892 protein-coding genes, 16 tRNA genes and 26 pseudogenes are annotated in these 906,005 nt (G+C 62.3%); 487 read left to right on the top strand and 447 right to left on the bottom strand.

Features of this window, described 5'->3' with window-relative positions; translation table 11 throughout:
* Positions 1–48: 48 nt before the first annotated feature.
* Positions 49–480: a hypothetical protein gene (locus V1279_RS19465; protein ID WP_334438990.1), complete on the bottom strand. Its 432-nt coding sequence runs from the start codon at positions 478–480 to the stop codon at positions 49–51.
* Positions 481–963: 483 nt separating this feature from the next.
* On the opposite strand from V1279_RS19465, the gene V1279_RS19460 reads away from it, so the two are divergent.
* Positions 964–4,470, top strand: a complete 3,507-nt coding sequence (locus V1279_RS19460; RefSeq protein ID WP_334438988.1) for an indolepyruvate ferredoxin oxidoreductase family protein — start codon at positions 964–966, stop codon at positions 4,468–4,470.
* 250 nt (positions 4,471–4,720) lie between these two features.
* Here the strand turns inward: V1279_RS19460 and V1279_RS19455 are convergent, their stop codons facing one another.
* The 4 genes from V1279_RS19455 to V1279_RS19440 form a co-directional block, all read right to left on the bottom strand.
* Positions 4,721–4,942 carry a hypothetical protein gene (locus tag V1279_RS19455; protein WP_334446475.1) on the bottom strand — a complete coding sequence of 74 codons (222 nt, stop codon included), beginning with the start codon at positions 4,940–4,942 and terminating at the stop codon, positions 4,721–4,723.
* Positions 4,863–5,747 carry a D-alanine--D-alanine ligase gene (locus V1279_RS19450; RefSeq protein ID WP_334438986.1) on the bottom strand — a complete coding sequence of 295 codons (885 nt, stop codon included), beginning with the start codon at positions 5,745–5,747 and terminating at the stop codon, positions 4,863–4,865. The genes V1279_RS19455 and V1279_RS19450 overlap by 80 nt, the downstream gene beginning before the upstream one ends.
* Positions 5,744–6,727 carry a putative zinc-binding metallopeptidase gene (locus V1279_RS19445; protein ID WP_334438984.1) on the bottom strand — a complete coding sequence of 328 codons (984 nt, stop codon included), beginning with the start codon at positions 6,725–6,727 and terminating at the stop codon, positions 5,744–5,746. The genes V1279_RS19450 and V1279_RS19445 overlap by 4 nt, the downstream gene beginning before the upstream one ends.
* Before the next feature lie 290 nt (positions 6,728–7,017).
* Positions 7,018–7,629 carry a hypothetical protein gene (locus tag V1279_RS19440; protein ID WP_334438982.1) on the bottom strand — a complete coding sequence of 204 codons (612 nt, stop codon included), beginning with the start codon at positions 7,627–7,629 and terminating at the stop codon, positions 7,018–7,020.
* A 1,021-nt stretch (positions 7,630–8,650) separates the two neighbouring features.
* On the opposite strand from V1279_RS19440, the gene V1279_RS19435 reads away from it, so the two are divergent.
* The 7 genes from V1279_RS19435 (at position 8,651) to V1279_RS19405 (ending at position 16,950) form a co-directional block, all read left to right on the top strand.
* Entirely contained in the window at positions 8,651–9,799 is a 1,149-nt protein-coding gene (locus tag V1279_RS19435; RefSeq protein WP_334438980.1) for a thiolase domain-containing protein, read from the top strand.
* The gene (locus tag V1279_RS19430) at positions 9,799–10,188 is read left to right on the top strand and encodes a Zn-ribbon domain-containing OB-fold protein (protein ID WP_334438978.1); all 390 of its coding nucleotides are present in this window, start codon (positions 9,799–9,801) and stop codon (positions 10,186–10,188) included. The genes V1279_RS19435 and V1279_RS19430 overlap by 1 nt, the downstream gene beginning before the upstream one ends.
* Positions 10,189–10,324: 136 nt before the next feature.
* Complete coding sequence (locus V1279_RS19425) at positions 10,325–11,185, top strand: MaoC/PaaZ C-terminal domain-containing protein (protein WP_334438976.1); 861 nt, start codon at positions 10,325–10,327, stop codon at positions 11,183–11,185.
* Between the two features lie 181 nt (positions 11,186–11,366).
* On the top strand, positions 11,367–12,248 hold the full coding sequence (locus V1279_RS19420) for an SDR family oxidoreductase (RefSeq protein WP_334438974.1): 882 nt from the start codon (positions 11,367–11,369) through the stop codon (positions 12,246–12,248).
* An 83-nt stretch (positions 12,249–12,331) separates the two neighbouring features.
* Entirely contained in the window at positions 12,332–13,288 is a 957-nt protein-coding gene (locus V1279_RS19415) for a dihydrodipicolinate synthase family protein (protein WP_334438973.1), read from the top strand.
* 4 nt (positions 13,289–13,292) lie between these two features.
* Positions 13,293–14,090, top strand: coding sequence for an NUDIX hydrolase (locus tag V1279_RS19410; protein ID WP_334438972.1), 798 nt, complete (start codon positions 13,293–13,295; stop codon positions 14,088–14,090).
* A gap of 181 nt (positions 14,091–14,271) precedes the next feature.
* Complete coding sequence (locus V1279_RS19405) at positions 14,272–16,950, top strand: PAS domain S-box protein (RefSeq protein WP_334438970.1); 2,679 nt, start codon at positions 14,272–14,274, stop codon at positions 16,948–16,950.
* Positions 16,951–17,026: 76 nt separating this feature from the next.
* Here the strand turns inward: V1279_RS19405 and V1279_RS19400 are convergent, their stop codons facing one another.
* Complete coding sequence (locus V1279_RS19400; protein WP_025590730.1) at positions 17,027–17,377, bottom strand: GrlR family regulatory protein; 351 nt, start codon at positions 17,375–17,377, stop codon at positions 17,027–17,029.
* A gap of 237 nt (positions 17,378–17,614) precedes the next feature.
* Between V1279_RS19400 and V1279_RS19395 the strand changes: the two genes are divergently transcribed.
* Positions 17,615–18,064 carry a hypothetical protein gene (locus tag V1279_RS19395; RefSeq protein ID WP_334438968.1) on the top strand — a complete coding sequence of 150 codons (450 nt, stop codon included), beginning with the start codon at positions 17,615–17,617 and terminating at the stop codon, positions 18,062–18,064.
* 49 nt (positions 18,065–18,113) lie between these two features.
* Here V1279_RS19395 and V1279_RS19390 read toward each other — a convergent pair whose 3' ends face one another.
* Positions 18,114–18,509 (bottom strand): VOC family protein, encoded by a 396-nt coding sequence (locus V1279_RS19390; protein WP_334438967.1) that lies wholly within the window; start codon positions 18,507–18,509, stop codon positions 18,114–18,116.
* Positions 18,510–18,786: 277 nt separating this feature from the next.
* Between V1279_RS19390 and V1279_RS19385 the strand changes: the two genes are divergently transcribed.
* Both V1279_RS19385 and V1279_RS19380 read left to right on the top strand, forming a co-directional pair.
* Positions 18,787–19,389 (top strand): hypothetical protein, encoded by a 603-nt coding sequence (locus tag V1279_RS19385; protein WP_334438965.1) that lies wholly within the window; start codon positions 18,787–18,789, stop codon positions 19,387–19,389.
* A gap of 142 nt (positions 19,390–19,531) precedes the next feature.
* The gene (locus V1279_RS19380; RefSeq protein ID WP_334438963.1) at positions 19,532–19,996 is read left to right on the top strand and encodes a hypothetical protein; all 465 of its coding nucleotides are present in this window, start codon (positions 19,532–19,534) and stop codon (positions 19,994–19,996) included.
* Positions 19,997–20,016: 20 nt separating this feature from the next.
* Here the strand turns inward: V1279_RS19380 and V1279_RS19375 are convergent, their stop codons facing one another.
* Positions 20,017–20,376: a hypothetical protein gene (locus tag V1279_RS19375; protein ID WP_334438961.1), complete on the bottom strand. Its 360-nt coding sequence runs from the start codon at positions 20,374–20,376 to the stop codon at positions 20,017–20,019.
* A gap of 1,105 nt (positions 20,377–21,481) precedes the next feature.
* Between V1279_RS19375 and V1279_RS19370 the strand changes: the two genes are divergently transcribed.
* From V1279_RS19370 to V1279_RS19360, 3 genes and pseudogenes are all read left to right on the top strand, one after another.
* Positions 21,482–22,432: an alpha/beta hydrolase gene (locus V1279_RS19370; RefSeq protein ID WP_334438959.1), complete on the top strand. Its 951-nt coding sequence runs from the start codon at positions 21,482–21,484 to the stop codon at positions 22,430–22,432.
* A gap of 13 nt (positions 22,433–22,445) precedes the next feature.
* Positions 22,446–22,562 (top strand): annotated as a pseudogene (locus V1279_RS19365) (EAL domain-containing protein); the annotation flags it as partial.
* A 243-nt stretch (positions 22,563–22,805) separates the two neighbouring features.
* Positions 22,806–23,150, top strand: a complete 345-nt coding sequence (locus tag V1279_RS19360; protein ID WP_334438955.1) for a hypothetical protein — start codon at positions 22,806–22,808, stop codon at positions 23,148–23,150.
* A gap of 586 nt (positions 23,151–23,736) precedes the next feature.
* Here the strand turns inward: V1279_RS19360 and V1279_RS19355 are convergent.
* From V1279_RS19355 to V1279_RS19340, 4 genes are all read right to left on the bottom strand, one after another.
* Entirely contained in the window at positions 23,737–23,862 is a 126-nt protein-coding gene (locus tag V1279_RS19355) for a hypothetical protein (RefSeq protein WP_334438953.1), read from the bottom strand.
* A 167-nt stretch (positions 23,863–24,029) separates the two neighbouring features.
* The gene (fabA, locus tag V1279_RS19350) at positions 24,030–24,560 is read right to left on the bottom strand and encodes a bifunctional 3-hydroxydecanoyl-ACP dehydratase/trans-2-decenoyl-ACP isomerase (RefSeq protein WP_334438951.1); all 531 of its coding nucleotides are present in this window, start codon (positions 24,558–24,560) and stop codon (positions 24,030–24,032) included.
* Between the two features lie 39 nt (positions 24,561–24,599).
* Positions 24,600–25,220: a TetR/AcrR family transcriptional regulator gene (locus V1279_RS19345; RefSeq protein WP_334438950.1), complete on the bottom strand. Its 621-nt coding sequence runs from the start codon at positions 25,218–25,220 to the stop codon at positions 24,600–24,602.
* 130 nt (positions 25,221–25,350) lie between these two features.
* Positions 25,351–26,688: an MFS transporter gene (locus V1279_RS19340; protein WP_334446474.1), complete on the bottom strand. Its 1,338-nt coding sequence runs from the start codon at positions 26,686–26,688 to the stop codon at positions 25,351–25,353.
* A 491-nt stretch (positions 26,689–27,179) separates the two neighbouring features.
* Here V1279_RS19340 and V1279_RS19335 point away from each other — a divergent pair, with 491 nt between their 5' ends.
* From V1279_RS19335 to V1279_RS19325, 3 genes and pseudogenes are all read left to right on the top strand, one after another.
* Entirely contained in the window at positions 27,180–27,503 is a 324-nt protein-coding gene (locus V1279_RS19335; protein WP_334438949.1) for a PadR family transcriptional regulator, read from the top strand.
* A 4-nt stretch (positions 27,504–27,507) separates the two neighbouring features.
* A pseudogene (locus V1279_RS19330) lies at positions 27,508–28,923 on the top strand (serine hydrolase domain-containing protein); the annotation flags it as partial.
* On the top strand, positions 28,912–29,640 hold the full coding sequence (locus V1279_RS19325) for a S41 family peptidase (RefSeq protein WP_334446472.1): 729 nt from the start codon (positions 28,912–28,914) through the stop codon (positions 29,638–29,640). The pseudogene V1279_RS19330 and the gene V1279_RS19325, both read left to right, overlap by 12 nt.
* A gap of 49 nt (positions 29,641–29,689) precedes the next feature.
* On the opposite strand, the gene V1279_RS19320 is transcribed toward V1279_RS19325, so the two are convergent.
* Both V1279_RS19320 and V1279_RS19315 read right to left on the bottom strand, forming a co-directional pair.
* Positions 29,690–29,766, bottom strand: a tRNA-Arg gene (locus tag V1279_RS19320).
* Positions 29,767–29,816: 50 nt separating this feature from the next.
* Positions 29,817–30,074 (bottom strand): hypothetical protein, encoded by a 258-nt coding sequence (locus tag V1279_RS19315; protein ID WP_334438947.1) that lies wholly within the window; start codon positions 30,072–30,074, stop codon positions 29,817–29,819.
* 336 nt (positions 30,075–30,410) lie between these two features.
* Here V1279_RS19315 and V1279_RS19310 point away from each other — a divergent pair, with 336 nt between their 5' ends.
* Positions 30,411–30,857 carry a hypothetical protein gene (locus tag V1279_RS19310; protein ID WP_334438944.1) on the top strand — a complete coding sequence of 149 codons (447 nt, stop codon included), beginning with the start codon at positions 30,411–30,413 and terminating at the stop codon, positions 30,855–30,857.
* A 25-nt stretch (positions 30,858–30,882) separates the two neighbouring features.
* Here V1279_RS19310 and V1279_RS19305 read toward each other — a convergent pair whose 3' ends face one another.
* Positions 30,883–33,141, bottom strand: a complete 2,259-nt coding sequence (locus tag V1279_RS19305) for a cation:proton antiporter domain-containing protein (RefSeq protein WP_334438942.1) — start codon at positions 33,139–33,141, stop codon at positions 30,883–30,885.
* Between the two features lie 239 nt (positions 33,142–33,380).
* Between V1279_RS19305 and V1279_RS19300 the strand changes: the two genes are divergently transcribed.
* From V1279_RS19300 to V1279_RS19290, 3 genes are all read left to right on the top strand, one after another.
* A complete protein-coding gene (locus tag V1279_RS19300; RefSeq protein ID WP_334438939.1) occupies positions 33,381–34,256 on the top strand; it encodes a DMT family transporter in 876 nt (291 codons plus the stop codon).
* Between the two features lie 131 nt (positions 34,257–34,387).
* The gene (locus tag V1279_RS19295) at positions 34,388–36,124 is read left to right on the top strand and encodes a methyl-accepting chemotaxis protein (protein ID WP_334438936.1); all 1,737 of its coding nucleotides are present in this window, start codon (positions 34,388–34,390) and stop codon (positions 36,122–36,124) included.
* Between the two features lie 111 nt (positions 36,125–36,235).
* Entirely contained in the window at positions 36,236–36,637 is a 402-nt protein-coding gene (locus V1279_RS19290) for a DUF2177 family protein (RefSeq protein WP_334438933.1), read from the top strand.
* Between the two features lie 129 nt (positions 36,638–36,766).
* On the opposite strand, the gene V1279_RS19285 is transcribed toward V1279_RS19290, so the two are convergent.
* On the bottom strand, positions 36,767–37,426 hold the full coding sequence (locus V1279_RS19285; protein WP_334438931.1) for a peroxiredoxin: 660 nt from the start codon (positions 37,424–37,426) through the stop codon (positions 36,767–36,769).
* Between the two features lie 392 nt (positions 37,427–37,818).
* Here V1279_RS19285 and V1279_RS19280 point away from each other — a divergent pair, with 392 nt between their 5' ends.
* The 6 genes from V1279_RS19280 (at position 37,819) to V1279_RS19255 (ending at position 41,305) form a co-directional block, all read left to right on the top strand.
* Positions 37,819–38,406: a hypothetical protein gene (locus tag V1279_RS19280; RefSeq protein WP_334438929.1), complete on the top strand. Its 588-nt coding sequence runs from the start codon at positions 37,819–37,821 to the stop codon at positions 38,404–38,406.
* Between the two features lie 848 nt (positions 38,407–39,254).
* Positions 39,255–39,833, top strand: a complete 579-nt coding sequence (locus tag V1279_RS19275; RefSeq protein ID WP_334438927.1) for an anthrone oxygenase family protein — start codon at positions 39,255–39,257, stop codon at positions 39,831–39,833.
* A gap of 106 nt (positions 39,834–39,939) precedes the next feature.
* Complete coding sequence (locus V1279_RS19270) at positions 39,940–40,089, top strand: hypothetical protein (RefSeq protein WP_334438924.1); 150 nt, start codon at positions 39,940–39,942, stop codon at positions 40,087–40,089.
* 113 nt (positions 40,090–40,202) lie between these two features.
* Positions 40,203–40,442, top strand: coding sequence for a hypothetical protein (locus tag V1279_RS19265; protein WP_334438922.1), 240 nt, complete (start codon positions 40,203–40,205; stop codon positions 40,440–40,442).
* A gap of 42 nt (positions 40,443–40,484) precedes the next feature.
* Complete coding sequence (locus tag V1279_RS19260; protein ID WP_212422847.1) at positions 40,485–40,664, top strand: hypothetical protein; 180 nt, start codon at positions 40,485–40,487, stop codon at positions 40,662–40,664.
* Positions 40,665–40,996: 332 nt separating this feature from the next.
* Complete coding sequence (locus V1279_RS19255) at positions 40,997–41,305, top strand: hypothetical protein (RefSeq protein ID WP_334438919.1); 309 nt, start codon at positions 40,997–40,999, stop codon at positions 41,303–41,305.
* Between the two features lie 92 nt (positions 41,306–41,397).
* On the opposite strand, the gene V1279_RS19250 is transcribed toward V1279_RS19255, so the two are convergent.
* Both V1279_RS19250 and V1279_RS19245 read right to left on the bottom strand, forming a co-directional pair.
* Positions 41,398–41,763 carry a hypothetical protein gene (locus tag V1279_RS19250; protein ID WP_334438917.1) on the bottom strand — a complete coding sequence of 122 codons (366 nt, stop codon included), beginning with the start codon at positions 41,761–41,763 and terminating at the stop codon, positions 41,398–41,400.
* Between the two features lie 189 nt (positions 41,764–41,952).
* Positions 41,953–42,852: a DUF6328 family protein gene (locus V1279_RS19245; protein ID WP_334438914.1), complete on the bottom strand. Its 900-nt coding sequence runs from the start codon at positions 42,850–42,852 to the stop codon at positions 41,953–41,955.
* 209 nt (positions 42,853–43,061) lie between these two features.
* Between V1279_RS19245 and V1279_RS19240 the strand changes: the two genes are divergently transcribed.
* From V1279_RS19240 to V1279_RS19230, 3 genes are all read left to right on the top strand, one after another.
* Positions 43,062–43,514, top strand: coding sequence for a PPC domain-containing DNA-binding protein (locus tag V1279_RS19240; RefSeq protein WP_334438911.1), 453 nt, complete (start codon positions 43,062–43,064; stop codon positions 43,512–43,514).
* 265 nt (positions 43,515–43,779) lie between these two features.
* Entirely contained in the window at positions 43,780–44,307 is a 528-nt protein-coding gene (locus V1279_RS19235) for a hypothetical protein (RefSeq protein ID WP_334438908.1), read from the top strand.
* Between the two features lie 92 nt (positions 44,308–44,399).
* A complete protein-coding gene (locus V1279_RS19230) occupies positions 44,400–47,120 on the top strand; it encodes a bifunctional diguanylate cyclase/phosphodiesterase (RefSeq protein WP_334438905.1) in 2,721 nt (906 codons plus the stop codon).
* Between the two features lie 19 nt (positions 47,121–47,139).
* On the opposite strand, the gene V1279_RS19225 is transcribed toward V1279_RS19230, so the two are convergent.
* Together V1279_RS19225 and V1279_RS19220 are read right to left on the bottom strand one after the other, a co-directional pair.
* Entirely contained in the window at positions 47,140–49,599 is a 2,460-nt protein-coding gene (locus V1279_RS19225; RefSeq protein WP_442894792.1) for a PAS domain S-box protein, read from the bottom strand.
* Between the two features lie 56 nt (positions 49,600–49,655).
* A complete protein-coding gene (locus V1279_RS19220; RefSeq protein ID WP_442894899.1) occupies positions 49,656–50,420 on the bottom strand; it encodes a thermonuclease family protein in 765 nt (254 codons plus the stop codon).
* Between the two features lie 206 nt (positions 50,421–50,626).
* On the opposite strand from V1279_RS19220, the gene V1279_RS19215 reads away from it, so the two are divergent.
* The 5 genes from V1279_RS19215 to V1279_RS19195 all read left to right on the top strand — a co-directional run bounded on the left by V1279_RS19215 (position 50,627) and on the right by V1279_RS19195 (position 55,644).
* Complete coding sequence (locus V1279_RS19215) at positions 50,627–50,836, top strand: hypothetical protein (RefSeq protein WP_334438899.1); 210 nt, start codon at positions 50,627–50,629, stop codon at positions 50,834–50,836.
* 139 nt (positions 50,837–50,975) lie between these two features.
* Positions 50,976–52,991, top strand: coding sequence for an acetyl/propionyl/methylcrotonyl-CoA carboxylase subunit alpha (locus tag V1279_RS19210; protein WP_334438897.1), 2,016 nt, complete (start codon positions 50,976–50,978; stop codon positions 52,989–52,991).
* 136 nt (positions 52,992–53,127) lie between these two features.
* Positions 53,128–53,997, top strand: coding sequence for an isocitrate lyase/PEP mutase family protein (locus V1279_RS19205; RefSeq protein WP_334438896.1), 870 nt, complete (start codon positions 53,128–53,130; stop codon positions 53,995–53,997).
* Positions 53,994–54,293 (top strand): acylphosphatase, encoded by a 300-nt coding sequence (locus V1279_RS19200; RefSeq protein ID WP_334438894.1) that lies wholly within the window; start codon positions 53,994–53,996, stop codon positions 54,291–54,293. Before V1279_RS19205 ends, V1279_RS19200 begins: the two co-directional genes overlap by 4 nt.
* Before the next feature lie 427 nt (positions 54,294–54,720).
* On the top strand, positions 54,721–55,644 hold the full coding sequence (locus tag V1279_RS19195) for a metallophosphoesterase (RefSeq protein WP_334438892.1): 924 nt from the start codon (positions 54,721–54,723) through the stop codon (positions 55,642–55,644).
* A gap of 54 nt (positions 55,645–55,698) precedes the next feature.
* Here the strand turns inward: V1279_RS19195 and V1279_RS19190 are convergent, their stop codons facing one another.
* Positions 55,699–57,561, bottom strand: a complete 1,863-nt coding sequence (locus tag V1279_RS19190) for a diguanylate cyclase (RefSeq protein ID WP_334438890.1) — start codon at positions 57,559–57,561, stop codon at positions 55,699–55,701.
* Between the two features lie 331 nt (positions 57,562–57,892).
* On the opposite strand from V1279_RS19190, the gene V1279_RS19185 reads away from it, so the two are divergent.
* From V1279_RS19185 to V1279_RS19175, 3 genes are read left to right on the top strand one after another with little or no spacing between them, the layout of a single operon-like run.
* Positions 57,893–58,450: a GbsR/MarR family transcriptional regulator gene (locus V1279_RS19185; RefSeq protein WP_334438888.1), complete on the top strand. Its 558-nt coding sequence runs from the start codon at positions 57,893–57,895 to the stop codon at positions 58,448–58,450.
* A 28-nt stretch (positions 58,451–58,478) separates the two neighbouring features.
* On the top strand, positions 58,479–59,144 hold the full coding sequence (locus V1279_RS19180; RefSeq protein WP_334438885.1) for a DUF4166 domain-containing protein: 666 nt from the start codon (positions 58,479–58,481) through the stop codon (positions 59,142–59,144).
* Positions 59,141–60,577, top strand: coding sequence for a TIGR01777 family oxidoreductase (locus V1279_RS19175; protein ID WP_334438883.1), 1,437 nt, complete (start codon positions 59,141–59,143; stop codon positions 60,575–60,577). The genes V1279_RS19180 and V1279_RS19175 overlap by 4 nt, the downstream gene beginning before the upstream one ends.
* Before the next feature lie 39 nt (positions 60,578–60,616).
* Here the strand turns inward: V1279_RS19175 and V1279_RS19170 are convergent, their stop codons facing one another.
* On the bottom strand, positions 60,617–62,140 hold the full coding sequence (locus V1279_RS19170; RefSeq protein ID WP_334438880.1) for a PAS domain-containing sensor histidine kinase: 1,524 nt from the start codon (positions 62,138–62,140) through the stop codon (positions 60,617–60,619).
* An 80-nt stretch (positions 62,141–62,220) separates the two neighbouring features.
* Positions 62,221–62,472: pseudogene (locus tag V1279_RS19165) on the bottom strand (LysR family transcriptional regulator); the annotation flags it as partial.
* Here V1279_RS19165 and V1279_RS19160 point away from each other — a divergent pair.
* Positions 62,464–62,748, top strand: a pseudogene (locus V1279_RS19160) (tautomerase family protein); the annotation flags it as partial. The pseudogenes V1279_RS19165 and V1279_RS19160 sit on opposite strands and share 9 nt — an antisense overlap.
* Positions 62,749–62,799: 51 nt before the next feature.
* Here the strand turns inward: V1279_RS19160 and V1279_RS19155 are convergent.
* A complete protein-coding gene (locus tag V1279_RS19155; RefSeq protein WP_334438877.1) occupies positions 62,800–63,216 on the bottom strand; it encodes a tautomerase family protein in 417 nt (138 codons plus the stop codon).
* 103 nt (positions 63,217–63,319) lie between these two features.
* Between V1279_RS19155 and V1279_RS19150 the strand changes: the two genes are divergently transcribed.
* Positions 63,320–64,201 carry a LysR family transcriptional regulator gene (locus tag V1279_RS19150; protein ID WP_334438874.1) on the top strand — a complete coding sequence of 294 codons (882 nt, stop codon included), beginning with the start codon at positions 63,320–63,322 and terminating at the stop codon, positions 64,199–64,201.
* An 81-nt stretch (positions 64,202–64,282) separates the two neighbouring features.
* Here the strand turns inward: V1279_RS19150 and V1279_RS19145 are convergent, their stop codons facing one another.
* Complete coding sequence (locus V1279_RS19145; RefSeq protein ID WP_334438872.1) at positions 64,283–64,582, bottom strand: hypothetical protein; 300 nt, start codon at positions 64,580–64,582, stop codon at positions 64,283–64,285.
* 84 nt (positions 64,583–64,666) lie between these two features.
* On the bottom strand, positions 64,667–65,398 hold the full coding sequence (lipB, locus tag V1279_RS19140) for a lipoyl(octanoyl) transferase LipB (protein ID WP_334438870.1): 732 nt from the start codon (positions 65,396–65,398) through the stop codon (positions 64,667–64,669).
* Positions 65,399–65,462: 64 nt separating this feature from the next.
* Here lipB and V1279_RS19135 point away from each other — a divergent pair, with 64 nt between their 5' ends.
* Positions 65,463–65,705 carry a FliM/FliN family flagellar motor switch protein gene (locus V1279_RS19135; protein ID WP_300947389.1) on the top strand — a complete coding sequence of 81 codons (243 nt, stop codon included), beginning with the start codon at positions 65,463–65,465 and terminating at the stop codon, positions 65,703–65,705.
* Between the two features lie 97 nt (positions 65,706–65,802).
* A tRNA-Leu gene (locus tag V1279_RS19130) sits at positions 65,803–65,887 on the top strand.
* Between the two features lie 130 nt (positions 65,888–66,017).
* Here V1279_RS19130 and V1279_RS19125 read toward each other — a convergent pair.
* Positions 66,018–66,599: a hypothetical protein gene (locus tag V1279_RS19125; protein WP_334438866.1), complete on the bottom strand. Its 582-nt coding sequence runs from the start codon at positions 66,597–66,599 to the stop codon at positions 66,018–66,020.
* A gap of 525 nt (positions 66,600–67,124) precedes the next feature.
* Here V1279_RS19125 and V1279_RS19120 point away from each other — a divergent pair.
* Complete coding sequence (locus V1279_RS19120; RefSeq protein ID WP_334438863.1) at positions 67,125–67,550, top strand: hypothetical protein; 426 nt, start codon at positions 67,125–67,127, stop codon at positions 67,548–67,550.
* Positions 67,551–68,031: 481 nt separating this feature from the next.
* Positions 68,032–68,406, top strand: a complete 375-nt coding sequence (locus V1279_RS19115) for a hypothetical protein (protein ID WP_334438859.1) — start codon at positions 68,032–68,034, stop codon at positions 68,404–68,406.
* A gap of 86 nt (positions 68,407–68,492) precedes the next feature.
* Here V1279_RS19115 and V1279_RS19110 read toward each other — a convergent pair whose 3' ends face one another.
* Complete coding sequence (locus tag V1279_RS19110; protein ID WP_334438856.1) at positions 68,493–69,785, bottom strand: polysaccharide deacetylase family protein; 1,293 nt, start codon at positions 69,783–69,785, stop codon at positions 68,493–68,495.
* 197 nt (positions 69,786–69,982) lie between these two features.
* On the bottom strand, positions 69,983–70,777 hold the full coding sequence (locus V1279_RS19105; protein ID WP_442894791.1) for a polysaccharide deacetylase family protein: 795 nt from the start codon (positions 70,775–70,777) through the stop codon (positions 69,983–69,985).
* Between the two features lie 106 nt (positions 70,778–70,883).
* Between V1279_RS19105 and mgtE the strand changes: the two genes are divergently transcribed.
* The 5 genes from mgtE to V1279_RS19080 all read left to right on the top strand — a co-directional run bounded on the left by mgtE (position 70,884) and on the right by V1279_RS19080 (position 75,594).
* Positions 70,884–72,317 carry a magnesium transporter gene (gene mgtE, locus V1279_RS19100; protein WP_334438853.1) on the top strand — a complete coding sequence of 478 codons (1,434 nt, stop codon included), beginning with the start codon at positions 70,884–70,886 and terminating at the stop codon, positions 72,315–72,317.
* 76 nt (positions 72,318–72,393) lie between these two features.
* Positions 72,394–73,188 carry a hypothetical protein gene (locus V1279_RS19095; RefSeq protein WP_334438851.1) on the top strand — a complete coding sequence of 265 codons (795 nt, stop codon included), beginning with the start codon at positions 72,394–72,396 and terminating at the stop codon, positions 73,186–73,188.
* A 128-nt stretch (positions 73,189–73,316) separates the two neighbouring features.
* The gene (locus tag V1279_RS19090) at positions 73,317–73,700 is read left to right on the top strand and encodes a helix-turn-helix domain-containing protein (RefSeq protein WP_334438849.1); all 384 of its coding nucleotides are present in this window, start codon (positions 73,317–73,319) and stop codon (positions 73,698–73,700) included.
* 153 nt (positions 73,701–73,853) lie between these two features.
* Positions 73,854–74,672, top strand: a complete 819-nt coding sequence (locus V1279_RS19085; RefSeq protein ID WP_334438847.1) for an aldo/keto reductase — start codon at positions 73,854–73,856, stop codon at positions 74,670–74,672.
* A 58-nt stretch (positions 74,673–74,730) separates the two neighbouring features.
* Positions 74,731–75,594: a hypothetical protein gene (locus tag V1279_RS19080; RefSeq protein ID WP_334438844.1), complete on the top strand. Its 864-nt coding sequence runs from the start codon at positions 74,731–74,733 to the stop codon at positions 75,592–75,594.
* Between the two features lie 446 nt (positions 75,595–76,040).
* On the opposite strand, the gene V1279_RS19075 is transcribed toward V1279_RS19080, so the two are convergent.
* Entirely contained in the window at positions 76,041–76,718 is a 678-nt protein-coding gene (locus V1279_RS19075; RefSeq protein WP_334438842.1) for a DUF599 domain-containing protein, read from the bottom strand.
* A 101-nt stretch (positions 76,719–76,819) separates the two neighbouring features.
* On the opposite strand from V1279_RS19075, the gene V1279_RS19070 reads away from it, so the two are divergent.
* The 4 genes from V1279_RS19070 to V1279_RS19055 all read left to right on the top strand — a co-directional run bounded on the left by V1279_RS19070 (position 76,820) and on the right by V1279_RS19055 (position 79,588).
* Positions 76,820–77,476: a glutathione S-transferase family protein gene (locus V1279_RS19070; protein WP_334438839.1), complete on the top strand. Its 657-nt coding sequence runs from the start codon at positions 76,820–76,822 to the stop codon at positions 77,474–77,476.
* A 298-nt stretch (positions 77,477–77,774) separates the two neighbouring features.
* Positions 77,775–77,978 carry a hypothetical protein gene (locus V1279_RS19065; protein WP_334446468.1) on the top strand — a complete coding sequence of 68 codons (204 nt, stop codon included), beginning with the start codon at positions 77,775–77,777 and terminating at the stop codon, positions 77,976–77,978.
* A gap of 151 nt (positions 77,979–78,129) precedes the next feature.
* Positions 78,130–79,107, top strand: a complete 978-nt coding sequence (locus tag V1279_RS19060; protein ID WP_334438836.1) for a hypothetical protein — start codon at positions 78,130–78,132, stop codon at positions 79,105–79,107.
* Positions 79,108–79,147: 40 nt separating this feature from the next.
* Positions 79,148–79,588 (top strand): DUF1489 family protein, encoded by a 441-nt coding sequence (locus V1279_RS19055; protein WP_334438834.1) that lies wholly within the window; start codon positions 79,148–79,150, stop codon positions 79,586–79,588.
* 115 nt (positions 79,589–79,703) lie between these two features.
* On the opposite strand, the gene panC is transcribed toward V1279_RS19055, so the two are convergent.
* Positions 79,704–80,555, bottom strand: a complete 852-nt coding sequence (gene panC / locus V1279_RS19050) for a pantoate--beta-alanine ligase (RefSeq protein WP_334438831.1) — start codon at positions 80,553–80,555, stop codon at positions 79,704–79,706.
* Between the two features lie 325 nt (positions 80,556–80,880).
* On the opposite strand from panC, the gene V1279_RS19045 reads away from it, so the two are divergent.
* Positions 80,881–81,816, top strand: a complete 936-nt coding sequence (locus V1279_RS19045) for a division plane positioning ATPase MipZ (RefSeq protein ID WP_334438828.1) — start codon at positions 80,881–80,883, stop codon at positions 81,814–81,816.
* A gap of 28 nt (positions 81,817–81,844) precedes the next feature.
* Here the strand turns inward: V1279_RS19045 and V1279_RS19040 are convergent, their stop codons facing one another.
* The gene (locus V1279_RS19040) at positions 81,845–82,927 is read right to left on the bottom strand and encodes a zinc-binding alcohol dehydrogenase family protein (RefSeq protein WP_334438826.1); all 1,083 of its coding nucleotides are present in this window, start codon (positions 82,925–82,927) and stop codon (positions 81,845–81,847) included.
* Positions 82,928–83,036: 109 nt separating this feature from the next.
* Between V1279_RS19040 and V1279_RS19035 the strand changes: the two genes are divergently transcribed.
* The 4 genes from V1279_RS19035 to V1279_RS19020 all read left to right on the top strand — a co-directional run bounded on the left by V1279_RS19035 (position 83,037) and on the right by V1279_RS19020 (position 86,716).
* On the top strand, positions 83,037–83,822 hold the full coding sequence (locus tag V1279_RS19035) for a helix-turn-helix transcriptional regulator (protein WP_334438824.1): 786 nt from the start codon (positions 83,037–83,039) through the stop codon (positions 83,820–83,822).
* 334 nt (positions 83,823–84,156) lie between these two features.
* Positions 84,157–85,056, top strand: a complete 900-nt coding sequence (locus V1279_RS19030; protein WP_334438821.1) for an alpha/beta fold hydrolase — start codon at positions 84,157–84,159, stop codon at positions 85,054–85,056.
* 105 nt (positions 85,057–85,161) lie between these two features.
* A complete protein-coding gene (locus V1279_RS19025) occupies positions 85,162–85,926 on the top strand; it encodes a VWA domain-containing protein (protein WP_334438818.1) in 765 nt (254 codons plus the stop codon).
* A gap of 67 nt (positions 85,927–85,993) precedes the next feature.
* Positions 85,994–86,716 carry a DnaJ domain-containing protein gene (locus V1279_RS19020; protein ID WP_334438816.1) on the top strand — a complete coding sequence of 241 codons (723 nt, stop codon included), beginning with the start codon at positions 85,994–85,996 and terminating at the stop codon, positions 86,714–86,716.
* Positions 86,717–86,975: 259 nt separating this feature from the next.
* Here V1279_RS19020 and V1279_RS19015 read toward each other — a convergent pair whose 3' ends face one another.
* Positions 86,976–88,817: a serine hydrolase gene (locus V1279_RS19015; protein WP_334438814.1), complete on the bottom strand. Its 1,842-nt coding sequence runs from the start codon at positions 88,815–88,817 to the stop codon at positions 86,976–86,978.
* A gap of 402 nt (positions 88,818–89,219) precedes the next feature.
* Between V1279_RS19015 and V1279_RS19010 the strand changes: the two genes are divergently transcribed.
* Positions 89,220–89,558: a phasin family protein gene (locus V1279_RS19010; protein ID WP_334446466.1), complete on the top strand. Its 339-nt coding sequence runs from the start codon at positions 89,220–89,222 to the stop codon at positions 89,556–89,558.
* A 79-nt stretch (positions 89,559–89,637) separates the two neighbouring features.
* Here the strand turns inward: V1279_RS19010 and V1279_RS19005 are convergent, their stop codons facing one another.
* Positions 89,638–90,957, bottom strand: coding sequence for a vWA domain-containing protein (locus V1279_RS19005; protein ID WP_334438812.1), 1,320 nt, complete (start codon positions 90,955–90,957; stop codon positions 89,638–89,640).
* Between the two features lie 585 nt (positions 90,958–91,542).
* Between V1279_RS19005 and clpS the strand changes: the two genes are divergently transcribed.
* Positions 91,543–91,875: an ATP-dependent Clp protease adapter ClpS gene (gene clpS / locus V1279_RS19000; protein ID WP_212421771.1), complete on the top strand. Its 333-nt coding sequence runs from the start codon at positions 91,543–91,545 to the stop codon at positions 91,873–91,875.
* Between the two features lie 264 nt (positions 91,876–92,139).
* Complete coding sequence (clpA, locus tag V1279_RS18995; RefSeq protein ID WP_334438809.1) at positions 92,140–94,551, top strand: ATP-dependent Clp protease ATP-binding subunit ClpA; 2,412 nt, start codon at positions 92,140–92,142, stop codon at positions 94,549–94,551.
* 82 nt (positions 94,552–94,633) lie between these two features.
* On the opposite strand, the gene V1279_RS18990 is transcribed toward clpA, so the two are convergent.
* Positions 94,634–94,990 carry a PilZ domain-containing protein gene (locus V1279_RS18990; protein ID WP_334438807.1) on the bottom strand — a complete coding sequence of 119 codons (357 nt, stop codon included), beginning with the start codon at positions 94,988–94,990 and terminating at the stop codon, positions 94,634–94,636.
* A gap of 388 nt (positions 94,991–95,378) precedes the next feature.
* On the opposite strand from V1279_RS18990, the gene V1279_RS18985 reads away from it, so the two are divergent.
* The 4 genes from V1279_RS18985 to tsaA all read left to right on the top strand — a co-directional run bounded on the left by V1279_RS18985 (position 95,379) and on the right by tsaA (position 97,998).
* A complete protein-coding gene (locus V1279_RS18985) occupies positions 95,379–96,170 on the top strand; it encodes a transglycosylase SLT domain-containing protein (RefSeq protein ID WP_334446464.1) in 792 nt (263 codons plus the stop codon).
* 192 nt (positions 96,171–96,362) lie between these two features.
* Positions 96,363–97,106 carry an AzlC family ABC transporter permease gene (locus tag V1279_RS18980; protein WP_334438804.1) on the top strand — a complete coding sequence of 248 codons (744 nt, stop codon included), beginning with the start codon at positions 96,363–96,365 and terminating at the stop codon, positions 97,104–97,106.
* Entirely contained in the window at positions 97,103–97,447 is a 345-nt protein-coding gene (locus V1279_RS18975) for an AzlD domain-containing protein (RefSeq protein WP_334438801.1), read from the top strand. The genes V1279_RS18980 and V1279_RS18975 overlap by 4 nt, the downstream gene beginning before the upstream one ends.
* Positions 97,448–97,506: 59 nt before the next feature.
* Positions 97,507–97,998 (top strand): tRNA (N6-threonylcarbamoyladenosine(37)-N6)-methyltransferase TrmO, encoded by a 492-nt coding sequence (gene tsaA, locus V1279_RS18970; RefSeq protein ID WP_334438798.1) that lies wholly within the window; start codon positions 97,507–97,509, stop codon positions 97,996–97,998.
* Between the two features lie 111 nt (positions 97,999–98,109).
* Here the strand turns inward: tsaA and V1279_RS18965 are convergent, their stop codons facing one another.
* The 4 genes from V1279_RS18965 to V1279_RS18950 form a co-directional block, all read right to left on the bottom strand.
* Complete coding sequence (locus V1279_RS18965; RefSeq protein ID WP_334438795.1) at positions 98,110–98,532, bottom strand: HIT domain-containing protein; 423 nt, start codon at positions 98,530–98,532, stop codon at positions 98,110–98,112.
* Between the two features lie 51 nt (positions 98,533–98,583).
* Complete coding sequence (locus V1279_RS18960; RefSeq protein WP_334438792.1) at positions 98,584–99,822, bottom strand: GNAT family N-acetyltransferase; 1,239 nt, start codon at positions 99,820–99,822, stop codon at positions 98,584–98,586.
* 106 nt (positions 99,823–99,928) lie between these two features.
* On the bottom strand, positions 99,929–100,681 hold the full coding sequence (locus tag V1279_RS18955; protein WP_334438790.1) for a glycerophosphodiester phosphodiesterase: 753 nt from the start codon (positions 100,679–100,681) through the stop codon (positions 99,929–99,931).
* A gap of 14 nt (positions 100,682–100,695) precedes the next feature.
* A complete protein-coding gene (locus tag V1279_RS18950; protein ID WP_334438787.1) occupies positions 100,696–101,163 on the bottom strand; it encodes a RidA family protein in 468 nt (155 codons plus the stop codon).
* Positions 101,164–101,411: 248 nt separating this feature from the next.
* Here V1279_RS18950 and V1279_RS18945 point away from each other — a divergent pair, with 248 nt between their 5' ends.
* The 7 genes from V1279_RS18945 to V1279_RS18915 all read left to right on the top strand — a co-directional run bounded on the left by V1279_RS18945 (position 101,412) and on the right by V1279_RS18915 (position 108,560).
* The gene (locus tag V1279_RS18945; RefSeq protein ID WP_334438784.1) at positions 101,412–102,278 is read left to right on the top strand and encodes a cell envelope integrity EipB family protein; all 867 of its coding nucleotides are present in this window, start codon (positions 101,412–101,414) and stop codon (positions 102,276–102,278) included.
* 189 nt (positions 102,279–102,467) lie between these two features.
* Positions 102,468–103,553, top strand: coding sequence for a pyruvate dehydrogenase (acetyl-transferring) E1 component subunit alpha (gene pdhA, locus V1279_RS18940; protein WP_442894898.1), 1,086 nt, complete (start codon positions 102,468–102,470; stop codon positions 103,551–103,553).
* Positions 103,546–104,526, top strand: coding sequence for an alpha-ketoacid dehydrogenase subunit beta (locus V1279_RS18935; RefSeq protein ID WP_334438778.1), 981 nt, complete (start codon positions 103,546–103,548; stop codon positions 104,524–104,526). The genes pdhA (V1279_RS18940) and V1279_RS18935 overlap by 8 nt, the downstream gene beginning before the upstream one ends.
* A gap of 19 nt (positions 104,527–104,545) precedes the next feature.
* On the top strand, positions 104,546–105,643 hold the full coding sequence (locus V1279_RS18930) for a dihydrolipoamide acetyltransferase family protein (RefSeq protein WP_334438775.1): 1,098 nt from the start codon (positions 104,546–104,548) through the stop codon (positions 105,641–105,643).
* A 147-nt stretch (positions 105,644–105,790) separates the two neighbouring features.
* The gene (locus V1279_RS18925) at positions 105,791–107,200 is read left to right on the top strand and encodes an NfeD family protein (protein ID WP_334438773.1); all 1,410 of its coding nucleotides are present in this window, start codon (positions 105,791–105,793) and stop codon (positions 107,198–107,200) included.
* Positions 107,190–107,954 carry a slipin family protein gene (locus tag V1279_RS18920; RefSeq protein ID WP_334438770.1) on the top strand — a complete coding sequence of 255 codons (765 nt, stop codon included), beginning with the start codon at positions 107,190–107,192 and terminating at the stop codon, positions 107,952–107,954. Before V1279_RS18925 ends, V1279_RS18920 begins: the two co-directional genes overlap by 11 nt.
* A gap of 204 nt (positions 107,955–108,158) precedes the next feature.
* Entirely contained in the window at positions 108,159–108,560 is a 402-nt protein-coding gene (locus tag V1279_RS18915; protein WP_334438767.1) for a RidA family protein, read from the top strand.
* 109 nt (positions 108,561–108,669) lie between these two features.
* Here V1279_RS18915 and V1279_RS18910 read toward each other — a convergent pair whose 3' ends face one another.
* Positions 108,670–109,971 carry a DNA polymerase IV gene (locus V1279_RS18910; protein ID WP_334438765.1) on the bottom strand — a complete coding sequence of 434 codons (1,302 nt, stop codon included), beginning with the start codon at positions 109,969–109,971 and terminating at the stop codon, positions 108,670–108,672.
* The gene (locus V1279_RS18905) at positions 109,968–110,267 is read right to left on the bottom strand and encodes a DUF3572 domain-containing protein (RefSeq protein ID WP_108517834.1); all 300 of its coding nucleotides are present in this window, start codon (positions 110,265–110,267) and stop codon (positions 109,968–109,970) included. Before V1279_RS18905 ends, V1279_RS18910 begins: the two co-directional genes overlap by 4 nt.
* A gap of 231 nt (positions 110,268–110,498) precedes the next feature.
* Between V1279_RS18905 and V1279_RS18900 the strand changes: the two genes are divergently transcribed.
* Both V1279_RS18900 and V1279_RS18895 read left to right on the top strand, forming a co-directional pair.
* Entirely contained in the window at positions 110,499–110,864 is a 366-nt protein-coding gene (locus tag V1279_RS18900) for a response regulator (protein WP_027538546.1), read from the top strand.
* Positions 110,865–110,876: 12 nt separating this feature from the next.
* Positions 110,877–112,250, top strand: coding sequence for a PleD family two-component system response regulator (locus V1279_RS18895; protein WP_334438760.1), 1,374 nt, complete (start codon positions 110,877–110,879; stop codon positions 112,248–112,250).
* Positions 112,251–112,292: 42 nt separating this feature from the next.
* Here V1279_RS18895 and V1279_RS18890 read toward each other — a convergent pair whose 3' ends face one another.
* Positions 112,293–112,910: a TetR/AcrR family transcriptional regulator gene (locus V1279_RS18890; RefSeq protein WP_442894790.1), complete on the bottom strand. Its 618-nt coding sequence runs from the start codon at positions 112,908–112,910 to the stop codon at positions 112,293–112,295.
* Between the two features lie 133 nt (positions 112,911–113,043).
* On the opposite strand from V1279_RS18890, the gene V1279_RS18885 reads away from it, so the two are divergent.
* Positions 113,044–114,276, top strand: coding sequence for an MFS transporter (locus tag V1279_RS18885; RefSeq protein WP_334438757.1), 1,233 nt, complete (start codon positions 113,044–113,046; stop codon positions 114,274–114,276).
* 204 nt (positions 114,277–114,480) lie between these two features.
* Here V1279_RS18885 and rpmG read toward each other — a convergent pair whose 3' ends face one another.
* From rpmG to topA, 6 genes are all read right to left on the bottom strand, one after another.
* Positions 114,481–114,648: a 50S ribosomal protein L33 gene (rpmG, locus tag V1279_RS18880; RefSeq protein WP_027537094.1), complete on the bottom strand. Its 168-nt coding sequence runs from the start codon at positions 114,646–114,648 to the stop codon at positions 114,481–114,483.
* Positions 114,649–114,772: 124 nt separating this feature from the next.
* Positions 114,773–116,098 carry an LLM class flavin-dependent oxidoreductase gene (locus tag V1279_RS18875; protein WP_334438754.1) on the bottom strand — a complete coding sequence of 442 codons (1,326 nt, stop codon included), beginning with the start codon at positions 116,096–116,098 and terminating at the stop codon, positions 114,773–114,775.
* Positions 116,099–116,326: 228 nt separating this feature from the next.
* Positions 116,327–117,064 carry an NUDIX hydrolase gene (locus V1279_RS18870; RefSeq protein WP_334438751.1) on the bottom strand — a complete coding sequence of 246 codons (738 nt, stop codon included), beginning with the start codon at positions 117,062–117,064 and terminating at the stop codon, positions 116,327–116,329.
* Positions 117,065–117,101: 37 nt separating this feature from the next.
* A complete protein-coding gene (locus tag V1279_RS18865; RefSeq protein WP_334438748.1) occupies positions 117,102–117,536 on the bottom strand; it encodes a DUF983 domain-containing protein in 435 nt (144 codons plus the stop codon).
* Positions 117,524–119,881, bottom strand: coding sequence for a ribonuclease R (gene rnr, locus V1279_RS18860; RefSeq protein ID WP_334438745.1), 2,358 nt, complete (start codon positions 119,879–119,881; stop codon positions 117,524–117,526). Before rnr ends, V1279_RS18865 begins: the two co-directional genes overlap by 13 nt.
* Positions 119,882–122,641, bottom strand: a complete 2,760-nt coding sequence (gene topA, locus V1279_RS18855; RefSeq protein WP_334438743.1) for a type I DNA topoisomerase — start codon at positions 122,639–122,641, stop codon at positions 119,882–119,884.
* 229 nt (positions 122,642–122,870) lie between these two features.
* Between topA and V1279_RS18850 the strand changes: the two genes are divergently transcribed.
* On the top strand, positions 122,871–123,125 hold the full coding sequence (locus tag V1279_RS18850) for a hypothetical protein (RefSeq protein ID WP_334438741.1): 255 nt from the start codon (positions 122,871–122,873) through the stop codon (positions 123,123–123,125).
* A gap of 14 nt (positions 123,126–123,139) precedes the next feature.
* Here the strand turns inward: V1279_RS18850 and V1279_RS18845 are convergent, their stop codons facing one another.
* The gene (locus V1279_RS18845) at positions 123,140–123,616 is read right to left on the bottom strand and encodes a winged helix-turn-helix transcriptional regulator (RefSeq protein ID WP_334438738.1); all 477 of its coding nucleotides are present in this window, start codon (positions 123,614–123,616) and stop codon (positions 123,140–123,142) included.
* Between the two features lie 111 nt (positions 123,617–123,727).
* Between V1279_RS18845 and V1279_RS18840 the strand changes: the two genes are divergently transcribed.
* Positions 123,728–124,501, top strand: coding sequence for an SDR family oxidoreductase (locus tag V1279_RS18840; RefSeq protein ID WP_334438735.1), 774 nt, complete (start codon positions 123,728–123,730; stop codon positions 124,499–124,501).
* 352 nt (positions 124,502–124,853) lie between these two features.
* Here the strand turns inward: V1279_RS18840 and V1279_RS18835 are convergent, their stop codons facing one another.
* Entirely contained in the window at positions 124,854–125,462 is a 609-nt protein-coding gene (locus V1279_RS18835) for an FMN-dependent NADH-azoreductase (RefSeq protein ID WP_334438733.1), read from the bottom strand.
* Positions 125,463–125,561: 99 nt separating this feature from the next.
* Here V1279_RS18835 and V1279_RS18830 point away from each other — a divergent pair, with 99 nt between their 5' ends.
* Positions 125,562–125,963, top strand: a complete 402-nt coding sequence (locus V1279_RS18830; protein ID WP_334446461.1) for a winged helix-turn-helix transcriptional regulator — start codon at positions 125,562–125,564, stop codon at positions 125,961–125,963.
* Here V1279_RS18830 and dprA read toward each other — a convergent pair whose 3' ends face one another.
* The gene (gene dprA / locus V1279_RS18825; protein ID WP_334438730.1) at positions 125,964–127,082 is read right to left on the bottom strand and encodes a DNA-processing protein DprA; all 1,119 of its coding nucleotides are present in this window, start codon (positions 127,080–127,082) and stop codon (positions 125,964–125,966) included.
* 114 nt (positions 127,083–127,196) lie between these two features.
* Between dprA and V1279_RS18820 the strand changes: the two genes are divergently transcribed.
* Positions 127,197–128,438, top strand: a complete 1,242-nt coding sequence (locus V1279_RS18820; RefSeq protein WP_334438727.1) for an amidase — start codon at positions 127,197–127,199, stop codon at positions 128,436–128,438.
* A 2-nt stretch (positions 128,439–128,440) separates the two neighbouring features.
* Here the strand turns inward: V1279_RS18820 and plsY are convergent, their stop codons facing one another.
* Genes plsY through V1279_RS18805 form a run of 3 tightly spaced genes read right to left on the bottom strand, consistent with a single transcriptional unit; the run spans position 128,441 to position 131,325 of the window.
* The gene (gene plsY / locus V1279_RS18815; RefSeq protein ID WP_334438724.1) at positions 128,441–129,031 is read right to left on the bottom strand and encodes a glycerol-3-phosphate 1-O-acyltransferase PlsY; all 591 of its coding nucleotides are present in this window, start codon (positions 129,029–129,031) and stop codon (positions 128,441–128,443) included.
* A 35-nt stretch (positions 129,032–129,066) separates the two neighbouring features.
* Positions 129,067–130,368 (bottom strand): dihydroorotase, encoded by a 1,302-nt coding sequence (locus V1279_RS18810; RefSeq protein WP_334438723.1) that lies wholly within the window; start codon positions 130,366–130,368, stop codon positions 129,067–129,069.
* Positions 130,369–130,371: 3 nt separating this feature from the next.
* On the bottom strand, positions 130,372–131,325 hold the full coding sequence (locus tag V1279_RS18805) for an aspartate carbamoyltransferase catalytic subunit (RefSeq protein ID WP_334438721.1): 954 nt from the start codon (positions 131,323–131,325) through the stop codon (positions 130,372–130,374).
* 245 nt (positions 131,326–131,570) lie between these two features.
* Between V1279_RS18805 and V1279_RS18800 the strand changes: the two genes are divergently transcribed.
* The 3 genes from V1279_RS18800 (at position 131,571) to V1279_RS18790 (ending at position 134,880) form a co-directional block, all read left to right on the top strand.
* Positions 131,571–132,317: a M15 family metallopeptidase gene (locus V1279_RS18800; RefSeq protein ID WP_334446460.1), complete on the top strand. Its 747-nt coding sequence runs from the start codon at positions 131,571–131,573 to the stop codon at positions 132,315–132,317.
* Between the two features lie 21 nt (positions 132,318–132,338).
* Positions 132,339–133,982, top strand: a complete 1,644-nt coding sequence (locus V1279_RS18795) for an acyl-CoA dehydrogenase family protein (RefSeq protein WP_334438718.1) — start codon at positions 132,339–132,341, stop codon at positions 133,980–133,982.
* A 115-nt stretch (positions 133,983–134,097) separates the two neighbouring features.
* Positions 134,098–134,880, top strand: a complete 783-nt coding sequence (locus V1279_RS18790; protein ID WP_334438715.1) for a CPBP family intramembrane glutamic endopeptidase — start codon at positions 134,098–134,100, stop codon at positions 134,878–134,880.
* Positions 134,881–134,909: 29 nt separating this feature from the next.
* On the opposite strand, the gene V1279_RS18785 is transcribed toward V1279_RS18790, so the two are convergent.
* From V1279_RS18785 to V1279_RS18770, 4 genes are all read right to left on the bottom strand, one after another.
* Positions 134,910–135,590, bottom strand: coding sequence for a hypothetical protein (locus V1279_RS18785; protein ID WP_334438712.1), 681 nt, complete (start codon positions 135,588–135,590; stop codon positions 134,910–134,912).
* A gap of 139 nt (positions 135,591–135,729) precedes the next feature.
* Positions 135,730–136,653 (bottom strand): AEC family transporter, encoded by a 924-nt coding sequence (locus V1279_RS18780; protein ID WP_334438709.1) that lies wholly within the window; start codon positions 136,651–136,653, stop codon positions 135,730–135,732.
* 2 nt (positions 136,654–136,655) lie between these two features.
* On the bottom strand, positions 136,656–137,138 hold the full coding sequence (ruvX, locus tag V1279_RS18775) for a Holliday junction resolvase RuvX (RefSeq protein WP_334438706.1): 483 nt from the start codon (positions 137,136–137,138) through the stop codon (positions 136,656–136,658).
* A gap of 91 nt (positions 137,139–137,229) precedes the next feature.
* Positions 137,230–138,165: a cyclase family protein gene (locus tag V1279_RS18770; protein WP_334438703.1), complete on the bottom strand. Its 936-nt coding sequence runs from the start codon at positions 138,163–138,165 to the stop codon at positions 137,230–137,232.
* Between the two features lie 213 nt (positions 138,166–138,378).
* On the opposite strand from V1279_RS18770, the gene V1279_RS18765 reads away from it, so the two are divergent.
* From V1279_RS18765 to V1279_RS18755, 3 genes and pseudogenes are all read left to right on the top strand, one after another.
* Entirely contained in the window at positions 138,379–138,600 is a 222-nt protein-coding gene (locus tag V1279_RS18765) for a hypothetical protein (RefSeq protein ID WP_334446459.1), read from the top strand.
* A gap of 222 nt (positions 138,601–138,822) precedes the next feature.
* Positions 138,823–140,601 (top strand): DNA/RNA non-specific endonuclease, encoded by a 1,779-nt coding sequence (locus V1279_RS18760; RefSeq protein ID WP_334438701.1) that lies wholly within the window; start codon positions 138,823–138,825, stop codon positions 140,599–140,601.
* Positions 140,559–141,002: pseudogene (locus V1279_RS18755) on the top strand (DNA/RNA non-specific endonuclease); the annotation flags it as partial. The gene V1279_RS18760 and the pseudogene V1279_RS18755, both read left to right, overlap by 43 nt.
* Before the next feature lie 11 nt (positions 141,003–141,013).
* On the opposite strand, the gene V1279_RS18750 reads toward V1279_RS18755, so the two are convergent.
* Positions 141,014–141,895, bottom strand: a complete 882-nt coding sequence (locus V1279_RS18750; RefSeq protein WP_334438699.1) for a LysR family transcriptional regulator — start codon at positions 141,893–141,895, stop codon at positions 141,014–141,016.
* A 103-nt stretch (positions 141,896–141,998) separates the two neighbouring features.
* Between V1279_RS18750 and V1279_RS18745 the strand changes: the two genes are divergently transcribed.
* Both V1279_RS18745 and V1279_RS18740 read left to right on the top strand, forming a co-directional pair.
* Positions 141,999–142,973, top strand: coding sequence for an NAD(P)H-dependent flavin oxidoreductase (locus V1279_RS18745; RefSeq protein ID WP_334438697.1), 975 nt, complete (start codon positions 141,999–142,001; stop codon positions 142,971–142,973).
* 38 nt (positions 142,974–143,011) lie between these two features.
* Positions 143,012–144,088, top strand: a complete 1,077-nt coding sequence (locus V1279_RS18740; RefSeq protein WP_334438695.1) for an NAD(P)H-dependent flavin oxidoreductase — start codon at positions 143,012–143,014, stop codon at positions 144,086–144,088.
* 29 nt (positions 144,089–144,117) lie between these two features.
* On the opposite strand, the gene V1279_RS18735 is transcribed toward V1279_RS18740, so the two are convergent.
* Positions 144,118–144,282, bottom strand: coding sequence for a hypothetical protein (locus tag V1279_RS18735; RefSeq protein WP_334438693.1), 165 nt, complete (start codon positions 144,280–144,282; stop codon positions 144,118–144,120).
* 402 nt (positions 144,283–144,684) lie between these two features.
* Between V1279_RS18735 and gatC the strand changes: the two genes are divergently transcribed.
* The 7 genes from gatC (at position 144,685) to V1279_RS18700 (ending at position 151,272) form a co-directional block, all read left to right on the top strand.
* Positions 144,685–144,972: an Asp-tRNA(Asn)/Glu-tRNA(Gln) amidotransferase subunit GatC gene (gene gatC / locus V1279_RS18730; RefSeq protein WP_334446457.1), complete on the top strand. Its 288-nt coding sequence runs from the start codon at positions 144,685–144,687 to the stop codon at positions 144,970–144,972.
* Between the two features lie 87 nt (positions 144,973–145,059).
* The gene (locus V1279_RS18725) at positions 145,060–145,266 is read left to right on the top strand and encodes a hypothetical protein (RefSeq protein ID WP_334438691.1); all 207 of its coding nucleotides are present in this window, start codon (positions 145,060–145,062) and stop codon (positions 145,264–145,266) included.
* The gene (gene gatA, locus V1279_RS18720; protein ID WP_334438689.1) at positions 145,263–146,738 is read left to right on the top strand and encodes an Asp-tRNA(Asn)/Glu-tRNA(Gln) amidotransferase subunit GatA; all 1,476 of its coding nucleotides are present in this window, start codon (positions 145,263–145,265) and stop codon (positions 146,736–146,738) included. Before V1279_RS18725 ends, gatA begins: the two co-directional genes overlap by 4 nt.
* Positions 146,739–146,740: 2 nt before the next feature.
* Positions 146,741–147,034: a hypothetical protein gene (locus tag V1279_RS18715; protein ID WP_334438686.1), complete on the top strand. Its 294-nt coding sequence runs from the start codon at positions 146,741–146,743 to the stop codon at positions 147,032–147,034.
* Entirely contained in the window at positions 147,031–148,515 is a 1,485-nt protein-coding gene (gatB, locus tag V1279_RS18710; protein ID WP_334438684.1) for an Asp-tRNA(Asn)/Glu-tRNA(Gln) amidotransferase subunit GatB, read from the top strand. The genes V1279_RS18715 and gatB overlap by 4 nt, the downstream gene beginning before the upstream one ends.
* Before the next feature lie 1,528 nt (positions 148,516–150,043).
* Complete coding sequence (locus V1279_RS18705; protein WP_334446456.1) at positions 150,044–150,310, top strand: hypothetical protein; 267 nt, start codon at positions 150,044–150,046, stop codon at positions 150,308–150,310.
* 191 nt (positions 150,311–150,501) lie between these two features.
* Positions 150,502–151,272, top strand: a complete 771-nt coding sequence (locus V1279_RS18700) for a tetratricopeptide repeat protein (protein ID WP_334438682.1) — start codon at positions 150,502–150,504, stop codon at positions 151,270–151,272.
* Between the two features lie 6 nt (positions 151,273–151,278).
* Here the strand turns inward: V1279_RS18700 and V1279_RS18695 are convergent, their stop codons facing one another.
* The 3 genes from V1279_RS18695 to V1279_RS18685 all read right to left on the bottom strand — a co-directional run bounded on the left by V1279_RS18695 (position 151,279) and on the right by V1279_RS18685 (position 152,459).
* Positions 151,279–151,995 (bottom strand): hypothetical protein, encoded by a 717-nt coding sequence (locus tag V1279_RS18695; RefSeq protein ID WP_334438679.1) that lies wholly within the window; start codon positions 151,993–151,995, stop codon positions 151,279–151,281.
* Positions 151,992–152,264, bottom strand: coding sequence for a GIY-YIG nuclease family protein (locus tag V1279_RS18690; protein WP_334438676.1), 273 nt, complete (start codon positions 152,262–152,264; stop codon positions 151,992–151,994). The genes V1279_RS18695 and V1279_RS18690 overlap by 4 nt, the downstream gene beginning before the upstream one ends.
* A gap of 101 nt (positions 152,265–152,365) precedes the next feature.
* Positions 152,366–152,459: transfer RNA gene (locus tag V1279_RS18685), tRNA-Ser, on the bottom strand.
* Between the two features lie 960 nt (positions 152,460–153,419).
* Between V1279_RS18685 and V1279_RS18680 the strand changes: the two genes are divergently transcribed.
* Together V1279_RS18680 and V1279_RS18675 are read left to right on the top strand one after the other, a co-directional pair.
* Positions 153,420–154,991: a porin gene (locus V1279_RS18680; RefSeq protein ID WP_334438673.1), complete on the top strand. Its 1,572-nt coding sequence runs from the start codon at positions 153,420–153,422 to the stop codon at positions 154,989–154,991.
* Between the two features lie 531 nt (positions 154,992–155,522).
* Positions 155,523–157,085 (top strand): porin, encoded by a 1,563-nt coding sequence (locus tag V1279_RS18675; protein WP_334438670.1) that lies wholly within the window; start codon positions 155,523–155,525, stop codon positions 157,083–157,085.
* A 232-nt stretch (positions 157,086–157,317) separates the two neighbouring features.
* On the opposite strand, the gene V1279_RS18670 is transcribed toward V1279_RS18675, so the two are convergent.
* The 7 genes from V1279_RS18670 to V1279_RS18640 form a co-directional block, all read right to left on the bottom strand.
* Positions 157,318–158,370, bottom strand: a complete 1,053-nt coding sequence (locus tag V1279_RS18670) for a SphA family protein (RefSeq protein WP_334438667.1) — start codon at positions 158,368–158,370, stop codon at positions 157,318–157,320.
* 273 nt (positions 158,371–158,643) lie between these two features.
* Positions 158,644–159,753 (bottom strand): HlyD family secretion protein, encoded by a 1,110-nt coding sequence (locus V1279_RS18665; RefSeq protein ID WP_334438665.1) that lies wholly within the window; start codon positions 159,751–159,753, stop codon positions 158,644–158,646.
* A 51-nt stretch (positions 159,754–159,804) separates the two neighbouring features.
* Entirely contained in the window at positions 159,805–160,779 is a 975-nt protein-coding gene (locus V1279_RS18660) for an HAD family hydrolase (protein ID WP_442894897.1), read from the bottom strand.
* A 146-nt stretch (positions 160,780–160,925) separates the two neighbouring features.
* Positions 160,926–161,705: a hypothetical protein gene (locus tag V1279_RS18655; RefSeq protein WP_334438659.1), complete on the bottom strand. Its 780-nt coding sequence runs from the start codon at positions 161,703–161,705 to the stop codon at positions 160,926–160,928.
* 52 nt (positions 161,706–161,757) lie between these two features.
* Positions 161,758–163,356 (bottom strand): arylsulfatase, encoded by a 1,599-nt coding sequence (locus tag V1279_RS18650; protein ID WP_334438656.1) that lies wholly within the window; start codon positions 163,354–163,356, stop codon positions 161,758–161,760.
* A 98-nt stretch (positions 163,357–163,454) separates the two neighbouring features.
* Entirely contained in the window at positions 163,455–165,128 is a 1,674-nt protein-coding gene (locus tag V1279_RS18645) for an arylsulfatase (RefSeq protein ID WP_334438654.1), read from the bottom strand.
* Between the two features lie 121 nt (positions 165,129–165,249).
* Positions 165,250–166,179, bottom strand: a complete 930-nt coding sequence (locus V1279_RS18640; protein ID WP_334438652.1) for a formylglycine-generating enzyme family protein — start codon at positions 166,177–166,179, stop codon at positions 165,250–165,252.
* Between V1279_RS18640 and V1279_RS18635 the strand changes: the two genes are divergently transcribed.
* From V1279_RS18635 to V1279_RS18620, 4 genes are all read left to right on the top strand, one after another.
* Complete coding sequence (locus tag V1279_RS18635) at positions 166,136–168,829, top strand: sensor histidine kinase (protein ID WP_334438650.1); 2,694 nt, start codon at positions 166,136–166,138, stop codon at positions 168,827–168,829. The genes V1279_RS18640 and V1279_RS18635 overlap by 44 nt on opposite strands.
* Positions 168,826–169,461 carry a response regulator transcription factor gene (locus V1279_RS18630; protein WP_334438648.1) on the top strand — a complete coding sequence of 212 codons (636 nt, stop codon included), beginning with the start codon at positions 168,826–168,828 and terminating at the stop codon, positions 169,459–169,461. The genes V1279_RS18635 and V1279_RS18630 overlap by 4 nt, the downstream gene beginning before the upstream one ends.
* A 77-nt stretch (positions 169,462–169,538) precedes the next feature.
* Positions 169,539–169,934, top strand: a complete 396-nt coding sequence (locus tag V1279_RS18625; RefSeq protein WP_334438644.1) for a response regulator transcription factor — start codon at positions 169,539–169,541, stop codon at positions 169,932–169,934.
* Between the two features lie 115 nt (positions 169,935–170,049).
* Positions 170,050–170,358, top strand: coding sequence for a hypothetical protein (locus V1279_RS18620; RefSeq protein ID WP_334438642.1), 309 nt, complete (start codon positions 170,050–170,052; stop codon positions 170,356–170,358).
* 235 nt (positions 170,359–170,593) lie between these two features.
* Here V1279_RS18620 and V1279_RS18615 read toward each other — a convergent pair whose 3' ends face one another.
* Entirely contained in the window at positions 170,594–171,400 is an 807-nt protein-coding gene (locus tag V1279_RS18615; RefSeq protein ID WP_334438639.1) for an LssY C-terminal domain-containing protein, read from the bottom strand.
* A gap of 669 nt (positions 171,401–172,069) precedes the next feature.
* The gene (locus tag V1279_RS18610) at positions 172,070–174,304 is read right to left on the bottom strand and encodes a lytic transglycosylase domain-containing protein (protein ID WP_334438637.1); all 2,235 of its coding nucleotides are present in this window, start codon (positions 174,302–174,304) and stop codon (positions 172,070–172,072) included.
* A 291-nt stretch (positions 174,305–174,595) separates the two neighbouring features.
* On the opposite strand from V1279_RS18610, the gene dapA reads away from it, so the two are divergent.
* The 4 genes from dapA to V1279_RS18590 all read left to right on the top strand — a co-directional run bounded on the left by dapA (position 174,596) and on the right by V1279_RS18590 (position 177,138).
* A complete protein-coding gene (gene dapA, locus V1279_RS18605) occupies positions 174,596–175,486 on the top strand; it encodes a 4-hydroxy-tetrahydrodipicolinate synthase (protein WP_334438634.1) in 891 nt (296 codons plus the stop codon).
* 46 nt (positions 175,487–175,532) lie between these two features.
* Positions 175,533–175,943 carry a large conductance mechanosensitive channel protein MscL gene (gene mscL, locus V1279_RS18600; RefSeq protein ID WP_108517710.1) on the top strand — a complete coding sequence of 137 codons (411 nt, stop codon included), beginning with the start codon at positions 175,533–175,535 and terminating at the stop codon, positions 175,941–175,943.
* A 1-nt stretch (position 175,944) separates the two neighbouring features.
* On the top strand, positions 175,945–176,418 hold the full coding sequence (gene smpB, locus V1279_RS18595) for an SsrA-binding protein SmpB (protein WP_334438628.1): 474 nt from the start codon (positions 175,945–175,947) through the stop codon (positions 176,416–176,418).
* A 144-nt stretch (positions 176,419–176,562) separates the two neighbouring features.
* Positions 176,563–177,138: a peroxiredoxin gene (locus tag V1279_RS18590; RefSeq protein WP_334438625.1), complete on the top strand. Its 576-nt coding sequence runs from the start codon at positions 176,563–176,565 to the stop codon at positions 177,136–177,138.
* Between the two features lie 96 nt (positions 177,139–177,234).
* On the opposite strand, the gene V1279_RS18585 is transcribed toward V1279_RS18590, so the two are convergent.
* Positions 177,235–177,885: a uracil-DNA glycosylase gene (locus V1279_RS18585; protein WP_334438622.1), complete on the bottom strand. Its 651-nt coding sequence runs from the start codon at positions 177,883–177,885 to the stop codon at positions 177,235–177,237.
* Positions 177,886–178,031: 146 nt separating this feature from the next.
* Positions 178,032–178,661, bottom strand: coding sequence for a LabA-like NYN domain-containing protein (locus V1279_RS18580; protein WP_334438619.1), 630 nt, complete (start codon positions 178,659–178,661; stop codon positions 178,032–178,034).
* A gap of 355 nt (positions 178,662–179,016) precedes the next feature.
* Here V1279_RS18580 and rpoZ point away from each other — a divergent pair, with 355 nt between their 5' ends.
* The 11 genes and pseudogenes from rpoZ to V1279_RS18525 all read left to right on the top strand — a co-directional run bounded on the left by rpoZ (position 179,017) and on the right by V1279_RS18525 (position 191,044).
* Complete coding sequence (gene rpoZ / locus V1279_RS18575) at positions 179,017–179,409, top strand: DNA-directed RNA polymerase subunit omega (RefSeq protein ID WP_024512695.1); 393 nt, start codon at positions 179,017–179,019, stop codon at positions 179,407–179,409.
* A gap of 291 nt (positions 179,410–179,700) precedes the next feature.
* Positions 179,701–181,992: a RelA/SpoT family protein gene (locus tag V1279_RS18570; protein ID WP_334438616.1), complete on the top strand. Its 2,292-nt coding sequence runs from the start codon at positions 179,701–179,703 to the stop codon at positions 181,990–181,992.
* 110 nt (positions 181,993–182,102) lie between these two features.
* Positions 182,103–182,870 carry a pyridoxine 5'-phosphate synthase gene (locus V1279_RS18565; protein WP_334438613.1) on the top strand — a complete coding sequence of 256 codons (768 nt, stop codon included), beginning with the start codon at positions 182,103–182,105 and terminating at the stop codon, positions 182,868–182,870.
* Positions 182,867–183,286, top strand: a complete 420-nt coding sequence (acpS, locus tag V1279_RS18560) for a holo-ACP synthase (protein WP_334438611.1) — start codon at positions 182,867–182,869, stop codon at positions 183,284–183,286. Before V1279_RS18565 ends, acpS begins: the two co-directional genes overlap by 4 nt.
* 283 nt (positions 183,287–183,569) lie before the next feature.
* Positions 183,570–184,328: a signal peptidase I gene (lepB, locus tag V1279_RS18555; protein ID WP_334438609.1), complete on the top strand. Its 759-nt coding sequence runs from the start codon at positions 183,570–183,572 to the stop codon at positions 184,326–184,328.
* A complete protein-coding gene (gene rnc, locus V1279_RS18550; RefSeq protein WP_334438606.1) occupies positions 184,325–185,143 on the top strand; it encodes a ribonuclease III in 819 nt (272 codons plus the stop codon). Before lepB ends, rnc begins: the two co-directional genes overlap by 4 nt.
* Positions 185,133–186,062 (top strand): GTPase Era, encoded by a 930-nt coding sequence (era, locus tag V1279_RS18545; protein ID WP_334438604.1) that lies wholly within the window; start codon positions 185,133–185,135, stop codon positions 186,060–186,062. Before rnc ends, era begins: the two co-directional genes overlap by 11 nt.
* A 37-nt stretch (positions 186,063–186,099) precedes the next feature.
* A complete protein-coding gene (locus V1279_RS18540; protein WP_334438602.1) occupies positions 186,100–186,480 on the top strand; it encodes a hypothetical protein in 381 nt (126 codons plus the stop codon).
* Positions 186,481–186,695: 215 nt separating this feature from the next.
* On the top strand, positions 186,696–187,448 hold the full coding sequence (recO, locus tag V1279_RS18535) for a DNA repair protein RecO (RefSeq protein WP_334438600.1): 753 nt from the start codon (positions 186,696–186,698) through the stop codon (positions 187,446–187,448).
* A gap of 198 nt (positions 187,449–187,646) precedes the next feature.
* Positions 187,647–189,903: pseudogene (gene parC, locus V1279_RS18530) on the top strand (DNA topoisomerase IV subunit A).
* A gap of 206 nt (positions 189,904–190,109) precedes the next feature.
* A pseudogene (locus V1279_RS18525) lies at positions 190,110–191,044 on the top strand (cation diffusion facilitator family transporter).
* Positions 191,045–191,140: 96 nt separating this feature from the next.
* Here the strand turns inward: V1279_RS18525 and chrA are convergent.
* Together chrA and V1279_RS18515 are read right to left on the bottom strand one after the other, a co-directional pair.
* Entirely contained in the window at positions 191,141–192,541 is a 1,401-nt protein-coding gene (gene chrA, locus V1279_RS18520; RefSeq protein ID WP_334446455.1) for a chromate efflux transporter, read from the bottom strand.
* A complete protein-coding gene (locus V1279_RS18515) occupies positions 192,541–193,359 on the bottom strand; it encodes a chromate resistance protein ChrB domain-containing protein (RefSeq protein ID WP_334438598.1) in 819 nt (272 codons plus the stop codon). The genes chrA and V1279_RS18515 overlap by 1 nt, the downstream gene beginning before the upstream one ends.
* A gap of 239 nt (positions 193,360–193,598) precedes the next feature.
* Here V1279_RS18515 and V1279_RS18510 point away from each other — a divergent pair, with 239 nt between their 5' ends.
* Positions 193,599–194,834 (top strand): MFS transporter, encoded by a 1,236-nt coding sequence (locus V1279_RS18510; protein ID WP_334438595.1) that lies wholly within the window; start codon positions 193,599–193,601, stop codon positions 194,832–194,834.
* Positions 194,835–194,851: 17 nt separating this feature from the next.
* Here the strand turns inward: V1279_RS18510 and V1279_RS18505 are convergent, their stop codons facing one another.
* On the bottom strand, positions 194,852–195,106 hold the full coding sequence (locus tag V1279_RS18505) for a hypothetical protein (RefSeq protein WP_334438593.1): 255 nt from the start codon (positions 195,104–195,106) through the stop codon (positions 194,852–194,854).
* Positions 195,107–195,318: 212 nt separating this feature from the next.
* A complete protein-coding gene (locus V1279_RS18500) occupies positions 195,319–196,050 on the bottom strand; it encodes a sulfite exporter TauE/SafE family protein (RefSeq protein ID WP_334438591.1) in 732 nt (243 codons plus the stop codon).
* Between the two features lie 266 nt (positions 196,051–196,316).
* Here V1279_RS18500 and V1279_RS18495 point away from each other — a divergent pair, with 266 nt between their 5' ends.
* A complete protein-coding gene (locus tag V1279_RS18495) occupies positions 196,317–197,195 on the top strand; it encodes a DMT family transporter (protein WP_334438588.1) in 879 nt (292 codons plus the stop codon).
* A gap of 106 nt (positions 197,196–197,301) precedes the next feature.
* Here the strand turns inward: V1279_RS18495 and V1279_RS18490 are convergent, their stop codons facing one another.
* The 4 genes from V1279_RS18490 to V1279_RS18475 are packed head-to-tail and all read right to left on the bottom strand — an operon-like array spanning position 197,302 to position 201,438.
* Positions 197,302–198,480: an MFS transporter gene (locus V1279_RS18490; protein WP_334438586.1), complete on the bottom strand. Its 1,179-nt coding sequence runs from the start codon at positions 198,478–198,480 to the stop codon at positions 197,302–197,304.
* The gene (locus V1279_RS18485; protein WP_334438583.1) at positions 198,477–199,643 is read right to left on the bottom strand and encodes an MFS transporter; all 1,167 of its coding nucleotides are present in this window, start codon (positions 199,641–199,643) and stop codon (positions 198,477–198,479) included. The genes V1279_RS18490 and V1279_RS18485 overlap by 4 nt, the downstream gene beginning before the upstream one ends.
* 52 nt (positions 199,644–199,695) lie before the next feature.
* On the bottom strand, positions 199,696–201,060 hold the full coding sequence (locus V1279_RS18480) for an NAD(P)-binding domain-containing protein (protein WP_334438581.1): 1,365 nt from the start codon (positions 201,058–201,060) through the stop codon (positions 199,696–199,698).
* Positions 201,061–201,114: 54 nt separating this feature from the next.
* Positions 201,115–201,438, bottom strand: coding sequence for an ArsR/SmtB family transcription factor (locus V1279_RS18475; RefSeq protein ID WP_334438579.1), 324 nt, complete (start codon positions 201,436–201,438; stop codon positions 201,115–201,117).
* A gap of 168 nt (positions 201,439–201,606) precedes the next feature.
* On the opposite strand from V1279_RS18475, the gene arsH reads away from it, so the two are divergent.
* On the top strand, positions 201,607–202,374 hold the full coding sequence (gene arsH, locus V1279_RS18470; RefSeq protein ID WP_334438577.1) for an arsenical resistance protein ArsH: 768 nt from the start codon (positions 201,607–201,609) through the stop codon (positions 202,372–202,374).
* Between the two features lie 38 nt (positions 202,375–202,412).
* Here arsH and arsJ read toward each other — a convergent pair whose 3' ends face one another.
* Genes arsJ through V1279_RS18455 form a run of 3 tightly spaced genes read right to left on the bottom strand, consistent with a single transcriptional unit; the run spans position 202,413 to position 205,558 of the window.
* A complete protein-coding gene (gene arsJ, locus V1279_RS18465; RefSeq protein WP_334438574.1) occupies positions 202,413–203,642 on the bottom strand; it encodes an organoarsenical effux MFS transporter ArsJ in 1,230 nt (409 codons plus the stop codon).
* 3 nt (positions 203,643–203,645) lie between these two features.
* Positions 203,646–204,689: an ArsJ-associated glyceraldehyde-3-phosphate dehydrogenase gene (locus tag V1279_RS18460; protein WP_334438571.1), complete on the bottom strand. Its 1,044-nt coding sequence runs from the start codon at positions 204,687–204,689 to the stop codon at positions 203,646–203,648.
* Positions 204,690–204,700: 11 nt separating this feature from the next.
* Positions 204,701–205,558, bottom strand: a complete 858-nt coding sequence (locus V1279_RS18455) for an arsenate reductase/protein-tyrosine-phosphatase family protein (protein ID WP_334438569.1) — start codon at positions 205,556–205,558, stop codon at positions 204,701–204,703.
* Positions 205,559–205,816: 258 nt separating this feature from the next.
* On the opposite strand from V1279_RS18455, the gene arsB reads away from it, so the two are divergent.
* The 4 genes and pseudogenes from arsB to V1279_RS18435 all read left to right on the top strand — a co-directional run bounded on the left by arsB (position 205,817) and on the right by V1279_RS18435 (position 210,174).
* Positions 205,817–206,875, top strand: coding sequence for an ACR3 family arsenite efflux transporter (gene arsB / locus V1279_RS18450; RefSeq protein WP_334438567.1), 1,059 nt, complete (start codon positions 205,817–205,819; stop codon positions 206,873–206,875).
* Positions 206,872–207,278, top strand: a pseudogene (gene arsC, locus V1279_RS18445) (arsenate reductase (glutaredoxin)). The gene arsB and the pseudogene arsC overlap by 4 nt, the downstream one beginning before the upstream one ends.
* A gap of 46 nt (positions 207,279–207,324) precedes the next feature.
* Positions 207,325–208,584 carry an adenylate/guanylate cyclase domain-containing protein gene (locus V1279_RS18440; protein ID WP_334438565.1) on the top strand — a complete coding sequence of 420 codons (1,260 nt, stop codon included), beginning with the start codon at positions 207,325–207,327 and terminating at the stop codon, positions 208,582–208,584.
* Between the two features lie 27 nt (positions 208,585–208,611).
* A complete protein-coding gene (locus V1279_RS18435; RefSeq protein ID WP_334438561.1) occupies positions 208,612–210,174 on the top strand; it encodes a serine hydrolase domain-containing protein in 1,563 nt (520 codons plus the stop codon).
* Here the strand turns inward: V1279_RS18435 and V1279_RS18430 are convergent.
* The 6 genes from V1279_RS18430 to V1279_RS18405 form a co-directional block, all read right to left on the bottom strand.
* Complete coding sequence (locus V1279_RS18430) at positions 210,171–211,385, bottom strand: multidrug effflux MFS transporter (RefSeq protein ID WP_334438557.1); 1,215 nt, start codon at positions 211,383–211,385, stop codon at positions 210,171–210,173. The two genes, V1279_RS18435 and V1279_RS18430, sit on opposite strands and share 4 nt — an antisense overlap.
* Positions 211,386–211,525: 140 nt before the next feature.
* Entirely contained in the window at positions 211,526–212,770 is a 1,245-nt protein-coding gene (locus V1279_RS18425; RefSeq protein ID WP_334438554.1) for an MFS transporter, read from the bottom strand.
* 202 nt (positions 212,771–212,972) lie between these two features.
* Positions 212,973–214,976 (bottom strand): peroxidase family protein, encoded by a 2,004-nt coding sequence (locus V1279_RS18420; protein ID WP_334438551.1) that lies wholly within the window; start codon positions 214,974–214,976, stop codon positions 212,973–212,975.
* 214 nt (positions 214,977–215,190) lie between these two features.
* Entirely contained in the window at positions 215,191–216,954 is a 1,764-nt protein-coding gene (locus V1279_RS18415; protein WP_334438548.1) for a flotillin family protein, read from the bottom strand.
* Between the two features lie 3 nt (positions 216,955–216,957).
* Positions 216,958–217,617, bottom strand: a complete 660-nt coding sequence (locus V1279_RS18410; protein ID WP_334438545.1) for an OB-fold-containig protein — start codon at positions 217,615–217,617, stop codon at positions 216,958–216,960.
* Positions 217,614–218,744, bottom strand: a complete 1,131-nt coding sequence (locus V1279_RS18405) for a PspA/IM30 family protein (RefSeq protein WP_334438542.1) — start codon at positions 218,742–218,744, stop codon at positions 217,614–217,616. The genes V1279_RS18410 and V1279_RS18405 overlap by 4 nt, the downstream gene beginning before the upstream one ends.
* A 121-nt stretch (positions 218,745–218,865) precedes the next feature.
* On the opposite strand from V1279_RS18405, the gene V1279_RS18400 reads away from it, so the two are divergent.
* Positions 218,866–220,248 (top strand): Nramp family divalent metal transporter, encoded by a 1,383-nt coding sequence (locus V1279_RS18400; protein ID WP_334446453.1) that lies wholly within the window; start codon positions 218,866–218,868, stop codon positions 220,246–220,248.
* A gap of 96 nt (positions 220,249–220,344) precedes the next feature.
* Here V1279_RS18400 and V1279_RS18395 read toward each other — a convergent pair whose 3' ends face one another.
* From V1279_RS18395 to hemB, 3 genes are all read right to left on the bottom strand, one after another.
* Entirely contained in the window at positions 220,345–221,121 is a 777-nt protein-coding gene (locus tag V1279_RS18395; protein WP_334438539.1) for an arginyltransferase, read from the bottom strand.
* A 164-nt stretch (positions 221,122–221,285) separates the two neighbouring features.
* Positions 221,286–221,855: an RDD family protein gene (locus V1279_RS18390; RefSeq protein ID WP_334438537.1), complete on the bottom strand. Its 570-nt coding sequence runs from the start codon at positions 221,853–221,855 to the stop codon at positions 221,286–221,288.
* A 251-nt stretch (positions 221,856–222,106) separates the two neighbouring features.
* Complete coding sequence (gene hemB / locus V1279_RS18385) at positions 222,107–223,168, bottom strand: porphobilinogen synthase (protein WP_334438534.1); 1,062 nt, start codon at positions 223,166–223,168, stop codon at positions 222,107–222,109.
* Positions 223,169–223,353: 185 nt separating this feature from the next.
* Here hemB and V1279_RS18380 point away from each other — a divergent pair, with 185 nt between their 5' ends.
* The 12 genes from V1279_RS18380 to V1279_RS18325 all read left to right on the top strand — a co-directional run bounded on the left by V1279_RS18380 (position 223,354) and on the right by V1279_RS18325 (position 232,950).
* Positions 223,354–223,827 carry a DUF6163 family protein gene (locus V1279_RS18380; protein WP_334438532.1) on the top strand — a complete coding sequence of 158 codons (474 nt, stop codon included), beginning with the start codon at positions 223,354–223,356 and terminating at the stop codon, positions 223,825–223,827.
* A gap of 507 nt (positions 223,828–224,334) precedes the next feature.
* Positions 224,335–224,850, top strand: a complete 516-nt coding sequence (gene ldtR, locus V1279_RS18375) for a transcriptional regulator LdtR (protein ID WP_074276258.1) — start codon at positions 224,335–224,337, stop codon at positions 224,848–224,850.
* A gap of 384 nt (positions 224,851–225,234) precedes the next feature.
* On the top strand, positions 225,235–226,128 hold the full coding sequence (locus V1279_RS18370) for a carbohydrate ABC transporter permease (protein ID WP_334438530.1): 894 nt from the start codon (positions 225,235–225,237) through the stop codon (positions 226,126–226,128).
* A 4-nt stretch (positions 226,129–226,132) separates the two neighbouring features.
* The gene (locus V1279_RS18365) at positions 226,133–226,969 is read left to right on the top strand and encodes a carbohydrate ABC transporter permease (protein ID WP_334438528.1); all 837 of its coding nucleotides are present in this window, start codon (positions 226,133–226,135) and stop codon (positions 226,967–226,969) included.
* 25 nt (positions 226,970–226,994) lie between these two features.
* On the top strand, positions 226,995–228,281 hold the full coding sequence (locus V1279_RS18360) for an ABC transporter substrate-binding protein (RefSeq protein ID WP_334438526.1): 1,287 nt from the start codon (positions 226,995–226,997) through the stop codon (positions 228,279–228,281).
* Between the two features lie 78 nt (positions 228,282–228,359).
* The gene (locus V1279_RS18355) at positions 228,360–229,457 is read left to right on the top strand and encodes an ABC transporter ATP-binding protein (RefSeq protein WP_334438524.1); all 1,098 of its coding nucleotides are present in this window, start codon (positions 228,360–228,362) and stop codon (positions 229,455–229,457) included.
* 110 nt (positions 229,458–229,567) lie between these two features.
* Positions 229,568–229,792 (top strand): hypothetical protein, encoded by a 225-nt coding sequence (locus tag V1279_RS18350; protein ID WP_334438521.1) that lies wholly within the window; start codon positions 229,568–229,570, stop codon positions 229,790–229,792.
* A 36-nt stretch (positions 229,793–229,828) separates the two neighbouring features.
* Positions 229,829–230,050 (top strand): hypothetical protein, encoded by a 222-nt coding sequence (locus V1279_RS18345; protein ID WP_334438519.1) that lies wholly within the window; start codon positions 229,829–229,831, stop codon positions 230,048–230,050.
* A gap of 130 nt (positions 230,051–230,180) precedes the next feature.
* The gene (locus V1279_RS18340) at positions 230,181–231,449 is read left to right on the top strand and encodes an adenylate/guanylate cyclase domain-containing protein (protein WP_334438517.1); all 1,269 of its coding nucleotides are present in this window, start codon (positions 230,181–230,183) and stop codon (positions 231,447–231,449) included.
* Positions 231,450–231,517: 68 nt separating this feature from the next.
* Positions 231,518–231,874 carry a DUF6152 family protein gene (locus tag V1279_RS18335; RefSeq protein ID WP_334438514.1) on the top strand — a complete coding sequence of 119 codons (357 nt, stop codon included), beginning with the start codon at positions 231,518–231,520 and terminating at the stop codon, positions 231,872–231,874.
* Between the two features lie 69 nt (positions 231,875–231,943).
* Positions 231,944–232,369, top strand: a complete 426-nt coding sequence (locus tag V1279_RS18330; protein ID WP_334438511.1) for a hypothetical protein — start codon at positions 231,944–231,946, stop codon at positions 232,367–232,369.
* A gap of 11 nt (positions 232,370–232,380) precedes the next feature.
* Positions 232,381–232,950, top strand: a complete 570-nt coding sequence (locus V1279_RS18325; protein ID WP_334438508.1) for a histidine phosphatase family protein — start codon at positions 232,381–232,383, stop codon at positions 232,948–232,950.
* 21 nt (positions 232,951–232,971) lie between these two features.
* Here V1279_RS18325 and V1279_RS18320 read toward each other — a convergent pair whose 3' ends face one another.
* Positions 232,972–233,223, bottom strand: coding sequence for a hypothetical protein (locus tag V1279_RS18320; protein WP_334438505.1), 252 nt, complete (start codon positions 233,221–233,223; stop codon positions 232,972–232,974).
* Between the two features lie 1,106 nt (positions 233,224–234,329).
* On the opposite strand from V1279_RS18320, the gene V1279_RS18315 reads away from it, so the two are divergent.
* From V1279_RS18315 to V1279_RS18270, 10 genes are all read left to right on the top strand, one after another.
* A complete protein-coding gene (locus tag V1279_RS18315; protein ID WP_334446451.1) occupies positions 234,330–234,965 on the top strand; it encodes a glutathione S-transferase family protein in 636 nt (211 codons plus the stop codon).
* A gap of 345 nt (positions 234,966–235,310) precedes the next feature.
* Positions 235,311–236,621, top strand: coding sequence for a serine hydroxymethyltransferase (gene glyA / locus V1279_RS18310; protein ID WP_334438503.1), 1,311 nt, complete (start codon positions 235,311–235,313; stop codon positions 236,619–236,621).
* A gap of 12 nt (positions 236,622–236,633) precedes the next feature.
* Complete coding sequence (gene nrdR / locus V1279_RS18305) at positions 236,634–237,116, top strand: transcriptional regulator NrdR (RefSeq protein WP_057849401.1); 483 nt, start codon at positions 236,634–236,636, stop codon at positions 237,114–237,116.
* Entirely contained in the window at positions 237,113–238,279 is a 1,167-nt protein-coding gene (gene ribD / locus V1279_RS18300; protein ID WP_334438501.1) for a bifunctional diaminohydroxyphosphoribosylaminopyrimidine deaminase/5-amino-6-(5-phosphoribosylamino)uracil reductase RibD, read from the top strand. Before nrdR ends, ribD begins: the two co-directional genes overlap by 4 nt.
* Before the next feature lie 104 nt (positions 238,280–238,383).
* The gene (locus V1279_RS18295; protein WP_334438498.1) at positions 238,384–238,992 is read left to right on the top strand and encodes a riboflavin synthase; all 609 of its coding nucleotides are present in this window, start codon (positions 238,384–238,386) and stop codon (positions 238,990–238,992) included.
* A 56-nt stretch (positions 238,993–239,048) separates the two neighbouring features.
* Positions 239,049–239,540 carry a 6,7-dimethyl-8-ribityllumazine synthase gene (ribH, locus tag V1279_RS18290; RefSeq protein WP_334438495.1) on the top strand — a complete coding sequence of 164 codons (492 nt, stop codon included), beginning with the start codon at positions 239,049–239,051 and terminating at the stop codon, positions 239,538–239,540.
* 3 nt (positions 239,541–239,543) lie between these two features.
* Complete coding sequence (nusB, locus tag V1279_RS18285) at positions 239,544–240,038, top strand: transcription antitermination factor NusB (RefSeq protein ID WP_334438492.1); 495 nt, start codon at positions 239,544–239,546, stop codon at positions 240,036–240,038.
* Positions 240,031–241,026 (top strand): thiamine-phosphate kinase, encoded by a 996-nt coding sequence (thiL, locus tag V1279_RS18280; RefSeq protein ID WP_334438489.1) that lies wholly within the window; start codon positions 240,031–240,033, stop codon positions 241,024–241,026. Before nusB ends, thiL begins: the two co-directional genes overlap by 8 nt.
* A gap of 210 nt (positions 241,027–241,236) precedes the next feature.
* On the top strand, positions 241,237–241,446 hold the full coding sequence (locus V1279_RS18275) for a cold-shock protein (protein ID WP_028345703.1): 210 nt from the start codon (positions 241,237–241,239) through the stop codon (positions 241,444–241,446).
* Between the two features lie 337 nt (positions 241,447–241,783).
* Positions 241,784–243,913 carry a sodium-translocating pyrophosphatase gene (locus tag V1279_RS18270; protein WP_334438486.1) on the top strand — a complete coding sequence of 710 codons (2,130 nt, stop codon included), beginning with the start codon at positions 241,784–241,786 and terminating at the stop codon, positions 243,911–243,913.
* 73 nt (positions 243,914–243,986) lie between these two features.
* Here the strand turns inward: V1279_RS18270 and V1279_RS18265 are convergent, their stop codons facing one another.
* Both V1279_RS18265 and V1279_RS18260 read right to left on the bottom strand, forming a co-directional pair.
* On the bottom strand, positions 243,987–244,991 hold the full coding sequence (locus V1279_RS18265; RefSeq protein WP_334438483.1) for a Bug family tripartite tricarboxylate transporter substrate binding protein: 1,005 nt from the start codon (positions 244,989–244,991) through the stop codon (positions 243,987–243,989).
* A 277-nt stretch (positions 244,992–245,268) separates the two neighbouring features.
* Complete coding sequence (locus tag V1279_RS18260) at positions 245,269–245,700, bottom strand: outer membrane protein assembly factor BamE (RefSeq protein ID WP_442894896.1); 432 nt, start codon at positions 245,698–245,700, stop codon at positions 245,269–245,271.
* A gap of 161 nt (positions 245,701–245,861) precedes the next feature.
* Between V1279_RS18260 and V1279_RS18255 the strand changes: the two genes are divergently transcribed.
* The 6 genes from V1279_RS18255 (at position 245,862) to V1279_RS18230 (ending at position 250,441) form a co-directional block, all read left to right on the top strand.
* A complete protein-coding gene (locus tag V1279_RS18255; protein WP_334438478.1) occupies positions 245,862–246,410 on the top strand; it encodes a ubiquinol-cytochrome C chaperone family protein in 549 nt (182 codons plus the stop codon).
* The gene (locus tag V1279_RS18250; RefSeq protein WP_334438476.1) at positions 246,407–247,009 is read left to right on the top strand and encodes a YceD family protein; all 603 of its coding nucleotides are present in this window, start codon (positions 246,407–246,409) and stop codon (positions 247,007–247,009) included. Before V1279_RS18255 ends, V1279_RS18250 begins: the two co-directional genes overlap by 4 nt.
* 302 nt (positions 247,010–247,311) lie before the next feature.
* Positions 247,312–248,373 carry a phosphate acyltransferase PlsX gene (gene plsX, locus V1279_RS18245; RefSeq protein ID WP_334438474.1) on the top strand — a complete coding sequence of 354 codons (1,062 nt, stop codon included), beginning with the start codon at positions 247,312–247,314 and terminating at the stop codon, positions 248,371–248,373.
* On the top strand, positions 248,370–249,347 hold the full coding sequence (locus tag V1279_RS18240; RefSeq protein ID WP_334438471.1) for a beta-ketoacyl-ACP synthase III: 978 nt from the start codon (positions 248,370–248,372) through the stop codon (positions 249,345–249,347). The genes plsX and V1279_RS18240 overlap by 4 nt, the downstream gene beginning before the upstream one ends.
* A gap of 131 nt (positions 249,348–249,478) precedes the next feature.
* Entirely contained in the window at positions 249,479–249,808 is a 330-nt protein-coding gene (locus V1279_RS18235) for an integration host factor subunit alpha (protein ID WP_057845762.1), read from the top strand.
* A gap of 78 nt (positions 249,809–249,886) precedes the next feature.
* Positions 249,887–250,441: a MerR family transcriptional regulator gene (locus V1279_RS18230; protein WP_334438468.1), complete on the top strand. Its 555-nt coding sequence runs from the start codon at positions 249,887–249,889 to the stop codon at positions 250,439–250,441.
* Positions 250,442–250,458: 17 nt separating this feature from the next.
* Here the strand turns inward: V1279_RS18230 and V1279_RS18225 are convergent.
* Both V1279_RS18225 and V1279_RS18220 read right to left on the bottom strand, forming a co-directional pair.
* Positions 250,459–250,536, bottom strand: a tRNA-Pro gene (locus tag V1279_RS18225).
* A 90-nt stretch (positions 250,537–250,626) separates the two neighbouring features.
* Positions 250,627–250,980, bottom strand: a complete 354-nt coding sequence (locus V1279_RS18220) for a hypothetical protein (RefSeq protein WP_334438465.1) — start codon at positions 250,978–250,980, stop codon at positions 250,627–250,629.
* Here V1279_RS18220 and V1279_RS18215 point away from each other — a divergent pair.
* Entirely contained in the window at positions 250,979–251,884 is a 906-nt protein-coding gene (locus V1279_RS18215) for a dihydrodipicolinate synthase family protein (RefSeq protein WP_334438462.1), read from the top strand. The two genes, V1279_RS18220 and V1279_RS18215, sit on opposite strands and share 2 nt — an antisense overlap.
* Before the next feature lie 152 nt (positions 251,885–252,036).
* Complete coding sequence (locus tag V1279_RS18210) at positions 252,037–253,005, top strand: SDR family oxidoreductase (protein ID WP_334438459.1); 969 nt, start codon at positions 252,037–252,039, stop codon at positions 253,003–253,005.
* Between the two features lie 58 nt (positions 253,006–253,063).
* On the opposite strand, the gene V1279_RS18205 is transcribed toward V1279_RS18210, so the two are convergent.
* Both V1279_RS18205 and V1279_RS18200 read right to left on the bottom strand, forming a co-directional pair.
* Entirely contained in the window at positions 253,064–253,552 is a 489-nt protein-coding gene (locus tag V1279_RS18205) for a GcrA family cell cycle regulator (protein WP_334438457.1), read from the bottom strand.
* Between the two features lie 50 nt (positions 253,553–253,602).
* Positions 253,603–253,803, bottom strand: a complete 201-nt coding sequence (locus V1279_RS18200) for a hypothetical protein (RefSeq protein ID WP_057839093.1) — start codon at positions 253,801–253,803, stop codon at positions 253,603–253,605.
* A gap of 290 nt (positions 253,804–254,093) precedes the next feature.
* On the opposite strand from V1279_RS18200, the gene V1279_RS18195 reads away from it, so the two are divergent.
* Positions 254,094–254,441, top strand: coding sequence for a GrlR family regulatory protein (locus V1279_RS18195; protein ID WP_334438455.1), 348 nt, complete (start codon positions 254,094–254,096; stop codon positions 254,439–254,441).
* An 8-nt stretch (positions 254,442–254,449) separates the two neighbouring features.
* Here the strand turns inward: V1279_RS18195 and V1279_RS18190 are convergent, their stop codons facing one another.
* Positions 254,450–255,391: an acetamidase/formamidase family protein gene (locus V1279_RS18190; protein WP_334438453.1), complete on the bottom strand. Its 942-nt coding sequence runs from the start codon at positions 255,389–255,391 to the stop codon at positions 254,450–254,452.
* Between the two features lie 66 nt (positions 255,392–255,457).
* On the opposite strand from V1279_RS18190, the gene V1279_RS18185 reads away from it, so the two are divergent.
* The 3 genes from V1279_RS18185 (at position 255,458) to V1279_RS18175 (ending at position 258,403) form a co-directional block, all read left to right on the top strand.
* On the top strand, positions 255,458–256,261 hold the full coding sequence (locus V1279_RS18185; protein WP_334438451.1) for a YdcF family protein: 804 nt from the start codon (positions 255,458–255,460) through the stop codon (positions 256,259–256,261).
* A 67-nt stretch (positions 256,262–256,328) separates the two neighbouring features.
* Positions 256,329–257,111, top strand: a complete 783-nt coding sequence (locus V1279_RS18180; protein ID WP_334438448.1) for a DUF169 domain-containing protein — start codon at positions 256,329–256,331, stop codon at positions 257,109–257,111.
* A gap of 116 nt (positions 257,112–257,227) precedes the next feature.
* Positions 257,228–258,403 (top strand): saccharopine dehydrogenase family protein, encoded by a 1,176-nt coding sequence (locus tag V1279_RS18175; protein WP_334438445.1) that lies wholly within the window; start codon positions 257,228–257,230, stop codon positions 258,401–258,403.
* 207 nt (positions 258,404–258,610) lie between these two features.
* On the opposite strand, the gene V1279_RS18170 is transcribed toward V1279_RS18175, so the two are convergent.
* Complete coding sequence (locus tag V1279_RS18170; RefSeq protein ID WP_334431405.1) at positions 258,611–259,585, bottom strand: IS110 family transposase; 975 nt, start codon at positions 259,583–259,585, stop codon at positions 258,611–258,613.
* 296 nt (positions 259,586–259,881) lie between these two features.
* Positions 259,882–261,099, bottom strand: a complete 1,218-nt coding sequence (locus V1279_RS18165) for an FAD-dependent oxidoreductase (protein ID WP_334438443.1) — start codon at positions 261,097–261,099, stop codon at positions 259,882–259,884.
* A 129-nt stretch (positions 261,100–261,228) separates the two neighbouring features.
* Between V1279_RS18165 and V1279_RS18160 the strand changes: the two genes are divergently transcribed.
* Positions 261,229–261,759 (top strand): MarR family winged helix-turn-helix transcriptional regulator, encoded by a 531-nt coding sequence (locus V1279_RS18160; RefSeq protein WP_334446449.1) that lies wholly within the window; start codon positions 261,229–261,231, stop codon positions 261,757–261,759.
* On the opposite strand, the gene V1279_RS18155 is transcribed toward V1279_RS18160, so the two are convergent.
* From V1279_RS18155 to V1279_RS18140, 4 genes are all read right to left on the bottom strand, one after another.
* A complete protein-coding gene (locus tag V1279_RS18155; protein ID WP_334438442.1) occupies positions 261,734–263,002 on the bottom strand; it encodes an O-antigen ligase family protein in 1,269 nt (422 codons plus the stop codon). The genes V1279_RS18160 and V1279_RS18155 overlap by 26 nt on opposite strands.
* Positions 263,003–263,144: 142 nt before the next feature.
* Positions 263,145–264,695 (bottom strand): undecaprenyl-phosphate glucose phosphotransferase, encoded by a 1,551-nt coding sequence (locus V1279_RS18150; RefSeq protein WP_334438439.1) that lies wholly within the window; start codon positions 264,693–264,695, stop codon positions 263,145–263,147.
* Between the two features lie 116 nt (positions 264,696–264,811).
* Positions 264,812–265,945, bottom strand: a complete 1,134-nt coding sequence (locus tag V1279_RS18145; protein WP_334438437.1) for a glycosyltransferase family 4 protein — start codon at positions 265,943–265,945, stop codon at positions 264,812–264,814.
* Between the two features lie 2 nt (positions 265,946–265,947).
* Positions 265,948–266,589, bottom strand: a complete 642-nt coding sequence (locus tag V1279_RS18140; protein WP_334438435.1) for a polysaccharide biosynthesis/export family protein — start codon at positions 266,587–266,589, stop codon at positions 265,948–265,950.
* Positions 266,590–266,771: 182 nt separating this feature from the next.
* Between V1279_RS18140 and V1279_RS18135 the strand changes: the two genes are divergently transcribed.
* Positions 266,772–269,042 (top strand): GumC family protein, encoded by a 2,271-nt coding sequence (locus V1279_RS18135; RefSeq protein WP_334438434.1) that lies wholly within the window; start codon positions 266,772–266,774, stop codon positions 269,040–269,042.
* 125 nt (positions 269,043–269,167) lie between these two features.
* On the opposite strand, the gene V1279_RS18130 is transcribed toward V1279_RS18135, so the two are convergent.
* Positions 269,168–270,358, bottom strand: a complete 1,191-nt coding sequence (locus V1279_RS18130; protein ID WP_334438431.1) for a GNAT family N-acetyltransferase — start codon at positions 270,356–270,358, stop codon at positions 269,168–269,170.
* A gap of 132 nt (positions 270,359–270,490) precedes the next feature.
* Between V1279_RS18130 and V1279_RS18125 the strand changes: the two genes are divergently transcribed.
* A complete protein-coding gene (locus V1279_RS18125; RefSeq protein ID WP_442894789.1) occupies positions 270,491–271,543 on the top strand; it encodes a polysaccharide deacetylase family protein in 1,053 nt (350 codons plus the stop codon).
* On the opposite strand, the gene V1279_RS18120 is transcribed toward V1279_RS18125, so the two are convergent.
* The gene (locus V1279_RS18120) at positions 271,540–271,749 is read right to left on the bottom strand and encodes a DUF2842 domain-containing protein (protein ID WP_334438429.1); all 210 of its coding nucleotides are present in this window, start codon (positions 271,747–271,749) and stop codon (positions 271,540–271,542) included. The two genes, V1279_RS18125 and V1279_RS18120, sit on opposite strands and share 4 nt — an antisense overlap.
* Before the next feature lie 116 nt (positions 271,750–271,865).
* Here V1279_RS18120 and V1279_RS18115 point away from each other — a divergent pair, with 116 nt between their 5' ends.
* On the top strand, positions 271,866–272,957 hold the full coding sequence (locus V1279_RS18115) for a COX15/CtaA family protein (RefSeq protein ID WP_334438427.1): 1,092 nt from the start codon (positions 271,866–271,868) through the stop codon (positions 272,955–272,957).
* Positions 272,958–273,072: 115 nt separating this feature from the next.
* On the top strand, positions 273,073–273,921 hold the full coding sequence (locus V1279_RS18110) for an FTR1 family iron permease (protein WP_334438425.1): 849 nt from the start codon (positions 273,073–273,075) through the stop codon (positions 273,919–273,921).
* Positions 273,922–273,933: 12 nt separating this feature from the next.
* Here the strand turns inward: V1279_RS18110 and nadC are convergent, their stop codons facing one another.
* From nadC to V1279_RS18070, 8 genes are all read right to left on the bottom strand, one after another.
* Positions 273,934–274,803 (bottom strand): carboxylating nicotinate-nucleotide diphosphorylase, encoded by an 870-nt coding sequence (gene nadC, locus V1279_RS18105; protein ID WP_334438422.1) that lies wholly within the window; start codon positions 274,801–274,803, stop codon positions 273,934–273,936.
* Entirely contained in the window at positions 274,800–276,353 is a 1,554-nt protein-coding gene (locus V1279_RS18100; RefSeq protein ID WP_334438420.1) for an L-aspartate oxidase, read from the bottom strand. The genes nadC and V1279_RS18100 overlap by 4 nt, the downstream gene beginning before the upstream one ends.
* Positions 276,350–277,336, bottom strand: a complete 987-nt coding sequence (gene nadA / locus V1279_RS18095) for a quinolinate synthase NadA (RefSeq protein ID WP_334438417.1) — start codon at positions 277,334–277,336, stop codon at positions 276,350–276,352. Before nadA ends, V1279_RS18100 begins: the two co-directional genes overlap by 4 nt.
* 54 nt (positions 277,337–277,390) lie before the next feature.
* A complete protein-coding gene (locus V1279_RS18090) occupies positions 277,391–278,347 on the bottom strand; it encodes an NUDIX hydrolase (protein WP_334438414.1) in 957 nt (318 codons plus the stop codon).
* Between the two features lie 37 nt (positions 278,348–278,384).
* Positions 278,385–278,828 (bottom strand): hypothetical protein, encoded by a 444-nt coding sequence (locus V1279_RS18085; protein WP_334438411.1) that lies wholly within the window; start codon positions 278,826–278,828, stop codon positions 278,385–278,387.
* Between the two features lie 250 nt (positions 278,829–279,078).
* Entirely contained in the window at positions 279,079–280,359 is a 1,281-nt protein-coding gene (locus V1279_RS18080; protein WP_334438408.1) for an O-acetylhomoserine aminocarboxypropyltransferase, read from the bottom strand.
* Between the two features lie 152 nt (positions 280,360–280,511).
* A complete protein-coding gene (locus V1279_RS18075; protein WP_334438405.1) occupies positions 280,512–281,096 on the bottom strand; it encodes a CoA-binding protein in 585 nt (194 codons plus the stop codon).
* Between the two features lie 95 nt (positions 281,097–281,191).
* On the bottom strand, positions 281,192–282,016 hold the full coding sequence (locus V1279_RS18070) for an enoyl-CoA hydratase (RefSeq protein ID WP_334438401.1): 825 nt from the start codon (positions 282,014–282,016) through the stop codon (positions 281,192–281,194).
* Between the two features lie 86 nt (positions 282,017–282,102).
* Between V1279_RS18070 and V1279_RS18065 the strand changes: the two genes are divergently transcribed.
* The 5 genes from V1279_RS18065 to V1279_RS18045 all read left to right on the top strand — a co-directional run bounded on the left by V1279_RS18065 (position 282,103) and on the right by V1279_RS18045 (position 285,435).
* Positions 282,103–282,531, top strand: coding sequence for a PaaI family thioesterase (locus V1279_RS18065; protein WP_334438398.1), 429 nt, complete (start codon positions 282,103–282,105; stop codon positions 282,529–282,531).
* 154 nt (positions 282,532–282,685) lie between these two features.
* On the top strand, positions 282,686–283,150 hold the full coding sequence (gene rplM, locus V1279_RS18060; RefSeq protein ID WP_212423129.1) for a 50S ribosomal protein L13: 465 nt from the start codon (positions 282,686–282,688) through the stop codon (positions 283,148–283,150).
* Between the two features lies 1 nt (position 283,151).
* The gene (rpsI, locus tag V1279_RS18055; RefSeq protein WP_334438392.1) at positions 283,152–283,628 is read left to right on the top strand and encodes a 30S ribosomal protein S9; all 477 of its coding nucleotides are present in this window, start codon (positions 283,152–283,154) and stop codon (positions 283,626–283,628) included.
* A 233-nt stretch (positions 283,629–283,861) separates the two neighbouring features.
* Positions 283,862–285,079: a GGDEF domain-containing protein gene (locus V1279_RS18050; protein ID WP_334438389.1), complete on the top strand. Its 1,218-nt coding sequence runs from the start codon at positions 283,862–283,864 to the stop codon at positions 285,077–285,079.
* A 119-nt stretch (positions 285,080–285,198) separates the two neighbouring features.
* The gene (locus V1279_RS18045) at positions 285,199–285,435 is read left to right on the top strand and encodes a hypothetical protein (protein ID WP_334438387.1); all 237 of its coding nucleotides are present in this window, start codon (positions 285,199–285,201) and stop codon (positions 285,433–285,435) included.
* Between the two features lie 12 nt (positions 285,436–285,447).
* On the opposite strand, the gene V1279_RS18040 is transcribed toward V1279_RS18045, so the two are convergent.
* The gene (locus V1279_RS18040; RefSeq protein WP_334438385.1) at positions 285,448–287,595 is read right to left on the bottom strand and encodes a carboxypeptidase regulatory-like domain-containing protein; all 2,148 of its coding nucleotides are present in this window, start codon (positions 287,593–287,595) and stop codon (positions 285,448–285,450) included.
* 213 nt (positions 287,596–287,808) lie between these two features.
* Here V1279_RS18040 and V1279_RS18035 point away from each other — a divergent pair, with 213 nt between their 5' ends.
* A complete protein-coding gene (locus V1279_RS18035; RefSeq protein WP_334438383.1) occupies positions 287,809–288,111 on the top strand; it encodes an antibiotic biosynthesis monooxygenase family protein in 303 nt (100 codons plus the stop codon).
* A gap of 5 nt (positions 288,112–288,116) precedes the next feature.
* Here the strand turns inward: V1279_RS18035 and V1279_RS18030 are convergent, their stop codons facing one another.
* Positions 288,117–289,244 (bottom strand): AI-2E family transporter, encoded by a 1,128-nt coding sequence (locus V1279_RS18030; protein ID WP_334438380.1) that lies wholly within the window; start codon positions 289,242–289,244, stop codon positions 288,117–288,119.
* Between the two features lie 131 nt (positions 289,245–289,375).
* On the opposite strand from V1279_RS18030, the gene V1279_RS18025 reads away from it, so the two are divergent.
* Together V1279_RS18025 and V1279_RS18020 are read left to right on the top strand one after the other, a co-directional pair.
* Positions 289,376–290,071, top strand: a complete 696-nt coding sequence (locus V1279_RS18025; protein ID WP_334438378.1) for a hypothetical protein — start codon at positions 289,376–289,378, stop codon at positions 290,069–290,071.
* Positions 290,072–290,194: 123 nt separating this feature from the next.
* Positions 290,195–290,965 (top strand): gamma-glutamyl-gamma-aminobutyrate hydrolase family protein, encoded by a 771-nt coding sequence (locus V1279_RS18020; protein WP_334438376.1) that lies wholly within the window; start codon positions 290,195–290,197, stop codon positions 290,963–290,965.
* A 777-nt stretch (positions 290,966–291,742) separates the two neighbouring features.
* Here V1279_RS18020 and V1279_RS18015 read toward each other — a convergent pair.
* The 3 genes from V1279_RS18015 to V1279_RS18005 all read right to left on the bottom strand — a co-directional run bounded on the left by V1279_RS18015 (position 291,743) and on the right by V1279_RS18005 (position 294,726).
* Positions 291,743–292,474 carry a hypothetical protein gene (locus V1279_RS18015; protein ID WP_334438373.1) on the bottom strand — a complete coding sequence of 244 codons (732 nt, stop codon included), beginning with the start codon at positions 292,472–292,474 and terminating at the stop codon, positions 291,743–291,745.
* A 252-nt stretch (positions 292,475–292,726) separates the two neighbouring features.
* Complete coding sequence (gene glnA, locus V1279_RS18010; RefSeq protein ID WP_334438370.1) at positions 292,727–294,136, bottom strand: type I glutamate--ammonia ligase; 1,410 nt, start codon at positions 294,134–294,136, stop codon at positions 292,727–292,729.
* Between the two features lie 251 nt (positions 294,137–294,387).
* Positions 294,388–294,726: a P-II family nitrogen regulator gene (locus tag V1279_RS18005; protein WP_011441447.1), complete on the bottom strand. Its 339-nt coding sequence runs from the start codon at positions 294,724–294,726 to the stop codon at positions 294,388–294,390.
* A 363-nt stretch (positions 294,727–295,089) separates the two neighbouring features.
* Here V1279_RS18005 and V1279_RS18000 point away from each other — a divergent pair, with 363 nt between their 5' ends.
* Positions 295,090–296,589 carry an NAD(P)H-hydrate dehydratase gene (locus V1279_RS18000; RefSeq protein ID WP_334438367.1) on the top strand — a complete coding sequence of 500 codons (1,500 nt, stop codon included), beginning with the start codon at positions 295,090–295,092 and terminating at the stop codon, positions 296,587–296,589.
* 19 nt (positions 296,590–296,608) lie between these two features.
* On the top strand, positions 296,609–297,019 hold the full coding sequence (locus V1279_RS17995) for a GNAT family N-acetyltransferase (protein ID WP_334446445.1): 411 nt from the start codon (positions 296,609–296,611) through the stop codon (positions 297,017–297,019).
* 9 nt (positions 297,020–297,028) lie between these two features.
* Here the strand turns inward: V1279_RS17995 and V1279_RS17990 are convergent, their stop codons facing one another.
* Both V1279_RS17990 and V1279_RS17985 read right to left on the bottom strand, forming a co-directional pair.
* Positions 297,029–298,114, bottom strand: coding sequence for an enolase C-terminal domain-like protein (locus V1279_RS17990; protein WP_334438364.1), 1,086 nt, complete (start codon positions 298,112–298,114; stop codon positions 297,029–297,031).
* A gap of 10 nt (positions 298,115–298,124) precedes the next feature.
* Positions 298,125–299,450, bottom strand: a complete 1,326-nt coding sequence (locus V1279_RS17985) for a multicopper oxidase family protein (RefSeq protein WP_334438361.1) — start codon at positions 299,448–299,450, stop codon at positions 298,125–298,127.
* A gap of 137 nt (positions 299,451–299,587) precedes the next feature.
* On the opposite strand from V1279_RS17985, the gene V1279_RS17980 reads away from it, so the two are divergent.
* From V1279_RS17980 to V1279_RS17945, 8 genes are all read left to right on the top strand, one after another.
* Positions 299,588–299,672, top strand: a tRNA-Leu gene (locus tag V1279_RS17980).
* A gap of 164 nt (positions 299,673–299,836) precedes the next feature.
* Positions 299,837–301,195 carry a trigger factor gene (tig, locus tag V1279_RS17975; RefSeq protein WP_334438359.1) on the top strand — a complete coding sequence of 453 codons (1,359 nt, stop codon included), beginning with the start codon at positions 299,837–299,839 and terminating at the stop codon, positions 301,193–301,195.
* A 274-nt stretch (positions 301,196–301,469) separates the two neighbouring features.
* A complete protein-coding gene (locus V1279_RS17970; protein ID WP_334438356.1) occupies positions 301,470–302,105 on the top strand; it encodes an ATP-dependent Clp protease proteolytic subunit in 636 nt (211 codons plus the stop codon).
* A 447-nt stretch (positions 302,106–302,552) separates the two neighbouring features.
* Positions 302,553–303,827 carry an ATP-dependent Clp protease ATP-binding subunit ClpX gene (clpX, locus tag V1279_RS17965; protein WP_044542438.1) on the top strand — a complete coding sequence of 425 codons (1,275 nt, stop codon included), beginning with the start codon at positions 302,553–302,555 and terminating at the stop codon, positions 303,825–303,827.
* 311 nt (positions 303,828–304,138) lie between these two features.
* On the top strand, positions 304,139–306,565 hold the full coding sequence (gene lon, locus V1279_RS17960; protein ID WP_334438353.1) for an endopeptidase La: 2,427 nt from the start codon (positions 304,139–304,141) through the stop codon (positions 306,563–306,565).
* A gap of 114 nt (positions 306,566–306,679) precedes the next feature.
* Positions 306,680–307,081: a GFA family protein gene (locus V1279_RS17955; RefSeq protein WP_334446443.1), complete on the top strand. Its 402-nt coding sequence runs from the start codon at positions 306,680–306,682 to the stop codon at positions 307,079–307,081.
* A 69-nt stretch (positions 307,082–307,150) separates the two neighbouring features.
* Positions 307,151–307,227, top strand: a tRNA-Val gene (locus V1279_RS17950).
* Positions 307,228–307,340: 113 nt separating this feature from the next.
* Positions 307,341–308,201, top strand: a complete 861-nt coding sequence (locus V1279_RS17945; RefSeq protein ID WP_334438350.1) for a class I SAM-dependent methyltransferase — start codon at positions 307,341–307,343, stop codon at positions 308,199–308,201.
* 445 nt (positions 308,202–308,646) lie between these two features.
* Here the strand turns inward: V1279_RS17945 and V1279_RS17940 are convergent, their stop codons facing one another.
* The 3 genes from V1279_RS17940 to V1279_RS17930 all read right to left on the bottom strand — a co-directional run bounded on the left by V1279_RS17940 (position 308,647) and on the right by V1279_RS17930 (position 310,736).
* The gene (locus tag V1279_RS17940; protein WP_334438347.1) at positions 308,647–309,024 is read right to left on the bottom strand and encodes a hypothetical protein; all 378 of its coding nucleotides are present in this window, start codon (positions 309,022–309,024) and stop codon (positions 308,647–308,649) included.
* A 52-nt stretch (positions 309,025–309,076) separates the two neighbouring features.
* Positions 309,077–310,333: a peptidase T gene (gene pepT / locus V1279_RS17935; RefSeq protein WP_334438344.1), complete on the bottom strand. Its 1,257-nt coding sequence runs from the start codon at positions 310,331–310,333 to the stop codon at positions 309,077–309,079.
* A 103-nt stretch (positions 310,334–310,436) separates the two neighbouring features.
* A complete protein-coding gene (locus tag V1279_RS17930; protein ID WP_334438342.1) occupies positions 310,437–310,736 on the bottom strand; it encodes an HU family DNA-binding protein in 300 nt (99 codons plus the stop codon).
* Positions 310,737–311,056: 320 nt separating this feature from the next.
* Between V1279_RS17930 and V1279_RS17925 the strand changes: the two genes are divergently transcribed.
* A tRNA-Asp gene (locus V1279_RS17925) sits at positions 311,057–311,133 on the top strand.
* A 96-nt stretch (positions 311,134–311,229) separates the two neighbouring features.
* Here V1279_RS17925 and V1279_RS17920 read toward each other — a convergent pair.
* Positions 311,230–311,424: a hypothetical protein gene (locus tag V1279_RS17920; protein WP_334446441.1), complete on the bottom strand. Its 195-nt coding sequence runs from the start codon at positions 311,422–311,424 to the stop codon at positions 311,230–311,232.
* 260 nt (positions 311,425–311,684) lie between these two features.
* Here V1279_RS17920 and V1279_RS17915 point away from each other — a divergent pair, with 260 nt between their 5' ends.
* From V1279_RS17915 to V1279_RS17805, 23 genes are all read left to right on the top strand, one after another.
* On the top strand, positions 311,685–311,957 hold the full coding sequence (locus tag V1279_RS17915; protein ID WP_334438340.1) for a hypothetical protein: 273 nt from the start codon (positions 311,685–311,687) through the stop codon (positions 311,955–311,957).
* 210 nt (positions 311,958–312,167) lie between these two features.
* Positions 312,168–312,533, top strand: coding sequence for an NADH-quinone oxidoreductase subunit A (locus V1279_RS17910; RefSeq protein ID WP_213250440.1), 366 nt, complete (start codon positions 312,168–312,170; stop codon positions 312,531–312,533).
* The gene (locus V1279_RS17905; protein ID WP_334438336.1) at positions 312,524–313,114 is read left to right on the top strand and encodes a NuoB/complex I 20 kDa subunit family protein; all 591 of its coding nucleotides are present in this window, start codon (positions 312,524–312,526) and stop codon (positions 313,112–313,114) included. Before V1279_RS17910 ends, V1279_RS17905 begins: the two co-directional genes overlap by 10 nt.
* An 11-nt stretch (positions 313,115–313,125) precedes the next feature.
* The gene (locus tag V1279_RS17900) at positions 313,126–313,737 is read left to right on the top strand and encodes an NADH-quinone oxidoreductase subunit C (protein WP_334438333.1); all 612 of its coding nucleotides are present in this window, start codon (positions 313,126–313,128) and stop codon (positions 313,735–313,737) included.
* A 2-nt stretch (positions 313,738–313,739) separates the two neighbouring features.
* The gene (locus V1279_RS17895) at positions 313,740–314,936 is read left to right on the top strand and encodes an NADH-quinone oxidoreductase subunit D (protein WP_334438331.1); all 1,197 of its coding nucleotides are present in this window, start codon (positions 313,740–313,742) and stop codon (positions 314,934–314,936) included.
* A complete protein-coding gene (locus tag V1279_RS17890) occupies positions 314,936–315,895 on the top strand; it encodes an FkbM family methyltransferase (RefSeq protein ID WP_334438328.1) in 960 nt (319 codons plus the stop codon). The genes V1279_RS17895 and V1279_RS17890 overlap by 1 nt, the downstream gene beginning before the upstream one ends.
* An 11-nt stretch (positions 315,896–315,906) precedes the next feature.
* Positions 315,907–316,518 carry an NADH-quinone oxidoreductase subunit NuoE gene (nuoE, locus tag V1279_RS17885; protein ID WP_334438326.1) on the top strand — a complete coding sequence of 204 codons (612 nt, stop codon included), beginning with the start codon at positions 315,907–315,909 and terminating at the stop codon, positions 316,516–316,518.
* A gap of 108 nt (positions 316,519–316,626) precedes the next feature.
* Positions 316,627–317,952, top strand: a complete 1,326-nt coding sequence (nuoF, locus tag V1279_RS17880) for an NADH-quinone oxidoreductase subunit NuoF (protein ID WP_334438323.1) — start codon at positions 316,627–316,629, stop codon at positions 317,950–317,952.
* Positions 317,953–317,957: 5 nt separating this feature from the next.
* Positions 317,958–318,446, top strand: a complete 489-nt coding sequence (locus V1279_RS17875; RefSeq protein WP_334438321.1) for a hypothetical protein — start codon at positions 317,958–317,960, stop codon at positions 318,444–318,446.
* Between the two features lie 7 nt (positions 318,447–318,453).
* A complete protein-coding gene (nuoG, locus tag V1279_RS17870; RefSeq protein WP_334438318.1) occupies positions 318,454–320,532 on the top strand; it encodes an NADH-quinone oxidoreductase subunit NuoG in 2,079 nt (692 codons plus the stop codon).
* A 10-nt stretch (positions 320,533–320,542) separates the two neighbouring features.
* On the top strand, positions 320,543–321,613 hold the full coding sequence (gene nuoH / locus V1279_RS17865) for an NADH-quinone oxidoreductase subunit NuoH (protein WP_334438315.1): 1,071 nt from the start codon (positions 320,543–320,545) through the stop codon (positions 321,611–321,613).
* A 15-nt stretch (positions 321,614–321,628) separates the two neighbouring features.
* Entirely contained in the window at positions 321,629–321,844 is a 216-nt protein-coding gene (locus tag V1279_RS17860; RefSeq protein WP_334438312.1) for a hypothetical protein, read from the top strand.
* A 34-nt stretch (positions 321,845–321,878) separates the two neighbouring features.
* Positions 321,879–322,373, top strand: coding sequence for an NADH-quinone oxidoreductase subunit NuoI (nuoI, locus tag V1279_RS17855; protein WP_057840541.1), 495 nt, complete (start codon positions 321,879–321,881; stop codon positions 322,371–322,373).
* A 9-nt stretch (positions 322,374–322,382) separates the two neighbouring features.
* Positions 322,383–323,021 carry an NADH-quinone oxidoreductase subunit J gene (locus V1279_RS17850; protein WP_334438305.1) on the top strand — a complete coding sequence of 213 codons (639 nt, stop codon included), beginning with the start codon at positions 322,383–322,385 and terminating at the stop codon, positions 323,019–323,021.
* Positions 323,018–323,326, top strand: coding sequence for an NADH-quinone oxidoreductase subunit NuoK (nuoK, locus tag V1279_RS17845; protein WP_171581897.1), 309 nt, complete (start codon positions 323,018–323,020; stop codon positions 323,324–323,326). Before V1279_RS17850 ends, nuoK begins: the two co-directional genes overlap by 4 nt.
* Before the next feature lie 7 nt (positions 323,327–323,333).
* On the top strand, positions 323,334–325,394 hold the full coding sequence (gene nuoL / locus V1279_RS17840; RefSeq protein WP_334438297.1) for an NADH-quinone oxidoreductase subunit L: 2,061 nt from the start codon (positions 323,334–323,336) through the stop codon (positions 325,392–325,394).
* Positions 325,394–326,902 (top strand): NADH-quinone oxidoreductase subunit M, encoded by a 1,509-nt coding sequence (locus V1279_RS17835; protein ID WP_334438294.1) that lies wholly within the window; start codon positions 325,394–325,396, stop codon positions 326,900–326,902. Before nuoL ends, V1279_RS17835 begins: the two co-directional genes overlap by 1 nt.
* A gap of 67 nt (positions 326,903–326,969) precedes the next feature.
* A complete protein-coding gene (nuoN, locus tag V1279_RS17830) occupies positions 326,970–328,406 on the top strand; it encodes an NADH-quinone oxidoreductase subunit NuoN (protein ID WP_334438291.1) in 1,437 nt (478 codons plus the stop codon).
* A 61-nt stretch (positions 328,407–328,467) separates the two neighbouring features.
* Positions 328,468–329,280: a biotin--[acetyl-CoA-carboxylase] ligase gene (locus V1279_RS17825; protein WP_334438288.1), complete on the top strand. Its 813-nt coding sequence runs from the start codon at positions 328,468–328,470 to the stop codon at positions 329,278–329,280.
* Positions 329,280–330,950: a ribonuclease J gene (locus V1279_RS17820; RefSeq protein WP_334438286.1), complete on the top strand. Its 1,671-nt coding sequence runs from the start codon at positions 329,280–329,282 to the stop codon at positions 330,948–330,950. The genes V1279_RS17825 and V1279_RS17820 overlap by 1 nt, the downstream gene beginning before the upstream one ends.
* A 64-nt stretch (positions 330,951–331,014) precedes the next feature.
* On the top strand, positions 331,015–331,419 hold the full coding sequence (gene mce / locus V1279_RS17815) for a methylmalonyl-CoA epimerase (protein ID WP_334438284.1): 405 nt from the start codon (positions 331,015–331,017) through the stop codon (positions 331,417–331,419).
* A gap of 6 nt (positions 331,420–331,425) precedes the next feature.
* Complete coding sequence (locus V1279_RS17810; RefSeq protein WP_334438282.1) at positions 331,426–331,701, top strand: DUF1467 family protein; 276 nt, start codon at positions 331,426–331,428, stop codon at positions 331,699–331,701.
* A gap of 25 nt (positions 331,702–331,726) precedes the next feature.
* A complete protein-coding gene (locus V1279_RS17805) occupies positions 331,727–332,080 on the top strand; it encodes a hypothetical protein (RefSeq protein ID WP_334438280.1) in 354 nt (117 codons plus the stop codon).
* 54 nt (positions 332,081–332,134) lie between these two features.
* Here the strand turns inward: V1279_RS17805 and V1279_RS17800 are convergent, their stop codons facing one another.
* Positions 332,135–332,773, bottom strand: a complete 639-nt coding sequence (locus V1279_RS17800) for a class I SAM-dependent methyltransferase (RefSeq protein ID WP_334438277.1) — start codon at positions 332,771–332,773, stop codon at positions 332,135–332,137.
* 93 nt (positions 332,774–332,866) lie between these two features.
* Here V1279_RS17800 and V1279_RS17795 point away from each other — a divergent pair, with 93 nt between their 5' ends.
* From V1279_RS17795 to mtnK, 3 genes are all read left to right on the top strand, one after another.
* Positions 332,867–333,736, top strand: coding sequence for a LysR family transcriptional regulator (locus V1279_RS17795; RefSeq protein WP_334438275.1), 870 nt, complete (start codon positions 332,867–332,869; stop codon positions 333,734–333,736).
* Between the two features lie 95 nt (positions 333,737–333,831).
* Positions 333,832–334,440 carry a class I SAM-dependent DNA methyltransferase gene (locus V1279_RS17790; RefSeq protein ID WP_334438273.1) on the top strand — a complete coding sequence of 203 codons (609 nt, stop codon included), beginning with the start codon at positions 333,832–333,834 and terminating at the stop codon, positions 334,438–334,440.
* Positions 334,441–334,588: 148 nt separating this feature from the next.
* The gene (gene mtnK / locus V1279_RS17785) at positions 334,589–335,899 is read left to right on the top strand and encodes an S-methyl-5-thioribose kinase (protein WP_334438271.1); all 1,311 of its coding nucleotides are present in this window, start codon (positions 334,589–334,591) and stop codon (positions 335,897–335,899) included.
* 12 nt (positions 335,900–335,911) lie between these two features.
* On the opposite strand, the gene V1279_RS17780 is transcribed toward mtnK, so the two are convergent.
* The 4 genes and pseudogenes from V1279_RS17780 to V1279_RS17765 all read right to left on the bottom strand — a co-directional run.
* Positions 335,912–336,946, bottom strand: coding sequence for an ABC transporter permease (locus V1279_RS17780; RefSeq protein ID WP_334438268.1), 1,035 nt, complete (start codon positions 336,944–336,946; stop codon positions 335,912–335,914).
* 10 nt (positions 336,947–336,956) lie between these two features.
* Positions 336,957–338,459 carry a sugar ABC transporter ATP-binding protein gene (locus tag V1279_RS17775; protein ID WP_334438265.1) on the bottom strand — a complete coding sequence of 501 codons (1,503 nt, stop codon included), beginning with the start codon at positions 338,457–338,459 and terminating at the stop codon, positions 336,957–336,959.
* Between the two features lie 6 nt (positions 338,460–338,465).
* Positions 338,466–339,485: a sugar ABC transporter substrate-binding protein gene (locus V1279_RS17770; RefSeq protein ID WP_334438262.1), complete on the bottom strand. Its 1,020-nt coding sequence runs from the start codon at positions 339,483–339,485 to the stop codon at positions 338,466–338,468.
* 435 nt (positions 339,486–339,920) lie between these two features.
* Positions 339,921–340,174, bottom strand: a pseudogene (locus tag V1279_RS17765) (globin); the annotation flags it as partial.
* Positions 340,175–340,201: 27 nt separating this feature from the next.
* Here V1279_RS17765 and V1279_RS17760 point away from each other — a divergent pair.
* The 9 genes from V1279_RS17760 (at position 340,202) to V1279_RS17720 (ending at position 349,463) form a co-directional block, all read left to right on the top strand.
* Positions 340,202–340,471, top strand: a complete 270-nt coding sequence (locus V1279_RS17760; RefSeq protein WP_334438260.1) for a hypothetical protein — start codon at positions 340,202–340,204, stop codon at positions 340,469–340,471.
* Positions 340,472–340,670: 199 nt separating this feature from the next.
* Positions 340,671–341,042 (top strand): DUF2946 domain-containing protein, encoded by a 372-nt coding sequence (locus V1279_RS17755; protein ID WP_334438259.1) that lies wholly within the window; start codon positions 340,671–340,673, stop codon positions 341,040–341,042.
* Between the two features lie 93 nt (positions 341,043–341,135).
* Entirely contained in the window at positions 341,136–343,514 is a 2,379-nt protein-coding gene (locus V1279_RS17750) for a TonB-dependent receptor domain-containing protein (protein ID WP_334438258.1), read from the top strand.
* A 29-nt stretch (positions 343,515–343,543) separates the two neighbouring features.
* A complete protein-coding gene (locus V1279_RS17745) occupies positions 343,544–344,758 on the top strand; it encodes a sialidase family protein (protein WP_334438257.1) in 1,215 nt (404 codons plus the stop codon).
* Positions 344,755–345,255 carry a TlpA family protein disulfide reductase gene (locus V1279_RS17740; RefSeq protein WP_334438255.1) on the top strand — a complete coding sequence of 167 codons (501 nt, stop codon included), beginning with the start codon at positions 344,755–344,757 and terminating at the stop codon, positions 345,253–345,255. The genes V1279_RS17745 and V1279_RS17740 overlap by 4 nt, the downstream gene beginning before the upstream one ends.
* A 109-nt stretch (positions 345,256–345,364) precedes the next feature.
* Positions 345,365–345,871 carry a copper chaperone PCu(A)C gene (locus tag V1279_RS17735; protein ID WP_334438252.1) on the top strand — a complete coding sequence of 169 codons (507 nt, stop codon included), beginning with the start codon at positions 345,365–345,367 and terminating at the stop codon, positions 345,869–345,871.
* Positions 345,872–346,087: 216 nt separating this feature from the next.
* Positions 346,088–347,407, top strand: coding sequence for a proline--tRNA ligase (gene proS / locus V1279_RS17730; protein WP_334438250.1), 1,320 nt, complete (start codon positions 346,088–346,090; stop codon positions 347,405–347,407).
* Positions 347,408–347,476: 69 nt separating this feature from the next.
* The gene (locus tag V1279_RS17725) at positions 347,477–348,757 is read left to right on the top strand and encodes a lipoprotein-releasing ABC transporter permease subunit (RefSeq protein ID WP_334438247.1); all 1,281 of its coding nucleotides are present in this window, start codon (positions 347,477–347,479) and stop codon (positions 348,755–348,757) included.
* Between the two features lie 7 nt (positions 348,758–348,764).
* The gene (locus V1279_RS17720) at positions 348,765–349,463 is read left to right on the top strand and encodes an ABC transporter ATP-binding protein (RefSeq protein ID WP_334438244.1); all 699 of its coding nucleotides are present in this window, start codon (positions 348,765–348,767) and stop codon (positions 349,461–349,463) included.
* Positions 349,464–349,477: 14 nt separating this feature from the next.
* Here the strand turns inward: V1279_RS17720 and V1279_RS17715 are convergent, their stop codons facing one another.
* Entirely contained in the window at positions 349,478–349,744 is a 267-nt protein-coding gene (locus V1279_RS17715; RefSeq protein WP_334438241.1) for a DUF3551 domain-containing protein, read from the bottom strand.
* 141 nt (positions 349,745–349,885) lie between these two features.
* Positions 349,886–350,179, bottom strand: a complete 294-nt coding sequence (locus V1279_RS17710) for a DUF3551 domain-containing protein (RefSeq protein ID WP_334438239.1) — start codon at positions 350,177–350,179, stop codon at positions 349,886–349,888.
* Between the two features lie 300 nt (positions 350,180–350,479).
* Between V1279_RS17710 and V1279_RS17705 the strand changes: the two genes are divergently transcribed.
* From V1279_RS17705 to V1279_RS17685, 5 genes are all read left to right on the top strand, one after another.
* Entirely contained in the window at positions 350,480–351,223 is a 744-nt protein-coding gene (locus V1279_RS17705) for an outer membrane protein (protein ID WP_334438237.1), read from the top strand.
* A gap of 861 nt (positions 351,224–352,084) precedes the next feature.
* A complete protein-coding gene (gene dnaE / locus V1279_RS17700; RefSeq protein ID WP_334438234.1) occupies positions 352,085–355,594 on the top strand; it encodes a DNA polymerase III subunit alpha in 3,510 nt (1,169 codons plus the stop codon).
* Between the two features lie 240 nt (positions 355,595–355,834).
* On the top strand, positions 355,835–356,569 hold the full coding sequence (locus tag V1279_RS17695; RefSeq protein ID WP_334438232.1) for a carbonic anhydrase: 735 nt from the start codon (positions 355,835–355,837) through the stop codon (positions 356,567–356,569).
* Positions 356,570–356,786: 217 nt separating this feature from the next.
* Positions 356,787–357,314 carry a DUF2846 domain-containing protein gene (locus V1279_RS17690; RefSeq protein WP_334438230.1) on the top strand — a complete coding sequence of 176 codons (528 nt, stop codon included), beginning with the start codon at positions 356,787–356,789 and terminating at the stop codon, positions 357,312–357,314.
* Between the two features lie 389 nt (positions 357,315–357,703).
* Positions 357,704–358,123: a CBS domain-containing protein gene (locus tag V1279_RS17685; protein ID WP_334438227.1), complete on the top strand. Its 420-nt coding sequence runs from the start codon at positions 357,704–357,706 to the stop codon at positions 358,121–358,123.
* A gap of 76 nt (positions 358,124–358,199) precedes the next feature.
* Here the strand turns inward: V1279_RS17685 and V1279_RS17680 are convergent, their stop codons facing one another.
* Positions 358,200–358,667 (bottom strand): aminoacyl-tRNA deacylase, encoded by a 468-nt coding sequence (locus V1279_RS17680; protein ID WP_334438224.1) that lies wholly within the window; start codon positions 358,665–358,667, stop codon positions 358,200–358,202.
* Positions 358,668–358,909: 242 nt separating this feature from the next.
* Between V1279_RS17680 and V1279_RS17675 the strand changes: the two are divergent.
* The 17 genes and pseudogenes from V1279_RS17675 to lpxB all read left to right on the top strand — a co-directional run bounded on the left by V1279_RS17675 (position 358,910) and on the right by lpxB (position 377,780).
* Positions 358,910–361,340 (top strand): annotated as a pseudogene (locus V1279_RS17675) (caspase family protein).
* A gap of 222 nt (positions 361,341–361,562) precedes the next feature.
* Complete coding sequence (locus V1279_RS17670; protein ID WP_334438221.1) at positions 361,563–362,561, top strand: 30S ribosomal protein S2; 999 nt, start codon at positions 361,563–361,565, stop codon at positions 362,559–362,561.
* 133 nt (positions 362,562–362,694) lie between these two features.
* The gene (tsf, locus tag V1279_RS17665) at positions 362,695–363,621 is read left to right on the top strand and encodes a translation elongation factor Ts (protein WP_334438219.1); all 927 of its coding nucleotides are present in this window, start codon (positions 362,695–362,697) and stop codon (positions 363,619–363,621) included.
* A gap of 71 nt (positions 363,622–363,692) precedes the next feature.
* Positions 363,693–364,409: a UMP kinase gene (gene pyrH / locus V1279_RS17660; protein WP_334438216.1), complete on the top strand. Its 717-nt coding sequence runs from the start codon at positions 363,693–363,695 to the stop codon at positions 364,407–364,409.
* Positions 364,410–364,479: 70 nt separating this feature from the next.
* Positions 364,480–365,043, top strand: coding sequence for a ribosome recycling factor (gene frr, locus V1279_RS17655; RefSeq protein ID WP_108516164.1), 564 nt, complete (start codon positions 364,480–364,482; stop codon positions 365,041–365,043).
* Positions 365,044–365,085: 42 nt separating this feature from the next.
* On the top strand, positions 365,086–365,841 hold the full coding sequence (locus tag V1279_RS17650) for an isoprenyl transferase (protein ID WP_334438212.1): 756 nt from the start codon (positions 365,086–365,088) through the stop codon (positions 365,839–365,841).
* The gene (locus tag V1279_RS17645) at positions 365,838–366,683 is read left to right on the top strand and encodes a phosphatidate cytidylyltransferase (RefSeq protein WP_334438209.1); all 846 of its coding nucleotides are present in this window, start codon (positions 365,838–365,840) and stop codon (positions 366,681–366,683) included. Before V1279_RS17650 ends, V1279_RS17645 begins: the two co-directional genes overlap by 4 nt.
* Before the next feature lie 4 nt (positions 366,684–366,687).
* Entirely contained in the window at positions 366,688–367,911 is a 1,224-nt protein-coding gene (gene dxr, locus V1279_RS17640) for a 1-deoxy-D-xylulose-5-phosphate reductoisomerase (RefSeq protein ID WP_334438207.1), read from the top strand.
* A 43-nt stretch (positions 367,912–367,954) separates the two neighbouring features.
* Positions 367,955–369,130: an RIP metalloprotease RseP gene (rseP, locus tag V1279_RS17635; RefSeq protein WP_334438205.1), complete on the top strand. Its 1,176-nt coding sequence runs from the start codon at positions 367,955–367,957 to the stop codon at positions 369,128–369,130.
* Between the two features lie 173 nt (positions 369,131–369,303).
* Positions 369,304–371,872, top strand: a pseudogene (gene bamA / locus V1279_RS17630) (outer membrane protein assembly factor BamA).
* A 120-nt stretch (positions 371,873–371,992) separates the two neighbouring features.
* Positions 371,993–373,060, top strand: a complete 1,068-nt coding sequence (gene lpxD / locus V1279_RS17625) for a UDP-3-O-(3-hydroxymyristoyl)glucosamine N-acyltransferase (RefSeq protein WP_334438203.1) — start codon at positions 371,993–371,995, stop codon at positions 373,058–373,060.
* The gene (gene fabZ / locus V1279_RS17620; protein ID WP_334438201.1) at positions 373,060–373,518 is read left to right on the top strand and encodes a 3-hydroxyacyl-ACP dehydratase FabZ; all 459 of its coding nucleotides are present in this window, start codon (positions 373,060–373,062) and stop codon (positions 373,516–373,518) included. Before lpxD ends, fabZ begins: the two co-directional genes overlap by 1 nt.
* A 130-nt stretch (positions 373,519–373,648) precedes the next feature.
* Positions 373,649–374,284 (top strand): histidine phosphatase family protein, encoded by a 636-nt coding sequence (locus tag V1279_RS17615; RefSeq protein ID WP_334438198.1) that lies wholly within the window; start codon positions 373,649–373,651, stop codon positions 374,282–374,284.
* Positions 374,285–374,433: 149 nt separating this feature from the next.
* Positions 374,434–374,787: a hypothetical protein gene (locus V1279_RS17610; protein WP_334438195.1), complete on the top strand. Its 354-nt coding sequence runs from the start codon at positions 374,434–374,436 to the stop codon at positions 374,785–374,787.
* Positions 374,788–374,912: 125 nt separating this feature from the next.
* Positions 374,913–375,716 (top strand): acyl-ACP--UDP-N-acetylglucosamine O-acyltransferase, encoded by an 804-nt coding sequence (gene lpxA, locus V1279_RS17605; protein WP_334438193.1) that lies wholly within the window; start codon positions 374,913–374,915, stop codon positions 375,714–375,716.
* 19 nt (positions 375,717–375,735) lie between these two features.
* Entirely contained in the window at positions 375,736–376,593 is an 858-nt protein-coding gene (locus V1279_RS17600) for an LpxI family protein (protein WP_334438190.1), read from the top strand.
* Between the two features lie 23 nt (positions 376,594–376,616).
* The gene (gene lpxB, locus V1279_RS17595) at positions 376,617–377,780 is read left to right on the top strand and encodes a lipid-A-disaccharide synthase (RefSeq protein WP_334446440.1); all 1,164 of its coding nucleotides are present in this window, start codon (positions 376,617–376,619) and stop codon (positions 377,778–377,780) included.
* Between the two features lie 73 nt (positions 377,781–377,853).
* Here the strand turns inward: lpxB and gltA are convergent, their stop codons facing one another.
* Both gltA and gltX read right to left on the bottom strand, forming a co-directional pair.
* The gene (gltA, locus tag V1279_RS17590) at positions 377,854–379,158 is read right to left on the bottom strand and encodes a citrate synthase (RefSeq protein WP_334438188.1); all 1,305 of its coding nucleotides are present in this window, start codon (positions 379,156–379,158) and stop codon (positions 377,854–377,856) included.
* A 159-nt stretch (positions 379,159–379,317) separates the two neighbouring features.
* Entirely contained in the window at positions 379,318–380,742 is a 1,425-nt protein-coding gene (gene gltX, locus V1279_RS17585; protein ID WP_334438185.1) for a glutamate--tRNA ligase, read from the bottom strand.
* A 142-nt stretch (positions 380,743–380,884) separates the two neighbouring features.
* Here gltX and V1279_RS17580 point away from each other — a divergent pair, with 142 nt between their 5' ends.
* Positions 380,885–382,567 (top strand): glutamine--tRNA ligase/YqeY domain fusion protein, encoded by a 1,683-nt coding sequence (locus V1279_RS17580; protein WP_334438183.1) that lies wholly within the window; start codon positions 380,885–380,887, stop codon positions 382,565–382,567.
* Positions 382,568–382,576: 9 nt separating this feature from the next.
* On the top strand, positions 382,577–382,981 hold the full coding sequence (locus tag V1279_RS17575; RefSeq protein ID WP_334438181.1) for a YybH family protein: 405 nt from the start codon (positions 382,577–382,579) through the stop codon (positions 382,979–382,981).
* Between the two features lie 36 nt (positions 382,982–383,017).
* On the opposite strand, the gene glnA (V1279_RS17570) is transcribed toward V1279_RS17575, so the two are convergent.
* The 3 genes from glnA (V1279_RS17570) to V1279_RS17560 all read right to left on the bottom strand — a co-directional run bounded on the left by glnA (V1279_RS17570) (position 383,018) and on the right by V1279_RS17560 (position 385,143).
* Complete coding sequence (gene glnA, locus V1279_RS17570) at positions 383,018–384,448, bottom strand: type I glutamate--ammonia ligase (RefSeq protein WP_334438179.1); 1,431 nt, start codon at positions 384,446–384,448, stop codon at positions 383,018–383,020.
* A 114-nt stretch (positions 384,449–384,562) separates the two neighbouring features.
* A complete protein-coding gene (locus tag V1279_RS17565; protein WP_212419094.1) occupies positions 384,563–384,745 on the bottom strand; it encodes a hypothetical protein in 183 nt (60 codons plus the stop codon).
* 176 nt (positions 384,746–384,921) lie between these two features.
* Positions 384,922–385,143: a hypothetical protein gene (locus tag V1279_RS17560; protein ID WP_442894895.1), complete on the bottom strand. Its 222-nt coding sequence runs from the start codon at positions 385,141–385,143 to the stop codon at positions 384,922–384,924.
* Positions 385,144–385,620: 477 nt separating this feature from the next.
* Between V1279_RS17560 and V1279_RS17555 the strand changes: the two genes are divergently transcribed.
* Positions 385,621–387,915 carry a ComEC/Rec2 family competence protein gene (locus tag V1279_RS17555; RefSeq protein ID WP_334438173.1) on the top strand — a complete coding sequence of 765 codons (2,295 nt, stop codon included), beginning with the start codon at positions 385,621–385,623 and terminating at the stop codon, positions 387,913–387,915.
* A gap of 7 nt (positions 387,916–387,922) precedes the next feature.
* Here the strand turns inward: V1279_RS17555 and V1279_RS17550 are convergent, their stop codons facing one another.
* The 5 genes from V1279_RS17550 to V1279_RS17530 form a co-directional block, all read right to left on the bottom strand.
* Positions 387,923–388,150: a hypothetical protein gene (locus tag V1279_RS17550; RefSeq protein WP_334438171.1), complete on the bottom strand. Its 228-nt coding sequence runs from the start codon at positions 388,148–388,150 to the stop codon at positions 387,923–387,925.
* An 86-nt stretch (positions 388,151–388,236) separates the two neighbouring features.
* Complete coding sequence (locus V1279_RS17545) at positions 388,237–388,653, bottom strand: hypothetical protein (protein ID WP_334438169.1); 417 nt, start codon at positions 388,651–388,653, stop codon at positions 388,237–388,239.
* 231 nt (positions 388,654–388,884) lie between these two features.
* On the bottom strand, positions 388,885–389,586 hold the full coding sequence (lexA, locus tag V1279_RS17540; RefSeq protein ID WP_334438166.1) for a transcriptional repressor LexA: 702 nt from the start codon (positions 389,584–389,586) through the stop codon (positions 388,885–388,887).
* A 212-nt stretch (positions 389,587–389,798) separates the two neighbouring features.
* Positions 389,799–391,010 (bottom strand): molybdopterin molybdotransferase MoeA, encoded by a 1,212-nt coding sequence (locus V1279_RS17535; RefSeq protein WP_334438163.1) that lies wholly within the window; start codon positions 391,008–391,010, stop codon positions 389,799–389,801.
* An 11-nt stretch (positions 391,011–391,021) separates the two neighbouring features.
* Positions 391,022–391,648, bottom strand: a complete 627-nt coding sequence (locus V1279_RS17530) for an HAD-IA family hydrolase (RefSeq protein ID WP_334438160.1) — start codon at positions 391,646–391,648, stop codon at positions 391,022–391,024.
* Between the two features lie 214 nt (positions 391,649–391,862).
* Here V1279_RS17530 and V1279_RS17525 point away from each other — a divergent pair, with 214 nt between their 5' ends.
* Both V1279_RS17525 and V1279_RS17520 read left to right on the top strand, forming a co-directional pair.
* A complete protein-coding gene (locus tag V1279_RS17525) occupies positions 391,863–392,180 on the top strand; it encodes a hypothetical protein (protein WP_334438157.1) in 318 nt (105 codons plus the stop codon).
* A gap of 164 nt (positions 392,181–392,344) precedes the next feature.
* Entirely contained in the window at positions 392,345–393,679 is a 1,335-nt protein-coding gene (locus tag V1279_RS17520; RefSeq protein WP_334438155.1) for a S41 family peptidase, read from the top strand.
* Positions 393,680–393,706: 27 nt separating this feature from the next.
* Here the strand turns inward: V1279_RS17520 and V1279_RS17515 are convergent, their stop codons facing one another.
* Positions 393,707–394,711, bottom strand: coding sequence for a Bug family tripartite tricarboxylate transporter substrate binding protein (locus tag V1279_RS17515; protein ID WP_334438153.1), 1,005 nt, complete (start codon positions 394,709–394,711; stop codon positions 393,707–393,709).
* Between the two features lie 424 nt (positions 394,712–395,135).
* Between V1279_RS17515 and V1279_RS17510 the strand changes: the two genes are divergently transcribed.
* The gene (locus V1279_RS17510; RefSeq protein ID WP_334438150.1) at positions 395,136–396,281 is read left to right on the top strand and encodes a hypothetical protein; all 1,146 of its coding nucleotides are present in this window, start codon (positions 395,136–395,138) and stop codon (positions 396,279–396,281) included.
* A gap of 92 nt (positions 396,282–396,373) precedes the next feature.
* On the opposite strand, the gene V1279_RS17505 is transcribed toward V1279_RS17510, so the two are convergent.
* The 4 genes from V1279_RS17505 to V1279_RS17490 all read right to left on the bottom strand — a co-directional run bounded on the left by V1279_RS17505 (position 396,374) and on the right by V1279_RS17490 (position 400,407).
* Positions 396,374–397,213 (bottom strand): PEPxxWA-CTERM sorting domain-containing protein, encoded by an 840-nt coding sequence (locus V1279_RS17505; protein ID WP_334438147.1) that lies wholly within the window; start codon positions 397,211–397,213, stop codon positions 396,374–396,376.
* A 123-nt stretch (positions 397,214–397,336) separates the two neighbouring features.
* On the bottom strand, positions 397,337–398,206 hold the full coding sequence (locus V1279_RS17500; protein WP_334438145.1) for a class I SAM-dependent methyltransferase: 870 nt from the start codon (positions 398,204–398,206) through the stop codon (positions 397,337–397,339).
* Positions 398,207–398,258: 52 nt separating this feature from the next.
* The gene (locus tag V1279_RS17495; RefSeq protein ID WP_334438142.1) at positions 398,259–399,269 is read right to left on the bottom strand and encodes an acyl-CoA desaturase; all 1,011 of its coding nucleotides are present in this window, start codon (positions 399,267–399,269) and stop codon (positions 398,259–398,261) included.
* 865 nt (positions 399,270–400,134) lie between these two features.
* A complete protein-coding gene (locus V1279_RS17490) occupies positions 400,135–400,407 on the bottom strand; it encodes a hypothetical protein (RefSeq protein WP_334438139.1) in 273 nt (90 codons plus the stop codon).
* A 73-nt stretch (positions 400,408–400,480) separates the two neighbouring features.
* Between V1279_RS17490 and V1279_RS17485 the strand changes: the two genes are divergently transcribed.
* Positions 400,481–401,053, top strand: a complete 573-nt coding sequence (locus V1279_RS17485) for a helix-turn-helix transcriptional regulator (RefSeq protein WP_334438136.1) — start codon at positions 400,481–400,483, stop codon at positions 401,051–401,053.
* A gap of 86 nt (positions 401,054–401,139) precedes the next feature.
* Here V1279_RS17485 and V1279_RS17480 read toward each other — a convergent pair whose 3' ends face one another.
* Entirely contained in the window at positions 401,140–401,820 is a 681-nt protein-coding gene (locus tag V1279_RS17480; RefSeq protein ID WP_334438133.1) for a transposase, read from the bottom strand.
* Positions 401,821–402,061: 241 nt separating this feature from the next.
* Positions 402,062–402,328, bottom strand: coding sequence for a hypothetical protein (locus V1279_RS17475; RefSeq protein ID WP_334438131.1), 267 nt, complete (start codon positions 402,326–402,328; stop codon positions 402,062–402,064).
* Between the two features lie 105 nt (positions 402,329–402,433).
* Between V1279_RS17475 and V1279_RS17470 the strand changes: the two genes are divergently transcribed.
* Both V1279_RS17470 and V1279_RS37875 read left to right on the top strand, forming a co-directional pair.
* The gene (locus tag V1279_RS17470; protein ID WP_334438128.1) at positions 402,434–402,643 is read left to right on the top strand and encodes a hypothetical protein; all 210 of its coding nucleotides are present in this window, start codon (positions 402,434–402,436) and stop codon (positions 402,641–402,643) included.
* A gap of 1,264 nt (positions 402,644–403,907) precedes the next feature.
* Positions 403,908–404,372, top strand: coding sequence for an energy transducer TonB (locus V1279_RS37875; protein WP_442894788.1), 465 nt, complete (start codon positions 403,908–403,910; stop codon positions 404,370–404,372).
* 980 nt (positions 404,373–405,352) lie between these two features.
* Here the strand turns inward: V1279_RS37875 and V1279_RS17460 are convergent.
* The 6 genes from V1279_RS17460 to V1279_RS17435 all read right to left on the bottom strand — a co-directional run bounded on the left by V1279_RS17460 (position 405,353) and on the right by V1279_RS17435 (position 413,060).
* The gene (locus tag V1279_RS17460) at positions 405,353–408,085 is read right to left on the bottom strand and encodes a bifunctional diguanylate cyclase/phosphodiesterase (protein WP_334438122.1); all 2,733 of its coding nucleotides are present in this window, start codon (positions 408,083–408,085) and stop codon (positions 405,353–405,355) included.
* 255 nt (positions 408,086–408,340) lie between these two features.
* On the bottom strand, positions 408,341–408,610 hold the full coding sequence (locus V1279_RS17455; protein ID WP_334438119.1) for a hypothetical protein: 270 nt from the start codon (positions 408,608–408,610) through the stop codon (positions 408,341–408,343).
* A 107-nt stretch (positions 408,611–408,717) separates the two neighbouring features.
* Positions 408,718–409,227, bottom strand: a complete 510-nt coding sequence (moaC, locus tag V1279_RS17450) for a cyclic pyranopterin monophosphate synthase MoaC (RefSeq protein WP_334438116.1) — start codon at positions 409,225–409,227, stop codon at positions 408,718–408,720.
* A gap of 3 nt (positions 409,228–409,230) precedes the next feature.
* On the bottom strand, positions 409,231–410,052 hold the full coding sequence (trpC, locus tag V1279_RS17445; RefSeq protein ID WP_334438113.1) for an indole-3-glycerol phosphate synthase TrpC: 822 nt from the start codon (positions 410,050–410,052) through the stop codon (positions 409,231–409,233).
* Between the two features lie 17 nt (positions 410,053–410,069).
* Positions 410,070–411,083, bottom strand: a complete 1,014-nt coding sequence (gene trpD, locus V1279_RS17440) for an anthranilate phosphoribosyltransferase (protein ID WP_334438110.1) — start codon at positions 411,081–411,083, stop codon at positions 410,070–410,072.
* 75 nt (positions 411,084–411,158) lie between these two features.
* A complete protein-coding gene (locus tag V1279_RS17435; RefSeq protein WP_334438107.1) occupies positions 411,159–413,060 on the bottom strand; it encodes a peptidylprolyl isomerase in 1,902 nt (633 codons plus the stop codon).
* Positions 413,061–413,311: 251 nt separating this feature from the next.
* Here V1279_RS17435 and tpiA point away from each other — a divergent pair, with 251 nt between their 5' ends.
* Positions 413,312–414,064, top strand: a complete 753-nt coding sequence (gene tpiA, locus V1279_RS17430; protein WP_334438105.1) for a triose-phosphate isomerase — start codon at positions 413,312–413,314, stop codon at positions 414,062–414,064.
* Here the strand turns inward: tpiA and V1279_RS17425 are convergent.
* Genes V1279_RS17425 through V1279_RS17415 form a run of 3 tightly spaced genes read right to left on the bottom strand, consistent with a single transcriptional unit; the run spans position 414,061 to position 415,572 of the window.
* On the bottom strand, positions 414,061–414,627 hold the full coding sequence (locus V1279_RS17425; RefSeq protein WP_334438102.1) for a GNAT family N-acetyltransferase: 567 nt from the start codon (positions 414,625–414,627) through the stop codon (positions 414,061–414,063). The two genes, tpiA and V1279_RS17425, sit on opposite strands and share 4 nt — an antisense overlap.
* A gap of 21 nt (positions 414,628–414,648) precedes the next feature.
* Positions 414,649–414,999 carry a hypothetical protein gene (locus V1279_RS17420; protein ID WP_334438100.1) on the bottom strand — a complete coding sequence of 117 codons (351 nt, stop codon included), beginning with the start codon at positions 414,997–414,999 and terminating at the stop codon, positions 414,649–414,651.
* A 6-nt stretch (positions 415,000–415,005) separates the two neighbouring features.
* Entirely contained in the window at positions 415,006–415,572 is a 567-nt protein-coding gene (locus V1279_RS17415; RefSeq protein ID WP_334438098.1) for a helix-turn-helix domain-containing protein, read from the bottom strand.
* A 226-nt stretch (positions 415,573–415,798) separates the two neighbouring features.
* Here V1279_RS17415 and secG point away from each other — a divergent pair, with 226 nt between their 5' ends.
* The 7 genes from secG (at position 415,799) to V1279_RS17380 (ending at position 422,455) form a co-directional block, all read left to right on the top strand.
* Positions 415,799–416,179: a preprotein translocase subunit SecG gene (gene secG, locus V1279_RS17410; RefSeq protein WP_334438094.1), complete on the top strand. Its 381-nt coding sequence runs from the start codon at positions 415,799–415,801 to the stop codon at positions 416,177–416,179.
* Positions 416,180–416,345: 166 nt separating this feature from the next.
* The gene (locus tag V1279_RS17405; protein ID WP_334438091.1) at positions 416,346–417,977 is read left to right on the top strand and encodes a CTP synthase; all 1,632 of its coding nucleotides are present in this window, start codon (positions 416,346–416,348) and stop codon (positions 417,975–417,977) included.
* Positions 417,978–418,157: 180 nt separating this feature from the next.
* Positions 418,158–418,484, top strand: coding sequence for an NIPSNAP family protein (locus tag V1279_RS17400; protein WP_247515329.1), 327 nt, complete (start codon positions 418,158–418,160; stop codon positions 418,482–418,484).
* Between the two features lie 93 nt (positions 418,485–418,577).
* Positions 418,578–419,429, top strand: a complete 852-nt coding sequence (gene kdsA / locus V1279_RS17395) for a 3-deoxy-8-phosphooctulonate synthase (protein WP_334438085.1) — start codon at positions 418,578–418,580, stop codon at positions 419,427–419,429.
* A 31-nt stretch (positions 419,430–419,460) separates the two neighbouring features.
* A complete protein-coding gene (locus tag V1279_RS17390) occupies positions 419,461–420,636 on the top strand; it encodes an MFS transporter (RefSeq protein ID WP_334446438.1) in 1,176 nt (391 codons plus the stop codon).
* Positions 420,637–420,762: 126 nt separating this feature from the next.
* The gene (locus V1279_RS17385; protein ID WP_334438082.1) at positions 420,763–421,230 is read left to right on the top strand and encodes a hypothetical protein; all 468 of its coding nucleotides are present in this window, start codon (positions 420,763–420,765) and stop codon (positions 421,228–421,230) included.
* Positions 421,223–422,455, top strand: a complete 1,233-nt coding sequence (locus V1279_RS17380; protein ID WP_334438079.1) for an HlyD family secretion protein — start codon at positions 421,223–421,225, stop codon at positions 422,453–422,455. The genes V1279_RS17385 and V1279_RS17380 overlap by 8 nt, the downstream gene beginning before the upstream one ends.
* A 63-nt stretch (positions 422,456–422,518) precedes the next feature.
* Here the strand turns inward: V1279_RS17380 and V1279_RS17375 are convergent, their stop codons facing one another.
* From V1279_RS17375 to V1279_RS17345, 7 genes and pseudogenes are all read right to left on the bottom strand, one after another.
* The gene (locus tag V1279_RS17375; RefSeq protein WP_334438076.1) at positions 422,519–423,079 is read right to left on the bottom strand and encodes a hypothetical protein; all 561 of its coding nucleotides are present in this window, start codon (positions 423,077–423,079) and stop codon (positions 422,519–422,521) included.
* Positions 423,080–423,087: 8 nt separating this feature from the next.
* Positions 423,088–424,674 (bottom strand): tetratricopeptide repeat protein, encoded by a 1,587-nt coding sequence (locus tag V1279_RS17370; protein ID WP_334438073.1) that lies wholly within the window; start codon positions 424,672–424,674, stop codon positions 423,088–423,090.
* Between the two features lie 164 nt (positions 424,675–424,838).
* Positions 424,839–425,132 (bottom strand): annotated as a pseudogene (gene queF / locus V1279_RS17365) (preQ(1) synthase); the annotation flags it as partial.
* A gap of 150 nt (positions 425,133–425,282) precedes the next feature.
* Entirely contained in the window at positions 425,283–426,434 is a 1,152-nt protein-coding gene (locus tag V1279_RS17360) for an FkbM family methyltransferase (RefSeq protein WP_334438070.1), read from the bottom strand.
* Positions 426,389–426,858, bottom strand: a pseudogene (gene queF / locus V1279_RS17355) (preQ(1) synthase). Before queF (V1279_RS17355) ends, V1279_RS17360 begins: the two are co-directional and overlap by 46 nt.
* 52 nt (positions 426,859–426,910) lie before the next feature.
* Positions 426,911–427,285 (bottom strand): c-type cytochrome, encoded by a 375-nt coding sequence (locus V1279_RS17350; RefSeq protein ID WP_334438067.1) that lies wholly within the window; start codon positions 427,283–427,285, stop codon positions 426,911–426,913.
* Positions 427,282–428,268 (bottom strand): Vgb family protein, encoded by a 987-nt coding sequence (locus V1279_RS17345; protein WP_334438065.1) that lies wholly within the window; start codon positions 428,266–428,268, stop codon positions 427,282–427,284. Before V1279_RS17345 ends, V1279_RS17350 begins: the two co-directional genes overlap by 4 nt.
* Before the next feature lie 176 nt (positions 428,269–428,444).
* On the opposite strand from V1279_RS17345, the gene eno reads away from it, so the two are divergent.
* From eno to V1279_RS17285, 12 genes are all read left to right on the top strand, one after another.
* Positions 428,445–429,728: a phosphopyruvate hydratase gene (eno, locus tag V1279_RS17340; protein WP_334438062.1), complete on the top strand. Its 1,284-nt coding sequence runs from the start codon at positions 428,445–428,447 to the stop codon at positions 429,726–429,728.
* A gap of 47 nt (positions 429,729–429,775) precedes the next feature.
* A complete protein-coding gene (locus V1279_RS17335) occupies positions 429,776–430,912 on the top strand; it encodes a zinc-binding dehydrogenase (RefSeq protein WP_334438059.1) in 1,137 nt (378 codons plus the stop codon).
* Between the two features lie 203 nt (positions 430,913–431,115).
* Positions 431,116–431,670 (top strand): NADPH-dependent FMN reductase, encoded by a 555-nt coding sequence (locus V1279_RS17330; protein WP_334438057.1) that lies wholly within the window; start codon positions 431,116–431,118, stop codon positions 431,668–431,670.
* 242 nt (positions 431,671–431,912) lie between these two features.
* A complete protein-coding gene (locus V1279_RS17325) occupies positions 431,913–432,230 on the top strand; it encodes an FtsB family cell division protein (protein ID WP_334438054.1) in 318 nt (105 codons plus the stop codon).
* Positions 432,231–432,439: 209 nt separating this feature from the next.
* Positions 432,440–433,459 (top strand): pyruvate dehydrogenase (acetyl-transferring) E1 component subunit alpha, encoded by a 1,020-nt coding sequence (gene pdhA / locus V1279_RS17320; RefSeq protein WP_334438052.1) that lies wholly within the window; start codon positions 432,440–432,442, stop codon positions 433,457–433,459.
* Positions 433,460–433,564: 105 nt separating this feature from the next.
* Positions 433,565–434,959, top strand: coding sequence for a pyruvate dehydrogenase complex E1 component subunit beta (locus tag V1279_RS17315; protein WP_334438050.1), 1,395 nt, complete (start codon positions 433,565–433,567; stop codon positions 434,957–434,959).
* A gap of 6 nt (positions 434,960–434,965) precedes the next feature.
* On the top strand, positions 434,966–435,271 hold the full coding sequence (locus tag V1279_RS17310; RefSeq protein WP_334438048.1) for a DUF5076 domain-containing protein: 306 nt from the start codon (positions 434,966–434,968) through the stop codon (positions 435,269–435,271).
* A 2-nt stretch (positions 435,272–435,273) separates the two neighbouring features.
* A complete protein-coding gene (locus tag V1279_RS17305; protein ID WP_334438045.1) occupies positions 435,274–436,626 on the top strand; it encodes a pyruvate dehydrogenase complex dihydrolipoamide acetyltransferase in 1,353 nt (450 codons plus the stop codon).
* Between the two features lie 129 nt (positions 436,627–436,755).
* Positions 436,756–438,174: a dihydrolipoyl dehydrogenase gene (lpdA, locus tag V1279_RS17300; protein ID WP_334438042.1), complete on the top strand. Its 1,419-nt coding sequence runs from the start codon at positions 436,756–436,758 to the stop codon at positions 438,172–438,174.
* A 47-nt stretch (positions 438,175–438,221) separates the two neighbouring features.
* A complete protein-coding gene (locus V1279_RS17295) occupies positions 438,222–439,463 on the top strand; it encodes a threonine synthase (RefSeq protein ID WP_334438039.1) in 1,242 nt (413 codons plus the stop codon).
* A gap of 57 nt (positions 439,464–439,520) precedes the next feature.
* The gene (locus V1279_RS17290) at positions 439,521–440,465 is read left to right on the top strand and encodes a tripartite tricarboxylate transporter substrate binding protein BugD (protein ID WP_442894894.1); all 945 of its coding nucleotides are present in this window, start codon (positions 439,521–439,523) and stop codon (positions 440,463–440,465) included.
* Between the two features lie 71 nt (positions 440,466–440,536).
* The gene (locus V1279_RS17285; protein WP_334438035.1) at positions 440,537–440,701 is read left to right on the top strand and encodes a hypothetical protein; all 165 of its coding nucleotides are present in this window, start codon (positions 440,537–440,539) and stop codon (positions 440,699–440,701) included.
* 327 nt (positions 440,702–441,028) lie between these two features.
* On the opposite strand, the gene V1279_RS17280 is transcribed toward V1279_RS17285, so the two are convergent.
* Both V1279_RS17280 and V1279_RS17275 read right to left on the bottom strand, forming a co-directional pair.
* Positions 441,029–443,227 carry a lytic transglycosylase domain-containing protein gene (locus tag V1279_RS17280; RefSeq protein WP_334438032.1) on the bottom strand — a complete coding sequence of 733 codons (2,199 nt, stop codon included), beginning with the start codon at positions 443,225–443,227 and terminating at the stop codon, positions 441,029–441,031.
* Between the two features lie 447 nt (positions 443,228–443,674).
* A complete protein-coding gene (locus V1279_RS17275) occupies positions 443,675–444,631 on the bottom strand; it encodes a calcium-binding protein (protein ID WP_334438030.1) in 957 nt (318 codons plus the stop codon).
* Between the two features lie 311 nt (positions 444,632–444,942).
* Here V1279_RS17275 and V1279_RS17270 point away from each other — a divergent pair, with 311 nt between their 5' ends.
* From V1279_RS17270 to V1279_RS17260, 3 genes are all read left to right on the top strand, one after another.
* Complete coding sequence (locus tag V1279_RS17270; protein ID WP_334438027.1) at positions 444,943–445,185, top strand: hypothetical protein; 243 nt, start codon at positions 444,943–444,945, stop codon at positions 445,183–445,185.
* 332 nt (positions 445,186–445,517) lie between these two features.
* Positions 445,518–447,242: a dihydroxy-acid dehydratase gene (ilvD, locus tag V1279_RS17265; RefSeq protein WP_334438024.1), complete on the top strand. Its 1,725-nt coding sequence runs from the start codon at positions 445,518–445,520 to the stop codon at positions 447,240–447,242.
* Positions 447,229–448,077, top strand: a complete 849-nt coding sequence (locus V1279_RS17260) for a tetratricopeptide repeat protein (RefSeq protein ID WP_334438021.1) — start codon at positions 447,229–447,231, stop codon at positions 448,075–448,077. The genes ilvD and V1279_RS17260 overlap by 14 nt, the downstream gene beginning before the upstream one ends.
* Before the next feature lie 8 nt (positions 448,078–448,085).
* Here the strand turns inward: V1279_RS17260 and V1279_RS17255 are convergent, their stop codons facing one another.
* Positions 448,086–448,589 carry a GNAT family N-acetyltransferase gene (locus tag V1279_RS17255; RefSeq protein WP_334438019.1) on the bottom strand — a complete coding sequence of 168 codons (504 nt, stop codon included), beginning with the start codon at positions 448,587–448,589 and terminating at the stop codon, positions 448,086–448,088.
* Positions 448,586–449,377: an exodeoxyribonuclease III gene (gene xth / locus V1279_RS17250; protein WP_334438016.1), complete on the bottom strand. Its 792-nt coding sequence runs from the start codon at positions 449,375–449,377 to the stop codon at positions 448,586–448,588. The genes V1279_RS17255 and xth overlap by 4 nt, the downstream gene beginning before the upstream one ends.
* Before the next feature lie 154 nt (positions 449,378–449,531).
* On the opposite strand from xth, the gene V1279_RS17245 reads away from it, so the two are divergent.
* Genes V1279_RS17245 through V1279_RS17235 form a run of 3 tightly spaced genes read left to right on the top strand, consistent with a single transcriptional unit; the run spans position 449,532 to position 454,657 of the window.
* Positions 449,532–450,662 carry an efflux RND transporter periplasmic adaptor subunit gene (locus tag V1279_RS17245; protein ID WP_334438013.1) on the top strand — a complete coding sequence of 377 codons (1,131 nt, stop codon included), beginning with the start codon at positions 449,532–449,534 and terminating at the stop codon, positions 450,660–450,662.
* 3 nt (positions 450,663–450,665) lie between these two features.
* Positions 450,666–453,794, top strand: a complete 3,129-nt coding sequence (locus V1279_RS17240; protein WP_334438010.1) for an efflux RND transporter permease subunit — start codon at positions 450,666–450,668, stop codon at positions 453,792–453,794.
* Between the two features lie 17 nt (positions 453,795–453,811).
* Positions 453,812–454,657 carry an amidohydrolase family protein gene (locus V1279_RS17235; protein WP_334438007.1) on the top strand — a complete coding sequence of 282 codons (846 nt, stop codon included), beginning with the start codon at positions 453,812–453,814 and terminating at the stop codon, positions 454,655–454,657.
* A gap of 6 nt (positions 454,658–454,663) precedes the next feature.
* Here V1279_RS17235 and V1279_RS17230 read toward each other — a convergent pair whose 3' ends face one another.
* On the bottom strand, positions 454,664–455,632 hold the full coding sequence (locus tag V1279_RS17230) for a tripartite tricarboxylate transporter substrate binding protein BugD (RefSeq protein ID WP_334446437.1): 969 nt from the start codon (positions 455,630–455,632) through the stop codon (positions 454,664–454,666).
* Positions 455,633–455,721: 89 nt separating this feature from the next.
* Positions 455,722–456,795, bottom strand: a complete 1,074-nt coding sequence (locus tag V1279_RS17225; RefSeq protein WP_334438004.1) for a tartrate dehydrogenase — start codon at positions 456,793–456,795, stop codon at positions 455,722–455,724.
* 112 nt (positions 456,796–456,907) lie between these two features.
* Here V1279_RS17225 and V1279_RS17220 point away from each other — a divergent pair, with 112 nt between their 5' ends.
* Positions 456,908–457,813 (top strand): LysR family transcriptional regulator, encoded by a 906-nt coding sequence (locus tag V1279_RS17220; protein WP_334438001.1) that lies wholly within the window; start codon positions 456,908–456,910, stop codon positions 457,811–457,813.
* Positions 457,814–458,055: 242 nt separating this feature from the next.
* Here V1279_RS17220 and erpA read toward each other — a convergent pair whose 3' ends face one another.
* Positions 458,056–458,385 carry an iron-sulfur cluster insertion protein ErpA gene (erpA, locus tag V1279_RS17215; protein WP_334437999.1) on the bottom strand — a complete coding sequence of 110 codons (330 nt, stop codon included), beginning with the start codon at positions 458,383–458,385 and terminating at the stop codon, positions 458,056–458,058.
* Positions 458,386–458,488: 103 nt separating this feature from the next.
* Here erpA and V1279_RS17210 point away from each other — a divergent pair, with 103 nt between their 5' ends.
* The 12 genes from V1279_RS17210 (at position 458,489) to surE (ending at position 470,418) form a co-directional block, all read left to right on the top strand.
* Complete coding sequence (locus V1279_RS17210) at positions 458,489–459,697, top strand: deoxyguanosinetriphosphate triphosphohydrolase (RefSeq protein ID WP_334437996.1); 1,209 nt, start codon at positions 458,489–458,491, stop codon at positions 459,695–459,697.
* 9 nt (positions 459,698–459,706) lie between these two features.
* Entirely contained in the window at positions 459,707–461,500 is a 1,794-nt protein-coding gene (gene argS, locus V1279_RS17205) for an arginine--tRNA ligase (RefSeq protein WP_334437994.1), read from the top strand.
* A 119-nt stretch (positions 461,501–461,619) separates the two neighbouring features.
* The gene (locus V1279_RS17200) at positions 461,620–463,089 is read left to right on the top strand and encodes an SPOR domain-containing protein (protein ID WP_334437993.1); all 1,470 of its coding nucleotides are present in this window, start codon (positions 461,620–461,622) and stop codon (positions 463,087–463,089) included.
* A gap of 46 nt (positions 463,090–463,135) precedes the next feature.
* The gene (gene nagZ, locus V1279_RS17195) at positions 463,136–464,158 is read left to right on the top strand and encodes a beta-N-acetylhexosaminidase (RefSeq protein ID WP_334437992.1); all 1,023 of its coding nucleotides are present in this window, start codon (positions 463,136–463,138) and stop codon (positions 464,156–464,158) included.
* Positions 464,155–464,976, top strand: a complete 822-nt coding sequence (locus V1279_RS17190) for a segregation and condensation protein A (protein WP_334437991.1) — start codon at positions 464,155–464,157, stop codon at positions 464,974–464,976. The genes nagZ and V1279_RS17190 overlap by 4 nt, the downstream gene beginning before the upstream one ends.
* Positions 464,977–464,993: 17 nt before the next feature.
* A complete protein-coding gene (gene scpB / locus V1279_RS17185; RefSeq protein WP_334437990.1) occupies positions 464,994–465,725 on the top strand; it encodes an SMC-Scp complex subunit ScpB in 732 nt (243 codons plus the stop codon).
* Positions 465,726–465,894: 169 nt separating this feature from the next.
* Positions 465,895–466,137, top strand: a complete 243-nt coding sequence (locus tag V1279_RS17180; RefSeq protein WP_108515979.1) for a twin-arginine translocase TatA/TatE family subunit — start codon at positions 465,895–465,897, stop codon at positions 466,135–466,137.
* A 120-nt stretch (positions 466,138–466,257) separates the two neighbouring features.
* A complete protein-coding gene (gene tatB, locus V1279_RS17175; RefSeq protein ID WP_334437987.1) occupies positions 466,258–466,773 on the top strand; it encodes a Sec-independent protein translocase protein TatB in 516 nt (171 codons plus the stop codon).
* The gene (gene tatC / locus V1279_RS17170; protein ID WP_334437984.1) at positions 466,770–467,588 is read left to right on the top strand and encodes a twin-arginine translocase subunit TatC; all 819 of its coding nucleotides are present in this window, start codon (positions 466,770–466,772) and stop codon (positions 467,586–467,588) included. Before tatB ends, tatC begins: the two co-directional genes overlap by 4 nt.
* Before the next feature lie 150 nt (positions 467,589–467,738).
* Positions 467,739–469,172 (top strand): serine--tRNA ligase, encoded by a 1,434-nt coding sequence (gene serS, locus V1279_RS17165; protein ID WP_334437982.1) that lies wholly within the window; start codon positions 467,739–467,741, stop codon positions 469,170–469,172.
* A gap of 13 nt (positions 469,173–469,185) precedes the next feature.
* Positions 469,186–469,554, top strand: a complete 369-nt coding sequence (locus V1279_RS17160) for a hypothetical protein (RefSeq protein WP_334437980.1) — start codon at positions 469,186–469,188, stop codon at positions 469,552–469,554.
* A 96-nt stretch (positions 469,555–469,650) separates the two neighbouring features.
* Positions 469,651–470,418 carry a 5'/3'-nucleotidase SurE gene (gene surE, locus V1279_RS17155; protein ID WP_275190200.1) on the top strand — a complete coding sequence of 256 codons (768 nt, stop codon included), beginning with the start codon at positions 469,651–469,653 and terminating at the stop codon, positions 470,416–470,418.
* A gap of 118 nt (positions 470,419–470,536) precedes the next feature.
* Here surE and V1279_RS17150 read toward each other — a convergent pair whose 3' ends face one another.
* Positions 470,537–470,914, bottom strand: a complete 378-nt coding sequence (locus tag V1279_RS17150) for a response regulator (RefSeq protein ID WP_214493662.1) — start codon at positions 470,912–470,914, stop codon at positions 470,537–470,539.
* Positions 470,915–471,151: 237 nt separating this feature from the next.
* On the opposite strand from V1279_RS17150, the gene V1279_RS17145 reads away from it, so the two are divergent.
* Both V1279_RS17145 and V1279_RS17140 read left to right on the top strand, forming a co-directional pair.
* On the top strand, positions 471,152–471,796 hold the full coding sequence (locus V1279_RS17145; protein WP_334437976.1) for a protein-L-isoaspartate(D-aspartate) O-methyltransferase: 645 nt from the start codon (positions 471,152–471,154) through the stop codon (positions 471,794–471,796).
* A 109-nt stretch (positions 471,797–471,905) separates the two neighbouring features.
* Positions 471,906–473,279: a peptidoglycan DD-metalloendopeptidase family protein gene (locus V1279_RS17140; protein WP_334437973.1), complete on the top strand. Its 1,374-nt coding sequence runs from the start codon at positions 471,906–471,908 to the stop codon at positions 473,277–473,279.
* Positions 473,280–473,635: 356 nt separating this feature from the next.
* Here V1279_RS17140 and V1279_RS17135 read toward each other — a convergent pair whose 3' ends face one another.
* Both V1279_RS17135 and V1279_RS17130 read right to left on the bottom strand, forming a co-directional pair.
* A complete protein-coding gene (locus V1279_RS17135; RefSeq protein WP_334437971.1) occupies positions 473,636–474,670 on the bottom strand; it encodes an IS110 family transposase in 1,035 nt (344 codons plus the stop codon).
* 176 nt (positions 474,671–474,846) lie between these two features.
* Complete coding sequence (locus V1279_RS17130) at positions 474,847–475,830, bottom strand: ATP-binding protein (protein ID WP_334437969.1); 984 nt, start codon at positions 475,828–475,830, stop codon at positions 474,847–474,849.
* A 193-nt stretch (positions 475,831–476,023) separates the two neighbouring features.
* Between V1279_RS17130 and yajC the strand changes: the two genes are divergently transcribed.
* Genes yajC through V1279_RS17105 form a run of 5 tightly spaced genes read left to right on the top strand, consistent with a single transcriptional unit; the run spans position 476,024 to position 480,299 of the window.
* Positions 476,024–476,386, top strand: a complete 363-nt coding sequence (yajC, locus tag V1279_RS17125; protein WP_057855867.1) for a preprotein translocase subunit YajC — start codon at positions 476,024–476,026, stop codon at positions 476,384–476,386.
* A 53-nt stretch (positions 476,387–476,439) separates the two neighbouring features.
* Complete coding sequence (gene secD, locus V1279_RS17120; protein ID WP_334437967.1) at positions 476,440–478,041, top strand: protein translocase subunit SecD; 1,602 nt, start codon at positions 476,440–476,442, stop codon at positions 478,039–478,041.
* Between the two features lie 10 nt (positions 478,042–478,051).
* The gene (gene secF, locus V1279_RS17115) at positions 478,052–479,053 is read left to right on the top strand and encodes a protein translocase subunit SecF (RefSeq protein WP_334437964.1); all 1,002 of its coding nucleotides are present in this window, start codon (positions 478,052–478,054) and stop codon (positions 479,051–479,053) included.
* 2 nt (positions 479,054–479,055) lie between these two features.
* Positions 479,056–479,439, top strand: a complete 384-nt coding sequence (locus V1279_RS17110; RefSeq protein ID WP_334437961.1) for an Mth938-like domain-containing protein — start codon at positions 479,056–479,058, stop codon at positions 479,437–479,439.
* The gene (locus V1279_RS17105) at positions 479,436–480,299 is read left to right on the top strand and encodes a phytoene/squalene synthase family protein (RefSeq protein WP_334437958.1); all 864 of its coding nucleotides are present in this window, start codon (positions 479,436–479,438) and stop codon (positions 480,297–480,299) included. Before V1279_RS17110 ends, V1279_RS17105 begins: the two co-directional genes overlap by 4 nt.
* A 149-nt stretch (positions 480,300–480,448) precedes the next feature.
* Here V1279_RS17105 and V1279_RS17100 read toward each other — a convergent pair whose 3' ends face one another.
* From V1279_RS17100 to V1279_RS17080, 5 genes are all read right to left on the bottom strand, one after another.
* Positions 480,449–481,552, bottom strand: coding sequence for a serine/threonine protein kinase (locus V1279_RS17100; RefSeq protein ID WP_334437955.1), 1,104 nt, complete (start codon positions 481,550–481,552; stop codon positions 480,449–480,451).
* Between the two features lie 4 nt (positions 481,553–481,556).
* The gene (trmFO, locus tag V1279_RS17095) at positions 481,557–482,990 is read right to left on the bottom strand and encodes a methylenetetrahydrofolate--tRNA-(uracil(54)-C(5))-methyltransferase (FADH(2)-oxidizing) TrmFO (RefSeq protein WP_334437952.1); all 1,434 of its coding nucleotides are present in this window, start codon (positions 482,988–482,990) and stop codon (positions 481,557–481,559) included.
* Positions 482,991–483,093: 103 nt separating this feature from the next.
* Positions 483,094–483,246 (bottom strand): DUF1127 domain-containing protein, encoded by a 153-nt coding sequence (locus V1279_RS17090; protein WP_016846063.1) that lies wholly within the window; start codon positions 483,244–483,246, stop codon positions 483,094–483,096.
* 529 nt (positions 483,247–483,775) lie between these two features.
* Positions 483,776–484,591, bottom strand: a complete 816-nt coding sequence (locus V1279_RS17085; protein WP_334437949.1) for a lytic murein transglycosylase — start codon at positions 484,589–484,591, stop codon at positions 483,776–483,778.
* Between the two features lie 210 nt (positions 484,592–484,801).
* Entirely contained in the window at positions 484,802–485,716 is a 915-nt protein-coding gene (locus tag V1279_RS17080) for a DUF2189 domain-containing protein (RefSeq protein WP_334437947.1), read from the bottom strand.
* A 298-nt stretch (positions 485,717–486,014) separates the two neighbouring features.
* Between V1279_RS17080 and V1279_RS17075 the strand changes: the two genes are divergently transcribed.
* Positions 486,015–486,395, top strand: a complete 381-nt coding sequence (locus V1279_RS17075; protein WP_334437945.1) for a DUF3597 domain-containing protein — start codon at positions 486,015–486,017, stop codon at positions 486,393–486,395.
* A 158-nt stretch (positions 486,396–486,553) separates the two neighbouring features.
* On the top strand, positions 486,554–487,345 hold the full coding sequence (locus V1279_RS17070) for a fumarylacetoacetate hydrolase family protein (protein ID WP_334437942.1): 792 nt from the start codon (positions 486,554–486,556) through the stop codon (positions 487,343–487,345).
* Positions 487,346–487,455: 110 nt separating this feature from the next.
* On the opposite strand, the gene V1279_RS17065 is transcribed toward V1279_RS17070, so the two are convergent.
* Positions 487,456–487,728, bottom strand: a complete 273-nt coding sequence (locus V1279_RS17065) for a GNAT family N-acetyltransferase (RefSeq protein WP_334437939.1) — start codon at positions 487,726–487,728, stop codon at positions 487,456–487,458.
* A gap of 651 nt (positions 487,729–488,379) precedes the next feature.
* Between V1279_RS17065 and V1279_RS17060 the strand changes: the two genes are divergently transcribed.
* Positions 488,380–488,781, top strand: coding sequence for an SPW repeat protein (locus V1279_RS17060; protein WP_334437937.1), 402 nt, complete (start codon positions 488,380–488,382; stop codon positions 488,779–488,781).
* Positions 488,782–488,828: 47 nt separating this feature from the next.
* On the opposite strand, the gene V1279_RS37870 is transcribed toward V1279_RS17060, so the two are convergent.
* Positions 488,829–489,032: a hypothetical protein gene (locus tag V1279_RS37870; RefSeq protein WP_442894787.1), complete on the bottom strand. Its 204-nt coding sequence runs from the start codon at positions 489,030–489,032 to the stop codon at positions 488,829–488,831.
* Positions 489,033–489,170: 138 nt separating this feature from the next.
* Here V1279_RS37870 and V1279_RS17050 point away from each other — a divergent pair, with 138 nt between their 5' ends.
* The 3 genes from V1279_RS17050 (at position 489,171) to V1279_RS17040 (ending at position 491,898) form a co-directional block, all read left to right on the top strand.
* Positions 489,171–489,299, top strand: coding sequence for a hypothetical protein (locus V1279_RS17050; RefSeq protein ID WP_256467493.1), 129 nt, complete (start codon positions 489,171–489,173; stop codon positions 489,297–489,299).
* A gap of 99 nt (positions 489,300–489,398) precedes the next feature.
* Positions 489,399–491,036, top strand: a complete 1,638-nt coding sequence (locus V1279_RS17045; protein ID WP_442894786.1) for an acyl-CoA synthetase — start codon at positions 489,399–489,401, stop codon at positions 491,034–491,036.
* A gap of 4 nt (positions 491,037–491,040) precedes the next feature.
* Positions 491,041–491,898, top strand: coding sequence for a PCC domain-containing protein (locus V1279_RS17040; protein ID WP_334437930.1), 858 nt, complete (start codon positions 491,041–491,043; stop codon positions 491,896–491,898).
* A gap of 129 nt (positions 491,899–492,027) precedes the next feature.
* Here V1279_RS17040 and V1279_RS17035 read toward each other — a convergent pair whose 3' ends face one another.
* Positions 492,028–492,696: an outer membrane protein gene (locus V1279_RS17035; protein ID WP_334437927.1), complete on the bottom strand. Its 669-nt coding sequence runs from the start codon at positions 492,694–492,696 to the stop codon at positions 492,028–492,030.
* 451 nt (positions 492,697–493,147) lie between these two features.
* Positions 493,148–493,471, bottom strand: a complete 324-nt coding sequence (locus V1279_RS17030; RefSeq protein WP_334437924.1) for a hypothetical protein — start codon at positions 493,469–493,471, stop codon at positions 493,148–493,150.
* A 206-nt stretch (positions 493,472–493,677) separates the two neighbouring features.
* Here V1279_RS17030 and V1279_RS37865 point away from each other — a divergent pair.
* The 5 genes and pseudogenes from V1279_RS37865 to V1279_RS17010 form a co-directional block, all read left to right on the top strand.
* Positions 493,678–493,779 (top strand): annotated as a pseudogene (locus V1279_RS37865) (AAA family ATPase); the annotation flags it as partial.
* A 39-nt stretch (positions 493,780–493,818) separates the two neighbouring features.
* Positions 493,819–494,343 (top strand): AAA family ATPase, encoded by a 525-nt coding sequence (locus tag V1279_RS17025; RefSeq protein ID WP_442894893.1) that lies wholly within the window; start codon positions 493,819–493,821, stop codon positions 494,341–494,343.
* 191 nt (positions 494,344–494,534) lie between these two features.
* A complete protein-coding gene (locus V1279_RS17020; protein ID WP_442894785.1) occupies positions 494,535–495,077 on the top strand; it encodes an SRPBCC family protein in 543 nt (180 codons plus the stop codon).
* A 2-nt stretch (positions 495,078–495,079) separates the two neighbouring features.
* On the top strand, positions 495,080–496,027 hold the full coding sequence (locus V1279_RS17015; protein WP_334437918.1) for a YVTN family beta-propeller repeat protein: 948 nt from the start codon (positions 495,080–495,082) through the stop codon (positions 496,025–496,027).
* A 177-nt stretch (positions 496,028–496,204) separates the two neighbouring features.
* Positions 496,205–496,537 (top strand): PRC-barrel domain-containing protein, encoded by a 333-nt coding sequence (locus tag V1279_RS17010; protein WP_334437916.1) that lies wholly within the window; start codon positions 496,205–496,207, stop codon positions 496,535–496,537.
* A gap of 231 nt (positions 496,538–496,768) precedes the next feature.
* Here the strand turns inward: V1279_RS17010 and V1279_RS17005 are convergent, their stop codons facing one another.
* The 4 genes from V1279_RS17005 to V1279_RS16990 all read right to left on the bottom strand — a co-directional run bounded on the left by V1279_RS17005 (position 496,769) and on the right by V1279_RS16990 (position 502,452).
* Positions 496,769–497,419 (bottom strand): HNH endonuclease, encoded by a 651-nt coding sequence (locus V1279_RS17005; RefSeq protein WP_334437913.1) that lies wholly within the window; start codon positions 497,417–497,419, stop codon positions 496,769–496,771.
* 13 nt (positions 497,420–497,432) lie between these two features.
* A complete protein-coding gene (gene uvrA, locus V1279_RS17000) occupies positions 497,433–500,414 on the bottom strand; it encodes an excinuclease ABC subunit UvrA (RefSeq protein ID WP_334437910.1) in 2,982 nt (993 codons plus the stop codon).
* 287 nt (positions 500,415–500,701) lie between these two features.
* On the bottom strand, positions 500,702–501,475 hold the full coding sequence (locus V1279_RS16995; RefSeq protein ID WP_442894784.1) for an outer membrane protein: 774 nt from the start codon (positions 501,473–501,475) through the stop codon (positions 500,702–500,704).
* A gap of 227 nt (positions 501,476–501,702) precedes the next feature.
* Positions 501,703–502,452, bottom strand: coding sequence for an outer membrane protein (locus tag V1279_RS16990; RefSeq protein WP_334437907.1), 750 nt, complete (start codon positions 502,450–502,452; stop codon positions 501,703–501,705).
* 549 nt (positions 502,453–503,001) lie between these two features.
* On the opposite strand from V1279_RS16990, the gene V1279_RS16985 reads away from it, so the two are divergent.
* The 4 genes from V1279_RS16985 (at position 503,002) to V1279_RS16970 (ending at position 507,766) form a co-directional block, all read left to right on the top strand.
* Positions 503,002–503,496 (top strand): single-stranded DNA-binding protein, encoded by a 495-nt coding sequence (locus V1279_RS16985; protein ID WP_334437904.1) that lies wholly within the window; start codon positions 503,002–503,004, stop codon positions 503,494–503,496.
* 69 nt (positions 503,497–503,565) lie between these two features.
* Positions 503,566–503,964 carry a DUF2306 domain-containing protein gene (locus V1279_RS16980; RefSeq protein ID WP_334437901.1) on the top strand — a complete coding sequence of 133 codons (399 nt, stop codon included), beginning with the start codon at positions 503,566–503,568 and terminating at the stop codon, positions 503,962–503,964.
* A 191-nt stretch (positions 503,965–504,155) separates the two neighbouring features.
* Positions 504,156–506,885 carry a DNA gyrase subunit A gene (gyrA, locus tag V1279_RS16975; protein WP_334437898.1) on the top strand — a complete coding sequence of 910 codons (2,730 nt, stop codon included), beginning with the start codon at positions 504,156–504,158 and terminating at the stop codon, positions 506,883–506,885.
* Positions 506,886–507,016: 131 nt separating this feature from the next.
* A complete protein-coding gene (locus V1279_RS16970) occupies positions 507,017–507,766 on the top strand; it encodes an alpha/beta hydrolase (RefSeq protein ID WP_334437896.1) in 750 nt (249 codons plus the stop codon).
* Positions 507,767–507,886: 120 nt separating this feature from the next.
* Here the strand turns inward: V1279_RS16970 and V1279_RS16965 are convergent, their stop codons facing one another.
* The 5 genes from V1279_RS16965 to V1279_RS16945 all read right to left on the bottom strand — a co-directional run bounded on the left by V1279_RS16965 (position 507,887) and on the right by V1279_RS16945 (position 511,976).
* Positions 507,887–508,192 (bottom strand): hypothetical protein, encoded by a 306-nt coding sequence (locus tag V1279_RS16965; protein WP_334437894.1) that lies wholly within the window; start codon positions 508,190–508,192, stop codon positions 507,887–507,889.
* 105 nt (positions 508,193–508,297) lie between these two features.
* Positions 508,298–508,558: a hypothetical protein gene (locus V1279_RS16960; RefSeq protein WP_334437892.1), complete on the bottom strand. Its 261-nt coding sequence runs from the start codon at positions 508,556–508,558 to the stop codon at positions 508,298–508,300.
* Between the two features lie 414 nt (positions 508,559–508,972).
* Positions 508,973–509,176, bottom strand: coding sequence for a cold-shock protein (locus V1279_RS16955; RefSeq protein ID WP_074278830.1), 204 nt, complete (start codon positions 509,174–509,176; stop codon positions 508,973–508,975).
* Positions 509,177–509,871: 695 nt separating this feature from the next.
* Positions 509,872–511,521, bottom strand: coding sequence for a chaperonin GroEL (groL, locus tag V1279_RS16950; protein WP_334437889.1), 1,650 nt, complete (start codon positions 511,519–511,521; stop codon positions 509,872–509,874).
* A 137-nt stretch (positions 511,522–511,658) separates the two neighbouring features.
* The gene (locus V1279_RS16945; RefSeq protein ID WP_334437886.1) at positions 511,659–511,976 is read right to left on the bottom strand and encodes a co-chaperone GroES; all 318 of its coding nucleotides are present in this window, start codon (positions 511,974–511,976) and stop codon (positions 511,659–511,661) included.
* Between the two features lie 268 nt (positions 511,977–512,244).
* On the opposite strand from V1279_RS16945, the gene V1279_RS16940 reads away from it, so the two are divergent.
* From V1279_RS16940 to V1279_RS16930, 3 genes are all read left to right on the top strand, one after another.
* Positions 512,245–512,529 (top strand): usg protein, encoded by a 285-nt coding sequence (locus tag V1279_RS16940; RefSeq protein WP_334437883.1) that lies wholly within the window; start codon positions 512,245–512,247, stop codon positions 512,527–512,529.
* Positions 512,530–512,999: 470 nt separating this feature from the next.
* Positions 513,000–514,196, top strand: a complete 1,197-nt coding sequence (locus V1279_RS16935) for an MFS transporter (RefSeq protein ID WP_334437880.1) — start codon at positions 513,000–513,002, stop codon at positions 514,194–514,196.
* Positions 514,197–514,342: 146 nt separating this feature from the next.
* Complete coding sequence (locus V1279_RS16930; protein WP_442894892.1) at positions 514,343–515,359, top strand: hypothetical protein; 1,017 nt, start codon at positions 514,343–514,345, stop codon at positions 515,357–515,359.
* Positions 515,360–515,406: 47 nt separating this feature from the next.
* Here V1279_RS16930 and V1279_RS16925 read toward each other — a convergent pair whose 3' ends face one another.
* Positions 515,407–516,069 (bottom strand): N-acetylmuramoyl-L-alanine amidase family protein, encoded by a 663-nt coding sequence (locus tag V1279_RS16925; RefSeq protein ID WP_334437874.1) that lies wholly within the window; start codon positions 516,067–516,069, stop codon positions 515,407–515,409.
* A gap of 40 nt (positions 516,070–516,109) precedes the next feature.
* Here V1279_RS16925 and V1279_RS16920 point away from each other — a divergent pair, with 40 nt between their 5' ends.
* Positions 516,110–516,460, top strand: a complete 351-nt coding sequence (locus tag V1279_RS16920; protein WP_334437872.1) for a hypothetical protein — start codon at positions 516,110–516,112, stop codon at positions 516,458–516,460.
* Between the two features lie 252 nt (positions 516,461–516,712).
* On the opposite strand, the gene V1279_RS16915 is transcribed toward V1279_RS16920, so the two are convergent.
* Positions 516,713–518,308, bottom strand: a complete 1,596-nt coding sequence (locus tag V1279_RS16915) for an SGNH/GDSL hydrolase family protein (protein WP_334437870.1) — start codon at positions 518,306–518,308, stop codon at positions 516,713–516,715.
* A gap of 134 nt (positions 518,309–518,442) precedes the next feature.
* Here V1279_RS16915 and V1279_RS16910 point away from each other — a divergent pair, with 134 nt between their 5' ends.
* Positions 518,443–518,913 (top strand): cupin domain-containing protein, encoded by a 471-nt coding sequence (locus tag V1279_RS16910; RefSeq protein ID WP_334437868.1) that lies wholly within the window; start codon positions 518,443–518,445, stop codon positions 518,911–518,913.
* 27 nt (positions 518,914–518,940) lie between these two features.
* Here the strand turns inward: V1279_RS16910 and pcaB are convergent, their stop codons facing one another.
* Positions 518,941–520,290 carry a 3-carboxy-cis,cis-muconate cycloisomerase gene (pcaB, locus tag V1279_RS16905; protein ID WP_334437865.1) on the bottom strand — a complete coding sequence of 450 codons (1,350 nt, stop codon included), beginning with the start codon at positions 520,288–520,290 and terminating at the stop codon, positions 518,941–518,943.
* Between the two features lie 128 nt (positions 520,291–520,418).
* On the opposite strand from pcaB, the gene V1279_RS16900 reads away from it, so the two are divergent.
* Entirely contained in the window at positions 520,419–520,670 is a 252-nt protein-coding gene (locus tag V1279_RS16900; RefSeq protein ID WP_334437862.1) for a UTRA domain-containing protein, read from the top strand.
* 89 nt (positions 520,671–520,759) lie between these two features.
* On the opposite strand, the gene V1279_RS16895 is transcribed toward V1279_RS16900, so the two are convergent.
* Positions 520,760–521,017 carry a hypothetical protein gene (locus V1279_RS16895; protein ID WP_334437859.1) on the bottom strand — a complete coding sequence of 86 codons (258 nt, stop codon included), beginning with the start codon at positions 521,015–521,017 and terminating at the stop codon, positions 520,760–520,762.
* A 275-nt stretch (positions 521,018–521,292) separates the two neighbouring features.
* Between V1279_RS16895 and coaD the strand changes: the two genes are divergently transcribed.
* The 6 genes and pseudogenes from coaD to V1279_RS16865 all read left to right on the top strand — a co-directional run bounded on the left by coaD (position 521,293) and on the right by V1279_RS16865 (position 526,021).
* A complete protein-coding gene (gene coaD, locus V1279_RS16890; protein ID WP_108515880.1) occupies positions 521,293–521,790 on the top strand; it encodes a pantetheine-phosphate adenylyltransferase in 498 nt (165 codons plus the stop codon).
* Positions 521,791–521,850: 60 nt separating this feature from the next.
* Positions 521,851–522,393, top strand: a complete 543-nt coding sequence (locus V1279_RS16885) for a peptidylprolyl isomerase (protein ID WP_334437855.1) — start codon at positions 521,851–521,853, stop codon at positions 522,391–522,393.
* A gap of 4 nt (positions 522,394–522,397) precedes the next feature.
* Positions 522,398–522,838, top strand: a complete 441-nt coding sequence (locus V1279_RS16880; protein ID WP_442894783.1) for a hypothetical protein — start codon at positions 522,398–522,400, stop codon at positions 522,836–522,838.
* The gene (locus tag V1279_RS16875; protein ID WP_334437852.1) at positions 522,814–523,278 is read left to right on the top strand and encodes a peptidylprolyl isomerase; all 465 of its coding nucleotides are present in this window, start codon (positions 522,814–522,816) and stop codon (positions 523,276–523,278) included. The genes V1279_RS16880 and V1279_RS16875 overlap by 25 nt, the downstream gene beginning before the upstream one ends.
* A gap of 80 nt (positions 523,279–523,358) precedes the next feature.
* Entirely contained in the window at positions 523,359–524,435 is a 1,077-nt protein-coding gene (queA, locus tag V1279_RS16870) for a tRNA preQ1(34) S-adenosylmethionine ribosyltransferase-isomerase QueA (RefSeq protein WP_334437850.1), read from the top strand.
* A 285-nt stretch (positions 524,436–524,720) separates the two neighbouring features.
* Positions 524,721–526,021: pseudogene (locus V1279_RS16865) on the top strand (PQQ-dependent sugar dehydrogenase).
* Positions 526,022–526,129: 108 nt separating this feature from the next.
* Here the strand turns inward: V1279_RS16865 and V1279_RS16860 are convergent.
* From V1279_RS16860 to V1279_RS16845, 4 genes are all read right to left on the bottom strand, one after another.
* A complete protein-coding gene (locus V1279_RS16860; protein ID WP_334437847.1) occupies positions 526,130–527,155 on the bottom strand; it encodes an aspartate-semialdehyde dehydrogenase in 1,026 nt (341 codons plus the stop codon).
* Between the two features lie 247 nt (positions 527,156–527,402).
* Positions 527,403–528,020: a PepSY domain-containing protein gene (locus tag V1279_RS16855; protein ID WP_442894782.1), complete on the bottom strand. Its 618-nt coding sequence runs from the start codon at positions 528,018–528,020 to the stop codon at positions 527,403–527,405.
* A 253-nt stretch (positions 528,021–528,273) separates the two neighbouring features.
* Positions 528,274–529,014 (bottom strand): TetR/AcrR family transcriptional regulator, encoded by a 741-nt coding sequence (locus V1279_RS16850; protein WP_334437841.1) that lies wholly within the window; start codon positions 529,012–529,014, stop codon positions 528,274–528,276.
* A gap of 346 nt (positions 529,015–529,360) precedes the next feature.
* Positions 529,361–530,452: a patatin-like phospholipase family protein gene (locus V1279_RS16845; protein WP_334437838.1), complete on the bottom strand. Its 1,092-nt coding sequence runs from the start codon at positions 530,450–530,452 to the stop codon at positions 529,361–529,363.
* 291 nt (positions 530,453–530,743) lie between these two features.
* On the opposite strand from V1279_RS16845, the gene tgt reads away from it, so the two are divergent.
* Complete coding sequence (tgt, locus tag V1279_RS16840) at positions 530,744–531,877, top strand: tRNA guanosine(34) transglycosylase Tgt (protein ID WP_334437835.1); 1,134 nt, start codon at positions 530,744–530,746, stop codon at positions 531,875–531,877.
* Positions 531,878–532,184: 307 nt separating this feature from the next.
* Positions 532,185–533,402, top strand: coding sequence for a threonine--tRNA ligase (gene thrS, locus V1279_RS16835; RefSeq protein ID WP_334437832.1), 1,218 nt, complete (start codon positions 532,185–532,187; stop codon positions 533,400–533,402).
* 67 nt (positions 533,403–533,469) lie between these two features.
* Here the strand turns inward: thrS and V1279_RS37860 are convergent.
* A pseudogene (locus V1279_RS37860) lies at positions 533,470–534,630 on the bottom strand (MFS transporter); the annotation flags it as partial.
* A 55-nt stretch (positions 534,631–534,685) separates the two neighbouring features.
* Here V1279_RS37860 and V1279_RS16825 point away from each other — a divergent pair.
* Together V1279_RS16825 and V1279_RS16820 are read left to right on the top strand one after the other, a co-directional pair.
* Positions 534,686–534,931 (top strand): annotated as a pseudogene (locus tag V1279_RS16825) (Ada metal-binding domain-containing protein); the annotation flags it as partial.
* A 45-nt stretch (positions 534,932–534,976) separates the two neighbouring features.
* Positions 534,977–535,300: a helix-turn-helix transcriptional regulator gene (locus V1279_RS16820; RefSeq protein WP_334446430.1), complete on the top strand. Its 324-nt coding sequence runs from the start codon at positions 534,977–534,979 to the stop codon at positions 535,298–535,300.
* Positions 535,301–535,370: 70 nt separating this feature from the next.
* Here the strand turns inward: V1279_RS16820 and V1279_RS16815 are convergent, their stop codons facing one another.
* Entirely contained in the window at positions 535,371–535,586 is a 216-nt protein-coding gene (locus V1279_RS16815) for a hypothetical protein (protein ID WP_334437827.1), read from the bottom strand.
* A gap of 246 nt (positions 535,587–535,832) precedes the next feature.
* Between V1279_RS16815 and cysK the strand changes: the two genes are divergently transcribed.
* Positions 535,833–536,810 (top strand): cysteine synthase A, encoded by a 978-nt coding sequence (gene cysK, locus V1279_RS16810; RefSeq protein ID WP_334437824.1) that lies wholly within the window; start codon positions 535,833–535,835, stop codon positions 536,808–536,810.
* A gap of 2 nt (positions 536,811–536,812) precedes the next feature.
* The gene (locus tag V1279_RS16805) at positions 536,813–537,052 is read left to right on the top strand and encodes a BrnA antitoxin family protein (protein WP_214490211.1); all 240 of its coding nucleotides are present in this window, start codon (positions 536,813–536,815) and stop codon (positions 537,050–537,052) included.
* A gap of 95 nt (positions 537,053–537,147) precedes the next feature.
* On the opposite strand, the gene V1279_RS16800 is transcribed toward V1279_RS16805, so the two are convergent.
* Complete coding sequence (locus tag V1279_RS16800; protein ID WP_334437820.1) at positions 537,148–538,572, bottom strand: caspase family protein; 1,425 nt, start codon at positions 538,570–538,572, stop codon at positions 537,148–537,150.
* A 176-nt stretch (positions 538,573–538,748) separates the two neighbouring features.
* Positions 538,749–539,627: a DMT family transporter gene (locus V1279_RS16795; RefSeq protein WP_334437819.1), complete on the bottom strand. Its 879-nt coding sequence runs from the start codon at positions 539,625–539,627 to the stop codon at positions 538,749–538,751.
* Positions 539,628–539,784: 157 nt separating this feature from the next.
* Here V1279_RS16795 and V1279_RS16790 point away from each other — a divergent pair, with 157 nt between their 5' ends.
* Entirely contained in the window at positions 539,785–540,183 is a 399-nt protein-coding gene (locus V1279_RS16790; RefSeq protein ID WP_334437817.1) for a RidA family protein, read from the top strand.
* 97 nt (positions 540,184–540,280) lie between these two features.
* Positions 540,281–540,481: a hypothetical protein gene (locus tag V1279_RS16785; protein WP_334437814.1), complete on the top strand. Its 201-nt coding sequence runs from the start codon at positions 540,281–540,283 to the stop codon at positions 540,479–540,481.
* A gap of 74 nt (positions 540,482–540,555) precedes the next feature.
* Here V1279_RS16785 and V1279_RS16780 read toward each other — a convergent pair whose 3' ends face one another.
* From V1279_RS16780 to V1279_RS16770, 3 genes are all read right to left on the bottom strand, one after another.
* Positions 540,556–541,110 carry a hypothetical protein gene (locus tag V1279_RS16780; protein WP_334437811.1) on the bottom strand — a complete coding sequence of 185 codons (555 nt, stop codon included), beginning with the start codon at positions 541,108–541,110 and terminating at the stop codon, positions 540,556–540,558.
* A complete protein-coding gene (locus V1279_RS16775; RefSeq protein ID WP_334437808.1) occupies positions 541,055–541,408 on the bottom strand; it encodes a hypothetical protein in 354 nt (117 codons plus the stop codon). Before V1279_RS16775 ends, V1279_RS16780 begins: the two co-directional genes overlap by 56 nt.
* 191 nt (positions 541,409–541,599) lie before the next feature.
* Positions 541,600–542,199: a formyltransferase family protein gene (locus tag V1279_RS16770; protein WP_334437806.1), complete on the bottom strand. Its 600-nt coding sequence runs from the start codon at positions 542,197–542,199 to the stop codon at positions 541,600–541,602.
* 813 nt (positions 542,200–543,012) lie between these two features.
* On the opposite strand from V1279_RS16770, the gene V1279_RS16765 reads away from it, so the two are divergent.
* The 3 genes from V1279_RS16765 (at position 543,013) to V1279_RS16755 (ending at position 544,928) form a co-directional block, all read left to right on the top strand.
* Positions 543,013–543,552 carry a hypothetical protein gene (locus tag V1279_RS16765; protein WP_334437804.1) on the top strand — a complete coding sequence of 180 codons (540 nt, stop codon included), beginning with the start codon at positions 543,013–543,015 and terminating at the stop codon, positions 543,550–543,552.
* 40 nt (positions 543,553–543,592) lie between these two features.
* Positions 543,593–544,315, top strand: coding sequence for a PEPxxWA-CTERM sorting domain-containing protein (locus tag V1279_RS16760; RefSeq protein ID WP_334437802.1), 723 nt, complete (start codon positions 543,593–543,595; stop codon positions 544,313–544,315).
* Positions 544,316–544,541: 226 nt separating this feature from the next.
* Entirely contained in the window at positions 544,542–544,928 is a 387-nt protein-coding gene (locus V1279_RS16755; RefSeq protein WP_334437800.1) for a hypothetical protein, read from the top strand.
* A gap of 10 nt (positions 544,929–544,938) precedes the next feature.
* Here V1279_RS16755 and V1279_RS16750 read toward each other — a convergent pair whose 3' ends face one another.
* The gene (locus tag V1279_RS16750; RefSeq protein WP_334437798.1) at positions 544,939–545,184 is read right to left on the bottom strand and encodes a hypothetical protein; all 246 of its coding nucleotides are present in this window, start codon (positions 545,182–545,184) and stop codon (positions 544,939–544,941) included.
* 165 nt (positions 545,185–545,349) lie between these two features.
* Here V1279_RS16750 and V1279_RS16745 point away from each other — a divergent pair, with 165 nt between their 5' ends.
* Entirely contained in the window at positions 545,350–545,745 is a 396-nt protein-coding gene (locus V1279_RS16745; RefSeq protein ID WP_334437796.1) for a hypothetical protein, read from the top strand.
* A gap of 444 nt (positions 545,746–546,189) precedes the next feature.
* On the opposite strand, the pseudogene V1279_RS16740 reads toward V1279_RS16745, so the two are convergent.
* Positions 546,190–546,294, bottom strand: a pseudogene (locus tag V1279_RS16740) (PEP-CTERM sorting domain-containing protein); the annotation flags it as partial.
* A 459-nt stretch (positions 546,295–546,753) separates the two neighbouring features.
* Here V1279_RS16740 and V1279_RS16735 point away from each other — a divergent pair.
* Positions 546,754–546,987: a hypothetical protein gene (locus V1279_RS16735; protein ID WP_334437793.1), complete on the top strand. Its 234-nt coding sequence runs from the start codon at positions 546,754–546,756 to the stop codon at positions 546,985–546,987.
* Between the two features lie 871 nt (positions 546,988–547,858).
* Positions 547,859–548,368 carry a hypothetical protein gene (locus V1279_RS16730; RefSeq protein WP_334437791.1) on the top strand — a complete coding sequence of 170 codons (510 nt, stop codon included), beginning with the start codon at positions 547,859–547,861 and terminating at the stop codon, positions 548,366–548,368.
* 464 nt (positions 548,369–548,832) lie between these two features.
* On the opposite strand, the gene V1279_RS37855 is transcribed toward V1279_RS16730, so the two are convergent.
* Entirely contained in the window at positions 548,833–548,943 is a 111-nt protein-coding gene (locus tag V1279_RS37855; protein ID WP_442894891.1) for an H-NS histone family protein, read from the bottom strand.
* A 90-nt stretch (positions 548,944–549,033) separates the two neighbouring features.
* Here V1279_RS37855 and V1279_RS16720 point away from each other — a divergent pair, with 90 nt between their 5' ends.
* On the top strand, positions 549,034–549,285 hold the full coding sequence (locus tag V1279_RS16720; RefSeq protein WP_334446772.1) for a hypothetical protein: 252 nt from the start codon (positions 549,034–549,036) through the stop codon (positions 549,283–549,285).
* A gap of 79 nt (positions 549,286–549,364) precedes the next feature.
* On the opposite strand, the pseudogene V1279_RS37850 reads toward V1279_RS16720, so the two are convergent.
* A pseudogene (locus V1279_RS37850) lies at positions 549,365–549,472 on the bottom strand (PEPxxWA-CTERM sorting domain-containing protein); the annotation flags it as partial.
* 829 nt (positions 549,473–550,301) lie between these two features.
* Here V1279_RS37850 and V1279_RS16710 point away from each other — a divergent pair.
* Entirely contained in the window at positions 550,302–550,505 is a 204-nt protein-coding gene (locus V1279_RS16710) for a cold-shock protein (RefSeq protein WP_334437787.1), read from the top strand.
* Positions 550,506–550,522: 17 nt separating this feature from the next.
* On the opposite strand, the gene V1279_RS16705 is transcribed toward V1279_RS16710, so the two are convergent.
* Positions 550,523–550,705, bottom strand: coding sequence for a hypothetical protein (locus V1279_RS16705; RefSeq protein ID WP_334437784.1), 183 nt, complete (start codon positions 550,703–550,705; stop codon positions 550,523–550,525).
* A 154-nt stretch (positions 550,706–550,859) separates the two neighbouring features.
* On the opposite strand from V1279_RS16705, the gene V1279_RS16700 reads away from it, so the two are divergent.
* On the top strand, positions 550,860–551,093 hold the full coding sequence (locus V1279_RS16700; protein ID WP_334437781.1) for a hypothetical protein: 234 nt from the start codon (positions 550,860–550,862) through the stop codon (positions 551,091–551,093).
* Positions 551,094–551,881: 788 nt separating this feature from the next.
* Here the strand turns inward: V1279_RS16700 and V1279_RS16695 are convergent.
* Both V1279_RS16695 and galE read right to left on the bottom strand, forming a co-directional pair.
* Positions 551,882–552,082 carry a hypothetical protein gene (locus V1279_RS16695; RefSeq protein WP_334437778.1) on the bottom strand — a complete coding sequence of 67 codons (201 nt, stop codon included), beginning with the start codon at positions 552,080–552,082 and terminating at the stop codon, positions 551,882–551,884.
* A gap of 610 nt (positions 552,083–552,692) precedes the next feature.
* Positions 552,693–553,665: pseudogene (gene galE / locus V1279_RS16690) on the bottom strand (UDP-glucose 4-epimerase GalE); the annotation flags it as partial.
* Between the two features lie 195 nt (positions 553,666–553,860).
* On the opposite strand from galE, the gene V1279_RS16685 reads away from it, so the two are divergent.
* Positions 553,861–555,558, top strand: a complete 1,698-nt coding sequence (locus tag V1279_RS16685) for a hypothetical protein (RefSeq protein ID WP_334437775.1) — start codon at positions 553,861–553,863, stop codon at positions 555,556–555,558.
* 32 nt (positions 555,559–555,590) lie between these two features.
* On the opposite strand, the gene V1279_RS16680 is transcribed toward V1279_RS16685, so the two are convergent.
* The 4 genes from V1279_RS16680 to V1279_RS16665 all read right to left on the bottom strand — a co-directional run bounded on the left by V1279_RS16680 (position 555,591) and on the right by V1279_RS16665 (position 559,299).
* Positions 555,591–556,001, bottom strand: a complete 411-nt coding sequence (locus V1279_RS16680; RefSeq protein ID WP_334437773.1) for a DUF2304 domain-containing protein — start codon at positions 555,999–556,001, stop codon at positions 555,591–555,593.
* Entirely contained in the window at positions 555,998–556,687 is a 690-nt protein-coding gene (locus tag V1279_RS16675) for a glycosyltransferase family 2 protein (protein ID WP_334437771.1), read from the bottom strand. The genes V1279_RS16680 and V1279_RS16675 overlap by 4 nt, the downstream gene beginning before the upstream one ends.
* 3 nt (positions 556,688–556,690) lie before the next feature.
* Positions 556,691–557,551, bottom strand: coding sequence for a class I SAM-dependent methyltransferase (locus V1279_RS16670; RefSeq protein ID WP_334446425.1), 861 nt, complete (start codon positions 557,549–557,551; stop codon positions 556,691–556,693).
* 1,568 nt (positions 557,552–559,119) lie between these two features.
* Complete coding sequence (locus V1279_RS16665; RefSeq protein ID WP_334437767.1) at positions 559,120–559,299, bottom strand: hypothetical protein; 180 nt, start codon at positions 559,297–559,299, stop codon at positions 559,120–559,122.
* Between the two features lie 300 nt (positions 559,300–559,599).
* On the opposite strand from V1279_RS16665, the gene V1279_RS16655 reads away from it, so the two are divergent.
* Together V1279_RS16655 and V1279_RS16650 are read left to right on the top strand one after the other, a co-directional pair.
* On the top strand, positions 559,600–560,046 hold the full coding sequence (locus V1279_RS16655; RefSeq protein ID WP_334437764.1) for a Panacea domain-containing protein: 447 nt from the start codon (positions 559,600–559,602) through the stop codon (positions 560,044–560,046).
* Between the two features lie 40 nt (positions 560,047–560,086).
* Entirely contained in the window at positions 560,087–560,371 is a 285-nt protein-coding gene (locus V1279_RS16650; RefSeq protein WP_334437761.1) for a hypothetical protein, read from the top strand.
* A gap of 17 nt (positions 560,372–560,388) precedes the next feature.
* On the opposite strand, the gene V1279_RS16645 is transcribed toward V1279_RS16650, so the two are convergent.
* Together V1279_RS16645 and V1279_RS16640 are read right to left on the bottom strand one after the other, a co-directional pair.
* The gene (locus V1279_RS16645) at positions 560,389–560,649 is read right to left on the bottom strand and encodes a DUF6953 family protein (protein WP_334437758.1); all 261 of its coding nucleotides are present in this window, start codon (positions 560,647–560,649) and stop codon (positions 560,389–560,391) included.
* Positions 560,646–560,807 carry a DUF2158 domain-containing protein gene (locus V1279_RS16640; protein ID WP_334446423.1) on the bottom strand — a complete coding sequence of 54 codons (162 nt, stop codon included), beginning with the start codon at positions 560,805–560,807 and terminating at the stop codon, positions 560,646–560,648. Before V1279_RS16640 ends, V1279_RS16645 begins: the two co-directional genes overlap by 4 nt.
* A gap of 769 nt (positions 560,808–561,576) precedes the next feature.
* Between V1279_RS16640 and V1279_RS16635 the strand changes: the two genes are divergently transcribed.
* Together V1279_RS16635 and V1279_RS16630 are read left to right on the top strand one after the other, a co-directional pair.
* The gene (locus V1279_RS16635; RefSeq protein WP_334437756.1) at positions 561,577–561,948 is read left to right on the top strand and encodes a hypothetical protein; all 372 of its coding nucleotides are present in this window, start codon (positions 561,577–561,579) and stop codon (positions 561,946–561,948) included.
* A gap of 624 nt (positions 561,949–562,572) precedes the next feature.
* Positions 562,573–562,842: a hypothetical protein gene (locus tag V1279_RS16630; RefSeq protein ID WP_334437753.1), complete on the top strand. Its 270-nt coding sequence runs from the start codon at positions 562,573–562,575 to the stop codon at positions 562,840–562,842.
* Between the two features lie 507 nt (positions 562,843–563,349).
* On the opposite strand, the gene V1279_RS16625 is transcribed toward V1279_RS16630, so the two are convergent.
* Positions 563,350–563,625: a hypothetical protein gene (locus V1279_RS16625; RefSeq protein ID WP_334437750.1), complete on the bottom strand. Its 276-nt coding sequence runs from the start codon at positions 563,623–563,625 to the stop codon at positions 563,350–563,352.
* A gap of 245 nt (positions 563,626–563,870) precedes the next feature.
* A tRNA-Lys gene (locus V1279_RS16620) sits at positions 563,871–563,944 on the bottom strand.
* A gap of 163 nt (positions 563,945–564,107) precedes the next feature.
* Between V1279_RS16620 and V1279_RS16615 the strand changes: the two genes are divergently transcribed.
* From V1279_RS16615 to V1279_RS16530, 18 genes are all read left to right on the top strand, one after another.
* Positions 564,108–565,358, top strand: coding sequence for a tyrosine-type recombinase/integrase (locus tag V1279_RS16615; protein ID WP_334437747.1), 1,251 nt, complete (start codon positions 564,108–564,110; stop codon positions 565,356–565,358).
* A gap of 41 nt (positions 565,359–565,399) precedes the next feature.
* Positions 565,400–565,930 carry a hypothetical protein gene (locus tag V1279_RS16610; protein WP_334437744.1) on the top strand — a complete coding sequence of 177 codons (531 nt, stop codon included), beginning with the start codon at positions 565,400–565,402 and terminating at the stop codon, positions 565,928–565,930.
* A gap of 94 nt (positions 565,931–566,024) precedes the next feature.
* Positions 566,025–566,246: a hypothetical protein gene (locus V1279_RS16605; protein WP_334437741.1), complete on the top strand. Its 222-nt coding sequence runs from the start codon at positions 566,025–566,027 to the stop codon at positions 566,244–566,246.
* A 201-nt stretch (positions 566,247–566,447) separates the two neighbouring features.
* Positions 566,448–566,723, top strand: coding sequence for a hypothetical protein (locus V1279_RS16600; protein ID WP_334437738.1), 276 nt, complete (start codon positions 566,448–566,450; stop codon positions 566,721–566,723).
* A 7-nt stretch (positions 566,724–566,730) separates the two neighbouring features.
* Positions 566,731–567,618, top strand: coding sequence for a bifunctional DNA primase/polymerase (locus V1279_RS16595; RefSeq protein WP_334437735.1), 888 nt, complete (start codon positions 566,731–566,733; stop codon positions 567,616–567,618).
* A complete protein-coding gene (locus V1279_RS16590) occupies positions 567,615–568,721 on the top strand; it encodes an AAA family ATPase (RefSeq protein ID WP_334437733.1) in 1,107 nt (368 codons plus the stop codon). The genes V1279_RS16595 and V1279_RS16590 overlap by 4 nt, the downstream gene beginning before the upstream one ends.
* On the top strand, positions 568,718–569,533 hold the full coding sequence (locus V1279_RS16585; RefSeq protein WP_334437730.1) for a hypothetical protein: 816 nt from the start codon (positions 568,718–568,720) through the stop codon (positions 569,531–569,533). Before V1279_RS16590 ends, V1279_RS16585 begins: the two co-directional genes overlap by 4 nt.
* Positions 569,534–570,116: 583 nt before the next feature.
* Complete coding sequence (locus V1279_RS16580; protein WP_334437727.1) at positions 570,117–570,335, top strand: hypothetical protein; 219 nt, start codon at positions 570,117–570,119, stop codon at positions 570,333–570,335.
* Entirely contained in the window at positions 570,332–570,688 is a 357-nt protein-coding gene (locus tag V1279_RS16575) for a hypothetical protein (RefSeq protein ID WP_334437724.1), read from the top strand. Before V1279_RS16580 ends, V1279_RS16575 begins: the two co-directional genes overlap by 4 nt.
* On the top strand, positions 570,688–570,834 hold the full coding sequence (locus V1279_RS16570) for a hypothetical protein (RefSeq protein ID WP_334437721.1): 147 nt from the start codon (positions 570,688–570,690) through the stop codon (positions 570,832–570,834). The genes V1279_RS16575 and V1279_RS16570 overlap by 1 nt, the downstream gene beginning before the upstream one ends.
* The gene (locus V1279_RS16565) at positions 570,827–571,249 is read left to right on the top strand and encodes a CopG family transcriptional regulator (protein WP_334437719.1); all 423 of its coding nucleotides are present in this window, start codon (positions 570,827–570,829) and stop codon (positions 571,247–571,249) included. The genes V1279_RS16570 and V1279_RS16565 overlap by 8 nt, the downstream gene beginning before the upstream one ends.
* A gap of 119 nt (positions 571,250–571,368) precedes the next feature.
* Positions 571,369–572,241: a phage tail protein gene (locus V1279_RS16560; RefSeq protein WP_334437715.1), complete on the top strand. Its 873-nt coding sequence runs from the start codon at positions 571,369–571,371 to the stop codon at positions 572,239–572,241.
* A complete protein-coding gene (locus V1279_RS16555) occupies positions 572,241–573,446 on the top strand; it encodes a hypothetical protein (RefSeq protein ID WP_334437713.1) in 1,206 nt (401 codons plus the stop codon). Before V1279_RS16560 ends, V1279_RS16555 begins: the two co-directional genes overlap by 1 nt.
* 1 nt (position 573,447) lies before the next feature.
* Positions 573,448–573,693, top strand: a complete 246-nt coding sequence (locus tag V1279_RS16550; RefSeq protein ID WP_334437710.1) for a hypothetical protein — start codon at positions 573,448–573,450, stop codon at positions 573,691–573,693.
* Complete coding sequence (locus V1279_RS16545) at positions 573,690–574,019, top strand: hypothetical protein (protein ID WP_334437707.1); 330 nt, start codon at positions 573,690–573,692, stop codon at positions 574,017–574,019. Before V1279_RS16550 ends, V1279_RS16545 begins: the two co-directional genes overlap by 4 nt.
* Positions 574,020–574,199: 180 nt before the next feature.
* Entirely contained in the window at positions 574,200–574,373 is a 174-nt protein-coding gene (locus V1279_RS16540) for a hypothetical protein (protein ID WP_334437705.1), read from the top strand.
* A complete protein-coding gene (locus V1279_RS16535; protein ID WP_334437703.1) occupies positions 574,373–574,735 on the top strand; it encodes a hypothetical protein in 363 nt (120 codons plus the stop codon). Before V1279_RS16540 ends, V1279_RS16535 begins: the two co-directional genes overlap by 1 nt.
* 1 nt (position 574,736) lies before the next feature.
* Positions 574,737–576,761, top strand: coding sequence for a sialate O-acetylesterase (locus V1279_RS16530; protein ID WP_334437700.1), 2,025 nt, complete (start codon positions 574,737–574,739; stop codon positions 576,759–576,761).
* On the opposite strand, the pseudogene V1279_RS37845 reads toward V1279_RS16530, so the two are convergent.
* Positions 576,748–576,843, bottom strand: a pseudogene (locus V1279_RS37845) (PEPxxWA-CTERM sorting domain-containing protein); the annotation flags it as partial. The gene V1279_RS16530 and the pseudogene V1279_RS37845 sit on opposite strands and share 14 nt — an antisense overlap.
* A 590-nt stretch (positions 576,844–577,433) precedes the next feature.
* On the opposite strand from V1279_RS37845, the gene V1279_RS16520 reads away from it, so the two are divergent.
* The 3 genes from V1279_RS16520 (at position 577,434) to V1279_RS16510 (ending at position 579,354) form a co-directional block, all read left to right on the top strand.
* Positions 577,434–577,523 (top strand) — tRNA-Ser (locus tag V1279_RS16520).
* Between the two features lie 773 nt (positions 577,524–578,296).
* A complete protein-coding gene (locus V1279_RS16515) occupies positions 578,297–579,100 on the top strand; it encodes a hypothetical protein (RefSeq protein ID WP_334437695.1) in 804 nt (267 codons plus the stop codon).
* Positions 579,097–579,354 (top strand): hypothetical protein, encoded by a 258-nt coding sequence (locus tag V1279_RS16510; protein WP_334437692.1) that lies wholly within the window; start codon positions 579,097–579,099, stop codon positions 579,352–579,354. Before V1279_RS16515 ends, V1279_RS16510 begins: the two co-directional genes overlap by 4 nt.
* Positions 579,355–579,631: 277 nt before the next feature.
* Here V1279_RS16510 and V1279_RS16505 read toward each other — a convergent pair whose 3' ends face one another.
* The 4 genes from V1279_RS16505 to V1279_RS16490 form a co-directional block, all read right to left on the bottom strand.
* Complete coding sequence (locus V1279_RS16505; protein ID WP_334437689.1) at positions 579,632–579,892, bottom strand: hypothetical protein; 261 nt, start codon at positions 579,890–579,892, stop codon at positions 579,632–579,634.
* 1,287 nt (positions 579,893–581,179) lie between these two features.
* Positions 581,180–581,255 (bottom strand) — tRNA-Lys (locus V1279_RS16500).
* Positions 581,256–581,400: 145 nt separating this feature from the next.
* The gene (locus tag V1279_RS16495) at positions 581,401–584,079 is read right to left on the bottom strand and encodes a glycosyltransferase (protein ID WP_334437686.1); all 2,679 of its coding nucleotides are present in this window, start codon (positions 584,077–584,079) and stop codon (positions 581,401–581,403) included.
* A 210-nt stretch (positions 584,080–584,289) separates the two neighbouring features.
* Positions 584,290–584,871: a beta-1-3, beta-1-6-glucan biosynthesis protein gene (locus tag V1279_RS16490; RefSeq protein ID WP_334437684.1), complete on the bottom strand. Its 582-nt coding sequence runs from the start codon at positions 584,869–584,871 to the stop codon at positions 584,290–584,292.
* Positions 584,872–585,122: 251 nt separating this feature from the next.
* Here V1279_RS16490 and V1279_RS16485 point away from each other — a divergent pair, with 251 nt between their 5' ends.
* Complete coding sequence (locus tag V1279_RS16485; protein WP_334437681.1) at positions 585,123–586,748, top strand: glycoside hydrolase family 17 protein; 1,626 nt, start codon at positions 585,123–585,125, stop codon at positions 586,746–586,748.
* Here V1279_RS16485 and V1279_RS16480 read toward each other — a convergent pair.
* Positions 586,708–587,088, bottom strand: a complete 381-nt coding sequence (locus tag V1279_RS16480; protein ID WP_334437678.1) for a hypothetical protein — start codon at positions 587,086–587,088, stop codon at positions 586,708–586,710. The two genes, V1279_RS16485 and V1279_RS16480, sit on opposite strands and share 41 nt — an antisense overlap.
* Positions 587,089–587,185: 97 nt before the next feature.
* Complete coding sequence (locus V1279_RS16475; RefSeq protein WP_334437675.1) at positions 587,186–588,529, bottom strand: hypothetical protein; 1,344 nt, start codon at positions 588,527–588,529, stop codon at positions 587,186–587,188.
* Positions 588,530–588,841: 312 nt separating this feature from the next.
* Here V1279_RS16475 and glmU point away from each other — a divergent pair, with 312 nt between their 5' ends.
* Both glmU and V1279_RS16465 read left to right on the top strand, forming a co-directional pair.
* Positions 588,842–590,200: a bifunctional UDP-N-acetylglucosamine diphosphorylase/glucosamine-1-phosphate N-acetyltransferase GlmU gene (gene glmU / locus V1279_RS16470; RefSeq protein ID WP_334437672.1), complete on the top strand. Its 1,359-nt coding sequence runs from the start codon at positions 588,842–588,844 to the stop codon at positions 590,198–590,200.
* Between the two features lie 255 nt (positions 590,201–590,455).
* On the top strand, positions 590,456–591,433 hold the full coding sequence (locus V1279_RS16465; protein ID WP_334437670.1) for a Bug family tripartite tricarboxylate transporter substrate binding protein: 978 nt from the start codon (positions 590,456–590,458) through the stop codon (positions 591,431–591,433).
* A 183-nt stretch (positions 591,434–591,616) separates the two neighbouring features.
* Here V1279_RS16465 and V1279_RS16460 read toward each other — a convergent pair whose 3' ends face one another.
* The 6 genes from V1279_RS16460 to V1279_RS16435 all read right to left on the bottom strand — a co-directional run bounded on the left by V1279_RS16460 (position 591,617) and on the right by V1279_RS16435 (position 596,637).
* A complete protein-coding gene (locus V1279_RS16460; protein ID WP_334437667.1) occupies positions 591,617–592,072 on the bottom strand; it encodes a DUF1353 domain-containing protein in 456 nt (151 codons plus the stop codon).
* A gap of 275 nt (positions 592,073–592,347) precedes the next feature.
* The gene (locus V1279_RS16455; RefSeq protein WP_334437664.1) at positions 592,348–593,046 is read right to left on the bottom strand and encodes a hypothetical protein; all 699 of its coding nucleotides are present in this window, start codon (positions 593,044–593,046) and stop codon (positions 592,348–592,350) included.
* Positions 593,047–594,626: 1,580 nt separating this feature from the next.
* Complete coding sequence (locus V1279_RS16450; protein WP_334437661.1) at positions 594,627–595,097, bottom strand: VOC family protein; 471 nt, start codon at positions 595,095–595,097, stop codon at positions 594,627–594,629.
* 112 nt (positions 595,098–595,209) lie between these two features.
* Complete coding sequence (locus V1279_RS16445; protein ID WP_334437658.1) at positions 595,210–595,407, bottom strand: hypothetical protein; 198 nt, start codon at positions 595,405–595,407, stop codon at positions 595,210–595,212.
* Between the two features lie 273 nt (positions 595,408–595,680).
* Positions 595,681–596,100 carry a GFA family protein gene (locus tag V1279_RS16440; protein WP_334437654.1) on the bottom strand — a complete coding sequence of 140 codons (420 nt, stop codon included), beginning with the start codon at positions 596,098–596,100 and terminating at the stop codon, positions 595,681–595,683.
* A 327-nt stretch (positions 596,101–596,427) separates the two neighbouring features.
* A complete protein-coding gene (locus V1279_RS16435; RefSeq protein ID WP_334437651.1) occupies positions 596,428–596,637 on the bottom strand; it encodes a hypothetical protein in 210 nt (69 codons plus the stop codon).
* 283 nt (positions 596,638–596,920) lie between these two features.
* On the opposite strand from V1279_RS16435, the gene V1279_RS16430 reads away from it, so the two are divergent.
* The 6 genes and pseudogenes from V1279_RS16430 to V1279_RS16405 all read left to right on the top strand — a co-directional run bounded on the left by V1279_RS16430 (position 596,921) and on the right by V1279_RS16405 (position 603,634).
* Positions 596,921–597,169 carry a hypothetical protein gene (locus tag V1279_RS16430; protein WP_334437649.1) on the top strand — a complete coding sequence of 83 codons (249 nt, stop codon included), beginning with the start codon at positions 596,921–596,923 and terminating at the stop codon, positions 597,167–597,169.
* A 1,023-nt stretch (positions 597,170–598,192) separates the two neighbouring features.
* Positions 598,193–598,291, top strand: a pseudogene (locus tag V1279_RS37840) (PEPxxWA-CTERM sorting domain-containing protein); the annotation flags it as partial.
* Positions 598,292–598,740: 449 nt separating this feature from the next.
* Positions 598,741–598,932, top strand: a complete 192-nt coding sequence (locus V1279_RS16420) for a hypothetical protein (RefSeq protein WP_334437646.1) — start codon at positions 598,741–598,743, stop codon at positions 598,930–598,932.
* A 900-nt stretch (positions 598,933–599,832) separates the two neighbouring features.
* Entirely contained in the window at positions 599,833–601,659 is a 1,827-nt protein-coding gene (gene glmS / locus V1279_RS16415) for a glutamine--fructose-6-phosphate transaminase (isomerizing) (protein WP_334437645.1), read from the top strand.
* Between the two features lie 91 nt (positions 601,660–601,750).
* Complete coding sequence (locus V1279_RS16410) at positions 601,751–602,548, top strand: DUF502 domain-containing protein (protein WP_334437643.1); 798 nt, start codon at positions 601,751–601,753, stop codon at positions 602,546–602,548.
* A 96-nt stretch (positions 602,549–602,644) separates the two neighbouring features.
* Positions 602,645–603,634 carry a dihydrodipicolinate synthase family protein gene (locus tag V1279_RS16405; RefSeq protein WP_334446422.1) on the top strand — a complete coding sequence of 330 codons (990 nt, stop codon included), beginning with the start codon at positions 602,645–602,647 and terminating at the stop codon, positions 603,632–603,634.
* On the opposite strand, the gene recG is transcribed toward V1279_RS16405, so the two are convergent.
* On the bottom strand, positions 603,586–605,694 hold the full coding sequence (gene recG / locus V1279_RS16400) for an ATP-dependent DNA helicase RecG (protein ID WP_334437642.1): 2,109 nt from the start codon (positions 605,692–605,694) through the stop codon (positions 603,586–603,588). The two genes, V1279_RS16405 and recG, sit on opposite strands and share 49 nt — an antisense overlap.
* Positions 605,695–605,897: 203 nt before the next feature.
* Between recG and V1279_RS16395 the strand changes: the two genes are divergently transcribed.
* Complete coding sequence (locus tag V1279_RS16395) at positions 605,898–606,188, top strand: FAD assembly factor SdhE (RefSeq protein WP_334437641.1); 291 nt, start codon at positions 605,898–605,900, stop codon at positions 606,186–606,188.
* Positions 606,185–609,703 carry a transcription-repair coupling factor gene (mfd, locus tag V1279_RS16390; RefSeq protein ID WP_334437640.1) on the top strand — a complete coding sequence of 1,173 codons (3,519 nt, stop codon included), beginning with the start codon at positions 606,185–606,187 and terminating at the stop codon, positions 609,701–609,703. Before V1279_RS16395 ends, mfd begins: the two co-directional genes overlap by 4 nt.
* Before the next feature lie 182 nt (positions 609,704–609,885).
* On the opposite strand, the gene V1279_RS16385 is transcribed toward mfd, so the two are convergent.
* The 3 genes and pseudogenes from V1279_RS16385 to V1279_RS16375 form a co-directional block, all read right to left on the bottom strand.
* Positions 609,886–611,142, bottom strand: a complete 1,257-nt coding sequence (locus V1279_RS16385) for a GGDEF domain-containing protein (protein WP_334437638.1) — start codon at positions 611,140–611,142, stop codon at positions 609,886–609,888.
* Positions 611,143–611,232: 90 nt separating this feature from the next.
* Positions 611,233–612,739 (bottom strand): annotated as a pseudogene (locus tag V1279_RS16380) (AMP-binding protein).
* A gap of 43 nt (positions 612,740–612,782) precedes the next feature.
* Entirely contained in the window at positions 612,783–614,492 is a 1,710-nt protein-coding gene (locus tag V1279_RS16375) for an extracellular solute-binding protein (protein ID WP_334446420.1), read from the bottom strand.
* Positions 614,493–614,869: 377 nt separating this feature from the next.
* Between V1279_RS16375 and V1279_RS16370 the strand changes: the two genes are divergently transcribed.
* Positions 614,870–615,685 carry an invasion associated locus B family protein gene (locus V1279_RS16370; RefSeq protein WP_334437635.1) on the top strand — a complete coding sequence of 272 codons (816 nt, stop codon included), beginning with the start codon at positions 614,870–614,872 and terminating at the stop codon, positions 615,683–615,685.
* 71 nt (positions 615,686–615,756) lie between these two features.
* Here V1279_RS16370 and hspQ read toward each other — a convergent pair whose 3' ends face one another.
* The gene (gene hspQ / locus V1279_RS16365; RefSeq protein WP_334437633.1) at positions 615,757–616,089 is read right to left on the bottom strand and encodes a heat shock protein HspQ; all 333 of its coding nucleotides are present in this window, start codon (positions 616,087–616,089) and stop codon (positions 615,757–615,759) included.
* Between the two features lie 123 nt (positions 616,090–616,212).
* Between hspQ and V1279_RS16360 the strand changes: the two genes are divergently transcribed.
* Positions 616,213–617,166 carry an AEC family transporter gene (locus V1279_RS16360; protein ID WP_334437631.1) on the top strand — a complete coding sequence of 318 codons (954 nt, stop codon included), beginning with the start codon at positions 616,213–616,215 and terminating at the stop codon, positions 617,164–617,166.
* 141 nt (positions 617,167–617,307) lie between these two features.
* Here the strand turns inward: V1279_RS16360 and V1279_RS16355 are convergent, their stop codons facing one another.
* Entirely contained in the window at positions 617,308–618,498 is a 1,191-nt protein-coding gene (locus V1279_RS16355) for a UbiH/UbiF family hydroxylase (protein WP_334437629.1), read from the bottom strand.
* A 134-nt stretch (positions 618,499–618,632) separates the two neighbouring features.
* Here V1279_RS16355 and pcsA point away from each other — a divergent pair, with 134 nt between their 5' ends.
* The 3 genes from pcsA to V1279_RS16340 all read left to right on the top strand — a co-directional run bounded on the left by pcsA (position 618,633) and on the right by V1279_RS16340 (position 621,159).
* Entirely contained in the window at positions 618,633–619,367 is a 735-nt protein-coding gene (pcsA, locus tag V1279_RS16350) for a phosphatidylcholine synthase (protein WP_334437627.1), read from the top strand.
* Positions 619,364–620,089 carry a TerC family protein gene (locus V1279_RS16345; protein ID WP_334437624.1) on the top strand — a complete coding sequence of 242 codons (726 nt, stop codon included), beginning with the start codon at positions 619,364–619,366 and terminating at the stop codon, positions 620,087–620,089. Before pcsA ends, V1279_RS16345 begins: the two co-directional genes overlap by 4 nt.
* A 95-nt stretch (positions 620,090–620,184) precedes the next feature.
* Entirely contained in the window at positions 620,185–621,159 is a 975-nt protein-coding gene (locus tag V1279_RS16340) for a quinone oxidoreductase family protein (protein WP_334437621.1), read from the top strand.
* Positions 621,160–621,266: 107 nt separating this feature from the next.
* Here V1279_RS16340 and V1279_RS16335 read toward each other — a convergent pair whose 3' ends face one another.
* Positions 621,267–622,463: an acetylornithine transaminase gene (locus V1279_RS16335; protein WP_334437618.1), complete on the bottom strand. Its 1,197-nt coding sequence runs from the start codon at positions 622,461–622,463 to the stop codon at positions 621,267–621,269.
* A 243-nt stretch (positions 622,464–622,706) separates the two neighbouring features.
* Positions 622,707–624,032, bottom strand: a complete 1,326-nt coding sequence (rimO, locus tag V1279_RS16330) for a 30S ribosomal protein S12 methylthiotransferase RimO (protein ID WP_334437615.1) — start codon at positions 624,030–624,032, stop codon at positions 622,707–622,709.
* A 113-nt stretch (positions 624,033–624,145) separates the two neighbouring features.
* Here rimO and V1279_RS16325 point away from each other — a divergent pair, with 113 nt between their 5' ends.
* The 5 genes from V1279_RS16325 (at position 624,146) to V1279_RS16305 (ending at position 629,967) form a co-directional block, all read left to right on the top strand.
* A complete protein-coding gene (locus V1279_RS16325; protein ID WP_247777861.1) occupies positions 624,146–624,736 on the top strand; it encodes an ANTAR domain-containing response regulator in 591 nt (196 codons plus the stop codon).
* Positions 624,733–625,899: a CmpA/NrtA family ABC transporter substrate-binding protein gene (locus V1279_RS16320; RefSeq protein ID WP_334437611.1), complete on the top strand. Its 1,167-nt coding sequence runs from the start codon at positions 624,733–624,735 to the stop codon at positions 625,897–625,899. Before V1279_RS16325 ends, V1279_RS16320 begins: the two co-directional genes overlap by 4 nt.
* A 353-nt stretch (positions 625,900–626,252) precedes the next feature.
* Positions 626,253–628,040, top strand: a complete 1,788-nt coding sequence (locus V1279_RS16315) for a NirA family protein (RefSeq protein ID WP_334437609.1) — start codon at positions 626,253–626,255, stop codon at positions 628,038–628,040.
* Positions 628,037–629,635 (top strand): sulfite reductase subunit alpha, encoded by a 1,599-nt coding sequence (locus V1279_RS16310; protein WP_334437607.1) that lies wholly within the window; start codon positions 628,037–628,039, stop codon positions 629,633–629,635. Before V1279_RS16315 ends, V1279_RS16310 begins: the two co-directional genes overlap by 4 nt.
* Before the next feature lie 179 nt (positions 629,636–629,814).
* The gene (locus V1279_RS16305; RefSeq protein ID WP_247777853.1) at positions 629,815–629,967 is read left to right on the top strand and encodes a hypothetical protein; all 153 of its coding nucleotides are present in this window, start codon (positions 629,815–629,817) and stop codon (positions 629,965–629,967) included.
* Between the two features lie 3 nt (positions 629,968–629,970).
* Here the strand turns inward: V1279_RS16305 and V1279_RS16300 are convergent, their stop codons facing one another.
* Genes V1279_RS16300 through pxpB form a run of 3 tightly spaced genes read right to left on the bottom strand, consistent with a single transcriptional unit; the run spans position 629,971 to position 632,560 of the window.
* Positions 629,971–630,741, bottom strand: coding sequence for a LamB/YcsF family protein (locus V1279_RS16300; protein WP_334437604.1), 771 nt, complete (start codon positions 630,739–630,741; stop codon positions 629,971–629,973).
* A 35-nt stretch (positions 630,742–630,776) separates the two neighbouring features.
* Positions 630,777–631,832, bottom strand: a complete 1,056-nt coding sequence (locus V1279_RS16295; protein WP_334437599.1) for a biotin-dependent carboxyltransferase family protein — start codon at positions 631,830–631,832, stop codon at positions 630,777–630,779.
* Positions 631,829–632,560, bottom strand: coding sequence for a 5-oxoprolinase subunit PxpB (gene pxpB, locus V1279_RS16290; RefSeq protein WP_334437596.1), 732 nt, complete (start codon positions 632,558–632,560; stop codon positions 631,829–631,831). Before pxpB ends, V1279_RS16295 begins: the two co-directional genes overlap by 4 nt.
* Positions 632,561–632,848: 288 nt before the next feature.
* Here pxpB and V1279_RS16285 point away from each other — a divergent pair, with 288 nt between their 5' ends.
* Together V1279_RS16285 and V1279_RS16280 are read left to right on the top strand one after the other, a co-directional pair.
* Positions 632,849–633,547 carry a ribonuclease activity regulator RraA gene (locus V1279_RS16285; RefSeq protein ID WP_334437594.1) on the top strand — a complete coding sequence of 233 codons (699 nt, stop codon included), beginning with the start codon at positions 632,849–632,851 and terminating at the stop codon, positions 633,545–633,547.
* A 24-nt stretch (positions 633,548–633,571) separates the two neighbouring features.
* Positions 633,572–633,976 carry a (R)-mandelonitrile lyase gene (locus V1279_RS16280; RefSeq protein WP_334437592.1) on the top strand — a complete coding sequence of 135 codons (405 nt, stop codon included), beginning with the start codon at positions 633,572–633,574 and terminating at the stop codon, positions 633,974–633,976.
* On the opposite strand, the gene V1279_RS16275 is transcribed toward V1279_RS16280, so the two are convergent.
* The 3 genes from V1279_RS16275 to V1279_RS16265 form a co-directional block, all read right to left on the bottom strand.
* Entirely contained in the window at positions 633,973–634,326 is a 354-nt protein-coding gene (locus V1279_RS16275; RefSeq protein ID WP_334437589.1) for a hypothetical protein, read from the bottom strand. The genes V1279_RS16280 and V1279_RS16275 overlap by 4 nt on opposite strands.
* A 153-nt stretch (positions 634,327–634,479) precedes the next feature.
* Entirely contained in the window at positions 634,480–635,334 is an 855-nt protein-coding gene (locus V1279_RS16270; protein ID WP_334437586.1) for a DUF2147 domain-containing protein, read from the bottom strand.
* A 220-nt stretch (positions 635,335–635,554) separates the two neighbouring features.
* Positions 635,555–636,334, bottom strand: coding sequence for a transporter substrate-binding domain-containing protein (locus V1279_RS16265; protein WP_442894781.1), 780 nt, complete (start codon positions 636,332–636,334; stop codon positions 635,555–635,557).
* Between the two features lie 96 nt (positions 636,335–636,430).
* Here V1279_RS16265 and V1279_RS16260 point away from each other — a divergent pair, with 96 nt between their 5' ends.
* A complete protein-coding gene (locus V1279_RS16260; RefSeq protein ID WP_334437582.1) occupies positions 636,431–636,943 on the top strand; it encodes a DUF1993 domain-containing protein in 513 nt (170 codons plus the stop codon).
* 13 nt (positions 636,944–636,956) lie between these two features.
* Here V1279_RS16260 and V1279_RS16255 read toward each other — a convergent pair whose 3' ends face one another.
* From V1279_RS16255 to V1279_RS16225, 7 genes are all read right to left on the bottom strand, one after another.
* Positions 636,957–637,382, bottom strand: coding sequence for a hypothetical protein (locus V1279_RS16255; RefSeq protein ID WP_334437579.1), 426 nt, complete (start codon positions 637,380–637,382; stop codon positions 636,957–636,959).
* 121 nt (positions 637,383–637,503) lie between these two features.
* Positions 637,504–638,928, bottom strand: a complete 1,425-nt coding sequence (locus V1279_RS16250) for an amidase (RefSeq protein WP_334446419.1) — start codon at positions 638,926–638,928, stop codon at positions 637,504–637,506.
* A gap of 66 nt (positions 638,929–638,994) precedes the next feature.
* The gene (locus V1279_RS16245; protein WP_334437576.1) at positions 638,995–639,984 is read right to left on the bottom strand and encodes a hydroxyacid dehydrogenase; all 990 of its coding nucleotides are present in this window, start codon (positions 639,982–639,984) and stop codon (positions 638,995–638,997) included.
* A 30-nt stretch (positions 639,985–640,014) separates the two neighbouring features.
* Positions 640,015–641,115, bottom strand: a complete 1,101-nt coding sequence (locus V1279_RS16240; RefSeq protein WP_334437574.1) for an ABC transporter ATP-binding protein — start codon at positions 641,113–641,115, stop codon at positions 640,015–640,017.
* Between the two features lie 5 nt (positions 641,116–641,120).
* Positions 641,121–642,035, bottom strand: coding sequence for a carbohydrate ABC transporter permease (locus V1279_RS16235; RefSeq protein WP_334437572.1), 915 nt, complete (start codon positions 642,033–642,035; stop codon positions 641,121–641,123).
* Complete coding sequence (locus V1279_RS16230) at positions 642,035–642,970, bottom strand: carbohydrate ABC transporter permease (protein WP_334437570.1); 936 nt, start codon at positions 642,968–642,970, stop codon at positions 642,035–642,037. The genes V1279_RS16235 and V1279_RS16230 overlap by 1 nt, the downstream gene beginning before the upstream one ends.
* 119 nt (positions 642,971–643,089) lie before the next feature.
* Positions 643,090–644,430 carry an ABC transporter substrate-binding protein gene (locus V1279_RS16225; RefSeq protein ID WP_334437568.1) on the bottom strand — a complete coding sequence of 447 codons (1,341 nt, stop codon included), beginning with the start codon at positions 644,428–644,430 and terminating at the stop codon, positions 643,090–643,092.
* Positions 644,431–644,860: 430 nt separating this feature from the next.
* Here V1279_RS16225 and V1279_RS16220 point away from each other — a divergent pair, with 430 nt between their 5' ends.
* Positions 644,861–645,595, top strand: coding sequence for a Spy/CpxP family protein refolding chaperone (locus tag V1279_RS16220; RefSeq protein WP_442894780.1), 735 nt, complete (start codon positions 644,861–644,863; stop codon positions 645,593–645,595).
* A gap of 295 nt (positions 645,596–645,890) precedes the next feature.
* On the opposite strand, the gene V1279_RS16215 is transcribed toward V1279_RS16220, so the two are convergent.
* From V1279_RS16215 to V1279_RS16210, 3 genes are read right to left on the bottom strand one after another with little or no spacing between them, the layout of a single operon-like run.
* The gene (locus V1279_RS16215) at positions 645,891–646,139 is read right to left on the bottom strand and encodes a VOC family protein (RefSeq protein WP_442894779.1); all 249 of its coding nucleotides are present in this window, start codon (positions 646,137–646,139) and stop codon (positions 645,891–645,893) included.
* On the bottom strand, positions 646,130–646,291 hold the full coding sequence (locus V1279_RS37835; RefSeq protein ID WP_442894778.1) for a VOC family protein: 162 nt from the start codon (positions 646,289–646,291) through the stop codon (positions 646,130–646,132). Before V1279_RS37835 ends, V1279_RS16215 begins: the two co-directional genes overlap by 10 nt.
* A gap of 9 nt (positions 646,292–646,300) precedes the next feature.
* Positions 646,301–647,503 carry an acyl-CoA dehydrogenase family protein gene (locus V1279_RS16210; RefSeq protein WP_334437565.1) on the bottom strand — a complete coding sequence of 401 codons (1,203 nt, stop codon included), beginning with the start codon at positions 647,501–647,503 and terminating at the stop codon, positions 646,301–646,303.
* A gap of 268 nt (positions 647,504–647,771) precedes the next feature.
* On the opposite strand from V1279_RS16210, the gene V1279_RS16205 reads away from it, so the two are divergent.
* Positions 647,772–648,050, top strand: a complete 279-nt coding sequence (locus tag V1279_RS16205; RefSeq protein ID WP_334437563.1) for a PilZ domain-containing protein — start codon at positions 647,772–647,774, stop codon at positions 648,048–648,050.
* Positions 648,051–648,061: 11 nt separating this feature from the next.
* On the opposite strand, the gene V1279_RS16200 is transcribed toward V1279_RS16205, so the two are convergent.
* Both V1279_RS16200 and V1279_RS16195 read right to left on the bottom strand, forming a co-directional pair.
* On the bottom strand, positions 648,062–649,030 hold the full coding sequence (locus V1279_RS16200; RefSeq protein WP_334437560.1) for a Bug family tripartite tricarboxylate transporter substrate binding protein: 969 nt from the start codon (positions 649,028–649,030) through the stop codon (positions 648,062–648,064).
* Positions 649,031–649,115: 85 nt separating this feature from the next.
* Positions 649,116–649,751: a DsbA family protein gene (locus V1279_RS16195; protein WP_334437557.1), complete on the bottom strand. Its 636-nt coding sequence runs from the start codon at positions 649,749–649,751 to the stop codon at positions 649,116–649,118.
* Positions 649,752–649,936: 185 nt separating this feature from the next.
* Here V1279_RS16195 and V1279_RS16190 point away from each other — a divergent pair, with 185 nt between their 5' ends.
* Positions 649,937–651,199, top strand: a complete 1,263-nt coding sequence (locus tag V1279_RS16190; protein ID WP_334437554.1) for an aminotransferase class III-fold pyridoxal phosphate-dependent enzyme — start codon at positions 649,937–649,939, stop codon at positions 651,197–651,199.
* Positions 651,200–651,484: 285 nt separating this feature from the next.
* On the opposite strand, the gene V1279_RS16185 is transcribed toward V1279_RS16190, so the two are convergent.
* Positions 651,485–651,739, bottom strand: coding sequence for a hypothetical protein (locus V1279_RS16185; protein ID WP_334437552.1), 255 nt, complete (start codon positions 651,737–651,739; stop codon positions 651,485–651,487).
* A 45-nt stretch (positions 651,740–651,784) separates the two neighbouring features.
* Positions 651,785–652,330, bottom strand: coding sequence for a helix-turn-helix domain-containing protein (locus V1279_RS16180; protein WP_334437550.1), 546 nt, complete (start codon positions 652,328–652,330; stop codon positions 651,785–651,787).
* Between V1279_RS16180 and V1279_RS16175 the strand changes: the two genes are divergently transcribed.
* From V1279_RS16175 to V1279_RS16145, 7 genes are all read left to right on the top strand, one after another.
* On the top strand, positions 652,278–652,391 hold the full coding sequence (locus V1279_RS16175; RefSeq protein ID WP_334437548.1) for a hypothetical protein: 114 nt from the start codon (positions 652,278–652,280) through the stop codon (positions 652,389–652,391). The two genes, V1279_RS16180 and V1279_RS16175, sit on opposite strands and share 53 nt — an antisense overlap.
* Before the next feature lie 168 nt (positions 652,392–652,559).
* Positions 652,560–653,543, top strand: coding sequence for a zinc-dependent alcohol dehydrogenase family protein (locus V1279_RS16170; protein WP_334437546.1), 984 nt, complete (start codon positions 652,560–652,562; stop codon positions 653,541–653,543).
* Positions 653,540–655,105 carry a bifunctional aminoglycoside phosphotransferase/ATP-binding protein gene (locus V1279_RS16165; RefSeq protein ID WP_334437545.1) on the top strand — a complete coding sequence of 522 codons (1,566 nt, stop codon included), beginning with the start codon at positions 653,540–653,542 and terminating at the stop codon, positions 655,103–655,105. The genes V1279_RS16170 and V1279_RS16165 overlap by 4 nt, the downstream gene beginning before the upstream one ends.
* 2 nt (positions 655,106–655,107) lie before the next feature.
* On the top strand, positions 655,108–656,010 hold the full coding sequence (locus tag V1279_RS16160) for a CHAD domain-containing protein (protein WP_334437544.1): 903 nt from the start codon (positions 655,108–655,110) through the stop codon (positions 656,008–656,010).
* Between the two features lie 140 nt (positions 656,011–656,150).
* Complete coding sequence (locus V1279_RS16155) at positions 656,151–656,957, top strand: universal stress protein (RefSeq protein ID WP_334437541.1); 807 nt, start codon at positions 656,151–656,153, stop codon at positions 656,955–656,957.
* A gap of 190 nt (positions 656,958–657,147) precedes the next feature.
* Complete coding sequence (locus tag V1279_RS16150; protein WP_334437539.1) at positions 657,148–657,516, top strand: hypothetical protein; 369 nt, start codon at positions 657,148–657,150, stop codon at positions 657,514–657,516.
* A gap of 169 nt (positions 657,517–657,685) precedes the next feature.
* Positions 657,686–660,379: a bifunctional acetate--CoA ligase family protein/GNAT family N-acetyltransferase gene (locus V1279_RS16145; protein ID WP_334437536.1), complete on the top strand. Its 2,694-nt coding sequence runs from the start codon at positions 657,686–657,688 to the stop codon at positions 660,377–660,379.
* A gap of 50 nt (positions 660,380–660,429) precedes the next feature.
* Here the strand turns inward: V1279_RS16145 and V1279_RS16140 are convergent.
* Positions 660,430–660,519, bottom strand: a tRNA-Ser gene (locus V1279_RS16140).
* A gap of 1,579 nt (positions 660,520–662,098) precedes the next feature.
* On the opposite strand from V1279_RS16140, the gene V1279_RS16135 reads away from it, so the two are divergent.
* Positions 662,099–663,022, top strand: coding sequence for a septal ring lytic transglycosylase RlpA family protein (locus tag V1279_RS16135; protein WP_334437534.1), 924 nt, complete (start codon positions 662,099–662,101; stop codon positions 663,020–663,022).
* On the opposite strand, the gene V1279_RS16130 is transcribed toward V1279_RS16135, so the two are convergent.
* Complete coding sequence (locus V1279_RS16130; RefSeq protein ID WP_334437532.1) at positions 663,019–663,963, bottom strand: alpha/beta fold hydrolase; 945 nt, start codon at positions 663,961–663,963, stop codon at positions 663,019–663,021. The two genes, V1279_RS16135 and V1279_RS16130, sit on opposite strands and share 4 nt — an antisense overlap.
* Before the next feature lie 177 nt (positions 663,964–664,140).
* Here V1279_RS16130 and V1279_RS16125 point away from each other — a divergent pair, with 177 nt between their 5' ends.
* From V1279_RS16125 to V1279_RS16095, 7 genes are read left to right on the top strand one after another with little or no spacing between them, the layout of a single operon-like run.
* Complete coding sequence (locus V1279_RS16125; RefSeq protein WP_334437529.1) at positions 664,141–665,400, top strand: D-alanyl-D-alanine carboxypeptidase family protein; 1,260 nt, start codon at positions 664,141–664,143, stop codon at positions 665,398–665,400.
* A gap of 2 nt (positions 665,401–665,402) precedes the next feature.
* The gene (gene tmk, locus V1279_RS16120) at positions 665,403–666,089 is read left to right on the top strand and encodes a dTMP kinase (RefSeq protein WP_334437526.1); all 687 of its coding nucleotides are present in this window, start codon (positions 665,403–665,405) and stop codon (positions 666,087–666,089) included.
* Positions 666,086–667,126: a DNA polymerase III subunit delta' gene (locus tag V1279_RS16115; protein WP_334437523.1), complete on the top strand. Its 1,041-nt coding sequence runs from the start codon at positions 666,086–666,088 to the stop codon at positions 667,124–667,126. The genes tmk and V1279_RS16115 overlap by 4 nt, the downstream gene beginning before the upstream one ends.
* Positions 667,127–667,181: 55 nt before the next feature.
* Complete coding sequence (metG, locus tag V1279_RS16110; protein WP_334437521.1) at positions 667,182–669,122, top strand: methionine--tRNA ligase; 1,941 nt, start codon at positions 667,182–667,184, stop codon at positions 669,120–669,122.
* A gap of 14 nt (positions 669,123–669,136) precedes the next feature.
* The gene (locus V1279_RS16105; protein ID WP_334437519.1) at positions 669,137–669,928 is read left to right on the top strand and encodes a TatD family hydrolase; all 792 of its coding nucleotides are present in this window, start codon (positions 669,137–669,139) and stop codon (positions 669,926–669,928) included.
* Entirely contained in the window at positions 669,925–670,731 is an 807-nt protein-coding gene (locus tag V1279_RS16100) for an MBL fold metallo-hydrolase (protein ID WP_334437517.1), read from the top strand. Before V1279_RS16105 ends, V1279_RS16100 begins: the two co-directional genes overlap by 4 nt.
* A gap of 42 nt (positions 670,732–670,773) precedes the next feature.
* Complete coding sequence (locus V1279_RS16095) at positions 670,774–671,406, top strand: antibiotic biosynthesis monooxygenase family protein (RefSeq protein ID WP_334437515.1); 633 nt, start codon at positions 670,774–670,776, stop codon at positions 671,404–671,406.
* 155 nt (positions 671,407–671,561) lie between these two features.
* Here V1279_RS16095 and V1279_RS16090 read toward each other — a convergent pair whose 3' ends face one another.
* The 10 genes from V1279_RS16090 to gvpJ form a co-directional block, all read right to left on the bottom strand.
* Positions 671,562–673,211 (bottom strand): acyl-CoA synthetase, encoded by a 1,650-nt coding sequence (locus V1279_RS16090; protein WP_334437513.1) that lies wholly within the window; start codon positions 673,209–673,211, stop codon positions 671,562–671,564.
* 29 nt (positions 673,212–673,240) lie between these two features.
* Positions 673,241–675,139, bottom strand: coding sequence for a TRAP transporter large permease (locus V1279_RS16085; RefSeq protein ID WP_334437511.1), 1,899 nt, complete (start codon positions 675,137–675,139; stop codon positions 673,241–673,243).
* Positions 675,140–675,150: 11 nt separating this feature from the next.
* Positions 675,151–676,170, bottom strand: a complete 1,020-nt coding sequence (locus V1279_RS16080) for a TRAP transporter substrate-binding protein (RefSeq protein ID WP_334437509.1) — start codon at positions 676,168–676,170, stop codon at positions 675,151–675,153.
* Positions 676,171–676,562: 392 nt separating this feature from the next.
* Positions 676,563–676,868, bottom strand: a complete 306-nt coding sequence (locus V1279_RS16075) for a gas vesicle protein K (protein WP_275188756.1) — start codon at positions 676,866–676,868, stop codon at positions 676,563–676,565.
* Entirely contained in the window at positions 676,865–677,062 is a 198-nt protein-coding gene (locus V1279_RS16070; RefSeq protein ID WP_334437507.1) for a gas vesicle protein, read from the bottom strand. Before V1279_RS16070 ends, V1279_RS16075 begins: the two co-directional genes overlap by 4 nt.
* Positions 677,059–677,844: a GvpL/GvpF family gas vesicle protein gene (locus tag V1279_RS16065; protein ID WP_334437504.1), complete on the bottom strand. Its 786-nt coding sequence runs from the start codon at positions 677,842–677,844 to the stop codon at positions 677,059–677,061. The genes V1279_RS16070 and V1279_RS16065 overlap by 4 nt, the downstream gene beginning before the upstream one ends.
* Entirely contained in the window at positions 677,841–678,164 is a 324-nt protein-coding gene (locus V1279_RS16060; RefSeq protein ID WP_334437502.1) for a gas vesicle protein, read from the bottom strand. The genes V1279_RS16065 and V1279_RS16060 overlap by 4 nt, the downstream gene beginning before the upstream one ends.
* Positions 678,165–678,175: 11 nt before the next feature.
* Positions 678,176–678,406 carry a gas vesicle protein GvpG gene (locus V1279_RS16055; protein ID WP_334437500.1) on the bottom strand — a complete coding sequence of 77 codons (231 nt, stop codon included), beginning with the start codon at positions 678,404–678,406 and terminating at the stop codon, positions 678,176–678,178.
* Between the two features lie 12 nt (positions 678,407–678,418).
* Positions 678,419–679,153 (bottom strand): GvpL/GvpF family gas vesicle protein, encoded by a 735-nt coding sequence (locus V1279_RS16050; protein ID WP_334437498.1) that lies wholly within the window; start codon positions 679,151–679,153, stop codon positions 678,419–678,421.
* A gap of 20 nt (positions 679,154–679,173) precedes the next feature.
* Positions 679,174–679,440 (bottom strand): gas vesicle protein GvpJ, encoded by a 267-nt coding sequence (gene gvpJ / locus V1279_RS37830; protein WP_442894777.1) that lies wholly within the window; start codon positions 679,438–679,440, stop codon positions 679,174–679,176.
* A gap of 914 nt (positions 679,441–680,354) precedes the next feature.
* On the opposite strand from gvpJ, the gene V1279_RS16040 reads away from it, so the two are divergent.
* Together V1279_RS16040 and V1279_RS16035 are read left to right on the top strand one after the other, a co-directional pair.
* Positions 680,355–680,867, top strand: a complete 513-nt coding sequence (locus V1279_RS16040) for a DUF1269 domain-containing protein (RefSeq protein ID WP_334375443.1) — start codon at positions 680,355–680,357, stop codon at positions 680,865–680,867.
* A gap of 584 nt (positions 680,868–681,451) precedes the next feature.
* A complete protein-coding gene (locus tag V1279_RS16035) occupies positions 681,452–682,654 on the top strand; it encodes a Xaa-Pro peptidase family protein (protein ID WP_334437495.1) in 1,203 nt (400 codons plus the stop codon).
* A 9-nt stretch (positions 682,655–682,663) separates the two neighbouring features.
* Here V1279_RS16035 and V1279_RS16030 read toward each other — a convergent pair whose 3' ends face one another.
* On the bottom strand, positions 682,664–683,470 hold the full coding sequence (locus V1279_RS16030) for an enoyl-CoA hydratase/isomerase family protein (protein WP_334437492.1): 807 nt from the start codon (positions 683,468–683,470) through the stop codon (positions 682,664–682,666).
* A 148-nt stretch (positions 683,471–683,618) separates the two neighbouring features.
* Here V1279_RS16030 and V1279_RS16025 point away from each other — a divergent pair, with 148 nt between their 5' ends.
* A complete protein-coding gene (locus tag V1279_RS16025) occupies positions 683,619–684,836 on the top strand; it encodes an MFS transporter (RefSeq protein ID WP_334437490.1) in 1,218 nt (405 codons plus the stop codon).
* Positions 684,837–684,844: 8 nt separating this feature from the next.
* On the opposite strand, the gene V1279_RS16020 is transcribed toward V1279_RS16025, so the two are convergent.
* Positions 684,845–685,606, bottom strand: a complete 762-nt coding sequence (locus V1279_RS16020) for a hypothetical protein (RefSeq protein WP_334437488.1) — start codon at positions 685,604–685,606, stop codon at positions 684,845–684,847.
* Positions 685,607–685,668: 62 nt separating this feature from the next.
* Here V1279_RS16020 and nthA point away from each other — a divergent pair, with 62 nt between their 5' ends.
* The 3 genes from nthA to V1279_RS16005 are packed head-to-tail and all read left to right on the top strand — an operon-like array spanning position 685,669 to position 687,346.
* The gene (gene nthA, locus V1279_RS16015) at positions 685,669–686,304 is read left to right on the top strand and encodes a nitrile hydratase subunit alpha (protein ID WP_334437486.1); all 636 of its coding nucleotides are present in this window, start codon (positions 685,669–685,671) and stop codon (positions 686,302–686,304) included.
* Positions 686,304–686,963, top strand: coding sequence for a nitrile hydratase subunit beta (nthB, locus tag V1279_RS16010; RefSeq protein ID WP_334437484.1), 660 nt, complete (start codon positions 686,304–686,306; stop codon positions 686,961–686,963). The genes nthA and nthB overlap by 1 nt, the downstream gene beginning before the upstream one ends.
* Positions 686,963–687,346 carry a nitrile hydratase accessory protein gene (locus V1279_RS16005; protein ID WP_334437481.1) on the top strand — a complete coding sequence of 128 codons (384 nt, stop codon included), beginning with the start codon at positions 686,963–686,965 and terminating at the stop codon, positions 687,344–687,346. The genes nthB and V1279_RS16005 overlap by 1 nt, the downstream gene beginning before the upstream one ends.
* A 74-nt stretch (positions 687,347–687,420) precedes the next feature.
* Here V1279_RS16005 and V1279_RS16000 read toward each other — a convergent pair whose 3' ends face one another.
* Together V1279_RS16000 and queC are read right to left on the bottom strand one after the other, a co-directional pair.
* Positions 687,421–688,713 carry an acyl-CoA thioesterase/bile acid-CoA:amino acid N-acyltransferase family protein gene (locus tag V1279_RS16000; RefSeq protein ID WP_334437479.1) on the bottom strand — a complete coding sequence of 431 codons (1,293 nt, stop codon included), beginning with the start codon at positions 688,711–688,713 and terminating at the stop codon, positions 687,421–687,423.
* Positions 688,714–689,270: 557 nt separating this feature from the next.
* The gene (gene queC / locus V1279_RS15995) at positions 689,271–689,981 is read right to left on the bottom strand and encodes a 7-cyano-7-deazaguanine synthase QueC (protein WP_334437477.1); all 711 of its coding nucleotides are present in this window, start codon (positions 689,979–689,981) and stop codon (positions 689,271–689,273) included.
* Positions 689,982–690,122: 141 nt separating this feature from the next.
* On the opposite strand from queC, the gene mazG reads away from it, so the two are divergent.
* Positions 690,123–690,938 (top strand): nucleoside triphosphate pyrophosphohydrolase, encoded by an 816-nt coding sequence (gene mazG, locus V1279_RS15990; protein ID WP_334437475.1) that lies wholly within the window; start codon positions 690,123–690,125, stop codon positions 690,936–690,938.
* 10 nt (positions 690,939–690,948) lie between these two features.
* Here the strand turns inward: mazG and hflX are convergent, their stop codons facing one another.
* The 7 genes and pseudogenes from hflX to dusB all read right to left on the bottom strand — a co-directional run bounded on the left by hflX (position 690,949) and on the right by dusB (position 700,422).
* Positions 690,949–692,232 carry a GTPase HflX gene (gene hflX / locus V1279_RS15985; protein ID WP_442894890.1) on the bottom strand — a complete coding sequence of 428 codons (1,284 nt, stop codon included), beginning with the start codon at positions 692,230–692,232 and terminating at the stop codon, positions 690,949–690,951.
* 107 nt (positions 692,233–692,339) lie between these two features.
* Complete coding sequence (gene hfq, locus V1279_RS15980) at positions 692,340–692,588, bottom strand: RNA chaperone Hfq (RefSeq protein ID WP_006020546.1); 249 nt, start codon at positions 692,586–692,588, stop codon at positions 692,340–692,342.
* A gap of 303 nt (positions 692,589–692,891) precedes the next feature.
* On the bottom strand, positions 692,892–694,262 hold the full coding sequence (gene ntrX, locus V1279_RS15975; RefSeq protein ID WP_334437472.1) for a nitrogen assimilation response regulator NtrX: 1,371 nt from the start codon (positions 694,260–694,262) through the stop codon (positions 692,892–692,894).
* Positions 694,263–694,279: 17 nt separating this feature from the next.
* Positions 694,280–696,629 (bottom strand): annotated as a pseudogene (locus V1279_RS15970) (ATP-binding protein).
* A 167-nt stretch (positions 696,630–696,796) separates the two neighbouring features.
* Positions 696,797–698,239: a nitrogen regulation protein NR(I) gene (gene ntrC / locus V1279_RS15965; protein ID WP_334437471.1), complete on the bottom strand. Its 1,443-nt coding sequence runs from the start codon at positions 698,237–698,239 to the stop codon at positions 696,797–696,799.
* 9 nt (positions 698,240–698,248) lie between these two features.
* Positions 698,249–699,424, bottom strand: a complete 1,176-nt coding sequence (locus V1279_RS15960) for a two-component system sensor histidine kinase NtrB (RefSeq protein ID WP_334437470.1) — start codon at positions 699,422–699,424, stop codon at positions 698,249–698,251.
* Complete coding sequence (gene dusB, locus V1279_RS15955; RefSeq protein WP_334446415.1) at positions 699,421–700,422, bottom strand: tRNA dihydrouridine synthase DusB; 1,002 nt, start codon at positions 700,420–700,422, stop codon at positions 699,421–699,423. The genes V1279_RS15960 and dusB overlap by 4 nt, the downstream gene beginning before the upstream one ends.
* A gap of 287 nt (positions 700,423–700,709) precedes the next feature.
* Between dusB and V1279_RS15950 the strand changes: the two genes are divergently transcribed.
* Positions 700,710–701,891: a bifunctional 2-C-methyl-D-erythritol 4-phosphate cytidylyltransferase/2-C-methyl-D-erythritol 2,4-cyclodiphosphate synthase gene (locus tag V1279_RS15950; protein ID WP_334437469.1), complete on the top strand. Its 1,182-nt coding sequence runs from the start codon at positions 700,710–700,712 to the stop codon at positions 701,889–701,891.
* 1 nt (position 701,892) lies between these two features.
* A complete protein-coding gene (locus V1279_RS15945; protein ID WP_334437468.1) occupies positions 701,893–702,495 on the top strand; it encodes a CinA family protein in 603 nt (200 codons plus the stop codon).
* 8 nt (positions 702,496–702,503) lie between these two features.
* Here the strand turns inward: V1279_RS15945 and V1279_RS15940 are convergent, their stop codons facing one another.
* The 5 genes and pseudogenes from V1279_RS15940 to lipA all read right to left on the bottom strand — a co-directional run bounded on the left by V1279_RS15940 (position 702,504) and on the right by lipA (position 707,274).
* Positions 702,504–704,177, bottom strand: coding sequence for a thiamine pyrophosphate-binding protein (locus tag V1279_RS15940; RefSeq protein WP_334437467.1), 1,674 nt, complete (start codon positions 704,175–704,177; stop codon positions 702,504–702,506).
* A 102-nt stretch (positions 704,178–704,279) separates the two neighbouring features.
* A pseudogene (locus V1279_RS37825) lies at positions 704,280–705,215 on the bottom strand (NAD(P)-dependent oxidoreductase); the annotation flags it as partial.
* A 65-nt stretch (positions 705,216–705,280) separates the two neighbouring features.
* Complete coding sequence (locus V1279_RS15925) at positions 705,281–705,760, bottom strand: type II toxin-antitoxin system RatA family toxin (protein WP_334437466.1); 480 nt, start codon at positions 705,758–705,760, stop codon at positions 705,281–705,283.
* On the bottom strand, positions 705,760–706,299 hold the full coding sequence (locus V1279_RS15920) for a DNA topology modulation protein (RefSeq protein WP_334437464.1): 540 nt from the start codon (positions 706,297–706,299) through the stop codon (positions 705,760–705,762). Before V1279_RS15920 ends, V1279_RS15925 begins: the two co-directional genes overlap by 1 nt.
* 15 nt (positions 706,300–706,314) lie before the next feature.
* A complete protein-coding gene (lipA, locus tag V1279_RS15915) occupies positions 706,315–707,274 on the bottom strand; it encodes a lipoyl synthase (RefSeq protein ID WP_334437462.1) in 960 nt (319 codons plus the stop codon).
* Between the two features lie 131 nt (positions 707,275–707,405).
* Between lipA and V1279_RS15910 the strand changes: the two genes are divergently transcribed.
* The gene (locus V1279_RS15910; protein WP_334437460.1) at positions 707,406–708,008 is read left to right on the top strand and encodes a DNA-3-methyladenine glycosylase; all 603 of its coding nucleotides are present in this window, start codon (positions 707,406–707,408) and stop codon (positions 708,006–708,008) included.
* 926 nt (positions 708,009–708,934) lie between these two features.
* On the opposite strand, the gene V1279_RS15905 is transcribed toward V1279_RS15910, so the two are convergent.
* The gene (locus V1279_RS15905) at positions 708,935–709,564 is read right to left on the bottom strand and encodes a hypothetical protein (protein WP_334437458.1); all 630 of its coding nucleotides are present in this window, start codon (positions 709,562–709,564) and stop codon (positions 708,935–708,937) included.
* Between the two features lie 81 nt (positions 709,565–709,645).
* On the opposite strand from V1279_RS15905, the gene V1279_RS15900 reads away from it, so the two are divergent.
* The 5 genes from V1279_RS15900 to V1279_RS15880 all read left to right on the top strand — a co-directional run bounded on the left by V1279_RS15900 (position 709,646) and on the right by V1279_RS15880 (position 714,781).
* Entirely contained in the window at positions 709,646–710,305 is a 660-nt protein-coding gene (locus tag V1279_RS15900; protein WP_334437456.1) for a hypothetical protein, read from the top strand.
* An 83-nt stretch (positions 710,306–710,388) separates the two neighbouring features.
* The gene (locus V1279_RS15895; protein ID WP_334437454.1) at positions 710,389–710,853 is read left to right on the top strand and encodes a hypothetical protein; all 465 of its coding nucleotides are present in this window, start codon (positions 710,389–710,391) and stop codon (positions 710,851–710,853) included.
* A gap of 93 nt (positions 710,854–710,946) precedes the next feature.
* Positions 710,947–711,336, top strand: a complete 390-nt coding sequence (locus V1279_RS15890) for a DUF2513 domain-containing protein (protein WP_334437452.1) — start codon at positions 710,947–710,949, stop codon at positions 711,334–711,336.
* A gap of 175 nt (positions 711,337–711,511) precedes the next feature.
* Complete coding sequence (locus V1279_RS15885; protein WP_334437450.1) at positions 711,512–712,129, top strand: hypothetical protein; 618 nt, start codon at positions 711,512–711,514, stop codon at positions 712,127–712,129.
* 354 nt (positions 712,130–712,483) lie between these two features.
* Positions 712,484–714,781, top strand: a complete 2,298-nt coding sequence (locus V1279_RS15880) for a glycoside hydrolase family 113 (protein ID WP_442894776.1) — start codon at positions 712,484–712,486, stop codon at positions 714,779–714,781.
* 43 nt (positions 714,782–714,824) lie between these two features.
* Here V1279_RS15880 and V1279_RS15875 read toward each other — a convergent pair whose 3' ends face one another.
* The 7 genes from V1279_RS15875 to V1279_RS15845 all read right to left on the bottom strand — a co-directional run bounded on the left by V1279_RS15875 (position 714,825) and on the right by V1279_RS15845 (position 723,978).
* Entirely contained in the window at positions 714,825–716,414 is a 1,590-nt protein-coding gene (locus V1279_RS15875) for an ATP-binding protein (protein ID WP_334437448.1), read from the bottom strand.
* A 180-nt stretch (positions 716,415–716,594) separates the two neighbouring features.
* Positions 716,595–716,981: a VOC family protein gene (locus V1279_RS15870; protein ID WP_334437447.1), complete on the bottom strand. Its 387-nt coding sequence runs from the start codon at positions 716,979–716,981 to the stop codon at positions 716,595–716,597.
* Between the two features lie 177 nt (positions 716,982–717,158).
* Complete coding sequence (locus V1279_RS15865; protein WP_334446412.1) at positions 717,159–720,026, bottom strand: valine--tRNA ligase; 2,868 nt, start codon at positions 720,024–720,026, stop codon at positions 717,159–717,161.
* 286 nt (positions 720,027–720,312) lie between these two features.
* Entirely contained in the window at positions 720,313–721,023 is a 711-nt protein-coding gene (locus V1279_RS15860) for a PopZ family protein (RefSeq protein WP_334437446.1), read from the bottom strand.
* A 317-nt stretch (positions 721,024–721,340) separates the two neighbouring features.
* Positions 721,341–722,744: a TolC family outer membrane protein gene (locus V1279_RS15855; protein WP_334437444.1), complete on the bottom strand. Its 1,404-nt coding sequence runs from the start codon at positions 722,742–722,744 to the stop codon at positions 721,341–721,343.
* Between the two features lie 246 nt (positions 722,745–722,990).
* Entirely contained in the window at positions 722,991–723,656 is a 666-nt protein-coding gene (locus V1279_RS15850) for a protein-L-isoaspartate O-methyltransferase family protein (protein ID WP_334437443.1), read from the bottom strand.
* Positions 723,657–723,801: 145 nt separating this feature from the next.
* Positions 723,802–723,978 (bottom strand): hypothetical protein, encoded by a 177-nt coding sequence (locus V1279_RS15845; RefSeq protein ID WP_334437441.1) that lies wholly within the window; start codon positions 723,976–723,978, stop codon positions 723,802–723,804.
* Positions 723,979–724,248: 270 nt separating this feature from the next.
* Between V1279_RS15845 and V1279_RS15840 the strand changes: the two genes are divergently transcribed.
* Together V1279_RS15840 and V1279_RS15835 are read left to right on the top strand one after the other, a co-directional pair.
* A tRNA-Asn gene (locus V1279_RS15840) sits at positions 724,249–724,323 on the top strand.
* A 252-nt stretch (positions 724,324–724,575) separates the two neighbouring features.
* Positions 724,576–725,298, top strand: a complete 723-nt coding sequence (locus V1279_RS15835; protein WP_334437439.1) for a choice-of-anchor K domain-containing protein — start codon at positions 724,576–724,578, stop codon at positions 725,296–725,298.
* Positions 725,299–725,371: 73 nt separating this feature from the next.
* Here the strand turns inward: V1279_RS15835 and V1279_RS15830 are convergent, their stop codons facing one another.
* Positions 725,372–725,857 carry an anthrone oxygenase family protein gene (locus tag V1279_RS15830; protein WP_334437437.1) on the bottom strand — a complete coding sequence of 162 codons (486 nt, stop codon included), beginning with the start codon at positions 725,855–725,857 and terminating at the stop codon, positions 725,372–725,374.
* A 2-nt stretch (positions 725,858–725,859) separates the two neighbouring features.
* On the bottom strand, positions 725,860–726,681 hold the full coding sequence (locus tag V1279_RS15825) for an NmrA family NAD(P)-binding protein (RefSeq protein WP_334437436.1): 822 nt from the start codon (positions 726,679–726,681) through the stop codon (positions 725,860–725,862).
* Between the two features lie 103 nt (positions 726,682–726,784).
* On the opposite strand from V1279_RS15825, the gene V1279_RS15820 reads away from it, so the two are divergent.
* A complete protein-coding gene (locus tag V1279_RS15820; RefSeq protein ID WP_334437434.1) occupies positions 726,785–727,438 on the top strand; it encodes a TetR family transcriptional regulator in 654 nt (217 codons plus the stop codon).
* Positions 727,439–727,453: 15 nt separating this feature from the next.
* On the opposite strand, the gene V1279_RS15815 is transcribed toward V1279_RS15820, so the two are convergent.
* Positions 727,454–727,711 carry a hypothetical protein gene (locus tag V1279_RS15815; protein ID WP_334437432.1) on the bottom strand — a complete coding sequence of 86 codons (258 nt, stop codon included), beginning with the start codon at positions 727,709–727,711 and terminating at the stop codon, positions 727,454–727,456.
* A gap of 253 nt (positions 727,712–727,964) precedes the next feature.
* Here V1279_RS15815 and V1279_RS15810 point away from each other — a divergent pair, with 253 nt between their 5' ends.
* The 5 genes from V1279_RS15810 to V1279_RS15790 all read left to right on the top strand — a co-directional run bounded on the left by V1279_RS15810 (position 727,965) and on the right by V1279_RS15790 (position 730,863).
* On the top strand, positions 727,965–728,144 hold the full coding sequence (locus V1279_RS15810; RefSeq protein ID WP_334437430.1) for a hypothetical protein: 180 nt from the start codon (positions 727,965–727,967) through the stop codon (positions 728,142–728,144).
* 593 nt (positions 728,145–728,737) lie between these two features.
* On the top strand, positions 728,738–728,965 hold the full coding sequence (locus tag V1279_RS15805) for a hypothetical protein (RefSeq protein ID WP_334437429.1): 228 nt from the start codon (positions 728,738–728,740) through the stop codon (positions 728,963–728,965).
* The gene (locus V1279_RS15800) at positions 728,962–729,111 is read left to right on the top strand and encodes a hypothetical protein (protein WP_334437427.1); all 150 of its coding nucleotides are present in this window, start codon (positions 728,962–728,964) and stop codon (positions 729,109–729,111) included. The genes V1279_RS15805 and V1279_RS15800 overlap by 4 nt, the downstream gene beginning before the upstream one ends.
* A 254-nt stretch (positions 729,112–729,365) precedes the next feature.
* Positions 729,366–730,034 carry a PEPxxWA-CTERM sorting domain-containing protein gene (locus tag V1279_RS15795; RefSeq protein WP_334419606.1) on the top strand — a complete coding sequence of 223 codons (669 nt, stop codon included), beginning with the start codon at positions 729,366–729,368 and terminating at the stop codon, positions 730,032–730,034.
* 118 nt (positions 730,035–730,152) lie between these two features.
* Complete coding sequence (locus tag V1279_RS15790; protein WP_334437425.1) at positions 730,153–730,863, top strand: PEP-CTERM sorting domain-containing protein; 711 nt, start codon at positions 730,153–730,155, stop codon at positions 730,861–730,863.
* A gap of 215 nt (positions 730,864–731,078) precedes the next feature.
* On the opposite strand, the gene V1279_RS15785 is transcribed toward V1279_RS15790, so the two are convergent.
* The 8 genes from V1279_RS15785 to V1279_RS15750 all read right to left on the bottom strand — a co-directional run bounded on the left by V1279_RS15785 (position 731,079) and on the right by V1279_RS15750 (position 742,686).
* Positions 731,079–731,152 (bottom strand) — tRNA-Cys (locus V1279_RS15785).
* 113 nt (positions 731,153–731,265) lie between these two features.
* Positions 731,266–731,946, bottom strand: coding sequence for a hypothetical protein (locus V1279_RS15780; protein ID WP_334437423.1), 681 nt, complete (start codon positions 731,944–731,946; stop codon positions 731,266–731,268).
* Positions 731,947–732,140: 194 nt separating this feature from the next.
* Positions 732,141–732,671: a hypothetical protein gene (locus V1279_RS15775; RefSeq protein ID WP_442894775.1), complete on the bottom strand. Its 531-nt coding sequence runs from the start codon at positions 732,669–732,671 to the stop codon at positions 732,141–732,143.
* 131 nt (positions 732,672–732,802) lie between these two features.
* A complete protein-coding gene (locus V1279_RS15770) occupies positions 732,803–733,534 on the bottom strand; it encodes a tRNA-uridine aminocarboxypropyltransferase (protein WP_334437422.1) in 732 nt (243 codons plus the stop codon).
* A 34-nt stretch (positions 733,535–733,568) separates the two neighbouring features.
* Positions 733,569–736,673 carry an efflux RND transporter permease subunit gene (locus tag V1279_RS15765; RefSeq protein WP_334437421.1) on the bottom strand — a complete coding sequence of 1,035 codons (3,105 nt, stop codon included), beginning with the start codon at positions 736,671–736,673 and terminating at the stop codon, positions 733,569–733,571.
* Entirely contained in the window at positions 736,674–739,823 is a 3,150-nt protein-coding gene (locus V1279_RS15760) for an efflux RND transporter permease subunit (RefSeq protein WP_334437419.1), read from the bottom strand.
* Between the two features lie 48 nt (positions 739,824–739,871).
* Positions 739,872–741,257, bottom strand: coding sequence for an efflux RND transporter periplasmic adaptor subunit (locus V1279_RS15755; protein ID WP_334437417.1), 1,386 nt, complete (start codon positions 741,255–741,257; stop codon positions 739,872–739,874).
* Positions 741,247–742,686: an efflux transporter outer membrane subunit gene (locus tag V1279_RS15750; RefSeq protein ID WP_442894889.1), complete on the bottom strand. Its 1,440-nt coding sequence runs from the start codon at positions 742,684–742,686 to the stop codon at positions 741,247–741,249. The genes V1279_RS15755 and V1279_RS15750 overlap by 11 nt, the downstream gene beginning before the upstream one ends.
* Before the next feature lie 441 nt (positions 742,687–743,127).
* Between V1279_RS15750 and V1279_RS15745 the strand changes: the two genes are divergently transcribed.
* From V1279_RS15745 to V1279_RS15730, 4 genes are all read left to right on the top strand, one after another.
* Positions 743,128–744,453, top strand: coding sequence for an NAD(P)/FAD-dependent oxidoreductase (locus V1279_RS15745; protein WP_334437415.1), 1,326 nt, complete (start codon positions 743,128–743,130; stop codon positions 744,451–744,453).
* 2 nt (positions 744,454–744,455) lie between these two features.
* Entirely contained in the window at positions 744,456–745,319 is an 864-nt protein-coding gene (locus V1279_RS15740) for a DUF1365 domain-containing protein (RefSeq protein WP_334437413.1), read from the top strand.
* Positions 745,320–745,375: 56 nt separating this feature from the next.
* Positions 745,376–746,605 carry a cyclopropane-fatty-acyl-phospholipid synthase family protein gene (locus V1279_RS15735; protein WP_334437411.1) on the top strand — a complete coding sequence of 410 codons (1,230 nt, stop codon included), beginning with the start codon at positions 745,376–745,378 and terminating at the stop codon, positions 746,603–746,605.
* Between the two features lie 91 nt (positions 746,606–746,696).
* Positions 746,697–747,737 (top strand): cysteine synthase A, encoded by a 1,041-nt coding sequence (locus tag V1279_RS15730; protein ID WP_334437409.1) that lies wholly within the window; start codon positions 746,697–746,699, stop codon positions 747,735–747,737.
* Positions 747,738–747,853: 116 nt separating this feature from the next.
* On the opposite strand, the gene V1279_RS15725 is transcribed toward V1279_RS15730, so the two are convergent.
* The 4 genes from V1279_RS15725 to V1279_RS15710 are packed head-to-tail and all read right to left on the bottom strand — an operon-like array spanning position 747,854 to position 752,374.
* Positions 747,854–748,597 (bottom strand): amino acid ABC transporter ATP-binding protein, encoded by a 744-nt coding sequence (locus V1279_RS15725; protein ID WP_334446406.1) that lies wholly within the window; start codon positions 748,595–748,597, stop codon positions 747,854–747,856.
* A gap of 10 nt (positions 748,598–748,607) precedes the next feature.
* On the bottom strand, positions 748,608–750,131 hold the full coding sequence (locus tag V1279_RS15720) for an amino acid ABC transporter permease (RefSeq protein WP_334437408.1): 1,524 nt from the start codon (positions 750,129–750,131) through the stop codon (positions 748,608–748,610).
* Positions 750,131–751,333 carry an amino acid ABC transporter permease gene (locus V1279_RS15715; RefSeq protein ID WP_334437407.1) on the bottom strand — a complete coding sequence of 401 codons (1,203 nt, stop codon included), beginning with the start codon at positions 751,331–751,333 and terminating at the stop codon, positions 750,131–750,133. The genes V1279_RS15720 and V1279_RS15715 overlap by 1 nt, the downstream gene beginning before the upstream one ends.
* 24 nt (positions 751,334–751,357) lie before the next feature.
* Positions 751,358–752,374, bottom strand: coding sequence for an amino acid ABC transporter substrate-binding protein (locus V1279_RS15710; protein WP_334437406.1), 1,017 nt, complete (start codon positions 752,372–752,374; stop codon positions 751,358–751,360).
* Positions 752,375–752,710: 336 nt separating this feature from the next.
* Here V1279_RS15710 and metC point away from each other — a divergent pair, with 336 nt between their 5' ends.
* Positions 752,711–753,904 carry a cystathionine beta-lyase gene (gene metC, locus V1279_RS15705; protein ID WP_334437404.1) on the top strand — a complete coding sequence of 398 codons (1,194 nt, stop codon included), beginning with the start codon at positions 752,711–752,713 and terminating at the stop codon, positions 753,902–753,904.
* A 9-nt stretch (positions 753,905–753,913) separates the two neighbouring features.
* On the opposite strand, the gene V1279_RS15700 is transcribed toward metC, so the two are convergent.
* Genes V1279_RS15700 through V1279_RS15675 form a run of 6 tightly spaced genes read right to left on the bottom strand, consistent with a single transcriptional unit; the run spans position 753,914 to position 760,081 of the window.
* Positions 753,914–754,945 (bottom strand): 4-hydroxythreonine-4-phosphate dehydrogenase PdxA, encoded by a 1,032-nt coding sequence (locus V1279_RS15700; protein ID WP_334437402.1) that lies wholly within the window; start codon positions 754,943–754,945, stop codon positions 753,914–753,916.
* Positions 754,942–756,468 carry a tripartite tricarboxylate transporter permease gene (locus V1279_RS15695; protein ID WP_334437400.1) on the bottom strand — a complete coding sequence of 509 codons (1,527 nt, stop codon included), beginning with the start codon at positions 756,466–756,468 and terminating at the stop codon, positions 754,942–754,944. Before V1279_RS15695 ends, V1279_RS15700 begins: the two co-directional genes overlap by 4 nt.
* Positions 756,469–756,479: 11 nt before the next feature.
* Positions 756,480–756,962, bottom strand: coding sequence for a tripartite tricarboxylate transporter TctB family protein (locus V1279_RS15690; protein WP_334437399.1), 483 nt, complete (start codon positions 756,960–756,962; stop codon positions 756,480–756,482).
* Between the two features lie 11 nt (positions 756,963–756,973).
* Complete coding sequence (locus V1279_RS15685; protein WP_334437397.1) at positions 756,974–757,966, bottom strand: tripartite tricarboxylate transporter substrate binding protein; 993 nt, start codon at positions 757,964–757,966, stop codon at positions 756,974–756,976.
* A gap of 52 nt (positions 757,967–758,018) precedes the next feature.
* Positions 758,019–759,272: a CaiB/BaiF CoA transferase family protein gene (locus V1279_RS15680; RefSeq protein ID WP_334437395.1), complete on the bottom strand. Its 1,254-nt coding sequence runs from the start codon at positions 759,270–759,272 to the stop codon at positions 758,019–758,021.
* 8 nt (positions 759,273–759,280) lie between these two features.
* Entirely contained in the window at positions 759,281–760,081 is an 801-nt protein-coding gene (locus tag V1279_RS15675) for an enoyl-CoA hydratase/isomerase family protein (protein WP_334437393.1), read from the bottom strand.
* Positions 760,082–760,243: 162 nt separating this feature from the next.
* On the opposite strand from V1279_RS15675, the gene V1279_RS15670 reads away from it, so the two are divergent.
* From V1279_RS15670 to V1279_RS15650, 5 genes are all read left to right on the top strand, one after another.
* Complete coding sequence (locus tag V1279_RS15670; RefSeq protein ID WP_334437391.1) at positions 760,244–760,870, top strand: GntR family transcriptional regulator; 627 nt, start codon at positions 760,244–760,246, stop codon at positions 760,868–760,870.
* Positions 760,871–761,141: 271 nt separating this feature from the next.
* Entirely contained in the window at positions 761,142–761,930 is a 789-nt protein-coding gene (cpaB, locus tag V1279_RS15665) for a Flp pilus assembly protein CpaB (RefSeq protein ID WP_334437390.1), read from the top strand.
* 17 nt (positions 761,931–761,947) lie between these two features.
* A complete protein-coding gene (locus V1279_RS15660; RefSeq protein WP_334437388.1) occupies positions 761,948–763,408 on the top strand; it encodes a type II and III secretion system protein family protein in 1,461 nt (486 codons plus the stop codon).
* 40 nt (positions 763,409–763,448) lie between these two features.
* Positions 763,449–764,189 (top strand): CpaD family pilus assembly protein, encoded by a 741-nt coding sequence (locus V1279_RS15655; protein ID WP_334437387.1) that lies wholly within the window; start codon positions 763,449–763,451, stop codon positions 764,187–764,189.
* Complete coding sequence (locus V1279_RS15650; protein WP_334437386.1) at positions 764,186–765,469, top strand: AAA family ATPase; 1,284 nt, start codon at positions 764,186–764,188, stop codon at positions 765,467–765,469. The genes V1279_RS15655 and V1279_RS15650 overlap by 4 nt, the downstream gene beginning before the upstream one ends.
* Positions 765,470–765,613: 144 nt before the next feature.
* Here the strand turns inward: V1279_RS15650 and V1279_RS15645 are convergent, their stop codons facing one another.
* Together V1279_RS15645 and V1279_RS15640 are read right to left on the bottom strand one after the other, a co-directional pair.
* The gene (locus V1279_RS15645) at positions 765,614–766,441 is read right to left on the bottom strand and encodes a tetratricopeptide repeat protein (protein ID WP_334437385.1); all 828 of its coding nucleotides are present in this window, start codon (positions 766,439–766,441) and stop codon (positions 765,614–765,616) included.
* Positions 766,442–766,608: 167 nt separating this feature from the next.
* The gene (locus tag V1279_RS15640) at positions 766,609–766,854 is read right to left on the bottom strand and encodes a PilZ domain-containing protein (RefSeq protein ID WP_108519442.1); all 246 of its coding nucleotides are present in this window, start codon (positions 766,852–766,854) and stop codon (positions 766,609–766,611) included.
* A 284-nt stretch (positions 766,855–767,138) separates the two neighbouring features.
* Here V1279_RS15640 and V1279_RS15635 point away from each other — a divergent pair, with 284 nt between their 5' ends.
* Positions 767,139–768,827, top strand: a complete 1,689-nt coding sequence (locus tag V1279_RS15635) for a Na/Pi cotransporter family protein (protein WP_334437384.1) — start codon at positions 767,139–767,141, stop codon at positions 768,825–768,827.
* Here the strand turns inward: V1279_RS15635 and V1279_RS15630 are convergent, their stop codons facing one another.
* From V1279_RS15630 to V1279_RS15605, 6 genes and pseudogenes are all read right to left on the bottom strand, one after another.
* On the bottom strand, positions 768,828–769,166 hold the full coding sequence (locus V1279_RS15630; RefSeq protein WP_334437381.1) for a lipid-A-disaccharide synthase N-terminal domain-containing protein: 339 nt from the start codon (positions 769,164–769,166) through the stop codon (positions 768,828–768,830).
* The gene (locus V1279_RS15625) at positions 769,166–769,909 is read right to left on the bottom strand and encodes a glycosyltransferase family 2 protein (RefSeq protein ID WP_334437378.1); all 744 of its coding nucleotides are present in this window, start codon (positions 769,907–769,909) and stop codon (positions 769,166–769,168) included. Before V1279_RS15625 ends, V1279_RS15630 begins: the two co-directional genes overlap by 1 nt.
* A 71-nt stretch (positions 769,910–769,980) precedes the next feature.
* Positions 769,981–770,826 carry a phosphatase PAP2 family protein gene (locus V1279_RS15620; protein ID WP_334437375.1) on the bottom strand — a complete coding sequence of 282 codons (846 nt, stop codon included), beginning with the start codon at positions 770,824–770,826 and terminating at the stop codon, positions 769,981–769,983.
* 1 nt (position 770,827) lies between these two features.
* On the bottom strand, positions 770,828–772,570 hold the full coding sequence (locus tag V1279_RS15615; protein WP_334437373.1) for an ArnT family glycosyltransferase: 1,743 nt from the start codon (positions 772,568–772,570) through the stop codon (positions 770,828–770,830).
* A 79-nt stretch (positions 772,571–772,649) separates the two neighbouring features.
* Entirely contained in the window at positions 772,650–774,809 is a 2,160-nt protein-coding gene (gene pbpC / locus V1279_RS15610) for a penicillin-binding protein 1C (RefSeq protein WP_334437371.1), read from the bottom strand.
* A gap of 65 nt (positions 774,810–774,874) precedes the next feature.
* A pseudogene (locus V1279_RS15605) lies at positions 774,875–780,086 on the bottom strand (alpha-2-macroglobulin family protein).
* A gap of 326 nt (positions 780,087–780,412) precedes the next feature.
* Between V1279_RS15605 and V1279_RS15600 the strand changes: the two are divergent.
* Together V1279_RS15600 and V1279_RS15595 are read left to right on the top strand one after the other, a co-directional pair.
* Positions 780,413–780,489: transfer RNA gene (locus tag V1279_RS15600), tRNA-Arg, on the top strand.
* Between the two features lie 189 nt (positions 780,490–780,678).
* Positions 780,679–781,077, top strand: coding sequence for a hypothetical protein (locus V1279_RS15595; protein WP_334437369.1), 399 nt, complete (start codon positions 780,679–780,681; stop codon positions 781,075–781,077).
* Between the two features lie 169 nt (positions 781,078–781,246).
* On the opposite strand, the gene V1279_RS15590 is transcribed toward V1279_RS15595, so the two are convergent.
* A complete protein-coding gene (locus V1279_RS15590; protein WP_334437365.1) occupies positions 781,247–781,543 on the bottom strand; it encodes a helix-turn-helix domain-containing protein in 297 nt (98 codons plus the stop codon).
* A 552-nt stretch (positions 781,544–782,095) separates the two neighbouring features.
* Between V1279_RS15590 and V1279_RS15585 the strand changes: the two genes are divergently transcribed.
* Together V1279_RS15585 and V1279_RS15580 are read left to right on the top strand one after the other, a co-directional pair.
* Positions 782,096–782,356, top strand: a complete 261-nt coding sequence (locus tag V1279_RS15585) for a DUF3551 domain-containing protein (RefSeq protein WP_334437362.1) — start codon at positions 782,096–782,098, stop codon at positions 782,354–782,356.
* Between the two features lie 182 nt (positions 782,357–782,538).
* Entirely contained in the window at positions 782,539–782,796 is a 258-nt protein-coding gene (locus V1279_RS15580) for a hypothetical protein (protein ID WP_334437359.1), read from the top strand.
* Positions 782,797–782,846: 50 nt separating this feature from the next.
* Here the strand turns inward: V1279_RS15580 and V1279_RS15575 are convergent, their stop codons facing one another.
* On the bottom strand, positions 782,847–783,125 hold the full coding sequence (locus tag V1279_RS15575; protein WP_442894774.1) for a hypothetical protein: 279 nt from the start codon (positions 783,123–783,125) through the stop codon (positions 782,847–782,849).
* Between the two features lie 261 nt (positions 783,126–783,386).
* Between V1279_RS15575 and V1279_RS37820 the strand changes: the two genes are divergently transcribed.
* Both V1279_RS37820 and V1279_RS15565 read left to right on the top strand, forming a co-directional pair.
* A complete protein-coding gene (locus V1279_RS37820; RefSeq protein WP_442894773.1) occupies positions 783,387–783,638 on the top strand; it encodes a PilZ domain-containing protein in 252 nt (83 codons plus the stop codon).
* Between the two features lie 246 nt (positions 783,639–783,884).
* The gene (locus tag V1279_RS15565) at positions 783,885–784,175 is read left to right on the top strand and encodes a hypothetical protein (protein ID WP_334437354.1); all 291 of its coding nucleotides are present in this window, start codon (positions 783,885–783,887) and stop codon (positions 784,173–784,175) included.
* 201 nt (positions 784,176–784,376) lie between these two features.
* Here the strand turns inward: V1279_RS15565 and V1279_RS15560 are convergent, their stop codons facing one another.
* A complete protein-coding gene (locus tag V1279_RS15560; RefSeq protein WP_334446402.1) occupies positions 784,377–784,676 on the bottom strand; it encodes an H-NS histone family protein in 300 nt (99 codons plus the stop codon).
* An 836-nt stretch (positions 784,677–785,512) separates the two neighbouring features.
* Here V1279_RS15560 and V1279_RS15555 point away from each other — a divergent pair.
* Positions 785,513–785,692: a hypothetical protein gene (locus V1279_RS15555; protein WP_334437351.1), complete on the top strand. Its 180-nt coding sequence runs from the start codon at positions 785,513–785,515 to the stop codon at positions 785,690–785,692.
* A gap of 742 nt (positions 785,693–786,434) precedes the next feature.
* Here the strand turns inward: V1279_RS15555 and V1279_RS15550 are convergent.
* The gene (locus tag V1279_RS15550; protein WP_334437348.1) at positions 786,435–786,737 is read right to left on the bottom strand and encodes a hypothetical protein; all 303 of its coding nucleotides are present in this window, start codon (positions 786,735–786,737) and stop codon (positions 786,435–786,437) included.
* A gap of 44 nt (positions 786,738–786,781) precedes the next feature.
* Positions 786,782–787,027, bottom strand: a complete 246-nt coding sequence (locus V1279_RS15545) for a hypothetical protein (RefSeq protein WP_334437346.1) — start codon at positions 787,025–787,027, stop codon at positions 786,782–786,784.
* Between the two features lie 172 nt (positions 787,028–787,199).
* Here V1279_RS15545 and V1279_RS15540 point away from each other — a divergent pair, with 172 nt between their 5' ends.
* Positions 787,200–787,439 carry a hypothetical protein gene (locus V1279_RS15540; RefSeq protein WP_442894772.1) on the top strand — a complete coding sequence of 80 codons (240 nt, stop codon included), beginning with the start codon at positions 787,200–787,202 and terminating at the stop codon, positions 787,437–787,439.
* Positions 787,440–787,447: 8 nt separating this feature from the next.
* Here the strand turns inward: V1279_RS15540 and V1279_RS15535 are convergent, their stop codons facing one another.
* Positions 787,448–787,630 carry a hypothetical protein gene (locus tag V1279_RS15535; RefSeq protein ID WP_334437344.1) on the bottom strand — a complete coding sequence of 61 codons (183 nt, stop codon included), beginning with the start codon at positions 787,628–787,630 and terminating at the stop codon, positions 787,448–787,450.
* A gap of 127 nt (positions 787,631–787,757) precedes the next feature.
* Here V1279_RS15535 and V1279_RS15530 point away from each other — a divergent pair, with 127 nt between their 5' ends.
* Positions 787,758–788,111: a DUF6481 family protein gene (locus tag V1279_RS15530; RefSeq protein WP_334437341.1), complete on the top strand. Its 354-nt coding sequence runs from the start codon at positions 787,758–787,760 to the stop codon at positions 788,109–788,111.
* 203 nt (positions 788,112–788,314) lie between these two features.
* Here the strand turns inward: V1279_RS15530 and V1279_RS15525 are convergent, their stop codons facing one another.
* The 6 genes from V1279_RS15525 to V1279_RS15500 all read right to left on the bottom strand — a co-directional run bounded on the left by V1279_RS15525 (position 788,315) and on the right by V1279_RS15500 (position 795,998).
* Positions 788,315–788,554: a pentapeptide MXKDX repeat protein gene (locus V1279_RS15525; protein ID WP_108519462.1), complete on the bottom strand. Its 240-nt coding sequence runs from the start codon at positions 788,552–788,554 to the stop codon at positions 788,315–788,317.
* A gap of 304 nt (positions 788,555–788,858) precedes the next feature.
* A complete protein-coding gene (locus tag V1279_RS15520) occupies positions 788,859–790,004 on the bottom strand; it encodes an FAD-dependent oxidoreductase (protein WP_334437338.1) in 1,146 nt (381 codons plus the stop codon).
* A gap of 182 nt (positions 790,005–790,186) precedes the next feature.
* Positions 790,187–791,107 carry a hydroxymethylglutaryl-CoA lyase gene (locus tag V1279_RS15515; protein WP_334437335.1) on the bottom strand — a complete coding sequence of 307 codons (921 nt, stop codon included), beginning with the start codon at positions 791,105–791,107 and terminating at the stop codon, positions 790,187–790,189.
* The gene (locus tag V1279_RS15510) at positions 791,107–793,107 is read right to left on the bottom strand and encodes an acetyl/propionyl/methylcrotonyl-CoA carboxylase subunit alpha (protein ID WP_334437332.1); all 2,001 of its coding nucleotides are present in this window, start codon (positions 793,105–793,107) and stop codon (positions 791,107–791,109) included. Before V1279_RS15510 ends, V1279_RS15515 begins: the two co-directional genes overlap by 1 nt.
* 2 nt (positions 793,108–793,109) lie before the next feature.
* Positions 793,110–794,714, bottom strand: coding sequence for a carboxyl transferase domain-containing protein (locus V1279_RS15505; protein WP_334437329.1), 1,605 nt, complete (start codon positions 794,712–794,714; stop codon positions 793,110–793,112).
* A gap of 111 nt (positions 794,715–794,825) precedes the next feature.
* A complete protein-coding gene (locus V1279_RS15500; RefSeq protein ID WP_334437326.1) occupies positions 794,826–795,998 on the bottom strand; it encodes an isovaleryl-CoA dehydrogenase in 1,173 nt (390 codons plus the stop codon).
* A 180-nt stretch (positions 795,999–796,178) separates the two neighbouring features.
* On the opposite strand from V1279_RS15500, the gene V1279_RS15495 reads away from it, so the two are divergent.
* Positions 796,179–796,847, top strand: a complete 669-nt coding sequence (locus tag V1279_RS15495; protein WP_334437324.1) for a TetR/AcrR family transcriptional regulator — start codon at positions 796,179–796,181, stop codon at positions 796,845–796,847.
* Between the two features lie 29 nt (positions 796,848–796,876).
* On the top strand, positions 796,877–797,374 hold the full coding sequence (locus V1279_RS15490) for an Lrp/AsnC family transcriptional regulator (protein ID WP_334437321.1): 498 nt from the start codon (positions 796,877–796,879) through the stop codon (positions 797,372–797,374).
* A 149-nt stretch (positions 797,375–797,523) separates the two neighbouring features.
* Here the strand turns inward: V1279_RS15490 and V1279_RS15485 are convergent, their stop codons facing one another.
* Positions 797,524–797,829, bottom strand: a complete 306-nt coding sequence (locus tag V1279_RS15485; RefSeq protein WP_334437318.1) for an ETC complex I subunit — start codon at positions 797,827–797,829, stop codon at positions 797,524–797,526.
* Positions 797,830–798,061: 232 nt separating this feature from the next.
* Here V1279_RS15485 and V1279_RS15480 point away from each other — a divergent pair, with 232 nt between their 5' ends.
* Positions 798,062–799,207, top strand: a complete 1,146-nt coding sequence (locus V1279_RS15480; protein ID WP_334437315.1) for an OpgC domain-containing protein — start codon at positions 798,062–798,064, stop codon at positions 799,205–799,207.
* A 30-nt stretch (positions 799,208–799,237) separates the two neighbouring features.
* On the opposite strand, the gene V1279_RS15475 is transcribed toward V1279_RS15480, so the two are convergent.
* From V1279_RS15475 to V1279_RS15460, 4 genes are all read right to left on the bottom strand, one after another.
* Complete coding sequence (locus V1279_RS15475; RefSeq protein WP_334437312.1) at positions 799,238–801,049, bottom strand: carbamoyltransferase family protein; 1,812 nt, start codon at positions 801,047–801,049, stop codon at positions 799,238–799,240.
* Positions 801,050–801,780: 731 nt separating this feature from the next.
* Entirely contained in the window at positions 801,781–802,788 is a 1,008-nt protein-coding gene (locus tag V1279_RS15470; protein ID WP_334437309.1) for an amidohydrolase family protein, read from the bottom strand.
* Between the two features lie 129 nt (positions 802,789–802,917).
* Positions 802,918–803,694: a cyclase family protein gene (locus V1279_RS15465; RefSeq protein ID WP_334437307.1), complete on the bottom strand. Its 777-nt coding sequence runs from the start codon at positions 803,692–803,694 to the stop codon at positions 802,918–802,920.
* 49 nt (positions 803,695–803,743) lie between these two features.
* Entirely contained in the window at positions 803,744–804,727 is a 984-nt protein-coding gene (locus V1279_RS15460) for a fumarylacetoacetate hydrolase family protein (protein ID WP_334437305.1), read from the bottom strand.
* An 87-nt stretch (positions 804,728–804,814) separates the two neighbouring features.
* On the opposite strand from V1279_RS15460, the gene V1279_RS15455 reads away from it, so the two are divergent.
* From V1279_RS15455 to V1279_RS15445, 3 genes are read left to right on the top strand one after another with little or no spacing between them, the layout of a single operon-like run.
* Entirely contained in the window at positions 804,815–805,738 is a 924-nt protein-coding gene (locus V1279_RS15455; RefSeq protein WP_442894771.1) for an ABC transporter substrate-binding protein, read from the top strand.
* Positions 805,739–805,749: 11 nt separating this feature from the next.
* Positions 805,750–806,448: a GntR family transcriptional regulator gene (locus tag V1279_RS15450; RefSeq protein ID WP_334437303.1), complete on the top strand. Its 699-nt coding sequence runs from the start codon at positions 805,750–805,752 to the stop codon at positions 806,446–806,448.
* A 3-nt stretch (positions 806,449–806,451) separates the two neighbouring features.
* Positions 806,452–807,255 carry an ABC transporter ATP-binding protein gene (locus V1279_RS15445; protein ID WP_334437301.1) on the top strand — a complete coding sequence of 268 codons (804 nt, stop codon included), beginning with the start codon at positions 806,452–806,454 and terminating at the stop codon, positions 807,253–807,255.
* Here V1279_RS15445 and V1279_RS15440 read toward each other — a convergent pair.
* Positions 807,236–807,457: a hypothetical protein gene (locus V1279_RS15440; RefSeq protein ID WP_334437298.1), complete on the bottom strand. Its 222-nt coding sequence runs from the start codon at positions 807,455–807,457 to the stop codon at positions 807,236–807,238. The two genes, V1279_RS15445 and V1279_RS15440, sit on opposite strands and share 20 nt — an antisense overlap.
* An 11-nt stretch (positions 807,458–807,468) precedes the next feature.
* On the opposite strand from V1279_RS15440, the gene V1279_RS15435 reads away from it, so the two are divergent.
* Complete coding sequence (locus tag V1279_RS15435) at positions 807,469–808,017, top strand: ABC transporter permease (RefSeq protein ID WP_334437296.1); 549 nt, start codon at positions 807,469–807,471, stop codon at positions 808,015–808,017.
* Positions 808,014–808,781, top strand: a complete 768-nt coding sequence (locus V1279_RS15430; protein WP_334437294.1) for an ABC transporter permease — start codon at positions 808,014–808,016, stop codon at positions 808,779–808,781. The genes V1279_RS15435 and V1279_RS15430 overlap by 4 nt, the downstream gene beginning before the upstream one ends.
* Before the next feature lie 8 nt (positions 808,782–808,789).
* Here the strand turns inward: V1279_RS15430 and V1279_RS15425 are convergent, their stop codons facing one another.
* The 3 genes from V1279_RS15425 to V1279_RS15415 form a co-directional block, all read right to left on the bottom strand.
* Positions 808,790–808,993 (bottom strand): hypothetical protein, encoded by a 204-nt coding sequence (locus V1279_RS15425; protein ID WP_334437292.1) that lies wholly within the window; start codon positions 808,991–808,993, stop codon positions 808,790–808,792.
* A gap of 124 nt (positions 808,994–809,117) precedes the next feature.
* The gene (locus tag V1279_RS15420) at positions 809,118–809,342 is read right to left on the bottom strand and encodes a hypothetical protein (RefSeq protein WP_334437290.1); all 225 of its coding nucleotides are present in this window, start codon (positions 809,340–809,342) and stop codon (positions 809,118–809,120) included.
* Positions 809,343–809,415: 73 nt separating this feature from the next.
* Positions 809,416–810,003 carry a CAP domain-containing protein gene (locus V1279_RS15415; protein WP_442894770.1) on the bottom strand — a complete coding sequence of 196 codons (588 nt, stop codon included), beginning with the start codon at positions 810,001–810,003 and terminating at the stop codon, positions 809,416–809,418.
* Positions 810,004–810,213: 210 nt separating this feature from the next.
* On the opposite strand from V1279_RS15415, the gene V1279_RS15410 reads away from it, so the two are divergent.
* From V1279_RS15410 to V1279_RS15400, 3 genes are all read left to right on the top strand, one after another.
* Positions 810,214–812,073 carry a site-specific integrase gene (locus tag V1279_RS15410; RefSeq protein ID WP_334437288.1) on the top strand — a complete coding sequence of 620 codons (1,860 nt, stop codon included), beginning with the start codon at positions 810,214–810,216 and terminating at the stop codon, positions 812,071–812,073.
* A gap of 120 nt (positions 812,074–812,193) precedes the next feature.
* Positions 812,194–813,273, top strand: coding sequence for a hypothetical protein (locus tag V1279_RS15405; protein ID WP_334437286.1), 1,080 nt, complete (start codon positions 812,194–812,196; stop codon positions 813,271–813,273).
* Between the two features lie 32 nt (positions 813,274–813,305).
* A complete protein-coding gene (locus tag V1279_RS15400) occupies positions 813,306–813,527 on the top strand; it encodes a hypothetical protein (RefSeq protein WP_334437283.1) in 222 nt (73 codons plus the stop codon).
* 55 nt (positions 813,528–813,582) lie between these two features.
* On the opposite strand, the gene V1279_RS15395 is transcribed toward V1279_RS15400, so the two are convergent.
* On the bottom strand, positions 813,583–813,876 hold the full coding sequence (locus V1279_RS15395) for a hypothetical protein (RefSeq protein ID WP_334437281.1): 294 nt from the start codon (positions 813,874–813,876) through the stop codon (positions 813,583–813,585).
* Positions 813,877–814,078: 202 nt separating this feature from the next.
* On the opposite strand from V1279_RS15395, the gene V1279_RS15390 reads away from it, so the two are divergent.
* Positions 814,079–814,999, top strand: a complete 921-nt coding sequence (locus tag V1279_RS15390; protein WP_334437279.1) for a hypothetical protein — start codon at positions 814,079–814,081, stop codon at positions 814,997–814,999.
* A 955-nt stretch (positions 815,000–815,954) separates the two neighbouring features.
* Here V1279_RS15390 and V1279_RS15385 read toward each other — a convergent pair.
* The 5 genes from V1279_RS15385 to V1279_RS15365 are packed head-to-tail and all read right to left on the bottom strand — an operon-like array spanning position 815,955 to position 820,761.
* Entirely contained in the window at positions 815,955–818,165 is a 2,211-nt protein-coding gene (locus V1279_RS15385; RefSeq protein WP_334437277.1) for a hypothetical protein, read from the bottom strand.
* Positions 818,165–818,512 carry a GTA-gp10 family protein gene (locus tag V1279_RS15380; RefSeq protein ID WP_334437276.1) on the bottom strand — a complete coding sequence of 116 codons (348 nt, stop codon included), beginning with the start codon at positions 818,510–818,512 and terminating at the stop codon, positions 818,165–818,167. Before V1279_RS15380 ends, V1279_RS15385 begins: the two co-directional genes overlap by 1 nt.
* A complete protein-coding gene (locus V1279_RS15375) occupies positions 818,509–818,907 on the bottom strand; it encodes an HK97-gp10 family putative phage morphogenesis protein (RefSeq protein ID WP_334437275.1) in 399 nt (132 codons plus the stop codon). Before V1279_RS15375 ends, V1279_RS15380 begins: the two co-directional genes overlap by 4 nt.
* Positions 818,904–820,520, bottom strand: coding sequence for a terminase large subunit (locus V1279_RS15370; RefSeq protein ID WP_334437273.1), 1,617 nt, complete (start codon positions 820,518–820,520; stop codon positions 818,904–818,906). Before V1279_RS15370 ends, V1279_RS15375 begins: the two co-directional genes overlap by 4 nt.
* A complete protein-coding gene (locus tag V1279_RS15365) occupies positions 820,492–820,761 on the bottom strand; it encodes a P27 family phage terminase small subunit (RefSeq protein WP_334437271.1) in 270 nt (89 codons plus the stop codon). The genes V1279_RS15370 and V1279_RS15365 overlap by 29 nt, the downstream gene beginning before the upstream one ends.
* 152 nt (positions 820,762–820,913) lie before the next feature.
* Between V1279_RS15365 and V1279_RS15360 the strand changes: the two genes are divergently transcribed.
* A complete protein-coding gene (locus tag V1279_RS15360) occupies positions 820,914–821,591 on the top strand; it encodes a hypothetical protein (protein ID WP_334437269.1) in 678 nt (225 codons plus the stop codon).
* A gap of 14 nt (positions 821,592–821,605) precedes the next feature.
* Here the strand turns inward: V1279_RS15360 and V1279_RS15355 are convergent, their stop codons facing one another.
* The 13 genes from V1279_RS15355 to V1279_RS15295 all read right to left on the bottom strand — a co-directional run bounded on the left by V1279_RS15355 (position 821,606) and on the right by V1279_RS15295 (position 828,588).
* Positions 821,606–821,920 (bottom strand): head-tail adaptor protein, encoded by a 315-nt coding sequence (locus V1279_RS15355; RefSeq protein WP_334437266.1) that lies wholly within the window; start codon positions 821,918–821,920, stop codon positions 821,606–821,608.
* The gene (locus tag V1279_RS15350; RefSeq protein WP_334437263.1) at positions 821,920–822,339 is read right to left on the bottom strand and encodes a DUF3168 domain-containing protein; all 420 of its coding nucleotides are present in this window, start codon (positions 822,337–822,339) and stop codon (positions 821,920–821,922) included. Before V1279_RS15350 ends, V1279_RS15355 begins: the two co-directional genes overlap by 1 nt.
* 1 nt (position 822,340) lies before the next feature.
* Positions 822,341–822,622 (bottom strand): head-tail connector protein, encoded by a 282-nt coding sequence (locus tag V1279_RS15345; RefSeq protein ID WP_334437260.1) that lies wholly within the window; start codon positions 822,620–822,622, stop codon positions 822,341–822,343.
* Positions 822,623–822,671: 49 nt separating this feature from the next.
* Positions 822,672–822,962: a hypothetical protein gene (locus tag V1279_RS15340; RefSeq protein ID WP_334437257.1), complete on the bottom strand. Its 291-nt coding sequence runs from the start codon at positions 822,960–822,962 to the stop codon at positions 822,672–822,674.
* 22 nt (positions 822,963–822,984) lie between these two features.
* Entirely contained in the window at positions 822,985–823,311 is a 327-nt protein-coding gene (locus tag V1279_RS15335) for a hypothetical protein (RefSeq protein ID WP_334437255.1), read from the bottom strand.
* Positions 823,308–823,658 (bottom strand): HNH endonuclease signature motif containing protein, encoded by a 351-nt coding sequence (locus tag V1279_RS15330; RefSeq protein WP_334437252.1) that lies wholly within the window; start codon positions 823,656–823,658, stop codon positions 823,308–823,310. The genes V1279_RS15335 and V1279_RS15330 overlap by 4 nt, the downstream gene beginning before the upstream one ends.
* A complete protein-coding gene (locus V1279_RS15325) occupies positions 823,658–824,248 on the bottom strand; it encodes a hypothetical protein (RefSeq protein WP_334437249.1) in 591 nt (196 codons plus the stop codon). The genes V1279_RS15330 and V1279_RS15325 overlap by 1 nt, the downstream gene beginning before the upstream one ends.
* A gap of 12 nt (positions 824,249–824,260) precedes the next feature.
* On the bottom strand, positions 824,261–824,647 hold the full coding sequence (locus tag V1279_RS15320; protein ID WP_334437246.1) for a hypothetical protein: 387 nt from the start codon (positions 824,645–824,647) through the stop codon (positions 824,261–824,263).
* 70 nt (positions 824,648–824,717) lie between these two features.
* Positions 824,718–825,866, bottom strand: a complete 1,149-nt coding sequence (locus V1279_RS15315; RefSeq protein ID WP_334437243.1) for a phage major capsid protein — start codon at positions 825,864–825,866, stop codon at positions 824,718–824,720.
* Positions 825,867–825,870: 4 nt separating this feature from the next.
* On the bottom strand, positions 825,871–826,377 hold the full coding sequence (locus V1279_RS15310) for an HK97 family phage prohead protease (RefSeq protein ID WP_334437241.1): 507 nt from the start codon (positions 826,375–826,377) through the stop codon (positions 825,871–825,873).
* Entirely contained in the window at positions 826,374–826,682 is a 309-nt protein-coding gene (locus V1279_RS15305) for a gene transfer agent family protein (RefSeq protein ID WP_334437238.1), read from the bottom strand. The genes V1279_RS15310 and V1279_RS15305 overlap by 4 nt, the downstream gene beginning before the upstream one ends.
* Entirely contained in the window at positions 826,679–827,398 is a 720-nt protein-coding gene (locus V1279_RS15300; protein WP_334437235.1) for a hypothetical protein, read from the bottom strand. Before V1279_RS15300 ends, V1279_RS15305 begins: the two co-directional genes overlap by 4 nt.
* On the bottom strand, positions 827,398–828,588 hold the full coding sequence (locus tag V1279_RS15295; RefSeq protein ID WP_334437232.1) for a phage portal protein: 1,191 nt from the start codon (positions 828,586–828,588) through the stop codon (positions 827,398–827,400). Before V1279_RS15295 ends, V1279_RS15300 begins: the two co-directional genes overlap by 1 nt.
* Positions 828,589–829,026: 438 nt before the next feature.
* Between V1279_RS15295 and V1279_RS15290 the strand changes: the two genes are divergently transcribed.
* Genes V1279_RS15290 through V1279_RS15265 form a run of 6 tightly spaced genes read left to right on the top strand, consistent with a single transcriptional unit; the run spans position 829,027 to position 832,513 of the window.
* A complete protein-coding gene (locus V1279_RS15290; RefSeq protein ID WP_334437229.1) occupies positions 829,027–830,304 on the top strand; it encodes a tyrosine-type recombinase/integrase in 1,278 nt (425 codons plus the stop codon).
* Between the two features lie 11 nt (positions 830,305–830,315).
* The gene (locus V1279_RS15285) at positions 830,316–830,570 is read left to right on the top strand and encodes a hypothetical protein (RefSeq protein ID WP_334437226.1); all 255 of its coding nucleotides are present in this window, start codon (positions 830,316–830,318) and stop codon (positions 830,568–830,570) included.
* Complete coding sequence (locus V1279_RS15280) at positions 830,552–830,860, top strand: hypothetical protein (RefSeq protein ID WP_334437223.1); 309 nt, start codon at positions 830,552–830,554, stop codon at positions 830,858–830,860. Before V1279_RS15285 ends, V1279_RS15280 begins: the two co-directional genes overlap by 19 nt.
* Entirely contained in the window at positions 830,836–831,702 is an 867-nt protein-coding gene (locus tag V1279_RS15275; protein WP_334437221.1) for a hypothetical protein, read from the top strand. The genes V1279_RS15280 and V1279_RS15275 overlap by 25 nt, the downstream gene beginning before the upstream one ends.
* Positions 831,699–832,121 (top strand): DUF6884 domain-containing protein, encoded by a 423-nt coding sequence (locus V1279_RS15270; RefSeq protein WP_334437219.1) that lies wholly within the window; start codon positions 831,699–831,701, stop codon positions 832,119–832,121. Before V1279_RS15275 ends, V1279_RS15270 begins: the two co-directional genes overlap by 4 nt.
* Positions 832,121–832,513: a DUF2493 domain-containing protein gene (locus tag V1279_RS15265; protein WP_334437216.1), complete on the top strand. Its 393-nt coding sequence runs from the start codon at positions 832,121–832,123 to the stop codon at positions 832,511–832,513. Before V1279_RS15270 ends, V1279_RS15265 begins: the two co-directional genes overlap by 1 nt.
* Here the strand turns inward: V1279_RS15265 and V1279_RS15260 are convergent.
* Positions 832,491–832,919 carry a hypothetical protein gene (locus V1279_RS15260; RefSeq protein ID WP_334437214.1) on the bottom strand — a complete coding sequence of 143 codons (429 nt, stop codon included), beginning with the start codon at positions 832,917–832,919 and terminating at the stop codon, positions 832,491–832,493. The genes V1279_RS15265 and V1279_RS15260 overlap by 23 nt on opposite strands.
* Positions 832,920–833,372: 453 nt before the next feature.
* Here V1279_RS15260 and V1279_RS15255 point away from each other — a divergent pair, with 453 nt between their 5' ends.
* The 9 genes from V1279_RS15255 to V1279_RS15215 all read left to right on the top strand — a co-directional run bounded on the left by V1279_RS15255 (position 833,373) and on the right by V1279_RS15215 (position 836,572).
* On the top strand, positions 833,373–833,843 hold the full coding sequence (locus V1279_RS15255) for a deaminase (RefSeq protein ID WP_334437212.1): 471 nt from the start codon (positions 833,373–833,375) through the stop codon (positions 833,841–833,843).
* Positions 833,844–833,946: 103 nt separating this feature from the next.
* Positions 833,947–834,141, top strand: coding sequence for a hypothetical protein (locus V1279_RS15250; RefSeq protein ID WP_334437210.1), 195 nt, complete (start codon positions 833,947–833,949; stop codon positions 834,139–834,141).
* Positions 834,138–834,332, top strand: a complete 195-nt coding sequence (locus V1279_RS15245; RefSeq protein ID WP_334437208.1) for a hypothetical protein — start codon at positions 834,138–834,140, stop codon at positions 834,330–834,332. Before V1279_RS15250 ends, V1279_RS15245 begins: the two co-directional genes overlap by 4 nt.
* A 49-nt stretch (positions 834,333–834,381) precedes the next feature.
* Positions 834,382–834,528: a hypothetical protein gene (locus V1279_RS15240; protein WP_334437206.1), complete on the top strand. Its 147-nt coding sequence runs from the start codon at positions 834,382–834,384 to the stop codon at positions 834,526–834,528.
* 24 nt (positions 834,529–834,552) lie between these two features.
* Positions 834,553–835,140 (top strand): TIGR02594 family protein, encoded by a 588-nt coding sequence (locus tag V1279_RS15235; protein WP_334437204.1) that lies wholly within the window; start codon positions 834,553–834,555, stop codon positions 835,138–835,140.
* A 271-nt stretch (positions 835,141–835,411) separates the two neighbouring features.
* Positions 835,412–835,642: a hypothetical protein gene (locus V1279_RS15230; RefSeq protein ID WP_334437202.1), complete on the top strand. Its 231-nt coding sequence runs from the start codon at positions 835,412–835,414 to the stop codon at positions 835,640–835,642.
* Positions 835,642–836,064, top strand: a complete 423-nt coding sequence (locus V1279_RS15225; RefSeq protein WP_334437200.1) for a DUF7831 domain-containing protein — start codon at positions 835,642–835,644, stop codon at positions 836,062–836,064. Before V1279_RS15230 ends, V1279_RS15225 begins: the two co-directional genes overlap by 1 nt.
* Positions 836,061–836,294 carry a hypothetical protein gene (locus V1279_RS15220; RefSeq protein ID WP_334437198.1) on the top strand — a complete coding sequence of 78 codons (234 nt, stop codon included), beginning with the start codon at positions 836,061–836,063 and terminating at the stop codon, positions 836,292–836,294. The genes V1279_RS15225 and V1279_RS15220 overlap by 4 nt, the downstream gene beginning before the upstream one ends.
* Complete coding sequence (locus V1279_RS15215) at positions 836,291–836,572, top strand: hypothetical protein (protein ID WP_334437196.1); 282 nt, start codon at positions 836,291–836,293, stop codon at positions 836,570–836,572. Before V1279_RS15220 ends, V1279_RS15215 begins: the two co-directional genes overlap by 4 nt.
* Positions 836,573–836,671: 99 nt before the next feature.
* Here V1279_RS15215 and V1279_RS15210 read toward each other — a convergent pair whose 3' ends face one another.
* The 6 genes from V1279_RS15210 to V1279_RS15185 all read right to left on the bottom strand — a co-directional run bounded on the left by V1279_RS15210 (position 836,672) and on the right by V1279_RS15185 (position 852,627).
* On the bottom strand, positions 836,672–837,445 hold the full coding sequence (locus tag V1279_RS15210; RefSeq protein ID WP_334437194.1) for an HNH endonuclease: 774 nt from the start codon (positions 837,443–837,445) through the stop codon (positions 836,672–836,674).
* Between the two features lie 42 nt (positions 837,446–837,487).
* Positions 837,488–841,570, bottom strand: a complete 4,083-nt coding sequence (locus tag V1279_RS15205; protein ID WP_334437191.1) for an Eco57I restriction-modification methylase domain-containing protein — start codon at positions 841,568–841,570, stop codon at positions 837,488–837,490.
* An 11-nt stretch (positions 841,571–841,581) separates the two neighbouring features.
* The gene (locus tag V1279_RS15200) at positions 841,582–844,374 is read right to left on the bottom strand and encodes a DEAD/DEAH box helicase (RefSeq protein ID WP_334437190.1); all 2,793 of its coding nucleotides are present in this window, start codon (positions 844,372–844,374) and stop codon (positions 841,582–841,584) included.
* Positions 844,374–849,503 (bottom strand): DEAD/DEAH box helicase, encoded by a 5,130-nt coding sequence (locus V1279_RS15195; RefSeq protein ID WP_334437188.1) that lies wholly within the window; start codon positions 849,501–849,503, stop codon positions 844,374–844,376. Before V1279_RS15195 ends, V1279_RS15200 begins: the two co-directional genes overlap by 1 nt.
* A 335-nt stretch (positions 849,504–849,838) precedes the next feature.
* The gene (locus V1279_RS15190; protein ID WP_334437186.1) at positions 849,839–851,293 is read right to left on the bottom strand and encodes an argonaute/piwi family protein; all 1,455 of its coding nucleotides are present in this window, start codon (positions 851,291–851,293) and stop codon (positions 849,839–849,841) included.
* Positions 851,290–852,627 carry a DUF4365 domain-containing protein gene (locus tag V1279_RS15185; RefSeq protein WP_334437183.1) on the bottom strand — a complete coding sequence of 446 codons (1,338 nt, stop codon included), beginning with the start codon at positions 852,625–852,627 and terminating at the stop codon, positions 851,290–851,292. Before V1279_RS15185 ends, V1279_RS15190 begins: the two co-directional genes overlap by 4 nt.
* Positions 852,628–853,093: 466 nt before the next feature.
* On the opposite strand from V1279_RS15185, the gene V1279_RS15180 reads away from it, so the two are divergent.
* The 3 genes from V1279_RS15180 to V1279_RS15170 all read left to right on the top strand — a co-directional run bounded on the left by V1279_RS15180 (position 853,094) and on the right by V1279_RS15170 (position 854,198).
* Positions 853,094–853,249 carry a hypothetical protein gene (locus V1279_RS15180; RefSeq protein WP_334437180.1) on the top strand — a complete coding sequence of 52 codons (156 nt, stop codon included), beginning with the start codon at positions 853,094–853,096 and terminating at the stop codon, positions 853,247–853,249.
* A 138-nt stretch (positions 853,250–853,387) separates the two neighbouring features.
* Positions 853,388–853,699: a hypothetical protein gene (locus tag V1279_RS15175; protein ID WP_334437177.1), complete on the top strand. Its 312-nt coding sequence runs from the start codon at positions 853,388–853,390 to the stop codon at positions 853,697–853,699.
* A gap of 151 nt (positions 853,700–853,850) precedes the next feature.
* On the top strand, positions 853,851–854,198 hold the full coding sequence (locus V1279_RS15170; RefSeq protein ID WP_334437175.1) for a hypothetical protein: 348 nt from the start codon (positions 853,851–853,853) through the stop codon (positions 854,196–854,198).
* Here the strand turns inward: V1279_RS15170 and V1279_RS15165 are convergent, their stop codons facing one another.
* The 45 genes from V1279_RS15165 to V1279_RS14945 form a co-directional block, all read right to left on the bottom strand.
* On the bottom strand, positions 854,199–854,564 hold the full coding sequence (locus tag V1279_RS15165; RefSeq protein WP_334437173.1) for a hypothetical protein: 366 nt from the start codon (positions 854,562–854,564) through the stop codon (positions 854,199–854,201).
* Complete coding sequence (locus V1279_RS15160) at positions 854,564–855,229, bottom strand: hypothetical protein (protein WP_334437172.1); 666 nt, start codon at positions 855,227–855,229, stop codon at positions 854,564–854,566. Before V1279_RS15160 ends, V1279_RS15165 begins: the two co-directional genes overlap by 1 nt.
* Before the next feature lie 35 nt (positions 855,230–855,264).
* Positions 855,265–855,729, bottom strand: a complete 465-nt coding sequence (locus V1279_RS15155; protein ID WP_334437168.1) for a nucleoside 2-deoxyribosyltransferase — start codon at positions 855,727–855,729, stop codon at positions 855,265–855,267.
* Between the two features lie 33 nt (positions 855,730–855,762).
* On the bottom strand, positions 855,763–857,724 hold the full coding sequence (locus tag V1279_RS15150; protein WP_334437166.1) for a hypothetical protein: 1,962 nt from the start codon (positions 857,722–857,724) through the stop codon (positions 855,763–855,765).
* Between the two features lie 263 nt (positions 857,725–857,987).
* Positions 857,988–858,323, bottom strand: a complete 336-nt coding sequence (locus V1279_RS15145; RefSeq protein ID WP_334437164.1) for a hypothetical protein — start codon at positions 858,321–858,323, stop codon at positions 857,988–857,990.
* Positions 858,323–858,508 carry a hypothetical protein gene (locus V1279_RS15140; protein WP_334437162.1) on the bottom strand — a complete coding sequence of 62 codons (186 nt, stop codon included), beginning with the start codon at positions 858,506–858,508 and terminating at the stop codon, positions 858,323–858,325. Before V1279_RS15140 ends, V1279_RS15145 begins: the two co-directional genes overlap by 1 nt.
* 19 nt (positions 858,509–858,527) lie before the next feature.
* Positions 858,528–858,944, bottom strand: a complete 417-nt coding sequence (locus V1279_RS15135) for a hypothetical protein (protein WP_334437160.1) — start codon at positions 858,942–858,944, stop codon at positions 858,528–858,530.
* Entirely contained in the window at positions 858,937–860,106 is a 1,170-nt protein-coding gene (locus V1279_RS15130) for an N-acetylmuramidase domain-containing protein (protein WP_334437158.1), read from the bottom strand. Before V1279_RS15130 ends, V1279_RS15135 begins: the two co-directional genes overlap by 8 nt.
* Before the next feature lie 14 nt (positions 860,107–860,120).
* On the bottom strand, positions 860,121–861,254 hold the full coding sequence (locus tag V1279_RS15125; RefSeq protein ID WP_334437156.1) for a phage late control D family protein: 1,134 nt from the start codon (positions 861,252–861,254) through the stop codon (positions 860,121–860,123).
* A gap of 72 nt (positions 861,255–861,326) precedes the next feature.
* Complete coding sequence (locus V1279_RS15120) at positions 861,327–861,554, bottom strand: tail protein X (protein WP_334437154.1); 228 nt, start codon at positions 861,552–861,554, stop codon at positions 861,327–861,329.
* Positions 861,554–862,057 carry a phage tail protein gene (locus tag V1279_RS15115; protein WP_334437152.1) on the bottom strand — a complete coding sequence of 168 codons (504 nt, stop codon included), beginning with the start codon at positions 862,055–862,057 and terminating at the stop codon, positions 861,554–861,556. Before V1279_RS15115 ends, V1279_RS15120 begins: the two co-directional genes overlap by 1 nt.
* A gap of 56 nt (positions 862,058–862,113) precedes the next feature.
* Positions 862,114–865,782 (bottom strand): phage tail tape measure protein, encoded by a 3,669-nt coding sequence (locus V1279_RS15110; protein ID WP_334437149.1) that lies wholly within the window; start codon positions 865,780–865,782, stop codon positions 862,114–862,116.
* 197 nt (positions 865,783–865,979) lie between these two features.
* A complete protein-coding gene (locus tag V1279_RS15105) occupies positions 865,980–866,258 on the bottom strand; it encodes a phage tail assembly protein (RefSeq protein ID WP_334437146.1) in 279 nt (92 codons plus the stop codon).
* Positions 866,259–866,347: 89 nt separating this feature from the next.
* The gene (locus V1279_RS15100) at positions 866,348–866,872 is read right to left on the bottom strand and encodes a phage major tail tube protein (RefSeq protein WP_334437144.1); all 525 of its coding nucleotides are present in this window, start codon (positions 866,870–866,872) and stop codon (positions 866,348–866,350) included.
* A 98-nt stretch (positions 866,873–866,970) separates the two neighbouring features.
* Positions 866,971–868,425, bottom strand: coding sequence for a phage tail sheath subtilisin-like domain-containing protein (locus V1279_RS15095; RefSeq protein WP_334437141.1), 1,455 nt, complete (start codon positions 868,423–868,425; stop codon positions 866,971–866,973).
* Between the two features lie 57 nt (positions 868,426–868,482).
* Positions 868,483–868,908 (bottom strand): hypothetical protein, encoded by a 426-nt coding sequence (locus V1279_RS15090; RefSeq protein ID WP_334437138.1) that lies wholly within the window; start codon positions 868,906–868,908, stop codon positions 868,483–868,485.
* A 4-nt stretch (positions 868,909–868,912) separates the two neighbouring features.
* A complete protein-coding gene (locus V1279_RS15085) occupies positions 868,913–869,650 on the bottom strand; it encodes an aspartyl/asparaginyl beta-hydroxylase domain-containing protein (RefSeq protein ID WP_334437136.1) in 738 nt (245 codons plus the stop codon).
* Positions 869,634–869,954 (bottom strand): SPASM domain-containing protein, encoded by a 321-nt coding sequence (locus V1279_RS15080; protein WP_334437134.1) that lies wholly within the window; start codon positions 869,952–869,954, stop codon positions 869,634–869,636. Before V1279_RS15080 ends, V1279_RS15085 begins: the two co-directional genes overlap by 17 nt.
* Positions 869,917–870,936, bottom strand: coding sequence for a radical SAM protein (locus V1279_RS15075; protein WP_334437132.1), 1,020 nt, complete (start codon positions 870,934–870,936; stop codon positions 869,917–869,919). Before V1279_RS15075 ends, V1279_RS15080 begins: the two co-directional genes overlap by 38 nt.
* A complete protein-coding gene (locus V1279_RS15070; protein ID WP_334437129.1) occupies positions 870,923–871,540 on the bottom strand; it encodes a hypothetical protein in 618 nt (205 codons plus the stop codon). The genes V1279_RS15075 and V1279_RS15070 overlap by 14 nt, the downstream gene beginning before the upstream one ends.
* Before the next feature lie 14 nt (positions 871,541–871,554).
* A complete protein-coding gene (locus V1279_RS15065) occupies positions 871,555–872,100 on the bottom strand; it encodes a hypothetical protein (protein ID WP_334437127.1) in 546 nt (181 codons plus the stop codon).
* 2 nt (positions 872,101–872,102) lie between these two features.
* The gene (locus V1279_RS15060; protein WP_334437124.1) at positions 872,103–872,423 is read right to left on the bottom strand and encodes a hypothetical protein; all 321 of its coding nucleotides are present in this window, start codon (positions 872,421–872,423) and stop codon (positions 872,103–872,105) included.
* A 7-nt stretch (positions 872,424–872,430) separates the two neighbouring features.
* Positions 872,431–872,679, bottom strand: coding sequence for a hypothetical protein (locus tag V1279_RS15055; protein WP_334437122.1), 249 nt, complete (start codon positions 872,677–872,679; stop codon positions 872,431–872,433).
* Positions 872,679–874,316 (bottom strand): tail fiber domain-containing protein, encoded by a 1,638-nt coding sequence (locus V1279_RS15050; RefSeq protein WP_334437119.1) that lies wholly within the window; start codon positions 874,314–874,316, stop codon positions 872,679–872,681. The genes V1279_RS15055 and V1279_RS15050 overlap by 1 nt, the downstream gene beginning before the upstream one ends.
* A 40-nt stretch (positions 874,317–874,356) precedes the next feature.
* A complete protein-coding gene (locus V1279_RS15045; protein WP_334437117.1) occupies positions 874,357–874,542 on the bottom strand; it encodes a hypothetical protein in 186 nt (61 codons plus the stop codon).
* A 27-nt stretch (positions 874,543–874,569) separates the two neighbouring features.
* On the bottom strand, positions 874,570–876,825 hold the full coding sequence (locus V1279_RS15040) for a hypothetical protein (protein WP_334437115.1): 2,256 nt from the start codon (positions 876,823–876,825) through the stop codon (positions 874,570–874,572).
* Positions 876,826–876,902: 77 nt separating this feature from the next.
* Complete coding sequence (locus V1279_RS15035; RefSeq protein ID WP_334437112.1) at positions 876,903–878,132, bottom strand: phage tail protein I; 1,230 nt, start codon at positions 878,130–878,132, stop codon at positions 876,903–876,905.
* A 4-nt stretch (positions 878,133–878,136) separates the two neighbouring features.
* Positions 878,137–878,946 carry a baseplate assembly protein gene (locus tag V1279_RS15030; protein ID WP_334437109.1) on the bottom strand — a complete coding sequence of 270 codons (810 nt, stop codon included), beginning with the start codon at positions 878,944–878,946 and terminating at the stop codon, positions 878,137–878,139.
* A 76-nt stretch (positions 878,947–879,022) separates the two neighbouring features.
* Entirely contained in the window at positions 879,023–879,382 is a 360-nt protein-coding gene (locus V1279_RS15025; protein WP_334437107.1) for a GPW/gp25 family protein, read from the bottom strand.
* Positions 879,363–879,638 (bottom strand): hypothetical protein, encoded by a 276-nt coding sequence (locus tag V1279_RS15020; protein ID WP_334437105.1) that lies wholly within the window; start codon positions 879,636–879,638, stop codon positions 879,363–879,365. The genes V1279_RS15025 and V1279_RS15020 overlap by 20 nt, the downstream gene beginning before the upstream one ends.
* Before the next feature lie 23 nt (positions 879,639–879,661).
* Positions 879,662–880,876, bottom strand: a complete 1,215-nt coding sequence (locus V1279_RS15015) for a hypothetical protein (RefSeq protein WP_334437103.1) — start codon at positions 880,874–880,876, stop codon at positions 879,662–879,664.
* Between the two features lies 1 nt (position 880,877).
* Complete coding sequence (locus V1279_RS15010; protein WP_334437101.1) at positions 880,878–881,465, bottom strand: hypothetical protein; 588 nt, start codon at positions 881,463–881,465, stop codon at positions 880,878–880,880.
* Complete coding sequence (locus V1279_RS15005; protein ID WP_334437098.1) at positions 881,465–881,944, bottom strand: phage virion morphogenesis protein; 480 nt, start codon at positions 881,942–881,944, stop codon at positions 881,465–881,467. Before V1279_RS15005 ends, V1279_RS15010 begins: the two co-directional genes overlap by 1 nt.
* A complete protein-coding gene (locus V1279_RS15000; RefSeq protein WP_334437096.1) occupies positions 881,944–882,372 on the bottom strand; it encodes a gp436 family protein in 429 nt (142 codons plus the stop codon). The genes V1279_RS15005 and V1279_RS15000 overlap by 1 nt, the downstream gene beginning before the upstream one ends.
* A gap of 12 nt (positions 882,373–882,384) precedes the next feature.
* Positions 882,385–882,684: a hypothetical protein gene (locus V1279_RS14995; protein WP_334437093.1), complete on the bottom strand. Its 300-nt coding sequence runs from the start codon at positions 882,682–882,684 to the stop codon at positions 882,385–882,387.
* 86 nt (positions 882,685–882,770) lie between these two features.
* Positions 882,771–883,727 carry a major capsid protein gene (locus V1279_RS14990; protein WP_334437090.1) on the bottom strand — a complete coding sequence of 319 codons (957 nt, stop codon included), beginning with the start codon at positions 883,725–883,727 and terminating at the stop codon, positions 882,771–882,773.
* Between the two features lie 133 nt (positions 883,728–883,860).
* Positions 883,861–884,769, bottom strand: coding sequence for a hypothetical protein (locus V1279_RS14985; protein WP_334437087.1), 909 nt, complete (start codon positions 884,767–884,769; stop codon positions 883,861–883,863).
* Positions 884,770–885,130: 361 nt separating this feature from the next.
* On the bottom strand, positions 885,131–885,358 hold the full coding sequence (locus V1279_RS14980) for a hypothetical protein (RefSeq protein ID WP_334437084.1): 228 nt from the start codon (positions 885,356–885,358) through the stop codon (positions 885,131–885,133).
* Positions 885,359–885,441: 83 nt separating this feature from the next.
* The gene (locus tag V1279_RS14975) at positions 885,442–885,729 is read right to left on the bottom strand and encodes a hypothetical protein (protein ID WP_334437081.1); all 288 of its coding nucleotides are present in this window, start codon (positions 885,727–885,729) and stop codon (positions 885,442–885,444) included.
* A gap of 80 nt (positions 885,730–885,809) precedes the next feature.
* Positions 885,810–886,067, bottom strand: coding sequence for a hypothetical protein (locus V1279_RS14970; protein WP_334437078.1), 258 nt, complete (start codon positions 886,065–886,067; stop codon positions 885,810–885,812).
* Positions 886,068–886,102: 35 nt separating this feature from the next.
* Positions 886,103–887,671 carry a DUF4055 domain-containing protein gene (locus V1279_RS14965; RefSeq protein ID WP_334437075.1) on the bottom strand — a complete coding sequence of 523 codons (1,569 nt, stop codon included), beginning with the start codon at positions 887,669–887,671 and terminating at the stop codon, positions 886,103–886,105.
* Positions 887,672–887,691: 20 nt separating this feature from the next.
* Entirely contained in the window at positions 887,692–889,155 is a 1,464-nt protein-coding gene (gene terL, locus V1279_RS14960) for a phage terminase large subunit (RefSeq protein ID WP_334437072.1), read from the bottom strand.
* Between the two features lie 176 nt (positions 889,156–889,331).
* Positions 889,332–891,104, bottom strand: a complete 1,773-nt coding sequence (locus V1279_RS14955; RefSeq protein WP_334437071.1) for a GDSL-type esterase/lipase family protein — start codon at positions 891,102–891,104, stop codon at positions 889,332–889,334.
* 40 nt (positions 891,105–891,144) lie between these two features.
* Complete coding sequence (locus tag V1279_RS14950) at positions 891,145–891,675, bottom strand: AAA family ATPase (RefSeq protein ID WP_334437069.1); 531 nt, start codon at positions 891,673–891,675, stop codon at positions 891,145–891,147.
* Between the two features lie 8 nt (positions 891,676–891,683).
* Positions 891,684–892,364, bottom strand: coding sequence for a nucleotide-binding protein (locus tag V1279_RS14945; RefSeq protein ID WP_334437067.1), 681 nt, complete (start codon positions 892,362–892,364; stop codon positions 891,684–891,686).
* On the opposite strand from V1279_RS14945, the gene V1279_RS14940 reads away from it, so the two are divergent.
* Positions 892,350–892,622, top strand: a complete 273-nt coding sequence (locus tag V1279_RS14940; RefSeq protein ID WP_334437065.1) for a hypothetical protein — start codon at positions 892,350–892,352, stop codon at positions 892,620–892,622. The genes V1279_RS14945 and V1279_RS14940 overlap by 15 nt on opposite strands.
* Here V1279_RS14940 and V1279_RS14935 read toward each other — a convergent pair.
* The 4 genes from V1279_RS14935 to V1279_RS14920 are packed head-to-tail and all read right to left on the bottom strand — an operon-like array spanning position 892,619 to position 894,147.
* Positions 892,619–893,161 carry a hypothetical protein gene (locus V1279_RS14935; RefSeq protein ID WP_334437063.1) on the bottom strand — a complete coding sequence of 181 codons (543 nt, stop codon included), beginning with the start codon at positions 893,159–893,161 and terminating at the stop codon, positions 892,619–892,621. The two genes, V1279_RS14940 and V1279_RS14935, sit on opposite strands and share 4 nt — an antisense overlap.
* A 25-nt stretch (positions 893,162–893,186) precedes the next feature.
* Positions 893,187–893,414 carry a hypothetical protein gene (locus V1279_RS14930; RefSeq protein WP_334437060.1) on the bottom strand — a complete coding sequence of 76 codons (228 nt, stop codon included), beginning with the start codon at positions 893,412–893,414 and terminating at the stop codon, positions 893,187–893,189.
* Positions 893,411–893,740, bottom strand: a complete 330-nt coding sequence (locus tag V1279_RS14925; RefSeq protein ID WP_334437057.1) for a thioredoxin family protein — start codon at positions 893,738–893,740, stop codon at positions 893,411–893,413. The genes V1279_RS14930 and V1279_RS14925 overlap by 4 nt, the downstream gene beginning before the upstream one ends.
* Positions 893,737–894,147: a hypothetical protein gene (locus tag V1279_RS14920; protein ID WP_334437054.1), complete on the bottom strand. Its 411-nt coding sequence runs from the start codon at positions 894,145–894,147 to the stop codon at positions 893,737–893,739. Before V1279_RS14920 ends, V1279_RS14925 begins: the two co-directional genes overlap by 4 nt.
* 69 nt (positions 894,148–894,216) lie before the next feature.
* On the opposite strand from V1279_RS14920, the gene V1279_RS14915 reads away from it, so the two are divergent.
* Positions 894,217–894,705, top strand: a complete 489-nt coding sequence (locus tag V1279_RS14915) for a hypothetical protein (RefSeq protein WP_334437051.1) — start codon at positions 894,217–894,219, stop codon at positions 894,703–894,705.
* Here V1279_RS14915 and V1279_RS14910 read toward each other — a convergent pair.
* From V1279_RS14910 to V1279_RS14845, 14 genes are all read right to left on the bottom strand, one after another.
* Positions 894,706–894,778, bottom strand: a tRNA-Trp gene (locus V1279_RS14910).
* A gap of 9 nt (positions 894,779–894,787) precedes the next feature.
* The gene (locus V1279_RS14905) at positions 894,788–895,828 is read right to left on the bottom strand and encodes an endo-1,4-beta-xylanase (RefSeq protein WP_334437048.1); all 1,041 of its coding nucleotides are present in this window, start codon (positions 895,826–895,828) and stop codon (positions 894,788–894,790) included.
* Positions 895,829–895,851: 23 nt separating this feature from the next.
* Positions 895,852–895,926: transfer RNA gene (locus V1279_RS14900), tRNA-Met, on the bottom strand.
* A 625-nt stretch (positions 895,927–896,551) separates the two neighbouring features.
* On the bottom strand, positions 896,552–896,695 hold the full coding sequence (locus tag V1279_RS14895) for a hypothetical protein (RefSeq protein WP_334437045.1): 144 nt from the start codon (positions 896,693–896,695) through the stop codon (positions 896,552–896,554).
* A gap of 172 nt (positions 896,696–896,867) precedes the next feature.
* On the bottom strand, positions 896,868–897,131 hold the full coding sequence (locus V1279_RS14890; RefSeq protein WP_334437042.1) for a hypothetical protein: 264 nt from the start codon (positions 897,129–897,131) through the stop codon (positions 896,868–896,870).
* Between the two features lie 3 nt (positions 897,132–897,134).
* Positions 897,135–897,488, bottom strand: a complete 354-nt coding sequence (locus V1279_RS14885; protein ID WP_334437039.1) for a hypothetical protein — start codon at positions 897,486–897,488, stop codon at positions 897,135–897,137.
* A complete protein-coding gene (locus tag V1279_RS14880; protein ID WP_334437037.1) occupies positions 897,485–897,970 on the bottom strand; it encodes a hypothetical protein in 486 nt (161 codons plus the stop codon). Before V1279_RS14880 ends, V1279_RS14885 begins: the two co-directional genes overlap by 4 nt.
* A 226-nt stretch (positions 897,971–898,196) precedes the next feature.
* Positions 898,197–898,454: a hypothetical protein gene (locus tag V1279_RS14875; protein WP_334437035.1), complete on the bottom strand. Its 258-nt coding sequence runs from the start codon at positions 898,452–898,454 to the stop codon at positions 898,197–898,199.
* Positions 898,441–898,866 carry a hypothetical protein gene (locus V1279_RS14870; RefSeq protein ID WP_334437032.1) on the bottom strand — a complete coding sequence of 142 codons (426 nt, stop codon included), beginning with the start codon at positions 898,864–898,866 and terminating at the stop codon, positions 898,441–898,443. Before V1279_RS14870 ends, V1279_RS14875 begins: the two co-directional genes overlap by 14 nt.
* A 66-nt stretch (positions 898,867–898,932) precedes the next feature.
* Positions 898,933–899,187 (bottom strand): hypothetical protein, encoded by a 255-nt coding sequence (locus V1279_RS14865; RefSeq protein ID WP_334437029.1) that lies wholly within the window; start codon positions 899,185–899,187, stop codon positions 898,933–898,935.
* Positions 899,184–899,465 (bottom strand): hypothetical protein, encoded by a 282-nt coding sequence (locus V1279_RS14860; protein WP_334437027.1) that lies wholly within the window; start codon positions 899,463–899,465, stop codon positions 899,184–899,186. The genes V1279_RS14865 and V1279_RS14860 overlap by 4 nt, the downstream gene beginning before the upstream one ends.
* A gap of 14 nt (positions 899,466–899,479) precedes the next feature.
* Complete coding sequence (locus V1279_RS14855) at positions 899,480–899,611, bottom strand: hypothetical protein (RefSeq protein WP_334437025.1); 132 nt, start codon at positions 899,609–899,611, stop codon at positions 899,480–899,482.
* 64 nt (positions 899,612–899,675) lie between these two features.
* Entirely contained in the window at positions 899,676–899,831 is a 156-nt protein-coding gene (locus V1279_RS14850) for a hypothetical protein (protein WP_334437023.1), read from the bottom strand.
* Positions 899,828–899,953, bottom strand: a complete 126-nt coding sequence (locus tag V1279_RS14845) for a hypothetical protein (protein ID WP_334437021.1) — start codon at positions 899,951–899,953, stop codon at positions 899,828–899,830. Before V1279_RS14845 ends, V1279_RS14850 begins: the two co-directional genes overlap by 4 nt.
* Positions 899,954–900,458: 505 nt before the next feature.
* Here V1279_RS14845 and V1279_RS14840 point away from each other — a divergent pair.
* The 5 genes from V1279_RS14840 (at position 900,459) to V1279_RS14820 (ending at position 902,872) form a co-directional block, all read left to right on the top strand.
* Positions 900,459–900,893, top strand: a complete 435-nt coding sequence (locus V1279_RS14840; protein ID WP_334437018.1) for a hypothetical protein — start codon at positions 900,459–900,461, stop codon at positions 900,891–900,893.
* A 246-nt stretch (positions 900,894–901,139) separates the two neighbouring features.
* Positions 901,140–901,490, top strand: a complete 351-nt coding sequence (locus V1279_RS14835; protein ID WP_334437015.1) for a hypothetical protein — start codon at positions 901,140–901,142, stop codon at positions 901,488–901,490.
* 38 nt (positions 901,491–901,528) lie between these two features.
* Positions 901,529–902,131: an ATP-dependent DNA ligase gene (locus tag V1279_RS14830; protein WP_334437013.1), complete on the top strand. Its 603-nt coding sequence runs from the start codon at positions 901,529–901,531 to the stop codon at positions 902,129–902,131.
* Between the two features lie 81 nt (positions 902,132–902,212).
* The gene (locus V1279_RS14825) at positions 902,213–902,563 is read left to right on the top strand and encodes a hypothetical protein (RefSeq protein ID WP_334437010.1); all 351 of its coding nucleotides are present in this window, start codon (positions 902,213–902,215) and stop codon (positions 902,561–902,563) included.
* A gap of 120 nt (positions 902,564–902,683) precedes the next feature.
* Positions 902,684–902,872 carry a hypothetical protein gene (locus tag V1279_RS14820; RefSeq protein ID WP_334437007.1) on the top strand — a complete coding sequence of 63 codons (189 nt, stop codon included), beginning with the start codon at positions 902,684–902,686 and terminating at the stop codon, positions 902,870–902,872.
* Between the two features lie 292 nt (positions 902,873–903,164).
* Here V1279_RS14820 and V1279_RS14815 read toward each other — a convergent pair whose 3' ends face one another.
* Together V1279_RS14815 and V1279_RS14810 are read right to left on the bottom strand one after the other, a co-directional pair.
* A complete protein-coding gene (locus V1279_RS14815) occupies positions 903,165–903,815 on the bottom strand; it encodes a hypothetical protein (protein ID WP_334437005.1) in 651 nt (216 codons plus the stop codon).
* 23 nt (positions 903,816–903,838) lie between these two features.
* Positions 903,839–904,201: a hypothetical protein gene (locus tag V1279_RS14810; protein ID WP_334437003.1), complete on the bottom strand. Its 363-nt coding sequence runs from the start codon at positions 904,199–904,201 to the stop codon at positions 903,839–903,841.
* 275 nt (positions 904,202–904,476) lie between these two features.
* Here V1279_RS14810 and V1279_RS14805 point away from each other — a divergent pair, with 275 nt between their 5' ends.
* Complete coding sequence (locus tag V1279_RS14805) at positions 904,477–904,665, top strand: hypothetical protein (RefSeq protein ID WP_334437001.1); 189 nt, start codon at positions 904,477–904,479, stop codon at positions 904,663–904,665.
* Between the two features lie 217 nt (positions 904,666–904,882).
* Here V1279_RS14805 and V1279_RS14800 read toward each other — a convergent pair whose 3' ends face one another.
* Positions 904,883–905,089 (bottom strand): hypothetical protein, encoded by a 207-nt coding sequence (locus tag V1279_RS14800; RefSeq protein WP_334436999.1) that lies wholly within the window; start codon positions 905,087–905,089, stop codon positions 904,883–904,885.
* Positions 905,090–906,005 lie beyond the last annotated feature (916 nt).

Raw genomic sequence — 906,005 nt, 5'->3', positions numbered from 1 at the left:
AAGCAGCGGGCCGGTTGGCCCGCTGCGCGTCGTTTCGGATGATGACCGTTACTGCTTGCTGGCCGGCGCGTTGTCGGCTGGCGGTGTGGTCGCCTTGTTCATGTCCGTGCTCGAATCAGCCGGAGCCGCCGGGCGGTTGGTCGCGGCACCCGTGGTGGTGCCGGGCTGGCTGCGGGGCGTCACGTCACGCATGCCCGGAGGCGCGGAAGGGTTGGCCGGCTGCGTCTGTGCCGTCTGGTTGTCCGGCGAGGTGCCTGCCTGGTTTACGGTCGTGTTGTTGAGGCCATAGAACAGCGCGCCCAGCACCACCGCGATGGCGACGGCGAACATGGCGACCTTGGCGCCGCTGGGAGAACCCTCGCCGAGGCTGGGATCGGCTTGCAACTCATTGTCCAGACTGTTGAGGCGGGCCTGGTGGCGGATTTCTTCATCGCTCAGGCCAGGCCGGTAGGGATCGTTCGGATTGGGTTGGTATGCCATAAATGGGTTCCTCCGTTAGCATCCCAGAGTAGGTGGCAAGACAATGGTTGGCGCGACCGGATGTTCCGCGCCAATGCTGCAACCCCGCAATGTTGGAACCGGTGATTCCCCCCGGTTCCGGTCGGCTCGGTTCTCAGCTCAGGCTTGGACTGGGCATGGCCATCGGCGACGGCGAGCGGCGAGAATCGTCCGCATCGTCCGGTGTGGTCCCTGCACCATCTGACCTCCCGGGGCGATATAGCGCGAAAGCGGACAGAGCAGGGATGTCATGCCGTTTCGCGGCGAGGCTCCCGGACGACACAAACCGAAACGCGGCCCCGTTACTCCCGGCACGAAATTGCGATCTTTGGATGCGCGGCTCTATGGCCGAGATTTGTGGTGCGTCGGCTGGAAAATCCGACATAGACTGGTTCTAACAAGTTCAGGTGCCTACATAAAAAGCATCGTCGATCAAGGCTCACGCCGACGGCAAAGAGGGCTGTAATGGGAATCAACCAGGGTCCGATCAGTCTCGATCAGAAATACACCCAAGGCACCGGCCACATCTTCCTGACCGGGATCCAGGCACTGGTCCGCCTGCCGATGGCGCAGATCCGCCGCGACCGCGCCGCGGGGCTGAACACCGCAGGCTTCATTTCCGGCTACCGCGGCTCGCCGCTCGGCGGCTACGACCAGCAGCTTTTCGCTGCGCGAAAACACCTCGAACAATACAACATCAAGTTCCAGCCCGGCGTGAACGAGGATCTCGCGGCGACCGCGATCTGGGGCTCTCAGCAGCTCAACCTGTCGCCCGGCGCCAAATATGATGGCGCGGTCGGCATCTGGTACGGCAAGGGCCCCGGCGTCGACCGCTGCGGCGACGTATTCCGGCACGGCAATACGGCGGGCTCGGCCAAAAATGGCGGCGTGCTCTGTCTCGCCGGTGACGACCACGGCGCAAAGTCCTCGACCGTTCCCCATCAGTCGGACCACGCCTTCATCTCCGCGCTGATGCCTTACCTCTATCCCTCCAGCATCCATGAAATCATCGAGATGGGCCTGCTGGGTATCGCGATGTCGCGCTACTCCGGCTGCTGGGTCGGCATGAAGGTGATCACCGAGACGGTGGAAACCACCGCCGAGATCGACCTCACCGACGAGATGACCCCGTTCGCGATCCCGACCGATTTCGAGATGCCGCCCGGCGGCCTCAATTTGCGCTGGCCCGACGATCGCTATGCGCAAGACCTGCGCCTGCAGGACTACAAGGGCTATGCGGCGATCGCGTTCGCCCGCGCCAACAAGATCAATCGCATCACCATGGATTCGCCGAATGCCCGTTACGGCATCATGGCGTCAGGCAAGAGCTACGAGGACATCCGTCAGGCGCTGCGCGAGTTGGGGATTAGGGAGGAAGTTGCCGCCAAGATCGGGCTTCGGCTTTACAAGATAGGCATGCCCTGGCCGCTGGAGCCGGAAGGCGTGCGCAATTTCGCCATTGGGCTTGAAGAAATCTTCATCGTCGAGGAACGCCGCGAGATCGTCGAAAATCAAGTGAAGCAGGAGCTGTTCAACTGGCGCGACGACGTGCGTCCGCGCATCGTCGGCAAGATGGACGATCACGACAAGCGCTTCCTGACCTTCGCCGCCGAGCTTTCCGTCGCCTCGCTGGCAAGCTCGCTGACCGAGCGATTGCTTCGACTTAATCTCAACCCCGAAATCGCCGCGATGCTCCGCGCCAAGGCCGACTGGTTCAACGGCCGTCAGGCGACCCAGATGCAGGCGGTCGCACCCGTCACCCGCACGCCGTATTTTTGCTCGGGCTGCCCGCACAATACCTCGACCAAGGTGCCGGAAGGCAGCCGCGCCTTTGCCGGCATCGGCTGTCACTTCATGGCGCTGTGGATGGACCGCTCGACCGAGACCTACACCCATATGGGAGGCGAGGGCGTGCCGTGGGTCGGCGTTGCACCCTTCACCAAGGAAGAGCATGTGTTCGCCAATCTCGGCGACGGCACCTATTTCCATTCCGGCAGTCTCGCGATCCGCCAGGCGATCGCCTCCGGCGCCAACATCACCTATAAGCTCCTCTATAACGATGCGACCGCGATGACCGGCGGCCAGCATGTCGATGGCGAATTGTCGCCGCAGCAGATCACCTTCCAGCTTCATTCGGAAGGCATCCGCAATATCTATCTCGTCTCGGAAAACCCCGACGCCTATCCGGCGTCCGAGATCGCGCCTGATGTGAAGACCGCGCATCGCGACGAACTCGACGCTGTCCAGAGGACGTGCCGTACGCTGAAAGGCACCTCGGCGATTGTCTTCGTGCAGACCTGCGCCGCCGAAAAGCGCCGCCGCCGCAAGCGTGGCCTGATGGAAGACCCGGCGCGCCGCGTCATGATCAATCCAGCCGTTTGCGAAGGCTGCGGCGATTGCTCGGTGCAGTCGAACTGCATTTCGGTGGAGCCGCTGGAAACCGAGATGGGCCGCAAGCGCACCATCAATCAGTCGACCTGCAACAAGGACTATTCCTGCCTCAAGGGTTTTTGCCCGTCCTTCGTCACCATCGACGGCGGCAAGCCGCGCCGCCGCGCGCCGGCAAGTCTTGATGGTACAGGTCTTGGTGACATCGGCGATCTTCCCGAGCCGGCCTCGTTCCCCTCGCTGGAGCGGCCCTACAACATCGCGGTCGGCGGCGTCGGCGGCACCGGCGTGCTCACCATCGGTGCGCTGCTCGGCATGGCCGCGCATATCGAGGGCAAGGCCAGTATGATCCTCGACATGTCCGGCCTTGCGCAAAAAGGTGGTGCGGTGCTCAGCCATGTCCGGCTTTCCGAGCATACCGCTGACGTCACCTGTTCGCGCATCGTCACCGGCACCGCCGATCTCGTGATGGCGGCAGACGAGGTGGTTGCCGCCGCCAAGGACACCATCACGCTTTGCGAGGCCAGCCGCACCGTCGGCGTCATCAACACCCACGTCATTCCGACCGCCGACTTCATCCTCAACCGCGACTTCAATTTCCAGAGCCGCAAGGTCAACCACGTGCTGGAAACCGAGCTGCGCAAGGATTCGTCGTTCTACGATTTTACCAAGCCCGCCGAAGCGCTGCTCGGCGATTCCATCGCCACCAACATCATGATGCTGGGCTACGCCTATCAGAAGGGCCTGCTGCCGCTGTCGGCGAAGGCTATACTGCAGGCGATCGAGGTCAACGGCGTCTCGATCAAGATGAACACGCAGGCCTTCCAGCTCGGCCGTCTCGCCGCTGCCGATCCGGCGCGGCTTGACGCCATGATGAAGGGCCAGGACGAGACGGTCGCGCTCAAGACGCTGGATGCGATGTCGCTGGATGAGATCATCGCCCACCGCAGCGCGCACCTCGCCGAATATCAGAATGCCGCGCTCGCCGAGCGCTATCGGGGTCTCGTGAAGCGCGTGCGCGATGCGGCCACCGATGGCGGCTATGGCGACGCGTTACCGCGGGCGGTCGCGATCAACTACGCAAAACTGCTCGCCTACAAGGACGAGTACGAAGTCGCACGGCTGTTCACCGACGGCCGCTTCGAAAAGCAGCTCCGCGACCAGTTCGAAGGCGACTTCAAGTTCAACTTCAACCTGGCGCCGCCTATTCTCGGCGGCGGCCTCGATGCGCTCGGCCGCCCGAAGAAGCGCGCGTTCGGCGCCTGGATGTTACAGGTGTTCCGGACACTGGCGAAGTTGCGCTTCCTGCGCGGCACGCCGTTCGACATCTTCGGCTACAGTGCGGATCGCAAGCTCGAACGCGACCTGATCGCAGGCTATGAAAAGGACGTCGCCACCGTGCTCGGCCTGCTGTCCCCGGTCACCCACGACACCGCGGTCGAAATTCTCTCGCTGCCCGACCGCATCCGCGGCTACGGCCTGGTGAAGGAGAAGGCAGTGCAGGACGCCAAGGCGCGCTACACGCAACTCGCCGCCGACCTCGTCAACCCGCCGCCCGCGCCGCGGCAACTCGCGGCGGAGTAGGCGACCCTCGTGGTGAGGAGGCGCGAAGCGCCGGCTCCGGACGATGCTTCGCATCGCCGGGAGAATCACGAGGCCCCCGATCTCGCCCGCTGCCATCCTTCGAGACGACCGCTTCGCGGTCTCCTCAGGATGAGGTCGGTGGGTGTGGTGCTTAGAGTAGGTTAGGTTAGGTTAACGCGTAGGGTGGGCCGAGGCGCGCTTGCGCCGTGCCTACCGTTTCGCATGGGAATCTCTTTTCCGCATACCCGTCTCAGCCTACGGATGCGCCGGCGTATGTCCGGCTTATTCCGAGCGCCAGAATGCGATGCAAGAGGCCCGGGTAATCAAGTCCGTCATGCCGGGCCGCTGTAGCGAACTCTTGGCTCTTCGCGATTTCGGGATTGGGGTTCGCTTCAATGAAATACAGGGTGCCGTCGGCAGAGAGGCGAAAGTCGATGCGCGCGTATCCATCGAGCCCCAGTGTTCGGTAGATGCGTTTCGCTGTTCGCTGAATGCGAGCGTGTGCCTCCGGCGCCAAGGTTCTTGGCCGGCCCATCTACAATTCCCACGCGCTCCTGGTAACCGGGATCGTGTTTGACCTTCTCGGTGGCTATGGCCTGGCCGCCCATGGTGCCGAATTTCAATTCCCAAACCGGCAACACTCGCAACCGATTGTTGCCGAGCACCCCGACATAAAGCTCACGTCCCTCGATATATTGCTCGGCGATTGCGGCGGTTCCGATCCGCTCGTGGACGAAGGCGACGCGCTCTGCGAGCTTCTCGTCCGTATCGACGACGGATGCCTGCGAGATACCCCGGGATCCATCCTCGTTCAGGCTCTTGACGATCAACGGCAGCGCAAGACGCGCTGGACGTTTGACCTTTCGGCGCATCGGGAATACGGCGAAGGCCGGCACCGCGATCCGGCGATGGTGCACCAATGTCTTGGACAGATCCTTGCCGCGCGCCAAGATCAGACCGCGCGGGTTACACCCGGTATACGGGATCTGCATCAGTTCGAGATAGCTTGCGACGTGCTGGTCATACGTGGGCTCGTTGTGAAACTGCTCCAGCAACGTGAATACCACATGCGGCTTGAAACTTTCGATCTCCTCGCGCACCGGCTTGATTTCCTCCTGCGCACCGAGCGGGCGAACATCATGGCCGGCCGCACGCAAGGTGCTCACGACGTCGTATTCTGTTTTCCATTCGTTGATTTGCCGCGCAGTGTATCCATCGGTGGAGTCCGGGGGCACGAAGTCCGGATGCATGAGCACCAGAACGCGCAGGCGTCTCATAGCGCGATCCATTTTCGCCGCGAGGGACCGAACAGCGCGTGCATGGTCTTGGCGGTCAACAGGACGGTGAAGTCAGTAACAAGCTTCCGATCGGAGCCGACAGCGCGCAGATTGAGTTCTCGGCAGCGGGAGATCATGTCGTCAAGTACAGCATCAAGCGTAAGTTGGTTCTCGCCCGTCCACCGCGCGACCAGCTGCCTGAAGTGGGCGCGGTGCCGCCTGATGAATGTAGAAGCCGGCTGCCCCCGGCGATGCCGTGGATCGGCGGAAAAGAGCCGGGAGAGGTCGCGGTCGTAAGTCTTCGGTGGCCTGAAGGCGTAGAACGCCTGCTTCTTTTTATAGTGGTCGCCGAGTGTCTGGCTGAGTTCATGCAGCGGATCGACACGCTCCCGCGTCGTGACTAGCGGCCGCTTCCCGGCGATTTCCTCCATCAGTTCGTCGACATATTCGAGCTTCTTCAGCGCTGGCCAGCCGGCATAGCGCGTCCGCCAGTTCGAACGCGGCCGCAGCCACACCGCGAAGGTTTCAGCGAAATCCTCGTCCGGATGGCTCTGCGCGTACCAGAGCCGAAGATGCTGGACATATTGCCGGCTGGCTGGATTCGGCCGGTAGTAGCGCGGGTAGTGTTTTGAGGACCGGCCGAACAGCTGCTGCCAACGCCGGCGGCGCTGCAGCTGATAGCCGTGCTGGATGGCATGGCCTGCCTCATGGCGGAGGATGGCCATGCATTCGGACCAGGTGCCGCCCTCGACGTCGAGCATCATTTTCTTCTCGATCTTTATCAGGCGGGGATGGGTGAGATAGAATGGGATGGCAATGCCGGGCACATCTGCCGGACTAAACCATTCGCTCGATATCCATGTATGTGGCCGCAGCCGGATGCCCCGCTCTTCGAGCTCTTCATAAAGAGTGCTGATACAATCCTCGAGCCAAGTGCCTTCGACCGCAACCCTCAGACTACTGAGGCGTTGCTGGAGCAACTGCTCATCCGATAGCTTTTCCCAAGCATATTTCCGGCGGGGCATAGGCATCTAGAAGTCATAACAACTCGGTACTCAGATGGTGTCATAGGATGCTGCTGACAACAACCGCCGAGTCTCCGCGGCGCGTCGTTGTTCAGCGACCCACGTCGGCTTTGGTCATCCGCGTCGGTTTGACCGTACACCGACTACTTCCGCTCTACCCCTATAAACAGACATCGTTACCGTGTGCCGGCAAGTCTCAAGGGTGCCAACAGCAGGCCCCGCCCGATTTTTTGTGGACTTGCCGCTTAGTTCGGCATCCCGGGGAAAGACCAGATGGGCGCGTCCCAAATCGTCGTCCATCCGTCCTTGACGCCGCTGTGCGGCGTGAATTCAACGCGAACGACCACGAAGCTTCCGGTCCCGCGATCTAGTCGATAGATGTGGCGGAGCCCCGCAGGCGAAGTGTCCGAGCCCCTTTGAGCCTGAAAGACTTTGGCTTCCTTTTCCCATGTGATCACACCCGGCCTAGCTGTTGTACCAAAGCCGTCCGGGTGCGCGATAATCGGGAATTCCACCGGCGTTGGCCTCAGCACATTCGAAACGTCGAACACCTGATGTGAGCCAACGATGGAGGCGCAGAACAGGATAGCAAGACGGCGGCCTTCCGGGCGTATGAAACGAGCGGGTCTCTCTTTGATGTCATCTTGGTAGCGGCAGCCTGATTGTTCAGCCGCAAGGGCAAGGGTGCTGGGCACCAAAGCGGGGTCCGAAACTTCAAACTCGGTTCGTCCATTGGCTAGCGTGCCCCACTCGCGACGCGTCTCCGTGCGATCCTGTGCAAGCACCGCTGCGGCCGAGTTGAATAGCAACATCCCGGCGACGACAACTCGGAAAAGAATGGAAGGGATCGAGCGCATACTTGTTCTCTTTCAGAGGGGCCACAGTCGCAACTTACCTAGTCCGTCTTATGATTTCCGCTACGGGTCATTCGCGCCGATCTTGATATGTCCGCATCATGTCCGATCACGGGGTAATCTCGGAAATGCTGTTGTTCGGTCTGTCCCATTGAAGGCCTCGCCCATGCTCTCGCCCGTCGCCCGGTCGGACAGTCAGTAAGCGTTTCGGCTGCGCGACAGCGCGACCCGCTAATCCAAACCCATGAAAAGCGCTGCGCGCAAAAACGAATTTCACCAGCCATTTCAACGTGATTTGGGTCGTCCAGATTGCGCGGCAAAAATATTCCGCTTCCCATTTCCCCCAAATCAGCTCCATCTTCGCGCCATCCCGCCTCATCGAAGAGGGGCGTACGCGTCGTCACGATACGTGGAGTGCGGGTTGCGGTGGACGCGAGGCGCCCGCGCGCGCGAGGCATTGCAGGGCGGCCTCAAGCTTGTCTTGGGGCTGTGAGCGATCGATCCGCGCAGGACGAGCGGCGCAGTTCGCGTACGGCAAAAGCGTGTGGTTCTGGCACCCGTGGCTGGTGTCAAGCTGGCGGAGGTTGATCGAATCCAACCGGGTTCGATCGGTCGTCAATCCGGCAGCGACGGAGGCAAGAGGAATTCGTCTCCGGGAAGAGCGCGCCATAAGCCGTCAAACCATTGCGCAGGGAAGGCCGGATGCTCTCCGCTGGACCTGTATGCTCGTGTGCGCACTTCTTTGTGCACATTGCACACGAGACCGCGGGTGCAGCGCGCACCCGGTCTTCCCTGCGCCCTCTCATCCCCGAGGGAGCAAACGACCAGGCACAACTCGGGCGCGTCGCGCCGCGAGAACGCGCTGGCATATCCGCGGCTGCGGCCTGATACGATTTCCACTGATAATCATCCCGAGTTGAGTCTAGTCGCTACCGTCTCGCCCTGCGGAATATTTCGGCGCTTGCCAAGGGGGCAGCGACAGGCCAGAAAAAACTTGGAAGAAGAAACGCCAACGGAGAACGATTTGACCATCAAGGGCAAAGCCTACATTGCCGGGATCTACGAACATCCCACCCGGCACGCACCCGACAAATCAACTGCGCAGTTGCACGCCGAGGTCGCCAAGGGTGCGATCGAAGATGCGGGGCTCACCAAAGCCGACATCGACGGCTATTTCTGCGCCGGCGACGCCCCCGGCGGCCTCTGGCCGATGGTCGATTATCTCGGATTGAAGGTGCGCCACGTCGATTCCACCGAAACGGGTGGCTGTTCCTATTTGATCCATCTCGGCCACGCCGCAGAGGCGATCGCCGCGGGCAAATGCTCGATCGCGCTGGTCACGCTCGCCGGCAAGCCGCGCACCGGGGTGATGCCGCCGCGCGCCGCTGGCGCAGAGGCCGATTTCGAGGCCGCCTATGGCGCCACCACCCACAATGCCTACGGCATGTGTGCCATGCGCCATATGCACGACTACGGCACCACAAGCGAACAGCTCGCCTGGATCAAGGTCGCGGCTTCCCATCACGCCCAGCACAACCCGCACGCGATGCTGAAGGAAGTTGTTACCGTCGAGGACGTCATCAACTCGCCGATGATCTCGGACCCGCTGCACCGGATGGATTGCTGCGTCGTCACCGACGGCGGCGGCGCGATGATCGTGACCACGCCGGAAATTGCCAAGAGCCTGAAGAAGCCGCTGGTGCGGTTGATCGGCCATGGCGAGGCGATGAAGGGTCCGCGCGGCGGCAAGGATCTCGATCTCACTTATTCGGCCGGCGTCCGGTCCGGCCCGCGCGCCTTCGAGGAAGCGGGCATCACGCCAAAGGACATCAAATACGCCTCGATCTATGACAGCTTCACCATCACCGTGTTGATGCAGCTCGAAGACCTCGGCTTCTGCAAGAAGGGCGAGGGCGGCAAGTTCGTCTCCGACGGCAATCTGATTTCCGGCGTCGGCAAGCTGCCGTTCAACACCGATGGCGGCGGCCTCTGCAGCAACCACCCGGTCAACCGCGGCGGCATGACCAAAATCCTCGAGGCTGTCCGCCAATTGCGCGGCGAAGCGCATCCGAAGGTGCAGGTGCCGAATTGCGACCTCGCAATCGCCCATGGCACCGGCGGTCTTCTCGGCGTGCGTCACGCCGCCTCAACCTGCATTCTGGAGCGCGTGTGATGGCTGAAGCGAAAAAATATCCGGCGCCGGTGACCAATCCTGAGACCGCGCAGTTCTGGGAAGCGGCCAAGGCCGGCAAGTTCATGATCAAGCGCTGCACCGCCTGCGGCGAGCCGCATTATTTCCCGCGCTCGATCTGCCCGTTCTGCTTCTCCGACAAGACGGAGTGGGAGGAAGCTTCCGGCGAGGCCACGATCTACACTTACAGCCTGATGCGCAAATCGCCGACCGGTCCTTATGCGATCGCGTATGTCACGCTGAAGGAAGGACCGTCGCTGCAGACCAACATCGTCGATTGCGATCTAACGAGCCTGAAGATCGGCCAGAAGGTGAAGGTAGTGTTCAAGCCAACCGATGGCGCGCCATTGCCGTTCTTCACGGCGGCCTGACGGAATTGCCCGCGCTGCGCGCCAAACAACAGGTCGTCATCCCCGCGAAGGCGGGGATCCAGTAAACGCCGGTGGTTACTGGACCCCCGCCTTCGCGGGGGTGACGACAACAAAAGAATTGGGAGAGAGTTCAAGCATGCCGATCAATTACGAACAGCTCATGGCCCTGAAAAATCTCGGCCAGAAATACGCCTATACCGACCGCGAGGTGATGCTCTACGCCTACGGGATCGGCTTGGGCGCTGACCCCATGGACGAGAACGAACTCGCCTACGTCAACGAAGGCACCTTGACCCCGCGTCCCCTCAAGGTCGTGCCAACCTTCGCCTCGGTGGCGGCCTGGGGCTCAAGCCCCGGCGAGATGAATCTCAATCGCGTGATGGTGGTCGACGGCGAGCGCGACATCACCTTCCACAAGCCGCTGCCGAGCGCGGCCAAGATCACCGCTGACTCGACCGTGCTCGACGTCTTCGACAAGGGCAAGGACAAGGGCGCGGTGATCCGCCACCAGACCGTGCTGAAGGACGAGAACGGCGAGAAGCTCGCCACACTGGTTGCCTCGCGTTTTGCCCGCGGCGACGGCGGCTTCGGCGGACCGTCCGAAGGCCAGCCCGAACCGCATCAGGTGCCGAGCCGTGCACCCGATAAGATCGTCGACATCACGACGCGGCCGGACCAGGCGCTGGTCTATCGCCTCTGCGGCGACCGCAACCCGCTGCACTCCGATCCGGAGTTTGCGAAGAAGGCCGGCTTTCCGCGGCCGATCCTGCACGGCATGTGCACCTACGGCATCACCTGCCGCGGCGTGCTGCAGACCTATGCCGACTACGATCCATCCGCCTTCAAGCAGCACGTCGCGCGCTTTTCCTCGCCGGTCTTTCCCGGCGAGACCGTGACGATTGAATTGTGGAAGGACGGCAACGTCGTCTCGTTCGAAGCCAAGGTAAAGTCGCGGGGCGTCACCGTGATCAAGAGCGGCAAGACGGTGCTGGGTTAGATCTCGTGCCCCGGACGCAGCGCAGCACGTTCGGGATCGCGCTTCGCGCGACTCCGGTGATGCGCTGCAGAGCCGGGGCCCATTGGCCGGGTGGTGCTGGGTCCCGGCTCTGCGAAGCAGCGTTTCACGCTGCATCGCGTCCGGGACACGAAAGCGAGAAGATGTAAGGGAGAGAAACACCATGGGATTACTCGACGGCAAGGTCGCGATCATCACCGGTGCGGGCGGCGGGCTTGGTGAGGCCTACGCAAAGCTGTTCGCGCGCGAGGGCGCGGCGGTCGTGGTCAACGACCTCGGCGGACCGCGCGACGGTTCCGGCGCCGACGTTTCGATGGCGCAGAAGGTCGTCAATGCGATCAAGGAGGAGGGCGGCCGGGCCGTCGCCAACGGTTCCGACATCTCGACCATGTCAGGCGGACAATCCGTGTTCGACGACGCCATCAAGAATTTCGGCCGCGCCGACATCCTGGTGAACAATGCCGGCATCCTGCTGGACGAGACTTTTGCCAAGGCCAAGGAGGCCAACTGGGACAGGGTAATCAAGGTGCATCTCAAAGGCACCTTCTGCTGCACCCAGCCGGTGTTCAAATGGATGCGCGAGAACGGCGGCGGCGTCATCGTCAACACGTCCTCGACCTCGGGCCTGATCGGTAATTTCGGCCAGACCAATTATGGCGCCGCCAAGGGCGGTATCTGGGGACTGTCGAACGTGCTGGCGATCGAGGGCCGCAAATACAACATCCGGATCTGGACGCTGGCCCCGGGCGCGCTGACCCGCATGACCGCCGACCTGCCGCGCTATAAAGAGAACCCCGGAGCTGCGCTGGGCCCGGACGGCATCGCGCCGGCCGTGCTATACATGGTCAGCGACCTGTCGGGCGACCAGACCGGCAAGGTGCTCGGCGTCTCCGGCCCGCGCGGCGTCCGCGAGATGAGGATGATGGAAATGGAAGGCTGGACGCCGCCGTTTACGGGGTGGAAGGCCGAGGATATCGTGACCCACGCCAAGGAAATCTTCTTCTCCGAGGAAGATATCAAGAAGTCGGCGCGGCGATTCAAGTGAATGTCAGGCCGGGGGCGATGCGTAGCAGCGAACCCCAATGCGCAATTGCGCATTGTGGAATGACGAAGAGATCAGAGGCACTCATGACAAAGCTTACTGCCCAGGCCGCAGGCACTTTTGCGATCGCGCCAACCCCGTTCCACGATGACGGCCGCATCGACGAGAAATCCATCGACCGCCTGACCGACTTCTACGCCGAAGTCGGCTGCGATGGTGTCACCGTGCTCGGCATTTTGGGCGAGGCGCCGAAGCTCGACGCCGCGGAAGCGGAGCAGGTGGCGGTTCGCTTCGTCAAGCGCGCCAAGACCATGCAGATCATCGTCGGCGTCTCGGCGCCCGGCTTTGCCTCTATGCGGTCGCTGGCGAAAACGTCGATGGACGCAGGCGCCGCCGGCGTGATGATCGCGCCGCCGCCGCACCTGCGCACCGACGACCAGATCACGGGCTATTTCAAGCAGGCGCAGGAAGCGATCGGCGACGAGATTCCCTGGGTGCTGCAGGATTATCCGCTGACGCTCAATGTCATCTTCACGCCCGCCGTGATCCGCAAGATCGTGATGGACTCGCCATCCTGCGTGATGCTCAAGCACGAGGACTGGCCGGGTCTGGAGAAGATTTCCACGCTGCGCGGCTATCAGAAAGACGGCTCGCTGCGGCCACTGTCCATTCTGGTCGGCAATGGCGGACTGTTCCTCGATTTCGAAATGGAGCGCGGCGCCGACGGTGCCATGACCGGTTACGCTTTCCCCGAACTGCTGATCGACGTCGTCAAGCTGTCGAAAGCCGGCAAGCGCGACGCCGCGCACGATTTGTTCGACGCGCATCTGCCGCTGATCCGTTACGAGCAGCAGCCCGGCGCTGGCCTGTCGGTCCGCAAATACGTGCTGCAGAAGCGCGGCATCATTTCGTCCAGCGCGCAACGCAAGCCCGGCGCGACCATCACGGCGACCGCAAAGGCCGAAGTCGATTATCTGTTGTCGCGGGTGGCGCGCGTCGACCGCCGCGCCAATCTGCAACCGCAATCCAGCGCGGCAGGTTAGTCCAATGGCAGAAGCCGCCCCGCGTCCTGCATCCACCATCCTGCTGCTGCGCGACAGCGCGGAGCTCAAGGAAATCGAGGTATTCATGATGGTTCGCCATTATGAAATCGATTTCAATTCCGGCGCGCTGGTGTTTCCCGGCGGCAGCGTCGACAAGGGCGACAAGGAGATCATCGCGACGCCGGAGCTCTATTCGGGCGGCGAGGGGCTCGACGAAGCCACGCTCAGCTTCCGCATCGCCGCGATCCGCGAGACCTTCGAGGAAAGCGGCATCCTTTTGGCGCGGCCGAAGGGCTCGCGGGCGCTGGTCGATGCCAAACGCGCCAGCGAGATCGAGGCTATCAATCGCGCGGATCTCTGCGACGGCAAGATCAGCTTCCTCAAGGTGCTAACCGATAACGGCATGGTGCTGGCGCTCGACGAACTCGTGCCCTATGCGCACTGGATCACGCCGGAGGGCATGCCCAAGCGGTTCGACACCTGGTTTTTCCTCGCCGCCGCGCCGCCGGAACAGGTCGGCGCCCATGACGGCAAAGAGTCCACCGACTCGATCTGGGTCTCGCCGCGCGAGGCGCTGGAGGGCGGCGAGAGCGGGCGCTTCAAGCTACCGTTCCCCACCACGCGCAACCTGATCAAGCTCGGCAAGCAGCAAAGCGTGAAGGCGGCGCTCGATGACTCCAGCGGCAAATCCGTCGTCACCGTGACGCCGGTGATGACCAAAAACAATGGTGGCCGCCAGCTCCGCATTCCCCTCGAAGCTGGCTATGACGGCGAGGTGTTCGAGATCGGCTCGGTCGGTTAAGGCACCCAAACGGCGCCACGGGCGGTCTGGCAGGAGTCCGGAAGGGCAGGGTTAATGGCCATTCTTCCCGCCGGTGCGGCCGCGCCGCGCCCGGATGGGCGAATCCGGCTGATTTCAGCATGTTCCCCACGGCCCGAAATACATCGTATATTGCGACCGATAGGAGCCCGGCCCGACCCACATGACCGCTGAAACGCCGATTTCGCCGCCGCCGCGATCGTTCTCGCTTTCGATCGGCCAACTGACATTCGGCAGTTTCATGCTGGTGCTGGCGGTGATCATCATCACCTCGACCGCCAGCGTCATCGCCATCCGCCACATCGATTCGACCTTTGCCGAGTTGCAGCGGCTGCAGAGCGTCGGCGACCTCGCCGAGGACATCGACCGCCGCATGAACGAATTGCGGCTCGCAGCGCGGGATTTTGTCACCGAACCCGGCAGCCAGTCGCTTCAGGTCGGCGAGGCCGCGACTACGCTCAGCGAGGTCCTGAAGAAGACGCGGCTGGAACTCGCTCCCGAGCAGCAGGACATGATCGACGGCGTATCCGAGCGCCTGTCGACCTACCGCAGCGGCATCGAGCGCATTTCCGCACTGATCAACCGCCGTGCCGAAATGATCGTCGCGTTGCCGCCTTTGCGCGAAAAATTCGATACCGCGATCGCCGAAGTGTCTGATCCTCAGATAGCGATGGCCCTGTTGCAGACCCAGAGCCGCATCGCCTCGGCGCTGCTGGCGCATAATCCCTCGGCTGCAGAACAGGCCGCGGAAAGCATGCGTTCGATGACGATCGCGGATCCGAACCTGCGCGCGGTAGTCGACGATTATGCGCTGGCGATCGTCAACATATCAGTCCGCGAACGGCAGATATCCGACATCGACAGGGAAGTGCTTGGCGCGGAGGGCCGCCTGATCCAGCGCGTGACGGAATTGCTGCGCGACGTCAGCGAGCGGCGGGGGCGCGTTCTCTCCCGTGATTTTGCGCGGACGCTGACCGAGGCGAAGTGGCAGAGCATCGTGCTCGGCACCGCCGGCGTGCTGATCGGGCTTTTTGCTTCGCTGCTGGTGGTTCGCCGCACCGTGCGTCCGCTTGCCGCGATCGCAAACTCGATTCGTGCGGTGGCCGGCGGCGAGAAGAATACCTCGATCCCGGCGACCGATGTGGACAACGAGATCGGCGACATTGCCCGCGCCGCCGAAGTATTCCGGCAAACCCTGGTCGATGCCGACTCCGCGCGCGAGGCGGCAGTGCGCGCGCTCGCCGAACAGCGGCTTGCCGAGGAAAGTTACCGCAAGCTGTTCGAATCCTCGGTCGACGGAATTTACGTCACGACGCCCGGCGGGGCTTTGCTCAACGCCAACCCGGCGCTGGCGCGGATGATGGGCTATGCCACGCCGCAGGATCTGATCAACGGCATCGGCGACATCGCGGACACGATCTATGTCCATCCCGAGGCGCGGGCGGAATACGAGCGGCTGATGCAGCGCGACGGCATGGTTCGTGAATATGAGTACCAGGTTCGCACGCGCAACGGCTCGGTGCTCTGGCTCTCCGACAGCGCGAGCGCCGTGCACAACGAGGCCGGCGTCATCGTCCGCTACGAGGGGACGGTGCGCGACATTACCGACCAGAAGCGGGCCGAGGATGCGATCGCCGAAGGCCGCCGCCTGCTGCAAATGGTGATCGACACCGTGCCTGCGGTCATCAACGTCAAGGACAAACAGCTGCGCTATGTCCTGATGAACCGCTATATGGCCGGCATTTTCGGGGTCGAGCCCGGGGATGCGATCGGCCGCACCACTGCAGATCTGATGTCGCGCTACGGCGCCGAAAAGACCGACGAGCCCGACAAGCGGGTGCTGGCGGTCGGCAAGGAACTCGGCTTCTACGAGGAGGAATACAAGGATGTGTCCGGCCACATGCGGCAATGGCTGGTCAACAAGCTGCCGATCCTGGATGCGGCCGGCGAGATCGAGAACATCGTGACCGTTGCGCTCGATATCGGCGAGCGCAAGCGCGTCGAATTCGAGATGCGCAAGGCCAAGGACGCGGCGGAGGGGGCGCTGCGGAACTTGCGCGAGACGCAGAATTCGCTGATCGAGGCGGAAAAACTCGCTGCGTTGGGCCGGCTGGTGGCCGGCGTGGCCCACGAGGTCAACAACCCCGTCGGCATCAGCCTGACGGTGGCGTCGGCGCTGGAGCGCAAGACGTCGAACTTTGCAGCCGAGGTCGCTCGCGGTGGGCTGAGGCGCTCCAGCCTGAACGATTTTCTCGAGACCAGCCGGGACGCATCGTCGCAGCTCGTCGCCAACCTCAACCGCGCCGCCGAACTGATCCAGTCGTTCAAGCAGGTCGCCGCCGACCGTAATTATTCGGACCAGCGCTCTTTCGACCTCGGCGATCTCACCGAGCAGGTGGTGATGAGCCTGCGGCCCGGCTTGCGCAAACACAATCTGACGCTCAATGTCGAGTGCCAGCCCAATCTGATCATGAACAGTTATCCCGGGCCCTACGGGCAGGTGCTCACCAACCTATTCCTCAATTCGGTGGCGCATGCGTTCCCGGACGGCAAGCCCGGCACGGTCGATATCCAGGTGCGGGAGTCCGGCAAGGACAATGTCGAGATCATCTTTTCGGATAACGGCATTGGCATGAGCCTCGACGTCCGTCGCCGCGCGTTCGACCCGTTTTTCACCACGCGGCGTGATCAGGGCGGCACCGGTCTCGGCCTGCACATCGTCTATAGCATTGTGACGACACGCTTGGGCGGCCGGCTTGATCTCGATTCGCAGCCGGGTGGCGGCACGCGAATCCAGATGATCCTGCCGCGCACAGCGCCGCTGGAGCAGGCGGCGGAGTAGGCGACGCGGGTCGTCTGCAGGCGGTCAACCCTGCAAGAGCGCGTGTATCCAGCCGGCCCCGTGCCGACCCGTCGCGCTAATTGATATCCGCCAGCTTGTGCAGGGTGGCGCCGAAGATCTGGCTCGCTTTGCCGACGAGCGCGGTTCCATTCATGCTGCCGCGGGTGTCGGTGAAGGTTCCGGACACGCCGATGCCGACCGGGTTAGGCCCGCCGAACAGCGGATTGTCATTGTCGCGCGGGGTGGTGTGGCGCTGCACCAGGACCTCGCCTTTGAAGGTATCGCCCTTCACGGTGTAGCTGCCGGTATAAAACAGATAGGCGTCGCCGCCGAGAATCTGGCCGTCCCGGAACAGAATGACGCCGCTGCCCTTGCCGATGCGCCCATCCAGCAGGGTGACGTGGATCGAATAGAGCCCGTTTTTCATGACGTCCCAGATGGCCCGGCCGCCGCGCCCGCGGAAGCCGGTCAAGGAGTTATGCCAAAGCGCGGCATGCACCGTCAACGCGTCAGGTTGGCTGCCAATTCCCGTACAGGAAGCAAATCCGAAACGTGCCACTCCGACGTGACGCGAGGATGACTCGCGGTGATCGACTCAAGTTGGCCCGCGAAATGCATAGCTCGGTTTGGCACCGGCCGGCGGGTGCTGGAGCAAGAGAAACAGGTGACCAACTGGATGAATTCCGGCGGCCACGTGCCGCGCCCATACGCAGAGAATAGCAGCCTCGAAACCACGGGCCGTCATCGCGCGGGCCGCTGGAAAATACCGTTGATGATCGGCGGCGTGTTGCTGATGTTGCCGCTGGCCGCCGATCCCGGCAAGGCCCGCGATCCCGACGGCCGCTATGCCAACTCGCCGCTGAAGCAGTGGTTCGACAGTCTCAGAAGCGGCAAGGGACCATGCTGTTCCGACGCAGACGGCAGCGCCGTCAGCGACGTGGATTGGGAATCGAAAAGCGGGCACTACCGCGTTCGCATCGACGGCGAGTGGCACGACGTGCCCGAGGATGCCGTCATCACCGAACCGAACCGGGTCGGGCGAACCATGGTCTGGCCGATCCGCGGCTATCAGGGATTGAGCATCCGCTGCTTCATGCCGGGCAGCATGACGTGAGCTACGCCAGCGCCGGCCGCACCGATCGTCATACTCCGCGAAAGTGGAGTCATGCATATTTCTGGTCGCGCTCGAGCAACTCGATCGAAATGCCTTGCGGCCCGCGGATGAAGCAGATGCGCACGCCGGGCCGGATCGTGGTCGGCTCCTTCGTAAACTCGACGCCCTTGGCCTTGATCTCGGCGGCGACCGCGTCGATGTCTTTCACGGTCAGACCGAAATGGTCGAGACCCTGATAGGGTGTCACCGGCGGGGTGTTGACGCCGTCGCCGGCGGTGACGGGCGCGATGAATATGTTGGCGCCGCCGAGCTTGACGTCGATCCGCCCCGGGCCACGGATGATCTCGCCGCCCAGGATGTCTTCCAGCCACGCCGCGGTCGCCTCGGGATCGGGGCTGCGCAAGTGGACGTGGTCCCAGGTAACTGCCCAATCAACGGTCGGCATCTCGGTCTCCCCATTATTCTTGTTGCGGCTTTCAACGCCGGCGTGTGATGCGGCGGCCAATGTAGCCGCCAAGCCTCCACAACTCCATCCTCCACGCCTTGCGCCGCCGCCGCAATATTGTCGAGGTGGCATGAAACCATTTCTATTCTGGGTGATTGTTGACGGGCGGCGGGATCCGTACAGCGGCGGTCGTGACAGAAGCCGTACGGGAAACGCCCGTATGGCTTTTTCATGCGCGGCACGGCAATCGCCGGCGCTACCGGGTGAGGGCACGGCTATGAGAATCGCCGGGTGGTCGTTCGGAAAGTCCGCAGCACGGCTCGCCGTGCTGCCGGCCATCGCCATCCTCGGCTGCGCCATGTGGTTGATGCTCCCGCAAGCAAGCGATGCCGAGGGTCATTCCACCGCGACGTCGCCTGAAGTTACCCGCGTGACGCAAGATACATCCGGCAACGACGACACCGCCGGGGTCCAGGCGACCCTGTCGAGCCCGGCGCCATCAACCGCTTCTCCCGACGCCAATCCGGCGCCGGCCGCTGTCGCGCCTCTCGACATCGCGCCGCCGGAAACTGTGGAGTCCGCCAAGTCGTCGCTCGACGGCCTGAAGATTATCTCGCAGTCGTGGCGCAGGGGCGGGCTCGGCTCGAAAGCGCTGGTGACCTTTACGCTCCGCAACGCCAATGACTACGCGGTGAGGGATATCGAAATCGCCTGCGCCTTCAAGCGCCGGGACGGTAGCCATCTGACCGACCGCAGGCGTATCATTCCCGATACCGTGAACATGAGGAGCCGGAAGCGCTACGCCGGCATGCTGGTCGGGTTCGTCAACGTCAACGCAAATAAGGCGAAATGTTCAGTGGTGACCGCCAGCCGTATTTAACTTTGTGCGGCCGAACTCGCCTCGTGTCCCCTCGAAAATGTGATCTGCGCCTTTGAACCTTGCCGGTTGACCAGGAACTAATCGCTATATCATCCGTTGGGCGAATGAACCGCGCGGTGCTCGCGCGGGGGGAGTGAGACCGATGCCCGTAGCGCGTTATTTCCTGTTTATCGGCGGAGTGCTGCTCGCGCTGTTGTTGGCGATCGATGCGCTCATCCCACAGCAGGCGGTCGTGGCCAGCCAGGCCGAGCCTTCGGTCAACAAGACGGTGGTGCGCATTCGCTCCGACCAAAAGCTGCCGGAGCGGGTGGTTTTCGACACCAGCCTTCCGACCATTGTTCCGCCGCCGGCCGTGATGGCCCAAGTGACGGCCCCGGTCGTGGCGCCTGCCTCAGCCGATGCCACCGCCCAGGCCCGTGTGCGGGAGACGTTCGCCCAGTTCGTCCCGGCGGAGGCGAAGAAGTCCGAGCCCCAAGTTCAGCGCAAGCGCAAGATCGCCAAGAGCCGTCCGGCGCAACCGATGCAGTTCGCGCAGCCGCAAATGCGGGTCGCGCAGCAGTCGCATTTCGGCTTCTTCGGCGGTCCGAACTGGAACACCACCTGGTAGGGTGCGCCGCCTGATTTAGTTTAGCGTGGCAGTTTCGGGATTTTATCCGCAAAACCGTTGTAGCAGGTCAGCCGCTCGTCTTCCTCCTTGAGGAAGCGGCAGTCATTGACGCCCTTCGCGGCCGGCGCCTTCGGCTTGGGCTGCGGCGCATAAATGGCGTCGTAGCAATTCAGGCGTTCCTTGGTCGCATCGTCGATGTCCTGGCAGGCCTGCAACTTCTGGGCGACCGACAAGGGTTTTTCTTTCTTGCCCGCCTCTGTTTTCTTTCCGACCACAACCAGCGGTTTGCCGCCGATGGTCGGAGGATCGGCAGGGGCGGTCCCCTGAGCCAGCGCCGCCGCCGGATACAGGATCGCCAGCGTCAGGATGATCTTTCTCATGTCGAAATGTCCGAATAGCCGTAAGAGCGCGCCTGGAGAGACCAGAACTCCCGACCCTCGGAATCGAAAATCCCGCTGTGCGCCTGCGTTCTCTAGCACTATCCCCAAGCGTCTGTCTAACCTGTTGATTCAATGGCTATTCAATTGAGCCCGCGACGGCCTGGAGGGTGTTGGCCTGACCTTGCCTGAAGTCCGGTTGCCTCGGGGTGCGGCGGCTTACGGTTGGCACACGCCATCTGCCGGCGCCAACTTGTGGTCTAGTGGGCGCTGTTTAGGTGTCGCGGGAGTTTGTCACCTTGTTCGGCTCTCACGGCCGCTATCGGATCGAGCGATTGCAGAAGGGTGACGTCGGCTAGATCCCGCAAGGCTATGGTCACTCGATCGAGAATGTCGGGAACGGACCTGCGCGCGTCCTGATCGGTTTCAATGCGGGCATCTACGAGACCAGCGACCTGTCGCAATGGATCGCGGCAAACCGACGGACGTGCTCGCCACGAATTTCGGTCAGCCGGCCGAAGTGTTCGGAAGATTCCCGGATCGCGACGTGTTCATCGCTGGCAAGGATGGGCTCGATAGGAAAGAGCCGCCAAGTGTGCATTAAAACGTCGACTGATCTCGCGGCACGATCGTGTCTGCGTGGTGTGGAACAGATCTAGCGCAGACGATAGGCGTCAAATGCGTGGGCCAGGAATACGCCGATGCTGACGAAGAGGAGGAATGCCGTCACGACCTCGGTCATAGCCTTCCTCCCTGTGTTGCCATGCCGGAAAGGGCACGCTTGAGAAATTCGCGGTAGATGAGGTTGAGTACTGATATCAACATGATCTAACCCCGTTTGTTCCGGTTGGGCTGACCGTAGCGGCTGTTTGTTTCCGGAGCGCTTCGCGGCAGGCAAAAATGGTTTCGTAGCGCCAACTCGGGATCACGGAATCGCGACGGAACTGGACAATCATTGCCATCGTCCGCCCTTTTCTCGCCATCCTAGTTCAGGAGACCTGCGGGGCGCGTTCTGCGAAGGCCGTGTTCCCAAAGGTCCTGTGTGATCGTCCAACATATACTGCAAAACGAAACTCTTACGTCCCGCCGTGCGTTCCTGCGCGGGATTGTGTCCTCAGCCAGCGTGCTCGCGCTCGGTGGATGCGCCAGCCTGGGCGCGACCGGCGCGCGTTACGACGCTGCGTCGCTTACCGCCGAACCGACATTGCTCGTCGCAACCACGCGCAAGCCGGTGAACGGCGGGCGGACGAAACCCTGGTTCGGGCCGGAACGCGCAACGAGGATGACGGTCGCCCGGGCGAAACTGGTGCCGCCCGACGAGAGCCGTTTCTCGCTCGCCGCAGCCGGTATTGGCGACTGGCGTCTTGACGGGGTCGAGCCGGTCTCGGGAGAGGTCAGCGATCTTCTCGCGCAGGGCGGAGGCGACGTCCTGATCTACGTGCACGGTTTCAAACAGACCTTCGAGACGGCGGCGCTCGACACCGCGCATCTCGCCGATGGCATCAAATTCCGCGGCCAGACGATGGTCTTTTCCTGGCCGTCCAAGGCCGGACTGTTCGACTATGCCTATGACCGCGAAAGCGCGATGTGGTCCCGCGATGGCTTCGAACGCGTGCTCCAATCCGTCGTCACGACTCCCGGCGCCGGCCGCGTTCACATCGTCGCACACAGCATGGGCACCATGTTGACGCTCGAAAGCCTGCGCCAGCTCTATGCGCGACATGGCGACGCTGTTGCAGACAAGATCGGGGCGGTGGTGTTTGCCTCACCTGACATCGACATGGACGTATTCTCGTCGGCTGTTATTCGCATCGGTCCACTCGGCCGCAAGATCACCGTCGTCACTGCGACGAACGACCGCGCGTTGGCGCTGTCGGGACGATTGGCCGGCGGGATGACACGGGTCGGCGCCGCCGAAAAGGCCGCCATCGAGCGGCTCGGGGTACGCGTCATCGATGCGTCCGACGCAGGCTGGGGCGTCATCAATCATGATTTATTCCTGTCCAATGCGGAGGTGCGGCGGGTGATCCGCCGTTCGATCGATACCTCAGCCGCGTAAAGCGGTGGCGCTGCTGGACGACTTCGGATCGGGGCAGTCCAGCCTGAGCTATGTCCATCAATTGTCGTTGGACAAGATCAAGATCGACCGAGGCTTCATTCGCAATATCGCGACGCAGGAGAACGCCAGCGGCCGTCGCAATGTCACCACGCCGTCACCCATAATCTCGCCAAATTGACGGAACAATTATTCGTTGCCGGCACGATGGTGCCTGGTCTCGCCTCGAACTGCTCTACGCTTGAACTGCTCAACGTCCGCAACGCCGACCTGTTGTCGGCGCGCGACGCTTTGCGAGTCGATCTGGGAGATCCGGGCGATGCCGGGCACTTGCCGACGATCCAAATTATTCAGTTCATACAGAGGAATGAGAGTCATGCGTCAAGCAACATCGAAGGCCGCGGCAGGTTCGAGCGCGAACCGCCGACAAGTGCTGTCACTCGCGGCGGGCGTCGCCTTGCTCGCGGGCGTCACCACGGCTCACGCGCAGAGCACGGGTATCGCCGCCTGTGACGACTTCCTGACCAAGTACGACGCCTGCGTCGTCTCCAAGGTCCCCGAGGCACAGCGCGCGATGTACAAGACGCAGATCGACCAGACGCGCAAGGCGTGGGTCGACCTGGCCAAGAATCCGTCGGCGAAGGCGACCATGGAATCGACCTGCAAGCAGACCCTGGATGCGACGAAGGCCTCCCTCACGGCGTATGGCTGCTCGTTCTGATTGGCGCGTGCGCCGCTGAAAAGGAGTGGCGCCGAGTAGGCGCCATTCCTTGACGGCGGCCGGGGCGCGACGGGGGGCGGCCGACGATGCCGGCGAGGCGCTCTTCCGGAACTCTGGCCGAAACAACGTGTGCACCGCCGGCGCGATTCACGATCAAGCGGCGCGTCTTTCAAGGCGCGGTCTGCAAACTTCTCTTTATGCCGATTAACCACTTGTTAACCATAACGCCCCAGCATTGCCCCTCTAGAGAGGCGCCACGGGCTTTAGTCCGAAGGCGCGATTGATCGTTCATCTTGGGGGCGGGCAGAGGCTCGCGGGGCTCCAAGGAGCAACGTCATGTCGTCACCAGGCGTAAAGCACCATGCAAGTCTGCTTTCCGAATTCGTCCCGGCGATTTTCGGTGCACTTGGTTTGGGTGTCCCGATTGCGGTTGCGATCATCTGGATTTGTTCCTGATCGTAGTATGCCGTTTGTTTTCTGACGGCGCTCGTCTGTGAGGGGCGTGCCGCGCGATGGTCGATGAAGGTCGGCGCTACGCAGCACTGCGCGTCGCAGGCTCGGCACGACACGAATTGATGGGACGCAGCTAATCGGGCAGTGCTGCGACCGCGACTATCTCGATGACGAGATCACCTTTTTTGAACGGTTCGTAGTCGTCCGTGGTTGCGGTGTTGCCGGCCAGGAAGACAAAACCCTTTGCCCCCGTGGCCAATGTGCCTTTCCCTCAAGGCATAAGGCGACCGGCCTTCAATTTTTTATGGGTGACGAGTTCCATTTTCGTCCTCGCGCCGGAGCACAACGGAGCCGAAGTACACACATATATGGCGAGGACGAACCTATGTTCAGGTTAGGGATGACGTGGCGCGCCACGGCGATCTCTCAGGTCGCAGACGCTATCATTCCGACCCTCATATCCTTGGCGAGATATACGCATGCGTCGTCGGCAAACACGCTGCCGTCAGCAATTCCAACAGCCAGTTTGCCGCGCCTTACCTGGCGCATACTGACCTCGTAGCGCACGCGCTTGATGTCTGGCTTTATGTCTCCCCGGAACTTGACCTCGCCGACGCCGACGGCGCGGCCCTTGCCCGGTGACCCCGACCAGCCAAGCCAATAGCCGACGATTTGCCACATGGCGTCCAGACCCAGACATCCGGGCATCACGGGATCGCCGGGAAAGTGACAGTCAAAAAACCAGAGGCCCGGCGCGATATCCAGCTCAGCGATGACGTGGCCCTTGCCGAATTCGCCGCCGTCCAGGCTGATCTCGGCGATACGGTCTATCATCAGCATGGGCGGTGCCGGCAGCTGGGCGTTGCCCGGGCCGAAATAGCCGCCCTCGCTTGATTTGAGCAGATCTTCCTTTGTGTAGGACGATTGCGGAGCGTGGAAGTCTCTTGGGTTGGACAAGGCAATATCCTTCGGCGTTTGGCTGGCGGTTGCGCAACGTCAGGCGACCTTGTCGCGACCGTTTTTTTCGATGCCGGAGCCAGCAGTCAGGCGCAGGGCTCCGGCCATGAAGGCCCAAATTTCATCAGTGAGTTTCTCCGGATCGGGTCGTTGTTCGCTCATCAGGACGCCGATAAGGGCCTGGCGAATTCCGCCGATCATCAGCGCAATGGTGAGATGTGGATCGATGTGATCGGAAACGAAGCCGTTACGCTGCGCCGCCTCGAGCATGCGTGCGCCGCCGGCGAGCTGTCGGTTGGTGAAAGCTCTCTCGACATCCAGGACCTCGGGCGCGCGGCTCAAAGCTCCGATGACAAGGGGAGCGAAGGGGTGATCGTAGTGGAAGGCGATATAGGAGGCTATTCGCCGCCTCTCTCTGTTCGCCCAGCTTTCCGAGGGGCGGCACGCGTCGTTGAAAACCTCGCCATCGAGCCGGCTATAGAACGCTTCAACGACGGCGGCGATCAGGCCTGCCTTCGATCCAAAGTGGTGATAGGCCAGCCCGACCGAAACCTGCGCTCGCTTCGCGACGGCCTGCATTTCCAGATGCCCATGGTTCTGGATGAGCTCCTCTTGGGCCGCCCGGACTAATCTTTCTCGCGTCGCGATCGGTGGGGTCATCTTTGATCCAAGCGCTGAATTGAATTGAATTCAATTTAATAGTGATTTCCGAGCCGAGGTTCAAGTCGAGAGTTTCCTGAGACCCCGTGGACGTGTCCCGGTGATGCGCTCCGGAGAGAGCCTGAGGGACCTAATTTGACGCGTTTTGCGATGACTTTGCCGGAAGCAAAACCAGAGCGGCGACCATCGCGACCAGCGCGACGAATGCCGCCAGGGTGAAGGGCGTCGCAAACGCCGCTGCCACATCGGTCGTCCCTAGCGTCGCTCCTAACGCCGCAATGCTGATGGCAAACCCGGCTTGGCGCACAATCATTGTCACAGCCGAGGCCATACCGGCCTGCGTGGGTGGTGCGAGCGCCAAAACGACGTTCCCCATCTGCGGATTCGCCAGCGCGGCTCCGATGCCAATTGCAAGCATTCCGGCGATCGTTGCTGCAAGGCGCATCGCAGGGCTGGCGGAGAGAGCGGCAAACACTAGAAACAGGTCTCCCATGGCGACGATGCCAAACGCAGCGATGAAGAAACGCCGCCATCCCCATCGTGTAACAACGCGGCCGCCTAACAGTGGCACCAGCAGCATCGGCAGTGTCGCCGCCAGCAGCGCTACCCCGGCCACTTCGATGCTCACGAGCAGCCCAGCGCTCAAGAACAGGGGCAAATAGACCAGTACGGCCCAGTAACCAAACTGGATGGCGGTCAACAACGCCCCGACCCCGGCCATCGCCGATGTTGCGAACACTCGGGGATCAAGCACCGGACGCAGGCTGCGCCATTGCTGCAAGACGAACACGAGCGCCGCCGCAGCGCTGGCGACGAGGCAGCCGGCTCTTACGGCTAACGAAGCGTCGCGGCGCAAGAGTGCATCAATTGCCAAGCCCAGCGATATCGTCAGCAGCGCGACCCCCAGAGGGTCGAGTGGACGCCCGGCCGGGTCCTTCGTCTCGGCAACGACCCGTGGCACTGCGAGAGCCAGCGCCAGGCAAAACGGGATGTTGGCGTAAAAGATCCAACGCCAACCGAACCACGAGGCGAGCAAGCCGCCCAAGGTCGGGCCCAAGGCCATGGCAACGCCGGAAATCACGCCTATGATGCCGAACGCCCGCGCCCGCTGACCATGGTTCGGAAACGCACCGGCGACGAGTGCAAGTGCACCCGTGACCATGAAGGCTGCACCGACGCCCTGCACGACCCGCGCAGTCAGGAGCTGCGGGCCGCTGGTCGCCAAGCCACAGGCTATTGAAGCCATGAGCAACACGGCATTGCCGGCCAACATGGCGCGGCGGCGACCGAAGCGATCTGCAAGCGCGCCTGATGCAAGGAGAGCGCCCGTGAAGGCAAGGCTGTACGCGTCGATGACCCAGCCGGCACCGGCGACGGCAAAGCCCAGGTCCTTCGCGATGCCGGGCATGGCGACCACGACTGCCGTGACGTCGAACAGCGTCAGGAACGTGCCGAGACCAAGCGCGATCGTGATCAGGTTCGATCGCCCTTGCGCTACCTGAGATGCGCGATTGTGTATGCCGTTCCTCCTATGGCAGGGATTGAGGGTAGGTCAGAGATCAACGGCCCGCTCGACTTCGGTTGCCACCTCGGCCGTGAGGTCTTCCATGCCGATGGCTGCGCATACGCCGGTCCTACTGACAGCGTGGTGTCAGCAGGATTTGATACGACGCTTGGAGTCGTCCGAGTGTCCGGTCGGCGGTGGACCGAGGCAAGCGGCTACCGCCGCGACCATCTGAGCGCGCTCGTCGCCGCTTCAAGCGCAACAACGGCAGATTTTGGCGTGCCCGGTTCTGTACCAGGGTGGCGCGCCACGGTCGATGAAGATGGGCACTATAGCTTCGCCATCGCGCTATGATGCCGCGGCGCGCGCTGCTATTCGCAAATCTGCGACGGTCTACGATCCTTCGCTACGAATCGGCTCTTGATTATATCCGTTGCGGATATATACAAGTTCGTATGAGTAAATCCGGACCCCAGGTGCCGCTGACGCCGGCCGTGTTCCACATTCTACTGGCCCTCGTCGGGCAAGAGCGACACGGCTACGACATCATGCAACAGGTCAAGTCGGACTCCCAGAGTGCCGTCAAAATGGGGCCGGGAACGTTGTACGGCTCGCTGGACCGAATGATCGAAGCCGGTCTCGTGACGAAGGGCAACACGCGGGACCCGCGCAGAATCTATTACAAGCTCACAACGCTCGGGCTGGCGACGCTCAGAGCGGAAACAGAGCGCCTGTCGCATCTTGCCGTTGTCGCGCGCCGCCAGCTGGGGACCGCGTGACGTGATGGCGCATATCAGGAAGACCCAGTCTCGTTCTCTGGCGGTGTACGGGTTCCTCTTGAGACTATATGCGCCGGATTTCCTGGCACGGCATCGTGCGGAAATGCTCCAGAACTTTGAAGACCATGAAAACGCGTCATCGTCGAAGGCAGCGCTTTGGCTGCACATAGGGAAAGACCTCATGCTCAGTCTCATCTCCCGCAACATTCCCAAGTCACTTTGGGGACGAACTGCCCCGATGTTCATCGTCCTCGCCGCCGTGTTAGGCATGTGGCGGGCGTTCGCATACGACACCGCGCCGGTGAGCGATCCGGAAGCGCTCGGCTTCTCGTCGTCGCGGCTGGCACGGATCGCCGCGCAGCAGCGGGCGCAGGTCGATGCCGGAGCCTTCTCAGGCGCCGTTGCGGCGATCGCCCGCAACGGTCGGATCGCCTATCTGCAAGCCGTCGGCTTTCGTGACAGTGCCAAGACGATCCCGCTGCAGCCCGATGCAATCTTCTGGATCGCCTCGATGACCAAGCCGGTTACCAGCGTGGCCGCCATGATCCTGGTCGAGGAGGGAAAGCTCGATCTCGCCGCCCCGGTCCAGGGGTATCTCCCCGAGTTCAAGGATATGATGGTCGGTGTCGAGACGATCGATCCGGCGAGCGGACAGAGCAGGCTCACGCTTGAGCCGCAGAAGCGCCCGATGACCGTCGAGGACCTGCTGCGCCACACATCCGGCCTCGTCTACGAAGGCGGCAATACGGCCGTGCACAAGCTCTACCGTGAGAGTGGGCTGTACGACACTGGCTTGGCACGCGACGGCACGTTGAAGGACTTCGTGTCCCGCCTGGCGCGGCTTCCGCTCGCCCATCAGCCCGGCGAGGTCTGGGAATATGGCCACAGCGCCGACGTTCTGGGACGGGTCATCGAGGTCGCTTCAGGCCGACCGCTGGACCAGTTTCTCGACGGCCGCCTGTTCAGACCGCTCGGCATGATCGACACCGGTTTCTGAGTGCCGCCGGAGAAGCTCGCCCGCCTGGTCGACGCGCCGGTTGACGCAAGGATTCGTCCTGACCGGGACGTCACCAAGCCGACCACGCTGTTCTCGGGCGGCGGCGGGCTGGTGTCGACAGCCGCGGACTATCTGCGGTTCGGCCAGATGCTGCTCAACGGCGGTGAGCTGGACGGGGCGCGCATCCTTTCGCCCGCAACCGTCCGCCGGATGACGACAAATTCGCTGCCGTCCGACATCCAATTTGCGGGCGGCGACATGGGGCCGCGGGGCAGCGCGACCTTCGGGCTCGGCTTCGGGATCCGCAGCGATGCGGCCTCGAGCTGGGTGCCCGGATCGGTCGGCAGCTTCACCTGGAGCGGGGTCTGGGGAACCTATTTCTGGGTCGATCCGGCGGAGCAGCTGATCGCCATGCAACTCATCCATGTTGCGACCGACTTCGACCGTTTCACCCGTCCGTTTCGCAACCTGACCTACGGCGCCTTCCTGGATCCCGACCGGGACGTGCCGATATCAGCAACCGCGGCGATCGATCAAGTCGCGCTCGATGAACTCGTCGGCAAATACGATTTCGGACAGTCATCGAGCTCGCGGGACAGAATGGGTCCTGCTAGCAACTTTTCCGGGATCGGCGCTGACATCGAATTGAAAAGCAGCGGCGCGCGAGTTCTTCGGCCTCTCGATAATTCGCCCTCGGCTGAGGCTGGATTGAGACCGGGTGATATCATCACGGAAATTGACGGCAGCTCAGTCAAGGGTCTTACGTTGAGCCAGGTCATCGCGAGGTTGCGAGGCCCGGTCAATTCGCAGACCCGGCTGAAAATCTCACGCGCGCAGGTTGCTCCGATCGAGATCGCTGTTACGCGGGCGCCCATCTACGTCCCCGGTGTCGAGTTACAGGTCAAGATAGACGCCGGGAATTTGGTCGCAGAGGCGACGGGACCTTGGCCGATCCTGGATTTCGAGAAGGGCAAACCTGTCCGCTTGAAAGCAATATCCGGCAGCGAATTTCATGTCGACAACGGGGACCAGACGCGGATTACCTTCGTAAGGGACTCGAATGGGAAAGTAGCGAGCGCAGTACTGAATGCCGGACCGCGGGAGCAAAGAGGCCGCCTGGTAACTAAACGAGCTTCCTAGCCGATGATCGGAAAACGACGGTATTTTGCGCCGATAGCGTGTACCGAAATGGCGCGCTCGGAGAGATTCGAACTCCCGACCCTCGGAATCGAAATCCGATGCTCTATCCAGCTGAGCTACGAGCGCGTGCGACGGTCGATTATCAGACTTGGCCTAACAGAGCCAGCAGCGGAATGTCAGTAGCAGGGATGCCGCCGGCGGTCCTGGCCGATATACGCAGCCGCGCCCTGGCGGCAGAGAACGGTGGAGGGACCGTCGTAATAGGCGAAGGTGCCGGGCTGCGGGCCGGGCCCGTAATTGTGGAGGAAGCTGATTGGGTAGGGCAGGCCCCAATTGTGCAGGTGGTGCCGATTATGGCGGGCGTCTGCCGGGCTTGGGACGAGGACCGCGGTGGCGAGGAGCGCGGTGGCAACGAAAAACTTCGCTTTGGTCATTTCGATTCTCCGGAAGTCCCACTGAAACAGTAGCGATTTCGAGCTGGGCGGGTAGCCCTTCATGTCAAGAAAACGCGTCGAAACAACAAGATAGACGCGGAATCTCTGATTCGATCGAAGCCGGAGCCCTCCGACATCTTGGCCGATCTGATTTCGCATTCTAGGAGAAACGGCTGGAAAAGCTGCGGAAAACCACTCTAACGCGCCCATTTTTGGCCTCAAGCGATACTTAACGAATTCCCAACACAGTCCGGCCAAAATTCTGCTGTCCGGTCCTTACTCTACGGGCCGACTTATCCCGCGTCTGACAAAGGCTATCCGGTTCCCGACCAACCCATGCGCATCACGTCCCTTGCCTTGCTGTCCCTCTCGGTGCTGGTCGCGATGCCGGCACGCGCCGACCTGCATATCAAGCGCGATCACGGCGGGTATGTCGAGGAGTACAAGGCCAAGTACAACCGCATCCGCGAACGCAGGGAGCGCGTGATCATCGACGGCATCTGCAATTCGGCTTGCACGCTGGTGTTCGGCATCGTGCCGATGAACAAGATCTGCGTGACGCCGAAGGCGAGCCTCGGTTTCCATCAGGCCTATTACGACAAGGCCTTCACCTTCGGCATGAAGGTCACGAGTTTGGAAGGGACGTCGGACCTGATGTCCTATTACCCGGACAGCGTGAAGGACTGGATCCGCCGCAATGGCGGGCTTACCACCGAGATGAAGAAGATCAAGAACGGCGGCGAGCTCTGGAAGATCGTCGATCCCTGTCCGGAAGAGTGGTGAGGCGCAGCGAGTTCTACGCCCTGGATCAATCCTTCCGGTTGGCTTCGCCGTCCGCGATCAGCAACACCGACACTCTTGATTTGCTGAGGATCGCGGTGGCTACGCCGCCAAAGTTCAGCGACTCCCCCTTGATCCGGTCGACCCCCAGAACGACAAGGTCGGCGCCGCTGGTCTCGATTTCCTGCAGGATGCCTTCTTCGGGAGCCGCGTTCGTACGCAGCGTCGTTCTGACGTCGACATCATAACGGGCCGCTGCCGCCACGGCGTCTTTCAAAATACCTTCCTCGCTGGCGAGTGACATGCTGGCGCTGCGCCGGCGCGCGCCTTTGTCCCTGGTCGTGGACACATAAACCACCCTGAGCGGATGAGGGCTCGAGCGCGCCAGCGCACCCGCGATCTCCGCACCGCGCCGCGATAAGGCACTTCCGGAAACCGCGACCAGTATCCTGAACTCCGCGCTCGCGGGTTGCTTGAGGTGGACGCCCTTGGCCGCAACCAGGGCAACAGGCCCCTTGAAGCCCGATGTGACGTCTTCGACTTTCTTGTCGAAGCCGTCTTTGCCCAAGACATTCTCCACTCCGACGACGAGAAGATCGAACCCCTTTCGCGCCTCTTCCGCAACGGCAGCGGCGGCCCCTTGGGCTGGGGCACGCGTCGTTACCTCGACATCGCCCACACTCTCTCGGTCGGCCTTTGCGATCGCCGTGGCGGCTTCTCTTACGATGGCCTCGTGGCTGTCTTCATCCTGGCGCTTTCCCTCCTGTTGTTTGGCACGGGCACCTACATGGAGAACCGTAACTGGGAGGCCGCGCGCTCCCGCGAGCAGGCCGGCGATACGAGAGGCAAATTTCGCATTCGCGCCTTCATCCACGGCGAGCAGCAGACGCTCGAGATTGGCGACAAAGTCGTTTTGCTCGAACTCCTCGCGCTCAAGGCGTATCTTTTCGTCATTTCCGAGTGGAAGGCGGGAAAGCGCGCCGCGAAGCATCGGCGGCATCGCTATGGTGGTGAGGATCGCCATCATCACGATCATCGAGAACAGGTTTTGGCTGAGTACCCCCATGGAAAGACCGATGGTGGCGATGATGACTTCGGTGGAGCCGCGCGCGTTCATTCCGCTTGCCAGCGCGTAGGATTCCCTTGGCGTGAGGCCGCCAAGCGCGCCGCCCGCAAACGCGCCGCCGAATTTTCCAATGCTGGCGATCAGCACCAGCGCGACCGTCAGCAGGAGCAGGTCAGGATCCAAAAGCACGGTCAGGTCCGTGCTCAGGCCCGCCATGCCAAAAAACACCGGCATGAACAGGCCGGTGATCAAGCCGCGCAATCGCTCGTCGATCTGCCGCGTAAGTATTGGCGATTCGCCGACCAGGATGCCGGCGACGAACGCGCCGAGCACGGTGTGAACCCCGATCAGGTGCGTGATCATCGCCATCGTGCTCATCAGGAGCAGGATGACGGTGATGACCGCGGCCGAACTCACCAGATAATCGTTGGTCCAGCGGATCAGGCGGAACACCAGCCGTCGGCCGACCGTGAAACTGATGGCCAGGAAGAGAAGGGTGCCAAGCACGGCCTGACCGACGGAAAAAACATCGAGCGTGCCGTGCGATGCCAGACTGAAGATCATCGCAATGATGACCCAGCCGATGGTGTCGTCGATGATGGCTGTGGCGACAATGATCTGGCCGACATTCCGCCGCATGAAGTTCATTTCGCGCACGACCACGGCGACGATTTTTACCGACGAGATCGATAGCGCGGTGCCGAGAAACAGCGAAGCCACGAGGCGGGCTTCGGGATGCGGGAGCAGGCTCTGCGGCAGAAATTGGCCGAGCGAGAAACCGCAGATGAATGGGACCACGATGCCCGCAATCGATATCGAGGCGGCCGCACGGCCAACCTTGCGGACCAGCTTGAGGTCCGTTTCCATCCCCGTCAGCAGCAACAGCAACAGGATGCCGAACTGCGCGATGCCCTCGATCAGCGCTTTTTGTTCGGGGGAGGGTGGAAAGATCGCGGCATGCGCAGCGGGCCAGAGCCATCCGAACAGGGAAGGGCCCAGCAAGAGGCCGGCCAACAGTTCCCCGATCACGGATGGCTGGCCGATCCGCTGCATGATTTCGCCGAGCCCGCGTCCGACCGCTACCAACAGCGCGATCTGGGCCAGCAGCAGGAATTCGGATGGACGGGCTGATTTTTCGCCCTCGGCGCTGACGACTGTTGTCATCAGCAGGAATGCAGCGAGCGTCCACAATGTTCGCGATCGGCACCATCTGATTGCCATCGCTTAATTCTCCAAAATCCGCGATCCGGAAGTTTTGGATTCCGTGCCTTCCCGGGGTCAATTGCGTTCATGCTGATTGGTTTCAAGCGGCTAACGGACCTTTGGCATGAGGGGGCAGTGCCGATCGCTGTATCGAACGCGAATCCGGCGCCTGGATCGCGACCGGGGTGGTTGCGCTCGGCAACCCGGCGCGATCGGTCCTTGCCGCATGGCATGTGATCGGGCAACAGGGGCGGCAAATGACTGGCGACTTCGAAAAAATTGCCGCGCGCGCGGCGCCGGCGATCTTTGTCGTGCTCTGGAGCACCGGCTTCATCGGCACCAAATACGTGCTGAACAGCGCCGAGCCGCTGACCTATCTCGCGATCCGCATGGCCTGCGTCGTGGGACTGATGGCGATTATCGTGGCGGTCGCACGGCCACGCTGGCCGGATCGCATCGGCGTTGCGCATAGCGCCGTCGCCGGCATTCTGGTGCATGGAATCTATCTCGGCGGCACGGCGATCGCGATCGCGCATTCGATTCCGGCGGGGCTGTCGGCTTTGATTCCCGGCCTGCAGCCGATCCTCACCTCGACGCTCGCAAGCCGCTGGCTCGGCGAGCGCGTCACGCCGCTGCAATGGGGCGGATTGCTGCTCGGGCTCGCCGGCGTCATGCTGATCCTGCACGACCGGCCGATGAGCGGGGAGGCGGGTTGGGGATGGCTCGCCTCGGCCATATCGCTGGTCAGCATCACCTTGGGCACGCTCTACCAGCGCCGCTACTGCGGTGCGATCGACTGGCGTTCCGGCAATCTTGTGCAATACGTCGCGGTGACGATTTTCTTCGGCCTCGGCGCATGGCTGTTCGAGACCAATGTGGTGCACTGGACCACCGAGTTCATGCTGGCGCTGGCCTGGCTTGCGGTCGTCCTGTCGATCGGATCGATCGGACTGCTGTACTGGCTGATCCGCCGCTCGGCCGCGACGTCGGTGGCGAGCCTGTTCTATCTGGTCCCGGCCGTGACGTCGCTGATGGCGTATGTGCTGTTCGGCGAGAAGCTCGACGCGGTTTCGATTGTCGGCATGGTCGCGTGTGCTGCTGCGGTGCTGGTGGTCAATCGCCGCTCAGTTTGAGGTAGTGCCCCCGGCCCTTGTGCACGTATAAATTTCCTGAGGCTTATCAGTATTTTCCCTGGGTTGTGCCCATTAAGGCGATCGTAAGCAAAACGGGGCAGATTGGTCACGATTTTGGGGGATTTCTAGCTATGACCACGCAATCCATTGGAAAGTTCTTGCCGGCGCTCAAGCTGCGGCTCGGCACCAAGGCTGTCATCTCGGCCATCCTTCTGATTGCGGTAAATACCGCGCTGGTGGTGGGGGCGGCCCATTGGTCGCTGACATCAGAGTTCGGCGACAGGGCGCTGCGGGACATCGAAGTCAATCTGCGCACGCTGGGCTTGGCGTTTGCCGAGACTTACAGCGACGCCAAGATCACCCTCAAGGACGGCGCCGTCGCGCGCGCCGAAATGCCCAAGATGCCCGAGTTCAAGGACCACGCGATCGTCGATCGCGCGGTCGGCTATACCGGCGGCAACGCGACCCTGTTCGTCTATGACGACGCCAGCAACCAGTTTGTCCGCCGCACCACCAACGTCAAGAAGGAGAACGGCGACCGTGCCGTCGGCACCCAGCTCGCCCCCGACCATCCGGGGCAGGCGGTCGTGCGTCGCGGCGAGGCCTACAGGGGCCCGGCGACGCTGTTCGGCAAGACGTTCATGACGGCCTACTACCCGATCATGAATCCGGCCGGAAAGGTGATCGGACTTCTCTATGTCGGCATTCCGATGGCGCAGTTCGAGAGCATGCTGTCGCATGCCATCCAGAACATGGCCATCGCAGCCGGCATCGCTGCGCTGCTCGTGATGTTGCTGACCATGGTGCTGGTGCGCCAGGTGACCAAGCCGCTGACCTCGGTCACGGCCTCGCTGACGGCAATCGCGAACGGTAATACCGAGGTCGAAATCGACTGCCACGACCGAATGGACGAGATCGGCGAGATTGCGCGGACCGTCGCGGTGTTCAAGAACAACTCGGTCGAACGCCGCCGGATGCGCGACGAGCAGACCGCGGCTGCTGCCGCCGCCGCCGAGCAACGCAAGACTGAACTGCGCGGCTTCGTCGATGAGTTCCAGACCAGCGTCGGCGGCATCCTCGACAAGGTGCTCAACTCGTCCAGCGAATTCGAGCGTGTCGCGCGGCAGCTCACCGAGACCGCGCGGACTACCGCCGGGCTCTCCGGCAAGTCGGCGGGCGCATCCGAGACCGCCTCCGAGCATGTCCGCACCGCGGCGGCCGCCTCCGACGAGCTCTCCAGCTCGATCGCCGAAATCACCCGCCGGGTCCAGGAATCGAACGGGATCGCGGCCGACGCCGTCAAGCAGGCTGTCGCCACCGACCAGCGCATCAACGAATTGTCGGAAGCGGGCGCGCGGATCGGCGACGTGGTGAAATTGATCACCTCGATTGCCGAGCAGACCAACCTGCTGGCGCTCAACGCCACCATCGAGGCCGCGCGGGCGGGCGATGCCGGCCGCGGCTTTGCCGTGGTGGCGCAGGAGGTCAAGAGTCTCGCCGGTCAGACCGCGAAGGCGACCGAGGAGATTTCCAGCCAGATCGGCAACATGCAGCTTGCGACCGAAGAGTCGGTCAGCGCCATCAAGGCGATCGGCCAGACCATCGAGCGCATCAGCGATATCGCCACCTCGATCTCGGCGGCGGTCGAGCAGCAGCGCGGCGCCACCCAGAACATCGCCCAGAGCGTTCGCGCAGCGGCCAGCGGCACGGCAGACGTCGCCGCCAACATCCGCAACGCCGCGCAGGGCGCCGACGAGACCGGCGAGACGTCGAGTCGGATGTTTGCTTCCGCGCAGAATCTGTCGAGTGAGAGCCTGCACCTGAAGGCCGAGGTCGAAAAATTCCTCGACCGCGTCCGCGCCGCCTGACGGAAGCGTCACGGCGACGCATGGCGCCGCCGGTGAAACCGGAAGCCTCCGGATTCGTAGTTCTCTATGCTGCGAACAATTGCCCCTCGTTTCCCGGGCTGGAGGGCTTCCGTGAACCGATACGCCGCGCTCTATCTGGTGACGCTGTTCGTCATCATCCCGCTTGATTTTCTGTTCCTTGGCGTCGTCGCCAAGGAGTTCTTCACCTCGCAGGTCGGCAACATGCTGGGCGAGATCAAGATCGCACCCGCGATCCTTTTCTATCTGTTCTATGTCGCCGGCATCGTGATCTTCGTCAGCGGCGGGCAGGGCGCTACCTGGCAGTCGACGCTGCTCTATGGCGCGCTGTTCGGCTTGTTTTGTTATGCGACGTTCGACCTCACATCGCTGGCGCTGCTCAAGCACTGGAGCTGGCCGGTCGCGATCGTCGACATCACTTGGGGCGCATTCGTGACGGCGGTCTCGTCGACCGCCGGATTGCTCGTGGCGAATTGGTTGGTGGCTCGAAGCTGAGTCATTCCGGGGCGATGCGTAGCATCGAACTCTGGTGCGCAATTGCGCACCAGAGAATCTCAAGATGCCGGATATGGTCCTTCGGACCATTCCGGGATGACGGCTTCGATTGCTTCGCAATCGCAGCCGTCACTTCGGCTGCGGCACGATCCGGATATACGGCTTCGGCGCCTTCCAGCCGGCCGGATAGATCGTCTTCGCCTCGTCGTCGCTGACCGAGCCTGCAATGATGACGTCCTCGCCCTGCTTCCAGTCGGCCGGCGTCGCGACGCGATGCTTTGCGGTCAGCTGCAGCGAGTCGATCGCGCGCAGGATCTCCTGGAAGTTGCGGCCGGTGGTCATCGGATAGACGATCGTCAGCTTGATCTTCTTGTCGGGGCCGATCACGATCGCGTTGCGGACGGTCTGGTTGTCCGCAGGCGTGCGGGTGAGGGGATCGCCGGAGGTCGAAGCCGGCAGCATCTCGTAAAGTTTGGAGACGTTGTAATCGGTGTCGCCGATCATCGGGTAGTTCGGCGCCGCCCCCTGCGTCTCCTTGATGTCCTCGGACCATTTCGAATGCCGGTCGACGGGATCGACGCTCAGACCCATCAGCTTGACGCCGCGCTTGTCGAACTCCGGCTTCAACTTCGCGAGAGCGCCGAGTTCGGTGGTACAAACCGGCGTGAAATCCTTCGGGTGCGAGAACAAAAGCGCCCAGCTATTGCCGATCCAGTCGTGGAATTTGATTTTTCCCTCGGTGGTCTGGGCTTCGAAATCGGGGGCGGTTGCGCCAATCGGGAGTGCCATGATGTGACCTCATCTTGTTCTAGTTACAGTGGAAATTGGCTTGGAGATTATACTTAATGGGAGCGGTTAGGTGAACCTCCTCGTGCAAAAGGTGAGATCCTTCCCCGCAAGCCCGGAACTCCTAGCATCTTCTTTCGATCCGCGCCTCTGTGGCGAAAAAACCCGCCGACCGCAATTGTCCGGATTGCCCCGATATCGCCTTTTATGGTCCTCATCACGCCCGGCCGGTTTGCCGCCGGGGGGCTGCCTTGGCCCGAACCGTGACCGACCTCACAGCGACCAATTGGCAACCATGTAAAAATCAGGGAATGCGAGTCTCGAATCGTTAACCGCTCGTTCATGCCCCGTATGGAAATGCTGGACCTGAAAAAAAGAAATTGAGAAGTGCAACCATGCCTGCCCCTACTGCCAAAGCCACTGACACGTCCGCCGAAACGTCCGACGTCCCCCAACCATCCTGCCGCCAGACCGCGGCGCACGCGCTCACCATCGTGCGCGACGGCGTGATCACCGGCGAGGGGCCGACGACCAGGGGCCGTATCCATTTCTCCCGCGCGCTCGATGCCGACGACGCCGCCTGGTGCGCGCGCATCCTGACCGTCAGCGCGGTCGAGCATCAGCCCGTCAGCCGCGCCGAAGTCGAGGCGCTGTTTGAAATCAGCGATGCCGCCGCCGAGCGTACCGACGACGGACGTTTCGACGACCTCCTGGCCAAGGCGGTCGCCCATCATGCGGCCTCCGAGTCCGGCCTGCCGGTGCCGCCGCGCACGGTTGCGCTGTCGCCCGATACCGACATCGAGAGTTGGGCGCCGACGCAGGCCGCCAAGATCGATACCAAGGTGCTGGAATGGCTTGCCAGCCAGATGCGCGGCAAGCGCCGCACCAACCACCGCCTCGCGGCGCTGGTCGCAACCCTGATCGGCGCCGCCGCGCTGCCACTCGCGCAACTGCCGGGCATGCTGGACATGGGGATGCTGTAGGTTCATCCGGCGATCATTGATCTGAGGACGGCGGGTCATTTCCCGCCGTTTTTGTTTTGTAGGATGGGTGGAGCGAAGCGATACCCATCAATGCCGACACACGTGACGATGGGTATCGCTTCGCTCCACCCATCCTACGAAAACACACCTTCGCGATCTCGCGGCGCGTTGCGCCCGAGGTTTGCTATCAACTTCCCGCCCTCATCGAGAACAGAGGGCGCAGGGAAGACCGGGTGCTTGCTGCACCCGCGGTCTCGCGTGCGATTTGCGCAAACAAAAGTGCACACGAGCATACAGGGCAGCGCGAGCATTCCGGCCTTCCCTGCGCAATGGCTTTACGGCTTACTTCGTGCTCTTCCCGGAGAACGGCTCTTTTGCCTCCGTCGTCAGCGGGACACTTCCCGCCAACTTAGCGCCAGCACCGCGGCGCCCGAACCACACGACTTCACCGTACGCGTCCGGCGCGTACGTCTATCGCGCCCTCAGCGTCCACCGCATCTCACCGCACGTTCGTGACGATGGCCAACGCCCCTCATCTGCCGTGAGACAGGCGGAGTTATGCCGATGATTTGCTCGAGAAGTTAAGCGGAATATTTTTGCAGAGGGGGCTGGACAGGTTTTTACTGATTTGCCCGTCGGGTTGAAATGTCGCAGTCTACCGCCTGAGATTGCACTTGACGCGCGCAGCAAATCAGCCCGCAGCGCGCTGTCCGGTGGGTAAAGCGACAGCGTGCCCACCATCAAGCAGCGTGCTTGATGATAGATGGTGGGCACGTCGCTAACGCTCCTTTGCCCACCCTACTACGAACTGAACACTGTAATTTTAACAAAGGCCACGCGCACAACGGATGATTAGCCTGTTGGTGGTTTGCATTGGTCGTGAGAACGGAATGATCGCCCTGGGGGAGGCTGCAATGCCTAGATTGCTCGTAGCGCTGTCGATCGCGTCAATTGTCTTTTGCGGCGCGATTTTCGGATTCTTCTATGCCTGGGTCTGCTCGACGATGTGGGGACTCGATCAGGCGGATCCCCGTGTCGCAATCGCCGCCATGAAGGCGATGAATGCCTCAGTGCGCAACGCGGTGTTCTTTCCCGCATTCTTCCTGACGCCGGTCGTTCTGGTTCTCACGGCGGCCGCAATGCGCTTTGCCGATCAAAGTTTGGCTGCGTTCTGGTACTTGGCCGCGGCTGCGGTCTATATGGTTTTCGGCCTTTTCCTCACAATGGCTGTGAACGTTCCCATGAACGAGGCGCTGGCGGTGACGCCTGTTCCGGCAGACATTGAAGCCGCGCGGGAAGTGTGGGAAAGCTATTCAGGGCGATGGCAGTTCTGGAATCAAGTGCGAACGATCGCTTCAGGCGTCGCTTTGATTTTAGCCGCTTTCGGATTGACGATATCGCGACCGACCGCCCCAAAGACTGTATGACAGCAAAGCTCGATCTTTCACCTTCGCCCAAGTTCCAGCAGAATAGGCTGGCTTAGCCAGCGGCCCGGGGCTTTAATTCTCGCTCGGGCACCCCATATAGAGTTCCATGGCACAATGGAAATCATCGACCACGCGGCAACCACCGAAGACGAAGGATGAGTTGCGCCTGATGCTGGCCGAGGCGGTCCGCAACACGCAGCCGATCGCGGATGACAGGCCGAAACGCGCCCCAAAGGCCAAGGACGATCAGTCCTAGCTGGCCGCCGGCGGCTCGCCGCTTATTTGCAAGCTTAAGAAACGGACCAAGGCGCGGCGGTCGATGTCGATCCCGACAGCTTGACCCAATCAGACGTTCAAAAAGGATAGCGGATGCGGATAGCTGCCAAGCCCACCGAACAAGAGATCATCGAGGGGCCGCAAGCGGTATCCTTTCAGATCGCGAACGGGAATGCGCGACAGCGCTGCATTCTGCAAACCGAGCTGCCGACAAAGGCGCTGGCCCAGAAGTATCTTCTTACAAATTGGCCCGTTATCGAAAAAATGGCGCGCGACGCGCTCGCGGCGGGAAATCTTGAAGACGGCCAGATCAAACTCGTCATGGCGGCTTGAGCAGTTCATCATGAACGCCAGTTTTGGATTGCAGGACCAGTCATGCTGAAAGATCGCGAGAATATCCTGAACGCGCTCCGCGAGAAGCCGCTCAAGGCCTACCAAGTCATGAGGCGTGCCAATCTTCCGAATGAGGAGGCCTGCCAGGCCCTGCTTCTGAAAATGCGCGACGAAGGTTTGGTAAAATTCGATATCCACAAGGGGCTATGGCTCATCGGATAGTCAGATACACGCGGCGGGGTTATTTCCCCGCCGTTTTTCTGTTTTCCGCCTTCCGCCTCCAGCCCGAGGGTGCGGCTGGGGAAGCCGGCGGCATCGAAATAGCGCTGGGTGCCGACGCGCTGGAAGTTGAGCACGCAGCGCATTCTCCCCCACAAGAAGCAGTTCCGGTGATCCGTCGTCGCGCCCGTTTAGTTTTGCGCTGCGGCGGGATCATTACATTGTGCGGAACCGGCCTCGAGAGCGGGACTGGATGGCAGCCGCGTGGTCAAGGTCGGAGCCGTCAGAGGAAACATCGGAGCCCCGGCGCCGTTCTCATTGCCAGGAGGCCAGCCATGAGCAAGTTCCAACAGAAGGCCGAAGCCCAGACCAAACAGATCATCGGGCAAATGCTCGGCGATGAGCGGCTGGTGCAGGAAGCCAAGGAGCAGCAGCGCGAAGCGACGGAGCCGGGATCGACCGCCAAGCGCCATGACGATGATCGCCATGACCAGGGCATCGTCCGCGATGAGCGCGGACAAGAGCAGCCTCGCGACAAGGAGCGCGCCCAGCGGGTGAGCAGAGTGGATCGAGGCGGCGATCCGCCGGGAAAGAAACGAAAGAAGGGGGAGGCCGTCCCCAAGCGCGCGGGGTCAGCTAGCTGATTGCCGATACGGATCTAGCTCCGCAGACAAGAGAGGCGGCCGTGCCGCCTCTCTTAAGTCTCGCATACGTTTACGTCTCGCATACGTTCTCGTTACTGACAGATGTGACGTCGACCGTCCTGGCCTATGAACGTCGTGCCAGGCTGACAGACGAAACCGCTGTTGTAGCCGCCATAGTAGCGGCGGCCATAGTAGCCGTCATTATAGGCGTAGACGTCGTTTCGGAATGGAGCGGTGGCGATGGCGCCGGCCGTTCCGATCACACCGCCAACCACGCCCGCGGCTACTTCACCCGGCCAGAATCCGCTGTGTCGATGGTAGACGCGGTCTTGATAGACGCGGCTTTGGGTTTGCGGTTGACGGATGGCATCTGACCGTCCGTGAGGATCCTGCGCCAGTGCCGGCGCTGCGACCGCAGTGGAAAGAACAGCCGCTGCTGTCAGGAGCTTCAAGTTCATAAGTTGCCTCCGTTGTAGTGGCCTTGCAGTGACTTGGAGCCAACGAATAGCGATAGCCACCGTTCCGGTATCGTGATCCGGTCATTTCAAACGGATGTGAGGTTTCAGTTCCGGTTTCATGTTCCGCCGCAAGGCGGCTTCGCTTTTGCGAATGATCTCTTGCGTCGACGCACCCCAGCGGCGACGTTGTCAGGCCGCGTAGCGAGTACGGTGCCAGAGCGGATATGCCAGCCAGAATGCGAGCAAAGCGAACAGTGCGATCGCCCCAGCGCTCAGGGCAATGGCCGTGCTTCCGGTCGTCTTGAAAAACACCACCGCGACGTCGCCGGAGATACCAATGGCCAAGGGTATCGAGGCGGCGATCACAAGACGAGAGCCAATGTTGAAAAATTCCGGATCGTCTTCGCCCTGAAAACCGAGGCGGTGAACCGCGGCGGGCGTCATCAAAAGGATGACGGCCAGCGCTACCGCGCATAGTGCGGCACAATGAAGATATTTGAACAGGTCCGGCAGTTCGTTGAACGCCTTCGTCAATGTGGCGATCAGTTGAAATCCGAGCAGGGCCTGCCCGCCCGGAATGATGACCCGGGCCTCCGTGAGCATTTGCTCGATCTTGGATTTCAGCGAGGTCTCGTTGGACATTTCTGGCATCTGTTTCGTCCGATTTCGTTTTAATGCGAAGCCGAGGCCGTAGAGAAAAGCGAGCCCGATCGCCGTGAACGACGTGCCTGCAACGATGCCGAAGGTACGACCGAACAGGAGCTCGAACGTCACGAAGGCCGATATGCCCAGGCCGACCGTCAGCGGCAACAGACTGGCGCCGGCCAGCATCGTCGCTGTTGCTATGGCTCCCGGCAGGCTCTCTCCGCCGAAGATGATTTGATGAAACAGCGAAGGAGCAATCAGCAGACTGATGCTGATCAGCATCAGCACAAGTCCCGCGTTATGGATCATGCGGCCTCCCTCGGAGATATCCGAAAACCGCTCCTGAAAGACAGCTTCGAACTGAAATCCAAACAGCACCTGGGCTCCCAGGATCAGGAGCCTCGATTCATCAAGTGCGGTCTTCAGCCGGCTTTCGATCTCCATTAGGGCCTCCGCCTAGTGAACCGTCCGCGCATGCCGCGGTTCCAAACCGGTTCGTATCGTCGCATCCGCCGTGCGAATCCGGCGGATTCAGGGAACGATGCATGTCGATGCCGATTGACCGGGAGTACCGCGTGACCCGCTCGAGTAGGCGGGCGCAACCGTCGAATTGCAGACGTATCGCGGGCTGAACGGCAATTGCGAGGTCATCCATGAAGAGCAAGCGCATCGGCGCCGACGAGCAGGCGCAGGTTCACGTCATCATTCTTGACACGGGCGAGGAGGCGTTTGCAGCGCTCACCCGCTTCGCCAATGAATCGGGGATATCAGCGGCGTCGCTGACGGCGATCGGCGCCTTCGAGCGGGCCACCGTCGGCTGGTTCGACATTGCTTCGAAGAGCTACCGCAAGATTGAGGTCAATGAGCAATGCGAGGTGCTCAGTGCGATCGGCGACATAGCCGTCGGCGATGACGGCAAGCCCAGCCTTCATGTCCACATCGTGCTCGGGCTCGCCGACTGCTCGACCCGCGGCGGCCACCTGCTGGCAGGCACGGTGAGGCCGACGCTCGAAGTGGTCTTGACCGAAGTCCCGGCAACGCTTCGACGAAAGAAGCGGGCGGACCTCGGGATTGCGCTGATCGATCTTGCGGCCGGGCACGGCTGAGGCGTCGCGCGCGGTTTAGGAACCATTTCGTTCAATCCAAATGTTGTCTGCCCGCCAACAATGGAGGACGTCATCGTGTCCCTCGGTCTCGTCGTGGTGCTTTTCGAACGCGGCGCGCAGCTAAATCGCCACGGCAAACGCCTGCCAGGGTAGTAGTTTTACGAGGTCGAACAAATATTTGCGCGGCCGGCGCCAGCGTAAGCAAACGTTTAGCCGCTGTCCGTAAAATGCCGGCATCAACTTTTGCATTAACCTCTGGTTAGTCATGCGCCTTCTGCCGATGAAAGAGCCGGACAGGTCCTGGCGGTCGATCAAGGGCCAGTGGAAGAAGGACGCTGAAAGCGTCGGCGAGGATTTTTCGACCTTTTCGACGGGCAGCTTTACGGCCTATGACGGCCTGACCAAGGAAGGCGACCACCCCAGCCTGTACTGCCTTTCCGATGGCGAGCGGATTCATGCGGCCTGCCAGGTCAGCCGCCTGATGATGAGCAAATTCCCGTCACCGATCCTGCGGGCGCGCTTTATCGTAGTGTCGCCGGTCTATGAGCTGGGGATCGCAGACGCCGGCCAATACGCCCAGATGATGGTGGCGCTGTTCTCCGGCATCGTGTGGCTGTCGAGGGATACGATGTCGGCAAGCCATATCCGCTTCTTTCTGAAGAGCCCGGGAGATTCGCAGTACTTCGCGGCGCTGCAGGCTTCGACACCGGGCGCGCTGTTTTCGAAGTTCACGATCGACGGCGCACTGATCGAGTGCAGTCTCAAGGAAGAGGAGATGGCGGAAACTGCCTGATTCCGCCGCCGCTTTAACCTCGCGATAACTCATTTTGCTAACGCCCTTTTGGCTTGTGTTCCCTACAACAAGCGCCTGTGGGGGCAGCAAAAATGCTGAACAATTCATCGCAAGAAATCATCGCGGAGAGCCGGCCGCTGTTCGGTAGCAGCCTGCCGTGGCGGATCCGGCTGGGTGCAATCCAGTGGCTGATCCTGAGTGCGGCGGTGCTTGTGATCGCGATCATGCTCGGCACCGGCTATTTCGCCATGCAATACCGCGAGCGGGCGCTGGAAGTCGCCGAACGCGAACTCAACAACAGCGCGCTGCTGCTGTCGCGGCATTTCGACCAGCAACTGAGCTATCTCCAACACGTACACGAGGACGTCGTCGCCGGCATGCAGGCCGATGGGGTCGATACGTCTGACGAATTCGAACAGAGCATGTCGAGCTTAAGCGCGCACGAGATGCTCCGCTCCAAGCTTTCGGCGCTGCCGCATGTCGGCGCACTGAACCTGTGGAACGCCAAGGGGTGGCTGATCAATTCCTCTGAGATGTGGCCGGTGCCGGACCTCAGCATCGCCGACCGCCAGTACTTCAAGGAGTTCACGTCCGGGAGACCGACGTCCGACGTGATCGTCGAGCCGGTCGTCAGCAAGGTGACGAAGAACTGGACCACGCTGTTTGCGCGCAGGATCGTTGGCCGGAACGGCGAGATCATCGGCTTCGCCAGCCGCGGTGTCGAGCCTTCGCATTTCGACGCCTTTGTTGGATCGCTGGAGCTCAACAGCGGTACCGCAATCTCGATGATTCACAGCAACGGCACCATCATCGCCCGCTATCCCAAGGACGACGGCCTGATCGGCTTCAATGTTGCCGGCACCGAGGCGTTTCGACGCGCGCTGGCCGTGGACGGCAATATGTCGGGACGCTTCACCAGTGCGAGATTGTCGGAAGACAAGGTCGGCGCGGTCAGGTCGCTGACGCACTTTCCGATCCTCATCGTCGCGACCACCAGGACCGAGACCGCGCTCGCCGACTGGCGGGCGCAGACCAGGCTGCAATTTTTTGCAGCGGCGCTGGCGATCGTCGTCGTGATCGGCATGGTCTTCCTGGTCGTGCGCCAGCTACGCGGCCAGCATGCCGCCGCGCAGCGCAAGCTCTCCGAGAAGAGCCAGCATCTCGACACCGCCATCAACAACATGACGCAGGGCCTGCTGCTGTTCGATGCCTCAGGCCGTCTGGTGATCTGCAACCGGCGATATATCGACATGTTCGGGCTCTCGCCCGACGTGGTCAAACCCGGCTGTCATCTGCGCGATCTGATCCGGCACCGTTACGAGCGCGGCTCCTTTGTCGGCGACGTCGACGCCTATTGTGCCCGGTTTCTCGATCCCAATGGCAGCCTCGTGCAGGACACGATAACCTCGACGCCGGATGGGCGCACGATCCGGCTGATCTTCAAGCGCTCGCCGGACGGCGGCTGGGCCACGACATTGGAAGACGTCACCGAAGGGCGGCGCGACCAGGCCCGGATCGAACATCTCGCCCATTACGACGCGCTGACCAATCTGCCGAACCGCTCGCTGTTCCAGCGCCATGCGGAAGGGTTGCTGCTGGAAACCGAGGGGCACGAATTCGCGATCCTCTATATCGACATCGACGAGTTCAAGCGCATCAACGACACGCTGGGACATCTGATCGGCGACGAGTTCCTGAAGGGCGTGGCGGAGCGGTTGCGCCAGTCGGTGGGACCTGAAGATTTCATCGCCCGCCTCGGCGGGGATGAATTCGCCATCCTTCAGCACGGCATCGAGAGCGCCGAGGATGTCCACGCGTTGCTCGCGCGGATCTATCAGGCGCTGCGCACCCCGTTCGACTGCGATGGCCACCAGCTTGCCAGCGATGCCAGCATCGGCATCGCTGTCGCGCCGCGCGACGGCTCGGACCTGTTCGATCTCTTGAAGAACGCCGATCTCGCGATGTATGCGGCGAAGGCGGCCGGCCGCAGAACCTATCGCTTCTTCGATCCCGCCATGGAGCAGCAAGCCAATTATCGCCGCGAGCTGGAGGCAGATTTGCGCGCGGCGCTGGCGCAGGGCAGCTTCGAGCTGCACTATCAGCCGCAGGTCGATCTGCGTAGCGACCGTGTCACCGGCTGCGAGGCGCTGTTGCGCTGGCGGCATCCGGTGCGCGGCATGGTCTCTCCGGCCGACTTCGTGCCGGTCGCCGAGGAAACCGGCCTGATCGAGGAGATCGGGCAGTGGGTGTTGCGCACCGCCTGTGCGGAAGCAGCGACCTGGCCCAACCACGTCCGCATCGCTGTCAACGTCTCGCCGATTCAGTTCCGATCGGAAACGCTGTCGCTGAAAGTGGCGGCAGCGCTCACCGAGACCGGGCTCGACCCGCGCCGGCTGGAGCTGGAGATCACCGAAGCCGTCCTGATCGCGGACGACGACGCGGCGCTGGCGACGCTGAACCAGCTCCGCGCGCTCGGCATTCACATCGCGCTCGACGATTTCGGAACCGGTTATTCCTCGCTGCAATATCTGCAGCGTTTTCCGTTCGACAAGATCAAGATCGACAGGTCCTTCGTCAAGGAAGTGACGCGCAGTTCCTCGTCGGCCTCGATCATCCGCGCGGTGGTGAGCATCGCCGCCGACCGCAACATGGTCACCACGGCGGAAGGCGTCGAGACGGTGCAGCAGCGCGAGACCGTGCAGAATCTCGGATGCACGCAGATGCAGGGCTTTCTGTTCAGCGCGGCGCGTCCGGCGCAGGAGATCCGCGCGCTGCTGGCATCGAGGAAGGCCGGCGTCGAGGCCGCAGCGTGAGGCCGGAGACCAGGTTGCTTCAGCCCGGCTGCGGCTGCGCCTCGGAAATCGCCTTTCTGAGAATTCGCGACAGCAATTCCACCGAATAGGGCTTCTGGATCAGCTCAAAGCCGCGGTGGGCATTCTCCGCCAGCACGTTGCTGTAGCCGCTGGTCAGCACCACGGGCAGACCGGGATAGCGCTCGCGCACGATGCCGGCGAGCTCGACGCCGTTCATCCCGGGCATGATGACGTCGGAAAACACCAGGTCGGCGGAGAATTCGTCCTCGGCAAGGATCGCCAGCGCAGCATCCGCGCTGGCAACGCGGCGGACGGTGTATCCGAGATCTTCCAACAGTTCAGTGGAGAACTGGCCGACGTCGTCATTGTCCTCGACCACGAGGACGCGGTAGCCGCGGCCGCGCGCGGCGGGTTCGGTGGCGGTCGCGGCGGCCTCGACGGCATCGGCCGGCACTGCGGCCTGCGGCAGGTAGATCGTGAACGTCGCGCCCCGGCCGGGCTCGCTCGCGACCGCGATGTCGCCGTCGGATTGCTTGGCAAAGCCGAACGCCTGGCTGAGGCCGAGGCCGGTGCCCTTGCCGACTTCCTTGGTGGTGAAGAACGGCTCGAAGATCGTCTCGAGCAGGGTGGGCTCGATGCCGGTGCCGGTGTCGGTCACGGTGATGGCGACGAAATCGCCGCCACGTGCGGGCTGGGCGCGGAGCGGCGGAATGGCATCCACCTTGCGAACACGGATGGTCAGCCGGCCCTCGCTGTTCATGGCATCGCGGCTGTTGACGGCGAGATTCATCAGCGCCGTTTCGAATTGCGCGATATCGGCAATCGCGAAACAGTTGAGATCGGCAATGTCGACGTCGATCCTGATCCGGGCGCCGACCAGCGGGCGGATCAGTTGCGCCACCGCCTCGACCTGGGTGCCGACATTGAACACCTGCGGCTTCAAGGGCTGCCTGCGGGCGAACGCCAGCAATTGTCCGGTCAGCTTGGAGGCGCGCTCCACCGTCTCGGCAATCGCGTCGATGTAGCGCCGGCGCCGCTCTTCCGGCAGTTCGCGGCGGCGCAGGAAGTCGGTCGCAGAGCGGATGATGGTCAACAGATTGTTGAAATCGTGCGCTACGCCGCCGGTCAATTGTCCGACCGCCTCCATCTTCTGCGACTGGCGCAGCGCTTCCTCGCCCTGGCGGCGCTCGGTAACGTCGATCGCCTCCGGCACTGCGCCGATGATCGCGCCGTGCTGATCGCGCAGCGGGCGCATCGCAAAGTCGAAATAGCGCTCGCCGATTGGCAGCTGCAGCCGCATCTCGGTCTGGATTTCTTCGCCCCGCATCACGGCGATGAAGGCGTCGCGGATGGCGTCCCGCATGCCTTCGGTTCCGGCAAACCACGGCGTTTCCCAGAACGGCTTGCCGATCACCTCGCTGGCATTTGCGCCGATGCCGGCGAGCGAGGTACTGTTCGAATGCAAAACGTCGCCGTGCGCGTTGAGCAGCCCCTGATACTGGTGGCTGGTCTCGAAGATCGCGCGCATCTGGGCTTCGCTGGATTCGAGCTGCGCCGTCCGTTCGGTGATCCGCAATTCGAGGATTTCGTTCAGCCGGCGCAGATCGTGCTCGGCCTGCTTGGCTGAGGTGATGTCGTGGGCGACGCCGATGAAGCCGATATGCTTGCCGGTCGCATCCCAGCGCGGCTGGGATTCGGAGCGCAGCCACCGCCATTCGCCGTCGGCGCGCTGGTAGCGGGCCTCCAGCACGAACGGCTTGAGCGAGGCCTCGCCCGCGATCGATTCCTGCACGACGCGCTGTTGGTCGTCCGGATGCAGCCGCTTGCGCCAGTCGAACACGATGGCTTCCTCGAACGGCAGCCCGAGGAAATCGAGATAGGCCTGGTTGGCGAAGGAACGCGTGCGGTCGAGCTTGGTGACCCAGACCGGCACCGGCGCGCTGTCGGCGATCAGGCGGAAGCGCTCCTCGCTTTCGCGCAAGGTGGCCTGCGCCAGCATCTGAGCGGTGACGTCGCAATCGGCGCCGACCAGCCGCAGCGCGCGGCCGTCGCGGTCGCGCTCGATCTTGGCGACGACGCGGATCCAGCGGGTCGTACCGTCATTCGGCCGGACGATGCGGTATTCGGCCGAATAGTCCTCGCTCTCGCTCTTCAGTACGCCGAACAGATGCTGGACCGTTCGCTCGCGGTCCTCGGGATGGATTCGGCTGACCCATTCCTCGTAGGTCTCGTTAGCCGCCTCGGGCGGCAAGCCGTGAACCAGGAGATATTCGGGGGAGCGGCGGTTCCTGACGCCGCCACGAAAATCGATTTCGAGACCGCCGACACCGGCGATGCGCTGGATCCGCGCCAGCTCTGCTTCGCGTTCCTGCAAGGCGCGATGAGCCCTGTCGCGCTCGCTCGCGATTTCCTGCAGATGTCGCCGCAAGCGTTCGGCGGCAGCTTCAGGCAAGACATTCGAAGTATTGGAAGGGGTCATGCGTGCCGGCAACCTCTGCTGGCACCTTCACACAGGAAGCGGCGGCTTTGCCAGCCTCATTTGCTCTTGGTGGTTGACCGGCAGTTATAGGCCCTGCGGAACCCGGCGGCTTGCGCGTCTTCCTCGGAACAAAACCAGCGATCCGGCTTGGTCAGGCCCGGATAGGAGCGGCACGCCTGCAGATGATAGATGCCGAGGTTCCCGGTGACGCGCGCGCGGACCGCGTATTTGCCCTTGATGTTGCAGCCCGCCGGCATCACGAGATCTTCGGGGAACAAGGCTTCGCGGATTTCGCGGTCGCGATCGGCGCGGCACGCGGCGCCGAGCAGGGGACCGTCCTTCTTGCCGGCGCGGAACTCGTGCGGCGCGACGAAGCAGCCTTTCCAGAGTCCCTGGCGGTCGTCTTTGGCGCGGGCCTCATCTATGTTGAAGCGCCCGCTGGCGGAGGCTTCGACATTCAAGGCAAAGCCGTTGCGGACCAGCAACTGGCTGAGACTTGTGGTCTCGCCCTCGACCTTGCACACGCCAATGTGCCGTTTCTTGTAGGAGGGATCGGGACCGAGATCGTCGCAGCGGACCTGCTTGCCCTCGATTAGCTTGCTCAGTTGACCGCGCGCCTCGATCCCACAGGTCCACACGTCAGCATGCTCGTCGATGCAGAACTGGTCGACGGTTGGGACCTCGATGCCGTCGAGCCGGTAGGTGACATTGCCAAGCTGAAGCGTGCTGCCATCCCGGACGATGGCGGTGGCAGCCGAACTCTGGCTGGCCGGAAGTACGATCGATAGCAACACCGCAACCAGAAAAATTCGTGACCGCATCTGTTTCATTTCAAATCACTTCCACACCCGCGAGCGCTTTCTAGCATAAGGTGAAGTGATTGAACCAAGGCGCTGGCGCTAATCGCGCATGAAAGCAGGTTGGGGAAAACCGTCAGCGCCGTTGCGGCCACGCGCCGAACGGCCCATTGACTTCATGTGAACAAAAGAGGAACATGGACGGTGTCGCTCAACACGGAATATTTGCCATGTCGTCCTCTTCACAGCCGAAATTCGAAGAGGACGACGGGCTGGAAACCGCGGTGGATCAAGCGATTTCAGCCTGCGGCGGCGACATGAGGGCGACGGTCCGCGCGCTGATCGTGGCCAATGAATATCTGGAGTCCGAGGTCGGCGAACTGATGAAGGCGGTGTCCCGCGCCTATGCGCGAGGCCGGTTCAACGCCTATTCCGGGTGAATTACCGCCGGCCGGTGCGGCGAGGCTGATACGAGACCGTTGCCTCCATTGATTTTTGCTGTACGACGGGTTTGTTGCCCGCGTCCCCGCATGTCACATTGCGGGTGAGGATCCCGCCCAAAGCTCAAGCAAGAAGAACATGTTCAAGAGAATTCTGATCGCAAATCGCGGCGAGATCGCCTGCCGGGTCATCAAGACTGCGCGCCGGATGGGGATCGAGACGGTAGCCGTGTATTCCGAGGCCGACCGCGATGCGCTTCATGTCGAAATGGCCGACCACGCGGTGCTGATCGGCCCGCCGCCCGCCGCCGAGAGCTATCTGCGGATCGACAGGATTGTCGAGGCCTGCCGCAAGACCGGCGCGGAGGCCGTGCACCCCGGCTACGGCTTCCTTTCTGAACGCGAAGCGTTTCCGCGCGAGCTTGCCAAGGCGGGCATCGTCTTCATCGGTCCCAATCCGGGCGCCATCGCCGCGATGGGCGACAAGATCGAATCCAAGAAGGCCGCCGCCAAGGCAAAGGTATCGACGGTGCCGGGACATCTCGGCGTCATCGAGGACGAAAAGCACGCGGTGAAGATCGCCGACGAGATCGGCTATCCCGTGATGATCAAGGCCTCCGCCGGCGGCGGCGGCAAGGGCATGCGGATCGCGCATTCGCGGAAGGAAGTCGCCGAAGGCTTCAACCTCGCGAAAGCCGAAGCGAAATCCTCGTTCGGCGACGACCGCGTCTTCATCGAAAAATTCATCGTCGATCCCCGCCACATCGAAATCCAGGTGCTGGGCGACAAGCATGGCAACGTGATCCATCTCGGCGAGCGCGAATGTTCGATCCAGCGCCGCAACCAGAAGGTCATCGAGGAGGCGCCTTCGCCGTTGCTCGACGAGACCACCCGCCGCAAGATGGGCGAGCAGGCGGTGTCGCTGGCAAAAGCTGTCAACTACGATTCCGCAGGCACGGTCGAATTCGTCGCCGGTCAGGACAAGAGCTTCTACTTCCTGGAGATGAATACGCGCCTGCAGGTCGAACATCCCGTCACCGAACTGGTCACCGGCATCGACCTCGTCGAGCAGATGATCCGCGTTGCTGCCGGCGAGAAGCTGGCGATTGCGCAGAAGGACGTGCTGCTGACCGGTTGGGCGGTGGAATCCCGCGTCTATGCCGAGGATCCGTTCCGCAATTTCCTCCCCTCCATTGGGCGGCTGGTGAAGTACCGCCCGCCCACTGAGGCGAGTCAGGATGGCATCACCATCCGCAACGACACCGGCGTGCAGGAGGGCGGTGAGATTTCGATCCATTACGATCCGATGATTGCCAAGCTCGTGACCCATGCGCCGTCGCGGGCGGCCGCCATCGAGGCACAGTCGACCGCGCTCGATGCATTTTATGTCGACGGTATCCGTCACAACATTCCGTTCCTGTCGGCATTGATGAGCCATCCGCGCTGGCGCGAGGGCAAGCTTTCCACCGGGTTCATCGCAGAGGAATTCCCGAAAGGGTTTTCGGCGCGTCCACCGGAAGGCGAGATCGCGCGGCGGCTCGCCGCCGTGGGAGCCGCGATCGATCACGTGCTCGGCGAGCGCAAGCGGCAGATCTCCGGCCAGATGAGCGGGCGCCTCGTGCAGCGCGAGCGCCGCCGCGCGGTGTGGCTGGGTCGCGACGAAATCGCTCTCGACGTGGCGCGCGAGGCCGACGGTATCGCCGTGCGTTTCATCGGCGCCGATGGTTTGCCCGGCAATCCGCATAATCTGGTCTCACACTGGACGCCGGGAGAACCAGTCTGGCACGGCACCATCGACGGCCATCCGGTGGCGATGCAGGTGCGTGCGATCCCGAACGGCATCCGCCTTGCGCACCAGGGCGTTGAAGTTGCGGTCAACGTCTTCACCGAGAGCGAGGCCGCGGCCGCGCGGCTGATGCCGGTGAATTCCGCCGCCGATACCGGCAAGAAGCTGCTGTGCCCGATGCCGGGACTCGTGGTGTCGATTGCCGTGAGCGAAGGGCAGGAGGTCAAGTTCGGCGAGACGTTGGCCGTGGTCGAGGCGATGAAGATGCAGAACGTGCTGCGCGCCGAGCGCGACGGCACCGTGAAGAAGATCCACGCCGCGGCCGGCGCCACGCTGGCGGTGGACGCGCTGATATTGGAGTTTGCGTAGAGGTAAATCCCGTCATTGCGAGCGCAGCGAAGCAATCCATAGCCGCGCAAAGAAGCTGGATTGCTTCGTCGCTACGCTCCCTTGCACAAACGCTTTGCGTTTGTGCAAGGCAATGACGAAAGAGGGAGTCCTTCCTGTGGCTTTCCATCAACGTCGAGAGAGACTGCGTTCCATTCTCAACGGCTCCACCTGCGTACGGCCGGGGTCGATCTATGACGCGACCTCGATCCGTATTGCAGAAGACCTCGGTTTCGAGCTCGGCATGTTCGGCGGCTCGGTGGCCTCGCTGGTCGTGCTCGGCGATCCCGACATTGCGCTGATCACGTTGACGGAGCTCGCCGAGCAGATGCGCCGGATGTCGCGCGCCTCGACATTGCCGGTGCTGGTCGATGCCGACCACGGCTATGGCAATGCGCTCAATGTCCGACGCACCGTGCAGGAACTCGAAACCGCCGGCGCTGCCGGCCTGACGATCGAGGATACGCTGCTGCCGCAACCGTTCGGGCAGTCGGGCACGCAACTGATCTCGCTGGAGGAGGGCGTCGGCAAGATGAAGGCCGCGCTCGACGGCCGCAGCGACCCCTCGCTGGTCGTGATGGGCCGCACCGGCGCCGTATCCGTCACCGGTCTCGACGACGCGATCGTGCGTGCGAAAGCGTATGAAGCCAGCGGCGTCGATGCGCTGTTCTTCACCGGCATCAGGAACCGAGGCGAGCTCGAAGCCATTTCCGCCGCAACCCGCCTGCCGATCGTGCTCGGTGGCGCGCCCGAGGACATGACCGCGCTCGATTATCTCGCCGGTCAGCGCGTTCGGATCGCATTGCAGGGCCACGCGCCGTTCGCCGCCGCCACGCAAGCGGTCTATGAAACGCTGAAGGCCTTGCGTGAGGGAGCCTTGCCGAAGAACTTGAAAGGTCTGGCGTCGTTCGAACTGACCGGCAGGGCGATGCGCGAAGCGGATGTGAAAGCGCGCAGTGGCGCATTTCTCGGATTGAAAAAGCCATGAGCGATGCAATCCGTCATGTCATGATCAGAGGCCGGGTGCAGGGCGTCGGCTACCGCGCCTGGGTCGAGCACCGGGCGGTGGCACATGATCTCGAAGGCTGGGTACGCAATCGGCGCGATGGCAGCGTCGAGGCGCTCTTTGCGGGGCCCGAGGCTGTGGTGACGACCATGATCGCGGCATGCCGGCGTGGGCCGTCATCGGCGCGGGTGGAGGCGCTGCAGGACGAAGCCGCTGGTCCCGACATGCTGAAGCTGCGGCGGGCAGGGGAGCGGTTCTCGGTGCTGCCGACGATCTGAGCGCCGTGATATGGCTGGTGCGCACTCACGAGGTGAGCTGAATGAAGCCGCAACACCCTGCACGCGACTGGAGACGGATCCATCATTCGCCGATGTTCTGGGTCGGAGTATTGATGTGCCTCGCCGCGATTACGATCTATGTGTTGTCTGACGACCTCTCGTGGCGGCCCGGCGCTCGATAGGAATGGGAGGCGCTGGAGCGTGTACTCATAAACTCGGAGATGATGCGCCCGACGCTGCTTTCAGCTTTACCCCCCGAAAGCAGGCGCAGGTGCAGCCAGTTGACATGTCGTCAAAATAAGACCTCCAAAATGCTGGCTATCTGGACAGGCTTGACCACCGATCGCGGTCGGCTATGTCACTTTGACAGTCGCTCGAGGGCGAGGTTCAATTACCAACTGTGACAATATTGGCCTTACAAAGCGTTGTGGATCGGATCGGCGCCGAACATGTGGAACGGCGGCTGAAAGTTGAGACTGAACATGAGGCTCAAATTTTTGGCCAGGGATTGATTCTCTTCAATCTCGAAAATTGGTACAGGGCGCCCTGGATCATTGGCAGCGCGCTGAAGCTGATGGGACTGTACAACCGCGCGCGTCACAACGCCGATCAGATCGCCATTAGGACAAATCTGCTTGAATTTGAGAGCCTTCCTCCGGCATTTGCAAATTTCACAATTCTTCATCTCAGTGACCTGCACGCAGATATAAGCGAGGGAGCGATGCAGCGCCTCATCGGCATTGTCGGCGACCTCAAATACGACATTTGCGTATTGACGGGAGATTATCGCGGAAAAACCTATGGACCATTCGGCGCGAGCCTCAAGAGCATCCATGAGCTGAGGGCCCGGATAAGAGGGCCGATGTACGGAGTGCTTGGCAATCACGACAGCATATACATGGTGCCCGCGCTGGAAGAGATGGGGATCCGGATGCTCTTCAATGAGTGCGAAACAATTTCGCGCAAAAATAGTCAGATCTATCTAGCAGGCATCGACGATGCGCATTTCTACCGGACCGACGACATTGAGAAGGCGGCGAAGCGAATTCCAAGCGACGCATTTTCCATTTTGCTGTCTCACACGCCCGAGGTCTATAGCGAAGCGGCCAAAGCCGGATTCAATTTAATGCTCAGCGGACATACCCACGGTGGACAGCTCTGCCTTCCCGGCGGAATTCCAATCAAGTTGGAGGCTCGCTTACCGCGCTCGATGGGGGCGGGCGCGTGGCATCACGGTAGAATGGTCGGTTACACATCAGTTGGTGCCGGAACGAGCCTATTGCCCGTTCGCTTAAACTGTCCGCCGGAAATTACGTTGCACACGCTTCGCCAGCGAAATGTAAGCGTTTGATCCATACTACGTCATCCGCAGGAAGATGCCGTCGCGCTCGCGCGAAACCTCGCGCTAATGCGTCCGTTCATCCGGCGCGAACTCGCCATCGTGCTGAATGGAGGCGCTCTCGACATATTGCAGGTCGAGGGAGGAATACACGATGCTGCGATTGCGGCCCAGACGCTTGGCCTCATAGAGCGCGGCGTCGGCTTCTCCCACCAACGCGGCCTCGTCGAGCGTCGAGCGGTTCCTGGCGGCGACGCCCGCGCTGATGGTGACGTATCCGCGGCTCGAGGCCGTGTTCGGGATGCCCAGAGCCCGAACCGTCAGCCGGATGGCTTCGGCGACCCTCAGGGCGGCGTCTTCCATCGTATTCGGCAGCACGACGGCGAATTCCTCGCCGCCATAGCGCGCGGACAGGCCCGACGTAATGGCGGTCGCATCGCCGATGGCTTTCGCAACCGCCTGCAGGCAACGGTCGCCGGCCTGGTGCCCGTAGGTGTCGTTGTAGTCCTTGAAATTGTCGATATCGAACAGCAGCACTGAAATTTCTTCGCAGGCTTCGTATTCGCGCCGCAGGAAGCCGTCGAAGGTGCGGCGGTTGGTGAGCCCGGTCAGTCCGTCGGTCGCGGCGAGCTGGGTGAGGCGGCGGTTGAGCTGGGTCAACTCATCCTCCATCCGCTTGCGCTCGGTCACATCGCGGATGACGCAGAGAAATTCCGCCCGTGCGGGGTCGCTGGTTTCCGACGCCAGCTTGAACTTGCTTTCCACCCACGCCAGCGTGCCGTCGCCGCGATAGTGTCGAAACACGACGGTGCTGACGCTGTCGAGGCCGTTGATCCGCGCGGTCGCCGATTTGACGCTCTCCCTGTCGTCGGGATGCACCAGATCGAAGCATGATTTGCCGAGAAGATCCTTCGGGCGCAATCCCAGCACCGGCTCGGCCGACCGCGAAACGTAGCGCAACAGGCTGCGGGCATCGATCAGGATGATGATGTCGGCGATGTTGTTTGCCAGCAATCGATAATGCGCCTCGCGTTCGCGCAGCGCGCGCTCGATCTTGTTGCGGAAGCGGAACTGCAGGGCAAGCAGTGCCGCCAGCATCAGGATCATGCACAGCAGCACGCCAGCGACGATGGCGTCGGTGCGCAATCCCTTCCACCAGCCGGAGAGCAGCCAGTCTTCCGACATCGCGATGGTGACTACCATGGGGTATTGCGGCGTTGCCTCATAACCGAAATATTTCGCGATGCCGTCGAACGGCGAGATGATCTTGTAATATCCGACAGGGCTCACCTTGAGATGCTTTGTGAACAGGCTGGTCCTGGAAAGGTCCGTACCCATGTCCGACAGCGGCCAGCGGGTCAGAAGGATGCCGTCATTCCGGATCAGGGTGATGCCGCCGTCCGTGCCGATATGGAGCGTGCGGTAGAAGCCGTTGAAGTAATCCTTGTCGATCGCAGCTACGACGACGCCGCCGAAATTGCCGTCGAGCCTGGTGATGCGCCTGGAAAGAACGATCGAGGATTGATCGTCCAGACGTGACTGCGACGGCTCGCTGATCCGAAGCGCCTTGTCCACGGTGTCGCGATGGTGGGCAAAATAGCTTCGGTCCGAAACGTTATAACGCGGTGTTTCCGGAAGCGATGAATAGCTCCAGTGGCCCTTGGCATCGGCGACGCCGATCCCGCGCAATTGGGGCAGCGTTTTCGCCGTTTCGGCCAGGTACTTGTTGAACCGGTCCGGCTCAGGATCTCTGTATTTCAGCAAGTCCACCATTCCGGCCATCGCGATGTCGACCGCCTGAATGGTGTGCGAGGCATGCTCGGAAAGCGAATGGACGAGGTTCTGGATGTCGGAGCTGCCGCTCGCCAGTGCCGCCTTCTTGGCGTCGAGCGCCTTCCAGGCCATGACGCCCAGGACACAGGCGGTCATGACAAGCGCAAAGGTGATGACCAGGGACGTCGATGTTATCCGCCGCAGCGGCCCGCCCGGGTCTGGGGGATTTCGATGGGGCATTCCTTGCCTTGATGACCGCGTCAGACCTCGTTGCCGGCTACGCGCGAGGAGAATCTAAGACGCGACCGGTACTGAGCGGTTAACGGATCGACCGGGAAAGCAACGGAACACGGTATCGACCCGGGTTCCATCATGGGAACCCGGCCAGGGTGGACTGCGCGGCGGTTGCGCCGAGCGCGGCCCAAACCGCGATAGGCGGGCCCGCGCGGGGCTTGACATCCGCTCAGTTCCGTCAGATATTTCTGTCATGACAGAAACAACCGACAAAAAGAAACTCCCCGCCGTCGTCGAGCGGTTCATCCTGCACTGGGGTGACATGGGGGACGAGTGGGGCGTCAACCGCTCCGTCAGCCAGATCCACGGCCTGCTTTACCTCGCCGAGGCGCCGATGACGGCGGAGGATATCGCCGAGACGCTCGGCATGGCGCGGTCCAACGTTTCCAATTCCATCAAGGAACTGCTGGCCTGGAACCTGATCCGGCGGGTGCCGATCCTCGGCGACCGCCGCGATCATTTCGAGGCGGAGACCGACATCTGGGAAGTCGCGGCACGGATCGCCGCCCGCCGCAAGGAGCGCGAGATCGACCCCGCGGTCGATGCGCTGCGCGCCTGCGTCTCCGACGCGGCTGACGATCCGACCATCAGCCCGGTCGCGGCCAAGCGGCTGAAGGAAATGCTGGCTTTCACGGAGCTGGTCGACCGCTGGTACATGCAGATGCTCAAGGTGCCGCGGCCGAGGCTGGTTGCGCTGATCAAGCTTGGCGAGAAGATCGTCAGCTTCTTGCCCGCAGGCAAATCCAGATAGGGGCAGAGGGGTCGAGCAGGAGCGTGTGATGGCGTCCACAAGACTACCAAGGTTTTCCGCAACGCCCGCCTCGAACACCATCCTGCTCGACGACCACCGCTTTCACGACCTGCTGCCCGACGAGGAGTGGGGCCGTCTGCCGCTGGCGATCTGGCGGCGCTTCTCCAAGCGCTTCGCCGAGGGCGAGACCGTGGTCTATGTCGGCACAATCGAGGAGGTGAGCTTCAGCCGCTTCGGCTGGTGGCTGGCGCAGCTTGCGCGGATCATCGGCGGGCCGTTGCCGACGGGCGCCGAAACCGGTGTCCCGATGGTCGTGACGGTGACCGAGGATGCGGCGAGCGGCGGCCAGATCTGGACCCGCATCAGCGCGCGCAGCAACGGATTTCCGCAAGTGATCCATTCCGCCAAGCGCTTTGCCGGCCCGACCGGCCTGGAGGAATATGTCGGCTACGGCGTCAGCATGGCGTTGCGGATATCGGTCGAGCACGAAGCGCTGGTGTTTCGCAGCGTCGGCTATTCCCTGCAGATCGGGCCGTTGAGATTGCCGCTGCCGCCACGGCTCACGCCCGGCGATCTCGCCGTAACCCATTCCGATCTCGGCGGCGGTACGTTCCGCTTCACGATGGAGATCGTTCATCCGCGCTTCGGCAAACTCATTCGTCAATCCGCCGTGTTCCGGGAGGCCGCATCATGACGTCGCTGCTTTGGACCCTGATCGCCATTCAGGTCGTGATGGGCGTGTTCGACACATTCTATCACCATGAACTGACGGAACGGCTCGCATGGCGCCCCTCGCAGCGCTACGAGCTTAAGCTCCACGGCGTTCGCAATATGCTCTATGCGCTATTGTTCCTGGTGCTGGGCTGGCTGGAGGTGCACGGCATTCTTGCGATGCTGATCATCGCGGTGCTGGCAGCGGAAATCGTCATCACGCTGATGGATTTCGTCGAGGAGGACATCAGCCGGAAATTGCCGGCCAGTGAGCGCATCAATCACACGCTGCTCGCGATCAACTACGGCGCCATCCTGGTGCTGCTGCTGCCGGTCCTGATCGGTTGGGCAGGACAGCCGACCGGCGTCAAATCGGCTTACACGGGTTGGCTCAGCCTGATCGCGGGTGCCGCAGCCGTTGGCGCTGCGCTGTGCGGCCTGCGCGATTTCACAGCATCAAAGCGTCTTTCGCGCATGACCAGCGCGCCCGCGGCGAGCCTGGTCGAAAAACTGCCTGCGCGGCAGACCGTGCTGGTGACCGGCGCCACCGGCTTTATCGGCAGCCGACTGGTGGCAGGCCTGAGCGGCGCAGGCCATCAGGTCATCGCGCTGGTGCGCAACCCTGCGAAAGCCGGCATGTTGCCGCCGCCGATCACGTTGATCACGAGCCTCGATCAACTCCCCGACAACACGCACATCGACGCGATCGTGAATCTCGCAGGCGAGCCGATCGGCAACGGGCTCTGGACCGAAGCCAAGCGCCGCAGGATTTTGGGCTCGCGCATCGACATGACCGGCGACGTCGTCGCCCTGATCGCGCGGCTCGAACACAAGCCGTCGGTGCTGGTCTCCGGCTCCGCGATCGGCTGGTACGGGCTCTGGCAGGACCAGGTGCTGACGGAATCAGCCAAGTCCCATGCTTGCTTCAGCCACGAACTCTGCGACGCCTGGGAGAACGCGGCGCGTCCGGCGGAACAGCATGGCGTGCGCGTGGTCTGTCTGCGGATCGGCCTCGTGATCGGCACCGATGGCGGCTTCATCACGCGAATGCTGACGCCGTTCGAATTCGGCCTCGGCGGGCCGCTGGGCTCAGGCAGGCAGTGGATGTCCTGGATCGAGCGCGACGATCTGATCCGCCTGATCGCCCACGTGATTGCAAAGCCTGAAATGGCCGGGCCGATCAACGCCACCGCGCCGATCCCCGTGACCAATACAAAGTTCACCGAGGAATTGGGCCGCCGGCTGCACCGGCCCGCGATCTTCCGGATTCCCGACGCGCTGCTGCGCCGCGTGGGCGGCGACTTCGCCAATGAATTGCTGTTGGGCGGCCAGCGCGTGCTGCCGAACAAGGCGCTGAGCAACGGCTTCGTGTTCCGGCACGAAACGCTGCGCAGCGCGTTCGAGGCGATCTTGTGAGGAGGGCATGAGCGACGGCTGGGCGCCGGGCTAGTTCCGTCACCGCGGTAGTTTCGCGATCGCCTGGCTGAGTTCGTGGATTTCGTAGGGCTTGCGCAGAATGGGAAAATCGCCGCGCACGTTCAGCGCGGCATCGCTGTAGCCGCTGGCCAGCAGGATCGGCAGTCCGGGCCTGGTGGCCCTCAGGTGGCGCGCCAGGCCGAGACCATCCATTTTGCCGGGCATCACGATGTCGGAGAAGACGAGGTCGATTCCGTCGAGCTCGATTTCGCGCAAGGCCGCTTCGGCATTCGCCACCCGGCGGACAGTGTAGCCGAGCTGTTCGAGCAGGCTGGCGCTGACGGATGCGACCTCCGGATTGTCCTCGACCAGCAGCACGGTGCCGCTGCCGCCGATATCCACCGCATTGGTGTCCTCGGCCGTGACAGCGGTTTCCTTTCGCGGCAGCAGGATCGTGATCCTGGTGCCCTTGCCGAGTTCGCTCGCCACCTTGACCGTTCCACCGGCCTGATGCGCGAAGCCATGAACCTGCGACAGTCCCAAACCGGTGCCCTTGCCGATCGGCTTGGTGGTGAAGAAGGGATCGAAGATCTTGCCGAGGACATCGGGCGCGATACCTGTGCCGGTGTCCTGCACCGAGATCGCGACATATCCGCCGGTGCCAGCCTCGCCGCCGGGCGCAACGTTGTGCGCCGATATCGTGATGACGCCGCCGCCGGTCATGGCGTCGCGCGCGTTGATGACGAGATTGACCAGCGCCGTTTCGAACTCGGCGACGTCGACCATGACCGGCCAGATAGCCGGGTCGACGTCGAATTGCAGCGTCACCGCGCTGCCGACGCCGGTGTCGAGCACCTCGCGCACCGCATCGATACGTTCGGCGACGTCGACCGCCTGCGGATTGACACTCTGCCGCCGTGCGAATGTCAGCAACTGGCTGGTCAGGGAGGCGCCGCGCTTGGCCGCCCCTTCGATCGCCGATAGTGCCCGCAGGCATTTGGGATCGTCGCCCACCGCTTTTTTCAGCGTGTGAAGACTGCCGCTGATGACCATCAGAAGATTGTTGAAATCATGGGCCACGCCGCCGGTCAGCTGGCCAAGCGCGTCGAGTTTCTGCGATTCCGCGAGCTGCTGGTGCATCTGCTCGAGCTGGAGCTGGGCTTCGCGGCGCTCGGTAATGTCCCGGGTGATCTTGGCGAAGCCGGCGAGCTTGCCGCCCTCATGAATGGCGTCGATGACGACGCTGGCCCAGAAGAACGTGCCGTCCTTGCGGACGCGCCAGCCGTCCTCCTCATAGCGGCCCTGTTCCCGGGCAATGCGCAAGGCGCGGAGCGGCTTGCCGTTGGCGCGGTCGACTTCGGTGTAGAAGCGGGAAAAATGCTGCCCGATGATCTCGGTGGGCGAGTAACCCTTGATCCGCTGGCCGCCGCTGTTCCAGCTCGTCACCATGCCGTTCGGATCCAGCATGTACAGCGCGTAGTCGGCAACGCCTTCAACCAGGAGGCGGAAATTACGTTCGGATTCGAAGAAATCCCTTTCGTGGTGCTGATCTTTCTTGAACATCCGACTGCCCGTTTAAGAGGCGCAAACGCGCAGTATGCTGATTGGTTCCCGAAAAATCGGCTTTTTAACGAAATGGTTCGTTATGCCGGTGAAACGGACCGTTTCGCCGAGGCAACCACGCTCCTGAACGTCGCCGCCAGCGTTCGCAACGCCATCAGCTTGGCGGGGTCGCTGACCTTCGAGTGCAGCATCACCTTCGAGGAGGCCAGTCGCGGCAGCCCTTCGGCGGGCCCGATATCGACCAGGCCCGGCGGCGCGATCCGCCGGGCCAGCGGCGCTACCGCAAGGCCGGTCAATGCCGCGGCACCCACGGCGGTGACGCCGCCGCCGACTGGTTCGCCGGCGGTCAATCGCTCGCCGAACAAAGCCTCGCCAGCTTCTGGCTCGACGTTCATGTCAGCGAGGGCACCAACACCAAGGACGAGAAGGCGGCCTATCTCGCCGCGCTGTTCCAGCGCATGGGCGAACTGCTCGGGCCGCTGCACGAATAGAGCTACGCGCATGTCGACGAAGTGAAGGGCGATTCTTACGGCTTCGGCGGCCTAACCCAGGAGCGCCGCTATATCGCGGGCCAACTCGAGGTCGCGCCGCGCAAGGCCGTGGCGTGACGATACCCTCACTTGTGGACTGCGCTCGCGGCGCTGTCCACGCACGCGCTGTCAGCGTGCGGACGCGGGGCTGGACACCATCCGCGCGTGTTGGTCGCCGAAGGCGCGGCCACGACCGAGCGACCAGTCCACCGGTGCATTTTCGCTAAGCGCGATCATGACGTCGTCTCCGGAAAATCCGGCGCGGACGGCCCGGTCGGCGATCCGCCGAAACAGGTTTTGCTTCTGATCGATCGTGCGCCCCTCGAGAAACAGAATCTCGATGATCGACGCGTCCGGCGTGCGCGCGACGTCAGGGAAGGTCGGGTCGATGAACATCATCTCCGGCGCATAGGCCGAAACGAGCTGAAACCGGTCGTTGGGCGGCACGCCGCAGGCCTCGACAAGACCCTCGTGCACGGCGTCGGCAAGGGCGCGAATTTGGGCCGGCGCCAGATGGGCCGGAACGGATATGCGGGCGAGGGGCATGGGAGGTCTCCGGGTTTCTGGGACCACCGTTCTATTCATGCTAAGAATGGAGATAAATCTCGTCTCTGAGAAGCACTCATACCAAAAAGTCAAGAATATGCTGATGCACCCGATGTCAGACCTCGCGGTTTTTGTCCGAACGGTTGATCTGGGGAGTTTTGCGGCCGTGGGCACTGAGATCGAACTGACTGCTTCAGGCGTCTCCCGCATCGTGACCAGGCTGGAGCGCCGTCTCGGGGCCAAGCTTCTGCATCGGACAACGCGGCGGCTGGTGCTGACCCAGGAAGGCGAAACCTTCCTCGTTCATGCCCGAGGCATCCTGGCTGCGGTCGAGGCCGCCGAAGCCGACGTCGCCTCCGTCTATGGACGGCCGCGCGGGCATCTACGGATCAACAGCGGCACCGCGTTCGCAAGACACCGGCTCGCGCGGCTGTTGCCGCAATTCATGGAGCAGTTTCCGGAAATGACGGTCGATCTGTCGGTGAGCGATCACCGCATCGATCCGATCGCCGACCAGATCGACGTCACGATCCGGGTCGGTCCGCTCGCGGACAGCGAATTGATCGCGGTTCGCCTCGGCGAAGTCAGGCGCATCATTGCCGGCAGCCCGCGATATCTGGAGCGCCATGGCGTGCCTGCGCAAGCCGCCGATCTCGCCCGGCACAATTGCCTGCAACTCAGCGGCTTCTCGCGCCTCGCGCAATGGCCGATGTTCGAGCAAGGCAAGCGGGTCATGGCGCCGGTGAAGGGATCGATCCGTTCTGATAGCGCCGACTTGCTTCTCGACCTTGCCTTGGCGGGCGCGGGTCTCGTTCGCTTTGGCGACTTTCTGGGCGAAGACGCTGTGAAGGATGGCAGGCTGGTGCCGGTGCTGTCGTACTGCCAAGATCCCGATCCGCAACCGATCACGGCCCTGATCCTGCCGGGGCGACAAACCATACCGCGGATTCGCGCGTTCGTTGATTTCCTCAAGGCAAACGTTTGATGGAAGTTGGATCGCCGCTTCCGACCGACGCGCGTCTGCGCCGCGACCTCAAACCAGCCGCGGCGTCGGGCGCCCGCCATTTCACACGATCAGCACACCCAGCACGGCCGCCGTTGCGGCGACACCGGAGAGCGCAATCACGGTTGCTCGCCAAAGCAGTTGTTGCCGCGCCGCGCGCCGATCCTGGAACGCCAGCCAGTCCCGGACAAAGCCGGCCGGAACGTCCTGCACGACGTTGCGCCGGTTGGGATGCCGTGTTTCGTGATCTACGAACATGGCCCGTACGTTCGCCACGCCCAGATGGTCAAGCTCGCAATTCCATTGCAGGGCATTCGCGTTGTTGGTCCACCGGTTTTCGAAGGGAAGTCTGTGCGTCGTCATCGCGACCTCCTCTATACACCGCTGCTTCTGGATATGTGGCCTCGCTCGCGGGAGTGGAAGACCTCAGGGCGGGGCGGGAACGTCTCAGGCGGTTGCTTCCGGCAGGCGCGCGCTGGTTGCGCCGAACACCTCCTCAAACGCCTGCCGGAGCGCGACGTCGACGTCTTCCATCGTCACGGGCAGGCCAAGATCCACCAGCGAGGTGACGCCGTAACGCGGGTCGGCGACGCCGCAGGGCACGATCGCGGAAAAATGCGCTAGCTCCGGCTCGACGTTGATGGCGATGCCGTGGAACGACACCCAGCGCCGCAGCCGCACGCCGATCGCTGCGATCTTGTCCTCGTAGCCCGTGCCCTTGTCCGGCCGCCTGACCCAGACGCCGACGCGATCCTCGCGACGTTCGCCGCGCACGTTGAAGGCGTCGAGCGTGCGGATGATCCATTCTTCAAGGCCCGCCACATAGGCCCGCACATCCGGCCGCCGGCGCTTGAGGTCGAGCATCACATAGGCCACCCGCTGGCCGGGGCCATGATAGGTGAGCTGGCCGCCGCGGCCAGTGGTGAAAAGCGGGAAGCGCGGATCGAGCAGGTCGCCTTCCTTGCCGCTGGTGCCCGAGGTGTAGAGCGGGGGATGCTCCAGCAGCCAGACCAGTTCGGTCGCCCTTTGATCGGCGATACCGGCCGCGCGTGATTCCATCTCAGTCACGGCCTCGGGGTAGGGCACAGGAGCAGCCGAAATCCGCCATTCGACCTCGCCGCCGCCTTTGGCGGCCTGCGCGAACATCGTCAAATCAAGGCTTTGGCGGTCATTAACCATTGGCTAACCATAACGTGGTCAGGTGCAACCACATCAATCTAGTTCCCCTTTTGGCGGTTCATAAGTGGCGACCCTCGATAAAGTCAGCGTCGATCTCATGGTGGTGCTCGGCACCACGACCATGCCGATTCACCAGGTGATGCGGCTTTCCCGCGGCGCCATCATCGAACTGGATGCCACCGAGGCGGACGAGGTCAAGATCCTCGCCAACAACCTGCCGGTGGCTTCTGGCGTGGTGCTGGTCGATCGCAACCGTATCGCGGTCGAAGTCAAGCGAATGCTGCCAAAATCGCCTGATGTCAGGTAGTTATCGGAGCGCAAAACTTCCTTGTCCCCCCATCCCTGATTTGTTACATCGGCGCCGTTGATCCGGCGGACGCTTATCCTTCCAGCCGGTATCCCAAGCGCTCGTGGCGGAATTGGTAGACGCGCTGCCTTGAGGTGGCAGTGAGTAAAATCGTGGGGGTTCGAGTCCCTCCGAGCGCACCACCTCAAAAAATCAGCTTTGTTTTTGCTGGGTTTTTGGCTCTGCGGGCCGCACCCTGTCACTGGGGCGGAATAGATGTTTCCGCGTCCGTCCTCGACCGTTTGTTCATGAAGCCCACGACCCCCGCACCGCTTACGGTTGTTTGTTCGGGGAACGAGGCGAGAGCGGGACTTGAAAGGTCCTGTATCGCGCGATCTCAGGAAAGCTATCCGCGGCGTTGGCAGAGACTAATCCGACAACCGCGGCCGGAACTTCTTTGCTGACCAGCCGATTGATCGCAGTGGTTTGACCTTTGCTCAGCTGGACTTCGAGCGCGCCCGCCGCCGCCATCGCGGTCCTGACGCGGCTGATCGACGACTCGGAGTATCTATCGTCGATCGCAATTGTCTTACCGGCTAGGTCGGAGACCGACTTGACGTCGGGACCCGCCACGAGGACGGCCACGAGAGCGTCCAGCGACGCATCCAACGTCGGGACCGACATTCGCTCCGCGACCGCAGAGGCGGCCGCCACCTGCTGCTCTGTCGCTCGGGTCTGCGGAACGTCGGTCGTTGAATGCGGATCGGCGGCGCTTGCGCGAGCAGCTTCGGAAGCGACGGCATTGCCCGTCGTCTGCTGGTTCGTTTGCGGAGAAGGAATCGGTATGGGAATGGCAGGCGCGGCTTTCGCCGCGACCTTGATTGGCCTGGGTGTTCGACGGACGGCATGGTCCATGTGAGATCGGGGTGGCCGGTCGCCGCGCCAAGCGACGATGGACAATGGTTTCGCTGTGGCAGAATCGCTGTCGTATGATTCAGGTTCAATCGGCACATGAACCGCGGTCAGGCAGGCTAACGGGTTCAGGCCAACGCATGATGGCTGTGTTGATTGCTGGCTGCTGCAACCGACCAGGGTAGTAGCCAGCACGCAAATAAGAAGCGTCCTCAATCGATCCTCCTAAAGAGGTTGAGTGCGGCCCGCAATTCTTGCGGCTTGAAAGATGTTGCGCTGGAACGTCAATCAATGATGTAAAACTGTTAAATGCGCATTAAGCTTGGGCCACGTGCAGCCTGATGCGCCGGCATGGTTAATGCGTCAGCCGGTGTGGCTTCGAGCGAATAGAAGCGCCTCGGCGCCGTCCCACGGTGCTTGATTCACACGCCCGCCCTCTCGTTGCTTCCTTCGATGCAGGATTCCGCCACGAATCGGTCGCTATCCTTACGCTCTGGGGGTTGTTCATCGAGTGATGGAGAATGGCCTATGGCGAGTATCGAACGACTTCACAGAACTGCGCCGCTGGATTTAGCCAAGCTTGAAGAAGATGTCGTCGGGAGCCTTCCCGCGATCAGGGCGGCCCCAGCGGGGCCGATGCCAGACTACGTCGAGCATGAAGAGGGCGTTACGCGCGTCGGCGCGCTCACGGCCGAGGCCGTGGTGCGTGACTATGAAACCGCCGCCAGGGAAATCGAAGCCATGGGAGCAGAGCTGATCAGCGCGGCGAAGAAATGCGAGGCAATGACCGCCGAAGTGCATAATGCCATTGCCTTCATGCGCGATACCGCAGCCTCGTATCGTGAGGAAGCCAAAAAGATCTTCAAGCGCATCGAGGAATGCGCGATCTTTACCGAGCAGGTTCGGAAAACCTGCGAGACCGTCAAACTCAAGATGATCGAAGGCAAGCCATAGCGGCCTTGAGATATCCGGAACATCGGTCAGGTCTGTTTTTCGAATAGTGTGTGTGAATTGCGGTACAGGCTGGCGCCGCGAATCAGCTTAGTTTGTAGTCTCCTCCCTAGACTCGCACCCGCCGCAAATGGCGGGTCCTTTTTGCGGTATCCGACGGTCAGAATAGCCTCAGAGCGGTGCTATGGTGGCCGCAGTGGCTGGTCCGCATCCGTTTCAGCTTCGTATACTTGAGGGCCTGATACCCTCCGAACGCACCGCAACGTTGCAGTTTTGGTCTAATGCAATCGGTTCTGCGGGGTGTTCGCGTGTCTGCAATGCCACGGCGCGCGAATCGTTTGCCGCGGCGTGCGGGTTGATGTCCCTACAGTCGCACCGTTCGCGTAAACTGAACGTGCCAGCCGGCCGTTGATTCCCGCCGGCCCCGCCGCCGTTCGGCGCTTCCAGGAAGTTCGACGCTACCAAGACCACCCGGAGCATCTTCATGCTGTTTCTGAGCTACGCCTATCGATTCCTCTCCAACTTCGTGTTCCTGGCCCTGGTCTATTTCGCTCTGAATTTCCTCGAAAAGTACCAGCACCGCGTGGTGGTCGCGATTCTCGTGCTGGTCTATACCGGCATGCATGCGGCGTCGGCGCTGCGGTCGTTTCACTTCTTCCAGCGCATCGAGCGGCTGGAGCTGGAAGCGCGCCGCCTGGTGGCGGCGCTGGGCGAGGGGCCGAATTCGACGTCTACGCGCAAGCAGGTTATCTCCGACGTCAGCGCGCTCCGCCATGCCGGCGAGATCAAGGCCTATATCGACCTGCTGTTTCTCGCCATCGTCATCCTGCTCTGCATCGCCAAGATCGTGACGAATTGAGCCTTGTCCCGATTTGCGGGCTCAGGAAATGCATCAAAACAAATGACTAGGAGGCGGTCTTGATCCATCCGATCAGAACCGGCCAATCAGCGCTTCTTCAAGCCGGCGACCCGAACCGATCGCCCGTTCCGTTTGGCTTGCGCCGCCGGCTTGGGCGCGGTCCCGTCGGCGTGTTGCGGCTCCTGCGCGGCTTGTCCAGCGGACGCCGGGGGCTGTGCCGCAGCCGCGCGGCGGTGACGGTGAGATTTGCCGCCGAGCTTTGCGGATGAGACTTCCGTTGAACGCGCCTGCGCAACCGTTGTCGCCCGGCGTGCGGCCGAGGCCAGCGCGCTCGCAAACGTCGGTTCCGGAATTTTGAAAATGCCCGCCGCCGGCACGGGCAGTGCAGCTAGCGTACCGACCGGCGGCAACATCGTTTGCCTGGACCACAGCGTTACCGGCGGCAGGAGAATGCCTCGACCACGCCGCGCGGCGCGTCCGCCGAGATCGGTCGTGTGCCAATCGAGATCGGACAAGGCCGGGACGGGAAGCGCTGCAGGGCCGGCAAAAGCGAATTTCGGAACCTTCGGCCAGCGCGAGGTTGCCACCAGATCCGGCGCCGGATGCAACTGCCATTGCCGCGGCTCGGTCGGGGTCGCCGGCCGCTCCGGGGTCGCCGGCACCACATGGACGATGCGATAGCCGCGCGCCTTCAACTCGCGCAGAATCCTCGGCAGAGCCGCAACCGTGCGCGGCTGAATGTCATGCAGCAGCAGGATGCCTTTGCCCTTTCGCTCCAGCCGCTGCATCGCGAGCTCATAGACGCGATTGGCGGAGACGTCGCGCCAGTCATCGGCGAGGAAATCGGCGCTCCAGAGCTGAAGCCCCTTGGAAGCGGCAAATTCCTCGATGCCGTCGTTGCGGCGCAGGCCGGGAATGCGCAGGAACGGCGCCGGCGCGGTACCGTCGGCCAGCGCCGCGGTTACCGACGCGATACCCTGTTCGATCTCTTGCCTGGAGCGGTCGAGCGGCAGGCGATCCATGCCGCCCGGATGGTTCTGAGTGTGGCTGGCCACCGTGTGGCCGGCGTCACGCACCTTGCGCACGCCTTCGGGATTGGCGTTGGCTTGGCTTCCGACCAGGAAGAAGGTTGCCTTGGCGCAATGGGCGGCGAGAATGTCGAGGATCTCGTTGCTGTATTTGGGCAGCGGACCGTCGTCGAAGGTCAGCACCACCTCACGTTCCTGGAGCGGCAGCGTCTTACGATATTGCATGGTGCCGATGACGGGATAGGCGCGCGGATCGACCACGAGGGTACGTGACGTGCCGATGGCATCGGGATGACCTGGACAATCGGCGGCGGACGCAGTCTGCGCGGCGACAGAGGCTAGCAGGCCCACGCATAAGGCGGTCCAAGGACGCCGGCGAAGCTCCCCAAATACGCTAGCGATCATTGAACCCCGGCTTCATTCCAAGAGCACGCAACTACTTATATCTGGTGCCATGAATGCCGCCTTAATCGTCTGAATTCCAGACTTAATTTGGCTTCGGAGGCTGATCCGGGCGAGAGAACGGCGCCAACCAAAAAGATCGTGACCTAATGTGCTTTGTCGGACACGGTTTTGGCACTTGCCGGGACCAGGTGGACCACGCGGTAATGGTTGTCGCGGAGGTAGCGCAGGAAGGCCGGCAGCATGGCAGCGGTCTGCGCTTTGGGATCGTGCAGCAGGATGATGCCCTTGCGGGCGATTTGCAGCCGGTCGGCAAGCAATTTCAACTGCTGTGCCGGCGTCATCGGATTCCAGTCGCCGGCCCAGAGGTCGGCGCCGAACACGGCGATGCCGCGCTTTTGCAAGGCGTCCAGCGTCGCGGGCGTCATGTCAAAAAACGGAAAGCGAAAGAACGGCGTGCTCGGGGTCGCGGTGGCCTTTCCGTGAAGCGCCGTTTCGACCGCCGCAATGCCCTTGTCGATCTCGCCGATGGCCGCCTCCGGCTTCATGTATTTGAGATTGTGGTGGGTCCAGGTGTGATGCGCGATGGTATGGCCCTGCGCCGCTATTCTCCGCACCAGTTCGGGATGTTCGGAGGCCGGCTTTCCGATCAGGAAGAAGGTGGCGCGCACGCATTCATGCGCCAGCGCCGCCAGTATCTTCTGGTCCGTCGCGGCCCACGGTCCGTCGTCGAAGGTCAGCACCACCTCGCGGTCATCAAGCGGAAGCGTCTGTGGAAAGCTCTTGAGGCCCACGCGCGGGGTGGTAGCGGCGTCCACCGCGAGAACGCGTGAGGTGCCGAGCGCGTCCTTGCGGGGACATTCGGCGGCCGGCGCCGCCGCGACGAAGGTCATCAATGCCGCGACCGCCGAGCATAGCGCCGCGCTGAAATTTCGGGTCATTTGCTGTTGGACATATTTGGCATTGCGCTGGGTGTTACCGATTGGGTAAGCGTGCAACGTAGCTCAGACAAAGTTCCACCAATCTGTCAAACCGGCGAGGCGTGGCATGGCCGAGAATATCGACGTTGCCCAAGCCGAGGCGCGACCTGCGCAAGGCTCCGTGCTCGACCACCTCCTGATGCGGGATGAAGACGGGCAGCTCCGCCACGAGTTTGTCGAAGAGATCACGCGCGCCATCCACGCCGCCGACCGGCCGCTGTTGTGCGAGGTGGTGGCGGAACTTCACGAGGCCGATCTCGGCGATTTGATCGGAGCCCTTGAAGCCGCGGACCGCGTCACGCTGGTCGAACTGACCGGCGCCGATTTCGACTTCTCGGCGCTCAACGAAGTCGATGACGCCGTCCGCGAGGAGATTCTGGAGGAGCTGGAGCCGGAGACGGTCGCGGAGGGCGTACGCGAACTGGAATCCGACGACGCTGTCCAACTGCTTCAAGGCCTCGACGAGGAGGACAAGGAAGAGATCCTCGAGAGGCTGCCGCCCTCCGAGCGCGTCGCGCTGGAGCGCAGCCTGCTTTACCCGGAGAATTCCGCAGGCCGGCGGATGCAATCCGAATTCATTGCGGTGCCGCCGGACTGGACCGTAGGCCAGGCCATCGACTACATGCGCGACACCCCGGATCTGCCCGACCGGTTTTACGAGATTTACGCGGTGGATTCCGAAAAGCACTGGCAGGGTGCGGTCGCGCTCGACACGCTGTTGCGGGCGCGCCGGCCGGTGCCGATCGCCGACCTGATCGATGAAGACCGCCGGCGCGTCTCCGTGCTGGATGACCAGGAAGAGGTCGCGCGGATGTTCGGCAAGTACAATCTGGTCGCGGCTCCCGTCGTCGACACCACCAACCGGCTGGTCGGCGTCATCACCATCGACGACGTGGTCGACGTCATCGAGGAAGAGGCCGACGAGGATCTGAAAGCGCTTGGCGGCGTCACCAGCGACGAAGAACTGTCCGACAGTGTCTGGACCATCGCGCGCGCCCGCTTCAACTGGCTCCTGGTCAATCTGGCGACTGCGTTTCTGGCATCCTCCGTGCTCGGCCTGTTCGAGGGCCAGCTCGAGAAGATGGTGGCGCTTGCCGTGCTGGCGCCGATCGTGGCGAGCCAGGGCGGCAACGCCGCGACCCAGACCATGACGGTGGCGGTGCGGGCGCTGGCGACCCGCGAACTCGGTTCCAACAACGCGTTGCGCGTGGTGATGCGCGAGGCGATGGTCGGCCTCGTCAACGGGCTCGCCTTTGCGGTGATCACGGGCGTCGCCGCGGTGGCCTGGTTCAAGATCCCGGGGCTCGGCATCGTGATCGGCCTTGCCATCATCTGCAACCTGGTGGCCGGCGCGCTCGGCGGAATCCTGATCCCGATGGTGCTGGATCGGGTGCGCGCCGATCCGGCGGTGGCGTCGGGGACTTTCGTCACCACCATCACCGACGTGGTCGGCTTCTTCTCGTTTCTCGGCATCGCCACGCTGTGGTTCGGGCTGAAATAGCAGATCAATCCGCTAAGTAGGAGAGGTTGCCGCGTGGGACAGCGGCTCCTAGGGTACTGTGCTGCAGGAGGAGTAAGTGGCGCGGAAACCTGACAACTATCCCTTGGTCTTCATCGGCGGCGGCCTCGGCCTCTTGTTGTTGTTCCATTCTATTTGGAACATACTTTTCGAGGACTGGCTGAAGCACCAATTTGAGCGCTTCGTCGGCCACACGATGGCTGAAATCTTAGAAAGGTTTGGAGCTGCTGGCTTCCCGGCACTCGGAGCAATAGGCATTGTCTGGTATTTGATTGCCTACCGGGATAGCAACTCAAAGAACAAAAATCAGAACGCCACGCCAATTTTTAGTCCGCCCTACATTTATTGCGAAACGAAATACATCAAGGGGGAAGACGGCAAAGAAATTCTACTGCACGAAAACCACTTCTATCTTGTCGTGGGCAACGCGCTCGAAACAGGGAAGGTATTGAGACGAACACAGGCGAGAATATTCCATATTGGAGAGCCTATACTTTCCCGTGTGAAAGAAACCGACCAATCAGAGGTGGATGTTAGGCACGGTGAACTTGCACTTTTTGTACTTGGAAAAATCGTTTCCTCTGAACATTTTGGGATGTCGGGTGGTCCGGTTACCTTGGATGCACGAACAATAGAGCTTTACACTCACAATATCCCTCGGGGGTTTAGGACATTTGAGGTCTCCAATGGGGGGAAGAGAGCTTATGGCCTAGGGCATATGCCGGAAAGCCCTACTGCGGACTGGACGCTTTTGGTTGTCGTGTCTGCCGATGACGCAATAGCAATGCAAGTTCGCGTCAACATTGACCTGCTGGCAACAAAAACCCCGGTCACCTGCGAGATTGTGAAGTAGCCCAAATCCTCGAGTTCGACGCACGCCAGAGAGGGTCGTCCAAGATGTGTGGCGCCCTAGTACCAGTCCATTTATCGTTAATCGGGCCTTAACGCGCTTGGCCGATGATGTTGGCTCACGAGGTCGACATGCAGCGCTTGCGGCTGAAAGCGGACGGACGGATCGTTGAACTGCGGGACGGGCAGGAGTTTCCGCTTGCGCCGACGATGCCCGGGCCCGCACCTGCAACGCCCGGGCTCGCGCAAGCGATGCCCACCGCCTCGCCCACAACGCCGGACGTTACACCCGGCGAAACCCCGGCCTTGCCCGCGGTGCGCGACCTGCGCCGTCGGGCGCAGCTGACGCAACTCGAATTCGCGGCCAGGCTTGGTGTGCCCGTCGAAACCATCCGGAACTGGGAGCAGGGCAAGCGTGCGCCGCGCGGACCGGCACGGGCGTTGCTCGCCGTGATCGCCCATTCGCCGGAGACCGTGTTCGCCGCGCTGGCCACGGAGGAACCGTCGCCCGCCTAGTTCGCGGTTTGACGCGCTTTTCTTCCCCCTAACCTGACCCATCCCGGATCAAGTCTGCCGCAGGATTTCGCCCAAAAACGCTATCAAAAACGCTATCAGTTGGCACGGCTGTTTCCGCAGCCCATAATAGGGGCCGGTCCGCGGATACAACCGATGCTGTTTGTCGAAGCCAATGGCGCAAGAATTCCGGCGATCGGGCTGGGCACCTGGGAATTGCGTGGGCGAAGCTGCGCGCGCCTGGTCGAGCAGGCGCTGCGGCTCGGCTATCGCCACATCGACACTGCGCAGATGTACGAGAACGAACGCGAGGTCGGCGAGGGCCTGCGCGCCTCGGGCGTCAAGCGCGATCAGGTCTTCCTCACCACCAAGATCTGGCCCTCGCATTTCGCGCCCCACGATCTGGAGCGTTCGGCCAAGGAAAGCCTGGTGCGACTGCGCCTGACCGAAGTCGACCTGTTGCTGCTGCACTGGCCGAACCCGCAGGTGCCGCTGGTGGAGACGCTGGGCGCGCTGGCGCGGGTCAGGCAGCAGGGGCTCGCGCGGCATATCGGCGTGTCCAATTTCACCGTGGCCCTGATCGAGGAGGCGGTGCCGGCGTGCCCCGAGCCTTTGGCGTGCAACCAGGTCGAATTCCATCCCTATCTCGACCAGACCAAGGTCAGGGAAGCCTGCGTGCGCCACGGCATGGCGCTGGTGGCGTATAGTCCGGTCGCCAAGGGCCGCATCAAGAACGATCGTGCGGTGCTGCGGATCGGCGACCGCTATCGCAAGACGGCGGCGCAAATCTGCCTGCGCTGGCTGGTCCAGCAGGGCGTGGCGGCGATTCCGCGAACCTCAAAACTCGAGCGGCTCTCGGAGAACATCGAGATCTTCGATTTCGAGCTGTCGGAAGAGGACATGCAGCAGATTTCCGGCATGGGCAGCGCCAGCGGCCGGCTCACGGATTTCGGTTTCGCGCCGAAATGGGATTGAGGATTTGCGCCGCCGGACGCTATGCTGGCGGGCAGGGAAGATATCGAACATCGTTCTGATGCCCATGGAGCTGCGGCGGATCATACCCACTGAGATCACGGCGTCGGCGATCGCGCACGTGTCGCTGCTGACGCTGGCGCTGTTGTTTTCCGAGGTCCACCCGTTCGGCGCGGTGACGGCCGAGCAGATCCCGGTCGAGATCGTGACGCCACAAGACCTGGCCGAAAAGCAAGCGCCTCCCGAACAGCCGCCTGCCGAAAATAAGCCTGCCGAAGGCAAGCCGGAACCGGCGCCAGCGCCACAGCCCGATTTCTCCCTGTTCGACAAGCCTGCTGCTGCCACGGCACCCCCGCCGGCCGCACAGCCTGCGCCTGCCGCGCCGCCGCAGAAGCAGGCTGCGCTCGCCACGCCGCGCGCGGCCCAGCCGCTGCCGGCGGCACAGCCGCCATTGCAACCGGCGGCACCGGCCTACCAGCCGCCCGAGCCGGATGTCTCGATCAAATATCAGGTGCTGCTCGGCCTGCCGCCCGACCTCTCGCCGCTGCAGCCGGCTCCCGCACAAGCCCGCAGCAAGGGCGACGACAATTTTGATGCGCCCGCGACGGAAGCCGCCGATATCGCGAGCACGCTCATCGCGGAATTCCGGCGGCACCTCAAGACCTGCTCGAAACTGCCGGCCTCGCTGTCGGGCGCCGACGACGTCAAGGTCAAGCTGCGCGTGTTGATGACACCGGACGGCAGGCTCGCCGCCGAACCGATCCTGATCGAGGCCAGCGCGTCCATGAAGGGCCCGTTGCTGATGCAGGGCGCCATCCGCGCGCTGTCGGCCTGTCAGCCCTACGCCATGCTGCCGGTGGACCGCTACGGCGAATGGAAAGTGCTCGATCTCAGCTTTACGCCGCAGGATTTCGGCGCCTCGTAACGCGCGAACTCACGACCGCTCGATCATCCGATCGTCCCGGCGTCAAAGAGGAGAGGTGAAGATCGCTCTCTTGGGGCCAAATGGAACTACGGTGGGCGAAACGGGAGCGCCGGCCGGACGTTGAAAGACAATCGACCAAGAAACGTCGAGCCCTCGGCCGGCGGCAAGCTCGGGGCCCATTCACTGACGGGAGACGAGCATGACACTCATATGGCTTGGTGTGCTTCTTGTTCTCGGTGGGGTGTTGCAGATGGCGTATCAGCCAATCTGGCATGGCCGGCTAAGCGGTAGAAGGCGGCTTCGCGCCGGGCAACCCAGCGACACGTTGGAACCTGAAAGACCGGCTGGCGGCTTTGGGTTCAAATCGAGCTGGCCCGGTCTTGCGCTACTCGCGCTCGGCGCCGCCTTCTTGCTTGTCGGGGCCACCATCTGAATTTGAAACCGCTCTAGCTCCCCATCGCCCGCCACGCGCTCGAGGCGAACTGTCGCCGCCAGGTCACGATGACGACCAGCGCGGTCGTCGCCAGCAATAGCCAGGGGCTGACGAACCAGCCGAGATAGCCGAGCGCGAAGAAGAACGCGCGCTGGCCGCGGTTGAAATGCCGCCCCGCCGCCTCGAACAAGCGCGTCGTGCGCATCACATGGGCTTCCGCTTCCGCCGTGTCGCGCTGTGACGACGGCGGCATCGCGCCGAGCAGGATCGCGACATAGTTGAACAGGCGGTACGACCAGGCGAATTTGAAGAAAGCGTAGATGAAGATCAGGATCAGGCCGACGCACTTGATTTCCCACAGGGCGGGCGAGGGGGTGAGGTCGACCGGCAGTTCGCGCAGCACGGCCAGGGCATCGTTGGTCGCCCGCAGCAGCGCCAGCGCGCCGCCGATCGCGATCAGGCTGGTGGAAGCGAAGAAGGCGGTGCCGTTCTGCAGCGAGGCCATGATCTGCATGTCGACCATGCGCGCCTCGCGGTCGAGCATGTTCCGTACCCACACCTCGCGATAGCGGTTCATGCGCGCCGACAGGCTGTCGCGGCCATAGGTCGTGTGCTCGAGCGTGAAGCCGTAGGCCAGCCATTCCACGACGAAGAACGCGACGGCGGCGATATCGACCCAATAGGCGCCCATGTGGCGGAATCCCCGATGGTGGCTACGGCATTGTGATGTACAGGTTGAACGCGTGCGGTGCGCTATGGCAAGATCACGGTCGCAACAGGATTTCCCCGCAAATGTTGAAACTGGTCATCGGCAACAAGAACTACTCGTCATGGTCGATGCGGCCGTGGCTGGCGCTGCGCGCCAATGAAATTCCATTCGAGGAAGTATTCATCCCGCTCTACACCAACGACAAGGCGGACAAAGACCGGATTTTCAGCTTTTCCCGCGCGGGCAAGGTGCCGGCGCTGATCGATGGCGACGTCACGGTGTGGGATTCGCTTTCGATCATCGAGTATCTCGCCGAGAAATACCCGCAAGCGAGGCTCTGGCCGGAAGACCGTGCCCGCCGGGCGCATGCGCGGTCGATTTCGGCGGAAATGCATTCCGGCTTCATGCCGCTGCGCAATGAATGCGGTATGAACCTGCACCGTCCGGTCGGCGCGATCGATCTGTCGGATGACGCGCGCGCCAATGTGGCGCGCATTCAGGAAATCTGGGCCGATTGCCACCGCTGTTACGGCAAGGAAGGACCGTTCCTGTTCGGCGCGTTCGGCGGCGCGGATGCGATGTTTGCGCCGGTGGTGCATCGCTTCCGCACCTATGCGATCGAGGTGAAGGACGGGGCACGGCCTTATTTCGATGCGATGATGTCGTTGCCGGCATTTCAGGAATGGACCCGCGCAGGTCTTGCCGAAACGCTCATCATAGAGCGGTTCGAGACGGTCTGATTTGGGGGATGGGCGGCGGTCGAGCGGGACGCCAGGGCGCTCCGCAGGCCCGCGGCACTTGATCAAGCTACTAATCGGCTGTCCGATTTTGGGAAAAGCGGCTTCCGGGCCTGGCACGCGGATCCCCCGGGAACCTCAGAAATTGCCACTTATCGCCCTGAAAAACATGCGGAATTTGCGTGTTTGCCATGCCTCGATGTTACTGGCTTTTGGGAGGTCGGCTGTGCTACATTGTCATAGGGTTCTCAAGTCGGCCGAAAGCTAGCGGGACCGTGAGCGCGGCCGGCGTTCTTGCGTGATGGAGAGGGCGTTGAAGCATAAGTACTCCGTTGGAGAGACTGTCTATTTTACTGCCAGCAACGTTGCCCGTCCGGCCGCCAGCGGCACCTATGAGGTGCTCCGGCTGCTGCCGACAGATGGCGACGATTGTCAGTATCGGATCAAAAGCTCGACCGAAGCTTTCGAACGGGTCGCCAAGGAAAGCCAGCTCGCGATTTCCTGAAACAGTTGTGTGCAAGCAGCCGGCTGACGGAGTTCCGCTTCGATCGCCGTCAAAAGGCCCCGTTCGCAGAACCATTCTGCCGAAAAGCGAATGCGCTAAAGACGCATTCGTCTTTCGATCGCGTTTGATGCTGCGTTAGGGGACACCACGCATGAACTGGGCCTGGGCTGCTTCGCTGGATCAGATCTGGCGCTCGCCGAATCTTCCGTTGTACCTGACGCTGGCCACGGCCGGATTCGTCGGGATCATCGTTCTGATCACACTGCTGCGCTCGGAGCGATCCGTGGCCAACGGCGTGCTTGCGCTCATCACGCTGCTCGCGGTCGGGGTCGCGGGGGCCGTGACCTTCCGCGGCTTCGGCACGGCAAACGTGGTTCAGCCGACGGAGGCGCGTCCGGTTCAGATGGCTACCGCGCCATTGCCGCAGCTTTCCTGCATTGACGAACTGGCCGGCGATGCAGTCCTCGCCGCGTGCGAGAAGGTGCTGTTCGGTTCGGCCGAGTCGGTGGCTGCGGCCGTGGCCTACGCCGCCTCGCAGATCACGCTGCTGACCTCGCTCGGAGATGTCGCCACCGCGAACAAGGGGGCCGGCTCCGACATGCTGGCGCTGCGCCGCGCCGTCGAGCGCGACCGTTACGGGTTGATGGCCTATGTGCTGACGGCGCGCGACCGTTGCACGCCATCGGCTTGCCGCGCGTTCCGCTCGCTGACCGAGACGCGCCAGATCGCGGCCAACATGGAAGATCGTGTCTATGAAAGCCTGATCATGCGCCACGCATCGTCGTGGAACGCGCCGGCACAGTCCACGACGGGCCTGGTCGCGGCGCTGCCGCCGTCGGTCCCCACGGGCAAGCCCACCAACGCCGAATTCCCGACCTCGGCGTCCACCCCGCCAGTCAACATCATGACGCCCGAGCCGCCGCTAGGCGCCGCGCCGAAGCCGTCGTCGTCAGCTGCGGCTGCGCCGGCGTCACCTGCCGCGCCGCGTCCGGCCGCGGCGACACCGCCGGGATCGCCACCGGCACAGACTGCCGCCAAGAAGCCGCCGCCGGCGCCGAAGCGGCCGTCCGCCGCGCCGGTCCAGCTCGCGCCATCGGCTGCGGCGCCTGCGACCTCCGACAACGAGTGATCTTTTCAAAGCGCGCACGGGCCGCTACATCGGCGGGATCATGCCGCTTCATCTCATCAAGCTTGCCGTCGGCTGCGAGTCAGTCAAGGAACTCAAGGGCTGGGTTGCCGAACGCATGGCAACCGCCAAGAAAAAGGGCCTGCCGCTTCGTCACGTCCACATCACACGGATGACGCCGAAGCGCGACGCGGAAATCCTCGCCGGCGGCTCGCTCTATTGGGTGATCAAGGGCGAAATCGCCGCGCGCGAAAAGATCATCGCGATCGAGCCGTTCCGCGACAAGGACGGTATCGGGCGGTGCCGCCTGGTGATGCAGCCCAAGGTCTTCGCGGTCTCGCCGCGGCCGATGCGCCCGTTCCAGGGCTGGCGCTACCTCGCCGAGGACGCCGCGCCGCCGGACCTCACCAAATCCTCAGCCGCCAGCGTGGCGGCGATGCCGGAACCGATGCGGCGCGAATTGCGCGATCTGGGGCTGCTCTGACCGAATTCCCACCCTAGAGCGTTTTCCAGCGAAGTGGAGACCGGTTCGCGTCAAGAAAACGCGTCAAATCAAAAATCTAGAGGCCCGTTCCGATCCCATCGGAACGGAAAAGGCTCTAGACCCCGATATTGTCGATCAGGCGCGTCGTGCCGAGCTTTGCGGCGACGAGGATCCGCACCGGCCCGTCCTTCATCGAGGCGATCGGCGCCAGCGTCTCGGCGTGCCGGGCCTCGAAATAGTCCAGCGCGAATCCGGCGGCGCTGATCAGTTCGCGGCCGGCTTCCGTCGCGGCCGCTAGATCCTCGCCGGCCTTCAACCGCTTGGCGCTTTCCTTCATGGCGCGGTACAGCATCGGCGCCGTCTGCCGTTCCTCCGGCGAGAGGTAGACGTTGCGCGAGGACATCGCCAGCCCGTCGCGTTCCCGCACGGTGCGCGAGCCAATCACCTTGACGCCGAGGTCGAGATCGGCGGCCATCTGCGTCACCACCCGCAATTGCTGAAAATCCTTCTCGCCGAAGATCGCCACGTCCGGCCGGACTTGCGTGAACAGCTTGCCGACCACGGTGGCGACGCCGCCGAAGAAATGCGGCCGGAAACGATCCTCGAGGCCGGCGGTGGCCGGGCCTTCCGGCACGATACGGGTGGCGAAGCCCTCCGGGTACATCGCCTTGACGTCAGGATTCCAGATCAAGTCGACCTTCTCGGCGGCGAGTTTGGCGACGTCGGCTTTCCAGGTGCGCGGGTACGAACCGAAATCTTCCGTCGGTGCGAACTGCGTGGGGTTGACGAAGATCGATACGACCACTTTCTGTGCGCGGCGCTTGGCGAGCCGTACCAGCGACACATGTCCGTCATGGAGCGCTCCCATGGTCGGCACCAGCGCGACGGCAGCCTTTCGGGTGCGCAAGGCCTCGACGGCGCGGCGCAAGGCGGGAACGGTACGGACGACCATGGGACTTCGCGACATCTGGCCTCGATCTCTTGCAGCTTCTGACGGGGTGAGGGGAGCGGCGCTCCCAAGCATCTCGGCGGGCGCGCCGACCTTATAAGGCCAGAGCATTGCCGCCAAGGTTACTCGGGAATGGCAAGGCTGCGGCGGCTCAACGCGAAAGCCAGGCGCGCGCGCCCGCGGATTCAAAAAAGCTGCGGGGCTGATCGCGGCAACGGAACGAAATCCGCATCATGGGGATTCATCATTAAAGACACGCCGCGAGCGAATTGAATGCGTCGTCGCGCATTTCACTTGACGCGCAGCCGCGCGTGATTTGAAGATATCGTGTGGGGGTTGAATCATGTTGGTTCAGGCGAGTCAGGGTCAATTCGGTTCGGCGCATGTCGTCGTGCTGGGCAACGAGAAGGGCGGGTCGGGAAAATCCACTTCCGCCCTGCATATCGCCGTTGCCCTGATGAAGGCCGGACAGCGTGTCGCCACCATCGATCTCGACTGCCGCCAGCAGAGTTTTACCCGCTACATCGCCAATCGGAGCGCGTGGGCGCGCCGCACCGGTCTCGACCTCGAAATCCCCGTGCACTACTGCGTCAAGCTCGGCGAGACGATGCAGATCGCCGACAACGAAAATTCCGAGTTCCAGCAGTTCATGGAGGCGGTGAGCGCAATCGAGCGCGCCTTCGATTTCATCGTCATCGATACGCCGGGTTCCGACTCCTATCTGATGCGTCTGGCGCATTCGATGGCCGACACGCTGGTGACCCCGATCAACGACAGCTTCCTCGATTTCGACGTGCTCGGCACCGTCGATCCCGCGACCTATTCCGTGACTGGCGAGAGCCATTATGCGGAGATGGTGCGCGACGTCAGGCGCAAGCGCCGCCAGATCGACGGCGCCACCACCGACTGGATCGTGGTGCGCAACCGCCTGTCGATGATCGGCTCGCGCAACAAGCAGCTCGTCGCCGACAGCCTGAAGGACCTTTCGCTGCGGCTCGGCTTCCGTTCGATCGACGGATTTGCCGAGCGGGTGGTCTACCGCGAGTTCTTCCCGCGCGGACTGACGGCGCTGGACGACCTCGACGAGGCCACCCTCGGCACACGCCCCAGCATGGGCCATGTCACGGCGCGCGAGGAAGTGACCAGCCTGTTGCGTCAGTTGAAACTGCCGCTCGACGAACGCGGCCGCCGCCGGGCCGCCAACCGCGCCGAATGGTTCACCCAGGTCGACAAGCCGCTCGAAGTCCACGACATCATCGGCGACATCATCACCGCCTGACCTCCAACAAGCCACCGACTTGCCGGCCTTATTGCGGTTGGATCACCGTCACTCTGAAGGGACCGCTGTGGCCGGCGGCATGCGCCACCGCCTCGTTGGCGCGGTCGAGACCGAAGGCCGTGATCTCGAAATGATCGAGATCGATCAGGCCTGAGCGGATCAGGCCGGTCATCAAGGTGGCCGCATGCGGCGGGTACATCCATTGCCCGCGCAGGGTGATGCAGTTTCGCATCATCCACGGATAGGGCAGGTCAAGGCCGGCGCCGCCTTGCATGCCGACGCCGCCCATCAGCACCACCCGCCCGTGTGGCCGCACCGCCATGATGGCGGTCCGCACCTGCACGGCATTGGCCGCGGGCGGGAGGATGTCGAGCACGCAGTCGATCGGGCCGGGTGCCGCCTGCAGGATGCGCGCGCGATCGTCAGCCTCGTGGCCGCGCATCGGCACAGTCCGGACGCGGGCGCCGAGCCGCCGCGTCAGTTCGGTCAGCGCCTGCTCGTTCCGCCCGGTCGCGACCACGCATTGTGCCCCCATCGCCAACGCTACGGCGACGGCGGCGCTGCCGAAACTGCCGGTGGCGCCGTTGATCAGCGCGATCTCTCCCGCTTGCAGTTGCGCGGCAAGAAACCCGCCATAGGGCACGAGCAGTGTGCCGAGTGCGCACCAGCGGCCTGCGTCCTTCTCGTCGATGTCGCCGATCGGAATCGCGTTTTCCGTCGGCAGCCGCATTTGTTCGGCCCAGGCGCCGTCGTGGAAATACCGTTGCAGGCGCAGGCCTCCCTCGCTGCCGGCGGTGAGGCCTTGCAGGGCGATGTCCGGCGATAGCGCGTTGTCGCGTGAGCGCACGGTCGGATCGCAGTAGACCCAATCGCCGGGACGAAGCCGGGTCGCATCTGGGCCGGTGGCGCGGATACGGCCGATCGCGCCGGGGCCGGGCACCACAGGCAGTTCCAGCAGGTATTTTCGCTCCCCGCTGAGCACCTCGTTGGCGTAGGCCAGCACACGGCTCGCCACGACGTCGACAATGACCTCGCCGGTGCCAAGCCGCGGGTCGGGCAGGGTCTCGATCGCAAGCGGCGATCCGAACGCATTCAGGACGGCGGCCTTCATGGGGCCTCCTCATTTCGATGAAACCGCATTCTCGCGAACCTTCATGGTCCCAACAAGACCTGGTATTATCCTAGGACTGTAAGACCCCTTTTTCCCGGGCACGGCGCACATGGCGGCATCAGGCACGAATTCGAGGCAAAGCGAACTCGGCGACTTCCTGCGGTCGCGGCGGCAGAAGCTGGCGCCTAAGGTGGTCGGCCTGCCGGTAGGCCGGCGGCGGCGCACGCCCGGCCTGCGGCGGGAGGAGGTGGCCGAGCTCGCCGGCATCGGCGTCGACTGGTACGTCCGCCTCGAGCAGGGCCGATCCGTCAGCCCCTCGGTTGCGACGGTTGATGCGTTGGCGCGCGCGTTGCGGTTGACCAAGGCCGAACACCGGCATCTGAGGGAGCTGACGCAAAATATCGACCGGCGCGCCTTCGTCCGCGAGACCGTTCCTCCGGCAGTCCGGCGCGCGGTCGAGCAGCTCAACCTGCCGGCCTATGTCACCGGTCGGCGCTGGGACATTCTCGCCTGGAATGCAGCCGCCGACGAAATCTTTGCATTCAGCCGGCTCGCGGATGCCGATCGCAACAGCCTGCTTCTGGTGCTGACCAATCTCGCGACGCGGCGGTTGTTCGGCGCGTCATGGGCGGACGAGGCCCGACGCATGGTCACCCAGTTCCGTGCGACGCACGACCTTTGGGCCGGTGATCCCGCTTTTCGCGATCTGCTGGCGCGACTGCGGGAAGGCTGTCTTGAATTTGCAGGCTGGTGGGAGGCCCATGACGTCAGCGGCGTCGCGGCAGGGCGGAAATCCTTGATCCATCCCAAACAGGGCCGGCTCAAATTGGAGTATGCGAGTTTTCAGGCCAATGACGATCCGGCGCTGAAACTCGTCATCTACACTAGGGTCTAGATATGGGACTGGCCGGTATTGCCGCACCTGTGGACAGCTATGCCGCATCCGTGGGCGGCAGGTTCCCGGGAACCAGTCCGTCAGCATCTCGTTTCATTAGACTTTTATCCAACGCTCGAACCGAAGCTTGATAGGAGGCGTCCTAAAGAAAGAAAAACGGGCTGAATTTGTGGAAACTGAGCGGTTGCACACTGGATAGGTGCGCCGCACAATGATCAGGCGGTCAATACACAACATTTGGCCTTTATGTCACGCCATCGTGACATATATCATCAACAAGGGACCGAAAGAGTCTCAAAACAGGGATAGCCCTTAGCGGGGCGTGAGGACGAATATGAAACGTGGAATTCTCGTTCTGCTTTCACTCTCCGTGCTGGTCGCTGTCGCGTATTTCACCGCGAGCAAGTGGGCGATCCGGCACGAGACGATCGCATTCCACGATCCCGACCGCGACAACCGTCTGGTGGCGGTCAACGTTGCTGTTCGCCGTGACAAGGAAATGCAGGCCAATGCCGGCTTGATCAAACTGCCGGTTGCAATCCTCAATCACGGCAACACCGTCAAGCACACCGAATACTCGTTCCTCGCAAATGTCTTCGCCTGGCGCGGCTATCTCGCGGTCAGCCCGCAGCACGATCTGCCGACCGATCCGCCGATGGTGACCAAGGTCGGTGAACTCTATGTCGGCCGTCTGCCGCAGATTCAGCGCGGCATTGCCAACATCCATTTCGCCATCCACGAAATGAAGAAGGTCCAGCCCAACGCCGACTATGAGAAGGTGACGATGGTCGGCCATTCGATGGGCGGCGACATCACGATGTATTTCGCCAAGCAGTATCCCGACGAGATCAAGAAGGTCGTGACGCTGGACAATCTGCGCGTGCCGTTCCTGACCGAAGGCAAGTTCAAGATCCTGTCGTTCCGCTCCAAGGATACGCTTTTCAAGCCGGACCCCGGCGTCGTGCCTGACGACGAGCAGTGCGAGCAGGCCGGGATCACGGTCGTGAACACCGGATTCCAGCATAATGACATGCGGGACACCGGGCCTGACGCAGCCAAATCCTCAATCCAGTCGATGCTCGACAAGTTCCTTGACGAGTCCGACAAGAGCGGCGCGCTGAAACCCGTGCCGACCAACGTGCCCGACGTCCTGACCGCCAGCCCGGGACCGGTGCCGCTGTCCGTGCCGTTGGCCAGCAATGCGGCGCCGAAGAACAAGCCGGTCACGAACTAGGCAACTGACCGCTATCGTGCGTTTGCGGCTACGCCATCGTCCGGCGCATTGACCGCCGCCGCGCATCGTCCCACATAGAGCTTGCTGCTTACCCGCGAGCGCTTTATGGCCGGCGAACCTATCAAGCCAAAATCGGCAGGCGATGTTGCTTCGGCAAAGGCCGAGGCACGTAAAGGCGGCCCGTTGCCGGAGGCCAAGCCGTCGGCGTCGGAAGACATCGCGGCTTTCGTGGCGAAAGCGCGCGCAATGTCGCCGCACCGACCGGGCGCCAGGGGCAGGCTGGTGTTTGCGCTCGATGCCACCATGAGCCGGCAGCCGACCTGGGATATGGCCTGCGCGCTGCAGGCCGACATGTTTCGCGAGGCGGCTTCGCTCGGCAGCCTCGATATAAGGCTGGTCTACTACCGCGGCTTCAATGAATGCCGCGCCACGGGCTGGATCTCCGATTCCGCGCAACTGGCAAGGTTGATGGGCAAGATCGGTTGCCAGGGCGGCAACACCCAGATCGGCAAGGTGCTGTCGGAGGCGCGCCGCGAGGCGGTGGCGTCCGGCGTGCGCGCCGTGGTGTTCGTCGGCGACGCCATGGAGGAGGCGGTCGACGATCTCTGCGCCAAGGCCGGCGAGCTCGGCCTGCTCAAGGTGCCGGTGTTCATGTTTCAGGAAGGCCACGACGGCACAGCCGAACAGGCCTTCCGCGAGATTGCGCGGCTCACCGGCGGCGCATGGTGCAGGTTCGATCCCGGCGCCGCGGCGCAGTTGCGCGAGCTCCTGCGCGCCGCCGCAGCCTATGCCGCCGGCGGGCGCGAAGCGCTGCTAGCGCTGTCGAAAACCGCAAGCGGCGCGGCCGCGCTGATCGGCCAAATGAAGTGATTACGACTTTGGTTGCCATCGGGCTGAACGCCATGCTTTTCGGCGCCGGTGCCGCTATATTAGAGCCATGGCAACCCTGATTGCCGGCGTCGTCGCCGTTGTCCTTCTCTACTTGCTGCTGCAGATGTTTCGTGCGGCCAACCCGGTCATGCTCGCGCGCGTCATCAAGATCGTGGGCGGCGTGGTGGCGCTGGCGGTCGCTGCCTTCACCGGCCTGCGCGGCGAACTCGCCGTCGCAATCCCGCTCGGCATCTTCGGCGCCGGGCTGCTCGGCTGGTCGCCGTTCGGGCCGGGCGGCTTCAGCAGTCTCGGGGGCCTCTTCGGCGGCACGCAGCGCTCGGCGGGACAGGCTTCGCGCGTGCGTTCGCAGTTTCTCGACATGCGCCTCGATCACGACAGCGGCGAACTGTCGGGGCAGATCGTGGACGGACCGAATGCCGGGCGCTCGCTCGACGCGTTCGACCTGCCGCAGTTGATCGCGATGATCCCGGCCTTCGACGCCGAGAGCGTCGCCTTACTTGAAAGCTATCTTGACCGCCGGTTTCCCGCTTGGCGTCAGAACGCGCAAGGCGACACGGCAGGGGGGCAGCGCCGCGCGGCGCCTAGCGGAAAAATGACGGACGAGGAGGCCTATCAGATCCTTGGCCTGCAGCCGGGGGCGGGGCGCGACGACATCAGCCGGGCGCACCGCGCCCTGATGAAGAAACTGCATCCCGACCAGGGGGGCTCGACGTACCTCGCTGCCCGAGTAAATGAGGCCAAGGATATTCTTCTTCGCACGCATCTTTAGCTCACTCCGGCTCACGCCACCGACGCTACAAACCGAGAGTTGCTTCCGTATCGTTCTCTGACTGACGCCCCACATCGCCCGCCGTTGTCCGGCGTGGTCGATCGTTCATTGCCGGTAAACCTAACCGCAAATTCTTGACGAGAAGTTTTCGCAGGCCGCATTGGGCGTGATTGCACCAGAGCTGCGCCGACTGTGTTTAGAAAACAACAAAGCCGGCGCTTGCGGCGCCGGCTTTGGGAACGTCAACGGGAAGTTCGGATCAGTTGCGAACGGTCATGCAGGAAATGTCGGCGCGCTTGAGCGTGCGGCATACCGCTTCGGCCTGATCGCGATCGAGACCGGCGAAGCGGGCGCGGAATAGCGTGCGGTTGTCCCTGGCGACGACCGGCTCGGTGAAGGGATCGGCTTTGCTGAGCAGGGCGCTGGCCTTGGTGCGGGCGAGATCGATCCGCTGCTTGGCTTCGCTTTCGCTTTCGAGGGCGCCGACCTGGACGATCCAGCCGGTACGAACCACCACCGGCTTGACGGCGTCGTTCTGTTGCACGGCCTGCGGCTGGGCACGGGGCGCCGGATCGGCATAGGCCAGCGCCTGCGCGTGCGAAGCTTGCGAGGGCGCATGCGCCAGAGCTGAAGCGGGCAGCACCCCAAGAACGCCATTTCCGGTGCCGTGATTGGCCGGCTGCGGCGGCATGGCAGCCCTGAGGGCTTCCTTGGCGGCCTCGGCCCTGGTCTCGGCGGCCTTTGCCACGACGGCGCTGGAGGTCTCGGCGACTTCGGGGCGGGCAGGGATCGCGCTGGTAATCGGCGGGGCTGCCGGCTGCGAGGAGCCGGCAGACGCCAGTTTCATCGGCCCGGCCTTGACCTGAACCGTCTTGACCTTGACCGGCTTCATCGGCTCAGCCGAGCCCGGGATCGCCGATATCGGCTGGGTCTGGATGACGCCGTTGGTCAATGGCTCGGGCTTGGCGTGCGGCTCGAATTTGTTCTGTTCCGCTTTGGCGGGCGGCGGGGGCAGGGCTGCGGCGGCCGCCGCCATCAGTGACGGCTTTGCCGGCGCTATCGAGCGGGTCGTGGGCATGGCTGCGAGCCCCGGTTCGGCGGCGGCGAGGGCGCTGCTGGACTGAGCCGTTTCGGCCGGACGCGAAGCGGTCTCGGCTTCGGCCACATCGACGGTGCCGTCGGCGGGATTGCGCTCGGTGATTGCGGCCACGGTGCGCTTGGTCGCGCCCTTCTCGAGATTTTCGGCCAGCAGGTTGCGCATGGTGGCGTCGCGCGAACCGCCGCTGCGGCCGCCCAGCACCACGCCGATGAGATGGCGGTTGCCGCGGCGCATCGAGCTCACGAGGTTGAAGCCGGAGGCGCGGGTGTAGCCGGTCTTGATGCCATCGACGCCTTCGACATTGCCGAGCAGGCGATTGTGGTTGCGAATCGACTGGCCGCGATAGGCAAACACGGAGGTAGAGAAGTAACGATAGTAGCGCGGAAAGCGGTCCTGGATCGCGCGGCCGAGCGTGGCCTGATCGCGCGCCGTGGTTAGCTGTTCGTCGTTGGGCAGGCCGGAAGCGTTGCGGTAGGTGGTCTTGCTCATGCCGAGCGCGCGCGCCTTGCGCGTCATCAGCTTGGCGAAATCGGCCTCGCTGCCGGCAATGGCCTCCGCGATCACGACGGAGGCGTCGTTGGCGGAACGTGTCACCAGGCCCTTGATGGCGTCCTCGACCCTGATGGTCTGGCCGGGCCGCAGGCCGAGCTTGGTCGGCGCCTGTTCGGAAGCGAACTCCGACACTTCCATTTCGGTATCGAGCTTCATCTTGCCGGATTCGAGGCGCTCGAACAGCAGATAGAGCGTCATGATCTTGGTCAGGGAAGCCGGGCGCCTCACGCCGTCGGGATTGTTCGAGGAGAGCACCGCGCCGGAATTGCCGTCAACGATGATCGAGGAGAACTGCGGGCTGTAGCTTTCGCGGACGACGTGATGGCGACGGTGCTTGTAGCGGCGCGCTTCGGCGCTCTCGCTGCTGATCAGGATCGCGGTCGTAAAGGTAATGAGTCCGAGGGCGCACACTCGCAACGCGCGCGAGGAAGCCAAGGTTGTACGAAGCATTTACTTCCCCGTCCCAATTTCTGTCTTGATCACCGGCTCGTGAGGCAAAATTGTGCCCAGCAGCAGCTGATGCTTCCCCATTCGAAGTACCGATCCGGCCCATTACGTGCGGCCGGGTTGGCCGATCAGGTCGCTGTTCTAGGTAAGATGCTGTGTACAAACGCCTTTCAGGCTGTCTGTCGGAAGGCGAACAAGTCCAGGAATCAGGTTAGGCGGAGCGAGTTTCCAAAAGATTAATTAACCGTTGCGTAAGACCCCGGGTTTTTGCGCCAACTCGCCACATTTGTGCGTTGCACAATATTTGTTGACTTTATTGTGCGCTGCACATATATGGAGCATGTCAGGGGGCCGGGACCTCCCGGCAAATCGGTTTGCACCTGCAGTCTGGGAAAGGACTCCATGATGGTCAAGGTTGAAGACATTCAGAACTACGGCAAAGAGCATCTCGAATCGGTTGCCGCTTCCGCGAGCAACCTTCAGAGCGGCGTTCAGGCGATCGCGACCGCCTATGGCGACTACGCAAAGAAGTCGTTCGAAGAAACCAAATCGTTCGTTGAAAAGCTCTCCGGCGTGAAGTCGGTGGACAAGGCGATCGAAGCGCAGACCGAATTCGCGCGCTCTTCTTACGAGACCTTCGTCGCGGAATCGCAGAAGATCGCGGGGCTCTACACCGATCTCGCCAAGCAGACCTTCAAGCCCTACGAAGGCCTGGTCGCGAAGTTCACCCCGGCTGCGCACTAATTTCGCGGGTCCATATTTCGAAAAACAAAAAGCCCGGCCGTAACGGCCGGGCTTTTTCTTTCCGCCTCGATTGAGGCGCTTATTTCGCGACGCGCAGCTTGGCCAGCGACTGCCCGATCGACTTGAAGACCGACGCGGTCTGGCCGGCCTCCTTGATGTGATAGAATTTGTTCGCATCGCTGGCGCATTGCTTGAGCACGGTAGACTCCGCATCCCCGCCGGTATTGACCTGCACGGTGTAGACCGCGATCTCAGCCGCCTTGGCGTTTTCGCACAGGATCTTCTGGCGGGCATCGATCTGCGACGTGTTGGAGGTGAATCGGTTTTGCGTGTTCAGACCGTCCGATAGCAGGATGATGGCGTCCTTGTAGGTGTAGTTCGCAGTATCCTTGGCGGGGGCATTGAATGGTGGCACGCCTACTCCGAGCGTCAGCCAGGCCCATGCCATGCCGATGCCCTGGTTGGTATTACCGGTGGGCTGCAAGTTGCCGATCAAGTCCTTAAGTGCATTCCAGTTGTAGCTCAGCGGCATGATCGGTGGCATATAGGGACTGTTGCTCGACTTGCAGTATTGCTCGTTGATGGTCCCATCCCATTTTTTTGTAACGTATTCTTCGGCCACAACCATCGTCGGCGCGTTGGTCGAACTCGGGGCGGTGTTCTTGGTGTCGTAATCCTGCGTGCGGTCGGTGACGCAGCCGGTCCACTTGGTCTTGTCCGGCGTCCAGACCTTGCCGGCGCTCAGGCAGGAACTCTTGGTCGTCTTGCCGGCCTGGCTGCACGTCCCCCAGGTCGGGTTCTGATCGGTCCACACATCCCAGTCGATCCAGGTCTCGTCCTTGTAGCTGGTGCCGAGGTTGACGTCCTTGGCGAAGGGAACGATCGAGATATAAATGTCGCCGGGATTCTTCGCGAGCTTGCTCAACTGATCGACGAGCTCTTTGGCGGCGGTCTGCATCGCCGGCATCTTGCCGTCGTTCTGCATCGATCCCGTCACGTCGAGCGCCAGCGCGACCCGCATGCGCACGTTGCCCCAGGCGGAGGTGGAATTGGTGCCGAAATCGAGGGTCGGGAAGCCGACAATCCGCATGAAGTCGGTATTTACGTTGCCGGCACCCTTGACCAGGATCGTCGAGCCGTTGCCGGAATTGGCCGTGTAGGTCGCGCTGATCGTCACGTTTTTGGCATCGGAATTGTGGTAGAGCGCCGTGAAATAGGCCTGCGCCTTCTCCGTGATCTGCGAGGTCGAGATCGTGCCGTCGGTCAGGTCCTTCCCCAGCATCAGGGCGGTCGAGTCGAGGGCTGCCTGCATCGACGAGCGGGCGGTGTTGGCACGTGTGTAATCCATCGCCGCCCCGACGAAACTGATGATCGGCACCACCGCGATCCCAAAGAGCATCGCGATGTTGCCCCCGTTGGCGCCGGCGGAACCGGCGGGCGGCCGTGCGAATGCGACGGAAAATGACTGTATCGAGCATGGCTCTCACCGCAAATGTGATTTTCTACAGGCATTTCCACCCTAGCGGCTAAACAGGTGGTAAACCGGTTCCGCTAAAGACGGGTAAAAGCCCGCGCACCGGTGAACCGGGCGCCAAAGGCGCCTTCTATCCTCAACGGCGGCTAAACGGGCGGTCGCGGTCCTTTGTCAAATCCGGCAGAAACGATTAACCTTGGTCCGGATAGCCGAGCCGGGAATCGGGCCGGTCCGGGATCGTGTCAGCCAGCGTCAATGCGCTTGCGGCGGTCCGGCGGCAGACCCATATTCCAGGTGCCGATCCGGCTAACGGGTCGGACCGGGAGCGGCGATCTGGAAAAATGCGTTGCTGGGTGCTTCGCGATGGCTCACGCCAGAGCCGATCGCGAGTGGGCCAGGATACGCCGTCCGGTCACCCCTTTTGGAATTTCGAACGCCTGAGCCATGTTTCAGCCAACCTTCAAAGCTTGTTCGTCCGTGCCGGCAAAGTCATCTGCTTCTGCTCCCCGAATGAGCAATGACGAGAACCGCAATACTGGAACCGGTGGGCCGTCGACGTCGGTCATCACCAAGGTCAAGCCGAAGACCAAGCGTCCGAACCTGTATCGCGTCCTGATTCTGAACGACGACTACACGCCGATGGAGTTCGTCGTTCATGTGCTGGAGAAGTTCTTCCAGAAGGACGCCGAAGCGGCCACCAAGATCATGCTCCATGTGCATCATCACGGGATCGGCGAGTGCGGCGTGTTCACCTACGAGATTGCCGAGACCAAGGTCACGCAGGTGATGGATTTTGCGCGCAAGCACCAGCATCCCCTGCAATGCGTGATGGAAAAGAAATAGCCGCGCATGGCTGTCGACCCGGCCGGAGAAGGGAACGGGTCTTATCGATCGGTGTTGATGGAAGCCGATCGTATTCCCGGTAGTTTTTCGGGGGAGGAGTTGGCGTGCGGCAGCCGTGGTGCGCGAAATTTAGAGTAAAACCACGCTTGCGGAACCGGCCTTTCGCCACGATCGTGTGTAACTATATGACAGGTAATGACGAAGGTTGTTGTTGCCTGACCGGGTAATGGCGATCATGATGACCGGGGGCCATAGAGGACGAGAATGCCAACTTTTTCCCAAAGCCTTGAACAATCCCTGCATCGTGCACTGGCGATTGCAAACGAGCGGCATCATCAATACGCGACGCTCGAACATCTTCTGCTGTCGCTGATCGATGACTCGGATGCGGCGGCGGTGATGCGTGCCTGCAGCGTCGATCTCGACAAGCTGCGCACGAGCCTCGTCAATTATCTCGAAACCGAATTCGAAAATCTGGTGACTGACGGCGCCGACGACGCCAAGCCGACCGCCGGATTCCAGCGCGTGATCCAGCGCGCGGTGATTCACGTCCAGTCTTCCGGTCGCGAGGAAGTTACCGGCGCCAACGTGCTGATCGCGATCTTCGCGGAGCGCGAGAGTCATGCCGCCTATTTCCTGCAGGAGCAGGACATGACGCGGTACGACGCGGTCAACTATATCAGCCACGGCATCGCCAAGCGGCCGGGCGTCTCCGAAGCGCGCCCCGTGCGCGGCGTTGATGAAGAGACCGAGACCAAGGGCAACGAGGACGCCAAGAAGAAGGGCGAGGCGCTCGAGACCTATTGCGTCAACCTCAACAAGAAGGCGCGTGACGGCAAGATCGATCCGGTGATCGGGCGCAATTCCGAGATCAACCGCGCGATCCAGGTGCTGTGCCGCCGCCAGAAGAACAATCCGCTGTTCGTGGGGGAGGCCGGCGTCGGCAAGACCGCGATCGCGGAAGGGCTCGCCAAGCGCATTGTCGATTCCGAAGTGCCGGAAGTGCTGGCCACGGCCACCGTATTCTCGCTCGACATGGGCACGCTGCTCGCGGGCACGCGCTACCGCGGCGATTTCGAGGAGCGCTTGAAGCAGGTGCTGAAGGAACTCGAGGCGCATCCGAGCGCTATCCTGTTCATCGATGAAATCCACACCGTGATCGGCGCAGGCGCCACCTCCGGCGGCGCGATGGATGCGTCGAACCTGCTCAAGCCGGCGTTGGCGTCGGGCACGATCCGCTGCATGGGCTCGACCACCTACAAGGAATACCGTCAGCATTTCGAAAAGGATCGCGCGCTGGTGCGCCGGTTCCAGAAGATCGACGTCAACGAGCCGACGGTGGAAGACGCCATCGCGATCCTGAAAGGCCTCAAACCCTATTTCGAGGATTACCACCGGCTGAAATACACCAACGAGGCGATCGAGGCGGCGGTGCAATTGTCGTCGCGCTATATCCACGACCGCAAGCTGCCCGACAAGGCGATCGACGTGATCGACGAGTCGGGCGCGGCGCAGATGCTGGTCGCCGAGAACCGACGCAAAAAGACCATCGGCATCAAGGAGATCGAGACCACGATCGCGACCATGGCGCGGATTCCGCCCAAGAGCGTGTCAAAGAACGATGCCGAAGTGCTGAGGCATCTCGAGCAAACGCTGAAGCGCGTGGTGTTCGGCCAGGACAAGGCGATCGAGTCGCTTTCCGCAGCGATCAAGCTGGCGCGGGCCGGCCTGCGCGAGCCGGAGAAGCCGATCGGCTCCTATTTGTTCTCGGGTCCGACCGGCGTCGGCAAGACCGAAGTGGCAAAACAGCTTGCGGCCTCGCTCGGTGTCGAACTGCTTCGCTTCGACATGTCCGAATATATGGAGCGGCATACGGTGTCGCGCCTGATCGGCGCGCCTCCCGGCTATGTCGGCTTCGACCAGGGCGGCCTGTTGACCGACGGCGTGGACCAGCATCCGCATTGCGTGGTGCTGCTCGACGAAATCGAGAAGGCGCATCCGGATCTCTATAACGTGCTGCTGCAGATCATGGATCACGGCCGGCTGACCGACCACAACGGCAAGCAGGTCAATTTCCGCAACGTGATCCTGATCATGACCACGAACGCGGGCGCCGCCGATCTGGCGCGCCAAGCCTTCGGCTTCACGCGCAACAGGCGGGAAGGCGATGACCACGAGGCGATCAACCGCCAGTTCGCGCCGGAATTCCGCAACCGGCTGGATGCGATCGTGTCGTTCGCCCATCTCAATGCCGACGTCATCGGCATGGTGGTGGAGAAGTTCGTGCTACAGCTCGAGGCGCAGCTCGCCGATCGCGACGTCACCATCGAGCTGTCGGAACCCGCCAAGGCCTGGCTGATCGAACATGGTTACGACGAGCAGATGGGCGCGCGGCCGATGGCCCGTGTGATCCAGGAGCACATCAAGAAGCCGCTGGCGGACGAAGTGCTGTTTGGTCACCTGAAGGGCGGCGGCCATGTCCGCGTCGTGCTGGTCAAGGACGAGGCGAGTGCCGAAGGCAAGGACAAGATCGGCTTCGAGTTCGTCGAAGGACCGGTCACGCCGAAGCCGGAAAAGCTGCCGGGCGCTCGCAAGCGCAAGCCGAAGCCGGGCGGCCCCAACGGGGGCGGCGGCTCCAAGGGGCCGGCGTCGAAGGGCCCGCTGGTCAAGGTCTGATCGCGCTTCGACCGGGAGATACGGAAGAATGCAAAAAAGGTCGGCTCGACAGCCGGCCTTTTTCTGTGGCGCGTTGCGGCGCTCAGCGCTCGCCGAGCAGTTCGTCGATCTGTCGCTCGAGCTGTCGCTTCTTGATCTCGCTCCTGCGTAGCCGCTCCTCGAGATCGGAGACCGGCTCGGCCGGGCTTTCCGCCCTGAATGCGACGCCGACGAAATTGTCGCGCCACCAGATCACTTTGGCGAGGAATGAGCGGCCCTTGCGCGCGATGCGCAGCGAAAGCTGCTCTTTCGGCAACAGGATGTCATCGCTGAATTCGATGGTCGCGCCGTGATCGGAAATATTGCGGACGATGCATTCGCGCGTCGCGCCGTATTCACCGATCTCGGCGACGCCGCCATACATTACCTTGTCGCGCGCGCTCTGGCGTCGGTCACGCATTGAATGTCTCCCAAGAAAGATGGAGACTTTTACCTCGCTTTGTTGCCCGTAAAAGACCGGACGGCACAAAATGCGGCGTTAACGTAAATTAACGGCGGTTCCGATGGCGCGGATTTCGGAACAATTGCAGCGCAAAAAGCCGGCCTGCTGCGGCGGAACGGCGACAAGCCATGATCGTTTGACTGACGCTTCCACCGCAATGCGCGCTCCCGGATTGCAAACTGCCATGCCAAGAGGTCGGTTGCTTCGCGCCCTATGGTGCACGGTGTCGCTGTTGTCCTCATGTGCGAACGCTTTCGCTGAGGACGCGGGCGAGGCCACGCGGTCGAGCGCGATAGCTATCCAGAAGGCGGCCGGTCAGCCGCGCGAGAGTGAGGCGCGCGAGGCGATGTGCCTGATGATCGAATCGGCGGCCAGGGCCTCGAACCTGCCGCTGGAATTTTTCGCGCGCGTGATCTGGCAGGAGAGCCGCTTCCAGTCCGATGCGGTGGGACCGGTGACGCGCAGCGGCGCGCGGGCGCAGGGCATTGCGCAGTTCATGCCGGGAACGGCGAACGAACGCGGCCTGCTCGACCCATTCAATCCCGTGCAGGCGCTGCCGAAGTCGGCCGAGTTTCTCGATGAGTTGCGCCAGCAATTCGGCAATCTCGGGCTCGCAGCGGCAGCCTACAATGCCGGCCCGCGGCGGGTGCAGGAATGGCTGGCCGGCACCGGGCCGATGCCGCAGGAAACCCGCAACTACGTCGTTGCCATCACAGGCTCCACTGTCGAGGAGTGGGCCGCGGCGGGACGAAGCGGCAAGATGCCGGAGCTCGCGCGGACATCGAGCTGCCGCGAACTGATGGCCTTGCTGAAGCGCGCGCCCAATCCGTTCGTAGCCGGGCTCGAACAGCGCATCACGCTCAGTGCTGCCAAGCTGTGGGGCGTGCAGCTAGCGGCCGGCTTCAGCCGCGACAAGGCGCTCGCGATGTACGCCCGCGCCATGAAGCGGCTCAGCGCCGTGATCGGCGACCAGGATCCGAGCCTGCTCTCTTCGGTGATGCGCAGCCGCGGCACGCGCGCCTTCTACCAGGTGCGGATCGGCGCCGACACGCGGCCCGCCGCCGACGACCTCTGCAACCGCATCCGCAAGGCGGGCGGGGCGTGCTTTGTGTTACGCAACAGAGGCGTGCCGGGATGAGGAGTTATCGTAGCCCGGATGGAGCGCAGCGCAATCCGGGACCGACTTGTCCACTTGTGAGATTCCCGGATTACGCTGCGCTCCATCCGGGCTACGGGACTACTGCATGGCCGCTCTGAGCGGCCGCTCGCTTGACGCAGGCAGCTTTCGCCAGCCCTATGCCCGCGACGAGTCAAATCCCACCGGTCTCAATTGGCGCTACCTCCACTCTCTTCTCCCAGCTGGAAAAGCCCCATGCGCGCGTTCGCATGGGGCATGAGCTCGGTCGCGTCCACGGTGCTGACGCTGGTGCTGTTTGCGACCTATCTCGGCATCGGGGCGCTCGCCCATGACAGCCATTTCAGCCTGGGCTGGGTGCTCGGCAGCACGTTGCTGGTCTGGGCGGGCCCGGCGCAGATTATCCTGATCTCGACACTGGGGTCGGGGGCGACCGCGGTGCAGGCGGCGATTGCGGTGACGGTGAGTGCGATCCGGCTGTTTCCGATGGTGGTGTCGGTGCTGCCGCTGATGAAAACGCGCGAGACCAAGCGTCGTCATCTTGTGCTGGCGACGCATTTCATCGCCGTCACCCTATGGGTCGAATGCTACCGGTTGCTGCCAAAAGTGCCGCGCGAGCAGCGGATTGCGTTCACGCACGGGCTCGGCTGTGGCCTTGTCACCGTCTGCATGGTCGCCACCACGCTCGGCTATGGCCTTGCCGCCAATCTGCCGCCGCTGTTTGCAGCGGCGATCCTGTTGCTGACGCCGCTGGCGTTCCTGCTTTCCACCGCGCGCAACTGCCGGCAGATATCGGACGTGCTGGCGCTGGTGCTCGGGATCGCGCTGTTTCCGCTGGTGTCGATGCTGCACACCGGCGTCGATATCCTGATCGGCGGCGTCACCGCCGGCACCATCGCCTATGGCGTGCACTGGTGGCGGGAGAGGGCGCGCGCATGAGCGAGTTTTTCGGCAGCCCGCACGCGCTGTTGGTTCTGGTCCTTGCAGGCTTCCTGCCCAACGAGGTCTGGCGCATGGCCGGGCTGTGGTTCGGCGCCGGCGTCGACGAGGGCTCCGAAGTTCTGGTGTGGGTGAGGGCGGTGGCGACCGCGATCCTCGCCGGCGTTATCGCCCAGATCCTGGTGCATCCGCCGGGCGCGCTGGCGGATGTGCCGGACTGGCTGCGCTATGGCGCGGTCGCCGCAGGCTTTGCGGTGTTCATGCTGACACGACGGTCGATCTTTGCCGGTGTGGTCTGCGGCGAGATCGTGCTGCTGGCGGGGAAATGGTGGCTCGGTTGATTGCAGGCGACGGATAATCCGCTACTGTCCGGCGCACAGGAATCTCACTGGATTAGAATATGGCTCGGGAAAGCGAAATCCGCGAGGGTGAACTCACTGTCGACATGCCGCCGGCCCGCGACGCCGGGCTGGTGTTTATCGGCCGTATCCGCACGCCCTGGAAATCGCGATTGGAAACTCCGCGGCAAGGCCGCCACGACGGCCCGGTCTGCCGGCTCGAGATTTTCGAGCCGTGGGTGCCCGCGATCAAGGGCGTCGATTTCTATGAGAATCTCGAAGTGATCTATTGGCTGCACCAGTCGCGCCGCGATCTAGTGCTGCAAAGCCCGAAGAACAACCAGAAAACCCGCGGCACGTTCTCGCTGCGCTCGCCGGTGCGGCCGAATCCGATCGCCACCTCGATCGTGAAGTTCGTCGCGATTGAAGGCAACCATATCCTCGTGCGCGGCCTCGACTGCCTCGACGAAACGCCGCTGCTCGACGTCAAGCCCGACCGCTGCGAGTTCACCCCGCTGGCGCCGCCGCAGGCCGGCGATTTCGAGACGGAGTGAGTTTTCTCCGCGTCATTGCGAGGAGCGAAAGCGACGAAGCAATCCATTTCTCGGCTTGCGGCGCGATGGATTGCTTCGCTGCGCTCGCAATGACGGGGCGAAACTACCCGTCTACCCCAGCGCCGCCATCAGCTTGGTCGCGTTGTCTTCCAGCACTTTCACATCTTCCTTGCGGCTGGCGGGCGGAAGTAGCGCAACGCCGTCGTGGCGCGGCATCACGTGCATGTGCAGGTGGAACACGACCTGCCCGCCGGCGGGCTCGTTGAATTGCTGCACGGTGATGCCGTCGGCCTTGAAGGCCTTCATGGCGGCGGCGGCGATCTTGTGGGCGGCGCGCGCGACGTGGGCGTAATCGTCGGGGGTGATATCGAGGATGTTGCGCGCTGGGGACTTCGGGATCACCAGCGTATGGCCCGGCGAGCGCGGCATGATGTCGAGGAAAGCCAGCACCTGGTCGTCCTCATAGACCTTGTGGCAGGGAAACTCGCCGCGCAGGATTTTTGCGAAGGGGTTGTTGGTGTCATAGGCGGGCATGGCTTATTCCCTCGAGGTTTGGTCGCAATTTCACGTCGCTCATCGAACAGGTCAAGCCTCGTCGGCCGCCTTGCGGAACGGGCCGGCCTCGGTCAGCTCGCGTCCAGCCTCCGCCACGTAGGCGCGCTCGCGCTTCAGATAGTCGGCAATCGCCCTGCGCAGGTCGGGATCGGCGATGAAGTGCGCGGAATAGGTGGTTTGCGGCAGGTAGCCGCGGGCGAGTTTGTGCTCGCCCTGCGCGCCGGCCTCCACGACCTTCAAGCCGCGCTGAATCGCGAAATCGATCGCCTGATAGTAGCAGACCTCGAAATGCAGGAACGGGTGATGCTCGACCGCGCCCCAGTTGCGGCCGAACAGCGTGTCCGAGCCGATGAAATTGATGGCGCCGGCGATCCAGCGGCCGTTGCGTTTGGCCATCACCAGCAGCACGTCGCGGCTCATGCTCTCGCCGATCAGCGAGAAGAACTTTCGGGTCAGATAAGGCCGGCCCCATTTGCGTGAGCCGGTCTCCATATAGAACGCGAAGAATGCGTCCCAGGCGTCCTCGGTGAGGTCACTGCCGGTCAGATGGTGGATCGTGATCCCGGCGGTGGTGGCCTCGCGCCGTTCGCGCTTGATCGCCTTGCGGTGACGCGAGTTCAGCGAGGCCAGGAAATCGTCAAAAGTCCCGTAGCCTTCATTGCGCCAGTGAAACTGCTGGTCGTTCCGCAGCAGGAAGCCGTGCGCCCCCAAAAACTTCGCTTCGGCCTCCGGGGCGAAGGTTACATGCACGGAGGAAGCGTTGGTCGCGTTGCACAGCGCCATCAGCCCGCTCGCCAACGCGGTTCGGATACGCTTGCGGTCGACGCCGTCGCGGATCAACAGCCGCGGGCCGGTGGCTGGCGTAAAGGGCACCGAGGCCTGCAGTTTTGGATAGTAGCGTCCGCCGGCACGCTCATAAGCATCCGCCCAGCCGCGGTCGAAGACGTATTCGCCTTGCGAATGTGATTTCAGATAGCAGGGCACGATGCCGGCGATCTCGCCGTCGAGCCGCGCCAGCAGATGCCGTGGCCCCCAGCCGGTGCGGGCGCAGGCCGAGCCGGAGGCTTCGGCGGCTGCGAAAAATGCGTGGGAAACGAAGGGGTTATAGGCGGGCTTGCAAGGATCGCTTTGAGATCCGCTGGCAGCCAGCGTGTCGAGGTTTGCGAGACTGTTCGGATCAGGCTTCGGACTGGCGCAGGCGTCCCAATCCGCAGCCGATATGTCGGTAACGGAGGGGACGGCTTCGAGCGTGATTTCGGATGACGTCATCTAGAAATTCAGACCGGTCCCATCGTGCGATCAGCCATCGCGCATGGTGGCCAACGCTTCAAAGATCGTGCATCGGGCGGGCGAGTTCAAGGTGGCGCTGACCGCATCAGGTTCCCGGCAGGAACCCCTCGAAGATCATCTGATCGGCGTTGCGCGCGGCGCGAGCGCGCTGCTCGGGCGTGCGCACGGTCCAGGTCAGCAGCGGTAGCCCAAAAATGTTGCGGGCGATCCAGGGGGCGGGTGCCGGCAATTCATCGACCCAATAGGCGACGAAATGCGGCCGGGTGCGGAAGGCGTGGCGCAGCTGCGTCATGCTGTGGCGTTGCGCCGGTGAGGCTTCCGGCCACTCTTCGGCGGTATATTCGCGCTCCGCCACGATGCCGCGCGCGCGTCCGGGGATCAGTTCGCCCAGCGCCACCACCTGGTCCGGATCAAAGGACATGCCGACCGCGGGGCCGTGATAACAGGCGAGCACCTCCGCCATCCGCTTCACCAGCCGGCGGTCGCCATCGAAATGGCTTTTGACCTCGATCACCAACGGCACGCGGCCGGCGACGAGCGAACAGAGATCGCCGAGCGTCATCATGCGCTCCGGCGTATTCTTGAATGTGACGGCCTTGAGTTCGGCCGCGGTCTTGCCGAGCAACGCGCCGGAACCCTCGGTGAGGCGGCCGAGCGCGTTGTCATGATGCACCATCGCCTCGCCATCCGAGGAAAGCTGGATGTCGCATTCGATGGCGAAGTTGCCATCGACGGCGGCTTGCGCGGCGGCCGGCATGTTCTCGACGATGCCGCGCGAAATATCATGCAGGCCGCGGTGGGCGACCGGCCGTGCCGTCAGCCAGTCCGGCGCGCGCATGAGGTGTGCTCCCCTCAGGACACCTCGAAGACGGCATCCACCTCGACGGCGGCATCCGAGGGCAGGGAGGCGACGCCGACGGTGGTGCGGGCGTGCCGGCCCTTGTCGCCGAAGGCGGTGACCATCAGGTCGGAGGCGCCGTTGAGCACCTTGGGTCCGTCGAGGAAGTCGGGCGCGGAGTTGATGAAGCCGCCGAGCCTGACCACGCGGACCACCTTGTCGAGGTCGCCGAGGGCTGCCTTGACCTGGGCCAGCAGGTTGACGCCGCAACCCTGCGCCGCGGCGTAGCCCTGTTCGACGGTGACGCCGGCGCCCAATTTGCCCTTGGCGATCAGCTTGCCTTCCGCATTGGCGCACACCTGGCCGGAGACAAACAGCAGGTTGCCGGTACGCACGAAGCCGACGTAATTCGCCATCGGGGTGCGGGGCTCGATCAGGACGATGCCTTGCGCCGCCAGCTTCTGTTCGACCGTACCCGCCATGTTTTCGTCCTCAAGTGATTGACTGTCCTGACCCGCGATCAGGCCGCACTGTTTCGCGCATCGCGCTTTTACTTGCAAGGGACCGCGGATCCGCGTTGCCGTGTGGTGATCGAGCGAATCCTGCCGAAAAATCCCGGAAAACAGGGCGCTTCGGTATCCAATTCTTGCGTTTTCGTGACGCCGCCCTAGTTGCGGCGCAATGGAGCCATCACTAATGTAAGCGAATCTCCATCAAGGAAAAACTGGACATGGCTAGCTCGTTCCCGATTCCGGTCCGTGCTTTGGTGTTCTCGGCCGCCGCGACCCTGATATCCGGCTTCGCAAGCGGGCCAGCGCTGGCGGGCGCCGGCGGGCCGTTTCTTGCCCATCAGGCGCTGTATGAACTGAAGCTGGTCAAGTCGCGCGGGACCAACGCGATATCAGGGGCACGCGGGCGCATCCTCTACAATTTCTCGGGTAGCGCCTGCGAGGGCTACACGTCCGAATTCCGCCAGGTGTCGGAACTCGATAGCGGCGAGGGCAAGCTGACGCTGAGCGATCTGCGCTCGCATTCCTGGGAAGACGCCGCGGGCAAGAGCTACCGTTTCAAGATCGATACGCGGATGAACGATGCTGATTCCACCCCGATCGATGGCATCGCGGAGCGTGTGGGCGACCGCATCACGGTCAAGCTGAAACAGCCGGTTGCGAAGACGTTTGAGCTCGACGGCAAGGTCGTGTTCCCGACCGAGCAGATCCAGCACATCATCGCCGCCGCGCGCGATGGCAAATCGGTGCTCGAGCTGATGGTCTATGACGGCTCAGATAATGGCGAGAAGGTCTACAATACGTTGTCGGTGATCGGGCAGCCGATCCCGGGCACCCGCAGCATCGCTTCCCCCGATCCCTCGACCGCCAACGACCAGATGAAGGCGCTGACCCGCTGGCCCGTGACCGTGAGCTATTACGACCGCGACGCCAAGGCGAAGGACGGCGAGCAGACGCCGGTTTACGCGATGTCGTTCGAGCTGTTCGAGAACGGCGTTTCCCGCGCGCTGGTGCTCGATTACAACGACTTCGTGATCGCGGGCGCGATGGGCCGGTTCGACGTCAGGGATTCCAAGCCGTGTAAGTGAGGGGCAATCGTCCGCCGGTACGAACCCCGGAGACTGCGCCCGCGGTGAAGGCTGATCTCCGCTAGCCTGCGGTGCAGCAACGGCTGTGCGCGATTGGGCGCACCCATCTTGTATTGTTCCGGCCCAGCACCAATTAGAAACTGTGGGAAGCAGAATCGCTCCAGGAGCGAGGATGTGGCCAGCAAAAAAATGGCGGACGGTGGGCTCCCGGTGATCGCGCGTTTTGAGGTGCGCCACCGCAATTACCTCGCGCCAGACGGCTCGATAAACAGGCCGCTCCCCGCGTTCGCCTCCGATGCAAAACTGCTCGTCTCGCTCTATCGAGCGATGGTGCTGCTTCGCAGCTTCGATCGAAAGGCTGTTGCACTGCAACGCACCGGACGGCTTGGGACCTATGCGGTTTCGCTCGGCCAGGAGGCGGTGTCAGTTGGCATCGCCAGTGCGATGCGGAGCGAAGACGTCCTGCTGCCCTCCTACCGGGACAATGGCGCGCTGATCTGGCGTGGCGTCAAGCTGGAAGAAATTCTGCTGTTTTGGGGCGGCGACGAGCGGGGCAATCACTTCTCCGGACCGGTCCAGGATTTCCCGTTTTGTGTTCCCGTGGGATCGCAGGCGCCGCATGCCGCTGGCGTTGGCTATGCCTTCAAGCTGCGCAAGGAGCCGCGTGTCGCCGTATGCCTGTTCGGCGACGGCGCTACCTCGAAGGGCGACGTCTATGAAGCGATGAATTTTGCCGGTGTGCACAAATTGCCGGTCGTGTTCGTCGCCACCAACAATCAATGGGCCATATCGGTGCCCTTACGGCTGCAGACCGGTTGCGAAACCCTGGCGCAGAAGGCCATCGCCGCCGGGTTCATCGGCGAGCAGGTGGACGGGAGCGACGTGGTGGCGGTGCGTGCCGCGGCTGAAGAAGCCATTGTCGCGGCCCGCGATGGCCAAGGGCCGCGCTTCATCGAGGCGGTCACCTACCGGCTCGGCGATCACACAACCTCAGACGACGCATCACGCTATCGTCCGGAGGAAGACGTCCAGGCACGCTGGAAAGAAGAGCCGATTGCGCGATTGAGAGCCTTTCTTGCCGGCCAGAAAATGTGGAGCAAGGCGGACGAAGAACAGCTTGCCGCGGAGTGCCACGAGCGCGTCGAGGCGGCGGTCGAGCGCTACCTGGCAACGGAGCCACGCGGGCCTGAAACCATGTTCGATCATCTCTATGCAGATTTACCCGAGGTCTATGTCGCGCAGCGCAACGAACTCGCGAGAGAGGAAGATGGCTGAGGTAACATTGGTCGAAGCCATCAATCTGGCACTCGCCCGCGCGATGGAGGACGATCCGGGCGTGCTCTTGCTTGGCGAAGATGTCGGCCTCAATGGCGGCGTTTTCCGCGCGACCGCCGGGTTGCAGAAGCGGTTCGGAGCAGAACGTGTCCTTGATACGCCGCTTGCCGAACTTCTGATCAGCGGGCTCTGCGTCGGAATGGCGACGCAGGGGCTGAAGCCCGTCGGCGAGATCCAGTTTATGGGATTTCTGTATCCCTGCATCGATCAACTGGTGAACCACGCCTCCCGAATCCGCAATCGCACTCAGGGACGACTCACCTGTCCAATGGTTCTGCGCACGCCGCACGGCGCCGGCATTCGCGCGCCCGAGCATCATTCCGAAAGCACCGAGGCGATGCTCGCCCATATCCCCGGCTTGCGCGTTGTCATCCCGTCGTCGCCGGAACGCGCATATGGACTGCTTCTCGCCGCGATCCGCGATCCCGATCCGGTGGTGTTTCTGGAGCCGACCCGGATCTACCGCGCAGCGAAAGGCGAGGTGGAAGACAACGGTGAGGCTTTGCCGCTCGATGTTGCCTTTGTCCTGCGGGAAGGCCGCGACGTCACGCTGATTAGCTGGGGTGCGATGCTGAAGGAAACCATGGCGGCCGCCGACGCGCTCGCTGTTGAGGGCATCGCCGCCGAGGTCGTCGATCTCGCCACGCTCAAGCCTTACGATGAAGTCACGGTGCTCAGCTCGGTCGCAAAAACCGGACGTTGTGTCATCGTGCACGAGGCGACACGCACTGGCGGATTCGGAGCGGAGATCGCCGCGCTGATCGCCGAGCGCGGCCTGGCTTCTCTGCTCGCGCCTGTGGCCCGCGTTACCGGCTACGACACGGTCGTTCCGATGGCGCGGCTTGAGCAGAAGTTCATGCCATCGGTTGGTCATATCGCGACGGCCGCGCGCCAGGCGTGCCAGTTCAGTTGATTCCCAGCGGACTTATCCCATGCGCCAGTTCGTATTGCCGGATCTGGGAGAGGGCCTCGAAGAGGCGGAGATCGTAAGCTGGTATGTCAACGAAGGCGATCACGTCGTCACCGATCAGCCGCTGGTTTCCGTCGAGACTGACAAGGCCGTCGTCGAGGTGCCGTCACCGTCGAGCGGACGTATCCTGCGCCTGTTTGGCGCCAAGGGAGATGTGGTGAAGGTAGGCGCGCCGCTCGTCGAGTTTGCCGAAGGCCCCGAGCAAGACACCGGCACAATTGTCGGCGAACTCGGCACCAGCGAGCAACCGCCGGCGGCAACAACTTCCAGGCCAGCGGCTGGACAGAAAGTCCAGGTGTTTCCGGCCGTACGTGCGCTCGCGCGCAAGCTCGACGTCGATCTCGAGCTTGTCGAAGCCACGGGACCCGGCGGCTTCATGACGCGTGCGGACGTGGAACGGGCTGCCAAGGGCTTGTCCCATACCGGACCCGCCGAACTCTTGCGCGGATTGCGTCGCGCGATGGCGCAGCGCATGACGGCGGCGCATGCCGAGATCGTCCCGGCCAGCGTCACCGATGAGGCCGATATCGACGATTGGCGAACCGGCGAGGACGTGACAATCCGGCTGGTGCGCGCGATCGCTGTCGCCTGCAAGGCAGAGCCGTCGCTCAATGCCTGGTACAATTCCGGCGCTGGTGAACGGCGTCTGATCGACCGTATCGATCTCGGCATCGCCGTCGATACCGGGGGCGGTCTCATCGTTCCCGTGTTGCGCAATGTCGCAGAGCGGGACGTATCGGATTTGCGAACCGGGCTCGACCGGATGCGGGCGGACGCGGTCGCGCGCTCAATACCTCCGGGAGAGTTGCGTGGCGCCACGATTACGCTGTCGAACTTCGGAATGATCGGAGGCCGCTTCGCCAGCCTGATCGTGGTGCCTCCGCAAGTGGCGATCATAGGCGCCGGCCGCATTACCCAAGGCGTTGTCGCGTATCGGGGCCAGCCGGCGGTGAGGCGCGTGCTGCCGTTGTCGCTCACCTTTGACCATCGCGTCGTGACGGGCGGTGAAGCCGCTCGCTTCCTGGTCGCATTGAAATCGGATCTTGAGCAGTTTTCGTGAGATGGTGCAGGGGGAATTAGGTTGGCTGAGGTCCGAACGGTCCAAGCCAGCATGCCTTGACCGGGAAATGCTGCGGGATAGCCAATCCAGCGTATATTGAGATTAGACAAGGATATCCCATATCATTTCGATAAGGGAGTCCTTGCTGTGCAGACTGTACGGGCGACTCTTGTTGCGGCCGCTTCAGCGGTAGCTTTGGTTGTCTCTCCCCTTGCCGCCTCGGCGGGAGAGGCCAACAGCAAGCTTGCGCTGACCATCTCGGTCGACGGAGCGATCGGGCCGGCAACGGTCCGTTACGTGAAAGACGCTCTGACCAAGGCAAGCGAACGACATGCCGAGGTTGTCGTTCTGCGTTTGAATACACCGGGCGGTCTCGCAACCAGCATGCGCGAGATTATCGCTGACGTGCTGGCGTCGCGCGTTCCTGTTGTCGGTTACGTTGCACCCTCCGGAGCCCATGCGGCCAGCGCCGGAACCTATCTCGTCTACGCCACGCATATCGCGGCCATGGCGCCGGGCACCAATCTCGGAGCGGCGACGCCGGTGCAGATTGGCGGTCCGTTGCCTGGTCTGCCGGACGCTACGCCTGACAAGAGCGACAAGGACAAGAAGGACGGCAGCGACCAGCAGCCGAAGACGAAGGATGCCATGATGGCAAAGGCGACAAACGATGCCGTCGCCTTGATCCGCAGCCTTGCCGAGTTGCGCGGCCGCAATGCCGATTGGGCGGAGAAGGCGGTGCGGGAGGCCGCCAGCCTGTCCGCCAATGCCGCATTGCAGGCGAATGTCATCGACCTCGTCGCACGCGACCAGGCCGAACTGCTCAGGCAGATCGATGGTCGGGCGGTGGAGGTTGCAGGTGGCGATACCAGACATTTGGCGACGAAAGATGCTGTCCTCGAAGCGATCGATCCGGGATGGATCTCACGATTCCTGGCGGTCATCACCAATCCCAACGTTGCGTTGATTTTGCTCCTCGTCGGCGTCTACGGCCTGATTTTCGAATTCACTTCACCCGGCGCGGTCGCCCCCGGAGTTGTAGGCACGATCTGCCTGCTGCTTGGCCTCTATGCCCTCAACCTGCTCCCGATAAACTACGCCGGCCTCGCCTTGATGGTGGTCGGGATCGTGCTTCTGACCATCGAAGTCTTCAACCCGACCGTGGTTATCGGCCTCGGCGGCATCATCGCCTTTGTGCTCGGAGCGATCATGCTCTTCGACGTCGAAGCGCCGGGCTACCGGCTGTCATGGCCGGTCGTCGGCATCACGGCGGCAATGTTTATTGGTCTCGTTCTCGTCGTACTCAGATCGCTTCGGCGCGCCGACAAGGGTCCGGTACGGGTCGGTGCACAAGCCATGCGTGGCCTGTCTGCCCAGGTCATCGACTGGTCCGAGAACGAGGGCCACGTATTCGCGCAAGGTGAACGCTGGCAGGCGCGCGGCGCCGAAACGTTCAAGCCGGGAGAGGTGGTCGAGGTGGCCAACATCATAGATTTGACGCTGGTGGTGCGGCGCCGGCCGACGCTGATCGGCAAGGAGGTACGTCATGATGCTTGAATATCTGACCTATGCGTCGCTTGCGGTGATCGTAATCCTATTTCTAGCCTCCGCCATTCGTATCCTGCGGGAATACGAGCGCGGCGTGATCTTCACGCTCGGCCGCTTCACTGGGGTGAAGGGTCCGGGACTCATCATACTGATCCCAGTTGTGCAGCAGATGGTAAAGGCAGACCTCAGGGTGATGGTACAGGTAGTGCCACCCCAGGACGTAATTTCACGCGACAACGTCCCGGTCAAGGTCAACGCCGTTCTCTACTTCCGTATCGTCGATCCCGAGCGCGCCATCATCAAGGTCGGCGATTTCATGGCCGCAACCAGCCAACTGGCGCAGACCACGCTGCGCTCGGTGCTCGGCAAGCACGAACTGGACGAGATGCTCGCCGAGCGGGACAGGCTTAATTCCGACATTCAGGAAATTCTCGATCAGCAGACCGACGTCTGGGGAATCAAGGTTACCACCATCGAGATCAAGGATATCGATCTCAATGAAACCATGGTGCGCGCGATTGCCAAGCAGGCCGAGGCGGAGCGGTTGCGACGCGCCAAAGTGATCAATGCGATGGGCGAGCAGCAAGCCGCCGAGAAGCTCGTCGAGGCCGGCCGAACGCTTGCGCAGGAGCCGCAGGCGATGCAGTTGCGCTACTTCGCGGCGCTGCACGACATTGCCGGCGAGCGATCATCGACCGTGGTCTTTCCTCTGCCGATGGACTTGCTCGGCCATCTGCCCGGACGGCGGAACGATGCAACGTGACTTTGGTTGGTGCCGGCAATAAGCCAATCGCGTGATGTCGCCCGACGAGTCAAGATCGCTGATCTAGCGATGCAGCCGGACGATCGGTTGCGGTTACGAGTCAGGCCCCAGGACGCGCGGAACATCCTGCGAGGACCCGTCTGGTCGAGAGCGCCGGACCGGGATACGCTTCGGCCCAACCATGCACGTCAGGGAGGCGCAAACATGAGCAAGCTCCAACAACTTCGGCCAAGCGGCCTTCACCACAATCCGGCTTACTCCCACGTCGTCGTCGCGTCGGGTGCGCGCACGATCTATATCGCGGGGCAGGTATCTACCGACGAGGAAGGACGGGTGGTCGGTGAGGGTGATCTGGCCGCGCAGACGACACAAGTAATGCACAATATTGGCCTGGCGCTGAAAGCCGCCGGTGCGAGTTATTCCAATATCGTGAAGATCACCACCTTCGTCGTCGGCTACAAGCCGGAGCTCCGTCCCATCATCGGCAAGGCGCGCTCGGCGTTCTTTGAGGGCATGGAGCCGCCGGCGAGCACGCTCGTCGGTGTAACGGCGCTTGCGGCCCCTGAATGGCTGATCGAGATTGAGGCCGTGGCCGTCGTCGATTGACGTCCCTGCTCACTCCGTCATTGCGAGCGTAGCGAAGCAATCCATCTCTCCGCTTGTGGCGCTATGGATTGCTTCGCTGCGCTCGCAATGACGCGGAAAGGTCCGTAACTTATTCCTCCCCCTCATCCTCTTCCTTCGCCGGCCCCCTGTACGCGATCCCCCTGATCACGGCGGCATTGCCGAACTTCTTCCGCAAATCATCCATCGCACGCTCGGCGTGGGCGGAGCGGCGGTCGAGCATGTCGGTGTCGTCTCCTTGCGATCCCTCGCGCAGCGCGCTGACGCCGGTGCCCATCAGGCGGAATGCCGTGCCGTCGATCTCCTTCGCCAGCATTTCGCGCGACACCGCGAAAATCTTCGCGGCGAGCTGGGTCGGCGCCTGAATCGATTGCGAGCGGGTGCGCTGCCTGAAATCGGCGGTCTTCAGCTTCAGCGTGATGGTGAGGCCAGCAAGATTGCCGTTCTTCAGCCGGGACGACACTTTCTCCGACTGCCGCCACAGCAGCCGTTCCAGCGTGGCGAAATCCCGGATGTCGTTTTCGAACGTGGTTTCGCTCGATATCGTCTTGGCGCCGCGATCCGGCACCACGCTGCGGTCGTCGATGCCGCGCGCCAGCCGCCACAGCCTGCGGCCTTCGCCGCCGAACTGCTTCATCAGCTCGACCTCGTCGGCGCGCTGCAAGTCCGCAATGGTGCGAAAGCCCCGCTGCACCAGTTTCTCCTGGGTCGCGGGGCCGACGCCATAGATGAAGCCGACCGGCTTGTCCGCCAGCATTTCGCGGGCCTCAACCTGGTCGAGGGCGGCAAAGCCCCGCGGCTTGTCGAGGTCGGAGGCAATCTTGGCCAGGAATTTGTTGCAGGACAGGCCGACGGATACCGTGATCCCGATGTCACGCTCGACGTCGCCGGCAAAGCGCGCCAGCACTTTTGCCGGAATCATGCCGTGAACGCGTTGCGTGCCGGCAAGGTCCAGGAATGCCTCGTCGATCGACAGCGGTTCCACCAGCGGCGTCAGCGCCTGCATCGCGTGCCGCACCTCGCGGCCGACGCGGACGTATTTCGCGATGTCGGGCGGGATTACGGCAGCCTGCGGGCAGAGCGCCAAGGCCTTGAACATCGGCATGGCCGAGCGCACGCCATAGGTTCGCGAAACGTAGCAGGCGGCCGAGACCACGCCGCGCTTGCCGCCGCCGATGATCACGGGCCTGTCGGCGAGTTCCGGATTGTCGCGCTTCTCGACGGTGGCGTAGAACGCGTCGCAATCGATATGCGCCAGCCTCAGCGAGGGCAGGGCATGGTGGCGGACGAGGCGCGGGGAACCGCATTCGCCGCACCGCCTGGCCGTGATATCGAGGTCGCCGAGGCAATCCCGGCAGAACGCGCGCGGACCCTCAGCGGCGGACGCGCTCACGGCACGTCGCGCTCCCAGTGCGGGTCGCCCAGCACCTGGCGGGCGGCGGCGATGTTGGTCGGATGCAGTTGCGAGGCGCTCGCAAACGCCTTCACGGTCGCGTCGTCGCGCATCACGAAATCCAGCACAGACGCCAGAAATTGCGGGTCGGCCGCGGCCGTCCGCAGCGTCTCCGGACCGATCCCGCTTTCGGCCAGGAACAGGCCTAGCCTTTCAGGGTCGCCGGCAATAAAACTCAGCGCCTGAACCGCAACGATTTCAGCTACTTCCCGGGGGTTGTGAACAGGCTTTTTCAATAGCGGGTTTGCCTTTCCGTTAACTTATAGGCTCTACTTTGGAACCATCATGCCCGAGTCTGCGGAGTGCGTTCAAGCAATTGGAAACCGCTTCGTAAAAATTGGTGCATCGATTTAACCGCTTAGAGCGAATCTGACGCTAGTTTGAATTCACTTTTCGACAAGCCCGGCGGCGGTGTTCGACGTACTGTAAGGCCGGACTTGTTTCCTGAAGATAAGGGGAGGGACGGGATGGCAAAAACCGTCCTGATCGTGGAGGACAACGAGCTCAACATGAAGCTCTTTCGCGACCTGTTGGAAGCGCATGGCTATCAGACGTCGGGCACCAGCAACGGTTTCGAGGCGCTCGATCTCGTCCGCAAGCTGCGCCCCGATCTGATCCTGATGGATATCCAGCTTCCGCAAGTGTCCGGCCTCGAAGTGACGCGCTGGATCAAGGACGATCCGGAGTTGCGCGCCATTCCGGTGGTTGCCGTCACCGCCTTTGCGATGAAGGGCGACGAAGAGCGCATCCGCGAGGGCGGCTGCGAGGCGTATTTGTCCAAACCAATTTCCGTCGGCAAGTTTATCGAAACCGTGCGGCGTTTTATCGGGTAGGAGTGAGCTTCGATGTCTGCGCGTATCCTTGTCGTCGATGATGTTCCAGCGAACGTCAAGCTGCTGGAAGCCCGTCTGTCGGCCGAATATTTCGACGTGCTGACGGCTTCCAACGGCACCGAGGCGCTCGACATCTGCGCCCACTCCGAATGCGACATCATCCTGCTCGATGTCATGATGCCCGACATGGACGGTTTCGAGGTCTGCCGCCGGCTGAAGTCGAACCCGGCCACCCATTTCATTCCCGTCGTAATCGTCACCGCGCTGGACAGCCCGTCTGATCGTGTTCGCGGGCTGGAAGCCGGTGCCGACGATTTTCTCACCAAGCCGGTCTCCGACATCGTTCTGATCGCCCGCGTTCGGTCCCTGACGCGGCTGAAGATGATGACCGATGAGCTGCGGATGCGCGCCATCACCTCGCTCGAGATCGGTATGGAGGCGCCCGAACGCAGCGCGATCGCCGACAAAGGCGTCGGCGGGCGGATTCTTTTGGTCGACGACCGGCCATCGTCATACGAGCGGCTGGCGCCGATCCTTTCCGCCGAGCACACCGTCGACGTCGAGATCAATCCGGCGGAGGCGCTGTTTCACGCCGCCGATGGCAATTACGATTTGCTGATCGTTTCGCTCAGCCTCGAAAATTACGACGGCCTGCGGCTGTGCAGCCAGGCGCGCTCGCTGGAGCGCACCCGCCAGCTGCCGATCCTCGCCATCTCCGACGCCGACAATAATGCCCGCCTGCTGCGCGGGCTCGAAATCGGCGTCAACGATTATCTCTTGCGCCCCGTCGACAAGAACGAATTGCTCGCGCGGGCGCGCACCCAGATCCGCAAGCGGCGCTATACCGACCATCTGCGCGACAACGTGCAGAACTCGATCGAAATGGCGATCACCGACGCGCTGACCGGCCTGCATAACCGCCGCTATATGGAAAGCCATCTCTCGACGCTCGCCGAGCAGGCCTCGAGCCGCGGCAGGCCGCTCGCGCTGATGATCCTCGATATCGACTTCTTCAAATCCATCAACGACACCTACGGCCATGACGCCGGTGACGACGTGCTGCGCGAATTCGCGGTGCGCATCCGCAAGTCGATCCGCGGCATCGATCTCGCCTGTCGCTACGGCGGCGAGGAGTTCGTGATCGTGATGCCGGAAACCGACCTCACTGTCGCCGGCATGGTCGCCGAGCGCCTGCGCCGCTCGATCGCCGGCGAAACCTTTGCGGTCAACAAGGGCACCAAGCGCATCGACGTCACGATCTCGATCGGGCTGGCGACGCTGGACCACAAGGGCGAGCCGGTCGCCGACGTGCTCAAGCGCGCCGACATGGCGCTCTATCGCGCCAAGCATGACGGACGCAACAGGGTGGTGTCGACGGCAGCGTGATTGTCGTCCCTGCGAAACGCAGGGACGACGGTGGAGGGAGCCTCAAGAGGCCGGCCTTGATTGCCGCTTCTTTGCCGCGCGCTTGTTCGTGGCTGCACTTCCGCCCACTTTCACCCCCGCATTCCTCAGCAGTACCGTGGCCGCTTGCTTTGCCGCCCGCGCCATCGCCGGGTCGTTGCGGACGAGGTCCTGCGCGATCGAACCGTCGACCAGCAAGGCAAGCTGCGTCGCCAGTGCATCTGCATCGGCGACGCCGAGCTGTACCAGCAGGTCGCGAAACCAGAGGCGGCGGCTTTCCTTGAAGGCGACAGCAACCTTTCGGACCGACCGGTCTTCGCCGAGTTCGGCCACCGCATTGACGAAGGGGCAGCCGCGAAAATCCTTCGCCGAAAAGCGTCGCTCCAGCGAATCGAAGGTGCCGAGAATTTGCTCGACCGGCGATTTGTCGGAAGCGCGCGGAGCCACGAAGCGCCGCGCCAGATAGGCTGAGATCAGCGCGTCCTTGGACGGAAAATGATTGTAGAGCGTGCGCTTGCTGATGCCGATTTCGGCCGCGATGGTGTCGACGCCGACCGCGCGAATTCCCTGCAGATAGAACAGCCTATCCGCAGTTTCCAGAATCCGGTCCTTCATGTCAGGTTTGGCGGGCAGGGTAGCCATGCGAATGCGTGGGTCACCTTAGCTTGACAGCAGCTCCCCCTTATAGCCTACCTACACAGGTCTGTGTACCTATTTCAGATATCGATTGCAGGACGCGGCGCTCGAATCGCCCCCGATAGGGAGAATAAAAACAATGGCCCTGCTGCAAATCCTGCGTCCGACGCTACCCATCCTGATCGGTGCGTCCATCATGCTCACGCTCAGCATGGGCCTGCGGCAATCGCTCGGCCTGTTCATGCAGCCGCTGACGCAGGACATCCGGATCTCGGTCTCCGATTTCACGCTGGCGCTCGCTGTGCAAAATCTCGCCTGGGGATTTTTGCAGCCGCTCGCCGGCGCGTTGACGGTGCGCTACGGTTTCCGCGCCATCATGGTCGCGGGCGCGCTGCTCTATGTCGCCGGCCTTGCCTTGATGGCGGGCGCGAACGGCTTTCTCAGCGTCATGATCGGCGGCGGCATTTTGATCGGCATGTCGCTGGCCTGTACCGCGGCAGCCATCGCCATGTCGGTTGCGGCCCGCGCGGTGCCCGCGTCGGTACGCTCGACGGTGCTCGGCCTGGTGTCGGGTGCGGGCTCGCTCGGTGCGCTGCTATCGGCGCCGATCGGGCAGATGCTCAATGAAGGCTACGGCTGGCGGATGGGGCTCATAGGTTTCGTGGTGCTGTCGCTCCTGATGATTCCGGCGGCCTGGTACGCGGGCAGGGTGGACAAGATTCCGCTGCCCAAGCCCGCGGATGACGAAATCGGCAACTCTTCGGCCAGCGTTGCGACCAGGATCGCGTTCTCCAACGCCTCCTTCGTGGTGATGACCGGCGCCTATTTCGTCTGCGGCATGCAGCTCGTGTTCCTCACCACGCACCTGCCGTCCTATCTGGCGATCTGCGGGATGGACCCGATGCTGAGCGCGCAGACGCTCGGCATGATCGGCGGCTTCAACGTGCTCGGCAGCATCTTCTTCGGCTGGGCTGGCGAGCGCTGGAACAAGCTCGCGCTGCTCGGCGGCATCTACATCTTCCGCTCCATTGCGCTGGCTTGGTATTTCACGCTGCCGCCGACGCCGGCGACCACGCTGCTGTTCGGCGCCATCATGGGCTTTCTGTGGATGGGCGTCGGCCCGCTGGTCGCGGGCGCAGTCGCCGAGATGTTCGGCCTGAAATGGCAGGCGATGATCCAGGGGCTCGCCTTCATGAGCCACCAGGTCGGCAGCTTCCTCGGCGCTTTCGGGGGCGGGATGCTCTACGACGCGCTCGGATCCTACACCATGGCGTGGCGGATCGGCGTCGCGCTCGGGCTGGCCGGCGGCATCATCCAGGTCGCGTTCGCGCTGATCCGGCCGAGCCAGCCGCCGCAGATGCAGACGGCGTAGGCGTGGCGGCACTCCCCAGATGCTGCGCAGCGCGCCGCTCTTGCGGCGTGGTGCGCTGCTGATCCGGGGTCCATCGTGAGTCCGTGGGTCCCGGCTCTGCGGCGCATCGTAAAGAACGCTGCACCGCGTCCGGGACACGAGCGCGCAGAATCAAAACGGGGCCCGCAAGGCCCCGTTCAAATCCGTCAGCGATAGGCTTGCGAATTACTTAATCTTCGATTCCTTGAACTCGACGTGCTTGCGCGCGACAGGGTCGTACTTCTTCTTGACCAGCTTGTCGGTCATGGTGCGCGAGTTCTTCTTGGCGACGTAGTAGAAGCCGGTATCCGCCGTGGAAACGAGCTTGACCTTGATGGTGACCGCTTTGGCCATGTTCAGAACCTCAAATAGGGGATATCGGGCGCCGGCCAAATCGGCCTGCATTTGCCGCGCAACCTAGCTTCTGATCGCCCAAAGTCAAGGTTTTCGGGGCAAAAACCGGCCTGATTCGAGGTGATTAACCCTCAAAGAACCGGTTTTTCGGCCTCGGCAGCCCCAGATTCTCCCGCAGCGTCCGGCCCTCATACTCCTTCCGGAAAATCCCGCGCTTCTGCAGTTCCGGGACGACCTTGTCGACGAAATCGTCAAGCCCTGCGGGGAGGAACGGAAACATGATGTTGAAGCCGTCGCTGCCGCGGCTCATCAGCCATTCCTCCATCTGATCGGCGATCGTCACCGGCGTGCCGACAAAGGATAGCCCGCCATAGCCGCCGACGCGTTGGGCGAGCTGGCGCACCGTGAGCTTGTCGCGCGCAGCGGCATCGACCAGCCGCTGGCGGCCGCTCTTAGAGGCGTTGCTTTCGGGGACCGGCGGCAATTGCCCGTCGGGATCGAAGCCGGAGGCGTCGGTGCCGAGCTGCACCGAGAGGGAGGCGATGGCGCTGTCGTAATGCACCATGCTGTCGAGCTTTGCTCGTTTCTCTTTTGCCTCATCCACGCTGTCGCCGACCACGACGAAGGCGCCGGGCAAAATCTTCAGGTGCTCGGGGTTGCGGCCGATCTTTCCCATGCGGCCCTTGATGTCGGCATAAAGTTTTTGTCCGTCGGCGAGGCTGCCGCCTCCGGTGAATACGGCCTCGGCGGTTTCTGCGGCAAGCTGCTTGCCGTCCTCGGACGCGCCGGCCTGCACAATCAGCGGCCAGCCCTGGACTGGGCGGGCGATGTTGAGTGGCCCGCGCACCGACAGGTATTTGCCCTTGTGATTGAGCACGTGCATTTTCGCAGGGTCGAAATAAAGCCCCGCCTCGACATCGCGCACGAAGGCGTCGTCGGCGAAGGAGTCCCAGAGACCGGTGACCACGTCGTAGAATTCGCGCGCCCGCTTGTAGCGCTCGGCGTGCTCCATGTGGTCGTCGAGCCCGAAATTCAGCGCGGCGTCTGGATTGGAGGTGGTGACGATATTCCAGCCCGCTCGCCCGCCCGAGATGTGGTCGAGCGAAGCAAAACGCCGGGCGACGTGATAGGGCTCGTCGAACGTCGTCGATCCCGTCGCGATCAGCCCGATATGTTCGGTGGCGCCGGCCAGTGCCGACAACAGCGTGAACGGCTCGAACGAGGTGACGGTGTGGCTGCGCTTGAGCGCATTGACTGGCATGTTCAGCACGGCGAGGTGGTCCGCCATGAAGAAGGCGTCGAACTTGCCGGCCTCCAGCTTCTGGATCAGTTGCTTGATGCGCGCGAAATTGAAATTGGCATCGGGCCAGGCGCCCGGATAGCGCCACGCGCCGGTGTGAATGGAAACCGGCCGCATGAACGCGCCGAGCTTGAGTTGCCGTTGTGCCATCGCCCCGTTTCCGTCGCTGTTATTGTTGGGAAAGAGATAGGGAGGCGATCAGGGCAGCGCCATCGAGTCAGCGTGAGAAGAATTTTGCAATTTAAGGGATTGGGAGAGGATATTTGCCGTGACGCCAATACCGTCATTGCGAGCGAAGCGAAGCACTCCCAAGCCTCGGGGGAAAGATGGATTGCTTCGCTTCGCTCGCAATGACGTGGAGAGAGCGGAGGCGGAGACCTACGCCCCCAGCACGTCCTTCTGCATCTTGCCGCCGTAGAAATGGAAGAACGGCACCGGTGAGTCGTGGCGCAGCGGACCGGTGGCGAGGCGGCGGTCGAGTTCGGCGAGCACGTTCTTGGTCATGGCATGCGCGTCGGCGAGCGGCTGCGAGCCGATCTCGACCCACACGAGTTCGACCAGCTCGGCATCGGCATGGATCACGCCTTCGACGCGATGGGCGATGCTGGAAGCATCAGCTGTGAAGAAGCGCGTGTCGAAGCGGCGGACGCGGCCGGGTGGCGTGATCGCGCGCGCGATCAGGAACAGGCCGGACGGATCGGGCAGCAGGCCTGCTTCCGTGAACGGTTTCCAGGCGCCTTCGAGTTTGACGGGTTTGTCGACCTTGCATCCAAGGCACAGCCCGGTCTCCTCGCAGGCCTCGCGGATCGCGGCAACCGCCAGAGCACGGGCACGCGACGACGCGATCTTCGGGCTGCCCTTGAGCAGGTTGGCCTCGAGCTCGGCAGAAATGGGAGCGGCGACGGGAATGCGGTTGTCCGACTTGTCGACGCGGCCGCCGGGGAAAACATACTTGCCCGGCATGAACACCACCTTGTCGTGGCGCTTGCCGACCAGCACCTTCGGCTTGTCGCCGGATCGGTCGATCAGGATCAGCGTTGCTGCATCCTTGGGCCGGAAATAGGGATGGTGATCGGCTTCTTTTTCTTCTTTTACGGCGGTCGCGGCGTCGGTCATTCCATCCCCGTTGATGCTTTTGTTCTTTTCGGTTTAGCTAGACGGGAGGAATGTCGCTAGAGGCATTTTCGTCAAAGCCATGCATGCGCAATGCCCACTGGATACCGACCACTGCGCCCTTGATCGGCTGCAACAGCAGCAACGAGGAAATGAAGGTGAGCGGCAGGTAGATCGCCAGTTGCAGCCACACTGCGGGCGAGTAATTGGTTTCGATCCACAGCGCCGCCGGTACCACGATGTGGCCGACGATGACGATCACGAGATAGGCCGGCAGATCGTCGGCGCGGTGCGGCGAGAAATCGAGCCCGCAGACCGAGCAATTATTGGCGGTCTTCAGGAAAGCGCGAAACATCTTGCCTTCGCCACAACGCGGGCAGCGGCAGCGAAAGCCGCGCTTCATCGCGGTCCAGAGGTCGCGCTTTTCGGCGGGTGCGGAATCGCGGGTCCATGTCGTGGGACTTACCGTTTCCATGACTTGCCTTTCTTCGATGTGCCGGGACTCGATTTAACGGACTTGGCTTTACCGGACTTGCCCTTGCGGGGCTTGCGAGCCTTGTCGCGCGGGCTACGGCCCGGATGCGATTTCGACGGCTTTGTCGACGCTTTCGAACCGTCGCGTTTTCTTCCACGCGAAATGACCTGGCCTTCCGACAACAGCTCGAACCGCAACGCGCCAGCCACTGGTGCAGCTTCTACCAGACGGACGTCGACAACGTCACCCAGCCGGTGCATGGCACCGCTGCGTGTGCCGACGAGCGCGTGGCGTGTCTCGTCGTAATTGTAGTACTCGGTGCCGAGCGTGCGGATCGGGATCAGCCCGTCGGCGCCGGTATCCGATAGCTTCACGAACAGGCCAGCGCGGGTAACGCCGGAAATCCGCCCCTGAAACGTCGCGCCGATGCGGTCAGCGAGGAAATGCGCGATCAAGCGATCAGCCGTCTCGCGTTCCGCCTTCATCGCGCGGCGCTCGGTCACGGAAATCTGCGCCGCGACCTCGCTCAGCGTCTCCAGCGTCTCGGCTTCCGGCAACGCGCCTTCGCCGAGACCGAGCGCGCGGATCAGCGCGCGATGCACGATCAGGTCGGCGTATCGCCGGATCGGCGACGTGAAATGCGCGTAGCGGCGAAGGTTGAGGCCGAAATGGCCGTAATTTTCCGCCGAATATTCCGCCTGCGCCTGCGAGCGCAGCACCACCTCGTTGACAAGCTGTTCGTAGTCTTCGCCGCGAACCTGGCCGAGCACGCGATTGAACAAAGCAGGGCGCAACGCGCCGGTCTTCGCGAACGGCAGCTCGAGCGTCTTCAGGAATTCCTGGAGATTATGAACCTTCTCCAGGGTCGGTTCGTCATGCACCCGATAGATAAGCGGCAACGCCTTCTTTTCAAGCATTTCGGCGGCGGCGACGTTGGCGAGGATCATGAATTCCTCGATCAGCCGGTGCGCATCGAGCCTCTCCGGCACGATGACGCGATCGACTGACCCGTCGGGTTGGAGCAGGATCTTGCGCTCGGGCAGATCGAGATCCAGCGGATCGCGCTCGTCGCGCGCGAGTTTTACAAGCGCATAGGCCGCGTAGAGCGGCTTCAGGATCGGCTCCAGCAGCGGGCCGGTGGTGTCGTCGGGCCGTCCGTCGATGGCGGCCTGTGCCTGTGCGTAATGCAGCTTGGCGGCCGAGCGCATCAGCACGCGGTGAAAGCTATGCGAGCGCTTGCGGCCGTCGGGGCCGATCACCATCCGCACCGCGAGCGCGCCGCGTGGCTCGCCCGGCACCAGCGAGCAGAGATCGTTGGAGATGCGCTCGGGCAACATCGGTACGACGCGGTCGGGAAAATAGACCGAGTTGCCGCGCGTCAGCGCGTCACGATCGAGCGCCGTGCCTGGCCGCACATAGAAGGCGACGTCGGCGATGGCGACATGGACGATGTAGCCGCCCTTGTTGTTTGGATCGGGATCGGGCACGGCATGCACCGCATCGTCATGATCCTTGGCGTCGGGCGGATCGATGGTGACGAGCGGCAAATCGCGCCAGTCCTCGCGGCCTTTCAGTGCCGCAGGCTCGGCGGCCTCGGCTTCGCGCACCGCGCTCGGCGAGAACGCCTGCGGGATTTCGTGGGCGTGGATCGCGATCAGGCTGATCGCCTTCTCGCTCGACAGCGAGCCCAGCCGCTCCTTCACCTTGCCGGAGGCGAGGCCATAGCCGCGCGACCGAACAAGATCGACGCTGACGAGGTCGCCATCCTCGGCGCCGCCGGTATCCGACGGCGCGATGTTCAATTCGCGTCCGGTCTGCTTCTTGTCGACAGGAACGAGCCGGCCGCCGCCGCCAGGCAGGTTGCGGAAGATGCCGAGCACGCGCGTGCGGGCGTGATCGATGATCTTGATGATGCGCCCGCGATAGGGGGCGGCTTCGCCATCATCAGCCTTTTCGATCCGCAACAGGGCTCGGTCGCCGACGGCCGCAGCGGTGCCCGGTTGCAGACGGCGCGGGACGTGGATGCGGATCTTCGGTGCGGGGCCGCTTTCCTCGGTGTCCCATTCGGTCGGAATGGCAAGCAACTCGCCGTCAGTATCGCGGCCAGTGATGTCGGCGATCACGGTCGGGGGCAGGGTGGCGGCTTCGTGGATTTTCCGGCCGCGCTTGGCGACGGTGCCTTCGTCGGCGAGTTCGCGCAGGATTCGTCGCAGTTCGGCGCGATCGGCATTCTTCAGGCCGAACTCGCGGGCGATTTCCCGCGTGCCGACCTTGCCTGGATGGGCACGGATAAAGGCAACGATGGCGTCCCGGCTCGGAAAGCCATTGTCGTGTTGTCTCTTCACTTATCCCCGGGCCTTGCCCGCGCTTTTCTTCGCAGGCGTTTTGGATGCTGCTGTGGGTTTTGCCGCCGTTGTCTTGGCGGCGGACGCGACCGGCGCGCGCGCCTTGCTGACGGCCTCCGATTTGGGCTTCACCGCGGCTTTCTTCGCTGCCGCCTTCTTGGCAGGTTTTGGCGCGGCGGGATCGGCCGCCTTGGCCGCAGCCTTCTTCGGCGCGGCCTTCTTCTTTGCGCCGCGCTTCGGCTTGCCGCCGCCCTTGGCGGCGCGCTCGTCGATCAGCGCAATGGCTTCGGCGAGCGTGATGGTGTCCGGCGTCTTGTCGCTCGGGATCGTGGCGTTGACGCCGCCGGCCGTGACGTAGGCGCCATAGCGGCCGTTCTTGACCGCGACGCCGCCAAGGCTCGGATGCTCGCCGAGCGGCTTGCCGGGATCTGCGCCGAAGCGGCGGCCGCTCGGACCTTTTGCGATCTTCTCCGCGATCAGCGTCACCGCGCGGTTGAGGCCGATATCGAACACTTCATCGCCGGCCTCAAGACTCGCATAGGTCTTCTCGTGACGCACGAACGGGCCGAAGCGGCCGATGCCGGCGGTAATCGGCTCGCCGGTTTCCGGATGTTTTCCGATTTCGCGCGGCAGCGACAGCAGTTTCAATGCCAGCTCAAGCTCCATGTCGCCGGGCGACATGTTTTTCGGGATGCCGGCGCGCCGGGGCTTTTCGCCCTCGGCATAATCCTTTTGTTCGCCGAGTTGGATGTAGGGACCGAAGCGTCCGGCCTTCACCGTCACGTCGAGATCGGTTTCCGGGTCCTTGCCGAGGACGCGGTCGGCGCTGGCCTCGGAGTCGGCGGCCAGCGGACGGGTGTAGCGGCATTCCGGATAGTTCGAGCAGCCGACAAAGGCGCCGAACTTTCCGGCCTTCAAATTGAGCGTGCCCGTGCCGCAGGTCGGGCATTGCCTGATGTCGCCGCCATCCGTCCGCGGCGGATAGATGTGCGGGCCCAGCATGTCGTCGAGCGCATCGAGCACTTCGGAGACACGGAGGTCCTTGATGTCGTTGACCGCGCCGATGAATCCGACCCAGAAGTCCTTCAGCACCTGCTGCCAGGAAATCTCGTTGTTGGAGATGCGGTCGAGCTGTTCTTCCAGTGCGGCGGTGAAATCATACTCGACATAGCGGGCGAAGAAATTCTCCAGGAACGCGACCACGACGCGGCCCTTGTCCTCGCCGTGCAGCCGCTTCTTCTCGAGCTTGACATAGCCACGGTCTTTCAGGACCTGCAGGATCGAGGCGTAGGTCGAGGGCCGGCCGATACCGAGCTCTTCCATCCGCTTGACCAGCGACGCTTCCGAGAAGCGTGGCGGCGGTTCGGTAAAGTGTTGCGTGACGGCGAGATCCTGCCGCTTCAGCGGTTCGCCTGCGCTCATGGCGGGGAGGCGGCGCGAATCCTCGTCGTCGCCGTCGTCGTCCTTGCCTTCCTGGTAGAGCGCGAGGAAACCGTCGAACTTGATGACCTGGCCCGAGGCGCGAAGTTCGAGCATGCGGGCGCCGGCCTTCGCCGCGATGTCCACGGTGGTGCGTTCGAGTTCGGCCGATTCCATCTGGCTCGCAATGGTGCGGATCCAGATCAGCTCATAGAGCTTGGCCTGATCGGTATCGAGGCGGCGGCGCATCTCGGCGGGACGTCGCGACAGGTCGGTCGGGCGGATCGCTTCATGCGCTTCCTGCGCGTTCTTGGCCTTGGTCTGGTACTGGCGCGGCGCCTCCGGCACATAGGCGTTGCCGTAATCCTCGCCGATCACCTTGCGCGCCTGCGTGATCGCGGAGCCGTCGATCTGCACGCCGTCGGTTCGCATATAGGTGATGAGGCCGGTGGTCTCGCCGCCGATATCGATACCTTCATAGAGCCGCTGCGCGATCCGCATGGTGTGCGCCGGCGCAAAGCCGAGCTTGCGGCTGGCTTCCTGCTGCAGCGTCGAGGTCGTGAAGGGCGCCTGCGGATTGCGGCGCGCAGGCTTTGCTTCGACGGTCGAAACCGTGAAGTTCGCCGCTTCGATGGCCTTCTTGAGGTCTTCGGCTTCCGCGCCGGAGCCGATGTCGAGACGCTGGATCTTCTTGCCGTCGGCGCCGACGAGGCGCGCCTCGAACGTATCGCCGCGCGGCGTGGTCAGCGTCGCGACCAGCGACCAGTATTCGCGGGGGACGAATTTTTCGATATCGAGTTCACGGTCGCAGACCAGCCGCAGCGCCACCGACTGCACACGGCCGGCCGAGCGCGCGCCCGGCAGTTTGCGCCACAGCACCGGCGAGAGCGTAAAGCCGACCAGATAGTCCAGCGCGCGGCGCGCCATATAGGCGTCGACCAGCGCACCATCGATCTGGCGCGGCGCCTTCATCGCATCGGTCACCGCCTGCTTGGTGATGGCGTTGAACACCACGCGCTCGATCTTATGGTCCTTGAGCGCGCGCTTCTCTTTCATCACCTCCAGCACGTGCCAGGAGATCGCTTCGCCCTCGCGATCAGGGTCGGTCGCCAGAATCAGGCGGCTGGCGCCCTTCAGGGCCTTGGCGATGTCGTTGAGCCGGCCGGCCGCCTTGGGATCGACCTCCCAGATCATCTGAAAATTCGCGTCCGGATCGACGGAACCATTCTTGGCAGGGAGGTCGCGGACATGGCCGAACGAGGCCAGAACCTCGTAGGAGGCGCCCAAATACTTGTTGATAGTCTTGGCTTTCGCCGGCGACTCCACGATGACGATATTCATGTCATTCCAATGGCTTATGGGAAAAGATAAAGGCGGGTTCCGCGAGACTCGCGGCCCGCCGTGTCGATCCGAACATGGGTGGTGAGGCGGCCCCTGTCAAATCTACAAATGCTGTCAGGGAACCTTTTGGGGTCGACTTATATCTAACGAGTTGCGAAATACGCCCTAGAGTTGCGCCACTAAAGGGGTTATTTCTGGGCAATATTGTATTCAATTGGATGCAAGTTTTTTGAGCAAGGCTGGAGGCGGCCGGAAGCGGAAAGCTTCAGGCAAGCGTCGGGACTCGCCACCCGAGGAACGTACCGCTGAACGAGGTGAGGAGGGCGGCCCCGACGAGGCCGTGGCCTTTATCGCGGAGACCGTTGCCGAACTCGTCAAGCTGGCGGAGCGCCACCGGCTCGAGGTGCTCAGCCATTTGCTCGGCATGGCGCAGCTCGAGGCGGAAGAACGCCTGCGCACCCGAAGCAAGCACAAGCTGTCGTGAGCCGCGCGGCTTCGTTACGCCGTAACCCGCCTGCCTTGCTTCCCCGCCGGCCGCGGCTTCAGCGCGGTATCGCCCGCACTCAATAGCCGTCCGTCCTGCGAATGAAGTTCGAGCTTGCGGACCGGCCGGCCGTTTTCCTTGTCGACCAGGATGGTGGCGATCTCTTCCGGGCGCTCGTCGAACGCCTCGCTCCATTGCCGCAACGCGACCAGGATCGGGAACACGCCGCGGCCCTTCGGTGTCAGCAGATATTCCTGATACGCGCTGCCGTCGGAAGCGGGCGCGGTCTTGAGAATGCCCTGATCGGCCAGCGCGCGCAGCCGCACGGTGAGAATGTTCTTGGCCAGCCCCAGCTTCTTCTGGAATTCGCCGAAGCGGCTGACCCCGAACAGCGCCTCGCGAATGATCAGCATCGACCACCAGTCGCCGATCGCATCCAGCGAGCGCGCGATCGGGCAATCGTCGTGCTCAAAACTCGTCCGCTTCACCATTTCAGTCTCCGATCGGGTTTGAGACCGATCACAGTATTGTGTGGTTGCAATATTAAACCATATGTCCTAGGTGATCAATCTAGTTTAATTATGCAACCATGGGAGGCGGCCATGAGGCTCGCGAACAAGACGGCGTTGATCACCGGTGGCAACAGCGGCATCGGGCTCGCGACCGCAAGACTGTTCGTGGCCGAAGGCGCCAGAGTCGTCATAACAGGGCGAAATCAGGCGACGCTCGATGCCGCCGCCGCGGAGTTGGGCCCGAACGCGTTCGCGGTCGTGGCCGACGCGACAGACGTCGCCGCCACCGACGCCGCGATCGGAAAGGGGGCCGAGAAGTTCGGTAAGTATGACATCCTGTTCGCCAATGCCGGCATCGCCGGCGGCACGCCGCTGGGTGCGACGAACATCGAGGCATTCCAGAAGATCATCAGCACCAACCTCACCGGCGTGTTCTTCACGGTTCAGTCCGCGCTGCAGCATCTCAACGACAACGCCTCGATCATTCTCAACGGCTCTGTCATCTCCGTGCTCGGCATCCCCGGCTATTCGGCCTATGGCGCGGCGAAAGCGGGCGTGCGGGCGATGGCGCGGATCATGGCGTCGGAACTGTCGCCGCGCGGTATCCGCGTCAATGTCGTGGCACCCGGCGCTATCCGTACCCCGATCTGGGGCGCGGCGATCGCCACCCCGGAAGCCGAAAAAGCCTTCGAGAAGCGGATCGCGCTCTCGACGCCGCTCGGCCGCATGGGCGAACCCGATCATATTTCGAAGACGGTGCTGTTCCTCGCCTCGGACGATTCCGCCCATGTGCAGGGCCAGGAATTGTTCGTCGACGGCGGCGCCACGGCCTCTCCGAGCGGGGCGCCAATCTATCGGGGGTGAAGTGGACCCCCGCAATTGATGTCCGGCCAGCCCGCCGCCCTGCGACGGATTGGCGCTGAGCCGGAAGGGCGCATTGAACCTCAATCGTCCTTGCCGGACATTCAAAGGATGGGAGTTTCTTGACCAAAGAGAACAGGAGAGCAGTCATGCCGAAAAGGGTCGACGTCTCTTCATCCACCTTGCAGAATTCGGACACCGCTCAGTTCGTTTCAATAGCGCTGTTCTCCGGAGTCGGTCTTTTGATTTCCCTCGTTATCGTTATCTGCCGCATGAACGGCATTTTCTGACCTGGCTTTTCGCGAGCATGCGCGAGCGGCTGCCGTCGAGCGGCGGCAGCCGCTATCGCCTCAACTCAAGCGGCGTTCAGATCGCCGGCGGCTTTCAGTGCGCCGGCCACGGCCTTTTCACGATGCTCCGGACCGACCTGGATGCCGTCGGCGGAGATGAATTCCGGATTCTTGATGCCGATGAAGCCGAACACCCAGCGCAGATAGGTTTCCAGGTGCTCGCCGACGGCGGCTGGCGTGCCCGGGCCATAAAAGCCGCCGCGCGAGATCGCGACGATGACGCGCTTGTTGTCGGCCAGACCTTCGGCGCCTTGCGCTGAGTATTTGAAGGTCTTGCCGGCGATCAGGATGCGGTCGATCCAGGCCTTGAGCTGGCTTGGGATAGTAAAGTTGTACATGGGCGCGCCGAGCACGATGACGTCGGCGGCGAGGAATTCTTCCAGCACCGCCTGACCGGCGGCGATATCCTCGCGCAGCGAAGCTTCCGGGGCCGCCCCCTGGCCGGCGGCGAGGTGGGAGCCGGTGAGATGCGCCAGCGGCGGGAGCGTGAGATCGCGGTAGCTGACTTCGAGCCCGGGCGTGGATTGGCGCAGGCGGTCGACGATGGCGGCGGAAACCTGGCGGCTGACGGAATGGGGGCCGAGAACGCTGGAATCGAGATGCAGAAGTTTCATGGTAGATGTCACCCTTGGTATAGATTTGTAACTGGCGCTATATGAGTGACCGTGGCAGAACCCCGCAAGAACGCACATTTTTTACACCCGAGCACATCCATGAGACCCGAGCACAAAAAAGTGCCTGCCTTGCCACCCGGTCCTCACCTCGACAGTGACTGCCGCGGCGCGGCCTCCGTCCTGGCGCGGGTCGGCGATAAATGGAGCGTGTTCGTGATCATGATGCTCGGCGATGGCCCGAAGCGCTTCAACGAGATCAAGCGGATGATCGGCGGCATTTCGCAGCGGATGCTGACGCTGACGCTGCGCGGCCTCGAACGGGATGGTCTCGTGACACGCACGGTGTTTCCAACCATTCCGCCGCGGGTCGATTACGAGCTGACCGATCTCGGGCGTGGCCTGTCCACGCCGGTGCAGGCGCTCGGCAAGTGGGCCATTGAGCATCAGCCGGAGATCCAACGTGCGCGGACGAAGTTCGACGCGCGCAACAGCGAGGCCTGATCAGATCAGCGTCACCAGCCCGCCGCCATGGCGCTCCAGCCGGCCGGCCAATTCGAGTTCGAGCAGCACCGTGCGAACGATGGTGGCTGATAGCCCTGACATCCGGATCAGGTCGTCGAGGCTGACCGGGCTCGGCCCGAGCAGCGAGACAACGCGTTCGCGCTCGCTTGGGTCGGTATCGAAGTCGAGCGGCTCGTCGTCGCCTTCACGGGCCTCGAGCACGATCGGCCGCTCCAGGATCGGCTGAATGGCGTTGATGACGTCGCTGGCTTCGGTGACCAGCGCCGCGCCCTGCTTGATCAGTTCATTGGTGCCGGCGGCGCGCGGGTCGAGCGGCGAGCCCGGCACCGCAAATACCTCGCGGCCCTGTTCGGCCGCCATCCGTGCCGTGATCAGCGACCCCGAGCGGTGCGCGGCCTCGATCACGACGACGCCGAGCGACGCGCCGGAGATCAGGCGATTGCGCCGGGGAAAATCGTGGGCGCGCGGCACATGGCCGAGCGGCATTTCGGAAATCGCGCCGCCGCGTTCGAGCAGCGCCGCCAGCAAGTCCTGATGCTCCGGCGGATAGATCCGGTCGTGGCCACCCGCCAGCACCGCGACCGTGCCGCTTGCAATCGTGGCGCGATGCGCGGCCTGATCGATGCCGCGGGCCAGGCCTGAGATGACGATGAAGCCGGCGTCACCAAGATCGCGCGCCAATTGGCCTGCAAATTTCAGCCCTGCGCCGGAGGCGTTGCGCGAGCCGACGATCGCGATCATCGGCCGCATCAGGATGTCTGGCGGACCGCGTACGCCGAGCAAAGGCGGCGCATCGTCGAGCGTCGGCAGCCGCGGTGGATAGCCGGCTTCGCCAGGCGCGACCAGCGTGACGCCGATCCTTTTGGCCGCAGCGATCTCAGCCCGCGCTTCCTCCTCGCTGCAGATCCGCTCCGAACGCGCCGCGCCGCCACGCCGCGCCAGATCGGGCAACCGCTCCAGCGCCGCGCGCGCATCGCCGAAATGGTTGATGAGCGAGTTAAAGGTGCGCGGGCCGACATTGTCGCTGCGGATCAGCCGCAAGCGGTCGATCCGCTCGGCGTCGGTGAGGTGGGGCGTGAGTTGTGTTCGGTCATGCATGCGGATGCAGCTTTGCCCAACCGGAGATTGCAATCAACCTGTTTGTGACGGGCGTTACGCTTGCTCCATGCCAAGGCCCTCCGTAACCTGCTTCGTCACCACAGGAAGGCCTGCATGATCTCGCTCGCCGAACTTCAGCGCCGCATCGATGCCGGCGACCTTTCCGCAGACGCTGCGATCGCGCAGTCGCTCGAAGCAACCAGTGCGCATGAAAAGTCGATCGGCGCCTTCGTTTGTCGGGGTGAAAATCCTCGCGCGCAAAGCGCCGGGCCCTTGCGCGGCATTGCGGTCGGTATCAAGGACATCATGGATACGGCGGATTTCCCGACTGAAATGGGCTCTCCGATCTACCGCGGGAACCGGCCGCGCGGTGATGCGGCTGTCGTGATGATGTTGAAGCAGGCGGGCGCGACCATCATTGGCAAGACCACGACGACGGCATTCGCCTCCGTGGATCCGACGGCGACGCTCAACCCGCACAATCATGGTCATACGCCCGGCGGATCGTCATCGGGTTCGGCGGCAGCGGTGGCGGCGGGCATGATCTCGCTCGCGCTGGGAACGCAGACCGGCGGTTCGGTGATCCGGCCGGCCTCGTTCTGCGGCGTCGCCGCGATCAAGCCGTCCTACCGCTTGCTGCCGACCGTCGGCGTCAAATGCTATTCGTGGACGCTCGATACGGTAGGCCTGTTCGCGGCCGGCGTGGACGACGTGGCGCGCGGGCTTGCCGCGATGACGGGCCGGCCCGAATTGCTGCTGCCGCCCAGCATTCCGACGCCGCGCATCGGCATCGTGACGCAGGATTTCGCCGGTGCGCCGGAGGCGTCAGGCGGGGAGGCGCTGCGGATCGCGACACGGGCGGCGGAGAAGGCAGGCGCCTCGGTGCGGGCGCTTGATTTGCCCGAGATTTTCGCCGAGGCATGGCGCGCGCAGCCGATCGTGCAGGAGTTCGAGGCGCATCGGGCGCTTGCCTGGGAATATCGCGAACATTATGCGGAGATGGCGCCGCTGTTGCGCGCAAAGTTGGATGAAAGCAGGAATACACCACCTGTCGCCTATGACGAGGCGATCAAAACGGCGAACCGGGCAAGACAGGCATTGGAAAAACTGTTCGACGAAGTCGATGTGTTGCTGACCCTGTCGGCCCCGGGTACTGCGCCCAGGGGATTGGGCTCGACCGGCGACGCCCGTTACAACCGTCTCTGGACGCTGATGGGCGTGCCCTGCGTCAATGTTCCCGCACTCATCGCGGAAGGCGGTTTGCCGGTCGGCGTGCAGGTGATTGCGAGATATGGCGCCGATGCCGAGGCTTTGATGGTGGCGCGGTTTGTCGAGCAAGCGCTTGCGCGAAAATAGCGCTACTTCGCCCCGATCCGACCTTCGGTCCCCGTCTGCAGCCGCTTTATGTTTTCGCGGTGCTTGTAGAACAACAGCAGCGTCAGCACGACGAACAGCGACGCCAGCGCCGGGTGGCCGAACCACCACAGAAACAGCGGCGTCACGAACGCGGCGACCAGCGCCGAGAGCGACGAGTAGCGCGTGGTGGCGGCGGTCGCCAGCCAGATCAGGCAAAACATCACGGCCGCCGGCCAGAACAGCCCGATCAGCACGCCGATATAGGTCGCGACGCCTTTGCCACCGTTGAATTTGAGCCAGACTGGAAACAGATGGCCGAGAAAGGCGCCGAGCGCCGCCAGCATCGCCGCATCTGCGCCGCCGTAGTAGCCCATGATGACCACCGCGATCGTGCCCTTGAGCATGTCGCCGATCAGCGTCGCCGCGGCGAGGCCCTTGCGGCCGGTTCGTAGCACGTTGGTGGCGCCGATATTGCCGGAACCGATCGAGCGCAGATCCTGCGTACCGGCAAGCTTGGTCAGCACCATGCCGAACGGGATCGAGCCGAGCAGATAGCCGATCAGGAACGCAGCGACGAGGAATGCGTCAGACATTGCGGTAGCTCCCGCCGCGGCCGGTTTCGCACGAATCAGACATGCTCATAGACCGTCCGTCCGCCCACGATAGTACGCACGACGCGCCCCGAGAAGCGGGCTTCGTCGAACGGCGTGTTCTTGCACTGCGATTTGAGGTCGGCGGGATCGAGCACCCAGGGCGTATCGGGATCGATCACGACGACGTCGGCCGGGGAACCCGCGCGCAGCGAGCCGCCGGGCAGGCCGAGCAGTTCCGCAGGCCGGGTCGACATCGCCCGGATCAGCGTCTTGAAGTCCATCTCGCCATTATGGATCAGCCGCAGCGCCGCCGGCAGCATGGTCTGCAACCCGACCGCGCCGGCAGCGGCCTCGGCAAACGGCAGCCGCTTGACCTCGACGTCTTGCGGGTTGTGGTCGGACATCACGACGTCGACCAGGCCGGAGGCGAGGGCGGCGACCAGCGCGAGGCGGTCCTCCTCGGTGCGCAGCGGCGGCGACAGCTTCAGGAAGGTCCGATAGGGACCGATGTCGTTTTCGTTCAGCGTGACGTGATTGATCGACACGGAGGCGCTGACGTAGAGGCCGGCGTCGCGCGCGCGCTTGAGGATTTCCAGCGACTCGATGCAGCTCAGAGAGGCCGCGTGATAGCGCCCGCCGGTCAGCGCCACGAGGCGTATGTCGCGCTCCAGCATCACGGCTTCGGCGGCGTTCGGAATGCCGGCGAGGCCGAGCCGGGCTGCGAATTCGCCCTCGTTCATCACGCCTTCGCCGACCAGATCGGGGTCTTCGGTGTGATGCACGATCAGCGCATCGAAATCGCGGGCATAGGTCAGCGCCCGGCGCATCACCTGCGCGTTGGTGACGCTCCTGTCGCCATCGGTGAATGCGACCGCACCGGCGGCCTTCAAGAGGCCGATCTCCGTCATCTCCCGGCCGCCGAGGCCTTTTGTCAGCGCCGCCATCGGGTGGATGTTGACGATCGCGGTGTCGCGGGCACGGCGCAGCACGAAGTCCACCGTCGCCGAATTGTCGATGACCGGCGAGGTATCCGGCTGGCAGATGATAGTGGTGATGCCGCCGGCGGCAGCCGCCTGGCTGGCAGAGGCAAACGTCTCGCGGTGGCTGGCGCCGGGTTCGCCGACAAAGGCGCGCATGTCGACCAAGCCGGGGGCGACGATCTTGCCGGCGCAATTGATGATGTCGGTGCCTTCAGGGACGCCGGCGGCGCCGATGCCGCGCTTACTGTCGCGGATGGTGCCATCGGCAATCAGGACGTCGCCGGGGCCGTCGAAATCCCTCGAGGGATCGACGACGCGGGCATTGGCGAGCAGAATCGGGCGTCGGTCAGTCAGCATGATTTATGCGTTCGGCAGGTTGCGGGCGAGCGCTTCGAGCACCGCCATCCGCACCGCCACTCCCATTTCCACCTGTTCACGGATCAGCGATTGCGTGCCATCGGCCACGATCGAGTCGATCTCCACGCCGCGGTTCATCGGCCCCGGGTGCATCACCAGCGCATCCGGCTTGGCGTAAGCCAGCTTCTTCTGGTCGAGACCGAAATAGTGGAAGTATTCGCCCGACGACGGCACGAACGAGCCGTTCATCCGCTCGCGCTGCAGCCGCAGCATCATCACGATGTCGGCGCCATTGAGGCCCTCGCGCATGTCGCGCGCGACCTCGACGCCCATCCGCTCGATGCCGCGCGGCAGCAGCGTGGAGGGGGCGACGACACGGACGCGGGCGCCCATGGTGTTGAGCAAGAGGATATTGGAACGCGCCACGCGGGAATGCATCACGTCGCCGCAGATCGCGATCACGAGCCCTTCCAGCCGGCCTTTGTTGCGGCGGATGGTCAGCGCGTCCAGTAGCGCCTGGGTCGGATGCTCGTGGGCGCCGTCGCCGGCATTGATCACGGAACCGTCAACCTTGCGCGCCAGAAGTTCCACCGCACCGGAGGCGTGGTGCCGCACCACCAGGATATCCGGGTGCATGGCGTTGAGCGTCACGGCGGTATCCATCAACGTCTCGCCCTTGCGGATCGAGGATGAGGACACCGACATGTTCATGACGTCGGCGCCAAGCCGTTTTCCTGCCAGTTCGAACGAGGATTGGGTTCGGGTCGAGGCCTCGAAAAACAGGTTCACCTGGGTGCGACCGCGCAGGGACGTGCGCTTTTTGTCCACCTGGCGGTTGAGCTCGACATATTCCTCGGAAAGGTCGAGCAGGCCGGTAATATCGGCAGCGGAAAGCCCCTCGATTCCCAGCAGATGCCGGTGCCCGAGGACGAAGGTCGATTTCGATACAGGGGTCATTAAAGCGAGAGCTATAGGCAGAGATGCCGGGTAGGGCAAGCTTCAAATCCGGCGTCGGGACTTATCCACTAGCGCTTCGGCGGCAGGGTAAACGACCGCGGATGGTGTCCCGTACCGCCGGTTTCCGCTAGGGTGCCGAGATCGGCGCCCGATCAGGCCATGGAAAACCTGCGGCATTTCATTCAGCGCATTCGGATCATGTTGTGGGCACTGGCGTAACCATCGGCAGGGGTGCGGCAAGGCGGATGGCACTCGCGGCGATATTCGCGGCGGGTTGCCTGGCGAGCGCCGCGGCGCAGACGCCAAAACTGCCTGCCGGCTTCGTCTATTTGCGCGATATCGATCCGACCATCATCCAGGATATGCGTTACGCCGGCCCCAACAATTTCGTCGGCCGTCCGCTCAGGGGGTATCAAGCCGCCGAATGCGTGGTGAAGCGCGAAGTCGGCGTGCTGCTGAAGAGCGTTCAGGAAGAACTTGGGCTGCAGAACCTGTCGCTGAAGATGTTCGACTGCTACCGGCCGACAGGCGCGGTTGCCGACATGGTGGCGTGGTCACGCGACGGCAAGGAAACCCCGGCGCAGAAGCGCTACAACCCGTCGTTCAGCAAGGCCGATCTGTTTCGGCTCGGCTACATCGCCGAACGCTCCGGTCATTCCACCGGCGCCGCGCTCGATCTCACCTTGGTCGATTTGAAAGCCGACAACGCAGCCACCTTCGATTCCACCAAGGACTATGGCGACTGCACCGCCAATGTGAACCTTCGCGCGCCGGACGGAAGCGTCGACATGGGGACCGGCTATGATTGTTCCGACGTCAGGTCGCACACGGCGGCGAAATCCATCACGGCGGCTCAGCGCCGCTGGCGGGAGAAGCTGGTTCTGGTGATGGCGCGGCGAGGGTTTGTAAACTATTCCAAGGAGTGGTGGCATTTTTCGCTGCCGGGCGCGGGCCGGCAGGCCTATGATTTCCCGATTACACCGCGGAAGTGATTCACGGTTCCAGGATCAGCCATGAGCCAGGCAACATTTTCGACCCACGAGGTCTTCAACCAGTCGCCGCCGTTCGAAGATGTCGATCTCTATGCGGTCGACCGGCCGCTGGTTGAGGCGGTCGCCGCCAATGGCGGGGCCTCGGCACAAAGCGAGCTGTCGGAGTTCGGCAAGCATTGGGGCTCGGCGGCAATGGCGGAGCGCGGCCGCGTTGCCAACGAGAACACGCCTAAGCTGCGCACCTTCGATTCCAAAGGCAACCGCCGCGACGAGGTCGAGTTTCATCCGGCCTATCATGAGCTGATGGCGCACAGTGCGCATGCTGGCGTGCACAATTCGACCTGGGACGCGGCAGGAAAGCCGGCCGGCGGCGCGTCCGAAGTGATACGCGCGGCAAAATTCTATATGGCCGCGCAGGTCGAGACCGGGCATCTCTGCCCGATCACCATGACGCGGGCCGCCGTCGCCGCACTGGCGGAACAGCCCGACCTGCTGGCCAGGGTGATGCCGGTGTTGGGAACGCGATCCTACGATCCGGCGTTCGCGCCGTGGTGGACCAAGCGCGGCATGACGCTCGGCATGGGCATGACCGAGAAGCAGGGCGGCACCGATGTGCGCTCCAACATGACGCGGGCGGAGCGCGACGGGGACGCCTACCGCATCACCGGGCACAAATGGTTCATGTCGGCGCCGATGTGCGACGCCTTCCTGGTGTTGGCGCAGGCCGAGGATGGCTTGAGCTGTTTCTTCATGCCGCGCTTTACGCCCGATGGGTCGATCAACGCGATCCGGTTCCAGCGGCTGAAGGACAAGCTCGGCAATCGCTCCAATGCTTCCTCCGAGGTGGAGTTTCACGGCGCCTATGCCGAACGCGTCGGCGCCGAGGGCAAGGGCATCCGAACCATCATCCAGATGGTGCAGTTGACGCGGCAGGATTGCGCGATTGCTTCCGCCGGCCTGATGCGATCGGGGCTCGCGCACGCGCTGCATCATGCGCGGCATCGCAGCGTGTTCCAAAAGCATCTCGCCGATCAGCCGCTGATGAAGGCGGTGCTGTCGGACATGGCGCTGCATGTCGAGGCTACCGTCGCGCTGGTGATGCGGCTGTGCCGTTCGTTCGACCGCGCGCCTGTCGACGCCAAGGAGGCCGCCTATATGCGGCTGCTGACGCCCGCCATCAAATACTGGGTCTGCAAGAGCGCGCCCGGCTTTCTCTATGAGGCGATGGAGTGCCTCGGCGGCAATGGTTACGTGGAGGAGGGCATTCTGGCGCGGCATTACCGGGAGTCGCCGGTCAATGCGATCTGGGAAGGCTCCGGCAATGTGATGTGCCTCGACGTCCTCCGTGCGCTGTCGCGGGAGCCGGAAGTGGCGTCCAGCATTGTGCATGAATTGACCGGCGAGACGCTGGGATTGCCGGGCGCGGGGGAGGCAACCGCGTTCATCGGCAAGGCGTTCCACCGGCCCGACAGCGAGCGTGTGGCGCGGCTGGCGGTCGAAAGGCTGGCGCTGCTGGCGGCATCTGCCGCGCTCAATGCCGTGTCGCTGCGGCATGCGCAGTTGTTCGCCGCCACGCGCCTTGCCGGGAATCACGCCGGCATGTACGGCGCGGTCGATCTGGCCAATGACGAGATCCGGGCGCTGCTGGAGCGCGCGCTGCCGTGAATATGTATCATCCGTCATGCCCGGCCCTGTGCCGGGCATCCACGTCTTCGCACCAAGACAAAGACGTGGATGGCCGGGACAAGCCCGGCCATGACGACACCTGGAAAGCTGATTGATGGACTCCCTTACTCCCGCAGTTCCGGTGGCAGTTCCGCCGGCGATCCCCGATCAGCGGCCGCCACGCGTCTGGAAATTCTGGGGCACGACGCTGTGGGGCCTGTTCATCTTCGCTGCGGTGTTCCTCGGCCAGGTCGCGGTGATCATCTACTTTGTGCTGCGGCAAGGTGGGTCATTCGACGTCGCCGAAGCGATCCGTATCGTCGGCGGCGGTCTGACCATCTCGCTCTCGGTCATCCTGGGATTGCCCGCCGTGCTGTTGGCGACATGGATAGCGATCCGTCCAACGCGGATACCCTTTGCCGATTATCTGGCGCTGCGCTGGACCTCATGGCGCAATTTCCTGACAGGTGTCGCTGCGCTGGCCATCCTGGTCGGCGGCTGGGACCTGCTGTCGCGGGCACTCGGGCGCGAGGTGACACCGGGCTTCATGGGCGACGTGCTGAAATCCGCGCAGGCCGATGGCGCGCTATGGCTTCTGGTAATCGCGTTCTGTGTCGCCGCGCCGATGTGGGAAGAGATATTCGCGCGCGGGTTTCTCTACCGCGGCTGGTCGGAATCAAGGCTCGGCGTCGCCGGCGCGATCTTCCTGTCGTCGCTGGCCTGGACCTCGCTGCATCTGCAGTACGACTGGTTCTTTTTCGGCGAGGTGTTTTCGATCGGCCTGTTGCTGGGATATCTGCGTTATCGCACCAACTCGACCTGGCTGACGATCGTCCTGCACGGCATCAACAATTCGGCGGCGACCATTCAGACTTTCTGGCTGGCGGGGAGTGGGTAGGTCAAACCGGACGATGTACGGGTGTGGGCCTACGTTGTATTCGGGTTCGTCAACGCGCGATCGATGATGTCGTCATAGAGCGCCCATTGCTGCCGCGAGTTCTCGATGCTGATCTTCGGAATATCGAGATCCGCAAACAATTGGTCGGTTAGCGCCCGGTATTGACGATAGAGGGCGATCAGGCCGTCAAGACCGACCAGCCCGCGCCTCCTGGCGTACGGCGATTCCAGTTTCCAGTTGGCCTGATAGTTCACCCATTTATCGCCTCGCTGCGCCGAGACGGCGCGAATGGCGCTGTCGACGTCGTCCTGGTGGAAATAGATCAGCAGCGGGCGCAACGGCTTGATGACCGCGACAACTTCCCGGCAATAGGCGGCGATCAACTCCATGTCGGCTTCGAGCAGCAGCAGCGACGTCAGATTGCCGTGGAACAGTTGCCCGTCGACAGCCTGGATGCGGTCGGCGGCCAGCGAACTGTCAACGAAGGCGCGCCACTTGGCGATGCACGATTTGGCAAGCTTTGCCGGCGGCATCGCGCTCCAGGGCAGGTCCCAATCGAAGCGGATCGGATGCGGATCGGCCCCTTCGGTTATCCCGGTGGCGGGGATGCCGGATGCCTCCAGCCGGCGAGCGATGTTCACTGTGACGGTCGACTTGCCGGAGCCCATGATCCCCTCGACGATCACAAGCCTCGGCCAGACGTTGCTCAATGGCGGGATCAAGGTGGAATGACCATGCTCGGGCCTGTGGGGCGCATCGGGTGGTGATCGACAAGGCGCGTTGTCTATTTCTACCTAGTGGGCTGGCACGAGGCAAGTTTGCGCCGCGACAATATCCGCCGCGGCTGTTCTATGCCACCAGCGCGATCGCGATCGGCATCGTGATCGCCGCCAATATCGTCTGCAGCGTAATGATCTGCGCCAAAAGCGGCGCGTCGCCGCCCATTTGCCGCGCCAGCACATAGGCGCTTGACGCCGCGGGCACCGCCGAACAGACCGCCACGACGGCGAGGCTGGAATCGGCAAGTCCAAATTTTAGCGCCAACGCGACCGCGATCACCGGCATCAGCACCAGCTTGAGGAACACCGCGACGCCGGCGGCGAGGCTCGGCCTGAACAGGCCTTCGAGATGCAGGCCGGCGCCGGTCACCATAAGGCCGATGGCGAGCGAGGAGCGGCCGAGCGCGTCCGCCACCTCGTGCCAGAGTTTGGGCAGTGGAATGTGCGTGACGTTGAGCGCCAGCCCGACCGCACAGGCCCAGATCAGGGGATTGCGCACCACGGTCACGACAATTGAACCGGCCGAGCGCTTTTCCGGCGAGGCGTAATGGGCAAGCACCGAGACACTGAGGACGTTGACCAGCGGGATGATGGCGACCATCGCGACGGATGCCAGCGCCAGCCCGAGGTCACCGAACAGACTGCTGGAGACGGCGAGCGCGACAAAAGTCTGCCACCGCGTCGCACCCTGGAAGATCGAGGTAAAGGCGGGACCATCGATCGCGGCGCGGGCGAGCAGCGGACGCAGCGCAAGACACAGCAGCGACATCGCAAGCGCCGACAGCAGCAACGCGCCGCCGACGCCGGCAACCGGCACCTTGGTGAGGTCGGCCTTCACCAGGGTCTGGATCAGCAGGACCGGAAACAGCACGTAGTAAGTCAGCCGCTCCAGCCCATGCCACTGCATTTCCGGTCGTATCAGGGTGCGTTTCAGGACAAAGCCGAGCACGATCAGCAAAAACACCGGCAGCAGCGACGCAATGACGACCCCCATCCCTAGGCGCCCCCCCGCAGCTTCGTCAGCCGGTCCAGCGCGCCCTGCAGGATGAACATGGCGGCGTGTTCATCGATCACCTCGGCGCGGCGGGCGCGGGAGACGTCCATGCCGATCAGCTCGCGCTCGACGGCAGCCGTCGAGAGCCGCTCGTCCCACAGCGCGATGGCAAGGCCGGTGAGGTTGGAGAAATTGCGGGCAAAGGCGCGGGTCGATTGCGCGCGCGGACCCTCGCTGCCGTCCATGTTGATGGGAAGGCCGAGCACGAAACCGACCGCGTTGCGTTCGCCCGAGATCGCCAATAGCCGCGCCGCGTCGGCCTTGAAGGCCTTGCGGTGGAGCGTTTCGACGCCGGTCGCCAGGCGGCGATCGGGATCGGATACGGCAACACCGATGGTCTTGGTGCCGAGATCGAGGCCGATCAGGGCGCCACGCTCGGGCCAGTGCGTGACGGCATCGATCAAGGGGAGGATAGGGGCGGGCATGGCCCCGCTTAACACGCGGTGCGTGGCGCAGGCAAAGCCGATAATGGCGTGGCGTCCATGCGAGAACGCCACGCCGCCTGCCGATATGGTCTTACCGGATCGCTATCGGGTTGATCATGCTCTGCACGCCACCCTTGAAGCGCGGCTGGCCGAGGACAAACAGGAACTCATAAGCCTTGTCCTTGGCCAGCTCTGCGGTGTCCATGTTTTCCAGGATGTAGGTGCCGTTCATCGCCAGCAAGATCTGATGCACCTCGAAGATGTTTTTGGATTCGAACGGAACGGTTTCGAGTCCCCAGGTATCGGCGCCGACGGCAACCACGCCCTTGCCGGTGAGATACTTGGCGCCTTCGACCCCCAGGCCCGGCTCCCCGGCACCATAGCGCTTGTCATCCTTGCCGATCAGGCTGAGCCAGCCGGTATGGAAGATCACGACGTCGCCCTGGCGGATTTCGACGCCCTGCTTCTTCGCGACTTCCTCGATCTCCTTGACGTTGAAGGCGGTGCCTTCCTTGACCACGTCGGTGCCGTAGTGAGCCGCCATGTCGAGCAGCACGCCCCGTGTCACCATCGGCGGGACTTTCTCGATGCCGAGCTTTTTCAGTCCGGTCGCATCGGCGAAGTCGGCGAGTTTGTTGCCATTGTAGTAGACGTGCTCGATACCGAGATGGCCGAGGCCGTCCAACTGACTACCGACGCCGACCCAGCCTTCAATGATGTCGTCGTTGTAGGTTGTCTTGTTGGGTCCAAGGCCGGGAATGCCGGCCTGGCCGGGCTGAACCACCGTGATCTTGAAGGCCCGCGGCGGATAGGCGGGGGTCTTGGAGTCGACGGGAATGCCGAGCGCGTAGGTCTTGCCGGTCTTGACCAAACCCGCTGCCTTCACGACGAGTTCGGGCTTCATGTAATTGGCGGCGCCGACCTCGTCGTTCGGTCCCCATTTCGATTTCGTCCAGTCCTGAGCGCTTGCTGTTCCGACCGCACCCAACAAGGCGACAGAACAGCTCAATACGAACGCAATGCGCATCGCAGTCCCTCCCAGATTGACGTTATGGTTTTTGGTAGCTAGCGGCTCATACTAACGTGGTAGTGTGGGGCGGCCAGAATTTTTTTTGAACTCGACGCGCGCGTGCGATCGAACTCCGCAAGGCCGCGTAAGTGTGCAGCGCAAATCGATTTGTTGCAGAACGATGGCACAGAAGTTTCGTGCGGCGGAATGACCGCGAGGCAAGGCTATCAGATGGATGCGCTGAGCCTGTTCGGCCTGTTCGCGGTGACCGCGATGCTGATGGCTTATGCGCTGGAGGATCGCAGCCACTGGTTCATCCTCGCCTTCGCCGGCGCTTGTGCGCTCGGCTCGGTCTACGGTTTCCTGCAGGGCGCCTGGCCGTTCGGGCTGGTCGAGGCGATCTGGGTCGGCGTCGCGGTGCGGCGCTGGTATGTCAGGCGAGCTTCGGCGTAAGCTGCCAAAAGATTGCGTTGTAGTTGCTTCAGTGATAATATGTAAACTTAGGTAGTGAAGTCGTTTTTATTGTATTTTTCCCAACTCGCGCCGAATGGTGCATCGCAAGCATATCGAGAAAGGGACTTGAGTTTGTCCCTTGAATAGCGACGGCCGTTTTTGCGCCTGCTGTCGCCTATCAGATTTCTACGCTGCGTCCTCACTTTACTTTTTTGATTGGAGATGACGATGTTCATGAAACCCACGCTTATTGCCGCCTCCGAGCGACGCTTCGAGCAGGCAGAGTTCTCTCCAGCCGCCCTGAACCGGAAACTTGGCGACGGGCCAATCTCGATGACGGAAGAGAAAAAGAGGGCTCGCATGCGCCAGCTGTTGGCGCAAACCGAAGACACAGTATCCGCGCGGATCGGGCTTGAACGGATTATCAATGGCAATGAACTCGATAGCATCAACTACCTCGCCAAGGGCACCATCGCTTCGCGCTCGATCTGCCGCATCCAGCTCAAGGACGCACGCTCGAACCTGGTGGGATATGCGTCGGGTTTCCTGATCGGCCCCGGTCTGATGATGACCAATAACCACGTATTCGGCAGGCCAGCCGACGCGCTCAATTCCGTTGCCGATTTCGACTATGAATTGAACGTTGCCGGCATGGAGCGGGAACCCGTCCGGTTCGGGCTCGAGCCGGATAAGCTCTTCTACACCAACGACAGACTCGACTATTCGATCGTTGCGGTAGCGCCGGTGTCGCTGGCCGGCGGCCGACGGTTGATCGATTGGGGCTGGCTGCCGCTGAGCGGGCAGCCAGGCAAAGGCGACCCCGGCGAATATCTGACGATCATCCAGCATCCCAGCGGGCAGCCGAAGCAAGTATGCGTTCGTGACAACAAGCTACTGAAGTATGTCGGGGATTTCGTCTGGTACATGACCGACACCAGTTCCGGCTCATCAGGCTCTCCGGCCTTCAACCGGTTCTGGCAGGTGATTGCTCTTCACCATAGCGGCGTCCCCAGAAAGAATGCGCAGGGCCGCACCCTTACCAAGGATGGCAAGGTATGGGACTCGTCGATGGATGAAGCCTCGATCGACTGGATCGCCAACGAGGGCGTCCGTGTCAGCGCCATCGTGGCCGATCTCAGAGTGACGGTCGGCTCGCATCCGCTGGTGAAGCCGGTACTCGACGAAGTGCAGCCACCGCCGCCGGCCGCACCGGGCAACGAACAGGTGCCGGCCAATGTGTCGCCGAATGGGAACGGAGGCGATCACGAACTGTGGTTTGAGCAATCCGGCGATGTGACCTCGCTGGTAGTCCCCCTGCGCATTCCCGTGCCGTTCTTCAGGAAAAACGGCCAGGCGGCCCTCCCGGAAACCAGGCCAACGCAACCGGTCACAGCGCCGATTGCCGGTCCGGCCGGTGCTGCGCGTATCGGTTCGCTGACAGGTCGACCGATGGAGGCCGTGCATATCGACCAATCCACCTTGGGATCGCGCTCCGGCTACAAACCGAACTTCATCGGCACCGGGAAATTCTCGGTGCCCTTGCCGAAGATTCCTGCCTCCCTTCGATCCAAGGTCGCTACGCTGAAATCCAATCGTTCGAAGTCCGAACTGAAATACTTCAATTACAGCGTGATCATGAACAAGGAGCGCAAGCTGGCTTTCTTCACCGCGGTCAATATCGACGGAGGTGCGCAGCAGGACGTCGGCAAGCGCGAGGGCGATTCCTGGCTGCGCGATCCACGGATCGACAAAGATTTCCAGATCGGCAATGACTTCTATGGCAAGCAATCGGCGTTCGAAGCTGACCGGAGCGCCAATCCGTTCGATCGCGGACATCTGGTCCGCCGCCTCGATGCGACCTGGGGCGACAGCGTCGATGAAGCCAAGGAGCACGGCGACGATTCCTCCACTTCACCAATTGCTCCCCGCAGTTTTGGTCGTTCAACCAGGGCAAGCAACTATGGGCAGGCCTGGAGGATTATACGCGCGACGAACTGCTGAAACGCCGAGACAAGGGCGTGGTCATCACCGGGCCGATCTTCGACGGTCCTGATGCCGAGGGTGCCGATCTGCCGGACCCGTCGGGTCGACCACACAAGGACCCGATCTTCGGCGGCGTGGCGATCCCGAAATATTTCTGGAAGATACTCGTCAGCAAGGGCAACGATCGCCTCAAGGCTGCGGCGTTCATTGTCAGCCAGCGTCATCTGATCATGGACATCGACCGGATCCATGACGCGGAGAAGCTTTCCGCGGAGGATGTTCAGGTCTTCCAGGTCTCAGTCATCGGCTTGGCGAAACTCACTAAGCTGGACTTCGGCAAACTGGCGCAGGCTGATTCCCACGAAGCGACCGCGGTGGGGCCGCGCCTGATCGAAAGCTACGACGACATCAGGATCTAGCCGTTGGGTTGTCAGGCGGCGATAACCTCGCCATTGCCGCTCAGGCAGGAAGCGAAGCCCTGCAGGGCGCTGTATTGATGCGCGCTGCGGCGGGTGATGAAGAGCGTATCGACAGCAGATTGCGCCGGGGTCAGCGCGTGAATGCTCACGGTCTCGTTCCGCCCGACCACCGCGCGCGGCAGCAGCGTCACGCCCATGTCGGCGGCAACACAGCCGATCATGCCGTCGAGCGTGCCGAGTTCGAAGCGCGCGGAAGACGGCCAGCCGAATTCCGAAAAGATCTGCTCGAGCCGCTGGCGGTAGGTGCAGCCGGTGCGGAACACCAACGCGGTGGGGCCGGATTCCGGCGTGCCAGCACGTAAAGCGGCAAGGCTTGGCCAGCGCCGCGCCGTCACCAGGACCAGTTCTTCGCGGAAGGCGACCGTCGCGTCGAGTTCGGCATGCTCGATCGGGCCTGCGACGAACGCGCCGTCAAACGTACCGTTGAGCACGCCCGCCACCAGTTCGGCCGTCGTCGACGTCCGCAGGCTCAGCCGCACCGCCGGGAACCGGCGATGGAATTCGGCGAGCAGGGAAGGCAGGCGAACGGCTGCGGTCGTTTCCATCGATCCGATCGCGAGCGGTCCCTTCGGTTCGCCATCGTCGCGCGCGGCTAGCAGCGCCTCGCGCGACAGCGCGGCCATCCGATGCGCGTAGGGCAGCAGACGGCGGCCGGCGCCGGTCAGCGTCATGCCGCGGCTGTGCCGTTCGAACAGCGCGGTGCCAATCTCGGCCTCCAACGCCTTCACCCGTTGCGTGACGTTGGACTGCACGGTGTTGAGTTCGTCGGCGGCGCGGGTGATGCCGCCCAGCCGCGCAACCGTCGAAAAGGTCAGGAGGTCGCTCAACTCCATGGGGCATTCCGTTTTATTTTAGAGATGGTAGCATCCTTTAGTATTCATTTTTAGAGAATGATAGTTCGCCCTAATCTCACTGTCTAGACCGCAGGGAGGGGACATGCCGATATTGACACCGTTGACCGCCCGTTTGGGCATCCAGCATCCGATCCTGTCGGCGCCGATGGACGTCATCGCGGGCGCACGTCTCACTAAGGCCGTCAGCGCCGCCGGCGGGTTCGGTATTCTCGGCGGCGGCTACGGTGACAGAGCGTGGCTGGAGCAGGAGACGGCCAAGCTTGCTGATGTCTCTGATCCCTTCGGCATCGGCTTCATCACCTGGAGCCTTGCGAAACAGCCGGCGCTGCTGAACATCGCGCTTGAAGCCGGTCCGCGCGCGATCATGCTGTCGTTCGGCGATCCGAAGCCCTTTGCGCCGCGCATCAAGGCGTCGGGCGCGCTCCTGATCTGCCAGGTGCAGGACGAGGCGATGGCGCGGCAGGCCCTCGATGCGAGCGCCGACATTCTGATCGCGCAGGGAACGGAGGCCGGCGGCCATGGCGCGTCGCGGACGACGATCGACATCGTGCCGGCGATCGTCGATCTCGCAGCCGGCCGGGTGCCGGTCGCGGCCGCCGGCGGCATCGGTGATGGCCGCGGGCTGGCTGCAATGATGATGCTGGGCGCTTCCGGCGTGCTGCTTGGCACGCGCTTTTATGCGAGCGCGGAATGTGATGGGGCAGAAGAGGCCAAGAAACGCATCTGCGCGGCGTCGAGCGGCAACAGCGTCCGCGGCATCATCTTCGATCTCTCGCGCAACAATGTCTGGCCGGCGCCTTTTACCGGACGCTGCCTGATCAACGATCATGCGCGGCGCTGGATGGGGCGCGAGATCGAACTCATGCAAAACGTCCAGGCGGTCGCGGCCGAATATGCGGCGGCGAGGGTCGCCGGGAATTTTGACATCGCTGCCGTCATCGCTGGTGAATCCGTCGGGCTGATCCATGATATCCCGCCGGCGGCCGAAATCGTTGACAGGATCGTCACCGAGGCCGACCAGATATTGAACGGGCGACGGAACTCCTCCGCTGCCTGATCCTTACGTCCCTTCAATTCATTCAAGCGAGCAGAACCATGTGGCCAGACCGCCGGATCATCGACCTCTTCAAGACCGAATTTCCGATCGTGCTGGCGCCGATGGCCGGTATCATGGACGCCGAGCTGGTGATCGCGGCGGCGCAGGGCGGGGCACTGGGTTCGCTGCCATGTGCGATGATCTCGGCCGAGAAGGCCCGCGAGCAGGTCAACATCATCCGCCAGCGGGTCTCGGCGCCGGTCAACATGAACTTCTTCTGTCACACGCCGGTCGATGCCGATCCCGCGCGCGAGGCCGGCTGGAAGGCGCGGCTTGGGCCCTACTATAAGGAGCTGGGTCTCGATCCCGCCGCGCCCGTCAACGCCGCCAACCGCGCGCCATTCGATGAAGCGATGTGCGCTGTCGTGGAGGAGCTGAAGCCGGAAGTGGTGAGCTTCCATTTCGGCCTGCCGGATCAGGCGCTGGTCAAGCGCGTCAAGGCGGCAGGCTGCATCGTGATGTCATCGGCAACGATCGTGAAGGAAGCGATCTGGCTGGAGGAGAACGGCGCCGACGTCATCATCGCGCAAGGCGCGGAGGCGGGCGGCCATCGCGGCATGTTCCTGACCGACAATATCGCCCAGCAGCCCGGCACGTTTGCGCTGGTGCCGCAGGTGGTCGATGCGGTGAGGGTGCCGGTGATCGCGGCTGGCGGTATCGCCGACGGGCGCGGCATCGCGGCGGCGTTTGCGCTGGGCGCGTCCGGCGTACAGATCGGCAGCGCCTATCTTCGTTGTCCGGAATCCAAGGTGGTCGCGCCAGCGCGCACGGCGCTGGCCCAGGCGCACGACGATTCCACCGTCATCACCAATGTCATGACCGGCCGGCCCGCGCGCGGGGTCGCCAACCGTGTCATGGGCGAGGTCGGCCCGATCTCGCCGGATGCGCCGGCATTCCCGCACGCCGCCACCGCGCTCGGGCCGCTGAAGGCGGCGGCCGAAAAGCTCGGCAAGGTCGATTTCACCAATCTCTGGGCCGGGCAGGCGGTGCGGATGGGCCGCGAGATGCCGGCAGCCGAGCTGACCCGTGCGCTTGCTGGCGCCGCGCTGGCGCGGTTCAGTGCGTTGGGCGGCTAGCTGGCGGCTTGAACCGGTTTTGTGCTGTCCTAGTGCGCCGGTTCGTCGCGCCTGACGTCCAGGTGCTCGGCGGCCAGCGACCGGTAATGCGCGGCCATCTCCTTGTAGTGTTGCCTCGAGATCGGATCGGTCGCACTTTCCGCGCGGCGTTCGAACATTTCCGCCTTTTCCCGGAGGACTTTTGCCTGGGACATGGCTCTTACTCGCGTTGGTCAGGTTAAGCAGGCGAGGTAAACGATCGCAGCGCCAAGGACGGTCCCGATTGACCAGAGGGCGGGATCCCAGCTTTCCGATCCAGCACTGTCGTTTTCGATGGTCGACCCCCATTTGGTGGCCGTGACTACATCCCCGCCTGTTTCAGGACGACTACGTGAGAGGCCAAAAATGGTTTCGCAAGGGCGCTCTTGCGCATGAAATCTGTGCCTTGCACACGAAATCTTGTGCGTCGGCTGAGGTGAGCCCGCTGCCTGCTTTAATGCCCAAACGGCGGATAATCCGGCATCAGAATGACCACGGCGGCGTGTTCCCGCGGTTGCGGTGCAAAAGCGGCCTCTGCTATACGGCAGATGCGAATTCTCCATTCGAGGCCTATATTTATGTCCGTTGATGCCGCCACCGTTCGCCGCATCGCGCATCTGGCGCGAATTGCGGTCACCGAGGCCGAGGTTCCCCATCTGCAGGGCGAGCTGAACGCCATGCTGGCTTTCGTGGAGCAGCTTTCGGAAGTGAACGTCGACGGCGTCGAACCGATGACGTCGGTGACCCCAATGGAAATGAAGAAGCGGGCCGATGTGGTCAATGACGGCGAGATCTCCGACGACATCGTCAGGAACGCGCCGGAAACGCAAAATCATTTCTTCATGGTGCCGAAAGTTGTTGAATAAGTTCCGTAGCGTTTTCAAGCGAAGTGGGTACCGGTTCACGTAAAGAAAACGCGTCAAACTAAAGATTCTGATGAGATCGGAAGTCCGATGTGTCTGCTCTGCGACGATGAAAAGGCCTATCAGGCCTACATGAACTACCTCGACGCGATGGAGCGGCAGGGCAAGGCCGCCGATCCCGACAAGGCGATGGACGCTGTGCTCGATCAGCTCGAGGCCGCCGACAAGGCCCGCGCCAACGATCCCGGCAACGACAAGACGCTTTCTCCGTTCTTCTGCAGCCCGATCAATAAATGACCGACCTGACATCGATGACGATCGCCGAGGCCAAAGCCGGCCTCGCGAACAAGTCTTTCACCTCGCTTGAACTGACCGATGCGCATCTTGCCGCAATCGAAGCGGCGCGTTCGCTCAACGCCTTCATCCTGGAGACGCCGGATCAGGCGCGTGCCATGGCGCGCGCGATCGACGCCAGGATCGCCAGGGGCGAGGGCGGACCGCTCGCGGGCATTCCGCTGGGGATCAAGGATTTGTTCGCGACCAAGGACGTGCGCACCACCGCGTGCTCGAAAATCCTCGGCAATTTCGTGCCGCCTTACGAATCCACCGTCACCTCGCAGCTCTGGCGCGATGGCGCTGTCATGCTCGGCAAGCTCAACAACGACGAGTTTGCGATGGGCTCGTCGAACGAGACCTCGTGTTTTGGTCCGGTGGTCAATCCGTGGCGGCGTGAAGGTTCCAACACCTCGCTGGTGCCCGGCGGCTCGTCCGGCGGATCGGCATCCGCCGTGGCGGCGCTGCTCTGCATGGGCGCGACCGCGACCGACACCGGCGGCTCGATCCGCCAGCCCGCCGCCTTCACCGCAACTGTCGGCGTCAAGCCGACCTATGGCCGCTGCTCGCGCTGGGGCATCGTGGCGTTCGCGTCTTCGCTTGATCAGGCGGGGCCGATCGCGCGCACGGTGCGCGATTCTGCCATCCTGATGCGCTCAATGGCCGGGCACGATCCGAAGGACACGACCTCCGTCGATATCGGCGTCCCCGATTACGAAGCCGCGATCGGAAAATCCGTCAAGGGCATGAAGATCGGCATCCCGAAGGAGTACCGCCTCGACGGCATGCCGGCGGAAATCGAAAAGCTCTGGACCGAGGGCGCGGCGTGGCTGAAGGCGGCCGGCGCCGAGCTGGTCGAGGTGTCGCTGCCGCACACCAAATACGCGCTGCCGGCCTATTACATCGTGGCGCCGGCGGAAGCCTCGTCCAACCTCGCGCGCTACGATGGCGTGCGCTACGGCCTGCGCGTGCCCGGCCGTTCGATCGGCGAATTATACGAGAACACCCGCGCCGAGGGTTTTGGCGACGAAGTCCGCCGCCGCGTCATGATCGGCACCTACGTGCTCTCGGCCGGCTATTACGACGCCTATTATCTGCGCGCGCAAAAAGTCCGCACCCTGATCAAGAAGGATTTTGAGGACTGCTTCGCCAAGGGCGTGAACGCGATCCTGACGCCGGCGACGCCGTCGGCGGCCTTCGGCGTCGGCGAAAAGGGCGGCGCCGATCCGGTCGAGATGTATCTCAACGACATTTTTACGGTGACGGTGAACATGGCGGGATTGCCGGGCATCGCCGTGCCCGCCGGCAAGGACGCGCAAGGGCTGCCGCTTGGCCTGCAACTGATCGGCCGTCCGTTTGATGAACAGACGCTGTTCTCGCTCGGCGAAGTCGTGGAGCAGGCGGCCGGCCGCTTCACGCCGCCGCGCTGGTGGTAGCGATGGCGGATTTCCGCGCCACTCTCGCGGACGCTGCGCCAGCACCCAGCCTGGAACCACCGCTGGCTGCATTGTGGTGGGCCGCCAAGGGCGAATGGGATCAGGCACACAAGATCGTGCAGGATGAAGGAAGCGCCGAGGCCGCCTGGGTGCATGCCTATCTGCACCGTGTCGAGGGCGATCTTGGCAATGCCGGCTACTGGTACCGTCAGGCCGGCCAGCCGGTGGCGAAGGATTCTCTGGAAGCCGAATGGGAGCGGATCGTGTCCGCGCTGCTCGGGAGTGGAAAAGCATGAACGTGTCAGGCAAGCCGGGAAAATTGATCAAGGGCCAGACCGGCGACTGGGAGGTCGTCATCGGACTGGAGGTGCATGCCCAGGTCACCTCGAAGTCAAAGTTGTTCTCCGCGGCCTCGACCGAATTCGGCGGCGAGCCGAACAGCCATGTCTCGCTGGTCGATGCCGCGATGCCGGGCATGCTGCCCGTGATCAACGAAGAGTGCGTCCGCCAAGCGGTGCGCACCGGGCTCGGCCTTAACGCGCAGATCAATCTGCGCTCGGTGTTCGACCGCAAGAACTATTTCTATCCCGACTCGCCGCAGGGCTACCAGATCAGCCAGTACAAGTCGCCGATCGTGGGCGAGGGCGAGGTCGTGGTCGAACTGGACGGCGGCAAGACCGCGACCGTCGGGATCGAGCGGCTGCATCTCGAGCAGGATGCCGCCAAGTTGCTGCATGACCAGAGCCCGACCATGTCCTATGTCGACCTCAACCGGTCCGGCGTGGCGCTGATGGAGATCGTATCAAAACCTGATATCCGCGATGCCGAGCAGGCCAAGGCCTATGTGACCAAGCTGCGCTCGATCCTGCGCTATCTCGGCACATGTGACGGCGACATGGAGAAGGGAAGCTTGCGCGCCGATGTGAACGTTTCCGTGCGTAAGCCCGGTGGCCCGCTCGGCACTCGCTGCGAAATCAAGAACATGAACTCGATCAACTTCATCGGCCAGGCGATCGAGTACGAGGCGCGGCGCCAGATCGAGATCATCGAGGATGGCGGCACGATCGACCAGGAGACGCGGCTGTTCGACCCGAACAAGGGCGAGACGCGCTCAATGCGCTCCAAGGAAGAGGCGCATGATTATCGCTATTTCCCGGATCCCGACCTGCTGCCGCTCGAGTTCACGCAGAGCTATGTCGACAAGCTCAAGTCGGAGCTGCCGGAATTGCCGGACCAGAAGAAGGCGCGCTTCATCGAGAGCCTCGGTCTGTCGCCCTACGATGCCGGCGTGCTGGTGGCCGAGCGCGAGAGCGCGGTGTTCTACGAAACCGTGCTCGCTGGTCTTGCCGACAAGGCGCGCGACGGCAAGCTCGCGGCCAACTGGGTGATCAACGAGCTGTTCGGGCGTCTCAACAAGGAAGGCCATGGCATCACGGACTCGCCGGTGTCGGCGGCGCAGTTGGCCGCGATCGTCGACCTGATCGGCGAGGGCACGATCTCAGGCAAGATCGCAAAAGACCTGTTCGAGATCGTCTGGACCGAAGGCGGCGACCCGCGCGAGCTGGTGGAGACGCGCGGCATGAAGCAGGTCACGGATTTGGGCGCGATCGAGAAGGTCGTCGACGACATCATCGCGGCCAATCCGGACAAGGTCGCGCAGGCGAAAGCCAAGCCGCAACTCGCCGGCTGGTTCGTCGGCCAGGTGATGAAGCAGTCCGGCGGCAAGGCCAATCCGCTGGCGGTGAATGATCTCTTGAAGGCGAAGCTCGGCATCTGAGTCGTCCCGTAACGGGACACGCTGCAGCGTCCTTGATGTCGCGATCGAGACGTGCGTGGATGTATCGATCGTCTGCCGTGACCCAAAACCTGACCGTCGCGACAGCAAGCGCGCATCCGAATCGGCGATCGCGATTCGTCCGAAAAGTTCGTTTTGGCGCGCATCGGCGAGACTTCAGCGCTGTGACCACGAAAATTTTTTTGTTGCCAAACCGTGCGACTCAGAGTCCGCGCGCGCGGCTTTTTGACACCGCCGATGAGTCGCTGCGACATCAACCGTTCATCGATCGTCGTCGTCGCAAATTCAAAAATGCGCAACTGTACAGGCGATTTCTGCAATACTGACCAGCGACGGTGCGCATCGCTTCGCCATTTTCTGCATCGAAGCGCGAGCATGTTACGATGTCGCAGACGTCGTCGCTTGGCGCGCTCTCACATTGCCCCGTCAACACTTCCTTAAGCGGGCGCTGTTTTTTTGAATGCGTTGGTGTATTCGGGATGTAGTGCATTTCGATTCCCGAGTGCACGCAGCGATTAAGCCATCTCACTTACATTAGGAGGGCAACATGGCCAAGAAAGCTAAGAAGGCAAAGAAGGCGAAGAGCGCAGTGAAGAAGACTGCGAAGAAGACCCGCAAGGTCGCCAAGAAGAAGAAGTAACTTCGCTTCTCCAAGAATTGCCGGCGGCTTGATGCCGGCACGTCACACGAGCCCCGGATAAAACTCTGAAGGCTCTGGTCGACGAAAGAGGGTGTCGGCGAGACATCAGGTCAAACGGCTGGATCGTATTTCGCAAAGAGCGTTCTTTCAAAAGAAGCCCGCTCTTTCAAAGCCGGTCCGGCAGAAGAAACAAGTTTTTCTTCGTTCGGTGCGGGTGTCCTTAACCACCCGCAATTTCACCGGGCCCAAAGCCCGGCATGAAATCTGGTCCTGACGTGTTCGCCGACGCCCTCGTTCCCTCGGGGCGTACTTGTCCCCGGAACGTACGCTTTCCTCGTTCCCCGAAGCGTTCCGATAGCCCACGCATCAGGCGTCCGGCGCTGAAGTCTTCCCTCACTTCATTCGATTGTTCGCAGGCCCGGTCGTTTCGCTGCCGCCTGTTGCTCCAGGCGCGTCACCGCCCGCGAATTCGGGTTCCGGTACGCCGTCAACTCCCGAATGGTCGCAGTAGCTGCGCAATTTCAGATCATCTGCTGGAACCCGTCATCGCGCGGCGGTTGCGGCCTGCCCGGTGACAAGGCTGATGACACCGACCTTGCTGCAATGGTTATCGTTCTGCGAAACCGCAGGGTAAACCGAACTTCACGATTGACCACTTCTCCCTGTGCCGCAGGCGCTTCTGCGATTTTGCGTTCGGCAGCGCAATGCGCGCGTTTACACCCCGTTCATCGCGAACCTTAAACTGCCCTTCAAATTTGATCGGTCATGATCATCCCAACAACAGACCGGAAAACGGCGTTGGGGATGTTTCAACAGTGGACAGGGGCCGCGCTCGGGGCAGGGCGGCAACGATAAAAAGGGGATACTTTGATGTTTCAGGGGCAATTTGATCTGGACACGGCGACGCCGGTTGAAGCCACGGCGATCCCGGATGTGCTGTTCGAGCGCGGCTTGTACTGGGCAAGCGGTCGTTCCGGCGTGGTCAATCTCGTTGCCGCGCATAAATGGTTCAATCTTGCTGCACTCAAGGGCCGTGCGGATGCCATCTCCATGCGCCGCGAGGTCGCCGCGATGATGTCCGACGCCGAGATCGCCACCGCGCAGCGCGAAGCCCGTACCTGGATGACGGCACACTGAGGACGACGCCTTCCGGCCGGCGCCGTGGCGGCTGGAGCGGAAATCGCGGAGAAATCCGGACCGGCCGGCTAGCGCAATCTTGTATATGGCCTATTCTTGGGTCGATGTCGAAGCGCCCGCCACATCCTTCGAATATCCAACGGCCGGGTTCGAGCAGTCAGGCGCTCGAAAGCGCGGCGTTTGCGTTGCGGATGCAGCGTCCCAATGAGGCCGAGCGGCTTGCCTTCGGCGTATTGAAATCGGACCGGGGCAATGCCCTTGCTGCGCAAATTCTCGGACGCGCGCTGCTGATGCAGAACCGCGCCGACGAGGCGATCGCCCCGTTGGAGAGGGCGGCGCGTCGCAGTGACGATCCGCAGCTCGAAACCCTGCTGGCCGGGGCATTGGCCGCCATCGGGCGGGGCGACGAGGCGCTTGACCGGTTGCGCCGGACCATTGCGCGGCGGCCGCCGTTTCCACCGGCGTTTCTCGAATATGCGGGCCAGCTTGGCAAAATTGGACGCGTCGACGAGGCCATCGCGGTGCTCGAAAGTGGGCTTGCGCTCACCCCCGAGGCGGTCGATCTGCGAACGGAGCTTGGATATCTCCATGTCAAACGCAACGATCGCGCCAAGGCGCGCGAAATTCTTTCGCAACAGCTCGCGGCAGCGCCGGAGCGGTACGACGTTCTGGTTGGGTTGGCCAAGGTGATGGCGCTGGACGGTGAATATGCCGCCGCCGCAGATCTCTATAGACGTGCGCTCGGGATGCGGCCCGACGATGCCGTGACGCGAAACAATCTCGGCATATGCCAGCTTGAGATGGGTGAGCGCGAGGCGGGAGAAGCGAACCTGCGTACAATCACGCGTGGCGCCCCGCAGTTGGCCGGGCTGGCGATCACCTCGCTTGCCGCCGCCTCGCACGGCCGATTCTTCCTGCGGCCGAGCGCGGCCGCGAAGTTCCTGGGCGTTGAACGAACCTGATTGTCTTTATGCCCGGAACTGCCGCCGATAGATGCCGGTCTCGCGGTAGATCGCGGTTGTGAGATCGTGCGTCCGCTGCGCTTCTTCTTTGGTGAATGTCGTCGTGCGCGCCACCCAGCTTTCTCGCTTCACCGGGATGCATTGAGCGACCGGTGTGCCCTTCGGCAGCACGCCGCTGAAATTCGCGTCGTGCCAATGCGCCGGAAAATGTATCCAGTTGTCATGGTAGAGGTCGCAATCGACCAGACCGGTCAGCGTGGTGAACGGCAGGTCGAAGCGGTTGGCCGGATGCGTGAACAGCAGCGAGTAGCCTTCCGGCGCCTCGATCGTCCAGAGGTTATGGAATTTGATCAGGAACCGATCGGCGTCGAACAGCGGCGTGCCGCTGACCTGACTGGCGTCGTGGAATCCGATCGGCGAGCGTACGAAACTGACCTCTCCGCCCGGCGGCAGATCGTTATCCCAGGTGAATTCGCCATTCTCGACCTTCAGGTCGCAGATCAGTGGAATCAAAAAGCCGGAGGTCATGGCGTCGATAAAGGGCGGGCAACGCTTGAGCGTGTCGCCGACCCGGGAAAGGACCGGATTGAATGCCTGTGATGGCATCGCCTTGAACCAGTCGGGCACACCGAGCGCTGCCGGCACTGGTGGTGGCAGCAGCCCGTCCAGTTCGATCGGGCAGCGGAACGTCAGCGCCATCGAACTCTCTTGCTGCGATGTCATACTTTGCTCCTGGGTGGGACGTTCGATGCTCGCGCTGCTGAACTGTGTGACGCCGGGCGATACGTTTGCAATCGTGACGGCTCCGAGCGCGCTGCCGATTTGCGAGCCGTTGCTTCATCGCCCACCGCCACATATGAACGAAGAATCAAGGGCAAATACTTGTTGGTCGAGATGACATGTCCTTGGGACGCCACTCTACGTCGCAGATCGTCCGTCGAGCCGACGTAGATGTCGCCATTGCTCAGTTCGAGGAAGTAGACGTACCACACGTGGTTACAGTCTCCCTGCGCTCCTACGGAGCTTCGGGAGACACCCTTGGCTCTGCCGGCCTTCGGGTGGCCTGCCACCCGAATCCCGTCAGGGCGAAGGGTGGCGGAGCCGGAGGGATTCGAACCCTCGATAGGGCTTTACAACCCTATAACGGTTTAGCAAACCGCCGCCTTCAGCCACTCGGCCACAGCTCCATCAGCGCGGATATGCCTGACGCGAGGGCCAGCCGCAAGCGGCAGATTCAGATTAGGCCAAGGCCATTTAGAGGCGCAGTCGCTCGGCGCGTATTCCTCACGAGCGGCCGATATCCCGTATCCCGCGTTTAGGCGCTTCTTTCCGGGCTCTGTGGTCTCGATGACACGCAGGCGGCTCGACAACCGGCTCGGCGTGCGCGGCGCAAGACCTGACCCCTGCGGGGAGTGCTTGTCTCACGCGCCGCGTCGAAATCGCGTGAAATTGATTCGATGTCGCCGGCGGAGCGTTTCGATTCCACGCAAATCACGGTTCCAGATCGCGGCGCGCGAGCGGCGGGATGTGCCGCACCCCACAAATGCATTTCGACCCCGAGAAATGTCAGGCTTCCATCATCTTTGGCCGGTTTTTGGCCCTGGTTGGGCGTCCGTCGACGGTGAGACGCCCGTTGTGGCCTGCGCCCGCATGCGATGAGCCTCGTACGTAGCCTCTATAATGGGTGCGTAATCGCCCGCTGCGGATTCGGCGACCTCGCCCTCGATTCGATGTGAGAGAGATGCGCTGGCGGCCACGAGCCGCTTGTTGCGCTGCCACCGTCACAATCGGCAGCCAATTGGAACTAATCAAAAATACCGAACAGAAACAACAGCTTGCAGAGATACTTCGATCACGAACACGTGTTATTTGTGCAACACCCTTCGGAAAAGGGGCGGAGTCAGGCCGTTCGAAGCGGTTCCTTTGTTGCGTGTGCAGGAGTCCTCGGTAATTGTGATCACGCGACGGAGGGGGGCATCCCGAGGTCGTCCCGTTTTAGGTGGTTCGCTTAAGTCCCTCGCGTTCATGCGGGAGTGTCCGAAGGCGCGAAGCGACTAAGCGGGTTTCAAGGGACAAGGGAACCAACCTTAGGGTGTTACACCCAGCGGATCCGGAACCTTCCCTACAGAGCAACTTGGAGGTTTAATATGAAGATGGTTAAGAGCCTTATTCTCGGCTCAGCGGCGGGTCTGATCGCCATGAGCGGAGCTCAGGCTGCCGATCTTCCCGTAAAGGCCAAAGCGGTCGAGTACGTGAGGATCTGCTCCCTGTACGGTGCTGGTTTCTACTACATCCCGGGCACTGACACCTGCATCAAGCTGGGTGGTTATCTGCGCGTTGATACCACGTTCAACAGCAGCGGTACCCAGAACGCACCGGCTTGGTCCGGTGATTCCGGTCAAGGCAATCGCTATCGCGATTACTTCTCTACCCGTGCTCGTCTGGCGTTGACCGTCGATACGCGCACCGCGACCGAATACGGCGTCGTCCGTACCTTCGGCCAGGGCGACTTCACGTTCGACACGTTGGGCTCCAGCCGCAACCCGAACGTTCTGGCTACCAACCTCGGCAACAACCCGCAGCTGCTCATGACCGCAGGCGGCGGCTATGTCGCGGTTGAATTCGCGTTCATCCAGTTCGCTGGATTCACCTTCGGTAAGTCTGCTTCGGCTTACTCGGCGCCTTGGCATGGTTATCCGGGCAACAACTCCTCGTTCCTGCTCGGCGGCAATGACAGCGTCACCGGTGTGAACAACATCCAGTATACCGCTCAGTTCGGCAACGGCGTGTCCGGCACCATCGGTCTCGATGATCCGACCGTCTTCAGCCGTACCAATATATTCAACCTGGATACTGGTCTTCCGGCGAGCGGCTCTGGCGCGACCGGCAATGCTTATGCCGGCGTGCATGCTCCTGACATCGTCGGTAACATCCGCATCGATCAGGCTTGGGGTCTGTTCCAGCTTTCGGCCAGGGGACACCTCATAAATGCGTCGTACAACGACCTTACTCTTGGTACCGCCCAGCCGAACAATTTCTCTGAACTCAGCGGTCACCCCGAAGACAAGTGGGGCTACTCGGTGCAAGCCGCGTTGCAGATCAAGAACATCCCGACCGGTGCCGGCGACGACATCAAGGTCAGCGCAACCTACGCAAAGGGTGTCACGAAGGACGTCATCGCCACCAGCGGCGGTTCGCCGAACTTCCTGATCTTCGGGCCACAAGGCGGCGGTGCTACGGCGTTTGGCGCGTATCAGAGCGTTGGCTTTGGTGCCACCACGGACGCTATCTTCCTCCCCGTGGCGAATGGCGGCGACGGAACCCTCCATCTGACGAGTTCTTACGGCGTCCGTGGTGCGTTTAACCACAACTGGGATCCGTACTGGTCGTCGAGCCTGTTCGGCAGCTACTCGGCCGTTCGTTACGACGGTACCGCGAAGCTGTTCTACTGTGCAGCGTTCACCGCAGCCGTCATTCCCGTGGCCGGCACGGGCTTCAGCTGCAACCCGGACTTCAACGTAGCGCAAGCGGGCTTGGTCACCCGTTGGACTCCCGTCAAGAACCTGACGTTCTCGGCCGAAGTCATGTGGACCGGACTCGACCAGAAGTTCACTGGTGCGGCTGTGGCTACACCTGCGGCTCCCAAGCCGACAGCGGCCTACAACTTCGCCGACCAGAACTTGTTCAACCTCAACGTTCGCGTTCAGCGTAACTTCTGATCCTGATCGTCTGATACCACTCTAAAAGAACCCCCGGCAGGAAACTGCCGGGGGTTCAACTATTTGGTGCTCGCTGCGATGATTTCGCCCTAATGCTTGCGATACGATTTGGGCTCAAGGCGCTTCGGAGACCGCCTATCTTCTCCTGAAGAGCGAAGCAACGAACAAGCTTGGAGGCTTCTTGGGGCGGAGCGCCGGCTCACGCATTGGATGACGCTGCCCCCAGGTGAACTGGAAAGCTACTCAGGGCCGCCCTTACAACGCATGATCTGCATCGTATTCGCAGCGCGATCGATGTCCTGTTCTGAAATTCGGCGTTGTTAAAGATTGCACGAGACGCGGAGGTCGATCGCACAACGTTTTATCGTGCGTTCCGAAATTTCAGCAATAAAATTGAGTTGCAGAAAAATCACACTTTGTACTGAATCCGAAGGTCCTCACGTGCTTGTCACTCACTAAAGCTAGTGTTGCGCTATCAACTCAACCCAGCAAGCTGCGCAGGAAAGCGCCTGCGAACGTAGGGGAATACATATGCGTGCAATAAGAAACGCTATCTTCACATCGGCGGCGAGCCTGCTCGCTATTAGCGGGGTCCAGGCGGCCGACCTTCCGGTCAAGGCGAAAGCGATCGAATATGTCAGGGTCTGCTCCCTTTACGGCGCGGGGTTCTTCTACATCCCCGGCACTGACACCTGCATCAAGTTGGGCGGTTATCTGCGCGTCGACACCACCTTCAACGGCGGCGCCCACGGTGCGCCGGCCTGGAATGGCGATATCGGCCAGCAGAATCGCTATCGCGATTACTTCGTTTCCCGTTCGCGCATGGCATTGACCGTCGACACGCGCACCGCGACCGAATACGGCGTCGTTCGCACCTTCGGTCAGGGCGACTTCCAGTTCACCACGCTCGGCGGCAGCAGCCGCAACCCGAACTCCCTAGCTACCAACCTCGGCAACAATCCGCAGCTACTCGACACCGCTGGCGGCGGCTACGTCGCGGTCGAATACCTCTTCATCCAGTTCGCCGGCTTCACGTTCGGTAAATCCGCTTCGGCCTATGCCACGCCGTGGCAGGGTTTCCCGGGCAACCTCAACTCGTCCTTGCTCGGCGGTCAGAACACCGACACCGGCGTCAACAACATCCAGTACACGGCCGAGTTCGGCAACGGCGTGTCGGGCAGCATCGGCCTCGACGATCCGACCGTGTGGGATCGCACATCGCTGTTTAACCTGTCGACCGGCCTCAATGCCGTCGGCACCACCGGCAACGCTTATGGTGGCGTTCATTCTCCTGACATCGTCGGCAGAATCCGTATCGACCAGGCTTGGGGTCTGTTCCAGATTTCAGGTGCGGCGCATCTTGTGAACGGTTCGTACAACACTCTGACCGCCGCGTCCGCTGCACCGAATGCGTTATCCGAAATCAGCGGTCATCCCGAGGACAAGTGGGGCGGTTCGGTGATGGCGGCATTGCAGATCAAGAACCTGCCGACCGGCGCTGGCGACGATATCAAGGTCGATGTGAGTTACGCAAAGGGCCACACCAAGAACGTGATCGCCACCAGCGGAGCCTCGCCCAGCTTCGCGATGTTCGGCGGTAGCAGCGTCGCCTATCAGAGTATCGGCTTTGGTGCGACCACTGACGGCGTCTATCTGCCAGGTGCCGGTGGTACCGGTGGTATCGAACTGACTGAAGCCTATGGCGTCCGTGGCGCGTTCAACCACAACTGGGATCCGTACTGGTCGTCGAGTCTGTTCGGCAGCTATTCTGCCGTTCGCTACAACGGTGCAACGGGCGATCTGACCACAGCCAAGGGCGCATATTGCGCGGCCTATGTCGCCAGCAATCCTGGTCTGAAGTCCGCAGATTTCTCCTGCAATCCGGACTTCAACGTTTCGCAGCTCGGTGTTGTCACCCGCTGGACTCCCGTCAAGAACCTGACGTTCTCGGCCGAAGTCCAATGGTTCCACCTCGACCAGAAGTTTACGGGTACCTCAGTCCTTGGTGCCGCTGCTCCGAAGCCCGCGACTGTTTACGAGTTCAAGGACCAGAATACGTACCTGCTCCAGGTTCGCGCCCAGCGTAACTTCTGATCTCGATCGCCTAGCACTTCTCTACGAGACCCTCGGCAGGAAACTGCCGGGGGTTTTTCCTTGTCGGGTCCGGACATGCGCAGCGTCAGAGCGAACGGTTTCCAAAACAGTTTGAGCCGCCTGCGGGTTTACGGCTGTATACGCGCGCAGCGAGCGCATTGAATCTCGTTGTGTGTTCGGCTGTGCCGCTGGAGAACGAACGACGCGATAGCCAGAGCCGTGAACGAGTCCTCTATTTGGTGATCGAATGTCTCGTTGGCGTAACTGTCGATGTCGGCGCGGCATTCGAGATGGCGAAGGTCAACCAGACGTTCCACCCTTCGGGTCGGTTTTCTGCGGCAAATTCCTTGTAACCCTTGAGATTGAGATATCCCTGCTTGTCTCCAATTGGGAATAGGTAGCCGATTTGGGGGCCAATGCTGAAAACGCGCGATTTGAATCCGTTGAGGAATGGTGCTGCGCCAATATCGTCAGTGATCTGCTGATAGGCGTACCCGACCATACCGACAAAGAGTTGTTTGGATAGAAAGTGCGATGTACCCCAGTCAAAATGGAAGTCGATGCCACTTTGATATTGCGTGGATGGGTTCTCGAAATTGTACGTGAAGCCGCCGACCCCGGAAAATTCGATTCCCGTCGTCGGGTTGAGGTAGGTATAGCCGGCGCCGAAGTCGATGCCGCCATGCCCGATGCCTATGTTGGACAGGCGTCTGGAGTCGTAGGCTCCGACCGGGATGTCGCCGTACCCGTAGACCATGTAATTGTGGACGCCCTGATTCCATTTCAGCGTCACCAACGGATAGAGATCACCGACGCCGGTCAGCGAATCCGACAGAACCCCACTGCGTGTCGCGACAATGGGACCGACCTGTGCGGTCAGCGTACCGGCTATGCTGGTGTCAATGTTGCCGACGGCGCCAATTACGCCGACGGCAAGTTGGCCGCCGAGCACGGGCGTCGCGAAGGTGTAGGTTGGCGCAATAAACAACAGATCGCCACGGGCATCCAGAGTGGCGTTGAGATTGACGTTTGCCGTCGCCGGCACCTGGCCTATCGAGATTTGGCGGGCTGCCGCAACGTTGCCGGAAGCAGCCACGCTGGTGTGATAGGCCACCGTGCCGAGCGACCATCCAGGAACCGCCGGGGCGGCAGCCAGGCTACCGAAAAACCCGGGGAGCCAAAGGGACACGCCGTTCTCGTCCGCCCGGGCTGCCTGAGAATGAAGCGCCAACGCCGCTGCGGCGGTAAATGCCATCCGGCAAATATTCAAGGAAGCGATTTTCATCTTAACCTCCCAAAAACGCGCACAACCAATCAGATCAGAATCGAGGTCCTAAGTCTGTGGTTGTGCGGCCACAGGCTACTCAAAAAGAAGTCGCTCCAAGAAGTGTTTTCGCAAGCCAACTACGCCTTAGTCCTCCATAGCTGGCGTCCCGGACTGACTCCCTTGCCGACGCGTCACCTTGGCTCCGCCGACGCAGGCGAGGGGTGGTGAATAGGTTAACGATACGGACCATTTCGCTTATCGACGACGAGGGGAGATCAACCCAACACTTGCTTAGAGGTAAGCGGTATAGGAGCTAACCCAGACGAGAATGGAGGCAAGAAGTCCGATGACGCCTGCGTTCTGGGCAAACGCTGTTGCATTGCCGGACATTCCGAGCCGCAGCGAATCCCGGCTCATTTGGTCGGGAACGGATATTTCCGCTGGAAAAGCAGCAGCGCCGCCGAGTGACGTCGTTCGGGCAAGCGTCCCTGATACAGCGACCTGGCCCTGACCGATGCCCTTCGGGATAGCGGTGATCTTTGCATGATAGATGCGGCCGGGAACGTTATCGAAGACGATATCGACCGGCGCGCCGATCTTGATCGTCTGGAAGCCATTTTGTGAAAACATCCCAACGATTGTAATCTCGTTTTCGACGACGAACGACATTACCGAGCGGGCCTGCAGCGCACGGTCGCCGACCGTCAACGTTACGAGGGTCACGTAACCGTCGGCTGGCGCTCGAACCGTAGTCTGCGACAATTCCCACTCGGCATTTTCCAACTGCGCCTGAACCTGCGCTACGGTGGTGTTGACGCCGCCAATCTCGGAGTCCAGCGCCAGTTTGGCGCTCTGTTGTGCTGCCCTGGCTGCACTGAGCTGTGCCGATACGGTCTCAAACTGAACCTGGGTATCCTGCTCCCTGAATTCGGTGTTGGCCCCACTCTCGTAGAGCGTCTGAATGTCCTTCAGGCGCTTTGCATTGAATTTGGTCTGCGCCTCCAGTCCAGCAACATTGGCGGTTGCCTGATCGTAGCTCGACTTCAGTATCTGGGCTTGCTGTTGTGCCGCGGCCAGTGAAGCCCGCAGGTGATTCACCTTAAACTGGAACGGCGCCGGGTCTATCTGGAACAGAACGTCAGCCATCTTTACAGGCACGTTCGGCTTTACCGGAATCGCAACGATCTGGCCGCTCACGTTAGGCGTTACCTCGACGACCCGTCCGGTCACCGTTACCTTGCCGGACGGCGTCAGATAATTGAACAGGGCAAGGAATGTCGCCAGGATAAAAGCGCCGATGAAGACCGAGATGGTCCCGGAGAGCCACCCCCAACGCACGACCTTGAATTTCGAGAACACGAGCCAAAGAGCGACAAAGTACAGGCAAAGGATTATGAGCATCGGCCGAGCTCGGCTTTCTTGATACCAGACAGGCGGGCGAGACGCCGCTGCCTAGTCGAAGGCAAAGATCCGCTTCCAGTCGTTCTTCATGTTGACCACCGTCCACTTGTTCACCGCTGCGGCGTCCAGTGCTACGTCGAGCTTGCCGAAATGCGAATGGCGGTCGTAGGCATATTCGCGCTCCGCATCGGTGTGGTGCACGATCAGGCCGAACCGCGCGCCACTGGCGCCGAGCGTCGCCCATTGCAGCATTTCGAGATCGCCGTCGGAATTGCCGAATGCCGCGATCGGGCGGCGGCCGATGTGCTCGTTGATGCCGATCGGCTTTCCCGCCTTGTCGTCGATGAAGTTGATTTCGGGCAGCCGGAACAGCGTTGGCGCGCCGTCCTTCATCTCAAATCGGGTCTTGATCGATGAGCCGATGACCTGCTCCGGTGGAATTCCGTAGATCCGCTCGGTCCAGGGCCGCATGAACTCGATACCGCCGCCTGACGCGATGAAGGTCTTGAAGCCGTTGGCCCGGAGGTAGGCGAGCAGTTCCAGCATCGGCTGGTAGACCAGCTCGGTATAGGGCCGCTTGAAGCGGTGATCACGCGCGGACGCGAGCCAATCGGTGACGATTTTCTCGAACTCCGCCGTGGTCATGCCGGCATGCGTCACGGCGATGATTTCGACCAATCCTTTTTCGCCGGACGCCGCCAGCGCCTTCAGGTCGCCGTCCAGCACCGCTGCGAAAGGCTGCTTGGTCTTCCAGTCCGGATGCATCGGCGCCAGCGCCTTCACGCGGTCAAGCGCGAAGGCCAATTGGATATACATCGGCTGCTCGATCCAGAGCGTGCCGTCATTGTCGAAGGTCGCGATGCGCTGATCGACCGGGACGAAGAAAGGGCCGCCTTGCGTCGTGACCCGCGCGACAAAGTCGAGGATCGAAGCCTTGGTCGCGCCCTCATTCCAGGACGGCAATGGATCGCGTGCCTGTGCCAGCGCGGAGGTGGAGCGGAGCGAGGCAGGGAGCAAGGGTAGCATCGCCAGCGACGAGAGGAGGACGCGGCGGTCAACGAGCGGAAATTGCGCGATCGGTTTCATGGTCGATCCCCTTAGGTTCGTCCTCCGGATCCAGTTTTCAATCATCAATGCTGCGCGCAAAGGCGCATGCATTGCTCGTGCGGTCCTCAGTAGCAGGGCGGGTAGGGATAATAGCCGCAGTAGGGATAGGCGGCATTTGCTGCCGCCGCACCCAGCGCAGCCCCACCCACCGCGGCGGCACCGACCGCTGCAGCACCGTAGCCTCCGCGATACCAGGCGCCGCGAGCGACGTAGGGACGACGCCAGGCGCCGGCTGCGCCGACACCGCCGACCCGCGCGTAGCCGCCGTGGAAGCCGGCGGCGTGGAAGCCGCCCATGCCGCCAGCGTGAAAGCCGCCGCCGTGGAAGCCGCCGAAGCCGAAGCGGTCGATGAAGAGTGCCGCCGGCCCATCGCCGCCGGCCAGATCGCCTTCGAGCACATCCACGTCAAAGGTCAGCCGGTCGCCCTCGAGCTTGGCCGTCTTCAGCACCACGACGGCATCGCGGATTTTCGACCCGTCCGTGCTGAGCACCGAGACGGTGGCGTTCGGCGGATCCTTGGTAAAGCTCTCAGCGCTATCATTGCCCGGCGACCATTCCGCCAGCAGGTCGGTGGTGAGCGAATGCCCCGCCGCCCGCACCGGGCGGTCCGCGAAAACGATCGAGTTGGGCGCTACGCCGGTGAGTGTCAGTTTTCCGCCCTGCAGGCTGGCGCCGCGGGCGTTCATGACGATCAACGACGGCACAATCTCCGGCATGGCCTGGCCGATCGTCTTCTGCAGCGGCTCGTGCTTCGGCGTCGAAGGCGTGGTCTGGGCCAGCGCCGGTGCTGTCCCGCAGAGCAGGAGGGCGATAATCATGCAGCCAGTTCGACTCTTGATGGTCATGATGGACTCCTTTGAATTTCGCTACTCGCTTCCAATCGGAATCATGCCGAATTCAATTGCTGGACGGTGGATTCCTTAGCTTTTCCATCGCCTGTTCGACGGAGAATGAACCCGGTCTTTGTCTCGGCGGAAACTGCTGGAAACTCACCAGGTGCTGCCCCACGATTGCCTGCGCGGGAACGAGCACAAAGGCGTGCTCCACGAACCAGCGGACGTAATCGCCGGCTTCATGCTGGGCTCGCTCGAACGGGTCGGATCGGAGGTTGAACAGCGACGGCAACCGAAGTTGAATCATCGGCTGGGCCCACACGTCAAACCCATGCGCCTTCTGTTCCAGGAAGACAGCCTTCCATTGGTCGTAGCGAAGCCCGGCCAGGTTGCCGTCGTCGGTCCAGTAGAAGAATTCGCGCCGCTTGTTGGCGCCCTTGCGGGCGAGAAGGTCGCGCTGGTCGTAGCCGTCGAGGTGGACCTTGAAGTTCTTGCCACCGGCATCATAGCCCACCAGCAGCTTTGTCTTGACGTCGGGCTCGCCCGCCGCCGCGACCAGCGTCGTCGCCCAGTCCTCTGCCGAAAACACGTCGTTGATCTCGGTCCGTGCCGGCACCAGTCCGGGCCAGCGCACCATCGCCGGGACACGATAGCCACCCTCCCAGTTGGTGTTTTTCTCGCCCCGGAACGGCGTCGTGCCGCCGTCCGGCCAGGAAAATGTTTCCGCACCGTTATCGGTCGTGTAGATCACGACCGTGTTGTTGGCGATGCCGAGATCGTCGATCTTTTTCAGCAATTGTCCGACTTGCCCGTCATGCTCCACCATGCCGTCGGGATAGATACCAAGACCGGTTTTTCCCTGGGACTCAGGCTTGAGGCGAGTCCAGATGTGCATGCGGCTCGAATTGAACCACACAAAGAACGGCTTCTTGTCGCGATTTGCGCGGTCGATGAAGTCGTTCGTGGCGTTCAGAAATTCCTCGTCGATCGTCTCCATTCGTTTCTTCGTGAGCGGTCCGGTATCCTCGCACTTCTGTTTGCCCCATGGGCCGAAGCGTGGATCATCACCCGGCGTGTCGACGGTGGTCGCAACGCATTTCATGACGCCACGCGGACCAAACTGCGCCTTGAATGCAGGATTTTTCGGATAGTCCGGATGTTCCGGCTCGTCCTCGGCATTCAGATGATAGAGGTTGCCGAAGAACTCGTCGAAGCCGTGCACGGTGGGCAGGAATTCGTTGCGATCGCCAAGATGGTTCTTGCCGAACTGCCCGGTCGCGTAGCCTTGCGGCTTTAACAAGTCAGCTATGGTCGGATCTTTGGCGGACAGGCCTTCCTTTGCCGCGGGAAGACCTACTTTGAGCAGCCCGGTGCGCAAGGGACTTTGTCCGGTGATAAAAGCCGCGCGTCCGGCGGTGCAGGACTGTTGCCCATAGTAATCAGTGAATACTGCGCCTTCATTGGCAATGCGGTCGATGTTGGGCGTGCGGTAGCCCATCATACCGCGATTGTAGGCGCTGATGTTCCAGTAGCCGATGTCATCGCCCATGATGACGAGAATGTTGGGCTTCTGTTGTTGCTGGGCGCATAGCGGCGAGACCAGCGCCGTCGCGGCAGCGAGCGATGTGAGAAAACCGACACAAGCGTTCCTGACGATGCTCATGATAGGTAACCTCCCGATTCAGTCAGTGCATTCATCGCTCACCTGTCGTGGGCGGACGCCCGTGAGGGCGTCCGCTTGGTCACAGCATGCTCTCGCGGCTAGTCGCTCCCGTGCCGCCTGTTCTTGACCTGCTCCAGGATGCCAGAGAGGTTGTAGGTCTCGGGGGCCTGCAGCGGCGGGAACTTTTCGTACGACAGCAGATGTTCCATCCACAACTGCTGGCCGATCGGCAGCATGTTCCAGTCATACTGGAAGGCGGTCGCCGGGGCGCCGAGCGCACCGCCCATGCTCATGGCCGACTTCTGGTCGACGCCGACGTTCTGCTCGAAGGGATCACGCTTGATGTTCTGGACCAAGGTGAAGTGGAAGGGGATCAGCGGCATGATCCAGCCGGCCGGCCCGGGCTGCGACATGGTGTAGTACATCTTCCAGTTTTTGTAGCGCACCGCCGACGGCGTTGAACCCGAGAAATAGAAGAAGTAGTCGCGTGCCGATTTGGCCGATTTGCCTTCCAGGAAGTCACGCTGGTTGACGCCGTCCAACGTCGTCTTGACGATGCCGGGATACCGGCCCGCCTCGATCTGCTGCTTCAATTCGTTACCCTTGGGCCCGCCGCCGATGTCGGTCAGCGTGGGTACCCAGTCGAGAGCGGCGAACAACTGGTTGTGCACCGTGCCGGGTTTGATGACGCCCGGCCATTTGATTACCATCGGCGCGCGGTAGCCGCCTTCCCAGGCCTCGCCTTTCTGGCCCTTGAACGGGGTCACGCCGCCGTCCGGGAATGAGATCGCCTCGGCACCGTTGTCGGTGGTGAACACAACGATCGTATTGTTTGCCTGGCCCATGTCGTCCAGTTTCTTGAGAACGAGGCCGATGTTGTCGTCCATCTGCTTCATGCCGGCTTCGTTGGTGCCCCAGTCCTTGCCGCCGCGCTCGCCCAGCATGGCCTCGTACTTCGGCGGCAGCACGGTGACGACGTGCATGCGCGCCGGGTTATACCAGACGAAGAATGGCTTGTTGGTTTTCTTCGGGTCGTTGCGGTCGAGGAACTCGATGACCTTGGTCGAGATCTCCTCGTCCACCGTCTTCGAGCGTTCCAGCGTCAACGGGCCCTCGTCAGCGCACATCTGGTTCTTGCTCGTGCCGTCCGAGGACTTGCACGACAGGACGTTGCGCGGAGGCATGAGACATAGCGTGGTCTTCTGATCCACGGCACCGGGCACTTCCGGGATGCCGGGAATCGGCGTGTTCCTGCAAGGCGGCGCAACGGTTTGCTGGAGCGGCGTCTTGTTGATGTCGGGGAAGCTCACCCCCTGCATTGCGTCGAGGTGGTAGAGATAGCCCCAGTATTCCTGGAAGCCGTGCGCGGTCGGCAGGGCATCGGTGTGGTCGCCGAGATGGTTCTTCCCAAACTCACCCGTGTTGTACCCGAGATCGAGCAGGAATTTTGCTATCGCCGGCGTGCCGGGCCGCAGGTAGGACGGGCTTCCGGGGAGCTGTGGCGGGATCATGCCGGTGCGCAGCGGATACATGCCGGTGAAGAAGGCGTTGCGGCCGGAGGTGCAGCTTTGCATGGCCACATAGTCCGTGAACATCGCACCTTCCTGCCCGATGCGATCGATGTTGGGCGTCTCGCCGACCATCAGGCCGCGATGGTAGATACTCGGCTGCATCCAGCCGATGTCATCGCCCATGATGAAAATGATATTGGGTTTCTGAGCCGGCTGTTGGGCCGGCTGCTGTGCGCTTGCCGGCCCGGCCAGTGGCACCATAATCGCCGCGCTCAGCAGGACAGCGCATGAACGCTTAAGCAAACCACAGGACTTGCGTGGCGGCGTCGCAATAAATGGCGGCTTGGCAGCGAATATGGTACTCAACATAGCTTCGCTCTCCCTATTTGGATGCGTCAGAGGCTCCTCGCCTGATGCACCGAAAGCCAAGATGACTCGTGGAAGTATCGACTGGCTCCGCGTGTCGCGCTGCCGGCCGGTAGCGTCGGCAGTAGTTCGGCGCGCAGAGATGCGAGCCGCCTTTGATGACCTTCTGTGGAATCTTCACGTTCGTCGTTCTCGGGTCGTAGCTGTTGTCCTCGCGTCCGCCGCGCGGGTTCTGCGGGATGCAGCAGGCCTTCGCCGCATCCGCCTGATGCTTCGGTGAGTACCAGTCGGCAGTCCATTCCCAGACGTTGCCGATCATGTCGTGCAACCCATAGCCGTTGGGCGGGAATGCACTGACCGGCGAGGTGCGCTCGAAGCCATCGGCATTGGCATTCTGGCGAGGGAATTCTCCCTGCCAGGTGTTTGCCATGTGGCGGCCGGCCGGCGTGAATTCATCGCCCCACGCAAATTCGGTGTCGTCGAGCCCGCCGCGGGCTGCAAATTCCCATTCCGCTTCGGTTGGCAGATCCTTGCCAGCCCATTTCGCGTAAGCGACTGCATCGCTGAAAGCCACATGCACGACTGGATGATCGTCCAACCCACGGATGTTGCTTCCGGGTCCGTAGGGATGCCGCCACTGCGCGCCCTTGGCGAAGGTCCACCACTGGCTGAAGTCGCGGAGGTTGACCGGATGTTTGGGCGGCAAGAACATCAGCGAGCCCGCGTAGATCATATGCGGGAGCATTCCCGGATAATCCTTGGGGTCAGGTGTGATTTCGGCGACGGTGACGTGTTTGGTGGCCCTTACGAATTCCTTGAATTGCCGGTTGGTCACCGGATAGCGATCCATCCAGAAGCCATCCACCGTGACACGATGCGCCGGAGCTTCCTCCGGATAGTGCTTGTCCGATCCCATGCGAAAAGTGCCACCGGGTATCCGGATCATCCCGTCGGTTTGCGAAGCACCGACCGTGACGTCAGCTTTGAATGTGCTTGCAGGGAAAAGCGTTGTCATCTCGCGCGCTGCCTCCCGCTCGATCGCCAAATTGCGAGGGGCACGCTACGCAAGAGCCCTGTCACAGGCTATTGGACCGTGGTCCAACATCGCAGCGATCCAGCTAGCGTCACTGGGACGGACCTTCCGGCGCCTGCGCGCATGGATTGCATCGCGGCGATATTGGCCCGCTGTTTCGGTCTGCGGGAAAATCCCCGTTGATTCTACTCAGGAAATCCTGGACGACCGGGGCAGGATATCCCTCCAAAAACGTGCTAAGGTTGCAAGCCGGCAACGTCTAGCCGCGCGGGCAGATTACGAAGTTTGTAAATTTACGATTGTAGCGTTTTTGAGTGGCGGCCGTTTCAGTATGACGACGACGCGCATTGTCGTGTGGAGCATCGGACTCCTTCTTTTGCTCGCGGGGGAAGCCCGCGCTGCGGAGCGTGCGCGCGTTCTTATGCTTCACGCCTTCAACTACTCATTTCCCGCCACCAGCGTGATCGCGGAGGCCGCGCGCAAGCGGCTGGTCGAGCACTCGAAATCGGTTGAGATCGATGCGGAGTTTCTCGACCTCGCTCGAAATACCGACGCGGCCCATTCGCGGCAAATGGCGACGTATATTCGCGACAAGTACGGGAAGCATCCGCCGGATTTGATGATCACGCTCGGCAGCAACGCGTTGCCATTTGTCGTCAAGCACCAAGACCTGCTTCCCGATGTCCCGATCGTCTTTGCATCTATTTCGCCACAGACCTATGCCGCGTTGCGATTGCCACCGAGGACGACCGGGATCATCACTGCGTTCGATCTGGCGAAGACGCTTTCGCTCGCGGAGCAGCTCCAGCCGGATGCTAACAGATTGTTTATCATCGCCGGAAGCGGCGAGACCGATCGGCGTTGGCAACCGATAGCTCGCAAGATGATCGAGGAGCGCGGCGGCAAATTCGAGACGACATTCCTGTTCGAACTTCCATACTCAGAACTCGTCGCTGAACTGTCGAAGGTGCCTAATGATGCGATCGTGATCCTTCTGACGGTTTTTGCTGACGCCGAAGGCAAGACCTTCGTCCCTGCGCAGGTTGCCGCCGATTTGTCCGCGCTGTCACCAGCGCCGATTTACGGGCCTTACGATACGTTTATCGGCAGGGGCGCCGTCGGCGGCTTTGTTGAGACGTTCGAATCGGTCGGCGTTGCGGCGGCGGAATTGGCGATCGAAATCATGAATGGCGCGGATCCTGCTACGCTCGCGCCCCGAACAAACCCGGCGCAGCACTACCGCGTCGATCACCGGGCAATGCAACGCTGGAATCTGAAGGAGACAAATCTACCTCCCGACACCCTCGTTCTGTTCAAAAAGCCGACGATCTGGGATGAGTATCGCGGCACCGTTCTTGCGGCACTTTTCGTCCTCGGCGTACAAACAACAATTGTGGGCGCCTTGCTGATTCAGCGGCGCAGGAGACAGCGCGCCGAAGACCTGCTTAAGGATAGCGAGGAGCGGATGACCTTTGCCGCCGCTGCGGCAAACATCGGCCTCTGGCAGTTTGACCGGAATACCGATGAATTGTGGGTTACCGAACATGGCAGGGCGCTGTTCGGGATCCCGCGTGATGCACCGCTCACCCGAGAGGCATTCCTTGCCGCTGTTCACCCGGATGATCTCGAAACCGCAAGCCATTCGCTCCGGAGGTCCTTCAGGACGGAGCGGTCCGCGGCCAGCGACGTACGAATTATCCTGCCGAGCGGTGAGACTCGCTGGATCCGCATGCGCGCCCGGTCCTATGCGGAGAGCAAAGGCGAGCCAAAGCAACTAGGGGGCATTTTCGTCGACATCACCGACCAGAAATCGGCCGAGGCTGAGACTGCATTGCAACGTCTGGAAATCGAGCACCTGATGCGGGTATCGGTCCTCGGCGAACTATCCGGCTCAATTGCGCACGAGGTCAACCAACCTCTCACTGCGATCCTGTCAAATGCGCAAGCGGCCCTCCACCTCTTGGCGCATGATTCGCCGGATCTCGCCGAAATTCGCGACGCCCTTGAGGATATTGTTCATGAAGATAGTAGGGCTGGCGAAGTCATCCACCGTCTCCGCGGCCTTCTCAGGAAGGGCGAGCGCAAGATGGAAAACGTCAACATCAATGACCTTGTCAGATCGACCGTCAGCTTGCTGCATAGCGAGCTGGTCGGCCGCGACATCAGCGTCAGGCTTGATCTGGAAAACAAGATGCTTCTGACGCGGGGCGATTCTGTTCAGCTGCAGCAAGTTCTGCTCAATCTTGTCATGAATGCGATGGATGCTATGGCCTCGACCCCCACGGCCCAACGGTCTATCTTGATCTCGACCCGAGGTGCGAAAGCCGGAATGATAGACGTGCTCGTGAAGGATCGGGGGCACGGCATCCGTCCCAAGGAAAATGGCCGGCTGTTCGAACCGTTCTACACCACCAAGGACCAAGGCCTTGGCCTGGGTCTGACCCTTTGTTCGACGATCATAAAGGCGCATCAGGGAAAGCTGACCCTGGTCAACGGTGAAGGCGGGGGCGCCGTTGCAGGATTTTCGTTACCCGCCCGGCAAACTGCAGTCAGTTCTGTATGACAGGCATGTTCACAGTTTACCTCGTTGACGATGACCCCGGAGTCCTCAAGTCGTTGTCGCGACTGCTCCGCGCCAAGGGTTATGACGTCAAGCCATATTCTTCGCCGCAGATATTCCTCGAGGAGCATGACGAGGCGATTCCCGGATGCGCCGTACTCGATGTTTCGATGCCAAATCTTGATGGTCTGGAGATTCAGGATGTGTTGACCACCGCCATTGGCTCGCATCGTCCCGTCGTGTTCGTTACCGGCAAAGGCGACATTCCCACCAGCGTACGTGCCATGAAAGGCGGGGCGATCGATTTCCTGACCAAGCCGGTAAAGGACCAGGATTTGTTCGAAGCGCTATCCCGCGCTGAAGCCGTGGACGCTGAGTTGCGCCGGCTTCATTCCGAACTGGAATTGATGCGAGCGAAGGTAAGGACCTTGACGCCACGCGAACGCGAGGTGCTTACGCATGTCGTGGCAGGGCGGCTCAACAAGCAGATTGCCAGCGAGCTGGGTACGGTCGAAAAGACCATCAAGGTCCACCGCAGCCGGATGATGGAGAAACTTGGCATTCGAACTGTCGCCGACCTGGTGCGGATGGCCGAGAAGCTCAACCTGTCGAAACAGGAAAAGCGCTCCTATTGACCCAAGGGCCAACTCGACGGCGCAGGGCGCAGCGGCAATAGTGTTCCATGGCGGAAGCTCCCCCATGGATTGCAGTTGTGGACGACGATCCGGCCGTGCTCAAGGCCTTGAGCCGGTTGCTGCGTTCGCACGCTTTTCATGCGCAGACTTACGGATCGGCACAGGAGTTTCTCGCGGCGTTGCCTGCCGGGCTTCCCGTGTGCCTGATTGTCGATCTTCAGATGCCGGAGATGAACGGCTTGGAGCTTCAACAGCATCTCATAAGCAGCGGCACAAAAATTCCGACAATTCTCATCACCGCGCATGCTGAGGCTGCGCTGCAGGAAGCATCGGATGAAGGTACGCTTGTAGCCAGCCTTCGGAAACCTTTGCAGGAGGAAGCCTTGTTCTCGGCTATCAAAAAGGCAATTGGCAGTTCCCGGAATGCTGAGTTGAAACCGGGTGCGCCGCCTCTTTACGAAAAAGACATCTAGGCCGATGGTAACCTAAAGGCCCGGTCACATGAATGAAGCTGTGACTTGAGATTTTGGCTGAAGTGTCGCCTCTACGGCGTCTTTGAGCGGAGCACGAGCAGAGAAGGAGCAGGGTATGCCAATTTCAATTTTCCCGATCATTGTTAGTACTCAACTCGTCGTCGCGGTGGCCGATCGGCTCCCCGCGTTTGACATCGCCCGAAGTTGCAAATTGGATGTGGCGGCGACAACCGGGCTTTCAGTTGATCAGTCCGTCAAGAGCTGCGTGAACGATGAAAACAAGGCACGGCAACAGTTAGCGAGTCGATGGCCCAAATTCTCGGCCTCCAGCAAGGCCCAATGCATTCCGCAGGAAAGTATTGGCGGTACACCAAGCTATGTGAGCCTGTTGACGTGTCTGCAAATGGATTTGTGGTCCCGATGACCGGCAGGCAGCGGCGCATATGGGGTGCGAGCTTATCGAGCAAGGATGCCGGGAAGTTTAGTCATGTTCAAACACCCTATTGCGCTGGCGGCTTGTCGCGGTTGCGGCGCTCAGTGAAGATGAAACCGGACTCATGCTCGGCGAATGTCGGCTTGCGGAAGAGTGGACGAGGGCAGGGCTGGTTGGTTCGACGCTGATGCCAAAGGGTATTTTCGCCTCGACCGAAAATGGAAGGTTACTTCGATAGCCCCAGGGAAGTGCTCCAGGAAAACACCTTGTCCTTCATTTGAATCAAGGCGGGTGCTGGAAGAACCTTGGCGGGCGCTGCAGCTTTCTCGTTACTCGCAACCAGTTTCGCTACCCGTATCTCGCCATCCGTATAGTAGGGATCGCCTTCGCCGTTGCGACCATTGAAGGTAGGACCGATTCCCCGGATCTGATACATGCCTAGCACCATCCGGGCATTGTCCAGTTCCGCCATCAAGCGATCGCGTTCCTGGTCGATATTTGGTGCGATCTTGTGTGTAACTTGCCCAGTATCACGGCTCAGGGTCACGCCACTGTCGAAGCTCGCCGATCCGAGCCAAACAGGACTGCCGTCAGCGCCGCTTTGCAAAACCAACCATAGTCGGACATGCTGCCGACGATCCGCACTGGTTCCTGCCGGCTTTTCGAATGCCAAATCCTCACGCCGTCCGTCAAAATAAAGCGGACTGACGGGAGCGCTCTTGTAGGAACGATTCAATAGAACGCTCCCGATGATTTCGAGGCTGGTGCGCAAGGTCACCGGATCGGCCGGATACCACCCGGCCGCATGGAATGCGGAGACCACATCTTCCTGGGTTCCGATTAGGCCGACGTTGATTGCGTCGCCTGGTATTCCCTGAGCCGTCGAAGTCACCATTGCCCGCTTTGACACACCGGGCTCATGTTCGATCCGGGCCCATGTTGCGGGCAATATCAGGTAGCTGACAAATAGATAGATTGAGATCACGGCTCCAAGTAGCCAAGAAAAGCGGGACCAGTGGGGCGATAGCTTCATTGAGATGGTTCTCCGATAAACCGATATCGGGCTTCGAAGCAATCATTCCGGAGGCGGCCCGATTGGAGTTGGGCCATCGTTGCCGGTCGATGTCTGCGGAGAGGGGCGTCGCCGTGTCGGTGCCCAGGGAGACACCGCCTGCCGTGACTGTAGTGCTTGCTGCCGGCATGCTTTCAACATCCAATCTCGACCGTATGCTGAACCCCGCAAAAAGGATCATGTACCAGATCCCCAATCCAAAGATGGATAACTGCCGGCGGTATCGTTCGGCGGGGTAGATGCGGATTTAGGGTGCCGGCACTTACCACCAGCCCCAGCTTGTATTTTTGGCACGCAAATGCCCTCGCTTCGTCCTCCGTAAAAAACGTTTCGCTCCGCCGCGAAGACCGTCGTGCAGCCGCTCTCGTTTCTGACTTCGGAGATTCAAACGAGACGTACCAGGTTTTGCGAGTTTCAAACGACATGGAAGGCCTTTGACGCCACTCCGATCGGATCATGCGGTCGCGCGCGTAACGGTGCTGGATTTGCCGCCCGCTACAGTCGGGAATGATCGATGTTACCTGACCGTTCGTCGATTGGCCCAAAGGGCAATGACGTCCCGGACTCAAACATGATAGCCGCGCTGAGGTGCGATTAGGCCGAATAGAAGGACAATGCGCGCTGGGAAAGCTATTCGACGCTGGCGCCGCGATGCAGGTCGGCTTCGATCTGAAGCTTGCTCCCGCCGCCGAACCGCGTGCGATAGACCTGCAGGTTCTCCATGATCCGCTGCACGTAGTTCCGCGTCTCCGAGAACGGGATCTGCTCGACCCAATCGACCGCGTCGACCTTGGGATCGCGCGGATCGCCGTAACGCTCGATCCATTTCTTGACGCTGCCGCGGCCGGCGTTGTAGCCGGCGAAGGTCAGGATGTAGGAGCCGCGGTAGTCTTCGAGCAGCCCGCCGAGTTCGGCGGCGCCAAGCATGGCGTTGTAGACCGAGTCGGTCTTCATCCGGTTGAGGTCGAAACTGACGCCGGCCCGTTTGCAGACATAGCGACCGGCGTCCGGCGTCACCTGCATCAGCCCGTAGGCCTGGGCCGGTGAGACCACGGCCGGATTGAAGGCGCTTTCCTGCCGCGCGATCGAATAGATGACGCTCGGCTCGACCTCGGGCCCGATCTGCTTGAACGACGGGATGCCGGTGACGGGATAGGCGTAAACGTCGAACGGCAGGCCGCGGTTGAGCGCGGCCTTGCCGAGCAGCAGCATGCCGCGGGCGTCGCGGTAGCGCGAGGTGAGTTCGCCCAGGCCCACGAGGGCATCGGGATCGCCGTTCTCGCCCATGTCGCCGAAGATCGGAAGCGCGAGTTCGCGTTCGTCGAGCTCATACAGCAGTTGCACGGCGCGCACGATCTCCAGCCGTTCGACGCTGCGGCCGCGGCCGCTCGGGGCGCCGTTCAAATCGAGCTGCGGCAATCCAAGCTTGGCGCGCGCCAACTGGCCGTAATAACTGGTCGATTGCTCGGCGGCGCGGCCATAGGCGGCGCGGGCCTCCTGCGCGCGCCCCGCCGCTTCCGCGGCGCGGCCCTGCCAATAGCCTGCGCGAGCCAGCGCGGTTGGATTGGCGCTGCCGACGCCGATGCGCGCGAAATGCTGCGCAGCGACCGCCGGATCTTTCAGGAAGCGCAGCGCGATCCAGCCCGCGGTGAATTCCTGCTCGGTCTTGTAGATGTCGCGCGACGGAAGCGCTGCGTCCCGCGCAATCAGGTAGGCGGTGCGATGTTCGCCGACATCGAGCATCTTGCGCGCCAAGAGGCGCCGCTCGATCCACCATTCGTTGAGATTGTGCAGACGGTTCGGGTCTTTCGGCACGCCCAGCATGAGCTGCGCGGCCTCCTGGAATTTATCTGCGCGGCGGAGCAGCTGGATCTTCGCGAACACGTAGCCGGGGTCGCCGTGCAATTCGTGCGGCACGGCGTCGAGCAGGGTTTTGGCGTTGGAGGATTTCTTGTTGGCGGCAATGCGCGCCTTGGCTAGCGCGACATGGCCTGAACCGAGCCGCTTGGCAGCGCGCATGCCGCCGGCTTCCTGCTCGGTGCTATACAGCAGCGTGTCCATCCGCGCCTTGTGGTCGCCCGCCGTCAGCAAGGCGCCGAACATATCGAGGGCCGCGTTCTCGGTGTCTTCCGACAGGCCATCATGGCGCCAGGCCTCGCGGACCAGCCGTTCGGCATTGGCGCGGTCGCCACGCGCAAGCATGGCCTTCGCCAGCGCAAACTTGCCCTTGGCCGAAATCGGCGATTCGTTTCCGAACCAGGACCAGACGGTCGCGTCGTCGCGACGGTCGTCCCAAATGGCGGCCTCGATGCGCCGGCGCAGGAAGGTCTGCGACGGCCAGCTCGGATTGGCCGAGACAAACGCACGGTAGCGCTCGACCGAGGCGCTATTGTTGTCGCTGCGCAGGATCAGCCATTCCGCAAGCTTGCGGGCGACCGGATCCGATACCGCCGCCTGCGCCTGGGTGGCATCCCCAGGCTTCTGCTTGCGCACCAGCTCGATGACGTTTTCCAGCGCGTCCTTGTCGGCCTGTGACGTCGAGGACGTCGCGGCTACCACTGCCGGTGCCACATGCTTGCGCGGAGGCGGCAGGGCTGCGTGCTGGCGCGTGGCCGGGGCCAGCAGCGGCGGTGCTGGTGCCGGCGCCGCGGGGGCAGGGGCCGCCGCCGCCGGGGTATGGGCGGTGGGCGCGCTGTGTGCCGTGGACTTTGGAACGACGTTGCGGGCGATCGGCCGCGGCTTCGGCAGGGGAACTTTTGGCTTGGCCCAGGCTTCCAAGGGGAAGGCAGTCAGCCCGACCGCCAGCGCCAGGCCCGTGGCCAGTGCGGTCGATCGCAGTGCGGCGGCGCGGGCGGGAAGGGTCACGGCTTTCCTTTGCGGCGGCGAATCATTCAATCGCCCGAGCCTTTGGTCTATTTTGATGGAATATGTGGACAAAATACTAAAAACGTCGCGGCCGATCCTGTTTGCGCCATCACCGCGGCAAAATCGCGGCTATCGGCTCCTGAGCAAGGCTGATACCGGCCAGCCCAAGAAAGAGCGTCGAAACAAAGCGCTAGCGCCATACGGCACGGCCCTTTCGCCCGATCGCCAGACCCGATATGAATTGAAATCCAGTTTCGGTGGTGCCGTTTCTTAAGCGTTTGGAGGAAATCCATGGCAGCCAAGACAAAATTCCGGGGATCGTTCACCGCCTTGGTCACGCCATTCAAGAACGGCTCGCTCGACGAGGCGGCCTTCCGCGGCCTGGTGAACTGGCAGATCACTGAGGGCACCCACGGCCTGGTGCCCGTCGGCACCACCGGCGAAAGCCCCACCTTGAGCCATGACGAGCACAAGCGCGTCGTCGAATGGTGCATTGACGAAGCCAACGGGCGGGCGCCCGTCATCGCGGGCGCGGGCTCCAATTCGACCAAGGAGGCCGTCGAGCTCGCCGAGCATGCGGAGAAGGCAGGCGCGGACGCCGTGCTGGTGGTGACGCCCTATTACAACAAGCCGACCCAGGAAGGCATGTACCAGCACTTCAAGGCGATCAACGACGCGATCGGGATTCCGATCATCATCTACAACATCCCCGGCCGTTCGGTGATCGACATGTCGGTCGAGACGATGACGCGGCTGTTCGAACTGAAGAACATCGCCGGCGTGAAGGATGCAACTGCCAGCATGGTGCGGGTGTCGCAGCAGCGCGCGGCGATGGGCGAGGACTTCAACCAATTGTCGGGCGAGGACGCCACTATCCTCGGCTACATGGCGCATGGCGGCCATGGCTGCATCTCGGTCACATCAAACGTCGCGCCGCGGCTGTGCTCGGAATTCCACCTGGCATGGCAGAAGGGCGATCACGCCACCGCGCTCAAGCTGCATGACAAGCTGATGCCGCTGCACAACAACCTCTTCATCGAAAGCAATCCGGCGCCGGTTAAATACGCGCTCTCTCTGCTCGGCAAGATCGACGAGAAGCTGCGCCTGCCGATGGTGCCGGTGTCGGAGCCGACGCGCGTTGCCGTGCGCAGCGCGATGGTGCATGCCGGCCTGATCAATTAAGGGGGGACGACTCGCTTCGCCTGAAGAACGAAGAGGGAAGGCCAACATGCTGAAGGAATTCCGCGAATTCGCGATGAAGGGTAACGTCGTCGACCTCGCCGTCGGCGTCATCATCGGTGCGGCCTTCGGCGCCATCGTGACTTCGCTGGTCGGCGATGTGATCATGCCGATCATCGGCGCGATCACCGGCGGTCTCGATTTCTCCAACTATTTCACGCCGCTGTCGAAGGCGGTGACTGCCAACAATCTTGCCGATGCTAAAAAGCAGGGCGCGGTATTGGCTTGGGGCAGTTTCCTCACGCTGACGCTGAACTTCCTCATCATCGCGTTCGTGCTGTTCGTGGTCATTCGCGCCATGAACAAGCTCAAACGCAAGGATGAAGCTGGGCCCGCGCCGAAGCTGACCAGGCAGGAAGAATTGCTGACCGAGATCCGCGATCTCCTCAAGAAGGGCTAACGTGGCTGAGAAGAACGAGCGCCCGATCAAGGTTGTCGCCGAAAACCGCAAGGCCCGGTTCAACTACGCGATCGAGGACACCGTCGAGGCCGGCATTGCGCTGACCGGCACGGAAGTGAAGTCGATCCGCAACGGCAAGACAACGATTGCCGAATCTTATGCGGATTCCAAGGACGGCGAGATCTGGCTGATCAATGCCAATATTCCGGAATATCTGCAGGCCAACCGCTTCAACCATGAGCCGAAACGGCCACGCAAGCTGCTGCTGCACCGAAAGCAGATCAACAAGCTGATGGGCGCGGTCGATCGCGAAGGCATGACGCTGATTCCGCTAAAACTCTATTTCAACGAGCGCGGCCGCGCCAAGCTGCTGCTGGCGATCGCCAAGGGCAAGAAGCTGCACGACAAGCGCGAGACCGAAAAGAAGCGCGATTGGGGCCGGGAAAAAGGCCGCCTGATGCGGGCGCGGGGATGATGGTTCGTAGGATGGGTAGAGCGCAGCGAAACCCATCATGACGATCGCGGATCAGTGCTTGTGGTTGATGGGTATCGCTTCGCTCCACCCATCCTACGGCACGTCGCTTGGCTCGCAAATGACGGCGGATGGAGGATGAAGGCGATGAACCAGAAGAACCTGCTCGAAGTCGACTGGAGCAAGATCCCGGCGCCGACCGACGATGGCGCGGCGGCGCATCTGGTCGGCATGACGATCCCGCCGCTCGCGCTGCTGGCCACCGACGATAATTCGGTGACGCTGGCTGCGCTTTCCGGCCGCACGGTCGTGTTCGCCTACCCCCGCACCGGCGAGCCCGGCAAGATCAGTCTCGTTGACGATTGGGACATGATCCCTGGTGCGCGCGGCTGCACACCGCAGACGTGCTCGTTCCGCGACCTGTTTGCCGAGCTGAAAGCCGCCGGCGCCAAACACGTGTTCGGCCTGTCGACGCAGGATAACGTCTACCAGACCGAGATGGCGTCACGGCTGCACTTGCCGTTCCCGGTTTTGTCGGATGAGAAGCTGGCACTGGCCCGCGCGCTCAAGCTGCCGACCATGCAGGTGGCCGGACTGACGCTGATCAAGCGGCTGGCGCTGATCGTCGATGACGGGCGCATCCGACACGTGTTCTATCCGGTGTTTCCGCCCGACCGAAACGCCGCCGATGTGCTGGCGTGGCTGAGGGAGAATCCGGTGTAATCGTCATTGCGAGCGAAGTGAAGCAATCCAGAAATAGTGCAACAGGCAGCATCTCTGGATTACTTCGTCGCTGACGCTCCTCGCATTGACGTTTGATTATCCTAGATCCTTTCGCACCTTCGCAAACACGTTGCGAAACATGTCCGGCGTCAGCACCCGCGTATTGGTGTTGTAGCGCGAGCAGTGATAGCTGTCGTAAAGCCTGATGGCGCCTGCGCTATGTACGGCACCGTGCGCAAAGGGGGCGGCGCCATTGCGCAGGCGGAGTGCCTTCAATGTCGATTCATGGGCGATCCGCCCGAGCGCCACGATCGCGCGAAGCCTCGGCATGGTCGCAATCGTCGCGGCCAGGAATTGCCGGCAGGTGTTGATCTCGACGGGCAACGGCTTGTTCTGCGGCGGCACGCAGCGCACCGCGTTGCTGATCCGGCAATCGACCAGCTTCAGCCCGTCGTCCGGACGTGCCTGATAGACGCCTTTGGCAAAGCCGTATTCGAGCAAGGTCGCATATAGCAGGTCGCCGGCGTAGTCGCCGGTGAACGGACGTCCGGTGCGGTTGGCGCCCTGCAGGCCCGGCGCCAACCCGACAATCAACAGTTGTGCATTGGAAGCGCCGAATGAGGCAACCGGCGAGTTGTGCCAACCCGGCTCGCGCGCGCGCGCCTGCGCGCGAAATGCAGCCAGCCTCGGGCAGAGCGGACAGTTGCGGTCGGGTTCGGCAGCGGTAGGGGCGGGGAGGCTAGCCATGTGTCCAAAGCGTTTCGAGCGAAAGCCAGCCACGGACCTAGATCCGGGATCGATACTGGGGTCGCGTCAAGAAAGCGCGCGAAAAACAAAAAGCCCCGGTTCTGTTTCAATCAGAACCGAGGCTCTAGCAGTGTACTGGCTCATTCTCAATCGTCGAATTCGTCCTCGCCGCCCCGCGGCGCCACCGTGGTCGCGCGCTGCAGGAATTGCGGGGCGTGATGACGCGGTTCGCGCGGGGCAGGGCGCTCCGAAGGATCGCGGCCCAGTTTTGATTGCAGCTCGACGAGGTCGGTGAAGACGTCGGCCTGGCGGCGCAGTTCGTCGGCGATCATCGGCGGCTGGCTCGAAATGGTCGAAACGACCGTGACGCGAACGCCGCGGCGCTGCACCGCTTCGACCAGCGAGCGGAAATCGCCGTCGCCCGAGAACAGCACGATCTGGTCGACATGCTCGGCGAGTTCCATGGCATCGACGGCGAGTTCGATGTCCATGTTGCCCTTCACCTTGCGCCGGCCGGAAGCGTCGATGAATTCCTTGGTCGCCTTGGTGACGACGGTGTAGCCGTTGTAGTCGAGCCAATCGATCAGCGGACGGATCGAGGAGTATTCTTGATCCTCGATGATCGCCGTGTAGTAGAACGCACGCAACAGCGTCCCTCGGCTCTGAAATTCCTTGAGAAGGCGCTTGTAATCGATGTCGAAGCCGAGCGTCTTGGCCGTTGCATAGAGGTTGGCGCCGTCAATAAAGAGCGCAATCTTGTTGGAAGCGGGTGACATCAAATGGTTCTCACGTTGTTGTTAGCTTTTCTAGCGCAGCGGCCATCGACCGCGCGCACTTTCCAGGTCTGTTGCCTAAAGTTCGGTGAATCGTGCCCCACGACAGTCACCACTGCAATTATGGTGAGGCGAGGGCGAAAAACCTATACTTTTGACAGTGCAATGAAGAGATTTACTTGTCCTGTACGGCAACCCTGCCGCGTCTGGACGCTCCGGCCCATTCTGGCCCCGAAGCTGGGGTATCAGAGCCCATTAGGAAGGCAAATCACAAATTTAGTCTTGCGAAGCAGCCTCCGGCCCTATAACTAGCCCCTAATACCGACATATTTGGCCCCATTTAACGGAGCGACAGTCTATGGCGCGCGTCACCGTGGAAGATTGCATTGACAAGGTCGACAACCGGTTCGACCTGGTGTTGCTGGCAGCACATCGCGCCCGTATGATCTCGTCCGGGTCTCAACTCACGGTTGATCGCGACAACGACAAAAACCCGGTCGTTTCGCTGCGGGAAATCGCCGATTCCACTATTTCCCCGGAAGACCTGCGCGAGGAACTGGTTCATTCCCTGCAGAAATTCGTCGAGGTCGACGAGCCAGAGCCCGATACCGTGCCTTTGATCGGCTCGGCCGGCGCCAGCGTCGATGCCGACGACACCGAGGTTGCGGTCGAGCGCATGACCGAGGAAGAGCTCCTCAAGGGTCTGGAAGGCTTGGCGCCGCCGGAAGAGCAGCCCGAAGAGGACGAGTAATCCGGAACCTTCCGGTCCGTCCCGAACTCCCGATCTGCCAAAGGCCCGGACGTCAGTCCGGGCCTTTGCTTTTGTTGACATTTTTGCGGTTACAATGCGTCCTTGGCCGGCGCGGCCGAAAACGGCTGACTCGCGGGGCCGATGGGCCATCGGGTTGGGCGTTGGATGGCCGCAGGCCCAAGCGAAATTGAACCGTATCGCGGCCGCGCGGCGTGCATCGCCGTTCGAAAACGCATTACATACGTAACGGCGGGGACCCGTCCGGGTCTGGTGGAAGAAGGTAATGATGTGATGGCGTATTGGCGCCGCAACTCCCGGCAAATGCAGGCCGCGACCGGTCAGGTCGCGGTCGCGCCGACGTCGCCGGTGGCGGAAAAGCCCAAATCGCCGCGCTCGCGCATGATGCGGCAATACGACCTGGTCGAGCGCGTCAGGTCGTATAATCCCGATACCGACGAAGACCTGCTCAATCGCGCCTATGTCTACGCCATGAAGGCGCACGGCACGCAAACGCGCGCGTCCGGCGATCCCTACTTCTCGCATCCGCTCGAAGTCGCGGCGATCCTGACCAACCTCAAGCTCGATGACGCCACCATCGTTGCGGCGCTGCTGCACGACACCATCGAGGATACCGAGGCGACGCGCGCCGAGATCGACAACATCTTCGGCCACGAGATCGGCGCGCTGGTCGAAGGGCTCACCAAGCTGAAGCGGCTGGAGCTGGTCTCGCGCGAAGCCAAGCAGGCCGAGAACCTGCGCAAGCTTTTGCTGGCGATCGCCGACGACGTCCGCGTCCTTCTGATCAAGCTCGCCGATCGCCTGCACAACATGCGCACGCTGGAATTCGTGCCGCACGCCTCGCGCCGCCGCATCGCCGAGGAGACGCTGGACATCTATGCGCCGCTCGCCGGCCGCATGGGCATGCAGGAGATGCGCGAGGAACTCGAGGACCTCTCGTTCCATACGCTCGATCCGGAAGCCTATGCGGTGGTGATGCAGCGGCTGGACGCGCTGGCCGAGCGCAATCGCAACCTGATCGGCGAGATCGAAAGCCAGCTCTCCAAAAACTTGCAGAAGAACGGCATCACCGCGCGCGTCTATGGCCGCCGCAAGCAGCCGTTTTCGATCTGGACCAAGATGGAGCGCAAATCGGTCGGCTTCGAACAATTGTCCGACATCTTCGGCTTCCGCGTCGTGATGCCGGATGTCGAAGCCTGTTACCGCGCGCTCGGCGTGGTGCACACCACCTGGCCGGTGGTGCCCGGCCGGTTCAAGGACTATATCTCGACGCCGAAGCAGAACGACTACCGTTCGATCCACACCACCGTGATCGGTCCCGGCAACCAGCGCGTCGAGTTGCAGATCCGCACCGAGGAAATGAACCAGATCGCCGAATTCGGCATCGCCGCGCACGCGTTCTACAAGGACGGCATGGGCTCACCGACCGAGCGGCTCAAGCACGAATCCAACGCCTTTGCCTGGCTCCGCCACACCGTCGGCATCCTCTCCGAAAGCGCCAATCCGGAAGAGTTTCTGGAGCACACCAAGCTCGAGCTGTTCCACGACCAGGTGTTCTGCTTCACCCCGAAGGGCAAGCTGATCGCGCTGCCGCGCCAGGCCAATGTGATCGACTTCGCCTATGCCGTGCATACCGATGTCGGCAACTCGGCGGTCGGCTGCAAGATCAACGGCAAGTTCGCACCGCTGTCATCCGAGCTGCAGAACGGCGACGAGGTCGAGGTTCTGACCTCGGTCGCCCAGTCGGCGCCGCCCTCGGCCTGGGAATCGCTTGCGGTCACCGGCAAGGCCCGCGCCGCGATCCGGCGCGCGACCCGCACCGCGGTACGCGATCAATATGCGGGCCTCGGCCGCCGCATCATCGATCGCCTGTTTGCCCGCGCCAAGATCGAATACGCCGACGACAAGCTGAAGGGCGCTCTGCCCCGGCTGGCGCGCGCCTCGATCGAGGACGTGATGGCCTCCGTCGGGCGCGGCGAGCTGAAGGCCTCCGACGTCGCCCGCGCCATGTATCCGGACTACAAGGAAGAGCGGATGGTGCGCTACGGGGCCAAGAAGAGCCTCGCGGTCAAACTGAAGCTGAAATCGCCGCCGCATCCGGCGCGCAGCACGTCCGTCATCCCGGTGCGCGGCATCAATTCCGATCTGCCGGTGAAGTTCGCGCCGAACGGCGGCGCCGTGCCGGGCGACCGCATCGTCGGCATCGTGACGCCGGGCGAAGGGATCACGATCTATCCGATCCAGTCGCCGGCGCTGAAGGATTTCGAGGAGGAGCCGGAGCGCTGGCTGGACGTGCGCTGGGATATCGATGAGACCATGCCGCAACGTTTTCCGGCGCGGATCCTGGTGCATAACGTCAACGAGCCCGGCAGCCTCGCCCAGGTTGCCACCGTGATCGCCGAGCATGACGGCAATATCGACAATATCAGCATGTCGCGCCGCTCGCCTGACTTCACCGAGCTGACGATCGATCTCGAGGTCTATGACCTCAAGCATCTCAGTGCAATTATCGCCCAATTGCGCGCCAAGGCGGTCGTGGCCAAGGTCGAGCGCGTCAATGGGTAACTGATCTGTCGTTGCCGGGCTTGACCCGGCAACCCATCTTTTCAAGAAGATGGATGCGCGGGTCGAGCCCGCGCATGACAAATTGGATTTATCGGTTCGAGAGTCGGAAAATGCTCAAAGCTCCCCCACTTCGCCTCGGTGTCAACGTCGATCACGTCGCGACCTTGCGCAATGCGCGCGGCGGCGCGCGGCCGGATCCGGTGCGCGCCGCGCTGGCCGCGATCGAGGCGGGCGCCGACGGCATCACCGCGCATCTGCGTGAGGACCGCCGCCACATCCGCGACAGCGATATGGCCCGGCTGAAGGCCGAGATATCGAAGCCCCTGAATTTCGAGATGGCGGCGACCGAGGACATGCTGCGGATCTCGCTCGCCACCAAGCCCCACGCCGTGTGCCTGGTGCCCGAGCGCCGCGAAGAACTCACCACCGAGGGCGGATTGGACGTAGTCGGCCAGCATAATGCGCTGGCCCCCTTTATCGCGCGGCTGAGCGATGCCGGCATCCGGGTGTCGCTGTTCATCTCGGCCGACCCGCAACAGATCGAGATGGCGGCAAGATTGCGCGCGCCCGTGATCGAGATCCATACCGGCAGCTGGTGCGACGCCGTGGTCGATGGGCACACCGCAAAGGCCGAGGCGGAATGGCAGCGAATCGTAGAGGGCGCCGCCTTGGGGCGCGCGGCAGGGCTGGAGGTCCATGCTGGCCACGGCCTGGACTACCGGACGGCCGAGACGATTTCGGTGCTGCCCGAGATCGCCGAACTCAACATCGGCTATTTCATGATGGGGGAGGCGCTGTTCGTAGGCCTCGGCGAGACCGTGCGGCAGATGAGGGCGGCGATGGACCGCGGCCGCCAGAAGATCGCGGGCCGGCCATGATCATCGGCATCGGCTCCGACCTGATCGACATCACAAGGGTCGCCAAGGTGATCGGGCGCCATGGCGACCGCTTCCTCGACCGCATCTTCACCGACGCCGAGCGCGCCAAGGCGGCGCGCCGCGCCAACAGCGAAAAGATGGTGGTCGCGACCTACGCCAAGCGATTCGCCGCCAAGGAGGCTTGTTCCAAGGCGCTCGGCACCGGGATCCGGCGCGGCGTCTGGTGGCGGGACATGGGGGTGGTGAACCTGCCGGGCGGCCGTCCGACCATGAAACTCACCGGTGGCGCGCTGGCCCGGCTGGAGGCGCTGACGCCGGAGGGGTTCGAGGCGCGGATCGATCTGTCGATCACCGATGACTGGCCGCTGGCGCAGGCTTTCGTCATAATTTCGGCGGTCGTTCCCGGCAAATCATGAGCCGCGCAGGCGTTTGCGCCGGGGAAGCGGGACAAAACAAAAAATCATTGATTTATCAATGGCTTATTAAGTTTTGACAAGGCGCTTGATTGCGCGCCCACGAACAACCGTCTAAAACGCCGCGAGCGACGTGTTCGAGCCAGGGCCGATTCAGGTTAGCGCCGGAATTGGCTCTCAACATCAATATCGAGACCATTTTCCTGACGCGAACGTACCAGGCGATTCGCGTGCGGAAAACGTTCTGCCACCGTGCGGGCAAAGGCCTGCGGGAATTGGGAAAGCGATGAGCGTGACCTCCAGCACAAAATCTGAAAGCGGCTTGGGTGAAACCATCCGCGTCGTCATCCACGCTCTCCTGATCGCGCTCGTGATCCGCACTTTCCTGTTCCAGCCGTTCAACATCCCCTCGGGATCGATGAAGGCAACGCTGCTGGTCGGCGATTACCTGTTCGTCTCGAAATATTCCTACGGCTACAGCCACTATTCCATTCCATTGTCGCCGCCGCTGTTCTCGGGCCGCATCTTCGGCTCGGAGCCGAGCCGGGGCGACATCGTGGTGTTCCGCCTGCCGAAGGACGACTCCACCGATTACATCAAGCGCGTGATCGGCCTGCCGGGCGACCGCATCCAGATGCGGGAAGGCCTGCTCCACATCAACGACAAGCCGGTCAAGCGCGAGCGGCTTTCCGACTTCATCGGCGAGGACCCTTGCGGCTCCGACGCCACCGCGCGCGTCAAGCGCTGGAAGGAAACGCTGCCGAACGGCGTCAGCTATGAATCGCTCGATTGCGTCGATAACGGCTTCTACGACAACACCAACGTCTACACCGTGCCCGCCGGCAACTTCTTCATGATGGGCGACAACCGCGACAACTCGACCGACAGCCGCGTGCTGTCGGCGGTGGGCTATGTGCCGTTCGAGAACATCGTCGGCCGGGCGCAGATGATCTTCTTCTCCATTGCCGAGGGCGAACATGCCTGGATGTTCTGGCGCTGGCCGACCGCCGTGCGCTGGAATCGCCTATTCACAATCGTGCGATGAACGACGAAACAGCGATCATTCCTGACACACCGACCTCGGGCGAGCCGGGCCAGCAGGCCGAAGCCGCCGGCGTCGCCGCGCCGAAAAAGAAGCGCGGCAAGGCCGGGGCCAAGGCGGCCGCTGCCGCGATCGAGGGCCGCATCGGCTACAAATTTTCCGATCCCGCGCTGCTGACGACCGCCTTTACCCACGTCTCGGCCTTGAAGCCCGCCACACGTCATCGCGCGGACAGCTATCAGCGCCTCGAATTTCTCGGCGATCATGTGCTCGGGCTGATCATCTCCGACATGCTGTATCGGGCTTACCCCAGGGCAGACGAGGGCGAACTGTCGAAGCGCCTCGCCGATCTCGTGCGCAAGGAAAGCTGCGCCGACGTCGCAAAATCGCTCGGGCTGCTCGACGACATCAAGCTCGGCGCGGTCGGCGCAGGGGCGGGCGCGCGCCTGCGCAAATCCGTGCTCGGCGACATCTGCGAGGCCGTGATCGGGGCGATCTATCTCGACGGTGGCTATGCGGCGGCGTCGCAATTCGTCGAGCGCAACTGGCTGGAACGGATGCGCAAGCCGCGCCGGCCGCTGCGCGATCCCAAGACGGTGTTGCAGGAATGGGCCCAGAGCAAGGGATTGCCGACACCGGTCTATCGCGAGATCGAGCGCACCGGGCCGCATCACGACCCGCAGTTCCGCGTCGCCGTCGACTTGCCGGGACTGGCGCCTGCCGAAGGTGTCGGCGGCTCCAAGCGCGCCGCCGAGAAGGTTGCGGCCTCTGTGATGATCGAACGCGAAGGCGTCGGCGGCGGCAGCAATGACAGTTGAAGCCTCACCCACCGCGGCATCCGGCGAGACCGCTTGCGGCTTCGTCGCGTTGATCGGCGCGCCCAATGTCGGCAAGTCCACCCTCGTCAACGCACTGGTCGGCTCCAAGGTCACCATCGTCTCGCGCAAGGTGCAGACGACGCGGGCGCTGATCCGCGGCATCGTGATCGAGGACAATGCCCAGATCATCCTGGTCGATACGCCCGGCATTTTCTCGCCCAAACGAAGGCTCGACCGCGCCATGGTCTCCACCGCCTGGAGCGGGGCGCATGATGCGGACCTCGTCTGCGTGCTGCTCGATGCCAAGGCCGGGATCGACGAGGAGGCCGACGCCATCCTGAACAAGCTCGCGACGGTTGCGCACCCGAAAATCCTGGTGCTGAACAAGATCGACCTGATCCCGCGCGAAAAACTGCTGGTGCTGGCGCAGGCCGCCAATGAGCGCATGAAATTCGAAAGCACCTTCATGATCTCGGCGCTGTCGGGCGATGGCGTCGCCGATCTGCGCAAGATGCTGGCGAGGATGGTGCCGCCGGGACCGTTTCACTACCCGGAAGACCAGATGTCGGACGCGCCGCTGCGGCATCTGGCGGCGGAAATCACCCGCGAGAAGATCTACCGCCACCTCCATCAGGAATTGCCGTATCAATCGACGGTGGAGACCGATAGCTGGACCGAGCGCAAGGACAAGTCGGTTCGCATCGAGCAGACGATCTTTGTCGAGCGCGAGAGCCAGCGCAAGATCGTGCTCGGCAAGGGCGGCGCCACCATCAAGTCGATCGGCGCGCATTCGCGGAAAGAAATCGCCGAAATTGTCGGCGTGCCCGTGCATCTGTTCCTGTTCGTCAAGGTGCGCGAGAACTGGGGCGACGACCCCGACCGCTACAGGGAAATGGGACTGGAATTCCCCAAGGAATGATCAGACCACGATCCGACAATAACGAAGAAAAGGCCCGATGACCGTACCGAAGAATGTGCTGTGGTTTGAGGTTCTGCTGTATCTGTCGCTGATGCTGGATGCGGTGTCGGTGGCGTTTCAGGACCGCACGCCGAGGGCCGATATGACCGCGCAGATGATCAATGTCGGGACCTTGATGGCGGCCGGCCTGATCCTGCTTTTGGTCTACTTCGTCCGGCTCGCTGCCGAGCGCCGCAAGAACTGGCCGCGCTGGGTGCTGGCGGCAGCCCTCGTGCTGTCGGTAATTTCTCTCGTGCAGGTGATCGGCCAGAGGGGCCTGGAGTTCGACAGCGGCATCGAGGTGATCTCCTGCGCGCTGACCGCGGCGGGGCTGTATTTCTCCTTCACCGGCGATGCGGTGGGGTGGTTTGACGCGTAGGGGCGCGCTCGTGTCCCGGACGCGGCGCAGCGCGTAGCGGTGCACCGCAGAGCCGGGACCCCATCAGGCCGCGGCGAAAAGGATGGACCCCGGATCAGCGAAGCAGCACCATAGCGTGTCGAAGACGCGCGTAAACGCGCTTGTGGTGCTGCATCGCATCCGGGGAAACGCTTCGCGGAAGTGCGCTCGCCCGCGAAATCCTGTAAACTCCACCCATGGAATGGACCGACGAGGGCATCGTGCTGGGCGTGCGGCGGCATGGCGAATCCTCCGCCATCGTCGAACTGCTAACGCGCGAGCATGGCCGTCATCTCGGCCTGGTGCGTGGCGGCTCTTCGTCGCGGATGCGGCCGCTGCTGCAGCCCGGCAACAGCGTCACCGCGGTGTGGCGGGCGCGGCTCGACGAGCATCTCGGCTATTACCAGGTCGAAGGCACGCGGCTGCGGGCGGCGACGCTCTTGGCGTCCTCGCATGCGGTCTATGGCGTGACCCATCTGGCCTCGCTGGCGCGGCTGTTGCCGGAGCGCGACCCGCACGAGGACATCTACGAGATGCTCTGCCGCACGCTCGACGACTTTGACGATGCCGGCGGCGCGGCCGCCCACCTCATCAGGTTCGAGCTTGCGATGCTGGCCGAACTTGGCTTCGGCCTGGATCTGGAAAACTGCGCCGCCACCGGCGAGACCGCGGACCTGATCTACGTCTCGCCAAAGTCCGGCGGCGCGGTGTCGCGGCGGGCGGGCGAACCCTACCGCGACCGGCTGCTGCGGCTGCCGCCGTTCCTGCGCGAAGGCGAGGGTGGCGCGAACGGCTGGTCGGACCAGGACCTGCAGGACGGCTTTCGCCTGACCGGCATGTTCCTGCTCCGCCACGTGCTGGAACCGCGCGGGCAGGGCCATTCGGATGCCAGGGACGGGTTTATCAATGCGGTGACGAGGAATCGGGCGCGAATCAGTTCAGCGGTTTGACCCCGCTCCCTCAACCCGTCGTCCCTGCGAACGCAGGGACCCATACGCCGCGGCCCATCAATAGCGCTGCAGCCCTAGCCATTTTTCGCCACAAACACCTGTGGTTATGGGTCCCTGCGTTCGCAGGGACGACGGCGAGTGCCATCGTCGCCCCATTCGCACCTTGCCCGATTCACCGCAAAAGTTTAACGCCTCCCCATGGGAAAACGACAGCTACCGCCGGAAGAACCGGCCGAAATCCACGAGGTGATGCTGCGGGATGCGCTGGAAGAGCGCTATCTCGCCTATGCGCTCTCGACCATCATGCACCGCGCTTTGCCGGACGCCCGCGACGGGCTGAAGCCGGTGCACCGGCGCATCCTCTACGGCATGCGCCTGTTGCGGCTCGATCCGGGCACGCCGTTCAAGAAGTCGGCCAAGATCGTCGGCGACGTGATGGGCTCGTTCCATCCGCATGGCGACCAGGCGATCTACGACGCCATGGTGCGTCTGGCGCAGGATTTCGCCTCGCGCTATCCGCTGGTCGACGGCCAGGGGCAACTTTGGCAATATCGACGGCGATAATCCTGCCGCCTACCGTTACACCGAAGCGCGCATGACCGAGGTCGCGCGGCTGCTGCTCGACGGTATCGACGAGGACGGCGTCGAATTTCGCCCCAATTACGACGGCCAGACCAAAGAGCCGGTCGTGATGCCCGGCGGCTTCCCGAACCTGCTCGCCAACGGCGCGCAGGGCATCGCGGTCGGCATGGCGACCTCGATCCCGCCGCACAACGCGGCCGAGCTGTGCGACGCAGCGCTGCATCTGATCGACAAGCCAGACGCCAAGTCGAAGTCGCTCCTGAAATGGGTCAAGGGTCCCGATTTCCCGACCGGCGGCATCGTGGTCGATTCCAAGGAAAGCATCGCGGAAGCCTACACCACCGGCCGTGGCTCGTTCCGCACCCGCGCCAAATGGACCCAGGAAGAGGGCGCCCGCGGCACCTGGGTCGTCGTCATCACCGAGATTCCGTGGCTGGTGCAGAAGTCCCGGCTGGTCGAGAAGATCGCCGAGCTCCTGAACGAGAAGAAGCTGCCGCTGGTCGGCGATGTCCGCGACGAGTCGGCCGAGGACGTTCGTCTCGTGATCGAGCCGAAATCCCGTGCGGTCGATCCGGCGCTGATGATGGAATCGCTGTTCCGGCTCACCGAGCTCGAGAGCAAGATTTCGCTGAACCTCAATGTGCTGATCAAGGGCAAAATCCCCAAGGTAGTGGGATTGGCCGAGTGCCTGCGCGAATGGCTCGACCATCTGCGCGACGTGCTGGTGCGCCGCTCGAACTACCGCAAGACGCAGATCGAGAACCGCCTCGAAGTGCTCGGCGGGTACCTGATCGCCTATCTGAACATCGACAAGGTGATCAAGATCATCCGCACCGAGGATGAGCCGAAGCCGGCGCTGATCAAGGCGTTCAAGCTGACGGAAGTCCAGGCCGACGCCATCCTCAACATGCGGCTGCGCTCCTTGCGCAAGCTCGAAGAATTCGAAATTCGCACCGAGGACAAGAACCTTCGCGGCGAGTTGAAAGGCATCAAGTCGCTGCTCGGTTCCGAGACCGAACAATGGTCCAGGGTCGGCGAGCAGGTCCGCAAGGTCCGCGACCTTTTTGGACCGAAGACGCCGCTCGGCAAGCGTCGCACGATGTTCGCCGATGCGCCTGAGCACGATCTCGCCGCGATTGAGGAGGCCTTTGTCGAGCGCGAGCCGTGCACGGTGGTGATCTCCGAGAAGGGTTGGGTGCGCACGCTGAAGGGCCATGTCGAGGATATCTCGGGGCTAGCCTTCAAGACCGACGACAAGCTCGACCATGCGTTCTTCGCCGAGACCACGTCAAAGCTGCTGCTATTTGCCACCAACGGAAAATTCTATTCGCTCGACGTCGCAAAACTGCCGGGTGGCCGCGGCCATGGCGAGCCGATCCGCATGTTCATCGACATGGAGCAGGACGCCGCGATCGTGTCGCTGTTCATCAACAAGGGCGAACGCAAGTTCCTGATCGCGAGCAGCGAAGGCCAGGGTTTTGTCGTCAAGGAAGAGGATTGCGTCGGCAACACCCGCAAGGGCAAGCAGGTGCTCAACGTTACCATGCCGAACGAGGCCTGCGCGATTGCGACCGTGCAGGGTGATACCGTTGCCGCGATCGGTACCAACCACAAGATGGTGCTGTTCCCGCTCGACCAGGTGCCGGAAATGGCGCGCGGCCGCGGCGTGCGGTTGCAGAAATATTCCAGCGCCAAGCTGTCTGATGTCGCCGTGTTCGAGCTCAAGGCGGGGTTGACCTGGAAGGATTCCGCCGGCCGCGAGCAGAGCATGAGCGCCAAGGAATTGTCCGACTGGCGCGGCAACCGCGCCGACGCCGGCCGCCTCGCGCACGGCCTGCCGAAATCGAACAAGTTTCTGCGTGGGGTGGAGTGATATCTTGGTCGTCCCTGCGAACGCAGGGACCCATAACCACTACCGTTCGTAGGTTAGCGTTCGCTGAAGCTCCATCTCGCTTCAACATTTGAGAGCGGTGGTTATGGGTCCCGGCTCAAGGCCGGGACGACAGAGGAGATGGCCGTGCCATCGTCATCTTCTCACTGTGATAGTATTCGAATTTTTGCGCGCTATATACCGTGACCATGGCGCACGATCACGCTCACCACGATCACTCCCACTCTCATGGTCACGCCGGCCACAGCCACGCGCCCGATAATTTCGGCTGGGCGTTTGCCATTGGCGCGGCGCTAAATACCGCCTTCGTCATTGCCGAGCTGATTTTCGGCTACGCCGCTAATTCGCTGGCGCTGATTTCGGACGCCGTTCACAATCTCTCCGACGTGATCGCGCTGCTCCTGGCATGGGTGCGGCGTGGCTTGCGCAGAAGCAGCCGACGCAGCGGCACACTTACGGCTATCGCCGGGCCTCGATCCTGGCGGCCCTGTTCAATGCCGGCCTGCTGCTTGTTGCGGTCGGCGGCATTGTCGTCGAGGCGGTCAACCGGCTCTATAGCCCGGCGCCGGTCGCAGGCTGGACGGTCGTGATGGTTGCAGCGCTGGGCGTCGCCATCAACGGCTTCACCGCGCTATTGTTCATGCGTGGCCGCCACGGCGACCTCAATATTCGCGGCGCCTATCTGCACATGGCGGCAGACGCGGGCGTTTCGCTCGGCGTGGTGGTTGCCGCGCTCATCATCATGCTGACGGGATGGCTGTGGCTCGATCCCGCGATCAGCCTCGTCATTGCGGTCGTGGTGTTCTGGAGCGGATGGGGCCTGGCGCGCGACAGCGTCAATCTCGCGCTCGACGGCGTACCGCGCGGCATCGAGCTTGCCGAGGTGAGGGACTATCTCGCCGGGCTCGAAGGTGTTTCCGAGGTGCATGACCTGCATATCTGGGCCATGAGCACCAACGAGACCGCGCTGACCGCGCATCTGGTGCGGCCCGGCGGCAGCGACGACGTCTTTCTGCACGGCGTCTGCGAGGAGCTCTCGCATCGCTTCAACATCCACCATTCCACGCTGCAGATCGAAGCCGCCGCCGAGGTGTGCAAGTTGGCGCCGGCAGAGCGGGTGTAGGGAATGTAGGATGGGTGGAGCGAAGCGATACCCATCAGCCTCGCAACCCGTATTGATGGGTATCGCTCAACCCATCCTACGAGGTGATAACTGCGTTCACGCCACCCCCGCAAACCGCATCGCTACGCCCGCCGCGCACGACCCCGCCAGCACCCACAGCATCCCGATATTGAGACGGAAGATCGCCGTCGCCGCGGCAGCCGCCAGCACGAAGGCCGCAATATCGAGGCTTCCCCACACCGGCATGTCGAACGACAGCCCGAACGAGCGAACCGGAATGGTCTGCCGGAACAGCGTGTGCAATCCAAACCAGATCGAAAGGTTCAGGATCACGCCGACCACGGCAGCGGTGATCGTGGACAGCGCGCCTGCGAGCCCCTTGTTGCCGCGCAGCGTCTCGATATAGGGCGCGCCGAGGAAGATCCAGAGGAAGCAGGGGATGAAGGTAACCCAGGTTGCCAGCAATCCGCCAAGTGTCGCCGCGACCATTGGTGACAGCACGCCGGGATCGCGATGGGCGGCCAGGAAGCCAACGAACTGCAGCACCATGATCAGCGGGCCTGGCGTGGTCTCGGCCATGCCGAGGCCGTCGAGCATCTCGCGCGGCTCCAGCCAGTGATAATGCTCGACCGCCTGCTGCGCGACATAGGCCAGCACCGCATAGGCGCCGCCGAACGTCACCATCGCCATCTTGGAAAAGAACAGCGCGATCTGGCTGAACACATTGGCCGGGCCTAGCCCGATCAGCAACGCCGCTACCGGTGCCACCCACAGCAACAGCCACACCGAGCTTACTCGTAGCGCGCGGCCCACGCTCGGGCGCATGTGATCAGGCAATTCCTCGCCGAGCAGGCTGTCCACGGCCGCCGTCTTCTTGCCGCCGCCGTGTTCAATGGCGGAAAATTCAGGCCGTCCGCTCTTCGCGCCGAAATAGCCTATCACGCCCGCCGCGATGATGATGACCGGGAAGGGGACGTTGAAAAAGAAGATCGCGACAAAGGCGATGGCCGCCAGCGCGATCATCACCCGGTTGCGCAACGCGCGCTTGCCGACGCGGACCACGGCATGGACGACGACCGCGAGCACGGCGGCCTTCAGCCCGAAGAACACCGCCTCGACGAAGCCGACATTGCCATAGGCCGCGTAGACGTAGCTCAACCCCATGATGGCGACGATGCCGGGCAGGATGAACAGGCCGCCGGCCATGATGCCGCCGGCGGTCCGATGCAACAGCCAGCCGATATAGGTCGCGAGCTGCTGCGCCTCCGGGCCCGGCAACAGCATGCAGTAGTTCAGCGCATGCAGAAACCGGCTCTCCGAGATCCAGTTCTTTTCCTCGACCAGGATACGGTGCATCACCGCGATCTGCCCCGCCGGGCCGCCGAAGCTCAGCACGGCGACCCGCAACCAGACGCGGAAAGCCTCACCGAAGCTGATACCGTGATCATATGTTTGTGTGGCACCGGTTTCGGCGGTCTTGTTCACGGCGGCATCCATTACGATTTCGCCTTGCTGGTCGGCCAATTGTGCGTCTCGCCTGACGCGTCGCGGCACCAGCGGTAGAACGCGTCGTACAGCGTCATGCCGGCCTCGAGCTGTTCGAGATCGTCATCGAACATCCGCGACAGGCCGAGCGAGGCAGCTAGCAATCCCGGTGCTTCCGGCGACAGATCGAGCCGCCCGGTATCGGCGCCGCGGACCATCGCCGCCAGCCGCAGCAGGGCCGGCGTCGCCAGGCCGAATTCCTCGATCATCACGTCGAACGTGCAGAGCTCGCCGCGGTGGCTCCAGAACACGTTCTCGACGTCGAAGGGCGCGGCGTTGAAGCGCTCGCCGACCGCGAGTACCTCCGGCGGCGAGACAAACAGGAACACCGCGTTCGGATCCACGAAGCGGCGGATCAGCCAAGGGCAGGCGATGCGGTCGATCTTTGGCCGCGCGCGGGTGACCCAGACGGTGCGGCCCTTCGCGTCGCGGGCGGGCAGTTTCTCCGCCGGCACCAGCGGCAGTTTTGCTGCCTTCCAGCCCTCGAAGCCGCCCTCGAGCGCTTCGGCCTCGACATGGAGATGCCGCAGCCAGGCGGCGGTACCTTGCGCCAGTTTCTGGCCGCGCAGGCAGACGACGATGGCCGGGCGGCCTGAAAATTCTTCGCCCCAATCGGCGGCTTCCTCGTGGTGGCGCCTGATAGCACCGGGAATCAGCCGCGGGTCGGCGGCAAAATCCTCGTCGGTACGAACGTCGATCAGGGCAGGCGTATTCGCCGTGCCGATCAATTTGGAAAGCTTGTCCGGAGATATGGTGGTGTAGGATGACATGGCTGCGCCCTCGTAAAAAACGGGACGCGATACTTGGGCATGTCGCCTCTTGGGGGGATCGCAAAACCCCCATAGGCGGAATAAATCGCTTGTAGCTCCTTCTGTCAACCGGTTCGCAGAATACTTGCGAAATGTGTGAACCGGTCCTAGCTTGTGCTCATCGGGGACGAAGCAGGCTCCCCGTCAGACGATCCGCCGTCCAAGCTCTGCGCACACTCGATCCTGTCGAGGATGGCGCAATGGACGTGACCGATAGCGCGACTGAACCAAACCCCCCCACCGCCAACGCGCTGATCAGGCTGCTTTATGTCGCACGGGGCTTGCGTGGCTTCGGCGACGGTTTTGCTGTCATCGTCCTGCCGGCCTACATGACGGCGCTGGGGTATGACGCGATCGCGGTCGGCATCGTCGCGACGGCGTCGCTGCTCGGCACGGCGCTACTGACGCTGATCACAGGCTGGATCGCGCCGCGTCATGACCTGCGGCCGCTGCTGATCGCGGGCGCGTGCCTGATGGCGGCGACCGGCATCGCCTTTCCCGGCGTCGAGCATTTTGTGCTGATTGCACTGGTCGCCTTCGTCGGTACCATCAATCCATCCGGCGGCGATCTCGGCGCGCTGGTCCCGCTTGAGCATGCGGTGCTGGCGCACAGCGTCACAGATGAGCGTCGCACCCAGGTGTTCGCGCGCTACAGCCTGATCGGCGCGCTCTGCACCGCCGTTGGTTCGTTGGCGGCGTCGCTGCCCGATCTCCTCGTTGCGGGCGGCAGCACGCAACTCGCCGCGTTCCGCCTGATGTTCTATGCCTACGCTGCGCTCGGCCTCGCCTGCGCGGCGCTTTATCGCTATGTCCCGCATGCGCGCGGCGAGGAGAGGGCGCCGCAGACGCCGCTCGGGCCCTCGCGCGGCACCGTCTACAAGCTCGCGGCCCTCTTCAGCATCGACGCCTTTGCCGGCGGCTTCGTCGCGCAGTCCCTGCTGGTGCTCTGGCTGTTCGAGCGTTTCGATCTCTCGCTGTCGGCGGCCGGATTGTTTTTCTTCTGGTCGAGCACGCTGAGCGCTTTCTCCTATCCGGTCGCCGCGTGGATCGCCAGGCGCATTGGCCTCGTCAACACCATGGTATTCACCCACATTCCCTCCAGCATCTTCCTGATCCTGGCGGCGTTCTCGCCGAACCTCTATCTGGCGCTCGGCTTGCTGCTGTTGCGCTCGGCGCTGTCACAGATGGACGTGCCGACCCGCACCTCCTACGTCATGGCCGTGGTGACGCCGGCCGAACGGCCTGCGGCCGCCAGCGTTACCGCCGTGCCGCGCAGCCTTGCATCCGCAATCAGCCCGGCGATTGCGGGCGCGCTACTGATGACGTCGTTTACGGGGCTGCCGCTGGTGGTCTGCGGCACGCTCAAAATCGCCTACGATCTCGCGCTCTTGTTCTCGTTCCGCCATATCAAGCCGCCGGAGGAGCAGGGACGTTAGAGCTTTTTGAGGCGCGGTTACCAGGGCGATCGCCGTCCGTCGGGGAGGGGGTCCATCAATCGTCGCTCGTCACGTACATGCGACCATTGCGCCAGCTTGATCTCCGGAGAGTCTGGCGCGTGGGCCTCTTCCGAGTGAAAGGCGAGTTTCTGGTCGGCCTGCACCTGGTATCTGGCGGCCTGCGCGAGCCAGTACCATTTCTTGTCCGGCTCGCTCAGCGCGCGCTGACGGCACTCGGCTTCCAATTCACGTAAGCGGATCGCTTCATTCATAGCCAATTCCAGAGCCTGGAAGCTCCAACAGAGCGGAGCCTCGAAACCACCGGAAACGGATTCCGGTGCTGTCCTCATGACAAAAACTTCTTGACGCCATGCTATGCAGGTCGGGGGCAATTGATTGAAATTTAGTAATGGATTGACGCGATAATTAATGGGCCTGGCCGGGGCCGCCCCAATCCGTTGCGATATTGCTCGCGAATGTCTGCCTACACGATCAGCAGGGCGCCCGAAGCCAGAAGAAGTATCAGCACGATTTTCCGGAACGTGGCCTCGTCGAGCCGCCCAAACAGTTTCAGCCCGAGCCAGGTGCCGGCGAACAAAGCCGGCAATCCGATCAGGAACAGCTTGATCGTATCCGGCGTTATCGCGCCTCTGGCGCCGATCCAGAATGCGCTCATGGCGAAGATCGCAACGGCTACCGGCTGAAACACCGTGCGTTGAACGTCCTTCGTCCATCCGCGCAGGCCGCACCAGATCGTCACCAGAATGCCAGCAAGCCCGGTGATGCCGCCCAGCACGCCGTTGAGGAATCCGATGCCGGCGTCGGCCGCGGCGCCGCCGGCTTCAACCTTGGGGATCGCAGGCCGCAGCAGCGCGTAGAGGCTATAGAGCACCAGGAAGGCGCCGACGCCCATGCGTACATGGGCGGGGTTCGCCCAGGTCAGGATGCCGACGCCGACGGGAACGCCCAGCGCGGCCCCGGCCACGAACGGCCAGAGCCGTCGCCAGTCCAGCGCACCGCGCAGCTTCCAGACCGAATAGCCCTGCACGATCAGCCCGAATGCGATGATCAGCGTCGCGGTTTGTAGCGGGGTGAGGATGTAGAGCCAGATCGCTGATGCGACGAGGCCGAAGGCGAAGCCCGTGAGGCCGGCGACCAGCGCGCCGACAAAGGTTGCGAGAAGAAACAGCGGCAGTTCGAGTGTCGTTCCATCCATGTGCCCGCTCCACAGAAAAGCGAGCAGCGCTTGAATGGGATCGCCATTTGACGGGGAGGCTGCGATATCCCCATGTTCAACTTATGCCCGGCATGACCGCGTGCGCAAGACGCATCGTTATGCCCGCTTGCGATGACCGCGCTGCTGACAGTTGCCGCCATCCGGCAGAATGATTCGCACGACAAACGTTTTTTGCTCGCGCGCGGATCTGTCGCGATCATATGTTCAGCGCTGCAGCCGATGGCGCGTCAATGTGGAGAGACGGCGTGGGCGAATGGGTTGGGGTCACGATCGCGCTGGTCTCGAGTTGTCTCGGCGGCACCGCGGCGGCGATCACGCGCTATCTCGCCGGCAACACCGATCCGATTACGCTTGCGATTCTGCGCTGGGCGATCGGCTTTTGTTGCGTGCTGCCGGCGGCGCTGTTGCTGAAGGCGCGATGGCCGCAACGCCGGGACTGGCCCGCTGTCGCTGCGCTGGGCTTTTGCTTCTTCGGCGTGTTCTTCGTTCTCTACAACATCGCGATGTCCTACACGACCGCGGCGCGCGCCTCGCTCGCGCTGGCGACATTGCCGCTGCACACCATGGTGGTCGGCGCAATACTCGGCATCGAGCCGCTGACGAAACGGAAATCGATCGGGGTCTGCATTGCGGTGCTCGGTGTCGCCGCCGCGCTTGCAACGGGATTGTCGGCCGCGCCGCCGGGAGCGTGGCGCGGCGAGCTGATCATGACGGCGGCCGTATTGTGCATGGCGTTCTACAATGTCTGGTCCCGCCCCTTCATTCAGCGATCGAGCGCGCTTGGCTTTCTCACCGTCGGCATGGGGACCGGCGCCGCAGCCCTGGTCCTGGTCGGCTCGTTGACGGGAAGCGTTGCGGCATTGAGCCAGTTCAGCGCGCCGCAATGGATCGCCGGCATTTATCTCGGCGTTGCCGGCGGCGCGCTGGCGTTCATCCTGTGGGTGCTGGCGCTGGAACGGGCGACGCCGACGCGCGTCGCCAATACCATGACCGTCAATCCGCTCGCGGCCGGGCTGCTCGCCACGCAACTCGTCGGAGAGCCGATCACGGCCAATCTTGTGCTCGGGCTTGTCGCGGTGTTCGCCGGGATCTGGATCGCAACGTCGGAGGTCGGGAAGCCTTGAATGCGTGATGCTCACGCAGCCGCGATGATGCGCTCCGCCTTCACCTCGACGATCTGTGAATGGCCCGGCGGCGAGCCGAGTTCGGGCGGATTGATGCGTGTGATCATCAGACATCCTCCTTTTTTGTCACGCTTCGAGGCGGCGGCGCCCGCAGCAAGCACAGCGCCAGCAGCGCGGAGAGACTGAGCGCCGACGACACCATCAGGATGCGGCTACCCATGATGTCGATCAAGAGGCTGAACGCCAGTGGCGCGCCGGCCTGCGCGATCCGCGCCGGTGCGCCAATGATCCCGAGGCGATAGGCGTAGTTCTGCGGGCCGAAGATCGCGAGCGGCATCGTGCCGCGCGCAATGGTCAAAATGCCGTTGCCGGTGCCGTGAAACACGGCGAACACGCTCGCCGCGCCGCCGCCTGCCAATCCGATAATGGCGGCACCGATCGGATGCGTAAGGCAGGCCAGCCGGCCCGACACCAGCGGGTGATATCGTGAGAGAAAACTTGCCTCGAAGATGCGCGCCGCCACCTGCGACGGACCAATCAGCGCGCCGGCCGCCACGGCCTGCAGCGATGTCGCGCCGGCGGCTTCCAGAATCCGCGGCAAATGTGCGGCCATCGCGCCGGTGACGCTCCACGCTGCGGCGAAGGCAAACGCCAGCAGGATCATGGTGCGGTCGAGCGGGATGTGCGGCTTGACGGCGGCGGCAACCGCGGCCTTCGCGCCGGCCACCGACGGCAGCATCAGCCAGTTGATCGGCAGCCCGATCAGGATGTGCGCCGCTGCCCAGGCAAAGCAGGTGTTGCGCCAGCCGATCGTCTCCAGCCCCCACGCGGTCAGCGGCCATCCGACGGTCGAGGCAAAGCCTGCGAACAGGGTGATGCCGGTGATCGAGCGCCGCGCCGCGTCGCCGTAGATGCGTCCGAGTGCGCCGAAGGCGGCGTCATAGAGGCCCGCACCCATGCCGATGCCGAGCAGGAGCCAGGCGGCGAGCAGAACAGGTATTGAGTAGGTGAGGCCGAGCAGGGCCAGCCCCGCAGCCAGCACGAGGTTGGAAATCGACAACACGGACCGGCCACCGACCAGATCGATCTGCCGGCCGATGCGCGGCCCGAGCATGGCCGAGATGACAAGCGATGCCGAGAAGGCGGCAAAGATCCAGTTCGAGGAAACGCCGAGATCGCGTGCGATGGGATCGGCGAGGATCGCCGGCAGGTAATAGCTGGATGCCCAGGCCAGCGTCTGCGTGGTGCCGAGTGCGACAATGATGGAAAGCTGGCTGCGGTTCACTGCGGCATCTCTCTTCTCGACCAATAGAGCGCCAGCGGCCCAAGCAGGATCCCCGCCGCCAGCACCGAAAATGCGGCCATCCAGGCCGATGAGCTTTGCGGTCCTCCTGCAGCGTCCAGTGCCACGCCCACCGCCCAGGCGCCCAGCGCGGAAAGGCTGAAGCCGACGGTCGAATGCATCGCCATCGTCGCGCCGCGATAGCTGGGTTCGGCCGCCATCGACATTCCGGAGGTAAGCGCGCCGGAATCGGCGGGAACCGTGATGGCATAGATCAGCATCAAAGGCAGCAGCAGCCACGGCGACCTGTCGGCGAGGAGGCCGATCAGAAGCGCTACGGCGGCGGAGGAAAACATCACCGCTGTGACGGCGCGGTGGCGACCGAACCTGAGCGCGAGTTCATTGCCGAGGATGCTGGCGGGCATGGCGAGCAGCGAGAACACGACGCTGACCACGATCGGCGTCAAAATCGAAGCATCTGAATTTCGTAGCGAGACAAAGGTCCAGAACGCCACGATCCAGGTTCTGATGCCGTACAGTTCGAAACAATGCGCGCCGTAGCCGAGCACGAACCCCATGGCTTTCCGGTTCTGAAAAACCGGCGCGAAATCCAGCAGCCGTCCCGTCGCCGGCTTCGGCTCGACCGGCCGTAACAGCAGGCACACGGTGAGCATCACCAGCGGCCCGGCGGCGGTGACGAAAAAGGCGCTGCGCCAGCCCCAGGCTTCCGCAACGAGTTGTGAAACCAGAAACGACAGGCCGACGCCGAACGAGAAACTCGACGTATAGAGCGTGATGGCGCGGGATGAATCGCCCGGCGCCAGACGATCCGTCAGCGCCTTGAGGCCCGGCATATAGGCGCCGGCAAAGCCCACGCCGGCCATCGCGTTGAAGAGGGCGCCCGACCAGAGCCCGGTGGCGAACAGCCCGAACAGCAAGGTGCCGAGCGCGCTCAGCGCCGAGCCTGCGATCAGTATTTTGCGCGCGTCGATGCGGTCGGTCAGCGTCGCCAGCACCGGCACGGTCAGCATGTAGCCGGCGGCGCCGGAGCCCGCCAGCAGCCCGGCTTGCGCCCCGCTAAGATGCCACTCCGGAATCAGGAATGCCGCAAGGATCGAAGGCACGACGACGTGCGGAAGCAGGCTGCCAAGCTGCCCGACGCACATCGCGACGATGACGGAGCGTCCCTCCAGAAAAATTCCGCCTACTCCTTATTGATCAGGACGCGCAACCGCATCCCGTCTTACCTTGCTGCTTTGCTTTCTCGTCCGCGACGCAACAAGCGTCAACATCCGATAATGCAGGGCCGCCGCAGCAATTGCTGGCATCTGGCGCGAGCGAGCGACTGCAGACGCCGGTCTCCGGCAGTACCAGTTCGACCCGCTCTGCGGCCGCGCGGTCGCCGGCGATGTCGGCCGCGATCGAACGCACCTGTTCATATCCCGTGAGCATCAGGAAGGTCGGTGCGCGCCCATATGATTTCATGCCCGCGAAGTAGAAGCCGGGCTCGTCCTGCGCCAATTCACGCGCACCGTGCGGCCGCACGGTGCCGCAGCTATGCTCGTTGGGATCGATCAGCGGCGCCAGTGCGACCGGGCATTCGATGGCAGGGTCGAGCCGGATGCGCAACTCGCGCGCAAAGTCGAGGTCCGGCCGAAAGCCCGTCGCGACGATGAGTTCGTCGATCACAGCCCGACGGGTGGTGCAGCCCGATATGGCACCGACGACGAGGCGAGGGCCGTCGGCGGCAAGATGCGAGACGCGAAATTCGCTTTCCAGCTTGATCCGGCCTGCTGTTACCAATGCGGCGAAGGCCGCGCCAAGTTCGCCGCGGGCGACCAGCTTGTCATTGGCGCCGCCGCCAAAGGCCTTGGCGGGATCGCTGCCGCGCAACAGCCAGACCGGTCGGGTTTCAGGTACTTCTGCCGCAAGCTTCGCCAGATCGGTCAGCGTGCCGATCGCGGAATGCCCTGATCCCAGCACTGCGACGGTCTTGCCGGCATAGCGCGCGCGGTCCTTACCCAGTACGTCGGGCATGCCGTAAGCGATTCTGTCGGTGGCCTCTGTCTCGCCGATGGCGGGGAGGCCGTTCGCGCCCGCCGGATTCGGCGAATGCCAGGTGCCGGATACGTCGATGACCGCATCGGCCTTGACGATCTCAGGACCTTTCCCGTTCTGATACCGAATTTCGAACGGCGACGTTTCGCGGCCCTTGGTCTTGAGCTTGTCAAAGCCGGCACGGCTGATCCCGGTGACGCGGCTCGATGTGCGGACGTGGGGCCTGAGCGCGGTGTTGTTGGCGAGCGGCTCGAGATAGCGCTCCACCATCTCTGCGCCCGTCGGGTACTGGTCGGGCTCGGGCGAGTTCCAGCCTGATGTCGCCAGCAGCCGCGCCGCCGCCTTGTCGATGTTGTATTCCCAGGGCGAGAACAGTTGGACGTGGCCCCATTGCCGCATGGCGTGGCCGACAGTGTCGCCGGCTTCCAGCACGATCGGCTGCAGGCCGCGCTCCAGAACATGGGCCGCGGCGGCCAGGCCGACCGGCCCGGCTCCGATAATCGCGACGGTCTTCGCTTCGCTCATGGCATTCTCCCATAAAACTGGAAATATCGAAATATAGGTCGCAAATGATGATGCTTATGCCGCCGTCTTGGCATCCTTTGTTTCGGTTTCGGCGCTTTCAATGCAGCATTCCGCGACCAGAAATCCCATCAGCTCCCGCATCACTTCGTAGTTGGCGTGGCAGATCAGCGTGGTCGCATCGCGCACCTGGGTCACGAGGCCGACCACCACCAGCGCCTTGATGTGGTGGGAGAGCGTGGAGGGCGCGATTTTCAGCTTCTCCTGCAGTCGTCCCACCGCAAGCCCGGCGCCACCGGCGCGGATCAGCGCGCGGTAGATTTTGAGCCGGGTCGGATTGCCCAGCGCTTCGAGATGGGCGGCGGCATCATCGAGTTTCATGCCGGTAATGTTTCATGCTTCGGCGACGGCGTCAACCATATTTCCAGAATGATGGAAATACAGCGCGTCGACTTGACAATTCCCTATATATCGATAATTCTAGATATATGGAATTATTGGCGCATTTCTCGCGCTTGCTTCTTCGACTCCTGCAATGGCTGAACACGTATGAGAGTTCGCACACTATCCGATCTCGATTTCCTGCCCGCTCTCGACACGCGGCACGCGCCGCAAGGCCTGGCGAGCAGTCTTGCCGCCACCCCTCGGCATTCGCCGCGCATCCTGCTGCTCTACGGATCGCTGCGGGAACGCTCCTATTCGCGGCTGGTTGTCGAGGAAGCCGCCCGTCTCGTCCGCTTTTTTGGGGCTGAACCGCGCATCTTCGATCCATCCGACCTCCCGTTGCCGGACCAGTTCGAGGGCGACGATCATCCGGCGGTGCAGGAGCTGCGTGAGCTGTCAATGTGGTCGGAGGGGCAAATCTGGTGCAGTCCGGAGCGGCACGGCCAGATCACAGGTGTCATGAAGGCGCAGATCGATCATCTGCCGCTCAACATGGGTGGTATGCGGCCGACCCAAGGCCGAACGCTGGCGGTCATGCAGGTTTGCGGCGGCTCGCAGTCCTTCAACGCCGTCAACACGCTACGGCTTCTGGGACGCTGGACGCGGATGTTTACCATTCCCAACCAGTCGAGCGTTCCACAGGCATTCCAGGAGTTCAACGAGGCCGGGCGGATGAAGCCATCGAGCTACTACGAACGGATCGTCGACGTCATCGAAGAGCTAGTTCGATTCACAGTTCTGCTTCGGCCCCACGTCGCGACCCTGACGGACCGCTACTCCGAGCGCAGGGCGGCCGCAGGTCCGCAACGCGATGCCGCGTCGGATCTTTCAGCGATCGCGACGGCCCATCAGCGGAGGGGTTCTAAGGCGTGAAGGAACCGCAAAGCAGCCTGGGAAAAAGCAATTCTGGATCAGACGGACGCAGGCCTTGTCGTCGATAAATCTGCGTTCTGCGGAAGCAGGAATGTGATTAGCGAGCAGAGCAGCAACATGACCGCGGAGCCGATCAGGCAGCCCGTGATGCCCGCGACCTGATACAGCACACCGGATAGCGTGATGCCGAGGAGGCGGCCGGCCGCATTGGCGGCATAGTAGAAGCCGACGTCTTCCGCGGCCTTTTCGGATCCGGCGTAGGCCAGAATGAGATACGAATGCAGGGACGAGTTTACGGCGAAGGGCAATCCGAAGAGCGCCAACCCGACTACCAGGATGACATCGGGGCGTCCAACCTCGGTTGAGTTCATGATAATCGCCAAGGCAATCGGCACCGCCGCGAGAAGTGCGGCCCAGATCCTTGAGGCCGGTACCTCACGGCTGAGGCCGTCCGCGCTACGGCTCACGAGCGAGGGCGCGATCGCCTGCACGCCCCCATAGGCAATGGTCCAGGCCGCCAGGAATGCGCCCACTTGCAGGAATTTCCACCCGTAGGCGTAGAGAAAGACCGGCAAGCCAACGACGAACCAGACATCCCTTGCCCCGAACATGAAGATGCGTGCGGCCGCCAGAAGATTGACGCCGCGCGACTTGCCGAACAGCTCACGGATAGTTTTCGACGATTTCGCCTTGCCCAGCTGAGACGGCAGCAGCAGCAGCCCCGCGACGAAGATCACGCCGAGCAGGGCGGCCATCAACCAAAGCGCATGGGTGAAGCCTGCGAGATCGAGCAGAAGACCACCGACAAAGAATCCGATTCCCTTCATCGCGTTCTTCGAGCCCGTGAACCACGCGACCCACCGGAAAAGCTGCCCGCTGCCTTCCGCAGAGGTTGCCTTGATCGCCGATTTCGATGCGGTCTTGGTCAGGTCCTTGGCAACGCCGGCGATGCCCTGGGCGATGACGACCCAGACGACCGATGCCGCGGCCCCCCAACCGGGATCAAGTGCGGATAGCATCAACAAGCCGGCGATCTGGAGCATCTGGCCGATCGCAAGCATCCGCGGAATGCCGAAACGCGACGCGAAGTAGCCGCCGGCCAGGTTGGCACCGATTCCGGCGGCTTCGTAGAGCAGAAACAGGAACGCCAGGGTGAACGGCGTGTATCCCAGCCGGAAAAAATGGAACAGGACCAGCATACGCAACGCGCCGTCGACGAGCGTGAAGCCCCAATAGGATGCCGTTACGATGAGATAGTTTCGGACCATGGCTTACACGCCCGATCGCTGAACAATGTTGGCAAGATCGACCATTCGGCAGGCATAGCCGACTTCGTTGTCGTACCAAGCGTAGACCTTCAGCAGCGTTTCGTCAGTCACCATCGTGCTCAAAGCGTCGACGATCGAGCTGCGCGGATCGTTGTTGTAGTCGGCCGAAACGAGAGGTCTGGTCTCCAGACCCAAGATACCAGCCAAAACGCTTTCGGAGGCGGATTTGAAAAGCTGATTGACCTCCTCGGCCGTTGTCGGGCGCTTCAATTCGAAGACACAGTCGGTCAGGCTGGCGTTCAGGACGGGGATGCGCACGGCGTGGCCGTTCAGCTTGCCCTTGAGTTCGGGATAGATCAACGAGATTGCGGTCGCGCTCCCGGTCGTCGTGGGCTGCATCGAAAGCATCGCGGACCTTGCACGGCGAAGGTCCTTGTGTGGTGCGTCAACGACGACGTTGGTATTGGTCGGATTGTGGATCGTGGTGATCTGTCCGTGCCGGATTCCGATCGACTCGTGGATAACCTTGACGACGGGAGCCAGGCAATTGGTCGTGCAGGATGCCGCCGTCAGCAGCCGATGCCGGGCGGGATCGTAGAGATGATCGTTGACGCCGACCACGATGTTGAGCGCCGCGTCATCCTTCACGGGAGCGGCGACGATCACCCGTTTGACGCCCCGGTCGAAGTAGGCCTGAAGCTGGTCCGGCTTCAGGAATTTGCCGGTGCACTCCAGCACGATGTCGCAGCCGAGATCGCCCCAGGCGACGTCGCCTGGACTGGCCTTTTCGCTGAAGCCGATCCGGTTCTTGCCGATCGCAATGGCATTATCGGAATCGACCGCGATCGGCGCGTGCCAGCGGCCATGAATACTGTCGAATTCGAGCAGATGCGCCGTCGCCGCGATTCCACCCTTCAATTCGTTGATATGAACGACTTCCAACCGGTTCTCGGCGCGAGGATCGCTTTCCGGACGATGTATGCCGCCAAGCGCCGAACGCAGCGCGAGCCTGCCCATGCGGCCCATGCCATTGATTCCAACTTTCATAGAGAACTTCCTTAAGGGGAAACGCGCGTTGTATCGCCGATTTCGTCCAGTCGAGCCTTGATCGCCATACGGTCCAGCGAGTCGAACGGAAGGCTTGTGAAGATTTCGATGCGGCGCCGGATCATGGCGTAGAGTTCGTTCAGAAGCGTGGTGCGCTCGGTGGACGACCCCGTGAACTGCGCCGGGTCGGGCAGGGGCCAGGCGCCGGTGACGAACTGGGCGCCGAGGTCCGGACAAAACTGGCCATTCGGCGCATCGCAGAGCGCGATGATGAAGTCCATTCGGGGAGCCTGCGGACCTCGGAACTCATCCCACGACTTTGAATGCAGGCGGGACACGTCGTGTCCAAGAGCCTTCAGCCGGTCGATGACTTCGGGAACGGGTTCTCGGGCCGGTTCCGATCCGGCGGAATAGGCGCGGAAGCGGCCACGGCCGATCTTCTCGAGCAGGGCTTCGGCGATGATCGAGCGGGCCGAATTTTGGGTGCACAGAAAGAGGACGTTGAACGCAGGCGTCATGAACTTCCCCGTTGCTTCGGATGGGAGATCGAAGGCATCGCCGCAGAGTTCGGGGCGGCCGTTGCAGCAGTCCCGAGAGAGAAATTCGAGCAAGCCCCTAAATCCGCCGACGTCTGCCCGATAGTTCATCGAGCGGCCGTCCTTCTCGACGGAGACCAAACCGGCTCGGCTCAAAATACCGAGGTGCGTCGACATGGTGTTGTGCGGCACCTCGCACAGCCGGGCGATTTCACCGGCGGGCAGGCTTAGCGGATGGACGGCGAGCAGATGGCGTACCGCGGCAAGGCGGGTCGCCTGCGCCAGCGATCCAAAACCCTCTATGGCGCTTGCTTCGCGACTATTTGCTTCCATTAGTTTCTCGCGGTCTCTTCATCGTGTCCATGTTTATCGACGAATTAAATGACGGTTCGGTGACATCCTGCGTAAAGCGCGCCGTAATACGCGCCATTGGCATTATTTTTTAATTCAACGTGTCGAGAAATCAAGACATATTTCTTGCGAGTCGGCTGAGTCTGCAATATCGGAGGTCATCGCACGGTCACGGCTGTGCGAGATAGCCAAGAGAGAGAGAGAGAGCGCTTCTCTTAGTCATGCCCGGATGTCGCCTTCATGAACCTGTTCGAACGTTATCTCTCGTTGTGGGTGGCGCTGTGCATCGTCGCGGGTGTCGCACTCGGGCACCTGCTGCCCGGACTGTTCGCGACCATTGCGAGCGCGGAGATTGCGCGGGTCAACCTGCCGGTAGCCGGGCTGGTATGGTTGATGATCATCCCGATGCTGCTGAAGATCGACTTCGGCGCGCTCGGCCAGGTGCGCGAGCATTGGCGCGGCGTTGGCGTCACTCTGTTCATCAACTGGGCGGTGAAGCCGTTCTCGATGGCGCTGCTGGGTTCGCTGTTTATCGGTCATCTGTTCGCGCCATGGCTGCCATCGGCACAAATTCCATCCTATATCGCCGGCCTCATTCTGCTGGCGGCAGCGCCTTGCACGGCCATGGTGTTCGTATGGTCGAACCTGTGCGAGGGCGAGCCGCATTACACGCTGAGCCAGGTCGCGCTCAATGACGTCATCATGGTGTTTGCTTTCGCCCCGCTGGTCGGGCTGCTGCTTGGTGTCGCCTCGATCGCAGTGCCTTGGGCAACACTGCTGATCTCCGTGGTATTGTATATCGTGGTACCCGTCATCATTGCGCAACTATGGCGTCGCGCGCTGCTTGCCACCGGGCCGGAGGTATTGCAGCGGACACTTCACGTGCTGCAGCCGGTGTCCTTGGTCGCGCTGCTGACCACACTGGTGCTGTTGTTCGGCTTCCAGGGCGAGCAGATCATCGCACAGCCGCTTGTGATCGTATTGCTGGCAGTGCCCATTCTGATCCAGGTCTATCTCAATGCTGGGCTGGCTTATTGGCTGAGCCGTCGCTTCGGCGTCGCCTGGTGCGTCGCCGCGCCTGCCGCACTGATCGGCGCCAGCAACTTTTTCGAACTCGCCGTTGCCGCAGCTATCAGCTTGTTCGGCCTCGATTCAGGGGCGGCATTGGCCACCGTGGTCGGCGTGCTGGTCGAGGTGCCCGTAATGCTCTCTGTCGTCTATCTCGTGAAGGCGTCGAGGAGCTGGTACGAGAATGGTGTCAGTGCTTCCGGTGCCATCAAGAAGGAAGCGGAGGTTTGACCATCACGATCTATCACAATCCTGCCTGCGGCACCTCGCGCAACGCGCTGGCGATGATCCGGCAGAGCGGCGAGGAGCCCGAGGTGATCGAATACCTGAAGACGCCGCCGAGCCGCGCGCGGCTGGGCGAGTTGATCAGGGCATTGGGAATCTCGCCACGCGAGCTGTTGCGCAAAAAGGACACGCCCTATGCAGAGCTCAGCCTTGCCGATCCGAAATGGAGCGACGACGAGCTGATCGATTTCATGATTCAGCATCCGATCCTGATCAACTGGCCGATCGTGGTGACGCCGAAGGGCGTCCGGCTGTGCCGGCCGTCGGAGCTGGTGCTTGATCTGCTCGACAACCCGTCCAGTCCTTCGTCAAGGAAGACGGCGAGGCGGTGACGCGCGCGAGGGGTTGAAGGGCGCAGCCTTCCACCCGTCACGATTGCGCGGCATAATGGCCGTATGGAACTCACGCCCCGTCTGCGCCTGACGAACTGGCTGGTCAGCCAGGGTCTCACTGGCCTGCCCCAAAACGACTTGGTCCGCGGCTTCTGCGAGCGCTGCCGCACCGAAGGTCTTCATGTGTCGCGCGGAATGGTCTTCATCGATACGCTGCACCCGATTTTCGAGGGGCGCGGCTTTCGCTGGAACGACGCCGAGACCAACGAAAGCGACGTGTTCGAATATGGCTCGACCAGTGAGGGCGAAGCCGCGGAGGCCTGGCGCAGTTCGATCTTCTATCACATGCTTGAAAACGGCTATCAGGAGCTGCCGATCGACCTCGCTGACGGCCGGACCCACAGGTTCAAGTTCGTGAATGAACTCGCCGAGAAGGGCCACAAGCATCTCGTGGCCTATGTGCATCAGTTCGGCGAGGCCGGCACCATGGGACAGATGGACTGCGTCTATTCCTATTGGGTGACAAGGCGCGACGAGGGGTTTGGCGCGCAGGGGCTCGCGGCGCTGCGCGATCTCGTGCCGGTGCTGGGGCTGGCGATCAAATCTGCGGCGCAGGCCGACATTACCAAGACGCTGGGGCGCGTCTATCTCGGGCGCGACACCGCCGAGCAGGTGCTGCGCGGGCGGATCGCGCGCGGCGTCACCGAGCGCATCAACACGGTGCTGTGGTTTTCCGACCTGCGCGGTTCGACCGCGATCAGCGAAAGCATCGATCCCGGCGAGATCATTCCGTTCCTCAACGATTACGCGCAGGCCTCGATCGACGCCATTCACGAAGCCGGCGGCGAGGTGCTGAAGCTGATCGGCGACGGCGTGCTGGCGATGTTTACCGATGACAACATGGCGAAGGCCAAGCGCACCGCGCTGCGTGCCGAGCATCGCTTCCGCCGCAACATGAAGGCGCTCACTGCCCGCCGCACGGCCGAGGGCCGGCCCGTGACCTCGGCCCATGTCGGGCTGCATGTCGGCGAGGTTTTCTACGGCAATATCGGCAGCGACGACCGGCTCGACTTCACCGTGGTGGGGCCCGCCGTCAACGAGGTGAGCCGCATCGCCTCGATGTGCCGCTCGGTCGACCGTGAACTGCTGATGTCGTCGGCATTTCGCGCAGGTCTCGATGCCGCCGGGCGGAACTACCTCGTGTCCACCGGCCGCTACGCCCTGCGCGGGATCGGCCGCGCGCAGGATCTTTATACGCTTGATCCTGATATCGCCGCGGACGAGGTCGTTGGCGGCAAGTACGAGCGGTATCTGGCCGGTTAGGTTGCAACCCCATGACATGAGGCGCTGATGCGTAATCCAGGTCTTGCCGTTTCGAGGATCGTGTTCGGCACAATCGCTCTCGTGGGGTTAACGTGCTGCGGTCCCGCTGCATTCGCCCAAGCCGCATCGGAGTCCGCTTGGCCGACGACGCAGTGGCAAACATCGACGCCGGAAGAGCAGGGCATGGACCCGGCGGCGCTTGCAAAGCTGATCGAGTACGGAACGAGCCGGAGCTTCGATAGTCTGCTGATTGTGCGGCATGGGCGGATTGTCCTCGATGCCTCTTATGCGCCGTACACGGCGGATATTCCCCACATTACCAACTCCGTTACCAAAGCGGTAATCGGCACTTTGACCGCGATCGCCTACAAGGACGGCCTGCTGGATAGCGCCAACCATCAGATGCTGGACTTCTTCGGTGACCGCAGCATTGCCAATGTGGATGATAAAAAGAAGGCGATCACGGTTCAGAGCCTGTTGGACATGACTTCCGGACTAGACTGGAGCGAACCGCTCAACGGGCGGCCGGATTCGTTGATCGAAATGGAGCGTAGTCCGGACTGGGTCAAATTTATTCTGGACCGCCCGATGTCGAACACGCCCGGCGACATCTTCAATTACAACAGCGGCAATCCGCACCTGCTTTCCGCCGTCCTCACCAAGCTGACCGGGATGAGCGCATCCGATTACGCAAAGGCCAGGCTGTTTGGTCCCCTGGGGATCAGCGCGTGGAACTGGCGGCGCGATCCCCAGGGCATCTCGACCGGCGGATACGGCCTGGCCCTGCATCCTCGCGACATGGCGAAGATCGGCTATCTCTATTTGCGCCAGGGCGAATGGGAAGGAAAACCGCTTGTTCCACGGGATTGGGTCGAGAAGGCGAGCCGTGCCAACGTGAACATGAACTCGTCGTCTAGTCCGGAGCTAAGATACTCCAACTTCTTTTGGGCCTTGCCCAACAAGCAGGTCTATATGGCGGTGGGGTACCATTGCCAGGTCATCATGGTTTTTCCTGCGCTGGACATCGTCGCGGTGACGACGGCCAGGAATTTCTGTTCGCTAGGCAGACTTGCTGATCATATTTCCAGCGCGGTCAAATCCGAAACGCCGCTCCCGCCGGACCCAGCAGGCGCCAACCTGCTGGCAGGCGCAATCCGCGATATTTCAACCGAAAAGGCGACGGAGGTTGGCGCAACGTCGGGAATCGCGTCTTCCATCTCGGGAAAGACCTACAAATTTCCCGGCAACCCGTTGAACGTGAAATCGCTCTCACTCACGCTTGCCGATCCGCGTCCGCGCTTTGAGCTGGAGTTCAACAACCGGGATCCAACAAGGCCGTCACTCAGGTTTACCGGCCCGATCGGGTTAGACGGGCTTTATCGCAAGAGCGAACCAGCCGCCACCGGGATCGTCGCGACCAAGGGAAGCTGGTTGAACGACGGCACGTTCCTGTTCCAGCGCTTGGCATTGGGCGCGGGTGCCCCGGTTCAAGGATGGACCCTGCGATTTGACGGCGGGAAGATCAATCTTCGCGGTAACGACAGGGCTGGACGCGAAGTTTCAGTCGATGGAGAGGCTGACGTACCCTAGCCGGCCTTCGTCCGCATCGTGTAGAGCCCGACCGCCAGCAGCGAGAACGCCGTCAGCACCACGCCGAGCGCGAACAGCGCTTCATGCGAGATTGTCGCCGCGAGCCAGACGCCGGTGGCGGCCGTCATCATCTGCCAGAAGCCGACCAGCGCGGATGCCGCGCCCGCTCTGTCGCCGAACGGGGAAAGCGCCTGCGCCGTGCCTAACGGGCCGACGATGCCCATGCCGAGCAGGAATACGCTCATGGCCGCAAGAAATGGCAGGAAAGAGGGGTTGTATAGCGAGACCAGCAGCATCGCGAAGCTGCCGGTGGCGGCGGTGAACAGTCCGCCCCGGATCGAACGATCGAGCCCATAGCGTGGGGCCAGCCGGGTCGCGAGTATACCGGCGATGAATACGATCAGCACCGTGCCCGCAAAGAACAGGCCGAGTTGAATCGGCGTAAAATGCATCGCTTCGATCAGCACGCGGGGCGCGGCCGAAAAAATCGAGAACAGCGCGCCCAGGATCAGGCTGACGGTCGCTGCCGGCACCACGAAGCGGCGGTCGCGGAGCAGGGCGAAGTACGTCTTTGCGATGGCCCGCGGATCGAGCGGGGTGCGTGTCGCGAGATGGGTCTCGCCGAACACCATGCCGTAGGCGAGGGCGCCGAGCCCGGCGAAAGTTGCGAGGAATGCGAATTCGGAGCGCCAGCCGAAAGTGTGGTCGAGCGCACCGCCGAGCAACGGCGAAAAGCCCGGCGCTGCCGACATCGCGATCATGATCAGCGCCATCGCGCGGCCCAGAGCAGGCCCGGAAAACAGGTCGCGGGCGATGGCGCGGGACAGCACCGATGTGGCACAGGCGCCGGCCGCCTGGATGACACGGCCGATCAGCAGGCTCGGCAAATCACTGGCGAGGCCGCACCAGATGCTGCCGGCGAAGAAGATTGCAAATCCGGTCAGGACCGGCCATCGGCGGCCATAGCGGTCCGAGATCGGCCCGACCACGAGCTGACCGATCGCGAACACCGCGAGGAAGACCGTGATCGCTGCGGTGACCGCCGCACTCGAAACCTCTAGCGAAATCGCTATCTGCGGCAGCGACGGCAGCAGGATGTTGGTGGCGAGCGTGCCTGTGGCTGCAAGGCCTGCGAGCACCGCGATCTGCAGGACGGTGGAGGAAGCTTCCGAACGAGGGCGGGCATCGATTGCTGCAGTTTGGTCGGCCATGAGGGTTCCCGCTTTTATATGAAATGATATATATCATATAAAAGAAACCGGACAGCGGTAATTGCCCTCGAAGGACATTTTGGAACAAAACACCTGTTCGCTCCGTCAATGACGGCTCCCGTTGTGCGCCAACCAGCCGGCTAACAGCCTGCCGGCTCCCCCACCATATCCGGCTGCCGCGCCAGCGAGACCGCCGGCGACAGCAGGATCACCAGCGCCTGGGCGCCGAAGATCGCGGCTGCCAGATAGAGGCATGCCTCTGCGCCGTAGAGGCCGCCGACGATGGCACCTAGCGCGGAGCCGAGCGGACGGGCGCCATAGCTCATGATGTTGATGGCGGAGACGCGCCCGAGCAACGATGGCGGCGTCACCGATTGCCGCAAGGTGGTGGTCGAGATCACCCACAGGATCGGACCGGCGCCGAGGAGGAAGAAGCTTAAGGCCGCCAGCCATGGCGTCGGCGCAATGGTCGTCAGCGCCATCACCAGCGCGGCGACGAAGCCGGTGACGGGTCCGAGCCCGATGACGATTCCGAAGGTCAGCCGCTTCATTATCCGCGTCGCCGCGAGCGCGCCCGCCACCATGCCGAGGCCATACATCCCAAGCGTCACGCCGACGCCGGTAGCCGACAGGCCGAGATGGCGCACCGCGTAGGGCACGAACACGGCGAGCAGCAGGAACGACGCCGTGTTGAAGATGAACTGCGTGATGAACACCGGCCGCAGCAGCGGGTGATGCAGCACGAACGCGGCGCCTTCCCTGATTTCCTGCAGCGGATGACGCCGCGGCGCGGGCGCGCGCGCCGGCTCATAGATGCCCGACAGCAGCACGACTGCGATCACGGACAACGCCGCGGCAAATCCGAAGGCGGGCGCGGCGCCGACCCATCCGACCAGCACGCCGCCGAGCGCCGGACCGCTGGCGAATGCGATCGTGCGCGCGAGTTCAATCCGCGCGTTCGCCGCAGGTAATTGTTCCGACGTCACCAGCGACGGCACCAAAGCGGGCGCGGCGACGCTGTAAGCGACCGTTCCGCAGACTGCGATGAAGCCGAGTAACGAGAGCAGCGGCAGCGTCATTTGGCCCAGCCAGATCAGCAGCAGAATGCCGGCCAACGCCGCGGCCCGCAGCGCCTCGGAGCCCGCCATCACCCAGCGCCGCGAGATGCGGTCGGCGAGCAGACCTGCCGGGATCGCGAACAGGATGAAGGGCAACGTCAGCGCGGTCTGCAGCAGGCCGGTCTGGCCTTCGCCGACGCCGAGCAGCAGCACCGCAACGATCGGGGCTGCGGCCAGCGCGATCTGTTCGGCCGACTGCGCGGCGAGGTTGGACCAGGCCAGGCGGTTGAAGGTTGCGGGCAGGCGAGGAGTCGCATCGGCTGACATGGCTGGATTTCCTGAAGCGATTCGATTTTCACCTCATTGTCTGGCTTGAGGACGATCCAACCCACCCGTTTCCCGACAAGCTTTTTGCAAACAAAAAACCTCCACACGCGAAACGTGTGGAGGTGTTTCACCTTCCGTCATGCCGGGCTTTATCCGGCACGTGTGCTTTATCCGGCACGTGCTTCCTGCTGACGGATTCGCATCAAATGTCGAATAGGAAATCGTGCTTTGTGAGTTCATGAGGCCGCACGCCGGTCAGTTCGATCCGGTCGTCACCGACCTGGACCACCGTGTTTCCATGGCCGCCCCAGATTTTCACATCGCAAAAGTCCAGACGGCCGGCGTTCTCAAACACCAGCATGTCGATGCCGGGATCGAAGTCGGTGATCTCAGCTTTGGTGGATCCGAAGTCAAACACGAATCGGTCAGCGCCGTCATTCCCCGTCATCGTCTGCTTGCCGGTTCCGGCGAATAGATAATCGCCCTGCGGACCGCCGATCAACGTGTCGTTGCCATTGGCGCCGATGACGATCTGGCGGGCTTCGGGATCTTCCGACTCCACGCCGCCGGCAAGGCCGGTATGCCTCGTATAGGTGACAAAGACATCGTCCTGGATATGCTTGGTGTCGGTATTGCGCAGGATGATATCTGCCAGCGTGGTGCCCTTGATCTCGGACAAGGTCCTGGAATCGAACCCCTGATTCTCGAACCAGAACCGGTCGCCATCGCGCAACGCCTCGAACTGCATCGTTAGGATGGCCTGGAAGGTTTCGCCGACAAGCGCGCCAGGGACATGATTTTCCGACAGGCCGCCGGTCCACAGGCCGACATTGTTGACATTGCCGTAAGCCGCTTTCAGTCCGGCCAGCGTCTCCGGGTCGCTCGTGATCTGGCTGAAATCCGTGTAGGGGTCGAGGCCGAGCGCTTCGCGGGTCTGGTTGAGCGTGCCGAGGCCAAGGTCGCGCGCGCGCTGGATATTGATCGCGGCGAGATCCAGCGACACCGGTGGGTCGAAAAGAAAATTGCGCAAGTCGTCGACGATGCGCGCGTCGAGTGCTTGTGATGGATCGGCGGCCAGGTGGCGCAATTGCCCATCGGCGCCGCCATTGTCGTTGAAGTTTGCCGCCGGCTGGAAGAATACGTCCTTCAGGTCTTCCTCGGAGCCGGCGATGACTTCGCCGTTTTCCGCAAGGCCTTCGGTTTCGCCCGACACGATCGAATGTCCGAAGCGAAACGCCGCGGCGACGAATTCCAGCGACAGGTGGGGATCGACACTGGGGTCATAGCCGTCATAGGGCGTGAGCGCGTTCTTGCCGACGAGGTTTGGCAGGAACTCCGAATAGGTGATGTTGGCGATTTCCGCCGTCACGATAGCGCGGGCGTGATTGTAGAGCTGGTCGCCGCTCCAGTTCGGATGCTCGAGGTGCAGTTTGTCGACCTGATAGTTGTGTTCGCGCACGAATAGCGTTTGCAGCGCGGTGAGCGCCGGATTCTCTGCTGCGCGGGCGTCGCCGGCCACGACCATGCCATTGACGATCGGCAGGTTGTTGCCCTGCGACGTCAGCATGTGGCCGTCGGCGGTGCGCAGGCTGGCGGCGGTCGCCGCACTGGACCCATAGACCATCGAGGCGTCTAGCCAGGCGGTATTGGAATTGACCGCCATGGCTGGATTGGATGTGCCCGCGCCAGTCGTGGGATCGATGACCGCGCGGGTGATCGGAATAATGGTGCCGGCGGGAAGCACGGGATCGCCCTCGGGAACCACGACGCTGATGTCGCTAACGCCGTCGGTCCGGGTCAGCGTCATGTCGTGATCGATGAACTGGCCCCAAGCGTACATGAAGGCGGAGACACCTTCCGGGTTCGCCACATCAGGATCGCCGGCGCCGACCACAAGATTGCTGATGGTGCGCGGATTGTTGCCGCCGAGCGGGACGGAGATGCCGTCGGCAAAATGCGCCTCGCCGATACGTCCGAATTCGGTGCCGGCAGCGTTGAGGGTGGCATCGGATTGATTGTTCTGCGAGCCGTCGAAGCTGCGGTATTCGATTTTTACCGGCTGCGGACCCGGTTGGCACGGCGAACCGTGATGGCCATGCGAGCCATGAGACTCATGCGGCCGGTGCGAATGGCCGAAAAAATCGCCGAAGTGAAAATCGTCATGGTCTCTGTCTTGGTTTGCCCAAGTCCGCTTGAACTGGCGCATTCGACCGCTCCCCTCAGTTGCAATTGCGAATTAGTTGCAATTAGTGTCACTAATGAGAGGCATTTGCAATAAGGAACCACACGACGGCCAAAGCCCGCCTGCAAACCCACCTGTCTCCTGACAAGGCCCAAGAGAGACGCCAAGAAAAAGCCCGCCGCGTCGCCGCGGCAGGCCTCATTTGATTTCGATTTTGAACGGCGTCGCCGCCGTTCGACTACGATTTGGGGCCGAGCGTCGCCTTGCCCGTACCGGAGATGGTGGCGGGCGGCGTCACCACTTCATCTGCATCCTCTATAGCGAGCGGCTCGGCGGGAGCCGCCAGTTGCTGCGCGGCCAGCGCATTGGTCAGGGTGGTCAGCGCGTCAGGGCCGGCGGCGAAGCCGCCCTCGGCGAGGATCTTGTCGATGATCGGCTTGAAGGCCGAGACCGACAGCAACTGCGCCGCAAGGCCGTCGCCGAGGCCAAGGCCGTTACCGTGGCCATTCATGGCGCCATTGCCGCCGCCGCGGCCGAGCATGCCACCGGTGTCGAAGATCCGGATGTCCGAAATCTTCTCGATCGGCTTGACCGCTTCGGCCAGCGCATTCGGGATGATGTTGATGCGGGCGAGATTGATATCGTACTCGATCATCTCCGCGGAGAGTTTGTTGCGGGCTTCCGCCTTCAACGCCGCCACTTCGGCCTCGGCCTGGCCGAGCGACTTGACGCCGGTGGCGCGGGTGATCGCCGCATCGGCGTCGGCCTTGGCCAGCATGGTGATGGCTTCCGCCTTGTTGGTCGCGGCCTGGTTTTCGGCTTCCGCCATCACGGTGATCGGCATCGCCTCGGTTTCGGCGGCCTTGCGCGCCGCGATCACGTTGATGATCTTGTCGCGTTCGGCGATTTCGACGGCTTTTGCGGTGGTGACCTTTTCCTCGGCCGCAATCGCAAGCGCGCGCGCCGTCTCGGCGACGGTTTGCGCCTCGGATTGCTCCTTGCTCTTGGTCGCAACCGCGATCGCGCTTTCCTGGGCGACGATCTGCAGGTCGCGCTCCATTTCGGTATTCCGCCGTTTCACCGCGAGGTCGGCCTCGATCTTTCTGGTGTCGCGGGCCTGATTGGCTTCGGTCTGCTTGTTGGCGACCGCCAGTTCCTGCTGGATACGGTATTCAGCTTCGTTCTGCAGTGCGGTCTGCTCGACCTGTGCGGTCTGCGCGCGCATCGCGGCGGTCTTGTTGGCGATGTCGCGCTGCTGCGCCAGTTCCGCCTCGCGCTTGGTGGCTTCGATCGTCAGCGTGGTTTGGCGGGCGACGAGGTCCTGCTGCGCGATGTTGACCTCGGTGGTGCGGACGATCTGGTTGCGTTCCTGTTCGCGTTCCCTGGTGATCTTGGTCAGCGTCGTCAGACCGTGGGCGTCGAAGAAATTGCTAGGATTGAAATGCTTGATGTCGCTCTGGTCGAGCCGCGTCAGCGACACTGACTCGAGCTCGAGGCCGTTGTTCTGGATGTCGGCGCCGACCGCCTCCTGCACCGACTTGACGAAGGTCGCCCGCTGCTCCTGCAGCTCTTCGAGGTTCATGGTAGCGGCCACCGAACGAAGGCCGTCGACGAATTTGGCCTCGATCAGCTCGCGCAGTTCGCCGGCATTGTTGGTGCGGCTGCCCAGCGTCTGCGCGGCGAGCGCGATCGACGAAGCGTCGGGTTTGACGCGCACGTAGAATTCGGCGCCGATATCGACGCGCATGCGATCCTTGGTGATCAGCGAATCCGGGCCGCCGCGAGCGACCTCGAGCCGCAGCGTCTTCAGGTTGACCGCGGCGGTCGAGTGGAAAACCGGAAGGACGAGCGAACCGCCGTCGAGGACGACTTTCTGGCCGCCGAGGCCGGTGCGGACATAGGCTTCGTCACGCGTCGAACGGCGGTAGAGTTTGGCAAGCAGGAGACCAATAACAAGAATGGCAATGACGCCAATAGCGACGGGTACTGCAAGTTCCCACATGTGTTAAGCCCTGTCTGATCGTTGTTGCGCAATGAGGTCGGCGGGTGCGGAAATGGCGATAAAGCTCTTGGCGTCACGGTCGACCAGCAACACGCTGGCGCCGACCGGAAGCGGCGTGGACTCGGGGCTGGCGCGTGCCACCAGAGAATGCCAGTTGCCGAAGACATCCTTGAGACGGACGCGGCCGGGCAGCCCCTGGTCGAGCGGCCCGATCGAAACTTCGGCGACGTGACCGATGAAATCGGCCTCGTCCACGGCATAGGTCTCGTCGCGCGGGATGATGCGGGCGATGCCGCGGCTGGTGACCCGGATGACGGGGAGACTCAAGGCTGCGGCGGCAAGCGCGGCGATCGAGACCGGTACCGAGAGCCCCACACCGTGCGCGAGGCCTTGCAGGAAGAATCCCGCGATCGAGAACACACCGAGCGCGAGGATGATCAGGATCAACAGCGGAAGACGTCCGGCGTTGATCCACAGGAACAGGCCGCCGAGGCCGTTGCCGTGGTCGGCCTCGACGGTGACTTCCTTGCCGACCAGTTCGCTGATCGAGAAGCCGACCAGCGTTGCCAGCAATTCGATGCCGCCGAGCGCCACCATGATCGCGGCAGCCGCGGCGAAGGGCCGCACGTCCGGCGCCAGCAGGATGTCGGTCAGGGCACTCATTGCTGCGACTTGATCCTTTCAAGGCGGGCCGCGATTTCCTTTTCGCGGTGCAACCGGTCGAGTTCGTCGAGTTCCTTGTCGCCGGGCACGCCGGCCGCCGGCACGCCGGTGACGCGTGCGATCGCCGCCATTGCCCGATCGGGACTCACTGTTTTAGTCGCGCCAGCCGCGCGTCCGGTTTCCTGCGGCGAATGCTTTTCGAGGCTCGCTTCGAGATCGGCGAGACGGGTTTCGGCTTCACGCCGCGCGCCAAGCATCGCCTGTAAGGCCTTGGTCTGCTCCTCGATTTCGAGCTCGATGAAATCCATCGCGCGTTCGAGTGCAGTGCCTTGCGATTCCAAATCAATTTGCCGTGCAACGCCGGCGCGCGCGAGATCCTCGCGGCTTTCCGCAACTGCGAGACGAATCTTGTCGGTCAACCCGGCGATTTCGGCATCGAGCTCCTCGCGCCGACGCTTGAGGCGGAATTCCTCGGCGCGCGACTTGCCAAGCGCATGGCGCGCCTCATCGGCGCCAGCGTCGATCTCGCGGATCGCCTGCTTGACCAGCGCGACCTTGTTGCTGTTCTCGGCATTGTCGATGGTCTCGCTGGCGATGGCGGCAAGAAGTCTGCCCATACGTGCAAGGATACCCTCGTGAACCATGGTCTTCTCCTCCGGTGCTGTGGATTTCGATTTGACGGCGATGTGGATTTCGTAAGCGCGGCCGTCCGAGACCAGGTGAGCCGGGAAGGGACTTTCCCAGCCGGCAAGATAGCCGGGTATTTCGAACGGCACCAAGATGCGGCCGCGGACAGTGCTAATCGTCAGTGAAGTTGGTCCCTTGATTGCGAACAGTTTGTCATCGAGCGGGATGCGGCGCGGCGCGGCGCCCGCCACGTAGTTGGCGCGGTCGCGCAAACCGAGCGTCACCAGGCGGGCCGGCAGGCCGGTCTCGGCACGAATCTTTTCGTAAGCCTGGGCGTGAAGCGCGACGAGGTTGGCGCCGACGGGGGCAACCTCCGCGAGAATCGCCATCATGCGCTCATACGCGGCAAAGGTTTCTTCGATCGCGGCGATGGCCGTCGCGTCGGGGTGGAGCGCATAGCGCAGCGTGGCGCCGGGGGATTCATGCGGCAGTTTGATCATGCGATTATCATAAAGCACTTCTTCAGTACTTTACCAGTCAGGGCGCCGGTATCATTTTCGTGATCGCTAGATGCAGTTGCAAATGAGTTGCAATAAAATCTATCTCACCCATCTGGTTGAGATGGATGCACGAACCACCGAATTGAGCCCGGCGACCCCGACTGGGACCGCTCCGAATGAGGACGGCTGGCGCGCTGACGCTGCCGCTGGCACCCAGCTGAGTCTGCCCGAGGTCAACTCCTCCATCTTGGTGCCCTTTGGCGGGCATTGGGTTCGACGTCTGCTCGCGTTTCTTGGCCCGGGTTACCTAGTTTCGGTCGGCTACATGGATCCCGGCAACTGGGCCACCGACCTCGCGGGCGGTTCGAAGTTCGGTTACACGCTGCTGTCGGTGATCCTGCTGTCGAACCTGATGGCGATCCTCTTGCAGGCGCTCGCCGCGCGGCTTGGCATCGTCACCAACCGCGATCTCGCCCAGGCCTGCCGCGCCAGCTTTTCCCGGCCTGTCAACTTCCTGCTCTGGGTGGCCTGCGAGGCCGCGATCATCGCCTGCGACCTGGCGGAAGTGATCGGCACCGCGATCGCGCTAAAACTTCTGTTCGGCATCCCCCTGATCGGCGGTGCGCTGATCACCGCGCTCGATGCCTTCCTGTTGCTGCTGTTGATGAACAAGGGCTTTCGCTTCCTCGAAGCCTTCGTCATCTCGCTGTTGATCGTGATCGCGGTCTGCTTTGCGATCCAGATCACGGCCGCGGCGCCGCCGGTGGCCGCGGTCTTGAAGGGCTTTATGCCGTCGACCGAGATCGTCACCAATCCGGAGATGCTCTACATCGCCATCGGCATCATCGGCGCCACCGTGATGCCGCATAATCTCTATCTGCACTCCTCGATCGTGCAGACCCGCGCCTATGAGCGCACGAACGAAGGCCGCCGCGAGGCGATCAAATGGGCGACCACGGATTCGACCGTCGCGCTGATGCTGGCGCTGTCCATCAATGCCGCGATCCTGATCGTCGCCGCCGCGACCTTCCATGCGACCGGCCGGACCGAGGTCGCCGAGATCGGCCAGGCGTTTGAACTGCTGTCGCCGCTGCTGGGTCTCGGGATAGCCTCGACCTTGTTTGCGGTCGCGCTGCTCGCCTCCGGTCTCAACTCGACGGTGACGGCGACGCTGGCCGGCCAGATCGTGATGGAAGGCTTTTTGCACCTGCGCCTGCCGAGCTGGGCGCGGCGGCTGCTGACGCGTGGCGTCGCCATCGTTCCCGTCGTGATCGTCACCGCGATCTATGGCGAGCGCGGCACCAGCCAGCTTTTGGTTTTCAGCCAGGTCGTGCTGTCGATGCAATTGCCGTTCGCGGTGATCCCGCTGGTGAAGTTCGTTTCCGACCGCCGCAAGATGGGCGATTTTGTAATCTCGCGTTCGGTGGCGGCCGTTGCCTGGATCGTCGCGGGGGTGATCGTCGCGCTGAACGTGAAGCTGCTGTTCGAGACGTTTTTCGGGTGAGGTAGGTTCGTAGCCCGGATGGAGCGCAGCGCAATCCGGGATTCTTGGCTAGCGGCCCCGGATTTCGCTGCGCTCCATCCGGGCTACGAGAATTCCTCAATCCTGCGGCTCGGACAGCATTTCACCCGATGCGTCCACTCGCAGCCATCCTGATGGCGCCAGCCGCTGCTGCGGCAGGAAGCGGCCCTTGTAGTCCATCTTCTTGGAGCCTTCGATCCAGTAGCCGAGATAGACGTAAGGCAGCCCCAGTCTGCGCGCGCGGGTGATGTGATCGAGGATCATGAAGGTGCCGAGCGAGCGGCTCTCCTGCGACGGCTCGAAGAACGAATACACCATCGACAGCCCGTCGCTGAGCACATCCGTCAGCGCCACCGCGATCAGTTCCTCGCCGCGCCCGGTGATGCCGGTATCGACGCCGCGCTTGCGGTATTCGATGATGCGGGTCTCGACATGGCTGTCCTCCACCATCATCGCGTAGTCGAGCACCGTCATGTCGGCCATGCCGCCGTGGCGATGCCGTCTGTCGAGATAGGCGCGGAACACCGAATATTGCTCCGACGTCGGCACGGCGCTGCGCTGTTCGCCGACGATGTCGGAATTGCGCGCCAGGACTTTCTTGAAATTGCGCGAGGGACGGAATTCGTTGGCGACGACGCGCACGGAAACGCAGGCGCGGCACTGGTCGCAGGCCGGGCGGTAGGCGATCGACTGGCTGCGGCGGAAGCCGCCATGGGTCAGCAGGTCGTTGAGGTCGCCGGCCTTGTCGCCGACCAGATGCGTGAACACCTTGCGCTCGTGCCGGCCCGGCAAATAGGGGCAGGGCGAGGGCGCCGTCAGGTAGAATTGCGGGGTGTCACGCGAGTGTTGGGTCACGTCGGGTCGTCAGGCCTCCGAAACAAATCAATCATAGCGCTTTCCCGTTAAGAAAACGCCTCAAAACGAAAAAGCGCCGGCCCGGCCCTGATTTCATTTCCAGGCCCGACCGGCTCTAACATCGCGCCCCGAGGGCTGACGGTCAATTACAGTTTGCTGCTCGCTCAGTAGCTGCTGCGTGCCGAAGGCGCTACCTGGGTGCGAACCGAGCTGTTGATCACCACGGTTCCCAGGATGATGTCGTGCAGTAGCCGGCGGCGGCTGGTGAACAAGCCGACCAGCAGCACCAGCGGCGTCAGGAACGAGATCGAGACCCAGTACAGCACGGCATGGCAGGCGCCGAGCACGAAATAGCCCGGTGCGCCGTACCAGGTGCGCAGTTCCAGATCCATCGCGCGCATGCCCATGGTGGCCGAGTGGGGACCGCCGATCGAGGCACCGTAATAGACGATCGCCCACACGATCGTGGCCGGCCACGCCAGCCAGAACAGCATCCAGCCGAGCCCGAGCGTGACCACGCCGAACACGAAAATGAAGATGTAGCCAAGGATCACTGGGATAGACAGCACGACGAGGTCGATCAGGAACGCAAACACCCGCCGCGTCAGCACGCCGCGAAACAGTTCCGGCTGCAAATCGGGATCGAACGCATGCGGTGGCACCCCACCGTCGTTCCGCCAGGCGCCGCCGGCATTTGAAGCGCCGCCAGTATTGCCAGAGCCGCTATAAGACATGGTCCGTCCTCCAGGCCGATATTCCCGACCCGTGACATGGGAACCGGCCGCGCGCTCGCCAAGGGCCTGTGACCATTAACGCGCCGCAATATTGCGGGTGGGGGAACGCCCGACTTTCACCCCGTCATTGCCTGCGACAAACGCGAAGCGTTTGCGCAAGGGAGCGTCAGCGACGAAGCGATCCATCTATCCGATCTGCCGCACGATGGATTGCTTCGCTTCGCTCGCAATGACGTGGAGACGGCAGAGACCTACCCCACCGCCTTCAGTCTCTCCGCGGCCTTCGGCGCGAAATAGGTCAAGATCCCATCCGCGCCGGCGCGCTTGAAGCCGAGCAGGCTTTCCATCATCGCGCGGTCGCCGTCGATCCAGCCCTTGCTGCTGGCTGCCGCAATCATCGCGTATTCGCCGGACACCTGGTAGACGAAGGTCGGCATCGAAAACGTGTCCTTCACGCGCCGCACCACGTCGAGATAGGGCATGCCGGGTTTCACCATCACCATGTCGGCGCCCTCGGCGATGTCGAGTTCGACCTCGCGCAACGCTTCGTCGGAATTGGCGCTGTCCATCTGGTAGGTGCGCTTGTCGCCGGTCAGCGTCTTTGCCGAACCAATGGCGTCGCGGAACGGGCCGTAGAAGGCGGACGCGTATTTCGCCGCGTAGGACATGATCTGCACGTCGAGAAAACCTGCGTCGTCCAGCGCCTTGCGGATCGCGCCGACGCGGCCGTCCATCATGTCGGAGGGCGCAATGACGTCGCAGCCGGCTTCCGCCTGCACCAGCGCCTGCCGCACCAGCACCGCCACCGTTTCGTCGTTGAGGATCTTGCCGTCCTCGATCAACCCGTCATGGCCGTGGCTGGTGAAGGGATCCAGCGCCACGTCGCAGAGCACGCCGAGCTCAGGAAACTCCTTCTTGATCGCACGCACCGACTGGCAGACCAGATTGTTCGGGTTGAGCGCTTCGGAACCGATCTCGTCGCGCAGGGACGGCTCGGTATAGGGGAACAACGCGATGCAGGGGATATTGAGCTTCATCGCGCGCTCGGCGTCGCGCACCGCCTGATCGACGGTAAGGCGGTCGACGCCGGGCATCGAGGTGACGGGCGTACGCGCATTGTTTCCGTCGACCACGAACATCGGCCAGATCAGATCATCCGTGGTCAGCACGTTTTCGCGCACCAGCCGCCGCGCCCATTCCGCCTTGCGGTTGCGGCGGGGGCGGATGGCCAGATCGAGCGGGGTCGAGGCGAGGGCGGTCTGCCGCCGCGTCGCGTCGCGCATTTCGATCGGACGCCCGAATTTGATCGCCATGTGATGTGTGCTCCTGAAGGCGCGGGTCAGTTTTGATTTGTTCCAGTTCTAGCACCTTGAAGGTGTCCCGTCACCGCGCCTTGATCTGTCTCATCGGCAATTGATTTTACCGTCCCGGCGGGCCAAGACATGGGCCATGAGGACATTCCAGCCCGCGTTGAGCCCCGATTCCGAGGTCAGCTTCCATGTCTGATACTTCGGCGCGCGATCAGGGGCGGGACAAGGGTAGGGACAACGCGATGTCGATGGCGGCAATGTCGTCGGAGCGGATCGAGCCCGACGAGAATGTCTGGACGCGGCGGCTGGTGCTGTTCCTGCGCATCATGGCGGTTATCTCGATCCTGAAGGGCCTGTACCACTGGGCGCAGGTGACGGGATTCATCGGCGGCGAGGAAGAGGCGTTCGAGAACCAGTCGATGGCCTGGCAGACCGCGACCGTCTATTTCGCCGTGATCGAACTCGTCGCCGCCGTCGGGCTGTGGCTCGCGACGCCCTGGGGCGCGGTGGTGTGGCTCACCACCGTCGTGTCGATGGCGGTGATCGAACTGATGTTTCCGGGCATCTATGGCGGCAGCCTCACAGTCGTGGGATTCGAAGCCATGATGCTGGCGGCGTATCTGGCGCTCGCCTGGATGGCCGCGCGCGAACGTCCGCCGTAGGGGGCTTGCTCCGGTGCGAGGGGTCTCACCGCGAGTCGGATGCGTGGATAGAGCCCCTCATCCCGACCTTCTCCCTGCAAGCGCGGGGAGAAGGAGAAGAAGAGAAGCGCAACCTGTCAGTTTCTTGCCATAATCCATTCACGTGCAGAAACCGCGTCGCGATCCCGTACAATTTTCAAAAATTTTTCCGGTAACGTTTCAGTCACCGTTAAGGGCCGTAAAGGGTTCGACCACACCTGTTACGCGAGCGTTTCGATTTCAGGCGCACCTGTTTCCGAATGTGACAGGGCATGCAGACGAAGCGTGAACAGGCGGCCTTCACCGTCAATGAAGGGTTGCGAAAAGCCCTTTATCCATGGGCTTAATCGACGATTCACTGTCTTAAATTCATGATCTCTTTATTCTCTTATTTAAGCGGATCTTCAAACCGCCCCCTTAAGTTGAACCTATCAGGCGGGACAGAAGTTTCGTCGAAATAAGTCGAAAAACGACGACAGGGGAAGTGTCATGATCAAAGCCGTTGCAACGGCGGTGGAAACCGCTGAACGCTCTGCCGGTCAAGCTCCGGTGCAGCCGCTCTATCTGGAAGCTTTGACTTTGGTGGAGCGGCTTCACCGCCGGCTACTCGACGTCATCAAGGACGAATTCGATCGCCGCGGCCGCGCCGACATCAATTCGGTGCAGGCATTGCTGCTCTATAACATCGGCGACAAGGAGCTGACCGCGGGCGAGCTGCGCACGCGCGGTTACTACCTCGGCTCCAACGTCTCCTATAACCTGAAGAAGCTCGTCGAGCTCGGCTTCCTCGATCACCAGCGCTCGCGCGTTGATCGCCGGTCGGTCCGCATTCGCTTGACCGCGCAGGGCCAGGAAATCCGCAAGATCGTCGATGCGCTCTACCAGAAGCACGTCAAGACGGTGGAGCAGGTCGGCGGCATCTCGAACGAAGAGTTCGCGACGCTGAACAAGTCGCTGCACCGGCTCGAGCGGTTCTGGACCGACCAGATCCTCTATCGGCTCTGAGAATTTCTTTTCCGCTCGCGGTCAAGCCGGCCAGATCATGATCCGACGTGTCGGATCATGATCGAGAAGACCGGCGACCAAAGAGCGGACAATGAACTGGCAAGGCAGTAAGCCCTGCTGAAAGCGCATCGGCCCCGGTTTTCCGGGTCCGGTGCGTTTTGCTTTTTGGAGAACCTCAAGTTGACGTTTTGCATGAGCGTCCGGCGCTGACTTTGCCTCTCGCACAATCCGATTGTGCTCTCCGCACCAATCCGATTGTGCCCTTGCACAATCCGGATTGACTAGCCTTCGACGCCCCGCCCATACTCCCTGAAAATACAGGCTTCACGCACGTACCGGCCGCAAGAGTCGTGACGGCTTGACGCTCAAATGGGGAAAACGGGCTTGTCGGCATCGCGGCGTCCCATGTTCGGCGAGCAACAGCGGTTCGTGCTGCTTCTGATCGCGCCGGCTGCGCTGTTGTTGCTGCTGTTTCAGGTCGTGCCGATCGTGATCGGCGCCAACGCCAGCTTTCGCGACTGGGCGCTCTACAATCCCAAAAAGACCTGGATCGGCTTCGACCACTATGTGGCCGTGATATCGGATCCGGCATTTCTCTACGTGGTGCTGCCGAACACCTTCCTGTTCATGGTGCTCAGCGTCGCCGGGGCGCTGGTGGCGGGGCTGGCGCTCGCGCTGCTGCTCAATCGTCCGTTTCGTGGGCAAAAGCTGGTGCAGACGATCCTGCTGGTGCCGCTGATGGTGGCGCCGGTCGTCGCCGCGATCATGATCCGCTGGATCTTCAACGACCAGTTCGGCATCGTCAACGTGGTGCTGGAAGCGATCGGGCTCGACGGCCAGCCATGGCTGGTGCAGCGCTGGAGCGCCTTCGGCATCATCCTTCTGACCGACATCTGGCTGTGGACGCCGTGGTTCACGCTGCTGCTGCTGGCGGGCCTGCAGAGCCTGCCGAAGGAGCCGTTCGAGGCCGCCGCGATCGACGGCACCACCACCTGGCGCGTGTTCCGTTTCCTGACGCTGCCGATGCTGCGCCCGGTGATCGTGGTGTGCGTGGTGATCCGCGCCATCGACGCCTTCCGCACCTTCGATATCGTGTGGACGCTGACCGGCGGCGGGCCGGGCCGCTCAACCGAGCTGTTCAGCCTCTATGCCTATGTGCACGCCTTCCTCAACCTCGATCTCGGCCGTGGGTCGGCGGCGGCGATTATCGGCGGGCTCATCATCCTCGTGATCGGCGTGGTGCTCTACCGCCTCGTCGACCGCATCGCAAAGGCCTGACCCGATGCCCATGGTGAAGCGCTCCGAATTCCTGCCGTGGCTGCCGCCCATGGGCCGCAAGACGCTGTTCGCGCTGGCGCTGTTTGGCATCTGCTTCGCGTTCGCGTTTCCGGTGCTGTGGCTGATCCTGACCTCGCTGCGGCCCGAATCCGGCGTCTATTACGTTCATCGCGGCACTGAATTTACGCTCGGCAGCTTCGCCGAGGTGCTGAGCGACGACCGGATCGTCGGGGCCTTCCTCAACAGCGCGCTGATCTCGACGCTGGCGACCGTGTTCTCGCTGCTGGTGACGGTCTCGAGCGGCTACATGCTGTCGCGGTTCACCGGGCCGGCCTCGCGGATCTGGTTTGGAACGATCTATGTGTTCCGCTGCGTGCCCTATATCTCCTGGGTGCTTCCGCTGTACTTCGTGACGCAAAGCTGGGGTATCTACGACACCTATACCGGACTGCTGCTGCCCCATGTCGCGGTGCATATCTGCTTCTTCTCGTGGCTGATGAAGGGCTTTTTCGACGGCATCGACCCGTCGATGGAATACGCCGCGATGATCGACGGCTGCACGCGATGGGGAGCCTTCATCCGCGTCGCGGTGCCCTCGGCGCTGCCGGCGATCTCGGCGCTCGCGGTGCTGTGCTGGCTGTTCACCTGGAACGAGTTTTTGTTCGCGCTGATCCTGACCGGCAACCGCGTGCCGATGATCACGGTGGTGATGGCGCAGTTCGTCACCGAGATGGGACTGCGCTGGAATCTGATGGCTGCGACCGCCGTGATGGCGCTGGTGCCGGCCTTCCTGATCGCATTGTTCGGCCAGAAATACGTCATCAGGGGTTTGAGGATCTAGGCAAGGAAAAACAGGAGGAGAGGCTATGCAGGGACTGGCGAGATGGTTCGTGGCGGCGACCGCGGCCTTGGTGGCTGCGACGGGTAGTGCCGCCGCACAGGTGAAGGAGCTGCGGATCGGCTACCAGCCGAGCCCGATCCAGGATGCCTCGATTGCGATGTTCGAGGCCTGGGGCGCCAAGAATGGCGTCAAGATCGTCAAGGTGCCGAATTCCTACGGCGTCTATGTCGAGAAGATGACGGCATCGTTGACCTCGAACTCGGATCAGTACGACGTGATCTGGCACAATGACGATTGGGGGCAGACTTGGGCGCATTTGCTGGAGCCGACCGACGACGTCGCGGCGAACAAATTTGCCGACAAGTGGAGTATGGCGCCGGTGGTGTTCGCCAACGCGCAAGGCCAGAACACCGTCGTGCCGATGGGACAGACCTTCAGCGTGTTCTTCTACCGCTCTGACCTCGTGAAGCCAGAGGAAGTGCCGAAGACGCTGGCAGAACTCGTCACCTCGAGCAAGAAGCTGCAGGCGGACGGCAAGGTCAAGTTCGGCTATGTCGGCGGCATGTCGATGAACAACAGCTGGTTCAGCTGGTTCTGGTCGATGTGGGGCAACAATTGCGACGTGCTGCTGCCGCCCTATGAGCGCGACAATGCGAAGCTCGCCGCGGCCGGCTGGAAATCCAGCATGACCGAGCCGTGCATGCAGCAGACCGTCGAATATTGGTGGGATGCGATCAACACCCACAAGATCGTGCCGCGCGGCATGCCGGCCTACGACCGCAACGAAAGCAACGCCGTATTCATGTCGGGCGATGCCGCATTCACCGTGGCGGACTCGCTGTGGTGGGGCACGTTCAACGATCCGGCCAAGTCGAAAATCGCCGGCAAGGTGGCCGCCACGCGCTTCCCGCTCGGTCCCAACCGGGCCAGGCCGTTCGCCTGGGACGATATCTGGGGCTGGGCGATCCCGAAGTCGATCGCGCCGGAGCGCAAGAAGCTCGCCAAGCAGATGCTGGAAGCCATGATGCTCGACAAGGAAGGCCAGAAGAAGCTGTTCAAGGCGACCGGCGCGCCGCCGCCCAACACCGAGTTCTGGCCGGAAATAGCAGCGGAAGATTCGTTCATGAAGTTGTTGAAGGAATCGGTGCTGGATTCGCCGGACAAGGTGCGCGGAGCCTATTACTTCCCGCAATGGCCCGCCGTGCACAAGGCGTTCAACGACACCGTCACCAAAGCCGTCACCGGCAAGCGCGAGGATATCGCGAAGGTGCTGGCCGAGGGTGCGCCGCTGGTCAGCAAGGCCGCGCAATAGTCGAAAGCAAACATCCCGCCGCGGCACGTCGCGGCGGGATTGTTTTGGGTCAACTTCAAGTTCAGGTACGGCGGGTAAATGGCAGCGATCACACTCAGCAAGCTCAACAAGCATTATGGCTCGCTGTTCCACGCCGTAAAGGACGTCGATCTCGAGATCGCCGACAAGGAGTTCGTGGCGCTGGTCGGCCCGTCCGGTTGCGGCAAGTCGACGACGCTGCGCATGATTGCGGGGCTGGAGGACATTACCAGCGGCGACATCCGCATCGGCGACCGGCTGGTGAACAATCTGCCGCCGCGCGACCGCGACATCGCCATGGTGTTCCAGAACTACGCGCTCTACCAGCATATGAGCGTCTACGACAATCTGGCCTTCGGCCTGCGCAACAAGAAAACGGCGGAGGCCGAGATCAAGGCGGCGATCGACCGCGCTGCCGGCATGCTCGGGCTGCACGAACTGTTGCAGCGCAAGCCGAAACAATTGTCCGGCGGCCAGCAGCAGCGCGTCGCGCTCGGCCGCTGCATCGTGCGAAACCCGCAGGTATTCCTGTTCGATGAGCCGCTGTCGAATCTCGATGCCAAGCTGCGCGCCCAGATGCGCATCGAGATCAAGCGTCTGCACGCGGAGATTCCGACCACGTCGGTGTTCGTGACCCACGACCAGGTCGAGGCCATGACGCTGGGTGACCGCGTCGTCATCATGCGCGACGGCAGGGTTCAGCAGATCGGCACGCCGCTGCAGGTCTACGGCAAGCCCGCCAACAAGTTCGTTGCGGGCTTCATCGGCGCGCCCGCGATGAATTTTATCGACGTCACCGTGCGCAGCGAAGCAGGCGCTGTGTCAGTCGAGGGGGAAGGCCTCCGGTTGACGGTCGGCGCCGCGGACGCGCCTGCGCTCGCCGCCCATGACGGCCGGCGCGTGATCCTGGGCTTGCGACCGGAGCACCTCGTGCTCGGCGATGGCGCCCCGGGCCTTGGTTTCGATGCCCGCGTCGAGGTCGTCGAGCAACTCGGCTCCGAGATCTTGCTGGAGACGAGGGTCGGCGGCGCCAGCGTCACCGCCGCCCGCGTGCCTGCGGAAACCGTCATCGCGCGCGGCGATCAGGTCCGCCTTTCGGCGCAGGCGGGCCGTCTGCACTTCTTCGATCCCGAGACTGAGCTGCCGATTTCAGGGTGAAATCAGGCGGAAACGCTCTGTTTCTGCTGCCAAAAGGCCGGCTTGCCAAAAAAAGATGGAACCATCCCGAACCTCGCGCATTGTCGGGCCTGCCACGGAACAGGTGAGGCATGCTGGTCGAGCGCGGAATTCAGATCATGGACTTCGAGGTGGTGGGCGATGCCTACGCCATCGCGTCGAATTATCTCCGCAGGACCGGCGCCATTGCCGATAGCCTCGTCACCGACGATCGGTTGCTCGAAATCATCGTAAGGATGTTTCAGCACGGCGAATTCAACAGGCTCCGGCTCGCCAACAAGGCGATTGCCGAATTCGAAGCGCGCCTACCGGCCTGACCGCATCACCCGCATCACGCAATTCAGGAGAAGTCCATGGAAGCTGCGATCGACCGCATCATGCAGACCTATGACCTGCTTGTGAACCGCACTGCCGCGGCCAACGACGAGGCGCGCGCCAAGGTGACGGAATATCTCACCACGCTGGTGGAAGCGGGCGAGAAGGATCCGCACCGGCTGACGGTGTGCGGGCTGACCTATCTGCGCCAGCTCGACGGCAGCAACGATCCGCTGAAGGCGGGATATACGGGGCTGTAAGGAACCGCCATCTGCCCGCGCGGCCGGCCGACGCCGAAACATGCCGGAGCAGGGCCCTCCCGAAGGGGGCCTTGCCTGCGATGGACTCTCCGCCCTACATTTCCAGATCTTGGATGGCGGAGGGCTTGTCATGGACGTAGCGATTCCAGCCAATGAGCCAGCACGGCTTGACGCGCTAGAAAGCTACGCCATTCTTGATACACTTCCGGAAATCGGCTTCGACGAAATCACCGAACTGGCGGCGCAGATTTGCGACTGCCCGGCTGCTCTGGTTAGCTTCATCGACCCATCGCGCCAGTGGATGAAGGCAAAATATGGCCTTCCGGCAGAGCTTTCCGAATGTCCCAGGGAAATTTCGGTTTGCAAGGTCACAATCTGCAACAACGACATTCTCTACGTTCCCGACCTCCTAAGCGATGAACGATTTAACACCAGCCCGCTTGTGACGGGCGGTTTGAAACTCCGTTTCTATTGCGGTGTCCCGCTCATTACCCAGGATGGCTATGCCTTGGGTACGTTGTGCGTGGTTGACTTCAAGTCGCGTGAGCTCAGTTTCGAGCAGCGGGAAGCCTTACGGCGACTATCGCGGCAAACGATGGTGCACCTGGAATTGCGTCGGCAGTTGATTGAGCGGAACGAGATGCTGCGCCAGTTGGAGCTGGCACGCGATCGAGCAATAGCCGAGAAAGGTGAATCGGAGCGGCTGCTCCTGAACATCCTGCCGCCATCCATCGCGGCCGAGCTCAAGGCGAGCCAGCGCGTCAAGCCGCGCTTCTTCGACTCTGCGAGCGTCATCTTCATCGATTTCAGCGGGTTCACCCGCATCGTCGAAACGATGGAGCCGGCGAGCGTCATCGATCAGCTCGACCAGCACTTCACCAGGTTCGACGATATCATGGCAAAGCATCGCCTGGAAAAGCTCAAGACGATCGGCGATGCATATCTCGCCGTGGGCGGCGTGCCGGAGCACAATCGCTCGCACCCGATCGACGCCGCGTTGTGTGCGCTGCAGATACTTGATCACCTGACCAAGCTGAACCGGCAACGGGAGAAGCTGCACCTGCCGGCCTGGCTGGCGAGGATCGGAATCAATACCGGACCAGTTATTGCCGGCGTCGTCGGCAAACACAAATTTACCTACGATATCTGGGGGAACACGGTGAACGTTGCGGAGCGTGTCGAAGCCGCCGGCGTTCCGGGCCGCATCACTATTTCGGAAGCGACCTGGCAGCACATCAAGGGACGGTTTGAAACGGAGCCCCGCGGCGCTGTGGAGGTGAAGCACAAAGGTCTGGTGAATATGTACTTCCTTAATCGCGTCAAACCCGAATTTTCCTCCGATCCAGCCGGGACGATGGCTAACGACCGATTTTGGAAGCAGGAACGAGAGGCTCGTTGAAACGTCGAGTGAAGATCCGCGTTATGAGTCCGGCGCGGATCGATGTGTTCCTTCATAAGAGGCTAGCCATGACATCAGTTTCCCGTCGTGTGTTCCTGTCGCTTGCGGCCGCGCTTGCGCCGGCTTCGGCCATCGCCCATCACGGCTGGGGCGGATACGATACGTCAAAATCGTTCACCGTCACCGGCAAGATACTGAAATCGACCTTCGAGAACCCGCATTGCGCGATCGAGATGGAGGTCGACGGCAAGCACTGGCACTTCGTTCTCGCGCCGCCGTCGCGCATGCAAAGCCGTGGCGCGACCGCAGACCTGATCGCCCCAGGCAAGACCTGCACGGTTTTCGGCTATCCCCATACCAGCAAGCCGGACGAGGCGCGGATCGAATACATCGTGCTCGGCGGCAAGCGCATCGAGTTGCGGTAGGGCTGCGTGGAGCACCAGGCAGCCCCATCGATTTTCCTGACCTTGCAGGAAAGCGCGCTGGGCCATGTAATGCGCAGCTCGCCTGCGCTTTATCCCGCGGTCGAGATTTTGCACATTTTCGGCTTCGTGGTGCTGGTCGGGTCGATCCTGGCGCTCGATTTGCGGCTGCTCGGACTGGGGCGCGCGATTGCGATCCAGCCCATGGCGAAATTATTATTGCCGTTGTCGCGCGCCGGTTTCCTGCTCGCGATCGGCATGGGATTTTTGCTATTCAGCGCCGATGCATCGCATGTCGTGAAAAACCCGGCGTTCCAAAGCAAGCTGCTGCTGATTGGGGCGGCGCTGATCAACGTCGTGATCGCACATTCAGGCCCGTGGCGTCATGTCAAAAGCTGGCATGACGAAGCGCCCGGCGGCGCCAAAGCCACCGCGCTGATCTCGCTTGTGCTGTGGCTCGGCGCGATCTGCGCCGGCCGCCTGATCGCGTATTTCTGATGGAGGCCGCCATGCGCCGCATGCGCTTCGTCCTCTTCGCGCTCCTTCTCGGCTTCGGCAGCACGGCGGAGGTCGCCGGCGCCGACGACGCGGCCAATGCCTGGAAGGCGTTGCGGGCAGGCGGCCACGTCGCCCTGATGCGCCATGCCGATGCGCCGGGTGGTGTTGGCGATCCGCCGGGATTCCGTGTCGATGATTGCGCCACGCAGCGCAACCTCAGCAAAAAGGGGCGGGCGGACGCAGAGAAAATCGGATCGTGGCTCAAGCGGGAAGGGATCGCGTTCGAAAAAATCCTGAGCTCGCCGTGGTGCCGATGCACCGACACGGCGAAATTGCTGAACCTTGGGACAGTCGAAACCGAGGCGACATTCGGCAATGTCGTGGTGCTGCGAGATCAAAGAGAGGCCTTGACCGCCGGCGCCCGCGCGCTCATCGCGCGATGGACAGCGCCCGGAAATCTCCTCGTCGTGACGCACGGCGCGAACATTTCGGCGCTAACCGGCATCTCGCCGGCCAGCGGTGAAATCGTCGTGGTTAGAAGCGGGAGCGGCGAAGCCGTCGGCCGTCTTATGCTCGAATGAGCCGTAGCTGGCCTCCAGCCGCTATCGCGCGTCCGCCCTCGCGTCTTTGTTGCGATACCGGTTCCAGTTGGCAATCACGGCCTCATATCTAACCGGCTTGGTCAAGGTTTGCGTGCGCGCGGCTTCGGCTTGCGTGCTCTCGGTCATGGATTCTGGAAAAACCACAAAATATCCCAGCAACCCGACGACCATCGTTCCGTAGATGAGAAAGGCCGTTATTAGCCCGCGCCGCGGATTAGCCTGACGTTTTTTGTCTGAGAGAGATTTAGCCATGTGCGAAATCCATCTGTCAGCCCCGGGGGTTTATGGACCCACCCGAAGCATTGCGCTGTGAACTCGATCACGTTGGGCATATTTCAACGACGCCGTGCTACGCGGCCAGCGCAGGCATGCGGAGCGTGCGGCCAATTGCGCTTCGCCGAACAGACAAACGATTGGTCGTCGTAGTCATCCGTCGCAAGTTTGTTCACCCCCAGCCCATGACGTACGTCAGCGGAGTAGCGGCATGGTTCAACGTTGGATCGATTAAATGAAGGGCCGGACGGGTGTCGGAAAATTGCCGGGCCAACTAACGAAAGCGAACACGTTTGATGCGGTAAGCATGCAACACTACGCGGTAGTCGGGACACACTCGGCCGCACGTCTGCGGACTGCGAGTATCGCCTGTCCAAAAGAAGCTGGCTGATTGGGCAAAGGATCGAATTGCCTGACAGGCAAATCAGCTAGATGTTGTGTCCAGTCGCTCGCGCAAAAATATTCTGCTTTCGTTCTCACCCAAATCATCGGCATAACTCCGCCCGTCTCACGGCAGATGAGGGGCGCTCGCGATCGTCACGAACGTGCGGTGAGATGCGATGGACGCAGATGGCGCGCTAGACGTACGTGCCTGAAGCGTACGGCGAAGTCGTGTGGTCCGGACGCCGCGGTGCTGGCGTTAAGTGTCACGGGTTATCTCGTGATGCGACGGTGGCAAAAGAGCCGTTCACCGGGGAGAGCACGAAGTAAGCCGTAAAGCCATTGCGCAGGGAAGGCCGGAATGCTCCCGCTGCCCTGTATGCTCGTGTGCAGTTTTGTTTGCGCAAATCGCACGCGAGACCGCGGGTGCAGCAAGCACCCGGTCTTCCCTGCGCCCTCTATTCAGTAGGGCGGGAAGTTCTCAGGCAAACCTCGGGCGCAACGCGCCGCGAGAATGCGAAGTCACATCTGCGTAGGATGGGTAGAGCGCAGCGAAACCCATCACCGCATGCGCAGTATCAGTGGCATTGATGGGTATCGCTTCGCTCCACCCATCCTACAGTCTGGTGGATTGCTCCGCTTCTCTCGCAGTGACACTCTCAAGCCAACCGCGCCCACCAAACAACAACACCGAGGAAACCCCCATGCTCACGCTTCATCACCTCAACGATTCCCGCTCGCAGCGGATTTTGTGGCTGCTGGAGGAGCTGGGCACGCCCTATGAGATGAAGCGCTATCAGCGCAACGCCGAGACCCGGCTCGCGCCGCCGGAGTTGAAAGCGGTGCATCCGCTCGGCAAGTCGCCCGTCATTACCGACGGCGACACGACGATCGCGGAGTCCGGCGCCATCGTCGACTACCTCATCCGCCGCTACGGCCAAGGAAAAGATAAACCCGCGATGATGCCGACGCCGGGAAGCGCGGACTACGAGGCTTACAATGAGTGGCTGCATTACTCGGAGGGCTCGGCGATGCTGCCGCTGATGCTGAACCTCTACGTGTCCCGGCTGAAAGAGGCGGGCGCGCCGCTGCATCCGCGTATCGACAGCGAGCTCGCCAACCATCTCGGCTATGTCGACGGCGCGCTGAAGGGGCGGGAGTTCTTTGTCGGGCCATCGCTGACCGGCGCCGACATCCAGATGAGCTTTGTCGGCGAGATGGCCAAAGTGTTCGGGAAGCTGGACCCATACCCGAACCTCGCGGCTTGGCTGGAGCGGATGCACGCCCGGCCGGCGTTCCAGCGCTCGATCGCCAAAGGAGGGCCGTACCGGTTTGCGTGAGCGGGCCGCCGGTGTCCCGGGCGCGGCGCAGCATGAGCGTAGCGAATGGTGCGCCGCAGACCCCGGGACCCAGCTCTTTTGCGGCAAAGAGGTCCCGGCTCTGCGGCGCACCGCACCGGACGATGCTTCGCATCGCCGGGAGGGCGCTGCACCGCGTCCGGGATACGGAGAGCCCCCGCCACCCCCCTTCATCCCCACCATATCTGGCATAAATATCTGCCCTGTACCGCAAGTGCTTGGCCAATTCCGGGCGATGTGGTATCTCGCAGGCACTTCTTTCGACCGCCACACCAGACCCGCCCGTTTCGCCCCTAAGGGCCTGCGGCGGTGGAGATATTTCGCCCAATGACCTCCTCGCCCCCGAGCTCCAAGACCGCCTCCGCGCCCGACTCGTTCTTCACGGCCACGCTCGCCGAGGCCGATCCGGAAATCGCGGCCGCGATCAAGGGCGAACTCGGCCGTCAACGGCATGAGATCGAGCTGATCGCGTCTGAAAACATCGTCAGCCGGGCCGTGCTGGAAGCGCAGGGTTCGGTGATGACGAACAAGTACGCGGAAGGCTATCCGGGCGCGCGCTACTACGGCGGCTGCGAATGGGTCGACGTCGCCGAGACGCTGGCGATCGAGCGCGCCAAGAAGCTGTTCGGCGCGCAGTTTGCCAACGTGCAGCCGAACTCCGGCAGCCAGATGAACCAGGCGGTGTTTCTGGCGCTGCTGCAGCCCGGCGACACTTTTATGGGCCTCGATCTGGCCGCCGGCGGCCATCTCACGCACGGCTCGCCCGTCAACATGTCCGGCAAGTGGTTCAAGGCCGCGCACTACACGGTGCGGCGCGAGGACCAGATCATCGACATGGATGAGGTCGCAAAGCAGGCCGAGCAGGTGAAGCCGAAGCTGATCATCGCCGGTGGATCGGCCTATTCGCGCGCCTGGGACTTCAAGCGCTTCCGCGAGATCGCCGACTCTGTCGGCGCCTATCTGCTGGTCGACATGGCGCATTTCGCCGGCCTCGTCGCGGGCGGCGTTCATGCCTCGCCGGTGCCGCATGCCCACGTCACAACCACGACCACGCATAAGTCGCTGCGCGGCCCGCGCGGCGGCCTGATCCTCTGCAACGACGAGGCGATCGCCAAGAAGCTGAATTCGGCGATCTTCCCAGGCCTGCAGGGCGGTCCGCTGATGCATGTGATCGCCGCCAAGGCGGTAGCGTTTGCCGAAGCGCTGCGGCCCGATTTCAAGGTCTATGCGAAGAACGTCGTCGAAAACGCCAGGGCGCTGGCGGAAACGCTGCGCGGCCACGGCCTCGATATCGTCTCCGGAGGCACCGACAACCATCTGATGCTCGTCGACCTGCGGCCCAAGGGCCTGAAGGGCAACGTGTCCGAAAAGGCGCTGGTGCGCGCCGCCATCACCTGCAACAAGAATGGTATTCCCTTCGATCCCGAAAAGCCGTTCGTCACCTCCGGCCTGCGTCTCGGCACGCCGGCGGCGACCACGCGCGGCTTCGGCGTTGCCGAGTTCCAGCAGGTCGGCGGCATGATCGCCGAGGTGCTGAACGCGCTGGCGCAGTCGGAGGACGGCAAGGTGCCGCTGGTCGAAGCTGCGATCAAGGAACGCGTCAAGGCACTCACCGACCGCTTCCCGATCTATCAGTAAGGGTCCAATTGGATGCGCTGTCCCAGCTGCAACAGTCTCGATACGCAGGTAAAGGATTCGCGTCCGACCGAGGATTCGGCTGTGATCCGGCGGCGGCGGGTGTGCATCGCCTGCAACTTCCGTTTCACCACCTTCGAGCGGGTGCAGTTGCGCGAACTGACCGTGATCAAGCGCAACGGCCGCCGGGTGCCGTTTGATCGCGACAAGCTGGTCCGCTCGCTGCAGATCAGTCTGCGCAAGCGGCCGGTCGATCCCGAGCGGGTCGAGAAGATGGTTTCCGCGATCGTGCGCGAGCTCGAAAGCGGTGGCGAGGCGGAAGTATCCTCGGAGGCGATCGGCGAGATCGTGATGGAGCACCTGCGCCAGCTCGACGACGTCGCCTATGTGCGCTTCGCTTCCGTCTATCGCAATTTCCGCGAGGCCAAGGACTTTGAGGCCGTGCTCGGCGAACTCTCTGCGGAAGACGCCGCACGGGTCGCCACGTTACGCAAATGATCTTCCGCATTCTGGAAGACCAGTACGCGCAGAAATCCAAAGAGGCCAAGGAACAGGCCCGGGCCGCGGATCAGCGCTTCATGCAGCTTGCGCTCGTGCTTGGCCGACGCGGGCAGGGGCGCACCTGGCCGAACCCGGCCGTCGGTGCGGTCGTCGTCAAGGATGGTGTGATCGTTGGCCGTGGCTGGACGCAAGCAGGCGGACGGCCGCATGCTGAGCCCGAGGCGCTGAGACGTGCCGGTGAAGCCGCGCGCGGCGCGACGCTCTATGTGACGCTGGAGCCCTGTTCGCATTTCGGCAAATCGCCGCCCTGTGTCGATGCCGTGATTGCATCCGGCATTGCGCGCGTGGTGTCGGCGATCGAGGACCCCAATCCTGAAGTCGCCGGGCAGGGCCATGCAAAGCTGCGCGCGGCCGGGATTACGGTCGACGTCGGGCCGGGCGCTGCGGAAGCTGCGCGCGATCACGCCGGGCATTTCCGCCGTATCCGCGACAAGCGCCCCCATGTGATCCTCAAGCTGGCCGTCTCCGCCGACGACAAGATTGGCGCCGCCGGCCACAAGCCGGTCGCGATCACGGGCGAGGTGGCAAAGACCCGCGTGCATCTGCTGCGCGCGCAATGTGACGCCATCCTGGTCGGTATCGGCACGGTGCTGGCGGATAATCCGGTTCTGACCTGCCGCCTGCCGGGGATGGGAACGCGGTCGCCGGTGCGGGTGGTGCTGGATCGCGCGCTGCGGCTACCCGGCACCAGCAAGCTGGTCCATTCCGCGCGCCAGACGCCGCTCTGGGTCATGACGTCGGACTTCGCCGAAGCCCCCGCGGCCATGAAACTCGGCGCAGCCGGCGCGCAGGTGATGCGCGTTGCGGCGACCGTGCAGCCGCCCGGGCTGGATCTGCCGGCGGTGCTGCATGCGCTGTCCGACAAGGGCATCACGAGACTGATGGTGGAAGGCGGCTCGCGGGTTGCTTCGTCCTTTGTCGCCAGCGGCCTGGTCGATGAAGTCTGGCTGCTGCGCGGGCCTGAAACCATCGGGACCTCTGGCATTCCCGCGCTGGACGCATTGCCGCTGTCGGCTCTCACCGGGTCGCCTGCCTTCACGACACGTGCTAGCGAAACGCTGCAAAGAGACACACTGACTATTTATGAGCGCGCTGTCTAAGCTCGTCATGGCCGGGCTTGTCCCGGCCATCCACGTCTTGGCGGCGGATGAAAAAGGGAAGACGTAGATGGCCGGGACAAGCCCGGCCATGACGGTGGTGGAAAATGTTTACCGGAATTGTCACCGACATCGGCGAGATCGTAGCCCTGACGCCAACGGCGCAGGGCCAGTTGCACCGCATGCGCATCGCCTGCCGTTACGACCAGACCACCATCGCCGATGGCGCATCGATCGCCTGCAATGGCGTCTGCCTGACCGTGGTCGCTTCCGGCGTCGAAGGCGGCAAGACCTGGTTCGACGTCGACGCCGCCGCCGAGACGCTCGGCATGACGACCGCAAAGCACTGGGTCAAAGGCACCAAACTCAACCTCGAGCGCGCGCTGAAGATCGGCGACGAACTTGGCGGCCATATTGTCGCGGGGCATGCCGATGGGATTGCGACCATTGTCAAGCGTGACGATCTGCCCGACATGGCGCGGTTCGAACTGCGCACCACGCGGGAGCTGGCGCGTTTCATCGCCACCAAGGGCTCGGTGACGCTGGACGGCGTGTCGTTGACGGTGAACACGGTCGAGGATGTCACGTTTTCGGTGCTGATCATCCCGCACACGCTCAGCGTCACCACGCTCAGCGGCTGGCGCGCAGGCAGCGAGGTCAATATCGAGGTCGATCTGATGGCCCGCTATGCGGCGCGGCTGTCGGAAATGAAGTGACAGGCAGACATACGGCGCTTAAAACGCCGGCCAGCGAGCTAGACGGAAGGTAGTTGATGGCAGACGCACGGCGCGCACCGCTGAAAGACCAGACCGACATCACAGGCGCGCGCGCGCTGATCGTCGAGGCGCGATTCTATGACGACATCCAGGACGCGCTGCTGGAAGGCGCCGTCACCGAACTGAAAGCCGCCGGCGTGACGCACGACGTCATCACGGTGCCCGGTGCGCTGGAAATTCCGGCGGCGATCGCGATCGCGCTCGATGCTGCCGAAAACAACGGCAAGCCTTATGATGCAGCAATCGCGCTCGGCTGCGTGGTGCGCGGTGACACCATCCATTTCGAAATCGTCTCGATCGAATCCTCGCGCGCGTTGATGGATCTGGCGGTGGCGCGAAAAGTTCCGCTCGGTAACGGCATCATAACCGTCAATACCGACGCGCAGGCCTGGGCGAGGGCGCGCGCCAGCGAACTCAACAAGGGCGGCGACGCCGCGCGCGCGGCGCTGGCGATGCTGCGGATCAAGCGCCGGCTGACAAAGGCTTAGGCGATGGCAGACAGCAAGAAGGCAGCGAAAAGTCCCGACAAGAAGGCCAACCGCCGTGGCGCGGCGCGGCTCGCCGCCGTGCAGGCGCTGTACCAGATGGACATTGCCGGCGCCGGGATCAACGACATCTTCGCCGAGTTCGAAAGCCACTGGCTCGGCAACGAGGTTGAAGGCGACAAATATCTGCCGGCGGAGGCTGCGTTCTTCAAGGACGTGGTGGCCGGCGTGGTGCGCGACCAGGCCAGGCTCGATCCCTTGATCGACGATGCGCTCCAGAAGGGCTGGCCGCTGAAGCGGATCGACGCGATTTTGCGCGCGGTGCTGCGGGCAGGCTCCTACGAGCTGGAGCACCGCAAGGACGTGCCGGGCCGTGTGGTGGTGTCCGAATATGTCGACGTCGCGCATGCCTTCGTCGAAAAGGAAGAGACCGGTATGGTGAATGCCGTGCTCGACCAGATCGCGCGCCAGTTCCGTGCCGACGAGTTCGCGCGTGGCTAGCGGGAAACCCGCGTCCGGCGAGGACTCGCTGATTGCGCGCTATTTCCGGCCGCTTGCGACCGATCCGGGCGCCCTTCGTCTCGACGACGACGCCGCGGCGTTGCAGCCTGATGGCAACGACATCGTGGTGACGACGGACGCCATCGTCGAAGGCGTGCATTTCCTGACCGACGACCCGCCCGACACCGTCGCGCGCAAGGCGCTGCGGGTGAACCTCAGCGATCTCGCGGCGAAAGGGGCAACGCCGGCCGGCTTCGTGCTGACGCTGGCGTTGCGGTATGTCGACGAGACCTGGCTGAAACCGTTCGCGGCGGCGCTTGGCGAGGACACCACGCAATTCAATTGTCCGCTGCTGGGTGGGGACACTGTGTCGACGCCGGGCCCACTGATGGTCTCGGTCACCGCGTTCGGCCGGGTGCCGCCGGGCAAGATGGTTCGTCGCAGCGGCGCCAAAGCCGGCGAGCGCGTGATAGTGACGGGCACGATCGGCGACGCCGCGCTGGGGCTCGCCGTTCTCAAGGGCGGAAAGGTCCACGCCGCGGCAAGCGATATCGCCGCGCGGGCCGCGCTGGTCGGGCGCTATCGCGTGCCGCAGCCGCGCGTGGCTATGGCTGAGATCGTTCGCAACCATGCCAGCGCGGCGATGGATGTGTCGGATGGCCTTGCCGGCGATCTCACCAAGCTCTGTGGCGTGTCAGGCGTATCCGCGGTGATCGACTTACCATCGATCCCACTCTCGGATGCGGCGCGAGATCTGGTGGCGCGCGGCGTTGTCGGACTGGAGACATTGATCGCTGGCGGCGATGATTACGAGATCCTGTGCACGCTGCCCGAGGATCGCGTCGAGGCGTTCGTGCAAGCTGCGCAGAATGCCGGCGTCGTCGTGAGTTCCATCGGAACGGTGATCGAGGGAAGCGCGGTTCCGAAATTCATCGACGGGGAGGGCAGGGAAATCGCGCTGGAACGCTTGTCTTACAGCCATTTCTGAAGTTGGCCCGTTAACGCCGCCGGCCTTTATTTCCCGCCAGCCATTGCTATTTCGCCGAAAAACCTATAGCTGTATTGCCATTCGATTACCGTCGTGCCTTTTCGAACGCGCTCCCTAAGGGGCTTCTTCCAGAGACATCGTCGATATTGGATTTGAATCCGTGCGATCGCCGTGCGGAATTAAAAGCCTAGGTGCTTTGGAGAAGAGAAAATGGCTACAGGAACAGTGAAGTGGTTCAACGGTCAAAAGGGTTTCGGTTTCATTGAGCCGAGCGATGGCAGCAAGGATGTGTTCGTGCACATCTCGGCCGTCGAGCGCGCCGGCCTCGGCGGATTGGCCGAAGGTCAGAAGGTTCAGTTCGAACTCAAGACCGACAAGATGCGGGGCAAGGTGAGCGCGGAAAACCTGTCGCTCGTCTAAGACCTCGAAACGGTCGTTTCACGGATGTACTGGAATGGCTAGTGAGCCCGCTCGATCCCGATAGGATTGGGCGGGTTCTTGTATTTTGGGCCCAGCCCTAACCTCAAGGCCAGCGCCCGCCGCCGCGCGGGCGATAATTTGGCCGGCCCGGGTTAGCGGTGAATCCTTTCAAAAATCGACGGATTCTGGCCTCCGCGGCGTTGCGCCGGGGGGACGATTTTGGCATGGTCCCGCCGATTTGAGGCGACCCTTTTGGGCAGGGGAGGCCTCCATAATATGCGCCGGCCGCGCTCGCGGGATGGCGTGGGGCGGAAAACCAGCATCTGAGGCAACTTCTATGACAGCATTATGGGTGATTGTGCTCTGCGGAGCGCTTTCGATCGTTTACGCCATCTGGGCGACGTCTTCCGTTCTGAAATCGGATGCCGGCAACCCGCGCATGCAGGAAATCGCGGCCGCGGTGGCCGAGGGCGCGCAGGCTTATCTCAAGCGCCAATACATGACGATCGGCATGGTCGGCATCGTGATCTTCGCGCTGCTTGTCTACTTCCTCGGCGTGCTGGTTGCGATCGGCTTCCTGATCGGTGCGGTGCTGTCGGGCGCCGCGGGCTTCATCGGCATGAACGTCTCGGTTCGCGCCAACGTGCGCACCGCGCAGGCGGCGACCACCTCGCTGGCCGGCGGACTCGAACTCGCCTTCAAGGCCGGCGCCATCACCGGTATGCTGGTCGCTGGTCTCGCGCTGCTCGGCGTCACCATCTATTTCGCCACTCTCACCCACGGCATGGGGCTGAAGGCCAACGACCGCGTCGTCGTCGATGCGCTGGTGGCGCTTGGCTTCGGTGCCTCGCTGATCTCGATCTTCGCCCGTCTCGGCGGCGGCATTTTCACCAAGGGTGCTGACGTCGGCGGCGATCTCGTCGGCAAGGTCGAAGCCGGCATTCCCGAGGACGATCCGCGCAATCCGGCGACCATCGCCGACAACGTCGGCGACAACGTCGGCGACTGCGCCGGCATGGCGGCCGACCTGTTCGAAACCTATGCGGTGACCGCGGTCGCCACCATGGTGCTGGCCGCGATCTTCTTTGCGACCTCGCCGCTGCTGGTGCCGATGATGACCTTGCCGCTCGCGATTGGCGGCGTCTGCATCATCACCTCGATCATCGGTACCTTCTTCGTCAAGCTCGGTGCCAGCCAGTCGATTATGGGCGCGCTGTACAAGGGCCTGATCGCAACCGGCGTCCTGTCGTTGGTCGGCGTTGCTGCCGTGATCTACTGGCTGATCGGTTTTGACACGCCGCTGCGCGCTGGCAATGCGTCGTTCACCGGACTGACGCTGGTATGGTGCGGCATCGTCGGCCTTGCCGTCACCGGCCTGATCATCTGGATCACCGAATACTACACCGGCACCGACTATCGCCCGGTGAAATCGATCGCCGCTTCTTCGGTCACCGGTCACGGCACCAACGTGATCCAGGGCCTCGCGATCTCGATGGAATCGACCGCGATGCCCGCGATCGTGATCATCGCCGGCATCCTCATCACCTATAGCCTTGCCGGCCTGTTCGGCATCGCGATTGCGACCACGACGATGCTGGCGCTGGCCGGCATGATCGTCGCCCTCGATGCCTTCGGTCCGGTTACGGACAACGCCGGCGGCATTGCCGAAATGGCCGGCCTGCCAAAGGAAGTGCGCAAGTCGACCGACGCGCTCGACGCGGTCGGCAACACCACCAAGGCGGTCACCAAGGGCTACGCGATCGGCTCCGCCGGCCTCGGCGCGCTGGTGCTGTTCGCAGCCTACAATGAAGACCTCAAGTTCTTCATCGCCAACTCTGCCAAGCATCCGTACTTCCAGGGTGTGCTGCCCGACTTCTCGCTCAACAACCCCTACGTGGTGGTCGGCCTGCTGTTCGGCGGCCTGCTGCCGTATCTGTTCGGCGCCATGGGCATGACGGCGGTCGGCCGCGCAGCCGGCGCCATCGTCGAGGAAGTGCGGCGTCAGTTCCGCGAGAAGCCCGGCATCATGAAGGGCACCGACAAGCCGGACTACGGCAAGGCGGTCGACCTGCTGACCAAGGCGGCGATCAAGGAAATGATCATTCCGTCGCTGTTGCCGGTGCTGTCGCCGATCTTCGTCTACTTCGTGATCTACGCGATCGCAGGCGGTGGCGCGGCCGGCAAGTCGGCGGCGTTCTCCGCCGTCGGCGCCATGCTGCTCGGCGTGATCGTGACCGGTCTGTTTGTCGCGATCTCGATGACCTCGGGCGGCGGCGCCTGGGACAACGCCAAGAAGTACATCGAGGACGGCCATTTCGGCGGCAAGGGTTCCGACGCCCACAAGGCGGCCGTGACCGGTGACACCGTCGGCGATCCCTACAAGGATACGGCGGGTCCCGCCGTCAACCCGATGATCAAGATCACCAACATCGTGGCGCTGTTGCTGCTGGCGATCCTGGCGCACTGAGCGGCGGGAAGCTGATCAAAAGAAAACCCCGCGGTGCGAGCCGCGGGGTTTTGCTTGGGTTGCGATCAGGCGATCAGCCCGCATCCATCTGCAGGCCTTCCTGTTTGATGATGGCGGCGAACTTCGCGGTCTCCGCCTGGATGAAGTCGGAATACTGCTGCGGCGTGCCGTGATCGGTGCGCGCGCCGATCTTGGCCATGTTTTCCTTGATGTCATCGCGCTCCAGGAACACCTTGATCTCCTTGTTGAGCGCGTCGACCACGGGAGCGGGCGCGCTCTTCGGCAGGAAAATGCCAAACCAGGACGACACATCGAACTTTGCAAGCTCCGGCGCGCTCTCGCGCATGGTCGGAACGTTGGGCGCCAGCGCGGCGCGCTCCGGCGTGGTCACCGCCAGGGCGTTGAGCTTGCCCTCCTGCACCTGCGGCAGCGTCGGATAGAGATTGTCGAACAGGACCTGGATATCGCCGGCAAGGGCAGCCTGCAGCGCCGGCCCGGCGCCGCGGAACGGCACGTGCACCATCTTGAGCCCGGTCAATTGCAGGAACCAGGCGCCGGTGAGGTGGGGGCTCTGCCCGACACCGGACGAGCCATAGGTGAGCTTGTCCGGATTGGCCTTGATATAGGCGGTCAGGTCCGCGACCGACTTGATTGGCACCGACGGATGCGCCGATACGATGTTTGGAATCCGGATCAGGTTGGAAACCGGCTGCAGCTGATCCGCCTTGTAGGGCATGTTGCGGAAAATGCTGTAAGCGATCGCGTTGGGGCCGGGATTGCCGACCAGGATGGTGTGTCCGTCACCCTTGCTGCGCACGGCTTCGGCGGTGCCGATGGTGCCGCCACCGCCGGAGCGGTTCTCCACGACCGCGGACTGGCCCCACGCTTTCTGCAGATGTGCCGCCAGCAATCGTCCCATCACATCGGTGGTGCCTCCTGGCGCCGCCGGCACAATGAGGCGGACGTTTTCGGTCGGCCGCCAGTCGGCGCCGTAGCTTGAGCGCGGCAAAATGGCCGCTGCCGAAACGGCTGCGGCGCCGGTCAACACGCGTCGGCGAGAAAGAATTCCAATGGTCACAAGTTCACTCCCTGTTTGGTGGTTGCTTGCAGGGACCGTATGCAGCGCGCGCACGCAGGGCAAGCGGGCGGCTTGGCGCAGGATTTCCGTCTCGCGGAACAGGGCTAAGAAGCCGTAGCGCTTTCGAGCGAAGCATGCCCTCGGAGTTGATCCGTGGGTGGACGCCGATTCGCACAGCAATCAAGCTTGCGCAGATTGCGTAGACCTATCTGCGGTAGAAAACGCGTCAGGACAAAATCCAAAGCCCGGTTCTGATTCAATCAGAACCGGGCAGGCGCTAGTTAAAGCTGAGCAGCTTGAACAGCGGCGTCAGGTAGCTGAGCTCCTGGCCGGACGTCGGCGTGGTGCGGCTGATGAAGTCGAAGATCTTGCCGTCCTGCAATCCGTAATTGGCGAGCCGCTGCACCTGGCGATTCCTGTCGAAATAGATCGCGATCACGCGCTGGTCGACGACCTGCTGATTCATGAACGCGACTTTGCGCTCGGAGCGCTGCGAAATGTAATAGAACACCTCACCGTTCAGGGTCGCAACCGTGGAGGGCGTTCCCATCACGATCAGCACCTGATCCTGGCTGGCGCCGATCGGAATCTGCTCGAGCGCGTTGGGCGGCAGGATGTAGCCCTTCTGGAACTGCTCGCCGGTGCACCCCGCGAGCGTCGCACAGACCATTGCCACGGCCGCCGCCGCGCGGAAGCCGCGCCAGCGCATGGCCAGGCGGCGAGGCGAGGGCACACAGGTGCTCAGGTGGCTCAACTCGGTCATCTCAGGAATTAGCCCGTCCTCTTGCATCGCGCGGTGCGTTGACGTACCGGGCAGCACACTGGATTGCAACACGGCTGGCCCGGGAGGGCTCGCTTGCGGAACCCACAATGCTTTGGCCATTCAATCACTTCAGGAAACCCCGGACGCCGCTGCGCGGCACCATCGAGGCCATCTATGGCATGATCGTGACGCAGGTGCGAGAACCGTTGTTTTATCGGGACTTTGGGGTTCCGGACACGGTTAACGGCCGTTTTGACCTGCTTCTGCTGCATTTGTGGCTGTTCTTGCGCCGCCTGAAGTCGGTGGAGGGCGGCACGGCCCTGTCGCAGGGGCTGTTCGACCATTTTTGCAACGATATGGACGATAATCTGCGCGAAATGGGGGTCGGCGATCTCACAGTGCCGAAGCGCATGCAGGCCTTCGGCGAAGCCTTCTATGGCCGGACGGCGGCCTATGACTTTGCGCTGACGGAGGGCCGTGAGGCACTGGCGCAGGCGATCTGCAAGAATATCCTGAACGGCGAGAACATCGAGAAGGCCCGCCTGCTTGCGGCCTATGCAGAGGCGGCGATGGCCGCTCTCGACCGCCTCGACGAGGCGGCGCTAGCGAGCGGCTCGGCCAGATTTCCCTTGCCGGAGAATGGCACGCAGCAATGAGCAAGACTGGTACGACCAAGACTGGCACGACAGAGAAGCCCGACCCGTGGCGCGTCCCCGTCGCGGTGGCGCAGCTACCGGAGACGGGCCTGCATCGCGACATCGAGGCCGACCAGGCCATTCGCAGCGCGGTGGCCGATGTCGGAGGCTTGCGTGAGGTGCTTTCGGTGCAGGCCTCGTTCGACGTGACGCCAGAGAGAGGCGGCCGCTTCCACGTAGCCGGCCACGTGCGGGCGCGGATTGGACAGACCTGCGTGGTGACGCTGGAGGAGATGGAGACCGATATCGACGAGCCGATCGATCTGACCTTCGCGCCGCCCGAGCAGATCCCAGAGATGGCTGCGCTGGTCGATGAGGCCGCGGAAAGCGACGAGGAGACACCCGATCCGCCCGAGCCGATCGAGCACGGAATGATCGATCTCGGCCGGGTCGCCACCGACGCATTGTATCTCGCGGTCGATCCATATCCGCGCAAACCCGGCGCCGTATTCGAGCCGGTGGTTGAAGCCGCCGATCCCGAGGATCACCCGTTCGCGGCGCTCAAGGCGTTGAAGGCAAAACCGAAAAAATCGGGCACCAGGAAGCCCAAGGGCAAGTAGCCGGCAGCTAAAGTGGTCGGCGAAGCTGCCATCGGTTGGAGGTGGTTGTGATATCTCGCCAGGAATCCTCCGTAAGATATTGAAATATATCTAGATATTTTGTATTCTTGATTTCGGGCCACAGGGCTTGCCTTTCGCCAAAAGAGCGTGGTCAAGAGGTTGTGTCGGGACAGGGACACGCTATTGTCGCGGCCCGGCGGGGGCGTGGTATTGCGTTTTGCCGAGCATCGCTTTGGCGGTGCCATTCCAGTGCGCGGCCAGGTTCTACGAAGGCCGCAAGAGATCAGGTTTCCGGGACGTTCATGCCGCAAAAGGTTCGAATCGCGCTTGACGCCATGGGTGGCGATGTCGGCGCATCGGTCGTCATTCCCGGCGCCGCCATCTCTTTGAAACGGCATCCCGACAGCGAATTCCTGCTCTATGGCGACAGCAAGCTGATCGACGAGCAGCTTGCCAGATATCCGGCGCTGAAAAAGGCGTCGCGCGTCGTCCATACCGACGTCACCGTCAGCATGCACGACAAGCCGAGCCAGGCGCTGCGCCGCGGCCGCAAGAACTCGTCGATGTGGCTTGCGATCGACGCGGTGAAGAAGGGCGAGGCCCATGTGGCGGTTTCCGCCGGCAATACCGGCGCGCTGATGGCGATGGCGCGCTTCCATCTGCACACCATGCCCGGCATCGACCGGCCGGCCATTGCCGGCGTATGGCCGACGGCGCGCGGCGATTCCGTCGTACTCGATCTCGGCGCCAGCATCGGCGGCGACGCGCATCATCTGGTGTCGCTCGCGGTCATGGGCAGCGCGATGGCCAATGTGCTGTTCGGCTTGAAGCGTCCGACCGTCGGCCTGCTCAATATCGGGGTCGAGGAGGTCAAGGGCGGCGAGGAAATTCGCAAGGCGGCGGAACAGCTGCGCGCGATGAACCTGCCGGAGCTCGAATATATCGGCTTCGTCGAGGGCGACGGGATCGGCGCGGGCGCGGCTGACGTGATCGTGTCGGAAGGTTTCAGCGGCAACATCGCGTTGAAGGCCGCCGAAGGGACCGCGCGTCAGATGGCGGATTTTCTACGCAATGCGATGGCGAGCAGCTGGCAATCCAAGATCGGCTATCTGTTTGCCCGCAGCGCCTTCAAGGCGCTGCGTGACAAGCTCGACCCGAACAAATCCAATGGTGGTGTTTTGCTCGGATTGAAAGGTGTGGTTGTTAAAAGCCATGGTGGAATCAGCGCCGAGGGCTTTGCCTATGCAGTCGATGTTGGCTATGAGATGGTCCGCTGCGATCTCCTCACCAAGATCAATCATATGCTTAATCGCGACGGCAGTGCGCTGGCTCAAGCGCAAACCGCGCCGGAGGATGTCTCGTGACTGCTATACGTTCGGTCGTGCTCGGCTGCGGCTCATATTTGCCGGAGCGGATCCTGACCAATGCCGAACTGGCGACCCGCATTGATACGTCCGACGAGTGGATCGTGCAGCGCACTGGCATCCGCGAGCGCCACGTCGCCGCCGAGGGCGAGTTCACCTCGCATCTGGCGATCAAGGCTGCGCGCGCGGCGCTACATCATGCGAGGCTCGACGCCCAGGCGATCGACCTGATCGTTCTGGCGACCTCTACGCCGGACAACACCTTTCCGGCCACCGCGGTCGCGGTGCAGCAAGGCCTCGGCATCAACCACGGTGCTGCCTTCGACCTGCAAGCGGTCTGCTCCGGCTTCGTCTTTGCGCTCGCGACCGCCGACAATTTCCTGCGCACGGGCACCTACAAGCGCGCGCTGGTGATCGGCGCCGAGACCTTTTCGCGGATTCTGGACTGGAACGACCGCGGCACCTGCGTGCTGTTCGGCGATGGCGCCGGCGCGGTCGTGCTGGAGGCGCAGACGGAGCCGGGCAAATCGAGCGACCGCGGCGTGCTGACGACGCATTTGCGTTCCGACGGTCGCCACAAGTCGAAGCTCTATGTCGATGGCGGTCCGTCCTCAACCCAGACCGTCGGCCTTTTGCGAATGGAAGGCCGCGAGGTGTTCAAGCACGCGGTCGGCATGATCACCGACGTGATCGTCGATGCCTTCAACGCCACCGGCCTGACGGCCGACGATATCGACTGGTTCATTCCGCACCAGGCCAACAAGCGAATCATCGATGCTTCGGCGAACAAGCTTCATATTGCACCGCAGAAGGTGGTGTTGACCGTCGACCTGCATGGCAATACGTCGGCCGCGTCGATTCCGCTGGCGCTGGCGGTCGCCGTCAAGGACGGACGTGTCAAAAAGGGCGATCTGTTGCTGTTCGAGGCCATGGGCGGCGGCTTTACCTGGGGTTCCGCCCTCGTGCGCTGGTAAGCGCGGCCTAAAAGTACCGATTAAAATTGTAGTGTTGTTCCATGCGTCTGCATGATGGTCGCTGTTGACCATTGCGTGCTAACCTCCTAATTTCAGGGAATAAATTGTTCGCCGAGAGTGCGGGGCAGGCGATGACCGGGACCGGAAAAACAGTCACACGTGTCGATTTGTGCGAGGCGGTCTACCAGAAGGTGGGCCTGTCGCGAACTGAATCATCCGCGTTTGTTGAACTCGTTTTGAAAGAGATCACCGATTGCCTGGAGAAGGGTGAGACGGTGAAGCTGTCGTCATTCGGCTCGTTCATGGTGCGCAAGAAGGGTCAGCGTATCGGACGTAACCCGAAGACCGGTACTGAAGTGCCGATCTCGCCGCGTCGTGTGATGGTGTTCAAGCCTTCTGCTATTCTGAAGCAGCGGATCAACGGTCACGCGCCCGGCAACGGCGAAAGCAAGACCGACTAGCGAGAACGAGTAACACGGCCGCGTAACAAGGCGAGTACTGCGTCTTCACCAACAAGATGAGTTGAGAGGAGCTGGCATTTGGACAAGGCGCCGGATGCGTTCCGCACTATCAGCGAAGTCGCTGAAGAACTCGACATTCCCCAGCACGTGCTGCGGTTCTGGGAGACGCGGTTCGCCCAGATCAAGCCGATGAAGCGAAGCGGCGGGCGGCGTTACTACCGCCCCGACGACGTCGACCTGCTCAAGGGCATCCGTCGCCTGCTCTATGGCGAGGGCTACACCATCCGCGGTGTGCAGCGGATACTGAAAGAGCACGGCATCAAATCGGTGCAGGGCCTTGCCGACCAGACCTCGGCCGTTACCTTCGGCGCCGTCGAGGAGGCGATCGGTCTCAGCCTGCAGGAGCCCGAGGAGGGCGAGACGCCGACCGTCAATGCCGACGACGAGGATTACGAGACCGAAGAGAAGGAAATCGACTACCGCTTTGTCGATACCGACGACGACGGCATTTTGCTGCCGTTCGCCAAGGGCAAGCCGGGACCTTCGGAAGCCGACCGCGGGCGTCTGGAGCGGGTACTGCAGGATCTCGTCGCCTGCCGCCAGTTGCTGGACAATGCGATGAAGGACGGCTGAGCGGGCGGCTGTAAAATTGGTCGGAGCGAGAGGATTTGAACCTCCGACCCCTAGTCTCCCAGACTAGTGCGCTAACCGGGCTGCGCCACGCTCCGATGCCGTTCCATTAGCTGCGATCAGCGCCCAGCGCAAGGCGCGCGAACGGCCTTATTGAAGCGGCCGCTGGCCAGTTCCCCACCCCCGCCCTAAATGCCGAGAACCCAAACGGCAACAATGGTGCCAAGCACAACTAATCCGCTGACGGTCCAGCCCGTGACATAAGCCGCACCATCCGATTCCGGCCGATCGATCATGGTATCGCGCCAATGGATCATGGCGATCTCCTCTGCGTAGATACTGCCTCCAGTCAGTAGGTCGCTGGCGGAGGCCGAAGGTTCAACATGTGCGGAAGATGCAATACTCCCCTGCAGTGCGATTGGCCGCACGAGCTGGATAACAGCGCCGCCCTTCAATAGGCTCGCCTCCAACCGGCCGAAAAAGCTGCCGGGAACGCGGGATGCAACCCGCGGATAGCGGATGGAAACGCGAGGGTTCGCCATGAAGACACGTCCGACCGGCGTGATACCGCCGATGACCACGCCGTTCCGGAAAGACGGCGAGATCGATTTTCAACAGGTTGCTCCCCAGGTCGACTGGCTGATCGGCGCCGGCAGCCATGGCATGGCGGCGGGCGGTTCGACCGGCGAGGGGCATACCCTCGACCACGAAGAGTATCGCGACCTGGTGGCGGCGACGGTGGAAGCCGCGAAAGGACGCGCGCCCGTGATTGCCGGCATCATCGTCGATTCCACCCGCGATGCGATCCGGCGCGGCAGGCTGGTGCGCGACATGAACGTCGCCGCTTTGCAGGTGACGCCGGTGCATTATCTGTTCAAGCCGGACGAGCAGGCGATGCTCGATCACTTCCGCCGCATGGCCGATGAAACCGGCATGCCGATCATCATCTACAACGTGGTGCCGTGGTCCTATCTCTCGCCGATGCTGCTGACCCGCATCATGAACGAGGTGCCGCTGGTCGTCGGCGTCAAGCAGAGCGCAGGCGATCTGAAACTATTTGCCGATCTGATGATGATGGCGCCGGACAAGCTGATCTACAGCGCCGTCGATGCGCTGATGTATCCGTCCTACGCGCTCGGCGCGCATGGATCGATTGCGGCGATCCTGAGCGCCGCGCCGCACTCTTCCGTCGAACTCTGGAACGCGGTGAAAGCCGGCAATCATGTTCGCGCGCTCGAGCTGCACAAGAAGTTGCTGACGCTGTGGAACGCCATCGTCTCGGACAATCTGCCAGCGTGCACGCGCTACGCGCAGTCGCGGCAGGGGCTGCCGCCAACCTTCTCCCGCGCGCCGATGCCGGAAGCTTCGCCGGCGCAACAGGCTGCGATTGGGAAGGCACTGGAGGGATTGGCTGCACTGGGCGGCTCGCGCGAGGCGGCAGAGTAAATTCCGCTGCGCGAAAACGTCAGCGAGACAATCGAACCGCCGTCTCACGGGCGGCTTTACCGGCAGTCGCGAGCTGTTACTGTCCCGTTCGCACGGGCTCCGTTGCCATGAGGGCCCCAACTCAAAAACTCAAAACCGAGGTAAGCGTACCCATGAAGGATTTTGCCGGAAAGTTTGCCGTGATCACCGGGGGCGGCACGGGCATGGGCCGCGAACTCGCGCGCCAGCTGGTGACCGAAGGCTGCAATGTCGCGATGTGCGACGTTTCCCTGGAGGCGATGGCCGAGACCAAGCGGCTGTGCGAGGCGGAAAAGCTGCCGCAGGGCCTTCGCGTCACCACGCATGTCGCCGACGTCTCGATCGAGAACCATCTCCAGCGTTTTCGCGATGAGCTGATCGAGCAGCAGGCGACCGACAAGATCCATCTCTTGTTCAACAATGCCGGCATCGGCGGCGGCGGCAGTCTGTTCACCAACACGCGCGAGCAGTGGGAGCGCACCTTCAACATCTGCTGGGGCGGCGTCTATCTCGGCGTCCGCACCTTCCTGCCGCTCATGATGAAGGCGGACGAGGCCCACATCGTCAACACATCGAGCGTCAACGGCTTCTGGGCGTCCGTGGGATTGGGCGCGTCGCACACCGCCTACAGCGCCGCCAAGTTCGCCGTGAAGGGGTTTACCGAAGCGCTGATGACGGATCTGCGGCTCAATGCACCGCATATCAAATGTTCGGTCGTGATGCCCGGGCATATCGGCACCTCGATCGTTTCCAATTCGCGCAAGATCCAGAGCGGATCGGAATCCGAAGAACTCAGCCCGAATGAAATCCTGGCGACGCGGCAGCGCCTGAAGGGCATGGGCATCGATACCGAGCCGATGTCGGACGATGACATCCAGAAGATCGCGCTCGACCGCGCGCGCTCCTTCCGGGACGAGGCGCCGACCACGGCGGCGGCGGCGGCAAAGATCATCCTCGACGGCGTCAGGGCCGAGCGTTGGCGAATTCTCGTCGGTGACGACGCCCACAAGCTCGACGAGCGGGTGCGACAGGCCCCGGAAAAGGCTTATACGCCGGAGTTCTACAAGAGCTTTACGGAAGAGGTCGGCTGGCGGCTGGGATAGGGCCCGTCGGTTCTGATTGAATCAGAACCGACGCTTCGCTTTGTGTCGACGCGTTTCTTCACGCGAACCGATTGCCTGATTCCCTCGCGACGCGCTGGCGCGAGCCCGGACGATAGGCGAGGCGGTGGTGACCGGAGCAGTAGGGCATGCCTTGCACCGGCGTGTTGCCGCAAAAGCAGAAATCCTCTGCGCCGGGCGTGCTGATCGGCCAGCGGCACCGTTCGTTGCTGAGCTCGAGCAGCGAGCAGCGGTATTCGCTTGCGATCGGCTCTTCCTGTAGCGGCTGCGCGTTTTCGTAGACGGCCTGCAGGATCTGATACTGCAGTCTGGGGACGGATTTCCTGGAGCGCTCCCTGGCGGTCTTGTCCGGGCGCGGTTTGGCCCTTGGGGGTCCGCGCGTCAATTCCAGGCGAGCGAGTTTGCCGATGACGGCGTTGCGGCTGACGCCGATGCTGGCTGCGATCTCGCGGCAAGTGAGGCCGGCTTCAAAATGACTCTTCAGCAATTCGACGCGATCGGTGGTCCAGGTCGGCAGATTCGTAAGCATGTTTGTCGGTTCCACATTCTGTGTGAACCGCCGCGTTCCGAAAATTCCCGTCAGGACGCCTTTCCGTTGTCGCGGATCGCAAGCAGCCCATCCTTGATGGCGAGCCGAATGCCTTCCTCGATCAAAGTCCTTGCGACGCCGGGAACGCTGGTGCCGTGGGTGCCCTGTCTCACCAGTCTTTCGAGATAGTTGATGGTCGAGAGCGCCAACGTAACGGGAACGCGGTCGGTTTCGGCTTTTTCTGTAGCCATGGGGAACGCTAACTTTTAAACGATGTACTGAAAAGTTACTATTTCGACTCTATTTAGTTTTGCACACATGAGTCAAACGACTTGTGGATAGCTTCCTATCCATTTGAAAAAGCAATTAAAAATCGGGAGCTGGGTCTGTGGATTGGCTGCGCGCGTGTTGAGCGGAGCCCCCGGCGGCGCTTGGCGGCGCTTGCTGGCGCGGCGAAACGATCCAGCCGCGCGTCCATTTCTTGATTGCCTAGCGCCACAGGGAATGCCGATGATGTCCGGGGACGACGGCAAGGGGCGCAATGACGGTAACGAACGGTCTTTACACCATCCAGATCGAGATGAGGGACGGCGGGCACGGCCGCGCCAACGGCGTGATCGTGCTGCACGACGGCAAGATCGCCGGCGGTGACTCATACTTCTATTACACGGGGTCCTATCGCGCCGATCACGGCAAGTGGCGTGGCGAATTGATCACCAACGAGCACACGAAGTCGGTCGGCAGCCTGCCGCTGTTCGGCGGGCGCGAAGTCACCTGCGGCTTTACCGGCGCCTATTCCGTCGACGCGGCCGAAGTGAACGGAACGGCGCTGGTCGGAAAAACCAGCGTGGTGTTTCACGCCAGGCTGCAGCTGCGTTCGGAGTTTTGAAGGCGGCGTCAGCCGTGCACGACCGCCTTCGCGATCATGCAGTGAATGCCCTTGGAGCCGTTGACGGTTTGCGTCACGCGCAGGTCGGCGGCGAGGCTGCACAGCGTGTAGGCGTCCTCGCGCGACAGATTGCGCTTCTCGCCGAGCAGCACGATCATGTCGCGCAGCGCGCGCACTACGCATTGATCGAGATCGGGGTCCATCGCCATCGTCATGTAATGATCAGGCGTTTCTGCGCGGGGATAGGCGAGCTGCAGATCCTTGCGCAAGGTCAGGCGAAAGCGGCCCTGCAGCGCGGTCTCGATCGCGGTGACGCAGACCTCGCCGTCGCCCTGCACGCCGTGGCCGTCGCCGCAAGAGAATAGCGCGCCCGGCACGAACACCGGCAGATACAGTTTGGCGCCGGCGCCCAGTTCCTTGTTGTCGAGATTGCCGCCCATCGCGCGCGGGATCAGCGAGGTGATGCGGCCCCAGGCAGGTGGCGGCGCCACGCCCATCACGCCAAAGAACGGCGCAAGCGGCAGATCGAGCCCCCACGGCATCCGGCCCACCATCCGCTCGCGGTCGAGCGGAATGTTCAGGATCCGTGTCTCATGGAAATCGTCGGGCAGGGTGCCCGACAGCGGACGGATCAGATTGTAACCCCAGTCCTGCCGGAGCTGGACGTCGAGAATGTCCACCTCCAGCACGTCGCCGGGTTCGGCGCCGGCAACCGCAACCGGGCCGGTGAGAATGTGACCCGGCACCATGCGCTCGCTCCGCGCGTGAATGTCGGCAAGCTCGGGAGGGACGTGAAACTTGCTGCTATCAGGCACCACCTCCGGACCGCCGGTCACGGTGTCGATGGTGACTTCATCGCCGCTTTCGATGGTCAGGACGGGCTTCAATTTCGCTTCGAAGAAGCCCCAGTGGCAGGTTTCGGGGCTGGAATGCAGGTGATGATGGGGCATGAGGAGGCTTTTGGTTGCTGCAATGGCGTCGTATGACGCTGTACCAGACATTGTCAGAGGCTTCCCTTGTTTTTTGTCCTGTCCAAAACGCTCGGCTACCTGCTGTTGCCGACGAATTTCCTGATCGCTATCGGGTTCGTCGGCGCCATTCTGATGGCGACGCGCTTTGCATCACTCGGCCGCAAGCTGGTGATGGCGGCCGTGCTGCTTCTCGTGATTTGCGGGCTGTCGCCACTCGGAAAAGCTTTGCTCTATCCCCTGGAGCAGCGCTTTCCGTCATGGGACGCCGCGCGCGGCGCGCCTGATGGCATCATCGTGCTGGGGGCGTCGATCGAAGCCGATCTCTCCGTGGCGCACGGAACACCGGTGGTTCGAGGCGCGCCGGACCGGATCATTGCTGCCGCCGCTCTGGCGAGGCGATATCCGAACGCGCGCGTGGTTTTTTCCGGCGGTAGTGCAAACCTCGTCTCGAACGATGCGAGGGAAGCCGATTTCGCCGGCGCCATCTTCGAAAGCCTCGGCGTCGACAAATCACGGCTGATCATGGAACGGGGATCGCGCAATACTCAGGAGAACGCCGAATTCTCCAAGGCGCTGGTCAAGCCGAAGGAGGGTGAACGATGGGTGCTGGTGACCTCGGCCTTTCATATGCCGCGATCGGTCGGGTTGTTCCGAAGAGCGGGATTTGTGGTGGAGCCCTATCCTGTCGATTGGCGGGTCGGCGGACGCGATGACCTGATGGCGCTTTCAAACGTTGCCGTCGAAGGGCTCGGACGGACCGACCTTGCGCTGCGCGAATGGATGGGCCTCATTGCCTACCGGGCCACCGGCAAGATCGACGAATTGCTGCCGGGCCCGGCGCCGAAGTAGAAGCCGGTCGCCAGCCGGGCTACAATCAGGCAACAGGCGCGGGGTCGCCGATTTGGGAGTTTACGCCATGCAACAGCAGACGCCGGAAGCGTTCGATTTGGCCGGCATGGTAGCCGACCTGAACAGCCTGCTCAGGCTGAAGACGACCGTGATCGGCATCAAGATGTTCGCGCGCGTCGAAGACATGATGGCGATCCCGAAGATCCGGCGTCCCTCGGCGGTGCATACCACCGACCAGATCGTCAGCATGGCTTCACGGCTCGGCTGGACCGTCGGCATCACCGGTGACGATCTCGTCGGCGCGCAGTGCCGCGCCGTGATCGGGCTGGCGCCGCAGGACGAAAAGTTTCTCGCCGGAGAAAACTATGTCGGCGTCTGGCACGGCACGGCCGAGGACGCGCGCAAGCGTCAGGAGGCGCTCGACGTCGTGCCTCACGGTCGGTACCAGGCGATGGCGGTGAGCCCGCTCACCAGTGGCCGGCTCAATCCGCCGGATATTTGTCTGGTCTACGCCACGCCCGGCCAGATGATTATTCTCATCAACGGTCTGCAATACACCGGCTACAAGAAATTCGAATGGGGTGTGGTCGGCGAGACTGCGTGTGCGGATTCCTGGGGCAGGGCGCTCAAGACCGGCGAGCCGAGCTTGTCGCTGCCGTGCTTTGCCGAGCGGCGCTATGGCGGCGTGCCCGACGAAGAGATGCTGATGGCGCTCAAGCCTGAACACCTTGCCAAGGCCATTGTCGGCATGAAGCAGTTGGCGAAGAACGGCCTGCGCTATCCGATCGCGCCCTACGGAATCCAGGCAGATGTCCGCGCCGGGATGGGCGTGTCGTACGCGAAGAAATAGGCTTGCGAAAGCGAGAGGAAACCGTCATTGCGAGCGGAGCGACCTGTCCGCCTTCGCTCTTCGAGCTATGGCGGACAGGTCGCTGCGCTCGCAATGACGAGAAAAAGGAATTCAATATGCCCTCGTCGAAATTCGACATTGTCGTCTATGGCGCCACCGGCTTCACCGGCCAACTCGTCGCCGAGTATCTCGCCGAACATTACAAGGGCGACGCCAATCTGAAATGGGCGATGGCCGGCCGCAGCAAGGACAAGCTTGCTTCCGTCCGTGACGAGATCGGGGCGCCGGCCGATACGCCGTTGATCGTGGCCGATTCAAGTGACGTTGCGTCGCTGAAGGCGATGGTGGAGCAGACGAAGTCGGTGATTGCGGGTGTTGGCCCATATCAGCTGTACGGAAGCGATCTAGTCGCCATCTGCGCTGCGACCGGCACCGATTATCTCGACTATTGCGGCGAGCCGATCTGGATGCGGCAAATGATCGACGCACACGAGGCGCAGGCAAAAGCGAGCGGCGCGCGGATTATGTTCTCATGTGGCTTCGACTCACTGCCGTTTGAACTTGGCGCGTTCTTCGTCCAGACGGAGGCCAAGCGGGTGTTAGGTGTGCCCGCCTCTCGCGTCAAAGGTCGGGTGCGCGATATGCGCGGCACGCTCTCCGGAGGTACTGCCGCAAGCGCCAAGGCGACGTTCGGTGCTGTCGCCAAGGACCTCAGCCTCATCTCCATCTTGAACGATCCCTTTGCGCTCACACCGGGATTTAGCGGCGCGCGACAGCCGCGCGGTAACAAGCCGGTTTACGAAGAAGATCTTCAATCCTGGGCCGCGCCTTTCATGATGGCCCTGATCAACACGCGGAACGTTCATCGCTCCAACATGCTTATGGGATTCCCGTACGGCCGCGAATTCATCTACGACGAGATGGTATTGACCGGTCCCGGCGAGCAGGGAGAAGCGAACGCCAAGCTTGTGATGGCGGCGAACAACGAAAAGACCGGCCCCAATGCCCCCAAGCCAGGCGAGGGGCCGTCGAAGGAGGCGCGCGAAAATGGCCTTTACGATTTGCTCTATGTCGCGATAGCGCCTGATGGACGCCAGGTGTGCGCGTCCGTGAAAGGCGACTGCGATCCCTACGGCTCGACGGCGAAGATGATTGCGGAATGCGCGATCTGCCTGCTGCGAGACGCTGCGGACGGCGCGCCGGGCATCTGGACGCCGGGTGCCGCCATGCAGCACAAGCTGATCACGCGACTGGTGGATCACGCGGGCTTGACGTTCACGGTAGAGAAGTAGGCTTCCGATTGTAGCAACCATTAAAGCTTCACCCGATCGCCGGTGAGGCTGACGCCGTGCTCACCGCCGTCAAGGCGTGGCCTGACGACAGCGTGGCGGTGGAGGGAGCAGAGCGACGGCCATCCTTGACGGCGTCTGCGCGCGACGTCGTCGGAGCGGCAGGTCGGGACGAAGAAACGGTGCTGCGGTCGAACCAAGAAACCGAATTCATCCGGTCCGGGCGATTACGGCGGTTGGAGGCGGTTCATCTTGCCACAGCGTGCCGCGGGCCACGACGGTGTTGACGAAGATGAGCAGCTTCCTGGCGCAGGCGATGAGGCAGCGCTTGTGTTCTTTTCCGGCGGCCTTCAGCCGCTTGTAAAGAGCGATAAGCTGCGGGTTCCAGCGAAAGGATGCCGGCAGCGCGGCGGTATAGAGCGCCCGGCGCAGCCTCTTGCGCCCGCCGTCGATGTGACGAGCGCCGACTTGCTCGCCGCTGTCATCGTCATAGGGCGCGAGCCCGGCGAGGGCTGCGGCTTGCTCGCGGCTGAGCTGGCCGATCTCGGGCATGCGCACCAGGATCGCGACTGCGGTCGGCAGCCCGGCGCCGCCGACGCTGTAGATCAGGTCGAGCCGCTGGGCGAGGTCGCGATGCTCGCGGATCGCGGCCACCAGAGCCTTGAGTTCGACCCTCGCCCGCTTGGCCAGGCGGGCGATCTCTTCCTTCCAGACCTTCTGGATACGCGGATCTCGGCAGGTCTCGAGCCGGTTCTTGTACAGTTTAATATCCTCGCCGATCTGCTCGATCAACGTCAGGTGTTCGGCAAAAGGCTGCAGCCGGGGATCGGGGGCGGGATGGATCTTCTTGACCGCAGCAGTGCAGGCCGCGATCAGCGCGGCATCGATCTTGTCGTTCTTGGCTCGCTGCAAGTGGAACTTGGCGTAGGCACGCACCTGCGCCGGCTGAAACACCACCACGACAAACCGCTTGCGTCGCAACTCGACGACGACCGCTTGTTCATAGCCGCCGCTCGCCTCGATCCCAATGCGCTTGACCTTGTGGCGCCGCAGCCACTCCAATAGCACCTTGTGACCTTCCGCCGTGTTCTCGACCTGCAACTGCTCGCAGTTGCCATCGATTGCCACGTCGAGCTTCCGTTTGCCGGTATCGATCCCGGCACAGACTGTGATACGCTTAGCCATCTTCGTCGACCCTCCCTTGTGAATGCGAACCTAAAGTTCGTTCAACCATCCGGGTCCCGATGAAGTGCCGACCGCGATCTTGCTACGACAGACAGCCCTCAAGGCTTCGGTGGGCATCGATCCGATCGATCGGCGGCCCAGCCCGGGTGGCCACCCAGGCTGGGCCATTCCTCACGGAACGACGCAAGTATAATCTGGTGCGCTAATACAAGGGTGGGCAAAGCGGAGCGTGCCCACCATCCAGCGCACGATCGTGATGGTGGGCACGGCGCAATGCGCCTGGCCACCCTGCACAGTTACGCCGCCGCCCGGCGCGACGGCTCCGCCGCGCGGGGATCATAGGCATACATCCAGTCCATTCCCTTGGCCGACAGCGGTAGCAGCAGCTTCAGCATGCGGTCGCGGATCCAGGCGCCGTTGGCGCTGAACTCGCGTTTGCTGTTGCCGTTGCGGCGGGCGAGTGCGACGACACGCTCTGCGCGTGGACGGCGTTCGGCCTCGAAGTTCTGGAAGGTCAGCGCGAGCTCCTTCCGGTGCTGCATCAGCCGGCCGAGCCGCATGGCGTCTTCGAGCGCCAGCGAAGCGCCCTGGCCGGCATGCGGGCTGGTGGCGTGCGCGGCATCGCCGATCAGAAGCGTACGCTGGCGCGACCAGGTCGGCAGGGTCGCGACATCCAGCGTCGCCGTCACCACGATATTCTCGGCCGCCTCCAGAATGCGCGGGATCGGATCGTGCCAGCCGGCATGGAAATCGAGGAGATGCCGCTTGATCGCATCCTGGCTCATGGCGCGAAATGCCGCCGCGTCGGTGCCGTGCGAAGGCTGCGTACTCCACCACATCACGCCGTTGGTCTCGTCGGAACTGCAAAGACCGTAGCCGAAGAAGCCACTTTGTCCGAACGTCGTCGCCACACGCTGGCCGATCGGCGCGTCCGAAATCACCGACCGCGGAACGAAGCCGCCGAATCCGATCAGGCCGGTGTCGAATGGCTTTGGGCCATCCGGAAGTACGTGGCTACGCACCGCGGAATGCACGCCATCGGCGCCGATCACGAAATCGCCCTCGGCGCTGGAGCCGTCGTCGAAATGCGCGACGACAGGCTTGTCTGCGCGATCCTCGATGGCGACGAGCCGCTTCTCGAACCGCAGCTCGACGTTCTCGCACCAGGCCTTGTCGATCAGCGCCTCGTTCAGGGTTGCGCGGCACATGTTCACCGCAGGCTGGCCGAAGCGCTGCCTCATGTTCCGATTGACCGAACCGAGGCGGGCGCCGGATTGCGAATGGAAATCAAAGGATTCCGCGATAGATCCGCGCCGGATCATTTCGTCGGCGAGGCCGATTTCGGCCAGCACGTGCATGCCGTTCGGCGCGATCTGCAGGCCGCCGCCGATCCCGGCGGAATAGGGCCAGGCCTCGAACAGTTCGGCATCGATGCCGGCCTTCTTCAGAAAAATCGCGGTCACCGGACCCGCGATGCCACCGCCGATGATCAGGGCCTTGGGTCGTGTGCTCATGTGCTGCCTTGCTCCATGCATCCGCGAAATGATAGGAACGTATAGTTGCTAATTATCTTAGTAACTAAGATGTATATCGACTAAGATATGGAGCTTGCCTTGTCAAGAGCGAAGGCGCGGGCTGCACTAATGCAGGAACTCGAGAACGCGCTGCGGCGCGGGTCCGCGCAGGGCACGATCTTTGGGCAAACGGTGGCCAACACGGTCGGGATTTCGGGCTCTGACCTCGAATGTCTCGACTTCCTCAATCTGGAAGGCCGGGTGACCGCAGGACGGCTGGCGGAGGTCACGGGGCTGACCACGGGGGCCATCACCGGCGTCGTCGATCGGCTGGAGAAAGCGGGTCTGGTCCGCCGCGAGCGCGATCCTGACGATCGCCGCAAGGTGTTTATCGCGACCGTCCCGGAGAACGTGGTCAGGGTCGGGCGCTTCTACGAAAACATGCAGCGGGGCATGGTCAAGCTCTGGGAGACCTATTCGGACGCCGAACTGCGGCTGCTGTTGGAATTTGCCTCGCGGAGCTACGAGACGATGCTGGCGGCGACCGAGGAACTCAAGTCGATGGTCGAAGCGCCCAAGAAAACGCAAACGTGGAAGCCAGAGCAAAAGCCTGAGAAGAGCAAGGCAAGCGGTTCTAGGAAGCCTTCGCGGGCACCATGAGCGCGGGATTGGCGCCAGCCTTCCAGCGTTCGGCTGCGACGAACATGCCCCACATCGTGCCCAGCATCAGCCAGAAATGCCGCCAGTGATCGGTGTCGATGATGAAGCTCTCGCCGACTGTGCCGAGGAAAGCTGCGAAGATCGCCAGAAAGGTCGGCTGCCAAGGCACGCGGACGAAGACGTAGCGGAAGCTCGTCAGGATAGTGACGAAGACCAGCGTCGGATAGCAGACGCCGGAGAGCCAGCCGCCCGACATGAACGCATTCAGGTAGGAATTGTGGGTGTCTTCGGGAAAGAAGCGGTTGAACTGCAATGGCCCGATGCCGAATGGTAGCCCAAGTGCCATTTCGGCGCCGAGGATATGGCGGCCGAAACGGCCGAAGCGGCCAGAGTCGTAACTCTGGTCAAAGCTGGCGCGCTGCTTGAACAGCTGCGCGATCGAATCGAACGACAGCAACACGGCCACCAGCGCCGCCGCCAGAACGACGGTGACGAACGCCATCACGATGATGCGCGAGCGCTGCGACTGCGAGCGGCTCGTCAGCACCATCAGCACGAGCATCAACGCGGAGGTCAGCACCAGCACGCCCCACGCGGCGCGTGAAAATGCCAACAGGATTGCCAGCGATATGATGCCGAAGGCGATCGCGCTGCGGAACGCCTTGCCGAACCTGTCCGAAACGACGCTTTGCAGGGCGAGCAGCGCCGGCAGGATCAGGAACGCGCCGAACACATTGGGGTCCTTGAAGGTGCCGCGGGCGCGGTCGTACAGCGTCAGCAGGTCACGCCCGCCGGGAACGAGATTGAAGTAACCCGCGATGCCGGCGAGCGCGGCAATCACGGCGCCGACGACAAGGCCGCGGCGGAGCATGTCGAGCCGCGCCGCGGTATCCTCGGAGATGACCATCGCGAAGAAGATGACCGTGACCGCCATGTACCAGGAGGTCGCGATCCAGTTCGGAACACTGGGCCGGTCCATCACCGCGACCGCGGCGATGCTGTAGCCGAGGTTGAGCAGGAACAAGAGCAACAGCAGCGGTATGAACACCAGCCGCATCCGCAACCCCGTTGCGAAGAAGACCAGCGAGGCGGCAAGCGTCGCCAGCTCATAGGGCGAAGGCTCGATGAAGACGATGGCGCCGGATGCACCGACCAGCCACACCATCGCACGCTGCAAGGCCAGCACGCCGGGCGCGGCCGTCATCGATGGTAGGGAGCCCCCGGCTGTCGCCGCATACGCCATTACGCACTCACACAACGCAACAAACTACGATACTACTATCCGCGTCATTACGAGCAGCGGAGCGACGAAGCAATCCATCTTTCCCAGCGCGACGCTATGGATTGCTTCGCTACGCTCGCAGTGACGGCGAGGTCTTCTCAACTCAGTACGCGTTCTCGCTCTTCGTCATCAACGCCAGCGGCGTCTTGAGCAGAATGTAGAGGTCAAACAGCACCGACCAGTTCTCGATGTAATAGAGATCAAACTCGACGCGCTTCTGGATCTTCTCGTCGGTATCGACTTCGCCGCGCCAGCCGCTGATCTGCGCCCAGCCGGTGATCCCCGGCTTGACGCGGTGGCGCGCGAAATAGCCGTCGACGGCCTCATCGAACAGCCGGCTCTGCAGCTTGCCTTGCACGGCATGCGGGCGGGGGCCGACCAGCGAGAGGTTGCTCTTGAACACCACGTTGAAGAGTTGCGGCAATTCGTCGAGGCTGGTCTTGCGGATGAAGCGGCCGACGCGGGTGACGCGCGGATCGTTCCGCGTCACGACCTTGGAGGCGGTCGGATCGGCCTGATGGTGGTACATCGAGCGAAACTTGAAGACGTCGATGCGCTCATTGTTGAAGCCGAATCTTTTCTGGCGGAACAGCACCGGCCCGGGGCTGTCGAGCTTGACCGCGAGCGCGACCAATCCCATCACCGGTAATGCCAGCACCAGGATCGCGAAGCCGACGACGTGATCGAACAGCCACTTCATCACCAGGTCCCAGTCGGTGATCGGCGCCTCGAACACGTCGAGGGTTGGCACCTCCCCGAGATAGGAATAGGAACGGGGACGGAAGCGCAGCTTGTTGGTATGGGCCGAAAGGCGGATATCGACCGGCAGCACCCATAGTTTCTTCAGCATCTCGAGAATGCGCGTCTCGGCCGAGATCGGCAGCGCGAACAGCACGAGGTCGATGCGGGTGCGGCGCGCCAATTCGACGATGTCGTCGACCTTGCCGAGCTTGGGACTGCCGGCGCAGGTATCCATCGCGCGGTCGTCGTTGCGGTCGTCGAACACGCCGAGCACCTTGATGTCGGAATCATCCTGGGTCTTGAGCGCCTGGACCAGCTGCTCGCCGTTCTCGTCCGCGCCCACGATGATGGTGCGGCGATCGAGCCGGCCCTGACGGGCCCAGCCGCGTACCAGTGAGCGCAAGAACACCCGCCCGGTCACCAGCGCTGCAATGCCGCTAAAGAAAAACGCCGTAAGCCAGAGCCGCGAAATTTCGCTGCCGAGCTTGACGATGAAAGATGCGCCGATGAACAGCAGGAACACGAAGGCCCAGGATGAGATCATCCGGGTCATCTGGCGAAGATGGCCGCGGAATAGCTGCACCTGGTAGATATCGGCGGCCTGGAAGCAGATCACGGCCGTTGCGGCCACGCCGAAGATCGCCGCGAGAAATTCCCAGGAAAAGCCCCTGAGGGGGACGACATAGCCGAAATAGAGCGCGATGCCGATCGCGCTCAGCATCGCAAAGTCGAGGCCGCGAACGACGCCGGCGATCACGATCGGAGAGTAGGCGCGGCCGACTTTCTGATTGGCGACGGCAAGGGCGGCGGGAGTGAGCCTGCGGCGCCGTTCGACCGGCGGGCGATCGGCGGTGGCGGCCATCGCGGCCGTTGCCGCGGAGTCGAACATCGAGCGTGCGTTAATCGGTTCCACTGGTCCACGTCCGTTCTGGAGCATGCACATAAGGAAGGTGCCTGCCGGTGCGGAATTCCCCACACCCACGGCTTACGGGACAAATCGGAAGAAACGGTTACGTTGGTAAAGAACGGTTAACGATTAGCAAACGCGTCGCGGTAGCCGGCAAAGACGCCTTCGACCATCGCCTTCTGCGAAAAATGCTGGAAGATTCGTTCGCGCAGCGATTTGGCCCGCTCGCGCGCCGCAGCCGGATCCTTCAGCGCGGTTTCGATCGCATCGGCCATGGCGACGGCGTTGCTGGGAGCGAACAAGGCATCGCCATGCGGGCCGAAAATCTCGGGGATGCCGCCGACATTGGCGGCGACCATTGGAATGCCGGCAGCCGCCGCCTCGATCACGACATAGGGCATCGAATCCCCGCGGGAGGGAACCACCAGCAGCGAGCCCTTGGAGAAGCCGTAGCGTGCCTTGACGTGGCCGATGAACCGCACGGCGTCGCCAAGGCCGAACTGCTCCACCTGGGCCTTGAGGCTTTCGCTTTCCTCGCCGTCGCCGGCGAGCGTGAGCGTCACCGGACGGCCGCCGGCGCGCAGCCTCGCCACCGCGTCGATCAGGAGGTCGGCGCCCTTGATGTGCCGGAACTCGCCGACATAGATCAGGTCGGTGGCGTCTTCGGCCTTCACGACCGCATCGAATTCGCTGGCGGTAACGCCGTTGAACACGCACCGCACCAGTCCCTTCGGCGTGCCGATGGTGCGCTGATAGGTGTCGCGCGCAAACGCGCTTTCGAACAGGAACAGGTCGGTATCGTTCATCAGCGCGCGTTCGACACGGGCATAGATGTTGCCCTTCAGTGTCGCCAGCGGATAGTGCAGCGAGCCGCCATGCGGGGTGTAGACCCGGATCCTGTCGCGGGAAGCGGTCCGCAAACGCATGTAGGCGCCGGCCTTGGCACCGTGACCGTGCAGCACGTCCGGCTTCAGTTGGCCGATCATGCGCTGGAATCGGGCCCACACCAAAAAATCGCTCGGCAGCGGCTCACGGCGAATGGCCGTGCGGTGAACGCCGAGCTTGAGACGCGGCGCGATTTCCGCCAGCGCCTGCTCGGCGCGTTCGCCGCCGGTGAGGCTGTCGGCGATGATGCCGACGTGATGGCCGCGCTCGGACTGGCCGTTGGCGAGATCGAGGATATGACGGAAGATGCCGCCGACAGGCGCGCGCGTGGCGTGCAGGATACGAAGCGGCTGACCGTCAACCAGAGGCATGATCAGAACCAGCGCTCGCCGACGAGCACGGTGTCGCCGGGGCTGAGTGGGGTGCCTGATGGCACGACGAAACGCGCCGGTCCCGACGCATCGGTGTGGGTCAGCGTGACGCGGTCGCGCCGTGCGCGTGGCGAGAAGCCGCCTGCAATGGCGACGGCACTTTCAACTGTCATGTTGGGTACATAGGGATATTGGCCCGGCGCCGCCACTTCGCCGAGGATGAAGAACGGCCGGTAGGATTCGATTTCCACGGCCACGGAGGGTTCGCGGATGAAACCGCGGCGCAGCCTCGCCGATATCTCGGCCGCAAGCCCCGCCGTGGTGCGGCCGCGCGCCGGAACTGCGCCGATCAGCGGCATCGTGATCGCGCCGCCGGCATCGATCGCATAGGTGTTGGTGAGGCCTTCCTGGCCGTAGACCACGACGCGCAGCCGGTCACCGGCATCGAGATGATAGGCCGCGTCGTGACGGACCGGCGCCGGCTCGGCATAGGCGACCGCCATCGGGGCCGGATAGGGCGTACCGTATGCCATGGAATCGGGACTGCCTTCGGATGCGCCCGCGACCGGCGCGGTCCGGCCCATGCAGCCTGCAAGCGCCAGTGCAGCAATCAGACATGGAATTGGGGCGAGCACGCCTCGCATCACGGGAATCCTGGAAAAGTATCCCGCGATTAAGGGCTTTCATGGTTAACAAAAAATGACCGAGCGCATGCGGGGCGCCGTCTCGGGGCGCAATCCGGGCAAATTAACCCAGCGGCAACCATAATGGAGTGTACTCAGCCGGGGTTCGGGCGGACCAGCAGTTGCGTCCGCGGGGGTGTGCGATGCGTTTGGCGTTCTGGGGTGCAGGCAAGGACAAGCCGGTGGTGCAGCGGGCGATGGCTAGGCCTGCGACTTCGGCTCCGAAGCCCGTCGCCGCATCCGAATCCGGCGATCTCGATCTGCAAGCGCTCGGTCATGCGCTGATGCGCAAGCGGAGCTGGATCATCGTCCCGACGGTGCTGGCGCTGGTGGCGTCGCTGGCCGCGGTCAATATGGTCACGCCCCGCTACAAGTCTGAAGCGCGCATCCTGGTCGACGGGCGCGAGAACATTTTCCTGCGGCCGAACGGGGAGCGCAACGAGGAGCGCACCGCGCTCGATGCCGAGGCCGTCACCAGCCAGGTACAACTGGTGCAGTCCCGCGATCTGGCGCACGAGATCATCAAGAAGAACAAGCTTGCCGACCGCCCGGAATTCGATCCGGTGCTGCAGGGGGTCTCGCCGCTGAAGTCATTGCTGGCCATGGTCGGTATCGGGCGCGACCCGTTTTCGCTGACGCCGGAAGAGCGCGTGCTGGAAGCCTATTACGAGCGCTTCACGGCCTATGCGGTCGACAAATCCCGCGTCATCGTCGTCGAATTCCAGTCGCGCGATCCCGAACTTGCCGCGCGTGTCGCCAACTCGATCGCGGAAGGGTACCTGGTGCTGCAGCAGGATGCGCGGCAGGATCAGGCGAAGGCCGCGGGCCAGTGGCTTTCCGGCAAGATCGACGATCTGCGCAAGAAGGTTTCGGAGGCCGAATCGCGGGTCGAGGATTTTCGCTCCAAGTCGAGCCTGTTCGTCGGCACCAACAACACCACGCTGTCCAACCAGCAGATGGGCGAGATCAACACGCAGTTGAACAATGCCCGTGCGCTGAAGTCGGATGCGGAATCCAAGGCACGGCTGATCAAGGAAATGCTCCAGAGCGGCAGGCCGATCGAGGCCTCCGAAGTGCTCAACTCGGAACTGGTCCGCCGGCTCTCCGAACAGCGGGTCACGCTGCGCGCGCAGTTGGCCGAGCAGTCGTCGACCCTGCTCGACGGCCATCCCCGCATCAAGGAACTGAGGGCGCAGCTTGCCGATATCGATCGCCAGTTGCGCGAGGAGGCGAGCAAGATCTCGCGCTCGCTCGAGAGTGACGCGCGCCTTGCCGGCGGCCGGGTCGATGGCCTGGTGGCGAGCCTCGACCAGTTGAAGAAGCAGGCTTCCTCCAACAACGGCCAGGATGTGCAGCTGCGTGCACTCGAGCGCGAAGCCAAGGCCCAGCGCGATCTGCTCGAATCCTATCTCGCCAAATACCGCGAGGCGAGCGCCCGCGAGAACATCGAGGCGGCGCCGACCGATGGTCGCGTCATCTCACGCGCCACCGTATCCAACACCCCGGCCTATCCAAAGAAGCTGCCGATCGTGCTGATCGCGACGCTGGCGACCTTGCTGCTTACTTCCGGCGCCATTGCGACCGGCGCGCTGTTGCGCATGACCGCTCCGCGGGCCACCGGTGCGGTTTCGCCGGAAGTAGAGCGCGAAATCGCGCCCGAAATCGTCATGGCTGCTCCGCCGGAGCCAGTGCGCGCTCCGGCGATCGCGCCCGAGCTTCCCGTGGCGGACCACGTTGAAGTGGATCGCGCCGCCGAGCCAATGATGAATGAGCCGCGCGCGGACGGCCCTCGCATGGATACCGCGGCGGGAATCGATGAAATCGAGCAGGTGGCGGATATCCTGGTTGGCGCAGGCGCTGAGGCGCGCAAGGTGACCGTACTCGGTACGGCAGCGAGCGAGAGCATCACGTTGACCGCGCTGACGCTGGCACGGCTGATGGCGCAGCAGGCAAAGATCGTGGTGGTCGATCTCGTGGCATCCTCGCCGATCATCACGGCGGCGTCGGTCGATCCGGTAGCACCGGGGCTTGCCGAGTTGATGCAGGGCGAGGCGTCGTTTGCGCAAATCATCACCAGGGACCGGCTGTCGCGCGTTCATCTCGTCAGCGCCGGACGCCCCGGCTTCGACCGCGCGCAGCTCCAGTCGCCGCGGTTGACGCTCGCGATCGATGCGCTGCTGCGGGTCTACGACCATGTGCTGCTGGACGCCGGTGCGGCGTCCGATCTGCCGGCCGAATTGCTGACGTCACAGGCGCAGGCAGTCGTGGTGCCCGACGCGTCAATGGCGTCGGACGCGCGCATGCTGATGTGCGATCAGCTCAAGGCGGTCGGCTTCTCCGAGGTGACGATGCTGAGCAAGCCGTGCCAAGATTCGGACTCGGTCGAGTCGGGCCCGCGCGTTGTGGCGGCGTAAATTGGCTCGTCATTTCCTGCGACAAACGCGAAGCATTTGCGCAAGGGAGCGCAGCGACGAAGCAATCCATTCTTTGCGCGGCACGATGGATTGCTTCGCTTCGCTCGCAATGACGGAGCAACTGGCTAGCTGAACGCGCTGCGCAGTTTTTGCGCCATTTCGAACAGTGCCGGATTGTGCTTCACCAGCCGCTTGGTGCGGTTGAGGCCGGACATGACGCTGGCGGCGAGCTTGCCGCGCTGGCTGAGCGCAATGAAGCTGTCGAAGATCGGCTCGTCACTTTTGCAGAACAGCCGCTTGTAGTCGTCCGATCCGATCCCGAGGTCGAGGGCGCAATAACCCTGTCCGGCATAGTGATCGATGATGTCGCGCATCAGGATCAGACCGGGGCTGTATTTCGAATTCGCCGACATCGTGTAAGTATTGAACAGCATCGAGAAGCGGTGGCCGTCGGCGACGCCGGCGAAGATCGCGATCACTTCCTCGTCGCATTCCAGCGCGTGGATATCGATGGCGTGCTTGCCGCCGGCGAGCGGCGCAGTGCAGGCGCTGCGGATGAAATCCTCGATGCCGGGATCGGCGAACACATTCGGCAGCTTCTGCTCAGCCATCCGCAACGGCTTGACGCGGAAGAACCAGTCGAGCAGCCGCGTGATGTCGGCCTGAGATGACGCCACGTGACTGCGGTAACCGGGCAGAGACTGCAGCTTGCGTTCCTTGCCCTTGAGGCGGCGCCGGAACGAATTGCTGATCAGCGCAGGGGGGGCGGCGCCGGGCTCCATCACCAATAGCGGGCAATCATTGGCGGACGGCTGATGCGGCAGCAAGGCAAGCGGATTGGGCAGATCGCGCCAGCGAACCGGTTGCTGATGCAGCGTGAGGACGTCGGCTTTGGATCGCTGCGATATCGCCGATATCAGGCCTTCGAGATCGGCTTGCGTTGCGCTTGCGGCGAAATCGCGGTCGAACAGCGCCATGTTGAAGGTGGAATGCTTGCCACCCATGAAACTGGCGCAACGCGCGCCGTAGGCGTGCCTGAGCGCGAGCGGGAGCAGCAACAGCGGACGGCGTTCCGCGTCGTAGGCGATCACGATGAAGGGAGCGAGGCCTTCGCGCTCGCCGACCTGCCGCTGCCAGGAACTGAGGAAGTCGAAGCGCTGATACGGCGTGAAGGAGGTTTGCGCACCTTCCAGGTTGCGCCAGATGCCTTCCGCTGCAGTGAGGTCATGAACGATGTCGATGCCGGCGATGCGGCTCGCCTTCGACCACGCATCGGCATCCGCCGTCCGGTCTTCAATCGCGGCAGCCATGGTCATCGCAGAGCCCGTGCTATATGAAATTGTTTACAATTTTCGGCTTTGGCCGACCCTCGCAGGGAAATGTCAACAAAGGGTAATACAATCGGTGCGCGGCGGGGGCAGCGCGACCGTGTGGTTGAGGGCGGAACGTTGACTTCGGATCTCGGAATTTGGCGGCGGGCCTCGATGGAGCTCGGCTATTTCAGCGGCTATTTCAGGCTGAAGCAGCGGGAGACCGGCGGCGCCGGTGTCATTTTGCGGTTCGAGCGCGTGCGTCCGCGCGATTCCCGCCCGTTTCAACCGAACCGATGGCGTGAAATCACGCCGCAATTTCTCGACCGGACGATCCGTGCGCTGAAGCGCTGGAACTTCGATCTGATCACGATGGACCAAGTGTGCCGGCGGGCGGTCACGCTGCCAAAGGGCAATCGATTTGCCTGCCTGACCTTCGACGGCGGCTGCAAGGACGTCATCACGCAGGCCTATCCCGTGCTGTCGAAGCACGGCGTGCCCTTCACCATCTACCTGCCCACTGCGTTTCCGGACGGGCTCGGCGAAGCCTGGTGGCTCGCGCTGGAAGACATGATCGCGCGCGAGGATCGCATCAGCCTGGTGATCGACCGCCAGGAGCGGCGTTTCGCAACCGGCAGCACGCCGGAGAAGTATGACACTTTCGAATTTCTGACGAGCTGGATGCGGACGCTGCCGCCGCCGGATCTTTCGTTCGCGATCCACGACCTCTGCACGCGCTACTCCGTCGATCTCGCGGCGCTATCGCGGGCAGCATCAATGGATTGGGACGATCTGACGAAGCTCGCCGCCGATCCGCTGGTGACGATCGGCAGCGCAACGGTGAACTATCCGGCGCTGTCCAACCTGAAAGGGGGCGACGCGCAACGCGAGATGACGATGGGCAAGGCGGTCGCCGAGGCTGCCTTGCGCTGCGCCGTCAGGCATTTCGCCTACCCGTTCGGCGATCGGCAATCCTGGCGCCGGGAGCACGTCGTGATGGGGCAGGAGGCAGGTTTCGCCAGCGCGGTATCGACGATCCCGGGGGTCGTCGAGGCGAGGGGATATACCAATCTGCACGCCCTGCCGCGGATCGCCTGGGACGGGCGGCAACGTTCGTTGCGCATGATGCGCGTGATGCTGTCCGGAATCATGTTTTCGTCGGTCAGGCCGACGAGAGACAATTGGGTCTAGGCGCGGTCGGGCCGCGACATCCAGCTGACGATCGGCATCGCTGGCAGCACCCATCCGAGCCCCGCCACGACATAGAAGATCGATTGCAGCAGGCCTGAACTGGCCAGCCACGGCGTCTGGGCGATGGTCATTCCCAAGAGCGACCACACCACGACCAGCACCAGCAGGGCGATAGTTCCGAAGAGTTTGCGGGTGCGTATCGTCATGGCGGATATGAGCCTTGTGGCGGGTTGCGCGCGGGAAGGGGCGGACTATAAGGGGCGCGCCAATTCAATCAAGCGCGCCTTCGGGGCGAGCCAAGACGTGTTTTAAGACGGGTTTTATGATCGGTAGTTCCGCACAGCAGGCCCCGCATGCCGGCGCCATCAGATGGTGGCTGATCGTGGTCGCCGGGCTGATCGCGGTCATGGTGCTGGTCGGCGGTGCCACGCGGCTGACGGAATCCGGATTGTCGATCGTCGAGTGGAAGCCGGTCACCGGCACGCTGCCGCCGCTCAACGAGGCGCAGTGGGTGCAGGCGTTCGAGGGCTACAAGGCCATCCCACAATATCGCGAACTCAACGCCGGCATGAGCCTCTCGGAGTTCAAGACCATCTTTTGGTGGGAATGGAGCCACCGCCTGCTCGGGCGCGTGATCGGCGCGGTCTATCTGCTGCCGTTCCTGTACTTCCTGTGGCGCGGCGCGTTGGGCGCTGAGCTGAAGCGGCGGCTATGGCTGATCTTCGCCCTCGGCGCGCTGCAGGGCGCGGTCGGTTGGTGGATGGTCGCCTCCGGCCTCACCCAACGGACCGAGGTGTCCCAGTATCGGCTGGCGACGCATCTGGTGCTGGCCCTGATCATTTTTGCGTCGATCATCTGGACGCTGCGGCGGATGACCGCGCGTCCGCAGCCCGTTGTCCCCGTGCGGCTGAAGGTCTCTGGCGTGGCTTTGCTCGCCCTGACTTTCGTCCAGCTTTATTTCGGCGCGCTGGTCGCGGGCCTGCGGGCGGGCAGGGTGTACAACACCTGGCCGGAGATCGACGGCGCCTTCATTCCCTCGGCGGCGCGGCTGTGGTTCGAGGAGCCGTGGTGGCGCAATCTGTTCGACAACACGCTCACCGTGCAGTTCGAGCACCGCATGACCGCCTATGCGCTGCTGATCCTGGCGGTAGTTCATGCCATCGACGCCATGCGGTCGCGGGCCGGCGCGGCCGTAACCGGCGGCGCGTGGTCGCTGGTGGCGGCGATCATTCTGCAGGCTGCGCTCGGCATCCTCACGCTGCTGCATCAGGTGCCGATCGATCTGGCGCTGGCGCATCAAGCCACAGCGATCGTGGTGCTGACGCTTGCGGTCTTGCACACCGAACGCCTGGTTGCACGCCGCGTCGAGGACGACCGGCCGAAACTGGTTCTGCCGCTCGGGCAACCCGGCTGAAATTGAGCAATTCTAATCTGCCGGCATTCCGGGAAGTGCCCGATTTGCAGGGGTTTCTTGTTGCACGACGCCCTTGACGCGTTTGTGTGGGGCCGCACCGCTTTACTTGGATGGTTTGGGCGATAAAACGAAACAAAAACAGGTTCGTTTCATGTCGTCAGCATTCATCCAGGCCGCCGTCATTTTGCTCCGTGAGGGGCTCGAAGCCATGCTCGTGATCGCAGCGCTCGCGGGCTATCTGACCAAAGCCGGGGCGGGTCATCGCATTCAGGCGCTGTATGGCGGCGCGCTCGTCGCCGTTGGGGCAAGCTTCGTTGCAGCCTGGTTGTTTGCGGTGCTGAACTCCGGCGACCACAGCGACGTTCTGGAAGGCATTATCATTTTGGTTGCCGCTGCCCTGATGCTCTACGTCAGCGGCTGGCTGATGGTGAAGCAGGATCCGCGCGGCTGGCAGGAATATCTCGCCCAGAAGGCGGACCAGGCGCTGTCGCAGGACACGGTATGGGCGGTCGGCGCGCTGGCCTTTCTTGCGGTGTTCCGCGAGGGCGCCGAAACCGTGCTGTTCATCAACGCACTGGCGAGTACTGAAGGCGGCTGGAGCGCCGGCCTGTTCGCCGGCCTTGCCGCCGCGACGGCAGCCCTTGCCGTGCTGTTCTATTTCATCAACCTGATTGCGCGAAAGCTTCCGCTGCGACCGTTGTTCATTGTCACCTCGGCATTCCTGTTCGTGATGGCGATCAAGTTTATCGGCGAGGCGGTGCAGGAGTTCCAGGAACAGGCGATCATCACGGTCACCGAGGTCAAGGGCTCGGCGTTCCTGAGCGCGATCGGCTTAAATCCATCCATGGAGGCGCTGTCGATCCAAGGCCTGGTGATCCTGTTTGCGCTAGCGACCTATTCGGTGGTCCAGCGCAACAACCGCCTGATGCGCGAGGATAAGGCCGCCATGCGCGCGGCAGAGTAACCCGCGCCGCAGCTAAGCTGCCTTCCGATTGAGTCCGAGATAGTCGAGCCCAATATCGAGCGCGGCGGAGCTGTGGGTCAGCCAGCCCGCGGAAATCAGGTCGACGCCGGTGGCGGCGATCGCTTTGGCGGTCTCGGCGGTGATGCGGCCGGAAGCTTCCGTGATGGCCCGGCCGTCCGTCATCGCCACCGCCTGCCGCAGTTCCTCGACCGTCATGTTGTCGAGCAGCACGGCATCCACGCCGATCGCGAGGGCCTGTTCGAGCTGCGACAGGGTATCGACCTCGATCTCGATCTTGACGAGATGGCCGGCATGCGCTTTCGCGCGCTCCACTGCGGTACGGACGTCGCCGGCCAGCGCAATGTGGTTGTCCTTGATCAGAATGGCGTCGTCGAGGCCGAAGCGGTGATTGCTGCCGCCACCGGCGCGGACTGCGTATTTTTCCAGCGTGCGCAATCCGGGCGTGGTCTTGCGGGTGCAGACGATGCGCGCCTTGGTGCCTTGCGCAGCCGACACCAGCGAGGCCGTTGCAGTGGCCACGCCGCTGAGATGGCACAGAAAATTCAGCGCCGTCCGTTCACCGGTCAATAGCCCGCGCGCCGGCCCCTCGATGGCGGCGATCGCATCTCCCGGCGCCACCATGCTGCCGTCAGGCCGCTCGGCGGTGAGTCGGATGGCAGGATTCACGAGCTGAAATGCACAGCCCGCGATGTCGAGCCCGGCAACGACGCCGGGCTGGCGCGCGCGCAGCACCAGCGAGGCGTTCCTGTCGGCCGCAACGATCGCATCCGCCGTGATGTCGCCGGCGCGTCCGAGGTCTTCGAGCAGGGCGGTTCGAACCAGCGGCTCGTACATGACAGGCAGAAGTGGGGCTAGTGTCACGGCTGGACGCTCCCGACTGACAAAGATCCGGATTCAACAACGTTGCGGGCGACTTCGAGCGCTTCCGCAAGCGAGATGGAAGACGGCATGGCCGAGGGCAGGGTCTCAGGGTAGTCGTTGCGGTAGTGCCCGCCGCGGCTTTCCTCACGCCGCCAGGCGGCGACCGCGATCATCAATCCCACCAGCGCGGGATCGGAAGCCGCACTTCTGCCGCTGGCGATCGGATAGAGGCTGCGGATCGCGCGTTCGATGCCGTGCCGGTCGCGCAGCACGCCGAGGCCTTGCGACAGGATCGGCCGCGCGGCGGAAGGATCGGACGCGGGCGCAAGCGTGTTGACCGCGTGCGCTTTCAGCGAGCCGCGGCTTGCGCCCTTGACGCTTTCCGCAACCCATTGCGCACAGACGATGGCTTCCATCAGCGAATTGCTGGCGAGCCGGTTGGCGCCATGCAGCCCGGTGCGACTGACTTCGCCGCAGGCCCACAGGCCGTCCACGGTGCTGCGTCCCTCGATATCCACCGATATCCCGCCCATGTGGTAGTGCACCGCCGGCCTCACCGGAATCGGATCGGTCGCGGGATCGATTCCGGCCATTTTGCAGAACGCAGAGATGATGGGATAACGCTTGGCAAAGTCCTGTCCCGGATGTTTCCGTGCATCGAGGAAGACGCGATGTCCCTCCGCGCGGCGGCGCCAGACCGCACGTGCGACGATGTCGCGGGCCGCAAGCTCGGCACCAGGCTGGTCTGCCATGAAGCGTTGCCCGGTGTCGTCGATCAGGATCGCGCCGTCGCCGCGCACGGCTTCGGTGACCAGCGGCATCGGACGCGACGGCCCGTCGAAGGCGGTCGGGTGAAACTGGATGAACTCGAGATCGGAGAGCAGCGCGCCGGCGCGTGCCGCGAGCGCAAGCCCCTGACCGAAGCAACCGGCCGGGTTGGTACTGTCCAAAAACAGGCCGCCGATTCCACCCGTCGCGATCACGACGCGACTGGTGCCGATCACCAGCGGACCGTGCGCATTTACCGCGAGTACGCCCTTGATGGCATTGTCCTCGACGATCAGGCTGCGCGCCTCGAAGCCTTCAAGCAGGGTAATCGACGGGCAGCGGCGCACCGCTGCGATCAGGGCGCGCATGATCTCGCGCCCTGTGCCGTCGCCGGTGGCGTGCACAATCCGGTTGCGGCCGTGCGCGGCTTCCAGGCCGAGCCGCCAGCCGCCGTCTGCCCGCCGGTCGAAGGCGACGCCAAGTCTGGCGAGATGCTCGACAGCCGCGGGGGCCGCGTGGACGATGCGGCTCGCGACGGCTTCATCGCAAAGGCCAGCGCCCGCGGTGAGCGTGTCGGCCAAATGCAGGACGGGGTCGTCATCCCCGCCCATCGCCGCGGCAAGGCCGCCTTGCGCCCACAGGCTCGACGCTTCCGCGCCAAGCGGCGCCTTCGACAGCAGCAACACCGGTTCCGGCGCCAACTGGAGCGCGGTCATCAATCCGGCTGCGCCGCCGCCGATGATAACGGGACGGTTGTTGAGCGCTGAAATCTCCGTGCTCATATCGCCAACATCCTTTCGACGGCACGCCGGGCGGGTGCCGCGATCGCGGGATCGATCGTCACCTCGTGCCGGCCGGTCTCCAGCGCTTGGCGGATGTTCTTCAGCGTGATCCGCTTCATGTGCGGGCACAGATTGCAGGGCCGGATGAACTCGACGTCGGGATGGAGCACCGAGACGTTGTCGCTCATCGAGCATTCCGTCAGCAGCACGACCCTGGGCGGCCGCTGCTTGCCGACGAAGTCCGACATCGCGGCCGTCGAGCCGGAGAAATCGGCTTCCGCGACCACTTCGGGCGGGCACTCCGGATGCGCCAGGATGGTCACGTCAGGGTGATTTTCGCGCAGTTGCCGGACGTCCGACGCGGTGAACAGCTCGTGCACCTCGCAATGGCCTTTCCATGCGATGATCTTGACGTTCGTCTGCGTGGCGATGTTCTGCGCGAGATATTCATCAGGCAGCATGATCACACGCTCGGCGCCGAACGACTCCACGACCTTGAGCGCATTGCCCGAGGTGCAGCAGATATCGGATTCCGCCTTCACCGCCGTCGAGGTGTTGACATAGGTGACGATGGGAACGCCGGGATAGCGCTGCCGCATCAGCCGCACGTCCTGCGCGGTGATGGAGTCGGCGAGCGAACAGCCGGCCGCGAGGTCGGGGATCAGCACCGTCTTTTCCGGATTCAACAGCTTGGCCGTCTCGGCCATGAAGTGCACGCCGGCCAGCACGATGATGTCGGCATCGACCTTGGTGGCTTCGCGCGCCAGCAGCAGGCTGTCGCCGACGATGTCGGCGACGCCGTGGAAGATTTCAGGCGTCTGGTAGTTATGCGCGAGGACGACGGCGTTGCGGCTTCGCTTCAGTTCGAGGATGGCGTCGACGTCCTCGGCGAAGGTGGCCCATTCCGGCGGCGGGATGACCCGCCTGACCCGGTCGTAAAGCTCTGCGGAACGGGCGAGTGCGGTGGAGCTGAGGCTGGCCATTTATACTCTCCTTGAGTATATCTTGGCTTATACTTATCCTGAGCATAATCGATGTCAAGTGCGCGATAGCGGGAGCTTGGTGCCGCCGACCGCCCGTTCCGCCAGCACGGCATGGCGGAACCGAAACAGTTTGGCGGGGCGGCCCACAGTGTCGGCGGCGATTGCGCCAGTTTCCTCAACGAGTTGCTGCTGCTCGATCAGGCGGCGAAAATTCTGCTTGTGCACCAGACGGCCTGCAAGCGCCTCAACGCTGCGTTGCAGCTGCAGCAGGGTGAATTCCGCCGGCATCAGTTCGAACACCACGGGACGGTATTTGATCTTGGCGCGCAGCCTCGCGATCCCGGTCGCGAGAATGCGGCGATGATCTCCGGTCATTTGCCTGCCAGGAATGACGGTAGTGGCATCTGCCCCGTCACGGACCGCTTCCGGTATCAAGCCGGCCTCGTAGAGCAACTCGTAGCGCTGCAGCACCAGCTCCTCGTTCCATTCGCGGTCGTCGAGGCCAAACGTGATGGCGGCGCGCTGCCAGCGTTCACGCTGCAGGCCTGCGGTGGCTGCTGTTTTCGACCACGCCCGAAGCCGGGATGCCAATGTCTTCGCCAGTGTAGCGGGAAGACCGGACCGCTGATCCTCCCATGGAAAGTAATCGTACCAGCCGGACCAATGCGCCTCAAAACCCGCGCCGACCTTGTCTTCGCGGGTCAGGCCCAGATAGCTGATCGAGATCGAATGCGGCGATTTTGCATCTCCGGCCCGTCCGCGATCGGCAAAGGTGTAGAGCTGTTCGACATAGCCGAGCGGATGGCCGGTCTGCGCCTCGACCCATGCCCGCAATCCCGTCTGCAGCGAACGGTGCGCAAATTCGAACGGGCCGCTCGGCAGCGCGCTGGCGTTGGCGATGGTCATGATCTTGGGCTCGCCGTCGGTGACGGCGACAAGGACGGCGACCAGGTCCGCCGTGATCGCATTGGCAGCGCCCGTTTTGCTGGCTTTCTGCGGTGCCCCTGCCACGTCGGTCGTCCGTCTCCGTTGTTTGGCTAATGCGCGTTTAGCAATATCCGTATACGCCGCAAGCATACGGCAGGCGGTTCCAATAGGGACCATAGGAGGGGCCGCCGTAATAGGCACCGTCATAGCTGTAGGAATGGCTGGTTCCGTAATAGCCGGGCAGCGTCGATGAACCCGGCAGTAGTGGCGTGCCGTAGACGCGCGGCGCATAGGGCACGACGCCCACCGGCGTGAACAGCACGTCGGGATCCTCTTCCTCGACCACCAACGTGCGGCCGCGCCGCACGTAAAGCGGCGCTGCGGCCGGGGCGACCGTGGTCCGGTACTTGTAATGGGCGCGGGGCAGGCCGGGCGGCAATTTGCCGGCAGCGCCAACCGCGGCGTTTTTGGGCGCGGCGCGCTTGGGAGCAGGGGTGTCGTCGGCGGCCGCAGCGATTCCGACCGCGAAAGTCGCGACCAAAAATGTCATCATCCAGCGCAGCATCGTTTGCTCCGAATCATCGAGGGCGGCTCAGCGCCACTTTATGCCGGAATGAGCGTTAACGAGAGGCTTGTGATTTCGGAAGCATTGCGGCTCGGGGAGAAGCGGCCAGCGGCGGTCTTCATCGTCATGACCGGGCTTGTCCCGGCCATCCACGTCTTACTTCAGCGGCGTTCAAGAACGTGGATGCCTGGGACAAGCCCGGGCATGATGAGGTTGTAGTCACCGTCCTAGCAATGACGGTCGAGGGCCCTTACGCCGTCAGCGCTTGCTCCAGATCCGCGATCAGATCTTCCTTGTCCTCGATTCCGATCGACAGGCGTACGACATCGGGTGCGGCGCCGGACCTCACCTTGGCGGCGTCGTCGAGCTGGCTGTGCGTGGTCGATGCCGGGTGAATCACCAGCGAACGGGTGTCGCCGACATTGGCCAGATGCGAGAACAGTTTCAGGTTCGACACCAGGTTGACGCCGGCGTCGTAGCCGCCCCTCAGGCTGAAGGTGAACACCGCACCGGCGCCCTTCGGCGCGTATTTGCGCGCCAGCTTGTTGTACTTGTCGCTGGCGAGGCCGGCATAGTTCACCGACGCCACGGCGGAATGTCCGGCTAGAAATTCCGCGACCGCCTTGGCATTTTCGCAATGCTTCTGCATGCGCAGCGGCAGCGTCTCGATTCCGGTCAGGATCATGAAGGCGTTGAACGGCGAAATCGCCGGGCCGAGGTCGCGCAATCCAAGCACGCGGCAGGCGATCGCGAAGGCGAAATTGCCGAAGGTCTCCTGGATTCTGATGCCGTGATATTCCGGCCGCGGCTCGTTGAGCATCGGATATTTGTTGTCCTTCGACCAGTCGAAGGTGCCGCCGTCGACGATGATGCCGCCGAGCGAATTGCCGTGGCCGCCGAGAAACTTCGTCAGCGAGTGTACGACGATGTCGGCGCCATGGTCGATCGGGCGGATCAGGTACGGCGTCGCCAGCGTGTTGTCGACGATCAGCGGCACGCCGGCCCTGCGGGCCACTTCCGCAATCGCCTCGATGTCGGTGATGCTGCCGGCGGGGTTGGCGATCGATTCGATGAAGATCGCCTTGGTGCGCGGCGTCACCGCGCGCTCGAAACTGCCGATGTCGTCGGGATCGGCCCACGCCACGTTCCAGCCAAAACTCTTGAATGCATGCGTGAACTGGTTGATCGAGCCGCCGTAGAGTTTTCGCGCGGCGATGAACTCGTCGCCCGGCATCATCAATTGCTGCAGCACGACGACCTGCGCCGCGTGTCCCGAGGCGACCGCAAGCGCCGCGGTGCCGCCTTCCAGCGCCGCAATGCGCTCTTCCAGAACCGCGGTGGTCGGGTTGCCGATGCGGGTATAGATGTTGCCGAACGCCTGCAGCCCGAACAGCGAGGCGGCATGGTCGGCATCGTTGAACACAAAGGACGTGGTTTGATAGATCGGCGTCACCCGCGCGCCGGTGGTAGGATCGGGCTGCGCACCGGCATGCACGGCAAGGGTCGAAAATCCCGGGAGACGATCGGTCATTCTTTACGTCCTGTTCTTTGGCTTGCTCGAAAATGCGTGGGCGATGCTGATGGCAGCCACGTCCGCCGTCAAGGCGAGGCTTCACATCTGGCGGATTGGAAACGGGTCTGCTTCGTCAGGCCGCGTCTTCGAAATAATTGTTTCTTGTTTCTTCACGTCGGCTCGCTTTTGTTCTTTGCCGCGCGATCCGACGCGGCGGTTGCGCCGCCGCCGACGCTCGTCCGGTTGAGCGAGAGCCGCATGCCCTGTGTCGGGATCGGCGCGCGCTTCGAACTCAGCGTGCGCGAATTGACTCCCATCCATGAAATTTCCGACGACAGCCGTCCATACTCGATCTTCGGGCAGCGGTTCATCACCACCTTGAGGCCGGCGGCTTCGGCCTTCGCGGCAGCCGCGTCGTGGCGCGCGCCGAGCTGCATCCAAATTACCTTCGGCGGCGGCGACAGTGTCAGGGCCTCGTCAACAACAGGCATGATGTGGCTGGAATTGCGGAAGATGTCGATCATGTCGACGGGACGGCCGATATCCGACAGCGAGGCGACGAAGGGTTTTCCGAGCAGGTGTTTTCCGACATGGCCGGGATTGACCGGAATCATGTCGTAGCCGCGCTGCGCCAGATATTTGAAGGCGAAGTAGCTCGGTCGCACGTTGACTGGCGACGCGCCGACCATCGCGATCGACTTCACGCCGTTGAGGGTACTGCGGATGTAATCGTCGTCGTAGGCGTCGTGGTTCATCTGTATCCTCTTGCGTCATTGCGAGGAGCGAAGCGACGAAGCAATCCATTCTTTCTGCGCGTGGCGCCATGGATTGCTTCGCTCGCAATGACGGATCACTTATCCTGCCACTTCGGTTCACGCTTCTCGATGAAGGCGCCGATGCCTTCCTCGGCGTCGCGCGCCATCATGTTCTCGGTCATCACTTCCGCCGTATAGCGATAGGCGTCGGCAAGGCTCATTTCGGCCTGCCGATAGAACGCCTCCTTGCCAAGCTTGACGGTATAGGCGGACTTGAGCGCGACCTTCTGCGCCAGCGCGATCGCCGCATCGCGTTCGGTGCCGGCGGCGACGACGCGGTTGACGAGGCCGATATTCTTCGCCGTCACAGCCGAGATCGGCTCGCCCGTGAGCAGCATCTCCATCGCCTGCTTGCGCGGGATGTTGCGCGACAGCGCCACCATGGGCGTCGAACAGAACAGGCCGATATCGACGCCGGGAGTGGCGAAGCCTGCGGCCTCGGAGGCGACCGCGAGATCGCAGCTCGCCACGAGCTGGCAGCCGGCGGCCGTCGCGACGCCCTGCACGGCGGCGACGACAGGCTTCGGCAGATGCACGACAGCCTGCATCATCGCGCTGCAGGCGTTCATGATCTGCCCAAAATAGGCGCGGCCACGATCGGAATCGCTGCGGCGGGCGGTCAGTTCCTTCATGTCGTGGCCTGCGGAGAAGGCCGGGCCGTTGGCCGCGATGACGACGGCGCGGACGCTGTTGTCGTCATGGATTTGCTTCAGCGCGCCGTGCAGCTCGGCGATCAGACCCTCCGACAGGCTGTTGCGCGCCGCCGGCCGGTTGAGGGTGAGCAGGCGGATGCTGCCGACGTTTTCCTGCAGCAGGATCGGAGGTTGCGGTGTGGGTGCGCGAGCGGTCTGGGCGGGCATTTCTGAGGTTTCCACTCCGAGATTTTTATTTGGGCTTTGATGACAACCTAATGTAACAGGCAGCCTGAATCGAGGGCAGGGGCGGCATGGCGGCAGCGAAAATGAGCGTGGCTGAGCTGGAGAAGTTCCTCCGCGAGGAATTTCCGCAAGCCTTCAGCGATGGCGATATCACCATCGAGAGCGCCGATGGCGAGACCTGCCTGCTGCGGCGGCGCTATGACGAGCGCATGCTACGTCCAGGCGGCACGGTGTCGGGGCCGACGCTGATGGCGATGGCCGATTTCGCGATGTATGTGGTGCTTCTCTCGGCAATCGGCCCGGTGGGGCTTGCCGTGACGACCAATCTCAACATCAATTTCCTGCGCAAGGGTCTGCCGGGGCAGGACGTGCTGGCCGCGGCGCGGCTGTTGAAGCTCGGCAAGCGGCTGGCGGTCGGCGAGGTCAACCTGCTGTCGGGATCATCGCCCGATCCGATCGCCCATGTGACGGTGACCTACTCCATTCCAAATACATAGGGTTTTTAGCGGTAATATTGCACCATATTTATAAGCGATTGTTTTTGCAGCTTTAATTTATGCATCTTGGCGTTGACGGACGCCGCGCCGTTCTCTAGAAACCCGCCAGTTCGGCGCATCTGGCGCCGATTTCCATTTTCACGGATTTCCTCACATGAAAACCTATTCGGCAAAGCCCGCCGATGTGACGAAGAAGTGGGTCTTGATCGACGCCAAGGGTTTGGTGGTCGGCCGGCTCGCCACCCTCGTCGCCATGCGGCTGCGCGGCAAACACCTCCCGACCTACACGCCCCACGTCGATTGCGGCGACAACGTCGTCATCATCAACGCGGCGCATGTCGTGCTGACCGGTCGCAAGCGCGACAACAAGGTCTACTACAAGCACACCGGCTTCATCGGCGGCATCAAGGAACGCACCGCGAAGTCGATCCTCGAAGGTCGCTTCCCCGAGCGCGTGCTCGAGAAGGCCATCGAGCGCATGGTTCCGCGCGGTCCGCTCGGCCGCGTGCAGATGGGCAATCTGCGCGTTTATCCCGGCGCCGAACATCCGCATGAAGCCCAGCAGCCCGAGAAGGTTGATATCGCTTCGATGAACCGCAAGAACATGAGGGCCGCATAAGATGTCGGATACCATGCAGTCGCTCGACCAGTTGGCGTCGCTGAAGACGGCCGCTCCGGAAGCGCCGAAATACGTCAAGAAGGTCGACAAATACGGCCGTGCCTATGCCACCGGCAAGCGCAAGGACGCGGTCGCCCGCGTCTGGATCAAGCCGGGCGCCGGCAAAATCGTGGTCAACACCCGCGAAGTCGAGATCTATTTCGCCCGCCCCGTTCTGAGGATGCTGATCCAGCAGCCGCTGGTCGCCGCCGCACGCGCCGGCCAGTACGACGTCATCTGCACGGTCGCCGGCGGCGGTCTGTCGGGCCAGGCGGGTGCCGTGCGTCACGGCATCTCCAAGGCGCTGACCAATTTCGAGCCGGATCTGCGCGGCGTCCTCAAGAAGGGCGGCTTCCTGACCCGCGACTCCCGCACCGTGGAGCGCAAGAAGTACGGCCGGGCGAAAGCGCGCAAGTCGTTCCAGTTCTCGAAGCGCTAATTGTTTCGCTAAAATTTGCAGCGGTGGCTGCATTCACCAGACGAAAAAGGGCGCCGATCGGCGCCCTTTTTGCTTACTATTTAGTGATGGGTTACCACGGATTTTCGTGAAAACTTGCTTACCTGCACAAACGAAATTGGAACACGGCGCTCCTAGTGTCCCGGATGCGCTGGCGCGAAATTGCATTTCAGTGTGCGCCGAACAAGTTGCATCACACGCGTTCGGGTGAGCCCATGTCGTTCGATACGTCCACGTTATATCTGTTTGCCACGATGGTCGCAGGCATGCTCGGGGCCATGCTGCTGCTGTTCGGCAAGCAGGAAGACATTTCAGCCTTGAAGTGGTGGGGGACGGCCTATCTGCTTGGCGCATCGTCGGTGGCGATCTGGACCATCGGGGGCGCCAAACTCGGCGAGCCGCTGTTGCTGGCGCTGCATGCGCTCGGCTTCGTGGCCTGCGGCATGGTCTGGAACGCCGCGCGCGTCTTCCACGGCCGCAAGCCGAATCTGCCGGGGCTGTTGTTTGGCGCGGTCGCCTGGGTCGGCATGGTGCTGGCTGCGCCATCATTGAATCCCGCCATGCGGCTGATCGTCGGCGCGGCGATCGTGGCGATCTATGCGGGGCTGACGGCTTCCGAATTGTGGAGCGAACGGCGGCGGACGATGCACAAGCGCTGGCCGACGATTGTCGTGCCCGTGATGCATGGTTGCGTGCTGGCGCTGCCGATCCTGCTCGGCAGTCTGCTGCGCCCGCATGACGAAACCTTCACCAGCAGCATTTGGGTGACGGCGTTCTCGATCGAACTGGTGCTGTACGCGATCGGCACGGTGTTCGTCATCTTCATGCTGGTGTCGGACCGCGCCGTGACGGTGCACAAGACCGCGGCTTCGGTCGATCCGCTGAGTGGAATGTTGAATCGCCGCGGTTTTTCGGAAGCCAGCAACCGGGTGATCGAACGCGAGGCCGCTGCGGGGCGGCCGGTGACGGTAATGATTTTCGACATCGACCATTTCAAGAGCATCAACGACCGCTTCGGCCATCCGGCGGGCGACGAGATCCTCAAATTGTTCTCTACTGTCGTGGTCAGCAATTTGCGCATCAGCGACCTGTCGGGGCGGATCGGCGGCGAGGAGTTCGCGGCGTTGTTGGCGTGTTCGCTGGACGAGGGCGTGATCGTGGCCGAGCGCGTGCGCGAGGCGTTCGAGGCGTCCGGCATCGTCTGCGAGGAAGGCCCGGTCGACACCACCGTCAGCATCGGCGTCGCCGGCGGACCGGCGGGCACGGAGCTGGAAGTGCTGCTGGCGGCGGCCGATACCGCGCTCTACCAGGCCAAACGCGGCGGCCGTAACCAGGTCGAGGCCGCGGAAGAGCTGCCGCTCTCGCTGGAGAACTGGCGGCGCAAGACCGCGGGTCGCGCAGCTTCGCCACGCCCGGTGCCGGCGACCACCTGAACGTCGCGCTTAAACAAGGCGATATCTCCGGAGATTGATCCAACACTTTTGGATCGGTCTCTTTCGGAAATGGCGCGCGGTAACCTCCCGTTTACCATTCCGTCCATATCATCTGCGTTATGGATTCAACGCGCAGACGAAATTCCCAGGCGGCGTTGATGTCGCTCGAAGCGGCAGCAACTTCGGCCCGCGGCGGTTTTGGCTGCAGGTTTTCGACCTCGGAAGAATTCGAGATGGCGCTCATCACCGAGCGTCGTGCGCAGGGGCGTTATGATCAACGCAGAATGCGCTGGCCTGCCATCATGTTCATCGGCTGTGCGTTGATAGTAGCCGGCACGGTGCTGCTGTTCGGCTAGCCGCTGATCCCTTTACTTCGCCAACGGATCGGGGCGTACCTGAATATGCACCGCCCGCGGTTTTGAGCCCTTGCCGCCCTCCATCAGCCAGGGTGTGCGGTCGCCGCTTGAACTCCACAGCCCGCGCCCTTTCCAGCCTGCACCCGCATCGTCAATGCGTCCGTCGAGGCCCTTGGCAAAAAAGCCGAGTGGATAGGGGATACGCAGCATCACCATCTGCCCGTCCTTGAAGGCAACGAAGCCGTCGTTGAGGTTGGCGGTGGAGATCGGGATGTTCTCGCCGAGGCCGCTCGTGTTGTGGTGATCAACCCAGGTGTAATAGCTCGCCTCGGCGCTGGAGTTCTCGAAGCCTTCGAAACCGGGTCCCGGATACTTGAAGTAGGAGAAGCCCTCTGGGCAGTGGTTGCCGGTCGCATTCGGCCCGTTCAGCGGGCTCTTGCATTTGCTGCGATCGAAGCGGATCAGGCTGCCGTTCGAGCCCGAGCCCCAGAGCACGCCGTCCTTGTCGATGTCGCCGCCGCGGACGCCGATGCCTTCCTTCGGAATGGCATAAAACTCCGATAGTTTGGTTTTGGGGTCGAAGCGCATGAAGCCGGGTGGGCCGACGAACACGTTGACGGTGTACCAGACCGAGCCGTCGGTCGGATGCGGCATCACGGCGTAGGGGCCTGAACCTGCGATCCGCATGTCTCTGCCTGCCTGCGCCGGTGCCCCCGGCTCGGTGTATTCGTCGACCTTGCCGTTGCCGTTGGTGTCCAGAACGAACGGCGCCCAGCCTTGCGCTTTGACGGCATCGCCGGTCTCGTCCCATAGCCTGATGTTGACCCAGCCGGCGACCGGGCCGGTCCCCGAGAGCCAAAGCGTATCATCGGCATCGTAGCCGAACTGCGGATGATGGGTGCCGAAGCAGGTGTCGATGAAGCTGTATTTTTGGGTTTTGGGATCGAACACCGTCACTTGCCGGCCTGAGCGTTCGAGCGGGAAGGCCTTGGCCGACGGATGGTCCGACCCTTTGCGGCAGTAAGCCGGATTTTCGATGCCGCGCACCGCCGCCGCCAGCCACACGCGGCCCTTCTTGTCCAACATGCTGTTATGATTGTTGGCGCGCTGGCTCCAGATCTTCTCATCGCCCCAATAGGGAGAGGGGCTGACCGGATTGAGCCCGGCCGTGCCATGGAGCGGCGGGCCGAACGATTCCGGCGCATTGGGATCGGCGACCGGCATTTTCGAGAACGTCACCTTGTGGGTCTTCGGATCAAGAATCGGCATGTCGTCGGACGAGTATTCGTTCGCGCCGTACAGCGGGCCGTAGGCGTTGACGGTCGGATAGCGCCGGTCCGAGGAAATCAGATCATGGACGAAGTGCTTCTCGGTCGCCCATTCCCACGACGAGATGACGATATTGCGCTCGATGCCGGTCGGCCGCGGCGGTTTGGACTTTGGTAGCTCGCCCTTGGCAACCCGGTCGGTCCAGTCGCCGAAATACTTGAACGGCACGCCGCCGAGCTGGCCAGCGAGCCGGTTCACCATCCATTCCCCGGTTTGGCCTGAGGAGACGCGGCGCACCCAGGCTTCTTCGTGCGACTTGAATTCGCCGAACGCACCCGGGATGGTACGCGTGGATTCCTGGCCAAGTTGATGGCAGCCGATGCAGTCGACATTGTTCATCCGCTGGCGCCAGATGTCTTGCGTGATCTCCTTCGGAATCTCGGTGCTGCCGCCGAAATCCTTTGCCGGCGGGATCTTCATCATCGTGTACCAGTAGATCGCCGAGTAATAATGGGCCGCCGCCGCGTCGTTTGGCGCCGGCACCGCCGTGAGATTGACCTGCTGGCCGGGCTTGGCCCGCAGCTTCGGCGAGTCCACCAACCCGTAGCCGCGGACCCAGAGCGCGTAGTTCACGCTCAGTGGCAGGTCCGGGATCACGTAGCGTCCCTGATCGTCGGTGACGACGATCTTGGCGAATTTTGTCGGCAACTCGTTGGTCTCCGCGATCACCCAGACGCCGGCTTCGGGGCCGTTGGGGCCGGCTACCACGCCGCCGATGTCGTCGTTGTCGATCGCGACCGTCGCCGGCTGCTGGGCGCGCGATGGCGCCGCCAAGGTGAGCACGCCCGCCGCGGCCAGGGTGAAGGAAAACAGGATCCGATTGAGGTTCATGATTTCTCTCCCTGCGGTCCGCGAGCTTGCCGCTCGTTGTTTGGCGCGAGCCTACACCAAACAGGGTTGAGGCGAGAGCATGTCGCCTGCACGATTTCGTCATGCTTGGTGCCGCCAGCGTGCGTCGCAGCAACTCAGATGGGGTGCATCTGCCTTTTGCTTTTTAGGCGGCTGGGCTAGACACGCGAATTCTCATGAGAAGGCGTAACTCCGATGATCACCGAAATCGCACAAATCGACGTCAAGCCCGGCACCGAGAAGGATTTTGAGGCGGCCGTTGCCAAGGCGCGTCCGCTGTTCCTGCGTGCCAAGGGCGGCAAGGGCTTTGAGCTGCACAGATCGATCGAGAAGCCGCAGCGCTACCGGCTGATGGCGCAATGGGAAACGCTCGAGAACCACACGGTGGATTTTCGCGGCTCGGAAGATTTCACCGCCTGGCGCGCTTTGGTCGGGCCGTATTTTGCTTCGCCGCCCGAAGTCGAGCATACCGAGACGGTGCTGACCACGGCGGACTGAAGTCATCAGCCGGTCGTGATCGCGACAGGCACAGCTTCCGCCTTGAAATGGTTGATCATCACCTTGGCGATCGCCATCAGGGGCAACGCCAGCGCCAGCCCCCAGATGCCGAACACGACGCCGAGCAGTATCTGAAACGCAAACAGCGTGGCCGGCGGAATATCCAGCGCCTGGCGCTGGATGATCGGCGTCAGCACGTAGCTTTCCAGCGCGTGCACGCCGAGGAACAGGATGAAGGCGGAGAGGGCCGCGACCCATCCGGAGGCGAGGCTCGCCAGCACCACGATCAGCCCGCCGAGAATCGCGCCGACGGTTGGGATGAAGGCGAGAAGTCCGGCCTGGATGCCCAGGATGAACGAACTCTGGATGCCGATGATCGACAGGCCGATCCAGGTCACGAGAAACACCACGATCATGGTGATGATCTGCGCAATCAGCCAGCGCTCCAGCGTCTCGCCGATCCGGTCGACGATCAGAATCGCGCGCGGGCGATGTTTGGCCGGCGCCATGAACAACAGGCCGTTGCGGTAGACGCTCGGCTGGGTCGCAAACGCGATACCCAGAAACAGCACGATAAAGAAATTTCCGACCGCGCTGACGGTCCCGAGAATCAGTTTCAGGCTCTGGCTGAAGATGGCGCCGCCGCTGGCCGCAATGGTGCCGGCGCTGGGAAGGCTATGTGTCGCTGCGGCGCTGGGCGTCGCCGGCGCAGGAGAGTCCGCGGGCGCCGACAGAGTGCCGAAATCGAACAGGCTGGTGTCGATGCCGTTGCTTTCGAGGAACGCCTTGACGGTGACCAGTTGCGATTTGATCGTATCGCTCAACGCGGCCGTCTGCTGGGCGATCGTGGAGCCTCCGAGAAAAATGATCCCCGACAGCATGCCGGCCACTACCAGGCAGACCACGGTGAGCCGCAGCGAATGGGGGAGCTTGACGACGCGCCCGAGCAGGTTGCTCATGGCGTTGAGCGCGACGCCGATCAGCATGCCGGCAAAGATCAAAAACAGCGTCGCGGCGAAATACCAGGTGAACAGCAACAGCCCGGCAAACAGCAGGACGCCGATGCCGCCGACCGAGATCGCCCATGCCAGATCGCTGCGGGCCTGAAGGCGATTGTCAACCGGACCTGTCACGTTGATTCCTTCTCGCAGAATATCGTTCCGTCAGTCTTTCGCCAAAACGCGGCCAGTATCAAGCGCCGGTTTGACGCCGACATATCCCGTGTGCCAAGCGATGCCATGAATCCGGCGCGGCGAGGGGTGAGATGATTCTGAAATGGTTCGGCCCGATTGCGCTGCTGGCGGCGCTCGTGATCGGCGACCAGATCAGGATCAACCGGCCTGCCCACAAATATCGCCTGACGGTCGAGGTAGAGACGCCGCTGGGGCGCAGATCGGCGTCCGGCGTGATGGCCGTCCATCCCGATCGCAGCTACACCCGCCGCGGCCAGACCCGTACCCTCGGCGAGGCCGTTTTCGTCGAACTCGGGCAGGGCAAGAACCTTGTCGCGCTGCTGGCGCATGTCGACGGGAAGCTCGTGCTGGATGACGTAAACTACGTCGCCTTGCGCGCCTACAACGCGGCCACCGGCAAGCGCGTGCCGTTCAGCGAGATGAGCCGGTTGACCGGCATCGTGCCGGTGAAGGGCGCGCTGATCCCGGTGCTCGCCACCTTTGGCGATCCGGCCAATTCCGGCACCGCGCGGGTGGTGCCGCCCGACGATGCCGAAGCGGTGCTCGGCAAGGGTTATCGTCTCCAGGGGGTATCGGTCGAAGTCGTGCCGAACGGATACTGGCCGCTCGATTTCGGCGGTGTGCTGGGCGAGCCGGTTACGCGCGGAATCCAGGCGAAACTGCCGTGGCTGACTGGGGGCGACAATACGGCGGCCACCGCGCTCCGGGCGGCCGGCTTGCCCGGGGTCGACGGGACCGACGCCCGGGAGGCCTTCACGCGAAAATAGCAGGGCAGCTCCGCTAAAGCTCTGCGGATGTTGATCCGCCGCCGCCTCGCAGGCATTATCTTCTGCATTCATGGCCCAACCCGGAAGATCCTTGCACAGGACGATGACAGCGGAATTCTTGCGATGAGACGGCCCGTGGTCGGTGTGATCGGGAACGCCTATCGCGTTGAAAATCGCTTCCAGACGCAGATGGTCGGAGAGCGCAATTTGCGCGCGGTCACCGACGTGGCGGGGGCGCTGCCGCTGATGTTTGCCGGCTCGCCCGAGATTACCGACATCGGCGCGCTGCTCGACGTCGTCGACGGGATCGTGCTGACCGGCGCGCGGGCCAACGTTCATCCGACACGCTTCAAGACCGAGCCGCATGAGCGGCACGAGCCCTACGACATCCATCGCGACGACGTCGCGCTGGCGCTGACGGAGGCCTGCGTCGCCCGCGGTGTTCCGATCTTCGGCATCTGCCGCGGCCTGCAGGAAATGAACGTCGCCTTCGGCGGTTCGCTGCACCCGGAAATCCGCGAGATCCCCGGTCGCATGAACCACCGCATGCCGCGGCTGGAGAACGGCGACATCCACCCCGACCCGACGGTCGTGTTTGCCGACCGGCACGACGTCCACCTGACGCCCGGCGGCACCTTTGCAAATCTGCTCGGCTGCGAAACCATCCGGGTGAATTCGCTGCACGGGCAGGGCATCCTCGAACCCGGCCAGCGCGTCGTCATCGAAGGCATCGCCGAAGACGGCACCATCGAAGCGATCCGGATCGCGGACGCCGCAAGCTTCGCGCTCGGCGTTCAGTGGCACGCCGAGTACGACCCGCAGCGCAACCCGATCAATCGAAAACTGTTCGAAGCGTTCGGCGCGGCGCTGAAGGCGCACAAGCGGGCGGCGTAGGGGATTGTCATTCGAGCGCGGGCGCGCAACGCGCTCTCCGCGTACGCCGCGGCTTCTCGATTCAATCATTGGCGTCTCTGGAATACTGGATCGTCCGCCCCAGTGCGCAATTGCGCACAAGGCGGACGATGACAGTTGAATGTGAGGTGGCGATCTCGCGGCGCATTGCGCCCGAGGTTTGCATCTCCTTTTGCCCTCCTCGAAATCAGAGGGCGCAGGGAAGACCGGGTGCGCGCCGCACCCGCGGTCTCGTGTGCAATTTGCGCACTAAGAACGCGCACACGAGCATACAGGTACAGCGGGAGCATCCCGGCCTTCCCTGCGCAATGGCTTTACGGCTTACTTCGTGCTCTTCCCGGTGAACGGCTTTCTTGCCACCGTCGCCACGCGGAAAACTTCCACGTAACTTAACGCCAGCACCGCGGCGCCCGAACCACACGACTTCACCGTACGCTTCCTGCGCGTACGTCTAGCGCGCATTCAGCGTCCATCGCATCTCACCGCACGTTCGTGACGATGGCCAACGCCCCTCATCTGCCGTGAGACGGGCGGAGTTATGCCGGTGATTTGCGTGCCAAGTTAAGCAGAATATTTTTGCTGAAGGGACTGGACAGGTTTTGACTGATTTGCCCGTCGTGCCAGTTTGTCGCACGCCGCTGCATGAAGTTACGCTTGCGCTGGAGGCAAATCAGTCAGCAGCAAGGCCCGCATGAGCCAACGGGTCGCGCGAATGCTGCATCGGAGGTCGTGGCGAAGCGCGATTGCGGTGACGCTGCATTAACGCAAACCCAAGCTTTGCAGGAGTGACGGTGTCTGGGCATTTTGCACTGACTGCTCCTGTGCTCGGGCGTCCGGTACGGCCGGGACCTCGACCCGTGCATTTTGCTCTTCCCGGACCCTTGCTCGATGATTTCGCTGGGTTCGGATCTCTGCTCGCGCATTGTGCACGGACCGGGCCCGTCGATGTTTTTTCGTTGGCTGGGCCTGAACTGGGGCATCTTGCGCAACCTGCACTGGGGCAGCTTGCGCGGGCTGTACGGGCACGACCTGTGCCCGTGAATCTTCCTTGGCCGCCCAGGCCTCGAATTCTTTCAACAAGGCTTCGGCTGACGGCTGAGCGATCGCAGTTTGGTTCTGATCGGCAGGTTCAGAAGCTGCAGCAATTTCGTCGCGCGCCGGTGCGTCGCTTGTCGTCGTCGGCAAATCCTGAGTGCCGGCGATCGATTGAATTGCTGGCGCCGACGGATCGGCGTCAGGCTGAAGCGCCGGTTTTTCGACCCAGGTAGCCGTGACGTCCGCAACGAGCGCGATTGGATTTTCTACCGATAGGATCGCGATACCGATCGCCGCCGTCGCCGTTACCCCCAAAATACTCGCCTTGAGGATTCGCGACGAGAGAGCCGCTCTGCGCAAAGCCTTCCCGATATCCGGCTGCGCCGTTTCTTCGGCTTGCTCGGAGAGAAAGACAGGATAACGATCGTCCGGCAGGAAACCATCTTTTGTCGCCATTTGGTTGATGCCGCCTCTTTATTTGTTCTGCAGTACCAGTACCTCTCCAGCGAGGTCTAAAAGCGACAATCACCGCCACGATTTAGGAGAGATTTTGACTTCACTGGGATTCGGGAACCGCAAGATCACGCGGGAACCCGGATTGCTTTGAGCGCGAGCGGAAATGACCGCCACAAAATCAAAAGGCGCCCCGCAAGGAGCGCCTTTCGCATTGTTGGACGGTGATGCCTGCGGCGCGAACGCCGCGCGGGATCACTGCGAATAGTACATGTCGAATTCGACCGGGTGCGGGGTCATCTCGAAGCGCTCGACTTCGGTCATCTTCAGCTCGATGAAGCTGTCGATGAAGTCGTCGTCGAACACGCCGCCGTGCTTGAGGAAGGCGCGGTCCTTGTCGAGATTTTCCAGCGCTTCGCGCAAGCTGCCGCACACCGTCGGGATCTGCTTCAGCTCTTCCTTCGGCAGGTCGTAGAGGTCCTTGTCCATCGCAGGACCGGGATCGATCTTGTTCTTGATGCCGTCGAGGCCGGCCATCAGCATCGCGGCGAAGCCGAGATAGGGGTTGGCCATCGGGTCGGGGAAGCGGACTTCGACGCGCTTGGCCTTCGGGTTCGCCGTGTAGGGAATGCGGCAGGAGGCCGAGCGGTTGCGCGCGGAGTAGGCGAGCAGCACGGGGGCTTCATAGCCCGGGACCAGGCGCTTGTAGGAGTTGGTCGACGGGTTGGTGAAGGCGTTGATCGCTTTGGCGTGCTTGATGATGCCGCCGATGTACTGAAGGCAGGTCTCCGAGAGGTCGGCGTATTTGTTGCCGGCGAACACCGGCTTGCCGTCCTTCCAGATCGACTGGTGGCAGTGCATGCCCGAACCGTTGTCGCCGTAGACAGGCTTCGGCATGAAGGTGGCGGTCTTGCCGTAGATATGCGCGACCTGGTGGATGCAGTATTTGTAGATCTGCATCTGGTCGGCCATCAGCGTCATGGTGTCGAACTTCATGCCGAGCTCGTGCTGGGCGGAAGCGACTTCGTGGTGATGCTTCTCGACCTTGACGCCCATCTTGGCCATGGCGCCGAGCATTTCCGAGCGCATGTCCTGCACCGAGTCCTGCGGCGGCACGGGAAAGTAGCCGGCCTTGGTGCGGATGCGGTGACCGAGATTGCCGCCCTCGTACTCGGTATCCGAATTGATCGGCAGTTCCGAGGAGTCGAGCTTGAAGCCGGTGTTGTAGGGGGTGGTCTGGTAGCGCACGTCGTCGAACACGAAGAACTCGGCCTCGGGGCCGAAGAACACGGTGTCGCCGACGCCAGACGATTTCACCATCGCCTCGGCCTTCCTGGCGATGCCGCGGGGGTCGCGGTTGTAGGGCTCGCCGGTGGTCGGCTCCAGCACGTCGCAGACGATGACCATGGTGGTTTCGGCGAAGAACGGGTCGATCGTCGCGGTAACCGGGTCGGGCATCAGGCACATGTCGGATTCGTTGATCGCCTTCCAGCCGGCGATCGAGGAACCGTCGAACATCTGGCCTTCAGCAAAGGTGTCTTCCTCGATCATGCTGACGTCGAACGTTACGTGTTGCCACTTGCCGCGCGGATCGGTGAAGCGCAGGTCGACGTATTTGACGTCGTTGTCCTTGATCGATTTCAGGACGTCTTTGGCGGTCTTCATGAATACCCCTTTTGGCTGCGGGACGGTTTCCAGGAATCTGGAGCCTTGTCGGTTCTGATTGCATCAGAACCGGGCTCCAGTCGTTTATTTTGACGCGTTTTCTTCACGCGAACCGGTATCCACTTCGCTTGAAAACGCTCCAGCGACAACGAGACTTCGCAGACGATCGGTTGAGGTATCGCGAACGAAATCAGGCCGCCGGAGCAGCCCTTTTCTTGTTTTTCAGTCGCAAAATTCGGATAGCACCCGGCTTAGATAGCGTCCAGCCCGGATTCTCCGGTTCTGATCCGGATCGCTTCCTCGATGTTGGAGACGAAGATTTTGCCGTCGCCGATGCGCCCGGTCTGGGCGGCGCGGCGGATCGCGTCGATGGCCTTCTCGACCAGATCGTCCCCGATCACGATCTCGATTTTCACCTTGGGCAGGAAATCTACGATGTATTCCGCGCCACGATAGAGTTCGGCGTGTCCCTTCTGCCGGCCGAAACCCTTGGCTTCGGTCACCGTGATACCCTGCAGTCCGACTTCCTGAAGCGCCTCTTTTACCTCGTCGAGCTTGAATGGCTTGATGATGGCTTCAATCTTCTTCACTGAGCGCCTCCCGGGCATTTCCAAATTCAGAGTACAGATGTCGCGCGAGGCGCCGTCTGGTTTGATCCTTGCTTCCGGCACAGCACCGGAATGCTCATAATTGACGCGAACTGCGACGATCGTGAGCCGTTTCCTAACCGGCTTCCCCAAAAGCAGGGTCTATGCCAAGTTGTTAATACGCCTGATTTTGGAACGTTATCAGACTTTTAACAGGCAGATGGAAGAGGTCTGGCCGGAACGTTGCATGATAGCGAAGCTTATAAAATAGGCAAACCGATCAATTCCTATGCAGTCGAGGGCTAAGCGAGCCGCGCACACGGCGGAATGTGCCTCTGGAAAAGGCTGACGGATCGAGGATTCGGCATGGAAGTTTTGACCACGACTGAGATGGAGCGTGCCGACCGGTTGACGATCACCGCCGGCACGCCCGGCTTCGCACTGATGATGAGCGCAGGGCAAGCCGTGGCCGAAGCCGCGATGGATCTCGTCGGGGAAGGACCGATCATGGTGGTCGCCGGCCGCGGCAACAATGGCGGCGACGGTTTTGTGGCGGCGGCCGAACTGGCGGCGCGCGGCCGGGAGGTTTCCGTCATCCTGCTGTGCGAGCGCGACAGCCTGCAGGGCGACGCCGCGCTCGCTGCTCGTGGCTGGAAATATCCGGTGCTGCCGTTCAACCCGCAGGCGATTGGCAAGCCGGCCCTGATCATCGATGCGCTGTTCGGCGCAGGCCTCAATCGTCCGGTCAAGGGCGACCCGATCGAGATGATCGAGGCGATCAACGCCAATGGCGCGCCGGTGCTCGCCGTCGACCTGCCGAGCGGCATCAACGGCACCTCGGGCGCGGTGATGGGCGCTGCGATCAATGCCGTGGAGACCGTGACCTTCTTCCGCCGCAAGCCGGCGCACCTGTTGATGCCGGGGCGCAAGCACTGCGGCCGTGTCCGCGTCGCCGATATCGGCATCGACCCCTTCGTGCTCGAGGAGATCCGGCCGCAGACGTCGGAGAACGTTCCGCAAAGCTGGCAAAAAGCCTTTCCCGTGCCTGACATCGACGGCCACAAATATGCCCGCGGCCACGCGGTCGTACTGTCGGGGGAACTGGCGTCGACCGGCGCGGCGCGGCTCGCGGCGCGGGGTGCGTTGCGGGCAGGGGCTGGCCTCGTGACGGTGGCCTCGCCGCGCGATGCGCTCGCGGTTAACGCCGCGGCGCTGACGGCGGTCATGGTGCGCGCCGTCGATACCGTGGTCGAATTCGCCGACATGCTGGATGACAAGCGGCTCAGTTCTGTCGTGCTCGGGCCGGGTGCCGGCGTCAGCCCGCGGACCCGCGATCTTGTCCATACCGCGCTGTCGGCGAAACGCGGCCTCGTGCTCGACGCCGACGCGCTGACGAGTTTTGCCGATGCGCCCGAGCGGTTGTTTGAATCGATCAAGGCTGCCGAGGACCCGCAGGTCGTCCTCACCCCACATGAGGGCGAGTTTCCGCGCCTGTTCAGCGACATCAGCAACAAGCACCCCGGCCGCTCCAAACTGGAGCGGGTGCGCGACGCCGCCGAACGCTGCGGCGCGGTGGTGCTGCTGAAGGGGCCGGATACGGTGGTGGCGTCACCGGACGGACGCGCCAGCATTGCGTCCAACGCGCCGCCTTGGCTCGCTACCGCGGGCGCGGGCGACGTGCTGGCGGGAATGATCGCCGGGATGTTGGCGCAAGGCGTGCCGGCGTTCGAGGCCGCTTGCATCGGCGTCTGGATGCACGGCGAAGCCGCGCGCGAGGCGGGACCGGGGCTGATTGCGGAAGATTTGCCCGAAGTGCTGCCCGCGGTGTTCCGCCGGCTCTATGACGAGTTCGGGATTGAGTATTAGGCAACTCGAACTCGATGATATGGACGCCGCGGCGCGCGTTCACCGGCTCGCCTTCGACCACGCTCTGCCTTGGCTCGCCGGAATGCATACGCATGACGAAGACCGGTGGTTTTATCGCGAGCGGATGTTCAAGACTTGTACGCTTTGGGGCACTTTCGATCGCGACGTCATAACGGGCATGATCGCCTTCCATGACGACTGGATCGAGCAACTGTATGTACTGCCGGAGGCGCAGGGGCGGGGCGTCGGCACCGAATTGCTCGATGTCGCGAAACGCGCTTCCGAGCGCCTGCACCTCTGGACTTTTCAGCGCAATGTGAGGGCGCGACGCTTTTACGAAGCGCGGGGCTTCGCGTTCATCGAGGAAACCGACGGTGCCCGCAATGAAGAAAAGGAGCCGGACGTGCGCTATCTCTGGACGCACCTGTGAGGCGACGCCCTATCCGACGAGATATTTCGCAACCGCTGTCTCGTTCCATTCTAGCCCGAGCCCAGGTCCTCGCGCGGTCACCGTGCCATCGACGACCTTGGCCGGGTAAGCGAGGATCACGCTGGCAAAATCGAGGAATTCGAGCCAGTGCGCGGTTGGCGTCACCGCGAGCATATGGGCGCTGGCCTCCGCAAACAGATGGCTCGACATCGGAATGTTGGCGGCTTCCGCTTGGGCTGCGACCTGCAGCCAGCCGGTGACGCCGCCGCACTTCATCAGATCGGGCATGATGAAGTCGCTGGCGCCGGCTTCGATCGCCTCCGCAAAGCCGCGCGGGAACCACCAGTTCTCGCCGGCCTGAATCGGCGTGGCTGAGGTCTCGCGCACTTTTGCGTGTCCTGACAGATTTTCCTGCGGCACCGGTTCTTCGATCCAGTGCAGGTCGTAGGGTTCGAGGCGGGCGATACGGCGCGCCGCTTCCGCGGGATCGAGCGACTGGTTGAAGTCGATCATCAGCGCAACATCGGGACCGATGAGGGCGCGCACGCCCTTGACCATCCGTTCGTCGTTGCCGGCATCGCCGTCGCCGACCTTGATCTTGATGCCGCGAAAACCCTGTTCGAGCGAGCGGCGCAGCGCGTTCTCGTCGGCTGCGGGATCGACCACGCCATAGCTGTCATAGGCCCTGATCGGTTTTGGCGAACCGCCGAGCAGTTCAACCACCGGCTTGCCGGCCAACTGCCCGAGGGCGTCCCAATAGGCCATGTCGAGGCCTGATACCGCCATGCCGACGAGGCCCTGCCAGCCGAGCAGGCGGAATTTGGCGTCCATCGCCGCCATCAGATCGTACGGCGCGACCGGCCGGCCGGTGAGCTCGCGGCCAATCTCCTCGACCAGATGGACCAGCGGCTTCACCGTCATCCTAGTATAGGCGAAAATGTAGGAGCGGCCGGTAACGCCCTGATCGGTCTCGACATCGATCAGCACCAGCGGCCCCACATCGATCACGCCAAAGGCGTTCTTCACGGGGCGCGCGAGCGGCACGACGAGACCGCGCGCCTTGACGCTGCGGATGGCGGGAACCGGTTTGGTCATGGCTTGCTCCTCACTCGACAGCGTACCACCGCACCAGCCGCGGCGCCGCCCAGTCGGTGGCGACGGATTCGATCAGGTAGCGCCCCGGATGCTCGGCAAGGAAGGCGATGCGCTGGGTCTGGCCGGGCTCGATCGCCAGCGTATCCAGCCAGAACGGTTTCCAGCCATCGTCGAGCCGGTCCAGCAGCCGGAAGTGATGGCCGTGGAGGTGGAAGACGGTGGCCGTGGCGGCGCGGTTGGTGAGCGCCAGCACTACCGTGCGTCCCGTCTTGACGCGGAAGGCGGGGGCGGTGGTGGCGGCAAAGTTGGCCGGCGTAACCCAGTCGCCTTGGGGACCGCCGAGCGCCAGATCGACACGTGTAGCGCCTTTTAGCTCGATCCGCTCGGGCAGGCCGTTGGAGGGCAGCGGCGGGGCGGGCCGAAGCGGCGCCGGGCGGATCGGTGGCTCGCCGGAGACGATGATCTTGCCGACCGGTCGGGCCTCCTTGCCGTCGTGCAGGAGGATGGGGGTGGAAGTGCCTGCCGGCATTGTTACATCGATGAAGACGTCGGCCCGGCCGCCCGGCGCCAGCACCAGCGCGCCGTTGCGGGCCTGGAAGGGTTCGGCGGGCTGGCCGTCGACGGCCATCACGCGAACCTCATAGTTCTCTATTTTCGTTGCGATAACAGCCCGTTGACAAGCGCTGATAAAGCGGAGCCTGATCCGTTCATTGGTTCGGGCTGAGATATCGAATGAAGTTTTGCCGTTGACCGTATAGGCCGGCATAGCGTCTTTCGGCTCGACGCCGGGCACGATCGCCGTGCCGTCGGGCAGGATCTGCCAATCCTCGACCAGAAACACCTCGTCGCGATCGACTGCGATCGTATCGCTTTCGCGGACCACCAGCGCCCGGGCCCGCGACGGCAGCGCCTGCCCATCACCGAGAAGGCTCATGTCGCACAGGAAGGTCCCGGCATGGCGCAGCGGCAGTTGCAGGGCCAGCTTGCCACCCGCGGCGAGCGGTGCGCGCGCAGTCAGCGGTTCGGCCGCAGCTACGCCGTCGATTCCCCGCCAGTTCAGCACCGCGGGCACCGGCAGCTCATTGGCGAACGCGATCTCCACGGTATCGCCGCGCTGGAACCGGAGTTCAGGTCCTTGCAGCGACCAGAGCGGCGTGGGCGGGCCATCGCGCAAGGCGAGGGCATCGGCTTTGGCCTGGAGCGCCAGCGCCGGTCGCCCTTGCGCCCGGCCTGCCACCGGCCATACCGGGGCCAGCGCGGCCGCGCCAAACCCGGCCAAGAGGGTGCGTCGATTGACCGTCGCGGAAAGGCTTGCCATCGGACCGGTGCGGACCATTTTTTGTTGTGTCTATCCTAGCTGTGACGCCTTGCCCCGGTGCTGTCAAAAAGGGCCATTTTTTTGCTGCGGAGGTGTAGGCTCATGTTATAAGCCCGCCGCCCGCGGCATCGCGGCCGGGTATGGATGCTTTTCACGCGGGCGTGGCGGAACTGGTAGACGCGCTGGATTTAGGTTCCAGTGACGAAAGTTGTGGGGGTTCGAGTCCCTCCGCCCGCACCAAGCGCTCTATCCAAGCGTTTGCATGACGAATACTGGAGGGCCTGCTTCCCGGTCGGGGAGCCAGGGTCAGCCGAACCACCGGCGCAGGCTGCAAGGCTACGCCTCGAACATTTGACACTGCCGGGCCTGTCTGGCCCCGGCGCAAGCGGAAGAAGATTGACACCATGCAGGTCACCGAAACCCTCGCCGAGGGATTGAAGCACGAGTTCAAGGTCAGCGTTCCCGCATCGGATCTCGATGCCAAGGCGGGCGCCAAGCTGGTCGACCTCAAGGACAAGGTGAAGCTCAACGGCTTCCGTCCCGGCAAGGTGCCGGTAAGCCATCTGAAGAAGGTGTATGGCCGCTCGGTGATGGCCGAGACCATCGACCAGACCATCCGCGACACAAATACGCAGATCTTCACCGACCGCGGTTTCCGTCTGGCGACCGAGCCGAAGATCACCATGCCGACCGAGCAGAAAGAGGTCGAGGAACTGCTCGCCGGCAAGACCGATCTGACCTACACGGTTGCGATCGAGGTGGTGCCGGCCATCCAGCTCGCCGATTTCAAGACGTTCTCGGTGGAGAAGCCGGTGGTCGAGGTGACCGATGCCGAGGTCGATGAGGCCATTAAGCGCATCGCCGACCAGAATCGTCCCTATGCGGCGAAGGCCGAGGGCGCCAAGGCCGAGACCGGCGATCGCGTTACGATCAGCTTCAAGGGCTCCATCGACGGCGTGCCGTTCGAGGGCGGCACCGGCGAAGGCATTCAGGTCGTAATCGGCACCGGGCAATTCATTCCGGGTTTTGAGGAACAGCTCGTCGGCATTGGGGCGGGCGAAACCCGTACGCTGAAAGTGTCGTTCCCGAAGAATTACGCCAGCGAGAAGCTCGCCGGCCAGCCAGCCGAGTTCGAAACCACGGCAACCCTGATCGAAGCCCCGGGTGAGACCAAGATCGACGACGAGTTTGCAAAAACGCTCGGCCTGGAATCGCTCGACAAGCTGAAGGAAGCCGCGCGCGAACGTCTGGTTGCCGAGTTCGCCGGTGCGACGCGCCAGCGCGTCAAGCGCGCGCTGCTCGACCGTCTCGACGACAGCCACAAATTCGAGGCGCCGCCGTCGCTGATCGAGGAAGAGTTCAACCTGATGTGGAACTCGATCAAGGCCGAGATGGAATCCTCAGGGAAAACGTTTGCCGACGAGGACACCACTGAAGAGGCGGCCAGGGACGAGTACAAGAAGATCGCCGACCGCAGGGTCCGGCTCGGCCTCGTGCTGTCGGAGATCGGCGAGAAGAACAAGATCACCGTGACCGATGACGAAGTCAGCCGCGCGGTGATCGAGCGTGCACGTTCGATGCCCGGCCGCGAGAAGGAAGTCTGGGACTACTATCGCAACAATGCCAATGCGCTGGCCCAGCTTCGTGCGCCGATTTATGAAGACAAGGTGGTCGATTTCATCCTCGAACTCGCCACCGTGACCGAAAAGAAGGTCTCGCGCGAGGACCTGTTCAAGGAAGACGACGAAAAGAGCGCTGCCTGACCGATTTGGTCAGGCAGGCATTAATGATGAACGGCGGTAGCGGCGGGGCGGCGGCATCCGTCGCTATGAGATCGGCTGCGAATCAGCTTGAACTTCTCTTATTCAGCTCGTAATGGCCCGGCCTTGTGGACGGGAAATTGGCCCATATCTTTGGGCTCTGTGTTGAAGTCCTGCATCACCGGGACGTTCGTCCGCGCGCGGCAAGCCTCGATTGGCGGCCTTTGCTGATGGATGTTCGCCTCCGCCAATTCTCCGCTTAACCCTTGGGTGACTAATGCGCGATCCCGTTGAAACCTACATGAACCTCGTACCCATGGTGGTCGAGCAGACCAACCGCGGCGAACGCGCCTACGACATTTTCTCGCGGCTTTTGAAAGAGCGCATCATCTTCGTGACCGGTCCGGTCGAAGACGGCATGTCGACGCTCACCGTCGCGCAGCTGCTGTTCCTCGAGGCGGAAAATCCGAAGAAGGAAATCTCGATGTACATCAACTCGCCGGGCGGCGTGGTGACGTCGGGGCTTGCGATCTACGACACGATGCAATTCATCCGTCCGCCGGTATCGACGCTGTGCACCGGGCAGGCGGCCTCGATGGGCTCGCTGTTGCTCGCGGCCGGCGAAAAGGACATGCGCTTCTCGCTGCCCAATTCGCGCATCATGGTGCACCAGCCTTCCGGCGGCTTCCAGGGCCAGGCCACCGACATCATGCTGCATGCGCAGGAGATCCTGAATCTCAAGAAGCGCCTCAACGAAATCTACGTGAAGCACACCGGCCAAACCTACAAGGCGATCGAGGACGCGCTCGAGCGCGACAAATTCCTGACCGCCGATATGGCTCGCGACTTCGGCATCGTCGACAAGGTGATCGACAGGCGTCCCGAGGAGGCGGCGCCGACGAAAACCCTGTAAGGTCACGGACAGCGACACCCCGCGTTGACCTTAACGGTTGGTTGAATCGGCAAATGTGGCCGAAAGCCGCGTGCCTATGCCCCCGCATGGGGCGAAAGTTCCGCTTTCGTGCCGGTTTTGCTGCGTGGCAGTTGCGCAACGCTCGGTCGATTTCGTCAACTTCTCCCCGTGCGAACGCCACAAATCACGGTATTGTCACGGATAGCCATTGCGGCCCCGATTAGCGAATTCTTGATAGTCGGGTGTCAGCATGGTTGGCTGTGTGGGATGGGCTAAGGTCGCGGGGATTCGAGAAACTGTGATTCGCACGGTGCGTATTTGAGTTACGGTGCGTATTTGAGTTAGGGTCTTTTCTGGTACGGAATTTGCTCTATCTACCTTGAGGTCCGGTGTGAGTGCCGGAATGGGTCGATCGGGTAACGGATCGAACGGCGGACGGAGACAGGAATGAGTAAGGTTGGCACGAGCGACTCCAAGAACACGCTGTATTGCTCGTTCTGTGGAAAGAGCCAGCACGAAGTCCGCAAACTCATCGCGGGTCCTACCGTATTCATCTGCGACGAGTGCGTCGAACTCTGCATGGACATCATCCGCGAGGAGAACAAGTCTTCGCTGGTGAAGTCGCGCGACGGCATCCCGACGCCGAAGGAAATCTGCAAGGTGCTGGACGATTACGTGATCGGCCAGAGCCATGCCAAGAAGGTGCTCTCGGTCGCCGTTCACAACCACTACAAGCGGCTCAATCACCAGACCAAGCACAACGACGTCGAACTTGCGAAGTCGAACATCCTGCTGATCGGTCCGACCGGTTCGGGCAAGACGCTGCTGGCGCAGACGCTGGCGCGCATTCTCGACGTGCCGTTCACGATGGCGGATGCGACGACGCTGACCGAAGCCGGCTATGTCGGCGAGGACGTCGAGAACATCATCCTGAAGCTGTTGCAGTCGGCCGACTACAATGTCGAGCGCGCGCAGCGCGGCATCGTCTATATCGACGAAATCGACAAGATCAGCCGCAAGTCCGACAATCCGTCGATCACCCGCGACGTGTCGGGTGAGGGCGTGCAGCAGGCGCTGCTGAAGATCATGGAAGGCACGGTCGCCTCCGTGCCTCCGCAGGGCGGCCGCAAGCATCCGCAGCAGGAGTTCCTGCAGGTCGACACCACCAACATCCTGTTCATCTGCGGCGGCGCTTTCTCAGGGCTGGAGAAGATCATCTCCGCGCGCGGGCGTTCGACCTCGATCGGCTTCGCCGCCCAGGTTCTGGCGCCCGAAGATCGCCGCACCGGTGAAATCTTCCGCCACGTCGAGCCGGAAGACCTCCTGAAGTACGGCCTGATCCCGGAATTCGTCGGCCGTCTGCCTGTGGTCGCGACGCTGGAGGATCTCGACGAGGCCTCGCTGAAGAAGATCCTGACCGATCCGAAGAACGCGCTGGTGAAACAATACCAGCGGCTGTTCGAAATGGAGAACATCGAGCTCACCTTCGCCGACGAGGCGCTTGGCGCAGTCGCCCGCAGGGCGATCGAGCGCAAGACCGGCGCGCGCGGCCTGCGTTCGATCCTCGAAAGCATCCTGCTCGAGACCATGTTCGATCTGCCGGGTCTGGAAGGCGTCGAAGAGGTCGTGATCTCGCGCGAAGTGGTCGAGGGAACCGCCCGTCCGCTCTACATCTACGCGGACCGTTCGGACCGGGCCGTCGAAAGCAGCGCCAGCGCCTGATACCGTCAGGCCGCCAGAACTCACTACTTCCAATAGCGCGGCTGTCGGACCTTCCGGCAGCCGTTGTAGTGTAAGCGTTTTTCGCGCGTCTGACCCGCAATTTGCGGTCATTTTCCGTGACTTGACACCCCCATACCCGATAGCCACCTTATGTTTATGGTGGCGGAAATCACGTTCGAGATTCGTCGCAAAATCATCCGGCGAGAGGCGGCAGCGAAGGCGGCCGAGTGACCCGGAACTCCCGGCGCCTTGTGGCGGTTGCGCAAGCGATGCGGACTGCGTGCAAGGGGGCAAAACAAAAGGAATAGGCCATGACGACTCCAAAAACCCGGCCAACCATCGTTCTCGGCGAAAGCCATTCGTATCCGGTGCTGCCGCTCCGCGACATCGTCGTTTTTCCGCACATGATCGTGCCGCTGTTCGTCGGCCGCGAGAAATCGATCCGCGCCCTCGAAGAGGTGATGAAGAACGACGCGCTGATCCTGCTCGCGACGCAGAAGAACGCGTCTGACGATGATCCAAGCCCGGATTCGATCTATGAGGTCGGCACCCTCGCCAGCGTGCTGCAGCTCCTGAAGCTTCCCGACGGCACCGTGAAGGTGCTGGTCGAAGGGCTTGAGCGCGCGCGCGTGCAGAAATATTCCGACCGCAGCGAATATTACGAGGCGACCGCGGTTGCGCTTGCCGACACCGACGCCAATTCGGTCGAAGCCGAAGCCCTGGCGCGTTCGGTCGTGTCCGACTTCGAAAGCTATGTGAAGCTGAACAAGAAGATCTCCGCCGAAGTCGTCGGCGTGGTTCAGGCGATCACTGACTTCGCCAAGCTGAGCGATCAGGTCGCGCAGCATCTGGCCGTCAAGATCGCCGATCGCCAGGGTATCCTGGAGACGTTGTCCGTCACGCAGCGCCTGGAGAAGGTGCTGGGCCTGATGGAGAGCGAGATCTCGGTGCTGCAGGTCGAGAAGCGCATCCGCTCGCGCGTCAAGCGCCAGATGGAGAAGACCCAGCGCGAATACTATCTGAACGAGCAGATGAAGGCGATCCAGAAGGAGCTCGGCGACGACGAAGGTCGCGACGAGCTGGCCGATCTGGAAGAGAAGATTGTCAAGACCAAGCTTTCCAAGGAAGCGCGGGAGAAGGCGCAGCACGAGTTGAAGAAGCTGCGCCAGATGTCGCCGATGTCCGCGGAAGCAACCGTCGTGCGCAACTATCTCGACTGGCTGCTGTCGATCCCGTGGAACAAGAAGTCCAAGGTCAAGAAGGACCTCGAGGCGGCGCAGGCCGTGCTGGACAACGACCATTACGGGCTCGAGAAGGTCAAGGACCGCATCGTCGAGTATCTCGCGGTGCAGTCGCGCGCCAACAAGCTGACCGGACCGATCCTGTGCCTGGTCGGACCTCCCGGCGTCGGCAAGACCTCGCTCGGCAAGTCGATCGCGAGGGCGACCGGCCGCGAGTTCGTGCGCGTCTCGCTCGGCGGCGTGCGCGACGAGGCCGAGATTCGCGGTCACCGCCGCACCTATATCGGCTCGATGCCCGGCAAGGTCATCCAGTCGATGCGCAAGGCGAAGACCTCGAATCCGCTGTTCCTGCTGGACGAGATCGACAAGATGGGCGCCGATTTCCGCGGCGATCCGTCGTCGGCGCTGCTCGAGGTGCTGGACCCCGAGCAAAATGCGACCTTCAACGACCACTATCTGGAGGTCGACTACGATCTGTCGAATGTCATGTTCATCACGACCGCGAATACGCTGAATATTCCCGGGCCCCTGATGGACCGCATGGAGATCATCCGGATCGCCGGCTACACCGAGAACGAGAAGGTCGAGATCGCGCGCAAGCACCTGATCCCGAACGCCATCTCCAAGCATGGCCTCGATTCCAAGGAATGGTCGATCGACGATGACGCCTTGTTGCTGATGATCCGCCGCTATACCCGCGAAGCGGGCGTGCGTAATTTGGAGCGTGAGCTTTCCACACTCGCCCGCAAGGCGGTGAAGGAGCTGATGATCTCCAAGAAGAAGTCGGTCAAGGTCACCGAGAAGACTCTCGAAGAGTTCCTCGGCGTGCCGAAGTACCGCTACGGCGAGATCGAGAGCGAACCGCAGGTCGGTATCGTCACAGGCCTCGCCTGGACCGATGTCGGCGGCGAGCTGCTGACGATCGAAGGCGTCATGATGCCCGGCAAGGGCAAGATGACGGTCACGGGCAATCTGCGCGACGTGATGAAGGAGTCGATCTCGGCGGCGGCGTCTTATGTCCGCTCGCGGGCGATCAACTACGGCGTCGAGCCGCCGCTGTTCGACAAGCGCGACATCCACGTCCACGTGCCGGAGGGGGCAACCCCGAAGGACGGACCGTCGGCGGGTGTGGCGATGGCAACCGCGATCATCTCGGTCATGACAGGCATCCCGGTCCGGCACGATGTCGCCATGACCGGCGAGATCACGTTGCGCGGTCGCGTGCTGCCGATCGGCGGTCTGAAGGAGAAGCTGTTGGCGGCCGCCCGCGGCGGCATCAAGACGGTGCTGATCCCCGAGGACAACGCCAAGGATCTCACGGAGATTTCCGATGCGATCAAGGGCGGCATGGACATCATCCCGGTCGCAAGGCTGGATGATGTCGTCGCCAAGGCGCTGGTCCGTGCGCCGGTGCCGATCGTCTGGGAAGAGGACACCAAGGTGCCGGTCAAGCCGGATGCCTCGGACGAAGCGGCCGGCGGCCTCACGGCCCACTGAGCCCGATCAGTCACCACTGATCAGTCTGTTGCGAAATGATAAAACGGCGCCTTCGGGCGCCGTTTTTGTTTTGCGCGGGTCGAAACTTCGATTTGGCAAGCGGCGTTGATGGCGATGGAAATCGACGGGCAATGCCATTGCGGACGGGTGACCTATCGGGCCGACATCGATCCCGAAAAAATATCGATCTGTCACTGCACCGATTGCCAGAACCTGACGGGCTCACCGTACCGGGTGACGGTAATCTGCTCCGAAGAACAGGTCCGCATGACGGGCGCGCCGGCGAAGATTTACGCGAAGACCGGCGACAACGGCCGCACGCGCCTCCAGCATTTTTGCGAGGGTTGTGGTTCCCCGCTGTTCACCAGCGGCGACGGCGGGCCGGACGACTGGGGCATCCGCTGGGGCAGCATCCGCCAGCGCGATCAGCTCAAGCCGGCGCGGCAAATCTGGTGCCGCTCGGCTGCGCCGTGGATCAACGATATCGGGGACTTGCCGGGACGGCCGGGCGACTAGTGCGACCGGACACCCGAGGTATCCAACCCTTGCATCAAAGGGGGCCGCAGGGCTAAACAGGCGGCTCAAGGGCGGCTAGCTCAGCTGGTTAGAGCATCTCGTTTACACCGAGAGGGTCGGCGGTTCGAATCCGTCGCCGCCTACCAGCCTTCGCGCTCACGCGCTACGGCTCGGCAAGCCAGCACAAGTGCGTGAGCGCGAAGGCTGTCGCGCCGAAGCTCGAAGAGCGAAGGCGGACTGTTTGAGAGTATCCGCACACATGGACGTCTCCCAAGGCCACGATCAAAACGCCGACCAGGTCGCTTACTGGAACGGTCCCGCCGGACAGCGCTGGGCGGAGCGGCAGGCGGCGCAGGACGTGCTGCTCAAGCCTGTCGCCGACCTTGTGATCGATCGGGCCAAGCTGAAGCCGGGCGAGCGCGTCATCGATGTCGGGTGCGGCAGCGGCGCCACGGCGATCGCATTCGCGCGAGAGGTCGCGCCGTCAGGCCATGTGCTCGGCGTCGACGTATCCGGCCCGATGCTGGAGCGGGCGCGGCAGAGCGCGCCAAAGGACCTTTCGATCGATTTCGTTCTGGCCGATGCGACCGTCTATCCGTTCGAGCCGGCCGGTTTCGATGTGCTGGCCTCGCGGTTCGGCGTGATGTTCTTCGCCGACCCCGCGCTGTCGTTCGCCAACATGCGGAAAGCGCTGCGGCCCTCGGGCCGGCTGGCGTTCGCCTGCTGGCGCGAGCCGCGCGAAAATCCGTTCTTCATGGCGCCGCTGCAGGCCGCCTACAAGCACGTGCCGAAGCTGCCGCAGCAGGGGCCGGAAGACCCCGGGCCGTTTGCGTTTGCCTCGGAGGCGCGTGTGCGCCGGATTCTCGATGCGGCGGGCTTCAAGGAAGTCCAGATGGAGCCGTGTCCGCTCTCGCTCGATGCTGCGATTGGCCGCGGCCTCGACGGCGCGGTGCAGGGCGCGCTCGAAATCGGCCCCGTCAGCCGCGCACTGGAGGGCCAGCCGGAGCATCTGCGCGTTGCCGCCGCCAATTCGATCCGCGAAGCACTGACACCGTTCGCAAAAGGCAATGCGGTGCTGCTGCCGGCGTCGGTCTGGATCGTGACGGCGCGGGCGTCGTAAGCTCGAACGAGCGCCCTCGCGCCACTCCGTCATTGCCAGATGCACGATGGCCTACGCGGCCTGTTCCATAATCCTGGCGGCTGCCCCATTCCAATTGAACGCCGGATCGCCACCGCCACGCCACCAAACCGCCTAACGAATCAACGACGCCTGTTGCAGTGGGCTGGCGGCGATGCGCATGGGTGCAGCAATGATGCGCTTGTCCAATCTATATCCAACTCCGGCCTGGACTGGGCTGATTATGGTCGCGCTGCTTTTGCTTGGCGCGATCGTCGTTCGAGTGACCACTGTGTCCGAACACAGGGAGGTCCGCACGCACACCGCTCCCGAGAACGGTGGCCGAGTCACCTTGGATATGGGTGTTGCAGACCTGCGTGGGTCGCTGCCGTAAGATAACTTGTTGGGACGGCAACGCGCGTCCGCCGTGCAATGGACGCGAGGAACGCTATTTGATCGTCGCGTGCACAGTAATTACCGACGTGCCAGAAGCCGTCGGTCCCTGACCCGTTGCCTTGATGGCAAAAGTATCGCTTCCCTTATATCTCGCCTTCGCCTTGTATTCGTAAGTAGTTATGTTGAGCTTTTTCAACTTGCCGTGTGCCGGCTTTTGTAAAATGTTCGAGCTACTTACCGTGCCACGCATCGTGATCGGAAATAGGCAACTTTGCCCGGACGCGACGCTAATGTCGCCGGTCGAGTTCTCGCCCCAATCCGCGAGTTCTACCAATTTTGGACAGTCAGGCGCGGCCAGCGCTGGAGATACGGACATTGAGCCTGCAGCTCCAGCGATAAGCGCCAAAGCGGCGACCTTGGACAACCGCATAGTAGACTTCCTCGTTTTCATGCAAAACGGGGATGCAGCTTTGCCGAAGTTGCTACGCCCGCTCTTCCCAAATCATGGCCAGATGCACGATGGTCTCCGCTGCCTTTTCCATGTCCTGGCGGCTCACCCATTCCAGCCGCGAGTGGAACGCGTGTTCGCCGGCGAAGATGTTGGGGCAGGGCAAGCCCATGAACGATAGCCGCGAGCCGTCGGTGCCGCCGCGGATCGAGCTTCGCACCGGTGTCAGCCCCGCGCGGCGGATCGCCTCGATGGCGTAGTCGATGGTCTCGGGGTGACGGTCGATCACCTGCTTCATGTTGCGGTATTGCGGCCTGACCTCCATCCGGTATGTTGAGCGCGGATAATCCTTCATTACGTCCCGGACGATGCCTTCGAGCAGGGCTTCTTTTTCCTTCAGGCCTTCATCGGTGAAATCGCGCACGATGAGGCCGATGGTAGCCTTTTCCAGCGCGCCGGAAATGCCGATCGGATGCAAAAAGCCTTCCTTGCCTTCAGTTGTCTCTGGCGAGCAGGTGTCCTTGGGTAGGCGGTCGATGATGGCCGCCGCGATCTTGATCGCGTGCTCCATCTTGCCCTTGGCAAAGCCCGGATGGGTCGAGACTCCTTCGATGGTGATGGTGGCGCCATCGGCCGAAAAGGTTTCGTCCTCGATATTGCCGGCGGTTTCGCCGTCCATCGTATAGGCGAAGTCGGCGCCGAGTTTCTTCAGGTCGACCTTGTCGACGCCGCGGCCGATCTCCTCGTCGGGCGTGAACAGGATCTTGATGCTGCCGTGCCTGATTTGCGGATTTTGAATCAGGAATCGGGCCGCATCCATGATCTCGGCGAGGCCGGCCTTGTTGTCGGCCCCCAGCAGCGTGGTACCGTCGGTCGTGATGATGTCGTGCCCGACCTGTTCAGTGAGCGCGGGATGATCGGCTGCGCGGATCACCTGCGTGGGATCAGCCGGCAGCACGATGTCGCCGCCGCGATAATTCTTCACGACCTGCGGCTTGACGTTGGCGCCCGTGCAATCTGGTGAAGTGTCCATGTGCGAGCAGAAGCAGATTACCGGCACTTGTCTGTCGGTGTTGGCCGGGATCGTCGCGTAGACATAGCCGTGCTCGTCGAGATGAGCGTCTGCGAGCCCCATCGCCTGCAGCTCCGAAGCCAGCAGGCGGCCCAGATTCTTCTGCTTCTCGGTGGAAGGGCAGGTCGGCGATGCCGGATCGGACTGGGTGTCGATCACGACATAGCGCAGGAAGCGCTCGGTGACATCGTGGGTGAAGGTGATGGGCGAGGCCAGCATGACGGTCCGGAAATGATGAGCAAGGGAACCGCTCTATAGCAGAAAAGCGCCATTCCGGGTCCCTGCCGGAATGACGTTTTTGGTGCGACCGGGAAGCGTCGGCTTAGACGGCTTCCTTGAGTTCCTTGGCCGCGCGGAAGGCGACCTTCTTGCTGGCCTTGATCTGGATCGGCTCGCCCGTGGCCGGGTTGCGCCCGGTGCGGGCGGCGCGCTTGCGGACCTGGAGGATGCCGAGCCCAACGATACGGATGCGCTCGCCCTTCTTCAGGTGTTTTGCGATCTTGCCGACCATGTCGGTCAGGATTGCCTCGGCGGCTTTCTTCGACAGGTCATGTTCCTCGGCCAGCGCTGCCGCCAGATGTTTGAGTGTGACGGTGGCTGGAGTCGCTGCTTTCTTCGCCATAGCTGGCCCTCCTCGTTGGTTGAATGGCTTTAAGCGCGTTTGAAACCGGTTCGCGCGGGAAACGCCTTGCGTGGTGACTTGAAACCCTGAGGATCCGGTCTGCTCAGAGCGGGGGAGGGTTTCAAGAAACCCAGACGTAGCAGGCCTTAAACGATTCGGGTGATCGCTGCCTACGCCGTTTTGCCTGAAAACAGGCCGTTATTTGCATCACAATCGCAGAAACCCCCGTCTGACGCGGGGATTCGCAACGTCCTTGACTAAGCGGGAGCGGGCCTTTATGCCCTCGGTTCTGCGCGGATCAGGATCTGATTACGGCATCCGCGGGAGTAGCTCAGTTGGTTAGAGCGCCGCCCTGTCACGGCGGAGGCCGCGGGTTCGAGTCCCGTCTCTCGCGCCATTATTTCAATGGCTTGACGCCGATCTCCTCACGATCAGCTGCAAACAAAAAGGCCGCCCGAGGGCGGCCGCTTTTATTTCAATTAAGTTGTTCGACTTAGCGGACCGTCGAGGTGTTCGCGCTGGTGACGACCACCGCCTTGCCGGCCTTCACAACTTGGGCAGTCTGGCTGTAATCCGAACCCGTCCGAGCCGAGATGCCGAAAGCGGCAACCGCGATGCCAGCCACAAGCGCGACAACCACGATCTTCAAGTGGGTGCTACGATCCGCTGAGTGAATGGAGTGGTTCATGTGATGCCTCCTGGACGCCTTTGACGTCCTGTGTTGGCCGTAGAAGTACGCCGCGTGTGTTTCAGGATGGTTTCGCGGTTTCGGCAAAATGGTTTCATTCGGCCGGATTTTGGCCGGATTTTCGCCGAGACATCCGTGATATAGATCACATAAAGGTGTTTGACCGACATCGATGCGGGCCGCGGGGACGCAGGCCGGGATCAAAACAAGCGGGCCGACACCCCGGCCGAATCCGGCGGCCGTGAGCAGCATGATCGCGGATGCCCGGTGCCCGCATGCTCGGTCTTGCGACCGTTTGCGCGATCGCAAAGGGCGGGATGAAAGCTGACCAGGAAGGAAGTGGCAGCCAGCCCGGCAACCATGGTGGTGAAGTCGGATGTCAGCATGCACGGCGCAAACGCCGGGCCGGTGAGTCCCGAAGTCACCGGGGGCCACAGCTCGGCAAGGACGAGCTCAAGGTGCTCCTCGACCAGATCGATCGCCTGACCGACACGGCTGCCCAAATGCTCGCGGACGAAAAGGATTTGAACTGAAATTCGGCACTTTGCGGCCCGACGTGCGTTGGTTGGGCAAGGCAAGGGCGAGGCAGGAACGCAACACTTTTTCGGGTTCTGCCGATGCGCCAAGGGCGGGCAAACGCCGTCAAGCCGGCTTGTCTTGCGCCCTCTGTTGCGCTGCGCTAAGCCAAGAATAATTCCAATCAACGAATCTGCGGTCGAAATCCGCAGGAAAAGGCACGGCCGATGAACGGCATCCTGCAGAATTACCTTCCACTTGTGGTGTTTATCGGGGTGGCGAGCCTGATCGGTCTGGCGCTCCTGATCGCCCCGTTCCTGGTCGCGTTCCAGCAGCCGGACCCGGAAAAGCTGTCCGCCTATGAATGCGGATTCAACGCTTTTGACGACGCCCGCATGAAGTTCGACGTCCGCTTCTACCTGGTCGCGATCCTCTTCATCATCTTCGACCTCGAAGTGGCATTCCTGTTCCCCTGGGCGGTTGCGTTCGGCAAGCTCGGCGCCACCGGCTTCTGGTCGATGATGGTGTTCCTCGCCGTCCTCACGGTCGGCTTTGCTTATGAGTGGAAGAAAGGCGCGCTCGAATGGGATTGAGCCCGACAGCCATAGGCTCTTCGCCTGATATCGCGCAGGCGCCGAAGGGCATTCTCGACCCCTCGACCGGCAAGCCGGTCGGAGCCAATGACCCGTTCTTCCTCGAGGTCAACCACGAACTGTCAGACAAGGGCTTCTTCGTTGCCGCCGCCGACGACCTGGTCACCTGGGCGCGCACGGGCTCCCTGATGTGGATGACGTTCGGTCTCGCCTGCTGCGCGGTCGAGATGATGCAGGTGTCGATGCCGCGCTACGACGTCGAGCGCTTCGGGTTTGCGCCGCGCGCCTCGCCACGGCAGTCCGACGTCATGATCGTGGCTGGCACGCTGACCAACAAGATGGCGCCGGCGCTGCGCAAGGTCTACGACCAGATGCCTGAGCCGCGCTACGTGATCTCGATGGGGTCGTGCGCCAATGGCGGCGGCTACTATCACTATTCCTATTCGGTCGTGCGCGGCTGCGACCGTATCGTGCCGGTCGACATCTACGTGCCCGGATGCCCGCCGACGGCGGAGGCGCTGCTCTACGGCATATTGCTGCTGCAGAAGAAGATCCGGCGCATCGGGACCATCGAACGCTAAGGTTTCAGGTAATGGACGACGGCAAGCTCGACGCCCTAGGGCAGACGATTGTTAGCGCGCTTGGCGGCGCGGCCAGCGCCCATGCGGTCGCGTTCAACCAGCTCACCGTCACGGTCGAGGCCGGCAAGATCGTCGAGGTCATGAAGCACCTGCGCGATGATCCCGCGCTGCGCTTCGTCAACATCACCGACGTGACCGCGGTCGACTATCCCGGCCGCGAGAAGCGTTTCGACGTGGTCTATCATCTGTTGTCGCCGACGCTGAACGAGCGCATCCGCATCCGCGCCGAGGCCGATGAGACCACGCAGGTGCCGTCGATCATCGACGTGTTTCCCGGCGCCGACTGGTTCGAGCGCGAGACGTATGACCTTTACGGCGTGATCTTCACCGGCCACCCCGACATGCGGCGGCTCCTGACAGATTACGGCTTCGACGGACACCCGCTGCGCAAGGATTTCCCGCTGACCGGCTTCGTCGAGGTGCGTTACGACGACCAGGAGAAGCGGGTGCTCTACGAGCCGGTCCGCCTCAACCAGGAATTCCGCAAATTCGATTTCCTCTCGCCCTGGGAAGGCGCGGACTATCCGCTGCCGGGCGATGAGAAGGCTGAGCCGAAGGCCTGACCATGAACGAACAACCGCAAAAGCTTCGTAACTTTACGATCAACTTTGGGCCACAGCATCCGGCGGCGCATGGCGTGCTGCGCCTCGTGCTGGAGCTCGACGGCGAAGTCGTCGAGCGGGTCGATCCGCATATCGGCCTCCTGCATCGCGGCACCGAAAAGCTGATCGAGCAGAAGACCTACCTGCAGGCGATCCCGTATTTCGACCGGCTCGATTACGTCGCGCCGATGAATCAGGAGCACGCCTTCTGTCTCGCCGCGGAAAAGCTGCTCGGCATTACCGTTCCGCGCCGCGGCCAGTTGATCCGCGTGCTCTACTGCGAGATCGGCCGTATCCTGTCACACCTGCTCAACGTCACCACGCAGGCGATGGACGTCGGCGCGCTGACCCCTCCGCTGTGGGGTTTTGAAGAGCGCGAAAAGCTGATGGTGTTTTATGAGCGCGCCTCCGGCTCGCGCATGCATGCGGCCTATTTCCGCGTCGGCGGCGTGCATCAGGACCTGCCGCCGAAACTGATCGACGATATCGAGGCGTGGTGCGATCCGTTCCTGCAGGTGGTGGCCGACCTCGAAACGCTGCTGACCGGTAACCGCATCTTCAAGCAGCGCAACGTCGACATCGGCGTGGTGACGCTGCAGCAGGCCTGGGAGTGGGGCTTCTCCGGCGTGATGGTGCGCGGCTCGGGCGCCGCCTGGGACCTGCGCAAGTCGCAGCCCTATGAGTGCTACGCCGAAATGGATTTCGACATTCCGATCGGCAAGAACGGCGACTGCTACGACCGCTACTGCATCCGCATGGAAGAGATGCGCCAGTCGGTGCGCATCATGAGGCAGTGCATCGCGAAACTGCGCGCGCCCGACGGGCAGGGCCCGGTCGTGGTCGAGGACAACAAGATCGCGCCGCCGCGCCGCGGCGAGATGAAGCGCTCGATGGAAGCGCTGATCCATCACTTCAAGCTCTACACCGAAGGCGTTCGCGTGCCGGCCGGCGAGGTCTACGCCGCGGTCGAGGCGCCCAAGGGCGAGTTCGGCGTCTATCTGGTTTCCGACGGCACCAACAAGCCCTACAAGTGCAAGATCCGCGCGCCGGGCTTTGCCCATCTGCAGGCGATGGACTTCATCTGCCGCGGCCATCTGCTCGCCGACGTCTCGGCGATTCTCGGCTCGCTCGACATCGTGTTCGGAGAGGTCGATCGGTGATGGCGCAGGCGCCCATCCAGTTTGACCGGGCTTCGGGCGCGCTCGTAGGTGCGAACACGTGGGAGCGTTTGGCCGCGGTTGCGCTGGTGCTGGGGTCGAAGGTGGCGTCGAATTTTTCGCACCGCGGCTACAATATGTGCGCCAATCTCTTGCGCACGACGCTGCCCGAGCGCGGCATCCAGATCAAACTCAATCCCGACGCCATCTTCGAGTTTCCCTATGGCGACGGCTACTGGAGCAAGCTGCTCAATCGAAGCTACAGCTACGAAGACGAGCTGGAGCTGTTGTTCCGCGATTCCGCCGACGTCGACTACACGCTGCTCGATTGCGGCGCCAACTACGGCTACTGGTCGGTCTTGGTGTCGAGCCAGCCGTTCGGTTCGCACAAGGCGATCGCGATCGAGCCGTCGGGGCAGAATTTTCCAAAGCTTGCCAACAACGCCAAGATCAACGGCAATCGTTTCGAGGCCGTGAAATGCGCGATCGGCGCGACACGCGGTACCGCACTGTTGTCCGGCACCAAGCATGAGGCGTTCAGCATCGCCGGCGACCAGTCGGATGGCGAGGAGGTGCCGGTCATCGCGCTCGATAATCTGCTGGATGACGGCAAGGTTACCCCCGGCGGCAAATATCTGATCAAGCTCGACGTCGAGGGCGTCGAGATCGAGGCGATGAAGGGCGGCGTGCGGCTGATGCAGGGTGACAGCGTGCTGCTGTGCGAGGAGCACGGCAACGATCCCCGACATACCGTGTCGCGCTACATCCTCGAACAGACTCCGCTGAAGCTGATCGTCTACGACCCGCGCAGCAATCGCCTTGAAACCGTGACCGACCTTTCGATTCTGGACCGGATCAAGGTTTCAACCCATGTCGGCTACAACGTGTTCGGCACCGCAAGCGCATTCTGGCTCGCCCGGATCGATGCGCTCAATGCGAAAGCCGCACGCCGCGTGCAATGAGAGACTGAACGATGTCCGTCCGCCGCCTCGCACCAAAGGAATTGCAGCCCGCGAGCTTCACGTTCTCGGAAGAGAACCTCGCCTGGGCCAAGGCGCAGATCGAAAAGTATCCGCCGGGTCGCCAGGCGTCCGCGGTGATCGCGATCCTGTGGCGCGTCCAGGAACAGCATGAGGGATGGGTTTCGGAAGCCGCGATCCGCGCCGTCGCCGACCTCCTGGAAATGCCCTACATCCGCGTGCTGGAAGTGGCGACCTTCTACACGATGTTTCAGCTCCAGCCGGTCGGCAAGAAGGCCCATGTGCAGGTCTGCGGCACCACGCCGTGCCGCCTGCGCGGCGCCGAGGACATCATCAAGGTGTGCCAGAGCCGCATCCATCACGATCCCTTCCATCTGTCGAAGGACGGCAATTTCAGCTGGGAAGAGGTCGAATGCCTCGGTGCCTGCGTGAACGCGCCGATGGTGCTGATCTGGAAAGACACCTACGAAGACCTGACCAGGGAAAGCTTTGGCAAGGTGCTGGACGGCTTTGCGTCCGGCAATCCGCCGAAGCCGGGACCGCAGATCGACCGTCAGTTCTCGGCGCCGGTGGGCGGGCCGACGACGCTGAAGGAAACCACATGACGTTCGGCGGCGCCTTGCTCGTGGACGGTCCGGCAAAGGGTAGCGTGATCGGCGTGCGCCGGGCTCGCCTGCATGCCGTCCAATCGTTGATCTGAGGAATTTCAAGTCATGCTCGACGACAAGGATCGCATCTTCAAGAACCTCTACGGCCTCCACGATTGGGGGCTTGAGGGCGCGCGCCGCCGTGGCGCGTGGGACGGCACCAAGGCGATCATCGACAAGGGCCGCGACTGGATCATTGCCGAGATGAAGGCCTCCGGCCTGCGCGGACGCGGCGGGGCGGGTTTTCCGACCGGCCTGAAATGGTCGTTCATGCCGAAGGAATCGACCGACGGGCGGCCGAGCTATCTCGTGGTCAATGCCGACGAGTCCGAGCCCGGCACCTGCAAGGACCGCGAGATCATGCGGCACGACCCGCATCTCCTGGTCGAGGGCTGTCTGCTGGCAAGCTTCGCGATGGGCGCGCATGCCTGCTACATCTATGTGCGCGGCGAGTTCATCCGGGAGCGGGAGCATCTGCAGGCCGCGATCGATCAGGCCTATGACGCAAAACTGGTCGGCAAGGACAACCTCAATGGCTGGCCGTTCGACATCTATGTCGCCCATGGCGCCGGCGCCTATATCTGCGGCGAGGAAACCGCGCTGCTGGAGAGCCTCGAGGGCAAGAAGGGCCAGCCGCGGCTGAAGCCGCCGTTCCCGGCCAATGTCGGCCTCTATGGCTGCCCGACCACCGTCAATAACGTCGAGTCCATCGCGGTTGCGCCTGACATCCTGCGGCGCGGCGCGGCGTGGTTCGCCGCGATCGGCCGGCCCAACAATGTCGGCACCAAGCTGTTTTGCATTTCCGGTCACGTCGAGCGGCCCTGCAACGTCGAAGAGGCGATGGGGATTCCGTTCCGCGAACTGATCGAGCGCCATTGCGGCGGCATTCGCGGCGGCTGGGGCAATCTGAAGGCCGTGATCCCCGGCGGCTCGTCGGTGCGCATGGTGCCGGCCGAGCAGATCATCGACACGCCAATGGATTTCGACAGCTTGAGTAAATTGCGCTCCGGCCTCGGCACCGCCGCCGTCATCGTGATGGACAAGTCGACCGACCTGATCCGGGCGATCGCGCGCATCTCCTATTTCTACAAGCATGAGAGCTGCGGCCAGTGCACGCCGTGCCGCGAAGGCACGGGCTGGATGTGGCGCGTGCTGACCCGCATGGCCGAGGGCCGCGCCCACAAGCGCGAAATCGACATGCTGCTGGAAGTGACCAAGCAGGTCGAAGGCCACACCATCTGCGCGCTCGGCGACGCTGCGGCCTGGCCGATCCAGGGCCTGATCGCGCATTTCCGTCACGAGATCGAAGCGCGCATCGACCAGTATTCGCACAAGGCCGATATCGACGATATCGGCGTGCGTGATCCCGTGAACATGGTTGCGGCGGAGTGATCGCGATGTCGCAACCAAGCTTCTGGTGGCAGAGATACGGAACGCTGGCGCAGATGGCGCAGGCGGCCGTGGCGCTGCTCGGCTTTGTTGCGATCCTGTTCCAGATCAACGAGATCCGCACCAACAACCGGGCATCCAGCGCGCGGCAGGCGTTTCTGGGCTATACGGATCTGGCGTTCCAGAACCCGAAATTCTCGCAGCCCGACTACGACGCGATCAAGGCCGGCAGCCGCGACGAGCAGGTCCAGTATGAGAGCTTCGTCACGTACTTCCTCTACGCCTGCGAGGAAGCGATCGGCGCGTTCGCGGGAAAGCGCGAGTGGCTGGCGTCCTGCGATTACGACCTGAAGCCGCATCTGCCGTTCCTGTGCGAGAAGAACGCGGCGCAGCCGGCCTATCTCGCCACCTATGGCGCCGAGACCCAGCAATGGATCAAGGCGTCGCTGAAGACCGCCAGCGTTACACCGCCAGACTGCAAGCTGGGAAAGACCTGAGACAGCTATGACCAAACTCATCATCGACGGCAAAGAGATCGATGTGCCTGCGGAGTACACGCTGCTGCAGGCGTGCGAGGCCGCCGGCGCCGAAATTCCGCGCTTCTGCTACCACGAGCGGCTGTCGATTGCCGGCAATTGCCGGATGTGCCTCGTCGAGATCAAGGGCGGCCCGAAGCCGGTCGCAAGCTGCGCCTGGGGCGTGCGCGACTGCCGTCCCGGTCCGAAGGGCGAGCCGCCGGAAATCTCGACGCGTTCGCCGATGGTGAAGAAGGCGCGCGAAGGCGTGATGGAATTTCTGCTGATCAACCACCCGCTGGATTGCCCGATCTGCGACCAGGGCGGCGAGTGCGATCTGCAGGACCAGGCGATGGGCTACGGCGTCGACACCTCGCGCTATGCCGAGAACAAGCGCGCGGTCGAGGACAAGTATCTCGGCGCGCTGGTCAAGACCTCGATGAACCGTTGCATCCAGTGCACGCGCTGCGTCCGCTTCTCCGCCGAAGTCGCCGGCGCCCCGGAAATGGGCGCCACCGGCCGCGGCGAGGACATGGAGATCACGACCTATCTGGAGCAGGCGCTGACCTCGGAGCTGCAGGGCAACCTCGTCGATATCTGCCCCGTCGGCGCGCTGACCTCAAAACCGTACGCGTTCGCCGCGCGCCCGTGGGAACTCGGCAAGACCCAGTCGGTCGACGTCATGGATGGCGTGGGCTCCGCGATCCGCGTCGATACCCGCGGCCGCGAGGTGATGCGGATCCTGCCGCGCATCAACGAGGCCGTGAACGAGGAATGGATTTCCGACAAGACCCGCCACATCGTCGACGGCCTGCGCACGCAGCGGCTCGACCGGCCCTATGTCAGGGAGAACGGCAAGCTTCGCGCCGCGTCGTGGCAGGAAGCTTTCGCGGCAATTGCTGCCAAGGTCCGGATGAGCGACGGCAAGCGGATCGGGGCCATCGCCGGCGATCTCGCCGCGGTCGAGGAGATGTTCGCGTTCAAGGATCTCCTGGGCCGATACGGTTCCACCAATCTGGCGGTGCAGGGCGGCGACGCCTTCGACCCCAAGGCCGGCCGCGCGACCTGGACCTTCAACCCGACCATTGCCGGGATCGAGCAGGCCGATGCGCTCCTGATCATTGGCGCCAATCCGCGCAAGGAAGCCGCCGTCCTCAACGCGCGGATCCGCAAGCGCTGGCGCACCGGCCACCTCAAGGTCGGCCTGATCGGCGCCAAGGCCGATCTCACCTATGATTACGACTATCTCGGCGCGGGCACGGATACGCTCGGTGAACTCGCGAGCGGCAAGCATTCCTTCACCGAGGTGCTGAAAGGCGCCAAGAACCCGATCGTGCTGGTCGGCGCCGGGGCGCTTTCGCGGCATGACGGCGGGGCGGTGCTGGCGCTGGCGGCCAAGGTCGCCGCAGGTGCCGGCGCGCTCAAGGACGGCTGGAACGGCTTTGCCGTGCTGCAGGATACCGCCTCGCGCGCGGGCGCGCTCGATATCGGCTTTGCGCCCGGCAAAGGCGGCCTCAGCCTGGCGCAGATGACGACCTTCGGCACGCTGGATGTGCTATTCCTGCTGGGGGCCGACGAGGTGAAGGTGCCGGACGGCACGTTCGTGGTCTATATCGGCACCCATGGCGACCGTGGCGCGCACCGCGCCGACGTCATCCTGCCGGGCGCGGCCTACACCGAAAAATCCGGCCTCTACGTCAACACCGAGGGCCGGGTACAGATCGCCAGCCGTGCGGCGTTCCCGCCCGGCGAGGCGCGCGAGGACTGGGCGATCGTCCGCGCGCTGTCGGATGTGCTGGGCAAGAAGCTGCCCTATGATTCCCTGCAGGCGTTGCGCCAGGCGCTGTTCAAGGCGGTCCCGCATCTGATGCGGATCGACCAGATCGAGCCCGGCAAGGCCGAGGACATCAAGGCGTTGGCGGGCAAGAAGGGCGGCAAGGTCGACAAGACCCCGTTCAAGAGTTCGGTCGAGGATTTCTATCTGACCAACCCGATCGCGCGGGCCTCGGCGGTGATGGCGGAATGTTCCCGGCTGGCGTCCGGGAAAATGCTGACGGCAGCGGAGTGAGCGTGACCTGATGGCTGATTTCTTCGCAAGCTCGTTCTGGACCGGTTTTCTCTGGCCGCTGATCATCATGGTCGCGCAGAGCCTGTTGCTGCTCGTCGTGCTCCTGATCGCGATCGCCTACATCCTGCTCGCCGACCGCAAGATCTGGGCGGCGGTGCAGATCCGCCGCGGCCCCAACGTCGTCGGCCCCTGGGGCCTCTTACAATCCTTCGCGGACCTCTTAAAATTCGTGCTGAAGGAGCCGATCATCCCGTCCGGCTCCAACAAGGGCGTGTTCCTGCTGGCGCCGCTGGTGTCCTGCGTGCTGGCGCTGGCCGCCTGGGCCGTGATCCCGATGGATCTCGGCTGGGTGATATCCGACATCAATGTGGGCGTGCTCTACATCTTCGCGATCTCGTCGCTGTCGATCTACGGCATCATCATGGCCGGCTGGTCGTCGAACTCGAAATATCCGTTCCTGGCCGCGCTCCGCTCCGCCGCGCAGATGGTGTCCTACGAAGTCTCGATCGGCTTCGTCATCATCACCGTCTTGCTGTGCGCCGGGACCCTCAATCTGTCGGCCCTGGTGGAAGCGCAGAACACCCGCGGCTTCGCCAGCCTGATCGGCCTGCCGCAGCTCACCATCCTGAACTGGTATGTGTGGCCGCTGTTCCCGATGTTCGTGGTGTTCTACGTCTCGGCGCTGGCCGAAACCAACCGCCCGCCGTTCGATCTGGTGGAAGCGGAATCCGAACTGGTCGCGGGCTTCATGGTCGAATACGGCTCGACGCCGTATCTGCTGTTCATGCTCGGCGAATATGTCGCGATCACCACGATGTGCGCGTTGGCGACAATCATGTTCCTCGGCGGCTGGCTGCCGCCGGTGGCGCTGCCGCCGTTTACCTGGATCCCCGGCGTCGTCTGGTTCGCGCTGAAGGTGTTCTTCATGTTCTTCATGTTCGCGATGGCGAAGGCGATCGTGCCGCGCTACCGCTACGATCAACTGATGCGACTCGGCTGGAAGGTGTTTTTGCCGCTGTCGCTGGCGATGGTGGTGATCGTCGCCGGGGTGCTGCAGTTTGCCGGGATCGCGCCGAAATGAGGAGGGTAGAACGCAATGCTATCTATACCTGGCCTGATCGGTGCCGCCGTGGGATTGGCGGCATCGAGCCTGATCTATTTCGTGACCATGTTCATGCTCCAACGTCAGACGGTGGATTCGATCACAAGCGCGGAGGAGCGCGAACGCAGCGCGGCGGCCATTCGGATGATCTTGCTCGCAGACATTCCGATCATGGTCGCGGTTGGATACTACGTCGGTCAGCTTCTTTGATGACGAGGGCCGGCGGCAGAAAGAGGACCTGGGCATGAGTGTCAACGTCAACGCAACCGCCCGTGCGCTTCTCTTGAGCGAATTCGTATCGGCGTTCTTTCTCGCCATGCGCTATTTCTTCAAGCCGAAGCCGACGCTGAACTATCCCTTCGAGAAGGGCCCGATCTCACCGCGCTTCCGCGGCGAGCATGCGCTGCGCCGCTATCCGAACGGCGAGGAGCGCTGCATCGCCTGCAAGCTGTGCGAGGCGATCTGCCCGGCGCAGGCGATCACGATCGAGGCCGGGCCGCGCCGCAACGATGGCACCCGCCGCACCGTGCGCTACGACATCGATATGGTGAAATGCATCTATTGCGGCCTGTGCCAGGAAGCCTGCCCGGTCGATGCCATCGTCGAAGGACCGAATTTCGAATTCGCGACCGAGACCCGCGAGGAACTTTATTATGACAAGGCGAAACTGCTCGCCAATGGCGACCGCTGGGAGCGCGAGATTGCGAAAGCCATCGAACTCGACGCGCCGTACCGGTGAGGTGAGGGCATGATCCTTCCCGCGCTGTTCTTCTATCTCTTCGCCGGCGTCTGCGTGGCCTCGGCGGTCATGGTGATTGTGTCGCGCAATCCCGTGCACTCCGTGCTGTACCTGATCCTGGCCTTCGTCAACGCTGCCGGCCTGTTCGTGCTGATGGGCGCCGAATTCCTCGGCATGATGCTGATCGTGGTCTATGTCGGCGCGGTCGCAGTGCTGTTCCTGTTCGTGATCATGATGCTCGACGTCGACTTCGTCGAACTGCGCGAAGGTTTTCTGGAATACCTGCCGATTGGTTTGGTGATCGGCGGCATTTTCCTCGTCGAACTGCTGCTGGTCGCCGGCGGCTGGGTCATCAATCCCGGTACCGTCAAGCAGATCACGGCGGCGATCCCGACCAATGTCAGCAACACCGAGGCGCTCGGGCTGGTGCTCTATACGAAGTACATCCACTACTTCCAGATCGCCGGCATGGTGCTCCTGGTGGCGATGATCGGCGCCATCGTGCTGACGCTGCGCCACAAGGCGAAGGTCAAGCGGCAGGACATCAACGTGCAGAATGCGCGGACGCCGGAACTGGCGATGGCCGTGCGCAAGGTGGCGTCCGGGCAAGGTCTGCAGGACGCGGATGCGGCGGAGTGGGTGAAATGACGATCGGTCTGGGGCACTATCTCGCGGTCGGCGCCATCCTGTTCACGCTCGGGATTCTCGGCATCTTCCTGAACCGCAAGAACATCATCGTCATCCTGATGTCGATCGAGCTGATCCTGCTCGCAGTCAACATCAACCTGGTGGCGTTCTCGACCTTCCTCGGCGACATCGTCGGGCAGGTGTTTGCGCTCTTGGTGCTGACGGTTGCGGCGGCTGAAGCTGCGATCGGTCTCGCGGTGCTTGTGGTGTATTTCCGCAACCGCGGTTCGATCGCGGTTGAAGACGTCAATCTGATGAAGGGCTAGCTCAGCTATGGTTCAGGCAATCGTCTTTCTGCCGCTGCTGGGCGCCATTCTGGCGGGCCTGATCGCGATTTTCGGCGCGCATGCGCGCAACCCGAGCGGCGATGAGGTCAAACATCACGACCACGGTCATGGCGATCACGCCCATGCCACCGATAGCCATGACGATCACGGCCACGACGACCACCACGTCTCGGAGCCGCCGGCGCAGGGTTCGCGCGCGGCCGAGCTGATCACCACGGGACTTCTGTTCGTTTCCGCGGCGCTCTCCTGGGTGGTGCTGGTCGACATCGGCTTCCTGCACCGTGATGTCGTAAGGATCGCGCTATTCCCCTGGATCAATTCCGGCGACCTGCAGGTGGCGTGGGCGCTGCGCGTCGACACGCTGACCGCCGTGATGCTGGTGGTGGTGAACACTATCTCGTCGCTCGTGCACCTCTACTCCATCGGCTACATGGACGAGGATCCGTATCGGCCGCGGTTCTTTGCCTATCTGTCGCTGTTCACCTTCGCGATGCTGATGCTGGTGACCGCGGACAATCTGGTCCAGCTGTTCTTCGGCTGGGAGGGCGTCGGTCTGGCGAGTTATCTGCTGATCGGCTTCTGGTACCACAAGCCCTCGGCGAACGCGGCGGCAATCAAGGCCTTCGTGGTCAACCGCGTCGGCGATTTCGGTTTTGCGCTCGGCATTCTCGCCATCTTCATGCTGATTGGCTCGACCGACTTCGAGACGATTTTTGCCGGCGCGCCGGGGCTGTCGGGCAAGACCGTCGATTTCTTCGGCTGGCACGCCGACGCGCTGACGCTGACCTGCCTGTTGCTCTTCATGGGCGCGATGGGCAAGTCGGCCCAGTTCCTGCTGCACACCTGGCTGCCGGACGCGATGGAAGGCCCGACGCCGGTCTCCGCGCTGATCCACGCCGCAACCATGGTGACGGCCGGCGTGTTCATGGTGGCGCGGCTGTCGCCGCTGTTCGAGCTCGCGCCCAACGCGCAGGCCGTGGTGATGTTCTTCGGCGCCACCACCGCGTTCTTTGCGGCAACTGTCGGCCTCGTCCAGAACGACATCAAGCGCATCGTTGCCTACTCGACCTGTTCGCAGCTCGGCTACATGTTCGTGGCGATGGGGGCAGGGGCCTATTCGGTCGGCATCTTCCATTTGTTCACGCACGCCTTCTTCAAGGCGCTGCTGTTTTTGGGTTCCGGCTCGGTGATCTACGCGATGCATCACGAGCAGGACATCCGCAACATGGGCGGGCTGAAGGACAAGATTCCCTACACCTATAGCGTGATGGTGATCGGCACCCTGGCGCTGACCGGCTTCCCGCTGACAGCCGGCTATTTCTCCAAGGACGCGATCATCGAGTCCGCCTATGTCGCGCACAATCCATTCGCGTATTACGGCTTCGCGATGACGGTGATCGCGGCCGGTCTCACCTCGTTCTATTCGTGGCGCCTGATCTTCAAGACGTTCCACGGCGAGCCGCACGACCAGCACCATTACGAGGCGGCCCATGAAGCGCCAATGTGGATGCTGGTCCCGATCGGCATCCTCGCCGCAGGCTCGATTCTGGCCGGCTTCCCGTTCAAGGAAGTGTTTGCGGGCCACGGCGTGGAAGAGTTCTTCCGCGAGTCGCTCAAGATGCACCCGCACATCATCGACGAGATGCACCACATCTCGCCGGTGATAGCGTTCCTGCCGACGGTGATGATGGTCGTGGGCTTTCTGGTGTCGTGGCTGTTCTACATCCGCCGGCCGTATCTGCCGGTCGAACTCGCCAACCAGCACCAGATGCTCTACCAGTTCCTGCTCAACAAATGGTATTTCGACGAGCTCTATGAGCTCATCTTCGTCCGCCCGGCGAAGTGGCTCGGCCGCTTCCTGTGGAAGAAGGGCGACGGCTTCGTCATCGACGGCTTCGGCCCGGATGGCGTTTCGGCGCGCGTGCTCGATGTCACGCGCAACGTGGTGAAGATCCAGACCGGTTATCTCTATCACTATGCCTTTGCGATGCTGATCGGCGTCGCAGGGCTGATCACCTGGTTCATGTTCGGCTTGGGAGGCCAGTAATGACAACCTGGCCCATCCTTTCGGTCGTCACGTTCCTGCCGGTCATCGGCGCGCTGGCGATCTATCTCACCCGCGGCGACGACGAGGCCGCACGGCGCAATGCGCGCTGGATCGCGCTGTGGACCACGCTGGTCACTTTCGGGGTGTCGCTGATCCTGGTTTGGCGCTTCGATGCCGCCAACCCGGATTTCCAGTTCGTCGAAAAGGCGAACTGGCTCGCCAGCGGCATCACCTATCACATGGGTGTCGACGGCATTTCGCTGCCGTTCGTGATCCTGACCACCGCCTTGATGCCGTTCTGCATCATCGCGAGCTGGAAATCGATCACGATGCGGGTGCGCGAATACATGATGGCGTTCCTGCTGCTGGAAACGCTGATGGTCGGCACCTTCTCCGCGCTCGACCTCGTGCTGTTCTACCTGTTCTTCGAGGGCGGCCTGATCCCGATGTTCCTGATCATCGGCGTCTGGGGCGGCGCGCGCCGGGTCTATGCATCGTTCAAGTTTTTCCTCTACACGCTGCTCGGCTCGGTGCTGATGCTGCTGGCGATCATGGCGCTGTACTGGAATGCCGGCACGACCGACATCCCGACCTTGATGCACACCGCGGTGCCGCGCTCGTTGCAGACCTGGGCGTGGCTGGCGTTCTTTGCTTCCTTCGCGGTGAAGATGCCGATGTGGCCGGTGCACACCTGGCTGCCGGACGCCCACGTCGAGGCGCCAACCGCAGGCTCGGTGATTCTGGCCGCGATCCTGTTGAAGATGGGCGGCTACGGATTCCTGCGCTTCTCGCTGCCGATGTTCCCGCTGGCGTCGCATGATTTCGCCTGGATCATCTTCACGCTGTCGGTGATCGCCATCGTCTACACCTCGCTGGTGGCCTTGATGCAGGAAGACATCAAGAAGCTGATCGCCTATTCGTCGGTAGCCCATATGGGCTTCGTCACCATGGGCATCTTCGCAGGGACCACGCAGGGCGTGGCCGGCGGCGTATTCCAGATGGTGTCGCACGGCATCGTCTCCGGCGCGCTGTTCCTGTGCGTCGGCATCGTCTACGACCGCATGCATACCCGCGAGATCGCGGCCTATGGCGGCCTCGTCAACCGGATGCCGCTCTACGCGCTGGTGTTCATGGTCTTTACTATGGCCAATGTCGGTCTGCCCGGCACTTCCGGCTTCGTCGGCGAATTCATGACGCTGGTCGGCACCTTCAAGGTCTCGATCCCGACCGCGACGTTTGCAACCCTGGGCGTGATCCTGTCGGCGGCGTATGCGCTGTGGCTGTATCGGAAGGTCGTGTTTGGCCCACTGACAAAACCGTCACTGGCGAGCATCAAGGATCTGACGTTCCGCGAGAGCCTGATGATGTTCCCGCTGGTGTTCCTCACCATTCTGTTCGGCGTCTATCCGAAGCCGGTGCTCGACATGTCGGCGGCCTCGGTTCAGCAACTCGTCAACAATTACAATGCCGCCGTGACTGCCGTGAAGGCAGCCGCGCTGGTCCAGTAACGTAGCGTTTTGAAGCGAAGTGGAAGCCGGTTCGCATGAACAAAACGCGTCAAGGATATAAAGCGCAATGAGCTTTTCGAGTGCAGGTTATCAGTTGCTGCCGGTGCTGCCGGAGCTGGTGCTGGCCGTCGGCGCCATGGCGCTGCTGATGCTGGGCGCCTATCGCGGCGAGGGGACAACCAGACTGGTTACCAGCCTCGCGGTGGTGCTGCTGGTCGTCACCGGCGCGCTGGAGCTGATGCTGCCGGCCGGCAAGCTGACGACCTTCGGCGGCAGCTTCATCGTCGACGATTTTGCCCGTTTCCTGAAGATACTTGCGATCATTGGCTCGGCGGTGACGCTGATCCTGTCGACGGAGTTTTTGTCCGACCCGTCGCGGCGCATTTTCGAATATTCGATCCTGGTGCTGCTCTCCACGCTCGGCATGATGGTGCTGATCTCGGCCGCCGACCTGATCATGCTCTATCTTGGGCTCGAGCTGATGAGCCTCGCGCTCTACGTGGTCGCCGCCTCTAACCGCGACAACGCCAAGTCCACCGAGGCCGGCCTGAAGTACTTTGTGCTCGGCGCGCTGTCCTCGGGGATGCTGCTGTACGGCGCCTCGCTGATCTACGGCTTCACCGGCACGGTCGATTTTGCCGGCATCGCGGCAGCAGTGAAGACCGGTAGCGTCGGCATCGTGTTCGGCCTCGTATTCCTGCTGGCGGGGCTCTGCTTCAAGGTATCCGCCGTGCCGTTCCATATGTGGACGCCCGACGTCTATGAAGGCGCGCCGACGCCGGTCACCGCGTTCTTTGCCTCCGCGCCGAAGGTTGCCGCGCTCGCCGTGTTCACGCGCGTCACGTTGACGGCTTTCCCGGGCATTGTCCCGCAATGGCAGCAAATCCTCGTGTTCGTCGCGATCGCCTCGATGGCGCTGGGCTCGTTCGCCGCCATCGGGCAGAAGAACATCAAGCGCCTGATGGCCTATTCTTCGATCGGCCATATGGGCTTTGCGCTGGTTGGGCTCGCGTCGGGCACCGTCGAGGGCGCGCAGGGCGTGCTGGTCTATATCGCGATCTATGTCGCGATGACGCTCGGCACCTTCGCGGTCATCCTGAGCATGAAGCGCGATGGCCAGCCGATGGAGCAGATCAGCGATTTCGCAGGGCTTTCGCGCACCAACCCGCTGCTGGCGTTCTTCTTCGCCATGCTGTTGTTCTCGCTGGCCGGCATTCCGCCGCTCGCGGGTTTCTTCGCCAAATGGTACGTGTTCGTGGCCGCGATCAAGGCAGACCTGTTCACGCTCGCCGTCATCGGTGTGCTCACCAGCGTGGTGGGCGCGTTCTACTATCTCACCATCATCAAGCTGATGTATTTCGACGAGCCGGCCGGCGAGATCGAGCCGATGCGCATCGAACTGCGCACGGTGCTGGCGGCCGCCGGCATTTTCAACATCTTCTTCTTCGTCTATCCGGGGCCGCTGGTCAGCGTCGCCACGGCGGCGGCGAAGTCGCTGTTTTAGAGTGCATGATCCCGAAAAGTGGCCCCCGGTTTTCGGAGAAGATCATGCACAGAAATTGGAAATGACCTTTTCGCTCGGTCCCACAGCCAGATCGGCGGGCTACGGCCTCGCCGCCTTCGACCAGATCGGTTCGACCAACGCCGAAGCCATGTCCCGCGCCCGCGATGGCGAGCGCGGCCCGATGTGGTTCGTGACAACGGAGCAGACGGCGGGCCGAGGCCGCCGACAGCGTGCCTGGATCGCGCCGCGCGGTAACCTCGCCAGCAGCATTCTCGAAGTCATGGACGTGTCGCCGGCGGTCGCGGCGACGCTTGGCTTTGCCGCGGGTCTTTCGCTTGAAAGCGCGCTGCAGAAACTCAGCATCGAAGCCAATGTGCGGCGGGCCGGGGCGGAGCCTCTGAAATACGCCCTGAAATGGCCGAACGACGTGCTGGCGGAGCGGCAGAAGCTCGCCGGGATCCTGCTGGAGGCGGAAGCCATGGCCGGCGACCGGCTCGCGGTCGTGGTCGGCATTGGCACCAACGTCATTGCGGCGCCCGAGGGCACGCCGACGCCGGCGACGTCGCTGGCTGTGCTCGGCGTTCAAATCGGCGCGGAGGAACTGTTCACCGCGCTGTCGGAGGCCTGGGTCGAATTCCGCGGCATCTGGGACAATGGCCGCGGCTTTGCCGAAATCCGAAGGCTGTGGCTGGAGCGCGCGTTCGGCCTCGGCGAGCGGGTTGCAATCCAGACCGGAAACGCGACCGTCGAAGGCACGTTCGATACCATCGACGAGAGCGGCTGTCTGATCGTCCGCACAGCCGACGGTAAGCGCGCGGCCGTCACCGCGGGCGAAGTCTATTTCGGCGCTGCGGCGTCAGTGGGAGCGGCCTGATGGCGCGGCCGGATGAATTGACCTTTGCGCCGCTCGGCGGCGTCGGCGAGATCGGCATGAACCTGTCGATCTACGGGCTCGGCAACCGCCAGCAGCGGTCCTGGCTCGCGGTCGATCTCGGCGTCTCCTTCGGCGACGAGGAGCATTTGCCGGGCATCGACCTGATTATGCCCGACATCCGCTTCCTCGAGAAGGAGCGCAACAACCTGATGGGCCTGGTGCTGACGCACGCCCATGAGGATCATTTCGGCGCGATCATCGACCTCTGGCCGAAGCTGCAATGCAAGATCTACGCGACCCAATTCAGCGCGGCGCTGTTCGAGGCCAAGTGCGCCTCCGAGCGCAATCCGCCGAAGATACCCGTGACGGTGGTGCCATCGGGCGGCCGCGTCGATCTCGGGCCGTTCACCGTCGAGTTCATTCCGGTCGCGCACTCGATTCCGGAATCGCATGCGCTCGCGATCCACACCGCGGTCGGCACCGTGCTGCACACCGGCGACTGGAAGATCGATCCGACACCAATCATCGGGCTTCCGACCGACGAGCGACGGTTGCGCGAACTCGGCGATGCCGGCGTGCTGGCGCTGGTCGGGGATTCCACCAACGCGGTGCGGGAAGGGCGCTCGCCCTCGGAGACCGAGGTCGCCGCCACCATTACCAAGCTGGTGAAGGCCGCCAAGGGCCGGGTCGCTGTCACCACCTTCGCCTCCAACGTCGCTCGCTTGAAAGCAGTGGCGGGCGCTGCGAGAGCCGCCGATCGCGAGGTGGTCGTGGTCGGCCGCGCCATGGAGCGCGTGGTGCAGGTCGCCCGCGAGACCGGCTATCTCGACGGCGTACAGAATTTCCGCAGCGCCGATTACTACGGCCATTTCCCGCCGAACAAGGTGCTGGCGCTGTGCACCGGCAGCCAGGGCGAGCCGCGGGCGGCGCTCGCCAGGATCGCCAATAACGACCATCCGCAGGTGACGCTGAACAAGGGCGACTGCGTGATCTTTTCCTCGCGCACCATCCCCGGCAACGAGAAGGCGGTCGGCGGCATCATCAATGGCCTGGTTACCCAGGGCATCGAGGTCATCACCGACCGCACCGATCTCGTCCACGTCTCCGGCCATCCGCGCCGCGACGAGCTGCGCGACATGATCTCATGGGTGCGCCCGCAGATCCTGATCCCCGTCCATGGCGAGGCGCTGCATCTCTCCGAACACGCCAAGCTGGCGCGCACGGCCGGCGTGCCGAAGGTGCTGATCTGCCGCAATGGCGATCTGGTCAAGCTCGGACCGGGCGATCCCGCCATCATCGACGAACTTCCGTCGGGGCGGATCTACAAGGACGGCAACATCCTGGAGGATTCCAAGTCTCGTGCCGTGGTCGAGCGGCGCCGGATGGGATTTGCCGGCTGCGCCTTCGTGGCGATCGCCATGACCGACAAGGGCGAACTGGCCGACGATCCCGAGGTTGATCTCGTCGGCATCCCCGAGAAGAATGCGGCCGGCGAGGTGATCGACGAAATGGTATTCGATGCGGTGGTTTCGACGGTGGAAAACCTGCCGCGGGCGCGGCGGCGCGATGCGGACGCGACGGCGGAATCGGTGCGCCGTGCGGTGCGGGCCGTCATCAACGAGCAGTGGGGCAAGAAGCCGATTTGCCTCGTTCATGTTCTGACGGTTTGAGGTACAAAGGCGTTTTCGATCGCGGACCTGCCGAGAAGGCGCAGGAAGCAGGGAGTGGAGTGTCATGCTGGGCCGGCTCAATCATGTTGCGATCGCGGTCAAGGACGCGGAAAAGGCGGCAAAAATCTATGGCGGCGCATTCGGCGCCGAAATCTCCGGCGCGGTGCCTTTGCCGGAGCATGGCGTCATCACCGTGTTCGTGACGCTGCCCAACACCAAGATCGAGTTCATCCAGCCGCTCGGCGAAGCCTCGCCGATCGCCAAATTCGTCGAGCGTAACGCCGACGGCGGCATTCACCACATCTGCTACGACGTGCCCGACATCATCGCCACGCGTGACAAGCTGATTAGCGAGGGCGCCCGCGTGCTCGGCGACGGCGTGCCGAAGATCGGCGCCCACGGCAAGCCGGTGCTGTTTTTCCACCCGAAGGATTTTTCCGGCGCGCTCGTCGAAATCGAACAGGCGTGAACCCTGATGGCCTACAGCATCTCCACCGCGCTTGCGATCTACTTCGTGCTCTGGTGGGTCGTGCTGTTCACGACGCTGCCGTTCGGCGTCCGCAGCCAGCACGAGGATGGCGAAGGCGCTCCCGGCACCGATCCCGGGGCGCCGGTCATGGCGCGGATGGGCTACAAGCTGCTCTGGACCACCGTGATCTCGGCCGTGATCTTCGGCATCGGGATGTGGGCGTATCACCAAGGCTATCTGAACATCGAACGGCTGTCGAAGCTGATGGGGCTGCCGTTTTGACATTTCGATCTGGCGGGGGAGAGCAATGACCGTTCAACGCATCCTGATGGCGCTCGTGGTCCTGCTCGCTGCGGGCCTTGTCGGGTCATTCTACATGAACTGGAAAACGCTGGGACAGCTTCGGACGGTGAAGGCCTTCGTCGAGAGCTCGGTCTTCGCCGACGCGGTAGCGGCCTGCGAGCGGGCGCAGAGCACGACCCCGTTCAAATGGACCGGCGGCAAGCAGACCGCCGTTATTGGCCTGACTTCCGTCAAGCTGAACAAGGATACGATCATCCCGAGCTACACGCTGGTCGCCGATAGCGTCTTTTGCGACTATGACCCCATCAAGAGGAAGGCCGACATCGGATCGAACTTCCTGGAACGGGAAACATTCTAGGGTCAGGGACTCATTTTTCCGAGCCAGAAGATGACGGTTGCAGCGATGCGTCGATCATCGCTTACGGGCCACAATGTAGGGGCGTTGGTCCTTGCCCTTGCTGGCGTGGCCCTCCCTGACAAGGACGTCGAAACCCGCGCCAATGATCAGCTGCTCCAGCGCGGATGCGCCGAGGGAGCTGACATGTGGCGCTTTTCCGATGGCTCGCATCGCGGGCAGCAGGAGCAGCCGGATCAGCGGGTTCATGTCTCCCAGACAAGGCGTTTTCGAGATGAACAGGCCCCCAGGCTTCAGCAGGGCGTGGATGCTGCGTAGCGTGCCCGGCACGTTGCGCACCAAGTGCAGATAGTTGAAGCCCAGAACGGCATCGAACCGGCTTTCTTCGTGGACCAGTTCTTCGGCGGTCGCGGTGCGAAAGGAAAGTGCCGGGATCGACTCGACCACCAGCTTCTCTTCGGCGATCGCGATCATCCCGCCGGAAATGTCCGTCGCGAGATAGCTCCGCACGCCATCCGCAAGTCGCAGCGCCGTCGTTCCCGTGCCGCAGCCCAGCTCCAGCACACTGTCTCCACGCTGCAGATGGGCGCGCGCGCGTTCGAGCGTGCGCTCGTATCCACTCAAATCCGCTATGCCGGATCTGGCGTATTTGCGGGAAGACCTGTCCCAGAAACGGGCGTCGCTTGTGATGCTCATGTGCTGTCCCCTTTTCGGCAAAGCCTACTATATGCGTCAAACAAGGAAATTGCGGAAATCGGCAGCATTGATATACGCAAATGCATGAGAGCGATGGACTGGAACCACATACGGGCCTTTCATGCAACCGCGACGGCCGGGTCCCTGTCGGCTGCGGCGCGCCGGCTGGGGCTGACGCAGCCCACGCTGTCGCGGCAGGTCTTGGCGTTTGAGGCCGAACTGGGCGTGGCCCTGTTCGAACGGATCGGCCGCAAGCTTGTGCTGACGCAGACCGGGGCGGATCTGCTCGAGCATATCCGGGTGATGGGCGATGCCGCCGATGCCGTTGCCCTGGCCGCGAGCGGCCGCGTGCAGGAGATCGGCGGACGCGTCAGCATCTCGGCCACCGACACTTTTTCTGCCTATGTCCTGCCCGAGATCATCGCGCGCATCAGATCGACCGCCCCGCAGATCACGATCATGATCGTGGCCTCCAACGACCTCAGCGATCTGCACTGCAGAGAGGCGGACATCGCCATTCGCCATGTGCGGCCCGATCGGCCCGGGCTGATCGGTCAGCATATCCGCGATACCGAGGCGGGATTCTATGCGTCGGAGGACTGGATCGCCCGCCATGGCATGCCTGCGGCACCGGCCGATCTGGCGAGGGCAGATCTGATCGGTTTTGACGATGCCGTGCGCTTTTCGGGTTATTTGGGCGGAATCGGCATTCCGATGGACGCCGCCGACTTCCGGCTGATGTCGGATTCCGGGGTTACGGTCTGGGAGATGGTCAATCGCGGCCTAGGTGTCGCCGCCATGTTGCGCGAGGTGGCTGACCGGACACCGGGAGTGAGAAGGTTGGTGCCGGACATGGCACCGATCCCGGTCCCGATCTGGCTGGTCACCCACCGGGAACTGCAATCCAGCCCCCGCATCCGTCTGGTGCAGAAGATCCTGGCCGAAGAACTGTCCCGGATGTAGGGCGATCCGCTTGTCGTCGCGGTCATCCGACGCTTATTGTCGTTTAGTAGGTCCTGACCCTGGGTCCGGCCGATACGTGGCGCGTGAGTTCGTAGATGCCGTCGGAAGAAGCTGCAGGGATCATCGACCTGTACCAGCGCAAGGCGCTGGACTGGATCGAGGGTCGCGCCCGCATCGGCCTGTTTGAAAAACCCTGGCTCGACCGATTCCGGGCGCTGCTGCCTCCCGCCGGTCCGATCCTCGATCTCGGGTGCGGATCCGCCGAGCCAATGGCTGCGTATCTGATCGAGCTTGGTTATCCCGTCGTTGGCGTCGATTCATCTCCGGCCATGATCGACGTCTGCTGGCGGCATTTTTCCAGGCACGAATGGATCGTCGCCGATATGCGCAAGCTGGCCTTGCGGCGGAGGTTTTCCGGCATCCTTGCGTGGGACAGTTTCTTTCACCTTTGCCATGACGATCAGCGCAACATGTTTCCCGTGTTTCGCGAGCACGCGGCGCCGGAAGCGGCGTTGATGTTTACAAGTGGCCCCGCGCATGGGGAGGCGATCGGAAACTTTGGAGGCGAGCCGCTGTATCATGCGAGCCTCGACCCGGCCGAATATCGTTCATTGCTCGACCAGAACGGGTTTCGCGTGGTGTCGCATGTCGTTGAGGACCCCGACTGCGGCGGCCACACCATCTGGCTCGCGCAGCTCATTTGAGACGCCAGAGCAAATGCGAACGGTCAACGCTGGTCGCTGACAGCGTTTTGCGATTATGATCCGGCCAAGAAAAAGGCCGATATCGGATTGAATTTCCTGGAACGGGAGTGAGTGGGATCTCCCGCACCGGCTTGGGGGGCAGACTGCGATGAGTTCACAGCAGCAATCATTGGCTAATCCCCGGCAGGACGAGTATCGAATTCTTCATGAGGCCGACCTGCGGGACTATCTCGCAGGGCTTGCTGCGGTCGCAGCCCGGCTTGGCGGCACCCAGGCCTCTTGGTCGATCAGCGAGGTCGGCGACGGCAACCTCAATCTCGTGTTCATCGTCAAGGGGACCGCGGGCGGCATCGCCGTCAAGCAGGCGCTGCCTTACGTGCGCCTCGTCGGCGAAAGCTGGCCGCTGCCGCTGTCGCGCTCGCATTATGAGTATCTGGCGCTGACGCATCAGGCGCGGCTGGCGCCAGGGCTGGTGCCGGCGGTGCTGCACAACAATGAGGCGCTTGCGCTTGTCGTCATGGAGCTGCTCGAGCCGCACATCATCATGCGCAAGGGGCTGGTTGCCGGCATGCTCTATCCGCGCTTTGTCGGGGATATCGCGACCTTTCTGGCGCGCACGCTGTTTTTCTCTTCCGACCTCGCGATTTCTGCTGCCCGGAAGAAGGAAGGGCTTGCGGCGTTTGCCGGTAACCACGCGCTCTGCAAGATCACTGAAGACCTGATCTTCACCGATCCCTACCGCGTGGCCGAGCAGAACCGCTGGACGCAGCCCTGGCTCGATGCGACCGCGGCCGCTTTCCGGGAAGACCTCGACCTCCACGTCGCGATCTCGCGGCTGAAACTGAAATTCCTGAACGCACCGGAAGCGCTGATCCACGGCGACCTCCACACCGGATCGATCATGGTGACGGAAGGCTCGACCGTCGTGATCGATCCCGAATTCGCGTTCTACGGACCGATGGGGTTCGATCTCGGCGCGGTCATCGGCAATCTCCTGATGAGCTATCTGGCCTCCGCCGGTCATGAGCGTTCGCCGGGCGAGCGGCGGCTGTTCGAGGTCTGGGTGCTGGAAGCGATCGAAAACGTCTGGACGGAGTTCGCCCGCGAATTCCTCGAGCTCTGGCGCACGGAAGCTCACGGCGACGCCTACCCCCAGACGCTGTTTCCCGGCGCGGCCGGTGCGGCGCGTCTGGAGGTCGAGCGACAGGCCTATATGGCGCGCTTGTTCGGAGACACCGTAGGATTTTCGGCTGCAAAAATCATCCGTCGCATTCTCGGGCTGGCGCACAATGCCGATTTCGAATTGATCGAAGACCCCAAACGGAGGGCGCTCTGCGAGGCGCGGAGCCTGCGGCTCGCGCGCGCGATGATGGTGGAGACGGTGTCGTTTCCCACGATCAGCGCTGTGACGAAAGCGGCGCGGGAAGTCCGCGACTGGCAGCCGGATTTCGCCGGTTAGAGCCGGCCAGGTCTATTCCACCGCCCGTTCCCGCAACCTCTGCGCATAGACATTGATGATGAGCGCCGCCAGCAGGATCAGGCCGCGGATCAATATCTTCAAAAAACTGTCGATGTTGACGTGATCGAGCCCGTTGTTGAGGACGCCGAGCACGAACAGGCCGACAATGGTGTTGCCGATGCCGCCGCGGCCGCCGAACAGGCTGGTGCCGCCGACCACCACCGCGGCGATGGAATCCAGCAGGTAGCTGTCGAACTCGTTCTGCTGCGCGCTGCCGAAATGCGCCACGCCGAGCATGCCGCCGATGCCGGCGCACACCGCCGAGATCACCATGACACTGCCGAGGATCAGCTTGACGTTGAGCCCGGAATATTCCGCCGCCTCGCGGTTTCCGCCGACCATGTAGACGTAGCGGCCGAAGCGGGTGTAGGTCAGCACCAGATGGCCGCCGAGCAGCATCAGGGCGGCCACGATCACGATCCAGGGAATGCCGCCGATCGATGTCGATCCCAAGGTCGTGACCAGCGGGGGCACCTTGTAGGCGATCTGCCCGCGCACCAACAGCGCCGAGATGCCGGCCGCGATCTGCATCATCGCCAGCGTCATGATGAAGGAGGGGATGCCGATGACCGTCAGCCCAAAGGCGTTGACGAGGCCGAGCAGCGCGCAAAGCGCCAGCGCCAGCAGGATTGCGGCCCATCCGGGCATCGAGACGTTGGCGATGTTGACGTAGGATTCCTGCAGCGTGAAATAGGCGACCGCAATGCCGGTGACGTTGGCGATGGCGGCGATCGAAAGATCGATCTCGGCGCACAGGATCACGAAGGTGAGGCCGACGGCGATGATGCCGGTGACCGAAATTTGCGTCAGGATGTTGCCGAGATTGTCGAGCGTCGCAAACGAGGGGCTTGCTGCCGCGAAGAAGCTGAACAGGCAGATCAGCGTCAGGAACGGCGCGATGTTGCGCATCTGGGAGCGCAACATCACGGCGAGCCCGCGAGGCCGTTTCCGATCCGCGGCGACTGTCACGCTTTCACCTGAAGTCATGTCGGTCTCCTCACGCCGCTTCCAGGAGGCGGTCCTTGCTGATCTGTTCGTTGGCAAACTCCCGCACCACCACGCCACGCTTGAGCACGATGACGCGGTCGGCGAGCGACAGCACCGTCTCCGGCTCGGTGGAGAGCACGATGATGGCGAGCCCCTTGGCGCGCAGATCTCTGACGATGTGGATGACGTCGTTCTTGGCGCCGACATCCATGCCGCGGGTCGGCTCGCAGAGCACCAACAGCCGCGGCGGATAGCTGAGCCATTTCGCCAGCGCCACCTTCTGCTGATTGCCGCCCGACAGCATGCCGAGATCGAGATCGACGGCCGCGGGCCGGATCCGCAACTGCTCGACCTGCCGATTGGCGATCGCTCGCTCGCGAGACGGCTTGAGCAGCAATGACGAGATGCGATCGAGGATGCTGATCGAGACGTTCTTGTAGACCGGCTCCTGCAGGAACAGCATGTCGCGGCGGCTCTCGGGAACGAAGGCTATCCCGGAACGCCTGGCATCCGCCGTGCTGCGAAAGGCCTTTTGCTTGCCTGCGACCGCGAGCGTGCCGAGGTCGGGCTTTATTTTGCCGAACAGGATCCGCGCCAGCTCGAGCTGCCCGCATCCCATGAAGCCGTAGATGCCGAGCACCTCGCCGGCGCGGGCCTCGAACGAAACCTCGCGCAGGCGGCCGGCCAGCGTCAGCCCGTTTGCGTTCAGCACCACTGGCTGATCGGTCGGCGGCGGCAGCATGATGTCGTGGATGTAGGTCTCTTCCAGCGCCTCGCGGCCCTTGCCGATCATCGCCTCGATCAGGGCCGGCTTGCTGGTCTCCGACGCGGCGGTCTCCGCGACTTTCCTGCCGTTGCGAAACACGGTCACGGTGTCGGAGACGCGCAGGATGTCCTCGATGAAATGCGAAATGAAGACGATGCTGGTGCCTTCGTCCCGCAACCGCTTCAGCGTCGCGAACAGGCGCTCTACTTCGGGCGGCGACAGCGCCGAGGTCGGCTCATCGAGGATGATGATGCGGGCGCCCGAGGACAGCACGCGGGCGATCTCGATCAGTTGCTGCAGCCCGATAGGGAGGTCGCCGAGCCGCGACATCGGATCGACGTCGATGCCGAACCGCTTCAATTGCTCGCCGGCCTCGCGCGCCATGCGCCGCCATTGCACCAGCCCAAGGCGGTTCGTCGGCTGGCTGCCCAGAAACACGTTCTCGGCCACCGTCAGGTCCGGCGCCACGCTGAGTTCCTGATGAACCATCGCGATCCCCGCCGCATGCGCGTCGCGCACCGATCGAAAGCGGGTCTCCCGGCCGTCCAGCACCAACCGGCCTGAAAAATCCGCATGCACGCCGGCGATGATCTTCATCAGCGTGCTTTTCCCCGCACCGTTCTCGCCGACGAGACCATGGATCTCGCCGGCGGTCAGCGCAAAGTCGACCCCACGAAGCGCCTCGACACCGCCGAACGCCTTCGTGATGTCGTGCAGTTCGAGGATGGGCTGTTGTCCCCTGGGCATGCTGGATCAGATCAGGAAGTGATCCTCCATCCATTGCATGCCGGCCGCGTTGGCCTTCGTCACCACCGGGCCGTCCGTGATCACATGCTTCGGAATACCCTGTCCGCTCTTCTCACCCGCGGTCACCGCGGCAACGCCGGCGATGATGGCGCCGCCATGGATGCGGCAGGAGGGGTTGCGGACGGTCGCGAACATGCGGCCTTCGCTCACCGCCTGGATCGCCGGCGGCATGGCGTCGACGCCGCCGATCAGGATGTTGCTGCGGTTGCGCGCCTTCATGATGTTGTAGGCGGCCAGCGCCATGTCGTCATTGTGGAAGAACGCCGCATCGATTTGCGGGTGCTTTGTCAAATAGGTCTCCCACAGCCGCGCCGTCTTCGAGACGTCCCAATCCGCCGGCTGGGTGTCGAGCACCTCGATGTTCGGGAATTGCTTGACGACCGTGTTGAAACCCTTGGCGCGGCCCTGGGCGCCGGTATGGCCGAGCGCGCCCTGGGTCATGATGATCTTGCCCTTGCCGCCCATGGCGTTGCAAAGCGCCTGCGTCACCGAAGCGCCCATGAATTCATTGTCGGGCGCCAGGAACGAATGAACCTTGATCTGGTCGAGCGGGGCGATCAGCGTGTCCATGTCGATCACGGGAATGCCGGCATCGATCATCTTCTGCACGGGCTGGGTCAGCGTGCCGATGCCGAACGCCTGGATGGCGACGAAATCCCATTTTTGCGACGCCATGTTGTCGATCGCGGCGCGCTGCTTGACCGCGTCTAGCTGGCCGTCGAACCAGGTGACTTCGACGTTGAACAGCTTGCCCCACCATTCCGCCGCCTGCTTGCCCTGGGCGCACCAGGTCGCCTGCAGGCCCGCATTGGAGAACGCCGCCTTCAGCGGTTTCTCCGAACGTGCGGCTGCCGCCAAAGCCGGGTTGATGCCCAACCCGCCGAGCAGGGCGGTTGCCGCGCCGGCAGCCGCCCCTGTCTGAAGAAGATTACGCCTTGTCGTTGAGGATTTCTCAGTCCCTGACATCGCTCGCTCCCTCGTTTGTCGTTGTTTTTTTACCGACGGCGTCGATTGCACGCACCGCGGATCGAGGCAGTGTTTCACACTCGGCGCATTTGCGCCACCGGTTGAACCGACGGCCCGCAACAATGACGTCTGGGGAGTTTTGTGGCTAATTGACCCGTGGTCAGGGCTGGTAATTTTCACACTGCGCTGCAACGACGCCTCGATCTCGTCGAGCAATTTTCGCCACGCCGCGTCGATTTCGTCGGACCAGTCCGCCCCGATGACATCGCGCAGCGTCTGCGCGATGATGCCGAAGAACGCGACGAACAATTCGCGCGGCGTGCCAGCGCATGATCCGCCAAAGTGTGCGCGGTTTGGTGACAAGATCATGCGCCGATTCAAAAGAATAGCGCGCGATCGGACGCAAAACCGGCTTCCACTTTTGCTGATCGCGCGCGGGCGTCGTGCGAGGAAACCTCTGATGTGATCAGGCGGAAATGGCCGGTGCGTTCTCCGGCAAAATCCAGAATGGCGTCGATCGTCAAAGCCAGCATCGAACCCTTGACGAGTTCGCTGCCCTCGGTGCCGAACATCGTCCGCGCTTCGGGATGCGCGTCGAACAGGCGGCGATAGACCTGCGGCGTCAGATCCTCGCAACCCGCGGCGGCCAATTCAAAACTTCGCTCGATCGGATTTGACGATGCCGTCATTGTCGCTTGCGATCGTCTCGAAAAAAGATGTTCTCGAAAAAAAGATGTTTTCGAAAAAAAAGAGCAGGGCGCCAAGCCCTGCTCAAAATTGTGTCGACCCTTAATTTCCCCGAAAATTTAGATTTGCTCTTGATTGTCGAGGCGACGCTGCTTGTGCGCGTCAGGGCTCCTCCCGAGACTTGGACCACCAAGCTTGAGCCTCTCGGCCAGCCTGAGCCCGAATTGGTAGACCATCTTTTTCGTCTTGTCACCATTTTCGGCAACGTTTGTTCAAAATTCCAGCACTCTGCGAAATGATTGCGAATTTGCTACTGATGGTTGTGGATTTAGCTGCAATTCGCCCGAGGCTTGGTATCGGGGTAGGGCGCCTTGCCCGCGGCGCAAAATGCATCGCTTTTCGACAAGTTTACTCCTTGAAGCTGCAACATAGTTCCGGGAACCTGATCTCGACTTCAGACTCTCATGGTGATTAAGGTCTGAAGCGGATGGGATTGCGATGCGCCGGCGGCTGAAGAATTTTCTGCCAATCGTCCTGATTGCCCTGGTGGTGCAGATTTTTGCACCCATCGGCGCATGCTGGGCGGCGAGCATCGCGGCCTCCGATCCGCTCGCGAGCGCCGTCATCTGCCACGGCAATGGTGCGCCCGGTGCAGGGCAGACCGATCAGGCCAACCACCGCGCTCATGACGGATGCTGTTCGGTTTGCAGCGTGCTGCAGACCGGCGCGCCGGTCGATGTGCCGCAGACCGCGGCGATCGCCGTCGAGCGGGTTGCCGAGCAGGTGGCCTGGTTCGATTTTGCCTTCCGGCTGACGAACGCTCGTGCCGGTTCGCACGCGCAGGCGCGCGCGCCTCCCTTCATTTCCTGACGACTTAAACACCCGAACGATCGGTGCGGCGCCAGCCGTGGCGGTTGGTGCAGTCAATCATGCCGGCCAAAGAGCTGGCGTCAGGAATGTCTTATGTACTCCCATCGTGCCTTGGGTAGCGCGAGCCTGCTTGTGCTTGGCAGTGCGTTATCCCTCACGCCGTCGATCGCCGAGGCCCAGACGGCGCTGCCGGCAGTGACCGTCGACGCGCCGCGCGCAACGACCGCCAGACCTGCGGCCCGCAAGCCGGCCGTTCGCTCATCCGCCCGGACCCAGGCGAGGCCGCCTTCGGCCAACCCAACGCCTGCGGCGTCGCTAACCGCGGGCATCACCCCGCGCGTGGCGCGGGCGCTGCTTTACCAGGCGCCAACCGGCCAGACCGAGTCGACCATCGATCGCAGCCAGTTTGACAACCGGCCGGCGGTTACCGTGGCCGACGTGCTGCGCGAGAGCCCCGGCATCTCGGTGAAGCAGGGCAACGGGCCGCGCGATATCGGCATCTCGATCCGCGGCTCCAATGCGCGAAACGGCTTCGGCATCCGCAATCTCGTGATCTTCGATGACGGTTTCCCGGTCACGCAGCCGGACGGGCTTTCCCGCAGCGACCTGATCGACCCCAAGGCCTATGGCGCGATCGACGTGATCCGGGGGCCGTCGTCGGCGCTCTATGGCAATTACGCGACCGGCGGCGCGCTCAATTTCCGCACCCGCCCGGGCGGCACGATCGACGGCGCCGAATACGGCGTTGATGGCGGCAGTTTTGGCTATCTCAACAATTATCTGGCCTACGGTAAGAAGGTCGGCAATTTCGAGGGCTCGCTGTTCGCCAGCGACGCGCGTGGTGACGGGTTTATCGGCAATAGCTGGTTCAATACCCAGACGGTGAATTTTCTCGGCACGTTGCAGGCGACGCCCGACGATCGCTTCACCGTCAAGTTCATTAACAACAATCTCGATACAAGGCTGCCGCTCCGCCAGACGCTCAGCCAGTATTATCAAAATCCGTTTCAGCAGGGCTGCACGACGGGCACGAACGCCGCGCCCGGCTGCCCGGTGGTGCCATTGTTCAACAATGGCTTTAATGGCTTAACGACACCCCACACCGCTACTCAGGCGGGACTTGGCCGCGATGACAGGCGAACGATCGTCGGCGGGCGATGGGAGCATGATTTCGATAATACGACGACCTGGCGCAACCAGTTCGTGTTCGACGACCGCAACATCAGTCAGCCGACCGGAGCTACCAGCGCGATCGGCGACTTTCCGTCGTACAACTACATGAGCGACGTCACCAAACGCGGTGAAATTTTCGGTTTGGAGTCCACCACCTATTTCGGTGCCTTCTACAATACGCTCACCGCGTCGAGCGACTCGAGATTCGTCATGCCGGGCGGCAACGCCACGCTGGGCAGGCTGCAGAGCAATACCTGGAGCGAGACTACCAATTACGGCGTTCGTGCGCGCGAGGAACTCATGCTGACGTCCTCGTTGACCGCCGTGGCAGGCATCGGGTGGGAAACCACGCATCTGAAGGGGATCAATTCCGCCTACGATTACGGGACGTCGCCGGTTCCGAATCCAACGATCATCCCGACAACCGCCGATCGGCGATTTCAAAACACCGCTCCAGAGTTCGCGCTACTCTACAAGCCGAACAGCGAATGGCAGTTCCGCGGACGTGTTGCCACCGGCTATGGTACGCCACAGATAGGGAATCTCTTCGTCCTTTCGGACGGCACACCGGGCAATAACACGCAACTCCAGACGCAAAAGAACCTCGGTTATGACCTTGGCTTCGATTGGACTCCAAACAACGCGCTCAAATTCAGCGCGACCGGTTTCTATGAATTCTTTCAGAACGAGTTGGTCACGCAGGCGACCCCGAAGCAAGGCGTCACTTATACATTCAACGCGCCGCGATCCGAGCATCGCGGGGTGGAGCTAGCCGCCGACTGGAAGTTCTATCCCGGCTGGCGATTCACCGCGGCCTATACCTATCTCGATCAGTACTACACCGAATATGCGGAAGACCTCAGAAGCCAGGGCGCAAGCGGGACGGTCTTCAGCTTCAACCGTGCGGGCAACAAGATTCCCGGCATTTCGCCGCACGAACTGACGGCGCGGCTCGGCTATGAACAGATGTGGGGGCCGCTTGCCGGCCTCGGGGCGTTTGTCGAGGTGCAGTGGAAGGACTCGTTCTACATGGACAACGCCAATTTGCAGAAGGCGCCCGGTTACGAACTGGTCAATCTCAACGTTCACTACAAGACGGATCTCATGTCCGACTATTTCAAGTCGTTGAATCTTTACTTCGAAGTCAGGAACGTGTTCGACCGGACCTATATTGCCTCCGCCAACAATCTCGGCAATTCGGTCTCGGCCGGCGGCCTCCAAGGCCTCAGCACGACCGGTACGATCTACGCGGGTTCCCCGCGCGCGTTCTTTGCCGGAATGAAGCTGGCGTTCAAATGACCGGACAACAACGCAGGAGGAATAAAGCCATGCTGCGAATGAGCCTGCTCGCGACGCTCGCCCTCTCGCTTTGCCAGACCGCAGCGCAAGCGCAAATGAGCCATCATCAGCATACCTCGGAAGCGGCGTGCGAGGAGGCCGTCTTGCGTTGCGCGTCGAAGGTGACGCCGGCCTTCGCGCCGGATGGAACGCTGTGGCTCGCCTGGATGGCAGGAGGCCGGATATCGGTGGCGAATTCGAAGGATCAGGGGCGCAGCTTTTCGACGCCGGTTCAGGTGACCAGGGAAAAGCTCAACCTCGATTGGGGGCCGGATGCGCGTCCCCAGATCGTCGTCGAGAAAAACGGCGGCATCGCACTGGCGTTTTCGACCTTCAGGGACAAGGCGTTCAACGGCCAGGTGCTCACCACCCGATCGACCGATGGCGGCCAAAGCTTTGCGGAGTTGCGGCCGATCACGGCGAGTAACGAGAGCCAGCGCTTTGTGGCGCTCGGCCTCGATGCGGACGGTTCTGCGTTTGCAGCCTGGATCGACAAGCGCAACCGCGTGCCTGCGCAGCAGAGCGGCAAGAAGTATGAGGGGGCAGCGCTGTTCTTCGCGTCATCGAAGGATGGCGGCGCTGTTTATGCCGAGGCGCGGCTGGCGAGCGACAACACCTGCGAGTGCTGCCGGCTTGGCCTCGCGTTCGCTGGTCCCGGCCGTCCCGTGGTGGTGTTCAGGAACATCTTCGAAGGAGGCGTGCGGGATCACGCGGTCATGACGTTCGCCGATCCGGCCACGCCGGGCGAGGTTCGCCGCGTCAGCAACGACAACTGGCAGATTTCCGCGTGCCCGCATCATGGTCCCAGTCTTTCGATCTCGCCCGCAGGCACCTATCACGTGAGCTGGTACACCAACGGCAAGGCGCGCAAGGGGCTGTTCTATGCCCGCTCGCAAGACGAGGGCCGTACGTTTTCCGATCCGCTTCCGCTCGGCCGCGCCGACCGCAACCCAACGCGGCCGTACGTGCTGGCCGGCCCGCGCGGCGCCACCATGGTCTGGAAGGAATTCGACGGCGAGAAGACCTCGGTCAACGCGATGACTTCGCATGATGAGGGCAAGAGCTGGTCAAAGCCTGTCGCGATCGCCACGACGACCGATACGTCCGACCACCCATTGCTGGTCAGCGACGGACAGAAAACCTATCTTTCCTGGATGACCAAGGCCGACGGATATCGCCTTCTGCCGATCGGAGACGGATCATGAAACGCTTCCTGCTGGCTGCAATATTTCTCATTGCCTCTCTGGCCGCCACGCCGGGAGCCGAGGCGCCGTCCGAGCTCAAGCCGTTCGTGCGGGGAAGCTGGCAGGACGTGCTGCGTTCGCACGCCGGGCGTCCGACGCTGGTGCATTTCTGGGGCGTCACCTGCGGCCCTTGCAAGGTCGAACTGCCGCTGCTCGGCCAATTCATGAAGGACCACTCCGAACTCGCCGTTGTGACGATCAGCGCCGATCTCGTTCCGAATCTTCCGGGTGCGGCGCGCGCGATGCTGGAGAAGGCCGGGCTGGGGTCGGCCGAGAACTGGATTTTCAGCGACGGCTTCGTCGAACGCCTCCGATTCGAGATCGACCCGGCCTGGCAGGGTGAGATCCCGCGCACGCTGCTGATCGCGCGGGACGGAACCGTCACCACGATCGAAGGTTCGGCCGAAATACCGGACCTCGAAAAATGGCTGGACCAGCAAAAAGTCGCGAGCAAATAAAGACGCGCTCCCGCTATTGTGAGTATTAATGTTGCGTTCTCAAGTTAAGGCAACGGTGGGCCTGGTCGTCCGCTGTGCCGACGATGCTTCATTAATCGAAAGACATACGATGAAACCTGTTCTGCAACTCTTCGCCTTCGCCGCCCTGTTTGCTCTCCTGGGTGCGCCCGCGCACGCCCAGGAGGTCAAGGCCGGCGACCTCGTCATTACGCAGGCCTGGAGCCGCGCGACGCCGGGAGGCGCGAAGATTGCGGGCGGCTTTCTCACGATCGAGAACAAGGGCTCTGCGCCAGACCGCCTGATCAGCGGCTCCGGCGATGTCGCCGGCAAGGTCGAGATTCACGAGATGGCGATGAACAACGGCGTCATGACCATGCGTCCGCTCGACAAGGGCCTCGCCATCGAGCCGGGCAAGACCGTCAAGCTCGCGCCGGGCGGCTACCATCTGATGCTGATGGATCTGAAGACGCCACTCAAGCAGGGCGACAAGGTGCCGCTCACGCTCGAATTCGAGAAGGCCGGCAAGGTGACGCTGTCGCTCGACGTGCAGGGTGTCGGCGCGCGAGCGCCTGCGGGCGGGGAAATGAAGCACGATCATTCCGGGATGAAGAAGTAGAGAGGCGACGACGATCGCCTGGGTGTTGATGAACTACTGGATAGCCCGCCTTCGGGGTATGACGCCGTTGTGAAGGTATGAGGACCACGGGGCCCAAAAACGGCCCGAAAAACCGCCTTTCCGGCCGCTTTTCACCGGGCCCGGCCTTGTATTTTCGCACCCGATCCGGTTTCACTGCACCTCTTCCGGTATCCCACTGATTCCTTGAGTTGTCCCATGCGGTTGTCGCGGTTTTTTCTACCCATCCTGAAAGAGAATCCGAAAGAGGCGGAGATCGTCTCGCATCGGCTGATGCTGCGCGCGGGCATGATGCGGCAGGAAGCGGCCGGCATTTACGCCTGGCTGCCACTGGGCTTTCGGGTCTTGAAGAAGATCGAGCAGATCGTTCGCGAGGAACAGAACCGCGCCGGTGCGCTGGAGCTCTTGATGCCGACGCTGCAGCTTGCCGATCTCTGGCGCGAGAGCGGCCGCTACGATGCCTATGGTCCGGAGATGCTGCGGATCAGCGACCGCCACAAGCGCGATTTGCTGTACGGGCCGACCAACGAGGAAATGATCACCGAGATTTTTCGGGCCTATGTCAAATCCTACAAGAGCCTGCCGCTCAATCTCTACCACATCCAGTGGAAGTTCCGCGACGAGCAGCGCCCGCGTTTCGGCGTGATGCGCGGCCGCGAATTCCTGATGAAGGACGCTTACTCCTTCGACATCGACGAGGCGGCGGCGCGCCGTTCCTATAACCGGATGTTCGTTGCTTACCTGCGCACCTTTGCGCGGATGGGATTGAAGGCGATCCCGATGCGCGCCGAAACCGGCCCGATCGGCGGCGATCTCAGCCATGAATTCATCGTGCTGGCGGAAACCGGCGAATCCGGCGTGTTCTGCAACAGCGACGTGCTCAATCTGCCGATCCCGCCCGATGACGTCGACTATGACGGCGATCTCACTGACATCATCAAGCAATGGACGTCGGTCTATGCTGCGACCGAGGACGTCCACGATGCCGATCGCTACGAACGCGAAGTGCCTGCCGACAAGCGCGTCAATACGCGCGGCATCGAGGTCGGCCAGATCTTCTATTTCGGCACCAAATATTCCGATGCGATGAAGGCGCTGGTCGCAGGCCCTGACGGCGTCGACGTGCCGATCCATGGCGGCTCCTACGGCGTCGGCGTCTCGCGCCTGGTCGGCGCCATCATCGAGGCCTGCCATGACGATGCCGGCATCAAATGGCCGGAAGCGGTGGCGCCGTTCACTGCCGTGATCTTGAATTTGAAGCAGGGGGATGCTGCCGTCGATGGCGCGTGCGAGAAGCTTTATCGGGAACTTCGGGCCAAGGGCGTCGATGTGCTCTATGACGATACCGACCAGCGCGCCGGCGCGAAGTTCGCGGCCGCCGACCTGATCGGCATCCCCTGGCAGATTCTGGTGGGGCCGAAGGGCCTCGCCGAGGGCAAGCTCGAAATCAAGCGGCGCAGCGACGGTTCGCGCGAGAATCTCAGCCCGGCGGAAGTAGTGGCGAAGATCGCGGGATAAGATATCCACCGCGGCTGTAATGTTGGCCAATAAGGCCACATTTGGTCCGAATCATGGGATTATCGAGTAATGGATGAGACCATGAACGAGAGAGCCCGAACCCCGCCTTTTGCACCCTTCGAATGGCTGTTGTCCGGGCGTTACCTGCGTGCGCGTCGCAAGGAAGGTTTCATTTCGGTCATCGCCGGCTTTTCGTTCCTCGGCATCATGCTCGGCGTCGCCACGCTGATCATCGTGATGGCCGTGATGAACGGCTTCCGCAAGGAACTGCTGGACAAGATCCTCGGGCTGAACGGTCACCTCCTGGTGCAGCCACTGGAATCGCCGCTGACCGACTGGAAGGATGTCGCCGAGCGCATCAGCCAGGTCGACGGCATCCGCCTTGCCGCGCCGGTCGTGGACGGTCAGGCGCTGGCATCCTCGGCCTTCAACGCCGCCGGTGTGCTGGTGCGCGGCATGCGGGCGGCGGACCTGAACAGCCTCACCTCGATCGCCAAGAACATCAAACAGGGCACGATGGAAGGTTTTGACGAGGGGCAGGGCGTCATCATCGGACGCCGGCTCGCCGATCAATTGTCGCTGCATGCCGGCGACACCATCACGCTGGTTGCGCCCAAGGGCGCGGTGACCCCGATGGGAACCACGCCGCGTATCAAGCCTTACAAGGTGGCGGCCGTGTTCGAGATCGGTATGTCGGAATATGACGCCAGCTTCGTGTTCATGCCGCTGCCGGAGTCGCAGGCCTATTTCAACCGCAAGGACGACGTGACCGCGATCGAGGTGTTCACCACCAACCCCGATCGAATCGACGCGTTCCGCAAGAGTGTGACGGAGGCGGCCGGGCGGCCGGTGTTCCTGGTCGACTGGCGGCAGCGCAACTCGACCTTCTTCAACGCGCTTCAGGTCGAGCGCAACGTGATGTTTTTGATCCTGACCATGATCGTGCTGGTTGCCGCGCTCAACATCGTCTCCGGCCTGATCATGCTGGTCAAGGACAAGGGGCAGGACATCGCCATCCTGCGCACGATGGGCGCCTCGCAAGGATCGATCATGCGGATATTCCTGATCACGGGCGCTGCGATCGGCGTGGTCGGCACGCTGACTGGCTTCTTCGTCGGCATGCTGATCTGCCTGAACATCGAATCGATCCGGCAGTTCCTGTCCTGGATGACCAACACCGAATTGTTCTCGCCGGAACTCTACTTCCTCTCCCGGCTTCCGGCCGAGATCGATTTCGGCGAGACCACCGCGGTCGTGATCATGGCGCTGACGCTGTCGTTCCTGGCGACGCTCTATCCGTCCTGGCGCGCCGCGCGCCTCGATCCCGTCGACGCGCTTCGGTACGAGTGAGGACGAGATGGCCGAGGAGGCGGAAGACGTACCGGTTATCTATCTCCACGAGATAAAGCGGGAGTACAGGCAGGGCGAGGCGACGCTGACCATTCTCAACGGCGCCAAGCTCGCGCTGTGGGCGGGGCAGTCGGTGGCGCTGGTGGCGCCGTCGGGTTCGGGCAAATCGACGCTGCTGCATATCGCAGGCCTGCTCGAGAGCCCCGATGATGGCGAGGTCTATGTCGCGGGCACGCCGACCTCGCAATTATCAGACATCGAGCGCACCCAGATCCGGCGCTCCGATATCGGCTTCGTCTATCAATCGCACCGGCTGCTGCCGGAATTCACCGCGCTTGAAAATGTCATGCTGCCGCAGATGATTCGCGGGCTCAAACGTTCCGAGACGATCAAGCGCTCGGAGGAGATCCTGGCCTATCTCGGCCTCGGCGACCGCATCACGCATCGGCCAGCGGAACTCTCCGGCGGCGAACAGCAGCGTGTCGCCCTCGCGCGCGCGGTCGCCAATGCGCCGCGGGCGCTATTGGCCGACGAGCCGACCGGAAACCTCGATCCGCATACCGCCGATCACGTCTTCAAGGCGCTGATGCAGCTCGTGAAGGCGACGCAGGTCGCGATGCTGATCGCCACCCACAATATGGAACTGGCCGGCCGGATGGACCGGCGGGTGTCGCTGGTCGACGGCCAAGTCGTCGAACTGGATTAGAGCATGATCTTCGCTCAGTAGCCGTTGTAGTGCCGCTTGTAGCGGCGTGCCGACGGTCCTTGAGAGGCATGCGCGAAATACGGATTGACCACGCATTGCGCCGAGCGGCCCGACGCCGACATGTTACATTGAGGCAGGGACGTATAGGTACATTCGTAATAGCTGATCCTGCCATAGACATGCAGGCAAACCGGATAGCGGGGATCGTAGGTCTGTGCCTGCGCCGGTGCCGCTGCCGAGGCCGCTCCGATTGCCAAAATTGCCAAAGCCAGAATGCGCATCAGAATCTCCTTTGGGATTGGCGGCTGCGATCGATCTGCACGAGTTGACGACAGCAGATATTTGACGCGCTACGGCGTCAAATCACGTTCGCGCGTTGCGAGGGGGCGGGCGCACAATCCCTCGGCGAATGGCGCCGCGGCTCAGTATCTGCCGTAGCCGGGGGCAGGCGGCAGCGCGCGGCCGGGCAGCGGGCGATACGCGGCGGGCGGTGGTTCGCTCTCGCCGACATAATAGGGATTGGCGATGCAATAGAGAAAGCGTCCCGAAGCGGTCGCCTGGCACTGCTCGTAACTTGTGAAAGTGCAGTAGCTCAGCCCCGGATGCTCGTCTCCCTGAAGGCAGAACGGATATCGGGTGCCGACCGCTTCGGCAGGCGCGGCGCCGAGTGCGGCCAATCCGCTGGCGGCCAGCACGGCTAGAATCGCTTTACGCATTCCGAATCTCCTCATCGTATTTTCGCGCTTTTTCCGGTTCCACTTTCATCGACCAAGCCGCACCCGCGCACTCTCGTCAAGCCATTCCACCTTGCAATACCGCCGCAAGGCTGAATGTGAATTTTTTACGGCTGGCTGCGGTGCAAAGTTTCGAAAAACGCCTGCAGTACAACATTAACTTGCGTTCACACCGAGGCCGTTTGATGTGCGTTGTTGCCGTGAGGTTACAGCAATTCGAGCGAACGATGGCTATGAGCATGCCTCGGCCTTGGGGGCTGTCAAACGGAATGGGAATAAAGAATGAAGAAGGTTTTGCTTGTTACGGCCAGTCTGATCGCGCTCGGCGCGGCTGCGCCGGCTGTTGCTGCGGATCTCGCTGCGCGTCCTTACACCAAGGCGCCCCCGATGGTCGCTGCTGTGTATGACTGGACTGGTTTCTACATCGGTGCGAACGGCGGTTGGGGTTCGAGCCACAATAGCTGGGACCTCCTGGGCGTTGGCACCTTCGGCGAAGGCTCCCATGACGCGAGCGGCGGCACGATCGGTGGCCAGATCGGCTATCGCTGGCAGGCCGGCACTTGGGTGTTCGGCGTTGAAGCGCAGGGCAACTGGGCCGACTTCAAGGGCAGCAACATCAGCCTGTTCGATCCCACGGTTCGCAACGAATCGCGGGTGAACGCGTTCGGGCTGTTCACTGGCCAGGTCGGTTATGCCGCCAACAACGTTCTGTTCTACGTCAAGGGCGGTGCGGCTGTGACCTCGAACGAGTATCGCAGGTTCGATGTTCCCACCAACGCGCTGTTTGCTTCGACCGAAGACGACACCCGCTGGGGTGCCACGGTGGGTGTCGGCCTCGAATACGCCTTCGCCCCGAACTGGTCGGTTGGCGTCGAGTACAATCACCTGTTCATGCAGGACCGTACCTACGCCTTCACCACGCCGGGTGGCGTGTTCATCGGCAACGATCGCATCAGTCAGGACGTCGATCTCGTCACCGCCCGTCTGAACTACAAGTTCGGCGGCCCGGGCGTCGCGCGGTACTGATCGTTCGCGATTCTCGCGAATCATCGAAGCCCCGGGCGCTGCCCGGGGCTTTTTTGTTGTGGCGGGGGCTCGCGAATTATCCGCGAAAGCTGTCCTGCGCAGTGGGTCAGTTTGATTATGGCGGAGTTCCGGGGCTGGAAAACGGGCCGTTCCGGGCGCATATTTCGAGGATGGCGACAATTGTTCAATGCAATTGCGGCGCCGAGTACAGACGCACTGAAGAAAAGTTCTTGGTACCGCAAACGGGTGACGCGGTCTGCGCAGTCTGCGGCGCTGCGCTGGAATCGTGGTTGGAGGCCACCCACGTTCCCTCCTACGAACTTATTGAACGTCCACAGACCGAAAGTCAGCAGGACAAGCCACCCGAAACGCCCTAGCGACCCCCCACCTGCTCGCCATCGCGATGCTGGAGCAGTGGAGCGAACTTCAAGCTGGGTTCGTCGTCCGGCAACCGTGAGACCGGTCAGGAATTAACCACAGGGGTCATTCTTCAAACCCACCCACTACCGCCCCTTGACTCCTGGAACAAAAAAGGAACAATGTTCCTCATATGTTCTCATATCGTAGGGAGTCGGACGATGTTGCGGATGTTCGTGGAAGAAGCGGCGGCGCTGGCCTCGATTGCGCTGTTTGTCGGGATGATCGCGGTCTGGGCGCAGGTGATTCCGCAGCTTTGAGGCCGGGCGAAAACCTGATCCAGGCCGACTTGCGGACGGGCTGGGGAAAAGCCGGATGGCGGGCGCGGAAGCTGCGTTCCGCGTGGACTTAGGCAGGTCAAGGCATCACCATTGCGGTGGCGAGTCGGTGCGCATCAGCGGCCGATGATCGCTCCCCACCATGATAAGAGCCCGTTAAGCGACCATGTCCAGTGCCGGATTCGTTCATCTTCACGTTCATTCGGCCTATTCGCTGCTGAAGGGCTCGATCAAGATCGCCAAGCTCGGCGAGCTGGCGAAGGCCGACCGTCAGCCGGCCCTGGCGCTGACCGACACCGACAACATGTTCGGGGCGCTGGAATTCTCCGACAAGATGGCCGGCTACGGCATCCAGCCGATCATTGGCTGCGAACTCGCCGTCGATTTCGGCGACCAGGACCCGAACGCGCGCAACGCGCTGGCCTCGGCGCCGTCGCGAATCGTATTGCTGGCGGCGCGGGAGCGCGGTTACCGCAGCCTGATGCGGCTGAACTCGCGGGCGTTTCTGGAAACGCCGGTCCATCAATCCCCGCACATCAAGCTCGAATGGCTGGAAGGCGATGCCGAGGATTTGATCGCGCTGACCGGCGGTCCCGACGGCCCGATCTCGCTGGCGCTGCATGCCGATCACACCGCCCTCGCGACAGCCCGTTGCGACCGGCTGGCGAGCCTGTTCGGCGATCGCCTCTATGTCGAATTGCAGCGCCACGGCATCGACAAGGAGCGCCGCGCCGAATCCGGCCTGATCGATCTCGCCTATGCCAAGGGATTGCCGTTGGTCGCGACCAACGAGCCATATTTCGCATCGAATGACGATTACGAGGCCCACGACGCGCTGTTGTGCATCGCCGGTGGCAAGCTGATCGCCGAGACCGACCGCGACCAGCTCACGCCCGATCATCGCTTCAAGACCCGCGCCGAGATGGCGGTGCTGTTCGCCGATATTCCGGAAGCGCTGGCCTCGACGATCGAGATCGCGGAGCGCTGCTCGTTTCGCCCGAAGACGCGAAAGCCTATCCTGCCGCGCTTCACGGTCGGCGCCGGCTCAGGCTCCGATGCGGTAGCTGAGGAGGCCGCGGAGCTGAAGCGCCAGGCCGAGGAGGGGCTCGCAAGGCGCCTGCAGGTTCACGGCCTGTCGCCCGGCACCACGGAAGAGGAGTACCAAAAGCGTCTCGCCTTCGAGATCGACGTGATCAACCGCATGAACTATGCGGGCTACTTCCTGATCGTGTCGGACTTCATCAAATGGGCCAAGGCCCACGACATTCCGGTCGGCCCCGGCCGCGGCTCCGGCGCCGGTTCGCTGGTCGCCTATTCGCTGACCATCACCGATCTCGATCCGATCCGCTTTGGCCTGCTGTTCGAGCGCTTCCTCAATCCCGAACGCGTGTCGATGCCGGACTTCGACATCGACTTCTGCCAGGACCGCCGCGGCGAGGTGATCGACTATGTGCAGCAGCGCTACGGCCGCGATCAGGTCGCGCAGATCATCACCTTCGGAACGCTGCAGGCGCGAGGCGTGCTGCGCGACGTCGGCCGCGTGCTGCAGATGCCCTACGGCCAGGTCGATAAATTAACAAAACTGGTACCGCAAAATCCTGCCGCGCCGGTGACGCTGGCGCAGGCGATCGAGAGCGAACCGAAGCTGCAGGCGTTCCGCGACGAGGACCCGGTGGTGGCGCGCGCCTTCGACATCGCCCAGCGCCTCGAAGGGCTGACGCGCCACGCCTCGACCCATGCCGCCGGCATCGTGATCGGGGACCGGCCCTTGAGCGAACTGGTGCCGCTCTACCGCGATCCCAAATCCGACATGCCGGTGACCCAGTTCAACATGAAGTGGGTCGAGCCGGCGGGGCTCGTTAAGTTCGACTTCCTCGGCCTGAAGACGCTGACCGTGCTCGATGTCGCGGTGAAGCTGCTCAGGCAGCGCAACATCCACGTCGATCTGCCGACGCTGCCGATCGACGATGCCCCGAGTTACCAGATGCTGGCGCGGGGCGACGTGGTCGGCGTGTTCCAGGTGGAAAGCCAGGGCATGCGGCGCGCGCTGATCGATATGCGGCCCGACCGCTTCGAGGACATCATCGCGCTGGTGGCGCTCTATCGCCCGGGTCCGATGGCCAACATCCCGACCTATTGCGCGCGCAAGCACGGCGACGAGGAGCCGGAATATCTGCATCCGATCCTGGAGCCGATCCTGAAGGAGACGTTCGGCGTCATCATCTACCAGGAACAGGTGATGCAGATCGCACAGGTGATGGCCGGCTATTCGCTCGGCGACGCCGACCTGCTGCGCCGCGCGATGGGCAAGAAGATCCGCGCCGAGATGGAAAAGCAGCGCGCGATCTTCGTCGCCGGCGCGGTCAACAACGGCGTGCCGAAGGGGCAGGCCGATACGATCTTCGAGCTGCTCGCCAAGTTCGCCGACTACGGCTTCAACAAGAGCCACGCGGCGGCCTATGCGCTGGTGTCCTACCACACCGCCTACATGAAGGCGCATTACCCGGTGGAGTTTCTGGCGGCGTCGATGACGCTCGAACTCAACAACACCGACAAGCTCTCGGAATTTCGCGCCGAGGCGCAGCGGCTCGGCATCAAGGTCGAGGCGCCGAATCTCAACCGTTCGGGCGCGACCTTCGAGGTTGGCGAGAACACCATCTACTATGCGCTCGCCGCGCTGAAGGGTGTCGGCCCCCAGGCGGTGGAGTTAATCGTCGAGGAGCGGCGCAAGGGCGTCTTCACCTCGCTCGCGGACTTCGCGGCACGGGTCAATCCGCGCGCCATCAACAAGCGCGTGATCGAAAGCTTAGCTGCCGCCGGCGCATTCGACACGCTCGAATCCAACCGCGCCCGCGTCTTTGCCGGCGCTGATGCTATTCTCGCCGCCTGCCAGCGCAGCCACGAGGCGGCAACGATCGGTCAGAACGACATGTTCGGCAACGCTGCCGACGCGCCGACTATCATGCTGCCGCAAATCGAGCCGTGGCTGCCGGCCGAAAAGCTCCGCCGTGAATACGACGCCGTCGGCTTCTTCCTGTCCGGCCACCCGCTCGACGATTACGCCACGGTGTTGAAGCGGCTGCGGGTGCAGACCTGGGCGGAATTCTCGCGCGCGGTGAAGACCGGCGCGACCGCGGGCAAGGTCGCGGCCACTGTGGTGTCGCGGATGGAGCGGCGCACCAAGACCGGCAACAAGATGGGCATCATGGGACTGTCAGACCCAACTGGGCATTTCGAGGCCGTGCTGTTTTCCGAAGGCCTCGCGCAATACCGCGACGTGCTGGAGCCGGGGGCTGCGGTGTTGCTGCAGCTCGGCGCCGAACTGCAGGGCGAGGACGTGCGCGCCCGGGTGCTGCATGCCGAGCCGCTGGATGACGCCGCGGCCAAGACCCAAAAAGGCCTGCGGATTTTCGTTCGCGACACCAAGCCGCTGGATTCCATCGCGCGACGGCTCAACATGCCGGAAGCTGCCGCGCCAAACGGTTCGGCAAAGGGCCTGCCGGCCAAGCCTGCGCCCGGGCCATCGGGCGGCGCCGATGGCGACGTCTCGCTCGTCATCATGCTCGACCTCCAGACCGAGGTGGAGATGAAGCTGCCGGGGCGCTTCAAGGTCTCGCCGCAGATCGCAGGTGCGATCAAGGCGGTGGCGGGCGTGGTGGATGTGCAGACGCTGTAGGCAACCCCTCCACATGGCGCTATCATGATACTTGAGGTTGCCAGTATCTTCACGAACCTGGCGAGAATCCGTCGCTTCTAGCCGTGAATTTTACGCGGGAGTCTCGCGCCTTTTACAGCGGCTCGAGATTGAGAGCTTAACTATCCAGCTTCAGCGAAGCTTCGCCGCGCAACCATAGCCGCTATGGCGAATCAGGGTCATCAACTTCGACGCGGCAAGCCGTAAGGCAAGGAGAGCGCAATGTGCGAAAAATGCTTCTCTGACCAGCTTCATCCACGGGCGCCCTCACGGCGCTCCGTTGTTCTCTTCGCGGCTTCGGCACTGGGACTGACGCTCGCCGACGCAGCTAACGCCAGGGATACGAAAGCTCCTCCCAAGCCGCAGAACGTGTTGTCGCCGGATGCCGCCCTGAAGCGATTGATGGAAGGAAATGCTCGCTACGTTGACGGCACATCGCGGCGCCACGACTTCAAGCATGAGAGGGAGGCATTGGTCGGAGGGCAGAACCCCTATGCGGCCATTCTGAGTTGCGCGGATTCTCGTATCGCGCCCGAATATGCCTTCGACAGCGCGCGCGGCGATCTCTTCGTCTGCCGCGTGGCCGGCAATTTCGCCAGCGACGATACGGTTGCAAGCATGGAATATACCGTCGCCGTGCTCGGCACGCCGTTGATCGTCGTGCTCGGTCATGACAGTTGCGGAGCAGTCGACGCGACGATCAAATCCCTGAAGGACGACAAACCGCCGCCCGGGCACATACCATCGCTGGTCGCCGCGATCGCGCCCTCGGTGAAGGCGTCGGCGCAGCAGACCGGAAATGCGCTCGACAACGCCATCCGGCAGAACGTGATCGACAATGTCGCCAAGCTGAGATCGGCCGCACCGATCCTCAACGCAGTCGTCGAGCAGAACAAGCTGAAGGTGGTCGGCGGCATCTATCGGCTCGCGACCGGCAAGGTCGAGCAGGTGAGCTGACTTAAACTGGATTGGCGCGCGCCGCCGTGGCCCAGCACAGGCTTTGAGCGGTCGCTCGTCACGTCAGGGAAGAAGCGGCAATTGTCGCCGTCATTCCCGGGGCTCCGTCGCGTCGCTCTAGTGATCTGAGCTTCACAAACGGCTGTTACGCGAGGGCTATTGCAACCTCACCGTGTCCCCGGCTATGCCCTTTGAGGGGCATAGTTTTGGGGGCTATATGTTGGGGCGTGGAATTGCGTTGCTGTCGGGTGCGTTGTTGTTGTCGGGCTGTGTGACCGCCAAAGTCGGGACCGACTATGCCGCAATCTCGCAAAAGATCGGGCCGCCGAAAGCGGGGCAGTCCCGGGTCGTGGTGCTTCAGCGGAAGCGCGACGGGCTGTCCATGGCCATTTGCGCCTGTGACGTGAAGGTGGATGGCAGCCCGATGGGGAAGGTGATGGTCGGCACCTACGCCTATGCCGATCTCCCGGCAGGTCCGCATCAGCTTGTCGCGAGCGAAACGCTGTTTCCGGGCGACACCAAGCGCGATTTCACCACGGCGCCCGGCCGTACCCATTTCTTTCTCGTCAAGTCGAGCGCACGGCATGATTCGATCGCCGGGATGTCAATGATCGGGGGATTGGCCGGCGTGGCGGTTGCGGCTGCCGCAACGGCCGGCACCGACAATCTCGGGCCGGGCGAATTTATTCCGCTGGACGAGTCGACAGCGAGAACGATGCTCGCGGAGCTTCAATTGGCCGACTAAGCCTCAGCCAAGGATCACGGCACTTCGGAAACTCGAAGTGCCACCCAATTCCTGCTCATGCCGCCGGAACGATCAGGCGCAGGCGATGGCCATCGGGATCGGTCGCGATAGGCTGACCGTCGGGCGGCGATATACATAAGTAGCGGCGTGAAATTTCAAACTGAGACACTACCCAGCGGAGGCAGCATGAATCCCGGACGCAAACACGTAGCCGACGCCCGGCTCGCCATTTGCTTCAACCCGTGCGCAACGACGCCATCGCAAATTTCAAGAACTTGTCATTGCTTTTGCGATGCCGTCCTGCCCGATCCGTCGTATAATCGCGCTAAAGGGGGAACTGTTCTGCATCACGTGAATACCACCTGAAATCGCAGCAACGGAGGTCCGCCATGAAAGTCAAAGACGCAATGCACAAGGGCGTCGATTGGGTCAGTCCCGACACGCCGATTACCGAAATCGCGAAACTGATGCGAGCGCATGATATCGGCTGCATTCCGATCGGCGAGGACGACAAGCTGGTCGGGATGGTGACCGATCGCGACATTGTCTGCAAAGGGCTTGCTGGCAACGGTTTCGATGCCAGCCGCGCCAAGGCGCGCGACGTGATGACCGACGGCATCCACTGCTGCCGGGAGGACGATGACCTTGCCAAGGCGGTGCATCACATGGAGACGCTGCAGGTCCGCAGGTTGCCGGTGATCAACAAGAGCAAACGCATGGTCGGCATGATCAGCCTGGGCGATATCAGCCATTCAACGTCCGGTGATTTGCTGGCCGGGTGTGTGAAGAGCGTTTCGGCCCATCACTGATGCGGGCAGCCCTCGCGCTAACCAGCAATGGCCCGCGTCGAAATCGACGCGGGGCCATTGATGGGATCGGGCGGCCTCAATCGTGCGTGCTGAAGTGGCCGTGCCAGGCCTTGGCCGTCAATCGCGCGAACTGCGCGCCCTCCATGCGGATCAGCGTGGCGTGATCGCCGCTTTCCATGTAGACGTGCCGTTGCGCATCGATGCTGTCGTCGACGATGACATCGAGCCCATAGCACTCGCCAACCGGCGGGATGGCTCCAATGTCGCAGTCGATAAACAGCTCCGCGATCTCCTTCTCGCTCGCCAGGTCGACCTTGTGGCCGAGCTGACTTTTCAGGGCTGACAGATGCAGGTGATGGGAGGCCGGAAGAACGGCCATCATGTAACCGCCGTCGCGGCGCAGCACGACGGCCTTGGCCAGCGCCTCGCCCGGCACATGGCAGGCTTCGGCTGTGCGGTTTGATGACATCGTAGGGGCATGGGGGATCAGGTCGTAGGTGACGCTCTGATCCAGGTACTTCTGCAGGGTCGGGGAAACGGTCATGACGGCTCCTCCATTGAATGGGCAATTCGCACACCGGGAGGAACTCGCGCAGTCGCCTCACGATGCGGGCGAACACGATCTGGAGGAAAGGATACGCCCGCCGGAAGGCCGCGACAATGCGAATTTCGGTGCCGGAACCGGGTGTGGCGGGCCCCATGCCTTGCTGAGAGCGCAATTGTTCAAGAAATATTCAGCTTAACGCGCGTTCCATGCGGCGCTCGGGCAGCGACAGGGTGGGATCCATGCGGTTAGCAAGAAGTTTGTCGATCCTCTCGGTGTGTCTCGTCGCGATATCAGGACTGGCGGGGCATTTGGACAAGGCCGCCGCGCAGCAGCCGGAAAAGCGTATTGCGCTGGTGGTCGGCAATGCCGCCTATGCGAAATCGCCGCTTGCGACGGCGGCCAATGATGCCGGCCTGATCGCGCAGACCCTGCAGGCGGCCGGCTTCGACGTGATCGGCGCCCGCGATCTCGATGGCGACACGCTGCGCAAGAGTTTCCGCGACTTCATCCAGAAAGCCGAAAGCTCGGGGCCGGACACGGTCGCGATGGTGTATCTGGCCGGTTACGGGCTGCAACTGGCGGGCGAGAATTATTTCGTGCCGGTCGATTCCGCGATCAACCGCGATGCCGATGTTCCGATCGAGGCGCTGCGGACCGGCGACTACATCCGTCAACTCGCCTCGCTGCCGCTGAAGGCCGGCATAGTCGTGCTGGACGCGGCGCGGCAGCAACCTTTCGTCAACGGACAGATCGCAAGCGGTCTCGCCTTGGTCGAGGCGGACCCGCATATGCTGATCGCGTTCAACGCGGCGCCCGGAACCGTGGCGCCGGCCGAGCAGGGATCGTACGGCATCTACGCCCAGTCGCTGGCCGAGATGATCCGGACCGGCGGATTGCCGCTGCCGGAGGTTTTCAATCGCGTGCGGCTTCGCGTCAACGAGGCGAGCAAGGGCGCGCAGGTGCCCTGGGACAGCCAGAAGGTCGACGCGGCCTTCACATTCTTCGAGCGCGCACCGGATGCGCCCGCAGCACCGCCGCTGGACCAGGTCGCTGCCATCCGCAGCAAACCGATCCGCGATCTCGGCGTGCAGGAAGCCTACGCCGCCGCGCTGGAGCGCGACACGCTGCCGGCCTACGAGGATTTTCTCGGCGCCTATCCCGACGATCCGCTGGCAAAGCGGGTGAGGGCGATCGCGGCGGCGCGGCGCGAAGCGATCACGTGGCGCCGCACCTACCGCGCCGACACTCCGAACGCCTATTGGTCGTATCTGCAACGCTACCCGCGCGGGCCTCATGCCGCCGACGCGCGCCGCCGTCTTGCCATTCTCACCGCGCCGCTGGAGCCGCCGCCGGCATTCGACGTCATCGACTACGACGTGCCGCCGCCGCCGCCGGAAGAGTTCATCTATGTCGATCGACCGGTGCTGGCCTTCGGCGATCCCGAGTTCGATTTTGTCCCGCCGCCACCGCCGCCGGTCTACTACCTGTCGCCGCCGCCGGAGGATTTCGTGGTGCTGGAGCCGCCGCCGCCGCCGATCGGGTTGTTCATCCTGCCGCAGCCGATCTTTGTGCCGATACCGGTCTATGTGAGGCCGCCGCGCTATGTGGCGCCACCGCCGAACAACATCATCTTCGCCAACATCCACAACAGGACCGTCATCAACAACGTGATCAACAGGCCGCCGCAGCCGGCGTTGCCTGCGGGCGGAGTTGGCGCCAGGCCTATTGGACGCCCCGGCTCCCCGGAGAAGACAGTTGCGCCGGCGCAGCGTAGTGGCGCCACGCCGACATTGCCGCCCGCCGTCGCGCAGAGGGCAACACTGATCCAGCAGGGCAGAGCGCCGGTACCGCCGAGCGCTACGATCAATCCTGCCGTGAGAACTGGTTTGCCCGGCGCTCCTGCGGGACCGACCGGAAGGCCGAACGCGACGCAGCCGGCGAACGCGCCAGGCACGCTGCCTTCGACACAGCCCTCGCCGAGGATCAATGCCCTGCCGGTTCCAGGCGCCAGGGGCGCGCCAGCCGCGCCTCCAAGCGCTGCGGTATCGCCGGGGGCGGTGAATCCGAACGCAAGGCTTGCGCCGGGCGCGCCCCGTCCGGGATCGGCCGCACCGGCTGCACCCAGCGCTGCTACCGGCTCCAGGCCCGCCATCGGGGCGACGGCTCCGGCTGGCCAGCAGCCAAGGGTGACCGCGCCGCCACCCAGCGCCGCCGCGCCGCCGAAGCCGAGCGCTACCGTTGCTCCGAGACCTCAACAGCAGCCGGAATTGCGCCGAGGCCCGCCGCCGTCGGCCGTACAGGCGGCAAGGCCGCCCACCACCGCCGGCATCCCGCATCACTCCGGCACCTCCACCGCCGCGGATGGCCGCGCCATCGCCTGCACCGAGGATGGCCGCGCCGTCTCCGCCACCTGCACGTATGGCCGCGCCACCGCCTCCGCCAAGGATGGCCGCACCGCCCGCGCCACCGCCGCGGATGGCCGCGCCGTCGCCGCCACCAAGGATGGCCGCACCGCCCGCGCCACCCCCGCGGATGGCCGCGCCGCCGCCGCCACCAAGGATGGCCGCACCACCACCGCCGCCGCCCCGGATGGCTGCTCCGCCACCAGCGGCGCGTCCGGCGCCTCCGGCGGCGGCGGCCAGGGCGTGCCCGCCGGGTGCCCGATGCTGATCGTTAACGGGCCGGATCATCGGATCTGGCCCGAAGGCGCCCTAAATCGCGAGGCCGGAAGGCCGAAAATCCGGCCTTATTTCCTTGCTTCTGGCTGGAATCCGGCTATACAGCGCGCCATCTCACACGGAAACATGGCTCAAAAGGCCGTCCGGTGGCAGCCGGGCCATAAGGCTCGTTTGCTCACACGTTTCCGGAGGAACCAACCGGAGAATCATCACTATGTCGCTACCCGATTTTTCTATGCGTCAGTTGCTTGAAGCTGGCGTGCACTTTGGTCACCAATCGCACCGCTGGAATCCGAAAATGGCGGAGTTCATTTTCGGTGCCCGCAACAACATCCACATCATCGATCTCGCCCAGACCGTGCCGTTGCTGCACACCGCGCTGAAGGCGGTATCCGACACCGTCGCCAAGGGCGGCCGTATCCTGTTTGTCGGCACCAAGCGCCAGGCGCAGGACGGCGTTGCCGAAGCTGCCAAGCGGTCGGCGCAGTATTTCGTCAATTCGCGCTGGCTCGGCGGCACGCTGACCAACTGGAAGACGATCTCGGGCTCGATCAAGCGCCTGCGTCATCTCGACGAAGTGCTCTCGTCCGGCGACGCCAGTGCCTACACCAAGAAGGAGCGGCTGACGCTGCAGCGCGAGCGCGACAAGCTCGACCGTTCGCTCGGCGGCATCAAGGACATGGGCGGCCTTCCCGACATGATCTTCGTGATCGACACCAACAAGGAAGACATTGCGATCCAGGAAGCGCAGCGGCTCAACATTCCCGTTGCCGCGATCGTCGATACCAATTCCGACCCCAAGGGCATCACCTTTGTGGTGCCGGGCAATGACGACGCCGGCCGCGCCATTTCGTTGTATTGCGACCTGATTGCCCGCGCCGCCATCGACGGCATCTCGCGCGCCCAGGGTGATCACGGCATCGACATCGGCGCCGCCGTTCAGCCGGCCCGCGAGGAAGTTCCGGCAGCACCCCAGCCGACCGGCTTCCAGGGGCTGGCCGGTCCGCGCGGCACCGCCGACAACCTCAAGAAGCTCACCGGCGTGTCGGGTGCGATCGAGAAGAAGCTCAACGACCTCGGCATCTTCCACTACTGGCAGCTCGCCGAGCTCGACCACGATACCGCGCACAAGATCGGCGAAGAGGTTGGTCTTCCGAGCCGGGCCGATGCCTGGGTCGCTCAGGCCAAGACGCTGACCGCGGAAGCGGAATAATTGATACGCCGGGTGGCCGGCTTTCCGGCCACCGGCTCTGTTCCTCAAGACTGAGCATTCCCTGGAGCTGACGGCGGCACGGCGCAAAGCGCGCGCCGCGCCCGCGGCTAACAGGCAAGAAGGATATTCGACGATGGCAACGATCACTGCGGCGATGGTCAAGGAACTGCGCGAGTCGACCGGCGCGGGCATGATGGACTGCAAGGCAGCCCTCACCGAAACTTCGGGCGACATGCCGGCCGCGCAGGATTGGCTGCGCAAGAAGGGCCTGTCGAAGGCCGCCAAGAAGGCCGGCCGCGTCGCAGCGGAAGGCCTGATCGGCGTGGCGACCTCGGGCGCCAAGGGCGTCGTGGTCGAGGTCAACTCCGAGACCGACTTCGTTGCACGCAACGAGCAGTTCCAGGGCCTCGTCAAGATGATCGCCCAGGTCGCGCTTGAGGTCGGCGCCGACGTCGAGAAGATCAAGGCGGCCAAGGTCGGCGACGTCACGGTCGAAACCGCGATTTCGGACGCGATCGCAACCATCGGCGAGAACATGACGCTGCGCCGCGCGGCTTCGCTCGAAGTCGGCCAGGGCGTGGTGTCGAGCTACATCCATGGCGCCGTGATCGATGGCGCCGGCAAGATGGGCGTGCTGGTCGCGCTCGAATCATCGGGCAAGACCGATGAGCTCGCGCATCTCGGCCGCCAGCTGGCCATGCACGTCGCTGCGACCAATCCGCAGGCGCTGGATCCGTCCGGCCTCGACCCCGAAATCGTGAAGCGCGAAAAGGATGTGCTGGCCGACAAGTATCGTCAGCAGGGCAAGCCGGAGAACGTGATCGAGAAGATCGTCGAGTCCGGCCTGAAGACCTATTACAAGGAAGTCTGCCTGCTGGAGCAGGCGTTCATCCATGACGAAAAGGGCAAGTCGGTCGCGCAGGCGGTGAAGGAAGCCGAAGGCAAGATCGGTGCGGCTGTGAAGATTGCCGGATTTGTGCGCTATGCTCTCGGCGAGGGAATCGAAAAGCAGGAATCCGATTTCGCAGCCGAGGTCGCGGCGGCCAGCGGCAAGAAGTAACCGCTGCGGTCACCGTCTTCCGGCGCAAACGCGCCGGAAGTCACCTGCGCGGGACAAGGAAGCGATAAGCAATGGCTGAGCCGGTCTATCGTCGCGTCGTGATCAAGCTCTCGGGCGAGTATCTCGCCGGCAGCCACTCCTTCGGCATTGACCAGCCCACCGTTGACCGTATCGCCGACGACCTGATCGCGGCCAAGAAGCTCGGCATCGAAGTGGCCGTCGTGATCGGCGGCGGCAACATCGTTCGCGGCGTCGAAGTTTCCTCGCGCGGCGTGTCGCGCCCGACCGGCGACACCATGGGCATGCTCGCCACCATAATGAACTGCCTGGCGCTGGAGGCCGCGATCGAGCGCAAGGGGACGCCGGCGCGGACCCTATCGGCGTTCGTGATGCCCGAGATTTCCGAGCTATTCACCCGCAGTGCAGCGCACAAATACCTGTCCGAGGGACGAATTGTCCTGCTGGGCGGCGGAACCGGCAATCCGTTCTTCACCACCGACACCACAGCTGTGTTGCGGGCGGCCGAGATCGGGGCGCAGGCCGTGCTCAAGGCCACCAATGTCGATGGCGTCTACAGCGCCGATCCCAAAAAGGACCCGTCGGCCAAGCGTTTCGATCGCCTGACGCATTCGCAGGCGATTGCCGGCGACTACAAGGTGATGGATGCGACCGCATTCGCGCTTGCCCGCGAGACGTCACTGCCTATCATCGTGTTCTCGATCGCCGAGCCAGGTTCGATCGGCGCGATCCTGCGCGGGACCGGCCACGGCACGGTGGTCGCTGGCTGAAACGCCGGTGCTGCTTCGAACCGCAGGCTTTAAGGCGCCGGCGGCTGGTTCCTAAGGAGGGGAGAGTATTATGCCCACGCCCGGTTTTGACATCAACGAATTGAAGCGCCGCATGCAAGGCGCCACCCACTCGCTCAAGCACGAGCTGGGCGGCCTGCGGACCGGCCGCGCCGCAGCGTCCATGCTGGAGCCGGTGCAGGTCGAGGCTTACGGCTCGCACATGCCCCTCAACCAGCTCGCGACCGTCAGCGTGCCGGAGCCACGCCTGCTCTCGGTGCAGGTGTGGGACAAGTCGATGGTGAAGGCCGTCGAAAAGGCGATCGTTGATTCCAACCTCGGCCTCTCGCCCGCGACCGAAGGGCAGGTGCTGCGCTTGCGGATTCCCGAGCTCAACGAGGAGCGGCGCAAGGAACTGGTGAAAGTCGCGCATAAATACGCCGAAGCCGCCAAGGTTGCGGTCCGCCATGTCCGTCGCGACGGACTGGATATCGTCAAGAAGCTCGAGAAGAATCACGAGATTTCCGAAGATGATCAGGAACGGCTCGCCAACGAAGTGCAAAAGGCGACCGACGGAACGATTGCGGAAATCGATCAGTTGCTTGCGGCGAAGGAAAAGGAAATCCTCACCGTTTGACGGCAACGTTCAAGAATCGAGATTGGTGCTGGAATTCAGATAATGCCGAACGCCGCCGCCCCCGCCACGGAAGGACCGGATCGATCCGTCCCGTTGCATGTGGCGATCATCATGGACGGAAACGGGCGCTGGGCGGCCGCGCGCGGCTTGCCGCGCGCCGAAGGCCACCGCCGCGGTGTCGAGGCGCTGCGTCGCGTCGTTCGCGCCGCCCATGAACTCGGCGTGCTCTATCTGACGATCTTTTCGTTCAGCTCCGAGAACTGGTCGCGGCCGGCGACCGAAATCGGCGATCTATTCGGACTGCTCCGCCGCTTCATCCGCAACGATCTGGCGACGCTGCATCGCGACGGCGTGCGCGTGCGCGTGATCGGGGAGCGGGAAGGGCTGGAGCCCGACATCTGTACGCTGCTCAACGAAGCCGAGGAACTGACCAGGGCCAACACCAAGCTCAATCTCGTGGTCGCATTCAATTACGGATCGCGGCAGGAAATCGCCGGCGCCGCCCAACGGCTGGCGCGCGAAGTGGCGGAGGGCAAGCGCGATCCGGCATCGATCGACGCCGATGCGCTCGGCCGCTATCTCGATGCGCCAGACATTCCCGATCCCGACCTGATCATCCGCACCAGCGGCGAGCAGCGGCTGTCGAACTTTCTGATGTGGCAGGCGGCCTATAGCGAACTCGTGTTCGTGCCGATCCACTGGCCGGATTTCGACAAGGCCGCGCTCGAAAGCGCCATTGCCGAATATGCCAGGCGGGAACGCCGTTTCGGCGGTCTGGCCGCGAAAACCGGATCGTGACCGAACCCGAAGCCGCGCCTGCGGCGGGCCAACCCGATTCGCGCAACCTCATGATGCGCATCGCCGTAGCCGCCGTGCTGATCCCGCTTGCGGTCGCGATCGCCTATGCGGGCGGCTGGCTCTGGACCGCGCTGGTAACGCTGGCTGCCATTGGCCTGTTCGTGGAATGGCTCGCGATCGTGGGTCTCGCCGGCGCTACTCGCGTGACGGTGCCGGGTGTGGCCGCGCTTGCGGTCGCCGGGCTTTGTTTTGCGATCGGCCGGCTCGATGCCGCGCTGGTCGTGCTGGCGGTCGGTTTCGTTGCGGTGGTGTCGATTGCGCCGGAACGGCGAGGCTGGGCGGCGGCGGGATTCTTGTACGCTGCGGCGGCCGAGATTTCCTCGGTGCTGGTGCGTCTCGATCCGGTAAAGGGATTCGCCGCGCTGATGTTCGTGCTGCTGATCGTATGGGTGACCGATAGCGGCGGCTATTTCGCGGGCCGCGGCATTGGCGGGCCGAAACTATGGCCGCGCGTCAGCCCGAAAAAGACCTGGGCGGGCGCCGCCGGCGGGTTTGCCGCCAGCCTGGCTGTGGCGGTCGGGTTTGCCGCGTTCGATCTGGGCAGAATCGGGCCGTTATTGATGCTTTCCGGGGTTCTTTCGGTCGTCTCGCAGCTTGGCGATCTCTTCGAATCCGCCGTGAAGCGCCGTTTTGGCGTAAAGGACTCAAGTCACATCATTCCCGGCCATGGCGGGCTAATGGACCGTCTGGATGGATTTGTCGCAGCCGTCGTCGTGGCGGCCCTTTTCGGCTTTCTGCGGGGCGGCGCCGATGGCGTCGGCCGCGGTCTTATGGTCTGGTGAAACGATGAGCGCAGTTCCATTGCGTAACAACAAGGCCGTGGCGGCAGCCGCGCGCACGGTCACCGTGCTGGGCGCCACCGGTTCGATCGGCGACAGCACCATGGATTTGCTGCGCGGCGCGCGCGACCGCTATTCTGTCGAGGCGCTGACCGCGAATTCCAATGTCGAGGCGCTGGCCAAACTAGCCAGGGAATTCGGCGTACGATTCGCAGCGATCGCCGACCCGTCGCGGCTCGGCGAATTGAAGGATGCCCTGGCCGGCACAAGCATCGAATGCGGCGCCGGCGAAAGCGCCATCATCGAGGCCGCCGCGCGTCCCGCCGATTGGGTGATGGCGGCGGTGAGCGGTGCCGCCGGGCTTAAGCCCGCGCTGGCGGCGGTCGATCGCGGCGCAACGGTTGCGCTCGCCAACAAGGAATGCCTGGTTTGTGCCGGCGATTTCTTCATGCAGCGCGCGGCGAAAGCAGGGGCCTGCATCCTACCGGCCGATTCCGAACACAACGCATTGTTTCAGGCGCTTTCCTCAGGCAACCGCGAGGAACTGGTGCGTGTGATCATCACCGCATCCGGCGGCCCGTTCCGCACCTGGGCCGCCACCGACATTGAACAGGCGACGCTGGCGCAGGCGCTAAAACATCCGAACTGGAGCATGGGCCAGAAGATCACCATCGATTCGGCCTCGATGATGAACAAGGGCCTCGAAGTCATCGAAGCCTCCTATCTCTTCGCGCTGACCGCCGACGAAATCGACGTTCTCGTGCATCCGCAGTCGATCATCCATGGCATGGTCGAATTCTCCGATCGCTCCGTGGTTGCGCAGCTCGGCGCGCCCGACATGCGCATTCCGATTGCGCACTGTCTTGGATGGCCCGACCGAATCGTCGGCCCCTCGGCCCGGCTGGATCTTGCAAAAATCGGACAGCTCACCTTCGAGGCGCCCGATTTCGAGCGGTTCCCGGGCTTGCGTCTGGCCTACGAGGCGTTACGTACGGGCCGTGGTGCGACCACGGTATTCAACGCTGCCAATGAGGTAGCGGTGGCGGCGTTTATTGCCGGACAGATCAAGTTCGGGTCGATCGCGCGCCTCGTCGAAGCCACAATGAACGACTGGATTCGCGCCGGGAACCTTGCGCCTTTGAGCTCGGCCGACGACGCGATTGCCGTTGACCATCACGCGCGAAATCGAGCCGCCGCCCTATTGCCTCAAATTGCCTTAAAGGCATCCTAGAGGGTTGGGGAGGGAGCCTTTGGCTCTTGTCGAGGGGAACCTGATGTTGGATTTTTTTCTAAATAGTTTCAATACGTTGGGCCATGGGCTCATCGGCTACATCATTCCCTTTTTGTTCGTCCTGACCATCGTCGTGTTCTTCCATGAACTCGGCCACTTCCTGGTCGCCCGGTGGGCGGGCGTGAAAGTGTTGACGTTCTCGCTCGGTTTCGGGCCGGAACTTGCCGGCTTCAATGACCGCCATGGCACGCGCTGGAAGATCTCCGCGATCCCGCTCGGCGGCTATGTGAAGTTCTTCGGCGACGAATCGGAAGCCTCGACGCCTGCCTCGGCCGAAGCGCTCGCCGGCATGACCGAGGAGGAGCGGGCGGGCAGTTTCCATCACAAGAAAGTCGGCGCGCGCGCGGCTATCGTTGCCGCCGGTCCGATCGCGAATTTCATTCTGGCGATCGTCATCTTCACCTGCCTCTTCACCTTCTTCGGCAAGCCGAGCACCACGGCGCGCGTCGACAAGATCGAAGCCAGCAGCGCCGCCGAGCGGGCGGGCTTTCAGGCCGGCGACGTCGTCACCGCGATCGACGGCAAGAAGATCGGCAGCTTCTCCGACATGCAGCGATTCGTGAGCGTTCGCGCCGGCGAGACCATGACCTTCACCGTCAAGCGCGGTGATTCCACCCTTGAATTGAAGGGCACGCCGGAACTGCGCGAAGTGAAGGATCCCTTCGGGAACACGCAACGGCTCGGGATTCTCGGCATCACCCGCGCGACGACGCCGGGCGAAGTGACCACCGAGAAGGTCGATCCGGCGAGCGCACTTTGGCTGGGAATCAAGGAAACCTGGTTCGTCATCGAGCAGACGCTCGCCTATATCGGCAACATCTTCACCGGCCGGGCGAGCGCGGACCAGATCGGCGGGCCGATTCGGATCGCGCAGATTTCGGGGCAGGTGGCCACACTGGGAATCATTCCGCTGCTTCATCTGGCGGCGGTGCTGTCCATTTCGATCGGGCTATTGAATTTGTTCCCGGTGCCCTTGCTCGATGGCGGCCACCTTATGTTCTACGCGGCCGAGGTGCTCCGGGGGCGTCCATTATCGGAAAAATCGCAGGAATACGGGTTCCGCGTCGGGCTGGTTTTGGTCCTGATGCTGATGGTGTTTGCCTTCTATAACGACTTCCATCAGGTGCCGTGGCTGAGGGGGCTGTTCGGGAGATCGTAGAAGCGGCTTTTTTGTGACGTTGCCCATTGGCAACGTCTTGGAATGAAAATGGAATCGCACCGCGATGTCTGGTTTGCCGCCCTGTCGAAATTGGCTACAAGCAATGCAACTTAGGGAATCTGCCGGTTCGTAGGGGTACGAGCCGGCAGTGCAATGACGAGGGCGCGTTGCGCATGATGTTGGGAATGCGAGTGCGGGGGGCTCTGCTGGGCGCTCTGATCATGGTGGCCGCGCCGATGGCGGGCGCGCTGGTGTCTGTGCCGGCTGCGGCCCAGACCGTGGCGTCGATCGCCGTTGAGGGGAACCGGCGCGTCGAGGTCGAGACCATCCGTTCCTATTTCAAGCCAGGCCCCGGCGGCCGGCTCGGGCAGGCCCAGATCGACGACGGCCTGAAGGCGTTGATCGAGACCGGCCTGTTCCAGGACGTGCGAATCAACCAGGTGGGCGGCCGGTTGGTCGTGACCGTGGTCGAAAACGCCGTGATCGGGCGCATCGCCTTCGAGGGCAACAAGAAGGTCAAGGACGAGCAGCTTTCGGCTGAAATCCAGTCCAAGCCGCGCGGCACATTCTCGCGCCCGATGGTTCAGTCGGACGCCCAGCGCATCGCCGAAATCTACCGGCGCTCGGGCCGCTATGACGTGCGTGTGACCCCTGAAATCATCGAGCAGCCGAACAATCGCGTCGACCTGATCTTCACGATCACCGAAGGCACCAAGACCGGCGTCAAATCGGTCGAGTTCGTCGGCAACGTCGCCTATTCGTCCTATCGCCTCAAGGACGTCATCAAGACGCGCGAATCCAACCTCTTGAGCTTCCTCGGTGGCGCCGACGTCTACGATCCCGACCGGGTCGAGGCCGACCGCGACCTGATTCGCCGTTTCTATCTCAAGAACGGTTACGCCGACGTGCAGGTGATCGCCGCGCTGACCGAATATGACCCCGACAAGAAGGGCTTCCTCGTCACCTTCAAGATCGAGGAGGGGCAGCAATATCGCGTGGCCTCCGTCGACTTCCAGACCTCCATCGCAACCCTCGATGCCGCCTCGATGCGCAGCTTCTCGCGCGTCAGCGTCGGCTCGGTCTACAATGCCGAGGCGCTTGAGAAATCCGTCGAGGAAATGCAGATCGAGGCCTCGCGGCGCGGCTACGCCTTCGCAGTGGTGCGCCCGCGCGGCGACCGCAATTTCGAACAGCACACCGTTTCGATCGTGTTCGCCGTCGATGAGGGCCCGCGAACCTATATCGAGCGCATCAACGTCCGCGGCAACACCCGCACCCGCGACTACGTGATTCGCCGCGAGTTCGACCTGTCCGAAGGCGACGCCTACAACCGCGCGCTGGTCGATCGCGCCGAGCGCCGGCTGAAGAATCTCGACTTCTTCAAGAGCGTGAAGATCCTGACCGAGCCCGGTTCGTCGACCGATCGCGTGATCCTGGTCGTCGATCTCGAAGAGAAGTCGACCGGCGACTTCTCGGTGTCGGGCGGCTATTCGACCACCGACGGTGCGCTGGCCGAAGTCAGCATTTCCGAGCGCAACTTCCTCGGCCGTGGCCTGTATGCGAAGGCGGCCGTGACCTACGGTCAGTACGCGCGCGGCGGTTCGCTGTCGTTCGTCGACCCCTATCTGCTCGACTATCGCGTCGCGCTCGGCCTCGACTTGTTCTATCGCGAGCAATTGGCGAACAGCTATATTTCCTATGGCACCAAGACGATGGGCTTCAGCCCGCGGCTCGGCTTTACCCTGCGGGAAGATCTCGCGCTGCAGCTCCGCTACTCGATCTATCAGCAGCAGATCTCGCTGCCGAACCAGCTCGCGAACTGTAACAACAATTCCTCGAACTCGTTGCTCGCGTTTCAATCCGAGCCCGGCATTTGCGAATCTGGTCGGCGCTCCCGCGGGCGGATCGATAACGGAAGGGGGCCAAACCGCCACCGATACTTCCGGCATCGGCCTGTGGTGCTATAGCGACGGCGAAGCCTCGCTGCCGGTCCGCAGGGAACTGCAGAGCGGCAAGGCGCTGACCTCGTCGGTCGGCTATTCGCTGAACTACAACACGCTGGACAACAACAAGAACCCGACCGATGGCTTGCTGATCGACTGGAAGCAGGACTTCGCCGGTGTCGGCGGCGACGTGAAGTACATCAAGTCGGCGATCGACGCGAAGTACTACACCCCGCTGGTCGCCGACATCGTTGGCTTGATCCATCTTCAGGGCGGCATGCTCAACAGTTTCGGCGGCAGCGAAATTCGGATGCTCGATCACTTCCAGATGGGCCCGAACCTGGTTCGCGGCTTTGCACCGAACGGCATCGGTCCGCGCGACATCAACCCATACGGCACGGGTGATGCCCTCGGCGGCACCAAATACTGGGGCGCTTCGTTCGAATTGCAGATGCCGTTCTGGTTCCTGCCGAAGGAAGTCGGGCTCAAGGGCTCGGTTTATGCCGACGCCGGCGGACTGTTCGACTACAAGGGACCGACGTCGTGGGCGCAGACGGGGGAGGTCAACGTGCCTGGCTGCGTCCCGCCGACCCAGGCGTCGGGAACGACTGCGGCCAATCCGGGAACCTGTTTGGGATTGCAGTATGACAACGGCAATGTGGTCCGCACCTCGGTGGGCGTCGGCATCATCTGGGCTTCGCCGTTCGGTCCGCTGCGCTTCGACTATGCGGTACCGCTTACCAAGGGTCAGTTCGACCGCGTGCAAGAATTCAAGTTTGGCGGCGGCACATCGTTCTAAGGCGTTATCGGGCGGACCGGTCACCGGTGCGCCCGAGCGCATAGGCAAAGGAGAAGATCGTTTCTGCTTCTCTGGAACGACGGCTCTGGTGTGAATGCTAGCCGGACTGCGACGGGTGGAATGGCGCAGCCGATATTTTTCAAGCAACCTCCTTCCTCGACGCTCGCCGAGTTGGCCGCGTTGACGGGAGCGGTATTGATCGACACCGCTCGTGGTGGTCATGTGATCAGGGGCCTGGCTTCGCTCGATGAAGCAGGCCCCATGCATCTGGCATTCTTCGACAACCTCAGATACGCCGATCAGCTCAAGGCGACCAAGGCCGGCGCCTGCCTGGTCAGCCCGCGTTTCGAGGCCCAGGTGCCCGCCCATGTGGCGGTGCTGCGGGCCGGCCAGCCGTTCCGCGCCTTCGTGAAGCTGTCGCGCGAGTGGCATGCGGACGCGCTTCGTCCGCAATCCTGGTTCGACAATGACGGCATCGCGCCATCGGCCATCATCGACCCGTCGGCCCATCTGGAGGATGGCGTGATCGTCGATCCGCTCGCGGTGATCGGCCCTAGGGTCGAGATCGGCGCCGGCACCGTGATCGGCGCGGGCGCGGTGATCGGCGCCGACGTCAAGATCGGCCGCGACTGCAATGTCGGCGCCCGCACGGCGATCCAGTTCGCCCTGATCGGCAACAACGTGCTGATCCATCCCGCCTGCAGCATCGGGCAGGACGGTTATGGCTTCATCTTCTTCGGCCCCGACGGCCATCTCAAGGTGCCGCAGACCGGCCGGGTCCTGATCCAGAACGATGTCGAGGTCGGCGCCGGTACCACCATCGACCGCGGCAGCCTGCGGGATACCGTGATCGGCGAGGGCACCAAAATCGACAATCAGGTCCAGATCGGCCACAATGTGACCATCGGCAGGCACTGCCTGCTCGCGGCCCAGATCGGGCTCGCGGGCAGCCTGACGATCGGTGACAACGTCGCGCTCGGGGCGAAGGTGGGCATCAATAACCACCTCAAGATCGGCGACGGCGCCCAGGTTACGGCGATGAGCGGGGTCAAGGACGACATTCCGCCCAACGGTCGCTGGGGCGGCTTTTTTGCCAAACCCACCAAGCAGTGGTTCAGGGAGATTGTTGCAGTGGAGCGACTGGTGCAGGGCGGCACGGCCGATCCGAAAGGCGAAGGGCGGGAGTGATGGAGGAGGCACCGGTCAGGTTTGAGCTCGTGGATATCAACGAGATACTCAAGACGCTCCCGCACCGTTATCCGATGCTGCTGATCGACCGGGTGATCAAGATCCGGACCGATTACAGCGGCATCGGCATCAAGAACGTCACTTTCAACGAGCCGCCGTTTCTCGGCCACTTTCCCGACCGCCCGGTCTATCCCGGCGTGATGATGATCGAGGCCATGGCGCAGACCGCCGGCGTCATCGGCATCAAGTCGGTCGAGGGCACCGAGAAGCCGCGCGCGGTTTATTTCCTCACCATCGACAAGTGCAAATTCCGCAAGCCGGTGATGCCCGGCGACACGATCGAATACCACATGCGCTCGATCGGCCGCCGCAAGGCGATGTGGTGGTTTCACGGCGACGCCAAGGTGAATGGTACGGTCGTGGCGGAAGCCGACGTCGGCGCGATGCTGACGGATTGATGATATTTTTCACACTTCTGAAGATTTTTTAATCAGATGGACCCGTCAAGGTTGTTGACGGGGCTTGCTGCATACGCTCTTTCTAGATTGTCGCATTTGTATTCAGATATTGTTTTTGACGGAGGCATTCGTGAACAGGCTTGCTTCGATCATTGCGTGCTGGGCCGTTATTTTTCTGATGTCGCCGCAAAGTCACGCGGCAGAGCTGGGCGGTCTCGTATCGTCCCTCAAGAGCGGCGGCTACGTCATCGTGTTTCGGCACGGCGCCACCGACGATAGCCAGAAGGACATCTACCCCTTCAAATTCGACGACATGACCGCGCAGCGGCAACTCAGCGAAAAGGGCCGCGCGCTGGCGCGCGAGCTTGGGGCAGCACTCAAGAAATTGGGTGTGCCGATCGGCGAAGTTTACACGAGCCAGCTGAATCGAGCCGTTGAAACCGGCAAGCTGCTCGGCGGCAAGGACGTCTCTCCGGTGGACGCATTGACCGACAGCGGCGCTGGCAGCGCGTCCGCGATGGCGAACCCCGACGGCAAGAACGCAAAGGCCGGCCGCGCCGTGCGCGATCTCGTCAATGCGCCTCCGAAAGCCGGCGCCAATAACCTGGCGGTCACGCACAAGACCAACGTCGCCGACGCCTTCGGAAAGGAGTTTTCCGATATCCGCGAAGGCGAGGCGCTCGTCTACAAGATCAGCAACTCGGGGCCGGCTGTCCTGGTTACGCGGGTGCAGCCTGGCGAATGGATCGCGCAGGCCGGTAGCTAGATTCGGTCTCGCTTGGACAGGTGCCTGCGCGGGAGGCGGCCGTGTGATCTCCGATCAATGCACATAATATTCGCTGGACGCGAGGGAACTTCAGCTTCCCGACAGGGTTTGTAGGCCGGTGGGTAATTGTGGTTGCTGAGACGGGCCGCATGAAATCTCTCAGAATCGCCGTAGCGCTGATAGCGTCAACCGCTGCTCTCGTCGGGGTTGCAACCGCCCGAGATGATGGCCGCTACGCCAACTCTCCGCTAAAGTCCTGGTTCGACAGCCTCAGAAGCGGAAAGGGGCCATGCTGCTCCGACGCCGACGGCTCCGCTGTCGCCGACGTGGATTGGGAATCGAAGGACGGTCATTACCGGGTGCGGCTCCATGGCGAATGGATCGACGTCCCCGACGATGCTGTGATCACTGAACCAAATCGCGCCGGCCGGACCCTGGTATGGCCGATGTGGGGCACGGTCGGGATTTCGATCCGCTGCTTCCTGCCCGGCAGCATGACCTGATGACATTCTTGATACCAGCGTGCCGCAACATGACGTAACGATACGTCACTGGACACCATTCGGATGCCGCGCTAACCACCGGAAAACGCGCGATATTCGCGTGCATCGATGGGCTGGGCTGCTTGATGGGTACGATCGATCCAACCGCGCGGGTTGAGGATGGCGCTGTGATCGGCGAGGGGACGACAATCGGTCCCTATTGCATTATCGGCCGCAACGTCGTTATCGGCGCCAACTGCAAGCTGATCGCGCATGTTCATGTCACCGCGCAGACCACGATCGGAGCCGGCTGCACGATCTATCCGTTCGTCTCGCTCGGCACGCCGCCGCAATCGCTGAGCTACAAGGGCGAACTGACCCGGCTGGAGATCGGCGCGGGCTGCACGATCCGCGAGTCCGTGACCATGAATGCCGGAACGGTTGGCGGCGGCGGCGTGACGCGGGTCGGCGAGCGCGGCTACTTCATGAATTGCAGCCATGTCGGGCACGATTGCCAGGTCGGCGACGATGTGGTTTTCGCCACATCGGCAACGCTCGGCGGTCACTGCGAGATCGGCGATTTCGTTTTCATCGGCGGGCTGTCGGCCGTGCACCAGTTCACGCGGATCGGGCCGCAGGTGATGGTGGGCGGCGTGTGCGGCGTGCGCGGCGACGTCATTCCGTTCGGCCTCGCCAATGGACAATATGCAAGCCTCGAAGGACTGAACATCATCGGCATGAAACGCCGCAAGTTCACCAAGGAGCGAATCGCCAAGGTTCGTGCGTTCTACCAAAAGCTGTTTCACGGCCCCGGTATCTTTGCCGAGCGGCTGAATGCGGTGCAGGAGCTCGCCGGAGAGGATCCGGCGATCGCCGAAATCCTCGCCTTCATCGAGCAAGGCAAGCATCGCGCGCTCTGCCTTCCTGCCGACGACGGCAACAAGCATTGATGACGGGATCGCCGCAGCCATGATTTCCGCGGCTTCTGACATTTCATCACCAGTCGGCGTTATCGCCGGCGGTGGCGCGATGCCGTTCGCGGTGGCGGAGTCGCTTGCCGCACGGGGGATCGCGCCGGTGCTGTTCGCGCTCCGCGGCGCCTGTGATCCGGCGCGCGTCGAGCGCTTCCGCCATCACTGGATCTCGGTCGGGCAACTCGGTCGCGCCACAAAACTGTTCCGCAGCGAGGGCTGCCGCGATCTGATCTTCATCGGCACGCTGCTGCGCCCGGCGCTGTCGGAAATCAGGCTCGACTGGGGAACGATCCGCGTCCTCGGCCGCGTCTGGGCCGCGTTTCGCGGCGGCGACGATCATCTGTTGTCGGGGATCGGCCGCATCCTCGAACAGGACGGTTTTCGGATGGTCGGCATCAGGGATGTCGCCCCCGATATTCTGATGCCGGAGGGAAGCATTGCCCGCGCTAAGCCCGATTCCGCTGCCGCCGCTGACATCGCCAAGGGGCGGGAGGTGCTCGGCGCGCTTGGGCCCTTCGACATCGGCCAGGCCGTGGTCGTGATCGACGGGCATGTGGTGGCGGTCGAGGACATCGAGGGCACCGACGGGCTTTTGGCGCGCGTGGCGCGGCTGCGCGAGGCCGGGCGCATTCGCGCCAAATCCGGCCGCGGCGTGCTGGTGAAGGCGCCGAAGAGCGGCCAGGATTTGCGCTTCGACCTGCCGGCCGTGGGCGCCAAAACCATCGAGGGCGCAGCCCGGGCCGGGCTTGCCGGCATCGCCGTGATCGCCGGCCATACGATTGCCGCGGAGGCGCAAGCCATGATCGAGGCCGCTGACAGCGCCGGCCTGTTCATCCAGGGCTTATCAGCGTGACGCCGTCTCGCGCCACCGCTGGGATGGAGCGGAGGGTATTTCTGATCGCGACGGAAGAGTCCGGCGATCGCCTCGGCGCCAACCTGATGAAAGTGCTGCGCCAGCGCCTTGGCGACGCGGTGCAGTTCGAAGGCATCGGCGGCCGCGCGATGGCGCGCGAGGGCCTGGAGTCGCTGTTTCCGATCGAAGAGCTCTCGATCATCGGGCTCGCCGCCGTCGTCAAGGAACTGCCGAAGATCCTCGGGCTGATCAAGGAAACGGCCATTGCGGTAACGGAAGCGGCGCCGGATATTCTCGTCATCATCGACAGCCCGGACTTCACCCACCGCGTGGCGAAGCGCGTTCGCGCCAAGGATCCCAGGCTGCCGATCGTCGACTATGTGTCGCCCTCGGTCTGGGCGTGGCGGCCCGGGCGGGCGCGCGCGATGCTGAAATATGTCGATCACGTGCTGGCGCTGCTGCCGTTCGAGCCCGACGCCTATCGCAGGCTGCACGGGCCGCCATGCACCTATGTCGGCCACCCCCTGACCGAGCAATTGTCTTCGCTGCGCCCGAACGCCGATGAAGCTGCGCGGCGGGCGCAATCGCCGCCGGTGCTGCTCGTGCTGCCGGGAAGCCGGGGCAGCGAAATTCGCCACCACATGGCGGTGTTCGGCCAGGCGGTGGCTCGGCTGCAGGAGCAGGGCGTTGCGTTCGAGCTCATGCTGCCGACCATGCCGCATCTGCAGGAAGCGGTCGTCGACGCGGTGAAGGGCTGGCCGGTGCAGCCCCAGGTCGTGATCGGCGAGCAGGACAAACGGGCGGCCTTTCGGATCGCCCATGCGGCGCTAGCCAAATCCGGTACGGTAACGCTCGAACTGGCACTGGCCGGCGTGCCGATGGTGACGGGCTACCGGGTCGGCGCCATGGAAGCCTGGATCCTGCGGCGCGCCATCAAGGTGAACTCGGTGATACTGGCCAATCTCGTGATCGGCGAGAACGTCATTCCCGAATTCCTGCAGGAAGACTGCACCCCGGAAAAGCTCGCAACCGCGCTCCGTGAGGTGTTGAGCGACAGCGACCAGCGTCGAAGGCAACTGGAGGCTTTCGGAAAGATCGATGGGATCATGTCGACCGGCAACCAGCCGCCGAGTGCCCGTGCCGCCGATATCGTGCTGGCGACGATGTGGCAGGCGCGGCGGGGGTAGAGGGTAGCAACAAGAAAAAAAGCCGGACGCGACGATCGCATCCGGCTTTTCCGAATTGTCGTGCGATCGGCGCTTACTTGCGATTCGCCATCTCGACGTAATCGCGGCGCGCAACGCCGGTGTAGAGCTGGCGCGGACGGCCGATCTTCTGATGCGGGTCCTCGATCATCTCGCTCCACTGGCTGATCCAGCCGACGGTGCGGGCGACCGCGAACAGCACGGTGAACATCGAGGTCGGGAAGCCCATCGCCTTCAGTGTGATGCCCGAATAGAAATCGACGTTCGGATAGAGCTTGCGGTCGATGAAGTACTGGTCGGAGAGCGCGATCCTTTCCAGTTCCATCGCAACGTTCAGCATCGGATCGTTGCCGTGGCCGGTCTCGGCCAGCACGGCGTGACACATCTTCTGCATGATCTTGGCGCGCGGATCGTAGTTCTTGTAGACGCGATGACCGAAGCCCATCAGGCGGACTTCGCTGTTCTTGTCCTTCACCTTGGCGATGAATTCCGGAATCTTGTCGACCGAACCAATTTCGGCGAGCATCGCAAGGGCTGCTTCGTTGGCGCCGCCATGCGCCGGACCCCACAGGCAGGCGATGCCGGCGGCGATGCAGGCGAACGGGTTGGCGCCGGAAGAGCCGGCGATACGCACCGTCGAGGTCGAGGCGTTCTGCTCGTGGTCGGCGTGCAGGATGAAGATCTTGTCGAGCGCGTCAGCCAGCACCGGATTGATCTTGTAGTCCTCGCAGGGCACCGCGAAGCACATGTGCAGGAAGTTCTCGGCAAAGGAGAGCGAGTTCTTCGGATACATGAAGGGCTGGCCGATGGTGTATTTGAAGGCCATCGCGGCCAGCGTCGGGACCTTCGCGATCATGCGCATCGAGGCGATCATGCGCTGCTTCGGATCGTTGATGTCGGTGCTATCGTGATAGAACGCGGCGAGCGCGCCGACGGCGGCGACCATGATCGCCATCGGATGGGCGTCGCGGCGAAAACCCTGGAAGAAGCGGGCCATCTGCTCGTGAACCATGGTGTGGTGGATCACGCGGTGGTCGAAATCCTGCTTCTGGGCGGGGGTCGGGAGCTCCCCGTAGAGCAGGAGGTAGCAGGTCTCAAGGAAGTCGCCTTTCTCGGCGAGCTGCTCGATTGGGTATCCGCGGTATTCGAGAATGCCGGCATCGCCATCGATATAGGTGATCTTCGACTGGCAGCTGCCGGTGGAGGTGAAACCGGGGTCGTAGGTGAACATCCCGGCCTGGGCGTAAAGTTTGGCGATGTCGATGACATCGGGCCCAACCGTGCCGCTGAGGATCGGGAAATCGTAGGTCTTGTTACCTACCGTAAGCGTTGCAGTCTTGTTGCTGGATTTTGCGTCCATCGTGAATCCCCGATGAAATCGTTACGAAAAACCGCGCCGACCCTGGTGCCATTTCGCGGTGGCAGCAAGGGAAGCCGGGTTGTCTGGATGCGGCGCCAAAGGCGTAGCTTATTGCCCTGTGCACTGCAAGATGGCCCCGGCCCCCCATATGGTAGGGGCTTAACTGGCCGCCTGATCGGCGAGGCGGGCCAGGCATTCCTCCCGTCCCAGTACCGCCAAAACGTCGAAAATTCCCGGTGAAGTCGTGCGTCCGGTCAGCGCCACCCGGAGTGGCTGCGCGACGGCGCCGAGCTTGAGATTGTTCTGCTCTGCGAAATTTCGCATCGCGGCTTCCGTGGTCTCGGTGCGCCAGTCGGTGACGGCCTCGAGCGCCGTCCGGAGTTTTCCGATCAGCGCCCGGGTCTCCGGCGTCAGCAGGGCGCCGGCCTTCGGCTCGATCTCAAGCGGACGGTCGGCGAAGATGAAGTAGGCGCCCGATATCAGCTCGATCAGTGTCTTGGCGCGCTCCTTCAGGCTCGGCATCGCCCGCAGCAATTGCGCGCGGGTGGTGTCGTTGAGTTTTGCCTTCAGTTCGGCGCCTTCGGGGACGTAATCCAGCACGCTCTCAAACTGGGACACCAGCTCGCGGTCATCAGCCTGGCGGATGTAGTGGCCGTTGAGGTTCTCCAGCTTGGCGAAATCGAACCGCGCCGCGGAGCGCCCGATCGCGGGCAGATCGAACGCGTCGATCATTTCCTGCGTCGAGAAGATTTCCTGGTCGCCATGGCTCCAGCCGAGCCGGACCAGGTAATTGCGCAGCGCCGCCGGCAGATATCCCATCGCGCGGTAAGCGTCGACGCCGAGCGCGCCGTGGCGCTTCGAGAGCTTCGAACCATCGGGCCCGTGGATGAGGGGGATGTGGGACATGTTCGGGATATCCCAGCCGAGTGCATCGTAGATCTGCTTCTGCCGCGCGGCGTTGATCAGATGGTCGTCGCCGCGGATGACGTGGGTGACGCCCATGTCATGGTCGTCGACCACGACAGCCAGCATGTAGGTCGGGTTGCCGTCGCCACGCAGCAGTACGAGATCGTCGAGGTTCTCGTTCTGCCAGACCACGCGACCCTGGACCTGGTCCTCGATTACGGTCTCGCCGGTCTGCGGTGCCTTCAGGCGGATGGTGGGCTTCATGCCGGCCGGCGTCTCGGAGGGATCGCGGTCCCGCCACATCCCGTCATAGAGGCGGGTACGGCCCTCGGCGCGCGCCTTCTCGCGCATCGCCGTCAGTTCCTCCGCGGTGGCGTAGCAGCGGTAAGCCCAGCCGCTGGCCAGCAATTGCTCGGCGACCTCGCGGTGGCGGGCAGCGCGGCTGAACTGGTAGATGACGTCGCCGTCCCAATCGAGCTCCAGCCACTTCAGCCCGTCGAGAATGGCGGCAATGGCGGGCTCCGTGGAGCGTTCGCGGTCGGTGTCCTCGATCCGCAGCAGCATCTTGCCGCCGGCTTTCTTGGCGTAGAGCCAGTTGAACAGCGCGGTCCGGGCGCCTCCGATATGGAGGAAGCCGGTGGGCGAGGGGGCGAAGCGTGTGACGACGGAATCAGTCATTACCGGGGCGGGGCCTATGCATGAACGGCCGTGGTGTATAGCAGGAACGGTGCATAACTAAAGCCTCGCTATCGGCAATGCGGGCTTGGCTCACAGGGGCGAATTTGGCAGAAGGTTCGCCAATCCCTAACAGGAACTCAGGATGACCACAGAACCGGTAGCGGCAGAGGCAGGGCGCGATTTCATCCGCGACATCGTGCAGGCCGATCTTTCTTCCAAGAAACACAGCCGGATCGTGACCCGATTCCCGCCGGAGCCGAACGGCTATCTGCACATCGGCCATGCCAAGTCGATTGCCCTGAATTTCGGCATCGCGCAGGAATTTGCCGGCAAGTGCCACCTGCGCTTCGACGACACCAATCCGACCAAGGAAGAGCAGGAATATATCGATTCCATCCAGGCCGACGTGCACTGGCTCGGCTATGACTGGGGAACCGATCTCTATTACGCCTCTGACTATTTCGACCGCCTGTACGACTGGGCCGAGGGCCTGATCAAGGCCGGCTGTGCCTATGTCGACGACCAGTCGCAGGAGGAAATCCGCATCAACCGCGGCACGCTGACGGAACCCGGCAAGAATTCGCCGTTCCGCGACCGGACGGTGGAGGAAAACCTCGACCTCTTCAGGCGCATGAAGGCGGGTGAATTCCCGAACGGCACGCGCGTGCTGCGCGCCAGGATCGACATGGCCGCCGGCAACATTAACCTGCGCGACCCCGTGCTCTATCGCATCCTGCATGCCGAGCACCCGCGCACCGGCGCCAAATGGTCGATCTATCCGAGCTACGATTATGCGCACGGCCAGTCGGACGCCATCGAAGGCATCACGCATTCGATCTGCACGCTGGAGTTCGAGGACCACCGACCGCTCTATGAATGGCTGCTCGACAAGCTGCCGGTGCCGTCAAAACCGCGCCAGTACGAATTCGCCCGCCTCAACCTCACCTACACGCTGCTGTCGAAGCGCGTGCTGACGCAACTCGTCCGCGACGGCCACGTTTCCGGCTGGGACGATCCGCGCATGCCGACCATCGCCGGGCTGAAGCGGCGCGGCGTGCCGCCGGCGGCGGTGCGCGAATTCGTCAAGCGCATCGGCGTCGCAAAGGCCAACAGCGTGGTCGACGTCGGCATGCTGGAGTTCTGCATTCGCGAACACCTCAACAAATCAGCGCAGCGACGCATGGCGGTGTTGCGGCCGTTGAAAGTCGTGATCGAGAATTATCCGGAAGGAGAGATCGAGGAGCTCGAGGCCGTCAACCATCCCGACGATCCCTCGGCCGGTACGCGAAAAATTTCGTTCGGCCGCGAGCTCTATATCGAGCGCGACGATTTCATGGAGAACCCGCCGAAAAAGTTCTTCCGCCTGTCGCCGGGCAACGAAGTGCGGTTGCGTTACGCCTATTTCATCAAATGCACCGGCGTTATCAAGAACGACGCCGGCGAAGTCGTCGAACTGCGCTGCACCTACGATCCCGCGACCAAGGGCGGCAACGCGCCTGACGGCCGCAAGGTCAAGGCGACCATGCACTGGCTATCGGCCGCGCAGTCGGTGCCGGCGGAAATCCGCGTCTACAATCAGCTGTTCGCGAATCCCAGCCCGAACGCCGCGAATTTCGCCGCCGACCTCAATCCGGAGTCGCTGGAAATCCTGCCCAACGCGCGGATCGAGCCTTCGGTTGCCGCCGATAATTCCGGCGAGGTGATGCAGTTCGAACGGCAGGGCTATTTCGTGGGCGACAAGGATTCGATGCCCGGCAAGCCCGTGTTCAACCGCACCATCGGCCTGCGCGACACCTTTGCGAAGGAAGTCGGCGGGAAGGGCTGAGGTCCGGCGATGGGATCATCCGAACGCAGCGCAACCGACGACATCGTGTCCGGCATCATGGGAAAATGGGCGACGGCGTTCAGCAACCTGGACGCCAGCGCGCTTGCGTCGCTCTATTCGAGGAACGCGTTCTTCTTCGGCTCGAATCCAAACCTGTATCGCGGCAATGACGGCGTTGCCGCTTATTTCGACGCGTTGCCGAGATGGCATTCCCCGACGGTCAAGTTCACCGACGTCAGGACTGCGCATGCCGCTCCCGACCTGATCAACGTCGCGGGCACGGCGTCTTTTGTCGTCGAAGAGGATGCTGAACCCCTGACGGTGAAAATCACCTGGGTCATCATTCGCGAAGGCGGCGAATGGAAAATCGTCAGCCACCACGTGTCGTCGAAGACGCCGCTGATTGAGCCGTAGGGCCGGTCACGCGTCAGCTAACGCGGTCGCAGCTAGCTAGATGTCGTAATACAAGTGGAACTCGTATGGATGAGGGCGCAGCCGGATAGGATCGATTTCTTTCTTGCGCTTGTAGTCGAGCCAAGTCTCGATCACGTCGCCGGTGAACACATCGCCGCGGAGTAGGAAGGCGTGATCGCGCTCGAGCGCGTCAAGCGCCTGATCCAGCGATCCAGGTGTCGACTTCACGTCCTTTGCCTCGGCGGGCGGCAGGTCATAGAGGTTCTTGTCGATCGGGCTGCCCGGATCGATCCGGCTGTTGATGCCGTCAAGGCCGGCCATCAGCATCGCGGCGAACGCGAGATAGGGGTTGCAGGAGGGATCCGGCGAGCGAAACTCGACGCGCTTTGCCCGCGGGTTCGGCGAATACATCGGAATACGGCAGCAGGCTGAGCGGTTGCGCTGGGAATAGACCAGATTGATCGGAGCCTCATAGCCTGGCACCAGGCGCCGATAGGAGTTGGTGGTGGGGGCGCAAAGCCCGCATAACGCCCAGGCGTGGGTAAGGAGCCCGCCGATGTAGTAACGGCCCATCTCGCTCAGCTCGGCGTAATCAGCCTTGTCATAGAACAGATTGGTCTCGCCCTTCCACAGGGACTGGTGAACGTGCATCCCCGAGGCGTTGTCCTCGAACAGCGGCTTCGGCATGAACGTTGCGGTCTTGCCGTGCTCGCGGGCGGTGTTCTTCACCACGTATTTGTAGATCATCAGATTGTCCGCCATGCGGGTGAGCGTGGTGAAGCGCATGTCGATCTCGTTCTGGCCGCCGGTCGCGACTTCATGGTGATGGGCTTCGATCTGGATGCCCAGCTGTTCCATCGTCAGCACCATTTCGGTGCGGAGAGCCTGCATGCTGTCGGTCGGGGGAACGGGAAAATATCCCTCCTTCGGGCGCGGCTTGTGGCCCAGATTCGGCGCTTCCTCCTTGCCAGTATTCCAACTGCCTTCGCTGGAATCGATTTCGTGGAAGGCGTAATTGATGTCCTGTCCATAGCGCACGTCGTCGAACACGAAGAACTCCGCCTCCGGGCCGAAGTAACTCGTATCGGCGAGGCCAGTGCCCTTGAGGTTGGTTTCAGCCTTCTGGGCGATGTAACGGGCGTCACGGCTATAGGGTTGACCGGTCACGGGGTCCCTGATGTTGCAAACCAGGACGAGGGTCGATGCAGGCGAATACGGGTCGAGGAAGGCCGTGGTCGGGTCCGGCACGACCAGCATGTCGCTTTCCTGAATTTCCTGGAAGCCGCGGATGGACGAGCCGTCGAATCCAATGCCTTCGCTGAGAGCATCGACACTAGCTGCACCCGGCGGGACGGAAAAATGCTGCCACACCCCCGGCAAGTCGGTGAAGCGCAGATCGATCATCTGCACCTTCTCGTCCGTGATCGCCTTCACGAGGTCTTCGGCTGTCGCACACTTCGGAAACATGGCTTCACTCCTGTTATGGAGAGCCGCATCTTGGAGGTCAGGTTGCCCTTCAGCCGCGACCAGGTGGATTGCGACGGAACCTGCTCCAGGTCCTACCTGGCCACGCCGGCAGCTTCAGCTTTGGTGCGGCCCGCGCATGAGCTTCATCGCGTCTTCGATATGCCGCCAGGTTCTGGCCAGTTCGACCTCGCCTTTTGCCTCGAGTTCGATGGCGTTCTGGGCGGCTTCCGCAATGGCCTTGGCGCCATGTGCTTCCAGTAACTGCCGTGCGTAGTCGTGGATTTCGATTTCTCGCATGGCGTCATGCTCCTCTCGTTCTGAGCGCAACTAAGAATTCCAGTTGGGCCGAGAGCCGTAGACGTTGACACCTCGTCAAGCGCACACAGTGTGCATCCTGCTGCGGCGCACTTGCAAGAGCGCTTTCAAGCGCGCTTTCCGGGCGGTGGGCTGCCGGGATTGGTGGCGCCGGCCGCCTAGCAGCCCCGGCAAATGCCGCGCAGCGACTTGGCGAGTTCGGCATCTTCCTGCGCCATAGGCTCGTAGGGCTTTTGCTCTGCGGCCTGTCTGATATCGTTGGCTTTCTGCCGGGCGGCCCGCGCAGTCTCCTGGCGCTGGTAACACGCCTCGCGCTCGGGCCGCGCCTCGATGAAGCGGCATTGCTCGGCCGCCTCGGCGGTGGAAGCCAAGGCGGTCATCATGACGGCAAATGAAAGGCAGGCGGCTAGCTTCATGGCCGCGAGTGTAGCGCGGATGGCGGCGCGTTTCCTCAGGTTTCTGCCTCCGCTCTGCCTAACAGTCTCAACGCATCAACGCAGGTCGATCAATGGCGGCGGAATGCTCCCGGTGACTTCCGATGCGCCACCGGAGATGCGCCAAGCCGCTACTCCGAAGCATGCCGTAAGCATCAGAGCCGTCACAAGCAGAAGCGTGCAAGAAAACTGGCTCACGTCGTGCTCCGCAACCAGCCTCGAAGTTCAGAGAACGAGCACGCTTTGACGAGTCGAAAAATGCAGTTGGGCTGACTTAGCGGCAGTTTTCCACTGCGGATTAATTGCTTTGTGGGGCCGCTGGCGCCGTGCATTTCTTCAGGTTTCTGCTTCTGTTCTGCTAGCAGCTCAAATACACCGTCCGGTAGTCTTGCGATCTCTACGGGATCGTAAGGTGTAGGCTCGGTGGCGGAGCAGGGTGACACATCGGGCCGGAAGCGTGGCTATGCCGGGACTTGGCCGCCGCGCGCCGCCGTGCCCGTCGGCGGCCTTGTCCCGTCTCGCCCCGCGTTCTGGCCGCCGCTGCTCGAAACCCTGCGCGCATGGGCGCGTGCGGAAGCCGGCGCCGGGCGCCTGCTGCCCTGGGTGCCCGTCGCGTTCGGCACCGGCATTGCCTTTTACTTCGCCGCCGATCACGAGCCGGTATTGTCTGTGGCCGGCGTCGTCGCCATCGCGCTATGCGCGGTCGCGGTCCTGTTGCGGCGGCAGAAATTCTTTCCCGTCGCCGTGATGATCGCAGCGGTTGCAGCGGGCTTTGCGATCGCGACATGGAAGACAGCGCGGATTGCGCATGGCGTGCTGGCGCGGCCGATGTTTTCGGTGGCGCTGACCGGCTTCGTCGAAACCCGCGACATTCGCGAGCGCACCGACCGCTTTGTCCTGCGCGTCATCACCATGGAAAGCGCACGCGGGACGACGAAGCTCGATCGCGTCCGGCTGTCGGTGAAGAAGGGCACCGCGCCCGCGGTCGGCAGCTTCGTCGAGCTGAAGGCGCGGCTGTTGCCGCCGCTCACGCCGGTGCGGCCGGGCAGCTACGATTTCAGCCGCGATATGTTCTTTGCCGGCATCGGCGCCTCGGGCTTCGTGATGGGCGCGATCAAGACCGCCGAGCCGCCCGCCACCGGCGGCGGGCTACGCCTGCGCTATTCCGCGTTCATGCAGGGGCTGCGCGACACGATCGACGCGCGGATCAGGACCACTCTGGAAGGTGACAAGCGCGCGATCGCCACTGCGCTATTGACCGGGCGGCGCGACGCGATCTCGCCGCCGGTGAACGACGCCATGTTCATCTCAGGTCTCGGCCATGTGCTGTCGATCTCCGGCTATCATATGGCTGTCGTCGCCGGCGTCGTGTTCTTTGCGGTGCGGGCGCTGCTCGCGCTGTTTCCCGCGCTCACCGTCGGCTACGCCATCAAGAAATGGTCGGCGGCGGCTGCGTTCCTCGCCGCCGCGTTCTATCTGCTGCTGTCGGGGGCGGAAGTGGCGACGCAACGCTCGTTCTTCATGACGGCCGTGGTGCTGATCGCTGTCATGGTCGATCGTCGGGCGATTACGTTTCGCACGCTCGCGGTCGCGGCCCTGATCGTGCTGACGGTCGCGCCGGAAGCGCTGGTGCATCCCAGTTTTCAGATGTCGTTTGCTGCCACGCTCGGGCTGGTGGCGCTGGTGCAGATCGGCTTGCCGCGCCTGTTCGCGACGCCTGACCATACCGCAACCGCCCGCGTGGCGCTGTGGGGCGGCCGTGAGATCGCGATGCTGCTGCTGGCCTCGCTGGTGGCGGGGCTCGCGACCATGCCTTACGCGGCCTTTCACTTTCACCGGGTCACGCCTTACGGCGTGCTGGCCAATCTCGCGGCGATGCCGGTCGTCTCCGCGGTCGTGATGCCGGCGGGCTTGCTCGGCCTCGTCGCGATGCCGTTCGGCTTCGATCGCCTGTTCTGGGCGATCATGGGCATCGGCATCGACTGGATGATTGCGGTGACGCAATGGGTCGCGGCGCTGCCCGGCGCGGTCGGGCGGGTGCCGGCGTTCGGCATCGGCCCGCTGATTGCGGCCAGTCTCGGCATCATCCTGCTCGGCCTGTTGCGCACGCCGCTGCGCTGGTCGGGCGCGGTGCTGGTGCTATCAGCGGCACTATGGGCGGCGAGGGCGCCGCTGCCGGACATCCTGATCTCCGCCGATGGTCGCAATGTCGCCGTCCGCGGCCAGGATGGAAGGCTGCATCTGATGCATGCGGCGAAGGGCTCCCGGGATGCCTTCCTCCTGAAGGAGTGGCTGGCGGCGGACGCGGACGCGCGTACGGCCGCTGACGCATCGCTCACCGCAGGCGTCTCATGCGACGACCTTGGCTGCGTAACGCAATCCGCCGGCGGCCTTATCGCGCAGGCGCTCAAGCCCGAGGCGCTTTCGGACGATTGCGAGCGCGCGGCGCTCATCGTGACGCTGCGGCAGGCGCCCGCTTCATGCGCGGCTTCCGTCATCGATGCCGACCGGTTGCGGCGGCAGGGCGCAATGGCGTTGCGGCGAGGCCGTGAGGGATTTGTCGTCGAGGCAGCCAAGCCCAGGGGGATCGACCGCCCGTGGTCGCCGGCCGCAGCCGACGAGCGCGAGGCCGACGCCACCGTGCTTGCGCCGCGTGTCGTGCCGCCGCGCGCCGTCGATGCGACGCCGGCCGAGGCCGACCTTCAGGCGGAGGAATAGAGGAACATCAGTGCTCGTCGACCGTCGGGCTGGCGGGTATTTCGAAGGCGCCCAGATGAAACTCCTCAGGCGCGTCGGGCTCCGATGGCAAATTGACCAGCGTGAACGACGCCTCGGGGAATTGCCGCCAGATCGCGAGATCCTCGGCCGTGATGGTGAGCCAGCCGTACCTGAACATGTATCGTCCGGGCTCGGTGACGCGTCCGGCCTTTTGCCATGTAACCTTGTTGACCACCGACTGCCCCTCGGCGCCGAGTTCTGAAAAAATTACATTACCACGATCCGCCGGCCTAAACCGGCGGATCGCGTTCGCGTTTGCGTTTATCCGGTCACGATGGATTCGGCCGGCGGCGCTTCCGTCACCTTCGGTGCACGTTCGCCCTCGGTCACCGGCAATTGCAGCACAGTCGCGCGCTGGCCTTCGCAGAGCTGCGTCACCAGCACATGGCTTCCGTCAGGAAATTCGATCGCGTCATGGTGACGGTCGGATACTTCGGGTTCGATCTGGTTAAACTTGCCGACCCGCCAGTCGGTGGTTCGCGTCCAGATCCACCGGTTATCGTATTTGACGTCCTCGGCGAACGCCAGCTCGGTGCCGGGAAGCATGCAGACCGCCACTGCTGGCTCGCGTTCCGACGCAAAGCCGCGGGTCGATGTACCGCGGAAGGTCGTGGTGATCAGCGTCTCGCCGACCTGGGCAGGCCGCGTTGCCACAGCATGCAGGCTATAGTCACACATCGGATGGCTCCCTCGTTTGAGATAGCTGACCCGTGTCTCGAAGGAGGCACAAGCCTCTATCAGAGTGGACATGGCGCAGAGCCTTTTCTTGTTTCTGGGCAATTCTGCGACTGGCGCGCTGCGCCTAAATCACAAACGCGCTAACGCGGCTTGGTTCCGGCCGCGCCACAAAAAACCCCGGCCGAAGGCCGGGGCGGGGTGTCGTCGCCGTCGTGTCTGCAATCCGACAGTTCAATACTTCCGGTACAGGCCGATCAGCTTGCCCTGAATCCGGACCCGGTTCGGCGGCAGGATGCGGACTTCGTAGGAGGCATTGGCCGGCTCCAGCGCAATCGAGGCGCCGCGGCGGCGGAAGCGCTTCAGCGTGGCTTCCTCCTCGTCGATCAGCGCCACCACGATATCGCCGGTGTCGGCGGTCTCGTTACGCTGGATCAGCGCCATGTCGCCGTCGAGAATCCCGGCGTCGACCATGGAATCGCCGCGGACTTCGAGCGCGTAATGCTCGCCGGAGCCGAGCATGTCAGGCGGCACGCTGATGGTGTGGCTGCGGGTCTGCAGCGCCTCGATCGGCGTACCGGCGGCGATCCGGCCCATCACGGGGACGGCGACCGGGCGGTTGCCGTCATCCTCGGAAGCCGGCACGCTCACCGAGCGCTTGCCGAGCGTGCCTTCGATGACGCTCGGCGTGAAGCCGCGGCGGCCGTTGCCGGCGGCAGCAAGCTCCGGCAGCTTGATGACTTCGATGGCGCGGGCGCGGTTGGGCAGCCGGCGGATGAAGCCGCGCTCCTCCAGCGCCGTAATGAGGCGGTGGATTCCGGATTTCGAGCGCAGGTCGAGCGCGTCCTTCATCTCGTCAAAGGAGGGCGGTACGCCGGCCTCTTTCAGCCGTTCATTGATGAAACGCAGAAGTTCATACTGTTTGCGCGTAAGCATCGCGAGCAATCCCCCGGTTGGCACAGTCTTTCGGTCCCGAAGCGTCAGGGTCCATCGCGGGAGTCCCTAAAACTCCCAACCCTGGACACTAGCAGTCGAAACAAATCATGAACGGACACTATATGTTCGATATGTGTTCCGCAACCACTTAATTTCAGGTGAACGCATTGCGGCTTCGGCCCAAAACGCCCTTAAAGGCGCCGTTCAGGGCATCATTCGGGCAGCCGGAGCAGTTCGCAGCGCGAACCCTTTGCGGCAGCCGGCGCGAACGGCGGACGTATCACAAGTGCCCGCGCCGCAGCGAGATTCCCGAGCAGCGATGAATCCTGGTGGCTCACCGGCACCGCCATCAGCGTGCCGTCCGCGCGCGCTTCGAGCCGTGCCCGAAGATAGTCTTCGCGCTGGTCGTTGGCGGCGAGATCGCGGCCCAGCAAGGCGCTTTCGCGCGGATGATGGATGGTGTCGCAGCCCGATAGCGCACGAATCAACGGCACCAGAAACAGGAAGCCGCAGACATAGGAGGAGACCGGATTGCCGGGCAGGCCGATCACCCGCATCGTGCCCAGCCTGCCGTGCATCATCGGCTTGCCCGGCCGCATCGCTATGCGCCAGAACGCCATGGCCGTCCCCTCGGCCTCCAGCGACCGCTTGACGAGGTCATGGTCGCCGACCGAGGCGCCGCCCAGGGTGATCAGGATATCCGCGCTTGCCTCGCGCGCACGGCGGATACCTTGCGCGGTGGCATCGACCGTGTCGGCGGCGATTCCGAGATCGACGACCTCGGCGCCCTCGGCCCGCGCCAGCGCCCGGATGCCGTAGCCGTTGGAATAGACGATCTGGCCGGGGCCGGGGGTAGCGCCCGGCATCACCAGCTCGTCGCCGGTGGCGAGGACTGCGACCTTTGGGCGGCGGTGCACCGCAAGCTCCGGATAGTTCATGCCGGCGGCGAGCGACAAATCGCGGTCGGTCAGGCGGCGCCCGCGCGTGAGCAGCACATCGCCCTCGCGGAAATCGACGCCGGCGGCGCGGATATGCCGCCCGGGAACGGCGGCTTCGGTGATGGCGAGGGAATCGCCGTCGATGGCCGTGTCTTCCTGGATGATGACGGCGTCGGCCCCCTCAGGGATCACGCCGCCGGTGAATATCCGCACCGCTTCGCCCGCGCCTACCTTCCGCTCGAACGGCCGTCCGGCCGCGACCTCGCCGATCACCTTCAGCCGCACCGAGAGATCGGCGGCATCGGCCGCGCGCACCGCATAGCCGTCCATCGCCGACATCGCCCGCGGCGGCTGCGTCCGCCGCGCGGCGACGTCGCGCGCCAGCACGCGATGCCAGGCATCGTCGAGCGCGATCATTTCCTCGGGCAGGGGTGCGGCGCCGGCAAGGATCGCAGCAAGCGCATCGGCAACAGGCATCAAGGCCACGGGCAGACCTCCTATACTTCAAGTGCGGTCAGTGCCCTTGCCACGTCATCCGTCGATGCCACGTGGATGGCACAAAGGCCGCGCGCCCGCGCACCTTCGATATTGGCGGCCGAGTCGTCGAAGAACAGGATCCTCTGTGCCGGCACGCCGATCGCTTTTACCACATGATCATAGGCTTCAGCGTCGGGTTTGCGCAAACCGATGCTCGAGGACAGGAATATCTCGCGGAAATGGCTGAGCACGTCGGCATAGGCCTGCGAGAAATGCGCGACATGGGCCGGATTGGTGTTGGAAAAAGCATAGAGCGGCATGCGTTTGGCGGCGCTTGCCAACAGCGGCGCAATTCCCGGCACCTCGCCGGTGAAAATCGCGTTCCAGCCTTCCAGGAACTGCGCGTCGGTGAGGCCGATGCCGAGCGACTGACGCAGGCTCGCAAAGAACGCCGCGTCGTCGATCCGGCCGATCTCGTGATGCTTGAAACTGTCGTTGACGACAAAACGCCTGGCGAGGTCGGCGGGCTCGCAGCCGGCGTGCCCGGCCCACGTCGCCATCACCTTGTCGAAACTGATATCGAGCACGACGCGGCCGAGGTCGAACAGCAACACGTCGACGGAGGAGGGCGCTGGCGGCAAATTCATGGCCATCGTTTACAAAACTGGCCAGGTATCGGCAACGGGCTGGACTGAATTCGGCCCGATCCGGCGCTTAAGCCCGTGCGCGGGCCGTGCTATAGCGCTTTCGGGCGAAAGCCTGCCCCGGACTGATCCGGGGTGGATGCCGGTTCGCGTGAAGAAAAGCGCGTCAAAAATAGCGCCTTGAATAGCGCCTTGGGTCGCAAGAGGGAGTGATGGCATGAAAATCCTGGGCAGAATTTTGGGCGCTGCATGTGTGATCGCCGCGCTTACCGGGCCCGTCTGGGCTCAGGCTCAGAATCCTGTTCCCAGATACGGTGAGACCGACAAGGAAAAGTCGGCAACCGAAAAAGCGGCCGAAAGGGATGCCGAAAGGGCCTACAAGCGCTCGCTCGGCAATATCCCGGAGCAGAAGAGCACCGATCCCTGGGGCACGGTGCGCAGCGACAGCGCGCCGCCGAAAGCAGCGGCCAAAGATACTGCCAAGGCGCCGCCGGCCAAGCCGAAGGCCAAATCCGCCGACGGCGCTGCAAAGTAGAGACACTTCCCGGCGCTAATGCCGGAAGCCGATAAAAAGCCGCAATGGTCCGGGCCGGCGTGCCTTGATCCGACCAAAAAGCCATTGTGAGTTGGCGGGGCCGGGACAGGGGCGCCGATTCACGGGAATCGCGGGCGTCCGTTAGCCGAAAGGGACGCCCCACGATGCGCAGGAATTTTGCCTTTGTTCTCGGCACGGTGACGGGCGCGTGTCTGACCGTTCTCGTGACGGGACCGCAGGGGGCCAGTCTGGTGGCGGCGGCAAAGGCCGCAGCCCGTTCCGACGCCTACAGCCAGCTCAATTTGTTCGGCAACGTGTTCGAGCGGATCAAGACCAGCTACGTCGAGAAGCCCGACGATTCCAAGCTGATGGAAGGCGCCATCAACGGCATGATCTCCGCGCTCGATCCTCATTCGCGCTACATGAATGAGAAGGGCTGGAGCGACATGCAGGAGACCACCCATGGCGAGTTCGGCGGGCTCGGCATCGAGGTCACGATGGAAGACGGCCTCGTCAAGGTGGTGACGCCGATCGACGAGACGCCCGCGGCCAAGGCCGGCATGCTGTCGGGCGACGTGATCACCCAGATCGACGACGAGCAGATTCAGGGCATGACCCTCGAACAGGCGGTGAGCCGGATGAAGGGCCCCGCCAACAGCAAGATCCGGCTGAAGGTCGCGCGCAAGGGTTCCGCCGCGCCGATCGATATTGCCATCGTCCGCGAGATCATCCGGGTACGGCCGGTCCGCTACAAGACCGACAGCGGCGATATCGGCTACATCAGGATCACCCGCTTCAACGAACAGACCACCGATGGGCTGAAGAAGGCCATCGCCAGCATCGCCAAGGAGATTCCGGCCGACAAGCTCGCGGGCTACGTCGTCGATCTCCGCAACAATCCCGGCGGCTTGCTCGACCAGGCCGTATCCGTGTCGAGCGCCTTCATGACGCGCGGCGAGGTGGTCTCGACGCGCGGCCGCACCTCGGAGGAAACCCAGCGCTTCAGCGCGCGCGGCGGCGACATCACCAAAGGCAAGCCGCTGGTGGTGCTGATCAACGGCGGCTCGGCCTCCGCGTCCGAAATCGTGGCCGGCGCACTGCGCGACCACAAGCGCGCCACCCTGATCGGCTCGCGCACCTTCGGCAAGGGCTCGGTGCAGACCATCATTCCGCTCGGATCAGGCAATGGCGCGCTGGCGCTGACCACGGCGCGCTACTTCACGCCGTCGGGCCGCTCGATCCAGGCCCAGGGCATCGCGCCCGACATCGAGGTGCTGCAGGACGTGCCGGATGAACTCAAGAGCCGCTCCGAGCCGAAGGGCGAAGCCTCGATGCACGGCCACCTCGCCGCCGACGGCGCCGAGCAGGCCGGCTCGCAAGCCTGGGTTCCGACGAACGAGAAGGACGACACGGCGCTGAACGCGGCGTTCAATTTGCTGCGCGGCGTGACGGTGAATGCGAACGGGCCGGCGATGGCGAAGCGGGCGGTGCCGAACTAGCGGTCGCTTGCAGCCTGGAGACCGGCGCTATTCCACCTTCAGCCCGAGCTGATGGACGAGCTTGCTCCACTTCTTTTCTTCCCGATCGATGTCGTCGGCATATTCGGCCGGCGTCGAGCTGAGGGGATCGCCACCTTCGAGACGAATGCGTTTCTGCGCCTCCGGATCGTTGCCGAGTTTGCGCAACTCGGCGCTGAGGATGTCGATGATCTCAGGTGGCGTGCCGTGCGGCGCAAGCAGCCCGTAATGCAACACGGCTTCGAAGCCGGGCAGTCCCGACTCGTCGAAAGTCGGCACATCGGGCAATAGCGAGAAGCGCGTCTTGCTGGTGACGGCGATGGCGCGCAGTTGGCCGGCCGCGATATTGCCCAGTGCCGGCGGCAGCACGCCGAACGCGACCGGCACGTGGCCGCCGAGCAGATCGTTCATGACCGGCGCCGTGCCCTTGTAGGGGATGATCGCGATATCGATCCCGGCCTCGGCCTTGAACAGTTCGGCGCACATGTAACCGCCGGTGCCGACAGGCGACGTGCCGATATTGAGTGTGCCCGGCGCCTTCCGCGCAAGCGCGATCAATTCGGCGACCGTCTTCGCAGGAAACGACGGATGGGCGAGCAGGGCCACCGGCATCGAGGCAACGAGGCCGATCGGCGCGAATTCCTTGCGCGGATCCATGCCGAGCCTGGTGTAGAGGCTTGGGTTGATCGACAGCGTCCCGGTGTGGCCGAGCAGCAGCGTGTAGCCGTCCGGCGCGGCGCGCGCGACCGCGCGCGTGCCGATGGTGCCCCCGCCACCGCCGCGGTTGTCGACGGTCACGGTCTGGCGGAAAGCGTCCGACAGCTTTTGCGCCACCACGCGCGCCATCGCATCGACGCCGCCGCCGGCCGGGTACGGCACGACCAGCGTGATGGAGCGCGTCGGAAAGTCAGCGGCATGGGCGGTCGACATAAGCGAGGCGCCTGCGAACGCAACGGTCGATGCCATGGTGATCGCGGCGACCGTCACCAAGTTGCGACGCGACAATTCATCCATGCGATGACCCCCCTTGCAGGCGACGGCGACACGCCCAAGTCAAGAACACATCCATATTATGTTATGGCGTTATGTTATGGCGTTCCGGACGGTTAATCCATGGCTGGATCATCGTCATGACGCAAGGCCTTCTGGATACCGGCGCAGCGCGTGCCACCGCCCTCTGGCTAGCTGCACTCCAAATTGCGCTCAGTTGAAGCACTCATTGCTGGAGAAAACTGATTGCCGATAGTTCATTCCGAATCTGTCGCGCGGCGGTCGCTGAAAAGGCATCCCTCAAGGCGTGCGCAGCGATCCGAAAACAACACCTCTTTTTTGAAACTCCGTCTCCATCCAAACGTAGCTCGCGCGGCATGATCTTTCACGAAGCCGGTTCCCGCTTCATGTGCGTTCAAACGGAGTAGTTATGTCGAGAAAATGGACCTTGCTGACCCTGATGTTGTCCCTCTGTTCGAGTGGAGCCCTGCAAGCAAATCCGCTCGATTCGCCCGGCGTCGTTTATATCGATGGGCTGCCGTGCAACAGGGCGTGTCAGTCCTACATGGCCTGGTCTGACCGGGCATTGTCTGCCCGGCACCGCGAGAAACGCGAGACCAGCGTCGTGGTACCGGCTGAGGCGGAAATAGAAAGATTAGAACCCGCGGCCCGCCCGCGCGTGGCAAGGCAGCCTGCAGCGGTTTCCAGCCCGGCGCCGCGTGCCGGCATCGCGGCGTCGAACGCCAAGACGTTGAACACCAAGGCGTCGCACACCAGGAGGGCCGCCACCAATGCTGCATATCCAACAACCAGGAAGGAAGTGCCGGTGGCCACGGCGACAGCGACTCGAGAAAAAGCCGTTGAAAAGACCGTCGCAGGAACTCAGGAGCCGGAGCGTCAATTGAAAAGCTCCGACGGGCCGGAGCCGGGGCAGGCAGCATCTATCGCCGCGTCGCAGCCCACGGAGGCCCCCAAGTCTGAGGTCAAGTCTGAGGTGAAGTCCGAAGCGAAGCCCGAGGTCACCCTGCCGCCGCCAGCCACGCTCGAGATCGCCGCGCCGCCCGCCACGTCCGAAACCGCCGCGTTGCCGGCCACAGCCGCCGATGCTCCCGCGTTGGCGCCCCGCACAATTCAGCAGCAGGTCGTGGAAGCGACGGGAATGGCCGATCTCGTCACGGCAATCGGGACGGGACGGGAGGCGGCCAACAAATCGGACAATCCCGGCGCAGAAGCCGGTGAGGCCAACGATTCCGGCAAGACTGCATCCGGATCGACAGACAGCTCGGACAATCTGGTGGCGCTTGTCCTGGCGCGTCCGGAGATCAATTCGTTATCCGATCTGAACAACAAGAACATCGCGATCGAGGAGAAACAATCCGCATCGAGCGGACGCGTCAGCGCCGCGTTGATGGCGGCCGGAGCCGCGGAAGTCCAGTTCAGCGAAGTAAAAGCCGGCGCGATCGAGCGGCTGATCAGCGGCGAAGTCCCGGCCGCGGTCCTGACGCTGGCTTCGCGCGAAGCAGCAGAGTGGTTTCCCGACATCGAAGGCTTCAGGACGTTTCGGGTGCCGCTGACGCTGAAGGCGCGACTCTAGCTAGCGGCAAGCGCGGCCCGGATCAGCTAAGGACATCCGGAGTCTTGACTCCCGCATGTCGCGGCGCACATGCGGGGGACGCGCTTGCAGGTTCAAATGGTGTTGAAGCTTGCCTTGCTCTTCCGCCGTTGCGCCAAGAAGCCAACACCAGCAAAACCCAGGATGATCATTGCCCAGGTAGCTGGCTCGGGGACAGCAGCGATAGAGTTACCTACGCCATGACTGAGTTGGATTTGATAACCGTCGGGCGCAGTGAAGACAGGATCGATCATCGTGTGATTACTTGCGCTGCAGGCCTCGAATGCTCCGCATCCAGCAGAAACGGTGCCCTCCAGCATCACATTGTAGATTGTGTTGGTCAAAAAGGCGTAGCTGCCATTAACTGCAAAATTCAGTCCGGTCTCGCCACTGTGTGCGCCTGCACCAGTCGACCACGAGTAACTGCCTACTGAGGCGTTGGCGTTGCCAATCCTAAGCACCGCCACGTTTCCTTCGGTAGTCACGGCGCCCAAGGCATTTATATGGGTGTGCACGACTCCCGGCTGCCCGGCTATGTAGATTTGGTACTGCATAGTGAAGTATGCGGTCGCGGCAGCTCCTCCAACATATCCCGTTCCTGGGATATATCCCGGCGCAGAGGCCGCAGCAGTTATTTCGAAAAAGGGCGCCGGAGTAAGGGCTGTGTGAAGCCTGAAGGAAGAGGTACTCAAGCCCGAGTGTGTGATGTCCAGATTGTTTCCCGCGGTTAAGCTCCCACTGTAGTTCTGCCCGGTGCCGTTGCCATCAACCCATTGACCGGAATAGCTGCCGCCGTAAGTCACGGGGCCTAAAACGACATCTGCGGATGCTGTTTTTACCGAAAGCACCACGACAAGCACTGCGATGTAGCAGGCAACAAATCGGCAAAAAATCATACTTAAATCCCCCTCCATTCCGACCTGCGGCGAGACCTCGAAGGCACGCTGGTCCTCATAGCTTTATATGATTGTCTCGGGACGCTTGTCGTGACCCAAATGGGCTACGACAAGAAGGTTGGCTGACCACGTTGCGCGTTACTATGACGCTTTGCGGATGTGTAAGAACAGATTGACCCCATTTGGCTCCTCACCAATGCGCGCTGAAGCGTCTGCGATGTTAGCCCGTTTGAAAAGCGATAGGAGCTTTGCACTGTCTCGGTGAAAAAGATGCCACCCGCCGAACTCCATATAGTTGCGATGCACATTGCGGTTGGAGAAGTTTCCGACAACTAGTTCTCCTCCGGGGCAGAGCATGCACGCCAATTTTCGGAGCAATCGAACAAACAAAGCATCAGTCAGATAGTCAAAAAGCCCAGCGCACCAGATCAAATCGAATCGCTGGTTGGTTCGCCAACGAAGGATATTGTTGTGCTCTAGCGTTATCTGGCTGAGGAACGGCGTGAGAAGCTTACTGGCGTGCTCTAATGCCTTGCCATCCTGCTCAACAAAATGAATCTGGAGCCTGTGCGCTAGATTGGCGTGCTTGACAAAGAACTCGAATATGTCCCTGCCAGGACCGCTCGCAACGTTCAATACCTGAGCCCCGCTTGGACGGCAGTTCGCGATATCGCGGAGTAGGGCATGGCAATATTCTTTCCGTGCCCGCACGGCTTTGGCCGCTGAACTTCTCTGAAAGAAATGATCCCAGCGTTCGAGTGTAGGGTCGGGGGATACCCAATTGGTGTAGATGCGATCGATGATTTCAAAGTCCCCGTGGTATCCATGTGGGCGAATACAAACGAAACCTTGATTTGTTTGAGTCGAGTTGAACGCTCCCTTTGAGTCTTGGGCGAACGCTATGATGGACTCGAGATCACCTTCCGTACGGCGTATGGCAATTTCATCAAACAAGGTTGAAAGTTCGTCATATTCGATCGGTTGAGGCCCGCCCTTTTCCACAAATTTCATCAGACGCTCGAGGGGGGCAGCAATAGCCGATCTCGTTGGAATTAGAACTCGATCATCCATGCTTGGCACCAATCGCGATGCTATCGGGCGTCTCTGATCGATCTCGCGGCAATCTTATAACGTTCCAGACTAGTCCAAGTTTTTCCAGCAACGTGATGATGTGACCGTTTACGTCGAGCTGCCCGTCTGTGAGCCCATGAAAAGCTGAGCGCGGAAAGCGGTGATGGTTATTGTGCCAGCCGTCACCAAACGTCAGCATTGCTAGAATTCGATTGTTCTTGCTTCCGTTGCCTTGCGAATAAGCCTCTTCGCCGAAGAGATGGCCGATAGAATTGACGCCCCAGACTACATTGTGAAGTACCGTGGTGCGCAGGCATCCGCCGATAAGCATCGCACTCCATGCTGCCTCAGGACCGGCGAGCACGTAGCCGTACACGTAAGGCATGGCCAAGGAAATTGCGGGCCAGATCCAGTGGGTTCGATGGAAAAAGGCTATCAGCTTGTTGTCAGTAACGCTTGCTCCGTAAACACTGACATCTGTCGTGGTGCAATCAAACAACCAACCGACATGGGCGTGCCAAATTCCCTGAAGTCCACTGAGAGAAGAGCCCCATTCGTCAACAAGCGGCGAGTGCACATCTCCGAACTGATCTGTGTGGGCGTGGTGGCGCCTGTGATCTACAACCCAACGTGCAATAGACCCCTGAAAAGCCATAGAGCCAAGCGCACCCAACAAAAATGCGATTGCTGGGGTGGTTTCAAAACTCTTGTGCGAGAAATAGCGATGCAGGCCGAGGGCGACGCCCAGACCGACAAGAACGTAAAAGAGCACGAAAGCAGAAATATCAATCCAGGTAACGCCGTGCTGCACTATATGACGTCCGGCCCAAAAGCTTCCCAATAGGGGAATTCCGACGAGTAGTCCGTTCTCGACACGCTTTCTAATTGCGGGCAGCCCGCCGAACTTGACGCCTTCAAAGATTACAGGCTGAAAGAAACTGTCCACTGAAACCGTGCGGGCCGTCACTACCTTGCGAACCACTGTTAATAATGCAGTGAGCATTTCGGGATGCCATTTTGCGTTACGGTGACAGCGCACTTAATTCGGCAAGCGATGCTGAATGCACCGTCACCGCAACTGCTCGTTGTCCTTGATACGGGCCGCTGCGAACGCGAGTTGTCGGCGAGTTACGTTGGCGAAGAATGGGCTGGGGGTTGATGTTTGCTTGAAAAGCACGGCCGCCGCGAAGGCGGTCTCTCCTCTTGGGGTCGAAACTCTATCAGGCAGCGAGCGAACCATTCCGGCTCCGATCGATGCGTAAGTCGATCGAAGAGGTGGTCTTTTTGCCGCTCTTCTTCTTTCCGAAATTAGGTGAATTGATACCTCTGCAAGAGCGATCAGAGCACCCGGAACCTTTACCGTTCATTTTGCTCGCGTATGCGCTAGACGAAAAAATTGGTTCTAAGATCAAAAGAGTAAACATAGCGAGAGCCGCCGTTAACAGACTAAACGAAATCCTATTCATATCTTTCTCCCTTGGTCGGCCTTGCAGATAATCACGCCAAGCGGCGCGAATACTTCGGAGCATCATCGACTTGATTTGGATTGACCTGCATGACCCATTTGGGTCTAATCTGAAAATAATTTAAATGACGGATCGTTTGCAGTTGACGATACTAAATCCTTGAAGGAAGCGCGTTTGCAACCAAGCTTTGTGGATGATCCCAGTAGCGCCTTGTTGGAGGCAATTGAGTCCATTTACGATGCCGCGCCGAACCCCCAGCTCTGGCCGGGAACGCTAGGCAAGATCGCCAACATCTTTAACGATGCGGGGGCTGTTCTTCTATGGCGTCGAGATGATGGCTCTTTTGGCACAATAGTTTCCGAGAGCCTCGTCGCAGCTCAACTCGAATACGAGCAAGATTGGTCATCCAGGGATCCTCTTGCCAGCCGCGCCGTGGAGCGCGGATACTTCTTCAGTGGCGAGGCGTTTGCGGATCAACATCTTTGCACACCTGATGAATTTCGAACCGATCCATTTTTCACCGAGTTTCGCGCGAAGTATGGCCTTGGCGGAATTGCTGGAATCGCAACCTCCCCGAACCCGCAGGTGGGCGTAGCATTGAGCCTTCAGCGCCGCCTCGATTCTGATCCGCATTCTGAGGCCGATCTGAAGCTTCTCACCGTGGTCGGACGCCATATCGAGAAGTCGTTCAATCTCTCGATCCGCCTCTTCGACTCTGAGTTTGCTCGACTTGGCCTGGAGGAGGCGCTTGGCGCGGGTCGGTGTCGCCGTGTTTACTCTCGACTCGATGGGACGCGTCGTCTTCTCGAACTTAGCTGCCAAGCACCTGCTCGGAGAGGATATCTACCTTTTGCAAGGAAAGTTATGCATCGGCTACGGAAATCTTCGGCTTAGGAGCGAAGCAGCTATCGATGCACTACTTGAGGCAGGAGTTAGTAGTTTCAATGACGCCAAACCAATTCTCGTGCCTCGGCGATCATCTTCATACCCCCTCGTCGTGCATTTGTTGCCTATAACAGCCAAAGCTGCAGCCTCTGAGCAGTTCTTCAACCACACTCACGTTATCGTTCTGATTGCTGAGCCGAAGATTGGAGAACCCACCGATCCTGCGATTGTGCGGGACTCGCTGAATCTGACCCTTGGTGAAGCGCGCGTTGCGTCCTTGGTAGGTGCCGGTCTGCCGCCGCGCGAGGCAGCGGAACGTCTCAATCTTTCCGAGGAAACCGTTCGCAACGTTCTGAAGCGTGTTTTCGTCAAGCTTGGCGTTTCGAGACAAGGTGAGCTTGTAGCTCTGCTCGCGAGCCTTGCATTACGCGCTTGAGGCCAGCAACTAAGCGTTGGGGCTGCTGATGCAGTAAAGGGGGCTCGTTATCGCCGAACTGAAGAATTTTGGGTATAATGTTCGAATTAAGGTGACAGTGCACTTAATTCGTCCCGTGGCTTCGGGCCGCGTTTCGCGGGCTTGAGGACGCGCCGCGTCTTGTACTCGATGGCGTCGAGGAATTTTCGATTGCCGAGCGGCCGGCCGATGCTCTCCGCGCCGCGCAGCCGCTCGATCACGCCAGCATCCGGCTCTTCGGAAAGGAAATTGGCGAAATCCGGATAGCGCTCATGGACTGGCGCCAGAGCCGTGACGCCGTCGTGACGCCCGCTGAGTTGTGCGCGCACGCTGGACCAGCGCCAGTCGCGCGCGCGGCTGACGAGACGCGCCCGTACGGGATTGAGCGATACATAGCGCAGCGCCGCTGCGAGATGCGCCTCGTCCATGGCGACGCATCCGAAACGCCCCTGCCAGAAATGGCCGGTCCGCTTGCGGCGTGCGTGGATGATGCCGGCATAGCGGCGATGCACCGGCGCCAGCGCGCGGCGCAACCCGTCCGCGTCGGACGGCACGAGAATCAGATGCACATGGTTTGGCATCAGACACCACGCCCAAATTTCCACTCCTGCGGCGCGGCAGGACGCTGCGAGCAAGTCGCGATAAAGCGCGTAGTCGTCATTGCCGAAGAAAGTTCGTGCCCGGCCGTTGCCACGTTGCGTCACGTGGTGCGGAATGTCGGGAATGACGACACGAGCGAGGCGAGCCATACGGCAGGATGCCAACCACAGCGCGAAGAATCAATTGAGTACACTGTCACCGTAGTTCGTTTTCGGATTCCGCTGTCGCTGAAGGCGAAGCTCTAGCAAGCGGAACCCGGATGAGCGAAGGCGACATCCGGGTTTTGTTTTATCCCGCATATCGCTGCGCTCATGCGGCTACATGCTCTCACAGAAATTCACGTGTCTCATTCCAGGGATGCAGTTCGATCCTTACCGCCGAGACTGTTGGCTAGGATTCGCCGGGTATCGGCAGGCCGGGAATAGCTGGCGATTGCTGCCTGCTCCGCGCCCCATGTGAACGCGGCACGGCCTCGGCCGGTCGTTTGACAAACTCCAGATAGGCTGCGTTGACCAAGCGGCTGTTGTAGTGCTGGTGATCGAACCGGACCAACACGCGGCGGGTGAATATCGCGCTGATGACGCCGTACCTGCGTCCAGCCCCCGGAGGCCGGTAGACCACGCGGCGTCCGAGGTCGGTTTGCTGGGGAATGATCATTGGAGTGTCCCATTTTTTGGACCTTGCATCGCCATTACAGCACAACCTGAACACGACACAAGTAACAGTTGAGTTGGAACTCCTAAAAGGTGGGAATAATTCCTGATGGGAACCGCCGTGATGCGCGCGGCGACATCGTCGAGGCCAAGCATACCAGAACAGGTCTGGCCCGAGGCTCTGGTTTTCATCGCCCTCGTCGCGCTGATGGTGGCGGAGGTCAGGGACAGCGCGTCCCTGATCCCTCAACTACTGAAGCAGTCGCGGTCCGTGATCGCCTACCACGATGCGTGCCGATGCGCCGCGACCATCCAGTGAGATGACGGTCATCACTATCGGCAGCACCAGCGACTCACGGAGATGCGTGACCACCTCGTGTACTTCGCATTACGGTGCCAGTGCACTCAATTCGCAGGCGATGTTACAAAGGGCGCGACGGCAATTGAGTAGACTGTCACCGTAATTCCCGTAATTCCGTAATTCATCAAGCTATCGTGAGAGCCCCGGAAACGCACCGTGGATATGATTGGCAAAGTTGGCTAGCGCAGCGACGGCGAGGCAACGAATTGCACGTATGAGATGTCAAATGTCTGCACCCTGCAAGTTCGAGCTAAGTATCTTGAATCACGATGAGAAAGCGCTCATACAGACCTCTCATCACCCCGAAATTGGTGATGCGGATCGCGCGACACTTGAAAACCTGAAATCATCGCTCAGAAAGCTCCGGGACAGGGAGCGTACGCTCGCCTTCCAGCGGCGTCGGATCAGCAAAGGCACCGCCGAGCCGCGAGGCCAAAGCGTTTCGGGGACTGCCGAGCATTCTCTCCATCGTAAGCAGGTTTTCGTGGCTGCCCTGAAGCGGGTTAACAAGGAGCTCGCACGTCTCCAAAAATTTGAGGCGAGGAGGGAACTGGGAGAAGCGGCTCGGCGAGCGCTTTCTCTTCGGAGGGCACAGCAATTCTCCCGCCCGACAAATCAGCCAACTTCCCATGAAGGCATGAAGGCGATTCCGAGTCGCCGACGAAGTATCAAACTCCCGCGGTCAACAATTGGACGGGTGTCACAGGCGAACAAGAGAGCACAGGCCGAAAGAGATTCCCGCCGCTAACCGGCCTCATCCAATTCGGCTGCACACCAAATGAATTTTTTTGCCGCAACCCCCTAACGGGGGGCTGATCGGAAATCGGCTTCGTTGTATTCCCCTCCGATCTCGGCGGGCTGTGAGACGAGGTGAGGTCACAACCGGTATCGGCGGTGCGACCGTTGAGACCAAGCGTAGCCCAGATGAGCGCGACATCTGGGTTAATTTATGCCCGCATATCGCTGCGCGCATACGGGCTACTCAGCCGCAGATTTTGCCGGCTCACGTCAGCGAGGCGCGCAAACTGATCGCTTCAGCGATGTCGTCGCGTCCATGGAATACAATCTGTGGGAGAAAGGCCAGTCGAATGCACCAGACCGTAATTAAAGCCTGCCAAGTGGGAATACTTAGGCTAATAGTCTGATACGAATACCTCGAGAGACGCGCGGGTGTTTCGAGACAGGTCATCCACGGCGCTGAAGGCGCTGCAAAAGGTAGGCAATGCTTCGCGTCTGTTTTGTAGTTTTCGTTTTCATCAGTTGCCGGATTCCGGCCCATGCCCAGGCTACCCCGCAAATGGAATACGGCCTGTCGGTTAGCGCGCAAATCGAGAAGCAAAAGAAGTATCCGCCAGGCGCGATAGCGCGACATGAAATCGGGCAGGCCTTCATCACGTTCACGATCGATTCGACCGGGCGTCTCTTGGACAGCAAAATCACAAGGCCATCCTGCTTCAATGAACTCAATGAGGCGGCGTTGGCGGCTGTTCGCCAAGCTCAACCGTTTTCGCCCTTTTCATCGACGATTCGTCAATCACGCCTGACATTTACGCAGCCGGTCGTGTTTGCTTTTACAATGCAAGAGGCGCTGGCCGTTGAAGCGAAAGCCGATTGCAACAGTCCCGTGCGGCCTGCGCGTTCGCGATCAAAGCCGTCGCGGGCTCCTCTCAGTCCGCCTTCTTCTTGACCTCGCGGAGCAAGCGTAGCCCGGATGAGCGAATCGACATCGGGGGCCTTACTTTATCGCCGCATATTGCTGCGCTCATGCGGGCCTACTTGCTGCGGTAAGGGCATCTAATAATACCGCTGAAGCATGAGATGGCGCGCTTCGATGTGTGGGCTACGAGCTGATTTGGCGTGCGCGTTTGCGCGATTTTCAGTAACAACTTCAAGGTGATTTGCCCCGTCCAGTCTCGGTTGTAAAAATATTCCGCTTCGCCACTGACCCAAATCACCCCTACAACTCCCGCCATCCCGTCCCGAGAAGAGGGGCGTTGGCCATCGTCACGAACGTTGGGGCGGGTTGCGGTGGACGCGGCAGCGTCAGGCGCGTGGACGTGTTCGCAGGGCGGGCTTCCGTGAGCGAACATCGCGCGCAGACGAACGGCGCTTAAACGCTTCCGCCAGATCTTCGGTTGGCCGGCACTTGGCTGGTTGAAGTTTTTGGCGGAGGAAGCTGCGTACGGCAAAACCGTGTGGTTCTGGCGCCCGTGGCTGGCGTCAAGTTGGCGGAGGTTTGCAAAGCTCAACCGGGCAATGCGAACCGTCAATCCGCCAGCGACGGAGGCAAGAGGAATTCGTCTCCGGGGAGATCACGGCATAAGCCGTCAAACCATTGCGCGGGGAATGCCGGGCTGCTCCGGCTGTACCTGTATGCTCGTGTGCGCATTCTTGAGTGCATCTTGCACACGAGACCGCGGGTGCAGCAAAGCACCCGGCATTCCCTGCGCCCTCTCATGGGCGAAAGGTTTTCGCACAACTCGGGCGAAACGCGCCGCGGGAATGCGGACGCGCATCTGGTCGGCTGCTTGAAAATTGAATCGAAGAACTCTCCACGTCATTGCGAGCGAAGCGAAGCAATCCATGATTTCGTCAAGCATATGCCGCGCGATGGATTGCTTCGCTTGGCTCGCAATGACGGCAACAAGCAGCGTCGCTTCGAAAATCCTACGCCGTCCGCACAACCGGCTTGCGTCTGCGGGCGCGGCTCGGGCGCACCGCCGCGGGTCCCTGCCGGTCCGCAAACAGCAGCGGCCTGATCTCCGCCGCCGGCTTCGGCGGGCTGAACAGGTAGCCCTGCATTTCCGAACAGCCGAGTTCGCGCAGCAAGTCGCGCTGCTGCTCTGTCTCGACGCCTTCGGCCGTCGTCGTCATGTGGCGGTCGGCGGCGATGGTCACCACGGCCTGCACGATGCTGGACGATCCTTCCGGCTCGGCGATGTCGGTGATGAAGCAGCGGTCGATCTTAATCTTGTCGAACGGAAAACGCTGCAGATAGCTCAGCGAGGAATAGCCGGTGCCGAAATCGTCGAGTGCAATACGAACCCCGATGGCCCGGAGGTCGTGCAGAACGGCCAGCGCCGCCTCGTCGTCGCGGATGAGCACGGCTTCGGTGATCTCGAGCTCCAGGCGGCTGGCGGCGAGGCCGGATGCCGCCAGCGCCGCCATCACCTTCAGCGCCAGCATGCCGCTCCTGAATTGAACCGGCGAGACGTTGACCGCGAGCCTGATAGTGCCGGGCCAGCTCACCGCTTCCTTGCAGGCAGTGGTCAGCACCCACTCGCCGAGCTGGTTGATCAGGCCGGTGTCCTCGGCAAGGGGCACGAACTCGGCGGGCGAAATCATGCCGCGCTGCGGATGGCGCCAGCGCACCAGCGCCTCGCAGCCGGTGATCGCATTGGTCTGCAGGTCGAGGCAGGGCTGGTAGTAGACCTCGAAGCCGCCGTCGACGAGCGCCTGGCGCAGGTCCATTTCCAGGCTGCGGCGGGCGCGGACCTCGGCCTCCATTTCCGTTTCGAAGAAGCGATAGGTGCGGCGGCCGGCGGCCTTGGCCGCGTACATCGCCAGATCCGCGTTCTTCAGGATCTGGTCGATATCGGAACCGTCGCGCGGCGCCAGCGCGATGCTGATACTGGCGTCGGTGGTCACCTGATGGCCGAGGCACTGATAGGGGATGCGGATCGCCTCGAAGATGCGGCTGACGAGCTTCATCACGTCGTCGGTATCCTCGATCCCGGTCTGGACGATGGCGAACTCGTCGCCGCCGAGCCGGGCCACGAAATCGGTTTTCCGCGCGCAAGCAGCGAGGCTCGACGCGACCGATTTCAAAAGCTCGTCGCCGATCATGTGGCCGAGCGAATCGTTGACGCTCTTGAATTCGTCGATGTCGATATAGAGCACCGCCAGTTGCCGGTCCGGCGCGGCGTGGGACAATTCGCGCTTGAGCCGTTCGTGGAACAGCGCGCGGTTCGGCAGGTCGGTCAGCGCGTCGTAATGGGCGAGGTGGGTGATGCGCTCCTCGGCGCGGCGGCGCTCGGTGATATCTTCATGGGTCGCCAGCCATCCGCCGTCCGGCACCGGCTCGTTGACGATCTGGATCGAACGTCCGTCGGGCGTCGATATCACCATGACGTTGCGGTGCGAGATGTCGCGCAGCACCAGCTCGAGGTAATGATCGATGTCGCCGACGAACGAGCCGGTTTCCTTGCGGTGGGCGATCACCTCGCGGAAGCTGCAACCGGGCTTCACCACGTCGGCCGAGAGGCCGTACATATCGAGATATCGCTTGTTGCAGATGATGAGATTCTGCTTCGCATCGAACAGCAGCAGGCCTTGCGTCATGTTGCTGACGGCGGTGTCGAGGCGCTGCTTTTCCAGCGACAGCCGCTGCTTGGACGCGCGGTGCTGGTGCGAAAGCTTGCGGACGACAAGAAGCAGCAGGGCGGCAATCGCCAGCACGGAAAGTCCGGCGATCGTGATCAGGATTCCGATCTGCTCGCGCCAGTCGGCCAGTGCGGCCGATGTCGTGGTCGAAGCGATGATCAGAAGCGGAAAATTCGTCAGCGCGCGCGACGAGATCAGCCGGTCCTCGCGGTCGATCGGGCTGGTGAGGCGCGAAGTGCTGCGGGGCTGCTCGAAGATCTGCCGCTGGGCGGCCGGGCCGCTCTTGAAGTTCTTGCCGATTATATCCGCCACATGCGGGTAACGGGCCAGCAGCGTGCCGTCGCTGTGGTGCATGGCGATGGTGGCGCCGGGTCCGAGCGCTACGGTTGTGAAGAACTTTTCGAAATTGACGGGTTCGATGCCGCGGCCGATGACGCCGAGGAATTCGCCTTTCGGCCCGGTGATCTTGCGCGCGATCACCGTGGTCCAGGCGCCGGTGATGCGGCTATAGACCGGCTCGACCAGCATCTCCGGCGATTGCGCGCCGGACTTGAAGGTCTTGAAGAAGGCGCGGTCCGCCGAGTTGACCGGCGGCGCCGGCCAGGCGATCGATGCGTTGATCAGGTTGCCCTCGGCGTCGAAGATGTTGATGCCGCCGACATAGGACAGCGCCTCGATCTTGGATTTCAGCATCAGATGGATGTCATGGCCGGACATCCGCCGCTTGTAATTCTCCACGGTCGCGATGCCGCTGGAACGCATGAAGGCGATCATGTCCTTCTGCACGACCTGGAAGTCTTCGAGCTGCTGGTCGAAATGGCGGGCGAGCAGCAGCACGGTGTTTTCCAGCTCGCGTTCGCTGTTGCGCAGCGCGCGCTCGCGGAAATTTCCGGCCATGATGGTCGCGCCGATGGCGATGGCGGCGATCAGGAGCGTGCCGCCCAGGATCAACCAGCGGATCGGACCGCCGCGGAAGGCGGACGCAATCCGAAATGAGGTGGTGCCGGTTGAAGCCATTGAACGCGATCGCTGCCGAGAAATGAACTTCCGGAAGCGGAGTTCTCCCAACCCTCGGCCCACGACTTCGATACCGCGCCGAGATGGAATTGACGTTAGGAAGTCTGGTTAATGAATGGTTAGCCGGGTGGCGGAGGGGGCCGTCGGCAACCACAGGGAACATCGTTCGACCATGGAACCGGCTGGGCGCGATCGTGCAAAAAAATCGGCGGACCCGATGCGGGCGGTCCGCCGATCGATTGCGGGATCGGCGGATCACTGCATGCGTGTCGCGGATGTGCGTGCGCGCTTCCTCACGACGACACCGGCTGTCGGCGAGCCATCCGGCATCACGTAGTTCTGGTTGAACCGCCGCGGATCGGTGTAGGGATTGCCCGGACCTTTATTCTGGCAGTTGGCGTTTGGATAGAAGAACGCGCAATAGCCGGGTTCGGAGATCACCTCCTGTGCCATGGCAGGTGTCATGGCAGGTGCGGATATCACGGCCAACGCAGCCGCCGCGCCAACAAGCCTGTAGATCGACATCGGATTCCTCCTTGTGAAGGTCCCGAAGAAGACAACCCTGCAAGCGGTAGCGCATTCCGCACCGCGCCGGTCACACAGACGTGACAATTGCGACGCTGCCGTCAGGCTCACCGCTCCGCGCGATAATGGCCGGACTTGCCGCCGATCTTCTCGACGAGATGGATGCCTTCGATGCGAACGCCGCGCTCGACCGCCTTGATCATGTCGTAGATCGTAAGACACGCGACCGACACTGCGGTCAGCGCTTCCATCTCGACCCCGGTCGGGCCGGTGACCTTGACGGTGGCGCGGACGATGCAGCCGGGCAATTTTTTGTCGGGCGTGATGTCGAGCGTCACCTTGGACAGCGCCAGCGGGTGGCACAGCGGGATCAGTTCCGATGTGCGCTTGGCCGCCATGATGCCGGCAATGCGGGCGGCCCCCAGCACGTCGCCCTTCCTGGCATTGCCGGAGACGATCAGATCAAGCGTCGCCTTGCCCATGACCACGCGTCCCTCGGCCACGGCCGTGCGCTCGGTCGCTGCCTTGGCTGAGACGTCGACCATCCGCGCTTCGCCCGACGCATCGATATGGGTGAGGGCGGAGCCAGCCTTGTTGTTGGAAGCCTTGCCGGCCATCTGCTAGCCGGTCCCGGTCGCACGCGAGCCATCGGCGCGCGTCAGCAGCGCGCGGGTCGCTGCCGTCACATCGGCCTGCCGCATCAGGCTTTCGCCGACCAGGAAGGTCGACATGCCGACGCGCTCGAGGCGGGCGAGGTCCGCAGGCGCAAAGATGCCGCTTTCGCCGACCATCAGGCGATCACGCGGGATCAGCGGCGCCAGCGCCTCGCTGGTCGCCAGCGTGGTTTCGAAGGTCCTTAAGTTGCGGTTGTTGACGCCGATCATCGGCGAGCGAAGTTTTAGCGCGCGGTCGAGCTCGGTGCGATCGTGGATTTCGATCAGCACATCCATCCCAAGCGCGATCGCGGCGTCCTCGAGATCCTTGGCGGTGGCGTCGTCGAGCGCGGCCATGATGATCAGGATGCAGTCCGCGTTATGGGCGCGGGATTCCACCACCTGATAGGTGTCGAACAAAAAGTCCTTGCGCAGCACCGGCAAGTTGGTGGCCGCGCGCGCCGCGACCATGAAGTCGAGATGGCCCTGGAACGAGGGCGTGTCGGTCAGCACCGACAGGCACGCCGCGCCGCCAGCTTCATAAGCCTTTGCCAGCGCCGGCGGGTCGAAATCGGCGCGGATCAGTCCCTTCGAGGGCGATGCCTTCTTCACTTCCGCGATCAGTGCATAGTCACCACGCGAAAGCTTTTCCCGGATCGCACACACGAAGCCACGCGGCGGCGATGCCGCTTTGGCGCGGGCTTCGACCTCGGACAGCGGATACGCCCGCTTGGCGGCGGCAATCTCCTCGCGCTTGTAGGCTTCGATCTTCGTCAGGATATCGGACATCTCTGGCGCCCCTCGGATCAGCCGCGTGAGACCGCGATCAGGTGTTTCAGCCGCGCCGCCGCCGCGCCGCTGTCGAGCGATTTGGCGCCGATCGCGACGCCGTCCTTGAGGTCCTTGGCGCGGCCGGCCACGATCAACGTTGCCGCGGCGTTCAACAGCGCGACGTCGCGATAGGGGCTGGGCTTGCCGTTGAGCACGCTCGAGAGCGCCACCGCGTTGGTGTCCGCGTCGCCGCCCCTAAGCGCGTCGCCGCTGCAGCAGGTGAGGCCTGCATCCTCCGGCGTCACCTCGAATGTGCTGATCTTGCCGTTGTCGAGGCTGGCGACGAAGCTCGGGCCAGTGAGGGTGATTTCATCGAGTCCGTCGGAGCCGTGCACGACCCACACAGATTCGGAGCCGAGATTTTTCAGCACCTGCGCCAAGGGCTGCACCCAGTGCCGGGAGAACACGCCGACCATCTGCCGCTTCACGCCGGCCGGATTGGAGAGCGGGCCAAGCAGGTTGAAGATCGTGCGGGTGGCGAGCTCGACCCGGGTCGGGCCGACGTTCTTCATGGCCGGATGATGCGCAGGCGCGAACATGAAGCCGATGCCGGCCTCGGCCACACAGCGGCCGACCTGCTCAGGCGTGAGGTCGATCTTGACGCCGAGAGAAGCCAGTACATCGGCCGCGCCCGAGCGCGACGACAGCGCGCGGTTGCCATGCTTGGCGACGGGTACGCCGGCGCCCGCGACGATGAATGCCGCGCAGGTCGAGACGTTGACCGAACCGGAGCCGTCGCCGCCGGTGCCGACCACGTCGACCGCGTCCGCGGGCGCGTTGACCCGCAGCATCTTGCTGCGCATCGCCGCCACCGCGCCGGTGATCTCGTCGACGGTTTCACCGCGGACCCGCAGCGCCATCAACAGCCCGCCCATCTGCGAGGGCGTGGCCTCGCCGGACATCATGCTGTCGAAGGCGGAGGACGCCTCTTCACGTGACAGCGTCGCGCCGGTGGCGACTTTTCCGATGATAGATTTGAGGTCGTCCATCGCTTGGGCTTTCAGGATTGGGTGTCGTCTTGAAGCATGACCGGCTGCAAACTTCAGGTTATCCCGCGATCATGCTCAGTTGTTAGCGCCCGTCACCTGCGCGAAGGCGGCCTGGTTGATGGAGGTGCCGATCTCGGATTCGATCTTCGTCACGTATTGCGCGACCTGTTCGTCGGTCAGACTGCGCTGCAGCGTCTCCTTCAGTTTCTTCAGTTCTTCGGAGGCGGTGTCGACCGGCGGCACGGTCACATCGGTAACGCGGAACACGATCCACTCGCTGCCACCTGTGCCCGGCGTCTGCCCGACGCCGTCCTTGGCGGTCCGAAACGCGGCCGTGATGGCGGCGGAAGGTACGCCTGGAAGCGAGACGTCGCGGCGGAAACCGGTCGCGGTCTCGACCTTCGATCCGACCGCAGCCGCTTCGGCCGCGAGCGTGCCGCCTTGCTCGACCTTCTGTACCATCTCGGTTGCTTTCGCGCGCAGCTTGTTCGAAATCTGGTCTTCGCGCCATTTCGCCTCGACCTGGCTGCGGACCTCGTCGAGCGGGCGCTCGCGCGAGGGCGTGACGCCGAGCACGTCGTACCAGACATAGCCGCCGGCAAACTGGATCGGTTCGTTATCCACGCCGACATCGCTGTTGAAGGCCTGCGAGACGACGTCGAGGCCGCGCGGGATATTCGCCACCGGCTGGCCGTCGGGCGTGCGGCCGGAGCGGTCGACGGCGTCGATCGTGACGGCGGTCAGGCCGAGCTTCTGCGAAGCCTCCACCACATTGGCGCCGCCGCTGCGCTCGTCTTCCATCTTGTTCTGGATTTCGCTGACCTTGGCGCGCGCGCGTTCGGTCGCGATTTCCTTCTTTACCTGGGCGGCGACGCTTTCATAGGTCGGCGTCACGCCCGGTTCGATCTTGCCGACCTTGACCAGCGCCACGCCGAACCGCCCTTGCACCGGCTGGCTGACTTCGCCAGATGGCAGCGAGAACGCCGCATCCGCAATCGCCGGATCGATGATCGCGCTCTTTGCGATCATGCCGAGATCGACGTCGGCCAGATTGAGATTGCGTTCCTTCGCGACGTCGTCGAACGACGTTCCCGAGGTGATGCGGCCGCGCGCGGCCAGCGCCTCGCCTTCGTTCGGAAAAAACATCTGCGACACTTCGCGCTTTTCCGGCGTCCCGAGCTGGTCGCGGCGCTGCTCGAAGATTTTCTTCGCGTCCTCGTCGGAGACCTCGGTCCACTTGCCGATCTCTTCGGGGCTGATCACCACAAAGGACAGTTTGCGATATTCGGGTGCCCGGAACTGGGTCTTGCGCTCCTCGAAATAGGCGGCCAGCGCCTCGGGCGAGGGCGGGTCGATCGTGCCGGCCTGCGCGGCGTCGAGTTTGACGTATTCGATCGAGCGCTGTTCGTTCTGAAAACGGGTCATGGCGTCGATCAGGACCTTCGACGGCTCCACCCCGGCCGAGACGGTGCCGGCGATCTGGCGCCGCAGCCCGACGCGCCGCTGCTCGGCGAGATAGCGTTGCTCGGTGTAGCCGAACTGCCGGATCGTGGCCTGGAAGCGCTGCGCGTCGAACTTGCCGCCCAATCCTTGGAAATTGGGGTCGTTGTAGATGAGCCGCATGGTCTCATCCTGGGACTGGGCAAGCCCCATGCGCCGGGCTTCCTCGTCCAGCGCGGCTTCGGCGATGGTCTGTTGCAGCACCTGCCGGTCGAGCCCGAAGGCGCGGGCCTGTTCCGAGGTCAGCGGACGGCCGAAACGACGGCCGAGCTGCTGCAGCTTTTCCGTGTAGATCTGGCGGAACTGCTCGGTCGAAATCTCGGTCTTGCCGATCTTGGCGAGCGACGACTGGCCGAACCCCTTGAAGATGTCGGCAATGCCCCAAACTGCGAAACTGACAATCAAAACGCCCATCACGGTGGCCATGACAATCTTGCCGAGCCAGTTTGATGAGGCTTTCCGAATTCCTCGAAGCATGGGTCCAACTTGTTTTTTGCAGGAGAGGGGAACCGGGTCGTGCCCTAGGGAATTCGATCCGGGACCGAAAACCGCAACAAAGCGTCACCGAGTTGAAAACGCATCATAAAGTGGCCGCAGCCCCCCCGCAACCTCGCCCGCATGGGCTAATTGAAGCGGTTTATGGCGGCGGGACCGTCCGACGGTATCTGGAACTGGCGGCGTGCCTCTGCTAGCGCATCTATAACGCTGACATTTGCGGGATAATTGACATGACCGACGCCATCCGGCCGCTGATCGCCGGCAACTGGAAAATGAACGGCCTGAAATCTTCCCTGGCCGAGTTCGAAGCTATGATCGCCGGCGCAGGCGCGCTGGCCGGCAAGGCCGACCTGCTGGTTTGCCCCCCGGCAGCCCTGATTGCCGGTTTCGCCGACAAGGCGCTCGGTTCAAAACTCGCCGTCGGGGCCCAGGATTGCCATCCAAAGGCCTCGGGCGCCCACACCGGCGATCTCTCGGCGGAAATGCTGGCGGATGCCGGCGCCAGCGCCATCATCGTCGGGCATTCGGAGCGGCGTGCTGACCATGGCGAGACCGATGCGCTGGTCCGGAAGAAGGCGGAAGCGGCCTGGCGGGCGGGGCTTTCGGCGATCGTCTGCATCGGCGAGACGCAGAAGCAACGCGATGCCGGCCAGACGCTGGAAGTCTGTGGCGGGCAGCTCGCGGGCTCGTTGCCGGATGGCGCTACGGCGGCCAATCTGGTGGTGGCCTATGAGCCGGTCTGGGCGATCGGCACCGGGCTGACGCCGACACCTGGAGATGTCGAGCAAGTTCATCGCTTTATCCGCGGCGTTCTCACCAGCCGATTTAAGGCTGAAGGGAGCAAGATCCGGATTCTGTATGGCGGTTCGGTCAAGCCCTCCAACGCGGCGGAATTGATGGCAGTTGCCGACGTCAACGGCGCACTGGTCGGTGGCGCCAGCCTGAAAGCGACGGATTTTCTGGCGATTGCCGAGGCATGCTAGGGCGTTTTCGAGCGAAGTGAGCTCTCGCTCAGGGCGGGCACGCCCTGCTGCAGCCGCTTCCAGTAGATCAGCGTGCCGGTGAGCCCGCCGTGCGGTTTCACAGCATAGTCCGGTATTAGCCCAGTCAGCTTGAATCCCATCCGCTCGTACAGCCCTGCCGCGCCTTCGTCTTCGGCGGTATCGAGCACCAATAGCCAGCGCCCGCGCGCGATCGCCAGCCGCTCGGCCTCGCGCAGCAGCGCCGTGGCGATCCCGCGGTGGCGGTGACTGACGCGCGTCATCATCTTCGCGATCTCCGCACGATGCGGCTGGTTCGGCGGAAGGTCGAGCAAGAGCGTCACGGTCCCGATCAGGCTCTCACCATCAAATGCGCCGAGAACGATCCGCTCACCCCGGCCGGCAGCGGCGAGCGAGTCGCGCCAGAAAGCCTCGGCCGCCGCCCGTGACAGCGGATGCATGAAGCTGACCGAGCCGCCATTCGCCACGGTTTCGATCAGGATTTCACTAAGCATCGCGCTGATTTCGGGCGAAGGGCTAAGGGCTTTGATCTGGATATCCGACATGAGGATGAATTTCCGCGATGGTCACTTTCGATGATTGACGGTGCGGGCGGAGCGCGCCCGCTTGATCTGCGCAATGCGTTCGACATCCTCGATCTGCAGGTGACGGCCGCGTTCGAGAATTTCCAGCGTGTATTCTTCGTAGGTGAGGCCGAGGCGCTCGGCTTTCCTGATCCGAAATGCGACGATGCCGGGCGAGGGGTTTTTCCAGGCCGCGCGATGCGCCGTTTTCCAGTAGAAATAATTCCCGATTCCCCCGTCGCCCCATTCAGGCCGGTGCTCGTCGAGCGGCGGACCGCCATTGTGGCCGGCGGGAGTGAGGTTTGCCGGATCCGCCGGGTCGGACGGTGAACGCCTGGTTTCGATCTCCGCCATCGCCTGCTAGCTCCGGGCAAGGGCGATGACGTAAGTGCAGGGCACGGCGCTTTCGTTGGCAAACGTCACTTCCGCCGGCGGACCGAATCCGAGGCAGTCGCCGGTGCCGAGTTCGTGGCGCTCGCCGCCATCGATCAGGATGAGCGCGCCCGACAACACCCAGAGGACCTGGCGGATGTGTGCGTAGGATGAGGCGGGCAGCGTCACGCGCTGTTTCGCCGGCATCTCGACCTTGATGATCTCGACGGGATGATCGGGGCGGTTGAACACCTGCGTGCGCAGATAGCCGGTCTCGGGATCGCGCCACACCGGCTGCTCGGCGGCGCGCGAAAGACGCCCACCCTGGCCTTCGGCACGCAGCATCAGGCCGGCGAGGGTGAGATCGAAAGCGCTGGCGAGCCGAACCAGCACCACCGCGGTCGGGCTGACCTCGGCGCGCTCGATCTTGCTGATGGTCGCCTTGGAAACCCCGGAGCGCTCGGCCAGATCCGCCAGCGACCAGCCGCGGCTGTCGCGCTCGAGCCGCAGGCGGTGGGCGAGCCGGGCGCTGAGATCGTCTACTATAGTATCCATCCGTCTATTATAAGAGAAATTGCTGCGACCTCAACTCCGGATTCAAACGTCGCGCGAGAGCCGGGGACAGCCTTGCCGTCGCGCCTGCGGCAATTATCTCCACGGTGGCGGTTGGGGGTGACAATGCCCCGTCCGATCGTGTAACACCGCGCAACTTCAGGAAAACCCGCAAGCTCTTGGTGCAGCCGAAGACCGGCGCGCTTCGCTTGTGACGGAAGGTTTTGAGATGCAGACCGTCATTATCGTCGTTCACCTCATGATCGTCTCGGTGCTGATCGGCGCCGTGCTGCTGCAGAAATCCGAAGGCGGCGGCCTCGGCATGGGTGGCGGCGCCGGCTTTATGTCGAGCCGCGGCACCGCCAATCTCTTGACGCGGACGACGGCGGTCCTGGCGGGACTTTTCTTCCTGACCAGCATGGCACTGGCCTGGCTCGCCGGCGTCGATCGCAAGCCGGCCTCGATCCTCGGCCCCGCGCCGACGACGCAGTCCCAGCCGGGCGGCGCGACGCCGGTCGCTCCACCGACCTCCGGCGGCGTGCTCGATACGCTTAAGAAGGTGGATGAACAGCAGGGCCAGTCGGGTCCGCAGGCGCCGCGTTCGCAATAAAGCAGGGTGGCTATGCAGGGCGGCCGCTACCGTCCTGTATCAGAACTTCCCATCAATGCTTTGATATCGCTCTAAATTTCACGTCACCCACAGCCCGGCGGAATGTTTGCCCGCGCATGCGATTCGTTTTGGCGAATCGGGGCAGTGGCCTTAAAGGTAGAATCCCATGGCGCGGTACATATTCATCACCGGCGGCGTGGTTTCTTCGCTCGGAAAGGGTCTGGCTTCGGCGGCACTCGGTGCCCTGCTGCAGGCTCGCGGGTACAAGGTCCGTCTCCGCAAACTCGACCCCTATCTCAACCTCGATCCCGGAACGATGTCGCCGTATCAGCACGGCGAAGTGTTCGTGACCGACGACGGCGCCGAGACCGATCTCGATCTCGGCCATTACGAGCGCTTCACGGGGCGTCCGGCCACCAAGGCCGACAACATCACCACCGGGCGTATCTATCAGGACATCATCACCAAGGAACGCCGTGGCGATTATCTCGGCGCGACTATTCAGGTGGTTCCGCACGTCACCAACGCAATCAAGGAATTCGTGCTCTCGGGCAACGACGAATACGATTTCGTGCTGGTCGAGATTGGCGGCACCGTCGGCGACATCGAAGGCCTCCCGTTCTTCGAAGCGATCCGTCAGCTCAAGAACGAGCTGCCGCGCGACCATGCGGTCTATATTCATCTGACGCTGCTGCCGTTCATTCCGAGCGCGGGCGAGCTCAAGACCAAGCCGACCCAGCATTCGGTGAAGGAACTGCGTTCGATCGGCATCCAGCCGGATATTTTGCTGTGCCGCACCGACCGTGAAATCCCGAAGGAAGAGCGGCGCAAGCTCGGCCTGTTCTGCAACGTGCGCGAAAGTGCGGTGATCGAGGCGAGGGACGTCGACAATATCTACGCTGTGCCTGAGGCCTATCACGTCGCTGGCCTCGACGATGAGGTGCTGGCCGCGTTCGGCATCACGCCAAAGATTCCGCCGGCGCTGCAGAGCTGGAACGTCATCAACGAACGCGTGCGCAACCCGGAAGGCGCGGTGACCATTGCCATTGTCGGCAAATACACCGGCATGAAGGACGCCTATAAATCGCTGATCGAGGCGCTCTCTCATGGCGGCATCGCCAACAAGGTTAAGGTCAATCTCGACTGGATCGAGAGCGAAGTGTTCGAGAACGAGGACCCGGCGCCGTTCCTCGAGCACGTCAACGGCATCCTGGTCCCGGGCGGCTTCGGCCAGCGCGGCGCGGAAGGCAAGATCCGCGCGGCGCAGTTCGCGCGCGTCCGCGACGTGCCGTATTTCGGCATCTGCTTCGGCATGCAGATGGCGGTGATCGAGGCCGCGCGCAATCTCGTCGGCATCGAGGAAGCGAACTCCACCGAGTTCGGTCCCACTCCCGAACCGCTGGTCGGCTTGATGACGGAATGGCTGCGCGGCAACGAACTGGAGAAACGTTCGAAATCCGGCGACCTCGGCGGCACCATGCGCCTCGGCGCGTATCCTGCGGCGCTGAAGCGCGGCAGCCGCGTCTCGGCAGTCTATGGCGGCGCGACCGAGATTTCCGAGCGCCACCGCCACCGCTACGAGGTGAACACGGCGTACAAGGACCGCCTCGAGCAGCACGGCCTGCGCTTCTCGGGGCTTTCGCCCGACGGCGTGCTGCCGGAGATCGTCGAATACGAGGACCATCCCTGGTTCATCGGCGTGCAGTTCCACCCCGAGCTGAAGTCGCGCCCGTTTGAGCCGCATCCATTGTTTGCGTCGTTCATTCAGGCAGCGGTGGTGCAGAGCCGGCTGGTGTAGACCTGCTGCAGAATCGTAGGATGCGCAAAGCGAAAGCGTGCCCACCATTCGTGCAACAATTCCGAGAGGAGGGTGGGCACGGCGCTTCGCGCCTTTGCCCACCCTTTGACGAACGCTTCAATTGTTGCGACAAACCGCTCCCGTGACCTGCAAGAACAATAACCTTTGGGAGCAAAGCCGATGATCATGGAAATGCGCGTCTATCGTTGCCTGCCAGGCCGCCTGCCAGCGCTGATGAAGCGGTTCGATACGCTGACGCTGAAATTGTGGGACAAGCACGGCATCAAGCAGGCCGGCTTCTTCACCACACTGATCGGCACCTCCAATCAGGAACTGACCTATTTCGTCGCGTGGGATTCGCTCGCCGATCGCGAAAAGAAATGGACCGCATTCCAGAGCGATCCCGACTGGATCGCCGGCCGCGCCAAGAGCGAGGAGGACGGCCAGATCATCGATAACATCGTCAGCCAGTTGCTGGTGCCCACGGCGTTTTCGGCGGTAAAATAGCCGCCGGTGAAACCCTGATATTCAGGGGTTAAACGGGGTTGATCCTGAAAGCGCGGACCGGCATGGTCCGCGCCGAATACAAAGGAAACTCCCTTGAACGTGAATCTCCAGGCAGCCCCGGTCGTCACTGTTGGATCGGTCAAATTCGGCAACGACTTGCCGATTTCGATCATTGCCGGACCGTGCCAACTGGAGAGCCGCGCGCACGCGCTCGAAGTGGCGAGTGCGCTGAAGGAGATCGCCGGTCGGCTCAAGATCGGCCTCGTCTACAAGACCTCCTTCGACAAGGCTAACCGCAGCAGCGGATCGGCTCCGCGCGGCATTGGCCTGGCGCAGGCGCTACCGATTTTCGCAGAGATCCGCTCGTCGCTGGGATTATCTGTCCTCACCGACGTGCATGAACCTCCGCAATGCGCCGAAGTTGCGCAAGCGGTCGACGTGCTGCAGATCCCGGCATATCTGTGCCGGCAAACCGATCTCCTGCTGGCAGCCGCCGCGACCGGCAAAGCCGTCAATGTCAAGAAGGGCCAGTTCCTCGCGCCGTGGGACATGGCCAACGTCGTCACCAAAATCACCGGCGGCGGTAACCCGAACGTGCTTGTCACCGAACGCGGGGCGTCGTTTGGCTACAACACGCTGGTCTCTGACATGCGCGCGCTGCCGATCATGGCGCGCACAGGCGCGCCCGTCATTTTCGACGCCACCCATTCGGTGCAGCAGCCGGGCGGGAAGGGGGCGTCGTCGGGCGGCGAGCGCGAATTCGTGCCCGTGCTGGCGCGCGCCGCGGTGGCCGTCGGCGTCGCCGGCGTGTTCATCGAGACCCATCCCGATCCCGATCGCGCTCCGTCGGACGGACCCAACATGGTGCCGCTGCGCGAGTTCGAGGCGTTGGTGAAGAATTTGATGGACTTCGACGCGCTTTCGAAGCGCGACGCAACACAATGAGACGGATATCGCCGTGACCGCCGCGAGCCGTATGCCGCCGGCGCTCAATATCATTGCGCTTGCGACCTTTTCGGCAGCCCTGTCCGCCCGCGCGCTCGACCCGGTGTTGCCGCATGTGGCCGAGGATTTTTCGGTCAGCATCGCGACCGCCGCCAGTTTCGCCGCCGCTTTCGCCTTCACCTTTGCCATCATCCAGCCGGTGCTGGGCGCCGTCGCCGACATGTTCGGCAAGGCTCGCCTGATGGTCGTCTGCCTGGCGCTGCTGGGCCTTGCCAACATTCTCGGTGCGGTGGCGACGTCGTTCCCGTTGTTGTTTGCGTCCCGCATTCTGGCCGGTATCGGCTCGGGCGGCGTGTTTCCGATCGCGCTGGGGCTGACCAGCGATCTCGTCGGGGCTGAGAAGCGGCAGATCGCGATCGGGCGCACGCTGGCCGGCGCCATGACCGGTAATTTGCTGGGTGCCTCGGTGTCCGGCCTGATCGGAGACTTTCTCGGCTGGCGCGGCGTGCTCGCCGTGCTGGGTCTGATTGTCGTGGTGGCCTCGATTGTGGTGGCTGTTGGATTTCGCGGCGCGGCGTTGACGCGCCCACCGCGAACCAGCCTGTCAGCCCTCAAGCAAGGCTATCGCACGATTTTCACCAACCCGAACGCGCGCATTTGCTACGGGGCGGTGTTCATCGAAGGCTGCTGCGTGCTCGGACTGTTTCCGTTCATCGCGGCCTTCCTGTTCGAGCTCGGCGAAACCTCGCTGTCGATCGCCGGCATCGTCATCGCGGGCTTCGCCGTCGGCGGGCTGTTCTACACCCTGACGGTGTCGCGTTTTCTGCCGAGGATCGGCGTCAACGGGATGATGATCGGCGGCGCGACACTGGTCGGCGTGCAGCTCATTGCGATGGCGATGGGGCCGGAATGGAGGCTGCAAACGCTCAGCCTGGTTTTCATGGGCTGGGGGTTCTACATGATCCACGGCAGCCTGCAGGTCTTCGCCAGCGAATTGTCGGCGGAAGCACGCGCCACCGCGCTGTCGCTGCACGCGTTCTTTTTCTTCATGGGCCAGACCATCGGCCCGATCGCCTATGGTTTCGGTATCCAGCACGCCGGCAAGGTCCCGACCTTGCTTGCCGCGGCGGCCGTCATGATCGCGCTCGGCTTTGTTTGCGCAAAACTGCTGCGCCAGACGCGGCCGGCGGATGCGAAAGCGGCCTAGTGGAGTCTGGTCGGACTCGTGCGCGCAGGCCGCGCCTTAGCACTTGCCAAGTTTTCACATTGTGTAAAGATTGAATCGAGCCGACCGCCCCCAGCGCGTTAGTTCCGTTATGAACGGAGGATTGCCTTGAGCGAGTCGATTCACCCCAGCGCACCGCATCATCTGCCGTCCTTCATCACCGCACCGGGTGACACCGACATCCTGATGGTCGCCGTCGGCATTTTTCTGATCGTCGTCGTTCTCGCGGTCGGCAATTTCTATCTGCACCTGCACTCGCTGCCGGAGCGGATGGCCCACAAGTCGCAGAAGTTCCAGTTTGAAATCGTGGCCGTGCTGGGCCTGCTGTCGCTGTTCACGCACAACCACCTGTTCTGGGTGATCGGCCTGTTCCTCGCCATGATCGACCTGCCGGATTTCAGCACGCCGCTGCGCAGGATTGCAGGGTCGGTCGAGAAGATGGCTGGCGTTCCGCCTGAACAGGACCCGACCGAGCCGCCAGTTGGAGACGCGATGCACGCTGCCGCAACCGCCGAGGCGAAAGCCCGCATCGAGAAGGCCGGTGGCGCCAAGAGCGAGGTGCAGGCCCATGTTTGAGCTGCTCCTCTGTTCGCTGCTGACGATCTTCCCGGATTATCTCTATCGCCGTTACCGGCAGGGCAAACGCCTCGGCAAGGAGATCACGCTGTATTCGGTCTGGTTCGAACTGCGATATGGCATCATCTCCTGTCTGATGCTCACCGTCGCGCTGATCACGATGATCTTCTACTATCATCCGTCGACCAATTCGGCGACGTTGTACTACCGGACCGTTCCGATCGTTCCCGAAATCACCGGCCGGGTGGCCGAGGTGAAGGTCGACGTCAGCGCGCCCGTCAAGCAGGGCGATGTGCTGTTCAGGCTCGACAGCGCCAAGCAGGAAGCGTCGCTGCAGACCGCGAGGCGGAAGATTGCCGAAGTCGATGCCGCGATGCTGTCGGCGCAGGCCGATATCCTGAAGGCGGAAGGCCAGCTTCAGGAAGCAAAAGGCGCGCTCCAGCAGGCAACGGACGAACTCGACACCAAGCGCGAGCTGCAGAAACGCAATCCCGGCATCGTGCCGCAACGCGACATCGAAAAGCTCGAAGTGGCCGCCGCCGGTCGCCAGGGCAGCCTCGATGCCGCGACCGCTTCCAAACAGTCCGCGATGACGCGACTAAGCGCGCTTCTCCCGGCGGAGAAGGCAAGCGCGGAGGCGGCGCTGGCCGAAGCGCAGGTCGATCTGGACAAGACCTTTATTCGCGCCGGTGTGGACGGGCGGGTCGAGCAGTTCGCACTGAGGCCGGGTGATATCGTCAATCCAATGATACGGTCGGCAGGCGTTCTGATTCCGGAGGGTGCAGGACGCCGTGCTCTCATGGCAGGGTTTGGGCAGATCGAGGCTCAGGTCATGAAGGCCGGAATGGTGGCCGAGGTCACCTGCATTTCCAAGCCATGGACGATCATTCCGATGGTGGTTACCAGCGTCCAGGACTACATCGCGGCGGGCCAGTTCAGGGGCGGCGAGCAACTGGTCGAGGCGCAGCAGGTCGTGCGTCCGGGCACCATTCTCGTTTTCATGGAGCCGATCTACACGGGTGGGCTGGAAGGCGTGACGCCTGGCAGCAGCTGCGTCGCCAATGCCTACACCAGCAACCACGAACTGATCTCGTCAGGGAAGGTCGGCTCGTTCAAAAGCTTTGGGTTGCATGTCGTCGATGCGACCGGACTCGTGCACGCGATGCTGCTACGGATTCAGGCCCTGCTGCTGCCGATCAAGACCCTGGTGCTGAGCGGGCATTGAGCGGGCCGCGATACAGCCGAACGGATGCGAAAACATGGCAACGAGTTCTCTGGCGCAGTGAGATTAGAGGCCAAGCGTGATCTCGGCCCAGCGCATCACAGTACTGCCATTGAGGAACTCGATCACGCCGGGCTCGATAGCTGCCGGCCGGTCGTGGCCGAGCACTGCCGTTGCTGCGATCATGTCGCAGCGTTCCCTGAAAACGACCGATATAGCCGTCTTGCCAAGTGGATTGCGAGCGTTGAGCGTGTAAGCGCGGCTGCGACCTTCCATCCACGCAATTCTGACTGGACGACTGGTGCCGAGCGGCGAGACTTCGCCGACAAGAACAAGATCTCCCATGCGGTCCACATCGTCGTCATCGGCTACGCCAGTCGTGCAATTGCAAAAGCCGATCTTGGCACGCAGATAAACGTTCACCTCGGCACCGCAATCCGCCGCTTTACAGCGGAACGCCTTTCCCTTCCCCCAGGGATCGATGGGGAAGGGCCAGGCTATCTCGGTCCATACCGGCGCGGTCGCAGTTGCGGCCACGTGCTGTGGCAGAGCGGACCATGCCAGCACCGCCGCCAGTACACTTCCCAGCGACGCTGCTACAATGGCGACACGACCTACCCGCCTCATTGCACCACCTAGTTGCTGGCGAGATACTTCTTCGCCGCCGCGACTTCTGGCCGTTCCGCGTCGGCATTCGCCGTCAGCTCCACGAGTTGCTGATAGTTGCGTCGTGCGGCAGCCTTGTCACCGAGCGTGTCGGCGGCCTTGGCGGAGCCTGCATAGGCTTGGAAGCGGTTCGGCTCCTTGGCCTTGGTGGCCTCGAAGGCCGCAAGCGCCTCCTTGGCCATGTTGCGATCGAGCAGCATGAAGCCGTAAAGCTCCCGCGCCGGCGCCAGCGGGCCTGGCGTGATCACATGCTTTTCGGTCTTGTCCTCAGCCTCCGCTGCAGCGCTCATGGCCTTGAGAGCTTCGTCGTATTTGCCCTCTGCGTGAAGCACCCAGGCAACGGCCACCTGACGCTGGATGTCGACGATCTCCGACCAATAATTATCCTTGGCTTCGCGCAACTTGTCGCGCAATTCCGCGAGCTTTTGGACGTCGGCCTTGGCGGCTTCCGGCTTGCCGGAGCGTGCGGCGCCGAGGGCACGGGCGAAGTGTGAGGTTGCCATCGCAAAGTTCAGGCCGCTTGGCCTGACAGACAGTTGGGAGGCGGCGTCCCAGTCGCCGCGCTCGATCGCATAACGGGCCGGCGAAGCCGCCAGCGCGTAGTCGGCTGCCGCGACCGTGGCCTTGAAGTCGGTCTCGCTCATCATGTCGTTCATGACGGCACGCGCCTGCTGGTCTTGGGCAAGTTGAAGGTGGGCATAAACCATATAATCCTGCGCGTGCAGATAATTGCCCACCGATTTTTCGGCCTTGGCTGCTTTTACGGAGGCAGTGTTGGAGGCGATCGATTCCTTCCAGTAGCCGACGCGGGTGTAAATGTGTGACGGCATGTGCTGGGCGTGCGGCGCGGCCGGCGCGATCTTGGCGTAACGGTTGGCGGCGTCGAGACCTTTTTGTGCGGTCGCCGGATAATCATAGAGATGGATCAGGTAGTGCGTTACGCCTGGATGCTTCGGCAGCCGTACGGACATTGGCTCCAGAATAGCGGCGCCCTTGGCCTGCTGTGCGTAGGTTTTGTCATTCAGATCCGCCGACGTGTTGAGCGTGATCGCGTAGGCGATCTGAGCCTCGTCGTCGTCTGGATATTTCGCTGCGACTTTCGCTTGCGCATCCCGCAAGGCGCGCATGCGCTGGGCGTGGGGAACTTTGTCGTAATCCGCGTACATCACCATAAGCGCATCGATGTAGTCGCGTTCGCGCTCAGTCTTGGCCCCCATTTCCTTGGCCTTCGTGATAGCAGCAAGGCCGGGCGCGAGATTCGGCCGCGGGATTGCGGCATGCGGGTTGTCCATCAGCGTGAGCGCGATGCCCCAATATGCCATGGCACATGTGGGGTCAGCCTTGATGACTTCGTCAAAGACCTCTTTGGCGTTGATGTACCAGTAGGAGTGCTGATAGCGCATCGCGCGATCGAAGCGACGCTGCGCGACGTCGTTGCAAGAGGTTTTAAAATGCACTTGACCGAGCTGCTGATCCACATCGTCCTGTGCAAGCAGCGGCTGGGATGTCGATAGGGTAAGAGCTGCAACGGTAAACCCGAGGAGAGACTTCCGCATGGCCTTCCTCCCTTTGGAGTATCTAGAAAAGAATGTATTGCACTATACGCCTTTCGTGCCTGTGCTTGAACGGATATGTGGACCATGGCAGCGCAACTGACCTTTCGGCCCTCGAGCTTAAAGGTTCTCGGAGGTCCGCTGCGAGTCCACCTTCTGATCAGCGCTTAACCCCGTCCGCGATAGGGCGCGACGCCCTGGTCAGGTACCCACATGCCGTTGGGGAGTTTGCTGGTCTGCCAGAATACGTCGATCGGGATGCCGCCGCGCGGATACCAGTAGCCGCCGATGCGAAGCCATCTTGGCTTGATCTCGGTCGCGATCCGCCTGCCGATCATGACCGTGCAGTCCTCGTGAAAGGAGCCGTGATTGCGAAAGCTCGCGACATAGAGTTTCAGCGACTCGGATTCCAGCAGCCACTGGCCCGGCACGTAGTCGATCATGAGATGCGCGAAATCCGGTGCTTGGCGAAAATCCCAACGTCCGGCATTACCGCGATGCTGACCGCCCTCGAGGTCAAGGTCGATCTGCTCAGCGGGTACCAGGGCGTGAACTCACTAGCACGCAACCAAATTCGGATTAATGCAAGTTTGATGAAAGATAGTTGAGTGTCAAAGGCAGAGAATGTTCTCTTCAAAACCAAGCGCATTACGATCGATCGGTCGCAAATGCGTGGCATCGAGGCAGCGGTAGCCACAATCCTCAAGGCGTTCAATGATCCGTCTGCCGTCCAGCGGCTCGGGGCGATTCAGATCGGTGAGGACCTCGCACAGGATCGGCACTTTGCGACCGCTCTTTGCCAGCACGCCTTGCATGCCGTCGAAGACCTCAGACTCGAAACCTTCGACGTCGATCTTGATAAGGCCAACGCGATCGAGATCGATTTTCCGCTCGCGTGCATAACTATCGAAGGCGATAACCTCAACCGTCAAATTTTCCGTGAGCTCGCTGGCGTGATCGAGGAAGCCGGTAGCAAGTGAGCTCGACCCGATATTGATATCGTAATTGTCGAAATTCTCCGCGCGTGGCGCGACGACGGCCATCGTGAAGGCGCCAGGCCGCGCGCCGCAGGCAAGCTGATTGGCGACGATCCGATAACCGGGATTGAGCTCCGCGAGCCGTCGGACAAAGGTGAAATATTGCGGCACCGGCTCGAAGGCGTGCACCTCGCCGCTCTGGCCCACGAGTGACAAGCTATAGGCCGACCAGTAGCCGCAATTGGCGCCGATATCGACGAAGATATTGCCGGGAGCCAGGCAGCGCTTGAAGATACGTTCGAGAAACATTTCGTGGGTATGGAAAAAGTACTTCTTCATCAACCTATGCAATGACATATCGATCTCGTAATGCACGCCGTTGAAGCGCGTGGTCGCGAGGCCCGTCGGCGGCGTCCTGAACTGCTCGATCGCGCGGCGGTGTACGATATCGGCAAGCTTGAGCGGATCGCTCGATGCATATTTCAGGAGGAAGCGCGCGGTCTTCCGAGCAATCATGGCGGCCTCACGAACTTGATGTTGCGAACATGCGGACGATCTGTGGCCGGCAATTGACCAATCTGTGGCGTCAATCGTTCGAGAGTTTTTCTCAGCCGTGAATCTTCTGCACCTGCGATCTATGCAATCATCATTGTCGCGGCCGTTTATTTCTCTATTGAGGCGTCTTCTGAAAATTCCCGCGCGCAGAAGGCGTTCAAGCCATGCCCGAACGCTTGGCGTGCCTAACCCCGGCCGCGATAGGGCGCGACGCCCTGGTCGGGTACCCACATGCCGTTGGGGAGTTTGCCGGTCTGCCAGAACACGTCGATCGGGATGCCGCGCCGCGTGGATACCAGTAGCCGCCGATGCGAAGCCATTTCGGCTTGATCTCGGCTGCAATCCGCTTGCCGATCATGACCGTGCAGTCCTCATGAAAGGCGCCGTGATTGCGGAAGCTGGCGACATAGAGCTTCAGCGATTTGGATTCCAGCAGCCACTGGCCCGGCACATAGTCGATCATCAGATGCGCGAAATCAGGCTGGCCCGTCACCGGGCAGATCGAGGTGAATTCCGGCGCCGTGAAACGAACCAGATAGTTGGTATCGGCCTGCGGATTGGGCACGCGATCGAGCTGCGCCTTTTCCGGGCTGTCCGGCCATTCCACGGCGCGGCCGAGCTGCAATGATTTCTGCAATGATTTTTTGGCCATCATGATCGTCCTTTGCGAGGCTGACATGGACGCAACAGGCGTCGATCGTCAACCGTCAGCGCGAGGCGGGGTCTTCGAGAAACCGCACCAGCGCCTGCCGCTCGGCGGCGTCCTCGATCCCGCGCATCGACATCCACAATCCCGGAAACATCGCGGCCGGATCGGCGAGGAAGATCTCCAGGCGCTTCGCATCCCAACGCAGTCCTTCGTCGCGGGCCTTGCGCAGCACCGGCGAGTAATCGAAATCGGTGTTGCCAGCCACGACGCGGCCGATCAGCCCGGAGAGGTTGGGACCGGGCAGGCCGCGCTCGGCGGGATCGAGGCTGTGGCAGGCGCGGCAGGGCGCGAACGCCCGCACGCCGTTTTCCTCCGCGGCGGCGGCAGCGGGCAGCAGAAGGGACAACAGCAGCAGGACCGCGAAGGACTTCACGCGACCGTCTGTATCACGACCAGGCGGTCATTGCCGGATTCGCCGCCCCAGGTTTCGCCGGGCCGGCCGTCGAGCTGGCGCACATTCGCGCCCGATTTGTCGCTGGGGAATGCGTTGAATTTTTCCGTCACCGGATCGAAGCGCACGATCGCATTGGCGCCGAAATCGGTGGCCCAGACCTTGTCCTTGTCGTCGACATAGACGGCATAGGTGCGCGGATTGCTGCCGGGCAGCTTCCACGCTTTCCAGGAGCCGTCGGCAGGATCGTGAACCGACACATTGCCGCTGTTCCATTCGCTGACCCAGATGCGGCCCTTGGAATCCGACCACACGCGCCGTGCGCCCTGATTCGGCGTCGGCGGCTCGACCACGGTGGCGTTGCCGGTAGCGGTGTCGATTTTGGCGATGTGGTTGCCGCCGAGCGAGGCGTACCAGATGTCGCCCTTTGGCGTGACGGTCATGCCGTAGGTGCCGCGCCCGCGCGGCGATTTGAATACGGTCATGTCGCCCGATTTCGGATCGAGCCGGCCATAGATGCCGGATTGGCCGGTAAACCAGTAGATGCCGGCTTTGTCGAACACGCCGGTGTTCAGGTTGGCATAAGCCTCTTTTTCGGGCAGGCGGAACAGCGTCACCTTATGATCGGCGGGGTCGACGCGCGCGATTGCATTCTGTCCGCCCTCGGTTACCCAGGGAGCGCCATCAGGGCCGATGATGACGCCATGGGGCGCCGCGCCCTTGCCGAGATCCACGAGCTTGTAGGAGCCGTCGCGCGGATCGAGCCGCCCCAGCGTGCCATTGCGCTGGCCGCAGAACCAGATCGTGCCGTCGGGGGCAGGGGTGGTGTCGCGCGAGCCCATGCCCGCTTTGACCGGATAATATTTGACGCGGAACGGGCCTTCCTGGGCGCTCGCGTGGCGCAGGAGGGCGGGCGCGGCCAGGATTCCAGCGGCGGTGGTTCCAAGAAACTGGCGGCGATTCATTGCGTTACCCCGGCTTGTGAACGTGAAGGTTTGGACGCCGATATCAACCTTGGAGCAGTCTACCCTGACCCATCTCCATCGTCCGGAAAAGGCCGCAGCCAAAGCGTTCACATTTGCTTGCGCGCCGTGTAAGACGCCCCCGAAACATGATCCATCATTCCCAGGAAAGTGCAGACATGACCGCCATCGTCGACATCATTGGCCGCGAAATTCTCGATAGCCGGGGCAATCCCACCGTTGAAGTCGATGTGGTGCTCGAAGACGGCTCGGTCGGCCGTGCCGCGGTGCCATCGGGTGCCTCCACTGGCGCGCATGAGGCGGTCGAGCTGCGGGACGGCGACAGGAAGCGTTATCTCGGCAAGGGCGTGCAGAAGGCGGTCGAGGCGGTCAACGGCGAAATCTTCGAGGCGCTGAGCGATCAGGCCGTCGAGGAACAGGTCCAGATCGACCAGATCATGATCGATCTCGACGGCACCCCGAACAAGAGCCGGCTTGGCGCCAACGCCATCCTCGGCGTCTCGCTGGCCTGTGCCAAGGCTGCGGCGGAATCCTTCGACATGCCGCTCTATCGCTATGTCGGCGGCACCTCGGCGCGGACGCTGCCGGTGCCGATGATGAACATCATCAATGGCGGCATGCATGCCGACAACCCGATCGATTTCCAGGAATTCATGATCCTGCCGGTCGGGGCGGCGAGCTTCGCCGAAGCGCTGCGCTGCGGCTCGGAAATCTTCCACACGCTGCGGGGCGAGCTGAAAAAAGCCGGCCACAACACCAATGTCGGCGACGAGGGCGGCTTTGCGCCGAACATTCCGTCGGCGGACGCAGCCCTCGATTTCGTGGTGAGCGCGATCGGCAAGGCCGGCTACAAGGCAGGCAGCGACGTGATGCTCGGCCTCGATTGCGCGGCGACCGAGTTCTTCAAGGACGGCGCTTACGTCTATGGCGGCGAGAACAAGACGCGCTCGCGCTCTGAGCAGGCGAAATATCTCGCCGATCTCGTCTCGCGTTATCCGATCGTCTCGATCGAGGACGGCATGTCCGAGGACGACATGGACGGCTGGAAGGAATTGACCGATTTGATCGGCAAGAAGTGCCAGCTGGTCGGCGACGATCTGTTCGTCACCAACGTCACGCGGCTTGCCGACGGCATCAAGAATGGCCGCGCCAACTCGATCCTGATCAAGGTCAACCAGATCGGCACGCTGACGGAGACGCTCGCCTCGGTGGAGATGGCCCACAAGGCCGGCTACACCTCCGTGATGTCGCATCGTTCGGGCGAGACCGAAGACTCCACCATCGCCGACCTCGCGGTCGCCACCAATTGCGGACAGATCAAGACCGGATCATTGGCGCGCTCCGACCGCACGGCCAAGTACAACCAGCTCCTGCGTATCGAACAGCAACTCGGCGCGCAGGCAATATATGCGGGCAAGGCAGTTTTCAAGGCACTGGCGTAACGCACCAGCGCATCCAGATATAACAGACACAAAAGGGGAGGATTGCGATGAGCGACGGCAGAAGCGGGCTGCAACTGCGTTCGCTGCTCAAGAAGAGCGGCGAACTCGAACTGTCGCTGGTGGACGTCCCGACGCCCGAACCGGCCGACGATGAAGTCGTGGTCCGTGTCGAGGCGACGCCGATCAACCCGTCCGATCTCGGGCTCCTGATCGGCCCGGCCGACATGTCGACAGCCAAGGAATCCGGCACCAAGGACGCTCCCGTGGTGACGGCGAAGATGCCGGAAGCGGCCATGCGGATGATGGGCGGCCGGCTCGATCAATCGCTCCCGGTGGGCAATGAAGGTGCCGGCGTCGTGATCAGGGCCGGGTCGTCAGACGCTGCGAAAGCGCTGATGGGCAACAACGTCTCGATGATCGGCGGCGCGATGTACTCGCAGTATCGCACCATCAAGGTCAGGGACGTGATGGAGCTGCCGGCCGGCACCACGCCTACCGACGGCGCGTCGTGGTTCGTCAATCCGCTGACCGCGCTCGGCATGACCGAAACCATGCGGCGCGAAAATCACAAGGCGCTGGTGCACACCGCCGCCGCCTCCAACCTCGGCCAGATGCTCAACAAGGTCTGCATCAAGGACGGCATCGGCCTCGTCAACATCGTGCGCAGCAAGGAGCAGGCCGACATCCTGCACAAGATTGGCGCCAAATATGTCGTCGATTCCACCGCAGATACCTTCATGGACGATCTGACCAACGCGCTGGTGGAAACCGGTGCAACGATTGCGTTCGACGCCATCGGCGGCGGCAAGCTCGCGGGGCAAATCCTTACCTGCATGGAGATCGCGGCCAACAAGACCGCCAAGGAATACAGCCGCTACGGCTCGAACGTGTACAAACAGGTCTATATCTACGGCAGCCTCGACAACCGTCCGACCGAACTGAGCCGGGCGTTCGGATTGACCTGGGGGGTCGGCGGCTGGCTGCTGACGCCGTTCCTGCAGAAGATCGGCCCGGCCGAAATCGGCCGGCTGCGCCAGCGCGTGGCGTCCGAACTCAAGACCACGTTTGCCAGCCACTACACGCAAGTTGTGTCGCTGCAGGAAACGCTGCAGCTTTCCAACATCGCGATCTACAACAAGCGCTCCACCGGTGAGAAATTTCTGATCAATCCGAACAAGGGCTGAGTGGCCCGGCAGGCACGTTTATTCCGCTACGAACCGACAAGCCGCCTGAAAGAGGCGGCTTGTTCTGTTTTGGCGTCAGCCACGATGCTGAGGGATAAGAATTTTCTCGCAAAGCCGGCACAAACGCCCAGTTCATGCACTTGCATCTTTCCGTCGATTTGGCGTAAGGGAGGCTAGCGCTTCCGCTTCAAGAGGGATTTAGAATGGCCACCTACAATATCGTCACGATCGTCGGCAGTCTTCGCAAAGAGAGTTTTTCGCTCAAGGTCGCCAATGCGCTGGCCAAGCTGGCGCCGGCTTCGCTGAAGCTCGACGTCACCACGCTGGGCGACATTTCCTTCTTCAACCAGGATCTGGAAGCCGCACCTCCGGCCGACTGGCTGGCGTTCCGCGAAAAGCTGCAGAAGTCGAACGGCGTGCTGTTCGTTACCCCCGAATATAACCGCTCGATCCCTGGCGTGTTGAAGAACGCCATCGACGTCGCCTCGCGCCCTTACGGCAAGAGCTCGTTCCTCGGCAAGCCGATCGGCATTGTCAGCAACTCGCCTGGGGCGCTCGGTGGCGTCAGCGCGGCCAAGCATCTGCAGAACATCCTGCCGGGTATTGCCGGCCCGATCCTCGGCCAGCCCGAAATCTATCTGAACGGCGTCGGCGATGCCTTCGACGACAAGGGCCAGCTCACCAAGGAAGCGGTGCAAAAGGTGCTGCAGCAATATCTCGACGCCTTCGCGGCGTTCATCGAGAAGCAGAACAGGTAACCCGTCATTGCGAGCCAACGGGTCGCGCAAATGCGCGCCCGATGACAGGTTCCGCGAAGCAATCCATACCGCGGCATGGCGGATAGATGGATTGCTTCCGCCTTCGCTCTTAAAAGCTACGGCGGACAAGTCGTCGCTTCCGCTCCCTTGCGCAAACGCTTGCGTTTATCGCAGGCAATGACGATGGGGACAGCACGCTTCCTATTAGGATTCCATTAACCCGGCCGTCGCATCTTGGGCTCATGGTCTCCCGTACCCGCCTGAAATCCATCCTGACCGGCCTCGCCCTCTACACGATGGCGGCGCTGATGGTCGGCTATTTTGGGGTCAACGCGTATACCGGCAAATACGGGCTGAACGCGCGCCAGGAACTCGATCAGGAAATCATCGCGCTCACCTCGGAGCTGGCGCGGCTGAAGCGGGAGCGGGCGCAGGGCGAGCAACGGGTTTCGCTGTTGCGGTCCAACCGGGTCGATCCTGATATGCTGGACGAGCGCGCGCGCTTTCAGCTCGACTACGCCAATCCGCGCGATCTGGTCCGGACCATCAAGCCGAACTAGTTTTCAAACCGATGTCACGGACACCGCCGTCGTTTGCTTGACGTCCGCACGCCGGTCCGCAAATTTCAAAAAACTACAAAATCGATTTCGAAAATGTCGCGCCGCGTTGCAGTGCAGTATAGCATTATTTTCCTGAGCTCACGCAATCCTTTCACGGCGGTTTGAGTTGGGTTAGAGAGGGCTGATCGTCTCTCTCATCCGGATTTGCCATGGCCGCACCCAAGAAAAGCGTCGAGAAGGAATCAGGGCAAAAGGCAAACGCATCCCCACCGGAATTCACCAAGGCCCAGGAACTGGCGGCGCTGCGGGACATGCTGCTGATCCGGCGCTTCGAGGAAAAGGCCGGCCAGCTTTACGGCATGGGCGCCATCGGCGGCTTCTGCCATCTCTATATCGGCCAGGAAGCCGTGGTGGTCGGCATGCAGATGGCCCTCAAGCAGGGCGATCAGGTCATAACAGGATACCGCGACCACGGCCACATGCTGGCGTGCGGGATGGACGCCAAAGGCGTCATGGCTGAACTCACCGGCCGCCGCGGCGGCTACTCCAAGGGCAAGGGCGGCTCTATGCACATGTTCAGCATGGAGAAGAATTTCTACGGCGGCCACGGCATCGTCGGCGCCCAGGTGTCGCTCGGCACTGGCCTTGCTTTCGCCAACCGCTACCGTGGCAATGATTTCGTCAGCGTGGCCTATTTCGGCGACGGCGCGTCCAACCAGGGGCAGGTCTACGAGAGCTTCAACATGGCGGAGCTGTGGAAGCTCCCGGTGATCTATGTGATCGAGAACAACCGCTACGCCATGGGTACATCGGTGACGCGCTCCTCGGCCCTGACCGATTTTTCCAAGCGCGGCGCCTCCTTCAACATTCCGGGCCAGCAGATCGACGGCATGGACGTCCGCGCCGTCAAGGCCGCGGGCGACGAGGCAGTTGCCTGGTGCCGCGCCGGCAAGGGGCCGTTCATCCTGGAAATGCAGACCTATCGCTACCGCGGCCACTCGATGTCCGATCCCGCCAAGTACCGGACTCGCGAAGAGGTCGACAAGATCCGCACCGACCAGGATCCGATCGAACAGGTTCGCAACCGCCTGCTGGCCGCCAAGGTCAGCGAGCAGGAGCTGAAGGCCATCGACGCCGAGGTGCGCGAGATCGTCAACGCGTCGGCGGATTTCGCCCAGCGCGATCCCGAGCCCGATCCTTCCGAACTCTGGACCGACATCTACCGCTAAATTCAAAAACACGTATTCCGCAAAAGTGGTAACCGGTTTTGCGATCAGAATACGTGCAAATCAAATGAGCGCAGAACAAACTGAAGAGTGATTTCGGGAGCTGATATGCCCATTCAAGTGCTGATGCCTGCGCTGTCGCCCACCATGGAAAAGGGCAACCTTGCGAAGTGGCTGAAGAAGGAAGGCGAGACGATCAAGTCGGGCGATGTCATCGCCGAGATCGAGACCGACAAGGCGACGATGGAAGTCGAGGCGACCGATGAGGGTACGCTCGGCAAGATATTGATTCCGGAAGGCACCGCCGACGTCGCGGTCAATACGCCGATCGCAACCATTCTGTCCGACGGTGAGAGTGCGGCCGATCTCGGCAAGGTGAGCGCGCCGGCGCCGCAGGCCAAGGCCGCGGAATCCGCACCGCCTGCCGAAGCCAAGGCGGAGGCGCGCCAGCCGAAGGCCGAGGCGAAGGCGCCACCGGCCGCCGTCGCCGAGCCCGATCCGGAAGTCCCTGCCGGCACCGAGATGATCACCCAGACCATCCGCGAAGCGCTGCGCGATGCGATGGCCGAGGAGATGCGGCGCGACGGCGATGTCTTCGTGATGGGCGAAGAGGTCGCGGAATATCAGGGCGCCTACAAGGTGACCCAGGGCCTGCTGCAGGAATTCGGCGCCCGGCGCGTGATCGATACCCCGATCACCGAGCACGGCTTTGCCGGCGTCGGCGTTGGTGCTGCGATGTCCGGGCTGAAACCGATCGTCGAATTCATGACGTTCAACTTCGCCATGCAGGCGATCGACCAGATCATCAACTCGGCGGCCAAGACGCTGTACATGTCGGGTGGCCAGATGGGCTGTTCGATCGTGTTTCGCGGACCGAATGGCGCGGCCGCCCGCGTCGCCGCCCAGCACAGCCAGGACTACTCGGCCTGGTATTCGCAGATTCCGGGGTTGAAGGTGATCGCGCCGTTCTCGGCCGCTGACTACAAGGGGCTGTTGAAGGCCGCGATCCGCGATCCCAACCCGGTCATCTTCCTCGAGAACGAGGTTTTGTACGGCCACACCGGCGAGGTGCCGAAACTCGACGACTACGTGATCCCGATCGGCAAGGCGCGGATCGTTCGCTCGGGCAAGGACGTGACGCTGATCTCGTGGTCGAACGGCATGACCTATGCGCTGAAGGCCGCCGACGAACTTGCCAAGGAAGGCATCGAGGCCGAGGTGATCGATCTGCGCACGCTGCGTCCGATGGATACCGAGACCATCATTGCGTCCGTCAAGAAGACCGGCCGCGCGGTGACGGTGGAAGAGGGCTGGCAGCAGAGCGGCGTCGGCGCCGAGATCGCCGCCCGCATCATGGAGCACGCCTTCGACTATCTGGATGCGCCGGTGGCGCGGGTCTCTGGCAAGGACGTGCCTATGCCTTATGCGGCCAACCTCGAGAAGCTCGCATTGCCCAACGTGGCCGAGGTGGTCGCGGCCGCCAAAGCCGTTGCCTATCGGTAGGTCGATATGACCGGTCCCAACGAACAGCCGTTGCCGCCCGACGTCATCGGCCGCGAGGATGCCGTCGAAGTGCTGCGCGCCTTCGTGGTCGACGGCGGGCTCTCGATCGCGTTCCAGCGCGCATTCGAGGAGCCTGACATGTGGGGCATGCTTCTGGTCGATATCGCGCGCCACGCTGCGCGCGCCTACGCGCGCGAGAGCGGCTACACCGAGGACGAGGCGCTGACGCGTATCGTCGACATGTTCGAAGCCGAAATCAACCGGCCGACCGATATGGGCTCCACCACGCCCCGGTCGCAACAGGGTCACTGACAATGCCGATCAACATTTTGATGCCCGCGCTGTCGCCCACGATGGAAAAGGGCAACCTTGCCAAGTGGCTCAAGAAAGAGGGCGACAAGGTCAAGTCCGGCGACGTGATCGCCGAGATCGAGACCGACAAGGCGACCATGGAGGTTGAGGCGGTCGACGAGGGCACGATCGCAAAGATTCTGGTGCCTGAAGGTACGCAGGACGTCCCGGTCAACGACATCATCGCGGTCCTGGCCGGCGACGGCGAGGACGTGAAGGCCGCAGGCGCGGGCGCTGCACCGGCGCCGAAAGCCGCCGAAGCACCCGCCGCGAAACCGGCAGCCGCACCGGCACCTGCCGCCGCGCCCGCGCCAAAGCCCGCAGCAACCGGGCCCACGCAGGCTGCCGCGCCGCAGGCGGCAGCTTCGGCTTCGCAAGTGAACGGTCACGCCCGCGTCTTCTCGTCGCCGCTGGCCAGGCGTCTCGCCAAGGAGGCCGGCATCGAACTTTCGCGTATCAACGGCTCCGGCCCGCATGGCCGCGTCGTCGCGCGCGACGTCGAGGAAGCGAAATCCGGCAAGGGCCTCAAAGCTCCGGCCGCCGCGCCTGCGGCGGGCCCGGGTCTCGCGCCCGGGATGTCGGACAAGCAGGTTCTGGCGCTGTTCGAAGAGGGCTCCTACGAAATCGCGCCGCATGACGGCATGCGCCGCACCATCGCGCAGCGCCTCACCGCCTCGGTGCAGACCGTGCCGGTTTTCTACCTGACGATGGACTGCGACATCGGCAAGCTCCTGGTCGCGCGCGAGGAGATCAACGCCGCAGCTCCGAAGGACAAGGAAAAGAAGCCGCTCTACAAGCTGTCGGTCAACGACTTCGTCATCAAGGCGATGGCGGTCGCGCTGCAGAAGATTCCGAACTGCAACGTGAGCTGGACCGAAGGCGGCATGCTCAAGCACAAGCATTCCGATATCGGCGTCGCGGTTGCGATGCCGGGCGGTTTGATCACGCCGATTATCCGCAAGGCCGAAACCAAGACGCTGTCGGCGATTTCCGCCGAGATGAAGGATTATGCGGCGCGCGCGCGGGCGCGCAAGCTGAAGCCGGAAGAATATCAGGGCGGCACCACGGCGGTGTCGAACCTCGGCATGTACGGCATCAATCATTTCACCGCCGTGATTAACCCGCCGCAGGCGACGATCCTCGCCGTCGGCACCAGCGAGGAACGCCCGGTAGTCCGCGCGGGCAAGATCGAGATCGCGCAGATGATGAGCGTGACGCTGTCCTGCGATCACCGTGCCATCGACGGCGCTCTCGGGGCCGAGCTGATCGGCGCCTTCAAGCAGTTGATCGAAAACCCCGTGATGATGATGGTGTGATAGCCGTCATTGCGAGCGCAGCGAAGCAATCCATCTTACTCGCGACAATGTGGATTGCTTCGTCGCAAGGGCTTCTCGCAATGACGAAAGAACCGTGATGGTCGCACGATGAAAACGAGCGAGTAGCCAATGGCCGACACATCCTTCGACGTCATCATCATCGGCTCCGGCCCCGGCGGCTACGTCACCGCGATCCGTGCCGCCCAGCTCGGCTTCAAAACCGCGATTATCGAGAAATCCTATCTCGGCGGCATCTGCCTGAACTGGGGCTGCATTCCGACCAAGGCGCTGCTGCGCTCGGCCGAGATCTATCACTACATGCAGCACGCCAAGGATTACGGGCTCTCCGCCGAAAAAGTCTCGTTCGACCCGAAGGCCGTGGTGGCGCGCTCGCGTGGCGTCTCAAAGCGCCTCAATGACGGCGTCGGCTTCCTGATGAAGAAGAACAAGGTGACGGTGATCTGGGGCGAGGCGTCGATCGATGCGCCCGGCAAGGTCACGGTGAAGAAGTCCGCCGTCGAGGCGCCGAAGGGCGCGCTGGGCGAGGGCGCCTATCAGGCCAAACACATCATCCTTGCCACCGGCGCCCGGCCGCGCGTGCTGCCGGGGCTCGAGCCCGACAAGAAGCTGGTCTGGACCTATTTCGAGGCGATGGTGCCGGAGCGGATGCCGAAATCGCTGCTCGTGGTCGGCTCCGGCGCGATCGGCATCGAGTTCGCGTCGTTCTTTCACACCATGGGCGCCGATGTCACCGTGGTCGAGGTGCTGCCGCAGATTCTCCCTGTTGAGGACGCCGAGATCGCCGGTCTCGCGCGCAAGCAGTTCGAGAAGCTGGGGATGAAAATCCTCAGCAACACCAAGGTCACGAAGCTCGAGAAAAAGGCCGACAGCGTCGTCGCCACCATCGACGACGGCAAGAAGCCGCAGACGGTCGAGTTCGAGCGGGTGATCTCGGCGGTCGGCGTGGTCGGCAACGTCGAGGGCCTCGGCCTGGAGAAACTCGGCGTCAAGACCGACCGCGGCTGCGTCGTGATCGACGGCTACGGCAAGACCAACGTTCCTGGCATCTACGCCATCGGCGACGTCGCCGGTCCCCCGATGCTGGCGCACAAGGCCGAGCATGAAGGCGTGGTCTGCGTCGAAGCCATCAAGGGGCTCCACCCGCACGCCACGGACAAGAACCTGATTCCCGGCTGCACCTATTGCCACCCGCAGATCGCTTCTGTCGGTCTGACCGAGGCCAGAGCAAAGGAGGGCGGCCGCGAGATCCGCGTCGGCCGTTTCCCCTTCGTCGGCAACGGCAAGGCGATCGCGCTCGGCGAGGATCAGGGCCTGATCAAGGTGATCTTCGACAAGAAGACCGGCCAATTGCTCGGCGCCCACATGATCGGCGCCGAGGTGACCGAGCTGATCCAGGGCTACGTGGTCGCGATGAACCTCGAGACCACCGAAGAAGAACTGATGCACACGGTATTCCCGCATCCGACGCTGTCGGAGATGATGAAGGAAGCCGTGCTGGATGCTTATGGGCGCGTGCTGAATATGTAAGGCGTGATCCCACCGATCGCGCCCAACAAGAAACGAAAGAGCAATCTGTGAAAGACAACGACAACCTGACCATCGAACGTCCGACGTTCGTGACCCATCTCGAATGCGCGATGGAGGGCGATCATTATCCTGCCGACCAGATCCATAACCTCTCCAAGGCCGGCAAGCCGCTGCTGGTGCGCTACGACCTGGCCGGCGTGAAGAAGGCGCTGACCAAGGACGCGCTGTCGCAACGCCCCGCCGACATGTGGCGTTACCGTGAACTGCTGCCGGTCCGGAAGGTCTCCGATATCGTGAGTCTCGGCGAAGTGACGACGCCGCTCATTCGCCTGCCAAAACTCGGAAAGAAACTCGGCGGTGGCGAGATCATCGTGAAGGACGAGGGCCGGCTGCCGACCGGCTCGTTCAAGGCCCGCGGCCTCGTGATGGCGGTGTCGATGGGCAAAGCGCTCGGCATCAAGCACATGGCGATGCCGACCAACGGCAACGCCGGTGCGGCGCTCGCGGCCTACGCCACCTCCTGCGGCATCAAGACCACGATCTTCTGCCCGGCCGATACGCCGGAAGTGAACGTCAGCGAAATCGAGCTGCAGGGCGCCACCGTCTATCGCGTCAACGGGCTGATCGACGATTGCGGCAAGATCGTCGGCGAGGGCAAGGCCAAGGCCGGCTGGTTCGACACCTCGACGCTGAAGGAGCCGTACCGGATCGAAGGCAAGAAGACGATGGGGCTGGAGCTCGCCGAACAGCTCGGCTGGGAGGTGCCCGACGTGATCTTCTATCCGACCGGCGGCGGTACCGGCCTGATCGGCATGTGGAAGGCGTTTGCCGAGCTGGAAGCCATCGGCTTCATCGGTTCGAAGCGGCCGCGGATGGTGGCGGTGCAGGCCTCGGGCTGCGCGCCGATGGTGCGGGCTTTTGAAGCAGGCACCGAGCACGCGCCGCGCTGGGAAGACGCCCACACCATCGCGTCAGGCATTCGCGTGCCGCAGGCGGTCGGAGATTTTCTGATCCTGCGCGCGGTTCGCGAGAGCAAGGGATTTGCGATTGCGGTGTCGGATGAGAAGATTTCTGCTGCGCTCAACGAAGTGGCGCGCGAAGAGGGCTTGCTGTTGTGTCCGGAGGGGGCAGCGACGTATGCTGGCTACCAGCAAAGCCTTGCCGACGGCCGCGTGACGAGAAACGATCGCGTGATGCTGTTCAATTGCGCGACAGGGCTTAAATATCCGCTGCCGCCGGTCACGCGTACGCTCGATCGACACAAGCCGATCGACTACGCAAAGCTCTGACTGTCGCGCGGCGGGATGTGATGGGAGCACGAGATGCGAAAGATCATTCTAGCCGCGATGGCAGTGTTGGCATTCGGCAGTGTCGCCGTTGCCCAGAACTTTCCATCGCGCCCTATCACCATCATCGTGCCGTTCTCTGCCGGCGGGCCGTCGGATGCGATGGCGCGGATTCTCGCCGAGCGCATGAAGGCCACGCTCGGCGAGACGGTGCTGGTCGAGAACGTCACAGGGGCGGGCGGATCGGTCGGCGTCGGCCGCGCGGTGCGTTCGCCGCCTGACGGCTACACGATCAGCTTCGGCCATCTCGGTACCCACGTCGCCAACGGCGCGATCTACAAGCTCGGCTACGACCTCGTCACCGATCTCGAACCGGTTGCCTTGCTGCCGAGCAATCCGATGATCGTCGTCAGCAAGAAGGAGGTCCCGGCAACGTCGCTGAAGGAATTTTTGGCGTGGCTGAAGGCGCAGCCGTCGCCGCCGACGGCCGGCACCGCGGGCGCGGGCTCCGGAAGCCACATCGCCGGGCTCTATTTCGAGAACGTCGCCGGCGTCAAGCTGCAATACGTGCCGTATCGCGGCACTGGCCCCGCGATGAACGACCTCGTCGCCGGCCAGATCGATCTGATCGTCGACCAGACTTCGAACTCGATCGGGCAGGTGCGCGCCGGCAACATCCGCGCCTATGCGATCACCGATTCCAAGCGCGTGGAATCAGCTTCCGACATTCCGACCGTCGACGAGGCGGGGTTGCCTGGATTCCACATGACGCTGTGGTCCGGCCTTTGGGTGCCGAAGGGCACGCCAAAGGACGTCGTCGCGAAGCTGAATGCCGCGGCGGTTGACGCCCTGAGCGATCCGGCGGTGCGCAAGCAGCTTGAAAATCTCGGCCTACAGATGCCGCCGAAGGACAAGCTCGCGCCCGAGGCGCTCGGCGCCTGGCAGAAGGCCGAAATTGCAAAATGGTGGCCGATGATCAAGGCCGCCAACGTCAAAGTGGATTAGCTTTGCAAGACCGGGGACGGGAACCTACCGGTAGCGCGGACGTTAGCGCTCTTACGTATACGGAGCGCACAATGGCTGAAAATGACAACCGACGGAAGGGCACAATCGGACTTATTCTCGGCGGAATCATCGCGGTGGCTGCCGCGGCATTCATTCTCACCGGCGGGGATTTGGGCGGGGCTAAAAAAGTGACCAGCGATTCTGATCTTGCGCCGGTTGCGCCCGGAAAGAAATAGCGTGAACATGGATCGGTGAGTGTGCCGATTTGTAGCGGCTGGGCTGTCCTCTATATTGATTGGATGCTCTATTTCGACTGAACATCGTCATCGCTTTGATCCTGATCGCTGGCATGCTTGCGATGACCGAGCTTGCCGTTGTGTCCACCTACAAAATTCTTTGCCGCCTGTTGTTTCGGCACAACCTAGGCCAGCTCATCTTCGGATTTTCCCGGCTGGGATTACGCCAGTTGTTCCCTTCGTCCGCGGGTGACCAAATGCCGCAACATTGTCGCCGGTAGCGGGCTATTTTGTCGGTGTCGGGTAAGCAGGTCGGCTTCTTCAACTTCACTGGCCGGCGGCCGGCAGCGGTGCAGCGTTTGTCTCCTGCGTCACGACGCGCTGGTCGGTCTTCGACGCCACCGCAGTGTCGTTGTCAAACCGCACGCGATAGACCGCCAAGTTCTCCATCACCCGCTGGACATAGTTCCGCGTTTCGGAAAACGGAATCCGCTCGACCCAGTCGACCGCATCGACCTGGGGGTCACGCGGATCGCCATGGGCCTTGACCCAGTCCCGCACCCGGCCCCGGCCGGCATTGTAGCCGGCGAAGGTCATGATGTGATTGCCCTTGTATTCGCTCAGCAGCGCGCTCAGTTCGGCGGCACCCATTTGCGTGTTGTAGATCGGATCGGAAACCATGCGGTCCCAGTCATAGCTGATGCCAAAGCGCTTGGCGGTATCGCGTCCCGCTTCCGGCGTCACCTGCATCAGGCCGACCGCATTCGCCACAGACTTGTCGCGCTGGTCGAATGCGCTCTCCGTGCGCGCCACCGAATAAATCATGCCGTGCTCGATTTCGGGCGCGAGCTGGCGGTGCGGCGGAATCCCGATGGTGGGAAAGGCGTAATGGTCGAGCGGCAGTCCGCGGCCGAGCGATGGCTTTCCGACCTGCAGCATCGCGCGGGCGTCATTGCGGCGGCCGGTGAGCTCGCCGAGCGCTTCGAGCAAGGCAACATCAGAGCTTTGTTCGCCGAGGTCGGCGGCAAAATAGAGCACGACATCGCGTTCGCCGATCTCGTAGAGCATGTCGGCGGCGCGCACGCGTTCGTCCGTGGCCGAAGCATCGGCGGACGCGAGAACGGGCGAGGGCGCGCGCAGCTCGATCTGGTCACGGCCAAGCCTGGCGCGCGCCAGCTGGCCGTAATAGGCGGTCGGGTAGCGGGCGGCCGCTTCATAGCTCGCACGCATCGCATCCGTCTGGCCAAGGGCTTCGGCCGCGCGTCCACGCCAGTAGTTCGCCCGCGCCAGCACGATCGGATTGGTCGCGCCGTCGTCGATGTGGGCGAAATGCGCAGCCGCGGTTTTGGGATTGTCGAGGTAGCGGAGCGCGATCCAGCCGCACATGAAGTGGTAGTCGGCGCGGTAGTATTCATTGGCCGGCGTTGCGGCGGGACGGACCACATCGTAGGCGGTCTGGAACGCGCCCTGATCAAGCAGCTTGCGGGCGAGCATGCGCCGCTCGCGCCACCATTGATCGGTGTCCTGCAGCGCCATCGTCTCCGGTGACGCCGCCACCATCAGGCGGGCCGCGTCATCGATTCGGTCGTTGGCGAGCATCCACTGAATGCGGCAAAGGGTGTAGCCGAGATCCTGCCGTGCCTCGGCTGCGACATCGTCGAGCGCATCCAGCGCCTTGTTCGCTTTTCCCCTGACCGCGGCACAGGCCTTCACGATCGCAAGCTCGTCGTCGCCGAGACGCTTCGCGGCGCGCTTCGCGCCGGCGAGGTCCTTGGCGCCGATTCGCCTGTCCATGCGCGCACGGTGGTCATCGCGAGTGAGAAGATCGCGGAACGTCTCGAACACTGCGGTCTCCAGGCGCTCCGATAATTCGTCCGATCGCCATGCGTCGCGGGCCAGCCGAGCCGCGCCGTCCCGATCACCCTCTGCGAGCAGCAGGCGCGCCAGCGCCAACTTGCCCTTGGCACTTGTGGGCCGATCGCCAATGAAGCCGCGAACCGTCGCCGCATCGCTGCGCTCCTCCCACAGCCGCGCCTCCGCGCGCCGGCGCAGCTGTGCTGTGCTCGGCCATTCCGGATTAGCGGCGATGAACGCCGCGTAGCGGCCGAAAGTTGCTGTCGTCTCCGGGCGGCGCAGGATGAACCACTCGACGAGCTTCTGCGCCGCCGGATCCGCGAGCCTGTTCCTTATGGCCGTCGCCTCTTCGGTCTTTGCCTTGCGCGCGAGATCGATGGCTTCCTTCACCAGCGCAAGGTCGCCCGTCAGCGGAGCGACGGCCTCCCTGGGAGCGGGCGAAGCCTTCGATGGCTTCGGCTTGCGTTGTGCGGAAGCGTGTTTGGCGTGCCGGCGTTGCCCGGACGCAGCGCTGCGATGAGGACGAGCCTCCTTCACGTGCGACTTCCTGGTCGCTTCGTGCGCCTTCTGGGGGGGTGATTTATGGCTGGCCCGCGCGGTCGCATCCGTCGAGAAGAGGGCGAGCCCAGCTACCGTGAAAAAGCAAGACAGCGAGCGTAAGCATCGGTTCATTCCATGGTCCCCCCGCGAAACCCACGTCACAAACGCTGTCAAAGCCAAGAGATCGCATGATGCATGTGGCCTTGACCGTTCGAAAGATGCCACAACCCTTGATCTGCAACCGTCACTTCACGCAACAAATGCGCGCAAAATGAGGCAAATGAAACCAATATTGCCCCGGCGTAGCGCGGCGCAGTCGTGCGAATAAGGAATTTCAGGGCTTACGACGAGCGCAATTGCACTCGCACAGCGATGACAGGCTCCGCGACATCCTGGATTTTCGAAGCTTCCCGCATATCGCGGCGCTCATGCGGGATACGTGATCGATACCCTGCGGCGCGAGAGCAGTGGACCCATCCACGCAGTCCAGCGCCCGGTGACGATCGAATCGACACCGGACGCTGGAGGACAAGGGCCGGGAGGCGGCCCTTGTCCGTGATTGTGCCTTGTTGTTTTGGCTTAACCGTACATGGCCATGTTGGCCATCGCCGTCGCTTCGTTGTGGTGGCCGCCGTCGGTGCCGCCACCGGCCAGCACGCCGTCGTCCTCAAGGTCGAAGTGCGCGCCGCCGAGTTCGCCGACCTTCTCGTAGGCGCCGTACACGGTTTGGGTCGTCGCGATATCGCTTGCCTTCACCAGGTTGCCGTAGACGGTGATGGTGCCGAGCAGATCCTCGTCATGCGCGCCGGCATTGCCCTGCTGGCTGATGACGGTGATCACGCTGTAGTCATTCCTGCCGTCGCCATTGCTGTCCTTGTGCTGGATCGACTGGACCTCGGCGGTGTGCGCCGAGATTTCGATCTTGTCGCCCTGGGCGCGGTTGAAGTCGCGGATCACGTCGTTGCCGAAGCCGTCGACCCAGTGATCGTGAGTGGCGTTGTTCTCGCCGGTCACGCCAACCCAGTCGATGGTGCCGTCGGCATTGACGTGCTTGGCAACGATCTCGTCCTTGGCATTGACCATACCTTCGAAGCGGAAGGTATCGCCGCCGGCGCCGCCGGTCAGCGTATCGTTGACGGCTTTGAACGCAGCGGTTTCAGTCGCGAAGATCTGCGTCGTGCCGTCCTGGGCTGCGACCATTTCGCCCGCATCCGACCGGCTCAACAACACGTCGTTGCCGGTGCCGCCATCCATCCGGTCGGCACCGAAGCCACCGACCAGAAGATCGGCGCCGGAGCCGCCCGAGAGGCTGTCGTTACCCGAGCCGCCCCACACCTTGTCGGCGCCGGAGCCGCCGTTGAGCGTGTCGCTGCCGGCCATGCCGGCGAGCGTGTCTTCCTTGGCACCCCCGAACAAGGTGTTATTGCCCGTCGTACCGTTCAGATGATCATGGTCGGAGCTGCCGCCGCCGAACCGCGCGAAGAAATCCTCGAAGCGGCTATTGTCGAGGAAGCCGTTCAGATTGAAGCGTGCCATTATTAGAACCTCTTACTCAGAGGCCTCACGAACTACAAACGACCACCACGGATTTTGGGAATCGTGAAGTGATGCGCGCGGGCAAGACGTGAGGCGTGACTCCTTGACCCGCATCGAAGAAGAAACAGTAAAACGGGTCCGTGACTGGACGTGCACGCGGCGGATTTGCGCTCGGTAGGGGCAATACGGTGACGCGAAAGGCGTCTCTGCGACCGCTGCTTCAGTGCATCGGTCGATTCCGCCGGCGGTCAAAACCTCTGCGACAAACTGCGCACGACGTTGTTTCGTCTTGCGTATGAACGATTGGTCCGTTGGCCACGCGCGCGTGGTGGGCCGCATCCTCGCGTGACGAAAACAGGCGCAAAGAAGTGCAGCCGCACAAAAATGACCTGATCGCTTCGAACACGATTGATGTCAGGCGGTGTAACTTTCGGTGCGCGCATCGCACGCAGGCGATCGAGCGATCGGCTGCTGCGGGGATGCGGTTCGAATTGCGCTTTGCGATTCGCGGCGACGCGTGGGCGGTCGCCAAATTCAGTTTGGTCGCGCGATAGCGCGCGGCGAATCTCGCGTAGGAGAAGCTTTTCTATCGATCGCCCTCAGGTTGTGACCGGCGCGGGGCGCGGGTGCTCGAAACGGGAACCCTGTCGGAACGGCGGCGGGGACGGATTCGATCAACCAGAAAGGGTTGCCGCTTGGCCACGATTGTTGCGTGACCGCAACAGTGGGCGGGCATTTGGTTAATTGTTCCGCCTGCTCTTGCTTGCGCCGCTTTTTAGCCACACCCCTCCATGAAACCATTTCTTTCGCAGGCTGGTTAGCTACAGCCCGGCGAAGGCGACGGGAAATTGCTCCCGCGAGATGGCTGGGGAAACAGGTTCCGCGGATGGACGCCAAGACCGACATCAAGAAGAGGTTGCCGAGCCGTCACGTGACGGAGGGGCCGGAGCGCGCCCCCCATCGGTCCTATCTCTACGCGATGGGCCTGACCACCCAGCAGATCCACCAGCCCTTCGTCGGCGTCGCGTCCTGCTGGAACGAGGCCGCGCCCTGCAATATCTCGCTGATGCGCCAGGCGCAGGCGGTCAAGAAGGGCGTTGCGGCTGCCGGCGGCACCCCGCGCGAATTCTGCACCATCACCGTGACGGACGGTATCGCCATGGGCCATGACGGCATGCGCTCATCGCTGCCGTCCCGCGAATGCATCGCCGATTCCGTCGAGCTGACCGTCCGCGGCCATGCCTATGACGCCCTCGTCGGGCTTGCCGGCTGCGACAAGTCGCTGCCGGGCATGATGATGGCGATGGTCCGGCTCAACGTGCCCTCGATCTTCATCTACGGCGGCTCGATTCTGCCGGGCAATTTCCGTGGCCAGCAGGTCACGGTGCAGGACATGTTCGAGGCCGTCGGCAAGCATTCAGTCGGCGACATGTCGGATGCTGACCTCGATGAAATCGAGCGGGTGGCTTGCCCCTCGGCAGGGGCGTGCGGTGCACAATTCACCGCCAACACCATGGCGACGGTATCCGAGGCGATCGGCCTGGCGCTGCCGTATTCGGCCGGGGCGCCAGCGCCTTACGAAATTCGCGATGCGTTTTGCTCCGCCGCCGGCGAGAAGGTTCTGGAGCTGATCGCAGCCAATATCCGGCCGCGCGACATCGTCACCCGCCGCGCGCTGGAAAACGCCGCGGCGGTTGTTGCGGCCTCCGGCGGGTCGACCAATGCAGCGCTGCACCTGCCGGCCATCGCGCATGAGTGCGGCATTAAATTTGACTTATTCGACGTCGCCGAAATCTTCAAAAAGACACCGTATGTCGCGGATTTGAAGCCAGGGGGCCGTTATGTTGCCAAAGACATGTTCGAGGTTGGCGGCATACCGCTTCTGATGAAGACGCTGCTCGACAATGGCCACCTCCACGGAGATTGCATCACCGTCACGGGCCGTACGATCGCCGAAAACCTCAAGAGCGTGAAATGGAATCCGCACCAGGATGTGGTGCGGTCCGCCGACAACCCGATCACCGTCACGGGAGGCGTTGTCGGGTTGAAGGGTAATCTCGCGCCGGAGGGTGCGATCGTGAAGGTCGCGGGCATGTCGAAGCTGAAATTTACTGGTCCTGCCCGCTGCTTCGACCGCGAGGAAGACGCCTTCGAGTCGGTCCAGAAGAAAACCTACAAGGAAGGCGAGGTCATCGTGATCCGCTACGAGGGGCCGCGCGGCGGTCCCGGCATGCGGGAGATGCTCTCGACCACGGCGGCGCTGACCGGGCAGGGGATGGGCGGCAAGGTCGCCTTGATCACCGACGGCCGGTTCTCCGGCGCCACCCGCGGGTTCTGCATCGGCCATGTCGGGCCGGAAGCGGCCGTGGGCGGTCCGATCGCCCTGTTGCAAAATGGTGACATTATTGAGATCGATGCCGAGGCCGGCACCCTTAACGTAAAATTGACCGACGCCGAACTCGCCGAACGTAAAACCAAATGGGCGCCTCGACAGACTAACCATACGTCGGGTGCGCTGTGGAAATATGCCCAACAGGTTGGGCCGGCGGTGGATGGGGCTGTGACCCATCCTGGCGGTGCGCACGAGAAACAGTGTTATGCGGACATCTAGGCGTATCATTTTTGCGTTGATGCTGGGGGCCGCGCCGGTGGCAGCTCCCGGATTCGCATTTGATGGCGCACCGGTGAAGCCGGATGCCGCGCCGCCCATGATGAACCAGCCCGCCGCCGCGCAGGCCGTCACTGCGCAGGCCCTGAAGAAGGTTCCGCCGGCGCCACCCGCGACGGCAACGGCTGTTGCCGCGTCCTCGCTGACTTCGCTGCAATACGCCGCCGAGGGTGGCCATCCCGTCGCGCAGTGGAAGCTCGGCCGGATGTATGCAGATGGCAATGGCGTCATCCAGAACGATCTGCGCGCCTTCGAATATTTCAGCCGTATCGCCAACGCGCATGCGGAGGACAGCCCGTCGGCGCCGCAGGCGGCTATCGTCGCCAACGCCTTCGTGGCGCTGGGCCGCTACTACCTGAACGGCATCCCCAATTCCAAGATCAAGGCCGATACGGACCGGGCGCGGGAGATGTTCTCCTATGCCGCGTCCTATTTCGGCAACGCCGACGCGCAATACGATCTGGCGCGGCTTTATCTGAAGACGCCGGACGCCTCGCGGGACGATTTCCGTTACGGCGCGCGCTGGCTTGGTCTGGCTGCCCAGAAGGGCCAGCATCAGGCGCAGGCCATGCTCGGCCAGATGCTGTTCAACGGCGATCGTCTGCCGCGTCAGGCCGCCCGTGGGCTGATGTGGCTGACGCTGGCGCGCGACAACGCGGCCCCCGACGAGACCTGGATCCGGGAAAGCTACAACCGCGCTTTCGCCAAGGCCTCCGACGACGACCGCGCCACGGCGCTGCAGATGCTCGAGCACTGGGTGCAGGGCAAGCGGGACTGAGCCTGATTCTAAGGCTGCGAAGCGACCATCCGTTTTGACATTGGATAGCCAGAGCTCGTGCCGAACTTCCCGGTCCGCACCCCGTCGTCAACATAACCGGCCGACCGATAGAAGCGATGCGCCGTCTCGGTACTGGTGAGCGTGCAACGCCTGTTGCCGCGCTCCACCGCTCTGGCTTCGAGCGCGTTGAGCAAGGCACGGCTGACGCCGCGAAATCGCGCATCGGGCGCCACGTAGTTCAGCGTGATCTCGCCTGCGTCCGTCACGGATCCCACCGCGAGGATGACATCGCCGTCAACGGCGAGCAGGAGCGAGCTTCCCTTCTGCGCAGCCCAAGCGGCCACCGTCTCCGGCGTCTTGTTGGCTAGCCACGCATTGAGGATCGCCGGGTCGTTGCCGTGATCGGCAATGCATAAGCGGGAAATTGATTCCGTCAGAACGCGGCAGGCTGCGACGGCGTCTTCGGGCGCCGCGTCCCGAATCTTCACATTCTCCGCGCCGGTCGCGCTCAAGCCGTCTCCAGGTCGAAATCCGCCCACACCGGCACGTGGTCCGACGGCTTCTCCCAGCCGCGCACATAGCTGTCGACGCCGACATTGGTCAGGCGGTCGCTGGCCTGCGGCGACAGCAGGAGATGGTCAATTCGAAGGCCCCAGTTCTTCTGCCAGGCGCCCGCCTGATAGTCCCAGAAGGTGTAGAGCCCCGGCTCGTCGGTGACCGCGCGCAGCGCGTCCGTCAGCCCGAGGCCGAGCAGGGACTGGAAGGCCTCGCGGGTTTGGGGACGGAACAGCGCATCGTTGCTCCAGGCGGCCGGGTTATAGACGTCGCGAGCGGCCGGAATGACGTTGAAGTCGCCTGCGAGCACCAGCGGCTCTTCCGCCTTAAGCCGCTCCTTCGAGTACTCAAGAAGTCGCGACATCCATTTGAGTTTATAGGGATATTTGTCCGTATCCGGCGGGTTGCCGTTGGGCAGATAGAGGCAGGCGATCCGCATCACCCCGGTCTTCAGCGTGACCACGCCTTCGAGGAACCTGGCGTGGGCGTCCTCGTCGTCGCCGGCCAGGCCCGATTGCGTCTCGTCGAACGGCAGTTTCGACAGTAGCGCGACACCATTGAAGGTCTTCTGGCCGTGGGTGACGACGTTATAGCCGAGCGATTCGATCTCGAGCCGCGGGAACGCCTCGTCGACGCATTTGATTTCCTGCAGGCAGACGATGTCCGGCGAGCATTCCTTGAGCCAGGTCAGGAGATGGTCGACCCGCTGCCGGATCGAATTGACGTTCCAGGTTGCAATGCGCATGAAATGGCTCGGGATTGTAACTACACATTTTCTGGCAGTGGCATACCATGTGCAGCGAGGCTGTGATAACCGTTTAGAAATAAGGCGCAAACATCGCCGTCAAGGGGCAACAGGAGACCGTCCCGTCCTTTGAGGACCGGCGAGCGTGAAAATTATGAAAAAGCGTAGCTTGATACTCCTTGTCGGCGCCATTGGCATCCTTGCGGCGGCCGGTTTCGTTACCCGCTCCTCGTGGATGGGCGGCAGCAGCAACGCCCAGGGCCCGCAACGCCCGCGGATGGTATCCGTCGAGCTGGCAAAGGCGGAGCGCAAATCCATGCCCGTCGATGTCGATGCGATCGGAATGGTGACGCCGATCTCCAGCGTAGCGCTGAAGTCGCGGCTGGAAACCACCATCGTCGCGGTGCATTTCGCTGATGGCGCCAAGGTCAGCGAAGGCGATCTGCTGTTCACGCTGGACAGCCGCCAGATCGATGCCCAGATCGAGCAGGCCGAGGGCGTGCTGGCCAGGGACCAGGCACAGCTCGAGGGCGCCCAGCGCGACCTCCGCCGCTTCACCGATCTCGTCGCCAAGGGCGCCACCACGCAGGTCAATGTCGACAACGCCAAAACGCAGTCCGATATCCTGACCGGCTCCATCAAGGCCAATCAGGCGGCGCTCGACAATCTGAAGGTCCAGAAAAGCTACACCACGATCCGCGCGCCGTTCTCGGGGCGCATCAGCGTTGCCAATGTGAAGGTCGGCAATTTCGTCCGCCCGGCCGACACTACCCCGCTGGCGGTGATCAACCAGATGGCGCCGGTCTACGTGACTTTCTCGGTTCCGCAGCGCGTGCTGGTCGATCTGCGCGAGGCCATGGCCAAGGGCGTCTCCGGCGTCACCGCCACCATTCCGGGCCATCAGCGCTCCGAGAGCGGCAAGGTCGCGATGGTCGAAAACACCGTGGATATGGCCACCGGCATGGTCACAGTGCGCGGCATCATGAACAACGAGAACGAGAGTTTGTGGCCGGGGACGCTGGTCGCGGCCAAGCTGATCATCCGAGCTGAGGATTCGATCGTGGTGCCGACGGTCGCCGTGCAGCGCAGCCAGAGCGGCAATTTCGTCTTCGTGGTCAAGGACGGCACAGCCAAGGTCCAGTCGGTCAAGGTCGACCGCACCGCGCAGGGCATGTCGGTGATCTCGGAGGGGCTTACCGGCGACGAAAGCGTTGTTGTCGACGGCCAATTGCTGCTGTCGGACGGAACGCGGGTCGAGGCCCGGGCCAAAAAGGCCGGAGCGTAACCGATGACGCTCTCCGAACTCTGTATCCGCCGGCCGGTCATGACGACGCTGATCACGGCGTCGATCATCGCGTTCGGCATTTTCGGCTTCCGCCTGCTGCCGGTCTCGGCGCTGCCGCGGGTCGATTTCCCGACCATTGCCGTGACCGCGACCTTGCCGGGCGCCAGCGCGGACACCATGGCGGCCTCGGTTGCCGGCGTCATCGAGCGCCAGCTTTCGACGGTTGCCGGCATCTCCTCGATGTCGTCGAACTCATCGCAGGGCACCAGCACCATCACCATCCAGTTCGATCTCAACCGCAACATCGACGCCGCGGCGCTCGACGTACAGACCGCGCTGACGATTGCGCAGCGCCGGTTGCCGGTCGAGATGCTCATCCCGCCGAGCTTCCGCAAAGTGAACCCGGCCGATTTCCCGGTTCTGTTCGTCGTGCTCACCTCGTCGACGCTGCCGCTGTCGGCCGTGCACGAATATGGCGACATCACCATCGGCCAGACGCTCTCGCAGATTCCGGGCGTCGCCCAGGTCAGCGTCTACGGCGCGCAGAAGTTCGCCATCCGCGTCCAGGCCGATCCCGAGGCGGCCGCGGCGCGCGGGCTGTCGCTCGAGGACATCAGGACGGCGGTATCCCGCGCCAATTCCTCGACCCCGGTCGGCACGCTGAACGGACCGAAGCAGGACGTGGCGCTGCAGGCCTCGGGCCAGATGGACAAGGCGATGGACTATCGCCAGATCGTGGTAGCCTGGCGCAACGGTTTCCCGGTCAAGCTCGACGAGGTCGCGCGGATCTACGACAGCGTCGAGAACGAGCGGATCGCGAGCTGGCTGAACGGCGAGCGCGCCATCGTGCTCGGTATCCAGAAGCAGCCAGACGCCAACACCGTGGCGGTGGTCGATTCCATCCTGGCCAAGTTCCCGGCGCTGCGGGCGCAGATCCCGCCATCGGTTTCGATCAACGTGCTGATGGACCGCTCCATTTCCATTCGCCAGGCGGTGGCCGACGTCGAGGAGACGCTGCTGATTGCGGTCGGGCTGGTGATCCTGGTGATCTTCCTGTTCCTGCGCTCGGCGTCCGCGACCTTCATTCCGGCGCTGGCGGTTCCGATTTCGCTGTTCGGCACCTGCGCGGTGATGTACGCGCTCGATTATTCCATCAACAATATGACGCTGCTGGCGCTGACGCTGTCGGTCGGCTTCGTGGTCGATGACGCCATCGTCATGCTGGAGAACATCGTCCGCCACATCGAGCACGGCATGCGGCCGTTCGAGGCAGCTCTCAAGGGCGCGCGCGAGATCGGCTTTACGATCATCTCGATCACGTTTTCGCTGATCGCCGTGTTCATTCCCGTGCTGCTGATGGGCGGCGTCGTCGGCCGCGTGTTCCGCGAATTCGCGGTCACCGTATCGGTTGCGATCCTGGTGTCCGGATTCGTGTCGCTGACGCTCACGCCGATGCTGTGCGCGCGCGTGCTGCGGGCGCATGACCCGACCAAGCGGCCGAATATCGTGCTCCGCGGATTCGAGGCGATGTTCGATTCCTGGCTGCGCGCCTATGAATGGACGCTCGATCTCGTGCTGGCCCGAAAATTCCTGATGCTGATGGTGACGCTGGCCACCCTGGGCGGCACCGTCTATCTCTACATGATCGTGCCGAAGGGCTTCTTCCCGCAGGAGGACACCGGCTTCCTGATCGGCGTCACCGAAGCCGCCACCGATACTTCCTTCGAGGCGATGAAGGAGCGGCAGCAGGCGCTGGTCGACGTGCTGAGAACCGATCCCGCGATCGAATACATCAACTCCACCGTCGGCGCCGGCGGCCCGAACACGACGGCGAATTACGGCCGCCTGTTCATCGCACTGAAGCCGAAAAAGGCGCGCGACAACCTCAACACCATCATCGGCCGGCTGCGCAATACGGCCCGGCAGATCCCGGGCATGCAGGCGTTCTTCCAGCCGATCCAGAATCTCAATATCGGCGGCCGAATTTCCAAGAGCCAGTATCAATATGTGATGCAGAGCGGCGACACCGAGTCGCTCTATCGTTTGGCGCCCGAGATGCGCGAGAAGATCGAGAAGCTGCCGGGCCTGCTCGACGTCACCACCGACCTCTACATCAAGAACCCGCAGATGACGGTCGACATCGACCGCGAGAAGGCGGCGGTCTACGGCATCACCGTCGATCAGGTCCGCAACCAGCTCTACAACGCCTATGGCTCGCGCCAGGTTGGCACCATCTACATGCCGTCAAACGACTACCAGATCATCCTGGAAGTGCAGCCGCAGTTCCGGGTCGATCCGTCTGACCTCTCCAAGCTCTACATGAAGACCCAGAACAACCAGACCATCCCGCTGTCGGCGGTGGCAAAACTGGTTCCGTCCGTCGGTCCGCTGCAGATCAACCACCAGGCCCAGCAGCCGGCGGTGACGATCTCCTTCAACCTCGCGCCCGGTAATTCGCTGGGCTATGCGGTCGACAAGATCACCGAGCTCGAGCAGGCCTCGAACCTGCCGGCGACCATCGCCACCGGCTTCTCCGGCACAGCGCAGGTGTTCCAGGATTCGCTGCGCGGGCAGGGCGTCCTGATCCTCGCCGCGGTGTTCGCGGCCTTCGTCATCCTCGGCATTCTCTACGAGAGCTTCATCCATCCGATCACCATCATCTCGGGCCTGCCGTCGGCCGGCATCGGTGCGATCCTGACGTTGATGCTGTTCGGGATGGAGATGTCGGTCATTGCCATGATCGGAATCGTGATGCTGGTCGGCATCGTCAAGAAGAACGCCATCATGATGGTGGACTTTGCGCTGGAGCGCCGCCGCGTCGGCCTAAGTGCCGAGCACGCGATCCGGGAAGCGGCGCTGTTGCGTTTCCGCCCGATCATGATGACGACGTTTGCCGCGATCTTCGGCACGCTGCCGATTGCGCTCGGCGCCGGCGCCGGCGCCGAATTGCGCCAGCCGCTCGGCATCGCCGTGGTCGGCGGGCTCTGCCTGTCGCAGCTGCTGACGCTGTACATCACGCCGGTCGTCTACATCTATCTCGACCGCATCGACCGCCGTCTGCGGCGCAAGCTCGAGCCGCAACTGGCCGAGACCGGCGAGGGCGAGCGGCCGCACGTGGTCGCCGCCGAATGATGACCTTCAGGCGCGTAATGCGGTCGGCTGCCCGGGGCGCCGCTTTCCTGATCGCGCTTGCATGCGTCACCGGTACCCTCAGTCCGACCCGTGCGGATGAGCCGATCGAAATCTTCGACGCCCATATGCACTACAATTGGGAGCCAAAGCCCCATTACAGCGTCGACGAAGTGCTGGCGCTGTTTAGAAAGCACCGCGTCACCGGCATCCTCGCCACCAGCCGCCCCAACACCGGTACGCATGCCCTGATGGACGCGAAGCCGCAGGGCCTGCAGGTCGTCCCCTTCATCCGGCCGTATCGCGTGCGCGCCGATATCCAGACCTGGTTCGGCGATCCCTTCATCTTCGACCTCGTGCAGGACGAATTCAAACGCGGCTATTACCGCGGCATCGGCGAGTTTCATATTTCGGGCAAGGCGGCCGATACCGAATGGGTGAAAAAGACCGTCGATTTCGCGGTTGAGCACGACCTCTATCTGCACGCCCATGCGGATGATATCGCCGTCGAAATCCTGATGCGACACAATCCGCGTGTCCGCATCATCTGGGCCCATACCGGCTTCGGCCTCTCGACCGACCGCGTTGCCGAGATGCTGTCGAAATATCCAAAGCTTTGGGGCGAATTGTCCTACCGCAGCGGCATCGTTGACGGCAGCGGCAAGCTGACGTCGGAATGGCGCGCATTGTTCGAACGCTATCCCGACCGCTTCCTGCTCGGCTCCGACACCTGGATCAACGAGCGCTGGGAGAGCTACGGCGAGATCATGGCGGGGTATCGGGCGTGGCTCGCGCAGTTGCCGCCAAAGATCGCGGCGCAGATTGCGCATGTCAATGCGCGCGCGCTGTTCGGCGGCGAACGCTGAGAAGCCTCAATCCGCAAACTGGTTGGCAGCGCGGATGATCGGCGCCCAGCGATCGACTTCGCTGATCAACTGCGCTTTCAGCGCTTCCGGAGTGGCCTGATCCTGCGGCACAGGTTCGGTGTTGATGTCGTTGAACCGCTTCACCAGGTCGGGGTCCCGTAATGCTTCCTGAAGCGTCTTGGATAGTTTCTGGATGATATCGTCGGGCGTTCCCTTCGGGGCATAGATGCCGTGCCAGGCGCCGACCTCAAAACCCTTCAGACCGGCTTCATCCGCGCTAGGAAGATCGGGCATGGACGCGAGACGCGACTTCGTGGTGATGGCGTAGGCTTTGACCAGCTTCGAGGCGATCGGCGCCGTGGTGTTCGTGGTCTGGTCGCAGGAGAGATCGATCTGCTTGGCGATGAGGTCGTTCATGACGGGGGCATTGCCCTTGTAGGGCACGGTCAGAATTTCCTTGCCGACGGCCGTCATGAACAGCATGCCGCAAAGATGCGAAGCGGCGCCGAGCCCCGCATTGCCAAACGTCATCTTGTCGCCATTGGCCTTGATGTACGTCACCAGTTCGGCCAGCGTGTTCGGCGGCAAATCGGGACGGCCGATGATCGTCATCGGTGCGTTGGTCACGAGTCCAACAGGCGCGAACGCCGTCTTGGTGTCGTAGGGCAGCTTGCGGTACAGCGTCGCGGCCGTGGAGATGCCGATGTGGTGGATCAGCAGCGTATGGCCGTCCGGTTCGGCGCGCGAGGCCCGCGTCGCGGCGATGGTGCCGCCGGCTCCCGTTGCGTTCTCGATGACGATCGTCTGACCCAGCAGTTTTGACATCGATTGCGCGGTCACCCGCGCCACCGTGTCGGTGGCGCCGCCGGCGGCGAACGGCACCAGCAGCGTGATTGGCCGGCTCGGATAGTTTTGCGCGAAGGCCGCGGAGCTGACCATGGCGAATGCGAGCGCGATCGCGGCTGTCTTCTTCATTTGCATTTGCGCCTCCCTGAATTCTTGTTCTGATTTATCTCGTGGGCTTTTTTCCTCGCGACCGGGACCGTCACGCCAGTGACGGACCGTCACACGTTGGAGCTATGGATCGCCTCCACAACAGCCTCGGTGACATCCTTCGTCGTCGCGGTGCCGCCGACATCGGGCGTCGTGATACCGGCGCCCGTAACCTTCTCCACCGCGCGCATCAGCCGCGCCGAGGCTTCGGCCTCGCCGAGATGATCGAGCATCTGCGACGCGGTCCAGAAGCTCGCGACCGGATTGGCGATGCCCTTGCCAGTGATGTCGAACGCCGAGCCATGGATCGGCTCGAACATCGAGGGAAAGCGCCGCTCGGGATCGATGTTCGCGGTCGGGGCCACGCCGAGACTGCCGGCCAGCGCGCCGGCGAGGTCGGACAGGATATCGGCATGGAGGTTGGTTGCCACGATGGTGTCGAGGCTCTGCGGCTTCAGCGTCATCCGCACCGTCATCGCATCGACCAGCATCTTGTCCCAGGTGACATCAGGAAATTCTTTCGAGACCTCGTCGGCGATCTCGTCCCACATCACCATGCCATGTCGCTGCGCATTCGACTTGGTCGCCACAGTAAGGAGTTTTCGCGGCCGCGACTGCGCCAGCCTGAATGCGTAGCGCATGATGCGCTGGACCCCGACGCGGGTGAAGATAGCTACTTCCGTGCCGACTTCTTCCGGCAGGCCGCGATGCACCCGCCCGCCGCAGCCGGCATATTCGCCTTCGGAGTTTTCACGCACGATCACCCAGTCGAGGTCGCCGGGGCCGGCATGACGCAGCGGCGAGGTGATGCCGGGCAGGATCCTGGTCGGCCGGACATTGGCGTATTGGTCAAAGCCCTGACAGATCGGTAGCCTCAGGCCCCACAGCGTGATGTGGTCGGGAACATCGGGAGCGCCGACCGCGCCGAAATAGATCGCATCGAATTTCTTCAGCGTGGTGAGCGCATCCGTTGGCATCATCACGCCGTGCTTGCGATAGTAGGCGGAACCCCAATCGAAGGTCTCGACATTGAACTTCACATCGCCCAGGCGTTTTTGGAGGTTCTCGAGCGCCTGAACGCCGGCGGCAATGACCTCGGGGCCGATCCCGTCGGCCGGAATCGCCGCGATTGAATATTCACGCATCGAAATCTCCGTGAGCCAGCTTGCTGAGCGGGAGCTTGCGGCCTGAGGCGAGGGGAGGCAATCGGCTCGCGTTTATACAAAAAATTGATATAATCCCGCCTCGGGAGGATGAATGGACCTACATCACTTGCGCTGCTTCGTGGCGGCAGCCGAGGAGTTGCATTTTGGCAGGGCGGCGCAGCGGCTCGACATGCTGCCATCGGCGCTCGGCCGCTTCATCCGTTTGCTCGAAGACGATCTCGGCACGCGGCTGATGACGCGCACGACGCGCAGCGTCGCGCTGACGGACGATGGCGCCGTGCTGCTGAAGGAAGCGCGGACGCTATTGGCGCAGGCCGATGCGCTGGCCGGCCGGTTCCGGACGCGTGGCCGCAAGCGGGCCGCGATCATTCGTGTCGGCGCCATAGACAGCGCAGCCGCAGGACTGCTGCCGCGGCTGTTGCACGATTTCCGTCAGCTTCGGCCTGACGTCACCGTACAACTGGTCGAGGACAAGACCGTGCGTCTGCTACCGCGCCTGCTGTCCGGCCGGCTCGACCTTACCTTCGTGCGCCCGCCAGAGCGGCCCGACAAGCGGCTGGAGTTTCTGCTTCTGCTGCACGAGACCGCCGTCGTCGCGGTTACCGACCGTCATCCGCTGGCATCGCGCAAACGCGTGACCATCGCCGATCTCGAGAACGAGCCGTTGATCGTGCCCGAACGCCGCTCGCGGCCGCACAGCCATGATCTCACCATGAAACTGTTCGCCGAGGCCGGCTGTGAGGCGCGCGTGGCGCAAATCGCCGATGAAAAGCAGACCATCGTCAATCTGGTCGCCGCAGGATTGGGCGTCGCCATCGTCCCGCGCTGGACCTCGCGAATGGCAACGCGCGGCGTCCGCTTCATCCGCCTTGCCGCATCCGACATGAACAAGCTGCCGCTGGCGGCTGCTTTCACCCGCGGCACCCGCGATCCGGTCAGGGATGAGGTGCTGGCCATGCTGAAAGCCGACCTGCCGCGCTACGCGCGCGAAGCGTAGACCGCCTAGGCTTCCAAATGGCGTGGGGGCGAGACTAGATGCAAACCTCGGGCAAGCGCCGCGAGATCGCGGAGGCTTACTCTGTTGTCATCGTCCGCCTTGTGCGCAATTGCGCACTGGGGCGGACGATCCAGTATCCCAGAGACGGCAGTGGCGGAAACGATAGGCCGCGGCGTACTGGATACCCCGCCTTCGCGGGGTACGGCGACTGCGATTAGGCGAACGAATTCGCCTCTCAATGCTCAGACCGAAAAGCTCGTCCCGCAACCGCACGACGCGGTGGCATTCGGATTGACCACACGGAACGACGCGCCGATCAGATCGTCGACGAAATCGACTTCGGAGCCTGCGAGGAACGGCACCGAGGCCGGATCGACCAGCACCACCGCGCCCTCGCGCGCGATCACCAGATCATCCTCGGTCTTGGCGTGGTCGACGTCGAACTTGTACTGGAAGCCGGAGCAGCCGCCGCCCTCGACGGAGATGCGCAGCATGGCGCCGTCGCCTTCGGACTTGAGGATTTCCCCGATGCGGCGGGCGGCCCGCTCGCTGACGGTGATGGCAGTGGTCATGGCATGCTCTCCGGCCCGTCATACCCAATTCATTTGGTATGGGGCGTCAGACATAGTTAAGTGCGTAATCTCGCGGAATCAAATGGATAAGGACTAAAAAATCGTGTCGGTCGGAATGGCTGCCCCCCGCGCGCTTTATGGCTGCGACCCTGATAGGAGCCGCGGCCGGCTGTTCGCCGAGCCGCCGAGCAAGACCCGCAGCCCGTTCCGGCGCGATTGTGACCGGGTGATCCATTCCACCGCGTTCCGGCGGCTGAAGCACAAGACCCAGGTGTTCGTGTTCCACGAGGGCGACCATTACCGCACCCGGCTGACCCATTCGCTGGAAGTGGCGCAGATCGCCCGCGCGCTGGCCCGGCAGCTCGGCCTCGACGAGGACCTCACCGAAACCCTGGCGCTGGCGCATGACCTCGGCCATCCCCCCTTCGGGCATGCCGGCGAGCGGGCGCTCGACAAATGCCTCGCCGCCCATGGCGGCTTCGACCACAACGCGCAGGCGCTGCGGGTCGTAACCTCGCTGGAACACCGCTATCCCGAGTTCGACGGGCTGAACCTGACTTGGGAGGCGCTGGAGGGTATCGTCAAGCACAACGGCCCGCTGACAGAGCCGGGCGGGGCCCCGGCCGGGCCATACCGCGAAAGCGGGCTTCCGTTCGGCATCGCCGACTTCAATCAAAAATTCGATCTGGAGTTGTGGAGCTACGCCTCGCTGGAGGCGCAGGCCGCGGCCTTCGCCGACGATATCGCCTATGACGCCCACGACATCGACGATGGCCTGCGCGCCGGCTTGTTCAGCGTCGATGATTTGAAGGTCATGCCGCTCACCGCAGCTGTTATCGCCGAGATCGACCGGCATTATCCCCATCTCGACCATGCCAGGCGCGGTGCGGAACTGGTGCGCGAGCTGATTTCCTACATGATCGGGGCGGTTATGTCGGAGGCGGGCAGGCGGCTGGAAGCGGCGAAACTGCAATCCGCGCATGACGTCCGCCACCACCATCAGCCGCTGGTCGCGTTTCCGGAGCAAGTCGCGCAGGAGGAGGCCGAGATCAAGGCGTTCCTGAAGGAGCGGATGTACCGCCATGCGCGGGTGATGCGGGTGATGGGCGAGGCGGAAGGCATCCTGTTCGATCTGTTCGCGCGCTATCAGGAATCGCCGGGCGACATGCCGGCCGAATGGGTCGAGGGCACCGAGCGCGTAACGGAAGGCGAGCGGGCGCGCCGGATCGGCAATTTCATCGCTGGAATGACCGACCGCTTCGCCCTGATCGAGCACCAAAGGCTTTTTGACTCGACCCCGGATTTGCGTTAGGCGGCGGCCATGTCCGACAAGCCAGCCCCACAACATCTGTTCGCCGACGCGCTGGCGCGTGTGCAGGCGATCTGCGCCGCGCTCGCGGCCGACGGCCAATGGCCCGCCGGCATCGATTTCTCCCGCGTCGTGGTCGAGCCGCCGCGCGACGCGAGCCATGGCGACATGGCGACCAACGCCGCCATGGTGCTGGCCAAGGACGCCAAGGCGAAGCCGCGCGAGCTCGCCGACAGGATCGCGGAAAAATTGCGCGCCGACGATCTGGTGGATTCCGTCGAGGTCGCCGGGCCCGGCTTCATCAATCTCACCTTGAAGCCTCAGGTCTGGGCGGACGAACTGCTCACGATGCTGCGCGAGGGCGCGTCCTACGGCAAAAGCGCGATCGGCCACGGCGCCAAGGTCAATGTCGAATACGTCTCGGCCAACCCGACCGGACCGATGCATGTCGGCCACTGCCGGGGTGCGGTGTTCGGCGACGCGCTGTGCGGCCTGCTTGATTTTGCTGGCTACGACGTCACGCGCGAGTATTACATCAACGACGCCGGCGCGCAGGTCGACGTGCTCGCGCGCTCGGCATTCCTGCGCTACCGGGAAGCGCTTGGCGAAAACATCGGCGAGATTCCGGAAGGGCTCTATCCCGGCGATTACCTGGTGCCGGTCGGGCAGGCGCTCGCCGCCGAGCATGGCGACAAGCTGAAGGCGATGCCGGAGGCTTCATGGCTGCCGATCGTGCGCGCCAAGGCAATCGCCATGATGATGGACATGATCAAGGGCGATCTCGCGGCGCTGAACATCAAGCACGAGGTGTTCTTCTCGGAGCGGTCACTGATCGAGACCGGCAACAACAAGGTCACCGAGACCATCGATTTCCTGCGTGCCAAGGGCGACATCTACGAGGGCCGCCTACCGCCGCCGAAGGGCAAACCGGTCGAGGATTACGAAGACCGCATCCAGACGCTGTTCCGCGCCACCGCCTATGGCGATGACGTCGATCGTCCGCTGATCAAGTCGGACGGCAGCTACACCTATTTCGCCTCCGACATCGCCTATCACAAGAACAAGGTCGACCGCGGCTTCCTCGACCTGATCGACGTGTTCGGCGCCGATCATGGCGGCTACATCAAGCGCATGCAGGCGGCGGTGAAGGGCATAAGCGACGGCAAGGCGGCGCTCGACGTCAAGGTCGTGCAGCTCGTCCGGCTGCTGCGCGGGGGTGAGCAGGTGCGGATGTCGAAACGCTCCGGCGAGTTCGTCACGCTGCGCGAGGTGGTGGACGAGGTCGGCTCGGACGCGGTGCGGTTTATGATGCTGTTCCGCAAGAACGACGCCGTGCTCGATTTCGACCTCGCCAAGGTACGCGAACAGTCGAAGGACAACCCCGTCTTCTACGTCCAGTACGGGCATGCCCGCGGCCATTCGATCTTCAAGAACGCCCGCGAGGTCGTTCCCGAACTGCCGGCGGATGACGCCGCCCGGTCGGCCTGGCTGGGGGATGCCCCGGTGGAGCGGCTGACCGACCCGGCGGAACTTGGCCTCTTGAAAAGGCTGGCACTCTATCCGAGAATGGTTGAGTCGGCCGCGGTGGCACATGAGCCGCACCGAATCGCGTTTTATCTATATGATTTGGCCAGTGAATTTCACGCGTTGTGGACGAAAGGGCGGGATTTGCCCTATTTACGCTTCATTATAACTAATGATGCAGAGATCACGAGGGCGCGCTTGGCAATGGTTCAGGGCGTCGTCTCGGTTCTGGCATCGGGCTTAGCCGTTCTCGGCGTCCACGCCCCGACCGAGATGCGGTAGGCAGGGGGCGAAGGCCTTCACGAATGGGGGTTCGTGAGGGTATCTGGCAGGGGCCACGCTCGTCATGGTTTGTTTGACATGGCGAGTTGGCGCTGTCCCGTAGGGGATGCACCATCACGATGGCTGATCGATATCAGGACCGACCTTTTGCTTCCGCCGACCAGGCTCGCGGCGAGAGCGATCCGCTTGCCGAGCTCGCAAGGCTGATCGGGCAGAATGATCCGCAGGGGGCCGCGGCCAAGCCCGCGCCACGCCCGCTGCAGTCGCGGGCCAACGTGCGTCCGCAGCGCTATGACCCGCCGGAAGAAGAGCCCGATGCTCCGCCGAGCCCGCCGGCATGGATGCAGCGCGCGCGCCATGAAACTCCGCCGCCTCCGTTGCCTCTGCCGCAGGAATACGACGACGAGCCGGAGTACCAACCGGCGCCGTACCAACCGGCGCCGGTGCATCCCTTGCATCGCTACGCGGCCCAGCAGCCCAATTCGTCTACCCATGAGGCGCCAGCGCAAGACTACGACGAGGCTCCGCAACAATATGCCGACGAGCCGCAGCAGGACCCGTCGCGCTACGACGATGCGCTGTATGGACGGCTCGAAACCGGCGAGCACGACTATCAGCGCGATCCGGCCTATCCGGACGATCCCTACGCCTACCAGAACGAATATGAGGAAGAGCCCGCGCCGAAGAAGCGCTCGAGCGGCCTGATGACGGTCGTCGCGGTACTGGCGCTGGCCGTAGTGGGGACGGGGGCTGCCTTTGCCTACCGCACCTTTGTCGGTTCGCCCCGCTCAGGTGAGCCGCCGATCATCAGGGCCGACAACAGCCCGACCAAGGTGGTGCCGGCGCCGTCCGATGCGAGCGCCGGCAAGAACCCCGACCGCATGCTGCCAGGCGATGGCGGCGAGAAGCTGGTGTCGCGCGAAGAGACGCCGGTCGACGTCAATTCCCGCTCGGGGGCGCCGCGCGTGGTGTTTCCGCCGCTGAACCAGAACAACAGCCCGCCGCCGGTTGCGAGCGTCTCTCCGACCGGTCCGGCGCCGGCGACGGGTGCGAACGGCACGATGCCGAACAACGAGCCGCGCAGGGTCAGGACGCTCGCCGTCAAGGGCGACGCCGACAATGGCGGCCTGCCGGCAGGGGTCGCGCCGCCTGCAAGGCCGGCGCCAGCTTCGCGAAGCGCCGCTGCCCCGGCTGCCGCTCCCGCTGCGCCGCCGGCCCGTAACCCCGCGTCTGCCAATGCCAGCGCCAATTCGCCAATGTCGCTGGCACCGCAGGCCGATGCCGCGCCGCCGACCCGGATGGCGGCGACCAACCCGGCCCAGACGGCCCCTGCGGCCGGCGGTGGCTATCTGGTTCAAGTGTCCTCGCAGAAGAACGAAGCCGACGCGCAAGCCTCCTATCGCGCGCTGCAGGGCAAGTTCCCGAGCGTGCTGGGGTCGCACTCGTCGCTGGTGAAGCGTGTCGATCTCGGCGAAAAGGGGGTCTATTACCGCGCCTTCGCCGGCCCGTTCGGCTCGTCCGAAGAGGCGGCGCAGGTCTGCAGCAGCCTGAAAACCGCCGGCGGGCAGTGCTTCGTCCAAAGGAATTAACGGCGGTTTCCTTGACCCCGGGGCTATGAGGGGCCTAATCGGCCCCATGAGCAGCCGCGCATTCATTACGGGCGTATCGGGACTGGAACTGAGCGCCACGGAGCGCGAATTCATCCGTGGGACGCGGCCATGGGGCTTCATCCTGTTCAAACGCAATATCGAGAGCCCTGATCAAGTCTCTGCGCTTGTTGGGGAATTGCGACATTGCCTGGGCCAGGCGGATGCGCCGGTGTTGATCGACCAGGAAGGCGGGCGGGTGGCCCGGCTGGGGCCGCCGTATTGGCCGGTCTATCCGCCCGGCGCCACCTTCGGGGCGCTCTACGACCTCGACAAGGCGCTGGGGCTAAAGGCTGCGCGGCTCAGTTCGCGCTTGATCGCGGCCGACCTGATCGACCTCGGCGTCACCGTCGACTGCCTACCGCTGGCGGACGTGCCGGTGGCCGGCGCCGACGCCGTGATCGGCAACCGGGCCTATGGAACCGAACCGGCCAAGGTCGCGGCGATCGCCCGGGCGGTCACCGGGGGGCTGGAACAGGGCGGCGTCCTGCCGGTTCTGAAGCACATTCCCGGCCACGGAAGGGCCACTGCGGATAGCCATTTCCGGCTCCCGACCGTTGATACGTCGAAAGAAGAGCTGGAGCGGACCGATTTCGCCGCCTTTCAACCGCTGGCGGACCTGCCGATGGCGATGACCGCACATGTTGTGTTTAGCGCGCTAGACCCCGCCCAACCGGCGACGACTTCTGCGACAATCATCCGGCAGGTGATTCGCGGCGCGATCGGGTTCCAAGGCTTGTTGATGAGTGACGACGTGTCCATGAATGCCCTGGCGGGTTCGATCGCCGAACGGACCCGCGCCATTGTCAACGCCGGCTGCGACATGGTCCTGCATTGCAACGGCAAGCTCGACGAGATGCACGATGTGGCGCGCGAGACGCCGCAGCTGGCGGGCGAGGCCCTGGATCGCGCCAGGCGGGCGCTGGCCTCGCGAAAACAGCCCGAGCCCTTCGACCGGCAGGCGGCGCGGGCTGAACTTGAAGCGTTGATGGATCGGGTAGCAACGGCATGACGGCTGAGATTCTATCGTTTGAAACCGGACGGCCCGCCGAACTCACCGACGGCGAGCCATCGCTGGTCGTCGACGTCGAGGGCTATGAGGGCCCGCTCGACCTGCTGCTCACGCTGGCGCGGCAGCAGAAGGTCGATCTCGCCAAGATTTCGATCCTGGCGCTGGCCGACCAGTATCTGATCTTCATCGAGGCCGCGCGAAAAATCCGCCTTGAACTGGCGGCCGACTACCTCGTGATGGCGGCCTGGCTCGCGTTCCTGAAATCGCGGCTGCTGCTGCCTGAACCGGCCACTCCGGACGGGCCGAGCGCCGAAGAAATGGCGACCGCCCTGGCGAACCGGCTGCGCCGGCTCGAGGCTATCAGAGAAGCTGCCAACCGGCTGATGAACCGGCCGCAGTTCCAGCGCGATATCTTTCCGCGCGGCAATCCGGAAACCATCGCCGAAATTCGCCACCCCAAATTCACGGCAACCCTGTTCGACCTGCTCACCGCCTATTCGGCGCAGCGTCAGCAGCGCGTGCTGGCGACGGTGCATCTGACCAAGCGCACGGTGTGGTCGCTGGCGGAGGCGCGCGCGTCGCTGGAGCGGCTCGTCGGCATGTCCGAGGACTGGAGCTGCCTCGACGATTATCTCCTCAACTATGTTGTCGACCCCTCGCAAAAGGCAACGGTGTTTGCGTCGAGCTTCGCCGCTGCGCTCGAACTGGTGCGCGAAGGCGAGATGGAATTGAACCAGAAAGAGGCGTTCGCGCCGCTGTATTTTCGTAGGCGTCCGCCGCAGGCAGCGATGCCCGCGCCGGATATGACGGTCGAGTAGTGGAAGGAGACCTAGCCATGGCAAGCCTGGCGGAAAAACGCATGGAAGATGCCGAGGATCATCCCATCGACCAGAATACCGAGGTTGCGGCGCGGCCGGAGGAATTGCGGCTTCTCGAAGCGCTGCTGTTCGCCTCTGCCGAGCCGATCGATCAGGCGGCGCTTGCCAAGCGCATGCCCGATGGCGTCGACGTCAAGGCGGCGCTGGCGCAATTGCAGGCGGAATATGCCCCGCGCGGCGTCAATCTGGTGCGCGTCGCCAACAAATGGACCTTCCGCACCGCCGGCGATCTGTCGTGGTTGATGACGCGCGAAAGCACGGAGACGCGGCGCCTGTCGCGGGCCGCGATCGAGGTGCTCGCGATCATCGCCTATCACCAACCAGTGACACGCGCCGAGATCGAGGAAATCCGCGGCGTGATCACATCAAAGGGAACACTGGATGTGCTGTTGGAAACCGGCTGGATCCGCCCCCGTGGCCGCCGCAAGACGCCGGGCCGGCCGCTGACCTTCGGCACGACGGAAGCGTTCCTGTCGCAGTTCAGCTTGGAAGCGCTCGGCGACCTGCCGGGCCTGGAAGAGCTGAAGGGTACGGGACTACTGGATTCGCGGCTGCCTTCCGGCTTCAGCGTTCCGACGCCGTCCGACGATGTGGCGCTGCGTGAGGACGAGGATCCGCTGGAGGTCGGCGACAATCTGGAACTGCTGCTGGCACCGGCTGCCGAACCTGAAGAAGGCGGCGGAAGCTAGTTCCGAAGGCTCCGCCGACTATTCGCTCAGGTGGGGTTAATAATAGCCATAATACGTAGCCGCGACAGCGATTTGCCGCGGCATGGGTCCTTGTTTTTGACGCCTCTCGGGCCTACCTTCCGCCAAAGCTTGGCCGGAAGCCGGCCGTCTCTTTTGGAGGAGTTGCAGGATGGGTTCGCTTAGCATTTGGCACTGGATCGTCGTGATCGCAGTGGTCCTGCTGTTGTTCGGCCGCGGCAAGATCTCGGACCTGATGGGCGACGTCGCGCAGGGCATCAAGTCCTTCAAGAAGGGCTTGCAGGACGATGACAAGGCACCCGAAAAGCCCGCAGAGCCGGTGAAGACCATCGATCACAATGCGGCGCCGGCGCCCACCGCGGCGCGGACCGATGTCGGCAGCAAGGCTGTCTGAACCAGGCATCTTGAACCAGGCGTCAGTTTAGAGGATGCCGGTTGAGAAACGGCGCGGGCGGCTCCAAATCTTGGCTATGATGGATTGGGGCGCGGACGTCTCGCGCGAGCGGAAGAATTCATGTTCGACATCGGGTGGAGTGAACTGGTCGTCATCGCGGTTGTCGCGCTGATCGCCATCGGCCCGAAAGAACTGCCGGGCGTCTTGCGCATGGTCGGGCAATGGATGGGCAAGGCGCGCAAGATGGCCTCCGAATTCCAGGGCCAGTTCCAGGAGGCCATGCGCGAGGCCGAAATGGCCGACCTGAAGAAAAGCTTCGACGAGGTCAAGGACTCCGCGACGGCGCTTTCCCCCGGCACCCTCATGACCTCGCTGCAGAAGGATGTCGGCGACGCCCTGCAGATCGGCGACATCGACAAGCCTGCCGCCTCACCCAACGATGCGCAGGTGGCGTCCGCGATCGGCGAGCCCGTCACGCCGACGACGCCGGCCGCGCCGACGCCGGAGACCTTCGCCGAAGCCGAGGCGCATGTGGCGGCGTCCGAGCCGCTAGCGATCACGCGTGAAGTTCAGGCGGCGGCGCAGGATATCGCGCCCACGGCGCCTGACATTCTCAAGGACGCCAAAGCGTCATGACCATCGAGGATATCGAGGCCAGCAAGGCGCCATTGATGGATCACTTGATCGAGCTGCGCTCGCGGCTGATCAAGGCGCTGTTGGCCTTCGGTATAGCTTTCATCTTCTGCTTCTTCTTCGCCAAGCAGATCTACAACGTGCTGGTCTGGCCGTTCGTCTGGGTTGCGGGCGCGGAAAATTCGAAATTCATCTACACCGCGCTGTTGGAATATTTCCTGACCCAGTTGAAGCTGGCGATGTTCGGCGCTGCCTTCATCTCGTTCCCGATCGTTGCCGGGCAGATTTACATGTTCGTGGCGCCCGGCCTCTACAAGCACGAGCGCGGCGCGTTCCTGCCGTATCTGATCGCCACGCCGTTCTTCTTCGCGCTCGGCTCGCTTCTGGTCTACTTCATCGTGCTGCCGATGCTGGTGCGGTTCTCGCTCGGCATGCAACAGACCGGCAGCGACGAAGCCGCGCAGATCCAGTTGTTGCCGAAGGTCGGCGAATATCTGTCGCTGATGATGTCGCTGATCTTCGCCTTCGGCATCGCGTTCCAGCTACCGGTGATCCTGACCCTGCTGGGGCGGATCGGCATTGTCTCCTCGCAGATGCTGCGCGAGAAGCGGCGCTATTTCATCGTCATCGCCTTCGTGATCGCCGCTGTGCTGACGCCGCCCGACGTGATCAGCCAGGCCTCGCTCGCGATACCGCTGCTGGCGCTCTACGAGGGCGCCATCGTTGCGGTCCGTATGGTGGAAAAGAAGGCCGCGGCCGCGCGGGCCTCGACCACGCCTCCGCCCGCCAGCCCCCCGGAAGCCAACCCGGCGGAGTAGGGGCGGATCGCCGGCGTTTTGCCTATCATTGCGGCGCACTTCCTGTGATTCGTCATGCCCGGGCTTGTCCCGGGCATCCACGTCTTTTACAGACCGTGCGACAGAGACGTGGATGGCCGGGACAAGCCCGGCCATGACGGGAAATTGGTCATGCACGACATCAAATCGATCCGCGAAAATCCTGTAGCCTTCGATGCCGGACTGAAGCGCCGCGGGCTGGCGCCGCTGTCGGCTGCGCTGCTGGCGATCGACGAGAAACGCCGTGCGGCGATCCTGGCGTCCGAGCAGGCGCAGGCGCGGCGCAATGCGGCCTCGAAGGAAATCGGCGAGGCGAAGAAGGCCAAGGATGACGCGCGCGCCAGCAGATTGATGGCTGAAGTGGCCGAGCTCAAGACCACAATGCCGGAGCTCGAGCTTGCCGCGAAGACCGCGGACGAGGAGCTGGCAAAAGAACTTGCCGCGATTCCAAATCTGCCGCTCGACGACGTGCCCGAAGGCACAGACGAGCACGGCAATGTGCAGCGCCATGTCTTCGGAAAAATCCGCAACCACGCCTTCACGCCGAAGCCGCATGATGATCTCGGCGGCGCGCTCGGCTACATGGATTTCGAGGCGGCGGCGAAATTGTCCGGTGCGCGCTTCGTGGTGCTGAAGAAGGGGCTGGCGCGGCTGGAGCGCGCGATCGGGCAGTTCATGCTCGATCTCCATACCAACGAGCACGGCTACACCGAGGTCAATCCGCCGCTGATGGTGCGTGACCGTGTAATGTTCGGTACCGCCCAATTACCTAAGTTCAGTGCCGATCAGTTTCGCGTGGAGACGGAAGACGATCAAATAAGGCACGCGTACATAAACTTCGAACACTCCAAAAAGGCGGTTCTCGATTACGTTGAGAAATTCGGCGTTCAGGCGGCCCGAGACGAAAAACTTGAAGTACTCGGCTTCGAGTACAGAGAGAATCCAGATCGTCGATGGCTGATCCCGACCGCCGAAGTCTCGTTGACCAATCTGGTCCGCGAATCCATCGTCGATGAAAAAGAACTGCCGATGCGGCTGACCGCGCTGACGCCGTGCTTCCGCGCTGAAGCGGGCGCGGCGGGCCGCGATACCCGTGGCATGATCCGGCAGCATCAATTTACAAAAGTCGAGCTGGTCTCGATCTCTGTGCCCGAGACCAGCCGTGACGAGCATGAACGCATGCTGTCTTGCGCCGAGGAAGTGCTCAAACGACTCGATCTGCATTACCGCGTGATGACGCTGTGCTCCGGCGACATGGGCTTTTCCGCGCAGAAGACCTACGACATCGAGGTCTGGATGTCCGGGCAGGGCGAGGGCGGGGCTTACCGCGAAATCTCGAGCTGCTCGGTGTGCGGCGATTTCCAGGCGCGGCGCATGGATGCGCGCTCGCGTGGGCCCGACGGCAAGCCGCGTTTCGTGCACACGCTCAACGGCTCCGGCACGGCGGTCGGCCGCGCGTTGATCGCGGTCATGGAAACCTACCAGCAGGAAAACGGCGCGATCGCGGTGCCCGACGTGCTGCAGCCCTATATGGGCGGGCTCAAAACAATCGAGCGGGACAAATAGCGCAAAGCAAAAAATGGCATTGCATCGCGACATCTTTTGGATCGGGAGGCAATGGGCTGTTACCGGCCATGGGATGCAATTGATCGACCAGCGGCTGATGGGCGCCTTCGATATCGAAGTGGCCCGCCTGTGGGACGACGATCTGATCGAGCGTATGCATGCCAAGGAGTGGCTCAACGCCGCGGATTTCGACAAGGGGCTGGCGGTTGCGCGAACGCGACATCCGCGGCCGCACGCGGGATCGACTTCGGTCGTTGCGCCGCCCGTTCCAGCGATCGAGCCGATCGCGCCGCCAAAGCAACAATCGCCAGACCTTCAGATGAAAATCGATGGCCAGGCCCGGTTCGCGCGCCCCTGGCGCGTCTGGATGAAGAAAACATGAGGAAATGCGCCGGTTTGCCTCAGCCGCGATAGCCGGATAAGACGACGCCCAAAGGCAAAAGCCTGCCTCGACCTGAACCAGAAGGCATTTTGACGGATGCGAATTCTCTGCACCAACGACGACGGCATCCATGCGCCGGGGTTGAAAATCGTCGAGGAGATCGCCCGCGCGTTGTCCGACGACGTCTGGATCGTGGCGCCGGAGCTCGATCAGTCCGGTGTCTCGCATTCGTTGTCGCTGAACGATCCCTTGCGGCTGCGCGAAGTCGGTCCGCGCCATTTCGCGGTGCGGGGCACGCCGACCGATTGCGTGATCATGGGCTCGCGCCACATCCTCGGCGAGAAGATGCCCGATCTCGTGCTGTCGGGCGTCAACAAGGGCCGCAACGTTGCCGAGGACGTCGTCTATTCCGGCACCATCGCGGGCGCCCTTGAAGGCACGATCCTGGGAATCCCGTCGTTTGCACTGAGTCAGGAATTTTCCATCGAGACCCGTCACGCGCCGCTGTGGGACACCGCGCTGAAATTCGGTCCGGATATCCTGCGCAAGGTAATCGACGCCGGCGTGCCGAAGAACACGGTGATCAACGTCAATTTTCCTGCCTGTACGCCGGACCAGGTCAAGGGCGTGCGCGTGACGCGTCAGGGCAAGCGCAATCTCGGCTTCCTCAAAGTCGACAAGCGCCACGACGGCCGCGGCAATCCCTATTTCTGGATCGGCTTTGAGCGCGCGGCGACGATGGATACGCCGGCCGAAGGCACCGATCTTGCCGCACTTGCGGCACGCTACGTCTCGGTCACACCACTGCGGCTCGATCGCACCGATGAAGCGTTTTCGGAAGAGCTGACGACGACGCTGAAGTGAAGCATGGTAGCCCGGATGGAGCGAAGCGCAATCCGGGGCCCGTGTACCAGTCTGCGAGAGCTTCCCGGATTTCGCTGCGCTCCATCCGGGCTACGCGCTGCACGTCGCAACACGCCGCCTAAACCGGGGCGCTTTTCATCGTGGCGGCGATCACCTGGGCCAGCGTTTCCAGCTGGAACGGCTTCTGCAGCGCGGGGCGATCGCGATATTCCTGGGGCAGGCCGGAGGAGCCGTAGCCGGTCGCAAAGATGAACGGACGGTTGCGCGCCGTGATCAGCTCGGCCACCGGCGTGATCACCTTGCCGTTGACGTTGACGTCGAGAATGGCGAGATCGAATTCGGTCGATTGCACCAGCTTGACCGCTTCGCCGATTTCGCCGGCCTCGGCAGCTACGCTGTGGCCCAGCTCTTCCAGCATGTCAGCGACCATCATCCTGATCATCACCTCGTCTTCAACGAGGAATACAGAACAGCCCGCCGGCCGTGTCGCTATCATGAGGGGAATCCTTGCCCTTCCAGGACTTTGAGGTTCGCAAAAAACACCCCTGGGCGCAACGTCGACATGAACAGGTACGCTTTGAAGCAAAGACTCCGGCGACGGATTTGCCGCGCCCCAACGCCGGGGGCGCGACAACGGTTCCCGCAGCCGGAACCAAAATCTTGAGGAAATTCTTCCTTAAGTGCGCGCACGCTATTACATCTCGGCGGGGCCTGAGCCCGCCGCGAGACCGCAATGTCGCAAGAACCGCACGAGAAGATGATGTTTCAGCTCGCCCTGCGGCGGCGGGGGATCAGCGACCAGGCGGTGCTGCGCACCATGGAAGAGGTGCCGCGGGAGGTTTTCGTGGCGGCTGGCGACCGCGACCATGCCTACCGCGACAGCGCGCTCGGCATCGCCTGCGGGCAGACCATCAGCCAGCCTTTCGTGGTGGCCTACATGACCGAGCAGCTGCAACTTCAGAAGGGCCACAAGGTGCTCGAGATCGGTACCGGCTCCGGCTATCAGGCCGCGGTGCTGTCGCGGTTATGCGCACACGTCCTGACCATCGAGCGCTACCGGACGCTGGCGGACACGGCCCGCGACCGGCTCGAAGCGCTCGGCTATTACAATATCGAGGTGATGTACGGCGACGGCTTCGACATTCCGCCTGGCGCCGGCGATTTCGACCGCATCATCGTCACGGCTGCGATGGAGCAAATTCCGGAAAAGCTGCTGGAGCGGCTGGTGCCGCGCGGCATCCTGATCGCACCGGTCGGCCCGCATCACGGCACCCAGACGCTGGTCAGGGTGACCAGGACCGACAGCGGGTTCGAGCGCAAGGAATTGGTCGATGTCCGCTTCGTCCCGGCGCTGCCGGGAATTGCGCGCGAGCTGTAGAATCCCGGATTGGCGGTTCCCGCCAACATCTTATTCCAAGGGTTAAGCGGTTATTTACTCGGCACGTGTTTACTCAAAACAGTATTTTGTTGCGTACGAGTGAGTAACCATGTCCCGTGTCGCCGAGTTGCTTCGCTCGCGTTGGATGCCGCAGGTCGCGGTGCTGACGCTGATGTCGGTCGGATTTGCCGGCTGCAGCGCCGATATGCAGACGCGCTTTTCCGATAGCTCGTTCTCCAATCCCTTTGCCTCGCAGCCTGAAGCGACCGGTTCGGTCCGCACGCCCGCCGTCGAGCGCCGCGAGCAGCCGCAATACGCCCGGCCGCCGGCGTCCGCGCCGCAATACCAGTCCCAGGCCCTGCCGCCGCCCGCCGCCGTTGCTGCGCCGCCCGCTTATCCGGCCAGTTCGGGCGGGGTGTCGGGAGGAGGGCGCGGGGTTTCGTCCTATGCGCCGCCGTCCCATCCACCCATCGAGACCACCGCCACCGTACCGCCGCGCTCGGTCGCAGCCGCGCGCCCGGCTGCGCAGGCCGGCACCACGATCATTGTTGGCACCAGCGACACGCTCGACATTCTGGCGAAGCGCTACAACGTTTCAGCCGCCGCGATCCTGCAGGCCAATGGCTACAAGGGCCCGCGCGTGCTGTCGCCCGGCCAGCAACTGATCATTCCGCGGCAGACCGCGGTGGCTGCGGCCGCACCGGCGCTCGCGCCGGCGGCCAGCAAGCCGGCTGCCGCGGCCGCCCCGCCGAGCGTCCATATCGTCAATCGCGGCGACACGCTGATGAGCATCGCGCGCCGGAACCATGTCCCGGTTGCCGAACTCGCCAAGGCCAACAATCTCGATCAGTCCGCCAAGCTCAGCCTTGGAATGAAGCTGACCGTGCCCGGTTCGAAGTCCGCGGCTGCTGCGCCAGTGGCGCAGCCCGTCGCCGCCGCACCCGCCCAGCCGGCCGCCCCGGTTGCGGCGCCTGCCACCAAGGTGGCCTCGGCCGGCGGTCCGCCGCAGAGCGCGCGGCTGGCGTCTGCCACGACCAACGTCGTGGAAGAGAAGCCCGCCGTCGAAGCCGCGTCGGTCAAATCAAGCGAAGCCACCGGCGCGCTGCCGACCTTCCGCTGGCCGGTGCGCGGCAAGGTGATCACGAGCTACGGCGCCAAGACCAACGGCAAATCGAATGACGGCATCAACCTGGCGGTGCCGGAAGGCACGCCGGTGAAAGCGGCGGAAGATGGCGTCGTTGCCTATTCCGGCAACGAGCTCAAGGGTTATGGCAATCTGGTTCTGGTGCGGCACTCCAATGGTTACGTCACCGCATATGCCCATGCGAGTGAACTGATGGTGAAGCGCGGGGATACGATCAAGCGCGGCCAGATCATTGCCAAGTCGGGTCAATCGGGCGAGGTGGGGTCGCCGCAGCTCCACTTCGAGATCCGCAAAGGATCTTCACCGGTTGACCCGCTTCAATTCCTGAACGGGGCGTGAGAGACAGCGCAGACGTAGCCCGGATGGAGCGAAATCCGGGGCCGTTCTCTCAAGTGGCTAAACTGTTCCCGGATTGCGCTGCGCTGCATCCGGGCTTCTGTAACGGGCCTCGATTAGTCAATCCCTTTTGCGTCGTCCGCTCGCCGGGAACTTGCTTCTGTACGGGATCGGCGCAAGGCCGTCGCCTGATGGGGTTCGTGAGAGGATAGGTCGGCCAATCTACGGAAAGCGTGATCATATCGTTTGATATGTCGACAACCCGGATGTCGGCCTGACCTGATCCATCGTCCCGGCGAAGGGACTTCGCTTCGGGAAGGCTGGTGTCGTGGCCCGCCCGAAACCTGTCGTTTCTCCTCCTAGGCTGTTGCAGCGTTAGCCTTGGCGAGCGGATTGAAAGGCGCGCCGTCCTTGAGCATGCGATGCATGATCACGGCGAGCTTGCGGGCCAGCGCGACCTTGGCCTTGCTCATGCCGGCACGCTTGGCGATCCGCATCGCCCAGCTCTTGAGCTGCGAACATCCCCTGACCGGCTTCGTCAGCATGATGTGAGCGGCCTGGTAGAGCGCCTCGCGCACGGAGGCGTCCCCGATCTTGCTGATCCGCCCCGATCGGTCGGTCTCGCCGGACTGGTGCTTCTTCGGCGTCAGCCCGAAATGCGACCCCGCCTGCTTGGAGGATGTGAACCGCGCGGGATCATCGATCGCCGCGGCATAGGTCAGCGAGATGACCGGTCCCACCGCAGGCGTCGACATCAACAACCTGGCTTTGGCATCCATCCGCGACATCTTGCCGGCCCGCTTCTCGAAGGCTTTGAACTCACTGAGCAGGGCGCTGCGCACCCGCAGCAGCGCTTCTGCGATCACTTCCAGGTTCGGATGCCCCTTTGCCAACTCGTTGATCCGTCCGGCAAAACCTGTTCCCGTCGTCTTGCCAACCTTCAGCCCAAAGCCCCGCAGGATCCCGCGCAGACTGTTCTCGACATCCAGAAGCTTGCTCTGGACCAGCTTGCGCGCCGTCAGCACGGCACGTACTTCCTGGGCATTTATCGACTTGCAGTGAACCGGCCGGAACCAGCCCAGCCGCATCAGTTGTGCGATCCCCCGTGCGTCATTGCGGTCCGACTTCACTGGCATCGCCTTGAACGCATCGTGCACGTGCCGCGTCTCCAACAGCTCAACCGCGAGCCCAGCCCGCTTCATCGCCGCGTACAGCCATTGCGACAGCGGCCCAGCTTCCAGCCCGATCCGGGTCAGCCCGAGCGAGCTGAGCCAGCCGATCAGCGCCGCCGGCTCGCTTGTCACCTTGCTCTCGCGGACAATTTTGCCGTTTGCATCAACCACACACACGCTTGAGCATTCCAAAGACACGTCGATTCCTGCATAATGCTCCATGGTCGTCTCTCCTTGATGCTTGGAGCGAGGTCCAACCCTCGACTCCGTAACACCATCCATGTGAGGGACGACCGCCCACCTTCCAAGCAAGCCGCGCGAAGCGCGCACTCAACAGCGCCGTAGCAAGCGCGGCTTGCTTGGAAGGCAGACCGGGCCCGTTACCCCATCTACGGGCTCTACTTCCCCGAAAGCCGCACGCCCAGCCGTCCCGCCAGTTCCTGCGTGAACTGCCAGGCGACGCGGCCCGAGCGGGATCCGCGGGTGGTCGACCATTCCAGCGCCTCGCGCTCCAGCTCTTCGTCGCCCATCTTGATGCCGAAATGGCCGCAATAGCCGCGTACCATCGCCAGATATTCGTCCTGGCTGCAGCGATGGAAGCCGAGCCAGAGACCAAAACGGTCCGACAGCGACACCTTCTCTTCGACCGCTTCGCCCGGATTGATCGCCGTCGAGCGTTCGTTCTCGATCATCTCGCGCGCCAGCAGGTGCCGCCGGTTCGAGGTGGCGTAGAGGATGACGTTGTCAGGACGTCCCTCGATACCGCCTTCCAGCACCGCCTTCAGCGATTTGTAGGAGGCATCGTTGCCGTCGAAGGAGAGGTCGTCGCAAAACACGATGAAGCGGAAATCGGAGCTGCGTAACAGATCCATCAAGCCGGGCAGGCTCTCGATGTCCTCGCGGTGGATCTCGATCAGCTTGAGCCGGTCGGCCGGCTTGCGGTCGATGTTGATATTGGCGTGAGTGGCCTTCACCAGCGACGACTTGCCCATGCCGCGCGCGCCCCACAGCAGCGCGTTGTTCGCGGGCAGCCCGTCGGCAAAGCGCTCGGTGTTCTCGATCAGGATGTCGCGCATCCGGTCGATGCCCTTGAGCAGGCCGAGGTCGACGCGGCTGACGCGCGGCACCGGCGAAAGGCGTCCGTCCGGATGCCAGACAAAGGCGTCGGCGGAGCCGAACGAGTCAGGGTTTCCCGCCGCCGGAGAGGCCGCGGAAAGGTGGCCGGCGATGGCTTCCAGCGCGGTTGCGATCCGCTCGGCGGTGGCGTCGTTGGGCGCGCTTACCGGACGTTTTGTCGCGGTTTTCGTGTGTCCACGCGAGGCGGCCTTGGGGGTGGCGCGGGGGGCTGTTTGAGCCGCTTTTTTCTTGGGTTTTTTCGACATTTCCGGAGTTCCTGACCGCGCAGCCTTAACGGGCCTTGGAAGGTCTCGCAAGCGGCCTAAATGAGGGGGCGGCCAACGTTGCAATTGGGCCGGCCGCCGCTATAGTCCGCGCGAATTTGCCCGGACCGGCGACACGCCCAGGACCTATGTCCAGGCATGGCCGGTTCTTTTCCGTCTCACGAGGATTGTTCGAATGCTGATTACCCCTGCGTACGCCCAGGCTGCGGCCGGCGGCGATGCCAACAGCATGCTGATGTCGTTGCTGCCGTTCGCGCTGATCTTCGTGATCATGTATTTCCTGATTCTGCGCCCGCAGCAGAAGAAGGTGAAGGATCATCAGGAACTGGTCAAAAACATCCGCCGCGGCGACACGGTCGTCACCTCGGGCGGCCTGGTCGGCAAGGTCACCAAGGTGGTCGACGACGACCAGATCGAGTTCGAGATTTCGGACGGCGTCCGCGTGCGGCAGATGCGGCAGATGATTTCGGGCGTCCGCGCCAAGGGCGAGCCGGCCAAGGAAAAGAGTGAGGCCAAGGACGAAACGTCCGCGAGCTGAGTTTTCCGCGCCGCTTCCTGCGGCGCATTTTCCTGGATCTGACAGGTCTCTCGATGTTGTATTTCACGCGGTGGAAGGCGCTGGCGATCATTCTGACCGCGCTAATCGTCTGCCTGTTCGCGGTTCCGAACTTCTTTTCCCAGGAGCGGGTGAAGACCTGGCCGGTGTGGGCGCAGCGCCACATCGTGCTTGGGCTCGATTTGCAGGGCGGTTCGTACCTGCTGCTCGAAGTCGATTCCAACTACGTGAAGAAGGAAAAGCTCGACCAGGTGCGCGACGAGGTCCGCCGCGTGCTGCGCGATGCCAAGATCGGCTATACCGGCCTTGCCGTCCGCGGCGATGCCGCCGAAGTCCGCGTCAAGGAGAGTGACCAGCAGGCGGCCCTCACCAAGCTGCGCGAGCTGTCGCAGCCGCTTGGCGGCCTGCTCGGCTCCTCAGGGCAGCGCAGCCTCGAAGTCTCCGATGCCGGCGGCGGCCTGTTCCGTCTCACGGTGCCGCAAGCCGCCATTACCGAACGCATCCGGCAAACGATCGAACAGTCGATCCAGATCGTCGAGCGCCGTATCAACGAATTGGGCACGGTCGAGCCCTTGATCCAGCGGCAAGGCACCGATCGTATCCTGGTCCAGGTGCCGGGATTGCAGGATCCAACCGACTTGAAGCGCATCCTTGGCCAGACCGCCAAGATGGAATTCCGCATGGTCGATCCGTCGGTGTCGCCGGATCAGGTTCAGTCGGGGCGGGGGGTCTCGGCGGATTCGGAAGTCTTGATGAGCGAGCAATCGCCCAAGGTTCCCTACGTCATCAAGCGGCAGGTGCTGGTGTCGGGCGGCGACCTGACCGACGCGCAGCCGGGCTTCGACCAGCGCACCAACGAGCCGATCGTGAACTTCAAGTTCAACAGTTCGGGCTCGCGCAAATTCGCGCAGGCGACGTCGGAAAATGTCGGGCAACCCTTTGCCATCGTCCTCGACAACAAGGTGATATCCGCACCCGTGATCCGCGAGCCGATCACCGGCGGCCAGGGGCAGATTTCCGGCAGCTTCACGGTGCAGGCGGCCAACGAGCTCGCGCTGCTAATGCGCGCCGGCGCACTGCCGGCGCCGCTGACCGTGATCGAGGAACGCACCGTCGGCCCCGGGCTTGGCCAGGACTCGATCGAAAAGGGCAAACTCGCGGCTTACGTCGGCTCGATCATGGTCATCGTGTTCATGCTGCTGACCTACCGGCTGTTCGGCGTGTTCGCCAACATCGCGGTTGCCATCAACGTCGCGATGATCTTCGGCATCCTGTCGCTGCTCAACGCCACGCTGACGCTGCCCGGTATCGCCGGCGTCGTGCTGACCGTTGGTATCGCGGTCGACTCCAACGTGCTGATCTATGAGCGCATCCGCGAGGAACTGCGCGGCGGGCGCAATGCGATTTCGGCGATCGACGCTGGTTTCAGGCGGGCGCTGGCGACTATCTTGGACTCCAATATCACCACCTTCATTGCCGCAGCGGTGCTGTTCTACATCGGCACCGGCCCGGTTCGCGGCTTCGCCGTCACGCTCGGCATCGGTATCATCACCACGGTCTTCACAGCGTTTACGCTCACCAGCCTGATCGTCGCTGGCTGGGTGCGCTGGAAGCGGCCGAAGACCGTGCCGATCTAGGGACCCCACTGTGACTCAATCTATTCTCATTGCGCTGGGCGTTCTGATCGTCGTGCTGACCGTGGTCGCCGTGTTCGATCTGTTGCCGCCGCTGCGCATCGTCCCTGACGTCACGCATTTCGATTTCACGCGCTTTCGTCGCATCAGCTTCCCAATCTCCGCGGCTCTTTCGATCCTCGCGATCGTGCTGTTTTTCACCCACGGGCTGAATTTCGGCATCGACTTCAGGGGCGGTACGCTCCTGGAAGTGCAGAACAAGTCAGGCCCCGTCGACATCGGTGCGATGCGCGCGACGCTGAGCACCCTTGGACTCGGCGACATCCAGTTGCAGCAGTTTGGCGGTCCCTCGGACGTGCTGATCCGGGTGGCCGAACAGCCCGGCGGCGACGCCGCGCAGCAGGCGGCCGTGCAGAAGGTTCGCGGCGCGCTCGGCGACTCCGTCGAATACCGCCGCGTCGAGGTGGTGGGACCGCGCGTTTCCGGCGAATTGCTGGCTTACGGCATGCTCGGCATGATGCTCGCGATTTTCTCAATCCTGATCTATCTCTGGTTCCGGTTCGAATGGCAGTTCGCGCTCGGCGCCATGATCGCCAACGTCCACGATATCGTGCTGACGATCGGCTTCATGTCGATTTCCCAGGTCGATTTCGACCTCACCAGTATCGCGGCGCTGTTGACGATTCTCGGTTACTCGCTGAACGACACGGTCGTGATCTACGACCGCATCCGGGAAATGTTGCGGCGCTACAAGAAAATGCCGATGCCGCAGCTCCTCAACGAATCCATCAATTCGACGCTGTCGCGCTCGATCATCACCCACGTCACGGTGACGCTGGCCCTGCTGGCGCTGTTGTTGTTCGGCGGTCACGCGATCCACAGCTTTACGGCCGTCATGGTGTTCGGCGCGCTGCTGGTTGGCACCTACACTTCGATCTTCATCGCCGCGCCGATCCTGATCTATCTCGGCGTCGGTGAGCACCGCGAGGCGCCGGATAAGCCTGCGAAGAAATAAAGATGGCCACATCCTCGGACGCCCCGCATCTTCCGAGGTCGGCGCCGATCGAAGCCTACGGCAAGGGCGGCTTCGCCTTCGCCGACATGTCGCATCGCGGCTCGCTGCTGTGCCTGCCGGATGCAATCTGGGCCTGGCAGGTGACGAAGCCTGCCGACATCGATGAATATTCGCTCTCGCGCATATTCAAGGCCGCCAATTCCATCGATACGCTGATCGTCGGCACCGGCACTGAAGTCTGGATGCCGCCGCGGGGGCTTCGCGAGGCGCTGCGCGCCGTGCACGTGGTGCTCGATGCGATGCAGACGGGGCCTGCGATCCGGACCTACAACGTCATGCTGGGCGAGCGCCGGCGGGTCGCGGCGGCGCTGATCGCGGTGCCATGAGCGAGGCGGCGACGTCGAAGGATTCCGCCGCGTTCTGCGCCGATCTGGTGCGCACGCACGACTTTGCCCGCTATGCGTCGACGCTGTTCCTGCCACCGGTCCAGCGCCGCGCGCTGCTGTCGGTCTACGCCTTCAATGTCGAGATATCCCGCGTGCGCGAGCAGGTCAGCCAGCCATTGCCAGGCGAAATTCGGCTGCAATGGTGGACCGATGTGCTGGAAGGCGCCGGCCATGGCGGCGTCGAGGGCAATCCGGTCGCAGCCGAACTGTTGCAGACGATCGCCGAATTCCGCCTGCCGGTTGAGCCGCTGTCGCGGCTGATCGAGGAGCATCAGTTCGATCTCTACAACGATCCGATGCCATCGATGGCGGCGCTGGAGGGCTATGTCACCGACACCTCCTCGGCGCTGTTCTCGCTCGGCGCGCGGCTAGCGGTACAGCCGTCGGCGGTGATCGACCATCTCGCGCGCCATGCCGGGTTGGCCCAGGGCGTGGCGCAGGTGATCGCGGCGCTGCCGCTCGATGCCGCGCGGCGCCAGCTATTCCTGCCGCTGCAGCTGCTGCAGCAACACGGCAGCGGGATGGAAGAAGTCTTTTCGGGCAAGCAGACGCCGCGGGCGCGCGCCGCGATCGATCAGTTGGTGGGGGACGCCCGAAAGCATCTCGGCACCGCCTTCGAGCTACTCACACATGCGCCGCCGCAGGTGCGACCGGTGTTCCTTCCGCTGGCGCTGGTCCGCCGCGATCTCAAGCGTATGTCGCGGGCCGACGTCGATCCCTTCGTACCGCAGACGACGTCGCGGTTACGGACCTTGTGGACGCTGTGGCGGGCGTCACGGTCGCAGGAATTTGGCGGGTAGGCGGCGCTTGGCGTTCCCCGGATGCTGCGCAGCGCGCCGCACTCGCGGCGTGGAGCGCTGCTGGTCCGGGGTCCATCGTTGTCGCAGCGTGGGTCCCGGTTCTGCGAAGCAGCGCGAAGGGCGCTGCATCGCGCCCGGGACACGGCAGATCAACTCGATCGCGAATTCAACTCGCTGCTTTCGAAATTGAACCGGTCCCGCAAATTCTTGCGGCTCTCCAGAATGTCTTTCAGGAACGCGCGGTCGATATCGCTCGTGATCAGCGGCTCGATCAGGTCGAGCTGGTTCATCGCGACAAGCTGCAATATCTCCGTGCGCGGTTTTCCCGCGGCATCGCGCGGCAGGGCATGCACCACCTGGATATGCTCCGGCGGCTTGACGCCCTTGGCTGCCGCGAGTTCGGTGCGTAGCTGCTTTTCCAGTGCCACCTCGTCGGCTTCGACAAAGGCGTACAGCCCGACACCGGTGCGTCGGTCGGCGAAAGCCACGATCGCGGCGTCGCGGACATCGTGGTTTTTCCTAATCAAATCCATCAACACGGGCGCGTCGTTGACCAGCCGGCGGCCGCCGCCTTCGCGATCGGTGAAGTTGAATAGGCCGCGGGTGATGGCCTGGTAGACCTTCTTGCCGGTCATGAGCCAGATGCTGGCGACAAAGGATTTGCGCGCGAGAATCTTGCGCTCCATCGGAGTCAGCGCCTGTGGCGCATAGCTGCGCTTGTGCTTCAGCAGATGGCGTAGGTCCTCGTAGGCCGCGATCCGGAACAGGCGGCTTCTTGTCTTGAAGCAGGCCGCCAGTTGAAAATCGGTCACATAGGCGCGGCCGTTGCTTCCGCGCAGCCAGTTCTGCTCCTTGGCCAGATCGTTATGGCAGATGCCGGCGCGGTGCAGCTTGCGAAGAGCGAGCTTGGCCGAGCGAAAATAGGCGATGTCGCCATGGGGCTTTGCCAGATGCAGCGCGACGCCGTCGATGAAGCCGCGCACCAGTGCCTGCTGTCCGGCCCATAGCAGTTTCGGGCCGACGTCGAGATCGCGCGCCAGCGCCAGCGCGCGGCGCTCGCGGGCGAACAGATGGCGGGCGAGCGGATGGGACCACAGCGGCACCTGATCGAGCCGGCGCAGCACCGCGTCGACCTCGCCGGCATCGTCGCGAAACCGGCCGCGCTCGACGGTCGAGAACACGTCGCGCTTCAGCAGCACGCCTTCGGTCCATAGCGCCGACAGGGTCGCGGCGTCGTCCTTGGGCAAGCTCATGGTGTTACGCCGCCGCCGCTACGCGAAGGTGATCGGCGATCCAGCGATCGAGATCGGCGAGCGCCCGGGCGCTGAGCGCCTGCTTCTTTGCGACCGTCTTCTCGTTGCCGCGCAGCCGCGTACCATCGGGCTTTTTGGTCGGCGCGCTCGCAAGCGGCGGGAACAGCCCGAAATTGATGTTCATCGGCTGGAAGGAGCGCGTTCCGGCCTCGATGGTTTCGATGTGCCCCCCGGTAATATGCCCGAGCAGCGAACCCAGCGCCGTGGTCACGGGCGGCGGTTCGAGCGACTGCGCCTGCGCGTTCGCTGCGGCGTAGAGGCCTGCGATCAGGCCGATGCTGGCGGATTCCACGTAGCCCTCGCAGCCGGTCATCTGGCCGGCAAAGCGTAGCCGTGGCTGCGCGCGCAATCGCAACTGTCCATCGAGGAGTTTTGGCGAGTTCAGGAAAGTGTTGCGGTGCAGGCCGCCGAGCCGGGCGAATTCGGCGTTCCCGAGGCCCGGAATGGTGCGGAAGACACGCTGCTGCGCGCCGTAATTCAGCTTGGTCTGGAAGCCGACGATGTTGTAGAGCGTGCCGAGCTTGTTGTCCTGCCGCAGCTGCACGATGGCGTAGGGCTTGACCGTCGGGTTGTGCGGATTGGTCAGCCCGACCGGCTTCATCGGTCCGTGCCGCAGCGTCTCGTGGCCGCGCTCGGCCATCACCTCGACCGGCAGGCAGCCGTCGAAATAGGGCGTGTTGGTCTCCCAATCCTTGAAGTCCACCTTGTCGCCGGCCAGGAGCGCCGCAACGAAGGCGTCATACTGCTCTTTGGTCATCGGGCAGTTGATGTAATCGGCGCCGGTGCCGCCGGGCCCGACCTTATCGTAACGCGACTGAAACCACGCCACCGACATGTCGATGGAATCCTTGTGCACGATCGGCGCGATCGCATCGAAGAACGCCAGCGCGTTCTCGTCCGTGAGTTCGCGGATGGCGTCCGCCAGCGGCGCCGAGGTAAGGGGGCCGGTCGCGACGATCACGTTGCTCCATTCGGCGGGCGGCAGGCCGGCGATTTCGGCGCGGTCGATCTCGATCAGGGGATGGTCGTGCAGGGCCCGGGTGACGGCTGCGGAGAATCCATCGCGGTCAACCGCCAGCGCGCCGCCCGCGGGCACCTGGTTGACGTCGGCGCAGCGCATGATCAGCGAGCTCAGCCGGCGCATCTCGGCATGCAGCAGGCCGACGGCGTTGTTGGCAGCGTCGTCCGAGCGAAACGAGTTGGAGCAAACGAGCTCGGCCAGACCTTCGGTGTGGTGCGCCTCGGTCATCCGCAACGGGCGCATCTCGTGCAGGACGACGTGCACGCCCGCATTGGCGATCTGCCAGGCGGCTTCCGAGCCGGCAAGGCCGCCGCCAATCACATGGACGGTGTCAGTTTTGGGGGTAGAGGAAATCATGCGCGCAGGGTTAGCGCGTTTTCGCGCCAAGTGCAGCATCAGAAACGACAACGCCCGCAGCGAGGGCGGGCGTTATCCGTTCAACTTGGCGGCTGAACAGAGATCAGCCGTTATAGGTTCCGGCTGCAACGCGCGGAATGTCCGAACGATCGAGGCCGATATCGGCCAGTTCGCGATCGCTGAGCTGGGACAGTTCGCTGACATTGCGCTGATAATCCCGGAACGCCTGGATCATGCGGATGAGCGAAAGTAACATCGTAGTCTCCTTGAATTAGCGATTCAGCCTTTGGGGTGCGGCCTCATCGTTGAAATGAATATAGACTAGATTCCGCAGTGCAGAAGTTCCTATGTTGCGATGCAGCTAATCCTAAAACGCATGACGGAGGTAAGGGCCGCTTAACTTTTCAGTATGGCTGAAAGATTAGTCGGCTCGTCCGCTCCATAGGTGTTTCGCTCACTGAAAATAATGCCGTAAATTTGAGGACTTACCGTCATTTCCAAATTAACCTCGCCGTTGACTAAACAGCGATCAGGAGGAGCGCGAGTGCAAGTCCGTGAGTGCGTGCAGCGCACAAAAATGTGCTTTAAGGCTAGCTTTTTGGAATCTTCTTATGCGCGAATCGCATGTAACGCATTGATTAAATGAATTTTGGTTCATTTTTATGGGTGGCGATCTATTTCTGATTTCATCGCCCAGGTGGATACGCTCGCGCGAAGCTAACGACGGGGCAGACCTGAGGGCAAAGGTCTGATCGCTGTGGCCGACCCTTGAGTGGTTGCTAAGTCTAGGGGGCTCGCGAAAGCTGCGTCGCGAAAAAGGCGATAGTCTTGGCGTAGACCTCGCTCTTGTTCCATTCCTTGATCGCGGCAAAATTGGCGCCGCCGGGCTCCCAGTCCTTGCCGCGTTGCCAGCCGTGGCCGGCAAGGAAGTTGGCGGTCGAGGCCAACACGTCCGGGGGGCTGCGCAGGAGATCGCGGCGGCCGTTGCCGTCGAAATCGACCGCGAACTTGACGTAGGACGACGGCATGAACTGGGTCTGACCGATTTCACCCGCCCATGCGCCGCGTAGTTCCTGTGGCGCGATATCGCCGCGCTCGACGATGCGTAGCGCATCCATCAACTCGGCCTTGAACAGGTCGGTGCGGCGGCAATCATAGGCCAGCGTCGCCAGCGAGCGCAGCGTCGGGAATTTTCCGATGTTGACGCCGAAATCGGTTTCCAGGCCCCAGATTGCCACCAGCACTTCGCCGGGCACGCCATAGGCCTGTTCGATGCGCCCGAGCACGGAGCCGTATTGCTTGAGCATGTTGGAGCCGCGCGTGAGCCGGGGCGGAACCATGCGGCCGGAGAATTCCTCAAAACTCTGGCTGAAGACCTTTTGCGATTGGTCGCGGGCCAGCACGCTCTTGTCGAGCGTGACGCCGGTCAAGCCAGCCTGAATGGCGGATGTCGCTATTCCCTTGGCGGCAGCTTCCCTCTTGAAGTCTTCCAGCCATGCTTCGAACGGGCCCGTGCCGCAAGGTGCGGCGAGAGCGGGCGCCGCAGAAGTCAGCAACAGGGCGCCCAGGGTCAGAGCGCGCAGAGAGAGGCGAGAGATCATCGTGCCGTTCGCTCCACGATCGATGCGTCATCGACGTTAGTGTCAACGTCATGCCGAATGTTCGAAGCAAGATCGGCCAAAACAAGGCTTATGTGGTTGCGGTGACCGCCTTTCCGTTGAAGATGCTCAATTCATCGTTAGTGAGCGGTGAACATCCCCACCGCCGGTCGGGTCGACCGGCGGGTGTGATCGATCGGGTTCCGTGCCGGCCTATGCGCTATCTTTGCGCCGCCAGGGGAACAGATTGGCCGGAAAATCGGCGGCAGGCTTGCGCTCGCGGTGGGCGCGGGGCGGAAGCGGCTGCGGATTGAGTTCCGGTTCAATCGTCTGCCGATAGAGGTGCCAGGTGGCGTGCCCGAGCAGGGGGATGACGACGGCAAGGCCGAGGAAGAACGGCAACGTTCCCGTCACCAGGAGCACCGCGACGATCAATCCCCAGGCCGCCATCGGCACGGGATTGCGTGCGACTACGCGCAGCGAGGTCACCATCGCATCGCCGGCGCCGGCATGGCGATCGAGCATCAGTGGGAAGGAGACCACGCTGATGCAAAGCGCGACGAGGGCGAACAGGAAGCCTACACCGCAGCCAACCACGATCAGCCACCAACCCTGCGACGTCGTCAGCACGCGCGTGGCAAAATCGGAAATGCCGGTGGCGCCCTCATAGCCGAACGCAGCGATGTAGATCGCCTGCGCCGTGGCCACCCAGGTCGCGAACAGCGTCAAGAGCAGAACGCCAAGCCCGAGCATCGCGCCGAATGACGGCGAACGCAGCACCTCGAGCGCATCCCATGCGCTCGCCTGTTCGCCGCGCTCGCGGCGGCGGCTCATTTCATAGAGGCCAAGCGCAGCAAACGGACCGATCAGGGCGAAGCCGGCGGCCAGCGGAAATAACAACGGGATGACGGAATAGCCGAGGACGGTGCGTGCCAGCACCAGTCCGAGAACGGGATAGATCACGCACAGGATGATGGCGTGGCTTGGCACGGCCTTGAAATCTTCCCAGCCGCGTCGCAGCGCGCGGCCGAGTTCGGCGACGCCGATGGTTCGGATGACGGGTGCCGCCGCGGCGTCTCGACCGCTTTGCGTCAGTGATGTGACATTGCCTTGATAAGACGTGGCCATGGTCGCTGTCTCCCTTCGGCGGCCGCATCGTGCGCCGGTCGAAAGACGCAAACGTGCCATTTCCAAAAAAGATCACGGTCGGGCCAGACGCGAAGACAGGGTAGTGGAACTGGCCATGTCGCGAACTGTCCCTGGAGCGTACCCTCAAACAGCGACAATCACACTCACGCTTCGGTGAATGTTTCATTGGCAAGCTTTATCTGGCTGGCTAGACTTGTACACGATCCCGGCGTGGTGCTGCCGGTCAAACAGTGCCGCTAAAAGACTCACCCCATCCTCAGGTTATTGGGAGCGAACGATGAGCATTTTCGGAAAAATCATGAGCGCGATCTTCGGCACCAAGGCAGATGCCGCGCCGGCTGGCGGCGGCGCGGCCGCGGACGCCGGATCGTCCGGTGGAGCCGCTGCACCGGCCGCCGCGACCGTCGACGTCGCGCCCATCCTCGACCAGGCCGTGAAGGCCAAGGGCGAGAAGTTGGCGTGGCGGACCTCGATCGTCGACTTGATGAAGGCGCTCGACATCGATTCCAGCTTCGCCGCGCGCAAGGACCTGGCGAAAGAGCTCGGCTATACCGGCGACAGCAACGATTCCGCCAGCATGAACATCTGGCTGCACAAGCAGGTCATGGCCAAGCTGGCCGCCAATGGCGGCAAGCTGCCGCCGGATATCAAGCACTGACGCTTCGCTCGATTCGAAATGCGAAGGCCCGCGGGCGACGCGGGCCTTCTTCTTTGGTGCGATTGCATTGCAACAACGCGCAAATGGTATCCACTTCGTGGAGAAAACGCTGTAGGGACGCAGCGGACAAGAAGACTCGCAGAACAAGGAAAACGCCAATGAGCAATGTCGATCGTAGAACCATTCTGGCAACGGGCGCGCTGGCGCTGGCTGGTACGGCCGTGCAAGGCGGTACGGCCGCGGCGCAGACCGGCCCGAAATCGATTTTTCCGGTTGGCACGACGACGATCCCGATTGTGGGTGAGACCGATGTGTTTCCGGTGCGGCGGATCTATTGCATCGGGCGCAACTATGCCGCGCATGCGCGCGAAATGGGTTCGGACCCCAATCGCGAGCCGCCGTTCTTCTTTCAAAAGCCGACCGACGCGATCCAGAACGTCGCGATCGGCGCGGTCGGCGATCATCCTTATCCCTCGCTCACCAAGAACTATCATTACGAGGTCGAACTGGTGGCGGCGCTGAAATCGGGCGGCACCAATATCTCGCCGGAGAAGGCGCTCGACCACGTCTATGGCTACGCGCTTGGCCTCGATATGACGCGACGCGATCTGCAGCGCGCGATGGGGGACGAGAAGAAGCCGTGGGAGATCGGCAAAAGCTTTGATCGCTCCGCCGTGCTCGGGCCGATTCATCCCGCAGCCAAGACCGGACATTTTGCCAAAGGCGCGATCTCGCTCGCCGTGAATGGCACGATCAAGCAGAACTCCGACCTGCGCAACATGATCTGGAACGTGGCGGAGCAGATCTCCAAGCTTTCGCAAGCCTTCGAACTCAAGGCGGGCGACATCATTTATTCAGGCACGCCGGAAAATGTCGGCCCGGTCGTGAAGGGCGACGTGATCCTGTGCAAGCTTGAAGGCCTGCCGGATATGTCGATACGGATCACGTAAGGCGCACGGTTGCGTAGCCCGGATGGAGCGAAGCGAAATCCGGGATAAGTCCCCGCCGCGAGAAAGTCCCGGATTGCGCTTCGCTCCATCCGGGCTACGGCAAATTATTGTCACCCCATCAGATCGGCAAACTGCGGATTTCTGCGCAGATAGTCCACGACAAAGCCGCAGCCGGCGATGACCTTGCGTCCGTCGGCGCGGATCAACTCGAGCGCACCTCTTACCAGTTCGGAAGCGATGCCGCGGCCGCGAAGGGCGCGGGGCGTTTCGGTATGGGTGATGATGACCGCCGATGGCGTGACCCGATAATTCGCAAACGCCACAGCGCCGTCGACGTCGAGTTCGAAGCGGTTTTGATTCTTGTTGTCGCGGACGACAGCCATGCGGCGATTCCCGGATGATTGATGCTCTCATCTAGGGACATGAACCCGCCGATGCAATCCGCCGACGAGGGGGAAACCGGCTCGCTCGGGATTGGCTGATATGCGTGTTATGACTGACCGCTGCATTACTGGGCACCGCGGCGATATCAGCCGCCGAAGGCGATCCGGGTTGGCAAGCCTGTATCGCCCTGACTACGCCGCCGGACGAGAAGATGGCTGCCTGTAGCGGCGTTATCGACGCCAAACGCGAAAGCGGCAGCAGGCTTGCCGCCGCCTAGTGGCATGATCCGGCCCTATCAGGAGGGCATCGAAAGCGCGTGGTCGACGACGTCAAGGCGCTGCAATACGATCCGGCCGACGCCTATTCCTGGAACAATCGTGGACAAGCCAAGATGCGGCTCGGCAACAAGGCGGGCGCAATTCTGACCTGCGCACCGCGAGCGAGAGCCTGGAGCGGCTTGGTGCGGCGCAATAGGCCGGGACGCGTGTTCGCGCTCGCAAGATCTTTGCAGCCGGGCCTTGCAACGGGTTGTCGGGTTCCTACGTCTTTCGGATGACATACGCCGCCGAAGCGGCCGGGTCTGGGCTTGATAGCGGAAATGCCGTGATCGCGGCCGCCGACGTATGCCTCTTTTCAAGGGGAGGTTTACAATGTCGGGCTTTGGTTTCCTCAGCAAGCATCGCACGTGGGAAGATTGGTTCGGCATGCTGCTCGGCGTGCTGATCGTGGTATCGCCGTGGTTTCCTTTCTCCAGTCACGAGGTGATGGACGCCGAACGCAGCACCATGATCCTCAACACGTTCGTGATCGGCATGCTGGTCTTCGGTCTGGCCCAGCTCGAATATGTCGCATTGCAGCGTTGGGAGGAGGTAGGCGAGATCGCGCTCGGCCTCTGGCTGATCGCCTCGCCCTTCATCCTCGGCTACGCCGGTGACGACTTGCTTCGGGCCTGGCATGTCGCTCTCGGTGCAATCGTCGTCCTGCTGGGTGCGCTTCAGCTTTGGCAGGATTGGCGTTTGAGCGATCAGGAACTGGCCAACCATCCGCAGTAATTTCCGGGAGGGCCCGCCGGTCACCGGCGGGCTCTCAGCTCTTTGCTTCACTTGCAAATCCTAATACTTGCAAATCCTAATACTTGAATGAATCGACGAGCAGGGGCGCGGACCGACCACGGGCTGCCGTCGACGGCGCCCTTGACGTAGCGGATGGTCTTGTCGGCCGGGTTGGCGCGTGAATCCCGCTGATGACTTTCGATCGTGACGGCGACGGTCGCCTTGTCCGCTCCCTGCTTCTCGGCAGCCACCCTGAACGCCTTTACGTCGGGATCCTGCGAATTTGGTGACGGGATCCATGGTGATCTCTTAAATCGTTTGTGCGGGCTTGTGGACGGGAGTGCGGAGCTGGCTATGGTGATATGTGCAACGCTTGCCGGGAGATTATCATGGCCAATGAAAAGGGCCCCAACATCAAGAAGAAGCAGAAATGCAAGAATTGCGAGGGCAAGGGCCTGCTGAAGAAGGGCGACAGGGTCGTCAAGTGCCAGCGTTGCAAGGGGACGGGCGTACGGTGATGTCGGCCCACGGCGGATTTGAGCAGGCACCGGGCTTTCTGCTATCGTTGCCATGAGGTGTTCCATGTCGGTTTTTCGAAGCGTAATGGTTGATTCCCAGTGACTGAAACCGTGACTATTCCCACCCCGCGCGGCGGTCTAGCGCGGATGTCGCGCCGGGTGATGAACCTGGCGCATATGCTGACCCAGAACGCCCGCTGCCATGGCGACCGCATTGGCTTCATTTGGGGCGACAAATCCTGGACCTGGCGCGAGATCGATGGTGCCGTGTCGGCGCTGGCGGCGGGCCTCGCCGCACGGGGCATCGCCAAGGGCGACCGTGTCCTGGTGCATTCCAAAAATTGCGACGAGATGTTCTGGTCGATGTTCGCGGCCTTTAGGCTCGGCGCGGTCTGGGTGCCGACCAATTTCCGCCTGATGCCGGACGAGGTCGCCTATCTCGCCACCGCCTCCGGCGCGAGGGCTTTTTTGTGCCATGGCGATTTCCCTGACCACGCCACGGCGGTTGCCAACCCCGCGCTCGAATTCATCTGGCGGATCGGCGAGGGGACGTTTGGCGAAAAATCCGTGGGCGGGGTGATCGCCGATCATGCGGGTGCGAAGGTCGACAACGCAGCGGTCGATTACGACGATCCCTGCTGGTTCTTCTTCACCTCCGGCACCACCGGCCGCTCCAAGGCGGCAGTGCTCACCCACGGCCAGATGGCCTTTGTGGTGACAAATCATCTCGCCGACCTGATGCCGGGCACGACGGAGACGGATGCTTCGCTGGTGGTCGCGCCGCTGTCGCACGGCGCCGGCGTGCACCAACTCGTGCAGGCCGCGCGCGGCGTGCCGACCATCCTGCTGCCGTCGGAAAAATTCGATATCGCCGAAGCGTTCCGGCTGATCGAGGCGCATCGCGTCAGCAACATGTTCACCGTGCCGACCATTCTGAAGATGATGGTCGAGCATCCCGCGGTCGACAAATACGACCATTCCTCGCTGCGCTTCGTGATCTATGCCGGCGCGCCGATGTATCGCGAGGACCAGAAGGCGGCGCTGAACAAGCTCGGCCCGGTGCTGGTGCAGTATTTCGGGCTCGGCGAGGTCACCGGCAACATCACGGTGATGCCGGCCAGCCTGCACGATCCCGAGGACGGCCCGCTGGCCCGCATCGGCACCTGCGGCTTTGAGCGGACGGGCATGCAGGTCTCGATCCAGGGCGATGACGGGCGCGAACTCAAACCGTTCGAGACTGGCGAGATCTGCGTGATCGGTCCCGCTGTGTTCGCCGGCTATTACGACAATCCCGAAGCCAACGCGAAAGCGTTTCGCGACGGCTGGTTTCGTACCGGCGATCTCGGCCACATGGACGAGGAGGGGTTTGTCTACATCACCGGCCGCGCCTCGGACATGTATATCTCGGGCGGCTCCAACATCTATCCGCGCGAGGTCGAGGAGAAGATTCTCACGCACCCGGCGATCGGCGAGGTCGCCGTCCTCGGCGTGCCCGACCCGTTCTGGGGCGAGGTCGGCGTTGCCGTCTGCGTCGCACGCGAGGGCGCTGGCCCGGTGAGCGAGGCGGAGCTGGCGGCGTTCCTGGCGCCGAAGGTGCCACGCTACAAGATGCCGAAGCGCTTCTTCTTCTGGGAGGCGCTGCCGAAATCCGGCTACGGCAAGATTCCGAAGCGGCTGGTCCGCGATGAACTCGAGGCGCGAGGGCTGCTTGATCTCATCTCCAAAACGGGTAGCTGAGGCGATGCGCAGCATCGCGCAGCCCGGGCCGCCCGCGCCCGAGCGTATTCAATGGGTCGAGGCGCGGGGGCGGGCGTTTTCGTTCACGCTTGCCGCCGGCCTGCCGCTGCTGGAGGCCGCGCACCGCGGCTTTGCCGAAGCCGGGTTTTCAGGCGGCGTGTTGAGCATGCGGGAAGGGGCGCTTGGGCCGTTTGCCTATGTGATGCCCGCGCTGTCGAAGACCGGCGCCAATGCGGCGTTCTACAGCGACACGTTTCGGCCCTCCGGCATCACGCGGTTGAAGCTCGGCGCGATGACGCTTGGCGAGCGCGATCGCGCGCCGTTCTTTCATTGCCATGGGCTGTGGACCGAGACTGACGGCCATCTGCACGGCGGCCACATTCTCCCCGAGGAGAGCATCGTCGCCGAATCGTTCGCGGTGGAAGCGTTCGGCCTCGACGGCGCGATGTTTGTGGCCGAGCCCGATCCCGAGACCAATTTCAAATTGTTCGGGCCGGTGGCGTGCGCCGGCACCGATGTGAAGGCCGGAAGTCGCGCCTTTGCGCTGCGGCTGCGGCCGAATCAGGATTTTGCCGCGGCGCTGGAGACCTTCTGCCGGCAGCATGGAATTTTGCGCGCGCGGATTCACGGCGGCGTCGGCTCCACCATCGGCGCGCATTTCACTGACGGCCGAACCGTCGTGCCGTTTGCGACCGAGCTTGCGATCAAGGCCGGCGCAATCACGCCCGGCGCCGACGGCGCGCTGCAGGCGGAGCTCGACGTCGCGCTGGTCGATTATCTCGGCGGCATCGCCGAGGGCCGGCTGATGCGCGGCGACAATCCGGTGCTGATGACGATGGAGCTGGTGCTCGAGGTGATGTGACGTCTGCCGTAGGGTGGGCAAAGGCGCGTTCGCGCCGTGCCCACCATCTCTCGAAGAGCGTCATGCTGAATGGTGGGCACGCTACGCTTTGCCCACCCTACGCAGCAACTACGCGACTACATTCCCGTCTCAACGGAAGTGATAGTTCACCCCGACCTTGATGGTGTGGAAGTCGATGTTGCCGGAATCCACCGGGACGCCCAACACAGTATAGGTCTCGCCGCCGAGGCTGGTGTACATGTACTCGGCCTTGGCCGACCAGTTCGGCGTGAACAAATATTCGAGGCCGCCGCCGATCGTATAGCCGGAATGAGTCTGGCTATCCGAAGACGCTAGGCCTAGCGCTGGCACTGAAGCGGAGACTTTGTGGTTGGCCCAGGCGTAGCCGCCCTTGGCGTAGAGAAGCGCCGCATCGATCGCGAAGCCGGCACGGCCGGTCACGCTTCCGAATGAGTTGATCTTGGAATCCGCCGTGCCCAGGACTCCACCACCGACGTCCCCGGTTACGCTTTCCTTGATGCTGGCGCCGGCGGCGTCGACTTCGACGCCGAATACGAACTGGCTGCCGGGGAGCTGCCAGTTGTAGCCGACCGTGCCGCCACCAAAACCGCCGCTGGCATCGCTATCGCCGCTTCCCCAGCCATAGCCGCCCATCGCGCCGATATAGAAGCCGGACCAGTTATACGCCGCAACCACCGTCGCCGGGGCGGCCTTGGGATAGGGCCGCGCCCGAAGGTCGGCGGCCGAGGCCGCGCTCGCGACCGAGAGGGCCACACCAGCTAGAAGTAGTCGTTTCATATTTTGTCCCCTGAAGTTGAACATTCGTATAACCCCCTGCGGGCTCGATAGCGAACCGATTGCACCGGCATGGTGACGTATCGTTTGTGGAAGCGGGCGCGAATGCGCCCCTTGAGAGCCGTCTGCAAGCGACGTTTGCGCGGATGTGAGAACGACCGCTTGCAGGTTAACCATACGTTGCGCATGCCGGCAAAAGTTGGACCCAAACGCGACCGCGCATTGGCGCGAGCAGGTTGCTATTTCGACAGCATCGCGGCGACGTGTGTGGAATGAGTTCTCGATCTGCGAGCGAGGCGAGGGCGTTGGTGCAATCAAGATCGTTACGTTCGCATGTGCGAGTGTTCAGTATGTTGCGGCCTCTCCACGTCATTGCGAGCGAAGCGAAGCAATCCATAGTGCGGCAAGTGGAGATATGGATTGCTTCGTCGCTACGCTCCTCGCAATGACGGAGTCACCTGCGTTTGCGAACGTGAATGTTGATGTCGAGATCAATATCGCTGACACAGGTCTGCGTCATGCGGTGCGAGCGGCCTTCGTGCCAACGACCCTCGCGCATATGGGCATTGCTGACATTCGCCAGCTTCAGGCAGCGCCATTGCGGCAGCGGACCGGAGCTTTCGCCGCCGAATTGCCAGGCCAGCACGACCTCTTCGCCGCGTTTGTTGGTGCCGATGATGTGCGGACAGAGTTCGCGCACGCGGCCGTCATAGCGGCAGATGACCTGCTGCTCGCCAAGGATGGCGCTGCGGAAGAGGGTGTAGGTGGTGGACGGCATTGGTGTTTCTTGCAGGGGGCGGATTGCCATCTGGGGTTGCGCTACGATCCGGATATATGCATTGAATGCAATGTTGTTCCATCGGACCCGCGCACATGGCCTCACGACGAAACAAGCCGATCAACCTGCCGGCGCCATACCTCAAGCGCATCTGGCTCGAGCCGTCGCGGATCGCCAACCGCGAGGCCTATCCTTTCTGCCTGCCGTTGCTGCGCGACGATTTCGAACTGAGTTTTCATAAGGCGATCACCATCATCGTCGGCGAGAACGGCACGGGCAAATCCACACTACTTGAAGGCATCGCCGTGCTCGCTGGTTACGACGAGGCCGGCGGCGGCAAGGGGTACATGACGGTCGACCACTCATGGGCGTTGGAAAAAATGGGAGGCCGCTTGTCCAGCGCGTTGCGGGCGAGCTGGCTACCCAAAATCACCAATGGGTGGTTTTTCCGCGCCGAAAGCTTCTTCTCGGTCGCCCGATATTTGGACGAGATGGCCCAGAAATATCCAATGGGAGGAGGCCCGCCGCCCGACTTCCTGTCCCACTCCCACGGCGAAGGGTTTTTGCGTTTCTTCGAGGAGCGTTGCCAGAAGCAGGGCATCTTTATTTTCGACGAGCCGGAATCCGCGCTGTCGCCCTCGCGCCAGATCGCGTTCCTGAAGCTGATGCGGCGGATGGAAGACATCGGCCATTGCCAGATCATCATGGCCACCCACTCGCCGATGCTGATGGCCTACCCGAACGCGACTTTGCTGCGGCTGACGAAATACGGACTGGAGCCGGTGACGGTGAAAGAGACCGATCACTACAAGGTCATGCGGGAGTTTTGCGAGGACCCGGCCGGGTTTGTGGAAGCGGCGATGGAGGAGTGAAACCGTAGGATGGGTAGAGCGAAGCGAAACCCATCATGTTTTCGCGCACGTGATTGATGGGTTTCGCTTCGCTCTACCCATCCTACTGAACAATAGGGCCCGCGCCACGAACCGGCCGTCTTTGCCACGAGAATACGCTACAATATCACAGCCCGTGTTCGCGCGGGCCAGCAAGACAATGGGGAAACGACATGAGAGCGACGATTGCGAAGGCTGCGGCCGCGATGGCAGCGCTGGCTGTAGTGGGGGCAGCCTGGGCGCATGGGCCGACCCGCCAGAAGGTACGGGAATCGATCGAGATCAACGCGCCGCCGGCCAAGGTGTGGGCCGCGATTGGCAATTTCCAGGACATGAGCTGGCTGCCGCCGGTCAACAAGACCGAGGGCGACAAAGGCAACGCGATCGAGGCCACGCGGCGGCTGACGCTGGCGACCGGCGCGATCGTCGATGAGGAGCTCTACAAATACGACGCCGAGAAAATGAGCTATTCGTACCGGATCACCGCCGTGGATGTGAAGGTGCTGCCGGTCACCAACTATTCGTCCACCCTGACCGTGACGCCCAGCGCCGACGGCAAGGGCAGCAGCCTGGAGTGGGCCGGCGCGTTCTATCGCGGCTTTCCCAACAACGATCCGCCGCCGGAGCTGAGCGACGAGGCCGCCGTGAAGGCGGTGAGCGGGCTTTACCGCGCGGGCCTCGAGGCGCTGAAGAAGAAGGTCGAAAGCGGAAGCTGATCGTGCGGGCCATTGTTCTGGCGGCGCTCGTCGCCATCATGGGCAGCGCCTGGTCCGGCCAGCCGTGGGCCGAGGAAGCCTTCGTCACCAATCAGCTCAGCGAAAACCTGACGATCGTGGATCTCACATCCTTGCAGCCGGTCGCGACCATCGCGATTGGCGGCAAGCCTGCGGGCGTCGCCATCACGCCGGATGGACGCTTCGCCTATGTGACGAGCCCCGATGCCAAGGCGCTGACGGTGGTCGATGCCGCCGCACGCCGGGTCGTAGGCAGGATCAACACCGGCGGTGGTCCGCTCGGTGTCGCAGTGGCGCCGGATGGCGCCACAGTCTACGTGGCCGACTGGTACGCCGCGGCGGTGCGGGTGATCGATCCGATAGCGCAGCGCGTGATCGCCGATATCGCGGTCGGCGCCTCGCCGTCGGGACTCGCGGTGACGCCGGACGGGCGGCTTCTGCTCTCCGCTGACCGCGACGCCGACAGCGTGTCCGTCATCGACACCGCGACGCGCGAGCGGCGGGCGGTCATCAAGGTCGGGGAGCGCCCGTTTGGCATTACCATCGATGCGGAGGGCCGGCGCGCCTACACCGCCAATGTCGGCTCGAACGACGTCTCTGTGATCGATATCGCGGATAACAGCGAGATCGGGCGCGTGAAGACGGGCTTGCGCCCCTATGCGGTCGCACTCGCGCAAGGGCGCGGTTTCGTCACCGACCAGTATGACGGCACTGTCAGCGTGTTCGATCTCTTAACGCTGGCGCCGCTCAAGCGCATCAATGTGGGCGATTACCCGGAAGGGATCGCGGCGACGGCGGACGGGCGGCGCATCGTCGTGGCGAATTGGGAGAGCAACTCGATCAGCGTGATCGATGCGGCCGAGCTGAAGGTGACAGGAGAGATCAAGGTCGGCGACGGTCCGCGGGCGTTCGGGGCGTTCTTGCGGCGGTAGAGGCCGTAGGATGGGTGGAGCGCAGCGATACCCATCATCTCTCCGCGCGCGGGATTGATGGGTTTCGCTGCGCTCTACCCATCCTACATGCGTCCGTGAGTCGCGCGTCGGACGCGCGCGCATGTCGGGCTCGTTGGTGCTATAATGCCGGGAGAACGAGAAAACAGGGAGGACGCCATGGCTCATACCCTGGTGCCCAGTGATCGCGTCGAGCGCGCGAACGTCTACGGGCAAGACGGCACAAAGCTCGGTACGATCGAGCGACTGATGCTGGACAAGGTCAGCGGCACTGTCGCCTATGCCGTGATAAAAACCGGCGGTCTGCTCGCCAGCCACCACCATTATCCTGTGCGATGGGACGCGCTCAGGTTTGATCCGGAGCGTCGGGCCTTTGTGGTCGAACTGACGCTAGAGGACCTGCGCGCCGGCCCGTCCGAGTTCGATGAAGACGACTTCGACTGGGGCGACCGCTCACGATCCTATCCGCATCCGCATTATTGGACGGTGTAGGGAGATCAGCCGAAGACGTGAACCGCCGCGCGCGGGACGAGAGCAGTGGCAGATTACGCTCCGCTAATCCGCCCTGCGCTTGCTACGCTCTTCGCCCTTTGGGGCGAGGCAGCCTCGATACTTGCTTTGGTTGGGGTTTGTCTCTTAAGCCCGATAGGAAGCCGACGCGACGATAATTGGCGACACCCATTCGGAATTCCGCTAGCTGCCTGTCGGCAGCATCGCCCGGCTTCAAATATTGAAACAGACTAGGATCGTCGTGGGGCTCGAGGCCTGCATGACACTATGACAGAGAGTGATCAAATTTCCTGGGTCAGTTATGCCGCCCTTCTCCCATGGCCGAATATGGTGAACGTGAAGCACGATGTCCACGCAATCATCGGGACGGCGCCCGCAAACGCGACAGCGACGCTGATCGCGCGTTAAAACTTGCATTCTTACTTTCGGGGTCGGAGCACGTCGAAAGGCAGCTTCGGGCAGTAGATCTGGAGAAACGAAGCCGGTTTCTCCGTCGCGAACGCAACGTTCGGCATCTCCTAAAATTCGCGGAAAAATCCGCCTGGCTAGGGACTCCTCGATAAGAGCATTTCCCCCGCCAAGGAGAAAGAGACACAATTCATCTGTTGTATGAATGACGGCGTAAGGTTGGTTCACGTGTCTCCAAAGCTCAACAAACTGGGGATACACAAGGCGCGCACGTCGTAGCTCTTCGCGTCTTTCTTCGTCCGACCAACCCACCCATACAGTTTGAGTTGAGAAAATCACTTGGCCCGCTTTGTCTGCCGTCAGCGTTAATGCAAAATAGAGACAGTTCGGGCGCGTCTCGGAAAGCGCACTCAAGCGATCATCTAAGCTCATCTTATGATGGTCGCGCGCGTCCACCTCAAGGCTCCTATTACTCCGCCGCCTCGCTCGCGCTGCTGCTCTTCCTTGGCTTCCCCTCCGCCTTCTTCAGCACCGGCGCCAAAAACTTCCCCGTATAGCTCCGCGGCGCCTTGACGATATCCTCCGGCGGGCCCCAGGCGACGATTTCGCCGCCGCCGTCGCCGCCTTCGGGGCCTAAGTCGATCACCCAGTCGGCGGTCTTGATGACTTCGAGGTTGTGCTCGATCACGACCACCGTGTTGCCTTGCGACACCAGCTCGTGCAGCACTTCCAGAAGCTTGGCGACGTCGTGGAAGTGCAGGCCGGTGGTCGGTTCATCAAGGATGTAGAGCGTGCGGCCGGTGGCGCGTTTTGACAACTCCTTAGCCAGCTTGACGCGCTGGGCTTCGCCGCCGGAGAGGGTGGTGGCCTGCTGGCCGACATGGATGTAATCGAGGCCGACGCGGTGCAGCGTCTTGAAAGTTTCGCGGACGCGCGGCACCGCCTTGAAGAATTCGGCGGCTTCCTCGACCGTCATGTCGAGCACGTCGGCGATGCTCTTGCCCTTGAACAGGACCTCTAGCGTCTCGCGGTTGTAGCGCTTGCCCTTGCAGGTGTCGCAGGTGACGTAGACGTCGGGCAAAAAGTGCATCTCGATCTTGATGACGCCGTCGCCCTGGCAGGCCTCGCAGCGGCCGCCCTTGACGTTGAAGGAAAACCGTCCCGGCTCGTAGCCGCGCGCCTTGGCTTCGGGCAGGCCGGCGAACCATTCGCGGATCGGCGTGAAGGCGCCGGTATAGGTCGCGGGGTTCGAGCGCGGCGTACGGCCGATCGGCGACTGGTCGATGTCGATGATCTTGTCGATATGCTCCAGCCCCTCGATGCGGTCGTGCGGGGCGGCGCCTTCGCTGGCGTTGTTCAGTTTGCGGGCGATGGCCTTGTAGAGCGTATCGATCAAGAGCGTCGACTTGCCGCCGCCGGAGACGCCGGTGACGCAGGTGAACAGCCCGAGCGGGATTTCCGCTGAGACGTTCTTGAGGTTATTGCCGCGGGCGTTGACGACCTTGATGGTGCGCCTGTGGTTCGGCGGCTTGCGCTCGGGGATCGCCACCGACATCTCGCCGGTGAGGTATTTGCCCGTCAGCGAGTTCGGATTCTTCATGATCTCCGCGGGCGTGCCCTGCGCCACGATATGGCCGCCATGCATGCCGGCGCCGGGGCCGATGTCGAGCACGTAATCGGCGAGCCTGATCGCGTCCTCGTCATGCTCGACCACAATCACGGTATTGCCGAGGTCGCGCAGCCGCTTCAACGTTTCCAGCAGCCGCGCGTTGTCGCGCTGGTGCAGGCCGATCGAGGGCTCGTCCAGCACGTAGAGCACGCCTGTGAGACCCGAGCCGATCTGGGAGGCGAGGCGGATGCGCTGGCTTTCGCCGCCGGACAGTGTGCCCGAGGCGCGCGACAGCGTGAGATAGTTCAGGCCGACGTCGAGCAGGAACGACAGCCGCTCGCGGATCTCCTTCAGCACGCGCGCGGCGATCTCGTTCTGCTGCGCGTTCAGCGCCTTCGGCACGGTCTCGAACCATTCGCCGGCGCGGAGCACCGACAATTCCGAGATTTCGCCGATGTGCTTGCCGCCGATCTTGACGCACAGCGCCTCGGGCTTGAGGCGATGGCCGTTGCAGCCCGCGCAGGGGATGTCGGAGAAATACTTTGCCAGCTCCTCGCGCGCCCATTCGCTCTCGGTCTCGCGGTAGCGGCGCTCGAGATTGGTGATGACGCCCTCGAACGGTTTCTTGGTGTCGTAGGAGCGGACGCCGTCCTCATAGGAGAACTTGATTTCGTCGTCGCCGGAGCCGTGCAGCAATGCTGCCTGCGTCTTCTTCGGCAGGTCCTTCCACTTGGTGTCGAGCGTGAACTTGTAGAACTTGCCGAGCGCGGTCAGCGTCTGGATGTAATAGGGCGAGGACGATTTGGCCCACGGCGCTATCGCGCCCTTGCGGAGCGTCAATTCCTTGTCGGGGATGACGAGGTCCTCGTCGATATGCTGCTCGACGCCGAGGCCGCCGCAGGCAGGACACGCGCCGTAAGGGTTGTTGAACGAGAACAGCCGCGGCTCGATCTCGGGAATGGTGAAGCCGGAAACCGGGCAGGCGAACTTTTCCGAAAACAGAATCCGTTCCGGCCCGCTCTTGTCGTGGATCTTTGCGGTCTTCTTGTCGGACTTCTTCTCTTCCACAGCCGCCGGCGCGTCGGCATATTCGATCACGGCGAGGCCTTCGGCGAGCTTCAGCGCGGTCTCAAAACTTTCGGCAAGGCGCTGGCCGATGTCGGGGCGGACCACGATGCGGTCGACCACCACGTCGATGTCGTGCGGGAATTTCTTGTCGAGCGTCGGCGCCTCGGCCAGCTCATGGAAAGTGCCGTCGATCTTGACGCGCTGAAAGCCCTTCTTGAGCCATTCGGCGAGCTCCTTCCTGTACTCGCCCTTGCGGCCGCGCACGACCGGCGCGAGCAGATAGAGCCTTGTGCCTTCGGGCAGCGCCAGCACGCGGTCGACCATCTGCGAGACGATCTGGCTTTCGATCGGCAGCCCCGTGGCGGGCGAATAGGGCACGCCGACGCGCGCCCACAGCAGGCGCATATAGTCGTAGATTTCGGTGACGGTGCCGACGGTGGAGCGCGGGTTCTTCGAGGTGGTCTTCTGCTCGATCGAGATCGCGGGCGACAGGCCGTCGATCTGGTCCACATCCGGCTTCTGCATCATCTCCAGGAACTGGCGCGCGTAAGCCGAGAGCGACTCGACATAGCGGCGCTGTCCCTCGGCATAGATGGTGTCGAAGGCGAGCGAGGATTTGCCGGAGCCGGAGAGGCCGGTGAATACGACGAGCTTGTCTCTGGGAATCTCGAGATCGACGTTCTTGAGATTGTGCTCGCGCGCGCCGCGGATGGTTATCGCGCGCAATCCTGAGCCGGCGGGTGTTTGGCGCTTCGCCCTGAGCACTTCATCCATATCGGCATTTCCAGGCGCGTGAGGCGCGCCACGTTGGGCGCGCAGTGCCCGCGAGGACCGGGGATCAGGCGCCGATGATCGAAAGTCGGAACATAGGCAGAACGATGAATGATTTCCAGTGCCGCGTACAATCCATCAACGGATTGTTTGTGCAGCCATCTTTTTGGCAGCAGCCGTCAGCAGTTCCACGCACGTGAACGGTAACGTTCCACAAGCAAACAACAAGGCAAAACAAAAAGGCCGGCGCGAGGCCGGCCTTTCGGTATTCGGTTTGCTGAAAGCGAAGCTCAATACCTCGCGACGACCGGACCGCCGAAGCGGTAGTTGATACGGGCGGTGACCATATCGACGTCCTGGCTAATACGATCAGTCCGGACGGAGGCTCCGGCCGGGAAGAGCGCACCGGTGCCGACCATCACTATGTCGCGGTCTCCCATGAACAAGTGATTGTACTCGACGCCAACCGACCAGTTCGGTGCAAATCCGTATTCCAATCCGACGCCGACTGTGGCGCCCCAACGGGTATCGTTAGCCGAATCGAAGGCCACGCCGGTGGCAATATCGAGACCGGCATACTTGTTGCTGGTGACGGCCGCGCCGCCCTTGACGTAAAGCAGCGCGTTGTTCCAAGCGTACCCGACTTGCCCGGTGAAAAGACCGAAAGCATCAATCCTGGATTCGTTTCGGGTGACGAGAAGTTGAGCGCTGGTATTTGATCCCTCGAAATCAGCCCAGTTACCCTGTGCTTCGAGGCCGAAGACCCACTGAGAGGCCTGCCAGCGATAGCCGATCTGGCCGCCGACGGTTCCGCCCGTTGCATCGTGACAGCCCTCAGGCGCGGCGGGAACAACGGGGCCCACCAAAACGAAACTAGTGATGTCCCAGCAATTGCGGCTCGAACCCCAGCCTCCGTTCGCGCCGATGTAGAAGCCGCTCCAGTCGTACATCGCAATCGCGGCGGCAGGCGCCTTGGTGTAGGGCCGAGCGGCAAGGTCCGCGGCGATCGCGGGCGCCATCCCAAGCGCGATCAGAGCGGTGGTCGTCAACAAAACTTTCTTCACGTTTCTTCCTTTCGGCATTTCCAACGCAACTACCGTAGTAGTCAATTTCAGGTTGCCGGCGCATATAGCGTGAAGTCATCGCAGAATGCTGTCGCCGAAAAACCACATCCGCGGCAAATGTATGCGCAATGCAACCGGGGAGGGTATTGACTAGGCCGCGGTACAACCAAACAAAAAGGCCGGCGCGAGGCCGGCCTTTTCGGTATTCGGTTCGCTGAAAGCGAAGATCAGTACCTCGCGATAACCGGGCCGCCGAACCTGTAGTTGATGCGAGCGGTGACGATATCAACGTCCTGGCTGATCCGGTCGGTGCCGAAGAAGGCGCCAGTCGTGTCGACGAAGGTGTGGGTGCGGTCTTGCATGAACAGGTGATTGTACTCGACGCCGACCGACCAGTTCGGAGCGAAGCCGAATTCGATGCCCGCGCCGACCACGGCACCCCAGCGGGTGTCATCACCGGTGGTGCCGACCACGAGGCCCGTGGGAACATCAAAGATGCGGTAACGATCCGCCGTAACGGCCGCACCACCTTTGACATAGAACAGAACGTTGTTGGCCGCGTAACCGACTTGGCCCGTGATCAGGCCGAATGCATCAATGCGCGACTCGTTGCGGAGCGTCGGATCGATCAGGCTGACATTGCTGCCCTGGAAGTCGGCCCAGTTGCCCTGGCCTTCAATGCCGAACACCCAGGTGCCGGCCTGCCAGCGATAACCGATCTGACCGCCGACGGTACCGCCGTCTGCGTCATGGCAACCCTCGGCTCCGACGAACGCGCCGGCCACGTCCACGAAGTCCCAGCACTTACGGCTCGTACCCCAGCCACCGTTGGCGCCGATGTAGAAGCCGCTCCAGTCGTACACGACGGCGACCGGCGCCGGCGGGGCCTTGGTGTAAGGACGCGCAGCGAGGTCAGCGGCCGCCGCAGGCGCAGCGAACGCGATGAGAGCAACCGTACCTAACAGAAACTTCTTCATCCTCTTAATCTCCAGCTTGTCCGCTTCCCTGGGTCCCGAAGCGTTTCGAAATGACGCGAGCGCCCCGCGCCGGTAGGTAATTTTATAGCGCGACTCGCTCGGAAATTGCGTCTCCGAATTGCAACACCCATGATCCAAAATATGGAGCCAAGCCAATGATCTACCTGCGTTATTCCTGTTAGCGGGCGGAACTTTCGGTTCCATTTTGTCATTTTCGAGACTCGATTGTGGCGAACCAAAGTCGCCCTATAGCTGAGTAGTGTGTTCGACCCACGGCTATGTGAGATTGCCGGAACAAAGCTGGAACGCTCGCGAGGGCGATGCTATATGTGGATAACCGCCGACTTGCCGAGGGATCGCTAAGTCGGCGGAGCTTGCGAGCGTATAGGGTCGCTTCGGATGTCCGGAAGCGGACGCGAAAGAGCGGACAACGCGACAGGATCAAGAACTGGCGACAGGTCAAGAATTGAAGGCGGCCGGAATAGAAGCGGCCTGACCAGTGATTTTTTACCGGTGATTTTTGCCGGCGATATCGAGTGGAGAGCGGCGATGGCGGGAAGTGTGAACAAGGTGATTCTGGTCGGCAACCTCGGCAAGGATCCTGAAATCCGGCGGACACAGGACGGGCGGCCGATTGCCAATCTGAGCATCGCGACCTCGGAGACCTGGCGCGACAAGGGCACCGGCGAGCGCAAGGAAAAGACCGAGTGGCACCGCGTCGTGATCTTCTCTGAACCGCTTTGCAAGATTGTCGAGCAGTATCTGAAGAAGGGCGCCAAGGTGTACATCGAGGGCGCGCTGCAGACCCGCAAATGGACCGACCAGAGCGGGGTCGAGAAATACTCGACCGAAGTTGTGCTGCAGGGCTTCAACTCGACCCTGACCATGCTCGACGGCCGCAGCGGCGGCGGCGGTGGCGGCAGCTTCGGCTCCGACGATTCCGGCGGTGATTTCGGCTCCGGCGGGCCGGTCAGCTCCGCGCCGAGGCGACCGGTTGCAGCCGGCGCGCGCAACAGCGACATGGACGACGATATCCCGTTCTAAGGGCTGCGTCGCCGGTTCTGAGGGCTGCGTCGCCGGCTGAACCGCCCTCGGGTTTCGGAAGCGCCCGCCATGAGCCTCGCGCCGCTGCTCGATGCCGCTCCCATGATACCGGTTCATGCCTTTGCGGCCATGGCGGCGTTCGCGCTCGGCATCGTGCAGTTCGCCGCCCCGAAGGGGACGCTGCCGCACCGGACGATCGGCTGGATCTGGGTCGGCCTGATGGTCGTCGTCGCCGCCAGCTCGTTCTGGATCCACGAGATCCGCTTGCTCGGTCCCTGGAGCCCGATCCACCTGCTATCGATCATGGTTCTGGTCCTTCTGCCGGTGGCCGTCATTGCCGCGCGCCGCCACAATGTGAGCCGTCACCGCAAGACGATGATCGGTATCTTCACCGGAGGGTTGGTCGTCGCCGGCCTGTTCACCCTGCTGCCGGGACGGATCATGCATGCGGTGTTTTTCGGCCCTTAGGCCGATTCAGGAAACACCACTCCAGCGCCGCGTTTCCGGGCCTGGAAATGCCGGCTCCGGCGAACCCCGCGCAATCCCGTAAGTCCATGAAAAAACGAGCGGAAAAACAACCCTTCCGGAACGCGTCAGGGTGGTTATCGGGCCTCCGATGCGCTATATGATTCTCAGTTGAGAACTGACCGGATTCCCCTTTGTCTGACCCTGAAGATAACAAGCCCGGCGAGCCGCCGGAGCCTTCCGATATTCGTCCCGTTTCCATCCTCGACGAGATGAAACGCTCCTACCTCGATTACGCCATGAGCGTGATCGTGGCGCGGGCGCTGCCGGACGCGCGCGACGGGCTCAAGCCCGTGCATCGCCGCATTCTCTACGCGATGCACGAGAACGGCTTCGAGTGGAACAAGTCGTACAACAAGTCGGCGCGCACGGTCGGCGATGTCATCGGTAAATACCATCCCCACGGCGATCAGTCGGTCTATGACGCGCTGGTGCGTCTCGCGCAGGATTTCTCCATGCGCGTGCCGTTGATCGACGGTCAGGGCAATTTCGGCTCGGTGGATGGCGATACGGCGGCCGCCATGCGGTACACCGAATCCCGGCTGACCAAGATCGCGCAGACGCTGCTCGACGATATCGACAAGGACACCGTCGATTTCCAGGCCAATTACGACAGCCGCGACCGCGAACCGACGGTGCTGCCGGCCAAATTCCCCAACCTTCTGGTCAACGGTGCCGGCGGTATCGCAGTCGGCATGGCGACCAACATCCCGCCGCACAATCTCGGCGAGATCATCGACGCCTGCGTGGCGCTGATCGACAATCCGGCGCTGACGATCGACGATCTCATCAACATCGTACCGGGACCGGATTTTCCAACCGGCGGCATCATCCTGGGACGGCAGGGCATCCGCTCGGCCTATCACCTCGGCCGCGGCTCGATCGTGATGCGCGGCAAGGTCTCGATCGACACCATCCGCAAGGACCGCGAAGCGATCATCGTCACCGAAATTCCGTTCCAGGTGAACAAGGCCACCATGGTGGAGCGTATCGCCGAACTGGTGCGCGAGAAGAAGATCGACGGCATCTCCGATCTGCGCGACGAATCCGACCGTGACGGTTTCCGCGTCGTGGTCGAACTGAAGCGCGATGCCGTGCCTGACGTGGTGTTGAACCAGCTTTATCGTTTCACGCCGCTGCAGACGAATTTTCCGGCCAACATGGTGGCGCTCGACGCTGGCCGGCCGCAGACGATGAACCTGAAGGACTTTCTGACGCTGTTCATCGCCTTCCGCGAGCAGGTGGTGACGCGGCGCACGAAATTCCTGCTCAACAGGGCCCGCGACCGCGCCCATATCCTGGTCGGCCTTGCCATCGCGGTTGCCAATATCGACGAAATCATTCGCGTTATCAGAACCTCGCCCGATCCGACCACGGCGCGTGACATCCTGATGTCGCGGGACTGGCCGGCGCGGGATGTGGAGGCGATGATCACGCTGATCGACGATCCCCGGCACCGGATGGCCCCCGACGGCACCGCGCGGCTGTCGCTGGAGCAGGCCAAGGCCATTCTCGAACTGCGGCTGCAGCGGCTGACCGCGCTCGGCCGCGACGAGATTTCCCAAGACCTCGACAAGCTTGCGGTGGAGATTGCCGACTATCTCGATATCCTGCGCTCGCGTGCGCGCGTGCAGGCGATCATCAAGGAAGAGCTTGCGGCGGTCCGGTCCGAGTTCGCCACCCCGCGCAAAACCGTCATTATCGAGCAGGAAGGCGAGGTCGAGGACGAGGACCTGATCCAGCGCGAGGACATGGTGGTCACGGTCTCGCACGCCGGCTACGTCAAGCGCGTGCCGCTCTCGGCCTATCGGGCGCAGCGCCGCGGCGGCAAGGGCCGTGCGGGCATGCAGACCCGCGACGAGGATTTTGTCAGCCGCCTGTTCGTGGCCTCGACCCACACGCCGGTGCTGTTCTTCTCCTCGAAGGGCCAAGTCTACAAGGAAAAGGTCTGGCGGCTGCCGGTGGCGGCGCCCAACGCGCGCGGCAAGGCGCTGATCAACATCCTGCCGCTGGAGCAGGGCGAGCGCATCACCACCATCATGCCGCTGCCGGAGGACGAATCCTCCTGGGCCAATCTCGACGTGATGTTCGCCACGACCGGCGGCACCGTCCGCCGCAACAAGCTGTCCGACTTCGTCGATGTCCGCCGCTCCGGCATCATCGCCATGAAGCTCGGAGAGGGCGAGGCGATCGTCGACGTGCAGATCTGCACCGAGCACGACGACGTGCTGCTGACGGCCGCGGGCGGCCAGTGCATCCGCTTCCCCGTCACCGATGTGCGCGTCTTCACCGGCCGCACCTCGATGGGCGTACGCGGTATCGCCTTGGCCAAGAACGACACGCTGATCTCGCTGGCGATCCTGCGCCATGTCGAAACCACCTCGGACGAACGGTCGGCTTACCTCAAGATGCGCCGTGCGGTGGCAGGCGAAGCCGCAGCCGAGGAAACCGCCGAGGCGGAGACCGAGGAGCCGTCGACCGCGATCCAACTCTCTTCGGAGCGCTACGTCGAGATGTCGGCGCAGGAGCAGGTGGTGCTCACCGTCTCCGTCAACGGCTACGGCAAGCGCACGTCTTCTTACGAGTACCGCACCACCGGCCGCGGCGGCAAAGGCATCGTCGCGATGAGTGTCAACAACCGCAACGGCAAGCTGGTGGCGTCATTCCCCGTGGAGCACAGCGATCAGATCATGCTGGTGACCGACAAGGGCCAGCTGATCCGCTGCCCCGTCGAGGACATCCGCATCGCCGGCCGCTCGACGCAAGGCGTCATCGTGTTCGATACCGCCGAGGACGAACACGTGGTGTCGGTCGAGCATATCGGCGACGACGGGGAAAACGGCGTGAACGGTAACGGCGGCTAGCACCGCCGTTCCTGCGTAGCCCGGGTGGAGCGCAGCGCAACCCGGGATCAGCCTATCCGCTGCCAAGACTTTCCCCGGATTGAGCTGCGCTCCATCCGGGCTACGACGCTCCTCGCCGGATTTTGAAAACCATGTCCTTGCATTTCACTCTTGTGGCAGGACCTCTGGTCCGAGCGTCAAGCTGGGAGCCAACGGCCGAATGCCTGCGGGCGGCGGGATGTCATGTCCAGGTGCCGGATGTATTGGCCCATCACCATTCGCCGCCTTCCTGGAGCGCATGGACCTCTCAACTTCTGCAGCACGTGGCCCGCGGCCACGAACCAATTGTGGTGGGCCATAGTTCGGCGAGTGCGCTGGTTGCCGATCTTGCGACCAAGCTGCCCGCGCGCGGAATCATCATTGTGGATGGGGACGTGCCTCCATCGCAAGGCGCAGCCTTTCCGGTCAGGCCTGCCCTTCACGACTTCATCAAGGGCCTCGTCGAACCCGACGGCATGCTTCCGATTTGGTCGAGATGGTTTGCGCGCGATATGCGGCGTATGTCTCTTGTCGGTCTGGATATTCTGGCGCGCGACCCGGCGGCATTCGCCCGGTTCGAAAGCGGACTTCCCCAGATGCACATCGGCTGGTTCGACGACGCGATCGAACTCGCCAATTGGGACCATATCCCTGCCGGTTTCATCCAGACTTCAGCGATCTATGATCACGCCGCCATAGAGGCGCAGCGACGCGGTTGGCCAGTCACGAACCTGCAAGGCACACATTTGCATCCGACGCTTCATCCAGCAGCGACGGCAACCGCAATTCTCTCCATGTCGCGTCAACTTGTTCCAGGCGGGAAGCATATCGGCGACGACGGGGAAAACGGGAACGGCGGTTAGCGCCGCCGTCATCGGGAGGAGCGCGCCTCGGCGCGCGTCTCGAACCATGGCACCGGCGGCCTTATCCTTCGAGACGGCGCAAGCGCGCCTCTTGAGCCGCTTATGCCGACAGCAAACGCATTAGTTCTTTCTGGGCGGCGGTTCATTCGCTACTTCCTTTGCCAGTAGCTTTAAATGTTTCTGCTGCCGCGCGTCAGCTTTCGCTGCTGCCGCTTCCGATGCAGCCACGAGACTGCGATAGAGCTTAAGGTTTTGCTGGCGAATAAAAAATTGATGTTCCATAGCTACCTCCTTGAGGGCATGGACCGGATCGCACATTGCGCCCAAGAGAGGGAAGGTCGAGGACGTATTATCTGCCGGAACGATCGAGGAAGACGACAACAAGCTTGGGCAAGTCGTCACCAACATGGCACTGATATCGCTCAAGCGGTTAGCCGAGCGGCAAGCAGTCATTAAAACGGGCACAAGCCGGAATGCCTTCTGAGCTCTCAATAACGATCGCGCTTTGCATCGAGGCTGGCTCGATTCGGTTCACGTATGTCGGATGACTGCTCCGTCACCAGACCAATCCTTAAAGTCAGGAACGAAAGTATCTGCTACGAAGTTTTTGTCGACCGAACCAAACCGGATAACGGTGTGCGTATAAATCCAGCCGCCCGGCACTCTGAAACGAAATATGGTTTCATCATACTGACCGGTGACATGATCTTTAAACACTTCTTCGTGGGTGTGAAGCTTTTGCGCAGGCATAAACATCTTTCGAGTGCCGCTGCCAACAACCACCAAAATCAACTGACTTGCTACGTTTTAAAGACAAAGCTGCGAAGCGGTTGACTTGCTCACCGTTCGACAGACGAAGCGAGCAGTTCGTTTCCATTAGCGTTGCGGATCTCTTTGTTGACCGCCGCTCTGCTGCCCGCCCTGGTTTGAATTTTGCGTCTGTTGGCCAGGCGTCTGATTCGGGTTCTGGCCGGACTTGGCGGACTAATCGCCCTGTCGATTCTGTTGACCATACCTGTTGGGATCATTCTGTTTGTCATCACGTCTCCCTAATGGTCGGGAACATGCAACAACCGGGCATACGGTAGTTCGTTCCGGCAAATCAAAAAGAAAGCCGTTCAATTCAAATGTGACAGGCCGCTTGCTAACAAGCGGCAGCGAAAACCCCCGGCGTGAACCAGCGGGCTTCGCCATGCCCTTCCGAAGTCACCCGACCCTCAAATTCTCCGCCGAAGTCTTCCCCTTGTTGGGCACTTCCTCATAGCTCACCTTTGCACCCTCATTGAGTGTGCTGAGCCCAGCTTTCTCGACCGCGGAGATGTGCACGAACACATCTTTGCTGCCGTTATCGGGCTGAATGAATCCATAGCCCTTTGTCGCGTTGAACCACTTCACTGTTCCAGTTGCCACCTTGGTCGTCTCCCATATCCGATAGGACCTAAAGACAACCTCATGCCGAAGTGGAAGGCAACCAAAACCCGCCGGGGGTGAGCCGGCGGGCGCCCGGACTATGGGCTGGTGCGTGCTTATCTTCCTTCCAAATATCCGCGAATTAACTCGCTTTTGAGATCCCTGGAGGCGCATACTCAGACAATCACCGCTCCGCCTCTTAGGCATTACCGGTGACAGAGAGTGTTGCGCTCCCGCCTATTCGAGGGAGGCATCATGCCCCAGTCTCAACGCCTGTCGTCCGTCATTCCATTCGTTGCAATTGAGCGCCCCGCTTGTCCGAAGTGCAAGGCCCAGATGATGCTCGTCAGTATCGAGCTAGCACGCCCGGGCGTCGACTTGCATACCTTTGAATGCGCTATCTGCAACCACGTACATACGACCCTTGCCGCGTATGAAGACCCTATGAAGTCCAAGTCCCTTGGACGCTGGCTTCAAGGCGATTTGCACCCACCCAGGTAAGGACGCCGGCGTGACGGCGGATTTTGTAAATTCCCTTGAAATGAGGCGGGTCGTAGAATTGCCCACAAGCTGATCCCTTGAGAGCGGTCACCTCCATGCAGCTATCGTCGTAGAGATGGACGTGTAGCTAATGCAGAAAGGCCCGGCATCGCTGCCGGGCCTTTCTTTTTCTTTTGAGCGCTGAACGGTTGAACTTAGAAGTCCATACCACCCATGCCGCCCATGCCGCCGCCACCCGCAGGCATGCCGGCGCCTGCGTTCTTCTTCGGTACTTCGGCCACCATGGCTTCGGTGGTGATCAGTAGCGCCGCAACGGAAGCCGCGTTCTGGATCGCCACGCGAACCACCTTGGTCGGGTCGATGATGCCCTTGGAGATCAGGTTGACGTATTCGCCGGTCTGCGAGTCGAAGCCGTAGGAGTACTGCTCCTTCTCCAGGATCTTGCCGACGATCACGGAGCCGTCTTCGCCCGCGTTGACCGCGATCTGGCGTGCTGGCGCGGATAGCGCCTTGCGCACGATCTCGACGCCGGTCTTCTGGTCGTCGTTCCTGGTGCGCAGCCCCTTGAGATGCAGGGAGGCACGGAGCAAGGCGACGCCGCCGCCCGGCACGATGCCTTCTTCCACCGCCGCACGGGTCGCATGCATCGCGTCATCAACGCGATCCTTACGCTCCCTTACCTCGACCTCGGTCGCGCCGCCGACGCGGATCACCGCGACGCCACCCGCGAGCTTGGCCAGACGCTCCTGCAGCTTCTCACGGTCGTAGTCCGAGGTGGTTTCCTCGATCTGCGCCTTGATCTGCTGCACGCGCGCCTCGATGTCGGCCTTCTTGCCGGCGCCGTTGACGATGGTGGTGTTTTCCTTGTCGATCATCACCTTCTTGGCGCGGCCGAGCATCTGCAGGGTCACGTTCTCGAGCTTGATGCCGAGATCTTCCGAGATCGCCTGACCACCGGTCAGAACCGCGATGTCCTGCAGCATGGCCTTGCGGCGATCGCCGAAGCCCGGAGCCTTGACGGCCGCAACCTTGAGGCCGCCACGCAGACGGTTGACGACGAGGGTGGCAAGGGCTTCGCCTTCGACGTCTTCCGCGACGATGACCAGCGGCTTGCCGGTCTGCACCACGGCTTCGAGCAGGGGCAGCAGTTCGTTCAGCGAGGAGAGCTTCTTCTCGTTGATCAGGATGTAGGCATCGTCCATCTCAACGCGCATCTTGTCGGCGTTGGTGACGAAGTAGGGCGAGATGTAGCCGCGGTCGAACTGCATGCCCTCGACGACGTCGAGTTCGGTCTCGAGCGACTTGGCTTCTTCAACCGTGATGACGCCCTCGTTGCCGACTTTCTTCATGGCATCGGCGAGGAACTTGCCGATTTCGGCGTCGCCGTTGGCGGAGATGGTGCCGACCTGGGCGATTTCCTCGTTCGAGGTGACCTTCTTGGAGTTCTTGACGAGGTCGGCGACCACGGCTTCCACCGCGAGATCGATACCGCGCTTCAGATCCATCGGGTTCATGCCGGCGGCGACCGACTTGGCGCCTTCACGGACGATTGCAGCCGCGAGAACGGTTGCGGTGGTGGTGCCGTCGCCGGCAGCATCGGCCGACTTGGAGGCGACTTCGCGCACCATCTGCGCGCCCATGTTCTCGAACTTGTCGTCGAGTTCGATTTCCTTGGCGACGGTGACGCCGTCCTTGGTAATGCGGGGAGCGCCGAACGACTTGTCGAGCACGACGTTGCGGCCCTTCGGACCGAGCGTCACCTTGACGGCGTTGTTAAGGATGTCGACGCCGCGCAGCATGCGGTCGCGGGCATCGACGCCGAATTTGACTTCCTTGGCTGACATAATGATCTCCGTATTCCCAGATCCCAAGGTCCGCGCGACTGGGCGGATTCCTGAGAGATGAGATTTGGATTGCAGGCCTCTTCCTTCGAGACGCCGGCTGCGCCGGCTCCTCAGGATGAGGGAACGGGCTAAAGCGCTTAAGCGGCCTTCTTCTTGGCGGCGGGAACGTCGGTGAGAACGCCCATGATGTCGGACTCCTTCATAATCAGGAGCTCTTCACCATCGATCTTGACCTCGGTGCCCGACCATTTGCCGAACAGCACGCGGTCGCCGACCTTGAGGTCGATCGGGATCAGCTTGCCGGCTTCGTCACGGCCGCCCGGGCCCACGGCGGTGATTTCGCCCTGCGAGGGCTTTTCCTTGGCACTGTCCGGAATGATGATGCCGCCTGCGGTTTTGTCTTCGGCATCGATGCGTTTGACCACGACGCGGTCGTGGAGCGGACGGAACTTCACGCGATCCTCCATGGCTTTTGTGATTATTTCTGGATTGGCAGTCGCAATGAGCGAGTGCTAGCCGCTCTTCACATAAGCCTGTGACACTGGGGCACAAGGGCTTCGGCCCACGATGTTTGACTGCGACTTGAGTTTCTGGAGGAGGGGCGACTGCTAGCAGGTGAAGTCACATGCTGCTAGCGCGTTGATTGCTATGACCTATTGAACGTTTCCCTTTTTTGGCGAATTGATAATCACGCACCACTCTTCAGTTGGGCTGGAGGTTTGCATGGTCGAGAAAGATGCGATTTCAAAGGATTTCAGGAAGCAGGTCTTAGGCTACGGACTGACAACAGCGGAAATCGTTTATCGCCGTCCGGATCGGCGCTGGCTGCTGCAAACTTACGTCTGGCAGGACTACGATATGTTTCCGGATTTCCCGGCGCTAAAGGATTTCCTCGCGTTCTGGGAAACGAAGCTCGAAGGCCCGCTGTTTGCGGTCACCGTCGCGCACTCCGAACTGATCAAGCCTGCCGAACTACGCGCCGTGGACGGAGTCTTCCGGCTACATTAGCGCGAAGGGGCGCAGAGCTTTGGGGTGATCTCTGTCGCTCATGCGCAAAAAGCTTTCGGGAAATTTACTCTCTTCACGAGGGCCAATTCAGCGAGATCACAAGCCCGCGTATCGGCTTAAGCCTGCAAAGGGGAAGGGTTGTCCGGCGTCTGCTTGGGTCAAAACAGAAGTCGCGGCTGGGTTTGCGAACTTTATCGCGCAAGGCATTTGGAATCGATGCGCATGCCTCGCTATCTGATATCCTGGAGTGCGGCCTTTTCGAGCAACTGTCGAAGACCAGCCGCGTCACCCAACGCTCCTTGCCACTTCCGCCCAGGATCACAGCCTGCCGGAAAGGGAGGTTGTCGGCCACACCCCAGCAAACGGACCACCATCGCTGACAGGCCACACGATCTCTTCGGCTGGCTTGTGCTCCACCGGCAATCTCGGGATAGTGGACGCCTTGCGACACGAGCCAGGCAACGTTGTGCATGACTAGGCGGCCCGCCCGCATTCTCCCAGTCATCGTGTTGTCCCAGCTTGCCGGGACCTCCCTCTGGTTTGCCGGCAACGCGGTGCTTCCCGACTTGCAGAACCGCTTGGGGCTGCCGGACCAGGCCTTGGGCCACATCACCGCCGCCGTTCAGCTTGGCTTCATCGCAGGCACGCTTGCGTTTGCTGTTCTGGCCGTTTCCGACAGATACTCGCCGCGCGCGACCTTCCTTGCCTGCTCCCTCCTTGGCGCGTCGTGCAATGCGGGCCTCTATTTGTGGAGTGGGGAGATCCCCCTGCTGTTGACCCGCTTCGCGACTGGGTTTTTCCTCGCTGGCATATACCCGATCGGCATGAAGATCGCTTCCGGATGGTATCGGAGCGATCTCGGAAAGGCCTTGGGCTTTCTGGTCGGCGCGGCCGTGCTCGGCACGGCCCTCCCGCACCTCATCAAGGGGCTGGGGCAGACTTTGCCTTGGGAAATAGTCGTCTTGAGCGTTTCACTCATTGCCGCCCTTGGTGGCGTGATCATGTACGTCTTTGTGCCGGACGGACCGTTCCTGGTTGCTGGATCCCGTTTCCATCCAGGTGCGATGCTCGCAGTTTTTCGATCTGCGCGGTTTCGCGCTTCAGCCTTCGGGTATTTCGGTCACATGTGGGAGTTGTATGCGTTCTGGGCGTTCCTGCCGCCGGCGCTTGCTGCCTACGCCTCCCGCCCAGAGCCAGTCGACCTCAACTTGTCCCTGCTGTCATTCGCCGTTATCGCCGCAGGGGCGATCGGCTGCGTGGTCGGCGGCTATTTGTCGGTATCTCTGGGCAGCGCCCGCGTAGCGTTTGCACAACTCGCTGCGTCGGGACTTTGTTGTCTCGCATCACCCCTGTTGTTCAACGCAACGCCAGCGCTATTCATCGGGTTCCTGCTGTTCTGGGGGATCGTCGTCGCTGGTGACTCGCCGCAATTCTCAGCGCTGAACGCGTCCTCCGCCCCACGCGAGCAAGTGGGGTCGGCCTTGACCATTGCCAACTGTATCGGATTCGGGATCTCGATCGTTAGCATACAGCTTCTCAACCTCACGGCCAGCCTCGTTCCAACGCCGTATCTGTTCTTGATGCTGGCGCCTGGTCCCGTTGTTGGCATCCTGGCCCTGCGTCCGCTCCTCGCCAGAAATCTTGTTGGGAAATCGCCATGGGGATAAAAAGCCTTACTGCTGCGCCCACGGCAGCTCTTGCTCTCGGAGTGTTCTTCACACCGCCGGCTGCGATCGCCACCGATGCGATCATCAGCACGGTCGCGTCGCTCGTCACGGTCGCCATCGGAAATCTCGGCTTCACGTCGCCTGCAATGGGTGAGCCGGCCGCACTCACGAAAAAACAATCGGATGCGCTCAATACATACAATAATTCACGAAGCAACTTTGAATCGATCCTGGGGCAGCGGCGCGCGCAGATCAGTTCGAACCAACGGCTGCCGAACTTGCCGGGACAGGCACTCTACCTTGCACGCAACAACATGATGAGCGCATACAAGGACCTCACCGACGCGCTTCCGTCCAAAACAGGTGGGCCTAACAAATACGGAATCCCTCCGGCGTACTTTAACGCCGATAATGAGCCGCTGCTCGATGAGTACAGGAGACTCTTCGACCTCATGCAAGCGCCTCCCGTCAACGCGCAGAAATCAGATACGCCATTCAAGGACGTTGTCGATTTGGGCTCTGCCATTGCGCGAGCCAAGGGCCTTGATACGGCCAATGCCGAAGCGGCAGGCCGTATCAGCCTGGGGCTGTTCTTTGCCGAGACAAATGGCAATCAGAACATCGGGAATGCGCGCTCGAATAAATACAAGGGCAGCTTGCAAACAGGCGTACCCGAAGACCAAAATGGGCGAAAGAAATGGGCGGCGATAAAAAAGTCGATAGCAGCCTTTGATCCTGCACTGAACGCTCGCGACGACAAGGAAGAGGCACGGGTCGGCAATCTGGATCGTCGGTTCAACCACTGGACCGCCGTGCGGGATGCCCTGATGAATGCACACGCGGATATTTTCCCGCAAGTACCGGCGATCGTGAAAACACTTCCAGATCCGATCGATCAGATGAAGCTCTTTGAACTCATCCAGATTATTCCTAGCCCGACCAGGTCCGCACTCGGGTCACGCAACCTGGTCGACTACAGAATTTCCGACCCGAAGGTCATGGCATATCTGCGCAACAACAGCATTTTCACGTTTGGACAAGCTGACAGGGCCAGAACATCTGCAACCTTCCGCGAAATTCTTGATGCGATGTGGCTCTTCAACGATAAGTTTGAACGAGCGCTTTCCAAATTCGACGAGGTCAAGGCGCGGTCAAAGAGTTGAAGTCGGCAGATCGGATCCGGATGCGAGGAGGGGCCGCCGCCCCGCCATCAGAGCGGACCGAGGATGCCCCATCGAGGTTCACAGAATTCCTTCACCGCCGCTGTGACACCGCTGCTGATGATGTCCTGGCGTTCAGGCGAACTCATCTTGAGTTCTTCGTCCCGGTTGATGATCGAGCCCGCTTCCAGCAGGACGGCGGGCATCTGGGTCTTTCTCAGCACGATGAGCTCGTCGTAGCGATAGACGCCGGTTTCCTTGTTCAGCAGCGGACGCTGGTGCCGGCCCATGATGGCCTGGGTATATTGCCTGGCATAATCAAGGCCCTGGGCCTTCATCTCCTTGCCGATCAGTTCGGCGAAGGCGAAGCTCGTCTTGAAGTCCGGATTGTTGCGGGAGACGAAGACGGAATATCCGCTGAAGCGGTCGCTGAAGCGGCTTTTCTTTCCCTCGAACTCCCAGTCCTCGAGGAATTTGTTGGGCACGGAGTCATGGTGGATCGACAGGAAGAGATCCGCGGCCAGATTGTTGGCAGTGTCGACGCGTTTGACGAGGCTGCGCCTGGCCTTGCCCTCGGTCAGGAGCAACCTGGTTTCAGTAAAGCCCTCGGCCTTCAACTTCTCCTCGATCCGCTTCGCAAGGCGCAGATTGAAGACAAACTCAGAGACGTTGCGGGCGCTGATCGCGCCTTCTGATTCGGCGGTATGTCCCACATCCAGAATGATCCGGAACCTGGAGGGATCGCACAGGGGTGTGGCCGGCTTGAAAGCGGCAGAGGGCAAGCCGACCGGCCCCAAGGCCGCAAGCCTTACGGTGCGGCGCTTTGGCGAGGCGGCTCGCTTCGCCAAAGTGGCTGGCTTGCGCGAAGTGACGTGCTTTGACGGCTTGCCTTGTTTTGGCGCTTTGGCTTGTTTTGACGAGCCTTTGAAGACGTCCGACAGCCAGCCCGCGTCGCTGACCTCGATCGGCAGAAGCACCAATGCGGCCATCGCGAAAATAATGATGCGGCCGCGGGACCACAATCGTGAAGCGATACCGCCGAGAACAGAAATGAACGCGCGGCGCTTCATGCTCGCCCAGAGGCCGAACCAAAAGGCGCGCTAATGCGAATGAGGCTTGCTTTGATGTCGACGAACGAAGTTCTGGCACAGATGATGGAAAACATATCGTACCCCACCTACCGAATTCGACACGCAAGGGTCGCAATCCAATGGTGGCAGATACAAGTCGGACGAGAGCGATTACGGCATCAATCACGCGATTTCATGCCAGTGTTGTCATTGAGCCACATCTGGGTTCCCGAAGCCGCACACAGCTATGCACCGAAACAGGCTTTCGGCCATTTCCTGGGAACCGTCAAAAGCGATTGTTGGTCCCACGCTGGGGGCGTTGCTTTTTCGGCTTTAGCGCCGCCGCTGGCGCCCGTGCGTTGGCATCGAGCGATGTCGATGCCACTGGCGTCTCACCCTTGGTCCCTTCGCGTCCAATTTCGCGTCGCGGCCAGGCAAAATCGTCGGCGCGACCGGCTGGCGCCGACAAAGGCTCGCCTGTGATCAAGACCCGCGCTGCTTGCGCATCCATCGTCACCGTCCGTGACCCCGGACCGCCGAGCAATTGATCCGTGCCGACGGAGGAGGCCGTCAAGGGAACGATCGGCCCGGCCAGCGGACGCGGTGCCGGCTGATCCGGCCGCGCACTGGCGTCGGGCGTTGCCGGTTCGGTGGGCAGCACAATCGGCGCGGAACGCGCAGCCAACAGCCGGTTGATTTCACGCTCGGCATAATGCGCGAGCTTAAGCGCGCCGGCCCTGGTGAAGTACACGCCATCGTAGGAGCGCAGCCGGCGGGTCTGCCCTTCGAAATCGGGGCCTTGCTGTAAAAAGCGGCCGGTTTCATCGACAAATCCGTCCCAGACATCGACATAGGTAATGCCGGCCTTGCCTGCCGCATCGCGATAGAGCGTATTCAGAAACGCCGTGTCGGCGGTCGCCTTGGTGCCGCGTACCGCCGGCAGACCCACCCACAGCACTGGCACACCCCTGGACTTGAGTACGCCGATCATCTCCTCGATCTTTTGCATGTAGAGTTCGACCCAGCGTTTCTCGCGAAACTCATGGAGGTCGTTCGGCGAGCGCGCGCTCTTCTCCGGTCCTATAACCGACCGCGCGTCACTGTTTTCGGCGGCATCGTCTGGCGACAATTCGGCATCCGTCACCTTGGTTGCGCCATCGGGCTTCGCCGCGGGCTTTGCGCTCGAAGGCTTGCCATCAGGTTTGGCCTTGGCGTCCTTCATGTCCCCCGGTTTATTGTCGGATTTATCGACCGCCGGCTCGCGGATAGCGACGCGGTCATCAAGCCCGAGCATGACGACAATGGCGTCCGCTTTTTCGGTGGCGAGAATGCCTTTGGCGGCGGCCGCCCAATTGGCTGGATCGCCCTTCGGCTGATACTTGATCAGGCCGGAGACTGTCTTGTGTTTGCGGATCACCCCCATTTCAGGCTGATCGGCATAGACGTTCTCAAGCCCATAGGCGAGCCAGTCCGCCATGGCGTCACCGAGCACAAGAATGTGGCGTTCCGGTACGGTGTTGCGTTTCTCGGGCGGCGGCGCCTTTGAAAAATCCTCGCGCGGCGCCGGAGGCGCTTGCCGCCCATACGAACGAGGCGGCGGTGCGTACTCCTGGTTCGGCTGGTGCGGCGACATGTCGTTACCAAACCAGCCACCACCGCGCTGTGGTTGCTGCTCGTTACCAAACCAGCCGCCACCGCGTTGTTCGTTACCAAACCAGCCGCCGCCACGTTGCGGTTGTGGCCGCTGCTGATATCCGCCGAAATTAAAGAACTGTGCAGAGGTGGGGCCGGCCAAGCCGAGCAACATCCCCACCACGACGGCCAGCGCAATCAGCCAACCACGCTCGGTAAAGACCCGTAGCTTTTTTGGTTCCTTTGGCATGCTTCTGGACCGCACACACGCAGAACCTGCGGTGACGAGACTAGCACAAAGGCCCTTTGGCGGGTCTCAGTTTACCGTGAAGTGCATGAGGTGCTGAATGATACCATCCAAGTCCATCGGATCGGAGGATCAGCATGACCCAGGCTCAGACCGCGGCGTCAGAGGGATATGTGCTCGGCGCCACCGAGGGCGAACATCTGGTTCATTTTCGCGACGCCGGCAATATCTTCATCAAGGTCGGTCCCGCCACAGGCTCGGACAGTCTTGCCTTGGGGACTCAGCAGGTGCCGGTCGGTACGGGCATTCCGATCCACCGACACTTGCGGATGGATGAAGCCTTCTACGTTCTGGAAGGCAGCGGAATTTTCACATTGAACGATGTACGACATCCTTTCGAGAAGGGCGGAACGATATTCATCCCCAGGAATGCTTGGCATGGGTTCGCCAATCCCGATCGCGAACTACTCCTGCTCTGGATCATGGCGCCTGCCGGCTTGGACGGTTTCTTCCGCGACACCTGCAATCCGCCCGGGGTCCCCCCAAAGCAGCTGACTCGGGAGCAGATCAACGAGATCGCCCGCGAATATGCGACGGAATACAGATAATCGGCCCTCGCAATACTCCAGGTAAGCTTATCGTTTGATGTGACGCGCGAGCACGCGGTCCACCATCTCGCCGGCCGTGCCGAGATAGTTGGACGGCTCGCACAAGGCGGCGAGCTGATCGCGCGGCAAGGCGGATGCGATCGCCGCGCGCCTTAGCAATGCCTCAAGAAGCGCGTCGCCACGGTCGAACGCATCGCGGCAGGCGGCATAGACCTCGTCATGCGCAAGCTGACGGCCAAGCGTGGGCGCGAGCCCCATCATGACCGCTTCGGCCACGATCAGCCCGCGCGTGGAATCGAGGTTTCGCTTCATCGCCGCCTGATCGACGATCAGGCCGGAAAGCATGAATTGCGCCTGTGCGAGCGACCCGGCGGTGAGAAGACAGGTCTGGGGCAATGCGAGCCATTCGCAGTGCCAGGGCCCGGTGGCGCGCTCGAGATCCTGCACCATGGCATCGAGCATCAGCGAAGCGGCGTCGCGGGACATTTTCGCGTTCGCCAGCAGAATTTCCGACGAGATCGGATTGCGCTTTTGCGGCATGGTCGAGGATGCGCCGCGATGCGAGGCGAAGGGTTCGAATACCTCGCCGATCTCGGTCGCCATCAGGATCATGACGTCATAGCCGATCTTGCCGAGCGCGCCGCAGATCACGGCAAGCGTCTGGACCAGTTCGACCAGCCCGTCGCGGGCGACGTGCCAGGTGATGTCGGGTTCGGCGAGACCGAGAGCGCGCGCGTAGGCGGCACGCACATCCAGTCCGCGCGTGCCGAGTGAAGCCAGCGTTCCCACCGCGCCGCCGAGCTGCGCCTGAAGCGCGCGAGGCTTGGCTTGTTCGAGCCGATCGGCGGAGCGCTGCAGCGCCGAGAGCCAGATCGCTGCCTTGTGCCCGAACGTGATCGGCAGCGCCTGCTGAAGATGGGTTCGCCCTGCCATCGGCGTATCGCGATGGAGGCGTGCGAGATCGGCGAGCGTGGCCATGACCTCGACGAGCTGGGCTTCGATCAGCGCAACCGCTTCGCGCAGTTGCAGCACGGTCGCCGTATCCATAATGTCCTGGGTGGTCGCGCCCCAATGCACGTAGCGGCCGGCTTCGCCGAGGTGCTGCGAGAGCTGGCGCACCAGGCCGACGATGGGATAGCCGACATTCTCGGTGTCGCGTTTCAACTGCTCGCTATCTAGCGCGATCGTCAGGGCCTGGCGCGCAATCGCCTGTGCCGCCTCCTGCGGAATCACGCCGGCTTCGCCCTGGGCCGTGGCAAGCGCCACTTCGGCCTGCACATAGGCCCGGAGCTGGGCGTCGTCAGAAAACACCGCCCGCATGGCCGGCGTCGAGAAAACGTCGCGATAGAGGGCGCTGTCGAAGATGGTGCTGGCCACGCGCTTCTTTCCTCCCGTTAATATGTCCGGCCATCTGATTGGTATGTACCAATCCGTCAAGCGCGGCCTGCGAAGGCCGAACTCGTTCTAAGAGAGCGCGCCGACCGCGAGAACTGCTCGAATGCGAATTGCATCAGACCGTTGCGGCAGCCGTTGTGCCGAACGAGTTTGCCAAAGCTCTGGGCGCAGACGCAGGATCGGCTGTGCTCGAAGTGCTCCGCCGATATCTGGATTCGCACGGCCGCCTGTTCGAGATATCGGAAAGCATCCATCCCGCCCGCCGGTACGTCGTGACATCGGTGCTCAAGCGCGTCGACAATCCGGGGACGGCAGACGGCCGCGCGACGCGATCTTCCGGCAAGACGAGATCGCGCGCCTGAGGCGCTCAGAACGCAAATGGCGAGCGGGGGGCATCCCTACTCGCCATCAATGCGGTTCCTTGGAGGTGGTCGGAACGAAAATCTTGCCGTTACGGGGTGCGGTCGGCGGTCACCAGGCGGGCTTCCCTCACCACCGACTTGGAGCCGGCGGCGCGGAGGCAGGAAGCTTCGAAATTCGGCCAGGCCTGCTGCGAGCAATCCTTGCCGACGGTGCGGATATCCAGGCGGTCACCCTTGGCAAGCGCCTGCGGCACGCTGGCTTCGACCTGGGGGGCAAAGCCGGGCAATACGGTCAGCGCGGCGGCAATGAACGCAGCAGCAGCGATTGCGGAAAAAGCCTTGATCATGACGGTCCCCTGTCATGGGCCTTGGCGGCCCGTCGTTTCGTTGGATGGACTTGTAGCCAGCGCAAGTTTCCGGCTGTCTTCGCCAACCCCGAAAATGGTTTCGTCCGGGCCGAGTTTTGTTTCGTCGGCCAGTGGCGGACGAAACATTGGCGGCTCGCCCAAGGCGACGCTCGGGCCCCAAGACTGGTTCATTGGCCGACCTGAAATAAAAAGCCGCCCCGGCAGGGAACCGGGTCCGGCTTGCCGGGCCGCCCGGGGCGGGGTAGGAGGGGTCTATGCCCCGTATCGCGCTCTATCCCGGTTCATTTGATCCCATCACCAACGGCCATCTGGACGTGCTCCGGCACGCCGTGACGCTGTGCGACCGCCTGATTGTCGCCATCGGTGTCCATTCCGGCAAAAAGCCGCTGTTCTCGACCGAGGAGCGGCTGGACATGGTTCGGGCGGTATGTGAGCCGATCGCACAACAGGCAGGCTGCGCCTTCGACTGCACCACCTACGACAACCTCACCGTCGCTGCGGCGCGGCAGGTCGGCGCTACGATCATGATTCGCGGACTGCGCGACGGAACCGATATGGACTACGAAATGCAGCTTGCCGGCATGAACGAGGCCATGGCGCCGGAGGTGCACACGGTATTCGTTCCGGCGTCGCCGGCCGTCCGCCCGATCACCGCCACGCTGGTGCGCCAGATCGCCGGGATGGGCGGCGACTTCTCCGCCTTCGTGCCGCCCCAGATTGCCGCGAGCCTGAAGGCCAAGTTCTCGCAATAGCGTTCTCGCAATAGCACGCTCACCGCATCCGTCGTCCCGACCTCTCGATCCGGAGCTTTCATGATCCGAATTCTCGCCGTTCTCGCCGCGCTTTTCCTTGTGGCTCCCGCGATCGCCCAGCCGCTGCCCGCCAATCTCGACAAGGCGAATGCGATCGTGATCGACACCACCAAGGGCCGCATCGTGATCAAGCTGCGGAACGACCTCGCGCCCCAGCATGCCGAGCGCATCAAGCTCTTGGCGCGCGAGGGCTATTACAACAACGTGCCGTTCCATCGCGTGATCGAGGGATTCATGGCGCAGACCGGCGACGGCAAGAATTTCAACGGCACCGGCGGTTCGAAACATCCGAACCTGGCGGCCGAATTCTCCAACGTGCCGTACAAGCGCGGCATCGTCGGCATGGCTCGAACGAGCGATCCCAATTCAGCCAATTCGCAGTTCTTCATCATGTTCGCGGAAGGCGCGTCGCTGAACGGCAAGTACACCGTGATCGGCGAAGTGGTGGCGGGGATGGATGTGGTCGACAAGATCAAGCGCGGCGAACCCGTCGCCGATCCCGACAAGATGGTGAAGGTGCAGGTCGCATCCGACGTCAAGTGAGGCGATGATTTCGGCGCGCCGCAAGCCGTCCATCTGGTTTGCCGCCGTTCTGTTGTGGCTTGCGCCGGTGGCGCATGCATCGGCTCAGCCACAGCAGATCGATACCCTCAAGGACGTCTTCGCCAAACTGTATTCGTGCTGGCAGCCGCCGTCTTATTCGCGCGCCAACCCGATGGACATCACCGTTGTCGTCAGTTTCAACCGCGAAGGCGCCATTCTCGGTCAACCCAGGATTACCTATGAATCCGGAAACCCCAGCGATAATGACCGGGTTGCGTACCGGACTGCCGTCATGGAAACATTGCAACGCTGTACGCCGTTGCCATTTACCGAGGGACTGGGCGGTGCGGTTGCCGGCCGGCCTTTCGCGGTCACTTTCAGAACCCGCAAACGTCCACCCAAACCGGAAGAGAAACGAGCATGGCTGATACAGAAAATACTTTGATCCTTGAAACCACCCAGGGCCCCGTCACCATCGAAATGCGCCCCGACCTGGCGCCGGGCCACGTCGCCCGGATCAAGGAACTGGTGCGCGAGGGATTTTACGACGGCATCGTGTTCCACCGCGTCATCGAAGGCTTCATGGCGCAGACCGGTTGCCCGCACGGCACCGGCACTGGTGGCTCCGGCAAGAAGCTGAAGGCCGAATTCAACAAGGAACCGCATGTGCGCGGCACCACCTCGATGGCCCGCGCCGCGAGCCCGGATTCCGGCGACAGCCAGTTCTTCATCTGCTTCGACGATGCGTCATTCCTCAACGGCCAGTACACGGTCTGGGGCAAGGTCAGCTCGGGGATGGAGAACGTCGACAAGATCAAGCGCGGCGAGCCGGTGCAGAATCCGGACAAGATCGTGAAAGCGCGGATGGCGCTCGACGAGGCTTGATTTGCCGCTGTCATTCCGGGTTCGTATCTCCGATGCGCCCCGGAATGACCTGACTGCGCCACGCTGGAGCGCATCGCGCCATGCGCACCGATCTCTTCGACTTCGAACTTCCCGCCACGAGCATCGCGCTGCGGCCCGCAAGCCCGCGTGATTCTGCGCGCATGCTGGTCGTGCAGCCCGACGGCGCGCTGTCCGACCGCACCGTCGCCGACCTGCCGCAATGGCTGGAGCCGGGCGACCAGCTCGTCGTCAACGACACCAAGGTGATTTCCGCCCAGCTCAGGGGACGTCGCATCGGCCGCGAGACCGAGCCGAAGATCGAAGCGACATTGATCAAGCGGCTGGACGGGTCACGCTGGCAGGCGCTGGTCAAGCCCGCCAAAAAACTCGCACCCGCCGACGTCGTTCGCTTCGGCAATGAAGGCAAGGTCTGCCTGCTCGGCCATCTCGACGCCGAGGTCGAGGCCAAGGGCGAAGAGGGCGAGATTACGCTGTCGTTTTCGTTTCACGGACCGGCGCTGGATCAGGCCATCGCCGATCTCGGCACGCCGCCGCTGCCGCCGTACATCGCTTCCAAGCGCACGCCCGACGATCGCGATGCCGCCGACTACCAGACCATGTTCGCGGCGAATGAAGGCGCCGTCGCCGCCCCAACGGCGGGACTGCATTTCACGCCTGACCTGGAAGCGGCGCTGCGCCGCCGCGGCGTCGAACTGCACCGGCTGACCTTGCATGTCGGGGCAGGGACCTTCCTGCCGGTCAAGGTGGAGGAGACGTCCGAGCATCGGATGCATGCCGAGTGGGGTTCGATATCGGCCGATACCGCTGATGCCTTGAACGCCGCGCGCGCCAAGGGTGGACGCATCATCGCTGTCGGCACCACGTCGCTGCGGCTATTGGAGAGTGCTGCGACCGAAGACGGCACCATCCTGCCGTTCGACGGCGAGACCTCGATCTTCATCACGCCGGGCTATCGCTTTCGTGTGGTCGATATCCTCATGACCAATTTCCACCTGCCGCGCTCGACGCTGTTCATGCTGGTGTCGGCTTTTTCCGGTCTCGACACGATGAAGAATGCTTATGCGCATGCGATTGCGGCGGGGTACCGGTTCTATTCCTACGGCGATGCCTGCCTGCTGTTTCGTGCGCGGGATTGAGGCGAAGCCGGGCGCCTTCGCTTGAAAAAGGGGCCCGCCAATTGGGCGGGCTAAAGGTTCAGGGAGGAAGCGCTCTGACAATAAAGCGCCAATATCTGTGTCCTCGATTCGGCCGCTGTCGCCAAGATCGTATAACTACCGGCTTCCAGGCATCTCACGTGTGCTGTTGCACCGTTGCCACCATGCGCGCGTGCGCGGCGTGCGCCGGCGCTTTCGTACCTCGACGATGAGGTTCCAACGGTTCCTTCGGTCGGATAGGGTGCGCGCGATCATCTGGAGAACTTCATGAACATATCGGGCATTTTCGCGCGCGTCGTCGCGCTGATCGGCGCCGTTGCGCTGCTGTGGCGCCGTCTGCAGGGATCCGCGCACGCGCCGGCCTGGGGTAACGCGCCGGCGATTCCGGCGGCGAAGCCGCAAGGTGCCATCCCGACGCTCAAGATGCCGACGGCGCAAGGGTGGAGCGACGGGCAGAAGCCAACCGCGGCGCCCGGGCTCAAGGTCAACGCGTTTGCGAAAGATATGGACCACCCGCGCTGGATCAACGTGCTGCCCAATGGCGACGTGCTCATCGCAGAATCCACGCAGATCGCGGGACCGCCCAGGAACGTGTTCCACTATGCGATGCAGGCGACGATGCGGCGGGCCGCGGCGCTGGGCGTCAGCGCTGACCGCATCACCTTGTTGAGGGATCGCGACGGTGACGGCGTTGCCGAGGGACGCGGGATTTTCATGGAAGGGCTAAGCCAGCCGTTCGGCATGGCGCTGGTCGACGACACCTTCTATGTCGGCAACACCGACGGCGTGGTCGCCTTTCCATACGCCGCGGGCGCGGACCGCATCACGGCTGAGGGGCGTAAGCTCGTGGCGTTCAAGCCGAGCGGGCACTGGACGCGGAGCCTGCTGCCGAGCGCGGACGGCAAAAAACTCTATGCCGGTGTCGGCTCGCTCAGCAACATCGCCGAGAGCGGCATGGAGGTCGAGGAAGGCCGCGCCGCGATCTATGAGCTCGATCTAGCCGGCGGCACGAGCCGCATCTTCGCCGGCGGCCTGCGTAACGCCGTGGGCCTCGCATGGGAGCCCAACACAAGCGTGCTCTGGACCGTCGTCAACGAACGCGACGGCCTCGGCGACGAGACGCCGCCGGACTATCTGACTTCTGTGCGCGACGGCGGTTTCTACGGCTGGCCCTATTGCTACTGGGGGCAGACGGTGGACGACCGCGTGCCGCAGGATCCGGCCATGGTCGCGAAGGCGATCCAACCGGACTATGCGCTCGGCGGCCATCCGCCTCGCTCGGCCTGTGCTGGATGCCATCAGGCACGCTGCCGGGCTTTCCGGACGGCATGGTCATCGGCCAGCATGGCTCCTGGAATCGCAGCACGCTGAGCGGCTACGCGGTCGTGTTCGTGCCGTTCGAGAACGGGCGCCCCTCCGGCCCGCCGCGGGATATTCTGACCGGGTTTCTCGCACCGGATGAGAAAGTGTCCTATGGGCGACCGGTCGGCGTCACGCTCGGCCCTGACGGCTCGCTGCTGGTGGCGGATGATGTCGGCAACGTCATCTGGCGCGTGACGGGTGCGTAGCTGCCGTAGGGTGGGCAAAGGCGCACTTGCGCCGTGCCCACCATCTTTCTGCACCGTCAATCTGAATGGTGGGCACGCTTCGCTTTGCCCACCCTACGATTCCAAGCCTCACGCCATCGCGCGCTGCGGCAGCAATTCCGCGATCTGGATCGCGTTCAACGCCGCGCCCTTCAGGAGCTGGTCGGCTGACACGAACATCGAGATCGAGTGGCCTGAGGCATCGCTGAGATCTCGGCGGATACGGCCGACGAGAACGTCGTCCTGGCCTGACGCGTCGATCGGCATCGGGAAGTAATTCTTCGCGCGGTCGTCGACGATCTTGACGCCCGGTGCGTTGACCAGGATGGCGCGGACCTCGTCCTCGGTGATCGGCCTTTCGCATTCGAACGTGATCGCCTCGGAATGCGCGCGCAGCACCGGCACGCGCACGCAGGTGACGCCGATCGCGATCCGCTCGTCCTCGAAGATCTTGCGGGTCTCCTTGATCACCTTGGTTTCTTCGTCGTTGTAGCCGGTCTCGGGATCGATCGCCGTGTTGTGGCTGAAGACGTTGAAGGCGTAGGGGAGCGGGATCACCTTTGGCGTGAACGGCCGGCCGTCGAGATAGGCGCGGGTTGATTCCACGAGCTCTTCCATCGCAGCCGCGCCGGCGCCGCTCGCCGCCTGATAGGTCGATACGATCATGCGCTTGATGCGGTTTTGCCGGTGGATTGGCCACAGCGGCACCAGCGCCGTGATCGCCGAGCAGTTCGGAACGGCGATGATGCCCTTGTGCTCCCGGATGCGGCCCGCATTGATCTCCGGGATCACCAGCGGCACGTTCGGGTCCATCCGGAAGGCGGAGGAATTGTCGATCACGATGGCGCCGGCCTTCACGGCGGCCGGTGCGAACTTGCGCGAAATGCCGCCGCCGGCCGAGAACAGCGCGATGTCGACACCCTCGAACGACTGCTCGGTGAGCTCCTCGATCACGATCTTTTTGCCCCGGAAGTCGATGGTCTTGCCCGCCGAGCGGGCGCTGGCCAGCGCCTTGAGCTTGCCGACCGGGAAGGCGCGCCTGTCCATGGTGGCGATGAATTCGGCGCCGACAGCTCCGGTTACGCCGGCAATGGCAACAACGGGTTCGTGGCTCACGGGTCTATCCTCTTTGGTTAAGCATCAACGCTGCGGGCAATAAAAAAGCCCCGGTCCTTTTCAGGCGGGGCTTCGGTTCAGATAATGCGATCGTTCGACTACGCGCGCACGGCTCCCGAGCCCCCAGAGGGTGCTTTGGTTTTCGCGGTCGCTTTGGTCGAAGTCGTCATGGCGCGGACTTATGCGGCAGCTTGGCGCCGCCGTCAACGGGCTTTAGCCTCATCCGGGTTGCTACTGACGGGTCCGGTCATCGCCGGCCGGCACCGCCATGAGGCTCGAGGATGACCTCCTTCAGGTCGCTGCCACTCATGACGACGATCGCGAAATTCAGCCGGCCGCGTTCGCGGATCAGGCCGCCGCTGACAGCCTTGCCCGACGCCGCGCGCTCGGCCACGCGAACGGCATCCGCCAAGCGGTGCCGGATCGTTTTGAGTGCAACGAGGTTGCTGCGGTCCTCGGCATCGAGCTCCTTCAGGGGCAGAGCGGCTTCGCCGCCGACAATCTTGCCAGTCGTGGCGTCGATGGCGTGTTGCCAGATGCGGTCGTTGTGAAGGGTCTTTACCCGGTAGACCGGTGAATCCGACGCGCCGTCGAAGCTGACATCGGCGGTCGTCGCGCCGGTATGCAGGGCTTCGGCGATGGCCATCGCCTGGCTCAGCGAGACGGCCGACCCGCGGAAAATCGCGAGCTCGCGGCTGACCGCCTGCTGGTCGGACGCGGCGCCATCGCCGGCTTCATTGCGGAGCGAGGCTTGCTCGTCGGTCGACGACGCGTTGGCATGGACCGGGGCAGGGAGGATGATCGCCACCAGGACGATTGCAAGCAACTGTCTCCAACGGGGCGTACGCATGTTTGCAGTCTCCATCTTAGAGCCTGTCTCTGCTGGCGGACGGGCCGGATCGTCTCTAGGAAAGCGCGGCCGACCCCTTGGAGGCATACGGGGTCGGCCGCGGAACGCTGCAAACGGCGGTTTGCGGCGATCGAAGCGGCGCGAGCCGCTGGGACTGGTGAAAGCAGGACCCGCACTCCGCTCATAACAAAACCATACCGTATCGTTTTGTTGGGTCAAGATGCCGGCATGGCGTAAAGCACGTGAAACTTCCGTTCTCACGGAATTGTCAGCGGGAAGGGCGCCGCCGAATGGTTCCCTTGGGGATGGACTGAACGCGGCTCGATGGTCCAAGCGCGCCGGCAAGGAACAGCCTGATCGCCGATCGCATGCGTTTTTCGGCGAACTTCATCTCCAGCGGCGTTCCGAACGTCGCCATGCGGTGGGTGTGACCGACGACCACGTCGAGAAAGACCTCAGCCGCGATGCCGGTATCCTCGACGTCCATAGCGCCCTGTGCGACCAAACGATCAAAGAAGCGCGCGGTCGTGGAAACGGCCTTCAACCAGCCTTCTTCCTTGCCAAGTTTGGCAATGTCGGGAAAGTTGATGGCCTGTGACGTCATCATGCGGCTGAACGCGACGGCATCGGGTCCGCAGGTGAACGTCAGCATCTCGCGCCCGACCTCTATCAGGCGCTGCTCGACCGAAATGTCCGAGGCACGCGTGATCTGCGCCTCCGCCGCTTCAGCAAGCGGCGCAAGCCAGCGCGCAATCTCGCGCCTCAGCACCTCCGCAAACAGCCCGCGCTTGTCGCCGTAGCGCGAATAGACGGTGGGCTTGCTGACCCGGGCTGCTTCCGCAACCGCATCAAGCGAGGTCGCATCGTAGCCCCGGTCCAAAAAAAGACGGGTGGCAACTTCGATCAGCCGCTGATCGCGCTCGATGGCGCCGCTTTTCGTCGGCCGGCCGCCACGCGACTTCGGGACGTCTCGTCTTGCCGGTTTGGCCTTGGCCGCAGTCAATCCCATGCCCATTGATTCCTGCGCGGTCGTGATATCAGTCAATGCTCTATAACGCGCAGCAAGAGGGACGTCATGGCGAATCTGGCCGAAACCGCTCTCCGTTCCCCGGATGCTGCGCAGCGCGCCGCGTCTTGGCGGCGTGGTGCGCTGCTGATCCGGGGCCCACTATGTTGCGATGGGTCCCGGCTCTGCGCCGCGTCACCATAGCGTGTCGAAGACGCGCGTAAACGCTCTGATGGTGCCGCGTCGCGTCCGGGATACGGAGGATGAAATGTCACGCGACAGCTCGCCCATGCCCTCCCGCCGAATTGGCCATATCGTCCAAGCAGGTCATCGTCCCGTCCTGCGTGGCTCACGGAAGCATCGAGGTCCAGGCGCGGCCCGACGCAGCCTTCTCGTAGCCATGCTGATAAAGGGCGCGCATATAGGCGGTGTCGAATCCCTCTGAGTGCGATGCGGGATAGTCGCGCGCGATGTAGGACAGATGGAAGCCCCACCTATTGCGCTTGGCGAAATCGTAGGTCGAGAAGATGACCGAGCGCGTCTGGGACTGGGTGATCGACGACAGGCTGCGTGAGGCGACGTCGATCGTGCTGTTGGGCACGAGCTCAAAAGTTCGTTCGAGCTTCTTGTTGACGAGGATGTAGATGTTCATCCGGATGTTTCCGGGCAGACGTCCCTGGAAGAGCAGGGCATCCGGCAGCGTCAGGACCGGAGCGGTCACGCCGCCGTCGACATGCATCTCCTCAAAGCGCCGGCCTTGGCCCTCGGCTTCGATCAGGATCGGCGGGAACACCAGGGGAATGCTGGCGGAGGCCGCCATCACGTCGCGGAACAGGCGCAGCGCCTCGGGCGAACCGACTGCGGCGATTTTCCCCATGTCCCAAACGACCGTGCGTTGGGTGTCGAGATCGGTCGTCACCACCAGCAGCTTTCGGCCCTTGGCATTCTCGCGGGCGACGGCGGCCAGGATCTCCGGCCCGACATAGCGGGCCACCAGCTCGCGCAGTCGCGTATTGCCGAACAGGCCGGATCCGAACAGCACGCGGATGATGCTGGGATCATTGAGCAGGCTCGAAGCTATCCCGCTGGTGTAGACCTCCCTCAGCGTGTCGTCGTATTGGGGCCCGAGAAACGCAAACGGCGCAATCAGGCCGCCGGTGCTTACGCCCGAGACGACCGAGAAGGCCGGGCGGGTGCCGGCCGCGGTCCAGCCGTTCAACACGCCCACGCCATAGGCGCCATCGGCGCCGCCGCCGGAGAGCGCGAGATAGGTCCTGGTGGAGGAGAGGTCGTCTTTCTCGAAACGGAATTTTGTGACGGGTTCGTCGGTGTAGCGCCGCAGGCCGTCGATATCGAGCACGCGGGAGCCTGAGGCATCCGCAGCGCTGTAGGGCGTCCGCGGCAGCGACGTGCAGGCGGCTAGCGCGAGGCTGCACAGCAAGACGGCCGACCTGAGCAGGCGTGAGCCTGTCCTCCTGATCCGGCTGTCGGAGAGGATTGATCCAGTCAGGAAAGAGGGGGAGGGCATTCGTCGTCAGTTACCGTGTACACACGCACTTGCCGCCGCCGGCCTCATCGCCAGCGGCGTCCGTCCTGCCCCATTTATAAAACTATACGGTATCGTTTTATTTAACAAGCGAGGGCTAATTGTGTCCGGCGTGGGGCACGGACTGGTCGGAGCGCCCGCACTGGGCGGTTGATTGGCCGTTCCCGGCACGCAATAAGCAGCGCCATGAGTCTTCCCAATCATTTCGAATTGCTCGCCACCAATGGCGCAGCCCGCACCGGCCGTCTCACCACGCCGCACGGCATGGTGCACACGCCGGCCTTCATGCCGGTCGGCACCGCGGGGGCGATGAAGGGCATGCACTGGCGCGAGGTGCGCGATGCCGGCGCCGACATCGTGCTCGGCAACACCTATCATCTGATGCTGCGGCCGGGCGCCGAGCGGATCGCCGCACTGGGGGGCCTGCAGACCTTCACCGGCTGGAACGGCCCGATGCTGACGGACTCCGGCGGCTTCCAGGTGATGTCGCTGTCGGATCTGCGCAAGGTGAGCGAGAAGGCCGTGACCTTCCGTTCGCATATCGACGGCGCCAAGGTCGAGCTGTCGCCGGAGCGTTCGATCGAGGTGCAGCGGCTGCTCGGCGCCGACATCGCCATGCAGATGGACGAGTGCGTCCGGCTGCCGGCTACGCGCGACGACATCGAGCGCGCGATGCGGCTGTCGCTGCGCTGGGCCGAGCGCAGCAAGCGGGCGTTCGAGACCGCGCCCGATGGTTACATGCTGTTCGGCATCGTGCAGGGCGGCGACATTCCCGCGATGCGACATATCAATGCGCGCGGACTGGTCGAGATCGGCTTCCACGGCTACGCGATCGGCGGGCTCGCGGTCGGCGAGCCGCAGGCGGTGATGCTTGCGATGGTCGAGGAAACCGCGCCGGCGCTGCCTGCCGATCGTCCGCGCTATCTTATGGGTGTCGGCACGCCGGAGGACCTGCTGGAAAGCGTGGCCCGCGGCATCGACATGTTCGACTGCGTGATGCCGACCCGGAATGGGCGTCATGGCATGGCGTTCACCCGGTTCGGCCAGATCAACCTGCGCAACGCCCGCCATGCCGATGATCCGCGGCCGCTCGATGAGGAAAGCGAATGGCCCGCGACGCGCGACTATTCCCGCGCCTATCTGCATCATCTGGTGCGGTCGGGCGAGACGCTCGGCGCGATGCTGCTGTCGGAAATCAACGTGGCGTATTACCAGCACCTGATGCGGGGCATGCGCGAAGCGATTTCACAGGGAATTTTTGCCAGCTTCCGCGAACGTACGCGCGCCGGTTGGGCGAAGGGCGATATACCGCCGCGCTAGAGCCTGACCAGAAGCCAGATCATCCGCCGCAGGAGCGTTGATGTCCCCGCGCATCATCCATATTCCGCGACGCCAGGCGGCTGGCGTTGACGCCTGAGCGTTTTGCCGCCATATACAGGGCATGAATAAGCTTCGATCAGCCGCATTGACCACCACGGCGACCGCTTACGGCGGATCGCCTGCTGGTTGCGCGCGCTAGAGACAAGCGTACTTCACCCAGAAAAGGCCCCGCCGGCGACGGACGGGGCCTTTTCTGGTTTTTGATGGTCCCCGTCCGCGCTTTTTCCAATCGCAAGGAAACACAGCCATGGACGATCTCGACCACAGAAATCTCGGCGTGAAGCTCAAACTCTGGCACCTTCAGGAAGATGCGCCGGGCATGGTGTTCTGGCATCCGCGCGGCTACGCGGTCTACCGGGTGCTGGAGGACTATCTCCGGCGCAAGATGCGCTGCGCCGGCTATGCCGAGGTCCGGACGCCGCAGCTGCTGCCGCAGGAGTTCTGGGGCCGCAGCGGCCACTGGGACAAGTTCGGCGAGCACATGTTCCGGATCGACGACGGCGAGCTGGCGATGGCGCTGAAACCGATGTCGTGCCCGTGCCACGTGCAGATCTTCAACAAGGGGCTGCGCTCGTGGCGGGAGCTTCCGATCCGCTATGCGGAGTTCGGCGCGTGCCACCGCAATGAGCCTTCCGGTTCGCTCCACGGCATCATGCGGACGCGCGCCTTCGAGCAGGACGACGCGCACGTGTTCTGCCGCGAGCAGGACGTGGAGGGCGAAGTCGCGCGCTTCATCGCCCTGCTTGACGAGGTTTATTGCGACCTCGGTTTTCCCGACTACGAAGTGGCGCTGGCGACGCGGCCGGTGGTGCGTGCCGGCGACGACGCGACCTGGGACTGGTCGGAGGCGAAGCTCGGCGATGCCGCGCGGCAATGCGGCCTCGCGCCTCAAATCAATCTCGGCGAAGGTGCGTTCTATGGACCGAAGCTGGAATTCGCGCTGCGTGACCGGCTGGGACGATCCTGGCAGTGCGGCACAGTGCAGCTTGACGGCGTGCTGCCGCAGCGGCTCGAGGCGTCCTACGTCGCCCCCGACGGCAGCCGCGCGAGGCCCTTGATGATCCACCACGCCATCTTCGGATCGCTCGGCCGCATGATCGCGATCCTGCTCGAGCACCATGGCGGCGTGCTGCCGTTCTGGCTGTCACCGGACCAAGTCGCGGTCGCGCCGATCTCGAAAGACCAGGCCGGATATGGCGCGGAAGTTCTGGCGGCGTTCGAGGATGCCGGGATCCGGGCCGTTGCCTATGACGGCGCCGATACCCTTTCGCGGCGCATCTTGGCCGCGCATGAAATGGCGGTGCCGGTGATGGCGATCGTCGGCGGGCGCGAGATGAGGGACGGCCGGGTGTGCCTGCGCGAGCGCGACGGCTCACAGGCCGACGTTCCGCTGGCCGAGGCGGTGTCCCGCCTGCAGGCGAGGGCCCGGCCGGGCGCCCTTGTGGCTGAAGCCGCGCTAGGGTGAAGTCGCTTGAGCGCGTGTGGACCTCCGGCCGGCCAAGCAGGATAATTACTGCTGCCAGAAGTTGGATCAGGGCAATGAGCGCGAACGGCAACTGATAATTGGCAGTCATGTCACGCATCGCGCCAATGATTGCAGGTGCGAATGCAAATACCCCTTGGTTGATCGCGATAATCAGCGCCACCGCGGTGGCGACATCCGCGCGTTCGAATTCTTTCTGTACGATCAATGGCGGGAGCGAGGTCAGATTGCCGATTCCGAGACCGAAGAGAACGCATCCAAGCGTGAGAGCCACCGATCCGCTACAGAAAATCAACAACAGGACACCGCCGATCTGCACGGCAAAGTTGGCGGCAGCGGCGAACCGGCGATCATGCTCACCAATCCACTTGCCGGTTGCGGTCCGGCCAATGACGGCACATACCGTTGCCAGGCTGACAAGAAACCCGGCATGCTCAATTCCAAGCTCCGGCGTAAGACGAGCCACCAGGTGGGCAAGCAGGCCGATCTGCGCAAAGAGTCCGAGCGAGAAAGCTGCCGAAATCGTGATGAAACACCAGCTTTGAACGATCTCGATGCGGGTCCGTCTCGGCTGCGGCCTCGCGCTCGCCTGATGCGACGCCTCGCCGTCTGGCGCTAGCCCCATGTCTTCGGGAGATTTGGCCAGGAACCTGACGCAGAGATAAGCGACCGTGGCGACCATGCAGCCGCCGACGAGAAGCGCTGCGGACGGAAATCCGATCGATCGTATCAACCAGACCCACATCGGCACGAACAGCACGCCGCCGACGCTGGCACCATTGAATGCAAGCGCTATCGCGATCGGCCGGTCACGATCGAACCATCTTGCCACGATGGCATTCAGCGCAGCGCCGCTCGTCATGGCCCAACCAGCTCCGCTTGGGATTGCCGCGGCGAACAACTGCCACGGCTCGCGCGCGCCGGACCACAAGATGAGGCCAGCCGCCGTGAGGACCGCGCCAAGGAACGTCGTTTTGGCGATTCCAAGTCGGCGATGAATCTCCGGCACGCAGGCGATGACGATCGCGCTGAGCAGGAAGTGGGCGGTAATGGCCACTGAAATTTGCGAGATGGGCCAGCCCCGCGTTTCGTGCAGCGATTGAAGAAACACCGAGGGGCCATAGAAGCCGGTGCCCCAGGCAAACACGGCGATTGCGAACGCTGACCAGGCAACCGACCATCCAAAGAACTGGCCCGCGGCGGCGACCATTGTTTCCGTGCTCCCGAAACATATTATGGCTGCGACGTAACATCGGGAGTGTGCGATGGCTCGCCGCATTCGGACTCGGTCGTCGGCAAGGACCAGGGTTGGCAACCTGGACGTAGCAGCCTGCGAGAGGGCGCGCGTCAGCCGTGATCGACGATTTGACGGTCAGTTCTTCTCAGGTGTCAGGACAACGCGCATCTACTGTCGTCCGGTCTGCCCGGTTCGCCCCGCGAAGCCGGAAAACGTGTCCTTTTATCCATCGGCAGCGGCAGCGGAGCGCGCTGGATTTCGGCCGTGCCTGCGTTGCCGGCCGGAGACGGCGCCGTTCTCTCCGGCATGGAAGGGCTCATTGGCCACCGTCGAACGTGCGGTCCGGCTGATCAGTGAGGGCGCACTCGATCGCGCGCCGGTTGAAGTGCTCGCCGCCAGCCTTGGGGTGGGGCCGCGGCATCTATCCCGATTATTCGACAAGCATCTCGGCGCCAGCCCCGCTCAGATTGCCAAGACGGCACGCGTGCAGCGGGCGAAGCGACTTTTAGATGATACCAAATTGCCGATGATCGAGATTGCGCTGCTGGCGGGGTTCCGCAGCCTGCGCCGCTTCAATGCGGTCTTTGCGGAGGTGTACAAGCGTCGCCCGACCGAAATTCGGCGGGCGCAGCGGAACGGATAGAAATTTCAGGACCAAAAACAAACGCGCGCCAGTTGGGCGCGCGGTGACATTGCTCTAACGATAGTTTGAATCAATTACAGGCAAACCTCTTGATCGAGTGCTTGGTCACGAAACCGTAACCGCAGGTGTCACAGGTCCAGAGATAGCTGATCACGTTGTCGTTGAGGTAGGCGGAAGCTTCCGCAGCCACCATGGTATCAGCGCACACAGGGCACGTCGGCAAATCACAGCCGCGTGGATCGGGCTTATACGCTACGGTCGACAGGATTTCAGCAATAGCTGGCATCGTGACCCTCCTTCGCGATCTGAACTTCTGGGGACCTCTGGCTCAGTTCGCGACGAAAGTATAACCAAAACCCTTGACGATGTCGCAACACAAATGAGTTCATTTCGCGATATTTGCGATGTTCTTGTTTTGCAATGCAGCGAACTCTTCGGCTCCGGCACTTCCGGCTTGCGCATCAATGCGACCGCCTCCTAAGTAGGGAGAGCCGTCAATTCCCCGCACATGATTTGTTACAGGAGTGTTGAGATGGATGCGTCGTCAGTAACGAGTGCAGTGCAACGTCCTGGGCGGGGCCGGGTTTTTGATTCCATCGTCGATGCAATCGGCGACACGCCGATCGTCCGCTTGCGCAAATTGCCGGAGGCGCACGGTGTTAGCGCAACCATCCTCGCCAAGCTCGAATATTTCAATCCCGCCGCAAGCGTCAAAGACCGCATTGGCGCGGCGATGGTGATCGCGATGGAGAAGGCCGGCGTGATCAATGCCGACACGGTGCTGATCGAGCCGACCTCCGGCAATACCGGCATCGCGCTGGCCTTTGTCGCGGCCTCGCGCGGCTACCGGCTGAAACTGGTGATGCCGGAGTCGATGTCGATCGAGCGGCGCAAGATGCTGGCCTTCCTCGGTGCCGAGATCATCCTGACGCCGGCAGCCCAAGGCATGAAGGGCTCGATCGCGACCGCGGAGGAACTGGTGCGGACCACGCCCAACGCCGTGATGCCGCAGCAGTTCAAGAACCTCGCCAATCCCGAAATTCACCGCCGTACCACGGCCGAGGAAATCTGGAACGACACCGGCGGCAACATCGATTTCTTCGTAGCTGGCGTCGGCACCGGCGGCACCATTACCGGCGTCGGACAGGTGCTGAAGCCACGCAAGCCTACCTTGCGGGTGGTCGCCGTCGAGCCGGAGGAAAGCCCGGTGCTGTCGGGCGGGCAGCATACGCCGCACAAGATTCAGGGCATCGGCGCCGGCTTCGTTCCGGACATTCTGGACCGTTCGGTCATTGACGAGATCGTCAAGGTCAACGGCCCGACGGCGATCGAGATGTCGCGGGCGCTGGCGCGCATGGAAGGCATTCCCGGCGGCATCTCCTCGGGCGCCGCGATCGCGGCGGCGCTTGCAATCGGCAAGCGCCCCGAGAGCGCCGGCAAGACCATCCTCGCGATCGTGCCGTCATTCTCCGAGCGCTATTTGTCAACCGCACTGTTTGAAGGAATCTAGCGATGGCGGACCAGCCGCGGCGGCCGAGAACCCTGAACGACGCGCGCACCGAGGCCGAGGCCGCGTTCAAGCGCACTACCACCAAGGTGGCGGAAGCGCCGCCGAAGACGCCCCGGCTTCCCGGCGTGAGGGAACTGGTCTCGCTGCGCATCGATCAGGATGTGCTGGAATATTTCCAGGAAGGCGGCCCCGGCTGGCAGGACCGCATCAACGAGGCATTGCGAAAGGCCGCGGGCAAATAGATCGCCGCGAGCACGCATTTTGATTTTGCGAAGCGGAGAATGAAAAAGGCCCGGGATGAACCCCGGGCCGTTTTGTAGATGGGTCGCGTTGGGGTTTAGCGCAGCATGCCGCCCACGACGCCGCCGATGAAGCGCCCGGCGCCGGCCGGATCGGGGCCGGGGTTGCTGTGCTGGCGCTGCGGCGGTGGCTGCGACTGCCCTTGAGGCTGCGCCTGAACGGTGCTGGGGGCGCGGCGCTTGGGAGCGGGACGCTCCTCGTCGGAACTCGCGGTAGGCGCGGCTGCCACGATCTCCGTCAGCAGCGCCTTGTGCTGCAGCCTGTTGAGGTAGCCGCTCTTGGGATAGCCGCGGGCGGCCTGCCAGCGCGTGATCACGCCGCGGGTTGCCTGATCGAACTGGCCGCTGACCTTGGTGTCGAAACCGAGCCCGGTGAGGCGGCGCTGCACGTCGCGGCGCTGGCCCTTGTCGAGGCCGATCTGGTCCTCGGTGGTCTGGTTCGCTTCCTCCTTGAAGGTCGCGGGGTCAATGCCCGTGCTCAGGTTGCGGGTTGCATCCTTCGCGCCGCTCTCAAGCGACGCAATGCGCGACAATGCCAGCGAGCGGAACTGACCGTTCGGGTAGTTGCTCAGATAGGCATTGAGCTCTTCCGGCTTGTTGGAATCCTTGATCGAGCGCCAGAACTCCAGTTCGACGTCCGACGCTTTTGAAGCGCCCGCTGCTGGCGCTGCAGCCGCGACGGCTCCGGGCGCGGGTGCGCCGTTCAGGTAGACCGAACCGATCAGGTTGGTGTGACCCCAGGGCAGTTGTCCCTTGCTGGTTTCCTCATTGACCTGGGCGCGGACCTTGGTCATCGCCTGCTGGATCTCGACGCCGGGCTGGGTGAGGTTGGCGAGCAGGGCGCGCGTGAACGGGCTGTTGCCGCCTTCCTGGCCGTCGAGCGCGGTCTGGCCCGGGCCGGTCGCGAACGCGATCAGCGTGCCTTCGCCGGATTTCATTTCGGCGAGACCTGTTTGCACGTTGACGCTGCGGGTCGCGGAGTTCGACTTGATCTTGGCCGCAAACGGGTTGTCGCGGCAGGCATCGAGGAACACCAGCTTGACCTTGGCGTCGCCCATGGTCTGCTCGAGCGTGAGGTCGATATTGATCGCGGCGCCGAGCTTGACGTCCATTTCGGATTTGATGTCGGCGTCGATCGGCAACAGATAGTTGGTGCCCGAGATGGCAATGCCGTGACCGGCGTAGAAGAACAGCGCGACGTCGGCGCCTTGCGCCTTCTTGCCGAAGTCGAGCAGCCGCTCGGTCATCTTGTCGCGCGTGAGATTGGAGCCCTCGACCACTTCGAATCCGACATTGCGCAGGGTCGCGGCGATCGCCTTCGCATCGACCGACGGGTTCGGCAGCGGTGCTACATTCTTGTAGGCGCCGTTACCGACGACGAAGGCAACACGCTTCTCGGCGCTGGCGGCGCCCGCCGTAAAGAGCATGCAGATGGCGGACAAAATGAGGGTTGGGTAGCGCATAGGAAATCCCCCTGCAGAATCGATAAAAGGCTTTGGCTTTAACGCTGGCTGGACATTACAGAAAACCGCCCGCTTCGCGCCACAAAAAAGCAGCGCGACAACCAAATCCGGAGCCATCCGTTACCGTCGCGACACGCACCGTGGCGTGATCTAGATCACAGCCCGGCAAATAAAGTTCAGTTTTGGGCGGACGCTTTAGTCGAAGGATTCGGTTTCAGGTTCAACAGATTACCGGTGAGGATCAGCGCGGCGCCGAGCACGGTGAACAGATCGAGCCGCTCCGAATAGATCAGCCAGCCGGCGGCGGCGGTCAGGGGAACCCGCAGAAAATCCATCGGGATCACCACGGTGGCATCCGCATGCAGCATCGCGCGCGCCATGCAGTAGTGGGAGAACGTGCCGCAAAACGCGATCACCACGACCCAGCCCCAGAGATAGCTTGGCGGCCACGTCCAGACGTAGAGCGCGGGAAAGAAACCAGCCGCCGATTGCACCACCAGCATCCAGAACATGATCGATAGCGTCTGCTCGGTCCGGGTAAGCGACTTGACCATCGCGACCGACACGCCGAACCCGACTGCGGCCGCCAGCGCAATCAGCTGCCCCGGATTGACCTCGCTGGTGGCGGGGCGAACGATCACGACGACGCCGACTATTCCGAGCATGATCGCCGCGATCTTCCAGATAGTCATGCGCTCGCCGAGAAAGGTCGCGGCCAGGATCGCGGTCCAGATCGGCATGGTGAATTCGATGGCCACCACCTGGCCGATCGGGATCAGCGTCAGCGCAAAGAACCAGCCGAGCTGCGCGCCGTAGTGAATGAGGTTGCGCGCCACGTGCTGCGGCAGCCGCGTCGTCTTCATCATGCCAAATCCGCCGCTGGCGCGGATCAGCGGGTACAGCATCAGGAAGCCGAGGACCGAGCGCGTCTCCATGAGCTGGAACACGTTGATCTCGCGCGCCGCCTCGCGCCCGGCGATCGCTATGATCAGCATCAGGGAGAGCCAGCCGGCCATCCACAGCGCGGCCAGGGTTTTGGATTGTGTGCGGTCCATTCGGCAAGCTGAGGGGTTGGGGCAGGCCGGTATCGGCGAGCGCGCCACAATTTGCAATGCGCATATGCGGCGGGGCAGCGATGCGCGTCGCAATTTCGCTGTGGGAGCGGCTGCCGGTTCAGTGCTAAGGAGCGGCGGTCTCAAGGAGGACTTACGCATGCGTATCTTGCAACCGGCCGAATGGTCGAAACCCCGCGGCTTCTCGCACGGTGTCGAGGTCGACGCTTCAGGCAAATGGATCGTGCTGGCCGGCCAGACCGGCGGCGACGAGAAGGGCGATTATGCCCCTGACATGGCCGCCCAGGTCGGCACCGCGCTGAAGCGCGTCGTCAAGCTGCTTGGAGAAGCCGGCGCGGGACCGGAGCACATCGTGCGCCTGACCTGGTACCTGACCAGCCGCAGCGAATACGAAGCCGCAGCTCCCGGCATCGGTGCAGCCTGGAAGGAAACACTCGGGCGCAATTTCCCGCCATCGACGCTGCTCTACATCGACGGGCTGGTCGACCAGCGGGCGAAAGTCGAGATCGAAGTTACCGCCTTCGTGCCCAAGGCGTAACTGACGTCACAAGCGCCAAGACAACTGCCAAGACAAGTGCCAAGCGCCGTCTGCTTCAATAAGCGCGCCAGCAAAGACAAAAGGATATCGTGAGCCAATGACCACTCGATCGACCTCTGCAGACTTCGTGACCGCCTTCGCAACCGGCTGGCCCGAGCACCAGCCCGACATTATGGTGCTGTCGCTGACCACGCACCGGGGCGTGCAGGATTTTGCGTTAAACAAGGAGCAGGCCTTGTTGATCGCCAAGACGATCAAGGAGACCGCGGCGAAGCTCGAAAAACCGAAGACGAGTTGAAAGGACAATCGCCAACTCCCGTGCTGTCGTCGCCCGCCTTCGCGGGCGATGATAGGGTGGCGGGGCGGATTGGCCTACTTCGACAGCGTAATATTGGCAGCGCGGAACTGGCTGTCGGCCTTCATGGCGATATGCTGCTTATTGCCGGTGGTCTTCAGCGCGATGCTGGCGCCGAAGCCCGCCGCTTGGGCGATGACCTGGAAACTGCCGCTGGCGCCACGACCCTGGATATTGCCGCCGATATTCCGGCTGGTCTCGCTCCAGGTGCCGCTGACTTCGCCGCCTGCTGCGATCACCGCAGCCAGCAAGTTGAACCTGTAGGCGTCGCTGGCGCAGGTGAGGCTCATGTCCATGCTGGCGCCGATAACCTTATAGGTCGCCCGGCAGCGGATCCGCTCGCTAGAACCGTCATCCAGCGTCACGGTGCCGGGTCCGGACCAGGTGCCGGCCATGCCGGCGAACGCACTGGACTGGGCGTAGCTGGTGGAGGCGGCGAAGGCCGTCAAAAAAAACGCGACGGCTGCGAATGTCAGCCGCCGCGCTTTGGCGAAAAATTCTGAAGTCTGGCTTGCCTTACTGACGGGACGCTTCCCATCGACCGCTGCACGCGACACCAGCTGAAGCCCCATTCCATTTCCCCGATCCGGAGTTGCCACTGAGTTGACCGTTCGCATATGCACCATTGATCGAGACTCGTACAAGTCCCCCGCTGCCGACACTGCCGGAAACCGGACCGCCGGAAATCTTGCCGCCAGCGACGTTCACGGTCGAGGTAGTCTGCGCATCGCAACTGCCCGTTTTTGTGACAACGGTAACCTGCCAAAGGCCGTCATAGGGCGACTGGGCGGAGGCCGGAGCTGCGGCCAAGGTCGCGGCGGAGGCAAGAAACGAAGCAAACAAAATGTTGCTGATGCGATTGGCGCGCATGGATCAAATCCTTGAGATGTGTGTGATGACGCGCCTTATCCGGTCACAATGTGTCCAAACTTGGGTGCGACGCAACACTGTGGAAAGTTCCCGAAATCTCAAACACATCAAGGTGAATCTGGTTCCGGGAAAGTCGCGACTTCGTCACGTTTCCTGCAGCAATAGCAGTGCCAGAGGTATCTCGGTAGGGCTCAGTGTTTCGCGTCGAACAGGTTGGGCGCTTTGGTGGCGAATTCCTCGTCCTGCGGAGTGGCAGGGAGGCTGTGGTGGGTCTTGGCGTGAAAGATGACGTCCGCGAGCAGTTTCTGGCCCAGCGGGGCCAGCGCCCGCTCCCAGAGCTCGCGGGCGGTCTCTCCCTTCCTGACGAACACCCACTCCTGCGCCGCGATGGCGCCGGCATCCATGCGGTCGGCGAGGTGGTAGATGGTGCCGCCGGCGATCGGATCGCCTTCCTTGATGGTCCATTCCACGGCGGCGATGCCGCGGTGCCGGGGCAGGAGCGAAGGGTGGTAGCCGATGCCGCCGAGTTTGGCGGCAGCCAGCGCTTCCCTGGTGACGCGGGCATGGCTGTGCGCGGTCACGATCAGGTCGGTATTGGCCGCGACTTCCGATGCGACCACGCGCTTCGGATCGGCCTGCACGACGACCTCGATCCCGGCGGCCCGCGCGGTGGCGGCAAGCCGGTCCTCGCCATCGTGGACGACAACGCGGACGATATCGACCCCGTGTTGGCGCAGCGTGTTGAATGTCGTCGCGCCGAAATGGCGGGAACCGACCAGGGTGATCCGCATGTGTTCTGTCCGTCGTTAATCAGGCCGGTATGCCGATAGCACACCATGGCGGCCTGTTTCGACGCTGGGCCCAGGACGTTGGGGTTATCAACAGGGCGGACCGGCGCAGCCGGTCCAGCCACTGCGGTTCGTCGAGGGCATCGAAAACATCACAAGCTGGCCGAGGATTGAAGGATGTAGGAGCGCGGAGCTTGCGCTGACGCGGCCGCAGCGACGAGCGCGCCCCGTGTCGCCAGACAAATGAGAGCGCTCGTCATCGCCAATTGCCCCCAAGGCATTGATATTTGCCGCCATGGTTCTGTGGCGCTCTCATAGGCCATGCCCTGGCTCCGCAAACTCAACCCCGATTGCGCTATTGGACCATGGCCGGCCTGCTGGACGAAGGCGGAAGGCTGCTGGACTAGCTTTTGACCTAGTTCGCTAAGATTTGCATTTTTCTCCCGATCCGGCCCTTGCCTATGAAGAGCCCCGGCCGACCGGAAGGGCAAATCGAGAAGCCCTCGCAAGTGATGAGGCGGAATGATTGGGCGCTTTTCAAATAGGCTTATCTAAAGAGCAGCTAATTGGAACGTAATAAATATCGGCTTGGCCGCACGGTGAATAAGTATAAGCGACCTTCCAGGCTTTCCCGGTACGAAGGCGCTCAGGAATGGTCGGCGTCAGCTGATGCGCGTACCCCAAACGGGTGAAGCGCGCTGAAGCTATTTCGTGCGTGTTCTTGAATCCGCAATTGACAGGCATGCACTGCAAGCTCAAACTGAATTAAGTTTCAATGTCGGCAATATTTAATCAAATTCATTGTTGGAGGCAGTGATGCAAGTATTTGAATCGCCGCGCGGGAAGTTGGCTACCTTCGCAATTGCGGCTTTGATTGTCGCACCAACGATCACTCAAGCCGACACAATCGTGCAGAATACCGGAACGTCTGGATTCCCCGGCACGTTCAATTTTATCGGATACAACTCTTCCAACGTTGCATTTGGCCAGCCCGTCGCATCTCAATTCTTGGAATTCGGCGGACGATTTCATCCAAGCGGATCAAATGCTGATCCAGCCTTCGGAGCCAACACGACCGTAACTGCAACGCAGAACGGCGTCCAAGTTAATGTCCCCTATCTCAATGCCATTCCGGACCCCAATCTTTTCGATAGAAGGATTGCGTACAACCCGAACCTTCTCGGACCGTGGCAACTCACCGTTACCAACCCGAACTACACCAACACGCTCGTAGTTAATACAGCCGCGATTGACTCCAGCATCGGGGTGCCTCCCTTCATTACGGGAATTGCGCATCAGCGGAGCCTCAAACGCAACAACGACGCCCACGATTTCCTGGAACGCGCCGGCCTATAATCCGCCGGGCGGCTACCAGCAGGCGACCCGGATCTTTATCGTGGATCTCAATAACAACAGACAGCAAATCTTCAGGATAGATCTTCCGTCGGATCAGACGAGCTTTACCGTTCCCGCTTCGGCGAACCTTTCTCCTAACGGTCATTACGGCGTGGTTATCCGGGATGACTACCGGACGCCAAGCAATGCGACCACCGGAGCCAGCTCGCACAGCTTTTTTGATTTCCATCCCACCGCGGTTTCGCAATTCAGTGGTCCGGTCTATGTGCCCGTCTCGTCTGTCAATGCAGTCGGTGATACGGTCTACAGCTTCCATATCGATGTCACCCACGGCCAGACCTACAATCTGGATCCGGCTGCAGCGCTGGGTTATATCTTTTCGGTAGGCGATGGCGGGCCGAACTTCGCGAGCGTGATTTTGCCAGAGTTGGGCTTGGGGCACGCTTACGGCCTGTATATTTGGAATGGAACGAACTACGTCTTCGCCGCAGATCTCCTAGCAAACACCCTGTTCGATTTTGGTCCGAACGGCGTGAGCAAGTTCAAGGTCCTAGGTATCGACGAAAGCTTGGGTGTCGACCCCAATAGCTCGACAGCGTTTGTGACCCAAGTAACCTTCACAGGCGACGGTGTCTTCACAGGCACGATGACGGCCATAACCGCCGTCCCCGAGCCGTCCACGTGGGCGATGATGATCCTCGGCTTTGCGGGCGTCGGCTACATGACCTATCGACGTCGCAAGACGGCAGCACTCGCAGCCTGATCAATAAGGTTCGAAGAACACAGAGACCGCCTTCGGGCGGTCTTCTTGTTTGCCGTGCCCTCATAGGCCTTTATCCGAGCCCGGTACTTAGGCGGAATTGCCCTTAGCGCCGCGCTTGGGACCGTAGAGGGGAGCAGCGGCGCCCGCCAGCGTGAGAGGCCTCACATCGGGACAAACGACGCGGCGTTACCCTTCCGGCAAAGATTGGCAGCCAGGGAATTTTGCCATGAAACGCCTTCTTATCTTCGCCGCTATAGCGCCGCCGCTCGGCTTCGTCGTCGCGTTCTGGGTGATGCTGCAGATTGCCAATTGGCTTGCGGGCAGCCCGAACACGTTCGATATCGCCCAAATCATGATGCTGCCGACGATATATCTGGTCGGCTTGGTCCCCGCGCTATTGGCCGCGTGGTTCGACTATGCGCTGGCAAAGCGCAACGTTTCGTACCGCATCGCGGTCACGGCGTTGTTCGGCTACGCGATCAGCTACCTGCCGCTGGCAGTAGCGTTCAGGATGGGTTTTCGCCTACGGGCCCGACGTCCTGCTATTCGGCCTCATCGGCGCGGTGCCGTCAGCGGTGTGTTCGTGGCTGGCGGCGGAGCGGCAGGCGCCTGACCTTGTTCCGTCACCATGACAGGATGCGCAGCTCTGGCCGGGAGTAGGCCGGGATCGGTGGCTGAACCGGCTCGGACTGTTGCTCGGCCACCATCTGCAGTCGCGCCCGCAGGTCGGCGCTGCACTGCTTCATCTGGTTGCGCAACTCGCGCCGGGTAAAGGCGGTGAGGGAGGGATCGCCGAGCTGCTGCCAGGCAGCGCGCAGCCACTGCTGCAGGGCGCGGATATCGGGATCGAGGATCTCAGGCTGGTTCATGCCGCCGGAATCTCAAAACGTGATCGCGCCATGAATAAGCCTGATTCTCTGGCCGACGCCTACTCCATCACAAGACGAACAGCTTCAAATAGACAGTCCGCCTGGAAGCGAGGGAACGCGCACGCAGCCTGATCGTTGGATGCTGTGCCTCCTGGAGAGACCTCGATGTCCCGAAATCCGGCGCTTGCTCTCTTTGTGGTGCTCGGCCTGATCGCCCCCGCAAGCGCATTCGCGCAATTGACACCGCCAGCCGGCTCGGCCGGCGCCGGCAATTCATCGATATCAGGCGTGCCGTTCGGCCCAGCCAATCCGCGCGCGCTTTCCGATCCCAGCGGCATCGGTAATGCCGCGGCAATCCCGCCGCTCAGTCCCAACCGTCCGCCGCCGCCGACCTCGTACGGCGCGGTCGATACGCCGGCGCCTCGCGCACGCCTTGCGACGCCCTATGTCGGCCCGTCGCAACGGATTATTGGCCCGCGTCATAAGCCGCGAAAGCCACCGGTCCGGCGGCCGGGACGCCCGGAGATGAGTAGGTTCACGGGGATCTGCCGCGGATGTTAGCGATCAAATTGCGGTCCATGCTGCGAGGCGCAACCGACGCTCGCCGTGATGGACATTCGTCTCGCCAGCACCCGCGATGGCATCGACGCCGCACGGCAACTGTATCAGGACTTCGCCATTCGGTCCCTCCGGCGAACACCCAATCTCCCCTGCGGCCGATCTCCGCTCCGGAAATGGCCACGGCGGACTGTACGTTTCCATATCGATGCTGCGTGTGCGCTCGGGAAGGCCGGCTTGCGAAATTAGGACGCCCTTCAAGCGCGACGTTCTTGTGGCAGGCGGTATGCCGACACAGTCATAGACCATCGCGCAATGGCGGCTGAACGGACAATTCACCGCCCATTCAGCGTAGCTGAGGTCGGCCGCCCCGAGGCGTGAAAAACAAAGGCCGCCCGGAGGCGGCCTGTAATTCTGATGCTGGTTGAGGATCAGGCTAGTTGAGGATCAGGCTCGGCGAAGCGCTACCGCCGTCTGGTTGCGGCGGCGATAGGCCAGAAAGCCGTCGCCGGCGAACCCCAGGATCATCATGGCCCAGGTCGAGGGCTCGGGCCGGGTCGTGGGCGCGCGAATAGCCGGAGATCTCGGGCCAACGCTTCTTCATCCCGACGGCAATCTGTTGGGCCAGGCGGTCTTCACACAGAAATGGCTTCAACGACGCTCGTCGTTGCGCCCTCAACCGTGCGCGGTGACGCCGGAGATATCTTTTGGATCGCGTATGCATGAGGCATCGCTCCAATATTTGGAAGCCGTCACCAAAAGAACCCTCCGGAAAGGCGATGGTCTCCTGATGGGGGCTTACGATGATCGTGCCTGGCGGATTATTTTCTTGCCCGCAAACGTCTCGGCGCGTTTAATTGAGCTAATAGAGTCATTTAATCCGACCCATAATTTCAGGCAAGGGAACCGGGGTCAATCGGCATAATTACGGTTAAATTGTTCGGGTGGGGCGCTCGAAGGGAACTTTCCACTTTTCCCCGATTTAAGCCCCGGAGTAGGGGAGCGATAAACATGGCCAAGCGCTGGAGTGCCGGGGATATCAGAGACCTCAAGACTCTCGCTCAAAACTATTCAGTTCAAGCGATTGCCGAAAAGATGGATCGAACCGTGGGTGGGGTGGCCTTCAAGGCTCACCAACTAGGGCTACCGCTAAAAGCGCGCTCGCGGGCCACCGATCCGGAGTCCATGGATTTCGATTGGACAGAGAGCGACAACAGGCCGCCTGCGTCTGACGAATGCCACTGAGGCCAAGCCTGGCATCTGACAATGCCACTGACGCAACGCCTGCGGCCCTCGAGGCGAGGTTCTGATGCGGCCTCCGCTGCGAGCCTAGCCGGTGCGGTAGGCATCCAGCGCATGGGCGGCGAAGATGCCCACGCTGACCAGGGCGAGGATAGCTGCTGAGAGCTCGATCATTGCCCGGCCTCCCGCTCATGGATTGTGGCGAGGAATCTGCTGCGTGACTGGTTCCAAATGAGATCGAAGAAGAATTGCATGTTGGCCGTCCCTGTTTTCTTAACAACCAGTTAGACAGCCGTTTGTTTCAGGACGTTTTCGTCGTCCTCGGAAAATGGTTTCGTCCAGACGTTGGCGGCAACTGAATGATGACAATTTCGCGACCGAAGCGCATGCTTTTTGTGACACCAGCGGAGTGATTCGATCATGCTGGAAGCAATTGTACTGTTGCTGGCTGTGAGCACCTGCGCCCTGATCCTCATTGCCTTCTGGGGCCTCGACCTGCTCGGGATGCGGCGCCGCAGAGGATAGGCTGATTCTGGTTCAATGCGGACCGTTGCCGCGAAAGGCACCGGGACGAGGGTGTTGCTTGTGCCTGGGGGTGTGAGCCGTCACCCATGTTTTTCGGGCGGGGCGGTTGTCGTGGTGAAGGCTGCCGGATGAACGGCTCGGTCCGAGCCGGGGCTACGAGTCGCGAGACAGCGGCCCAAGCCGATGCCGGGCAGTTCCACAAACCTGAAGCAAATGTGGGCTGGTACGGCCGTAAGTCGCGTCGTCGCAAAGCAGGGCGCCCACTCGCAGTAAACCAACAGTTAACTATAAATCGGTACCATCTGCTGTGTCCGGGTGGTGACCGTCCGGTTAAACGGGAGCGAATATCATGCCCGTCGAGATGCTGACGTATGCGGAACTGGGCGAACGGCTCAAAATTTCCGCGGAGGCTGCTCGGGCTCTGGTAAAACGACATCGATGGCCGCGGTCGCGCTCCAACGACAGCAAGACGCTTGTGCAGGTCGACCTCACCGAAATCAGCCATTCCCCAAGCTCCCGTCAGCCGCAGGCACAGGCCGGTCACCAGGTGGTCACCGCCCTAAAGCAGAAAATTGAGATATTGCAGGCCGAACTGACCGAGATGAAGGCTATTGCCAGCGGCCATCGGACCGACTTTGAGAGAGAATGCGAACGCACGAACAAGCTCTTGGCCGAATTGCTCAAGGCCACCTCGGAAAGCACGGGCGCCCGGGAAAAGGCAGCTCTGCTCGAAGGGAAGCTATCGATGCTAACGCAACCCTGGCGGCGTCGGCTGGTCGATGCTTTCAGCCTTGCCTTGCCACAAGTCGCATGCAACGCGCGCCAGAGCGCCGGAAGCATAGCCCAATCGCATAATTGAACCGACCGACCTGCTCGCCTCGACCTAATTCACGCCGATGGAGTCTGGATAGGCTCCGTCCCGCTGGCTGGCGTCAGCGCCAATGGCGGCGGGGATGACGGTGGCCCCAGTAGTAACGAGGTCCCGCTCGCCGCCAGCCATAGCTCGTGTAGGGATTTCCGGGCCCGTAGTTCTGGCAATTTGCGTTCGGATAGAACTGGGCGCACCAGCCCGGATTAGAAATTACGTGCTGCGCCGAAGCCGGGCTGGCAAGTGCGGACAGGAATAATAAGGCAACGGCGCCAAGCAAGATCGTTGGTCTCGTCATCTTGTCTGCGACTCTAACGGCGATTGATCGTAAGCGTTCCGATTAACCCGTTGACGCGCGGGGGACTCGATCAGATCGCGCATGGCTCGCCTCAATCTGTGTAGCCGCTGACCATGGTGTCGTAAAAGACCGCCCGAAGGCGTTCTGTGGCAGCAAGCTACTGGATCCGAAACTCATCGCGGTTTCTCCCAGACGCGATGAGTGTGGCTAACCATCTCGGGATTTTACCACGCCCCGACCAAGTCTCTGAGGGATTGTCAGGATTCATAAATTTTGGCTCGACCTTGGGGTAGGGCCGACGCTGAGGGATGTCTTTAGGAGACCCACCGAACCTGCGACCAAGCTCATCAAGTTGGTCTTGAAGCTTGCGCTTTTCGTTCTCAAGTTTTCGATCCAAGACATCAACGATCCGCTGATGCAGGTCCCAGAGGTCATCAAGCCCCATTGTCTCCAGTTCTCGGTCTTTCATGCCCAGCCCCATGTGCACGACCCGACTCATGATGGAATGAACTTAGCAAAAGAAAAGCCGCCCGGAAGGCGGCCTTTCGACAAGAAACCGATCGTGAAGCCATTCGGTCGAAAAACAGCATCTTGGTTGCGCGTGCGCTGACGCGAGCAATGAACCCGGAGGGAAAAAAATCACGACGTGAAGCATGCTTTTTTCCGTGCACAGGAGGATTGTTGGTCGATCAGAGAGCGAGCATTGCTGCCTTCCGCGACCGTCGATAAGCGCCTATGCCGAGGCCCGCGAAGCCGAGCAACATCATCGCCCATGTCGAGGGCTCCGGCACTTCCGCAACCAGGAACGGCGTGACGTCGGCGAGCGTGTCGCCCCAGCGCACCTCGTCGAACGCGCCCGGAACATGGCCGGCTCCCGAAAAGGTGAACCCGGTGTAGGCACCGTGATGGGTGACGAACAGATCGGAGTTCGCGACGGAAACCAAAGCCGCCGGGAGGTAGTTCGATTCGATGGAATCCGTCGGGTCGAGGAACAGGCTGACCACGTCAGGGTTCAGCGGATCGAACTCGAACTTGAGGACAACCAGATGCGTGCCGGCAAGGGCACCGAGAGTCAGCCCGCCGCCCGACACAGCGACGGACTGGCTGCCGCTCGCGGTCGTGACCGCCAACGTCAGATCGTTGACGCCGGCGAAATGGTTCATGAACAGATCGACGGCCAGCAATGCATCCCCGACGCCACCGTTCCACATTTCATAAGCGCGCTTGCCGAAATCCGTCGGGGAGTCGGTTCCCTGAGAGCCGAAGTTGATGAGAAAGCTCTGATAGATCGTCCGGGAGTCGCGACCACCCCCCAAGCACCGGCGATTTCACGTCCCGATCGCCCGAACGAGCTGCGGAGAGGCTTCAATTATTTTTCGTGGGTAAGTCCCATAAGCGCAATTTAATTTGGTTAATGCGCGCGTCCAGCGTCAAGTATAAAAATAAATCTAATGATTTAAAAACGAGCAAGGTCGGCCCTATTAAATACGTCTTGGGCCCAAACTAGGGCAAGTAGCCGTCGCTAAATCGTCATAGCGACGGATTTTTGCCACCAAGCTGCCACCAGTTTGGCCGACGAATCGCGCGTATTTGAATTCCACCTTTTCGTTAGCGGGAGATACTGAAGTGGCGATAGGGACAGTGAAGTGGTTCAATGCAACCAAGGGGTACGGATTTATCCAGCCGGACAGCGGCGGCAAGGATGTTTTCGTGCACATTTCAGCTGTTGAGAAGGCCGGCCTGAGCAGCCTCAATGAGGGTGCCAAGGTGAGCTATGAAGAAGTGAGCAACCGGGGCAAAACGTCCGCGGAAAATCTAAGAGTCGGGTGAATTCAAAGCCCGCTGGTTCACGCCGGCGGGCTTTGCTCTGGCGAATTGTCCGCAGACTCACGTGACCGACGGTTGCGTGTGCTATGCTCGGTCATCGCTTTCACTGCCTCGTTCTCGTCAACGCAAAAAGCAATGCTTTGCCGATCCGCAAACACGAGCCATTGATGATGGCCAACTTTCGTGACGACGTATTCGGTCATTCCGGCCCTCCGGCGAGCAAATACATCTTAGGACAGCAGCCTTGCTGCTTTGTTAACCACAATCCGCCACGATCCTCGTGACCTTCTGGTGGTCACGCGTATCGGGGAGAGCCGTCGCTGGGAATACCTGCGACGGCTTTTTGCAGGAGAGTAGATGGATTATCAGGCATTCACGAATGACAGCCTCACGATGATGTACGCTGCCGTCCGTGGTGCTTTGGCTGCCGATGACGCGGCTGAACGCCAGGGCGACGAACCCAAGTTCAAGGTCCGCGATACGCCAGAGTGGAAGAAACACGCAGCGGACCTGGAATCCGAAATGCTTGGACGGGGCATGCTATTCGAGGTCATCGATTGGGCTGAGGGACAAGGATCCCTGCCGCTTTAGAGTTTGCGGCACCCTGAAACTTTAGGCCAAAGAACTCGACCGACATGAGCAAGGGCTACGCCAGATCCGAAGCTATTTGGTCAGGTGCGCCACCATGGCCTCACAGGCCTTCTCGGCTTCCGCAAACGTCTTAAAGGGTGATCCACCTATCCGGATGGCGGTCCTGTTGGAATTGATGGGGCGCCAGGAAGCTACAAAGCCGGGCTGCCCGTGGAGTCCAGAACCACTGCGGCTCTCATTACTGATTACAAATGAGTAGCCGCTCTCGCTTGCGCTCCATATTTCCAGCGCCTCTGTCGCGGGAGCGATGCGGCTGAAGTGCAGGGCCATTCCACCATCCAGACAACCTTAAACGGCTCCAGCCTGTTGGAAGCTGGAGCCGTCAACCCTCGAAGGGTTTTCTTCCGGTGGGGCTTTGGGGGCTAGAACCGGAAGCCATAGTAGATTCATTTCGAGGCCAACCGTTCCATCGCTCTGCCGTTTTTCCCGAAACTCGATGTAGAGTCTGATGCCGGACAGACGGGTGAGCGGCGCGGGATTTTAATTGGCCTCGTGTGGGTGGGGCCGCGATGCGTCAGCAGCAATTAAAGACAGCAGAGTCGCCGATTAGACGGCAAGCCGCAGACGCCTTGAGACGGGCCCGGAAGCTTCCAGTCGGCCACGCCAGAAACGACCTGAGGCAACTTGCGCTTGGACTTCGCTGGCTCGAAAAGAGAGGGTTCGTTGCCGTCGTGCAAGATCGCGATGGCATCCTGGAGATAGCGAGGAAAGCCTAAACTGAGGCAGCCTTACGTCTTGGGAGGTTGCAACCCGGACGACGTGAGCCATTCGGAGAGATGGGAAGCCGTGTCGGCCAGGCTTGCTCTTTTGAGAAGAGCTTCGCGCTCATGGCCCATGGGCAGGCGATTGGCTTGTTCTCGTAGGCGCTTCGATTCCTCAGCTAATTCTTCTTCGAGCGTGAGCGAATGCTTGATACGGCGTCGCTGCATGGTCTGACTCCGCGACAGATAAGCCCGTGTGTGCAAAACGGTTGGCGGCGAGTCGCGTTCCGTCGAATTGTCGGGTGCCGGACAGACAGCGGCCGAAATCGAATCTTAGCTTGACGCATGCAGGGACGGCATGGGACGGCTTGCCCGGCATAAGACAAGGACGGCCCCAGCGGTTGACTCCAACCTCCCACCCTGGGGCCCTTTCTCTGCATCACGTCGAACAATGAAAGGGCCGTTCAGTATTGCTGCCTTTGATGGCAGCATCCCAGCATAGGAGTTGATTCGATGATGCTCGAAACAATTCTGGCGATGTTAGGCCTTGTGACCTGCGCGCTGATCCTCGTCGCATTCTGGGGCTCCGACCTCTTTGGAAGCCGCACGCGGAAGCGAAGTTAGCTGTCCGCACTTCTGCGGGGCGCACTGTGGGAAGCGAAGAATATCCGCTGCAGGGCGCCGCCTGTCACGCCTGTTTGCTCGTCCCCGAGGCGTCCTGCGAGGCGCGGAATGCGCGGCTCGACCGAGGCCTGCTGACCCAAACGGTCCCAGGTGGCGGATTTCCGCTGTTGGGGTGAGGCAGAGCCGTAGTTGCGATGCGCTGCGCCGCGTTACCTTGTGCCAATAGTTTGCGTTCCCAAGCGAGCGCATGACGGACGATCAAGATCATCCCATTGAGGCCGCCAGCCTAGCAGATTGCGCATCCGTTCCGCCGACGCCACGATCTCCGCCGGATCGCCAGGCCGGCGGGCGGCAAGTTCGACGGGAAAGTCGTTTCCGGATTCGTGCCGCATGGCCTCGATCACCTGCAAGACCGAAAAGCCGCGGCCGTAGCCGCAATTTAGCGTCAGGGACTCTCCACCACCGCGCAGGTATGAAAGCGCGTGACAATGGGCGTTTACGAGGTCGCTCACGTGGATATAGTCGCGAATGCAGGTCCCGTCAGGCGTGGGGTAATCGGTGCCGAAAACCTGCATCTTCTCTCGCAGACCTACCGCGGTTTCCGCTGCAACCTTGATAAGATGCGTTGCCCCTCGCGTTGCCTGTCCAGTGCGCAGAGCAGGATCGGCGCCTGCTACGTTGAAATACCTCAAGATGACGTAGCGTAGGCCATGAGCGCGTGCAGCATCACGCAGCATTGTTTCGGCCATGAATTTGGATGAGCCGTAAGGTGATACAGGCGCAATGGGGGTCTCTTCCGTGACAGGATTTGCCGGCGGATTCCCGTACACCGCAGCGGTCGACGACAGGATAAAACGCCGCACTCCACACCTGATTGCGATCTCGAACAGGCTTCGGGAATTTTCGGTGTTGTTGCGATAATATCGAAGCGGTTCGGCAACCGACTCCGGAACAACGGCAGAAGCCGCAAAATGAATGATCTCCGAAATCCCATACTTCGCGATCAGCTTCGCAACTCGCCGCTGATCCCCGATGTCCTCAACGAAAACCAAAACTCCGGATGGCATTGCCCATTCGAAGCCCGACGAAAAATCGTCGATCACGATGGGCAGTTCGCCACGATCAGCGAGTTCGTGCACCATGTGGCTCCCGATGTATCCGGCACCACCGGTGATAAGGATCGCCATTGCTATCGCCTTGGGAAACCTGATTTGAAACTTCGGAACAAAGTTCCCTTCAGGGGCGTTATGAAAGCCGATGCCAAGGACAACACTTGAGGTGCGCTGGGGGTCCATTCCCGATTAAGCGAATTTAGCCGGGTGTCGCCTGATGTGATGCAGGCGGCACCAGTGCGTTGTCATGCAACCAGGTAAGGACAATGCATGGCGCTTGAACAGGTGGATGGCGACGGCTCTGGGTTTGCGAGGCCGAAACTCGGCCTCGCATTTGCTGCTCGCCATGCCGAGATGTTGCTCGTGCTCCTTGTGCTGAGCGTGGCCTTGGTCATCGGGCTTGCGACCGCCGCGGATTACGGGCTGTCGACCGACGAATTCAACACCGACGATTACGGCCCCAAGGCGCTTGCCTGGTACACGAGCGCCTTTGCGGACCGGTCTCATTTCGAGACGGTCGAAGAGTATCTGTGGATGTATGGACCGTGGTTTCAGATGCTCGTCGCGGCCGTGCAGTCGCTTGAGCTCGCGAGCCCGATCACGGTCCGGCACGCCATCACCTTCCTGTTCGGCCTCGCTGGGCTCGCCGCCGTCGTGCCGTTGGCACGGCTCACGGTCGGGTACTGGGCTGGGTTGACGGCGCTCACCCTGTGCCTGCTGACCGGCTACCTTTACGGCAACCTGTTCTTCGCCCCGATCGACGTGCCGTTCCTGTTCGCCATGAGCTGGTCGACGCTCTTGATCGTCCTGATGGTGCGGCAGGAGGTGCCGAGCTGGCGTCTGACCCTGGCGACGGGCCTTGCCACTGGCCTCGCCATTGCGACGCGCACCGGCGGGGTGATTACGCACGCCTATCTCGTCGGTGGCATGAGCCTGTGCGCGCTCGAGGCGCTGCTGCGCCATGGCCGCGCGGGCTATGGCCAATTGCGCCAGATCGCCTTGCATACGCTGCTCGTCATCCTGGTCGCCTGGCTGACGGCGATTGCGCTCTGGCCGTGGTTGCAGACTGGACATCCGCTCATGCGATTCCTCGAGGCCTATCGGCACTTTGCTCCGCTCGACACCTCGTTCGAATTCCAGAACTGGGGCCGGCGCACGTTCACCGATAACCTGCCCGCCTGGTACATCCCCGGACAGCTCGCGGCGCGTTTGCCCGAGGGCTTCTTGGCGTTGCTGTTGCTCGGCATGGCGGTCTGGATCAGTGCTGCAGTGTCGTGGACGCGCGCCGGCCTCGGCGCCCTGCGTCGGTCCGGCGTTGCAGGACTGCCACCAGTCGCGGCCGAGCTCGCAGGATCGCGCGCGGTGCTGGTCGTCAGTGTGGCGGCGTTCGGGCCCATCGGGGTGCTCATCCTGCAGGGCTCGACGCTCTATGACGGTATCCGCCACGTATTGTTCGTGATCCCAATGCTCGCCATCGTGGCCGCGCGCGGGCTGACGAGCCTCTTGCCCTTCTTTCGACGCCTCCCGATTGTGCCCGCGGCCCTCGGGGTCGCGCACACGGCCGTCATCGTGGCGACGCTCGTCATCCTGCATCCGCTCGAATATATCGCAATGAACAGTCTGGCAGGCGGCGTCGCCGGCGCTTACGGCCGATTCGACCTCGACTATTGGGGCATGGCGGCTCCCGAGGCGCTGCGCCGCCTCGAGAGTCGAATTGACGCCGAAGGCCGGTTCGCGGGCGATCCACCGCGCGTGCTGGTCTGCCTGGGCTGGCGCGAGCAACTGGCCGGCGTGATGTTCCGTCGCAACTGGATTGCCGAAACCGATCTGCGCAAGGCTGACTACCTGATCGCCACCGAGCGCTGGCCCTGTGCCAACGGCACGTCGGCCGTACTGGTTGATGAGGTCACGCGATTTGGCCGCCCGTTCGCCCAGATCTACGCCCAACGTCGCGGGCTCGGCGACTGACGCCAAATGCCGGCGCGACTTGGCAATGGCATCTACTTCTTCGCCTGCAATTCGATCGGGGGCGCCTCGGCCTTTCGGCCCAACCTGACCGGGCGACGTTTTCGCGGCGGGCCTGCCTCACGCCGGCTCTCCTTGGCGCGATCGATCGCGACGGCGCGCGCCAGCCGCGTGATCATGTCGAGCTGGAGCCGCAACTTGAGATGCAAGTTGAGCATGATGAGCAGGCTGATCACGACCCATGTGTAGAGGATGAGGTCGGAGCCGCGGCCGATTCCCACGAAGGCGGCAAGGGCGGTGGCATGCTCCGGTACCCAGACGAAGTAGAGGCCGGCGAGCGCAGCGCCGCTCGCGAGCAGGCCGATGATCGGCACCGTCCGATGCGCCGACCAGGCGTAGACCAGAACCAACGCCAGAATGGCCGTCAACAGCAGCTGCGCGATCATCGGTAGAGCCTCCGCGCAAACAGATCGATCAGGATGGCCAGCGCATCGGTGATGCGTTGACCCTTGCCCAGCGAATAGGCGCTGTACTCGATGTTCACCGGCACCTCGACAAAGCGCAGGCGGCTCTGCGCGATCTGGTGCAGGATCTCGGAGGCGTGCGCCATTCGGTTCTGTCGCAACGAGATCGCGCGGGCGCCGCACGCGGTCATCGCCCGTAGGCCATTGTGGGTATCGGTGACCGGCAGTCCGGTGCTCGCGCGTGTGAACCGGAGCGCGGCGCTGAGCAGGATGCGGCGCGACGCCGGCAGATTTGCCGTCGCACCAGTGAGAAAGCGGCTGCCGAGCGCGAAATCGATGCCGGGCTGCTCGATCGCCGCGAGCAGCGCCGCGATGGCCACGGGGGAATGCTGGCCGTCGGCGTCGAACGTGACGAGCGCATCCGCACCCTGCTCGAGGGCGTAGTCGATGCCGGTCTGCAGCGCGGCGCCCTGTCCGAGGTTGACCGGATGCCGGACGACGGCCGCGCCTGCGAGCAACGCGACGTCGCCGGTCCTGTCGCTGGAGCCGTCATCGACCACGACGACCGCGTATCCGGCGCGGCAAATGCCGGACACGACTCTGCCGACCACCGGCGCTTCATTGTACGCCGCGACAACGACCCAGGGATTACGAATCCGGCTGGTCATCTCTCACGCCTTGCTCAAGACCACGCGCATCGCGTCGAACAGATTCACCGGAATGGCGAACCGGTTGCCGGTCGGGCTGGCCGCGATCTTGCGGCCGAGCATGCGACCGACCTGGAAGACGATCAGCGAGAACGGCACGACTTTCCAAGGGTAATCGGAACTCTCGACGCGAAGGCCAACCGATTGGGCCAGAGACGCGATGCTGGCGCGATTGAAGAACCACAGGTGCTGCGGAGGCGTCATCAGGCGCCAGTGCGCGCCGGTCGACCGCGCCGCGAAGGAACCGAAGTCTCCGGTCGTCAGCACGATGATTCCGTCCGGCCGGAGATGGTCCGCGAGCAGCGCGAGGGCTTCCTGCGGGTCGGGCAGATGCTCGATGACGTCGAGGAGGACGATAACATCCAGATTGCCAAGCGACTCGAGAGTCGCTTCGCTCAGCAGGCCGCAGATGACGTTCAAGCCGAGATCGCCAGCATGGGCAGCAGCCGACTCCGCCGGCTCGATGCCGCTCACTTCAAATCCCGCGCGGCGGGCTTCATCGAGAAAGAAGCCGTAGGCGCAACCAATCTCGAGCAGGCAGCCCTGTGGCTTGCGGTGCCGGATGAACTCGATCGTGCGGGCGAACTCGCGCCGTAGCACGGGTTCTGCGCCGCGATAATCGGCGTAGCCGTCGGACTGACGGCCGGAAAAGTAGCCATCATCATAATAAGCGAGGGGATCGAAGCTCGATGCCTCGGTGCGTCCCAGTCCGCAGTCCCGACATTGAAAGATGTCGCAACCGTTCTTGATGTAAAGAAACCGATGTGGCGTCGCCCGACTGCACGCGGGACACTTGAGCGTAAGCGCAGTTCGGCCGGTTCGCATCAGCACGTGCGTCCCCAAGTGCGTTTCTTCAGTGCGAAAAAACGCCCCCGATGCCTAACTGTTCCGCTTGGCGAACGGCCACGGGGTCGCAGGTTGCTTTGCTGTGTCTGGGCTTCGAATATTGATCCCTTTCGGCGTCCTTATTCCGACAATGCCTCAGATGGTTAGGTGCAACGCGGAGGGGGCATCCTCGGACGCCGATTGGGAGCAGAGCGCGCCGATTCACACTCGCTCACGACGACTTCGATCACCGCTAACCTCCGGTTCAACCACATCGCTATCGAAATAGCCTGGATCACCAGAGGCATTGATCCTCCTGCACTTGCGGACCGGGTTCGATCTGGAATTTGTAGAATTCTCCGTTCGCCCAGACGTAAGCCCTCCCGTCACGAGCCACCGAGATGATGGTCTTGTGTCTCGACCCGACTGTGTCGCATCTGCCAGACGATCGCGGGCCCCTCAATCGTCGTAGTAGTGGCGGCGACGCGGCCGTGGATAGTCGTCATAATATCTGTCGCCGCGATACCTGCGGTATTGTCGCGCCGCTTGATCCCGCGGGTGAAGAGAGCCGGTCGGATAGCACATGCCGTCGCGAGCACTGACATCCCAACCATGGCCGCACGGCGGCGGACGGACGGGCACGCGGTATTGGATTTCCTGGGCTGGCAGCTCGCTATCGTTCAGCGGCAGGTACTCCCAGCTGCAGCGCGAGCGCCACGCTGGCAATGTTTAAGAGCATTTCTAATCCCTCCGGGCGGAGAAGTGCTATCGGAGCTTATGCTTTTTCACCTGTATGGCGGCTGAATTGAACGTTCATGCATCATTAACACGCAGGATCGAGGCATCCGAGCCACGGTGGCCGCATACCTCGCGTGTGAATTTCGGTTCCAGGTCGGACAGGCGAACGTCGTCACCCCCAATGGCCGGCGTCGATCAAGACGGAATGCGCACACCGGCAATCCGGATATCGGCGAGATGAGCATGCGAGCAGACTCGGTGCGGCGCGGCGCGGTCAGCAACAGCGTTCTGACATAGAACGGATAGCAGATGGGTTCCTCGATGGTATCGAGCGCAGCCCAGAGATCGCGCAGCTCGAAGCGCTTGGCCGCCCGTGAGGAAGATGGAAGGGCCGAGGCAGCCGACAGCGGCTGGAAGGTGGCCCCAGCCTAGGCCGGGGGCTGGCAAGGCTCGACTGGGGCCGACCGAGCGCGTGCCGCTACTTCCACGGACACGCGATTGAGCCAATGCGCTGCGCCCGCGATCGTTCCAGGGTCAACTGGCTTTCTCGTCGATGAGCACCTTCAGCCGCTCCCTGGCTGCATTATTTTTGCCAAGCCTCGTAGTCATACGGGGAAGCGACGAAATGAAATTGAAACAGCGCTGAGGTACGGTATCAACAGCACCGAGGGTGACGATTTCAGTACGGCAGAATTACTTTTGTCGGTGGGCCGCAGAGCAATCTGCGGCCATTTTGCTTTCAGTGCAGCGCGAGCGCACTCGATTTGCGGCCTGTCCGGATCGTCAACATCGCGCCCGGCATAGGTCGTGCCTCGGTTTCGGCGATGTCGTCAGCATCCTTCCCCGGTTTCGTCATCCACAGCGCCTATGACCTCATATTCAAACACGACGCCTTTAGGATCGTTCACCAGGAACCACTCATCGGCAAGGTCCGAGTTTGCAAACACCTTGAGATGGTCACGGTCGCCGACCTGTTTGCCGGTATCAACGTAAATCCAAACCGTCTTCATCATCGATCTCGCGCCAGCTTGCGGCGTCCCCAGTGGGGGCTCTTTCGAGATGGGTTAAACTCCCGAACGTGGCCCCGGTTCAATGCGCGCATGACGCCAATTCGCGCAAACATTGTCGGACCGCCCAGATCGACCACTAGCATCAGCGCCTCGACCGCCGCTTGCCATTCCGGCAGGGCCGAATCCTTTTTCGGTAGGTTGGTGATGCGGCGGACACAACTTGTAGTGACTTGTTTACAACGAATCCTATATAAGTCGGCGAGGATCGGTCCCTTCGCCCCGGTCGAGAGGCATTTTCACATGGCTATTCCAACCACAGCCGCAGCTAGGTACGTGTGCGCGCGTGGCAATTGGAACGTCACCAATCTAGCCCTTCAGAAAATCCTTTATCTCGCACATATGGTTCACCTTGGGCGAACCGGTCAACGTTTGATCGACGGGGAGTTTGAGGCTTGGGATTACGGTCCTGTCAATTCCGACCTCTATCGAACGACTCGCATATTTGGCGACAAGCCAATTCAGAATATTTTCTTCGGGACGCCTCGAATTTTCGGCACTCCAGAGGAGGAGACGCTGCGGGAGGCTTGCGAGCGCCTTTTGACGAAGAGCTCCAGTGAACTGGTAGCGATGACTCATCAGCAGAATGGAGCATGGGCCAAGCATTATGTCCCAGGAGTCAGATCAGCCGTCATCCCCGACACAGACATCATTGCCGAATACAACACCCGACTCGCAGAAGCGCACTGATGATTTTTCGGTAATTATTAGGACGGCACGTCCAACGAAGGTGGATGAAAGTAATGCTGCCCTTGAGCAGCAGTTGCAGCGTGAAAAAGATGAGAGGCGGGAAGAGCGCTTTATTTGGATATTCGTGGCCGTAATGTTGTTCGATGTCCTTGCGGTCGAAAAAATGAGCTACGCAGTAGTTCTGCTCTTTCTGTTGCAGCTTGTCTTTCTTTCGTTCGTGGGAAAATGGTTGGGAATCGAAGCGGTTGCCGTTCCGCTCGAGCGACTTTTCGATCGAATTATGCGATGGCTCCCCGAAAGCAGCGATAGTTCTCCGAAAAAATAGGGCGGTTCATTCAAGAGCTATTGCAATCGGCCCGGTTGGTCGAACGGCTCGCGTTGCCGCCATAACCGTTCTCCCCGCACCCAAACAACATCGGGCGTGAGCTTGTTGAAAGCGGCTAACACATCCTTGTTGATCGAAGGATTGCCAGCCGCGTTCAAGCTCGTGAATCCCGGGCCAAATTTCTTGTCGATGTCATAAACGATTGTATCTTGGTAGAGGCAGGTTGACTTGTTCAATTCATCGAGCATGAACTGCGCAACTTCCAGCGCTGGTGTCATGTCTTTGACTCAGTTTTCGGAGGCGCCTGCTCTAAACTGTCCACATTGAAATGCGCTCGCTCCCGCTTAGCGCCAGCAAACCAGACGGCCCAAACCCCGCCGTCGGCAGCAGTTATGGAGTCTACTGTCATGGTGGGCCCCCCGGATTTGAGGACCACCAGATCGCCTGCTTTGAAGTTTGCCAATTTTCACCTCCCCTGATTCGTGCGATTGTTTCGCAACCGGTGGTGGAGGGCAAGGCCAGAGCGTCGCTGCGCCCCGAAAAGGGGTGGATTGGACCTTGGACTTCGCCTTTAGCCCCAGCTCGACAAGCCGGCGAATTGCTTCGGGGCGGCTCGGCAGAACCACCGGGCATCACGGACTCCGGCAGCGACGAGATAATGCGTAGAGCCGTCGCTGACTCAACCCAGCGGCGGCTTTTGCGTGCCGGTAACACCCGGTCGGTTCAAGTCGGAATACACATCATGGATTGCTGACTCCATCGGTGATAGGGGCCGCAAGGGGGAGTTGGCCGGGATGTGGCCGGGCACACGTTCCGAACGGGCAAACCTTCCTGCCATCCGTCGCGGACGCACGCTCCTTCTGATGTGCTGCGACAACCAACGCCGCATCCCCCTGTAGCCGAGGCTGGCCCAGTAAGAGCGAAAGCTACAAAGAAGACCCCAAAGCAAGCAAAGCGGATCATCATGGCGGCTCCTCGTTGTCTTAAGTGCACGGCTTAACATTGGCGCCGGGAATATCGTTCCTTTGCTCTACTCGGATCCAAGCTCCCGCCGGTTCATGCGGGCGGGCTTGTCTTGGGGGGCGGGGCCACTTCGAGGGCACGAAGTGGCCCCTAATCGCGCAGTACTCAGGCGGGGACTATTTGCCATCTGCGCGACTTGCAGTCACGCTAGGCTTGTTTAGATCGGCCGCAATGAAACTCGCGTGTTAAGCTTGATGTCCGCGTTGCGGGTTAATTCTGGAACACTGGCCGGTTCACTCCAGAACCTCATATTCAAACGCAACGCCTTCCGGGTCGTTTTCCTTAAACCATTTTTCCGCGGCGTCCGTGGTGGCGAAGACCTTCAGGTGATCCTTATCGCCAACTTGCTTGCTCGTGCGGATAAGAGCAGGCTTGGATCCTGCCAAGAGTGCCAGCCTCACTTTTTAGCTGACAATCTCTCTGACCTTAATGCCGCGCAAGGCCTCTATGCAGTCAGCTACCAAATCCAAGAACTCTCGCCGCTTTATCGTTTTAACCTGACGACCTTCCATATTGATGAGAATGAATCTCGCCATCTCGTAGGCGACTTCTAACTGGGATTTGCCCGTAACCTCGACGTCAATCCTTTCGGCCATTTCGCTCCCCGCTAGTTGGACTCAGGCAATGATCTTGGGCGTTCCGCGCCAGCACAGCCTATTCCTAGCGGCTTGCCAAGTTGTTCACGATTTCCGGCTCACGGGTACTGTCCGTATTCAAACTAAAAACGGCCCCAGGTCCTCGGGGAAGGGACTGCTGGGGCCGCGTTGCGGCCACGGGCAATGTCAAGCAGCCACGGGGCCAAAACGGACGTGCTGCTGACCTGTTCCGGAGGGAAGCGCCCGGCTCATGAAAGGCGATCGGGAAATCGAAAATTCTGTTCAGGCGGCTTCGCCTGTACGACCAGCTCGGGCGCCGTGCCGAGGGGCTCGTCCGCAATGAAGGAGCGCTATGGGCCTAGATCACGTCCGTTCCGAAATCGAGCACATGCGCGTCCAGCTCGGAAGACAGCGTAAGGAGATCCTACAGCTTCAGCGTGCTGGCATCTCGACTGCGTCGGCTGAGCTTTTGCTCGGGAGAATGCTTGCGAAGATCGAAGACCTTTGTGCCGAGCGGGACCGGCTGAAGAAGGAGCAGGATGGTCCGATGAAGGGGCGCGTGTTGGGCGGCCGGAGTTGGTGATGGCAGAGCCGCGCAAATGGTACGACGAGAAGGCGGACAACTCGCCCTGGATCAAGGCCCTTGCCGAAGTGCGCCACCGTGCGACGCGCGAGGGCCACTGCTACCAACACGTCCTGGCAATCACGGTCGCGATCGATCAGTACGCAGAGAAGGCGCTAGGAATCGCGATTACTTTCTCAACAAGCCCTATGGCGTCGGCTAAGCGAAATGCGGTGCTCGTCCGTGTCAACGAGCGGCATCCGTTCCCTTTGGGCGGGCAGCCTCTTTAGCTCGCTCGGCTTGCCACGCATCATAGGCCGGGGTGCCACGTCTCGGGGGCGCGTCGGCTGGCAGCCCGCCCATCCACGCTGGCATGTCCGCAACGGGGTTGCTGCCGGTGCTCGCGCAACCTGCAAGCAAGCTTGAAGCGAGAATGAATACGGAGAGGCCGAGCTTCATCTGACCAGCCACCGGGATCGAGATGCCCAATTCTGCCAAAAATGACCCCCAGCCTGAATGGGCCATTTCGGGGCGCCTCGCAGTGGCAAGGCCCGGCGCTTGTCGTCCGGAACCGTCGTGCGTCGGGCCGCTCCAGTCAAAGCGGCATGTCGAAACTCGAGGGTTAGCCAGGCTTTGCAGAGCCAACCTTCCTCGTTCAAGCGCCTTTCGACGAACCCGCGCTCGAGGTTCTGCGGCGCGGAGATCATCAACGCCTCGGTCTCGAAACACATCTAGGCCGCCCACCGCGACATGGCAGCCTGAAGGAAATCAACCTCCGGCCCTATAGAACCCTGACGCTATTGCGTCCGTATGGTCCCGGTCGGGGTGAAGTCATTCTTCTTATCGTACCCGGAGTCGCGGAGATTTCGGTTATACATCTCGCGGTCGCTGTTGCTCAGACCGGGCGCGAAGATGACCGGAGACGGACCCATACGAGCAAATGCTGCGTTGGGATGCGTCGCGGCGGCAGATGCGGTTGGCTTCATCGCGCGGCTTTGAGTCCGCTGCGCGGCCAAAACGACAGACGTGGAGAGAGTGAGGATAGCAAGACTAACAAGGATGCTCTTGGTCATTGTGTGAGCTCCTCTGAACGGAAAGAGGCCCCAGCGCCAACGCTGAACTGCCTCAGAGAGTTTTCGTTCCAACGATGGGCTAGGATGTTGAGAGCGCCGCGAGCACCGGACGGGCGCATTTCGTCGAAGGTGATCTGCCGGTCGGGCCATCAACCAACACAATTTCGTTACCCCGTTCGCTACCCCAATCTATTTTCGCCTTTGGGTCGGCTGAGTCTTTTCCGAGCTAAGTATTTGATTTCGTTTGGTGAGCGCGGTGGGACTCGAACCCACGACCCCATGATTAAAAGTTAGGGGCATGCACACAAGCCAACGTGCTGCAGACATTGCGTTTCCTCCGAAAGTCCCAAGAAATGCAGTGATAGCAGGCTTTTCCAGCAATTCCTACATCTTCCGAGAAATGCCTTGCGTTTACCCGTGGCTGTGTGCATAGAGTGTGCATAGAGACCCCATAATGATTTGGTGTGCACGGGAGCAGGGCGATGCAAGCGAAGATCACCAAGACCAAAGTTGACGCCATGACCGCCGGGCAAATCCTGGCGGACAAGGAAGTTAAGGGTTTTGTCGCCCGCTGCCTCGACAGCGGCGCTGTGACGTACGGGTATCGATACCGTGACAAGACCACCGGAAAGCAGCGCTGGTTGGGTCTGGGCCTGCATGGCTCTATTACAGCCGACCAGGCGCGCGACTTCGCGAAGAAGGCGGCCGGCGAGGTTGCCAACAAGCAGGACCCGGTAGGAGAAATCCAAGAGAGCCGGGCGGAAGCCAAGCGCGAAAGGCTGGCGGAAGAGAACACCGTCAACGCCGTGCTGGATGCCTTCGAGAAGGATCACGTTGACGGGCTCCGCAGTGGCGATCAGGTGAAGCGGGCCTTTACCGTCTATGTCAGGCCCCGGATTGGGGATAAGTCGATTTACGACCTCAAGCGCAGCGACATCACGACCATGCTCAACGAGATTGCCACGGAACACGGGCGGGTTATGGCCGATCGTGTGCTGTCGCACGTCCGCAAAGCCTTCAATTGGCAGATGGTGCAGGATGACGAGTTCAAGTCTCCGATCGTCCGCGGGATGGCAAAGACGAAGCCGGGCGAGCGCAGCCGCAAGCGCATTCTGGCCGATGACGAGATCAGGGACGTTTGGAAGGCGCTGGATCAGTTCGAGGCGCCGGCCTGTTATCCGCGCTACGTCAAATCCCTCTTGCTTGCGATGACCCGCCGCAACGAGTCGTCGGAAATGCATACGGACGAGATTGAAGGCGACCTTTGGACCATTCCGGCCGCCCGGTACAAGAACAAGCGAGATCACGTTATCCCAATCACCCCGGCAATGCGCACCCTCATTGACTGGAAGCCCGCCGGCAAACGCAATTCCTGGTTTGTGTTCTCCACCACCGACGGGGAAAAAGCATTCAGCGGCTTTAGCAAGGCCAAGAAAGAGCTGAACCGGATTATTGCCAAGATCCGGAAAGCGGAAGGGCGCCCGCCGATGAAGCAGTGGCAGTTGCATGACCTGCGCCGCACCGGCCGCAGCCTCATGAGCCGCGCCAAGGTGGACGCAGATCACGCTGAGCGGTGCATGGGCCACGTCATTGGAGGCGTGCGGGAAACCTACGACCGGTACGAATATCTGGAAGAGAAGCGCAAGGCATTCGAGGCGCTGGCCGGTATTGTCGCCATGATATTAGACCCGCCGGCCGACAACGTTATCGCCATCCACGAAAGGGCGGTCTAATGGCCCGCAAGTCTAGCCCTAACAAACGAGCCCGGTCGTTGATGCATTATGGCCCGAAGCTCAAGCCGTTGTCGGGCGCGGCAGAGGAAATCTTTCAGGGCTCCCCAGAACTTCTAAAGATGCACCGAGAGAGAATGGCGATGCGGGCGCTAAGCCTGGAGCCGATGAAATCAGTACTCTTCCCTGACGGTAAGGGGGGCTTACGTGAAGAGGCCGTTCCGGCGGACTTCAAAGACCCGTTCCGGGAGGCAATGGTTCGAGCATTCAGGCATTTCAAACTGGATCCGAATGATCCGTTTTCGTGGCGCGTCATGGTGGAGTACTTCGCCTACATTTTCTTTTGGCAGCATTCAGGCAGGCGGGGCGGAAAAACCAAGTGGACCGCGGATCGTGAGGCGCAGTTGCTGAAGGCCGTTCAAAGTCTGCCCATGCTTTCGGATATGAAGACCGCTTATAAGCTGGCCAACGACAAGAACTCGCCGTTCTACGTGAAAGGCGTTGTGCCGAGTGATGGCGTTAACGGCTTGCGCCGTCGGATTGGGAAGGTCCGCAAGAAGCTTGCGACGAACTGAGTTGGCACGCGAATAGGACAAAAATAGCACGTTCGGATTGCCAGCCACAAAGACCAAGTTGAGCCTCGGTAACAACCAACTACCGAGGTCTAGAATGGATACGACTAAGAAAGAACATCGTCCGCCGGTCGATGTTAAAGGAGCCGCGACGTATACCGGCTTCGGCGAGGGCTATCTCAACAAGCTGCGCTGCATTGGCGGCGGTCCACTGTTCATCAAGCGCAACGGCGTGATTCGCTACGACCTGGACGACCTCGACGTCTGGCTGCAAGCGGGCAAGCGCAAGTCTACTTCCGACACGCGGGAGGTAGCTTGATCAGATGGCTCTGAAAAAGGAAACCCCCGCAACGCTGGCGGCGTGCGGGGCTCCGAAATCTGATCTGGCTGGCGCTTCGATCTGTTCGGAATCTAACTCGCCCCTCCGCAAACTGCAAGCCTCTCGACTCGTTCGGCTCTACGCCGTCAACGCAGCGATGGCTGAAGCCCTCGCACCTCTCGTTTTCATTGAGGTGCTGAGATGACTGCCACGTCCCTCGAACGCTCCTATTCGCTGCCGCACGGCTACTGCGTCACGTTCTGCTGTGATGCTGGCCAATCTTTCGAAGCTCGGTGGTCGCCGGCCGTGCCGCAGATTCGCAAGGCGCGTCAACGGCACAAGTTTCTGGAGGCCTACCAGGCCGTGCGCCGCGTTTTTCTTCAGGAGGTCGCCGCTACCATTGGCGGCAACGTGCTCGTTGTCGACACAGACCGATGCATGACGTGCGAGACGATCCTCGCGCCGACAAAGCATTGAGGGCGCGATGATCGATAACAAATCACTTTGCGAATATGCGCTCGATTATGCCCGCCGCGGCTGGCACGTGTTCCCCTGCAGCCCGCTCACGAAGGCGCCGCTCGTCGCCTGTGACTTGGATGCAGCCGGCAACAAGATCCCCGGCACCGGGGGTGTGAAGAAAGCAACGACCGAACCGGACCAAATACAGGAATGGTGGCAGCGTTGGTCTGGCGCGATGATCGGTGTCCGCTGCGGCGGGGCTTCCGGTATTTGGGCAATCGACCCCGATGCGCCTAAGAGGCCCGGCGATCCTGACGGCAAGGCCAGCTGGGCTGGGCTGAAGCTCAAACACGGCTGCCCACACACTCATACGCACCTGACCCCGGGCGGCGGCGAGCACCTTCTGTTCAAGTGGTGCTCGGACCGGCCTCTCACAAACAGCGAGGGCAACATTACCGGCACCGGCATCAATGTCCGTGGGGAAGGTGGTTACATCATCGCGCCACCTTCCCGCCGACATGACGGCAAGTCGTACGAAATTGCCGAGCCTCTCGACTTCTTCAGCTTCGCTGAGGCGCCCGGGTGGCTCTATGAGATGTTGCGTCCAAAGAAGAAGCAGCAACCACAGAGCACCTATCGGCAGTCGGAACCGTTCGGCGGCCGACACGTCGGAGGCAATCCGATCGCTCGCATACAGGGCATCCTTAATCGAGTTGCCGCGACCGGCGAGGGCGACCGAAACAAGGTGCTGTTTTGGGGCGCTATGCGTGTCGTCGACATGGTGGTCGATAGAGAGGTGCCTCCGTCCGAGGGGGATCGCGCTTTTGCTGCCCTTTGCGACGCGGCCCGCCATGCTGGCTTGGCCGAACATGAGATTGTCCGAACCCTGCAGAGCGCGAGGGCGCGGGCATGAGTGTGCACTGGCAATCATTCGAGCAAGATGCAGCACCGGAAGAGCCGCTGGAGCCGCTGAATTTCATCAACATGAGCTTCTGGGACGCGACGCCGGTCCCAGCGCGCCAATGGGCCGTGCGGGATCGCGTGCCGGCTCACCAGGTCACGCTATTCAGCGGCGAGGGCGGCAGCGGCAAGTCCATCGTTGAGCTGCAGCTTGCTTGCGCCCATGTCTTGGGACGCGATTGGTTCGGCACGTTGCCCGAGCCCCGCCCAGTCATCTACCAGGGCTGTGAAGACACGCGCGACGAATTGCACCGCCGCGTAGCCAACATCTGCCAGCATTACGATGTAGGGTTTGCGGACCTCATCGCAGGCGGCCTGAATATGTTCTCTTGCGTGGAGGGCGATGGCTTGCTCGGCGTTCCCAACAGAAGCGGTCAGATCGAACCCACAAGGCTCTACAATCGATTGCTCGAGGCGGCCAAGGATATTCAGCCGATTCATATCGGGATCGACACGTCCGCAGACGTATTCGGCGGCAGCGAGATCGACCGCGGGCAAGTTCGCCAGTTTGTCAGCCTGCTAAGGAAACTTGCCATCGCGGCAAATGGCTCCGTAGTGCTGCTCAGTCATCCCAGCCTTACCGGCATAAACTCCGGGACGGGTATCTCTGGCTCGACCGCGTGGCACAACTCCGTGCGGTCTCGCATTTACCTGACCTCGGACGATGACCTGCGCACGATCGAGTTCAAGAAAAACCAGTATGGGCCGCTCGGTGAGCGCGTTGTCGTCCGATACCAGGACGGCGTGTTTGTCCCCGAGGGCGGCAAGACGGACGTTGAACTCGCCATGATCCACAAGGTGGCGGATAATGCCTTCCTCGATCTTCTCAACCTGACGGCGAAGCAGTTGCGCTTTTTCGGAGCCCAGAAGGGCACCAATTACGCCCCGGCACAGCTTGCCAAGCTGCCGCAAGCCAAGGGGTACACAGCCAAGACTCTCGGTGACGCGATGGAACGATTGCTGGCTGCAGAGAAAATCAAGCTGGTGCCGAACCCGACCAAGAAGGCCTCCAAGGCCACCCTGGTTTTGTTGGCTAATTCAGGAGCAGAACAATGACTGGCCCCGAGATCATACCGCCGGAAGCCAAGCCGAAGCGGCCGGGCGAATTCAGTGACGAGATTTTCCAGCAGGCTTGCGACCGCATGGCGGGAGGCGAGGGGCTTCGCAAGATCTGCGAGGATCCCCAGATGCCAAGCCGGCAAACCTTCCTGCGCTGGATCGAAAAGGACACCGGCCGGCAGGCTCAATACACCGCAGCCCGCGAAGCGCTGATGGACTGGTATGCGGAAGAAATCCTGACAATCGCCTGGGACAGTTCGCGGGACACCATTCCGGCGGACGGCAAGAAGCCCGCCCGCTGTGACAACGAATGGGTGAACCGATCCCGGCTCAAGGTTGATACACTCAAGTTTCTAATGGCGAAGCTGCACCCCCGGCGGTACGGCGACAAGCTGCCTGAGACGGTCGAGGAAAAAACCGGCGTTGCCGAGCTGATGAGGGCCATTGACGGCCGAACACGCACTCTCGAGGTTCGTTGGGAGCGGGAGATCATCCAGCCGATCCACGACGACAATGGCACCGTTATCAACGCCAACGACACCAGCGCGCTGCGGAAGCGAATCCTGGAGCTCGAAGAGCGCCTAGGGATCAAGGACGGCAAGCCGCTACCTCCCAAACTGTTGAGCTATGACCCCGGACCACTGCCAAGCCGCACCGAGGGCGAAATCCTCTATGCCGTCGCCCAGGCAATCAAGCGGAATGTGCCCAAGGCTGACCAGCGCCCGCCTGAAGAAGTCATCAGCGAAGTCATGGCGGAGTTCGAGAAGCTATTGCAGGCCAAGTATGCGGCCACAGCCGATGCCGCCTGATGCGTGCCACACTGCCACACCTGAGGTTCGGCAAAGGTTCGGCAAGTGAGGGCGACCAACCGTCCGACCATCGTCCGACCATAGGGCGACCAGGGGCGACCATGGGGGGGCGCTCTCTCCCCCATACCCCCTAGGCTGGTCGCCCCTTGGTCGGCCTCCCTTTTGGTCGGCCTGGGGCTTTTTGAGGAATGCTGCGAACAAGTGCCGGGTGATGAGAGTGCCCACGTGCCCACCGAGAGAGACGCGGACCATTACGCGCGCGAGCGCGAGGTGCTGAACCGTTTAACGGTGGCGCGTCGTCAACAGTGGTCCTTGCCCGCACCATTTACTCTGCCCGGCTTGCAGCCGGCCTGATCGAGGGGTTTCTGCGTGCGCATTTTGTCGCATCTCTTTCCGAGAGTGTGCATGGTGTGTGAAGCAATTCCATCGCATTACCTAACTATCTGACAAAACACTATAATTGTCGTGCAATCCCGTGATAATGTATTACGTGTTCTGCTGAAACACACTTCTTAGCAGACGTTCGCGACCCCGGCACCTCGTGCCCCCCGGCGCACCACCACACCGAAACCGGGATCGCACCATGACAGACGACCAGCTTACCGAGCTTATCAACCGCGCCTCGACGGCAACGCCGCTCCAGCGGCTCTCACATGCTGAGCAGCGCGTTGTTTTCCGGTGGCTGGCCGATAACGGCTACATCGCGTTCACCGATGCAGCGCGCGGTCTGGAGAAGATGCCAGCACGCGACAAGCCCAAGGCCTACACCACTGAAGGCAAGCCGATCTGGGGCGACCAATGAGCGCCCTTTGGAATCTGGTCAACATCCCGGCGACCCTGGCTGACATCAGCGCCCCTAGCACCGTCCGCGTGGCGTCCCCCGTCACTGGATCGCTTTACGCCGCGTTCTCCTGCCTGCAGGGCGCTATCACCGGCTCGGATTGCACCTGGAGCCTGACAATCAACGGCGTGGCGGTTCCTAACAGCACTGTGACCGTGGCCGTATCAGGCTCCGCGGCCGGCACGGTGGACAGCATCGACTTTGGACAGATGGCCCCGCCCCAGATCAACAAGGGCGACACGCTTGGCTTTGTCTCGGCTGGCGAGTCCTCGACCACGGCGCGGGTGCAATTCTCCGCAATGGTGAGGACGTGATGAGCGCAGACGACCTGGGCGAGCTTGCCCGAATGCTCCAGACGCACACCCCGCTTTGCCAGCTTTCCGACATGCAGGTGCGTGCTGCACTCGAATTGATGCAGCAGCGCGGCTACCGGATTACCAAGGCCAAGACCAATGACTGAGCCAATTCGATTCAGCGACAGCATCACGATCCGTTGCCAGCCTGAGATCACGGCGCTGGTTGACCGTGCTGCCCGTGCCAAGGGCAGTAAGCCCAGCGAATGGGCCCGCCAAGCGCTTAGCGAGGCGCTACGTGCGGCCGGCTTCGATCCGACTCCCAAGCCCAGCCCATCGGCTGGCGCGCTGTACGACTCTGTAGAGGGCCGCCAGCGCTTCGCCTGGGTGGAAGGCGGAGAGATCAAGGCCATGAGCTACAGCGACGAGAAGCCGGCGGATGACTGGATCCCCGTCGTTCACGTCGATAGCGAGCCCTTCGACCTTGCCCTGCACTGGCGCCTGGCACCGATGTTCACCACCGAGGCTGAGCGGGTGGTTTGCACCTATCCGGTGATCCAGAAGTCGCTGGAGGCCATGTAATGCCGAGCGGCATGTACATTTGGAGCCAAACGGCTGCCAGCAACGCGACCGCGGATAGCGCGATCAATTGGAGCGAGGGCCAAAGTCCCTCATCTGTCAACGACAGCGCCCGAGCCCAGATGGCCGTCCAGGCCAAATGGCGCGATGATATCAGCGGGGCCATAGTCACCGGGGGCACTTCGACTAGCTACACCGTCGCGACCTATACTGTTTTCGACTCGTTGGCACACATGGGTGGACAGGTCGTCGCCTTTACGCCGCATGCGACCAACGGCGCAACGGTGACGCTTAATGTGGACGGGCTTGGCGCAAAGCCGCTGCGGTCTGCGCCCTCCGTTGAATTGCTTGCGGGCACCTTGATCCAGGGCACGCCTTATACGGCGCTTTACAACAATTCCGATGCGGTCTGGTATCTCTCGAACTTCTACGTCAACCCCTACAATGTGCCGCTTGCTGCCGGCATAGACTATTGGGGGACAACTTCGCCCAATAGCGCATTCGCCTTTGCGACGGGACAGGCTCTCTCCCGAACTACATATGCGAACCTGTTTGCGATCTGGGGCACCACATACGGGGTGGGGGACGGGTCTACAACCTTCAACATGCCCAACAAAACGGGCCGCGTCTCGGCAATGGTGGAAAGCATCGCAACGCGGCTCACATCGACCTACTTTGGGGGCAACTCGACGGTTCTTGGTTCAGTAGGTGGGTTGGAAAGCCACACCCTGACGACGGCACAGCTCGCGTCTCACAGTCATTCCAACACGCTGAACGATTCGGGACACGCGCATTTGGTGTTCAATTATCCTTCTGCAGGCGGTGTTCAGTACCCGGCGAGTGGTTCTCGTGATGGTGTTGCAGGTGGCGCAAATGGATCTACAGCTACAAATACAACAGGCATTTCGATCAACAATGCCTCTGCAGGCAGCGGCAACGCGCACAACAACGTGCAGCCAACTATCATCTGCAACTACATCATCAGGATTATTTGATGTCGGAATCTGACACTCCGCGCAACGATGCCGGTCAATTCGCGGAAAGCGGCGCCAATCTCACGGGCGAAGCCTATGAGATGCATAAGGCCGGCTACGTGCCCAAGGCTGAAGATCCTGCAGAGAAAGGGCCGGAAGACTCGAAAGAGCTTGCCGAGTCCTTCGCCGAGATGCGCGGGCATGATCCTGAACCAGAGCCCGTTCTCGGGCTGACAAAGGAGGATGACGGCGAGCTCAAGGAGGCGCTCACTCAGCAACAGTTCGCCGAGCATCTGGGCGAAGAGCGGCGAGCGCACGAAAGCCTCATTCAGACCGTTGGGAATGAAGAGGTTGCGGCTTGGGCCGACAATCTGCGCGCCGAGCTGGGACCCGAGCTTCTCGGCGAAACCAGCCCGGCTCAAAAGACAGAGGCCGCCAAGCCTAGCGTCGAGACCGCACCGAGCGCAGAGGTGGCGGCGATGATGGAAACCGGCGTCGAGCGTGACGTCGCGGAAGCCTTGGCCAAGCCGCAAGTCCGCGCCGCAGTCGAGGCGGAGTTCGCGAAGGCCGGCCAAGTGCATGATGCGTACACCGCCGGATTGGAAAATGCGCGCGTACACACGCTGGCGACGTTGGCGGAGGTCGTTCCTCACCTGGCGGGGCTACCGCCTGCGCAGTTTGAGCAAGGGCTGGCGGTATTGGCTGAAGTTGATCCGCCGGCATTCCAACGGGCCATGAACGTTCTGGGCCGAGCGCATACGATCGTGCAGGCGCAACAGCAGATCGCCCAGCAGCAGTCCCGCCTCCAACATCAGCAATTCGAGACCACCGTGATGGCCGAAGATACTCGGCTCACTGAACTGTTCGGCGGCGACAAGTCGGCGGCTGACGAGGCTACCAATGCGACGATCTCTTACCTGTCCGAGCACGGTATCCCCCGAGATCAAATGTTGCAGGTGTTCAAGGCCAATCCGGTGTTGTCAACGGCGGAAGCGCGACGGACCATCTGGGAGGCGGCGAAATACCGCGACATTCAGAAAGCCAAGGTTGTTGCGTCGGCGAGGTCGGCCCCTGCCGTTCAACGCCCTGGCGTTGCCCCGTCCTCGGGGGAGAGGCAAGCAAGCGCCCTGGACGCGAGGACGGCGAGAGCGCGAGGCAAGATCGATAGCGGCCGGGGCGAGGCCAGTGACCTTGGCGCGCTCATTGGCGCATTGCGGAGAGCATGACATGAACGACTTTCTGAAGCGGACCAGAACCCAAGTGAGAAATGGCTACGGTGTCGAGACAAAGCCGGAGCACCTTGCGGACGTGTTCGGGGTCTATGACCAGAATACGCGAGCCAGGATGCTGAACGATATGGACGCCGCTTCTGACAGCTTCGACGGCGACAACCCGCGGGAGAGCGGCGACAACCTTTCGCTGCGGTTGAGGCTTGAAGCGATGCATCAGGCACTGATGAAGGCCGGCCGGTGACGAACCCGGTGATTGAGGCCCTGATGATGGCCCGAGCAAACGAACGCCTGGTTGCTCTTAAGCACGAGGAAGCGCCGCGGTCATGGTCAAAGGAGGCCAAGCTCGCATTTTTGCATCTGCCGCCAGAGCTTCAAGTCTACTACGCCGCCCGCGAAAAGAACCGCGAACGCGAAGTGCGGCGAGCCCAAAACGACCGCGCCAAGGCGCTGCAAAAGCTGGTGTTGGCGGAAGCCGAGATCGCCAAGCTGGAAGCAAAACTTGACGGGGCCGCAATCCAGAAACCAGCAGAGGTCACAGATGGCAATCCTCAAATCGCCGCCGCTTGAAGAGCGGATAGAGAAACTACGCGCCGAGATCGATGCATTCATTGATGCACGCGTTGCCAAGGAAGCGAAAGAGTGCCCCGGCATTCCAAGCCCCGTGCTTCGACAGATGGCGACGGCGAAAGCGCCCGGCTGCCGGTGCTCGCAGTATCTCGCCCTTAAGCAGGAAGCGGAGCGGGCGCCATGATCGGCCTTTTGGACGGTATCACCGATCCTGAATTGATGGCTCGCGTTGCCGAGCGTCAGCGGATTATTGCCCGTGTCGTAGAGCTGATGGGCGTGACGAGGAAGCGCGCCATTGAAGCCCTCGACGATTTCGAGACCAGCCTTTGCCATGAGAGTGAAACGTTGCACTGATGGGCTGGCTTGATGCACTGGAGCGACGCGCGAGAGAGGCAACGGGAATTGCGCCCATTGCTCCGGTACGCGCCACGCCAACACGCGCCAAGCCAGAGGTTAAATCGATTTGGGTGCAGACAGCGGCGCCGATCGGTCCAGGAGATCCTGGGGCGGCAGAACCGGCTTTCTACTTTGTGTCCGATGGCGTGCTGGACCTTTGCGACGAGCAGGGGAAGCCGTCCGGCAAAAGCGTAGCGCTGGGATCAAACGACGATCCGCGCCGCATTGCCGGACGGCTCAAGCTCGAGGCCTGGCAGAAAGAGCAGGGCACCGGAAATTTCAACCGCCGCTTCCATTACTCACATTCAGGAATCGTTTGAAATGGCTTTTGGTGGAACAGGCGCGCGGCGCCAGATGGGGAGCATGGGAGCGGGCGGAGGGCATGCGAGCGCAGCGACCCCGCCGACTGGATTCGTACTAACCGACATTGCCAGCGGTCGCCTATTCCAGCGCACCAAGTCTCTAACAACCGGCCCTGTATCCGCATCGGGCACTTACAGCGGCGGCACACCCAGCGCGATCGAGCTGCAGGTTCTCAAGGTCTCCGACGATTCCGTCGTCAAGGATTGGACAACCGCCAGCAGCGGCTCAATCGGCGGCGGTGCATGGTCGGCGACGATTACAGGCGTGGCACAGGGCGGCAGCTACTACGTCAAGGCGCGGCCGGCGAATGCGACGGGGTTGGCGCAGACGGGGTCGAACCCGTTCTATGTCGGTGCGCTTCTGGTTTTGTACGGCCAATCGTTCATGCTCGGTTTAACTGGAGACAGCGACGGTTCTCCGGATGCAGCGGCGGCGGGAACGACCTACTTTAACGGCACCAATTGGGCAGCGGTGCCGGCAGCGAACGGCATCCGTAAGCTGCTTAATGACTTCCAATCGAAAGTTGGGATTCCCTGCGCTGCGCTCAACGGTTCGGTGAACGGCACGCCGATTGCAAATCTGGTTTCGCCACATGCGAATTGGGATAACCTTGCCGCTCAAATTGCCGCTGCCGGCGGCGATGCCGAATATACCTTGTGGTTTCACGGATCATCCGATGCCAACAGCGGCACGACAGCGGCGGCCTATGTCTCGGCGCTAGATGGACTCTGCAACGATCTATGCACGTTGACAGGCCGCACGCGGCCGCAAATGCCCTTCGTGCTTTGCAGCCTTGCAACTACTACGGTTGCCGATCCGTCCTACCCTACGCCAGCATGGGCACGAATCCAAACCGCCTTGCTCACGGCGGCCTCGACGCTTTCGAATGTCATCTACTCGCATTCGATGCTGGACGCGACATTATCGGACGGGCTGCACCTTGCGGCTGCAAGCAGCGAAGTTTGCGGCGCCCGATTTGCTCAGACGCTGGCTTATCTGGAGGGCGAAGAAACCGACCCGGCATCGTTCTTCATGTCAACCGGCGCGGTTGTCGACGGGACAACCAGCACAATCAATCTAACGCTCGGGCTCGGCACGGACTTCACGCCAACAACCGGCATCAAGGGCTTTGAGATCAGCGACGATGCCGGTTCTACCTGGAACGACTGTACCGGCGCTCGCGCGTCCGCATCGTCGATCACGCTCACGCATGCCAGCATCGGCAACAGCCGCGTGCTGCGATATCTCTATGACAAGCTGCCGGACATTTCGGCGCCTGTGCTCGACAATAGCGCGTTGGCGTTGCCGCTTTGCACGAACGGAACAAACTATGTTTCATTTGCTGCAGCCGGCACGGCGCCCGTAGTAGCGGCGGTCAACGGAACGGTTGGCTTCAACCTTACCAACAATACGGCAGCGCTGCCGGCGAGTATTGCGGCCGGCAATTTGCTTGTCGTAATCGCCGCATCTTACGATCAAGATATCATCACGCCTTCGGGCTGGAATGTCTTGACGACGACCACAACGGCAGGCGGGCTGCGCGGCACAATTTTCTGGAAGACTGCCAGCGGTTCCGAGGGCGCAAGCGTGGCGATGGCAACCGCAGTTGCCACTCGCGTCACCAGTCGATCGCTGAGGATCACCGGGCATAGGGCACCTGGAACGCCACTGGAAGCCAGCACGCCATCGTCTGCAAATACGGCCGCGCCTGATCCTGCCGCTGTTACGCCGAGCTGGGGCGGTGACAACAACCTTTTCATCGTGGCGGAGATGGCGCGTAGCGGCGCGTCGGATCCTCTGGTTACGGCCTACCCGACAGGGTATGCCACTAATCAAAATCAAACCAGTTCGACCAACGGTTTGGGAACGTGCGCAGCCGTTGCGACGAAGGCCGCTATTGCGTCGAGCGATGATCCGGCGGCTTTCACGCTGGCCGGTGCGCGGGAGAGTGTGGCGGTGACTATCGCAGTTAGGCCGGCTTAAGTCTGCGCCGAAAAGCAGCGAAGCCAACCCCTGCAAACCCGATCAGCAGCATCGCCCAAGTGGATGGTTCGGGAACGGGAGTGACCTGTGCCGCTGGCAGAACTTCAATTAAATAAGAACCGCATCCGGGAGGCCCGCCCCCTGCACACCCTTCATTGCCGTAACCATCCTGGAAAGTCATGAAAAGAGGCCAGAGTCCGGCCTGGTTGAATGTGCCCTCAAACGTGAATGAGGCCGGACCACTCGAAATAAGGAGGCCGTCGAAGACGCCATAATCCCAGAGCGTGGGGTTAGAAAAAGGCCCGGGCCCGCCAACGATCGCAACTAGTTCAACGATGTCCCCGACATGGACGGGTTCAGCAGACGCCAGATTAATGGTACCGAGTGCGCAAAAGTAGGATGAGCCATCCGGCGCGGTTGAGTAACATGGCGACGCTGATGCCGGCTTGATACAGAATAATAGAAAAAGAGCGAATACGTAGCGCATAACACAACTCCCCAACAAAGCCCCATTCCACCTTCTCGCGGCGGTTGAGTCAATGGAGGGGAGCGAATCAGGGGACAGGCGGCTGATTCGCGAAAATAGTGTCAAGGAAAAGAAACCGCATTGGGAATAACAAAATCTCGCCTGCTTCGTTGGACTCTGCACTGTAGCGGCCCTATCTTTTGGGTGACGCGGTGCCGGAGTGGTTAACGGGTCGGCTTTGAAAACCGTAGCAGGATGTGGTGTCCTCGTGGGTTCGAATCCCACTCGCGTCTCCAGTTTGAGACTGGCAGGAGGAAGAATACCGGGGCGAGCACCACACTCGCCCCACCTCCCTCTCGGGGATTTGTTCCGCAAATATTCTCATTCTTCCGCGTAGCTGGGCTGCGCTTTACCTATTGTTCGTAAATGTACGGGCATATATGTTTCACGTGATCACTGCGACTACACCACCGGGTTCGCCCGAGTCGCTTTGGTCGTGTTGGGGAAACCCAACTGGAGACGCGAGTGTCTAATACGCAAGGCCCTGCCGTAAGGTGGGGCTTTGCTATTTTAGGCCTCCAGTACTGGCTATTTCCCCTTCGCCTTCAGCCCTAGCTCCACAAGCCGGCGGATGGCTTCGGGGCGGCCTGGAAGGTCGTCCTGCAATCGTCGCCAGTCGTCGATTTCTCGCAGTGCATCAGTTGTAATGCGCACAGTCACGGCCTCGCTCTCCACAGGAGGACGGCCGCGGGATTTTTTGACGTTATTTATTCTTGACTTCATAAATTTATAATGTCATAAAATAGCAAGCCGGGCAAGTGCGGAAACATCCTGCCCGGCTTTAACCCCAAGCAAGGAAGCGACCATGCCCAAGGCTGACCGCGTGCTTAGCACGCCACCCACAAACACGCCCATATGCCAGAGCGCCCCAGGCGCCGTTCAATTGTCCTCACCTCCAGTGATTCTAACCAGCCACGCTCCTGCAGGGCAGGGAGTCAAAAACGAGCCAGAACCAACCCGCGGTTCAGGGATTCTCGGAAGCGGGGCTGCAGTCAGTAGGAGGTCACTAATGAATATGTTCGTATCGACCGCGGCTATCGCCGCCGTACCCACCACTGCGCCAGCGATGACGCAGACCTCAGATCGGCGCGCGCTCGAGGCATATGCTTCCTGGCTCTTCATGGAGCGGCGCATCCTTTGCGGCGAGTTGTGGCCGGACATGGGTGCTGACGCTGAGCGTTACGATTATTATGACAACGCGGGAGCCGGCTGGCATTTCCGCGGTGACGGCGATTGGCGCGACCTCCCGCAGCCATCGACACGGGCGGCCGCCGTATTGGACCTGGTGGGCGTGGATTGGAGGCAGCCCAAAGAAGATCTCGGTCTGAACCACGCTGATAGCGGCGAGCGGCCGCCGCTGCCTCCAGGCTGGCCACATCCCGAGGCGGATCTCCTCAAGCTAGGCGAAGAGTTTGAGCGGTTGCTCGCAATCGAACAGTCACTAAAGATGGATGTGAGGCGGCTTAGTTCGGACTGCGATCGGATCAGAGGCGAGAAGATGGGTATCGACCCCAATAACCATGAATCTTGCCGGGCTGCAGTAGATAGCGAAAAGGGATGGAAGGAATGGAACGAAATCTGGGAAGTGGCCGCAACTGAGACCGGTTATCACAAGGCTTGGGACGCCTGGAATCGAGCATCAATCAAGACGGCAAAAATCGGCAAGAGAATCTTCAAGATCAAACCAACGACGAAGGCCGGCTTGTTAGTCAGGGTACGCGTTATAGAAACTCACGATGAGATGTTCGACGTTGAGCCGCTGGAGAAGCTGCTGGAGGAAATCAGAGGATTCGCCAGAGGGGCTGTGGCGTGATGGACAACGACCGGCTGATAGATCAAGCTTGCGATATGTACTGCCACGACATCGCACGGATTGACGTGCTCGGGCCCTGCCGTCGATTGGTGTTCACGATCCCGAGCCTGGAAAGCCCCGGCTACCAGAGCGTGACCATTAAGCTGATCCTGCCGGCCGAGCTGATGGCGAAGCTTTCCTACATGGCGGTTGGACTGGATCAAAACGCCGTGGCGCCCGAATTGCTGGCGCTGGAAACCGAGAGGGCGAACTGACGCGCCTGATCCGGCGCTGACAACCAAGGGCCCGCCGGTTCACGCTGGCGGGCCTGATTTTGTCTAACGATCTAGCCTCGCGCCTATGCGGTGCATTGATGATCGGTTGGCAAAGATCCAAGAAAGGCTCGGGTAACGGGCTTTGCCGATTTTTCCCGTGGGAGTCGGCAACCGAACCGACAATGAGAACGCCGTGTGGTTCAATCTCGCTATTGCTAGATTGGAAGCATATTCTCGATTGGCCCGGCATAGTGCCGGGCTTTTCGTAGAGAGGCGCTCATCCAAGAACCTCATACTCAAACGCCACGCCTTCGGGGTCGTTTTCCTCGAACCATTTCTCCGCGGCGTCGGCATTCGCAAAGACTTTGAGGTGATCGGGGTCTCCGACCTGCTTGCTCGTATCCACGTAGATGAGCACGGTCATTGGTCCCCTCTTAAGCTTTCTCCGGCCCCAGTGGTGCCCTTTGCTTTCCGCAAACTCCCGAACCTTGTCGGCGTTCAGTGCCCGCAGGCTAAGTAGCTGAACTATCATCTGCATGATGCGTTGCCGTAGATTCACAGCAAACAGGGAGGCGGGACATGGACAATCGGGTCATCGCCGGCATTGTCGCGGCCGTTATCGTTGTTCTTGCGCTGCTTGGTTGGACTGGTGGCTGGTTCGGGGGTGAGACACCGGCACCAACGACACCACCAGCCGGGCAACAACCAGCGAAGTAAGAGCACGGATATTGCGGATCGCCCGGCCGGTTGCCGGGCTTTTCGTTTTCGGAGTGAAACGGCCCCAGCCCTCTCGATAACTGGGGCCGCCATTCCAATGCGCCAAGTCGGGGGCTACTGACTGGCGCCGCTATCAACGCGCCTAGCTGCCTCCCCGTTCCCATGCGCGCCGGCTCAGAACAACGGCCTAATGGGGCACCTCAAAAGATCCGATTGGACACCCTAAAGAGTAGGTACGAGGTAATCTGCCATTTGCTATCTAGGTAATGTGCCGAACCCAGTTTGTTTCTCGGCACAGGAGACGCGCTTATCCCTTTACGGCCCCAGCCCCCAAGCCCCGCTGGGGCCGTATTTTGGTAGCGGGTCAGTTTGATTGTGGCAGACTTCCGGGCTGGAAAACGGGTGCTCCGGAGCGCATATTCGGCGGGATGAACAACTCCGTGGCAGTGGCCGTGTTCGCGGGAGCCATCATCGTCGCAGCGACTATGGCGGTTGTTTTCCGGTATGAGGTGACGCCCGTCAGCACCACGGTGGCGCACCGATTCGACCGATGGACCGGCAAGATACAAATCTGCGCCTATCAAAAGGCTCGCATGGAATGTTCCGATGAAAAGCCACCCCAAGCGCCCTAGGGACCCCAACCAGCTTGCCAAGTCGATCATCGACAAGCGACCGGCCAGAAGCCCGACCGCGATCCCACGCCCGAGAAAGAGGGTAAGGACCCGACAAGCCCTATGGCGTCGGCTAGCGGGCATGCCGCTCGATGACGCTGGGACGCTCTCAAGGTTTTGCCGCTTTATCCCGGCATGATGATTCGGCGCTCGAAGGGGCGCATCTTGAGGGACGGCTCTGGCGCTTTTAGCCCCCAGCCCCGCGCCAGAGCCGTTTCCCCCACGGTCTGACATCCCGCCATTTTGCTTTACTTGCCGGCGGGTTTCCAAATGGAAGCGGCGAACATGCCCGCGACCAGGAACGCAGCCAGCAAGGCGCCGATGGTGTCCGCGTCATCCATGACGGACCCCCGCCGCTTGTGTGCAGGGTGTGTGCACAACAAAAAACCGGCTCTATTCTGAAGCCGGTATTTTGTTGCTAAGTATTTGATTTCGTTTGGTGAGCGCGGTGGGACTCGAACCCACGACCCCATGATTAAAAGTCACGTGCTCTACCGCCTGAGCTACGCGCTCACTTGCCGCGCTGTGTAGGGGGCGGGCCCCTGCGGGTCAATAGTGCCGGCGCGACAAAAGCGGCAGTCGCGCAAGGCGAATTTTCTTTGTGCCCGTGGCGCTTAGCACGGCTTGTTGAAGCGACAGGGGGCCTGTTCATCCATCGTCAGTTCACCTCGCGGCGAATTTCCGACGCAACCGGCTGGGACTGGCTGCCGACGGTCGGCAGGCTGACCGGGCGCAGCCCGATCAGTTCCGCCGTCCGCACCGCGCTGTTCCGCCAGAACGCGAAGGAATTGGTGCGGGAGTTTTCCAAAAGCGCGATCGCGACCGCCGCGAGGAACGGCAGGCTTTGCAGCACCAGCACGCCCGCGAAGACATAGATCTCGTGCACCTGCTTGTAGCCGTTCGTCACGATCAGCACGGCGGCGCCGACCAGCAGCAGCACGCCGATCACGGCTTCCCAGAACGCCTGGAATTCGATCGACATCCGCGACAGACCGCCCTTGGAGGTGCGCGCGAAGGCGAGATGCTCGGTGATCAGGCCCTGGGCCACGGCGCGCGACACCGTCCATTGCACGCTCATCGCCGCGATCATGGCGCCCAACATCTGGCCGGCCTTGATATTCACCCGCAGGCGATAGAGCGCGATGAAATGCACCAGCGAGACGACGAAGGAGGCGATGATCGGCAGTGTCAGGATTTTATCGGGGATGGCGATGTCGGCGAAGGCGACGATCGGCACCCAAATCAGGTTGAGAATCGCCACCACCACGCCGAGGCTTTCGGCGCCGAGCCAGTTCAGCCAGCCGAGCGAAAATTCGCGGCGCTGGTCCGGTGTCAGCCGGCTCGCACCGGGCATAAACCGCCGCCAGTGCTTCTTGACGATCTGGAAGCCGCCATAGGCCCAGCGGTGGCGCTGCTTCTTGAACGCTTCGTAGGTGTCGGGCAGGAGACCCTCGCCATAGCGGACGTTGGTATAGTGCGTCAGCCAGCCCTGCTGCTGGATGGTCAGGCCGAGATCGGTGTCCTCGCAGATGGTGTCGCTGGACCAGCCGCCGGCCATGTCCATTGCGGAACGGCGGATCAGGCACATCGTGCCGTGGACGATGATCGAGTTGTGTTCGTTGCGCTGGACCATGCCGATGTCAAAGAATCCGGCATATTCGCCGTTCATGATGTAGTGCATCAGCGAGCGGTCGCCGTCCCGATGCTCCTGCGGCGCCTGCACCAGGCCGACCCGTGGGTCGGCAAACACGGGCACGAGGTCCTTCAGCCAGTCCGGGTGCACGACATAGTCAGCATCGATGATGCCGATAATCTCGGCGTCTGCCGCTGTGCGTTCCATGGCGATGCGCAGCGCGCCGGCCTTGAAGCCCTGCACCTTCTCGGCGTTGATGAACTTGAAGCGCTCACCAAGCGCGCGGCAGTGGTCCTGGATCGGCTGCCAGAATTCCGGATCGGGCGTGTTGTTGATGATGCAGACGCATTCGAAGTTCGGGTAGTCGAGCCGCGACACCGCATCGAGGGTCTGCTTCAGCATCTCGACCGGCTCGAAATAGGCGGGGATGTGAATCGAGACCTTCGGGAAGACGACGTTCTCGCCGATGGTGGCTGGCGCCAGCGGAGCGCTCTTGGTGATCAGCCGGCGCGGACCGCGGCCGAAGGCGATCGCCGCGATTTCGTCGATGCGCGCCATTGCGATCAGGACCAGCGGCACCAGCAGGATCAGGCCAAGCGTCAACGCAAACGCCGAGCCGAACACGAAATAGTGCCCGGCCCAGTAGGCGAATACGGTGGAAGCCCAGGCGCCGACGCCGTTGGCCGCGGCTGAAAGCATCAGGGCCTGCATGATGGTCGGCTGCTCGAGCCGCAGGATCGGCAGCGACATCAGGATGCCGACCAGAAGCGCGATCGCAGCCAGCTTCCAGTAGTTCTCGTTCGCGATCGGGCCGGTCCACGCGAATTTCGGTTCGCGGGACGCATCGAGAATGCCCCAATAGGGTCCGACGCCGCCTTCGAAGAATTTCCAGGGCTGATCGATCGCCTCGACGATGTTGTAGTCGATGCCGATGGCTTCGGCGCGGGTGACGAAATTGCGCAGCACCGAGGCCTGCTCGAAGGGGCCGGGGTCGGCGTTTCTCAAATTATAGCCGGCGCTCGGCCAGCCGAATTCGGCAATCACGATCCGCTTGCCGGGAAACTGGTCACGCAGCAGCTGGAACATCGCAACCGCCTGATCGACGGCCTGCTTGGAGGTGAAGTTTTCCCAATAGGGCAGCACGTGCGCGGCGATGAAATCGACGGAGGACGCCAGTTCCGGATTGTCGCGCCAGATGTTCCAGATTTCGCCTGTCGTCACCGGGACGTTGACGGATTTCTTGACCTGTTTGATCAGCTCGATCAGGTCGTCGATCTTCTGCTCGCCGCGGAAAATGGTTTCGTTGCCGACGACAATGCCGTTGACGTTGCTGTTGCGCTTGGCCAGCGTGATCGCCGCCTCGATCTCGCGCTTGTTGCGATCGGAATTCTTGTCGATCCAGGCGCCGACGGTGACCTTCAGGCCGAACTCTGCGGCGATCGGCGGCACCAGTTCGACACCACCGGTCGAAGAATAGAGACGAATCGCGCGCGTGATCGTCGACAGCTTCTTCAAGTCGGCGCGGATCTTTTCGATCTGCGGAATATTGTCGACGTCCGGATGGGCGCTGCCCTCGAACGGTGCATAGGAGACGCTTGGGAGAATGCCTCTGAAATCAGGGGCCGCCTGCTTTTCCCGGAACAGGCCCCACAGCCCGGCGTGAGCTGCGGTCACAAACAGCAGAACGGCGACGACGGCACGCATCGGGGGCTAAACCATACGGGGCTGCGATTTAAGGAAAGCGAACCCGTCCCCTGGGCTCGACCGACACGGCGGCATCATAAGGATAGTCCTGCCCTGTGATTTCACAACTGGTATGACGCCATGACTTTTTTAAGGACGGCGCTTTTCGCGGCCAATCCAAACGCCGGATAAATAGGATCGTTCCGCTGAACGTATCCTGAATGCCGGCGTCTATTTTGCCGGCGAGGCAGGTGCTGCGCCGGGAGCCGGCGAGGGCGAAGCGGCGGGCGCAGGCGTCGCGTTGCCGGCGGTCGCAGGCGCCGCTGGTGCGGGGCTTGCCGCGGCAGCTTGGGGCTGGGCGCCCGGATTGATCCAGCAGACGTGGATGCGGCTGTCGAGGGTTTCGGCCACTTTGGGATCGATCTGTCCGCCGAAGCGGGTCAGGCAGCGGAAGGCCGCCTGGACATGGCCGCCGGGGCAGCCGAACCGGTCATAGAGATCGAGGTGCCGGAACGCGGTATCCAGGTCGTCGCGCCACATCAGGCGAACCACCCGGCGGCCGAGCCAGACGCATTCGGGGTTTCCACCCGGGCCGTTGATGGCCTGAGCCGCCTCGACGAATTCGTCGGCCTTGCGCTGGTTGTCCTTGTTGACGTCGGCGGCCTTGTCGGCTGGCGTCTTGCCGGACTGATCCTGCGGGGTCGGGCTGCCACTCTGGGCAAACGCTCCAGCCGATCCAATCAGGAGGGCCAGGCCGGCAGCGGCGAAGCGCCTCAAAACCGCAACTCTTGGATCAAGCACCCGTCGACGCATACATTCCCCGATTAGTTTCCAGCCGCGCGCGCGGCTGGTGTGGTGATCTGGCTTGTTGCCGCCCAAATAGGTCCCCAATGCGGCGGACATATCAGGCGATTCACATGACGGGTATTTCAGATTTTGTCCAGCAAAGTCACAACTTTATCATAGCGGTGGTGAAACTGCCGCAGGGGCTGAGGCGCAATAGGGCCACCATGCATCTTGGCAGAACGCCGATGAACGGGTAATCGACGGTCCCCGCCCGGAGGATGGAACCGATTTCTCTTCGTACGCCGCTGGCGCTTCTCCTTTCATCGCTCGGTATGATCGCGGCCCTTTGGTGGTGGCTGGCCACGCCGATTACGCTTGCGCGCGCGCCGATCGATCCCAACGCAAAACTGCAATGCGTTTCTTACGCGCCGTTCCGCGGCGCCCAGACGCCGCTGATTCCGACCACGCAAATCCTCCCTGAACAGATCGCGCAGGATCTGGCGCAGCTCGCCAAGATCACCGACTGCGTGCGGACCTATTCGATCGAGAACGGGCTCGATCAGGTTCCGGCCCTGGCCGCCAAGGTGGGGTTGAAGGTGATCCAGGGGATCTGGCTTTCAAGCAACCGGATCAAGAACCTCGCCCAGATTTCGGTTGCGGTCGAGCTGACCAAGGAACACCCAGGTGTCATTACCGCGCTGGTGGTCGGCAACGAGGTGCTGTTGCGCGGCGAGATGACGACGTCGGATCTTGCGGCCCATATCCGCTCGGTGAAATCGCGGGTCACCGTGCCGGTCACCTATGCCGATGTCTGGGAATTCTGGCTGCGCAACCGTGAAGTCTACGACGCCGTCGACTTCGTCACGATCCACATCCTGCCGTACTGGGAAGACATGCCGGTGCGCGCCAAACACGCCGCCGGCCATGTCGACGATATCCGCAAGCGGATGGCGGTGGCGTTTCCAAATAAGGAAATCCTGATCGGCGAAACCGGCTGGCCGAGCGCGGGCAGGATGCGCGAGGGCGCGCTGCCGTCGCGCACCAACCAGGCGCGCGTGGTGTCCGAAATCCTCGACCTCGCCAAGCGCGAAAAGTTTCGCGTCAACCTGATCGAGGCCTATGACCAGCCATGGAAGCGCCAGCTCGAGGGCACGGTCGGCGGCTATTGGGGCCTGATCGATGACGCGCAGCGGGCGGTGAAATATCCGCCCGGCGAGCCGATCAGCAATTATCCGTTCTGGAAACTGCAGATGGGATCCGGGATGGCGCTCAGCGCCTTCGTCTTCCTGGCGGGCTGGCTGACGCTGCGGCGGCGGCCGTGGAAGCCCGGGCTGGCCTCCTGGATCGCGGTCGGGACCTCGGCGACGACCGCCGGCATGCTGCTCGGGGTCGCCGCCGACAAGATGTTTTACGAGAGCTACGGGGCAGGCGGCTGGCTGCAATGGGGCGCGCTGCTGGCAGCCGCCATTGCGTCACCGATGCTGTGCGCGAACGCCGCGATGTCGGGCCGGTCGCTGCCGACATTCCTCGAACTGCTCGGACCGCGCGGCGGCCGGACCAAATCGGTGCTGACGGCGCTTTTGGGTCTCGTGCTCGTTGTCACCACGCTGATCGCGGCGGAAACCGCGCTCGGCTTTACGTTCGATCCGCGCTACCGCGATTTTCCGTTCGCCTCATTGACCATGGCGGTGGTGCCGTTCGCGGCCTTGATGCTGCTCAACCGGCCGAAAGAGGGCGTGCGCCCGATCGCCGAATCCGCTTTTGCCGGCCTGCTGGTCGCAGCCGCGCTATTCATTGGATTCAACGAGGGCAACCAGAACTGGCAGGCGATGTGGACCTGCGCCCTCTATCTGCTGCTGGCGCTCACGCTGTGGCGGGCGCGGGCCGTGCAAATCCCAAAATGAGCAGGCCGATCGCAATTCCCGACAGCGCGATATTGTAGAGCACGATCCCGAATCCCGCTGCGATCAGCCCGCCGGTCAACAGCACGATTGACGGCCGCATGACGTGAAGCGTCGCGATCACAAGCGCGGTGATGCCGAACACCGAATTCTTGAACAAATAGGTGGCGAGCGTCCGCGACTTGCACAGCATGGTCTGCAGGCCGGCGTCGCAGGCCAGTGCAACGGGTGAGAACTCGACCGCGAGGTAGCGCAGATAGAGCGCGTAGCCGACGGTGACGAAGCCGACCACCAACAGGAATTGCACTTGATAGGGCGTAAGCCGGAACGGGGATTTTTTCATCGGCGCAATATGGTCGGGATTGGCTGCCGGGACAAGCGTTCGCCTGCAGTGAGAAGGTGGATAAAAAATTCCGCGTAACACGCTGTAGTCAAAAAGATTATTGCGAACTTCTTCGGTTGAAGAAGGACGACAATGTCGACTGCGTTGTCGTCTGCGTTGTCGTCTGCGCTGCCGGTGGCGGCGCTTCCGGTTTCCTCGGCGCCTCCTCGACAACCACCGCCGCCCGCTTGGCGATGTCACGCCGGCGCGGGGGCGGCTTGGCAGCCGTGGGTGGCGGGTCATCGGATTTCAACGACAGCCGCTGGCCGTCGAAGATCGTGGTTTCGCAGGGGCGGTTGTTTTCGGTCAGGACGGCGCAGATCCTGGCGGCGGCGCCGGCGTCGTGCAGCGGACCGGCGACCAGGCGAAGCTGCATGCCGAGGCCATTGGTGCTCTCCTTGATGACGATGATCGGGCGCAACGCCGTCAGGGGGGCGTTCGATCTCGATTTCAACAGCCCGCGCCACAGCGCGCGCAGGCCGTTCACCGAATTGGCGGTGCCAAGGTCGACCCCGAACTCGGTTCGCTGCAGGGAGACTTTTGGCGCAGTGTCATCGTCGGCTTCCGCATCGGTCGCCGATGGCGCCGACGCCACGACGTCAGGAATCGGGCTTGCGATGACAGGGTTGGGAGCCTTGCCCGGCTCGATCAGCTTGCCGGCGGCGGGATCGGGCGGGGCCATCATCGACTGCGCAGCTATCAGCGGCGTCGCAGGCGACGGTTTTGCGGGCTCCGGCTTGACGGTGTCCGCTTTTGCGATGTCGGCCTTTGCCGCTTCCGGCTTTCCGGTTTCCGGCTTGGCGCTATCCGCTTTGGCGGCGTCGGTCTTCGTGGCATCCTTTGCGACGGAGGAAGCCGCCGTCGGGCCGGGCTCCGCGGCGGTGGCGCTGGTGGATTTGCCGGCGGCGGGCGCCGTGGGTTGGGTGGTTGCTACTGGTGCTACGGCTGGCGACGGCTGCGGGTTCTGGGCGGCCTGCGGTTCCGCATTGGCCACCGGCGGCAAAGCCGCAGCGGAACCCTGCCGGGCGATGGCCCCGGTGACGGAGTCGAGCCCCTGTTCCAGACCGGTGACCCGGGAATACAGCCGGTCGCGATCGCTATTGAGCGTATCGATGGCGGCGGCAAGCCGCCGCGCCTCGTTCTGGGTTTCCCTGGCGACCAGCTGGACCTGCTGCGCCTGCCGCGTCAGATCGGCGGCGGCGACCTGTTCCCGCTTCAATCCGAGCGACGACTGGTTGGCCATCACGGCCAGAATCACCGCAGCGATCGCGCCGACGCCCCAAGACCCCAGCCGCCACAGCGCGCGGCGGTCAAGCTCGTCTTCCTCGGCCAACAGGTTGCTCAGCACGCCACCGGTGTCATCCGCCTCGAAGTCCGCGAGATGGTCTGGTTTTTTGGCCAAGCGCCCCTGGCCCTCCTCAAGGCCCCGCCGAATCACGGGGCAAACATTAACAGGAAAAGCGCCGGCCACTTGAATCCGGACGTTTTCGGGGCGGCGAATCGGTTTGATCTCCGGGGGAAAACAATTAAAGACGGCCGGGAAAGCCGTTCGCCCGATACTTTCCGTCATGGCCGGGCTTGTCCCGGCCATCCACGTCTTTCCTGCTCGACGGGAATGAACACGTGGATGCCCGGCACAAGGCCGGGCATGACGAGCCAACTGAAAGTGCTCGATTTCATTGGCTGCTTTTTGAGTCAGACTCTGAGGACCACAATGACCGCTCGATCCAGCCTGACTGTCGTGCTTGCGGCCGGTGAGGGCACGCGCATGCGATCCTCCCTGCCGAAGGTGCTGCACCCCGTCGCCGGCCAGTCGCTGCTCGCGCATGTGCTGGACGCGGCCCCGCACGGCGAGGGCGCCTCGCTCGCGGTCGTGATCGGGCCGGACCACAAGGCGGTCGCCGACGAGGTTGCGCGCATCCGCTCCGATGCGGCAACCTTCATTCAGGCCGAGCGCCTCGGCACCGCGCATGCCGTGCTGGCCGCCCGCGCGGCGATCGCGCGCGGCGCCGACGATTTGCTGGTGGTGTTCGGCGACACGCCGCTGATTTCGGCTGAGACTTTTGCGCGGCTGCGCGCGCCGCTGGAAAAAGGCGCGGCCCTTGCCGTGCTCGGCTTCCGTGCCGCGGATCCGACCGGCTATGGCCGGCTGCTGCTCGAGGGCGACCGCCTGATGGCGATCCGCGAACATGCCGATGCGACACAAGAAGAGCGCAAGGTGACGCTGTGCAATGCCGGCGTGATGGCGTTCGATGGCCACCGCGCGCTGGAAATTCTCGACCGGATCGGCAACGCCAATAGCAAGGGCGAGTATTATCTGGTCGATGCCGTCGCTATTGTCAGGGAAATGGGATTGGAGGCCGTCGTGATCGAAACCAGCGAAGACGAAGTGCGCGGCATCAACAACAAGGCGCAGCTCGCCGAAGCCGAAGCGGTAATGCAGGCGCGGCTGCGCAAGGCCGCCCTCGATGCCGGCGTGACGCTGATCGCGCCGGAGACAATCTATCTCGCGGCCGATACCATTTTCGGCAGCGACGTCACCATCGAGCCGTTCGTGGTGATCGGCCCCGGCGTCACCATCGCCGACGGCGCGGTGATCCATTCGTTCTCGCACATCGTGCAGGCCTCGATCGGAAAGAAAGCCTCCGTCGGTCCCTATGCGCGCCTGCGCCCGGGCACCTCGCTCGGCGAGGGCGTTCGGATCGGCAATTTCGTCGAGACAAAGGCCGCGACGTTAGAGGCGGGTGCCAAGGTCAACCATCTCTCCTATGTCGGCGACGCCCATGTCGGCGCCAACGCCAATCTCGGCGCCGGCACCATCACCTGCAACTACGACGGCTTCTTCAAGCACAAGACCACGATCGGCACCGGCGCCTTCATCGGCACCAACTCGTCGCTGGTGGCCCCGGTGAAAATCGGCAACGGCGCCTATATCGGCTCGGGCTCCGTCATCACCAAGGACGTGCCCGATGACGCGATGGCCGTGGAGCGCAGTCCGCAGAGCAACCGCGAGGGCGGGGCGGCGCGGTATCGCGAGATGAAGATGCGGGCGAAGAAGCCGAAGGAGGGGTGACGCAGCGCTTGTGGAGCTTTCCGCTTAAGACTGTCTCAATCCGCAATAAGGTTATCGTCAAGAGTTGAAGGATTAGCGAGAGTCGCCCCCTGTGAATTCCACCTCTCGGACCCAAAGGACCACGGGAAGGGTTCGAAATCCTGCCTGTCATTGACATATTTACGTCTGGCAAAATATCCTTCGGAACGACCGGTCGATCCTCGGGCTGACCGACTTTCTTGCTGCAATGCAACTCGTCAGAGACCGGAGAACGAAATGCTGTCCCGTATTCTCGCAAGACTCGCTGTAGTGGCCGTGACGCTCGGCTTGTTCACCGGCGCTGCCATGGCGCAAGAAAAGTGGCCATCGAGGCCCGTGACGATCATCGTGCCGTTCGCTGCCGGCGGCAACACGGACGTCATGGCGCGCATTTTTGCAGAGCAACTGACGAAGCGGCTCGGCCAGCAGTTCGTCGTCGAGAACAAGGCCGGTGCGGGCGGGGTCAACGGCCTGCACGCGACGACGCGCGCGGCGCCGGACGGCTACACTGTTGCGGTGGCGACTTCCGGTGGAATCGCCATCAATCCGATACTGATCAAGGACAAGATCCCCTACGACGTCGAGAAAGACTTCACCTACCTCTATGGCATGGCGGCACAGCCGAACATCTGGCTCGTCAACCCATCCGTCCCGGCCAACACCATGGCGGAGCTGATCGCCTGGCTGAAGGCGAACCCGGAGACGCCGTATGCGACATCCGGCCCCGGCACGACGCAGCATATCTGCGGCGCGATGCTGGAGGACGCCGCGGGACTCAAGATGACGGCCGTCTCCTACCGCGCATCAAACATCAGCATCCAGGATCTGATTGGTGGTCAGATCAAGCTCGCCTGCGACAACTTCGCCGTGGCATACGAGCAGGTGAAAGGCGGCAAGCTGCGTGCCATCTCGATCACGTCGCCTGGGCCCTATCCGCTCGCCAAGGAGATACAGCCGACGGCCGCGACCCTGCCGGGCTTCGAACTGATGCCGGCATTCGGCTGGGTCGGCCCCGCCAATATGCCGCCCGACATCGTGAAGAAGCTCATTGAAGAGCTTGTCGCGGTCGGCAAGATCCCCGAAGTCCGCACCGCACTCGAAAAGTTTGGTGTACTCCAGACCGAACTGCCCGGTCCGGCCTACGCCGAGGCGCTCGCCAAGGAGCGCGCAGGGTACGCACGCGTGATCGAGCGTGCCGGGATCAAGGTGCCTTGAACGCCAGACAACCTAACCTAAGGTTTAGACGTAATTCCGGACTAATTCCGAATTCCGGTGACGGTGCACTTAAATTCCGGTGACAGTGCTGGACTGTCACCGGAATCCCCGGGCCAGGAATCAGCGGCAGCACCTCGCGCCGCGCACCGGCCACAACGTCGGAAGCAAGTACGGGCATCGACGCTACCGCCTAACTACTTGCGTAGCGTTGGGGGTGGTGTTGTGGTCGATCATGGTGGTCCTTATGTTATACCAAGTCCCAAGGCGTACGCCCCAGTAGAGCAGGTACTTCTGAACCCAGCCGACGTTGAGGAGCTCCATGGCTTCGAAGAAAATTCGGTCGGCATGGTCGCGCGTCGGCGCTTCAGGATGGGGATTGTTGAGCGCGATTAGGTAGCACAGGTAGTCATGAACGACGCCCGCGCGGCTCCAGCTTGCCCAAACTGGTAGGATCGACCACAGCAATCGTGGAATGGATGGACCGTCGGTGATGAAGCCCTTCGAAACGAGGATGACGCGACCGGAGCCGCGGCCTCCGACCTCATAGATGAGGGGCTCTGCCAAGCGCCATAAGCGCCAGCCATGCGTATCGTTACCGGAGAGATGCGTAACCGTCAGTTCGCTCGTGAATGCGCCCACAGCTCTTCCTCCCTTCCTCGAATAAGCGATCCCGTCAGTTGATGATGCGAGGACGTTAAGGGAGATCAGCTCCTCAGACTGTGATGAGCGTCACTAAGCTCTAAGCTTGACTGCGCATGATGCGCTCTGAAATCCAAGTGTTGCCCGAACAGCCCGGCACGGAAGGTGCCGCGCTCCAGCGGGAGCGAGAGAGGAGTGGCGCTAGCCCCCCAGAGGGCCACCGGGGCCGCGCAAAGTCGCATCAGCGGGCCTCGGACAATTGGGGGCGGTGATGCTCATCGGTTGTTTACCGCCGCGCAGAACTGTTCCGTGACCGCCGTCGTTTCCTCGGTGACGTTCCAGCCGTTCGTCTCGGCCTTTTCCTTGGCCAACTTCTGCTCGATCTGAAGCATCTTTTTGATGAGCGCGTACGGCTTCCAGTCGGCCTTGGACAGCTTGACGGGGGGCGCACCGCAGACGTTGTGGGCAATCGCTTTCTGCACACTAGTGCTGACGTCGCTCATGTGGTCCTCGACCACGGCGGTGAAGCGCGCCTTGGCGTATTGGCTGTTGGCTGCGATGAAGTCCTTGCAGAAGGCGACCCGTTGACCTCCGTCGCGGGCCTTGATGTAGGCCGTCTGCGTTTCATAATGGAGGCGGTAGGCGAGTTTGTTGGCGTTCGGATCGGTTTTCACCGCTTCATGCATGGCGCGGTGGTCATCCGAGGTGGCGTCATTGATCCTGAAGTCACATACTTTGGCGAGGGAGACGACCGGAACGTAGGCCCGCACCTTGGCTTCCAAGGCATCGTTGGCCTGCGCAACTGGTGCGAACAGGCTGGCGGCGATTGCGAAAGCGGCGAGACAGCGTTTCACGGGTGACATGCTCCAGATCACCGAACAGCAGGCGGCGGGGTTGGCATCGCGGTGGCCGACCGCACACAAGCGCGGCGACCCCAGTCGCGAAGCGTCCAGCCCAAAAAACGGGTTGAGCAACTTATTGTGCGAATTCCTTGGACGGCTGTCGAGCGCCCATCTTAATCTGGACCATGGTTCCGGATCCCGATTAGGAATTACGGTGACAGTGCACTCAATTGCACTTCGCTAGCGGCAGATTAAGTGCACTGTCACCGTAATTCCCCGTAATTCCTGCGTAATTCCTAGGCCATGATGATTCCTAAGCCATGATGATCCTTCGGCTTCGCCGGCGTCGGCTTCGCAGAACAAGATGGCGCTGAGCGTCGCCTAACGATCATGCAGGAAATTCACAGGGGACGCGAAATAACGCGTCCTAGCCGCTCCTGCTGGATCGACGTAGAGGCATCCGTAGTCTCCCGGATCAAATCGCGAGGGGATTTGCGCTACAACGTAAGTCGCACCGGAGCTAGAGGATTTTATTACAGACGATTTTTTTATCCGGTGGGCCGCGGAGCAATCTGCGGCCATTTTGCTTTCTGAACCCGGAGCTGGAAGCCGCCCGCGATATCCGCGCCGCACAGTGCGCAGTCGTGTTCAGAGAGGCGTCGTGAGAGAGGAGCCGACCCGAACCGGACGTGACTTAACCTCTGGGCTTCGTCTCGTCTTCTAACTCCCGAAGTCGATCGATTTGCATTTTGAAGTTCGCGGGTATTTCTCGATCTTCCTGTATCGACGCTCGTAGTCTTTCGCCAATCTTTTGAACGATCGCGCGACTGTGTCGGGAGTCAATCTCAACAGTGTTTCGCTCAACAGTCTTTCGCATAAAGGTCTCCAGCGCGCACGACTCAACGACGCCCCGACAGTAATATCGAGGGCCTTCTTCCTGCTTGCAGATCAGACGGAGACCGTCGCCTTTGGCTATCTTGCGCGAGCGCTCTTGAACAGCGGGTCCGAAGACCTTTGGCTATCCGCGACATGCGCCGTTCATTGACGGCGGGCGACGGTCTCGCATCAACAATTCCGCGATGAGGACTTTCGTTCCGGTTCCATTAACGGTTGTTCAGCTTTCCTGGATCGGGAACTTTTTGAGACGACAGAACTCTTTGGATAGTCGGGTGCCCCGCCGCCGGGGCAGCCCCGACCTGAACGGTCCCAGCCCGCTGCCCCCCTTAGCGCTGGGATCGTTCTTTTGTTTGACCCCGGCACAGGGCCTTCAGGGCGGGTTGGCCGGGGGATTACGGTGCCAGTGCACTTAATCCGACCGAGGGTTGCCGGATCCGACCGAGGGTTGCCGGCGTGGGTGCACCGTAATTCCGAAATGAAAATGCGGGCCAAGGCGCCGAAAGAGGGTTAAGCGCAGGGCTTGTTAAGCTGCTAAGTCTGTCTCAATCGGAATAAGGTCGCGACCATCTAATTGATGCGTCGTGTTCCCCCTCAAGCTCAAGCCGAATGCGGAGGGCGAAGGTTAAGTGTCACCGTAACGGCAGTCGGTTAGTTCACCGCAGCGCGGCGGCCATCATCCTCGATGGTCTCGATCTCGGCGTCATGGCGTGCGCTATAACCTGGCCGAAGTCACGCATGTCGAACCAGCGCGCCGCAAACCGGGCAGGTGCCGAAATGCTCGATCAGCGGCGCAATCTGGATGCTGTGACCGGTTGTTAATCTGGCCAAATCTCCTGCTTGCGTTCATTAAAGCCGAGCACGCGTTTGCAATCGGTCCACCGTGCGACCTCGCCCTCCATTCCATCCGGATCCCTGAAGGTAACGAGACGGATGGCGCCGAAATCCGTAATGGTCCCATCCGACGCGCCAGCCTTCACCAGACGTCGTCTGATTTCTTGTAAGCGCACTTCATCGTCTACCTTCAGCGCGAGATGATCTATGTGACCTCTCTTCCCCATCTGCATCGAGCCGTCTTCATACCCCGTTTGTTCCGGCATTTGGAACGGATGGAGGGCGAAGCCTTCTCCAAGGTCGATAAGCGAGTGACGAATAGTGCCGCCACCGGGACCGGGCTCGGAGAGATCGAACTTGGTCTCTGCATCGAAGACTTCTTCGTAGAAGCGAATGAAACGGTCCATGTTGCGTGTGAACACCGTGAGATGGTGTGCACCGACGGTTACAGGCATACCGAGCCTCCCTTGCCGAAATGCAGAGCATAGCAAATCGCACTGAACCGGGCGACCTGAAGCCGCGACACATCACTGACGCGAATGTCCAATTTAGAATTACGCAGCACTGTCACCGTAATCCGGTGCGACGGTTCAGCGCCCGCATCATTCCGATCCACGCCATCATCTCCGGCCCGTCACGCTCGGCGACCAGCAGCAGCACCTCCATCGCGGTTTGCCATTCCTCGGCATCGTGCTCCGCCTTCGGCAACTCGGTGATGTAGGCGGCGGCATCGCGCAGCGTCTTGAGCTTGCGTCCATCCGGCAAGATGATTGGATCAAAGAAGCGCTGCGACCAGGCATCAGACGCCGAAATAAATAGAACCCCGCTGGTACCGCCGAGCGGGGTCCTACCGGGTGAATGAAACTACGCGCGTGATGAAATTCCCGGGACCAAGATTAAAATTCTCTCGTTCCGAATTCACAAGCCGATTCTGTTCTTCTCCGTATTTCTACGGGAAAAAGTGGCAGGTCGACGGCTGGCGGCTCGTCGTGACCCCTCCCGACGTTGCGCCCGCGCGCGTCGTAGGTCAGTGGTGTCTCAGTTTGAATTTTTTTGGGGGCTGCTTTGCCGGAAGTGCTCCACGGCACCATTAATTTGAACCCAATCATGTTTCGACTGTTCGAAAACCGATATGACGGGGGCTGGGTATTTTGGTTCTGCCATCGCGCCGACTGCAACGGCGATCAGCGCGGGCAGATTGCTGAGTTTCCAGTAGACTGTTGAGCCGCACTGTGGACAAAAATAGTTATGGATTTTCCCGCCGCTTGCGGCGGCGTGCGTGAACTCCTTTGAGGTTCCTGAGATGGTGACAACATCAGCGGGGTAATAAGCGCCTACACCGAACGGCGCGCCGGTTCGGCGTTGGCAGTCGATGCAGTGACAAGCAACGACCAGCTTGGATGGTTCTTTTGGAAGCGAGAGCGTGACTGCACCGCAGCTGCATCGAGCGTCAGCCATTCGAAATATCCTCCAATTGCCTCTGAGCAAGCAAAGCTTACCGCGAAGGGACGACGGGCCATCCGACCGATGACGGTCAAATCGATCTGATCGAACTTTATGGGGCTTTATTGCTCCGTCAAAGCTCGCAGTGACCCCACGGGGGACACATCAGCGATCTCGTCGCCTGAGGTTGACGTCATGCGGGCATTGAACCGCAGCCAGGTTCGCGAGTTTCTGCCAAGGTTCATCACTGGGGCGGAGAAAGCTCAAGAGGGACAGGCTGTGATCTAGTTCACATCTTCGGCCCCAAGAAAAATGATAGCTTGGAATTGGAATTGGTGCAGATCAAACAAACGAGGTTAGATCATGCCCGCCATATTCGATCTCCTGTACCGCGAATACTGCCGTGCCCGCCTCGCCGAGATGCGGAAACAGCTTCTGATCTCGCCTGACAGGCATGAGGTCCCAGAAGCGCTTTGCGATGCCAAGAATGCTGTCGGCGCTGGTCCGGTAGACGGCAGTGAGACAACCACGCAGCACGAACTGCCGAAGCATTAGGCCGATCTATAACCGCAGCAATTACGGTGACAGTGCATTTAACTGCCTTTATCGCTGGGGGAGCTTGCTGATTTGGGGAATTACGGTGACAGTGCACTCAATTGCACTTCGCCTGCGGCGATTAAGTGCACTGTCACCGTAATTAATCTGTTCAATTGAACCTCCCTACCGAACGATCCGAAAAACTTGGCCGGTTTCCGTCGCGGCATTGGCGTCGCCTTCGCGCTGGCCGCACAGAATGCCGTTAGACAGCGTAATGTCTTTAGGACATTCTGTCCGCATGGCAGAGTCAGAAACAGAACTCGAATATAAGCAAGGGTTCATCCTGCGCGTCACAAAATCCAAAACCGCCAGCGGCATGAAGCAATGGCAAATCGCCGAAGCCATAGGTATTCCACAGGACAAATACAAACAATATGAGACCCGGAGCTTGATGCCCCATCATCTGATTGGCCGGTTCTACATTATCTGCCGGGTTGACCCGGAATGGCTGGTAACTGGTCGTGGCAAGAAGCCCACGGGACCGTGACGGTTTTCTGCCTACTGCATCGTCCCGCGCGCCGCCTCGGTGATCTCGATCTTTGCCGGCGTGCCGCGCCCATCCTCCGCGACCTACACCAAGCGGATCGCACACCGTGGAAGCAGCAATCAACTCACGGTCTCATCTGTTGGGTTTATAGTTCGAGGTAACGCCCCCTAACTCTCACCCAAACAGGTGAGACCGCCTTTATTCACGTTAGCTGACAAATACCGCTTGTAAGGTCCCAAGGGGAACCTTAGGCTCTCATTCATAATTTGCGGCCATTTCACTCCTCAGCCATTTCAATCCTCATTTGTATTCGGGGGACCTCATATGCGTAAGCGCATTAGCGCGACATTAGCTACCGCCGTGACCTTTGTATTGATCGGCGCCACGTTATCGCCAGCAAGCGTCTTGCCAAACGGCTGGATGCTTCCGCAACTTGCCGATGGCCTGAATAATCCGCGGCACTTTCAAAATGGCCAAGACCTGTTCGACGATGTGCTGACGTTGGACAACGGGGTGGGTAAAGGAACCGTCGTAACAACGGTCAGCACCCAACCTTCATTCAGGGCCGACGTGTCGGTAAATGGGCAAGGGTTGATGGCCGCGTATGCCTTCGGAGGTTATTACTTCCAATACAACGGTCCTAACCCCGAAATCCATGTTCTGATAACTGGGAGCGGCGGTGTTTCGAACGCCATCTCGACCCCCAATCAAGTAAGTGCTTATTTTCAAGGAGGTTCGTACGGGACCGTCTTGCTGGGTGAAGCATGCGGCTCAACCCATGGCGGCTGCGGCACGCAGCAATCGTCCACTTCGTTCAGCACGCCATTTACGCTTACGAATGGCACAATTTACAATATCCAAATGAACTTGTTCGTCGATGCAAACACCCTCGGCATTGGTGGCGGCACCGACACCCAGTTCGCATTCATTGACCCGATCATTAGTTTCGATCCAGCCTTTGGCAATCAGGGTCCGCTGGACCTTTTATTTACTGGTGGAGTTGGAAACATAGCGGTCGGCGGCGTTCCTGAACCCTCCACCTGGGCAATGATGATCCTGGGCTTCGCTGGTGTCGGCTACATGACGTATCGCCGACGCAAGACCGTTGCACTCGCAGCCTGATCGGATCGGAATTACGGTGACAGTGCTGGACTGGACTGCACCCCTGGAATGAGACACGATAATTTCTGTGACAGGCTCATTTTGAGGATGACCTGTGGCAGCAAGAGCAAAGAGCCGTCAGTATCCGACGCGCACAAATTGAAGGCGATCAAGCGTGCGGAAGGTGGCGCGACGATTGCCGACATCCAAACTACGGCGGCAACAGAACAACTCTTGCCGCTTAATCCCCCTATCCCGATTAGGGTATATTGCTAATTGTCTCGTCGCCTGAGGTTGACGTCATGCGGGCATTGAACCGCAGCCAGGTTCGCGAGTTTCTGCCAAGGTTCATCACTGGGGCGGAGAAAGCTCAAGAGGGACAGGCTGTGATCTAGTTCACATCTTGCGCCCCAGGAAAAATGATAGCTTGGAATTGGAATTGGTGCAGATCAAACAAACGAGGTTAGATCATGCCCGCCATATTCGATCTCCTGTACCGCGAATACTGCCGTGCCCGCCTCGCCGAGATGCGGAAACAGCTTCTGATCTCGCCTGACAGGCATGAGGTCCCGGAAGCGCTTTGCGATGCCAAGAATGCTGTCGGCGCTGGTCCGGTAGACGGCAGTGAGACAACCACGCAGCACGAACTGCCGAAGCATTAGGCCGATCTATAACCGCAGCAATTACGGTGACAGTGCATTTAACTGCCTTTATCGCTGGGGGAGCTTGCTGATTTGCGCTGCGCGTTCAGCTCAATTTGTTGAACCAAATCAACCTGATGCTAGCAGTCCAGCCTTGTTCGAAAAAATATTCCGCTTTCGCCGATGGGCAAATCAGCACTATCACTTCGCCCGTCCACCCCGGCAAGAGGGGCGTATCGCGATCGTCACGGACGCGGGGTTGGATGCGGTGGACGCAGCGGCGTCGGGCGCGATCGTGGTCGCAGGGCGGGTTCTCCCGTGAGTGATCTTACGTTTGCGCAGACGACCGGCGTTTCAAGGCCTTCGCCAGAACTTCGGCCGGCATCTCGTCGATCGGAGTGGCGGTTGAGGGCGCTGCGTACGGCGAAGTCGTGTGGTTCTGGCATCCGTTGCTGATGTCAAGCCAGCGGAGACGCGTCGGCCCGACCGGGCTTAGACAAATCTCAATCCGCTGGTGACGGTGACAAAAGGAATTCGTCGCCGGGAAGAGCACGAAGTAAGCCGTAAAGCCATTGCGCAGGGAATGCCGGATTGCCTCCGCTGAACCTGTATGCTCGTGTGCGTTTCCTTCTACCCATTGCACGCGAGACCGCGGGTGCAGCGCGCATTCGGCATTCCCTGCTCCCTCTCTTTGGGAGAGCCAAGGCCAAAGCTCGGGCAGGTCATGCCGCGGGATCGCGAACCCGTATTCCGCGCGCCTCGCTGATGTGACAGGTTAAGCCCTGGTCAGGCGGTCCGTTAAGCTTTCCGCTTAAGACTGTCTCAATACGCAACAATTATTGAGTACCTGTCGGACTGCGAACTTCGTTAAGAGACTAGCGGGTTGCGACGCTATTCGTCGATTTGGGGATATCAAACCGCATGTGCGGCATTGTCGGCATTCTTGGGAAAGCTCCGGTCGCGGAGCTGTTGGTGGATTCACTCAAGCGGCTTGAATATCGCGGCTATGATTCCGCAGGCGTCGCCACGCTGGAAGGCGGTCACCTCGCGCGCCGCCGCGCCGAGGGCAAGCTGAAGAACCTCGAAAAGCGGCTGGATGCCGAACCGCTCAAGGGCCACACCGGAATCGGGCATACCCGCTGGGCAACCCACGGCAAGCCGACCGAGAACAACGCGCATCCGCATGCGACCGATCGCGTCGCCGTGGTTCACAACGGCATCATCGAGAATTTCCGCGAGCTGCGCGAAGCGCTCGAGAAAAAGGGGACGGTGTTCAAGACCGAAACCGATACCGAGATCGTTTTGCACCTGGTCGACAGCCTGCTGCAGAAGGGCATCAAGCCGGTCGAGGCGGTGAGGGCGGCGCTGTCGGAACTGCGCGGTGCGTTCGCGCTCGGGTTCATCTTCTCAGGCGACGACGATCTGATGATCGGCGCCCGCAACGGCCCGCCGCTGGCGATAGGTCACGGCGACGGCGAAATGTATCTGGGGTCGGACGCGATCGCGCTCGGGCCGTTCACCGACACGATCAGCTATCTCGAAGACGGCGATTGGGTGGTGCTGACGCGCAAGGGCGCCACCGTCTACGACAAGAACAACGCCATCGTTCACCGCGAAGCGGTCAAGCACATGGCCTCGACCTCGCTGGTCGACAAGGCGAACTACCGCCACTTCATGGCCAAGGAAATCCACGAGCAGCCGGAAGTGGTCGGGCATACCCTTGCCAGATATATCGACATGGCGAGCGAGCGCGTCATGCTGCCGGTCAAGCTGCCGTTCGACTTCAAGGATATCCAGCGCATTTCGATCACGGCCTGCGGCACCGCGAGCTATGCCGGCTACGTCGCCAAATACTGGTTCGAGCGGCTGGCGCGCGTGCCGGTCGAAGTCGATGTCGCCTCGGAATTCCGTTACCGCGAGGCGCCCTTGCGCAAGGGCGATCTCGCGATCTTCATTTCGCAGTCCGGCGAGACCGCCGACACGCTGGCCGCGCTGCGCTACGCCAAGGCCGAGGGCGTCCACACCGTATCGGTGGTGAACGTGCCGACCTCGACGATTGCGCGCGAAAGCGAAACCGTGCTGCAGACGCTAGCCGGTCCCGAAATCGGCGTCGCCTCGACCAAGGCCTTCACCTGCCAGTTGATGGTGCTGGCCTCGCTTGCCGTTGCTGCCGGCAAGGCGCGCGGCGAGTTGTCGGATGAGGACGAAACAAAGCTCGTCCACGGCCTCGTCGAGATTCCGCGCCTGATGGCGGCGGCGCTGACCTCAGAGCCGCAGATCGAGAAGCTGGCGCGCGACATTTCGAAATCGAAGGACGTGCTCTATCTCGGCCGCGGCACCAGCTATCCCTTGGCGCTGGAAGGCGCGCTGAAGCTGAAGGAAATTTCCTACATTCACGCCGAGGGCTATGCCGCCGGCGAACTCAAGCACGGGCCGATCGCCTTGATCGACGAGAACATGCCGGTCGTGGTGATCGCGCCGTTCGACCGGGTGTTCGAGAAGACCGTCTCCAACATGCAGGAAGTCGCGGCCCGCGGCGGCAGGATCATTCTCATGACTGACGCCAAGGGCGCGGCGGAAGCCACCATCGACTCCCTGGTCACCATCGTGCTGCCCGACATGGCGGCGGCGTTCACCCCGATGGTCTACGCCATCCCGGTGCAACTGCTGGCCTATCATACCGCCGTGGTGATGGGCACCGACGTGGATCAGCCGCGAAATCTCGCCAAATCGGTAACGGTCGAATAGTCAAGCCCATCGACTGTCACGCCGGGTCTTCAAAAACCTGCTAGGATGGCTTAGCTGGCATAGAAGCCCGCCGCCCCGACCTGGAACTCCAATGAACCGCGAAGAACTACCCCCGACCTCGCCCCTGCTGGATGAACCTCTCCCAGAGGCCCACCCTCCCGGGTTAATGGCCCGTTTTCGGAACTATTTTCTGACCGGACTGGTTGTCGCAGGGCCGGTTGCGATCACGTTTTATTTGACCTGGTGGTTCGTGAACTGGGTCGACAATCTGGTCCGCCCGTTCGTGCCGACCGTCTACCGTCCCGAAACCTATCTGCCGTTCGGCTTGCCCGGTTCGGGGCTGATCGTCGCGGTGGTGGCGCTGACGCTGCTCGGTTTCCTCACCGCCAACCTGATCGGGCGGACGCTGGTCGATCTCGGCGAACGCCTGCTCGGCCGGATGCCGGTGGTGCGCGCGATCTATCGCGGCCTCAAGCAGGTGTTCGAGACGCTGTTCTCGGGCAAGGGGTCGAGCTTTCGCAAGGTCGGCCTGGTCGAATTTCCCTCGCCGGGCATGTGGTCGATCGTTTTGATCTCGCAGTCGCCGAGCGTGGACGTTGCGAACAAATTGCCCAGCCAGGAGGAGCACATCTCGGTTTTCCTGCCCTGCGCGCCGAACCCGACCACGGGTTTCTTCTTCTACGTCCCGAAGAGCAAGATCATCGAAGTCGACATGAGCACCGAAGACGCCGCGACCCTGATCATGTCGGCCGGCGTGGTGCAGCCCGGCTCCGATCCGCAGAAACGCAATGCCGCCGCGCTGGCCGGCATGGCGAACGCGGCGCGCGTGGCGAATTCGGCCAAGCTGCAGCCGGCTCCGGCAAAGGTGAAGGTGGAGAAGGTAGAGTAGGGCTTCCGCTGCGGCGGCCGCCTGATGGCGCGGCCTCCCGCGCGCCGGCTGACTGTCCCTTGTGCCGATAATCTCGAATGCTGGCAGGCTGAAACCATGGTCAGGAAGATCGAAGGCATCATTCCGGTAATGATCACGCCGTTCACCGAAAACGGCCAGATCGATTACCCGGGCCTTGGCCGGCTGGTGGAATGGTACATCGACAATGGTTCGGACGCGCTGTTCGCGGTCTGCCAGTCCAGCGAGATGCAGTTTCTCAATCTCGACGAGCGGGTTGCGCTTGCCGCTTTTGTTAAGAAAGCCGCCGCCGGCCGCGTGCCGGTGATCGCTTCCGGTCACATCAGCGAAAGCCTGGAGGACCAGCTTGCCGAGCTGACCGCGATTGCCGCGACCGGGGTCGACGGCATGGTGCTCGTCACCAACCGTCTCGACGCCAGGCGGGAAGGCGGCAGCAAGTTCATCGACGATCTGAGCTGGCTGCTCGAACGGCTGCCGAAGCAAATGCCGCTCGGCCTCTACGAGTGCCCGGCGCCCTATCGCCGGCTGCTGACCGACGACGAGCTGACGTTCTGCGCCCGGACCGGCCGCTTCGTCATTCTCAAGGACGTCTCCTGCGACCTCGAAACGGTGAAGCGCCGGGTGGCGCTGACCAGGGGCACGCCGCTTGCCGTCGTCAACGCCAATGCGGCGATTGCCTATGAGGCGATGAAAGCCGGTTCGCGCGGGTTTACCGGCGTGTTCACGAACTTTCATCCCGATCTCTACAAATGGATGATGACCGAGAACGCCGCCCATCCGGCGCTGGCGGACGAGCTTTCCGTCTATCTTGCGCTGTCGGCGATGGCCGAGCCGATGGGCTATCCGAAGCTTGCAAAGCTCTACCACCAGCGTCTCGGCACGTTTTCCTGCACCGACAGCCGTGCCGTCACCTTCGATATCCACGAAAAATTCTGGGCTCTCGACGCGCTACTGGACAAGATCGTCGAGGGCACCGACCACTACCGGCGGCGCATTGCCGTGGTTGATGCGAGCAAGACTTATCCCGCACCGATCAGCGGCACGGCTTCATCGCGTTCATACAGATAAAGCAGGCAGCGCAGCGCCTCGCCGCGTTCGCCCTTGAGCCTTGGATTGTCCTTCATGATACGGAGCGCCTCGTCACGCGCCTGCGTGATCAGCTGGGCATGCACGTCGGAGCGGGCGATGCGATAGCCGGGCAGGCCGCTCTGGCGGATGCCGAGCACGTCGCCTTCGCCGCGCAGCTTCAGGTCCTCCTCGGCGATCCGAAAGCCGTCGGTGGTCTCGCGGATCACCTTCAGCCGCGCCTTCGACATTTCGCCGAGCGGTTCCTTGTAGAGCAGCAGGCAGGTAGACGCCTCCGAGCCGCGCCCGATCCGGCCGCGCAACTGGTGCAATTGCGCGAGCCCGAAGCGCTCGGCGTTCTCGATCACCATGATGGTCGCGGCCGGGACGTCGACGCCGACCTCGACCACCGTGGTCGCCACCAAGAGGCCGATCTCATGGGCGGCGAATTGCGCCATCACGCGGTCCTTCTCCGTACCCTTCATCTGCCCGTGGACGAGACCAACCTTGTCGCCGAAGCGCTGCTGCAGTTTTTCAAACCGCTCCGTCGCGTTGGTGAGGTGCTCGGTACCTTCGGCTTCGGATTCCTCCACCAGCGGGCAGATCCAGTAGACCAGCTTGCCGGCCTGCAGCGCACGGCCGACGCCATCCGTCACCTCGTCGAGGCGGCTCATCGATATGGTGCGGGTTTCGATCGGCTGGCGGCCGGCCGGCTTCTCGCGCAATTCGGAGGCGTCCATGTCGCCAAAGTATGTGAGCACCAGCGTGCGCGGGATCGGCGTCGCGCTCAAGACCAGCACGTCGACCGCTTCGCCCTTGTTGGTCAGCGCGAGCCGTTCGCGCACGCCGAAACGATGCTGTTCGTCGACGACGGCGAGCGCCAGCGCCTTGAAGATCACGTCGTCCTGGATCAGCGCGTGCGTTCCGACCAGAAAATCGATCTCGCCCGCTTCCAGCTGGCCTAAGATTTCGCGGCGCTCCTTGCCCTTCTCGCGGCCGGTCAGGATCGCCACGCGGAGGCCGGCGCGTTCCGCCAGCGGCGCGATGGTCTTGATATGCTGGCGGGCGAGGATTTCGGTGGGCGCCATCAGCGCGGCCTGCTTGCCGGCCTCGACGACCGCAGCGGCGGCAAGCAGCGCCACGACGGTCTTGCCGGACCCGACGTCGCCCTGCAGCAGCCGCAGCATCCTAACCGGCTGGCGCAGATCCTCGGCGATGGCGGCGACCGCCTCGCGCTGCGAGCCGGTGAGTGCATAAGGCAACGCGTCGATGATCTTGCGGCGCAGGTGGCCGTCGCCGGCGTTGCGGTCGCCCGCCGGACGCCGCAACTGCGCGCGCACCAGCGCCAGCGCCAGTTGGCCGGCTAGGAGTTCGTCGAAGGCGAGCCGCGACCAGAACGGACCATCGGGCAGGATGTCGGTGAGTTCGAGCGGCACATGCACGCGGTTCAGCGCTTCCCGGATCGGCGGAAAGCTGCAGCGGCGAATGACTTCCGGGCTGATCCACTCGGGCAAATCAGGCAGCTTTTGCAGCGCCTGTGCGATCGCGCGGCGCAGCGAGCCCAAAGCAAGGCCTTCAGTGAGGGGATAGACCGGGTCGATCCCGGAGAGTTTTGCAAACCCCGCTTCGTCGACGACGCGGTCGGGATGCACGATCTGCGGAATGCCGTCATACATCTGCAGCGTGCCGGAAACGTAGCGCTTCTCGCCGACTGGCAGCAGCTTCTCGACATAACCGGGCTTGGCGCGGAAGAATGTCAGCACCACGTCGCCGGTATCGTCCGAGGCATAGACGAGGTAGGGCGCGCGGGAATTGCGCGGCGGCGGCGGCCGGTGGCGATCCACGGTGACCTCCAGCGTCACCACGGTTCCCTGCACAGCCTCGCGAATCTTCGGCCGCGCCCGGCGGTCGATCACGCTCGCCGGCAGGTGCAGCAGCAGGTCGACCAGCCGCGGCGTCTCATCGCGCCCCAGCAGATAGCGCAACAGCTTGTCCTGCTTCGGCCCGACGCCGGGAAGGCTCGTGACCAGCGCAAACAGCGGATTGAGCAGGGTGGGGCGCATTGGTCTCTCGTCGCACACAAGCGTCATGCGCGGGCTTGACCCGCGCATCCATCTTCAAAAGAGGATGGATTGCCGGGTCAAGCCCGGCAATGACGAGACAGCTGATAATCGCGAACAACAAGGGCTGACATTGCCGATCCCGACCGCTATATCAACCCCGCCCGGCACGTCCGGGCTTTTGGCGTTCGAAATGGAATGGGACAATGACGGGTACGACACGATCAAGCGGTGGCCTCGACGACCGCCGCAAGCGGCTTTTGTTCCGCTGCTGGCATCGCGGTACCCGCGAGATGGATCTCATCCTCGGCCGCTTTGCGGATGCCGAGATATCGGGCATGCGCGATGACGAACTGGCCGAACTCGAGCGCCTGATCGAGGTGCCCGATCCCGATCTCTATGCCGCGCTGCTCGGCGACACGCCGCTCGATCCTGAACATGCGACCGCGCTGTTCGACCGCATCAAGGCGTTTCGCGCCGTGGATCACGACGCATGAAGTCGCCTGTCAAATCGCCTGCCGCGCTGCTCGCTCCCGGCCGTGCGCTGACCTTTGCCAACGTTGCCGAGGGCGCGGAGGGGCTGGTTGTATCCGATCTTGCCCGTGCGGTGGCGGCACGACCCAAACCGCCGGCGGTGAGCCTTGCCGTCGTCTGCCGCGACGGTCCGCGCATGCAGCAGCTCGCGCGGGCGCTGGAATTCTTCGCCCCCGATTTGCCCGTGATGCAATTTCCGGCCTGGGACTGCCAGCCCTATGACCGGGTGTCGCCGCATGGCGGCATCCTGGCGCAGCGCCTGACCACGCTGGCGCGGCTGTCGCGCCTGCAGGGCAGTGACAAGCCGCTGATCGTGCTGACGACCGTCAACGCCATCGTGCAGCGCGTGCCGGCCCGCGAGGTCATGGCGGCGCAGGCGCTGTCGGTTGCGCCCGGCCATGTCGTGCCGATGGACTCGATCGTGGCCTGGCTGGAGCACAATGGCTACAACCGCTCCTCGACCGTACGCGAGCCCGGCGAGTATGCCGTGCGCGGCGGCATCCTCGATCTGTTTCCGGCCGGACTCGACCAACCGGTGCGGTTCGACTTCTTCGGCGACAGCCTGGAATCAATCCGTACTTTCGACGCGGAAACGCAGCGAACGCTGCTCGACATGCGCGCGCTCGATCTGGTTCCGGTCTCGGAATTCCAGCTCGTCACCGAAACCATCCGCCGCTTTCGCATGGGCTATGTCGCGACCTTCGGCGCGCCGCAGCGCGACGATCTGCTCTATGAAGCCGTCAGCGAGGGCCGCCGCCATCCCGGCATGGAGCATTGGCTGCCCCTGTTTCAGGAGCGGATGGATACGCTGTTCGACTATCTCGACGGCGCGCCGGTCGCGATCGAGCCGCAAGGCGAGGACGCCGCCCGCGAGCGCTTCAAGCAGATCCTGGATTATTACGAGGCGAGGCGCGAGGCGCTGGACCATCCAGGCGGCGGCGCGATCTACAAGCCCTTGCCGCCGGACCGGCTCTACCTGACGGAAACCGAGTGGACGACACGACTCAGCGAGGCCGCACTGGCTCGGCTGACGCCATTTGCTGTGCCTGAGGGCAGCGCCGACGTGTTCGACGCCGGCGCGCGGCAGGGCCGCAATTTCACGCCCGAGCGCGCCGACGGTTCGGTCAATGTGTTCGAAGCCGTGGTGGCGCACGTGCTGGCGTTGCAGGCGCAACGCAAGAAGGTGGTGATCACGCTGTGGAGCGAAGGCTCCCGCGACCGCATGGGCAGCATGCTGCGCGACCACAAGCTCGCCAATCTCACCAGCGTCAACGCCTGGCGCACGGTGCAGGCGACGCCGCGTAACGAGGCCATGCTGGCGGTGGTCGGCATGGAGAGCGGTTTCGAGACCGACGAATTCGCCGTCATCAGCGAGCAGGACATCCTCGGCGACCGCCTGGTGCGGCCGCGCAAGGCAAGCCGCAAGCTCGATAACTTTATCTCCGAAGTCACGAGCCTCGCAACCGGTGATCTCGTCGTCCATGTCGAGCACGGCATCGGACGCTTTGTCGGATTGCAGACCATCGAGGTCGGCGGCGCGCCGCATGACTGTCTCGAGCTGCATTATGCCGCCGAAACAAAGCTGTTCCTCCCCGTCGAGAACATCGAGCTGCTGTCGCGTTACGGCTCCGACCATTCCAATGTCGAACTCGACCGGCTGGGCGGCGGTGGTTGGCAGGCGCGCAAGGCAAAACTCAAGAACCGCATCCGCGAGATTGCCGGCGAACTGATCAAGATCGCGGCCGAGCGGCACCTGCATGAGGCCCCGAAAATGCCGGTGCAGCCGCATGTCTATGACGAGTTCTGTGCGCGCTTCCCCTACGAGGAAACCGAGGACCAGTTAGGGGCCATCACGTCCACGCTGAAGGACCTCGAAAGCGGCCGGCCGATGGACCGGCTGATCTGCGGCGACGTCGGCTTCGGCAAGACCGAGGTGGCGCTGCGCGCGGCATTTGCCGTCGCGCTCGAAGGCAAGCAGGTTGCCGTCGTGGTGCCGACCACGCTGCTCGCGCGGCAGCACAGCAAGAACTTTGCCGAACGCTTCCGCGGCTTTCCGGTCAATGTCGCGCAGGCCTCGCGCCTGGTTGCGTCGAAGGAACTGACGCAGGTCAAGAAGGGGATCGCCGAGGGCAACGTCGACATCGTGATCGGCACCCACGCGCTGCTCGGCAAATCCATCAAATTCAGGGACCTTGGGCTTCTGATCGTCGATGAGGAGCAGCACTTCGGCGTCAGTCACAAGGAGAAATTGAAGCAGTTGCGCGCCCAGGTCCACGTGCTGACGCTGAGCGCGACGCCGATTCCGCGGACGCTGCAGTTGGCGCTGACCGGCGTGCGCGACCTCTCGATCATCGCCTCGCCCCCGGTCGACCGGTTGGCGGTGCGCACTTTCGTGGCGCCGCACGATCCCCTGATGATCCGCGAGGCGCTGCTGCGCGAACGTTATCGCGGCGGGCAGGCGTTCTATGTGGTGCCAAGGATCGAGGATCTCGCCGGCGTCAAGGATTTTCTCGACAAGAACGTGCCGGAGATGAAGGTCGCGGTTGCGCACGGCCAGATGGCGCCGACCGTCATCGAAGACATCATGTCGGCATTCTACGACGGCAAGTACGACATCCTGCTCTCGACCACGATCATCGAGTCCGGCCTCGATATCCCCACGGCCAATACGCTGATCGTGCATCGCGCCGACATGTTCGGGCTGGCGCAGCTCTATCAGCTCCGCGGCCGTGTGGGGCGCTCGAAACTGCGAGCGTATGCGCTGTTCACGCTGCCGGCGCAGCAAAAGATCACAGCGCAGGCCGAGCGGCGGCTGAAGGTGCTGCAGTCGCTGGAAACGCTGGGGGCGGGTTTTCAGTTGGCCTCGCACGACCTCGACATCCGCGGCGCCGGCAATTTGTTGGGCGAGGAGCAGTCCGGCCACATCAAGGAAGTCGGCTTCGAGCTCTATCAATCGATGCTGGAGGAAGCGATCCTCAACCTCAAGGCCGGCGTGGCGGAGCCTGCTGCCGACCGCTGGTCGCCGCAGATCACCATCGGCATGCCGGTGCTGATCCCCGAGAACTACGTCAACGACCTCGCGGTGCGGCTGTCGCTGTACCGGCGGCTGGCCGGTCTCGAAACCGACGAGGAGATCGACAATTTCGCCGCCGAGATGCGCGACCGCTTCGGCGTGCTGCCGGACGAAGTCCGCTATCTCTTCAAGGTCGCGGCCATCAAGGCCTATTGCCGCAGAGCCAATGTCGAGAAGGTCGATGCCGGACCGAAGGGCGCGGTCATTACTTTCCGGGAGAACAAGTTCGCGCAGCCGGACCGGCTGGTGTTCTTCATCCGTCAGCACGGCCAGGCTGCCAAGGTGCGCCCGGACATGAAGGTGGTGTTCCTGCAGACATGGAAGACGCCGGAAGAGCGGTTGATGGGCACGACCGAGATCCTGCGGCAACTCGCCAATCTTGCGGAGAGCAAGAAGGCGGCTTAATTGGTTCGTGTCCCGGACGCGGTGCAGCGCGTAGCGCTGCTCCGCAGAGCCGGGATCCATTCACGCGCACGCGCAGGACGGATGGACCCCGGATCAGTTGCGCACCGCCGGAATCGCGCGAAGCGCGATCCCGAGCGCGCTGCGCAGCATCCGGGGAACGTCGTGGTGCCGGCAAGGGGCGGTTACGACGCTGCGCGATGCGCCTTTTCCTGCAGTCGCATCCGCAACGACTTCACGGAATCGTTCGGCAGCAGCGTTGCCACGGTAACAACGGGCTCCGCTCGCGCGTCGCGCTGGCCGTGGCTGGTATGGCGCATCACGCTCAACAGCCGCCGCGCGATGGTGTGCGCCGTCTTCAGGTCGGTTTCGGCAAAGACCACGACAACCGAGCCGTCTTCCTGGGCGGCGCCGAAATCCATCTGCCGCATCAGGCGGCTGATGATCCGCGCGCCGTCGAATTGCGCGCGGGGATGTTCGGGATCGAACGCAAAGCGTGCGACCGACAATCCGCCGCCGCGTTGCTGCGTCTGGTAGATGGCGCTGGCGAAGTCGCGCTCGAAGGCGTCCCGGGTGAGCAGGCCGGTCCGCGCGTCGATCAGGCCATCGGCGTCGATGGCCCTCAGCGTTCGGCTCAGATGCGCCTCGAAGGCATGCTGGCGGATCAGCGGCAGCGCCGTCGCGACCGCCTGGGCGGCGTCGTCGGAAACAACCTCGAGGTTCGGCAGATCGTAGGCCGGCGCCAGATCACCTGCCGTCACGACGACGGGAAGGTTGCGGAACCGGGCATCCTCCGTCAGCACGGTGAGGAAGGCGTCGATCACGCGCGGGCTGAAGCCTTCGCCGAGCACGATGCCGTCGATGTCTCTGACGTTGAGATGCTTCGCAGCCGCCTCGATCGAGAGCGCGCCGACCACGCCGGTGCGCTCGCCAAGCGCGACCGACAACGTCGGATAGGCGCCGCCGCGGCCGATCAGCAGCACGGTAGCGTCGCGCGCCGGATCGATATGCGACAGCACCATCGGCGTTGCCGGCACCAGCCGGCGCATCACGGTCGCATGCAACGACCGCACGCGCAGCGCGGCACGCAGCCGAGCCACCAGGCGGTCAGAGCCGCCTTGAGTTTGCAGGGTTTGGGTTTGCGAGATTTGGCTCTGGAAGAAAGGAATGACGTTGTCTGGATGCGGGACCCGCGGGTCGACCGAGATCAGCGGCAGATAAGGCTGGCGTGCCGCTACTCGCGCTGCCAGTTCCGCCAGTCCGGCTGCATCGGTGTCGGAGGTTGCAGCCAGCACGGCGGCCGGTTGCACCTGTTCGACGGCGCGCACCGCGTCCGTCCATTCGGTCTCGACCACCGGAAATAGCCTCGCGAGGTCGAGCGTGGCGGCAAAGGACGGCCGTCTCGCGGTCGACACGACGAGGATCGGACCTTGCTGGGACATCTTGAGAACTCGGGTCAGGCGCGCATCTGGAACCAGCGATGCTAGTTTGCGCCGCTTAATGCGGCGTCAACGCCGAGCCGCCGGAGGCTCTCAGAGCGCGTTGGAGCGATCGCGAAATGCTTCCACCATCAATGGGTTAAGGCCAAGTTCTGTCAGCGCGTCCCGAGCGCGCGCATTGTCGAGGGCGCGGCCGGCGAGCCGGTGGCCGCTGAGGCGATCGGGCAATGCGGTCAGGAGCGCGCCCTGGCCGAGCCGCCGCGCCCATTCCTGCAGGTCCTGCGCCAGGAACCGGTAGCCGCCGACGGCCATGACGCCGGAAGGCGGCGCGGTGATGTTGATCGCGCCGGGTCACGCGGTCGATCCGCGCCGCGTAATCCGTATCGACGTAGTCGCGCGGCGGCGAGGCGATCAGGGAGTCGCTCGGCGGCGGAGGCGGTGCATAGGCCGCGACCGGCACCATCGGCCCGCGCAATCCCAACGTGCCGCGCGGCGTCAGCAGGATCTCGCCCGCGATCGACGATCCCGGCAATTCGCGCGGCGCGCCGTGAAGGCCGGGCTTGATCAGGGCCGGCGAGCCGTCCTCCGCGATCCGGCGCGCGCCGAACAATCCGGCCTCGCCGAACAGATAGACATCCGTCAGCGTCGCCTGCTGCGCGGTCCAGCACGCGCTGGAGCCGACCTGTTCCGGCGTGCGCCACAGGCCGATGACATTGCGCAGGCTCGGCATCCGCGCCGCGAGGTCCAGTTCGTCCAGCCGCAGCGCCAGTTGCGCCGGTGCAATCAGCGTATCGCAGGCCTGTTCGTTGATCTGTTGTTCCAGCGCCTCCTCGTCGAACGGATGGTGCAGCACCAGCGTTCCGCCCGACAAGAGCCAGACCGCCAGCGACGAGGCGAGGCCGGCAAACGACATCGGCGAGAAGGCCGACAGGACAGTTGCGCCCTGTGGCACGTCGCTTTCGAGCGACATCGCAAGGCCGCCGGCAATCAGGCCGAGATGGGCGCGCGGGACCGGCCGGAAGCCGTCCGCGGTGACGTCGAAGGAAATCAGCGCCGCCTTGCGGCCGTCCTGGATCACGGCGCGCGTGGTCAGGGATTCCCGGAAAATCGCGTTGTCGAGCGAGGCCATGCCTTCGGGCAGGTCACTGCCGAAGCCGCAGACATGGCGGATCGAGAACGCTTCGGCGGCGGCGTTCATGGCGATATCAGAATAGATCACGCCGTCGACCTTGCCCGAGGTCACGATCCCCCGCGCGGCGGTGCGGTTGAGCGCCATGGTCAATTCCGACTGCCGCCAGAGCAGCGGCAGCACCGCGACGACGAGGCCGGCGCGGAAGGCGGCGAGCACGGTGATCGCGAATTCGATGGTATTGGGCAGTTGAACCGCGATCACGGAATTGGCCGGCAAGCCGGACTCGATGAAGTGCGCGGCCAGCGACGAGATCATGCGGTCGGCCTGCGCGAAGGTAAGACGCTTCGGCGGCTGGCCGGTGATGCGCTGCTTGTTGAGGGGATCGACCAGCGCCAGCGCATCCGGCTGCCGCGCCAGGTTCCGTTTGAACAAGGTATCGAGCGTTGGCGAAGCAGTGGGCTGGGTCACGGCGTTACTTTGGCTCTGTCACGAGGGTTGCACAGCTGGTGAATCATTTCGCTTCCGGCTTCTGCCACCAGGTCTCCGGCAGATAGCCTGTCAGCGCGGTCGCTACAGGCCGTTCTATCCGATTCCAGCGCGCGATCCATTGCTCCTGCACGTTAAACACCGGAATAGCATAGAAGCCAGACATCAGGGCGCGGTCGAGCGCCCGCACCGCGGAGACGAAGGCCGGCCGCTCGCGCGCCTCGAGCAGCGCCGCAATCAGGGCGTCGATGGCGGGCTCCTTCGCCCCCATGTAATTCCGCGTGCCGGGAATGTCGGCGGCCTGGCTGCCAAAGTAGAAGGACTGCTCGTTGCCGGGGGAGAGCGACTGATCCCAGCGGTTCTGCAGCATGTCGAACTCGTAGCCGAGCCGGCGCTGGTCGAACTGCACGGGATCGACCGCGCGAACGTTGGCCTCGATGCCGGCGCGCTTGAGGTCGCGCTGATAGGCCAGCGCGATCCGCTCCTGATCGCGCGTCGTCACCAGGATTTCGAAGGCGAAGGGGATTTTGGTCGCACGCTGCCGCAGCACGGTTCCATCGAGCTCGTAACCGGCTTCCGACAGCAATTTGAGCGCGCTGCGCAGCGTCGTGCGATCGCGTCCCGACCCGTCGGTGACGGGCAGGCGGTAGCTGCCGTCGAGAATATCCGGCCGGATGCGCTCGGTGAACGGCTTCAAAAGCTCGCGCTCGCGCTCATCGGCGGGACGGGCATAGGCGGATAGTTCGGATCCTGCGAAGAAGCCGGCGGAGCGCGTATAGAGCCCGAAAAAGTAATTCCGATTGATCCACTCGAAATCGAACAGCAGTGTCAGCGCCTGCCGCACGCGGATGTCCGAAAACACCGGACGCCGCGTGTTGAACACCAGGAATTCCGACGGCTGCGGCATCCCGGTCTTGATGGTGTCGCGGATCACTTCGCCGTTGCGGGCCGCCGGAAAATCGTAGCCTTCGTGCCAGCGCAGCGGTTCGTGTTCGACGCGAAAGTCGTAGAGGCCGCGCTTGAACGCTTCGAACAGCCCGTTGGATTCGCGATAGAAGTCGAGCCTAATCTCGTCGAAGTTCCACAAGCCACGATTGACCGGCAGGTCGCGGCCCCAGTAATCGGGATTGCGGGTCAGCGTGACGCTGGCTCCCGGCTTGACGGCGGTGACGCGATAGGGGCCCGAACCGATCGGTCCGGTCATCGTGGTTTCCTCGAACGTCGCGGGATCGACCGCGTGCCGCGGCAGGACCGGCATCAAGCCGAGGATCAGCGGCAGCTCGCGGTCATTGGCACCGCCGAAATCGAAACGCACCGTTAGGGGATCGGTCGCCTCGGCCTTTGCGACCTTGGAATAATACTGGCGGTGATTGGGGCGGCCCTTGTCGCGCAGCAAGGCCCACGAAAACAGGACGTCCTCTGCCGTGACCGGCTTCCCATCGGCGAAGCGCGCTTTCGGATCGAGGTGGAAGGTGACATAGCTGCGCGCGTCGTCGGTTTCGACGCTTTTCGCGAGCAAGCCATAGAGCGTGAAAGCCTCGTCGTTGCCGCGCGCCATCAGGCTCTCGACCACAAGGCTCCTGATTTGCTGAACGGCGAGGCCACGAACGATCTGGGGATTGAGGCTGTCGAAGGTTCCGAGGACGCCCCAGAGCAGCCGCCCGCCCTTTGGCGCATCGGGATTGGCGTAGGGCATATGCGTGAAGCCGGGGGGGAGGGCTGGCACGCCGTGCATCGCCAGCGCGTGACTTTCGGCCGCCTTCGCCTCGCAGAGCGGCCCGGGAGGCGTTACACCCAGCGCGAGGGCGATACATGCCAACACACGCAGGCGGATACGCCCGGAGACGGTCACAGGCGGGCAGGGATTTGATTCGAAAATGCGCACCCGCAAGCTTTACCATAGGCTTCGGCCTCGGCCTGCGAGGAACGCCAAAGATACCTGTCGGCATTGATCTTTTCGTCTGCCGCTGTATTGAAGGCGGGCAGTTGATGACGGCGGGAACACCGGTCACGTATCCGCCTCAATTGCCAACGAGACAGCCGCCCCAGCGCGGCTAGGTGTCGGTGCCTGTAGCGGTTTCGGGCGCTGCGGTTCAGAAAGGGTTTTCCGCAATGAATTTCCGTATCTTGGCCGGGTCGATCCGGCCGCGTGGGCAGATCTTCGCCCTGTTGGCGGCCTCGGCTTTGTCGGCAACGTTGATCGCTTCGGGCGCGCAAGCCCAGCAGCCCGCGCCGGCGCCCGGCGCCCCCAAGGCTGCTCCTGCTCCTGCGCCTGCCGCTCCGAAAGCGCCTCCGAAGGCTGCTCCCAAGGGTCCCGCCGGCGCCCCGGCCGCGCAAGCCCCTCCGGCTGGCGCTCCCGGCGCCGCCCCCCAGCCGCAGGAACAGCAGGTCCAGCTGATTTACGCGCCCTGGACCAAGTTCTGCCTCAAGGGGCAGGAAGCCGGCGCCAAGCAGGTTTGCTTCACCGGCAAGGACGGCCGCATCGAGTCCGGCCAGCCCGTCATCGCCGCCGTCATCATCGAGCCGGAAGGCGAGCCGAAGAAGCTCCTGCGCGTGACCCTGCCGCTCGGCATGCAGCTCGTGCACGGAACCCGGATCATCGTCGACAGCAATGCGCCGCTGCAGGGCCCCTACGTCATCTGCTTCCAGAACGGTTGCATGTCCGACTACGAAGCGACCCCCGAGCTGATTGCCAGCCTGAAGAAGGGCCAGAATCTCGTTGTTCAGGCGATCAATTCCAACGGCGCGCCGCTGACGCTGCCGCTGCCGCTCGCGGGTGAATTCGCCAAGGCCTATGACGGTCCGCCGACCGATCCGAAGGTGTTCGAGGAAAACCAGAAGAAGCTGCAGGAAGAGCTGCAGAAGCGGGCTGAAGAGCAGCGCAAGAAGCTCGAGGGCGGCGGCGGCGCCAATCCGGCGGCGAAGTAGCAGCCGCATCCATCTGACAAAACAAAAAGGCGCCCGAGCAGGGCGCCTTTTTTTATTGCGGGCAAAGATGACTAGTTCAGCGACGGATTGCGCGGGCGATAGCCACCTGCCTTGTCCTTCACGAAGATCTCGGCCACCTGCGAATGCCGGATCGGCTCGCCGGAATCGTCCGGCAGCAGGTTTTGCTCGGAGACATAGGCGACGTATTCGGAGTCCGAATTCTCCGCGAGCAGATGATAGAACGGCTGATCCTTGTGAGGCCGAACCTCCTCGGGGATCGACAACCACCACTCCTCGGTATTGTTGAATTCCGGATCGATATCGAAAATCACGCCCCGGAATGAAAACACCCGGTGGCGGACAATCTGCCCGATCTGAAATTTGGCGGTGCGCGCTTTGATCATGTCCCGTCGAATAGACCATGATTGTGGCCGATGCTAGGGGCAATAGGACGAATTAACCTTTACATGTGGTGGCCACGTCCGGCGCCATACCCCCGAAATTACTGACGAAAAGACGTTTTCGAGATGGTCGATATCCTCAACCTCGCGCTTCCCTATTTCGGCCTGATCTTCATCGGCTTTGCCTGCGGCAAGACCAGGGGCCTGCCGGAGTCCGGCCTCGCCTGGATGAACTTCTTCCTGCTGTACGTTTCTTTGCCGGCGTTGCTGTTTCGCATCATGTCGGAGACACCGTTCGCCGAACTGAACAACCCGCCATTCCTGATCGCAACGACGATCGGCACGGTCAGCGCTTTCGTGCTGGCGATGGTGACAGGACGAATCATCGGCGAGCTCTCGCTGCGCAAGGCGACGATCTCGGGCCTTGCCGGTGCCTACGGAAACATCGGCTACATAGGACCGGGGCTGGCGCTGGCGGTGCTTGGCAGCAAGGCAGCGGCGCCGACCGCGCTGATCTTCTGCTGCGACAGCATTTTCCTGTTCTCGATCGTGCCGCTGTTGATGGCGCTGACCGATCGCGAGCATCCCTCCTTCCTGCACGCGATTGGCGTCGCCGTACGGCAGATCGTGCTGAACCCGCTGATCATGTCTGCTGCCGCCGGAGCGCTCGCTGCGGCGCTACATATTCAACTGCCCGTTGCGGTCGACAAAACGCTGCTGTTCCTGCAGAACGCGGCCGCGCCGACCGCGCTGTTCGTGCTCGGCGTCACCGTGGCGCTGCGGCCGTTCGATCGCGTGCCCTGGGAAGTGCCGGGCGTGATCGCGATCAAACTCGTGATCCATCCGCTGCTCGTGTTCGGCTTGATGCTGCTGTTCGGGCCGTTCGCGCAACCCTGGGCGGCGACCGCGGTCCTGATGGCAGCACTGCCGCCGGCGCTGAACGTGTTCGTGATGGCGCGGCAGAACAATACCTGGATCGCGCCGGCGTCGGTGGCCGTCCTGATCGGGACCTTCGCATCCGTGATCACGCTGACCAGCGTGATGTGGTTCATCCAGAGCGGACGGCTGGTGTTTCCGTAAGGCGTGGCACGGGGCGAAACACAAAATCTCGAAAACAAGCCCATGCAAAGTAGAAAATCACGTCGCGTAGCCCGGGCGAGCGAAGCGACCCCGGGGACCGGTCCCGGGGTCGCTTCGCTCGCCCGGGCTACGGCAGTATGGTCAGCTCACGCGCTTCCAGGTCGGCGCCAGCCCCTCGCGCATCGCGAGCCGCCGCAGCGGGCCGAACGAACCTAGCAGGTGCATGCCGGCCGCGCGCAGCGATTGCATCCCTAAGAAATCGCTGAGCAATGAACGGTTGGCGACATCGATGGCAATCAGCCGGCTCGCGACGTCGGCGCGGCGGGCGGACTGATAACGCGCCAGCACTGCCGGCGATCCCGGATCCTCCCCGAGCGAGATCGCAGTTCCTGCGATGTCGGCGATATCGGCCGCATCGCGCAATCCCATGTTGAGGCCCTGCGCGCCGATCGGCGGCACCACATGGGCGGATTCGCCGACCAGCGCGACACGATGGCTGGCGAATTGGTCGGGACGCTCGATCGTCAGCGGAAACAGGTTGCGCCCGGCTTCAACCTGGACGCGACCGAGAATGGAGTGCGACTGCGTTTCCGCGGCCTCCGACAATTCGTCGTCGCTGAGCGACATCAACCGCTCGGTTTCCCTGGTCGCCGAAACCCATACCACGCTGCAGCGGTTGCCGGGCAGGGGCACGAATACGCACGGACCTTGCGCGGTGTGAAATTCGGTGGAGATGCCGTTGTGCGGCCGCGAATGGGAAATGTTGAACGTCAGCGCCGACTGATGCAGGTCGCGGCGGCTCATCCCGATTCCGGCCGCCTCGCGGGACGGCGATTGCCGCCCGTCGGCGCCGATCACCAGCCGCGCGGCAAGCTGCTCGCCCTTGCCGGCATGGATCGTGACGATCGCATCCTGCGGGGCGATCGTTACCGCCTCATCGTCAAATCGGGTCAGGTTCGAAAGCCCGGCGGTACGCTCTTCGAGGGCGACCATCAGCGAGCGGTTGTCGATGTTGTAGCCGAACTGTTCGAGACCGATCTCGTCCGAGGTGAAGCGCACCTCGGGTGCACGGATCAGCCGGCCGGTGTCGTCGACGAGGCGCATGATCCGCAATGCGGCGGCCTTGTCCCGGCAGCGGGACCAGACGTCCAGCCGTTCGAGCAGATCGGTGGAAGCCCCCAACAGCGCCGTGGTGCGGTTGTCGGCATAAGGGACGCGGCGGGCGAGCAGGGCGGTTTTCGCGCCAGTCGCGGCCAGCGCGATGGCCGCGGTCAACCCCGCCGGCCCGCCACCGATCACGGCGGCGTCATAAACTTGCGATGCATCGTTCATATTGGGACAATCGACGTTCGGAGCGGCATTTTCAAGCCATCAACTGGCCGAAATGTTTCCGCCCAATCGCGCGACGGAACGCCGCAAGCGCCGATATGCAAATCGGAGCGATTCCTGATAGCACTGCCGGAGCAATGGACCAGACAACCGAGCCAGATTCCGCCCCGGCGACGAGCCGAATGCGGACCGCAGCATTCGCCGTGCATCTCTTCACGGCAATGGGCGCGGGCATCGCGTTGCTGGCGATGCTGGAGGCTGTGCGCGAACACTGGGCCAACATGTTCGGCTGGCTTGGCGTCGCCCTGATCATCGACGCGATCGATGGGCCGCTGGCGCGCAGGCTGGATGTCGTGCGGCTGCAGCCGAACTGGTCGGGCGAGGTGCTCGATCTCGTCGTCGATTACGTGACCTACGTCTTCGTGCCGGCCTATGCCATCACCGCGAGCGGGATGCTGCTGCCGGTGGCGGCGCCAATTCTCGGCATCGGCATTATGGTGTCGGGTGCGCTTTATTTTGCGGACAAGCGCATGAAGGCGTCGGACAACCACTTCCGCGGCTTCCCGGCGCTGTGGAACGCGGCGGCGTTTTATTTGTTCTTGCTGCACCTGCCACCGGCCCTGTCGACTCTCGGAATAGCCATCTTGATCGCGCTGACATTCGCTCCGTTTCATGTGTTGCATCCGATCCGGGTGGTGCGTCTGCGCTGGCTGACCCTGTGGCTGATGGCCATCGGAGCCGGGCTGGCGATCTATACGCTCGTCTGCGATTTCAACGTGGGCGCTCCTGTCGTTGCCGCGCTTTGTGCCATCGCGGCCTACATAGTAGGAAGTGACGCAGTGATCCGGCGCATCAAATCGTTCAAGGCATGATGGAATTATTGACGAGCCCGGAGGCCTGGGCGGCGCTGTTGACATTGACGGCGCTGGAAATCGTGCTCGGCATCGACAATGTCATCTTCATTTCGGTGATCGTGTCGCGCATCCCGCCTGATCAGGCCAAGCGCGCGCGGCAGATCGGCTTGTTGCTGGCGCTGGTGTTCCGCATCGTCCTGCTCAGCGTGTTGGTATGGCTGATCGGTCTTACCGAACCGGTCATCACGGTGAGGAACGTCGAGTTTTCGTGGCGCGACATCATCCTGATAGGCGGCGGGGCGTTCCTGATTGCCAAGGCGACGCATGAAATACATGGCGAGGTCGAGGCCGGCGACGCCGAACCTGATGGCGAACCAAAGGCCAGCGCATTTTTCTGGGTGATCGTTCAGATCATCGTCATCGACATGGTGTTTTCGCTGGACTCGATCATCACCGCGATCGGCATGTCACAGGATCTAGAAATCATGATCGCAGCCGTCGTGATCGCCTGCATCGTCATGTACGTGTCGTCGGGCCCGGTGGCGCGATTTGTGGCAAATCATCCGACCACAAAAATGCTGGCGCTGGCGTTCCTGGTGCTGATCGGTGTGGCGCTGGTCGCGGACGGTTTCCAATTCCATATCCCGCGCGGCTACATCTATTTTGCCATGTTGTTCGCGGCCGCCGTCGAACTGTTCAATGTGCTCGCCCGGCGCAACCGCAGGAAGGTCGCCAGGTAGCCGGTTTCGGCCCGGCGAGTTGACAATACGGCGGCGATGGCTTTCGTTTCGCTTTCAAGTTGGGCGCTTCAGGACATACCGAGGGAGAGACTGTTATGACCAAGGCCGTGCGCGTGCACAAGGTGGGGGGTCCGGAAGCCCTGGTGTATGAGAGTGTGGACGTGCTGGCGCCGGGACCGGGCGAGGTTCGCCTTCGCCAACATGCCGTCGGCGTGAACTTCATCGACGTCTATTTCCGCACCGGCCTCTACAAGGCGCCGGGGCTGCCGTTCATCGCCGGCAACGAAGCCGCCGGCGAGGTCGTGGCCGTCGGCCCGGGCGTCACCAATTTTCATCCCGGCGATCGCGTCGCTTATTATTTCACGCTCGGCGGCTACGCCAGCGAGCGGGTGATCCCGGCGGACAAGCTGGTCAAGCTGCCCGACCACATCACCTACGAGCAGGGCGCGGTCCTGATGCTCAAGGGGCTGACGGTCTGGTACCTCCTGCACAAGACCTTCAAGGTCGAACCCGGCCATCGCGTGCTGATCCATGCCGCCGCGGGCGGCATTGGGCTGCTCGCCTGCCAGTGGGCAAAGGCGCTCGGCGCGCATGTGATCGGCACCGTCGGCACCAAGGCGAAGGCCGATCTGGCGCTCGCCAATGGCTGCGACCACGTCATCCTTTACAATGAAGAAGACTTCGTGGCGCGCGTGAAACAGATCAGCCGCAACGAACTCTGCGACGTCGTCTATGACGGCGTCGGCAAGACCACCTTTCCGGGCTCGCTGTCGTGCCTGCGGCCGCGCGGCCTGTTCGTGAGTTTTGGCAACGCCTCCGGCCCGGTACCGCCGTTCCCGCTCGCCGAACTCAACAATCACGGCTCGCTGTTCGCGACCCGGCCGAAACTCAACGACTATGTTAGCACCCGCAAGGAACTGCTCGAAGGCGCCGACACGCTGTTCGCCGCCGTCATCAACGGCAAGCTCCACGTGCCGATCAACCACGCCTACGCGCTGAAGGATGCCGCCAAGGCGCATACCGAGCTCGAGAGCAGGGCGACCACGGGGGCGGCGATCCTGCGGCCGTAATCTTCGCCGTCATTGCGAGGAGCGAAGCGACGAAGCAATCCACCTTTCCGCTTGGGCAAGTATGGATTGCTTCGCTTCGCTCGCAATGACGGGCGACCGCGAGCGGATTACGCCACCCGCCTTGCCGCACCAGCCTTCACCAAAATCGCATCAAGGCAATCGATCATCAGCGATATCTCCTCGCGGGTGACGTTGAGCGCCGGCATGAAGCGCAGCGCGTCGGGCTGCGGCGAGTTGATCAGCACGCCCTCCGCAAGCGCCTCGGCCACGATCGCGGCGCCGATCGGCAGTTTCAAGTCGAGTGCGAGCAACAGGCCCCGGCCGCGCACCTCGCCGAGGCCATGCCGCGCCGACAGTTTCTGCAACTCGCTTTCCAGGAAAAGGCCGGCATCCGCCACAGCTTTCAGGAATTTCGGCTCGGCGACGTGTTCGAGCACCGCCAGCCCCGCGGCGCACATCAAGGGATTGCCGTTGAATGTGCCGCCCTGGTCGCCGTGCTCGAAGCAGGAGGCGTGCCCGGTGGCGAGCAGGGCGGCCAGCGGCACGCCGCCGCCGATGCCTTTGCCAAGCGTCATGATGTCGGGCTTGATGCCGGCATGTTCGTAGTGGAACAGCTTTCCGGTACGGCCCATGCCGGTCTGGATCTCGTCGACGATCAGCAGCAGGCCGTGTTGCGTGGTCAGCGCGCGCAACTCTTTCAGGAACTGATCGGTCGCCGGCCAGACGCCGGCTTCGCCCTGGATCGGCTCCAGCATCACGGCGACCGTGTTGTCCGAGATCAGCGCCTTCACTGAATCGAGCTCGTTGAGCTTGGCCTTGCGGAAGCCCGATACTTTCGGCTCGAACAGCGGCTCGAACGCCTTCTTGCCCGATGCCGACATGGTGGCGAGCGTGCGGCCGTGAAAGCCGCCCTCGAAGGTGATGATTTCGAACGCGCCGTTCTTGTATTTCGCGCCGTACTTCCGCGCGAGCTTGATGGCGCCCTCATTGGCCTCCGCGCCTGAATTGGCGAAGAAGACCTGATCGAAGCAGCTGTTCTCGACCAGCGCCTTCGCAAGCTTCAGGCTGGGACCGTTGTAGAAGGCGGGACTTGGCGTCAGCAACAGCTTGGCCTGTACGGCAAGCGCTTCCGCAACGGCAGGCGGCGAATGGCCGAGCGCGTTGACGGCCCAGCCTTGTACGAAGTCGAGATAGCGCTTGCGGGAGTCGTCCCAGAGATAGGAGCCCGCACCGCGGACGAACACCACCGGCGGGCGAGCGGTAATCTCCATCAGCGCATCGAACGGATGGGTAGCGTCAGTCATGTCGATCTCCTCAGGGTTTTTGGGGAAGGGGCAGGCCGAAACGCAAGAAGGCCGCACTTTTGAGGGTGCGGCCTTCTCGAAAACTTGGCTGAAACTAGCTGATCAGCGTTGTCGTCGGACACGGCGCAACCCATCGTCGCTGGAGCGACGACGCAGGCAGGCGCGGCGGTTGGTCCGGTTCAGTTTCATGGCGATGGCCCATACAGCCTGACGCCAGTGGATGTCAAGCGGCGTCGAACGGCCTCAGAACCCCGCGACGCTACCGTGTAGGTCATATTGATCCGCCCGCTCGATCTTCGCGGTGACGATTTCGCCGACCTTCAGCGGGCGGCGGCTGGAGAGATAGACCGCGCCATCGATCTGCGGCGCGTCGGCCTTTGACCGACCCTTTGCGACCGTCGGTCCGACCTCGTCGACGATGATCTGCTGTCTCGTGCCGACCTTGCGCTTGAGGCGGCGTGCGGAGATTTTCTGCTGCCGGGCCATCAGCGCGTTCCAGCGCTCCTGCTTGATCTCGTCGGGCACGGCGTTGCCGATCGCATTCGACGCGGCGCCCGCCACCGGCTCGTATTTGAAGCAGCCGAGACGATCGATCTCGGCGTCTTCCAGCCAATCCAGCAAATACGCAAAGTCGGAATCGGTTTCGCCGGGGAAGCCGACGATGAAGGTCGAGCGCAGCGTCAGGTCAGGACATTCCGCGCGCCACTTCTGGATCCGCGCCAGCGTCTTTTCCTGGTGGGCCGGACGCTTCATGGCCCGCAGCACGTCCGGGCTTGCATGCTGAAAGGGGATGTCGAGATAGGGCAGAATCTTGCCCTCGGTCATCAGCCCGATGACTTCATCGACATGCGGGTAGGGGTAGACATATTGCAGCCGCACCCAGGCGCCGAGTTCGCCGAGTTCTTTGGCGAGGTCGAAGAATTTGGCGCGGACCTGGCGGTCCTTCCACGGGCTGTCGGCATATTTGATGTCGACGCCGTAGGCCGACGTGTCCTGCGAGATGACGAGCAGTTCCTTGACGCCGGCACTGACCAGCTTTTCCGCCTCGCGCAGCACGTCGTTGGCCGGACGCGACACCAGATCGCCGCGCAGCTTTGGAATGATGCAGAAGCTGCAGCGGTTGTTGCAGCCTTCGGAAATCTTCAGATAAGCGTAGTGGCGCGGCGTCAGCTTGATGCCCTGCGGCGGCACCAGATCGAGATGCGGGTTATGAACCGGCGGCAGCGCCCGGTGCACGGCTTCCAGCACGCTCTCATATTGCTGCGGACCCGTGATCGACAGTACGCCGGGATACGCCGCCTCGATCTGTTCGGGCTCGGCGCCCATGCAGCCGGTGACGATGACCTTGCCGTTCTCCGCCATCGCCTCGCCGATGGCGCCGAGCGATTCCTGCTTGGCGCTGTCGAGGAAGCCACAGGTATTGACGATCACGATGTCGGCGCCATCATGCTTGCGCGCCAGCTCATAGCCTTCGGCACGCAGCCGGGTGATAATGCGCTCGGAATCCACTAGCGCCTTGGGGCACCCAAGCGAAACAAAGCTGACTTTGGGCGCAGCGGCCTGTTGCATATCTAAATCTGCCTGATTGATGTGCACGAACTAGTCCTAATCGTTCACAATTACAAGACTTTGCCGGGACTTCTGACGTGCTATGGAAGCCCTGCCGGGTTAAGAGTTGACCGATGAGCGCTGAGTCTTCGCCGAAAATCGTCATAGTCGACGAAAGCCCGATCCGGGCCGCAATCCTGGAAGAAGGGCTGCGGGAGGCTGGTTTTACGGGCGTCGTGCATATCAGCGAAATGCAGAGCCTGCTGGCGCGGATCTATGCGCTCGACCCCGACGTGATCCTGATCGACCTGGAAAACCCCAGCCGCGACGTTCTGGAACAGATGTTCCAGGTCAGCCGCGCGGTGCGGCGGCCGATCGCCATGTTCGTCGACCAGAGCGATGCGGCCTCGATCCAGGCCTCCGTCGACGCCGGCGTTTCCGCCTATATCGTCGATGGCCTGAAGAAGGAGCGGATCAAGCCGATCCTCGACCTCTGCATCTCCCGCTTCAACGCCTTCTCGAAGCTGCAGGACGAGCTCGATCGCACCAAATTCGCGCTCGAGGAACGCAAGGTGATTGACCGCGCCAAGGGAATCCTGATGAAGGTCAAGGGCCTCACCGAAGATGAGGCCTATGTGCTCATGCGCTCCACGGCGATGCGCGAGAAAAAGAAGATCGGCGAGATCGCGCAGTCGATTCTGACCGCCTCGGAGCTGTTGAAATGACGACACCGCTGCATATCGGCTTCATTCCGCTGGTTGACGCCGCCGCGCTGATCATCGCCGTCGACAAGGGCTTTGCGGCGGCCGAAGGGCTCGATGTCACGCTGGTGCGGGAAGTGTCGTGGTCCAATGTCCGCGACAAGCTCAATATCGGCCTGTTCGACGCAGCGCATTTGCTGGCGCCGGTAGCGATTGCGTCGAGTCTCGGGCTTGGACACGTCAAGGTGCCGATCGTGGCGCCATTCAATCTGGGCCTCAACGGCAACGCGATCACGGTATCGCCGGCGCTGCATGCGGCAATCATGGGCGAGATCGAGGGCGACGCCATCGATCCCATGGCCACCGCACTGGCGCTCGCCCGCGTCGTAGCCATCAGGCGCAAGAGCGGCGCGGAACCGCTGACGTTTGGCATGACGTTCCCATTCTCCACCCACAATTACCAGCTTCGGTTCTGGATGGCGGCGGGCGGGGTCGATCCCGACGAGGACGTTCGCCTGGTGGTGCTACCGCCGCCTTACATGGTGGACAGCCTCGCCAACGGTCATGTCGATGCGTTCTGCGTCGGCGCCCCCTGGAACTCGGTCGCGGTCGATCTCGGCGTCGGCCACATTCTGCATTTCGTCTCGGATATCCTGGTGCGCGCGGCAGAAAAGGTTCTCGCGGTCAGGCAAAGCTGGTCGGAAAAGAATGCGGACGTGCTGGCCGCCCTGGTCCGGGCGGCTGCCCACGCCGCCGAATACATCGAGGATCCCGGAAACCGCGCGGAGACCGCGCATGTCCTGGCGCGGCCCGACCGGATCGGTGTCGGCGCCGAGGTGATCCAGCGCACCCTCGACGGCCGGCTGAAGATTTCACCCGATGGCCAACGGCGCGAGAGCGGCCGCTATCTTCTGGTCGGGCGCGAGGGCGCGGGCCGTCCCGATCCCGCGCAGGCCGCCTGGCTTTATGCGCAAATGGTCCGCTGGGGTCAGACGGCGATGCGGCCGGACGCGCTCCGAACCGCCATGGGGGTCTTCAGGCCGGACCTCCACGACGCCGCCATGGGGCACCAGGGCAAGGCCTCCGGCGCTTCCGACGCCATCGGCGCCTTTGCTGGTCCCGCGTTTGATCCGGGCGACATCGCCGGGCACTTGGCGGCTTTCAAAATCGGGCATTGGAAGCCGTGAGCCGATCATCTGAAGCAATATTAGGCAGTATCCCGTAGTGGATAATTTTTAGGCAGAATGCTCACGAAGCAACAGTGAAGCAAGCTTCATAGCTTCGAGATCACCCCGGGAACAGATTGAAATAGCAAGATATTATCGACGAGACCGTCTGGCACGCAACTTGAATGGTGCAGTGCGGTCGGCTCGTCGCAGCTGCCTGCTGACCGACGTCCAAGATGGATTTCCGCAGCAACGAAGCTGGTCGGACCGCATACCAAAATCGTCACCCGGCAACACACAGCCGAGCCGATTTCCGGAGCGGTCCATCCCATTCGTTGACGCCACCGATGGTGGCCGCAGGAGTTTCGTCGCACATGAAAATCGAAGCGCTCACTGTCGACTTTACCGACGAGCAGAAACGCTACCTCGAAGGCTTTACCACCGGCTTGCAGATCAGCCGGGTCGGGCGCGGCCTCGGCGGGGTTGGCGCCGGCAAGGCGAATGCCGAACCGGCCGGACCGGATGCCGCGCATATCAAGGCGCAGGACAAGGTCACAGCCTCCGGCAAGAAGCTCGCCGACCAGGAAAAATTCAAGCGCGAGGAGCATCCGTTCGATGCCTATCCGCGGCTGAAGCAACAGGCGCTCGACAATGCGCCGCCGAATCCCGCGGACAATTTCCGCTGGCGCTATTACGGCCTGTTCTATGTGGCACCGGCGCAGGATTCCTACATGTGCCGCTTAAGGATCCCGAACGGCATTCTGAAGCACTGGCAGTTTGCCGGCCTGGCCGATCTCGCCGAAAAACTGTGCGGACCGTTTTGCCACGTCACCACGCGGGCCAATCTGCAGGTGCGCGAGATTCCGCCGAAGAACGCGGTGGCGTTGATCGAGGGCATCCAGGATCTTGGCCTGTGCTCGCGCGGCACCGGCGCCGACAACATTCGCAACGTCACGGGCACGCCGACGGCCGGGATCGATCCGCAGGAGCTGCTGGACACCCGCGAATATGCGCGCGAGTGGCACTATCACATCCTCAACGATCGCTCGCTGTACGGGTTGCCGCGCAAGTTCAACGTCGCCTTCGACGGCGCCGGCAGGATCGCGGTGCTGGAGGATACCAACGACATCGCGTTTTCCGCGGTCGAGGTGAAGGATGGTTTTGGCGTCGAGTCCGGCGTCTGGTTCCGCCTCGGGCTTGGCGGCATCACCGGCCACAGGGATTTCGCCAAATACGGTGACATCATCGTCAAGCCGGCCGATGCGACCAAGGTATCGGATGCCATCGTGCGTATCTTCATCGATCTCGGCGACCGCACCAACCGCAACAAGGCCCGGTTGAAATATGTGCTCGACGCCATGGGGCACGACAAGTTTCTCGCGCTGGTCGAGGAGCGGCTCGGCAAACCCTTCACCCGCGTGCCGCCGGAAGCACTCGCGCCGCGGCCGGCGTTCGATCGCATGGCCCATATCGGCGTGCACAAGCAGAAGCAGGAAGGGCTGAACTGGATCGGCGTCTCATTGCCGCTCGGAAAAGTTACCTGCGATCAGATGCGCGGGCTGGCCAAGATCGCGCAGGACCTTGGCGACGGCGATATCCGACTGACGGTCTGGCAGAACCTTCTGATCCCGGGCGTGCGCGATCAGAATGTCGAACTTGCGATCGCCGCGATCAGGAAAATCGGGCTCGCGGTCGAGGCCTCGCAAATCCGTGCCGGGCTGATCGCCTGCACCGGCAATGCCGGCTGCCGGTTTGCGGCATCGAACACCAAGCGCCATGCCGCCGAGATCGGTGACTGGTGCGAGCCGCGCGTCAACATCGACACACCGCTGAATATCCACGTCACCGGCTGTCATCACTCCTGCGCGCAGCATTACATCAGCGATATCGGGCTGATCGCGGCGAAGGTGGATGTCGGCGAGGATGTCGATCCCGTCGAGGGCTATCACTTGTTCACCGGCGGTGGCTTTGGTCCGGACGCCGATGTCGGGCAGGAGGTCTATCACGACCTCAAGGCCGAGGAGGCTCCGCAAACCGTGGAGCGGCTGCTGAAAGCCTATCTCGCGCATCGTGTTTCGCCCGAAGAAACCTTCCTGACATTTGCGCGCCGCCATGACGGCGAGACGCTGCGCAAGCTGGCTGACGCTGAGGTGTCCTCATGAACCAGATCACGCCGCCGCCCAAGATCGAGATCATTCCCTCGAGCGCACCGTTCTCCGAGGCGCAGCGTTCCTGGCTGAACGGGTTCTTTGCCGGATTGCTGTCGGACGCCCCGACGCCGCTGTCGGCCGAGCAGGGCGCCGCCGTCATGCAAGGTGCCGGCGATGGCGACGACGGCGAAGCGCCCTGGCATGACCAGACCATGCCAATTGCCGATCGCATGAAACTCGCGGAGGGCCGCCCGCTGCGGCGGCGCATGATGGCGGCGATGGCGCAGCAGGATTGCGGCCAGTGCGGCTACGATTGCCATAACTATTCGGAAGCGATCGCCAGCAAGAGCGAAGCGCGGCTCAACCTCTGCGTCCCCGGCGGCAAGGAAACCGCCCGGATGCTGAAGGCGCTCTATGAGGACATCGACAAGGCGCCGGCTGCGGCTTCATCGGCGCCTGCAGCAGCGCCGGCTGCGCCTGTGGTGGCGGCGAAGCCGGGGCGATCGCGCGATAATCCGATCGCGGCGACCTTCTTGTCGCGTCGTCTCCTGAACAAGAAGGGTTCGGAGAAGGAGACCTGGCATATCGAGTTCGATCTCTCCGGCTGCGGCCTCGACTATGTCGTCGGCGATTCCTTCGGCATTTTTGCCCGCAACGATGTTGGCCTGGTGGATCAGATCATCGCGCTGCTCGGCGCCTCCCACACCACCAAGGTGAACGGCAAGACGCTGCGCGAAGTCCTGATCGATGATGTCTCGCTGTCGCCGGCGCCGGACTCGCTGTTCGAGCTGATTTCCTTCATCACCGGTGGCGCCATTCGCGAAAAGGCAAGGGCGCTGGCGCAGGGCGAGGATCCAGATGGCGATGCGGCCACGCTTGACGTCATGGCCGTGCTGCAGAAATTCTCCGGCGCCCGACCGCATCCGGAAGCCTTCGTCGAAGCGCTCGAGCCGCTGCAGCCGCGGCTTTACTCGATCTCGTCGTCGCACAATGCGACGCCTGGAAAATTATCGCTAACGGTGGACTGCGTGCGCTACGTGATCAACAAGCGCAAGCGCCTGGGTCTCGCGTCTACCTTCCTCGCCGAGCGCATCAATCCCGGCGATGAGCTGAAGGTCTATGTGCAGAAGGCCCACGGCTTCGCGCTGCCGCAGGATCCGAGGACGCCCATCATCATGATCGGGCCCGGCACCGGCGTGGCGCCGTTCCGCGCCTTCCTGCTCGACCGCCGTGCCACCGGCGCACCCGGCAAGAACTGGCTGTTCTTCGGCCATCAGCGCAGCGACTGCGATTTCTTCTACGCCGACGAGCTCAACGCGTTGAAGACGTCGGGTCTGTTGACGCGGCTGTCGCTGGCGTGGTCGCGCGACGGCGACAAGAAATTCTACGTGCAGGACCGCATGCGCGAGGTCGGCCGCGAATTGTGGACCTGGCTTGCCGAGGGCGCCAACATCTACGTCTGCGGCGATGCCAAGCGGATGGCCAAGGACGTCGAGCGCGCCCTGGTCGATATCGTCGCCCAGTTCGGCGCCCGGACCACCGACGAGGCGGTCAGTTTTGTGGCCGAACTCAAGAAGAAGGGCCGGTTCCAGCACGACGTTTACTAATCCGGGTTCCAACTGGCTCAAATCGGCCCGAATAAAATTCTCGCTCTGGTCGGGAGGAGGGGAATTTTCCCCTCGAAATGGAGTGCGCCGGAGCGCCCGTATCGCTATTTCGGCGGATATCTTGAATCTGGACGCAAACGATATTCCATATGCGGTCCATGCTGCGTTGGAGATCGACCATGCGCGAACTATCGGCGGAAGCCCGCCTGCACCTTTACGCACGCTCGGTGTCCCGCCGTTCCGGCACCGGGCTTCACACCGCCGCGCTCTACAGCGCGTTCGCGCTCATTGCCGCCATCGTGTTCGGCACGCTTTCGGTTCATCCGTTCTAAGAACTACTGTGCCGTCTTGAACGGCGCCACCGCAATCCCCGCATCCTTCAACGCCTGACGCACCCCGCGCGCGATGTCGACCGCGCCCGGCGTGTCGCCGTGAATGCACACGGTGTCGGTGCGCATCTTGATCACCTTACCGGTAACCGACACCACTGCGCCGTCCTGCACCATCCGCACCACGCGGTCGGCAATCTCTTTCGCGTCGTGCAGCACCGCGCCCGGCTTCTTACGCGACACCAGCGAGCCATTGTCTTCATAGGCGCGGTCGGCAAACACTTCGTGCACCATCGGCAAGTTGGCGGCTTCGCCGGCCTGCACCAGCTTGGAATTGGCGAGCACCACGAAAATCAGATTGGGGTCGACGGCCTTGATGCCGTTGGCGATGGCCTTCGCGGTCATGTCGTCCTCGCAGGCGACGTTGGAGAGCGCGCCATGCGCCTTGACGTGGGTGACCTTGTAACCCGCCGCGGTCGCAATCGCCTGCAACGCACCGATCTGGTAGGCGATGAGGTTCTCGATCTCCGACGACTTCAGGCCGGGGATCGGCCGCCGTCCGAAGCCGTGCAGGTCGCGATACCCAGGGTGCGCGCCGACGCTGACGCCGCGCGCCTTCGCCAGTTCGACCGTGCGGCGCATGATGTCGGCATCGCCGGCATGAAAGCCGCAGGCGACGTTCACCGACGTCGCCAGCTCGATCATCGCGGCGTCGTTGCCCATTTCCCACGCGCCAAATCCTTCGCCGAGATCGCAATTGAGGTCGATGGTTGTCATGATGCTGGTCCGCTTCTCGTGAGTGGATTGGTTGATCAGTCCGGGCCCGCTATGTCGGCCAGAGATACGGCGTGCCAGGTTCCGGCATCGACGGCGCTGACGGCGTGGCCCGCGACATTGGCATCGTGCAGCGCATCGATGTTGAGATCAACGCTTTCGATGGCCCGCAGCCGCTCGGGCAGGGCGCGCAGCAACGCCGTAAATTTGCGCGCTTCCGCTTGCGCTTCCGCCATGCTGATGGCCCTGAAGCGAAAGCCGCGCCCGGCGGGGATCTGCGCAAGCCGCCCGAAGTCGGCCGAAATCACGGTTGCAATCTTGGGATAGCCGCCGCTGGTGCCGCGGTCCGGCATCAGCACGATCGGCTGGCCATTGCCGGGCACCTGCAGGCTGCCGTTGACGGTGCCATCGGAAACGATGTTGTGGCCATGGAGATGCCTAAGCACAGGGCCTTCGAGCCGGTAGCCCATGCGATCGCTGGTTGCCGATATCTTCCATTCGCTGTCGACAAACAGTTTTTTGGTCTCGTCGGCGAATTCGTCATCCTGCGGACCCCAGACCATCCGGATCGGCGCATCGGTTGCCGCCGGCAGCTCGATCCGCCGTTCCGGCGCGTTGCTTGCGGCCTTTGTCTGCAGTTCGTCGCCGTCCTGCAGGGGGCGTGGATAGGGGCTGCCTAGGCCGGCGCGCGCGTTGACGGCAAGGCTGCCGAACATCGGCTCGCCGGCAATGCCGCCTTCGATCGCGAGATAGCTGAACGAGCCGCCGCGCGCAAAACCGAGCGTCAGGGTCTCGCCATCGGCAAGCGTTGCCGAAGTATCCGATGCCATGGGTCGGCCGGCGATATCGGCATTGCGCGAGGCTCCCGCCAGCGCCACGCGCACCGCGCCGCCGCGTGCGGTGAAGCTTGCCCCGAACGGACCGACTTCGACAGCCGCCGTGAACGGCTCATTGCCAACCAGCGTATTCGCGGCCGCCAGCGCCAGCCGATCCATCGCCCCGCTCGGCACCAGGCCGTAACGCTGGGCGCCGGGACGTCCGCCGTCCTGTACCGAACTCGCCGGGCCGATCGATGCGATGACGAGCTTGCTCATGAGGCGATCTGCTCGGCAATGAATGCGCCGGCTTCGGCGGCGCGATCCTGTTCCGCAAAGGTCTTGGCATCGACCGGTGCAAAAGTGACGTTGTCGCCCGGTTCCAGCAGGAAGATCGGATCGCGATGCAGTTGATAGGTGCGGACCGCCGTCCGTCCCAGAAGGTGCCAGCCGCTCGGGCCGGCGAGGCACTGCACGCCGGTCTGCACGCCGCCGATCGAGATGGTGCCGGCCGGCGTTAGCAAGCGCGGATTCTGCCGCCGCGGCATGTGCAGGGTGTCAGCGAGCCCGCTGAGATAGGACCAACCCGGCGTAAAACCGATCATGGCGACCCGGTAGTCGCCGGCGACATGCCGCGCCACGATCTCGTCGGGCGTGGTGTTGAGGGTTTTGGCGACATCCTCGAGGTCGATGCCGTGCTCGCCGCCATAGACAACCGGGATGCGCCAGCGCCGGGACTTTATCGTTGCCGGTACCGGCCGCTGCGCCAGCGCGAGAATCTTTTCGCCAAGCTTGTCGAAATCGATTTGCTCGGGATCGTAATGGACGAGCAGCGAGCGATAGGTCGGGACGGTCTCCGTGACACCCGTGACCGGCTCGGCGGCCATGGCGCGGTCGAGCGCCAGCACCCGCCGGTTGGCGGCATCGTCGATGTTGCGGCTGAATTCCACCGTGATGGCACTGTCGCCACTCGGCAAAAGGCGGGGCGGGGGAAGCGTCGCGGCCATGGCCTCGTTACTGTCTCGCGGCTTTAGCTTTGCTTTTGAGCATGATCTCTTCGGAAAACCGGTACCCACTTTTCCGGATCATGCTCCTGTGCTGACCTCAACCTGTAGCGTGTTTTGGGCGCGAGTGGAATTCGCTTCGCGCGAAATCAGCTAGTAAGTTCAATAAATTAATCTGCATGCCGATGATAAGATGTTGTGATCGTGCTGCTTTCCGCGAGCCCTTGACGCGACACCCATGCTTCGCAAGATGCGCTACCATTCACCCGTCCTCCGGAGCCTGCATTCCAGATGTCCCTGTCCCCCGAAGCCCTCGCAACCCTCTCCGGCGTATCCACCGCCACCATCACCACCGTGCTGCTCAAGAAGGGCCTGCGAAACGTCTGGATGCGCGGCACCAAGCCGCTGCGGCCTGGGCAGCCGAGGCTGGTCGGACCGGCTTTTACGCTGCGCTTCGTGCCCGCGCGCGAAGATCTCGCAACACCCGAGTCGTGGTCGTCGCCGATTTCGACCCGTACGGCGATTGAAGCGATGCCGAAAGGCTGCATCGCCGTGGTCGACGCCATGGGCGTCACTGATGCCGGCATCTTCGGCGACATTCTTTGCGCGCGCATGGTCAAGCGCGGCGTTGCCGCGCTGATCACCGATGGCGTGGTGCGCGACCTCGAAGGCGTGCTCGGCACCAACCTTCCGGTTTGGTGCGATGGCTTTGCGGCGCCGCCCTCGGTCGCTGGGCTGACGTTCGTCGGCTGGGGCGAGCCGATCGGCTGCGGCGGGGTCGCGGTATTTCCAAACGACATCGTCGTCGCTGACCAGGACGGCGCGGTGCTGATCCCGCAGGCATTGCTCGACCATGTGCTGGCCGAGGGGCCGGAGCAGGAGCGAATGGAAGCCTGGATCGTCAACGAGGTGAATAACGGCGCGGCATTGCCAGGCCTCTATCCGATGAACGCCGAGACCAAGGCGCGCTACGCGGCCAGCAAGAAATAACCTGAGAAAGAGGGAGATAACTCCATGGATATCCATCTCGCGGGCTCCCGCCCGACACGCCGGGCGCCGCCCGACTATTTCACCGGCACGGTGCTACAGGATCCGATTATTGCAACGGAATCGCCGGCGCGTTTGGTCTCCACCCGTGTTGCCTTTGAGCCGGGCGCGCGAACCGCGTGGCATACGCATCCCCTGGGCCAGACCCTGTACGTGATCTCAGGTGTTGGCCGCGTGCAGGCCAAGGGCGGACCGGTCCGCGAAATCCGGCCCGGCGACGTGGTTTGGATCCCGCCGAACGAAAAGCACTGGCACGGCGCGTCGCCGACCAACGGCATGACCCATATCGCCATGCAGGAAGCGTTCGACGGCAGCTACGTAACCTGGATGGAGCATGTGACCGACGCCGAGTATTCGGCGAAGCTCGGCTAATTTCGCTGCGCCGTCCAGGTGCCCGAGCAAAGGGCGGCGCGCCAGGTGCCTGAACCCGACGTTCCTGAGAGGCGACCGGTGCCGACTGCGCGCTTCAGGCCGGTCGACAATGTCACGCTGATGTTGCCGGCCTCGGCGACGCGGCCCGATGCCGTTACCGTCATGCTGTTCGAGGCTACCTGGCCGTTGCTGATTCCGATCGAGACCGACGCGCTGCTGCTGCATGCTGCGCTCGACGAGGTGATCTGCACATTCCAGTCGCCGTCGAATGTCGCGGCTGCGGATGGTGTCGCAAAGCCCAGTGCAGTAAGCAGCGAAGCAGCTACTACGGATTTCCGAAACTTCAGCATGACGTGCCCCTTTGGTTTGGACACGATCACGGTCTCACAGCGGTTCCATTACGACTGTGATTGCCATCACGCGTCAAGACGCCATAACAGGGCTCAGTGAAAAGCCCCGCGTTGCGGCGGGGCTTCGATTGAATGCGCAGCAGTGCTTGCCGGTCAGTTGACGCGGGTCCAGGTCTGGCCGCCACAGAACATGCCGCCAAAGGCGCAGCCCTGAACGCGCAGACTGTCGGTGCCCTTGAGGGCGATCGTCGAATCGTAGGTGCTGCCGGTATTCGGATCGAAAATCCGGCCACTCCACTTGTCCTTGCCGGGTTTCATATTGATCAAAACCTGCTCGCCGTTTTGGTTCGACTTCTTGTCGACGGAATAGCCGCAGATATTGGGACCGCACGGTTCGATCCGCACCTTGCCTTCCTTCTCCTCCGTCAGCCACACGCCGAGCGGTGAGTTCGCAGGCGAAGGTGCCGAAGCTGCCGGGACAGCGGCCTGTTTCTGTTGCGGCGGCGGTGGCGCTGGCGCGACAACGGGAGCAGGCGCCGGCGGGACAGCCGGAGCGGTGTTCTGTTGCACCGGGGGAGCAGCGGGCGCTGCTGGCGCAGGCGCATCAGCCGGCGCAACGGCCGCCGTGGCGGTCGACGGCTCGCTCCTCGAAGTGGTGGCTGGAGCGGCCGGAGCAGGGGGGACCGGCGCTGGCGCGGCCGCAGGAGCGGTCGCCTGCTCAGTCGGTGCCGGCGCAGCCGGCGGCGGTGGCGCCGTCTCGGGTGCGGCCGGCGGGGCGGTCCTTGCCTGCTGCGGCGCCTTCTTGCCCGGACGATCAAGGTCGCCTTCCTCGCCACGCGAGCGCTTGGCCTTCTTGCCGGTATTATCGTAGACGCCGGGAATGGAAACGGTGCCTCGATCGGGATCGATCGTAATGGTGCGGCCGCCATACTCAAACGTGTACTGGGCCTGCGCGGTGGTGAGGCTGCTCGCGAGCAAGAGCACAGCGATAGCGAGACACTTCTTCATTGCGACCTCCTGAGCAGGGAATCCAATCCCCGAAGCTATTACGCACCGATAGCTTCGCCCAACGTGATCCAGATCACTTTCAAACTATAAGTCGTGTACTAGCGGCTTTGGTTCAAATTCGACTTGGGCAGTTCTAATTTGGGCAGTCTAACTTGGACAGTCTAATTAGCTCCCAATGGACGGTCAATTTCCTGCGAAAACTGGCTTGTCCCACCAGGAATCAATCGAACCAGACCGCATAGATTTTCCTGAAGCTGCCGTCCTCGGTAGCGATGTGCAGCCACTGATCGACAAACGCCTTCAGCACGACGTCGCGCTGCAGCCAATAGGCCTTCTCGGCAAAGTCGAACGGCTTTTCGGGATGCACCGCGCAGAGCACGCCCGGATGCTGTTTCTGCTGGTAGCGGGTCTCGGAAGAGTCCGTCATCATCAGGTCGGCGTTGCCCTTGGCGATTTCGTCGAAAATCGTGACGTTGTCGTTCCACATCTTGATCTCGGCGTTCCTGATGTTCGCCTTGGCGAAGCGTTCATTGGTGCCTCCGGGATTGACGATGACGCGCGTGCCGGCCTTGTCGATATCGGTGATGGTCTCGTACTTGCCCTTGTCGGCGCAGCGGGCGATCGGCGTCTTGCCCTCGCGCATGATCGGCGTCGAGAACATTCCCTTCTTCTGCCGGTCGAGCGTGATCGAGACGCCGCCCATCGCAATATCGAAATTGTCGGCTTCAAAATCCTTCATCAGCTGCGGCCACGCCGTCTGGACGTACTCCACCTTGACGCCGAGCGCCTTGCCGAGCGATTCCGCCATGTCGACGTCGAAGCCGCGGAATTTCGACGTGGCCTTGTCGAAATAGGTGAACGGCAGATAGTCGCCGGTCATGCCGACCCGCAGCGTGCCGCGCTTGATGATGTCGTCGAGGCGGGAATTCGCCGGCTGCTGCGCGTGAGCGACTACCGTCCACAGCATGACGAACGCAAGGCTGGCGAACATCCGAATCATCACGTCTTCTCCACCGTCGAAATAGATGACATCTTGAAGCGATGGCGTCGGATTTAAACCAGATACCGACGCGATGCCAGCCGGAGAAATCGAAACGTGACCATCTCGCTTCACGAAGCTTCCGTCGGCGTGTTCGTGCCGTATCTTAGGAATCTGTCCGATCTTCTCGACCAAGCCTCGGCCTATGCCGAAGCCCGAAACATCGATCCCGCCGTCCTTCTGAACATGCGGCTCTCACCCACCATGTACAGCCTGAAGCAGCAGGTGGGAGAAGCCAACCGGCATGCGATCGTTGCCGGCGCGCTGCTGGCCGGCCGTGCTCCCCACACATTCTCGGATACCGAGCCCGACATCCCCGAGCTCAAGGCGCGAATATCCGCGGCGATCGATTTCTTGCAGGGCTTGCCGCGCGCCGAGATTGACGCCGCAGCCGACAAGGAAGTCGCCTTCACTTTCAAGAACGGCGCCCAGCGAAAATTCACAGGAAAATCGTTGCTGCTGACGTTCAGCGTTCCGCAGTTCTTCTTTCACGTCACGACGGCCTACGACATCCTGCGCCACGCCGGTGTCGATATTGCCAAGAAGGATTTTCTGGGACCGCCGAGATAACGCTTGCCGGTAGCTACGCTTCGCCGCTGTCCTTGCGAAGTAGATTGGCGGCGGCGCCGTGTCCGGTCATCTCGCTCTTCAATTGCTCGAAGCGCCGGCGTGCGTCGCTTTCGCGATCGTCCACCATCTGGATCGCGGCTTCCCTCGACATCGGGCCGTTGACGATCGGCGCGGAATTCTCCCCGATGGTCTCGTCGACATAGTAAGCGCCATTGTCGAGGCGGACCGTCCATTTGAAACGGATCGCGGCCATCGGCCCGGGGCCGAACTTGGAGTAGCCATGAGCCTCAATCGGCGGAGGGATCACGGGAATCGGCGGAGGGACGACGGGCCCATGCTCCGCGACCGCGGGTTTTTCGGGCTCGCGATGGCTCTCCGGGCGGTCGAGAATGCTGGCGATGGCCGCCAGCGCGTTGTCGGTCGGGTCGCTTCGGGTCACGATTCAGCCTCCGGATCGGGGCGTCGTGAGCAGAATTAAGGTCGCCGTTGCCGCCCCGTGTCTTCCCTCGTTACCGAATAAGGCTGCACCTTGTCCATCCGTGGCGCTTTTGGGGCAGGAGTTACGCACATACCGGCGGTATTTTGTTCCTCCAGGGCCGTTCCTGTTCGAGCTGGCCGGCCAGCCGGAACAGGGTCGCCTCCTCGCCGAACCGGGCCGAGAACATCATGCCAAGCGGCAATCCGGCCTTGTTCCAGGCCAGCGGCACCGACATCGCCGGCTGGCCGGACATGTTGAACATGGAAGTCCCCGGCATATAGCGGCGCAGGATCGGGGCAATATGCGACAGATCCTCCGACATGGTGTTAAGTTCGCCGATGCGCAGCGGCGGCGCGCACAATGTCGGACACAGGAAGACGTCGCAGCCCTCGAAGAAAGCCGCCAGCGAGCGCGAAATCTGGAAGGCTGCGAGCTGGGCGGCGACATAGTCGGTCGCGGTGTTCTTTTGCGCGTTGTGAGCGTGCGCCAACGTCAATATCTCGAAATCGTTTTCCGTTGCGGCGCGCCCGAGCCTTTGCTCGATCAGCCGCACCGTCAGGGCGGTGTTGCCGCCGACGATGGTGGTTATGGCCGCGGCCGGATCAGCGGCAAGCACCGGCGCCCGTTCCTCGACGTGATGGCCAAGCCCCGCCAGGAGGCTCGCAATCTCGCGCACGGCGGCCGCGATTTCCGGATCGATGGCGTCGCCATATGGCGATCTGTCGGTGAAGGCGATGCGGAGTTGGCCGGGATCACGGCCGACTTCCTGCGAAAACGGCCGTTCCGGCGGCGGCGCCACGTAGGGGCTGGACGCTTCAGGGCCATGGATCGCGTCCATCATCACCGCGCTGTCGCGCACGCTGATGCTCACGACATGGCCGCAGGAGAATCCACCCCAGCCTTCGCCGCGATCCGGGCCGAGCGGATTGCGCGCCCGGGTCGGCTTCAAGCCGAACACGCCGGAGGCGGAGGCGGGGATCCGGATCGAGCCGCCGCCATCGCTGGCATGTGCGACGGGGAGGATGCGGGCGGCAACCGCCGCCGCCGCGCCGCCCGACGACCCGCCGGAAGAATGCGCGAGATTCCAGGGATTGCGGGTCGGCCCGTGCAGGCGCGACTCCGTCGTCGGCATCAGGCCGAATTCGGGACTGGAGCTCTTGCCGAAGATCGAGACGCCGGTGTCGAGGAAGCGCTGCGCCAGCGTGCCGCTGTGGTCGGCCACGAAGTCCTTCAGGACCGTGGCGCCTGAGGTCGTGCGCGTTCCCTCCAGGAGGTCGAGGTCCTTCAGCAGGAAGGGTACGCCGGTAAAGGGGCCGTCGGGCAGGCCGCGCTCGATCTGGCGTTCGGCATAGTCGTAATGCTTGACGACGACCGCGTTGATCTGCGGATCGACCTTCGCGGTACGGGCGATGGCCTCGTCGAGCAATTCCTGGGCCGAGACCTGTTTCTTCCGCACCAATTCGGCGAGGCCGACCGCGTCGAAATTGCCGTATTCCTTGAACGCCATGCGCATACCTCGCTTCCCGGCCGGTCGGTGGACCGGCCGCGCTCAGGGTCACTTACTGCGGACGCTTCAGCCGAGCACGTCCTGATTGATCACGTTCTGGCGCACGGGATCGCCATCCAGCACGCTCAGAATGTTGCGGGCGGTCTGCTCGCTCATCCGGTCCACGGCTTCCACCGTAACGCCCGCGACATGCGGCGCCATGATGACGTTGGGCAGGGCGAGCAATGCCTGACCAGCCGGCGGGGGCTCCTGCTCGAAAACGTCTAGGCCGGCGCCGGCAAGCTTGCCGGACACCAGGGCGGCGTGCAGCGCGGCCTCGTCGACGATTCCGCCGCGCGCCGTGTTGATCAGATAGGCTGATGGTTTCATCCGCTTCAGCCGGTCGGCATTGAACATGCCGACCGTCTCCGGATTCTTCGGGCAATGGATGCTGACGAAGTCGGCACGCGGCAGCGCGGCATTGAGGTCGGCGATCGGATCGCAACCGGCGGCCTTGATGTCGGCGGTGGGCTTGTAGGGGTCGAAAACCAGGACGTTCATTTCCATTGCGAGACAGCGCTTGGCGGTGCGCGTGCCGATGCGGCCAAAACCGATGATCAGCACCGTCTTGCCGAAGAGGTCGTAGGGCAGCATCCCCAGCCTATCAGCCCATTTGTCATCCCTGACCAGCGAATGCATTTCCGTCGCGCGCTTGGCGAGCGTGAGCATCATGAACAGGGCATGCTCGGCAACGGACGGCGAATTGGCGGTGCCCGCCACCATCAGCGGGACCTTGCGGCGGCTGAGCGCGGGAACGTCAACGGCGTCGAACCCGACGCCGATCCGGGTCACCACCAGCATGTCTTTCGAGGCTTCGAGCTCGGGCTCGCCGAAACGGGTACCGCCGAGGGCGACGCCGTGGACCGGCGCATGCTCCTTCAGCTTGGCTTCGAAATCCTGCTGCGAAATCATGTTGGGAAATTCGACGAGTTCGATGTCGTCTCGCGCGTGAAGTAGCGCTCTTCCCGGCTGCGACATCGATTCCGTGACGAAGATTTTCTTCTTGTTGGTAGCCATTTCCTGCCCTTAGGTCTCGCAATTGCGCCGTCAAAGGACGACGCCGGTCACCTCGTTTAGCAGGTGCATGTTATTGAGGTCCACAGCCAATCGAAGCGGGCCGCCATCGTGCGCGCCGGCGTTGGGATTGACCCGACCGCAGACCTGCGCGCCTTCGAGCGTGAAATAGACCAGGGTCTCCATGCCCATCGGCTCGGTAACGTCGAGCACGGCGTCGAACGGCTCGATGCCCGGCTCCTGGTGCGGTCTTGCCTCCGTGATGTGCTCGGGTCTGATCCCCAAAAGCAATCTATCGGTGCGCGGGACTGCCTGGTAGCGGGCGGCGCGGGCCGGCGGCAGCGGGAAGGCGAGGCGGTCGGTCAGGCGGAGATGGAGCTTGCCGCCGGCATCCTCCAACCGGCACGGAATAAAATTCATCGCCGGCGAGCCGATGAAGCTGGCGACGAACTTCGTCGCCGGCTTGTGATAGAGTTCGTTCGGCGTGCCGATCTGCTCGATGCGGCCATGGTTCATCACCACGACACGATCGGCGAGCGTCATCGCCTCCACCTGGTCGTGGGTCACGTAGACGGTCGTGGTGCGGACCTTCTGGTGGACCTTCTTGATCTCGATCCGCATCTGCACGCGCAGCTTGGCGTCGAGGTTGGACAGCGGCTCGTCGAACAGAAACACCTTTGGATTGCGCACGATGGCGCGGCCCATCGCGACGCGCTGACGCTGGCCGCCGGACAATTGCTTCGGCTTGCGGTCGACGAGCTCGACGATGTCGAGCATGCGCGCGGCCTCGTCGATCCGCGTCTTGATCTCGGCTTTTGGATATCGCTTCAGGCGCAAGCCGAACGACATGTTTTCGGCGACCGTCATGTGCGGGTAGAGCGCGTAGTTCTGGAACACCATCGCGATATCGCGGTCCTTCGGCGGCACGTCATTGACGACATCGCCGCCGATCATGATGTCGCCGTCGGTGATGTCCTCCAGCCCCGCGATCATCCGCAGCGTGGTCGACTTGCCGCAACCCGACGGTCCCACCAGCACGACAAACTCATGGTCGGCGATGTCGAGGTCGATGCCGCGCACCGCCTCGACCTCGTCATAACGCTTCACCACCTTACGCAACGTCACGTCAGCCATGGATTTCAACCCTTTGTCGCGCCGGCGGTGAGGCCGGCAATGTAATAGTCCATCAGGAACGCGTAGATGATGAGCGGAGGCGCCGCGCCGAGCAGGGCGCCGGTCATGATCTGTCCCCAGTTGAAAACGTCACCCTTGATCAGGGTGGTAATGATCCCGACCGGCAGCACCAACTGATCGGTCGAGGTCGTGAACACCAGCGGATAGAGAAATTGCGCCCAGGAGACGGTAAAGGCGAAGATGGTTGCCGCTATCAGACCAGGCATCGCGACCGGGATAAAGATGCGCGTCAATGTCTGGAACCATGACGCGCCATCGATGATGGCGGCCTCGTCGAGCTCCTTGGGGATGGACGCGAAATAGCCGATCATGATCCATGTGCAGAACGGCACAGTGAGCGTCGGATAAACGATCAGCAGCACGTACCACCGGTTGATCAACTGAATCCCGGTCCATTCGCCAAAGGCCGCAAACATTTTGAACAGCGGCAGAAACAGCAGCGTATCGGGGATGAGATAGGTCAGGAAGACGCCGGTCGCGAGCGTCGCCGATCCCCAGAACCGCATGCGAGACAGCGCGAAAGCCGCGGGCACGCTGATCAACATGGTGATCGTCACCACGATGACCGATACCCAGGCTGAGTTCCAAAAGAACCTCAGGAACTGGTTCGATGTCAGCAATCCGACGTAATTCGAAAGAGTTGGATGGAATACCCACCACGGATTGGTCGCCGCCGAGATTTCGGCGCTGCTCTTAAGTGAGGTGATCAGCATATAGAGCGGAGGCACCAGCGAGAAGATCGCGAACAGGACAAGAAAGAAGTACGACCATCGCAGCGCCCAAGCGCGGTCGCGGCTCATACTGCCATATTTGATTTTGCGGGTTGGCCCAGCCTTGTCGATCACAGCGGTGCTTGTCATCAGGCTTCATTCCCGCGTTTGTTGATGTCGCGGAGGATGAAGATCGCCGCGATCGCCAGTATCGGAAACATGAACAGCGAGACGCTGGCGCCGAGCGGGATGTCACCGCCCTCAATACCGAGGCGGAACGCCCAAGTCGCGAAAATATGCGTGTGATCCAGCGGACCGCCGGCGGTCAGGATACGGACGATGTCGAAATTCGCGAAGGTAACGATGAGCGAGAACAGCGTCGTGATCGCGATGATGTTGCGCATCATTGGCAGTGTCACATACCAGATCCGCTGCCACCAGTTGGCGCCGTCGATCGCCGCGGCCTCATAGAGCTGCTCGGGCACCGACTTCAGTGCAGCTAGATACATGATCATGAAGAATGGCGCACCATACCAGACGTTGACCAGGATGACCGAGAAGCGCGCCCAGACGGCATCGCCGGTCCAGGGGATCGGTCCGATGCCGAAGAATGAAAGCGTATAGTTGAAGGCACTGTAGGAGGGGTCGAACAGCCAAAGCCAGGCGAGCGTGCTCATCGCCGGTGGAATAACCCACGGCACCAGCAGCATTCCACGCCACTTGCGTTGACCTTTAGCAGGAATGTTGTGAACGAAATGCGCGACGATAAAACCGATCAGCGCCTTGAAGGCGACGGCGGTGATGGCGAAGATGCACGATTGCTGCACCACCAGCCAAAATGTTTGCCGTTTGAACAGGAATTCAAAATTGCCCAAGCCAACGAAGCGCTGCATCGATTTGTTCAGAGTCGCCAGATGCAGCGAATAGAAAGCTGGATAGAGAACCAGAATTGCGATCAAGAGGATCAGTGGAAGGGTCATCAGAAAAGCCGCGGTGGACTTTCGCTTCATCGCGGTTCGCAGGCTTGAGCGCCTTCGCGTCCCGGCACCAGCAGCGCGGTTCGACTGAAGTGTGACATCAACCATGACGCATCGTCCTCGCGGGATGTATCACCGGGAAGGCGGCGCTTGCCGATTCCCTGGTGCTGACAGGTAATGAACCCGCGCCGCGGCAGCGCGGTCGGAGGCCGCCGCGGCGAAGTCCTTCAGCTCCGCATGAAGCCTTCGCACTCGCCTTCTGCCCAGGCGAGCGTGCTTTCCATCTTTTCCCCCTGACCGTGGCGTAGGCACATTTTGGTGAGCGTGGCCTGCACGTAGATTTGCTGAGCTATCTTCGGGGGGGCCGGCGAGGCCGCGATCGATAGGGTCTGATGGTTGAAGGGGTTGGGGTAGTGATAGAGGGTGCCCTTCGGCGGCCCTTCCTCGGCCCAGGTCTTCAGCGTCGTGAGTTTCTCGTATGCCGGCAGGTCGTATCCGCCGCTGGCTGCAACGAGTTTCTCAATCGATGTCGGCTGCGAGAGGTGCGCAATGAGGCTCTTCGCGGCTGCCTTGTTCTTGGAGAAGCTCCACACTGCCAGAAAGTAGGGAAGGTGTGGCGCAAAGCGGCCCTTCGGTCCTTTCGGAAAACCGTGGGTCCAGCACTGTTCGGCGACCTGCGGTGCATCGCGCTTGGCGACAGCCCATGCGCTTGGCGGGTTCATGATCATGGCGCCCTTACCGGACACCAGCCACCTGTTGTTCGAGGCATCATCCCATGCTCCTGCATCGGGCGGGAGGAACGCGATCAGCTTTTTGTAGTACTCGAGCGCCTGCCGCACCTCGTCGGTCTTGACCGTCAGGTTGCCCTTGGCATCGACAAGCTGCGCGCCGAAGGACTGGAAGATCGCGCCCGCTGTGTCGACGGAGTCGGAGGTTTCGCCCAGGCCGATTCCGAAGGGAACGCCTCCTTTAAAGCAGGCTTCCGCTGCCTTCAGGAAGGTGTCGGTCGTCCAGTTGTCCGCTTTCGGCTGGGAGCCGGCGGGATACATTTCCTGCACGTCGATATTGGCGAATTTCTTCATCAGATCGATGCGGGTGCAGGGACCCTTGATCTGGCTGCCGATGCAGAAAGGAACAGCATGCCACTTGCCGTCGAGTTGGCCGAGATACTTCACGGTATCGTTGACTGCGCCGTTCTGCGCAATCAACGGCGTCATGACGTCGTTCATCGGCTCAAGCAACTCAGTTTGGGCATGCGGCCACCAGGTCGGCATTGCCAGAATGTCGTGGCCAGACTTCGCTTGAGCCTCGGCGGCAATCGTGATCTCGTTTTTCCTGCCGTTGCTGGTGATGTAGTCGATCTTGACCTCGACCTTCTCTTTCTCGGCCCAGTCCTTGACGAGATCGGTGCTTGCCTTGTTGGCGTCGGGCACCCAGTGATCCCAGAACCCCATCGAAAGCGATCCTGCAGCGTGGGCGCCACGCACATAAGGCGCGGTGACGAGGGCTGCGGATGACAGCGCAGTAGCAGCAATGAATTGTCGGCGAGAAACCTTCTTGCGTGACATGATGTTTCCTCTTTGCTTGCTTTTTTGTTGTCGTCTTGTCGTTCCTCTTCTTATTCTTATTGGCATTCACGCGATCGCGCCGGTTTGGGGTGGCGTGCTCCGCGGAGATTTGGTTGCGAAATCAGAACAGAATTAAACGCGTCTGTCGAGAAATGACATGTGCGAAATTCTAGAACTAACGTTGCGTGTAAAATTTCCAGCAGTCGGAATACTGCAATGCCTCTCTGCGGCATATTGCGTTGCACACGACATCATGAACGGGAGAGAGTTTAGGGATTGCGGTCGGTGCCTCAGGGTTCCCGGTCCACGGGTTTTGGAATTTCGACGCCAGCGATAACGGTCGGCGCCGCGGCTAGACTTGCTCGTCGCTAAGACGATAAGATTCGGATTCGAGGACACCAGTTCTGGTTAACGACCACGGAGACCAACAATGACCAGCCCGACATCCAAACTGCGCACGCATTGGAAAGTGTGCGCGGCCATGGGGTTGGCCGCCATCATGCTTCTCAACGCGCCGCGGGTTGCGGATGCGCAGGTGGTTCAGGGCGTCGAGAAGGGCGCCCGCGAGGGTAACAGGGCGGCGGGCCCGGTCGGCGGCGTGCTTGGTGGCGCCATTGGCGGCGTCGTGGGCGTCGTGACGGGAGTCACCGGTGTGCTGACCGGCGCAACAGGCAGCAAGAGTGGTCCAGCGCCGGCGGCGAAAGAAAGCAAGCAGGGCGACGCAGCGAAGCCAGCGAAGGCAGCCAAGGGTGGCAAGAAAGAAGCGGCCAAACAGCAGGCCGCCGCTACCCAGGCCGCAGCGCCGCAACTGACGGCCGAACAGATCGTCGCCAACAGCGACGCCAATATCGAGCGGATCAAGAAAGAGCTAAACCTCACGCCCGAACAGGAGAAGCATTGGGCCGGGTTCAACAGTGCGATGCACTATCTCGGTCATAACGGCGCCGATCGCCTCAATCTGCGCGTGGCGCGCGCCAAGCGCGATCCCCCCGATGACATCATCGAGCAGATGCGCAATGAAGCCCAGTTCCTCAACGACCGCGCCGTCGATCAGCGCAACGTGGCCGATGCGGCCGAGCCTCTATTTGCCAGTCTGAACGACAAGCAAAAGGCGGTCTTCATTCAGGAAATGGTCAATCTGAGCCACGAGCGCGGGCTCGATTAGCGGGCCGGCTGGACGAATAGCCGGGTACGCATGCCCTGGGGTAGGTGGAAAGGCGCGGGCACCCGGCTACTCTGCCGCAGCGGCGCGGCTCCCCCAATCTCATTGCAATGATGATGAAACCCTGACGAACTCGCGCCTTAGTGATGGCTGACTTGCGACGTTGTCGGGAACTTCAGTCTTTGACCGGCAGTGTTGCACCCCAACATCAGGTGCGCTTGACGCCACAGTGTCGAAACCGCTTCGGCCGGCCCGGACGCAGCTGAATTGGGTTCGAACCCGCTGATGGCAGCGGGCCTCAGGTTTTCGGGAAATTCAGTTCGACGCCGACACCATCGGGATCGTAGAGGAAGAACTGCGTATCGCCGGTGCGCGGCACGATGCTCTCGCGGAATTTGACGCCTTTCGACTGCAGGCGCTTGCGCATGCCTTCGACATCGGTCGCTGCAAAGGCGATATGGTCAAGCCGGCCGGTATCTTCGTACTTCTTTTCGGTGCCGCGCACCACGATGCCCTCGCGAGGCTTGCGCGTCCCCATCAGATGCACCGTGGCGGTGCCGCCGGAATAGAGCCAATAGCCGGGGAAGTCGAGCGGAGGGCGGTCGCCATTCTCAGGCCCAGCACGTCGCAGTAGAAATCCTTGGTTCGCTCAAGGTCAGATGGTTCGATGGTGTAGTGCTGCAGTCCGCCGAGTCCCATGGTCGTCTCCTAGACAAAGCTGAGGTCGGTATCGACGCCCATCATCCAGGCGCCGACGGTTTCAAAATGCCTGAGCTGGCCCTGCAGCTGCTGGGTCACGGTATGGATGTCGCGGAAGCGGCGCTCGAGCGGATGGTTCTCGAAGATCGCGGTGGCGCCTGCGGCATTGTAGGCAAAGTCGACCGCCTCGCGCGCCTTGTGAATGGCGTGGGTCGAGGCCATGCGGATGTTCATGCGCTGCGCCACCGTGATGGTCGCGCCCGCGGTGAGATCTTTCCAGGTGTCGGCCATCGACTGCAACACGTAGCCGCGCGCGGCGCGGAGATTGACTTCCGCCTGGGCGAGGTTGCACTGGACCACGGCATTATCCCGCAACGACACCTTCGTGCCACGCGGCACCTTGTTGCGCATCGTCTCGACGAAGTTGTCGAGTGCGGTGCGGGCGATGCCGCAGGCGACGCCGGCAAAGCCGACCTGGTAACAGGTGTGGTTACTCATGCGGTAGAGCGGGCCGCTCTCGCGGCATTCGCGGTCGAACTCGCGGGTAATCGAATGATCTGCACGCACGAAGAAATCGTTGAGCGCGAACTGGTCGCTGGCGGTGCCGCGCAGGCCAACGGTGTTCCAGATGTCGGTCCACTCGACGTCCTCGGAGCGTACCAGCATGGTCCGCTCGAGCGGCACTCCGTTAGCGTCGTATTTGGGCGAACCGTCGGCGGCATGGATCGGGCAGTGCGCTCCGAGCCAGGTCGCATGCCGGCCGCCGGATGCAAAGGACCACACGCCGGTCACCCTGTAGCCGCCTTCGCATTCGACCGCGCGAACCCTGGGGCCGGGCCCCCACGCCAACACCGCGCGCGGATCGCCGAAGATCGCCTGGGCTACCGGCAGGTCGAGATAGGCCGCCGACATCGCGCAACCGCCGGCCTGGCTGAGGCACCAGGCGGTGGAAGCATCAGCTTTGGCGATGGTTTCGATGACGTGGAAAAAAGTGACCGGATCGGTTTCGATCCCGTTGGTCGAGCGGGGCAACAACAGACGGAACAATTGCGCGTCGTGCAGCTTGTCGAGCAGCGCTGGCGGCAGCCGGCGCGCGGTCTCGATGTCGTCGGAAGCCATCGCGACGTCAGGACGTATGGCCTCGGCCCGGGCGATCACCGCCAGGTCGCCGGCAAGATCGGCAGAGTTTGCGATCGGTGTATTCAAGACCATGCCTGCCGGTCCATCGCGCCCGTGTAACCTGTCATTGGTGGAAAGGCTATCGTGCCATCGCCGCGACCGGCAAGTCCATGGTGACGCGGAGCACATCTGCGAATAAGCGATTGAGATTTCGTGCCGCTCTGCACCATGGAGGCCGAAGACAAACGCATCCTCCGCAAAACCGCGCTTATTCCGGTCTCCCGGACGCGCGCCGACTTTGTTTAAGGTTTTGCGCTAGCCTTGCGGTTTGATCGGGATCGATCGGGACGAGACGGACGGCATGGAAGAGAAGCGAAAGTATCCGCGAACAGAGACTGACGAGCCCGCCTATGTTTCGTCGGGCGGCTCCGTCATGCCCTGCGTGGTGCGGAATATCTCGCGCGAGGGAGCGGCGATCGATGTCGACAACCCGGCCTTCGTCCCGCAGCACTTTCGCCTGGTGATGGCAAAGGATTCTTCGATTGTGCACGAGTGCCGGGTCGCCTGGATCCAGAAGAATCGTATCGGCCTGACCTTCATGATGATCGTGGAGGCGGTCGCGGAACCGCCGCGATCGTAACGCGGAGCACGTTACTCGATCCGCAACTTTGCATCGCGTACTACCTTGCCCCACTTGTCCATCTCCAGCCTGATACGCGCGCCGAACTGATCCGGCGTATTGGCGACCGGTTTGAAGCCGAGCTTGGTGAGGCGCTCCTTGACATCAGGCTGTGCGACGATCCCGGCAATCTCGCGATGGAGCAGATCGACGATCTCTTTCGGCGTCCCGGCCGGCGCGACGATGCCGGTGAGGGTGTCGGCGTCCTGATCCTTCACGCCCTGTTCGGCGAAGGTCGGGACGTCGGGCATCCCGGCGGCACGTTCGGTTGACGCCACGCCCAGCGCGCGCAGTTGTCCGCTCTGCACCGCCGACAGGGCAGGCGGCAGCGCGGTGAAGGCGATCGGCGTGTGCCCGCCGACCGTTGCCTGGATCGCCGGCCCGGCACCTGTGAAAGGCACGTGGACCAGGTCGAGCTTGAAGGCGAGCCGGAACAGCTCGCCGCCCAGATGCGGCGTCGAGCCGATGCCGGGACCGGCAAAGCCGTACTTGCCGGGGTTGTCCCGAATGAGCTGCACCAGCTCAGGGAGTGTCTTGGCGGACACTTGCGGGTTGACCACCACGACATTCGGAGAAACCGCAACCAGCGTCACCGGCGCGAAATCCTTGACCGGATCGTACGGCACCTTGGCGTAGAGGCTGGGATTCACGACGAAGCCGGTGCTGATCACCATGATGGTGTGGCCGTCCGGCGTCACGCGCGCGACCTGGCCGGCCGCAATGTTGCCGCCGGCGCCGCCGATGTTCTCGACGAAGAATTGCTGGCCGAGATTGTCGGTGAGCTTCTGCGACACGATGCGGGCGATGGCATCGGTCGGTCCGCCGGCGGGAAAGCCGACCACGACACGCACCGGCTTGCTCGGATAGTTTTGCGCCGATGACGCCGCGACGCCGGACAGCAGCCACGCCGCTGCCAACACTACGCGCAAAGCCGCGACCATGGCGCTCTCCCCAATATGTTTGTTGGGGCCATCATCGACGAGGTCGTGGCGCCAGACAAGGGGTGATCGCGACCGCCTGCGGCCGCTACTTCTTGAGCAACGGCACGATCCGTTCTTCCAGCTCCTCGAACGGCATCGAGCCCTGCAGTCGCACACCGTTGAGAAAGAAGGTCGGCGTCGAGGTGACCTTCAACTCCCGAACGGCGTATTGCTGGTCGGCGGTCAGCTTGTCGAACTGGGCCTGGTCTTTCTCGCAGGTCTCGACGTCCTGTTCGCTCATTCCGTGCTGCTTGCCGACATAGAACAGCGTATCCTTGGTCTGCGCCATCAGGCGGTCCTGCAGCTTGAACATGGTCTCGACCGCGCTGAGATATCTTTCGGAATCGCCGTTGCCGATGCAGCGCGCCAGTATCGAAGCGGCGGCGGCCTTGATGTCGAGCGGAAATTCACGGAACACGAAACGCACCTTGCCGGTATCGATATATTTCGACCGCAACATCGGGAACACATTCTGGCCGAAGGCTGCGCAATGCGGGCAACTCATCGAGGAATATTCGGTGAGGGTGATTGGTGCGTCCGCAGATCCGATTGCAATGTCCGGCAGCGATAACGGTTTGGCGACCGCCGCGGCGATCGCGCTTTGCGCGATGGCTGCACCTGAGAAAGCCGGTGATGCGAAAGCAAGGAGAACAGTGAGGGCGATGCGGTGACGAACGTTCAACGGTTACTCCGAAACGAACTGGCGAGAGGTGGCGAGCCGTCATATCCGGCAGTTTTACTGGTTTTGCAAACCAAAAGCCACCGGACCTGACTGCGATCGGAGTTGACCGTGAATTGTTGGCGATCCAATCATAGGCGGCGACGGGAAGCGCAAGGCAAACTCTGCAAACCAAACAAGAGAACGTCATGACCCAGCACACGGCGCTGTTGAGCGAAACGCAGACAGCGGATGCCATGTTGCGCGCAAGGGCCCGGTTGGTGGTTCCAGGAGGCATGTGGGGCCATCTGAATGCCGCGCGGCTCCCGGAAGGCTATCCGCAATTCTTCGCCTCCGCGGAGGGCTGCCGTGTGCGCGACGTCGATGGGCGCGAATATATCGATTTCATGTGCAGCTGGGGGCCGATTGTGCTCGGCCATCGGCATCCCGAGGTTCAAGCGGCGGCTGAGGCGCAAGCCGCCAAAGGAGATTGCTTCAACGGCCCGGGGGAGGTCATGGTGGAACTCGCCGAAGATCTCGTCGCCATGCTGCCGCATGCCGATTGGGCGATGTTTCAAAAGAACGGCAGCGATGCGACCACGAGCTGCGTGACGATCGCCCGCGCCGGCACCGGCCGCCGCAAGGTGCTGGTCGCGCGTGGCAGCTATCACGGCGCGCTGCCATGGTGTTCGCCAAGTGTTGTCGGGGTAACGGCCGAGGACCGCGCGCATCTCCTGCATTTCGAGTACAACGACGGGCAGAGCCTGCGGGCGGTCGTCGAAGAGGCGGGCAAGGATCTCGCGGCGATACTGGTGACGGCTTTCCGCCACGACATGGGACGCGATCTCGAATTGCCCACGAAGGAATTCGCGGCAGCCGCGCGTGCGGCATGCGACGCGGCCAATGCGGCTTTGATTATCGATGAAGTGCGGGCCGGCCTGCGCCTCGATGTCAGGGGGAGCTGGGAAGCGCTCGGCGTGCGTCCGGACCTGTGCGCCTGGAGCAAAGCGATCGCCAACGGCTATGCGCTGGCTGCCGTTACCGGCAACGATCGCTTTCGCGAAGCTGCCACCAAGGTCTTCGTCACCGGGTCGTTCTGGTGCGGCACGGTGGCGATGGCGGCGGCGCGGGCGACGTTGCGGATTGCGCGCGAGGCCGATGTGGCCGGGCATATCCGCGCGATGGGCTTGCGGTTGCGCGAGGGACTGGCGTCGCTGGCGAAAGAACATGGCATCGCGATCCGCCAGAGCGGCCCGCCGCAGATGCCGCTGATGCTGTTCGAGGCTGACCCGGAGGTACGCAAGGGCAGGGCGTTCTGCTCGGCCGCGCTGCGCCACGGCGCATTCTTTCACCCCCAGCACAATATGTTCCTGTCCTTGGCGCATCGGCCAGCCGATATCGACGAGGCGCTGCAGGCAGCCTCACACGGCTTCAAGGCCGTCCGAGAAATGGAAGCGAGATCCAATCGATAAGTCGTAGGTACCGACCGGAGCCGATTGGGGATTTGCGGGCATCAATAAAATGCCCCGCACCGCGGTCTTTACGACCGGCGATGGCGGGGCAGTCTTAGGAGAAAACGGCGAGATCGCCGAATGATGCGGACATCATCGTCGAGCATCATGTAGATCGACATTCCGCTCTTTTGGCTGCGTTCGCATTGAGCTGGATCAAATAGCCAGTACGCCGGGCGTGAGAACGAGCGCGACGAAGCACCCGAGCGCGCAGGCCCGGCGGTTTAATTCGTCGCGGTCAGTTCATCACGCGACGCGGTTCCATGCGTGTCCGGGGGCGGGCGTATAGCACGCCGGATGTTCGAACTCGGGATGATCCGCCAGGTGCGTGACTTCGACGCAATCGGCATTCAGACGGTCGTTGTCGACCAACCGCTCCGCCAACACCAGCGCCTGGGCGGGGCCGACCGATTGGACCTCGATCTGGCGTTGCAGGCATTTGAAGCTATGGCCGTCGGAATTACAGAGATCTTTGTAGAAGGAGACGCGATAACTGTTCATCTTGCACTCCCTTCCTTCCGGCACCTTGTCGGCCAGCTTATACTCTCAAGCATCCATGTCCGCCAGCCGCTGGCGGTTGCGCAGCACGATTTGACGGGCGCTCGAAAATACCAGAACGCCCTGGCCGCTGAGTTGGGAAAGCGCCCGCGAAACGGTCTCCAGCGTCAGGCCGAGATAGTCGCCGATGTCGGGGCGCCACATCGGCAGGGCCATCATGCCGGCCTTGGCGAGCCGGCGGTCCATTTCCAGCAGGAAAGTCGCAACTTTTTCCATCGCGGTCTTGCGGCCCAGAAGCAACATGTGGTCTTCGGCGTGCCGGAGGTCGCTTGCGGTCATGGTCCAGAGGGTATGGGCGACCCGGACATTCGATCCCGCGGCGGTTTCCAGGCTGCGACGCTTCACCAGACGGACGGTAGTATCGGCGATCGCTTCAGCGGTCAGGCGATGGGTCGAGCCGGCATCGAGGCCGAGCACGTCGCGCCGGGCACTGACCCGGGTCCTGCAGCTGATGGTTGACCACCGGATTAAGAGCCTCCCCGTGCTGGATGCCGAGCAGCGGCTGGTCGGAATCATTGCGCGCGAAGACGTCATGCGCGCGCTGACCGAGAGCGCGCGGATAAGTCGCGGCTGCAGCAGATTGGCGCGCATCTGACGATCTCCTGTTCCATGCATCAAGAAATGGCATAACGCCATGGGCTGGTGCCGCGCTGCTGACGTTGCCATGTTAGGGAGAGTTCGCTCGGGCTCGATTGACGAGGATCAATCGCTGCTCGGTCGCACCGGCTAGGCTGCACATGCTAGCGTAAGGATATAGGACGAAATGCACGCCATGGTCCTGACAGCGCCCGGCGCGCCGCTGCGGTTTGAACAGCGAGAGGATCCGGTCCCCGGGCCCGGCGATGTGCGCGTCAAGGTCGGCGCTTGTGGCGTGTGCCGGACCGATCTGCACGTCGTCGATGGAGAATTGCCTGATATTGCCTATCCAATCGTTCCCGGCCACGAGGTGGTCGGGCGGGTGGATGCGCTCGGTGCCGGTGGGACGTCTCTCGCGATCGGGGAAAGGGTCGGCGTTCCCTGGCTCGGTCATACCTGCGGTGAATGTTCTTATTGCCGGAGCGCCCGGGAGAACCTCTGCGACCACCCGCGCTTCACCGGTTACACGCGCGATGGCGGTTTTGCCACGCATCTCGTTGCGGACGCCCGCTATTGCTTTCCGCTCGGCGAGGCCGGCGACGATATCTCGATCGCGCCTCTGCTGTGCGCCGGCTTGATCGGCTGGCGCTCGCTGGTGATGGCGGGTGATGGAAAGCATCTCGGTATCTTCGGTTTCGGAGCAGCCGGACACATCATCGCGCAGGTAGCCCGCTGGCAGGGGCGTTCGGTCTATGCGTTCACACGCACGGGCGATGTCGAGGCGCAGCGTCTTGCAAAATCACTCGGCGCGGAGTGGGCCGGGTCATCCGAGGATCAGCCTCCGGCGCCGCTCGATGCCGCGATCATTTTCGCGCCGGTGGGCGATCTCGTTCCGCTGGCGCTACGCGCCGTGCGCAAAGGCGGGCGCGTGGTCTGCGCCGGCATTCACATGTCGGACATTCCCTCGTTCCCATACCACATCCTCTGGGAGGAGCGGCAGCTGCTTTCGGTCGCCAACCTGACGCGCGGCGACGGCATCGCGTTTTTCAAGATCGCGACGCAAGCGGGCGTCAGGACGCACACCAGCGTGTTTCCGTTGCGGGAAGCAAATGAAGTCCTCTCGAAGCTGCGCGCCGGGCAGATCACCGGCGCCGCCGTGCTGCAGCCATGACCGTGCGACCGCCCGCCGACGCAGCCGACGCTGACCTGCAGCAGCAGGTGCTGGATTTCCTCGATGGTTCCAGCTTTGGTCCGGCCAAGGGCGGCAAGCGGATCGACACCCATGCCTCCATGGTTTTTCTCGGCGCCGATCGGGCATTGAAGATCAAGCGTGCCGTGCGATTGCCGTTCCTCGATTATTCGACACTGGAAAAGCGCTGGCGCGCCTGCGAGGAAGAGCTGAAGGTCAACGCCGGCAACGCCCCCGAGCTCTACCGGCGCGTTGTCGCCATCACGCGCAATTCCGATGGCGCCTTCGAAATCGACGGCTCCGGCACTCCCGTCGAATGGGCGGTCGAGATGATGCGGTTCGACGAGAAGCAGTCGCTCGATCGTGTCGCGGCATCGAAGACGGTCGATCCATCCCTTGCGGCGGCCGTGGCCGACGCGATTGTTCGATCCCATGACAAGGCGCCGCGGGCGGACGGTGAAAGCTGGCTTGCCTCCATTTCACCCATCATCGAACGGAATACCGCAAAGTTTCGCACCGTACGCGGACTTGATGCCGTCGCCATCGATCAACTCGATGCCGCCAGCCGTCGCTCTGCAGCAGCATTGCAGCATGTACTCAGGCGGCGTGCCGAGCAAGGATTCGTGCGCCGTTGCCACGGCGATCTGCATCTCGCCAATATTGCGTTGGTGGACGGCCGGCCGCTGCTGTTCGACGCCATCGAATTCGATCCCGTCATCGCTACGACGGATGTGCTTTACGATCTCGCGTTCACACTGATGGATCTGATCCACTTCAATCAGGGTGCCGCGGCAAGCGCGGCGTTCAATCGCTACCTTGCGGAGGCAGGGGATGAAGGCCTCGATGGCCTCGGCCTGCTGCCGCTGTTTCTGTCGGTGCGCGCGGCGATCCGCGCGCATGTGCTGTTCATGAAGAGCGAACATGCCGGCGGGAGCGACGCGGTCTGGCGGGAGGCCAGGCGCTACTTCGATCTGGCGGGACGCCTCATCGCGCCCGGGCCGCCGCTGCTGGTGGCGATCGGCGGGTTGTCGGGGACGGGCAAATCGGTCCTCGCACGCGGGCTGGCCGGCCTGATTGATCCTCCGCCCGGCGCGGTCATTGTCCGCTCCGATGTCGTTCGCAAGCACCTGTTCGGCGCCTGTGAAACCACCGCTCTGCCGGAATCTGCCTATCGGCCTGAAGCCACGAAACGTGTATATGAGGTGCTTTCGAGCACCGCGCAGCGTGTCCTCGCCCAGGGCTGTTCGGTTGTGCTCGATGCCGCCTACCTGCTGGAAGCGGAACGGATGGAAATCGAGGGTCTTGCGGCCACGCATGGCGTACGCTTCGTGGGCCTCTTCCTCACGGCGGATCTCGCGACGCGGCTGGCGCGGATCGAGCGGCGCAAGGGCGATGCTTCTGATGCAACACGGGATGTCGCACTGAAGCAGGAGACTTTCGCGATCGGCACGGTAAACTGGCATATGATCGATGCCTCGGGAACACCGGACCAGTCGCTGCGCAGAGCCCGTGTTTCTTTGCTTGCGGTGCCGGGCGAGCACTGAAGATGAGAAACGGTCAAACAAGAACGTCCAGCCGACACAAGGCCTCTGGGGCGGCGGACCTCGATTGTGCAACCGCATTCCAGAAGATGACGCTCGGTTGCGTCGCGGCTGTCAAATCCCATCACACGAGCGCGTGCGCCGGCGATGCCGAGGCCGTGCATCAGATCAGGGTCGCGATCACGCGGTTGCGCGCCGCCGTGGCTTTCTTCGCGCCGATCGTGGTCGATGCGGAATGGCTTCGGCTGAAGAAGGAGATCGCTTGGCTGAATGGACCGCTCGGCGCCGCGCGCGACAGCGATGTCGTTGTGGAATATGCGCGCCGCAAGCGATACCGCGCTTGGGCGGAGCGCATGGTCGGCGAGCAGCTCGATCAGCACCAGACGCGGGATCACCGGCGCCTGGTTCGCTCCCTGCGATCCGCCCGGACGCAACGTCTGGTCGCGGCCATCGCGCGCTGGATCAGACAAGGACCGTGGCTTGAGCGCTACAGGCGACACACGGATGCGGAGACTCTGCAATCCTACTGCACGCGCGAACTCGACCGCTGGCACGAATGGTTGATTCGCAAGGGACGGCGTCTGAAGACTTTGGGTGCGTCGCGCCGTCACCGGCTGCGGATCAAGGTCAAACGCTTCCGTTATATGCTGGAAGCGCTTACGGAAACCGTCGCGCTGTGGGGGCGGGGCAAAGTGCATCACCTCCACCTGCCGGCAAAACGGCTGCAGTGCGCACTGGGCGACCTCCGCGACCTCCAGCGCTTCGCCGGCCTTGCCAGCGGATCGCCACAGGCGGAGAATGGCAAACAAGGCAAGAAGCATCCGCCGGGCTATCGCCGTCGAGAGGAAAAGCTGCTCGGCGCCGCAATCGCGGCTCATCACGACCTCAAGCACGTCGGGGCCTGCTGACGCCGCCGTTCGCACGCGCTGCCGCTCGGCATTTTCGAGTTTGATGTGCGTCAACTTCGGCCATCGGTCCGTCGGTTACCTTGCCGGCAGCAACCGTGACGGGGGGCCGCATGCCCTCGCGAATGTGCGGGAGAATGGCGATGTTCAGGAACATTCTGGTTCATATTCCCTCCGAGCGGCCGGTCAGGCCGGTGATCGACGTCGCTGTCGCGCTGACCATTGCGCGCCGGTCGCATCTCGATGCGGTCGCCATCGGCTATGAATCGATGAGCGCCGCCGGGATGATTGTAGAGGGTGGCGGCGCCGCTGTTGGCGCCATGATGGGGGCTGAACAGGAGCGCGCCCGGGAAAGGGCGAACGCCGCCATCGCGGTGTTTGAGATCGAGGCCAAGCTCGCCAAAATCGCTTACGGCACCAGGACCTTCGCGGCGATTCCCGCCGAGGCCGGCCGGACCATCAGCGCGCTTGCCCGGCTTTACGACATGACGATCGTGCTGCAGCCGGAATCCTCGAAGGCGAGCCACGACAACGAGATTCCGCAGCAGATCCTGTTCAATTCCGGCGGGCCGATGCTGATGGTTCCCTATATCCACAGGGGGCCGCTCGACGCCCACCATGTCGGCATCGCCTGGGACGGCAGCCGCCTGGCGGCCCGCGCGTGGCGCGATGCGATGCCGTTTCTGATGGGTGCCAAGGCAGTGACCGTGATTGCGGTCAATGAGGGGGCGGGTGAAGCTTCCTCGGACCAACTCGCCGCGCATTTGGGGCGGCGCGGCATTGCGGCCCGGGTGCAGCGGCTGACGGCGGATCGCGGCGACGTTCAGGGCGCCATTCTGTCGATCGCAGCCGAAAGTAACATGGGCCTCCTGGTGATGGGGGATACGGCCATTCGCGATTGCAGGAGCGAATTCTGGGCGGTGTCACGCGCAGCATGTTCGACTGCATGACCGTGCCGGTGCTGATGTCGCACTGATCTCTGGTAGGCAGGGGATGTGACCTTTCGCCTCGGCAAGTTCCTTGTCTTGTATCTTTTTGGCTGTGGCTGCGGTCGCAATGACGCCAGTTTGATGCACCTCAATGTCCGGCCCGGCGCCGATCAATATCGTTTCGGCGGAAACTCGGAAATCGGAGATTGTCATGTCAGGACTATCTGAGCGGGCCGCTTCCGGTTCCTTTCCAGCAGGCGCAAATGCAGAAGCGGAAGCCACCAAACTGAACCAGGGCGCGCTGGAGTTCATGCTTGGCGCGCAGAAGATGATGTTCGAGGAATGGGTGTTTCTCGGCGACGAGATGCTGGAGCGAACGCGGACCGAGATGCACCTGTTCACGGAGTTCGTCGCGAAGATGGCGGGGGCGCATTCCGTAAGGGACATTACGACGATGTGCCAGGAATGCGGCCAGCATCAGCTCGACTTCTTGCGCCGCGACACTGAACGGCTGTTCAGGCATGGCGAACGGATGATCGCGGCCACGTCGAACTTGATCAGTGGCCGCCCTCTGAACTGATCGGCCAAATAGCCAGACGATTACATTCGTCACCGATCTCGACGAGTCGGCTGAGCACGATTTGTCACGTGCGGGAACCATTCCGGCGCTAACCTGTCGTGCAAGGGCAGACTGCGTCGAACATCTGCCTGGGCTCACAGGGGCCGCGACCTGCCGACACCGGAGACCAATGTCCACTTATCGCCTGACCAATCTACTTTCGCCGCATTCCGTGGCCCTGGTCGGGGCCAGCCCGCGCCATGGCTCGGTCGGCCGCGCCATTCTCAACAATATTCGCAAAGCCCAATTCAAGGGCGAATTCGGCCTCGTCAATCCGCGCTATCACGAGATCGACGGTGTTGCGACCGCTGGCAGCATCGCAAGACTGGCTTTTGCGCCGGAACTCGTTGTCCTCACCGCGCCGGCGCGCACCATCGCAGGCTTGATCGATGAGGCCGGCCGACGCGGGGCGGCAGGCGCCGTCATCGTCAGTGCCGGGCTCGGGCATGGTCCGGGTTCGATGGCGGATGCGGCGGAGCGGGCCGCGCAAAAATACGGCATGCGGCTGATCGGCCCGAATTGCCTGGGCATCATGATGCCGGGCGTCAGTCTCAACGCGAGCTTTTCCGCGCATATGCCGGCCGCAGGAAATCTGGCGCTGATCTCGCAGTCCGGCGCCATTGCCGCGGGCATGGTGGACTGGGCGGCGCAACGGGCCGTTGGCTTTTCCGGCATTGTTTCGATTGGCGACCAGCTCGATGTCGATATCGCCGATCTGCTCGATTACTTCGCGCTGGATGAAAAGACCCACGCCATCCTGCTCTACATCGAAGCGATCAAGGACGCCCGCAAGTTCATGTCGGCGGCGCGTGCCGCCGCCAGGATCAAGCCAGTCGCGGTCGTCAAGTCGGGCCGGATGGCGCAAGGCGCGCGGGCGGCTGCAACCCATACCGGCGCGCTGGCCGGGGCGGATGCCGTCTACGACGCCGCGTTTCAGCGCGCCGGCATCCTGCGCGTATCGGACTTGCGCGAATTGTTCGACTGCGCCGAGACGCTCGGGCGGCTCAAATCGCCGCCCGGAAAGCGGCTGGCGATCCTGACCAATGGCGGCGGCATCGGCGTGCTGGCGGTTGACCGGTTGGTCGAACTCGGCGGCATTTCCGCTTCTATATCACCAGCGACCCGTGAGAAGCTGGACGCTGCGTTGCCGCCGACATGGTCGAAATCGAACCCCGTCGATATCGTCGGCGATGCCGATCCCGCGCGCTATGCCGCAGCGCTCGAAGCGTTGCTGGCCGATCCCGAAAACGACGCCGTGCTGGTCATGAACGTGCAGACGGCGATCGCGCGCGCCGACGAGATCGCCGCGGCCGTGACCGAGGTTGTGCAGAAATATCGCGCCGGGCATCGCATGTCGCGGAAGCCCGTTCTCGCGGTCTGGGTCGGCGCGGCGCCGTCGATCGGCGATCTCTTGAGCGGGGTTGGCATTCCGAACTATCAGACCGGCGGCGACGCTGTCCTTGGGTTCATGCACCTGGTTCGCCATCGCGAGGTGGTGGAGGCATTGGCGCAGGTTCCACCCGCCATGCCGAACGAGTTTGCACCCGATGCCGACGCAGCGCGGCAGATTGTTGCCGCAGCGCTCGCCGACGGCCGCTCCTGGCTCGATCCGATCGAGATCAAGCGGCTGTTCGACGCCTATGACATCGCTGTCGTGCCGACCTTCGCCGCCGCCGACGCCGAAGAGGCGGTCGCTCATGCGAATGCAATCTTCGCGCGGGGCTCGACCGTCGTGCTCAAGATCATGTCGCGGGACATTGTGCACAAATCCGATGTCGGTGGCGTCGTGCTCAACCTCACCAGCGCCGACGCGGTGCGCAAGGCAGCCGCCGAGATACTTGCGCGTGCAAGATCGTTGCGGCCGGAGGCGCGGATTTCGGGCGTGATGGTGCAGGCCATGGTGGTGCGGGCAAAGGCGCGCGAGCTCATTCTCGGCCTTGCCGACGATGCGACATTTGGCACCGTCGTCGTGTTCGGCCGCGGCGGCACGGCGGTCGAGATCATCAACGACAAGGCGCTGGCGCTGCCGCCGCTCGACCTGCAACTGGCGCGCAGCCTGATCGAGCGCACCCGCGTCTCGCGGCTGTTGCGCGCCTATCGCGACGTGCCGGCGGTGAAGCAGGACGCCGTCGCGATGGTTCTGGTCAAGCTGGCGCAGATGGCCGCGGACATTCCTGAAATCCGCGGGCTTGATGTCAATCCGTTGCTGGCTGATGAAGCAGGCGTGCTCGCCGTCGATGCGCGCGTCGTGATCGGCCGTGTGGAGCGGAAGTTTCGCGGTTCAGGCCCTGCGAATTTCGCGGTGCGGCCTTATCCTTCGCAATGGCAGCGTCACATCGAGGTCAAGGACGGCTGGCGCGTATTCGTTCGTCCGATCCGGCCCGAGGACGAGCCGCTGATCCACGAGATGCTCAAACACGTCACGATGCAGGACCTGCGGCTGCGGTTCTTCGCCCCGATGAAGGAATTTTCTCACGAATTCATCGCCCGCCTGACCCAGCTCGATTATGCCCGTGCGATGGCCTTTGTTGCGTTCGACGAGGCGACCAACGATCTGGTCGGGGTAGTCAGGATCCATTCGGACTCGATCTATGAGAGCGGCGAATATGCGATCCTGCTGAGATCGGACCTCAAGGGCAGGGGGCTTGGTTGGGCCCTGATGCAGATGATTATCGAATATGCGAAATCGGAGGGATTGAAGGCCATTTCCGGCGACGTGCTGGCAGAAAACACGGTCATGCTGGCAATGTGCCGCAGCCTTGGCTTCGAGGTGAAATCGGACCCGCAGGAACACGACATCTGCAACGTCAGGCTGACGCTTTAGCTAATTGCAAATGCGAATAGCCGCGAACAACCCGCGGATTTTCGCCTTTCTGGCGGAAGGGGTGGGATTCGAACCCACGGTACCCTTGCGGGCACGCCGGTTTTCAAGACCGGTGCCTTAAACCACTCGGCCACCCTTCCAGCTCTGGAATCTCAGTCGCTTAGCGCACGTTCCTAATGAACGCAATGCGAACGCGAGATAGCGTCGGACAAAATATCAGACAAATGTTTCCGGTCTTGCGTTTCTCACAAGGGTCCCTTGGCCGGCGTTTTTTGTGGTCGCCTTGATTGTTTGCGACGATCACAACCGTCTGCCACATTTCAAATCAGTCTGCGCCTTCGGTATTGCGGCCAAGCAATAATTTGAAAGCCGCCAGGCGGAGTATGTTCGCCTGACGGCTGTGCCGTGTGAGCCGGACCGGGAAAACTATACCGTACTCAATCCATCGCTCAGCTAGAGGACGCGGCAACCGAACGCGCGGCTTGACCTAGCCAGTCAACCTTGCTGGTCGCCACGTCTTGGGTCGCAGGACAGCTTCAGCCACACGAACTTGCTGCTTTAGTTCGTTGAGTTCTGCCATTCGCTCCGACAGACTTCGCGGCGCCCGTCGCGCCATGGGTTTCGCTTTCGAAACACGGACCTTCTGTCTCATTGCTTAGCCCCCGGTTGAGGATCATCGTGAATCAAGTTGCGCCTTCGGCGGAAACTTTAGCTCCCTCCGCTGAGGCGTAGATCCGACTGCCGCGTTGGAATGACGGCTGCGCGTCGCGTTGGAGACGTTTCCGTTTGACGTTTACAAACGGCAAATCTGCATCGAATCAGCTAGAACTACCCCGCGCCCGATTGAGTAGTTTCGATGCTCTCGATGGTCTTCATCATGGCAGTGGCTGGCCAGTTGCGCAGTCCTTATCGCCGTGTTCGAAATCATCGCCGCTAACTCGCGTCGGCAACAGAAGCGCGCTGGCGGTCGGTCGCAGTCTTAGCGCGCTAATTGACCGGTTGGACACAGACGTACAAGTCCGGACTCCGCAATTGGAGCGGCGCTTGTTTAGCCGAACGCAACAGCCAGCAGGCTCGAGCACAGCAGCAGGAAGCTGGCCGTGGTCAGGGCAAGAAATCCGTTGGAGACAATGTCGTGGCGCATGAGACACCTACCACTCAGATGCTCGTCCGAATTTATTAAAGGTTTCCGAATCCCTGGCCGGCACTACCAAGTTATTACTCTGTCCGAAGCCGCGCGGTCCCCCCGAACCGCCAGGCGTTCAAACCTCAAGCTCTGGAACGATAGCCTTCAAACGCGTGTGCAAGGAAAATGCCCGCGCTCACCAAACCCATCACCGCTGTAACTGTCTCGATCATCGCACAAATCCTTTGCGCCCCTACAATCCACAGAACGACTCCACCGTTGCACAGTCAAAAAGATTCACAGGCTGGAATCGCAGATCGGCCGTGAGTGATGATTTGGTGCAACAGATTGTCTGAGAGCGGCACAAGGGACGGTGCGAACGGGCCGTGTTTTGCCGATTATCGATAGTGCGCGCCCGTAAATCGACGGATGCGCAAAGCAACGATTGATTTACCACGCGGGAGCAGACCCCATTTCCGCCGTGTTCCGGTTGCGATATCTTCACAGCGTGATGCGGAGGTGGCCGCATCGTGGGGTTAAGGCCGCAACGCTTCAAGATAGGCAGTCGGCCGCTGAAAATGGTAATTGGGGTGATGGGGATTCGACGGCCAAGAACGATCGTACTGGCGGTTCGCGGTACCGTTGCCGTGGCAACGTGCCTTCTCCTTGCCAACTGCGCCTCGTCGGACAAATTCGCCAGCCGCGTCGATCCCAAATATGGCGTCTCCTCGAGCCCTCGCGTGGTGGCGTTCGGGGAGGCCGTGCCGAAGGGCGGGGGAACCTACCGCATCGGCAAGCCCTATACCGTCGCGGGCCGGGTCTACGTGCCTGAAGAGGATCCGAACTATCGCGCCGAGGGTATGGCCTCCTGGTATGGCGATGACTTCCATGGCCGGCTGACCGCCAATGGTGAGGTTTTTGACATGACCTCGCTGACCGCTGCCCATCCGACGCTACCGATCCCGAGCTACGCCCGCGTCACCAATACCCGGAACGGTAAATCGCTCATCGTGCGCGTCAACGACCGCGGCCCTTACCATGGCAACCGCCTCATCGACGTCTCGAACAAGGCCGCGGAACTCCTTGAATTCAAAGCAAATGGTGTCGCCAAGGTCCGCGTTGAATATGTCGGCCGGGCGCCGCTGGAGGGTTCCGACGACCGCCAGCTCCTGGCAACGCTCCGGACCGGCGAGCCTGCCCCGTCTCCGTCCAACGTCCGGGTCGCTTCGGCCCGTCCGTTTGTGCCCGAAATCTCCTCCTCCGCAGGCCGGATCCGGGGCGAGGTTCCGATGCCGGAGGGGCGGCCCTACAGCCTTGGCAATACCTCGGCCGACTACGCCTCGATCAATGCGACTTCGGAAATGTCGGCCTCCGGCCGCTCGCGTGGCCGCACCGCGGAAAACCCGCGCGCCGTGTCCTACGGGAATGATGCCAGCTATGCGGCTCCGAGCCAGGCTTACCTGCCGGTCGATCCGCGGGGGCCAAGCGAAGTGCTGAGTGGGCGCGGGCTGTACTAACCCTTCAGGAAGTCGATCAGGGCGGCGTTGACCTCGTCGGGCCGCTCCTGCTGAATCCAGTGACCCGCCCCATCGAGAATGAGTTTCTGCCGCAAGTTCGGCAGCACGCGCTCCATCTCCTTGACCTGCTTGGCGCCGATCAGGCCGGTAATGACGCCATCCTTCGATCCTGCGATGAACAGGGAAGGCTGGTGAATTTGCGCGCCTTGCCACGGTGCGGTCAGTTCCCAGTTGCGGTCGATGTTGCGATACCAGTTGAGCCCGCCGCGAAAGCCCGAGTCCCGGTAGACGGCTGCGAAATAGGCGAGGTCGGCCTCGGTCAGCCAGTTCGGCAACGGCCGATTGGCAGCGGCATCGCCGAGGAAGCCCTTGCCCTCCTGAACAAACTGATGGGCCGCCGGATCGGAGAGCCCGCGCCCGGCCAGCACGATTCGCATTGTCGCGGCGACATCGCGCTCGAACTCGGCCTCTGCCACTCCCGGAGTCTGAAAATACTGCCAGTAGAAATTGGTAATGCCGTTGTTCCGCAGGGTTTCGAGCGGAAGACCGCGCCCGCGGGAGGGTGGCGGAACGCTGAGGCCCGCGACCCTGGTGAAGATATCGGGGCGGAACGTAGCCGCGTGCCACGCGACCGGCGCACCCCAATCATGGCCGACAATGACGGCCTGCTTTTCGCCAAGCGCCGCCACCAGAGCGACCATATCGCCAACATTGTGGAAGATGGTGTAGGCGCCGACATCGGCGGGCGCGCTGGTCCGGCCGAACCCGCGCATATCGGGGGCGACGACATGGAAACCGGCTTCCGCGATGGATCCGATCTGGTGCCGCCAGGAATAGGATAGTTCGGGCCAGCCATGGCAGAGCAGCACCAGCGGACCCTGGCCTTGTTCGAGCACAAACAGATCCAGTCCGTTGGCGGAAATGGTGCGTGAGGATGGCATCGCGTTTCCGCCCTGTTTTTCGTATCCTGTCCGGAAATTGCAGCATCGCCACGATACGTTCCTTCGTTCGGTGCCGCAATCCGATCGACACGGCGGCAAGTCCAAAAGGCAAGTCCAAAACCTGTGTTGTTTGCGATACTTCCAACTGTTAGAACGCAGGGATTCAGGACATCGCCGATGGCAGCAGAGACTTCCGTTTCCCGCAAATCCGACGCCGCGGCCATCATCCCGTGGCGCGGCCTGATGGCCGCCGTGCTCGCGCTCGCGGTCGGTTGGGGCGGGATCGTGTACGCCGCCAACAACAGCGTGCAGGGCGGCAAGAAGGAAGAGGGCGGGTTCGACGGCGACGCGCCGACCGCGATCCTGGTCGAGGCGTCCAGCGGCAGCGTGCTGTTCGAGAAGAACGCCGACGAATTGCGAGCGCCGTCCAGCATGATGAAGCTGATGACGGTCGAGGTCGTCTTCAACGCCATCAAGGAAGGCAAGATCAAGCCGACGGACGAATACCGGATCAGCGAGAACGCCTGGCGCAAGGGCGGCGCGCCGGCCGGCGGCTCGACCATGTTTGCCATTCTCAACAGCAAGGTTTCGGTCGACGACCTGCTGCGCGGCGCGATCATCCAGAGCGGCAATGATTCCTGCATTGCGCTCGCCGAAGGCATGGCCGGCAACGAGCGGATCTTTGCCGCCGACTTCTTGACCAAACGGGCCCGCGAGCTTGGCATGCCGAAGTCGACGTTCGGAAATTCCAGCGGGCTGCCCGATCCCGCCAACAGGATGACGGTGCGGGAACTGGCAAAACTCGCCCGCCACCTGATCCTGACCTATCCCGACATGTACAAATTGTTCGGCGAGAGGGAATTCATCTGGAACAAAATCCGGCAGCAGAACCGCAATCCGCTGCTCAATACGCTCAACGGCGCCGACGGGCTGAAGACCGGCTACACCAAGGACGGCGGCTACGGCATGGTCGGCTCCGCCGTGCAGAACGACACGCGGCTGATCGTCGTGATCAACGGGCTCGAGGATCCCGACGATCGCGCCTCCGAGGCCAAGAAGATGCTGGAATGGGGTTTTCGCAATTTCGAGACGCGCACGCTGTTCGCGGCCAACCAGCAGGTCGGCTATGCCAAAGTGTTTGGCGGCGAAAGCCGCTCTGTAAAGCTTGCAAGCCCGGAGCCGATCAAGGTGATGGTGCCGAAGAACGGCAACGAAAAACTGATCGCGCGCATCGTCTACAGTGGCCCTGTGCGGGCGCCGGTGCAGGCCGGCCAGCCGGTCGGTGTCGTCAAGGTATGGCGCGGTACCAATATCGCCGTGGAGACGCCGGTCTATGCGGCGGAAGCGGTCGGTACCGGCTCGACCATGCGTCGCGCGATCGACGGAGCCAGCGAGCTCGTCATCGGTATGTTCCGCGCGAGCGCAGAGAAGCTCTGAGCATGACCCAGGCAACGCTGCAGCGGCCTTCCGGACGCGGGAAGTTCATTACGTTTGAGGGCGGCGAGGGCTCCGGAAAGTCCACGCAGATCAAGAAGCTCGCCGAGCGTCTTGCAGCGGCAAAGCTTCGCGCCATCGTTACCCGCGAGCCTGGTGGCTCGCCGGGGGCGGAAATCATGCGGCATCTCGTGCTGTCGGGAATGGGCAAGCTGCTTGGGCCGGACGCGGAGACGTTGCTGTTCGCGGCTGCCCGCGACGATCATGTTCGTACGGTGATCCAGCCTGCGCTCAGCCAGGGAACATGGGTGCTGTGCGATCGCTTCTCGGATTCGACCCGCGCCTATCAGGGTCGTCTGGGGCAGGTCTCTCCCATCGTGCTCAATGCCATGCAGCGCGTCACCATCGGCGATCTCAAGCCGGACCTGACCATCATTCTGGACATTCCCGTGGAAGTCGGCCTGCAGCGTGCCGCGGCTCGCCGCGGCGGCGGCGTGGCGGATCGTTTCGAGGCGGAGGATCTGCAGTTTCATCAGGATCTGCGCGATGCCTACCGGCAGATCGCCGCTGAAGACCCGCAGCGCTGCGTGCTGATCGACGCCAATGCCGATGCCGACACGGTCGCTGGGCGCGTCTGGACGGCGCTGCGCGATCGTGTGCTCGCGGTCCCGAGCCCGGCGGGTACGGCATGAGCGCACGCAAGACCGAGCAGGAAGTGGCGGTCAGGCATTGCCGCGCAACGGCCGATCTGTTCGGCCACCGCGAGGCAGAGATGGCGTTGCTCAACGCCTATCGCAGTGGGCGCATTCCGCATGCCTGGCTGATCGGCGGTCCACAGGGCATCGGCAAGGCGACGCTGGCCTATCGCATGGCCCGCTTCGTGCTCGCGAATTCCAAGCCCATGGCGCCTTCGGTGCAGCGCGCCGAGACGCTTGCGCTCGATCCGGCCGATCCCGTCGCGCGTCAGGTCACCGCCGGCGCGCATGGCGGACTGCTGGTGCTGGAACGCGGCCTCAACGATCGCGGCGTGATGCGGACCGTGATTACCGTCGACGAGACGCGAGAGACGATTTCGTTCTTCGGCTCGACCGCCGCGGTGGACGGCTGGCGGGTCTGCATCGTCGACACCGTCGACGAGCTCAATCCGAACGCCGCCAACGCGCTGCTCAAGATCCTCGAAGAGCCGCCGCAACGATCGCTGTTCCTGCTTGTCAGCCATTCGCCGGCACGGGCCTTGCCGACGATCCTGTCCCGCTGCCGCAAGTTGCCGCTGCGACCGCTCGCGACCGACGACGTCATTCGCGCGGCGTCGCGCGCCGCTGACATGGCGCCCGATGATCCGGCACTGGCGGAGGCCGCAGAGGCGGCAGAGGGGAGCGTGTCCCGCGCGCTGACGCTGCTTGGCGGCGACGCGCTGAAGCTGCAGCAGCGCACCGCGGCGCTGCTGGCGACGCTGCCGCAGGTCGACCCGCGCGAGCTGCATGCCCTGGGCGACGCGCTGGGCACCAGCGACCGCGTGGCGCTGGCGGCTTTCATCGACGGCATCGATCGCTGGATCGGCGAAAAGCTGCGCACTGAGGATGCCAACGCGAATCTGCCCCGCCTTGCACGGCTGGCTGAGGTATGGGAAAAGATCGTCCGCGCCGCACGCGACACCGAATCCTATAATTTGGAGCGAAAACCGCTGGTTTTCTCGGTGTTCGGGATGCTCGCGGAAGCGACGCGGTAACGCTCCGTCCGACAACAATCCCGACAATCGTTGAGTTGAACTAAAGGAATTCGTGGTGGCGAAGGCTGGAAAGAAAGCTTCGAAAAAGCGCAAGGCGAAGAAGACTCGTAAAGCGCTGCCCGCCCGCGCCAGCAAGAAGGCCGCGGCGAAAAAGCGTGCCGCCAAGAAGGGGGCGACCAAGAGCAAGCGCGTCGTGAAGAAGGCCGGCAAGCCTTCGAAGAAGGCTGCGAAGAAAGCCGCGCCGAAGTCACCGAAAAAGGCTGCGAAGAAGGCAGCCAAGAAATCCGTCAAGAAATCCGCGAATAAATCAGCGAACAAAACGACGAAGGCGCGCGCGGTAACGTCGCAAGAAACGAGCTCCGCCGTACCGGCAGCCCCCGTAGCTAAACGTGCAAAGCCAGCCACGCCGCGCGCGAAGCCGGCTGCCGTCGCCCAGCCCGCGGTGGCTGCCGAGCGCAATACCTATTTCATCACCACCGCGATCGCCTATCCCAACGGCATTCCGCATATCGGTCACGCCTACGAGGCGATCGCGACCGATGCGCTGGCGCGGTTTCAGCGGCTCAACGGCAAGGACGTGTTCTTCCTCACCGGCACCGACGAGCACGGCCTGAAGATGGTGCAGACCGCCGAGAGCGAGGGGCTTGGCGTCGCCGAACTCGCCGCGCGCAATGCCGGCCGGTTCAAGGAGATGGACGAGCGGCTCAACGTGTCGTTCGACCGCTTCATCCGCACCACGGAGCCCGACCATCATCGTTCGGTCCAGGTGGTCTGGAACCGGATGCAGCAGAACGGCGACATCTATATCGACACCTATGCCGGCTGGTATTCGGTGCGCGACGAAGCCTATTACGCCGAGGAGGAAACCATCCTCGGTGAGGATAATGTGCGCCGCGGTCCGCAGGGCTCGCCGGTCGAGTGGGTTGAGGAGAAGAGCTACTTCTTCAAGCTCTCCGCCTATCAGGACCGGCTGCTGGCGCTCTACAAGAACCAGCCCGATTTCATCGGACCGGATTCGCGCCGCAACGAAGTCATCAGCTTCGTGAAGGGCGGGCTGAAGGATCTGTCGATCTCACGCACGACGTTTGACTGGGGCGTCAAGGTGCCCAACGACCCCGAGCACGTGATGTATGTATGGGTCGATGCGCTGACCAACTACATCACTGGCGTCGGCTTTCCCGATGAGAGCGATCCGAACTGGCGCTACTGGCCGGCGGACGTCCATGTCATTGGCAAGGACATCATCCGCTTCCACGCGGTATACTGGCCGGCGTTCCTGATGTCGGCCGGCATTCCCGTGCAGAAGCGGGTCTATGCGCACGGCTTCCTGTTCAGCAGGGGTGAGAAGATGTCGAAGTCGGTCGGCAACGTCGTCGATCCCTTCAATCTGGCCGATCAATATGGCGTCGACCAGATGCGCTATTTCTTCCTGCGCGAGGTGCCGTTCGGACAGGACGGCAACTACAACCACGAAGCCATCGTCGCGCGCATCAATGCCGATCTCGCCAACGATCTCGGCAATCTGGCACAGCGCTCGCTTTCGATGATCGCCAAACAACTCGGCGGCGTGCTGCCGGAGCCCGGCGAGTTCACCGATAACGACAAGGAGATCCTGGCGGAGGCAGATGCCATGCTGGGGGTGTCGCGGACCGCGATGGCCACCCAGCAGATCCATCAATGGCTGAATGTGGTGTGGTCGGTGGTCGCGGAAGCCAATCGCTATTTCGCGGGCGAGGCGCCGTGGGCGCTGGCCAAGACCGATCCTGACAGGCAGAAAACCGTATTGTACGTAACGGCGGAAGTTGTGCGGCAGGTCGCCATCCTGACCCAGCCGGTGATGCCGGATGCCTCGAGCAAGCTGCTCGACAGCCTCGGCATTCCCGACGAGAAGGGGGCGCGCGACTTCGCCGCGCTCGGCACGCGGATCAAGGCCGGCACGCCCCTGCCGCCGCCGGTCGGGGTGTTTCCGCGCTACGTCGAACCAAAGGTGGATTGAGCGGTTTGCAAGCCATGCTCGTTGACAGCCACTGCCATCTCGACTTTCCGGATTTTGCCGAGGATCTCGACACCATCGTCGCGCGCGCCGAAACGGCCGGGATCGGCCGCATCGTCACAATCTCGACCCGGGTCAAGCGGCTCGGCGGACTGCTGGCCATCGCCGAGCGGTTTCCCAATGTCTATTGCTCGGTCGGCACCCACCCACATCAGGCCGATGAGGAAGACGGCATTCCCGCCAGCGAACTGATCGAGCTGACCAAGCATCCAAAGGTCGTGGCACTGGGCGAGGCAGGGCTGGATTATTTCTATGAGCATGGCTCGCGCGAGGCGCAGGAGCGCGGCTTTCGCGCGCATATCGCAGCCGCCCGCGCCACCGGTCTGCCGCTGGTGATCCACACCCGCGAGGCCGATGAGGACTGCGGCCGCATTCTCGAGGACGAGGTGGCAAAGGGAGCGTTCCGCGCGGTGCTGCATTGCTACACCGGCGGGCGTGAACTGGCGATGAAGGCGATTGGTCTCGGCCTGTCGATCTCGTTCACGGGCATTTTGACGTTCAAGAAGTCCGAAGCCTTGCGCGAGCTCGCCGCCGAACTCCCGGCCGACCGCATCATGGTCGAAACCGACTCGCCCTATCTGGCGCCCGGCAAGTTTCGCGGCAAACGCAACGAGCCGTCCTACGTGGTCGAAGTCGCAAAAGTGCTGGCGGAAACGCGTGGCGTTTCGCTGGAAGAGATTTCGCGGCAGACGACAGAGAATTTCTTTCGTCTGTTCTCCAAGGTGCCGGCGCCGAAGGCGACCGCATGACGGTGACGCTGACAATCCTCGGCTGCGGCTCATCCGCCGGCGTGCCGCGCCCGGCACTCGGCTGGGGCGCTTGCGATCCCAACAATCCAAAAAACCGCCGACGCCGCTGCTCGCTGCTGGTCGAGCGCAAGGGCGCGCACGGCACCACGCGGATCGTGATCGATACTTCGCCCGACCTGCGCGAGCAGTTGATCGACGCCGAGGTCGATCACATCGACGCGGTGTTCCTGACCCACGAGCATGCCGACCAGACCCACGGCATCGACGATCTCCGTTCGGTCGTGCTGCATCAGCGCCGCCGCATTCCCGTCTACTTCAATCAGTCGACCGCCAAAGACATGATGGCGCGGTTCTCCTACTGCTTCATCGCGCCGGAAGGCAGCGACTACCCGCCGATCCTGACGCGCCATTCGATCGAAGCGGGCGAGAGTCACGAGACCGAAGGGAAGGGCGGGCCGGTGAAGCTTTCCGCTTTCCTGGTTCACCACGGCAGAATTCCCGCGCTCGGCTTCCGCATCGGCAACGCCGCCTACACGCCCGACCTCCACGACATTCCCGAGGAGAGCTGGCCGTCGCTGGAAAACCTCGACCTCTGGATCGTCGACGGGCTGCGCTATGCCGGTCACCCCAGCCACTTCAGCGTCAGTGACGCGCTTGGCTGGATCGAGCGCTTCAAGCCGAAGCGCGCCGTCATCACCAACATGCATTCCGATCTCGACTACGAGGTATTACGTCAGAGCCTGCCGCCGGGCGTAATCCCGGCCTATGATGGCATGCGGCTGATGCTGGACGGCGCGGGCTGAGCCTGCGTCGCAATTCCGATCGCAGAACGCGGAGGAATTTCGATGATTGGTTTGTTCTTTGAAGTTCAGACAAGGCCCGGGCACCGCGATCAATATCTCGATCTCGCGGCCTCGCTGAAGCCCGATCTCGAGGCGATGGGCGGCTGCCTCTTCATCGATCGCTTCAGGAGTTTGACGCGGGAGAACATGCTGCTGTCCTACCAGATCTGGCAGGACGAGGGGGCGCTGACGGCCTGGCGGGCCCATGCCTACCATCATGACGTCCAGACGATCGGCCGCGAGAAGGTCTTTTCCGACTATCGCATTCGCGTCGCCCAGGTCATTCACGAGGCCAGGCCCGGACAGCAGATCTGGCAACCCACGCGGCGCACGCCCTACAATGACCCCGCGAGGCGCAAGCCGACCTATATCCTCGCCTCGGAATCGAAGAGTGCCACGCTAGCGGCAGAAACCGAATGGCGCCGTGACGCTTTCGCGAGCGTCTATCGCGAGGAGCACTTCGCGCACCTGGTCGATTTACCGGACGATCGAGCCGGCATTGAATTCGGCTCGCACCTGTTTACCGATCCGACAACCCAGTACTTTCGCGTCTTCGAGGTCATGCGCGACTACGGAATGTACGAGCGGACCGAAGCGCCGCAGTACTATCCGCCGGTCAAGCGAGAGCAGGCCTAGCGGCTGTTTGGGCCAGGTCTTTCCAGGTTGTCATTGCCTGCGACAAAACGCGAAGCGTTTGCGCAAGGGAGCGCAGCGACGAAGCAATCCATCTTTCCTCTTGAGCCAGCGGCGCGATGGATTGCTTCGCTACGCTCGCAATGACGGCGGGTGGACTACGCCGAAATCGCCTTGGCCGAATCCACCTGATTGCGCAGCAGGAACTTCTGGATCTTGCCGGTAGATGTCTTCGGGATAGTGCCGAACACCACCGCCTTCGGCGTCTTGAATCCCGACATGTGGCTGCGGCAGAAGGCGATGATCTCGGCCTCTGTCGCCTTGGCGCCTTCCTTCAACTCGACGAAGGCGCAGGGCACTTCGCCCCATTTCGAGTCGGGCTTGGCGACGACGGCTGCAAACAGCACCGCGGGGTGCTTGTAGAGGACATCCTCGACCTCGACGGAGGAGATGTTCTCGCCGCCCGATATGATGATGTCCTTGGAGCGGTCCTTGATGATGACGTAGCCGTGCTCGTCGAGCACGCCGAGATCGCCGGTGTGAAACCAGCCGCCGGCGAAGGCTTCTTGCGTTGCCGCCTCGTTCTTCAGATAGCCCTTCATCACGATATTGCCGCGGAACATCACCTCGCCGATTGTCTCGCCATCGCGCGGCACCTCCTGCATGGTCACAGGATCGAGCACGGTGACGGCTTCCTCCAGCGGGTAGGGCACGCCCTGTCGGCGCTTGAGTTGCGCCCGCTGGTCGGCCGGCAATTCGTCCCAGCCCGGCTGTTCGGCGCAGACGGAGGCGGGGCCGTAGACCTCGGTCAGGCCGTAGACGTGCGTCAGCTTGATGCCGATGCTTTCGGCACCCTCCAGCACCGCCACCGGCGGCGCGGCGCCTGCGATCAATCCGACGACGGGACGCGCAGCCTTGCCCTTGGGTGCGCTAGGCGCGTTGATCAGCGTGTTGTAGACGATCGGCGCGCCGCACATGTGGGTGACGCCGTGCTTCGGGATCAGCTCGAAGATTTTTGCCGGATCGACCTTGCGCAGGCAGACATTGATGCCGGCGGAAGCCGCGACCGTCCACGGAAAGCACCAGCCGTTGCAGTGGAACATCGGCAGCGTCCAGAGATAGACCGGATGCTGGCCGAGATTGCCGGCCAGGATATTGCTGACGGCATTGAGATACGCGCCGCGGTGATGGGTCACGACACCCTTCGGATTGCCCGTGGTGCCCGAGGTATAGCTCAGCGCAATCGCGTCCCATTCATCGCCGGGAAGTCTCGCAACGAAGGCCGGATCGCCCGCCGCCACCGCCGCCTCGTATTCGAGTTCACCGATCCGCTTGCCGCCCGCAAACGCCGCGTCGTCCACATCGATGACGAAGGGCTTTGGCCCGGTCATCAGCGTCAGCGCTTCCGCGATCACGCTCGCGAATTCGGGATCGACCAGGATGATCTTCGCGCCGCCATGGTCGAGCTGGAAGGCGATCGACGGCGCATCGAGCCGGATGTTCAGCGCGTTCAGCACGGCACCCGCCATCGGCACGGCGAAATGCACCTCGTTCATGGCCGGGATATTCGGCAGCATCGCCGCGACCGTATCGCCGTGACCAATGCCGCGGCCGACGAGCCAGGACGCAAAGCGCCGGCACCGCGCATAGGTTTCGGCCCACGTAAAACTGCGGCCTTCATAGACCGTGCTGACGTGATCGGGGTAAACGGCGGCGCTGCGTGCGAGGAAGCTGAGCGGCGTCAGCGGCACGTAATTCGCCGGCGTCTTGTCCAATCCGATGCTGTACTGGTTCTGGGCTGCGCTCATCGGCTGTGTCCCATCTACAAAGTTTGACTTTACAAGAACCCGATCGATATCCACGGGAAGATCGCCACGATAATCAGGCCGACCATCAGCGCCAGCAGGTAGCCCCAGATCGGCCGGATACCCTCGGCCGGATCGACGCGTCCGATGGCGCAAGCCGCATAATAGCCGACTCCGAAGGGCGGCGCGAATAGCCCGATACCCATCGCGAGAATAACGATCATCGCATAATGGACCTCGTGGACGCCCACGGCACGGGCGATCGGAAACAATAGCGGCCCGAACAGCACGATCGCCGGGATGCCCTCGAGCACGCTCCCCAGGATCACGAAGGCCACGATCGACACCGCGATGAAGGTCGCCGATCCACCGGGCAGGCCGGTCATGGCGGCCGCCAGCGTCCGCGAAAAGCCGGACTGTGTGAGGCCCCAGGCCATGCCGGTGGCGCAGCCGATAATCAGCAGGATCGCACCCGACAGGCATGCGGTCTCGACCAACATTGGCATGATCCGCCGCCAGTCGAAATTGCGGTAGATCAAGAGGCCGTAAATCAGGTAGCCGACGATGAAGGCATAGACGATGCCGATGGTGGAAACCTCGGTCGCGGTCGCGATGCCTTCGACCACGGCGTAGCGGATCACGAACGGCAGCGCGATGGCGGGCAGGGCGATGAGAAACGCACGGACGATCTCGCCGCCACTGGCGCGCGTGACATGCCGCAGGTCCTCGCTCCGGTAGCGCCACCACACCAAAGCCGATAGCGTGATCGCCAGCACCAGGCCCGGCAACAGGCCACCGGTGAACAGCGCCGCGATCGAGACGCCGGTGACCGAGCCGATGGTGATGAGGACGAGGCTCGGCGGAATGGTCTCGGTCTGCGCGCCGGTCGCAGAGAGAAGGGCGACCAGATCGCCCGGCTTGGCGCCCCGCGCCTTCATTTCCGGAAACAGCACCGGCGCCACGGCGGCCATGTCGGCAGCCTTGGAGCCCGAGATGCCCGACACCAGATACATCGCCCCGACCAGCACGTAATGCAGCCCGCCGCGGACATGGCCCAGCAGGCTCGCCAGAAACGCCACCATGGCGCGCGCCATGCCGGTCATCTCGATCAGCAGGCCGAGGAAGACGAACAGCGGCACCGACAACAGGATGAGATGGCTCATGCCCTCGTCCATGCGGCCGACCAGCACCATCAGCGGCGTGCCCGTGGTCAGCGCCAGATAGCCATAGGTCGCAAGCCCGAACCCGAACGCGATCGGCACGCCGGCGAAGACGCAGAAGCCGGCAACGCCGACAAAGAAGATGATCAAATTGAGATTGCCGAGCGGCTTGAGCGAGCCCCTGAGCAGCCAGAAGATCGCGATGACAAGCGCGACCGACAGGATCGCAGCCGCCATGGTCCGACCATTGCCCGATCGGGCCAGCCGCAGGAAGGCAAACAGCGCCATCAGGGCGATGCCGACCGGCAGCGCCGCAGCGCGCCAGATATTGGTGATCTGCAGCGCCGGCGTGGTGATGTAGCTTTCCTCGTAGGCGTATTCGTAAGCCGGCCAGGCAATCAGAATCAGAAACGCCAGCGCGGCGACTGTCGCCACCAGATCGAGATAGGCACGCATGGCGGGCTTCGCGCTGGCGACCACCGCCGTCATCCGCATGTGCTCGGCGCGGCGGAACGCAACCGCGGCGCCCAGCATGGCGAGCCACAGGAACAGGATTGACGCCAGTTCATCCGACCAGATCAGCGGCCGGTGCAGCGCATAGCGCGCCACCACGCCGGCAAAAAGGATGACGATTTCGGCGATGACAAGGAGTGCGGCCGGAATCTCGACCAACATTCCCAGCGCATGTTCGATCGACGCCAGCAGCTGATGGCGGCGAGGGGACTGCCCCGCCTCGCCGCCAACGCCCTCACTCAGTTCGGCATGAGCCATAACGGCAGACGTTACGACAACTTGCCGACGGACTTTTCAAGCAGCTCCCAGGCCAGGTCGCCGTATTTACCTTTCCATTCCGCATAGAAGCCGGCGGAGCGCAGTTTGTCGCGGAACGGCGTCACGTTGGGCTGGTTGAAGGTCAGGCTCTTGCTGGCCAGTTCCTGTTGCAGCCCGGCATTCAGCTTGGCGACGTCCTCGCGCTCCTTGACGGCCGCTGCATTGATGTTCTTGGCGACGATGGTCCTGATATCCTCAGGCAGCTTTTCCCAGGCGCGCCGGTTCGCCAGGAACCAGAACCCATCCCACATGTGGTTGGTCAGCGAACAGAACTTCTGGACTTCGTACAGTTTCGCCGTCGAGATGATCGCCAGCGGATTTTCCTGGCCCTCGACGATCCTGGTCTGCAGCGCGGAGTAAACTTCGCTGAAATTGATCGAGGCGGGCGCTGCATCGAATGCCTTGAACATGGAGGTCCAGAGCGGCGACACCGGCACGCGGATCTTGAAGCCCTTGAGGTCATCAGGGCCGTTGATCGGCTTGGTCGACGACGTGGTCTGCCGGAAGCCGTTGTCCCAGATCTTGTCCATCACCACGAGGTTCGCCTTGGTGATCTCGCCCCGGATATGGGCTCCCAGGCCCCCGTCCATGGCCTTCCAGACCGTGTCGTAGTCCGGGAACGCAAAGCCGATGCCGCTGATCGATGCCGCCGGCACCAGCGTGGCCAGAATCAGGCCTGACAGCGTGAAGAACTCGACGCCGCCCGAGCGAATTTGGCTCAACATGTCGGTATCGGAACCGAGCTGGTTGTTCGGGAAAATCTGCAGGTCGAACCGGCCGCTGGTCTCGGCCTTGATCGCCGCCGCCATTTCCTTGGCGCGGGCGTTCATGGGATGTCCGTCAGGAAGATTATTGGCGTACTTGTAGGTAAATTCCGCGGTCTGGGCCCGCGCCACCAACGGCGCGCCAATGCCGCCCAAAACCGCTGACGCAGCGGATGCCTTGAGAAGCGTGCGTCGTGAAAAACTCATTGGGTTCTCCCTTGAGGGTTGTTGTTCTTGCGATGCCCCGATGTCGCGAGTCATCAGCGTGCTCGCGCTTATTGCAGCGTCCGCACGCGGCGGCAACACAGGCTTTGGCGGATCAGGATTGCTTGGGCCAAACGAACGCTCGTACGGTCGCGAAGCTGGCCTGGTTTGCTAGAAGATCCGCCTAAATATCTGATCTAATTGTAGATATAGATATTCCATAATATACCTTATGCGAATTACGGATATTCAGCTTGGATATCGTGCCCTGTCATTTCGGGTTCGATCTGAGTCATTGGTGCTCTATTTTGAGTCTGCCTGGATTTACGGCGCCCTGTGCACTTCAGGTCTAGGAATTTCGCAGCAGAATTTGCTCGACGTTAGATTGAGGGAACTCAACGCGGAAGCAGCGGACCGAGAGGTCCCAGGTCGATATTCAGGTCCTCGGCGGCGAGCCCGAAGTGCTCCCGCAGGCGCGATATGCGGTTGTCTAGAAGCATCAGCGTCATGCCAACGCGCTCCTCCTCCGCTTCGGTCAAGCCGCCCTCGTCGACACGACGAAGCGCCTGTCGCTCCACGAGCTGACGCAGCAACTCCACGACGGTGAGCACCAGGCGGGCCAGATCTCGTTCGACCGTGTCAGGCGCCATCGAAATGCGCTGGCGCGGCCCCGGCTCATGTCCAGCGACGCCGGCGCTCACTGGTCTCGCTCCGCTGCGCCAGATCGCGTGGTCTGGCCGAGCGACGTGATCAGAGCGCGAAGCGAGATCTGCACCATGTCGATGTCGGCGATCGCCAGCGTGATGTCTCCGGCCAGCACGATGCCACCCGCCAGGAGCCGGTCGAGCAGGTCGACTAGTGCGACCTCTCGGGCCGGGAACGCGGCGGGGCTCACGTGCGCTCCTCGCTGGCGGCGAACGAATAGGGCGGCCAGGGGCCCGTGATCTCGAGCGTCACGTGCGGATTTTCGGCGCCCAGCCGCTGTGCACGGGCGGCGAGTTCTTCGGCGCGCCCGGCATCCACCAGGTAGGCTGCGTTGAATACATTTTCGCCTGAAGCAGCGGACAGCTCGGCGCTCTGCGTTCGGTGTAGGCGGCGATCGACGGCAAGCCCGGCGAGAACGGCGTCCATCTGCTCGGCCGCAGTGGTTGCGCGCCGCCACGCGTGCTGGCGTCGATCGCGCTGCTCGCGGCGGTTGCGCAGGTAGTCCCTGCCCGCGCACGCCGATCCGGACCCGTCGGTTTTCTCAGCCACGGACATGGCGCCGGCAGATGCGCCCGCGTGCTGCACGTAGATCTTCACCCCCACCTCCACGCGGCGCGCGAATCGATCCAGCGTCTCGCGGAAGCGCCGGTACTCCCGGCGTAGCAACTGCGCAACGCGGTCGTCGGTGCGGTGAACGGTCGCGAGGCGGAACGGCAGCGTTGGTGTGCACGCGGCAACCGCCGCCACGACCCTGTGGTGCGCACGTGCGATCACCTCTAGCTCCGCCAGCGTCTCCAGCCTGGCTCGCAGCGCGGTCTCGTCGGCGTCGGCAGGTGCAAGCGGACTAACCACGGCGACCAGGTCTTGGTGGCGGACCAGGTGGATCGCGGCGCCGTCGACGCCGACGAGACCGGCCGCCTGGGTTGGATTGAACGGGCGCGCGACCGCGTATGTATAGCTCGCCGTGCTCATCGCCGTGCCTCCAGAGTGGCGGTTTGCAGCGCCCTGATCTGCTTACGCAACCGCGCGTTCTCGGCCGCGAGCTGCCGCGGCCGAGGCTGGGAAAGCGCCGGATCGCGCTCCCACCAGTCGATCCCCATCGCCTTGGCCTTGTCCACCGACGCGACCAACAGCCGGAGCTTGATGGTTAGAAGCTCGATGTCGAGCAGGTTGATCTTGATGTCGCCGGCGATGATCAGCCCCTTGTCCAGAACCCGCTCCAGAATGTCAGCCAGGTTCGGCGAAGCACCCTGGCGTCCGTGCCACTCCATCATGCGATCAGATTCAATCATGCGATCATTCCTCACTTTCGTCCCTCGTCCAGCCGGTCGAGGAGCTCGTCCTCGCGTCGATCGAATTCCTCGGCATCGATCAACCCTTCATCCAGTTGCCGCGAAAGCTCGGCCAGCTCGCGCCGGATGGCTGCCGGGCCGCAATGCTGTTCGGCAGCGGCGTCGACGACCCGGTCGATGGTCCACAGCGCGAAGCGGGCCGGCGCGAGCGGCAGCAACAAGATATGCGACAGTAGTCCCACCGCCACGGCCCCTCACACGTCCGCTTCGTTGCCGACGAAGCTGTAAGGCGGCAAGGGCCCGTACAACTCGACGCTTGCGTAGCCGGGCAGCTCGCGGCGCAGCGGCGACAGGGCACCGTCGAAGTCCGCCCGGGCGCCGGACGCCACCAGGAACGATACGTTGACGAAGCAACCGTCGACCGGCGGGCCCCGACGTATCTGCGCGGCATGTGGTTGCAGGCGGGCGATGACCTGGCCTGCGTCACGCGCGCGCCGCTCCGCAACGGCGGCGGCCACGTGCTCGCCGAACGCCACCTTGTCCTGGTGGCGGCCGCCGTCTGCGGCGCGAAGTGCGTGATTCCGCGCACGTAACTCGTCGTTCTGAAGCAAGAGGTCGCGGAGAAGGGCTTCCTCCGCATGAATGCCTTTGACGTTGAGCTCGACATGGCCATCGATCCGGGACAGCAGTTCGCTATAGCGACGCGCCCCCGATCGAAGCTCCGTCTGCACGGCCTCGTCGTCGGGCGCGACCATCCCGAACCGCATCGGCAGCACGGTGCCGGCTGCGTAGATCTGTCCGATGATCGCATCGTGCTTCACCAGATCGCGCCGCTTCGCGCGCAAGTTCTCCGGCGCGTCGCTAACCACCGCGACGAGATCCTGCTCGCGCACGAGCCGGAGGGCGGGAGCGTGCTCCCCCATCCCCACCGCCCCTTCGAGCGGTAGTGGGTGGGAGGCACGCGTGACACAGTAGACGTAGCTACTCATCAGTCATCCTTTCCGTTGCGTCAGCCGATTTCCGTGCGCGGCCGGCCGGGTAGCTCGAGCGGCAGCGCGTCGCCGGGCAGCGAGCGGCCGATCTGGGGGCTGCTGCCGGTGAGTTCGAGGCGGCCACACATCTCGGCGAAGCGCAGGTAAGCATCGACGCCGGCCACGACGACGCGCGCATCGATGGTGACCACCTCGAGGCCGATCACCGACACGCGCACGAACACGTCGATGACCAGCCCGCGGTCCAGGATCAATTCAACGACTTTGTACAGCTCGCCCGACAATCTGCCCCCGTTTGCTTGAGGCGTTTGAGTCATTGCTATTCCAGTCATACGGTTTGCTCCTTCCGGAAAACACGATTTGTCCTTCCGGAAACTGATACGCGCATGGCTTCGGATGAGTTTCAAAACGAGGACGTAAGCCGCGTCGCCTCGCGCTGCCGCATGCGCTCGCCGCCAATTTTCACTGTCAGCGCAAAGGGTTTCCGTGGGGCCTTCAGCAGTCGGACGGAGTATTCGGGGCATCGACGCGATGCGACGACCTAGCACGTCAGGTCGGTCGCGAAGTCATGCCAGATCGCAGCGAGCTATCGCGCCAGCTCCCTACAGGTGCAGGCTCGCGCAGGATGGCTAACTCCTCGAAGCTGTCGAAGTCGGAGGACAGCCCGTTGGACCCTACAACCGCCGATCACTGCCCTCGCCCGTAGTCCGGCATCCAAGGCAAGGCTGGCATGCCGTTTTCGCTTATCGGCTGAGTTGAGCGGAAGACGAAGCGGCTTTGGCATTTGGTTGTGGGCACGTTGCCTGGCAACATCTAGTTAGCGCGCTTGCGGCCCGCCACAAAAGCAAGCGCGCGCTCAGGCTCGCGAGCTGATTGAGCTGGCGACTGGTCCGTCTACCGGATCGGCAACCTTCACCGCATCGTGAAGGCACGCTCAGGGCGAGGCTTGAGCATCAACAGCCTCTCAAGTTGTTGTTACCTTCGAAAGCAGGACCGGAGTTGCCGCCAGAAGCAGGCGCTTCTGATCGAAGGCGTTGGACTCGTTTCTTGCCGGGACTGGCAGCGCTTGTCGTCCCGCCAATTCGCAATTCCTCGGCGGGCCCGCCACTCTGCCGCGCCAGCAAACGTCAATCGAAGATTTGGACGTCACAGACAAAGCAATGCCGATATTCAAACCTGTCTACGAAAGGAGAGCACAATGAGCGATCTGGTCGTTCTCGGCTTTGATGGACTGCACACCGCAGATGAGGTGCTCAACAAGCTGCGGTCTCTGCAGAAGGAGTACCTCATCGATCTCGAAGATGCTTGCGTCGTTGAACGCGAGAAAGGCGGTAAAGTCTACCTCAAGCAAGCCGTCAGCCTAACGAAAGTTGGCGCGGCCACCGGCGGGACCACCGGCGCCTTGTGGGGAGCGCTTGTCGGTCTCCTCTTCCTGAATCCACTCGCCGGAATGGCGCTCGGTGCAATTGCTGGTGCCGGCATGGGCGCTTTATCAGGCTCTCTCACCGACTTCGGAATCCGTGATGACTTCATCAAGAAGCTCGGAGAGACGATTCCGGAAGGATCCTCTGCGCTCTTTGTGCTCTTCAGGAAAGTCACCGAAGACAAGGTGCTGCCGGAGATCGAACCATTCAAGCCGCGCGTGCTTCGAACTTCCCTCTCGACCGATGCGGAGAAGAGGCTCACGACCGAGCTAAGCAAGGCGGCGTGAGTCGAGGAAACAGCTAAGGCACTAGAAGAGGCTCGCGCTGCTAAACTACGGATTGGCAGTTCGAGCTATTTCGATCTGAATTTTAGTTCTTGATCACATGGAGGCGGGCATGAACACCCGGGCCGTATGCGGCGCTTTGATCATGAGCGGATTGGTGGCGGTCGCTGCACCTTCAAATCTGTCCCTGGCTCAATCGACTGACACCGGCGTGTCCGCGCCAAAGGATACCGGCGCATCCGCCCCAAAAAGTGCCACGCCAAATACGAATATGAACCCGACGAAACACCGGTATTGGCGTCAGCGCGGCGGAAGGCATCCGCACTATGGCAGCCGACGCGTTCGTACCTAGGCACAGGCGTCACTTGGGCGGCGTTTCTCGGGGAAACTACCGGGGCGCCCTAGCGTTTCTGCGATCGAGGCTCAGACGCAGCCGGAAACGACAGCCAGCGTTCGTCAATCTGCATTGGAGCTCGCCGATTTCATCGCTGGTAGGAACCCCGCTTCCCACTCACAATGCGGCTCCAGGCGAAACACAAAGCCCCGAGGCCGGTTGGTTCAAGCCGGCCGCAACGGAGGTCCTTATCATGCAAGAGCGCGTCAGTCGCCCGACCGAATCTCGCGCCATTCCATTTGACACCGCCAAGCTCGATTCCCTTATGGAAGCGGCTGGACTCGATATCCTGGTCGCAACGTCCAAGCACAATGTCCAATACCTGCTCGACGCGGAGCGCGCGATCTTCTTCGACTACATGGACGCGCTCGGCGTCAGCCGGTACTTGCCGGTCGTGATCTATCCGAAGGGCGCGCCCGACAAGGCGGCCTATGTCGGGCACCGGCTGGAAACGCACCAGCGGGCCGTGGCGCCACTTTGGGTTCCGCAAGTCCGCACCGAGGGCAACGGCTCGGTGGATGCCGTTTCGCTGGCGGCAGGCCTGATCAAGAGCGCGGGCGTACCGATGAAGCGCATCGGCGTCGAAATGCCGTTTCTGCCGATGGATGCCGGCAAGGCCCTCTCGGACGCCCTGCCCGATAGCGAGATCAAGGATGCGCTGTTGGTGCTCGAGCGCCTGCGTGCCGTGAAGTCGCCGGCGGAGCTGGCCAAGCTGAAAAAGGCCTCGGAACTGGTGATCGAATCCATGAACGAGGTGATCGCAAATCACGGCCCGGGCACCACCAAGCAGCAGCTTTTCGACGCACTGAGGATCGCAGAGGTCAAGCGCGGATTGACTTTCGAGTATTGCCTGCTGGCCTGCGGCGCCAGCCACAACCGGGCGCCTTCCGCCGACCGCTGGGAGACTGGCGACGTGCTGTCGCTGGATTCCGGGGGCAACTATCACGGCTATATCGGCGATCTGGCGCGGATGGCAGTGCTGGGCGAACCGGACAGCGAGATCAAGAACCTGCTGGCGGAAATCGAAGCCATCCAGCGGGCCGCATTCGCTGCAGTTCGGCCAGGCGCGATGGGCGGCGAAATCTACGCCGCGGCCGAAAAGCTGCTGGCACAGTCCAGCCAGCGCGACTGCACCGAATTTCTGGCGCACGGCATGGGGCTGGTCAGCCATGAGGCCCCTCGCCTGACTGCCAAGGGTCCGATTCCCTACGACGACCCGGACGCGCGCCGACCATTGGAGCCCGGCATGGTGGTGTCAATCGAAACGACAATGAAACATCCCGTGCGCGGCTTCATCAAGCTGGAGGACACGGTTGCCGTGACACCAGCAGGCTACGAGATCTTCGGCGAAGGCAGCCGCGGTTGGAACATCGGCGGGATTGCACGGGCACGCTGAAGCCGGAAGCTACCGCCCCTTAAACCGCGGTTTTCGCCTCTCCAGAAACGCCGCGACCCCTTCCTTGTGATCCTCGGTCATGCTCGCCAGCGCGAACTGATCGACGTCCATGTGACTGGCGAGATCGTCGAGCACGTGGGCCAGGCGGTTAACCGTCAGCTTGGTCATGGCTACCGACAGCGGCGGCTGCGCAGCGACCTTGGTGGCGAGCGCCATCGCGGCGTCGAAGGCCTTGCCGGGATCGGCCAGCTCTTCCACCAGACGCCATTCGTAAGCTTCGGTGGCCGAGATGCGCTGGTCGGCCAGGATCACGGCCTGCTTGGTGCGGGCCGGTCCCATCAAATGCAGCATCCGCGGCACGCTTTGCCAGCTCATGTTCATGCCAAGCCCGATCTCGGGCACGCGCATGTGGGCGTCTCTGGCCATCACCCGGAAATCCAGCGCGACCGCCAAAGCCACGCCCCCGCCGACGCAAAATCCCTCGATGGCGCCGATCGTAATCTGCTCCATGTCCTGCCACGCCCGCGTCAGCCGCGGTCCAAGTTTCAGGTGCCGGCGCAGTGCACCGAGATCCATGGACTTGCGGGACCGGCCTTCCGGATCTTTCAGGTCGAAACCCGCGGTGAACGATTTGGCGCCGCCGGTCAGCACCACGACCGAGGTCGCGCCGTCATCCTCAAAGCTTCGGGCGGCGTCCGTGAGCTGGCGCAACGCCTCCGGCGATAGCGCATTGATGCCGTCGCCGCGGTCGAAACGCACGACCGCGATGCGGCCATCCGGCCCGAGACCCTTTTCGATCTTTACAAATTCAGCCAATGCGTTGCCTCCCTGCCTGTCATTTTTCCGAACTCTAGCTCAGAAATAAATTTGGCGAACCAGTATCCTTCGCCGGTTCCCATTCGTCCTGTTCGAGAAAGCCGCATCCGCTTCGCGTGGAGTGGATCGAACAGGGAGCATTTTGCAGATGGGATCGTCATATCGCTGGGTGATCGTCGGCGTGGGCACGCTGATGACGTGCGTCGGCATCGGCGCAATGTTCTCACTCGCCGTGTATCTGGAGCCGATGTCTGCGGAAACGGGGTGGTCGCGCGCCGGAATCTCGGGCGCGATGACCATCGACTTTCTTACGATGGGGATCGCCGGCTTCGCGTGGGGGGCCGTCAACGACCGGTTTGGTACGCGTCCCGTCGTTTTGAGCGGCGCCCTGCTCCTCGGCCTGGGCCTGTTTCTCGCCAGCCGCGCGACCTCCCTGATCGAATTCCAGCTCACCTACGGAATTCTGGTCGGCCTCGCCGCGGGCGCGTTCTTCGCGCCGATGATCGCCGCCGCAACCCAGTGGTTCGATAACAACCGCAGCCTCGCCGTCTCGCTGGTGTCCGCTGGCATGGGCGTCGCACCGATGACGATCTCGCCATTCGCGCGCTGGCTGATCTCGACCTACGACTGGCGCACCGCGATGATGACCGTTGGCCTGATGGCGTGGGCCTTGCTGATCCCGGCGGCGCTGTTGGTGCGGCAGGCGCCGGAGGCAACGCCGTCAGGTGCGGCTGCAAAGGGCACTGCCGGCGATCCCGGGGCCGAATGGTCCGTCGGCAGCGCGCTGCGCTCGCCGCAGTTCCTGGTGCTGGCGCTGACCTTTTTCGCGTGCTGCGCCGCGCATTCCGGACCGATCTTCCACATGGTGAGCTACGCCATGCTTTGCGGCATCCCGGCAATGACCGCGGTCAGCATTTACAGCGTGGAAGGCCTGTCCGGGCTGGGTGGCCGCCTCCTCCTCGGCATCCTCGCTGATCGGCTCGGCGCAAAGCGCGTCCTTGTCTGCGGCCTCCTGGTGCAGGCGCTCGCGATCGGGACCTATCTCTACGTCAGCAAACTGGGCGAGTTCTACGCGCTCGCGATCGTGTTCGGGACCGCCTATGGCGGCGTGATGCCGCTGTACGCCGTGCTCGCGCGCGAATATTTCGGGCCGCGGATCATGGGAACGGTGTTTGGCGCCGCCACCATGGTATCGAGCCTCGGCATGGCGTTGGGCCCGTGGGCTGGCGGCATGATCTTCGACACCTTTCATGACTATCGCTGGCTCTACATCGGCGCGCTGAGCGTCGGTCTCGGCGCCATGGCGATGGCACTCACCTTCCCGCCGCTCCCGTCGCGATCGCGCGAACGGCTGCAGCCGGCTTGAGTGCCGGCCTACAGATGACCCGTGCGATGGTGCTCCGGCTTGCCGCCGGGCACCGGGAAACGGATCGTGGTGCCGAGCGTGATCCAGTTGGCGTTCTCGCCCGAGATGTTGCGGCCGTAGATTAGATCGACCGAGAAAATCTCGTTCGGCCGGTAACGCACGCCGGTCTGAAACCGCGGCTGTACGACGCTAGGCGTATCTGACTGGCCCGCCTGCCCAAAGGCTTCGATCGTCCATTGCAAGGTGTCGGTGAATTTCCAGTCGAAGCCGATGCCGTAAGTCAGATAGTGGCTATCGACACTGCGGTCCCACAGCCAGCCGCCATTGATGTTGATCCGCATCGTGTCGCTGAGCCGGTACGTCGCGGGGATCACCGCGAAGGCGGAGCGGTGTTCCCCAGTCAGGGCGTCGAAAGAGCCGCCGGCGTAAATCGAAAAGCCCAGCTTGCCGATCCCGGTGGGCACAATGTTCGTCTTGGCCTTCGGCTGGATCGCGTTGCTCCATTCGCCATCGCTGCGCGCGCGGCTGGTGAGCGTGCTCAACTCAACAGGCTGGAATGGATTGACTACGCAGGACGGATTGGCGACCGCCGTAAAATCGGTGTTGGAAGCCGACGACAGCCAGCTCTCGACCTTGCACGAGCCGGCCTCGCCAATGTCGGCGGCATCGACCGCATAGGCCCCGTTCGCCGCCCGTGCCTCTTCCGCCGGCAGCCCGGCCAAGATGACCGCGGCCGCCGCTGTTCCGGCGCACCCTGCCCTGATCCCCATCGGCAAATGCTAGCAGAGTCTCTGCCTCGACATAGCCCGGATTTTGCGCCTATCCTGACCGCATGAGCGAGCATGACCACGACCATCATCACCACGATCACGATCATTCCGAACTCTCGGAGACCGAGCTGCGCGTGCGCGCGCTGGAATCGATCCTGACCGAGAAGGGCTATGTCGATCCGACGTCCCTCGATCTCCTGATCGATCTCTACGAGAAGAAGATCGGACCTCGTAACGGCGTTCGCGTAATCGCGAAGGCCTGGAGTGATCCGGCCTATCACGCCCGGCTGATCAAGGACGCAACGTCAGCGATCGCCGAACTCGACTATTCCGGCCGCCAGGGCGAGCATATGGTGGTGGTCGAGAACACGCCTGAGCAGCACAACATGGTCGTGTGCACGCTGTGCTCCTGCTATCCGCACCCCGTGCTGGGATTGCCGCCAGTCTGGTACAAATCCGCGCCCTATCGCTCGCGCGCCGTCTCCGATCCGCGCGGCGTGCTGAAAGATTTTGGCGTGACGCTGCCGGACACCACCAGGATCCGGGTCTGGGATTCCACGGCCGAGATCCGCTACCTCGTGCTGCCGATGCGGCCTGAGGGTACCGAAGGCTGGAGCGCGGAACAACTTGCCGAACTCGTGACCCGCGACAGCATGATCGGCACGGGGCTGCCGAAACAGCCGGGCGAGACCGCCTGATGGACGGCGCGCATGACATGGGCGGCGCCAAGGGCTTTGGCCCGGTTGTAGCAGAGCCGAACGAGCCGGTGTTTCACGGCGACTGGGAGCGCCGCGCCTTTGCGCTGACGGTCGCGATGGCGCGTCCGGGCGGCTGGAACATCGATATGTCGCGGTTCGCCCGCGAGAACCGACCGCCCGAGGACTATCTCAGCAAGAGTTATTTCCAGATTTGGCTGGCTGGGTTGGAAACGCTGATGATCGAGCGCGGGCTGGTGACGCGCGAAGAGATCGAGGCCGGCAAGGTGCTGTCGCCGCCAAAGCCCGGCGTCACGCCGATCGCTCCAAATGAGGTCACGCCGGCGATCCGGCGCGGCGGCCCGACCGAGCGCGAGGCGAAGCGGCCTGCGATGTTCGCGGTCGGCGAGACTGTGCGGATGAAGGACATCCACCCGGTGACGCATACGCGGCTGCCGCAATATGTCCGCGGCCATCTCGGCACCATCGAGCTCAATCATGGCTGTCACGTCTTCCCCGACACCAATTCGCTCGGCAAGGGCGAGGATCCGCAATGGCTCTACACCGTGCGTTTCGACGGGCCGGAATTGTGGGGCAAGGACGCCGACCCGACGCTCAGCGTCTCCGTCGACGCCTGGGAATCCTATCTGGAGCGCGTGTGATGAATCTGACCCCGCAGCAGGCGATGCGCGCGGCCGTCGCTGTCCCCGGCGTGCCCCGTGACGAGGACGGCCCGGTGTTTCGCGAGCCGTGGGAGGCGCGCGCCTTCGCCATGGCGCTGGCCCTGCACGAGGCCGGCGTCTTCACCTGGAAGGAATGGGCGGAGACACTGGGCGCGCAAATCAAGCGCGCGCAAGCCGAAGGCGATCCCGACACCGGCGAGACCTATTACCGGCACTGGCTCGCCACGCTGGAAACGCTCGTCGCCGCCAAGGGCGTCGCGACGTCGGATCTCCTGCACCGCTACCGCGACGCCTGGGACCATGCCGCCGATCGCACACCGCACGGCGCGCCGATAGAACTGACAGCGGAGGATTTCGGCTAAAACGCGCGTGATCGTGCGCCCCTGTCTACTCATCATCATGGGTCCGCAGATGCGGCTTGGGTAAGACAGACGGGTTATCTGCGACTCTTGGCTGCCGCTTCAAGAAATTGGAGCATCTGACGCCACGCATCGGCACCAGCCTCGGCATCGGCCCTCGGAGTCCCTCCCTGCGCATACATAAGGCCGGCAAAGCCTTCGGCCTTGAAGCCGATGGTGTTCGTCGTTCTGGGTCCATAGGGCAACAGAATGAGATGACCGGCGCCTTGATATTTCAGATGATGGAATGGAAATTTGAAACTATTTGTTTTCAGACGGTTCATGGCGATTTCGGCAAGAAGCCACGATGGCCACATCTGGTCGTCAGTTCCCGACACCAACAGGATGGGTCCGCGAATATTTTCGACAGGGATCATGGCGCGTTCGACGGCACCTACATCACGGAGATGATTGAGGTAGATCGGCGTATATGCCCTGGGTTTTCCAGGCTCCTGTGCCGGGATTGGTTCAACGCTATCATTGTTCTGTTGCAGGTAGGGCAATGGCTTGCCGCGGAACGTCCATGATGCAGCTGGCCGCGAGTCGGCTTTCTCCGCTAGTCCAATTGGCCCGAAGATGACGCCGCTCGGTACCCAAGCACTCACGGCATTGATATCCGGAAAAGTGGCGCCGAGCAGTAGAGCAAGTTCGCCGCCGCGCGACGGGCCCCAAACGGCCAAAAAACCCTCGCGCAGCCAGGATTGCGCTCGCATCCAGCGAATCGCATTCTCAAAATATTCCAGGGGAATATTGACGAGTCCGCGCGGCAGACCGGGCTCGGCAAAATACGCCAGGTTGAACGCGGCGTAGCCGCGCGATGCCAGCATCGCGCCGGTAGTTTCATCTATGCCTCCGCCGCCACCGTGAACGATGAGAACCGAAGGGTGCGGGCCCTCACCTGGCGGAAGAAACAGAACGCCGACCAAGCCATCTGTGCGAATGACTTGCCGGGTAATCCCTGGGCCGGCCGAGCGGCGCGTGATAGTCAGTTCGGCCCGCTGACCATTAAGACCGACGGCCTGAACATCGATGAAGGAAGGTTGCATGATCCAGCCATCGGGAAGCGGCGAGCTACGAGGCACAACGCGTTCTGCGGACCAGATCAGTCCCATGGCGGCAATGCCTTCGTAACTGCCTGATATCGGAGCCTGTTGCGCGACAGCGACCCGGCCTTTGTGGTCGGTGACGAAGGTCGCCTCAGCCCGCCAACGCGAGTGACTCGGAAAAATTTGGGTCGCCGCAAGGGTGACCGGCTGACGCGGCGCAAATCCCTTGAGCTCGATGGCGAGAGGTACATCCATCAGCGCATCAGTATGGTCGACGACGATCATGGGCGACGTTTCCGATTTACTGCCGTCTGGCAAGCTGATTGCTGCTGCGGCTATGATGCCGTGAAGTGCAAAAGAACGCCTGTCGAGTCCGCCTCCTCTTCGCATTTGGCTCCTCATTGCATACGCGCCGTCAGGTCAGCGTCAGCATGCACTCCTACCTGTGATTGTAAATGGCTCGAACGCCAGCCAGGACATCAATTGAATGATCCGCCGATCCCCCGCCGGCAACTGATACGATCAATACACGACTGGCCCGAGCCGCGCTTGATTGAGCGAGTGCCGCTACGGGGCTGCCTTGCCTCGAAAAGCCAGTGCGCGCGGACCGGCATTCCCTGCTCCCTCTGTTTTTGAGGGACAACGTCATGCAAAGCTCGGGCGTATCGCGCCGCGAGAAGGCGAACGCACATACTCGAAACAGGATCGAAGTTCTCACCACGTCATTGCGAGCCAACGGGTCGCGCGAATGCGCACCCGATGACAGACTCCACGAAGCAATCCATCAAGCCGCGCACATGCAGGTATCTAAAAGTTCAGTGAACGAAGCTGTGCCCGCTCCCTCACATTTCCGCGTACTCCCGCCAACCCTTCGCCCGCAACGCGCAGGCCGGGCATTCGCCGCAGCCATAGCCCCAATCGTGCTGCGCGCCGCGCTCGCCGAGGTAACAGGTATGGGAGTGCTCGCGGATCAGATCGACCAGCCCTGCCCCGCCGAGTTCATGCGCGAGTTTCCAGGTCGAGGCCTTGTCGAGCCACATCAGCGGCGTATGCAGTTCAAAGTTCTTCGCCATGCCGAGATTGAGCGCGGACTGCAGCGCCTTGATGGTCTCGTCGCGGCAATCCGGATAGCCGGAATAATCGGTCTCGCACATGCCGCCGATGATGTGACGGATGCCACGCCGGTACGCCAGCGCCGCCGCGAAGGTGATAAACACCAGGTTGCGGCCGGGCACGAAGGTGTTGGGCAGACCGTCCTCGCCCATGGCAATGGCGACATCGCGGGTGAGCGCGGTGTCGGAAATTTCGGCCAGTGTCGGAATTTCCAGCGTATGGCTCTCGCCGAGTTTTGCCGCCCAATCCGGGCGCAGCGATTTCAGGCCCGACAGCAGCCGGTCGCGGCAGGCAAGTTCGATGGCGTGGCGCTGGCCGTAGCTGAAGCCGAGCATTTCGACGCGGGCAAAGCGCTGCAGCGCCCAGGCCAGGCAGGTGGTGGAATCCTGCCCGCCGGAGAACAGCACCAATGCGGTTTCGGAACTGAGTTGTTCATTCATGGCCTGCCCTTATCACTCCCCGATCCACAGGCCAATCGGCTCAAATGCGCGGCAAAGCGGCTTGTTCCGCTGGGATCGCTGCACGCAATGCGGCATAAGGCAGGAAGCGCCAAGCCTTGAAAGCAAGCCTTCGGAAATCACATGAAACCTTCCCGCGATATTTCACGCCTGATCGAGGTCATGGCCGCCCTGCGCACGCCGGTGACAGGCTGTCCGTGGGATCTCGATCAGAATTTTGCGACGATTGCGCCCTACACCATCGAGGAAGCCTATGAGGTCGCCGATGCAATTACCCGTGGTGACCTCGACGATCTCCGCGACGAGCTTGGCGATCTGCTGCTGCAAGTGGTCTACCACGCCCGCTTGGCCGAGGAGCAGAACGCGTTTGCCTTCGGCGACGTGGTCGAGGGGGTGACACGCAAGATGATCCGGCGGCATCCGCATGTGTTTGGCGACGAGAACGGTGTCGTTACATCAGGCCACGTCGCGGAGAATTGGGATCGCATCAAGGCAGAGGAGAAAGCCGAACGCGCCGCGCGGCGGCCGCCGGAAGAGATTTCGCACAAATCGCTGCTGTCGAACGTCAAGGCCGGCCAGCCGGCGCTGACGCGGGCGATGGAATTGCAGCGCAAGGCGTCCACCGTCGGCTTCGACTGGAACGATCCTCGCGCGGTACTGCACAAGATCCGCGAGGAAGCCGACGAGATCGAGGCGGCGTTGGATCGTGGCGATACTGAGGAACTCGCCGCTGAGACCGGCGATCTCCTGTTCGCGCTGGTCAACCTGGCGCGACATGTCGGCGCCGACCCGGAATCCGCGCTGCGCGGCACCAACGCCAAATTCGAGCGGCGCTTCGCCTATATTGAACGTGCGCTGGCAGCCAAGGGCCGTTCGCTGGAGCAGGCCTCGCTGGAGGAGATGGACGCGCTGTGGAATGCGGCCAAGGGCGAGGAATAAATCCCACCCGCTATCGGACGTGATGCGGCACGGCGTCGAACCTGGAGACCACGATGTCGCGCTTGGTCTCGTCGACGCGCACGGTCATGTCGAAGCGGCCGTCGTGGAGCTCCTTGTTGAGCACTTCGGCATTGCGATGCAGCCAGCTGATGCCGGCGCCATCGGAAGCATCGATCGACAGATCGAGCGTCGTGCGCGTCGCCGCCAGCCGATCCTCGATCGCGGTCAATAGCTCATTGACGCCCTCGCCCGATACGGCGGAGACCAGGAAACAGGGGTGCTCCGCCGGACGGCGCGCGGCGATATTGCGCAGGTTTTCGCGTTCCTCGGGATCGAAGCGATCGATCTTGTTCCAGACTTCGAGGATGCGCGCGCCGGCGTCCAGATCAATTCCGAGCTGGCGCAGCACGGTGTCGACGTCGCGCTCCTGCGCCTCCGCGTCTTCATGCGAGATATCGCGGACGTGGAGAATGATATCGGCCTCCAGCACCTCTTCCAGCGTGGCGCGAAACGCCGCGACGAGTTGCGTCGGCAGGTTCGAAATGAATCCGACAGTGTCCGACAGCATCGCCTTGCCGCCATGCGGCAGGCTCAGCGCGCGCAGCGTAGGATCCAGTGTCGCAAACAGCATGTCGGCCGCCTGCACGTCGGCACGCGTGAGCCGGTTGAACAGCGTCGACTTGCCGGCGTTGGTATAGCCGACCAGCGCCACCACGCGGTACGGCACACGCTGCCGGCCGGCGCGATGCAGCCGCCGCGTCGCCTGCACCTTCTTCAGTTCATTTTCCAGCCGCGCGATGCGGTCGCCGATCAGGCGTCGGTCGGCTTCGATCTGGGTCTCGCCGGGGCCGCCCATGAATCCGAATCCGCCGCGCTGGCGCTCCAGATGGGTCCAGGAGCGCACCAGCCGGCTGCGCTGATAATTGAGATGCGCCAGTTCGACCTGCAGCGCGCCTTCCTTGGTCTTGGCGCGGCGACCGAAGATTTCTAGGATCAGGCCAGTGCGGTCGAGCACCTTGGTGTTCCACGCCTTCTCGAGATTGCGCTGCTGGATCGGTGACAGCGCGCAATCCATCACCACAAGTTCGATATCGTGGCCCGCGATCAGGCCGGTGATCTCCTCGACCTTGCCCTTGCCGAGATAGGTCGCAGGCCTGATCTGGCTGATAGGCGCAATCAGCGCATCGGCGATCGTGAGGTCGATGGCGCGCGCCAGACCCGTCGCTTCCTCGAGCCGGGCCTCGGAGTCGCGCTCGACATCGCTCGCCTGCGCATCGGCATCGCCGCGGCGCATTCGCAAGTAAGGGCCGATGACGATCACCCGCCCGCTTTGCTTACCCCCCGCCGACCGCGGACGATCGGCACTCCCTTTACGTTCAAGGGGTTCCAATCAGTTCACTCTCACGCCGGTGCATCCTCGCCGCCTTCGAACAACTGAATCGGAGCCCCCGGCATGATGGTCGAGATCGCATGCTTGTAAACAAGCTGCGAATGACCGTCGCGCCGAAGCAGCAAGCAGAAGTTGTCAAACCAGGTAACAATCCCCTGCAGTTTCACTCCGTTGACCAGAAAAATCGTTAGTGGCGTTTTCGTTTTACGAACGTGATTAAGGAAGGTGTCTTGTAGATTTTGTGCGCGGTCTGCCGCCATTGTTTTTGTCCCGCCGTCTCGTGCTTCTTTTTGTTAAGCCGGTTGTTGCTCTCTCACGGAGCCTGCCCCGACTCGCCGGCGTCCCCTGAGATCCCCCTCCGGTCGGCTCGGCAGCACGATTAGAGGGTACGCGCGGTTTTAAGGCAAGCCGGTTCGGGCCCCGCCTAGCAGGAACCCAGTGGCCATTCTCCGTAAAAGTGCGGAAAGAGATAAATATTCCAAAGCAAGTGCATGGATCGGCTCAAAGCGAGCGAGATGAGCCGCAGATTCCGGAACGTACGGAACAAGCGATTCACTCAAGTCTCAGCCAACCCCAAGCGCCTTGAGCTTGCGGTGTAGCGCTGAACGCTCCATACCGACGAATTCGGCGGTGCGCGAAATGTTGCCCGAGAACCGGCTGATCTGCGCGATCAGGTAGTCACGCTCGAACACTTCCCGTGCCTCGCGCAGCGGCAGTCCCATGATGTGCTCGCCATTGTTGCTGGTCGGCATCGCCGGCACCATCGAACCCACATCCTGCGGCAGCATGTCGGCGGTGATGATCGCTTCAGGACCGCCGCCGGCCAGAATCATGACGCGCTCGACATTGTTGCGGAGCTGGCGGACGTTGCCGGGCCAGACATGCGACTGCAATACCGCCATTGCGTCCTGGCCGATCTGCCGCTTCGGCAAGCCCGTCGCCGCCGATATCTGGTCCATGAAATAGTCGATCAGTTCGGGGATGTCCTCGCGGCGTTCCGACAGTGGGGGGACGCGGATCGGCACCACCGACAGCCGGTGGTAGAGATCCTCGCGGAATCGCCCTTCCGATATTTCTTCCTCCAGGTTGCGCGCAGTCGAGGAGACGATGCGAACATCGACATGGATCTTGCCGGTGCCGCCCGCGCGCTGAAAGGTCTGATCGACCAGCACGCGCAGGATCTTGTTCTGGGTCTCGCGCGGCATGTCGGCGATTTCGTCGATGAACAGCGTGCCGCCGTGGGCCTCCTCCAGCGCGCCCGGCTTGCGCGCCTGCTCGCCGTTCGACTGCTCGATACCGAACAATTCGACTTCCATCCGCTCCGGAGTGATCGCGGCGGCGTTGATGACGATGAACGGTCCTTCTGCACGGCTCGATGCATTGTGCAGCGTGCGCGCGGCCAGTTCCTTGCCCGAACCGGAGGGGCCGACGATCAGGATGCGGCTGTTGGCCTTGGCCGCCCGGTCGATGGTCTGGCGCAACTGATTCATGCAGGCGGAGCGGCCGGTGAGAACGCTCGCGGTGGGAGCGAGTTGCTTGAGTTCCTTCACCTCGCGCTTGAGGCGTGAGGTTTCCAGCGCCCGCGTCGCCACCAGGATCAGCCGGTCGGACTTGAACGGCTTTTCGATGAAGTCATAAGCGCCGCGCTTGATCGCAGCCACCGCGGTCTCGATGTTGCCATGGCCGGAGATCATCACCACGGGAACGTCGGCGTGATCCTTCTTGATCTGCTCGAGCAATTGCAGGCCGTCGAGCTTGGAGCCCTGCAGCCAGATATCGAGAAACACCAGATGCGGACGGCGGTTGGCGATCTCGGCCAGCGCCGAATCGCTGTCGCGCGCGGTACGGGTCTTGAAGCCTTCGTCGTCCAGGATGCCCGCAACGAGGTCACGAATATCGGCTTCGTCGTCGACAATCAGAATGTCACTGGCCATGGGTTACACCTGTCTTGTCAGTTGCCTGTTGCGGCTTCGGTTTTTGCTTCATCATTGGTCGCGGATGCCGCCTCATTGGTTTCGCCTGACGGCGCTTTTGTTTCGTCAACCTGTGGATTTGCGCCCGAATCCGGCCGCTTCGCTTCCGCCTTCGGCGCATGGCCTGACACGGCGAACCGCAGCCGCATCCAGGCGCCGCGCTGCCCGGGCCGGAAATCGGCGGCATCCTTGAGTTCGATGCGGCCGCCATGGTCTTCCAGCACGCGGCCGACGATGGCGAGCCCGAGCCCGGTGCCCTTCTGGCGCGTCGTCACATAGGGCTCCAGCAACCGCGCACGGCTCACCTTCGGCAGGCCGATACCATTGTCGATGACGTCGATCACGATGTCGTCGTTTTCCTGCGCGGCAATGACGTCGATGCGTCCCTTGCCGAGTTCTTCCGGCGGCACCTGCTCGATCGCCTCGGTCGCGTTCTTGATGATGTTGGTCAGCGCCTGCGAAATCAGCCGGCGGTCGAACTGCGCGCGCATCGGATCCTGCTTGATATCGGCCTCGATATCGAGGTCGGGATGGCCGACCTTCATCAGGAATACCGCCTGCCGCACGGTATCGGCGACGTCCTCGCCTTCCATGACCGGTTTTGGCATCCGCGCGAAGCGGGAGAATTCATCGACCATTCGCCTGATGTCGTCGACCTGCCGCACGATGGTGTCGGTACACTGTTCGAAGATGCCCTTGTCTTCGATGATGACCTTGCCGAATTTACGGCGAATGCGCTCGGCCGAAAGCTGGATCGGCGTCAGCGGATTCTTGATTTCGTGGGCGATGCGGCGCGCGACGTCGCCCCATGCCGATGTCCGCTGCGCGGAGACGAGCTCCGTAATGTCGTCGAGCGTGATGATGTAGCTGTCGCGCGACTGGCTGGTCTGCTCGGCGCTGACGCGGACCGACAGATTGCGTTCATGGCCGTCGCGCGTAATCGTGATCTGGCCCTGCACCAGGCGTTGCGTGCCCTCGCGCGCGGTCTTCATCATGTCGTCGAGCTCAGGCAGCACGTCCGACAGCGGATGGTCCAGCGTCTCGGACTCGGCATGGCCGATGAGTTTCTCGGCCGAGCGGTTCAGGATGCCGACGCTGCCGGAGGCGTCGACGCCGATGATGCCGGCGCTGGCCGACGACAGCACCGCCTCGATGAATCGCCGGCGGCTGTCGATCAGGTCCGAGGCGTTGACCAGTTCGTCGCGCTGGGTGCGCAATTCAGCCGTCATCTTGTTGAAGGTCTCGCCGAGCTGCGCGAGATCGCCTTCGGATTTGTGTACCGGCACCTGGACATGCAGATCGCCGGTCGAAACGATATTGGCCGCGCTCATCAGGTTGCGGATCGGCGCTACCAGCCAATTGGCGAAATTCAACCCGATCAGCACCGACGCCATCAGAATCGTGAGCGCGATCACCGCGAACATCAGTGCGAAGGCGACTTGAATGCCGAGCCGGCGGGATTCGATCTGGGCGTATTCGGCAACGCTGGCCTGGGTCTGCTTAAGCTGGCTGACCACCCGCGGGTCGAGCAGACGGGCAACGTAAAGAAAAGTGTCAGTGAAGCCGTGGAGGCGAATTATCGCTGCGACGTAGTTTTCTTCCGGGAATACCGCGATCTCCGGTTTGCTTTCACCGATATTGCTGAGGAACTCCTGCGGCGGCGTCGCGAATTGCTGCTGGATGCCGGTTTTGCGCCGTCACCAGAACGTTGCGATCCTTGTCGATCAGCATCGCGCCCGGCAAATTGCGAGAGGCCGCGTTGTTCGTCAGCAGCTGGAAAAATGACTGTCGGTCCTGGTCGAAAAGTGGCCGCGCATTGGAAAGATCGTTGGCCATCCCCAGAATGTCGCCATTGATCAAATAGGCGTGCTCATTGACATAGGCATGGGCAATGTTCAGCGAGTTCTCGATCGCCGCTCGCGTCGGCCCGGAAAACAGCCTGTCGAGGCCACGATCAAGGGTGATATTGGCGACAATGGCAACCACCACCGCCGGCAACACCGCGATGACGGAGAACAGGCTGACGATCTGGACATGCAGCCGTGCCGCAGCCCTGCCGCGCCGCCGCGCCTGAATCACCTGCCAGACTTCGCGGATGATGATGCCGACCAGTAGCAGGATCGTCGCCGCATTGGTCAGCAGGAACGAATAGACCACGTTGCGGGTCGGCTCGATCGGCGTCAGACCGCTCAGGACCACGAAGGTCAGAAACGCCGACAGCAGCGCGATCGCGACCGCAAACGGCACCACCGACCTCCGCAGGATCCCTCCTCCGGATTCAGCTTGCGATGGATCCAACGATGGTGCCGAGGTCTCTGCGGTGGTCATTCCGGCAATCGGTGAGCTGAAAGGGCTTGTGCCCGCCTGTCGCGGACTGATGCTTTCATATCACAATGTTGCCAAATTGCGACAATTCCGCGGCCATCGGACCGCTAAAGCGATCGATCCCCAGCCGCGCCACCCGTCTTTATTGCGAAGGGAAGCGAGTGCAATCCCTAGCCGCCGCTCCGGTAAACCTGAATGTCGAGGTCCCTGATCTTTTTTCGCAATGTGTTGCGGTTGAGGCCGAGCAGGTCGGCTGCGCGGATCTGGTTGCCTCGCGTGGCCGCCAGCGCCGCGGTGAGCAGCGGCACCTCGATCTCCTTGAGGATGCGGTGGTAGAGGCCCGGCGGCGGCACGCCGTTCGGGAAGCCGGAGAAATGCGAGGACAGGTAGGCCTCGACCGCGCCCCCGAGATTCTCCACGCCGATCGGGGCGTTGCCGCCTGAGGTGACCGCCGGCGGTGCCAGCTCGCCATCGATCACCGACCCCGTGATCACGTCCTGCGGGTAAAGCGCGGCCAACCGGCGCGCCAGGTTTTCGAGCTCGCGCACGTTGCCGGGCCAGCGGTGCTGTTTGAGCCGTTCGACCGCCAGCGTGTCGAGCTTCTTCGGCGGCAAGCCGTCCTTTTCGGCGAGCGAGAAGAAATGCCTGATGAGATCGGGCAGATCCTCGATCCGCTCGCGGAGCGGCGGCAGGCGCAGCGGCACCACGTTCAGGCGGAAGAACAGGTCTTCCCGGAATAGGCCCTGCTGGATCAGGATGCGCAAATCCTTGTTGCTCGCCGCCACGATCCGAACGTCGGTCTTGATCGGGGTGCGCCCGCCGACGGTGGTGTATTCGCCCTGCTGCAGCACCCGCAGCAGCCGCGTCTGCGCTTCCATCGGCATGTCGCCGATTTCGTCGAGAAACAGCGTCCCGCCTTCGGCCTGCTCGAACCGGCCGGAAGCGCGGGTATTTGCCCCGGTGAACGCGCCGCGTTCATGGCCGAACAATTCGGATTCAATGAGATCGCGTGGGATCGCCGCCATGTTGACGGCCACGAACGGGCCGTTACGCCGCTTGCCGTAATCGTGCAGGGCGCGGGCGACCAGTTCCTTGCCGGTGCCGGATTCGCCGGAGATCATGACTGTGAGGTCGGTCTGCATCAGCCGCGCCAGCACCCGGTAGATTTCCTGCATCGCCGGCGAGCGGCCGACCAGGGGGATCGAATCGAACTCGCCCTCATCGGCGGCATGCGCCACCCGCTCCTTCGGCTCGGCCAGTGCGCGGCCGACGATAGTGATGAGCTCCTTCAGGTCGAACGGCTTCGGCAGATACTCGTAGGCGCCGCGTTCCGAAGCCCGGATCGCCGTCATGAAGGTGTTCTGCGCGCTCATGACGATGACGGGAAGGTTCGGCCGCATCTTCTTGATGCGGGGCAAGAGGTCGAACGCGTTCTCGTCAGGCATCACCACGTCGGTGATGACGAGATCTCCCTCGCCCTGGCTGACCCAGCGCCATAGCGTCGCGGCGTTTCCGGTCAGGCGAACTTCATACCCAGCGCGCGAAAGCGCCTGGTTCAGAACCGTGCGGATGGCGGTGTCGTCATCGGCAACGAGTATGCTACCTGCGGGCATCATGGTTCCTCATCTTGCGTCCTGAGAGGCAGGCGGCAGCGTACCCGGAACGCCGTCGCGGTTGCTTTGGTCGAACTGTTTGGTGGGACTAAACATCGGCAGCAGCACGCGAAAGGTGGTCTTGCGCGGCTGGGATTCGCATTCGATGATGCCGCCGTGATCGCCGACGATCTTGGCAACCAGCGCCAGCCCGAGCCCGCTGCCGGTTTGCTTGGTTGTCACGAAGGGATCGAACAGGTTCGGCAGCAGGTCTTCCGGCACGCCGGAGCCGTTGTCCTTGACGCAGAATTCGAGCGGCAACGACACCCGCGATTTCTTGCCCGGCACCGACAGGCGGACGCCGGGACGAAACGCGGTGGTGAGCTGGATTTCCGCATCGCTGCCAAGATCGGCGACCGCTTCGGCGGCGTTCTTTACCAGATTGAGGAACACCTGAATCAATTGGTCCTGGTTGGCCAGCACCGGCGGCAATGACGGATCGTAGTCCTCGATGAAGCGGATGTTGCGAGCAAAGCCCGACTGCGCCAGCCGTTTGACGTGATCGAGCACGGAGTGGATGTTGACGGCTCCACGCGCCACCGGCCGGTCGTCGCCGAACACTTCCATGCGGTCGACCAGGGTGACAATGCGGTCGGCCTCGTCGCAGATCAACCGCGTCAGCATGCGGTCTTCAGATGAGGCCTGCTGCTCGAGCAGTTGCGCAGCGCCGCGGATGCCGGACAGCGGGTTCTTGATCTCGTGCGCCAGCATCGCGGCCAGCGCGATCACCGAACGCGCCGCGCTCCGATGCGTCAGTTGCCGGTCCATCTTGTCGGCGATGGTGCGCTCCTGCAGCATCACGACGATGTGGCCGGGCCGTTCGGTGAGCGGGGCGACGTGAAGATCGACCTGGCGATCACCGCCGATGCGGGGCGTACCGAGGTCGACCTTGTATTCGTTGACCGGCGAGCCGCTCGAGCGCACCTGGTCGATCAGCGCCAGCAGCGGACTGCCGAACGGCACCAGCTCCTTCAGCGACTGCCGGCGCAGGAATTGCGTCGAGATTTCGAAGAAGGATTCGGCGGCTATATTGGCGTCGACGATGCGGCCGTCGGGCGCCACCAAAAGCACCGGATTGGGCAGCGCGTTGAGGATGGCCTCGCTGTCGGTGGGCACCGGTCGGCGATGTTCTGCGGCTGACGTCATGCAGCAGCACTCCATGCAAAATCGTCGAACGCGTCCTGGAGCGATCGATGCACCCGGTGCGGATCCTCCGACGTCAGAATGTCTTGCCTCCAGCGCTTGAGCTTCGCGGCCGGCGCGCGGCTGCACTGGGCTGCGATCTCCAGCGCCCAGCCGAGATGTTTTCGCGCGTGCTTCAGTCCGATACGCAGGCCGTAATGGCGGCAGATTTCATCGTAGAGCGCGCGGATGTGGCTGAGCTGGTCGGCGAGGTCAGGCGCGGTCTCGGCCTTTCCGGTTTCGAGCCGGCGTCCGATCTGCCCCGGCAACCATGGCTGGCCCTGCGCGCCGCGCCCGATCATGACAGCATCGGCGCCGGAGGTTTCGAGCGCCTGCACCGCCTTCTCGAACGTGGTGATATCGCCGTTGACGACGAGCGGTACCGAAATCGCATTCTTGACCGCGCACACCGCGGTCCAATCAGCCTCGCCCTTGTAAAACTGGCAGCGCGTCCGTCCGTGCACGGTAATCATCTGCACGCCGGCCTGCTCTGCGCGGCGCGCCAGTTCGGGCGCGTTGAGCGAGCGATCGTCCCAGCCGAGTCGCATCTTCAGCGTCACCGGCACTTTCACCGCCGCAATCGTGGCTTCGATCAGCTTGAGTGCATGATCGAGATCGCGCATCAGCGCCGAGCCGGATTGACCGCCGGTGACATGACGCGCCGGACAACCCATGTTGATATCGATGATGTCGGCGCCGGCCGCTTCCGCAACCCTTGCGCCCTCCGCCATCCAATGCGCCTCGCAGCCCGCGAGCTGAACGACGTGCGGTCCGACACCGGCTGTCTCGCAGCGCAGAAGCGACATCGGCCTGCCGTGCACGAGTTCATCGCTGGCGGTCATCTCTGAGACGACCAGCCCGGCGCCGAGCGTGGCGGCAAGACGTCGAAAGGGAGCATCAGTGACGCCGGACATCGGCGCCAGGAGAACCCGGTTGGCGACAACAATTTCGCCTATTTTCAACGGCTTAGAGCGTGAACTTTCCGGGCCGGTCACGGCATTCTCATGGTTGGGGCGGCGGCTTCATTGCAACCGTCGACGCATATTGTGAGCACAAATCTTGGGCAGTCAAGCTTCTTGCCTACACTTTAGACAGATCTATCATTTGTGCAAGTGCACTGCAACAAAAACCGCTTTTCCCACAGCTAGTGGGAATCGCTCTGTTTTTCCGTATTCGGCATGGTAAGGGCTGTGCGCCAGTGCGCCCGACGCCCCTCCTCATCCCTGATTCGTTCCGTATTTGAGTCCCGATGCCCAGACCTGAGCGTACCGCAGCCATCCTCGTCGCAGCCGGACGCGGGCTTCGCGCCGGCGCCGGCGGACCCAAGCAATATCGCGAGATCGGCGGGCAGACCGTGATCTTCCGCGCCATGGAGGCGTTCTGTCGGCATCCGGACGTGTTCGCCGTGCAGCCGGTGGTGAATCCCGATGACGCCGCGATCTTCAACGAGGCTGTCGCGGGACTACGTCACCAGCCGCCCACCAAAGGCGGCGCGACGCGTCAGGCTTCGGTGCATGCCGGCCTCGAAGCGCTGGCCGCCGAGAAGCCTGACATCGTCCTGATCCACGACGCCGCACGGCCCTTCGTAACGCCTGCGGTGATTTCGCGCGCGATCGACGCCGCCGGCCGCACCGGCGCGGCAGTCCCTGCGATCCCGGTCACAGACACGATCAAGCAGATTGGCGATACCGGCAACGTCGAGGCGACGCCCGAACGCGCACGGCTACGAATCGCGCAAACGCCGCAGGCGTTTCGCTTCGATGTGATTCTCGATGCCCATCGCCGCGCCGCGCGCGACGGCCGCAGCGATTTCACCGACGATGCGGCGCTCGCCGAATGGGCGGGATTGACGGTAGCGACCTTTGAAGGCGATCCTGCGAACATGAAACTGACGACGCCAGAGGATTTCATCCGCGAGGAAGCTCGCCTCGCTGCCCAGCTCGGCGACATCAGGACTGGCACCGGCTACGACGTGCACGCCTTCGGCGACGGCGATCATCTGATGCTCTGCGGCGTACGAGTGCCGCACACCAAAGGTTTTCTCGCCCATTCCGACGGCGACGTCGGCCTGCATGCCCTGGTCGACGCCATTCTCGGCGCGCTGGCGGACGGCGATATCGGTTCGCACTTTCCGCCGAGCGACCCGCAATGGAAGGGCGCCGCGTCCGACAAGTTCCTCAAATATGCCGTCGAGCGCGTCACCGCGCGCGGCGGCCGGATCGCCAATCTCGAAGTCACGATGATCTGCGAACGCCCGAAGATCGGGCCGCTGCGCGATACCATGCGCGCCCGCATCGCCGAGATTGCGGGGCTGAACATCTCTCGCGTTGCGGTCAAGGCGACCACCAGCGAACGACTCGGCTTTACTGGCCGCGAGGAAGGCATCGCCGCCACCGCGAGCGCCACCATCCGTCTCCCCTGGGGCGAATAGCATGAGCGGCAGCGACGCCCGCGCCCTCTCCCGCTCGCTGCTCGATCTATGCCGGATGCGCAAGCTGACGATCGCCACGGCGGAGTCCTGTACGGGCGGTCTGGTTGCCGGCGCGCTCACTGACATCCCCGGCTCGTCAGACGTGATCGACCGCGGCTTCGTCACCTATTCCAACGATGCCAAGCGCGCCATGCTCGGCGTCAAGGCTTCGACGCTTACGACCTTTGGTGCGGTCAGCAAGGAAACTGCGACCGCGATGGCAATCGGCGCCCTGGAAAAAGCCGGTGTCGATCTCGCAGTATCCATTACCGGCATTGCTGGCCCCGGCGGTGCCACGCCGGGCAAGCCGGTCGGCCTGGTTCATTTCGCGGTCGCCTCGCGCGACGGAAAAATACTCCACCGCGAATTCCGTTTTGGAGCCATTGGCCGCACCACCGTGCGCCAGCGCTCCGTGGTGGAAGCGCTGCGCATGTTGATGGAACTGGCGCGGGGACCGCAGCCACCGGTCAAGCCGCGACGCCAGACCATGAGCCGGCTGCGTCCACGGGTGGCGCGCACGCCACGGCGCAGCGCCGTCAAGCGACGCCGGCCGGCACGAACCTAAAGCCAGTATCAGCCCTGCGCAGCCAACGCCCTGGCGCGGGTTTCGCTGAGGGAGCTTACCGGCGTCAATGCTTCCGGGCTGACCGAAAGCTCGATGATGGCCGGAAGTCCGCTTGCTACCGCTTCATCGAAAGCGCGCGCGAAGTCTTCGGTCCGCTCGACAAGGGCGCCGAAGCCGCCACAGGCACGGGCCAAAGCGGCAAAGTCCGGGTTAGCCAGATCGGTGCCGGAGACACGGCCAGGATAGGTCCGCTCCTGATGCATCCGGATGGTGCCGTACATACCGTTGTTGCAGACGATCACAATCAGCGGTAGCCGGTTTTCGACCGCCGTCATGAACTCCAGTCCGGTCATCTGGAAGCAGCCGTCGCCGGCGAACGCGATCACGGTGCGTTCGGGATGCTGCAGCTTGGCGGCGACGGCCGCGGGCAGGCCATAGCCCATCGAACCCGAGGTCGGCGCCAGTTCGGTGCGATATTGCCGATAGCGCCAGAACCGATGCACCCAGACCGCATAATTGCCGGCGCCGTTGCAGATGATCGTGTCATGGGGCAAGCGATCGCTCAAGCCACGCACGATCTGCGAGAGCTGCACATCGCCCGGCGAGCGCGTCGGCTCGGCAAATGCGAGATAGTCGGCATGCGCCGCCTTGACATAGTCGGCGCGCGATCGATGCTTCGGCTCCAGCCGCTTGATCGCGGCCGCAAAGGCCGCGCTGCTCGCGACCACGCCGAGCGTCGGCGAATAGACGCGGCCGATCTCTTCGGGATCGGGATAGACGTGAACCAGCGGCTGCCTTGGCTTCGGAACATCGAACATCGTGTAGCCGGATGTCGTGGCCTCCCCCAGTCTCGCGCCAAGCGCGATCACCAGATCGCTGTTACGGATCCGCTCGGCGATTTTTGCGTCGAGACCGATGCCGACATGGCCGCCATAGCAGGGATGCAGATTATCGAAATAGTCCTGGCAGCGGAACGAGACGCCGACGGGCACTTCATGCGCTGACGCAAACGCCTCGAGATCGCGGCGTGCCTGATCGCTCCATCCGCCGCCGCCGACGATCAGGAACGGCTTCTTTGCCTCCGAAAGCAGCGCATGGAACTGCCCCAGGGCGCCGTCATCAGGCGCGATAGGAAGCGGCGTGTAGGGCGGCGCATCCGGCACTTCGGCGGTGTCAGTGAGCATATCCTCGGGCAGCGCCAGCACGATCGGGCCGGGTCGGCCCGAGGTCGCGGTGAAGAAGGCACGCGAGATGAACTCCGGAATCCGCCGCGCGTCGTCGATTTGGGCGACCCATTTCGACATCGGCCCGAACATCTGGCGATAGTCGATTTCCTGAAACGCTTCGCGCTCCATCATGTCGCGCCCGACCTGGCCCAGCAAAAGGATCATGGGCGTCGAGTCCTGGAACGCGACATGAACGCCGGCGGACGCATTGGTGGCGCCGGGGCCTCGCGTGGCGAACGCGATCCCCGGGCGGCCCGTCAGCTTGCCGTAGGCGTCCGCCATCATGGCGGCACCGCCTTCATGCCGGGCGTTGATGAAACGCACGCGCTGGCTCTGATACATGCCGTCGAGCGCCGCGAGAAAGCTTTCGCCGGGCACGCCGAACACGGTGTCGGCGCCGTGCAAGGCCAGTTGCTCGATCAGGATATGTCCACCAGTTCGAAGATTTACGTCCATCGCCTCATCCTTCGGTTACGGGATCACGGATTTGGACCCGGCTTAATGAATGGCGTCGGCACCAGCAACCGGTTTTCCTGCAAGGTCAGATATGCCCGCCGGTCATTTTCCTTGTAGTTGGTCTTTCGGTGCTATCCGCGCATCTACGCCGGTGACGGCTTCATAGGCCTTGATGACGGCGGTGCAGGACTCGCCGTCGTGCCCCAGCAGCGCCGCCTGCCGGTAGGTCTGGTGCACGGCCTCCGCCATGAACCCTGGCAAGCCCGCCTCCTCCAGCCAGCGCGCATAGTAGCGGACGTCCTTGCGGGCGTTCGCCAGCGACATCAACGGAGTGAAGTCGCCATCAAGCGTGGCCTGGCCATAGAGATCGAGCATGCCGCTCTTGGCGCCGGCGGCCGAGATGATGCCGATCACCTGGGAAAGATCGAGCCCGTCCTTTGCAGCAAGCGCAAACCCCTCGCACCACGCCGCCACATTGGCGAAGGCGATGTAGTTGTGAATGAGCTTGAGGCGGATGGCGTGCCCCAGCGGGCCGATGTGGAAGATGTTTTCGGCATAGAGCTCGAAATAGGGCCTGAGGTCGTCGAGAAGGTCGCGCTCGCCGCCGAACAGCACGTTGACCTTGCCGATATCGGCGTGTTTCGGAGTCCGCGTCATCGGCGCCTCGGCGTAGCGCCCGCCGGCCGCACGCACCATGCGGTCCAGCTTCGCGACCATTTGCGGGCTGCCGGTGGTGTGGTCCACGATGATGAACCCCGGCGCCGGACCGGTCAGCAATCCATCGCCAGAGGTCAACAACGCCTCGACATCCTCGGCTTCATTGACGCAAATCATGATGATACGGCAGCTATCGCGAATCTCCTGGAGACTGCCGGCGGCCGTCGCACCAAGTGACTTGGCAACCGCCACAGCGGCGGGATTGAGGTCGTAGGCGGTAACCGCCACGCCCTTGGCGACGAGATTCTTCACCAACCCTCGTCCCATTCCGCCGAGGCCGATAAAGCCGACGCGTTCGAATCTCGTCATCTCTGGGCTTCCGTCATTGTTGGAGGATTCGTTGGAGTGGTGAGTTGCTCGGCCGACCGCGCCGACCTCGCGGACGTCTAGCCGGTTTTCGCCGGCCCTGCCCCCGGCTTGCCGTAAACCGCGTTCGCCCGCTTTTCGAACGCGGCAGCAAAACGCTGGAACGCGGTGTCGAACATCGTTCCCATCAGCATCGCCAGCATCCGGCTTCTGAATTCGTAGGACAGGAAGAACCCGACATCGCAGTCGGTTTCGGATTTCGGCTCGAACGTCCAGCGGTTTTCGAGGTTGCTGAACGGGCCCTTCAGATATTCGACCATGATCTTCAGGTTGGGCCGGTCCAGCGTCACCCGGCTGGTGAAGGTTTCCCGCACCAGCTTGAACGACACGGTCATGTCGGCGACGACGATTTCAGTGCCGTCTCCCCTCGACGTGCGCTGACGTATCCTCAGCGACTGGCACAACGGCACGAATTCCGGATAGCGCTCGACGTCGGCGACCAGATCGAACATCTGCGACGCGCTATGATGAGCCCGGCGCTTGCTGGAAAAGTGCGGCATCAGTGGACACTCGCCCGGTTCTGCTTGAGCGCGATTTCCTTCAGATAGTCGTTCGCCTGCGCCCGGTCGGTGAAGCAGACCAGCGATTGATCGGCACGCAGCCCCTGAAAATAGTCCAGGAGTTTCGGCCGCTGTTGCCGCCGATAGGTCCAGACATAGCGAAGGAACTCGAAATCGATTTTCTCCGGACAGCCTGCGGCCATTTCCGGGCGGACCTTGCCATAGCTGCCGGCGATCCGCTTCATGATGCCGAACATGCAGCTCCAGCGCGGCAGGTCGAACCAGATCACGGTGTCGCTGGAATGACGGCGCAGTTCACCCGCGCCGCTGCTGGTGAAGTTACCGTCCATGACCCATTGCGGCTGGCGTGCGACCTCGGCGACGCGCTGCCCGAACTCGGCGTTGTCAGAGGCGACCCAGCCGGGTTTCCAGTACAGCGCATCCAGCGAAACGAAGGGAATGCCTGTGATCTCCGACAGCCGTCGAGCGAATGTCGACTTGCCGGACCCCGACGATCCCATCACAAGAACGCGTTGCATTGGTTCAATCCGAGGCTAGCGGGCCCGTGCGAGGCGCGCCGCTTGCAGCTTGGCAAAATCCTCGCCTGCGTGGTGCGACGAGCGGGTCAAGGGGCTCGCCGACACCATCAGAAAGCCCTTGGTGTAGGCGACCTTCTCATACCCTCCGAATTCATCCGGGGTCACGTAGCGCATGACGGCGTGATGCTTGCGGGTCGGCTGCAGATATTGCCCGATGGTCAGGAAATCGACCTCCGCCGAGCGCAGATCGTCCATCACCTGCAGTACCTCGTGGCGCTCCTCGCCGAGGCCGACCATGATGCCTGATTTGGTGAAGATGGTCGGATCGATTTCCTTGACCCGCTGCAGCAGCCGGATCGAATGGAAATAGCGCGCGCCCGGGCGAACGCTGAGATAGCGCGCCGGCACGGTTTCCAGATTGTGGTTGAACACGTCGGGCTTGGCCGCCGCGACCACCTCCAGCGCGCCTTCCTTGCGCAGGAAGTCGGGGGTGAGAATTTCGATGGTCGTGGTCGGGCAACGCGCGCGGATGGCGCGGATCGTCTGCGCGAAATGCTCCGCGCCGCCGTCGGCGAGATCGTCGCGATCGACCGAGGTCACCACGACATGGGTGAGCCCAAGCTTGAAGGTCGCCTCCGCGACATGTTCCGGCTCCGCGGCGTCGAGCGCGCCCGGCATGCCGGTCTTGACGTTGCAGAACGCGCAGGCCCGCGTGCAGGTGTCCCCCATGATCATGAAGGTGGCGTGCTTCTTGTCCCAGCACTCGCCGATATTCGGGCAGCCGGCCTCCTCGCACACCGTGACGAGGCCGTTCTCTTTCACGATCTTGCGGGTGTCGGCGTAGCCGCGCGTGTTCGGCGCGCGCACCCTGATCCAGTCCGGCTTCGGCGGCGACAGCGCATCCGGCCGGTTCACCTTTTCAGGGTGACGCGGGCGCAAGGGCGTGGTGGAAAGCGTGTCGACGATGGTGACCATGGTTCGTCCAGAAGGCCGGAATCCCTACGTAATCCGTATATCAGGTGCCTGCAACCCGGCTCGCGAAAACCCCGGGGAACATGTAACTATTTCGACAGGTTCTCCCGCTGTTCCTCTGATTCTCACCTCGAATGGTTCAAATCTCAAAACCGGCCGGTACGCTCCCGCCCCTCGGCAAGCTGCTGAAGCGCTCATTTTTCGACCGCAGCGTGCATGAGGTCGCGCCCGACCTGATCGGGGCGACGCTCCTGGTCGATGGCGTCGGCGGCATCATCGTCGAGGTCGAGGCCTATCACCATCTGGACCCGGCCGCGCACTCGTTTCGCGGCCCCACGCCGCGCAACCGGGTGATGTTCGGCCCGCCGGGTTTTGCCTACGTCTACCGTTCCTACGGCATCCACTGGTGCGTGAATTTCGTCTGCGAGGCGGAAGGCTCGGCCAGCGCCGTGCTGATCCGCGCCCTGCAGCCGACCCACGGCATAGAAGCGATGCGCCGCCGCCGCGGCCTGCAGGAGGAGCGCGCGCTGTGTTCGGGGCCTGGCAAGCTCTGCGAGGCGCTCGGCATCACCGTCAAACATAGCGAACTGCCGCTTGACGCTCCTCCGTTCGCGTTGCATGCGCGTATCAGCAAACCCGAAATCGTCGCCGGCGTGCGGATCGGCATTACAAAAGCAGTCGATCTGCCATGGCGCTATGGGCTGAAGGGATCGAGATTTATGAGCAAGCCGTTTTGACAATTGGAGCATGAGACCGTCATCGCGAGCGAAGTCCGTAGGATGGGTGGAGCGAAGCGATACCCATCGCCCTGCGCACAGGCATTGATGGGTATCGCTTCGCTCCACCCCTACGATAGATACACCTTCGCGATCTCGCGGCACGATGTACCCGAGGCTTGCTTGAAGTTTGCGCTCTCCAATCAGAGGGCGCAGGGAATGCCGGGTGCCGGCTAGCACCCGCGGTCTCGTGTGCAAGATGCACTCAAGAATGCGCACACGAGCATACAGGTACAGCCGGAGCAGCCCGGCACTCCCTGCGCAATGGTTTTACGGCTTATGCCGAGCTCTCCCCGGAGACGAATTCCTCTTGCCTCCGTCGCCGACGAATTGACGGCTCGCATTGCCCGGTTGGGCGTTTGCAAACCTCCGCCAGCTTGACGCCAGCAACGGGCGCCAGGACCACACGGTTTTGCCGTACGCAGCTTCCTCCGCCAAACCATTCAGCCAGCCAGTGCCGCCGACCAAACTTCTGGCGAAAGCGTTTAAGCGCCGTTCGTCTGCGCGCGGCGTTCGCTCACGGATAACCGCCCTGCGAACACCTCTCGCGCCTGACGCTGCCGCGTCCACCGCAACCCGCCCCAACGTTCGTGACGATGGCCAACGCCCCTCTTCTTCGGGACGGGATGGCGGGGGTTTTACCGGTGATTTGGGTCTGGCGCGAAGCGGAATATTTTTGGGACCAAGGCTGGACAGGGCAAATCAGCTTGAAACTGCTGGAGAAAATCGCGCATTGGCGCAACGGTGCGGGACCTATGATTTCGACTGTCTGTAGCAAGTGAGCAGCCGCACGAGCAGCGACATCGAGCGCAAGACGCAACGCGTTCTCAAGCCTGCCAAGCGCGGCCCGACAGAATGGGGCCAAAAGAATTAAGTGCACTGTCGGGTCACGCAGCGGAGAGTTCGAAGTCTTCCAACCTATCGTATTCGGGATCGACGTGTGCGATCGGGATCCCGGTACATCGATAGAGACTAACGAGCGGGCGCAGTTGCCGCCTGCGCACAAAGTCAACCCTGCGGTCCGCGAGTTCGACGATCCAATCCTGGCTGTCCCCCAGATCGGCGCAGCAGAACTGACATCTGGCTATCATGTCAACGACGGTTACACCGTCGTGGCCGTACACCTCCTCGGAAAACCAACACAATTCGGAAAGCTTTCTGCGCTCCTTTTCCGAATAGACGTAGCCCTGCGAATATCGAAGCATCGCCGGAAGGAACTTGTCCTCTTCCCACGCCCGCCAGGCGCCGTGTGGAAGGTCATACAACTCGCGAGCAATGGCCCGAAAAACGACGGGGTCCTGGCCGCGCTTGAAAACGTCGACATAGACTGGCATCGAGCAGCTCCAAAAAATGGAACGCAAAAACTCGACTGCACCTGTGTACAACTGACCGATTCGCAGTTGATGACTATGAATCGCTCCGGCCGAAACACCAGAAATTCCAATGTCAAAGCAATGAAAAAAACTGTCGGTAACGAACGAAAAGGATTGCGGGTATAGATCAAGACCCATCAGCATGGGCTGATTCGAGTCGTCTCGGGCTGAGGACGCATGTCATTCTGGGCGGGTCTTCTTTGGGTCGTTGGCACGATACTTTCCGTGACATTCGTCCTCTTATTTGCAGGAAAATCTCGTCACGAGAACCGTTGGCTATCGCGTATTTGGAGCAGCTTTCATGAATCCCCCTTGCCTCATATAGCAATCGGGATTAGCGCGCTGTCCTTTCTTGCGGGGACTACGAGCGCAATGTTCGCCGGTCTAAACTATTTCAAGGTACCGAGGGCGCGGGCCAGCCTTGTCATTGATCGCTTTGACGATAACGTGATCCAAGCGAACATTGCGGGCGCTGAAAAACGATTTCATCAGTTGCGGATCTGGCTTTCGAACACCGGGCAATCACCCGCGCAAATACGAAGAGCGATCATCAACGGACAGGTAACACCTGCGCTCACCATCGAAGAAGAAGATAAGCGCATTTCGGAAACTGCACAGATGAACTGGGCTGCTCCGCCTACCACAATCGAGATAGCGCCAGGCCAAAAGGCTTACCTGTCCTTTCCGGTCGGATATCCTGAGGAGAGCTGGTCTGAATTCCTCAGCAAGAAGCAATTGCTCTACGTCTTCGCCGAATTGAGGTATTCCGATGAACTTTCTGAAGGGCGGGACGACGTCATCATGCGTATCTGCGTGCGGCCGGAACCAAGTTTGAATATTTGGTCGAACTGTTCACGCGGCCAAAACAGAACTACCCGTCCCTAATTTTTGTGGACGTTGGTTTCGACACTTGCGCTCGCCCTTTGGTTGCGATTGGATGCCTCAAGCTCCCCCGACGGAAAACAAATGTGAGCGAAGAACCAGCGCGTGACGACAATTACAAGGAGGTGGCCAAGCTCACATACGATGCCCTCCTAGAGATGCGGAGGCTATCGTTCGGAGCGCAAGCCGATTACGGCAAGTGGCTGATTTCGTCGATCTTTCTAATGCACGGTTCGGCCATTGGTGGACTAGCTTTCAAAGCTGCGGCAACCGGTGCACCACCCTACCTTGCGGCCATGTTGTGGTTTGTGGTCGGACTCGTTCTCGCACTCGCGTCTGGCTTCTCGGCATGGTGGAATTTCAGCTTAGGTGCTGCGCAGTATGACATGTGGGCGAGACCATTAATGCTATTCGATCGGGCAGCATGGCCAAGCACTGCGAGGCATGCTGGCGCCATCACATTCACCAAACGGCTGGCGATCACTTTTGGCGTCGGGTCGGTATTAGTTCTCGTGATCGGCTCGATACATGTCCTTCTCGCATGGAAATAAAAGATGCGGCTACCGCCGAGGCGCCCGGCAAGGCGAGTTCGACAGAGTTGCGGCTTTAGGGGAGAAACGACTGAACGGCTGGGAAAGATCGGCATGAAGAGAGATCTCGATCTCGTGAGAGAGATCATGTTGGCTTTGGAGAATTCGCCACAGCTGAATGGTAGGGCTTTTCGGGAGGGCTATGCGAGTGAATTCGCGAAGCTGGAAGGCCACAATGACGATGTACTCGCCTATCATATGATGCTGATCATTGACGAGGGATGGATCGACGGCGAATATCGAAGAACTTCAGGTCAATTCGTGCTCACCCGAATAACCGCTGACGGTCACGATTTTCTTGATTCGACTCGCCAACCCGATATCTGGGCGAAAGCCAAATCGATCGCGAAGAGCAGCGGAGCGGAAACGCTGCGATTTGCTTGGGATATTGCGAAGTCCATTGCGAAGGCAGAAATCACGCGGCACCTCGGGCAGATTAGTTGATTTTCCGCGCCGAGATCGGGCATGTGTTCGTCGCAATCGAGGTCAGCGCCTCGCCCGTCTCCTCTTTCTCCGATCTATATGCAGAATCGCCGTCTTCGGGCCGCCTTTTTGGTTGCCGCTTGCACTCGCCCATCGGTTGCCGCTACGCTCCTCGACGCTGAGGGGGACTGCGAAATTGACGCAAGATGAACTCGACAGACTGCGGACAAAGTTCATTCCCACCTGGACGAGCCTTCGATCCATCGGCAATTCGCGAGCGGTGCAATCTTCCGCGATCTTCCCGGTCGTCGGTTACCTTATCCTTCTCAGCTCCCAATTCACGTCCTTCTTCGACGGAGGCCTCGCTGGTCAAGGCCTGCATGAAGTCGGCTGGTGGAGTCGCCTTTGGGCCAGCAAGCTATATTACGTGTACTTTGGCCTTTTGAATCTCGGCATCGGATCGGCGCTATATCAATGGCGTTGCCCACGTCAGATAAAGAAACATGGTGACTGGGAGGATTACGTGCGGATCGACGGTGACGTCATGACTGAGGGTTACGTCAGGGCAATAGGCCACGTCGTCGGTTCCAGTTATAATGACGACATCTCATCAGGTGAAACAGCCGCTTCTCTCAGGGTGCAATATCTTCGTAAACACTATGCGTTGTTGTCTGCAGAGGATAAATACGGTCGTCTCGCGGTCACCTACTTCTTTGTGAGTGGCCTCGCACTTCTTGCCATTCCGTCATTGATGACTGTAGTCAAGATAGTTATCTTATTCATTCGCAATTCGATAGGGACCGTTGGCGCGTAAGGCGCTATCCGCTCGCCGCGCTCGATCAGCCGCCTTTTGCGTTGCATGTGCGGCCCACTAAACCCAACATCGTCGCGGGCGTTCGAGTTGGAATCACCAAAGCGGTCGGCACCCGCAGGACTATGATGCGCTAACAACGAGCATCGCTTTTTCAACAGTCGCAACATCGACTCAATCCCGTCACGACACGCCCACGTTGAACACGTAAGTGCGGTCTGCTGTTTTGCTTTGCGAAAAGTGAAGTGCTCATGAATTGTACTGCGTCGAACACGTGGAACACGCAGCGTGATGAGCTTGCGCAAACCACGTAGCCATCAAACAGCAACAAAAACTGCAAGCTGCACGATGGCGGGCGTGTTTCCTGTTCAAGGATTTGGGTTCCTCTCCAACTACAATGGTGCATTCGTCGCCGGTTCCGCGCTCGCCGCCATGCAGGCGATTGCGGGCATCAATGCAAACTCGATCGAGCTCGCTCCGCGGCTGTTTATGCAAACCAGGACGTCGAATGATGTCTTCGCCGATCCCAACAAGACCGAGAGCGATGCAAATATTCTTCAGGCTGCGGCAAATGCCGGGGCGTTCGGCCTTTCGGTTACGTTGAAGCCCATGGTTTCAGCCCTCGATGGCACGCTCGCATACGCACTCATTCCGAGCGACCCCGCCGCCTTCTTTGCTTCCTACAAGAGCGAAATGGTCCACATGGCTGAAATCGCCGAGCAAGCCGGCGTCACCATGCTCTCGATCGGCAATGAACTCGGCAAGCTCTCCGGCCCGCAATATCGAAGCTACTGGGTCGACCTCATCGATTCCATACGCGCCGTGTTCCATGGCGAGATCACCTACGCAGCCGCAACCGACGAAGCCATCAATGTCAGCTTTTGGGACAAGGTTGATGTCATCGGAATCAACGCCTATCCGCCGCTAACGACGACAACCGATCCGACCGTCGAGGAGATGGTCAATGCATGGAACAGCATGTCCACCGACGACTACTGGGCGAAGGTGATGAATCACATGTCGCCGGTTGATTTCTTCCATTCCCTTGCCGTGCAGTACGACAAGCAGGTGTTCTTCACTGAAACCGGCTATCGCAGCGTCGACGGCACCAATATCAGACCGGGCGGCTGGGCCGAAGGCACGACGCAGGACGTCCAGGAGCAATATGATGCCTTCAACGCCTTCTTTCAGGTGTGGGGATCGGAAGGCGGAAGCTGGTTCAGGGGCGCGTCGATCTGGAATTGGGATACGAACAACAAATACTCGCCGATCGGCTATTCCCCTCAAGGCAAGCCTGCGCAGGAGTTGATCACTGAATGGTACGGCGGTCAGCACCAAACGCCCGGCCAAACACTGACGGGTTCTCCGTCTGCCGATTTGGTGGATGTCGGCGGCGGCAATGATATTCTGTCAGGCGGGGTCGGCAACGACACGATCAAGTCAGACGGGGGCGACGACACCATTACCGGCGGCCCGGATACCATTCCGAAACTCACGGAGACGTCAGTCACGGTGACGGGCTACAGCTCCGTCGTCGACGGCGTCGGCGCCAAAATGCAGCTCCTGATCAACGGGCAGCAGATCGGCAGCACGGTCGAATTCCACGGCGCGACCGATCCATCGGGTTTCCAGACTTTCACATTCACATTCGCCAACCCGGCGACAGTGTCCAGTCTCGATCTCGCCTTCATCAACGATGTTGCCAACGCCAATGGCGACCGCAACCTCTACATCAAGGACATCACAGTCAACGGTGAGCATCTTGCCGTCTCCGACGCAGTCAATCCGAGTTCGCCGGGAACCTGGAACCTCTATCAGAACAAGTCCATCCATTATGACATGACTACTCGCCAGGACCTGTTCTTCGGCTCGGCGACCGATAATGACAGCCTTGACGGAGGTGCAGGCAAAGATGTGATCAACGGCGGCGCTGGGACGGACATGATCGGGGGTGGCCCAGGCAACGACGCCATCAATGGCGGCCCCGGCGCGGATGTGATCCACGGCGGGGCGGACGACGATACAATCAACAGCGGCGCCGGCATCACCACGGCGACGGATCAACTCTATGGCGATGACGGCAACGACATCATCAAGGCCACCACCGGCGATACCGGCGCCCTGCTCGACGGCGGCGCCGGCAAGGATCAGCTTTATGGCTCGTGGGTAGCGAATGTCATGAACGGCGGCGACGGCAATGACTATCTTTCCGGCGGCGGCGGGCTGGACGTCATGCATGGCAATGCCGGTGATGACCAACTGAAAGGCGGCCCCGCGGCAACCCAGATGTTCGGAGACGATGGCAACGACAGCCTGCAGGGCGGCACCGGCAGCGAGTTCCTGTATGGCGGCAGCGGCAACGACCGGCTGACTGGCGGCGCCGGAAGTGATTATCTGGCCGGCGGGGCCGGCAATGATACATTCGTTTTCGCTGCCGGCTTCGGCAAGGACACGGTTGCCGACTTCCAGAACACCGATGGTGTGCAGGACATCATTCAGTTCGACAAGACGGTGTTTGCCGACTTCAGCGCCCTTCAATCGCATATGGCCGAGGTTGGCACGAGCGTCGCGATTACGGTCGACGCCAACAATACGATCGAGATTCGGAACATGACATTGAGCCAGCTCCACGCTGGCGATTTTCTGTTCGTCTGAGGTCAGCCGAGGGTCGCAGGAGCGCCTTCCCGTCCTGAAGAATTCACGATGCCAGTGCGATCCGGATCATCCGCGCGAGATCTGAGCTGAGGTAAGGCTTCGGCAGGAGCAGCACGCCGGCGTCGAGGCGGCCGTGATGGACGATGGCGTTCTCGGTATAGCCGGACGTATAGAGCACCTTGAGCTCCGGGCGCCGCTTCAGTGCCTCGGTCGCGAGCTGACGGCCGTTTAGTCCGCCGGGCATGATCACGTCAGTGAACAGCAGATCGAAGCGTTCGGGACCATCGATGAGGGCCAGCGCCTCGGCGGCGTTGCCGGCGGCTTTCGTCCGGTACCCGAAACGGCTGATCTGCGTCACGACGTATTCGCGGACCAGCGCGTCGTCCTCGACAATCAGGATGGATTCGTCGCCGTACTCGCTCCCCGAGGTGCCAGCATCGGCGGCCAGCGCGTCCGGCACACCCGCCGCCGCCGGCAAATAAAGCTTCACGGTGGTGCCGTGGCTCTCTTCGCTGTAGATCTTGATGTGTCCGTTCGACTGTTTGACGAAGCCGTAGACCATGCTGAGACCCAGCCCCGATCCCTTTCCGACCTCCTTGGTGGTGAAGAACGGTTCGAACACCTTGTCGAGCAGGCTGCCGGGGATTCCCTCCCCGGTGTCGCTCACCGCGATCATGACGTAGTTGCCCGGCCTGATCTCGCTGGTCATGCCGGGGTAGGTCTCGTCGAGCACGACGTTCCGGGTTTCAAGCGTGAGCTTGCCGCCATCAGGCATCGCGTCACGCGCATTCAGTGCGAGGTTGAGGATCGCCGTCGAGAGCTGACTGGGATCGATCAGGGCCGGCGCGGAATCATGCGCCAGCATCGATTCGATTTCGATCTGTTCGCCGAGCGTCGGTCGCAGCAACCGCGCGGCATCGATGACCAGGGCATTGACGTCGGTGTTGCGCGGCTGCAGCGGCTGCCGACGGGCGAAGGCCAGCAGATGCCGCGTCAGGTCGGCCCCCCTCGCCGCGGCGGCGCTGATCATATCGGTGATCTGGACGAGCTGCGGACGATCCTTGACCGCCTCGCCGAGGATTTCGATGGTCCCGGTGATGACAGTCAGAATGTTGTTGAAGTCGTGCGCAACACCACCGGTGAGTTGGCCGACGGCTTCCATCTTCTGCGCTTGCCGGACCTGGGCCTCGTTGGCCTCGATCTCCTGAAAACGTTTAACCATGGCCTCGGCCTTGCGCCGGTGCCGGATTTCCTCCTCAAGCGCCGCATTGGCTTGCGCAAGTTGCGTGCGTGACGGCTGCACCAGGATCCGCGGCAGCGACAGCAGCAGCGCGGCCGTAATTCCGGCTGATATCAGCGCCAGCAAGCCTTTGGTGAGACCCTCGATGTCATAGGCCGGCACCCACAAGGTAAGGATCGACAGCAGGCGGGCGATCCCGCAGACCGCGGCGAAGATGGCGAATATCCCGAACACGCCGCGGTACATGATATCGCGGCGCATCCACACGAACAGCCCGACGACGAACGCGGCAGCAAAGAACGCGCCGGCGAGCATGGCGTCGGAAACCGCATTCAGCCAGATCAATTCCGGCTTCCACATCAAGCACGCGCCATGCGGGGTGAGCGTCGACATGTTCAGAATATCCTATTTGAGTTGAGACAGTGTTAGCACGCGGGCCTCCGCGGCGTCGGAGATAATCCGTGGTGCGCCCGCCGCCGCAAGCGACATACCGCGCGAGCGGTTTAGTCCAACGGCACTTTTCCAAGCCCGCGCGATGTCCGACCAACCAGCGCTACGATTGCTTTGCGCCTGCTACAACCCCCGGTGACAGACCGCTTCGACCTTGTTGCCGTCGGGATCGCACAGGAACGCGCCGTAATAGGCGGCATGATAGTGACGCAGGCCCGGCGGGCCGTCATCGGTGCCGCCGGCGGCGATGCCGGCGCGCCAGAAGGCGTCGACCTCGCTTCGCGATTTCGCCTTGAAGCACCAATGCCGGCTGGTGGCCTCGTCCGGCTTCGCGCCCCTGTAGATGGCGATGTAAACGCGATCCGGATGCTCTGCGTCGGCGCGTTCGCCGTAGCCGAGCCAGCGGTCGCTGCGGCCGACCTTGACGACGTCGAGTGCTTTCATGATCGCGTCGTAGAAGCGCTCGGCCGCGGCAAAGTCTGAAACCGTGATGGAGACGTGGTCCAGCATCGATCGATCCCTGAATGATGACTGAGGCTGGGTCGGCCGTCATTGCGAGGAGCGGAGCGACGAAGCAATCCATACTTTCCATGCGGCACGATGGATTGCTTCGCGGAGCCTGTCATCCGGCGGCGCTTCGCGCCGACCGGGTGGCTCGCAATGACGGGGATAGTTCAGCGCCTTACGTCAGGACGCCAGCTTCAATCGCTCCAGCGCTTCCTGCAGTTTGGCCTTCCGCGCCACTGCGGCCTCCCGCTTCTCTTTTTCTTCCTCGACGATTTCTTCGGGCGCGTTCGCCACGAATTTCTCGTTGCCGAGTTTGGCGTCGACCCGCTTGATGTCGGCGTCGGCCTTGACGACTTCCTTGTCGAGTCGGGCCTTTTCGGCCGAAAGATCGATCACGCCCTTGAGCGGCAGCGCCACGGCTTCGCCGCGCACGAGCAACTGCACGGCGCCTTCCGGCGGGCGATCGGCGAAATCGATTTCGGCCAACCGCGCCAGGCGTTTCACAATGTCATTCCAACGCTGCGCGCGCTCCATGGTCTCCGTGGACGCTCCCGACAGCACCACCGGTATCAACGTCGCCGGCGGAATGTTCATTTCCGAACGCAGCGAACGGATCGCGGTGACGAGATCAACCACCCAGCCGATTTCGGCCTCGGCCGCAGGATCGCTGAAATCGCCGGCGTCGAGCGCGGCCACGACCGGCGCGATCAGCGGGTCGCCGGGTCCTGCCAGCGCCATCGCGGCGATCTGCTCTGGCGTCACCGAACTCGCCTTGCGCGGCCATTCGGCCAGCACCAGCAGGCCGTCGCGCTTGGCCGTCACCGCCCAGAGTTCCTCGGTGATGAAGGGCATGAACGGATGCAACAGCTTGAGGATCTCGTCCCGCGCCCAGGCAATCATGGCGCGGGTCTCGGCCTTCGCGGCGCCCTCCTCGCCCATCAGCACCGGCTTTGCGAGCTCGACATACCAGTCGCAATAGACGTTCCAGACGAAGCGATAGATCGCATTGGCCGCATCATTGAAGCGATAGCCCTCGATCGCCTCGGTCACCTCGCGCGTGGCCCGCGAGGTCTCGTGCGCGATCCAGCGGTTCAGGGTCTCCTTGGCTTTCGTCGGGTCGAACTCCGCAGGCTGTTCGCAGCCGTTCATCTCGGCAAAGCGGCAGGCGTTCCAGAGCTTGGTCGCAAAATTGCGATTGGTTTCGACCAGTTGCGGCGACAGCTTGATGTCGTGACTGTGGGCCGCGCCGCGCGCCAGCGCAAAGCGCAGCGCGTCCGCGCCAAAGTCGTCGATGACGCCCAGGGGATCGATGACGTTACCTTTCGACTTCGACATCTTCGCGCCCTTCTCGTCGCGAACCAGGCGGTGGATGTAGACAGTCGAGAACGGCGCCTCCTTCATGAAGTGCAGGCCCATCATCATCATCCGGGCGACCCAGAAGAAGATGATGTCCCAGCCAGTGACGAGCACGTTGGTCGGGTAATAGCGCTTCACTTCCGGCGTTTCGTCGGGCCAGCCGAGTGTCGAGAACGGCCACAGCCCGGAGGAAAACCAGGTGTCGAGCACGTCCTCATCTCTGACGATGAAGCCCTCGCGCTTGGCAGGGTCCTGCGCCATCTCGTGCCCCTGCTCTTCCGTGATGACTTCCTGCTCGACGTAGTAACCGAGCGCGTTGCCGACGGCTTCCTCTTCGGTCTCGGCCACGAACACCTTGCCGTCGGGCCCATACCACGCCGGGATCTGGTGACCCCACCAGAGCTGGCGCGAGATGCACCAGGGCTGGATGTTCTCCATCCATTCGAAATAGGTCTTTTCCCAGTTCTTCGGCACGAACGCGGTCGCCCCGCTGCGCACCGCTGCAATCGCCGGCTGCGCCATGGTCCTGGCGTCGACATACCACTGGTCGGTCAGATAGGGCTCGAGCACCACGCCGGAGCGGTCGCCGTGCGGCACCGCGTGTATGTTCGGCTCGACCTTTTCCAGGAAGCCGAAATCCTCCAGCCGGGTCACGAGTTTCTTGCGCGCGGCGAAGCGTTCGACGTTGTTCAGCTCTTCGGCCAGTTGCTCCGAACCTTCCGGCAAGCCGCGCAAATAATCCTCGTTGCCCACGAGGTTCATGCAGCCTTCCTGATCAAACACGTTGATCCGCGGCAGGCCATGCCGCTTGCCGACCTCGAAGTCGTTGAAATCGTGCGCCGGGGTGATCTTGACCGCGCCCGAACCCTTCTCGGGATCGGCATAGTCGTCGCCGATGATCGGGATGCGGCGGCCGACCAGCGGCAGGATCACGTGCTGGCCGATCAGATGGCCGAGACGCTCGTTCTCCGGATGTATAGCAACGGCGGTGTCGCCGAGCATCGTCTCAGGACGTGTCGTCGCCACGACGACAAAAGTCGAGGGATCGTCGGGATTGAAAGTCTTGCCCTCGATCGGATAGCGCAGGTACCAGAGATTGCCCTTGACCTCGACCTGCTGCACTTCGAGATCGGAGATCGCGGTGAGCAGTTTCGGATCCCAGTTCACCAGCCGCTTGTCTTTGTAGATCAGCCCTTCGCGGTGCAACTCGACGAACACCTTCATGACCGCGCGCGACAGCCCCTCATCCATCGTGAAGCGTTCGCGCGACCAGTCGCAGGAAGCGCCGAGACGCTTGAGCTGGTTGACGATGGTGTCGCCGCTCTCCGCCTTCCATTGCCAGACGCGTTCGAGGAATTTGGCGCGGCCGAGGTCGCGGCGGCCGGGCTCCTGCCGCTCCATTAATTGCCGCTCGACCACCATCTGGGTCGCGATACCGGCATGGTCGGTCCCGGGCTGCCACAGCACGTCGCGGCCGCGCATCCGTTCGAAGCGGCAGAGAATGTCCTGCAGCGTGTTGTTCAGCGCGTGGCCCATATGCAGCGAGCCCGTCACGTTCGGCGGCGGGATCACGATGGTGAACGGCGCGGCGTCTTTTCGTTCCGGGCGGCCGGCTTTGAACGCGCCGCTCTCCTCCCAGATCCGGGACATGCGGCTTTCGATATCGGCGGGCTGGTAGTTTTTCTCGATCATGGCACTACAATTGGGGATATAGAGGGCGTTCTTGAGCAATCCGTCGCCGGGCCGCTCAAAGAATGTGAATCAAATCAACGTGGTAACGCCCGGTTCTGATGTGATCAGCGCCGGGCCGCGCCCTAGAAAGCCGCCGCAGCGCCTCAAGTCAACCTGACAACGCGGGTCCGGGGCAGCGGGGAGCCGCGGTAACGCCGGTTTGAAGGTACGAATGGGGTCCCGATCGACGCCCGCCGCCGAGGCTGCCTTGATACAGCCTCGACACAGCCTCGACACAACCTTGGGACTAGCGCCCGCCGCGCGAAACCCGCTCGATTTCGGCCTTGACGATCCGCTCCACCAATCCCGGCAAATTGTCGTCGAGCCAGGATTTCAGCATCGGCCGCAGCATTTCCTTGACCAGATCTTCCAGCGTCCGCGCATTGTTGCTCAGCACGGTATTGGCCAGCGAATTGAAAGCGGATTCCACGGCGGAGACGGTCGAATGCGATAAAATTGGTCGCGCTGGCGCGCTCTCGAACGGCGGCTCATAGGCCGGCTGGCGACGTGACGCCTTGGACTCGCTGAACTCGATGTCATCCGCCGGCTCGATCTTGTTAAACGACGCCGCCGGCAGCGGTGCCGGCTCCGGCAATGCCATCTCGTCGGTGAGTTCGAACACGTCGGCCTCGGGCTGCGCCGGCCTGATATCCGCCTCGGGCGTCGCGGCATCGAGGCTCGCCAGCATCGAATCGATGTCGTCCTGGTTGTTGCTGGCGGCCGGTTCGGGTGCAGGCGGCGGTGGCGGCGGGGCTGGCTTCGGTGCGGCAGCCGGCTTCGGCGCCGGAGCAATTGCCGACGGCGGGATATCCTTCATCACGGCCGGCTTCGCGGCAGCCGCCGGGCTCGCCGGTTTTTCGGCCGCCGCAGGCTTTGCCTCGTCGTCGGCAATGATGCGACGGATCGACGCCAGAATCTCCTCCATCGAGGGCTCTTGGACCTTTGCAGGTTGCGTCATCTCCGACTCCACATCGAAACCATTTTACACCAAAGCCACGAAGGAATTGCCGGTTCCGGATATGCGGGCCGGGATTTTCATCGCTCAAGCCCGACTTGTCCCCAGATCAAGCCCGCCCGCTGCATCGCGCGCGGGTCCTGCTCCCCTCAAATGCAATCCGACGCCGCGTCCGTGAGATGCAAAGACGCAGGCCGCGAATCGCTCAGCTCGCCCAGGAAACGGTACGTCATGGCCACAATTGATTGCAAGCAAAGCGCCCGGCGCTTCAGGCGCCGGGCGACGATTTCATCCCACCTGTGCGAAAATCTGCTCGGAGATCAGCGGCCGTCGGGTGCGCGAACGCCGGCCCAGCTATCGCGCACCTGGTGATAGTGCACGCTCGGGTCGTAGACCGTGGTCGGCAGGTTGAGCACCAGCGGCGACAGCCGTCCGACCGTGTTCAGCACGGAGTATGACGCCACCACGCGATCATGCTGCGCGGTGACGAGCGCGACGCGCGCGTTGACCAGCGCCTGCTGCGCGTTCAGCACGTCGAGCGTGGTGCGCTGTCCGGCCTTGGCTTCCTCGCGCACGCCGTTCAACGCGATTTCCGACGCCGCCACCTGCGCCTGGGCAGAAGCGACCTGCGCCTTGCCGGCGACGAGTTGTCCCCATGCCGTGACCACGTTGGCGCGGGTCTGGTCCCGGGTCTGGTCGAGAACGAGGCGCTGCTGCGCCACCGTTTCCTTGGACTGGCGGATCAGCGAATATTCGGCGCCGCCCTGATAAATTGGCACAGAAAGCTGCGTGACCGCAGACGCGCCGAACGCGCGGTATTGGATCAGGCTCTGCTCATAGGACTGCTGAACCGATGCCTGAAGCGTGACCGTCGGCAACAGCGCGCCTTCGGCCACCTTGACCTGGAGGTAGCTGACGTCGATGCCGAACATCGCCGCCGTGACGTTCGGATTTTGCGTCAAGCCGAGCTCGACGGCTGCCGGCAGCGTCGATGGCAGGAAGCGATCGACCGGCGAGCCCGGCGCCAGGTTTTGCGGCTCGTTGCCGATGATGCGGCGGAAATTCGAGCGCGTCGTGTTGAGGTTGGCTTCTGCAGTGAGGAGCTGCGTTTTGCCGGCGGCGAGCTGGGCCTCCGACTGCGCAACGTCGGTGCGCGTGACTTCGCCGACATTGAAGCGATCGCGCGTCTGCTTCAGCGTCTGCTCGAGCACGCGAACGTTGCTCTTCTGCACCTCGACGATCGCCGAATCGCGCAGATAGTCCATGTAGATCGTGGCGCCGGTGAGCAGGACGGTTTGCTCAAGTGCCCGCAGAGCTTCGCGTGCGCCGGAAACCTGCCCCTCGGCCGCTCTGGTCCTGTTCGCGGTCTGCTGGCCGTTGAAAAGCGTCTGCGTGATGGTCGCACCGACACTGCGCGGCGCGTTGGTGCCGTTAATTGGGGGAGGCCTCCCGACATTGAGGTCGCCGGTCTGGGTAAGGCTGTCGGTATACTGGACGCCCGCGCTCGCCGTGACCGCGACTCTCGGGCGGTAGCCCGACAGCGCCTGCGGCACGTTCTCGTCGGTGGCGCGCACCTGCGCGCGCTGCGCGTTGAGCTGCGGATTGTTCTGATAGGCGCGTACCAGCGCCGCCTCAATCGTGTCGGCCAAGACGGGCGTCGAGCCCATGCATACTAATAGAAGGGCCGAAGCCGCGGCCCCGGCAAATGCCTTCACCCCACGCATCCCAAGCAATCCAATCTTTTGGCGCCCAGTCCAATGACCATGATTGCACACGATCATTAACCGAACGTCGCTTCACTCGAAGTGAGTCCCGGCTCACCATAGTCCGCACGTAGGCTGCACGGAACTACCCAGCAAGCAAACCCGGTCGAAACTCTTCACGTGGGGCAATCGGGCCACACTTCTGATTTCGAAGAGGATTTAGCTGGTGACGGAGGGCGAATATTGGGCGTGGAAACGGCTGAAACGCTAGAATACGAAGGCCGGAACAAGTTCCATGCCGGGCAGCACCGGGGCAGTGGCATCGAACAGCGTCCGGTGACCGAAATCGCCATGCGAAGAGGTCACGACGGTGGCCCGCGCCGGCCGCGACATCGCAAACACGCCCACCAGTCTGCCGCCGCTGCGCAATTGCCGGTAGAGCTGCTCCGGCACGATCTCGGTTGCGCCGTTCAGCACGATGACATCATAAGGCGCGCCTGCCGGGTCTCCATCGGCCGGCGCCGCGGCACGGACGGTTACGTTTCCACAGCCATTGCTGGCCAGAATCGCCTGCGCCTTCGCGGCCAGCGCCGAATCGCTCTCCGTGACGGTCACCTGGGGGGCGAATCGGGAGATCACGGCGGCGGCGTATCCGGTGGCACAGCCGACCACCAGGACGCGGTCGGTCTCCTTGATGGCAGCCGCCTGCAGCATCTTCGCCAGCACCACGGGCTTGATCAGGAACCGCTTGGCCGCGCCGCCTTCGCTGACATCGAGATCGAGGTCCAGATAGGCCAGCGCCTGCTTGTTTTCGGGAACGAAGGCCTCGCGCGGCACCGCCAGCATGGCATCGAGAATTCGGATATCGGTCACGTCGCTCGGACGCACCTGACCATCGACCATTTTCTGGCGCGCGGCCGCAAAACCGGACATAGGCTAAGACCCTGAGAGCATGCGGCGTGGCCGCAAGAGAACTGGAACCGAGAGCTGAAACCGGGTCATCTTTGGTACAAGCGTCGGCAAAACGCAACATGCGGGCGCCTGTTGAGAGCCGCCGCCGGAGGCGCGGGAAAGCCGCCTACTCGATCGTCACGGCGAGCCGGGCGATCAGCCGCGCGACCTCATCCAGATGTTTGGCATCATGCTCTTCAATGGCTTGCGCGAGCCGAAGCAGGCATTCGTCGTCACTCATGGCGGGAATGTCGCTTGGGACGATCGAAGGTACCGCGCGGACCAGGTCGGCAATGGCTGGCATCGAATCAGCTCCCGTGAACCCCCAGCGTCACGGAGCCTCGGGACCGATTGAGTCGAATTGGCGGCCCGACCCATGACGCCTGGGGATGCCGGAATTGCACATGCCGGGTTCCGGCCACCGGCTGCCCCGGGCCGAAACGACGACAAATCGTTGTGACGCAGGGGCTTTCCGGCCCAGCTTCAAGCAGGAGCGCAGCCGGTGATTTGGTCCTTTGCAAGCCCGAAAGGCTTTGTTATACGCTCCCCGCTCGCGAACCTTTGTTTCACCTGTTCCTCGGTAGCTCAGCGGTAGAGCATTCGACTGTTAATCGAATGGTCGCTGGTTCGAATCCAGCCCGGGGAGCCAGTCGCGGCTTTTCTAATCTTCGACACGCCAGATAATCTCGACCAGCGCGGCAATTCCGGCGCTGTCGCGCCTGCGCGCGAACGGCAGCGCCCGTTCAGCCGGCCAGCACTTCCCTGCACGCGAACATGATTCACCCTACAACCCGGGGATTGATATTTAATTCTGAAAATTAAATATGCTCCCTTGACTGGATATATTATATCTGGGAGGGTTCCGTTATAATAAACCGCTAATAAAATGGGGTGTCCCGCTATGGGCAACGTATTTAAAATTCTAACCGCAGGTTTGCTTGCCGCTCTCGTGCATTCACCGGCAAATGCAGCGATCGTGAGCTTCACCGGCAACGGCAATTTCTCCGACCTGGCGAATTGCGGCGGCAGCCCCAGCTGTTCCATCACGAACGGCGGCAACGTGCTCAAAATGTCGGGAGCGACGTGGCCGGGAAATAAGTCCAGCACGCTGACCATTACGGACATCATCGGCACAAACATCACAACGAACCAGGACGATTACACCATTGGCAAGATCACCTGGGTGAACCTGGCCACCTACAACACCGACAAGTACTTCAACGTCAAATACACCTTCTCGCTGAACTTCACCTCGCCGAGCAATGCGTTTGATGCTCAGGAGTTCAACCTGAACATCCAGCAGACGACCAACCCGTCGCCTGACAACGTGTTCAACATCAGCCAGGCATTGCTCAACAACCTTGGTCCATTCACCCTCAACGGCGTTACGGTGTCCGACATCCACTTCGTTGAATATGGTGATGGATGGTACGACGGAAGCAAATGGACCAATCCGGAGGGCGGGACGTCGACGCTTAAGATAAAGGCAGACTTTACCTTCGCGACCGCGGCCCCTCCTGTACCTGAACCGTCAACCTGGGCAATGATGATCCTCGGCTTCGCCGGCGTCGGCTTCATGGCCTTTCGCCGCAAGCGTGGCGGGAACGCTGTCACGGCTGCCTGATCTCAGGCGCCTGAAAACAATTCGAAAGCCGCCCCTGATCGGGCGGCTTTTGTTTGTCGGCATGCGTGGCGCCCTATCGCGCCGCAATCGCCGCAATAAACAGCGTGCAAGCCGCCGTGGATGAGACCGTCCGCACGTGGTTCCACAACGTCCAGTCCGTCAGATAGCGCGCCCACAGCGATGCGGCCTCGTGGCTTGCGGGGTCGGCCGCGGCAAGCGCGTTGTTCAGGGGCACGTTGAAGATCATCGTGACGACGAACATGCCGAGCACATAGAGCACGCCGCCAGCCATCATGGCCATCGCGCCGGGCTCGCCCCAGCGCAATAGCCCCGTCACCGCCAGCGCTGCGCTCGCAGCGGTCGTTGCCAGGAAGATCGGCATGAACAGCGACTGGACGATCGCGACGTTGATCGCATTCATCGCCGCGATGCCGGCCGCCTGCCCGACGCGGCCAAGCGCCGTCATGATGAAGGTCGAAAACGCGAAGTAGAGGCCGGCAAGCAGGCCGCAGCCGATCGCGGAAAACCACAACAGGCCAACCATCAACATCTGCAGCATGGTCATGCCCTCCAGACCCCGGTCGCAGCGGTTCGGCGGGCGTAATCAGCAAAGTCCCGCGCGGGACGGCCGAGCGCCTGTTCGACGCCGTGCATGACATCAGAATTGCGCCCGTCGAGCACGACGGTGAAGAGTTCCAGCATGAGTTCGATGATGTCGGCGGGTGCATGGGGCCGCATGCCGGCTGCAAAATCCTCCGGCGCGATCTGCCGGTAGTTGACTGGCCGCCCCGCGGCGCCGGCGATCTCGGCGGCCGCTTGCGCGAACGTCAGCGCGCGCGGCCCCGTCACCTCATAGAGCTTGCCGGCATGACGCCGATCTGTCAGCGCCGCGACGACGACCTCGGCGATGTCGTCGACGTCGATGAACGGTTCGGGTACCGCTCCGGCCGGCAAGGCGATCTCACCGGCCAGCACGCCGTCGAGCAGATAGCCTTCGGAGAAATTCTGGTTGAACCAGCTTGCGCGCACGATGGTCCAGGGAACGCCGGATTGCTGCAACGCCGCCTCCGCCCGTTGCGCACCCGGCTCGCCGCGGCCCGACAGCAATACGACGCGCTTAAGCCCGTTCTCGCGCGCCAGCCGGCTCACCTCGGCGATCGCATCACTGGCGCCTTCGACGGCAAGATCCGGCTGGTAGGTGACGTAGGCCATCGAGACGCCGGCAAGCGCGGCCGGCCACGTCTCGGGCCGGGTCCAGTCGAACGGCACTGATGTCGAACGCGACACCGGCCGCGTCTGGACGCCGCTCGCCCTTAGCAGCGCATTGACGCGCGCACCGGTCTTGCCTGCGCCGCCGATAATCAGGATCGGAAGTTCTGACATGGCTAGGTCCTTTCGGAAACGCAATACGAGAATATCTCGTATTTGCTAAACCCGATAAACTCTCGTATTAGTAACGTCAAGTCGCTTTTATGTGAGAGGACCGATGCCGCGGGGAAAAGCCGGACAGAAGACAGCCGAAGAAGGCGCGTCGGGACTGTCGCGCCTCGTCCCGACCCAGCAGCGCAGCCGCGAGCGGTTCGAGAAAATTCTTGCATGCGCGGCCGAACTGATGGCCGAAAAAGGCAGCGAAGCCTTCCGCATGAGCGATGTCGTCGACCGCAGCGGCGTGCCGTTCGGCTCGCTCTATCAATACTTTCCGGACAAGACCGCGATCATCGGCACGCTCGCGGAACGCTACAACGCGATCGGGCGCGACTGCGTCCGGCGCGACCTCGCTGTGGTCAAGAACGCCCGGGATCTGCATCCGGCGTTGTGTCGCATGACCGACAGCTACTATCGGATGTTCATGGACGTGCCGGTCATGCGCGACATCTGGCAAGCGACGCAGGCCGACCGTGCCCTGCAAAAACTCGACGAAAAGGACGGCGTCTATCTCGCCGGGCTGCTCGGCGACGCGCTGCGGCGTATCGCACCCGACGCGCCCGCAACCGCCCTCGCCTCGTTTTCCCAACTGATCATGACGCTGATCGCCGCGACAGTCCGCCACGCGATCACGTTAGAATCGAAGGAGGCCGCCCGCATCCTCACTTTGTTCAAGCGGATGCTGCCGAAGAATCTGGCTGCGCTGGAGATGTAGGGAAGCGGTCGAGACTTACCGATCGAACACCGCCGCGCAGGACGGGCTCAAGCTCGACTTCTGCCGGCGCAGGCATGCGGTAATCGCCCTGGCGTTCGGGATCTCGCCGGCGCACAGGCGGTAGACGTCCGGCGTACAAGCGCGGCGCTGTTCGGGAGTGCCTTGCTGGGCACCGGCCGAGCCGCTCGCCATCAGTGTGAGCAGGAAGCCGAGCGTCGAAGCCCGGCGGGAACGACAGAGAAGTGCCGCACTTCGCGCAAACCTTGCCTTCATGACCGCATCTCCTGGAGCATGCCCGCCTTGACAAGGCAGGCGCCATCCAGCCGAGTACGCGAACTGACTTTTGCAAAAAGTGATTTTTCTCACACTGCGGCCCGCGTGCACGGGGTTAGTGTTTGCGCGAGGAACTCAACCCTTTAGTAACCAGCTTTGCCGCGGTCATCGAATCGCTAAAATTCGAACGATTCGCTCAATCTGGAAACAAAATACTTTTGCGACCATCGCCTCTGGAACTCCGGAGAGCGCGATGAGTCAAGTTGAATACGATTTGCTGCTGGAAGCCGTGCAGACGGCCGTTGCGCCAGTACGGGAGGATGATTTCGTGGCCCAGACCCCGGCTGTTTATCGCTCGCCGCGCGCTGCCAACGACAATGGGGCCGCTTGGCCGCTGGTTCCGTTTCCCGAGGGCTGGTACGCCGCCTGCTGACCCGCGGCCGGCTTGCTGCGGCCTCTCATATAAAATGGCTAATTCAGGCTTAGGCCGGTTCTTGGCAGAATTGGGCGCATGCCACGCGAACAGAAAATCACGTTCGGAGAGATGCGGGAGTCAGGCGTCTTCGGCGTCGTGATCTTCTGCAGCGACTATCACTGCAGCCACTTAATCGCCCTGCCCGCCGATCGCTGGCCAGACCACGTGCGGCTCTCTGACATTGAGCCGCGGTTCGTATGCAAGGCGTGCGGCAAGCGAGGCGCCGATGTCCGTCCGGACTTCCACGGTAGCAGCCAGCGAGTCCGGGTAATGGGCCTTCGCTGAAAATACAGTTCCAGAATTAACCTGCGCGGCGGACATCAAGCTTAACGCGCGAGTTTAGTTGCGGCCGATCTGAACAGGCATAGCGTGGCTGCAAGTCGCGCAGATTGGCCAGTCCCCAAATTCGGCCTGCGTGCTGCGTGATCAGGGGTCGCTTCGAGCCCTCGGGGCGGCCCCGCCCCCCATTTTGAAAAAAGCTTTTTCCTTTGCCCTGGTCCGCCCCTTTTGAGGATCCGATACCGCTGCCCAATGGCCGGCGTCTCCTCACCTTGAGGGATGCCGCCAGCTACATCATGAAGCTGCCGAAGGACGAGCATTCCGCGCCCGAATGGCAGGCTGCGATGGAGGCACTAATTCTCGTTGCAGAGAGCGGCGGCCCGACGATGCTGGCCAGGATCGGCGTCATGCGGGCGTTGAACCGTCACGTCGAGCAGACCTTTAATCCCGATCTCGAGACGCATCATTGGGGAAAGCGCAAGCTGAAGAGGGATCAATGACGACGGTCTGTATATACGTCGATACCAGCAAGGAAGTTGGCGACGTTGATCACGTCAAGGTCTTTGCGAGCCAAGATGTTGCCGAAGCCTGGTTTAAGGAGAACGACCCGGAAGGCGTGGCGTTCGAGTATGAGGTTCTGGAGTGAATCGAGCAATTTCGGTTTGCTGCGATCGTGATCTTAGGTCCAACCGTGAATTGACGATCTCCGTAGTTTTGCGGAAAGAACAGAACAGTACCTCACCCAAATGGGTGAGGCAAGGTCTGCTGCGCTCGCCCGAATAAGAGGCCAGAAGAATCTGGGCTGAAGGCGAAGGGCGCCTTTTCCATAGGAACTCCCACCAGCATTGACATTGCTTCGACTATCAAAACAAATGCGCCTTTGTATTAAAGGGGGATACTATGAAAATTGCGCTCACCGCCCTTCTAGGGTCTTTTCTGACACTTGCGCCTGCAAATGCGGCTATCGTCAGCTATGGTTTCACTGGCGTGGTCAGTTTTGAAGGGTATAGCAATTACAATAGTCCGATTGGATCGGCTTTTTCTGGAGAATTTTCCTACGACGCAGCGGTTGCGCCAACGGCGGTTTTTCCGAATGTCGATGGATCCGGCGCACTGTATCCGGCGCTGGTAAGTTTCTCCGTACAGTTTCAAGGGGTCTCTGCATCTTACACAGGCGCTAGCGGCGCTAGTGTTTACGTGCAGAACGAATCTCCCTTTTCTTCATTCGCGAATGACGTTTTTCAGATAAATGTGGGAAGCAGTTCCGAAATAACCGCAAGCCCAGTAACAGGCCTCACCTATATGACATCGATGAGAATCTACCTCTCAGATGTGACCAGCCAAGGGCTGAGCTCAAGTAGCTTGCCAACCTCGTTTAACCTCGCGGATTTCGGCGACACGCGAGTTATCCTCGATTCCTTCGGAATACAATTGCAGGGGCGCCTCACTACTTTGACGCAGGTGGCCGCCGTTCCCGAACCCTCCACCTGGGCTATGATGATCCTCGGCTTTGCCGGCGTTGGCTACATGACCTATCGGCGTCGCAAGGTCGCGGCACTCGCCGCCTGATTAAGCCTCGATCGCGAATACAGAGACCGCCTTCGGGCGGTCTTTTTGTTGCCGGTCCCTGATTGACTCAACCGGCGCGGGAAGGTGGAATGGGGCTTTGTTGAGTGGAGTTGATTTTATGAGATGGTTTTTGGTGGCGTTCTGCCTATTAGCATCTGAATTGCCAAGCTATGCCGATACTTTCTTCTACCAGAACGGCAGCTACACGGTTGGTGGCCCGGCATATTATACCAGTCCGTTAAAAAGCACGAACTTCCCAGCACCTCCGGATTTTGCAGGACTTACAAATATTCGCAACGTCCACTTCACGGGCTCGAATACTTTAGGGCAATTCGTTGGGACTTTCGACCAAGGCACCTGCAATTGCGTCGGTACCTCTAAGGCTTTCTTTTACGATGGCACTAGTTACTCGCTTTTTGGCTTTGGCTCTCTGTGGACGATCCCCTACGCGATCAACGATCTAGGCCAAGTCGTCGGAATTGTCGACCAAGGAGCCGGTGCTGGGTTTAGTGGGTTCTTTTTTCAGAGCGGTCAGTTCATCTCTTTAGGTACTCAATACTATCCCGAACTGATCAACAATCAGGGGGCATTTGTTGGATTTGGCGGCCTATACGGAGGCTTCTTCAGTAGCAACGGAGTCTATGTCAATTTGGACCCTCCCGGTTTCGACCACCGAGGATATGTCAGAGTAACGGGCCTGGATGACAGTGGCGGCGTCTATGGCTATTTCGTCAACGCGGCGCCAGCTCCCGAACCTTCCACATGGGCGATGCTGCTGATCGGGTTTGCGGGCCTCGGATTTGCCGCCTATCGCCGATCGCGTAATTGATCTTAAATTCATCCAGCGTGACCACTTCCGGCCGCTCCATCGTGCCGGCGGCGCGTCAGCCTTGTACTGCAGGAGGACGCGGTAGCGACGGTAGACGCTGCCCTGAAAACGGCTCTCCGGAACCGGTCCGAAACGAATGGTAGCAATCCGGTAGCAGGCAGGATCGGCCGAACAAAGCCTGAATGAAAATACTTTGTGATTTCAACGAGGTGAAATGGAGGCCACGACCAGAATTGAACTGGTGTACACGGTTTTGCAGACCGTTGCGTAACCACTCCGCCACGTGGCCCCATCGCGCGAACTCATATACGCCCTGCCCCGGATAGGCAACCGAGCAGCGCTCGTCCTGTCCCGCACTGGTTAGCAAACTGAAACGGTCCGGATCGTCCCCGGCCCGGCGCCTCAACCGCCGGACGTATCGCCGAGACGGTTGTTCCGAAGGCCCAGCTTGGCAGTCCTTGCGCGGATGCCGCCGACCGTCCGCTTCATTTCCAATGCGATGGCTCTCGGCGGCCTGCCGCTGTCAATCAACGATCGCAGCAGGGCGTCGTCTTCCGCCGTCCATTCAGCGCCGCTCATTTGAAAGCGCTCTTCGCGGCTCGCTTCCTGGCTTGTCGGCGCAAACCTCGCCCACCCCAGCGTCTCATGGAAAATGACAACGAATGCAATCCAGAGAACGACGGCCCGCCCCTCGGACAAGGCGGCGGATTTGAGATGGTCTGTACTGAACGTAGCCGGCAAAAATGCGTTCAGAGCGGGCCAGATGTCTCCGGCGATTGAATTGACGACATGCACGTAAAGCGAAACGAAGGGCCCGGCGGCGATGGCACCGATGGCTGCAGTCAGCCAAAGCGGCAGTCTTCGCCCGGCGCTTTTGCTCACCAATTGGGTGACAAGGCCGGTCAGGCACCAGGGCACAATGGCGAGCAAGAGGACATAGATGGTCGCGCCGGCGCCTCCCATGATGGCCGCGTACGGCCCGAGAACGGCCGAAAGCATCGCCAGCACGATCGGAACGCCGCAGAAGAAGACGACATCGATCAGCGCCTGTTTCGACAGGCGCAAACGCGCAACCAATTCCATCCCGTTGCTCCGCTCGGATCCGACGCGTCAGTCATAGTGCGAGCGACGCAATGGAGCAACGTGCCGGAACATTCGGCCATCTGGCGCGTACCGTCATCGATATCCCTATGACGGCCGTGCAGCTTAGAACATCCAGCTAATGGCCGCGACGATGAACGGCGCGGCCACCAGCAAGACCGGCCACAGCCGGAACATCAGGCGGCGAGACTACTACCTGCGGCAATTTTCTTTTTCAGCGTCTCGCAGACCGTGCGGACTTCGGATGTCATCAGGGAACAATCCTCGATCTGCAGGAAGTAGCGCTTGCCTTCCTCACGATAGTTCGCCGCCAGTTCCTTGATCTCGTCCACCATGGCGTGAACGCCGGCAACCATCGCCTCACATTTCTTGGCGGCTTCGGACAATTCGGCACCGAGCGCTTCGATCTCTTTCACCGCCGCTTCATATTCGCGGACCACGGCTTCGGCTGAGAGTTTACCGACCTGATTGACGCCTTCCTTGTGCTCGACGTAGTCGGGCATCGGGCCTACCGGCAACGGGTGATCGTCGCTGTGAGGCACTGCGCGGATAAAGGGTCCTCGCCGGGTGTTGTGGATGATATTGCCGATTTCTCCTTCGATTTCATCAGCGTCGAGCAACGGAGAGCGAGTGAGGATTTCAGTGCTTAAAGTCATCGACTTTGCTCCAATGTTACGCGGAGAACAGAGGAACATTACCATCGTCAAGAAGCATGTCATCATTGTCCACAGCTCGTTATGTCGTGAATCCGACATTGGAACCAATGTTTTTGCATTGCAGCAAATAACAACTAAAGATAGGACAATCTAGTGATGCAGCTTTTGTTTGAAAGCCGGAGTTAGCCGCGCTTGCGACGGCGATAATCCCGCTTCTTCGGTTTCGGCGCGAGCTCCGGCATTTCCGCCTGCACTTCCCGATAGCGCGCCAGCATGCGGTCAAAGCTTGCGTTGAGCACCTCCGCGATCTCCGGTCGCTTCTCCAGTCCAGCCAGCAGCAGGCCCGCGGCCTCGATCGTGGAAAGGCCGTCACGGCGCGGCTCCTTGCGGAGCTTACCGTAACCCGACGGGCGTTTCGGCCCGAGAATGACCCGCTGGCACTTCAGCATCCATGCGTTGCGCCACCACAGCGCCTTGGCCTGGCTCCAGGTTCCGTCGAGCAGCACGATGCCTTCGATGTCGGAGAGAATGGCGCGCTGGTGCGGCTCTATTTCGCCCTTGCGGTTGATCGCGACGATTTCGGCATCGGTATCGAGATCGGCGACCTTGGCCGAGCCGAGATAAAGCACCGCCCAGCGCGAGGGATCGTGGACCGTCCGTCCCAGCGCCTTGGAGAGGCTTGGCCAGGACAGGCCTATTTTGACGACCGCATCCTTGAAATGCATCGCGGTCAGCCGCGCCGTGCCGAGCCCCCTGTCCTGCTCCTGCGGGTGCTGCAGGATCAACAGCGAGATCCGGCTTTTGATCGGGGTCACGCTGTCGCAGATGCAGAGCGGCAGCGGCTTGCCGCAATGCGGACACTCCGGAACCACCTCTTCAGCGGAGCCGGGCTTGGTATTGGCTTGTTCTGACATCCGCCCGCTATACGCTTCGTGGCCAGTAATTCAACTATTCGGCGGGCGCGGCGACCGCGGCCGGCCGGGATCGCTGCCGCAGCCGGTCGATCAGGAGGTAGATCACCGGCGTGGTGTACAGCGTCAGGATCTGGGACACGATCAAACCGCCGATGATGGTGATGCCGAGCGGCCGGCGCAGCTCGGTGCCGGGGCCGCTGGCAATGACCAGCGGAATGCCGGCAAACAACGCCGCCATCGTCGTCATCAGAATGGGGCGGAAGCGGACGCGGCACGCCTCGAAGATCGCGTCCGCCGACGACAGGCCGCGGTTGCGTTCGGCATCGAGTGCGAAATCGACCATCATGATACCGTTCTTCTTGACGATGCCGATCAACAGAATGATTCCGACAAAGGCGATCACCGTCAGCGGCGTGTTGGTCACCTGCAGCGCCAGCAGCGCGCCGAGCCCTGCCGACGGCAATGTCGAGATGATCGTGATCGGGTGCGCCAGGCTCTCATAGAGCACGCCGAGCACGATATACATCGCCACCAAGGCGCCCAGGATCAGCAGCGGCTGCCGCCCGCTGGTCTTGTTGAAATCGCCGGCATTGCCGTCGAAACTGCCGCGGATTCCTTCCGGCATATGCAGTTCCTCGACCGCGCGCTGGATGTTGGAGGTTGCGACCTCCAGCGGCACGTCGGGCAGCAGATTGAACGAGACCGTCGTCGAGGGGAACGATTGCGAGTGATACACCGCGAGCGGCGACAGGCCGCGCTGGTAGCGCACCACGGCCGATAGGGGCACCTGGGCGTCGTTGGCGCCGGCGACAAAGATGCGTTCCAGGTTGGAAGGGTCGTTCTGGAATTTCGGGTCGATTTCCAGCACCACCATGTACTGGTTGCGCTGGGTATAGATGATCGAAATCTGCCGCTGCGCGAACGCGTTGTTCAGGGCGTTGTCGATGTCCTGGACGCGAACGCCGAGGCTCGATGCGGTCTTGCGATCGATCACCAGCGACAATTGCAACCCGCCGGGGTCGCGGTCGCTGGAGATGTCGGTGATGCCCGCCACCGTCTCCATACGTTTGGCCACCAGGGGCGCCCATTTCTGCAGCAGATCGAGGTCTGTGCTCGACAGCGTATATTGGTAGTCGGAGTCGCTCTGCCGCCCGCCGGTACGGATGTCCTGCGCGGCGAACATGAACAGGCGGATGCCGGCCACCCGGTAGAGATTCCGCCGCAGGCGATCGATCACTTGCGCAGTCGATAGGCCCGCCCGCTCCTCCGGCGGCTTCAGGCTGATGAACATGGTGCCGCGGTTGGAGCCGCCGCCGCCCGGACCGGCGCTGCCGCCGAGCGATGAACCGACGCCGGCCACCGCCGGATCGGCCATCACGATATCGGCCAGTTGCTGCTGCAACCCGAGCATCGCCTGGAACGAGGTGTCGGGGGAAGCCCGCGTCGCGCCGATCACAAGGCCGCTGTCGTCGGTCGGAAAATAGCCTTTCGGAATCTTGATATAGAGCACCACCGTCAGCGCGATGGTCGCAAAGAACACGATCAGCGTCAGAAACGGAAAGCCAAGCACCGCCCGCAGCGTCCGGGTGTAGAAGGAAACGATGCGCGAAAGCGTGCCCTCGACCAGGCGGTCGAACCAGGTCGCACGGTCGGAGGTCGCTTCCTTGATGTAGTGTGCGCAGATCATCGGCGTGACCGTGAGCGACACCACGGTCGACACCACAATGGCAAAGGTCAGCGTCAGCGAGAACTCGCGCAGCAGCCGGCCGACGATCCCGTCCATGAAGATCAGGGGCGTAAACGCGGCGATCAGCGACAGGCTGATCGACAGCACCGTGAAGCCGATCTGCTTGGCGCCCTCTAGTGCAGCCGGATAAGGCGCCATCCCATGTTCGAGGTTGCGGTACATATTCTCGATCATGACGATGGCGTCGTCGACCACGAAGCCGACGGAAATCGCGAGCGCCATCAGCGACAGATTGTCGATCGAGAAGCCGGCGAGCCACATGCCGGCGCAGGTGCCGGCCAGCGCCAGCGGCACCGAGACGCCGGCGGCAATGGTCGGCGTCAGCCGCCGCAGGAACGCGAACACCACCACCATCACCAGGAACGCGGTCGCCAGCAGCGTGAACTGCATGTCGAGCACGCTGGCGCGGATGGTGCCGGTGCGGTCGACCAGCGTCGAAATTTCCACACCGCCGGGCAGCCACTGCTTCAGTTCCGGCAACAGCGCCCTCACTCGATCGACGGTGTCGATCACATTGGCGTCGCCCTGCTTGGTGATCTGGATCAGGACCGCCGGCTGCTTGTTGAACCAGGCGATCGAGCGGCTGTTGCGGACGGAATCCTCGACCTCGGCAACGTCGGCGAGGCGGACGAAATTGCCGGCCGAGCTCTTGACGATAATGTCGCGGAATTCGGCCGCGGTGCGCATCTGCTTGTTGGTCGAGATCGTCTCGCTCTGGCGGCCGCCGTTGAAGATGCCGACCGGCCCCAGCGGATTGGCGTTGATGATGGCGAGCCGCACGTCGTCGGTCGCGATATCAGCATTCGACAGGGCCACAGGGTTCAACGCAATCCGTACCGCCGGCTGGTCGGCGCCGGTGACGTTGACCTCGCCGACGCCCGGCACCTGCGAGATGCGTTGCGCGATCACGGTGTCGGCGACGTCGTACATCGCGCTGGTCGTCAGCGTCTTCGACGTCAGCGCCAGCACGAACACGGGGGCAGCCGCCGGATTGGCTTTGCGGAATCGCGGCAGCGACGGCAGGTCGCTCGGCAGATCCGCCAGCGAGGCGTTGATCGCGGCCTGCACATCGCGCGCGGCGCGGTCGATGTCGCGGCCGATCGAGAATTGAAGCTGGATGCTGGTGGTGCCGAGTGAACTGGTCGAGGTGATCTGGTCGAGGCCCGCGATCTGGCCGAGCCGGCGTTCGAGCGGCGCGGCAACGGTCGACGCCATGACGGACGGATCCGCGCCGGGCCGCGTCGCCGACACCCGGATCATCGGAAAATCGACGTTCGGTACCGACGAGACCGGCAGGAAGACATAGGCGACGATGCCGACCAGAAAGAGCCCGATCGCCAGCAGTGTGGTGCCCACCGGCCGGCGGATGAAGGGCTCCGAGATCGATGCCATCTACTGCATCCCCTCGGTGGCGCCGGCAACCGTCGGCCCGGGAGGCCCTGGGTCCGGCACGGCCTTCTCGATTTTGCGATTGATCCGGTCGAGCGCCAGATAGATCACGGGCGTCGTGTAGAGCGTCAGCACCTGGCTCAGCAGCAGGCCGCCGATGATGGAAATGCCGAGCGGAAAGCGTAGCTCGGCGCCGGTCCCGCTTTCGATCGCCAGCGGCAGCGCGCCGAACAACGCGGCCAGCGTCGTCATCATGATCGGGCGGAACCGCAACAGGCAGGCTTGCACGATGGCTTCATGAGGCGACATGCCCTGATGCCGCTCCGCCTCCAGCGCGAAGTCGATCATCATGATCGCGTTCTTCTTGACGATGCCCATCAACAGAATGATGCCGATCAGGCCGATCACCGACAGGTCCTGCCCGAACAGCATCAGCGCCAGAATAGCGCCGACGCCCGCGGACGGCAGCGTCGAGAGAATAGTGATCGGGTGGATGTAGCTCTCGTAGAGCACGCCAAGCACGATGTAGATGGTGACGATCGCCGCCAGAATGAGCCAGGGCTGGCCGGCCAGCGATTTCGCGAATTCGGCGGCATCGCCTGCGTAGACGCCGACGATACTGCCGGGCATGCCGATGCTGGTCTCGATTTTCTTGACCGCCTCGACGGCATCGCCCAGCGCCTCGCCGGGCGCGAGGTTGAAGCTGAGCGAGACCGCCGGGAACTGCGCCAGATGCGAAATCGCCAGCGGCGCGGTGGTGCGGGTCAGCGTCGCCACCGCCGACAGCGGCACCTGCGCGCCGGGGGCGCCTGCGGTCGTACTCGCGGCTCCCGGCAGATAGAGCTTTGACAGGATCGACGGATCGCGCTGGTACATCGGCATCGCCTCCAGCACCACGCGATACTGGTTGGCCTGGCCGTAGATGGTCGAAATCTGCCGCTGTGCGAAGGCGTCGTTGAGGGTGTCGTTGACCGCCTGGAGGCTAACGCCGAGCTGGCCGGCGCGCTGCCGATTGATGTCGAGCGCGGCACGCAAGCCGCCCTCCTGCGCTTCCGACGAAACGTCGCGGAACAGCGGATCCCGGCGCATTTCGGCGATCAGCTTCTGCGACCACAGCGAGACCTGCGTCGCATCGGTGCCGGTCAGCGTATACTGGTACTGCGAGCGGCTCGACTGGGTCGAGATCTGCACGTCCTGCACCGGCTGGAAATAGATGGTCATGCCGGGGATCGACGCGGTGCGTTGTTTCAGCCGGTCGACCACGGCGGAAATGTCATCGTGCCGTTCGCCGCGCGGCCTGAGCGTCATCACCAGGCGTCCGACATTGGTGGTCGGATTGACGGACCCCGCGCCGATCACGGAGACCACGCCGACGACATCCGGATCGGCCTGGATCGCAGCCGCTGCCGCCGCCTGCCGGCTCTGCATCTCGACAAAGGAAACATCGGGCCCGGCCTCGGTCACCGCCGTGATCGACGCGGTGTCCTGCAGCGGCAAAAAGCCCTTCGGCGCGATCACATACAAGACAAGCGTCGCGGCGATGGTGGCGAACGTCACCACCAGCGTTGCGCGCTGGCGCTGCAGCACCCACAGCAGCGTGCGATGGTAGAACGCGACCATGCGGTCGATGAAGCGGCTGACGGCGGCAAGCCCCGGGACCGTCATCTCCTCGCCGACATGCTTGAGCAGCCGCGAGCACATCATCGGCGTCAGCGTCAGCGACACGATCGCCGAGGTCACGACCGCGATCGTCAGCGTCAGCGCGAATTCGCGGAACATGCGCCCGACCAGTCCGGACATGAACAATAGCGGGATGAACACCGCGATCAGCGACACCGTCAGCGAAATCACGGTGAAGCCAATTTCGCTGGCGCCCTTCAGCGACGCCTCCATCACGGACTCGCCGTTTTCCATGTGACGGACGATGTTCTCGATCATCACGATGGCGTCGTCGACCACGAAGCCGGTTCCGATCGTCAGCGCCATCAGCGACAGATTGTCGAGGCTGAAGCCCGAAAAATACATGATGCCGAAGCTCGTGATCAGCGACAGCGGCAGCGCCACGCCCGCGATCAGCGTCGCGCGCAGCGACCGCAGGAACAGCAGCACTACCAGCGTCACCAGCACCACGGAAAGGATCAGCGTGAACTGGACGTCGCGGACGGACGCCCGAATGGTGACGGTGCGGTCGGAGACGATGGTCAGGTTGACGCCGGCCGGGATCGCGCGCTGCACTTTTGGAATTTCCGCACGGATCTGCCGGACCACCTCGATCACGTTGGCACCGGGTTGCCGCTGGATGTCGATGATCACGGCCGGCGTGCCCTGATACCAGCCGCCGGTGCGATCGTTCTCCAGCCCATCGATGATGATGGCGACGTCGCCGATCGTGACCGGCGAGCCGTTGCGATAGGCGATGATGATCGGCTTGTACGCCTCCGCCGCCGCGATCTGGTCGTTGGCGGCGATGGTGTAGGCCTGCTGCGCGCCGTCGAGCGATCCCTTCGGCCCCGACACGTTGGCGCCCGCGATAGCGTTGCGCAGATCCTCCATCGAAATGCCGTAGGCGGCGAGCCGCGCCAAATCGGCCTGCACACGCACCGCGGGCTTGAGCCCGCCGAGTATTGCAACGCGCCCAACGCCGGAAATCTGGCTGAGCCGCTGGCCGAGGATGGTGTCGGCAATATCGCTCATCGCGCGCAGCGAAATCGTCTCCGACGTCAGCGCCAGTGTCAGGACCGGCGCATCGGCCGGATTGACCTTGGCGTAGGTCGGCGGATACGGCAGGTTTCTCGGCAGGATCCCGGCGGCGGCGTTGATCGCGGCCTGCACGTCCTGGGTGGCGCCATCGATGTCGCGGTTGAGGTCGAACTGCAGCGAGATCTGGCTGACGCCGAACGAGGAGGTCGACTGCATCGACGACAACGACGGAATCTGCCCGAGCTGCCGCTCCAGCGGTGCCGTGATCAGCGACGCGATCACGTCGGGGCTGGCGCCCGGCAGTTGCGTCGTCACCTGCACGGTCGGAAAATCGACCTGCGGCAGCGCCGATACCGGCAGCGCCCAATAGCCGAGCGCGCCGCCGATCATCAGCGCGATCCCCAACAGCGAGGTCGCGATCGGCCGGCGGATGAACGGTTCGGAGACGCTCATGGTTGCGTCCTCACTTGCGAATTCATTTTCAGGCGTGCGGCGCGTGGATCATGGCTGCGACTTCGCAGCGCCGCCCGACGGCTCGGCTGGTGCCGGGCCGGTTTGTCCCTTCAGATCACCCTCGCCGCGCTCGCGCTTGCCGCGGTGTTCGCCATCCTTGCCCTGACCGCCCTTGGAATCTCCCTTGGCGTCCGGCGAACGGCTGCGCTTGCGCGGCGCGAGGTCGGCGGTCGGCGCCCGATCATCGGTGCCGATCAAAACCTTGGCGCCGTCGGAAAGATTGGCAAAGCCTGTGGTCACGACGCGGTCGGAGGTCGAAAGGCCGCTCGCGATCACCGCGTCGTTTTCGTTCTGCTGCGTCACCACGACTGGCTTGGCGGTCGCGACATTATCGGGGCCGATCACATAGCTGAACGTCCCAACGGGACCACGCTGGACCGCCGACGTCGGCACCACGATCGCCTTCTCCAGCGTTTCGACCCTCAGCCGCACATTGACGAACTGTCCGGGCCAGAGCTGAAACTTGGCGTTCGGAAATTCGGCCTTCAGCTTCAGCGTGCCCGTGGTCGGATCGACCTGGTTGTCGATGCCCTTGAGCGTACCTGTATCGACGACCGTCACGCCGTCATTGCCGAACACATCCACCGCCAGCACGCCCTTGGCGGCAGCGGCGTTGACTCGCACGATCTGCTGCTGCGGCAGGCTGAACTGCACCGCGATCGGCTGCAACTGCGTGATGATGACGAGGCCGGTGACGTCAGAAGCGCGGATGATGTTGCCCTGGTCGACCTGGCGCAGGCCGACGCGCCCCGTCAGCGGCGCGATGACCTTGGTATAGCCGAGCATCGCCCGAGCATTGTCGATCGCGGCCTGGTCGGCCTGCACCAGTGCTTCCTGCTGGGCGACCACCGAGCGCTGCGTATCGGCCTGCTGCTTGGAGCCGGCATTCGACGCGGCAAGCTGCTGATAGCGCGCCAGATCGAGCTTCTGGTTGGCAAGCAGCGCCTCATCCTGCGCCTTCTTCGCCACCGCCTGATCGTACTGGGCCTGGTAGATCACAGGGTCGATTTCGGCCAGCACGTCGCCCTGCTTGACGTCCTGGCCCTCAACGAAATTCACCTTGATCAGCTTGCCGTCGACCTGCGCGCGCACGATCACATTGTTCAGCGCGCGGACCGAGCCCACCGCTTCGAGATAAACCGGCACATCCTGCGTGCGCGGCACAGCCGCCAGCACCGGCACCGGGAGGTCGGGGCGTGCGCCGGGCCCGCCACGGCCGGTCTGCTTCTGCTGGAAGGCGTTCCAGCCGAGATAGCCGAGGCCGCCGAGGATCAATAGCGTGATGGTCAGCGATACCATCCGCCGGCCAATGCCACGCGCGACGCGCTTGCGCGCCGTCTTCGCGTCGTCCTTTACTTCCGGCTTAAAGAGCATTGACCGCCCTCTCCATCCTGGGCTCCCAGCCGCCCCCCAGCGCCTGATAGAGACTGACGATCGCGAGCAGCCGGGCCAATTGGGCCTGCCACAGCAAATCTTCGGCCTGGAATAACGTCTGCTGCGTATTTAGCACAGTTACGATATCGGCGGTCCCGGCCCGCAGCTGCTGCTCGGACAGCTCGAAGGCCCGCCGTGACGCCGCCACCACCTCACGCTGCAACCGCAGCCTCTCCGTGGTCTGGCGGATCGACATCAAGGCAGTATCGACATCGGCAAAGGCCTGCACCACTGTCTTGCGATAGGTCTGCAGCAGTTCGTCCTGCCGCGCCTTGGTGAACTCGAAATTGCCGAGGATCCGGCCGCCGTCGAAGATCGGCTGGGTCAGGCTGCCGACCATGCTGAAGAACGCAGCCTGCGGCTGAAACAGCGACGACAGCGCCGAGCTTTGATAGCCGCCCTGCCCGGTCAATTGAATGCTCGGAAAAAACTGCGCGCGGGCGCTGCCGACATTGGCGGTCGCAGAGGCAAGCTGGGCTTCCTGGCGCCTGATGTCCGGACGCTGCGTCAGCAATTCCGACGGCAGGCCGGGCGTCACGCGCGGCGCGGCGATCTGGTTCAGCGAGCCGCCGGTGACGCGCACCGCTTCCGGCGGCCGCGACACCAGCGTCGCCAGCGCGTTGATGTTCTGGTCGAGCGTCTGACGCAGCGGCGGCACCAGTGCGCGCTGGTTGGCTACCACGCTCTCCTGTTGCGCGACGTCGAGGTCGGTGCCGGTGCCGGCTGTCAGCCGCTCCTTGATGGCATTGAGGATGCGCTCGGCACTGGCGATGTTGCGCTGAGCGGTCCGGATCCGGTCCTGCGCGGTGAGCACCTGGAAATAGGCATTTGCGACTGTCGTCAGTGTGGTCAGCGCGATGACATCGCGGTCGAAACGGGTGGCGACGGAGGTCTCCTCCGCCGCCTGCGCGGCATCGCGGTTCTTGCCCCAGAAATCCAATTCGTAGCTGGCGCTGAGCGAGGCCGAATAGGTGACCACCTCGCGTCCGCCAATGCTCAAGCCGCTGGAGCTCGATCCGGAGGTCCGGGAATAGCTCTCCGAGCCGCTGCCGCTGAGAGCAGGCAACAACGCCGCACCCGCGATTCGTGCCTGCGCATCGGCCTGCCTGAACCGCGCGGTGGCCGCCGCAATGTCCAGATTGACGGTCTGCGCCTCCTCCATCAGGGCCGTCAGTTCGCGGGAACGGAAGCCGCGCCACCAGTCGAGCGTCGGCGGCGCGTCCGCGGCCTTCGACAGCCGGGCCGCCTTGTAGCCGTCGGGTATGTCGAGCGCGGGATCGGGCAGGTCCTTGGTCAGGATGCAGCCGGCTGAGCTGGCCAGGAGGCCAAGCACCGCAAGCGACCGCGCCAGCCGCTTGCCGCCCGGAATGAGCGCAGGCCAACCGTCGATCGCAGCCGTTGCAATTCGATGGGTCACTCCCGTTCTCCACCGGGCAAATCCCGGCCCGGCGCACGACGAGCGCTTCTTCTGATGGCCTGCGACACGTTCACGGGGTGATGCTTCCGCTGAATCTGAACCCGATACTAGCCTTGCGACTGGGGCGCGCACAGCCCTACGCCGATCGTCCGTTCCGGCGGCAAAACAGGCAGCAAAGCACTGACTTCCCCTTATTTTATAGGGCTTGGAGCGATGCCGGATGCCTCAGGGGCGCCGAAATCTTACGAAGATTTCATGGGCTTTTCTGAGGTTTTTCCCCTGTTCTGACGCCTCCGCATCCGCCTCTCGCGTAAGCCGAATCCGTGCCTGTGGCCGATTTGAAACTCCGGGAACAGCCCCCCGTATCTCGCCGCGTGCCATGGAGGGCCAAAAATGCGGATCGCGGTGGTCGGGACGGGAATCAGCGGCAATGCCGCGGCCTGGACCTTGTCGAAACATTATCCGGTCACCGTCTACGACCGCGAACTCAGGCCCGGCGGCCACAGCCATACCGTCAACATCGACTATGACGGCGCGCGGCTTGCGGTAGACATCGGCTTCATCGTCTACAACGAGCTGAACTATCCGGACCTGACGGCGCTGTTCGCCCATCTCGGTGTCGAGACCGTCGAAAGCTGCATGAGCTTTGCGGTGACGGCGGACACCGGCCGCTTCGAGTGGAAAGGCGGCGGCAACAATTGGTTCGAGACCGCACGCGGCCTATTCGCGCAGCCTCGCAACCTGTTGTCGCCCTCCTATCTCTGGATGCTGCGCGACATCATCACCTTCAACCAGCAGAGCATCGAGGATTACGCGGCCGGAAAACTGGCCGGGCTGACGCTCGGCGAATATTTCCGCACACGCCACTTTGCGCCGCGGCTGTTGACCGACTATCTGGCGCCGATGGGCGCTGCGATCTGGTCGGCGCCATCGAGCGAGATGCTGGATTTTCCGGCCGAAAATTTCGTCGCCTTCTTCGCCAACCATCGCCTGCTGCAATATGACCGCCCGGTCTGGCGAACCGTGAAGGGCGGCAGCCAGCGTTATGTCGAAAAACTGACCGCTTCATTCCGCGACCGGATCAAGTTCGGCTGCGCCGTCACCGCAATCGAGCGCACCTCGCATGGCGTCGTCGTCCGCGACAGCCACGGCAAGGCCAACACCTACGATCATGTCGTGATTGCTTCCCACAGCGATCAGGCGCTGGCGATGCTGTCGGATGCCGACGAGCGCGAGCGCGCCATTTTGGGCGCGATCGGTTATTCCCCCAACACGATCTATCTGCACCGCGATCCCGCGCTGATGCCGACGCGCCGGCGCGCCTGGGCCTCGTGGAATTTCCTGCGCTGGCCGCGCCAAGGGGACATCGATCGAAGCGTCGATAACGACGTCTCCGTGACCTACTGGATGAACGAGCTGCAGGGCATCGATTACGACAAGCCGTTGTTCGTCAGCCTCAACCCGCCGGTCGCGCCCGATCCCGCACTGACCTTCGGCAAGTACCTCTGCGAGCATCCGCAATATAACGCCGCAGCCTTTGCCGCCCAGAAGCGCCTGCCCGAGATTCAGGGCCGGCGACGCACCTGGTTCTGCGGCGCATGGTCCGGATACGGATTCCACGAGGACGGATTGCGATCGGGTCTTGCGGTCGCCGAAGCGCTCGGCGCGGTGGCGCCATGGCGCGAACCGCCGCTAGAGCTGGTGGAAGCTGCGGTGTAGCCATGCGCGCACCCCCGGCAGAACCAAAAAGTTCTGACGATGGCGCCAACGCCGCAGCGCTTTACGTCGGCGAGGTCATGCATGCGCGGCTGAAGCCGATGGGTCATCGCTTCAGCTATCGCGTGATGAGCCTGCTGATCGATCTGGACCGGCTGGCGGACGCGGACCGGCAGTCGCCGCTGTTTTGCGTCAACCGCGCGGCGCTCTACAGCTTCCACGAGGCCGACCTTGGCAAGCGGGACGGATCATCCTTGCGCGCCTACGCGCAACGTTGCGCGGCCGAGCGCGGCATCGACCTCACGGGCGGACGGGTGTTGCTGCTCTGCTATCCCCGCCTGCTCGGCTACACCTTCAATCCGCTCTCCGTCTATTTCTGCTATCGCGCGAGCGGTGAACTGGCATTGCTGATTTATGAAGTGCGCAACACCTTTGGCGACATCCATCCTTACATTCTGCCGGTGACATCTGGCGAAATCAGCGACGCCGGCGTGCGGCAGCAGCAGGACAAGCTGTTCTACGTCTCGCCCTTCATCGAGATGGCGATGCGCTACCATTTTCGCGTGCTGCCGCCGGGCGAGCGCGTGCAGTTGCGGATTCTGGAAACCGACCGCGAAGGTCCCGTGCTCGCTGCAACTTTCAATGGTCATTACCGTACGCTCAACACCAAGGAGTTGCTGCGCGCGTTTTTCGCCCTCCCGCTGGTCACGATAAAGATCATGGCGGCGATCCACTGGGAGGCGCTGCGGCTCTGGCTCAAGGGCGCGCGGCTGGTGCCGCGGCAGTCCGCAACCCTCAATACCGGCTTGGCGACCGGGAAAAGCAACGGTTATACTTCGCCGGCGTTGTCTACCCGTGCCAAGGATTGAAGCAGGGTCGATCGGCCATGCGAAGCACGGGGTAACCGCCATTCGATGGATCGCACATGCCCGAGTTGATTTCGGTCACATCGGAAACCGTAGACGCGACGTTTCCGGAATTGCCCCGCCTGGTCCGGCTGGCGCTGGGTTTTGGTTCAAAGCTGCAACATGGCACGCTGGACGTGACCTTGGCCGATGGCCGCATGGTCCGGCTCGGCGGCAACGGTCCCGGTCCCGCCGCAGCCATGACAATCTATGATTACGGCTTCGCCTCGCGGCTCCTGCGCGGCGGCGACATCGGCATCGCCGAGGCCTATCTGCGCGGCGAATGGGACACGCCCGACCTCACGCAATTCCTCTATCTGTTCTGCGTCAACCAGGACTGGATGCAGACCATGCTGGTCGGCAACCCGCTGACGCGCACCTTCCAGGCCGTCAGACATTGGCTCAACCGCAATACGCGGCGGCAGGCCCGCCGCAACATCTATGCGCATTACGACATCGGCAACGCCTTCTATTCGGCATGGCTCGATCCCAGCATGACCTATTCGTCGGCCCTGTTCGAGGATGACACGCCCGACCTGACCGCGGCCCAGCACAACAAATACCGCAGGCTTGCTGAAGCGATCGATCTGCGGCCGGGCCAGAAGCTCCTGGAGATCGGTTGCGGATGGGGCGGCTTTGCTGAATACGCCGCCAAGACGTTCGGCGCCAAAGTCGTCGGGCTCACCATCAGCAAGGAGCAGCGCGATTTCGCGCAGGCGCGCATTCACAATGCCGGTCTCGGCGACAAGGTCGAGATCAGGCTGCAGGACTATCGCGACGAGCGCGACCGCTATGACCGGATCGCCTCGATCGAGATGATCGAGGCGGTCGGAGAGCAATTCTGGCCGAAATATTTTTCACAGTTGCGCGACCGCCTGCTGCCCGGTGGCCTCGCCGGCATCCAGGCCATCACCATCCAGGACAGCCTGTTCCAGACCTATCGCCGCGAAGTCGATTTCATCCAGCGCTACGTCTTTCCGGGCGGCATGCTGCCCTCGCCGCAGATCCTGAAAGCGCTCGGTGAGCGCTTCGGCGTTCCCGTCATCCGCGAGCGCATTTTCGGGCAAGATTATGCCAGGACGCTTGCGATCTGGCGAAGCAATTTCCGCGCGGCCTGGCCCAACCTGACGCCGTCAGGCTTCGACGACCGCTTCCGGCGGCTGTGGGAATATTACCTCGCCTATTGCGAGGCGGGGTTCCTGTCCGGAAATATCGACGTGCGTCAGGTGGTGTTTGCGAAATCCGGCTGAGCACCCCTGCCGATTCGCTGGCTTGTATGCCTAGCGGCGGTCCTTTAGGGTCGCTCAGCGATTAGGCAGGCAAACCGGCAATTTTAAAGACATGACCTTCAACAAAGACGTCATCGAAGCGATCGGCAACACGCCTCTCATCAAGCTCAAGCGCGCATCCGAGCTGACCGGCTGCACGATTCTCGGCAAGGCCGAATTCATGAACCCCGGCCAGTCGGTAAAGGACCGCGCGGGCAAATGGATGATCCTGGAGGCAGAGAAGCGCGGCGACCTCAAGCCCGGCGGCTTGGTGGTGGAATCGACCGCCGGCAATACCGGCATCGGTCTCGCCGTCGTCGCCAGCGCGCGCGGTTACCGGACCTTGATCCTGATCCCGGAAACCCAGAGCAAGGAAAAGAAGGACACGCTGCGGCTTTGCGGCGCCGAGCTGATCGAAGTGCCAGCGCTGCCCTATTCCAATCCGAACAACTATCAGCATGTCGGACGGCGGCTGGCCGCCCAGCTTCGCAAGACCGAGCCGAACGGCGTCTTGTTCGCCGACCAATGGAACAATCTCGACAACGCCAAGGCGCACTACGAATCCACCGGCCCGGAAATCTGGGAGCAGACCGGCGGCAAGATCGACGGGTTCATCTGCTCGGTCGGCACCGGCGGCACACTCGCCGGCGCCAGCCGCTATCTGAAGGAAAAGAACAAGGGCGTTGTCACTGCCTGCGCCGATCCGCATGGCTTCGCCATGTACGAGCTGTTCAAGCACGGCACCGCCAAATCGACACCGGGCGACTCGATCACCGAGGGCATCGGACTAGGCCGCGTCACGCCCGTGATCGAGACCGCGAAGGTCGACGACGCTTTCCTGATTTCGGACGAGGAAGCCGTAACGGTGATCTATGAGCTGCTCGAGCATGAAGGCCTGTGCCTCGGCGGCTCGACCGGCATCAACGTTGCCGGCGCGATCCACCTCGCCAAGCAACTTGGTCCCGGCAAGACCATCGTCACCATCCTTGCCGACTCCGGCAACCGTTATCAGTCAAAACTGTTCAATCCGGAGTTCATGCGCTCGAAGAACCTGCCGGTGCCGGCTTGGCTCGAGAAGCGCACCCAGATCGAGGTGCCGTTCGAGAAGGTGTAGAGGCGAGATTTTGTAGCCCGGATGGAGCGTAGCGCAATCCGGGAATCTCGCGCGCGGTGCCAACCCCGGATTACGCTGCGCTCCATCCGGGCTACGTCATTGCTACGTCACCTGCGCTAATGCCGCAGGATCTGGCTCAGGAACAGCTTCGTCCGCGCGTGCTGCGGGTTGGCGAAGAATTCCTGCGGCGTATTTGACTCGATCACCTGCCCCGCGTCCATGAAGACGACGCGGTTGGCGACTTCGCGGGCAAATCCCATTTCGTGGGTAACCACCAGCATGGTCATGCCTTCCCTGGCGAGATCAACCATGGTGTCGAGCACTTCCTTGACCATTTCGGGATCCAGCGCCGAGGTCGGCTCGTCGAACAGCATCACCTTGGGATTCATGGTCAGCGCGCGGGCGATCGCGACGCGCTGCTGCTGACCGCCCGACATCTGGCCCGGATATTTGTTGGCCTGGTGCGGAATCTTGACTCGCTCCAGATATTTCATCGCGGCGGCCTCGGCATCCTTTTTCGGGATGTTGCGCACCCAGATCGGCGCCAGCGTGCAGTTCTCCAGCACGGTCAGATGCGGAAACAGGTTAAAGCTCTGGAACACCATGCCGACCTCGCGGCGGACTTCGTCCACCCGTCGCAGGTTCGGCCCAAGCTCGATGCCCTCGACGACGATCTGACCTTCCTGGAATTCCTCCAGCGCGTTGATGCAGCGGATCAGCGTCGACTTGCCCGAGCCCGACGGGCCGCAGATCACGATGCGCTCGCCCTTGGCGACGTCGAGGTTGATGTCGCGCAGGACGTGAAAGTCCCCGTACCACTTGTTGAGCGCGTTGATGCCGACGATCGAGTTTGCGGTCATGGTCATGTACTCAGTTGCGACGATGGGCGTTCAGCCGGTTCTCGACGAACAGCGAGTAACGCGACATCCCGAAGCAGAAGGCGAAATAAATCAGCCCGGTAAAGGCAAAGCCGGTGAACAGCGTCGAGGGCGTCGACCAGACCGGATCGGAGAACGATGCCCTGAGCTGCCCGAGCAGGTCGAACAGCGCCACGATCGAAACAAGCGAGGTGTCCTTGAACAGGCTGATGAAGCTGTTGACGAGACCGGGGATGACGTGGCGCAGCGCCTGCGGCATCACGATCAGTGCCGTGGTCTTGCCCCACGACAGCCCAAGCGCGCTCGCCGCCTCGCCCTGCCCGCGCGGGATCGCCGCGAGGCCGCCGCGGATGTTTTCGGCCTGGTAGGCGCCAGTAAACAGCGCGATCCCGATCAGGGCGCGCACCAATCCGTCGATGGTGAAGCCGGTCGGAACGAACAGCGGCAACATATAGGTTGCGAAGAACAGCACCGTGATCAGCGGAACCCCGCGCCAGAACTCGATAAAGGCAATCGAGAAAATCCGGATCAGCGGAATGGTCGAGCGCCGGCCGAGCGCGAGCGCAATGCCGACCGGCATCGAGGCGACGATGCCGGTGACTGCCACCACCAGCGTCACGAGAAGGCCGCCCCACAGCCGCGTGTCCACCTCCGGAAGCCCGCCGTTGTCGAGCCCCATCACCGCGATCACGATGCCGATGCCGGCAAAGATCGCCAGACTCGTGACCAGCGGACGCCAGCCGGCGCGCGTGCCGCCGCCCAGCCAGAACAGCAATGCGGACACGATCACGGCAGTTGCCATGAGGTCGGCCCAGACCGGACGGCCGAAGGCCTGGATCTGGTCGCGCAGCCACGTCAGCGGCAGCAGCACCCAGCCAATCACCGTGCTGAGCAGCACGATCAGCTTGCCAATGAGCCACAGCAGCGGTCCGATGACGGCCGTCGTCTCGCCAGAGGCTACGAGCTTCCTGCCGCCGTCGCCGATACTGTCGTTGAAGCCCGCAAGAAGCCCGGCCGTCCAGCTCACGCCGAGGCCGCCGAGCCCGCCGCCGCGTAGCAGGAAGAAGGCAATGACGGGGAATGCCAGGAAGAACAGCAGGGCGTTGGGCCCCTTGCCCGGCAGCCGCGGAATCAGCAGTGGTATCAGCAGGATCGCGGCAAGAACGAAGACCAGATTGACCCGCCAGCGCTCCGGCTCCGGATAGAAACCGTAGATGAACTGCGGAAGCTTCGCCTGGATGAAAGGCCAGCATGCGCCAACCACGTCCCCGGGACCTTTCGGCAAGCAGGCGGTTCGGTCCGTGCCCGTCCAGACCGCATCCACCAGGGTGAATTTCAGTGCGGGCACCAGGATGAACCACAGCAGCAGCGCGCTGACGATGGTGATCAGGACGTTGGTGGGCGAATTGAACAGGCGTGTGCGCAGGAAGCCTATCAAGCCGGTGGTCTTCACCGGCGCCGCCCGCTCGGGCACAAGATCCTGGCTAACGAAAATGGGTGAAGGTTTGTCGCTCATCAGCCCATACTCCGGCTGATACGCCACCCGTAGAAACTCATTATCGCGCTGGTGACCAGCGAGATCAGGAGATAGACGCCCATGGTGATACCGATGATTTCAATCGCCTGCCCGGTCTGGCTCAGCGTCGTGCCTGCGAATACCGAGACCAGGTCGGGGTAGCCGATCGCGACCGCCAGCGAGGAGTTCTTGGTCAGATTGAGATACTGGTTGGTCAGCGGCGGCAGGATCACGCGCATCGCCTGCGGGATCACGATCAGGCGAAGCACCGAACCACGCTGCAATCCGAGCGAGGAGCCTGCCTCCATCTGGCCCCTGTGCACGGAGAGGATGCCGGCGCGCACGATCTCGGCGATAAAGGCCGCCGTGTAGGTCGATAGCGCCAGCGTCAGCGCGACGAATTCCGGAATCACGCGTGAGCCGCCGGCGAAGTTGAAGCCCTTGAGGACGGGCACTTCAAACGTGACGGGTAGACCAAAGATCAGCGCGCTGACCAGCGGCAGGCCAACCACCAGCCCGAGCGCATAGGGCCAGACCTTGATCACCTTGCCGCTGTCGAACAGTTGCCGGCGCGCGTAACGCCACAGCACAATCGCCGCCACGATCGCCAGGAAGAGCGCAACGACGAACGGCTCAAACCCGGGCGTACCGATCGGTTTCGGAATCACCAGACCGCGGTTGCTTAGGAAGAAACTGTCGAAGATGGAGATGCTCTGCCGCGGATTGGGTAACGCGGCGAGCACGGCGAGATACCAGAACAGGATCTGGAACAATACCGGCAGGTTGCGGATCAGTTCGACATAGCCGCCCGAAATCCGCGACAGCAGCCAGTTCGGCGACAGCCGGCCAAGTGCGACGAGGAATCCGATCAGGGTGGCGAAGAAGATGCCGATCACCGAGACCAGCAGCGTATTGAGCAGGCCAACCACAAAGACGCGCGTGTAGGGATCGGATCCGGAATACGGGATCAGGCTCTGGCTGACGTCAAAGCCCGCGTTGTTGGCAAGAAAGCCGAAGCCCGCGGTGATCCGTTGCGCCTGCAGGTTGGCGCGGGCGTTGGCGACGATCTCGTAGGAGATCCAGGCGAGCGCGGCGACGAACAGGAGCTGGAGCACGAAGCCGCTCCAGCCCGCCCGGCCGCCGAGTGCCCGCTGCAGCCTCGGAAGTAGCTGCGACGGTGGTTTTCGGGGTTCGATGGCCATCGCCGCAGCCCCTCTCGCTGGCGCTTAGCGGATCGGCGGCGCGTACTGGATACCGCCCTTGCTCCATAGATTGTTGAGGCCGCGGGCGATGGCGAGCTTGGAGCCGGAGCCGACGTTGCGCTCGAAGGACTCGCCGTAATTGCCGACCGCCTTGACGATCCGTACCATCCAGTCCTTGGTCAGGCCGAGCTGCTCGCCCAGATTACCGTCGGTGCCCACGGCGCGCTTGACCTCGGGCTTGTCGGACTTGACCATCTCGTCGATGTTCTTCTGGGTCATGCCAAGCTCTTCGGCGCCGACCATCGCATACAGCGTCCATTTCACGATGTCGAACCACTGATCGTCACCATGGCGGACCATCGGTCCGAGCGGCTCCTTCGAGATCACCTCGGGCAGGACGACGTGATCGGCGGGAGTGGCGACCTTCAGCCGTTCGGCGTAGAGCTGGGAGACGTCGGAGGTGAAGACGTCGCAACGGCCGGACTCATAGGCCTTGATGGTTTCGTCGGCGGTCGCGAACGCGATCACCTCATACTTCATGTTGTTGCCCTTGAAGTAATCGGCGAGGTTCTGTTCGGTCGTGGTGCCGGTCTGGACGCAGACCGATGCGCTGTTCAGTTCCAGCGCCGAATTCACCTTCAGCGACTTCTTCACCAGAAAGCCCTGCCCGTCATAGTAGGTGACGCCGGTAAAGTTGGCGCCGAGCGAGGTGTCGCGCGACAGCGTCCAGGTGGTGTTGCGGGACAGCACGTCGATCTCGCCCGACTGCAGCGCGGTGAAGCGGTCCTTGGCCGACAGCGGCACGAATTTGATCTTGGTCGCGTCGTTGAAAATGGCCGCTGCGATCGCCCGGCAGATATCGACGTCGAGACCGGTCCAGTTACCCTTGTCGTCCGGCGTCGAGAAGCCCGGCAGGCCCTGGCTGACCCCGCAGGACAGCATGCCGCGGTCCTTGACCGTCTTGAGGGTTTGCGCCGAGGCGGCCTGGGCCGTGAGACCGGCGGCAAGGGCAAGGGTAACAACCAAAGATACGCGTTTCATGGGTTAGGCCTTTCAAGGGGTCGTCCGGAGATCGTCTTTTAGGCAACGCCTGACGTTGTGGGGCCAACCCGCTGATCCCCCGCTGAAAAGCGTCACCCTGACCGTGCATTTCACGTGCCATCCCGGTCAGGCTGTGGATCTGATATCGCGGCAGGCCCCTCAACTTGCAGCGACTGTTAGTTGGCATGCATCTCAGAACGACTGGCGTGCCGGGTCAAGGGGTTGACGGCCGTCTTCTGTGTCTTGTTATTAACTTACCCGGTCCTGCCGGCCGCCCGGCGGTGTTTTCGCGATCAAGTTGTGGCTGCGGCATAACGTCTTGGATAATGCAAACGCATGAGCTTTTCGAACGACGGTCCATCCAACCCGCAAAAACCCGAAACCAGACTGGTCACCGCGGGCCGTGACACCAAAGGACAAAGGGGGTTCGTCAACCCTGCCGTGTTCCACGGTTCGACCGTGCTCTATCCGACCGCCGAGGACCTGCACGCCCACCGCGCCGAATTCTCCTATGGGCGTCACGGCTCGCCGACCACGCGCGCGCTGCAGGACGTGCTGATGGCGCTGGAAGGTCCGCAATGCGCCGGCGTCGGGCTTGCGCCATCGGGGCTGGCCGCGATCAGCACCACCCTGCTCTCGGTGCTGAGTGCCGGCGATCATGTGCTGGTGACCGACAATGTCTACCGGCCGTCGCGCAATTTCTGCAACGGCATGCTCGCCCGCTACGGCGTCGAGGTCAGCTATTTCGATCCGCTGATCGGCGCCGGGATCGAAAGCCTGTTCAAGCCCAACACCAAGGCGGTGCTGGTTGAGGCGCCCGGCTCGCAGTCGTTCGAGATGAGCGACATCCCCGCCATCGCCGAAGTCGCGCATGCGAGGGGCGCGCTCGTCATCGACGACAACACCTGGGCGACGCCCTTGTTTCACCGCTCGCTCGACCAGGGCGTCGACATCAGCATGCAGGCTGCCACCAAATATATCGGCGGCCATTCCGACATCATGTTCGGCACGATTTCGGCGAACGCAAAAACCTGGCCGCTGATTGCCGAAGGCATCCGCCTGCTCGGCGTCTGCGCCGGTCCCGACGACGTCTTCCTGGCGCTGCGCGGCACCCGCACGCTTTCGGTGCGGCTCGCGCAGCATTATCGCTCGGGCCTCGAAATGGCGCGCTGGCTCGCCGCCCGCCCCGAGGTCCTGCAGGTCCTGCATCCCGCGCTCGAAAGCGATCCCGGCCACGCGATCTGGAAGCGCGACTTCACCGGCGCCTCCGGCCTGTTCAGCATTGTGTTGAAGCCGGTGCCGCAGAAGGCGGTCGACGCCCTGCTCGATACTGTGAAGCTGTTCGGCATGGGCTTTTCGTGGGGCGGCTTCGAAAGCCTCATCATCCCGTTCGACTGCGATCCCTACCGCACCGCCACCAAATGGTCCCCCGGTGGGCCGACACTGCGGCTCCACATCGGCCTGGAGAACGTCGACGACCTCAAGGCCGATCTCGATCGCGGTTTTGCGGCGTTGAGGGCTGCCGCCTAGGCGGGCACCTCACGCCGCCCGGTTTCCCAACCTGGCCGCGCCCGCCATCTCAGCCGCGAGCAGCAGAGCCGCCCGGCTGGCGCCAACCGAGGCGACGCCCTGGCCTGCGATGTCATACGCCGTGCCATGCGCCGGCGTGCAGATCGGAAACGGGAAACCGCCCAGGATCGTCACCCCGCGATCGAAGCCCATCAGCTTCATCGCGATCTGGCCCTGGTCGTGATACATCGTCAGCACCGCATCAAAGGCGCCGTTCTTGGCGCGCAGGAAAACGGTGTCGGCCGGAAACGGCCCCTCCACTGCTATTCCCTCGGCCCGGCCGGCCATCACGGCGGGTTCGATCACATCGATCTCCTCGCGGCCGAAATTGCCACCGTCGCCGGCATGCGGGTTGAGCCCGGCCACCGCGATACGGGGCGTGGCAAAGCCAGCCCGTCGCATGCAGGCATCGGTCAGTTTCAGCGCGCGATGAATACGTTCGACGGAGAGAAGCGAGGCCACCTCCTTGAGCGCGATATGCGAGGTGACGCGCGCATTCCACAGCCGATCGAGCACGTTGAACTCGCTGGCCGGGGTTTTCAGGCCGGCGATCTCCGTGGAGAACGCAATCTCGTCGTCATACTCCGCGCGCGCGAGTCGCATTGCCTTCTTGTTGAACGGTGTGAAGCAGACCGCATCGACCTGCCCGTCGCGCGCCAGCGTGAGCGCGCGACGATAATTCTCCAGCGCGAACGCGCCGCCGGCCTGGCTGGCGACGCCACGTTCGATGGTCGCGGGATCGAGATGGCCGAGGTCCATAAAAGCGGCGTCACTGCCGATTGTTCGCGGGTCCGCGGATGGCGCTACATTTGGCAGGTTCGTCATGACGCCGGTCACCCGCGCGCCTTCGTTGAAAACGCGGCGGTCTCCGATCACAATCAGGCGTACGCGGGAGCGGATTTCGTCGAGGCAGGTGAGCTTCGCGGTCAGCTCCGGGCTGATGCCGGCGGGGTCTCCCATGGCCAGCGCAATCACCGGCTTGCCGGGGCTCTGCACGTTCATATGATCCTCACCTTTTCATGAGCGGCTTCGTCCGGTTTTCGCAGTAGACGCACAATCTGCAAGACAAGCGGAAGCAGCAACAACGCCATCCCGGCAAGGACGAGGGTCGTCACCAGCCGATTCGCAAAGAATATTCCGAGCGATCCCTTCGACATCAGCATGGCCTGCCGAAAGGCGTCCTCGGCCTTGTCGCCGATCACGATCGCAAGCACCAACGGCGCCAACGGATAGTGCAGCTTCTTGAAGAGATAGCCGACGACACCGAAGCCGAGCATCAAGACGACGTCGAGATAGGAGTTCGAGACCGAATAGGCGCCGACGACGCAGATGATGACGATCAGGGGCGCGATGACGGCGAAGGGAATCCGCATCAGGGCAGCAAATACCGGAACAGTGAGCAACACGAGCACAACCGCAACGATGTTGCCGACATACATCGAGGCGATTAGCCCCCAGACAAAATCCTTCTGATCGACGAACAGCATCGGTCCGGGGTTCAATCCCCAGATCATCAGCCCGCCCATCATGACGGCGGCCGTCGCCGAGCCGGGAATGCCGAGCGAGAGCATCGGCAATAGCGCGCTGGTGCCGGCGGCATGGTCGGCGGTCTCCGGCGCGATGATGCCCTCAGCCTCGCCGGTGCCGAAACGCGCGCCATTGCGCGAGAAGCGCTTGGCGATGCCATAGCTCATGAAGGAGGCGGCGGTAGGACCACCCGGCGTAATGCCCATCCAGCAGCCGATGGCGGCGCTGCGCAGCAACGCAATGCCATGGCGCGGCAGACGGCCCAGCGCCCGGAAGACTTCCTTCCAATCGACCCTCGACGATACCGCGCGGGCCTGGAATTCCTCCTCCACCGCAATCAGCAACTCGCCGATGCCGAACAGCCCCATGACGGCAACGACGAAGCTGACGCCCTTCACCAGTTCGTCGATACCCATAGTGAGCCGTACGCTGCCGGAAACTGTATCGATGCCGATCGCGGCGATTGCAAAACCGATCGCGAGTGCCACTACCGTCTTGATCGGCGCCGCACCGCCCATGCCGACGAAACTGGCGAAGGCGAGGAAATAGACCGCGAAGTATTCGGGCGGTCCGAAGGCGAGCGCCACCTGCGCCACCCAGGACGCCAGAAACGTAATCAGGATCACGCCAACAAGCGCGCCGAACGCCGCCGAGCCGAAGGCGGTGGCCAGCGCCGTCGTCGGCCGGCCGTCGCGCGCCATCGGATAGCCGTCGAACGTGGTGGCGACCGACGAAGGTTCGCCCGGAATGTTGAACAGGATCGACGTCACCGAGCCGCCGAACAGCGCGCCCCAATACATGCTCGAAAGCAGGATGATCGCCGACACCGGCTGCATGCCGAAAGTCAGCGGCAGCAACAGCGATACCCCGTTTGGCGCACCCAGGCCCGGCAGAACGCCGACCAGAATGCCGAGCAGGACGCCGATCACCATCAGCGTCAGGTGCGGAACGGTGACTGCGATGGTGAAGCCGTGCAGCAGCGATTGAAGGTTTTCCATCGCCCGTCCCTTCAGAAACCGAACGCTGTGGCGAGCGCGCCGCGCGGCAGCGACACCTGGAACAGGCGCTCGAACACGACATAGAGCGCAAGCGGCGTAACCACGGCGATGACAAGCGAACGAAAAACCGATTGCCGTTTCGGCAATGCCAGGACCGCAAAAACATAGCCCGCCGAAGCGAGATACATCCCAGCGATGGGAATGACGGCAACGAAAATCGCGGCAGGAACGAACAGCCCCGCGAGGCGGCGCAATTCGGATGGCGTGACGGCCACCCTGACAATGGCGAGCGTGCCGCGTCCGAGCGCGCCCTGCGCCATGTTGTAAAGGCTGCCGAGCACGACGATGACGCCGGTCAGGAACGGAAACGTGCCGGCGTCGACGCCGGCGCTGGACCAGCCGATGCCGTTGTCGATGCTGGATACGACGACCACGACGCCGAAGATTCCGGTCAGCGCCGCCGTGGCTATCTCAAGCGCACGTCGTGATATCATCGCGTCCCGCCTTACTTCAGCAGCCAACCCTGTTCGCCTGCAACCTGCTTCACGTGTACGAGGTCCTGCTTGATGAAATCGTCGAACGCAGCGCCGGTCAGGAAGGTGTCGACCTGCGAGGTCTTCTCGATGTAGTCCTTCCATTCGGGCGTCGCCTGCACCTTTTTCATGAGATCGACGTAGAACGCCGCCTGCTCCGGGCTGACCTTGCCCGGCAGCCACACCGTCCGCGGTTGCTCATATTGCGAAATCGCCAGTCCCTGCTCGACACAGGTCGGCACGTCGCTCCAGCCTTCTGACGCGGTGACCTTCGGCCCCTGCGGCAACCGCTTCGGGCTGAAGGCACAGAGCGGGCGCTGGGTACTTCCGCGCCACTGCCCAAGGCTCTCGGAGGGATTGTTGACGTGCGCATCGATATGACCGCCGGCCAGTTGCACGGCGGCCTCGGCGCCGCTCTTGAAGGGGATGTAGGTGAATTTGACGCGCGCCGCCTTCTCGATCATCCGCGTCAAGACCTCGTCGGTGTCCTTGGACTGCGCGCCACCCATCTTGAACTCGGTCCCGGCTGCCGCCTTGAGAAAGTCGCCCGCGGTCTTGTAGGGCGCGTCATGTTTTACCCACAGCAGGAACTCGTCCTGCGCCATTGCGGCGATCGGGGTGAGATCGGTGTAGTTGAAGGCGACCCTGGAGACGAGCGGTTGCTGCCACGCGTTCGAAGTGCCGAAGATCACCTTGTAGGGATCGCCGGCCGACGCCTTGCCGTAGACATAGCCTTCCGCCCCGCTGCCGCCGCCCTTGTTGACGACCACGATCGGCTGATCGGTCAATTTGTACTTGGTGACGATGCTCTGGACGGCGCGCGCGAGATTGTCGGTGCCGCCGCCCGGCCCCGCGGTTGCGACGAACTCGATCGGCTTCTGCGGCTGCCAGGCCGCGGCGGCCGGAATTGCGCCCGCGAGCATGAACGCTGTCGTGGACAGCAGGAGTTTTGAAGTGATCTTCATTGGTTTCCTCCGGGTAGGCTTTTTTTGTTGTATTTGGATCTTCGTTTTCTCGTCAGGCGACCTGCTCCTTGCGGCCGGGCGAGGCGGCAACGATCGCGCCCTCCCGCTGGAACGCGTCGATCTGCGCCTGATCAAAACCATGTTCGCGCAGCACCTCGCGCGTATGCTCGCCATAGACGGGCGCGCCCGAACGCACCTTGCCGGGCGTCGCCGAGAATTTGACCGGCAGCCCGATCGTCTTCACCGGCCCGAGCGTCGAATGTTCGACCTCGACCACCATCTCGCGCGCCAGCGTCTGCGGATCGCTCAGCGCTTCCAGCATGTCGTGAACGGGGCCGCAGGGCACGCCCTTCTCGTCAAGTGCCGCCAGCCAATGCGCCCGGGTCTGTTTCCGGAAACGGACGCTCAGTTCGGCTTCAAGCTCCTTCAAATGCGCCATGCGGTCGGAGCCGTTGACGAAGCGCGGGTCGGAGGCCAGTTCCAGCGCGTCAAGCGCTTCCAGCATCAACAGCCAATGCTTCTTGTTGGCACCGCCTACCACGAGCCAGCCGTCGGACGCCTCGAACGCCTGATACGGCGCGTTGAGCGGATGGGCCGAGCCCATGGCGCGCGGCGCCACATTGCTGGCGAGCGCAATCGTCGACTGCCAATAGGTCTGAACCAGCGCCGCCTCGTAGAGCGATGTCTCCACCCATTGCCCTTCACCGGTCTTGAGCCGGTGCGAATAGGCGGCAAGGATGCCCATGCTGGCCAACAGTCCGGCCGTGATATCGGACAGCGGCGGACCGCATTTCACCGGCGGGCCATCCGGCCGTTCGCCTGTGAAACTCATGATGCCGCTCATCGCCTGGGCGACCAGATCGAAGCCGCGGCGATGCCGGTACGGGCCGGTGCGGCCGAAACCCGACAGCGAGCAATAGATCAGCGCCGGAAAATCGCTGTGCAGATCCTCATAGCCGAAGCCGAGCCGCTCCATCGCGCCCGGCGCAAAATTCTCGACCAGAACGTCGGCGCCGGCGATCAGCCGCCGCAGCACTTCCTTGCCGCCTGCGGTCTTCAGGTCGAGCACGATGCCGCGCTTGTTGCGGTTCATCATCAGGAAGGAAGCCGCCTCGTCGCCGATCTTAGGCGGCACCGAATGCCGCGTGTCATCACCATTCGGCGATTTCTCGATCTTGATGACGTCGGCGCCCATGTCGGCGAGCATCAGGGTGCAGGTCGGCCCCGCCATCACATGGGTGAGATCGATGACCTTGAGGCCGGTGAGCGGTCCCGAACGCGGCGTCTTGTCGTTTCGAACGGACATACGGGCTCCTATTGACCGCGCCATTGCGGCGCGCGCTTGGTGAGAAACGCGTCGAGCCCTTCACGGAAATCCTGGCTGGTGTAGCACATCAAGATGAGGTCCTCGCCGTCATCGCGCGTCAGCCGGTTCTGCAACCGGGCGACCGCCTGCTTGGTCGCGCTCAGCGTCAGCGGCGCGTTGCCGGCAACGAACTTGGCGATCTCATCGGCGCGCTTGTCGAGCGCGTCCAGATCATCGACGACTTCCGTGAGCAGGCCCACGGCGGCCGCCTCCCCGGCTTCGACAAGACGTGCGGTAAAGATCAGATCCTTGACGCGCGCCGGACCGATCAACGCGGTAATGCGGCTGACATTCGACATCGACAGGCAATTGCCCAGCGTGCGCGCGATCGGAAACCCCATCCGCGTACTCCTGGTGCCGATGCGCAGATCGCAACTGGCCGCGATGCCCGCGCCGCCGCCGGTGCAGGCGCCATTGATGGCGGCAATGGTCGGCACCCGGCATGTTTCGAGAATGCCGAGCACGCGGTCGATGCGGTTCTCATAGTCGAGCGCATCCTGCGGCGTCTTGAAGGCGCGAAACTGGTTGATGTCGGTGCCCGCGGCAAACGCCTTGTCGCCGGCGCCCCGCAGCAGCAGCACCTTGATCGCATGGTCGCGGTTGGCGCGTTCGCAGATTTCGGCCAACCGCTCGTACATCTCGAACGTGAAGGCGTTGCGCGCCTCCGGCCGGTTGAAGGTTACCCGGCCGATGCCGTCATCGACGGTAAACAGGAGCTCACCCTCCCGTACCGTTACGTCCTGATCCATGTCGCCGGGCCCTTCTTTAATCGATGTTAACCAATTCTGAATGCAAAAATATGATTCATCAAGCTGGAACTAGCCAAAACCTGGTGATATAGCCATTTTTGCATTCAAACTGGATTTTTGACGGCAATGCTTCATGAGGAAGTGGTAGGCCGCGTCCGCACCATGCTGCTCGATGGCGAGATTCCGCCGGGCGCGCGGATTCCCGAGCGCGACCTCTGTGAAAAGCTGCAGATCTCGCGCACGCCGCTGCGCGAAGCCCTCAAGGTGCTCGCCGCCGAGGGCCTGGTCCAATTGCTGCCGAACCGCGGCTCGCGCGCGGCCAGGCTGACCGACAAGGACATGCGCGACCTGTTCGAGGTGTGCCAGGGGCTTGAAGCGCTAGCCGGTGAGCTCGCCTGCGAGCGCATCACGGATGCCGAGATCGCCGACGTCGCCGCCGCCCACGCCGCGATGGCCCGGCACTACGAAGATCGCGACCTTCTGCAGTATTACCGCTGCAACCGCTATATCCACGAGGCGATCATCGCCGCGGCCGGCAACCCGGTGCTGTCCGGTCTCTATGAATCCGTCACGGCCCGCATTCGCCGCGCGCGCTATGTCACGCCCATGACACCGCGGCGCTGGGCGCTGGCGATGCAGGAGCACGAAGCGATCCTCAATGCGCTGCAACGCCGCGACGGCGTGGGGTTGTCGCATATCCTGCGCGCGCATCTGCGCCACAAGCGCGACGAGGTCTTGCAGGCAGGCTTCGCGGAGACCGAGCCTCAAGATCAGGCTCGCGCGTCATAGCTGCGTCAGGCTTGATGCCGATCGAAGCGCACGTCCATCTCCATTGGCGAATTCGACCGCTGACGCGCCCGCAACCAACGGCTCCGGGCTTTTGCGGAGTGGTTTTCTCCGAACGATAACCACCCGTTCACCATGACGGTGAATCCCGCCGTCCGATCAGCCAAAAACTTCACGCCTCAAGTTCCCTTATACCTTTGATGCCTAGTCATACCTCCGGGGATGGCTATTGCCGTGCAGTTGGGACGTCCCTGCGTAAGAGTAGTAAAAGCGTATGAATATCGCACGTGTCGTCGTTCTGATCATCGCGTTGAGTGCCGGCGGTGTCGCCGCCTATCTCGCCCGTGGCACCGAAGAAAAATCGCAGCCCGCCGAACCGGTCGCACAGTTGCCGACGGTGGAGATACTGGTCGCAAAGTCCGACATCGGGCTCGGCCAGCCGGTCAAGCCCGAGGACCTGCAATGGCAGACCTGGCCGGCTTCCGCCGGCAACAATCTGGTCAACCGCGCCAGCAGGGCCGAGGCCATCAAGGAAATCGCCGGTTCGATCGCACGCGCTCCCTTCATCGCGGGTGAGCCGATCCGTGAGCAGAAGCTGGTCAAGGCCAACGGCTCCGGCTTCATGGCAGCGATCCTGCCGACCGGCATGCGGGCGATCTCGACCGAGATCTCGCCGGAAACCGGCGCCGGCGGCTTCATCCTGCCCAATGACCGCGTCGACGTCATCCTCTCCAAGCGCGAAAAGAATCCGGATGGCAACGGACCCGATGTCGCCCAGTCGGAAATCATTCTCTCCAATATCCGTGTGCTGGCGATCGATCAGGCGCCGAAGGAAAAAGAGGGCGTCAACGCCCTCGTCGGCCGCACCGTCACACTCGAACTGAAGCCCGAGCAAGCCGAGGCGCTGGCGCGCGCACGCCAGAGCGGCACGCTGGCGCTCGCGCTGCGCAGCATCACCGATGTCAACGCGACGGCTGAAGGCCGGTCCGAAGATCAAAAACGAAGCGAGAGCGTCAACGTGGTTCGCTACGGAGTCGCCAATCAAACGACGGCACAGAAGTGACCGAAAGGACGCCTGAAATGAAGTTTGGGGAAAATCAGTCAGCGATGCGAACCGTGGCGGCGCGCACCCTGTTATTGTCGGCCGTTGCCGCGCTGACGCTCAGTCCGTTGCTGCCTGTCGTCGCAGCCGAGTCCGACAAAGATCCCGTGACGACCTCCGCCATCGGCTCGGCCAAGATGCGCTTCCTGTCGCTCGGCATCGGCAAGTCCATGGTTGTCGACCTGCCGCGCGACGTGAAGGATGTGCTGGTCGCCGATCCGAAGATCGCCAATGCCGTCATTCGCTCCCCGCAACGCGCCTATATCATCGGCGGTGCAGTCGGCCAGACCAACGTCGTGTTTTTCGACGGCGACGGCCAGCAGATCGCTTCCTACGACATCGCGGTCAAGCGCGATCTCAACGGTGTGCGGGCCGCGCTGCGGCAGTCGATGCCGGGGATTCAGATCGAGGGCGTCGGCGATAGCGTGCTGCTGACCGGCTCGGTATCGAGCCCGGTCGAAGCCCAGCAGGCCGGCGAAGTCGCCGCGCGGCTGGTCGGCGGCGCCGAGAAGGTCGTCAACTCGATTGTCGTTCGCGGCCGCGACCAGGTGATGTTGAAGGTCACCGTCGCGGAGGTCCGGCGGGACGTCGTCAAACAGATGGGCATCGATCTCAGCGCCCAATTGAATGTCGGCAATACGACCGTGAATTTCAACAATACCAATCCCTTCACTGCAAACAACGCGGCCCTCGTGCCCGGCAATGGCCTTGGCATAGCAGCCGGCTCGATGCCGTCGGTCCAGGCGGTGCTTCGCGCGATGGAAAAGGCCGGTGTCGTGAAGACGCTCGCCGAACCCAATCTGACAGCGATATCAGGCGAATCCGCAACGTTTATCTCAGGTGGTGAATTTCCCATTCCGACCGGCGTAACCTGCCAAACGACGACGGGAGGCGCGATCGGAAATTGCGTCCAGACAGTCGCCTTCAAGAAATTTGGCATCTCGCTCAACTTCACGCCGGTAGTCCTGACTGAGGGACGGATCAGTCTGCGGGTGATGACGGAAGTGTCGGAAGTCTCGACCGAAAACTCGCTCACGGGCGGCCAAAATGGAACATCCATTCCCTCGATCAAGACCCGCCGCGCCGAGACGACGCTGGAAATACCCTCCGGCGGCACGATGGCGATGGCCGGCCTGATCCAGGAGCAGACCAAGCAGGCCGTCAACGGCCTGCCGGGGCTCGATCAATTGCCGGTTCTGGGCGCGCTGTTCCGCAGCCAGGACTTCATCAACAACCAGACCGAACTGATGGTTCTCGTGACGCCCTACGTCGTCCGCGCGGTCGCGCAGAAAGAACTGTCGCGGCCCGATGACGGCTTTGCGCCGGCATCCGATTCCCAGTCCACGCTGCTCGGGCGTATCAACCGGATCTACGGGCTCGTCGCCAGCGTCGATCCCGTCAGCGGGAGCCATGGCAATTTTGGCTTCATCATTGATTGAGACGCAGAGCTGTTCACCGAGTGGGGACGAGGACAGAACCATGACAACGAGAATTCCGCTCCATCGCGGCAAGGCCTTGCACGTGCTTGGCGCCCTGCTCGGCCTTTCGGCCGCGCTCGGCGCCTGCACGCCGCAGACCACGGAAATCGTGACCGCCAGCGTGTCGGATGATTACCGCCACCGTCATCCGATCGCGGTGACCGAAGCCAACCGCTCGATCGTGGTGTTCGTCGGTCATGCCCGCGGCGGCCTCTCCGGGTCGCAGCGCGCCGACGTTCTGGGCCTGGCGCAGACCTGGGTACGTGAAGGCACCGGTGCTGTTATCGCCGATGTCCCGATCGATACGCCGAACGCGCGCGCGGCCGCGGCGTCGTTCCGGGAAATCCGGTCGGTGCTGATGGCGGGCGGCGTGCCCTCGCGCGCCATCACGATGCGTCACTACCGGCCGGACGATCCCCGGACGCTGCCGACGATCAGGCTCAGCTATCCGAAGATTACGGCCGTGGCGGGACCTTGCGGTCTGTGGCCGCATGACCTCGGACCTAACATCGACAACGTCGCCTATAACGAAAACCGCCAGTACCACAATTTCGGTTGCGCTACCCAGCGCAACCTTGCCGCGATGATCGACAATCCCGCCGATCTCGAGCAGCCGCGTCCCGAAAGCCCCGCTTATACGCCGCGGCGCAACATCGCCTTTGACAAATACCGCAAGGGCACTTCCACCGCGACCACCTATCCCGAAGCCGACCAGGCCAAACTCAGCGATACAGGAAAATGATCAGCCGCGTCTTTCAAAACTCCGACGATCAAGTGGACGACACGCCGGTGCAGCCCGAGGAATACATCTCGCCGGCACCGCGTGTATCGGTACAGGCCTTCTGTGCCAGCGTCGCGATCGCAACCGCGGTGCGCGCGGCGAGCGAAGACCGCCGTCTCGGCAAAGCCCACCTTACGGTTCACATGGGCGGCATTGCAGCCGCCATCGAGACCTACCACAAGGCGCCGACGCCGAACGTCATTTTGCTGGAGACCGAGCCTGGCTCCGACATTCTCGAAGCCCTCGATGAACTCGCGACCGTCTGCGACGCCGGTACCCGCGTCGTCGTGATCGGCAGTACCAACGACGTCACGCCCTATCGTGAACTGGTGCGGCGCGGCATCAGCGACTACGTGACCGGACCGATCGAACCGATCGACGTCGTGCGCGCAATATGCGGTCTCTACGCGGCCTCCGAGGCCGTGGCCGTCGGCCGCATCATCGCCGTCGTCGGCGCCAAGGGCGGCGTCGGCGCCTCCACCGTCGCGCACAACGTGGCCTGGGCGATCGCGCGCGATCTCGCGCTGGATTCCGTCGTGATCGATCTCGACCTTGCCTTCGGCACCGCCAGCCTCGATTTCAACCAGGATCCGGTTCAAGGCATTGCCAATGCGGTTTTCCAGCCGGAACGGCCGGACTCCGCCTTCATGGAGCGCCTGCTGTCGAAATGCACCGACCGCCTCGATCTGCTGGCGGCGCCGGCAACATTGGACCAGGTCTATGATTTCGGCGCCGATGCGTTCGATGCGATCTTCGATACGATGCGCATGACCACGCCCTGCATCGTGCTCGACGTCCCGCATCAATGGTCGGCGTGGACCAAGCGCACGCTGGTCGGCGCGGACGACATCCTGATCGTCGCCGAGCCCGATCTCGCCAACATGCGCAACGCCAAGAACATGCTGAACGTGCTGAAGGCGGCGCGGCCCAACGACCGCCCGCCGCTGTACTGCCTCAACCAGGTCGGCATGCACAAGCGCCCGGAGATCTCCACGCGCGAATTCGCCAAGGCGATCGAGAGCCAGCCGATCGCGGCGATTCCGTTCGATTCGAAGATGTTCGGTACCGCCGCCAATAACGGCCAGATGATCGCGCAGATCGCCGCCAAGCACCGCACCACCCAGATGTTCCTGCAGATTGCGCAGCGCCTGACCGGCCATGCCGTGACCAAGCGGTCCCGGACTTCGTTCCTGGCGCCGATTATCAAGAAACTGCAAGGCGCGACGGCCCGCAGGGCCTGAGCGAGAGAACAACGGCGGCGGCCGCGGCTTGGCCCCTGACGCCTAGAGCCTTCCTCGTTCCGATGGAATCGGAACGGGGCTCTAGTTTTTTGATTTGACGCGTTTTCTTGACGCGAACCGGTGCCCACTTCGCTGGAAAACGCTCTAGTCCGAGCGTCCGGCCGCGGCGATCGGCATCTTCTCGACCTCGGCCCGCGCGTTCTCCTTGTCTTTCCGCGACAGCATCCGCTTCAATTGCGCGACGTTGGCGGCGGCCTCGGCGGGCGGCAGATCGGCCTTGGCGATCTTTTCTGCTTCGGCAAGGTTTCCCTTCAGACCAACTGCCAGCGCCAGATTGGCGCGCACGCGCGGATCGGTCGCCGCGAGGCCGTGGGCGCGGCGCAGCGTCTCCTCGGCCTTGGGCAGATCCTTCGAAAGCACGTAGGACAGTCCGAGATTGGACAGCACCAACGGCTGGTCGGGCGCGATCTTCAGCGCGCTCGCATAATATTGCCGCGCCTCCTCGTATCGGCCGAGTTGGTCCAGTGTCGCTCCCTGCGCCGAGAGCAGCCGCCAATCCGGATCGTCGGGGCTGTGGGCGCGGCCGAGCACATCGAAGGCCTGCTGGAAATTGCCGTTGTCCGCCAGCGCGCGGCCGTAAGCGGCGAGCAGCAGCTTGTTGCCGGAATGGGCGATGGTGGCCTGTTCGAGCACCGCAACCGCTTGCGACCGCTGTCCCGTCGCGCGCAGCGCCTTGCCGTATTTCAGCGCCGCGTCGGCATCCTTCGGATTGGCGCGATAGCGTTCCTGATAGAGATCGAGGTCGCGGCGCGGATCGCTGGCGCGGCCGGTGTCGACCTTCTCGTCGATCGAACCGGTGATGTCCGACAGTCCGGAGGTCTGGCAGCTGCCAAGCCCCAACGCCAAAACCAAAATCGATGTGCACGCAAGAAGCCGCGTGGCGCGGAACGGATGGGGCGACTTCTGGGACATGTAGCTCGACTCGCGGCGGGAACTGTCCAGAAGTGTTCACAGCTTAACCCTAACTTCGGGTTAAGCTCGCCCCACTTTTGCGGTAATCAGTGACCTCCGCCGAGCCCTCGCCGCCCGCCGTGCGTTCGCGTCTGTCACGCGCCGTCCGTACCGCGGCGCTGCCGAGCCTAGTCGACGAACTGCGCGCCGAGTTCGCAGCCAATCCGCCAGGCCAGCCGGCACTGACGCGGCCTGCCCTCCGAGAAGATCACCGTAAATTCGGAAGGAATTTCGGGATATTCGGCGATGATCTTCACACCGCCATCCGACACGTCGGAAATCATGCAATCGCGCGGTAGCCCACCGGTCGCGAATTGTATTTTTGCAAAGCTTCTGCACGCCCGACGTTCGCTGCTGCGACGATTCGCATACATCTCGATCCCTGACCCTGCTCGATGTGACTCACCCGATGGTGCACCAGCTTTACCGAAGAATTGTTGGAATTGGCCTATCGCAACGGCTCGCAATGTAACTGATGTGTTCGAACTCCGTTTACCGAATCTGGCGCTCTGGCTGAAGGCCGATGTCCTCGAACGGCCGACAACCGCACCAGCGACGGCGCCTTAGCGGCGCAATTTTCGGCAAATTAAAGGGTTGATCCCCCCTCGTTAGTCGATAGCCTGACCCCTCGACTCGATTTGGCGGAAACGAAAAGCGCATGGGAAGTCTGGTTCTTCTCGACCTGATGGGCGGCGTCGCCCTGCTGCTGTGGGGCCTGCATATGGTCCACAGCGGGATCCTGCGCGCGTTCGGGCCGAACCTGCGACTGTTGCTGGCGAAGGCCCTGAGCAACCGCTTCACCGCCTTTGGCGCCGGCCTCGGTCTGACCGCCCTGCTCCAGAGCAGCACCGCGACGGCGTTGATCACCAGTTCGTTTACGTCGGAGGGGCTCGTCAGCCTCGTCCCCGCGCTCGCCATCATGCTCGGCGCCAATGTCGGCACCACGCTGATCGTGCAGATCCTGTCGTTCAACATCGCGGCGGTCGCCCCGGTGCTGTTCATCATCGGCCTGGTCGCCTTCCGCAGCGGGCCCCGCTCGCGCGTCAAGGACATCGGCCGCGTCTTTATCGGGCTCGGCCTGATGCTGCTGGCGCTGCATATCCTGCTCAATACGCTGGCGCCGGCAGAGAACGCGCCGGGCGTGCGCGTGTTCATGAACGCCATCACCGGCGATCCCGTGCTCTGCATCCTGTTCGCCGCGATCGTGACCTGGGTCGTGCATTCCAGCGTCGCCAGCGTGCTGCTGGTGATGTCGCTGGCCTATGCCCATTTCATCACGCCGTACGCGGCGCTGGCGCTCGTGCTCGGCGCCAATCTCGGCAGCGCCATCAATCCGATCGTCGAGGGCGCGCGCCGCGACAATCCCGCGAGCTATCGCCTGCCGCTGGGCAACCTCGTCAACCGTCTTGCCGGCATCCTGCTGGTGGCGCCGTTCCTGCAGCCGATCGCGGACCTTCTGATCTCGTGGCAGCCGGATGCAGCCAAGGCAACCGCGCTGTTCCACATCGCCTTCAACGTTGCGACCGCACTTCTCTTCATCGGCCTACTCGACGGCATGGCGCGGCTGTTGAAGGCGTTGCTGCCCGAGCGCGTCAAGGAGGCCGACGCGTCAGGGCCGCGCTATCTCGACGAGAGCGCGCTGGAGACGCCCTCGCTCGCTCTGGCCGATGCCGCCCGCGAGACCCTGCATATGGGCGATCATGTCGAGATCATGCTGCGCAAGGTGATGGCGGCGATGATGACCAACGACCGGGCGCTGGTCGACCAGGTCTCGCAGATGGATAACCGCGTCGACAGCCTCGACGAGGCGATCAAGCTCTACGTCACGAAACTCACCCGCGGCAGCCTCGACGAGCGCGAGGGACAGCGGGCGATGGAGATCGTCTCCTTCGCCATCAACCTCGAGCATATCGGCGACATCATCGACAAGAATCTGAGCGAGCTCGCAACCAAGAAGATCAAACGCCGCTTCCAGTTCTCGGCCGAGGGCGCCGAGGAGCTTTCCGCGTTCCACAAGCGCACGATGGATTCGCTTCGGATCGCGTTCGGCGTCTTCATGTCCGGAGACGTCAACGAGGCGCGAAAGCTTCTGGCCGAGAAGGGCGCGCTGCGCAATGCCGAACTGGCCGCGACCGAACGGCATCTCGACCGCTTGCGCGAAGGCCGGCCCGAAACCATCGAGACCACCTCGCTTCATCTCGACGTGCTGCGCGACCTCAGGCGCATCCACTCGCACATCTGCTCGGTCGCCTACCCCGTGCTGGACGCCGCGGGCGAATTGGCCGCCCATCGCAATGCCGAAAGCGAGTTGCCGGCGCTGCCGACGCCGGTCCCGGGCCGCGGATGATCAACGATCCAGCGTCTTCGACGCGTTGCCGCGGTTCTTCACGATCAGCATGATGTTTCTGATGTAGATGATCGTGGCCAGCGATTGGCCGATGATGATCACGGGTTCGCGCTTCGCGATGCCATAGACTAGCGTCATCATGCCGCCTCCCATCGAGAAGAACCAGAACGCCATCGGCACCACGCTTTGCCCGGCACGCTCGCTCGATATCCACTGCACCAGGAAGCGGGCGGTGAACAGCAATTGCGCGCACAGCCCGAAGGCCAGCCAGAAATCGAACTTGGCGACGAAGACGTCGTAGAGATAATCGCCGAGCGCCTGGCCGTATTGAATCAGCATCAGAGAACCTCGGTCACAGCGGGCGCCGGCTTCTTGCGGCGGATCAGCCACCACACGCCGGCAAGATCCATGATCCCGATCCATAGCCGGTCAAAGAAGCCGTAATTGGACACGCCGGAACGGCGCGGACGATCGACGACGTCGACATAGGCGATGTCAAAGCCTTCGCGGCGTACCAGCGCCGGCAGGAACCGATGCAGACCATCGAAATAAGGCATCGAGAGGAACACCTCGCGCGGGAACGCCTTCAGCCCGCAGCCGGTGTCGCGGGTGCCGTCGCGCAGGATCGCATTGCGCACGCCGTTAGCGATCTTCGACTGCAGCTTCTTGAAGCCGGTATCCTTGCGCCCGACCCGCTGACCGGCCGCAAGGCCGACGCGCCCGCCGCCGTTTTCGACCGCCGCGATCAAGTCCGGCAGGAACGCCGGATTGTTCTGGCCGTCGCCATCCAGCGTCGCCACGATGGCGCCGCGCGCGGCCCGCACCCCGCTGCGCACCGCCGCCGACTGCCCGGAAGAATTGGCGTGTTTGAGTTGCCGGAGCTGACTGTGCTGCTTCATCAGATCAGCCAGCCGTCCGGCGGTCGCATCCGTCGAGCCGTCATTGACGTAGATGATTTCGTAGCCCCATCGGCCGTCGAGCGCGCTGACGATTTCCGCAACCAGCGGCGCGACGTTCTCCGCTTCGTTGCGCACCGGCACAACGATGGAAACGGCGACCGCATCTGTGTCGGAAGGTGTCAAATCGGCACTCGTCTGGTTGGTTTGGGAGAACCCGGAACCGGGCGTATCGGGCCGTCGGGCGGCGTCCGCTTTTATGGGGCGAAAGCGCCGCGGGCAACCCTTTTGAGGCGCCCGGACGAGGGCCCGACAAGGGTCACGATGCTGCCGTCGCGCTGGATCGCAAATCCGAGCCGCCGGGCCGCAAACCAGTATCGCACGAACATCGCACCGATGATGCCGACCATCGCGCCGGCCACAACGTCGCTTGGATGATGGGCCAGCAGCACCAGGCGGGTCGCCGCAATGATCAGGGCATAGACGGCCATCGCAAGGCGCGCCCTGGGCCAGACGACCGACACCGCGAAAGCAAGCGCAAAGGCGGTCGTGGCGTGGCCGGAAGGAAAGCTGTAATAGGCCGAGCTGTCAGCGAAGTGCGAGAAGAGGAAGACATTGGCCTCGCCGCCGACAAACGGCCGGCCGCGGCCGATGCTGTATTTCAGCACTTCGGTGACCAGACTGGACACGGCCACCGCGCAGAAAATGAACTGCAGCCGCGTTCCCAGACCAAGCAACAGCGAGCGTTGGATGCCGCGCAAGGCCGGCGAGACGATCGCAACCGCAATCAGCAGTCCGGCCAACACCGCCAGCACATATTCGTCCTTGCCGAAATCGGTGAGAATGCGGACCCACCACAGCGACGGCGTGCCGCGTTTGGGCATCTGGGCGATTTCCCACGCGTCGATCGCATACATCAGCACGATGATCGCAGCGCCGAGACCAGCCGACAGCCACAACACCTGTCGTGCCGCCCGCCGCGCAGCCTCGGCGCGCCGCGAATGCGACGGCGAGCGCACGAGCTGCGCCAGCGACAACCACGCCAGCTTCACGAAGCGCGAAGCATAGTTTTGGGATTCGGCGGCCACGGAGTTTGCGGACATCCTACTCCGTGCCTTCCGAGCGGAAGATGGCGATCGAGATCGCCTTTCCCTGCGAGATATTATAGCCCTCGATCCGCGTCGCCACGTTGTAGCGCAGCCCGATGGCTTCGGCGCGCTGGACGAAGGCGCGTTCGGTGCGCGATTCCACCAACGCAAAGCGGCAACTGCCTTGCCCGAGGAAATCCGCAGCTCCAGATCCGTCGGTGAGCAGCGTGCCGGTGCCGGTCATGAAGACCAGGCTCGGTTCATGAAAACCCGACGCGGCGGCTTTCGGCCCGACGCAGACCACGTTACGAAGCGCACGCGCGATCTCGGCGCTCGGAAACATGGCGGTCAGCGACGGCATGACGATGCCGTAGATTCCGACCGCCAGAAACATCGCCGCGACCACCGCATTCAACAGCGAGCGCTCGGCGCGGCTGTCCTCGAACAGCCACCACGCGAACAGGCCGAAAATCATCGCGGCCGCCAGGAAGGGCCAGGCCGGAAAGGCCGGATAATGCGTCAGCTTGATGGCGCCGATGACGGCGATCACGGATGCCCCCGCCGGAACGACAAACCACCATGCCGCACCGCGCCTCAGCCAGGACCGCGACAGCACGCGGCGCTCGAGCGCGCCGGCGGTGAGGATCGCAATCGCCGGATAGAGCGGCAGCACGTAATGCGGCAGCTTGGTCAGCACCAGTTCGAACACGATCCAGGACGGGACCAGCCACGCCAAGAGATATTGCGCGCCGGGCTCCCGCCGCGCGCGCCACACCGCCGGCGCCGCCATCCCCGCCAGCGCCGCCCCCGGCCAGAACGTGACCCAGAACAGCAGCAGATAGAGGCCGGGCGGCGCGCCGTGGGATTCCTGCGCGCCAAGCTTGCTCAGCATGTCGCCGCCGAGCGAATTGGAAAAGAATGCCTCACCCGCGCGCCAGAAGATCGCGACGAACCATGGCAGCACCAGCACCAGCGTCCACATCAGCCCCCAGACCGGGCGCAGCCGCCACAGCCACGCCGCCGAGCGGTCGAGGATCGCGAGCGCCAGGATTGTCAGCCCGACGAACATTAGGATCAGCGGCCCCTTGAGCAGGATGCCGCCGGCCAGCGCGGTCCAGAAGATCGCGGGCGCGCTCCAGGGCGGACGCATCGGATCCTCGCCACGCTGCCAGGACAGATAGACCCGCGCCATCGCCCCCATCGCAGCGACAACGGTCAACAGCAGCATCGCGTCGGTTTTGGCGAGCCGGGCTTCGGCGCCGAGCAGGACGGAACTGCACATCATCAAGGCCGCCAGCGCGGCCCCGCGCCGCGTCACGAAGGCGAGCGCCGCCCAATAGGTCAGGAGCACCGCGCCGATGGCGCCGATCAGGGAGGGAATCCGGTACAGCCAGATGCGCAACTGCGCCCGCGGCAGGCCGAGCGACGAGGCGGTTTCAACCACGGCGGCCTGCAGCCAATAGATGCCGACGGGCTTCTTGTAGCGGACGTCGTCCTGAAAGCGGATGTCGACGAAATCGCCGCTTTCGACCATCTGCTTGGTCGCCTGCGCGAACCGCGCTTCGTCGCGATCGATCGCTGGAATATTGAAGAAGCCGGGCAGGAAAAGCACGATGCCGCAGAGCACCAGGAACACGATGGCGCGAAAATGGTTCGCTGTCGCGAAGTCGAACGCCGCGGCCACCCTGCGGCCAGAATGCGCAGGTTTTACAGGCTGTTGGCCCGCTCCAAAGCGTGGGGGGTGCAAGGTTTCCACCATCTTGTTCGCATACGATGAAACCGCACTGCAAACAACACCACAAATTCGCCCTATCCGACTGTCCCCGGGCGCTTTTTCCTTACTGTACCCGGATCACAACGGTGTCGGCCGCCCCCGTCGCGTCGATCACCGTCAACCTGGCAAAACCCGGCCCGGGCGGGTCGACCAGGCGCTGGCGCCGGCTGTCGATTTCGCCGACCGAGGTGCCGTTCAGCATGATGGTCAGCGGCAGCACGCCGCCGGCCACCTTGACCGGCATCGGCGCGGCCTGCCCGCCGCCTGAACGGTCAACGTCGATCCGCGAACCATTCAGCGGAAACTGGATACGCGGCACCTGATCGCTGCCGGTCCGGATCAACTCGCCAACGGGACGGAAGCGCCGCAACGGCAACGGCAGCTTGGCATTGCTGGCCATCAGCGCCCCTTTCGGCGGCTTCGGCAGCGCCGCCGGGATCTTGCCAGTGCGCGCAAACGCGTCGAACAGAATTGGCGCGGCGGCGGTGCGGCCGACTAGGCCCGGTACCGGCGCGCCGTCGGGACGCCCGACCCACACGCCGACCGTGATGCGGCCATCGAAACCCACCGACCACGCATCGCGATAGCCGTAGCTGGTGCCGGTCTTGAACGCGATCCTGTTGTGCACGCCGTTTTCCGGCGGCGGCGTGCCAAGCAGCACGTTGCCGACCTGCCAGGCGGCGACCTGGTCCATCAGCCGCAGCGGCTCGCGCTCGTCACTGGTGAGCATGATTTCACGCAGCGGCTTCGCCGCACCCAGCCGCGCCAGCCCTGTGTAGAGCTGCGCCAGATCCTGCAAGGTGACGCCGACGCCGCCAAGGCCCATCGCAAGGCCCGGCGCTTCGTCCCTGGGCAGTACGAGGTTGCCGCCGGCCTGCTTCAGCCGCGACGACAGCCGGCTGGAGCCGACGCGGTCGAGCAGCGCGATCGCCGGCACGTTCAGCGAGAGCTGCAGCGCCTTGCGCACCGGCACCGTGCCCTGAAACGTCATGTCGAAATTTTCCGGCGCATAGGAGCCGAAACGAATGGGACGGTCATCGATCAGGCTCTCGGGGTGCACAAAGCCGTCCTCGAAGGCGAGCCCGTAGATGAACGGTTTCAGCGTCGAGCCCGGCGAACGCACCGCGCGCGTCATGTCGACCTGTCCGGCGCGGCGCTCGTCGAAATAGTCCGAGGAGCCGACGCGGGCCAGTACATCGCCGCTTTCATTGTCGACCGCGATGATGGCGACCGAAATGTTCGGCCCCTGTGCCATCGCGCGGTCGCGCGCCAGCGCTTCCAGCGTTTTCTGCAAGCTCGAATCCAGCGTCAGCCTGACGACCGGTTTATCCGTCACCGTCGCCATCGCGGCATCGGAGGAATGCGGCGCCAGGATCGGCATCGGCTTGCGGAACTTCGGTACCGCGACCGCCATGGCCTGCGCCGCATCCTCCGGCGACACGACGCCCTCCTCGATCATCCGCGCCAGCACGCGGTCGCGGGCGGCATGGGCGGCTTCCGGATAACGGTCGAGCCTGCGGCGTTCCGGCGATTGCGGCAACGCGACCAGAAGCGCCGCCTCCGCAAGCGAAAGCCGCTTCGGCTCCTTACCGAAATAGGCGATCGATGCGGCGCGGACGCCTTCGAGATTGCCGCCGAACGGCGCCAGCGCCAGATACAGATCGAGGATTTCGTCCTTGCTCAATTGCCGTTCGAGCTGGACCGCGCGCACCATCTGCCGCAGTTTTGCATAGACCGAACGTTCGCGCCGCGGCTCCATCAGCCGCGCCAGTTGCATCGTGATGGTCGAGCCGCCGGAGACGATGTGGCCGCTGCTGCCGAATTGCAACTCCGCGCGTCCGAGCGCCAGCGGATCGACGCCGCCATGCGACCAGAACCTGCGGTCTTCGTAGGCCAGCAACAGCTTGAGATAGGTAGGATCGACCGCCGTCTTCGTATCGACCGGCAGCCGCCAGCGGCCGTCGGCCATGGCATAGGCGCGCAGCAGCTTGCCGTTGCGGTCGACGATGGTGGTCGAGACATTTCGCGCCTCTTCCAGCGGCAGCGGTCCAAGCGAGACAACCCAGGCGGCGAAGCCGCCGACGATAACCGCGATTGCGACTGAAACGACTGCGGCCAAACGAACGAGGCACCGCCGGCCACCACCACCGTCATGGCCGGGCTTGTCCCGGCCATCCACGTCTTTGCATCCTTCAATCAAGGAAGACGTGGATGCCCGGGACATCTGCGCGAAGACGCGCTTCGCGCTTTTGCCCGGGCATGACGATGAACTATGGTTGCCTGCCTCACTCATTTCGCCGGACGCACCTCGACCGAGCCGGTGCCGGAGCGGCCGTAGCGCGAGGGGTTGTACATGTCCTCGACATAGGCCTGCGGCAACACGTATTTGCCCGGCGACACTGCGCGCACGATGTAGGCGACCGTGAACACCGACTTGTCGTCGCTGGCGCGATCGATGGCCGCCGTGAAGCGGTCGTCGCGGAACTCGGTATGCTCCGGCTCCTCGCCATCCTCGATCCAGTCCAGCGTGCCGGAATCGCCCGAGGACACCAGCCGCGGGTTGTCGATCTCGAGCCCGGCCGGCAGATAATCGGCCACCATGATGTGCCCGTATTCCGGCTTGGCCTCGGTGATCTTCAACACCACGGCGAAGCGGTCGTTCTGCTTGGCCTTGGTGACGTCGGCCGGCTTGCCGTCGAGCGTGAAGTAATTGCGCTCGATCTTGAAGCCGTTCGACGCCGCAGGCTCCGGGGTAACCGGCGAACCCGAGACCGAGACCACCGCCTGCACCGGCGCATCGCCGGTGTTGGTGATCTTGACCGGCTTGCCGCCCATCGCGTCGGCCTTGTAGCTGCGATAGACCGCGGCTTTCACCGGCGATCCATCGATATCCAGCGCCAAGGTTTCCTTCGACAGCGCGCGCGCGGCCAACACCAGCCACGCATTCTCCTGCGTGGAGGTGTAGGACGAAAGCCCCCGCGCGACTTCGACCCGCTGGACGGCCTGCGTCAGCGTTGCCCGCGGCGCGTTGCCTTCGCTGGCGAGTGAAACCAGCGCCGCCGCATCGCGCAGCGCCGAGCCGTAGTCGACGCGGCCGAACTCGAGCACGGGCTTCGGCGCCAGCGCGTCGAGTGCCGCGCCATAGACCCGCTCCGCCCGCGTCTTGTCGCCGACCAAAGCCAGCGCCGCCGCGAGCTGCGATTTCGCGATCGGGGTGGCGAGATTGTTCAGCTTGGTGTCGGCGAGGTAACGAAGATCGCCGATCGGGGCTGCGCCATTGCGAGCGAGCACGTAGAGGCCGTAGGCGAGATCGCGGCCACCGTCCTTTTCCGGCTCGTTGGCGTTGACCACGGAGTTTCTGATGCGGTCGAGCGCGTTCTTGAACAGCACGTCCGGCACCGCAAAAGCCCTTTTCGCGGGCGCGGGTCAGGAAGTCGGTCACGTAGGCGTCGAGCCAGGCGTCATCGCCGCCAGCCGACCACAGGCCGAACGAGCCGTTCGAGCCTTGCCGCGCCAGCAGCCGTTCGATCGCATCCTTGATGCGCTGGTCGACCGCGGTATCCATCGCCAGATGCGCACCCGCTGCCAAGTCGTTGACATAGAGCAGCGGCATGGCGCGGCTGGTGATCTGCTCGGAACAGCCGTGCGGATAGCGATCGAGCGCTTTCAGGATGGTCGCCGCATCGAGCGCGGTGGACAGGCTCACCGACAGCGACACGCTGCCGGTGCCGGACACGAGGTCGGAGAACATGTCCGACGTCAGCGTCAGGCTCTCGCCTTTTGCCAATGTCCGGATCGAGCGCCGCGCCAGCACCTGCGTCGCCGCCTTGACGTCGAGCGCATAATGCCGCGCCAGCGTCAGCCCGTTCGGGCCCTTGATGTCGACGTCGAGATTGGCGGTGCCTGCGCCGCCGGCGTCGAGCGCCAGCGCCATCGAGGTCCGCTGCTTGGCCGCGAGCTTTACAGTGCTGGTGGGATTGCCCGTCACCTTTACCGGGCCCGAGGCCTTGACGCTGATGCTGTAATCGCCGGGCGCGCCCTCGACATTGTCGAGGTCGAAACTCATGGTGCCCTTGTCGCCGTTGAGCAGAAAGCGCGGCAGCGTCGCCGTCAGCACCACGGGATCGCGCACCGTGACGTCGATCGTCGCCCGGCCGAGCTTGGTCGAATTCCACGCCACCGCCATGACGCGGGCGGTGCCGGCGAACTCCGGAATATCAAAACTGATTTCCGCTGATCCGTCAGCCCCGACCGTGACGATCCCCGAATAGAGCGCCAGCGGTTTTTGCGTGGGCGGCGAGCCCTGCAGCTCGGCGCCTGCGGAATCGCCGCCGGTCCGGATCTGGCCGCGCGTACCCTGCATGCCGTCGATCAACTGCCCGTAGAGGTCGCGGATTTCGGCCGTGAGGCGGCGCTGGCCGAGATAGTAATCATCGGGCGCCGGCGGCTTGTAATTCGTAAGGTTGAGAATGCCGACATCGACCGCTGAGACGACGATCTTGGCGTCCTCGCCGGGATTGAGCCCGCCGAGCTTGACGGGAATCTTCAAGCTTGTGCCGGGCCGAACGAGAGGCGGCGGCGACAGCGCGACCTGCAGCGTGCGCGTTTTCTTGTCGATGCCGAACCATTTTAGCCCGATCGCCCGCCCCGGCATCCGCAGCGCCGCCGCATCCAGCGGTCGGCGCAGCGTCGCCAGCACATAGGCGCCGGTGCCCCAGTCCTTGCCGACGGTAAGCCTGACCTGCTGGGTGCCTTCCTTGACGTCGACGGTCTGCGTCGTCAGCAGGCGGTCGCCGAGCACGTTGATGGTGAGCTTGCCGGCGGTACGGGCATTGACCGACACCACCATGGCGTCGCCCGAAGCGTATTCCGGCTTGTCGATCGAGGTTTCCAGGAGATCCGGCGTATCGGCGCTACCGTCGGAGTACCAGCCGACGTCGAATTGCACCGAGGTGACAGGCCCGTCGGCCTCGGTCGATTTGACGTCGAGGCGATAGCGGCCGGGCTCCGGCGCGACCGACACCCGCGCCGCCTTGTCTGATGTCAGCGCCAGGTCGCCGTCGGCGACGCGCTTGGTCGATTTCACCGGCTCGTATTCCCAGGACGAGTTCTGGCGATACCACTGGTAGCGTGACTCCATCTTCAAGAGTTCATAGCGCAGGCCGTCGCGCGGCAGTTGCTTGCCGTCCGGGCTGACGAAGACCACGTCGAACTCGGCCTTGTCGCCTTCAGCGACGTTCTTGTCGCCGAACAGCGGCTTGATGCCGATCAGGGCCGCGGTCGGCGCCACGGGGAGCACCAGCTTGCGCTCGACTGCGCGGCCGCCGGTCTCCACCATGCGGATGAAGATCTGCGCCTCCTGCGGACGGGTGGACGTCGGCGCCTTGGCGAGCGAGACCGGGAAGGTCGCAACGCCATTGGCGTCGGCTTCAGGCAGGTTCTCGATCGGGGTGCGCTCGTTGGAGGCGGTCTCCTCATCGCCCACGCCGAACTGATAGCCGGGATAGCCCGGCCGCCCGGAGGCTGCGGGGGCCACCAGCATGTCGCCTTCGAGTTGCAGGCCCGAGGCTGGGGCGCCGTAAAGGAACTTGCCGGCCACCTTCAGTTCAACCGGAGTCTCAGCCTTGATCATCTTCTCCCTGGCCGAGACGTCGAATTCGATCCGTTCGGGGATGTAGTCCTCGACCATGAAGGTGGTCTCGCCGACGGACGTGCCCTTGGGATCGGTAAAGGCGCGCACCCGCCAGGTCCCGGTCGGGACCGCGGAATTGAGCGGCAGGACAAGAGAGCGGCCGCCCGCGCCCTGATCCGGCAGCACGGCACGGCGGAATTCGACGCCATCCGGCCGCTCGATCACCAGCGTCAGCGGCCCGCCGGCCATGGCGTTGCCCTGCCCGTCGCGCAGCAGCGCAGTCAGGTAAACCGTTTCGTTCGAACGGTAGACCCCGCGCTCGGCATAGACGAAGGCGTCGGCGCCGGGGGGAACCACGCGGCCCGACACGCCGCGATCGGTGAGGTCGAAGGCGTTGGTCTTCAGGCTGAGGAAGGCGTAGTCCGCCTTGTCGCTCATGACAGTCAAAAGCGCCGGCGAAAGCCCGCTCTCGCCGCGCGCCAGCCCGGCCTCGAACAGCACGTGGCCGGCATCGTCGGTCTTGCGGGTGGCGAGGATCTCGTTGTTGCGCGCTACCAGCCGCACTTCGGCTTTCGCGACGGCCTCGGTCGAAGCCAGCGAATTGACGAAGACATGGATGCCGTCATTGCCGGAAAACGCCGTCAGGCCCATGTCTGACACGATGAACCATTGCGTCGCCAGCGAGCCGTCATCGTCGCCGCTGCCGGGCCCCTTGGCGGCGGCCGTCATGACGTAGACACCCGGCTGCAGGTCGCCGAGCGCCTGGTCGACCGGGAATGCCGTCACGACGTCCTGGTTCAGCGTCGAGGCGGTCGCGAGTTCGCCGGACCAGACCTTGACGCCGCGCTCGTTGCCTAAATCCGAGAGCTGGTAGCTGGAGAGCGCCTTCTGGAAATCGCTGTCCACCACGGTGTTAATCAGATTGCGGTCGCCGATCCGGAACACGTTGACGTTCACCGACGGCGTATTGACGCTGACCACCGGAATGCCGCGCTGGCCGGTACGCGGCAGCACATAGGCGCGGCCTGTGAAGCGCACGAACGGCTTGCGGTCGCGGACATAGATGTTGAACTCGGCCGATTTCGGTAAGCTCTCCTTGACGGTGGACGGCAGGCCGGCGCGCAGATTGATGTTGTAGCGCTCGCCATGCTTCAGCCCGTCGACGCAGAGCTGCTTGCCCTCGCTCGTCAGCGCCGGCTTGTCGGTGCCGGCGAGCGCCAGGAACGGCGCGAAGTCGACCCGCTTGGCGAGATCCTCGGAGAACTGGAAGCAGGCGCGCGGCGAGGCCCCGTCGGAATCCACGGTGTAGTCCAGCAGCCGGAAGCCATGCTGGTCGCGCATCTTCTCGTACTGGCCGCGAACCTCGGCGACCTCGCGCATGTCGAGCGACAGCCGCAAGCTATCCAGTGCCGGACGCCACAGCTTGCGCTCGGACATCGCCCGCCCCAGCACGGCCAGCGCATCGGCCTCCTCGGCCTGGTTGCCGGCGCGCTGATAGGCGATATAGGCCGCGGTCGAGGCGCGCTCGTACAGGAAGGTCTGTTCGCTGGAACTGGCGGAGCGGATCTGGAAGATGGTTTTGGCGAGTCTGAGCCAGTTGGCGCTGTCTTCGGGCGTGGTGGCGGCGATCTGGCCGAGGATCTGCAGGCCGACGCGGAAGTCGGCGCGCTTGAAAGCGGCGTCGGCGTCGTTGCGCAGGGTCGTGGAGGATTTGGCGACCGGCCCGGCCTCGCTCTTGATCTGGGCCTCCAGCTTGACGGCCGAATCGGCCAGCTCGGCGCGCTTGAACGCCTTGTCCGCGGCCCCTGCCGCCGTCAGGCCAAGCGCCAGCGTGGCGCAAATCACTGTGGCGCGAACCAAACCGATCATGATGGGCTCCTTGCCGCGGACATCAGCCGCGTAGCGTCAAAAAAGGCGCGAAAAGGTGACGGACTGATGGCGGTAACATCGGCTTGCGAAAAGGTCGCATGCATGGCGCTGGCAGTCCAAGCGGTCCCGGCCGCACCGCCCGGCGGGGTGCCGGCGGCTGGCCTTGTGTCAGGGGCGGACCACAGGCAAGGGCCCACCGTCTGCCTTGGTCGCGAAGTTGAGGAAATCGGTTCGACCGTCTTGGCGGGAAGGCGGATTTTTCATATTGGCAGTGCTAGATAAGGAAGGCCTATAAGGCGGATACCTAGGGCGGCTACCGCCCAGACGGTCCCATAGCTCAACTGGATAGAGTAACGGATTTCTACTCCGTGGGTTGCAGGTTCGAATCCTGCTGGGATCGCCACCACCTTTAGCAAAAAGCCCTGCCGCAGTTGCGGTAATTGGCAAAATCAGCAGGCGTCAGGCGGGAATCCTGCCAAGCATTCCGGGGTCGCGATTTTCTGTGTTGACGCGCAGATTTTAGCGCTGCGGATCCACCGCAAATCACTTACTTTTCCCGTGCTTGTACAGGCGTTATCCACAGGAGGTCGCGTTGGCTTCTTACCGTGAGATGGATGCAGTCGGGCGCGATCCTTCGCGTTTCATTTTGATGGTGAGACAGTGCCTGCTGTTTCCCGATCTGACCGATTGGGAGCGGGATTTTCTCGAAAGCCTGGTCGCTCGACCGCCCGACCGGCTCAGCACGCGGCAGGCCGAGGTGCTGTTCGAAGTTCGCGACGACAATGAGCTGATCTCGAAGATCGACGGTAACATCAATGTCAGCAACCTGATCCAGCGCGCCTACGAGGCGCGGCTCGATCTCGACGAGCGCGACGAAGAATGGATTGTCGCCATCTGGAATCGCGGAACGACATCGCTTCGTCGGCGACACCTCGGCCGCCTGAAGCGATGCTGCGTACAACTTGGTGAGCTGGAGCCCTACATAAGTTAGGAGATGCCGAAGCAAACCTAGCCCAGATGGGCGAAACGATATCCGGCTTTTCTGCTCCGCGTCTCGCGGAGTCGGTCATCGGGCGCGCAGGCGCGCGACCCGTCGGGTCATGCGGGCTACTCACTGCTCACTTTACACATTCCGGCATCCGCTCGCCGAAGCCCGCGCCTCAGCCCACCCGTAATGCTTTTTGAACTGCCTTGGGCGCACGCTCGATGACGAGAAGATAAGCCCGTGTTGGCCCCTCCGGTTGACGCGAGCCCTGTTCCCAATGGCGCAATGTGTTGATGCTGAAGCCGAACTGGCCAGCGAACTCTTCCTGTGTCATGTCCAAACCGGTCCGGATCGCCTTCACATCGATCCTAGCAGGCACATGGACGCGATAGGTGTTTTCGTCCGCTTTCCCCTCGGCATACGTCACTGCTTCCCGAAGGCCGCGCCGGATACTGTCGGCAACCTTGCTCATGGCTTTCTCCTCTTGAATTTGACGGCCAGCAGCGCCGTAAGCTGCCGGAAGTCGTTACGACCTTCTGGCTCAGATCGGCCCGCTCGTTCTTGGCAAACGCAGCCAGAGCGAAGAGCGGTACGCCCGCGTCGTGATAAAAATAGATCACGCGCGCCCGCCACGTTTGCCTCGCCCCTCCAAACCCCACCGCAGCTTCCGTACGCCACCGGTCCCGGGAATCAGGTCACCGGACGTCGGGTTGTAGGCAAGATAATCGACCAGAACCGCACGCTCTTCGTCGCTCATGATCTTGCTGGTCGCAAACAGAAACTCGGAGTCTCGACGACACTGAGCGGAACCGTTCGAGCCATACCGCGTACTAGCTCATTGGATCAGTCGGGGCATTGAATTGGGATTCGGATCGGAGCGAGCAAGCAAGCGTATTCTCCGCTGGCTGTCGGTTACGGCAGAACGAAGGGCCAAGTTTTCTCGAACCGCCCTGAGCGGCTAGTGTCGGAACCGACATGGCGTTATGGCTGTTGGGCAAGTTTCATAGTCCGAGGGAGATATCTCATGCGCATTCCGGCTTTGGCATTTCTGACGATCGCAGCGGCTGCAGCAATCTCGCCTGCTCAAGCCCAGACCTATGATCCGCGTTATCCGGTCTGCCTGCAGGTTTATCAGGGCTTTACCGACTATTATTTCGAATGCGGTTATACCTCGCTGGCACAGTGCAATATGTCGGCGTCGGGCCGCTCGGCACAATGCATCGTCAACCCGTATTACGCAGGCGGAAAAGCGCGGCGGGACCGCCGGCAGCGCCAGCCCTATTGACCGGTCCAGCGCATGGGCTGGACGCAGGTCGGTCCAAGCCGCGCCGGGATCGCCCACAAATAATCAGGACAGCCGCGGCGCGGCGTTCGCAATTTCGACGTCATTCTCGACTCGACTTGAACGTGAGCCTACGATGCCGGCCGGGAATTGCGCCGTTGCCCTGACGAAGGATGCGGGTCGTCATGCCAAAAAAGGGAATTACCGGCCACGACGAATGGGTCGTCACGGAAGCGCTGGCGACGGCGCTGGTCGCGCTTGAGCAGCTCGAACCGACCCAGCAATCGCGCCAGCAGATGGACGACATCCGGAAACTGTTGGCAGCCAATTGTCAGCCAGGGACCCTCAATCTGCATCTCGCCCAGGCAAAGTGCCGGCTAAACCCCCACGCTGATCGCGCCGCCATCTATCGCGAATACGGATTCGAGGATCGGGAAGTCTGAAAAGCGGACGCGCAGCCTCGCCGCGTCCCGCCCGCCGCATTGCCGGCTATTCACCAGCCGTAAGTGCCGAGCGCGAGCGGCCGCCTCTGTGGGGCCTTGGCCGTTCGCGTGGTGTCGGGCCTCAGGCAGCGCCGGGCGGCTTCGATCTCGGCGTCGCTCGCGCCTTTGCTGCGGGCCCACTGCTCGGCGGCCGGCGCACTGTATTGCGCCACGTAATAGCGCACGACAGGACACGAAATTCGACGCAAAACACCAGACTGTTCACCCGCAAAGCCGGCGCTTGGTGTTCCCAAACACAGCGCCAGCACGCACATCCAACGTAAGCCCATGTGATTCCCCTCTGCGTATTAAAAGAGGCCCGGCTTTCACCGGCACATCAAGCCTGATTGTGAGTTCCGCGCGCGGAACAGGCGGAGCTGTGCTTAACCCGCCACGGCACCCGTCCTGACGATGGCTGCTCCCTCGTAAATGCGACTTTCCGCAATGATTAAAATTGATTGTTTACGAAGAAGGCCGAAGCTGATTGCCGCCTGAGCGCAATTCGCTAGCCTCTGCCAGCGCGGGCCTGGCGTGAACTGTTGGTAACCCGGATGGAATCCGAACGCCGATATGTGGCGAGGACGACGATCGCGAAAGACGCGCTGCTGTTCTTTGACGCGCAGCGCGGTGTCCTCACCTGCCGCGTTCAGGACGTCACGAATTCCGGGGCCGGAATCGAACTCCACGGCCTCAATGTGCTGCCGCTGAATTTCGAATTGAGCTTCGACAATTTTCACACCGTTCGCGAGTGCCGCGTGATCTGGCGGCAAGGCGATTTCGTCGGTGTTGCGTTTCAAAACTGATCTTTCCGCAACCGGGCTCAACCCGGAGCCGCGGCGCCGAACCCTGCAGCACAGAGAGTTCCGGGGAGATTGGGCCGGACTGGAACTGTGAACAAACAATCTCGGGGAATGGAACTAACAGCGAGACTCCGCGTCGAATCTCCGGCTTCCGGCTCCATCGGAAGACAACCATTGCCGGGTTGTGCGCCTTGGCGCATCCTTCTCACGCTTAGGGTCGTGGGAGGTCTGTGACGGGAGTTCGACTAAATGTCCTGGGATCGTCCGTTCGCGCAGCCTGTCCCTCTCCCGGAGGGACCGCCTGCGCAAACCCTGCGAGACGCAGCCGACTACATCAGGAAGCTTCCTCAGCCAGAACGTGATGGTCAGGAATGGCGGCTTGCCGTGCAGATGCTCATCGATGCCGCCGAAGATCGCGGTCCCATGCTGTTTGCGCGCATGGGAATTGTCAGAGCCCTGGAAGCGCATGCCGAAAGGACACTCAATCCCGAGCGCCAAGGTCAAGGCAATCTGAAGTGCGACCGTGACGCCAGCATCTGAATCCAGATCGACATCACCAGGGATGTAGCCGAAGCGCCGGAAAGCCTTCCAAGCCGAACAGCCACGAACGCGCGCGCATTCAAGAACTCGCGCGCATTAGCGACCCGCAGCAGGTCGGCACGGCATCCGCAGGCTTCACGTGGCCAATTCGTGGACTGGCCGAAGTGCAAGCATGCCGCAACCGACCGGCTGCAAAGCTTCTTATGCTACATGCCTGATTCGGAAGTCATCGATCCGCCTGCCGGACTTCAATTTTGCAGCAAGCCAACGCGGCGTCTTCCCTCGTCCCGCCCAAGTCTCGGACGGCCGATCCGGATTCCGAAACTTCGGAACGACGGTCGGATATGGGCGCCGCCCTGTCGACGAACTCTCGCGCTCAGCTTCGAGGCCACCCTTGAGTTGCTTCAGGCGATTTTCAAGCAAACGCTTTTCCGCGAGCAGCGTGGCTGCAAGCCTGGATGCGATTTCTTCGTGGAGTGCCCACAACTCATCCGTGGACATCGATTTGAAGTCATTCCGGTTCACGACCGTCCCCAATCATGATTCGACGCAGTTGTCATCGTTGATAGAAAACATGAGGAGAATAAGGCCGATTCTGCATCTCTTTAAGTACTCTTTCGGCCTTTAAAGTTTCAACCGGATTATCTCTTTAGATTGTAAAGTTCCAGCCGGTTGACCTCTTTTGGTAATGCAACCATGACAGAATCTGTTTTAAAGCGCACCCAAATTTTCCTTCACAACTGGTGATAGATTTGCGCGATCAGAAAATCCGAAGCTAAAGGCATCTCGTTGACGGTTCCCTAATCGCACGTCATTTCGGCAGCTCAAGCGTTCGGTGCTGCGCACTAATCCGCTGCAGGCAGAGCAACGCGTAACGACACGCAACGAGAGCGTCCGCTTCCATTCGGCGCAATACCGCCGCAGCCCCGCCATGCCAGCGCCAAAGTCAAAATGGAACTTGCGGCTGGAACCTCAGGCGGGCCTCCGTCTACTGGGAGGACAAGTGGGACGCGCGCCGCAAGCGCTTCAAGGCCAATGAGGTCTTCTGCGCGCATCGCACCGAGGCGTTCGGCACCATCTTCGTCGTTACCAGTCTCGAGAACGGCAAGCAGATCCGCTGCCGGGCACATCAGCGACACGCCGCTTGCCCGGCGCAAATCCTGGGTGCGCCAGCCGAAGAGGCCCGTCGACGGCTTTGTCGCCGCGGCTAGTGAGCTGCCCACAATAGCCGAGCGCTCGCCTCCCTGGGGTAGGTGAAGGGGCGGCGCCCGGCTATTCGGGCCGCACGGCGGCGCGGCCTGAACAGGAACTCATTTCTAACTTAAAGAGAATTTAAAATGCTGTTGAATCATAACGGTTTTATGATCGGGATAGATGACTGGCGCTGGCATCCGAGCGTCAAGGGAACCGAAACGGCGCAAAAACGAACCGAAATCGCCCGAGATTGGGAACAGAGCGCCCTCGACACGTTTTCCCTATCTCGTGAATTGAAACGGCCGACCGCGAGGATCCGTTGAGCCCGCCACCACCCGAATTCGATCGCGACGAGGTGCTGGTGTGCATGGCGTTGGCGTTCTGCCTGGCTGGCGCGTCGACCAGCATCGTCTACAGGCTGCTGGGTTAGGGGTCCGAAATCCCGCCGTCGGAGCAACCGGCGAACTTAAGGTGAATTTGGAACCCACGGCGGCCCCGGCCTGACCGGCGGGTCCATCGGCGGCGTTGAAGCCCGGGTGACCAACTGCCAGCATCGATTTCAGGCGCGCGCAGCCGAAAGGAAGTGCGATGAGCGGGATCGTCCGCAAGATCATCATGTCATGCTCGTAATCGTGGTGCTGCTGATCATCTGGCAATTTCTCGAATTGCTTTGATCGTCGGCACGCAGGCCCGATGACCGCGTGCGGCGCTTGTGCTTTTCCGATTGAGCCGATGAAGCGGGTGAGCGGTGGAAGCGGCTCGGCCGCTGCGATGAGGAGTAGACGAGGCCCGGAGTGCCTAGGAGTCCGGGCCTCGTGGCCTCCAGTGGTAGCGCTCGTCGTGATGAACGAACGCCCTGCCCCCCCGCTGCAAGCGACGTCGTTATAGAAGCGCCGTGCTCGCGCAGCCAATCCGTATGAGTACGGTGAGATACACGTGTGCATATTCCTTGCGTGTATCCCGCACGCCTGAGCGCAAAACTCTGCGCGCAATGACGTGGTCAAGCCGCGGCGACCTGGATACCCGCGTTCGCGGAACGTGACGAGAGCAGCTACTCGCCGCGTTCTATCGCTTATCGAACGGAATATACTGATGATACTCCTTCGGCACTGAGTTCCGGTAACGCGCGGGCACCGTGCCACGGTCGACCGAACGGTCGATCTCCTGCTGCCGGGTCATCTTGGCCGGTTTCTTTTTCTTCGGCGCCGCCTTCTCCTTTTCAGGAGCCGTGGTTTCCGGCGCGGCAGTGGACGTTGCCGCAGGCGTGGTCCCGCCGCTAGGCGCGCCCTGCGCCAGCGCGGCTCCGGCAGGCAGGAATACGAGAGCCGCCGCCGACACGGCCACCATAACACGAGACAGTTTTTGCATGGGAAGCTCCGGTTCTGGCCAACTCCGTTTCCGGCCCGACCCTATTACGTCCGCAACCGTCCGCACACCGGGATTTTGGCGACGCGGACGGGCATGGACTGGCTATTCTTGACCCGGCTGCAGGTCGTGAAGACGAAAGCCAGCCGGCTGCACTGCCAGTCCGGACCAAGGGCTGCGCTCAGAGCGGGCTCCGGCGTGGACAGCCCGAACGTGGCGAAACCGATGGCGCAGGCCAGCACGACGACGGCGGCGGCGAGAACGATTTTGTGGGTCCACCAATTATGCGGCATGGCGGTCGCTCCTGTTCGGAAAGCCCGGAAAATAGGATCGACCCGCTACAGCCCCTGTGAACAGGTTCACACTACACGGGTTTGTGCGCGAGCCCGATGAATGCAGAAATGGGTATAACTCGCGCAAATCCGTTGCGTGCTCACAACCCTTGATCGACACTGCGAGTTCGGGGTGAGCGCGTGTGCGGGGCGTGCGGTGGACAAGCAGGAAACAGGCTACGACTACGTCAGGTACAAGCAATTGCTGGCGCAAGCGGACGACGAGACCAAGCGGCTCGAGCTGATCGAGATCATGATCAGGGAAAAAGCCCGCGACAGGCTGGAGGCGCAGCGGATCGCGGATCGGGTCGCGATGACGGCGATGACGGTCGCACGCGTTCTCGGACCCGGTGGGCGTCGCGATAGCTTCTAGGATTGCAGTCACGTTTCCGAAGCGAGCATCACCAGCGAGCCAACCAGGCCAATCGGCGCGCAGGCGAGAGGCCCATATTGCAGGGTCGCCAGCACCCGGCTCGGGGCTTTGGTCGCCGTCGCCATCTCGTAGAGCAGCCAGGCTGACGAAATCCCGCTTATCGGCATCAGTTTGAGCCATTTGCTATTCACGCAAGTCTCCCCTGCTCTATCGGCCCCATTTCGACGCTGGCATTTTGCCCCGGGTTCACTTACCTAGACGCCATTCCGCGCGCGTGGCGCGTCCAACCTCAAGAATGAAAGCGACAAGGCCTCTTTTATGAGCGGATTCAAGGAACCGAGCTTCGCGGACCGCCAGAAGGCCGCGATGCAGGCGCGGCAGAACATCCTGAACAAGTTTCGCACTCAGCCGGGACCCGACGATCCCGAGGTGAAGCGCCGCCAGGCCGAGCGCGAGGCCCAGGCGGCCGCGCGTGCCAAGGCAAGAGAAGCCAAGGAAGCCGAAAAGGCCGAGCAGAAACGTCGCGAGGCTGAGGCCGCCGCGGTGGAAGCCGCCAGGATCGCGCGCGAAAAGGAAGAAGAGGCCGCCAGACTGGCGGCGATGGAGGCCGAGCAGAAGGCCAAGCGCGACGCCCGTTACGCCGCGCGCAAAGGCAAGAGCAAGAAGAAGTAGGCAAGAGGGATCGGGCAAAACGCGCACCGGCATCCCTTGCCAGTGACAGATTCAGCCCTCCCGTCATTCCGGGCTGGTGCGTGAGCGCCAGACCCCAGATGCGCAATGGCGCATCTGGGAATCTCGAGCCTCAGGGGCCGATGCTTAAGCATCGCTCCCTTGCGCAAACGCTTTGCGTTTGTCGCAGGGAATGACGGCGCGGCTCAGTTCTTTTTCATGCCGTCGTCTTTTTTCATTCCGTCCTTCATCATGCCGTCGTGCTTCATGCCGTCCTTCTTCATCATGCCGTCGTCTTTCTTCATCGCGTCCTTGGACATCGATTCCTTCTTCATGCCATCGTCCTTGCCCATCTTGTCCTGAGCGAAGACGGCCGGCGCGAACGCAAGGCCGAGCGAAACGAGCGCGGCAGACAGGCCGAGGCCGATACGGGTCGTGGTGGTCATGGGGTTGTCGTCCTTTGGTTTAGGCTGGTTTCTCGAAAGCGACGTCTGCCGCTTCCTCAAACGACGATGCCGCGATGGGGTTTGTTACCGGCCACACCCAAAGTTCTTGCGTTGTCACGGATAGTTGAAGCGGCCAAATTGATGGCGGCTAGGGGATGAAGGTGAACTCATGGCTCTTTTCCACCACGGCGAACTTGTCGCTGACGTGTTCGCCGTCCGCGTTTGGCGCGTCTTTGGCCCTGAAGCACTCTTGGGCCCTGAAGCACCGCGCAATATCTTGCAGAAAACCCACACAAAACTCAGGTCAGGGTGCGAGCTCTGCTCTAACCTCACCGAGCAGCGCCATGCCACCTAACCGACCCAATTCGTCCGAACATTTCGCGCTCTTGCCGTAACAGCCGAATGCCACCGCTACGCGCTCCGAAAGCGGTCCGATGCAGGGCAGGCCCCTGTCGCCAAAGGTGGTCATGCAAGGCACGACGCGGCGTTCTTCGAAATTGAGGTCGCGAATACGGTCAAGGATCTGCTTTTGAAGCCCATCAGCAACGTGAATCGATCCGCCCGATTTGAACCAGTCCTTGATATCCGCCTCGCTTTCGAGCGGAAGATCGACCGGATCACCGCCGAGCTTTAACCAGGTTTGGCCGTCCGGATAGGGGATTGGCGGCAGAATATAGGGATCCTCGCCCCTGGGGCCGAAACAACGCATCGACGGCATTCCGGCTAAGCGTTGAACCTCCGCCGCACCAAGCCGAAACATCGCCACGGTACGCGCATAGACCGTAAAACCCAATGATTGACCGAGCAGTGATTGGGTATGCCCGCCTGCCGCAACGAGAACACGCTCGGCCTCGACACTGCCCGATCTCGTCCGGATCGTCACACCAGAGCCGCTTTCCGAAATCCCCAGAGCAGGTTCGTCGATGATCCGCGCCCCGGCGCGCTCTGCCGCGATCGTCTGCGCCCGGACCAAGCGGCGCGGGCTGATGTATCCGGCATTCCGCGGCTCGAAATACCCCTGCATTCCCGCTGTTGATCTCAGAAACGGAAATCGCTCCGCGAGCCCCGTATCATCATATGCTTCACAAAGGATCCCGGCCTCAGCGGCGATTTTGCCAACCGAAGCGACGTCCGTGCTTTCGCCAGGGCCTACGTGAAGCACGCCGACTTCCCGGTAGAATTCCACACCGCTTTCCGCTGAAATCTCGCCGTAGCGCGAAATCGCAGCGCAGTTCACTTGCCTCCAAAATGGGTCCGAATCGAAACTCCGCGTGATACGGCCCTCATCGTAGTGGCTTCCAAAGACGCCGCTATGCCGCGAATAATCTGCCGGCTCATTGGGCCCGATCAGTGCAACATCATGGCCCATTTTGGACAAATGTCGCGCAGCCGCCGACCCGATCATACCACGTCCGATCACCGCAAGTTTGATCGCTTTGTTAGCGCTCACGCTTAACTCCCACGCCTTGTTGGCATAAGCAGCATGAAGACAATCTATCTTTTGGACGTGCTCGGCTTGGGGAGCGGCGCATCGGTTTACTACTATAACTTCGGTTTTCGGACGAAATAGCTGATGGAATACCTGACAGTAAATTCAGCGGTGCGCTGGTGGAAGAAACCGAATATCGGATGTCAGACGGCTCGCCCTTCAGTATTTCGCATCTTCGCGTTCAACGCCGCCGCCACGCGGCTGACCGGCGGGCGACCGATCAGCCCGCTCACGACATTGGTCGCCGCGACCAGCTTTGACATATCGACGCCGGTCGCAACGCCCATGCCATCGAGCATGTAGATCACGTCCTCGGTTGCGACATTGCCGGTCGCGCCGGGGGCGTAGGGGCAGCCGCCGAGGCCGCCGGCGGCGGAATCGATCACGCGGCAGCCCTCCTCCATCCCGGCATAGAGATTGGCGAGCGCCTGGCCGTACGTGTCGTGGAAATGCATGGCGAGATTGGCCATTGGCACGTCGCCTGCCACGGCGCGCAGCAGTTGCCGCGCCTTCAGGGGCGTGCCGACGCCGATGGTGTCGCCGAGCGAAATCTCGTAACAGCCGAGGTCCCACAGCACTTTTGCGACATCGACCACTGCCTGCGGCTTGATCTCGCCCTCATAGGGGCAGCCGAGCACGGTAGAGATATAGCCGCGCACCCTGACGCCGTCGGCCTTGGCGCGAGCCAGCACCGGCTTGAACCGGTCGATCGATTCCGCAATCGAGCAATTGATATTGGCGCGCGAAAAGCTTTCCGACGCCGCGGCAAATACCGCGATCAGTTTGGCGTCGGCCGCCTGCGAAGCCTCGTAGCCTTTCTCGTTCGGCACCAGCACCGGCAGCTCGCATTGGGTATGATGGCTGACGCCGCGCAGCACCTCGGCCGAGCCCACCATCTGCGGGATCGCCTTGGGCGAGACGAACGCCCCGACCTCTACCGTCTTGAGCCCAGCACCGATCAGTGCGTCGACGAACGCGATCCGATCGGCGACGCTGATCGGGGTCTTCTCGTTCTGCAGCCCGTCGCGCGGGCCGACTTCGACGATGTGAACGCTGTCGCTCATCACGCGGTCGCCGGTTCGACTTCGGCAAGTTCGACACCTTCACTGACGATATCGCCGACCTTGCACTTGATCTTCTTCAGCACGCCGGCAAAGGGCGCGCGCAAGGTCTGCTCCATCTTCATGACTTCCAGCGTCAGGATCGCAGCGCCCTTTTCCAGCGTCGCGCCCTCCTCGGCCAGCAGCGCCACTACGGTGCCCGGCAGCGGCGCCACGATCTTGTCTTCGCCGACCAGCTCCTCGGTCTCGCCGCCGAACGGATCGACCCAATGCAGGTCGAAGCGGCCGTTGCGGGTGCGCAGGTAAAGCTCATGGCCCTCGATCACGGCAACGACGCGCGATTTCATGCCATCGATCGTCAGATCGAAGCCGCCGTCATCGGCCGGCGACGTCGTGAAAACAAATTCGTGTTTGCCGATCGAGAGTGTCATCGGCCCGGAGCCATAGTGCAGCGCCACCTTGTGCTCGGCGCCCTGCCCCTGGCGGAACGAGAATACCCGTTGCCGCCTTCCGACCGGCATCCAGCCAAACGTCTGCCATGGCGAATCCTGGCGCGCCGCCTTCTGCTCCTCGTTGACGATGGCGGCGACCGCGGCGCAAAGCACGAGATCGCCAGCGACGCCTGACGATTCCGTCAGCTTCTGCAACTCGCGCTCGATGAAGCCGGCGTCGATGCGGTTGGCGCGCACGTCCGTGTGTGTCACCAGCGCCGACAGGAAGGGGATGTTGGTGACGATGCCGCGGACGTCGGTCTCTTCCAGGCCGCGGTTGAGCCGCTCGATCGCGGCCTGCCGGGTCGGTGCCCACGCGATCACCTTGGCCAGCATGGCGTCGTAATACGGCGACACTGCATCGCCATCGCGATAACCGGCATCGATCCGCAGTCCATCAACGGCGTCAGGCGTGCGCCATGTCTTGATCCGGCCCACTGAAGGCATGAAATTCTTCTGCGGATTTTCAGCATAAACGCGCGCCTCGATGGCGTGGCCGTTCAGCCTGATCTCGTTTTGCGCCAGTGGCAGCTTCTCGCCAAACGCCACCCGCAACTGCCACTCGACGAGGTCGACGCCGGTGATGAGTTCGGTCACGGGATGCTCGACCTGCAGGCGGGTGTTCATTTCGATGAAGAACACCTCCTTGCCATCGGAGACGAACTCGATGGTGCCGGCGCCGACATAGTTCACGGCGGCGGCCGCCTTGCGCGCGGCGGCGCAGACGGTCTCGCGCTGCGTGGCGTCAAGCGTCGGCGACGGCGCCTCCTCGATCACCTTCTGGTGTCGACGCTGAAGCGTGCATTCACGCTCCCAGAGCGAGAGCAAATTGCCGTAGCTGTCGCCGATGATCTGCACCTCGATATGCCGGGGATTCTGAACGAATTTCTCGATCAGCATGCGGTCGTCGCCGAACGCCGCCTTGGCTTCGCGCTTGGCACTGACGATCGCAGCGGAAAGTTCTCCGGCCGAATTGACCACGCGCATGCCCCGCCCGCCGCCGCCGGCGGACGCCTTCACCAGCACCGGAAAGCCGATCTTGTCGGCGGATTTTGCAAGCGTCGCCTCATCCTGGGCCTCGCCGTGATAGCCGGGCACCAGCGGCACGCCGGCCTTCTCCATCAGGGCTTTCGAGCCAGACTTGGAGCCCATCGCCGTCATCATCTCGGCGGTCGGACCGACGAACACCAGCCCGGCGTTCAGACAGGCTTGCGCGAATTCGGCATTTTCAGACAGGAACCCGTAGCCGGGATGCACCGCCTCGGCGCCGGTCTGGCGCGCGGCTTCAATCACGCGTTCAATGTTGAGATAGCTGTCGCGCGCCCGCGCCGGCCCGAGCAACACGGCCTCATCGGCCATGGCAACGTGCATGGCATCGCGATCCGCCTCCGAATAGACGGCGACGGTGCGCAGGCCCATGACGCGGGCCGAGCGGATGACGCGGCAAGCGATCTCGCCGCGGTTGGCGATCAGGAGCGTGCGAAAACGCCGGTAGAGCTTTGAGCGGTCCATCGTCACATCCTGAACAGGCCGAATTTCGTGGGTTCGATCGGCGCGTTGGCCGCCGCCGACAATCCAAGGCCGAGCACCAGCCGCGTGTCGGCGGGATCGATCACACCATCATCCCACAGCCGAGCGGTCGCGTAATACGGATTGCCCTGGTGTTCATATTGCGCGCGGATGGGGCTGCGGAACTTGTCCTCTTCCTCGGCCGACCAGCTATCGCCCTTGGCCTCGATATTGTCGCGGCGCACTTGACTGAGCACCATGGAGGCCTGCTCGCCGCCCATCACGGAGATGCGCGCGTTCGGCCACATCCAGAGGAAGCGCGGCGAGTAGGCGCGGCCACTCATGCCGTAATTGCCGGCGCCGTAGGAGCCGCCGATCACGACGGTGAATTTCGGGACGCCGGCGGTCGCCACCGCCGTCACCAGCTTGGCGCCGTCGCGCGCGATGCCGCCGGCCTCGTATTTCTTGCCGACCATGAATCCGGTGATGTTCTGCAGGAACACCAGCGGAATATTGCGCTGGCAGCACAGTTCGATGAAGTGCGCCCCCTTCAGCGAGCTCTCGCTGAACAGGATGCCGTTGTTGGCGATGATGCCGACCGGATAGCCCCAGATATGGGCGAAGCCGCAGATCAGTGTCGTGCCATAGAGTTTCTTGAACTCGTCGAACTCCGAGCCGTCGACGATCCGGGCGATGATGTCGTGCACGTCGAACGGTTTTCTGCCGTCGGCGGAAACCACGCCGTAGATTTCCTCCGCCGGAAACAGCGGCTCCCGCGGCTCGCGCATGTTGAGCGCGGCGCGCGTCGGCGGCTTCAGCGTGGCGACGATGCGCCGGGCGATCCCGATCGCGTGCGCGTCATCCTGCGCGTAATGATCGGTGACGCCGGATTGGCGGGAATGCACGTCCGCGCCGCCGAGTTCTTCGGCGCTCACCACCTCGCCGGTTGCGGCCTTCACCAGCGGCGGACCACCGAGAAAAATCGTACCCTGATTGCGCACGATGATGCTCTCGTCCGACATCGCCGGCACATAGGCGCCGCCGGCGGTGCAGGACCCCATCACGATGGCGATCTGCGGTATGCCATGCGAGGACATCTGCGCCTGGTTATAGAAGATGCGGCCGAAATGCCGCTCGTCGGGAAATATATCGTCCTGCATCGGCAGGAAGGCACCACCGGAATCGACCATGTAAACGCAGGGCAGATTGTTCTGCCGCGCGATGTCCTGCGCGCGCAGATGCTTCTTCACGGTCATCGGATAGTACGTGCCGCCCTTGATGGTGGCGTCATTGGCGACGATGACGCATTCGCGGCCCGAAATACGCCCCACGCCCGTGATGACGCTGGCGGAATGGACGTCACCGCCATAGAGGCCATTGGCGGCAAGCGGCGACAATTCGAGAAAGGCGGTGCCGGGATCGACCAGCAGGTCGACGCGCTCGCGCGCCAGCATCTTGCCGCGCGAGGTATGCCGCTTGCGCGACGTCTCGCCGCCGCCGCCGGCGACCACTTTGAGCTTCTCTCGCAGTTCAGCCACGAGGGCGCGCATCACGTCGGCGTTGCGGGCGAACTCTTGGGATGTGGGATCGATGGTGGAATGAAGCTGCATGATCGGCGTTTTCTTTGGATGCTGGAGTGCCCTGGATTGCTTCGGAATGGCCGGAACGGAATGTTCGAAGGCGATGCGGCAGCCTGTACCATCTTGGCCCGAATGTGAAGTTCAGGCGGTCTTTTCAAACAATTCCCGCCCGATCAGCATGCGGCGGATTTCGCTGGTGCCGGCGCCGATCTCGTAGAGCTTGGCGTCGCGCAGCAGCCGCCCGGTCGGATAGTCGTTGATGTAGCCGTTGCCGCCGAGCAACTGGATGGCGTCGAGCGCGCATTGGGTGGCTTTTTCCGCCGCGTAGAGGATCGCGCCGGCCGCGTCCTCCCGCGTGGTCTCGCCGCGGTCGCAGGCTTTCGCCACCGCATAGACATAGGCCCGCGAGGCGTTCATCGTGGTGTACATGTCGGCGATCTTGCCCTGCACCAATTGGAAGCTGCCGATCGGCTCGCCGAACTGCTTGCGCTCGTGCACGTAAGGCAGCACCACGTCCATGCAGGCCTGCATGATGCCGATCGGACCAGCCGCCAGCACCGCGCGCTCGTAGTCGAGGCCGCTCATCAGCACGTTGACGCCGCGGCCGACCTCGCTCAGCACGTTCTCCTCCGGGACCTCGCAATCCTCGAACAGCAGTTCGCAGGTGTCGGAGCCGCGCATGCCGAGCTTGTCGAGTTTCTGCGCGGTGGAAAATCCCTTCATGCCCTTTTCGATGATGAAGGCGGTCATGCCGCGCGGGCCGGCCTCGAGATCGGTCTTGGCGTAGACCACCAGCGTGTCGGCCACCGGGCCGTTGGTGATCCACATCTTGTTGCCGTTCAGCACAAAGCGGTCGCCCTTTTTGTCGGCGCGGGTCTTCATCGACACCACGTCGCTGCCGGCGCCCGGCTCCGACATCGCCAAGGAACCTACATGTTCGCCCGAGATCAGCTTTGGCAGGTATTTGCGCTTCTGCGTCTCATTGCCGTTGCGGCGGATCTGGTTGACGCAGAGGTTGGAATGGGCGCCATACGACAGCCCGACAGCGGCCGAGGCCCGCGATATTTCCTCGACCGCAATGCAGTGCTCGAGATAGCCCAAGCCGGTGCCGCCATACTCCTCCTCGACCGTGATGCCGTGCAGGCCAAGCGCGCCGATCTTGGGCCAGAGGTCGCGCGGAAACTGATTGCTGCGATCGATTTCGGCCGCGCGCGGCGCGATTTCGTTTTGTGAAAAGGCATGCACCGTCTCGCGGATCGCATCCGCGGTCTCGCCGAGATCGAAATTGAGAAGCAGCGCCCTGTTTGAGGCCATCATTTCCCCCATGTCTTCCTGAATTAAACGATCATACGTTTTTTTAACTTACCTGCAAGTGGAACCTGCCAGGGCTCGAATGAGGACTACAGGCGATTGAAATTACTATCATTTCATGCCAGAATTATACGATCGACCGCTCGTTTCCATGGCGGCGAAATGCCTACCTTTAGAGGCCCTATGGCGCGGACGATCGGTTCTCACGGCCCCAAGACAATGGAGGCGATCCGCAAAGCCGGGCTGCGCCTGATCTTCGAGCACGGCTACGCGGCCATGAGTTTGCGTCAGCTCGCCGCCGAGGTCGGGATCCAGTCGGGATCGCTCTACAACCACATCTCGACCAAGCAGGAATTGCTGTTCGAGCTGATACGGGACCACATCAACGAATTGCTTCGCCAGCTCGATCGCGCCCTGCAGGGCAAACAGCGACCGGTCGACAAACTCCGCGCCTTCACAGCCTTCCACGTCACCTATCACATGACCAGGAAGCGCGAGGTCTTCATCGCCAATTCCGAGCTGCGAAGCCTGGAACCGAAGAATTACGAAGAGATCGTGGCGCTGCGCGGTGCCTATGAGCGGCGGCTGGCTGAAATTCTCAGCCAAGGCGTCGCCGAAGGCGAATTCGAAGTCGTGGACATCCAGGTGGCGACATTTGCGATCCTGGCTTTGTTGACCGGCCTCACCACCTGGTACCGGCCCGGCGGGCGGCTCACCAAGGAGGCCATCGTCGCCGCTCACGAAAAGCTGGTGCTATCGAGCGTCGCCCCCGGAACTACACCTGACCCGGCCCGAACCAAACGCGCGCCCTCCTCCGACCTGCCGGCGCCCGGCAGACCGGAGCGCCGATGAGGTGCCCAAGAGGAGCCCAAGAATAGCCCATGACGGAACGCCACCCCCTCGACGACATCGACCTGAGGATATTATCCGAGCTGCAGAGGGATGGACGCATCCGCAACAACGAACTGGCGGATAGGGTCGGCATCTCGGAGCCGCCATGCCGGCGGCGGGTTCGCGCACTGCGCGAGCGCGGCTATGTCAGCGCTGTCAGAGCCACGCTCGACGAAACGCTCTTGGGCTACGAAGTCATTTCCTTCGTCCTGATCCAGTTGCAGAGCCAAGCCCAGGCCCCGCTGCAGGCGTTCGAAAAATCGATCGCGGCGGCGCCGCTCGTGCTGCAGTCCTGGCGGATTTCGGGCGACGCCGACTATCTGCTCAAATGCGTGGCGCGAAACGTCGAGGGCATGCACCAGCAGCTTCTGCAGTTTTCCGCGATGCCTGAAGTGCGCAACATCAGGACCTTCCCGGTGCTTGGCGTCGCAAAGGACGCGCCGCTGCCGATCCCCAACTATCCGGCAGCATCCGACCCGGCGCCGTAACCCGCGCCGCAACTCCCCGCGTCGAGCGACCGGGAAGCGCCGCTCAGGCTTCTAGAGCCCCGTTCCGATGGGATCGGAACGGGGCTCTAGATTTTTGGTTTGACGCGTTTTCTTGACGCGAACCGGTCGCCACTTCGCTGGAAAACGCTTTAATGCGTCCAGGGCTCGACGCGCTTGAAGGCGAAATTGTCGGCGTAGGCGGCCGGCCGTCGCACCGAATCCTTGGGCTCGATCACCTGGTAGGCAATGCCCCTGCGCTCGCAATAGGCGATCGCGTCTTCCTTGGTATCGAAGAGCAAGGTGAGCTGCTGCTTCATGTCGCCCGACGAGGTCCAGCCCATCAGCGGCTCGACGGCCCGGGGCTGCTCGGGCTCGTAATCGAGCTGCCATTCCTGGGGCTTGGCCCTGCCCGATTGCATCGCGTTTTTGGCGGGCTTAAAAATGCGTGCGGTCATGGATGGTTCGGGTCCTTAAGCGTATGCGACATGGTAGCGGTTGGTGGAAACGGCCGGGATAGTATAGACACACCTCTCAGGAAATTTGATGGGTGATTCCAGAAATCCGGATGTACCATTTCCGTACCGGTATAGTGATTATGCCGTACTGTGACAATCCAGGGCTATCCGGCGCCCGGGACCCCGTGTTGCGGCGCCATCCTCCCGAAAGCATCACTGCGAAGCGGCATCCATGAAAATCAACGCCACCCTTCCCGACAAAGGACGCGACCTCCGGCTGGACCTGTTTCGCGGAGTCGCGAACTGGGCGATTTACCTGGATCATATCCCTGACAATGTCGTGAACTGGATCACCACCCGCAATTACGGGTTTAGCGACGCCGCCGACCTGTTCGTTTTCATTTCCGGCTATACCGCCTCCTTCGTCTACGCCCGGATGATGCTGGAACGCGGCTTCATCGTCGGCGCCACGCGGCTGACCAAGCGGGTCTGGCAGCTCTATGTCGCCCACATCATCCTGTTCGTGATCTATATCGCCTCGATCAGCTATCTCGCATTGCGTTTTGGCGATTCCCAACTGGTCAACGACTTCAACGTCGTCGGCCTGATCGATAACGCGACCGAAACGCTCCGGCAGGGACTGTTCCTGAAATTCAAGCCGGTCAATCTCGACGTGCTGCCGCTCTACATCGTGCTGATGGGTCTGTTCCCGCCGGTGCTGTGGTTCATGCTGCGCCAGCCCAACTTGACCATGCTGGCTGCAATCGCGCTGTGGCTGGTGTCTCGGCAGACCGGCTGGAACCTGTCCGCCTATCCGGTCGGCACCTGGTACTTCAATCCGTTCGCCTGGCAGGTGCTGTTCGTGTTCGGCGCATGGTGCGCGCTCGGCGGCGCCCGCAAGAACCTGCACATCATCAACTCGCCGATCACGCTGTATTTCTGCATCGCTTACATGATCTTCGCTTTGGTCATGACTATGGCCGGCAAGTTTCCGACGTTCGGCGATATGTTCCCGCAGTGGCTGTATTCGACCTTTAACCCCAACGACAAGACCAACCTTGCGCCCTATCGCTTCCTGCACTTCGTGGTGATCGTGATCCTGGTCATCCGTTTCGTGCCCAAGGAGTGGCCGGGCCTGGAGTGGAAGATTTTCGATCCGCTGATCGTCTGCGGCCAGCAATCACTCGCGGTTTTCTGCGTCGGCGTGTTCCTGTCCTTTGTCGGGCATTTCCAACTATCGATGAGCTCAGGCTCGCTGCTCGTGCAGATCCTCGTCAGCGTGACCGGCATCGCGATCATGACCGTCGTCGCCTACTACATTTCCTGGTCGAAGCGGCAGGACAAGCCGCTCAAGCCGGCGGCGCCGAAAGCCGCCTGAGCGGCTCCCGGCTGGTCTCCGGCAGCCGGTTCAGGCCGGCTGCGCTGTCGACGCCACCAGCATCCGCACGTCGGTGTAGATATTGACCAGCGGCGCGACCACCTTGTGCATGGCGGTCTTCGACACGATCGTGTCGTGGATGACCAGATGATCGACGCCCGTGGTCAGAAAGCAGTTCACGGCATCCTGCGGCGTTTCCACGATCGGCTCGCCCTTGATATTGAATGAGGTGTTGATCAGCACGGGAACACCGGTCAGCGCCTCGAATTCCTTTAGCAGGCGGTAAAGCATCGGATTGGTTTCTTCGCGCACGGTCTGCACCCGCGCGGTGCCGTCGACATGCACGATCGCAGGAATCCTGTCCCGCCACTCGGGACGAACCGGCTTGGCGATCAGCATGAAGGGTGAGTCCTCCTCGCCTTCGAAGATCTCCTTCATGCGCTCGGCCAGCACGATCGGCGCGAACGGCCGGAACGCCTGCCGGTGTTTGACGCGGCTGTTGAGGATATCCTTCATTTCGGGCTTGCGCGGATCGGCCAGCAGACTGCGGTTGCCGAGCGCTCGTGGTCCGAACTCCGACCGGTCCTGAAACCAGCCGATCACTTTCTGATCGGCGAGCAGCTTTGCCGTATCGCGGCAGACGTTCTCGCTCTTGACGGCATCGACCTGGATCCGCACCAGGAATTTCTGCAATTCCTTGGCGGCTTCCTGATCGCTGTAGCGCCTGCCGACATAGGAATGATCCATCACGAAGCCGCGGCGCTGCTTCAGGATTTCGAGCCAGCCGTAATAGGCGCAGCCAATGGCGATCCCGTCGTCGCCCGCCGCGGGCTGGATCCAGACGTTTTCGAATCCGGCTTCGCGGGCGACCCGGCCGTTCGCCACGCAATTCAGCGCCACGCCACCGGCCATGCAGAGGTTCTTCGCACCGGTGGTTTCGCGCAACCAGCGGGCTCGGGCAAGCAGGACGTTTTCGGTGTCGTCCTGCGTGCGCCAGGCCAGATCTTCCCAGTGCCGCATCGCAGGGCTCTTTTCCCAGTTGCTGCCGGGTTCGAACACGTAAGGCTGCTTGAACTCAGCGGTCCAGTGCGGCACCTGCAGCTGGCCGTCGGTCATTTCGAGCAGATGCTTGACCTGATCGCGGCGGCCATAGGGCGCCAATCCCATCAGCTCGCCGCACTTGTTCCAGTCGCCGAAGATGTAGGTCGAGGCGCGGCTGTAGAGCGCACCGAGGCCGGGCATGTTGTAGAATTCGTCGCTGAGGAAGCCGCGGTCGGGCTCCATCCAGACCTTTTTCAGGCATTCGAGCGCGGTGCCGCTGAACTTGTAGTAGCTCTCGGACTCGCGTGCCAGCGGCGTCGCCGTGTCGCTGGCGGGAAAGGCTTCCATGACGTCGGAGCGGTAGCTGCCGACGCCATCGACGATCATCACGACGCCATCCTCGAACGGCGACACCGCGAACGCGCTGTAGGCGTGCGCAAGATGATGGGAGATCGTGACCACCTTGTCCTGACGCGACAGATACAGCGGATGCTTGGCCGCGTCGCCCCGCTCGAAATCCGGCAGAAAGCCCGGCGCGTCAAAATAGACCAGCCGCTCCTCCATTTCCGGGACCGGCAGGATGTAGCAATTGCGCACCACGAGATCGACGTCGTCGAGCGTAATGCCTTCGGCCTCGAGGCAATAATCGATCACTTCCTTGTAGAAGCCCGATGCGTGCTTGGCCCGCGTGATCCGCTCCTTGGCGATCGCAAACACGATGGCGCCGTCGCGCAACAGGCAGGCGCTCACATCATGGTCATAAGTGTTCAGGCCAAGGACATAAGTGTGTTTTTTGGACATGGGTACTCGTTAAGGCGGGGATTCATCGTGCGCTGAAAAATGGAGATCGTGTCGACATCAAGATGCTGGCGTGGCCGTGCCGTAGCTTCTCTCCAAATTCTGCAACGCACAATCATCGGCGTTCAGCAAGCATTCAGGAAGATGAACGGCGCAACGCAAGAATGCTGGCCAATCCGACGGTAACTTGACCTTACCTGCCCTCCTTAATAAAGTCCCGACCCCGAAAGAACCTTAGTGAAAATATTGTCTTGCCGCATCTGAACCGAAGGCTTTCTCGCGCGTCTAAGTGGGACAGTGCCGAAGTCCAGATGCTTGGAAGTGACCGGGAGATTCTCGAATGGCTAAACGCTACAATATCCTGACCCGCTGCCTTGCAGCGTTGGCTTTGTTGTTCGTCTACGTGGCGAGCAGCTCTGCCATTCTGGTTGGCGCGACGACTTCGCCGGCAGAGGCGTACCGAGGCGGCAGAGGAGGCTATCGCGGTGGCCGTGGCTTCTATCGCGGCGGCGGTCGTGGCTTCTATCGCGGCCGAGGCCGAGGCTTCTATGGCGGGCCCGTTATTGTACGCCCTGGTCCGCGCTGCTGGTGGAACGCCTACGGCGCCCGCGTCTGCAGGTGGTGATATAGGCCGATCGTCGTCGCCTGAGGCGGGGATCGGAGACAAGATCAAAGGCGTGCCGGACAATCCGGCGCGCCTTTTCCATTTTGCGGATCGCTTCGCGACATGACAACTAGCTTGCGAGTCGCGGTAACAGCTTAAGCGCATTGCCGCGCTCGATCGCCGCTATCTGTTCTTCCGTGAACACGCCCGCCTCGCGCAGCCCCTTCACATGATCGCCGCCGGTCCGGTACGGGAAGTCCGTTCCGAACACGATCTGCGACGGCGGAATGATCGCCGCCAGCGCCGACATCGAGCCGCGGTTGGAGGTCTGCGCGGTGTCGTAGAAGAAACGCTTCAGCTCGGTGAGCGTGCCGTCGGGCACCGTCTCCTTGGCCTTCGGCGCCAGCAGCGGATGGCGGACGAAGCGTTCGATCAGGAACGGCATGGTCCCGCCCGCGTGGGAGAAGATCCAGCGGATGTCGGGAAACCGCCGCGCATTGCCGGAGAAGATGATGTCGGCGATGGTGCGCGTCGTGTCGGTGCCGAACTCGATCATGACGGGCGGCTGCGTCGGCGCCAGGTTCACGCAGCAATTGGCCGCCGTCGGATGGGTGTAGACCAACGCCTTGCGGCGATTGAGCTCCTCCATCACGGGCAGGAACAGCGGATCGCCGAGCCATTTGTCGCCGTAACTCGTCATCAAGGCGATGCCGTCGGCCTTGAGCGTGTCGAGCGCATACGTCAGTTCGCGCAGGCTGCCTTCGGCGTCGGTGAGCGGCAGCTTTGCGAAATTGCCAAACCGTCCGGGATAATCCGCAACAAGCTTCGCCGCATATTCATTCGACTCGCGGCAGAGCTTTCGCGCGTTCTCGCCCGTGGTGAAATTGACCGCGGGCGTGGTCACGGACAGCATCGCGGTGGCGATGCCGGCTCTATCCATGTCGGCCAGCGATTTCTCGATGCTCCAGTTCTTCATCAACGGATCGCCGAAGCCACTATCATTCGACGCGGTCACATAGGTCGGCGGCGACAGATGATGATGGACGTCAATCCGGAACGGTTTTGTGTCGACGGTTTGTGCCGTTGCCCGGCTGCTACCTGCCGCTGTTGTCAGCGCCAGCGCGCCGGCGCCGAACATGAAGCCGCGCCGGCTTGCTGCGGAACGCGACGAACTTGATGGGCCACAGCAGAAGCATCCCCGCAGCGGGGGCGTGCACAAATCCGTCATCCGTGCTCTCCCTGTTTTTGTTGTTGTCGCGTGCAGCCATCAGCCGTCGAGAATGGCGACCGCCCGGGTCCAGCCCGCCGAGGCGCGCTCGATCTTCACCGGGAAGCACGACACCATGAATCCGGTCGACGGCAGTTGTTCGAGATTGTGCAGCTTTTCGATGTGGCAATAGCCGATGTGGCGGCCGGCCTTGTGGCCTTCCCAGATCAGGCTGGCATCCCCAGTCTCGGCATATTTCTTCGCCGTGTAGATGAACGGCGCATCCCAGCTCCAGCCGTCGATGCCAGTCAGCCGCACGCCGCGCTCCAACAGATACATCGTCGCCTCGTAGCCCATGCCGCACCCGGAGGTGACGTAATCGGGCCTTCCATATTTGACGCCGGCGCTGGTGTTGACCACGACGATTTCCAGCGGCGACAGCGTATGGCCGATCCGCTTCAGTTCGGCTTCGACGTCCTTGGCGGTGGCGACATAGCCGTCCGGAAGATGCCGGAAGTCGAGCTTCACGCCCGGCTGTAGGCACCATTCCAGCGGCACCTCGTCGATGGTCCAGGAGCGCTCGCCGCGATTCATGGTGGGGTGGAAGTGCCAGGGCGCGTCGAGATGCGTTCCGTTGTGGGTGGAGAGCGATACCTGCTCGACCGCCCAGCCCTGCCCGTCCGGCAGGTCTTCCGCCTTCAGCCCGTCGAAGAACTGCAGCATCCGCGGCAGGCCCTGCTGGTGATCGATATACTGGATGGTCGGATGATTGCCGGGCGGATCGGCCGGCACGTCGTTTTGCAGGGGAACGGAGATATCGATCAACTTGCGCGCCATGGCGTTTCCTCGCTGGTGTTTCTTGTTTTGCTGACGTATCCGGGGGCAGCTATTGCCGCTCAACCCGGTTCTTCAAAATACCGATCTTTTCGACTTCGAGTTCGATGGTGTCGCCGTGCTCGAGATACCAGCCGAGCTCGAGGCCGCAGCCATTGCCGACAGTGCCGGATCCGATGAATTCGCCGGGCATCAGGGTCTCGTCCTTGCTGACGTGGGCGATGATCTCCTCGAACGAGAATAGCATGCCCTCGCTTACCCCTTGCGAGCGCCTCTCGCCGCTGACGCGCGCTTCCATCTTCAATTTGTAGGGATCGCCGATCTCGTCCGGCGTGACGATCCACGGCCCCATCACATTGCCGCCGTCAAAACTCTTGCCTTTCGCCGGCCCCAGCCGGCCTTCCATTTCGATGCGCTGGGCATCGCGGGCGGAAAAGTCGTTGAAGATCGTATAGCCGAAGATGTGGTCTTTGGCCTCGGCGGCGGAGATGTTGGCGCCCTTGCTTTTGGTGATGATGCCGAATTCGAGTTCGTAATCCATCACCTGGCTGTAGCGCGGCCACTTCACGGTGGTGTTGGTGCCGCGGACGCTGAAGCGGTTGGTGATGTAGTAGATCGGTTGCTTGCGGTAGATCTCCGGCAGCTCGCCAAGCGGCTCGGCCTCGATCCGCGCCAGTTCCGCCATGTCGCCCTTGGCGCGCGCGGCAAGCTTGAGCTGCCCGCGCGGGGCTTGCAGGATGTGCAGCGGGAACGACATGCCATCGCGCATCTGCCGCGGCTCCGGGACCGGCGCGAGAATCTCGGCGGTCTGCACCGGTACCGACAGGCTCGCGTCCTTGCCGTGCTTGTCGAACACCTGGGCTGCCTGTTCGAGCGCGCCGCCTCCGGCGTCGATCAATGCCAGCATCGATGCGAAGGCCGGGCTGGCGCTTCCGCTCCGGTTAACGGCGGCTGCGAGATCGAACAGAAGCGTATCGCCCGTATGCACGATTCCGATCTTTTCCTGTCCGCCGGATTTGAATGTCGCGAGTTTCACTGGATGACCCCTTGTTTTCCGATGAAATATATGATCAAAAAAAATATCGATAAACAAGACAGAAAAATGTATATTGGGGAGAATGTAGTGAAAAAGGTCCTTGCCGCCCTTGCGGTCAGCGTGGCGCTGACTGGCACCGCCTTTGCGCAAGCCAAGATCCAGGTCGGCTGCACGGCGACCTCGGACTGCGCCTCGGCGATGGTGGCCATCGACGAAGGCATCTTCAAAAAGCACGGGCTAGACGTCGAGATGACGCCGATCGGCATCAACTCGAATATCCCGGCGGCGATCCTGTCGAACTCGATCCAGATCGGCGGGCCGACCTCGACCGTGTTCCTGCAGGCGGCCGATGGCGGCCTCGATCTCGTTGCGATTGCCGGCGCAACCGTGATGAGCCCTGTGTCGAACGGCAACATCACCGCCTTTGTCCGCAACGGCATCACCATCAAGGAGCCGAAGGATTTCGTCGGCAAGAAGGTCGGCGCGCCCGGCCTGAACGCCTTCCTGCACGTGCTGTTCGTGAAATGGCTGGTGGAGAAAGGCGTCGATCCCAAGGGCGTCAATTTCGTCGAGGTCACCTTCCCGACCATGGCCGATATCATCAAGTCGGGCGGCGTCGATGCCGTGCTGACCGCCGAACCGTTCGTGACGCGGATGACCAATGCCGGACTGGGCTCGGTCGGCGCACGCTACGCGGTCGAACTGGCGCGCACCGACCCCATCATCTTCTACGCGGCCTCGCGCGAATGGGCCGACAAGAACGCCGCGGCCATCAAGAAATTCCGCGACGCGATCGCCGAGTCCGCGGTCATCGTCAACAACGACCGCGAAAAGGCATCGACCTCGATCTCAAAATTCACCAAGCAGCCGATCGAGCTGGTCAAGGCGACGCCGCCGAACCGCTCCGAACCGGCGCTGAAGCCCGAGCAACTCGGCTGGTGGATCGAAGTGATGTCGTCGCAGAAGATGCTGCAATCCAAGCTCGACACGTCGAAGCTGGTCCTGAAGTAGAGGATTTCGCGATGCCGGCCTCCGAGCGCCAACCGAGCCGACTGGTGACCGAGGCCGCCACGCTGAGCGAGCGCGCAGCCGTGCTGGTCGAGCAGGACATCCTGGCCGGTCATCTGGCGCCGGGATCGCGACTCGGCATCGTCGATCTGGTCCAGCGCTACGAGATCGGCGCCACGCCGCTGCGCGAGGGCTTGTCGCGGCTAATGTCGCGCGGGCTGATCGTCAGCATCGGACAGCGCGGCTTTCGCGTCGCCGACGTCAGCCGCGAGGATCTGCTCGACATCACCTGCATGCGCACGGCGGTCGAGGTCGAGGCCATTCGGCTGGCGATCATCCACGGCGACGATGCCTGGGAGGCCGGTATCGTCAGCGCATTGCACCAGATGCGCCGCCATATCGAGCGGACCGGCGATGAATTCCGCGAGGGCGCGGAGGATTTCGACCGGCTGCACAAGGGCTTTCACACTGCCCTGCTGGCGGCGTGCGGCTCGAAGCGTTTGCTGGCAGCCCATTCCGATCTCTACGACCAGGCCTACCGCTACCGCCGCATGATGATGCGCTCGGTCGATAGCGGCAAGAAATTCGTGCGCGCGCATCAATTGCTGGCCGATCGGGCGATCGCGCGCGATATTCCCGGCTCGCAGACGATGCTGGAAGCACATCTGCGCTCGACCCTCAATTTCGTCTATCCTCCCGGCAGCGAGAGTTGAATCATGGCAAGCGCCGCAAAACGCCTCGAAGCCGTACCCGGCATCCCTGCGCCGCAGATCGCATTTGACGGAGTGACGCTCGTACTCGGCGGCAAGACCATCATCGAAAATCTCAGCCTCGGCGTTCGTCCCGGCGAATTCCTCTGCATCGTCGGCGCGTCCGGTTGCGGCAAGACCACGGCGCTGCGTCTGGCGGCAGGGCTCTACCAGCCGACCAGCGGCAAGGTGAATTTCGACGGCCAGTCGATGCGCGAGCCGCGCCGCGAGATCGCGATCGTGTTCCAGGACTACGGCAAGGCGCTGCTGCCGTGGCGTACCGCGGCAGGCAACGTCTCGCTGGCGCTGGAAGCGGGCGGCATGCCGTCATCCGAGCGCCCTGCCCGCATCGAGGAATTGCTGCGCACCGTCGGCCTGCCCGGCCACGCGAGCAAATATCCCGCCGAAATGTCCGGTGGCATGCAGCAGCGCCTGCAGATCGCCCGCTGCCTCGCTCAGGAGCCGAAGACGCTTCTGATGGACGAGCCGTTCGGCGCGCTGGACGCGATGACGCGGCAGGGCTTGCAGGACGAGGTGCTGTCGCTGGTGGCGGCCAGCGGCGCCACCGTGATCTTCGTGACCCACGACCTCGACGAAGCCATCTATCTCGGTGACCGCGTCATCGGCCTGTTGCCGCATCCGGGACGGATCGGCATCGAGCTTTCGGTCAACCTGCCGCGCCCGCGCGATCAATTGTCGACCCGCGAGCATCCCGAATTCCTGCGGCTGCGGCGGCAATTGTTCGACTTCATCAAGGCGACCGAGCAGTGACGGCCAATTCCGCCAAGGCGCTGGTGCTGCCGCTCGCGGTGCTGGTGGCGTTCGAGGTCTGGGCGCGCGCCACCCATCTGCAAAGCGACAGCCTTGCGCCGCCGAGCGAAATCGTCATGGCGCTCTTCGGCGCCTTCGCCGATTTCTCGATCCTGACGGCGACGCGCGACACGCTGTTCTCGGCGTTCACGGGCCTCGCCATCGGCACCCTCATTGGCCTGGCGTTCGGCATCGCCTGTTGGAATTTCGGATACCCTCAACCGCCTGATGGAAGTGACCGTCGAGGCGATCCGTCCAATACCCTCGATCGCACTGCTGCCGATCGCGCTGATCGCGCTCGGCTTCGGCTATCGCATGGAAATCGTGATCGTGGCGTTCGCCTGCGTCTGGCCGATTCTGATCCTGTCGCGCGCGGCCGTGCGCAGCATCGAGCCGCGGCTGATGGAGGTGTCGCGCGCGCTGCGGCTGCCGCCGGCGCAGCGGGTCTGGAAGATCATCATCCCGGCCGCATTGCCGCGGATCTTCGTCGCCTTTCGGCTGTCGGCCGGCATTGCCCTGATCGTCGCCGTGACCGTCGAAATCGCGATCAACCCGCTCGGCCTCGGCGCCGGCATCATGCTGGCGCAGCAGGCGCTGCGTCCCGACCTGATGCTGGCCTATCTGGTCTGGATCGGCATCATCGGCTACGCGCTGAACGTGCTTCTGACCGTGGCCCAGCACCGCCTGTTCGGCCGTGCCGCGTTGAGTGGAGACAGCCCATGAACCGCACAGCGATCGTCTGGCGCGTGGCAAGCTTTGCGATAGCAGCCGGCTTCATTGCGCTCTGGCAATTGATCGCCAATTTGAAACTGGTCTCGCCGGTGTTCCTGCCGGGACCGGACCGCGCCTGGGCCTCGCTGGTGCGCGGATTTTCCGCAGGCGACCTCTGGAGCAAGCTCGCGGGCACGCTCGAACACATGGCCTATGGCTGGCTCGCCGCCTCCATCGCCGGCATCGCCATCGGCGCAATCATCGGATCGTCGCGCACGATGCGGACCTATGTCGCGCCCTCGCTGGAGTTTTTGCGGCCGCTCCCGGTATCGGCGATCATTCCGGTTGCGATCGCCATGCTCGGATTGACGCAGGCGATGGCGCTGTTCGTGATCGCCTTCGGCGCGATCTGGCCGATCATGCTGGCGACCATCCATGGTTTTGCGGCGGTCGAACCCCGGCTCTACGAGGTGGCGCGGTCGTTGCAGATGTCGCGGCTCGCCGTGACCTTCAAGATCGCGCTGCCCTCCGCCAGCCCCGACATTCTCGCCGGCATGCGCCTCAGCCTGACGGTAGCGCTGATCCTGTCGGTGGTCTGCGAAATCCTGGCCGGCCTCGACGGGCTCGGCCACTGGGTGCTGCTGTCGGCCCGCGCCTTCCGCTCGGCCGACCTGTTCGCCGGTGTCATCCTGCTTGGCGTTACCGGCTATGTGACGTCGGTGGCGATGTCGCTGGCGGAGCATCGTCTGTTGGCATGGCAGGCGGCGCAGCGCTGACTGGGCAGCTACGGCTGCGAAGCATTCTCCGACATACGTTCCGGCATCCGTTCAAGCCAGACAGCGTTCTTCTTTGTCCTGACCACGTCCCTGCGAACGCGCCGCCAGGCAGCCTTGAGGCTGAAGGTCACGAGCACCTCGTGGTGCCGCATCCCCTTGCCGCCCTTGACCAGCCCGAGATCGCGGATGACGCAGTACGTCCCGCTGCTCATGCGGGCGAACTTCGCACCTTGAAAATGATTGCGCACACGCGACAACATGGCTGCAGCATGCACCGCGCGTCGATTCCGTCAATCTTGACGGCCGCCGAATCAACCTCGCCGAGCTGCGAAGCCGTCAAAGCGTTGCGTTGTTGCCGCGCTCGCCGATGCGATGCACCTGACCCGTCGGAACCCGCACGCGGCTCAACACCTCCCGACGATCGCTCATCCGCGCGCTCGGCGGCTCGCGCTGCGCAAAGCATTCAAGAATCTGGATACGGATTTCTTCCGCGAGCGGACCCTCGACCCGGCGCATGCGATTCCAGAGCCGGATTATTTCCCGTTGCTTCTCGACATCCATTGGTCACCTCCGAAGAACGACCAAAGAGAACATAACGAGAACGATATTGCAAGCCACAAAGTGGCAACTTTCTCTAGAAGCAGATACTGAGAATCTTCAGTCGGCAGGCCTCAGCCGCGCGCGGTTTAGGCTTCGCAGCATGTGCCTGCTTTGAATCCTTCGGTGAACTTTTTGGCGAACTCTTCGGCTTCTTAGGACGCTCGTAGTCGCCTGCGATCACCATGGCCCAATACATGCGACCGGTCTTCGCGCTTTTCACGCTGGCAACACCCACGCGCGTGGCGCCGGGCAGCAGCAGGTTTTTTCGATGCCCTGACGAATTGATCCACTGGTCGAGGGTTTTGGGAAAACCGTCATAGCCGTATGCAATGTTCTCTGCGGCTCGGCCGGCGCCCGCCGGGCTGACACGCGTAGTGAATCGGCCGAGGACGTCGTGATCCAGTTGATCCTTTGCGGCCATTGCCTGGGCTTGATCGTGTGCAATCCGTGTGAGAGCAGCATCCAAGGTTACGCGCTTCTGCCCGTGCTTTAGCCGAAAATCGGAAATCATCTGCGCCGGATTGGCCGCGGCCGTCTGGCCCAGAACTGTGGTGGCAAAACAAAGCGCCAGCCCCAGCAGCAGAGCCTGCCGCGCCAGAACGACCGTCTTCGTACCGGTCACAAGTTTCCCCCTGCCCTTTCCCAAATTTGGATCGCTGGGAAGTTTCAATCTGAAAAAGACGTGGCAAGTCATTGATCTTATTGGTCGGGGCAGCTGGAGTAGAATTCCCCCGACCAAAACCTCAATGATTTCAACAAATGCTTGTATCACAAGGACTTAAGCCCTACGACTGTTACGACTAGGTGTTACGACTCAGGCATCGAAGGTAACATGGCTTTAGCCTCAAATATTGTTCGCCGTCCAGGTTCATCCCGCTACTACGTCCGCGTGAGCGTCCCCACGAAGCTTCAAGCGTTCCTCCGAAAAAAGGAACTCTGGAAGTCCCTGGGCACCAGTGATCCTCACGCCGCGCGGGCCAAAGCGTTGCCGATCATGTCCGGCTGGTATGCCGAGTTTGAGGCCCTGATGGCACGGCGCGAGCCGAGCGCGGCGGATCTGCAGGGCGCAACCTGGTCGCACTACTCGACGGCGCTGGAGCTAGACCGGCTGGAGCGTGCCGCCCTGCCCACTGATGCGGCGATCCAAGCGGTTCAGGAAGAGCTGGCGACAGATATTGAGGCCGGTCGCGTGCCCTGGTCCGACGATCCTTTGGTGCAACTGAGCGCCGCACTTGATCTGAAGATGATGAAGGAAGCCAGCGCTACGTCGCGAGAACTGCGCATGCACAAGCTGGCAGCGGTCCGGAAGCACTTGGCGGCAGGCGAGACGGCGCTGATCGAATGGGCGGCCGATGACGTGATCCAGCGCGACCGGCTGTTGATCGAAAAAGGCTCCGCGGCCTACCGCGAGCTTTGCCAACGCCTGCAGCGGGCCGAAATACAGGCCTTGGAGCGCGCCCAGGAACGCGACCAGGGCAATTGGACCGGCGCGCCGGCTGATCCGGTAGTCGCGCCGGTTGACCCCACCATGGGCCGGAAGCACGCGGCGCCAGGCGAAACCCTCGCGGAATTGTATGCGCGCTACCAGGTCGAGCAAAGCGGTCGCGTGAGCGCCGACACCTGGGCGCAGAATTTGGGAATTGCGAAGCTGTTCTTTGAGCACGTCGGGGAGACCGCGCACGTAACGGCGATCACCCGGAAGTCGGTCCGTAGTTGGAAGCATGCCCTTGCGTCCTGGCCGCGCAAGGCGACCTCGATCAAAGAATTTCAGGGCATGAGCTTTAAGAAAGTCATCGAGGCGAACGCGACGGTAGGCAAGCCGGTCATCAGCGTCCGCACGACCAATCGATATCTGAGCGCGATCGCGCCGTTCTGCCAATGGCTGTTCGATAACGAATACATCGAGGCCGACGCCTGCCGGGGCATGTTCCTGACCGTCGATAAGGAGAAGCGGACGGTCTATCCCTGGTCGGGTGACGAACTTAAAACGATCTTTTCGTCACCGCTCTTTCGTCGTTGCCGGGGCGACAAACAGGAACACTTGCCGGGCGACGTCGCTGTTAGAGATTGGCGTTACTGGCTTCCCTACCTCGCGGCCTACAGCGGCGCCAGGCTGGGCGAATTGGCGCAATTGCTGACCAGCGACGTTCGGCAGCTGCATGGCGTCTGGATTTTGCACGTGACGCCGGAAGGGGCGGACGGCAAGTCGGTCAAAACGGCCGGCAGCGCGCGCGTTGTGCCGGTGCACTCACGATTAATCGAACTGGGTTTCATCAACTACCATAAGCGCATGGTGGCGCGCGGCGAGACGCAACTGTTTCCAGAACTTGAGCCGGACACGCGGGGACACTTTTCGCGGACGCCGTCGCGCTTCTTCGCGGGCTACTTCCAGGACATTGGCGTGAAGGTAGACAAGAGCCGGAATTTTCACTCCTTCCGGCATTCTGCCGCCGACGCGTTCCGACGCGCGGGGTTCATGGATGAGACGTTTGCGCCGTTGCTGGGGCACACAAAGGGAAGCACGACGGGGCTTTATGGCGTCGTGCCGCAAGGCATCTTGAGCCAGCGCGTTGAGATGATTGAGGCGATCAGCTACCCCGGCCTTGTCGATCTGATGGAGCAAGGGCGACCCGTCTGCCAGCGATCAGCTGCGGCAAGCGATAGCGAATCGGTAAAAAGATTCTGGCGATAAGTCGAAAAAAGCTCCCCGAACGACCACGAATCGGCCATCTTGCTCAATGGCCGAATCAGAAGAACCCCAAAGGGGCATGTTCAGGCGCATCACCTAGACCAGATAGGGGCGCGATTCGCAATGTCTCTGCAATTGGATATCCCTGACGAATTCTTTGATCCGAAACCCTTCTATAGAACTCGCGATGCAGCCGAAGCGGTGCTTCGTGAAATCAAAGAGCACATTAAGAAGACGGGTGAACCGCATACGTGGCGGCACCACACTCATGCAAAGCCGGTGGCTGGGGCTCGTATCGTCTACCTGGGCACGTTCGATCTGCCCGAAAGCCATCAAGCGCCCGATAGACATGCACCGTGCCCGTGCTGTTCACCGCGCGCGCCGAAGTTTTCAAGGAACGGAAAGATCGCGTGGTTTCCGGACGAGCATGTGATCAGAATGATTGGCCCTGAGTGCTTTCAGACTTTGAATCCAGAAGGGCATTGGGAGGCGGTGGCGCAGTTCGATCGTGAAGAAGCTGCGCGACGGACAATCTCGTATCTCCTACAGAACATTCATCTTGCGAGTGAGATTCGTGAAACTGTTCTAGCGGCCGGACCTACCCTAACCGCCATCGATCAGGTTCATACGGCGCTCCGCAACCGGATCGACGAATTCGTGCGCGTCGATCTTTGGAGACATGTTGGCCGGGGCGAACTCAACGTTCATGTTGAAGGGCGGCGCCTACGTCGCGCTCGCGGTGGGGCAGAGGAAGTGGAAACATTTCTGGATATTCAGAGGCTCAGTCTTTTCCCTGAATGCAAAATGTTTAGCCCAAAAACGTCGCATCTTGCCGGGCGTATGACGACATGCGCGAAGCGATTGTCCTTCTTGGAGTTCGGTGATGAGGTTCAAGAGCGAGTCCGGCATATGGAGCAAATGGAACGGGCCAAGGCGGCGCGGATGCTCGCGTCCGGCCTTAATACCGCTCGCAACATTTTTGCAGACGCGGAGGCGATCAGAAGTGGCTTCAAGCCACTCAGCATCTCTACCTTGAAGGGATGGACGAAACACAAGGGGTGCCCTGTCCGGCTCTATATCGACGGCGACTACGGGAATTTCTACATCGGCGCGGACGAAAGCCATCGAATGAGAATTGAATTGCCAGAAGCATTCTGGAACACCTTAGGTCGGTTGCCGGAGATTTCTACGGCGCTCGATTAAGCCGCTCACTGGGGCGCATGGAGATTGTAGTGATGGCGAAGGAACCTGACAACCTCGGTCGTGTCGCAGAGATTGAAATCGACGAGTCGGCTGCGATCATAGTCGAGCAGATCGACAACGAGATCACCGTCGCTATCGCTAGCGTTGTGGGGGTTCATTTTCAGGTAACGGCGGAACAGGCGCTCGAGCTCTCTCGGGCCCTGGCTCTTGCCGCTGAGAATGCGGCAAAATCTCCCGCATCAACCGAGGCGTAATGCGCGCAACAAAAAGGGCGCGGTCTCCCGCGCCCTTGTCGCCGAAATGTTGCGATCAGTGCCGCGTCAGATGATCCTCATAGTGCGCAAGCGTGACCGCGCTCCGGATGTGGTTCGGCCAGATGTCGCCTACCTCGCCCAGCACGATCTTGATCTCGTTGCCGGTCACCGCGCCACACGCTGGACAGGGCGGCAGGTGCGCCAGGCGATCCGCCAGTGGCTCCATGCGGTCCTTTGCTAGCGGACCGATGACGGCCCTGATCTGATCGGCATTGCCATTGCCGGCGACGGGCAACAGGCATTCAACTAGCGCGTGGTAGAGATCGGTCCCGAGATACAATTCAGTCATTTCAGCCCCGATGTTTGGTGATGCACGGGATTGAAATGGATGATTTGAGATTCGGCGGCAAGGCTGGTTGGTTCGGAAAAACCGAAATATCAGTCGTTGCTTACTAAGGTTGTGGGATCAGGACAATGGGTTAGCCAGTTGAGATATATTTTCAATCAGTGACCGCTTACAATCATCGTTCAATATGCGGGGAGGATGAGCATTGGAACGGATTAACCCCTTTTCTTTCTACGATTTCGGAAAAACAATTCAGTCGTTCGTCGCGCTGACCGGTGACGTCGCTACGCAAAAAGCTTTTTGGCCTCTTTGGCAGGCCAAATCGCATATGGAAACTCTCATCAAGGGAGACCCAATCCCTGTCGGGATATCAATAGGGAAGGCGCGGTTGGTGGTGGACCGGCTGAATGAGGTTTTCACCGGCCGGTTCGAAACCAAAGATCAAGACGGCAAGCCAACCTTGCGGTTTCCTGAAGATGGTGACGCTCCCATTGGCGAGTGGCAGATGAATTGGATTAGATCAACCATTTCCGAATTTGAGACTGTATTTGCCGAGGAAATGCGAGAGACCGCAACTTACTTCGTTCCCCGCCGCGGCATTTATCATACGCCAGCGTTGGTGGACACCGCTGATAATACGTTTCCTGCCGACTTGCAGGCGCATATTCCACAGAAGGCAAAGGACGATTGGAGGGCAGCCGGACGTTGCTTGGCGTTTAATCTCCTATCCGCATCCGGTTTTCACGTGGCTCGGGCAGTCGAAGCCTGTCTTGAAGTTTACTATCAGCTGTTCAGTGGAAAACCGAATGAGACATTGAACGGTTGGAAGGACTACATCATCGCCCTGGAGAAAATCGCCGCGAAGAACCCGACGCCCAGTCCATCAAAAAAGACGCTCACGGAGTTGGACCAGATGCGGGAAGATTATCGGAATCCGATCGTCCATCCCCGGGTCGTCCTTACTGAGGGCGACGCCCGTATGCTTTTTGCAAATGGCGAGAGCTTGATCATCGCGATGGCGCAAGAGATCGCGGAGGCAACGAATGGTATCCAGCCGACGCTACAGCTCGAAGGCGGAAGCGCCACCAATGCGCTCCCTAGTCCAGAAGCGGCCAATCCCGCATGATCCGGCGCACCTCACCGTAAACCCATTTGGCTTCCCGGCTGAGCGGCTGGGTGACCGTAAAAGTCCGGGGTCCGATGATCGTGGCGACCTGGCTGACTGCGATACGTGTGCGACGCGATGCTGTTTAATTTCTAATCGGATAGAAATGAAACTGCATCAGCGCCCGAAATAGACGGTCAGATATCGCGAGAACTTGCTATAATAGCAATTGATGAGAACCTGTCTTCCTTCCTTTGGGGCGACAGTATAGCGGCTTCAAACGAGACGGTGAGGCGGGAAACCACGCCTCCTATGAGCCAGCCGCAGGCGAACGGGATATCGGACCACGCGCACCCCTACGGAGAGGTAGGACGCCTTGGTCAGGTTGCACCGGACGATCGCAGATCGTCGAACGCGCCAAAAGATGAAGGCCCTGCCTCACGGCACCCTTCACCAGCCCCATGTTGATGGATTGTCTTGCATGCGGGTTGGGCGTCCGGTTTCGGCCGGATAACCGCATGATTGCTTGCAATCGAGAAACGGAGCTTATGGCGAGGCCAATGGATGCCGCCTCGCCGTGATCGTCATCACGACCGCTACGCTCCAGACTAACCTTCGGTGGAATGAACCCTCGAATTTCTCTCCCTTCAGGATAGGCGCTTAGGCTTATGGTCTAGGTGCTTGTCCTTGGAGGGAGAAAGTTTCCTTTGGAATGGTGATTGAGTGTGTAAGTTGGTTTGTATGTTTCAATCGATGTGATCGACTGCAAAGCGGGAGCGCGAAGCGCTCCCTGACAATACCGTTGAGCGGTGACACTACTAATAGTGTGCGGTGAATTGACTCCCGAAAAAGTTTTCGAGAAACTGCGTAAAAGCTCGAAGAAGTTGCTATAATGGAAGTAGGCAACGCTCGCCGCGTGTGTCTCATCAGGGAAGCCCTCGGGAATGACTCCTCCCGGGGGCTATCTCTTTGCCAACTATCGCTTGAGCAAGCCGCCTGGTCGCATTTGAGTCCGCATCTGCTTCACAACGGCAGCGTCTACCGCGTCTTGAACGTGGCGCCCGATGACCTTCCCGAGCGCATCGTGATCGGCCTGTGAAGATCCTGGCGATCCCTGCACCGTCACATTGACCGCCGTCGAGATGGTATGGCCACCGCCAGCACTAAGCGCCGGAACTGAGCCAACCGCGCCACCGTCTGCAAAACGAGGCAAACGGTCGCTGTTGATTGCCTGCAACAATGGCAGGTGCCTCGCCGTAGATTGCGCATTCGTAATGAACTCGCCGTTGGAGACGCGCGCGACAATGCTGTCACTGCGGCCGGTTCCTGGTCCTTGAATCTGGCCGCCGTCCGCGAAGTTTCCGGCGCTGACCAGGCCGCCGTCGGCAAAGCCGAACAGTCCGCCGCCCAGGGCACCGCTCAACGAGCGCATGATCGGTTGCACGACCAGCATTTTGATTAGGGCCTCTTCGAGCGACCGTAAGATCACCTTACCCATGCTGGCGAAGCCCTCACTGACGGATTTGGTGCCGTCGAGAATGTCTGCCAAGCCCGTCGTCAACGATGACGACATGGTGTTGCCGATGGACCGCATGACCTCGTTGGTCCGCATCGCCTGCGCTTCCACGCTGCCGAGCGCTGTTGCGACGTCGGGATAGATCGACCGCAGGCGTTCCGCGATCTGCACGTCTTGCGGATCAAGCAAAGCCGTTTGTGAATCGCGCCTGATTTCACTGGCAACTTTGGCCTGCTCAATCGCCTTGGTTGCCTGGGCGTAGGCGTCGGCGACTTCGTTGATCTTCTGGCGTTGTTCCTCGGTGACGACGTTAGCGCCCTTCCCCGCCGCTGCGTTCGCCTGCATCGCGACGGTTTCGAGTTGCGCGACGATCTTCAATCTATTTCTGGCCTCGGTCGTAAGATCGACCGCGCCAGCTTCCGCCTTCAATGCAGCGATGCGCTTCTCGGTGCCGTCGATAGCACCCTGAAGCTTATCGACGCCGGTATCTGTCGGCTTCAACGTCGGCGCTGCACCAGCGCCGCGTGACGTGCCAGGAACGGGCGGGCCATACTGATCGCCCTGGGCGAGCGCGGCGATCTCCTTTTGCAGCCGGTCGCGGTGGCCCTCAAGGGTCTCACGGCTGGCAAGGATGCCATACGTGTCGGTCCAAGAGCTTGTGCCGTTGAGCCGCGCGTTGACCTTTCCGAGCGCATCGCGTTTGGCGTCGATGTCGGTGTCGCTGGTAAAGCCGGGGATTTTGATCTGGTTCGAAAGCTCCACGGCCTTGGCGATCAGGTTGATCGTGTCCGCCCAATAGCCCTTTATCGTCAGCAGGACCGATGCCAGGTCATCCCACGATGGTTTTAGCGCCGTCGATAGGCGTTGGTGAGCCCTCTGAAGTTCAAGGTCCATTTCCTTTGCGCGCTGCACCAGGACGTTCGAAAAGATGCCGTCCGAATTGGCGCTGACTTCCTTGACCGTCGCCAGCATGCTCTCCGCGCTGGTCTTGCCCTGCCGGATACGCTCCACAAATTGCGATCCAAACATGCGCTCGCCGAGATCGAGCGCGGCGGCGCGCTGCCCAATCTGCTCAAGCTGTTGCATCGCCTTCAATACGGCGATGACCTTCTGTTCCTGGGTATTGGCGTCACGGAACAGCACCAGGCCCTCAAGCTTGCCGCTCGCAACGGTGGCGTTGAGAACGCGCAGCGCTTTTTCAACATCGGTGATCCGCTCTTTGCCGGTCTCCCAGGCGCCGATATCGATAGGCGACTTCTCTTTCGTCGCGCCGAACGCATGGCTCAATGCGGATTCGAGTTCGCCAGCTTCTACCTTCAGCTTTTTGGATTCGGCGGTGAACGATTGCAGGAACTGTGGCGAGACGCCCAGGTTTTGCGCCTTGTCGGCAAGGGCGACCATGTCCGCAAGCTGTTCCCGCGCGCCGCTGATGGCGTCGGACATAAGCTTGAAGCTTCCGACGACCAGCGCGATCCTGCCAACCATGCCGAGCGCCATGCGGGAAGCTGAAGCTAGCAAACCGTCCCTGATCCCCTCGTTCATGTTGAGGAATTGCTGACTGATCTGCCGTGCGACGGTGCCGACGTGGTTGCTGGCCTCGTTCATTTTCGAGCGGAACGCCTGAATATCCGGCGCGCCAAGTGCGATGTCGAGGGACGGTTTCTTGGCCATTACGCGGCCTCCCCTTCCTGGTCCGCAAACAGCGTGGAGAGCACGCGGACGGCAGTGGCGAGATTTTCCAGCACCGGACGCGCGCGCACATGCTTATCGACCAGGTCGTCGGCTTCCTCGCGGGACAAGCCGCCGCCGATCAGGCCCAGGTAGATAACCTGCTCTATGTCGTCGGTGCTGGCGACGCCCTGCTCAAACCGTTTGAAGGCCGCTGCAGGTGTGGATCCGAAGTCGCCCGGGAGCCCGCGAACGGACAAGACGGATCGAACCCAGCGTTGATTGAGGGTCATGTGGTGTGATCCGCCAGCCCAAATGATCGGGCGCGGGGTGTCGGTGGTGTCAGTCATTGATCGATTGCCTTTCCAATTGCGTCTGAGATTGCTTCGTCTATGTCGGGCTTCATCGCCCTATAGGTCGAATAAAAGAAGGGGCGCGCCGGCTGCCTCGAATTGCCGAATTCGAAACCGAGGCTGTAGTCGTATGGCTCGCCGCTACCGGTGCGGACCTCGGTGGTCGTGAGCTCGCCGCCCGCGACAACATGCACGTCGAGCGGATCGCGGGTTTCAACACGGCATGATTCCTCAAGGTGTCCACTTTCGTCCGGTGCCGCCTGGTGTGCCCGTAACGCCGCGCGCTGGGCTTCCGATAGCTGGCGCGCCTGGTCCTGGAGAACGTCCGCGACGTTCTGCTCAACCTTGTCCGGGAGGCTTTCCAGATAATCTTGAAGCTCGTCGGCGGTCATAGGACCATGTCCTCAGCGGTGACGTTGGGGTCGTCGAGGAAGCTGAGGCCACTGTTCCCAGCCGCCGCGCGCGACACGGCCATCCACGACGCGGCAGCGCCGTCGATCCGATCAGTAGACTTGCCCTTGTGCATGACGCGGTTGCCAGCGCTGTCGGTGTGGATCGCGACGTTCGAAAAGCACCAGCGGAGCACCGGATGGCCGCCGTGACGAAAATTGCCGCTCAAAATTGCAGCCTCAAGGGTGTTGAGAGCCGGCGATTGTGTGATCCAGCCCTGACGCATCGTAATGACCGGCAGTCCTTCGTCATTCAGCGGCCCTGTCACGGCCTGGGCGTAGGCTGCATCGAATGCGATCTCCCGAACGTCATAGCGCTGGCAGAGACCGCGAATGCAGTCCGCGACTGCTCGGTTGTCGATCACGTTGCCTGGGGTCGCCGTGATGAATCCCTCTTGCGACCAGCGAACATAATCAACGCCGTCGAGATCGCCGCGCTTCCGGATGTCGTCAGCGGGACAGAAGAACTGCGGCAATACGGTATAGGTGTCGCCCTCCCGGAAGCATGCGACCACGGCGGACAGGTCCGTTGTCTTGGACATATCGCAGCCGATCCAACACGGCGCACCGACCAGAGCGTCATAGTTGATCGGATCGGCGCCCTTGTCATAAACGCTCATGTCCACAAACGGGCTGGTGCTATGGTCAAGCCAGATGTTCAGCTTGTATTGCTTCAGGCTGTCGCGTTCGGTCGGGCTGTCTTTCGCCCGCGCGACATGGCGGCGGAATCCGTCTAGCGAGGGATAGCCATGAGCGCTGCCAGGATTGACGCGGCGCCAAACGTCCTCGCTGGTCCAATCGCATTCGGGAGCAGCCTCAAACAAGACCGGCAACAGTGATGGATCGATGATTTCACCACGCGCCACCTTGCGGGCGCGCTCAATCACTTCATGGGCGATGTTGTCCTGGCCACGTCCCGCCGTAGTCGCCACGACTAGAAGGCTATTGTCCGTCTTATCGAGGCCGTTTGTTAGCACCTTCCAGAGATCAGTGCCGCGCCAGACATGGATTTCATCCGCCAGGACGAAAGCCGGTGTCCGTCCCTCTTGTCCGGGAGCGTCAGACGACACAACCTCAAGCTCCGAACTCTCGCGCGGATACGCGATTTTCTTCGCCGAATTAAACGCGTCATAGACCTTGACATTGCTTAGGACGCGCTTGTCCGCCTGCACGATGCCGCGCGCCTCTTTGAAGGCGATGCCGGCCTGCTTCCGGTCACTTGCGGCAAAGATACACTCGCCGCCAGGGACCAATTCGGGGCCGATGGTATGCAGTAGCGCAAGCGCCGCCGACAAACTGGTCTTACGGTTGCCGCGCGGGACAAGGACCACGACGGTGTTGACGATCCGCGTGCCGTCATCCTTTCGCGGGCCATAGATGCGCCGGACGATGCGCTCCTGCCACGGGTCAAGGCTGAATGCTTTCTTCGGCGAGCGGCTTTTTGGATGCTTCAGCCGACGCAGAAACTCGACCGCGCGCTCGCCATAGCCGAACGGGTCGGGAATTTCGGTGCCGTCATACAACCAGTCAGGATACGTTGAGTGGATTGTCGTCATCGTCGTCCTGGTTGTCGTCGCGGATCGAAGGGCGTGACCTCGATACCGGGGTAAGGCCAAGTTCAGCGGCAAGCTGGCGCGCTGTCTTGATGGCCTGATCCTGCATGCGGAAGAGCTTTGGATCGATGCCGGCGCGCAGCAGCTTTTCAAGCTCGCGAACGCGGCCAATCGCTATGCAATAACTTTCGAGGCTACCGAGATCGGCATTCGTCAGAATGCGTCGCTCAACGAGATCAGGCATCACCCGCCGCCATTCGGCTTTTGCATGCGTTGAGAGCCACGCAGCCGGTTTCACGACACCCAGAGCCTTCTGGTCTGCGGCAAGCGCAGGTTTTCGACCCTTCACGCCGCAACCCCCTCGACAAAAGAGCAAAGTGGAGTCAATTTTACCCGATGAAACAGCGCTATGATCTTTTTGCGATTTCGCTCTTGCTCTTTGCTGCAATTTTTGTGGTTTGGATTGTTGCGCTGCCGGCCGGCGCCGATTGGATTAAGTTTGTCGCGGCCCTCATTGCGGCGATCAGTGTAATTGTTGGTGTGCGGACGACTAGGCGTCAAATGCAATTGGCTGCACGAGGTCGCGAGCAAGATAGACTTGAAAAGGAATTGCCCGGCCTTCGCAAAGCTTTTGAACTCGCAATGAGGTTCAAAGAACTTACGGAGCCAACCGAAATTCTCAAGGAGTTCGAGTTTTTTGGAGCCCGCACGTTGATGGGAGCTGATTTTGAGGATCAAATCGAGAAGATGATTCCATCTTCCCCCTATGTTGTAAGGGCTGAACTCTCGAAAGAACTTATGAAATTCCGCCAAGGCGCGCAGCGCCTTGATAAGGCTAAAAGAGATTCTGACGCTGCAAGCTACGATCCTAGATATACCGGGAAGGAAATGCGCGCCAACTGGGAGCGAAGGAAGGCCGAAGCGGAATCCGAGCATGAGAAGGCTGAGGAGGAATTCAAGCGTTGTGTAGAGGAAATGCGAGGCGTGTATGAGAATCTTGGCGCCCAGGTAACAGCTGACGAGAAGCGCCGACAAATATTGCGAGCGGAGCAGAATAAGCTTCTCGGAATTTGATTCTGGTTGAGAACTCATAGTCCGGCGCGCTCGCACGTAATGTCCAAGCCGGCGCGACGACCGATCTCTCTAATCTTCTGAATCTTGTAGGCGTGCCCCTCGTAGAGGACGTGGCTCTCCAGCGTAACGCCTTCGATCCAGTAGATCCGGAACGTGATTGTGGTGTCCGTAGCGGTGTGAACGCCCTCGCGATTGCTGGTGTCGTATTGCAGCATCTGCGCCCGCACTGCGGCGGCCGTATTCCACACGTCCATAGGCGTGCCGTATAGATCAAGGCCGGTGGTCCTGGTCTGAATCTCAATAACGCGGTCGAGTGTTCCTGCCCTCATCACGCGCGCTCCTTCATGATACCCGCTACGGTAACGATCGCATGGCTGTAATTCGCATGGGGGTCGCGCATGTATTGCAGATTGGTCACCGCAAGATCGTGGCAATCGAAGCCGTCGATCCGCAACACTGCTCGCTCAACCTCAGCATCGAACGTCAGCGCGCCGACGATGGCGCTACCAACCTGTTTCGCCTGCACCAGGCCCGGCTCATCGATCCAGACATGGATGGTGGCGTAACTGGTCGAATAGAAGCGCCGCGGGACCGTCTGGCCCTCGCCCAGGAGGATCACCGGGACAACCTCGGGCCTTCCGTTGGTGTCGAGAATGCTGCCGGCCGGCACCAGCGCCAGAACGTCGGGGGACGCAACCAGGCGATTCCTAATGGCCTTCTGCAATGCGAGGGAGGGATCGTGCCGCATGTCAGGCGCACCAGGCCCGGTAGTCGCTCAGCATATCGAGCAAGCCGAACGGCAATTCCTGCGCGGTGATACCGACCAGGACGGTCTCACGGTTGTTGTAGAGGTGGGCAGCCAACATCAAGACGGCCTCCCGCACGCGGGGCGGCTCGTTTCCGTTGAACTCGCCAACGTAGGTCGCCACCCAATCAGAGGCGGCGGCAAGCTTCGCCGTGATCAGGTCGTCATCCGCGTCGGTCGTGACGTTAAGGTGTGCCTTGGCGTCGGCTAGTGTCAAAAGTGCCATTCAAAAAAACTCCAATTAGATTCTGTCTTGCGTCGAGGAGAACCACCGGTCAGGAGAGCGTTTCGGAAAGTTCTCGACCCTCCCCCGGTGGGGTCATCGCCACGCCTTTCAACCGATCAAGCATGTCCTCTTCAAACGCATCGATTGCGCGCCGCTGTTCGCAAGCGAAGCGACGCACAGCTTCGCGCATCTCATGATCGGCCTGAGCCTGGGGCTTAATGGGGTGTGTCCAGCGTCGCTTGATGGTAAGAGCCTGCTCGACGGACCAACCAGCATCGATGCGCTTGGTGATCGTCGAGGGCAATATTCCGATCTGTCGAGCCCAGTCGCTAACGCTCATGGTGACGCCGTCGTGGGTAATCTTACGGACGCGAGACATTGGCTTCTTGGCTTTCGTTGGTGGTAGAGCGACGCGAACGGCGGGGCTTCCGGGGTTTTGGGGGCGCTGGACAATCGAGCGGCAACACCTGGTCGATGCGCTTGGACACCTGGGCGCGAATCCGGTCGGGTTCATACCCAGCCAGGCGGCACACCTCAGCGAAGTCACGGTTGGGCTTCGTCAGCCAATCTCGTGCGCCCATGATCTCCATGTTCCGTCGGCGGCTCTTACCCACCGCACAGATCGCGTCATCGATGGCCTGGGCGATGACAGCACACCAAAGCTGGCGCTCGTCTTCACTTGAGATCATTGCCCGCGCTCCTGCCGCTGCTTTTTCGAGTTGTGACAATGGGTGCAGAGCGGCTGCCAATTGCTTTTCAGCCAGAACAACCGCTTATCGCCGCGGTGCGGCTTGATGTGATCGACCACGCTGGCAGGCTTGCCGCAGCGCTGCCCGGATACGATCAGCATTTCGCAATGAGGATGATGGGCCAGGAAACCGGCGCGGGCCTTCTGCCACTGGCCGTCATAGCCGCGCGCTGCGGCGTTCGGGCGTCGTCTATCGATCTCAGCGCGGTGCGCAACCTGACAGGCGCAAAGCACGCCGGAAGCGACGACGCGGCCACAACTACAAAGACGGTTGGGTTTGGTCGGCATTACGGCACGTCCCGCATGTCGGTGACGCTGCTATCGCCCAGGGCATTCAAGCGGTCCCTCGCCGAGCGCAAATCGGTAATCGTTTCGTCGGCGCCGTCTTCCTGCTTGCCGCCGAACACGGCCTTCAGCATTTCGACGCGGCCTTTCTGCGCCTCCAGGATCTCCGCAGGCGTTGCCGCCCAAGCAATCTCGGGGCTCCAGCCCAGCCAGCCAGTCGCGAGCCTGTAGAGACGAGTGTGATATTCGAGGAACGTGATCTGTTCGATGGTCGGGCTGTCATCCTTGATGACCAGTTCGTCACCGGCCAACGCCAAGAGGAACGTGCACACTTGGGGGATGATCAGGTCCAGGCTGATCACCAGGGGGTCATGTTCGGAGGAGCTATCGAGGTAGTCCGTAAGGGCAGACGTTTGACCGCAGCCCTCTTTGATCACATCAGACAGAGCAGAAACACTGCCACTAGCAACAGCGTTGAACAGGTTGTGGAAGCCATGATATTTTTGTTCAAGGCGAAAGGCAGCCCCAAGCGTCGGGCGCAGCCGGATCGATTCATGACCGATCACAAGTTCACTGTCTGCTTGGAGCCGCATAATCGCCGTCCCTTACGCGACCGGGCGCTTGTTGGCGTGACCACGCACGACAACAGCACCGGCAGCGATCGAGGTTCCGCTGTTCTTGGTGAGGACAACCCGGACGTATCGCTTGTGACCGACGTAGCCCTGCTTAAAGCTGCCATCGGCAGTCAGGGACGCCGGCAAGGCGCCGATCAGGTTGTCGGCCGCAACGTCGGCAAAATCGCCGTCCGTCGTGGTGTCCGATTCCTGCATCTTGGCCGTATAGTCACCAGCACCGGCAACAGCGCCGGTGTTGACGACCAGGACGGCGCCCTGGAAGCCGAGCAGATCGACCGCGCTGCCTTTGATGGTTGCGGCTTGCACCGCGGGAGAGAGCGCCAGAATGACGCCGAGATTTGAAGCTAGATCGCGCAAGGCGAATCCTTTCTATGACTGAATGATGGGGATGGTGAGAGAGCGGCCTTAGCCGCCCTCGGTTTGCGAATTAGGCCGTGGCGATCTTGAGCTTGACGATGGCTTTCGGCTGAACCACATCGGCGCCGACGCGGCGGGTTGCGTGAATGCGTGTCGCGCCCTTCGTTGCGAGCGAGTAGGGATTGACCAGCGTCGAAAGCTCGACGCGATCAACGATCCGATACGCGGTTTTGAAGTCGCCGAACAAAATCGGCGTGGCGTTTGCGGCAATGCCGGGCATGTCCGGAATTTCCAGCACGGGGTAGCCGAGAAGCGTTTCGGGCTGGCCGAGTGCAAGCGATGGCTGCCAGAACGGCTGCCCGAACGTGTTTGCGAGCATACGAAGCGATGCCAGCGTCAAGCCATTCATCAGCCAAGTTCCGCGATTGCGATAGAACGCCGGGAGCCTGTAAATGAACTCGGTCAAGCCCGAGACCGTCACACTGGTTGCGTTCCCGCTCAGCCAGGTCTCGACGTCCGGATGCGTCAGCAACCCGCGCGGCTGCAACGGTCCCGAACCGGACACGAAAGAAACGCCTTCCTTCTGACCAAAGTCTTCGGCTAGCGCCAAGCGAACTTCAGCGTTCACGTCCGCGGCAGAATCCTGCAAGAGCTGGTTGGAAACGTCCACGAAGGTGTTTATCTCGCGCGTCGGGATTTCCAGTCCGCCGAAAGCCGGCTCTGACTCTTCCGAATCGGCAAGCTCGCCCTTCCACTTGGAATTGGTGATCGCGGTGCGCTTGAGCAGGCTCACCGAGGCGAAGCTGGTAGGCTTCACCGTCGCGATCGAACGGATCGGCGAAAACAGAACGAGATCGCGGATGAATTCCTGGGTGAATTCGACTGGCGCGAGGTAGCCGCCCTGGGCGTCGCTACTGACGCGCAGCGTCTTGGTCTCTAGAACCGAGTTCGGGTTGCGCAGGTAGTCCGCGAAAGCCTTGGTCTCGAGCTTTGTGTCCGTATTGTCGTTATCAGCCGTCAGGCTGGGGCGGCCGGCTTTGGCCTCCAGTTTGTCCAGACGATCAGCAAGCTTGCTGTTGTCGTTTGACGCCGTCTTGGTTTCGACGTCCTTCAAGCGAGCATCGAAGGCCAGCTGGAAATCGCCGAGCGCCTTCGTGACAAGCGCCGCCGGGTCGGCGTCATTGCCTTCCTTCAATTCGATTTTGAGATTGGACCTCATAAACTTAGCTTCCTTTGCGTAGTTGCGCCGTAGCGCGGTGAATGGCTTCGGCAATTGCCGCTGCCGAATTGATTTCCTTGGCGCTCAAAATGCGCGCCTTGGGGTGTGACGGATTACGAACGATGGAGACTTCGAACAGGTCGAGCGCAGAGATGATGCGGTTGCGGCCTTGCTCGCCGGTCCAAGACTTCGCCTTGAAGCCAATGCTGAGGCCGGACACCAAGCCGCTCTTGACCATGGCGAGCACCGAGCGCGCGCGTGGGCGATCCGTGTGAAGCCTGCCCTTGACGACCAGGCCCTCGTCGGTCTGCTTTATTTCGGACCACGACCCGACAAGATCGGAAGGATCGTGCTGGAACAGCAGGGGCAAGTCTGATCCGACTACATTGAACGCGCCCTTTGTGATTACGTCGCCGACGCTATCCGCCGAACCGAACGGCCAGGCGTTGCCCGTGACTTCACCCTCCTCTGTAACTGAGAGCGTTGATTTGATTTCGAGACGTTCGGTCATTGGTGCGGTGCTCCGAACCATGCGTGTTCAAGGATCTTCGATGCCAGCGGCCACGACGCGATCAGCGGTTGGTCCGCGACGTAGGCGGCGATCATTTCGGCGGCGCGCTTCGGAGGCATGCCGCCACCGATTGCAGCGAGCCTGATGGTCTCGGTGATTTCGATTTGGCTGAAGTGCTTCGCGAAGGTTCTCGCTGCGATGGTCCCGATGCCGGCGCCACACTTGCCTTCAAGCTCGATGATCTGCGCCGAGCGCAGCGCAAACGGATATTCGCCGTCGCCAAAGTATGTGGTTAGAGGCTTCATGCCGAAGCCCCAAAGATCGTTACATTGCCGAGGCCGTCACGAATGACCTGGACGCCGTCGCCCATGGAACCCGTGACGCCCTGATAGGCGCCGATATCTTCGATGTCGGCATCGAACGAGACGGTGACGGAACCGGTGATGACCTCGCCGTAGATCAGAGGAATAGCCATGCCCTGGCGCGCGCCATTGCTGGGGCCGTTGATAGTGAAGCTGTCTTCGTTCTTCTGTTCTTCGGGCTTGTTCGTGTTGCCTGCCAGCATCGTCGAGACGCCGGACAGGGCCACGCCCAGGCCGAGCAACGCGATGTTGCCCCAGGTGACGCTCATACCCGCGACGGGGAACGCAACGCCGCCCATGCCGGCCAGAGGAGCCGCCAGCGTGCCGCCTGACATAAAGATTGCAGTGCCGATCAGGGCGGTGCCGATGATGGTCTTGGCGATGCCCTTGCTGTTCGAGGCGCCGGCAGCGACGGGGATCAGGTGTAGGTCGGCGATGCCCAGCTTGAACGTGTTCACCAGGTCCAGATCCAGGTGCATGCCGGACCGCTTGTCGCCCCGCACAAGCTTGTAGCTGCCAGTCTGTAGCGCGGTGACGAAGTCGCCGGGGAATGCGCAGTTGAGCGCGCGTAAGGCTTCTGCGGCCGTTCTGACGTCGAAGCGATGCTTGGCCCCGAACTGTTTCTTCAGGTGGCCGTGAAGGTGGATTGATCGGAGCATTACGCTGCACTCACGCCGGTAGCGTTGGGCGGGGGCAGCAGCTTGTCGCCGCCGGCAACAGGTGCGCGGTTCTCAGCGGCGCGCGCTTCGTTCGCCAGCAACCATGGCCCGCCTACTGCGGCGGTGAATGCCTGGGTGCGCTTCACCAGGTCGCTGCGGACAAAGCCGTCGACCAGGAACTCGGCGAAGTAGGTTTTGCGCTCGTCTGCCGTCAGCAATTTCAGCGCGACCTCGTTTTCCCACGCCGTGATCCAGCGCATCAGGGAGAAGTCGAGAAAGTCCTGGCGCATGCTCTCCGAGTTGCCCCAGGTCGCGCGGCCCATCTCGAACAGCATGTGGGGCGGCACGCGGAACACGCGGGCGATTTCGTTGATTTGGAAGGCTCTAAGCTCGAGGAATTGTGCGTCAACGCTGGTCATGGTGAGCGCGCGCCATTCGGCGTCACTTGGAATGACCGCGGTCCCGCCGCTCTTGTCGCCGCCATGGGCAGCAACCCAGGCTGCCTTGACCTTGGCGAGCGCGTCCGCACTGGCCGCGCCTTTGATTGACAGCACGCCGGAAGGGCGCGCGTTGTTGGCGAAAAGTTTGCTGGCGTGGCGCTCAAGCAACATCGTCAAGCCGATGGCGTCACGGGCCTCAGCGACCAGACCGCGACCAGTCATCGCTGGGGACGGAATGTGCAGGATGTCGGCGGCAGGGATAGCGCGGCTCTTGCCGCCCTCGGTGATCTTGTAGGCAGGCCCCTCGAACGGATCGACGCTGACTTCAACGGTCTCGGGATTCAGCCGGAATAGGGAGATCGGTTTATGCTCAGCGTTCCGCGCGATGTAGGCCAGGCCGCCTGCCGGATGGAGCAGTGCATCGCGAGTGACCGTCTCCCGGAAGTCGCTGGCGCTGGTCCAGTCGTTTACCTGGTCGTGAAGCAGTTTGTGAACGGGGTGATCAGGAGCGCGCTCTTTGCCCTCCCCGGTGCGGCGGTAGACATGAAAGGGCAGCGTGCCGATTGGTTCGGAGATTGCGGCGACGGCGGCGCGGACCGGCGGGCACGTCATGGCGCTGCGAGGGGTCACCGAAATGCCGGCAGCGGACGGGGTCGCGCCGAATAGGTCGGACAGCCAAGCGTCGGGCGATGCGATGCCTGACTTGGTCTCGATACCGACTAGGGATTTGAATTTTGAAACGAGCGACAAAAGAGATTCCTTCAAGCGGCAGAAGCGCCGCATGACTGGGTGATTTCTCTGTTGTGCTGGATGAGGCCGCGCCGAAATAAGATTCTATTTGGCGACCTTGAATAGCAACTATATTACACCGCAAATTGCGGCAGTATTATGGCCGTAACACAGAAAGACTGTTACGAGTTGCACCGTTTTCGTTTGGTTGCAATCGACTTAAGCATCTGATTTATAAGGATTTTATGCGATATGGTCGGGGCAGCTGGATTCGAACCAACGACCTGCAGTACCCAAAACAAATTCATTTGCATTCTAGCGGACGATCTGACACGAACTGCAAACGTTAAGTCGTTGATTTGACGTTTTCAAACCTTGTCAGCATTTGCATTTGCATTTAAGCAGTCCTGCAAGTTGGCCACCCGGGGTGGCCTGCAAACAAGCCTGTTGGAGATGCAGATGAAGAAGCGATTGACCGACGTATTCCTCAAGACCGTTAAGACTCCTGCTGGTGCTCAGCGCACCGAATATCACGATTCTGAAGTTCCTGGCCTGATCCTCCGCGTCACGGATAAGGGAGGCAAGACCTTCTCCTTCCACTACAAGATCGTCGGAACCAAAAAGAACGTCCGGGTGACGATCGGACCCTATCCCGAGGTGTCCCTTGAGGACGCCCGTGAGCGCGCTCGCGAGTATCGCACTTCACGTCGGAATGGTGAAGATCCCCGGGTCGAGAAGAAAGCCAAGATCACCATCACGCAGCAGGTCGCAAACCTGACCTTCGACACTGTGTGCGACGAATACATTGAGAAGTACTCGAAGCCAAATATCAGCTCCTGGAAAAATGACGTGCAGCTGCTGCGCCGGCCGCGGGCAGAGTTCGGCCGCCGGCCGATCGAGGCCCTGACCGATGACGACTTCGCCAACTTCCTGGAAGAGATGGCCGAGGACACCCCCGTCCAGGCAAACCGGACCCAATCCAAGCTGTACCAGCTCTTCAAGTGGGCGAAAAAGCCGGGCCGCAAGTACGTCAAGGTCAACCCGCTGGAAGACCTGGATCATTTCGGCAAGGAGGAAGCTCGGGAGCGCGTCCTCGAAGACGACGAGATAGTTACGCTCTGGCATGGACTGTACGATCCCGATCTTCCAGCGGAGGAGCCGGTGCGGGAAGCGCTGCGGCTTATCCTTTGCACCATGGTGCGACCGGGACAAGCCGCGGGAGCGCTGCGGACCGAGCTGAAGAATTTCGGAAAAGATGACCCGCAGTGGCACATCCCGAAGATCAGGGTGAAGAAACGGCGCGACATCATCGTGCCTCTCAACGATGTGGCGGTCGGCATCATCAAGCGATCCCTCAAGGACGAGGGGCAGATCCCTGTTTTTCCGTCGCCCTATGGTGGGTTTAAGGAAATCGAAAAGCGTGTCGAACGACAAGAAGAGCCGGCTCCGATCTTGCGCAACTCCCTGTCGCAGGCGCTCACCGGACGCCCCGAGCATCGCATGGGCATCCGTGAGTTCCTGAAGCTGGAACATTTCACTCCGCACGATCTGCGGCGAACGGCTGCCACACTGGCGCGGCGGGCGGGTGCGCCGCGTGATCACGTCAAGGCCACGCTCGACCACGTCGAAGACGACGTCACCGACATCTACGACAAATACAACATGCTTCCTGAGAAGACCGCCGTCGAAAACGTTCTCGGCAATGAGCTGAAGCGGATTCTCGGCGCCAAACTGTAACGGAGACCAAGATGACGAAGTTTGCACTGCTGGCCATTGTCGTGATGGCAACCCCGGCTCTGGCCGAGAACCCCTACCCCACCCCGACAAAGGATGGGCGAGAGCGGATCCAGCGAACTGGCGTGTGTCCAACGGGCTACGTCGGCAAGGGCGACAAGTGCGAGGCGCTCCACCGCGACACGCCGCGCGCCTATCCGTACATCCCCGGCACCGCCTGCCCGTCCGGCACCTTCCGCAGCGGCGACGCATGCAAGGCGTTCCGCTGATGGCCGGCATCGACAAGAACGGAATGGAGATCGGGTTCGGCGACCGGGTCTACTGGTCGCTGGGGCCGTCATCCGCCGGCTACGCCTATGTGGCCGGCGAGATGTCCTACTCGGAACATGGCTCGCACGTCCTGCTGGTGAACGAGAACGAGATCGGGGTGCCGATCCACGCCGGTCACTGTCAGGTCTTCAGCAGAGGTCACGCCGAGACCGTTGCTCCGCTCCGCGACCGATACATCAAGATGTACCCAAAGGCGCTCAAGTCATGTCTACCGATACCGGATCAATAATTCCCCTACATCAACCGAAAGCACCATTAACGTCGGCCGAACGGGCTCGGGCCTATCGGAAGCGCAAAAAGGCTGGCACCGCGGTCGCTGTGACGGCCAAGCCTGTCACCGTCCCGGCCGACACGCTACCCGTCACCGTCACGTCACGAGCCGTCACGGCGTCACGCCGGCCATTGGCGTCGACGCTGCTAACGGTTGCCGCTATCGGCCTGACGGTAGTCGGCGTTGCAATGAACGGGTCCTTCGCGCACGGCCTCGGCTCGAATGCCGTTTCAGGGTTCCTGTTTCTGACCATAGGCGTGGCTGCTGATCTGTGCGCCCTGGCAGTGCCATCCTGTGCCGCCAGTATGTGGCAGGCGCGGCGGCGCGGTACCGCACTGGTGGCATGGGCCGTCTGGTCGCTGACCTTTGCTTTCACCGTTACCGCCGGCCTGGGCTTTGCCTCTATCAATATTGCCGACGTCACGGCGTCACGGGCGTCACGGGTGACGCAAGCCGTGATGGTGGCGCAAACCGCGCTCGCCGACGCCACGGCGTCACGCGATCGGGAATGTGCCAGCGGTACTGGCAAGTTTTGCCGGGTGCGCGAAATGGAGGTGGCCGAGCGTCGCAAGGCGCTCGACGTCGCAACGCAATCGGTCCAACAGGCGGCCGATCCGCAGACTGATGCGGCGATCAAGGTGGTAGCTTGGCTGACCCTCGGCCTAGTGAAACCAAGCGGCGATGATTTTGCCATGGTGCGGCTGGTGCTGTTGGCGCTGTTTCCACAGATCGGCGGGTTGTTGCTGATGGTGGCGCGTAACTCGGCTGGCCTTGCGCCCCAACTGGAGCAGTCAACATGAAAGCTGACGTCGCATTCGTCTCCTGCGTCAAGACCAAGTCCACAACTGCGGAGCTGGCGGAGCATCTCTACATCTCCCCTTGGTTCCGCATGGCGAAGGAGTATGTGCGCCAGAACGCGGACCGTTGGTTCATCCTATCGGCCGAGTATGGTCTTCTCAGGCCCGGTCAGATGATCGATCCCTACGAAGCCACGCTGAACAATCTCGGCATCAAGCTTCGTCAACACTGGGCGAAGCGCGTGATGCACCAGATGGCGGAGCTGGATCTGTGGGGCAGTCGGGCCATCGTGCTCGCCGGCAAGAACTATCGCGAGTTCCTGATGGACCCGCTGATGCTCCGCTTCAAGAGCGTGGAAGTTCCGATGGATGGATTGATGATGGGGCAACAGCTGAGCTGGCTGTCGAAGAGGGTGAACTGATGCGCGTGCTGGTTTTTGGCGGTCGCAACTATCGCGACAGAAGACGGCTGTACGCTGTTCTGGACGCCGAGCATGCGGCTTCACCTATCACGGTGATCATTGAGGGCGAGGCGTCAGGAGCCGACAGGATGGCCCGGGAATGGGCGGAGAACCGTGGTGTGGCGGTTGATCCCTACCCGGCTGATTGGGACAACATCGAGCGCGTCGGCGCGGCGGTGAAGCGCAACAGTCGCGGCAAGCTGTACGATGCCGCGGCCGGTCATATTCGAAACGAACGCATGTTACGAGAGGGGCGCCCGGATCGCGCCATTGGTTTTCCGGGCGGTAAAGGAACTAAAGATATGGCGAGTCGATGTCTCGACTACGGCATTACGCCATTGCTAATGGCATGATCGGGGCGGCTTGAGACGTCAGCTGCACGATACAGGCGGCAGCGGCAGTAGAGGCGGCGGCAACAGCGCTAGCAATCGCTCGGATCGGCGCTTTCGGAAACCTCAACATCGAGATCGGATCGACGCTGTCCTTGCTGCATTCGGGGGCAAGCTCTTCGCTTGCGCTGGCAGCTTCGTCAAGATCGACGGCCTTGGTCGGATTGTTCAGATAGGAAGAAAACCAGGCTGGCAAGCCTGAGATGGAGGAGGCCTGTTCGACAAGGGTCCACAATGTGTCGACGGCTCGGAGTGTGCGGAGAAGAAATCTGGATTGCAGAGTGCAGGTTTCGCCGTCCAGGGATTTGGCAGTGTAGCGACCGTCCTCCGCGCGAATGACGTAGGACCGGTACTCAAAGGGGCTTTTCATCTTCTGTTACGCCGTCTTTTCTGGAACCCACCACGGGTCCGTTTCGTTGCGTTTGCACTAACCACATTTGCATGGAAACGCAAGAAATTGTGGCAGCCGTAAAAGTACGGTGAGGGCTGTTTTCACACACGAAACCCGCCAGATTTCGTGAACGCCTGTTCAGATCGCCACAATCCTAAAACTTGACGCCCCCTTTCATTTGTTTTACTGCAAACGTCAATGCAAACGGAGGCTCATTTTGTTTCGATCGCTCGCAAGCCGCATATTTACTGCGTTCTGGCATACCAGAGCCAACCCGGCTTTGGTCAGCATGGCTGACCCTTTGTCAATTCAAGTTAACAACTCTGGTGACGCTGCAAACGTCGGAACTCTCGCCAAAGTAGCAGGCGTCGGTTCCTCCTTTGCAACCGGAGCGACCCCGGCATTCGACCAATTGCCTATGGGGGTGAAGTGATGCAGCCGCTTCCGAGCCGCAGCCAGGCCTGGTGGGACCGCTACTTTCTGAGGGGAGCGGAATGGGTTTCGTCCGCCTCTCGCGACCCGAGCACAAAGGTCGGCGCCGTCATCGTGCGCCCCAACCGCACGCCCGCATCGGTCGGTTACAACGGCTTCCCACGCAAGATCAGGGACACTGCTGAGCGGCTGAAAGACCGCGACATGAAGCTGAAGCTCACGGTCCACGGCGAAATCAACGCCCTGAATTGGGCGACCGAGCCAGTGACTGGATACACCCTCTACACCTGGCCATTCCTGACGTGCTCAAAGTGCGCGATCCAGGTCATCCAGGCCGGGATCACTCGCGTGGTTGCCCCCTTCGTCGACAACCCGCGCTGGAACGACTCCTTTCGCGAAGCGCAGGCGCTCTACGAAGAGGCCGAAGTCTACTGCGATCTGATCAACATGGAGAACGACGTTGCGGCTTGATGCCTGGCCCCTTCCCTTCGTCCGGGTGAAATGCGCGAAGTGCGACCGTGAAGGTCGCATCAGCCGCGTCAACGCTCTCGACCGCTTCGGACCGGATCGCGAAATGTTCGCCGTCCGCGCGAAGTTGACCGAGCCGACGTGCAACCGGCCGGACAAGAAGCAGCCCTGTCAGTCGATCCTGCCAGATGCGCGACTGGTCCAGGCGATCGTGGCTCCGACCGAGGACGACGTCATCGAACAGAAGCTGCTGCCGGAAGCGCGCGAGTGGCGCAGGACACTTGGATTGGGGGAACGATGAAGATCGAGGGACATCTCTTGGAAGCCAGCGACATGGGCGACAAGTTGCGGATCACCGGCCAGGGCAAAGCGATCAGCGATGCAGACTGGAGGCCGATGCTCTCCATGGTCATCGAAGTCCCGATGACCGATCGCAACAGAAAGGCCTTCTACGTCGGCCGACACTTCACCATGGACCTCAAGCCCGAGTGAGCGGCGGAGCTATGCCCGCACGCTTGCATGAATTCAAAAGGAGAGACCTGTGAGCAAGAAAGCAAACGACGACCAACAACCCGCCCTTCCCGACTGGACCGACCTGCCGACCTGCGCGGCGGTCCTGAAGGACATGCGCAACGCGGCGGAAAGACGCCGCCTGCGCGAAGCCGAAGAGCAGGCCAAGGCCCGCTGATCCCCTCAAAAGGAGAAGAAGAACGTGAAGAGACTAGTCACGGTGCTTTCGTGCGCCGCCATCATCGCCATCACCGCGTCGGCCGCAGAAGCCCGTCCGCATCACAAGCGTCATCATCACCAGAAGACCGTCCACCAGATCCTGAAGAAAAAGAAGGTCGCGCACTACCGCGGCATCAGGCTTGAGCGCGTCCCTGCCCGCCAGTTCGAACAGGCGCAGGAGCAGCAGTCCTTCTTCGGCGGTTTCCAGAGCGGCTTCCAGAGCGGCTTCGACGCCGGCAGCGGCCTGGTCGCTAAGGCCCGTCAATACATCGGCGCGACGGCGCGCGAGGTAGGCGTCCGTTCGACCCTCTGGTGCTCCGCATTCCTTCGCAAGCTCACTGGCGCGTCAGGCGTCGATGACCGCGCAATCTCCTGGGAGAACAAGCGGCACATCGCACCGCAGGTCGGCGCGATCGTCACCATGGGCCGGCGCGGCGGGGGACATGTCGGCGTCGTCTCTGGCTTCACACCGAAGGGCGATCCCATCGTCATCAGCGGCAACCACCGCAACCGCGTGGCCGAGACCGTCTACAAGCGCTCCCGCATCCGCGCCTGGGTTTCGCCCTCATGAACCCGCGCCCGCCAGTCAGCGAACGAGAGCTGAAGGCCCTCCGAGCCCTGGCCCAGGTCTTCGAATACGACGGAAACCATCTGTCATTTCGAGGCATCGCCCAGCGATCCGGTCTGGATCTCCGCCATGTGCGGAGGTCCGTCCGGGCCTTGGCGCGAAAGGGCTTCGCTCTCTACGGCAAAGGCCTTTGGGACGAGGAAGGTCCGCGCGGCGCGGGCTACCGCGCCACGCACGACGGAATGTGCCTTCTGCAATACCTCGGAGAAACCGAATGACCACGCGCGAAGAGAGATTGCGGATCGTTGCCCGCGGGAGATGCAGCGCTGCCAGCCGCACGTTTGGACCCCGCGTGAAATACCTGCCGGCGATCGACGGGATGATCGCGCAGCTCTCCGAGGAGGAGGACGACTGCTTCGACACCAGCAAGGAGGCGGTAGCTGCCGCCAAGCGCTTCCGCGACGAGGCGCGAGCCAAGCTTCATGAAGAATTTGGAGAGCCGTAATGCCCGTGATTTTCCAGCAGTGGATAACCAGACAAGACCTGCGGGACAACCCGCGCAACATCTACGTCTTCGGCGACAATGTGCAGCGCATCGGCCTGGGCGGACAGGCCAAGGAGATGCGTGGCGAGCCGAACGCGATCGGCGTTGCTACCAAATGGGCGCCGAGCATGCATCCTCGCGCCTTCTTCGACGACACGGTCACCTGTCGGAACATCGTCCGGAGCGACTTGAGGATCGTCCAGCAGGCGCTCGATCTCGGCCGAACCGTGGTTGTGCCCACTGACGGCGTCGGCACGGGTCTCGCCCGCCTCGACCTCTACGCTCCGAACCTCGATCGCTTCATCAAGGATTGGTTCAAGGCACGAACTCGCGCGTCGAAGCCGCACCCGGACTTTGATCGGGATTGGAGGCACAGCGCGTGAGATGGCACGACCGTATCCTGCCGCGTGACGAGTGCGAGCTGAGGTTTGGCGTCAAGCCGAAGCACTGCCCGTTCTGCGCCAGCTTCGCTGTCGGCCTGTATCTCGGGCCGACGCCGCACATCACCTGCGTCGACTGCAACGCTGACGGCCCGCAGATCAGCGAAGGGCGACGAGAAGATCTGGACTATCGCCAATACCAAGCCATCCTGAAATGGAACATGAGAGTATGAGAGAATTTCGCCCCCTCTACGAATACCCCACCAACCACCTGATCGAACACCTGCAGGCTCAGGGCTACGTCATTCGCCACTCGTCTGAGGCCCGCACAGTGGTGCAGTTTCATCGCATCACGCCCTTCCCGAAGGGGGTCGACTTCAAGCAGGAGGCCTTGGAACGGATCAAGCGGCAGATCTCGCTGGAGCACATCCTGTTCGAGGAACGAAACTCGGGGATGATCACCCGGCCAGACGAGATCATCCACAGCGCGTTCCTGAGGATCCTACGCTGATGGCGCGGCACTGGGCGAGCTGGTGGAGCGGAAACTATGAAAGTCATCAAACACGTTGCGATGGCCAATAATGATGGCCGAATGAAATGGACCGGCTGCCTACCCTCGCCAGAGATGCGTGCGATGCCACGCGAGGCGTGCCCGGTGTTCAGGCGTCAGCGGCAAAGGTACAGCATTTCCTATCTGCAATGCCGTGATCGCGGCGTCGGTTAGTTCGGACGAGGCAATTGGGAGGCCTTCATCATCAAAGGTGATCAGGCCATCATCGAACGCAGCGTCCCAAAGGGATGAAAGCAACAAGCCGTTGTGGACGTCCAACCGCTCTGCGTCCGATTGGCAGCGCGCCCAGGGGATGATGTGAGAAGCCCGGAGCAATGCGTTGTCGGTGATACCCGTGATCGGACAAGTATCCTTCCAATAGATCAGGAGCGCCTTGCGGAAAATACCCTGGCCGATCCGAACCTTTTCAATGCGTTCGATCTCGGTGTTTCCGAGGGTGGCGGTCTCGCGTTCGAATTGCTCGAGCGGCAAGGTCGGAAGGCTGATCGATTTGCGGTAGACTTCGCCGACAGCTTCAAACAACGCATCTCGCGTCGGGAGCGCGAAGGCGGCGATATGACCTTTGGCACAGGGTTGAGCCGGCTCCATAGCGAGTTCGCGCGCCACCCCCGAATGTGTGATCGATAGAAAAAAGGGGCCGTCGTTTCCGGCGGCGGCCACGGCAATCTCGCCCGGCGCGGATGCGGAGCGGAAGAAGATCCAGCCGCTCGCCTGTTCGGGGCCAATGCGAAAGCCGTGCTCGTTCGCGGCGTCCCTCAATTCCGAGGCAAGCGCGAAGGGATAGTTGTCGAGGCGCAAATTGGTCTCGATCATTGCTTCACCAAAGCCGCGCACGCAAACGAGACGGAACTACCATCATCGATGACCCTCCGTTCGCGGAAGCATGCCTTCGCTCACCAGTCGATCATAAGCCGCCAGCACCAGGCGGGCGGTGCGATACTCACCGTATTTGGCGATTTCATTCTTCTGGAGCACGCGGAAGGTTTCGCTGGGGTAGTCAGCACCCATCACCTCTTTAGGGTCGAGCATGTAGCGAACGTTTTCGCGCGACAGGCCGTAGGCGAGCGCATACCAAGCGTCGAGATCGGCGCGAAGATGCGCCCGGCGTTCCTCGTCCCATGCGAAAGGAGCGCCGTCATATCCTAAGTCCCGTGCAAAGGAGGTCATAGAATAGCTCGTGTAAACGAGCTCTACGACCCTAGCCGCAAGATATGCGAGATCGGCTTGGCTATAGGAATTTGGAGGCAGAATTGGAAACTGTTTGATGAGAAATAGCTTTAACGAGGTGCTGTTTAATTTTTGTCGAGCAATATAATCAAGCGCAATTGCGTTCAAATTACCAACCAGCGCAGCCACTTTGATGGCGGGTTCGCTTGTAAAAAGAAGAAGAAATTTATCGTTAGAGCCCACTAACGGAATCGGATTGGCGATTAGGGTACGTTCGTTGGTAGTGTTCGTAATGTCTCGCCATCCTAACAACCAATTTCGCCCCCAATGTTGCTCATTCAGCCTTCGTGAAACTTCGGCTAGTGGTACCCAGTAACGGGGGATCGGCTCAGCCGCCGGGTTCTTTTTTTCGGTTGGTGTCAAGTCGCGGCTGTCTTCTCCTATGTAAGTCGACCACCGGTGATCAAACTGATGGACCATCTTCGCTTCGTATAGCGGCACATACCGGTCGGTTTCTTTCAAATTCTCGCCGGCAGTTAAATCGAGGGAATCGTTGTTCCGTATTCCAGTCAGAATAGAGGGGTGCGGATCGGTGGCCGCGCTGCCCTCTTTGACCCAATCAGCCCCGCTACTAACATACCCAGCATGCTTAAGTTGAGCAGCGGTACGAAACCACGCAGAGTCTTCAGCCATATGCCAAATGCGCGTGTGAAATGACACTCCCCAAGGGTTTCCTATCCTGCCCTTTTCGTCGGCAAGCAACACCGGAATGCGCGAATAGATCTCCGCCGTTAGTTTAGCGTCCGCTTGGGCACGGAAGATGGGCGCCGTCTTTGTGTTAGGGTTTATCTGCGCGATCTCTTCCGGCGTGAGCGTAAAGCGACGACGCGGTTCGCTCAGTTGCGAGGAATCGGTTAGAAAGAATGCGAAGTCCGCAGCCCCTACATCGTGACCGAAAATAAGGAGAGAGAATTTGTAGCTGCGATGGACGCCCGGGAAGATCGGTGCCGAGTTCTCGAAATCAAACAGTCGAGCTAATCGCTTCGTGCTCACCAGATAACTGAAGAAAGGAGCAGTGGTGGCGTCCGTGGCAATCCCGGTCGGAACGATCAGTCCCGCTTGTCCGCTCGGCGACGTTAGACTCAGGAAGTGCTCAGCGAATAAAGCGTAGGTATTCACATCGCCGCGCCCTGTCCAAGGATAGCGGCGCGCCTTCCCGACTTTTGCGAGGTCTATCTTAGTCGGGTCTTCGTCCTTCGGAGACGTGAAGAAAACCGACGAAGCCTCAGCAACGCGCTTCGCGAACTCAAATTGTTCGTAAAGTAACCGCGCCGGGCTACTCGGTTCGGCGACGGCCAGCTCGCGGATCATCTTCCCGCGCGCCGCGGCGTTCGGCGCCAGAGCAATGTCGGGTGAACGGGTCGCGAAGAACTCCTGCTCCTGAAGCTTGATCCGTTCCCACGGCGGATTGCCCAGGACAACGTCGAAACCGCCCCGTGTGATCATCACCTCCGGGAAGGCAAGCGGCCAGTGAAAAGCGCGCGCATATTCCGCGGCGTCGATCGCCGCGGCTTCCAAGGGACCATACAGAGTTCCGCCGCCGAGCCGGGTGCGCACGTGCGCTGTTGTCGGGATCGTCACACTGTTAGTGTTTGCGGGAGCGCCGCCCTTTTTCGGCAATAGGAACGCTGCGGTGTAAAGATTGCATGCAACCTTTGTCGCCCATCGCCTCGGGTTGTTTGTCCAGGCCACAAACTGTTTTCGCTTCGCCTCCACCTGTTCGACCGTGTCTTCTGGCAGGTGACGCAAGTCATCCATGTCAGTGGCGAGTTTTCCCGGCGGAAGTCCGCCGCCGCCGCTAGGCCAGTCGAAACTACCTTGTCCGGCCTTCTCCGCCTTGTTGCGCCTGGCGAACCATTTTGCGGTTTCCTTGTCGTCGCCAGTCAGTGGCTTGTAAGCGTCGTCAGGAATCCCCTCTTCCAACGCCTTTAGGTCGAAGACACCGAGCAGGCTGTCGCCGCATTGTATGTTCGCGTCAAGAAATCCCAGGGGCTTTCCGGGCTCCACGGTCTCGATCCAGAGCGCTACCTTTGCAAGTTCGACTGCCATCGGATTGCGGTCGACGCCGTGAATGCAATTGCGCGCGACGTCGCGCATCGCGGCGGGATAGTCGGGAGCGTCGTTGTCCCGAAGCTGGGCTACACGTGTCGCCATGCGCCGCGCGGCCCCCAACAGAAAATGCCCCGACCCGCAGGCGGGATCGATGACGTTGAGAGCAAGAATGGCGTCCGCGCCGCCTTCAGCCTCAGCCCGATCGAGTACTGGATCGAGCGCGCCGTCGAGCAACGTCTGCACCAGGCTGTCAGGCGTATAATAGCTGCCGGAGATTTTGCGCGCGTTTCCCTTCGCTTCCGCACCACCGGCAAAGGCGAAGGTGCGGCCACGATCCTCACGCACCGGCACGAGCTCGAGCAGCCCTTCATAAACCGAGCCTAATTCCTCGGTCGCCATGTCGCGCCAGTTGATGCGGACGCGGCGGTTGTCGTCCATCAACCAGCTCAATTTGAAAATCGCCGCCATGAAGGCGCGATTGGGAAGTTTCGTGTCATCCAGGTCCGGCGTCAGACCGCTGGCAAAAAGTCCCGCGAGCGCCGGCAGGCCCAGCATCTTCTCGCCATGTTCCAGCGCGTGAAATACGATCTTCGCGCCTTCCCAGGCGTCGAAGTGATGATCGTGGGCGGATCGCCGAACAGATCTGTCACGCAGGTGGGCGAACCCGTAGCCATTAAGATACAACGCGCGCACGGCTGCGCTGATACCGGGCGAAAGCAGCAAATCGCGGTCTTCGGCAACGGCGAGGAATATCAGGCGATAAACGACCCGCAGAAGCTGCTCAAACCACGCCTGCATCGAAATAGAGTGATCATCGAGCTTGGCGCGCAGACCGGGATTAGCATCAAGAAATCCCTGGCCCAGGGCCAAGAGTGTGTCCTCGACACTTCCGCGCAGGCGCTCGCGCGCAGCGGTACCGGCACGCTGGCCGGCCTCGCGCCATCTCTCCAGAGAAGAATCGCCGGCAGGTGCGTCTTCGGCACCAAAACGAGTGGCATGAATCAGCAGCCAGATAGCGGTAAAATCGGCGAACATCTCGTCGCGAAAGATCGCGCCGAGATCGGCTTCGATGTAGGCGGGGCGAGTGAAGCTTGCATTGTCTCGCATCAGGCGAACGCGATCTCCGGCGAAGACAAGGCCCCATATACAATCGGGGCCGGTGTTCAACCAATCCTGAAGGAGCGCGACAGGACTGCGCCTTGCGACGCCTTCCGGATTGCCGTCGCCAAATTCCGCTAAGGCCTTTGTGAATGCTTCGACCGTCTTGCCGTTTTCATTTCCGATCGGCGTCGCAACGACGATCGGCACGCGGCCGCCTTTTGCTTCCCACGCAATTCGGTAGCGGTGGCCATCCGCTATGTGATCGGCGGGGCCTTTCAAGGCTTCGAAGCCGAACGCCTCCTGTAGCAGCGCTTTTGCGAAGGCGGCTGTTTGCGTAACCGTCGGTTTGTCGACCCGTGACCACGCCTGCCAGTGAGCCTGTCCAATGCGAAAATACCGGGTTATCTCATCGCGAAGCGAGGTTCCCTTGGGACAATGATAATCGGCCGCCGCCTTCGCGTCCGGCGCTGTCGCCGCAATCTCGGCGAGTTTTTCCGGGCTGATTAGGCCGCCTTCGACGCTAATCGCGGCCAACCCGATATCGGCGGCCCGCTTCATATGGGGCGCCACTATTCGTCCTCCGGAAGCAAAACATAAAGGCCTATAACATCCGCCGGCAGGACCGGCGTCACTACAACGGTCGCTCCCCCGCGCGCCGCATCGGTCAACCGAAGATGATCGGTTGACAACGCCTGTCCGCGCGCCTCAGCGAATGTTCGAATGGCGTTCTCATAACCCGGTAGGCGCGCGATCGCCTGTTCAAGCCGGGTTTGGCGTACGCGCTCGACGATATTACCCGCCGCCTCGGTTTCGAGCAGCGTCAGCGCGTCAAGACCTTCGCGGATTGCTTCAGTTTTCGTGCCGCCAAAGGCCAGCCCCGTCGCTTCTTCCGCCAACATAAGACTTGCTGACCGTCCACTGGTCACGAGCTTGAAACGAAGGCGAAGCAAGAGCAGCGTCGACATCTGCGATACCGATCGCGTCCGCCAGACACCGGCCCGTCCAAGCGGATTTGCAATCGCGGAGCCTTGCGGATCCAATGCACCCTCGGTCAGGGTCTCGGCAAGAGTGGCCACGAGGGGGTGCACGCGGCCAACGTGCATCACGCCGGGCAAGGGATTGTCTTCAAAGGCGATGCGGCGTGTACCGTGCAAGCCGCGCGCTTCCAATCGATCCTTCATCGGTTCGGGCAAATGGTCGAGATGGGCTAGGAGCAAGCTACCTTTGGTCTCTAGCCCGGTCCCGATGCGCTTCAACGCTCGGTCGGTGAACCGGCCCACCTCACTTGGCCCACCGTTGAGCGCTCTCATAGCCCGCCATTCCGGCAACACTTCTTCCGGGCGCATTGCGCCCTGCGCATAGCGGGCCCGGCTCGCTTTGGCATTTTCTTCCGCATCCCGCCACTTGGCTTCCAGCCGTTCGGGCGCTCCGCCGAAATCAAACACACGCTGTGCGCGCGAGCCGCCGCGCCGCAGGAGCATCGCTTGCATCAGAGCCGCCGTGATGCCTTCGCTATCCTCGGGCATGGGGACGGAAACGCCGGTTGCCTTTCGTATAGCTTCAGCCTTTCGCAAGATCACGCCAAGCACCGCACCGTCAATTGCGCTGTTTTCCCCGAACATGGTGACGGACCAAACGTTGTCCGATTGCTGACCAAACCGATTGACGCGGCCTTCTCGCTGTTGATGTCGCGTCGGATTCCAACTCAAATCGTAATGAATCACGGCATCAAAGAGTGATTGAAGATTGATACCTTCCGAAAGGCAGTCGGTCGCGACCAGAATACGATTGTCAAAAGGTTCAGTCGCATCGACCCGAGCGCGTCGCTCCTCAGGAGTGAGCCGGCCGGTCACGACGGCAATCTCATGCTTCGGCCAGGCTCCCTTCAGGACTTCGCCCAACGCCTCAGCCGTCGCAATGAACCGGCAAAAAATTACAGGTTTGACATTGTCTTTCAGGAGCGGCTTCAAGCGCTTGAGCAACGCTTTGATCTTTGGATCCTCATCTCTTCGAGCATCAAGCTTGCCGGCCGTTTTGATTAACGTATCAAGCGCGGCGCGCTCTTCGCTGTCTTCGATCGCCGTCGCAGGCTCGATATCCCCTTCATCGAGTAGACCGTCGTCCTCGTCCAATACGATGGGCTCAATTGACTCTTCCTCGGCCAAGCCGCCGAGACGATTGCGCAAAGCACTCGCCGCTGCCGCCGCGGAGGAACCGACACAGCGCATGAGTGCCAGAGTGCCCCAGAACGCAAGCCGACGACGACGTTGGTCGACCCCCGCGCGATCGGTAACGGCCATACAGTAGTCCAGGACGTCCTCTTGGAACTGGAGGAAATCCCCCACCAAAGTAAAGCCTTCGTCGTCCACGTTGTGCTTCGGAAAGGTGCGCCGCTCGTCCCATCCGCCCTCGGTGATGTCAGCGCGCCGTCGCTGCACGAAATGCTGCGCCAAACGCCGCGCGTACCGGGTACGACTGTTCTCATCCGCCCCAGTGGGGCCTGCGGCAAAGTCAGGATGGATCAGCCCGAGCAGCCGGTCGAAAGCTGCTTCGTCCCCGCTGTGCGGTGTGGCCGTGAGCAAAAGCAAGTGGCGCCGTTCATCCTCGGCCAATCTCTGAAGTAGTTCATACCTTTGGTGCTTGCCCTTCTCCCCACCGACGCAAGCATGCGCTTCGTCGACGATAACCAAGGCTGGACAGGCGCGCGTGAACTCGGCACGGCGGCTGTCGGCCTTAATGTAGTCGAGGCTGACGACAGTGTAAGGATATGCTTCGAACAGGCTTTGCGCGGCAGGTAGTCCTCGTTCGAGACTACGTGCTTTGGAAGACGTGACGGCAACAGCTTCGACGTCGAACTTTTCTGCGAGTTCCGTGACCCACTGATCAACAAGATGAGGCGGACAGAGTACCGAAAAGCGATCGACAATTCCGCGATCGAGCATCTCCCTGATGATAATACCGGCTTCGATCGTCTTTCCGATGCCGACGTCGTCGGCAATCAGTAACCGCACCGTCGTCAGCTTCAGCCCCATCATAAGCGGCACGAGTTGATACGCCCTCGGCTCCACGCCCAGATGTGCGGCGCTGCGGAACGGTCCAGCTCCTCGTCGGAGCGAAAGGCGCAATCCGTCCGAGAGAAGGCGCGCAGCGTCCTGGGTGTCTAGCTGGTCCAATTTCGGTGTTTCAAATCGCGCCGGGCGGACGGGCATGCGCTCAAGCGCCGGTGCAATCACTTGTGCATCCGCCTCGGAACCTGAGAGCGGACGAATGTTCAGGAGTCCCTCGGCGGGTGACGGCAGTACGACCCACTCTCGACCCCGTGCTTCGATAAGATCGCCAGGAGAAAAACGAGTCGTTTCCATCAGGGAGATCCCAGCGCGGCGAGTAAAGCATCGGGTGGAAACTCACCCGGTTCCGCGGGCAGCGAAATAAGGTCGATGCCGAGATCGTCACACCGCTGCCGCAGCGTGTCGATTTCAGCGCCCGGCACCGCAAGCAGTCGGTGCATTTCCCAGTACAATGGATACAACGTGTCGTCGATTTGCCTTCCGCCAGGCATGGGAAGTTTCCAACGTTCGATTGCCGTTGTCCAAAGGTCGGATGGCCTGTTGGCCTCGGTTTGCGTCAAATTGGCGCTGATAAGTGACCTCAGGAATTCGACCACCTCCGGGTCTCGCCGGTCGATTGATTCGTGGTCGGTTTGATTGAAATAAGACAGAAGGCAACGATAGCAGCCTGCGACACAGGCATCGGCCGATTCCTTCAACGGAGTACTGTTGAACGGCTCCTCGTAGTGCATGAGCCGTAGCGCTTCGCGCGCAACCTCAGCCATCCGTTTGGGATCTGAAACTAGACGATTGAGTACGCCGGCGCCGCCCTCCGTCGCCTCGTAGAGCAGAATCGCATTTCGCGTATCGCGCTTGGGCATCGGCTCGCCAAGCAGTTCGCCTTCTTCTAGCTCCGCAACGATCTCAATTCCACGAATCAGCGCATGCTGGAGCGTTGCCATCTGGGCTTCATCGAACGACGCCACCGGCCGGAGTAACAAGGCATTTTTATAGTCTTGAACAATCGGCACGATTCTCTGCGGACGCGGAATTGTGACGTCACCATCGTCGTCGCCTCCATTGGCAGAATCCTTTACCCAACGACCTGACGATGGATCGATACAGAATCCAAAGGTGGTTTTTGATTTGCGACGGCGTAGGCCCTTATTGATCCGGGAAAGCTTGGTGACTGCCCCATAGTCGAGATGGAGCAGAGGACTTTCATTGGACCTCAATGTAAGCGCTCGAATGTCTGGGCGCCCTTGATCCATCGGCCATTGAAAGACGGTCTGAATTTCGAAGCCTCGACGTTGACGATCTTCGTCATTGGCGGTGATCCGGGTTGAGGGCGCCGTCTCCACATTATCGATCCGATATATGTCGTCGAACCGATCACCGTCTAGCGAGGATCCGCAAGCGTGGCAGCGTTCAGCAACCTTATCGTCATGCGCAGCGCCACAAACGCTGCAAAGGACCAGTGTGGTTGTTCCGAGTAGACCACCCTCGATCCGACCGTGAGAAGGCAACTTCGCCCTGACCACCCGAAATACTCGACCCTCGTGATAGATCAAGCTGTTGGGACCGAACTCCGAAATAGCTAGAAATCGTGGTCGCTGAAGAACTGCGGCACGCCTTGTGGCCGGAATGAACGCGTAGAGTGGCAAGCGCGGGAAGTTGTAACCCGGAAGAAACCCTTCGGTTGCGAGATATCGATAGGCGTAGAAATCCGAGCCATTCGTTGCTTGACCGCGCTCAAGCATATCTAGCTCCTGCGTCGCACGGTAATATCGGGTTGCTGCTTCTTTGCGTTCACCCGGTCGAAAAGTAGTCTTTTGCTGGATGATGTTTGCTTCTTCCTGCTCGCGTTTTGCCCCGCGATAAAGCTCGCGCCAGCGTTCAAAGGTCTTTGAAAAGTTTGCAGAAGCATTCATGTCGACGTCAGCGACAAATGCATCAAGGTCATCTAACCAGGGCGCATCCTTGAGATCGATTGCCGGCAATGTTGATTCCAGCAGTCGGCGCATAATCGGCCGAGCCTTTTGACTATTTTTAAGGTCTGTAAGCTCCGTTTCGATGTTCGACGCGACCGGCATCTCCGCCTTGTTCATATCCAGATTCTCTGGGATCGATGCGGCAAGTGGTACGCGGGCTTCCGACAGCCATTCAGCATGAAGATGGCTGCGGAGAAGATCGCGATTGGCAAGATCAAGAGCAGGCGGCCTTACGACGCCCGCCACGAGGGCCGCGCGATTTGAAAAATAGTATTGGTCGTGGGGCGATTGGGAAGCGCAATAGGTAACGACGAGGGCCGCCTGGCCGCTCCGCCCTGAACGGCCCGCGCGCTGGGTATAGTTAGCCGGTGTAGGCGGAACGTTCCGCAAATACACAGTATTCAGCGCGCTGATGTCGACACCAAGTTCCATCGTCGGTGAGCAAAAGAGAGCCGGCAGGAAGCTCGTCGGTTCGCCCTCTCGCTGCATCTCTTCCTTGTTGGCGGCGATACGTTCTTTGTCCTTCTTCTCAAATCGAAAACGATCTTCGCGCCAGCCGCGAACCTGGTGATCGACCTGTGCGGTATGTTCCCTCGCCTCGAAGGCGAACGGCATCGCTCCCTCGTCACCAAGCATTTCAGCAACTCGTTCATAGAGCTCGCGGAAAAAAGGATTCTGGCGCCGTCCGTCAGCTCTCTCTTCGGCTGGGAATATTCGCAGCGCGCTGGGTGCAAGCCTCCACGCCGGCTTGTCACCTCCGACGCTGATCCGCCTGACGATCTGGTGGGCTTCAGCAGCCCTCAGCAACTGGCGGACAACTTCTTCGTATTCCGCAGCAGGAAGAGCTTCGCCCCAAATCTTCTTGCTGCGTAGGGCCTTGCCAAGATTTGTTCGCCAGCCAGCTCGGACAATTAAAACTGCGTCTTTGGCCGCGATTTCGGTGTTTCGGGGCGGATCGACCATGAGAAAGCCAGCTTCGCGAAGTTCGTCTTCTTCGTTCTGATCGATTGCCCAAGGGTCGCGAAGTCGCTGACGCGAACCCTCGGAGATTTGCAGAACTTTTCCGCGATCGAGCGCTTCGGTCGCAATCGCCAATCCTCTCCGCATATGGTCAAATAGAATGGTGAACAGGTCGCGACGAACATCTTGGCTCGCTCCTGCAAGGCGATTATTGCCTGCGAACTCTTCCTGGTCAGAAACCAATTCATCGAGGCCGGGAAAGCCAACGCGAATAAGGCCGACTTCTTCCAGGTTCGGATTCGTAAAACGCCAGCCCTTTCGGAGATCGGACCACAGACGATGGGCAAGCACCGAGGTTAAGACCTCCTGGGTGTCTTGACGATTCTGATATCCTTTCGTTGCGGGGTCTTGCATCCACTCAGCGAGCCGATTCTGCCGTTCGAGATCAAACCCCAGGGCGACACGAACGGCCTCGCCGAAACGGGTGTCGGCTAATCCCTTGTTGCCGGCGTCGCGAACGGCGCGCACGACGGCCCCGCGAAGCAGGGTCACAAAAATAAAATCGTTGAAGTGGCCTGCTTGAAGAGCCGCGTCCTGCCTGTTGTCCGTGAAGCCAAGGATCTTTTGCGTATGGGCATCCAGCGTTCCGTCCTCCGTCATCCAACTCAGGATCGTGGAAACGATTAACGTTGTCGCGGAGCTGCGACCCTCTGCCGACAGGCTGGCCAGCTTATTTATGTCGCGGGCTTGAGATGGCGGTTGATGACGACACTGAGGACAAAATCGGTAAGCTCCGCGAAAAAACCACGCTGGAACACCTTGAGGATCTGACGAGCCGTCCTTAGCGAGGGTCAGCAACAAGCCTTCGTGCTTTCCACGGTGCGATTGCTTCAACCTTTCCGTGCCAGCGGGCGTAGTTTCCTGCCAATCATCGGGATAGTCCGATATGTGGCCGGAGAAGGCAAAATCTTCATTGACCGTCGGAACGAGAAAGCCACCTTCTGTACCGTCGGGGTCGACCTCGTCCGAAGGCGGTTCGTCAATGGGCCGCGCAATCACCTTCCCACCGACAATGCTGACGCTGTGGTGTTCCTGCCCGCATTCCCGGCAAAAGAATGTCGGGTAAAGGCGTGCTGTTTCATCGTCTGGATGAAACACCTGCCCCTCAAGAACTATGCGGCGGGACGCTGCTGGTTCAAGTGTGGAATAAACTTGTCCCGCCCCGGAGATAAATCGGTGCAATTTAAACGCCAGAAATGCGCGATCGCTGGTACCGCCCCTTAAATCTTCGCGACGTCCCATCACAGATAGTATGCGAGCCAAGGCTTCTGCACACTTCTCCGCGCTCAAGCCCGTAGAGAGTGCGAGTTTGTCGGCCGCCTCGCCTAGTGTCATTGGTGGCCGGCGCCGCAGCTTTTCGCCTTCAATGAGACCAACTTCCGTTTCAATCCAACAGGCCAGAGGGTGAGAAAAGAGAGCTTTGTTGCTAATATTCGCGGATATCTGTTCAGTAACCGCATCCCGGAGGGATTGGCCGAGCGACGAGCCGTGAGCGGTTGGATCGGTAACTCGCGCTAGGTGCTCGTCGATGATGGAGTTAGGACCCATCGGTTCGCCGAAGAGCTTGGAACCGACCTCCGCCACGGCTGTGTTCCGCGCTTCATCATTCTCGGCATTCGACATCGTTGCCGACGTGCCGATGCATAGCAGCTTTCTCTTCCCCGCAAGCCGTTCTTTGACGCGACGAACCAGCATGGCCACATCGGCACCTTGACGGCCACGATATGTGTGGAGTTCATCGAGAACCAGGAACTCCAAACCATGCGCGTTTTCGATTACCGATTGATCCAGCTTGTCCTGACGCGTCAACAAGAGTTCAAGCATCATAAAGTTCGTGAGCAGAATATCCGGCTTGAGATTTGCAATCTCTTGCCGTCTCGAATCCGATTCTTGGCCTGTGTAACGCGCAAATGTTGGACGCAGCTTTTCGTCGACGCCGGAGGACCCAATGAATTTCTCCAACTCTTCAAGCTGACTATTAGCTAGTGCGTTCATAGGGTAGATTACGATCGCTCTAGTCTTTTTGCCTTCGCCGGCGCGACGCGCTTTAACGACTGCGTCGATGATCGGAATGAAGAAACAAAGCGACTTGCCGGAGCCGGTTCCTGTTGTGACGATAAAGCTCTCGCCACGCTGCGCCTTTGCGATGGCCCGCTCCTGATGCCGATGGAGGCGGATGGGCTCGCGATGCTCACCCATCGCAAATATGCGGCGAAGCTCGGAATCCAGAATCTGATCCGAAACCAATCGATCGATGCTGGCACCCTCTTCATAGCGAGGGTTGATTGTGATTAAAGGGGGTGGCCAGAAACGGTGCTGATCGTACGCCCAATCGATCTGTTTCCGGATCTCGGGTGCCTGAATAATGGAGAAGGACCGGGCGAATTTGGCATATCGGTCAATTAGCGATCGGTCGAGTTCGAAGATATCCAAGATGCGCCCCAAATGCGGTGAGTCTTCCGCAGAATAGCTGAACGCCCGGTGAGATGCTAAACCTAAGATTGGCTTTGGCTATTTTGACCACAGGTGCAATGGCTGACGGCCAATCGGAAACCCGGCATGTCGCGGAGCCCAACGGATCAGGGGACGTTCAGCGCGCAGGCTGGACCATATTCCCCAGAGACGACCGCATTAGTATTTTCCTGCCGGACGGCCGTTCCTAGGTGTATCGCCTGTAGAATCGCATGGCCCTTTGTTCATCACTATAGTGATAATCGACACTCACCAAGTCGCTTCAGGCCGGCGCTCTTGTCACGTCACGCCGCCGCCTATGTATACTTCCGGAAATCCGGAGATACCGCTCTTCCGAATTCGATGTGTTTGAGAATGCGCCCGACCTCGCGCGCCGCCTTGATCGGAGCGGGAAGCTTTTGATCAAACTGCGTTGTGTTCCAGTTCACCTTGGTGAGCGCCAGAACATCCTTCGCCAGCGTGAGGATCGTGCTGTCGGTGTTGTCATGCGGCACGAGCAATAACGGACGAGGAACGCGCAGCCCCGGATAAGTTCCGTAATAGGGAACACTGCCGCGCGTATAGAGCAGTCCCTTTCCATTTAGGTCGACAAATGTGCCGCGAAGGACCGGATAATTGCCGTCCCGGAACACAGCGATCGGCGAGCTTTCCTGCACCCAAAGCAGATCGGCCATCTCGATGCCAAACTTTTTGAGAGCTGCTTCGATGCCTTCCGCCTCTTCAGGTCGGAAGCGCGAGGTCTTGAGAACAACGACCCGGGCTGGGACGTGCCGATGGTGCGCCTTGTATGCCGTGATTGATTGCGCAACCAACTCCTCTGCATCCGTGGCTGTGAGATACGGGTGGCGTCCCTTGGTTTCCGTCTGCGCGCGGGCTCCGCGCAGAATGAGGCCTCTGCCGCGCTCATCGAACATCTGTGCCGTGCTGGTCCATAACTGTTGCCCGTCGAGATCACGATAGAAGCCGATTCCAAGGAAGCTCGACCGGTATTCGGCCTGATCGGGCAAAAGACGCCAGGGCACCTTGCCCGCTTTGTAAAATAGCGCGTTGAGCAGATTCCACGCACGCGTGGCCTTTACCTGCGTCTGACGATTGCTCTCTCGCTTTACCTTTCTCGGAATCTTTGCGGCATCATCCCACGTGTCAGGCCAGACAATCTGCGTCGGAACATCAAGGTGCAACGTCTTGGCCTTGAGAAGGTCACGGAAGTTCAGCGTGTCGTCGCTGTCATCCTCCTCCTCCGTGCCTTCGAGCTGCTCCTCGCTCTTGGCGTTCACGAGCTTCTCGATGAGGGGCACCGGCAGCGCCAGGACGATCACGTCTGGTTTAGCGCTGCTTTCAGTAATCGCCGAGAGCTGGGATGCGATCAGCTCGACAGCGTGCCGGACCGCTTGATCGTGACGGCCAATCTCCCTGATCTCATTGACCTGCCGCCGCGAGAGCGTCGATGTCGCCCCGTCCGGCACCTCAAATTTGCAGCGGAAGGGATTCTGATTTCCCAGGCCCGGAAAGTCTGGGTTGAGATTGATGAGCTGCTTGTTCCCGCTCTCGATGCCACGCGCGGTCTCAGCCAAAAACTCGGTGAACCCTCCGACGGTGTCTTCCGTCCCGATCACGCCAACGCGCACGACGTCGCCGGATCGAGGCTGAAGCGGGCCAAACTCCCGCATCCCCTGCCGGGGATCACAGTGCTGACCGCCGTCGCCAAATTCCAGCAACGGCTCATCGAAGACATGCGATTTGAAGATCATGCCGGAGTCTCCTCTTCGAAGAGGTCGCGGGATTCCATTTCCTTCGCTCGCGGATCAGTGCGGGTCCACGCGGATTCCGGCACCGCCTGCGAAAGCTGAATAAGCGGCAGAGACTCGAAGTCCAGGATCGGCTCCGGCTTGTCCGTATCGAACAACCCAGCCTCTGACTTGCCACTCTCAATAAGTAGGTACTGCCACATCATCACCTGGCCGCGAACGGCGGCGTTCCGTTCGAGACGCTTCTTGCCCGCCAGAAGGGCCCCCGGGAAGCGATGCGGCTGAAACCCGTCCTGCGTGAAATAGAAGGTCGGATCAATGATGAGAAACCACTCATCGGCAAGCCGCTCAAAGCGGAAGCAGGCGGCATGGTGGCGCACATAGCCCCGACCTTTGGGGTTCTTTTTGTTAGCATACGCGCTCACCACCTTGGCGGAGGTTTCGTTGACGTTGGCAACGTATTTATAGCTGCGTGACTTGTTGACCTCAGTCGCTCGGAAATGAAACAGCCTCTCTTTGCGCAAGTATGAAAGCTGCCCGGAAGTCTGCCTCTCGACCGTCCTACGCAACAGGTCGATCAAGTCGTTCGTATCGTCGAGATCGTCGTTAAGGGCGAACAGTTGCGTGTCGACCGCATCGACCTGATCGAGGTCGACGATCGAGCGCGTAGCGTAGTCTCTTGGATCGAAAAACGAGACAAAACGCCTTTTGCGGATGACCCAATCGAACCGGGTGTTGTCGTGCTTCAGCAATTCAGGGATGGCGTCGCGCCCGCTTCCGAAAGGCGATGAGGCAAGAAAAATCTCATCCGGCAGCTTGATACGCAGCAGGTTGATGATGGCTTCTTCACCGCGGTTAAGGGGCGGAAGAAAGACGCCCGGCGTGCGGCGATCGATGGTAAGAGCGCCAATGCGATCGGCGCAGCGCGCGTCGAATACGTCGGCGTCCTTGTCCAACTTCAGGCGGCGCTCTTCACCCCTTACGCAATCGGTCACGTCCTTCCAGTAGGCGGAGCCGTCTGATTGCCGCCATACCACGATGATCACCGGGATATTGGAACCACGCCAATATTTGAGATCGTCCGGCTTGAGCAGATATTCGAAACTGCGATCGGTCTCGCGTACGTATTGGCTACTTCCCGTCGCCTTGACCTGAACACCAAGCAGCTTGCCGAGCGGCGCACCGGTATTAGGATCGCGCAGCTCGATGATCCCGTCCGTCCCGGCTTCGAGTCGACCACGCGGGTCGTAGACGAACTGCATTTCAAGAACGAGCTTCTTGATGGCAGTCTCGCCGAGCTCGCCCAAGATTTGGCTGTCAGTGATTCTCTTGGTCATCGCCCGATCATACGGGCTTTTCGCTTTCCCGCGACAGGATTGTTCTTGTTATGTTCAGGGAAGTGACTTTTTCTCATTGAATCAGAGCGTTGGCACGCCGTCCCCGCCCACCGAGCTTCGTGAACGGGACCGTGTCGTGCCTGTTTTCGTCATTCGGCGGCGCGACTGTGCACGAGGACGGCAATCATTCAAAAAGGCACCTCTGGCTGAACTTCACGGGTAAGTCGAACAGCGGCAGCACCGCATAGTTGGCCCAGATCGGCAAAGGCGATCACGGACCCCGTGACCACCTCCACCAGAGACATGACTCGAGACTGAGCCATCGACATGCCGTTCGCCTGGAGCAGCACAGCGAGCATGGCCCGCAGCGGTGGCAGTACCGGGCGAACGGGGGCGACATTCCGTTCTGTGCCTGGACCGGAAGCTATCTGCGCCATGGCCCGCCGCCGTGGCCCCGAGGACAATGGTGATCAATCAGGAAGTGATTATCATCGCTGTCGATCCGGCCTCACGCGAGGGCGACTACTCCGCTGAGGCCGAGATCAAGATCCACCCTGACGGCAGGCTGGAAGTCATCGCTGTCTGGACCTGGAAGCACGAGCTGGACCTGACGCCGTCATGACGCGGCGCACAAACCCTGGGGGGTCAGGCCCTTTTTCTTCTTTCGACGGGAAATTGGGTGACTATATGTAAGGATTAGGCACGGACGGCATTGCAATGATGCCGGCCCGGTTAGCCACTATTCCTTTGGAGATCCCCCATGGTTTTGTCTTTCGATTTCAAGGCGTCGATGCTCGCATTCTTGCGGGAGCCTGAATCCCTCGCGGTCATCGTTGCGTTCATCCTCTTCGGAGCGCCGCCGCTTGACGGCCTCACGCGCCTCATGAACGCGCGGTTTCCCAATCTGACCGATGGCGAGAAAACAACCGCCGGTAAGCTGTTGCGCCAGGTGTGCGAGGAGATGGGCTTCCGGCACGACCGATACAATATCCGCACCAAGACGCCAGGGTGCCAATTCACGTTCGCATCAACATACACCGATGATGCACAAGTCCTCCCCGTCGCTGTCTGATCGGGTTCGCCAGCAGAACCAGGCATTGACCCTTCTCACCTGGATGGTCGGCATCGATAGCGCCCTGGTCTTGGCGGTTTTCACCAAACTCTTCCTCGCCTAGCGAGTGAAGGGGGTACACTCCCGCGGAGCGATTCGCGGGAGTTCTCCATTGGCCGATATTCGAATTGATGGTGACAAAGCCGAGCGCACCCTCGCCCTCATGCTACGCGAGGAGTGCAAGATGCTCCCCGCCGATGCGAACACACTCGCCACAAAGATGGTCGACCGGTTGAGGCACGCCCGGCTCGCCGCGACGAGGCCAGCCCTTCGGGATGCGCGGATTATTCCACAGTACCCATCGGATGAGATCCGGACCAAGGTCGGCGCGGCAGTGCGCGAGCTGCGTGCTGATAAGGACAAGCTGATTGGCCCCGGGAGCGATTTCTACCTCGGCACCGAAGCGTGGGCGACCGTGTGGGCGCACGGGAAGCCAGTGCCGGAGGATGTTATCGTCTGACTATGGTCGCGCCCCGAACTTCGTCATGACCTTCTGATAGACCTCGTCAGGATCGGCCGCGCCGTTGAGCGCCTTCATCACCCGACCGACGAACCAGCCGACGAGCTGTGGCCTCAGAAGCGCCTGCTCCCATTTGTCAGGATTGCCATCGACGATGGCGTCAACCGCGTTCGCCACGCGATCGACCGGCACTGGGTCCGGCAGCGCATAGGCGCAGTCGGCGCAATGGTATGCCCGCTTGGCACCGATGAAGCTCGGGTCCTCCAGATCCTTGCACCCTTCCCCACGGCAGTTGTTCAGATACCATCCCGGCGCCCAGCCATGACGCTGGGGCCGAGAGTCCGTTTTCCAGCGAAGCCCGACCATCAGATCCGGCTCAGCGCCATGGTGGCCAGACCGAACTGCACGTTCTTCGGGGCGGAGGAGCGGCCATGCTCCTCCCAGTCCCGGATGGCGGCGTCGATATCGAGGTAGAGCTGCTCGACGCTCGCATCGTTGTGGATGATGTAGTCCGGCTGCAGTCGGTCGGTTCTCTCGCTGTCGTGGGCGCCCCAGAGCGCGCCGAACCAGTCGTAAAGCTTCGCGCCGATCCAGCCCCACTTGAACTTCGCCGGCTTGGTGCCCGGCCGCTTGATCAGGATAGTGAAGCCACCAGCATCCTTGATGGGTGCCTCTTCGTTGGGGAAGCGCACGGAGTCATTCATCACGGACTCGTCTTCCCCGATGCCGACGCCCCAGGTGTTCGCCCAGAGATCCGGATTGATCAGGTTTCGTCCCCATTCTGTTCCCAGCGTGATCTGGGCATAGCGCGAGGTGACGCTGAGGCACGGGATGACCTGCTCCTTGAGGTCACCCTCCAGGTAGCGCGTGATCATCTCGCTCGACATGCCGTTCGCCTTCAGCAGCACCGCGAGCATGGCCCGCAGCGGCTCGGCGATGTGCTTGCGGCGTACGCCGTACTTCTTCTCCAGGTACAGCGCTGCCGTCGTCTTGCCCGACTGCGCGAAGCCCGATAGTCCGATAACCGTCATTCGTTCTCTCCTTTGATTTGAATTCGTGCAAACGATCAGGCAGCCAGCAGCTGCCGCGTGACGTCGATCGCGTCCCACAGCGTCTCGACGCGGAAGCCGATGATCTGGTTGACCATCGCGTGCTCGTGCGGATTGGACCCGTCCGCCTCCATCGCCACGACGATCGGGATGCCCTTGGCGTCAGCCCAGGCCAGCTCCAGCACCGTGCCGATCGAGACCTTGGTGGCGCCCAGCAGGTTCACCAGCAGTACATCGCAGCGCATGGCGTCCCAGCGATCCCGCACGGCCAGGCCGCGGGGCATCGACATTGGGGACTTCAGGCGCTCGGTCTCCTTCGCGCAGTCCGTGAAGATGCCAACCGATTTCAGGTGATCCTGTTCGCGTAGCGGCGACAGAGCCTTGATCCCGAACTGCGACAGCTCCGTTTTTGCGTACTGCCGCCAGTCCGTGGCGCCTTCGAAGTTGAGGCCCGAGATCGGACCGGCGAGGTAGACGAGCATGCAATTCTCTCCTTTTTGCATTCGTGCAAACGATCAGGCAGCAGCGAGCGCCGGAACCCGGATGATGGGCTTCGGTCCGTACTTGCCGTTCTGGAACGTGATCAGCGACCGCTTGCCGTCCGGGTACTGCACGGTGTGCGTCACGGCCCAGCCGGACGCGCCCTTGTTGTACCCATGGCGCAGGTTCATCGCGCCCGACACGTAGACACCCTCGTCGATCTCCGGCGAGTGCTTGTCACCGATCGACATCTTGCGGCCGACCTTGGCGAAGCCGCGCACTGTCCCCCGGGCGCCATTCGCGCCGCGGAAGCCGTGGTTGCCGACCTCGACGCCGTCGATCAGATGGCTGTAACCGTCATGGCACCAGACCACATTGTCGTTCAGGCTCTCGAACTTCTGGCGGATGGCGTACTCCAGCAGCGAGAAGCGCGGCACCGGCAGGTCGTTGTCGATCGCGTGCGAGCGCGCCTCGACGTAGCCCATGTAGGCGTCTTCGAGCTGCAGGCCGAAGCGGATGTTGCCGCCGTCGTTGCGATAGCGCCCTTCCCGGACATACTTCTCCAGCGCGATATCGTGGTTGCCTTCTGCGACGATGACCGTGCGGTCCTCGCCTGCCAGGCTCACCAGGAAGCCGCCGACGCCGTTGACCTCGTCCTCGACGCTGTCGCGACCGCGGATCGCCATCTCGTAGCTGTAGGCGTTGTCGTGGACGTGGTGATGGTTCCGCGCCTCGTTGTCGAAGATGTCGTGAACGATCACGTTCTCCGGATTGAGGACGTCCATCAGGCTGTTGCGATAGCGAGCCTTGTTGCCGCGCGTGTCCCAGCCGAACGTGGCCATGCAGTTGGCCTGGTCCATCTTGCGGACGTGCAGGTCGGCAATCGTCAGCGCGCGGGCGCGGTGGCCCGTCGTCACTTCCGCATTCGCCACCCGGCGATCGAGGTCATAGAACGCGCCGTCCTCACCCGCAGTGATCTGCCGGCAGAACACATCCCCGTCCTCGTCGAACTGGACGACGACAGCGCCGATGACCTGGTGAAAGATCGACTTCACGCCGGCCTTCCGCGGGATCACCTTCGGCCGCGTGCAGCAGCCGGACGTCATGACCTGATGCGCCTGGATGGACGGATCGGTCGACGGAACGCTCTTGAGCTGACGCTTGGCGTGCGGGAACACCGCCCATCGGCCACGCGGGTACGTGACGAGGTCGGAGATTGGCGCCGACGCGGTCGGCAGGGTGTTCATTTCGCCGCAGAACACGAAGTTGCTGCCGATCTTCATCTGGCCGAAGCACAGATGGGGGATCAGCTCCTCCGCGTAGGTGCGGGCCTGAGGATCGTTCTCAGCCCACCACTGCGTCTCGTAGGTGAACGGGCCGACGATGATCTCGGCGTTGATCCAGGCGGCATAGGCCTGGAGATTGGCCCAGAATTCCTCGTGCAGGAGGCTGTCGTTCTGGGCCGACGTGAAGATGAAGTTCTTGCCACGGCTGTCCAGGACCGGCGCTACACGCAGGGTGTCGGTCATCCAGGTGCGGGGCTTGCCTTCCTTCTCGACGTAGCGGCCTTCCTTATTGCTCCACCGATAGACCATCGGCGAGTCGATCATGATGGCGTCCGGATTGGTGACCGGGTATTTCGAACGGGTGATGAGCTGGGTGACGTCGGCCGAGAGAAGCTCTGCGCGCTTGTGCGCGTGGTTCTCGGCGGACAGATCCTCGCCTACCTCTTCAGATCCTGAGGTGACGGTGGCGGCGGGTGCCGGCGGGACGTAGAGCGACCAGTCGACCGCGAAGTTCAGCTGCCCCTTGGCGGCGCGAGCCTCTTCGTCGCGCACCCAGCGCGGATAGTTGATGCCTTCACGGCGTTCGGCGGTCTTGGTGGCGGAGGCCAAGCCCCCTCTGGATCCCTGGGGGTGGTACCCCAGCTTCAGCAATTCTTCGACGACGGCTTTTCTGCGGGCGCGTTCATCGGAGGGCACGGGCGGCGTAGGCATTCGACCTCTGTGGCTTGGTGGAACCGGATGCGACGAGGCGAATTTGCCCCCTCCCCGCATTTGCATTTGCCTAGCACACAATTTGCATTCGAGCAAATTTAGGCCTTGATTCCACGGTGGGTTTGGTGCAGGCACAAAAAAAAGAGCGCTTGAACAGAGGACCCGAAGGCCGTCCATCCAAGCGCTCGAAGTTGGGACCGCAGGTGTGCGGATGCAGTCCATGGAGGCCCGTCAGGCCGTCCTTATCGTTTTATTCGCGAACCTCACTTGCCGGCGAGTTTAATCATTTCGACCATGCGGTGAGCGATCTGATCCGGAATGCTCATGACCTTGCTGGACAGGTCGTCCATGCGCTCGGTCAAGCGGGCCTCGATCTGCTTCACGGTATCCCAGGAGGCGTACTCCTCGGCGACCTTGATCTTGAACTCGGCCAGGGCCTTCTCGGCCGCCTCAGCCTTCTTGGCGGCTTCGGTTCCGGCAGCCTTGGCTTCGGTGAATTGGGCGGTGATCCTGCCCTCCACCTTGTACCAGATGCCGGAGACGAACCCCACGATGGCGAGGAATGGGGTGACGTAGGGCAGCGCCGATGCGATGTCCATTAGAAGTAGCCTTCCTCCTCTGCTCGATCGAGCAGGGCCATGCAGGCCTTAGTGTCTTTGAGGTTGATGTTCGCGCTGATGAGCGCCGCCCGGTAGGTTGCGATCACCGTGCGGGCGTCCATGCCGGCCTTGATCGGAGGAAGGTCCACTTCCTGCGCGATCTTCAGGCACACGCTGACGTCCATCCGCCGCTCGGGCGGGACGTCATTTAATGTTTGACAGGCTGCGAGCGTCAGCGGGAGACAGAGTAAAAGCCCCAGCCTTCGCAGGGCGCCGAGCCAGCTGCGTTTCATAGTCTGCTACTTTCTTTTGGAGTTTGGCTTTCGCGTCCTCGGATGCCGCGAGACGATCGGCCAGATTGGTGTCCGGCGCGGCCTCGACCACCAGGGGCAGTCTTGCTTCGGCGTCGGCGAGCTTCTTCTGCAGCTCGGCGATCTGCGGCGTCAGCCGCCCCTCGGCTCGCACGGAGCCGCGGTGATGCGCGTAGGCTGCGACGGAGACCAGGATCAGCAAGGCTACGGTGGCCTTACCGAACGTGGTCGCGATGAACTCCCGGCCCGCTTTCACGTACCGGGAGACCGCGGCCCGGTAGGCCGCGATCTTTTCGAGGATGTTATCCAAGGTGGACTCCGCTCTGATGGTCATGGAGCCGGCGCTTGATGACGTCGCCGTACAGCCGCCAGGTGATGAAGCCGACGACGATCACGCCGACCCACCAGTACGGTGCAAGGCCAACTGCGAGATCCTTGACGGAGTCGAGCACGCTCTTGGCAGTCTCCACATGGCTGACTGCCTCCTTGGCTTGATCGAGGATGCCCGTCTGCTCGGCGCCACCGACCAGGCCGGTCCCGACCATGATCTTGGAGACCAGCGAACCCTTGTCGGCCGCCTTGACAGTCTGGGAACCCGCAGCGCGGAGATCGTCGACCGTCGCCTCGGCACGTTCGTTGCTGACTTCGCGCTTGTCGCTCGCGTCGAGCTTGTCGAACTGCTTGGTGGTCTCGTCGTTCGGATGGCCGGTGACCTTCAGGCCCCACTTCCGCTGGAACGCGGACGTTGCGCCCGTGGTCAGATCGCCCCAATCGCCGTCGATCTTGCCGATCGCGTAGCCCAATTCCTTGAGCCGCGTCTGGTAGACCACGGTGACCGTCTTGCCCGGCTTGGCAACGAACTCAGGGTTCTCAATGCGTCGCGCCCACACGCCATCAGCCTTGCGCATGCGCGAGTCATAGTTGTTCTGAGCGAAGCCAGGACCGTTGTAGCCGCGGGCGAACGAGGTGAAGTCCTTGGCCTTGAGATATCGATCCAGCTTGCTGGTCTTGATCTCGCGGACCATGGCTTCGATCTGCTCGTCGATCCCCTTCGACAACTCGGCGACCATCTCGGTCGCATTCGGGTAGTGAAGGCGCTCGGCGTTGAAGCCCATGGTCTGGCCAAGGCCCCAGGACGCCGCTCTGTTGGCGACTTCCTCGTCGATGGCTCGTGCCTTCGCTATGACAGCGAGGCGGCCAGCTGAGGTGCCCTGGTCCTTGTACTGGGTTTTCTTGCTCCACTTCGGGATGGCGAGGCCGGCCTTGATCGCAGCGCTCAGCTTGCTCGGCTCGTGCTTCTTCATCTCCGAGTAGAATTTGTGCCGCTCGAAGAGCAGCGCGGGCGTGTGGCCGTCCTGTTCGAACGGCTTGCCCGACGTTTCACACTCGACCACCGCAAGCAGCGCGGACTCAGGCCAATCGTTAGCCCTCGCCGCCGCCCGGATGGCGTCGATGATTTCTTGACTGAACATTTCGTTTCCGTGGTTTACATAGGAGAAATTTCGATGACGTTGCTCGGCACGCCACCGCGAGCCAGAAGATCGCCAACGGTCTCGTTGCCGATGGGCTGCCAGAACTCCTTGCTGGCTTCAGCGAGGTTGTCTCCTGGACCCGACGCCTTGCATTCCAGCGTCGTCTTGATGCCGGTGCTTCTGATGAACGTGTGGGTGGCTTTGTCGACGATGTAGCCACCGTCGATGCCATCTCTCATTCCGGTCACCAGGATCCCCAGCTGATCTCTGATCCAAGGATCGCCCTTGGCGAGATCGAAGCGGCCCGTCATTTCGGCCCGCCTTAGCGCTTCCATTTTTGATTTCGCTCCGGCGAGCGCTTCCTCGGCTGAGTTGAAGATCCCGCCGAGTTGCATTGGTCCACCGAAGACCTCTCCGCCCGAGTCCGTCCCGCCACCCGCGTGCTCGACCCATCGGCGAACCATGTCCTTGTCGTCCCACCAGGACGCCTGCACTGAGCCGGCGGTCGGTCGGCTGCTGTGCTTGACGCTCCAGGTGCCGAAGTGCTGGGGATTGAGGATGATCGTCGGCAGCTCTGTTCCGGCTGCCGTGGTGCGTCCGTCGCGCTTGACGAACATCAGCTTGCCGTCGACGACCTTGGCAACCGCCCCGTACATGCGCTCCAGCTCGTGGATCATGTGGTAGTTGCTGGTGATCTGGTTCTTGAACGGGATGGTGATGCCGGCCAGCTCCCCGCCGATCGCAGCCTGAAGTCCGGTCTGCGACGCCATTTTGTTCAGAATGCTGCCGATCGACTGGTTGTCGAACTCCCTGACGGTGGGCGCCTTCTGCAAGTCGTTAAGGCCAGACGACCGGCCAATCAGCATGATCGTGCGAGGCATACCGTTGAACAGCACGTCATTGATGTTGAACGTGCCCATGTAAGCAAGGCCGAGTTCCTCGTAGCCCAGCCAGATGCCGATGGTCTCGCCAGGAAACGGCCGGGAGATCGCCCAGTCTCGATCGTCGAGAGTGATCGTGCATTGATCGGACTCGCCGTTGCCGGCCTGCAGATCGATCTTGATTTGGGTACACCGATCGTTGAAGCGGTCGGTGATGTTGATACCGCCCTTCTCGATGCGGTAGATCGGGGTGTAACCAGTCGGCACGCACAGCCTCCAAAAAGAAAAAGGCCGCCCCGAAGGACGGCCTGTCTGACACAGTTGCTGAGCCAGGGGGAATTATTCGACGTCCCAGAGGAAGACCTGCTTGAGCACCGGGGGCTGCGTGAGCGCCCGCGGGGCGTCCGGCAGGTTGATGGTGATGCCCATCGGCAGCAGGATGCCGTGTTCCTCGACGCCAGGGTTCTGCTCGAAGACCCATTCGACGATCTGGTTGGCCGTCGATCCGTACCTCTCGTAGCAGATGCGATCGAGCCGATCGAAACGCTTGGTGATGTATGTCGACATTACGTTCTCCCAGACCAACCGGAATTCGGTGCCGGAGCAGCCTGCACGTCGTCGCCGTAGCGGGTTAGCTCAAGGGTGAAGTCGATCTTGTGAGCGATGCCAACAGCGCCGATCTTCGACTCCACGGTGCGCACTCGTTTGATGACAAAATTTCCCAGGTTCTCCGCGCCGTACGCATTGTTATCCAGGGGATAGAAGCGAGCCAGAACGTGCGGCTTGCCTGCGCGACCGGCATCCTGAAGCTTCTTGATGGTGGATAGGCCGCCGAAGTGGTAGGGATACATCTTCCCTTCGACGACGATGTTTTCCTCGCCAGGCCCCACGAACTGCATCGCAGGATCGCGCGACAGGCGATCGGCGGAGGCCCAGGTATATTGCGCATCACGCTGCAGCGTCTCGAAGCCTGGAGTGTCCTGCCTGGGCTGAGGGATGTAGAAGAGGATTACGCCGTCGTCGTCTGCTACTGGAGACAGGGAGCCTAGTCCCATAAGCACAAAGGCCATGAAGTCCTCTCGATAGAATTGCGGTGAAGTCCCGGCCCCGAAGGGCCGGGATTAGATCATGTGTATTCGGACTCGGTATCGTGGGTTCGCCACTGCATCGACTCGTCAACGCGACGCTGGACCAGCGCTGCGAGAGCTTCTGGATCGTGGCTGTTGCCGTTGATGTGGATGGTCGCTTGTCCACCCCAACCAGAACCACCTGGACCGCCCGACATGGGAGCCGGGGGCGTAGGTACGTTCTTGATCGTGTCGGCCGGCGACGGCACCTGGCTGGTCAGGTTTTGACCGCGGCGAACCATCAGGTTGCTGTTGGAGTCGACCCACTGCTCGGAGACGCTGTCACCCTGGTTGCCGCCCAGCATTTGCAGCTGAAGCTTGCCATTGTGCATTCGCGTCTTGCCTGTGGCGAAACCAACGTGACCGCCGGTCTGGTCAGGACCGAGACCCTTGGTTTGAACCAGGACGTCGTTGCGCTGGACCGCGTTGTGGTCGGCAACACCAGTGCCCCAGCGCTGGAAGCTGTTCGCCACCGCGCTGCCCGTCCCCTGACCGCCAGCCTCGGCCAGCGATTTGTTGACGAACTTTGCGCACCAGGCGTTCGACTTTCCGCGAGGATCGGCGCCGAGGAATGCAGCGAGCTTTTGGGTATCGCTGTACTCGTTCAGTCCCTTGTACTGAGAGGCGATACCTACCGCGTCACCCTTGCCGATTGATCCGATGCCGCCACCAGCGCCTCCAACTGAACCCTCAGACAGGCTGCCCATGTGCTTGCGCACACCGTTCGCCCATCCGGCATTCAGGCCGTTGGGATCGTTGGCTGCTCCGACCGGAGCATACTTCTGACCCATGGCGTCGAGATCGCCGCCTGCCCTGTTGAAGTTCTTGGCGACGACTGAAGCCGTCTTGGCGATGCCGGAGTTGATGTCGGAGAACTGCATCTTCTTCATGTGGCCGGTGGCCGGGTCCATGATGCCGCCCGGGTTGTTGCCCGAGAGCACCTTGCCCTTGCCGGTCTCATGCGCCATGACGCCGGCAAGTAGCGCAGGAGAGATGCCGTTGGCCTTCGCCTGCGCGACCACCTGGTCGTAGCTGCCAGCCAGTCCAGTTCCAGCAAACATCTGCTCGAACTTCGACCGGCTGAGGCCAGCATCGCTCACTGCGCTTCCACCTCCGCCGCTGAACGACGGGATCTTGTCGCGCTTGATGATGCCGCCGCTGCCAACACCGAAGTTGGGAAGCGCGCCGCCAGGCGTGCTCTTGAACAACGCATCTGGGGTGCCGATGCCGCTGACCAGCTTCGACGGACCGAGGCCGCCACCGCTGCCACCGCCGGATCCACCAGCGGTGTTGACAGCGTATTGGATGCCCCCGCCACCAGTGCGGTTGCGAGAGCTGAAGTCGGTGAGACCTCCCATGAAGGAGGCTCGCTCGATCTTCGCTCCCAGCGTGTCCAGTTTGTCGCCGAGATAGCTCGTCGGCGTGAAGAGCGGGTCTGCGCGACCGTCGCCCTTGCCGGCATCCATCAGCTTCTTCTTCTTTTCCCTCTCTTCCTTGATGGCATCGGTGATCCCCTTGACCTTGTCGGCGCTGTTGGTTTCCCGACCGTCGCCGATCAAGCCCATCGCACCGAGAGGTCCGAGAACTCCTGGAGCTAAGCGCGTAGCCACGCCAGGGATCTTAGGCAAGGCCCATTCCGCAAGCTTTTTCGCACCTAGCGCCTTCGCGATGTTCGTGATGACGGTGCCGATCGTGACAAGCACACCAACGACAGGGGCAATGAACTTCAGGGCAATCGCAAAGCCGAGGAACTCGGCTACGAATTTGCCCATCGCTGCCGGGTCAGCCGAATTGACGCCGAACGCCTTGGCGAGACCAACGAAGATCGTGCTGATCGTTTCAGCGACGACCTTGATACCTTGACCAAAGCCCTTTGCGAACTCGCCGAACGTGACCGCGTAGTCCTTCATCTTCCCTGGATCGCCGAATGCGGAGCGCATCAGCTCGGTCCAGTTATTGAAGCCAAGGCCCTCGACGAACCCCTTGAAGATCGCCTCGACGTTCCGCCTGAAAAGGTCCTTGTCGAGCTTTGCGGTCCACTCCGTCAGGAAGGTCGCGATCTCGCCGAACGTGGGCTCAAGGCCCTTGCCGATCTGCTCCCAGAGGAGCTTGAACGACGTGACCAGCGACTTCCATCGCCCCTTTAAGGACCTGATATTCGCCTGGGCGGCCTCTTCGGCGAAGTTTTTGTTCTTCGGGTTGCCGATTTCCTTAAGGATGCGGCCGACGTCGTCCCTGATTTCGACGAACGTACCAAGCTCATCTCGCCATTCACGCATACCGATCAGGTTGGTGATCTTGGCGACCTTCTGCTCCGGCATGTCGCCGAGCTTGTTGAAGATCTGCATGAGAGCTTCGGCCGGGTCATCCGCCATCGACTTGGCCATCCTGTCCTTGCTGCCAAAGCCAAGGAGGTTAGCCGCAGCACCAAGATCCCGTCCCCGCTGTCCGCGGGCGTTCTTGGCGCCGGCCAATTCGTTGACCATGAAGCCAAGGAACGTACCGGTCTTGCCTGACGGCATTTCGGCCGAGATGCCGGCCGCGGTGAATGCGCTCAGCTGCTCGGGGCTCATCTTCGACGTTGCGAAGACGCCAGATGCCCGCCGGTTGGCGGCGATGATTTCGTTCGCGTCCGCGCCCGACTCTCGGGCAGCGACCGCCGACGCATTCATGATGCTCTTCAGCTTCTCCGGATCCAGGTTCTTCATGTCCTGGGTCAGGGTGGCGACGCGAGCCGCGTATTTGGTGGTGTTCTTGATGTCCAGGTCGAGACCGGCAGCCGAGTTCAAGATCGTCTCGGTTACCGCTTTCGCCTTGCTCTCCGGGATACCGGCCTTGATGACTTCCGTGAAAGCGTCGATCATCTTCTCCGGATCGAGACCGTACTTGATCGCGGATGCGTCGCCCCAGGACTTGCGCATCTCCTGGACCTGAGCCTTCGACATCTGACCGAACGTCTGGAGATTGACTTCAGCGGTATCGGTCCGCATGCGGGTCGTCATCGCGGACTTGGCCGCATAACCGGTAGCTGCAGCGCCTACAGCGCCGTACATGGCAGCGCCCCGGCCGAAGCCAACGGCGTGGCCATACGTGTCCTTCAGACCGCGGGCGATCTCACGCTGGGTCCGATGCCTGGACCGGATGATTTCATCCTCGGTCCTTTTGTGCTTCTTCAGCCTGTCGGCCTCAGCAGCGTCATCGACTTTGGCGATGCGCTCCCGAAGCGAGGTCTCGATCTGCTCACGCCTTTCGGCAGACGAGTTGTAAACAGCCGCCACAGCATCAGCATACTTGATCAAGCGACGCAGTTTGACTTCCTGATCCTTCCTCTGCTTCTTCGACGTGGCGTTGTTTAGCTTATCGACTTCGTGCTGGATGTCGCTGGTCAGTTGTCCATAATAGTTGGCCGTCAACTTTCCTGCCGTCTTCGCAGCGCGGGCCGTGTCCATCATCGAGCGGGACAGAGTGTCGACGACTGCGTTCGCGCCCATGATCTTGCGGCGCGTCGCTTCGTCGATGAAATTGGTGTGGAGCTTGACGTTGGCGAACTTCTTCGCCTGCGCAGCCATGCGGTCCAAATCCCGCATCCAGCGCTTGATGGGCTGCATCTCGCGTTCTTCAGCTGAGAGCCTCAGCTTAAGATCGAGAATTTCCTGTTCAGTCGACATCAACCGCTCCGGACTTGACTAAAAACAAAAAGAAAAGGCCCGGGGCTATTTGCCCCGAGCCGCGTTGGCGCGTGCCTCAGCATCACGCCGGTTCAGTTCTGCGACCCCATCTGCAACCATGCAGAAGTCGCCCCATTCGAGATCCTCGACATCTCCGAGCGTCCATCCGAAACGCTCGAAGATGGGGAATGCATCGCTTAGGAGTCGTTCGAGTCGTCCTGCATTGCTTTCAAAAAACCTTCGAACCACTTCTTCATGGGCGCGAAGTCCAGGATGTCGATTTCGGCGATGATCTTCTCGTCGACCTCCATGAGATCGGCCAGGACCTTCTCCATCGCCGCGACGCTGTCCCGGTCGACGTTCTTGATGAAGTTGCGGAGGTCTCGGACCTTGGGCCGGCGGGCCTTGAACTCGACGTACGTCGCACCGCGGTGCTCGAAGGGATGGGCGAGATTGAAAACTTGTTCAGACGACATGGTAGTTGCACACCTTGTATATTGTTGCAGAAAGAAAAAGGCCCCGCCGGGATGGCGAGGCCTCAGTTTTGGGTAGTCAGTCAGATCGCTTACGAGAGACCGAAGAGGATGTCTCGGGCTCGTGCGCTCTTGTCTTCACCGTCGATGATGGTCACGCGGTTGAAGATGTCGATCTCGGTGAGGACGCGGCCCTCGACCTCGTGGCGGTAGTAGTTCGCCGAAACGTGGACCGAGAGGCTGGCCTTCTTGCCGGGCTCGACCTTGCTGGGCTTGATCGACTTGATCAGGCAGCGGGTCGCGATGAGGACGCCCTTCTCGGCACCGCTGGCGCTGATGAGGTAGCCACGGAAGAAGATCGGAACGTCGAGCGAACCCGGGCCGTAGCCGAGCTGGGTCCAGACCTGCTCGTCCCAGGTATGAAGCTCGAAATCGAACTCGATCTTTTCGATGCCCATCGGGATCTCGACCGTGCCGTCCATGCCGCCGCCACGGAACTCTTCCGTCTGCATGTTGATTTCCGGGGGCTGGAAGTTCGGCGACTCGCCGATCTTGCCCTGGTCCCGGATCCAGACCGTGAAGTCCTGGAAAATGTTGGAGTCGCGAAGATTGCTCATTTATGTCTCCGGCCAAGCCAGAGCGCGCCCGCCCCGTGAGGGACGAGCGGCTCATGACCAAGCTCATTGGTGGTGGATGTGGGTGAGTTCGGCCGGGATTAGCGGTTGCCGCTCGCGAGCGAACGGGTGAACTCTTCGATGAAGTCGGTGTAGTACTGCGGATTGCGTCGAGCGCGGAACTGCAGGTGCTCCAGCAGCGCCGGGGGCTCGAGATCGAAGTCGACCGACAGTTCACCGTTGGCGAAGGTCGCCGGGGTGTTGATGGTCGGGTCGATCCAGCACTTGCCGCCGATCAGAGCGCCGCGCGACTTCAGCAGTCGCAGGTAGGAGTTGACGTCCTCGGTGATGCCCAGCAGCAGCTGCTTGCTGAACGGCTTGTCGAGGCGCGAACGCTCAGCGCGCTCCAGGCTCTCGTACACCATGTCCGCAGTGCGGCGGACCGACAGGTGCGCCCACAGCGGGTCAGTGCCCGTGCCGCGAACACCCCAGAAGCGGAAGCCGTCGTCGTGGACGATGGTCGTGATCTGGGCTGCGTTGAGCATGTTCGCTTCGCAGTCGCGATCGTTCGGCATGAAGTCCACCGGACGGGCGGGGCCGCCGATGTTCTGGATCACCTCGTTCGAGAACGAGTACCAGAAGCCCTTCTCTTCATCGATGCGCGCCTGGATGCCGGCGGCGTAGGCCGAGGCCGGCTTCTGCACGTAGACCGAGGTCTCGGTGTCCCAGCTCAGAACGCCGGGGTCTACGATCGCGATGCGCTGCGAACCGTAGTCCTGGCGGTACTGGACCGCGTCGGCGTAGTTCGTGCCGGGGCCGTCGAGGAACGCCACCGCGCGGAGGCGATCGACGATCGAGGCCATCGCGACACCAACCGGGTTGGCGACGTGGCCGAGAACGGCAGTGATGGTGGCGCCCGTGCCCGCACCCGCGACCGTCACTGCCGGAGCAGCGGTGTAGCCGAAGCCGGGGTCGGTGAGGATGGCGCCGGTCAGCTTGCCGCCGACGACCTGGGGCACAGCCTTGGCCTGGCGACCGCCAGCGGCCGGAGGCGCGATGGTGATGGTCGTGCTGGAGAGGACGTAGTCCTGACCGTCTTCGGTGATGTTGAGGTTGGCAACGCCGTTGGTCGGGCGGCCGGAGGTCAGACCGGGGGCGACCAGCAACTTCGGAATGACCCGCAGCATCGGACGCGCCTTGAGCAGCGACCAGATGCCGGTCTTGCCGCTCGGCGAACCGATGGCGTTGGACCAGGTCTCTTCCTGGCTCTGACCTTCGGCGACGCGGGTCACAACGATCACAGCCGACTTCTGGCTGAAGATCGCATCGACGCCGTCGAGCAGCGTGCCGGCGGATTTCAGCTGACCCGCCTTCAGTGCGTCGGCAAAAACCGGCACCGGAGTGTTGAGCGGGAAGAGATCCGGGTCAGCGTCCGGCGCGGTGCCGACGAGGCCGATCACGTTCGACTTGACAGTCTGGACCGGACCGGAGGGGCTGTCGAGTTCGATCGTCTCGATGCCGTGGAGATATTGGACAGTCACGTAGTGTTCTCCCAAAACAAAAAAGCCGCCCGAGAGGGGCGGCTTGTGTGAGGTTGGTGTTGGCGATGTTTGTTACGGTCGCAGGATCAGGGGGAAGTGAGACCACTTCTCCTGGCCAGGGACATTGGTGATGCCCTTCTGTACCGTGATGGTACCTCTCACGAGGCGGTAGATGCCATCGCCAGCAACGAGGACGATGTCATAGAGGTAGCCGCCCGGGGTGACTTGGGCGGCGTCCGCCTGCCTCACCCTGAGGCCGTATTTGCCAGCAGCTCGATCGATAACGGCGAGCCGCTGATTTTCGGTTGAATTCGTCATGACGAGGGCGCCGTTGTCGGCGGACTGAAGTTGCATGAAGAACTTCCAATCCATGCCGATGCTGATCGGCGACCCCTCACCGTCTTGAAGCTGATATTCCCTTGCCCAGTCTTCGTTGGTGGCGACCTTGATGTCGTCATCCAGAACAACCGGAGGGCTCCAGCTGAGGATGCTTTCCATGCGATTAAGCCTTCTTTTCGAGCAAAGGCCCCTCTTGGTTTGCGATGTACCGCTCGACCGCTTTCGAGACGATGTCGAAGGTCTTCCTCATCCTGATGTCGAGGGTCAGCATGATGGAGTAGCGGTCTTCGGTCGCGGAGCGGTTGAAGACGTTGTGGTAGTGGGCGGCATTGAAAACCCAGGCCTCACCTTCCGGATAGTTGCGCTTGTGGATCTCGATCCCGGCCGAGTAGTCGCTCAACTCGTAGACCGATGCTTCGATGACCTCGTAGCTGACCTGAGGGTTAGACTTGACCGGAAGATGAACGATCACCTCGTACCAGTTCGGACGCATGCCCTTGGCATTCAAGGGAATCTCTGTACCATGGCGATGCCAGGGAAAGCTTCCGCCTGCCCTTACGCACATCAGCCTGACTCGTTGCCCTTCTCCACCAAGATCAGCGACCACTTCCTTCATGTATGGGCTCTGTTCAGCAACAGGCGTCCATTGCGAGTCTGTCCTGCCGGCATATCCCTCCTCGGTCAGATCGCCATGGATAGAGCCGCCAGGGGCTACCAGAGATAGCCCGTGCCAGAATTTCGCTAGATACCCAGTGTGCCGGCTCTTCGATCGAAACGGCACAAACAGCGCTGGATCGATAGAGGCCAGCTCTGCTTGCAGCCTGGAAGCCTCGAAGGCGCGACCGAGATAGAGGTGCGGGATCTTGTCCAGCTTTGCAGACAGCTCAACGAACTTCGACATTTTTGTCCTTCTTCAGCTTCGGCCTGACGATGTCTCCGCTGAAGCCGACCATCAAACGTCCAGTGAGAATGAAGAGCGCAGCCCGGAAGAACGCCAGGTTGTAGTAGAACTCGGCGTTGCAGCTGTGCGTCCAGTTATCGCCGCCCTGGTACATGCAGGCACCCTGGCAAAGCTGCAGAACTGGGCAGCTCTGGCATTCGGGTCGCTTGCTCCAGTGGCGCGACGTGTTGAGCGCGATGTTCTCGAAGTCATTGACATGCCCGATCTTATGGTTGCCATTGGCTCCCACGTTCTGGCAGGTCATGACGTTGCCCTTGAGGTCGACCGCCAGGTACTCCCGGCATGTCCATGCCGCACTTCTGGAACAGACCCTCGGAAGACTGCTCGTTCACGATCGAGCCAACGGCCCGGCGCAGCTTTTCTCTCAGCGCCCCAGATCTGAGGGCAGAGCCATCAACGAGCTGGCGGGACAATGTGTCGCTGAACGCTTGGAGCTGCTCGATCGAGAAGATCGAAGACGGATCGCTGGCGTAGCTGTGAACCACTCCCTCAAAGCCGACGTTGCAGCCCGGGAAGTAATCCTGGAACCAGTCGATGATGGCGTTGACATCGTGACTTTTGGGCGTGAGCACCGAGTTGAACGAGAACCGCGGATGAAGCCGCTTGAAGGCGTACTGGATGAACGCGAACTTGTTCGGATCCTCGAACGGATCGTCGCCGCGGACGCTCTGACCGGGACCGTCGTGGCTGATCGCCATCGAGAAGTCCCACTCCTTCAGCTTGTCGACGATCTCCCGGGTCAGGAGCGACCCGTTCGTGATGATCGAGAAGCGGGCGTTCGGAAACTTCTGCTTCAGCGCCGGGGCGAGGATCTCGATCTTCTTCCAGTAGAGGAGCGGCTCGCCGCCCCAGAATTCGACCTTCTCCATGCCCTCGGGCTCGGAGATCCAGTTGTCGATGTTCGCAAGGAACTCGCTGGCGTCCCTGGTGGAGGAAGCCGCCGCCTTATGGATCTGTGTCGCTTGGAGACAGTAGGCGCAAGAATAGTTGCAGCCGAGGCCGAGCTGGATCTTGAGCTTTTTGACGGATCGAGTCTTGCGGCCGGGGGCGTCGTAGTCGACGGCGATGAAGGGCCGCACATGCCCACAATCGCCTTCCTTCTTAAGGGGATTGCCAGAAATGTCAAGAGCAGCCCAGCCGTTGACCTCTGTCAGTCGTGACGTGTGCTGGTCATAGAACAGAGGCACGACCTCTCCGTTCCTGTTCAGCATTTCAAGTCGGATCATTGAAGCTTTCTTCGTACGCTGCCAGCGGCAGTGGATCTTTGAACTTGTAGATCATGGTGTGGTCCCCTACCGGAGCCCAACTGACTCGGCGGTATCCCTCAGGCGGAACCCTGTAAGCCGGCACAATCAAAACCGCTTCCGCCTCGTAGGTGCTCAGTAGGCAGTTTGGCTGCCTGGAGACATGGAACGACTCCCGGCCGAGATACAAGCGAGCCCAAAAGCATTCGATACCTTCCGACCAGAAATATCCGACGCCCCAGTTCACGAGATCGATCGCCGCGTCGGACCAGATCGCACCATCGGCCCGCGGCAAGTTCGCATCCGGGTCTTCGATCACCAATCGAAGGGTGATGTTGGTGAGATCGAGCCAGCGGTTGAAGAGCACCCACGCGACCAGCTTTCCGGCATCATCGAAGTAGCCCCAAAAGTTCGACATCGGCTGGGTAAAGCATAGCCAGGCATGGTCTTTGGCCAATTGCCGGAAATTGGCGGTAGCCGGAGCGCTCCGGTCGTTGAACCATGCGCCCGCCGCGCTGGAGTGCTTGTCAATGATGTCGCACATGTCCGCGAAATCAGCGGGCGTTAGAAAGCGGATCGTTGGCATGGTGCATTATCCTTTCAGCGCCAGATCTTGACGCCCAGCACCGGCTCCGTGATCGTCGCAGTGTAGGCCTTGGTGATCTCCAGCATCGTGGGACCGCTAAAGGTCTGACCGGCCATCTCAAAGGACCCCTCGGCGATGTAGAGGTATTCCTTCGGCAGCACGTCGAACGTGTCGCCGGCCTGGCCGGAGACGAACGCGCGCTGCCACCACACTGGAGTCTCGCTCCTCGGAGTGATGCAGTGGTATTCGCTGCCCTCTTCCGTCGCTCGCATGCGGTAATTGTCGATAGCCCTGACGAACTGGACCGCTCCGCTACCAGCGGGACGCAGGACCGGAGGATTGCCGCCGCCGAGAGCCTCGAACCCGCCCTTCGTGAAAACCGGGATGGTGTGCAGCGGGTGCGCGTCCGGGTACTGCGCGAGAAGGTGAGCGATCGGCTCGGCATCGGCAGCCGTCATGCCTCGCGTCAACTCGGAGGGGAGAATGATCCGCTCCTCGCCGGCATGGGCCGTGAAGATCGTCACAGTGAACTTTTCGAAACGGATGCGCCTGAATTGCATTGTTAAACCTTGTGAGTTTCCAATGGCAGACCGACCGGATCTTCCATTGGACGGTCGATACGGTGCGTGAACGAGCCCTCCATTGACGCGGGGGCCAAAGGGGCCTCCCGCGCCAACAGATCGAGCCATCGAGCGTGAAAAGTCGTCGATGGGAACTGCATGACGATCGCGCCACGCTGTTCGGCCGCCGAGTGGTTCAGCGGGATGAAGACGTTCTTGACCAGGTTACCGAGTTTCTCATGCCGGTATTCGACACGAGCCCAGCCGTCCGGGCTGCAGTCATTGATCCTGTAGGTGAACGTGCTGCTCAGTTTGTGATCCATCTTTTCCTCATTTGCCGCACATGCAGTCGCAGTTGCAGGCGCAGTTCCATTCGTCGTCTGGCGACGTGCCGTAGAAGTTGGACATCGCGAAGCTGCTGGACGGGAATGTTCCCGACGCGGGTACCCACACGCCGAACTGCGCATTCCAAACCAGCTTGTAGTAGGTCACGCCGTAGTAGTTTGACCCTGAGATGCCCCGCCCGAACTCGCCATTGACCGACGAGAAAGCAACGGCGCCGGAAGTCGGAAGAACCATTAGCGCCCCTCCCCTTCCAGCTTCTCGACCTTGGCCTTCAACTCCTTGATCGCCTCGACCAGCAGACCGATGGTCTGATCCCAATCGATCGTCAGGTAGTTTTGGCCAGACTTGCTGCTTTCGCCGTCCTCGTCCGTGTCAAACGGCGCGAGGTTGACGGCTTCAGGCAGCACCTTCTCGACGTCCTGCGCCAGGAGACCCGCCTTGCGGCGCTTCTGCACTTGCGCTCCGGCTTCCAAGGCCAGTTCGTTCTGCGCCCAGGTCACGCCGCGAAGCTGCGCTACCTTGTCCAGGGCGTTCTCGATGGTCTCGATTTCCTTCTTCAGACGAACGTCCGAAAGGCCGTAGACGATGTCGCCGGCAGCACGAACCTGACCCGAGACCGGCGTGGTCGCTGCACCATAGCCGCCGGGCGAGTAGATGAGACCGCCCGGGCTGATGTACATGCGCGCAGTTGCGCCGTCCGACCAGCCACCCCATCGGAAGTAGTTGTCCGGATCCAAGCCCATGTGCATCGCGTAAGCGCCGCGATGGAAGGTGACGACGGCGGCCTGGCTATCTGTCGCATAGATATTGACGTTCGACCAAGTCGCGCGGTTCTGCAGGTAGCCGCCGATGTTGTTCGTCCAGGTATGAGAGCCCGTCCAGCTCGGTGACATCGCCTGGTTGATCGCCGGAGCGGCGTCCGATCGCATGAAGGTCGATGCGCTGCCGTTCTGAGCAGCCGTACCGACCGTAACAGTCGGGTTCCCGAAACCGATGCCCAAGTTGGTCAGGGCGTTCGCCTTCTGGGTGGCGTTCAGGTTCTGGTTGTTGACGTCGATCCGCAGCCTGTTTCCAAGCGAGGCCGAAATCGTCGTCGAGAAGTTGGCGTCGTTGCCGAGTGCCGCGGCGAACTCATTGAGCGTGTCGAGCGCAGCCGGAGCGCTGTTGACGATACCGGCCACCTTGGTGTCGACATACGTCTTCAAGGCGAAGTTGGTGTCGATGTCCGCCTTGGGGTAGTAGTTCGACGGATCCCAGGTCTGAGCAGCCGCGGCCGAGGCCGCTGCGGCAATCTTCGACGACAACGCCGATGCTGCGTCTGCGCCGGTTTGCACCCGGTCAGCGGCGGTCTGAGCCGCCTTGGTGACAGCCGTGTCCTTGGCAGCGATAGTGGCCGCCCTGGCTGCATCGATAGCAGCGAAGTAGGACATGCCGGCGAGAGCCGTGCCTGCGAGGGCGCCGATCCACCAGTCCGAGAACGGACCGGGGTTGCCGGTGACGGACTTGATGACGACCATCAGCTCGCCCGTGTCGTTGTCGTAGGACACGCGCTGGGCGATCGCGTAGTCGGCCGTGGTCGACTCTCGGGTGATGGCGAGAAATGGTCCCGGAACGAACAGCGAGCGCTCGGTCTCATCGTCGATGACGAAGGTTAGGCTCTGACCGACCGTCAGGGTGAGTTCGGTTGTGGAGGCGGCCTGGAGAAAACCAACGTCCGACAGGAGTTGGATCCTCTGGTACGCGGGAAGGATGGCGTCGTTCAAACGAGAGAGGCCGACCGCACGAAGCTCGTTGACCGCCGCCTCCCACGAAGGTGAGAAAGGTTCGAGCGAACGCAGGCGCTGATCCAGCACCTGCATCGCCGCGTTCAATCGATCTGCCGTGAAGTCATCGGTCTCGTTGAAGACCAGCTCAGGATAGTTGCTTGACATCGGCCACCACTCCAGCCTCCGTCATCGCATCGAGCGTGACCTGGTCCACCACATGCTCGTGCGATGGGAGATACCAGAAGCCATGCAGCTCAATGCGACCGGAGAGCTTGACGTCGTAGCGAACGTCGTCGCCCGCCGTTGCGGCGGGCTTCGAGTTCTCTGCCATTGGATAGTTCCTTTGGGTTGAGCGCTATTACAGCGCGTAGTCCTTCTGCCAGCCGACGTGGAACGTTCGCTGGTTGGTCGTGGTGTCGATCCGCGTCTTGACCCGATACTGCGTGACCGCAGCCCCGAGGTTGAACACGTAGGTCCGCTCGTAGGCGCCATCCATCGGATCGATGACCGTCGAAGTGCTCGACGGAGCGACTTCCGTTCCGAAGCCCGGGGCACCCGTCAGCAGTTTCACGGTCGCGGTGTGGTAGATCGGATCGAAGTACTCGTACCGCTCGATGACCCGGATCTGGGGCGAAGCAACCGGCAACGTGCGCGTCTGGGTAACGTGCTGCGCGTAGACGTCGGGCCGCGACACATAGACCGTGCTGTCCGCCAGGTTGATTGCGGGCTGACAGTCGACCGAGCCCATGAACACTGCGCGGAACGGCAACAGCGGCGGGATCGTGCCGCCTTGGCCGAGCATGTACTTGTCCACGTCCTGCAAGTTGTACCAGGTCGAGCCGACCTGGATCTCGTAGGACAGCGTGGTGCCGGCTGGGACTGCCGTACCGGCGAGCAAGTCGATCGCCAGGATGCCGCCCGAAAGCTGCAGCGGGTTCAGGTTCACGACCGCACGGGCCTGGTTGAACCGGCACCGATACAGCCGCATCCAGAGGTCCTTGAACGCATCGCCCTGCGCATACGCGCCGTCGAGAACGTAGAAGAACGTGCCCTGGGTGAACTGCTGGCCTGGAACGACCGCAACCCAGTGATCTGCCGCCGTCGTGACGACGAGAGCATAACGCTTACCGGCCTGGAGCAGGATCGGTTGCAGCGGAACGACCGTTTCGGCGTTCAGCTTCATGTTCTCGCGGAGTAGCGTGGTTTGACCGAGCGCCGCCTTGAGGTTCGGCAGACCGTAGTCCGAGACCTCAACGATGGCGATGTGAGCCGAGCCGGCCGCGGCCAAGCGCGTGAACCAGACGCCAACAGCATCGAGCCACATGTTCTGGCCCTGCAGCCAGGTCTCAGCGACCTGCGTGCCGGTGACCGTGTTGGTGATCGTCACCTTGTCCCAGTAGGTCTCGGTGTAGTCGTCGACCCAGTACTGGCGAAGGCGGATAAAGCTGTGGCCCCACGGAGCGCCCGAGAGGATCTCATAGCTCTCGCCAGCGCGGAAGAAGCGGCTGCCGCCGTCCCACTGGCCGGTTTGCCACCACCAGCTGTTCGTACAGACAGTCAACTCTCCGCCGTAGCGGACGCGCTGACGCGCGATGGTCTTCTGAACCATGTCGAAGGACGACACGGAGTAAGCGGAGACCTGCAGCTCGCCGTTGATCGAGCCCGAGGTCAGCCACGCCTCACGGGTGTAGGCCGGGAACAGCATGCCGTTCTTGACGGTCGCGTTCGGATCGAGCGGGTTGAAAATGTTGAGCGCCGAGAGACCCTCAGCCGCGTGCGGCATTCGGATACCCTCTTCGACCTTCACATGCGACAACGGATCGTCGAGCTTCGACTTGGTCGTGTCGAGGAAGAAGTTGGCGCTGGAGTCGATGGCGTTGTAGAGAACGCCGGCCTTGGACTCGAGAACCGCCAGGCGGGTCAGCGTCCGGCCGATGGCCTGCTGGTCCGCGGTGTTCTGGCCAAGGTTCTGCTTGATGGCCGCGATGTCGGACGCCAGGGTGCGGATCTGCAGGCCAGCCGTCTCCTCGAACTCTTCGAGGTCTTCGATGCGGTCCTCATGACCCTGCACGCTCGGCAGCTTGTTGTCGGCGTTCATCGTGATGGTGTCGACGCCGGTCGGCGTCAGGACCACCAGGGCGATGATGGTGTAGCCCACATCGACCAGCGGAGCGGTCGGATCGGGAGCCTCCGTGCCGATGACCACGTTCAGGTTCGCCACGCGGGTGTGAACCAGCGGCACAGCCTGAGGCTCTGCCTGACGGGTTTCGGCGTTGACGAGGAACTGGCGCGGGCGAACGTCGGTATCCGACTCCGAACCCCAGGTCACGACCGCCGCAATCTTCTTGCCGGCGACGGGGAGCTGGGTGATGAAGTCCTTGGCCCACGCGGTCGAGGCAGAGGCATACACCTTGCCGGCCGAATAGAGGCGACCCGGGTCAACCGTGATCTGCGTGACTGCCGACTTTACGACACCGAAGCCGGTGTATTTCGTGCGGTCGCTGATGCCGTCGAGGACGACATGGTCGAGCGACGCTTCGGCGAAGTCCTGCAGACGGGTGAAGTCTGTCGGATCATCATCGATGTTCGCATGAAAGATGATCTTATTTTCCACTGGTGTTTCCCAAACAAAAAAGCCACCCGATGAAGGGTGGCTGGATGGAGACGTGACGATGATCCTTGGAAGATCGCTTATGCGACCTTCTTGATTTCGCCGAGTTTGAAGGTTCCGAGCTTCCGCGCTTCCTTCAGTCTGACGACCCGGTAGTTGACGGTGTCGACGAGAACGGTGTCGCGAAGGGGCTTGGCCGCAACGATCGCCCCGCAGGCGTCGTCGAGCTTGCTCATGTCGGTAGGAACCCTGAAACCATTTCGGAAGCGCCCACCGAAGCCCAGAGCCGGCGACCGCACTAGCGGCACTTCCACCTTGGCCTGAGCCGTGTAAGCAGGGATCCCGTACCGCATGTGACCGCGGTACGATTTGGTAGACAGACCTGCGGGCAGGTCTTCCTTGTTGTGAAGCGCGAGCCGATCGTAGACCCACCGCGCTGCATCCGTCTCGCGACGGAAATTCTCTCCACGAAACGATTTGTTGTAGTCGTGGAAGTGTTGACCGGGCTGCGGCACATGCCGCTCAGCGATCTGGACCGGCTTGACGTCCTGCGGCGTCAGCCCAGGCGAAAGCGAAACCAGGTCGGAGGCGTTGGCATTGATGCGAACCGTGACGATATTGTCGGCCGCATCCGACATCCGATAGAACTTCCGGCCGCGGAAACCGTCCGAGTGATAGTCGCGTACCGAGCTGTTGCCGATAAAGACGCGCTCAACGGCCTGACCACCAAGCTCAATCATCGACTCCAGCTTGACGAAGGTCTCGACGCCGTTCTTGTAGACGGAGGCCTTGCGACCGTAGAGTTCGGGGCCGAGGCTGCGTTCCCGGAAATTGTCGCTCCGGAAGCTCTTCACCGGCATCCGGAAGTCCCGCGGACCCGCGGGATCGCGGATCACGTAAGGATACATCCTGATCTGCGGCAGCTTCAGCAGCCACGACATGAACTGCTCGTTCGTCATCGCCGGGATGCGGAAACCGCGCGCCGGGGGAACGATCAACTGATCGAGCCGAGACCCAACGAGGTCCAGGTACGTGGCCATGCCGGCCTTCGTACCCTTGATACGGTGATGCGCGACCGCGTCGGCGACGGCCTTGCGCTTCTTGGCGTCGGGCCACTTAGGATCCCAGATGTCCACCGAGAACGACCAGGCCAGATAAGGCAGGTCGTCGATGTGACACCGGTATGGATCCCAAAGCCGCCGGAGGCGATCGATGTCCAATCCCAGAAGGCGATCTACCTGAGACGCCAGCGTCCGTTCATAGACGGTCGCGTTGGGCGCCAGGATGTGTTCCATCAGGCGCTCAGCCATTTGGTTATTCCTCGCGTGCGTTTGCCACGTTCACGCTGGCTGAATTGATCCAGACGACCCCGCCCGTTCCGACGTTGATGTCCTGGAAGTCGATCTCGACGTTCTGGACGCCCTCTTGGGTGAGGGCCGCGATCACGGCCGACCGCTTCAGGTCCCTGCCGATCTGCGTGACGCGGTTGCGAAGGGAGGTGAGCGCCTTGTTGATGTCGGCGATCACCAGAGAAGCGTCTGGGCCAGGGTAAAGCGTGATGTTTGCCTGGATGTCTGTCGGGATCTTAATCACCGGCAGCACGGAAATTTCGTCGGTGAGCGGCTTGATGCCATCCGACATCAGCCGATCGTACACGGCATCAACCACGGCAGATGTCGGAACCGGATTGGTCCCGTTCGCCATGATCGTGACAGTCACCCTACCCGTTCCGCGCTCGGCGACCGCCGTGGCGTCCTTGACGCTCAGCGAAGTGCTCAGCGCGTGGAAAATGTAGGAGCCGGGGCTGCCGGCCGTCGTGAAGCTCTCCATCGAGAGCTGGATGCGCCTGCGGAAGCGAGGATCATCCTCACCGTCCATGCGTTGCACATTGAAGCGGGCGCCGATCACATCGAGGTCGGAGAAGGTTGCGAACGGAAGCATGCTGGCCCGCGCCGCAGCGTTGATGCGCTCGCGGACGATCATTTCGCCGTAGGCTTCCGCCGCGAGGATAACGTTCGTCGGCGACTGCTCAAGCGCAAGAGCAGCTGCGAGCGCCGGGTTCTTTGCCAGAACCTGCGTCTTGTAAGCCGCCAGCAAAACCTCGAAGTCGATCTCCTCGATCACTTTCGGGGGCGGAAGCCGCGCAAAATCGATGTAAAGCGCGGGAGACTCGAAGCTTGGCATTGAGGCCCTCGCTCAATCAGATTGTTTGACGAAACCTTTTCTGGGCATAGTCGACCAGGTCGACGCCCTCGATGGTTATGGTGATGTCGCCGTCCGGACCGAATTCGTCGATGATGACCTTGGTCACCTTGAACTCAGGCTCGTAGGTGTTGATCGCAACGATCGCAGCCATCATGCCGGCCATCAGGACTTCCTCGTTTCCGGGCTTGTCCTGCATGTCGATGAACTTCGATCCCCACCACAGGCGCATCAAACGGGTGCGCAGCCTGGTGGTGAGGATGACGTAGATGCTCTGCTTGATGCGGGCCCAGCCTTGGATGAGTTCGCCGGTAAAGCGATCGATGTCGATGAGGTGCTCAGTTGGAGCTGTCGGCATGCTGGCTCTCCGCATGGCGGCGCCGCTTGCCGTGGCCAGTCACAGGCTTCTCCTGAACGACCGCCGCCAGCACCGGAGCCGGCGCGGGTTCAGCGACCTCGAAAGCAGGCGCTTCGACCGTTGCGGCCTTGTCACCCTCTTCCGTAAGAGCATGCTTGCGATACTTGGCCTCCGCCTCCGTCATCGTGACGGAAGAGCCAACGGGCACGAGGAGACCCTTGTGCCAGAAGGCAGCGTCGACGGTGTATTTGGGCATTGGTTTTCCGTTTCTTGATTTCGTTAAAGCATGGCAAAGACTTTGGAGGACGGACCGGCTTCGGTCATTACTCGGACGGGCGCCACTCCCTTCGGATCGGCAACGCCGAGATGAACCTTGCCGCCTACGCAGTGGACCCATGCGCCATCGACGCCGATGGAGGCGTCCGAAGCACCCTTCACCTCAATGAAGTCCTTCGTGATGACGATCCTCGTATCATCGCCTTGGGTGATGGTGATCGAGTCTTTGCTCCAAACCGTCTTGGAGGCGTTGTCGCCGCCTTGGGTTAGGACGATGTTGTCCTCGGTGAAGACCACTTTGGACTTGTCGTCCTCGCCCATCTGGTGGGTCAGGTCTTCCTCAGTCCATTTGACCATGGACTTCTTGTCTTTGAACTGGACCTTGACCTGGTCCTCGTCCATCAGGACGTCACCCTTCTCGTCCTTCTCGCCGTAGCGAGTGTGGATCTTGTCGTCGTCCATCCGCTGGTAGGACTTATTCTTGCCTACCGTCTTGAGGATGTAGTCCTTGGTCGACTTGATCTGGGTGGTCTTGTCGTCGCCTTCGTCCTCGGAGACCTCCGGGATCTTGCGTTTCTTCTGCTGCTTCTGGCCGCCCTTGGAATTCATGGCGTCCATTTCACCGCCACCGCCGCCGGCCTGCTGCGACTGCTGGGAGCTATCTTCCGACTGCTCCTTCTTGCGGATGATCAGGTGGTGCGTGTCTTTGGTTTGACGGAGCCAGGCGTTCCATTTGTCTTCGCCTTCGCCGCCTTCGCCACCCTCGCCGCCGGAGCTGCCGCCGGAACCGCCGCTTTCGCCGTCCTTGCCGCCTTCCTGATCCTCATCCTCGATCAGAGAGACGACTTCGTCGTGCTCACCGTGAGGTGATGGGGTGTCGGGGCCGTAGTGATGAGGCTCGACCGTCGCCATTTCGGGCTTGCCGCCGACCGACCGCATCAAGACCTGCTGGCCTTTCTTCGGCGGCACGGACATCTTGATGGTGCCGTGGGAGAAGCTCGCCCAGGGCATCCAGTCGCTCTTGAAAGTTCGACCGCCGCCGCTGCCGCCACCGCTGCTCTGCTGACCGCTCGGAGTTTGATCCTCGCCGTCATTCATCTTGACGTACCAGCGCTGGTTCTCGAACTTGGTGTCAACGATCCTGCCGAGCCGCTCCTTGTTCTGGAACTGACGCTCCAGATCCTGGAGCCTTCGCTCCATCGCGTGGACGGCTTTCATATCAGTCGACCTCTGGTGTAACGTCCAATTCGTCTTCGGCGGTCATGCCGGCTTCGTTGTGGGCATAGCCGCGGGCAATGACCCTGCTCTGCGGCGTCTGGGTGATCATCGAGCCGTCAGGCCGGTAGAAGTAATCGCGCTCAAGGACGCGGTTGCGTCCGATCATGACCGAGCTTTCCCACTCGACCACGCCCACCGACACGCCTTCGCGGCGAAGCACCGGCTGGCTGATGCGCTTGAACCTGACCTTGGTGGCCGGCGCTGCGTCCGGGGTATTGAACTTGTTCAGATTGGCAAACACGGCGAGCTTCTCGACGTATTCCCAGGCACGAGCATCGCCATCGAGGGCGACGTGCCGGTTCTCGTCGATGATGACCACGACCACCCGGAGGCTGGTGTTCATCTCCATGGTGGAGTGATGCGCGGTCGGAGCGTTCATCACGGCGACGCGGGCGCACGGCGTCTTCAGCGTCCAGTCCGCGATGTCCTGCTCATCGAACAGGCCGTCATACCATTCGACGTCCATTTCCGGGAACAGCCCCTTGACGGCGTCGATGACGTTGTTCCGGAAGGTGACCACCTTGCTCATTAGTCGCCTCCATTAAAGATGTGAGCGCGGATCATCTTGCTGATCCGTCGAATGTTCTCTTCCGAGTAGCCCATGAATGGACGGGCCGGAATTTGCGGGCTGGGCCGCTTCGATCGGAATGCGCCCTTCACCTTCGAAACGCCGCGCTGCATGTAGGATGCGTAAGGCGCATCGGCGACGATCATGAAGCCGTCGTCGCTGACATCTGCGATGTTGATGCCTCGGGACATTTCGCCCGAATGGAACAGCGGCTGGTCATGACCTTTCAGCTCGGCGGTAACGTCGGACAATGCTGCCCACCGCTCACCGCCTGGCGAGGTCTTGGTCCGCACGATGCGGTTGACCGTCGAATTCTTCATGTACTGAGCGGCCTGCTGCATCACCGGCTCGAGATCGGTGGCGTCACGCAGTAGCTCCGCCAGCCGGCGGTTCAGCCTGCTCAGCGTTTGCTGGTCGAGCCTGACGCTGAGACTGGGCATTACGCCCTGCCGCAGTCAAAGGATCTCCCGGAACGCCTGGCGTTCGGGTTCTCCGTCGTCGGGTTGCCTTCTTCGTCCTCGCCCGTGGTGGGCGGTAGGCCGAGGCCGACCTTGCCGGTCGAGATCTTCTCCAGCAGCGCCAGAGCGTCTTCGTACCGGACGCGCATTTCGTCGGTGCGGCCTGTGCGGCCGAGCGCTATCTTGTAGACAGCGATGTCGATCGCGCAGTTCTTGACCACACCTGGCGTCGGCGTCACCGGAATGGTGTACTGAGCCGACAAGTAGGCATCGCAAATTTCGCCGGCAGCCTGAAGTCCCTTGGCAACGACCTCGGGGTCAGGCTGACCGTCGCGGTTGTAATCGGCTACGCGGACCAGAAGATCGGTGCCGTAAAGCTCGTCGATGTCTTCTTTTGTGGCGTAGCCCATCACAGCTCCTTGTTACTTCTTCTTGCCCTTGGCCTTGGCTGCCTTCGGCTCTTCGGCCTTGGGTTCGCCTTCGACCTTCTCGGTCACTTCGGCTTCGACCTTCTCGGTCGCTTCAACTTCGGCCTGCACCGGCTCCGTCTGAGCGACAGGCGTTTCGTCCGTCACCGGCACTTCGACTTCAGCCGCGGGCTGGTCGATCTTGTCAGGGAGGACGGCGTGACGCGCAGCCCGGACCTCTTCCGAGACCAGGTTGCGGTTGTTGCGCAGACGAGCTGCGGCTTCGCGGGCTCGGTAGCCCTTAATTCCGAACATGGAAATCTCCAGAGTCACAAAAACCCTCCCGGATTTCTCCAGGAGGGTCTTGTGTTTCAGAAACCTAACGTCAGAGGATCAGACGATTAGGCGGCCAGCTTGTGCTTGAACGCCACGATGCGGATGATCTTCGCATCGTACACGCGTTGCCAGTTGGTCGTGAGGGCCAGCTCAGCGTTGTTCGGCGTGACGCCGACCTGGGTGGTGCCCAGCCACTTGATGCCGCGGGGGTGCATGACCCACTGGCGGCGGTTCACGATGTACTCCTGGCCCATGCCCTTCAGAGCCTGGCGCTCGACCTCCACCGGCACCTTCGGCGAACGTTCGCCGAAGCCGATCGCGCCCTGACCGAAGATGTAGGTCGTGAAGATGCGGTTCGCGCCCGCACCCGACACCGGCATGGTGTCGTCGACCAGCACGGTCTTGCCGAGGTAGGTCGGGATCGTCAGCTTGCCTTCGCTGTCGGGGATGAAGTCGATCAGGTCGGCCTTCACCATCGCCTTCAGGGTCAGCGAGTGGACGGCAACGCCGGTCAGGCCACCCTGCTCGTCGCCCAGCAAGAACGCCGAGTCGATGAAGCTGTCGGCGTCGAAGAATTCCGCGCCGCCGGTCAGGGCCGAGATGTCGTTGACGTTGGCCGCCATTGCGGCCGAGCCCATCGCGCCCGCGAGGGTCGCGAGCAGCGCGGTCTGGAATCGCTTGTTCCACCAGTCGGCGAAACGGTTGGCGATCGCGTCGATCGGGTCGGCGCCGGAGAGGTCGGCCGCGAGGTCCGACGTACCGAAGGCCTTACCGCGCAGAAGCTTCACGGCCACGTCCTGGCCGGTCGTCATCTTGCCAACGGTCAGGTCGGACTGGTCATCCAGCACCTGCTCCTCTTCCGAGGCGTCGAGGTCGTTGAAGAACGGCATGTTGACCGTCTTGCCTTCGATCTCGGCGTCGATCGTGGAGGTCAGGTCGGTGATGATGCCCGACTGGAAGAGCCGCGACTTCTGGGTCGACAGCGTCTGAACGTACTTGTTGAACTTGGTCGGGACGATCATGTCCGCGAGACGAGTCTCAGTCATTTCTCACTCTTGAGGTTGTGACTGGCTTCGCTCTGAGAGGCATTTGCATTCGAACAAACGCCGGGACACGATGATCCCGGCGGTTGCTCTTGTTGACGTGTGAGGAGGTTTAGTCCTTGACGCCTGCAGCTGCCTTCAGCTGCTTGGCCAATTCTGGTTTGGTGTTTTCCAGCAACATCTGCTGGGTTACGTTCCGGGTCTCTGCGGCCCAGGGGTTCGTGACGCCCTGGAGGCTCGGCGGAGTGGTGCCCGGTTGCGTGCCCATTCCACGCTTGTCTTCAGGCTTGAACAGTGAAGGCCGGCTGTCGCGCACCTCGGTGAGGAGGTCAGCGATAGTGAAGGGAGTGCCGTTCACGTCCTTGATCCGCGGGTTGCCGTTGATGTCGAGAACCTCGACCACGACCTTCCCGTCCACCATTTTGGTTCGGACCGATTTGCCCGCCAGAAGTTCGATGGCATCCCGCGCATCGTCCAGCGGATTGAGTTTTGCGAGTTCAGACTTGATTTCGTTGTCGCGAACCAAAGTCTGCAACTGCCCCGTCAGGCTGTTGACCGTGCCCTCCGCGCCCTTGACCTGCTGGAGCAGCTCGGTTTCGCGCAGGGTAAACTGCGCCTGGAGCTGACCCTTGAGGGTCTCAAGTTTGGTGTTGGCGATCTTGTCAGCCTCTTTCGCGGGATCGAATGCCGTCAGTCGTGCGGCAGTCTCCACAGCCGTCTTGGCTGCGTCCGGCGTGATGTCCCCGAAGGCGGCGATGCGCTCGATCGCGGTGCGAGCCGCGGCGGCGTCGAGGCCTTCGTAGGGCTTGATCTGTTCCTTCAGCACGGCAACGTTGTTGCGTTCCGCGCCGAGGGCGTTCTTCAGGCCCTGGACGTTGTCGAGTTCGAAGCCTTCGGTCGGCGTGATGTTGACGTAGAACTTCCCGTTCCGTTCAACGTAAAACGCGCGATGAGCTTCTTCGACGGTGTTGAGATCAGTAACGACTGCTTTAAGCATATCCATCCCGGAAATGCGGGGCATCCCGCCCCTCGTGATAAAAGGACCGTCAGGCATCCCGCCTTGGGTCCGGTGAAATCCCCGAGGAGTCGGGGAATTCGAGTTGCCGGCGCCGATCGCTTCGAGGCCGTCCCGGCGCTCGGTTGATCAGTGCTGGCGAATTAGGATCTGTTCAGCGGCGGCGCGGGCGTGCGACGCGCTCTTGGGCATCTCTGTCCGTCTTGTGCGGGATGCGAACTGAGACCGCTGAAATCGCGCTCGACCGGTGAAGAGGGAGCGCGATTACGAATGGGTTCGCCGAATTACGAGCCCGGCGAAGGCTGTCGTCCAAAAGAAACCGCCAGAACCGAAGTCCTGGCGGCCTAGAAGTTGGAGTGAGGAAAGCTTACGAGTCGCCGCCGCCAGCGTCGAGCACCAGCAACGTGACGCACTTGCCGGTCTTGGTGTCGATCATGGCGCAGGGAACGACGCCTTCCTTGACAGCGGCCTTCTTCGCAGCCTTGTCAGCAGCGATCGCGGCGGGGGTGGCATCGGCGTCATACTTCACCTTGCCGGCAACAGCGGGCACGGACAGCGCGACGAGCGCCAGGACGGAAACGAGGATCTTCTTCATTGGTGGACTCCTTGTGGAAACGAAAAAACCCGCCGCGGCGAACCGGGCGGGTCAGGTGAGCGACGCCTAAGGCGTGGCTTGGATTACGCTGCGCGTAGCAGCATGTCGGGCGAGATCTCTTCGAGCTGCTCGAACTCCTCGGGAGTTGCAAACTCGATGGCGTCCCGATCGGTGAGAAGGATGAAGTCGCCAGCCGCACACTGCTGATGACCCCATCGGTTCGTCATTGTGACGCCGCCAAGGCTGTTGATCACGAGTTCGCCCGATTGCAGGCGCTTCACCAGCCAATGTGGCGGGGTTTCGTCCGAAGCCTGCCCCCAAAGTGGCAGCCTGAAGGCCTGGACGAGGTTTTTGCGTTCGAAGAGCCGCACGGTCACTCCATTTGCATTTAAGCAAATGACAAACCACAGTACCGGGGTTTTGTCAAGAGCCTCTGCAAACGGGATGCAAATCAGCCTTTAACGAGGACTGGGCCGGGAGCGGTGGGGCGCTCGGCGGGCTTTTTCTTGACCGCCTTCTTGCCCTTGACCGCGAACTTGGGCTCGAAGCAGATCGGGCAGCAATAATACTCGTCCCCGACCAGCTTTCCGAACATCACGACCGACCGAGGGATCATCCTGACAAGCTCCTGCACCAGCGTTCCCTGCTTCTCCGAGCAGGGTTCGCAATAGTACGGTTCCAGTTCAAATGTCAGTCGTTCCTCGGCCATAGTCGTCTGCTAACATGCGCATTCAAGCGCGTCAATCAAATTTGCTTTTTGGGGCGCGTCTGACCTTTCGGGAAGTCCGGGAGCGGCTCTTCGGTTCCCGCCTTCGGAGGATCCTTCTCCTCGGTCGGGGCCTTGCCGCCGGTCGGCGCTTCGCCGGCTTCGGCCGCCTGGAGCGCGGCGTCGATGGCCGCCAGGGCCGCCACTTCGTCCTTGATGTTGAACTCTTCGCCAAGCAGGTTCCGCTTGTAGACTTCGCGCAACAGGCTTTCGCGGGTCAGACCCTTCTTCTCGTAGATGTTCACCAGCTCCTTGACCTCCAGCAGGCGGTCCTTGGTGTTGGAGAACTCGGTGTTCAGCACCGCTTCCACGTTCGAATAATCTTTGCCGGTCCACTGCCCCATGAAGCGAATGGCCTTCTCGATGGCGTCCTGACAGTTGATGGCGACGTCGTGGACCACGGAGTGAACTCGGGTCTCCTGGATGTCGCGCTCGTTCTGCGGAACGTACTGACGGTGCGTGCCCGTGACCGGGTTGAGCGCCATCATGTCCATCTGCATCTCGAGCCGATCGAGATCCTTGGCGCCGGACTCGATCGCGGTGCCCTTCGGCTCCACGAAATACCAGCGGCCATTGGCCTCGGGCGCGTAGAGGACCTTGTAGGGACCGATCGCGAACTGCTTCTCGTCTTCCGGGTCGATCGTCACGCCGGAGCAAGCCAGCATCGGGAAGCGGGCCGCCGACAGGATCGAGCGCTGATCGGACGTCGATATCCAGTGCTCGATCTGCTTGTAAGCCAGATCGATGAACACCGGGCGTACCTGATAGTCGGCTTCCTTTTCGCCGGCATACATGGTCACGAACGGAACTTCGGCCATATTCTTCAGCGGGGTCTCAGCGACGAACTCCCAGCTGCCGCCGCCCGCCGCCGCCTTCTGCTCCCAGAGCTGGACGATGCCGGAGGTCTTGGTCGGGTCGATCTCGATGACCCGCATCTGGTTGTAGAGCACCTCCTTGAAGCCCTCGCGCGCCGCGCGCTGGCTGCGGATGCGGACGTGGACGGTCTTGGTATCGCCGCCGACGTACTGGTCATAGGCCGCTGCGATGTCGTTCACCTTGAACAACTTCATGAACGGCCTGGCGCCGGCCGCCTTCTGAGCGGCCAGGTTCGGCAGATTGTAGGTGTCCGGATGATCGACCAGGATGTGGCACATGCCGTCGAGCATCGCGTTGTTGAAGAACGAGTGCGCGAACAGATGGAGGTGGTTGCCCTGCAGATCGGCATCCTTGACCCACAGATCGAGGTCAGGATCGCCGTTCAGCACCTTCAGCAGTGTCCGGAAGGGTTTTGCGGAAGCCGCATCCACGGCCTCCCTGAGCTTGTTGAGAGCGAACGTGGAAGCCAGTCGAGCGTTGTATCGGGTATCCGACTCCTTCTCATACTGGGGAAGGAACTCCTTCTCCTTCGCGCGCATCGTCTCCGTGCCGCCATAGACCGCGCGGAGCATGCTCGTTCGCTGCTGCATGACCGTTGCGGCAGACGACAATTCGCCGGGATTGCCCGCCTGGGGCGACGGGACGTAGGCTTGGGCTTGGGTATCAGCCATTGTGGGGTGGTGTCCTGACGTTACCAGTCAAGGACCGCCGCCTTTCTCGGACCGAGAAGTTCGTTGAAGGCATCGGAAGCCGCGTCCACCTGGTCGTCGTGGACGCCAAGGGGGAAGGTTTCCAATTCATCGGTGAAGCAGTCATTCCAACTGCCCTTCACCATCTTCACGTTCATCCCTTCGGCCTGCGCAGCGAATGCGGCAGCCCGGGTCTCTTTCGAACCTGTGGGGCGGGGTGTCTTGACGATGTAGCCGGCGAGCCGGCGGATGAAGTTCTGGGCCTGGCTCTTGCCGGCCTGGCCCGGGTCTTGCGGAATTACGATCGTGACCGAGCGACCATCGTTTCGGGCCGTCTCGAAGATCTTCTTTTCGACATCCAGCGGCGAACCGCGGAAGCGTATGACGTTCTCGATGTAGAAGATGCCCTGAGGGTCCTTCGACATCAGCACGCCGACCGTCCAGTCGCCGTCAGACGATGCCGCCAAGTCCCACGCGCGAACGCGGACGCGGCGAGCTGGCATTTCGGCAGGCGGCTCGAACCAGTCGGCACGGAACATGCCGCCGTCGTCGGCCATTGGCTTCTGCTGGTAGAGCGCGGAGAAGGAACGCTCGCCGAGAACCTCGGCGCGATCCATCAGCGCGTTGTAGGAGAAGCGGTTGGGCGCCAGCGGATCCTTTGGCTTGCGGCCGAGCGGATCGCCCGGGACCGTGCCATCCTCGTTGAGGACCATGCGCTTGACGCCGTCCTCGCCCGTGACCCACTTAACCTCGGGGATGGCCGGCAGCGTCAGGATCTCCCACGGAAGACCCTTGCCGTCGTTCATCATGTCGACCAGGCGGCCGGCGATGTCGTCGTAATGCCACCGCGTCAGCGTGAGGACGATTGCGGCATCCTCTTCGAGACGGGTGTAAACGACGTCGCGGTACCAGTCCCATTGGTCCTGGCGGAAATTGGCGGACTTGACTTCCTTGCGGTCCTTAATCGGATCGTCGATCAGGAACAGATGGGCGCCCTTACCGGTGGTACCGGTGCCGACGCCGACCGCGAAGTATTTGCCGCCGCTCTCCAGCTCCCATTCGTCAGCCGCACGGTTGTCGGACTTGATGCCGACGCTGGTGAACAGCTTCTTGTACTGGTCGCTCTTGACGATGCCGCGGACTTCGCGGCCGAAGGTGGTGGCGAAGTCGCCGTTGTAGGACGCCGAGATGACGTTCTTCTCGGGATTGCGGCCCATGAACCAGGCCGGGAAGCGCCGAGTGGACAGCTCGCTTTTGCCGTGCCGCGGAGGCGCGAAGATCATGAGGCGCTTGCATTCGCCTCGCTCGACGCGCTCAAGGGCTTCCGCCACGATGTGGTGGAAAGGATCGGCGTAGTATTTGTGGAGCGTGTACTCGGTGAAGTCGATGAGGTGCTCGCGGCCCCTCCTACGACGCAGGATTTCGGCCGCTGCCTCCTCTGGGGAGACATCGGTAAGCGGGTTCACAATGAATTCCGAAGGTTTAGACTCCGGTCGAGGCCCGAGGGCTGATGCCCCCGAAGCGGCAACTCGACCAGAGTGAAAAAGAGGACCCCACGCCCGCTGGCCAAGCGGATCGTCCTGTCAATTCAGGACTTAGTGTTGCGGTCGCTTGCGCGATCCCGTCAGGGGTCTTGTTTCGATTAGGCGCCTGCTGGAACCTTACGGAAGTAAGGACGTCCCCAGGTGATGTCGGCGCTGATCGGGCCTGCCGCGAAGGTGACGAGGCACTGCAGCGTCGAGCTGGTCTTCGACGTCGTCAACGGACCGTTGCCGTAAGTCCGCAACGTGCCGGAGATCGCCCCGGCCCCGTCCATCACGACAGAGGAAACGTTGCTTGGCGTGGCGCCGGTATCGCAGGTCAAAGAGATCGCGCGAATGCCCTGGTGGCCAGCGGCCAGCGAGAAGTCGACGCAGAACTCCATCTGGTCACCGATATTGCCCGTGTAGGCGCAGGTGCTCGAAAAGTTGGCTACACGGTTCGCGGTGGTGTTGGTGCCCGACGCAACGACTTCAAACGCCTGCGCGCCGTTCATCGTCGGCTGGGCCGAGGTGACCGTGAACGAGTCGTTATGAGACAGCGTCCAGTTGGTAGGAGCTGGACCAATTGGCGTAGGCGTTCCGCTTAGCGTTCCGGCCGTTCCGGTCAGAAGCGCGTTCTTCCCCGCCAGAAGGATCAGGTTGGTGCTGGCGCTGTTATAGAGGTCGGTCAGGACGCTCGAAGTGTCGATCAACGAGTTCAAGCTATCGCCGAAAGCGTTACCGATCTTGATGGCGCCCAGCCAGTTCGGATGCAGCCCATCGAGGGCGTCGGTGGCAGGATTGAAGACCGACTCCAGGTCGACGACTCGGATCTTGTCCTTGTAGTTCGCCAGATCGGGATCTGTCGCATAACCCTTGATCAGGTTGTTCAGAGTGACGCGATCAGCTTCACGACCTGCACCGAGATTGGTGAAGTTGGTGTCGGTTCGCCGCATGACCGTGCCGGCGTTGACGTAAGCTGCGGTGCCGTCGAGGTAGCCCTTCCAGCAGGTCTTGATGTTGGCCCAGATGGTCGCAGGAGTATCACTCGATCCGCCAAGATCGTTAGTACCCATCAGGGCATTGACGACCTTGGGTGACAACGCATTGATCGCGGAGACCTGCGTCGCCATCTGCGCTGCGGTCTGGCCACCGGTAGCCTGGTTGTAGTTTTGTGGCATGTAGTACCGGCCGCGCGTGCGGGCGAGAGCGGCCCAGGCCCACTGCGGACCGTTCGATCCAGCGGTGATGCTGTCGCCTTCGATGACCAGGCGCGAGTTGAAAGGAACAACAGCCGGATTGGCGGTGATGGAGAACGTGGTCGAGCGTGGCGTGTTCGTGGCCCCAGCGAGCGTCTCGGTGATCGTGTAGCTGGTGGTTCCGGCGGCGGACGCAGACAGGCCGACGACCAGACCGGTCTGGCCAGCATTGATCGCGACCTTTCCGTCGTTTGGGGTCACCGACAGGGTCGATCCGGCGGTCTTGCCGGAGATGTTGCCGATCACCGTGCCGGCAGCCGCGCCGGCCGTGAAGGAAACGTTCGACAGGGTGAGCGCGGAAAGGGTTGCTGCAATCGCGGGCGCCGTAGTGGTGGGGGCAGAAAGAGTGCCATCCCAACCGATCACGGACCCTGCGTTTGGTGCGGTGGCGAAGGTGTAGCTCCAGTTTCCAGATCCATCTGCCGTTGCAGTTCCGGCAACGCTACCGTTGGCGAACACCGTTACGGTTGAGCCTGGCTTGACACCGCGTCCGGTGTAGGTCTTGCCGTCAGCAGACACGGTTGCGGCGGAAAGGCCGGCAATTGGCGCAGTTGCGGCGGCGGCGACTACGGCCAGGGCTTTCTTGGATCGATTGAGAAGGACCCACTCGCCCTTTCTAAACTTTAAGACGCTCATCTTGAATTGCTTTCCTTGGATTGATGGTGTTTGTACTGCGTCAGACAAGCTTGCTCTGCTTGAGCGCATCGATGATCGCGTCCGGCGCGTTCTCGTCGCCGGGGACACAAGCCTCGATCACTTCGTTGACGTAGATTTCGTTGAGCAGCCTGTTGTCGATTTCCTTCGCCTCCGCCGCGGTCTGGCTGCGACCGTACGCCTGGTACGGCTTGACGCGCTTGATCGCGAAGTTGACGTTGAAGTACGTGTCGAAGAGGCTGCGTGCCGAGACCTCGACCGCCTTTCGATCGCGGGGGTCTCGGATGTACGCAACCCCAGTCAACAGCGGAGCGTCGGTGATGATCACGTTGACCTTGTCCACGAGACGGCGCTGGCGTCGTTCCTGCTCAGCCAGCACATAGATTTGCCGCTTCAGGTCGAGCCAGTTTTCGTCGTAGACGAGTTCCTTGGCGAACTCCGTCACCAACTCGCATTTGACGCCGGCCAGCTTCAGCTTGAAGAACAGGCCCGCTGCGGTCGTGCTCTTTCCGGAGCCGGGACCGCCGATGAGGTTGATGACGAAGGCGCTCATTGGTTTCCTTACTTGATGTGCAGCTTGGCCGCGTCGAACTTGACGAACACGTCCTTCAGCCATTTGCCGACCTTGCCCTTCATGACGAAGGAGCTGCCGTTCTTGGCGTAGTCGTCGAACGAGGTGGCGGCTGCTTCCACATGCTCGGTGGCTCGCTCATCCATCTTGGGGATGTCGATCAGCGCCGTGCCGACCTTGAGCGTTTCTGTCGCCACGCCCTCGATGCCGTTGAAGAAGGCGGCGTCGTTGGTGTGGTTGGTGACGATGAAGTGGCGGGAGCCATCCAGGATCTTGGCGGTGCCCTCGATCTCGTTGAACGACTGCTTCGTGCTGCCGATCACATGGAGAACGGAGACGTCGATCTTGCCTTCCTTGACCAGGTCGAGGAAGCCGATGTCGGTGAGCAAGGTCAGCGTCGGGGTGAGCAGGCCGGCCTGGATGTCGATCACGGTGACCGCATGCTTCGGCACCGAGTCGAACACCTTGATCTGATCGTCCGAGGTGGACAGGTCCACGATCTCGGTGATCTCGGGATGGAAGTGCTTCAGGTTGCCGTCCGGCTGCTGCGTGTCAAACGCGCGGACATCGGCGCCCTGGGCCTTGAAGTAGCTGAGCACGGCGCGGGAGACGAAGGTTTTGCCAACGCCGCCCTTGTCGGCGCCGACGATTACAACATGGGGCTTTCCCATTGTTCTGTTTTCCTTTGGTTTGGTTGGTGGGTCTGGTTCGACCCGGGGTCGATCGATTTCGATCAGAGGTTCTGGTGCGACGGGCGGGAGGTGTTCGCGATCCGCAGCCGGTGGGCTGACGTGATCTACGCTCGGCAGGTTTGCGCGAACGCTTTCCTCGGCTGGGTTTCCGCGCAGCAGCCTGCCGGCTTCCAGCGCTACCGCCCGCTGTCGACGCACATCTTCAGTCAAGATGTGGTGCCGACGATTTTGCATTAGTGGACGCTTTCCTTTTTGGGTGGCTGTCGCGGCGCTGCCGGCGCGCGGGCAGCGATCTCCATCAGCTGCTCCTCCGTCATCTGAGAGACCTCAGTCTTGACGTTGAGGTTGCTGGTGGTCTCGTCCTTCTGGCCGAGATAGTTCTTGCCGAGGAAGATCGCGGCCGGCGCGTTCTTGTCGGCGAGAGCGAACTGCTTCCGGCGCAGCGAAACCTTGGCGCGGCCGATGCCGTCGTCCCAGGCGTCCCGCGCCAGCTCGTATTCGTTGAGGAAGTTCGTCATGGTGCGCCGGCTGACGCCCAGGATGGATGCAGCCTCGTCGAGGGTGCCGAACAGCTTGGCAATTTCCGACAGCGCCCGGAGCGTGTCCGCGTCGGGCTGCAGCTTGGTCTTGCGGGGCTGGACCGGAGCATTAAGCAGCTCGTCGAGGAACGCCCCCTCCTCCGCTTCCTTCTCTTGGGCGGCTTTTGCAGCGGCTTCGCGCGCAGCAGCCTCCTCCTTCGTCGGCCGTCCCCGGCGACGCGGCGGTAGATCAGTCATTTTCTTGTTTCTCTTTGCGACTGTTTCAGTGGGTGGAATAGGAAATGTCCCGGCGGAGGTCGTCCAGGTCGAGGGTGACCCACAGGCCTTCCGGCGGCATTTCCACGATGACGAACCTGACGTCCGCTGGCGTTTCGGTCTCTTCCCCTCGCCGATCGAGCATCTCGGTGATGGGGGCGCGGTAACCACCCTCGAAGGTGACGGTCTGGGCGATCAGGTCGATAACGAAACCGAAATCGTCTGCTTGGCTCACGACTGCCGCAGGCTCGGCAGCGCCAGATCGATCCATGCCAGGACCTCCGATTTCTTGGCAGCGCCGGTCTTCTGTGCCGTGACCACGCCGTTGTCGATCGCCAGCAGTGCCGGGATCTGGGTCACCTTGAAGCGCTGGGCGATCAAGGAGCAGTGCTCGACGTTGGCGCTGAAGAAGGTCACCTGGTCAGCGAGTTCCTTCTCGATCTCCAACATGATCGGCGTCATCGCCTTGCAGGGCTGGCACCATTTCGCCTCGAACTTGATGATGACGGGCTTCGGCGAGGTGACAACTTCGTTGAAGGAGGTGTCGGTCAGGGTTTTCATCGGGAGAAGATCTTCTTGACGGCCGACACTCCGGCAACGCCGCAGATGGTCAGCACGATGTTTTCCTGCATGGAGGCGTACGGCGGCGGCAGCTTGGAAATGTTCCAGCTTCCGACCTCATGGCCCAGCAGAGGGATGCTGTCGAACACGACAGCGGCGACGTGGATGATGAAGATCGCGAAGGCGGTTGGCACCATCCAGGCGGTGAACCAGTGCTCCCGGTCGTCCTTGCGCATGTCGGCCGCCATGCGGGCGATCTCGACCTTGTAGCGCAGCTCGGCGACATTGAGCTGAACGTCACCTCCGATCGCCGTCTTGAACTTCTCAAGATCGGCATCAGTCTTCTTGTTGAGCCAGGTCAATAGACCGCTCATCAGCCCTGGGATCAGGGCAAGCAGCTGAAACATGTGGAAACCCTAGTGACGACACGACTCGTGCGCGCTAGACTCGCTCCTTTCAGGGAGCAGAGGGGCGCTATGAGAATTGTCGGGTTGTTGTTGTTGTTGTTGGGGGTCGTGACATCATCGGCTCACGCCGATGAGGCGACGAAGTTCAATGGCTTCCACGTCAATATGACGAGGCAAGAAATTCTTGCATCGAAGCCAGCAAAGTACGTGGGGGGGAACGGTAAAAACCCCGCATTCATTCTGTTTCGTGACCCCGCAATCCCGGACTTCATGTCCAAGGAAGGCAAGGGCTGCGCCGCCTTCGATATGGAAGGCGACAAGATCGCAAAGATGTCACTGAGGAAATGCTTTTTCGGCGCGGAAGACATGCCACCGGAGCAGTTCGCAAAATCTGTGATGAAGGCCTACGGCATAAACGCTTCTTGCAAGATGCGACTCATGCCGGACAGGTCGGTCGAGCCATTTTGTTCTGGGACCACTGATAAAGGCGAAGTTGTTGAAATCGACACCGCTGGGATATCGATCGAGCGTATGCGCCAGAAGCCAAGGTTCAATTGATGGCACCGGTGTAGGGAGTCGAACCCTCAGACCTTGGTTTTGGAGACCAGGCCACGCCCATGCGCTCACCGATTGAAGTGGGTTAGCCGGCTCTCCGATACTGGAGAGCCCGCTCGATCTCGAAGGCCATAGCCTTCGGCTGATAGTTGTCGTCGAATGGCAGAGGCCGCTTCTGGCCCTTGGAGATGAGCCAGGAGTACTTGTCGACGAGCTGCCACGTCATGAGCGCCTTGACGTTCGGAAACGACAGGACGTCTTTGAGGTACGACCGGGCCGCCTCGGCGACTCGCGCGTCGATCAGCGCCGTGTCCGTGGTGGTCGTGGGTAACGCCGTGTTGCTTGCGCCGAGCGGGGCGATGTCGAGTTCGGAGATGTGAACTTCGAGCCCGCGCTTCCGCAGTTCTTCGAGGAGCCACATGACTCCTTCGCGGGTAACGCCGGCCCACAGGGTGAGATGGCTTTCGAAGCCGATGCCGTGGATGGGGACGCCCCGACCAAGCAGACGATCGACCAGCGTGAGGAACGCAAGCCGGTTCTTCTCGCAGCCCATGCGATCGAGCGACTGTTCGTTCATGAAAAGCTTGGCGTCCCGGTCGGCGGCGTGCGCGCGGCGGAAAGCTCGCTCGACATAGCTCGGGCCGAACACCTTCATCCAGATCTTGGAGCGCATCAGGTCAGGGCGTCCATGGGCCGGTTCGATCGGCTCGTTCACGACATCCCAGATAGCGATCCGCCCAGCGTATCGGCTGACGGTCTCGGTAATGTGCTGGTCGAAGTAGTTTTTGGCATCCTCGACCGGGACATTCAGGACGCCGTAATCGGGGCCGCTGGCATTCGACGTCCAGAGCCATGCCGGAGCGTATTCGTTCCAGGCGAGGTTGTGACCCTTGATCAGGATCCCGTTTGCCTCGGCCCAAGAGATAAGGGCATCGGCCTGAGTCCAGACCGGGACAAAGTTGGCGTTCGGACGGACCGTGCTCCACTTTAGCGCAATGTCGGTCGTGATGATGCCGCAGTGTTCTTTGTACAGCGCTTCGAGATTTGGATCGGTCAGGACGGTTGGCCCTGCCGCTGCGCCGAACATCAGGCCGCTGGCTTCGGCGGTAACATTGAGGCTGTCCACTGATAGTCGTCCTTTCAAGAAAGTGGTGCCAGGGGGAGGAGTTGAACCAACGACCTGCGGCTTATGAAGCCGCTGCTCTACCATTGAGCTACCCTGGCGAATTTGTGGGGATGGCCTTCTCAGGGCCTTGTCTGCTGCTCCCCGGCAGCGCCCGTCCTCTCGCGTGATCGCTCGACCAGCTACGACCCGGATGGCCCAATCGCATAACGCAGCCGCGCGGTCAGCGCGGGACTGTTTCATGTCAGTGGCGATTTGGGGCTCCATTGATGCCTGCCACCAGATAGCGATGGCGGGCGTGCTCGCAAAAGCGAGCGCGCGGCTTGACGCATGGCCTCATTTAACCGGCCACCCCTATGTCGTCAGGTGACTATCGGCCGGCACCGCAAAATAGACTCCCTCGTGCCGTGCGCCGCCCCGCAGGGTGACCACTCCGATCCTTTCGACCTCGATGTGCATCACGCTCATCTCAAACGGTCGTCGGCGACTTACCATGGACCTCTTCGCCGACTGGCTGTGCGTTTATTCCCCGCCGGGTGACACACGAGAGAGTACAGGTGGGAGCGATCCAATCCAGAAGTCGATCGCTCGTATGCCTCAACCGCATCGCGTTTACGGGGATCAGCCGTTCCCCCTCAGGGGCCGCTTTGAGGAATTACGAGGGCTACGGGGCTGCTGGCTTACCCGTTAGAACGGACACCGTTACCGGTGCCGCAGGCCACCTGATCAGATGAAAATCTTGGAGACGACCTTCAGCACAACGACGGCGAAGATCGCGTTGACGGTCGCGGCGGGATGCGCAGCAACCCAGCTCACGGCATATCCGTGAACAGATTTGGCGTAGCCGTAAGCAGCTTTGACTTTGTCCATGATGGACTCCGTTAGAGGAAAGGGTTGGGTGCCCGAGGGTTTGCAGCCGAAGCTGATTTGTTCTCGGGCGCAGCGGGTAAAGGAGGAGGAAACCCCGCTGCAGGCCGGGTCTTAGCAGTCGGTCAGCATTGCCCTGCGGCGTGCTGCTCCCTGTTCTGTGCTCCGGGGATGGTTAGTCGACGTGCTCTTGTGGGATCTTCCAGTTCGGAGGAACTGTCGTCACCGTCAGGCACAGATGAGGCACGAGCTTCTCCAAAACCCAGTCGCAGTGCTCTTTGAAGACACCTTCGCTGGGTCGGACGAGTTTGGCGTGCTGGTAGAGGTTCTTGATCGGCTGGCCGTAAACCACGGGCACCCACTCAACTGGGTCGAGTTTCAGCCAGACGATCATCGCCTCGGCCTGCCTCTTGGAAGAGGCGACCATTGCGTTGACCATGGATCACACTTTCTGGGCGATCGCCCGGTCGATCCAGGCGTAGATTTCAGGGTTGTCGCGTCGGGCCGCGATCTGGATCGGCGTCAGCCGATTGACGACCGTCTCTTCGCTCGCGCGGCCTTTCAGCTTCGCGGCAGCCCAACAGCCGTGGTTGATCTCGTGCTCGAGGATTTCGGCGAAGAGCGAGTCCGGCATGTCGGTGCGGACCCTGATCTCGAACGTGAAGATGTTGCATTCACCGTTGCATCTCGCCGCCTCTGCTTCGAGCGGATCCCAATGGATCAGCGTGTACTCGGCGATACCGATCTTGATGATCGAGGGCAGCGCGTTCCTGTCCGGCACCTTTCGCCGGCTCATGGTCGCCAATCCTCAATGGAGCACTTCCGGGTGACCTTGGTCAGCTGGTGCGCTTCCACGGTGACGAAATCCGGATGCGGAATTTCTGGTTGATCACCGTCCCATCCCATCACCTTCAGCATTCTGCGAAGTTCGGACGGGTAGAGGCTGAACATCAGGGCCGAGAACTCGACCGCATGCGACACCTTCACCTTGCCGCCCGGCATCTGCTGCCGCGTGGTCGCGGAGTGGAAACCCAGGACGGCTCGATCGGTGAGGCAGACGTTCTCCTTCGGGACCAGTCCCAGGAACAAGGTGCAGGCGGACCAGCACTCGCCGTCGACGATGATCCTCTCTCCGCTGTCGCGGATGTCGGTGTATTTTTTGACGTAGTCGACGATGATCCCGCCGTTATCCTTCTGGATAACCACAACGGCACTGGCTGGCAGCCAGGCAGACAGGAGCATCGCGCCCGCGAGGGCGATGGATTTCAGAGCATTCATTGGCGTGGCTCAGGTAGGCGCCGCCGGCTATCAGCCGATTGATGGGCCGATCAAAAGCGCAAGCGCAGTGACGAGCAGTAACGGCACGAGGACGTAGGCGATGCGGTCAAAAGTCTTGAGGCCATTCACTGTCGTGCCTCGACCGGCGTGAAGCGGAATGCCGCTTCGATCGAGGCCTGCCAGATGACATAGTTGAAAAGGAATACGGAGAATGGAAACGGCATGATCACTTCCTGTGGTGTGGTGGAAGGAACGGCTCCTCGAAGAGCCCCTTCTCCATTGCGACGATGCGAACCGCGGCCATGACATCGTCGGCCCGACGCGCTTTGATGGCTGCGACCGGCGTGTCGCCGGCCAGGATTTCGTTGCTTGTCTGCATCCAGAACTGCGCCTCGATCGGCCCGATCAGCTTGTCGAGATGCTGGATGGCCTTGAAGGCGACCGCGGCGAGCGGGCTGGTGGAGATTGGATCAGGCCTTGTCATGGGTCAGCTTCATCACCTTGCCGCCCGAGTACGGGTCGAACTTCATGGCTGCCTTGACCGCCTGCACTGCGTCGGCGCCCATGAACATGGCGCCGAGTGCGAACTCCTTGCCGCTGCCGATCGCAACGTACGGAGCGCGCCACTCGATCGTGCCGTCGCACTCGAACATCTCGACCTTTCCGCGGGGGCTGATGACCAGCGCCTTGGTCTCCTCCTCGACCGGCGGATCGCCCTCTTCTCCTTCGAGAAACCAGCGCTGGAACGCCTGCACGATGGAAGCGTGGCCGGCCCCGCCGCAGAGCGCTCCGTCTTCGCGACGGACGATCTTGCAGATGTTGCCGATGATGGAGGTGCCCGCGATCATCCGAGTATCGGCGGCGAGGATGCCGTCGCGGTAGACGATCGTAGTCATGCGGACTCCGCGACAGCGATCATCAGTGCGATGCCGGCGGCAAACGCGATCAGGATCTGAGTGACTTCAATTGGCATTCCGGCCCCGCATCAGGAGAATGGTGACAGCCAGCGGCGTGAAGCGCCGCCACATGAATTCTGGGTAGCCGTGGAGCTTGGCGAGATCCTTGGCGATGCGCTCGTGCGCCGGCATGTTGAGCAGCTCAAGATCTGCATCATCGAAGCCAGACACCCGGCTCTCTTCCAGCTTCATCAATCGGAACGCAGCGGCAGCGATCAGCAGCAGGACGCCCACGACAATGCAGTGGACGCCGACGCTCATATCGCGAACTCTCGGCGCAGCGCGGCGACAACCCTGTCCATCGCGAAGCGGACCAGGATGCTGTTGACGTCCTTGTCCGGCACGTCGAGCCACTGGACCGTCTCACCGGATGTGGCCTCGGTGCCGATCGGATCGGGGCACGGCGAAGGGTTGCCGTAGCGGATGATGCGCGTGGTCTTCGGCTGGTGAGTGCCAAACCGCTTCCACGCGGCCAGCTCATCCTCCATGACATCGAGTGCGAGGTCGACCAGTCTGGTCTGCTCCTTGTCTTCGCTCATCCCATCCTTCCGGTTCACATGCATCGCGGCACCACCGCGCAATACGCGGCGATGTAGAGCCACAGCCAGAAGGCCGGAGCGAACGCGGTGATCAGCGCGATCTCAGCGAAAAGCGCGAGCGCAAATCCAATCAGGTAGCGTTTCATGCTCCGGCCTTGGCAATTGGTGACCCGAGCTGCCGAGGCAGGCTGCGGGCTCTGTGAAACTTGTTCAGCGCTCATTCCACGGCGGATGATCGGAGGCGCTTGCCATCCAGTTCAGCGCCAGGATTGTCGCCGCGGCGATCGCCAGTGCGCCGCCGGTCAGGAACAGCAGCTTGATGGTCAGCGACCCGAGGGCCGCGACGAACGCGAGATCCTCCATCATCGGGCGCCGCCGTTCTCGATGACGAAGCGGAAGACCTTCCGGACGTAGTAGAAGCCGACGAGGACGATGCCGAAGATGGCCGGCGGGGCGATCAGGCTGATCGCGTACCGGGCAGGGGTCATTCGGTCCTCGGAGTTGAATTCATGCAAACGTGCGGGCAAGGAAGTTCCCTTGCCAGGAACCGGACTGGATCATCCGGTCCCCGGGTTGGGGCTTGTCGTTTGCACGAATGCTAACGTAGCAAATCCAGTACAGGGATAGGCGGGTTTTGTCAAGGGACGGTTTGCGGGGATGCAAACGGGAACCCGGACCGGCCGGCTGCGGAGATTGGCCGGCTGGATCTCCCCATGGTTTGCAGTCATGCCCGGTTCAGACCCGGGCGTTCGGCGGCGTGTCGGGTGAGTCTCTGGCGCGAAGCGCCCGCCGGCCCTCGCCTCTCAGCTCGCTTACTTGAATGTTCTGTATCGGTTCAATGTTGGTTATATATCTATTAGTCGGCAGCTGCTGCCGGTGGTACCGGCGACAGTTGCCGGTGGTACCGGCAGCCATTGCCGGTGGTACCGGAAGCTATTGCCGCTGGTGCAGAATGTCGCAGCGGCAGCAGCTGCCGGTGGTACGAGTTTCGGAATGACCGCCCTCACCCGCCGGCCCGACAAGGATCGCCAAGGATGGTTCGTCTACTTCGGCGACGTCCGTGTCGGTCACATCGGCAAACGCTCTGGCGCACCGCTCCATGAGCCACAGTGGAGCTGGTCCTGCGGTTTCCATCCCGGATGCGATCCCGGCCAGCAGGTCCACGGAACTGGAACGGACTTCGACGACGCACGCGCGGAGTTCGAGAAGGCCTGGGCGCGGCTGGCCGCCACGCGCACCGAGGCGCACTACGAGATCTGGCGCCAGTCCCGCGACTTCCACGCCTGGAAGGATAGGATGCACGATGAGGGCTTGAAGCTGCCGACGCAGATCAAGACCGGCCGTTCGCGCTGCTTCTGCGGCGAGGAGATCAGCAATTCCTCGATCACGAAGCATATCCAGGCGGCGCACCGCGGGATGGGAACGTGAGGTTCTGCGCCCGCTGCGATAGCTGTCGCTGGGTCTGCGAGAACCATCCAGACCGGCCATGGCTTGGAGACCGTGCGTGCTCCTGCGGCGGCGCCGGGGCGCCCTGCCCGATCTGCAATCGTAGCGACCCCGAAGATCCTGATGACGTGCCTAAGTTGCCGGATGGCTTTGTCGGAACACGAAAGCGCTGACTCGCATTCCGGCCGGCGATCACCTAACTTGGACTCCGTCCGGACGGAGTTGCGTATGCGTCAGTCACCCTCGATCATTCCCACCGATCGACTGGATCGCGACATCTACATCGTGCTGGAAGATTTTCGTTCTGGCGCCGCATGGCGCGAGACGGACGAGACAGCGACCGACTTCTCCACCCTCATGGATTACCTCCTCACCGGCCAGTTCGACCAGCCGCTGCGCGTGGTGGCTTTCAATCCAGCCGAAGGCTGGTCGCGCGACGCTTCCGAAGACGTCGCCGAGGCGCTGGCGCGGCGGGTGGCCCTGGAAGACCGGGAGATCTCGGAGGGGCTGCAGGAGTTCATCGAGAGCCACACCGGGCGCGCGGTGAGTGTGCAGCTGGCCCTTCCGCTGCTCGTCTGAGGACTCGCATTCCAGGTCTCGATGCATATCTGCCGGCCATGCCCAAGCACATTGAGTTCTGCATACCGACCGCCGGCAAGGCTGTGCCCAGCGGGCCGGATTGGATCCACGAGGTAAAATACGACGGCTACCGGATGCGCCTGGAGCGCGACGGCAACCGCGTGCGGCTGCTCTCCAAGAGCGGCCACGACTGGACCAGCCGGTATCCCTGGATCGCGGAGACCGCGCTGAAGATCCGCAAGAGCCGGTTCATCATCGACGGCGAGGCCGTGGTGCTGAACGTCGACGGGGTATCCGACTTCAACGCCCTGCACTCCCGCAAGTATGACGAGGACGTCCAGCTCTACGCCTTCGACATCCTAGCGTTCGATGGCGACGACCTCCGGAAGCTGCCGCTGCATCTGCGCAAGCTCAACCTGGCACAGCTCCTCCGCGGTCGAGCGCAGGGCATCTTCGTGGCGCCGTTCGAGCGGGGCGAGATCGGGCCGGATCTGTTCCAGGCGGCCTGCCAGATGGGGCTCGAGGGTTTGGTCTCGAAGCACCGTGAGCGTCCCTATCGCGCCGGCCGGTGCGACCACTGGGTCAAGGTGAAGAACCGCAGCCACCCCGCCACGAGCCGCGTTGCCGACCAGTTCGCTTGACTCAGCGCGAAGCGCTCGGCTTGAGTGCGATGCTGTATGTGAAGCAAAGGACAGATCGTGCGCCCACCAAACGAAGGAAGATTGGCTAAGAATTACTCGCGAAAGGCCTCTGTTCTGAGTGCAATACTTGTTTCCGTTGGTATCTTATCGTTTCCAGCCGCGGCTGCGCCGCTCACGCTGACCGATATGTTTGTCGCCTGCGAGGAAGATTATTATCTTCGCTTCAAGGCGATTTTTGAGCGGGAGCACCTGACCCTCAAGGATCTCGACGCGATGGGTAAACTCAGCGAAGCAGGAATCGCCGGCGGCATTTGTCACAGATTCAACAGTGGCAATACCGTCCATGTTGACGAGGTGAAGGGAGACCTCTCCTGTGTGCGTCTTGAAGGAGCCAAAACCTGCTTCTGGGCCGTGACAAGGACGGTGAGATAGAGCACGAAGCGCTCGCCGCTATCGAAGCGATTGATGCCGCGCGGTGGTAAGTTCAACTTGGTCACATGAGCAAGGACGGTCGAATCGGCAGCGTCCGCGCGGAAGGAAGGTCAAGCCGTTATGATCGCGAAGGTCGGAACACCGGAGGCCGAGGAGCTAAAGCGCCACAAGCGAGCAATCTTCGACCTGACCCAAGCGTTAAAGATGGCTCGCGAGCGCGCCACCTTTACAATCGAATGGAGCGAACAGCAGCGCGAGCAGATCGACGATGCGATTAAGGCTGGGGAGAGTATGTCGTGGCGCGCGTGACCGACGAGCGAAAGATCGTCGGTCGATGAACAGGATTTCGAGAGATAGCGCTGCTACTCGTGTCGTGTGCCGCCGCGCTGGCGCCGCACTGAAAGCAAAATGGCCGCAGATTGCCCTGCGGCCCACCGAAAAAAATAATGCTGCCGTGATGAAATCGCCTGCCCCGGTGCGGGGTAGTAGTGCCTCAGCTTTATTGCAGTTTCGTTTCAGCGCCCCCCGTATGAGTACGGTGCCGGCGCGGGTCGGATGCTCTCTTCAGCGCGAAGCGCTCGCTACCCACGCCCGTCGTGGCCTAGAATGGATTTTTCTTGCCGACGCTTGAAAGAACTCCTGGGAACATCGCGGTCACGGCTTCCCGGTGCTTGCCGCACTCTCCGGCGAGATCCCTGCTCTTGAGTTGCTCCATGCCCGAGGCCTTCAGGCCCCTCTGACTGGCCTGCCAGACAGTGTCCCGCTTTTCCTTCGGCACGCGGAGCTCATCTAGCATCGATGCGATCCGGTCCTTCAGTTTCGCGATCTCCGGCGGCTGGAACGCCTCGCTTCGATCCGCGCAGAAATCCGCCAGCGCGAACGATGTCAGAAGAATAGTCGTCGGCGTATCGATGTCCCTCTTCGGCTGAAGCGGAGGATCGATTCCAGTGCCGCCTTTGGCGGCATGCTCCGCAATCACGAGATCGAGCATTTTGGTGACCTCGGCCCAGACCTCCGTGCCCTGGTGTCGCCCCATGAACTCCCGCGCAATATAGGCTCGGTCGGCCGTCTTCTTGATGACCTTCAGGCGCTCGACTTCAGCGTCGGTCAGTTTGCCGCCGCGGTCCTTGAGCATTTTTACCTCGGCCAATGCGTCCTGGCCGCTCTTGACGTCAGGAGTCCCCTGGGCGAGTGCGGCATTCATCGGCAAAGCGACAAGGCTCAGCAACACGAGGACGTGCGCGAATTTCATTTTGATATCCCCCACGCCCGCCGTCAGATCGTCGAGACGGTGAGTTGCAGCCAGACCTTCTCCTTCTTGGCGTCCATCCACTTCAGGTAAAAATAGACGTCGCCCTCGCCCGCATTCGTGAACAGGTGTGACTGACAGAAACGCTGGCCGTCCGCCTCGACGGGCGGCTCGGGTGTCTGAGGCTTTGCATTGTCGCCGCTCAGGGGGCCGATGCTTCCGACTTGGACGACCTTTACGCCATACGGCGACTGATGGATGGCGTTGACCAGCAGCTCGCGGGTGAACTTGCTGTCGCAGGCCGGCATCTGACCGGCAACCATCTTGGGTTCGTCGGATCCGTTGCAGCCGGCAAGCAAAAGGAGGACGGGGAACAAAAGCAAACGCATGAATTAGCCTCAGATGAATGTGGCGTTTTCCTGCCAGCCCTGCGGACGATTTGCAAGCCAGCAATTCGCATTCGCCGGAAACATTTGCACAAGGAACGTTTGCTGCGCACGGGGATTGCCCACGGCGCCGCGGGGATCCTAAACCTCACTGCGGCGCGATCCGGGGACGGCCCCAGTCATCGGTCACGGCTGACTGGGGGCCAGTCGCGGCCACGCGGAACAATTCACAGCCTCATGGCGTTGCAGCCGACTATCGTTTCTACATTGGGGATCTCATGCCAAATTCGAAGAAGAAAGCGCCGGTCACCCGGCGGGAATACACTCGCGATGACGTCAAGTCTCTGAAGGCGCACTCGAAGGCCAAGACGCCGATAGCCAAGATCTCCAAACAGATGAAGCGCACAGTGCCTGCGTTGCGGGCGAAGGCGCACCAGCTCGGAATCGGCCTGGGCCACCAGCGCTGAGGCCTCGCACCCGGTTTGTTCACACGACGTTCCATCGTGATTTGCACGAACGTTTGCGGGTAGACGGCGTTGGCGTTTGCGTGCTGGACTGCATGCCACGAGGTGGCCCGGCCTCTATGCCCCCAAAGCCCCCAGACCGGGCGTCCTCCTTCCTCGCCGGTCGCTCATGCTCGGGCGGCCGGCGCGGACTGGAGCTTCTATCAGCGCGAAGCGCTCGCTACCCACGCCCGTCGTCGAGACGCTCCTGGTCCCGGCGGGCCAGCCATGACAGGCCGTCGGCGAGGTCGTCGGCGTCCTCAGCACTAAGGCCGGAGAGGGTAACGTTGTCCCGACAGGCCACCTGTCCCGTCATCGCGTCGATGATTGACCAGCCGAAGGCATCGCGGCGGATGGTGTACCGGGCAAGCTTGGGTTCGCGGGTCATGGGGCATTCTACATTCAGCGCGAAGCGCTCGCTACCCACGCCCGCCCGGTGACCACCCGAACAAGGGGGTACTTTGGAACAGGCCGGGGGGTGTCACCAAAAAGCTACGGCGTTTTCTGACAGGGTCGTGCGCATCGAGGTATTCCGAGTCAGCATATCGACCGGCACGCGGGGTGATTCCCTCGGCGGCCCGTTTTGGGCTGAATGCCTGTGCCTGCAGGGCTGGAGGCTGATTTCCTCGACCGGAGCCGCGCCGCGGGCCGTGTTGGTCTCTTCCAGGGCGAAGCCCTCGCCGGTCATGCGCGCCAGCGCGCCGTGAACCTCCCGAGAAGGGGGGTCTTTTCCGAGGGCCGCCCCCTCTCGCGGCCCGCCAGATTTGCACGAATGCGCACAGGCTCTCAAACCGCTAGGGAAGCCCATGGAGGGGCCCGCCAGATCGGGGCTCCAGAGCGCCAGGCGTAGGCCGCCAGCTCCTCCCCGCCCTCGGCTGATGATCCAGGGCATCAGATCGTCGCATCCCCTCGCCCCAGCTCGTAAATGGCCTTTTAGGCGTAGAAAGTTTTGGGGTGACGCCCGACCGAGGGGGCTACGTCAAATAAAAAATTCTTCTTCCAAATCGACCTGCCGTAGTTTTTTCTTCCAAATAATAGACTAGACCAAAGTATTAGATGAATGACTGAAAACAGGTATTTTAATACAGGTATGTTCTTGTTTTGGTCCACATCTTTACAGCGTAAACATTCCAATTGCAAAAGGCGTTTCGATCATTCGTTTGCATTGGTCATAAGTCATTGAATGCAAAGGAGAATTGTTGTTCGATGCAATTGCATGGATCAATCTAGAATGCAAAAGACAATGGAAATTCTCCTTTGTTTTCAATGACTTATTTTTATAGTTCTCAATTCGATTTGGGCTG

This window comes from Bradyrhizobium sp. AZCC 1610, from assembly GCF_036924515.1.
GTDB lineage: Bacteria > Pseudomonadota > Alphaproteobacteria > Rhizobiales > Xanthobacteraceae > Bradyrhizobium.
This window is presented reverse-complemented; position numbering and strand designations above follow the sequence as displayed.

Bases quoted from the DNA above. Each gene is read 5' to 3' on its own strand.
- V1279_RS17650 (WP_334438212.1), top strand. From the start codon at position 365,086: ATGCCGAACGCCGCCGCCCCCGCCACGGAAGGACCGGATCGATCCGTC.
- V1279_RS15550 (WP_334437348.1), bottom strand. From the start codon at position 786,737: ATGCAAAAACTGTCTCGTGTTATGGTGGCCGTGTCGGCGGCGGCTCTC.
- nthB (WP_334437484.1), top strand. From the start codon at position 686,304: ATGGACGGCGCGCATGACATGGGCGGCGCCAAGGGCTTTGGCCCGGTT.
- V1279_RS18805 (WP_334438721.1), bottom strand. From the start codon at position 131,325: ATGACCCCTGTATCGAAATCGACCTTCGTCCTCGGGCACCGGCATCTG.
- V1279_RS16035 (WP_334437495.1), top strand. From the start codon at position 681,452: ATGCAAGAGCGCGTCAGTCGCCCGACCGAATCTCGCGCCATTCCATTT.
- V1279_RS18835 (WP_334438733.1), bottom strand. From the start codon at position 125,462: ATGAAACTTCTGCATCTCGATTCCAGCGTTCTCGGCCCCCATTCCGTC.
- V1279_RS18220 (WP_334438465.1), bottom strand. From the start codon at position 250,980: ATGGCGAACCCTCGCGTTTCCATCCGCTATCCGCGGGTTGCATCCCGC.
- V1279_RS17065 (WP_334437939.1), bottom strand. From the start codon at position 487,728: ATGGCTGTCGTCCGCGACAACAAGAATCAAAACCGCTTCGAACTCGAC.
- V1279_RS16185 (WP_334437552.1), bottom strand. From the start codon at position 651,739: ATGAACAGTTATCGCGTCTCCTTCTACAAAGATCTCTGTAATTCCGAC.
- V1279_RS15560 (WP_334446402.1), bottom strand. From the start codon at position 784,676: ATGTCCACGGATGAGTTGTGGGCACTCCACGAAGAAATCGCATCCAGG.
- V1279_RS16105 (WP_334437519.1), top strand. From the start codon at position 669,137: ATGCTCGTTGACAGCCACTGCCATCTCGACTTTCCGGATTTTGCCGAG.
- V1279_RS17505 (WP_334438147.1), bottom strand. From the start codon at position 397,213: ATGGAGGGGGATTTAAGTATGATTTTTTGCCGATTTGTTGCCTGCTAC.
- V1279_RS15265 (WP_334437216.1), top strand. From the start codon at position 832,121: ATGCGCGTGCTGGTTTTTGGCGGTCGCAACTATCGCGACAGAAGACGG.
- V1279_RS16450 (WP_334437661.1), bottom strand. From the start codon at position 595,097: ATGCCTGTAACCGTCGGTGCACACCATCTCACGGTGTTCACACGCAAC.
- V1279_RS18040 (WP_334438385.1), bottom strand. From the start codon at position 287,595: ATGAACCTCAATCGGATCCTGTTTTCCTTCACCCTGGCCGCGGCGGGC.
- V1279_RS14895 (WP_334437045.1), bottom strand. From the start codon at position 896,695: ATGGACAAAGTCAAAGCTGCTTACGGCTACGCCAAATCTGTTCACGGA.
- V1279_RS16230 (WP_334437570.1), bottom strand. From the start codon at position 642,970: ATGGTTGATGTCACACTTCAGTCGAACCGCGCTGCTGGTGCCGGGACG.
- V1279_RS15400 (WP_334437283.1), top strand. From the start codon at position 813,306: ATGGCGAAGGAACCTGACAACCTCGGTCGTGTCGCAGAGATTGAAATC.
- V1279_RS17770 (WP_334438262.1), bottom strand. From the start codon at position 339,485: ATGTCAGGGACTGAGAAATCCTCAACGACAAGGCGTAATCTTCTTCAG.
- V1279_RS16495 (WP_334437686.1), bottom strand. From the start codon at position 584,079: ATGCGTGCCGTCGTCGCCGTTCTGCTGTTTGTGACCGCAGCTCACGCC.
- V1279_RS18865 (WP_334438748.1), bottom strand. From the start codon at position 117,536: ATGGAAACGGTAAGTCCCACGACATGGACCCGCGATTCCGCACCCGCC.
- V1279_RS16815 (WP_334437827.1), bottom strand. From the start codon at position 535,586: ATGCCAGCTATTGCTGAAATCCTGTCGACCGTAGCGTATAAGCCCGAT.
- V1279_RS17500 (WP_334438145.1), bottom strand. From the start codon at position 398,206: ATGAAATTTGTGGAAAAGGGCGGGCCTCAACCGATCGAATATGACGAA.
- V1279_RS17135 (WP_334437971.1), bottom strand. From the start codon at position 474,670: ATGGAGCATTATGCAGGAATCGACGTGTCTTTGGAATGCTCAAGCGTG.
- V1279_RS16355 (WP_334437629.1), bottom strand. From the start codon at position 618,498: ATGAACGATGCATCGCAAGTTTATGACGCCGCCGTGATCGGTGGCGGG.
- V1279_RS16190 (WP_334437554.1), top strand. From the start codon at position 649,937: ATGACCCAGCACACGGCGCTGTTGAGCGAAACGCAGACAGCGGATGCC.
- V1279_RS15905 (WP_334437458.1), bottom strand. From the start codon at position 709,564: ATGCTGATGGGTCTTGATCTATACCCGCAATCCTTTTCGTTCGTTACC.
- V1279_RS17895 (WP_334438331.1), top strand. From the start codon at position 313,740: ATGAACGAACAACCGCAAAAGCTTCGTAACTTTACGATCAACTTTGGG.
- V1279_RS18085 (WP_334438411.1), bottom strand. From the start codon at position 278,828: ATGCTGCGCTGGATGATGACATTTTTGGTCGCGACTTTCGCGGTCGGA.
- V1279_RS19090 (WP_334438849.1), top strand. From the start codon at position 73,317: ATGCAGCGCTTGCGGCTGAAAGCGGACGGACGGATCGTTGAACTGCGG.
- V1279_RS14980 (WP_334437084.1), bottom strand. From the start codon at position 885,358: ATGAAGAAGATCCTCGTTTCCGTCCTGGCGCTCGTCGCGCTGTCCGTG.
- V1279_RS16805 (WP_214490211.1), top strand. From the start codon at position 536,813: ATGGCGGACCAGCCGCGGCGGCCGAGAACCCTGAACGACGCGCGCACC.
- V1279_RS16490 (WP_334437684.1), bottom strand. From the start codon at position 584,871: ATGCGTCGACGGGTGCTTGATCCAAGAGTTGCGGTTTTGAGGCGCTTC.
- V1279_RS15310 (WP_334437241.1), bottom strand. From the start codon at position 826,377: ATGACCGAACGTCTCGAAATCAAATCAACGCTCTCAGTTACAGAGGAG.
- V1279_RS17545 (WP_334438169.1), bottom strand. From the start codon at position 388,653: ATGTGTGACTATAGCCTGCATGCTGTGGCAACGCGGCCTGCCCAGGTC.
- V1279_RS16465 (WP_334437670.1), top strand. From the start codon at position 590,456: ATGCTGTCCCGTATTCTCGCAAGACTCGCTGTAGTGGCCGTGACGCTC.
- V1279_RS19065 (WP_334446468.1), top strand. From the start codon at position 77,775: ATGGAGAGGGCGTTGAAGCATAAGTACTCCGTTGGAGAGACTGTCTAT.
- V1279_RS18100 (WP_334438420.1), bottom strand. From the start codon at position 276,353: ATGAGCACGGAGATTTCAGCGCTCAACAACCGTCCCGTTATCATCGGC.
- V1279_RS15565 (WP_334437354.1), top strand. From the start codon at position 783,885: ATGTCCTGGGATCGTCCGTTCGCGCAGCCTGTCCCTCTCCCGGAGGGA.
- V1279_RS18830 (WP_334446461.1), top strand. From the start codon at position 125,562: ATGAGACCCGAGCACAAAAAAGTGCCTGCCTTGCCACCCGGTCCTCAC.
- V1279_RS16790 (WP_334437817.1), top strand. From the start codon at position 539,785: ATGCGTATCTTGCAACCGGCCGAATGGTCGAAACCCCGCGGCTTCTCG.
- V1279_RS16165 (WP_334437545.1), top strand. From the start codon at position 653,540: ATGACCGTGCGACCGCCCGCCGACGCAGCCGACGCTGACCTGCAGCAG.
- V1279_RS18975 (WP_334438801.1), top strand. From the start codon at position 97,103: ATGAGCGAGTTTTTCGGCAGCCCGCACGCGCTGTTGGTTCTGGTCCTT.
- V1279_RS18540 (WP_334438602.1), top strand. From the start codon at position 186,100: ATGACCGTACCGAAGAATGTGCTGTGGTTTGAGGTTCTGCTGTATCTG.
- V1279_RS14810 (WP_334437003.1), bottom strand. From the start codon at position 904,201: ATGCGTTTGCTTTTGTTCCCCGTCCTCCTTTTGCTTGCCGGCTGCAAC.
- V1279_RS15475 (WP_334437312.1), bottom strand. From the start codon at position 801,049: ATGTCCAAAAAACACACTTATGTCCTTGGCCTGAACACTTATGACCAT.
- V1279_RS15715 (WP_334437407.1), bottom strand. From the start codon at position 751,333: ATGGCCATCGAACCCCGAAAACCACCGTCGCAGCTACTTCCGAGGCTG.
- V1279_RS19175 (WP_334438883.1), top strand. From the start codon at position 59,141: ATGACGTCGCTGCTTTGGACCCTGATCGCCATTCAGGTCGTGATGGGC.
- tmk (WP_334437526.1), top strand. From the start codon at position 665,403: ATGACCCAGGCAACGCTGCAGCGGCCTTCCGGACGCGGGAAGTTCATT.
- V1279_RS17235 (WP_334438007.1), top strand. From the start codon at position 453,812: ATGCGGTCGGCTGCCCGGGGCGCCGCTTTCCTGATCGCGCTTGCATGC.
- V1279_RS19120 (WP_334438863.1), top strand. From the start codon at position 67,125: ATGGCGAGTATCGAACGACTTCACAGAACTGCGCCGCTGGATTTAGCC.
- V1279_RS17110 (WP_334437961.1), top strand. From the start codon at position 479,056: ATGGCCACATCCTCGGACGCCCCGCATCTTCCGAGGTCGGCGCCGATC.
- lon (WP_334438353.1), top strand. From the start codon at position 304,139: ATGACGACTCCAAAAACCCGGCCAACCATCGTTCTCGGCGAAAGCCAT.
- V1279_RS17905 (WP_334438336.1), top strand. From the start codon at position 312,524: ATGGGATTGAGCCCGACAGCCATAGGCTCTTCGCCTGATATCGCGCAG.
- V1279_RS17805 (WP_334438280.1), top strand. From the start codon at position 331,727: ATGACCGTTCAACGCATCCTGATGGCGCTCGTGGTCCTGCTCGCTGCG.
- V1279_RS19005 (WP_334438812.1), bottom strand. From the start codon at position 90,957: ATGCTCTTTGGGATCGCGGTGGTGCCGATCATCAGTTTCGTCGGGGCG.
- hspQ (WP_334437633.1), bottom strand. From the start codon at position 616,089: ATGATCAAAGCGCGCACCGCCAAATTTCAGATCGGGCAGATTGTCCGC.
- V1279_RS18565 (WP_334438613.1), top strand. From the start codon at position 182,103: ATGCTCAAAGCTCCCCCACTTCGCCTCGGTGTCAACGTCGATCACGTC.
- V1279_RS15160 (WP_334437172.1), bottom strand. From the start codon at position 855,229: ATGACGGTTATCGGACTATCGGGCTTCGCGCAGTCGGGCAAGACGACG.
- V1279_RS16670 (WP_334446425.1), bottom strand. From the start codon at position 557,551: ATGCGAACCGGCCGAACTGCGCTTACGCTCAAGTGTCCCGCGTGCAGT.
- V1279_RS18480 (WP_334438581.1), bottom strand. From the start codon at position 201,060: ATGAGCGAAGCGAAGACCGTCGCGATTATCGGAGCCGGGCCGGTCGGC.
- V1279_RS14840 (WP_334437018.1), top strand. From the start codon at position 900,459: ATGACCGCCCTCACCCGCCGGCCCGACAAGGATCGCCAAGGATGGTTC.
- V1279_RS17685 (WP_334438227.1), top strand. From the start codon at position 357,704: ATGAAAGTCAAAGACGCAATGCACAAGGGCGTCGATTGGGTCAGTCCC.
- V1279_RS19345 (WP_334438950.1), bottom strand. From the start codon at position 25,220: ATGACCCCACCGATCGCGACGCGAGAAAGATTAGTCCGGGCGGCCCAA.
- V1279_RS16205 (WP_334437563.1), top strand. From the start codon at position 647,772: ATGGAAGAGAAGCGAAAGTATCCGCGAACAGAGACTGACGAGCCCGCC.
- V1279_RS15200 (WP_334437190.1), bottom strand. From the start codon at position 844,374: ATGGAAACGACTCGTTTTTCTCCTGGCGATCTTATCGAAGCACGGGGT.
- V1279_RS18140 (WP_334438435.1), bottom strand. From the start codon at position 266,589: ATGCGAGGCGTGCTCGCCCCAATTCCATGTCTGATTGCTGCACTGGCG.
- V1279_RS19385 (WP_334438965.1), top strand. From the start codon at position 18,787: ATGAGAATCGCCGGGTGGTCGTTCGGAAAGTCCGCAGCACGGCTCGCC.
- V1279_RS16100 (WP_334437517.1), top strand. From the start codon at position 669,925: ATGACGGTGACGCTGACAATCCTCGGCTGCGGCTCATCCGCCGGCGTG.
- V1279_RS16485 (WP_334437681.1), top strand. From the start codon at position 585,123: ATGGAACCGATTTCTCTTCGTACGCCGCTGGCGCTTCTCCTTTCATCG.
- V1279_RS19045 (WP_334438828.1), top strand. From the start codon at position 80,881: ATGTTGGTTCAGGCGAGTCAGGGTCAATTCGGTTCGGCGCATGTCGTC.
- tsf (WP_334438219.1), top strand. From the start codon at position 362,695: ATGGCAACGATCACTGCGGCGATGGTCAAGGAACTGCGCGAGTCGACC.
- V1279_RS17040 (WP_334437930.1), top strand. From the start codon at position 491,041: ATGCGCAGCATCGCGCAGCCCGGGCCGCCCGCGCCCGAGCGTATTCAA.
- V1279_RS15175 (WP_334437177.1), top strand. From the start codon at position 853,388: ATGGTTTTGTCTTTCGATTTCAAGGCGTCGATGCTCGCATTCTTGCGG.
- V1279_RS18985 (WP_334446464.1), top strand. From the start codon at position 95,379: ATGTGCCTGATGATCGAATCGGCGGCCAGGGCCTCGAACCTGCCGCTG.
- V1279_RS18945 (WP_334438784.1), top strand. From the start codon at position 101,412: ATGGCTAGCTCGTTCCCGATTCCGGTCCGTGCTTTGGTGTTCTCGGCC.
- V1279_RS17970 (WP_334438356.1), top strand. From the start codon at position 301,470: ATGCGCGATCCCGTTGAAACCTACATGAACCTCGTACCCATGGTGGTC.
- V1279_RS15015 (WP_334437103.1), bottom strand. From the start codon at position 880,876: ATGAAAGCCGTCCACGCGATGGAGCGAAGGCTCCAGGATCTGGAGCGT.
- V1279_RS15065 (WP_334437127.1), bottom strand. From the start codon at position 872,100: ATGCAATTCAGGCGCATCCGTTTCGAAAAGTTCACTGTGACGATCTTC.
- V1279_RS17955 (WP_334446443.1), top strand. From the start codon at position 306,680: ATGGAAATCGACGGGCAATGCCATTGCGGACGGGTGACCTATCGGGCC.
- V1279_RS18165 (WP_334438443.1), bottom strand. From the start codon at position 261,099: ATGAGCACACGACCCAAGGCCCTGATCATCGGCGGTGGCATCGCGGGT.
- V1279_RS14855 (WP_334437025.1), bottom strand. From the start codon at position 899,611: ATGAAACGCTACCTGATTGGATTTGCGCTCGCGCTTTTCGCTGAGATC.
- V1279_RS16930 (WP_442894892.1), top strand. From the start codon at position 514,343: ATGGGTGAGCCGGCCGCACTCACGAAAAAACAATCGGATGCGCTCAAT.
- V1279_RS15860 (WP_334437446.1), bottom strand. From the start codon at position 721,023: ATGACGCAACCTGCAAAGGTCCAAGAGCCCTCGATGGAGGAGATTCTG.
- V1279_RS18840 (WP_334438735.1), top strand. From the start codon at position 123,728: ATGAGGCTCGCGAACAAGACGGCGTTGATCACCGGTGGCAACAGCGGC.
- V1279_RS15490 (WP_334437321.1), top strand. From the start codon at position 796,877: ATGACGGAACGCCACCCCCTCGACGACATCGACCTGAGGATATTATCC.
- hfq (WP_006020546.1), bottom strand. From the start codon at position 692,588: ATGGCGGCAGACCGCGCACAAAATCTACAAGACACCTTCCTTAATCAC.
- V1279_RS16210 (WP_334437565.1), bottom strand. From the start codon at position 647,503: ATGGTCTTGAATACACCGATCGCAAACTCTGCCGATCTTGCCGGCGAC.
- V1279_RS17405 (WP_334438091.1), top strand. From the start codon at position 416,346: ATGGCGCGGTACATATTCATCACCGGCGGCGTGGTTTCTTCGCTCGGA.
- V1279_RS18045 (WP_334438387.1), top strand. From the start codon at position 285,199: ATGGATTCAACGCGCAGACGAAATTCCCAGGCGGCGTTGATGTCGCTC.
- moaC (WP_334438116.1), bottom strand. From the start codon at position 409,227: ATGGCCGGCAAGGCTTCCAACAACAAGGCTGGCTCCGCCCTCACCCAT.
- V1279_RS17820 (WP_334438286.1), top strand. From the start codon at position 329,280: ATGGCGCGGCCGGATGAATTGACCTTTGCGCCGCTCGGCGGCGTCGGC.
- V1279_RS16895 (WP_334437859.1), bottom strand. From the start codon at position 521,017: ATGATCAAGGCTTTTTCCGCAATCGCTGCTGCTGCGTTCATTGCCGCC.
- V1279_RS19460 (WP_334438988.1), top strand. From the start codon at position 964: ATGGGAATCAACCAGGGTCCGATCAGTCTCGATCAGAAATACACCCAA.
- V1279_RS16300 (WP_334437604.1), bottom strand. From the start codon at position 630,741: ATGACAACCATCGACCTCAATTGCGATCTCGGCGAAGGATTTGGCGCG.
- arsH (WP_334438577.1), top strand. From the start codon at position 201,607: ATGAGAGTTCGCACACTATCCGATCTCGATTTCCTGCCCGCTCTCGAC.
- V1279_RS19080 (WP_334438844.1), top strand. From the start codon at position 74,731: ATGCCCATGGAGCTGCGGCGGATCATACCCACTGAGATCACGGCGTCG.
- V1279_RS18175 (WP_334438445.1), top strand. From the start codon at position 257,228: ATGCCCTCGTCGAAATTCGACATTGTCGTCTATGGCGCCACCGGCTTC.
- V1279_RS15755 (WP_334437417.1), bottom strand. From the start codon at position 741,257: ATGCTCTTTAAGCCGGAAGTAAAGGACGACGCGAAGACGGCGCGCAAG.
- V1279_RS19015 (WP_334438814.1), bottom strand. From the start codon at position 88,817: ATGCTTCGTACAACCTTGGCTTCCTCGCGCGCGTTGCGAGTGTGCGCC.
- V1279_RS17740 (WP_334438255.1), top strand. From the start codon at position 344,755: ATGAAACGCTTCCTGCTGGCTGCAATATTTCTCATTGCCTCTCTGGCC.
- dapA (WP_334438634.1), top strand. From the start codon at position 174,596: ATGGCAGCCAAGACAAAATTCCGGGGATCGTTCACCGCCTTGGTCACG.
- V1279_RS14920 (WP_334437054.1), bottom strand. From the start codon at position 894,147: ATGTTTCAGCTGCTTGCCCTGATCCCAGGGCTGATGAGCGGTCTATTG.
- V1279_RS19155 (WP_334438877.1), bottom strand. From the start codon at position 63,216: ATGCCCCTCGCCCGCATATCCGTTCCGGCCCATCTGGCGCCGGCCCAA.
- V1279_RS16565 (WP_334437719.1), top strand. From the start codon at position 570,827: ATGACTGAGCCAATTCGATTCAGCGACAGCATCACGATCCGTTGCCAG.
- V1279_RS16765 (WP_334437804.1), top strand. From the start codon at position 543,013: ATGCAAGTATTTGAATCGCCGCGCGGGAAGTTGGCTACCTTCGCAATT.
- V1279_RS18345 (WP_334438519.1), top strand. From the start codon at position 229,829: ATGGAAGCTGCGATCGACCGCATCATGCAGACCTATGACCTGCTTGTG.
- V1279_RS18960 (WP_334438792.1), bottom strand. From the start codon at position 99,822: ATGACGTCATCCGAAATCACGCTCGAAGCCGTCCCCTCCGTTACCGAC.
- V1279_RS17275 (WP_334438030.1), bottom strand. From the start codon at position 444,631: ATGGCACGCTTCAATCTGAACGGCTTCCTCGACAATAGCCGCTTCGAG.
- nuoF (WP_334438323.1), top strand. From the start codon at position 316,627: ATGCTCGACGACAAGGATCGCATCTTCAAGAACCTCTACGGCCTCCAC.
- ntrX (WP_334437472.1), bottom strand. From the start codon at position 694,262: ATGGCCAGTGACATTCTGATTGTCGACGACGAAGCCGATATTCGTGAC.
- V1279_RS18335 (WP_334438514.1), top strand. From the start codon at position 231,518: ATGACATCAGTTTCCCGTCGTGTGTTCCTGTCGCTTGCGGCCGCGCTT.
- V1279_RS16695 (WP_334437778.1), bottom strand. From the start codon at position 552,082: ATGCAGCGACGCCGTATCAAGCATTCGCTCACGCTCGAAGAAGAATTA.
- V1279_RS17220 (WP_334438001.1), top strand. From the start codon at position 456,908: ATGGACCTACATCACTTGCGCTGCTTCGTGGCGGCAGCCGAGGAGTTG.
- V1279_RS19250 (WP_334438917.1), bottom strand. From the start codon at position 41,763: ATGAACTTGAAGCTCCTGACAGCAGCGGCTGTTCTTTCCACTGCGGTC.
- V1279_RS19230 (WP_334438905.1), top strand. From the start codon at position 44,400: ATGCTGAACAATTCATCGCAAGAAATCATCGCGGAGAGCCGGCCGCTG.
- V1279_RS15155 (WP_334437168.1), bottom strand. From the start codon at position 855,729: ATGCTCGTCTACCTCGCCGGTCCGATCTCGGGCCTCAACTTCGAAGGC.
- recO (WP_334438600.1), top strand. From the start codon at position 186,696: ATGGAATGGACCGACGAGGGCATCGTGCTGGGCGTGCGGCGGCATGGC.
- V1279_RS19040 (WP_334438826.1), bottom strand. From the start codon at position 82,927: ATGAAGGCCGCCGTCCTGAATGCGTTCGGATCGCCGCTTGCGATCGAG.
- V1279_RS14940 (WP_334437065.1), top strand. From the start codon at position 892,350: ATGGGGCTTTCCCATTGTTCTGTTTTCCTTTGGTTTGGTTGGTGGGTC.
- V1279_RS18435 (WP_334438561.1), top strand. From the start codon at position 208,612: ATGCGTAATCCAGGTCTTGCCGTTTCGAGGATCGTGTTCGGCACAATC.
- V1279_RS18415 (WP_334438548.1), bottom strand. From the start codon at position 216,954: ATGTGGGAACTTGCAGTACCCGTCGCTATTGGCGTCATTGCCATTCTT.
- V1279_RS15740 (WP_334437413.1), top strand. From the start codon at position 744,456: ATGCGCGCACCCCCGGCAGAACCAAAAAGTTCTGACGATGGCGCCAAC.
- erpA (WP_334437999.1), bottom strand. From the start codon at position 458,385: ATGACCACTGCCATCACCGTCAGCGAGCGGGCCGCCCGCCGCATCGGG.
- V1279_RS17145 (WP_334437976.1), top strand. From the start codon at position 471,152: ATGTCGCAAGAACCGCACGAGAAGATGATGTTTCAGCTCGCCCTGCGG.
- V1279_RS16915 (WP_334437870.1), bottom strand. From the start codon at position 518,308: ATGCCAAAGGAACCAAAAAAGCTACGGGTCTTTACCGAGCGTGGTTGG.
- V1279_RS19260 (WP_212422847.1), top strand. From the start codon at position 40,485: ATGCTGAAAGATCGCGAGAATATCCTGAACGCGCTCCGCGAGAAGCCG.
- V1279_RS17705 (WP_334438237.1), top strand. From the start codon at position 350,480: ATGAAGAAGGTTTTGCTTGTTACGGCCAGTCTGATCGCGCTCGGCGCG.
- V1279_RS17380 (WP_334438079.1), top strand. From the start codon at position 421,223: ATGTTTGAGCTGCTCCTCTGTTCGCTGCTGACGATCTTCCCGGATTAT.
- yajC (WP_057855867.1), top strand. From the start codon at position 476,024: ATGCTGATTACCCCTGCGTACGCCCAGGCTGCGGCCGGCGGCGATGCC.
- V1279_RS18675 (WP_334438670.1), top strand. From the start codon at position 155,523: ATGCGTGCAATAAGAAACGCTATCTTCACATCGGCGGCGAGCCTGCTC.
- V1279_RS18725 (WP_334438691.1), top strand. From the start codon at position 145,060: ATGTGTCTGCTCTGCGACGATGAAAAGGCCTATCAGGCCTACATGAAC.
- V1279_RS18965 (WP_334438795.1), bottom strand. From the start codon at position 98,532: ATGCCCGCCTATGACACCAACAACCCCTTCGCAAAAATCCTGCGCGGC.
- V1279_RS19310 (WP_334438944.1), top strand. From the start codon at position 30,411: ATGCGCATCACGTCCCTTGCCTTGCTGTCCCTCTCGGTGCTGGTCGCG.
- V1279_RS15645 (WP_334437385.1), bottom strand. From the start codon at position 766,441: ATGTCCCAGAAGTCGCCCCATCCGTTCCGCGCCACGCGGCTTCTTGCG.
- coaD (WP_108515880.1), top strand. From the start codon at position 521,293: ATGCCCCGTATCGCGCTCTATCCCGGTTCATTTGATCCCATCACCAAC.
- V1279_RS14890 (WP_334437042.1), bottom strand. From the start codon at position 897,131: ATGGTCAACGCAATGGTCGCCTCTTCCAAGAGGCAGGCCGAGGCGATG.
- glmS (WP_334437645.1), top strand. From the start codon at position 599,833: ATGTGCGGCATTGTCGGCATTCTTGGGAAAGCTCCGGTCGCGGAGCTG.
- V1279_RS16730 (WP_334437791.1), top strand. From the start codon at position 547,859: ATGCCCGTCGAGATGCTGACGTATGCGGAACTGGGCGAACGGCTCAAA.
- V1279_RS14830 (WP_334437013.1), top strand. From the start codon at position 901,529: ATGCCCAAGCACATTGAGTTCTGCATACCGACCGCCGGCAAGGCTGTG.
- V1279_RS15300 (WP_334437235.1), bottom strand. From the start codon at position 827,398: ATGCTCCGATCAATCCACCTTCACGGCCACCTGAAGAAACAGTTCGGG.
- V1279_RS16395 (WP_334437641.1), top strand. From the start codon at position 605,898: ATGACGGGTACGACACGATCAAGCGGTGGCCTCGACGACCGCCGCAAG.
- V1279_RS14985 (WP_334437087.1), bottom strand. From the start codon at position 884,769: ATGCCCCGCATTTCCGGGATGGATATGCTTAAAGCAGTCGTTACTGAT.
- V1279_RS18705 (WP_334446456.1), top strand. From the start codon at position 150,044: ATGTTTCAGGGGCAATTTGATCTGGACACGGCGACGCCGGTTGAAGCC.
- V1279_RS15250 (WP_334437210.1), top strand. From the start codon at position 833,947: ATGTTCGCCGTCCGCGCGAAGTTGACCGAGCCGACGTGCAACCGGCCG.
- V1279_RS17490 (WP_334438139.1), bottom strand. From the start codon at position 400,407: ATGGCGTCCGACCACGGTGAGAAGCTTCAGATCGGCCTCAGAATGCGG.
- V1279_RS17060 (WP_334437937.1), top strand. From the start codon at position 488,380: ATGTCGGGCTTTGGTTTCCTCAGCAAGCATCGCACGTGGGAAGATTGG.
- eno (WP_334438062.1), top strand. From the start codon at position 428,445: ATGACCGCCATCGTCGACATCATTGGCCGCGAAATTCTCGATAGCCGG.
- rpsI (WP_334438392.1), top strand. From the start codon at position 283,152: ATGTCGGATACCATGCAGTCGCTCGACCAGTTGGCGTCGCTGAAGACG.
- nrdR (WP_057849401.1), top strand. From the start codon at position 236,634: ATGCGCTGTCCCAGCTGCAACAGTCTCGATACGCAGGTAAAGGATTCG.
- V1279_RS15425 (WP_334437292.1), bottom strand. From the start codon at position 808,993: ATGAGCAGCGGGACGTACTGCGTCATCCGCGATCTCGGGCTGGTCAAG.
- V1279_RS16360 (WP_334437631.1), top strand. From the start codon at position 616,213: ATGGTCGATATCCTCAACCTCGCGCTTCCCTATTTCGGCCTGATCTTC.
- lpxB (WP_334446440.1), top strand. From the start codon at position 376,617: ATGGAGCGGAGGGTATTTCTGATCGCGACGGAAGAGTCCGGCGATCGC.
- V1279_RS17075 (WP_334437945.1), top strand. From the start codon at position 486,015: ATGAGCATTTTCGGAAAAATCATGAGCGCGATCTTCGGCACCAAGGCA.
- V1279_RS16150 (WP_334437539.1), top strand. From the start codon at position 657,148: ATGTCAGGACTATCTGAGCGGGCCGCTTCCGGTTCCTTTCCAGCAGGC.
- V1279_RS17325 (WP_334438054.1), top strand. From the start codon at position 431,913: ATGGTCTCCCGTACCCGCCTGAAATCCATCCTGACCGGCCTCGCCCTC.
- lexA (WP_334438166.1), bottom strand. From the start codon at position 389,586: ATGCTTACGCGCAAACAGTATGAACTTCTGCGTTTCATCAATGAACGG.
- V1279_RS15080 (WP_334437134.1), bottom strand. From the start codon at position 869,954: ATGACCTGCCAGAACGTGGGAGCCAATGGCAACCATAAGATCGGGCAT.
- V1279_RS16675 (WP_334437771.1), bottom strand. From the start codon at position 556,687: ATGACCAGCCGGATTCGTAATCCCTGGGTCGTTGTCGCGGCGTACAAT.
- V1279_RS16375 (WP_334446420.1), bottom strand. From the start codon at position 614,492: ATGCACGGCGTGCCAGCCCTCCCCCCCGGCTTCACGCATATGCCCTAC.
- V1279_RS15290 (WP_334437229.1), top strand. From the start codon at position 829,027: ATGAAGAAGCGATTGACCGACGTATTCCTCAAGACCGTTAAGACTCCT.
- V1279_RS18430 (WP_334438557.1), bottom strand. From the start codon at position 211,385: ATGGCCGACCAAACTGCAGCAATCGATGCCCGCCCTCGTTCGGAAGCT.
- V1279_RS15100 (WP_334437144.1), bottom strand. From the start codon at position 866,872: ATGAGCAATCTTCGCGACTCCAACATTTTCCAGGACTTCACGGTCTGG.
- V1279_RS18020 (WP_334438376.1), top strand. From the start codon at position 290,195: ATGAGACGGCCCGTGGTCGGTGTGATCGGGAACGCCTATCGCGTTGAA.
- arsJ (WP_334438574.1), bottom strand. From the start codon at position 203,642: ATGGTCCGAAACTATCTCATCGTAACGGCATCCTATTGGGGCTTCACG.
- V1279_RS17020 (WP_442894785.1), top strand. From the start codon at position 494,535: ATGAGAGCGACGATTGCGAAGGCTGCGGCCGCGATGGCAGCGCTGGCT.
- nuoI (WP_057840541.1), top strand. From the start codon at position 321,879: ATGAGTGTCAACGTCAACGCAACCGCCCGTGCGCTTCTCTTGAGCGAA.
- tsaA (WP_334438798.1), top strand. From the start codon at position 97,507: ATGGCTCGGGAAAGCGAAATCCGCGAGGGTGAACTCACTGTCGACATG.
- dxr (WP_334438207.1), top strand. From the start codon at position 366,688: ATGAGCGCAGTTCCATTGCGTAACAACAAGGCCGTGGCGGCAGCCGCG.
- V1279_RS17435 (WP_334438107.1), bottom strand. From the start codon at position 413,060: ATGCTTCGAGGAATTCGGAAAGCCTCATCAAACTGGCTCGGCAAGATT.
- V1279_RS15305 (WP_334437238.1), bottom strand. From the start codon at position 826,682: ATGAAGCCTCTAACCACATACTTTGGCGACGGCGAATATCCGTTTGCG.
- lpxD (WP_334438203.1), top strand. From the start codon at position 371,993: ATGGCGCAGCCGATATTTTTCAAGCAACCTCCTTCCTCGACGCTCGCC.
- V1279_RS15630 (WP_334437381.1), bottom strand. From the start codon at position 769,166: ATGCTGATTCAATACGGCCAGGCGCTCGGCGATTATCTCTACGACGTC.
- V1279_RS18180 (WP_334438448.1), top strand. From the start codon at position 256,329: ATGCAACAGCAGACGCCGGAAGCGTTCGATTTGGCCGGCATGGTAGCC.
- V1279_RS16875 (WP_334437852.1), top strand. From the start codon at position 522,814: ATGGCTGATACAGAAAATACTTTGATCCTTGAAACCACCCAGGGCCCC.
- V1279_RS14800 (WP_334436999.1), bottom strand. From the start codon at position 905,089: ATGACCCGCGAACCCAAGCTTGCCCGGTACACCATCCGCCGCGATGCC.
- V1279_RS18195 (WP_334438455.1), top strand. From the start codon at position 254,094: ATGACGGTAACGAACGGTCTTTACACCATCCAGATCGAGATGAGGGAC.
- V1279_RS15720 (WP_334437408.1), bottom strand. From the start codon at position 750,131: ATGAGCGACAAACCTTCACCCATTTTCGTTAGCCAGGATCTTGTGCCC.
- V1279_RS15260 (WP_334437214.1), bottom strand. From the start codon at position 832,919: ATGAAAAGCCCCTTTGAGTACCGGTCCTACGTCATTCGCGCGGAGGAC.
- V1279_RS15335 (WP_334437255.1), bottom strand. From the start codon at position 823,311: ATGATCTCAAGTGAAGACGAGCGCCAGCTTTGGTGTGCTGTCATCGCC.
- V1279_RS19280 (WP_334438929.1), top strand. From the start codon at position 37,819: ATGCCTGCCCCTACTGCCAAAGCCACTGACACGTCCGCCGAAACGTCC.
- glnA (WP_334438370.1), bottom strand. From the start codon at position 294,136: ATGAAGACCGCCAAAGACGTCCTGAAATCGATCAAGGACAACGACGTC.
- V1279_RS18015 (WP_334438373.1), bottom strand. From the start codon at position 292,474: ATGGCGACAAAAGATGGTTTCCTGCCGGACGATCGTTATCCTGTCTTT.
- frr (WP_108516164.1), top strand. From the start codon at position 364,480: ATGCCCACGCCCGGTTTTGACATCAACGAATTGAAGCGCCGCATGCAA.
- V1279_RS17425 (WP_334438102.1), bottom strand. From the start codon at position 414,627: ATGTCGGATATCCAGATCAAAGCCCTTAGCCCTTCGCCCGAAATCAGC.
- V1279_RS18810 (WP_334438723.1), bottom strand. From the start codon at position 130,368: ATGCTGACTGACCGACGCCCGATTCTGCTCGCCAATGCCCGCGTCGTC.
- V1279_RS17750 (WP_334438258.1), top strand. From the start codon at position 341,136: ATGTACTCCCATCGTGCCTTGGGTAGCGCGAGCCTGCTTGTGCTTGGC.
- V1279_RS15580 (WP_334437359.1), top strand. From the start codon at position 782,539: ATGCCAAAAAAGGGAATTACCGGCCACGACGAATGGGTCGTCACGGAA.
- V1279_RS16245 (WP_334437576.1), bottom strand. From the start codon at position 639,984: ATGGCTACCAACAAGAAGAAAATCTTCGTCACGGAATCGATGTCGCAG.
- V1279_RS19020 (WP_334438816.1), top strand. From the start codon at position 85,994: ATGGCAACCCTGATTGCCGGCGTCGTCGCCGTTGTCCTTCTCTACTTG.
- nthA (WP_334437486.1), top strand. From the start codon at position 685,669: ATGAGCGAGCATGACCACGACCATCATCACCACGATCACGATCATTCC.
- V1279_RS17825 (WP_334438288.1), top strand. From the start codon at position 328,468: ATGACCTTTTCGCTCGGTCCCACAGCCAGATCGGCGGGCTACGGCCTC.
- V1279_RS15500 (WP_334437326.1), bottom strand. From the start codon at position 795,998: ATGGCCTCAAACAGGGCGCTGCTTCTCAATTTCGATCTCGGCGAGACC.
- V1279_RS18615 (WP_334438639.1), bottom strand. From the start codon at position 171,400: ATGAAGCTATCGCCCCACTGGTCCCGCTTTTCTTGGCTACTTGGAGCC.
- V1279_RS16775 (WP_334437808.1), bottom strand. From the start codon at position 541,408: ATGCGCGCCAATCGCATCAGCAACATTTTGTTTGCTTCGTTTCTTGCC.
- V1279_RS15445 (WP_334437301.1), top strand. From the start codon at position 806,452: ATGGCAAGCGCCGCAAAACGCCTCGAAGCCGTACCCGGCATCCCTGCG.
- V1279_RS16595 (WP_334437735.1), top strand. From the start codon at position 566,731: ATGATCGATAACAAATCACTTTGCGAATATGCGCTCGATTATGCCCGC.
- V1279_RS17715 (WP_334438241.1), bottom strand. From the start codon at position 349,744: ATGCGCATTCTGGCTTTGGCAATTTTGGCAATCGGAGCGGCCTCGGCA.
- V1279_RS15485 (WP_334437318.1), bottom strand. From the start codon at position 797,829: ATGACCGCACGCATTTTTAAGCCCGCCAAAAACGCGATGCAATCGGGC.
- V1279_RS17260 (WP_334438021.1), top strand. From the start codon at position 447,229: ATGCGGACATCTAGGCGTATCATTTTTGCGTTGATGCTGGGGGCCGCG.
- clpA (WP_334438809.1), top strand. From the start codon at position 92,140: ATGCCAACTTTTTCCCAAAGCCTTGAACAATCCCTGCATCGTGCACTG.
- V1279_RS19275 (WP_334438927.1), top strand. From the start codon at position 39,255: ATGATTAGCCTGTTGGTGGTTTGCATTGGTCGTGAGAACGGAATGATC.
- V1279_RS18620 (WP_334438642.1), top strand. From the start codon at position 170,050: ATGCCAATTTCAATTTTCCCGATCATTGTTAGTACTCAACTCGTCGTC.
- secD (WP_334437967.1), top strand. From the start codon at position 476,440: ATGTTGTATTTCACGCGGTGGAAGGCGCTGGCGATCATTCTGACCGCG.
- argS (WP_334437994.1), top strand. From the start codon at position 459,707: ATGTCCGACAAGCCAGCCCCACAACATCTGTTCGCCGACGCGCTGGCG.
- recG (WP_334437642.1), bottom strand. From the start codon at position 605,694: ATGCGCCCCACCCTGCTCAATCCGCTGTTTGCGCTGGTCACGAGCCTT.
- V1279_RS15515 (WP_334437335.1), bottom strand. From the start codon at position 791,107: ATGAGCGACAGCGTTCACATCGTCGAAGTCGGCCCGCGCGACGGGCTG.
- V1279_RS19070 (WP_334438839.1), top strand. From the start codon at position 76,820: ATGTTGAAACTGGTCATCGGCAACAAGAACTACTCGTCATGGTCGATG.
- V1279_RS17375 (WP_334438076.1), bottom strand. From the start codon at position 423,079: ATGAGGCGGGTAGGTCGTGTCGCCATTGTAGCAGCGTCGCTGGGAAGT.
- V1279_RS15695 (WP_334437400.1), bottom strand. From the start codon at position 756,468: ATGGAAAACCTTCAATCGCTGCTGCACGGCTTCACCATCGCAGTCACC.
- lipB (WP_334438870.1), bottom strand. From the start codon at position 65,398: ATGGTTAATGACCGCCAAAGCCTTGATTTGACGATGTTCGCGCAGGCC.
- V1279_RS18215 (WP_334438462.1), top strand. From the start codon at position 250,979: ATGAAGACACGTCCGACCGGCGTGATACCGCCGATGACCACGCCGTTC.
- V1279_RS15215 (WP_334437196.1), top strand. From the start codon at position 836,291: ATGAGAGAATTTCGCCCCCTCTACGAATACCCCACCAACCACCTGATC.
- V1279_RS15635 (WP_334437384.1), top strand. From the start codon at position 767,139: ATGGGAAGTCTGGTTCTTCTCGACCTGATGGGCGGCGTCGCCCTGCTG.
- V1279_RS15145 (WP_334437164.1), bottom strand. From the start codon at position 858,323: ATGGACATCGCATCGGCGCTGCCCTACGTCACCCCATTCCTCGCCATC.
- V1279_RS15850 (WP_334437443.1), bottom strand. From the start codon at position 723,656: ATGTCCGGTTTTGCGGCCGCGCGCCAGAAAATGGTCGATGGTCAGGTG.
- V1279_RS19285 (WP_334438931.1), bottom strand. From the start codon at position 37,426: ATGGCACTCCCGATTGGCGCAACCGCCCCCGATTTCGAAGCCCAGACC.
- V1279_RS16665 (WP_334437767.1), bottom strand. From the start codon at position 559,299: ATGAAGACGGTTTGGATTTACGTTGATACCGGCAAACAGGTCGGCGAC.
- uvrA (WP_334437910.1), bottom strand. From the start codon at position 500,414: ATGGATGAAGTGCTCAGGGCGAAGCGCCAAACACCCGCCGGCTCAGGA.
- V1279_RS17930 (WP_334438342.1), bottom strand. From the start codon at position 310,736: ATGGCGAAGAAAGCAGCGACTCCAGCCACCGTCACACTCAAACATCTG.
- V1279_RS17085 (WP_334437949.1), bottom strand. From the start codon at position 484,591: ATGATCTCTCGCCTCTCTCTGCGCGCTCTGACCCTGGGCGCCCTGTTG.
- gltA (WP_334438188.1), bottom strand. From the start codon at position 379,158: ATGGACGCAAAATCCAGCAACAAGACTGCAACGCTTACGGTAGGTAAC.
- V1279_RS15680 (WP_334437395.1), bottom strand. From the start codon at position 759,272: ATGTCCGTTCGAAACGACAAGACGCCGCGTTCGGGACCGCTCACCGGC.
- V1279_RS18650 (WP_334438656.1), bottom strand. From the start codon at position 163,356: ATGAGCATCGTCAGGAACGCTTGTGTCGGTTTTCTCACATCGCTCGCT.
- V1279_RS17850 (WP_334438305.1), top strand. From the start codon at position 322,383: ATGATCCTTCCCGCGCTGTTCTTCTATCTCTTCGCCGGCGTCTGCGTG.
- V1279_RS18485 (WP_334438583.1), bottom strand. From the start codon at position 199,643: ATGTGCGTCGGGCAGCTTGGCAGCCTGCTTCCGCACGTCGTCGTGCCT.
- V1279_RS17200 (WP_334437993.1), top strand. From the start codon at position 461,620: ATGGCTGATCGATATCAGGACCGACCTTTTGCTTCCGCCGACCAGGCT.
- V1279_RS18250 (WP_334438476.1), top strand. From the start codon at position 246,407: ATGAGCAAGACTGGTACGACCAAGACTGGCACGACAGAGAAGCCCGAC.
- V1279_RS18405 (WP_334438542.1), bottom strand. From the start codon at position 218,744: ATGATCAAACTGCCGCATGAATCCCCCGGCGCCACGCTGCGCTATGCG.
- V1279_RS16505 (WP_334437689.1), bottom strand. From the start codon at position 579,892: ATGCAGATGATAGTTCAGCTACTTAGCCTGCGGGCACTGAACGCCGAC.
- V1279_RS18325 (WP_334438508.1), top strand. From the start codon at position 232,381: ATGCGCCGCATGCGCTTCGTCCTCTTCGCGCTCCTTCTCGGCTTCGGC.
- V1279_RS15385 (WP_334437277.1), bottom strand. From the start codon at position 818,165: ATGGCCAAGAAACCGTCCCTCGACATCGCACTTGGCGCGCCGGATATT.
- V1279_RS17790 (WP_334438273.1), top strand. From the start codon at position 333,832: ATGCCGTCGGAAGAAGCTGCAGGGATCATCGACCTGTACCAGCGCAAG.
- V1279_RS15590 (WP_334437365.1), bottom strand. From the start codon at position 781,543: ATGAGCAAGGTTGCCGACAGTATCCGGCGCGGCCTTCGGGAAGCAGTG.
- V1279_RS15845 (WP_334437441.1), bottom strand. From the start codon at position 723,978: ATGCCAGCCATTGCCGACCTGGTCCGCGCGGTACCTTCGATCGTCCCA.
- gatA (WP_334438689.1), top strand. From the start codon at position 145,263: ATGACCGACCTGACATCGATGACGATCGCCGAGGCCAAAGCCGGCCTC.
- V1279_RS17875 (WP_334438321.1), top strand. From the start codon at position 317,958: ATGTCGCAACCAAGCTTCTGGTGGCAGAGATACGGAACGCTGGCGCAG.
- V1279_RS15375 (WP_334437275.1), bottom strand. From the start codon at position 818,907: ATGACCGCCGACGAGCTTCAAGATTATCTGGAAAGCCTCCCGGACAAG.
- V1279_RS19380 (WP_334438963.1), top strand. From the start codon at position 19,532: ATGCCCGTAGCGCGTTATTTCCTGTTTATCGGCGGAGTGCTGCTCGCG.
- V1279_RS17475 (WP_334438131.1), bottom strand. From the start codon at position 402,328: ATGATCATTCCCCAGCAAACCGACCTCGGACGCCGCGTGGTCTACCGG.
- V1279_RS16625 (WP_334437750.1), bottom strand. From the start codon at position 563,625: ATGACCAAGAGCATCCTTGTTAGTCTTGCTATCCTCACTCTCTCCACG.
- V1279_RS17390 (WP_334446438.1), top strand. From the start codon at position 419,461: ATGCCGCCGGCGCTCAATATCATTGCGCTTGCGACCTTTTCGGCAGCC.
- V1279_RS19315 (WP_334438947.1), bottom strand. From the start codon at position 30,074: ATGACCAAAGCGAAGTTTTTCGTTGCCACCGCGCTCCTCGCCACCGCG.
- V1279_RS18750 (WP_334438699.1), bottom strand. From the start codon at position 141,895: ATGGAGTTGAGCGACCTCCTGACCTTTTCGACGGTTGCGCGGCTGGGC.
- V1279_RS16630 (WP_334437753.1), top strand. From the start codon at position 562,573: ATGGCAGAGCCGCGCAAATGGTACGACGAGAAGGCGGACAACTCGCCC.
- V1279_RS14880 (WP_334437037.1), bottom strand. From the start codon at position 897,970: ATGAATGCTCTGAAATCCATCGCCCTCGCGGGCGCGATGCTCCTGTCT.
- V1279_RS19030 (WP_334438821.1), top strand. From the start codon at position 84,157: ATGAAACGTGGAATTCTCGTTCTGCTTTCACTCTCCGTGCTGGTCGCT.
- V1279_RS16935 (WP_334437880.1), top strand. From the start codon at position 513,000: ATGACTAGGCGGCCCGCCCGCATTCTCCCAGTCATCGTGTTGTCCCAG.
- V1279_RS16535 (WP_334437703.1), top strand. From the start codon at position 574,373: ATGGGCTGGCTTGATGCACTGGAGCGACGCGCGAGAGAGGCAACGGGA.
- V1279_RS17025 (WP_442894893.1), top strand. From the start codon at position 493,819: ATGACGGTCGACCACTCATGGGCGTTGGAAAAAATGGGAGGCCGCTTG.
- V1279_RS15130 (WP_334437158.1), bottom strand. From the start codon at position 860,106: ATGTTCAGTCAAGAAATCATCGACGCCATCCGGGCGGCGGCGAGGGCT.
- ldtR (WP_074276258.1), top strand. From the start codon at position 224,335: ATGATCAAAGCCGTTGCAACGGCGGTGGAAACCGCTGAACGCTCTGCC.
- V1279_RS17600 (WP_334438190.1), top strand. From the start codon at position 375,736: ATGATTTCCGCGGCTTCTGACATTTCATCACCAGTCGGCGTTATCGCC.
- plsX (WP_334438474.1), top strand. From the start codon at position 247,312: ATGCCGCAAAAGGTTCGAATCGCGCTTGACGCCATGGGTGGCGATGTC.
- gatC (WP_334446457.1), top strand. From the start codon at position 144,685: ATGTCCGTTGATGCCGCCACCGTTCGCCGCATCGCGCATCTGGCGCGA.
- mtnK (WP_334438271.1), top strand. From the start codon at position 334,589: ATGAGTTCACAGCAGCAATCATTGGCTAATCCCCGGCAGGACGAGTAT.
- V1279_RS15465 (WP_334437307.1), bottom strand. From the start codon at position 803,694: ATGGCGCGCAAGTTGATCGATATCTCCGTTCCCCTGCAAAACGACGTG.
- V1279_RS15010 (WP_334437101.1), bottom strand. From the start codon at position 881,465: ATGAGCAAGGTGGTCACCTTCCGGAACAACGTCATCGACGCCGTCAAG.
- V1279_RS16080 (WP_334437509.1), bottom strand. From the start codon at position 676,170: ATGAGTTTTTCACGACGCACGCTTCTCAAGGCATCCGCTGCGTCAGCG.
- V1279_RS15640 (WP_108519442.1), bottom strand. From the start codon at position 766,854: ATGTATGCGAATCGTCGCAGCAGCGAACGTCGGGCGTGCAGAAGCTTT.
- V1279_RS18380 (WP_334438532.1), top strand. From the start codon at position 223,354: ATGTCTGATACTTCGGCGCGCGATCAGGGGCGGGACAAGGGTAGGGAC.
- chrA (WP_334446455.1), bottom strand. From the start codon at position 192,541: ATGGATGCCGCCGTGAACAAGACCGCCGAAACCGGTGCCACACAAACA.
- secG (WP_334438094.1), top strand. From the start codon at position 415,799: ATGCAGACCGTCATTATCGTCGTTCACCTCATGATCGTCTCGGTGCTG.
- V1279_RS17230 (WP_334446437.1), bottom strand. From the start codon at position 455,632: ATGAAGAAGACAGCCGCGATCGCGCTCGCATTCGCCATGGTCAGCTCC.
- V1279_RS17560 (WP_442894895.1), bottom strand. From the start codon at position 385,143: ATGACCGCCTTGGCTTCCACCGCCGAGGCGGCCGAGCAATGCCGCTTC.
- V1279_RS15620 (WP_334437375.1), bottom strand. From the start codon at position 770,826: ATGTCCGCAAACTCCGTGGCCGCCGAATCCCAAAACTATGCTTCGCGC.
- V1279_RS18890 (WP_442894790.1), bottom strand. From the start codon at position 112,910: ATGGCTACCCTGCCCGCCAAACCTGACATGAAGGACCGGATTCTGGAA.
- V1279_RS17460 (WP_334438122.1), bottom strand. From the start codon at position 408,085: ATGGCTTCAACCGGCACCACCTCATTTCGGATTGCGTCCGCCTTCCGC.
- V1279_RS18715 (WP_334438686.1), top strand. From the start codon at position 146,741: ATGGCGGATTTCCGCGCCACTCTCGCGGACGCTGCGCCAGCACCCAGC.
- V1279_RS18780 (WP_334438709.1), bottom strand. From the start codon at position 136,653: ATGGGGGTCGTCATTGCGTCGCTGCTGCCGGTGTTTTTGCTGATCGTG.
- V1279_RS19405 (WP_334438970.1), top strand. From the start codon at position 14,272: ATGACCGCTGAAACGCCGATTTCGCCGCCGCCGCGATCGTTCTCGCTT.
- V1279_RS16605 (WP_334437741.1), top strand. From the start codon at position 566,025: ATGGATACGACTAAGAAAGAACATCGTCCGCCGGTCGATGTTAAAGGA.
- V1279_RS16590 (WP_334437733.1), top strand. From the start codon at position 567,615: ATGAGTGTGCACTGGCAATCATTCGAGCAAGATGCAGCACCGGAAGAG.
- V1279_RS15025 (WP_334437107.1), bottom strand. From the start codon at position 879,382: ATGCCGACAGCTCCAACTGAGCACCTCATCGACATCGATCGCTTTACC.
- V1279_RS17915 (WP_334438340.1), top strand. From the start codon at position 311,685: ATGCCCGGTGCCCGCATGCTCGGTCTTGCGACCGTTTGCGCGATCGCA.
- V1279_RS15760 (WP_334437419.1), bottom strand. From the start codon at position 739,823: ATGAGCGTCTCCGAACCGTTCATCCGCCGGCCGATCGCGACCTCGCTG.
- V1279_RS16270 (WP_334437586.1), bottom strand. From the start codon at position 635,334: ATGAAGAAGTGTCTCGCTATCGCTGTGCTCTTGCTCGCGAGCAGCCTC.
- V1279_RS17945 (WP_334438350.1), top strand. From the start codon at position 307,341: ATGGACGTCTCCCAAGGCCACGATCAAAACGCCGACCAGGTCGCTTAC.
- V1279_RS16170 (WP_334437546.1), top strand. From the start codon at position 652,560: ATGCACGCCATGGTCCTGACAGCGCCCGGCGCGCCGCTGCGGTTTGAA.
- lipA (WP_334437462.1), bottom strand. From the start codon at position 707,274: ATGGTCACCATCGTCGACACGCTTTCCACCACGCCCTTGCGCCCGCGT.
- nuoN (WP_334438291.1), top strand. From the start codon at position 326,970: ATGAGCTTTTCGAGTGCAGGTTATCAGTTGCTGCCGGTGCTGCCGGAG.
- V1279_RS15510 (WP_334437332.1), bottom strand. From the start codon at position 793,107: ATGGACCGCTCAAAGCTCTACCGGCGTTTTCGCACGCTCCTGATCGCC.
- V1279_RS19360 (WP_334438955.1), top strand. From the start codon at position 22,806: ATGCGTCAAGCAACATCGAAGGCCGCGGCAGGTTCGAGCGCGAACCGC.
- mscL (WP_108517710.1), top strand. From the start codon at position 175,533: ATGCTGAAGGAATTCCGCGAATTCGCGATGAAGGGTAACGTCGTCGAC.
- V1279_RS18990 (WP_334438807.1), bottom strand. From the start codon at position 94,990: ATGCGTGACCGACGCCAGAGCGCGCGCGACAAGGTAATGTATGGCGGC.
- V1279_RS16985 (WP_334437904.1), top strand. From the start codon at position 503,002: ATGGCGGGAAGTGTGAACAAGGTGATTCTGGTCGGCAACCTCGGCAAG.
- V1279_RS17130 (WP_334437969.1), bottom strand. From the start codon at position 475,830: ATGTCGAAAAAACCCAAGAAAAAAGCGGCTCAAACAGCCCCCCGCGCC.
- V1279_RS18820 (WP_334438727.1), top strand. From the start codon at position 127,197: ATGATCTCGCTCGCCGAACTTCAGCGCCGCATCGATGCCGGCGACCTT.
- proS (WP_334438250.1), top strand. From the start codon at position 346,088: ATGCGGTTGTCGCGGTTTTTTCTACCCATCCTGAAAGAGAATCCGAAA.
- rnc (WP_334438606.1), top strand. From the start codon at position 184,325: ATGAACGACGAAACAGCGATCATTCCTGACACACCGACCTCGGGCGAG.
- V1279_RS17920 (WP_334446441.1), bottom strand. From the start codon at position 311,424: ATGAACCACTCCATTCACTCAGCGGATCGTAGCACCCACTTGAAGATC.
- V1279_RS15945 (WP_334437468.1), top strand. From the start codon at position 701,893: ATGAGCGGCAGCGACGCCCGCGCCCTCTCCCGCTCGCTGCTCGATCTA.
- V1279_RS16420 (WP_334437646.1), top strand. From the start codon at position 598,741: ATGCCCGCCATATTCGATCTCCTGTACCGCGAATACTGCCGTGCCCGC.
- V1279_RS17100 (WP_334437955.1), bottom strand. From the start codon at position 481,552: ATGAGCTTGCCCAAGGACGACGCCGCGACCCTGTCGGCGCTATGGACC.
- V1279_RS15355 (WP_334437266.1), bottom strand. From the start codon at position 821,920: ATGAGGGCAGGAACACTCGACCGCGTTATTGAGATTCAGACCAGGACC.
- tatB (WP_334437987.1), top strand. From the start codon at position 466,258: ATGTTCGACATCGGGTGGAGTGAACTGGTCGTCATCGCGGTTGTCGCG.
- V1279_RS18630 (WP_334438648.1), top strand. From the start codon at position 168,826: ATGACAGGCATGTTCACAGTTTACCTCGTTGACGATGACCCCGGAGTC.
- V1279_RS15920 (WP_334437464.1), bottom strand. From the start codon at position 706,299: ATGCAACGCGTTCTTGTGATGGGATCGTCGGGGTCCGGCAAGTCGACA.
- V1279_RS16125 (WP_334437529.1), top strand. From the start codon at position 664,141: ATGGCAGCAGAGACTTCCGTTTCCCGCAAATCCGACGCCGCGGCCATC.
- V1279_RS18070 (WP_334438401.1), bottom strand. From the start codon at position 282,016: ATGCCCGCCCAGACCGCTCGCGCACCCACACCGCAACCTCCGATCCTG.
- V1279_RS15395 (WP_334437281.1), bottom strand. From the start codon at position 813,876: ATGACTGAATTGTATCTCGGGACCGATCTCTACCACGCGCTAGTTGAA.
- V1279_RS17035 (WP_334437927.1), bottom strand. From the start codon at position 492,696: ATGAAACGACTACTTCTAGCTGGTGTGGCCCTCTCGGTCGCGAGCGCG.
- V1279_RS17080 (WP_334437947.1), bottom strand. From the start codon at position 485,716: ATGGCCACGTCTTATCAAGGCAATGTCACATCACTGACGCAAAGCGGT.
- xth (WP_334438016.1), bottom strand. From the start codon at position 449,377: ATGCGCATTGCAACCTGGAACGTCAATTCGATCCGGCAGCGGGTCGAC.
- V1279_RS16540 (WP_334437705.1), top strand. From the start codon at position 574,200: ATGATCGGCCTTTTGGACGGTATCACCGATCCTGAATTGATGGCTCGC.
- V1279_RS17010 (WP_334437916.1), top strand. From the start codon at position 496,205: ATGGCTCATACCCTGGTGCCCAGTGATCGCGTCGAGCGCGCGAACGTC.
- V1279_RS18585 (WP_334438622.1), bottom strand. From the start codon at position 177,885: ATGGCTAGCCTCCCCGCCCCTACCGCTGCCGAACCCGACCGCAACTGT.
- V1279_RS17810 (WP_334438282.1), top strand. From the start codon at position 331,426: ATGGCCTACAGCATCTCCACCGCGCTTGCGATCTACTTCGTGCTCTGG.
- V1279_RS18800 (WP_334446460.1), top strand. From the start codon at position 131,571: ATGGCACTCGCGGCGATATTCGCGGCGGGTTGCCTGGCGAGCGCCGCG.
- V1279_RS17090 (WP_016846063.1), bottom strand. From the start codon at position 483,246: ATGTTACTTTCGCTCATCCGCATGATCCAGGCGTTCCGGGATTATCAG.
- V1279_RS16370 (WP_334437635.1), top strand. From the start codon at position 614,870: ATGAATTTCCGTATCTTGGCCGGGTCGATCCGGCCGCGTGGGCAGATC.
- V1279_RS19060 (WP_334438836.1), top strand. From the start codon at position 78,130: ATGAACTGGGCCTGGGCTGCTTCGCTGGATCAGATCTGGCGCTCGCCG.
- V1279_RS14915 (WP_334437051.1), top strand. From the start codon at position 894,217: ATGAGAATTGTCGGGTTGTTGTTGTTGTTGTTGGGGGTCGTGACATCA.
- V1279_RS17400 (WP_247515329.1), top strand. From the start codon at position 418,158: ATGATCATGGAAATGCGCGTCTATCGTTGCCTGCCAGGCCGCCTGCCA.
- V1279_RS15690 (WP_334437399.1), bottom strand. From the start codon at position 756,962: ATGATATCACGACGTGCGCTTGAGATAGCCACGGCGGCGCTGACCGGA.
- V1279_RS18255 (WP_334438478.1), top strand. From the start codon at position 245,862: ATGCTTTGGCCATTCAATCACTTCAGGAAACCCCGGACGCCGCTGCGC.
- V1279_RS15470 (WP_334437309.1), bottom strand. From the start codon at position 802,788: ATGTTCGGCGCCGGCGCGCTGGCGCTGACAACAGCGGCAGGTAGCAGC.
- V1279_RS18160 (WP_334446449.1), top strand. From the start codon at position 261,229: ATGCAGGAACTCGAGAACGCGCTGCGGCGCGGGTCCGCGCAGGGCACG.
- V1279_RS17835 (WP_334438294.1), top strand. From the start codon at position 325,394: ATGACAACCTGGCCCATCCTTTCGGTCGTCACGTTCCTGCCGGTCATC.
- V1279_RS16310 (WP_334437607.1), top strand. From the start codon at position 628,037: ATGAACCAGATCACGCCGCCGCCCAAGATCGAGATCATTCCCTCGAGC.
- V1279_RS19200 (WP_334438894.1), top strand. From the start codon at position 53,994: ATGAGCGATGCAATCCGTCATGTCATGATCAGAGGCCGGGTGCAGGGC.
- V1279_RS16025 (WP_334437490.1), top strand. From the start codon at position 683,619: ATGGGATCGTCATATCGCTGGGTGATCGTCGGCGTGGGCACGCTGATG.
- V1279_RS18420 (WP_334438551.1), bottom strand. From the start codon at position 214,976: ATGCGCCAGTTCAAGCGGACTTGGGCAAACCAAGACAGAGACCATGAC.
- V1279_RS16405 (WP_334446422.1), top strand. From the start codon at position 602,645: ATGGTCAGGAAGATCGAAGGCATCATTCCGGTAATGATCACGCCGTTC.
- V1279_RS18655 (WP_334438659.1), bottom strand. From the start codon at position 161,705: ATGACCATCAAGAGTCGAACTGGCTGCATGATTATCGCCCTCCTGCTC.
- V1279_RS18115 (WP_334438427.1), top strand. From the start codon at position 271,866: ATGATCGGTAGTTCCGCACAGCAGGCCCCGCATGCCGGCGCCATCAGA.
- V1279_RS16570 (WP_334437721.1), top strand. From the start codon at position 570,688: ATGAGCGCAGACGACCTGGGCGAGCTTGCCCGAATGCTCCAGACGCAC.
- V1279_RS19255 (WP_334438919.1), top strand. From the start codon at position 40,997: ATGAGCAAGTTCCAACAGAAGGCCGAAGCCCAGACCAAACAGATCATC.
- tgt (WP_334437835.1), top strand. From the start codon at position 530,744: ATGAGTCTTCCCAATCATTTCGAATTGCTCGCCACCAATGGCGCAGCC.
- V1279_RS16530 (WP_334437700.1), top strand. From the start codon at position 574,737: ATGGCTTTTGGTGGAACAGGCGCGCGGCGCCAGATGGGGAGCATGGGA.
- hemB (WP_334438534.1), bottom strand. From the start codon at position 223,168: ATGGCGATCAAATTCGGGCGTCCGATCGAAATGCGCGACGCGACGCGG.
- V1279_RS15090 (WP_334437138.1), bottom strand. From the start codon at position 868,908: ATGGAAAGCATCCTCAGCTGGAGCCCTCCGGTTGTTCTGGATGACGAC.
- V1279_RS17530 (WP_334438160.1), bottom strand. From the start codon at position 391,648: ATGAATTTGCCGCCAGCGCCCTCCTCCGTCGACGTGTTGCTGTTCGAC.
- V1279_RS16295 (WP_334437599.1), bottom strand. From the start codon at position 631,832: ATGAGCAAGCTCGTCATCGCATCGATCGGCCCGGCGAGTTCGGTACAG.
- V1279_RS15745 (WP_334437415.1), top strand. From the start codon at position 743,128: ATGCGGATCGCGGTGGTCGGGACGGGAATCAGCGGCAATGCCGCGGCC.
- V1279_RS16135 (WP_334437534.1), top strand. From the start codon at position 662,099: ATGGGGATTCGACGGCCAAGAACGATCGTACTGGCGGTTCGCGGTACC.
- V1279_RS18390 (WP_334438537.1), bottom strand. From the start codon at position 221,855: ATGTCTTATAGCGGCTCTGGCAATACTGGCGGCGCTTCAAATGCCGGC.
- V1279_RS19085 (WP_334438847.1), top strand. From the start codon at position 73,854: ATGCTGTTTGTCGAAGCCAATGGCGCAAGAATTCCGGCGATCGGGCTG.
- V1279_RS16735 (WP_334437793.1), top strand. From the start codon at position 546,754: ATGGCCAAGCGCTGGAGTGCCGGGGATATCAGAGACCTCAAGACTCTC.
- V1279_RS16770 (WP_334437806.1), bottom strand. From the start codon at position 542,199: ATGCGGATCACCCTGGTCGGTTCCCGCCATTTCGGCGCGACGACATTC.
- V1279_RS15270 (WP_334437219.1), top strand. From the start codon at position 831,699: ATGAAAGCTGACGTCGCATTCGTCTCCTGCGTCAAGACCAAGTCCACA.
- V1279_RS18000 (WP_334438367.1), top strand. From the start codon at position 295,090: ATGGAAGTTTTGACCACGACTGAGATGGAGCGTGCCGACCGGTTGACG.
- V1279_RS15140 (WP_334437162.1), bottom strand. From the start codon at position 858,508: ATGGACGTCAGCGTGTGCCTGAAGATCGCGCAGGAAGTGGACCTTCCT.
- V1279_RS18735 (WP_334438693.1), bottom strand. From the start codon at position 144,282: ATGTCCCAGGCAAAAGTCCTCCGGGAAAAGGCGGAAATGTTCGAACGC.
- V1279_RS17030 (WP_334437924.1), bottom strand. From the start codon at position 493,471: ATGCCGTCCACCACCTACACCCTCTTCCGCAGCGCCATCCTTGGCGAG.
- V1279_RS15545 (WP_334437346.1), bottom strand. From the start codon at position 787,027: ATGCCGCATAATTGGTGGACCCACAAAATCGTTCTCGCCGCCGCCGTC.
- V1279_RS16560 (WP_334437715.1), top strand. From the start codon at position 571,369: ATGGCCGTCCAGGCCAAATGGCGCGATGATATCAGCGGGGCCATAGTC.
- surE (WP_275190200.1), top strand. From the start codon at position 469,651: ATGCGAATTCTCTGCACCAACGACGACGGCATCCATGCGCCGGGGTTG.
- V1279_RS18270 (WP_334438486.1), top strand. From the start codon at position 241,784: ATGACAGCATTATGGGTGATTGTGCTCTGCGGAGCGCTTTCGATCGTT.
- nuoG (WP_334438318.1), top strand. From the start codon at position 318,454: ATGACCAAACTCATCATCGACGGCAAAGAGATCGATGTGCCTGCGGAG.
- V1279_RS16085 (WP_334437511.1), bottom strand. From the start codon at position 675,139: ATGGCTCATGCCGAACTGAGTGAGGGCGTTGGCGGCGAGGCGGGGCAG.
- V1279_RS18765 (WP_334446459.1), top strand. From the start codon at position 138,379: ATGGATGCGCTGAGCCTGTTCGGCCTGTTCGCGGTGACCGCGATGCTG.
- V1279_RS18080 (WP_334438408.1), bottom strand. From the start codon at position 280,359: ATGACCGATCGTCTCCCGGGATTTTCGACCCTTGCCGTGCATGCCGGT.
- V1279_RS15230 (WP_334437202.1), top strand. From the start codon at position 835,412: ATGACCACGCGCGAAGAGAGATTGCGGATCGTTGCCCGCGGGAGATGC.
- V1279_RS15830 (WP_334437437.1), bottom strand. From the start codon at position 725,857: ATGCTGCAGATGTTGATGGTTGGCCTGTTGTGGTTTTCCGCGATCGGC.
- V1279_RS15105 (WP_334437146.1), bottom strand. From the start codon at position 866,258: ATGTCGTCTGAACAAGTTTTCAATCTCGCCCATCCCTTCGAGCACCGC.
- V1279_RS16050 (WP_334437498.1), bottom strand. From the start codon at position 679,153: ATGAGTAGCTACGTCTACTGTGTCACGCGTGCCTCCCACCCACTACCG.
- V1279_RS17900 (WP_334438333.1), top strand. From the start codon at position 313,126: ATGGACGACGGCAAGCTCGACGCCCTAGGGCAGACGATTGTTAGCGCG.
- V1279_RS19335 (WP_334438949.1), top strand. From the start codon at position 27,180: ATGAGTAAATCCGGACCCCAGGTGCCGCTGACGCCGGCCGTGTTCCAC.
- V1279_RS15825 (WP_334437436.1), bottom strand. From the start codon at position 726,681: ATGTCAGAACTTCCGATCCTGATTATCGGCGGCGCAGGCAAGACCGGT.
- V1279_RS15365 (WP_334437271.1), bottom strand. From the start codon at position 820,761: ATGCCTGATCTCGTTGAGCGACGCATTCTGACGAATGCCGATCTCGGT.
- V1279_RS16685 (WP_334437775.1), top strand. From the start codon at position 553,861: ATGGCGCTTGAACAGGTGGATGGCGACGGCTCTGGGTTTGCGAGGCCG.
- V1279_RS16060 (WP_334437502.1), bottom strand. From the start codon at position 678,164: ATGATTGAATCTGATCGCATGATGGAGTGGCACGGACGCCAGGGTGCT.
- V1279_RS19185 (WP_334438888.1), top strand. From the start codon at position 57,893: ATGACAGAAACAACCGACAAAAAGAAACTCCCCGCCGTCGTCGAGCGG.
- V1279_RS16335 (WP_334437618.1), bottom strand. From the start codon at position 622,463: ATGACTGACGCTACCCATCCGTTCGATGCGCTGATGGAGATTACCGCT.
- V1279_RS19400 (WP_025590730.1), bottom strand. From the start codon at position 17,377: ATGAAAAACGGGCTCTATTCGATCCACGTCACCCTGCTGGATGGGCGC.
- V1279_RS18475 (WP_334438579.1), bottom strand. From the start codon at position 201,438: ATGAAACTCGATGATGCCGCCGCCCATCTCGAAGCGCTGGGCAATCCG.
- V1279_RS16435 (WP_334437651.1), bottom strand. From the start codon at position 596,637: ATGCTTCGGCAGTTCGTGCTGCGTGGTTGTCTCACTGCCGTCTACCGG.
- V1279_RS16440 (WP_334437654.1), bottom strand. From the start codon at position 596,100: ATGGCTGACGCTCGATGCAGCTGCGGTGCAGTCACGCTCTCGCTTCCA.
- V1279_RS16265 (WP_442894781.1), bottom strand. From the start codon at position 636,334: ATGATTCGGATGTTCGCCAGCCTTGCGTTCGTCATGCTGTGGACGGTA.
- V1279_RS17415 (WP_334438098.1), bottom strand. From the start codon at position 415,572: ATGGATACTATAGTAGACGATCTCAGCGCCCGGCTCGCCCACCGCCTG.
- V1279_RS18885 (WP_334438757.1), top strand. From the start codon at position 113,044: ATGGCCCTGCTGCAAATCCTGCGTCCGACGCTACCCATCCTGATCGGT.
- V1279_RS19410 (WP_334438972.1), top strand. From the start codon at position 13,293: ATGGCAGAAGCCGCCCCGCGTCCTGCATCCACCATCCTGCTGCTGCGC.
- rimO (WP_334437615.1), bottom strand. From the start codon at position 624,032: ATGCAACAGGCCGCTGCGCCCAAAGTCAGCTTTGTTTCGCTTGGGTGC.
- V1279_RS18275 (WP_028345703.1), top strand. From the start codon at position 241,237: ATGGCTACAGGAACAGTGAAGTGGTTCAACGGTCAAAAGGGTTTCGGT.
- V1279_RS14945 (WP_334437067.1), bottom strand. From the start codon at position 892,364: ATGGGAAAGCCCCATGTTGTAATCGTCGGCGCCGACAAGGGCGGCGTT.
- V1279_RS19295 (WP_334438936.1), top strand. From the start codon at position 34,388: ATGACCACGCAATCCATTGGAAAGTTCTTGCCGGCGCTCAAGCTGCGG.
- V1279_RS17160 (WP_334437980.1), top strand. From the start codon at position 469,186: ATGGCATTGCATCGCGACATCTTTTGGATCGGGAGGCAATGGGCTGTT.
- V1279_RS19025 (WP_334438818.1), top strand. From the start codon at position 85,162: ATGGCCGGCGAACCTATCAAGCCAAAATCGGCAGGCGATGTTGCTTCG.
- pxpB (WP_334437596.1), bottom strand. From the start codon at position 632,560: ATGGCCGCGACGCTTCCCCCGCCCCGCCTTTTGCCGAGTGGCGACAGT.
- V1279_RS17760 (WP_334438260.1), top strand. From the start codon at position 340,202: ATGTTCTCGAAAAAAAGATGTTTTCGAAAAAAAAGAGCAGGGCGCCAA.
- V1279_RS37820 (WP_442894773.1), top strand. From the start codon at position 783,387: ATGGAATCCGAACGCCGATATGTGGCGAGGACGACGATCGCGAAAGAC.
- rpoZ (WP_024512695.1), top strand. From the start codon at position 179,017: ATGGCGCGCGTCACCGTGGAAGATTGCATTGACAAGGTCGACAACCGG.
- V1279_RS18795 (WP_334438718.1), top strand. From the start codon at position 132,339: ATGAGCCAGGCAACATTTTCGACCCACGAGGTCTTCAACCAGTCGCCG.
- V1279_RS18400 (WP_334446453.1), top strand. From the start codon at position 218,866: ATGGATGCACGAACCACCGAATTGAGCCCGGCGACCCCGACTGGGACC.
- mgtE (WP_334438853.1), top strand. From the start codon at position 70,884: ATGGCCGAGAATATCGACGTTGCCCAAGCCGAGGCGCGACCTGCGCAA.
- V1279_RS16680 (WP_334437773.1), bottom strand. From the start codon at position 556,001: ATGATCGCGCAGCTGCTGTTGACGGCCATTCTGGCGTTGGTTCTGGTC.
- V1279_RS16160 (WP_334437544.1), top strand. From the start codon at position 655,108: ATGAGAAACGGTCAAACAAGAACGTCCAGCCGACACAAGGCCTCTGGG.
- V1279_RS19210 (WP_334438897.1), top strand. From the start codon at position 50,976: ATGTTCAAGAGAATTCTGATCGCAAATCGCGGCGAGATCGCCTGCCGG.
- pcsA (WP_334437627.1), top strand. From the start codon at position 618,633: ATGGACCAGACAACCGAGCCAGATTCCGCCCCGGCGACGAGCCGAATG.
- V1279_RS15655 (WP_334437387.1), top strand. From the start codon at position 763,449: ATGACAACGAGAATTCCGCTCCATCGCGGCAAGGCCTTGCACGTGCTT.
- V1279_RS19225 (WP_442894792.1), bottom strand. From the start codon at position 49,599: ATGACCCCTTCCAATACTTCGAATGTCTTGCCTGAAGCTGCCGCCGAA.
- topA (WP_334438743.1), bottom strand. From the start codon at position 122,641: ATGAATATCGTCATCGTGGAGTCGCCGGCGAAAGCCAAGACTATCAAC.
- V1279_RS15060 (WP_334437124.1), bottom strand. From the start codon at position 872,423: ATGGATCACAAACTGAGCAGCACGTTCACCTACAGGATCAATGACTGC.
- V1279_RS19115 (WP_334438859.1), top strand. From the start codon at position 68,032: ATGCTGTTTCTGAGCTACGCCTATCGATTCCTCTCCAACTTCGTGTTC.
- V1279_RS16580 (WP_334437727.1), top strand. From the start codon at position 570,117: ATGACAGACGACCAGCTTACCGAGCTTATCAACCGCGCCTCGACGGCA.
- V1279_RS37875 (WP_442894788.1), top strand. From the start codon at position 403,908: ATGCTTCGCGTCTGTTTTGTAGTTTTCGTTTTCATCAGTTGCCGGATT.
- V1279_RS15790 (WP_334437425.1), top strand. From the start codon at position 730,153: ATGAGATGGTTTTTGGTGGCGTTCTGCCTATTAGCATCTGAATTGCCA.
- V1279_RS18580 (WP_334438619.1), bottom strand. From the start codon at position 178,661: ATGTCACCCGCTTCCAACAAGATTGCGCTCTTTATTGACGGCGCCAAC.
- V1279_RS37835 (WP_442894778.1), bottom strand. From the start codon at position 646,291: ATGGGACTCGGCGGACTGCAGCACTACACCATCGAACCATCTGACCTT.
- V1279_RS19145 (WP_334438872.1), bottom strand. From the start codon at position 64,582: ATGACGACGCACAGACTTCCCTTCGAAAACCGGTGGACCAACAACGCG.
- V1279_RS15285 (WP_334437226.1), top strand. From the start codon at position 830,316: ATGACGAAGTTTGCACTGCTGGCCATTGTCGTGATGGCAACCCCGGCT.
- V1279_RS19010 (WP_334446466.1), top strand. From the start codon at position 89,220: ATGGTCAAGGTTGAAGACATTCAGAACTACGGCAAAGAGCATCTCGAA.
- V1279_RS18190 (WP_334438453.1), bottom strand. From the start codon at position 255,391: ATGCCCCATCATCACCTGCATTCCAGCCCCGAAACCTGCCACTGGGGC.
- V1279_RS16020 (WP_334437488.1), bottom strand. From the start codon at position 685,606: ATGGGGATCAGGGCAGGGTGCGCCGGAACAGCGGCGGCCGCGGTCATC.
- scpB (WP_334437990.1), top strand. From the start codon at position 464,994: ATGGCAAGCCTGGCGGAAAAACGCATGGAAGATGCCGAGGATCATCCC.
- V1279_RS18355 (WP_334438524.1), top strand. From the start codon at position 228,360: ATGGCAGCGATCACACTCAGCAAGCTCAACAAGCATTATGGCTCGCTG.
- V1279_RS15055 (WP_334437122.1), bottom strand. From the start codon at position 872,679: ATGGTTCTTCCGACTTCCGGCGCCGTTGCTTTCTCGTCGGTCAATGGC.
- V1279_RS19465 (WP_334438990.1), bottom strand. From the start codon at position 480: ATGGCATACCAACCCAATCCGAACGATCCCTACCGGCCTGGCCTGAGC.
- V1279_RS15675 (WP_334437393.1), bottom strand. From the start codon at position 760,081: ATGGATCAGGACGTAACGGTACGGGAGGGTGAGCTCCTGTTTACCGTC.
- V1279_RS16615 (WP_334437747.1), top strand. From the start codon at position 564,108: ATGCAAGCGAAGATCACCAAGACCAAAGTTGACGCCATGACCGCCGGG.
- V1279_RS17495 (WP_334438142.1), bottom strand. From the start codon at position 399,269: ATGCTCACTGCATTATTAACAGTGGTTCGCAAGGTAGTGACGGCCCGC.
- V1279_RS16200 (WP_334437560.1), bottom strand. From the start codon at position 649,030: ATGGTCGCGGCTTTGCGCGTAGTGTTGGCAGCGGCGTGGCTGCTGTCC.
- nuoE (WP_334438326.1), top strand. From the start codon at position 315,907: ATGTCCGTCCGCCGCCTCGCACCAAAGGAATTGCAGCCCGCGAGCTTC.
- V1279_RS16320 (WP_334437611.1), top strand. From the start codon at position 624,733: ATGACGACACCGCTGCATATCGGCTTCATTCCGCTGGTTGACGCCGCC.
- V1279_RS18745 (WP_334438697.1), top strand. From the start codon at position 141,999: ATGCCGATATTGACACCGTTGACCGCCCGTTTGGGCATCCAGCATCCG.
- V1279_RS37855 (WP_442894891.1), bottom strand. From the start codon at position 548,943: ATGAATCCTGACAATCCCTCAGAGACTTGGTCGGGGCGTGGTAAAATC.
- V1279_RS15020 (WP_334437105.1), bottom strand. From the start codon at position 879,638: ATGCCCAAATACACCGTCGACGCTGCCTTCTGGCACAAGGGTCTCCTC.
- V1279_RS17755 (WP_334438259.1), top strand. From the start codon at position 340,671: ATGCGCCGGCGGCTGAAGAATTTTCTGCCAATCGTCCTGATTGCCCTG.
- V1279_RS17310 (WP_334438048.1), top strand. From the start codon at position 434,966: ATGACCGGTCCCAACGAACAGCCGTTGCCGCCCGACGTCATCGGCCGC.
- V1279_RS17225 (WP_334438004.1), bottom strand. From the start codon at position 456,795: ATGCGTGAATATTCAATCGCGGCGATTCCGGCCGACGGGATCGGCCCC.
- V1279_RS14970 (WP_334437078.1), bottom strand. From the start codon at position 886,067: ATGGCCGAGGAACGACTGACATTTGAACTGGAACCGTACTATTGCGAA.
- V1279_RS16180 (WP_334437550.1), bottom strand. From the start codon at position 652,330: ATGACGTCTTCGCGCGCAATGATTCCGACCAGCCGCTGCTCGGCATCC.
- V1279_RS18235 (WP_057845762.1), top strand. From the start codon at position 249,479: ATGACCGGGACCGGAAAAACAGTCACACGTGTCGATTTGTGCGAGGCG.
- V1279_RS15660 (WP_334437388.1), top strand. From the start codon at position 761,948: ATGAAGTTTGGGGAAAATCAGTCAGCGATGCGAACCGTGGCGGCGCGC.
- V1279_RS17580 (WP_334438183.1), top strand. From the start codon at position 380,885: ATGACCACAGAACCGGTAGCGGCAGAGGCAGGGCGCGATTTCATCCGC.
- V1279_RS15315 (WP_334437243.1), bottom strand. From the start codon at position 825,866: ATGAGGTCCAATCTCAAAATCGAATTGAAGGAAGGCAATGACGCCGAC.
- V1279_RS19415 (WP_334438973.1), top strand. From the start codon at position 12,332: ATGACAAAGCTTACTGCCCAGGCCGCAGGCACTTTTGCGATCGCGCCA.
- V1279_RS15530 (WP_334437341.1), top strand. From the start codon at position 787,758: ATGAGCGGATTCAAGGAACCGAGCTTCGCGGACCGCCAGAAGGCCGCG.
- V1279_RS17480 (WP_334438133.1), bottom strand. From the start codon at position 401,820: ATGGCTCGCCTCGCTCGTGTCGTCATTCCCGACATTCCGCACCACGTG.
- V1279_RS17670 (WP_334438221.1), top strand. From the start codon at position 361,563: ATGTCGCTACCCGATTTTTCTATGCGTCAGTTGCTTGAAGCTGGCGTG.
- V1279_RS16705 (WP_334437784.1), bottom strand. From the start codon at position 550,705: ATGACCGAATACGTCGTCACGAAAGTTGGCCATCATCAATGGCTCGTG.
- V1279_RS15330 (WP_334437252.1), bottom strand. From the start codon at position 823,658: ATGCCGACCAAACCCAACCGTCTTTGTAGTTGTGGCCGCGTCGTCGCT.
- V1279_RS17575 (WP_334438181.1), top strand. From the start codon at position 382,577: ATGGGATCATCCGAACGCAGCGCAACCGACGACATCGTGTCCGGCATC.
- V1279_RS16095 (WP_334437515.1), top strand. From the start codon at position 670,774: ATGATTGGTTTGTTCTTTGAAGTTCAGACAAGGCCCGGGCACCGCGAT.
- ribH (WP_334438495.1), top strand. From the start codon at position 239,049: ATGGCAGACGCACGGCGCGCACCGCTGAAAGACCAGACCGACATCACA.
- V1279_RS19270 (WP_334438924.1), top strand. From the start codon at position 39,940: ATGGCACAATGGAAATCATCGACCACGCGGCAACCACCGAAGACGAAG.
- V1279_RS15280 (WP_334437223.1), top strand. From the start codon at position 830,552: ATGCAAGGCGTTCCGCTGATGGCCGGCATCGACAAGAACGGAATGGAG.
- V1279_RS14955 (WP_334437071.1), bottom strand. From the start codon at position 891,104: ATGAGCGTCTTAAAGTTTAGAAAGGGCGAGTGGGTCCTTCTCAATCGA.
- V1279_RS15495 (WP_334437324.1), top strand. From the start codon at position 796,179: ATGGCGCGGACGATCGGTTCTCACGGCCCCAAGACAATGGAGGCGATC.
- V1279_RS19240 (WP_334438911.1), top strand. From the start codon at position 43,062: ATGAAGAGCAAGCGCATCGGCGCCGACGAGCAGGCGCAGGTTCACGTC.
- V1279_RS16250 (WP_334446419.1), bottom strand. From the start codon at position 638,928: ATGGCGTTCAAGGAATACGGCAATTTCGACGCGGTCGGCCTCGCCGAA.
- V1279_RS16970 (WP_334437896.1), top strand. From the start codon at position 507,017: ATGTCCTTGCATTTCACTCTTGTGGCAGGACCTCTGGTCCGAGCGTCA.
- V1279_RS18790 (WP_334438715.1), top strand. From the start codon at position 134,098: ATGGACTCCCTTACTCCCGCAGTTCCGGTGGCAGTTCCGCCGGCGATC.
- V1279_RS15070 (WP_334437129.1), bottom strand. From the start codon at position 871,540: ATGCCAACGATCCGCTTTCTAACGCCCGCTGATTTCGCGGACATGTGC.
- V1279_RS17745 (WP_334438257.1), top strand. From the start codon at position 343,544: ATGCTGCGAATGAGCCTGCTCGCGACGCTCGCCCTCTCGCTTTGCCAG.
- V1279_RS18900 (WP_027538546.1), top strand. From the start codon at position 110,499: ATGGCAAAAACCGTCCTGATCGTGGAGGACAACGAGCTCAACATGAAG.
- V1279_RS17335 (WP_334438059.1), top strand. From the start codon at position 429,776: ATGAGCGACGGCAGAAGCGGGCTGCAACTGCGTTCGCTGCTCAAGAAG.
- V1279_RS18680 (WP_334438673.1), top strand. From the start codon at position 153,420: ATGAAGATGGTTAAGAGCCTTATTCTCGGCTCAGCGGCGGGTCTGATC.
- V1279_RS15035 (WP_334437112.1), bottom strand. From the start codon at position 878,132: ATGGCTGAGCGCCTGATGGAACACATCCTGGCGCCCAACGCGACCGTC.
- V1279_RS18205 (WP_334438457.1), bottom strand. From the start codon at position 253,552: ATGCTTACGAATCTGCCGACCTGGACCACCGATCGCGTCGAATTGCTG.
- V1279_RS15780 (WP_334437423.1), bottom strand. From the start codon at position 731,946: ATGGAATTGGTTGCGCGTTTGCGCCTGTCGAAACAGGCGCTGATCGAT.
- V1279_RS17610 (WP_334438195.1), top strand. From the start codon at position 374,434: ATGAAATCTCTCAGAATCGCCGTAGCGCTGATAGCGTCAACCGCTGCT.
- V1279_RS19150 (WP_334438874.1), top strand. From the start codon at position 63,320: ATGCACCCGATGTCAGACCTCGCGGTTTTTGTCCGAACGGTTGATCTG.
- V1279_RS15185 (WP_334437183.1), bottom strand. From the start codon at position 852,627: ATGACCAAGAGAATCACTGACAGCCAAATCTTGGGCGAGCTCGGCGAG.
- arsB (WP_334438567.1), top strand. From the start codon at position 205,817: ATGAACCTGTTCGAACGTTATCTCTCGTTGTGGGTGGCGCTGTGCATC.
- V1279_RS15405 (WP_334437286.1), top strand. From the start codon at position 812,194: ATGTCTCTGCAATTGGATATCCCTGACGAATTCTTTGATCCGAAACCC.
- V1279_RS18460 (WP_334438571.1), bottom strand. From the start codon at position 204,689: ATGAAAGTTGGAATCAATGGCATGGGCCGCATGGGCAGGCTCGCGCTG.
- V1279_RS16285 (WP_334437594.1), top strand. From the start codon at position 632,849: ATGTCCCTGTCCCCCGAAGCCCTCGCAACCCTCTCCGGCGTATCCACC.
- fabZ (WP_334438201.1), top strand. From the start codon at position 373,060: ATGGAGGAGGCACCGGTCAGGTTTGAGCTCGTGGATATCAACGAGATA.
- V1279_RS18440 (WP_334438565.1), top strand. From the start codon at position 207,325: ATGGAACTCACGCCCCGTCTGCGCCTGACGAACTGGCTGGTCAGCCAG.
- V1279_RS18200 (WP_057839093.1), bottom strand. From the start codon at position 253,803: ATGGCTACAGAAAAAGCCGAAACCGACCGCGTTCCCGTTACGTTGGCG.
- V1279_RS15165 (WP_334437173.1), bottom strand. From the start codon at position 854,564: ATGGTCGGGCTTCGCTGGAAAACGGACTCTCGGCCCCAGCGTCATGGC.
- V1279_RS15245 (WP_334437208.1), top strand. From the start codon at position 834,138: ATGAAGATCGAGGGACATCTCTTGGAAGCCAGCGACATGGGCGACAAG.
- V1279_RS19105 (WP_442894791.1), bottom strand. From the start codon at position 70,777: ATGACCCGAAATTTCAGCGCGGCGCTATGCTCGGCGGTCGCGGCATTG.
- V1279_RS18295 (WP_334438498.1), top strand. From the start codon at position 238,384: ATGTTTACCGGAATTGTCACCGACATCGGCGAGATCGTAGCCCTGACG.
- V1279_RS19265 (WP_334438922.1), top strand. From the start codon at position 40,203: ATGCGGATAGCTGCCAAGCCCACCGAACAAGAGATCATCGAGGGGCCG.
- tig (WP_334438359.1), top strand. From the start codon at position 299,837: ATGCAGGTCACCGAAACCCTCGCCGAGGGATTGAAGCACGAGTTCAAG.
- V1279_RS18590 (WP_334438625.1), top strand. From the start codon at position 176,563: ATGAACCAGAAGAACCTGCTCGAAGTCGACTGGAGCAAGATCCCGGCG.
- V1279_RS16225 (WP_334437568.1), bottom strand. From the start codon at position 644,430: ATGTCACGCAAGAAGGTTTCTCGCCGACAATTCATTGCTGCTACTGCG.
- V1279_RS18760 (WP_334438701.1), top strand. From the start codon at position 138,823: ATGACGATGTTCATGAAACCCACGCTTATTGCCGCCTCCGAGCGACGC.
- gltX (WP_334438185.1), bottom strand. From the start codon at position 380,742: ATGACTGATTCCGTCGTCACACGCTTCGCCCCCTCGCCCACCGGCTTC.
- V1279_RS17180 (WP_108515979.1), top strand. From the start codon at position 465,895: ATGGGTTCGCTTAGCATTTGGCACTGGATCGTCGTGATCGCAGTGGTC.
- clpS (WP_212421771.1), top strand. From the start codon at position 91,543: ATGAGCAATGACGAGAACCGCAATACTGGAACCGGTGGGCCGTCGACG.
- V1279_RS15150 (WP_334437166.1), bottom strand. From the start codon at position 857,724: ATGCCTACGCCGCCCGTGCCCTCCGATGAACGCGCCCGCAGAAAAGCC.
- V1279_RS18320 (WP_334438505.1), bottom strand. From the start codon at position 233,223: ATGGCTAAATCTCTCTCAGACAAAAAACGTCAGGCTAATCCGCGGCGC.
- V1279_RS14875 (WP_334437035.1), bottom strand. From the start codon at position 898,454: ATGACAAGGCCTGATCCAATCTCCACCAGCCCGCTCGCCGCGGTCGCC.
- metC (WP_334437404.1), top strand. From the start codon at position 752,711: ATGAGCTTTTCGAACGACGGTCCATCCAACCCGCAAAAACCCGAAACC.
- V1279_RS16855 (WP_442894782.1), bottom strand. From the start codon at position 528,020: ATGGAGACTGCAAACATGCGTACGCCCCGTTGGAGACAGTTGCTTGCA.
- V1279_RS16385 (WP_334437638.1), bottom strand. From the start codon at position 611,142: ATGTCCCAGCAAGGTCCGATCCTCGTCGTGTCGACCGCGAGACGGCCG.
- V1279_RS15960 (WP_334437470.1), bottom strand. From the start codon at position 699,424: ATGACGTCAGCCGCAGAACATCGCCGACCGGTGCCCACCGACAGCGAG.
- glnA (WP_334438179.1), bottom strand. From the start codon at position 384,448: ATGTTTCCGAAGTGTGCGACAGCCGAAGACCTCGTGAAGGCGATCACG.
- pepT (WP_334438344.1), bottom strand. From the start codon at position 310,333: ATGCTGGCCTCGCCCATCACCTTCACCCACGATGTCACCGAGCGCTTC.
- V1279_RS16155 (WP_334437541.1), top strand. From the start codon at position 656,151: ATGTTCAGGAACATTCTGGTTCATATTCCCTCCGAGCGGCCGGTCAGG.
- V1279_RS18740 (WP_334438695.1), top strand. From the start codon at position 143,012: ATGTGGCCAGACCGCCGGATCATCGACCTCTTCAAGACCGAATTTCCG.
- mce (WP_334438284.1), top strand. From the start codon at position 331,015: ATGCTGGGCCGGCTCAATCATGTTGCGATCGCGGTCAAGGACGCGGAA.
- V1279_RS16555 (WP_334437713.1), top strand. From the start codon at position 572,241: ATGTCGGAATCTGACACTCCGCGCAACGATGCCGGTCAATTCGCGGAA.
- V1279_RS18035 (WP_334438383.1), top strand. From the start codon at position 287,809: ATGATCACCGAAATCGCACAAATCGACGTCAAGCCCGGCACCGAGAAG.
- V1279_RS17455 (WP_334438119.1), bottom strand. From the start codon at position 408,610: ATGTCGATCTACAGGCTTGTTGGCGCGGCGGCTGCGTTGGCCGTGATA.
- V1279_RS15890 (WP_334437452.1), top strand. From the start codon at position 710,947: ATGAAGAGAGATCTCGATCTCGTGAGAGAGATCATGTTGGCTTTGGAG.
- V1279_RS17245 (WP_334438013.1), top strand. From the start codon at position 449,532: ATGAAAAAGCGTAGCTTGATACTCCTTGTCGGCGCCATTGGCATCCTT.
- V1279_RS16655 (WP_334437764.1), top strand. From the start codon at position 559,600: ATGGCTATTCCAACCACAGCCGCAGCTAGGTACGTGTGCGCGCGTGGC.
- V1279_RS17860 (WP_334438312.1), top strand. From the start codon at position 321,629: ATGCTATCTATACCTGGCCTGATCGGTGCCGCCGTGGGATTGGCGGCA.
- V1279_RS14835 (WP_334437015.1), top strand. From the start codon at position 901,140: ATGCGTCAGTCACCCTCGATCATTCCCACCGATCGACTGGATCGCGAC.
- V1279_RS16585 (WP_334437730.1), top strand. From the start codon at position 568,718: ATGACTGGCCCCGAGATCATACCGCCGGAAGCCAAGCCGAAGCGGCCG.
- V1279_RS16515 (WP_334437695.1), top strand. From the start codon at position 578,297: ATGAATATGTTCGTATCGACCGCGGCTATCGCCGCCGTACCCACCACT.
- V1279_RS18145 (WP_334438437.1), bottom strand. From the start codon at position 265,945: ATGCCTCTGGTTGACGGTCAGCCGCTTCGTATCCTGCACGCCACGCGC.
- V1279_RS15835 (WP_334437439.1), top strand. From the start codon at position 724,576: ATGGGCAACGTATTTAAAATTCTAACCGCAGGTTTGCTTGCCGCTCTC.
- trpD (WP_334438110.1), bottom strand. From the start codon at position 411,083: ATGGACGACCTCAAATCTATCATCGGAAAAGTCGCCACCGGCGCGACG.
- V1279_RS19180 (WP_334438885.1), top strand. From the start codon at position 58,479: ATGGCGTCCACAAGACTACCAAGGTTTTCCGCAACGCCCGCCTCGAAC.
- plsY (WP_334438724.1), bottom strand. From the start codon at position 129,031: ATGTCTGACGCATTCCTCGTCGCTGCGTTCCTGATCGGCTATCTGCTC.
- V1279_RS15770 (WP_334437422.1), bottom strand. From the start codon at position 733,534: ATGTCAGAACAAGCCAATACCAAGCCCGGCTCCGCTGAAGAGGTGGTT.
- V1279_RS17680 (WP_334438224.1), bottom strand. From the start codon at position 358,667: ATGACCGTTTCCCCGACCCTGCAGAAGTACCTGGATCAGAGCGTCACC.
- V1279_RS16410 (WP_334437643.1), top strand. From the start codon at position 601,751: ATGAACCGCGAAGAACTACCCCCGACCTCGCCCCTGCTGGATGAACCT.
- V1279_RS14850 (WP_334437023.1), bottom strand. From the start codon at position 899,831: ATGATGGAGGATCTCGCGTTCGTCGCGGCCCTCGGGTCGCTGACCATC.
- V1279_RS17290 (WP_442894894.1), top strand. From the start codon at position 439,521: ATGGCAGTGTTGGCATTCGGCAGTGTCGCCGTTGCCCAGAACTTTCCA.
- rpmG (WP_027537094.1), bottom strand. From the start codon at position 114,648: ATGGCCAAAGCGGTCACCATCAAGGTCAAGCTCGTTTCCACGGCGGAT.
- V1279_RS16980 (WP_334437901.1), top strand. From the start codon at position 503,566: ATGAGCCTCGCGCCGCTGCTCGATGCCGCTCCCATGATACCGGTTCAT.
- V1279_RS15735 (WP_334437411.1), top strand. From the start codon at position 745,376: ATGCCCGAGTTGATTTCGGTCACATCGGAAACCGTAGACGCGACGTTT.
- V1279_RS16345 (WP_334437624.1), top strand. From the start codon at position 619,364: ATGATGGAATTATTGACGAGCCCGGAGGCCTGGGCGGCGCTGTTGACA.
- V1279_RS15430 (WP_334437294.1), top strand. From the start codon at position 808,014: ATGAACCGCACAGCGATCGTCTGGCGCGTGGCAAGCTTTGCGATAGCA.
- V1279_RS15370 (WP_334437273.1), bottom strand. From the start codon at position 820,520: ATGACGACAATCCACTCAACGTATCCTGACTGGTTGTATGACGGCACC.
- V1279_RS16750 (WP_334437798.1), bottom strand. From the start codon at position 545,184: ATGAACCAGCCTGAGATCCTCGATCCCGATATCCGCGCCCTGCAGCAG.
- V1279_RS16275 (WP_334437589.1), bottom strand. From the start codon at position 634,326: ATGCTGAAGTTTCGGAAATCCGTAGTAGCTGCTTCGCTGCTTACTGCA.
- V1279_RS16340 (WP_334437621.1), top strand. From the start codon at position 620,185: ATGACCAAGGCCGTGCGCGTGCACAAGGTGGGGGGTCCGGAAGCCCTG.
- V1279_RS16305 (WP_247777853.1), top strand. From the start codon at position 629,815: ATGCGCGAACTATCGGCGGAAGCCCGCCTGCACCTTTACGCACGCTCG.
- gatB (WP_334438684.1), top strand. From the start codon at position 147,031: ATGAACGTGTCAGGCAAGCCGGGAAAATTGATCAAGGGCCAGACCGGC.
- V1279_RS18935 (WP_334438778.1), top strand. From the start codon at position 103,546: ATGGCTGAGGTAACATTGGTCGAAGCCATCAATCTGGCACTCGCCCGC.
- V1279_RS18130 (WP_334438431.1), bottom strand. From the start codon at position 270,358: ATGACCATGGCTGCCGCGATTGAAGACCGGACGGCGGATGCCGATGCG.
- mazG (WP_334437475.1), top strand. From the start codon at position 690,123: ATGAAACCTTCCCGCGATATTTCACGCCTGATCGAGGTCATGGCCGCC.
- V1279_RS15325 (WP_334437249.1), bottom strand. From the start codon at position 824,248: ATGCGGCTCCAAGCAGACAGTGAACTTGTGATCGGTCATGAATCGATC.
- V1279_RS17890 (WP_334438328.1), top strand. From the start codon at position 314,936: ATGGCGCAGGCGCCCATCCAGTTTGACCGGGCTTCGGGCGCGCTCGTA.
- V1279_RS16800 (WP_334437820.1), bottom strand. From the start codon at position 538,572: ATGCGCTACCCAACCCTCATTTTGTCCGCCATCTGCATGCTCTTTACG.
- V1279_RS15875 (WP_334437448.1), bottom strand. From the start codon at position 716,414: ATGTCGACGCTCACCCCGCATGGCGCGTGCTTGATGTGGAAGCCGGAA.
- V1279_RS15730 (WP_334437409.1), top strand. From the start codon at position 746,697: ATGACCTTCAACAAAGACGTCATCGAAGCGATCGGCAACACGCCTCTC.
- nuoH (WP_334438315.1), top strand. From the start codon at position 320,543: ATGGCTGATTTCTTCGCAAGCTCGTTCTGGACCGGTTTTCTCTGGCCG.
- V1279_RS17795 (WP_334438275.1), top strand. From the start codon at position 332,867: ATGGACTGGAACCACATACGGGCCTTTCATGCAACCGCGACGGCCGGG.
- queA (WP_334437850.1), top strand. From the start codon at position 523,359: ATGCGCACCGATCTCTTCGACTTCGAACTTCCCGCCACGAGCATCGCG.
- V1279_RS15255 (WP_334437212.1), top strand. From the start codon at position 833,373: ATGCAGCCGCTTCCGAGCCGCAGCCAGGCCTGGTGGGACCGCTACTTT.
- V1279_RS17710 (WP_334438239.1), bottom strand. From the start codon at position 350,179: ATGCGTAAAGCGATTCTAGCCGTGCTGGCCGCCAGCGGATTGGCCGCA.
- V1279_RS15865 (WP_334446412.1), bottom strand. From the start codon at position 720,026: ATGATCGAGAAAAACTACCAGCCCGCCGATATCGAAAGCCGCATGTCC.
- V1279_RS16240 (WP_334437574.1), bottom strand. From the start codon at position 641,115: ATGGCTGACGTGACGTTGCGTAAGGTGGTGAAGCGTTATGACGAGGTC.
- V1279_RS19440 (WP_334438982.1), bottom strand. From the start codon at position 7,629: ATGCGCTCGATCCCTTCCATTCTTTTCCGAGTTGTCGTCGCCGGGATG.
- V1279_RS15045 (WP_334437117.1), bottom strand. From the start codon at position 874,542: ATGGCAGAGAACTCGAAGCCCGCCGCAACGGCGGGCGACGACGTTCGC.
- cpaB (WP_334437390.1), top strand. From the start codon at position 761,142: ATGAATATCGCACGTGTCGTCGTTCTGATCATCGCGTTGAGTGCCGGC.
- V1279_RS17985 (WP_334438361.1), bottom strand. From the start codon at position 299,450: ATGGTCCGCACCGGTCCGATGGCAAGCCTTTCCGCGACGGTCAATCGA.
- V1279_RS15115 (WP_334437152.1), bottom strand. From the start codon at position 862,057: ATGGCCTTTGTGCTTATGGGACTAGGCTCCCTGTCTCCAGTAGCAGAC.
- V1279_RS18930 (WP_334438775.1), top strand. From the start codon at position 104,546: ATGCGCCAGTTCGTATTGCCGGATCTGGGAGAGGGCCTCGAAGAGGCG.
- V1279_RS16220 (WP_442894780.1), top strand. From the start codon at position 644,861: ATGACCAGCCCGACATCCAAACTGCGCACGCATTGGAAAGTGTGCGCG.
- V1279_RS18770 (WP_334438703.1), bottom strand. From the start codon at position 138,165: ATGCGCATTGCGTTCGTATTGAGCTGTTCTGTCGCCTTGTTGGGTGCG.
- lepB (WP_334438609.1), top strand. From the start codon at position 183,570: ATGAGCGTGACCTCCAGCACAAAATCTGAAAGCGGCTTGGGTGAAACC.
- V1279_RS15440 (WP_334437298.1), bottom strand. From the start codon at position 807,457: ATGGCGAGGCCCGTGAACGCCGAGAACAGCGTGTCGCGCGTCGCCGTC.
- V1279_RS17285 (WP_334438035.1), top strand. From the start codon at position 440,537: ATGGCTGAAAATGACAACCGACGGAAGGGCACAATCGGACTTATTCTC.
- V1279_RS16700 (WP_334437781.1), top strand. From the start codon at position 550,860: ATGGATTATCAGGCATTCACGAATGACAGCCTCACGATGATGTACGCT.
- V1279_RS18695 (WP_334438679.1), bottom strand. From the start codon at position 151,995: ATGACATCGCAGCAAGAGAGTTCGATGGCGCTGACGTTCCGCTGCCCG.
- V1279_RS16090 (WP_334437513.1), bottom strand. From the start codon at position 673,211: ATGAGCGCAGCCCAGAACCAGTACAGCATCGGATTGGACAAGACGCCG.
- V1279_RS16575 (WP_334437724.1), top strand. From the start codon at position 570,332: ATGAGCGCCCTTTGGAATCTGGTCAACATCCCGGCGACCCTGGCTGAC.
- V1279_RS14865 (WP_334437029.1), bottom strand. From the start codon at position 899,187: ATGAGCGTCGGCGTCCACTGCATTGTCGTGGGCGTCCTGCTGCTGATC.
- V1279_RS14815 (WP_334437005.1), bottom strand. From the start codon at position 903,815: ATGAAATTCGCGCACGTCCTCGTGTTGCTGAGCCTTGTCGCTTTGCCG.
- lpdA (WP_334438042.1), top strand. From the start codon at position 436,756: ATGGCCGACACATCCTTCGACGTCATCATCATCGGCTCCGGCCCCGGC.
- V1279_RS19220 (WP_442894899.1), bottom strand. From the start codon at position 50,420: ATGCGGTCACGAATTTTTCTGGTTGCGGTGTTGCTATCGATCGTACTT.
- dnaE (WP_334438234.1), top strand. From the start codon at position 352,085: ATGTCCAGTGCCGGATTCGTTCATCTTCACGTTCATTCGGCCTATTCG.
- V1279_RS17370 (WP_334438073.1), bottom strand. From the start codon at position 424,674: ATGCGGAAGTCTCTCCTCGGGTTTACCGTTGCAGCTCTTACCCTATCG.
- V1279_RS18155 (WP_334438442.1), bottom strand. From the start codon at position 263,002: ATGGCGTATGCGGCGACAGCCGGGGGCTCCCTACCATCGATGACGGCC.
- V1279_RS18330 (WP_334438511.1), top strand. From the start codon at position 231,944: ATGCGCAGCTCGCCTGCGCTTTATCCCGCGGTCGAGATTTTGCACATT.
- V1279_RS19235 (WP_334438908.1), top strand. From the start codon at position 43,780: ATGCGCCTTCTGCCGATGAAAGAGCCGGACAGGTCCTGGCGGTCGATC.
- V1279_RS19190 (WP_334438890.1), bottom strand. From the start codon at position 57,561: ATGACCGCCTGTGTCCTGGGCGTCATGGCCTGGAAGGCGCTCGACGCC.
- V1279_RS16000 (WP_334437479.1), bottom strand. From the start codon at position 688,713: ATGATCGTCGTCGACCATACTGATGCGCTGATGGATGTACCTCTCGCC.
- V1279_RS19425 (WP_334438976.1), top strand. From the start codon at position 10,325: ATGCCGATCAATTACGAACAGCTCATGGCCCTGAAAAATCTCGGCCAG.
- V1279_RS17800 (WP_334438277.1), bottom strand. From the start codon at position 332,773: ATGAGCATCACAAGCGACGCCCGTTTCTGGGACAGGTCTTCCCGCAAA.
- hflX (WP_442894890.1), bottom strand. From the start codon at position 692,232: ATGCGCCGCGGCGATGCCGATGCGCAGGCGAGCGATGTCGAGCGCGAC.
- rplM (WP_212423129.1), top strand. From the start codon at position 282,686: ATGAAAACCTATTCGGCAAAGCCCGCCGATGTGACGAAGAAGTGGGTC.
- V1279_RS15350 (WP_334437263.1), bottom strand. From the start codon at position 822,339: ATGCGGCACGATCCCTCCCTCGCATTGCAGAAGGCCATTAGGAATCGC.
- V1279_RS18920 (WP_334438770.1), top strand. From the start codon at position 107,190: ATGATGCTTGAATATCTGACCTATGCGTCGCTTGCGGTGATCGTAATC.
- V1279_RS15205 (WP_334437191.1), bottom strand. From the start codon at position 841,570: ATGAAGCGGGCCGCCGATATCGGGTTGGCCGCGATTAGCGTCGAAGGC.
- V1279_RS15575 (WP_442894774.1), bottom strand. From the start codon at position 783,125: ATGGGCTTACGTTGGATGTGCGTGCTGGCGCTGTGTTTGGGAACACCA.
- V1279_RS17725 (WP_334438247.1), top strand. From the start codon at position 347,477: ATGGATGAGACCATGAACGAGAGAGCCCGAACCCCGCCTTTTGCACCC.
- V1279_RS18365 (WP_334438528.1), top strand. From the start codon at position 226,133: ATGCCCATGGTGAAGCGCTCCGAATTCCTGCCGTGGCTGCCGCCCATG.
- V1279_RS15615 (WP_334437373.1), bottom strand. From the start codon at position 772,570: ATGGTGGAAACCTTGCACCCCCCACGCTTTGGAGCGGGCCAACAGCCT.
- V1279_RS15725 (WP_334446406.1), bottom strand. From the start codon at position 748,597: ATGACCGCAAACTCGATCGTCGGCATCAACGCGCTCAACAAGTGGTAC.
- V1279_RS15820 (WP_334437434.1), top strand. From the start codon at position 726,785: ATGCCGCGGGGAAAAGCCGGACAGAAGACAGCCGAAGAAGGCGCGTCG.
- V1279_RS15815 (WP_334437432.1), bottom strand. From the start codon at position 727,711: ATGAAGGCAAGGTTTGCGCGAAGTGCGGCACTTCTCTGTCGTTCCCGC.
- V1279_RS16850 (WP_334437841.1), bottom strand. From the start codon at position 529,014: ATGGGATTGACTGCGGCCAAGGCCAAACCGGCAAGACGAGACGTCCCG.
- nagZ (WP_334437992.1), top strand. From the start codon at position 463,136: ATGAGCAGCCGCGCATTCATTACGGGCGTATCGGGACTGGAACTGAGC.
- V1279_RS19300 (WP_334438939.1), top strand. From the start codon at position 33,381: ATGACTGGCGACTTCGAAAAAATTGCCGCGCGCGCGGCGCCGGCGATC.
- V1279_RS18875 (WP_334438754.1), bottom strand. From the start codon at position 116,098: ATGGCACAACGGCAACTCAAGCTCGGCGCGTTCATGCGGCCGGTTTCC.
- V1279_RS18120 (WP_334438429.1), bottom strand. From the start codon at position 271,749: ATGACGATACGCACCCGCAAACTCTTCGGAACTATCGCCCTGCTGGTG.
- era (WP_334438604.1), top strand. From the start codon at position 185,133: ATGACAGTTGAAGCCTCACCCACCGCGGCATCCGGCGAGACCGCTTGC.
- V1279_RS15225 (WP_334437200.1), top strand. From the start codon at position 835,642: ATGCCCGTGATTTTCCAGCAGTGGATAACCAGACAAGACCTGCGGGAC.
- V1279_RS19450 (WP_334438986.1), bottom strand. From the start codon at position 5,747: ATGAGACGCCTGCGCGTTCTGGTGCTCATGCATCCGGACTTCGTGCCC.
- V1279_RS15340 (WP_334437257.1), bottom strand. From the start codon at position 822,962: ATGAGCGTTAGCGACTGGGCTCGACAGATCGGAATATTGCCCTCGACG.
- V1279_RS15000 (WP_334437096.1), bottom strand. From the start codon at position 882,372: ATGGGCTACGCCACAAAAGAAGACATCGACGAGCTTTACGGCACCGAT.
- V1279_RS16065 (WP_334437504.1), bottom strand. From the start codon at position 677,844: ATGAGCACGGCGAGCTATACATACGCGGTCGCGCGCCCGTTCAATCCA.
- V1279_RS17520 (WP_334438155.1), top strand. From the start codon at position 392,345: ATGCGCAGGAATTTTGCCTTTGTTCTCGGCACGGTGACGGGCGCGTGT.
- V1279_RS16610 (WP_334437744.1), top strand. From the start codon at position 565,400: ATGCATTATGGCCCGAAGCTCAAGCCGTTGTCGGGCGCGGCAGAGGAA.
- pyrH (WP_334438216.1), top strand. From the start codon at position 363,693: ATGGCTGAGCCGGTCTATCGTCGCGTCGTGATCAAGCTCTCGGGCGAG.
- trpC (WP_334438113.1), bottom strand. From the start codon at position 410,052: ATGTCCGATATCCTGACGAAGATCGAAGCCTACAAGCGCGAGGAGATT.
- V1279_RS17190 (WP_334437991.1), top strand. From the start codon at position 464,155: ATGACGGCTGAGATTCTATCGTTTGAAACCGGACGGCCCGCCGAACTC.
- V1279_RS19420 (WP_334438974.1), top strand. From the start codon at position 11,367: ATGGGATTACTCGACGGCAAGGTCGCGATCATCACCGGTGCGGGCGGC.
- V1279_RS15585 (WP_334437362.1), top strand. From the start codon at position 782,096: ATGCGCATTCCGGCTTTGGCATTTCTGACGATCGCAGCGGCTGCAGCA.
- nusB (WP_334438492.1), top strand. From the start codon at position 239,544: ATGGCAGACAGCAAGAAGGCAGCGAAAAGTCCCGACAAGAAGGCCAAC.
- V1279_RS17305 (WP_334438045.1), top strand. From the start codon at position 435,274: ATGCCGATCAACATTTTGATGCCCGCGCTGTCGCCCACGATGGAAAAG.
- V1279_RS16885 (WP_334437855.1), top strand. From the start codon at position 521,851: ATGATCCGAATTCTCGCCGTTCTCGCCGCGCTTTTCCTTGTGGCTCCC.
- trmFO (WP_334437952.1), bottom strand. From the start codon at position 482,990: ATGATTTCCTCTACCCCCAAAACTGACACCGTCCATGTGATTGGCGGC.
- V1279_RS18360 (WP_334438526.1), top strand. From the start codon at position 226,995: ATGCAGGGACTGGCGAGATGGTTCGTGGCGGCGACCGCGGCCTTGGTG.
- panC (WP_334438831.1), bottom strand. From the start codon at position 80,555: ATGTCGCGAAGTCCCATGGTCGTCCGTACCGTTCCCGCCTTGCGCCGC.
- V1279_RS16005 (WP_334437481.1), top strand. From the start codon at position 686,963: ATGAATCTGACCCCGCAGCAGGCGATGCGCGCGGCCGTCGCTGTCCCC.
- V1279_RS17990 (WP_334438364.1), bottom strand. From the start codon at position 298,114: ATGACCAAACCGGTTCCCGCCATCCGCAGCGTCAAGGCGCGCGGTCTC.
- pdhA (WP_334438052.1), top strand. From the start codon at position 432,440: ATGGCCGCACCCAAGAAAAGCGTCGAGAAGGAATCAGGGCAAAAGGCA.
- V1279_RS18350 (WP_334438521.1), top strand. From the start codon at position 229,568: ATGCTGGTCGAGCGCGGAATTCAGATCATGGACTTCGAGGTGGTGGGC.
- V1279_RS16880 (WP_442894783.1), top strand. From the start codon at position 522,398: ATGATTTCGGCGCGCCGCAAGCCGTCCATCTGGTTTGCCGCCGTTCTG.
- V1279_RS15360 (WP_334437269.1), top strand. From the start codon at position 820,914: ATGAAACAGCGCTATGATCTTTTTGCGATTTCGCTCTTGCTCTTTGCT.
- V1279_RS14820 (WP_334437007.1), top strand. From the start codon at position 902,684: ATGATCGCGAAGGTCGGAACACCGGAGGCCGAGGAGCTAAAGCGCCAC.
- V1279_RS17345 (WP_334438065.1), bottom strand. From the start codon at position 428,268: ATGAATCGCCGCCAGTTTCTTGGAACCACCGCCGCTGGAATCCTGGCC.
- V1279_RS19390 (WP_334438967.1), bottom strand. From the start codon at position 18,509: ATGCCGACCGTTGATTGGGCAGTTACCTGGGACCACGTCCACTTGCGC.
- V1279_RS14995 (WP_334437093.1), bottom strand. From the start codon at position 882,684: ATGTTCGGAATTAAGGGCTACCGAGCCCGCGAAGCCGCAGCTCGTCTG.
- V1279_RS17420 (WP_334438100.1), bottom strand. From the start codon at position 414,999: ATGGCGGAGATCGAAACCAGGCGTTCACCGTCCGACCCGGCGGATCCG.
- queC (WP_334437477.1), bottom strand. From the start codon at position 689,981: ATGAATGAACAACTCAGTTCCGAAACCGCATTGGTGCTGTTCTCCGGC.
- V1279_RS18670 (WP_334438667.1), bottom strand. From the start codon at position 158,370: ATGAAAATCGCTTCCTTGAATATTTGCCGGATGGCATTTACCGCCGCA.
- V1279_RS18260 (WP_442894896.1), bottom strand. From the start codon at position 245,700: ATGCGCTGGCGCGGCTTCCGCGCGGCGGCGGCCGTGGCAATGGTCTGT.
- V1279_RS16990 (WP_334437907.1), bottom strand. From the start codon at position 502,452: ATGAAGAAGTTTCTGTTAGGTACGGTTGCTCTCATCGCGTTCGCTGCG.
- V1279_RS18950 (WP_334438787.1), bottom strand. From the start codon at position 101,163: ATGGCGGGTACGGTCGAACAGAAGCTGGCGGCGCAAGGCATCGTCCTG.
- V1279_RS15085 (WP_334437136.1), bottom strand. From the start codon at position 869,650: ATGTCGAAGTTCGTTGAGCTGTCTGCAAAGCTGGACAAGATCCCGCAC.
- V1279_RS17070 (WP_334437942.1), top strand. From the start codon at position 486,554: ATGAGCAATGTCGATCGTAGAACCATTCTGGCAACGGGCGCGCTGGCG.
- ribD (WP_334438501.1), top strand. From the start codon at position 237,113: ATGATCTTCCGCATTCTGGAAGACCAGTACGCGCAGAAATCCAAAGAG.
- V1279_RS15940 (WP_334437467.1), bottom strand. From the start codon at position 704,177: ATGGACGTAAATCTTCGAACTGGTGGACATATCCTGATCGAGCAACTG.
- V1279_RS18870 (WP_334438751.1), bottom strand. From the start codon at position 117,064: ATGACCGACGCCGCGACCGCCGTAAAAGAAGAAAAAGAAGCCGATCAC.
- V1279_RS18510 (WP_334438595.1), top strand. From the start codon at position 193,599: ATGGACGTGACCGATAGCGCGACTGAACCAAACCCCCCCACCGCCAAC.
- V1279_RS15075 (WP_334437132.1), bottom strand. From the start codon at position 870,936: ATGATCCGACTTGAAATGCTGAACAGGAACGGAGAGGTCGTGCCTCTG.
- V1279_RS16130 (WP_334437532.1), bottom strand. From the start codon at position 663,963: ATGCCATCCTCACGCACCATTTCCGCCAACGGACTGGATCTGTTTGTG.
- V1279_RS15855 (WP_334437444.1), bottom strand. From the start codon at position 722,744: ATGCGTGGGGTGAAGGCATTTGCCGGGGCCGCGGCTTCGGCCCTTCTA.
- dprA (WP_334438730.1), bottom strand. From the start codon at position 127,082: ATGCATGACCGAACACAACTCACGCCCCACCTCACCGACGCCGAGCGG.
- V1279_RS18640 (WP_334438652.1), bottom strand. From the start codon at position 166,179: ATGATCCGGATACCCGGTGGCACTTTTCGCATGGGATCGGACAAGCAC.
- V1279_RS16940 (WP_334437883.1), top strand. From the start codon at position 512,245: ATGGTCGAGAAAGATGCGATTTCAAAGGATTTCAGGAAGCAGGTCTTA.
- V1279_RS15910 (WP_334437460.1), top strand. From the start codon at position 707,406: ATGGTTCAAATCTCAAAACCGGCCGGTACGCTCCCGCCCCTCGGCAAG.
- V1279_RS19430 (WP_334438978.1), top strand. From the start codon at position 9,799: ATGGCTGAAGCGAAAAAATATCCGGCGCCGGTGACCAATCCTGAGACC.
- V1279_RS17775 (WP_334438265.1), bottom strand. From the start codon at position 338,459: ATGCCCAGGGGACAACAGCCCATCCTCGAACTGCACGACATCACGAAG.
- V1279_RS15810 (WP_334437430.1), top strand. From the start codon at position 727,965: ATGAGTCAAGTTGAATACGATTTGCTGCTGGAAGCCGTGCAGACGGCC.
- nuoL (WP_334438297.1), top strand. From the start codon at position 323,334: ATGGTTCAGGCAATCGTCTTTCTGCCGCTGCTGGGCGCCATTCTGGCG.
- V1279_RS14805 (WP_334437001.1), top strand. From the start codon at position 904,477: ATGCCAAATTCGAAGAAGAAAGCGCCGGTCACCCGGCGGGAATACACT.
- V1279_RS18845 (WP_334438738.1), bottom strand. From the start codon at position 123,616: ATGGTGAAGCGGACGAGTTTTGAGCACGACGATTGCCCGATCGCGCGC.
- pdhA (WP_442894898.1), top strand. From the start codon at position 102,468: ATGGCGGACGGTGGGCTCCCGGTGATCGCGCGTTTTGAGGTGCGCCAC.
- V1279_RS15120 (WP_334437154.1), bottom strand. From the start codon at position 861,554: ATGTCGACATACATCACCAAGCGTTTCGATCGGCTCGATCGCATCTGC.
- V1279_RS15110 (WP_334437149.1), bottom strand. From the start codon at position 865,782: ATGTCGACTGAACAGGAAATTCTCGATCTTAAGCTGAGGCTCTCAGCT.
- V1279_RS17910 (WP_213250440.1), top strand. From the start codon at position 312,168: ATGAACGGCATCCTGCAGAATTACCTTCCACTTGTGGTGTTTATCGGG.
- V1279_RS16755 (WP_334437800.1), top strand. From the start codon at position 544,542: ATGAAACGCCTTCTTATCTTCGCCGCTATAGCGCCGCCGCTCGGCTTC.
- V1279_RS18025 (WP_334438378.1), top strand. From the start codon at position 289,376: ATGATTCTGAAATGGTTCGGCCCGATTGCGCTGCTGGCGGCGCTCGTG.
- V1279_RS17940 (WP_334438347.1), bottom strand. From the start codon at position 309,024: ATGCGGTTGTCCAAGGTCGCCGCTTTGGCGCTTATCGCTGGAGCTGCA.
- ntrC (WP_334437471.1), bottom strand. From the start codon at position 698,239: ATGCCCGCAGGTAGCATACTCGTTGCCGATGACGACACCGCCATCCGC.
- V1279_RS15345 (WP_334437260.1), bottom strand. From the start codon at position 822,622: ATGGCACTTTTGACACTAGCCGACGCCAAGGCACACCTTAACGTCACG.
- V1279_RS17525 (WP_334438157.1), top strand. From the start codon at position 391,863: ATGAAAATCCTGGGCAGAATTTTGGGCGCTGCATGTGTGATCGCCGCG.
- V1279_RS14845 (WP_334437021.1), bottom strand. From the start codon at position 899,953: ATGACCCCTGCCCGGTACGCGATCAGCCTGATCGCCCCGCCGGCCATC.
- lpxA (WP_334438193.1), top strand. From the start codon at position 374,913: ATGGGTACGATCGATCCAACCGCGCGGGTTGAGGATGGCGCTGTGATC.
- V1279_RS16600 (WP_334437738.1), top strand. From the start codon at position 566,448: ATGACTGCCACGTCCCTCGAACGCTCCTATTCGCTGCCGCACGGCTAC.
- V1279_RS16280 (WP_334437592.1), top strand. From the start codon at position 633,572: ATGGATATCCATCTCGCGGGCTCCCGCCCGACACGCCGGGCGCCGCCC.
- V1279_RS18210 (WP_334438459.1), top strand. From the start codon at position 252,037: ATGAAGGATTTTGCCGGAAAGTTTGCCGTGATCACCGGGGGCGGCACG.
- V1279_RS17735 (WP_334438252.1), top strand. From the start codon at position 345,365: ATGAAACCTGTTCTGCAACTCTTCGCCTTCGCCGCCCTGTTTGCTCTC.
- V1279_RS17150 (WP_214493662.1), bottom strand. From the start codon at position 470,914: ATGATAGCGACACGGCCGGCGGGCTGTTCTGTATTCCTCGTTGAAGAC.
- V1279_RS18065 (WP_334438398.1), top strand. From the start codon at position 282,103: ATGGCGGCAGCGAAAATGAGCGTGGCTGAGCTGGAGAAGTTCCTCCGC.
- V1279_RS18515 (WP_334438598.1), bottom strand. From the start codon at position 193,359: ATGTCATCCTACACCACCATATCTCCGGACAAGCTTTCCAAATTGATC.
- V1279_RS19170 (WP_334438880.1), bottom strand. From the start codon at position 62,140: ATGTTCAAGAAAGATCAGCACCACGAAAGGGATTTCTTCGAATCCGAA.
- V1279_RS18425 (WP_334438554.1), bottom strand. From the start codon at position 212,770: ATGTCAGCCGATGCGACTCCTCGCCTGCCCGCAACCTTCAACCGCCTG.
- V1279_RS18410 (WP_334438545.1), bottom strand. From the start codon at position 217,617: ATGAGTGCCCTGACCGACATCCTGCTGGCGCCGGACGTGCGGCCCTTC.
- V1279_RS16235 (WP_334437572.1), bottom strand. From the start codon at position 642,035: ATGACAAGCACCGCTGTGATCGACAAGGCTGGGCCAACCCGCAAAATC.
- V1279_RS15700 (WP_334437402.1), bottom strand. From the start codon at position 754,945: ATGAACGTGCAGAGCCCCGGCAAGCCGGTGATTGCGCTGGCCATGGGA.
- ruvX (WP_334438706.1), bottom strand. From the start codon at position 137,138: ATGCCCGCCCCTATCCTCCCCTTGATCGATGCCGTCACGCACTGGCCC.
- V1279_RS15525 (WP_108519462.1), bottom strand. From the start codon at position 788,554: ATGACCACCACGACCCGTATCGGCCTCGGCCTGTCTGCCGCGCTCGTT.
- V1279_RS18170 (WP_334431405.1), bottom strand. From the start codon at position 259,585: ATGGCTAAGCGTATCACAGTCTGTGCCGGGATCGATACCGGCAAACGG.
- V1279_RS15420 (WP_334437290.1), bottom strand. From the start codon at position 809,342: ATGGATGTCGAGAAGCAACGGGAAATAATCCGGCTCTGGAATCGCATG.
- serS (WP_334437982.1), top strand. From the start codon at position 467,739: ATGCACGACATCAAATCGATCCGCGAAAATCCTGTAGCCTTCGATGCC.
- V1279_RS15450 (WP_334437303.1), top strand. From the start codon at position 805,750: ATGCCGGCCTCCGAGCGCCAACCGAGCCGACTGGTGACCGAGGCCGCC.
- thrS (WP_334437832.1), top strand. From the start codon at position 532,185: ATGGACGATCTCGACCACAGAAATCTCGGCGTGAAGCTCAAACTCTGG.
- V1279_RS19215 (WP_334438899.1), top strand. From the start codon at position 50,627: ATGTCGTCCTCTTCACAGCCGAAATTCGAAGAGGACGACGGGCTGGAA.
- acpS (WP_334438611.1), top strand. From the start codon at position 182,867: ATGATCATCGGCATCGGCTCCGACCTGATCGACATCACAAGGGTCGCC.
- V1279_RS15275 (WP_334437221.1), top strand. From the start codon at position 830,836: ATGTCTACCGATACCGGATCAATAATTCCCCTACATCAACCGAAAGCA.
- V1279_RS15410 (WP_334437288.1), top strand. From the start codon at position 810,214: ATGGCTTTAGCCTCAAATATTGTTCGCCGTCCAGGTTCATCCCGCTAC.
- V1279_RS16795 (WP_334437819.1), bottom strand. From the start codon at position 539,627: ATGGACCGCACACAATCCAAAACCCTGGCCGCGCTGTGGATGGCCGGC.
- V1279_RS18955 (WP_334438790.1), bottom strand. From the start codon at position 100,681: ATGCGCGCGCCGGACTGGCTGACGGCACGGCCGGTCGCCCACCGCGGC.
- V1279_RS18500 (WP_334438591.1), bottom strand. From the start codon at position 196,050: ATGGATGGAACGACACTCGAACTGCCGCTGTTTCTTCTCGCAACCTTT.
- V1279_RS15950 (WP_334437469.1), top strand. From the start codon at position 700,710: ATGCCCAGACCTGAGCGTACCGCAGCCATCCTCGTCGCAGCCGGACGC.
- V1279_RS18505 (WP_334438593.1), bottom strand. From the start codon at position 195,106: ATGAATGAAGCGATCCGCTTACGTGAATTGGAAGCCGAGTGCCGTCAG.
- V1279_RS16325 (WP_247777861.1), top strand. From the start codon at position 624,146: ATGAGCGCTGAGTCTTCGCCGAAAATCGTCATAGTCGACGAAAGCCCG.
- V1279_RS18660 (WP_442894897.1), bottom strand. From the start codon at position 160,779: ATGCTACCCTTGCTCCCTGCCTCGCTCCGCTCCACCTCCGCGCTGGCA.
- V1279_RS15190 (WP_334437186.1), bottom strand. From the start codon at position 851,293: ATGATCTTCAAATCGCATGTCTTCGATGAGCCGTTGCTGGAATTTGGC.
- V1279_RS19055 (WP_334438834.1), top strand. From the start codon at position 79,148: ATGCCGCTTCATCTCATCAAGCTTGCCGTCGGCTGCGAGTCAGTCAAG.
- V1279_RS18700 (WP_334438682.1), top strand. From the start codon at position 150,502: ATGCAGCGTCCCAATGAGGCCGAGCGGCTTGCCTTCGGCGTATTGAAA.
- V1279_RS16480 (WP_334437678.1), bottom strand. From the start codon at position 587,088: ATGAAAAAATCCCCGTTCCGGCTTACGCCCTATCAAGTGCAATTCCTG.
- V1279_RS18075 (WP_334438405.1), bottom strand. From the start codon at position 281,096: ATGAACCACGACGCCTACGACGACGATTACATCCGCAGTACCCTCAAC.
- V1279_RS15480 (WP_334437315.1), top strand. From the start codon at position 798,062: ATGAAAATCAACGCCACCCTTCCCGACAAAGGACGCGACCTCCGGCTG.
- V1279_RS17050 (WP_256467493.1), top strand. From the start codon at position 489,171: ATGGCCAATGAAAAGGGCCCCAACATCAAGAAGAAGCAGAAATGCAAG.
- V1279_RS14860 (WP_334437027.1), bottom strand. From the start codon at position 899,465: ATGAGCGAAGACAAGGAGCAGACCAGACTGGTCGACCTCGCACTCGAT.
- V1279_RS18895 (WP_334438760.1), top strand. From the start codon at position 110,877: ATGTCTGCGCGTATCCTTGTCGTCGATGATGTTCCAGCGAACGTCAAG.
- V1279_RS19035 (WP_334438824.1), top strand. From the start codon at position 83,037: ATGGCGGCATCAGGCACGAATTCGAGGCAAAGCGAACTCGGCGACTTC.
- V1279_RS16785 (WP_334437814.1), top strand. From the start codon at position 540,281: ATGACCACTCGATCGACCTCTGCAGACTTCGTGACCGCCTTCGCAACC.
- V1279_RS15555 (WP_334437351.1), top strand. From the start codon at position 785,513: ATGCTGTTGAATCATAACGGTTTTATGATCGGGATAGATGACTGGCGC.
- V1279_RS16430 (WP_334437649.1), top strand. From the start codon at position 596,921: ATGGCAGAGTCAGAAACAGAACTCGAATATAAGCAAGGGTTCATCCTG.
- V1279_RS17780 (WP_334438268.1), bottom strand. From the start codon at position 336,946: ATGACTTCAGGTGAAAGCGTGACAGTCGCCGCGGATCGGAAACGGCCT.
- ilvD (WP_334438024.1), top strand. From the start codon at position 445,518: ATGGACGCCAAGACCGACATCAAGAAGAGGTTGCCGAGCCGTCACGTG.
- V1279_RS18135 (WP_334438434.1), top strand. From the start codon at position 266,772: ATGCGTTTGGCGTTCTGGGGTGCAGGCAAGGACAAGCCGGTGGTGCAG.
- mfd (WP_334437640.1), top strand. From the start codon at position 606,185: ATGAAGTCGCCTGTCAAATCGCCTGCCGCGCTGCTCGCTCCCGGCCGT.
- V1279_RS14935 (WP_334437063.1), bottom strand. From the start codon at position 893,161: ATGACTGATCTACCGCCGCGTCGCCGGGGACGGCCGACGAAGGAGGAG.
- pbpC (WP_334437371.1), bottom strand. From the start codon at position 774,809: ATGTCCCGGGCATCCACGTCTTCCTTGATTGAAGGATGCAAAGACGTG.
- V1279_RS16145 (WP_334437536.1), top strand. From the start codon at position 657,686: ATGTCCACTTATCGCCTGACCAATCTACTTTCGCCGCATTCCGTGGCC.
- clpX (WP_044542438.1), top strand. From the start codon at position 302,553: ATGAGTAAGGTTGGCACGAGCGACTCCAAGAACACGCTGTATTGCTCG.
- V1279_RS18645 (WP_334438654.1), bottom strand. From the start codon at position 165,128: ATGGTGCCACTGGCCGGGCCGGCAAGCGCACAGCAGCCGGCCCAACAG.
- V1279_RS15925 (WP_334437466.1), bottom strand. From the start codon at position 705,760: ATGCCGCACTTTTCCAGCAAGCGCCGGGCTCATCATAGCGCGTCGCAG.
- V1279_RS17690 (WP_334438230.1), top strand. From the start codon at position 356,787: ATGTTGGGGCGTGGAATTGCGTTGCTGTCGGGTGCGTTGTTGTTGTCG.
- glyA (WP_334438503.1), top strand. From the start codon at position 235,311: ATGACCTCCTCGCCCCCGAGCTCCAAGACCGCCTCCGCGCCCGACTCG.
- V1279_RS15505 (WP_334437329.1), bottom strand. From the start codon at position 794,714: ATGCAGCTTCATTCCACCATCGATCCCACATCCCAAGAGTTCGCCCGC.
- V1279_RS18340 (WP_334438517.1), top strand. From the start codon at position 230,181: ATGGACGTAGCGATTCCAGCCAATGAGCCAGCACGGCTTGACGCGCTA.
- nuoK (WP_171581897.1), top strand. From the start codon at position 323,018: ATGACGATCGGTCTGGGGCACTATCTCGCGGTCGGCGCCATCCTGTTC.
- V1279_RS14965 (WP_334437075.1), bottom strand. From the start codon at position 887,671: ATGGCTGATACCCAAGCCCAAGCCTACGTCCCGTCGCCCCAGGCGGGC.
- V1279_RS17330 (WP_334438057.1), top strand. From the start codon at position 431,116: ATGGCCACCTACAATATCGTCACGATCGTCGGCAGTCTTCGCAAAGAG.
- V1279_RS19125 (WP_334438866.1), bottom strand. From the start codon at position 66,599: ATGGACCATGCCGTCCGTCGAACACCCAGGCCAATCAAGGTCGCGGCG.
- V1279_RS14950 (WP_334437069.1), bottom strand. From the start codon at position 891,675: ATGAGCGCCTTCGTCATCAACCTCATCGGCGGTCCCGGCTCCGGAAAG.
- V1279_RS15870 (WP_334437447.1), bottom strand. From the start codon at position 716,981: ATGCTGGACCACGTCTCCATCACGGTTTCAGACTTTGCCGCGGCCGAG.
- cysK (WP_334437824.1), top strand. From the start codon at position 535,833: ATGGATGCGTCGTCAGTAACGAGTGCAGTGCAACGTCCTGGGCGGGGC.
- V1279_RS17280 (WP_334438032.1), bottom strand. From the start codon at position 443,227: ATGAACCGATGCTTACGCTCGCTGTCTTGCTTTTTCACGGTAGCTGGG.
- V1279_RS14925 (WP_334437057.1), bottom strand. From the start codon at position 893,740: ATGAAAACCCTGACCGACACCTCCTTCAACGAAGTTGTCACCTCGCCG.
- V1279_RS19375 (WP_334438961.1), bottom strand. From the start codon at position 20,376: ATGAGAAAGATCATCCTGACGCTGGCGATCCTGTATCCGGCGGCGGCG.
- V1279_RS18915 (WP_334438767.1), top strand. From the start codon at position 108,159: ATGAGCAAGCTCCAACAACTTCGGCCAAGCGGCCTTCACCACAATCCG.
- V1279_RS15670 (WP_334437391.1), top strand. From the start codon at position 760,244: ATGCTGCTCGATGGCGAGATTCCGCCGGGCGCGCGGATTCCCGAGCGC.
- V1279_RS14885 (WP_334437039.1), bottom strand. From the start codon at position 897,488: ATGAGCCGGCGAAAGGTGCCGGACAGGAACGCGCTGCCCTCGATCATC.
- V1279_RS18050 (WP_334438389.1), top strand. From the start codon at position 283,862: ATGTCGTTCGATACGTCCACGTTATATCTGTTTGCCACGATGGTCGCA.
- V1279_RS19325 (WP_334446472.1), top strand. From the start codon at position 28,912: ATGCAACTCATCCATGTTGCGACCGACTTCGACCGTTTCACCCGTCCG.
- V1279_RS17515 (WP_334438153.1), bottom strand. From the start codon at position 394,711: ATGGATGAATTGTCGCGTCGCAACTTGGTGACGGTCGCCGCGATCACC.
- V1279_RS17995 (WP_334446445.1), top strand. From the start codon at position 296,609: ATGGACGCCGCGGCGCGCGTTCACCGGCTCGCCTTCGACCACGCTCTG.
- V1279_RS16115 (WP_334437523.1), top strand. From the start codon at position 666,086: ATGAGCGCACGCAAGACCGAGCAGGAAGTGGCGGTCAGGCATTGCCGC.
- V1279_RS15650 (WP_334437386.1), top strand. From the start codon at position 764,186: ATGATCAGCCGCGTCTTTCAAAACTCCGACGATCAAGTGGACGACACG.
- V1279_RS19305 (WP_334438942.1), bottom strand. From the start codon at position 33,141: ATGGCAATCAGATGGTGCCGATCGCGAACATTGTGGACGCTCGCTGCA.
- V1279_RS15685 (WP_334437397.1), bottom strand. From the start codon at position 757,966: ATGAAGATCACTTCAAAACTCCTGCTGTCCACGACAGCGTTCATGCTC.
- nadA (WP_334438417.1), bottom strand. From the start codon at position 277,336: ATGGCCAGCCTCAGCTCCACCGCACTCGCCCGTTCCGCAGAGCTTTAC.
- V1279_RS18570 (WP_334438616.1), top strand. From the start codon at position 179,701: ATGGCGTATTGGCGCCGCAACTCCCGGCAAATGCAGGCCGCGACCGGT.
- V1279_RS16040 (WP_334375443.1), top strand. From the start codon at position 680,355: ATGAGCGATCTGGTCGTTCTCGGCTTTGATGGACTGCACACCGCAGAT.
- V1279_RS15710 (WP_334437406.1), bottom strand. From the start codon at position 752,374: ATGAAACGCGTATCTTTGGTTGTTACCCTTGCCCTTGCCGCCGGTCTC.
- groL (WP_334437889.1), bottom strand. From the start codon at position 511,521: ATGTCAGCCAAGGAAGTCAAATTCGGCGTCGATGCCCGCGACCGCATG.
- V1279_RS16550 (WP_334437710.1), top strand. From the start codon at position 573,448: ATGAACGACTTTCTGAAGCGGACCAGAACCCAAGTGAGAAATGGCTAC.
- V1279_RS15005 (WP_334437098.1), bottom strand. From the start codon at position 881,944: ATGCCCAGTCTCAGCGTCAGGCTCGACCAGCAAACGCTGAGCAGGCTG.
- V1279_RS15210 (WP_334437194.1), bottom strand. From the start codon at position 837,445: ATGATCGAGACCAATTTGCGCCTCGACAACTATCCCTTCGCGCTTGCC.
- rseP (WP_334438205.1), top strand. From the start codon at position 367,955: ATGTTGGATTTTTTTCTAAATAGTTTCAATACGTTGGGCCATGGGCTC.
- V1279_RS16745 (WP_334437796.1), top strand. From the start codon at position 545,350: ATGTCCCGAAATCCGGCGCTTGCTCTCTTTGTGGTGCTCGGCCTGATC.
- V1279_RS17315 (WP_334438050.1), top strand. From the start codon at position 433,565: ATGCCCATTCAAGTGCTGATGCCTGCGCTGTCGCCCACCATGGAAAAG.
- V1279_RS15765 (WP_334437421.1), bottom strand. From the start codon at position 736,673: ATGGCATCGATCTCGGAGCCCTTCATCCGCCGGCCGGTGGGCACCACA.
- V1279_RS17565 (WP_212419094.1), bottom strand. From the start codon at position 384,745: ATGCGAGAAATCGAAATCCACGACTACGCACGGCAGTTACTGGAAGCA.
- V1279_RS14990 (WP_334437090.1), bottom strand. From the start codon at position 883,727: ATGATCGTCCCGACCAAGTTCAACAAGTACGTTCAGACGCTGTCGACC.
- V1279_RS17720 (WP_334438244.1), top strand. From the start codon at position 348,765: ATGGCCGAGGAGGCGGAAGACGTACCGGTTATCTATCTCCACGAGATA.
- V1279_RS14870 (WP_334437032.1), bottom strand. From the start codon at position 898,866: ATGACTACGATCGTCTACCGCGACGGCATCCTCGCCGCCGATACTCGG.
- V1279_RS16780 (WP_334437811.1), bottom strand. From the start codon at position 541,110: ATGGGGCTTCAGCTGGTGTCGCGTGCAGCGGTCGATGGGAAGCGTCCC.
- V1279_RS19075 (WP_334438842.1), bottom strand. From the start codon at position 76,718: ATGGGCGCCTATTGGGTCGATATCGCCGCCGTCGCGTTCTTCGTCGTG.
- V1279_RS17470 (WP_334438128.1), top strand. From the start codon at position 402,434: ATGGGAACCGCCGTGATGCGCGCGGCGACATCGTCGAGGCCAAGCATA.
- V1279_RS15380 (WP_334437276.1), bottom strand. From the start codon at position 818,512: ATGACTGACACCACCGACACCCCGCGCCCGATCATTTGGGCTGGCGGA.
- tpiA (WP_334438105.1), top strand. From the start codon at position 413,312: ATGACCGACGCCATCCGGCCGCTGATCGCCGGCAACTGGAAAATGAAC.
- tatC (WP_334437984.1), top strand. From the start codon at position 466,770: ATGACCATCGAGGATATCGAGGCCAGCAAGGCGCCATTGATGGATCAC.
- V1279_RS18455 (WP_334438569.1), bottom strand. From the start codon at position 205,558: ATGGAAGCAAATAGTCGCGAAGCAAGCGCCATAGAGGGTTTTGGATCG.
- V1279_RS18315 (WP_334446451.1), top strand. From the start codon at position 234,330: ATGCTCACGCTTCATCACCTCAACGATTCCCGCTCGCAGCGGATTTTG.
- V1279_RS16910 (WP_334437868.1), top strand. From the start codon at position 518,443: ATGACCCAGGCTCAGACCGCGGCGTCAGAGGGATATGTGCTCGGCGCC.
- V1279_RS17140 (WP_334437973.1), top strand. From the start codon at position 471,906: ATGTCCCGTGTCGCCGAGTTGCTTCGCTCGCGTTGGATGCCGCAGGTC.
- V1279_RS16645 (WP_334437758.1), bottom strand. From the start codon at position 560,649: ATGACACCAGCGCTGGAAGTTGCGCAGTTCATGCTCGATGAATTGAAC.
- V1279_RS16315 (WP_334437609.1), top strand. From the start codon at position 626,253: ATGAAAATCGAAGCGCTCACTGTCGACTTTACCGACGAGCAGAAACGC.
- V1279_RS17240 (WP_334438010.1), top strand. From the start codon at position 450,666: ATGACGCTCTCCGAACTCTGTATCCGCCGGCCGGTCATGACGACGCTG.
- V1279_RS17695 (WP_334438232.1), top strand. From the start codon at position 355,835: ATGTGCGAAAAATGCTTCTCTGACCAGCTTCATCCACGGGCGCCCTCA.
- V1279_RS19245 (WP_334438914.1), bottom strand. From the start codon at position 42,852: ATGGAGATCGAAAGCCGGCTGAAGACCGCACTTGATGAATCGAGGCTC.
- V1279_RS15795 (WP_334419606.1), top strand. From the start codon at position 729,366: ATGAAAATTGCGCTCACCGCCCTTCTAGGGTCTTTTCTGACACTTGCG.
- V1279_RS15800 (WP_334437427.1), top strand. From the start codon at position 728,962: ATGACGACGGTCTGTATATACGTCGATACCAGCAAGGAAGTTGGCGAC.
- glmU (WP_334437672.1), top strand. From the start codon at position 588,842: ATGACCGCTCGATCCAGCCTGACTGTCGTGCTTGCGGCCGGTGAGGGC.
- V1279_RS18665 (WP_334438665.1), bottom strand. From the start codon at position 159,753: ATGCTCATAATCCTTTGCCTGTACTTTGTCGCTCTTTGGCTCGTGTTC.
- V1279_RS17105 (WP_334437958.1), top strand. From the start codon at position 479,436: ATGAGCGAGGCGGCGACGTCGAAGGATTCCGCCGCGTTCTGCGCCGAT.